Below are 922,746 nucleotides of genomic sequence, written 5' to 3'. Positions count from 1 at the left end.
CCGCATCCGGCCAGTATCCCCAGCACCGCATATGGGTGACGTATGGGTCGGCAATCGGTTACCGAAAGGCGGTCGCTGGTAGACCTGCAACGGTCCGTTTGCCGATCGGAAAAGGACCGTGATCATGAATTCGGATTCGGTACGTGGTATCGACCGGCGGCGGCTGGTCAGATGGGGCGGGTTGACGGCCGCCAGCGTGGTGGCCGGCGCGCCGCTGCTGGGTGCCGAGCCCGGCCACGCTGCCCCGGCCCCGACCGGCTCCGACGCACTCTTCGCACCCGAGCCGTCCGGGCACCACCGGATCCCGCCGGAGACCCGGCCCGGCGGTGCCTACGACCGGTACGTGGCAAAGCTGGCCGCCGAGGACAAGTTCTCCGGCGTGGTGCTGCTGTCACACCGGGGTCGGACCGTGTTGTCGCGCAGCTACGGCATGGCCGACAAGGAGAAGGGGATCCGCAACCACGAGGGCGTCGCGGTCAACCTCGCCTCGGCGAGCCAGCCGTTCCTGGCGGTGGCCGTCCTGCAGTTGGCGCAGCAGGGCAAGGTGAGCCTGTCGGACAAGGTGGGCACCCACCTGACGGGCTTCGCCACGGAGATCGCCGAGCAGGTGACCATCCACCACCTGCTCACCGTCACCGCCGGGCTGGACGCCCCGATGCCGGACTGGCAACACGTCTTCACCAGCAAGGAGGAGGTGCACACGTACTACGAACGGTGGACCCGGCAGGCGACGCTGGTGGTTCCCCCCGGTTCGGGCGACCAGGCCCACCTTGCCGGCGGCGGCGCCGGCCTGGCCATCGCGGCGCAGATCGTCGAGGCCGTGACCGGCATGACGTACTGGGACTACGTGCACGAGCACGTCTTCGGCCGCTGCGGCATGACCGGTTCGGCGTTCTACACCAGGCCGCAGTGGCTCACCGACGAGCACATCGCGCACTCGTACATGCGGCAGGCCGACGGCAGCCGGGTGGACGCCGTCCGCAACCTGGACAAGGGCAGCCCGAGTCCGCAGATGCCAGGCAGGAATCCGGGCCGCGCCTTCATCGGTTACGCCTCGGGCGACGGGTTCGCCACCGCGCCGGACCTGGTCCGGTTCGCGCACGCGCTGCGCGACGGCACGGTGCTGGACCGGCCCTTCGTCGAGCTGTTGACCGGGGCCAAGCTCCCCGGCCGCACGCCCACGTCGTACAAGGCGTACTCGGGTCCGCTCCACCTCCTCAACGGACGCCAGTGGGTGTTCGGGCGCGGCGGGGCCAACGGCGGCAGCGTCGCCAACTGGAACATCTACCCGGACACCGGTTGGGTCGGCGTCGTCCTCAGCAACTATGACGACGTGCCGATACAGGAGATCCTCCGGCGGGAGAAGCAGGCCATCACCGGCCAGCCAGTCGACCCACCGGGCGGCGGCTGATACGTGGCCACGCCGATGAGGGCGTCGGCAGAGCAGTAGCCGTAGCCCTGGCTGGGCCAGCCGCCTGGCAAGGGCGGCCCGGGTGGATTTCGCGGTCGGGCGGAAGCGGAGGTGACATGCTCCAGGGGTGGCACGGCTGGGTCGGCACGTTCACTGGCGTGGCACTCATCACGGTGGCCGTACTGCCGTTGGCCGCGCTGGCGGTGTGGGCTCTGGCCCGTCGTCGGAGTGCCACCGGCACCACGTCGGCGTGGCGGATGTCGCTGGCCGAGGTCGGCATCGTCTACGGGACGGTGCCGTGGGTATGGATGATCATGTTGCCGGGCGCCCAGGCCGGCGCCGTCCCCGGTCGGGTGAGCCTGGTACCGCTGAAGGATCTGCTCACAGTCGTCGCCGGCGAGCCGCTGACGGTGACCGTTCAGGTCGTCGGCAACCTGCTGGTGTTCGCGGCGCTAGGGGTCTTCGCCCCGCTACGGTTCGCGGCGCTGGCGTCGGTACCGCGGATCCTGGCGCTCGCGGCAGGCTGCTCGGTCCTGGTCGAGACCGCGCAGTACGTCCTGCGGCTGGACCGGGTGTCCTCCGTGGACGACGTACTGCTCAACACCGCCGGTGCCGGGCTGGCCGCGCTGGCGTCGCGCCGCTGGTGGCGCACTACGGCCGGGTCAGCGTGGTGCGGTTGACCCCGTCGGCGACCGGCGCGAGCATCCGCGCGGGGCGGACGATCTCCTTGCCGCCGATGTTCGCCGCGTCCGTCGAGGGAGCGCCGGGCTCCACCGCCCGGCGCCCCCTCATCGTCGTCAACCAGCTTCCGGCACCCAGAGGAAGATCCAGGCCTCGCCCGAGGACAGCCCGTCCGCGGTCCTGCTGCGGACGTACAGGAAGTACGCGTCGGAGATCTCCGGCGTGATGGTCACCTGTGCGGTACCGTCCGCGCCGGCGGGGACGGTGGTCTCCTCGCCGTCGTTGAGTCGGTAGGTGTACTCGACGACGTTCTCCATGTTCGGAGCGAAGGTGAGCCGACGTGGCGTACCGGCTGGCGCCTCGGGGTCGGCGTCGGTGATCGTCGGCGCGGTGTAGCGAACGGAGAACCGGTAGCTGGTTGCCTCGGAGAAGTTCCCGGCCCGGTCGACGCTGTACACGGAAAGCGTGCGCGGCCCGTCCTGTACCGGCGCGTAGCTGACGGTAGCCGACCGGCCCGATGCGTCGACCGGGACGAACCGCGAGCTCAAGCCACTTTCGCCGTAGCTGAAGCCCGCCAGGTCGTCGGAGTCGGAGTCGGAGGTGAAAGTGAAGCTGCCCGGGATGCCGGGTCCACCAGTGGCCGGACCGTCCCAGCCGGCCGGGTAGTCGATGGAGGAGACGGTCGGGGCGGCCGGGGCCACCGTGTCGATGGTGAATCGGCACTCCGGCGACCAGTTTGAGCTGTCGTACTGGTCAGACGCCCGTACCGAGAAGGCGTAGGTGTTGCCGTGGGTGAGCCCGCCCCGCGGGAGTCGGTAGACGTACTGGGCCGGGCTGGATTGACCGTCGAGGGTCGCCTCCGTTCGCTCAGCCGGCCGGTCGATCGGCCATAAAGCGAAGGTCGCCGCCACAGCGTCGCCGCCTCCGGTCTCGTTGACGTCCGGGTCGGAGACATTGGCCCGGAGTGTCGGCCCGGTGTTACGGATGGTCAGCGACGTATCGCACGTCGCGCCATCGACGGTGAGCTGGTCCGGAACGTTCGGTGGCGTGTTGTGGTCCAGCGAGATGCCGACGTTCTTGATCCAGCGGCCGTAGTGCTTGTTCTCCTCGTGGTCGCCGGCGATGCGGGCCATCAGGGTGAGCTGGTCCTGCCCATCAGCCACCGCTTGGCGGACCGCTTCGCTGATCATCACGCCGATGAAGCTGCTGCCACAGGGCAGGTTGGGATAGGCGACGTCTGCCACCTTCTCCCGTACTGCCGGAGCAGTGTTCCAGGTCGGGGCGCTTACGGCCGGGTCGGTCCGCCACAGCTCGATCTCACGGGGCTTGTCGCAGTCGTTGACCGCCGTCTCCCCGGTGATGGCGCGGGCCGAGACGATTCGCTGCCCCCGGTAGGGCGTCAGGTCGAAAGTGAAGTATGCCCGGGCAGTGTGCTTGTCCCCGTCGGCTTCCCACGTGCCCACAGGGACGGTGCCCTCCGAGGGGGAGAAGGAACTGGACGGCTGCCGGACGTCGGTCCACGTCACGCTGGTTGGGGTGACGTAGTCGACCACGGCCGCCGCTGGTTGCCCGGTCGCGGCCACCAAGCTGCCCGTGGCCAGTAGGAGAGCGCCGGCCGTCATGGCCACCTGGCGCGCCGAGCCTCTGTGCCGAATCGACATGAAGCCTCCAAGCGACGTGCGGAAAGATGTGATGATCTTAAACTTGTCGAGCAATGGGAAGCGGTGGGTTTTCGGGTCGTGCCCGGGACGCGGACGAGGTCCGCCGCTGCTCAGGCCGCCGGCGCCAGGGCTGTCGCTCGGGCAGTCCGCGGTCTACGCCCACAGAACGGCGCCCGGGCCGGTGGAGCGGACGACATACATGATCTTGCGTGGTGTGCGCGGTGTGTGCTCTCCGGCGGATGCCAACCCGGGTCAACCGGTGCCAGCGCGGTTCACCGTGGCGCACCGCCGGTCGCAACCGGGGTTCGTGTGTTCCGGATTTGGTCCTGGGCTGGGCGAACAGGGGTCCTGCTGACGTGGGCGAACGTGGGCCACTCTCTGCCACCCCGGGTGAACGCGCAGGTCGCTAGACTGGGCACTCGCGCCCTCGTAGCTCAGGGGATAGAGCATCGGTTTCCTAAGACGGTTCTCAATATTCAGTCGCAGGTAGTTAACCTGCGGCTTTCTTTTTTCTTCTCTTGGCTGCTGGTCGCAGCGGCGTTTTTCTGTGCTCGCTGGTTGGAGGTTTACAGGCGGGGAACTCCCACATCGATCACCCCGTTACCTTTTTGATTGTCCCCAGCCGGGGACTCCTTGGTCGCCCGGCCCGGTATGACGAGCTCTGTCTGGGCGCCGCGGTGCCGTTCACGCTCACCGCGACGGACGCGAGGTGATGTAGGGGCGCGGCGAGCCCGAACCGCTTCCCCCTGAAGCTGTCCGTGCCGCCTGTCGAATGTTGGCTGCCGGATGCCCGGCAGCCACCACCCGACATCACGGCGGCCCGGCCGCATGCCGGAGCCATTGCCGGGGTTCCGCGTTAGATCTGGCGCGCGTCGGCCTGAGGCGCAGTACTAAGATCCCGGCGTCACGCAGTTCGCCGAGCTTCCGGAGCAGTCTGCGTCCGCCGGCTGGCGATGGTCCGCAGGAAGCCCCACGAATCCAGGGAGATACCGATGTCGGAGCCTGAGCCCGTTCAGGACGCCCACGCCGAGGATGCCGCCACGCCAACCACGGCCGAGACCGAGACCGAGACCGACGAGCCTGCCGTTTACGAAAATCGGGCTGCCCGACGCGGGAAGGGCAAGGTCGCCTCGCCTCAACACCATGGAAAGGGTCAGCGCCTCGACGGCCGGGGCTCGGTCCAGAGCCCGCGCCAGTGGGGCAACCGCCGAAGCGGCTGATCCGCGGATGCTTTGATATCGGGCCTGATGCGGTCGGTGCTCGTTGTAATGCGTGACGTATTCGGCCAGGGTCGTCAGCAAGTGCCGGGGGTGATCCGTCGAGGCACTCGTGCCGTACCGTGCGCACCCGTCTCTCCGCGTACGCGTTGGCCTCGGCGCTTGCGGCGGGGTGCGCAGGATGTCGATGCCTTCAGAGGCAAGAACGCGGGCGCGCACTTCGCGTCGCGGTCACGGATGATCACTGCCTATGGCGCCCCTCGCATCCAAGGGCGAGCGCTACCCTTCCACCGCTCGCTTGAGCGCCACGACATGGGCCGCGGGCTACCGACGTGACACCCGTGAACCAAAGCCGGAGAGGCCATCACGATGAGCAAGCCCATCGATTACGACGCACCGCGCCGACCGGCCGTTGACGTTGAAGACGACAGCCTGGAGGAACTCAAGGCGCGCGGCGCGGCGCCGCAGTCAGCGAGAGTCGACCTCGACGAGGCCGAGGCCGCCGAGAACTTCGAGCTGCCCGGCGCGGACCTGTCCGGCGAGGAACTGACCGTGGCGGTCGTGCCAATGCAGCCGGACGAGTTTCGATGCGCGCGCTGCTACCTGGTGCACCACCGCAGCCAGCTCGCCGCGCGGGCCGACGGCCGGGACGTCTGCCAGGAGTGCTCCTGACGTCCGCTGTCAGGCCACCACTTCCCGCCACTCCGGACGCCCACCCCGCCATGCGTCGGCGAGGATCTCTGCCGACGCCCGACCCGGACAGGGGTGGAGCTTCGACCGACCTGCGATGCCGCCGGTCTGTGCCTCTACCTCCCATCGCTGGCCATCGGTGCGGATGTAGACGTCGCGACGCCCCCGCAGACTCCGGTCCCCGTTCCACCAGTGACGCTCGATTCTCACCTGCTGACCGTATAGCATGCTTGCGGAAAGACGAACCATAATGATCTTGGGAAGACCCGTTCCATCACCGGCGCCGAGACGGGCGGCGCCTACACCGTGCGCTGTTGCACTGGGGCGGCCACCCCGACCGGGTCACACGATGGGTGCGGCGGTCGCGGGTCGCGGCAACACCCTCGACGGGGACACGTTGATCGGGATGGCCGACGCGACAACGTGCGTGGGCAAGGCCGAGCGGCGGTCTACCGCCACCGCCCGACCTGGTGGTCCAGTCGTGGAGACGTGCTGATCCACCTGCACAGGACGTCGGTACCTGCGACGCGTTGAACCGATACGGGTGGTAGCCCTTACCGACTGGGCTCCGATGCGTCGTGATGCCGAACGAGTCGTCGGCTTCCGGTCGGCGTTACCTCGACACGGAACGGGGTGCGCAGGCGGGTCATCGCAGCCGAACTTACGTCGACGGCAGGGATGTGGTCGAAAGCCGCAGTTGCTCCCGGTGCTTCACGGAACAAATTCGAGTCATGCGCGGTTACATCAGTCAAGAGCTGCTCCAAGTTTGCGCGCCAACGCGCGAGCCACCCGCTCGCACATGCAAGCCGGGTGCGGAAAATGAGCGGGGCGGATCCGGCCGCTCGCCGGGGGCGTTGGATCCGTTTCGCTCGGCCCGTCGAACCCTAACCCAGAAAGCCATCGTGTACGGCCTGGGCCGGGGTGCGGGTAGATTGATCAACCAGTCCGCCGGTTTTCGGACCACGGCCTGCCTCTGATGTCGACCACCACGTGCCGCGACCGATCGGTCAGCGCCGTGCAGGGCGACCCCTTTCACGTTCGGAGACTCCCATGGTGGCACGCCGCCCCAGCAAGACACCCCTTGTCACACCCACCTCCTTCGCCGACCTTGGCGTGCCCGGCCACCTGGTCGCCGCGCTCGAGCAGGCGGGCATCAGCACGCCATTCCCGATCCAGGCCGCGACGCTCCCGGATTCACTCGCCGGACGCGACGTGCTGGGTCGTGGCAGGACGGGATCGGGCAAGACATACGCCTTCGCTCTCCCGGTCCTCGCCCGGCTCTCGGCCGCCACGTCTCTGCGGCTGCCCGGCCGCCCGCGCTCGCTCATTCTGGCGCCCACTCGCGAGCTGGCGACCCAGATCGAAGCGACGATCGCACCGCTGGCCACCGCGCTGTCGCTGCGGACCCTGACGATCTTCGGTGGGGTGAACGCGCGGCCGCAGGTCGGTGCACTGCGTGCCGGGGTCGATATCCTCATCGCCTGTCCCGGCCGGCTCGCCGACCACGTTTCGAACGGCCACGCGATCCTCGACGCCGTCGAGGTCACGGTGCTCGACGAGGCGGACCACATGGCCGACCTGGGCTTCCTGCCGGTCGTACGGCGACTCCTCGACAAGACACCGCCCCGCTCCCAGCGGCTGCTGTTCTCGGCGACGCTCGACGCGGGCGTCGACGTCCTCGTGCGGCGGTACCTCTCCAACCCAGTCACCCACAGCGTCGACTCCGCGATGTCCCCGGTCGCCGCGATGACCCACCACGTGCTCCGGGTGCGTCACGATGACCGGCTCCCCGTCCTGATCGACCTGACGGCCGCCCCGGGGCGAACGCTCGTATTCACCCGCACCAAGCGGGGCGCCAAGAAGCTGACCAGTCAACTGGTCGCCTCGGGGGTGCCCGCCGTGGAACTGCACGGCAACCTGGCGCAGAACGCCCGCACCCGCAATCTGGCAGCGTTCTCCGCCGGCGACGCCCGCACGCTCGTCGCGACCGACATCGCGGCGCGCGGAATCCACGTCGACGACGTAGCTCTCGTGATCCACGCCGACCCGCCCGCCGAGCACAAGGCATACCTGCACCGCTCGGGGCGGACCGCGCGTGCCGGAGCGAGCGGCACCGTCGTCACCCTGATGACCGACGATCAGGTCACCGACGTGCGCGACCTCACCCGCCAGGCCGGCATCAACCCGACGATCACCCGGCTTGGCCCCGGTGACTCGCTGCTCACCGAACTCGCCCCGGGTGAGCGTCGCTTCGTGACGCCTCCCGTAGCGACGACGGCGCCACATCACGGACGAGGCCACAGCGCCACGCGGCGCCCGGATCCGCGCACAGCGACGGGCGGATCGACCGCCAGCGCAACGCGCGGGGGAGGCTCCGAAAGTCGTCGGGCGAGCGCCGCGGAAACCACGTCAGCGACACGGGGCGCGGCGGCGTTCTCTTCCGGCGCGCGGGTTGGTAGCCGGCGCGGTCAGCGCTGACAGCGAAGACACCGCGCGGCGCGCCCGTGCTAGCCTCACCGGGTTGCAACCTTCGGTTTGTCGCATACTTTGCCAGCGCCTGGTGGGTATCTAACCCGCCAGGCGCTTTTTGTCCTGCCGGTTCTTCCGGACCAGCAGCGGCGGCAACCGAGGGCCCGTACGTGGCTCCATCCGCTACTCAAAGGAGAAGACATGGCACTCGGCACAGTCAAGTGGTTCAACGCGGACAAGGGCTTCGGCTTCATCGCACAGGATGGTGGCGGCGCTGACGTCTTCGCCCACTTCTCGGCCATCTCATCGAGCGGGTTCCGCAGCCTGGAAGAGAACCAGCGGGTCGAGTTCGACGTCGAGCAGGGCCAGAAGGGCCTTCAGGCCGCCAACATCCGCCTGGTCTGACGTTGACTCCGCCAAGCCGTGGGCGACGAGCCTCGCCCGTCGCCACGGCGGTGGCTGAGACCACGGACCGGCGAATGCCGGTCCGTTCCGACACCGCGGTCCTTCCTGGCCTCAAACCGCTGGTGTTGCAAGCGCTGTCCGCCCCCGAGTACGCGGCCGGGACCGCCAGCATCGACCGGCTCCGGCTGGCCCCGGTGCCGCTGGTGCCGGAGGTGCGACTGGTCATGGCCGAGGACGCGATCGTCCTCTGGGCACGACTGGAAGCCGAGGCGGGCCACGTCCTCCCGCCGCCGTTCTGGGCGTCGGCCTGGACCGGCGGGCAGGGTCTCGCGCGTTACATCCTCGATCACCCGGACACCGTGGCCGGTTGCCATGTCCTCGACGTCGCATCCGGCTCCGGACTGGTCGCTATCGCCGCGGCGATAGCCGGCGCCGCCGGGGTCACCGCCAACGACATCGACCCCTACTCGATCGCGGCAATCAACGCCAACGCCCACGCCAACGGCGTCGAGTTGACCCTGTCGTCGAGTGACCTGCTTGACGGCGACGTTGACGGCGTGGATGTGGTGTTGGCCGGTGACGCGCTCTACCACCCGTCTGTGGCGGCCCGGATGCTGCCGTTCCTCGCCCGCGTCGTGGCGAAGGGCGCTCGGGTCCTTGTTGGCGATCCGGACCGGGGCCACCTGGCCCATGACTGGCTGGAGCGGGTGGCGACGTACGAGGTGCCGATGAGCGGCGCTCCGGAAGACGCGCAGCTTCACCTGACGAGCGTGCTCAAGCCACGACGCGACAAGGTGGACGACCGGCGGGGCCGGGCCACACGCACCACTGGTCGGCGAGGGCTTTGCGGTCTACGAGAACCAGGGTGGAGGTGTTGCGTTCGGCGATCACGGCGCAGGCCACGACGGTCTTGCCGGAGCCCGGTGGAGCGACCAGAATCCCGTCGTCGTGGGCGAGAAGCGCGCCGACCGCGTTGGCCTGCTTGCCGGTGAGTTCGGCGGTGAATGCGGTGTCGATCTCGGTCCCGGAGTTTCGTGCGTCCCTGACGGCCGGCCGCGACCCGGCGTGCTCAACGCCCTGATCCTCGCCTACGGCGACCGGATCACCATCTAACAACCTCGATCACACCACAGGCCCAAACACGGAAATCGACATACTCCCACCCCCGGTCCCGTCGGCCGCTCCATCCTGCCCACCAAGATCAAGCGGAGTCGTATGGCGACTCGGGGTGTGGTCCTGGCTGGGAGAACAGGGGTCCGGCTGACGTGGGCGAACGCGGGCCACTCCCTGCCACCCCGGGTGAACGCGCAGGTCGCTAGACTGGGCACTCGCGCCCTCGTAGCTCAGGGGATAGAGCATCGGTTTCCTAAGACGTTGCTCAATCTGTGTCTGCAGGCAAATTGCGTGCGGGTTCCTATTCCGTTGTCCTATTTGTGGGTCGCACGCGCCCGTTGCTGTGCTCGATTGCTGAAGATCAGCAGAACAGACGTAAGTCCTGCTCAAGTCGTGCTTCGGTCGGTCCGACGCGTCCTCGCCGGGAGCTAGCGAAGTTGCCGTACAGTCAGGTCAGCGGGATCTGCCTCATCGTGGTTCGGGTGGCTGCGTAGATGAAGGGTGGCGGCTCGGCGAGGCAGCGCTCGATATCGCGCCAGCGATTCATCACGACCTCCAACTGGCCGAAGACGCTGCCCGCGTCGGCGGCTGTCAGGGCGACCATCCTGGCTCGGTGCTCTCGCACGGCGGCGATCTCCAGTCGGTGCTCCTGGATGTGGCGGTCCCGGGTGATGATCAGCCAGCCTCGGCTCGCGACCTGCGGGATCCACTCCGAGTCCTTCACTGCGGGCGAGGCGATGAGGCACGGCGGGCGTTGGCGTTTGTGGATGACCGTGCCGGGGTCGCCGGGATAGGTGACGTCGGAGCGGAGTCCGGCGAGGACGCGCGCGAGGCCGAGGAGGTCGGCATCGATGTAGAACCGGACCTCGGCAGGCTTGATCCTGCTCACGCCGCGCGTTGGGAGTTCTCGTACGCCAGCGCCCACCGCACATCGGGCACGTCGAGCTGGTACGTCTCGGCGATCTCCTCGACGTCCAGCCCTGCCTCGTCCTGCTCCCAGAGCACCTCGGTGCTGATTCCCTTGATCGACGGCCGACCGAACCGGACATCCGGCAGGATCCGTACCGGGGACTGTGGGTTGGGGTCCGGTCGCCAGCCAGCGGCGACGTCGCCGTCCCAGGTGACCCGCTCGACGAAGGCCGCCGACGGAGGAGTGAGCAGCAGCTGATTGCCGACTGCGGCCACCAGGCAGTACTCCGGGTCGAGACCGGCCTCGGCCTGGGCTTGCAGCACAAGTTTCTTGCCGGCGACGTAGGGTCGGCGGTCGGCGAGAGGGTAGGGCACCCCGAACTGCTCGCGGAGCAGGTCGATGAACGCGCGCAACTCGACCATCGGCACCCGGTGGGTACGGCGGTACTCCCGCAACAGCCCGGCCTCGACGAACTCGGCCCACGTCACCGAACGGGCGCCGCGCGGCTCCGTGCGGAGCACAGGTTTGTGTCTGCGCCCCTTTCGCTCGTCGCCCTCCAGCCAGTAGTGCAGCGTCGACTGCGCCACCCGCAGCAGCCGGGCAGCCTCCGCCTCCGAGAAGACCTCACGCTCCAGGACGCTCACCACAACGTCAGTCTCCCACGCGTCGACTTTTCCGTGGGTCATGACAGTCGGCCCCCGTGCGGTGCGTTCATGTCCGGGTGAAGCTGAGTGCCCGGTATCCGGGCATGCGGCGTTGGAGTGAGGCGGCGAGGATGGGTGAGGCTGGGTCGTGGTAGTCGTGGACCTCGGCGACGTCCTTGCCGGGAGCGGCGCGAATGACGCGGCCGGCGCACTGGACGAGTAGGCCGTCGTAGGAGATCGGGCCGGCGAGGAAGAGGGTGTCGAGGGCGGGGGCATCGAAGCCTTCACCGATGAACGGTGTGGTGCCGATGACGAGTAGGCCCTCACCGGCCTTGGCGCCGTCGAGCCGGTCAACGACGCTTCGCCGTTCGCTGGTACTCATCGCGCCTTGGAGCACGAGCGCCTGATGTCCGCGTGCGGCGAGCAGAGCGGTAAGAGCCTCGACGTGAGCGACCCGTCGGGTCAGGACGAGACAGTTGCGACCGTGTGTCAGGGCTACGGCGACATCATCGGCGATCTGGGTGTTGCGGGGCTCGTCGAGGGCCAGCCTTCGGTGCACCTCGGCGAGCGCGCCGGGCGCGTCCAGGTCGATGTCGCCGGGCTGGAATGTGGTCTCGTGGATGTGCAGCGTTCGACGGGGTCCGGCGTCGGCGTGCATCGCTGCCGCGAGGGTGTCTTGTTCCTCGTCGCTAAGGGTGTGGCGGATGGGTCCGAGTTGCCAGGTGACGAGTTGGCCGAGGCCGTCGCGTCGGGTGGGGGTGGCGGTGAGTCCGAGCCAGAACTGCGCGCCGATCCGTTTGACCGAGTGCTCGTACGCGGCGGCGCCGAGGTGGTGGCATTCGTCGACGATGACGTGCCCGTACCCCTGGGTCAGGGTGGCGACGTCGTCGCGCCGCGCCAGGGAGGGCAGCAGCGCGATGTCCACCGTGCCGGTGAGTTTGCGTCGGCCGCCGCCGAGTTGGCCGGGTCGGATGTCGAGGAACTGTTCGATGCGGATGCGCCACTGGTCGGCGAGGGCTTTGCGGTCGACGAGAACCAGGGTGGAGGTGTTGCGTTCGGCGATCACGGCGCAGGCCATGACGGTCTTGCCGGAGCCTGGCGGGGCAACCAGAATCCCGTCGTCGTGGGCGAGAAGTGCGCCGACCGCGTTGGCCTGCTTGCCGGTGAGTTCGGCGGTGAACGTGCCGTCGATCTCGGTCCCGGAGTTGCGTGCGTTCGTGACGGCCAGCCGCGACCCGGCGCGTTCGACGATGGCGGCGATGGTGTGCCGCAGGCCCCGCGGGAGGACCAGGTGATCATCGAGGGTGAGGTCGTAGCCCTGGATGAAGCGTGGGGTGTCCCAGGTGGACTTGCGTAGTCGCTGCAGCTCGTAGAACTTCGGGTTGACCATGGCAGCGGCGTGCTTGAACGTCGCCAGTGCGGCGGGGGTGAGCTGGGTGGCGTCGATGCTCAGCCCGGCACCTGCCTCCGCGCAGACCACCGGAGGTAGCGGAGGGTGGACCTGGGTCGCGGTGGACCTGCTCATCGTGGCGACGTCGGCACCGGTGACGGCTTGCTTGGCCTGCCGGGCGACGTGTTCGGCGTCGCCGGGGCTGAGTCGGTCCAGCGTCGACAGAAACGCCCACTGGTCTGCGTACGGCTCGAGCGTGCCGAGGTCGAGGAAGGTGGTCAGTCCGTCCTTGCGGCGCCGGCCCTGCAGCGGCGCGGCGATGAGGTTGCCGAAGCCGCCCTCGGGCAGAACGTCCTGGTTGGGGAAGAGCCGGTCGTACGACCGCAGATCCATCGACCCGCGCAGCACCATCGCCTCGCGGAGAAAGGCGGTGCCGACGGCCCGCGCGGTGGCCGCAGCAACAGCGCCAGTGAAGAAGATCCACACGTGGGCGCCGCGACCTGACTGGGAGATCTCCAACGCGGCCGGCACCGCGCTGGCCCGTGCCGCCTTCACGTACGCGAGGGCGTCGAGCATCGCCGTCGGCCCGTCGAAGTCGGCCACAACGAAGTGGCAGGTGTTGCCGGCCATCAGCGGGTACAGGCCGATGAACACGTCGCCGACGAGATGCGCCGCGACGACCTCCGGCGTGCGGGGCAGGTAGGTGGCACCCCGCCGGTCCATACCCTTACGCCAACCGCCGGCGACCGCGGGCATCCACCCGGCAGCACCGGTACGGGCGTTCTCCCACCGCACGGCGTACAGGTCGGCCCGAGCCCGGAACCGGTCGGCGAACAGCGCCAGCTTGTCCCGAGTCGGCGAAGCCATGGTGACCAGCCCCGGCGGCTCAACCGGCACGGACAACTGCTCCGGCGCCACGGTCGTGTCCTGGCCGCGCAGCTCCAGCAGACGTGCCAGCCGGGCGTTCTCGGCCCGTAACCGCTCCACCTCCCGCCGGAGATCGACGAATTTGGCCACCGAACCCATGCCGACCATCTTCGCGCATCGGACGTCGAGCACCCCGACATCGGTCCGATATCCTCCGCCGATGGCATCGAAGGGAAACGCCGCGCTGGAGGCGATGATCGAGGACGCCACGGTCGACGCGTACGGCGACGACGAGCAACTCACCGGCCTGTTCACCATGATTGAAGAGCATTTGGCGGTGCCGTTCACCACCACGGTCCTCGGTGTCGAGGTCACCGTGAGCAAGATCGACCTGACCGCGGACAGCATCGTCGCGGTCTGCGCCCGAGGCTGCCACCGGCAGAGGATCGACCTCCTCGACCTGCCGCTACCCACCCCCGCGCCCGACGGCGCCGCGTGGATCGACGCCTACCGGCACTGGGCCGGAAGGTAGGCCACGGTGAGCGAGTACCAGTACTACGAATTCACCGCGGTCGACCGGCCTCTTACCAGCCGGGAGCGGGCCGAGCTGCGGTCGCTGTCCACCCGGGCCGACATCACCGCCACCAGCTTCGTCAACACCTACGAGTGGGGCGACTTCAAGGGCGACCCCCGCAAGCTGATGGAACGATACTTCGACGCGCACCTGTACCTGGCGAACTGGGGCACCCGCCAGCTCATGCTGCGGCTACCGAAACACGTGCTCGACCCCGCCACGGTGGCCCAGTACTGCCAGGGTGACAGCACGTCCGCGTGGACCGCCGGCAAGCACGTCATCATCGACCTCCACGACGAGGACGAGGACGGCACCGACGAGTGGGATCTCGACGGCCACGGTCTACTCACCTCGATCATCCCGGTCCGGGCCAGCCTTGCCGCCGGCGACCTGCGCCTGCTGTACCTGGCCTGGCTCCGCTGCGTACAGTCCGAGGAGATCGCCGACGACGAGCCCGAACCACCCGTCCCCGCCGGGCTGGGCACCCTCGACGCGCCCCTCACCGCCGTCGCCGAGTTCCTGCGCATCGATCCCGACCTGATCGCGGCTGCGGCGGCCGGGTCGGCGCCGGCCGCCTCCGGTGAACCGACCGCTACGCAACTACGCGCCTGGGTCGTCGGGCTGCCCGCCAGAGACAAGGACGCCATCCTGACCGACCTGGTCACCGGCGGCGACAGCCACCTACGCAGCCAACTGCTGCGCCGGTACCGCGACGCACACCGCACCGATACCCCCACCCCGGCAGCCGCCCGCAACGCCGGCGAACTACTCGCCACCGGCGCGGACCTGCGCGCCGAACGGGAACGCCGCGACGCCGAGCAGCGCGAACGCGACCGGGTTCGCCGGGAACGGTCCGCCGCAGCGGCCCGGCAACGGCACCTCGACACCCTCGCGGTCGACCAACCCGCCGCCTGGCAGCGGGCCCACGAACTCATCGCCACAAAGAAACCCCGCGAGTACGACACCGCCGTTCAACTCCTCGTCGACCTGCGCGATCTCGGCGAACGCGACGGAGACATCACATCGTTCCGACACCGGCTGGCCGAGCTACGGGCGGTGCACGCCTGCAAGCCCAGCCTGCTCGAACGCCTCAACCTCGCAGGCCTCGACAGCTGAACAGCCTGCCCGCGGACCGATGGCCTCACCGCAGTCGACTGCTGCCTCGATACCGCCGTCATGCCGTCGTCCTCTCTCTCATGTGGGTCCGTCGGATGACGCATGGTTCGCCGCCCGGTGACCATCACCAGAGGCGCGTAAGATCGTGGACCGCGCGGCGTGCCGGCGCGACGCCCCGGACAACCGATGCCAACCGCAGCAGACCTCCCGGATGGCGGAGGCGTTCCACGGCGAACGCAAGACCGACGCCCACGACGCCTACGTCATCGCCCAGACCCTGCGCATGCGCGACGACCTACCGACACTCACCCTCGCAGACGGCGTGCAGCAGCTGAAGCTGCTCGTCTCCCGCCGCCTCGACCTGGTCGCCGACCGCGTCCGCATCACCGCCCGCATCACCGTCCGCATCCAGGACCTGCTGACCATGATCAGTCCCGCCCTGGGGAAGACGCTGAACCTGCGCAGCAGAGGTGCGCTCCGGCTCCTCGCGCAGTGGCAGACCCCCGCAGGGCTACGCCGCGCCGGCGAAGCCCGCATCCTGGCCTACCTGCGCCAGCACGGCGTCCGAGCCGCCAAGGCGCTGACCGCCAAGGCCCTCGCCGCCGCACGGACGCAGACCGTCGCCGTCGCGGGTGAGGCCACCGCGGCCGGGATCGTGGCGGAGATGGCCACCGACCTGGAAGCGGTCAACGACCGCATCACCGCCATCGAGGAAACCCTCGCCAGCGTCGTCGCGGACCACGAGTTGGGCGAGATCGTCACCAGTCTGCCCGGCATCGGCACCACCCTCGCCGCCGAGTTCCTCGCCCACGCCGGCACCCTTACCACCTACCCGAGCGCTGCGGCGCTCGCCGCGCACGCGGGGCTCGCGCCGATCTCCCGCGACTCCGGCCGCAGGCAGGGGCACCAGGTTCGGCCCCACCGCTACCACCGCGGCCTACGCCGGGTGTTCAGCATGTCCAGCTTCACCGCCCTGTCCCACTGCCCCCGATCACGCGCCTACTACGACAAGAAAAGAGCCGAAGGAAAGACCCACCGCCAAGCCACCGCCGCCCTCTCCAGACAACGCCTCAACGTCCTCTGGGCCTGCATCCGCGACAAGACCCCCTACCAGGCAAAACAGCCAAGGTCGGGAGAGCTGGCGCCATGCAAACTCGCGTAGAGACTCCGCTTGCCGAAGATCAGCAGAACAGGCGTAAGTCCTGCTCAAGCCATGCTTCGGTTGGTCCGCCGTGTGCTTGCCGAGATCCGGCGAAGCTGTCGCGCTGCTTCAGTCTGCGGTGCCGCAAGAGCTTGGGCCAGCAGCGTGGCGCATTTGGCTGGCGCTACGCCGACGGCGCCCGCGAGGAGCACCTGACGCGATTCAGGTCGCCGACCGGTGGCACCTTTTGAGGAACCTCAGCGACGCGCGAGAAGGTCGTTCGGGGGCATCGCCGGTGCCACGAACCGCACGCGACCGACGCCTGTGACCGCAGTCCGGGTGTCATCGGCCCGGCGCATCATCGCCTGGATCGTGCGTCCCGGCCACAAGCTCACCGACGTACCGAAGCCGACCAGCGGGAACCCGACGAGCGGCGAGTGTCGGTCGGGGATCAGCGTGGCCGCGGCGAGGCCGCAGGCCGCGGCCATGGCGCTGAGGCGAGGTCACGGCGCCCCCAGGCTGCCGATCACCATGTGGGAGACATAGTGGCGGTGGCAACCGTGCGCCCGGTGCCGTCGTGTGCGGTAACCGTCGGCGGCCGGCGAGAGCCCGAGACCACGATCAGGTGACCGTGGTACGGGACGGGTAGGTGGCGGCCGTTGACATGCAGTTCTGCGACCCCATGGCCGACGAGCACCGCCGACCCGCGCACCCATCGCGTGCCCCCGGCAGCAGGGGGTCGCCGCCGCGCACGACGCCAGCGCTCCCACTCACCGCCACCTGGTACGGCGCGAGGTCGTCGCGGGCCCGCTCGAACTCTTCTGCAGTGGGGTCTTCGTCGTCCGACGATCCGCCGCCGCCGAGCGTTCGCCAGGCTCCGTGGTTGTCGACGGCCAGCAGGTGCGTCTCGTCCCAGTAACAGCCAACGCCTCGGCGCAGGAACCGTGTGGCGGCGACGTTGCCGTCCACGTCGACCGCGACCGGACCGAAACGACGGCGCCGACTCAACCGCACGGGGCCGTCCGGCAACCCTGAAATGATCAGGCGCAGGCTCTCGGCCAGGGCGTCGTACGCCACCCGCCGACCGTACCCGAGCCGAGGCACGGATCGATCACCTACGGGCCGGATCGGTCCCGGTTTCCGGGCGTGGTCGATCCGGCCCGGATCGTGTCATGCTGCACGGACCCCGACGGGAGGACGACGATGGCTGCTGGCGATGCCGTACAGGTGCGGCCAGCGCGAGGGGCGCTGCGACCGCTGGTGTCCGGGGCGACGCTGGTCGCGGTCCTGGCGTTGCTGTTCGGGCTGCCGTGGTGGACGTTGACGGTGGCGGCGCGGTGGCCGGCGCCGGTGGTGGCCACGGGCACGAGCGTGTTCGTCGTCGCGCTGGTCGCGTTCCCCGTCCTGATGTATCTCGGGCACGGCCGCCGGCGGCTGGACGCGGCGGCCCGCGCCGGGGACACCCTCCTTGGCCTGGTCTGGATCCTGTTCGTCTGGGCGCTGATCGGCAACGTGGCCCGGCTCCCGCTCGCCGCGGCGGGAGTCGCGGATCCGGTGCGGTCCCGGACCGTGGCGGTCGGTGCGGCGGTCGTCTCGGTCGTCCTGGCCGTCTGGGGGTACGCCGAGGCGATGCGGGTGCCCCGGGTCCGGCGGGTGGACGTCACCGTCGACCGGCTCGGCGCCGGTCTCGACGGGGTCCGGGTGGTGCTTCTGACGGACACCCACTACGGCCCGATCGACCGGGCCCGCTGGTCCGCCCGGACCATTGAGGTGGTCAACGGGTTGGCCGCCGACATCGTCTGCCACACCGGCGATATCGCCGACGGTACGGTCGACCAGCGCCGGGCGCAGGCCGCGCCGCTGGGCGCCGTCCGGGCCCGGCTGGCCCGGGTTTATGTGACGGGCAACCACGAGTACTACGGCGAGGCGCAGGGCTGGGTCGAGCACATGCGGGACCTCGGCTGGGAGCCGCTGCACAACCGGCACCTCGTGGTGGAGCGGGACGGCGCCCGGCTCGTCGTCGCCGGGGTGGACGATGTGACCGCCGCCTCGTCTGGCGTGGCCGGTCACCGGGCCGACCACGCCGCGGCGCTCGCCGGCACCGACTCGCGGCTGCCCGTGCTGCTGCTGGCTCACCAGCCCAAGCAGATCGGCGACGCGGTGGCGGCCGGCGTCGACCTGCAGCTGTCCGGGCACACCCACGGCGGCCAGATGTGGCCGTTCCACTACCTGGTCCGGCTCGACCAGCCGGTCGTGCAGGGCCTCAGCCGGCACGGCCGGACCCAGCTCTACACGAGTCGGGGGACCGGTTTCTGGGGTCCGCCGTTCCGGATCTTCGCACCGAGCGAGATCACCCTGCTCACCCTCCGGGCGGGGTAGCCCCGACCGGGCCTACACCTACCACCCCCACCTGAACGTGACGGGATCTCCCCCGGTCAGCGTCGCTGGCTATCCCCCGGGGGGTGTTACAGATCTTGAAAAGCTAGGTTGAGCCGGTTTCGAGGGCCAGACCGGTGTGGGCAAGAAAGCCGTCGAGTAGGTCGGGGCGGTACTGGATGCGCTTGAGCCGGTTCTTGATGATCGCGAGGAGATGGTCGATGCCGGTGACGGCGAGGTTGCCGATGCTGCGTTTGAGGTGTGACCACACCTGCTCGGTGGGGTTGAGGTCCGGGGCGTAGGCGGGCAGCCGGATCACGGTCAGCCAGTCCCGAGCCGCGATCAACGCCCGCATGGCGGCGCTGATGTGGGTGTTGAGGTTGTCCCAGACCAGGACGATCGGGCCGCCGAGTTGCTGGTGGGCGGCGTCGAGCAGGGCGATGTAGTCGGCTTCGGCGAAGCTGCGCCGTTCACCCTTGCGGCCGCGGTGGGTGATGGTGCGGTAGATCAACCGGGAACGTCGGCCGGGTTTGTAGCAGGTCAGACCGGCGATGGAGATCCGGCCGGAGCCCTTGCCCGACACCGGCACGACCGGCGTGTGGCCGCGTCGGCCCCAGGTGCGGGCTTTCGGTGGGCGCAGCGCCTGACCGGCTTCGTCTTCGCAGACGATCCACGCCCTGCGCTGCGCCGCTACCGTTTTCCCGCCGGCCACACCTCCCGCCGCCACGTCACCACCGCACCCTCGTCCCGCTCCACCGGCCGATGCTTCGGGACCTGCACCGACCAACCGATGCGGTGCAGCAGATACGACGTACCGCGCAGCGTGTACCGGGAGTGGAACAGCCGAGCGATCAGATCCGACACCCGCGCCAGAGTCCACCGCTGATCATCACCGAACCCGTGCGCGGCCGGCCCCTGCTCCAACGCTTCGGCCAGCCGCCGCAGCCGGGGCTCGTCGAGGCGGCACCGGGAACCACCAGGCCCCTTTGACGCCAGGGCGTCCTCACCGCCGGCCCGCCACTGCTGCCGCCAGCCGTACACGGCGGTCTGCGACACCCGCAACCGGGACGCGATCTCCGGCACCGACACACCCTCGGCGAACCACCCGGCCGCCTGCCGCCGCACCGCCTCACGCTTCACCCGCCCCCGCGTGGACAGACCACCACCATCGGGATACCTCATACCACCAGCCCTACCCAGAACCGGCGAGACCACACATCACAGTGGACCAAGCTGGCCATTCAAGATCTGTAATCGAGCTTATGTCCACCGGCGGGAGCCGACAGCTCAGGGTCGCTTCGCGGGGTGGTTTAGGAGACCCCCTCTGGAAGTCTGTCGCTGGACGCTATAGCCCGCGTGTAACGGGGGCAGCTCTCCTTCAGGTCGGCTACCTGGACTCCGCGACATCCGTCGTCCTGCTGATCCTCGGCCTTCAGTGGACCGCCAGACTTCCTGGATCAAGCGCCTCGGCTGGTTCGCGGCGATCCTGCTCCGATCCGCTCGGTGGTGCAGCGCTGCGGACGACCTCTATGAAGAGATCCGTATTTTTGAAAATGGACGGAAAGGTTTCACTGCGACCTGAATGTGTGATTTCTAGCTTTCCTGAATCGGCTTGTCGAAGGGTGTCAACACTTCAATGCGTTACTCATCCTGACAGAAGGTTGAGATTTGCCGGTTTCGTCCTTGCAGTTTGTAGTTGACCTTGTGCGGAGGGTTGCCTGCTCACTACAGTCCCCCACCGAACTGAAGATCACGGGGGAGGGTTTGTGGCACGTCTGAAGACTGCCACCGTTCGTTCATGCCTAGCGGCAGCCACTGCTGCGCTGACGACGGTTGCATTTCTGGGCATATCGGGCCAGTTCGTCGCCGATCAAGCTGCTGGTCCGGACGGTGGGCAGACCCTCCGGCTGGCCAACGGCAACGCTGCGGGCAGTGCCGAGAACACGTCGGACGAGGCGGTGAGCCTGCGGACGGCTCAGGAGACCGGTGAGCCGGTACAGGTCACAAGCCTTACGTCGGAAACGACCGAGGTCTTCGCGCTCCCCGACGGACAGTTCCGGGCAGAGATCGCCATGGGCATGCAGCGGTTTTGGCGCGGCACCGAGTGGGTGAAGGTCGACCTGACATTGCGGACGATGCCGGATGGTTCGGTCACCCCCGTCGCTCACCCGAATGACCTACGAATCTCGGGTCAGCGCGGCGCTGGCGAGCACGAACTGGCCGCAGTCGGCGTGGGCGGCGACCGAGTGGCGATGGGCTGGTCCGGTGCCCTGCCCGCACCGCTGCTGGATGGCAACCGTGCCATCTACGTCGATGCCCGGCCGGGTGTGGACCTTGTCGTTGAGGCGACGCGGACGGGGTTCGAGCAGTTCTTGGTCGTGAAGACCAGGGAAGCCGGGACGCAGGTGGAAGAGGTGACCTTCCCGTTCAGCGGTCCCGGCGTTGGGGGATTCAGGCGGGGCGGGGATGGCTCTGTCACTTTGACTGACGAGGCAGGCAAGCAGACCGCTCACATCCCTGCGCCGTTGATGTGGGACGCGAAGAAGAAGCCCATCACCGGTGCCCCAGCTGATCAGAAGCCGGTACACACCGACGTGGCGGAGCGCGGTGATGACGCCGTAGATCTGATCATGGTCCCTGACAGAGACTGGCTGAACGACCCGGCGACCGCGTACCCGGTGACCATCGACCCGACCGTCAGCCCGCTGACCACGACGTTCGACACGTATGTCCGGGAGACGGTGACCACCGACCAGAATGCGGAGCCAGATCTTCAGATCGGTCTGCTGAGCACCTCGCCGCCGACGCTCACCCGTTCGTTCCTCACCTGGGACACCACGGTGCTGGCAGGCAAGCAGATCAACTCCGCGACGGTGTCCTTCTGGAACTTCTGGTCGCACACCTGCGCTGCGACCTCGTGGGAGATCTGGACCACCGCCCCTTCCACCTACACCACGACGTTCACCAACCAGCCCGCCTGGGACGCCGTCGGCCCCGACGCGACGTCCACAGCAACGCTCGGCGGGTCGACCTGCGGCGACGGCTGGGCCACCATCGACGGCAAGACCTTCTTCCAACGCGCTGCCACTGCCAACAAGACCCGCGCCGGCATGGGTGTGCGCGCCACCGACGAGACCGCCATCGCCGGATTCAAGCAGTTCCGCTCCCGGGAGGGCGCAAACTCCGCCGAGGACCCGAAGGCGACGGTTACCTACAACTCCTGGCCGACCGTCACCTCCCGGTCCACCGTCCCCGCCACCAGTTGCGTCACCGGCGCCAGCCGCCCGCTGATCAACACCCTGACCCCACAACTCAAGGCAACCGTCTCCGATGTCGACGGCACCGCCATGACCGTCACCTTCGAGTGGTGGGCCCTCAACGGATCCACCGCTGTCGGCTCGACCGCATCCACCGGCGTCGCGTCCGGGGCCACCGCCACAGCCACCGTTCCGGCTGGGGCCTTCACCGAGGGCAGCAGCTACAAGTGGCGAGTCAAGGCCTCCGACGGGGTGGCCGGCAGTGACCTCTGGACGTCCTTCTGCGAGATGACTGTCTACGTCACCGTGCCTCCGGTCGAGGGCTGCACCGGCGGGGTCGAGAGTGACTTCAATGGTGACGGGGTCGCCGATGTCGCGATAGCCGATCCTGAGGCCACCGTCAACGGTCAGGAGAAAGCCGGCCTTGTCCGGCTTAGCTATGGCGGCACCGGCACGGTGAAGACCCTGCACGAGGGGGCCGAACAGGTGGGAGGTGCCCTCGGCGCTGGCGACGGCTTCGGTACCTCGATTTCCGCCTATGACGCCAACAACGACGGTTGCACCGACCTCGCCGTCGGCATTCCGTACCAGGACGTCTCCGGTCTGGCGGATGCTGGTGTGGTCCACGTGCTGCTCGGTTCACCGGCGGGCCTGGCGCAGGGGCCGGCCTCGCTCGTCTACCACCAGGACGTCACCAACGTGCCGGACGCCGCCGAGGTGGGGGACTGGTTCGGCTACTCGGTTGCCGGGAGCCGGACCGGCGCCGGTCAGGCGTACCTGGTTGTCGGCGCGCCCGGAGAGGACATCGGCGCGGGCGTCGACACCGGCATCGTTCACTACTTGCGGGGCACCATCAACATCGCGGTGAGTCAGGGTGGTGGCCTTCCCGGCGTCGCCGAGACTGACGACCGTACCGGCTACGCGGTCGCCGCGTCGACCCACCACTGGGTGGTCAGCTCGCCGGGCGAGGCGATCGGCAGCGAGGTCTTCGCTGGTGCGGTCAACGTCCTCAGCCACACGTTGACCAACAATCTGCCCACCCTCGCGGCCGAGCTGAACCAGGACGCGGCGAACGTTTCCAATACCGCAGAGGCCAACGACACCTTCGGCAAGTCGGTCTCGATCGCGCCGTACCGTCCTGTCGGCGCACCTGCCGGACAGGCAGACTCATTGCTGGTCATCGGCGTACCCGGCGAGGACATCACCATCGCGGAAACCAACACCCCGGCCCCCGACGCCGGGATGGTGCAGCGGTTCCACGTGAAGTCCACCAACAGCTTCACCGAACTGCCGGCCATAACCTTTGCCTCCGAGGACGGTGACTACCTCGGCGAGAAGGTGGTCGTGGTGAACACCACGCCCACCAGCGAGGGAACCACGGCCACGATTTTCCTCGCGATCGGAGTGCCAGGCGAGGACGCCGGCGCGGACTCTCGCGACTCCGGTCGGGTCCGGGTCTTCCCGGCGCTGGCTAACCCGATCGGCACCCCGGTGACGATCGAGCGCGGCGCGGCGAGCCTGCCCGGCACGCCGACCGTGCAGGAGCTGATCGGCACCTCGCTCGGTGCCACGTCGCAGCAGCTCTACGTCGGCACCCCGTACGGCGATCCAGCCGTGTACGGGTTCACCTGGGCGAGCCTCGCGGCTGGGTCGGCGACGCCGACCGCGACCTGGAAGCCAGGCCAGGACGGCATGCCGGCCGACGAGACCACCTTCGGTGCGGTGATCGGGTGATGCGCCGGATGAAATCGCAGAAATGCACGGGGGAGGACCAGACGGTGGAAGGCCATACACCTAGGCGGGGCTGGCTGCGGCGGGTCGGAATGATGGCATCGCTGGCCGGGCTGTTCGTCGCGTACGCGACGACAGCCACACCGGAGGCACCGCTCAAGGCACCGTCAGCGACGCTGCCCGCCGTAAGCAAGGGAACCACCCGCCAGACCGAGGGCGAGGCCATGGCGGCAGCCAAGGCGACCGGCCAGCGCGTTGAGGTCGGCGCCATGCGGAGCGAGGCGAAGGAGACCTACGCCAACCCCGACGGAACGTTCACCCAGGTCACCCATCAGCAGCCGGTACGAGTCGTGCAGCAGGGGAAATGGGTCCCCGTCGACCCGACACTGGTCAGCCGCAGCGACGGCACCGTCGGTCCCCGGGCCGCCGCGATCGGACTCAGCTTCAGCGGAGGCGGAGCGGGACCGTTCGCCACCATCGAGCGGGCCGGCCGGCGGATGAGCCTCACCTGGCCGGAGTCGTTGCCGGCCCCCCGCCTGGGCGGTGACTCGGCAACCTACACCGACGTGCTGCCGGGAGTGGATCTCGTGGTACGGGCGTCGGTCACCGGGTTCTCCCAGCTACTGGTGGTGAAGGACCGGCAGGCCGCGAAGAATCCGCAGCTGCGCGACCTCACCTTCGGGTTCGAGACCCGCAACCTCACACTGCTCGATGGCGGCGAGGGACGGCTCAAGGCTGTCGATCCGGCGACCGGCGGAACCGTTTTCGAAGCGCCGACCCCGGTGATGTGGGACTCGGGAACGCCCTCTGGCACCGCGCGGACCCTGGCTGGCACCGACCCCGGCAGGGGGGCCCACGAGTCCGCGCGTCGCGCGGAAATCGGCCTTCGATTGAGCGATGACAAGCTCCAGCTCACCCCCGACGCGGCGATGCTCGACCACAGCGCGACGAACTACCCGGTATACATCGACCCCTTCGTCAACGGCACCAGCAACACCGGCTGGGCGATGATCGACTCCGGGTATCCAACCGAGGAGTACTGGAAGTTCGACGACAAGACCGACGAGCGGATTGGCCTCTGCCCGGAGGACTGCGGGCGGAATTCCCAGGTCAAGCGACTGCTGTATGCGCTACCGACGCCCTACCAGGACGACCGCATCTCGATCATCAGCGCCCAGTTCAAAGTGACGATGGTCCACACCTACGACGGCAGCGCCCGCAACGTCTCGCTCTACCGGATGGGAGCGGGCATCAGCTCATCGACGAACTGGAGTAACCAGCCCGCCTGGACAAGGAAGCTCGACACCATCGCTCCAACCGGCACGAAGAGTTCCTGTACGTCGACCAACCAGAACGTGGAGTTCGACGCGAAGGCGGGAGTGGTCGACGCTGCTGTGAACAACTGGTCAACGACCACCTTCGGTATCCGGGCCGACAGCGAGTCGAGCATCTACTACGTCAAGCGGTTCTGTAACAACGCGACTCTGTCGGTGACGTACAACCGTGCGCCCAATAAGCCGCCGGTCTCGGCACTGTCGATGAACCCCGGCGGTGCGTGCGTCTCTGGGGCCTCCCGGCCGTATGTGTCGAGTCTGCCCGTGCTCTACGCCACGCTGACCGACCCGGACACGGGGGACGCGGAGCCGCTACAGGCAAAGTTCCGCGTCACCTGGACGGAGAACGGAACGCTCCAGACGAAAACCTGGACCTCAGGGCAAAAGAACTCGGGCTCAATCTTCTCGTACAACACGGGTGACGCCACCACGGGCGTGCCTCTGCTGCCGCAGAACGTCGTCACCTCCTGGGACGTGCAGGCGTCCGACGGGACGAGTTGGGGACCGTGGAGTTCCGACGGTGCCTTCAAGTGCGAGTTCATCCTCGACAAGGAGAGGCCAGCTGGCCCAGACGTCGACTCGCCCGAGTACCTGCCACTCGACGCGACGGAGTTCACCCCGAAGTGCCCCGAGGACGACCCGAACTGGTACGACGGTGTCGGACACTACGGTACGTTCACCTTCGACTCCGCCGCCCCGGACGTCAACAAGTACGAGTTCGGGTTCGACACCACCCCGTCGGCGGCGAACACGCTCACTCCGGCCACCGACGGCGGCCCAGTCAGCGTGACCTGGCTGCCGGAGGCCGAGGGTTCGCACACCATCCAGGTACGCGCCGTGGACCGCGCGGGTAAGACCAGCGACACCACCTCCTGCACCTTCCAGGTGGCCGCCGGCGTGCCCCCGGTCGGTGAGTGGGGGCTGGCCGACGAGCCGGGCTCGACGGCGGCCGCGGACGCCCGCGGGGTGAACAACGCCCAGGGGTCGGGCGTCGCCTTCGGCCAGCCGGGGCCGGGCGGCCCCGCCGACAGGTCGGCGCAGTTCGACGGGGTCGGCAGCTATCTCGCCACGACCACCACCGGCGTCGTCGACACCAGCAAGGGCTTCGGCATCAGCGTCTGGGCCAAGCTCGGCGACAACAGCCGCGACGGCGTGCTGGTCTCACAGGACGGGTCCGGCGAGCCGGGCTTTGTACTGGGCTTCGACGCCGCCACGGGGAAATGGGTGTTCGAGGTGCCGGCCATGGACGTCAACTCGCTGGGCGGATGGCGTGCGGTCGGCCCGACGGCTCAGGTCGGGGAGTGGGTTCACCTGGTTGCCGTCTACGACGACGTGAAGAAGCAGTTGGCTCTACACGCCAACGCCGCAACCCAGCCCGCGACGGCGGCCCGCCGCTCCGTGTGGAAGGCACGCGGCCCGGTGCAGCTGGGGCGGCGGCTCGCCAAGTCCGGCCACACCGGCTACTTCAGCGGCAATGTGGCCGACGTCGCGGTCTTCAACCGGATCGTCACCCCGCCGGAGATCGCGCAACTGGCCGCCATCAAACCCACCCGCCTGGCCTACTGGGCACTCGACACCGCTGCGGACACCGACGACACTCCCGACACGCCCGAGGCCACCAGCCCGGATCACAGCGGAGACGCGGAGAAGGAGCTGACGCTGCGGGGCGGAGCCACCCTGTTCACCTACGACCCCGACGGGTTCCCGCCGCCGACGGAGACGGCTCTCGTCGGTGCCGGCCACCTGGTGCTCGACGGCGTCGACGACTACGCAGACACTGCCACGGGGGCCAGCACGGCCGGAAACTATTCAGTGACCGCTCGGGTCAAGCTGGCCTCCGACTGCAACCGGGACATGGCGGTCCTGTCCCAGGCCGGCGTACACACGTCGGCGTACACCGTTCGCTGCCGCCTGGACGGCGCCATGCCCCGCTGGGAGCTGGTCCTTCCCGACGGGGACGAGGCCGGTTCGCCGTCGCAGACACTGGTCTTCGATGATCAGCGGCTGGCCACGGTCGAGCAGGGTGGTGCCGACGGCCAGCATCTCGCGCTGACGTACAACGGCTTCCTCAACGAGGTCCGGCTGTACGTCGACGGGCAGCTCGCGGTCAGCGCGAAGGCACCGCATCACGCGACCTGGCCGGCCGGCGGCGGATTGCAGATCGGCCGCTCGCGGCACGACGACGCCTGGGGAGACCACTTCGCCGGAGTCGTCGACGAGGTCCGGGTCTACGACGGCGTCCTCGACGAGGTCACCGTGAGGGCGCTCGCCAATCCGACCGAGCAGCCTGACGTCTGAGTTCCCTCGCGCCCGCCCGACGCCGGCATTCGCGTCGGGCGGGGCACTCTCCCACCTTCACCCGTATACTCGAGCCCCTGGTGGTCCCCTGTGTCAACATTGCCCAAAATGCGGCAAAAATGGCGTCCTGAGCTGCGCCGGCCCAGCGCGGTCGTGGCGGCGGCCGCGTCGGCGATCGTTGCCCTGAGCCTGTTGCAGGTGCCCGCAGCGCCCGCTGCGGCGGCGTACTCCGAGCCACCCCTGCCGAAGCTCGGCGCGCTGGTGCGGGGCAGTGCAGCCCCAGTCAAGCCGCGCACCGTCGACCCCGCCTGGGCGGCCGCCTCCGCTGCTCCAGCGGCACCCGTCTGGCCCGCCGCCGGAACCGTCGACATTCCCGTGGCGGGTCCCTCCGCCAAGAAGCCCACCCCCATCGCGAGGGCTGCCGGCCTCGCCGTGGCGGCCCGCGTGGCGGGCGAACGCGCGGGCGCGTCAGCCGCACTGGGGCGGCTGCGAGTGCGTACCTACGATCGGGCGGTTTCCAGCCGCGCCGGGATCACCGGTCCCACCCTGCGGTTGCAGCAAACCGACACCGCAGCCGACGGGCCGGTCGAGGTGAGCCTCGGGTACCAGGAGTTCGCCGGCAGCTACGGCGGTGACTGGGCCAGTCGACTCCGTGCGGTCGCCTTGCCCGAGTGCGCCCTCACTACGCCGGAGTTGCCCCACTGCCGGCGCCGCACGCCATTGCCGTCAGTTAACGACAGCGAGAAGAAAACTGTCACCGCCCGGATCGACGCCACGACCGACGGGACGCTGCTGGCGTTGGAGGCCGGCGATGCATCCGCCCAGGGCGACTACGCCGCGACCAAGCTCTCGCCCTCGGCGTCCTGGAACGTCGCGCTGAACTCGGGTGGCATGTCGTGGAACTACCCCGTCCGGGTGCCACCGACTCCGGGCCAGCTTGGCCCCCAGCTCAACCTGAACTACTCGTCCCAGTCCGTCGACGGGCAGACGAGCGCCACCAACAACCAGGGGTCGTGGATCGGCGAGGGGTTCAGCTACGAACCGGGCTACATCCAGCGGCGCTACAAGCCCTGCACGGACGACGGGCACGACACCGTCGGCGACCAGTGCTGGGCCCACTACAACGCCACGATGGTCCTCGGCGGGCAGTCCGGCGACCTCATCAAGATCGACGTCGACAACTGGAAGCTCGCTGATGACAGCGGGGCCAAGATCCAGCGTCTGGCCGGAGCGAACAACGGTGACGACGACGGCGAGTACTGGAAGGTTACGACGACCGACGGTACGGAGTACTTCTTCGGGCTGAACCGGCTGCCCGGCTGGACGGGCGCGACCGGACAGGAAGAGACAAGTTCGGCCTGGACCGTCCCGATCTACGGGGACGACGCGGGCGAGCCCTGCAACGACACCAGCGGCTTTGCCAGCTCCTACTGCGACCAGGCATGGCGGTGGAACCTTGACTATGTCAAGGACACCAAGGGCAATGTGATCTCGTACTACTACGGCACCGAGACCAACTACTACGCCCGTGGGGCCAAGACCGACGTCAACGGCGACAACTACCACCGGGCCGGGTGGCTGAAGCGCATCGACTACGGTCAGCGGGAGAGCCAGGTCTACAGCACACCCGCGCCGGCGCGGGTCCGCTTCACCGTGGCCGAGCGCTGTCTCCCGGCCAGCGGCATAGACTGCGACGAGGCAGATCTCAACCAGAGCACGGCGGCGTCCTGGCCGGACGTTCCCTTCGACCGGATCTGCGCGCCGAGTACCCACTGCAAGATTGAGCAATCGGCACCCACCTTCTTCACGCGGAAGCGGCTCACCGGCATCACCACGGAAATCCGATCCGGTACGTCCTGGAGCCCGGTCGACTCCTGGGAACTCACCCACGAGTTCAAGAACAACGGCGATGCTTCCCGTACCCTTTGGCTGAGCAAGATCACCCAAACGGGCCACCGGGGCGGCGCCACGCTCACCCTGCCGTCGGTCGAGCTGGTCGGCATCCAGATGCCCAACCGCATCGACGCCCCCGACGACATGATTTCCGAACTCAACCGCTACCGGCTCAAAACGATCTACACCGACACCGGGGCGCAGATCGACGTCACCTACGGCCCAGCGGAATGTACCGCGGGAAGCCGGCCCAAGCCGGGGGAGTCGACGAAGCGGTGCTACCCGGTGATCTGGCGCCCGGTGGACGACGACAAGACCATCACGGACTGGTTCCACAAGTACGTCGTCGAGGAAATCATCACCACCGACCGGACCGGCGGCGGCGCTGACATGGTGACCAGGTACGAGTACGACGGAGACGCCGGCTGGCGGAAGAACAAGCCGGACGGCATCACCAAGAACTCCGACCTGACCTGGGGGGACTGGCGAGGGTACGAAAAGGTCATCGTGCGGACCGGCGACGGCCAGAGCATGCCGACCCGGGTTGACAACATCTTCCTGCGGGGCATGCACGGCGATCCTCTGCCGGATGGCGGTACCCGCAACGTGACCGTCACCGACTCCGTAGGCACCACCTACACCGATCTGGACGAGTGGTCGGCGCACCCACTGGAGACGCTGACGTACGACGGGTCGACGGTGGTCAGTAAGTCGATCAGCAAGCCCTGGTTGCACCATACCCACACGCAGACCGAGTCCTGGGGCACGCGCCACGCATCCCTTGTCCGCACCGAGAGCATCCGGAGCTTCACGGCCCTCAAGCCGGACGCGGCGGGCACCCCCCGGTGGCGCGAGAACAGGACGGTCACCACGCACGACACCTCGTGGGGTCGGGCCACCCAGGTCGAGGACCTCGGCGACGTGTCGCGAAGCAGCGACGACACGTGCACCCGCACCTGGTACGCCGACAATCCCGACAAGCACCTGTACACCTATGTCAAGCGCACCGAGAAGCTCTCGGTGAACTGCGGCGTGGCCAACCCCGACCGGTCCAAGCAGGTCCTTACCGACACCCGCACCTACTACGACCAGCAGGGCTACGGAGTGGCCCCGACGGCGGGTGTGGTGAGCAGGGGTGAGGAGCTGGCCGCCCACGACGGCACCACTCCCACCTACTCACCCGTGGGTGAGATGACGGTCGATGCCTACGGGCGGACGCTGACCGAGAAGGATGCCGCGGGAAACACCGCGAGCACCGCATACGTCGAGACCAATGGGTTGACCACCCAGATGGCGGTGACCAATCCGCTCAAGCACGCGACCACCACCACCGTCGAACCGAGCCTGGGGCTGCCGACCACCATCGTCGACCCGAACGGTAAGCGGATTGATCTTTCGTACGACTCCCTCGGCCGCCTGGTCGAGGTCTGGCTCGCCAACCGGTCGAGGAGCCTGGGACAGACGCCGAGCATCAAGTACACCTACCTGGTTCGTACGGACAAGGCCCTGGTCATCAAGACCGAGAAACTCAAGAACGACGGCACCTACCGCGCCGTCTACGACATCCTCGACAGCCTGACGCGCCCCCGGCAGAGCCAGCAGGAAGGGCCTGACGGGGGTTGGCTGATCAGCGACCTGTTCTACTCCGGTACCGGGCAGGTGGCCAAGAAGAACGAGCCATACCATGCCCTCGGCACCCCCGGCGACCAGCCCATCGTCGATCCTGAGGGATCGACGAACGGGCAGACGTCCTACCTCTACGACGGTGCCGGCCGCACGACGGCGGAGATCTTCTCCGTCGCCGGCGACGAACGCTGGCGGACTACCACCAGCTACGAGGGCGACCGGACTCATGTCGATCCTCCAGACGGCGCCACGCCTACCACTACCGTCACCGACGCCCGCGGTAACACCGTCGAGATCCACCATTACAAGGGGGACAGCCCTTCCGGCCCGGCGGACGTCATCCGCTACACCCACACCCCGGGGGGCGAGCTGGAGTCGATGACGGACGCCGCGAACAACGTCTGGCGGTACAGCTACAACCAGCTCGGGCAAAAGGTCAAGGACGAAGACCCTGACCGAGGAATCACCGAGTACGCGTACGACACACTGGGCCGGCTCGAGTACGTCACCGACAGCCGCGGCGAAAAGCTCAAGTACGTCTACGACGCGTTGGGTCGGAAGACGCAGACCTGGCGGGTGCCCGCGACGGGCAATGTGAAACTCGCCGAATGGTCCTACGACGGTCTCGCCAAGGGGCAGCTGCACTGGGCCGCCCGCTACGTCAGCGGACAGGCCTACGGCGTCACGTACTCGAACCTGGACTCGTTCTACCGGCCCGGAAAGACCAGCTACACCATCCCGTCCGGGGCGGGCACCGAACTCGCCAAGACGTACGACTTCACCCAGGTGTACAACCTCGACGACACCGTGCAGAGCACGGGCCTACCGGCTGCCGCGAATCTCCCGGCTGAGGCAGTCGTCACGACCTACGACGCGCTGCTTCGTCCCACCGGACTGGCGAATGGCACGAGCAGCTACGTCACCGGTACGAGCTACAGCCGGACCGGCGAGCTGATGAGGTTGGAACTCTCCGTCGGCAACGGCAAGAAGGCGGTCCACAACTGGACCTATGAGCGGGGCACCGGCCGCCTGCTCACCTCCCGCCTCGACCGGCCGCACGCCTCGACCGTCGACAGCGACGCCCTGTACAACTACGACGAGGCCGGCAACATCCTTTCCATCAGCGACACCCCGGCCGGGGGGAATCGCGACATCCAGTGCTTCACCTACGACCACCTGCGGCGGCTCACCGAGGCGTGGTCGACGGACAACACCAACACCGACTCCTGCGCGGGTGGCCCCGCCACCACCGGTGTCGGCGGGCCTGCGCCCTACCACCACTCCTGGGAGATCGACGAGGTCGGTAACCGGAAGACCGAGACGATCCACGGGGTAAACGGTGCCAGCGACACCACCCGTAGCTACAAATATCCGGCCTCCGGGTCAGCCAGGCCGCACACGCTGAGCTCCGTCGAGGAGACGGATGCCAACGGGACCAGGACCTACCGGTACGGATATGACCAGGCAGGAAACACGAAGTGCCGCCCGAGTGCAGGTGCCGTCAACGACTGCGAGACCGGCGCCGGCAGCCAGTCGCTCACGTGGGATGCCGAGGGCAAGTTGACCACGGTCACGGTCGACGGCAAGTCCACCAGTTTCATCTACGACGCCGACGGGAACCGGTTGGTCCGCAAGGAGCCGGACGCCACCACCGTCTACCTCCCCGGGATGGAACTCCGGCTCGACCTCGCCAACCGCTCGGTCACCGGCACCCGGTTCTACAGCTTCGCCGGTCGGACGGTGGCCGTCCGGGGCCCCGGCGGGGTCAGCTTCCCAGCCAGTGACCAGCACGGTACGGCGCACAGCAGCGTCGACGCCGGCACAGGAGCTATCACCTGGCGGCGGACCACTCCCTACGGTGGACCGCGCGGCGCGCAGCCCGCCACCTGGCCGGACCAACGTGGCTTCGTGGGTGGAACCATCGATCCGACAACGGGTCTGACCCAGTTGGGAGCCAGGTCCTACGATCAGGCCATCGGGCGGTTCATCTCGGTCGACGCGCTCATCGACCCCGCTGACGCACAGCAGTGGAACGGCTACGCTTACGCCAACAACAGTCCGGTCACCTCGAGTGACCCGAGCGGGCTGATCGAACTCGAGTACAGCGAAGGCGACAACGGTGCGGCCGGGGCCGGCGGCAGTGGTAGCAGTGGTAGCAGTGGTAACAGCAACCCATACTCGTCCGATGAGGAGGAGCGGGCGTCGACCGGTGACCCCGAGCGCGCCAGGGAACTCCGGAAGAAGCGCTTCAAGCAGATCAAGGAAGGGCGTTTCGATTTCAGCCACCTCTTCGACAAGGTGGACATCGACATCAAATGCAAGGGCCCCTTATCGAGACTCGCGTGCAACTTCGCCGAGGAGGTGGCCGAGGACAAGATCCTCGACGAACTCATCCGGCGCACGCTGGACCGGATCGACGAGTCGCGGAGCCTGAACGGCAAGGAATTCGGCTTCAGTAACGACGAATTCGCCATCGCCTTCGAGTTGGCCTGGGGTAAGGACGGGAACGAGGGCGGCAAGCACGTCGAGTCCCGTGGCGACGGGCGTCGGGGGGCGGGGCTCGACGACATGCCGGTCGTGGGCGCCAGCGACAACAAGGGCTTCGACGCCTACGTCGACGGCGTTCGCTCGGAATTCAAGACGGTCCGCACGAACACGAAGAGTGCCGTGCACAACGCTATGCGCAACGCAAAAAAGCAACACGCCGGCGACGTGTACATTCGGGTGGAGGGAGTCGATGCCGCTTCGGTGAACGGGGGACTGAAAGAACACAATAAACGACCTGGTACGGTGTTGAAGAACATTTCGGTTTTCGGCACCGACTCGAACGGGGATCGCTGGCGGGCGGACCTACAGCCCATCCCGAACGACATTGATTGCGCCGGAATCGACTGGGTTAGCTGCTGATCGGCGAACAGATGGCCATGGACAAGAACCTGCTTTTAGGGGCTGCAGACCCTGATGAGGACCTACAGACGCGAGAGGTTGTGGCAGACCTCGAGGTGGTGCTCGGTTTCAAGCTCTCCCCGGAGCGGACGGGAAAGGAGATGTTCCTCGGGGGCGACGATCGGGGTCATGCATGGTTGACGTGGGAGCCCGAGGATTGGGAGCCGTTCCAGAGTCATCCCTTCACCCTGGACATCGCCACCAGTGAGCCGGAGGTGCCGTACGTAACTTCCCTGTTCGAGCGGTTGGCCGGTCTCGGCCGGTATCGCGTGATCCTGCTGCTGGACCATGCCTGTGTCCGGTCGACGCACTTCCCTTGCGAGGAATGGTGACCCGGCCAGACGGCCACTGACGGTCAACGGCGTTGGTGGCGCTACGCAAGCGCGGAGGGTGTGGACTAGGGGCACCACGCCCTCCGTGCCGCGTACCTGAGTCGGTGCCTGCCGCCGGCCGGCGACCGCAGGGTGGGTCGGATCCGTCCCGTTCCGACATGGTGGCCCGCCCGTCGCATGGCCGTCGTCAGTCAGGCCGGAAGCAGTTGGGTAGCATTCGCCGGTACTGGTCCGCCCACCTTCAGCCAGGCAGAACGACGCCAGCCGGACGTCCGGGCGGCCAGATGCTTGCCCCAACCGAGCATCGCCGGGCCGACCATCAGCCGTAGCTCGTCGACCAGGTCGTGAGGGATCAGCGTCTGCGTTAGCCGTGCGCTGCGGAATAACGTGCTGCTTGCCCTCGCTCGACTCCCTGAGCCCGCTTAGGTTGACCGGTGTCTGATCAACAGTAAGTTCTGCGCCATAGCTCTCGACATAGGAAGGCTATGCTGTGCGAGCCCGGCGGACGGAAGCCGCTTCACCATAGCGTTTGGCTACGAATGAATCCCGCAGCGGAGGAACTTTTGACATCGTTGATGGTGGTTGGGTCTCTGCCTGAGTTTATCGTCCTGCTGGCAGGGTTGGGGCTGGTGCTGTTTCGGCAGCGGCGACTTGGCTCGGTCACCTGGATGGCCGTGGGGGCATTGGCGATGCTGATCGCTGCGCTTGTGACGACCACCGTGTGGACGGTGTATCAGCTGAACTTGCTGACCGGTGACCACGACGAAGCCTGGCGTTTCGTGCTGCAGTGGAACAAGCCGATCAGGAGCCTCGCCGGGGTGCTGAGCACCATCGGAATGCTGCTGCTGGTGTTGTCGATTTTTGCGGCCCGGCGGCCACGATGTCCTGACGCTGACCCGACCGACAGGGAGTCCGAGCGTGGAAGCGTCGACAACGTGCCTGGCAGAGTGATGTGATGAACGACCTCTGGGACTTGCCTTACCCCACGATTGTGTTGGTAGGTCTGGTCGTGGCGATTGTGCTGCGTCGGCGGCTGGGTGCGGCGGCCGGCGCAGCGATCACCGGCTTCGCGATTCTCGTCGTCGGCTACGGTGCGGAGCTGTGGTGGGCGATCTTCCTGGAGGAGTGGTCCCGCACGTCGGTGCGGGACCACTCCGAAGGTGGACTTCCCAAGATCACCGCATACCCGCCGGGGCTGGTCGCGGCCGCTCTGGGGCTGACCCTTGCTCATGCGGGTGGAATGGCGCTGCTGGTCCTCTCAGTCCTGCGAGGTCGAAGCGACCAGCGACCAACGGCCGAGCTTCGTGGACTGATTCTCAGGGAGTTACCAACTGAATGACAACGGGCAGCAGCGCGCCACGGACGCCTTCAGACGCTGGCGGAGTTGTTCCGCCGCGACGACGGGCCGCCAGACCGCTACGCGGTCCGGCCCCTGCTCGCCCCAGCGTACTTCAACGACCCGTTCGCTTGGTCCTGTCGGCAAGCGGCTCCGACTCGGCGGCGGAAGGGATGTCCAACGCCTGCTCTGGTGACGGCGGATGGTGTGCGCGATGTGTGCTCTCCTGCCGGTGCCGCCGTGGGACAACCGGTGCCACGTCCGGTCAACCGGAGTCAACGATCATGGTCGCTGGTGCGCCCGGTGTGGTCGACGTGTGGTCATCGGCCGCGTCAGCCAGGCGGGACGACGCAGGTCAACGTAGGCCACTCCCTGCCACCCCGGGTCGACGCGCAGGTCGCTAGACTGGGCACTCGCGCCCTCGTAGCTCAGGGGATAGAGCATCGGTTTCCTAAACCGTGTGTCGCAGGTTCGAATCCTGCCGGGGGCACCTCGAAGATCAGCGAAAACCCCACATGAGCTGGCAATACGCACAGTGCTCGATCGGTGGGCGTGTGCAGCCGTAGGCCACCAGAAGCCGCCGTTTGTCGTGGGTCGCGGAACATGCGCGGAATGATCTTGTAGGCGTCTGCCCAGTTCAGATGGGGTGCCCGGGGCGAGATCCGGAACAGCGGCCATCATGCGGGCCAAGCCACCCCGGTCAACACCTCGTCGATCCGGCCGTTGACGGTGGCCTCTTCCCCGTCGATGCACTTGGCGTAGACCTTGAGCAGAACATCGACGGAGTGTCCGGCCCGCTCGGCGACCTCGGTTGCCGGGACACCAGCGTTGAGCCACAAGGAGACGGCAGCGTGCCGCAGGTCGTACGGCCGTCCGGCGAGCGGGGAGTCAACCTGACGCGGAGTCAACGCCAGGCGGCGCGCTGCCTCCCAGACACGGGAGTACGTCGAGGCGGCAACCACGTTGTCTCGCTCGCTGCGGAATAGGCGGCCATCCTTGGCGATGCCGAAGCGCTCGATGTGCTCCCGCAGGATCTTTACCAGCGCAGGCGGGATGGGCACGCTGCGTGGCTCGTCCTCCGCCCGGTGCTTGAGCCCGCGATCGTCGTGAACTTGACCGCTGTCGGTCCAGCGCTTGCCCGCCTGGGGGCGACTCTTCGTCAGCGTCAGTCGACCCCATCCCTTCTCGGGAAGGTCACAGTCCTGCTCTCGGAGCCCCAGTGCCTCCCCGGGGCGGAGCGCGGCGAAGTACAGGCAGGCGAAGAACCCGACCAGCCGCTCACCACGTTTCGCCTTCCCCCGCTGGCCGACATAGGTGAGTGCGACCAGCAGCTCCAACGCTTGACGCTGGTTGACGACCACCCGACGATCGACGACCTCGGCGACCTTCTTGCGCTGCGACCGCACACGGAGCTTGTCGATCGGGTTGAACTCCAGCTCTTCCAACTCGACCGCGTACTGAAGCGCGTTGTAGAACACCGACCGCTTTCGACGCACGGTTGTCGCGGCGGCCGGCTTGCCGTCGAGCTTTACCGCCAGGACGTCGAGCGTCTTCCGCACGATCCCAGCATCGCGAAGATCGGGCAGCTGCAGGGAGGCGTGACGCAGCCAGCGCATCGCGTCGGCGATGTCCGGCGGCATGGCCAGGCCACGAACCGGCGGTGGCAACACGTGGTCTCGCAGTGCCCGACGAAGCAGCTCTACCGGCGGCCAGCCGGGGGCGTCCTTGACGAGCGCCGCTGTGACGGTGGCGAGCGCTTCCGTCATGCTGTCTCGCGACTTGGCCGCTGCACCCGGCCACTTCATGTCGAGGTACTTCTCGGTGAACTCCAGCCACGTTACGGCTGCTGGGGTTTCCATCATCGAGTCCGGTAGCCCGGTCTCGACGTCGAACGCCTCACCCTGGTTTGCGGCTTGCATCAGGTCGGACCGGAAGCTGTCCGCCAATGCCCGAGTGACGAACGTCCGGGACTTCTCGCGACCGGCGACCACCCAGCGGACCGTGTACGACCGCTTCCCCTTCTTCGACCGGCCGCTCTCTGTGGTGTTGGTCTTGATCGCCCAGATACGGACGCGGCGAGACTTCATGCCGCCACCTCGCGCCGCTGCTCTAGCCAGATCCGGAGATCCCGCCTTGATATCCGGAGCTCTCCGTTTGGGAGGCGGATGCAGGCTGGAGCGATGCCGAGTTCACGCCACCGGTAGAACGTCCGGCGCGACACGTTGTTGAGCGTGGCAAGCACCTCCGGAACGGTCATGAGTTCGTCGTCCAAGGTCAGTTCCTTCCTCCTGTTCGGTCAAGCGGCAACCGGCGTGGCACCGGCGGGGTTGGTGCTGAGTTCGTGGGCGAGTTCTTCGCGGCCGGTGGCTTGTCGCTCGCGGGCGAGGGCGGCGGCGGTGTTGGCGAGGAGTGCGTCTCCGGTGGTGTGCCAGCCGACTCCGGCGAAGTTGAGGACGCCGACGGCGAGGGTGGTGTCGTCGAGGTGGTCGACGGCCGGGGTGCCGCCGGGGTGCGCGTGGTCCTGGTCGGCGTTGCGGCGGAAGGTGACGCGGGTGTCGCGCAGCAGTTGGAAGGTCACCGAGTAGCGGCGGGCCTTGGTGAGGAAGTGGCCGCCGAAGCCGAGCATGTGCGCCCAGCGGCGCAGCCGGGCATACGGGTTGGCCGTCGCCGGTTTCGTCGATTCGCTGTCAAGGGCGGCTTGACACTCGGCGACGCAGACGGGGCAGGCGGCGTAGCGGGTGTGGGTGCCACAGTCGGGGCACTCCCAGCGCTCGTGGAAGCCGGGCCGGGGCCGGTGCTCACGGGGACGCTGCGACAGCAGGGCCGGAGTGTGGGTGGGTCGGCCGAGTCGCCAGCAGGCGTCGATGAGGCGGGCGGTGTGGTCGCCGTCGGGGTCGGCGTAGTCGCCGATGGTGTCGGCGGTGAGCCGGACGGAGCGGTGCCCGGTTACCTCGGTGCTCTTGGTGGCGTACTTGGCAAGGTATCCGGCGACCATGCTGTCGGTGACCTCACCCCGACCGGTCAGCGAGATGGGCCGGATGTCGACCTGTGCGCCCCAGCGGATGAGCCAGCCTTCCGGCTGGTCGGGGTGAGGTGGGGTGGTGAAGGCGATCTGCTCGACGGCGTGCCGTAGCGCGTCGTCGAGGTCGGCGGCGGTGAACCCGGCCGGTGGCGGGACGACGGCGTGCGGGTCGGTGGGGTCGACGCCGTCGAGGCGGGTCAGGGCGTGGAAGTGCACTGCCGCGCGTGCCTGGAACTCGGCCGCTTTGCCGTGTGAGATGCGGACGGGGGAGACGGTGCGGGTCTTGCCGGATGGGCTGGTGATCTGGACGCGGGGGATGCCGCGGCGGCGGGCGAGTTTGGTGAGGTGGCGTTCTGCGGCTTGCTTGGTGCGGTGCCACAGTTCGCCGGTGTAGAGGTTCCAGACGACCTGGTGGGCGTGGTCGTAGCAGTCGAGGCAGAGCGGTTGCCCGAGGCCGGTGTCGGCCTGGTCGTGACGTGCCCAGCATGCGGCGGGGCGGCCGTGAGGGCAGGTGCCGGCGTCGCGTCGGGCGTGGCAGGGGTCGGGCCGGCAGTCGCAGCGGTGCCGGTTGCCGCAGGTGTGCCGCTTGACCGCGCGGACGTGCACGGGACCGAACGACGGTGCGGTGAAGGTGGCGAACACCGCGGGGTGTCGGGTGACCGTGTCAGGGACGCCTTTGCCGCCGACGAGGCCGGCGCGCAGGAGCTGGTAGGCGTCGCGTTGGTAGATGGTGGCGCAGGCGGGGCAGACGGTGGCGCGTCGGTTGCCGCATGCCTTGTAGATCGTGGCGTCGGGCATGCCGTCGGTGTGCCGCTGGTCGAGCATCCGGCCCGTGCCGGGGTCGACGGTGTAGAGGCTGCCGGCCAGGCGGATCGGACGGGTGCAGCCGGCGGCGGCCCGGATGTGCTCCAGCCAGCCGAAGTAGTCCGGCTGTCCGGCGCGGTGGAGGGCTTGCCCGGCGGCGGTGTATCCGGCGGGTGGGGTGATGGTGTCGGCGTTCGAGCCCACACCCCGGGCCAGGGCGGCACGGGGTGTGGGGTCCAGCGTCGAGGCCATCAGGCGGCAACCCCGTTGTTGGGGTGCCGGGTGGTGATGGAGCGTTCGGTGATGATGGTCCGGCAGGCGCCGCATTGGCGGTTGGCCGGTTCGTGCCGGTGGCACGGGATCTGGGTGACCACCACACCGGACTGGACGGTGATCGGGGTCCGGCAGGGACCGCCGGGGATGACGTGTACGACGGTGCGGCGGGTGTCGTAGGGGTGCGGCTCCGGCTCGGCCGGGCAGGTGTGCAGGACGTGCACGATGTCGACGACGTGGATGGTCATCGGGCACCTACCGGGGTGCCCTTGTCGGTGATGGCGTCCAGGAGCGCGGACGCCACGGGCGGGGTGAGGTTGAGTCGGACGGCCAGCTCGGGGGCGGTGATGGGTTGCCCGGTGGCCTGCTCGTGCTGGACGGCGGCGAACCGCGCCGTGGGCAGCAGGTGGGTAGGCACGACCACCGGCTCAGCGGCCGGGGTGACGGTCGGCGTGGGGATCGGGTCGGCAGCCGCGACAGGCACCGGGTCGGGGTCGGTGGTGACGATCGGTTCGGTCGGGTCGTTGGTGGGTTCCGGTGCCGGGGTGATGGCCGGTGCCGACTCGGCGGCGGGTTCGGCGACCTGGACGCGGATGGGTTCGGTCGGCTTGACCGGCTCGACCGACCGGGTGTCGGCCGGGGTGGGACTGAGGACGAGCTTCACCAAGGCCATGAAGGCCAGGGCGGGAACGGCGGACAGGAGCCACCCGGACGGGCCGGGCTTGGCGACCGCCAACTGTGCGGCCAGCGAGAGGCAGGCCGAGGCGATCAGCAGCAGGATCGGGTAGCCGACGGATGCGCCGAGGCGCTTGCGGCGACGGATGGTGAGCAGGGCGGCGACGGGGACGAGTTCGGAGATGACGGCGTTGGCCCAGCCGAACCACTCGCCGGTGCCGGCGGGGGAGTTGTCGAGGGTCCAGTCCTTGACGTGGGTGAACGAGGCGGCACCGGCGAAGCCGGCGACGGTCAGCAGGATGAGCACCAGGACGACACCCTCGATCCGGGTGCCAGCAGTCGGAGTCTTCGCGGGCATGGTCAGTGGCCTCCGTGGCAGTCGAGGCAGCAGCCGTAGCGGCGGGGGATGTAGTAGGGCTGCACCTGCTCACAGACGGGGCAGGTGCGGCGAGCGCGTAGCGCCTTGGCGATGGCCGCCCGCTGGGCGGGAGTGGCGGTGCGCTTCGGCTTGGCGAGGTCGAGGCGGTAGAGGTAGGCGACGCGCTCACCGCGCCGCCAGAGGATCTGGGCGACCGGGTCTTGTCCGCCGGGGCGTAGGCCGGCGGCCCGCAGTTGCCGGACGGTGGCGAGCCCGGCCGGTGCCATCAGGTAGGGGAAGGTGGGGAACCCGTGGCGGGTGCCGAGCGGGTCGTAGAACCGCAGGCGTAGACCGATCAGGTTGGAGAAGTCGGTCATAACCGGTCACTCCAGCGCTGCTGGGCGGCTTGGCGGGAGATGCCGAGCCGGGAGCCGATCTCGGCCCAGGAGTAGCCGAAGGCGCGGAGGCCAACGACGGCTTCACCGATGGCGTCATCGAGAGCGGCGGACAAGGCCGTCAGGTCACGGAGAGCTTCCACGTCGCCGGTGGCGACGCGGCGGCCGTGGGCGCGGATGATGCGGCGAGCGAAGGCGGCGAACTCGTCGTTCTCGACGACGTCCCGACGCCGCTGTTGCCGGGGGACGGATGTCAAGCAGGGCTTGACGGTCGGGGCGGTCATGCGGCACCGCCCTTGGTCGTGTCTGCCTGCTGGTGGTCGACGGCCCAGGATTCGGCACAGACCTTGTGGCAGGGCTTGCCCTTGGGGCTACGGCAGATGGCCGGGTGTCCGCAGATGGTGCAGGGTTCCGGGGTGCCGGCGCTGCCGGACTTGCTCCAGTCGAGAAACGCGCTGGTGGTCATCGGGCACCACCAGCGGGGTGCAGGCGGTCCCATTCGTCAGCGGCCCCGATCAGGGCCTTGATGACCTCATCGACCGTGCGGGCCGGGTCGTCGTTCCACGAGAACGGGGAGGTGTGCTCGTCGACGAGGAAGCCGTCTTCGTCGATGACCGGCAACGGGTGGTGAGTGTCGAGGTAGTGGGTGAACACGTTGACGGTCCGGCGGTAGGTGACCTGGGTGTCGTAGTCGAGGCTGGAGAAGTGGTCGGTACGCCGGCCGGCGGCGGCCATGCCGATTGCCCCGACGGCGCAGGCCGGCGGGGTGAGGGTGTCGGTGTTGGCGGTGTAGTAGGTGCCCTGGTGCCAGCCGTGCCGGCTCAGGTAGAGGGCAGCGCAGCGGAGCAGGACGGCGGGAGTGTCCTGTTCTCCGGTGGGTGGGTTGTGGGTAGCCTTCATGGCAGCCACGTCCTTTCGAGGGCTGTTGGTGAGGCCGGCAGGACCAGCTCTGCTGGCAGGCGGAATCCGCTGGTCCTGTCGGTTGCTAGGTGGTCGGGGTCAGGCGGACGACGATCCGTAGTCGCGGGTCTGCCGCGCTGACCGGAGCGGGTGCGGACATGAAGACGAGCCGGCCGCAGTGGCGGGCCATCGTCTGAACCGCGTCGATCTCGGCGCGGGTGCCGGTGACGACCAGTTCGGTGAACCGGCGTGGGGTGTGGTTCATGCGGCCATCCCCCAATCAGCGGGAGTGCTGGCCGGGGTGGTGAGGCCCCCGGGGCGACGGACCCAGGCCGCGTAGTCGGCAATGCCGGCAATCTGGGCGTCAGTGAGGTAGGCGGCCTTGATGCGGCGGGGGGTGCCGCCCTCCGCGATGAGGTAGGCCGCTCCCTGGTTGGTCGGGGCGATGTCGGTCGCGGAGTAGCCCTGCTCGGCCCAGCCGTGACCGAGGACGATGTTCGAGCTGTTCGGGGTGGTGCAGCGGAACGCGGCGCGGTAGCCGAACAGGTCCCGCAGGCTGGTCGGGATGATGTCGAAGCTGGGTCGCTGGGTGGCAGCCACGACGGGGATGCCGGCGGCGCGGCCCCGGGCGACCAGGTCCCGCAGGAGGGCGACGAACTCTTCCTGTTCCTGCTTGCTGCCGACGGTGGCGGAGAAGAAGGCGATCTCGTCGACGAGGACGGTGATGACCGACAGCCGGTCGGCGGCGGTGACCTTGCGGCGGCCGTGGGCGCGCAGCCAGGCGTAGCGGTTGTTCATCACCTGCTGGAGCCGTCGCAGGACGGTCAGGGCGGCGGTGATGTCGGGGCCGATGAAGGCGTCGGCGACGTCCTCCCACTGGCCGAGTTCGACGAGCTTGCCGTCGAGGAGCACGAGCCGGGAGTCGACGGACAGGGCCGCGTGCGCGGCGATGGTGTTGAGGAGGCCGGACTTGCCTCCGCCGGGCTCGCCGCCGGCAAGGAGGTTGCGGTAGGCGAGGGTGATGTAGACGGGCTGTCCGAACTCGTCGATGCCGACGAAAATGGGGTCGAACATCGACAGGCCAGGCCCCACCGGAACACCGGTGGTCGGGGCGGCGGCGGTGCGGGTCATGTTGCCCTCCCTGGGCGGGGTTGGTGGGCGCGAGGAGCCCCACGAACGAGCCGTTGACGGCTCCTCGCGTCCGGGATAGGTGAAGGTGGGTTAGATCCAGTCGGACATGTCGTCGGTGTCGGTCGACGACGAAGCCGCCGACGGCTTGGAGCCGTTGGCGGTGGTGGCCGGGCGGGGTGCCGGGAGGGTGACGGTGGGGGCTTCCACGTCGGGAAGGTCCAGGGCCGTCGGTGGGGTGACCGGTGCCCGGTCGGTGGTCGGGGTGTCGGGGTCGATCACACCGGCCAGCGGTGAGCCGACGGTGGCGGTAAGCACCTCGCGGCGCTTGATGTCGAACCGCAGGAACGCGGCGTTGCCCTCGGAGGCCCGCTCGATCAGAGCGGAGGAGGCGTGACAGGTGACAGCGATCTTGTCGAGCCGGCCCTCAAGGTCCTTAGCGGACAGGCCGGGACGCAGGTAGACCCAGACCCGCTCACCCACAGGCGTTGGGCGAGCCCAGAGGATCAGCGGCAGGGAACCGGACTGGTTGGCGATGATGAACTGCGCGAAGCAGACCCGCAGCCGGTGGCGCACGATCAGGCACCACGCCCAGGCGACGATGGTCCGGCGGGCCACCGGGATAGAGGCGGGAACGCCGACGACCACAGCGACCACGGCGAGGGTCACCACGGTCGAGGTGTGGGTAGCCAGGTGCACCCAGGCAGTGAGCAAGGTCGACGTGATGACGATTTCCGGCAGCCACCACCACAGCAGCCGCAGGACCGGCCAGATGCGGACGAGCAGCCAGGCGGCGGCACCGGTCGGGAAGCCGACGGCCGCGCCGACGAACAGAGCGATGATCGGGTGCCAGTAGGACGAGGCCACGACGGCCGACAGGATGCCGACGACGACACCGACCAGAACGAACGCCAACCGGGCGTTACGCGCGGACGAACGGTGAACCTTGGCCTCAATGACCGTCACCGTTCCCGCAGACTTCCGCCCGAACAGGCGAGCAGGGCTAGACTTGGACACGCGTCCTCCCAAGCGATTGGGCTGGATGGGTTGGAGAGCACGGGGTCGGCAGGTGTAGGAGCCAGTACCGGCCCCGAGCTCGAATTACCTAGCCGCGCAGGAACTGCGCGACGACACGGCGGCCGGGGAAGTCCTTCAGGATTTCCCGCTTGGCCCAACTGACATCGGTCATGCAGACCAGGTAGCTGAAGGCCGTGCCTTCGACCTTGACCTCACGGTCGGCGTACCGGGAACAGGTGGGGTGCTGGCACAGCATGTGCATCATGACGTTCCCTTTCGCAAAGGGTAGAGGGCAGGCGAGGCCGGCCGACGAATTTGTCAGGACCGGCCTCGCGCCAGTAACAGGAAGGGCAACTACGGGTTGCCAGGGTCGGGAAAGTAGGAGCAGCGACATTCCCGAAGCGATTTGAGCCGGATCAGCGGACTATCAAGCCGCTGCAGATGCCACGGACACCGGTGGCAGACACAGCACGATGTGCGAGGAGCTACTTCGCCGCCGAGGTGCCAGCCGCCGGCTTCAGCGAGATCGCGCGGAACGCGACGCCGTTACGCCCGTTGGTCGCCCACGGGATGGCCTCCAACTGCTCGACTGCGATGAGCTGTCCCACCTTCACGCTCGGCTTCTCACCCGCCGTGGTGATGGTGATGACCTCACCGCCCGTCTCGTCGAGGACGAAGACCTGGGTGGACCACATGAGCCGGCCCGTTCCCTTCTCGGACCGCTGGTTGCCGTTCTGGTCGTTCTTCGGCTCCGGGTCCCTCGACACCGTCACCTGCTTGCCCTGGGTGTCCACGTACAGCTTCACAACAAACCTCCTGTGTCTCGGGCCAGAGATGAGCATGTCCCCGGTGGACTTTCGCTCTTGGCCTCTGTCGACAAGACTCCCGGAATGACGCTGACAGGCCATTAGGCAGGCTGGACATCTAGGGACGTCTTCGCTACCGTGAATGCGTCCTAGTCGTCCCCTCAGGAGGTTCGGATGCCCAACCATCGCTTGCGTGACGCCATCCTCCGTAACGGCATGACGCCGTTGGTGGTAGCCGAGAAGATCGGGGTGGACTCGAAGACGGTAGAACGGTGGATCACGCAGGACCGCACGCCGTATCCGCGTCACCGGCATGCAATCGCCGCCCTTGTTCGGGAGGACGAGTCGTACCTGTGGCCGAACGCGGTAACCCCCGAGACGGCATCACGGATCGGGCAGAACGAAGTAGTGCAGCTCTACTCGCGTCGCTCATCCGTGCCGTACGACCTGTGGCAACGACTCATCAACCGGGCTGAGCGGAGAATTGACATTCTCGCCTATGCGGGCCTCTTCCTCGTTGAGCAGGACCCGAAGCTGATGGATACGCTGCGTGCTAAGGCCGCTGCCGGAGTCAAAGTCACGGTCTTTCTCGGTGACCCCGACAAGCCAGCCATCGAACGGCGGAGCATCGAAGAAGGCATGCCGGGCGTCATGGCAGCCAAGATCCGGCAGGTCCAGCAGTACTACGACCGCCTAAAGGGGTCCGGTGCCGAGGTCCGCTACCACGAGACGACGCTCTACAACTCGATCTACCGGTTTGACGACGAGATGCTTGTCAACATGCATGTTCTCGGGCTTCCGGCACCGCACGCGCCCGTGATGCACCTGCGGAAGCTGTCCGGCGGTGACCTCTTCGGCACCTACGTCGACACCCTTGACCGGGTCCGCGCCGCCTCTGTCTTGCAGTGGGATGACGAGGTGGCAGCCTAGACACATGGCGAGGATCGAGCACTACCACGACCCGAACGCGCCGAAGGCCAACAGCATCGTCGTAGCCGTGTCCGTCTTCGTGCGTGACGCGCAGGGGCGGGTGCTGCTCATCCAGCGCACCGACAACGGGCTGTGGTCGCTACCGGGTGGCGGGCAGGAGATCGGGGAGTCCGTCGCGCAGACAGCGGTCAGGGAAACCCTCGAAGAGACCGGGGTCGGCGTGGAGGTGGTCGGCCTGGTCGGGGTCTACTCCGACCCCGACACGTCGTCGAGTACTCCGACGGCGAGATACGGCAACAGTTCTCGCTCTGCTTCCGTGCCGTACCGATCAGCGGCGAGCCGACGCCAAGCGACGAGTCAACCGAGGTCCGGTGGGTGACCCGCGACGAGCTGGCGAACCTCAACGTGCACCCGTCGACCCTGCTCCGCATCACCCACGGCTACGACGACCGCAAGAAGCCCTACATCGGTTGACGGACCCGGCCGGCGAGACGGCCCTCAGTCCGCCGCACCGCCGCGACCATCTCCGGTTCCGCCCGAATGATGAACCGGGTCACCAGGTGATCCGGCCCGTACCGCGACCGAATCTCCGCCAGGCGTTCCAGTACCTCGAAGTCCTGCCCGTCCGGCCCGGTGGTCATGTCCGAGCAACAAAGCGCGTCAGCCACGGCCGACTCTTCCCGGGGGAACTCCGCCGCCAGGACGTCACCGAGCCCGCGCTCTTCAGCCTCCAGCCAGGCGCACGAGTGATGCGCCACCAGGGCGGCAATCCTCTCGTCGAAGTGCTCCCGCCTCAGCCACCGACCACCATCGAGCGAGTGAAACCCCGTATCAACGAGGCCGGGACTGTAACCGACGTCATGCAGCCATGCGGACGCCACGAGGACATCACGGTCTTCAGCCGGAACCGCCTTGCTGACCGTCTGCGCTTTCGCGGCGACCGCTCGGACGTGACTCCACCGACGAGGCAGCGAGGTCTCTAGCTTGCGTCGCGCGATCTCCCGCGCGGTATCGACGAGGCCGGCCATGCGGTCAGCGTACGGAGCGCGCACGACTCGCGCCATCCCGTGTCCGCCGGGCGATCGGGCCGAGGTGGCGGCCGGCTGCCGGCGATGTTGTTCAAACTTTCTGTACGTCTTCAAGGCGGCCCTGAACGGGCCGCACGCGCCGCCGCCAGGGCGCGCGCCCGTCGCTCCGCTGGCGCTCCGACTCCGGCCACGCAACACGCCCGGCGGCTGGCGCGGACAGCGGGTAGCCCGATGGGCCGCCGCATGACGACAGGCCGTGTCCGGTGGGGTGGTAGGCCGGCAGCCGGCCGGACCGCGCGGCCGACACCCGCGCGGCGTGGGGGAGCGCACGCCGGGTCCGTCGGCGGCTGCCGGGTGGTGGCGGGGTTGCGGTTACTGCGCCTCCGGCGGGGGCGCTCCGGCTCCAGGATGGCCGGGGCTCCGTCGGCGGCTCGCGGTCCGTGGGTGGTTGCGGTGGGGGAGCCATCCCGCCAGCCGTCGACCCGGGCGAGCCGAGCAGACCACCGCCCGACCCGCCAGCGTCCGTACGAGCCGTCAAGGCCGTCTTGACGTGGCGGGCCGGGCGGAGGCCCGCTCCACAGAAGTGCGGGTCGACGGCAGACGGGATGGCGGAGCGGTGGTGAGCCGGTGCCACAATGCCAGCGTGTCCGAATTCTGGTCTGGCGTAGCAAGTGGTTTGATCGGCGCTGTTATTGGTGGTGTCTTCACAACCATTGGCGTTAGAACCCAAGTGAAGGCGTCGTTGCAGGCTGCCCAGCTTCAGGTTAACGCAATGATCGAGCAGCAGTCGATTAGTGCACTACTCGCGATGAAGCAATGGGCCGTAATGCAAGTGACCGCTGGCCTTGAAAGCGTCAATATGAAAGTGGAAGAACTGTATCAGATTCACGATCAGCCGGAACATGGGGATGGGCTGATGTGTAGAGGGGACGCTTTCTGTCGCGGTTCGGTGGCTCACGCAAAGAGTTGGCGGCAGGAATTGAATCACGTTTTGACAACGTATGGCGGATATCTGACCAGGGACGCGCAGTCCGCCGTCGACAGAGTGTTCGGGTATTTGCCGACCGGGGGTACTGCTAAGCAGATTGCCTCCAAATGCAAGGGGGATTGCTTGTACTCGTCCTGGCTTGAGAAACTAGCGGACGTTCTTATGGAAGCTATGGATGAACTGCCTTATCGAATGGGGTTGTCTGATCAAGTGCCGAGTCACATCAGATCCTAGCTTGTACCCTTCCGAGTGGGGTCTACCGAACGTGGCCCTGTGCTGCCGGCAGCAACGGTGACAGCAACAGGGCCGGACGTGGAGGTCAGAGTCGGAGGGCTGAGAATCAAGCCCGCCGACGTCAGTGACGTGCGTGGACGCCCTCGGACAGGGCGTGCAGAGCCTACAATCGAGGGGCTGGGGCGCCCTTCAGTTGGGATCGGGTTCAGACTGTCGCCCAGGCCGTGGAACGTCGACCAACGGTGATGATGTACCGCTATCTAGACGTGAAGATCGCTCTCAGTCGTGGGGCGACGAACATTCTCCCATAGCGCTCGCCCGTCACCTCCTGCAATATTCCCATCTCGACTAGTTTGGCGATGGCATTGTTGGCGGGGGATATGTCACCTTATGAAGCTCGGCTGCTTGCGAAACGGTGATATAGGGATATCCGATTAATGAATCTACGATATCGAGGGCAACGCCGCGCACCTTCTTCTGGCGCAGCATGTCTATCATCTCTGCGCGTACCGCTAGTAGGTCCTCAATTTTCTTAACTGCATTGTTTGCCTGGGCGATGACTCCTTCGCAGAAGAAAGAAACCCAAGCATTGTAGTCGCCCGTGATGCTTACCCTGAGCATTTCGTCTTTATATTGATCTTCGCGCTCTTTAAGCCAAGGCGAAAGGTTTAGCACGGGGTAGCTCAGGGACTTTGCTTCCACGAGTTGCAGTGTGACTACGAGCCTGCCCATGCGGCCGTTGCCGTCGCTAAATGGATGTAGTGTCTCGAACTGGTAGTGGCCGACGGCGGCTTTAACTAGTATGGGAATGTGGTCTTCGGCGTTGATCCACTTTTCCCACTCGCTGACGCCATTTATAAGATCCTCGCCTGGAGGCGGTGGCACGAAACGTGACTGTTCGATCCCGAGATGCCTCTCGCCGATGTAAACATGTCGCTCGCGCAGCCGTCCTGCATCGTATCCGTCGCCTCGCGTTCCGCGTACAAGAATGTGCTGAAGTTCGGCTATTAGACTGAGGCAAATCGGCCTATCATTGATAAGCCTCAATCCTTTCTCCGCTGCTCTGACGTAGTTCATGACTTCTCGCAGTTCGGCGCTTTGTTGGGCTTCGTCGAGGTAGTCAGCCTCAAGAACTTCGTCGAGTGGGGCGTAAGTTCCTTCGAGTGCCGAGGTGCTTTGAGCCTCGCGCCGGAGAGCTGGGCGTGCGAGCAAGGAGGGGTTTGGTAGGCGCTGGACGGCGAAGTCCAAGCGTCCGACCGCCATGCTTGCTTCGGCCACCCGGCTGTAGGTGCGCTCGGACAGCGGGATGCTGGGCGGCAGCGGGTGTGGCACGAATGCGAAGTGCCTATAGTCTTGTCCTAGGTAGGCGTCATGTCCAGAGATGGGCCGAAGTTCACCCATCGGTGACTTCCTGAACGCGTCGATGTCCATGCTTGCCTCCGAGCAGGCCGCAGCAGCGGCGGCGACGGCCTCAACGAACCTTACAATCTCCGGGCCAGATTTATAGGATCAGGCTTGATCCTATAAATTACACCGGTGGAACTATAGGCTGTGCTGGGTCGCGCGGGCGCCGTGTCGTGGGAGCATCACGGCATGCTAGGGGGCTGCCCCGCTTGGTAGGCGCACTGTCGCGAGGACCTGCATCATCAGCACTGCGGTACAGTCCCCGCCGACCTCGTGCTGCGGGACCTGGATCAGGACCAGCTCTGGCAGGCAAGGGATGAGGGCGGGCACCTACCGCCGCAGGCCGCTATCAGGTGACAGCAGCTGCGCCGGCGGCCGGCAGGCTGACGAGCGCTGGCGCAGACGATGGTCCGAGCGGGTAGCTTTCCGGGACGTAGCAGACGTGGTGACAGAGCTTGTAAGCGAGACGCCAGGCAGTGAGGCGGCAAGCAGTGCGAGCGTTGACGGGGGCGATTCCGAACATCAACGGACGAGGGCCGGCACGTGCTCGCCGACGCGGCCGCCACCGACTGGCAGCTTGAGACCGCATCCTCTTCCAGGGTCGGCCCGGGTCCCTGGCGGAAAGGCTCTCGGCAGCAGCGCCGCCAGACGGAGGCACGCTGAGGAGCGGTGGCGTGGATGAAGCTCCGAGCGTGCAGCCGTTGCCGGACGCGCGTGCGGACGCGAGGCGCCGACCTTGTAAGCGAGATGTCGCGCTCTGCTAGAAGCGGTGTTTGCCCACATGGCCTACCGGCAGTAGGCACAGCAGATCCTCCTCAAGACCATCAGAGCCAGCAGCAGGGCAAGGGTCGCACTCCTCGATGGCCCTGCCGGTGCCGTCCGACCACCAGACCCACCAGCACGTTTGCTCTGTACCGACATCCTGGGATTGACCGAGACTGCAGTGCCGCCCAGAGTGCCCAAGTTCAAGTTCGCAGTACAGCCGGGTCTGCACCTCATGAGCGGCGTCGGGTAGCGAGCCCAGCCAGGAGATCTCCTCCTTGGTCGGCTCAAAGTAGGCGGGGCACTCAATTTTGATGTTACTCACGACCGGCAGGCTAGGGCGACGGTGTGACATGGCAGGCTGCAGTGGGCGTAGGGACGTCCACCAGGGTGGCGTATAGGAGCTGCGGCGGCACGGCAAGATCCGGAATATGCGCGGAACGATCAAGCGCTCCGCTGAGGCGCCGTCGCGCGTATTCCCTGATGAGACAACAGGTGCCTTAGCAGGCGCTATACGGTTTCCTAAACCGTGTGTCGCAGGTTCGAATCCTGCCGGGGGCACCTTCATGATCAACAAAGGTGCTCGCTACCCACTCGCGGACTGGTATTGCAGGCGTTTTCCCAGGTCGTGCTCGCTGGGTTGGTCAAGCTCCGGGCTCTTCGCAGCCGTCCTGGTCGCCACCGTTGTGTTGCTCGGCGTCTCGCTTCGGCTGGCACTTCTGTACGAAGTAGTCCCCGAGGCCAGCGCGGAGACGCGCACGGGCGGCTTCCAGGCGTGCGGCGTAGTCGGGCATGAAGATTTCCACGAGCGACGTCTCAAGAGCGCCGCTGATGCGGTGCAGTGCCGACCAGACAGCGACGTCCTCGTTGGCGATGGCATCGAACCGCTCTGTGCCGATCACGTTGTAGAGCCAGTCGGAGAGCACCAGCGCCTGATCGCGGGTCAGGTTGATGGTGAAGTCGTCGGCCACCGAGCGAGAGTAGCGAGAACACTATCGGCATACGAGAACGTAGGCACTGCGCACCCGGCCGCCCAATGTCTCCAGACGGATCAGGAGTCAACCGAATCGGGGGGCAGTCCCGAGTTGCTGGTTGCCCTTGCTGTCGCCGCCGTGGTGGCCGCGATCTACGTGGCTCTCGTCGCAGTAGCAACCGATGTACCCGTCGTCGGCGCATTGTTGGCGTGCCTGGGAGGTGTGATCGCCGTGCTCGGCCCCATGGCGGTCTACGTCGGCGTCGCCCACGCCGGGCTGAAAGCCAGCTCGATCTGGCGGCGTTTCCGGCCGTAGGCACGTGCGGCCCGCATCCGGCCGGCACGAAGTCGGCGGACAGCGGGGAAGCAGAGTGAATGGTCGGCGGTCAGGTGATGTGGGCGAGGAGCTGTTGCGCCGTTGCCCGTTCGACGGCGCACACCTCCGCGACATCTTCCGGAACCGGTACGGCGAGACACGACCGCAGCGTGCCGACGGCCTCCTCCCGTCGACCCTGCTCGACCAGCAGCTCACCGAGGCAGCAGAGGGCGACTACGGTCGTCACGCTGTCCGCCTCACCGGCAGCCGAGGCGACGGTGTCGCGTAGCAGGGTTTCCCCGCCCTCGGCGTCGCCGCGGTCGAGCAGGTGGAGGGCCTTGGTCAGATGCTGGCGGGCGGACCGGGGCATACGCGAATGCTCGCAGTCGCTGCCTGCTCCTGCCTGGACCGGGGCCCCTGCTGGGGGCCTGGCCACTCCGTTGAAGCTTTCCTTCGTTGGGAGGCTGTATCTCGGAGGGTATTGACCAGGACTGGCTGCCGGAGCAGGGTGGGCCACGGAGCCACCAATCCGACCTGGAGGTTCGATGCCCATCCTGACGTCTCCGACGAGCAGACGCATCCTGCTCGCGGCCGTCGTGGCCGGTGCCACGACGATCGTTCCGCTCACCACCACCGCCCCGGCCGCCGCCGACACGTCCGCCACCCGGCAGCAGCAGTACGCCGCCGTGGCGGCGGAGTACGGCGTACCGGAAAGCGTGCTGCTCGGCGTCTCCTACCTACAGTCCCGGTGGGACACCAACGCCGGCACGCCCAGCACCAGCGGCGGCTATGGTCCGATGCACCTGACCGACGCCGAGTACGTGCTGTCCCTGCCCGGTGGACACCACCACGACGGGGACGAGGATCCGCGCGGGGACGACTCGCGACCGGCGCGCGACGTCGACTCGGCGCCGGACGCGCCACCCGCCGCGTCCCTGCAGACCCTCGACACCGCCGCCGGGCTCACCGGCGTCAGCGAGGAGGCGCTACGGGACGACCCGGTCGCCAACATCCGGGGCGGGGCGGCGCTGCTCTCGTCGTACCAGCGAGATCTGGCCGGACCGACCGGGAGCGCGAGCGATCCGGCGGCCTGGTACGGCGCGGTGGCCCGTTACTCCGGCGCGGACAGCGCGGACGCGGCGGCGGCCTTCGCCAACGAGGTGTACCGCACGATCCGTGAGGGCGCGAGCCGGACCACCGACGACGGCCAGCAGATCGCGCTCGCCCCGCACGCCGACCTGGTCCCGGTCACGTCCTGGCTGGACCGGCTCGGCCTGCGGAAGCTGGCCCGCCCGGACGGCCTGGAGTGCCCGGAGGACATCTCCTGCGAGTGGATTCCGGCGCCCTACCGGGATCTCGGCAACGGGGACTACGGCAACCACGACCTCTCCGACCGGCCCGGCCGGCAGAAGATCGAGTACATCGTCATCCACGACACCGAGGGCAGTTACGCGACCACCCTGCGGCTGGTCCAGGACCCGACGTACGTGAGCTGGAACTACACGCTGCGCTCGGTCGACGGGCACATCGCCCAGCATGTCAAGGCCAAGGACGTCGCCTGGCACGCCGGAAACTGGTACGTCAACGCCAAGGCGATCGGCCTGGAGCACGAGGGCTTCGCCGCCCAGGGCACCTGGTACACCGAGGCGATGTACCGGACCTCCGCGAAGCTGGTGCGGTATCTCGCGACGCGGCTCGGCATTCCGCTGGACCGGCACCACATCATCGGCCACGACAACGTGCCCGGCACGGTCGCGGCGAACGTGCGCGGCATGCACTGGGACCCGGGACCGTACTGGGACTGGGACCACTACTTCGACCTGATGAAGGCGCCGGAGATCGACACCGGGACCCCGTCGACCGGTCTGGTCCGCATCGACCCGGACTTCGCCACGAACCGGCCGGCCTTCACGGGCTGTGTCACCGCCGGGGTGCCCTGCCCGTCGCGTGGTTCGTCGGCGGTGATCCTGCGTAGCGCGCCGAGCCACACCGCGCCGCTGGTCAACGACATCGCGCTGCGTCCGAACGGCACCCCGAACACGATGCACATCTCCGACCACGGCGCCCGGGCGTCGACCGGTCAGACGTACGCGATCGCGGACCGGCAGGGTGACTGGACGGCGATCTGGTATCTCGGCCAGAAGGCGTGGTTCCACAACCCGGCCGACGCGCCGACCGGGAAGTGGACCGTCGGCCTGGTCGCCACCCCCAAGCCCGGCAAGGCGACCATCCCGGTGTACGGGCGGGCGTACCCGGAGGCGGCGGCGTACCCGGCGGGTGTGCCGTACCAGACGATCTCGCCGCTCCAGTACACGCTCTCGGCCGGCCAGCGGTACGCCGTCGGCAACGTGCTGCCCGGTGAGTACTACCGGGCCACCACCTTCGACGGCTCCTCGCCCGGCGACTGGACGGTGGTCCGGGGCGAGATGGAGTACGTGCAGATCCAGTTCGGTCACCGGGTGATGTTCGTGAACCGCGACGACGTGCAGCTCCTGCCCTCGGCCGTGGGGGCGCCCCGGTAGGTCCGGTGGTCCGGCGGGTTCCCGGTCGGTGCCGGGAACCCGCCGGACGGGGTGGGTCCGACCGTCGGCCGGGCGCGGTGCCCGCCCGGGGCCAGCAGGCAACGGGACGCGGGAGGAAGCGAGGGCCGGGCGGGAGGCACCGAGGCGCCCCGCGACCCGTCGGACCGGGGCGCGGGGCGCGCTGGTCAGCGGACCAGGACCCCCACCAACGTCCCGATGCTGGCGACAAGCGCGGCGATGATGGGGCTGAGCGCCTTGATGTACGCCAGGATGAGGCGGTGCCGCTCCTCCTGCTCGGAGGCGACCTCCTCCTCGTCGGGTTCCGTCGTCTCGAAGTCTGGCCCGGGAGGGGCTACAGTCAACTTGACTCCTTCCGTTGCGTGCGGTCGAGTCGAATGCGGCGTCCGGTGCCAGCCGGGCGCCGCCTCTTTTTGGGCGGCGCTGTGCCGTTCGACCGTTAGAGCATCCTCCTGCCGGGCGGCTATCACAAGGGTCGATTTTTCACTGTCAGGTAGCTGACAGTCCGATGCAACGCACTGAGAAAATTTTGGCTCGAATCCTTGCGTTGCGTGGACTCCTCATGAAGCAGCGCAGCGGAACGTAATCTCTACCAAAACGATGCGTGAGCGTGACCGGACCGGGTGACCCGGGCGCGGGCGTGGAGACCGCAGCACGACGTGCCCGGCCGGGGACGGCGGGTGACGACGGTTGCCGGAAACGCGGCACGCCCATCCCCGTCCCCGCCGGGCACGGGTTCCCGCCCGGCTGCCCCGTGCCGGCCGGGCGGGAAGATCTGCCGGGACGGTCAGTTCGCGGGAAGCTGCGCGGCGTGGGCCAGCACCTGGTCGATCAGCCCGTAATTCCGCGCCTGCTCGGCGGTGAACCAGCGGTCCCGGTCCGAGTCGCGCTCGATGTCGGCCACCGGGTGGCCGCTGTGCTCGGCGATCAGCTCCTGGACGGTGCGCTTGACGTACCGCATGTTCTCGGCCTGGATGCGGATGTCGGCGGCGGTCCCGCCGATGCCCCCGGAGGGCTGGTGCATCATGATCCGCGAGTGGGGGAGGGCGTACCGCTTGCCGGCCGTGCCGGCGCAGAGCAGGAACTGTCCCATGGAGGCGGCGAAGCCGAGCGCCAGGGTGGCCACGTCGTTCTTGACGTAACGCATGGTGTCGTAGATGGCCAGGCCGGCGCTGACCGAGCCGCCCGGCGAGTTGATGTAGAGGAAGATGTCCCGCTCGGCGTCCTCGGCGGCGAGCAACAGGATCTGTGCGCACACCTGGTTGGCCGACGCTTCGGTCACCTCGGTGCCGAGGAAGACGATGCGCTCCCGCAGCAACCGCTCGAAGACCTGGTCACCGAAGGGCGGCTGGTTGACCTCCAGCATGCGTACCGTGTGCCCGATCGTCACCGTGGACCTCCCTGCGCGCCTGCCGGCGGATGGCGGCCCGCCACCCGGTGGACCGGCCCGTCAAGCGTGCGGGCGACACGGCTCGTCAGCCGAGCGTTTCTGCCAGCCGCATATCTGCTGAGGGCAGAAGCCCGGTCAGCAGCGCGGTGCGGGACCGACGGCGAGCAGGACGCGGTGGTCGCCGAGAGCGCCCTGCCCGATCCGGACGACCCCTACGGAGGAGCCGGCGCCGCCCACACTCGCGTGCCGGCCGCCGACGACCAGGTGCCGGCCGCCAGCACCCACGCGACGGCGGCCAACGCCGACCTGCCGGCCGGCCACGCCTGCGCGACGACCGACCGTCGCGCGGGCGATCGGTGCCCGGTTCGTCGGAGAGGTGGGTCCACCCGGCACGGGGCGGGTGACCGGGGCGGGGCGGGACGCGGCCGGGGTGGGACGGAGGCTGGCCGGCAGGACCCGCCGGCTCGTCGGCACCCGGCTCGTCGGCACCCGGGGCGGTGCGACCGGGGTGCGGGGCTCGACCCGGCGCAGCTCGTCGCGGGCCTCCTCGAGCAGGTCGGAGAGGCGGATCCCGAGGGCGCGGCAGATCGCCGCGAGCACCTCCGACGAGGCTTCCTTGCGCCCTCGCTCGATCTCGGAGAGGTAGGGCACCGAGACGCCGGCCGCCCCGGCGACCTCACGCAGGGTGCGGCCCTGGCGGGTGCGGAGTCGGCGCAGGACCCCGCCGATCACTCGCCGTAGCAACGACATCCCGGCCTCCTCGGCGGTGTGGCGGTTCCGACTCTGCCCATTGTGCCGGTTTCCGCTGGTTCCGGTGACCCGCGCCGGGCCGGCGTCCGGAGCGGGGCAACGGGTCCCAGGGGTTACGTCGTCACCTGGCCGGCCGACCTGTGGCGTACCGGCTATGTTGTGCACGTGCAGGTGGCAGCGGAGGCGGGGGACCGCTGGTGATCCATTTTCCGGCGCAGCGGCGGGGGCCGCTCAGCGCGTTGAGCCTGCGGCTGGCCGCCGCGCTCGCTCTGGTCTGCACCGTGGTTGGCGTGGTGTACCTGGACCGTGCGGGCTACCGCGACGTCAACGAGGACGGCCTGACCCTCCTCGACTGCTTCTACTACGCGGTGGTCTCCCTCTCCACCACCGGGTACGGCGACATCACGCCGGCCTCTCAATCGGCCCGACTGATCAACGTCCTCTTCGTCACGCCGGCCCGGGTGCTCTTCCTGATCATCCTGGTCGGCACCACCCTGGAAGTGCTGACCGAGCAGTACCGGACCGGCCGTCGGCTGAGCCGGTGGGGGAGAACCGTGAAGGATCACGTCATCATCTGCGGCTACGGCACCAAGGGGCGCAGCGCGATCTCCGCCCTGTTGGAGAACGGGATGGACAAGTCCCGGATCGTCGTCGTGGAGCGCAGCGGCGCGGCGATCCGGCAGGCCACCTCGGCCGGGCTGGTCACCGTCGAGGGCTCGGCCACCCGGTCGGCGGTGCTCAACGAGGCGCACGTCCGTACCGCCAAGGCGGTGATCATCGCGACCGACAGCGACGACGCGTCCGTGCTGGTGGCGTTGACCGTCCGGCAGCTCACCGCCGGGCAGGTCCGGATCATCGCGGCCGTCCGGGAGGCGGAGAACGCGCCGCTGCTCAAGCAGAGCGGCGCGCACCACGTGATCGTCTCCTCCGCCACCGCCGGTCGGCTGCTCGGCCTCTCCACCTCCGCGCCGCCGTTGATCGACGTGGTCGAGGACCTGCTCACCCCCGGTCAGGGCATGGCGCTGGCGATGCGGTCGGCGGAACGGGCCGAGGTCGGCCGCTCACCCCGGGAGCTGGACACGCTGGTCATCGCCCTGGTCCGCCGGGGCAAGGTGGTCACCCTTTCCGACCAGGCCGGGGCCGTGGTCGAGACCGGCGACATGCTGGTGTACGTCCGGGACGACCGGCCGCAGGCGGCAACCACCCCCTGACCGGTACGACGAAAGGGCGGCCCGCTGACCGATAGGAGCCCACGACCGGTAGGCGACTCCCTGACCGGTACGGCACAGGGGCGGCCCTGTCCGGGACCGCCCCTGCCTCGCGTGTCGTCCTGGCCTAGAGGATGGTCCAGGTGTCGCCGCTGCTCAGCAGGCCGGCGAGCTGCTGCTCCGGCGTCTCGGTCACCGCGGCCTTTGCCTCGGCGACCTGGCTCTGCACCACGCTGTCGTAGGTGGGGCGGTCGACCGACCGGAACACCCCGATCGGGGTGTTGCTCAGGTCGGCGCCGGGCAGCCGGCTCAGCGCGAAGGCGTACGCCGGGTCGGCGACCGTCGCGTCGTGCACGACGATCTGCTCGGCCGGGGTGGAGGCGGTCTCCCGTACCTCGAGGCCGAAGCCGCCCGGCGGGTGCACCACGCAGAACCGGCCCTCCGCGCCGAAGGTGATCGGCTGCCCGTGCTCCAGCCGGATCAGGAAGTCGTCGCGGGTGCCCGGCTCCTTGAGCTGGTCGAACGCGCCGTCGTTGAAGATGTTGCAGTTCTGGTAGATCTCCACGAGCGCCGAGCCCTGGTGCTCGGCGGCGGCGCGCAGCACCGACTGGAGGTGCTTGCGGTCGGAGTCGATGGTGCGGCCGACGAAGGACGCCTCCGCGCCGAGGGCCAGCGAGACCGGGTTGAACGGCGCGTCCGCCGAGCCGGTCGGGGTCGACTTGGTGACCTTGCCGACCTCGGAGGTGGGCGAGTACTGCCCCTTGGTCAGCCCGTAGATCTTGTTGTTGAAGAGCAGGATCTTGAGGTTGACGTTGCGGCGCAGCGCGTGGATGAGGTGGTTGCCGCCGATGGAGAGGGCGTCGCCGTCGCCGGTGACCACCCAGACCGACAGGTCCGGTCGGCTCACCGACAGCCCGGTGGCGATCGCCGGGGCCCGGCCGTGGATCGAGTGCATCCCGTAGGTGTTCATGTAGTACGGGAAGCGCGAGGAACAGCCGATGCCGGAGACGAAGACGATGTTCTCGCGCGGGATCTTCAGCTCGGGCATGAACTGCTGCACCGCGGCGAGGATCGCGTAGTCACCGCAGCCGGGGCACCAGCGCACCTCCTGGTCGGACTTGAAGTCCTTGGCGGTGAGCTTCAGGGCGACGGGCTCAGACATTCTTCAGGACCTCTTCCAGCATCGTCTCCAGCTCCGCAGCGGTGAACGGCAGGCCCCGGACCTGGTTGTACGCGATCGCGTCGACCAGGTAGCGGCCCCGGATCACCTGGGCGAGCTGGCCGAGGTTCATCTCGGGGATGACCACGCGGTCGTAGGAGCGCAGCACCGTGCCGAGGTTGGCCGGCATCGGGGCCAGGTGCCGCAGGTGCGCCTGGGCGATGGAGAGCCCACGCTGCCGCAGCCCCCGGCAGGCCGCGCCGATCGGCCCGTACGTCGAGCCCCAGCCGAGGACCAGCACCCGGGCGTCGCCGTCCGGGTCCTCCACCTCGACGTCCGGCACCGGGATGGTCTCGATCCGGGCGGCCCGGGTACGGACCATGAAGTCGTGGTTGGTCGGGTCGTAGGAGATGTCGCCGGTCTTGTCGGCCTTCTCCAGACCGCCGATGCGGTGCTCCAGCCCCGGGGTGCCCGGGATGGCCCACGGCCGGGCCAGCGTCTCCGGGTCACGCAGGTACGGCAGGAAGCTGCCGTCCTCGCCGTTGGGCTCGGTGGCGAACTCGACCCGCAGGTCGGGCAGGGTCTCCACGTCCGGCAGCAGCCACGGCTCGGACCCGTTGGCGACGTAGTTGTCGGAGAGCAGCAGGACCGGGGTGCGGTAGGTCAGCGCGATCCGGGCCGCCTCGATGGCCGCGTGGAAGCAGTCCGACGGTGACTTCGGGGCGATCACCGCGACCGGGGCCTCGCCGTGCCGGCCGTACAGGGCCATGTTCAGGTCGGCCTGTTCGGTCTTGGTGGGCATGCCGGTGGACGGGCCGGCCCGCTGCACGTCGACGATGACCAGGGGAAGCTCCAGCGCCACCGCCAGGGAGATCGTCTCGCTCTTCAGCGCCACCCCCGGGCCGCTGGTGGTGGTGATGCCGAGCGCCCCGCCGTACGACGCGCCGAGCGCCGCGCCCACCGCCGCGATCTCGTCCTCGGCCTGCATGGTGGTCACGCCGAAGCGCTTGTGCTTGCTCAGCTCGTGCAGGATGTCCGAGGCCGGGGTGATCGGGTACGCCCCGAGGAAGACCGGCAGCCCGGAGCGGACCCCGGCGGCGACCAGCCCCAGCGACAGCGCCGCGTTGCCGGTGATGTTGCGGTAGGTGCCCGGCTGCATCTTGGCCGGCTTGACCTCGTACCGCACCGAGAAGGAGTCGGTGGTCTCGCCGAAGTTCCAGCCGGCCTTGAAGGCGGCGATGTTCGCGGCGACCAGTTCGGGACGCTTGGCGAACTTGCGCTCCAGGAACCGCAGCGTGGACTCGTACGGCCGGGAGTACATCCAGGAGAGCAGGCCGAGGGCGAACATGTTCTTGGCCCGCTCGGCGTCCTTCTTCGAGACGGCGTGCTCGGCGAGCGCGCCGACCGTCATCGAGGTCAGCGCCACCGGGTGCACCACCCAGCCGGCGAGCGTGTCGTCGTCCAGCGGGTTGGCCTGGTAGCCGACCTTGGCCAGGTTGCGCTTGGTGAACTCGTCGGTGTTGACGATGATGTCCGCGCCTCGCGGCAGGTCGTGCAGGTTGGCCTTGAGCGCGGCGGGGTTCATCGCGACCAGGACGTTCGGCGCGTCGCCCGGGGTGAGGATGTCGTAGTCGGCGAAGTGCACCTGGAAGCTGGACACCCCGGGCAGGGTGCCTGCGGGGGCCCGGATCTCGGCGGGGAAGTTCGGCAACGTGGAGATGTCGTTGCCGAGCTGCGCCGTCTCCGAGGTGAACCGGTCGCCGGTGAGTTGCATGCCGTCGCCGGAGTCACCGGCGAACCGGATGACCACTCGGTCGAGCTGACGGAGTTGCTTGGTCACGCCTGCACCTCGCTTCGCGTGGCCCGGTCGCCGGGGCGGCCGAACCTGATGCTGACCTCGCCTTGCCCGGTCACCTGACCTCCTTGGACGCACTGCTGTGGCGGGCCCTTCGGGTGACCGACCGGACCCGCTCCGCATCAACATCTAGGAGCCTACGTCGGGCAGGGGGCGCCGTCGGGCCGCAGGTCCGCCGAATGGGACCGCCGCACCCCATAAACTGTACGGTTTTGTGGCGTTTTGGGGCTACAGCCGTAATCGAAATCACCGATCGGGGCTGCCGGCAGTATATCGACCGACATCACTTAGTCTCACCGCCGGTGCTCGCTGATCCGGCCGATGGCCCAGCCAGCCGGCGCCGCAGCGACGTGGTCGCCAGGGTCAGCGCCAGCACCACCAGGAAACCGGAGGCGCCGATGAGGATGATCGCGGTCCGCTGCGCCGAACTCCATCCGCCATCCGGGCCCGAGCTTCTGGTCGAACCGGTGAGCACGTCCGCTGAGCCGGTCGACTGGTCCACCCCGGCGACCGAGGCGGCGGCGGTGATCCGGAAGCTCATCTGCACCCGCCGGTTCGGGCCGTTGCGCGGGTCGAGCTGGCCGACCACGCCACCGGAGAGCGGGGCCAGCCGCTGCGCCCCGGGCGTCGCGGCGACCGGCAGCCGCAGCACAGCCGTCCGGCCCGCCGGCACCGTTCCCGCCGCGCACCGGGTACGCCCGGTGGGCAGGGTCGTGCAGCCGTCCGGCGGGTCGGACACGCTCACCCCGTCGGGCAGGACCACCTCGACCATGCCGGCGGCGTCGGCCCGGCCCGTGTTGCCGAGCCGGACCTCCAGCGTGCTCGGCCCACCGCCGACGTCGAAGGCCACCTCGTCGGCCGCCAGATCGATACCGGGCACCGGCGGGCCGGGCGGGAAGAGGACCGCGAAGCCCTCGTCGTCGCGTACCGGAGCGGTCTGACCCGGGGCGGTTCCGGTGACCGTCACGGTGCCGCCGAGGGGGATCCGCCGCCAGGCGTCCCCGCTGACCCGAACCCGGACCAGGCTGCTGAACCGGGCGCCTGGTGCAACCGTCCACGCGCCGCACCGGTAGCCGCGGTCGCCGGCCGGCGCGCACCCCGGCGTACCGGCGTCGGTGACCCCCGTCGGCAGGGTGTACGCCAGGCTGAGCCGCCCGGTCACCCCGCCGGTGTTGGTCACGGTGACCCGGAGGGTGGCCGTGGTGTGCGCCGCGTTCCAGTACCTGGCAGTCAGGCGGACGTCCCCGGTGGTGACCCGGACGCCGAGCCGGGCGGGCGCCGGCTGGCCCGGGGCGGACGTCGACGGCGGAGCGTGGGTCGGCAGCGGCGGCCGTGGCGTCGAGGTCCGGGTGACGGTGGGCAGCGGGCCCGCCGTGGTCGCCGTGGGGAGTGGATCGGGGGCGCCGGTGGTCGGTGGTGGTGTCTCGCCCGGCGGTTCCCCGGTCGGCGGTGGGGTGCTGGGCGCCGGCTCGGTCGGGTCGGGCGGGTCCGTCGACGCCTCCGGGTCGCCGTTCTCCGCCGGCTCGGTGACCGGCCCGTACGCCTGCCCGGCCGCCATCGGCGCGGCGGCGGCCAGCCCGGGGGACACTGCCGCCGCGGCCAGCCCAGGGAGCAACGCCGCCACGGCTATGGCCAGCGAGACCGACAGCAGGGGTACGACCCAACGGTCGCGGAAACGTCCACCAGGGCGTGGCGGGTCGATGGGCGTCAACTCTCCTCCGGTCACAACGGGTGGGCGGCCGGTAGGCTCTCGGACCATGGACGGCTACCTCGGCTCGTACGCGACACTCGGGCTGTTGCTGGGCGCGAGCGTCCTCTTCTTCGTGATGGCGTTCACGGCCAACCGGGTGTTACGTCCTGCCCGTCCGGCTGATCCGCCGGGCAAGCGCGCCAGCTATGAGTGCGGCCTCGACCCGGTGGGCGGCGACTGGGCGCAGATGCAGATCAGGTACTACGTCTACGCGTACCTGTACGTCCTGTTCGCCGTCGAGGCGGTCTTCCTCTTCCCCTGGGCGGTGGTCTTCGACCGACCCGGGTTCGGGCTTGTCACTGTGGCCGAGATGGGCATCTTCGTGGCCGTGCTCGCGCTCGGTGTCCTCTACGCCTGGCGGCGGAACATCCTGCGCTGGACCTGAGCCCCGCGCTGAAGTCGACCGGGCCGGCTGGCCGGGGCAGCGCAGGACGGCGCACTGCCGAAGCGGAGTCGGAGCGGATTCGATCAGGCCAGGCCGCGCCGGGTCAGGACGGGTGGGCGGTCGCCCCGGATCGAGGCCACCATGTCCAGCACCCGGCGGGTCTGCCGGACCTGGTGCGCCCGGAACACCCGCGCGCCCAGCCAGGCCGACACGGCGGTGGCGGCGAGGGTCCCCTCCAGCCGCTCGGTCACCGGCAGGTCGAGGGTCTCCCCGATGAAGTCCTTGTTCGACAGGGCCACCAGCAGCGGCCACCCGGTACCGGCCAGTTCGCCGAGCCGACGGGTGATCTCCAGCGAGTGTCGGGTGTTCTTGCCGAAGTCGTGCGCCGGGTCGATGAGGATGCCGTCGGGGCGTACCCCGAGCGCGACCGCGCGGTCGGCGAGCCCGGTCACCGTGGTCAGCACGTCCGCCACCACGTCGTCGAAGGCGGCCCGGTGCGGCCGGGTACGCGGCGCCAGCCCACCCGCGTGCGAGCAGACCAGTCCCGCGCCGGTCTCGGCGGCGACCCGGGCCAGCGCCGGGTCCGCGCCGGACCAGGTGTCGTTGAGCAGGTCCGCCCCGGCGGCCACCGCCTCCACCGCCACCTCGGCCCGCCAGGTGTCGATCGAGATGACCACCTCGGGGAAGGCGGCCCGGACGGCGGCGATGGTGTCGACCGTACGGCGAATCTCCTCGGCGACGTCCACCTCGTCGCCGGGTCCGGCCTTCACCCCGCCGATGTCGATGATCTTGGCGCCCTCGGTTACCGCCCGCTCGACGGCCCGCAGCGCGCTGTCGGCGGCGTAGGTGGCCCCCCGGTCGAAGAACGAGTCCGGGGTGCGGTTGACGATCGCCATCACCACCAACTCGCCCGGGGCGAACGTACGCGCACCGAGTCGCAGCGTGCCGGCCATGTCCGCCTCCCGAGTCCCGCCCGTCACCGACCGTCCCGACGCTAGTCGGTCGCCCCGCGCCCCGGTCCACTGACCGGCGCGAGGCGGCGGCACGATGTGGTCCGGGGTCGCTCGACGGCGATCGTCATGCCACGATCTGTGCATGGGTCAGCTTCTGCTCCTGCTGGTCGTGGCGTTGACCGCCGCGGCGGTGGTGTTCGGCGTGACGGTCCTGGTCACCGGCCGCGATCCGGGTCTGGTCCCGGCGGAACCGGACGGTCGGGCGGTGCCACTGCCCGGCGGCCGTCCGCTCGCCGAGTCGGACATCGGCGCGGTTCGTTTCGACACCGGGCTGCGGGGGTACCGGATGGACCAGGTCGACCAGGCGCTGCGCCGGGCGGCCTACGACATCGGGTACAAGTCCGAACTGATCGGGGTGCTGGAAGCGGAGGTCGACGCCTTGCGGAAGGGACGTACCGCCGAGGCCGACCAGCTGCGGGACACCCGGCTGGCCGCCGTCACCGTCGCACCGGCCGCCGCCGACCCAAGAGCCTCCGCGAACATCGAGGGAGAACCAGCGGCCGAGGCCGACATCGCCGACGGTACGGGTGCCGGTGCCCCGGCCGGGACCGGTGGTACGGGCAGCGCCGAGGCGGACCAGCGGCCGGGCCAGCCCGACGCGGTCGTGCGGTCGGAGCCGGCGTGACCGCGGCGGAAGGCAGCGGGGAACTCCGTCAGGCGGCCCAGCCCGGAGCCGGTGAGGTCACCGCGACAGTGATCATCGACGCGCCCGCCGAGCGGGTGTTCGCCGCCTTCACCGCCTGGGAACGACAGTCGGACTGGATTCCGTTCACCCGGGTCCGGGTCGTCGAGGGGGACGGCGGCGAGGGGAGCCTGATCGAGGCGGTCACCGCGATCGGGCCGGCGGCGCTCCGCGACAAGATGCGGGTGGTCCGGGTCGACGCGCCGTACGAGGTGGGGGTGGTCCACTGCGGGCGGCTGCTGCGCGGCCCCGGTGTGCTGCGCTGCACCCCGATGGAGGGAAACCGGACCCAGGTGGTGTGGCACGAGTGGTTCCACCTGCCCGGTGGGGCAGCTGGCCGGGTCGCCTGGCCGGTGCTCTGGCCCGGCTCGAAGATCAGCCTGACCCGGGCCCTGAAGAAGTTCGGCCGGCTCGTCGAGCAGGGCCGCCTGCCCTGACCGGGACGCCCGGGTCGGGGTGTCCCCGGCCGGCGGGCTGCGGTCGAGAACGGCGGGCCCGGTCGGAACTGCCGGCCGGTCAGGAACCGTCGCCCGGGTCGGGGTGCCAGCCGGGAGAGCGGAGTAGGTGGCCGGCACGGTGCCGCCAGGACATCGCGGCCCGGACGTCCCGGGCGATCGCGACGTACTCGTGGAACGCGACCCGCAGCGGGTTGTGGGTGGCGATGTTCGTGGTCAGGCCGTAGACGCAGCGTTCCCGCTCCGGGGCGAAGGTGCCGAAGAGCCGGTCCCAGACGATCAGGATGCCGCCGAAGTTGCGATCCAGGTAGCCGCCCTGGGAGGCGTGGTGCACCCGGTGGTGGGACGGAGTGTTGAAGACCGCCTCGAACCACCGGGGCATCCGGTCGATCCGCTCGGTGTGGATCCAGAACTGGTAGAGCAGGTTGACCGAACCGCAGAAGGCCACCACCGCGGGATGCACCCCGGCGAGGACCAGCGGCACGTAGAAGAGCCAACCCGCCACGCTCGTCCAGGGCTGGCGTAGCGCGGTGGAGAGGTTGAACCGTTCCGAGGAGTGGTGCACCACGTGCGTGGCCCAGAGGATCCGGACCACGTGGTGGCCCCGGTGCGACCAGTAGTAGAAGAAGTCCTGCGCGACCAGGATGAGCGGCCAGGTCCACCAGACCTCGACCACCCGTAGCGGGGTGAGCGCGTACAGCAGCGCGTACGCGGCGGCGATCGGGATCTTCCAGAGCAGGTCCGCCCCGACACTGCCCAGCCCCATGGCCAGGCTGGTGGCGGTGTCCGCCGCCGAGTAGCCGACTTCGCCGTCGTCGCGATGCAGCAGGTAGGAGACCCGTTCCAGCACGATCAGCAGCAGGAAGGCCGGAATCGACCAGGCAATGACGTCCGGGAACTCCTTCATCGGGCCGCGCCCCTCACCGTCGGATTTACCAGCCGGTAACAAGAACGATAGGCAGGCCGGCGGGCCGAGGCAATGGCCCAGGGGCAGGTGACCTACGGTGGACGCCGTGAACGACCTGGTGACCGGCGCGGACGGCCTGGCCCGCTGCGGCTGGGGAGCGGGCGCCCCGGACTACGCGGCCTACCACGACGGGGAGTGGGGGCGGCCGCTGCGCGGTGACGACGCCCTCTTCGAGCGGATCACGCTGGAGGCGTTCCAGTCCGGCCTCTCCTGGCTGACCATCCTGCGCAAGCGCGCCGCGTTCCGACATGCCTTCGACGACTTCCGGATCGCCGCCGTCGCCGGCTACGGCGAGGCCGATGTGACCCGTCTGCTCGCCGACGCGGGCATCGTCCGCAACCGGGCCAAGATCGAGGCGGCGATCGCCAACGCGCGGGCCGCGCTCGACCTGCCCGAGGGGCTCTCCGCGCTGCTCTGGTCCTTCGCCCCACCCGCCCGGGTGTCCCGGCTGGGTCGGCTGGCCGACGTGCCGGCGGTGACGCCCGAGTCGACCGCGCTTGCCCGGGCGCTCAAGAAGCGCGGCTTCCGCTTCGTCGGGCCGACCACCGCGTACGCGCTGATGCAGGCCACCGGCATGGTCGACGACCACCTGACCGGCTGTCACGTCGTCCTCGCCCCGGCGGCGTGATGGGATGGCGGGTATGACCGAAATCGACCTCGCCGACCCGGGGCGACTGACCGTCCCCGGCGCCGACCGCGCCTGGGCGGTGCTGATCTCCGCCGACCGGTACGAGGCCGAGCGGCTCGTCCAGCACGACACGCTCGAGCTGACCGGGCTGGAGACCGACCGACGGCCGTCCCCCGGCGACCCGGTCGCGGTGGTCGTCGACGGTGAACCGGCGTACCTGGTGGCGCTCGGCCGGGTCGAGTCCGGGGTGGGCGTCGAGCGGGACCCGGACGACCCCGATCCGGACGAGGACGTGACGCCGCTGGTGGTGGCGTACACCCGGCGGCTCCTCGACGAGCCGCTGCCGGTCGACGGGCTGGTGTTCCACGACTCGCTCACCCCGCTCACCGCCGACCGCTGGCGGGCGCTGGCCGACCGGCTCGGGCCACCGCCACCCCGACGGACCTGGCTGGTCAGCCTGGACCTGCCGATCGAGGCGGCGAGCCCGGCCGAGGCGGTCCGGATCTTCTGGTCGTACGTGCGCGAGCTGGGTCCCCGGGAGCTGCCCGCGTACGTCTCGCCGAGCGGGGACGAACTGGCCATGCAGGCGTACGTGCTGGGTGCCGAGGCCAACCAGGACCCGGAGGAGGACGACTAGCGTCCCGGCGCGCGGGTAACGGGCCGGCGAGGAGCCGGCGCACCGTCGGCTCTCCCGGTACGCGACCAGCGGGCTGACCGCGTGGGCGCGGGAGAGGGGCGCCGATGCGCTTCCAGGACAAGGTCGTCTTCGTCACCGGCGGCGCGTCCGGGCTGGGCGCCGCCACCGCGCGGCGGTTCGCCAGCGAGGGGGCCCGCGTGGCGATCGCCGACATCAACACCGAGGGCGCCACGCGGATGGCCGGGGAGCTGCCGGACGCCCAGGCGGTGACGGTCAACACCGGCGACCCCGCCTCCGTCGAGCAGGGCATCGCCGAGGCCCTCCAGCGGTACGGCCGGATCGACGTGATCTTCAACAACGCAGGTATCGACGGCCGGCAGCAGCCCCTGCACGAGATGGACCTGGACAACTGGGAACGGGTCCGGCGGATCAACGGCGACGGCGTCTTCTACGTGCTCAAGTACGGCATCGAGGCGTTGCTGCACGCTGGGGGCGGGGCGATCGTGAACACCTCGTCGACCACCGCGCTGGCCGCCCAGGAGAACATTTCGCCGTACACCTTCAGCAAGGCCGGGATCGTCGGGCTGACCCGGTCGGCGGCGGTCGAGTACGCGGCCCGCAACATCCGGATCAACGCGATCGCCCCGACCGTGGTCATGACCCCGCTGGTCGAGAACTTCATCGAGAACGCGCCGGATCCGGCGCAGATGCGCCAGGAGATGGAGTCGTTCAACCCGAAGCCCGGCATCCCCACCCCGGAGGACGTCGCCGCCGTGGTCGCCTTCCTCGCCTCCGACGACGCGGCCTGGATCACCGGGCACACCGTCCCGATCGACGGCGGTTACGTCGCCCGCTGACCCGTGATCCACTCCGGTTGCGGCAAGTCGGGGTGTCCCGCGTCGGAATGAGCCCGACCTGCCGCAAAATCGCCCGACCGCCGGAGCGCCCGACCCGGCGGAGCGCCGGGCTCGACGGACCGCCCTGGAGGGTCAGCGCCCCTCGTAGACCGGCTTCTCCTTGCGTACGAAGGCGAGGGTGGACGCGCGGTGGTCGACGGTGCCACCGCAGATCGTCTGCGCCTGCGCCTCGGCGGCCAGCGCGTCGGCGAGGGTGCCGGCGTCGGCGATGGAGAGCTGGCGCTTGATCGCCCCGTACGCGACGGTCGGACCGGCGGCCAGCCGGGCGGCCAACTCCTGTGCCGTCGGCAGCACCTGCTCGTCGTCGTCCACGAGCTGGTTGAGCAGCCCGAGATGGCGGGCCTCCTCGGCGCGTACCGGCTCGGCCAGCATCAGCAGCTCGATCGCCTTGGCGTGGCCGACCAGCCGGGGCAGCGTCCAGGACGCGCCGGTGTCGGCGGCCAGCCCCACCTTGGCGAACGCCATCAGGAAGCTGGTCTTCGGCCCGCCGATCCGGATGTCGGCGAGGAAGGCGAGCGACGCCCCGGCCCCGGCGGCCATGCCCCGTACCGCCGCCACCACCGGCTTGGGCAGGTTCGCCAGGCGGGCGGCGATCGGGTTGTAGTGGGCGCCGACGGTGGCCAGCGGGTTGCCCTTGGTCGTCTCCAGGGTCGTCACGTGCTCGCGCAGGTCCTGACCGGCGCTGAACTGGCCGCCCGCCCCGGCGAGCACCACCGCCCGGCAGGACCGGTCGACCTCCAGCTCGGTCAGGACGTCCCGGAGGGCCTCCTTGAGCGCGACGTCGAGCGCGTTCATGGCCGTGGGGCGGTTCAGCGTCAGGGTGACGACCGCGTCGGTGCGGTCGACCAGGAGCGGCTCGGTCACGTCTCTAACGACCCTTCTGTCGTACGGCACGGTTGCCGAGGTCGAGGCACTGCTCCACGTACCGGTCGGCGGCCGGACGGAGCCGGGCGGCGTGCCGGTCGAAGAAACTGGCGGCGCTGGTACCGGGCCAGCGCTCGGGCAGCAGGGCCGGGGGCAACTGCGGATCCTTGAACAGGAAGGTACGCCACGCGTGCACGAGCCGGAATCGCGCCGCGTACGCCTCCTCGTCACCGCTGCGGGCATTGATCGTGCCCACCAGCGGGCGCTGTTCGGCGACGAAGTCCTCGTACGCCTGGCCGATCTCGGCGAGATCCCAGGCGCGCCGGACCATGGCCACCGCGCCCGGCGTGCCGGCGGCGTGGATGGCCGCGAACCGCTCGAACCGGACCCCGGCCTCGACCAGCACGGCCTCGACGTCCTCGGCGGCCCGGGTGGCGATCCAGGTCTGCTCGTCGAGGGTGCCGTAGCCCAGGAAGCGTAGGGTGGTGGCGAGCCGCTGCCGTTCCCGCCGGCCGGCTGGTGCGTCGAGCACGACCAGGTCGAACCGGCCGTCCCAGCCGGACCGGGCGGTGCGGTAGATCCGGGAGGCGGCCTCGTCCAGCCGGCGGGCGGCTTTCGGGGTGATCGTGTAACCCGGTCCGGTGGCGAGTCGGATCGGGTCCAGCCAGCCCTGACGCACCATTCGGGAGACCGCGGTACGCACGGCCGGGGGTGCGATACCGAGGGGCGCGAGCAGTTTGACCAGGGCGGCAACCGGTGCCCGACCGCCCCGGGGGCGGAGGTGGTCGCCGTACAGGTCGAAGAGTGCCGACCGTGCCTGCATGACCGCACATTGTGACAGCCCGGCTCGGGATATGCTAGTCGCTGTTACATCAATGCTGCTTCGGTTTGGGTCCGGCGGTGTTCATCAGGGAAAATCGTTGGTCAGCACCGCGCGTCGGCGCGTGGTGGGTTAACGCGTAGTGGCTGTGGGGCAACCCACCGACCCTGGTGTAGGTCTGAGGGGAGACAACATGGCGGCGATGAAGCCGCGGACGGGCGACGGTCCGCTGGAGGTCACCAAGGAGGGCCGGGGCATCGTCATGCGGGTTCCGCTGGAGGGTGGTGGCCGGCTCGTCGTCGAGATGACTCCCGACGAGGCCAACGCGCTCGGTGACGCGTTGAAGGCAGCCGCCGGCTGATGGAGGAGTGGCCCGGGTGGCGTCCGCCGCCCGGGTGGTCCGGAAGAACCTGAGCCACCGGTCCGCCGGTGGCTCAGGCTCTTCGTGTCCCTGGAATCCCTGGAGGTACGGCAAAGCGTGCTGGACATCCGTCTGGTAACTGGTTCCGACCGGTTCGACACCCTCGTTCTGCCTGTCCGAAGCGTCGAGGGGGCGGAGGTCCCGGCGGCGCTGATCCCTACCGCGACAACGCTCCCCGACGACCTGGTCGCCGAGGCCACCGCCCTGCTGCCGGCGGCGGCGCTGACCGGGGCCGCCGGTGAGACCCGCGTGCACCTCCGCCCCCTGCGTTCCCCCGTACGGCTGCTGTTGCTCGGAGTCGGCGACGGCGACGAGGCCGGCTGGCGGGCCGCCGGGGCCGCGCTGGTCCGCACCCTCGCCGAGGAACCGGGGGCCACGGTGGCCCTGCCGGCCGACGCCCCGCCCGCAGCGGTGCGTGGTCTGGCCGAGGGGGCGCTGCTGGGCTCCTACCGGTTCCGGTTGACCGACGCCAAGCCGACCCCGGCGCTGGCCGAGCTGGAGATCGCGGTGGACGAGCCGGAGCGGTACGCCGCCGTCCTCGACACGGCCCGGACCACCGCCCGGATGACCTGCTTCGCCCGGGACCTGACCAACATGCCGTCCTCCGTGAAGAACCCGGAGTGGTTCGCCGGCCAGGTCGCCGCGGTCGCCGCCGACCTGCCCGAGGTGAACCTGCGGGTCTGGCAGCCCGACGAGCTCGCCGAAGCGGGCTTCGGCGGCATCCTCGCCGTCGGCGGCGGCTCGGCCACGGGACCGCGCCTGGTCGAGCTGAGCTGGAACCCGGAGGGCGCGACGACCCACGTGGTGCTGGTCGGCAAGGGCATCACCTTCGACACCGGCGGCATCTCGATCAAGCCGTTGTCCGGGATGAAGCTCATGCGCAAGGACATGGCGGGGGCGGCCGCCGTCGTCGGCGCCGCCCTCGGGGCCGCCGCGCTGCGCCTCCCGGTGCGGGTCACCGCCCTCGCGCCGCTGGCCGAGAACGCGGTCAGCGGCTCCGCCTTCCGCCCGGGCGACGTGATCCAGCACTACGGCGGGCTGACCAGCGAGTCCACCAACTCCGACGCCGAGGGGCGGCTGGTGCTCGCCGACGCGCTCGCGTACGCGGTGGACCGCCTCGCCCCCGACGTGCTGGTCGACCTGGCCACCCTCACCGGCGCCAACTCGATCGCGTTGGGCTCGCGGACCGCGGCGCTCTACACCGACAACGACGGGCTGGCCGAGGCACTGGTCAGCACCGCCGCCGAGGCGGGCGAGAAGTCCTGGCGGATGCCGTTGGTCGGCGACTACGTCGAGTACCTCGGCAGCGACCTGGCCGACTTCTACAGCGCCCCCGCCCGGGGCGCGGGCTCGGTGGTCGCCGCCCTGTACCTCCGCGAGTTCACCGGTGACCTGCGGGACCGCTGGGTCCACTTCGACATGTCCGCGCCCGCCTGGTCGTCCGACGCCAAGGGGGAACTCGCCAAGGGCGCCACCGGCTGGGGCGTACGGGGGCTGCTGCGCTGGCTGGCGACGCTGGGCTGAGCCGGACGCCTGTCAGGTGCCTGCAGGGGACCCTTCCTACCGTTTTTTGATGAGGAGGGGACCCCTGCAGGCGCCCAGAGCCGGTGGCACGGGCACCCAGAGTTGGCGGCGCAGGCGCCCAGAGCCGGCGGTGTTCGGAGCAGGCAGCGGGTGGGATGGTCAGCAGCGGATGGCCGCCAGCAGGCCGTGACCGACCGGGAGCAGGGCGGGCACCCACTCGTCCGACTCCCGGAGCGCCTTGATGGTCTCGCGCAGGGTCACCGTCTCCAGATCCCGGGCGGCCGGGTCGCCGATCCGCCCACCGGCCAGGGCGCCGTTCACGGCGAGCACCCCGCCCGGGCGTAGCAGCCGCAGCGCGGCGTCCACGCAGGCGCTGACCCCGGTCACCTCGGCGTCGACGAACACCATGTCGTACGCGCCGTCGGCGAGGCGGGGCAGGACGTCCAGGGCCCGTCCGGCGATGATGCGGGTACGCCCCGACGGGAAGCCCGCCTCGGCGAAGATCCGGCGGGCGATCCGCTGGTGCTCGACCTCGACGTCGATCGTGGTCAGCACACCGTCGGAACGCATGCCGCGCAGCAGCCAGACGCCGCTGACCCCGGTGCCGGTGCCGATCTCCACCACCGCCCGGGCGCTGCCGGCGGCGGCGAGCAGTCGCAGGGCGGCACCGGCACCGGTGGTCACCGCGTCGACGCCCACCTCCTCGGCGAGACTGCGGGCGGTGCGCAGGACGAGGTCCTCGGCGACGTACGACTCGGCGAACTGCAGGGCCTGCGCCGTCGAACTGCCGGAACTGGCGGCGGCGACGATGGGACACCTCCGGGGGGGGGGGCGGCGATAGTGGAGCGGAGCGGGTTCGCCGTAAGAGCCTAGAGGCGACGGCTCAGGGGCGCAGCCACGCGGTCGGCTGGTGTGGCCTACGCCGGTATGACCGCTGACCCGGGACGGGACATCCGTGCAATCCTGGATGGTGATCCCGTCCGCTCCGGCCGGGCCGGTTCCGCCGGTCCTTTCCGGCGTACGGGGCTCGGGACGGACTGGGAGGCACCGACGTGACCGACGGCTGGGACTGGCGCCAGCCCGCCGCGACCCCCGCACCGCCGCAACCGCCGGTGGCCGGGAGAGCGCCCTTGGGCACCCACGGTGGACCGGCGGGTGGCGCGCGGGGCGTGCCGGGCGGCGGCCCCGCCACCACGGGCACCACCTCGCCATGGTGGTCCGACGCGCTCGCCGACCCGTGGCGTGACCCGACCGCCCCCACCGCCGTGGTGCTGCCGGTCGCGCCGGTACGGGGGACGGAACCGGAACCAGTGGCCGACCCGGACCTGCCCCGCCGGCCGGTGCTGCGGCAGGTGTTGCTGGTCGCGGTGGTCGCCGCCCTGCTCGCCGGCACCCTCGGCGGTGCGCTGGGCTACGCGTTCGCGGTGCGCGGCGGTGCGGGCGGGACGGTGCTCGGGGCCCCGCCGCAGGAGGCGCCGGTGGCCGCCCAGCGCCGGCCGGACTCCCTGGCCGGGGTCGCCGCCAAGGTCCTGCCCAGCGTGGTAACCGTCCGGGTGGGTGGTCACGCCGGCACCAGCGAGGGTTCCGGCTTCATTGCCAGCGCCGACGGGCACGTCATCACCAACGACCACGTGATCGCCGGCGGGAACGGCAAGCCGACGGTGATCTTCAACGACGGGTCCTCCGCCCCGGCCAGCGTGGTCGGCCAGGACCCGGAGTCCGACATCGCCGTGATCAAGGTCTCCCGGACCGGACTGCGGCCGGTGGAGTTCGGCGACTCGGACAGCCTCGCGGTCGGGGACCCAGTGCTCGCCATCGGCTCCCCGCTCTCCCTGGCGAACACCGTCACCGCGGGCATCGTCAGCGCCCTGGACCGGACCATGCGGGCCGGGGAACCGGGCGGACCGGTGCGCTACTACGCGGCGATCCAGACCGACGCGGCGGTCAACCACGGCAACTCCGGCGGACCGCTGGTGGACGGCGCGGGCCGGGTGATCGGGGTGAACTCGACGATCAAGTCGCTGGTCGCCGACGGGCAGGAGGCCGGCAACATCGGCCTCGCCTTCGCCATCCCGATCAACCAGGCGAAACGCATCACCCAGGACATCATCGGCACCGGCAAGGCCCGCCGGACGGTGATCGGCGCCGAGGTGCCCGGGCCGGGCGCGGCCCCCAGCAGCACTGGGGGCGTACGGCTGGTCGCGGTCGAGCCCTCCGGCCCGGCGGCCGGGGCCGGGCTGAAGGCGGGGGACGTGGTCCTCCGGCTCGCCGGGCGTCCGTTGTCCGAGCCTACGGACCTGATCGCCCTGGTCCGCAAGTTCGCCCCCGGGTCGGTGGTGACGGTCGAGTACCGGCGTGGATCGTCGGTGCAGAACGCCTCGGTGACACTCGCCGCAGACGCCAAGTAGGCGGGGGCCACCCCTCCCGGAACCCCTCCTACGTGCGTACCCTTGGCCAGGCAGACGCCGAGGAGGAGGCCCCGTGTTCGACAACCTGAACTGGTGGGAGATCGGCGCTCTGCTGCTGCTCGCGTTGCTGATCTTCGGCGACAAGCTGCCCACGGTGATCGGTGACGGCCTGCGCATGGTGCGCAACTTGCGCAACATGGCCCGCAATGCCACCACCGACCTGAGCCGGGAACTGGGCACCGACATCCAACTGGAAGACCTGCACCCCAAGGCGTTCATCCGCAAGCACCTGCTCAGCGAAGAGGACGAGCAGGCGATCCGGAAGCCGTTGCAGGGCATGTACGACGACCTGCGCGCCGACGTCAACGGCGTGCACAAGGAGCTCAAGGACGTCGCCACCGCGGCGGACCTGCGCTCCGGTGCCAACCCGTCCACCCCCGCCCCGGCGCCCCGGCCCCGCAGCTACGACGGCGACGCCACCTGACCCGCACCCTCGAGCGGGTACGGGTCGGGCAGCGTCGTCAGTCAGCGGCCGGCGGGTTGTGAGCCGGGTGGCCGGCGGGCTCGAGTCGAGCGGTCGGGACCGGCCGGCGGGCTGAACGATCCGGTCAGCGACCGGCGGGCTTGAGTCCGAGCGGCTTGCCGAGCAGCGACTCGCGGCGTACGGCCAGCCGGTCGGCGACCGCGCCCAGCGCCTTCGCGGCCGGGGCCGCCGGCTCGGCCAGCACGATCGGGGTGCCGGCGTCGCCGGCCTCGCGGACCCGGGTGTCCAGCGGGATCTGCCCGAGCAGCGGCACCTGCGCGCCGATGGTCTGGGTCAACGACTCGGCGACCGTGGCCCCGCCGCCGGCACCGAAGACCTCCATCCGGGAGCCGTCCGGCAGTTCCAGCCAGGACATGTTCTCGATCACGCCGACGACCCGCTGGTGGGTTTGCAGGGCGATCGCCCCGGCCCGCTCCGCCACCTCGGCGGCGGCGGCCTGCGGCGTGGTGACCACCAGGATCTCCGCGTTCGGCAGGAGCTGGGCCAGCGAGATCGCCACGTCACCGGTGCCCGGGGGCAGGTCGAGCAGGAGGACGTCCAGGTCGCCCCAGTAGACGTCGGCGAGGAACTGCTGCAACGCCCGGTGCAGCATCGGGCCACGCCAGACCACGGCGGCGTTCCCGGCGGTGAACATGCCGATCGAGATGACCTTCACGCCGTGCGACTCGGGCGGCATGATCATGTCTTCCACCCGGGTGGGGCGGGCCTCCGTGCCGAGCATCCGGGGCACCGAGTGGCCGTAGATGTCCGCGTCGACCACGCCGACGGAGAGCCCCCGGGCGGCGAGCGCCGCGGCCAGGTTGACCGTCACGCTGGACTTGCCGACGCCCCCCTTGCCGCTGGCCACCGCGTACACCCGGGTCCGGGAGCCGGGCTGGGCAAACGGGATGACCGGTTCCCCGCCGGCCGCGCCGGCACCGCCGCGCAGCTTCGCCTGCAACGACTGCCGCTGCTCGGGGCTCATCACGCCGAACTCGATCTCGACGCCGGTGACCCCGGGCACGGCGCCGACGGCGGCGGTGATGTCGGCGCGCAGCTTCTCCTTCAACGGGCAGCCGGCGACGGTGAGCAGCAGCTCCACCCGGACGACGCCGTCGTCACCGACGACCGCGGAGCGGACCATGCCGAGGTCGGTGATCGGCCGGCGGATCTCGGGGTCGTCGACGGTGGCCAGCGCGGCGTGGACGGCGTCGGAGACGGTGCTGACGGGTGCGGACATGCCCGCAATGCTACGTCGGTGCCCCTCCGCGCCCACCGCCCGCCGCCTCCGTTGATCAAGAGGTTTGCGTCACCGGGACGACATCAATGCGAGAGCGGGCGGGGTCAGTCGTGGGCGGGGTCGTGGTGGCGGCGGTCCAGACGGTGGCGACGTTGTTGGGCCTCGTCGAGTTCCTCGGCCAGCCGGGCCAGCTCGGAGCGGACGAAGTCCCGGGTGGCCACCTCGCCCAGGGCGATCCGCAGGGCGGCGATCTCCCGGGCCAGGTACTCGGTGTCCGCCTTCTGCGCCGTGGCGCGGCGGCGGTCCTCCTCCAGCGAGACCCGGTCCCGGTCGGCCTGCCGGTTCTGGGCGAGCAGGATCAGCGGGGCCGCGTAGGACGCCTGCAACGACAGGACCAGGGTGAGGAAGGTGAAGGTGTACGGGTCGAAGCGCAGGTCCGCCGGGGCCAGGGTGTTCCAGGCGAACCAGGCCGAGATCACCACCGTCATGTAGACGATGAAGTTCGCCGTACCCATGCCCCGGGCGATCCCCTCGGACCAGCGTCCGAACGCCTCCGGGTCGAACCGGGGCAGCTTGACCTTGCGGGGCTCCGCCGGCTGGTCCAGCCGTTCGGAGCGGCGCTGCTCAGCCATGCGCACCGCCTGTCGTCCGGTCTTCGCCGGTCGTCCCGCCCACGGCGGTCGTGCCAGCCTCGCCAGCGGCCGCCCCGGCGGTCAGGTCGGGCTGCGGCTGCGCGAGGGGCTCCGCCGGGGCGTCCCGGTCGCGCCAGTCCCGGGGCAGGGAATGGTCCAGTACGTCGTCCACGGTGACCGCGCCGACCAGCCGGTTGTTGCGGTCGACCACAGGCATCGCGACCAGGTCGTAGGTGGCCATCCGGCGGGTGATCTCGGGCAGCGGGGTGGTCTCCCGCAGCGGGTCGATGTCGTTGAGCACGATGCCGCCGAGCAGGTCGGCCGGCGGCTCCCGGAGCAGCCGCTGGAAGTGCACCATCCCGAGGTAACGGCCGGTCGGGGTGGTCATCGGGGCGCGGGAGACGAAGACCTGCGCCGCCACGGCGGGGGAGAGCTGCGGCTCCCGGATCCGGGCCAGCGCCTCCGCGACGGTCGCGTCCGGCGGCAGGATCACCGGCTCGGAGGTCATCACGCTGCCCGCCGTGCCCGGGGTGTACTTGAGCAGTTGGCGGACCGGGTCGGCCTCGTCCGGCTCCATCAGGTCGAGCAGTACGTCCTGCTCCGGCGCCGGCAGCTCGTTGAGCAGGTCGGCGGCGTCGTCCGGGTCCATCTCCTCCAGCACGTCGGCGGCCCGTTCCCGGCCCAGCGCGGTGAGGATCTCCACCTGGTCGTGCTCGGGCAACTCGCTGAGCACGTCCGCCAGGCGCTCGTCGTCCAGGGCCGCCGCCACCTCGTTGCGGCGCAGGTCGGGCAGGTCCTGGAGGGCGTTGGCCAGGTCGGCCGGGCGCATGTCCTCCAGGACAGCGAGGAGGTTGGCCGTACCCCGGGTGTCGGCGAAGCCGGTCAGCCCCCGGACCTTGTCCCACTCGACCTGGTGCAGGTGCCCCCGGCGGCTGAGCCGGCCGGTCTGCTCCCGGACCGCCACCCGGCTCAGCGACCACTCGCGGCCCCGGCACTCCATCGCCACGTCGACCACGGTGCCGGCCTGCCCGTTCGGGTCGAGGTGCACCCGACGGTCGAGCAACTCCTGGAGGACCAGCAGCTCGTTGGGGCGCTTTTCGAAGCGACGCAGGTTCAGCGTCCCGGTGCCGAGCACGACCGCCTCCGCGTCGAGCGAGGTGACCCGGTTGATGGAGAGGAAGATCCGCCGCCGCATCGGCATCTCGGCGACAAGTCCGACCACCTCGGGCGGGCGGTTGGTCGTCCGGAGGCGGGCCACCGCGTCGCGTACCCGTCCCACCTGGTCGCCGTTCGGGTCGAAGACGGCCACTCCGGCGAGTCGGGCGATGTAGACCCGGGTCGGCGTGCTCACGTCGACCAGCCTATGCGCCTAGTGTTTATCAACATGTCGACCTTGGCCTACGAGATCGTGGACGTCTTCACCGACCGCCCGTTCGCCGGCAATCCGCTGGCTGTGGTGTTCGGCGCGGAAGGGCTCGCCACCGAGCAGATGCAGACGCTGGCGCGGGAGTTCAACCTCTCCGAGACGGTCTTCGTGCTGCCCGCCACCCAGGTCGGCGCGACCTACCGGGCCCGGATCTTCACCCCGGCGGCGGAGCTGCCCTTCGCCGGCCACCCGAGCGTGGGCGCGGCGGTGACCGCGTGCCGTCGGGGCTGGTTCGACACCGGGCAGGTCACCCAGGAGTGCGGGGCGGGGGTGCTGCCGGTCGAGGTGACCGGCGCGGGTGCCACGCTGACCGGCGGCATGCCGACCCTGGGGCCGGAGCTGGACGTGGAACCCCTGCTGGAGCTGGCCGGCCTGCGGGCCGCCGACCACGCCGGCCCGGCGCCCCGGGTGGCCGGTTGCGGGCTGGAGTTCCCGTACCTCCCGGTGCGTCCGGACGCGTTGGCCCGCGCCCGGGTCAACGCGGCGGTGGCGGAGCGGTACGGAGTGGAGCACGTCAGCGTCTTCTCCTGGGATGCCGGTACGCAAACCGCCCGCGCCCGGGTCTTCGTGCCCGGGCTCGGTGTTCCCGAGGACCCGGCCACCGGCTCGGCCGCTCTCGGTCTGGGGGTGTGGCTGGTCGCCAGCGGCCTGCTCCCCGGCGAGGGACGGTCGGCGTACACCGTCGAGCAGGGCTACGAGATGAACCGCCCGTCCGTGCTGACCTGTACGGTCACCGCGGTCGGCGGCGTAGCCGTGGGCGCGACGGTCAGCGGCCAGGTGATGCCGGTGGCCCGTGGTGAGATCAACATCCCGCCCTTCCTCGGCTGACCCCGTCCGGTACCGGGCCCCGGGAAGCCCGCCGCCGGAGATCCGGGCCGGGAGGTCCGGCCAGCGGGCGTGGGCGGGGTACGGCAGGATTCCGGGTGTGAGCGACGAGGTGGAGGAGCGGGCGACCACGCCCCTGGTCGACGAGGCGCTGAAGAAGGCCGCCGTGGCCTGGGTGCGGGTGCCCGACGGCCCGGCGCTCGCGCTCTGGTGCGTACCCCTGGAGGGGGCGCTGTTCGTGGTGAGCGGCCCGGGGGAGCAGACGGCGCCCGACCTGGCCGAAGCGTCGGAGGTCGAGGTCACCCTGCGGGGCGACCACGGCGGGCGGATCGTGACCTTTCCGGCGCGGGTCTCCCGCGTCGAGCCGGAGAGCGAGCTGTGGGCGACGGTGGCTCCGGCGGTGGCCGGCAAGCGGCTCAACGCCCCCGGCTCCATCGCCGACCTGGTGCGGCGCTGGGTCGCGGACGGCTGCACGCTGAACCGGCTGGTGCCGGCCGGGACGCCGTTGGCCGGATCCGCCCTGCCGGACGACTCGCTGGCCGAGCCGCCCCGGGACACCCCCGCCGTGCGCCGGACCCGGAAGCCGTTCCGCCTGCACCGGGTGCGTCGCCGCTGACCGGGCAGTCCCCACCGGGTCACCCGCCCCTCGACCCGCTGACCACCGGGGCGATCGTGCTGGCCGTCGCGGCGGTCTCCTCGTCGGCCCCGCTGATCGCGTTCGCGACCGCCCCCGCCCTGGCCATCGCCTTCTGGCGGAACGTGCTGGCGACCGGCGTGATCGCTCCGTGGGCGCTGGTCCGGCGACGTGCCGAGTTCCGGCTGCTGGCGTCCGGTGCGGGGCGGCGGGAGGGCTGGTACTGCGTGCTCTCCGGGGTGGCGCTGGCCGGGCACTTCGCCACCTGGATGCCGAGCGCGCAGCTCACCTCGGTCGCCGCCGCGACCGCGCTGGGCGCCACCCAGCCGGTGTGGCAGGGGCTGATCGCCCGGTGGCAGGGCCGGCGGCTGCCGCGCACGGTGTGGGCCGGCATCGGGATCGCGGTGCTCGGCGCGGTGTTGGCCAGCGGTGCCGACTTCGCCGTCTCCGGCCGGGCCTTCGCCGGCGACCTGCTGGCCGTCGCGGGTGCGATCTTCATCGCCGGCTACACCGCGCTGGGCGAGCGGGCCCGCGTCACCTTGAGCACCACCACCTACACCACGATCTGCTACAGCGTCTGCGCGTCGGTGCTGCTGGTCGTCTGTCTGGTCGGCGGGGTACGGCTGGGCGGGTACGACACCGACACCTGGCTGGTGATCCTCGCGTTGGTCGCCGGGGCGCAGCTACTCGGGCACTCGATGTTCAACTACGCGCTGCGGCGGGTCTCGGCCACCACGGTGAGCGTGCTGATCCTGCTGGAGGTGCCGGGCGCGGCGCTGATCGGCTGGCTCTGGCTGGGTCAGCTCCCGCAGCCGCTCGCCCTGCCCGGCCTGGGTGTGCTGCTGGTCGGCACGGTCGTGGTGGTGCTGGGCGGGGCACGTGCCGGGCGGCGGGCTCCGGTGCCCCTGCCCGGCGAGGTCGGGCCGCCACCGCCATGAGGACCGGTGGGTTCTGCCCGCCGTCTCAGAGGGCGGGACCGGGCCGGCCGGAGCCACGTGGGTGGCCCCGGCCGACCCCGAGGGCAATGTGCGGGTCCGGCCGGCAGCCGTCAGGAGGCGACCTCGTCGGCCATCCCGGTCCGCTCCGCGCTGGCGGCCGGCGCGCTGTTCCGGGTGGCGAGGTGCTGCCGGACCGACCACACCACCGCCGCTGCCCAGAGCGCCGTCACGACCGTGTAGCAGGCGTACCGGACGATGTCCGGGGCGTCGACCCACTCGCTGCGCAGCAGCGTCCGCCCGTTGGTGAGGATGATCATGCCGCCGACCGCGGAGCCGAGCACCCGGGGCGGGACCTTCCGGACCAGCCAGGCCGCGATCGGCGCGGCGGCCATCCCGCCGAGCAGTAGGGCGAGCACCCAGCCGTAGTCGATGTTCTCCGAGCCGAGCCCAACCAGGAAGCCGAGGCTGGCGGCCACCGCCACCAGGAACTCGCTGGTGTCGATCGACCCGATCACCCGGCGCGGCTCCATCCGGCCGCTGGCGAGGATGGCGGGGGTGCCGACCGGGCCCCAGCCGCCACCACCGGTGGCGTCGACGAAGCCGGCGACCAGACCCAGTGGGCCGAGGAACCGCTTGCGCAGTGGCAGCCCCACCCGTCCGGTCGGCAGACCGGCGACGGTGAAGCGGATCAGCAGGTAGCAGCCGAGGGTGAGCAGGATCAGCGACATGATCGGGGCGGCCGCCGCCGTGGAGATCCCGGAGAGGAAGGTCGCGCCGAGGAAGGCCCCGAGGGCTCCCGGCACGCCGACCCGGAACACCACCCGCCAGTCCACGTTGCCGAACCGCCAGTGGGCGGCACCAGAGACCAGTGTCGTGCCGATTTCGGCCAGGTGAACGGTTGCCGACGCGCTGGCGGCGCTGGTGTTGATGGCGAGCAGCAATGTGGTGGATGTCACTCCGTATGCCATCCCGAGGCTGCCGTCGACAAGTTGGGCACCGAAGCCCACCAGGGCGAGCAGGATGAGTTTACGCACTTTTAACCGCCGATCATAAAGAGGTAAACAGGGTTAACAGACCCGATACGCGGGTGCACGCCAATCCGTTTGGCGTGGGCCGGCCGGGTGTTTGTGCTGGTGGTGGGGGGTGTCGGCGACGAACCTCGGCGGGTGCCGGGGGTGGCCGAAGGGGCGATCGCTGCCCGAGACGGACAAAAACGATCGTTAATGGGTGAAGTGACTCTTGTTGATCTGTGACGGGAGCCACGTACCACCAGATGGAAGGGGTGTGGGGGAGGGGGGCTCCGGCGACCCGGGCGCTCCTGTGGGTCGTTGATCGACCTTTAATCGCAGGTGGGCGGTCATGTCGGGTCGGTGGTCGTGGGCATCGGTTCGTCCGGGTGGCTCACCTCGCTCTCGCGTAAGTCAGAGCAATTCGATAGGGAATGGCGGATGCGAGACGGAAAGGGATCGTCGCCGGTCGCCGGTCGCCCTGACAAGAGCCCGTCCGAATATTGAGATGGGTGGATTCCTGTCGTGATTCAGGTCATTGCGGGGCTCGGGCGGCTAATTGTTTCGTGAGTAATTAACAACCTTCTCGCCGCCCGTTCCGGGGGCACCTCGAGCGATCCTCGACCGATCCTCGTTGGTTCTTCCTGGCAGCGGTTCAGACATATCCCGCCTGCCGAGTAGGAATTCCGAGCGTTCCTCACGTTCGTGTCGGTGTTAATCATTCGGCAACAAGCGGCTACTAGCTTGTTACGGAGCGCAACATCGAATCATGCAAATTCGGTTCTGGTCACTCTCGGTTTGACCGATCCAGCCCGTCGCCACCGCGAGACCCTCGCGAACGAAGTGGGAGCCCGATGAGTACTGCAACGTACAAGCGCGACCTCGTCATGGTCGTCAACCCCGGCGGTGCCCTGGAGCCCGCCCCGCGGATGGCCGCTGCCGCCCGGGTCGGTGGTGGCTTGGGAGTGTTGGACCTCGGGGGCGGCGACGACTGGGTGCTGCGCGCGCTGGCCCAGGCCGTCACGTGGTCGCCCGGGCCTCTCGGGATACGGGTGCCGGCCGGGTGCCAGGCCACACTGGACGAGGTGGAGCGGGTCGCGCCCGGTGGGGTCGACCTGGTCGTCCTGACCCCGGACTCGCCCTGGTCGCTGGCCGAGACCACCCCGCGCTACCGGGTGCTGGTCGAGGTGACCAGCCGGGACGAGGCCCGCGCCGCCGCCGCTGCCGGCGCGCACGGCCTGATCGCCCGGGGATGGAGGCCGGCGGGCGGGGCAGCGACCTCAGCTCGTTCGTCCTGCTCCAGCAACTCGTCGCCGACGAGACCCTCGACCTGCCGGTCTGGGTCGCCGGTGGGGTCGGTCCCCGCACGGCGGGCGCCTGCCTGGTCGGCGGCGCGGCCGGCGTCGTGCTGGACAGCCAGCTCGCGCTCATGCCCGAATCCGAACTGCCCACCGACGTGCAGGCCGCGATCCGACGGATGGACGGCTCCGAGACCGTACTGGTCGACGGTGTCCGGGGAATCCGGCGTGGCGGCCCGCACGACGAGGCCTCCGAGCTGCTGCCGATCGGCCAGGACGGCTGGCTCGCCGCCGTCTTCGCCGAACGCTGGCCGGACACCGCCGCCGCCGTCCGGGGCATCCGGGACGCGCTGCTCGACGCCGCCAACGACCCCGCCGCCGGTGAGGTGCTGGCACCGGGCTCGCCGCTGGCCGTGGACCTCCAGATCCGGGTGCCCGTCGCCCAGGGGCCGATGACCCGGGTCAGCGACGAGCCCGGCTTCGCCGCCGCCGTCGCCGAGGACGGTGGCCTGCCCTTCGTCGCGCTCGCCCTCAACGGCGCAGGACCGACCCGCCGCATCCTCACCGAGACCGCCGCCCGCCTCGGCGACCGGCCCTGGGGTGTCGGCGTGCTCGGCTTCGCCCCCGAGGAGATCCGAGAGGCGCAACTGGAGGTCATCCGGGAGCTGCGCCCGGCCTGCGCGATCATCGCCGGTGGTCGGCCACCCCAGGCCAAGGCGCTGGAGCAGCAGGGCATCACCACGTTCCTGCACGTCCCGTCGCCGGGACTGCTGCGGCAGTTCCTGCGCTCCGGGGCCCGCCGGTTCATCTTCGAGGGCGCCGAGTGCGGCGGCCACACCGGACCCCGGGCCAGCTTCCCGCTCTGGGAGGCCCAGCTCATGGTGCTCGAGGAGTACCTCGACGCCGAACCGGACGCGGCCACCGCGATCCAGGTGTTCTTCGCCGGCGGCATCCACGACGCCCGCTCGGCCGCGATGGTCGCCACCATGGCCGCGCCGCTGGCCCACCGGGGCGCGCGGATCGGCGTACTGATGGGCACCGCGTACCTCTTCACCGCCGAGGCGGTGGAGCACAACGCGGTCCAGCCGCTCTTCCAGCGCGAGGCGATCGCCGCCGAGCGGACCGCGCTGCTGGAGACCGCCCCCGGACACGTCACCCGCTGCCTGCCCACCCCGTTCGTCGACGACTTCTACCGGCGCCGCGACGAGCTGCGCGATTCCGGCATGGAGAGCCGCGACGCGTGGCAGGAGCTCGAGAAGCTCAACATCGGGCGGGCGCGGATCGCCAGCAAGGGCATCGTGCGCGAGGGCGACACGCTGCGCTCGGTCGGCGAGGACGAGCAGGCCGCCGAGGGCATGTTCATGGCCGGGCAGATCGTCGTGCTGCGCGACGACGCGACCACCATCGCCGGGCTGCACGACGCGGTCAGCGCCGGGGCGCGCGCGTACCACGGGGACAGCCTCGACGCGATCCGGGAACGGCTGGCGCCGCCCGCCGAGATCGAGGACGCGCCCGCGCCGCTGGACATCGCCATCGTCGGGATGGCCTGCATCCTGCCCGGCTCACCGGACCTGGCCAGCTTCTGGCGTACGGTGCTCAGCGGCGCGGACGCCGTCGGTGAGGTGCCCCCGCAGCGATGGGACACCGACCTCTACTACGCCCCGGAGGTCGGCCCCGGGCAGACCGGCCGGATCAGCGTCTCCAAGTGGGGCGGCTTCATCGAGCCGGTGCCCTTCGACGCGATCGGCTACGGCATCCCCCAGCCGCCCTGGCCAGCATCGACCCGACCCAGTTGCTCGCCCTGGAGATCTCCCACCGGGCACTGGTCGACGCCGGCTACGCCTACGACGCCCCGGGGGTCGACCACGGCCGCACGGGTGTGGTGTTCGGCGCGGAGGCCGGCAGCGACATGGGGCACGCGCAGACCCTGCGCACCATGCTTCCGGCGTACCTCGGCGAAGTGCCCGACGAGATGCAGGAGTTGCTCCCCAGGGTCACCGAGGACAGCTTCCCCGGCGTGCTGGCGAACGTGATCGCCGGCCGGGTGGCGAACCGGCTCGACCTAGGCGGCCCGAACTACACCATCGACGCGGCCTGCGCCTCGTCGCTGGCCGCCATGGACGCCGCCTGCAAGGAACTGGCCAGCGGCGACAGCGACATGATGATCTGCGGCGGCGCGGACCTGCACAACGGCGTCAACGACTACCTGATGTTCACCTCCGCGCACGCGCTCTCGCCGACCGGCCGGTCCCGCCCGTTCGACAGCACCGGCGACGGCATCGCCCTCGGCGAGGGGGTGACCTGCATCGTGTTGAAGCGGCTCGCCGACGCCGAGCGGGACGGTGACCGGATCTACGCGGTGGTCAAGGGCCTCGGTGGCTCCAGTGACGGACGCGCGCTCGGCCTCACCGCGCCCCGGACGGACGGGCAGCGCCGGGCGCTGGACCGGGCGTACCGCCGCAGCGGCATCTCGCCGCGCGAGGTCGGCCTGGTCGAGGCGCACGGCACCGGCACGGTGGTCGGCGACCGGACCGAGCTGGAGACGCTCACCCGGATGTTCGTCGAGGCCGGCGCGGAGCCCGGGAACTGCGCGCTCGGCTCGGTGAAGTCGCAGATCGGGCACACCAAGTGCGCCGCCGGCCTGGCCGGCGTGATCAAGGTGGCGTTGTCCCTCTACAACGGCATCCGCCCGCCGACCATCCACCTGGAACGGCCCAACCCGGCCTGGCATCCCGAGCAGAGCCCGTTCGCCTTCTACACCGAGGCCCGCCCCTGGCCGGTCCCGGCCCAGGAGCGGATCGCCGGGGTCAGCGCCTTCGGGTTCGGCGGAACCAACTTCCACACCGTGCTCGCCGCGTACGGCGACGCGCCGGAGCCCCGGCACGCCCGTCGTACCTGGCCGGCCGAGCTGTTCTGCTTCCCCGGGGTGGACCGGGCCGCCGCCCATCAGGCGATCCTCCAGCTCGCCGACCGGCTGGCCGCCGACGGAGACCGGAACCGGCCGGGCCGGCTGGCCGAGCTGGCCGCCCAGGTCGCCGGGGAGGCCGCCGGACGACGCGGCCCGACCCGGGTCGCGGTCGTCGCCCGGGACGTGGCGGAACTGGAGGCCCTGCTGCGGCGGGCCCTCGCCGGTGAGCACGACCCCGCCCAGGGGCTGGTGCAGCCGGCCGGGGACGCCGACCCGGGCCAGGTTGCCTTCCTCTTCCCCGGCCAGGGCAGCCAGCGCCCCGGCGCGCTCGCCGAACTCTTCGTCACCTTCCCCGAGCTGCGGCACTACCTGGAGCTGGACCGCGACGCGGCGGAGCTGCTCTTCCCGCCGACCGCCTTCGACCAGGCCCACCGCAGACTGCAGGAGGAGCGGGTCCGGGACACCCGGGTCGCCCAGCCGGTGCTCGGTATCGGCGGCCTCGCCGTCGACCACCTGCTGCGCCGCCTCGGCGTCCGCCCCGACATGACCGGCGGACACAGCTACGGCGAACTCGTCGGGCTCTGCGTCGCCGGCGCGTTCGACGCCCGGACGCTGCTCGACCTCAGCCGGGAGCGGGCTGCGGCGATCCTCGGCGCGACCCCCGGTGACGACCCGGGCACCATGGCCGCGGTCAGCGCGACGCCCGAGCAGGTGGCCCAGGTGCTGGCCAGTGCCGGGCTGACCAGCGAGGTGGTGCTCGCCAACCGGAACGCGCCGAAGCAGATCGTCGTCTCCGGCCCGACCGCCAAGGTCGAGGCGGCGGTGGTGGCGCTCAAGGAGGCCCGGATCTCGGCGAAGATCATTTCGGTGGCCTGCGCCTTCCACAGCCCGCTGGTCGCCGGCGCGGTGGAGCGCTTCGCCGAGGTGCTCGCCACCCGACGGATCAGCGAGCCGCGCATCCCGGTCTGGTCCAACCTGACCGCCGCCCCCTACGTCGACAACCTCGACCAGCTCCGCCAGCAGCTCGCCGAGCAGATCGGGGAACCGGTCCGCTTCGTCGAGCAGATCGAGGCCATGTACGCCGCCGGTGCCCGCACCTTCGTCGAGGTCGGCCCCGGCCAGGTGCTCAGCAGGTTGGTGAAGGCGGTGCTCGGCGACCGGCCGTACCGGGCCATCGCCACCGAGCGCGGCCCCGCCGACGGACTGCGCGGATTCCTCGTCTCGGTCGGCGAGATCGCCTGCGCCGGCGTGCCGGTGCGCACCGACTGGCTGTTCCACGGACGGGTCGACGGCCGGCCCCGGCCCGCCGCGCCGAACCGCCGACCGGTCTGGACGGTCGACGGACAACTCGTCCGCGACCAGAACGGCGACTGCCTCCCCGGCGGCATGACGCCTCCCCGACGCATCAAGGAGTTGCCGATGAGCCCCTCGAACGGTGTCCCCGCACCCGCACCCGCACCCGCCACCGCCCCCGCGGCCGCGCCCGTCCAGCATGTCGTCCAGGACATCCGGGGCGAGCTGCTGCACGAGTTCCTGCGGACCACCCGGGACATGATCGCCTCGCAGCGGGACATCATGCTCGCCTTCCTCGGGGACGGCGGCAGCGGCGGCCGCCTGGTCTGGCAGCCGGCCGAACCGCAGCACCGGACCGACGGGTACCCGAACGGCTCGGCGTACGCCCCGGCCGAGGTCGCGCCCGCGCAGTTCGTTCCGGCGCAGTACGTCCCGGTAGCCGAGCCGGCCCCAGTCCCGGCGATGGCGGTCTCCACCAACGGCGGTTCCGCCGTGGCCACCGCCTACGCTCCCGCGCCGGCCGTCGCCCCGCCCGCGCCCGCCCCGGTCGCCCCGGCCGGTCCGTCGCTGGCGGACTTCCAGAACGCGATCCTCGCGGTGATCAGCGAGCGGACGGGTTATCCGGTGGATCTGATCGAGTTGGATCTGGATCTGGAGGCGGATCTGTCGATCGACTCGATCAAGCGGGCTGAGGTGGCCGGTGAGGTCGCACAGCGGCTGAGTCTCGCGGTGGAGGGTGACGAGTCGGAGCTGGAGGACCTGGTCAAGGCGCGCACCGTCCGCGCCATGGTGACCTGGCTCGACCAGCGGATGGGCAGCACCGCCGTGTCGGTCGCCGTCGCCGTGGCACCCGTCGCGGCTCCGGCTGCTCCGGCGGGTGGTGCGTCGTTGGCGGACTTCCAGGCCGCGATTCTGGCGGTGATCAGTGAGCGGACGGGTTATCCGGTGGATCTGATCGAGTTGGATCTGGATCTGGAGGCGGATCTGTCGATCGACTCGATCAAGCGGGCTGAGGTGGCCGGTGAGGTCGCGTCTCGGCTGGATCTGGCGGTGGAGGGTGACGAGTCGGAGCTGGAGGACCTGGTCAAGGCGCGCACCGTCCGCGCCATGGTGACCTGGCTCGAGGCGAAGATGTCGGCCACCGTCACGGTGTCCGCGCCGGCCGCCGCCGTGGCGCCGGTCGCCGCCGCGCCCGCCGCCGCGACGATGGCTGCTCCGGCGGGTGGTGCGTCGTTGGCGGACTTCCAGGCCGCGATTCTGGCGGTGATCAGTGAGCGGACGGGTTATCCGGTGGATCTGATCGAGTTGGATCTGGATCTGGAGGCGGATCTGTCGATCGACTCGATCAAGCGGGCTGAGGTGGCCGGTGAGGTCGCGTCTCGGCTGGATCTGGCGGTGGAGGGTGACGAGTCGGAGCTGGAGGACCTGGTCAAGGCGCGCACGGTCCGCGCCATGGTGGCCTGGCTCGACCAGAAGATGAACGCCACGGCCGCCCCGGTCGAGGCGACGCCGGCCCCGGCCGCCGCCCCGGCAGCGGCCGAGGAACTGGCGAACCCTGGCATCCCGCCGAAGCGGCTGGTGCCCCAGGAGTCGGTCCGGCCCGCGTCCGTCGGCGACCCCGCCGAGATCCTCGCCGGCAAGCAGTTCCTGATCACCGGTGGCGGTGCGGTCGGGGCGTACCTCGCGGAGTTGCTCGGTGAGTACGGCGCGGGCGGACAGATCGGCGTCCTCGACAGCGAGCAGGCCGACCAGGGCTTCGACGGGTTCCTGCTGCTCGACGGACTCACCCGTACCGAAGGGCCCCTGCTGCCGTCGGTCTTTCCGCTGGTCCAGCGGGTGCTGGCGACCAACCCGCGCTGGCTGATCGGGGCCGGTGCCCCCGCCGCCGGTGGTACCGCCGACGGCATGCCCGGCCTGTTCCGCACCATCGCCCGGGAGTACCCGGAGCTGACCGCCCGCTACGTCGCGCTGGAGGCCGAGGCGGAGCCGGAGGTCCTGGCCCTGCAACTGCTCGACGAACTGCTGACCGTCGGGGAGGAGAAGCCCCCGGTCGTCGCTCGACGCGGCGACGAGCGGTACGTCGCCGACCTGGTCCAGGTGGACCTGGGCGCACTCGCCTCCCGGGGCGCCGGCCCGGCCGGTGAGGGTGCCTCGGAGGTTGCCGCACTCGGCCTCAGCCACGAGTCGGTGGTCGTGCTGATCGGTGGGGCCCGGGGCATCACCCCCTGGTTCGCCCGGACCCTCGCCTCGGCCGGCCGGTGCCGGATCGAGCTGGTCGGCCGTACGCCGCGACCGGCGGGTCCGGAGGACCCGGAGCTGGCCGCCGCCCGGGACAAGACCGCGCTGCGCGCCGCGCTGGTGAAGCAGGGGCTGCGCGCCCCGGCCGAGATCGAGCGTCGGGCGCAGGCCATCATGGCCGGCCGCGAGGTCGAGGCGACCATCGCGGAGCTGACCGAACTCGGCGGTGAGGTGCGCTACCACACCCTCGACGTGCGGGACGCGGACGCGACGAAGGTGCTGCTCGCCCAGATCCACCAGCACCACGGCCGGCTCGACGGCCTGGTCTACGCGGCCGGCATCATCGAGGACAAGCTCATCGCCGAGAAGGACCCGGCATCCTTCACCCGGGTCTTCGACGTCAAGGTCAACGGGGCCCGCGCGGTGCTCGCCGGCCTCGACGAGCTGCCCGACCAGCCGAAGTTCGTGGTCTTCTTCGGCAGCATCGCCGCCGCCTACGGCAACCGGGGCCAGGCCGACTACGCCGCCGCCAACGACGCCCTGGACAGCATGGGCACCCGCTGGAACACCCAGACCGGGATCCGCTGCGTGACCGTCCACTGGGGCCCCTGGGCGCCGGGTGCCGGCCACGGCGGCATGGTCACCGCCGAGCTGAGCCGGGAGTACGCCCGTCGCGGCATCGGCCTGATCGACCCGGAGGAGGGCGCGCTCAGCCTGCTCCGCGAGCTGGCCTGGGCCGAGCCGGGTGACACCTCCGTCGTCTACACCGCGTCGGGGTGGTGACCGCCGTGACCAAGCCCGATCAGCAGATCGCGATCGTCGGTATGGCCGCGCTCATGCCCGGGGCCGGTGACCTGGACAGCTACTGGCGCAACCTGGTCAGCGGCGTGGACGCCATCACCGACGTCCCGGAGCACCGCTGGGACGAGGAGTTCTACGACCCCGAGCAGGCCCACCGGGCGGACCGGATGTACTGCCGGCGGGGTGGCTTCGTCGACGAGTACGCCACCTTCGAGCCGTTGAAGTTCGGCGTGATGCCCGCGTCGGTGCACGAGATCGAGCCCGACCAGCTCATCACCCTCGAGGTGGCCGCGAAGGCCATCGACGACGCGGGCGGCCCGGACAAGCTCCCGTCGGGGGAGCGGGTCGGGGTGATTCTGGGCCGGGGCGGCATCCTCAGCCCCGCCCAGGCCCGGTACGCGCAGCGGGTCCGGATGTCCAGCCAGGTCATCAGCATCCTCCGGGAGCTGATCCCGGACGTCGACCCGGCCCGGCTGGAGATGCTCCGCAAGAAGTTCGACGAGCGGCTCGGCCCGTACCAGCCGGAGGGGACGATCGGCCTGGTCCCGAACCTGGCCGCGTCCCGGGTGGCGAACCGGCTCAACCTGCGCGGCCCGGCGTACACCATCGACGCGGCCTGCGCCTCGTCGCTGATCGCGGTCGACCAGGGCATCACCGAGTTGCAGAACGGCCGGTTGGACGCGGTGCTGGCCGGCGGCGTGCACCACGTGCACGACATCAGCTTCTGGTCGGTGTTCAACCAGCTCCGGGCGCTGTCCCGGCAGGGTGAGATTCGGCCGTTCGACGCGAACGCCGACGGCCTGCTGATCGGCGAGGGCACCGGCATCGTGGTGCTCAAGCGGTACGCCGACGCGCTGCGCGACGGCGACCGGGTCTACGCGGTGATCCGGGGCAGCGGGGTCTCCAGCGACGGCAAGTCGGCGAGCATGTTCAACCCGGCGGTCTCCGGTCAGGTGCTGGCCATCGAGCGCGCCTGGGCGGCAGCCGGCCTCGACCCGACCGCCCCGGACGCCCTCGGCCTGCTGGAGGCGCACGGCACCGGCACCCCCACCGGCGACGCCGCCGAGCTGACCACCATCGGGCAGACCTTCGGGGCGCACCGGGGCGGGCCGAAGCCGGTGATCGGCTCGGTGAAGTCGATGATCGGCCACACCATGCCGGCGGCCGGCGCCGCCGGCCTGATCAAGGCGACGCTCGCCGTCTACCGGGGCGTGCTGCTGCCCACCCTGCACTGCGACAACCCGCGGGCCGAGATGGCCCAGACCCGGTTCGCGCCGATCACCTCCGCCCAGCCGTGGGAGACCGACGGCCCGCGCCGGGCCGGGGTGAACGCCTTCGGCTTCGGCGGGATCAACGCCCACGTGATCGTCGAGCAGGTGACCGACTCGGCCGGGGTGGCCCTGCCGACGTCCGGACTGACCGCGACGGCCGACGGCAAGGTCGTGGTGGACGAGCCGGACCAGGTGCTCTGGCTCGCCGCGCCGACCTCGGCCGCGCTCGCCGAACTCCTGGCGAAGGACGACGTGACGGTACGCCGGCTCGGCGCCGAGCGGGCCCAGGCCGCACCCGGCCCGGTCGACGGGGCCGAACGCGTCCGGCTCGGCATCGTCAACCCCAGCGACAAGCTGCTCACCGTGGCCCGCAAGACGGTGGCCCGGGGCCAGGCATGGCGGGGCGGCCGGGACATCTGGTTCACCCCGGACCCGCTGCTGGCCGGCGGCGGCAAGCTCATCTCGGTCTTCCCCGGTCTGGAGGCGGAGTTCTCGCCGCGGACCACCGACATGGCCGCCCACTTCGGGATGCCGGACCGCCCCTGGTCGATGGAGGATCTCGGGCAGCACGGCGCCGGCCTGATCGAGGTGGGCAAGATGCTGCACGATGCGCTGAGTCGGATGAACGTGACGCCCGACGCGGTCGCCGGGCACAGCATCGGCGAGTGGACCGCCGCCGCGGTCAGCGGCCAGGCCGACGGGGCCAGCATGGACGAGTTCCTCGCCATGTTCAGCGCCGAGTCGGTGGAGATCTCCGGGTACGTCTTCGCCGCCGCCGCCACGGCGGCGGACCAGGTCACGCCCCTGCTGCCCGACTTTCCCGGGGTGGTGCTCTCGCACGACAACGCCCCGCAGCAGTGCGTGGTCAACGGGCCGGAGACCGAGGTCGACCGCCTGGTGGAGGTGCTGCGCGGGCGGAACGTCTTCTGCCAGAAGCTGCCCTTCAAGTCGGCGTTCCACACCCCGATCTTCGGCGACGGGCTCCGCTCGATCGGCGACGCGCTGGGCCGGCTGCGGGTGCAGCCGAGCCAGCTTCCGATCTGGTCGGGCACCCTGGCCGCACCGTGCCCCGACGATCTCGACGAGGTCCGGCACCTGTTCATCCGGCACATGATGGAGCCGGTCTGGTTCCGGCAGACCGTCGCCAACATGTACGACGCCGGTTTCCGGGTCTTCCTCCAGGTCGGTGCCGGCCAGCTCGCCTCGCTCATCGACGACAACCTGCGCGGCAAGGACCACCTGGCGATTCCGGTCAACGTCTCGCACCGCGGCGGACTCAACCAGCTCCGCCGGGTGGCGACCGCGCTCTGGGTGGAGGGTGGCTCGCCGGACCTGCGCGTCCTGTCCACCCCGGGTGGTCGCGCTCCGGCGGCGAAGAGCACCGTGGGTACCGGCAAGCGTGGTCCGACCATCAAGCTCGACCTGGGTGGACCGCTGGTCCGGCTCGGCGAGGACGCGGCCGGTCTACTCGGCCTGCCCGCCTCGGGCAACGGCTCCCCGGCCGCCGCGGCGCCGGATGCCGCTGCCCAGCCCGCCGCACCGGCGGCGACCGGCGAAGCCGCCGGGGCGCTGGCCGCGCTCAGCCAGCTCGCCGGGCACTCCCGGGCCGCCGCCGAACTCGCCGCCCTGCTCCGGGACACCGCCCAGGGCACGGCGAACGTGCTGGCCAAGGCGGGCGGCACGGCCGCGCCCGTCCAGCCGCGTCCCACCGCTGCTCCCCGGCCGCCGGTGGTACCGCCGGCCGTCGCGCCCCGACCGGGCACCACGCCGGTCACCGCTCCCCGTGCCGGCACCACCCCGGCCGTCGCGCCCCGACCGGGTGCCGCACCGGCGGCCCCGGCCCGGACCGGCGGCCCGGCGGTCGCCGGAGCCCGTCCCGGCACGCCGGCCGTCGCGCCGCAGCGGCCGGCCGCACCGCCGGCCGTCCGTCCCGCTCCGGCCGCCAAGGAGGTCGGTCGGATCACCCTGCGGGTTTCCATCGAGACCATGCCGTACCTGCGGGACCACTGCTTCTTCGTGCAGCCGGACGACTGGCCGAACATCGAGGACCGCTGGCCGGTGGTGCCGGCGACCGCCCTGGTCCAGCACATGATGGACGCCGCCGAGCAGCTCCTGCCCGGTCAGCGGGTGATCGCGGTGCACGACGCCAAGTTCAACCGCTGGCTGATCGCCGAACCGGCCCAGGACGTCGAGATCACCGTGCGGGAGGCCGGGTCGAACCGGTACACCTGCGCGATCGGCTCGTACGCCCGGGCCACCGTCGAGATGAGCAGCGCCTACCCGGAGCCGACCGAGCAGCCCTGGACGCACGACCCGGCCACCGAGCGGCCGACCACGCTCCCCGCGGACGAGATGTACGCCGAGCGGCTGATGTTCCACGGTCCCCAGTTCCAGGGGGTCAGCGAGATCCACGCCATCGGCGACATGCACGTCCGGGGTGTCGTCACCGCCCCGGTGCCGCCCGGCGCGCTGCTGGACAACGCGCTCCAGGTCATCGGCAACTGGCTGATCACCACCCAGCCGATCCGGACCGTGGCGCTGCCGGTCGGTCTCCGGCACGTCGAGTTCTTCGGGCCGCCCCCGCCGGCCGGGCGGGCGTTCGAATGCGTCGCCCGGGTCCGTTCCATCGACGACGGGCAGCTCATCGCGGACACCCAGCTCAGCTACCAGGGCCGGGTCTGGGCGCAGATCAACGGCGCGGTGGACCGGCGCTTCGACAGCCATCCGCAGGCCCGGGTCGCCGAGCGATTCCCGGAGAAGTACCCGATGTCGCTGTTCCAGCCGGAGGGCTGGACGATGGCCTTCGACTGCTGGACCGACCTGGTCACCCGGGGCATGGCGGCCCGGGGCATCCTCGGTGGCGCCGCCAACGCCGAGTACGAACGGCACCCGGCGAAGACCCGCAAGCAGTGGATGCTCGGCCGGATCGCGGCCAAGGACGCCGTCCGGTCCCGCCTCTGGGCGGACGGGCACACCGACATCTACCCGATCGAGCTGACCGTCGGCAACGACCCGACCGGCCGACCGTTCGTCCAGGCCCGGGAGGGTCGGGGCTGGCGCGACTGCGACGTGTCGCTGGCGCACTGCCAGGAGATCGGCGTGGCTATCGCGAAGCCGCGTACCCCGGGGGAACCGGTCGGCGGACCGGGTGTCGGCATCGACGTCGCCGAGGTCGCCGACCTGCCGGCGGGCTGCGTGCTCGACCCGGCGGAGACGACGCTGCTGGCCTCGCTGGCCGGCGCGGACGCCGCACGACGCCAGCACTGGGCGACCCGCTTCCGGGCGGCCCGCGAGGCGGTCGGCAAGGCGGAGGGCGTCGGCCCGGCCGGCGGCCCGCACCCGATCGCCGTCCGGGCGGCCACCGACGAGGCGCTCACCGTCGAGACGGCCGGCCGCACCTACCGGGTCGGCCACCGGGAGGTCGCCAACCCCGACGACCTGCCGCCCCGGCGGTACGTCGTGGCCTGGACCTGGGGTCCGGAGCCCGCCACCGCCCCCGACGGCACCCGAATCTGACCCGCGCACCGATCAGCCGATCCGAAAAGGAGCAACCCCATGTCCGCGACGCAGGCCAAGGTCCTCGCCGACATCACCCAGATGATCCAGGCCGTGCTCGGTGACTTCGTCGCCGACCAGGAGATCACCATGGACACCACCTTCCGGGACGAGCTCGGCATGGAGAGCATCGACGTGGTCTCGCTCGCCGGCCGACTCCAGACCCGGTACGGGGACACCGTCAACTTCGCGCACTTCGTCGCCAAGCTGGACCTGGAGAACGTCGCCGACCTGACCGTCGGGCACCTGGTCACGCACATCGCCGACGCGCTCGACGCGAAGGCCGGCGGCACGGTCGAGGTGGCCGCCCGGTGACCATGGTCCGGGCGAACGGGATCACGCTGCACGCGCAGCGCCTGGACCCGCCCCACCCGCCACCGGCGGACCGGTCAGCGCCGATGCCGACCGCCGTGCTGATCCACGGCATGGCCTCGGACACCATGGCGAGCTGGTACTTCACCCTCGCCGAGCCGCTGGCCACCGCCGGGTTCCCGGTGGTCCTGTACGACCTGCGCGGGCACGGACGCAGCGACCGGCCGGCCACCGGGTACGCCCTCGCCGACTTCGTCGACGACCTAGCGGGACTGCTCACCGAGCTGGACGTGACCGGTCCGCTGCTGCTCTGCGGCAACTCCTTCGGCGGCACCATCGCCTTCGGGTACGCGGCGCGGCATCCGGACCGGGTCACCGGCATCGTGGCGGTCGAGTCCGCTCCACCCGTCCCGGAGTGGATGGCCCGGGTGAAGGTCCGCCTCGCCCGGGTCGCCGACCGCCTCCCCAAGGAGGGCACGGTGGCCGAGATCGGGGCCCGGCGGGGGCGGCTCGCCGCCCGCCGGGCCGACGAGACCCGGCAGATGCTGACCGACACCACGCTTGCCGAGGAACTGCCGGCCAGCCAGCTCCCGCCGGCCGGCCAGCTCGCGGCCATCGACTGCCCGGTGCTCTGCCTCTACGGCGGCCGGTCGGCGGTGGGCGAGCTGGCCCCGGTCGTCCGGCGGGTGCTGCCGCAGACCCGCACGGTCGTTCTACCCGAAGAGAAGCACACCGTCCTGATCGACCAGCCCGAGCGGGTCCGCCGGCACGTCTTCGACTGGTTGGCCGCCGAGTGCGTGCTGCCGGTCGGGGCGGGGACGCCCGCCGAGCACGGGGTCACCGTCGCCGGTGGGCTCGCCGTCGACCACACCACCACCTCATGACCACGCAACTCGCAGGAGGACTCCCGATGGACACCCCGATCACCGGCCGGTCGATCATCATCAGCAGTGGACGGTGTGGGTCGACGCTCCTCTCCGACCTGATCGCGGAGGAGCCGGACACGCTCTCCGCCCAGGAGTTCTTCATGTCGGTGGCGCCGTGGGCGCGCAGCGCCGAGGTGATCACCGGAGCCGAGTACTGGGACGTGCTGTCCAGCCCCAAGGCGGAGCTGTCCACGCTGTTCCGGATCGGGCTGCCGCCGAAGGAACTGCACTACCCGGCGACCGGTCGGTGGGGCGACCGGATGACCGAGCTGCCCCGGATCCTGGCGATCACCCTGTCGAAGGTCTCCGACGACCCGGACGCCCTCTTCGACGAGTTGGCCCGGCGGGTGCCCGACTTCCCCGAGCAGAGCGTGGCCCGGCACCACCAGGACTTCCTGGACCTGCTGGCCGTGCTGACCGGCCGGAAGCGTTGGGTGGAGCGGTCCGGCGGCTCCAGCCACGTGGCGCCGTACCTGCTCCGGGGCTTTCCCGAGGCGAAGATCGTCTACCTGACCCGGGACTGGGAGCCCACCGCCAAGTCGATGAGCCGGCACTCGTCGTTCCAGCTCATCCAGCTCCGGGTGGAGTTCCTCGGCCGTTGCGGGCTGGACCCGTTCCGGGTGCAGCCCGGCCAGGAGGTGCCGGCGGAGATGGAGCAGTTCCTGCCGGACCGGCTGACCGCCGACGCGCTCCGCGAGCGCGGCCAGGACCTGCGCCGCTACCTCGGCCTCTGCGCGTTCATGGCGGCCCAGGCCGAGCAGGCGCTGGCCGACGAGAAGCCGGCCCACCTGCTGACCATGCGGTACGAGGAACTGGTCGCCAACCCGGTTGCCGAACTGGGCCGACTCGGCCGCTTCCTCGACTTTGACCACCCCGAGACGTGGGCGGAGCAGGTGGCCGACAAGGTCGTCGACCCGTCCCGGTCCCGTCAGCCGGTCGGCTGACGGGGCACTCGCGCGAGGCGTCGCCGCCTGACCTGCGTCGAACCCCAGCCACGGTCCGGCCGTCCGGCTCGAACCGTCTTCGACAACCGGCACGAAAGCGAGACAGTGTGAAACCCATCCGGAACCACTCGCGGCGGCTCTGGGCGGCCGTCGCCGTACTGGGGCTCGGGGCCGCGCTGACAGCCCCGACAACCGCGCTCGGCGCGCCGACCGCTGGCGACGACCGGCACCACCAGCCGAAGCCGAATCCGCAGGTGATCGCGAAGGCCGCGCCGGACGAGTGCTTCGCCGGCGTCGGCCAGCCCTACCCGGCGGGCCCGCCGTGCGCCTCAGGGCAGGCCAAGGTGAACCATGGGTATCTGTGGGGGATGACCCGGGCCGGCGACGACATCTGGTTCGGCAGCGGCGCCAACGTCAACTGCCTCACCAGCGGACGGCAGTTGGGCAGCAACGAGCCGGTCCTCAACGACGACTGGGTCTGCGAGTACCAGGAGAGCCAGATCGTCAAGACCAACCCGCAGCTACCGGGCTATCTGGGTGACCACCGGACGCCTCGCCTCTACACCTACGACACCGAGGCGAAGCGGCTCACCGAGAAGACCGACCTGGTGATCGGTTCCGCGAAGGAACACTCGGACCGGCTGCGGAGCACGACCGGCATCCGGGCGGCCGGCAACTTCGGCGGGGTGGCCCTGCTCGGTGGGCCGGCCATCGGCAAGTCCATCAACCTGTTCGCCTTCGACACCGACACCGGGGCCTTCCTGGGTTCGCGGAACTTCCCCGAGTTCGGCAACATCCGCCACTTCACCGTCGCCGAGGGTGCCCTGTACGGGGGCGTCGGCGTCGGCGCCAACGGTTCGCTGCGCGGTCACGTGCTGCGCTGGATCGGCAGCAAGGCCGACCCGTTCAACTTCCAGATCGTCGCCAACCTGCCGGCGCAGGCCGCCGACATCGCCGTCCACGACGGGCGGGTCGTGGTCAGCACCTGGCCCGGCTCGGACGCCGACCTGGCCACCGCCGCCGACGAGCCGGCTCCGCCGAACAAGCTCGCCTCGATCTGGATGAGCCCCGTCCTCGCCCACGGCGCGCCCGGCCTCAACCCCGAGGACGTGGACGCCTGGCAGCAGATCTGGGACGTCTCCACCTACGAGCCGGACGCCGTGGTGGCCGCCGGCTACGGCCTGGGCGGCATGGTCTCCTACGGCGGGTACCTCTACTGGGGCACCATGCACGTGCCGCTGAAGGCGACGAGGCAGCACCTGCTGGCCTACCCGCCGGCCAGCGACGAGGCGCGGCAGGCGACGATCCAGAACACCCAGCGGTCGATCAGCATCTACCGGGGCAAGAAGCTGGGCGAGCGGAAGCAGAAGATCGAGCTGCTCTACGGGGCGACCGAACTGCCCGCGTACGACCCGGCGGCGAACGGTGGTGCGGGTGCCTGGGCGAAGGTCTCGACCGGGCAGACCCCGCTCTACGGCTCGTCCGGCTTCGGTAACCCGTACCTGAACTACACCTGGAAGATGGCGGTGGCCGGCGGCCGGCTCTACGTCGGCACGATGGACTGGAGCTACCTGGCCAAGGAACTCAGCCAGGAGGCCGCCGCGATGGCTGGCCTGCCGGTCGAGGCGGCCGCCCGGGCGCTCAGCGCACCGTCCCTGGCCGCGACGACGGCCGACGACGACCCTGCCCTGCCGGAGCCGGTCTACGGCGGTGACCTGATGGTCTTCGAGTCCACCAGGGAGCCGGCCAAGCTGGTCAGCGACTCCGGTGTCGGCAACTACCTGAACTACGGCATCCGCAACATGGTCACCGACGGGGCCACGCTCTACCTGGGCACGGCCAACCCGATGAACCTGCGGGCCGACCCGACGGACGACGTGCCCGAGGGCGGCTGGGAGCTGATCCGGTACGACACCCGAGGCCACCACTGACGCGTTGGCACGCCTCACCGGGTCCCGGCGGTGCTGCGCCCGCAGACTTCACCGCCGGGGCCCGACCCCACCCGGATTTCCTTGCCCGGTGTATGGCAAGTCCTGACACTCCTCGAACAATTGCCGGTGAAAGTGGGCATATGATGCCTTTGACTGCCTTCCACCGGGAGGCCACGGCCTCCCGGCCCGCGGGTGCCCCCGGTGGCACCCGCCGGCACCGCCCCCCGTTCCTGCTCGCCGGGTTCCTCGCCGTCCTGGTCGGCCTGACCGGCGTCGCCGGCTGTACCGCCGACCGGCGCGCGGAGCGGCGCGGCGGTGACGGTTCACCGGCCCCGAACGCCACCGCGTCCGGCTCCGCCGTGCCGGCCGGGTCGAGCGCGCACACCCTCACCGTCGACGACCGGGAGCGGACCTACCGCCTCTACCGGCCCGCCGCACTGGACCTGGCCAAGCCGGTCTCGCTGGTGGTCATGCTGCACGGCGCGGCCGGCACCGGCGAGCAGGCCGAGGAGGCGTACGGCTGGACCGAGGAGGCCGACCGGGGTGGCTTCGTGGTCGCCTTCCCGGACGGCGTGAAGCGGGCCTGGGCGGTCAGCGAACACTGCTGCGGCCAGCCGGTCCGGCAGGGGGTCGACGACGTCGCCTTCATCGAGGCGCTCGTCGGCACCCTCCGGGAGCGGATGCCGGTGGACCCGGCCCGCACCTACGTCACCGGGATCTCCAACGGCGGGCTGCTGGCGTACCGGCTGGCCTGCGACACCGACCTCTTCGCCGCGGTCGGTGCGGTGGCGACCACGCTGGCCGGCGAGTGCGCGTCCCCGGCCCCGGCCAGCGTGCTGCACATCCACGGTCTGCGCGACGAGACCATGCCGTACCGGGGTGGTCCGGGCAAGCGCGACAACGGCGGCACCGGCCGGAACCCGGTGAAGATCGACGGGCCGCCGCTGACCGAGCTGATGGCGAAGTGGCGCACGGTGGACGACTGCGCCGCGCCGACGGAACGCGCCGACGGGCCGGTGACCCGGTCGACGACCTCCTGCGCGCAGGGCCGCGCCGTCAACCTGATTACCATCGCCGACGCCGGTCACCAGTGGCCCGGCGGGAAGCCGAACCCGCGCGCCGAGCAACTTCTCGGCCTCGAACCCCCCTCGACCGCGTTGGACGCGACCGCGGAGATCTGGAAGTTCTTCAGCGCGCACCCCCGACCGGCCGGCGCCTGACGCCGACCGGCACCCCGCACCCCGCACCCCCCAGAACAGGAGAAGGCATGCCCAGCAGAGACGGTCCGGCGGTCGAGGTCGTCGATCTCGTCAAGCGCTACCCCCGGGCCACCACCAACGCCGTCGACGGACTGTCGTTCACCGTCGCGCCGGGTGAGACCTTCGGGCTGTTCGGGCCGAACGGGGCCGGCAAGTCGACCACCATCGGCATCCTCACCACCCGGCTCCGGGCCACCGGCGGCCGGGCCCTGGTCGGCGGCGTCGACGTCAGCCGGGACCCGGTCGGCGCCCGCGCCAACCTGGCGGTGGTGCCCCAGCACAACAACCTCGACCGGGCGCTGACCCCCCGGCAGAACCTCGTCTACCACGCCGCCTACCACGGGGTGCCCCGGGCCGAGGCCGAGGAACGGGCCAAGGACCTGCTGGAACGCTTCGGCCTCACCGAGCGCGCGGACCGGCGGATCGAGGCGTACTCGGGCGGGATGGCGCAGCGGCTCATGATCGCCCGAGCCTGGATGCACGATCCCGAGGTGCTCTTCCTCGACGAGCCGACCAACGCGTTGGACCCGCAGACCCGGCTGCTGATCTGGAGCCGGGTCCGGGAGATGCGCGAGCGGGGCGTCTCGATCGTGCTCACCACGCACGCCATGAACGACGCCGCCAACCTGGTCGACCGGGTGGGCATCGTGGACCACGGCAAGCTGCTCACCGTGGACACCCCGCAGAACCTCGTCCGGGGACTGGCCGGGCAGGCCATCCTGGACCTGACGGTCACCCCGGCCGCCCGCGACGACGCCGACGAGGTGGTCGCCGCGCTGCGCGAGATGGACGGCGTACGCAAGGCGGAGCGCCGGCCGTTGCCGGTGGGTGCGGCCGGCGCGGGTCGGGGTGCCGCCCTGGGCGCCGCGGGTCGGGCCGCGCTCGCCAAGTTGGGGCCGGCCGCCCTGGCGAAGCTCGCCGCCCGAGCCCGGGCCAACGGGAACGCGCCGACCGCTACCCTGGCCGCGGCGGGCGGGCAGGGCCGGATCCGGGTACGCCTGCACCTCGCCACCGACCCCGCGGCCCTGCTCGGCCCGACGTTGTCCCTGCTCACCGCCCGGTCGGCGGCGCTCAACGACATCCACATCGGAGAGCCGAGCCTGGAGGACGTCTTCATCGAACTCACCGGAAGGGACCCACGGTGACCGCCCTCGACACCCCCACCCCGGTACGCCGCGAGGCCCGGCGCCGCCCGCCCGCCGCCCGGGTCTTCCTCGCCCTGCTCCGGCGCGACCTGATGGTCACCGGCAAGGAACTGTGGGTAATCCTGCTCCAGGTCGGCATGACCCCGCTGTTCATGCTCTTCGTGTTCAGCACGATCCTCGGTGGACAGGGCATCGTCGAGCGGTCCTTCGCCAACCTCTTCCTGCCCGGCGTGATCGCCCTCGCCGCGCTCACCACCGCGTTGCAGAGCACCGCCCTGCCGCTGGTGAAGGAGTTCGGCTTCACCATGGAGATCGAGGACCGGCTGCTCGCCCCGCTCCCCACCAGCCTGGTCGCGGTGGGCAAGCTGGTGGTCGCCACCATCCGGGGCCTGCTCGCGGCGGTGCTGATGTACCCGCTCGGGGCCCTGGTCGTCGGCTCCGCGCCGTGGCGGCTGGAGGGCCTGCCGACCGCCCTGCTGGTGGCGCTGCTCGGCGCGTGGGTCGGCGGTGGCATCGGGATGACCCTCTCCACCATCCTGCCGATCCAGCGGATCAACGTCACCTTCTCGGTGATCGTCACGCCGATCATCTGGACCGGCTGCATCCACTACCCGTGGCCCCGGTTGGAGTCGATGCGCTGGTTCCAGGTGGTCACCGCGTTCAACCCGATGACGTACGTCTCGGAGGGGGTACGGGGCGCGATGCTGCCCGACGTACCGCACATGCCGGCCTGGGTCTGCGTGCTGGCGCTGACCGGCATGGCCGCCGCCCTGACCTGGCTCAGCGTCCGGTCCTTCACCCGGCGGGCCGTCCAGTGACCACGTCCACCAGCCCCGATCCCGCAGGAGGAGTGCAGATGTCGATCAACCCACCGGAGTCCGACGGCGGGCTCGCCAAGTGGCTCGCGGCCCGCGCCGGCGAACTGCTGCTCGCGGTACGCGCCGAGCACGGCCACGCGGACCCGGCCGCGCTGAAGGCCGCCGGTGACCGGGCCTCCCACGAGTTCCTCCTCGCCGAGTTGGCCCGGTGGCGACCGACCGACACCGTCCTCTCCGAGGAGGACGACGACTCGCGCCGTTCGGTGTCGGCCGGCGGCGGGCCGACCCGGCTGGACGCCGACCGGGTGTGGATCATCGACCCGTTGGACGGGACCCGGGAGTTCTCCGAGGAGGGCCGCTCGGACTGGGCGGTGCACGTGGCGCTCTGGCACCGGCACGCGTCCACCCCGCACCGGCTGATCGCCGGGGCGGTGGGTCTGCCCGCCCAGGGACGGGTGCTGAACACGGAGCTTCCGCTGCGGTCCCGCGCCGACCGGACCGGCGACGGCGCCCCGATCCGGCTGGCGGCGAGCCGCAGCCGTCCCCCCGCGTTCCTCACCGACCTGGCCGAGGAGATCGGCGCGCAGTTGGTGCCGATGGGTTCGGCGGGGGCGAAGATCGCGGCGGTGGTGACCGGCGAGGTGGACGCGTACATCCATGCCGGGGGGCAGTACGAGTGGGACTCGGCCGCACCGGTGGCGGTGGCCACGGCGGCCGGTTTCCACGCCTGCCGGATCGACGGATCTGCGCTGACCTACAACGAGGTGGATCCCCGCCTGCCCGACCTGCTGGTCTGCCGTCCGGAACTGGCCACGCCGCTGCTGGCGGCGCTGAGCCGACAGTTGTCGACGGCCAACGCCGGGTCGGCCCCATCGGAGACGTCCCTGGTCAGGAAGGAAGAGCGATGAACAGCGGATCGGCGCTGTACCAGACGTCCCACCTGGACGCGTTGGAGGCGGAGAGCATCTTCGTGATGCGTGAGGTGGTGGCGGAGATGGAGCGGCCGGTGCTGCTCTTCTCTGGTGGCAAGGACTCGATCGTGATGCTCCGGCTCGCGGAGAAGGCGTTCGCGCCGGCGAGCATTCCGTTCCCGGTGATGCACGTAGACACCGGCCACAACTTCCCCGAGGTGCTGGAGTACCGCGACCGGCGGGTCGACGAACTCGGCCTGCACCTGATCGTGGCCAGCGTGCCGGAGGCCCTGGTCCGGGGCCTGGTCACCGAGCCGGCGGACGGCACCCGCAACCGCATTCAGACCCCCGTGCTGTTGGACGCGGTGGAGAAGCATCGGTTTGATGCGTTGTTTGGTGGGGCGCGTCGGGATGAGGAGAAGGCGCGGGCGAAGGAGCGGGTGTTCTCGTTCCGGGATGAGTTTGGGCAGTGGGATCCGAAGAATCAGCGTCCGGAGTTGTGGTCGTTGTATAACGGTCGGCATCATCCGGGTGAGTCGATTCGGGTGTTTCCGTTGTCGAACTGGACCGAGTTGGATGTGTGGCATTACATCGCTCGGGAGCGGATCGCTCTGCCGTCGATCTACTACGCGCACGACCGTGAGGTCATCGAGCGGGACGGCATGCTCTACGCGGTCAACGAGTTCATCCAGCCCCGGGCGTCGGAAACCCCGTTCGTGGCGCAGGTCCGCTATCGGACGGTGGGAGACGCGTCCTGCACCGCCGCCGTCCGCTCCGACGCGGACACGGTGGAGAAGGTGATCGAGGAGGTCGGGGCGACCCGGATCACCGAGCGGGGTGCGACCCGGGGAGACGACCGGGTGAGTGAGGCCGCGATGGAGGACCGCAAGCGGGAGGGCTACTTCTGATGAGCACCGACACCATGCCGCTACTCGACAGCGATTCCGCGTTCCGGGCCATGGACCTGCTGCGCTTCGCCACGGCGGGCAGTGTGGACGACGGCAAGTCGACCCTGATCGGTCGGTTGTTGTATGACACGAAGTCGTTGTTTACGGATCAGTTGGAGGCGGTGGAGGCGGTTTCGGCTGCTCGTGGTGACGAGTACACGAATCTGGCCTTGTTGACGGATGGGTTGCGGGCGGAGCGGGAGCAGGGCATCACGATCGATGTCGCTTACCGGTATTTCGCTACGCCGCGGCGGAAGTTCATCATTGCTGACACTCCGGGGCACATCCAGTACACGCGGAACATGGTCACCGGTGCGTCTACCGCTGATCTGGCGTTGATTTTGGTGGACGCCAGGAAGGGTCTGGTGGAGCAGTCCCGCCGCCACGCCTTCCTCTGCTCGTTGTTGCGTGTGCCGCACCTCGTGCTCTGCGTGAACAAGATGGACCTGGTGGACTGGTCGCAGGAGGTGTTCGAGCGGATCGCCGACGAGTTCACCGCGTTCGCCGCGAAACTCGACGTCCCCGACCTCGCCGTGGTGCCGATCTCGGCGTTGAAGGGTGACAACATTGTCACCCGGTCGGAGAACACCCCCTGGTACGAAGGCCCGTCCCTGTTGCACCACCTCGAGCGGGTGCACATCGCCTCCGACCGGAACCTGGTCGACGTCCGCTTCCCCGTGCAGTATGTGATCCGTCCGCAGTCGACGACGGTCACCGACTACCGGGGTTATGCCGGGCAGGTCGCTTCCGGTGTGGTCAAGCCGGGCGACGAGGTCATGGTGTTGCCGTCCGGGTTCACCTCCCGCATCGCGTCGGTCGAAACCGCCGACGGGCCGGTCGCCGAGGCGTTCCCACCCATGTCCGTCACCGTCCGCCTGACGGATGAGATCGACATTTCGCGGGGGGACATGATCTGCCGGCCGAACAACGCCCCCACCCCGACGCAGGATGTGGAGGCGATGGTGTGCTGGATGGACGAGACCCGACCGTTGCAGATCGGCGGCCGGTACACGATCAAACACACCACCCGCACCGCCCGGGCGATCGTCCGTGACCTGCACTACCGGCTGGATATCAACACCCTGCACCGTGACGACACCGCGGGCGAGTTGAAGTTGAACGAGATCGGCCGGGTCCGGCTCCGCACCACCGTGCCGCTACTCGCCGACGAGTACCGCCGAAACCGCACCACCGGCGGGTTCATCATCATCGACGAGGCCACCAACCGCACCGTCGCCGCCGCGATGATCGTCGAAACCACCTGACAAACCGGTAGCAGGGGACCCTTCCTACCGTTATTTGATGAGGAAGGGCCCCCTGCAACCACCGCAGTCGAGCCGGCTGGCCGGGCACCTCAGTCGCAGCCGACCGCCCGCGCGCTGGCTGCCCAGAGCCGGGCGGCCAACTCCCGGTCGGCGGCCTTCGGTAGCGGGCGGTGGAGCCGCCGGTCGACGTAGTAGCCGCCGTCGACCAGCCGGGCGGGATCCTCGCGGGCCAGCCAGACCAGCGTGTCCGCGCCCTGTTCCGGGCTGCGGAACGGCAGCACCCGCAGGCTCCACGAGAGCAGCCGGCTCTCGCTGCCGAAGCGGGTCCGCACCACGCCCGGATGGAAGCAGTGCGCCGGCACCTCCGGCCATCGGCGCGCGGCCTCGGCGGTGAACAGGATGTTCGCCTGCTTGCTGGTGCCGTAGGCACCCATCGACCGGTACCGGCGCAGGGGAGCGTTCAGGTCGTCCGGGTCGAGTGCGCCGCTGCGGTGCGCGGCGGAGGCAGTCACCACCATCCGGCCGATCCGGTCCCGGAGCAGGTTGCTCAGCAGGAACGGGGCCAGGTGGTTGGCCTGGATGGAGAGTTCGAAACCGTCGATCGTGGTGACCGGCTGCAACACGATGGCCCCGGCGTTGTGGGCCAGCAGGTCGATCCGGTCGTACGCGGCCCGCAGCCGCTCGGCCAGCCCGCGTACGTCGTCCAGCACGGCGAAATCGGCCCGGAACAGCTCGGGGCGTTCCCCGCTCGCCTCCCGTACCCGCTCTCCGGCGGCGGTGAGCCGGGCCGGGTCACGTCCGACCAGGACCACCTGGTCACCCCGGCCGGCCAGGTCCACCGCAGCGGCCAGCCCGATGCCCGAACTGGCGCCGGTGACCACCACCAGCCGTCGGGTGACATCTTCCACAGGTGCGTTCTCCGGCGTCATGGCGCGAGGCTACCGTGACGTAGCCGAGCACCCAGTGTCGTCCCGTCCGCAGTCCTCGCCGGACGGGAGAAGGAGCGCAATCGATGGCCGCAGTTGGGCGTCCCCGCCGGTCCTGCCTCGCGGTGCCGGGTTCCAGCGTCAAGATGCTCGGTAAGGCCCAGGGCCTCCCGGCCGACCAGGTCTTCCTCGATCTGGAGGACTCCGTCGCCCCGCTGGCCAAGCCGGACGCCCGGAAGAACGTCGTCGCCGCGCTCAACGAGGGCGACTGGACCGGCAAGACCCGGGTGGTCCGCGTCAACGACCTGACCACCCCGTGGACGTACCGGGACGTTATCGACGTGGTCGAGGGGGCCGGCGCCAACCTGGACTGCGTCATGCTGCCCAAGGTGCAGAACGCCGGGCAGGTCCAGTGGCTCGACCTCACCCTCACCCAACTGGAGAAGACACTCGGCCTGGCGGTCGGCCGGATCGGCATCGAGGCGCAGATCGAGAACGCCGCCGGGCTGGTGAACGTCGACGAGATCGCCGCCGCCTCGCCCCGGGTCGAGACCATCATCTTCGGCCCGGCCGACTTCATGGCCTCGATCAACATGAGGTCCCTGGCGGTGGGCGCGCTCATCCCGGACTACCCGGGCGACCCGTACCACTACATCCTGATGCGGATCCTGATGGCCGCCCGGATGCACGACAAGCAGGCGATCGACGGCCCGTTCCTCCAGATCCGCGACGTCGACGCCTTCCGCGAGGTGGCGAAGCGGTCCGCCGCGCTCGGTTTCGACGGCAAGTGGGTACTGCACCCGGGCCAGATCGACGCCGCCAACGAGGTGTACTCGCCGGCCCAGGCCGACTACGACCACGCTGAGCTGATCCTCGACGCGTACGAGCACTACACCTCGGAGGCCGGGGGCAGGCGCGGCGCGGTGATGCTCGGCGACGAGATGATCGACGAGGCGTCCCGCAAGATGGCGCTGGTGGTCGCGGCGAAGGGGCGGGCCGCCGGGATGACCCGGACCGCCACCTTCACCCCGCCGACCGACTGAGTCGCCGCCACAGTGGTCGACGGGGTGGGCAACCGAACCGGCTCCGTACGTCGACGCGCGCCCGTCCGGGTCGTGTCAGCCTGCCCGAGCGCGGCGCGGCGGCGGGCCGGGTCCCGCTGGACGAACCGGCCCCGGCGGATCAGTAGGTGCTGCCGCCCGACTGCGACACCGCGAAGACGATGACTGCGACGTAGATCGCGACCCCCAGGCCGATGAGGCCGGTGAGCACCCAGCCGACGATGATCGCGGCCTTCGCCATGCCCTCGCCGTCCTCGCCCGTCTCCCGGATCTGCCGCTGGGCGACGTGGCCGAGGATCGCGCCGACCGGTGCGGTGGCGCAGGAGGCGATGCCCACCAGCGACATGATCAGCGCCACCAGGGCGAGGGTGTTGGTCCGTCGGGCCGGCGGGTAGGGGTACGCCGGGTAGCCCGCCGGAGGGTAGCCGGCCGGAGGGTAGCCGGCCGGCGGGTGCCCCGGGGCGGCGTAGCCGGGCGTCGGGTAGCCCGCGGCGTAGCCAGGCGTCCCGTACGCGTCGGCGACGGGCTGCCCCGAGGTCGGCTGCACCGGAACGTACGGGTCGGCCCCGGCCGGCTGCGCCGGAATGTACGGGTCGGCCCCGGCCGGCTGCTCTGGGGAGTACGGGTCCACCCCGGCCGGCTGCGCCGGCACCGGCGGGTCGGTCATCGACCGGGTCGGGTCGACCGGTGGGGCGGAGGAGGGATCCGACCGGGCCGGGTCCTGCCATTCCGAGGGTGAGGGATATGTCATCGCGTCATCTCCGTCGTGTCCTGGCTGCGCCGTCAGGGTAGTCACCCCGGGCGACAGCCGGGCAACGCGTTACCGGGTGCCGCGTTGCCCGGACCCTGTGGCGCAGGGCAGGATCGGCGGCATGGCGATTGACGCGCGCGCGGACCGTCCCAGCCGATCCCGTCGGGACGCGAGCCGCCCGGGGATGGCCCGACGGACCCGTGCCTCGCTTGCGGCGGCACTGGCCGACCAGGACGATCCGGTGCCCCTGCCCGAGCCGGTGACCATGCGGCTGGACGGGCGGGTGGCGCTGGTGACCGGCGCCGGCAGCCCGGACGGCATCGGTTACGCCACGGCACGCCGGCTGACCGATCTCGGTGCCCGGGTCGCCATCGTCTCCACCACCCGGCGAATCCACGAGCGGGCCAGTGAACTCGGGGCCACCGGGTTCGTCGCCGACCTCACTGACGAAGCCGAGGTAGCCGCATTGGCCGACGCCGTCGCGGAGCAGCTCGGCGAGGTCGAGGTGCTGGTCAACAACGCCGGTCTGGCCAGCCGGGCGAGCCCGGAGGTGCTGCGTCCGGTGGCCCAGCTCAGCTACGACGAGTGGCGGGCGGAGATCGACCGGAACCTGAACACCGCGTTCCTGTGCAGCCGGGCGTTCATTGGGGGCATGGCCGAGCGCGGCTGGGGACGGATCGTGAACCTCGCGGCCACCGCCGGGGCGGTCAACGCCCTGCCCACCGAGGCGGCGTACTCGGCGGCGAAGGCGGGCGTGGTCGGGCTGACCCGGGCGCTGGCCATGGAGATGATCGCCGACGGGGTGACGGTCAACGCGGTGGCGCCGGGCACCATCCACACTGCGGCGTCGACCGTGGCGGAGATCAAGCACGGGCTCGGCACCCCGGTCGGGCGGCCCGGTACGCCCGACGAGGTGGCCGCCGCGATCGTCTTCCTCTGCTCGCCGGCCGCCTCGTACATCACCGGGCAGATGCTCGTGGTGGACGGCGGGAACAGCGTCCGCGAGGCGCAGTTCCGCTGAAACTCAGGTGGTGGTGCCGCTGTTCGCGCCGGCCCACACCACCAGGCCGAGCCAGCCGCAGCAGAACAGCAGGTAGAGCCCGGTGAAGACGTAGCTCAGGATCATGCCCCAGAGGGCGAGCTGCTCGCCCTGCTCGTGGGTCTGCCGGATCTGCTTACGGGCCATGTGCCCGAGGACGATGCCGGCCGGGGAGAACACGAACGCGAAGACCAGCGACAGGATCGCCATCACGTTCGTGTTCCCGCTGGTGGGCGGGGGCGGTCCGAACTGTCCGTACGGCGGCGGGGGCGCGTACGGCGGCGGCTCGCCGTAGTGCGGCTGCTGACCCCAGTGCGGTTGCGGCTGCTCGCCCTTGTACGGCTGCTCGCCCCAACCCGGCTCGGACGGTGGCGGGTAACTCACGACTTCCTCCTCGCCGGCCGTTGCCGGATGCTCGTCTGTTGCGGACGCTAACAGTAGCGGTGAAGCATTTCACACGGCTTCTGCCCACCGGTCACCTTGGCCGGTCGACATGGGCGACACATACTGGCCCGAGCGTTCGATTACCGGTGGGTAATCCCGTGGACCCGGAGGCTGAGATGGCCCGACTCGCCCAGACGCCCGGCCTGACCGATGTGCAGCGGTCGATCCTGGAGACGGTCCGGGAGTTCGCGGACAAGGAGATCATCCCGCACGCCCAGCGGCTCGAGCACGCCGACGAGTACCCCACCGACATCCTCGACGGGATGCGGGAGCTGGGGCTCTTCGGGCTGACCATCGCCGAGGAGTACGGCGGCCTGGGCGAGTCGCTGCTCACCTACGCCCTGGTGGTCGAGGAGTTGTCCCGGGGCTGGATGTCCATCTCCGGGATCGTCAACACCCACTTCATCGTGGCGTACCTGATCTCGCAGCACGGCTCGGCGGAGCAGCGGGCGCGGCTGCTGCCGAGGATGGCCACCGGCGAGGTGCGCGGCGCGTTCTCGATGTCCGAGCCGGAGTGCGGCTCGGACGTATCGGCGATCAGGTCGAGGGCGGTCCGCGACGGCGACACCTTCGTCATCGACGGCCAGAAGATGTGGCTGACCAACGGGGCGTACTCGTCGGTGGTGGCGACCCTGGTCAGGACCGACATCGGGGCCGACTCGGTCTACGGCAACATGAGCACCTTCCTGCTGGAGAAGGCACCGGGCTTCGGCGAGACCGCACCCGGCCTGACGATCCCCGGCAAGATCGACAAAATGGGCTACAAGGGCGTCGAGACCACCGAGATGGTGCTCGACGGGGTGACCGTCCCGGCCTCCGCCGTGCTCGGTGGCGCCGACCAGGTCGGCCGTGGCTTCTACCAGATGATGGACGGCATCGAGGTCGGCCGGGTCAACGTGGCCGCCCGGGCCTGCGGCATCTCCATCCGCGCCTTCGAGCTGGCCGTCGCCTACGCCCAGCAGCGCCGGACCTTCGGCCAGCAACTGGCGAAGCACCAGGCCATCGCCTTCAAGCTGGCCGAGATGGGTACGAAGATCGAGGCCGCGCACGCCCTCATGGTCAACGCCGCCCGGCTCAAGGACGCCGGCCAGCGCAACGACGTCGAGGCCGGGATGGCCAAGCTGCTCGCCAGCGAGTACTGCGCCCAGGTGGTCCAGGAGGCGTTCCGCATCCACGGCGGCTACGGCTACTCCAAGGAGTACGAGATTGAGCGGCTGATGCGCGAAGCCCCGTTCCTGCTGATCGGTGAGGGCACCTCGGAGATCCAGAAGACGATCATCTCTCGCGGGTTGCTCAAGGAGTACCAGCTCTGATCCGGCCCGGCCGGGCTCCGCGTCGACTCGGCGGGCCGGCGGCGCCTCCGGCTGGCCGGCCCCGGGGCCGCGAGTGGCTCAGCGGCACCTCCGTGACCGGGGCGCGGCTGTCCGCCGGCCGGGAGTGGCTCAGCGGCGGCTGAGGCCGGCTGCGGCCCGCTCGACGACCAGGCACCGGTCCTCGATGTAGTCGACGCCCGCCTCCTCGGCGATCCGGCGGGCCTGCGGCGAGACGATCCCGAGCTGCAACCAGACGGCCGGGGCACCGATCGCGACCGCCTCCCGGACCACCTCGACGGCGTCCTCGGCGGGGCGGAAGACGTTCACCAGGTCCACCGGGTGCGGGATGTCGGCCAGGGAGCGGTACACCGGCTCACCGAACAGTTCGTCGGCGGTCGGGTTGACTGGAACGATCCGCCAGCCGTACCGCTGCATCTGGGCCGGCACGCTGTGCGCGGCCTTGCGGGGATCGCGGGACGCGCCCACCACGGCGATCACGGCGGCGTCGGCGAGGATCTGCTGGGCGGTACGCATCAGCCGACTGTAACCCGGCGGCCCACTCCCTCGTCGATCATGGACTTGTGGCACCGCACAAATTCAACAATCAGCACAAATCACCTGCCACAACTTCATGATCGGCGCGTGAGGGTGAGGGGTGGCCTCGCGGCTCGTGCTGACTGGGTCCTATCGCGGGCCCCGACCGCCGCCTGGACGTGGGTATGCAACGGCTCCGGCCGGGTCCGAGACCCGGCCGGAGCCGTCGTCCTGGCTCAGTGGTTGTGCTCGGCCAGCTTCTTGCGGACATCCGTCATGTCGAGCGCCTGGACCTGCTCGATCAGGTTCTCCAGGGCCGACTCGGGCAGGGCGCCGGGCTGGGCGAAGACGATCACGCCGTCGCGGATCGCCATGATCGTCGGGATCGACCGGATATCGAACTGGGCGCCCAGCGCCTGCTGCGCCTCGGTGTCGACCTTGCCGAAGACGATGTCCGGGTGCTTCTCGGCGGCGCGCTCGTAGACCGGGGCGAACCGCTTGCACGGGCCGCACCACTCCGCCCAGAAGTCGACCAGGACGATGCCGTCCTGGCTGGTCACCTCTTCGAAGTTCGCCGTGGTCAGCTCAACGGTTGCCATTCGAGTCTCCGATCAGCGCGATTGGGTACGCCAGGTGGAACCAGGTGGGGGCGTTCCGAATTCCCGGGAGCGTGACGTCGAAACGCCGCAGCTCGCCAGTGGGATCGAAACATGTCTGTTAACGAGTTGTGTGCCATCTGCACTTGCATCCTGCATTTGCGTGACAAGCCGTAATGGGAGCGTTCCCATGAAAATTGACGGTCGTGCCGCCTGCTGCGCGGCGGACATCCCCCGCGACTAGGGGTGATTCTGGCTGCGGTGATCGCTCCACCGGTGGATCTCCGTTACTCTTCGCACTGTAACGAAAAGATAAATGTGACTTGCATCTCTGTTCCGTGTTACATCTCGTAGGGCAGAATCTTCCCCATCAGAGCGTGGGCGGCGGGTGCCGGGGAGGGCCCCGCCGCTCATTGCGTCCGGACCTCTTCGCAGCCGCCTTAACCATCGATAAGGCACACTGTGTCGCACTTCGTCGCCCTCAGGTTAAGGGGACCGGGATGCAGTTCGGCCGCTACTACGAGGAGTTCGAGGTCGACGCGGTCTACCGGCACTGGCCCGGCAAGACCGTCACCGAGTACGACGACCACCTCTTCTGCCTGCTCACCATGAACCACCACCCGCTGCACCTGGACGCCCACTACGCGGAGCATACGAGCCAGTTCGGGCGGAACGTGGTGGTCGGCAACTACGTCTACTCCCTCCTGCTGGGCATGTCGGTGCCGGACGTCAGCGGCAAGGCCATCGCCAACCTCGAGGTCGAGTCGCTCCGGCACGTGGCACCTACCTTCCACGGCGACACCATCTACGGCGAGACCACCGTGCTGGGCAAGCGCGAGTCGGGGTCGAAGCCCGACCGGGGCGTGGTCACCGTGGAAACCCGGGGCTACAAGCAGGACGGCACCCTGGTCTGCGTCTTCCGTCGCCGGGTCATGGTTCCCAAGCGTGAGTACGCGGTGGCGGCCGTGCCGGAGGGCGTCGACCCGGAACGGCCCAGCTTCCCCGAGCCCCGCTGACCACGTATCCGCCCCGTGTCCCGGGTGGTCCGGGGTTCGGTCGCCGGACAGTCGGCTTATGCTGACGCCGGAGGTTCCGATGAGCCACTCCCTCGCCGGAGAGCCGCCCGCCGCCGGCCGTCGCGCCGCACCGTCGACCACCGCCGTCTACTCCGCCACCGAGTGGGAACTGCTCACCGGTCTGCCCGGACGGGTGGTCGTCGTGGCCACCGCCCCGGCCCCCGGTCGGCCGGTGCGCGGCGTCGCCGCCGGGCTCGCCGGCCTGGAAGCGGTGGCCGCCGGACGGGCCTTCGACTCCGACCTGGTCCGCGCCGTGGTCGCCGCCATCTACGCCCGACACGACGAGTCCACGGGCCCCGACCGGTCCGGCCGGGGCCGTCGCCGCCGTGGAACGGTCCCGACCGATCCGGTGGATCTGCTCACCGACTGTCGGACGGCAGCCCGGGTGCTCCGCCGGCGGGCCGACCCGGCCGACTCGGCGGCGTACCGACAGTGGGTGCAGTCGGTCGCCGCCCGGGTCTGCCGGGAGGCCCCCGGCGGCCCCGCACTCAGCCCCACCGACCAGCGGTTCCTCGACCGGCTGGGGATGACGCTGGGTCTGCGCTGAGGCGACCGCCGGGCACCGTACGCTGTGCCAGCGTGACCGGTGACCAGCTCGACGTCGGCGTGGGCCCGTGGCCCGGGGACCCGCCCGACGACCCCCGCTACGACCCGGAACTGCTCGCCGGGGGCGACCGCCGCAACGTGGTCGACCGGTACCGCTACTGGCGGCGGGAGGCCGTGGTCGAGGACCTGGACCGCCGCCGGCACGACTTCCACGTGGCGATCGAGAACTGGCAGCACGACTTCAACATCGGCACCGTGGTGCGCAACGCCAACGCCTTCCTCGCCGCCGAGGTGCACATCGTCGGACGGCGGCGCTGGAACCGGCGCGGCGCGATGGTGACCGATCGCTATCAGCACGTCCGGCACCACGAGACGATCGAGGAGTTCGTCGCCTGGGCGGCCGGTCGGGACCTGCCCGTGGTCGGCATCGACAACCTGCCCGGCTCCTGTCCGCTGGAGACCACCACACTGCCCCGGCGCTGCGTACTGCTCTTCGGTCAGGAGGGGCCCGGGCTCTCCGAGGCGGCCCGGTCCGCCTGTGAACAGCTCTTCTCGATCGCCCAGTACGGCTCGACCCGCTCGATCAACGCCGGAGTGGCCAGCGGCATCGCCATGCACGCCTGGGTCCGGACGTACGCCGGTCCGCCCCCGGCCTGACCTGCGCGGGCCCGGATCGTTACCAGGTGGCGAGCGGGATGTGACCGAAAAAGCCGCTCCGCTTGACGAGGTGGCGATCCGGGGTGACCGTGTGGATATGAGTGTTTCGGTGAGCTGTCCGCGGTGTGGCGGACCGGTACGGGGGCCGGACCTGATGCACACCGAGTCGCGTTGTCTGTCCTGCGGTCCCGTTCCCCCGTTGCACATCCCGGAGCACATCAGCCCGGAGATCGTGTCGAGCGTGGTGGAGCGGATCTCCGCCGGCCTCGCCGGGGATACCCCGGCCGTCCCCCTCTGGTCCCCCTGGCCGCTGCCGCCCGGCTGGACGCTGACCGGCGTTGCCTGGGCCGGCGACGACCGCACCGGGGTGCGCGCCACCGTGGTGGCGTGCGCCGGTCCCGCCCCGCTCGGCGGCGGCCCGGCCGACGTGGTCTTCGTCGCCGAGGAGCCCGGCGTGGGGCTGGGCACCCGCCTGGCCGGTACGCCCGGCCCGGACCCGGGACCCCGGCTCACCGAGGCGCTGGACGATCCCGGCCCGGGGCACCCCGGGCACGTCGCCACCGCGAAGATCCGGGTGGGGGGCCATCCCACTCCACTGTGGCTCGTCGATTCCTCGACGGATCGAAGCGCGTACGCCGGCGAGGCTCGGGGAATGTGGCTCCATGCGATAGCCTGGCCGGCGAGCGCGGGTCACCTCCTCGCGGAAGACGTCGTCCTGCACGACTTGACCGAGTGGACTCCGCCCGAGCTCGTGTACGGTGCGCCCTCTCCGTACCTGCACGGGAAGGCTTGACGAGCAAAGGGGCTTGACAAGTTTCCCGGAATGTCGGAGAACAGACGCAGTATTCACCGTACGACACCTGACTGATACTCTGGGTGCCGCTGCGGCATGGGACCCGGCACCGCGCGAGAGGATGGGCCCGTCATGGTCAAGAAGGTCCTCACCTGGGCCGGAGTCGCGTTCTTGATTTTCTTCATCGCGTTCCAACCCAACTCCGCCGCTGACGTCTTCAAGTCGCTCGGTGGCGGCATCATGGACATCGCGCAGGGCTTCGGCGACTTCTTCACCAACGTCTTCGCCTAGCCAGCGATGGGAAGCCCCTCCGGCCTGCCCCCCGACCCCGACGATCCCGACCGGGAGCGTCGGGAGCGTGACACGGAGCCGATCCCCCGGTACCGGGCGGACGACGACCCGCCGCCGGGCTACGGCGACCGGGCGTCCTATCCGGACGACCTCGGCTACCCCGTCGACGGCCCGCCCTATCCGGACGACGCTCGCTCCGGCCGCACCTGGGTCCGTGACCCGGAGGCTGAATATCAGCCGCCGGTCTTCAGCGACGACGAGCTGGCCGGTCTCCGGGCGGACGCCGCCGGCTCGGCGCCGCGCCGGGTGCTGCCCCTCGAGGACGAGCCCAGCTCGCTGGTGGCCCGCTACCTCTTCCCCACCGAGCGGTACCGGGGCGAGTGGAAGCGGCACTGGATCCACCTCACCACGCCGATCCTGATCGGGGTCGCCGCGACCTTCGTCCTCGGCTACCTCTCCGGCTTCCTCGCCGGCCAGAACGTCGGCGCGCTGACCACCATCGCCGTGCTGCTCTGGTTCGCGGTGATGGGCTGGGTCGCGTGGAAGGTCGCGGACTGGTGGTACGACCGGTTCATCCTGACCAACAAGCGGGTCATGGTGGTCAACGGGATCATCACCCGCAAGGTCGCGATGATGCCGCTGGCCCGGGTCACCGACATGAAGTACGAGCAGACCCCGACCGGCCGGGCCCTCAACTACGGCACCTTCGTGCTGGAGTCCGCCGGCCAGGACCAGGCGCTTCGCGAGGTCAAGAACCTGCCCAACCCGAACGAGCTCTACCTGCGCGTCGTCGAGGAGATGTACGAGCCGCAGGCAGTCGAGGCGCGGCTGGGCAAGGAGGCCGACGAGGCGAAGGCGGACGACGGGGCGTAGGTTTCCGTCCGAACATCGGAGGGACACGCACCTTTTCGCCGTCGACCTGACCTCCCGATCATGGCAGCCTGCCAGAGAGGACGGTCGGGAGGTGAGCGGTGGCCGACAGGGACGACCTGGAGGAGGAGTTCCGCGAGTTCGTCGCGGCCCGCTCCGGAGCCCTGCTGCGTACCGCCTACCTGCTCGCCGGTGACTGGGCGACCGCCGAGGACCTGCTCCAGACCGCGCTGACCAAGACCTACCTGGCCTGGAAGCGCAATGGTGGGATCGACGCCGTCGAGCCGTACGCCCGGCGGGTGCTGGTCAACACGTCGACGAGTTGGTGGCGGCGGCGCTGGCACGGCGAGCGCCCCACCGAGGTGCTGCCCGAGCGGGCCGCGACCGACGAGATCGAGCAGCAGCTCGACCGGGACGCGCTCTGGCGGCATCTGCGGGCCCTGCCGGCCCGGCAACGGGCGGTGCTGGTGCTCCGCTACTACGAGGACCTTTCCGAGGCGCAGACGGCGGCGCTGCTCGGCATCTCCGTCGGGACGGTGAAGAGCCAGACCTCCCGGGCCCTGAACACGCTGCGCCGCCGGCTCGGCACCGAGGAGGCTCTCGACCTGGCTGCCGAGGCGCCGGCTCCGTCCACCGCCGGTGCGGTGGCGCGTACCCCGGTGCGGCCGGTGGCGTCGCGACCCGCCGCAGACATCGGTGCGTCCGGTCCGGCGGACCCCGTCACCGACCTCGAGCCGGCACCGGCGCTCCCGGCCCGGCCACCGGTGCTCGCCACCCCGCTACCCGCATCGACCGGCCCGAGGGAAAACCGGTGAACCGCCCCGACAACCCGCGCACCGGTTCGCCGCGTCCATTCCGCGTGGCGCAGGACGATCTGGAACAGGCGTTGCGGGAGACGCTGGCCCGGCGGGTCGCCGCACCCCGGCCGCTCGCGGTGGATCCGGCCGGCCAGGCGGTACGCCGGGCCGAGCGGATGCAACGCCGACGGACGCTGACCGGGGTGGCCCTGGCCGCGGTCGCGGTCGCGACGGTCAGCACCGGCATCGCCCAGATCGACACCGGCACCGCGCAGTACACCAGCCCGACCGTGCTGCTCGGCGACCCGACCGGACCGCCCGCGACACCGACCGCTCCGGAACCGACAGTGGCCTTCGACGGGCCGGCGTTCGCAGGGCTGTCACTGGTCGCCGGCTCCACCCTGGTCGTCGACGGCCGGGGGAGGGATCTCGGCGGGATCGGTCCGGTCGAGCGGGCCCTGCCGACCGCGGAGGGACTGCTGCTCATCGGCACGCGCAGCGCGGCCGGGCGGACGGTGTGGTTGATGGGGGGCACCGGCACCCACCGGGTGCTGCTCGCCGGGGCGGACGCCGTGGCGGCCGACCCGGCCGGCAGGCGTCTCGCCTGGCGGGAGGGGACCGAGCTGAACACCGCCACGATCGCCAACGGCCAGCTGCTCCCGGGGCTGCGGACGACCGCCCCCGAGTCGGCGGCACCGGTCGGGTTCGTCGACGACGGCGTCCTGCTCCGGGTACGAGCGGACCGGCCGGGCTTCGCCCTCTGGATGGCCGACGGCAGCCCGTTCCGGGCCGGCGCGGACCGGTCCACCCTCGACGTCTACGGCCGGCTTCCGGACGGCAGGCTGGTCGCCCGGGTCACCGGCGACGCCTCGTCCCGCCCGTGCCTGGCCCTGCTCGATCCCGCCCGCGACCTGGCCGCAGCCGTCACCGGCTGCGCGGTGCCCCCGATCGGGGACGGGCCGGGGTCGGTCTCCCCGGACGGGCGGTGGCTGCTGGTGAACAGCGTCCCTGACAGCCCGTCCACGGCCCACTCGGCCCTGTTGGTCGACCTCGGGCAGGCGTTCGGCGCGAAACCGGTGGTCCGCTCCGTGGGGCCGGCGGTGGCCGGCGCGGCGGCGTGGCCGTCCGACGAGGTCGTCTATCCGGCGGTCGACGGGACGCTGGTGCGGCTCCGGCTCGACCGGAGCCCGGCACCGGCCGTCGCCACGGCGGTGCCGGGCCTGCCAGCGGGCCAGCGTCTCGCGCTCGTCGCCAGCGCAGCCCTCTGACCGTCGCCCCGCAGCCGATGCCCAGCCCGCCGTCGGACGAGGTCCCGCCGCCATCGACGGCCCCGGCCCCGCCGGTCCGTCCCGCCGGCCGGCCGCTCCCGGGGCGGGACGGCCGGCGGCGGCGGGAGTAACGTCCGGGCGGTGATCCCGCGATCCTCGTCCACCCCGTCCCGGATCGACCTGCACACCCACTCCACCGCCAGCGACGGCACCCTGACCCCGGCCGAACTGGTGCGGGCCGCCGCCGACGCCGGGCTCGACGTCGTGGCGATCACCGACCACGACACCACCGCCGGATGGGAGCCGGCGCGGCAGGCACTGCCGCCGGGGCTCACCCTGATCCGGGGCGCGGAGATCTCCTGCCTCTGGAACGGGGTGCAGCCGGCGGTGTCGCTGCACCTGCTCGCGTACCTCTTCGACCCGGACGCCCCGGCGCTCGCCGCCGAGCTGGCCCGGGTGCGGGCCTCCCGGGAGGCCCGTGGGGAGCGCATCGTCGAGTTGCTGCGGGCCGACGGCGTCGAGGTGAGCTGGACGGAGATCCACACTGCCGCAGCCGGCGGCTCGATCGGCCGACCACACATCGCGGCGGCGCTGATCCGGGCCGGGCTGGTGGCGACCACCAGCGAGGCGTTCGGGTCGCGGTGGCTGGGCAGCCGCTACCGGGTCGCCAAGGAGGACATCGACGTCTTCGAGGCGGTGGCGCTGGTCCGGGCGGCCGGCGGGGTGCCGGTCTTCGCCCACCCCCGGGCCAGCCGCCGGGGCCGGATCGTGCCGGACGAGCTGATCGTCGAGCTGGCGGCGGTCGGCCTGGCCGGGCTCGAGGCCGACCACGAGGACCACTCGCCGGCCGAACGGGAGCACGTGCGGGCCCTCGCCGCCCGGCTCGGACTGCTCGTGACCGGCTCGTCGGACTTCCACGGCACGCACAAGACTGTCCGGCTGGGCGCCCACACCACCAGTCCGCAGGCGTACGAGCGGATCGTCGCGGAGGCCACCGGGGTGCGTCCGGTTGCCTCAGCCTGACCCGCGACGAGGCTCTCTGGCGTCCGGGCCGTCCGGTCTCACCGGCCTCCCGGCCCCGGTCTCACCGGCCTCCCGGCCCCGGTCTCACCGGCCTCAGGCTCCACCGGCCCCGCCCGGACGACAGGGCCGTCCGACTCGTCGGTTTCCGACCTGTCGTACCGGGATGGCAGGATCGCGGTGTGCGACGTTCCCCAGCCGACCGGTCCGGCCGCGCCACCAGCGGCCGTGCGCCCCGCCCCCGCGCCGAGCAGCCCGAGCAGCTCGGCTTCGCCGGCATGCCGGAGCGGTTGTTCGTCTGCACACCGAGCAAACTCGGGTCGTACGCCGACTGCCCCCGGCGCTACCGCTACTCCTACGTCGACCGGCCGGCCCCGCCGAAGGGGCCACCGTGGGCGCACAACTCGCTCGGCGCGAGCGTGCACACCGCCCTGAAGAACTGGTACGCACTCCCCGCCGACCGGCGTCGCCCGGAGGCGCTGGCCGCCCTGCTCAAGGGCACCTGGGTCCGCGACGGCTACCGCGACGACGAGCAGGAGCGGGCCGCCTTCCGGCGGGCGCTGTCCTGGCTGGAGGCGTACGTGGAAACCCTCGACCCGGCGGTCGAGCCGGTCGGGGTGGAGCGGACGGTGGCGGCGAAGACCGCCGTGCTGGCCCTCAACGGTCGCGCCGACCGGATCGACTCCCGCCCCGGCCCGGACGGCCCCGAGCTGGTGATCGTCGACTACAAGACCGGCCGGACCGGGCTGGACGCCGACGACGCCCGGGGCTCCCAGGCCCTGGCGCTCTACGCGTACGCCGCGGAACGGGTGTTCCGCCGGCCGTGTCGCCGGGTGGAGCTGCACCACCTGCCGACCGGTACGGTCGCCGCCCACGAGCACACCCCCGAGTCCCTCGCCCGGCAGGTCGGCCGGGCCGAGGAGACCGCGCGGGACATCATGGCCGCCGAGCGGGCCGTCGCCGACGGGGCCGAGCCCGACGAGGCGTTCCCCACCCTGCCCAGCACCCGCTGCGGCTGGTGTGACTACCGGCGGATCTGCCCGGACGGGGCGCAGGTCCCGGGCCGGGAGCCGTGGGCCGCCATGGAACACGCCCCGGACCCGACCGCACGGAACTGACCGGCTCGTGTCCTCAGCGCCGGCCGGGTTGTCGAGACGGGCGAAAGGCGGTCAGACCGGCAGGGGCGGGCTGGCGAGCCGGGCGGCGTGGGCCTTGGCGGCCTGCTGGAGCGGCCCCTCCCAGTAGCGCTGCGGCACGGCGGCCAGCGCCAGACGCAGCGCCCGGAGCCCCACCTCGGCGGAGAGGGCCGTGGTGGGCAGCCCGAGGCCGCCGTAGAGCCGGCGTGCCCAGCCGGGCAGCAGCCCCAGCGCCGTACCGGCGACGCCGAAGTACGCCCAGCGGGGCGGACCGAGGGTGAGGCCGAGCCGCACCGGCAGACTGAAGTTCCCGGGCAGCGGCGGGGCGGTGAGGAAGAGCGCGGTCTCCGCCGCCTCCCGGGTCATCCGCAGCTCCGGCCGGATCCGCCGGTAGTAGTCGTCCACCTCGGCAGCGGTGCCGGGGACGGTGTCCGGGTCCAACCCGACCAGGGCCGCCGCCCGACGCTGCTCGGTGTAGTAACGGTCCACCTCGGCGTCGGTCAGGGACAGCCCGGCCCGCCGGGCGGTGCCGACGAACGACTCGACCTCGGTGACGTGCACCCAGCGCAGCAGGTCCGGATCGTCGATCCGGAACGGTTCGCCGGTGGCCGGGTCGACGGCCCGGAGCCGGGCGTGCCGGGCCCGCAGCCGGCGTCCGGCCGCCTCCGCCTCGGCGGTGGTGCCGTAGATCGTGGTCGCCACGTAGGTGGCGGTGCGCACCAGCCGGCCCCACGCGTCCCGGCGGTAATCGCTGTTCTGCGCCACGCCGGCCATCGTCCGGGGGTGCAGGGCCTGGAGGTAGAGCGAGCGCAGGGCGGCGACGAGCAGGACGGGTTCCTCGTGCACCTTCCAGGTCACCGAGTTGGGACCGAAGAGGCCGGTGTCATCGGATGCCACCGACCAAGAGTGCCACGCTCGGGGACGGGCTGCGCCGGATCGACGGCCGCCCACTGACCCGCGGGCGATGGTCGGTCAGACGTCGGCGGAGCGGCGGGCCTGGCAGGTGGGGCAGAGCCCCCAGAAGGTCACTTCCGCCTCGTCGACCTCGAAGCCGTGGGCGATGTTCGGATCCAGACAGGGGGCGCTGCCGACGGCACAGTCGATGTCGGCGATGTCGCCGCAACCCCGGCAGACCACGTGGTGGTGGTTGTCCCCGGCCCGTGCCTCGAACCGGGCGGGGCTGCCGGCCGGCTCGATCCGGCGAGACAGGCCGGCCCGGGAGAGCGCGCCGAGGACGTCGTACACCGCCTGGGTGGAGACCGAGTCCAGCCGCTCGCGGACCCGCCGGGCGATCTCCTCGACCTCGAGGTGCCCACCGGCGGCGAGGACGTCCAGGACGGCGAGCCGGGGCCGGGTGACCCGCAGGCCCCTCGACCTGAGCAGCTCCTCGGTAGTGGACATGAATCAATCACAGCACGCCACGGTGGGGGCGACAACCGGCCTCCGGGACACGTGGCCCCGGCCACAGCCCAGGTCACCGGCGGTGGCACCGAACCGGATCCCGGTTTGACGCGTGTAATCAGCCGGACAGGAATGCGACGTACGCTGGCGCGGCGCGGAAGTCAACCGGAGGTGGCGGTGTTTGAGAAGATCGCGGGATTGCCGCAACACGTCCTGATCGTGCACGCCGTCGTGGTGTTCGTGCCGTTGCTGGCGCTGCTGGCCGTCGCGTACGGGGTGCTGCCCCGATGGCGTGACCGCCTCGGCTGGGCGGTGGCGGCGCTGGCCGTGGTGACGCCGGTGATCGCCTGGGTGGCGACCGAGTCCGGCGAGGCGTTCGAGAAGGCGCTCCGGGACAGCGGCTACCCGCCGGAGATCCTCTCCCAGGTGGAGACCCACTCCGGATACGGCGACCAGTTGCTCTGGGCCACCGTGGCACTGGCCGTCGCAGCGATCGTGTTGCTGCTGGCCACCAGCGGTCGGGCCCGCGCCCGGGCGCTGCCGTCGTGGCTGCCAGTGGTGCTGACGGTCGTGGTGGTCGGCCTGGCCGTGGTCGCGTCCACCCTCGTCTACCTGACCGGTGAGACGGGCGCCCGGGCGGTCTGGGACGGCGTGGTCTGACCGGCACCGCCCTACCCACCCGCCCGGGCCTGGCTGGACAGCCCGGCCGGCAACCCGCTGAGCCCGGCCGGCGACCGCTCAGAACAGCGCCCGCGAGCAGAGCAGGCAGATCACCACCAGCAGCACCACTCCGACCACCGTCCCCACGACCTGGGTGACCCGTTGGGCCCGCTGCTCGGCGGCGTCCAGCGCGTCCGGGTCCTGTGGGGGAAGCCGGCGGGGCGGCGGCGGTTGCAGGTGCAGCGGTGGACGCCAGCCCGGCGGGGGCGCGGTGGTCGGTGGCGGACCGGTGTATCCGCTGGCTGGCGGTGGGGTGGTCGCCGCTGGCGGCGTGGGCTCGCCGGACGGCGGCCGACGCCAGTAGTCGTCCTCGGAACCGTGGGGCGTCGTCACGCCGTCCGACGCTACCGGGCGCCGGCACGCAGCACCGGGACGCGGCTCGCGGAGACGAGGATGGCGGTGCGCTGGGCTACGCTCGGCTCGTGGAGGAGCGGCTGCTGAACCCGTCCGGCGACGACGACCGCGTCGTCGACCTGAGCGACGACTTCGTGGTGCTGCCCGAGCAGACCACCGACGACACCGACCGGGGCTGGGGCGAGTCGACCCGTGACAACGACGACCGGCTGCTCGCCGAGCGTCCGCCGCACTGGGACTGACGCGAACCGGTGCGGCCGGTGCTGAACGGCCGACGTGGCCCGGCCGTCCCGCCGGTCACCGGGTCATTCCGGTGGGGCTGGCCGGAGTGGTCAGCCGGTGGGACCACTCCGAGTGGGGTCAGCCGCGCACGATGACCGCGAACCGGCTGCCCTCCGGTTGCCCGACCGCCCGTTCCGCCTGCGGCGGCGCGAGGGCCAGGTAGAGGGCGGACGAGCCGTCCAGTTCGTCGGCGCCGACCACGTCGAGGACCAGCGCCCGGGAGGCGACCAGGACCGTCGTGACCGGTCCGGTGGCGGGTACGGCCAGCAGGTCCACCCGGTCGCCGGGGCGGACGACGGCGAGGGCGGCCGGTTCGGCCAGCCGTACCGGCAGGCCGACCGTGCCAGCGGGTAGGGGAAGCGTCCCGCCGGACCGGTCGCCCGGCTCGCCGGCACCGGTCGGCCCCTCGGCCGCCGGGGACGACGGGTCGGCGGGGGAGGAGCGCGCCGGTGGGCTGCTCGGGGACGGGCGCGCCCCGGCGGGAGCCGCGCCCGGGGCCGGACCGCATTCGGGCGGGGTGTGCAGGACGGTGGCGGCCAGGCCGAGCAGCGCGGCGACGAGCCCCACCCGGAGCAGGGTGCTCCCACCGGGCCGGCCCGGCCACCGGACCGGACGTAGTGACCGTTCGCCGACCGTACGACCGAAGCGCATGCCCGCCTCCCTCACCGTCGCCGGGGTGAGCTGGTCCCCGGTCGTCGCCGACGCGCTGGAGCGCGCCGGGACAGCAGGCTAGGCGGTGCGGGACGGCGGCGCGGGCCGCCTGTGGACGACCCGCGCGCCTGTGGAAAACGCCCGGCGGCGGAGTGGATCTGCTATGGCCGGGACTGCCCCGGGTGGCCGACCGGCTGACGCGTGGTCCTCGCCGACCGAAGCGCAGGGTGTCGCCTCGCGCAGGGGCCGGATCGGTCAGGAGGAGGCGCTGGCCGCGGGGGCCTTCGCCGTCGAGGAGCCCCCGGAGGAGCCGTTCGACGATCCGCCGGAGCTGCCGCCGCTGCTGGCGGACGACGACGAGGAAGAGGACGACGAGCCGGAGTCACCGCCGGAGGACCCGCCGGACGACGAGTCGGACTTGCCCCCCTTGCCGCTGGTCAGCGAGTCCGAGCCGGCCGAACGCGAGTCGGTGCGGTAGAAGCCGGAGCCCTTGAAGACGATGCCGACCGAGTTGAACAGCTTGCGCAGCCGACCCGCACACGCCGGGCACTCGGTCAGCGGCTCGTCAGAGAAGGACTGCACCGCCTCGAGCTGGTGGCCGCACGCGGTGCAGGCGTACTGGTACGTGGGCACGTTCTCCTCCGGATCTGGCACAGCCTGTTGGCACTCCACCTGTTCGAGTGCCAATGGTGCGCCATCTGACCCGGGTTCGTCCAGCCGGAGTGGTCAAGGTGTGGTCAAGACCTGTAGCCCACCGGTCGGCGTGACCACCGCACGCACCGGACGATCGTGCGGCTCGGCGGGCAGCCGGTCGACCAGCTCACCGTCGTGCAGGAGGGCGACCGTCCACGCTCCGGCGGGCATCCGGGCCAGCGCCCGGTCGTACGATCCGCCGCCCCGGCCGAGCCGGATTCCCTGCCGGTCCACCGCCAGCGCCGGTACGACCACCAGCTCCACCCCGGCCACCGCGCTCCGGCCGAGCCGGGGCCCGACCGGCTCGCGGATCCCCCGCCCGGCCGCCACCAGGGCCGCCGGACCGGAGTATCCGGCCCAGTCCAGGTCGAGGTCGTCCCGGAGCACCGGTAGCAGCAACTCCGCCCCCGGCGACAGGGCCGACCGCAGCACCTCCGGCAGGTCCGGCCCGCCCGGCTCGGAGCCCACCGGCACGTACCCGGTCATCCGGCGCGGACGCAGCCGGCGTACCAGGTCGACCAGCGTGCCCGCCACGGCGGTCGCGGCGGCGGCGCGCTCCCCGGCCCCCAGGGCCCGGCGGCGCGCGAGCAGTTCCACCCGGGTGTCGCGCTTCGCCCCAGGGGCCTCTTCTGCTTCATCAGAAAAATCCGTCACGCAACACTCCTGACGCAACGCTCGTACAGCGGTGTCACTGTGTAAGCATCGCAGCATCGGGCGTAGGACTTCCGGGGGGAAGAGTGACGCTACGCGGACGGTTGACCGCAGCCTTCCTCACGGTGGTGCTCGGCCCGGTCCTGCTCGGCGCGTTCTTTGTCGGCACCACCCTGGCCACGGTCGACCAGCGCCGCTCCGCCGAACGGCTCGGGCTGGCCGTCGGGGCGGTCCGGACCTCCGTCACCGCCCTCTGCCAGCAGTTGCGGGCCGCCGCCGACGCGGTCGCCCTCAGCGGTGCGGACCCGGTCGGCCGGGCCGGCGCGGCGAACCAGGTCGTCGGCCGGGGCCTTGCCGCCGCCGTGCTGGTCACCGACGTGACCGGACGGGTCGTCCACACCACGCCCGGCGCGCCGGACCGCCCCTGGCTGGACTGCGCCCGTACCACCCCGGCCGACGGTCCGGTCCGGGCGCTCAGTGCCGAGGTGGAGCTGCGCGACCGGGCCGGGGGCATGCTGGGCCGAGTCGCCGTCGCCCAACTCGTCGACCCCGGCTTCGTGGCCCGGCTCGCCGCGGTCACCGGCGTCGAGATCACCCTCCTGACCGGTGACGCCGGCATCGCGCAGACCACCGAGGCGACCGGCGTACGCGACGAGGTGCTGGCCGCCGCCGCCCCGGCCGGCGACGACCGGGTCACCGGCACCGGTGACGGGCGGTACGTCCGCCGGGCCGGACCGGCTCCCGGCCAGCCGCTGCCACTGCTCCTCTCCGTACCCAGCGACCAGTCACCCGGCCTGCACGCGGCCCTGGTCGCCACGGTGCTGCTCGCCGGCCTCCTCGCCGTGCTCGCCGCCGCGCGGCTGGCCCGGGTGACCACCCGGCCGCTGGCCGAGCTGGCGTACGCCGTGGACCGCGTCGCCCGGGGGACCTGACCGCCCGGGTGCCGGTACGCAGCCACGACGAGATCGGCCGGCTCGCCGGCACGTTCAACCGGATGACCCGGGAGACGCAGTCCTACGTGGTCGCCCTGACCAGCAGCCGGGACCAGTTGCGGGGGCACCTCGCGGTACTCGGCGACACCCTGGCCAGCACCCACGACCTGGACCGCATCCTGCGGGTCATCCTGCACAGCGCAGTCGCCGCGACCGGCGCGCGGTCCGGCGCGGTGCTGCTGGTGGAGGAGGACGGGGTCCTCGTCGGCCGCTGCATGGCCGGACCGAACGGAACCGGGCCGGACGAGATCGGGTCGGACGAGATCGGGTCGGACGAGATCGGGTCGGACGAGAGCCGGCTGGACGGAACCGGGCTGGACGGAACCGGGCCGGACGAGAGCCGGCTGGGCGCGGACGGACGGGTCGGGGCCGGGACGTCCGGCCCCGGGGAGCTGGCCCTGCTGCGGGTGCCGGTGGGCAGCGGAATCCTGGGGGCGGTGGCGGCCACCGGCGAGCCCCGTCGGGGCCGGACCGAAGCGGGCGACGAACTGCCCGGCGAGCCGGCCGGGCGGAGCTACCTGGCGGTGCCCTTCGCCGCGCCCGGCCCGGCGACGGCCGACACCTCCGGACGGGCCGCCCTCACCGGCCCGGCGACGGCCGACATCCCCGGACGGGCCGCCCTCACCGGCCCGGCGACGGCCGACACTCTCGGGGGAGCCGCCCTCGCCGGCGAGGCGGCCCCGGGCACGCTCGGTGTGTTGGTCCTCTACGACCGGCTCGGCGCCGACGGGTTCGACGACGACGACCTGGCCACCCTGCGGACGTTCGCCGGGCACGCGGCGGTGGCGGTGGAGAACGTCCGGCTGCACGAGGAGGCGCAACGTCTCTCGCTGACCGACCCGCTCACCGGGCTCTGGAACTACCGCTACCTCCACGAGTCGATCCGCCGTGAGGTGGAGCGGGCCAGCCGGTTCCGCCGGATGCTCAGCGTCCTCGCCCTGGACCTGGACCTGTTCAAGACGGTCAACGACACGTACGGGCACGCCGTCGGCGACGCCGTGCTGGTCGAGTTCGCCCGCCGGGTACGCGGCGAGATCCGCGAGGTGGACCTGGCCTTCCGGCAGGGCGGTGAGGAGTTCGTCCTGCTGCTGCCGGAAACCGACGCGCGGGGCGCGGCGATCCTGGCGGAGCGGCTCGGCGCGGTGGTCCGGGACAGCCCGATCGTGACCGAGTCGCACTCCGGGCTGCCGGACGCCAACCCGGTGCGGATCCCGGTCACCGTGTCGGTGGGCATCGCCGTCTACCCCGACCACGCCAGCACCGCCCAGCAGGTGCTCGACGCCGCCGACGAGGCCCTGTACGCGGCGAAGGCGGCCGGCCGGGACACGTACCGGGTGGCCCCGGTGCCGGTGCGGCCGGCGACCGAGGAGATCACCGTCCGGGCGGCGGCGGTCCCACCCGAGGACGGTATGCCCCGCGCCGGGGCCGGTGGAGGTGTGCGTCACGTCCCCGACGGCGGCGCGTCTTCCGGGCCACACCCGCCGCGGCAGAGCCGTGGCCGATAGTCTCGCGACATGTCGGAGCAACCAGCGAATCCTTCAGCGGCGCCCACCTCGAGCGGCCGTCCCCGGGCGGTCAAGGCCGTCATTCCGGCGGCCGGTCTGGCCACCCGCTTCCTGCCCGCGACGAAGGCGGTGCCCAAGGAACTGCTGCCGGTGGTCGACCGGCCGGTGTTGCAGTACATCGTCGAGGAGGCCACCGCGGCCGGGATCGGTGACGTCCTGCTGATCACGGGTCGGGGCAAGACCTCGATGGTCGACCACTTCGACCGCCGGCCGGACCTGGAGGCACGGCTGGAGGAGAAGGGTGATGCGGAGCGGCTGGCCGCCGTCCGCCGCCCGAGCGAGCTGGCCGAGGTCTACACCTGCCGGCAGCCCGAGCAGCTCGGTCTCGGCCACGCCGTCGGGTACGCCGAGTCCCACGTCGGCGACCAGCCGTTCGCGGTGCTCCTCGGCGACGAGTTCGTCAAGCCGTCCGAGCCGCTGCTGCCGGCCATGCTGGAGCTCCAGGCCCGCACCGGCGGCATCGTGCTGGCCTTCTTCGAGGTCGACCCGAGCGAGACCAAGCGGTACGGCATCGCCTCGGTCGAGCCGGCCGAGTCGGAGCTGACCGACATCGGCGAGGTCGTCCGGGTCACCGGCATGGTGGAGAAGCCCAAGCCGGAGGACGCCCCGAGCAACCTGGCCGTCCTCGGCCGGTACGTCCTGCCCGGCACGATCTTCGACGCGATCCGGCGGACCGGGCCGGGCAGCGGCGGCGAGATCCAGCTCACCGACGCGATGGAGCTGCTGCGCAGCGAGGGCACACCGGTGCACGCCATCGTCTACCGGGGCACCCGCTACGACACCGGCATGCCGCTGGGCTACCTGCAGACCGTGGTGCAGATCGCCGCCGAACGGGAGGACCTGGGCGCCGAGTTCCGCAAGTGGCTGGGGGAGTTCGTCGCCTCCGACGCGTCGGGCGGTCCTAGTACATGACCGCGACGGCCGACGCCGAGGCGGCCGCGAACGAGTTGACGCCGCTCGCCGACTACCTGGGCAGCGTGCTGCGCAGGCTCCGCGCGCTGCCTCCGCTCGACCTCGACCTCACCCAGTCGTACGGCAACGTCCTCGCCGAGGACGTCGTCGCGCCGCACTCGTACCCGGCCTTCGACCAGGCCGCGGTCGACGGGTACGCGGCACGCTGGGAGGACTTCTCCGGTGCCGGCCGGGGCGCCGGGTACGCCTCGGGCCACGCCGGATCGCCGGGCGGCCGTATCGTCCGGTTGAACGTCGTCGGTGACCTGGGCGCGGCCAGTTGGCGACCGGTCCGGCTCACCCCGGGTTCGTGCTTCTCGGTGGCGGCCGGCGCGCCGTTGCCGGCCGGCGCGGACGTGGTGGTGCCGGTCGAGTGGACCGACCAGGGCATGGCCGCCGTCGAGATCTTCCGCGTCCCCAAACGGGGGTACGGGGTCCGCCGGGCCGGCGAGGAACTGCCCGCCGGCCGACTGCTCGCCCGTGCCGGCACGTACGTCTCCCCGGCGCTGGTCGCGGTCTTCGCCGCCACCGGCCTCGGGCACGTGGTGGTCCGTCCCAGCCCCCGGGTGGTCATCGTGGCCACCGGTGACGAACTGGTCGACGTGGGCCGGGGCAGCCAGCCCGGGCAGGTGGTGGACGCCAACTCGCACGCGTTGACCGCCGCCGCCGCCGAGGTGGGCGCGCTGGCGTACCGGGTGGGCATCTGCGACGACGACCCGGAGGCGCTGCGCGGCCTGCTGGAGGACCAGACCCTGCGGGCCGACCTGATCATCACCACCGGTGGCACCGGCACCGGGCCGGGCGACATGGTCCGCCGCATCCTCACCCGCCGGGAGGGCGGCCGCGCCGGACCGGTGACCTTCACCGAGGTCGCCCTCTATCCGGGTACGTCCCTCGGGTTCGGTACGGTCGGGGCCGAGGAGGTGCCGGTGGTCTGTCTGCCCGGTGAACCCGGTGCCGCGATGATCGGCTTCGAGGTGCTGGCCCGTCCCGCGATCAACCTGCTCGCCGGGGCGGAGCCGGTCTTCCGACCGAGCGTCCGCGCACACCTGCTGGAGACCATCACGTCCCCCGGCGGGCTGCGGGAGTTCCGACCCGCGCACGTGGCCGAGCGGCGCGGCGGCGGCTACACCGTCCAGCCGCTGCCGGGTGGGCCGTTCACCCTCTCCGGACTGGCCGAGGCGAACGGGTTGATGGTGCTCGGCGAGCGGGTCACCACGGCTGCGGCCGGCTCCACCGTGGACGTGCTGCTGCTGGACCGCCGCCGGTGATCGGGATGTTGTCCGGCAGCGCCCCCGGCTGGCCGGCCGTCCTCTCCGACGGCCCGGTGGCGCTGCGGCCGTACCGCCGCTCCGACGCGGCGGCCTGGTCGGAGGTGCGCCGGGCGAACCGGGACTGGCTGGCCCCCTGGGAGTCCTCGGTACCCGGCCGCTGGAACGAGATGAACTCGCCCACCGCGTTCCGCTACGTCCACCGTGACCAGCGTCGGTCCGCCCGGCTCGGCGAGGGCATGCCGTTCGCGGTCTGCCTGCACGAGGACGGGCGCGAACGGCTGGTCGGGCACCTGAACGTCGGCAACATCGTGCGGCGGGCGTTCTGCTCCGGGTACGTCGGCTACTGGGTGGACAGCCGGGTGGCCGGACGCGGGGTGATCCCCACCGCGCTGGCGCTCGCCGTCGACCACGCCTTCGGCCCCGGCGGGCTGCACCGGGTCGAGGTGAACATCCGGCCGGAGAACCGGCCGTCCCGGCGGGTGGTGGAGAAGCTCGGCTTCCGCGAGGAGTCGTACCACCAGCGGTACATGCACATCGACGGCGCGTGGCGGGACCACATCGGGTACGCGATGACCCACGAGGAGGTGGCCGCCGAGGGCGGTCTGCTGGCCCGCTGGCATCGGCTGCGTGCCGACGCCGGATGAGCTGTCCCACCGTCGACAATCCGGCGCGGCGCACAATCTTCCTGGTCGGTCGCCCGTAACCTCAGGTAACTGCAAGCTGTGGCAAGCGCCGCGGTGGCCGCAAGATCGGCGGAACGGGCGGTGTCCGGTCGGCGATCCTGCGGCCGGCGCGCGAGTGCCCGAACTTCGGTGACGGGAGGGGTGAGGGTGCCGACCTCGGTGCTCCTCGCCGTCCTCGCCGCCGCCGGCCTGCTGGCTCTCGCCCCGGCGCTCGTCCGCCGGTACGACGCCACCGAGCGGCTGGTGGCGGAGCGGGCGCAGTCGACGGCGCGGGTGCTCCAGCGCCGCCGACGGCGTCGTACTGTGCCCGGACGCCGCCCGGTGAACCCGTCCCGCTCCCTGGTGGTCACGCTCGGTCCGGACGGCACCGCCGTACCCCGGCCTGCTGCCGACCCGTCCGCCGCTGGTTCCGCCTCCGGCCCCGCGCCGGGTTCGACGGGCCGGTCCGGCTCCCCGGGCAGCGGCTCCGGCCGCCGCTCCGGCCGACTGCGCGCCGTGCCCCCGGCCTCCGGACGCGCCCGCCGCCGGCCGCCGCGCCGGCAGCACGCCCCGGTGGTCTACCGCCGTCGCCGGGTACTGGCCGCGCTGCTGCTGCTCAACTTCGTCGAGCTGATCGGCGTGGTCGTCGCCGGCCCCGGATTCTGGATCAGCGTCTCGGTCACCGGCACCCTGCTCGTCGCGTACGTCTTCCACCTGCGGGCCCGGGCGGTGGCCGAGCGTCGTCGGCGGCGGGCGCGGGCCCGGGAGGCGGCCTGGCTGGCCGCCCGGCAGGCCGAGGTCCGCCGGGAACAGGCCCGCCGTGCGGCGGCCCGCCGGGAGCAGCAGCGCCGCCTGGCGGCCCAGCGCGAGGCGGTACGGCGTACCGCGATGGGCCTGGACCGCCCCGACGACCTGCCGGCGGCGGCCAGCGGGGGCGGCTCGGTCTCCTACCGCCGCACCGGCGGCCTGCGTGGCCGCCCCTACCAGTCCCGCCGCTGAGGGCTTGCTCCCCGCCACCGCTGGCCGCCGCTGTTGATCGTGGTGGCTTTCGGCCCCGCTGGGGGCCGTGTCCCACCGCGGTCCCGTCGGGGAGGGGCGGGGCGATTCGCTCTCGGGGCGGGGAACCTGTTAGCCTTGTCGCCGGCCCGCCCGGTGCACGCCGGGTGGGACCGAAGTCGGTTCGCCGACGGAGGGGCTGTGGCGCAGACCGGTAGCGCACCTCGTTCGCATCGAGGGGGTCAGGGGTTCAAATCCCCTCAGCTCCACCCAGTTCAAAGGCCGTTCCCGTTTGTCGGGGACGGCCTTTTTCGATCTTGTGCAGCAGCGGAGTACAGCAGCAGTTGCCGAACAGGGGCGACGGAGGGGAGCACGGGCTAATCCGGCAGCGGCGTCGGGTGAACCGTGAGGTAGATGAGCCCCTGCTCTTGGCGAACCGTGCGACCCAGCTCGTAAGGGGTCGGCAGCGCCGATACGGTAGACGAGGGTGACTCGGTCCTGTACGAATCTCTGCGTCTCGGTGGGCTCGCCAACAGCGGGGAGCCCGGAGGGCCGCCGCATGACGACAGGCCGTTTCCCGGTGGGGTGATGGGCCGGCAGCCGGCCGGGCCGCGCGGCCAGCAGTCCGCGCGGCGTAGGCGAGCGCACGCCGGGTCCGTCGGCGGCTGCTGGGTGGGTGGCGGGGTTGCGGTTACTGCGCCTCCGTCGGGCGCTCCGGCTCTAGGACGGCCGGGGCTCCGTCGGCGGGTCGCGGTGCGGGGGTGGTTGCGGTGGGGAGCCATCCCGCCCGCCGTCGACCCGGGGCGAGCCGAGCAGACCACCGCCCGACCCGCCAGCGTCCGTACGAGCCGTCAAGGCCGTCTTGACGTGGCGGGCCGGGCGGGCGGCCCGCTCTACAGGAGTGCGGGTCGACGGCAGACAGGGATGGCGGGAGCGTCATCTGCTGTGCGACAAGCCCGCCGAATGTTGGAGATTCGGGTTGGGCGTGTGACGCTTCCTTACGGTTATGGGCGGCCTCGCAAAGAGCGTCCTGCCGCCGCGACAATTGTTGTCGTAAGGATCCATCCGCCGACTATTAGGACTGAGGTAATCACCTTAGAAGCGCCTGTCGGGTCCCACGAATTCTCGTGTCCGAGGTTCACGAGCGGGATAAGAAGGTCTGCTGAGTAGAGCCAGGCGTCCCATGTTGGGTGTTCATTGTCTTTAATCGGACAGAGTGGAAGACCTTCCTTTCCGGGGTTGTCGCAAGCGAGAGGGGTGAATGTGAACCATGAGACTGAACCTGCAAGGAGGAGGAGGGATATGAATAGCGCCCGGAAAGGTGCGTAGCCATAGCCGACAACGGCATCCTGTATGCTACCCCAAGCCCGAATCAGGGGACGTGATGCTTCGTAGGAGCGCCGGATGGCGGCAAGCCGTACTTTTCTTGCGTCCTCGTCCTGACCTGAGGACGAAAGCTGTGATGCTAATTGCTCGTACGGATGGGGGGTGTAGGTCGATGTTGCATGCCGAAGAATTCGAAGGCGATCCTCTATGGTTAGATCGGTGTCGATTAAATCGTAGCGGAGCCCATCGAGTGAAATCGGACCTTCTTCGGGCCAAGAGTTGGCGTCGTCAACGAGCGTTCCAATAGTGGCCGAGGCCAGTAGTACGGCGCCTGTTGGCCGCGTCTTCAGTTTTAGACTTAGCATCGCAGCACGCAAAGAGCGCGCGGCTAAAGCGCCGGATTCCTCACCCTCAAGTCGACTTGAATCAAGGTAGACTGCCCGCTGTATGGATGCAGAATCAAGCACCAGAGATTGAGTGAAGCGTGCACCGCGCAGGTTGACGTCCCCGCTAACCTTACTAGCAGTGGCTCGGAGCGAGGCCCCCCGCCAGTCACCTCCGCGGAACGGGTCAACTTCGGTTCCCCTCGACGCCTCTTCCAAGGGGACTCCAGTCAGGGTGGCATCTGCGAAATTCACATCGCCTTCAATGACGGCGGCGGCTAGATCTACAAGGCCGTCGACTTCGATTCGGCTGCATACGAAGTTGCCGATGAGTGCGAGTCCGGCCGAACTCAGGGCTTTCTTTCTGGGATTAGTAATCCTTGCGTCACTGAAATCTACGCCTACGGCGACCTTCGCATCGGCTAGGGAGACCAGTCCCTGTGCGCTAAAGCCTGTTGTCGCAAAAATTCCTCCCCGTAAATCGGCACGACGAACATCAAGGGCCAAGGAGCTGTTTGTGGCAAGCTTCGCTGCCTTAAGGCTGACGGGCCCCGTAATCGTCGCACCCTCAAGGTCAAGGTAGCCCTGGAAATCGCAATTATCGGCATCTAGCATCCCGCCAATTGAAGCGCCATCCAGCGTCAAGGCCGGCCCTTTATCTGTCAATATTCGTGCTTCATCCAGTAGTAAATTGCATTCAATCTTGGCGCCGTGCATATGCACTAGCCCCTCTGAGCGGAAGCCTTTATTCAGTGTCACCGAACCCTCTACGATGAGGTGATCGGCTGAAAGCGCCTTCTTGTCGGCGCATCTAATTATCTGAGCGCCCGAGAATGAGATCTGGCAGCCGATGTGGGCGTGGTGTAGGCGTACTGTTCCCTCGAACCTCGCGCGGTCTGCCTGTGCGCCTAGCCTAACCAAGGTGTGATCTAGAACTAGTGCAATGTCGTCCGGGCGCACGATTTGCGCGCCAGTCAGGATTACCTTTCCGTCGACCTTCGCTCCCTCCAGATTGACTGCTCCATGGCAGCGGAAATTCTTCGTGAAGAAGATGGAACCCCCAACGTTCACCTGGCTCCCGGAAATGGCCCACGCTCCAGGGCAGTCCAGGTTGGCGCCCGTAAAGGTAATGTCACCAGAGATGGAGGCGTTGTGAAGGTGGATGGCCTGGTTGGCGACTAATTGATCTAGATCCAAGTCGCTTGTAATGCGGGCGCCACCGAGGTCAATCGAGAATTGTCGAGAGGGGGTCTCAAAGCTGGTTTCTCGGAATATCACATCGCCGGCAACATTTGTGTCCTCTAGGCACACACCCCCGGCGATCCTGCAGCGCGTAACCCAGACAGGACCGCTGCATGTCATGCGCGCGGCGGAGAGTCCGGGGAGTAGACAACTTGTAAAACCTACGAATTCTGCGGCTGCGTCATTCAAGAGCGGTTCTTCTTCGAAAAGGCAATTTTTCAGAGAGAAAGGAGCAATCTTGCTGCAGCCGAGGTCCAGTAGGCCAGAGATCCGCGCTCCGGACAGGATCAGCCGGTTAGGTCGACCCGGTTCCCTTGGAGGACTGTGGATAAGGAGGCTCGCCAGAACCTCTGCCCGAATTGTCTTATCTGGACCCCAGTGGTTAGAACCGGCCACGTTGGTGGTTGCGGGGTTGACCCCGTTTAGGTTGAGCTCTTGGCCTCGGCGGAAGGAGGACCAAAGCTGCTGTTCAGGAGCTGACCAATGCCTAGGAGGAGCGTGCTCCGTGGGTTCTACGGATGATCTACTGTCCACATGGGAATCCGTCACCTGGGTAAGCCTAGGGCCGCGGTTCGACGATAGGTATCCCCGCTTTGGGCGTTGGGCAGTAAGTCCCGCGCCGAGTACGTCACCCTCTCCAGCGGCCTTTTGCCTACAACCGAGCCACCAGCGTCACACCCAGCGGTGTCTCAACGTCGACGACCGCTGTACCTAAGCCAAGGCCGACCATGGCTGCGCCCCAGCCGATCTCGCCCTACCACCGTAACTGCGACGCCGTACGTGACCGATGCCGAGTGGCCGGCAGTCCGCCGGCGGCTTGAGGCCGTGCCGGGATCGTTTGATGCCTGATAGCGGTGGCGATGTTGGTTGGCTACGTGAACGATGGCGGGGTGGTTACTAAGGAGCCGCCGCGAATTGTGCTGGTCGACGACCTGCGCTCGTTCGTCGATGGTCGGGTGGCGCAGGTGGCGCGCACGAGTTCGGCGGGCATCGAGGTGCTGGAGCAGCATCGCGGACAGCGGTTGGACGAGTTGTGGCTGGATCACGACCTCGGCGGGGACGACACGATCTGGCCGGTCGTCGAGGTGTTGGAGCAAGCGGCGTTCGAGGAACAGCCGTTCGACATCAGCGTGGTGTATGTCCACTCGGCGAACCCTGCCGGCGCTGCCAAGATCATGCAGGCATTGCGACGCTGGGGTTACCACGTCCGTTCGGCCACTGGATCACCGCATGTCGGTTACCAGGTCAGTCGACCGTCTGCGCTCGGCCGAGGGTGACCCGCTCCACGTCGCGTCCTCCCTCGCCGCAGTTGCTATCGAGTCGGCCGCAGGGCGGTTGGTGGGCTGTCTGTGAGGGCGGGTCTGTGGTGCGTGACCAGCCAGGCGAGGCCGAGCACGGCGGCGAGTAGCAGCGCGTTCTGGCTGAGCTTTCCGGCGAGACTCACCCCGTCGGGTGGCGGGGCGAGGAAGCCGATGAGCGTACGACCGACCGTCGCACCGGCGGCCAGCGCCCCGACCTGCTTCGATGACCAGGCGGTGACGCGGCTGCACCACCGGAGGAGGATGGCCGCTGCGACCAGAAGGACCGCCAACACCGTGACACCGATCCAGGTCGCTGGCAGCATGTCGATGCTGAACATGCCGACCGCGCCGATGAGCGTGAGACTCCAGATCGGCACTGGTCGCCTGCTACCGGTGTCGACCGGCCGTCCGACGCGGGTCAGGGCCAGGGCCACGAGCATGACCACCGCCGTGAGCACGACGAGGTTTCGGGTGGGTCCGGGCTGGCCGTACAGGCGGACCGTGTCGTTGCGGATGAGCAGCGCCGCGAGGACGCACAGCGCCGCGGTCACCACGATGCCGACGGGACCGAGCAGTGGACGGCCCCGGTGTCGGGGCGCGAGCGTGTCGAGGACCGCGAGCGGTGCGCTGACGCTCATGAAGACATGACCGGCGACCCAGGACGTGGTCGGAAAGACGGCGATGCCCAGTTCGGCGACGAGCGTGCCCTGGCGCAGTTCGTCCCAGTAGGCGACGTCGTCGCGATGTTCGACGAAGAGCGACAGGTCCACCAGGCCCGGCATGGCGACGCCGAACGCGGCGGCCAGCAGCAGCACCCCGGTCCAGCCCAGCCCACGCCGGACCGCGACCTCCCGGATGAGCAGGGCGGCGCCCCCGTAGAGCGGTGCCAGGATGAGCAGCGACACCAGCAACATCGGTACGTCGCCGGTGGACGGCAGATACGCCTGGAGGAACTCGGCGCTGACGGGCGCGCCGAACGCGACCGCGAGCACGGGCAACCATCGCTGCCGCAAGGGTGCCGCCGAACCCCACCTCAACGAGGCGACGCTGTCCTTCTCCCGCCGACCGTGCACGAGGTCAGTGCCGTCGGAAGAAAAAGTCCGAGGTTATTGCCCGGTTGAGTTCGGGCTCGGCAACCGTGCCCACCGACCAACCGTGTCGTTCGAATGGAACCCCAGCCCGCCAGAGCAGTACTCCCACACCGACCAACATGGACATGTATGGAAAGAAGCAGGCGAAGACCGCATCCGCCAGGCTGACATCGTCATCGGCCGCGGCGATGACAAGCGGCGCGAAGCCCGTTACGACCGCCAAGCGTCCGAGCCAGAGTGCCGCCCGGTACGCCGGTCGTCGGCGAATGGCTGCCAGTTCCTCATCACTGATCGACACAGGTTGACGGTAGCGGTCGCCGCAACTGGGGGTTGGGCCTCAGCCTGCGTCGCCGGTCTCGAGGGTGTAGGGCAGTACGGAGGAGAGCATCGCCACGGCCCGCTCCCACCGGCTGGTTGACCTGGATCAGGGCTGGTAACCCGTCTTGTCGGCATCGGTGATCTCGCGCAGCACCCGGGCCGGCGATCCGACCGCGATCACACCGGACGGGATCGAGCGGGTGACCACGCTCCCCGAACCGATGATCGTGCTGTCGCCGATGGTCACGCCCTGGTTGATGGTGACACCGCCGCCGATCCAGACATGATCGCCGATCGTGACCGGCTTGGCGTAACATGCGCCGGCTGCCCGTTCGGCGGCGTCGACGGCGTGGTTCGAGGTGTAGATGCCGACGCGCGGGCCGAAGAGGACGTGGCTCCCGATGGTGATACCACCACCGTCCAGCATCACGCAGTCGAAGTTGGCGTAGAAGTGGTCGCCGACGCTGATGTTGAAGCCGAACTCGCAGCGGAACGTCGGCTCGAAGTGGCACTCGCTCCCGACCGACCGCAGCAGGCGCCGCAGGATTGCCTCGCGCTGCTCCTGCGGCTGCCCGAAGCTCTCGTTGTACTCGGTGGTCAGCAGCACGGCCCGCCGCCGGGCTTGCAGCAGCTCATCGGTGAGGTCGTTGTACATCCGACCCGAGAGGATGTGCTCCCGCTGCACGTCAAGCGTCACCGCATGATCTTCCCACCACGCCGACCGAGCGCGTCAGGTCGTCGGGAAACCTGACGCGCTCGGGCGGTTCTGCCCAGAGCCGGGGGCGACGCGGTTCTGGTCAGAGCAGGGGTGACATGTGGAGGAGCCGGTTGGGCGTACCGGTGCCCGGATTGCCGACCACCGGGTTGCTGCCGCTGTTCAGGTAGCTGGCCACCTGGGCGGGCGTCCAGGTGGGGTTGTTGCTCAGCACCCTCGCCGCCATACCGGCCACGTGTGCCGACGCCTGGGAGGTGCCGCTGATGGCCGTGGTGGCGATGTTCGAGGTGTCCGAGGCAGAGGTGATGGATATGCCGGGGGCGAAGATGTCCAGGCAGGCGCCGTAGTTGGAGAAGCTGGCCCGGGTGTCGTTCTGCTGGGTGGCGCCGACGGTGATGGCGGTCGGCACGCTGGACGGCGAGTAGTTGCAGGCGTTCAGGTTGGAGTTGCCCGCCGCCACCGCCGTCGTGACGCCGTCGGCGATCATGTTCGTCACCGCCATGTTGGCTGCGGTGTTCAGGCTGCCGGTCAGCGCGAGGTTCGCCACGGCGGGGGTCCCGGCCTGGTGGTGGCCGGTCACCCAGTTGACCCCGCTGATCACGCCCGCCCAGGTGCTCGACGTGCCGCAGTCCAGCACCTTCACCGAGATCAGGGTGGCGTCCTTGGCCACCCCGTACGTCGTCCCGCCGATCGTGCCGGCGAGGTGCGTGCCGTGGGGGCCGCAGACCGCTGCGCCACCGTAGTTGTAGCCGAAGTAGGCCTGGCCGCCGAACTCCTGGTGGGTGAGGAGGATCCCGGAGTCGATGACATACACCGGGACACCGGTGCCCTGACTCTGGTAGTCGTAGCTGCCGTCGAGTCCGAGCGGATCGTCGAGCCGGTCCAGGTTCCACGGCACGCTGAGCGTGGTGCTGGTCGGCTGGACGGTCTGGTTGGCTTCCACATGGGCGACGGCGGGGTGGGCGGCGATCCGGCGGGCGACGGCTTCGGAGGTGCGGATCGAGAAGCCGTTGAGGGCGTCGCCCCACACCTGGTCCGGCCGTACGCCGAAGCGGCTGGTCACCTCGGTGGCCAGCCGGGTGACGGCATCCTGCCGGGTGCCGGCCCGGCCGCCGACCGCGCTGTCCCTGAGCACGACGATGTAGCTCTCCGGGACGACGGTCGGACCGCCGGCACCAAGGATCTGGCCGACCGGGCTCGGCGTGTGGTCGGAGTTGGCGCCTGCCGGGGTGGTCAGGCCGGCGGCGACCAGCGTGCCGACCACGAGGGCCGTCACGCCGTTCAGGGCACGACGGCGGGGACGGGCGGGGCTGTGTGGGGCATCCATGCCCTGGCCTCCTTCTGCTCGGGTCGCCACCACCGCTCGGCGGGCGACCTCGTGGGCTCTCGTCGGACCGGTCGATTCAGAGCAGCGGCGACAGGTACAGCAGACGGTTGGGAGAGCCGGTGCCCGGGTTGACCACGACCGGGTTGGCGACGCTGGTCAGGTAGCTGGCCACCTGGGCGGGGGTCCACGTCGGGTTGTTGCTGAGCACCCGGGCGGCCATCCCGGCCACGTGCGGCGAGGCGTGGGACGTTCCGCTCCACAGCGTGGTGGCGGTGTTCGACGTGTGGATGGCCGACAGGATGTTCACGCCGGGGGCGAAGATGTCCAGGCAGGCGCCCCAGTTGGAGAAGGGCGCCCGGGCGTCGTTCGACTGGGTCGCGCCGACGGTGAGAGCGGTCGGCACCGAGGCCGGCGAGACGTTGCAGGCATTGGTGTTCGAGTTGCCCGCCGGCACCGTCACCGTGACGCCGTCCGACACGAGGTTCGCCACCGCCGTGTTCAGGGCGGCGACCGGGCTGCTGGTCAACCCGATGTTCGCGACGGCGGGCGGACCGCCGGCCACGTGGTGGGCGATCACCCAGTTGATGCCGCTGATCACGATCGAGATGGTGCTGGTGGCCCCGCAGCCGAAGACCTTGACCGCGATCAGGGCCACGTCCTTGGCCACCCCGTACGTCGTCCCGCCGATGGTGGCGGCCGCGTGCGTGCCGTGGCCGGTGCAGTCGTCGGCCGGCAACATGCCGTCGGTCGCGTCGTACCCGTAGGACGCCTGGCCGCCGAACTCCTGGTGGGTGATGCGGATGCCGGTGTCGATGACGTACGCCCGCGCGGGGTAGCCCTCGCTGGTGTAGTTGTAGGTGGTGTCGAGCCCGAGTGGGGCGTCGAGCCGGTCCAGGTTCCAGGGTGCGTTCAGTTGCGTGGTGGTCGCCGTCTGGACGGTCTGGTCACGCTCGACGTAAGCCACCGCCGGGTGGGCGGCGATCCGGCGGGCGACCGCCTCGGAGGTCCGTACCGAGAAGCCGTTGAGAGCGTCGCCCCACACCTGGTCCGGCCGTACGCCGAAGCGGCTGGTCACCTCGGTGGCCAGCCGGGACACCGTGGCCTGCCGGGTGCCGGCCCGGCCGCCGACCGCGCTGTCGTCGAGGACGACGATGAAGCTGCCAGGGACCGCGGTCGGTCCGTCGGCCCCCAGGATCGCTCCGGTGGCGCCCGACGTCCGGTCGGCGTTCGGGACGGCGGTTGCCGGTGTGGCGAGAACGGCGGCGACCAGGGTGGTGGCGAGGGCCGCCACGGCTGCCAGGCCATGTCGACGAGGCCGGGCGGGGGTCGTCCTACGGGGAAAGCGCATCTGCACATCTCTCTTCTGCTCAGGCCACTCCGACACCCGGGTGGACGGCCTCGGATGGTTTCCAGGATCTACAGAACGAGGCCGGCTCGAAAAGCGTCCAACGCATCGTCGGGCGTCATTTTCCATCGGGTGACAGAGATGCTGCTTCGATGTATCAGAACGTCGGTTCGCGCCTCGTACGGCCGGCCCGGGTACGGACCGTCACGGTGCCTGGTGCGGCACCGGGGGCGGGGCGCTGAACGGCCACTCCTCGAAGGACCGGCACCGGCCGTCCGAGGCGAAGTCGAGGATCCACAGGTCGCGGAAGTGCTGCCGGCTCGGCTCGCCGTACCGCACCTCGAGCCGTACCACCGCCCGTGGCGGGTCGACCGCGACGAGGTCGAAGTCCATCGTGAATTCCTCGTCGGGGCTGGTGCGTTCGGCGTCCCAACGGATGCGGAGTGCGGCGAGACCGCGATCCGGCTCCTCGAACGGTGCCATCTGGTACGTCGCGTCGGTGGTGAACAGCCCGTCGAGTTGGTCGGTGCCCGCGGTCCGCCATGCGCGTTCGTAACGGCGGATCCAGGCGGTCACACTGGACTCGTCGATCACTGCTGGGCTCCTTGTGCCGCGACGCCGTACTCTCATGTTTTTCGATCAAAGATCGGCAGGGGTGGATCGCATGGACGGGAAGTCGCGCCAGCCGGTGCTCTGGGCGGTGGCGCTCGGCGTCGCCGCCACCGTGGCGTACCTGGCCTTTCTCGGTTGGGACCGGAAGAAGGACGTGGACCCGGTGACCGGTGCCGAGACCGGCCCGTACGAGGCGTGGCAGGTCGTCGGCCTGGGCCTGGTGGTGGCCGCGATGGCGTTCGTGGCGGGCCGGCAGCACCAGGTGGTCCCGGCGCTGGTGGGGATCCCGGCCGGGCTCACCCTGGCCTTCGTCGTCGCCGCCGTCACCAGCCCCGACGCGGACCTCTGGTTGGTCGGCGCGGTCCTGGTGGCGCTCGGGTCGGCCGCCGGCACGGCATTGGTGGCGCTGATCGGCCGGAGCACCACGAGCCGTTCCTCGGCCTGAGCACCACGAGCCGTTCCCCGGCCTGAGCAACTCCGGCAAGACGCGCCGAGGCATCGCCGGTCACCGGCGGGGCAGATGCCCGGCGACAGGTCGTCGCCGGGCATGCCGAGGTCGGGATCGGTCAGCTACGGCGACGACGGAGGCTGAGCAGGGCGCCGCCCGTGACGATGGCCCCGAGTCCGAGGGCGAGCAGTGGCACCAGCGTCGACGTGGACGACGTGCCGGTGACCGGCAGGTGCGTCGTGGTGGGCGTCGGTTGGCCGGTCGGGGTGAACGTCGGGGTCGGCTGCCTGGTCGGAGTGGCCGTGGGTGTGGGCTGCATGGCCGCGCAGGTGTGGGTGAGGACGAAGAAGTCGGCGAGGCCGGAGATGTCGGCGGTCGCGTCCACCAGTGTGTAGCCGGCCGGCAGCCGGATCCACGCCTTGCTGGTCCCCATGCCGTTGACGATCTCGCCGCCGTCGTCCGGGATGGTGACCGTCAGCGACCCGTCCGGGGTGGTGAAGGTGGCCGTGACCGATTCGAAGACCCCGCTGACGGCCGGCTCGCCGGGCAGGTTGAACACCCAGACGTCCTGGTCGGGGTAGGGGCCGCCACCGAGGTTCGGGTCGCAGTTCTGGGTGTACTGGGCGGCGGTGGTGGGCACGTTGCCCGGGTCGATGTCGATCGTCGTCTGGGCGGCCGCGGGTGCTCCGGCGGAGAGCAGCAGCCCGGCGGCGACCACTCCCAACGTGAGGGAGCGGATGAGCTTGTGTCGCATGGTGTCTCCTGGGCCTGTGGGCGTTCGGGCGTGGATGCACCGGCGACGCTACCGAGGGCTATGGCTGGTTTTGAGGCGTTTTCTGCCGAAAGACCGCTTTGGCAGGTTTTGCGAATTAATTACCAGCCGTGTGGGTGACGGACGGCGGGCCGGGCCGGGGCGGTACTGCTGACCGAAGCGGTACGATGGGCGCTCCGCCGACCTGAGCCCGCACTCCCAGAGCCTCAGGAACCGCAGGTGGGCCGCCGTACGGACGCTTCCGCTCCTGGCGAGGAGGCCGAGAGCATGTCACGCCCCGAGCTGGACGCGCGCCCGCGGTGGCGGCGTACGGGCCACCACCGTTTCCCGTTCGCCGCCCTGGTCGACGGTCAGTGGTGGGTGCTCCGGCTCAACAGCTTCCCCGACCACGCGCACTGGACGCTCTTCGTCGACGGCCACAGCCGCCTCGACCTCGACGACCCGCCCCCGGCCTGGGAGCGACCGACCGCCTCCGCGCCCGCACTGGACAGCGGCGTCGCCGAGGCGGTCGTGACACCCGTGCAGCACCTTGTGGCCTACGGCAGTGAGGTGGGCCGGCCCTGCGACGATCCGTTCTGTTGCGGTTGACCGGCGGCCGGCAGCACGGGCGCGCTCGGCTCAGGTCAGCAGCCCGGCCAGGCTGAGTTGGTTGACGGCGGCGCCGACGTCGGCGTCGGGCCGGTGGGCGAACAGGGCGGCCACGTGGGCGGTCGTGGCGTGGCCGTTGGCGGCCGCGGTCAGCAGCGTCCCGCACGGGCCCGCCGTCCCGGGGCCCGTCTGGCCGACCATGGCGCGGGCGGTGTCGTCCGGCGTCCAGATGGCCGGGAGGGCGGCGTCGAGTTCGGCCGAGGTGTCGGTGGTGCCCCGGTACCAGCGGCCATCGACCCACCACCAGCAGAAGGTCACCAGGCCGTTGCGGTTGCGGGTGTTGAGGACGCTGTCGGTGATCCAGGCCGGCGCCCCGGTGTAGAGGTCGGGCAGCGGCGCACCACCGTTGTACGCCGCGTCGAGCAGCGGGGAGTTCCACCGTCCGCCGGAGAGCACCGCGCGTCCACCGGGAAGCAGGAAGAGCGTGGATCCGCTGCGGCGGTCGCTCTCGTACCAGCCGTGCCCCGGGAAGACCCGTGGCCCCCAGTCCGATCTGACGCCGGCGTACGCCGCCGAGAGCACGGCCCAATGCGCCCACAGGTCACGGAGGGAAGGAAGGTCGTCGGCGGCGACGGCCCGGCGACCGGCTGCGGTGTCGCCGGCTGCGTCGGCCGCCGCCCGCTGCGGGTCGCGGCCCTGTGCGGCGGGCCCGGCGACGTACCCGGCGAGCCACACCGGTACCTGCGGGCGGGGATAGGTCGCCAGATCGTTGCGGTAGTGCTCGGGCCGCATCAGCTGGCCGTCCGGGAAGGGCTCGTCGCCGTAGTCGTAGTTCACGCTCGTCTCGCCACGGTTGGTGACCGCCAGCAGGAGCCGCCACCACGGCCCGGCCGGCATCTGCGCCGCGACGTGCCGCTGGCGCCGAACCAGCTCGCCGATCGACTCGGGCACCGGTACCGGTACCGCCCAGGGACCGGACCGGAACGACAGGTGCGCGATCTCCGCGGAGGTGGTGAAGGCGAACTCGGCCGAGAACCGCTCCCAGCCGGGCGGCCCGAGCAGGGCCAACTGCTGCACGATCGGCTCGATCAGCCGCGACGCCTCCGCCGCGATCCTGGCCTCCTCGGCCCGGTCGTCGACGACGGTGAATCCGCTGATACCCGGTGGGCCGTCCGCCGTGAGCCGGTTGAACTCCCGGGCGAACTCGGCCATGAACTCTGCCTCATCGGATTCACCAGGGGGGTGCCCGCTGGCGCGTTCCCGCGCAGTGAACTGCTCCAGGGCCTGCTGTGGGGGAATCGAGGACGACACCTCCTCGATCCGCCCGGAGTCACCGACCATGAACACCGAACGCCCCACCGGCATGTCCAGGAACGCCATCGGATCGCTCTCGTCGACGTCCACCGGCGCGTACACGCTCCAACCGGTCTCGAAGCGATCCGCCTCCAGCCCTTCCGTGGGGTAGTCCAGCCCTCGGGAGCGAATCCGGTCCACCACCAACGAGATCGCCTGTGCTGCGTCCACAGCGGTACCTTCCCTGTCCGCCGTCATCTCGACGAGGAAAAGTCCGGTAACGGCGAGACGTTCCGATAGCTCGGCCGCCGCGAACACGTTCGACAGCCGGAGTGTGCCACCCATGCTCGACTGCGTCCCGGCGAACCGCAACCCCTGCTGCGGTCCGGCAACACAAGGGCCGGTCCGCTGGTGCGGACCGGCCCCGGTCGGGTACGGCCGTCAGGGCTTCCAGGAGCCGGCGGCCTCGAAGTTGTGCTGGTACTCGACGACGCCCTTCTTGTCGGCCACGTCGAAGACGACGGTGCCGGTGCGCTTGCTGCCGCTGCGGAGGTCCACCCCCGAGGCGAGCGGGCTGCCGCAGCCGGAGAGCGCGCCGACGAGCCCGTTGGCGGTCTTGCCGTCCTGGCCCACCCACTCGAAGTAGAACGGGTTGACCGAGGCGGTGCCCTTGGTGACCCGCACGGTCACGTCGGCGATCAGGTACATCCCCTCGTCGGGGTCGGGCGCGAAGGACCGGCAGCCCTTGTTCGAGGTGGTGAACCGGTCGATCGTGATCTCGACGGTGCCCTCGTCGTCGGTGATCACCAGCGTGTCGCCGGCCTTCATGTTGAAGGTCTCGCCGTCCTGTTCGCTGCCGGTCGGTTCCGGGGCGGCGGTCGTCGGTTCGGTCGCGCCGAACGGCTGGGCGTCGGTCGGCCGGACCAGCGGTGCGCCCTGGCTCCCCGGGGTGGGCGCCTGGCCGATGCCGGTGCCCTGGGTGCCCCCGTCGTCGCTGGCCAGCACGACGAAGATGCTCCCGACGCAGCAGAGCAGGACGAGGACGACCACGACGGCGACGCCGATCAGCGCGGTCTTACCACCGCCACCGCCGGAGGACTTCGACGGCGGCAGGGGCAGGCCGGGGTACGGCCCGGGCGGCCCGGCCGGGTACGACGCCATCGGGGTCGGGCCCGGCGGGTAGGGCACGCCGGCGGCCGGGTGACCGGGCGCCCCGGGATAGCCGGGCGCTCCCGATGTCGGCGGCGGGTAGCCGGGCGCACCGGAGACGGGCGGCGGGTAGCCGGGGCCGCCCGAGCTGGGTGGCGGATAGCCGGGGGCGCCGGAGACCGGCGGGTAGCCCGCGCCGGGTGCCCCGCTGGTCGGGTACGGCGGCGTGCTCTGCTCCGGCGGGTACGACTGGTACGGCGAGCCGACGCCCGGCGGATACGCCGGCGGGTCGGACGGGTACAGCGGCGGCGCCGCCGTGGGATCCGGGTAGTACTGCGGATCGGAGTACGCGTAGGGATCAGGGTCCGGCTGGAAGGGATCCTGCGGCGGGCCTGGGGGGTGACTCACGGTGCTCCCGGATGCAGAGGGTCAGGGCTCGGCGCGCTCTCACCGGGGCGCCGACGCACCGACCCATCCTGCCGTGCGTCACCCCGGTGGTCGTCGGCTGAACGGGTCGATCATGCGGTCTGACCGACCCGGCCGGCAGGCCCAGGGTGGTGGCCCGGGCCGGACGCACCTCGACCGGCACATGCCCGGGAACCGGCGTCGAGTGCGGGGTGTCGGGGCTCGCGAACCGGTCAGTGGTGCGGCAGGACCGCGGCGGTGCGCACCAGACCAGTGTCCACGGCGAACCGTCCGGTGATCAGGCGGGGTGGGTCGCTGACCTTCTCCCGGGCCGCCTCGACCTTGTCCGGGGCGATCCGGGCGGTCCACGAACCGGAGTCCGGGTCGAACTCGACCAGCGCGTCCCGGAAGTCGAGCCAGGTGCCGACCACCGGGTGCCAGACCTTGTAGACGCTTTCCTTCGCGCTGAAGACCAGCGCGGGCCAGGAGACGCCGGCCGGCAGCCGTTCGCAGCGTTCCACCTCCTCCGGCAGGAGGACCAGCCGACGTACCCCGGCGTCAAGGATCTTGTGCTGTTCGGCGTCCATGCCGACCGACCGGATCTCGTCGGCGCGGGCCGTGGCGGCGGCGCAGTAGCCCCTCGTGTGGGTGATGGTGCCGACCACGCCCGCCGGCCAGACTGGGGACCGGTCGGCGGCCGACGGCACCGGCACCGGATCGAACCCGAGGGCGGCGATGGCCCGCCGGGCGCACACCCGGCCGGCGGTGAAGTCGCGCCGCCGGCTCTCCACGGCGCGTTCGCCGAGGCAGGCCCGCTCGGCGTCGAGCAGCTCACCGGTGAAGTCCGCCGGCCCCGCCACGACCACGGCGACCGACGGTGGCAGCAGGTCACGCATCACGCTCCCCCTTCAGGTACGACCGCAGCCGGGCCGGCGTCGAGTCGGTCCCACGGTACTGGCGGCGACCCGGGCCACGGTCGCCATGCTGCGGAAGGTACCCGAGGCCGGTGCCGGCGGGTCGTCCGCCGGCACCGGCCGGGTGGGTCAGAACGCGTGGGTCACCGTGATGGTGATGTTCGAACAGGAGTTGGCGTGGCTGGTGAGGGCGCTCTTCTCGGCGCTGTCGACGGTCAGCCGCCAGCGGGTCTTCACAGCGGCCCACTCGGCGACGTACCGGCACCGGTCGAGGCTCGGCATCCACGTCGTCGGGTCCTGGTCGCCCTTGGACTGGTTGACGTTGTCGGTCACGGCGACCAGCGAGCGGGCGTCGCCCAGGTCGTTGGCGTAGGACTGCCGGCGGGAGGTGGTCCAGCTCCGGGCACCGGAGTCCCACGCCTCGGCGAGCGCCACCATGTGGTCGATGTCCAGGTCGGCGGGGTTGGTCCAGTACGCCCCGTCGTAGTAGGAGTACCACCGGCCGCCGGAGAGGGTGCACCCCGAGCCGACCGACGGCTTGGTGGTGGCCTCGGCGATCAGCACCTCGTACCGGGTGTTGCAGCTGTCGCCGTCGGCGTCGATCCAGTGCGGGAAGAGGTCCCGCGAGTAGCCGGTGCGGTTCTCGGTGGCGACGGGCAGGTTGGCGACGAGGGTGCGCAGTGGCACCGAGACGGTGGCCGCCTGCGCGGGGGCGGTGAAGCCGAGGGTGGCGGTGGTGACGGCGGCGAGCAGGCCGCCGACCCAGCGAGAGGTACGGTTCATGACATCTCCATCCGATCACGGTATTGCCGTCATTCGACGTGCCAGAGGTGCCCAGGGCTCCTCGTCCGCGTGAACTGACAGAGAAAATTATCGATATCTTGCCTAAATGTCGATAGGGGCGCATCGATCAGGCGGCGGCCGGAGTCGAGTGTCCATGGTGGACCCCCTTGCCGCTGTCTGCCGGATGTGAACCATTTGTCCGGCGCGGCGTCGGTCGGAAATCTGACTCTGGCACACCCGTTGTGTCGGCGAACCAGGGGTGGTTAAGCTTCCTCTTGCGCGCCCCAATCGCCCGCTTCCCCCGTGGCAGGCGATCGGGGCGCGTCTTTGCGTGCCCTCGCCACCGTGCCGGTCGGCGAGGCTTCCGCAGGCGTCGTCCGCCCCCCGAAGACCCCGCCGCCGGCTCGGCGGGAAGCGGTCAGATCCAGCGTCCGTCCAGCCACATCCGCGCCGACCAGTCGGCGTAGGGGAGCAGGGTGCCCACGAAGATCGGGTGGAAGTAGGCGAAGCAGATCGCCACGAGCAGCACGTACGCCCCCGCGATCACCCCGCCGAACAGCCGCCGGTCGTACGCCGCCTGCGCGGTGGCCGACCCGGGCGGAGCCGGCGCCTGCTCCCCGGCCGGCGAGACGATCGCGCCGAGCACGTAGACCACCGCCAACACCAGGAACGGCAGGGCCGGCGCGGCGTAGAAGTTGAACATCACCCGGCCGTCCAGGGCGAACCAGAACCACGGCAGCAGGCCGCCCGCCACCGCGAGCAGGATCGCCCCGGCCCGCCAGTCCCGCCGGGCGATGCCCAGCCAGACCACCGCGACCAGCGCCGGTAGGAACGACCACCAGAGCAGCGGGGTGCCGAGCAGCAGGATCTCGCTGGCGCAGCTCGGCGCGCCGCAGTTGCCCTCGCCGGACCAGTGGAACGCGACCGGACGACCGAGCAGCAGCCACTGCCACGGCCAGGACTGGTACTTGTGCGGGGTGCTCAGGCCGGTATGGAAGTCGAACGCCGCCCGGTGGTACGTGTACAGGTTCTGCAACGCGCCGAGGACCGGGGTGTCGCTCAGCCCCTCGGTGCCCGGGTAGCGCTCGGCAAGGCGGTAGTACCCGTCGTCGGAGAGGAACCAGCCCGTCCAGGTGGCGAGGTAGGCGAGGAACATCGCCATTCCGGCGAGCACCAGCCAGGGCGACTCGTCCACCAGGGCGGCCCGCCACGGGCGACGGACCCCCGCCGACCGGCGGACCCCGACCTCCCAGAGGACCACCATCAGCGCGAAGACGGGTACGAAGTACAGCGCGCTCCACTTCACGCCGACCGCGCAACCCAGCAGCACCCCGGCGGCCAGCCGCCACCAGGCGACGGCGAACGGCGGCCGGGCCCGGCCGCCGGGGCGGGACACGTCCAGGCCGGCGTCGAGCGCCGCGGCCCACCGCCGCCGTTGGGCGTCCCGGTCCAGCACCAGCGCGCCGAACGCGGCGAGGACGAAGAAGAGCAGGAAGATGTCGAGCAGGGCGGTGCGGGAGAGCACCAGGTGGAAGCCGTCCAGGGCGAGCAGCAGGCCGGCGGCGCAGCCGAGCGCGGTGGAGCGGAACATCCGCCGGCCGATCCGGACCAGCAGCAGGACGGAGAGCGTGCCGACGACGGCGGCGGAGATCCGCCAGCCGAACTCGGGGGTGGTGGTCAGCAGGTGGCCCGGAACCGAGATCTGGTGCTCGGTGTCCTGGTAGCCGAAGGCCCACTCGCCGAGCCCGATCATCCACTTGCCCAGCGGCGGGTGGACCACGTACGACACGGCGTTGTCCTTGAAGTTCCACTCGACGCCGTGCTCGATCAGGCCCCAGCCGTCCCGGGCGTAGTAGATCTCGTCGAAGATCTTGCCCTTGATGTCGCCGAGTCCCACCAGGCGCAGGATCGCGGCGATCGCCACCACCACCGCCGTGGCCAGCCAGGACCGCCGGTCCAGCCGGTCGTCGACGGTGGCCAGGCGACGCCGGACGACGTCCGGCAACCGACCGCCCCCGCTCTCGCCCGGCGGGACAGCCCCGGACTGCCCGGCGGACTCGTCGGTCCGCTCCACCGGTCCGCGCTCCGGCTGGTCTGCGCTCGCGCTGTGCGCTGTCGACGCCTGGGTCACCACGAAATCGTAGGCCGCCCGGCTGCCCGCTGGAGGCCAGGTTTCCGTCACGACGAAACCTGTCGATAGGTGATCTCCGGTTGCCGAGGGTGAGGCGCCGGGCACCGACTGCCTATTCTGCTGGTGCCGGACGGCCGGTTCAGAATGCCGTGACCAGGAAGCCCAGGGTGACCAGCGCCGGCCCGCCGACCGCCGTCGCGACCGCCCAGCGACGGGCCCGCCGGCCGGGCAGTCCCGCCGTGCCGGTGACCCGGACGATCCCCGCCGCGCACGCACCCACCAGGCCGAAGCCGAGCAGCCAGCGCAGGTGCAGGGTGCCGCCGCGGTCCGCGTACGCCGTCCGGCCCGCCGGCCCGGTCATCCGGGCCGGCACCGGCTCCGCCGAAATTCGCTGGTCGGCGGTGAGGCCGGTGACCCGTACGCCGTGCGCGACGAACCGGTCGGCGCCGGCGGTGAAACTGCCCCGACACCGCTGGGTCAGGCCGCTGCCCGTGCAGTCACCGACCACCGTGCCGGTCGTGCCGTGCCCGACGGCCAGCCAGAACGGTTCCGCACTCACCCAGGCGAAGAAGGCCACCAGCAGGCTGAGTCCCAGCAGTCCCGCCAACCCGGGGAGGGGATCCCGTTGCCGGACCACCCGGGGCCTCGGCCGTCGGCGGGCGCGGGCCCGGGCCGACCTGGCGTGCGCGTCGTCGGACGGCTGCCCGGCCCGGATCGGGGTGCCGTCCCAGTGCACCTCCTCGATCGGCAGCCAGAACTCGCCGGCGTCGCCGCCGGCGCCCGGCAGGTCCGGGCGCTGGCCGTCGGAGTACTGCCGGACCGGCACCCGCTGCGGTACCACGCCGACCGGCGCACCCGTGGTGGGTTCGACCTCGACGCGACGGGGTTCGGGCGGGCCGGGGGACGGGGGTTGCGGTCGAGCGGGGGCCTGCTCGTGGTCGCGGGCGGCTCCTCTGCCAGTCACGGTGTTCATTGGACACCGAGTTGGCGGGGTGAACGAGCAGCTCAGAGTGCGTGTCGGCGACAAATCGGGCGGGATGTGGCGGGTCGTCGGGAAGCGGACCTGTCCGGCCCGACCAGCCGGTACGGCCTATTGGTTGGCTACCGGTTCCCGGCGGTCACTAGGCTTGCTGGTCATGAGTCACGTTCTCGCGGCGGTAGCCTGGCCGTACGCCAACGGCCCACGCCACATCGGCCACGTTTCCGGTTTCGGCGTCCCCTCCGACGTCTTCGCCCGGTACATGCGGATGGCCGGCCACGACGTGCTCATGGTCTCCGGCACCGACGAGCACGGCACGCCGATCCAGGTGCAGGCCGACGCGGAGGGCGTCACCCCCCGTGAACTCGCCGACCGGTACAACCGGGTCATCGTCGAGGACCTGCACGGCCTCGGGCTGTCGTACGACCTCTTCACCCGGACCACCACCCGCAACCATTACGGCGTGGTGCAGGAACTCTTCGAGGGGATGCACCGCAACGGGTACATCGTCCCGAAGGTCACCATGGGTGCGATCTCCCCCTCCACCGGCCGTACGCTGCCCGACCGGTACATCGAGGGCAACTGCCCGATCTGCGGGTACGACAGCGCCCGGGGCGACCAGTGCGACAACTGCGGCAACCAGCTCGACCCGATCGACCTGATCAACCCGAAGTCGAAGATCAACGGCGAGACGCCGCAGTTCGTCGAGACCGAGCACTTCTTCCTCGACCTGCCCGCCCTGGCCGACGTGCTGGCCCGCTGGCTGGACACCCGCGAGGGCTGGCGGCCCAACGTGCTGCGGTTCTCCCGGAACCTCCTCGACGACCTCCAGCCCCGGGCCATCACCCGGGACCTGGAGTGGGGCGTGCCGATCCCCCTCGACGGCTGGCGGGACCGCGCCGACAAGCGCATCTACGTCTGGTTCGACGCGGTCATCGGCTACCTCTCCGCCTCCATCGAGTGGGCCCGCCGCTCCGGCGACCCCGAGGCGTGGCGGAAGTGGTGGTCCACCGACGCCCAAGGGAAGGACGCGCGTGCGTACTACTTCATGGGCAAGGACAACATCGTCTTCCACTCGGTGATCTGGCCGGCGCTGCTCTCCGGCTACTCCGGCGAGGGCGCGCGGGACGGCGAACCCGGCCGGTACGGCCGGCTGAACCTGCCCACCGAGGTCGTCTCCAGCGAGTTCCTGACCATGGAGGGACGGAAGTTCTCCTCGTCCCGCCGGGTGGTGATCTACGTCAGGGACTTCCTCGAACGGTACGACGCGGACGCGCTGCGCTACTTCATCGCGGTGGCCGGGCCGGAGAGCAACGACACCGACTTCACCTGGTCCGAGTTCCTCCGCCGGAACAACGACGAGCTGGTCGCCGGCTGGGGCAACCTGGTCAACCGGTCGATCTCGATGGCGGCGAAGAACTTCGGCGCGATCCCGCCGGTCGACCCGGCCGGCCTGACCGAGGCCGACAAGGCGCTGCTCGCGGTGGCCCGGGCCGGTTTCGACACGGTCGGTGACCTGATCGCGCGGCACCGGCAGAAGCAGGCCATCGGCGAGGCGATGAAGGTGGTCGCCGAGGCCAACCGGTACCTCTCCGAGCAGGCCCCGTGGAAGCTCAAGGGGGAGGACGACAAGCCCCGGATGGGCACCATCCTGCACGTCGCCCTCCAGGTGGTCAGCGACGCGAACACGCTGCTCACCCCGTTCCTGCCGCACTCGGCGCAGCAGGTGCACGAGCTGCTCGGCGGCACCGGCGTGCACGCGCCGATGCCGTCGATCGTCGAGGTCGAGGACCTCGACGGCGGGCCGGCGTACCCGGTGCTGACCGGCGACTACACGGTCGGCGCGCGCTGGGCTTCCGTACCGCTGGAGGTGGGCCGGCCGCTGGCCGCGCCGAAGCCGGTCTTCCGGAAGCTCGACCCGTCGATCGTCGACGAGGAACTGGCCCGCCTCGGCGGCTGATCGCCCGACGCCCCCGGGGCCGTGGTCCCCGGGGGCGGTCGGCGGTCGGCTCAGGCGTGGGCCATGGCCCGGGTGCCGATGAACTCGATTATCGCCCGGTTGACCTCGTCGGCATTGGTCCACGGGGTGCCGTGCGGCGCGCCGGGCAGGGTGACCAGCTTGCTGTTCGGCAACATTGGCGCGAGGCGCTGTCCGGTGGCCGGGAACGGCAGGACGGCGTCCGCGTCGCCCTGCACGATCAGCACCGGCACGTCGATCCGGGGCAGGTCGCCCCGGAAGTCGGTCAGCCAGGCGTCCACGCAGTCCAGGGTGCCCTTCGCCGAGGCCTGCGCGCCGATGTGCCAGTGCGCCCGGTACGCCTCCTCGCTGACCAGCCGTCCCTTGTTCTGCTGGTAGTTGAAGAAGTTGTCGCAGAAGCTGGTCAGGAAGGCGAACCGGTCCGCCATGATCGCCTGCTTGAACCCGTCGAAGAGTTTCTGCTCGACGCCCTCCGGATTGTCCGCTGTCTTGAGCAGGAACGGGGCGAGCGGGGCCAGCAGGACCGCCCGGCTCACCCGCGTCGACCCGTACGCGCCGAGGTAGCGGGTCACCTCGCCGGTGCCCATCGAGTGCCCCACCAGCACCGCGTCGCGCAGGTCGAGCTGGTCCATGAGCATCTTCAGGTCGGCGGCGAACGTGTCGTAGTCGTACCCGAAGGTGGGCTGACCGGAGTTGCCGAAGCCGCGCCGGTCGTACGTGATCACGCGGTACCCGGCGTCCAGCAGGGCCATCGTCTGCTTCTCCCAGGTCGCGCCGTTGAACGGGAACCCGTGGATGAGCACCACCGGTTGCCCGGTGCCATGGTCCTCGTAGTAGAGGTCGATGGGCCCGGAGTTCTCCGAGCCGACGGTGATGAAGGGCATGCGGTCTCCCCAGACGTGACGGTCGGACAACGGCGTCTTCCCGTACCGCCAGGGGTTATGCGCCGCCGGGGGTCATGCCGCCGCCGGGCTGCCGGGGGTCATGCCCGCCGGGCCGCTGGGGTCATGCCCGCCGGGCGGCTGAAGTCGTGCTCAGCGGGGGTACGGCAGGTCGACGACCCGGTCGTCGGTGACGTCGGTGGCCGGGGCCCAGGTCTCGTAGACGCCCCGCTCGTGGCACTGCGCGCCGGTGGCGGCCACCGCCTCCGGGCCCGGCCGGCACAGCCGTAACCGCAGCCAGCCCGTCTCCTCCCGCAGCACCACGCAGTCCACGTCCCGCCAGCGCGTGTACCGCAGCCGCCGCCGGACCGACTCCACCGGGTACCGGGCGGCCCAGGTCAGGGCCTGCACCCGGAACCCGCCGGGCAGGTCGGCCACCGCCTCGTACTCGTTGCCGTCGTAGCTGCCGACCAGCCAGGTCGAGCTGGCGGGCTCGGCGATCGGCACGTACTCCTGGTCCGGAGAGATGCCCGGCACGTTGGCCAGCAGGTGCCGCCAGCGCGGCCCGACCATCCGCAGCCAGCCCCGCTGTTCGGCCTGGTAGGCGTAGAGCACCACCTCGACCCCCTCGGCCGGGTAGGCGACCAGGGTGGCGTTCGCCGGCATCGGCAGGTCGGCGAAGTCGCGGGTGACGAACTCCGGGACCACCTGGCTGCTGCTCGGCGCGAAACCGGTGCCGAGCACGGCCGCGCCCACCCGCTCCCCGGCCGCCAGCTCGGCCAGACCCGGGTACGCCTCACCGATGGGCGCGTCGTAGTCGGCCGGGTCGACGGCCCGCCAGCGCAGCGCGTACACCACGTCCTGCTCGGGACCACCGTCGGTGCGCAGCACCGCCAACGTCGCCGGGGTACGCAGGTGCGCCACGTCGTGCTCCCGGTGACAGAAGCCGTGCGGCAGTAGCCCCCGTACGTGCCCGAGGAGTTGCTGGGCGGAGAGCACCTTCACCATCCGGGTGCCCCGCCGGACCACCGCCGAGGCGCGCAGCGCGGCGAGCACCGGGTCCCCGGCGGCGGACGGCTGTTGGGTGAGCCGCTGCACCTGCGCCCAGCTCCGGTCCTGGTGCAGCGGCACCAGCAGCGGCGCGTCCGGTTCCTCGTCCGCCGGCCCCGACCCGCCCTGCACGGCGGTGACCTCTGAGGCGTGGACGAAGCGCCGCCACGGCAGGGGCGCGCCGGGGCGCGGCGCCCACTCGAACCCGGGCAGCTCCACCCCGCTGAAGATCTCGTACGCGGCGCCCCGGGCGATCTCCTCCGCCGGGTACGCCGTGCCCTGGTACGTCACGCGCGGCCCGGTCCGGGCCGGGGTCACGTCGCCGAGCTGGGTGGGGGCACTCACCGGTCGAACGGTAACCGCCCTGGGTACCGCCCGGATGAACGATGGATTGCCGGCCGGGTACGCCGGTCACGGGTCGGGTACGCCGGTCACGGGTGGTGTGTGATGCTCATCGGCGATGAGTGAGCCGACCGAATCCCGCCGCCAGCGCGCCGCCCGCCGGGCCGGGGAGTTCCCGCCCGTTCCGGAGCCGCTGCCCCACCCCGTACCGGACAGCCACACCCACCTCGACATCACCGTCAGTGAGGCCGGTACGCCCGGCGGCCCCGCCGACGACCCGATCGCGGCGGTGATCGAAGTGGCTGCCGGGGTCGGCGTCGACCGACTGGTGCAGGTCGGGGTGGACGTCGACTCCTCCGTCTGGGGCGCCGACGTCGCCGACCGATACCCGGCGGTGGTCGCCACCATCGCCCTGCACCCCAACGAGGCGCCCCGCCTGGCCGACCTGGACGAGGCACTGCGCCGGATCGAGGCCCTCGCCGCCCGGGACCGGGTACGTGGCATCGGCGAGACCGGACTGGACTTCTTCCGTACCGGCGAGGAGGGGCGGGCCGCGCAGGAGGAGAGCTTCCGGGCGCACATCGCCATCGCCAAGCGGTACGCGAAGCCCCTGGTGATCCACGACCGGGAGGCGCACGCCGAGGTGCTGCGCGTCCTCGACGACGAGGGCGCGCCGGAGACGGTGGTGCTGCACTGCTTCTCCGGTGACGCGGAGTTCGCCGCCGAGTGCGTCCGCCGGGGCTACCTGCTCAGCTTCGCCGGCACGGTCACCTTCGCCAGCGCCGGGGTGCTGCGGGAGGCCGCCGCGCTGACCCCGCCGGAGCAGATGCTGGTGGAGACCGACGCGCCGTACCTCACCCCGATGCCGCACCGGGGTCGGCCGAACGCCTCCTACCTGGTCCCGTTGACCGTCCGCGCGCTCGCCGAGACCAGCGGCACCGACCTGGCCGACCTGTGCGGGCACCTGTCGGCGAACGGGGAACAGGTCTTCGGCCCGTGGCGGTGAGCCCGGGCGGTGGCGCAGCCGGCTGGGCGGTGGCGCAGCCGGCTTGGGTGCCTGGCACGGGCGGCTTGGGTGCCTGCAGGGGTCCCCTGTTCGACAAAAAGCGGTAACAGGGGACCCCTGCTACCAACCCAAGCCGGCCACCCCGGCGGAAGGTGGGCGGCGGGCGACGTAGGGTGTGAGGCCATGGCCGCAGACCTGCTCGGCCCGGCGGAGATCCGGGAGCTGGCCGCCCGGCTGGGCGTGGCGCCGACCAAGAAGCTCGGCCAGAACTTCGTGCACGACCCGAACACGGTGCGTCGGATCGTCACCGCCGCCGGGCTCACCCCGGACGACGTGGCCCTGGAGGTCGGTCCCGGGCTCGGGTCGCTCACCCTGGGGCTGCTCCCGGCCGCCCGGCACGTGCACGCCGTGGAGATCGACCCGACGCTGGCCGGGGCGCTGCCGGACACCGCCGCCCGGTTCGCTGGCCCGGACGCGGCGCGGCTCACCGTGCACCGCGCCGACGCGCTGCGGGTGACCGCCGCCGAGCTGGCCGTCCCGGCCCCGACCGCGCTGGTGGCGAACCTGCCGTACAACGTGGCGGTGCCGGTGGTGCTGCACCTGCTCGCCGAGCTGCCCAGCCTCCGCAGCGGCCTGGTGATGGTGCAGAAGGAGGTCGCCGACCGGCTCGTCGCCGGTCCGGGCTCCCGGGTGTACGGCATTCCCTCGGTCAAGCTCGCCTGGTACGCGTCCGCCCGTTCGGCCGGCCGGGTCCCGCCGAACGTGTTCTGGCCGGTACCGAACGTCGACTCCGGGCTGGTCGCCTTCACCCGGCGGGAGCCGCCCCGGTCGGACGTGTCCCGGAGCCGGGTCTTCGCCGTGGTGGACGCGGCGTTCGCGCAGCGCCGGAAGACCCTGCGGGCCGCGCTGGCCGGCTGGGCGCAGGGCGCGGACCGAGCCGCGGTGGCGCTCACCGCGGCCGGTGTCGACCCCGGTGCCCGGGGCGAGTCGCTGACCGTCGAGCAGTTCGCCGCGATCGCCGCGTCGGCTCCTTCCGGTACGCCGCCCGCACAGTAGGCTGACGCGCGGGTCCGCCCCCGAGGCGGGCTCGGGTACCGACGACCTGCTCGGCGGCCCGCCACGAGCCGGCCGCCGACTCCGCCGAGGAGCTGACCGTGGAGAAGCCGTTCGAGATCCGGCTGCGCGTCCGGGGGGTCACCCGGTGACCGGGGCGTGGCGACCGGACGAGGACGATCAGCAGCGGGGGGCCAGCGGTCCGGTCCGGGTCCGGGTACCAGCCAAGATCAACCTGCACCTCGGGGTCGGGCCGCTCCGCGCCGACGGCTACCACGAGTTGAACACCGTCTACCACGCCATCTCGATCCACGACGAGTTGACCGCCCGTCGGGGGGACACCCTCACCCTCACCATGGAGGGCGAGGGCGCCGGTGAGCTGGCCCTGGACGACTCCAACCTGGTGCTGCGGGCCGCCCGGGCGCTGGCCGAGCACACCGGCCACCCCGCTTACGCCCGGCTGCACCTGCGCAAGCAGATCCCGCTCGCGGGCGGACTGGCCGGGGGCAGCGCCGACGCGGCGGCCACCCTGGTCGCCTGCGACACGCTCTGGGGCACCGGCCTGTCCCGCGACGAACTCGCCACGATCGCCGCCCGCATCGGCTCCGACGTGCCGTTCCTTGTCCACGGGGGCACGGCGCTGGGCACCGGCCGGGGGGAGGCGGTCAGCCCCGTCCTGGTCCGCCCCACCTCGTGGCACTGGGTGGTGGCGATCGCCGACGGTGGGCTCTCCACGCCGGAGGCGTACCGGGAACTCGACCGGCTCCGGGACGCCGGGGACGCGCCGGAGCCGATCGGCAGCGCCGACGGGCTGCTCGCCGCCCTGCGCCAGCGGGACCCGGCCGTGCTCGCCGCCGCGCTCGGCAACGATCTCCAGACCGCCGCGCTCTCCATGCGTCCGGGGCTGGCCGCCACGCTCCGCGCCGGGGAGGCGGCCGGCGCGCTCGCCGGCATCGTCTCCGGCTCCGGCCCGACCTGCGTCTTCCTGACGAAGGACGCCGACGACGCGGAACGGGTGGCCGGGGAGCTGACCGCCGCCCGGGTGTGCCGTCTCGCCCGCCCGGCCCACGGCCCGGTCGCCGGCGCCCGCGTCTGCTGACCCATCCAACGCCGGCCCATCCAACGCCGGCCCATCCAACGCCGGCCCGCCGTCCGCCGCGGCGGCGGCCCGGGTTGCGGCATACGGGGCTGACGGCACTGTCCATGACGCCGGGTTGCCGCAATTCGGGGGCGGCGGCCGGGGGTCGGGGCGGGCGGCCCGGGTCGAAGGCGGTGACCGGGGACCAGGGCGGGTGGCCCGGTCCCGGGTGGCGGCAGGGCCGGGGCGGGTGGCCCGGTCGGGGGTGGTGGCCGGTTGGCTACCCTTGGATGCTGGCGTCCCGAGGTGCTCATCGGCACCGAGGACGCCTTGATCATGAAATGCCTTGATCATGAAAGGTGGGGGAGTGGCCAACATCGTCAACCTGGACCGGGTGTCCAAGGGTTACGGCGCCGCCGGGCCGCTGCTCACCGACGTCTCCCTCGGCCTCGACGACGCCGACCGGATCGGCGTGGTCGGGCTCAACGGGGCTGGCAAGTCCACCCTGCTGCGGATGCTCACCCGGCAGGAGGAGCCGGACGACGGCCGGGTCACCCACCGCCGCGACCTGCGGGTCGCCTGGCTGCCGCAGACCTTGATGCTTGCCCCGGACGCCCGGGTCCGGGACGTGGTCCTCGGCACCGCCTGGCTGGGCGAGAGCATGGGCGCCGAGCACGAGTGGGCCGGCGACGCCGGGGTCCGGGCCATCCTCGACGGCCTCGGCATGCCCCACCTCGGCCTCGACCAGCCGGTCGGCCCGATGTCCGGTGGCGAGCGTCGCCGGGTCGCCCTCGCCGCGCTGCTGGTCCGCGAGTCCGACCTGCTCATCCTCGACGAGCCCACCAACCATCTCGACGTCGGCGGCGTCGACTGGCTGGCCCGGCACCTGCTCGGCCGGAAGGGCGCACTGGTCGTGGTCACCCACGACCGCTGGTTCCTCGACGCGGTCTGCACCACCACCTGGGAGGTCGGCGACCAGACCGTCCGCGCCTACGAGGGCGGCTTCGCCGCCTGGACGCTCGCCCGCGCCGAGCGGGAGCGGGTCGCCGCCGCCACCGAGGCCCGTCGGCAGAACCTGCTCCGTAAGGAGATCGCCTGGCTGCGGCGCGGCCCGCCGGCCCGGACCTCCAAGCCCCGGTTCCGGATCGAGGCCGCCAACGCGCTCATCGCCGACGTGCCACCGCCGCGCGACACCATGTCGCTGCAACGGCTCGCCACCGCCCGCCTCGGCAAGCAGGTGTACGACCTGGAGCAGGTCACCCTGCACGCCGGCCCGAAGGAGATCCTGCACGACGTCACCTGGCAGGTCGGGCCCGGCGATCGGATCGCCATCCTCGGTGCCAACGGGGCCGGCAAGACCACCCTGCTACGGATGCTCGCCGGGATCACCCGCCCGGACGGCGGTCGCCTGGCCACCGGGTCCACCGTCCGGCCGGCGTTCCTCTCCCAGGAGCTGGCCGAACTCCCCGGCCACCTGCGAGTGTTGGAGGCCGTCGAGGAGGTCGCCCGCCGGGTGCAGCTCGGCGACCGGGAACTCTCCGCCGCCCAGCTCGCCGAGACCTTCGGCTTCGACGACCGGCGGCTCTGGACCCCGGTCGGCGACCTCTCCGGCGGGGAACGGCGTCGGCTCCAGATGCTCCGCCTGCTCGCCGGGGAGCCGAACGTGCTCCTGTTCGACGAGCCCACCAACGACCTGGACACCGACACGCTGGCCGCCCTGGAGGACCTGCTCGACTCCTGGCCCGGCACGATCGTCGTGGCCAGCCACGACCGGTACCTCGTGGAACGGGTCACCGACGCGGTGTACGGGATGTTCGGCGACGGCCGACTGGTGCACCTGCCCGGCGGCGTCGACGAGTACCTCGCCCGGGCCGCCGGACGGACCGCCCCGGCGCCGGCCGTGGCCGGTCCCGCGACCTCCGCCACGTCCGCGACCTCCGCCACGTCCGCCACCGCCGGGATGTCCGCCGCCGAGGCTCGGCAGGCGCGCAAGGAACTCGCCCGGCTGGAGCGGCAGATCGGCAAATTGGAGCAGAAGGAGACCACCCTGCTCGACCAGCTCGCCGCGAACGCCACCGACTACGCCCGGGTCGCCGACCTCGACGCCCAGCTCAAGGAGGTACGCGCGGAACGGGAGCGGACCGAGGAGTCGTGGCTCGCCCTCGCTGAGGAGATCCCGGAGAGCTGACCACAGGGCAGAGCCCGGAGAACTCGCGCGGCCCGTGCGTCGTCACAAAGCCGGGGTCCGTTGCGGCGCCATCACACGGTATGCGGGAGAATCCTTCGCGAAACCCTCAACCGACCGGCGTTGGAGACTCAGACATGGCCCACTTTCCCGTCAACCACCCCGCGCGGCCGATCTACCGGGCGATCGGCGGGCTGACCGGTCTGTACCTGACGGCCTTCGGTGTGCTCGGCGCCGTCACCACCCTGGGCGACGAACTCTTCGCCCAGGATGACACCAAGGTCCTCGGTCAGGGGGCGAATCTCGGATTCTCCCTCGTCGCCCTCGTGGTCGGCGCCGCGATTCTGGCCGGCACCGCCCTCGGCCGCAACCGGGACGTCGCGATCAACAAGGGGACGGCGTACGGGCTGATGGCCCTCAGCCTCTTCGAGCTGGCCTTCCTCCAGACCGACGTCAACATCTTCAACTTCAGCATTGCCACCGTGATCGTGATCATGGTCCTCGGCCTGGTCCTGCTGACGGCCGCCCTGTACGGCAAGGTCGGCACGGACGAGGAGCACAAGGCCTGGCAGGAGGCCCGGCTGGTGCTCTGAGCAGATTCCGCTCGGTCTTGGCGGTTCGCCGGACACCCTCCCCCGATTCGGGTGACAATCCGGGAGATTGCTCCCGGAATCGGAGGAGGGTGTCATGCCGCACTTCCCGGTCAACCATCCGGCGCGCCCGCTCTACCGGGCCCTCTCCGGCCTGGTCGGTCTGTACATCCTGATCTTCGGCGTCTGGGGCGTCGCGAAGACGTGGGGCGATCCCCTCTTCGACCGGGGCAACGACTGGGCCCTCGGGTTGCGGACCAACCCGGCCTTCTCGCTGGCCTCGGTGCTCTTCGGCATCGTGCTGTTGATCGGCGCGTCCCGCCGGAGCAACCTGGGGCACTACATGAACCTCACCGCCGGCGTGGTCTTCCTGGTCACCGCCGTGCTGATGATGAGCGTGCTGCAGACCGACGCGAACTTCCTGAACTTCTCGATGTCCACGGTCGTCGTCTCGATGATCTTCGGATTGCTGCTCCTCGCCACCGGCCTGTACGACAAGGTCGGCCCGCCCGGGCACGCCGAGGCCGAACGGCGTGGGCGGAACCACCTCATCACCGGTTCCCGCTGAGCCGGCACTGCCCCGACGCCCGACCGGAGGGCTCGGCTCAGCGGTTGCGGACGGTGATCATCCCCGGCTTCGCCTCCAGGTGGGACAGGCCGTTCCAGGCCAGGTTGACCAGGTGCGCGGCCACCGTCTCCTTGCGCGGCCGGCGTACCTCCAACCACCACCGGCCGGTCAACGCCACCATGCCCACCAGCGCCTGTGAGTACAGTTCGGCCAGCTTCGGGTCGTACCCCCGGCTCTTGAACTCCGCCCCCAGGATGTGCTCGACCTGGTGCGCGACATCGTTCAGCACACTGCTGAAGTTGCCCGTCGCGGAGAGCAGCGGCGACTCCCGGACCAGCACCCGGAAGCCGCTCGTCTCCTCCTCGATGTAGCTGAGCAGCGCCAACGCCGCCTGTTCCAGCAGCTCACGCGGGTGACCTGCGGTCAGCGCCGTGGTGATCCGGTCCAGCAGGGCGCGGACCTCCCGGTCCACCACCACCGCGTACAGGCCCTCCTTGCCGCCGAAGTGCTCGTAGACCACCGGCTTGGAGACCTTCGCCCGGGCCGCCACCTCCTCTATCGAGGTCGCGTCGAAGCCGCGTTCGGCGAAGATCTGCCGGGCGATCGAGATGAGCTGCTCGCGACGCTGGGCCGCGGACATCCGTACCCGGGACACGGGTTTCGGCGTCGGCGGGACGGCCCGCCGCCGGGTCGCACCGCGGTCGCCGTCGGAGACGCTCGCCATGTCATCACCTCGCGGACGCTTGGCGACGCCCTGTCGTGGGACGGCACCTCCGCTGGGCGTACTCACGCTGTCACCTGGTCGGCGCCTGTCCGGATCATGGTCCTGGAAGGACCGACCGTACCCGGCTGGTGCTCGTCGGCGGTGCTGTCGGGCCGTCCGAATCTGCCCCCGTTGCGCTCTATCACCCGGCAATACTGCCAGGTAACGCCGGACGCCACCGCTCGGTTTACCGCTCCGGAACCGGTTCGCGGAGCTTGGTGGCGGCCCGTTCGGGTCGGCGGAACGTGTGCGGCGGGCGGTGGTCCGGGGGATCCGGCCAGCTACGCCTACGTCACCGTAACTTGCGGTTTCGGGTGTCGCACGGGAACCTGCATCCAGCGGGAATGAACGATGAGCTTCCGGGGCCGGGACGCTAAGGTGTAGGGAGCGTTGCCGCCCCGGGCATTCGTCCGGTTTAGACCTTCCCGGGTCGTCTAATGGCAGGACGTCAGGTTTTGGTCCTGATTGTAGGGGTTCGAGTCCTCTCCCGGGAGCTTGTACACATGAGCGGTTGATGCGTGGTTAGCATGGGCGCAGACTGTCCGACTGCCGACGGGAGCATTCCTCGTGTCCCAGCCGCCCCCCCGCATCGTTGTCGTGCTCGCCGCTGGTGAGGGCAAGCGGATGAAGTCGGCGCTGCCCAAGGTGTTGCACCCGCTGCTGGGTCGTACCCTCGTGGGGCACGTGCTGACCGCCGCCGCGCCGCTGGCCGCGGAGCGCACGGTGGTCGTGGTCGGGCACGGCGCGGACCAGGTCCAGGCCCAGTTGACGGAGATCGCTCCGGAGGCGACCCCGGTCCTCCAGGCCCGGCAGTTGGGCACCGGGCACGCCGTGCGGATCGCCCTGGAGACGGTGCCGGACGCCACGGGCACCCTGGTCGTCCTCAACGGCGACGTGCCGCTGCTCCGGTCGGAGACGGTGACGGCCCTGGTCGGGGCGCACGAGGAGGCGGGCGCGGCGGCGACCGTGCTGGCCGCCGAGGTGCCCGACCCGACGGGCCTCGGCCGGATCGTCCGCGACTCGGCCGGCCGGCTCGAGCGGATCGTCGAGGAGCGAGACGCCACCCCCGGGGAGCGGGCGATCCGCGAGATCAACGCGGGCATCTACGCCTTCGACGTGGTGCGGCTGCGGCACGCGCTCGGCAAGCTCTCCACCGACAACGACCAGGGTGAGGAGTACCTCACCGACGTCTTCGGGCTGTTCGCCTCGGCCGGTGAGCCGGTCGCGGTGCACGTTGCCGCCGACCACACCGAGACCCTCGGCTGCAACGACCGGGTCGAGTTGGCCGGGCTGCGGCGGCTGCTGCGGGACCGGATCAACGAGGACTGGATGCGGACCGGCGTCACCCTGCTCGACCCGGAGACCACCTGGATCGACGTGACCGTCACCCTCGAGCGGGACGCGGTGGTCGACCAGAACACCCAGCTCAAGGGGGCCAGCGTGGTCGGGGCCGGTGCGCTGCTCGGGCCGGACGTGACGCTGGAGGACACGGTGGTCGGCGCGGGCGCGACGGTCGTCCGTAGCCACGCGGTGGGCGCCGAGGTCGGCCCACGGGCCAGCGTGGGGCCGTACGCGTACCTGCGCCCGGCGGCGAAGCTGGCGGAGAAGGCCAAGGTGGGCACCTTCGTCGAGGTGAAGAACTCCCAGATCGGGGCCGGTTCCAAGGTGCCGCACCTGACCTACGTCGGGGACGCCACCATCGGCGAGCAGAGCAACATCGGTGCGGCGACGGTCTTCGTGAACTACGACGGGGTGAACAAGCACCGCACGGTGATCGGCAGCCACGCCCGTACCGGGGCGGACAACATGTTCGTCGCTCCGGTCGAGGTGGGCGATGGCGCGTACACCGCCGCCGGGTCGGTGATCGACAAGGACGTGCCGCCGGGAGCCCTGGGGGTGGCGCGGGCACGGCAGCGCAACATCGAGGGCTGGGTGGAGATGCGCCGCGAGGGTACGGCCGCAGCGGAGGCGGCGCGGCGGGCCACGGAGGGCGCATCCGGACAGGTTTCGGGAGGACCTGAGGGTGAGTAAATCCACGGCGATGCCCAGCCGGTTCGAACGGCCGCAGGCGAGGTAGATACTGCAACCGAGTAGTCCCGGATCACCACCTACCCCACGGGAGCAGACGGGCCATGGGCAGCATCGTCGCCGAGAACCGCAAGAGCATGATGCTCTTCTCCGGACGCGGGTTTCCGGAGTTGGCCAGGGAGATCGGTGAGGTGCTCGGCGTCGCGCCGACCCCCGCCGACGCGTACGAGTTCGCCAACGGTGAGATCTTCGTGCGGTACAAGGACTCGGTGCGTGGGTCGGACGCCTTCGTGGTGCAGTCCGTGACGCACGGTGTCAACACCTGGGTCATGGAGACCCTGATCATGGTCGACGCGTTGAAGCGTGGCTCGGCGAAGCGCATCACGGTCGTGCTGCCCTTCTACCCGTACTCCAGGCAGGACAAGAAGCACCGGGGACGGGAGCCGATCTCCGCCCGACTCGTCGCCGACCTGCTCAAGACGGCGGGGGCGAACCGGATCCTCACCGTCGACCTGCACACCGCGCAGATCCAGGGCTTCTTTGACGGCCCGGTCGACCACCTCTTCGCGATGGACATCCTCGCCGAGTACGTCGAGCGTAAGTACGCCGGTCGGCCGATGACCGTGGTCGCGCCGGACTCCGGCCGGGTGCGCGTCGCGGAGCGGTGGACGGACCGGCTGGGCGGCTGCCCGCTGGCGTTCATCCACAAGACCCGGGACCCGCTGAAGCCGAACCAGGTGGTGGCGAACCGGGTGGTCGGTGACGTCGAGGGGCGGGTCTGCCTGATCGTCGACGACATGATCGACACGGGCGGCACGATCGCCAAGGCGGCCGACATCCTCCAGGCGGCGGGCGCCGCCGACGTCATCGTCGCCTCCACCCACGCCCTGCTCTCCGACCCGGCCACCGAGCGCCTGAAGAACAGCCCGATCAGCGAGGTGGTGGTGACCAACACGCTGCCGCTGCCACCGGAGAAGCAGCTCGACAAGATCACGGTGCTGTCGATCGCGCCGCTGCTGGCGCGGGCCATCCGCGAGGTCTTCGACGACGGGTCGGTGACCACCCTCTTCGGTGGACTGAGCTGACGTCGCCCGGCGGCGGGGCGAGGGTCCCGCCGCCGGCACGGCCCATTCGTCCACCGTTCCGGCCGGCACCGTCCACGTCGTGTCCCCGTTCGCCGGCACGGCCCGTTCGTGCCACCGTTGCCGCCGGCACCGTCCACGTCGTGTCGCCGTTTCCACCGGGTGCGGCCCACGTCGTGTCGCCGTTTCCACCGGGCGCGGCCCACCTCGTGCCACCGCCTTACCGCCTCACCACCTCGCCGCCCCGCCGTCCGGAGGCCGGCGGGGCGGCGAGGTGTGGGGACTGCTGAGAAGCGCGGAATGCGCTCGGGTAGACTGGTCCGGTTGCCACGGCGAGGGTGCCCTGCGGGCCGCTGAGAAGCGCCGCACGGAGGCACCGTCATCGACGCGGTGCTCCGGGCAGTCGTTCAGACCATGCGCCCCAGCGAGCCCCTCGCCCCAGCACCGCCAGACGACTAAAGCCGCAGCCGCGTAAGCATTCAGGAGTTTCCCCGTGTCCGAGGTAAAGATCAGCGCCGAGCCCCGTACCGAGTTCGGCAAGGGTGGTGCCCGTCGTACCCGTCGGGCCGGCAAGGTGCCCGCCGTGCTGTATGGCCACGGCGAGAAGCCCAAGCACATCGCGCTCCCGGCCCGTGAGTTCGCCGCGGCGATCCGTAAGGGCGGGGCCAACCAGCTCTTCGCCATCGAGGTCAGCGACGGCACCCAGGTCCTCGCCCTGCCGAAGGCGATCCAGCGTGACCCGATCAAGGACACCTTCGAGCACGTCGACCTGCTCCTGGTCCGTCGGGGCGAGAAGGTCACCGTCGAGGTGCCGGTGCAGCTCGTCGGGGACGCCGCGAAGGACACCCTGATCGTGCACGACCACGACACCCTCTCGGTGACCGCCGAGGCCACCAAGGTGCCGGACCACCTCGAGGTGTCGATCGAGGGCCTGGGCGCGGGCAACCAGGTCACCGCCGCCGACGTGGAGCTGCCGGCCGGTGTCGAGCTGGCCGCCGACCCGGAGCTGCCGGTCGCCGCCGTCACCGCCGCGCCGACCGCCGAGCAGCTCGAGGCCACCCTCCCGGAGACCGAGACGGCTGCCGCCGAGGAGGAGGCCGTGGAGGCCGCCGAGGGTGCCGAGGCCCCGGCCGCCGAGGGCGAGGAGACCCCGGCCGAGGCGCGTACCGAGGCCTGATCGAAGCCGTATGACAGGCGTCCCCGATCGCTTCGGGGGCGCCTGTCGTCGTATGGCGGCGGGCGGTGGTCGTCGGTGTCGTCGTATCGCGCGGTGGTTGTCGGGACGGAAGGGGCGGAGGGTGACGGACGAGGACCGGCCGTGGCTGGTGGTCGGCCTGGGCAACCCGGGCCGGGAGTACGCCGGTAACCGGCACAACGTCGGCTTCCTGGTGGCCGACCTGTTGGCCGGCCGGGTCGGCGGGAAGTTCGGTCGGCACCGCCGAACGGTGGCTGAGGTCGCCGAGGGGCGGCTCGGGTTCGGTGGGCCGAAGCTGGTGCTGGCCAAGCCGCTGACGTACATGAACCTTTCCGGCGGCCCGGTCGCCGCGCTGGCGCAGTTCTACAAGATTCCCCCGGCGCAGGTCATTGCCGTGCACGACGAGTTGGACATCGGGTACGGGCAGCTACGGGTGAAGTGCGGCGGCGGCGAGGGCGGCCACAACGGCCTGCGCTCGATGACCAAGTCGCTGGGCACCAAGGACTACGTCCGGGTGCGCTTCGGCATCGGCCGGCCACCCGGGCGGCAGGACCCGGCGGACTACGTCCTGTCCGACTTCTCCAGCGCCGAGCGTAAGGAACTGGAGTTCCTGGTCGACCGGACGGCCGACGCCGTGGAGTCGGTGATCAAACAGGGCGTCGAGTGGACGCAGAACGCCTACCACGGCGGTTGACCCGGGCGGGGCGTGCCGGTGGGGGCATCGGCGGCCGGTAGTCTGCGATTTTGGCGTGGCCCGAGCGGCGGGAGTGTGGCATGGGCAGTCCTCCAATGATCGACGGCGAGTTCGCCCGTTGGCTGGCAGCGCGGGCCGGGCAGGCCCTGCTGGAGCTCCGGGACGAGCTGGGCTTCACCGACCAGGGGGCGTTGAAGGCGGCCGGGGACAAGGTCTCGCACGACCTGATCCGTACGGAGCTGGCCCGCTGGCGGCCGGCGGACGCGGTGCTCTCCGAGGAGGACGAGGGCTCCCGTCTGGCCTGGGCCGCCGAGGTGAACACGGACGCGGTCTCCCGGCTGACCGCCGACCGGGTGTGGATCATCGACCCGTTGGACGGGACCCGGGAGTTCTCCGAGGAGGGCCGCTCGGACTGGGCGGTGCACGTGGCGCTCTGGGCGCGCAACGGGTCGACCCCGCACGGACTGGTCGCTGGGGCGGTGGCGTTGCCCGCGCAGCACCGGGTGCTCGCCACCGACCATCCGCCGGCGTACCCGCCGATGACGGTGGAGGCGGCGACCGCGCGGGGTGGGCGGATCATTCGCCTGGCGGTCAGCCGTAGCCGTCCGCCGGTCTTCCTCACCGACCTGGCCGGGGACATCGGCGCGCAGTTGGTGCCGATGGGTTCGGCGGGGGCGAAGATCGCGGCGGTGGTGACCGGTGAGGTGGACGCGTACATCCATGCCGGGGGGCAGTACGAGTGGGACTCGGCCGCACCGGTGGCTGTGGCGACGGCCACCGGGCTGCACGCTTCCCGAATTGACGGATCTGCGCTGAAATACAACGAGGCGGATCCTCGCCTGCCTGACCTGCTGGTCTGTCGCAAGGATCTCGCCAGCCGGTTGCTTGCAGCGCTGCAGAGGCATACCGGGGTAGCCTGACCCCACTTCCTGAGGTGTCCGACCGGAAAGGTCTGGAATCCATGAGCCGAGCCGCACGAAACGAGGCCACGTCATGACCGCCCCCGCGGCCTACCGCGTCTCCCACCTGGACGCGTTGGAGGCGGAGAGCATCTTCGTGATGCGTGAGGTGGTGGCGGAGATGGAGCGGCCGGTGCTGCTCTTCTCTGGTGGCAAGGACTCGATCGTGATGCTCCGGCTCGCCCAGAAGGCGTTCGCCCCGGCGAGCATTCCGTTCCCGGTGATGCACGTCGACACCGGCCACAACTTCCCGGAAGTGCTGGAGTACCGCGACCAGCGGGTTGCCGAGTTGGGGCTCCAGTTGATCGTGGCCAGCGTCCCCGAGGCGCTGGAGCGCGGACTGGTCCGGGAGAGCCCCGACGGGACGCGTAACCGCATCCAGACCCCCGTCCTCCTCGACGCCGTGGAGAAGCATCGGTTTGATGCGTTGTTTGGTGGGGCGCGTCGGGATGAGGAGAAGGCGCGGGCGAAGGAGCGGGTGTTCTCGTTCCGGGATGAGTTTGGGCAGTGGGATCCGAAGAATCAGCGTCCGGAGTTGTGGTCGTTGTATAACGGTCGGCATCATCCGGGTGAGTCGATTCGGGTGTTTCCGTTGTCGAACTGGACCGAGTTGGATGTGTGGCATTACATCGCTCGGGAGCGGATCGCTCTGCCGTCGATCTACTTCGCGCACGACCGTGAGGTCATCGACCGGGATGGCATGTTGTACGCGGTGAACGAGTTCTTCCGGCCCCGTGCGGGGGAGGAGCGGTTCAAGGCGCGGGTGCGGTACCGGACCGTCGGGGACGCGTCGATGACGGCTGCGGTGCGGTCGGACGCGGACACGGTGGAGAAGGTGATCGAGGAGGTCGGGGCGACCCGGATCACCGAGCGGGGTGCGACCCGGGGAGATGACCGGGTGAGTGAGGCCGCGATGGAGGACCGCAAGCGGGAGGGCTACTTCTGATGAGCGTCGAGACGATCGTCCCGGAGTCGTCGGCCCGTCCGATGGACCTGCTCCGTTTCGCCACCGCCGGCAGCGTCGACGACGGTAAGTCGACCCTGATCGGTCGGTTGTTGTATGACACGAAGTCGTTGTTTACGGATCAGTTGGAGGCGGTGGAGGCGGTTTCGGCTGCTCGTGGTGACGAGTACACGAATCTGGCCTTGTTGACGGATGGGTTGCGGGCGGAGCGGGAGCAGGGCATCACGATCGATGTCGCTTACCGGTATTTCGCTACGCCGCGGCGGAAGTTCATCATTGCTGACACTCCGGGGCACATCCAGTACACGCGGAACATGGTCACCGGTGCGTCTACCGCTGATCTGGCGTTGATTTTGGTGGACGCCAGGAAGGGTCTGGTGGAGCAGTCCCGCCGCCACGCCTTCCTCTGCTCGTTGTTGCGTGTGCCGCACCTCGTGCTCTGCGTGAACAAGATGGACCTGGTGGACTGGTCGCAGGAGGTGTTCGAGCGGATCGCCGACGAGTTCACCGCGTTCGCCGCGAAACTCGACGTCCCCGACCTCGCCGTGGTGCCGATCTCGGCGTTGAAGGGTGACAACATTGTCACCCGGTCGGAGAACACCCCCTGGTACGAAGGCCCGTCCCTGTTGCACCACCTCGAGCGGGTGCACATCGCCTCCGACCGGAACCTGGTCGACGTCCGCTTCCCCGTGCAGTATGTGATCCGTCCGCAGTCGACGACGGTCACCGACTACCGGGGTTATGCCGGGCAGGTCGCTTCCGGTGTGGTCAAGCCGGGCGACGAGGTCATGGTGTTGCCGTCCGGGTTCACCTCCCGCATCGCGTCGGTCGAAACCGCCGACGGGCCGGTCGCCGAGGCGTTCCCACCCATGTCCGTCACCGTCCGCCTGACGGATGAGATCGACATTTCGCGGGGGGACATGATCTGCCGGCCGAACAACGCCCCCACCCCGACGCAGGATGTGGAGGCGATGGTGTGCTGGATGGACGAGACCCGACCGTTGCAGATCGGCGGCCGGTACACGATCAAACACACCACCCGCACCGCCCGGGCGATCGTCCGTGACCTGCACTACCGGCTGGATATCAACACCCTGCACCGTGACGACACCGCGGGCGAGTTGAAGTTGAACGAGATCGGCCGGGTCCGGCTCCGCACCACCGTGCCGCTACTCGCCGACGAGTACCGCCGAAACCGCACCACCGGCGGGTTCATCATCATCGACGAGGCCACCAACCGCACCGTCGCCGCCGCGATGATCGTCGAAACCACCTGACAAACCGGTAGCAGGGGACCCTTCCTACCGTTATTTGATGAGGAAGGGCCCCCTGCAACCACCCCACCCCACATCGCCCGGGGAACCAGTGGTCATGCGCACTACGGGAGTGCGTCCCGGCTGCGCTGGGTGCCGGTGCGTCCCGGGGCCCGGCTGCGGACGTAGCATGGGGCTGACCGGTGACGACGCCGGCTGCGGGGCGGTCCGCCGTAGCAGCGATGCCATCGAGATCCTGCGGTGATGCGCATGACCGACACGCAGTCCGGAGCGGACCACCGGTCACCGCCCGGGACAGGAGGTGGAAGGCGATGGGACGTGGCACCGGGCGGGCGACCCAGGCCGATGTGGCCCGGCTCGCCGGGGTGAGCCAGGCCACCGTCTCGCTGATCCTGAACGGGGGCGAGACCGGCCGCCGCCGGGTGGGCGAGCAGGCCCGCCAGCGCGTGCTCGACGCCATCCAGATGACCGGCTATGTCGCCAACCCGGCCGCGCAGCGGCTGGCTGGCGGACGGACCCGGATCGTCGGCGTCTTCACCTACGAGCCCGTCTTCCCACGCGACAGTCGGGACTTCTACCACCCGTTCCTGATCGGGGTCGAGGCGCAGGCCGAGGCGCTCGGGTGCGACCTGCTGTTCTTCACCGGCACCCCGTCGTCCCAGGGGAGACAGCGCCTGCTCGGTGACGGCTCCTATCGACTCGGCATCGCCGACGGCTGTGTGCTGCTCGGCCGCTACGACGACAAGCGGGACCTCGCCGACCTGCTCGGCAGGGACTTCCCGTTCGCGTTCATCGGCCGCCGGGAGTCGGCCGCCGGCCCCGTCCCGTACGTCGGCGCGGACTACCTGACCGCGACCCGGAAGGTCGTGGAGCTGCTGTTCGCCCTCGGCCACGAGCGGGTCGGGTTTCTCGGCGACCTCCGCCGGGACGAGCCGTCAGTGGACCGCGCGCAGGGCTACCACGAGTCGGTACGAGCCGCCGGACGTCGCCCGGTCGTCCTCGACGGCACCGGGCTGTCCGGTGGGGAGGCGCTCGACCTGCTCGGCGACAACGGTCTCACCGCGGCGGTGATCTGGCCGTCCGGGCTGGCACCCGCGATCCGGGCAGCGGCACTGGCCAGGGGACTGTCCGTGCCCGGTGACCTGTCGCTGGCCCAGCTCGGTGACGCCGAGAGCGAGACGCCTGACGACGTCGAGTGGACCGGTTTCCGGATCCCCCGCGAGGAGATGGGCGCCGCCGCGGTACGACTTCTCTACGAGCAGTTGGTCAGCGCCACCCCACTCACCGCCGACGCACTCCAGCGGAGCCTGCCCTGCACGGTGCTGACCGGCACCACCGCCGGCCCGCCGACGGCGTCCGCGTCGGGTTCCTCGGCTCGACCCCCGTCGCGCTCCGCCGGTTGACCGGATCGGTCGACCGCCGTCGGGCTCTGCCGGTTGACCGGATCGGGTCGGCGAGTCGTCACGGACTCTGTCCGACCCGCCCCGGCCCGACGTCGTCAACCCTTCAGGCCGGTGTGCGCGAGGCCCTCGACGAACTGCTTCTGCGCGACCACGAAGACCACCAGCACGGGCAGGGCGGTCATCGAGGCGGCGGCGAGCTGGACGTTCCACATCGGCCCGCCGTACGCGTCGACGAACTGGGTGAGTGCCTGCGGCAGGGTGAACTTCTCCGGTGAGGAGAGGAAGACGATGGGTTCGAGGTAGAGGTTCCAGCTGTGCAGGAAGGTGAAGATCGCCACCGCGCCGAGGGCGGGCCGGGACAGTGGTAGGGCGATCTTCCAGAAGGTGGCGAACCGGCCCAGCCCGTCGACCCGGGCCGCCTCCTCCAGCTCACCGGGAAGGGCGAGGAAGAACTGCCGCATGATGAACGTCGCCAGCACGCTGGGCGCCCCGAGGATCGGCACCAGGATGAGGGGCCAGTGGGTGTCGACCAGGCCCAGTTTGAAGAACATCTGGAACAGCGGCACGATGGTGACCTCGCTCGGGATGAGCAGGCCGGCGAGGACGACCAGGAACAGCAGGTTCTGGCCACGGAACCGGATCCGGGCGAAGGCGTACCCGGACAGCGCCGACACGGCCAGGGTGCCGACGGTGACCACCAGCGCGATGTAGAGGCTGTTCAGGTACTGCTGTCCGAACGGTTGCAGCTCGAACACCCGCTGGTAGGCGTCGAACTTCGGGTTGACCGGCAGTAGTTGCGGCGGGAAGGCGAAGATGTCCGCGATCGGCTTGAGTGAGGACGTGACCATCCACCAGGTCGGGAAGACGAACGGGATCGCCAGGACCATCAGCGCCGCGTAGAGCGCCAGTTTGGTGCGGCGCGACAGCTCACGATTCATGGTGGACCCACCTTCTGCGCATCTGCCACTGGAGCACGGTGAGGGCGAGGACGATGCCGAACAGCACGATCGACAGGGTCGCGCCGTAGCCGAAGTGGTGGAACTGGAACGCCTGTTGGTAGAGGTAGTAGACGAGGACCGTGGTGGAGGTGCCCGGTCCGCCCTGGGTGAGCACCGCGATCTGCGCGAAGACCTGGAGCGAGCCGACCACCGTGATGATCGAGGTGAGCAGGATGGTCGGGCTGATCATCGGTATGGTGATCCTCCAGAACTGGCGCATCCGACCGGCCCCGTCCATCTCGGCGGCCTCGTACAACTCGCCGGGTACGCCCTGGAGGGCGGCCAGGAACAGCACCATGTTCAGGCCGACGTTCTTGAACACCTGCACCACGACGACGGAGATCATCGCGGTGGTCTCGCCGCGTAGCCAGTTCGGTCCGTCCACGCCGATCGTGTCGAGCAGACCGTTGATGCCGCCGTTGTCCTGGAGCAGGAAGCCCCAGACGATGGTCCAGGCGACCAGCGAGACGACCACGGGTGAGAAGAACAGGGTGCGGAACAGGACGGTGCCCCGGAACTTCTGGTTGAGCAGGACGGCGAGCAGCAGCGCCAGGCCGAGGTTGAACACCACCAGCCCGACGGAGAAGAGGCCGGTGGCGCGGAGTACCGCGCCGAGGTTGGCGTCGTCGGCGAGGGCCTTGTAGTTCTCGGTGCCGACGAAGTCGAACGTGCCGGCCAGCACGTTCCATTCGTGCAGGCTGTACCAGACCACCAGGATCAGCGGCAGGATCACGAAGACGGCGCTGCCGAACAGTTGCGGCGCGATGAACAGGTAACCGGTGAGCTGGTCGCGGCGGCGGGTGGTCCAGTACGGCCGCGCCCGGCCCGGGGCGGGCCGGGCGTCGGCCCGACCCACCCTGGTGTCCGTACGGGTCATGATTCGCCTTACTTCGCCAGCAGCGGCTGGATCTTGGTGCAGACGCTGTCCAGTACCGCCTTGACGTCCGCATCGGGCTTCCACAGCGGGTCGAGTCCGGCCCGGACCTGCTGGCTCAGCTCGGCCTGGCCGGCGTGGCTGGGCTTGACCACGCCGTTGGCGATGCCGTCGATGACGACCTTCTGCAACTGCTCCGGCTTGAGCTGGGGGTTCGACTTGGCCAGCGTCTCGGCGTTGAGCAGGGACTGCCGCGGCGGCGGGAAGAACTGGGAGAGCTTCGCCGAGTTGGTGGGGTTGGTGAAGAAGGCGAGGAAGTCGGCGGCCTTGTCGGCGTTCTTGCTCTGCTTCAGCACCCCGATGCCGGCCTGGCCGACCACGGCGTAGTTGCCCTTCGGGCCGGCCGGCAGCGGGACCAGGTCCCAGGCGAAGCCGTCCGGCTTGAGCAGCGACGCGCGGGAGATCTGGGTGACGGTCATGGCCGCGTCCCCGGCGAAGAAGTCGGCGGTGGTGCCCGGGCCGGGCAGCGCCTTGGCGGTGAAGATCGCCTTGTGCAGCGTGGTCATCGCGTCGACCATCTCCGGCGCGGCGAAGCCGCAGGACTTGCCGTCCTCGCTCCACGCCTGGGCGCCCCAACCGGTCCAGAAGGTGGAGAGGTTGTCCCAGCCCTTGTAGTCGAAGTCGCGGACCACCAGACCGGCCTTGCCGGTCGCGCTCGCGGTGGCCGCGGCGGACGCCAGAGCGGTGTCCCAGTTCCACTGCCCGGCGGCGATCAGCTCGGCGGGAGTCTTCTGACCGGCCTTCTTCACCAGGTCGTTGTTGACGAAGACCCCGAACGGCGAGGTGGAGAAGGGGTACGCGTACAGCTTCTCGTCGTCCTGCCAGAGCTTGAGGGTGGCCGGCGAGAGGTCGTCGTACTGGTAGCCGTCGGTCTTCTTGAGCGTGTCGTCGAGGGGCAGCAGCGCGCCGGAGGCGACGAAGTCGGGGGCCGAGTTCTCGAGCACCCAGGCCAGGTCGGGTGCGTTCCCGCCGGCGATCTGGGTGGTCAGGGTGGTGGTGTAGTTCTCGAACGGCAGCGGGTCGAAGGTGATACCGGCGACGTCCGGGTTGGCCTTCTTGTATTCGTCGGCGATCTCGTTGAACAGCTTCAGGTGCGCCTCGTTGGCGCTCCAGATCGTCATCCGCAGATTGGCCGGGCCGCTCTCCTTGGCCTGGTCACCGCCACCGCAGGCGGTCAGCGCGAGCACACCGGCCAGTGCGACGGCGGCACCGCGCAGGCCCTTTCCTGTTCTCATGATGTTTCTCCTCAACCGGGGGTGGTGTCAGTAGCCCACGATCTGCGGCCAGCGCAGTTCCACGCCGGCCGCCGTGATGCGGTCCTGGAAGTCGGCCAGCAGACGGGGGGTGCTGCGGACCGCGCGCGGGGACTCGCCCCGCGCCAGACAGAAGTCGGCGAGCAACCCGGCGACCTCGCCGACGTTCCACTCGACCGGGTGCAGCCGGTAGCTGCCGTTGGTGATGTGCGTGGTGCCGATGTTCTTGCCGGCCGGCAGCAGGTTCTCCATCCGCTGCGGGATCAGCGCGCCGAGCGGGATCTCGAACGGGCAGGAGCCGACGTCGATGTAGTTGTCGCCACCGGTGGACGGGTGCAGGTCGATGCGGTACATCCCCACGCCGATCGAGTCCGGGTAGTTCACCGCGCCGTGCGCGCCGCGTACCGCCAGCGACAGGTCCTGCTCGACCACCGTGTACTCGGCCCGGATCCGACGCGACTCCCGGATATAGGGCGCCTGCGCCAGACCGTCCCGGCTGCCGGTGACGTCGCCGCGCAGCCGCAGGCCGGGGAAGCCGGTACCACCGTCCGGCCGGGGCGCCTCGGTCTGCATCCAGTAGAGGACCGAGTACGACAGCTCACGCGCCTTCGACAGGTGCCAGGACGCGTTCGGCACGTCGATGACCGGGCCCTCGAAGTAGTCGATCATCGGCCAGTTGACCAGCGTGATGTCGCTGGCGTACGTGCCCTCGGTGAAGTTGCGCCGGGCGGCGATCCGCCGGAACGTCCACAGGTTGCCGTCCCCGGCGTTGAGCCGCTGGTCGGCGTTGACCAGCAGCGGGTCATCGTCCGGGTTCGGCGTGAAGCTCCGCTCGAGGATCTCGAGCGTGCGCGGGTTCGGCGACCGCCAGGAGAGCAGCCGGTCACCCCAGAAGTCCGGCTTGTAGTCCCGCCAGAAGTCGTACCCGGCCGGGCGGTCGATGGTGTGGTCGCCGTCCACGTGGTCGAGGGCGAAGCAGACCGACACGGCCTGCATGTTCATCGGCTGCGCCTCCGCCGGTGCGCTCGGCTCACCGGTGTCGGTCTGCGCCTCGAAGCCGGTGACGTACTCGGTGCCGGACAGCGGCAGCAGCTCACCGGTCTCGGTGGCGTCCAGGACGTACGGCGCGACGATGTCGATCCGGTCGTCGTCCCGGTCGCGGTGCGCCACGGTCACCCCGACCACCCGGTCCCCGTCGGTCTCCGCCGCGACCGGCCGGTACGGCTGGAGGACGGTCAACCGGCCGGAGCCGCGGTACGGCGCCAGCATCTCCTCGATGACCGCGACGGCGACCCGGGGCTCGTGGCAGAGCCGGCTCACCCAACCGGCTCCAGGGTTCAGGTCCGACCAGGCACGGGACCGCCCGGTCAGCGGGTAGTGCCGACGGTAGTAGTCCCGGATGCCGGTGCGCAGGGCCCGGTAACCGGCGGTGGCGCCGAACTGCTCGATCCAGGAGTGCTCGTCCGGCGGGACAGCCTGGCTGGTGAGTTGCCCGCCGAGCCAGTCGAACTCCTCGGTCAGGATGACGGACCGGCCGGCCCGGACTGCGGCCAGCGCCGCCGCCACCCCGCCCAACCCGCCACCGACGACGAGGACGTCCGCACGCATCTGTACCACTTGCTTCCTTCCAGATTTCACGGTCGCCGCTCAGCGGCGGTCGACCGCCGGATTCGGGGGCCGAGGGTCTCGCCCTCGACAAGTTCGCAGGGAAGGAGTCGTTGAGGGACGCCGCTGACACTGCCGTCGACCAGGTCGGCCAGCAGCTTCACGGCCTGACGGCCCATCTCCTCCCGGGGGATGTGGAACCCGGTGAACGCGACGTCGCTGGGCACCGCGACGGTCGGATCGCCGAGGGTCACGATGGAGAGATCGCCGGGAACGGTCAGTCCGCGCCGGCGGGCGGCCTGTTCCAGCGCCACCGCGTGGGCGAAGTCCTCCGCCAGGACGACGGTGGCCCGGTCGGCGAGCAGACCGTCGAGGAGCGTGTCGATGTCCTGCCCCGTGCCCGGGATGTGCCGGGCGCTCTCCGCACCAGCGGCGTACTCCTGGAAGCCGCGGTACCGGTCGGCGGACGATTCGGCGGTCAGCCCCATGCCCAGGTAGACGAGGCGTCGATGGCCGGCGGCCAGGGACAGCCTGACGAGCCGTCCCACCGCCTCGGCGTAGCCGGCGCCGACGTACGGCACCGGACCACCGGCGTCGTCCCGGCGGCCGACGGCGACGTACGGGAAGCCGTCCGCGTTCAGGCGACGCAGCTCCGTGCCGTCGATCTCCCGGCCGAGCAGGATGCACCCGTCGGCCAGGCGGAGCCGGTTGTCCTGGTGGAAGACCCGACGCCGACCGTCGACAACCGGAGCGCTGGTGAAGAGCAGCAGGTCGCAGCCGACCCGCTCGGCGTACTCCTCGATGCCGAGCAGGAACGGGTGGTAGAAGTCGCGGGTGCCGCTGGGAAAGGCGGGCTCGTAGGTGAAGACACCGATGATCCGGTTGAACCGGGAGGCCAGCCGGCGGGCCACCGGGTCGGCGACGTAGCCGGTGTCGGCAATCGCCTGTAGCACCCGCTCCCGGGTCTCCGGGGCGATCCGGACGTCGGCGTCGGCGCGGTTGTTGAGCACCAGTGAGACGGTCGCCTGGCTGACACCAGCCAGGCGTGCGATGTCACGCTGAGTGACGCGTCTCGATGCAGAAGCCACGGGTTGGCCTTTCCTGGGGGAGCTAATACGCATTAGCGGGGTGCTTGAGGGAGCTTCGCCCCTCGACTGAGCCGATGTCAAGAGTCAGCCGTTAACTTGCCCGAAACCAAAGCCCCCTAGGTAATACGGATTAGTGCACCCTGGCGGCCGGTCGGCGCAGGATCTGGGCGGGTTGTCACGGTCGATCGCGATGCTGGAGGTTACTGTCCGTGATCGACCCTCCTGCTCGCCGGTGGGCGGTGGAAGGTTGCGCGGAGGGGGCGAGGGTGACGTCGGCCCACCGGTGGCCGGTGGGCGCGAGGAGGGTGTCGGGCCGGGCGGGCGTCGAGTGGTCGGTCGACGCCGTTTCCGTCATCCGACCCGCTCCCGAGCCGCCATCTCGAATGGTCATGCGCATGACTACGTGATCGCGCGGCGGCGCCGGGAGCGGATTTCCTGCATGTTGCGGGCTCCTCTCCGGAAAGTCAATGTCCTAACCAGACAGGCACTATCCGGTCCCGCCCTTGACACCCCACGGTCCGAAAAGCAAGGTGGTAATGCGCATGACCACCTGGTCGCCGACCCAGCCCCGAGGGGCAGGAAAGGCCAACTCATGACCGAACTCCCATCCCCACCCGCAGGTGGCCCCCCAGGTGGCCGGACGGGCCTCCTGGTGGGTCTCCTCGTGGCCGCTGTGGCCCTGGTTCCGGCGACCGTCCCGGGCCCGACCGCCGTCGCGGCACCGCCCAGCGCGACGTCCGCCGCCGCGCCGCCCGGCTCGGCACCGGCCGGAGCCTCGGCCTACCGGACCATGCCGACCGATCCCACCGCGGTCGTCCTCGGTAGCGACCAGTTCCCGGTGCACGGCGACGGCGTCGGCGACGACACCGCGTCGTTGCAGGCGGCCATCGACGAGGCATCCCGCCGCGGCGGCGAGAACGGCCTGGGCAACATCGTCGGCGGAGCCCGTGGCGTCACCGTCGGCGACGGCGGCGGGGTGGTCTTCGTGCCCGAGGGGCGCTACCGGTTGTCCCGCCGGGTCGACCTGCACGCCTCGGTGCGACTGATCGGCTTCGGGGCGAAGCGTCCCGAGTTTCACCTCGGCGAGTCGACGCCCGGTTTCCAGGAGGGCAACCAGTCGTTCCTGTTCGTCGCCACCCGTCGGCCGTACCAGCCGGGGACCACGCCGACCTTCGGCAACAACGACACCTTCGGCACCGGACTGGTCAATCTGGACATCCGCATCGGAGCAGGCAACCCGGCCGCCGTCGCGGTGCGGTTCAGCGGCGCGCAGATGTTCGTCCTCCAGGATCTCGACATCCACGTCGGCGACGGGTACGCCGGCATCGACCACAACGCCAACCTGATCCAGCGGGTACGGGTCGACGGCGGCGCGGTCGGCCTACTGGCGTACGCCGCGTCCCCCGGCTGGCAGACCACCCTGCTCGACACCACCTTCACCGGCCAGCGTGAAGCCGCGATCAGGCTGCACACTGACAGCAAGCTCAGCCTGATCCGCAACCGGTTCGCCGACACACCCGCCGGCATCGTCGCCAACCCCGGCCAGACCCAGCGTCTCTACGTCCAGGACTCCGTCTTCGAGAACATCGCCGGGCCGGCGATCACCCTCAACGACAACGAGGCGATCCCCGGCGGGGCCGAGCCGGACCTGATTCGCGGCCAGAACCAGCTCAACGTGGTGAACGCCGGCGTGACCGGGGCCGGCGCGCTGTTGACCACCGTGCCCAGCGGACGTACCTGGGCCGGTCCCGGCTCGTCCTACCTGGTCCGGGACGCGACGCTCGGCCTGCGCGTACACGACGCGCTCGGCGACGACGAGCGACGTGCGACAGGGGTGGTCGTCTCGGCCGTGCCCGCCGCGCCCGCGAGCTTCACCCGGCTGCTCACCTCGGACGTCCCGCTGCCGCCAGCGACTGACAGCTGGGTGAACCTGGTCGAGTACGCCGCCGCCCGCGGCATCACCGTCGGCACCGGCACCAGCGACGACCACGCCGTCTTCCAGCAGGCCATCGACAGGTACGACACGGTGTACGTGCCGATGGGCCAGTACCTGATCGGGGACACCCTGCGGCTGCGTCCGCAGAGCAACCTGATCGGCCTGCACCCCCGGCAGACCTGGCTGAAACTGCCCGACCGCTCGCCCGCCTTCAGCGACCCGGACCGGCCGAAGGCGATGATCGAAACCCCACGCGGGGGGACGAACCACGTCACCGGCCTCGGCCTCGACTCCGCCCAGCAGACCCCGGGCGCGGTGCAGGTGCTCTGGCGGTCCGGCCCGCACAGTCACCTCGCCGACACCCTGACCCAGTTCGTCAAGTGGCACCCCGAGCAGACCCAGCCCGGTGACCCGAGTGCCGGCGACCCGGGCTACCAGTACCGGGGCCGGCACAAGTACAACTTCTGGGTGCAGGGCGGTGGCGGCACCTTCGTCAACCTGTGGAGCGTCGCCGGCTGGGCCGACAACGGCTTCCTCGTCGAGGACACCTCGGTCCGGGGCCGGGTGTACGAGGTCTCCGTCGAGCACCACGAGCACCGTGAGGTCGTGCTGCGTCGGGTGCGTAACTGGGAGTTCCACGCCCTGCAGACCGAGGACCACATCTACGGCTGGCGGTCGCAGGCCGTCGAGCTGGACGACGTGCACGACGTGCTCTTCGGCAACACGGTCTTCTTCCGCGTCGCCACGGTGCTCGGTCCCTACCCGTACGCCGTCGGACTACGGAACAGCAGCGGCATCGTGATTCGTGGCACCCGTGGTTACCGCCCGGACAACACGGCCAACACCCGCTGGGGCGCCACCGTCACCGACGTGGTGACCGGACGCACCGTTCCCGAACTGGAGGTGGCCTACCTCGGGGTGGGGGTGCCGAACGAGGTGCCGGAGCCGGCCGGCGTGTACGCCGCACCGGACGACGTGGGGATCACCGTCGTACCCGGACACTCGGGCAGCACCACCGTTCGGCTGCGCAACGACGGTCCGGGGACGCTCACCCGCCTCGCGGTCGCTGTCCGGGCCCCGACCGGGTGGCAGGCGCAGGCGGCGCTCGACACGTCGACGCTGCTCGCCGGTCGTACCGCCACGGCGGCGGTCGACGTACGACTGCCCGAGGACGCGGAGGGCGACGGCGTCGTGGCGCTGACCCTGACGTACACCCGGGCCGGGCAACAGCAGGAGCTCCCGCTGAACCTGCCGGTCCGGGTCGGCGGCGAGAACCTGGCCCGGGGCGCCACGGTGACGGCCAGTTCGACGCTGTCCACGAACGTGGCCGGCAACGCCGTCGACGGGAACCGGACCGGCGGACGGTGGATCTCCGGCTCGGCCGACCCGTCCCCGACGCTCACCATCGACCTGGGGCAGCCGGCGAACCTGCACCGGCTCGTCCTCTACAGCGGGGTGGCCGGCTCCGACAGCCTCCGGGTGCGGGCCTTCCAGGTCGATGCCCTGGTCAGCGGGGTATGGGCGCCGATCGGGACCGTGGCGCAGAACTCCGCCAGCCCGGTCCGGCTCGACCTGGTCGACGCACCGCGCGGCATCCAGCAGGTACGGGTGTCGTTCACCGAGCCCAGCCCGACCGACGGACTGGCCCGCGTCTTCGAGGTGGAGATCTATGGCACGCGGTGATCTGGGGAGGACCAGCCGGCGGACGTTCGGCAGGGGCCTCCTGGCCGCCACCGCGGCTGCCGTGGCCGGCCCGGCGTTCGCGACCGCGTCGGCCCGAGCGGCGGACGCGGAGACCCCGCCCGCCGACGTCTTCCCGGCCCAACTGGACGGGACCGAGGTCCCCCAGGCCGAGGTCGTCCCGGCGGCGTCGGTCATTCCGGCTGCCGGGGCTCTGTTCGGCGCCTTCGTCAAGCACGACCCGGACCGGGACCCCGGGATCTCCGAGCCGGAGGCCCTGGAGCGGGTCACGCACGAACTGCTCGGCATCGACCACTCGTTCCAGCACTGGGGTACCCCGTTCCGCGCCGACCGGCTCACCGAGGACATCGCTCGGGGGCGTACTCCGCTGCTGTCCTGGGGTGCCGGCCCCCAGGCCGTCCTCGCCGCGACCGCCGCGGGCGCGAACGACGCCGCGGTCCGGCAGCAGGCGCGGCTGCTGCGGGCCCTGCGTCAGCCGGTGCTCCTGCGGTTCACCTGGGAGATGGACCTGCCGCAGCGGGGCTACACGCCGACCACCTTCAAGGAAGCGTGGCGTCGGGTTCGGACGATCTTCCGGGAGGAGGGCGCCGCCAACGTCGCCTTCGTCTTCTGTCCGACCTGGCTCGCGTACCGGACCGGGCGGGTCTCGTCGTTCTGGCCGGGCGACTCGATGGTCGACTGGGTCGGGGCGGACGGGTACGCCCGGCCGACCAACGACCACGCGCCGCTGACCGAACTCTTCCCCTGGTTCTACGACTTCGGCATCCGGCACGACAAGCCGATGATCATCGCGGAGTGCGGCGTCAACGACACCGCGCCCGGGGTACAGGCCGAGTGGCTGCGCCGGGCCCGGGTGGACCTGAAGGAGACGTTCCCGCTGGTCCGTGCCCTGGTCTACTTCGACTCACGGGGCAGCGGCGACACCGACTGGGTGTTGCCGGGCAACCGCCGTACCGAGGCCGCGTTGTTGCAGCTCGTGCACGACCCGTATTTCCTGCCGAGACCAGGACGACACCCGAGCGGTCGACCGTGACACCGGCGCACTGACGTGCGGCAAGGGTGCCCTGCCGGGGCCGGGCACCCTTGCCGTTCCTGCGTCTCAGAGGCGGGTGGCGCCCGGAGCGGGCAGCACCGTGACGTGCCCGGGGGCGGTGAAGCCGCGCTCGGCGTACGCGGCCGTGACGGCGGCGGTGACCGCCTCCGCCGAGCGCGCCTCCACCAGCGCCAGCACGCAGCCGCCGAACCCGCCGCCGGTCATCCGCGCGCCGAGCGCCCCGGCGGCCAGCGTCGTCTCCACCGCGAGGTCGACCTCCGGCACGGTGATCTCGAAGTCGTCCCGCATCGAGGCGTGCGAGGCGGTCAGCAGCGGACCGATCTCGCGTACCCGGCCGGCGTGCAGCAGCGCCACGGTGTCGAGGACCCGCTGGTTCTCGGTGACCACGTGGCGCACCCGCCGCCGGGTCTCCCCGTCGGGCAGCCGGGCCAGCGCCGCGTCCAGGTCGGCGATGGGTACGTCCCGCAGGGCGGGCACCCCGAGCAGTTCGGCCGCCTGGTCGCAGGACCTCCGGCGGGAGGCGTACTCGCCGTCGGCGTGCCGGTGCGGGGCCCGGCTGTCGACGACCAGCATCGCCAGGCCGGCGGCGTCGAGGTCGAACGGGATGTGCTCGACCTCCTCGCTGCGGCAGTCCAGGAAGAGCGCGTGCCCGGCCCGGCAGCGGATCGCGGCGGACTGGTCCATGATCCCGGTCGGTGCGCCGACGTACGCGTTCTCGGCCCGCTGAGCCAGCCGGGGCCGCCGCTCGGTGGGCAGGTCGAGCCCGCCGAGGTCGACCAGCGCGGCCAGCACCGCTGACTCCAACGCCGCCGAGGAGGAGAGGCCGGAGCCGACGGGTACGTCGCTGGCGACGGAGAGCCGCGCGCCGGGCACGGCGTACCCGGCCTCGCGCAGCGCCCAGACCACTCCCGCGACGTACGCCCCCCAGCCGGTGACCCGGCCGGGGACGAGGTCGTCGACGGTGAACCGGACCGGTTCGTCGGCGAATTCCGAGCAGACCGTCCAGACCTCGTCCGGCTCGGCGACGGCAGCCACCACCGTACGCAGGGACAGGGCGAAGGGGAGCACGAACCCGTCGTTGTAGTCGGTGTGCTCGCCGATCAGGTTGGCCCGTCCGGGAGCCGCCCAGCGGCCGGCGGGCTCGGTGGCGTACCGCTGCCGGAAGCCGGCGGTGGCGCGGTCGGCGACGTCACCGGCGGGGGCCGGTGCGGTGGTGTGGGTGGTCACGGCCGGTCCTGGACGTGCGTGCGGTAGAAGGTCCAGGCGTCGCCGACCATGTCGTGCAGGGTCGGCTTCGCCGGCTCCCAGTCGAGTTCCGCGCGGGCGAGCTGGGACGAGGCGACCAGTTCGGCCGGGTCACCCTCGCGGCGCGGTGCCACCTCGACCGGTACGGGGCAGCCGGTGACCTCGCGGACCACCTCGACCACCTGCCGGTTGGTGAATCCGCTGCCGTTGCCGAGGTTGTAGATCCGGTGCTGACCGGGGGTGGCCGCGGCCAGGGCGAGCAGGTGGGCGCGGGCGAGGTCCTCGACGTGGATGTAGTCGCGGACGCAGGTGCCGTCGACGGTGGGGTAGTCGTCCCCGAAGAGCTGGAGCTTCTCGCGCCGGCCGGCGGCCACCTCCAGCGCGATCGGGATCAGGTGGGTCTCCGGGTCGTGCCGTTCGCCGATGGCCAGGTCACCCCGCAGGTACGCCCCGGCCACGTTGAAGTAGCGCAGCGAGACCGCGGCCAGGTCGTGCCCGATCGCCTCGGAGGTGAGCGCCATGTCGACGGCGAGCTTGGTCGCGCCGTACGTGTTGGTGGGGGCCTTGACCGCCGTCTCCGGGATGGGCAGCTCGACCGGGTTGCCGTAGACCGCGGCGGTGGAGGAGAAGACCAGGCGCGGCACCCGAGCGGCCCGCACGGCGTCGATCAGCGCGAGTGAGCCGACGGTGTTGTTGTGCCAGTACAGCTCCGGCCGGACCATCGACTCGCCGGCGGCGATCAGGGCGGCGAAGTGCAGCACGCCGTCGAATCCGGCCTCCGGGGTGAGGACGCTGGCCGCCTCATGCACCGGGATCTCGACGTGCGTCGCCTCGGGGGCGAGCGCCACCCGGTGGCCGGTGCGCAGGTCGTCGAGGACGACCACCTCGTGGCCGGCGTCCAGCAACATCCGGGTCACCACGCTGCCGATGTAGCCGGCTCCGCCGGTGACGAGCAGTTTCACCTGTGCCCCCTTTTGCCCGGCCGCCGCCGTGGTGGCCGTCGCACTCACCCTACGGTCGTCGGCTGTAGGCAGCCTGGCGCGCCGCTGGGAATATTCCACCACGATCTGCCAGGATCAAACAGAGTCGAACATGGGGGATCTGGCGGAGGGGCCGGTGTCTACCATCTCTGGTATGCGGGCGACGGGCAGCACCCGGCCCCGGCGGCGACAGCCGGGGCGGCCACGACGATCGAGGCGACCGCGACCCGAACCGGGCCCGGTGGCGCGGGCAGTGGCCGGAATCGTGGTCCGTGCCGCCGACGGGGCGACCCGACTGGTGACCCATCTGCTGGGCGCGGGCTCCGCCGCCGGCCGGGAGCGGATCAGCGAGGCGGACCTGCGTGACCTGGTCGCCGCGAACACCCTCCTCGACGCGGAGGGGCGCCGCATCATCGACGAGGTGCTGGTGGCCAGGGCCAGCCTGGTCCGCGAGGTGATGATGCCCCGTACCGAGGTGGTCTTCCTCTCGGCCCGGCTCACCGTCGCCGAGGCCGCCGAGTTGGCCCGGGCGGCCCCGCACACCCGCTACCCGGTGGTCGACGGCACCCATGACGACGTGGTCGGCTTCGTGCACCTGCGCGACCTGCTGCTCCGGCCCGACCCGGACCCGGACCCCCGGACCACCGTCGGCCAGTTGACCCGCGAGGTGAAGCGCCTACCCGGCAGCAAGCGGGTGCTGGCGGCACTGACCGAGATGCGCCGGGAACGGCACCACCTCGCGGTGGTAGTGGACGAGTACGGCGGCACCGCCGGCATCGTCACCCTGGAAGACCTGATCGAGGAGCTGATCGGGGAGATCCACGACGAGTACGACACCGAGCCCGACCCCGGGCATGCCGGCCTGCCCGCCGTGGTGGACGGCCGGCTGAACCTCGCCCACTTCGCCGGGCGTACCGGAGTGGCCCTGCCCGCTGGCCCGTACGAGACGGTCGGCGGGTACGTGATGGCCGCCCTGGGCCGGCTGCCGGTGGTCGGGGACGAGGTGCCGGTGGCCGCCGAGCCGGCCGAACAGCGTTCCGCCGGTGCCGCGAACCGGGCCCCGGCTGGCGGCCCGGCCGATCACCCCGACGCGGAACCGGACCAGTCGACCGGCTGGTCGCTGCGGGTGCTCGCCCTGGAAGGGCGCCGGGTGGCCCGGGTGGCGGTCGCGGTGGCCCGTCCCGTCGAACCACGCCGCCCGACGCCGGCCAGCCCCACCCAGCCGGCCCCGGCCCCGGCGGCTTTGGCGGCAGCGGCCCAGCCGGCTCCGGCTGCTCCGGCCCAGGGCGCTTTGGTCGCGCCGGTGGCCGGGACGACCGCCGGCCCGTCATGACGTACGCCGGGCGTTGCTGACACAATTGCCGCCATGTCCGACGTGCCTGCCCGCCCCCGCGTCCTCTCCGGCATCCAGCCGACGGCCGACTCGTTCCACCTCGGCAACTACCTGGGCGCGGTCCGGCACTGGGTGGCCCTCCAGGACACCCACGACGCCTTCTACTGCGTCGTCGACCTGCACGCCATCACCGCCGGGCACGACGCGAAGACGCTGCGCCAGCGCAGCCGGACGGCCGCCGCCCAACTGCTCGCCGTCGGGCTGGACCCGGAGCGGTGCGCCCTGTTCGTCCAGTCGCAGGTGCCCGAGCACGCCCAACTGGCCTGGATCCTCTCCTGCGTCACCGGGTTCGGCGAGGCCAGCCGGATGACCCAGTTCAAGGACAAGTCGCAGAAGCAGGGCAGCGAGCGGGCCAGCGTGGGCCTCTTCACGTACCCGATCCTCCAGGCCGCCGACATCCTGCTCTACCAGGCGGACGCGGTGCCGGTCGGCGAGGACCAGCGCCAGCACCTGGAACTCACCCGCGACCTGGCCCAGCGCTTCAACACCACCTTCGGCCGGACGTTCACCGTCCCGGCGGCGCACATCGTCCGGGACACCGCGAAGATCACCGACCTCCAGGACCCGACCGCGAAGATGTCGAAGTCGTCGTCCTCGCCGGCCGGCATCATCAACCTGCTGGAGGAGCCGGCCCGCTCGGCCAAGAAGATCCGTTCGGCGGTCACCGACACCGGCCGGGAGATCGTGTTCGACGCCGAGGCCAAGCCGGGCATCGCCAACCTGCTGACCATCTACTCGGCGCTGACCGGGCGGAGCATCGACGACCTGGTCGCCGCGTACGCCGGCAAGGGCTACGGCGACCTCAAGAAGGACCTCGGCGAGGTGGTGGTGGAGTTCGTCCGGCCGGTGCAGGAGCGGACCCGCGGTTACCTGGACGACCCCGCCCAGCTCGACAAGCTGCTCGCCCGGGGGGCCGAGAAGGCCCGTGCGGTCGCGGCCCGGACCCTGGCGGCCACGTACGAACGGGTCGGGTTCTTCCCGCCGGTACGCGTCGAGTGACGTCGTGACGTCAACGGTGGACGGGTCAGTGACCGGAGGGGTGGCGTGGGGCGTGGAGCGTAGCGGCGCGACGTCAGGCACGGCCGCCACCACCCAGATTGGCGTGGCGGTGGACATTCCCGAGCCGTGGGGTTCCCTCCTCACCCGTCGGCGGGCGGAGGCCGGCGACCCGCTGGCGGCCCACATCCCCGCGCACGTGACGCTGCTCGGGCCCACCGAGATCCCGGCGGACGCCATGCCGGTCGTCGAGGCGCACCTGGCCGAGGTCGCCGCCGCGCACCTGCCGTTCAGCCTGCACCTGCGGGGCACCGGCACCTTCCGTCCGGTGACCCAGGTGGTCTTCGTCGCGGTGGCCGCCGGGATCAGCGAGTGCGAGCTGCTCGCCGAGGCGATCAGCGCCGCGCCCGAGCTGCGCCGGGAGGCCCGCTTCCCGTACCACCCGCACGTGACGGTGGCCCAGGACGTGGCGCCGGAGGCGCTGGACCGGGTCTACGAGGACCTGGCCGACTTCTCGGCGATCTTCGAGGTCGAGGCGTTCACCCTCTTCTCGCACTCCGGCCAGATCCGCTGGCAACCCCACCGCGACTACCCCCTGGGCCCCTGATCCGGCCGGCCGCCGTGGTCGGTCCCGTGGTCGGTCCCGCGAATCTTGGACACTTTCCGTTCTGCGATAACGGAAACTGTCCAAGATCTGGAGCTGGCGGTCCCGTCAGCGCGGGGTGAGGCGGCGGGTGCAGGATGACGCCACCGTCGGCTACTGCATTGGACTCGACGCAGTGGTGCGGTGACGAACCCCGGGATGGAACCAGTGCCACGGCCGTCTGGTGTCGGGCGGGCAGTGGGGCGGCGGATCGGCGAAGATGCTCGCGTGAACGTGTTCGGGCGGATCGAGGCCGGGGCCAACCGGCGGATCACGCTGCTGCGGCGGCGGTCCCGGGTGTTCGACCACGTCTGGCGGGCCGGGGTGCGTTACAACGACGTGCTCGGCGGTCGGCTCGCTGCGGCCATCGCCTACTACGGATTCTTCGCGGTCTTCGCACTCGCGCTGGTGGGGTTCGCGATCTTCGGCGCGATCCTGGAGAACAACAACGAGGTCAGCAAGGCGGCGGCCGGCTTCCTCCGGGAGAACCTGCCCTTCCTCGACCCGGAGCAGATCGCCAAGAGCAGCGGCACCGTCGGCGTGATCGGTCTGTTCATCCTGGCGTTCACCGGGATCGGCTGGGTCGAGGCGATCCGGTCCTCGCAGCGGTTCGTCTACGGCCTCAACCAGCAGCCCGGCAACCTGGTGGTCCGCCGACTGGTCGACCTCGGCGTCCTGCTCGCGATCTTCGTACTGCTCGGGGCGTCGGTCGTCGCCGTCGACGCGCTGGAGTCCCTGCTGCGCCTGCTGCTGCGCAGCACCGGCTCGGTGGGGCTCACCACGGTCAGCGCGCTGCTCAGCGTCCTGGTCAACCTGGTGCTGGCGACTGCCTTTCTGGTGCTGGTGCCCCGGCTGAAGATGAGTCGGCGGCGGCTGCGGCCGGTGGTACTGCTGGTCGCCGTGGGCATCACCCTGCTCAACACGGTCGGCCGGTACTACGTCGTCCGCACCGAGCGGAACCCCGCGTACACGGTGGTCGCCAGCGCGGTGGGTTTGCTGCTCTACCTTTACCTGCTCAACCAGTTGGTGCTCTTCGGGGCGGCGCTGGTCGCGACCAGCCGGACCGGCCAGGTGTTCGACATGGCGGACGGGGGCCGACCGGTGGCCCCGGTCACCGGCCCGGTGCCGGATCCCCCGGATCGGCCCACCCCCGCGCCCGGCTGATCCGCCGGACCGGCCCATGCCTGCGCCCGGCTGCCAGCCCGGATGATTCCCCAGGCCGGCCCACAACAGCCTACGGCTGAGATACCGGGTGGCAATTAGGGTGAATCGGGCTCGCCATTCCGTCCCGGGGACCATGATGGGCGCGTGGGCGCACTTGTGACGTTGGAGCTGCCGGACGACTCGCCGATGCTCGACCTGCCATGGATCATCACCTTCGGTCCGCTCGGCGACGCCGAGGAGTGGGAGCCGGTGGTCTGCGGGCCGTACGAACGTCCGCACGCGCTGGCCCTGGCCGAGTCGGTGGTCGCCGACGAGCAGTTGATGGCGGTGGTCGAGCCGCTGCTGCCGGCCGTCTCCGCCGACGAGATCCGGGGCGAGATCACCTCGGCGCGGATCGCCGCCGAGGACGAGACGGCCCGGACCGAGGAGGCCGACCTCTACGGCGACTTCGAGGACGTCGTCGACGAGGAACTGGAGGAGGCGGCGGTCGGGGAGTCGCACGGCGAGCCGCGTACCCCGCCGACCGAGGAGCAGCTCCGGGCCGGTTTTCGGCGGATCGCCGCCCGCCTGACCGGCCCGCCCGACTGACCGGGCAGGGGACCGGCCGGGCCGGGACGCAGATCGGCGCCCCGGGGAAGCTTCCCCGGGGCGCCGATACCCTCACCCTCCACCACAAGGGTCGTCAGCCCCAGTCGCCCGCCGGCGCGAAGCTCGGCGAACGACCAGGTGAAATCAGGTCTACCCGGCCAGACGCCGTTCGAACCACACTGCGGCGTCGATCGGCAGGAGATGCCCGTCACCCTCGTCGGTCAGCGGCGCGCTGGCGGCGATCGGTGCGCCGTACCCGCTGACCCGGGCCGGTGCGCCGGTGAGGTTGACCACGCAGGTCAGCTCGACGTCGTCGGTCGCGCGGCTGAAGGCCAGCACGCCGGGGTCGGTGTCCTGCCAGGTGATCCCACCGTCGCCGAGAGCGAGCGCGGGGTGGGTGCGCCGGATCCCCAGCACGGTCCGGTAGAGCTCCAGGGTCGAGCCGGGCACGCCGGTCTGGGCGGCGACCGAGAGGGCGGCCCAGGTGGCGGGGGCCGGCAGCCAGCTCAGTTCGCTGCCCTCCGGGCCGAAGCCGTACGGGGCGAGTTGGCCGCTCCACGGGATCGGTACCCGGCAGCCGTCCCGGCTCTCCCCGGTGCGCAGGAACGACGGGTCCTGCCGCAGCTCGTCGGGGAGGTCGAGCACCTCCGGCAGGCCCAGCTCCTCGCCCTGGTAGACGTACGCGCAGCCGGGCAGGGAGAGCATCAGCAGGGTGGCGGCGCGGGCCCGGCGCAGCCCGACCTCGCCGTCTCCGTAGCGGGTGACGTGCCGCTTCTTGTCGTGGTTGGAGAGCACCCAGGTGGTCGGCGCGCCGACGATGGTGGACTCGGCCAGCGCGGTGTCGATCACCTTGCGGAACGAGTCGGCCGACCAGGTCGCGTCGAGGAAGTCGAAACTGAACGCCTGGTGCAGCTCGTCCGGCCCGATGTAGCGGGCGAGCCGCTGCGGGGTCTCCGCCCACGCCTCGGCCACCGCCATCCGGCCGCCCGGGTAGCTGTCCAGGATGGGCCGCCAGGACCGGTAGATGTCGTGCACCTCGTCCTGGTCGAAGTAGGGGAGCCGGCCCTTGCCGAGCAGTTCCACCTGCCGCTGGCCGGTGGTCATCGTGCTGAACCCGACGTTCGGCAGCCCCTCCTCCTTGATCATTCCGTGGGCCACATCGATCCGGAACCCGTCCACGCCCCGGTCGAGCCAGAACCGCAGGACGTCCTCGAACTCGGCGCGGACCTCGGGGTGCCGCCAGTTCAGGTCGGGTTGGGCCGGGTCGAACAGGTGCAGGTACCACTGGCCGTCGGCGACCCGGGTCCAGGCCGGGCCACCGAAGATGCTCTCCCAGTCGTTCGGGGGCTCCTCGCCGGCCGTGCCCCGGCCGTCGGCGAAGAGGTACCGCTCCCGCTCGGGGGAGTCGGGGCCGGCGACCAGGGCGGCCTGGAACCAGGGGTGCGCGTCGGAGGTGTGGTTCGGCACCAGGTCCACGATGATCCGCAGGCCGAGGGCGTGCGCGTCGGTGATCATGTTGTCGAAGTCGGTCAGGGTGCCGAACATCGGGTCGACGTCGCGGTAGTCGGCCACGTCGTAGCCGCCGTCGACCATCGGGGAGGTGTAGAAGGGGGTCAGCCAGAGCGCGTCCACGCCCAGGTCCCGCAGGTACGGCAGACGTTCCCGGATGCCCTGGAGGTCACCCACCCCGTCCGCGTTGGAGTCGGCGAAGCTGCGGACGTAGACCTGGTAGACGACTGCGGAGCGCCACCAGTCGGGGTCGGTGGCAGGCGGCGTCGGGTGGCTGGCGGTCACGGTGGCGTACCCCGTTCTCTGGCGCGGGACGGCGACGCACCCGGGAGGAGTCCGTACGGGCGCGGGTGTGCGTGCAGAATGCCGGCCGGGCGCTGCAAGAGTCAAGCAGTGCTTGCGCAAGAAATGACGTGAACTGTCAGCGGCGCACCGCTTCCGGCCAGCCCGGACAGCGCCGGTCAGGCTGGTACGGCCAGTGCCGGCGGTGCCGGGCGCTGCGGGGCCGGAGCCGGGGCCGGACCGGGCCGCGCGGTGCCGGTCGGGGCGACCGCGGTGGAGCCACGGACCACCAACTCGGGGCGGAAGAGGTACTCCGAGTGCGGGGCGCCGTGTCCGTTGATCTCGTCGACCAGGGCGCGGACGGCGGCGACCGCCATCGCCACCACCGGCTGCCGCATCGTGGTCAGCGGTGGGTCGGTGAAGGCCATCAGTGGCGAGTCGTCGTACCCGACCACGGAGAGGTCGCCCGGGACGGCGAGACCGCGCTGCCGGGCGGCCCGGATCGCGCCCAGCGCCATCAGGTCGGAGCCGCAGACGATGCCGGTCACGCCCCGGTCGAGCAGCCGGGCGGCGGCGGCCTCGCCACCCTCCACTCCGAACAGGGAGAGCTCGGCCAGCGCCTCCAGCTCGGTCTCGGGCAGGTCGACCAGGCGCCGCATGGCGGCCTTGTAGCCAGCGACCCGGCGCTGGACGGGCACGAACCGGTCCGGGCCGGTGACCAGGCCGATCCGTCGGTGGCCCAGCGCGACCAGGTGGGCGATGGCCAGTTCGGTGGCCTCGCCGTCGTCGCAGGAGACGAAGGGCGCCGGAATGCCGGGCGCGAAGCCGTTGATCATCACGATCGGCAGCGGCCGGGCGATCAGGGCGCGGTACCGGTCGTGGCTGGCGGCGGTGTCGGCGTGCAGGCCGGAGACGAAGACGATCCCGGAGACCTGCCGGTCCAGCAGCATCTCGACGTACTCGTCCTCGGTGACGCCGCCCGGGGTCTGGGTGCACAGCACCGGGGTGAAGCCGCTCTGCGCCAGTGTGGACTCGATGGTCTGGGCGAACGCGGGGAAGATGGGGTTGTCCAGTTCGGGCACGACCAGCCCGACCAGTCCGGCGCTGCGTTTGCGCAGCCGGGCGGGACGCTCGTAACCGAGGACGTCCAGCGCGGTCAGCACGGCCTGCCGGGTTTCCGGGGCCACGCCGGGGCGGTCGTTGAGCACCCGCGACACCGTGGCCTCGCTGACTTCGGCCTGTTGGGCGATGTCGGACAGTCGAGCGCGCATGGGCCGCACTCTAGCTCAACCGCAACTTCTTGCGAACACTTATGCAAGCCCTTCCATTATCTGCAACGTCTTGCTAACGTCCCCGCAACACGCGAGAGCAGCGGCGCCGTACAGCGCCGGTTGGTACAAAATTCTACCGACGTTTCCCCTGGCGGGCCGTCCTTCCCCCGGGCAGCCTGCCTTGACGACAGGAGTACCGATGCGCATCCGTACCGCGGGTGTGGTCGCCGCCGTTGCCCTGGCGCTCGCCGCGTCCGGCTGTGGCGGCAGCGACAACAACGACGAGCCGGCCGCGAAGGAGTCCGCCAAGGCCTCCGGCGGCAAGCTGGTGATCTGGGCCGACGACAAGCGGGCCGCGGCCCTGAAGCCGTTCGCCGAGAAGTTCGGCACCGACAACGGCGTGACCGTCGAGGTGCAGGCCGTCTCCAAGGACCTCCAGACCAACTTCGTGACCGCCTCCCAGCAGGGCAGCGGTCCGGACGTCGTGGTCGGCGCGCACGACTGGATCGGCAACATGGTCCAGAACGGCGCGATCGAGCCGGTGCAGCTCGCCGCCGAGCAGAAGAGCGGCTTCAACGAGACCGCCATCAAGGCAGTCACCTTCAACGGCCAGCTCTACGGCGTTCCGTACGCGATGGAGAACCTGGCGTTGATCCGCAACACCGAGCTGGCCCCCGAGGCGCCGAAGACCATCGAGGACCTGGTCGCCACCGGCAAGAAGCTCAAGGCGGAGAAGAAGGCCACCGAGATCCTCTGCCTCCAGTCCGGCCAGAACGGCGACGCGTACCACATCTACCCGCTGTACACCTCGGGTGGCGGCTACCTCTTCGGCACCGCCGCCAACGGCGACTACGACCCGAAGGACCTCGGCGTCGGCAAGCCGGAGTCGATCGCGGCGTTCCAGAAGATCGCCAAGCTCGGTGAGAAGGGCGAGGGCGCGCTCAAGCGTTCCATCACCGGCGAGAACTCCATCGCCACCTTCACCGGCAAGAAGTGCGCCTTCCTGGTCTCCGGTCCGTGGGCCATCACCGACGCCAAGAAGGCCAACATCAAGTACGACATCTCCCCGGTCCCCGGCTTCGCCGGCGGCAAGGAGGCCCAGCCGTTCGTGGGCGTCCAGGCGTTCTACGTCGCCTCGAAGGGCAAGAACAAGGCCCTGGCCCAGGAGTTCGTGGCGAACCACGTCAGCACTACCGACCTGGCCGTGGCGCTCTACAACGCCGAGCCGCGTCCGCCGGCGCTGACCGCCGCCCTCGACCAGGTCAAGGGCAGCGACCCGGACCTGGCCAAGTTCCAGGAGGCCGGCAAGAACGGCCAGGTGCTCCCGGCGATCCCGGCGATGGCCGCGATCTGGGACCCGTTCGGCAAGGCCGAGGCCGCCATCATCGGTGGCGCCGACCCGGCGAAGACCATCACCGCCGCCGGCACGACGATCGCCGGCCAGATCAAGTAATGACCACATCGCTGTCCGGCTCGGGGCCTGGTACACAGGCCCCGGGCCGGGAGCCCACCGGCTCCCGGCCCGCGCGCAAGCGCCGCGCCGCGCGCAACGACGCGCCGATCACCGCCACCGGCCTCGCGGTGAAAGTGATCCTGCTCGGACTGACCGCCGGTATCGCGGTCTGGGCGGCCCTGCCGCTCATCGAGGCCGAGAAGTGGGTCGGACTGGCCCTGCTGCTGGCGACCACCGCCGGCCTGTTCTACCTGTACCTCACCCGCCGGCACGTCCCGGCCAAGTACCTGGTCCCCGGCACGCTCTTCCTGATCGCGTTCCAGGTCTTCCCGGTGCTCTACACGGCGAGCACCGCCTTCACCAACTTCGGTGACGGCCACCGGGGCAGCAAGGACGACGCGGTCGTCGCCATCCAGACCGCCTCGGTCAAGCAGGTGCCCGGCTCCACCGAGTACGCCCTCTCCGTCGCCACCCAGGGCGACCCGGCCACCGGTCCGCTGGTCTTCCTGGTCTCCGACCCGGCGACCGGCCAGGTCTCGGCCGGTGACGCGAACGGCCTGCGCGATCTGAACGCGGCGGACGTCACCGTCGCGACCGGGGGCAAGGTCACCGCGGCCGAGGGCTACACGATCCTCAACTTCGGTCAGGCCAGCGCGCGCAGCGAGGAGATCACCGCGCTGGTGGTGCCGACCGAGTCCGGCGCGCTGCGCTCGTCCGGCCTGTCCCGCGCCTACGAGGGCAAGGCGGTCCGCGCGTACGACGCGGGCTGCGACTGCATCCGGGACACCGAGACCGGCAAGACCTGGACGGCGGACGAGGAGACCGGCTCCTTCGTCGCCGCCGACGGGGAACGGCTGTCCCAGGGCTGGAAGGTCGGCGTCGGCCTGTCGAACTTCATCCGGGTGTTCACCGACTCGACCATCTCCGGGCCGTTCTTCGGGACCCTGCTCTGGAACTTCGCCTTCGCGATCGGCTCCACCGGGTTCACCTTCGTGCTCGGCATGGCCATCGCGCTGGCGCTGCACTCGCCCCGGATGCGCGGCACCAACATCTACCGGATCCTGCTGATCCTGCCGTACGCCATGCCGTCGTTCGCGATGCTGCTGGTCTGGCGGGACATGTTCAACACCGACTTCGGCCTGATCAACAACCTGTTCGGGATCGGTGTGGACTGGTTCGGGCAGGACTGGTCGGCCCGGGTCGCGGTGATCCTGGTGCAGCTCTGGCTCGGCTACCCGTACATGTTCCTGGTCGCCACCGGCGCGTTGCAGGCCATCCCGCGCGAGCTGACCGAGGCGACCTCGGTCGACGGGGCGTCGCCCTGGCAGTCGTTCCGGGCGGTCACCCTGCCCCTGCTGCTGGTCGCGCTCTCCCCGCTGTTGATCGCGTCGTTCGCGTACAACTTCAACAACTTCAACGCGATCTACCTGACCACCGAGGGTGGGCCGTTCCCGGCGGACAACCCGACCAGCGGCGCCACCGACCTGCTGATCACCTACACCTACCGGATGGCCTTCGGTGCCCAGGGCGCCGAGTACGGTCTGGCCGCCGCGGTGTCGATCTTCATCTTCACCATCGTCGCGGTGGTCTCGGCGGTCAGCTTCCGGCGCACCCGGCAGCAGGAGGAGGTGTACTCGTGACGGTCGCATCGGCACCGGCCGCCAACCGGAACGCTGATCGACGTGGGGGCCGCTGGTTCGCCCAGGTCGGCTGGCGGCACCTGGTCGGGGTGCTCGCGGTGGTGTTCAGCCTCTTCCCGATCCTGTTCGTGCTCTCGGCCGCGCTCAACCCGCTGGGCACCCTCAGCTCCACCGGCCTGGTGCCGACCGAGGGCGTGTCGGTCGAGAACTTCACCGGCCTGTTCGAGCGGACCGCCTTCGAGCGGTGGTTCCTGAACTCCCTGCTGGTGGCCGGGGTGGCCAGCTTCGTGTCGGTCTTCCTGTCCGCGCTGGCCGCGTACGCGTTCTCCCGGATGCGGTTCGCCGGCCGGCGGCCGGGACTGCTCGCGCTGCTGCTGATCCAAATGTTCCCGCAGTTCCTGGCGATCGTGGCGATCTTCCTGATCTTCACCACGGTCACCGACCTCTGGCCGTCGATCGGCTTCAACACCCCGTGGGGCCTGCTCCTGCTCTACCTCGGTGGGGCGCTCGGGTGAACACCTGGCTGATGAAGGGCTTCTTCGACACGCTTCCCCGGGAGCTGGACGAGTCGGCCACCATGGACGGCGCCACGCACGCCCAGGTCTTCTTCCGGATCATGCTGCCGCTGGTGGCGCCGATCCTGGCGGTGACCGGCCTGCTCGCCTTCATCGGCACGATCAACGAGTTCCTGATGGCGAACGTGTTCCTCACCGACGCGGAGTCGAAGACCCTCGCGGTCGGCATGTTCGGCCTGGTGGCCGGGGAACGGAACAACAACTTCGGCATCTTCGCGGCGGGCACCCTGCTCACCGCGATCCCGACGGTGCTGGTCTTCCAGCTCGTCCAGCGGTACATCGTCTCCGGCCTCACCGCCGGAGCGGTCAAGGGATAAATCGGATAGGTGGCCACTCGCCATCGTGGGCGAGGCGAGGGGTGCTGGTTCGCGGGCGCCCTGAGGCGAGTGGCGCCGCTCCGTGGACATCCCACCGGCAAGGGCGTCGGCGACGACGTACACCGGAGCAGTCGCGAACTGCCCGTCGGGTCACCCGACCCGGCGGGCAGTTTCGTCTTCTTTCCCCGAATTCCTCTCGGAAAGGGCTCCACCATGCAACCACACCACGACGGATCCGCCCGGTACGTTCCCGAGCAGGCCCCGAGCCTCGGCGACACCGTCCCGGTCTTCGTCCGGGTTCCGGCCGACGCCGATGTACGCCAGGTGCACCTGCGTACCACCCCGGACGGCGAGCCGCGCTTCGCCGAGGCCGTCGTCGACCGCCGCGACGGCGGGGACGTCTGGTGGCGGGCCGACGTGCCCGTCCGCAACCCGGTCACCAACTACCGGTTCATGCTGACCGGCCGGCGCGGCTACCGGTGGCTCAACGCCGCCGGGCCGGTCGACCACGACGTGCCGGACAACGCCGACTTCAAGCTGGTCACGTACGACCCGCCGCCGGCCTGGGCCCGGGACGCGGTGATCTACCAGATCTTCCCGGACCGGTTCGCCCGCTCGACGGCGGCCGCCTCGCGGACGGCCCCGGAGTGGGCGATCCCCTGCGACTGGGACACCCCGGTGATCGGGCGCGGCCCGGAGACCCCCTACCAGTTCTACGGCGGTGACCTGGACGGGATCACCGAGCACCTGGACCACCTGGACCGGCTCGGCGTCAACACCGTCTACCTCACCCCGGTCTTCCCGGCCCGCTCCAACCACCGGTACGACGCGGCCAGCTTCGACCGCGTCGATCCGCTCCTCGGCGGGGACGCCGCCCTGGCCCGGCTCGCCGACGCGGTCCACGCCCGGGGCTGGCGACTGCTCGGGGACATCACCAGCAACCACACCGGCGACGGACACGAGTGGTTCACCGGGGCCGCCGCCGATCCGCACGCGCCCGAACGGGAGCTGTACTACTTCGACGCGGACGGCGACTACGAGTCCTGGAACGGGGTCCGGTCGCTGCCGAAGCTGAACTGGGGCAGCGCGGAGCTGCGCCGCCGCTTCGCCACCGACCCCGACTCGCTGCTGCGTCGCTGGCTGCGCCCGCCGTACGGGCTGGACGGCTGGCGGGTGGACGTGGCGAACATGACCGGCCGGCGGAGCACCGACGCGTACACCCACGAGGTGGCGGCGCTGCTGCGGGCGGTGGCCGTCGACACCCGTCCGGACGCGCTCGTGATGGCCGAACACGGTCACGACCACACCGGCGACCTGGACCGGGACGGCTGGCACGGGACGATGAACTACGTCGGCTTCACCGACCCGGTGTGGAGCTGGCTGCGCGCCGGGGACGAGCCGGTGCCGAACTTCCTCGGCACCCCGGGCGGGGTGCTCCGGCGGGACGCGCAGACGGTGCTCGCCACCATGAACAGCTACCGGTCGCTGGTCTCCTGGCGGTCGTACAGCCACTCGTGGCAGCTGCTCGGCTCGCACGACTCGGCCCGGATCCGCACCGTGGTCGGGGACGCGGCCCGGCAGGAGGTGGCCGCCGGGCTGCTCGCCACCATGCCCGGCACACCGATGATCTTCGCCGGCGACGAGCTGGGGTTGACCGGCACGAACGGGGAGGGGTCGCGTACGCCGATGCCGTGGCACCGGCCGGAGACCTGGGACACGCGGACGTTCGAGACGTACCGGTCGTTGATCGCGCTGCGTCGCGCGGAGCCGGCGCTGCGCCACGGCGGCCTGCGCTGGCTGCACGCCGACGCCGACACGCTGGTGTTCGCCCGGGAGTCGGTCGAGGGCACCGCCGTGGTGCTGGCCCGCCGCGCGCCCGCCGGCCCGGTCCGCCTCACCGGCCTGCCGGCCGCCGACAACGTGTACGGCGGCGCGCCGGCCCTGCGCCCGGCCGCCGGCGGCACCGTCACGCTCCCCGGCGACGGCCCCACCTTCCAGGTCTGGCGGCACGGCTGACCTGTAGGCCGGGTCCGGTGATCGTCGGGCCCGGCCCTCAGGCGTCGGCGAGAAGGGCGCGGAGGCCGGCGAAGTAGGTCGCCCGGTCCGGGCGGCCGGTGAGGATCCGCTGTAGCAGATAGCCGAGGACCAGGCCGAACAGTGCGGCGGCAACACCCTCCACGTCGGCGTCGGAGGGCAGTTCGCCGCTGCGCTGGGCCCGCTGGACGACCACCGCGAACTGCGCCCGGATACCGGCGTACTTCGACGCGACCATCTCGGCCAGCGCCGGGTCGCGCAGCGACTCCGCCCACACCTGGAGGGCGATCCGGAGCCGGCCGTCCGCGCCAGAGTTGGCGTCCATGTAGTCCAGCGCCCGGTCCATCACCTCGATCACCGGCAGCGGCGGCTCCTCCTCGGCCAGCTCGGCGAAGATCCGGTCGGCACCGCCGACGACCGACTCGGCGATCGCCGCGATCAGGTCGTGCTTGCTGGGGAAGTAGCGGTAGACCGCGCCCACCGAGAGCTCCGCTTCGGCGATCACGTCCTGCATGGTGGTCTGGTGGAAGCCGTTGCGCAGGAAACAACGGCCGGCCGCGTCGACGATCTGCTGGCGACGGGCGGCGAGGTGTTCCGGCGAGACGCGAGGCACACCACATTGTAGAACGAGCGTTCGTTCTTGATTTTTCGTCGACAGGGAGGGAGTCTCGACCTCAAAGAGAATGAGCGTTCGTTTTAGAAGGAGTGTGGGATGTCGCTCGTCCGGTCACCCCTGAAGCTCGCCCTGCTGGTCGCCGCCCTGGTGGTTGGCGTGCAGGCGTTGTTGGTACCCCTGTTCGCAGCTCCCGCGGCGAACCTGGCGCCCCGCGACCTGCCGGTCGTGGTCGCCGGGCCGGCTCCCGCCGTGGACGACGTCGTCGCCCGGCTGACCGCCGCCCGGCCGGGCGGGTTCGCGGTCGTCACCCGCCCCGACGCGGCAGCCGCCGACGAGGTCCTGCGCGACCGCGCGGCGTACGCGGCCCTGGTCGTCGGTCCGGACGGGCTGACGCTGCACACCGCGCCCGGGGCCAGCCCCACGGTCGCCGCGCTGCTCACCGAGGCCGTCGGCGGCCTGGCCGGCGGCCGACCGGTGTCCGTGGTGGAGGTGGTCCCCACCGATCCGGACGACCCGCGCGGCACCGGACTGGCCGCCGGTTTCCTGCCGCTCACGCTGACCAGCCTGATCGTCGGGGCGGCGCTCTCCCTCCTGGTCGCCGGGCGGGTCGCCCGGCTGGTCGGCCTGGTGGCCTACGCGGTGCTGGCCGGCGCGGGCGGGGCGCTCGTGCTGCACGGCTGGCTGGGCATCCTCGACGGGAACGTGCTCGCCGAGGCGGCGGCGATGGGACTGTTCGCGCTGGCCGCGTCGGCCACCGTCGCCGGGCTCGGCGCGCTGGTCGGCCGGCCGGGAATCGGGCTCGGCGCGCTGCTGGTGTTCCTGGTCGGCAACCCGCTCTCGGCGGCCAGTGCCGCCCCCGAGCTGTTGCCGCAGCCGTGGGGGGCGATCGGGCAGTGGTTGCCGGCCGGTGCCGGGAGCACCCTGCTCCGCTCGGTCGCGTTCCTCGACGGCGCCGGTGCCGGCCAGGCGATCGCCGCACTGGTCGGCTACGCGGTGATCGGAGTCGGTCTGACCCTGGTGGGCCGGCGCGCTCCGGCGGACGCCCACCGGGCGCGGCCCGCCCCCACCCCGGGCGGGCCGCCGCGCCGGCGACGGTCACTGGCTGACGCCCGCCCGGATGGTTGCAGGGGACCCTTGCTACCGCATTTTGCCGAGGAAGGGCCCCCTGCAACCACGAGTCGCCCCAGGGGTGGCTACTACGGCGTGTCGTTGATCAGGGAGGATGTGCACGTGGAAGCTATCCGGCTCGTACTGCTCTATGCCCACCTGATCGGGTTCGCGTTGCTGCTCGGCGGGGCCGTGGCCCAGCTCGCCTCCGGACGGATCAGGATCAATCCCGCGATGCTCTGGGGATCGATCATCCAACTGGTGACCGGGTTGGGCCTCTCCGCCCCGCTGCGGGACGGCGACGAACCGGCCCCGGCAAAGCTTGTTACCAAGTTGGTGCTCGCGCTGCTCATCTTCGTCATGGTTTTCTTCTCCCGGAAGCGGGCGGAGGTCAATCGCGGGCACTTCCTGGCGATCGTCGGGTTGACCCTGGTCAACGCGGCGGTGGCGGTCTTCTGGCGGTGACGTCCGAGGTGGCCGGACGCCAGCGTCCCGGGAGTGTCCGGATCCCCGTGAAGCCGACGGGTGACCTGCCACACGCAACGGTTACGCCGCGGTAACAGCCGCCCAACAGTCCTGCACGATTGTCGGTCGGCGGGAGGGCGTGCGGCTACGCTTCGCGTCCGTAACGTGAGACGCCGGCGGCAAGGCGCAGGCCGGCTTGATGACCGCCACCGCCGTACAGCGGTGGCGATGGGGAGGGAGTCGTCTTGCGCTCTGTGCGTGGGATGCGGGTCGTCTCGGCGCTCGCGATCGGCGGGCTGGTGCTCGGTGCCGCCGCGTGTGGTGAGGCTCCGGAGGAGAACACCGGCGCCGGCGAGGGTGGCGAGAAGTACACCGCCTGCATGGTGACCGACGTCGGCGGTATCGACGACAAGTCGTTCAACACCTCGGCCTGGGCGGGCCTGCAGGCCGCCAACGCCAAGAACAGCAACATCGAGATCAAGTACGTGGCGTCCAAGGCCGAGGCCGACTACGAGCCGAACCTGACCCAGTACGTCAACCAGAAGTGCAACTTCGTCCTGGCCGTCGGCGGCCTGATGCTCGACGCCACCTCGAAGATCGCCAAGGCGAACCCGAACCAGCAGTTCGGCATCGTGGACGCGAAGGTGCCGGAGACCAACGTCTTCCCGATGCAGTTCGACACCGCCCAGGCAGCCTTCCTGGCCGGCTACCTGGCGGCGGGTATGACCAAGACCGGCACGGTCGGCACCTACGGCGGCATGAAGATCCCGCCGGTGACCATCTTCATGGACGGCTTCGTCGACGGGGTCGCCCACTACAACAAGGCCAAGGGCAAGAACGTCAAGGTCATCGGCTGGGACAAGGCCACCCAGAACGGCTCGTTCACCAACGACTTCGTCAAGCAGGACGAGGGCAAGAAGGTCGGCGACACCCTGGTCGCCCAGGGCGCGGACATCATCATGCCGGCCGCCGGTGGCTCCGGCGTGGGCACCACCGCCGCGGCGGTGGCCTCCAACGGCAAGTTCTCGACGATCTGGGTGGACAGCGACGGCTGCGAGAGCACCCCGCACTGCGCGGCGATCATCACCACCGTGATCAAGAACGTTAAGGACGCGGTGACCGACGCGGTGACCCGCGCCGCCGATGGCGAGAAGCTGGACCAGGCCAAGGGCTTCCTCGGCACCCTGGAGAACAACGGTGTCGGCCTCGCCTCGTACCACGAGTTCGACAGCAAGGTCCCGGCCGAGCTGAAGGCCGAGATCGACAAGCTCAAGGCCGACATCGTCGCCGGCACCGTCACCGTCACCTCCGCGGCCCAGCCGAAGTGACCCCGGACCGGCCGTCGGCGGCGCGACCGCCGATCCGGTGGCCGGCCGTCACAGCGGTATGAGCATGCGGTCGCCGCGGGCGCTCCGAGCCAGCTCGGAACGCCCGCGGCGACCCCGCTGCGGATCGACGAACCTGTTCCTCGCCGGGCCTCCCGGCGGCTAGGCTGCACCATCGCTCGGACTCGGGAGGTTCCGCTGAGACTCGAACTGCGTGGCATCACCAAGCGGTTCGGTGATCTGGTTGCCAACGACCACATCGACCTGACGGTGGAGCCTGGAGAGATTCACGCGCTGCTCGGCGAGAACGGCGCGGGCAAGTCGACCCTGATGAACGTCCTCTACGGGCTCTACCAGCCGGACGAGGGCGAGATCCTGGTCGACGGGAAGCCGCTGGAGCTGCGTGGGCCGTCGGACGCGATCGCGGCCGGCATCGGCATGGTGCACCAGCACTTCATGCTGGTGCCCGTCTTCACCGTCACCGAGAACGTGATGCTCGGCGCCGAGCAGGTACGTGGCGGCCTCGCCGGCTTCCTCGACAAGCGGCGCGCCCGGCGTCAGGTGGTCGAGGTCTCGGAGCGCTACCACCTGCGGGTCGACCCGGACGCGGTGATCGAGGACCTGCCGGTCGGCATCCAGCAGCGGGTCGAGATCGTCAAGGCGCTGACCCGAGAGGTCGACCTGCTCATCCTGGACGAGCCGACCGCGGTGCTCACTCCGCAGGAGACCGAGGAACTGCTCACCGTCATGCGGTCGCTCAAGGAGGCCGGCAAGTCGATCGTCTTCATCACCCACAAGCTGGGTGAGGTCAAGGCCATCGCCGACCGGATCACGGTGATCCGCCGGGGCCGGACCGTCGGCACCGCCTCACCGGAGGCGAGCCGGGACGAACTCGCCGCACTGATGGTCGGGCGCCACGTCCAACTCACCGTCGACAAGACCCCAGCCCAGCCCGGCGAGCCGGTGCTGGAGGTGAGCGGCCTGGTCGTCGACGACGAACGGCAGTGCCGGGCGGTGGACGGAGTGGACCTGACCGTACGCGCCGGTGAGGTGCTCGGTATCGCCGGCGTACAGGGCAACGGCCAGACCGAGCTGATCGAGGCGATCATGGGGCTGCGGCCGGCGCTCGCCGGTTCGGTGGCCCTGGCCGGGGAGCGGATCGACGGCTGGTCGACCAAGAAGGTGCTCCGCGCCGGGGTCGGCTACGTGCCGGAGGACCGCAGTGTCGACGGCGTGGTCAAGGAGTTCTCGGTCGCGGAGAACCTGGTTCTCGACATCTACGGACAGCCGCCGTTCAGCAGCGGGCTGGCGCTGAAGCCGGACGCGATCGCCCAGTCGGCCGCCGAGCGGATCAGCCAGTTCGACATCCGTACGCCCAGCGCCGAAGCCGCGGTGGGCACCCTCTCCGGCGGTAACCAGCAGAAGGTGATCGTGGCGCGGGAATTGTCCCGCCCGCTGAAGCTCTTCGTGGCCGCGCAACCCACCCGAGGGGTGGATGTCGGCTCGATCGAGTTCATCCACGGGCGCATCGTGCACGAGCGGGACGTCGGAACGGCGGTGCTGGTGGTCTCCAGCGAGCTGGACGAGGTGATCGGCCTGGCCGACCGGATCGCGGTGATGTACCGGGGCCGGATCCTGAAGATCGTCTCTCCGGACACCCCGCGTGAGGAGATCGGTCTGTTGATGGCTGGTGTCACCGGCGAGGCGGCCACACCCACGACTACCGATCCCCTTCCAACAATCGAGGCATCACGATGAGCGAGCTCGGCGGCGGGACGGCCCCGCCGGTCAAGGAGCGGGCGGACCAGGCGGCGGGCGCCGACCCGGGCACCCGTACCCCGGCCGGGACGAAGGCACCGGGCGGCGCCGGCGAGCCGCACGGCTCGCTGGGCAGCCGGTTCCTGCACAACCTCTGGGCGGCCAACACCTACATGGTCACCGTGCTGGCCATCCTGTTGGCGATGGTGATCGGCGCCATCCTGATCATCATCTCGGACCGGGAGGTGCTGGCCGCCTACGGCTACTTCACCGCCCGTCCGACCGACGCGCTCAGCTCCAGTTGGGCCGTGGTCAGCGAGGCGTACGCCAACCTGTTCAAGGGGGCGGTGGTCGACCCGGCTGCGGTCTCCGCCTGGATCGACGGCTCCGGCGGCTGGCAGCCGGTGTTCGCGCCGATCTCCGAGACGCTCACCTACACCACGCCGCTGGTCTTCACCGGTCTGTCGGTGGCCCTGGCGTTCCGGGGTGGGCTGTTCAACATCGGCGCGCAGGGGCAGGCGACCCTCGGTGTGGTCCTGGCCGCGCTGGCCGGCTTCATGCTGCCGCTGCCACCGGTGGTGCACCTGGTCGTGGCGGTGGCCGCCGGTGCGCTCGGCGGCGCGGTCTGGGGATTCGTCCCGGGCTTCCTCAAGGCACGGACCGGCGCCCACGAGGTGATCAACACGATCATGCTCAACTACGTCGCGTTCTACCTGCTGTCCTGGACGATCATGCAGGACGGTGTGCACGCGCCCGACCGGTCCGACGCGATCAGCCGCGCAGTCGACCCGTCGGCCCAACTGCCCCGGTTGCTCGGCGGCGATCTGCGGGTGCACGCCGGCATCCTGCTGGCCGTACTGGCCACCTGGGCGGTCGCCTGGCTGCTCAACCGCTCGACCTTCGGATTCGAACTGCGCGCCGTCGGCGCCAACCCGGACGCCGCCCGGACCGCCGGGATCAGCGTGAGCCGCACGTACGTGCTGCTCATGGTGATCGCCGGTGCGCTGGCCGGGCTCGGCGGGGCGAACATGGTGGTCGGCTCCACGGCGAACTCGCTCACTCCGCTCGTGGTGGCCCAGATCGGCTTCGACGGCATCCTGGTCGCCCTGCTGGGCCGGGTCACCCCCTGGGGGGTCGCCATGGCCGCGCTGCTGTTCGGCGCGCTGCAGGCCGGCGGCAACCGGATGCAGTCGTACTCCGGGATCTCACTGGAACTGGTCACCGTGCTACAGGCGTTGATCGTCATCTTCATCGCCGCGCCGGCACTGGTGAAGGCGATCTTCCAGCTCCGCGCCGCACGGGCCGCCCGCCTGCAGACCAGCCTCGCGAAGGGCTGGTAGCCGTGGTGGGCACGAGGAACCGACGAGCAGGGCGCGTGAACTCCGCAGTTGCGAACGGAGATGGATAGATGTCGACGATGACTGTCGACGAGGTCGTGGTCGCCCCCGTGCAACGTGGGTTCTGGACCCGGGACCGTAAGGTCGGCCTCGGATTGGCGCTGTTCGGGGTCCTGGCGACCGTGCTCTTCGGAGCGCTGGCCACCGGGGAGCAGGCCCGGTTCACCCTCAGCGAGGACGCGGGTGGCGCCGCGCTGGAGATCAACGGCACTCTCGGCGCGGTTGTGTTCGGGCTGGTCTCGGCGGCGGCCGGGGTGGCGCTGCTGTCCGGTGCCGCCGCTGGCTGGTTCCGGCTGCTGCTCGCCGTCGGCGTGCTCGGTTTCGTGTTCTCGTTCCTCTGCTGGCAGGTCTCGGCCGCGCCAGCGGGGCAGAACTTCATGCCGATGGTGAACATCGTCCGGAACACCTTCCTGCTGGCCCTGCCGCTGATCTTCGGGTCGCTCGCCGGGGTGCTCTGTGAACGCTCCGGCGTGGTGAACGTGGCGATCGAGGGCCAACTGCTGATGGGCGCGTTCGCCGGCGCACTGTTCGGCACCCTCTCCGGCAGCCTCTGGGTGGGCCTGTTCGCCGCCGCGCTGGGCGGTGCCTTCATCTCGCTGCTGCTGGCCGTCTTCACCATCCGTTACCTGGTCGACCAGGTCGTGATGGGGATCGTGCTCAACCTGTTGGCGGTCGGCCTGACCGGGTTCATCTACGAACGGCTGATGCAGCCGGACGCGCCGACCTACAACCAGCCGCCGCATGCCAGTACCTGGTCGATCCCGCTGCTCTCCGACATCCCGGTGATCGGCCCGGCGCTGTTCGAGGGCAACTTCTTCCTCTACCTGGCGCTGATCCTGGTGCTGGTGGTGCAGTTCGGGCTGTTCCGTACCCGGTGGGGCCTGCGGACCCGAGCCGTCGGCGAGCACCCCACCGCCGCTGACACCCTCGGGGTACAGGTGCTTCGGGTGCGGTACCGCAACGTGCTGCTGGCCGGGGTGGTGGCCGGGATCGGCGGTGCCTCCTACACGCTGGCCCTCTACTCGTTCAGCAAGAACATGATCGGAGGTAAGGGCTTCATCGCGCTGGCCGCGCTGATCTTCGGCCGGTGGAGTCCCACCGGGGCGCTGCTCGCCTCCCTCTTCTTCGGCTTCGCCGACCAGCTCGGCACCTACCTGAGCGCGATCAACAGTGTGATCCCGGGCGAGTTCCTGGCCATGCTGCCGTACCTGGCCACGATGCTGGCGGTGGCCGGTCTGGTCGGCAAGGTCCGCGCGCCGGCCGCCGACGGCAAGCCGTACATCAAGGGCTGACCGCTCACGTCCGTGGGCCCGGTGGGATCGATCCCACCGGGCCCACGCGTCTTCCGGTCGCCGATCCGACGGTACGTCCCGGGGCTCGTCCGCCGTCGCTAACGTGTCGAGGATGGACGAACGGGGGAGTGATGGGTGGTATCTGCTCGCCGGGGTGCTGGTCGCCGCCTTCGTGGCCGCGCTCGGCGGTGCGGCCCTGGCCGACGGGTGGCAGAGCCAGGCGCGTGCCGTAGCGGACTGCGAGTCGGAGACCTTCGGTGCCTGCCTGGGCCAGGCACTCCTGGGCGGCCCGCTGCTGCTCGTCGGCGTGTCGGTGGCGGCCGCGGCGGTGTGGCTGGCCCAGCGGGTGATGGGGACCGCCCATCCGGAGTGGGGCACCGTGCTCGGCACGGCCGCCACCACCGGTGCGCTGCTGCTCTGGGAGGCCGGGCACCCACGCTGGGTGCCGCCGCCGTCCGACCTGGCCGCCCTGCTGGCCGGGGTCGGCGTTGCCATCGGCGTGACGGTCGTGGCCGTCCCGTTGCCGCGCCTGCTCCGGGCGGCGTTGGCGGTGGCGTTGGCCGTGCCGTTCGCGGTGTATCCGAACCTGTCCCGGGAGACCCGCCGGGCCGACCTCGCGGACCGGCTCGACCGCGCCGGACTGCCTCTGCTGGTGTCCCGGGCGGAAGGCTTCGCGGTCAAAACGGCCTGGGCGAATCCGGGACGCCGGTTCGTGGTTGTGACGGTGGGCCGGAAGACGGACCCGCGCACCGACGGGACGTCCCGGGACCGGGACGTCACGATCCGGGTGGTGCCGGTGCCGGCGGACTTCGCCCCACCCGCGCGGTGCGGCCCCACGGTGGCCGAGTTGCGGGTGCCCGACCGCGCCCCGACACCACCGCTCGACCCGTCCTGCCGGCCGGTCGGGCCGGACCACTGGACCCGCACCGAGGCGGACGTCGAGGTCCACCTGCTCCGGCGCGGCGACGCATTGGTGCTGGTCCAGCCCGACTGGAACGCGTCGGACGGAGACGCGGCGACGGTGGCGGGCAGCCTCACCGAGGTGGCCCCGCGTCGACTGGCCGACCTCGCTGTCGACTGACGGCTCGTGCCGGGTCCGGTCGCGGTGGGCCGGGCCGCCGGGCTGGTCCCGCGTCGGCCAGCGGGCCGACGTCGACCCGGCCGGACCCCGCTGCAGGTAGTCGCGGGGGTGGGGCAGAATCGCCGGCATGGACATCGACTGGGAGCGGCTGCGCGCCGCCGCCACCGAGGCCATGCGGCACGCCTACGTCCCCTACTCGAGGTTCCCGGTTGGCGCCGCCGCCCTGGTCGACGACGGCCGGGTGGTGGTCGGCTGCAACGTCGAGAACGCCGCGTACGGGGTGGTGCTCTGCGCCGAGTGTGGCGTGGTCTCCGCGCTGCACTCCTCCGGTGGCGGGCGGCTGATCGCCCTCTCCTGCGTGGACGCCACCGGCGAGCCGCTGATGCCGTGCGGCCGGTGCCGGCAGATCCTCTGGGAGCACGGCGGCCCGGAGTGCCTGATCGAGGCGAAGGGCGGCCCGCTGCGGATGGCCGAGCTGCTGCCGCACGCGTTCGACGTGGCCGACCTGGAGGCGGTGGTCGGCGAGGTCCCGGTGCCGGTGGTGCCGGAGCGGCTGGCCGCCTGGCGGGGCCGGGGCACCGTCTTCGTGCATCCGGACCTGAACGCCGGGCAGCAGGTCTGGACGGCGTACTGGGAGCGGTCGGCCGGCGACGACGTCGGCGCCGAGACCGGTGTGCTGGAGGAGGGTCCCACCTGGGACGACCCGGCTGCGGCGATCACCTGGGGGCACGCCCGGACGCCCCGGGTGGTGGTGGTCGACGCGACCGGCACCATGTACTGGGCCGGCGAGGGCGAACCGCCGACGGAGGTCCCGGTCCGCTGGCCCGGCCAGCAGTCCGGCGAGGGGGAGCGATGAGCGGGTTCGCGGCGGTCGACGTCATCCGGACCAAGCGGGACGGCGGCGTGCTCGCCGACGCGCAGATCGACTGGGTGGTCGACGCGTACACCCGGGGGCTGGTGGCCGACGAGCAGATGTCCGCGCTGGCCATGGCGATCCTGCTGCGCGGCATGACGCTCCCGGAGATCGCCCGCTGGACGGCCGCGATGATCGCCAGCGGCGAGCGGCTGGACCTCTCCGCCGTCGACCGGCCCACCGTCGACAAGCACTCCACCGGCGGCGTCGGAGACAAGATCACGCTTCCGCTGACCCCGCTGGTCGCGGCCTGCGGCGCGGCCGTGCCGCAGCTCTCCGGGCGGGGCCTCGGGCACACCGGCGGCACCCTCGACAAGCTCGAGTCGATCCCCGGTTGGCGGGCGTCCCTGACCAACGACGAGTTCCTCACCCAGCTCCGCGAGGTCGGCGCGGTGATCTGCGCGGCCGGCGCGGGGCTCGCCCCGGCCGACCGCAAGCTCTACGCCCTGCGCGACGTCACCGGGACCGTCGAGGCGATCCCGCTGATCGCCAGTTCGATCATGAGCAAGAAGATCGCCGAGGGCACCGGCGCGCTGGTGCTCGACGTGAAGGTCGGCTCCGGCGCGTTCATGAAGTCCGTCGACCAGGCCCGGGAACTGGCCCGCACCATGGTCGGACTGGGCGGCGCGCACGGCGTGCGGACCGTCGCCCTGCTCACCGACATGTCCACCCCGCTCGGTCTGGCCGTCGGCAACGCGGTCGAGGTGGCCGAGTCGGTGGAGGTGCTCGCCGGCGGCGGTCCCGCCGACGTGGTCGAGCTGACCCTCGCCCTGGCCCGGGAGATGCTCGACGCCGCCGGGCTGCCGGACGCCGACCCGGCCGCCGCGCTGCGGGACGGTCGGGCGATGGACGCCTGGCGGGCGATGGTCAAGGCGCAGGGCGGCGACCCGGACGCTCCGATGCCGAAGGCGAACGAGGTCGAGGTGGTTCGCGCGGAGGCCGACGGGTTCGTCGCCGCGGTCGACGCGTACGCGATCGGGGTGGCCGCCTGGCGGCTCGGCGCGGGCCGGGCCCGCAAGGAGGACCCGGTCAGCGTCCCCGCCGGGGTGGTGCTGCACAGGCGTCCCGGTGACCCGGTCCGGGCCGGCGAACCCCTCTACGAGCTGCGCGCCGAGGACGCCGCCCGGATCCCGGCCGCGCGGGCCGAGGCGGCGGAGGCGGTCCGGATCACCCAGACCGCGCCGGCGGCGACCCCGCTGGTGATCGAGCGGATCGCCTGAGGCGGCCGGCCGTGGCGACCGTCGTACCCGCACCCGATCCGGCGGACGTCCGCGAGGCGAGCCTGGACGAGCTGAGCCGGCTCGGGCTGCCCCTGCCGCCGGGGAACTTCCCGCTGGTCTGGGAGCCGGGAGACGAGATCGAGCTGCGGTCGGTCGGTGAGGTCGAGGCGCGGATCGCGGTACTGCACCTGATCCTGGCCCGCTGCTTCGGCATGCCGACCGAGGCGGCGATGGGCTGGCTGCTCGGCTCGCGGCTGGTGGACTCGGTCACCCCGCCGGAGTGGGACTTCGTCACCGCCGGCAAGGGCGACCACCGCTCGTTCGTGCTGCACCACGACGCCCTGTTCGCGCTGACCTGGGTGCTCGGCTTGACCAAGCAGCTCGACCCGTCCCTGCCGGTCGACGAGGACCTGGTGGCGAAGCTGCCGAACATCGTCGGCGGGGAGACCTTCGACGGGTGGCGGCGGCGGCTGCTCGTCGCCCCCCAGCACCCCGCCGACGCGGCGGCCCTGCTCGACCTGCACTACTGCCTGGACTGGGCGTACCTGGAGTCGGAACGGGAGGGGCTGCCGCTGCCGGGCGTGATCGACTCGCACGCCATCGGCCAGCGCCGGTGGGCGTTGGAGTGGGCCGTGATGCTGCGCGGCCCGTACCACGACTCGCCCCCGGGCTGGGAAGAGGTCGACCTCTCCACCTGAGACACCCGAGACACCCGGGCGGTCAGGTCGGGCGGTAGCGGGCGAGCTGGACGGCGGCGGTCACCGTGACCGGCTCGGGCAGGGCGGCGATCCGCGCGGTGAGCCGGGCCGGGTCGGTGTGCCAGGCGCTCGGCCCCATAGCGACCAGGGTCCGCACTTCCTTCCGGGTCAGCTGAAGCCGGTGCCGGTGGGTGCTCTGCCCGGCCGGTTCGAAGTGTCTCGCGAGGCTGTCGGCCACTCGGGCGTCCTTGGCCGGGTCGACCCGCAGCAGCCCCAGCCGGTCCACCAGCTCAACCAGGTGTTCGGCGGTTGGTGTCACCACGAGCAGGGCGCCGTCCGGCCGGAGTACCCGACAGAATTCCGGCCCGTTGCGCGGGGCGAAGACGTTGACCAGTACCGCGACCGTGGCATCGGCCAGCGGCAACCGGCTCCAGGTGTCGCAGACGGCCGCGCCGGCCCGGGGATGCGCCCGAGCCGCCCGGCGTAGTGCGGGCTTCGAGACGTCCAGCGCCAGGCCGACGGCGGTCGGCACGGCGTCGAGCACTGCGGCGAGGTGCCGGCCGGTGCCGGCTCCGGCGTCCACCACCAGATCCGGGTACGCCACCGGTTCGCCCACGCCGTCGTCGGGCCGGACACGACGCGGCACCGCCCGCGCGGCCGCGGTGGCGAGCGCCGCCGAGAACGGGTCGTAGTGCCCGGCGGCCAGGAACTCCTCCCTGGCGGCGATCATCTCGGCGGTGTCGCCGACGTGCGGTGCCCGGCCCGTGAGCAGGTTGACGTAACCCTGTCGGGCGATGTCGAAGCTGTGCCCGGCCGGGCAGCGCAGGGCGCGTGGCGGTGCCGCGTCGGCCTGGTACAGCGGCTGGCCGCAGACCGGGCAGCGGAGGTGGGGGAGCAGGTCGGGGTGCACCCGGTCAGCCTAGGGTCATCGGCCGGCGACGCTGAGCGGGTCAGTCGGACGCGGAGCCGACCATTAGCATCGGGCGATGCTGGATCTCGCCCGGTTCACCGCAGTGAGTCAGTTGGTCAGGCGGGTCGTCGACGAGGTGGTGATGACCCGGTTCCGCCGGCTGGACGCCGCCAGCGTCGCGGAGAAGGCTCCCGGCGACCTGGTGACCGTCGCCGACACGCTGACCGAGCAGCGGCTCACCGAGGAACTGGTCCGGCTGCTCCCCGGCTCCACCGCCGTCGGCGAGGAGGCGGTCGCCCGCGACCCGGCCGTGCTGGCTGCGCTCGGCGGGCCGGCGCCGGTCTGGATCATCGACCCCGTCGACGGCACGGCTGGGTTCGTCGCCGGCGGCACCCGGTTCAGCACCATGGTGGCCCTCTCCGTGGCCGGGCGGACCGTGGCGTCCTGGGTCTACGCTCCGGTCAGCGGGACGTTGGCCACCGCCTCGGCGGGGCCGGCGGGTGGCGCCTGGCTGGACGGTCGGCCGGTCACTGTCCCCGCCGGCGCCGGGTGGCCGGGGCTGCGGGTGGTCAACACCGATCCGCGCTACCACACCCCGGTCGACCAGTTGGTGGTCGACCGGCTCGCCGGACTCGGCGCGACCGTCGTCCCCTGCGACGGGATCGGTCACAGCTATCTCGACCTGGTCACCGGCCGGGCCGACGCGCTCGCAGTGAGCTGGGAGAAACCGTGGGACCACGCGGCCGGGCTGTTTCTGTACGAGCGGGCCGGTGGCTGCGCCGGTGCCGCTGACGGCACCCCGTACCGGGTCACCGGTGGCAACGCCCTGCCACTGTTGGCCGCCGCCGACCGTCCCACCTTCGACCAGCTCTGCGGGCTGTTCACCGCCGGGGCGCCGGAGACCGGTGGGCGATGAGATACAGGACCAGACCGAGGACGGCGGCGACGCCGACCACGACCGGCACCGGCCCCCAGCCGAACCGGTCCACCGTGCCGGCGAACAGCGGCGGCCCGAGCAGTGACCCGCAACTGCCCAACTGCACCAGCAGCCCGTTGCCCGTGCCGAGCTGATCCGCACCGTCGACCACCTGCGGCACGGTGGCGAACGCCACCGCCACCAGGATCCCGTTGACGAACAGCAGCACGGCGGCGGCTCCGATGGCCAGGGCGGGGATCCGGGGTCCGCTGAAGATCACGACGGCCAGGAACGGCATGGTGAGGGCCAGCGGACCGAGCACCGGGATCCCGGCCACGCGGCGCAACAACCAACCGGCGACGATCCCGCCGGGCACGCTGACGAGCGAGACCAGCGCGACGGCCAGCCCGGCTGTCGACGATCCCAGACCCGCGTCGGTGGACAGGAACGTGGGCAGCAGGGTCAGCACCGCCACGCTGATCATCGATACCGCGCCAAACCCGGCGGAGAGCGCCAGGATCCGGGCCAGCACAGCCGCCCGGATCCGGGGACGGGTGGCCGGACCGCCGGTGTGGCCGTCCGGCTTCCCGACCGTCAGGTCTGGTCCTCCGCCGGCTGCTCCTCCGCCGGGCGGCCCCGCCCGGCCGGCGTACCGGCCAGGCCGGCCGGGGCCGGGGAGCCGGACCGCTGCCACCACCGCGACCACCGCGACGCCCGCGCCGAGCAGCAGGAACCAGGAGCGCCAGCCGCTACTCCCGGCGACGACTCCGCCGGCACCCGAGCCGACGGCCAACCCGACCGGGATGAACGTCCCCCACACCGAGAGCGCGGTCACCCGGTCGGCGCCGGTGGTCAGCCGCATGAGCAGAGCTGGAGCCGCGACCACGACCAGCAGGTATCCGGTGCCCTCGAACAGCCGGAAGACGAGCAGGCTCGTCGCGTCCCAGGCCAGTGACCCGGCGGCACCGGTGACGGCGAGCAGGACCAGCCCGGCCAACAGGCTGCGCCGGTCGCCCAGCCGGTCGGTCCACACGCCACCGATCAGACCCAGGGCCGCCGCGACCCCGGTCATGGCGGACGCCGCCCAGCCTACGGCGGGCAGCGAGAGGCCAAGATCTGACTGGATCGGCCCGAACACCGGGCCGATCTTGCCGAGGGCGGCCGCTGCCAGCACCCCGGCGAGATAGGTGAGCAGCACCCGGCTCCAGTTGGTCCGGAGCACCGGACCGGCGGACATCGTGGCCGTCATCGCCGGGCTGCCGCCGGCAGCGGCGGAGAGAAAGTGCGTTCCACCCGTGTCCGGCTGACCAGCCTGCCCCGGTGAATCACCATCCGGTCCATGTTGGCCGCTGCGATCGCGTCGGTCAACGATTGCGCCCGGATCGCCAGCAACTCGGCCGGCGCACCCGCCTCGATCCGTACGGCCGGCAGGCCCATCACCGTACGGGCCTGGGCGCTGACCGCGTCATAGGCCTCCGCCGGGTCGAGGTGCCCCGCGGTGACCAGCAGCGACGCCGTCTCCAGTGGATCGCCCCGGCCGACCGGGTTGAACGGGTCCCGCATGTTGTCGCCAGCACCGGCGACGGCCACCCCGGCGGCCCGCAGCGCCCCGATCGCGGTCAGGCCACGCGGTACGGAGTGACCGCGCTCCCGGCCTTGAAGGAACAGGTTGGTCGACGGGCAGGTGATCACACCGATTCCGGCGGCGGCCACCCGGGCGACCACCGCGCGGGTGGCGTTCTCCCCGCGTGTGCCCAGGCTGACGCAGTGGCTGGCGGTGACGGCCGGCCGGAAGCCGGTGGCCGACACCAGCTCGGCCAACTCGCTCAGGGTGTCGACAGCCGGGTCCAGTGTCTCGTCGGTGTGCAGGTCCACCGGCCGACCGAATTCCGCCGCCACGTCGAGCAGCAGCCGCAGGCAGTTGGACGGATCCGGGTGACTGTAGGGCGCCGCCCCGATCACGTCGGCACCTGACCGTACCGCCTCGACCAGCATCGCCCGGTTACCCGCTCCGTCGGGGCCGAACACGGGGCGGTCGACCATGGCGACGACCTGCAGCTCCACCTGTCCGGCGAGTTCCTCGCGCACCTCGAGCAGCGCCTCCAGCATCCCCAGGCCGGTGGCGACACCGACGTCCACGTGGGTACGGATCGCGGTGGCTCCGTTGCCCAGTAACTCGTACGCCGCGCGCAGCGCCCGTTCGCGGACGTCCGACCGGGACACCGACCGTCGATACGCGTACCAGGCGTCGACCGCGCCGGGCAGGTCACCGGTCCGGTTGCGCAGCACCGTACCGGTGAGCACCTTGTCGAAGTGCGAGTGCGGTTCGGCCGGGGCCGGCAGCAGCAGATGACCCGAGAGGTCGAGCCGCGGTACTCCGTCGGCGACCGGGGTGCCCGCCGGCCGGACGGCGGCGATCCGCCCGCCGCCCAACAGCACGTCGACCACCTCGCCGGTGGCCAACCGCGGGCCGGCCAGCAACAGCCCGGCGGTCTCCGGGTCGAGTGCCCGGCCGACCGGCATCGGCCGGTCGCTCGTCGACGGTGGGAGGCTCACCGCTCCGGTTCCTCCTGCCGACCCGGGAACCCGACACCGCTCAACAGGTCACCGGCGTCCAGTTCACCGAGGTCGGGCCGGACAAGGTCACCCTCGAGCGACTCGTACAGGCTCAACCCGATGACGGCCACCCCGGCCTCGCGCAGCAGGCTGGTCGCTGGCGCGGAACTGCTGATCACCGCCGCCACCTCGTACCCGCCGTCGCATTCCTTCCGGACCAGTCGCCGGGTCTCCAGCAAGGTACCGCCGGTGGCGCACACCCCGTCCAGATAGATGACCGCGTCGTAGTCGGTCTGCGGGATGGGGGTCATGTAGTCGGCTCGGACGGACCGCAGCTGGTCGTCGCGGCACATGCCGACGAAACAGAAGTCGGCGTCCTCGAACGTGGCGACGAAACCGGGGTAGAGCAGCGCGCCGCCCCGCAGGATGACCACGGCGAGCACCCGGCTGTCCGGACCGGACCAGGCCCGTACGGAGTCGCGCGTGTGTCGGGCGAGCAGTGTCCCCAACTCGGTGGTGCGACGCCGGATCTCGCCGCTCGGTCTGCGGGCCCGCAGAATCCGCGCGTAAAGGTGGTCCGGGTCGCCGATCTCCACCGCCGGCATCATCGACGGGACCGACGTTCGGCGATGAGCGCCCGGCATTCGGCGAGCAGGTCCCGGTCCGGGGCGGCCAACACCGCACCGAGCGGGTGCGACCCGTCCAGCGTGGCCCGACCTTCGGCCAGGAGTTTCTGGGTGGCCACCAAAGTCACCGCGAGTCGGACGTCCTCGGCGTCGAGTAGGTCCTCGACCAGCGACGCGACGTCGTTCTTCGCCATCGCCGCGGCGTGTACCTCCTTGTCCAGTTCGATCACCAGGTCGGACAGGGACCACACCCCCTCCTCCACGAGCAGATGGGTGATCGGGTCCTGGAAGAAGGTGGCGACCGCCTCGGCGAAGCTCTCCTGGCCGAGCAGCAACCGCCGGTCCGGCGCGGTGCCGCAGAAGATCCAGAAGGTGCCGTCCGAGTTCAGCGTGACGGCCACCCCCGAACTCGCGGCGTAGTTGCCGCGGATGGCGTCGTTGACCGTGGTCGCCAGGGAGAGCCGCCTGCTGCCGGTCTCGAAGGGGTTGTAGTACTCGTGGATGGAGCGGGACGTGTCGTGGTGGCCCTCCGCCAGCTCGCTGGCCTTGCCGCTGCGGCGGAACACGTTGAACGTGATGGGTATTTCTCGGCCGTCGGGGAGGACGAGCTTGCGGTTCCAGTCGTTGACATCGACGAGACGAGCCCCGATTTCCTCGGCGATCTGCCGGTCGACGATGTCCCAGTCCGGCTCGATGCTGCGGAAGCCGAGCCCGAAGCCGGGGCGCTGCTCGGCCCAGGCCCGCGCGACGTTGCCGTAGTGCTCCAGCCGTACCGGTCGGGGTGCGTTGAGGTGGTAGCGGTCCAGGCTCAGCCGCAGGATGACCTCGGGACCGGCCGGGTTTTCCGCCCGGGCGGCGTCGAGTCGGCGGATGAGCGTGTTCGCCCGCGTGGGCTCCTTGCCCCAGTAGCCGGCGGAGACGACATCGATCTTCGGCGTGGTCACCTCGGTGAGCAGCCGCAGGATGCTGTTGAATTTGAGGAACGGCTCGCCGCCGCCGGTGATGTTGAGCTTTTGCGATCGTGATTCGTTGATGAAATGGATCGCGTCGGTCAGCTCGTCCCGGGACAGCGAGTCCTTTGCCGACTTGCGTTGCAGGTCCGAGGAGTACATGCAGTGCAGGCAGGCGACCGGACAGAGCTCGCTGAGGTGGATGAAGAAGCTCGACCCGGTGGTCGGCAGTTCCGAGGTCCGCGGCGTGAAGGCCCCGATCAGACTCTCCCGGGTCGCCTGCGGTGTGGCGAACGCGGCTTCGAGTACGGTCTCCGACACTTCTACCTCCCCCGTCGCCGCCAACAGACGGCGCAGAAAATCGGCGCCGCCGGCGTGGCCCCGTCCGACGGGTCCAGGAAGCGCCTGGCGGCAGTTGCTCGGTGTCCGGTCGTCAGGGCGGTCGCCAGCGGAAACAGGCGTCGCCGATCATGGATGTGAGTCACCACTTTGAAGTGCAACCCATCGTAGGTTGTCGATTCCTCTTTGGAAAGTGAGTGGTGTGCTCGGGGCCGGGGCTGCGCGGGCGCTCCGGGCGATGGATGACCGGGTCGACTCTGCGGCGGGTGACCCGGTGTGCTCGCCGCGATGCCGTGGGCACCGACCACTAGAGTCGGGTCATGGTGGCAATCGGATACGAAGAAATCGTCCAGGCGCCCAAGGCGCTGCTCCACGACCACCTGGACGGCGGGCTGCGGCCGAGCACGATCATCGAACTGGCCGCGCAGGTGGGACACGAGCTGCCCAGCACCGATCCGGACGGACTCGGCAGGTGGTTCGTCGAGGCTGCGAACTCCGGTTCTCTGGAGCGTTATCTGGAGACGTTCGCGCATACCGTCGCGGTGATGCAGACCGCCGACGCGCTGCGCCGGGTGGCCGCCGAGTGCGCGCTGGACCTGGCCGCCGACGGAGTCGTCTACGCCGAGGTGCGGTTCGCCCCCGAGCAGCACCTGGAGCAGAACCTCACTCTGGACGAGGTGGTCGAGGCGGTGCTCGCCGGCTTCGCCGAGGGCAGTGCGCTGGCCGCCCAGGCCGGCACCCCGATCCGGGTCGGCACCCTGCTTACCGCGATGCGGCACGCCGCCCGCTCGCAGGAGATCGCCGAACTGGCCGTCCGGCACCGGGACACCGGCGTGGTCGGGTTCGACATCGCCGGGGCGGAGGCCGGCTTCCCGCCCACCCGCCACCTGGACGCCTTCGAGTACCTCCAGCGGGAGAACTTCCACTTCACCATCCACGCCGGTGAGGCGTTCGGTCTGCCGTCCATCTGGCAGGCGATCCAGTGGTGCGGCGCGGACCGGCTCGGCCACGGGGTGCGGATCGTGGACGACATCACCGTCGGTGACGACCGGCCGGTGCTCGGCCGGCTGGCCGCGTACGTGCGGGACAAGCGGATCCCGCTGGAGCTGTGCCCGTCGTCCAACGTGCAGACCGGTGCCGCGCCGTCGATCGCCGAGCACCCGATCGGGCTCCTACGTGAGCTGCGGTTCCGGGTCACGGTCAACACGGACAACCGGCTGATGAGCGGCACCTCCATGTCGCGGGAGATGGCGCTGCTGGTGGACGCCTTCGGGTACGGCTGGAAGGAGCTCCAGTGGTTCACCATCAACGCGATGAAGAGCGCCTTCATCCCGTTCGACGAGCGGCTGCGGATCATCGACGAGGTGATCAAGCCGGCGTACGCGAAGCTGATTGGCTGATCCCGGCCGGGTCAGGGCTGCTGCGGGTGGCCGGCGAGCAGTGCGGCCACCCGACGCAGCACCTCCCGGGCCCGCGCCGCCTCCGCGCCCAGCCCCGTCTGCCGGCGCAACACCGCCGGCTCCTCCCGCAGCAGCATCAGCCCACGCCGGAAGAGCACCCCGGGCGCCTTGCGCTGCTCGGCCAGGTCGCGGGTCAGCCGGCGGACGAAGGTCGCGCCGCGCGGCCGACGCAGGGCGTACGCGCCGGCAAGAAGACCCAGCTCACGACATTCGACGACGATCTCGGCAGCGAAAATTCCTTCGGCGACGAAGAATGGCGAACCGGCGAGGTCGAATGTTCGGCTGGATACACGACGGTCTTCGCCGATTGCATAAACCGGCACTTCGGCCTTGCCGTATCGGGCAAGTCGGGCAATGGTTTCCACGGCGGATCCAGCATCCCAGGACTGCGGCGAGTCCCAGTCGATCCGGCCGTGACGGCGCGGCAGCGTGGGGTCGTCACCGTTCTTGTAGAAATCGTCGAGGCAGAGCACGGGAAGTCCGGTTCGGTGTGCGACGTAGGACTTTCCGGAGCCCGAAGGGCCGGCGAGCAGGACGACGCGGTGCGGGGGCTTCATTACTTTAGGTGACTCCGGCCAGACGGGCTGCGATCAAACTGTCTCAACATCTCATCACACCCGGGGTTAGGAACAGCCTGGGCTTTCTCTTTGGAAGGCGGCGTGATGGAATCTCGGGGGTCCGACCCGCCGGGTCGGTCGCTGGGCGTTGCCCGGAGCAACGCGGCGGACGCTGAGAGCGCGAGGGCGGTGACGTGAGCAAACGACCAAAGACGGCGGGCTCCTTCCTGTCGCGGCTGCGCCGGCCCACCGGTCGGCTCCGTGACATGCCGATCTGGTCGAAGCTCGGCCTCATCATGATCGTGCCGACCATCGCCACAGTGGTCGTCGGCACCAGCGGCCTGATCGATCACCTGGACACCCTGAACAACGCCAACCGTGCCGGTGATCTGGCAAACCTCACCAGCTACTCCGGTGCGTTGGTCGACACCCTCCAGGACGAGCGGGCCGCCGCCGTGCTGCTGCTCGGGGCGAACGCGCAGACCCGGGAGGAGTACGACAAGACCTACACCGGCGTGCACCAGGGGGTCGATCGGGCGCGGGAATCGTACTCCCAGCAGCGGGCCGAACTCGACGGGCTGCCGGCCAACTTCACGAAGGTCCTCGACCGGATCGACCAGAGCCTCGTCGACCTGCCCGGCACCCGCAGTCAGGTCCTCAACAACAAGCTTCCGCTCACCGACGCCGCCCGGGCGTACGAGGGTCTGATCAACGATCTGCTGGACATCCGCGACTCGGCCAGCCAGCTCGCCGGGGACACCGACCTCAGCGAGCGGATGCGCGCGGTGGCGGCCACCGCGCGGGCCAAGGAGTTCCTCTCGGTCCGCCGGGTCGTGGTGCACCGGGCGCTGATCCAGGGCTCGATGACCCCGGTGCTGCGCACCGACTACATCGCCACCGGCACCGGTCAGCAGCAGGCCCTGCAGAACTTCCAGGCGGTCGCCAACCAGACCGAGTCCGAGCTGTACCAGCAGACCGTAGCCGGCTCGGATCAGCGCCAGGTCGAGAACTACCTCGGCTGGATCAACGGCAACACCACGGACAGCATGGCGGGCGCGCCGTTCGGCGCCAACGAGTGGGACGCCGCGATGGTGGCCAACGCCAGGCTGATCCGTACCGTCGAGGCGGACCTCGACGGCGACGTGGTCCGGCTGGCCGACCAGCTTCGCTCCGACGTGCAGCGCCGGGTCTTCCTGGAGACCAGCCTGCTGCTCGGCATGCTGCTGCTGGCGATCTTCTTCGCCTACCTGGTCGCCCGGTCGATGGCCCGATCCCTGCGTGACCTGCGGCAGGGCGCGCTCTCCATCGCCGAGCACGGCCTGCCCCACGCGGTGGGCCGGCTGCGGGACCCGAAGGTCACCGGCCAGCTCACCCCGATGCAGCTCGCCAACCAGATCGCCGAGCCGCTCCCGGTACGCAGCAAGGACGAGTTCGGCCAGGTGACCGAGGCGTTCAACGCCGTCCACCTGGAGGCGGTCCGGACGGCGGCCGAGCAGGCCGCGCTCCGCGCCTCCGTCGCGACCATGTTCGTCAACCTTGCCCGCCGTTCGCAGATCCTGGTCGACCGGCTGATCGGCCACCTCGACCGGCTGGAGCGCGGCGAGGAGGACCCGGACCGGCTGGCCGAGCTGTTCCAGCTCGACCACCTGGCCACCCGGATGCGTCGTAACGACGAGAACCTGCTGGTCCTCGCCGGGGCGGACTCGACCCGGGTGCAGCGCCAGCCGGCCGCGCTGATCGACGTGCTCCGGGCCGCCCAGTCCGAGGTCGAGCACTACACCCGGATCGAGTTCGGGGTGATCGACCGGGACATCGAGGTCGTCTCGCACGCGGTCAACGACCTGGTTCACCTGGTCGCCGAGCTGTTCGACAACGCCACCGCGTTCTCGCCGCCGGACTCCCAGGTCATGGTGGAGGCGCGGCGGGTCGGTGAGCGCGCCTCGCTGTACGTCGAGGACCGGGGCATCGGCATCAGCGCGGAGCAGCTCGCCGACCTCAACGAGCGGCTCGCCACGCCGCCGCAGGTGGACGTCGCGGTCTCCCGGATGATGGGCCTGGTCGTGGTCGCCCGGTTGGCCGCCCGGCACGGGGTCCGGGTCGAGCTGCGGCCGGGCACCGACCGGGGCACGGTCGCCGAGGTCGAGCTGCCCCCGAGGTCCTGGTGCCCCGGGCGCTCTCCGGGCGGACGCAGCAGCCGGCGTTGCCCGCCGCCGAGCCGGGCCTGGCGGCGTCTCCGCTGCCCACCTTCGGCGCGCTGCCGGCGCTGGGCAACGCTCCGGCGGCACTGCCACCCCGTCCGGGTGGCTCGGGCAACCAGGTCACCCTCGGCGGGCGGCCCGTCGAGCCGGAGCCGCGCAACGGCACCCCGGGTGCCGGCCGGCCGCTGCCCGCCTGGTCCGACCTGACCGGGGCGGACGTCCGGGCCCGTGCCGGCGGCGACCCCTTCGTCCCCCGTCCGGCGAGCGGGCAGCAGATGGACGCGCTGCCGCAGCGGCGTGCGGCCGGTGACGAGCAGCCGGACGAGGTCGACCCGCAGCCGACCATGCCGAGACTGACCGGCCCGGAGGCATGGGCCACCCACCCGCAGGTCCCGCCGCCGGTGTCCGCCCCGCCCGTCTCGGGTCCGCCGGTTTCGGCTCCGCCCGTCTCCGGTCCGCCGGTGTCCGCGCCGCCCGTTTCCGGTCCGCCGGCCCGGCCCGTCCCGCTGGTGCCCCCCACGCCGGCACCGCCGGCCTGGCCGCCGGTAGCCGGTCCGGAGCGGGAGGCGCCCACCCCGCCGGTGCCCGAGCGGCTCGCCGCAGCGCTCGACATGACCACCGAGCTGCCTCGGGTGCCCAGGTCGGCGGACGAGCCGCCGGTCGCCACCGGCGCGGCGGAACGTCCGGTGTCCGCTCCCGACCAGCAGCGGTACGCGGACGAGACGATGGAACTGCCCATCTTCCGGGAGCTGGAATCCGCCTGGTTCCGCACCCGGCGGCCGGTTAACGACGAGACGGCCGGCGGGACCCGGACCTCCCCCGGGGGTCTGGACGAGGCTCGGACGCAGCAGCTCGCCACGGTCGAGCAGGGCCGGCCGCCCGCCCAGAACCCAGCAGCGACGACAGGTAACGCACCGATGGCAACGAACACCGGAGGCACGTCGCGCGACAACGGCGCGGCGACCAACGGGAGCGACCGTTCCACGTACGCCGAGAGCCTCGCCGGCCGGCGCACCCCGCAGCCGCCCGGCGGTTGGCAGACCGCGGCGGACGACGGCTGGCGAGCCGCCACCGCAGCCACCGACGTGCCGGTGGTCGAGACCACCCAGACCGGACTGCCCAAGCGCAGACCCATGGCGCAGCTCGTGCCGGGCAGTATCGAGAAGCCGGCGGCGTCGGTGCAACGGCGGACGCCGGAGGCTGTACGCGGACTTCTCTCGGCATACCATCGTGGCGTGCAACGCGGCCGAAGCAACCACGCGGACGGCCACTCGTCCGGCCTGGAGGTCACTCCGGGCGGGCAGCAGTCCTCGCAGTCTGGCTCAGGCCTCCAGGCCGGGAGCAGGCAGAAGGAGCAAGAAGGATGACAACTACGCAGGATCTTGGTTGGCTGCTGGCCAACTTCGCCGACCGGGTGCCCGGTGTCGCGCACGCGGTCGCCGTCTCCGCGGACGGCCTGCTCCTCGCGTCGTCACGGGACCTGCCGCGTGACCGCGCCGACCAGTTGGCCGCGATCGCGTCCGGCCTGGTCAGCCTCACCCAGGGAGCGGCCCGCTGCTTCGAGGGTGGCGCGGTGCTCCAGACAGTGGTCGAGATGGACAATGGTTTCCTGTTCCTCATGTCCATCTCGGACGGGTCGTCGTTCGCGGTGCTCGCCGCCCGCAGCTGCGACGTGGGGCAGGTCGGGTACGAAATGGCGTTGCTGGTCGACCGGGTCGGCGACGCGTTGACCCCGGCACCGCGCGCTGCCGCGGGAATGCTGGGTTGAGACGGGCGCTGACCAGCAGGTCGGCGAACAACAAACGAAAGAGTCGACGGGTTCCACCGGAGCGAGCCGGTGGCGGGTACGCGGAAGGAGGTGAGCGGCGACATGGCCGATCGTGACGAGCCGACCGGGGCACTGGTCCGTCCATACGCCGTCACCCGTGGCCGTACCCGTCCCCGCCTCGACATCGCGCTGGAGGCGCTCGTCGAGACGACGGTGCGTGGTCGGGCCGCTGCCAACGGCAATGGTGGTCAGGGCCGGGAGCACCAGTACATCGCCGCGCTGTGTGACGGCCGGTTGCAGTCGCTCGCCGAGATCGCGGCGCGGATGCAGCTGCCACTCGGGGTGGCCCGAGTGCTCATTGCCGACATGGCTACGGACGGCCTGGTCGCGGTGCACGAGCCGACCGTTCTGGACGACTCCGACGACGCGGTGGGCACTGAACTGCTGGAGAGGGTGCTGAGTGGACTTCGCAGGCTCTGACATGTCGCACCGGCCGCCGACTCCGTCGAGCGGGCGCGTGACATCGGCGAAGATCGTTATCGCCGGTGGGTTCGGCGTTGGCAAGACGACGCTGGTCGGCTCGGTCTCGGAGATCACGCCGCTGACCACCGAGGCGATCATGACCTCGGCGGGTGTGGGCGTCGACGACACCCGGCAGGTGCCGGGCAAGACGACGACCACAGTGGCGATGGACTTCGGTCGTATTTCGATCGATCGTGATCTGATCCTGTACCTCTTCGGTACGCCGGGTCAGACGCGTTTCTGGTTCATGTGGGACGAGTTGGTCCGGGGTGCGATCGGTGCCGTGGTCTTGGTCGACACCCGCCGACTGGCCGACTGCTTCGCGGCCATCGACTTCTTCGAGCACCGGCGGCTGCCGTACCTGATCGCCATCAACTGTTTCGACGGGATGCAGTACCACGACCCGCAGGACGTCCGGGACGCGTTGGCGATCTCCCCGGAGGTGCCGGTGGTGGCGTGTGACGCCCGACAGCGGGAGTCGACCAAGCACGTGCTGATCTCGCTGGTCGAGTACGTGCTCAACATGCGTCGCTCGCGCGCCGTCGCCCCGGCCTGATCGACCCTTGCGCCGCCCGGTGCCGGCTCCTGCCGCCACCGGGCGGCGCGTCGTGTACCCGGCGTCCCTGGCCGGGACGGTCGGCGGTGCAGGTCGCCCACCCGACGACCCGCCGCAGTCCACGCCGCCCACCTCGACCCGCCGCCGCCCATCGCGCCTCCGGAATGGGCCGTAGGCCCTCAGTTCGGGAACAGGCCATACGGGGTGCCACTGTGCCCCGCCGAGCCCGCTACGGGCGGGTCAGCCGGCCCAACCGCCACGCCAGCTGGCCTGATGCACCGGGACCCTCGCCCTGCCGGGAGCGCACCATGCGGGGCACCTCCGCCGCCGGTTCCCGTCAACGGCAGCGCCGTGGGGGTCGCCGTCCGTAATCAGTGGACGGCGACCCCCACGGCGCTGAAGCTACCGGCGGGCGCGGCTCGGTCCGCTCAGGAGCGGTACCCGGCGGACCGGTACTCGTACTCCCGGTCGTCGTCGCGGTCGCCGTGGTCACGGGTGAAGTCCCAGCCACCGGCGGCCTCACGACCCGGCCGTCCACCGACCGCGAACCCGCCGATCTCCTGACCGCGGCGCCAGCCCCGGAAGTAGCCGGTGGTGTTCTCGGCGATGCGTGCCGCGTCCCGGACGATCCGCAGCGGACGTTCGTCGCGCAGCGCCGAACCGGGGACCAGGTTGGCCTGCGGGACCCGGCGGGGCAGCCCGGCCGACGTCTCGTCTCCCTTGACCGGCTTCGCGGCCTGCTCGGCGGCCTGCCAGCCGCTGTCCGCCATGCTGGACCAGTCGACGTCGGTTTCCTCCGACTGCCCGACGAACCAGGCCGACCTCGCCTGGGCGAAGATGAGCAGGTCGCCGTCGTTCTCGTCGGAGACCGGAGGCCGGCGGAGTTCGGCGGCGGGCCGCTCGGGACGGCTGGGCGCCTCCTCCCGGTTCACCAGTCGCAGCGGCGGGTTCTCCGGGCGGGAGCCGGTCGTGGGGTTGAGGACGGTCCGGTCGTCGGCCGGGGCCTCGAGCCCGCTGTGGGTGTTCCGCTCGGCGTTCGGGTCGAGGCGGTCACCGCCGCGCTCGGTACGGGCACCGGCGCGTCCCCGGTCGGCTGCCCGGTCGACCAGCGGCGGCTCGACCAGGCGGAGCATCGGTGGCTCCTGGGGCAGGTCGTCCGCCAGCCAGGGTGGGGTGATCCGGCCGTCGGGGCGACCCGGGTCGAGCTGCGCGTCGACCGGCCGGTTGCCCGGGTCGGTCTGGGTCTCGACCGGCCGGTTGCCCGGGTCGGTGGGCGCGTCGATCTGCCGGGCGTCCCGCCCGGATGCGGAGTGCGCGACGGGGTTGCGCGGAGAGCTGTCGGCCGGGTCCTCCGGGTTGTTGACCAGCGGCCAGTTGGCCCGGGAACCCGGTGCCGGAGGCTCCTGCTCGGGGCGCTGGGCCGGCACTGGCAGGCTGAGGTCGGTGACGGCGAACCCGCCGGTCGGGGAGTCCCCGGTGGTCTTCGGCCGCGGCGGGATGACCGTCCGCTGCCGCTCCGCCCGGGCGCTGTTGATCGCGGCCGTGGTGAGGGTGGGACGGAACGGTTCGCCCGCGTCGGCCGGCGAACTGCCCCGCTGAGCCGGCGGGTTGCCCCGCTGAGCCGGCGGGTTGCCCCGTTGGGCCGGGGCGATCGGGGTGATCCCGGGCGGGGGCGGCGGGGAGGAGACCGGCCGGTTCGTCGGGCCGTCCACCTGGCGGGCGGCCGGCAGGGCCGGCGTGTCGCCCCGGCCCGGCGCGCCGTTGACCGGTGGCTTGGCCGAGGCGGCCGGAGTGACCGGGGCTGGCGCGGACGGTGGCGGCGCGATCGGGGTCGGGGCCACCGGGGGCGGGCCGAGCGGACGCGGCCGCTTGGGTAGCGCCTCACCGGAGACCGGTTCCGGCCGGCTGCGCCGCCCGGTCGGCTGCGGCGGGGCCGGCTCGACGGCGCGGAGCCCTCCGCCGCTGCCGATCTCGGCGGGCTCGTCGGCCGATTCGTCCGGGCGGGCGGCGCGGCGGCCGGTGACCGGCGCGGGCGCACTGACCCGTGCGCCGAGCGCACCGACCAGCGCGTCGCACCCGGCGTCGCAGGCGCGTACCGCGGCGACGGCCTGGCGTACCGTCTCCGCCACGGCGGAGGTGAGCGCCCGGCTGACCGCGGCCCGGCGTGGAGTCTCGGCGATGGCCACCCGTAGCGCGGTCACCGCGTCGTTGATCGAGTCGGCGTCGGCCACCCCGTCGGCGACCAGGTGGGCGACGATGGCCTCGGCCGCGACCGAGGCGTCCCGGCCCCGGGCCACGGTGCCGGCGAGCATGCCGGGCTCCGGGAGGGCGTCGAGCACGGCCAGCGAGACCGGCTCGGCCGGGTCCGGGTACGCGCGCAGCGCCGCCGGGTAGAGCTCGCGCAGCACCTCCCGCAGCGCCACGGCGGCCGAGTGCCGACCGTTGGCGAGCGCGGCGTGCGCGGCGAGGACCTGCTTGTAGCCCGCGAGGTCGCGGGGCGCCGGCAGGGTGACCGCGGAGAGCGCGCCGGCCTGGAGGGCCCGGGCCAGCCCGACGGCCCGACGTTCGGCCTGCGGGGACTGCATCTCCTCCAGCGAGTCGTCGTCGGCGAACCGCTCGGCGAAGTCGTCGACCGAGTCGTCGTCGGCTATCGCGAGCGGCCGACCAGCCGCGCTGAGCAGCGAGGTGACCGTGTGGTCGTCGCTGTCGGCGGCGATCGCCGCACCGCTCGGGCCGCCTGACCGTTCCACGAGCAACGCCACGAGCCGGGCGTAACCGGCCGGGTCGTCACTGATCTCGCAGACGTGGAGCAGCCGGCCTGCGTCGTCGACCACAGCGGACGTCAGCGTCGAACTGGCCGAAGCCGGTCGGTCTGCTGAGTCGGCCGAGGCCAGACCGCAGTACACGCGCACGAGCGCCACGGCGTCGTCCTCCTCCCGGGTTTCGGTGCCAGAGACTGATGCTCCCTGCTATGGCTCAGTCGCGCCAGTCCACGACCGCAGAGATCTTTCCGACAATGGTCCGCCACCCCAGACTGGCGGTCTGCGCGCCGATCTTCTTCAGCCGCCGGCGACCCATGAAACCGCCGATGCCGCCGCCGACCGTGGCGCGCAGGGCCTCGTCGAGGTCGTCCAGGCTGGATCCGGCGGAGAGCATGTCGAGCACCGCCGGCAGCCGCAGCGCGTACGCCAGGTCACGGGCGACCTCGCCGGCCTCGATGAGCAGGGTCGGGTCCCAGGTGTCGTGCCCGCCGCGCAGGTTCTCCACCACGAGGTCGAGTTCGTAGGTGTCCTCGTCGAGCGGGGCGATGTCCGCCGGTTCCACCCGTTCGGACAGCTCCGTCCAACCGTCCAGTTCGGACAGGTCGTTCGGCGCGCCGGAACGGACGAAGCTGACCAGCGCCTCCGGCGTCTTGAACAGCAGCAGCCGACCCCGGTGGCTGAGGAAGGCGGGCACCTCCTCGTCGCCGGCGTCCTCGTCGCCGGCGTCCTCGTCGTCCGCCTCGGCCTTGCCGTCCTTCCGGGCGGCCTGCTTCTCCTCGTCGGCCTCGGCGAACTCCTCCGCCAGGTCCTCGTCGAGGATCACCACGGTCTCGTCGTCGTCGTCCTCCTCGACGACCTCCCGGCCGCGCGCCAGGAACGGGTCGTCGGCGTCCCGCTCGGCGACGTCGGTGGGGGTGAGTTCCCGCGCCGGCCGGTACGCCCGCAGCGTGAAGCCGGAACCGGCCGGCAGCGCGATCTCCACCGGGTCGATCCGCAGCTTCTCCCAGAGCGACCGGTCCGGTTCGTCGGCGCTGGCGGCGGTGTCGCCGGCCTCCTCCGACTCGGTCGCTGCGGTCGCTTCGTCGAGCTGGGGCTCGTCGGCGTCGGGCCGTTGGGGCGACTGGCGGGCCACGCTGACCTCCGTGTGCTTCGGGCTGCCCACCCGGCGGAAGTCCGTGCCGTCGGGTGACTCTGCGCACATACCCTAGTGGGCGATCCTCAAGGACCGGTGCCCGCACCCCGTTGGCGGCGTCCCGGACAGTCAGTAGCGTGTTGCGATGTGAAGGGCCAGACGCTGCACGGACACCTCGACGCCCTGCTTCTGGCGGTGCTCGAGGAGGGCGCATTGCACGGATACGCGATCATCGAGGCGCTCCGGGTCCGCAGCAGCGGCAACCTGGACCTGCCCACCGGCACGACCTACCCGGCGCTGCGGCGGCTGGAACGCGCCGGATACGTGGCCAGCTCCTGGCACACGGTCAACGGGCGGGAACGGCGCACGTACCAGCTCACCGACGCGGGGCGTCGGGCACTGGCCGGCGAGCGGGCCGGCTGGCGTGAGTTCAGCTCCACCGTGGGGCGGTTCCTCGGCCCGGACGCGCATCCACCGGTGACCGCCTGACCCGCCTGACCCGCCCGGCCCGCCCGGCCGCCGTCCACGCTGCCGTGCTTGTCCACGCCGACGGTCCGCGCTGCCGTGCTTGTCCACGCTGACGGTCCACCGTCCGCGCGTCGCCGCGATCGTCCCGGCGGGCCGGTCGGTCAGGGGGCCAGGGCCAGGTAGCCCTGCTCGGCCGCCACCTGGATCAGCCACTGGTCGCAGTACCAGCCGGGTGCCGCCACCAGCTCGTCGTGGCGGCCCCGCTGGGCCACCTGGCCGGCGTCCAGCACGACGACCTCGTCGAAGCCGTCGAGGCCGCTGAGCCGGTGACTGATCAGCAGCACCGAATGGTCGGCCGGGACGGCGGCCAGGGTCGAGGCGAGCACGTCGTCAGCGGCGGTCGGGTCGAGCCCCTCGGTCGGCTCGTCCAGCACCAGCAGACCCGGCGCGGCCAACAACGCCCGGGCCAGCGCCAGGCGCTGCCGCTGCCCGCCGGAGAGCTGCCCGCCGTCCTCGCCGACCACCGTGTCCCACCGTTCCGGCTGGTCGCGTACCCAGTCGAGCAGCCCGGCCGCCCGGGCAGCCGCGTCGAGCGCCGCGTCGTCGGCCCCGCCCCGGCCGAGGAGGAGGTTCTCCCGGACGGTGGCGTGGAAGACGTGCGCCTCGGCGAGCAGCCCGCCGATCGCCCGGGGCAGCTCCTCCGACCGGTACGCGGACAGCTCGACGCCGTCCAGGGTCACCCGGCCCCGGTCCGGCGGCACCGCGCCGGTGAGTACGGCCGCCAGGGTGCTCTTGCCCGCCCCGCTCGGCCCGACGACGGCGACCCGCCGCCCGGCGGGCAGGTCGAGGTCCACCCCGTCCAGGGCGGGCGGGGCCCCCTCCCGGTAGCGGACGACCACCCCGTCGAGGCGGACGTGGTGCCCGGCGGCGGCGGTCACCGGCCGGTCCCCGGTCGACGGGGCGTCGGTCGGCGCGGTCAGCAGCGCGGTGACCCGGGTCAGTCCGGCCCGCAGCCCGGTCCACTGCCGGGCGGCCCCGATCAGCGCCGACGTCACCTCCGCGGCGGCGAGCGTGCCGACCGCGAGGACGCCCACCATGACCCCGGAGACATCGGCGCGCAGCGCCGCGACCACCACCGCCGCGCTGGTCACCCCGGCGATCAGCACCCCGAGGGCGTCCACGGCGAAACCGGTGGCGGCGAGCCGGCGTTCCAGTCGGGCGAGCCGGTCGGCCCGCTCGGTCGCCGCCCGCAGGGCCGCTCCGGTCGCCCCGAAGGCAGCCAGGTCGGCGGCCCCGTGGGTCAGGTCCACCGCGTCCGAGGCGAGCGCGCCGCGCAGCGGTGCCACCTCGGCGGCGCCCCGGCGGGTCAGCACGGCGGCCAGCAACGGCAGCGCGACCCCGGTCAGCAGCAGCCCGACCGCGAGCGGGACGGCCGCCGCCGGGGACACCAGCGCCGCCCCGACCACCGCGAGCACGCTCACGGTGGCCGCCGCAGCCCCCGGTACGAGCACCCGCAGCAGCAGGTCCTGGACGGTGTCCACGTCGGAGACCAGCCGACTCAGGGCGTCTCCGGAACGCTGGCCAGCGGTGGACCGGCGGGCGGCCAGGGTGGCGAAGACCCGGGCCCGCAGGTCGGTGACGATCCGGAGCACGGCGTCGTGCCCGGTGAGCCGTTCGGTGTAGCGGAGCACGCCCCGACCGATCGCGAGCGCCCGCACCGCGACGATCGCCACGGTCAGCCGGTCCAGCGGCGGTCGGCCGGCGGCACTCATCAGCAGCCAGGTGGCGGTCGCCATCAGGGCCAGGGCGGCGAGTTCGGTGGCGGTGGCGAGCAGTCCCGCGCCGAGCAGCCGGCGCAGGTACGGTCGGGCCAGCCGCAGGACGGTCCGTTCCGCGTCCAGGCGGCCCCGTTCCGGCGTCCCCGACTGCGCCGTCGTCCCCGCTTCGTCCGTAGGCGCGGCGGGCCTGTCGGTCCTTCCCGGCCCGTTCGTCGTCGTGGCGGGCTCGGGCGGCGGCCCGGCGTCCGGCCGGCTCATCCGACCACCTCCCCGGTCCGGGTCAGCTCGGTGACCCGCCCGTCGACCACCCGCAGGATGCGGTCGGCGTCGGCGAGCAGCGCCGGACGGTGCGCCACCAGCAGGGCGGTACGCCCCGCGACGAGTCGACGGGTCGCGTCCAGCACCACGGCCTCCGAGGCGGTGTCGAGGCGGGCGGTCGGCTCGTCGAGGAGCACGACCGGGGCGTCCCGCAGGAACGCCCGGGCCAGGGCCACCCGCTGTCGCTGGCCGCTGGAGAGGCCGTGTCCGCGTTCGCCGAGCCGGGTCTCCAGCCCGTCGGGCAGGGCGGCGACCACCTCGTCCAGCGCGGCGGCCCGGACCGCGGCGGCGAGCGCCTCCGGGCGGGTCTCCGGCGCGCCGAGGCGGATGTTGTCGGCCAGGGTGGTGGCGAACAGGTGGGCCCGCTGCGGCACCCAGGCCAGCCGCCGCCGCCAGTCGTCCAGGTCGACGGTGGCCAGGTCGACGCCGGCCACGGTGACCCGGCCGCTGGTCGGGGTGACGAAACCCAGCAGGAGGCCGAGCAGGGTGCTCTTGCCGGCCCCGCTCGGTCCGACGACGGCGATCCGCTCGCCGGGGCGGATGGTCAGCGTGACGTCCCGCAGCGCAGTGGTCCGCTCGTACGCCACGGTGACCGCTTCGAACCGGATCTCACCCGGCTGGGGTGGTAGCAGGGGTCCCCTGTTACCGCTTTTTGTCGAACAGGGGACCCCTGCAGGCACCTCAGCGCCGGGGGGTGCAGGCACCTCAGCCTTGGGTGCTGCCGCCGGCCGGCCGTCCGCCCCCTCCAGTACGGCGAAGGCGTCGTTGAGGGCGCTCAGCCCCTCCATGCTGGCGTGGAACCGGGCGCCGGCCGCCCGGAGGGGGAGGTACGCCTCGGGCGTGAGCAGGAGCACCAGCAGCGCGGTGGTGAGGGTGAGCCCGCCACCGAGCAGCCGTATGCCCACCGGGACGGCGACCAGCGCCACCGAGAGGGTGGCGACCAGTTCCAGCACCAGCCCGGAGAGGAAGGCGATGCGCAGGGTGCGCATGGTGGCGACCCGGTGCCGGTCGGCCATCCGCCGCACCACGTCCACCTGGGCCCGGGAGCGGCCGAAGGCGCGCAGCGTGGCCAGCCCGGCCACCATGTCCAGGAAGTGCCCGCCGAGGCGGGCCAGCCGACGCCACTGCCGTTCCGTGGCGACCTGCGCCTGCCAACCGAGCAGCGCGCCGAAGATCGGGATCAGTGGCAGCGTGACCAGGATGATCAGCGCCGAACTCCAGTCGGCGAGGACCAGCCGGGCCAGCACCGCGACCGGCACGGTGACGCTCAGCACGAGCTGGGGGAGGTAGCCGGTGAAGTAGGCGTCCAGGGCGTCCAGCCCACGCCCGGCCAGGGTGGCGAGCTGCCCGGCCCGCTGCCCGGCCACCCAGCCCGGCCCGTGCCGCCCCACCGCGCCGAGCAGGTCGGCGCGGAGGGTGGCCTTGACCGTCGCCGCGGCCCGCGCCGCCACCGTGCCCTGGGCCCAGACCACCGCTGCCCGCGCGGCGACCGCCGCGACGAGACCGGCCAGCGCCCCCCGGTGCAGCCGCCCGTCGAAGGCGGTGGCGAGGAGGACGGCCAGCGCGGTGGCCTGGGCCACGACCAGGAGCGCGGTGAGCACGCCGAGCCCACCGAGCACGGCGAGGTGCCGCCGGACTGCGGGAACCCGGCGCAGCAGACGCGGGTCGAAGGGACGACGGTTCACCGGTGCATCACCAGTACACCGGTGCCCTGCCGTCGGTCCGTCCGCGGAAGACCCACCACAACATCACCTGGAAGCCTAGTAGGGCCGGCACGAGCGGCACCGTCAGCCAGCCCAACAGGCGCAGGGTCGGTCCGCTGGCCGCCGCGTCGGCCACGGTCAGGCTGGCCGCCGGGTCGATGGTGGAGTACAGCGCGTTGGGCCAGAGGGTCGCCCCGACCAGCAGCACCGGCAGCGCCAGCGCCACGCTGGTGGCGGTGAAGGCCAGGCCGGGGCGGCGGCCGAAACCGACCAGCGCCACCGCCAGGGCCACCACCAGCAGTACGGGCAGGGCGATCGCGGCGACGGGCTGCTGCGCCGCGTCGCGTACCCGGTCGGAGAGCAGGCCCACGACGGTGGTCACGACGCTCGCGGCGAGGGCGACCGGCACCAGCTTGCGACCCAGCGCGGCGACCGGCGCGGCCTCGTCGGCGGGCAGCCGCAGGGCCAGGAAGGCCGCGCCGTGCACGACCACCAGCGCCACCATGGTCACTGCGGCGACCAGCGCGAACGGGGTGAAGAGGTGGCTGATACCGACCACCGTGCCCTCGGCGTTCAACGGGACGCCCTGGAGCATTCCGGCGAGCACCGCGCCCCAGCCCAGCGCGGCGAGCGCGGAGCCGACGATGATCACCTGGTCCCAGGCGGCACGGGCCCACCGGCTCGCCGGCCGGCTGCGCAACTGCACCGCTGCGGTGACCAGGATCACGCCGAGGAGCGCCCCGGCGAAGGCCGGGTAGAGGCCGGAGAGGAGTTCCCCCTCCATGATCGGGAACGCCCCGAAGAGGATGCCGATGGTGGCGATCAGCCATACCTCGTTGCCGAGGAAGAACGGGCCGACCGCGTTGAGCATGCCGCGCCGGGCGGTCGGGTCACCGGTCCGGGTGAGCAGCAGGCCGGTCCCGTAGTCGAGGCCGCCGAGCACAAGGTAGGCGGCGAAGAAGAAGCCCAGGAGGGCGTACCAGGCGAGTTCCACGGTCAGCTCCTCAGACGAAGGCGGGGTCGGGACGGTCGTCGGCGGACTGCTGCTCGGGCGGTCGGCCGAGCGCGAGGTCGTCGTGTGCGCCCCGGGCGGCGTGCTTGGCGATCAGCACCCAGTTCGTGATGGCGAGGGCGGCGAGCACCAGGGTGAAGCCGAGGAACGAGGCGAACATCACCCCGCCGCTGACCGGCGAGACCGCGTCCTCCACCCGGAGCAGTCCGTACACCGCCCAGGGCTGGCGACCGATCTCCCGGGCGAGCCAGCCGAGGATCGCCGCGATGAAGGGCAGCGGCAGGGCGAACAGCAGGATCCAGAGCGGGAAGCGGAGCCGGATCAGCAGGTCCTTGGGGAGCAGCAGGAACTGCAGGCAGATCAGCACCAGGATGAAGCCGATGATGAACATGAAGCTGAGGCTGTGCAGGGCGGCCAGTGGAGGCTCGTAGTCGCCCGGGCCGAACGCCGCGGTCCATTCGGCGATCTTGGCCTCCTTCTGCTCCGGGGTGCCGTACTTGCTCGGCTGGAGCGGGGCCATGTCGGCGGCCTGGATGAAGCCGAAGTGCAGCAGCGGGCCGACGGCGACCGCAGCGGTGACCAGGCCGGTCCGCAGCGACTTGCGGAAGAGTTCGTAGTCCGCAGTGCGCCGGATCAGGTGCCAGGAGCTGATCGAGGCCATCAGGATGCCCCCGGTGACCAGGGCGGCGAGCGTGGCGTGCACGAAGGCCATGGTGAAGGCGGGGTTGGTCACCAGGGCGGAGAAGTCGGTGAGGTGGGCGATGCCGTCGCGCATCTCGTACCCAACCGGGTTCTGCATCCAGGCGTTGCCCGCCATGATCCAGAAAGCCGAGACGTACGCGGTCAGCGCGACGCCCCAGAGCAGCGCCAGGTGGACGCCCCGACGCAGCCGGTGCCAGCCGAAGATCCACATCCCGAGGAAGGTGGATTCCAGGAAGAACGCGGCCAGCGTCTCGATAGCCAGGGGGGCACCGAAGACGTTGCCGACGTACTTCGACAGGCCGCTCCAGTTGAGTCCGAACTGGAACTCCAGCACCACGCCGGCAGCGATGCCGAGGACGTAGTTGATGACGTAGAGCGTGCCCCAGAAGCGGGTCATCCGCTCGTAGATCGGTTTCTTGGTGATCACCCAGGCCGTCTGGAGATAGACGAGCAGTGTGATCAGGCCGAGCGTCACGAGGACGAAGAGGAAGTGGATCGAGGTCGTGGTGGCGAACTGCAGGCGCGCCAACATCAATGGGTCCATGGCCGGCTCTCCTATTGAGGGAGTAGCTTTTTGCCGGCAGCCTACAGGTAGTTACCCTACTCATCCACCTGGTCACTACGTGGGGTAGGACCATAGCGTGTCTCGCTCGGTGGGTCGACATCTGTCCATCGATTCCGGAACGAGGCCGACCGGAGCGGTGGCCACCTGGTGCGGTCGGGGCAGGGCGGAATCAGCTCAGGAAGAGCGAGATCGGCAACGCGGCCAGGGTGGTGGTCAGGGCGAGCACCCCGGCCCCGAGCAGCCGGGGCGGCCGCTCCCGCACCATCAGCCGGTGGACCCGCAGGTCGAGATCGCGGTCACCGAGGCCGAGCGCCCCGGCCGGGGTGATCCGGTTGCCGGCGGCGGCGAACCGGCGGAGCGCGCCGGCCAGCGGGGCCTCGGCGTGCGCCTGACGGGCCTTGTCGTCGGCGCGCATCTCGACCAGCAGCGCCACCCGCTCGTGTGCGGCGCGGACCCAGCCGAACCACGGCAGCGCCCGGCACAGCGCGGTGAACGGCAGCAGCACGAGGTCGTGCCGCTCCCGGGCGTGCGCCTGCTCGTGGGCGAGCACGGCGGCCAGCTCAGTGCGATCCAGCAGGTCGAGGGTGCCCGCGCTGACCACCACCTGGGGGCGCATTCCGGGCAGGCAGTACGCCGCGGCGCACGGGTGGTCGAGCACCAGCGCGCCCGGGGCGGCCGGGTCGTCCCGGGCGACCAGGGTGAGCAGTTCCCGGTGCCGGCGCTGGGCGCGGACCGTGCCGAGGATGCTGCGCGCGGTGGTGGTGAGCAGCATGGTGCCGATGCCGAACCCGATGCCGACGCCGGCCAGGTGGAGCACCCCGAGACCGGGCGGCAGGCGGTCGTGGATCAGGTCGTCGGCGAGCGCGAGCAGCGCACTGCCGGTCGGCAGGTCGTAGGGGGCCAGCCCGAGGGCGATCGGCACGCCCATCGCGGAGAGCCCGAGCGCCAGTCCGACCCCCTGCCAGCAGAGGATCGCCACCCGAGGGCTGCGCCCGGGCCAGGCGGCTGCGGCGAGCACCTGGGCGGTCAGCCAACAGGTCAGCACCGTCACGGCGAAGTGCAGGGCGTACGCCACGGCCGCCGCCCTACCGGTCCGGACCCTCGTCGACCGGGACCGGCTGCCGTGTCGCGTCGGTCTGGCGGGCGGGCTCCTGACCCGGGCCCGCCGATCGCGACGCCTGCGTGTTCAGCGCGGCCCGGAGCACGTCCGCCTCCGTGCCGGTGACCGACCGGGCGAAGCGCACCAGTGCCGCGTCGCGGCTGCCGCCGAGGTCGAGCGCGTCGAGCATGAGCTGGGCGATGTGCGCCTCGCGGCTGGCGGCGGCCCGGTACCGCCAGGCCCGACCCTCCCGCTCGCGCTGCACCATGCCCTTGCCGGCGAGCCGGTCCAGCACGGTCATCACCGTGGTGTACGCCAGCTCGCGGCCGGCCAGCGCGTCGGCCACCTCGCGTACGGTCGCCCCGCTCCCGGTGTCGCCGGACGTGCCGTCCCACAGCACGTCCATCACCGCACGCTCAAGGTCCCCCAGCCGAGTCACGCCCCCAATCCTACCCTCCGTAGTAGGTGCCGGCGGAGGCCACCGGGCAGCTACCCGATCGCCGAGTCGAACAGCCGGTAGAGCAGCAGCATGGCGAGGAGCGGCGTGCCGATCGCCCAGCCGACGACGCCCGTGACCACGAGCGCCCCGCTGAACCGGCGGGGCGGTTCGGTGGGGCGATCGGGGTGGGGCGCCGAAGGCCGTGCCGGCGGTGGCGAGCGCGAGGGCCACAAGGCTCAGCGCGATCCGCGCCGCACGGCTCTCGGTGGTCGGGAAGGGGTTGATCACGCCAGGAGGGTAGAGCAGCCCCACTCGTCCACTGGCCAGGGCAATCGGGGGTTGCCGCTCTGCGGGAGGCCGGAAGCGGGAAGAGTGGCCGTCCGCGGTGCGGAGGCCACTCTTCCCTACGGGATGAAGGTCAGACGCCCTTCGGGTGCCAGACCGTCTTCGTCTCCAGCAGGGACGTCATCCTGGTCAGGCCCGGGTCGGCCGTCCAGTCGTGCGGGGCGGGGGCGGGCCGGAGCACCCGCTTCAGGTTCTCCGCGGCCTTGACCTCCAGCTCCTTCGCCAGTTCGGCGTCGGTGACGCCGGTCAGGTCGAGGGCGTTGACGTCCATGTGACCGGCGAGCGGCGGGGCGGTCTCGGTGACCCGGCCGGTGAGCAGGTTGACCACGCCGCCGGGCAGGTCGGAGGTGGCGAGCACCTCGGCCAGGGTGATCGCGGCCAGCGGCTCGGTCGGCGAGGCGAGCACCACCACCGTGTTGCCGGTGACGATCGCCGGGGCGATCACGCTGACCAGGCCGAGCAGCGCGGGCCGCTCCGGGGCCACCACGCCGACCACGCCGGTCGGCTCCGGCGCGGAGAGGTTGAAGTACGGCCCGGCGACCGGGTTCGCGCCGCCGTACACCTGGGGGAGCTTGTCGGACCAGCCGGCGTACCAGACCCAGCGGTCGGTGGCCGCGTCCACCTCGTCGCCCGGCACGCCGAGCGCGACGAACTGCTCGCGCCGCCCCTCCAGCATCTCGGCGACCCGGTAGAGGATCTGCCCCCGGTTGTAGGCGGTCGCACCCGACCAGCCCTTCACCGCGGCGCGGGCGGCGACCACCGCGTCCCGGACGTCCTTGCGGGAGGAGAGGGCGACATTGGCGTTCTGCACCGGATACGACCGTCCCGACTCGCTGCGGGGGAACTTCCCGCCGATGAAGAGCTTGTACGTCTTGCGTACCTCGACCCGCTGCGGCGCTGGCGGCTTCGCCTTGGCCTTCGCACCCGACCTGTCAGACATTGAGGTACGCCTCCAGCCCGTGCCGGCCGCCCTCGCGGCCGTAGCCCGACTCCTTGTAGCCGCCGAACGGCGAGGTCGGGTCGAACTTGTTGAACGTGTTGGCCCAGACCACCCCGGCGCGCAGCCGGTCGGCCATCCACAGGATGCGGGAGCCCTTCTCCGTCCAGATCCCGGCCGACAGCCCGTACGGCGTGTTGTTGGCCTTCTCGACGGCCTCGGCCGGGGTACGGAAGGTCAGCACGGAGAGCACCGGGCCGAAGATCTCCTCCCGGGCGATCCGGTGCGCCTGGGTGACCCCGGTGAAGATCGTCGGGGCGAACCAGAAGCCCCGTTCGGGCAGCTCGCACGCGGGCGACCAGCGCTCGGCGCCCTCAGCGGCGCCGGCCTCGGACAGCTCGGTGATCCGGGCGAGCTGGGCGGCCGAGTTGATCGCGCCGATGTCGGTGTTCTTGTCCAGCGGGTCACCGACGCGGAGCTGGGCCATCCGCCGCTTCAGCGACTCCAGCACCGGCTCGGCGACCGACTCCTGGAGCAGCAGCCGCGAGCCGGCGCAGCAGACGTGCCCCTGGTTGAAGAAGATGCCGTTGACGATCCCCTCGACCGCCTGGTCGACCGGGGCGTCGTCGAAGACGATGTTCGCCGCCTTGCCGCCCAGCTCGAGGGTGAGCTTCTTGCGGGTGCCGGCGACCGCGCGGGCGATGGCCCGGCCGACATCGGTCGAGCCGGTGAAGGCGACCTTGTCGGTGCCCGGGTGCTCGACCAGCGCGCGGCCGGTCTCGCCGGCCCCGGTGACGATGTTGACCACGCCGGGCGGCAGGTCGGCCTGCTGGCAGATCTCGGCGAAGAACAGCGCGCTCAGCGGGGTGGTCTCGGCCGGCTTCAGCACCACCGTGTTGCCGGCGGCCAGCGCCGGGGCGATCTTCCAGGCCAGCATGAGCAGCGGGAAGTTCCACGGGATGACCTGGGCGGCCACCCCGAGCGGCTGCGGGTTCGATCCGAAGCCGGCGTACGGCAGCTTGTCGGCCCAGCCGGCGTAGTAGAAGAAGTGCGCGGCGACCAGCGGTAGGTCGACGTCCCGCGACTCCTTGATCGGCTTGCCGTTGTCCAGCGACTCCAGCACCGCCAGCTCACGGGAGCGTTCCTGGATGATCCGGGCGATCCGGAACAGGTACTTGGCCCGGTCCCGGCCCGGCATCGGACCCCAGACCTTCTCGTACGCCTTCCGCGCGGCGAGGACCGCGCGGTCCACGTCCGCCGCGCCGCCCTCGGCGACCTCGGCCAGGACCTCCTCGGAGGCCGGGTTGATCGACTTGAAGCTGCCGCCGTCGGTCGGGTCGACGAACTCGCCGTCGACGAAGAGCCCGTACGAGGCCTTGATGTCCACCACCGAGCGGGACTCGGGGGCGGGTGCGTATTCGAACATCGCTCCTAGTCCAGGGTGAAGTAGTCGGGACCGGAGTAGACGCCGGTCGTCAGCTTGGTGCGCTGCATCAGCAGGTCGTTGAGGAGGCTGGACGCGCCGAACCGGAACCAGTCCGGGTCGAGCCAGTCCGGGCCGACCGTCTCGTTGACCATCACCAGGTACTTGATGGCGTCCTTCGAGGTCTTGATGCCGCCGGCCGGCTTCACGCCGACCTGTCGTCCGGTCGCGGCCCGGAAGTCGCGGACCGCCTCCAGCATCACCAGCGTCACCGGCAGGGTGGCCGCCGACGGCACCTTGCCGGTCGAGGTCTTGATGAAGTCGGCGCCGGCCAGCATCGCCAGCCAGGAGGCCCGCCGGACGTTGTCGTAGGTGGCCAGCTCACCGGTCTCCAGGATGACCTTGAGGTGGGCTCGCGGTCGCCCCTGGCGACCGGCATCGGCGCCGCCGCAGGCTTCCTTGATGGCGACGATCTCGTCGTAGACGGCCCGGTACCGGCCGGCGAGGAAGTCACCCCGGCTGATCACCATGTCGATCTCGTCCGCACCGGCCGCGACGGCGGCCCGGGTGTCGGCGAGCTTGATCTCCAGCGGGGCCTGCCCGGACGGGAACGCCGTCGCCACGCTCGCCAGGTGCACCTTGCTGCCCCGCAGCACCTCGGCCACGTACGGGACCATCGCCGGGTAGACGCAGACCGCGCCGACGTGCGGGCAGGACGGGTCGGCCGGGTCGGGACGCAGTGCCTTGGCGGCCAGTGCCCGTACCTTGCCGGGGGTGTCCGCCCCTTCGAGGGTGGTCAGGTCGACCATCCGGATCGCCAGGTCGATCGCCTGGGCCTTGGCCGTGGTCTTGATGGAGCGGGTGCCGAGCTGGGCCGCCCGCTGCTCCGCGCCGACCTGGTCCACGCCCGGCAGGCCGTGTAGGAAGGTCCGCAGAGCGGTCTCGGATCGTCCCAGCTCGGAGAGGTCCGACCGGGCCGACGTCGCTGTCGCCGTCATGCCGGGAAGTCTACGCACCCGGGACATCGGTGATCCTCATCACGTGCCCGGTCAGGGTCGGGGTGGGCAAGGGGCCGGGTCAGGCTGGCGAAAGTGCTGGTGGCGGTCCCGCCGGCCGGCTGCCCGCGCGGGGCGCGTTCGGTAGGTTGGACGATCGTGGACGTACACGTGATCGACCATCCGCTCGCCCAGTCGCGGCTCACCGCGATGCGCGACGCCCGCACCGACTCCTCGTCGTTCCGGGCGGCGCTGCACGAACTCACCACCATGCTGGTGTACGAGGCCGCGCGCTTCTTCCCGGTGGAGAAGTACCCGGTGAGCACGCCGGTCACCGACACCGAGGGCACCCGCCTAGCCAACCCGCCGCTGCTGGTGCCGGTGCTCCGGGCCGGTCTCGGGATGGCCGACGCCGCGCTCGGTCTGCTGCCGGAGTCCTCGATGGGCTTCGTCGGACTGGCCCGCGACGAGGAGACGTACGAGCCCCGCGCGTACATGGAGTCGCTTCCGCGCGACCTGGCCGGGCTGCCGGTGCTGGTCCTCGACCCGATGCTCGCCACCGGCGGTTCGCTGGAGCACTGCTGCCGGCTGCTCGCCGACCGGGGCTGCACCGACATCACCGTGCTCTGCGTGCTGGCCGCGCCGGCCGGCATCGCCCGGCTGGAGCAGTCCGGCCTGCCGCTGCGCCTGGTGACCGCCTCGATCGACGAGGGGCTGAACGACCAGATGTTCATCGTGCCCGGTCTCGGGGACGCCGGTGACCGGCAGTTCGGCGGTATGCCGCGCTTCTGAACAGGGGTTTCGTCGCCCGGAACGGGGGTTCGGGCGACGGCCCGGGGGAGACGGGTGCGGGAGGCGGCTTCCACCCGCTACCGTCTCCGGCCATGACTGGTGTTGCGCTTGCCGAAGAGCTGCTGCTCCTCGCCTACGACGACGAAACCGGCAAGGCGACGATGCCGCGGATCAGCCTGGATCTCGGTATGGCCGCCGCGGTCCTGGTGGAACTCGCCCTCGCCGGCCGGATCGCCTACTCCGACGGCCTCCTGGTGGTGGCCGATCCCTCCCCGACCGGTGAGCCGATCGTCGACGACGTGCTCGCCCGGATCGTCGCCGACGACGCCCCTCGCAGTCCCTCCTCCTGGGTGCAGCGGCTCCGCCACGGCCTGCGCGACCGGATCCTCGGGGATCTCTGCGGGCGCGGCGTGGTGCGGGACGTCGACGAGACCGAGCTCGGTTTCATCCACGTCCACCGCTACCCGATGGTCGACCCGTCGGTGGAGCAGGACACCCGGCGACGGCTTGCCGAGGCGCTCACCGGTGGTCCGGTGCCGGACGAGCGGACCGCCGCCCTGGCCACCCTGGTCTCGGCGGTCCGGATGGAGCCGGCCCTCCGGCTGACCGGGGACGCCGCCAGTGCCCACCGCCGGCTGGAGGAGATCGCCGGCGGGGCCGGTTTCTCCGGCACCGTCGGCCTGGAGGACTCCGTCGTACGCCCCTCGGTGGCGCTGGTCATCGCCGCCCTCGGCCAGGCCGTCGACCAGGCGCTCGGCCCACGTCGCGGTTAGTCAGCTGTAAGGTGGGGCCCTCCCTGTCGCTCCGTCGACAGGGAGGGGCCTTCCTCGCGCCTACAGGCCGAGCACGGTGGCGATCTCGGTGCGGAGGGCGGCGACCGCCTCGGTGGCCCGGCCCCGCGCCGCCGCCACGTCGCCGTCGACCACCGGCTCCACCACCTCCAGGTACGCCTTCAGCTTCGGCTCGGTGCCGGAGGGACGGATTACCACCCGGGCGGTGTCGGTACGCAGGATGACCACGTCCGCCTCGGGCAGCAGGTCCCGTGTCTCGGTGACCGACCGGCCGAGCAGCGCGGTCGGGGTGGCGGCCCGGACCCGGGCCATCGCGTCGGCGATCAGCCGCAGGTCGGTCACTCGGACGGAGTACTGGTCGGTGTGGTGCACGCCGAACTCGGCCGCCAGTTCGTCCAGCCGGTCGGTGAGGGTCCGGCCCCGGGCCTTCAGGTCGGCGGCCAGTTCGGCGACGGTCAGCGCGGCGGTGATGCCGTCCTTGTCCCGGACGTGCTCCGGCGCGACGCAGTAGCCGAGCGCCTCCTCGTACCCGAAGACCAGCGGCTCGGCGCCGCCGCCGGCCCGGACGATCCACTTGAATCCGGTCAGCGTCTCGTCGTACGGCAGGTCGCGGGCCGTGCACATGGCCCGCAGCAGCGCGGACGACACGATCGTGGTGGCGTACAGGCCGCGGACGCCCCGACGCATGAGATGGTCGGCGAGGAGCACCCCGACCTCGTCCCCGCGCAACATCCGCCACCCACCGGCCGACGGGTCCGGGACGACCACGGCACACCGGTCGGCGTCCGGGTCGTTGGCGATGGCGAGGTCCGCCCGGATCGATCCGGCGAGCGCGACCAGCCGGTCCACCGCACCCGGTTCCTCCGGGTTGGGGAAGGAGACGGTCGGGAAGGTGCCGTCCGGCTCGGCCTGCTCGGGCACCACCCCGGGCACCCCGAAACCGGCTTTGCTGAACGTGGCGGTGAGCACCGCCGCGCCCACCCCGTGCAGGGGCGTGTACGCGACCTTCAGGCCCCGCGGGCCGTCCGGGTCGATCACCGCCACCGCCTGCCTGACGTACTCGACGGTCAGGTCGTCGCCGAGCACCTGACCGGGCGGGCCGAGCGGCACCTCGGCCAGCGGGCCGACCGCGCGGATCGCCGCCTCGATCTCCCGGTCGGCGGGCGGCACGATCTGCGCGCCCGCACCGGTCGTCCCGCCGAGCTGCGCCCCCAGGTAGACCTTGTAGCCGTTGTCCTCCGGCGGGTTGTGGCTGGCCGTGACCATCACCCCGGCCGCCGCCTCGAGGTGGCGCACCGCGTACGCGAGCACGGGGGTGGGCAGCGGCCGGGGCAGCAGCATCGCGGCGCGGCCCGCCCCGGTGGCGACCTCGGCGGTGCGTTCGGCGAACTCCTTCGAGCCGCGCCGGGCGTCGTACCCGATCACCAGGGGGCCGGTGGCGTCCTGGGCGGCGAGCCAGGCGACCAGCCCGGCCGCGGCCTGGGTGACCACCGCGAGGTTCATCCCGTTCGGGCCGGCGCGCAGCGGACCGCGCAACCCGGCGGTGCCGAAGGTCAGTGGCCCGGCGAACCGGTCGGCCAGCTCCGGGCCGCTCTCCGGGAGCCGGTCGAGCACGGCCTGGAGTTCCTCGCGGTCGGCCGGGTCGGGGTCGTCGTCGAGCCAGCGCCGGGCGCGCTCACGAAGGTCGTCGATGCTGTCAGTGGGATCCGCCGCCATGCCTCTTGATAGCACGGCGGCGGATCACCACGGCGGGTCGGATCGGTCGAGGCCGGTCTCGATCCGAGGTCAGCCGGCGTCGGTCAGTTGGAACGACTTCACCATCTCGTCGAAGATCGGCTTGCTCTCGGCGAAGCGGGAGTCGTTGGCGGTCAGGTAGAAGGAGTACGCCTTGCCGTCGTGCACGACGCCGCGCCACATCCCGTGCCGCATGCCGTCGCCCTCGCCGCAGGTGTACTCGAGCTGGGCGGCCGGCTTGCCGGCCAGCTCCTGCTCGTCCAGGGCGAGCTGGTTGTACGGCTTGGCGCAGGAGTCCCGGGTACGCAGCCCGTTCGCGGCGACCTCCGCCCAGCGCAGCGAGCTGGTGCGGAACGGCTCGATGATGATGCGGACCCGCCGGCCGCTGTCCTCGGGGTCGGTGTAGTCGGTGTAGCTGCCGCCGCTGGCGCGCGTCCAGCCCTTGGGCACCAGCATGGAGATCCCCCGCCCGGAGTGTTCCTGCATCTCCAGGCTGGGCGCGGCCGACGCGGAGGCGCTCGGCTGGGCCTGCGGGGTGGCCGGCGGTTCCGGGTCGCCACCGCCGAACACGGCGACCAGGGCGATCAGCAGCACCACGGCCAGCCCACCGGCGGCAGCGAGCTGGACCTTGCGCGGCAGGTTCCGGACCTGCGCCAGCACCCGCCCGACGCCGCCTCCGCCACCGCCGTTGCCGGCGGGTACCGGGCCGGTGGCGGCCGGTACGGCCCACGGCTGACCGGTGCCCGGCACCGACCACTGGTTGCCGGCCGGCGCGCCGTACGTGGTCCCGTACGGAAATCCGGAGCGCTGGGGGTCCGCTGGCATACCACCGGCCGGCACCTGCTGGGTGGCGTCCGCCGGACGGCCGTAGGTCACCGGGCGGGGCGTCTCCGGCTGCCGGCCGAGGGCGACGGTCGGGTCGGCGCCGAAGCCGCTCTTGGCCCCGGCGGTGCGGCCGAGGTTGACCGTCGGCGAGGTGTCCTCCCGGAACCCCGACCCGGTGGCCCCGGCGGCCGGTGGCGCGGCCTCGGCACGGGCGCCGTAGGTGGTGCCCGGCCGCTCGACGCGGGCGGTGGGTGGGGGCATCGCGCCGGTCGGGGTGTGCAGCGGGCCGGCGAGGGCGTCCGCACTGGTGTCCTCCAGGGCGGCCTTCGCCGCCGACGCCGGGGTGGCCGTCTTCGGCTCCTCACCCCGTCGCAGCGCGGCGAGCCGGTCGGTCAGCGACTCCCCGGGCGCGAGCATCGCCCGGCCGCCGATCTGGCCGGTCGGCTTCGCCTCCTCGGCCTGGACCGGGGTCGGGGGCGGCGTGGCCGGGCGCTGTACCGGCACCACCGCGTACGGGTCGGTGACCGAGTTGACCGCCGCCGCGTTGCTCGCCAGCGGGCCGGCGAGCAGCTCGCGCAGCATGGCCCGGGAGGTGTGCACGTCGAAGCGGCGGGCCGGGTCCTTCTCCAGCAAGCCCATCAGCACCCGGGTCAGCGGTCCGCTGCGGGTCGGTGGGGCCGGCTCGTCCTCGACCACCGAGTGCATCGTCTCGATCGGGTCGCCCTTGTCGAAGGGGGGCCGCCCCTCGACCGCGGTGTAGAGGGTCACGCCCAGCGAGAACAGGTCGCTCGGCGGGCCGAAGTCCTGCCCCATCGCCCGCTCGGGGGAGATGAAGTGCGGTGAGCCGAGCACCATCCCCGGGGTGGTGAGCTGGACGTCGGTGGGCATCCGGGCGACGCCGAAGTCGGTGAGCACGCAGCGGCCGTCGGTGCAGATCAGCACGTTGGCCGGCTTCACGTCCCGGTGCAGCACGCTGAGCGCGTGCGCGACCTCGAGCGCGCCGAGCAGCGCGATGCCGATCTTGGCGACCGCACGCGCGGCGAGCGGTCCGTCCTCGATCACCATGTCGGCGAGGCTGCGCGCGTCGAGCAGCTCCATCACGATCCACGGCCGGCCGCCCTCGGTGACCACGTCGTAGACCTGCACCACGGCCGGGTGCTGGATGGCCGCGGCGGCGCGTGCCTCGCGGAGTGTGCGTTCGTACATCGCGTCGCGGTCGCTGGGCGCCAGGCCCGGCGGGAGGACGACCTCCTTGACCGCCACGTCACGTCGGAGAAGTGTGTCTGTGGCCCGCCAGACCGTGCCCATGCCGCCATTGCCCACCGGAGAACGCAGCTCGTAGCGACCACCGATGGTGGTGCCAGAGGCTGCGCGCCCGTTGGGGGGACTGGCCGGTCCGCCGCTCCACGTCGGGATCTGAGTCACAGAAAAGCCACCGGAGTAAATCGAGGGGGCTGGGACACAACCCCCCTATCTTGCGGGGTCCGACACCCGATGCGAAAGCCGACGCGGCGGGCGTTCTTTCAGTGACGACCATACGTGCTGGTCCGGAAGCCGTCCGTCCGGGCTCGTCCAGCGAGGTGTGCGCAATCCCTCATCCCCGCGTCGAGCGGTGCGTCCTACCATCCGGGGATGAGCGAACGGCGGTCGAGCGAGTCGGGCTTCCCGATCAAGGACGTCTACACGACGGCGGACCTTCCCGAGGACCTGGCAGCCCGCCTCGGCGGGCCGGGCGAGTTCCCGTACGCCCGGGGTGTGTACCCCACGATGTACACCTCGCGGCCCTGGACGATGCGGCAGTACGCCGGCTTCGGCACCGCCGCCGAGTCCAACGCCCGCTACCACCAGCTCCTGCGGGCCGGCACGATGGGCCTCTCGGTCGCCTTCGACCTGCCCACCCAGATGGGCTACGACTCCGACGACCCGATCGCGCACGGCGAGGTCGGCAAGGTCGGGGTGGCGATCGACTCGATCGAGGACATGCGGACGCTGTTCGACGGCATCCCGCTGGACAAGGTCTCCACCTCGATGACGATCAACGCGCCCGGCTCGGTGCTGCTCCTGCTCTACCAGCTCGTCGCCGAGGAGAACGGGGTCGCCGGGGCGGCCCTCAACGGCACCATCCAGAACGACATCCTCAAGGAGTACATCGCCCGGGGCACGTACATCTTCCCGCCGAAGCCCTCGCTGCGGCTGGTCGCCGACACCTTCGCGTACTGCCGCAAGGAGGTGCCGAAGTGGAACACCATCTCCATCTCCGGCTACCACATGGCCGAGGCCGGCGCGACGCCCGTGCAGGAGATTGCGTTCACCCTGGCCAACGGGGTGGAGTACGTGCGGGCCGCGCTCGCCGCCGGGCTGGCCGTGGACGACTTCGCCCCCCGGCTGTCGTTCTTCTTCGTGGCCCGGACGACCCTGCTCGAGGAGGTCGCCAAGTTCCGCGCCGCTCGGCGGATCTGGGCACGGCTGATGCGCGACGAGTTCGGCGCCACCAACCCGAAGTCGATGATGTTGCGCTTCCACACCCAGACCGCCGGGGTGCAGCTCACCGCCCAGCAGCCCGAGGTCAACCTGGTCCGGGTGGCGATCCAGGGGCTCGGCGCGGTGCTCGGCGGCACCCAGTCGCTGCACACCAACAGCTTCGACGAGGCCATCGCGCTGCCCACCGAGAAGGCCGCCCGGCTCGCGCTGCGTACCCAGCAGGTGCTGGCGTACGAGACCGACCTGACCGCCACCGTCGACCCCTTCGCCGGCTCGTACGTGGTGGAGGCGATGACCGACGAGATCGAGGCGGCCGTCGACGAGTTGATGACCCGGGTCGCCGACCACGGTTCGGTGGTGGACGCGATCGAGACCGGGTTCCAGAAGCGGGAGATCGAGCAGTCGGCGTACCGGATGGCGCAGGAGATCGACTCCGGCGAGCGGGTGGTGGTCGGCCTCAACCGGTTCGCCGTCGACGAGGAGGAGCCGTACGAGCCGCTGCGGGTGGACCCGGCGATCGAGGCGGCCCAGGCCGAGCGGCTGGGGACGCTGCGCCGCTCGCGGGACGCGGCCGCCGTCGAGCGCTCCCTCGCCGACCTGCGCGCCGCCGCCGAGGGTACGGAGAACGTGCTCTACCCGATGCGTACGGCGCTGCGGGCCCGGGCCACGGTCGGCGAGGTCTGCGGGACGCTCCGCGAGGTCTGGGGGACGTACCGGCCCAGCGACCGTTTCTGACCGCGCTGGCCGTTTTCTGGCCGCCACTGGTCGTTCCTGGGCCACGCTGGCCGGTGCTGGCCGGTTCCGACTGTTTCTGACTGTCTCGGCCCACCCCGCGCCCGTCCAGGCGTGTGCGGGGTGGGCCGACGGGTATTTGGTGGGTCCGCGACGGACAGGCTGTGCGGGGAGTCCCGGGCGGGGCGTGGCAGTGTCGGTGTTTTCCCCGGGCCCGGTCCTCCCGGATGCCGGGACGTCTCGGTGTCGGGTGGTTGTCCGAGCCGATCGTAACCGGACGGACCAATGCGACAATTCGCAATGAAAGGTCCGCGCCGACGCCGTTGTCGCCGGTCGGCAGGCGGTTACACGGTGTAGGAGGTGTGGGGCGGATGAAGGCTCTCGACGGCGATCTACCTGCTGTACCGCAGATCTACGAGCGCTCCAACCAGGGTTTTCGTGACTCTGCGCGCTCCGACGATCACCGTAACGAAATTGCGCAGCGTCACCGTCGAAGGTCTAGGCTGTCCGAGTCCCATCCCATCCACAGTGATCGAGAAATCGACGTGACGAGTGCGTTGACGCTGCCGAACGGCAGCCATCTGGCGTCGTCCTGGCACGAGGCGCCGCCCGGATCCCAGCCCCTGCCGTTCGAGCTCGACCATCTGCTCGAGCTCCGGACACCGGGCCTCATCGCCACCCGGCGGCACCTCCACTCGCACCCGGAACTCTCGGGCGAGGAGTTCGAGACGGCCGCGCTGATCGCCCGGGAACTCTCCCTGGCCGGGCTGCACCCCCGACTGCTGCCCAAGGGCAACGGGGTGATCTGCGACGTCGACGGCCGCCCGGACGGTCCGGTGGTGGCGCTGCGCGCCGACATCGACGCGCTGCCGCTGACCGACGTGAAGGACGTGTCGTACCGCTCCACGGTCGACGGGGTCTGCCACGCCTGCGGACACGACGTGCACACCACCGTGCTGCTCGGGGTCGGCATGCTCCTCGCCCAGCTCGCCGACCTCGGCGAGCTGCCCGGCCGGGTCCGGCTGATCTTCCAGCCGGCCGAGGAGATCCTGCCCTGCGGCTCGCTGGAGGTCATCGAGGCCGGCGGACTGGAGGACGTCACCCAGATCTTCGCCCTGCACTGCGACCCCAACCTGCCGGTCGGCAAGATCGGCCTGCGGGTCGGTCCGATCACCGCCGCCGCCGACAACGTCACCGTCCGGCTGAGTGGGCCGGGCGGGCACACCGCGCGGCCCCACCTCACCGTCGACATGGTCGACGCCCTCGGCCGGCTGGTCACCGAGGTCCCGGCGCTGGTCAGCCGGCGGGTACCGGCCAACAGCGGCCTGCTGCTGGTGTTCGGGCAGGCCTCGGCCGGCACCCGCTACAACGTCATCCCGTCCGAGGCGGTCGCCTCCGGCACCCTGCGCGCCATGACCCGGGAAGCCTGGGAGGAGGCGCCGAAGATCGTGGCCCAGGTGGTCCGGGACGTCCTCGCCCCCACCGGCGCCACCGTCGACCTGGAGTACCTGCGCGGCCGGCCGCCGGTCAGCAACGACGCGCGGGCGATCAAGGTGCTCACCGCCGCTACGGTCACCGCGCTCGGCCCGGACGGCGTCGCCGAGACCCCGCAGAGCATGGGCGGCGAGGACTTCTCCTGGTACCTGGAGTACGTCCCCGGCGCGCTCGCCCGGCTCGGGGTCGGCCGTTCCGGGCCCAGTCTGGACCTGCACCGCCCCTCGTTCGACGTGGACGAGCGCGCCATCGCGGTCGGCGTCCGACTCATGGTGCAGACCGCGCTCCGGGCGCTGGCCGAGGCTCGCTGACGTCTCCCGTCGACGGCGACGCCCCGCTCCCGGCCGACGGCGGGCGGGCGTCACCGTCGGCCGGGAGCGGATCCGGTCAAGGCATGGCATCCGGCTTCGGCGCGACATCCGGCTTCGGCATGGCACCCGGTCGCGGTGCGGCATCCGGCTTCGGCGTGGCATCCGCGCCGGCCGGGCGCTGCGCGGGCGTCATCGGCTGCGGCGCGGCAACGGCACCGGACCGCTGAGCGGGCGCCGCCGGTCGCGTCGGGGCACCGACCCCGGCCGGCACCGGGGCGGCCATCGCCGGGTACGCCGGAGCGCCGGGAGCGACCTGCCCGGCCCGCCGCTGACGCCGCCGGCGGGCCAGCCGCCAGACCAGCACCACCGGTACGGCGAGCACGACCAGCCAGGGCAGCAGCGCCCCGAGCACGGTGACCAGGACGGTCACCGACTCCAGGAAGGCCCGCCAGCCGTCGGCGAGCCCGGCCAGGAAACCGGTCTCGTCCGTGTCGCTGCTGCGGGTGTTCTCGGTGACCAGCGAGACGTTGATCGTGGAGAGCGCGGTGAGGTCGGCCAGCCGGCGCTTCTTCGCCTCCAGCGAGGCGAGGTCGGCCTCCCGCCGGCCCAGCTCGTTCTCGATCGACACGAGGTCGTCGATCGAGGAGGCCCGGGCCAGCAGCCGACGGGCGCTCTCCACCCGGGCCCGCTGGGTGGTGATCCGGGCGTCCAGATCGACCGTCTGCTCGGTCACGTCCTCGGTCCGGATCTCCCGCCACTGCTGCTCGCCCAACTTGGCGATGCCGTCGACCACGCCGGTGAACCGGGCCGCCGGCACCCGCAGCTCCAGGTCGGCGCGGGCGTGCTCGTCGACGCCGCGCCGCTCGTCCCCGCCGACGAAGCCGCCGGCCGCGGTGACCAGTGCGACGGTGTCCTGGGCGGCCCGGTCCACGTCCTCGACCTGCACCCGTACCGATCCGGTGTAGATGATGGCGCGCTGGTCCACCCGCAGGTCCACCCCGCCGGCCCCGGCCGACGTGTCCTTCGACCCCGCGTTGTCCCCGCCGGCCGCCTCCGGCGCCGCCGGGCCGGGGGCCGCGTTGTCCGAGGCGGCCCGCTCGCTGCCGCCGCTGCCAGCGGAGCACCCGCCGACCGCGAACAGTGCCGTCAGGCCCAGCGCCACCAGCGGTACGCCCCACCGCCGTCGTCCGTTATCCATCATGGTTTTTCTCCGATCCTCGCGCTCCCGGCGATCGGGTCCGCTGACCCGACCTGCCGAGGCGTTCGATCAGACGGGGAGCGGGGGCGTGTCCGTTCCGGCAAACTGCGCTGAAGAGATCACGATTTGGTTGTCGAGGAGTCACGAATGCGTTTGACCAAGTACGGCCACTCTTGCGTACGTGTCGAGCACGACGGGGGAGTGCTGGTCATCGACCCGGGAACGTTCAGCGAGACGGCCGAGGCGCTCGACGGCGCGGACGCGGTGCTGATCACCCACCAGCACCCGGACCACGTGGACGTGGCGGCACTGACCCGTCAGCTCGACCGTCGCCCGTTCACCCTGTACGGGCCGGCGTCGCTGGCCGCCACCGTGGACGGCCTGCCCGACGTGCTGAGCCCGGTCGAGCCGGGGCAGTCGTTCACCGCAGCCGGCATCCCGGTCCGCGCCTACGGCGGGCGGCACGCCGTGATCCACCCGGACATCCCGGTGGTCGACAACCTCGGGTACCTGGTCGACGAGGTGGTCTACCACCCCGGTGACGCCCTGGTGGCCCCCGACGACGTATCGGTCCACACCCTCTTCCTGCCGATCCACGCGCCGTGGGCGAAGTTCTCCGAGTCGCTGGACTTCCTCCGGGCGGTCGCCCCACGTCAGGCGTACGCCCTGCACGACGGGCTGCTCAACGCCAACGGGCTCGCCGTGCTGGACAACAACTTCCGCCGGCTCTCCTCCGTCGACTATCAGCGGTTGACGCCGGGCACCCAGATCAACGTCTGAGCGATGCCCGATCCCTCCCGCGACCTGGCCGAACGGCTCTACGGCACGCCACCGGACCGGTTCGTGGCCGCCCGGGACGCCGCCGTGGCGGAGGCCCGCCGGGCCGGCGACCCGGCGACCGCCCGGGAGATCGCGAAGCTGCGCCGGCCCACCGTGGCAGCCTGGCTGGTCAACCTGCTCGCCATCCGGCGCCCTGAGCTGGTGGCCGACCTGGCGGACCTCGCCGAGGCACTCCGGACGGCCCAGCGGGACCTGCGCGGGCCGAAACTGCGGGAACTCTCCGCCCAGCGTCGCGCGGTGGTCGCCGCCCTGGTGGCCGAGGCCCGGACGCTGGCCGCCGACACCGAGGGCGCGCCCCCGGCCGGCCGGCTGCCGCTGGCCGAGGTCGAGTCGACGCTCAACGCCGCGCTCGCCGACACCGGGGTAGCTGCCCAGGTCCGCTCCGGCCGGCTGCTCCGGTCCACCAGCTACGCCGGCTTCGGCGAGGTGCCCCGGCCGCAGCTCCGGCTGCTCACCGGCGGCGCCGCCGAACCGTCCACCGGGAAACCGTCCACCGCCGAACCTCCAGCCGGGAAACCGTCAGCCGGCAAGACGCGGACCGGAGAACGCCCCGGCCGGGCGGGACCCCGCGAGCGGGCGGAGCAGGCCGGCCACCGGACCGACCGGGCAGAGCAGGCCGACCGGGCCGCCCGAGCCAGAGCAGCCGAACGAGCTGAACGAGCTGAGCGGGCCGAACGGGCCGAGCGGGCGAAGCAGCGGCGGGCATTGGAACGGGAACTGGCGAAGGCGCGTACCGACCAGGACCGGGCCGAGACGGAGCTGATCGGCGCGACCACGGCCGAACGCGACGCCGCCGACGCCCTGACCGCGATCGAGGCCGAACTGGCGGAACTCGAACGCCGACGGGCCGGTGCCGAGCAGGAAGTGAGCCGGCGCAAGCTGGCCCGGCGTACCGCCGAACGCGCCGCCACGGCGGCCCGGCGGCGCACCGGCGAGGTCGAGGGGGCGCTGGAGGCGCTGCTCGCCGAGGAGGGGGCTGCCGGGACGGGGGACGACACGGCAGACTGAGCCGGATGGACGTACGGCTGGCGACCCGTCCCGGACGGGCCGAATGACCCCGGAACAGGCCGCCACGGCGAGCAGACCGGCCGTGGTGGAGCTGGGCGACGCGTACACCCGGTGCCCCACCACCCGCCGCCGGGCGCGGCTGCTCGGCATCTCCGGCTGGGCCTTCTATGTCACCGCCCGGGGCGGAGCGCTCGGTGACGTCGGGTCGGAGACCGCCGCCGCCTGCCTGGGTCTGATCTCCCCGGAGGCGGTCGCCGAGGGCTGGGACGCGGCGGCCCGCGTGGAGGCCCCCGCGAGGTGGCCGCGGCCGGCCTCGCCGAGTGCTGCCGCTGGGGCCGCCAGCACCTGGCCGAGGCTCCCGGGACGGCCCGCCTCGCCGACCTGCTGCACCGGGCAGTGGCCGCCGCCGAGGCGTACGGACTGCCCCTCTTCGCGGCCTGGCGGGCGATGCCGGTGCCGGACGACGCCCCGGGCGCGCGGGCCGCAGTCGGGCTGCACCTGCTGCGGGAGCACTACCTCGGCGCGTACCTGCTCGCCGTCCGGGCCAGCGGGATGAGTCCGCTGGAGGCGGTGCTCGCCGGGGCGGAGGGGGAGACCGAGGCGATGGCCGGCGGCTGGCCCGGGCCGTACCCGCCGGCGGGCCCGCTGGTGCGTCGGCGGCTCTGGGCGGAGGCCGTGACCGACCGGTTGGCCGCTCCCGCCTTCCGGGCGCTGGCTCCGGCGGAGCGGGTCGAACTGGCCGAGTTGCTCACCGTGACCCGCCGGACGGTGCGTGCCGCCATCGACCCCGTGCCCAACGCCCCACCGGTCGTCGACTGACGACCCGGACCCGTTGACTTAGCAGTGCGTGACCGGTGCTCCACTCTCGGGTGCTTTTCGGGTGCGTCAACCTACCCGGGGTGGGGTCGGTCGGGCAGACCAGCGACCACCAGCGCAGACTGAAGGGGTGTCGGACGTGCTACGCGGACGCGGTGCCGGTGGGCCGGGACCGCAGCTCCTTGACGTAGTCGTCGGGCGCACCCGCCTTCTCGGCGGCGTTGGCGATCTCGGAGAGATACCACGCGGTGGGGAGTCCGCCCTCGTACCCGGCGAAGACGTAGATCCAGGCGGTCACGTCGCCGTCCAGGGTCGAGACCCGTACGTGCAGCTTCTGGTACGTGCCGGCGGTCACCCCCTCGATCTCGTCGAGCTGGGCGGCGTCGTACGGGTGGATGTCGTAGAGCGCCACGAACACCCGGTCGCCGGGGGACTCGACGACGGTGCTGACCGCGCCCTCCCAGCCGATGACGTCCTCACCGGCGAAGGTGAACCGCCAGCCTTCCAGCCAGCCGACGCCGACCATCGGCGAGTGCGGGCAGTAGGCGCGCATCCGGGCGGGGTCCAGGTTTGAGCCGTAGGCGGCGTAATGACGCACGGCGATGACGATAGCCCGGCGGACGGGCGAGGGAGAATACGAACGGTGCGTGTCGGGCAGTTTGGGGAAAAGAAAACCATCATGGGTAGCGACGGAGGGCGAGCACTGTGAGCCGGATCGTGATCATCGGCGGCGGGCCGGCCGGGTACGAGGCAGCGTTGGTCGCCGCCCAGCTCGACGCCGATGTCACCGTGGTGGAGACCGAGGGGGCCGGCGGCGCCTGCGTGCTCTGGGACTGCGTACCGTCGAAGACCTTCATCGCCAGCTCCTCTGTGGTGACCGGCTACCGGGACACCGAGGAGTTCGGGGTGCACTCGGACGGCCTGGAGGCGGTCACCGTCGACGCGCAGGCCGTCCACGACCGGGTCAAGCGGCTGGCCCTGGCGCAGTCCGCCGACATCCATGCCAAGCTCGTCAAGGCGGGCGTGAACGTGGTCGACGGCCGGGCCCGGCTCGGTGAGGACACCCTCGGCCACACCCACCGGGTCGTGGTCACCCCGGCCGGCGACGAGCCGGAGTACTCGATCGCCGCGGACACCGTGCTGATCGCCACCGGCGCCACCCCGCGCCAGCTCCCCACCGCCGCGCCCGACGGCGAGCGCATCCTCACCTGGCGGCAGGTCTACGACCTTCCCGAACTGCCCGAACATTTGATCGTGGTCGGCTCCGGCGTGACCGGTGCGGAGTTCGCCAGCGCGTACCTGGCGATGGGGGTGGAGGTCACCCTGGTCTCCAGTCGGGACCGGGTCATGCCGCACGAGGACGCCGACGCGGCCATGGCCATCGAGCGGGTCTTCCGCTCCCGGGGCATGAGCATCCTCAACAACTCCCGCGCCGATGCGGTCCGCCGGACCGACGGCGGCGTCGAGGTCCAGCTCTCCGACGGACGCGTCGTGTACGGCTCGCACGCGCTGATCGCGGTCGGTTCGGTGCCGAACACCGCGAACCTCAACCTGCCCGAGTACGGCGTCCGGCTCGCCCAGGGCGGCTACGTGACCGTCGACCGGGTCTCCCGGACCACGGTCCCCGGCATCTACGCCGCCGGGGACTGCACCGGCCTGCTCCCGCTGGCGAGCGTGGCCGCGATGCAGGGGCGGATCGCCATGTGGCATGCGCTCGGCGAGGCGGTCCGGCCGCTGCGGCTACGGACTGTGTCGGCGAACGTCTTCACCGACCCGGAGCTGGCCACCGTCGGGGTGTCGCAGAACGAGGTGGACGCCGGCAAGGTGCCGGCCCGGCAGGTGATGCTGCCGCTGTCGGGCAACCCGCGGGCGAAGATGGCCGGCCTCGACGACGGTTTCGTCAAGCTGTTCTGCCGGCCGGCCAGCGGCCAGGTGGTCGGCGGCGTGGTGGTCGCGCCGAAGGCCAGCGAGCTGATCCTGCCGATCACCATGGCGGTGGAGAACAACCTCACCGTCAACGAGCTGGCCCAGACCTTCACCATCTACCCGTCGCTCTCCGGCTCGATCGCCGAGGCGGCCCGCCAGCTCATGCTGCACGAACTGGAGTAACCCCTGGGGCGGGCCTGCCCCGGGGCCCTCGCGCCGGGGCCCGCCCGCCTTGGGCTGGCTCGGCGGCCCGGGGCTGGCCGAGGGCGTGGCCTGGCGGGGCTCAGGCTGACGTCGCCTCGGCGGGCGCGGGGGAGGTTTCGTCGGCTGGACGGGTCTGGCGGGCGGCGACCCGGTTCAACGCCCAGCCGGCCGCCGCGAACCCCGCCGCCGCACCGGCGGCGATCAGCGCCAGCAGCCACACCGACCGGGTCAGTGCCGCGCCGCCCAGGTGGCCGACGAGCCCGCCGTAGCCGGCCCAGCCCAGCGCGGCGATGGCCTCGTAACAGAGGAAGAGCCGGTACGGGTAGCGACTGCGGCCGGCGGAGAAGCACGCCGCCATCCGTCCGCCCGGCACGAACCGACAGAGCAGGATCACCAGCGGCCCGGGACGGCGTAGCCCCTGGGTGAACCGGCCGGCGGCGCGGCGGGCCCGGCCCCGCTGCCGGGGGCGCGGCACCACCCGTTCCGGTGCCTGCCGGCCAAGCAGATAGCAGGCCAGATCACCGACGAACACCCCGGTCGCCCCGATCCCGATGATCAGCGGCAGGCTCAGCTCCCCGTAGACGGTCAACGCGCCACCGGTGATCATGACGGCCTGCGTCGGGATCACCGGGACGAAGGCGTCCACCGCCAGGAGTCCGAGCAGGATCAGGTACGCCCACAGGGGTGACGCCACGTCGGTGAGAAGGTCGGGCGCCACTGCCACCTCGCGGTTCGGGCCGATCAGGGTCTACCGAGCCTGACGGGGTGTGCCGTGTCACCACGGACGGCCCCGGCCGGCGGTGACCCCCACCACGGATGGAGTCACCTGATTACAACGATGAGCTACCGCAGAGGGTACGGAAAACCGCGGCGTCGCGGGGGGACGGCAGATCGGCCACCGCGCGCGTACCGTTGATGGCGCGGCCCGATCGCGTCGGGTCCCCCGTTCCTGACGAGCGGGTCGCTCGCGGGCCGCCGGCAGGTCCCGTGCCGGCGGCCCGCCTGCACCACCCCCTCCAACCGCAGCTCCCCACCGCCCCGTCGATCATGGACTTTTGGCACCTCGCAAACCTCGCAATCAGCACCAATCGCACACCACAACTCCATGATCGACGGGGTGTGTGGTCATCGCCCGCAAAGGCGGCCGGGTCGAGCACTCTGATTTCGCTGGCAAGGTCTGCCAGTTCCGCAAGTGCAGCGTTCCCCTCGTCTTCGCCGTACTCGTCGGCGCCGGTGAGGACGGTCGACGTGGCCAGGCGCTTGCCCAGGAGGTGTAGAGCGTGTGGCCAGGTTGAAGGCCGCCGACAGAGCATGGCTTCAGCAGGTCGTAGGACCGCACTAGAGGCGATGCGTCGAGCGCGCCGTGGAAGATCCAGTTCCCCCGATTCCCTCGGCTGGACCTGCCCCAAGATCCGCACCCCGCAGGCAGCCGACCGATGGGCCTGGATGATCCTCGCCGCCTACACCCAGCTACGTCTGGCCCGCGCCCTCGCCATCGACCTGCGCCGGCCTTGGGAGCAACCCGCACCACCCGAGCGCCTGTCACCCGGCACGCCCGCGTCCGCCGAGGATTTCGGCACCTCCGCGCGAAGACCACGAGCCTGTCGCACAGCTTTCGATCTTGAGTTGTCAAGAGTTGTTGCTGTGGTTTGTCCATGATGGTCGATCATGTCGTGCCGTGGCATACAACTTCATCTCCTGCTCGGACGGCTCGTTCTTGCCCCGGCAGGACCTGCGCGGGTGGCTGCCGCCGCAGCATCTTTGCTGGCAGGTCCTGAAGGTCGTCGGTGAGCTCGACCTGTCGGAGTTCCTGCGGAGCTACCGCGCCGATGGCCAGGGCGCGGCGGCGTATCCACCGCAGGTGCTGCTGGCCTTGGTGTTGTACTGCTACTGCAAGGGCGTGCGCTCGTCGCGCAGGATCGAGGCGGCGTGCCTCGACGATGTGGGCTGCCGGATCATCACCGGCAACCAGCACATCGACCATGCCACCGTCGCGCGTTTTCTGCGCCGTCATCGTGACGGTATGAAGGCGCTGTTCGTGCAGGTCCTGGCGCTTTGCGCCCAGCGTGGGCTGGTGGACCTGGCCGCGGTGGCGGTGGACGGTTCACCGATGCAGGCCGCCGCCGCCCGCTCCACCAACCGCAGCCTCCACGCGCTGGAGACCATGATCGCCGATGGCGAAGCCGAGGTTGACCAGTTGATGGGTGACATGGACGCCCCAGCAGCCGCCGAAGACAGCACCTGGCACACCGCCGCCGGCAGCTGCCTGCGGCGGCTGTCTCGACTCGGCGACCGCCTGGCGCGAGCCCGAATGGCCCGGGACAAGCTGCATGAACGCGTGCTGCCCTCGGCCGGCGAGATCCGGATCAAGGTCGAGGCCGCCGAGCGGATGGTGGCCAGGGCCGTCCAGCGCCTCGCCGACGTCACCGCCGCCCAGCAGCAGCGGCTGGCCGACTACGCCCGCCGGAGCCTGCAGGACCAGGCCGCGGGACGGCGGCGCGCCACCGGGCGCCCACCAGTTGCGATCGAGGCCAAGACCAAGGTCGTCCGGCAGCAGGCCCGGCTGGCCAGGGCGCAGGCCGGGCTGCACCATGCGCTCAACCCTCGGCCAATCCCGTCTGCGGCTGCCAGGGCATCACTCACCGATCCGGCGTCGCGGCTCATGCTCGGCAAGCACGGCGGCTACGTGCAGGGCTACAACGTGCAGATCGCCTGCTCCCGCAACCAGATCCTCCTCGCGATCGAGCTGCACGACAATCCGTCCGACACCACTGCCCTGGTTCCGGTCATCAGACGCGCTCAGCACAACTGCGCGACCGCAGGCCTCACCGCCGATGTCGAGGCGTGGCTGGCCGACAGCGGATACGCCAGCACCGCGAACTTCACCGCCCTGGCAGACCTTCCGCTGCTCGTGTCGCTCACCAAGGAGTACGACCAGACCAGGGCCACCACGCCACGCAGCCAGGACGTCCCCGCCGGCCACCGCGACATGGCAGCCCGACTGGCATCCACCGAAGGCAAGCAGCTCTACGCCCGCCGCGGCGCCCTCGTCGAACCCGGCTTCGCCCAACTCTTCCAACGGTTCGGACGCCGCCTGCACCACCGCGGCACCAGCGACGTCGACGCCGAGATCAAACTGCTCGGCATCGTGCACAACCTGAACAAGATCTTTCGTCACGACGCCAGACCGAAGGCCGCTTGACAACTCAAGATCGAAAGCTGTGCGACAGGCTCCCACCTGCCCGGCCGGTGCACCCAAAACCTCCCGGCCAGGACCAGGGCGGCCACCCGGCCGCCGCAACAACCACCCCCCGCGTTACGACGTCCACACCGCGACCACCACGAACACCAAAACAGCAGCCGCAAAGAAGACGAAGTCCGTCAATCCCGTCCACGCCGCACAGGTTAAAGATCAAGTTAGCGTCGAGCTGCACAAACGGGGGCCGCGCGGTGATCACCACTTGTCATTGGCAGTCAGCCCTTGGCACGGGTTTCCGGTTCGCCCTGGAGACCGAGCCTGGCTGGGACACCACGGTGCGGGGCTCAGCTGAGCGGGGCCGCCGACACCGGTGTCGGCGGCCCCACTGGTCGTTAGGAGCTGGACGCGGTCGTCAACGCAGCCGGTACGCCTTGATGACGGTGTAGTCGACGGTGGCCCCGTCGGCGTAGGCCGCGCTGGCGCGCAGCGACACGTGACCGCGCTTCGGCTGGTCGAGCAGGGCCAGGAAAGCGCCCTCTCCGGTCTTCCGCAGCGTCACCCGGTGCCAGGTCGCTCCCTCGTCGTACGACACCTCGACGTTGACCGACGTCAGGTTGGAGGCGGCCGCGCCCGGCTGGCGCTCGATGCTGAGCGGGACCGGGAGCACCCCACCACCGCGCGCACTGTTGTGGAGGTCCAACTCCGGTTGGAACCGGACCGAGGCGAGCGGCAGGGCGGTCGGCCTGTCACCTGGTGTCTCGGCGGAGCGGAACGTCCATCTGCCGCTGATCGCCGTGCTGTTGTCGAACCCGCCGTCCGCGCCGCGGGTCGTCTCGTACTCCAGCCGGTACGTGCTCTCCGCCGCGGTTACCGGGCCCGCCGCGTCGTAGAAATAGGTGGGGACGTCCGCGAGCAGCTTGTCGTCCTGGTAGAACTTCGTCTGCCCGGTGTCCAGGGACGAAAACCCGGTGTGCCCGGCCTGGTCCCCGAACGGTGGCACGTGGAAACTCATGACGTTGCCCTGCCGGACGAAGGTCACCGGCCCCCACCGGTACCCGTTGAAGATCGGCGCGGCCGGCCCCTTCTGCCAGTTCACCACGGACCGCTGGCCCGCCTGGTACGTCACGTCGTCCCTGAGCAACTGCGTCCCGTACCCCGGCCCAACCTGCTGCCACATGGTCCGCCAGACCGTGTCGCGGGCGGAGTGGTAGATGGTGCGCTCGCTGGGGATGGTGAACGGGATGGGTGCGGAGATCGCGCTGCCACCCGACGCCGGGATGCCCCAGTTGTGCATGTACCCGTTCTGCCTATCCGGCGTGACCGAGTGGAATCGGTTGACCACAGTGGCCAACTCGTTCTTCTTGACGGTGTGCCGGAAGTTGGTGAACAGGTCACCCTGGCGGAACCAGACGAGGTCGTACTCGTAGGGCGAGTTGTCGAAGGTACCGTCGGCGTTCTGCTGTGCCCAGACCGTACGTACCTCGCTGGTGAGCGTGCCCGCGTCCGCCGGTACCGGGCTGCCCACGTTCGCCATGTACAGCTTGTCGAAGGTGTTCCCGCTGATTCGGAAGTCCAGCCCGTACCCGAACGGAACCGTCCGGTAGAAGCCGAGGTGGGCGCTGTGGCTGGCGGCCCCGGCGTCTGGCACGGTGACCGAGGCCGAGGTTCCCTTGCGGGCGTCCAGCACCAGTTCGGCGTCGCTGCCGGAGGTGACCGTGAAGACCGGGTACGTCAGCAGGGTCGAGCTGGTGCCGTCAGCCTCGTCCGTGAGGACGGTCGCCTGGACGGTGAACCGGCCGGGCCGCAACGAGGTCGTGAGGGATCCTGAAGCGTCGTACGGCACCTTGAAGGTGAAGAAGTCGACGCCCACGATACTGAGCGAGTAGTTACTGGCGGGCGCTCCGTTGCGGTCGATGAGCTTTACCGACAGCTTGCGCGACTCGTGTTCCTTGGTGACGGCTACCGGCACCCGGACGGAGACTGTGCCGTCCACGGAGCTGGCCACCACGGCCCCGCTGAACAGGCCGGTGGCGCTGTTCACCCGGGTGTCGGCGGTGACCGTGGCTCCGGCGGTGCCGCCGGCCGGGATGGTCAACTGGCCCGGGCTGACCGTGAACATGCCGGCCGGTGCCGCCGAGCCCTCGGGGCCGGTCGCCGACACGGTCAGGTTCAGGGTCACCGCGACCGGGCTGTCGTTGCGGTAGGTCACGGTCCGGGTCACCGGCACGTCGTCGTCGGCCGGGTAGGACTGGACACCCAGACCAAGGCTGGTCGGGCTGGGCAGCACCGCCTGCTGGACGGCGCGGCCCACGTCCACCCGTCCGGCACCCTGCTGAAACGCGTTCAGCGCTGGGTTCGGCTTGGCCGAGGCCATCAGCTGCGCCTTGAGCTCGCCAGCGGCCCAGCCCGGGTGCTGGTCGGCCAGCAGCGCGGCGGCTCCGGCCACGTGCGGCGTTGCCATCGAGGTGCCGTTCAGCTGGGTGTACCCGGGAGCGTAGACCGGGTACTGGCTGTCCTTGGAGAGTGCCGCGACGATGCCGACGCCGGGTGCGGTGATCTCCGGCTTGATGGCGCCGTCCGAGCGCGGCCCACGGTTGGAGAAGTCGGCCAGGTTGTCCTGCTTGTCCACCGCGCCCACCGCGAGCGCGGCGTCGGCGGTGGCCGGCGAGGAGACGCCGCCGTCCTGGCCGTTGTTGCCGGCCGCGATGACGAACAGCGCCCCGGTCTGCGCGGTCAGCGTGTTCACCGCCGCCTTCATCGGATCGTCGCCCACATCCGGTCCGCCGAGGCTCATGTTGATGACCTTCGCGCGCGGCGCCGCCCACTCCATGCCGGCGAGGATCGCCGACTCCGCGCAGTTGCGGGTCTCGCAGACCTTGCCGATCAGCAGCGAGGCGCCGGGCGCGACACCGCGGTACCGGCCGTCGGAGCCCGCCCCGGTACCCGCGATGGTGGCCGCCACGTGGGTGCCGTGTCCGACCGTGTCGCTGGCGTCCCCGGCGCCGGTGAAGTCCTGCTTCTCCGCGATCCGCCCGACCAGGTCGGGGTGGGTGTCGTCGACCCCGGTGTCCAGGACGGCGACGGTGACCCCGGCTCCGTCGTACCCGGCCGACCACGCCTGCGGCGCACCGATCTGCGGCACGCTCTGGTCGAGGCTGACCGTGCGCCGGCCGTCCAGCCAGAGCTTGCCGAACTTGCTGCCCTTGGCGGTGATGTCGGCCCAGAAGGTCGCAGCCCGCCTCTTGTCCACCCGCACCGCCGAGCCGCCCACGCTGGGCAGCGCCCGGGTCACCCGCGATCCTCCGTTGGCCCGCAGCGGCGCCCGGCCCGCGGTCCCCGGGTGCCCGACGATGGTCGGCAGCTCGCTCAGGTGCGCGTCGTCGTAGCCTGCCTCGACCAGCCCGGTGACGTCGAACAGCCGGCGGTCCACCTGTCCGGCGGAGACCAGCCGCAGCGCGTCGTTCGGCACCACGTACTGGTGGTCCTCCTGGGTGAACTGGCTGAAGCCGATCCGCTCCCGGCCGACGCCGGGGATCACCGAGACCCGCTTGTCGGCCAGGTAAACGCGGTCGCCGGTGACCAGGGTGACCCAGTGCCCGTCGTCGGGACGGGCCGCGCCGCCCGTCTGCCAGCCGGAGGCGCCGGACGCGCCCGGCGTATCCGGCGCGGCGGCCGCCGGCAGCACCGAGGCGGTACCCACGACCAGCGCCGCCGACATGATTGTTGCCAGTCTGTAAAATCGTCTCCGCCGCACCCATGCCTCCTGCAAATGTCCTGATCAGGCCGGGGTTACTGTCCCGACCGGCACGATCTACCGGGAAATCCCAGCCGGCCATAGCATCGGGTTATGGACCTGGAGATCCGCCATCTAAGGGTGGTGACCGCGATCGCGACGGCCGGCAGCATCAGCCGGGCCGCCGCGGCTCTCGGGTACACCCAACCGGCGCTGACCGCCCAGTTGCAGCGGATCGAACGCGCCCTCGGCGGCCCGCTGTTCGAACGCGGCGGCAGTGGTGTCCGGCCCACCACACTCGGCACCATCGTCCTGAACCACTCCACCGGCCTCCTGGCTCTCTACGACGACCTGCTCCGTGACGTACGTCAACGTGGACCCGACGACACCGACCTGAACACAGTGCGGCTGGGTTCGATACCTGGTCCGCTGACCGGGCCGCTGATGACCGCCGTCCGCACCCTGCTCCCGCACGCCGACGTCTCCCTGCAGGTGGCCGACACCGAGGAGGAACTCCTCGACCTGCTGGTCGGCGGACGCCTGGAGTTCGGGCTGGGCATGGACTATCCCGGGTACGAGCTGGCGTTGCCGCCCGAACTCGGCGACGCCGTACTCGCGGTGGATCCCATCTTCGTCGCGCTCTCCGCGGGGCACCCGCTGGCCGGCCGGGCGGAGGTGGCGCTCCCCGACCTCGCCACCGAGCAGTGGCTCGTCGGTGAGGGCAAGGACGTACGGATGCGCGCCCTGTTCCGAGCTGCCTCCCGGCGTGCCGGCTTCACCCCACGCCAAGTGCAGCGAATGAACGCCAGCGTCGTCTTCCCGCTCATCAGCCAGGGGCACGGGGTGGCACTCACCCACGCGTTGACGCCGGCCCGCGCGGGTGTCGTGATCCGGCCCCTGGCCGGTAACCCGATGTGGGTACGCCACCGGCTCATCTGGCCCTGCCGTGGGCCGCTCGTGCCGCACGCGGATCGGCTACGGGACGCGCTCACCGAAGCGCACCGGGTGGAGGCGAGAAGATACCCGGTCTACCGCGACTGGCTCGACCACCGCACTCCGGCACCGGACGGGCCCATCACGCCGGCCTGACCGGCGCGGTGATCATGGGCCTACCCTGGCCTTCTACTGGTCAGAGCCTCACCCTGGAGCCGCCTGACGGAATCGAACCGTCGACCTGCGCATTACGAGTGCGTCACTTGTCCCGGGCTGCTCCGGCTCCCACGAAATCGGGTGCGTTCCGTCCCGCGGTCGGCGTACCGTCGGCCGTATGCGCAGTGCGGTGGTGACGACGACGCCGGGTGACCCCGGCGTGCCGCGCTGACCTGATCCGTCGACGAGGCCCCGGGCGATCCGCCCCGGGGCCTTCGTCGTGCTCTGGCTGGTCGCTACCGGGCCGTACCCGAAACCGGGAGACCTGATGATCGACCACCGTAGGCTCGGCCGCGAGCTGGACCTCTTCGCCTCCGACCCGCTCAGCGGTGCCGGCCTGCCGTTCTGGCTGCCGGCCGGCGCCGCCGCCCGGCACGCGGTCGAGGAGTACCTCCGGGAGTTGGAGCGCCGGGCCGGCTACCAGCACGTCCACACCCCGCCGTTGGGCCGGCGGGAGCTGTTCGACCTCTCCGGGCACCTTGGCTACTTCGCCGGTGACATGTTTCCGCCGATGCGGCTGAGTGCCGACGACGAGTTCGTCCTCCGTCCGGCGCTCTGCCCGCACCATGCCCTGGTCTACCGGGCCCGGGGCCGTTCCTACCGGGAGTTGCCGCTGCGCGTCGCCGAACTGGGCGGCATGTACCGGGCGGAACGGTCGGGGGTGCTCGGCGGACTGTCCCGGGTACGCGCCATTTCGCTCAACGACGCGCACAACTTCTGCGCTCTGGAGCAGGTCGGCGCGGAGGTCGCCGAGATCCTCGGACTGATCGGGGCGGCGCACGCTGCGCTCGGCGTGCGGATCGCCGGGTATCGGCTGTCGCTGCGCGGGCCGGGAGAGAAGTACGTCGGCGACGAGGAGCAGTGGCACCGGGCCGAGGACCTGCTGCGGGCCGCGCTGGCCGGGATCGACCACACCGAGGCTCCCGGCGAGGCCGCTTTCTACGGCCCAAAGATCGACATCCAGGTACGGGACGCGGCGGGACGGGAGTTCACCCTCTCCACCATCCAGCTCGACTTCGACAAACCGGAGCGGTTCGACCTGTCGTACGTCGACGCGGGCGGGGCGCGACGTCGACCGGTGATGGTGCACCGGAGCCTGGTCGGCAGCATGGAACGCCTCTTCGCGTACCTGATCGAGGAGCACGCGGGCGCGTTCCCGGTCTGGTACGCCCCGGTGCAGGTGGTGGTTCTCCCGTTGGACGACCGGCAGGGCGGGCCGGCGGCGGAGTTCGCCCGGGACTGCGTCCACGCCGGGTTGCGGGTCGAGGTGGACGGGGCCGGCTCCCTCGGCGCGCGGATCCGGGACGCCGCCCGTCGCCGGATTCCGTACGTCGCCGTGGTCGGCCCCCGGGAGGCCGCCGAGGGACGGGTCAGCCTCCGCCAGCGCGACGGCCGACTTCTCGACCCGCTGCCCACCTCCGCCGCCCTCGACCTGCTCACCGCCGCCGCCCGCCCGCCGCTGGGGTGACCGTCACCGGGCGTATCCCTCGTCGGCGGCGCCCGCAGGTGACCGTCCGGTGCTGCCAGCCGTCGGCGGCTGGCAGCACCACTCGTGATTGTCAGCGCGCCGGCGCCGCGTCCTGCACCGCCGACGGGTCGTCCTGGACTGCCGACGGGTCGTCCTGGACCGGCGCGGAGAACTGGGCGTGGTACAGGCGGTGGTAGGCGCCTTCGACGGCGAGGAGGTCCTCGTGGGTGCCCTGTTCGACGATCCGGCCCTGCTCCATCATCAGGATCAGATCGGCGTCCCGGATGGTGGAGAGCCGGTGGGCGATGACGAAGCTCGTCCGGTCCGACCGGAGTGCTGCCATCGCCTGCTGCACCAGCACCTCGGTACGGGTGTCCACCGAGCTGGTCGCCTCGTCCAGGATGAGCAGCGACGGCTCGGCGAGGAAGGCCCGCGCGATGGTGATGAGCTGCTTCTCGCCGGCACTGACGTTGCCACCCTCGGAGTCGATGGCCGTGTCGTACCCGTCGGGCAGGCTCCGGACGAACCGGTCCACGAAGGTCGCCCGGGCCGCCGCGAGGATCTCCTCCTCGGTGGCGTCCGGCCGACCGTAGGCGATGTTCTCCCGGATGGTCCCGCCGAACAGCCAGGTGTCCTGGAGCACCATGCCGATCCGGCCGCGCAGGTCGTCGCGGCGCAACTCGGTGATGTCCACCCCGTCCAGGGTGATCCGACCGGCGTCCAGCTCGTAGAAGCGCAGGACCAGGTTGACCAGGGTGGTCTTGCCCGCGCCGGTCGGCCCGACGATCGCCACCGTGTGGCCGGGCTCGGCGACCAGTGACAGGTCCTCGATCAGCGGCCGGTCCGGGTCGTACCGGAAGGAGACCTTCTCGAACTCGACCCGGCCGGTCGCGACCCGCCCGGCCGGACGACCGGTCCGCTGGGTGACCACCGGGGCTGGCTCCTGAGCCACCGGGTCCGGGGTCTGCTCCGGGGCGTCGAGGACGGCGAAGACGCGCTCGGCCGAGGCCACCCCGGACTGGAGCAGGTTGATCATCGAGGCGAACTGGGTCAGCGGATGGGTGAACTGCCGGGAGTAGTGGATGAACGCCTGTACCTCGCCCAGGCTCATCGCCCCCGCCGCCACCCGCAGGCCACCGACCACCGCGACCAGCACGTAGCCGAGGTTCCCGACGAACATCAACGCCGGCATGATGATCCCGGAGACGAACTGCGCGCCGAAGCCGGCCCGGTACAGCTCCTCGTTCTTCGCCGCGAACGCCGCCTCGGCCTCGCGCTGCCGGCCGAAGACCTTGACCAGTTCGTGCCCGGTGTACGCCTCCTCGACCAGGGCGTTGAGCTGCCCGGTGTAGGTCCACTGGGCGACGAACTGGCGCTGCGAACGCTTCGCCACCTGCCGGGTGACCAGCACCGACGCCGGTATCGCCAGCAGGGTGAGCGCGGTCAGCAGCGGCGACACCACGAGCATCATCACCACCGCCCCGAGCACGGTCAGCGCCGAGGTGAGCAGTTGGCTCAGCGTCTGTTGCAGACTCTGCGCGACGTTGTCGATGTCGTTGGTGACCCGACTGAGCAACTCGCCCCGGGGCTGCCGGTCGAAGTAGGGCAGCGGCAACCGGTGCAGCTTCGCCGCCACGTCGGCGCGTAGCCGCTGCACGGTCCGCTGCACCACGCCGGTGAGTACGTGCCCCTGTACCCAGGTCAGCAGGCTGGCCAGCAGGAACAGGCCGAGAGCCAGCAGCAGCACCTGCCCGAGCCGGTCGAGGTCGATGCCCGCGCCGGGCACCACGTCCATCCGGGCGATCAGGTCGGCGAGGGTGTCGTCGCCGGCCGCCCGGGCCCGCGCGACGGCCTCCTCGGTGGTCAGCCCGGCCGGGAACTGCCGGCTGAGCACCCCACCGAAGATCAGGTCCGTGGCGTACCCGAGGATCAGCGGCCCGACCGCGCTGAGCCCCACGCCGCCCACGGCGAGGGCGACCACCGCGACGAGCCGGCCCCGGTGCGGCCGGAGCAGGCCGAGCAGCCGGCGCGCCGACGGCCCGAAGTCCAGCGGTTTTTCCGCCGGTGCGCCCACGCCGGTCATCGGCCCGCCGCGCCGGCCACCCGGCGGCAACCGCCGAGGCGTCCGCTCGTTCCCGCCCATCTTTTCCTTCCGCTTTCCCCCGGGTACGGCTGGTGCGCTCACGCCGCCACCCCCGCGGTCTGCTGGGAGGCGACGATCTCCGCGTACGTCGGGCAGGTGTCGAGCAGGTCGGCGTGCCGGCCGATCCCGACCACCGCCCCGTCCTCCAGTACGACGATCTGGTCGGCGTCGACGACCGTGGAGACCCGCTGCGCCACGATCAGCACGGCGGCGTCCCGGGTGACCGGCCGCAGCGCGGCGCGCAGCCGGGCGTCCGTGCCCAGGTCGAGGGCGGAGAACGAGTCGTCGAAGAGGTAGATCCCGGGGCGACGGACCAGCGCACGGGCGATGGCGAGCCGTTGTCGCTGGCCGCCGGAGACGTTCGTACCGCCCTGCGCGATCTCGGCGGTCAGCCCGCCCGGCATCGCCGCCACGAACTCCCGCGCCTGGGCGATCTCCAGCGCGGCCCACAGCTCCTCGTCGGTGGCGTCCGGGTTGCCGTACCGCAGGTTGCTCGCCACCGTGCCGGTGAACAGGTACGGCCGCTGCGGCACCAACCCGATCCGGCTCCACAGTGTCTCCGGGTCGAGGTCCCGGACGTCGACCCCGTCGACCAGCAACGCGCCCCCGGTCACGTCGACCAGCCGGGGGATCAGCGACACCAGAGTGGTCTTGCCCGCGCCGGTGCTGCCCACGATCGCGGTGGTGGTGCCGGCGGTGACCTGGAAGGAGACGTCGCGCAGCACCGGGGCCGCCGCGCCCGGGTACTGGAACCGCACGTCGCGCAGCTCCACGCCGGTCGGCCCGGTGGGGTGCACCGGCTCCCGGGTTGGGACGACCGACGGCTCGGTGTCGAGGACCTCGGTGATCCGTTCGGCGCAGGCCGCCGCGCGGGGGACCATCATCAGGGTCAACGTCGCCATCATCACCGCCATCAGCATCTGGGTGAGGTAGGCGACGAACGCGGTGAGCGCGCCGACCTGGATCTGGCCGTTCTCGACCCGCAGCGCCCCGAACCAGAGCACCGCGACGCTGGAGACGTTGAGCACCAGCAGGACCAACGGATAGATCGTCGCGAGCAGTTGGCCGGCGCGCAGCGCGGTGCCGGTCAGGTCGGCGTTCGCGGTGGCGAAACGCTCCGTTTCGTACGGTTCGCGGACGAAGGCCCGGACCACCCGGATGCCGCTGATCTGCTCGCGCAGCACCCGGTTGACCGCGTCGATCCGGGTCTGCTGACGCCGGAAGAGCGGGACCAGTCGCCGGGTGATCAGGCTGATCGCCAGGGTCACCGCCGGGATGCTGACCACTACCAGCCAGGAGAGCCCGACATCCTCGCGCAGTGCCATCACCAGCCCGCCGACGCTCATGACCGGCGCGGCCACCAGCACCGTGCCGGCCACCAGCACGAGCATCTGCACCTGCTGCACGTCGTTGGTGTTCCGGGTGATCAGGGACGGCGCGCCGAACCGGGCCACCTCGCGGGCGGAGAAGCGGGTGACGTGCCCGAAGACGGCGGCCCGTACGTCCCGGCCGAAGCCCGTGGCGGCCAGCGCGCTGTACCGGACGGCCACGATCGCGCAGACCACCTGGACCGCGCTGACCAGCAGCATCCACCCGCCGAGCCGGACGATGAGACCGGTGTCGCCCCGGGCGATGCCCCGGTCGATGATGTCGGCGTTGAGACGCGGCAGGTAGAGCATGGCCATCGTGCCGACGAGTTGGAGCACCACCACCGCCAGCAGCGGTCGGGTGTACGGCCGCAGGTGTCGCCGCAGGAGCCGGATCAGCACGACGCGCCCCCCAGCCGTACGTCGCAGCCCGGCTGTGCGCCGCTCTCCGGCTGTGCGCCGCTCTCCGGCTGTGTGTCGTCTCCTGGCGGTGCGTCGCTCTCGGGCCGTCGGCCGTTCTCCGGTCCGGCCTCCCGGCGGGCGGCCGGCCTGCCGTCGGGGCCGTCGTTCCCGCAGGACGGCGGCTCGCCGCTGCCGATCACCTCGAGCAGGAACTCCCGGATCACGGCGGCCCGCGCCGGGTCGGCGTCGACCGAGGTCAGCGGTGGGTTGGCGGCGACCAGGCCGGCGGGCCCCGCGATCTTCTCCCGGCCGGCGGGGGTGATGGCGAGGCGTACCGCCCGGCGGTCGGTCTCGTCCCGCTGCCGGCTGACGAGTCCGTCCCGTTCCAGGGTGTCGATGATGCCGGTCAGGGTGGCCGGCCGGACGAAGCATCGTTCGGCGACCGCGCGGTGGGTCATCGCGCCGTGCTGGTCGAGGGTCATCAGGGTGGCCAGGCCGGCCTGGGTGAGGCCGTACTCCTCGGTGAGCAGACGGTTCCACCGCTGGGCCGCCAGGTGCCCGGCCACCACGAGCAGGCGGCCCAGGGACGCGTCCCGGAGGTCGTGCAGATCCATGGGGACACATTAGCCCCCTGATAGTCAGGACCCAAACGAATTGTCGCCACAGCGACGACGACCGCCCGCCCCCGGTCGGAACCGGCCACCCGGCCGCCTGCTCACCAACTCGTCGGCAGCGGCATCCCCTCGGTGTAGCCGGCCGTGCTCTGCACCCCGACCACCGCCCGCTCGTGGAACTCCGCCAGATTGCGCGCGCCCGCGTAGGTGAACGCGCTGCGTACCCCGGCGATGATCTCGTCGATCAGGTCCTCCACGCCCGGCCGGCTCGGGTCCAGGTACATCCGAGCCGAGGAGATACCCTCCTCGAAGACCGCCTTGCGAGCCCGGTCGAACGGGCTGTCCTCGGCGGTCCGCGCGCTGACCGCCCGCGCCGAGGCCATCCCGAAGCTCTCCTTGTACCGCCGGCCGTCGGCCTCCACGTAGAGATCCCCCGGGGACTCGTAGGTGCCGGCGAACCAGGAGCCGACCATCACGTTGGACGCCCCGGCGGCCAGTGCCAGCGCCACGTCCCGGGGATGCCGCACCCCGCCGTCGGCCCACACGTGCCGTCCCAGCTCCCGGGCCGCCGCCGCGCAGTCCAGCACGGCAGAGAACTGCGGGCGTCCTACCCCGGTCATCATCCGGGTGGTGCACATCGCGCCCGGCCCCACGCCGACCTTGACGATGTCCGCGCCGGCCTCGACCAGGTCGCGTACCCCCTCGGCGGTGACCACGTTGCCGGCCGCCACCGGCACCGCCGGATCCAGCCCGCGCACCGCCCGCAGCGCGGCGAGCATCCGTTCCTGGTGGCCGTGGGCGGTGTCCACCACCAGGGTGTCCACCCCCGCCTCCAACAGCGCCGCCGCCTTGCCCCGGACGTCGCCGTTGATGCCGATCGCGGCGGCGATCCGCAGCCGCCCCCGGTCGTCGACGGCCGGGCGGTAGAGGGTGGCACGCAGCGCGCCCTGCCGGGTCAGCACCCCGACCAGGCGGCCGTCGCCGTCCACCACCGGAGCGAGCCGGCGGCGGCCCGCCGAGAGCCGGTCGAACCCGGTACGCGGGTCCGCGTCCGCCGGCACGGTGTGCAGCTCGGTCGACATCACGTGCCGGAGCTGGGCGAACCGGTCCACGCCGACGGTGTCCGCCTCGGTCACCACGCCGATCGGCCGGCTGTCGTCGTCGACCACGACCACCGCGCCGTGCGCGCGCTTGGGCAGCAGGTGGATCGCGTCGCCGACGGTGTCGGTGGGGCCGAGCGTGATCGCGGTGTCGTGCACCAGGTGCCGCCCCTTGACCCAGGCGACGACGTTCGCCACCACCTCGATCGGGATGTCCTGCGGGATCACCGCGATGGCACCCCGCCGGGCCACCGTCTCGGCCATCCGCCGGCCCGCCACCGCCGTCATGTTCGACACCACCAGCGGGATGGTGGTGCCGGTGCCGTCGGCGGTCGCCAGGTCGACGTCGAGCCGGGAGCCCAGGTCGGAACGGACCGGCGCCATGAAGACGTCGTTGTAGGTCAGGTCGTGCGCGGGAGCCGCGCCATGAAGGAACCGCACCCGGACATCATTCCTGCTTCCCGCCCGTCCCGCCGCCGGTGGCGGCTCAGCCCAGCAGCAGGGCCACCGCCACCGCGGCCATCACCACGGCGATCACGCCGTCCAGCACCCGCCACGCGGCGGGCCGCGCGAGCAGCGGCGCGAGCCGGTGCGCCCCCACGCCGAGCGCGGTGAACCAGACGACGCTGGCGCACGCCGCGCCGACCCCGAACAGCCACCGGTGCTCGTGCTGCTGGGCGATCCCACCCAGCAGCAGCACCGTGTCCAGGTAGACGTGCGGGTTCAGGTAGGTGAAGGCCAGGCAGGCCAGCACGGTCGCCCGGAGCGTGGCGGGCGGCTGCTCGGTGGGCACGAGCCGGCCCGGACGCACCGCCCGGCGAGCGGCCAGGACTGCGTAGCAGAGCAGGAACGCCGCCCCGCCCCAGCGGATCGCGGCCAGCAGCACCGGCCGACCGGCCACCGCCGTACCCAGGCCGGCGATCCCGGCGACGATCAGCAGCGCGTCGGACGCGGCACAGGTGACCACCACCGGTACGACGTGCTCCCGGCGCAACCCCTGACGGAGGACGAACGCGTTCTGCGCGCCGATGGCGACGATCAGCGCGATGGCGACCGAGAACCCGGCGACGGTCGAGGTGAGCATGACGGACACGGGAGCGAGGCTAGGAGCCAGCCACTCTTAAGTCCAGTTAACCTTTCTGGACATCGTTAAGATTGCCTGATGCTCGACTCGACACAACTCCGTACGTTCGCCGCCGTGGTCGAGGAGGGCAGTTTCGAGGCCGCCGCCGCCCTCCTGCACGTCACCCCGTCGGCGGTGAGCCAGCGGATCAAGGCGCTGGAGGAGACCGTCGGGCAGGTCCTGGTCCGACGGGCCAAGCCGTGCCGGGCCACCCCGGCGGGACAGCCGCTGCTGCGCCTCGCCGGGCAGGTCGCCCTCCTCGAACAGGAAGCGCTGGCCGAGGCGCGCGCCCCACTGGTCGGTGGACGCGACCGGGTCCGGGTCGCCGTGGTGGTCAACGCCGACTCGCTCGCCACCTGGTTCCCGACCGCCCTGGCCCGACTCCCCTCCGACCTGGTCTGCTCGTTCGATCTTCGCCAGGACGACCAGGAACACACCGCGCAGTTGCTCCGCGACGGCACGGTGACGGCGGCGGTGACCGCCGAACGCGAACCGGTGCAGGGCTGCCGGTCCCAACCGCTCGGCGCGATGCGCTATCTCGCCCTGGCCGCCCCCGGATTCGCCGCCCGCTACTTCGCCGACGGCCCCACCCCGGCAGCCCTGACGGAGGCGCCGGTGGTCGTCTTCGACCGCAAGGACCGGATCCAGCACCGCTTCGTCGAGGCCGTCACCGGGCAGCCGCTCGATCCGCCGGTGCACTACGTGCCGTCGGTGCCCGCCTTCGGGGCGGCGATCCGGCTCGGGCTCGGCTGGGGCCTGGTGCCCGAACAACTCGCCCGGGACGACCTGGCCGCCGGCCGCTGCGTGAACCTCGCCCCCGGCCGGCACCTGGACGTGCCGCTGTACTGGCAGCACTGGCGACTGGAGGCGTCCGTGCTGGGCGCGCTCACCACCGCCGTACACGCGGTGGCCGCCGAATCCCTCCGCTGACCGTCACCCACTCCCGCCCCACGCCCGCCGCCGGGGTTTGGTGGTAGCAGGGGTCCCCTGCTCACGCTTTTTGATGAGGAAGGGTCCCCTGCTACCACCTCACACGAGGCTGCGACGTCGCAGGGCTGGGCGGGACAGGGTTGCGGGCGCTCAGGCGATCGTGCAGATGGCGGCGCCGGCGGTGATCACCGCGCCGACGTCGGCGGAGAGGCCGCTGACCGTACCGGCCTTGTGCGCGTGCAGCGGCTGCTCCATCTTCATCGCCTCGAGCACCACCACCAGGTCGCCCTCGGCGACGGTGTCCCCGTCGGCGACGGCAATCTTGACGATGGTGCCCTGCATGGGGGAGGTGAGCGTGTCGCCGCCGACCGTCGCGCCGGGCTTCGTCCCGGTACCCCGTCGGGCCGGCTTCTTCCCGGCCGGGGACGCGGTGGTCGTACCGGTGCCGAGGCCGGCGGGGAGGGTGACCTCCAGCCGCTTGCCGCCCACCTCGACCACGACGGTCTCGCGTTCGGCCGGACCCTCGGCGGGGCCGGCGGCGGCGGTGAACGGCGGCACGGTGTTGTCGAACTCGGTCTCGATCCACCGGGTGTGCACGGTGAACGGCTCGGCGGTGAACGCGGGGTCCCGGACGACGAGACGGTGGAACGGCAGCGCGGTGGCCATCCCCTCGACGACCATCTCGTCCAGTGCGCGCCTCGCCCGCTCCAGCGCCTCGGTACGCGTCTCGCCGGTGATGATCACCTTGGCCAGCAGCGAGTCGAAGTTGCCGCCGATCACGTCGCCGGCCGAGATGCCGGTGTCCACCCGCACGCCGGGGCCGCTCGGCAGCCGCAGCGCGGTGACCGTGCCCGGGGCGGGCAGGAAGCTGCGGCCCGGGTCCTCGCCGTTGATCCGGAACTCGATGGCGTGCCCGCGTGGCGTCGGGTCACCGGTGAACCGGAGCTTCTCCCCGTCGGCGATCCGGAACTGCTCGCGGACCAGGTCGATGCCGGCGGTCTCCTCGGTCACCGGGTGCTCCACCTGGAGGCGGGTGTTGACCTCCAGGAAGGAGATGGTGCCGTCCGCGCCGACCAGGTACTCCACCGTGCCCGCGCCGTGGTAGCCGGCCTCCCGGCAGATCGCCTTGGCCGAGTCGTGGATCTGGGCGCGCTGCGCGTCGGTGAGGAACGGCGCGGGCGCCTCCTCGACCAGCTTCTGGTGCCGCCGCTGGAGGGAGCAGTCCCGGGTGCCGACGACGATCACGTTGCCGTGCTGGTCGGCGAGGACCTGCGCCTCGACGTGGCGCGGCTGGTCCAGGTACCGCTCGACGAAGCACTCGCCGCGGCCGAACGCGGCCACCGCCTCCCGAGTGGCCGACTCGAAGAGCTGCGGGATCTCCTCCATCGTGCGGGCCACCTTCAGGCCGCGTCCGCCACCGCCGAAGGCGGCCTTGATCGCCACCGGCAGGCCGTGGTCGACCGCGAACGCCATCACCTCGTCCGGGCTGCCCACCGGGTCGGGAGTGCCCGGCACCAGGGGCGCGCCGGCCCGCTGGGCGATGTGCCGGGCGGTCACCTTGTCCCCGAGGTCCCGGATCGCCTGCGGGGTGGGGCCGATCCAGGTCAGGCCGGCGTCGATGACCGCCTGGGCGAAGTCGGCGTTCTCCGAGAGGAAGCCGTACCCGGGGTGGACCGCGTCCGCGCCGGCCCGCGCGGCCACGTCGATCAGCTTGTCGATCCGCAGGTACGTCTCGGCGGCGCTGTCGCCACCCAAGGCGTACGCCTCGTCGGCGAGGGTGGCGTGCAGGGCGTCCCGGTCGGAGTCGGCGTAGACGGCGACGCTGCCCAGGCCGGCGTCGCGGCAGGCCCGGATGACGCGGACGGCGATCTCGCCCCGGTTGGCGATGAGAACCTTGCGCACCTTGTGGCTCCTCCCGGGAGGCTACTGCCCGGGAGTGTATCGGCCAGCGGGAGAGACCCTAACGTTCGCTAAGTGTGGTACGGCGCACTGTCCCGCCCGCCCCGGATCCCGGTCACTCGGGCGGAGGTGGTCTGCTGAACTGGACCGAACCGGTTTCGGGACCACGCAACCGACGAACGGGTGGGAGCAGGCATGATCAGGACCAGAGGGCTGCGCAAGTCGTACCGCTCCCGGGCAGGCCGCAAGGCCGGGACGGTCGACGCGGTCCGGGGCGTCGACCTCGACGTCGCCGAAGGCGAGATCTTCGGTTTCCTCGGTCCCAACGGGGCCGGCAAGACCACCACCCTGCGGATGCTCGCCACCCTCATCGAACCCGACGGCGGCGAGGCCACCATCGCCGGCGCGGACCTGCGCGCCGACCCCGCCGGGGTGCGGCGTCGCATCGGGTACGTCCCGCAGGGCGGCAGCAGTTGGGACGAGTCGACCGCCCGTGAGGAACTCGTCCTCCAGGCCCGGATGTACGGCCTCGGCAAGGCCGAGGCACAGCGCCGCACCGACCGTGCACTGGCCGCCTTCCAGCTTTCCGAGTACGCCGACCGCAAGTGCAAGACCTACTCCGGCGGCCAGCGGCGGCGCGTCGAGATCGCCCTCGGCATCATCCACGAACCGAAGATCGTCTTCCTGGACGAGCCGACCACCGGCCTCGACCCGCAGAGTCGCGCCCACATGTGGGACGAGATCCGGCGGCTACGCGGCGACGGGATGACGGTCTTCATCACCACCCACTACCTCGACGAGGCCGACGCCCTCTGCGACCGGATCGCGATCATGGACCACGGCGAGATCGTCGCCGAGGGCACCCCGGCCGACCTGAAGCGGGAGATCTCCGGGGACGTGGTGGTCGTCGGACTCGACCGGGCCAACACGCCGACCGCGTACCGGCTCTTCGACGGCGAGGTCTACGTCAACCGGCTGGAGAGCCTCGACGAGGGCGGCCTGCGGCTCTGGGTCGGCGAGGGCGCGACCACCATCCCGCAGATCCTCCGCCGGATCGACGGTGCCGGGCTCGACCTGCGCTCCATCGAACTGCACCGCCCCAGCCTCGACGACGTCTTCCTCACCAAGACCGGCCGCTCGCTGCGCGAGTCCTGATCATTTAGGAGACCGCACATGAAACTCGCCCGCGACACCTGGCTGATCTTCCAACGCCAGTTCCAACTGCTGCTCCGCAACCCGGTCTGGGTCTTCGTCGGCGTCTTCCAGCCGGTGATGTACCTGCTGCTCTTCGCCCCGCTGCTCAAACCGGCCCTGAACGCGCCCACCCAGGCCGAGGCGTACAAGATCTTCGTACCCGGCCTGCTCGTGCTGCTCGCCATCTTCGGCGGCCTGTTCCAGGGCTTCGGCCTCCTCGCCGAACTCCGCGCCGGGGTCATCGAACGCTCCCGGGTCACCCCGGTCAGCCGCCTCGCCCTGCTGCTCGGCCGTTCCCTGCGGGACGTGGTCTCGCTGCTGGTGCAGGCGGTCATCATCACCCTGCTGGCCCTGGTCTTCGGGCTCAGCGTGATCATCGGCGACCTGCTGCTGGCGTACCTGATGCTCGCCCTGATCGCGCTGATGACCTCGGCCGTCTCCTACGGCGTCGCGCTGAAGGTGCGCAGCGAGGAGGCGCTGGCCCCGCTGATGAACACGGTCGCCCAGCCGGTGCTGCTGCTCTCCGGCATCCTGCTGCCGCTGACCTTCGCCCCCGGCTGGTTGCAGGGCATCGCCAAGTGGAACCCGTTCTCCTGGGCGGTCGAGGGCACCCGGGCCCTCTTCGCCGGTGACCTCGACAACGACCGCGTCTGGCAGGGCCTGGGCATCATCAGCGTGCTGACCCTGCTCGCCGTCACCTGGGCCGCCCGCGCCTTCGCCCGCAGCGTCCGCTGACGGGTGGGTTTGGTGGTAGCAGGGGTCCCCTACAGCCGTTTTCTGCCGAGCAGGGGACCCCTGCAAACACCCACGGAAGTCGGCACCCAGCCGGAGTTCAGCGCACCCGGGCCAGGGTGAGGCCGTCGGCGATCGGCAGCATCACCACGTCCACCCGGACGTCCGCCAGCACCTCGTCGTTGAACGCGGCGATCGCCCGGTCGCCGGCATCCTGCGGAGCAAGCACCCGGCCACCGCGCAGCACGTTGTCCACCGCGATCAGACCGCCCGGACGCATCCGGGGAACCAACTCCGACCAGTACACCGGGTAACCCACCTTGTCCGCGTCGATGAACGCGAAGTCCAGGTAACGCTCGTGCGGCAGCGCGTGCAGCCCGTCGGCGGCCGGGCCGATCCGCAACTCGACCCGGTCGTCCACACCCGCGCGCGCCCAGTAGCGCCGGGCCACCGACGTGTACTCCTCAGAGATGTCGAAGCAGGTCAACTGGCCGCCGTCAACCAGCCCCCGGGCGATGGACAGCGCGGAGAGGCCGGTGAAGGTGCCCACCTCCACCGCCTGCCGCGCCCCCACCAGCCGGGTCAGGAAGGTCAGCAGGGCCGCCTGCTCCGGGGCGACCTGCATCTCCGCCTCGGCGGGCAACACGGCCCGGGTCTCCTCCATCAGTTCCCGGACGACCTCGTCCGGCGCGGCACCGTGCGCCACCAGATACGCGTGCAACTCGTCGGTCAGGGGCAGGGACTTCAGGCTCATGTCCCGGACGCTAACCGACCGCCGGACCCCGGCCGCGCCGACCCGCTGCCGGTCAGACCGGTGATTCCACCGTCTGGCCGCCCGGCGCGGGCTGCGCCCAGAGGTCGGTGATGCTCAGCTCCAGCTCGATCAGCAGGTCGCGCAGCAACGGCATGGACAGGCCCACGACCGTCCCCGGGTCGCCCTCGATCCGCTCCACGAACGCCCCGCCCAGACCGTCGATGGTGAACGACCCGGCCACCGCCAGCGGCTCACCCGTCGCCACGTACGCGGCGATCTCCTCGTCGCTGATCTCGGCGAAGTGCACGGTCGTGGCGGCCACCGCCTCCACCCGGCTCTCCATCGCCAGGTCCACCAGGCAGTGGCCGGTGTACAGCACGCCGCTCCGGCCGCGCATCCGCTCCAACCGGCGGGTGGCGTCCGCCGCGTCATCCGGCTTGCCGAGGATCTCGCCGTCGAAGGCCAGCACCGAGTCACACCCCAGCACCAACGGCCGCTCGCCCACGGTCGGACGTAGCCGCTCGGCCACCGCCACGGCCTTGAGCCGGGCCAGCGTCAGGCACAGCTCGTCCGGCTGGTCGGTCTTCACCTGGGACTCGTCGACCCCACTGACCAGCACCTCCGGTTCGATACCGGCGGCCTGGAGGAGCTTGCGGCGAGCGGGACTCGCCGAGGCGAGCACAAGGCGGATTGTCTGGTTCGGCACGCCCGGGAGGGTACCGAGTGACGTCGAACCCCAGATCACCGGCTCGCCGAAAAGCCGCACGTCGAACACTGTCGTGCGGCCCACTTGTCGCGCCCGGTGCGGCCCGCTGGGCGGGCGTTCGTGCCCGGCCAGGAGTCGACCTGGTCAGCCGCCCGTCGGTGTGGGCGCCGTGCCGGCCCGGCGACGCCGCCGCGCGGCCAACGCCCACGCCGCGCCACCGCCGAGCACGGCCAGGCCGCCCGCCGCAAGCAGCCACCGCATCGTGTCGTCGTCGCCTTCAGCCTCCGGCCCGGCCGCCGTCGTGGTCGGCGTGACCTCGGCCGACGCACTCGCCGTCGCCGGTTGCCCAGCCAGCGGCGGTACGTCTGCCGTCAGCGCCGCCACCAGGTCGATGACGCCGTACCCGTACTCGTCGTCCCGCCCTGGCGCGCCCTTGTCGACGGCGGTCGCGGTGAGCCGATGGGTCACCTCCGCCGCCGACAGGTCCGGATACTTCGCCCGAATCAACGCCACCGCCCCAGCCACGATCGCCGTGGAGTTGGATGTGCCGGTGCCCTTGCGGTACTTGCCGTTCATGCTGGTGCTGTAGATGTCGGTGGCCGGCGCGACCACGGCGATCTCGCGCCCGGTAACCGAGACGGTGGCGTGGTTCCCCTTCCGGTCGACCCCGCCCACCGCGATCACCCCCGGATGCCGCGCCGGATACCCCACCACAAAGTCCTGGGGGTGGTTACCGGCAGCAGCAACCACAACAATGTCCGCCGCCAGCGCAGCCTCGACGGCTGTGTGGAGATCTGTGTTCGAGCCACCACCAGACGAGATGCTGATTACACCTACGCCCTTGCTCGTGGCGAACTTGATGGCTGCGGCGAGGCTGTCAGCGCTGCCTATGTTTTCTCTTGACGAGGCCATGATGGGCAGAATCTTCGCTTTCGGTGCTATGCCCAGTGCGCCGCTGTTGCCTTCCTGCCCGTGTGCTGCGATCAAGCCGGCCATGCCGCTTCCGTGGCTATTCGGATCTTGACGGCCGTCGCCGGAGCCGCCGGCGATGATGTCCGTGCCCGGTAGCAGGTTGTTACGTAGGTCCGGGTGCGGATCGACGCCGGTGTCTGGCACGGCCACGACAACCCCCTCGCCCTGGGTGATCCGGTGTGCCTCGGCCACCTTGAGAAACCGCAGGTGCCACTGGTCGTCGCGGATCCGATCGGCGTGCGCAGGGGTGGCTGGAAGAATGATGGTTGCGGCCACGGCGAGCGTCGCGAGCGCGGCGCGTGATCTCACCGGTTAAGGCCGATCGCCGGACCTGGATCGATTGGACCTTCCTCGTCCGGTGGCCGGACGATCGGGTCCACACCTTGAGCGGTCTCCCACGGGTTGTCGGGATCCCAACGGCGTGGGTCGCCTTCGTCTTGCTCGCGTCGGCCCAACTGGCTGGCAAGGCCAGGCGATCCGCCAAAGGGACCCATGCCATGCATGCCGCTGATGGATGGCCCGCGCCCAGCACCTGGCCGGGACCCTGCGCCGCCCGTGGGGGCGGTACCTGCGCCGCCACCGCCGATCACTCCACCGATCGGGTTCACCCTTCTTGGTGGAGGTGCCCCCGGAGCAGGCTGACCGAGTCCCATTCCCGGCGGTCCACCGATGAGGCCACCTGGCGGCATCGGTTTAGGAGCGGTCGGAGTCCCGCCCACGTGCGGCTTGCCGATCGGAGTAGCGGCACCACTTCCGCCCGGTGTGTTGAGCGGACCGCGTGGTGAGGGGCCGGAGACGGGTGGAATGGGTGCCACCACTCCGGGACTGATGCCCGGGTGCGGTGGCGTCGCCGGAGGCGTGATGGCGGGCATCGTCGGATTCACCTGAGGCGGCGCACCGGGGACAGCCCCGCCGAGGATCGGACCCAGACCAGGAGTAGTTGGCGTCGGCACGGGCCGGGCCACCCTCGAGGGCTTGTTTGTCGAGCCGCCAGGACCCGTTGTGACAAGCGGCGTGGGCACGATCGGCGGAATAACAGGGGGCGAACCACCCGCGTAAGCATCAGGAGTTCCCGGGTCTTTTCCTGGTATGGACGCCGGGCGGGGCGGGGGTGGTTTTAGGGCGGCTTGGGCTTGTTGGAGTTCGCCGCTGAGGCCGTACATCAGGGAACGGGCGCGGCCGTTCAGTTGCTCCAGTTCGGCGTCGGTGACCGGTGGGCGGGCGGGGGCGGGGCGTCCGACCCGGTGCAGCGGAGCCTGGCCGAGCGTCTCCTCGTACGCCTGCTTGAGCCGGACCTTCTCGGCGTACTGGTCGTGGAGCTTCTTCAGCTCGGTGCGCGTACTGCTGATCGCGCTGGTGGCGGCGGAGAGGGCGGTGTAGTTGGCGACGGCCGCGTCGTACGTCTGCTGCACGGTGTCGATGAGCTGGTCCAGCTCGGCGAGGTACGCCCGCGAGGCGGCGCTCTTCTCCGGCGGCCAGGCCTGGGCGAGCCCGCGCCGGTACTCCTTGAGCCGGCTCAGGTGGGTCAACGCCAGCTCGCTGGTCTTGCGCCAGCCGGCGACCTGCCGCCAGTGGTTGTCCGTCTGGTGGTCCTGAATGGTGGCCCACATCGTGGCGACGTCCATGTTGAGCCAGTTGGTCAGGCCGGACGTCGGGCCACCGCCCTGTTCGATCACGGCAGTACCTCCGGCGTGGTGGGCGCGCCGGCTGGATCGGGCACGACGGTTGGATCGGGCACGACGCGTGGGGGCAGCGGCTGGTCGGTGCGTACCGGTGCCTGCACGTCGCGCAGCGCCCGCTCGACGTCCTGGACCCGCGCGCGGGCGAACGCATCGCTGCCCTCGTACCGTTGGCTGATCGTGCCGGCGGCGTGGGCGAGGCCGCCGGTGTGGCTGGCGACGTCGTAGACCCGGTTCGTCGAGTCCTGCTGGACCTGCTGGTGCGCGGTGAGGAAGTGGACCAGCTCGATGAAGGCGTCACACGGGTCGGGCAGCTTCACCGACATGTCGTCCGCGATGTACGCGAGGTGGGGCGCGTAGTTCCGGCGTACCTCGGCTTCCAGTCGGGTGGCGAACTCGCGCATCTGGCGGATGTCGGCCTCGATGTCGCCGTAGTCGCGCAGCCACCTTGGTCCGAGGTCTTCCTCAGAGATCATCGGCCCTCCCGCTTGTCACAGCCCGGTGCCCCTGAGTGAGGCTAATCGGTGGGTGCGACGGCGAGCAGCCCCACACGCGGTGGAACTGGCCACTTTATGTCAATTCGTCGATACGCTTCGTCAGCGCGGCAGGCCGGAGGTGCGCCAGGCGTCGGGGCCGGCGGTGGGGAACGCGCTTCCCGGCCGACCGCTGCGTCCCCAGGTGGACGAGCCGGCGGGGGAGGGTACGGTGGCGGGGCGGGACCGGACGAGGATCGCGCCCACCAGTGCGGCCAACTCCTCGGTGGTCGGGACTCCCCGGACCACCCGGAACAGCGGCTCGTCGGCAGACATGCTGTCAAGGGTACGCCCCGCCAAGTTGACCTATCCCGCATAGTGGCGTGCCGGCGGTGTGACGATCAGCCGCTCCGGGTACCGTCTCGGCAATGTCGAACGCGCTTCCCCAACTCGTCGCCAACCGATACCGGCTTCTCTCGCCGCTCGGTCAGGGCGGCATGGGTCGGGTCTGGAAGGCGCGCGACGAGGTGCTGCACCGCGACGTGGCGATCAAGGAATTGGTCCCGCCGCCCAGCCTCACCGACGAGGAGCGTCGGGAGATGCGCGAGCGGTCGCTGCGGGAGGCGCGGGCCATCGCCCGGCTGAACCACATCAACGTCGTCCGTATCTTCGACGTGCTGCGTACCGACGGCGACCCGTGGATCGTCATGGAGTACGTCGCGTCGAAGTCGCTTCAGGACACCCTCGCCGAGGACGGTCCGGTGTCGGTGGCCCGCTGCATCGAGATCGGTCTCGGGGTGCTCGGTGCGCTCAATGCGGCGCACAAGGCCGGCGTGATGCACCGGGACGTGAAGCCCGGCAACGTGCTGCTCGGCCACGACGGTCGGGTGGTGCTGACCGACTTCGGGCTGGCCACCATCCCCGGTGACCCGAACGTCACCCGGACGGGCATGGTGCTCGGCTCGCCCGCGTACATCGCCCCGGAGCGGGCGCGGGACGGCACGGCCGGCCCGGAGGCCGACCTGTGGTCGCTGGGCGCGACGCTCTACGCCGCCGTGGAGGGCAAGTCCCCGTACGCCCGGCCGTCGGCGATCGCCACCCTGGCGGCGCTGGCCACCGAGCCGATGCCACCGCCGAAGAACGCCGGTCCACTGAAGCCGGTCCTCAACGGACTGCTCCGCAAGGACCCGGCCGAGCGGATCGACGCCGAGGTGGCCGAGCGGATGCTGCGCCGTGCCGGCGGCAAGCGCAGCCGGGGCATTCCACTGCTCGACGGGGTACGCCGGCCGGGGCCGAACGGTCCCCGCGAGCCGCGTCCGCCGGTGGTGCCCGGACCGCGCTTCACCGGTGAGTCCGACCAGCGTCCGGTGTCCCCGGCCGCGGCCGCCGCCGGTGCCGCCGCGCTGGGCGCCGCCGCCGACAGCGACGCCACGGTGAAGGCCACCACGTCCGGCGCGACCGGTGCCGGAGACGACGCGACGGCGAAGGTGCCCGGTCCGGGGGACGCCGGGTCCACCTCGGATGCCGCGCCCACCGCCGTGGTGCCGGCCGACCGGGGTACGGACGAGAAGCCGCCGACCCGGGTGGCGCCACCGGTGCAGAATCCGACCGCGGTGATGTCGGCCCCGGTGAGCCCGTCCGCGCCGATGTCCGGGCGGGCCGCCGTGCCGCCGTCCACCGGGACGAAGCCGGACAACCGCCGTCGTAACCTGATTGTCGGTGCGCTGGTGGCGGTGCTGCTGCTCGCGGCGGTGCTCATTGTGCCGCTGCTCAGGGACGACCCCGACAACACCGGCCCGGGCCCGCAGACCGGGGGTACGACCGCCCCCGAGTCGTCCGCGCCGACCAGCGCGTCGGCCCCGGCCTCGCCGAGCACGGCTCCGGCCAGCCCCACGCCGAGCCCGAGCGCCTCCGGTGGGATCACGCTGCCGGCCGGCTGGAAGATGCACAGGGACCAGACCGGCTTCGCCATGCCCCTGCCGGAAGGTTGGCGGCGGAGCAGCGACGCAACCTGGGTGAAGTTCCAGGAGCCGAACGGTGTCGGTGAGGTGGTCATCGACCGCACCGACCGACCGGGCTCGGACGCGGCAGAGGCCTGGCGGGAGATCGAGCCGGACCGCAAGGGGATCGTGCGGAACTACCAGTTTCTCAGCATCGAGGAGTGCGAGGGGTACTGGAAGACCTGCGCGGACTGGGAGTGGCTGGAGACCCGGGACAACACCCGGATCCACGTCCGTAACCGGGGCTTCGTGACGGCCAGTAACCGGGGCTACGCAATCCGGTGGGAGGTCGCCGCCAGCGAGTGGGACCAGAAGCTCGACGAGTTCGACCTGATCGCCAAGGGATTCAAGCCCGACAGGCAGGACTGAACAACGCGCTGAGCTTGGGATTCGCGTCGGTGCGACATCCGTTCGCATGACCTCCCGTCGATCGGGGTATCTCATCCGTGACGACGGAAGGGAGGTACGCCCGATGGGTTACCGACAGAAGACCACGAAGTCCTCGGTGGCACTGTGGATGCTCGTCGCCCTCGGCGACGCCGTCCTGCTCCTCGCCAGTGTCGGCATCTCGGCGCTGATCGCCCTGGTCAGCGTCGTGACCATCGTCGCCGCCGTGGTGGGCGGTCGACTGGTGCTGCGCCGGAGCGCGTCCGCGCAGGGCAGGGTGCCCGCAGCGGACGGCGTCTCGGTCACCCGGCGACGGGAAGCCTGACGCAGGGAGTCTGAATCAACCAGGGAGTCTGAATCAACACGCTGGCGGCAGCCGGACCAGTTGTCGACCCTTCCGGGTGACAGCCGATCCCGCTGCCGCTACCCGTGTCCAGTGGGTGGTGTTGGTGCCGGTCCGGTTCACGACGGCCAGCGGCTGTTGCGGCGGATCAGGGCGGCGACGTCGATCCGGTCGTTGCCGAGCAGGACCGCGCGAGCGTCCAGGTAACGGGGGCAGGGCCAGCGACAGTGGCAGGTGGGGCAGTGGCGGATACGTAGCAGCCGCCAGAGCGGCGGGGGTTGGTGCCGGTCGGCGATCAGCATCGCGCGGTCCCGTTCCACGGTGACACCTACGGGTGGGCGGACGGGGGTGCGCGGCGGCTCGCCGACAACGGGGGAGACGCGAGCCGCCGCGCGGGGGAAGGCCAACTCCACCGGCTGCGGACCAGGGGAAATCGGCAACTTCAACCTAGGGCATCTAGGGGCACCAAGCAACTCTTGATGCCTCTTTGTGCATCTATGGGTTGTAGGCGCTTACCCGTCCGTGATCGAATGACGGTGCGGACCAGGGGGTGCCAGATGACTATCTCGAAAACCCAGAAGATCATCGATGACATCAAGGCGAAGATCGAATCCGGCGAACTGCGGCCTGGTGACCAGATTCCGAGTGCTGCCGAGCTGCGGGCGCAACATGGTGTGTCGATCACCGTTGTGCGCGGTGCCGTTAGCTGGCTCAAGGCGACCGGATTGGTAAAGGGCGTGCCGGGCGTCGGGGTGTTCGTGGCGGAGAAGCCGTAGGGCTGAGTCGTGCCAATGGGGGATCGTGGTGGCTTTCGGCCCTCCTGGGGGCCAGTCGCCACCACGATCCCTGCCGGACGATCGCGGAGGCGTATCCGATCAGGACGTGGCGCGGCCGGACGGGCCGCGAGGTGCGGCGCCGCCCGGCCGGACGCGGTGCGGCTCAGGGGGTGTTGTTCGCCAGGGCGATCAGGCGGGAGCGGTCGCCGTTCCAGTAGTTGCGGTCGACCGCACCACTGATGCCGGAGACGCTGCCCGAGTCGGTGTACTGCCAGAAGCTCCAGACCGGCGCGCCGGCCGGCAGAGTGCCCGGGCTGCTCGCCCAGCGGGCGACCCAGAGCGGGTGGTTGGCCCAGGGGCCGGTCCAGCTGCCGGTGCACTGGTTCCACCAGCTCGTGGTGGTGTAGATGACCGCGTAGCGGCCGGTGCGCGAGCGGTAGGTGTTCAGGAAGTCCTGGATCCAGTTGCGCATCCCGGTGGTGCTCAGGCCGTAGCAGTACCCGCCGGCGTACGGGTTGCCCTCGACGTCCAGGGCGGCCGGGAGGGTGCGACTGTCCGCTGACCATGCGCCACCGTTGCTGGCGAGGTAGTTGGCCTGGATCGCGCCGGAGGAGATGTTCGGCCGGGCGAAGTGGTACGCCCCACGGATCACGCCCGCGTAGTAGGAGTTGGTGTAGTTGGCGTTGAACTGCGGATCCTTGTAGCTCGTACCCTCGGTGGCCTTGATGTAGGCGAACTCGATGCCGGAGTTGCGGACGCTGGTCCAGTTGATCGAGCCCTGCCAGTGCGAGACGTCGATGCCGGCGACGGTGGCGGCGGAGGCCGGGGCCGCAGTCGCGACCAGGCCGACGGCGGCTGTGGCGAGTGCGGCCATACCGGTGGCGAGCAGCCGGCGCAGGGTGAGGCGGGTACGCGACATGAGGCTTCCCTCCCGACGTGTCCGTTATTGACGCATCATTGGAGAGAAGCGCCCGAGATCGCAACACCTGTTAAAAGAATTGCCGCAGGATGATTGGTGTGTGTCAATCGCTTCGAGGGGCCGAGGTCAGCGCAGGGACACCGGGTCGAGCGAGAGCGGGAAGGGTGTCACGAGGGTCAGCCGCTCGCCGGCCTTGGCCACCGCGTGCTCGACGTAGTGCGTGCCGTCGAGGCGGAACAGCCGCAACGTGTGGCTGTCGCCGTCCGGCTCGACCAGGAGATACCAGGGGATACGGGCGATCGAGTAGAGCTGCATCTTGAGCACCCGGTCGGCGGCGGCGTTGCCGGGCGAGACGACCTCCCCGACGAGGGTGACCTCGGCCGCCTCCACCACCGAACCCTCGTCGTCGGTGTCGGCGACGACCAGGTCGGGGATGGCGATCCGATCTGCGCCCAGCCGGACGTTGACCGCCTCGAACACCACGAGTCCGTGCTGCTCCGTGGCAGCCTCAAGGGTGTTCGCCAAGCGCCGGGACACCATCTGGTGTCGCTTACTCGGGGCAGGGCTGACGATCAGGCTTCCGTCGAGCAGTTCGATTCGGCCGGGCGTCTCGGCCATGGCGAGGTACTCCGCCTCGGTCCACGGCCCGACGTGCGGCTCAAGGGGCGTTGCGGTCATCGCGTCCCCTCCGATTCGCGTCGTCATCAGGCCACGTTCCCACGGTCAACCGGCCCGGACCGGGAAGCAGCGGGGGTGGCGGAGGTGCGCCGAGGCGGTAGGCTGGCCGCCCATGACGCCGATCGACGGCCTGGGCAGCCTGTGGGACCGCCTCCTCGGCGCGCAGCCCGACCCGCCTCCGTTGCTCGTTCTCGCCACCGCCGCCGTGGCGCTGGTCGTGGTGTCGACCCGGCTGCCGTGGCGGATCGCCCGTAACGTGATCACCATCGCCCACGAAGGCGGGCACGCGCTGGCCGCGCTGCTGACCGGTCGCCGGCTGCACGGCATCCGACTGCACTCGGACACCTCCGGGCTCACCCTCTCGGCCGGGCGACCCACCGGCCCCGGGATGATCCTCACCCTGCTCGCCGGGTACGTCGCCCCGCCGCTGATCGGGCTTGCCGGGGCGTGGCTGCTCGGCGGTAACCGGATCACCCTGCTGCTCTGGGTGGCGGTGGCGTTGCTGCTGGCCATGCTGGTCATGGTGCGCAACGCGTTCGGCGTGGTGTCCCTGGTGGTCACCGGCGGGCTGGTGCTCGCCGTGTCCTGGTACACCTCGCCGCAGGTGCAGGCGGCGTTCGCGTACACCGGGGTGTGGTTCCTGCTGCTCGGCGGGGTGCGCCCGGTGGTGGAGCTGCAACGGGTACGCAGCCGGGGCCGGATGCCCGCGTCCGACGCCGACCAGCTCGCCGGGCTGACCGGGTTCCCGGCGTTCTTCTGGGTGACGTTCTTCGCGCTGGTCAACATGGTCACCCTGGTGGTCGGCGCGGCCCTGCTCGCCGGCCCCCTCCTCACCGACGCGGGCCTGCACCTCTGATCAGCCGCCACCGCCAATAGGTTGGCCAGCATGGACGAACCGACCAGGCGGATCCAGGCAGCCTACGACCGGATGGCCGCCGACTTCGCCGTCCGCAACGCCAGCATGCCGCCGGCGTACCTCGCACTCGCCGACGAGTTCCGGCGGCGGCTCGCCGGCGCGGTGCTCGACCTCGGCTGCGGCGTCGGCCGGGACCTCGCCTACTGGACCGGGCAGGGCGTGCCGACCGTCGGGCTCGACCTGTCCCGGTCGATGCTCGACCACGCTCGGGGTGTCGGCAGCGCCCCGCTCGTGCAGGGCGACATGCTGCGCCTGCCCTTCGTGGGCGGCGCGTTCAGCGGAGTGTGGTGCTCGGCGTCGCTGCTGCATCTGTCGAAGGCGCTTGCGCCGGCCGCGCTCGCCGAGATGCGTCGGGTGCTCCGGCCGGGTGGCCCGCTGCTGGTGTCGCTTCAGGAGGGCGCCGGGGAGGGCTGGGAACATCGGCCCGGCCCGGACGACCCCGCCCGCTTCTTCGCCCACTACGGCTCGGAGGAGGCAGCCGCCCTGCTCGCCGGGGCGGGATTCACTCCGCTACGGCTGGAGCGGGACGTCTCGCCGGTCGGGCAGCGCTGGCAGGCCCATCTCGTCGTTCGCCAGAACGTGCGGTGACGGGGGCACCCGGCCGGCGTGCAGCCGCGACCGGTAACGCAGCGTGCCGGCTTGGCTCGATGACGCTGTGTGAAGGCTTTGGGATGGAAGGCGGGGGGCGACTATGTCTTTCGTTGGTCCTTTGCTCTGCACCCACGGAAGCGCCACCCGAATGAACAGCGATTATTTGGAGAGCGCGGTTCGCGTGGGACAGCGTCCTCGATGACTCAGGGTGTGTGGTGCATGGGTGGGTGCAAAGCAAAGGGCGGAAAAGAAGTAGGTAGGCCACAGCCGGACGGTAACTCCGGGTGAAGTAGGTGCCCGTCGGGTTCGGGCGTCACGGCGTACCCGGCTCCGGGTCCTGGACGGACCTGCGGCGGACGTTCAGGTCACCCGCCACCGCCTGCGGCAACCGGGCGGGGGCTCCGGTGCGTGTCACCTGGGAGTGGCCCACGGGGAGGTAGCAGGTGCCGGACGTCGACGGGTTCGACGAGTTCTACCGGGGCAGCCGACAACGGCTGCTCGGGTTCGTCTACGCGCTCACCGGCGACCTCGCCGAGGCCCAGGACGCGGTCCAGGAGGCGTACGTGCGCGCGTGGCAGCGCTGGTCGACCGTGGGCCGGTACGACGAGCCGGAGGCGTGGGTACGGGTGGTGGCCAGCCGGATCGCGGTGAGCCGCTGGCGCAGCCTGCGCAGTCGCGCCCGCGCGTACCTGCGGCACGGGGCCGTCGAGACCGTTCCCGCCCCGACCACCGACACCGTCGAGGTGGTGGCCGCGTTGCGCCGGCTGCCGGAGGAGCAGCGCGTCGCGCTCGCCCTGTACTACCTGCTCGGCATGCCGGTCACCGAGGTCGCCCGGGAGACCAACGCCCCGGTCGGCACGGTCAAGGCCCGGCTCTCCCGGGGGCGTACCGCGCTCGCCGGACTGCTCGCCGTCACGGACATGGAGGAGGTCGCCGATGCGTGAGCACGAGCGACACGAGGACCCAGCCCAGGGCGGCGACTGGGTCGGGCATGAGGACTCAGCCCTGGTCGGCGGCTGGTTCCGGCACGAGGACCCGGCCCTGGGGGGCGGCTGGTTCCGGGGACACGAGGACCCGGCCCTGGGCGGCGACTGGGTCCAGGGGTTCGAGCCCGGTGGCGACGACGACCGGGCCGAGCACGGACCCACCCTGGCCGACCGGATCGCCGTCAACCTGGCGACCGTACGCTGGCCGGAGCCGGCGGAGATCCGGGCCCGCGCCCGTCGGCGTACCCGGCGGCAGTTGGCCGGGACGGCGGTCGCCCTGGTGCTGGTGGTGGGGGGAGTTGCCGCCGTGTTCCGGCCGATAAGCGGAGCGGTGCCGCCTCCGGTGGCCGTACCGGTGGTGGATCCGGCACCGCGCGGCGAGATCCCGCCGGAGGCGCTGCTGCAACCGGCCGACCTGTGGGAGACAACCGACCCGCCGCTGACCGTGTCGGATCTCGGCGAGTCGATCCGCCTCGACGACCGCCTCGGCGCCTGTCGGGCGGCACAGGGAATGGAAACCGACTGGGAGGTGTCCCTCTGGTCCCGTTCCCAGACACTGCTGCGGGACCGCCCGGACGGCTACGAGCATCCGCCCAGCGACCTGTTGGTCGGCCAGGATCTCTACCGGGTCACCTCCGAGGTGGCCGGCCGCTTCTTCCAGAGCCTGGAACAGCTCGTCGCCCCGTGCGCCGCATGGCGCTCGACCGGTCCGGTCGAATGGCAGGGGCGGACGATCACCGCGGAGGCGGTGCAGAGTTGGACGCTGGTGGACCGCGACTTCGTCGGCGACGAGGCGGCACTGCTGCGCCACTCGGTGTCCGAACCCCGTGACCGGACCACCGGAGAGTCGCTCGGTGAGGCGCCCTGGTCGACGAGCCTGGCGATCGTCCGGGTGGCTGACCTGGTGACCGTGATCGTGCCGGGCCGGTCCATGTCGGACGAGGAGCTGCGCCGGCTCGCCCGGATCGCCGCCACCCGGATGTGCACCGCCGCGAACCCCTCCTGCTGACCGCTGGACGGCTCGGGGCGGCTCGGCGTGAGCTGGGGTGGTTGTGGGATGGCGTGGGCTGGGGTGGGCTGGTTGTGGGGCTGGGGTGGTTGCAGGGGAGGGTTGGGTTGGTAGCAGGGGTCCCCTGCTACTCATAAAGCGGTAACAGGGGTCCCCTGCTACCACCTCAGGCAGGCAGCAGCCAGGCAGTCAGCTAGCCAGCCAGCGTTCAGCCGGCCGGCCGGTCAGCGAGCGGGCGGAGCCGTCGTTAGAGCGGGATGTTGCCGTGCTTCTTCGGCGGGAGGGTTTCCCGCTTGGTGCGCAGCATCCGCAGTCCCCGGACGATCTGGACCCGCGTCTCGTGCGGCGGGATCACCGAGTCCACGTAGCCCCGCTCGGCGGCGATGTACGGGTTGGCCAGGGTGTCCTCGTACTCGGTGATCTTCTCGGCCCGAAGGGCGGCCGGGTCCTCGGCGGCGGCCAGTTCGGCGCGGTAGAGGATGTTCACCGCGCCCTGCGCGCCCATCACCGCGATCTGCGCGGTCGGCCAGGCGAAGTTCAGGTCCGCGCCGAGGTGCTTGGAGCCCATCACGTCGTACGCCCCGCCGTACGCCTTGCGGGTGATCACGGTGAGCTTCGGGACGGTCGCCTCGGCGTACGCGTAGAGCAGCTTCGCGCCCCGGCGGATGATGCCGTCCCACTCCTGGCCGGTGCCGGGCAGGAAGCCGGGCACGTCCACGAAGGTCAGCACCGGGATATTGAACGCGTCGCAGGTGCGGACGAACCGGGCCGCCTTCTCGGACGCGGCGATGTCCAGGGTGCCGGCGAAGTGCATCGGCTGGTTGGCGACCACGCCGACCGGACGTCCCTCGACCCGGCCGAAGCCGACCACGATGTTCTGCGCGTAGAGAGGCTGGACCTCGAGGAACTCCCCGTCGTCGAGGACGTGCTCGATCACCCGGTGGATGTCGTACGGCTGGTTCGCCGAGTCGGGGATCAGCGTGTCGAGTTCCCGGTCCTCCTCGGTGACGGTCAGGTCCGCGTCGACGGGGAAGGCCGGCGGCTCGTCCATGTTGTTCGCCGGCAGGTACGACAGCAACGCCTTGACGTAGTCGACTGCGTCGTCCTCGTCGCTGGCGAGGTAGTGGGCGTTGCCGCTGCGGGTGTTGTGGGTACGCGCCCCGCCCAGCTCCTCCATCGCCACGTCCTCGCCGGTCACCGTCTTGATCACGTCGGGGCCGGTGATGAACATGTGCGAGGTCTGGTCAACCATGACGGTGAAGTCGGTGAGTGCCGGCGAGTACACCGCGCCACCCGCGCACGGCCCCATCACCAGCGAGATCTGCGGGATCACCCCGGACGCGCGGACGTTGCGGAAGAAGATGTCGGCGTACAGGCCGAGGCTGACCACGCCCTCCTGGATCCGCGCGCCACCGGAGTCGTTCATGCCGATGATCGGGCAGCCGATCTTCATGGCCAGCTCCATCACCTTGACGATCTTCTGACCGAAGACCTCGCCGAGGGAGCCACCGAAGACCGTGAAGTCCTGCGCGAAGACGCAGACCTGCCGGCCGTCGACGGTGCCGTACCCGGTGACTACGCCGTCGCCGTACGGGCGGGTGCGGTCGAGGCCGAAGTTGGTCGAGCGGTGCCGGGCCAACTCGTCCAGCTCGACGAAGGAGCCCTCGTCGAGCAGCAGCTCGATCCGCTCCCGGGCGGTCTTCTTGCCCCGCGCGTGCTGCCTCTCCACGGCGCGCGCCGAACCCGCGTGCACCGCCTCGTCGACCCGTCGCTCCAGGTCCGCCAGTTTGCCGGCGGTGGTGTGGACGTTGATCCCGGTCTCGATGGTCACCCACGGAATATAACGATGGTTCAGGCGTACGGCAGTGTGCAGTTCGCCTCAGACCCGAGGCCGTCCGCGTCCGTCCGGCGGTGCTTCGAGGCCGGGGCCGTACGCTGGCGGGATGCCGGGCTCCCCGTACACCGACCTGGACCGACCGCCGCTGAGCGCGGCCCGGCTGCGGCGCGCGCTGGTCGCCCCGTACGGGCCGTGGCGGCGGCTGGAGCTGCGCGCGGAGACCGGCTCCACCAACGCCGACGTGGCCGAGGCCGCGCGGGCCGGCGAGCCGGAGGGCCTCGTCGTGGTCGCCGAGCGGCAGACCGCCGGACGGGGCCGACGGGGCCGGGTCTGGCAGTCGCCGCCCCGGGCCGGCATCGCGGCCAGCGTCCTGCTCCGGCCCGGTGAGGCCGTCCCGGAGCGTGGCTGGTCACCCGTGCCGGCCGCCGGGTACGGCTGGCTGCCGCTGCTCGCCGGGGTCGCGCTGGTCGAGGCGGTGGCCCGGCTGGCCGAGTTGGACGCCCGGCTGAAGTGGCCCAACGACCTGCTGCTCGACGACGCCAAGTGCGCCGGGGTACTCGCCGAGGCGGTGCCCGGCGGCGCGGCCACCCAGCCGGCGGCGATCGTGCCCGGCGGCGCGGCCACCCAGCCTGCGGCGATCGTGCCCGCCGGCGCGGCCACCCAGACGACCGCGATCGTGCTCGGCGTCGGCCTCAACGTGACCCTGCGGGCCGACGAGCTGCCGGAGAACCCCACCGGCCTGCCCGCCACCTCGCTGCAACTCGCCGGGGCCGCCGCCACCGACCGGGACCCGCTGCTGCGCGCCCTGCTCCGCGCGGTCGCCGACTGGTACGAGCGTTGGCGGGACGCCGGGGGCGACGCCATCGCCAGCGGTCTGCGCGACGCCTACCTGGCCGCCTGCGGCACGGTCGGTCGCCCGGTCCGCGTGCTCCTGCCCGGCGGTGACGAAGTGACCGGCGACGCCACCGGCGTCGACGGCGACGGGCGACTCCTGGTCCGCACCGCGCAGGGCGAGCGGAGCCTCGCCGCCGGGGACGTGCTGCACCTACGCTGAGCCCGGTACGGGCCCGCGCCGCATGCCGGCCGGGCGGGACGATCCCCATGCTCCGCACCGACATCCCGAACCCCCACGGTGGGGGTGCCGCGTGCGCGGGCGGCGGCAGGCTACCGTCAGCGCGTCGATGTTCTGCGAGGAGGTTCGTGTGGCGTTTCCCGATGACGTGCTCACCGAGGACGAGGAAATCGTGCTGCACCTGCACCCGCACGCGAAGGCGCTGGTCCGGCCGGTCCTGGTACTGCTGCTGAGCGTCGCGGCGGTGGTGGCCGCCTGGATCCTCCTGCCGGACGGTCAGGCCGGCCGGATCGGCCTCTACCTGGTCGCCGGGTTCGCCCTGGTGCTGTCCGTGGTGTTCACCCTGGTGCCGTACCTGTCCTGGCGCAGCACGCACTACCTGTTCACCACCGAGCGGGTGCTGCTCCAGCAGGGCATCCTCTCCCGCGACCGGCGGGACATCCCGCTGGGCCGGATCAACGACCACTCGATGAACCAGCGGTTCGTCGAGCGGCTCTTCGGCTGCGGCACGTTGACCATCGAGTCGGCCGGGGAGCGGGGACAATCGGTGCTGGTCGACGTGCCCGGGGTGGAGCAGGTGCAGACCCGGCTGTACGAGCTGGTCGAGGCACACCACGACCGGCACTCGGTGGGCGACGGCGAGCTGCGGGAGATCATGGCCGACATGCAGGACGGCCGGCCGCTGCGCGACCCCACCGCCTGAACCGCGCCACCAGGTCAGCGGCCGGGGTCGTCCTCCGGCCGCATCGTGGTGCCCCGCGCGGTGAGGAGGAGGAACATCCCCGCCCCGACGACGATCGCGATGTCGGCGACGTTGCCGATGAACCAGTCGAAGTACGCGATGAAGTCCACGACGTGGCCGTGGCCGAAGGACGGCTTGCGCAGGAGCCGGTCACCGAGGTGCGTGATCGCCCCGCCGAGGATCAGCCCGAGGGCCAGGGCCCAGGCCCGGGACCGTACCCGCCAGGAGTACCAGAGGCCGGCGACCACGCCGATGGCTGTGACGATCGTCAGGATCCACGTCGACTCGGAGCCGATCGACAGGGCCGCACCCGAGTTGTAGATGAGCTGGATGCCGAGCGCGTCACCGAGTACCGGGGTCCGCTCGCCCAGGGTGAGGGTGCGTTCGGCCCACAGCTTGGTGAGCTGGTCGGTGACGACCACGACGAGGGCCGTACCGCCCGCCAGCCACGGGGCGCGGCGCGTCCACCGTTGGGGCCGGTGCGTGGCGGCCGAGGCCGGCCCGGTGGCAGGGGGAGCCTCGTCGGTCGCGGGTTGCTCGCTCATCTCGCCAAGTCTCTCACGCGCCGCCGACCACGCCACCCGCCGTGACCGACGGGTGCGCGGACCGGGTCGCCCGGGCCAGCACCGGTAGCTCCCCGGCCCGGCCGGCGCGATTCCCGGACCGGTCCGGCCGGGCCCGCCGGCTGAGTGTCCCGACCGGCGGGCGGCCGTCAGGTGGTCTCGGGCGGGTGGTGCCGGTGCAGCGGGTCGAAGTGATCGTGGGGACCACGGGGGTCGTGCGGGTCGCGGGCGGCCGGGATGACGGCGGTAGGCGTGTCGGTGCCGTACGGACCCGGGGTCTGTGCCGGTGGCGCGGAGACCACCGGGCCGGGTAGGACGGTGGTGGGGGCGTCCAGCGAACTGACCGGTCCGACCGCCGGGCCGGCCGGCCTGACCGGTGGCGCCGAGACGGGTACGCCGACCGGCATGGCTGATCCGACGGGCAGCGGCGGCCCGGAGACCGGTGCGCCCAGCGGAGCGTGCGGGCCTACCGGAGGTGCGGAGACCGGTGCGCCCAGTGGGGCGTGCGGGCCTACCGGAGGTGCGGAGACCGGTGCGCCCAGTGGGGCCGGCGGCCCAGAGATGGGTGCGCCCAGTGGGGCCGGCAGACCGGCCGGAGGGGCGGAGACAGGTACGCCGCCGAAGACCGGTGGCCCGCTGACCGGGGCCGGTCGGGTCGGCAGCGCCGGAGCCGGCTGGGCGGGCAGCGCCGGGGCTGGCCGGTCGGGCAGCGGCTCGGCGACATCGACCGCCTCGCCGGTGGCCTCGTCGGGCTCCTCCTCGACGGTGCGGAGGGTGAACCAGCCGCGGAACCGAGTGCGCAGCACCTCGCACTCCGGACTGCCCTCCGCGTCGAGACGGAGCATCGTGCCGGTGAGGGTGACGGTGCCGAGCCCCGGGCGGGCGGTGGAGGGCTTGCTCCCCATCACGTCGAGCCGTACCGCCAGCCGGTCACCGGCCCGTACGGGGGCCAGCCAGCGCAGCTCCTCCAGCCCGGGAGAGGCGTCGGCCGCCGCGCGGGAGAGCACATGGTCGACGTACGCCCGCATGAAGAGGCTGACCGTGTAGAACCCGCTGGCGATCAGCCCGCCGTGGTGGCTCTGCCGGGCCAGTTCGTCGTCGACGTGGTACCACTGCGGGTCGAACCGTCGCGCGAAGGCGACCATCTCGTCCCCGTCGACGGTGACCACGCCCAGGTCGAACCAGCGGCCCGGGGTGAGGTCCTCGAAGAACAGCTCGGCGGAGGCCCCGGTCCCCGAGCGGACCGGCTCGGCGCTCATCGGCGCGGGGCACGCCGGGATGCGGCGTGCAGCTCGGCGGCGAGTTCGGCTTCCAACTCCGAGTCGATCGAGACGAGCCCGGGGGCGAGCCGGTCGAGGTGGCTCAGCGACGTGGGGCCGGGTCGGGCGTCCGTCCGGGGTACGGCCGGGTCGCCGACGCCTGCCGGACGCGGCTTGACCGTTCGACCGGGGCCGGCGGTCGGGCTCGACGCGACCCGGGATCGGGGCCTGAGCCTCGGCCGTGGCTTGACCTCGGGTGGCGATGTCGGTGCCGGCTGGGCCTGTTCGAGTTCGGTGACCGACTCGGCGAGTTCGGCCACCGGGTCCATGCCGGCGACCGCCTCGTGCTCGCTCCGCTGCTCGGCGGGAGCCGGCACCGGGGCGGGCTGGAAGACGAAGGTCCGGTACGACCAGAACCGGAACAGGGTGGCGAGTACCACGCCGCCGGTCTTCGCCACGTTCAGCGCGAGCAGGCCGGTCACGCCGAGGCCGTACTTCGCGGCGGCGAGCACACCCAGTTCGATGAGCAACCCGGTCGCGTTGAAGAGGAAGAAGAGCGCGTATTCCCGCCGCATCGCTGACTTCGGCCGGTCCCGGTACGTCCAGTGCCGGTTCATCAGATACGACGAGATGGTGGCGACGATGGTCGCGGCGACGGCGGCCTTCAACTGACCGTCGGTGAACACGGTCAGTGCCAGCGCGTTGAACACGGCGTAATTGATGACGGTGTTGATGCCACCGACGATGCCGAATTTGAGCGCCTCGCGGATGAACTTCTGCCAGCGCTCGGGCAGGAGGCGGACAAGACGCATGCGGAACACCTTAAGGTTGATCGTGGCTTTCCGGCCTGTCGACCGGACGGGATGGGCCCCAGGTCACGCCTGGGAATCTGGGTCGGGTCCTCGCGGAACCCGTCGGGTTCCCGCTTCGACGAAGACGAACCGTCGGTACGACCAGAACCGGAACAGCGTGCCGAGGCCCGTGCCGACGATGAAGCTGGCGATGTTGTCGGCCAGCGTGGTCTGGAAGACCCCCGGCCAGATGCTGCCCAGCCCGTAGCGGCTGATGGCGAGGCAGGCGACCGCGATGCCGAGACCCACCCCGTTGAAGAAGAAGAACAGGGCGTACTCGCGGACCGGGTTGGAGCGCTCCCGGTGCCGCCAGGTCCAGAACCGGTTGCCGAGGAACGCGAGCGTGGCCGCGACGACGGTGGAGATCGTCTTCGCGGTGACCGGCTCCACCCCGCGTCCGGCGGTGAGGACGTTGAACAGGGCGAAGTCGACAAGGAAGGCGATTCCGCCAACGGTGGCGAACTTGCTCAGTTCATGCAGGAGGTGGCCGAACCGGTCGAACAGCGACCGAACCAGGCCCGAGCGGGCACGGGGGGTCCCCGGTTGGTCCCCGGTCACGGTCGCAGCCACGGGGGAAGCGTACCGGCAAGGGGCCTGCCGGACGGGTAGCAACGGCAGCAGTGGGTAAAGACGTTACCGACAGTGACGGAGGGTGATGTCGTCGACGCTCTGGTGGCTCGTGATCATCGGAGGTGGTGTGTTGGTGGTCCGCGTCCACCCGCACGCGACCGGGGTCCGCTTCCCCGAACGCGTTGAAGGTCAACCGGGGAAATGCGTGAAACTGCGCGGGAAAGCGGGTATCAGCTCGTGAAGTCGCAGGTAGGCCGTACTTTGTGCAGTTCTTCACAACCAGTCCCACTGACGCCCGGGGCCGCCCGGTTTACGCTGGGCGGAATCCCAGGTTTTCACGACGGCGAGGCGCTCGGCGCCCGCCACGACTCGTGCATCCCGTAGATCGGTCAGCGTCGACCTCAAGGAGATGTGTAATGGTTGCTCCGGCTGCTGTTCGGGGTATCGATCAGGCCCCGACCTCCCACGCCAAACTGCTCGCCTGGGTCCGAGAAGTCGCGGAACTGACCACTCCGGACCGGGTGGTCTGGGTGGACGGATCCGACGAGGAGTGGCGTCGCCTCACCGACGAACTGGTCGAGTCGGGCACGTTGGTCCGCCTCAACCCGGAGAAGAAGCCGAACTCCTTCTACGCGCGCACCGACCCCGGTGACGTCGCCCGGGTCGAGGAGCGCACCTTCATCTGCTCCGCCGACGAGGCGGACGCCGGCCCCACCAACAACTGGATGGCGCCGGCCGAGATGAAACGGGTGATGACCGATCTCTACCGCGGCTGCATGCGCGGCCGGACGATGTACGTCATCCCGTTCTGCATGGGGCCGGTCGAGGCCGAGCACCCCATGTTCGGGGTGGAGATCACCGACAGTCCGTACGTGGTCGCCTCGATGCGGATCATGACCCGGATGGGCGCGAAGATCCTCGAGGCGATGGGGGACGACGCCGACTTCGTGCACGCGCTGCACTCGATCGGCGCGCCCCTCGAGTCCGGCCAGCAGGACGTGGCCTGGCCGTGCAACGAGACCAAGTACATCTCGCACTTCCCGGAGACCCGGGAGATCTGGTCCTTCGGCTCCGGCTACGGCGGCAACTCGCTGCTCGGCAAGAAGTGCTACTCGCTGCGGATCGCCAGCGTGATGGGGCGGGACGAGGGCTGGCTCGCCGAGCACATGCTGATCCTCAAGATCACCTCGCCGGAGGGGCGGGTCTACCACATCGCCGGCGCGTTCCCGTCCGCCTGCGGCAAGACCAACCTGGCCATGCTGGAGCCGACCATCCCGGGCTGGAAGGTCGAGACCATCGGCGACGACATCGCCTGGATGCGGTTCGGCCCGGACGGCCGGCTCTACGCGGTCAACCCCGAGTACGGCCTGTTCGGCGTGGCGCCCGGCACCGACTGGAAGACCAACGCCAACGCGATGCGGACCCTGGACCGGGGCAACTCCGTCTTCACCAACGTCGCGCTGACCGACGACGGCGACATCTGGTGGGAGGGGATGGGCGAGCCGCCGGCCCACCTGACCGACTGGAAGGGCAACGACTGGACGCCGGAGAGCGACACCCCATCGTCCCACCCGAACAGCCGGTTCTGCACCCCGATCACCCAGTGCCCGATCCTGGCCGAGGACTACTACGACCCGAACGGCGTGCCGATCGACGCGATCCTCTTCGGCGGCCGGCGCCGGGACACCGTCCCGCTGGTGACCGAGGCCCGTGACTGGGTGCACGGCGTCTACCTGGGAGCCACGCTCTCCTCGGAGACCACTGCCGCCGCGTCCGGCGCGGTCGGGGTGGTCCGCCGCGACCCGATGGCGATGCTGCCGTTCATCGGCTACCACGCCGGGGACTACTTCCGGCACTGGATCGAGATGGGCAAGGGCGCCGACGGCGACGCCTCGAAGCTGCCGAGCGTGTACTACGTCAACTGGTTCCGCAAGGACGCCGACGGCAACTTCCTCTGGCCCGGCTTCGGGGAGAACGCCCGGGTGCTCAAGTGGATCGTCGAGCGGATCGAGGGGCGGGGCGAGGCGGTCGAGACCCCGATCGGCATGGTCCCCGCCCAGGACGCGCTGGACGTCGACGGCCTCGACATGACCCCGGAGGACGTCCGGATCGCGCTCAAGGTCGACCCGGAGGAGTGGCGGGCCGAACTGCCGCTGATCAACGAGTGGTTCGAGAAGTTCGGCGACAAGCTGCCCGGTGTGCTCTGGTCCGAGCTGGATGCCCTGCGCGCCCGGCTGGACGCCGCCCCCGGGCGGTAGCCCGTGTCCCCGCGGCGGTAGCCGTGCTCCCGAGGCGGTAGCCGTGGGCTGAGGTGGTAGCAGGGGACCCCTGCTACCGCCTCGTGCCGAGCAGGGGTCCCCTGCAACCAACCCAACCCAACCCAACCCAACCCAGCCAACCAACCACCTACGTGTGTGGGTTGACCGCCGAGGGCATCATCAGCAGTCATGAGGACGGCCGTCGCGACCGAGGTCCGGCGGCCGTCCGCCGTCCGCGCGCTCACCACCCTGCTCGCCGTGACCGCGGCGGCCACCGTCGTGGTCGATCTGCTCAACTGGTGGTACGCCCCGGAGCAGGGCTTCGGCCTGGCGGTACGGAGCGGTTGGGCGCTGCTGCGCGCGTTCGGTTTCGTACTGCTGGTCGGGCACGTCCGCCGGGGCCGGACGCTGGCCCGGCCACTCGGACTGATCCTCGTCGTCACCACCGTCTTCGCGGTGGGCCGGCTGGTCGTACCCCGGCAGGGCGTGCCCCCGCTGCCGGGGATCGTCGGCTTCGTCGGACTCACCGCGCTCTGCCTGGCGGTGCTCTGGCTGCTGTACCGCTCTCCGGCGGTCGCCGGGTACCTGACCCGGCACCGGGGGCGACTGGTCATCGACCGGCAGGGCATCTCCTGGCGGGAGGCCCCGCCGCGTCGTCCGGAGGTTGCCGGCTGGCTGCTCACCACCCGGGTCGCCGCGTTCACCTACAGCCCGCTGATGCTCGTCCCCGCGCTGGTGGCGGCCGGCACGATCCTGGACGGTCGGCTGGTCGCCGGACCGGCCGTGGCGTTCTGGTTCGGCTTCGCCCTCGTCACCAGCTACGCGGTGCTGTTCTGCACGTTCTTCGTGCTCCGGGGGAGGCGCTGGGCGCGTGGCCTGCTGGTGGTGCTGACCCTTGGCGTGCTCGCCGTCGACCTGCCGCTGTGCTGGTGGCTGCTCGGCGTTGACGGGCTCGTCCGGGACGGCGTGCCGCTGATGACGGCGGGTGGCCTGGCCATCTACGGTCTGTGGCGGGCCTCCAAGGGGTCGGGCGAACCCGCCCCCAACGGGCCGGGCGGATCCGTCGGCCGGGAGGAGGAGTCGAGCCGGGACCGGAGGTGATGCCGCGTGACCGAGGCGTACGACGTGGCGGTGGTGGGGGCGGGGCCGGCGGGTGCCGCCGCAGCGCTGGCCGCCCGCCGGGCCGGGGCCCGGGTGCTCCTGCTCGACCGGGCCGACTTCCCCGGGACAAGGCCTGCGGGGACGGCATCACCGCGCACGCGCTGGACGTGCTGACCCGGCTCGGGGTCGTCGACGCGGTGGCCGGATATCCACCGCTGCCCGCGCTGCGCCTGGTCGCCCCGGGCGGCGGCACGGTGGCCCGGGCGCTGCCCCGGCCGGCGTACACGGTGCCCCGGACGGTTTTCGACGCCCGGCTCGTCGCGGCGGCCGTGTCGAGCGGGGCGGAGTTGCGTCGGCACACCGTCCGCCGGGTGGTCGAGCGGGCCGACCGGGTGCTGCTGGACGACGCGTTCACCGCCCGGGCGGTGGTCGGCGCGGACGGGGCCGGTTCGGTGGTACGCCGGACCCTCGGTCACCCGATCAACCCGGAACGCCACCTCGCGCTCGCCATCCGGGGGTACGCCCCGGCCCGCCCGGGCCCACCGGAGCAGCTCATCGTCACCTCGGCCGCGCGCTGGCCGGCGTACGCCTGGTCGTTTCCGATCGGCGACGGCCGGGCGAACGTCGGGTACGGGGAGGTGCTGCGCGGTGAGCCGCTGAGCCGGGCGCACCTGCTCGACCGCCTTGCCGACCTGCTCCCCGACGCCGACCCGGCCACGGCCACCGACCTGCGCGCCCACCACCTGCCGCTGTCGACGCACCGGCCGGCACCGGGACGCGGCCGGACCGTGCTGGCCGGCGACGCGCTGTCGTTGATCAACCCGTTCACCGGGGAGGGGATCTTCTACGCGCTGCTCTCCGGCGCGCTGGCCGGCGCGGCGGCGGCCCGCTCCCCGGACCGGGCCGCCGACCGGTACGCCGCCAGCCTGCGCCGACGCCTCGGCACCCACCTGCGGCACAGCTCGGCGGCGGCCTGGCTGGCCCGGCGGCGGCGGGTGGTGGACGCGGCCGTGCGCGCCGCCCGCCGCGACGACCGGGTCTTCCGTACCGTGGTGGAGCTGGGGCTCGGCGACGGCCGGCTGGACGCGCGCACCCTGGCGGCGATCGGACGGGCCCTGTCCGGGCGGGTTTGAGGTGGGACGTGCCCCTTTCCAGCCAGGGTCGCTACGCTGCATGGTGATGACTCTGCGGAACCTGCTCTATTCGGTGTACGAGCGTCGACTGACGGCGAGCCTCGCGGGCAAGCCGGTGCCCCGACACGTCGGCGTGATGTGCGACGGCAACCGTAGGTGGGCCAAGGAGATGGGGTTCGTCGATCCCAACGACGGCCACCGAGTCGGCGCAGCCAAGATCAAGGACATGCTCGGCTGGTGCGACCAGGCCGGGATCGGGCACGTCACCCTCTATCTGCTCGCCACCGACAACCTGCGCCGCCCGGCCCGGGAACTCGACCCGCTGTTGCAGATCATCGAGGACCTCGTGGTCGAGCTGGCCGAGGAGGGCAACCCGTGGCGGTTGCGCATGGTCGGCGCGCTCGACCTGCTTCCGGCGCAGACCGCCACCGCGTTGAAGGCCGCCGAGGAGCGCACCCGGGAGCGCGCCGGCGGTGCCCAGGTCAACATCGCAGTCGGGTACGGCGGCCGGCGCGAGATCACCGACGCGGTCCGCTCGCTGCTGCTGGAGCACGCCGCCGCCGGGGCCACCCTGGAGGAACTGGCCGAGGTGCTGGACGTCGAGCACATCGCCGAGCACCTCTACACCCGGGGTCAGCCCGATCCGGACCTGGTCATCCGCACCAGCGGCGAGCAGCGCCTCTCCGGGTTCATGCTCTGGCAGTCGGCGCACTCGGAGTTCTACTTCTGCGAGCTGAACTGGCCCGACTTCCGCCGGGTGGACTTCCTCCGGGCGCTGCGGTCGTACGCCAGCCGACAGCGCCGCTACGGCATCTGAAGTAGAACGACGCCGTTTCGGCGAGGTGGGGCTGTCCGAGACGTCGGAGACCGCCGTTTCGGCGTAATGAAGTCGATCAACCCGGCGCGGCCCGTGGCCCGCGTGGCTGCGGTGAACTCGGACCTGGGCGGTGGGACTGTCGGCGTTCCGACCCTGCCCGGCCGTCCGGGACACCTGTCCCTTCCGGCCGGGACGATCCTCCGGCGAACCTCCTGGCGCGCCGCCCGACCGTGGGCGGCACCGGGAGGAGAGGCAATGATCCGAAGAGGACCGACAACCAGCCGGCGACGCGGGTTCGCCGGCCGGTGGGGGCGGCTCTGTGCCGTCGCGGCGGTGGTGCTGACAGCCGCCGTCGGCAACGTCGTGGTGTCGCCGTCGGCGTACGCGTCCGGTGGGGTCGTCATCGACCAGGACACGCAGCGCCGGGGACTGTTCGCGGCGTACATGCGATCCCGGGCCAGCGGCGCGGAGGGCCTGCGGCAGATGTTCCTCAGCGCGACGATGGTCGGCTACCGCCAGCGGAACCCGGCCGCCACCTCGCAGCAGTTGGTGCAGCACACCGCCTCGATGAACCAGTGGTACACCAGCCAGCTCGGCGCCGACGACCTGGTCCGGCCGACGTACCAGCTCATGGTCAAGCTGCTGGAGCTGTCCGCGCTGCACCCGTCCGGGGCGGTGGCCGCGCCGATCTTCCGGGAGCTGGCCGAGTCGACGCTCGGCAAGGAGGTCCTGGCGCTCGGTGAGACGCTGGACGACATCCACGCCGCGCAGCGCCACAACTCCGTGATCAACCAGGTCTTCGAGCACCAGGACAAGATCTGGGGGGAGGTGGCCGGCCGGGGCGCGATCGACCCGACCTTCACCGAAGCGTGGAACGGCTACTTCGGCGCGAAGTACAACATCGTGGCGAACGCCACCTCGGACCAGTTGATGGCCGACCCGCTGATCGGGACGTACGTCAACGTCGGTGCCCTGCTGGAGCACAGCCAGAACCTCCAGGACTACCTGGCCGAGGGCAACCGGCAGATCACCGCCCTGCTCAACGAGATCAACCAGCGCACCGACGCCGCCAACGCGGACGTGGCGGCCATGAACGCCACCCTTCCGGTGGACGGGCGACCGGCGACCCAGGCCGAACTGGACCAGGCGAAGGCGAAGGCCGAGGAGCGCAAGAAGTGGCTCGAGGGCGCGGCCGGCGCGATCGACCTGTTCGGGAAGCTGGTCGGGTTCGCCGACCCGAAGGTGGGCGCGATCGTGACCGGCACCGGCCGGGCCGCCGTCCAGATCGCCACCGCGGTCAGTAACTGGCTTCCGGCGCTCGCCGCCAACGGCCTGAAGGCGGCGCTCTTCTCGGCGAGCGGGATCGGCATGGCCGGTGCGGTGCTCGGCGCGATCCAGTCGCTGGTGCCGCTCTTCGGCGGCACGGGTCCCACCATGGACCAGCAGATCCTGAACGAACTCAAGGAGCTCCGTCAGGAACTCCGGGACTTCCGCAACGAGATGAACCAGCGGTTCGACCGGATCGAGCTGGCCCTGGTGCAGCTCTACGACCAGATGGACGCCCAGTTCAACCGGCTGCTCACCGAGGTGTGGCTCACCCAGGACGAGCTGAGGAAGGTCGTCTCGCAGCTCGCGCTGGTCACCGAGCGGGTCGACTTCTGGGGCAGCTCGATCCTGCGCTCCCTCCAGGAGACCCAGGTCTCCCAGCTCGAAGGGGTCATCAACCATCGTGTCAGCCATGCCGCCCGCTACCCCGAGACGCCGCTGACCTGGGACGAGTACAAGGCGACGGTGGAGACGCTGAACACGGCGGCGAGCATCCAGAGCAAAGCCGCGCCGTTCACCGCCGGGCTGGGCGACCCGAACCCGGAGAACAACCTCGGCGCGTACGGCTACCACGGCTCGATCCGCTACCTGACCGACTACGCGGAGAACCACCTCAACCTGCCGCACCAGGTCAGCGGCGGCGTACGGGTGCAGGCCCCGCCGACGGCGGCGGTGGAGCACTGGCTGCTGGCCGCCGAGGGCTACAAGCACATGGTGGCGCAGAACCCCAGCCACGCTGCGAAGGTCAACCTGACCACGGACGAGATCCTGGCGTCCGGCCAGGCCATCCAGACCGCGGTCCGGCGGTTCAGCGCGCCTCGGGGTTGGGACCAGCCGGAGCAGCTCAGTCCGCTCTACGCCAAGCTGCTCGACGACTACCGGGCGACCGGCTCCGCGATGGTCGCCAAGCTGCACGCGAAGCGGAACACGATCCAGAACGACCGCCTGGGCTACACCATGTTCGGTCTGCCCAACCAGGACGTCGAGGGGGCCAGCACGGCCGAGCCGACCGCGATCCCGCCCTGTTCCGGTACCGCCACCTACCAGCCGAGCCGGCCGAGCAACGTGGTCAGCAAGCACCTGAAGGAGATGTGGCTCGCCGACTACGGGCGTACCGACACCCCGGCCCAGACCTGCTACCAGGCAGCCTGGACGAACATGTCGGAGCCGCCGGACCCGGACGGGGAGAAGCCGTACGCCGTCTACGCCGACCTGGAGATCACCTTCCGGGTGCGGCAGAAGTGGGACGGCCAGTGGCTCACCGCGTACTCGTGGAGCAAGGTCTACCCGTACGGCAAGATCCAGCAGTACTACCCGCCGAGCGACCCGCGGCAGGGCTGGATTCGTAACGCCACCCAGGGCATGCAGGAGAAGTGGGGGACGGTCAAGCCGGACTTCGAGCAGAGCGCGCCCCGTACGGTGGACAGCGAGTCGGAGATCAGGACGAAGACGCGGGACTGGCTCTACGGCCAGGCCGGCCAGTACTACCACGAGGTGGTCCGGGACCTGACGACGCAGGGCAACGAACTGTACGACCTGAACAAGAAGCTCACCCGGACGGCGCTGCTGCTCCAGTCGTACACCAAGCTTGGCTTCGCCCGTTCGCTGGAGCAGGACCAGACCATCGGCATCCACCTGTTCGGCCAGTCCCGGATCCCGTTCGACCAGGGGCAGTTGGAGGCCAACGTGGTCAACGGCCGGGAGGGACAGACCGGCGGCATCATCCCCGAGCGGCGGGTGACCGCCGGCTTCGAGCAGGCCCGGGCCAACTACTGCGCGCAGATCGTGAACGACAAGTGCGTGGTGAAGCCGCAGAAGGCCAACGAGCCGGAGCCGAACCCGCGTGCCAACCGCAACGAACATGTCCTGCCGTGCACCTGGGAGGAGCGGTGGGACCCGATCGAGCGGTGCTTCAACTGGGCGCTCGACTACCGGTCGACCCAGCTCCGGCAGCGGCTGGAGGTGGCCAGTGAGCGGCTGCTCGACGAGCCGCCCGTGCCCGAGGGCATCCCGGCGGTGGACGAGCTGATGCAGGGCATCCGGATCGCCGAGATGGTGGCCAAGAACGGGCCGACCGGCAGCACCGCCCGGATCGGCGCGGTCACCGGGCTGGACGGGAAGTGCCTGGACGTCCGGTCGCCGTTCGACGACGGCGCGCAGATCGAGGTCTCGGCCTGCGACGGGTCCGACCCGCAGGGCTGGGCGGTGATGCCCAACCGCACCGTCATGTCCATGGGCAAGTGCCTGGACGTGCACAGCGGCGGATCAGCGGACGGCAACCAGATCATCCTCTGGCGCTGTCACGGCCTCGGCTCGCAGCAGTGGCTGTCCAGCGCCGATGGCACCCTGCGCAACCCGCAGTCCGGCAAGTGTCTGACGGTCGCCCCCGACGGCGTCATCGTGCACCTGTGGACCTGCAACGGTGGCGCGAACCAGAAGTGGACCCTGCCGGCCTGACCGGCGGCGGGATCGGCTGACCGGGATCCTCCGCCCGTCCCAGCGGGCGGGGGATCCCCTCGCGTGCGGCCAGGTCGAGCCGGCCGGGCCGACGACGGCCGTCCGGCGAACCGGGCGTGGTCAGCTCAGCCGGGCGACGGCGTTGCTGAGGAAGTCGCCGAGGGCGGCCGGGGAGTCGATGGTCAGGTCGGCGGCGAGGGCGACCTCCTGGCCGGTCTCCGGGTTGGCGACCGCCACGCAGACGCCGACGAAGCCGGGATCGGCGGCGGCCCGGGCGCGCAGCGCCGCGAACGCCTTGATGTCGGAGACGTCGTCTCCGAAGTACCAGGCCCCGGCGGCCGAGCGGACCACCTCGTCGATCACCATGCCCTTGTCCCGGTCGACCGGGGGCTTGAGTTCCAGCACCATCCGGCCGGCCTGCACCCGCAGGCCCAGTCGGTCGGCCTGGGTCCGACCCCAGCTCTCCACCGCCTCGGCCAGGTGCGGCGCGGTGCGGTAGTGCAGGGCGACGGAGAGCCGCTTGAACTCCACCAGGGTGCCCGGGGGCAGCTCGGCGCGGGCCCGGTCGGCCAGCTCGGCCATGGTGGGCACCCAGGGCAGGGCGGCCGGCTCGGTGACCGTCTCCCCGCCGGAGTGGCTGTGCTCCAACCCGTAGAGGCCGTAGAGGTCGATGCCGGCGAGCCCGCCGAGGTGGTCGCGGAGGAACTCCACCGGGCGGGCCGAGACGATCGCCACCCGGCGTACGACCGGGGCCAGCGCCTCGAGCGCGGCGATGACCTTCGGCGCGGGCTGGACCGCCGTGGGGTCGTCGTCGACCGGGGCGAGCGTGCCGTCGAAGTCGAAGAAGAGGACGTACTCTCCCGCCCGTTCGGCGGTCGCGGCCCAGGCTCGGGCGGCGTCGAGCGGCGTCCTCGGCTCCTGGTTGCCCAGATTCAACGGCGGCACGCGGGTCAGCGTACCCGCGGCTGCGCCGCCCATTCGTGAACCGCGAGGGGCTCTCGCGGACCGGGAAGGCGGTCAGCGGTGCGCAGCGTCCGGCAGCGCTCAGCAGCCGGCGGTGCGCAGCGTCCGGTCGGCCGCGCGTCCCCGTCGGCCGACCGGTACTCAGCGTTCGGCGGCGCCACGCCCCCGTCGACCGATCGGCACCACCGCGGCCTCCCGGTCGTGGTTGAGCAGGTACCCCTCGACGAAACCGGCGTTCCGGTCGCCGGCGTGCGCCTCGATCTCGTTGAGCCGGGCCACCAGGAACTCGGTGAGCGCGGTGAGTCGGTCGTTGAGTCGGTCGTAAAGGTCGGCGAGGACGGCCAGGACGACCGCCGTGCCGGCCGTGGTCAGTGCGAAGAGGTTGACGATCAGGGGAAGCTGCCCGCCGTCGATCGCGCCGACCACCACGTTGCCGGTCACCGACAGTGTCACGGACACCGTCGCGACCAGGACTGCCAACCACTTCAGGGTCATGGACAGACCCCTCCTTCTGTCCCGCAGGGCTGGGTTCGGCCTTGTCCCGTCCCCCGCCGACGACGAGCCCAAGCAGTTAGGGGGACGCTAGCGCGCGGACCCGTCTTCCGGTGCGGAACAGCGGTTTTCCCCTGAGCATTGTTTTCGCCATCTGAGGAACTACCCGACCTGTTTGTCGGTATTGCCAATGTTTGGGAGTGGCGGGCGGTAGGCGAGGTACCGGACGGTTTCCCGGATGTGGAACTTTTCCACGTCCGAGACTCCGGGGTCGACCAGGCGGCGTAGCAGTGCCTCGACGTCCGGGTCCATCGGCAGGGCGTCCGGTCGGGGGCGGGCCGGGCGGTCCCAGCCGAGTGCGGCGAAGGCGGCCGTCGGGTCCAGCCCGAGTCCCTCGCAGAAGGAGACCACCCGCGCGGCCTCGGGGGCGCTGCTCCAGTCGCCCCGGACCCACCGGTTGATGGTCTGCCGGGAGACGCCGGTCCGACGGGACACCTCCGTGCCGCTCCAGGCCCGGGTCGCCCGCGCGTCGTCGAGCGCCCGGCGCACGAAGGCAGCAAATTCGATCTTGCGCGCATGGGCGTGGTCGGTCACCCGACGACGGTACGACCGACTGCTCATGGCGTCGTCGTGAGACGCGCTCTTGTCACGTATATGTGACACTGTCTTCGCATTCGACGGTGCCGCCGGGCTTGCGTGGAACCGCTGGTGAACTGCCCATAATCAAGTGCTGCTGAGAGTGGTCGCAAAAACACGGGAAGCTGCTACTGTCACGCTCATGGGACAACTTGCGGTGGGTGGTGTGCCCGAGACGGCCCGTCCCGGACGCGTCACGCGCCAGGTCACGAGGGGGTGTGGTGACTGAACTCGCAACCCGTGCCCAGGCGTTCGGCCTGGTCGCGGAGGGGGTGGCCGCGGGTCTGAGCGCCCCGTGGCGCCTCTACCTCGCCCGAGGGTGCCGGCATGTCTCGCTGAACGTGGCGGACCGGGTCGAGTGGGACGCCTGGCGGGCCCACCTCGGCTGCCCGGAGCTGAGCGTCCGGGTCTACGACGCCGGTGGCGTGATCCGGCGTGCCTCGGTGGCGGAGGTGCTCCTCGACGGCTGTCGGATCAGCGTCGAGTTGGTCGAGGAGGTCGGCATCGACGACCTGGACCGGCTGCTCGTCCCCGGTGTCACCCCGACCTGGCCGGAGGAGTGCTGATGGGCCACCCCGCGCCGAGCCGCGCCGGAGCCGCCCGATGAGTCCCTTCTTCGCGGTGTTCCTGGTCCTGTTGCTCGGCTCGACCAGCTACGCGGCCGGACGGCTGCACGGGCAGCTCAGCTACCGGATCGGTTACCGGTTCGGTTACCGCCAGGGCTACTTCGACGGCGACCGGGGCGCGTGGAACCGCCGACGTCGGGAGGCGCAGGCCGCCATCGCCTCGGCGTTGGCCGTCCCGCCCGGTCCCGCTGTTTCGTCCGGTCCTGCCGTCCAGCCCGGTCCCGCCGTCCGGGCCGGTGTCCCGGTCACCCGGTCGGGCACCACCTACACCGGTTCGGCGTTCGCGCCGGCCGGAACCAGCCGGGGGATTCCGGCGGAGCCGTACCCCCGAGGACGTCAGCCGGGCGTGGCGGTCGGCGTCGGCCGTCCCACCATGACCGTCGCCGCAGGCCAGTCGACCGTGACCGTCGGTGGACGGTACCCGACCGGGACGCTGGCCAGCGGGCACGGTTGAGCCGACGCGGGTGATCAAGAAGTTGGCGTCACCGGGACCGACGTTTCGTGACCCAAACCTCTTGATCAACCACGACCGCCGCCCGGCGGACCCGGCGCGTCGCCCGCGACGCGTCGTGGCCCCGCGTCCCGGTCGGGGACGCGGGACCGGGACCGGCCGGGGTGTGTCGCAGGGGGCACACACCCCGGCCGGCGTTCCCGCCTGGCCGCGGTTAGCGCCGACCGGGCATCCGGCGGGGTCCGCGAGGACCTAGCCTGGCGACGCGGGCGGCTGGAGGGGGTGCCAGCAGGGAGTTCGTCCAATGCTCAATTGAGATCCATCTTCGCCTCTAGCCGGAACGGGCACGGCGACGCTAGCGTCTAGTCATGGCGCGGGGTTGTCCCGGGCCAGCCGGCCAGCCCGGATCTGCGACCTCGCGCACGGGGCCCGCATCCGACCCCGTGTCCCCGGGCACCGGAGGAGGCGGAACGCGGATGGCGGGTGCCCATCCGTCGGAGCAGGCCTGTGACGACTCGTCGTACCCCCGCCGGTGGCGATCAGACCCCGGCCGCGACCACGACCACCCGCCGGACGACCCGGAGCCGCCGTGCGGCGACGGGCGCCGCCGAGCCCGGGGAGCCCCGACCAGAGGTCTTCGTCCTGGACACCTCGGTTCTGCTCTCCGACCCCGCGGCGTTCCACCGGTTCGCCGAGCACGAGGTGGTCCTTCCCCTCGTGGTGATCTCGGAGTTGGAGGGCAAACGGCACCATCCCGAACTCGGCTGGTTCGCCCGGCAGTCACTCCGCATGCTCGACGAACTGCGGATCACCCACGGCCGGCTGGACCAGCCGGTGCCCGCCAACGACCAGGGCGGCACGCTGCGGGTGGAGTTGAACCACACCGACGACACCGTGCTCCCGCCCGGGTTCCGCACCGAGTCCAACGACGCGCGGATCCTCGCCGTGGCGCTCAACCTCGCCGCCGAAGGCCGGCGGGTGACGCTGGTCAGCAAGGACATGCCGCTGCGGGTGAAGGCCGCCGCCGTGGGGTTGCGCGCCGACGAGTACCGGCACGGACAGGCGAGCGACCCGACCTGGACGGGCATGGCCGAGTTGGAGGTCGCCGAGGAACAGGTCGGTCGGCTGTACGCCGGCGAGACGCTCGACCTGGACGAGGCGGCCGGCCTGCCCTGTCACACCGGGCTGGTCCTGCACTCCGGTAACGGCTCGGCGCTGGGCCGGGTTCTGCCCGACAAGACCGTACGACTGGTTCGGGGCGACCGGGACGCGTTCGGCCTGCGCGGGCGTTCGGCGGAGCAGCGGATCGCCCTGGATCTGCTCCTCGACGAGTCGGTCGGGATCGTCTCGCTCGGTGGCCGGGCCGGCACCGGGAAGTCGGCCCTGGCGCTCTGCGCGGGCCTGGAGGCGGTGATGGAGCGCCGCCGGCACAAGAAGGTGATCGTGTTCCGCCCGCTGTACGCCGTCGGTGGCCAGGAGTTGGGCTACCTGCCCGGCTCGGAGACGGAGAAGATGTCGCCCTGGGCCCAGGCGGTCTTCGACACCCTGGGCGCGGTGGTGCACGAGAACGTGCTGGATGAGGTCACCTCCCGGGGCATGTTGGAGGTGCTGCCGCTGACCCACATCCGGGGCCGCAGCCTGCACGACGCGTTCGTCATCGTGGACGAGGCGCAGTCGCTGGAGCGGGGGGTTCTGCTCACCGTCCTGTCCCGGATCGGCCAGGGCTCCCGGGTGGTGCTCACCCACGACGTGGCGCAGCGGGACAACCTCCGGGTGGGGCGGCACGACGGGGTGACCGCCGTCATCGAGGCGCTGAAGGGGCATCCCCTGTTCGCGCATGTCACGCTCAGCCGTTCGGAGCGCTCGCCGATCGCGGCGATGGTGACGGACCTGTTGGAGGAGATCCCGCTCTGACTGTCGCTTAGGACCGTTTTTGCCACTATTTTTTTAGTGGCGCAAGTCACATTTGTGTCGTGTGGTTTCCCAACGGACCCAGGGTGCGCAATCGTGTCCCACGAGCGCCCGCGCACCACCAAGATCGTTGGTCATCACTCGTCACACGGGCCGGGGTGACCGGCCCACGGTGCCGGCGGTGACGGCACGGTCGAGGCGCTCACGGCGCGGGTCCGCCCGGTGTCGACCGGGATCGGCCGCGCCGTGTCCTTGCCCCCGACGAAGGGACCTCTTCGTGAGTCGGCTGTGGAGCCGGTTGGGTGCCCGAACCGCCGCTGTCGCGTTGCTCTCCGTGGGCGTCGCCGGCGGCTTCTACTTGGGCGAAGACCGCCAGACCCGGCCATCGGACGCCGCTCAGGTTGGCCAGTTCGAGACCGTGCAGTCGCGGTACCCGCAGACGGAACATGTCGTCGAGTCCGCCAAGCACCAGACCGAACTGCTGACCGCGCAGCGGGCCGAGGCCGCCGCCGAGTTGGCCGCCCGCAAGGCCGCCGCTGAGCGCGCGGCGCGCAAGAAGCGCGAGGCCGAGGCGAAGGCCAAGGCCAAGGAAGAGGCCGAGCGGGCCGCAGAGGCGGCCAGCAAGCCGTACGACGGGCCGATCCCGGCCTCCTGCAACGAGTACAGCGGCAACCGGGAGGTCGGCTGCGCCATGCTGCTCGACGCCGGGTTCGACATCGACCAGATGCCCTGCCTGGACAAGCTCTGGACCAAGGAGAGCGGCTGGAACCACAAGGCCAGCAATCCCTCCTCCGGCGCGTACGGGATCCCGCAGGCGCTGCCGGGTAGCAAGATGGGTTCCGTCGCCGACGACTGGCGCACCAACCCGGCCACCCAGATCAAGTGGGGTCTCGGCTACATCAAGGGCCGGTACGGCACCCCGTGCAAGGCCTGGGCGCACTCCCAGGACGTCGGCTGGTACTGACCGCTCGGAGCTGACCGGCGGGGTGGGTGGCAGGTCACCCACCCCGCCGTCGTCTGTGCCCCCGTGGCGGAACCACGGGCGGACGAGTGGCGGTCGGTCGCCAGAGCTGATAGCTACTTGTGGGTGACTTTCGACGGCGGCCCGTCGGGCGACCCCAACCAGTTCGGCACCGAGGCGTTCTACGCCGCGCTGGGCCGGGCCTTCGTCGCCATGTGCGCGGTGGTCCCCGTGCTCTTCCTCGTCGAGGCGCTGGACGTGTGGCTGGGCGCCGGCTTCGACCCGGCGGCCGGGATCATCCCCAAGCGGATCGACGGACTGGACGGCGTCTTCTTCTCGCCCTTCCTGCACCACGGCTTCGACCACCTCTACAGCAACAGCGTCCCGCTGATCCTGCTCGGCACCTTCGTGCTCGCCGCCGGGGTCCGTCGATTTCTCTGGTCGACTCTGGTGATCATCCTGGTCAGCGGCCTGGGCGTCTGGTTCACCGGGTCGTCCAACTCGATCGTGGTGGGCGCCAGTGGCGTCATCTTCGGCTACCTCGGCCTCCTGCTCACCCGAGGTGTGGTGGAGCGCACATGGTGGAACTTCGCCGTCGTGCTCCTGGTCGGCCTCCTCTACGGCTGGCAACTGGTCGGCATCCTCCCCACCGACGAACGGATCTCCTGGCAGGGGCACCTGTTCGGGTTGGTCGGCGGGGTGCTCGCCGCGGTGCTGTTCCGGCGCCGCCCCGGGGTCGACGCGGACTATCCGCTCACCACGCCCTGAGCGTCCCTCGAGGGACATGCTTGCCCCGCGCGGTTGTCACCCCTACCGTCTGAATCGGTATGTGCTGATCCCTGAGCGGAGAGTGACGGTACGCGGATGCGAGAGGTCGATGTCGCCATAATCGGGGCCGGCCCGTCCGGCCTCTACGCTGCCTACTACGCCGGGTTTCGGGGGCTCTCGGTGGCAGTCGTCGACGCGCTGCCCGAGCCGGGCGGGCAGATCGCCGCGATGTACCCCGAAAAGATGATCTACGACATCGCCGGGTTCCCGGCCATCAAGGGACGGGACCTGGTCGCGAACCTCGTCACCCAGGCGGCCACCGCGACCCCCGAGTACCGGCTCGGCGTCCGTGCCGAACAGCTGGACTACGTGGACGGCCGGCCGGTGCTGACCCTCGGCGACGGCGAACGGCTGCACTGCGGCGCGGTGATCGTCACGGGCGGGCTGGGTAGCTTCACCCCGCGTCCACTGCCGGCCGCCGTGGGGTTCGCCGGCACCGGGCTGGTCTACTTCGTGCCGCAACCGGCCGACCTGGCCGGTCGGGACGTGCTCATCGTCGGCGGTGGGGACTCCGCCTTCGACTGGGCGGTGACGTTGGCCCCGCTGGCGCGCTCGGTGACCATGGTGCACCGGCGGGAGAAGTTCCGCGCGCACGCCGCCACCGTGTCCCGGGTCCGCGAGCTGCCGGTGCGGATCGTGGTGAACGCCGAGGTCACCAAGTTGCACGGGGACATCATGGTCACCGGCGCCGACGTCGCCGTACGGGGCGGGGTGGCGGAGAGCCTGCCGGTCGACGCGGTGATCGCGGCGCTCGGCTTCACCGCCGACCTGGGGCCGCTGGCCGACTGGGGGATGCGGCTGGACCGGCGGCACATCGTGGTCGACAGCGCGATGGCGACCAACCTTCCCCGGGTCTACGCGGCCGGGGACATCACCGAGTACCCGGGCAAGGTCCGGCTGATCGCCACCGGCTTCGGTGAGGCGGCCACGGCGGTGAACAACGCGGCGGTGGTCATCGACCCGTCGGCCCACCTGTTCCCCGGCCACTCCTCCGACGGCACCTGACCGGCGGGGGCCGGTCGCGGGCCGTCCCGGTTCGGCCGGCCACCGGGAGCGCCAGCGAGGGCGGGTCGGGGTCGCTCAGGGCAGGCCGATCAGGTCGGCCATCAGGGCGACCGCCGAGCTGCCCGCCCCGGTCGGCTGAGGCGGGTGCGGGTGCCGTGGGTGACCTGCTCGGCGGAGAGCGGTGGCAGGGGTGTGCGAGGGAACGGTTCGGGGAGTGGCCGGTCGTGCTCCTGGCGCCACCTCAGCGGCGCACCGGCGGACCGACCGCGGCGATCAGCGTGGCGACCAGGGTGAGGACGGCGCCGACCAGGGTGGCCGGCCCGGGATGCCGGGCCGCCGTGGGCAGCACCACGTCCAACAGCACGGCCCCGACGATCTGACCGGCGATGGTCGCCAGGCCGAGCAGGAGCACCCCGGTGAACCGGACGATCGCCGCCGCGATCGTGATGAACAGGATGCCGATCGGGCCACCCAGGTAGAGCCATGGTTCGGTCGGGAGGCCGCCGGCCGGTAGGCCCCGCACCAGCAGGACGGCGGCGAAGACGGCGAGCAGTGCCAGCATGCCGACGGCGAAGTTGACCAGCGTGGCGGTGAGCGCGCTGCCCGAGGCCGCGCGCACCTGGCCGTTGACCGCCTGTTGCCAGGCGATGCTGACCCCGGCGAGCAGCGGCAACAGGGCCAGCACCAGCATGCCGGGCTCGCTCAACCGGTCGCCGACGGCGATGAGGACCGCCACCACGGCCAGCGACGCCCCGGCCAGCCGGTGGGGGGTCACCGGCTGCCGCCCGGTCGGCCCGACGCCGGCCCGGTCCACCGCCAGGCTGCTGCCGGACTGCCCGGCAACCACCGCGACGGTGAAGACCGCGACCCCGAGCGTGCCGATGGTGAGTCCCTGGGCGGCCACGAAGAACGCGCCGCAGGCCCCGCCGAGACACTGCCACGGCCGCAGCGACCCTTCCCGGAGGGCGGCGCGGAGCCGGTGCAGTCCCCGCCGCCCGGCCGGGGCAGCAGGGACCAGCACCAGCAGGATCAGCAGACCCAGCCCGAAGGAGACCACGGCGGCGGCGATCCCGTCGCCGAGGCGTACGCCCAGTTCGCCGTTGATCCGCGACTGAAGGGCCACGGTGGTGCCGGAGAACACGGCGAGCCCGACCCCGGTGAGCCGCACAGCCGTCGACGGAACCGTGCCGGCCTCCCGGGTGGCCGTCACTCCTGTTCGGCCAGGGGGCGGCCGTCGAAGTCGACGGCCGAGTAGAGCGCCAGCTTCTCGAGGCGGTGGTAGGAGTCGATCACCCGGATCGTGCCGCTCTTGGACCGCATCACGATCGACTGCGTGTACGCCCCACCGGCCCGGTAGCTCACCCCGCGCAGCAGGTCGCCCGAGGTGACGCCGGTGGCCACGAAGAAGCAGTTGTCCCCGGTGACCAGGTCGTCGGTGGTGAGCACCCGGTCCAGGTCGTGGCCGGCGTCGAGGGCCTTGGTCCGCTCCGCGTCGTCCCGGGGCCAGAGCTTGGCCTGCATCATCCCGCCCATGCACTTCAGCGCGCAGGCGGCGGTGATCCCCTCCGGGGTGCCGCCGATGCCCATCAGCACGTCGACGTCGGACTCGCCCCGGGCGGCGGCGATGGCACCGGCGATGTCGCCGTCGGAGATGAACCGGATGCCCGCCCCGGTCTTGCGGATCTGGGCGACCAGGTCGTCGTGGCGGGGACGGTCCAGTACGCAGACGGTCACCTCGGAGACGTCGGTGCCCTTGACCTTGGCGATCCGGCGCAGGTTGTCGGCGACCCCGGCGTTGATGTCGATCACGTCCGCGTACGCCGGCCCGACGGCGAGTTTCTCCATGTAGAAGACCGCGCTCGGGTCGAACATCGCACCCCGCTCGGCCACCGCGAGCACCGCCAGGGCGTTCGGCATGCCCTTGCTCATCAGCGTGGTGCCGTCGATCGGGTCGACCGCCACGTCCACCTCGGGGCCGCTGCCGTCACCGACCTCCTCGCCGTTGAAGAGCATCGGGGCGTTGTCCTTCTCGCCCTCGCCGATCACCACGACACCCCGCATCGGGATCGAGTTGATCAGCTTGCGCATGGCGTCGACGGCTGCCCCGTCCCCGCCCTCCTTGTCGCCCCGGCCGACCCACCGCCCGGCGGCCATCGCCGCCGCCTCGGTGACCCGGACCAGGTCGAGGGCGAGGTTGCGGTCGAGATCCTGCGGGATCCGCGTCCTGGTGTTGGTCATGCGGGTTCCTCCTCGCGACGGTGCGGGGTGGCCCGGCGGGTACGGCCGTCGCCGCCGCCGCCGGCTTTGTACTGATCCTCACATGATGGCCAGCGAAACGCCCGGACACGGTGGTCAACCTAACGTTGTCGCCGGGTCGTGGTGGCCCGGATCCGGCCAACCGGCGGCTGCCAAGATAGGAGGGTGGAGACCGCAGACCGCGTACCCGCCGATTCGACCCCGCCGGACGGCCAGCCACCGCTGACCCCGCCCGGGACGCCGACGACCCCGCCGCAGGGGCAGCCGCCGGTGCCCGACCGGGCGACGGGGGACACCCCGCCCGGACCAGAACCCGCTGCCGGCCGCACCGGGGAACCGGCCGGGTCGGATTCAGCGTCCGCCGAGCCGGCTGAGCCCGCCGGGGCGGCTCCGGCCGGCGCAGAACCGGCGCTGGTGGACCCGGTGACCCCGCAACAGGCGGCAGCCCCGGCGGCCGGACGTGCGGCGCGTTCCGAGCGCTCCCCGAAGGACATGGCGATCTCGCTGCTGGTGCTCCTCGTCCCGATCGCCCTTCTGCTTGCCTTCTACCGGGGTTTCCTCGGCGGCGAGCAGCCGACGACCGTCGACCCAGCGCCCGCCATCGAGCAGGCGCGGGCGGCGAACGCCTTCCCGGTGGGCGAGCCCACCGGCCTCGGCTCCGACTGGCGTACCACCACGGCCCGGTTCCAGCAGACCGAGCAGGGAGCGAGCCTGCGCCTGGGCTACCTGACCCCGGAGGGGCGGGGGGTCCAGCTCGTGCAGAGCAACGTGCCGGTGGAGCGGCTCCTACCCCAGGAACTCACCGAGCGGAGCCAGCCGCAGGGCGCGCTCGATCTGGACGGCCAGAGCTGGCAGCGTTACACCGCCCGGGGCAACGAGCGTGCCCTGGTACTCCTGGAACCCGCGCGGACGGTGATCGTGGTGGGGGAGGCGAGCGAGAGCGAACTACGCGAGTTGGCCGACTCCGTACGGTAGGGGCACCGCCCGACTGGGTACAGAGCTCCCAGACGGGCACCCCCGTTTCCCGGAATCCCCCTTTCCGGCGCCGGTGACGCGCCGGACGACAACTGGAGACGTCCACGTGAAGATCCGACGGTGGAGTGCCGGCGTTCTCGCCGCCTCCCTGCTTGTACCCGGCCTCACCGCCTGCCAGTCCGACGGCACCCCGTCCACGGCCGAGCCCGCCGCCAGTGGCTCTGCGGCCACCTCGGCGATCCCCTCGGACGCGAAGGAGGCGCTGCTCGCCTCCACCAAGGAGATCAGCGAGGGAAACTTCAGCTTCACCATCAACGGTGGCGAGCTGAACGGTGCTGGCAAGGTGCACATGCCGACCAAGAGCGCCGAGATGTCATTGGTCAGCGGCGATCCCGCCTCGGCCGACCTGTCGATGGAGATGCATCTGGTCTTCATCGACACCGACACCTGGGTTCGGCTCCAGTTCGGCGGGTCGATGGCCACCGCGATGCCGGAGCAGACGACCTCCGGCAAGTACCAGCACCTCGACCGTACCAAGATCAAGGGCATCGACCAGCTGGAGTTCGACTTCACCGACGTCGACCCGGCCGGCAGCGAGGCGCTGACCAAGGCGATCACCGAGGTACGGAAGACCGGCGAGGGGATGTACGCCGGCACGCTCGACCTGACCAAGGCCGCCGACTCCGACCTGCTCGACGCCAACGTGGTCAAGGCGCTCGCCGGCCAGGCCTCGGCGGTGCCGTTCACCGCGAAGCTCGACGCCCAGGGCCGGCTGGTCGAACTCGGTGTCGATGTGCCCGCCGCCGGGGACACCCCGGCGCAGAACCTGGTCGTCACCTACGCCGACTACGGCGCGACGACCGCGGTGCAGAAGCCGCCGGCGGACCAGGTGGTCGAGGCCCCCAACGAGGTCTACGAGCTGTTCAAGTAGGTCCCCCGAGAACGGGTGCGGGGCGGACGCCGTCCGCCCCGCACCCGTTTTCCGTCTCCGGGCCGGCTGTCGCGCCGTACCGTGGGCGCGCTGCGCCCCCTACCTGCCGTCCCCGCCTCTGGGCCGGCGTCCCCGCCGTGGTCGGGGTCCACGCCCAGGGTCAGGAGTCGGCGTCCTGCCGGGCGGCGTCCAGCCGCGCTCGGGCACCGTCCAGCCAGTGTTGGCAGATCTCGGCGAGCCGCTCGCCCCGCTCCCAGAGCGCCAGCGACTCCTCCAGCGACGTACCGCCGGCCTCCAGCCGTTCCACCACCGACGCCAGTTCGGCGCGGGCCTGTTCGTAGCTGAGCCGTTCGGTGTTCTTCTCCTCGGTCATCGCCTGCCATCCCACCACACGCGGCTCACCCGTCCACCGTCGCGGCGAGTTCACCGGCGGCGAGGCGTAACCGCAACGGGTCGCCGGGGGAGACCTCGGCCGGGTCGCGGACGACGTGCCCGTCCGTGCGCTGCACGATCGCGTAGCCGCGGTCCAGGGTGGCGGCGGGGGAGAGGGCGCGCAGCCGGGCCAGGGTGTGCCGCAGGTCGCCCTCGGCGGTGCCGAGCCGGTGGTCCAGGCACCGACCGGTCCGGCCGCGCAGGGCGGCCAGGTCGGCGGCCCGCTGCTCGATCATGACCTGCGGGCGCGCCAGCACCGGACGGGAACGCAGCAGGTCGAGACGATGAGACTCCCGGTCGACGAGGTTGCGTACGGAGCGTTCCAGCCGATGCCGGGCCTGCCGGATGAGGCGTACCTCCTCGGCCAGGTCGGGGACCACCCGCTTCGCGGCGTCGGTCGGGGTGGAGGCCCGGACGTCCGCCACGTAGTCGAGCAGCGGGGCGTCGCTCTCGTGGCCGATCGCGCTGACCACCGGCGTACGGCAGGCGAAGACCGCCCGGCAGAGCGCCTCGTCGGAGAAGGGGAGCAGATCCTCGATGCTGCCGCCGCCCCGGGCGATGACGATCACGTCGACGGACGGGTCGGCGTCGAGCACCTTGAGCGCGTCCACGATCTGCGGCACCGCGCCCGCCCCCTGCACGGCCACGTTGACGGTGCGGAAGTCCACCGCCGGCCACCGGCGGCGGGCATTGGTCAACACATCCCGCTCGGCGGCGGAGGCCCGGCCGGTGATCAGGCCGACCCGGCCGGGCAGGAACGGCGGCCGGCGTTTGCGGGCCCGGTCGAAAAGTCCCTCGGCGGCGAGCAGCTTCTTGAGTTTCTCCAGCCGGGCCAGCAGTTCACCCAGGCCGACCTGGCGGATCTCGTCGGCCCGGAGGCTGAGCGTGCCCCGGGCGGCGTAGAACTCCGGCTTGGCGTGCAGCACCACCCGGGCTCCCTCGCGCAGCTCGGGCGCGCCCGCGTCGAGCACGTCCCGGTTGGTGGTGACGGTGAGGCTCAGGTCGGCCGACGGGTCCCGCAGGGTGAGGAAGACGGTGGAGGCACCCGGGCGTCGGCTGATCTGCGCCACCTGCCCGTCGACCCAGACCCAGCCGAGCCGGGCGATCCAGGCTCCGACCTTCTGGCTGACCACCCGCACCGGCCACGGCTCCTCCGCCGTGCTCCGACCATCCCCGTCACTCACCCGCCCACCCTAATCCCCACCCACCCCACCCCCGCTGTCCCGCCGCGCGGGGGGCCTACGGTCGGCTGCTGCCCAGATGCGCGGCAGCCGATGGCACGTACGATGGGCGGGTGACCGAGGCTCAGGCGACCCCCCAGACCGGCAAGCGCGTGCTCCTGGCGAAGCCCCGTGGCTACTGCGCCGGCGTCGACCGCGCGGTGCAGACCGTCGAGGAGGCGCTCACGCTCTACGGCGCTCCGATCTACGTGCGCAAGCAGATCGTGCACAACAAGCACGTGGTCCGGACGCTGGAGGCCAAGGGCGCGATCTTCGTGGAGGAGAACGAGGAGGTCCCGGAGGGGGCCACCGTCATCTTCTCCGCGCATGGCGTCGCCCCCGAGGTGCACGAGCAGGCCCGGGCCCGGTCGCTGAAGGCCATCGACGCGACCTGCCCGCTGGTGACCAAGGTCCACCACGAGGCGAAGCGGTTCGCCGCCGAGGACTACGACATCCTGCTGATCGGGCACGAGGGGCACGAGGAGGTCATCGGCACCACCGGTGAGGCTCCCGCCCACATCCAACTCGTGGACGGTCCCGAGGACGCCGACAAGGTGACCGTGCGGGACCCGGAGAAGGTCGTCTGGCTCTCCCAGACCACCCTGTCGGTGGACGAGACGATGGAGACGGTGGCCCGCCTGAAGAAGCGGCTGCCGATGCTCCAGTCCCCGCCGAGCGACGACATCTGCTACGCCACCTCCAACCGCCAGCAGGTGGTCAAGGAGATCGCGCCGCAGTGCGACGTGGTGATCGTGGTCGGCTCGCGTAACTCCTCCAACTCGGTCCGCCTGGTCGAGGTCGCCCTGGACGCGGGCGCCGGCACCGGCCACCTCGTCGACTTCGCCTCGGAGATCGACGACGCCTGGCTGGCCGGGGCCGGCACGGTCGGCCTGACCTCCGGCGCGAGCGTCCCGGACGAGCTGGTCCAGGAGGTGCTGGCCCACCTCGCCGCCCGCGGCTTCACCGACGTGGAGGAGGTCGTCACCGCCACCGAGCGGCTGACCTTCTCCCTCCCGCAGGAACTCAAGCGGGACATGCGTACTGCGGCGGCGGCCCGGGCCTGATCGCGCCCGGCCGGCCGAGCGCCCACGCGGCGGCCCGGGCCGGGCCTGGTCCAGCCGGCAGTGCGGCGGCCGGGCCTGATCGCGGTCGATCGGCTGATCGTGCGCCGGCACGGCGATCCGGGCCGAGCGGGCCGGAACGATTCCGTCGCCCGGTGCGTCTGACCGGGCATGAAGACCTATCGGATGGCGCTGCCGCTCCTGGTTGCCTGCCTGGCGTTGGGCGCCTGCGCCGGTCAGGACGGCAGTGGTGACCAGGCTGGCGGCAATCCCGCCAGCTCGAACCAGACGGGAGCGCCGGTGACCACTCCACCCGACGGGACCACCGATCCGGCCGTCCCCCCGGCCCCTGGCGTACCGCCGACCGAACGTCAGCCCACCGAGTGGCCGCCGGGCGGTCCCGGTGCGTCCGCCGCCCCGGGCGGCGCGTCGATCACCGGCACCGTCACCTCCGGGGTCGAGCCGGGCTGCCTGCTGCTCGGTGAGTACCTGCTCGTCGGCGGCCCGCGCGACATGATCAGGTCTGGCGCCAAGCTGACCGTCACCGGCCGGGTCCAGGCCGATCTGATGACCACCTGCCAGCAGGGCACCCCGTTCCTGGTGGACACCGTCAAACCCGCCTGACCCGCCACGCCGGGCGTCACCCGAGCCCCGTTGCGCCCGGCGCCACCGAGCCCCGTCGCGCCGGGCGCCACTGGCCCCGCCACGCCGGGCGTCACCGAGCCCCGTCGCGCCAGGTGTCACCGAGCCCCGTCGCGCCGGGTGTCACCGAGGCTCCGGAACGGAGGAGCCCGCCCCCGCGAGGCGGGGACGGGCTCCGGTGGTGCTCAGGGACGGGTCAGTTGACCGCGTCGACCGAGACCGAGCCACGGCCGACGACCGCGCCCTCGCTGGTCACCACGGCCAGCTCACCGTAGAGGGACCGGCCCGCGCCCGGGGTCGAGGCGGCGGTCACCGTACCGGTGATGCTGGCGGTGCCGCCGTGCGGCAGGGCGACCGGGGTCGCCGAGGCGGCCAGGGTGCCCAGCGCCGGCGCCGAGAACGAGTCCCGGTAGTCGTACGCGGTGCTGGTGCCGGGGCCGTTGACCGCGTAGCCCTCGACCACCACCCGGTAGGTGCCGGCCGGCGGGTTGTTGATGGTCACCGCTTCCTCGGAGTCACCGTCGGCAGCTCGGCCGACCTCGGTGGTCCCGCGGAAGACGTACAGGTCGAGGTCGGCGCCGGGCTCGGCCGGGTTGCCGATCCGGGCGGTGAACGACGTCGCGCCCGCGGGCACCTCGACGGTGTACTGGACCGAAGCACCCTCGGCGATGGTCGGACGCTCGGCGTGGACGCTGGAGAGCGGTCCACCCCGCCCGGACACCGAGACCGGCCCGAGGGTGTTGGACAGCGACCAGGTCACCGGGGTCGGCTCACCGGCCTCGACCGCCGGCAGTTCGACGACGGCCGGCTCCACCTTGACGCCCTGGAGCCGTACGTCGAGCGTGTACGGGTTGTTCAGGGTCGGCGAGGTACGCCGCGACTCCACCTCGATCTCCCAGATCCCGGCGATCGGGTTCTGGTAGTCCCGCTCCTGCGGCTTGCAGGCGGCGGCGTCGGAGAAGTTGGTGTAGCAGCCGAGGCTGGAGGTGCTGTCGACCGGCACACCGTACGGGTTGAAGGCGATGAACCGGGTCTGCGAGCCGGTGGCGATGCCGGAGAGGTTCACCTGGAGCGCGCCGGTGCCCGGGGGCACGGTCACGAAGTACGAGGTGAAGCTGTTCCGGTCCACCGAGCCGTGGGCCGAGTACGCGAAGTTCGGGGCCTTCGGGTCGTTACCGGCGACCACCACGGTGGGCACCTCGAAGTCGATCACGTTGGTCGCCGGGTCGTCGATCGTCATGATCGCGCCGTGCGCACCGGCGGTGGTCGCCTTGGCGGTGACCTCGACCGTGACGGTCTGGTTCAGCGGCAGCGAGACCGTCTTCGGCGCCTTGAAGGTGCCGTCGTTGCCCCGCAGGGTGATCTCGTGCGTGATCGAGCCGGCCGGGCCGCTGGTACGGGTGATCTTGACCGGGTAGGTCTTGGTCTGCCCGACCTGCTGGCCGTCCTGGTTCGAGGCGCAACGGTTGTAGACGCCGACACCCTGGTCCGGGGTCGGTACGAACTGACCGAGCGAGGCGTCGTACTTCGTCAGGAAGTCCGACAGCTCGGTGCAGACCGCAGCCTCGGAGGTGTAGGTGCGGGTCTCCACGCCCTTGCGGAGCAGCTTCCACGCGCCCGGCACGTTGACCATGCCGTAGCCCTGCCCGTACGTCGGGACGTCCTCGATCGGCTTGGCCGAGCTGTACAGCGCGCGGCGCAGCGCGGCCGGGGTGACGCCCTTGTCGGTCGCCTTGGCGGCCGACAGCAGCAGCGCGACGGCACCGGCGGCCTGCGGGGCCGCCATCGAGGTGCCGTTGAGCATCTGGTAGCCCGGGGGCAGCGGGTAGCCGGCCTCGGCGACCGGGCCGCCCGGCTGCCAGGTCGGCGCGGTGGAGATGGCCGAGCCCGGGGCGGTGATCTGCGGCTTCAGACCGCCGTCCTCACGCGGGCCACGGGACGAGAAGTTGAACAGGGCGTTCTTCTTCCGCACCACCGAGCCGTAGTTGGCCAGCCAGGTGTCCTTGCTGATGCTCGCTGCGGTGCTGATCACGTTGGTCGCGACCGACGGGTCGCCGACCGTGTTCAGGCCCGGGCCGGAGTTGCCGGCCGAGAGCACGAGCTGCACGCCGTAGACCTCGACGAGCTGGTTGTAGAGCACGCCGCGGGCGGTCGAACCGTCGTTCAGGGCCGGCAGGCCACCGATCGACATGTTGACCACGTCGACGCCGCGGTTGATCACCAGGTCGGCCATGCCGGTGGTGAGGGCGGCGAAGGTGCAGCCGCCACCCCACGAGCAGGCGCGGGCGGAGACCAGCTTGGCGCCGGGGGCCGCGCCGTCGAAGGCGCCGTTGCCGAGCATGTCGTTGGCGGCGGTGATGCCGGCGACGTGCGTGCCGTGGGTGCTCTCGACGATGCCGATGTTGACGTAGTCGACCAGGCCCGGGCCGCCGGCCGGCCGGGTGTCCACGTCCTCGCGGTACTCGACCACGAACGGGATCTGGTCCCGCACCGGGGTGGCCGGCTTGTCGGTGCCGAAGTGGCCGACGTCGAACTTCTCCTTGTACGGCCGCATCAGGGCCTCGTCGGTGAAGTCGTTGTCCTGGTCGACGTCCACCCAGACGTTGTGGGTCACCGGGTCGTAGAGGATGCCCCAGGTGTCGGTGGTGTCGCCGTCGCGGTTGACGTCACCGGCCGGGTCGCTGGTCCGGGTGATCGACTCGCTGAACCGGTTGAACCGGTAGGTGCCGGCCGGAGCCGTGAAGGTGCTGGTCCCGACGGTGAACGTCGGACCGGTCACCTCGGTGAGCATGGCCCGCCAGCTGGCGTCCTCCAGCGGGTCGGTCGCGGTCACCCAGTCGACGATCTTACGCTCGCCGGTGGTGGTCTTCTGGAGCGCCGGGTGGTCGAGGTCCACACCGGAGTCCATGATGCCGATGGTGACGCCACGGCCGTCCCACTGCGGGTTGTCGGCCTTGAACTTCTCTGCGCCAGTCTCGTTCGTCGGCATGTATGGGTTGACGGCCGGGGTGTCCCCGCCCGGCCCGCTGAGGGTCTCCGCCTGCTCGGCGGTCCGGCTGCCGGCCGGGGCCGCCTCCGGCGTCGGATCGGGGAGCTGGATGACCTCGTCGAGGTCCACCGCGGCGACACCGGGCAGCGTGGCCGCCTTCAGCGCCTTGTCGGTGGGGACCTTGGCCAGGACGTAACCGATGCTGTCGAAGCGCTGGCTGACCGCGCCGCCCAGCTTCTCCACACCGTCGGCGACCTTCTTCGCCGCGCCCTTGTCGGTGGCGACGATCATCGTGACGGTGGGGGCCTTCTTGGCCTCGGCCTCGGCGAGGAGCTTGGCGTCGTGCGAGCCCAGCGCCTCGGCGGCGGTCGCCGGAGCGGCGTCGGGCGCGGAGGGAGTGGCGCTCGCGGTGGCGGCACCACCCGCCCCGGTCATGGCGCCGGCCGCCACGACAGACGCGAAGAGCGCGGCGGAGGTACGCCGGCTCAGGTTGCGGGGTTTACTCACGTTCTCTTCCTCCAGAGAACCAGGGCTCTGCGATGCAGAGCACTCGTGAGCGTGATCTTTCGTGGTGTTGGCAGTCGGTGTCACTAGTGAGCAGGGGGTTGTGACCACCCCGTGACGTAAATCGGACCGCCCTGTCACGTCGATAGTGCTAGTCGTCCATCCCGATGGGCCGAACGGACGAAGTGGACGTCGATTCGGCGGGTTCGACCAGCTCCGGGGCCTGCGGCTGCCGGGGGGCCACCTCCACCTGGGACGGTACGGGCAGCTCCTGGTCGGAGACCCCCAACTCGGCCAGCTTGCGCGCACTGACCAGCACACGCGCCTCCAGCGACCCCACCGCCCGGTTGTACGCGGTCACTGCCGTACCCAGCGCGCCCCCGAGCTTCCCCACGTGCTCGCCCAGCGTGGACAGCCGGCCGTACAACTCGCGGGCCAGCGAGTGCACCGCCACCGCGTTGCGGGCCAGCGCCTCCTGCCGCCAGGAGTACGCCACCGTCCGCAGCAGCGCCACCAGGGTCGCCGGGGTCGCCAGCACCACGTTCTGCCGGAAGGCGTGCTCCAGCAGCGTCGGGTCGTGCTGCAACGCCACGTCCAGGAATGGGTCGGCCGGCACGAACAGCACCACGAACTCCGGGGAGTCGTCGAAGGCCGCCCAGTAGGACTTCGCGGCCAGCGCGTCCACGTGCGCCCGCAGGTGCTTCGCGTGCGCCCGCAGGCGCGCGTCCCGCTCCCGGTCCTCGCGCGCCTCCAACGCGGTCAGGTACGCCTCCAGGGGCGCCTTGGCGTCCACCACCACCGAGCGTCCCCCGTGCAGCCGGACCACCAGGTCGGGGCGTACCTGCCGGTCGTCGGTGGCGGCGGTGACCTGCTCGGCGAAGTCGCAGTGCTCCAGCATGCCGGCGGCCTCGACGATCCGGCGTAGCTGGTGCTCCCCCACCGCCCGCGCACCTGGGGGGCACGCAGCGCCGCTACGAGCTGCCTGGTCTCGGTGCGCAGCTCACCAGAGACCGCGCCCATCGCGCGCACCTGCTCGCGCAACTCGGCGTAGGCGTCGACCCGGTCGCGTTCCAGCTCGGCCACCCGCTGCTCGTAGCGGCGCAGGGTTTCGTGCAGCGGGGCGACCGCCCGGGCAACCGCCTCCTGCGACTGCGCGGTGGCCTCGTAGCCGAGCGCGCGCATCGACTGCTCGAGCCGGCCCTCACCCTCCCGAGCCGCGCGCAGGGTGGCGTCCAGCCGGGCGACCTCCGCCGCTGTACGGGCCCGTGCGGCGAACCAGCCGACCGCGCCGCCGGCACCGAGGCAGACCACCACCACGGCCAGCGTCGAGAAGTCCATCCCCAGAGCTTGCCAAACCGGTACGGCCCACGGCCCGCGGCCACCTCCCGCCGGCCCGTCCCCGTTATCCGAGGTGGGGTAACGGGGGACAGGCCGGGGGCAACGCGCGCTGGTGGGGTCAGCCGGTGTTGCGCATGCCGGCGGCGATTCCGTTCACCGTGGTGAGCAGGGCGCGCTCCAGGGCCGTACCGTCGCTGGGGGCCCGGCGGCCGCCCGGCGCGGTGGCCACCGCCCGGCCGGCCGCCCCGGAGTCGCGGTACTGCCGCAGCAGCGCCACCTGGAGGTGGTGCAGCGGTTCGAGGTAGGTGTCCCGCACCGCGAGGGTGCGCTGGAGCACCGGGGAGTTCTCCAGCAGGGCGGGGGAGCCGGTCACCGCCAGCACTTCCTGCCTGGTCAGCTCGTACTCCTGCTCGATCTTGTGGAAGATCGGGTGCAGCGGCTCCGGCACCAGCGTCTCGACGTACCGGCGGGCGATGGCCAGGTCGGTTTTGGTCAGCATCATCTCGACGTTCGACAGGAACGTACGGAAGAAATGCCAGTTCCGGTGCATCTCGGCCAGCACGTCGGAGAGCCCCGCCTCGCGGGCCGCGGCCAGGCCGGAGCCCACCCCGAACCAGCCGGGGACGATCTGCCGGGTCTGCGTCCAGCCGAACACCCACGGGATCGCCCGCAGCCCGGCCAGGCCCGCGCCGGTGTTCGGCCGCTTCGCCGGCCGGGAGCCGATGTTCAGCGCGCCGAGCAGCTCCGTGGGGGTGGACGCCCAGAAGTACGCCGGCAGGTCCGGGTCCTCCACCAGGGACCGGTAGCGCCGGAACGCCGACTCGGAGACCACGTCCATCGTCGCGTCCCAGCGTTCCAGCATCTCGGCCGGCTGCCGGGGCGCGGTGTGCAGCAGCGTCGCCTGGAGCACGGCGGCCAGGGTCAGTTCCAGGTTCTCCCGGGCCAGCGATGGCAGGGTGTACTTGTCGGAGATGACCTCGCCCTGCTCGGTGACCTTGATCGCGCCGTCGAGCGTGCCGTACGGCTGGGCCAGGATCGCCTCGTGCGTGGGGCCGCCGCCCCGGCCGACCGTGCCACCCCGGCCGTGGAACAACCGCAGGTGTACGCCGTGCCGCGCGGCCACGTCCCGCAGCGCCCGCTGCGCGCGGTGGATCGACCACTGGCTGGTGGTGATGCCGGCCTCCTTGTTGGAGTCGGAGTAACCCAGCATCACCTCCTGCACGTCGTCCCGGGCCGCCACGAGCTTCCGGTACGCGGGCAGCGACAGCAGCTCGTCCAGCAGTTCGCCGCCGGCGTTCAGCTCGGCCGGGGTCTCCAGCAGCGGAACGAAACCGATCCGGGCCCGGCCGCTGTGCACGTCCACCAGGCCCGCCTCCCGGGCCAGCACCACGGCGGCGAGTACGTCGTCCACGCCGAGGGTCATCGAGACGATGTACGACTCGATGACCTCGGCGCCGAACCGGTCCTGTGCCTCGCGGACCGCGCCGAAGACGTCGAAGGTCTTCCGGGCCCCCTCGGTCAGCGGGGTGTCCGTGGTGGAGAGCGGCCGGCGACCGGTCAGCTCGTCGGCGAGGAGCTTGGTCCGCTCCAGCCGGGTCAGCGACGGGTAGTCGTCCACCTCGCCGACCGCCTTGTAGAGCTGGGCGAGGACGGCGTGGTGCGCCTCGGCGTGCTCGCGGATGTCCATCGTCGCCAGATGCAGGCCGAACGCCGAGACGGTACGGATCGTCGAGGCGAGCCGCCCCACGGCGGTGAGCTGCCCGGAGTTGCGAGCCAGCGAGGCGCGCAGCAGTTCGAGATCGGCGACCAGCTCGGCGGAGCCCCGGTAGTCCCGCCCCGGCACGTGCGCGGTGCCCTGGCGCAGTCGCTGCCGGGTGTTGGCCAGCTTCGCCTTCACACACCGGGCCTTCAGCCGGTACGGCTCCTCGGCGTTGACCCGGCGGAACCGGGCGGCCACCTCGGGCAGCGCGTCCAGGTCGGTGGCGAGGCTGGCGGAGAGGTCGAGCGAGACACCGCGCAGCCGACGGGAGACCGACACCTCGTTGATCAGGTGGTCCATCGCCCGCTCGGTGGCGGCGATGCCGTGCTCGTGCTGGATGACCAGCACCTCGCGGGTCACCGCCGGGGTGACGAACGGGTTGCCGTCCCGGTCGCCGCCGATCCAGGTGCCGAAGGTCAGCGGCCGGGCCGTCGGCGAGGTCTCCACCCCGAGGGCGCGCAGCGTGTCGGCCAGGTCGTCGAGGACCTGCGGGGCGGCCTCGGCGTAGAGGTCGCGCAGGTAGTAGATGGCGTTGCGGGCCTCGTCGGTCGGGTCCGGCCGGTCCAGCCGCAGCTCGTCGGTCTGCCACATCAGGTCGAGCAGCTCGGCCAGGCGACGGTTCGCCGGCCCCTCGTCGCTCGCGCCGTAGAGGATCGCGTTGGCCGTCTCGGTGTCCAGCTCGTCGGCGATGGCGCGCAGCTTGGACAGGATCGAGCGGCGGGCCGCCTCGGTCGGGTGGGCCGTGAAGACCGGCCGGACCGCCAGCCGGCGGGCCGCCGAGGCGATCTCCTCCGCCGGTACGCCCCGCTCCGAGATCATCGTGGCGGCCTGGTCCAGCCAGCCGCCCTGCACGGCACGGCGGCGGCGCAGGTCCCGCGCGCGGTGCACCTGCTCGGTGATGTTGGCCAGGTGGAAGTAGGTGGAGAAGGCTCGCGCCAGCTTGGTCCCGGTGGTCACATCCAATCCGCCGAGGCGCTGGGCGGCGGCCGGGGCGTCGGTACGGACCTGGGCGCGGATCTCCTCGACCAGGTCGAGCAGCGGGCGCCCCTCCTGGCGGGCCAGGGTCTGCCCAAGCAGGGTCCCCAGGCGGCGGATGTCTGCCCGCAGCGCGGCGTCCGGCCCGTCGTGGTCGTGCTGGTCGGTCACGGGGTGCGCTCCTTACGTGAGGACGAAGGACAGCGCTGTCCGACTCCCTGGATCGTATCCGCGTCGCCCGCGCCCGGGGGAGCGGCCCTGAGATGTGGCTCATTGCGTGGGAACCACCGGCTGTGCTTTGTACGATCCCTCGGCCGGCCTGCGTGGCTGTGCTGCGGGGGATCGCTCGGCCGGCCTGCGTGGCTGTGCTGTGATCGCTCGGCAGGCCTGCGGGGGATCATCCGGCCGTGCTGCGGGGGGATCAACTCGGCCGTCCTGCGGCGGTGGGGAAAACGGGTTGGGGCGGCCGATACCGTCGGGTCATGGTCAGCCGCATGTATCCGCCGAAACCGCGCCCCGGCGACCGGGTCGCGGTGGTCTCCCCGTCCGCCGGACTGCCGGAGATCTTCCCGTACGTGCACGAGCTCGGGCTGCGCCGGCTCCGGAAGGAGTTCGGGCTGGAGCCGGTCGAGTACCCGACCACCCGGGTGCTGGGTGCCGACCCCCGGGACCGGGCCCGGGACCTCACCGCCGCCTTCGCCGACCCGTCGATCACGGCGGTGCTCGCCACCATCGGCGGCGACGACCAGCTCACCGTCACGCCCCACCTGGACGACGCGGTGCTGCGGGCCAACCCGAAGCCGTTCTTCGGCTACTCCGACAACACCAACCTGCTCAACCACCTGCACCGGCTCGGTCTTGTCGGCTACCACGGTGGGTCGGTGCTGGTGCACCTCGGTCGCCCCGGCGCACCGCACCCGCTGACCATGGAGTCGCTGCGCGCCGCCCTCTTCACCTCCGACTGGTACGAACTGCGCCCGGCGCGGGAGTGGGGTGACGAGCCGCTCGACTGGAACGACCCGTCGACGCTGGACATCGAGCCGCCGATGTTCCCCGGCACCGGCTGGACCTGGGCCGGCGCGCAGCGCACCGTCGAGGGGCCGGCCTGGGGCGGCAACCTGGAGATCCTGCACTGGCTGGCCGCCGCCGACCGGATCGCCCCGGCTGTCGAGCTGGCCGGCGCGGTGTTCGTCGTCGAGACGTCGGAGGAGCTGCCGTCGGCCGTCGAGGTGTACCGGATGCTGCGCAACCTGGGGGAGCGAGGGCTGCTCGCCGGGTTTCCCGCCGTCCTGGTCGGCCGGGCCAAGGCCTGGGACTTCGCCCGCCCGCACACCGTCGAGCAGCGCCGCGAGTACGCCGACGCGCAGCGCGCCGCGATCACCCGGGCCCTCACCGAGTACGCCCCGGACGCCGTGATCGTCTTCGACGTCGACCTCGGCCACACCGACCCGCAACTGGTCATCCCGTACGGCGGGGACGTACGGGTCGACGGCGTGGCCCGCCGAATCACCGTCCGCTACTAACCCCGTCCCCGTCTCCTTGTCCCACTCCCACCCGGCCCCTCGTCCCGCCAGGCCCCCCGTCCGGGTCTAGGCCGGCTTGATCCACTCCAGTAGCCGATATCGGGGTATCCCACTCGACCGGATACCCCTTATTGGCGAAATTGAGACGGGATTGCGCGGCAGGGGCGCGCTACTGGCCAGCCCGCTCCCGGACGAACACGCCGGCGCCGGGCGCGCCGTCGACGAGTCCACGCGCCTTGAGCCAGTCGACGGCGGAACGTACGACCTGGCGGGACACCGCGAATTCGGCGCAGAGCTCGGTGCCCGAGGGCAGCTTGCTGCCCGGCGGGTACTCGCCTGACTCGATGCGCTCGGTCAGGGCGTCGATGAGCTTCTGTTTTTCGTGTACGCAGGCATCGCTACTCCGACGTCTCCCGGACGAACACCCCCTCGCCCTGGCGGCCCTCGATCAGCCCCTCGGCCTTGAGGATCAGCAGCGCGGTGCGCACCGACCCGTACGAGACGCTGTACGTCTCGATGAGTCCCTGGGTGGTCGGTATCTGGTCACCGGGCTTAAGCTGCCCGGCCTGGATCTGGTTCCGGATGGCCGAGGCCACCTTCTCGTACTTCGGTGTGTTCACGGATGTCTCCCTGGCTCGCGGAGCCAAGTAGAGCACCGGAAATCGACAGCGTCTATTACGTCGGCAATGTCGGCAATGTCGACGGAGAGTCATATGAGGTGTGCGCTCGCCCTGGCTCGCAACCGGGTGGGTGCCGTAATCAAGGGCGGCCCAGGTGGAGGAAGGCCCCCCATCTGGGCCTTGACCGGGAAGGAGCCCGGCCCATGGCCAACCTACCCAGCCCTGACCATCCACCCTGGTGTTTGCGTGGCCCCGACTGTGCCGGGCCGAATGACCTGCACCTGTCCCGCCTGGTTGGCACCGCGGTCCGGGGCGACGAGGTGATCCAGGCGCGGCTCGGCCTGTGGCGGATGGACGTCGCCCCGATCCCGCCCACCGGCCTGCTGCTCGAACTCTCCGCCGGTGAGTACGTCGAACGATGGCCGCTCGACCTGGCCCAGTCCCGGGCGCTGGCACACCTCGCCGGCCGTCTGGTCCGTCGACTCCCGTCGTGGCCGGCGCGCGTTGCTGCCTGACTGGCCCTTGATCCACTCGAGTTGCGGCAAGTTGGGGTGTCCCGCGTCGGGATGAGCCCAACTTGCCGCAATCGGTGCCTGCCCCCTGGCGAGGCCGAGGAGGGCCGTGCCTGCCCCCACGAGGGCGAGGAGGGCCGTGCCCGTCCGGCGGGGCGGGTCAGGGGGCGATGGGGCAGCGGCCGGCGCTGTAGTGGGTGACCGCCGCCATGATCTCCTGCTCGGGACGGTCCGCGAAGTTCAGCGTCGACGCCAGGCCCGAGCCGTAGAAGGCTTTCAGCATGCTGTTGTCCAGTGCGGTGTACGCGCCGAGGTTCTGCAACATGCGTGGGTCACGGAGCTCGACGACCAGCATCTTCTCCAGGCTCCACCGGCGGCGACGGATCTGCGCGACCGCCTCCCAGGGCACCCAGACCGCCTGACCACGGGTCGGTCGGGTCCGGATCCACAGCCCGGCCGGACTCAGGGCCAGCACCGGACCGCCGGAGGCGATCAGCCACAGTTGGATGCCGAGCGGCAGAGCGATCAGGGTGAGCAGGCAGATCAGGATGCCGAAGATCGTGAAGACGGCGTCGTCGCTCGTGCCCGGACCGCCGGCGCTTGCCACTCCGATGCCCGCGATGCAGACGATCGGCATGAGCACGACCAGCGCGACCCCGCCGATGAGCAGGCCCCGCTTGGCCACGCTGGGGCGTACCACGAAGGGTTGGTCCTCCGGGATGCGCTTGGCCGTCGGGGCTGGCGGGGCCGGCGGAGGCGGGTAACCCGGCTGGCCCACCGGAAAGCCGGGTGGCGGGTAACCCGGCGGGCCCGCCGGGTAGCCGGCCGGCGGGTATCCCGGCGGCGGGTTGCCGTACGGGGGCTGCGGTGGGTGGCCGGGCGGGGGTGGGGTGGTCACCGGGGCACTCCAGCTTTCGGGCGAGATACGGGCGCCCAGCGTACGACGGGTCGGTCCCGGCTGCCGTCGGCGCGGCCATGCGCCCGGCCCGGCTGCTGTCGGCGTGACCACGCGTCCGGACGGAGGCGCCCCACGTACGGCACCTCCGTCCGGGCGTGCCGTCGGCCGTGGTACCGGCCGGCGGTGGTGGTCGGGTCGGGGCTGCGGGCCTCCCCGAACAGGTCCGCGCACCCCGGGCGCCAGCCTCGGCCGGTCGGTCACGACCACTCCCGGTCGACCGGCCTCGCCGAGCCGGACGCCCCCGGCCACGGATGTCATCGTCTGACACCAGCCGGGCCCGAATCTTGAACATCGTTGCTCGATTCGGTGAACGGCCGGTTCAGGTGACAAATTTAATCGGAGTTGACCTATATAGGGCGGGGTTCCCTCGGCGCGAGGAGACGGCGTAGTCGGGCCGGTGGCTCGCCGACCTGGGCGCGTACCACCCGGGTCAGGTGGGCCTGGTCCGCGAAGCCGTACTCGGCGGCCACCGTGCCCAACGGCGGCGCGTCCCCGCTCTCCAGCGTGTGCAGGACGGCCCGGACCCGCAGGTCGTTGCGGTAGCTGGTGAGGCTGCGGCCGGTGACCCGCTGGAAGACCCGGCTCAGGTGGTGCGGGGAGCAGCCCACCTCGCGGGCCACCTCGGTGAGCCCGAGGGTGAACCTGGCCGTGCTGAGCACCTGCCGTGCCCGGTCGGCCAGCCGGCGGTGCGCGGCCAGGGTGGCCGGCCGCTGGCCGACGGCCCGGTCTAGGTCGGCGCCCGGATCCCCGGTGCCCAGCGGACTGCCGCTGAGCACCTCGGCCAGGAACCGGTGCACCCCCTCGGTGAGCGCGAAGCGGTCGATGCCCCGCCGGGCCCGGGCGACCAGCTTCCGGTGTTCCAGGTCGAGCCGGGCGTCCAGCCGGCCCTCCCAGCCGATCCGGTCGAACCAGCGGTGCGCGTCCGGACGTTCCGCCAACACTTCGGTGGGGATCTCCAGGCACGTGTAGACGTCCCCGCAGCCGAACGGGTGGGCCAGGTACAACTCGTCACCGGGGCGGGTGAGCAGCACCGAGGTGGCGTCGATGAAGCTGATCTGGCCGTTGACCCGACGCAGGTACGCCCCGGAGCGCTGGAGGTAGACCCGGTAGCCGAGTTCGGGCACCGGGCCGATCCAGTCCCGGCCGTCCAGCAGGCACCTGACCTCGTACATCGTCATGTTGTCGGGCAGCCCCAGCCCCCGCCAGCGGCCCTGGGACGTCCGTTGGCGCGGGTTGTCGTTGAACGTCTCCGGCATCGGTCCTCCCACTTCGTCGCACTGGCCCGCACTGCTCGGATTGTCCGTCCTTCGAGATAGGCTGGCATCCGCACACCCCCCGTCCGGCCGGACGCGGGGTACCTGTTCGTGTGCCATCCGGCCCTGCGCTGCCACGCCGGCCGCGGGTCGCGTCCACCTGGCGACACTCCTGGAAGTGATGCAGATGCTCACCGGCCTCTTCTCCGCCGCCCTGGCCGACCCCGGGCTGGCCCGGGCGCGTGACCTGGCGCGCTCCGGTGCCGCGCAGGCCGACGGGCTCGACCTCACCGCCCCGCCGGCACTGCGCCCGTTCGCGGTGGCCGCCGTGGCCGCCGACCCCGGCGGTCAGCAGGGCGGGGCCGGCCGGCCGGTGCTCGCCGTCACCGCCACCACCCGGGAGGCCGACGACCTCGCCGCCGCGCTGGGCAGCCTGCTTCCGTCCGCCCAGGTGGCGGTCTTCCCCTCCTGGGAGACGCTGCCCCACGAGCGGCTCTCGCCCCGATCCGACACGGTCGGCCGGCGGTTGGCCGTGCTGCGTCGGCTGGCCCACCCGGACGCGGTTGACGCGCACGGTCGTAGCGGGCCGTTGCGGGTGGTCGTCGCGCCCATCCGGTCGCTGCTGCAACCGCAGCTCAAGGGCCTGGGCGACCTGGAACCGGTGCAGCTCGCCCCCGGTGAGGAGGCCGACCTGGAGGGGGTCGCCCGGCGGCTGGCCGATATGGCGTACGCCCGGGTCGACCTGGTCACCAAGCGGGGCGAGTTCGCCGTCCGGGGCGGCATCCTCGACGTCTTCCCGCCCACCGACGAGCACCCGTCCCGGGTCGAGTTCTGGGGCGACGAGGTGGAGGAGATCCGCACCTTCGCCGTCGCCGACCAGCGCACCATCGAGGCGTCTCCCCGGTTGTGGGCACCGCCCTGCCGGGAGCTGCTGCTCACCCCGGCGGTGCGGAAGCGGGCCGCCGCCCTGGCGGCCGAGCACCCGGAGCTGGCCGAGATCCTCGACAAGCTGGCCGAGGGCATCCCGGTGGAGGGGATGGAGTCGCTCGCGCCGGAGCTGGTCGGGTCCGACTCGATGGAACTGCTGCTGCACTGCATGCCGGCCGGCACCCACGTCCTGCTCTGCGACCCGGAGCGGATCCGTACCCGGGCGCACGACCTGGTGCGTACCTCGGACGAGTTCCTCCAGGCGAGCTGGGCCGCGGCCGCCGTCGGGGGCCGGGCCCCGGTCGACCTCGGCGCCGCCGCCTTCAAGACCCTGGCCGAGGTACGGTCGGTCGCCACCGCCCTGGGCCAGCCCTGGTGGACGCTGTCGCCGTTCGGTCTGGTCGAGTCCGACGGCGGCGCGCCGCAGCGGCAGCCCTGGGAGGACGAGCCGGACACCGCCGACGTCACCCCCGACGACGCCATCGCGGTGACCCTGACCGCGCAGGCCGCTCCGCTCTACCACGGCGAGACGCCCCGGCTGGTCGACGACCTGAAGCGCTGGGCCGGCGAGGGCTGGTCGATCGCGCTGGTCTTCGAGGGGCACGGTCCCGCCCAGCGGGCTGTCGAGGTGCTCCGCGACGCGGGCCTGGGCGCCCGGCTCACCGAAGAGGTGCCGACCGCCCCGGAGCCGGGTGAGCTGCTGGTCACCTGCGGTTCGCTCAGCCAGGGCTTCGTCGACGAGGCGTCCCGCTTCGTGCTGCTCACCGGCAACGACGTCACCGGCGGCCGGGGCACCTCCACCCGGGACATGCGCAAACTGCCGAGCCGGCGGCGCAACACCATCGACCCGCTGGAGCTGAAGGCCGGCGACCACGTCGTGCACGAGCAGCACGGCATCGGCCGGTACGTCGAACTGGTGCAGCGGACCGTCAACGGCGCGTCCCGGGAGTACCTGGTCATCGAGTACGCCCCGAGCAAGCGCGGCCAGCCCGGCGACCGGCTCTTCGTCCCCACCGACCAGCTCGACCAGCTCTCCCGGTACGTCGGCGGTGAGCAGCCGGCCCTGCACAAGATGGGCGGCGCGGACTGGCAGAAGTCCAAGGCCCGCGCCCGTAAGGCGGTCAAGGAGATCGCCGCCCAGCTCATCCAGCTCTACGCCGCCCGGAAGGCGTCCAAGGGACATGCCTTCGGGCCGGACACCCCGTGGCAGCGGGAGCTGGAGGACGCCTTCCCGTGGCAGGAGACCCCCGACCAGCTCGCCGCCATCGAGGAGGTCAAGCGGGACATGGAGCAGACCGTCCCGATGGACCGCCTGATCTGCGGCGACGTCGGCTACGGCAAGACCGAGATCGCGGTACGGGCGGCGTTCAAGGCGGTGCAGGACGGCAAGCAGGTGGGCGTGCTGGTGCCGACCACTCTCCTGGCCCAGCAGCACTACAACACCTTCGCCGAGCGGATGAGCCAGTTCCCGATCGAGATCCGGCAGCTCTCCCGCTTCCAGACGCCGAAGGAGGCCGAGCGGACCATGGAGATGGTCGCCGAGGGCAGCGCCGACATCGTGATCGGTACCCACCGGCTGCTCTCGGCGTCGACCCGGTTCAAGCAGCTCGGGCTGGTGATCGTCGACGAGGAGCAGCGCTTCGGTGTCGAACACAAGGAGCACCTGAAGACGCTGCGCGCCTCGGTGGACGTGCTCAGCATGTCGGCCACCCCGATTCCCCGGACCCTGGAGATGGCGATCACCGGCATCCGGGAGATGTCGACCATCGCCACCCCGCCGGAGGAGCGGCACCCGGTGTTGACCTTCGTCGGGGCGTTCGACGAGCGGCAGGTGGCCGCCTCCATCCACCGTGAGCTGCTCCGCGACGGTCAGGTGTTCTACCTGCACAACCGGGTCGAGTCGATCGACAAGGCGGCCCGCCGGATCCGGGAGATGGTGCCGGAGGCCCGGGTCGCGGTCGCGCACGGCCAGATGGGCGAGGATGCCCTGGAGAAGGTCATGGTCGGCTTCTGGGAGAAGGAGTTCGACGTTCTGGTCTGCACCACGATCGTGGAGTCCGGCATCGACATCCCGAACGCCAACACACTGATCGTGGAGCGGGCCGACCTGCTCGGCCTGGCCCAGTTGCACCAGATCCGGGGCCGGGTCGGCCGGGGCCGGGAGCGGGCGTACGCGTACTTCCTCTACCCGTCGGACAAGCCGCTCACCGAGCACGCCCACGAGCGGCTGGCCACCATCGCCCAGCACACCGAGCTCGGCGCCGGCATGTACGTGGCGATGAAGGACCTGGAGATCCGGGGCGCCGGCAACCTGCTCGGCGGCGAACAGTCCGGCCACATCGAGGGCGTCGGTTTCGACCTGTACGTCCGGATGGTCGGCGAGGCCGTCCAGGCGTTCAAGGGCGAACGCCCCGAGGAGGAGGTCGACGTCAAGATCGACCTGCCGGTGGACGCGCACCTGCCGCACGACTACGTCGGGGTGGAACGGCTGCGCCTGGAGATGTACCGCAAGCTCGCCGAGGCCCGCGACGAGGCGCGGCTACGCGAGGTGGTCGCCGAGATGACCGACCGGTACGGCGAGCCGCCCGCTCCGGTGCAGAACCTGGTGGCGGTGGCCCGGTTCCGCCTGCTGGCCCGCCAGTACGGCCTGACCGACGTCAGCATGCAGGGCAAGCACCTCCGGTTCGGCCCGCTTCCGCTGCCCGACTCGAAGCAGCTCCGGCTCAAGCGCTACCACCCGGACTCGGTCTACAAGTCCGCCCTGGACCAGGTCAGCGTCCCGCGCCCGAGCACCCGACGGGTCGGCGGCGAACCCCTGCGCGACCAGGCTCTCCTGGAATGGTGCGCCCAACTCCTCTCCGACGTCCTCGGTTCCCCGGCCCCTGCCACCGCCCCCACCGGCGCGCGCTGATCCGCGGGCACGGCGGGACCAGGCGGGGACGGAACGGGGGTGGGAGGTCGGGTGGGGTGTGGGCGTGAGAGAGTGACCGGCATGCGTGCTCGCCGTCTTGTCGCCGTCGCCAGCGTGGCGGTCGGCCTCGTCGCCCTCTCCGGTTGCCGTTCCGAGCCCGGGGTCGCCGCCTACGTCGGCGACCAGCGGATCACCGAGGACGCGGTGACCCACATCCTGGACGAGCTGCGGGACGATGCCGCCGCGTCGACCCCGACGCCGGCTCCGGACCAGCCCGCCGGCCAGTCGGGCGCGCCCGCCGAGCCGCGGCTGCCCACCCGTGCCGACGTGGTCCGCACCTTGGTCCTCGGCAAGGTCTGCCAGCGGCTCTCGGCCGACAAGGGCTACCGCCCGCTGAGCCAGGTGCCGGTCGAGCAGGTCAGCCAGCAGCTCGGTTACCCGACCGACACGGCGTACCCGCAGCGGGTGGCGGAGCTGTACACCTGCCTCTCCGGTGTGCCGACCGGTCAGCCGGTGGCGCCCACCGAGCAGGAGATGATCGAGCTGGTCAAGGCCGGCAAGGAGGCCGGTGCCATCCCGCAGGAGGTCACCGTCGAGCAGGCGGCGACCCAGCTCGACGGGCAGCAGCTGCGTACCGCGCTGGCCACCCGCAACGCGCTGGCCGAGGCGGTCGAGGGCTACGACGTGACGGTCAACCCCCGTTACCGTCCGCTCGCCTTCCCGGTTCTCAGCTTCACCGGCGACGTGGCGGCGGTCAGTGTGCCGCTGGGCGAGAGCGGTTCCGACGCGGTGACCAACGACGCCTGAGGATGACCGTCGGAGGCACAGCATGATCGCCGGATCGCGCACGCCCGTAGGGCCTGCGGTATGACCGCCGGACCGCGCACGACGGTCGGGGGCCGCAGCCGGGTCGACAGGTCGGGCACGACCGTCCGGGGTGGCCGATGACCGGACGGATCGTGCTGCTGGTCACCTCGCCCCGGCTGCCGGCCGGGCTGTTGACCGCCGCCGCCTGGGACGTCGTACGCGCGCATCCGGTGCTGACCGGCGCGGAGAGCGGGCTCACCACGGCGGTGCGGTCGGCGGGCGCCGAGGTCACCGTGGTCGACGGCCCGGCGACCGGGCCGCTGATCGACGCGGTGGCCCGGCACGGCACGGTGGTTTGGCTGGCCGGCCCGACCGGCGACGAGACGATCGCCCGTGAGCTGGGCCTGCGGTTGACCCGCGAGCCGGGGCTGGCCGAACTGGAGCTGATGTACGGCTCGTGGGACCCGCCGGGCGCGCGGCTGCTGGACGCCGTCGAGGTGATGGACCGGCTCGCCTCACCCGGCGGTGACCCATGGAAGCGGGCGCAGACGCACCGCAGCCTCTCCGGCTTCCTCCTCGAGGAGTGCTACGAGGCGTACGACGCGATCAGCGCGGGGGACACCGACGCGATGCGCGAGGAGTTGGGCGACGTGCTGCTCCAGGTGGTGCTGCACGCCCGGCTCGCCGAGGAGTTGCCTGAGGACGAGCGGTGGAGCATCGACGACGTGGCCGGTGGCCTGGTCGACAAGATGGTCCGGCGCAACCCGCACGTCTTCGCCGGAGCCGAGGCGGGCACCCTGGAGGAGATCACCGCGAGCTGGGAGCGGATCAAGCGGGCCGAGAAGGCGCGGGACTCGGTGCTGGACGGCATCGCGATGAGCCAACCCGCCCTCGCCCTGGCCGCCAAGATCCTGGAACGCGCCGGCCGGATCGGCCTGTCCGTGCCACCCCCGGTGCCGGGCGACGACGCCGACCCGGAGTCCCGCCTCGGCGCGGAGCTGCTGCGGGTCGTCGCCGAGGCACGGGCCGCCGGCCTGGATCCGGAGGCCGCCCTGCGCCGCGCCACGCTCGCCCACGCCGCCACCATCCGCGCCGCCGAACCCTCCGCGCCGCGCTGACCCGCGCCACGCTCGCCCACGCCGCCACCATCCGCGCCGCCGAATCCCCCGCCCCGCGCTGACCCGGGTCGGGCACGCGGCGGGTGGGGGGTGGGGCGGTTAGGGTCGGAGGATGTTTGCGGAGCGGGCTGAGCGGATCGTCGACGCGTTGTTGGAGAGTCGTCCGGAGCTGGCCTCCGGGGCTGGCGACCACCGATACGACGACCGGCTGCCGGACTGGTCCGCCGACACCGTCGCCGCCGACCGCCGGATGCTGCGCGAGGCCGCGCACGCGCTGACCGAGGTGGACGCGGACTCCCTTCCGGTCGAGGAGTCGGTCGACCATGCCCTGCTCACCGCCCTGGTCGACCGGGAACTCTTCGAGTCGACCGAGATCCGGGCGCACGAGTGGGATCCGCTGCGGCACAACCCCGGCATGCTGCTGTACGCGCTGCTGTCCCGCCCGTACGCCCCGGTCGAGGTCCGGCTGACCCACCTGGCCGGGCGGCTGGCGGCCGTACCCGATGCCCTGGCGACCGCCCGCGCGACGCTGCGCGACATGCCCCGGATCCACGCCGAGACGGCGGTCGGGCAGTTCACCGGTACGGCGGCGCTGGTCCGCTCCGAGGTGCCGGCGCTGCTGGCGCAGGCTCCCGCGTTGCGGGACCGGGTCGAGCCGGCGGCCCGGGCGGCGGTCGCCGCGTTGGCGGAGTTCGCCGACTGGCTGCGGGCCGGGCTGGCCGCCGACGACGGGCCGGGCCCGGATCCCCGGCTCGGCCGCCGGCGCTGGGAGGCCCGGCTCTGGCACACGCTGGACACCGAGCTGCCCGCCGCCGAGGTGCGGCGCCGCGCCTGGGCCAACCTGGACCGGATCACTGAGGAGATCCGCGCGGCAGCCGTCGAGCTGGTCGGCGGTCCGGCCGACGACGAGACGGTACGCCGGGCGCTGGACCTGCTCGCCGCCGAGCACCCGGACGACCACACCATCGTCGACCTGGCCTCGGTCACGCTCGACGAGGCCACCGACTTCGTCCGGACGCACGACCTGGTCTCCCTGGTCGAGGACCCGTGCGTGATCCAGGAGATGCCCGAGTTCGCCCGGGGCGTGGCGGTGGCGTACTGCGACTCGCCGGGCGGATTGGAGCCGGCGGACCTGCCCACGTTCTACTGCATCGCGCCGACCCCGGCGGACTGGCCGGCGCACCGGGTGGAGTCGTTCTACCGGGAGTACAACGACCACATGATCCGCAACCTGTCCGTGCACGAGGCGATGCCGGGGCACTTCCTCCAGCTCGCGCACGCCCGCCGGTACGCCGGTAGCACCCGGGTACGGGCGCTGGCCCGCTCCGGGCCGTTCATCGAGGGCTGGGCGGTCTACGCCGAGGAGCTGATGACCACCGCCGGCTTCGGCGGGCTGCCGGTGCGGTTGCAGCAGCTCAAGATGCAACTGCGGATGACCATCAACGCGTTGCTCGACCAGTTGACGCACTGCGAGGAGCTGCCCGAGGCCGAGGCGATGGCGCTGATGACCGGACGGGGCTTCCAGGAGGAGGGTGAGGCGGCCGGCAAGTGGCGGCGAGCGTTGCTCACCTCGACGCAGCTCTCCACGTACTTCGTCGGCTACGCAGAGCTGGCCGAGATCGCCGCGGTCCGTCCGGCTGAGGTGCCGCTCCGGCAGTGGCACGACGCGCTGCTCGCCCACGGCAGCCCGTCGCCCCGCCACCTGCGGACGCTGCTCGGGGTGTGAGCCCGCCTGCTGCCCGCTCAGGTGGTTGCAGGGGCCCTTCCTCATCAAAAAACGGTAGGAAGGGCCCCCTGCAACCACCCAGGCCGGGTCAGCTCTGGCCGGGCCGGCGGTCGACCACGCCCGCTCCGGACGGCAGGTCGAAAGCCGCGCTGTCGACGTCGTCGCGGATGCTGCTCAGCGCCAGTTCGGTTGGCTCGCCGTTGAGCGCGCCGGTGAAGCTGCCGAGCACACCGTCGCTGGTGACACAGGCGGTGAACGGGGCCACATCGGCGGAGCTGACCTCGACGCAGGTCGCCGGATGCCCGGCCAGCGTGGTGTTGCTCTGCTCGATGGTGGCGTTCGGGTCGAGGGCGGCGGCGGTGAGCAGCCCCATCACCGCCGGCGGGGTGACCATGCCCTGCCGCTCGGCCTCGGTGAAGACGGCGACCGAGGGCCGGCTGGCCGGCGTTGGCGGCACGGTCAGTGTGCACACCGGCTTGCCGGTGGTCCGGCAGGTGGCGAGGCTCTCGGCACTGACGCTGATCTTCCCGCCCGGGTACGTGTAGGCGGTGCGGATCGGGTCCCGGGACTGGGCGATCGACACGGTACGACCGCCGGGGAGCTGGTAGTCGGCGGAGTAGGTCAACTCGTGCGCGTTGTCCAGCCGGGAGGCGAGTTCGTTGACCAGATCGCCCCGGCCGATCACGCGTCCGGTGTCCTCCAGGGTCTGGCAACCCGTGACGGTGAGCGACGCGATGACCGATACGGCGAGCACGCGAAGAACAGTCGAGGCGGCGGGCATGATGCTCAGCCTTGCCGATCGGGTCCACCGATAGCAAACCGGATGCCGGTTCAGGGGCGAGAATCCGGGAATGTCCGCCGTAATCACCACGGGTGGTACGACGGGCGACGCGGTGCGCCCGAGCGCCGCCCGATACGCTGCGTTCAACGTCTGCCATCAGCCGCACCGTCGCGGCCCTATCGGACCGGACACTCTCACACGAACACGAGGAGCGACTCAGTGGCAACCATCGAGGGAATCGTCGCCCGGGAGATTCTCGACTCGCGGGGCAACCCGACCGTCGAGGTCGAGGTCGGGTTGGACGACGGCACGGTGGCCCGCGCCGCGGTGCCCTCCGGCGCCTCCACCGGCGCCTTCGAGGCGATCGAGCTGCGCGACGGTGACGGCGACCGCTACCTGGGCAAGGGCGTCGAGAAGGCGGTCGCGAACATCGAGGACAAGATCGTCGACCAGCTCATCGGCTACGAGGCCAGCGAGCAGCGGCTGATCGACCAGAAGATGCTCGACATCGACGGTACGGACAACAAGTCCGAGCTGGGCGCCAACGCCATCCTCGGGGTCTCGCTGGCGGTGGCGAAGGCGGCGGCCGGCAGCGCCGAGCTGAGCCTCTTCCGCTACCTGGGCGGCCCGAACGCGCACCTGCTGCCGGTGCCGATGATGAACATCCTCAACGGTGGTGCGCACGCCGACTCCAACGTCGACATCCAGGAGTTCATGATCGCGCCGATCGGCGCGCCCAGCTTCCGCGAGGCGCTGCGCTCCGGCGCGGAGGTCTACCACGCGCTCAAGTCGGTGCTGAAGAAGCAGGGCCTCTCCACCGGCCTCGGCGACGAGGGCGGCTTCGCGCCGAACCTGCCCACCAACGCCGCCGCGCTGGACCTGATAGCCGAGGCGGTCGAGAAGGCCGGCTACCGGCTCGGCACCGACATCGTCTTCGCCCTGGACGTGGCCGCCACGGAGTTCTTCGACAACGGCACCTACACCTTCGAGGGCACGCCGAAGACCGCCGAGGAGATGAGCAGCTACTACACCAAGCTCGCCGACGCGTACCCGATCGTGTCGATCGAGGACCCGCTGGCCGAGGACGACTGGAGCGGCTGGGCCACGTTGACCGCCGCGCTCGGCGACCGGGTCCAGATCGTCGGCGACGACCTGTTCGTCACCAACCCGCAGCGGATCGCCCGCGGCATCGCCGAGCGGGCCGCGAACGCGGTGCTGGTCAAGGTCAACCAGATCGGCTCGCTCACCGAGACCCTGGACGCCGTCGACCTGGCGCACCGGGCCGGCTTCATGTGCATGATGAGCCACCGGTCCGGCGAGACCGAGGACACCACGATCGCCGACCTGGCGGTGGCCACCGGCTGCGGCCAGATCAAGACCGGTGCCCCGGCCCGTTCCGACCGGGTCGCCAAGTACAACCAGCTCCTGCGGATCGAGGAGGAGCTGGCGGACGCGGCACGGTACGCCGGCGCGGGCGCCTTCCCGCGCTACCGTTCCGCCTGACGGGCGCAGGAAGCGTCGGGGAGGGGTACGACGATGCAGCCGCGCCGTACACCGGGCGGGCAGCGTCCCACCCGCCGGCCGGGTCACGCCGGCCGGCCGGGCGGGGCCCGCGTGCGGGCCACCAGCCGGGAGGGCGTCCGCGCCGAGTCGCGGGGCACCGCCGGGCGCGCTCCGGGCGCCACCCGGGGTGCCGAGGGCGTACGCTCCGCGAGCCGCCCCGCAGCGGCCCGCCGGACGGCCGCCGGTGGCACCGTCAAGCGGCTCACCGCACCCCGTCCCCGACGCGTCACCGGGCGGGCCACCGTGCTGTTCGCGGTGCTGATCGCGCTCGCCCTCGGCTACACCTACCCGGTCCGGGTCTACCTCGACCAGCAGGCCGACATCGAGCGGATGGAGGCGGCCCAGGCCGCGCAGCGGGAGCTGATCGACGAACTCTCCGTCGAGGCGGCCAAGTGGCAGGATAAGGCGTACATCGAGATCCAGGCCCGGGAGCGGTTCTTCATGGTCTATCCCGGTGAGGTGCCGGTGGTGGTGCTGAAGCACCAGTCGCCTGCCGACGCGGAGACCGGCCCGTTGCCGCCCCGGTCGGAGCGGCCGCGCAGCGACGACCCGTGGTACGACACCCTCTGGTCGAGCATCGAGGCGGCCAACGCCGAACGCCCCGACCGGTGAGTCCGCACCGCCCGGACCGCACGGCACAGCCCCGCGCCGGGGGTCGCCCGCGTCGCATCGCACAGCCCCGCGCCGGCTAGCCGGGCCGCATGGCACAGCCCCGCGCCGGGGTCGCCCGCGCCGCACCGCACAGCCCCGTACCGCGTCGCCCACGCCACGTGGGAAAGTCCCGTACCGATGAAGGAATGGCAACCGTGACAGTCGTACCCCCGCCGGAGCCGGCGGCGGACTCCGTACCCCCGCCGAAGCGGGAGCCGGCCACCGAGGCCGACCTGGCCGCGGTGGCCGCCCAGCTCGGCCGCCCGCCCCGGGGCACCCGCGCGGTGGCCCACCGCTGCCCGTGCGGCCTGCCCGACGTGGTGGAGACGACCCCCCGGCTGGCCGACGGCACCCCGTTCCCGACGCTGTTCTACCTGACCTGCCCCCGCGCCACGGCGGCGTGCAGCCGGCTGGAGTCGGCCGGGCTGATGAAGGAGATGGCCGAGCGGCTCGCCACCGACCCGGAGCTGGCTGCCCGTTACCGGGCCGCGCACGAGGACTACCTGGCCCGCCGGGAGGCGATCGGCGAGGTGCCGGAGATCGCCGGCATCTCCGCCGGTGGCATGCCGGGGCGGGTGAAGTGCCTGCACGTGCACCTCGGGCACGCGCTCGGCGCCGGGCCGGGGGTCAACCCGTTCGGTGACGAGACGTTGGCGCTGGTGGAGAAGTGGTGGGCCGCCGGGCCGTGCGTGGACGTGTCGGGGGAGGAATGACTGCCGACGGGTTTGTCGTCCGGCGGGCGCGCACCTCGGACGTCCGGGGCATCCGTGGGCTGGTGGACATGTACACCGACGACCGGCGGCTGCTCAGCAAGGCCACCGTGACCCTCTACGAGGACGTGCAGGAGTTCCGGGTCGCCGAACGTGTCGTCGACGGGGCGTTGGTCGGGTGCGGCGCGCTGCACGTGATGTGGGAGGACCTGGCCGAGATCCGGACGGTCGCGGTGGACCCGGAGTGCCGGGGTCGACGGATCGGCCACCGGATCGTCGCCGAGCTGATCGACGGGGCCCGCGAGCTGGGGGTGGCCCGGATCTTCGTGCTGACCTTCGAGACCCGGTTCTTCGGCTCGTTCGGCTTCGAGGCGATCGACGGCGCGCCCGTGCCGCCGCCGGTCTACGAGCAACTGCTGCGCTCGTACGACGAGGGTGTGGCGGAGTTCCTCGACCTGGAGCGGGTCAAGCCCAACACCCTCGGCAACACCCGGATGCTGCTGCGCCTGTGACCGGCTGGGGTGGTAGCAGGGGTCCCCTGTTACCGCTTTCTGCCGAGCAGGGGTCCCCTGCAACCAACCAAGCCCCGCCCCAGCAGTCCGCTTGACGCGTGCCGGCACCCTGGTCCCCATGATCGTTCTTCGTCGGGTGGTCGGTGCTGCCGCCGCGTTGCTGAGCCTGGCGGCTCTGGTCGGAGTGGTTCGCCTGGTCGCGCCGGCCACCGCCGCCGGCGGCGAGCCGCCCGGGGTGGCCCGGCAGTTGACCTTCCTGCGGGTGGCCCTCGACGACGGAGCGGGCGAGGAGGCCCAGACCCTCTTCCCCGAGGGGTACTTCTTCGCGCACGTCCTCTACGGGCTCACCCGAGTGGAGTCGGGTATGCGCGAACCCGCCCGCCGGGAGGAGTCGCTGCGGGAGGCCCGCTGGGCACTGGCCCGGCTGGAGTCACCGGCCGGGGTGGCGCCGTTCAGCCCGCACCTCACCCCGCCGTACGGGGTGTTCCACGCCGGCTGGACGAACTGGCTGCGCGGCGGGGTGCTCGCCCTGCAACCGGCCGACCGGCGCGACCCGGCCGAGGTGCGTCGCTTCGCCGAGAACTCCGCCGCGCTGGGCGCGGCCTTCGACGCGTCGGGCACCCCGTACCTGGCCGCCTACCCGGGGCAGGCGTGGCCGGTGGACTCCACCGTGGCGGTGGCCTCCCTGCGCCTGCACGACACGCTGCTGCCGCCCCGTTTCCGGGGCACGGTCGACCGCTGGCTGGACGGCGTACGGCAGCGACTGGATCCGCGTACCGGGCTGTTGCCGCACCGGGTCGACCCGGTCACCGGCGCACCGGCCGAGGTGGCCCGGGGGACCTCGCAGAGCGTCATCCACCGGTTCCTGCCCGAGATCGAGCCGACCTTCGCCCGGCAGCAGTACCGTTCCTTCCGGGACCGGTTCCTGGCCACCCCGCTCGGCCTGGGCCCGGCGGTCCGGGAGTATCCGATCGGGCTGGACGGCCCGGGGGACGTCGACTCGGGTCCGCTGCTGCTCGGGGTGAGCCTCTCGGCCACCGTGGTCACCCTCGGCGCGGCCCAGCGGCACGGCGACCACCGGCTCGCCAGCGCGCTCGCCAACTACGGCGAGGTCGCCGGGCTGCCGGTGAGCACCCCGGGGACGAAGCGGTACGCCCTCGGGCTGATGCCGATCGGGGACGCCTTCCTGGCCTGGGCCAAGACCGCCCGCCCGTGGGTGCCGGACACCACCTCCCAGCCTTCGCTGCCCGCCGCTGTCCCGTTCTGGTGGCGGCTGCCGCTGCTGATCCTGCTGGTCGCGGTGGGTGTCGTGCCGTGGCTGCCGGCCCTGGTGGTCCGGTGGCGACGTCGAGCCGGACGGCCCGCCCAACCTTCTCGGCGGCCACCGGCCGGTCCGCCGACTGCCGGTGGCCACCTCCCGGCACCGGGCGGCCGGCTGCCGTAGGGTTGCTGCCGTGACGACGCGCGTGGCGGCCATCGACTGCGGCACCAACTCGATCCGACTCCTGGTCGCCGACCTGCCGGACCCTTCGGCCGGCCCGACGGCGCCGCTGACCGACATCACCCGACAGCTCGAGATCGTCCGACTGGGCCAGGGCGTGGACCAGACCGGCCGGCTCGCCCCCGAGGCGATCGAGCGCACCCGGGTCGCGCTGGCCGGGTACGCGGCAGAAATCGAGAAGCTGGGCGTGGACCGGGTACGGATGTGCGCCACCTCCGCCTCCCGGGACGCCTCCAACGCCGCCGACTTCCGCGCCATGGTGGAGCGGACCCTCGGCGTCGCGCCCGAGGTGGTCAGCGGCGACGAGGAGGCCCGGCTCTCCTTCACCGGTGCGGTACGCGGCCTGCCGTCGGACGCCGAACCGCCGTACCTGGTGGTCGACATCGGCGGGGGCTCGACCGAGTTCGTCGTCGGCACCCGGGAGAGCGGGGTGCAGGCCGCGATCTCGGTGGACATCGGCTGCGTCCGGATGACCGAGCGGCACCTGCACGGCGACCCGCCCACCCCGGAGCAGGTCGCCGCCGCCGAGGCGGACGTCGCGGCGGTGGTCGACCGCGCGCTCACGGCCGTGCCGGGTCGGCAGGCCGCGACCCTGGTCGGGCTCGCCGGTTCGGTCACCACCGTGGTCGCCATCGCCGAGGGCCTGCGGGAGTACGCCCCGGAGCGGATCCACCACGCCCGGGTGTCGTACGACGAGGTGGCCCGGGTGACCGGCGACCTGCTGACGAGGACGCGTGCCCGGCGCCTGGAGATCCCGGTGATGCACCCGGGCCGGGCGGACGTGATCGGGGCGGGTGCCCTGGTGCTCCGCGTGATCATGGAACGCGCCGGGATGTCGTCGGTGGTCGCCAGCGAGCACGACATTCTCGACGGCATCGCTTGGAGCCTCCGGTAACGGTCCGCCCAGGGCCTGTGCCCCGGTCAGCAACCAACGTGAAACGTCTGTCGAGTACCCTTGCGCCTGGCTACGCCCCTTACCCCCTCGGAAGCACCAGGTGGACGACAGAGACCGCACCATGATGATCCCGCGCGTGCGGGCGGCGGAGACCCCTACGGAGATCCGCACCACGGACGGGTGGGACCAGGGGACGACGGCACCCGACGCGGACGATCCCGGTAACCGGGCCGGGCACTCTCTCGGTCTGCTGGCCTGGATCGTGCCGACGCTGCTGATGGCCATCCTCGGACTGGCTCGGGCCACCTGGCCGGCGCTGTGGGGTGACGAGCTCGCCACCTGGGGCATGGCCCGCGCGTCGTGGGGCGACCTCTGGGCCGTCGTGCAGAACTTCGACGCGGCGATCGCTCCCTACTACGCGTTCATGCACGTGGTGACCGGGCTGCTCGGCGAGTCGGAACTGGCCCTGCGGCTGCCGTCGATGCTGGCCATGGCCGGAGCCGCCGGCCTGGTCGGGGCGCTCGGCACCCGGCTGGCGAGCCCCCGGGTGGGACTGACCGCCGGCCTGATCTTCGCCGTGCTGCCCAACACCTCCCGGTACGCGCAGGAAGCCCGCCCGTACGCGATCGCCCTGTTCGCCGCGGTCCTCGCCACCTGGCTGCTGGTCCGGGCCATCGACCGCCCCGGCGCACCGCGGTGGGTGGCGTACGCCGGTGCGGTGGCGCTGCTCGGTCTCAGCCAGTTCGTCGCTCTGCTGCTGCTGGCCGCACACGCCCTGGTGGTCCTGCTGATGCGGCCCCGGGCATGGTGGGCGTGGTTGATCGCCGCGGTGGTGGGCACCCTGCCCGTGCTGCCGGTGGTCAACCTGGCCCGGTCCCAGCAGGTGCAGGTGTCCTGGATCCCCGAGGCGACCCTTCAGCGGATGGCCGACCTGCCTGGCGGGTTGACCGGAAACGCCCTGCTCGGCGGGGCACTCCTGGCCCTGGCGCTGGTCGGAATGTCGCTGCGCCGACCCGCGGTGGTCTACACGGCGTGGGCGTTCGTCCCGGTGCTCGGGCTCTACGTGGTCAGTCAGGTCACTCCGCTCTGGCTGCCGCGCTACCTGCTCTTCGTGCTGCCCGCCTTCGCGCTGCTGGCCGCGACGGCGCTCAGCCGGGCACCGGTGCTGCGTGGGCTGGCCGTGGTGGTCGTGGTCGCCCTGGCCGGCCTGCCCGGGCAGTTGAACGTGCGCGAGACCGACGGCCACACCCAGGCCAGCCGCGACCTGGGCGTGCTGCTGGTGAAGGAGGGCCGCCCCGAGGACGTCGCGGTCTACGGCGGCAACGTCGGCGGCGACCAACGAATCGCGCGGGACGCGGTGACCCGGTACACGCCGGCGGCAAACCGGCCCAAGGACGTGCTGTTGGCCCAAGCGCCCCGTACCGGTGGCTCGTTCACCGCCCAGGAGTGCGCCGAGGTCCCCACCTGTCTCGGTACGCCGCAACGGGTGTGGGTGATCCGCACCGGCCGGCTCACCGATCCGCTGCGTGGCCTGGGTGACGCGAAGGAATCACCGCTGCGCAGCCAGTACGACGTCGAACGGGTCTTCCGGCCCACCGGTTACACCGTCGCGCTGCTGCTGCGCCGGCAGGCGGCGGTCGAGCAGCCCAAGGTGCGCTGACCACCGGTCGATCCGTCGTCGAGCCTCACGGGGGAGAGCTGACACATGCTGGCGTTCCTGCTCCAGGTGAACTCCTGGCTGAACAAGGGGCAGCTGTACCTGTTCGCCATGTTCATGATCATGATTTGGGCGCTGTGGTTGCTGCGGGTGGTGCTGGCATCGTCGTACCGGCCGTGGAAGGCGCCGTACACGACGACGACCTCGGTCATCATCCCGGTGGTCGACGAGCCGGAGGACCTTTTCCGGTCGGTGCTGGACCGAATCCTGGAGCAGCGTCCGACCGAGGTGATCGTGGTCATCAACGGGCCGCGCAACACGACGCTGGAGAAGATCTGCGCCGAGTTCCGGGTGCGCTGGGCGTGGACGGAGATCGCCGGTAAGCGCAACGCCCTCCAGGTGGGAGTGGGCATGGCGACCGGGGACATCGCCGTGCTCGTCGACTCGGACACCATCTGGACCCGGGGCACCCTGGTCGAGCTGATCAAGCCGTTCCGGGACCCCCGGGTCGGCGGGGTCACCACCCGGCAGCGGATCCTCAACCCGGAACGTACGGTGCTGACCCGGTGGGCGGACTGGCTGGAGAACGTCCGTAACGAGTACTCGATGCCGGCGATGAGCGTGCTCGGCACCGTGGGTTGTCTCCCGGGCCGGACCATCGCCTTCCGCCGGTTCATCCTGGTCCGGTGCATGGAACGGTTCATGTCCGAGCGCTTCCTCGGCGTGTTCCTCGAGGTCAGCGACGACCGGACGCTGACCAACTACACGTTGATGGCCGGATTCCGTACGGTCTACCAGTCGACCTCGCTGGTCTACACTGACGCCCCGCTGGAACTGCGGAAGCTGGTCAAGCAGCAGTACCGCTGGGCGCGGGGCTCGCAGTACAACACCCTGCGGATGTTCGGCTGGATGGTCCGCCGGGCACCGGTGCTCGCGGTGTTCTACGCCGCCGACATCCTGGTGCCGTTCGTGCTGGTCGGCTCGTACTTCTCCTGGGCCTACTCGCTGCTGGCCGGGAACACCGTCACCATCTACGACGAGTTGCGGCTGCCCGGCAACATGGTCGGCTGGCAACTCATCCTGAGCATCCTCGCGCTCAGCGCGGCGATGACCGCCCTCTCGCTGATGATCCGGTTCGCCCGCCACTTCGCCTTCCGGCCCCGGGACCTGGCCTACCTGCCGGCGTTCATGATGATCAACACCTTCGTGCTGATGCCGGTCCGGGTGCTCGGGTTCTTCCGGTTGGCCCACAACGCCGGGTGGGGCACCCGGGCCGGCGGCTTCCAGGGCGAGCGGCGGCGCAACCCGCTGGTGCTGGTGCCCTACCTGCTGGGAGGAGCGATGCTCGTGACGTCGGTGATGATCGGTGTCTGAACACACCCGGAGAGGGCCCCGACAGTTCCGCCTCTGGATGGGGGTCAACACCCTGGTGCTGGTCATGCTGAGCGGCTGGGTGGTGCACCACGCGCTCGGCACCCCGCCCACCTCGGTGCCGCCGTCCGGCTCGTCGGTGACCGGCGACGGGACGGCCGACGACGCCGTCCGGGTCCCCACCAAGCAGGAGGTCATGTCGGCGAAGGGCTACCGGTTCGGCCTGAGCGCACCACAGGTGCCCTGGTCGAGGGCGGAGATCGACGCCGTCGCGGCGAAGGCCGGGGCCCGGCCCAACCTCCTCCAGTACTTCGTCAAGTGGACCGAGGAGTTCCGGCCTGACGCTGTCGAGGCGGCCTACCGCCAAGGCGCCGTCCCGGTGGTCTCCTGGGAGCCGTGGGCTGGCGGCAAGGACAAGGTCAACCAGCCGGACTACGCGTTGCGTCGGATCATCGCCGGGGAACACGACGAGTACCTGGTGCGCTTCGCGACCGCGGTCCGGGACCAGCGCTGGCCGGTCGGACTGCGCTTCGCGCACGAGATGAACGGCAACTGGTACCCGTGGTCGGAGAAGCGCTCCGGCAACCGACCCGGCGAGTACGTCAAGGCGTGGCGGCACGTGCACGACGTCTTCACCAAGGTCGGCGCGACCAACGTCATCTGGATCTGGAGCCCGAACATCATCCGGCCGGTGCCGAATGTCAGCCTGAAGGCGCTCTACCCCGGGGACAAGTACGTCGACTGGGTCGGGATGGTCGGCTACTCGACCAGCGAGCGGACCGCCGCAGCGCTGTTCGAGCCGACCCTGCGCAAACTGCGTGCGTTCACCGACCGGCCTCTCCTGATCACCGAGACGGCCAGCGAGCCGGGCAGCTTCCGGCTGCCCTGGATCCGAGACCTGTTCGTCTGGCTGGCCGACCGGGACGACGTGATCGGGTTCATCTGGTTCGAGTTCGACCAGGTGGACGGCGGCAGCGGCGATTGGCGCTTTACCACCGACGCCAAGGCGATCGAGGCATTCCGGACCGGTGTCGCCCGGCTGACGTTGGCGCCGACGCCGTCCTGATCGCCGCCGTTGACCGGTACCGCCGACGTGCGGCAGCGGGCGTTCCGCCGCAGCCGAGACTGAGAGGAGACGTCGGGATGAGGATCCCGCTCCGGCTCGGCCTGCTGGCCGGCTTCATGATCATGGTGAGCCTGCTGGCCTCGCTGGCGGCCCTGCGGGAGTACTCCGACGCGTCGGACGGGCCGGACGGCCGGGACGCGGGCGAGGCCTTGACGTACGAGACGGCGCTGGTCACGGTGGACGCCGGGGTGGCCCGGGGCATGCTCAACAACCCGGTCGCCTACCACAACCAGGCCGGCCCCTCCGCCCCTCTCGGACCGGAGAGCATCCGGCTCGTGGAGGACCTGAAGCCCGCGCTCACCCGGGTCTGGTCGGCGCCCGGCGCCTACCACGACCCGGCCACCGACCGGTACGACTACAACCCCGCCGCCTCCGACGGCGGCACCGTGTACGGCTACCTGGACCAGGTCACCGGCTACTCGGACCGGATTCTGATGAACGTGGACCAGTGCGAACAGGAGCTGATGACGACCGCCACACCGCAGCGCTGCCGGGAGGTGCTCAAGAACGGCCTCCGGCACTACAAGCAGCGCTACCCAGGCCTGCGCTACGTGGAGGTCTTCAACGAGCCGGACCGCCCCTGGGAAACCCGGCCGGACGAGCCCCGGGCGATGTCGGCCGCCGAGTACTACGAGTGGTACCGGATCGGCTACCAGGTGGTCAACGAACTCAACGCCGAGCTCCGGCCGGAGCACCCGCTGCACGTCGGCGGTCCGGTCACGCACACCTTCAACGAGGCGTACCTGAGCGAGTTCCTCGACCGCTACCGGGACGATCCCGACCCGACCAAGCAGCTCGACTTCGTCTCGTACCACCAGTACCAGCGACGCGACGACCCGGCCGCCGTCGCCGAGGAGAAGCGCACGGTCCAGCGCTGGCTGCGCGAGCGGGGACTGGACGAGAAGACCCCGACCTTCGTCACCGAGTACGGCGTCTTCCCCGGCGGCAACACCGGCTCCTCCTTCGAGGCGGACCTGCTCACCCACGCGGCGGCGATGGCCACCCTGGGCTACTTCTACGTCGAGGGCGGCACGGATGTGCCGATGCACTGGGTGTTCAATCACAGCAGCAACGACCGCAAGTCGATGTTCGTCGACGGTACGGACGGCGCGGTGTACCCGTACTACAACCTGGTGCGGATGCAACGGATGCTGAAGAAGATCCGGGTATCCGCCAGCTCGGACGCGCTCACGAAGCAGGGGCTCGGCGTCAACGCCCTGGCCACCCGGGACGCGTCCGGGGTGGCCGTGCTCACCACGAACTACCAGTGGATCGACCGGAAGGTCACGCACGGGGTCACGGTGAACGTCGGCAACCTGCCGGCGGAGTTCGCCAACCGGCGGGTCCGGGTCGAGCGGTACCTGGTCGACGCGGTGACCAGCAACTACGCGCACGACCCGGCGACCGCGTCGCTTCAGCGGGTGGAACAGTACACCCTGGACACCGCCGACGCGGTCAGCGTCAACTACGAACTGGGGCCGAACGCGATGTCCCTGCTGGTGCTCACCCCGGTCGACTGAGCCGGGTCGCTCCTGCCCTACCGCCGGGCCGGGCGGTTGGCCCGCCGGACGACCACCAGCACCACGACCAGCACGACCAGGGCCACCACGACCAACAGCGCGATCACGACCGGGACGACCAGGCCGAGGTCCACACCGTCGCGCTCTTCGGCCGCCGGCTCCGCCGCCTCCGCCCCTGGCGTCGAGCCCAGCGGGTTCACGTCCGCCGAGGGCACCTCGGCGGTCAACGCCCGGACCAGGTCGAGCCGACCGAAGCCGTACCGGTCGTCCCGGCCGGGCGGCCCGACGTCCCGGGCGGTGGACACCAGCCGGTTGACCACGTCGGCCGCGCTGGCCTGGGGATAGCGGGAGCGGATCAGCGCCGCCGCCCCGGCGACCAGCGGCGCTGCGGCGCTCGTGCCGTCCACCGTGACGTAGCCGCCCTCGGTCAGGTCCGACCACCGGCCGGCGGTGGTGGAGATGTCCACCCCGGGGGCGGTGATGGCGAGCTGCTCGCCCCGGGTGCCGCCGGACCACGTCTCGCCGTTCCGGTCGGTCGCGCCGACCGCGATCACGCCGGGCAGCCGCGCCGGGTAGAGCACCCCGGTGTCACCCTGCTCCGCGTTGCCCGCGGCGGCGACCACCACGACGTCCCGGGACTGCGCGTACCGCACCGCCTCGTCGAGGGCGGGGCTGGTGCTGGGGCCGCCGTTGGAGATGTTGATCACCTTGGCGCCGTGGTCGACCGCGTACCGGATGCCCTCCGGCAGGTTGCTGCCGGCGAAGGTGTTCGTCGCGATGGTCACCGGCAGGATCTTCGCCCCGGGGGCGATGCCCAGGGCTCGGCCACGCCCGCCGCCCCGGGCGGCGATCAGCCCGGCCACCCCGGTTCCGTGGTTGCGCTCGTCGACCTTGCCCTGGTCGTCCCGGCCGATCAGCCGCGTGCCGTCGAGGACCCGGCCGGCCAGGTCGGGGTGCTCCGCGTACACCCCGGTGTCGAGCACGGCGACGGTGACGCCCTCGCCGGTGGAGATCCGGTGCGCCTCGGCGACCCGCAACGCGTCCAGGTGCCACTGCGGCTCCAGCGGAGGCGCGGCGGCAGCGGGCGCGGGCATCCCGGCGGTGATCAGCGTGAGCCCGGCCGCGACGGCCAGCACACCCCGGCGCAGGGCCGGCAGCCGCGCACTCATACGTCTCTCCTCATCGGTCGGCATGCTGGTGCCGGTGACCCTATCGGACCTTGGCCGGCTTGCTGCGCCCCGACAGGTACCCGTCCGCCCGGCATCCCGGCCCGGCCACCACCTCGGTAACCTGGGGCCTGTGCACGGACGCTCCGGGAACCGCCGCCCGATCCGGGCAGGTCGCGCGAGAGGACCGGCCCGGTGGCGGGCGGTTCTCTGCGGCGCCGTGGTCGCGCTGCTGGCGACCTTCGTCGTACCCCCCGCACCGGGTTGGGCCGCGCCCCGGTGCGGTCCGGCCGGTGAGGCCGCGCCCACGGGGACCCCGTGGCCGCTGCGCCGGCTGGAACCGTCGGCAGCCTGGCGGATGACCCGGGGCGGTGGCGTCATCGTCGCCGTCATCGACTCAGGCGTGTCGGCCAACCATCCCGTCCTGAAGGGACAGGTCCTGACCGGCCGTGACTTCAGCGGCCTGCCGCAGCGTGACGGTCAGTGCGACCTGGCCGGGCACGGGACCATGGTGGCGGGCATCATCGCCGGCAGGACGGACACCGGGACGCCGTTCAGCGGCGTCGCGCCGGGCACCCGGATCCTGCCGATCCGGGTGCTGCCGGACACCCGGCGTACCAACGACGAGAGCCTGCCGGGGCAGATCGCCCAGGCCATCCGGTACGCGGTGGACAACAACGCCAAGGTCATCAACCTGTCGCTGGAGACCCTGCCCACCCAGCAGTTGGCCAACGCCATCGAGTACGCCCTGGACAACCGGGTCGTGGTGGTCGCCGCCGCCGGCAACCAGCAGCAGCAGCGGGACCAGCCCGCCTATCCGGCCGGCTACCCGGGAGTGATCGCTGTCGCCGGCATCGACGAGCAGGGCGGCCACGTCGGCACCTCGATCAGCGGCGAGTACGTCGACGTCGCCGCACCCGGACACAACATCGTCGCTCCGGCACCCGGCGGCGACGGCTGGCTCACCGAGCCGGAGGGCGGCACCAGCTTCGCGGCGGCGTACGTCTCCGGGGTGGCCGCGCTGATCCGCGCGGTGCACCCCGAGCTGACTCCGGCGCAGGTGGCGTCCCGGCTGACCAGGACCGCGGACGCGCCACCCGAGGGGCGCAACCCGCAGGTCGGCCACGGGGTGGTCAACCCGTACCGGGCGGTCGCCACGCTGCTCGGCAGCCGTGGCAACCCGCCCCTGGGGGCGATGGCCGAGCCGGTGCCCGTGCCGGATCCGTTGGCCCGGGAACGGGTCGTGGCGATCTGGGCCGTCTCGGTCGGTTCGCTCCTTGCCATCGTCCTGCTGGTCTCGCGGCCGATCATCCGCCTCGGTCGGCGGCGCGGCTGGCGCCCCGGCCGCCGTCGGCTGGACGCCCCGGACGACCACGGCCGCGGGCCGAAGCCGGCCTGACCGCGACCCCGGCCGCGAGTCGAAGCCGGCCTGATCGCGACCTCCGCCGCGGGCCGAAGCCGGCCTGATCGCGACCTCCGCCGCGAGCCCCGGGCACGGCGCCTGACCGCCGAGCGCCCGGCGGTGCTCCGGACACACGTAGGGGCCCTGTCGGCGCGACGAGCGGAGACAGGGCCCCTACGAGCACCTCAGCGCAGGATGCCCGGCATGCTGTCGCCGTCCGCGCCCCAGACGTCCTCGTCCTCGTCGAGCCAGGTGGTCCGGGTCGCCTCGTCCTCCCCGTAGCCGGCTCCGGCACCACCGACCAGGCCACCCCGTCCGCCGGCCGCGCCGCGCGCCCCGGTCGCCATGGCACCGGTGCCGCGTCCTCCGCCGGAGCCCCGACCGCCCGGGCCTCCGGCCCCGCCGAGCATGCCGGGCGCGCCGAGCCGGCCGCCAGCGTTCCGGGCACCGCCCTTGCCGGCGCCGGCGGCACCGCCACCCATCATCGGCGGCATCATGGTCGCGACGGGACGCCCGAGCGCGCCACCGCCGGGCACCGAGCCCGAGCCGCCACCGGGGAGGCCGCCACTGCCCAGCCCGGACGTGCTGGGCAGGCCCCCGGTTCCGGCCGTGGTCGGGGGAGCGGCACTGGCCAGCCCGGAGCCGTATTCGTTCTCGTCGTCGAAGCCGGGGGTGTCCGACCCCGGTACGAGGCCGGGCGGGGTGACGTCCCCGGGCAGGTCGTCGGGGCGGCCGAGGTCCGGGTTGGGGGTGCCCAGGTCGGGGTTGCCGGGCGTCCGGACGTCCGGTGCGCCGGGAGTGCCCGTGCCGGGAGTGCCTGTGCCGGGCAGCGACGGCACCGAACTCGGGCCGGTTCCGGGGCCACCGGTTTCCAGCTCCGGGGTCTCCAGGTTCGGGTTCCGCTGGGTCGGCACGTTGCTCGTCTGGCCCGGCATGGTGGCGGCCTGGCCCTGGTACTGGTCGTTGACCTGGTTGTAGACCTGGGCGGCCTCGTCGGTCCGGTCGTTGAGCCAGTCGGCCAGACCGGCGATCGGGTCCAGCAGGCCGAGGAAGTCCGGGGCGACCTTCGCCTCGAAGAAGCCGATGCCGATGGTGAGGTGCCCGTTGCGGGCCTCCAGCACGTCGTTGACGCACGAGGCCGGGATCGGGAACTCCGACTGCGCCGCGGTCAGCTTGTCGGCGGCGGCGTTGAGGGAGTGGACGATGCCGTCGCCCTCCTCGGCGTCGTCGATCAACCCCCCGGTGCTCTTGGCGATCTCGCCGACGTGCGTCTTGAACGCGTCGTACGCCGGGCCCTTCCAGACCGTGCCCAGGTCCGCGGAGTTCTTCTCCAGGCTCTCCTTGACGCTGCGCAGGTTCTTCAGCAGTTCCGTCCACCCGAGGGCGGCGCTGGCCACGTCACCGGGCCGGCCGTCGATGACGACCTGCTGGCACATCTCTTCCCAACTGACACCCATCAGGCCGCTCCCGCCCTAGCTCTCGTCGCCGCCGGCGACGTCCGCGAAGATCTGTCTGATCTGCTCGGCGGTCATCTCGTTGGCCCGCTCCGCCGTCTGGTAGTTCTGCTTGACCTTGCGCAGCACCTCGACCGCGTCCTCCAGCCGGGTGGCCAGGTCGAGCACCCCCGCCTCGGTGCCGCTGTAGAGGTTGGCGTGCTTCTGGGTCAGCCGACCCGCCCAGGGGAAGCCCCCCAGCGGGCTCTTCTGCACCCCGCTCACGCCCGACGGCATGCTGGCGGCGGCAGCCGCCCCCGCACCACCCATCAGGTCCTGGAGGTCGGCCATGCCGTGGTAGAGCCGGCGCAGGTAGGAGGCGTGCGACTCCAACCACTGGATCGCGCCGTCCAGGGTGGACGCGTCCCACTCGGTCTTGACGCCGGCCTCGTTCGGGCCGGCGACCAGGTCCGACGGCGTCTGGGCCTGGTTGACGTTGTCCATGCCGAAGCCGTTGAAGCTGACCGGCAGCGTGGGCGACAGCGGGATACGCGGGGTCTCGACCTCGATCTGATCCGGCTGTGAAGTTCTGTCAGTCATCCGTGTCCTCCCCGTTGGCTGTCGTGTCGTCCCGCGCGGCGGACCCTAGTGGTCCACGTCGGAGCGCGGTGGTGCGGGCCGGGCCGGTGGCACCGGGCCGCCGTCCGGCCGGGCCGGTGCTGCTACCGGCGGGCCCGGGTGGGCAGCCGGGGGCGGCGGGTACCCCGGGTACTGACCCGGCGGTGGGTGCCACCCGGGCCCGGCCGGCGGTTGGCCGGGGGCCGGCGGCCAGCCACCGGGCGGCGGTACACCAGGCGGCGTTAGACCGGCCGGTCGGCGCCGCGCGGACCGGCGGGCCAGCACGATGAGGACGACCACGCCGACCACCACCGCCAGGCAGAGCCCGACCTGGAGTGCCGCACCCACCTTGTTCGTCACGCTGAATCCGTAGATGCCCCGCTCGTCCGACTCGTCGGCGGGCGGGTCCGTCGGATCGGCCGCCGACCCCTGCGCCACCAGCGGATTGCCGCGTACCGCCGGCACGTCGCCACGCAGCGCGGCCACCGGGTTCACGGCCCCGAAGCCGTAGCGGTCGTCCCGCCCCGAGCTGCCCTCGTCGTCGGCGGTTCGGACCAGCCGGTTGACGACGTTGGCCGCGTCGAGGTCCGGGTACCGGGACCGCACCAGCGCCGCCACCCCGGAGACGATGGCGGCGGAGTCGCTGGTGCCGCTGGTCAGGCCGTAGCCGTTCTTCGAGACCGCGTACGGGCGGGGGCTGATGACCTGCTCCTGCGGGGCGGCCAGCACCACCTCGGGGCCCCGGGTCGAACCGTCGTGGAACACGCCGCTCTTGGTGAGACCGGAGACCGCGACGACACCCGGGATGTTGGCCGGTGACACCACGCCGATGTCGCCCTGCTCCCGGTTGCCGGCCGAGGCGACCACCACGACGTCGTTGTCCAGGGCGTGCCGGACCGCGTCGATTTCGGCCTGGTCGGGTCGGCCGGAGGTGCCGAGCGACAGGTTGATCACGTCGGCGCCGTTGTCCACCGCCCAGCGGATCGCGGTGGGCAGTTCACCCGGGTCGAATTGGGCGCCGACCGACACCGGCAGGATCTTCGCCGCCGGGGCGATGCCCAGCAGCCGGTCGGTGCCCCCGCCCCGGCCGGCGATCAGACCCGCCATGCCGGTGCCGTGCCCGATGCGGTTGTCGTCCCGGCGACCGTCGGCGGCAGCGTCGCCGCCGATCCCGTGCCCGGGCAGCACCTGGCCGCGCAGGTCCGGGTGGGAGGCGTCCACCCCACCGTCGATCACCGCGACGGTGACGCCGCGTCCCTTGGTCAGCTTGTGCGCCTCGGCGATCCGCAACGTGTCCAGGTACCACTGGTACCCGCGAACGGTCTCGGCGTGGGCCGGTCCGGGAGCGGCCAGCAGACCGGTGCCGGTGGCGACCAGTGCGGCCAGCAGCGCCGCCGCGGACCGTCGGCCCGCGCGGAAGCCGTCTCTCCTACGCATCGTTCTCCCCGGACACCGAACCACCTCGACACCGTGCGGTACCACCTCGACATCGTGCGGCACCACCCCCGACACAGTGCGGCTCCGGCCGGTCGAGCCGGACCGGAGCCGCGCTGGCGAATATCTCAGTGCCACATCTTCGAGTTGCTCATCTCGGTGGACACGTAGTTTTCGCGGGCGATGCCGACCGCGCCGCCGATGTCGTTCAGGATCTTGTTGATGTCCCGGACAGCGGCGTCCCACTGGCCCTGGTGCTGCTCGTAGGAGACCCGGTCCTCGCCGTCCCACTGGAGCTTGGAGAGCATCTGCCGGAGCGTGTCGAGCTTCTCGTCGATGGTCCGCGAGATGGTCTGCATCTGCGCGTTGCTGGCCTCGAGGACCGCGTAGTCAACCTTGATCGTCACGATGTACCCCTCTGCTGTCGCCTGGTCACGGGTTCAGGGCAGCGTGGAACTTGTCCAGCATCTGCTGCTGCTCTTCGTCGTTCACCTGGTGCGTGGTGCCCGACTTGTCAAGCAGGTCGGCGATGTTGTCCATCGCCGTCAGCAGCTTGGTGGTGTCCTCGTTCCACCGCTGCATGAGCTGCTGGAATCCCGTGGACGCCCCGCCCTTCCAGGCGATAGCCAGGTCGTCGACGACGTTCCAAAGCTTCTTCAGCTCGCCGTCGACCTCACTGCGCGTGGAGCGCACGTCACTCGCGGCAGTATGCAGGGTCGCAGCTTCGACCTCGAACGCCATGCTTCACACCCTTCCGTCTTCTGTGGCGGCCTGACGCGCCGCGCCTCCCCCCGCGGCAGAGCGGTCACACCCCACCGACGGACACTTTCGTCCAGACGGTAACCCACGGAGTCCATGCGGTGTAGACCGGAACCGCCCTGTTCGGGACGTTCGGTAGCGCTTATCGGCGGCCGGTTACCGCGCGCGAACCGTCCGTGTCGGATCGACGGGGATTCCGGGTCGGTGCGGGGTGTCGGCCCGTCGTCCGCAGGTCGCGCGGGGTACGCCAACGATCGTCTTTGCTACAGTTCGGCCCGTGCCGCCGGCTGACCGTCGACGAAGGAGCGATCCCGGATGACCAGCAAGCACATTTCGTCCGAAGCGATCGAGGCGATCCGGGAACACCTCCGGAAGAACGCCCTGAGCGGGCCGAACGGGGTCGACGCAATCAAGGCGAAGCTGACCGACACCGAGATCGGCTTCCCGCACTTCGGGGTCATCGGTATCCCGCTCGCCATGGCGTACGGCGACGTCCGGGAGAAGGCGGCGACGGCGCTCAACGAGATCCGGGAAACCGTCGACGACTACCTCGACGAGCTGGACACGGCCAAGAAGACCTGGATCAAGGCCGAGAACGCGAACACGGTCGTGACCACGTAACGCAGCGGCACGGTCCGGACAGAACAGCAGAGTGAGACGGGGAGCGGAACATGGTTACCCTCGCCAACGCCATGATATTCGCGGCCGTGAAGACCGCGGTCGAGGCGAACGCGAAGATCGCGAAGACCGCGATCATCGCGACGATCGCCGTGGGTACCATGGCGGCGAATCCGATGGACATGTCCGACGCGGCGTCGGCCTGGAAGGAGATCGCGAACGACCTCGGTACGTTCGCGACCCACCTGGACAACGCGCTCGGCAAGGGCGACGACTGGACGGCCGACGACAAGGACGCGTTCGCCGACTCGCTGACCAACTTCAAGGGTGAGATCGAGCAGTTCCGTACCGCCGCCGGGGACATCGCCAGCACGCTGGACACCGTCTCCAACGCGTACATGGTGGCGTTCGTGGCGTTGCTGACCTTCGCCGGCGCCACCCTGGTCATCCTGATCGGCCTGGTGGTGCTGCTGTTCATCCCGCACACCTCGGCCATCGCCCGGGGCATGATCGAGCTCGTCGGGACGGTGCTGGCCGCCGTCTCCGCCAAGGTGGCCATCATGCTCGGCGGCCTGGCCACCGCTGTCGCCGCGATGATCGCCGCGGTCGCCTACGGGGCGATCAACATGGGCTCCAAGGGCGACAGCATCCCCACCGCGCCCGACTTCGAGCAGATCCGCATCGACTACGAGGCGCCCCGGCGTTTCGAGGTCCAGGGCGGCTGACCGTATCCCGCGACGACGACACGAGAGAGCCGTAGATGAGCACCCCGAACGTGGAGGACCTGGAGCGCATCCTGCGCGACAGCGAGCAGCGGATGAGCCAGCTCTCCGAGGTGGAGAAGCTGCTGGCCGAGGTCACCAGCCGGTACGACACCGAGGACGGCATGGTCTCGGTCGAACTCGGTGCGGACGGCACGCTGCGCCAGCTGGAGATCAACTCGCGGGCGATGCGACTGGACTCCTACACCCTCGCCGAGCTGATCACCGAGGCGTTCAACGGTGCGCACCAGGGCGTACAGGAGGCGGTCGCGAAGGCCATGTCCGACACGCTCGGCACCAACGACCTGGGTGACGTGCTCGGCGAGGCCCGCGACATCCGGAAGAGCATGGACGGCATGCTGGAGACCGTGTCGCGGTCGGTCAACGACGCGATCGTGCAGGCCAGCCGGTTCAACCGCCGCTGAGCGGCAGAAGGGGGCACCAATGGGCGACCTGCTGTTCCTGGCGCTGTGGATCCTGCTGTTCATGGCCCTGCTGCTGCTCGGCGTGTGGTGGGTCTACCGCAAGCCGAAGAAGGACCAGAACCGGGGCTGACCCGTCCCGTCACCCACATTTCTGGACGCTGACACGAAGAAGGGCCCGCCAACCGGCGGGCCCTTCTTCGGCGTTCGTCAGGGTTCGCACCAGGCGGTCTGGATCAACTGCTGACCGTCGCGCCGGCGGACCAGCGTGCCCCGGCCCGGCGGCTGAGGGCTCGGGCGCAGCGTCCCGAAGACCGCCCCCTCCTCGCGGTTGCCGGACATCAGCAGGCCCGGCGAGTCCAGCTCCCGCAGGCGTTGCAGGACCGGCTCGTAGAGGGCCCGCGCGACGCCGCCGGCCCGGCGGGTGATGATCAGGTGTAGCCCGATGTCGCGGGCCTGCGGCAGCAGCTCGTGCAGGGCGCTGAGCGGGTTGTTGCCGCCGGAGGCGACCAGGTCGTAGTCGTCGACCAGGATGTACAGCTCCGGCCCCTTCCACCAGCTCCGGTCGCGCAACTGGGCGGTGGTGACGTCCGCCCCGGGCAGCCGGTTCTGCAGGGCGCCGCGGATCGACGCCAGCCCCTGGCTGAACACCTGGTTGGACGGGGCGAACTCGAGCAGGTGGTCCCCCTCCACGGCACCGAGCAGCCCCCGGCGGTAGTCGGCGATCACCAGCCGGGCCTCGGCCGGGGTGTACCGCTCGACGATGCCCCGGGCGATCAGCCGCAGCAGGTTCGTCTTGCCGCACTCGACGTCGCCGAAGACGGTCAGGTGCGGTTCGCTGGCCAGGTCCAGGTAGACCGGCGCCAGCGCCGACTCGTTGACCCCGATCGGCACGCCCGGCGCGGCACGGTCCACGACCCGGGCCAGCTCGGTCATCGGCAGCTTGCGGGGGAGCAGGCGCACCTTCGGCGCGGGCGCTCCCCGCCAGGCCGCCGCCACCTGCTCGGCCAGGGCGGCCGACGCCTCGGTCAGGTCCTCGATCGCGTTCTTGCCGTCGACCCGGGACACGGCGGCGAGGAACTGCAGCTTGCCCGGGGTGAGGCCACGGCCGGGGGACTTCGGCGGCACGTTGACCGCCGCCCGCCGGTCGATCTCGGACTCGGTCGGGTCACCGAGCCGCAGCTCCAGCTTCGTGCCGAGCAGGTCCCGCATGTTGATGCGGATCTCCGCCCAGCGGGCCGCGGTGAGCACCACGTGCACGCCGAACCCGAGCCCCCGGCCGGCGAGGTTGGTGATGGTCTGCTCCAGCTCCTCGTACTCCTGGCGCAGCGTGTGCCACCCGTCGACGACCAGGAAGACGTCACCGAACGGATCGTCGGCGAACTCGCCGGCCGCCCGGCGACGCCGGTAGCTGGCCACCGAGTCGATGCCGTGCTGGGCGAACCGGGCCTCGCGTTCGTCGATGACGGTGACCACCTCGGCGACGGTCCGGCGGACCGCCTCGGTGTCCCGTCGCCGGGCCACGCCCGCCATGTGCGGCAGCCGCTCCAGGCTGCGCAGCGCGCCGCCGCCGAAGTCGAGGCAGAAGAACTGCACCTCGCGCGGGGTGTGGCTGAGCGCCAGCGAGGCCAGCATCGACCGCAGCAGGGTGCTCTTGCCGCTCAGCGGCGCACCCACGATCACGACGTTGCCGCCCGCCCCGGCGAACTCCACCATCATCGGGTCCCGGCGTTGCTCGTACGGTCGGTCCACGATGCCGACCGGCACGGTGAGCTGCCCGCGACCCGCCCAGCCGGCCACCGTCAGCCCGAACCTCGGGTCCACGGCGAGGTTTCCGTACAGCTCGCCCATGCTGGGCGGTGCCCCCAGCGGCGGCAACCACACCTGGTGCGCCGGGGTGCCCTGCCCCTGGAGCCGCTCGATGATCACGTCGAGCATGGTGGTGACCTTGCCCGACTCGGCCGGCTCCTCCGGCGTGACCTCGACTGGGGTCTCGACCCGCTGGACCGGGACGAAGTCCACCCCGTACGGCACGATGCTGCGCTGCAGGGCGGCCTGCGAGGTGGTGCTGCGCCGACCGGGCGCCCGGTACCCGCCGGACACGTAGGCGGCCCGGAACCGCAGCAGGGTGGTGGTGTCCGTCTTCAGGTAGCCGTGGCCGGGCGCGCTGGGCAGCTCGTAGGCGTCGGGCGAGCCGAGCACGATCCGGCTCTCCACCGCCGAGAAGGTCCGCAGACCGATCCGGTACGACAGGTGCGTGTCCAGCCCGCGCAGCTTGCCCTCCTCCAGCCGCTGGCTGGCCAGCAGCAGGTGGACGCCGAGCGAGCGGCCGAGCCGGCCGATCATCACGAACAGGTCGATGAAGTCCGGCTTGGCGGCGAGCAGTTCGCTGAACTCGTCGCAGATGATCATCAGGCTGGGCATCGGCTTCAGCGGTTCGCCGGCCGCCCGTGCCTTCTCGTACTCGTACCGGGAGATGTAGTTGCCCGCGTCGCGCAGCACCTCCTGCCGCCGGTTCATCTCACCGGCGAGCGCGTCGCGCATCCGGTCGACCAGCGGCAGCTCGTCGGCCAGGTTGGTGATGACGGCGCTGGTGTGCGGCAGCACGTCGAGGGAGGCGAAGGTGGCACCACCCTTGAAGTCGACCAGGACGAAGTTCAGTTCCTCCGACGAGTGGGTGACCGCCAGGGCGGCGACCACGGTCCGCAGCAACTCGCTCTTACCGGAACCGGTCGCGCCGATGACCAGGCCGTGCGGACCCATACCCTCGTGCGCCGACTCCTTGAAGTCGATCTCCACCACGTTGCCCTCGGGCCCGACGCCGAGCGGGATGCGCAGCCGCTCGCGGTGCGCGCGGGGGCGCCACGTCCGCCGGACGTCCACTGCGGCGGCGTCCGCGAACCCCAGCAGGTCCGGCAGCTCCATGCTGCGGGACAGCGGCTCCTCGCTGACTGTCTGCCGGGACAGCCGATAGGGCGCGATCTGCCGGGCCAGCCCCTCCGCCGCGGCGGCGCCGAGCTGGTCCGGACGGCCCAGCGGGGAGGTCGACTTCCCCTGGACCAGGTCCAACGCGGAACCGTCGGTGGCGTCCATGCAGATCAGCCAGCGGCCGGCGTCCCGGGGCACCGCGCCGGACAGGTCGATCACGGTGGTGCCGAGCAGCCCCATCCCGATGAGCTGGCAGGTCGGTGGGACCTCGCCCCCGTCCAGGACGACCACGACGTGCGGCCCGTTGGTGAACGGCTTCGCCTCCCGGCTGTACCGGGGACGGCTGGACAGCTCGTTGGCCAGCGCCTGTTCCGCCTCGGCGAGGTTGGTGAAGACCAGTCGGCGGGAGCCGGCCGCGTCGGCCCGGGCGTGGTGCTGCGCGTGCGGCAGCCACTTCACCCAGTCCCAGGTGGAGTGCCGGTCGGCCGCCGCGACGACCACCAGGACCAGGTCGTCGGGGGCGTGGAAGGTGGCCAACTGGCCCAGCACCGCCCGGGTCAGCCCGAGCACCGCCTCGCGCTCACCGCGCAACGCCACCCGGCTGAACGACCGTACCGACAACGCGGTGGGCAGGTCCGGCACGCTGGAGTGGGTACGGACGAACCGGCGCAGCGCGATCGCGCTCATCGGCTCCAGGTCCTCCACCGGCTTGGTCTCCGGCGGCACGATCTGCACCGCCAGCCGCTGCGGTCCGGTGGCGATCCGCGCCTCGCCGAAGTCGTCCTCGGTGATCCGGCGCTCCCACAACCGCCGGGACGCCGCGATCGACCAGAGCGCGTCCGGCTCGGGGTGCCGCCACCGCATGGCGTCCCGCTGCTGCTCCGCCGCGCGCCGGGTCTTGCGGCGTACCTGGGTCAGGTACCGCATGTAGTCACGGCGCTCGGCGTTCAGTTCCGCCTTGTCGTTACCGCCGTTGCTCATCGACCCGAGGAACATGCCGAGCATCGAGACGCCGAACAGGCCACCGGCGATCCAGGTCATCGCCCCGCCGGAGCGCCCGGCGTAGAGGAAGGCCATCGCGCCGACCCCGCAGAGCATCGGCAGGATCATCAGTAGCTGACCCATTCCGCGCGGGGTCTGCTCCGGCAACTCCGGAGGGGATTCCAGGAGCACCTCACCGCGCGGCAGGGTGGGGCCGGCCTGTCGCGGAGGGCGTCGGAAGATGACCGTACTCACGTCGTGAATTCCCCCGATTACGCATGACGACCGGCTGGGCCGGGACAGGACACGTCAGGTGGCATCGTACGTGCCTGCCCCCGTAGGTAATCTCCCCTGGGCATGGTGGGACCGGCACGGACGTCCGCCGGTCACCGTCGGTAACGAGCTAATGCGAGGAGGCCCTGGTGACGATGACGGGGACCGGCGAACTGAGCCGGGTCACCATCGTGGCGCCGAGAACCCGGATGGATCTCGCCCTACCGTCCGACGTACCCCTGGCCGATCTGCTGCCGACCCTGCTCCGGTACGCCGGAGAGGATCTCGCCGACCAGGGCGTGGCGCACGGCGGCTGGACCCTGGCCCGGCTGGGCGGGCAACCGCTCGACAGCGGCCAGACGGCGAGCCAGCTCGGGGTACGCGACGGCGAGGTCCTGTACTTCAACCCGCGCGACGCGGCAAACCCGGAGGTCGTCTTCGACGACGTGGTCGACGCGGTGGCGACCGCGACCAACCGGCGGCCGGGCGGGTGGCAACTCGCCACCACCCGGCGGTTCTCGGTGCTGTTCGCCTCGGTGGCGCTGCTGGGCGGCGCGGCTGTGGCGCTGTTCGCCGGGCCGCCGCAGCTTCCCGGCGCGCTGGTCGCCCTGGTGGTCGCGGTCGCCGTCCTGATCGCCGCGACCGTGCTCTCCCGGGCGGCCGGGGACAGCCGGACCGGCTCCACTCTGGCCCTGGTGAGCCTGGGGTACGGGGGCGTCGGTGGTCTCCTCCTGCTCGCCGGTGACCGGGAGCTGACCGAACTCGGCACCCCACACGTACTGTTGGCCGCCACCGCGCTGCTGGTCTTCGGTGCGGTGGCGGCGCTGGCGGTGGGGGACCGGGCACCGTTGTTCCTCGGCGCCACGGTGATCGGCGCCGCTCTCGGGATCGCCGCGATGATCTCCCTCGTCTTCGGGGTGGACGCCGCCGCGTCCGCCGCGGTGCTGGCGACGATCGCCTTCGGGGCGCTGCCCGCGCTGCCGATGACGGCCTACCGGCTGGCCCGGCTGCCCGCCCCCGCCATCCCGACCGGTCCGGAGGACCTGAAGTCCGACGACGAGACGTTCGACAGCCGGCATTTGCTCTCGCTCAGCGACCGGGCCGACCAGTTCCTCACCGGTCTGCTGTGGACGGCCTCGATCGTGATCCTCAGCGGCGAGGTGGTGCTCGCCGTCGACGGTCGACTGCCGGCCGTGCTGCTCTGCGCGGTGTTGGCCGTGCTGTCCCTGCTGCGCGCCCGCCCGCTCGCCAGCCGGACACAGCGGATCCCGGTGCTGGTCACCGGTTCCGTCGGCCTGGCGCTGGCGACGGCGGCGACCTTCACCGGGTTGTCGGGGACGCTCCGCCTCGGGGCGCTGCTCGGCGGCCTGGTGCTGGTGGCGGTGATCAGCCTGGTCTACGGGCTGGTCGTGGCGGGTAAGAACATCTCCCCGGTGTGGGGCCGTGTCCTGGACATCCTGGAGATCCTGCTGATCGTGGCGGTGGTGCCGCTGGCCGCCTGGGTCTGCGGCCTCTACGGCTGGATCGTCAACATCAACCCGTGACGAGCGCGCTGCCGGTCGCGGTGTTCGGCGCCGCGACCGGCGCGCACGCGTAGGCCGCCGGGCCGTGCCGCCCATCGAGCTGACGGGGGACGAACGAGTGTCGCCGCGTCACGTCCCGGACCGCCGTCAACAGGTCGGCGGCGCGGCTGTCCGGGGCGGCGACGCGGAGCAGCGGGGCGGCGACCTTGCCACCAGCAGCGACCGTCACGGAGAGGGTGTGCGACATCACCGGGATGGCGGTCACCGCGTCGGCGAGCGCGCCCACCGGGGCCTCCGATCGGCCGTGCAGCTCCAGGCAGCGCTGCGTCCAGCCGCGACCCGCCAGACCCGTCCAGCCCTCCGTCTGCGGCTCGGGTGCCACGTCCAGCCCGGCCGCGGTGAGCACGGCCGCCGCCAACTCGTCGGGGTCGAGCATCCGGTACGCGAGCCCCGCGCCGGTGAACGCCTTGCCGAGCCGGCCAGCGGCCGCCGCCATGGTCCGCCGTACGCCGTCCATGCCACCACCCCGGCTGACCGCCTCGGTCCGGGCGTCCGCCGCAGAGAGCCGGGCGGCCACCCAGACGTCCCGACGGTAGGTGGGCGGTCCACCCGGTTTCGGGTACCACACCAGGCTGCGCGCGACGAGCTGGGTGACCGAGGCCGGCCCGGTGGACCCGGCCAGCACCCGTACCACCTGGTCGATCGCCGCGCCGGGCAGCGGACCGGCCGACCCGGGCAGGGTGACCACGCCGGCGACGAACCAGCCCCGGTCGTCCTGCCCCAGCCCCAGCCGGTTTCCCCGGTCCTCGAACCCGCCCAGGGTCAGGTCCGGGGCCAGCGCGGACAGGCGCGGGTCGGCCGTCGCCGGGGACAACGCGGCCCGGCGGGCGGCCTGGCCGCGTCGCTTGAGCCGGCGGCGCAGGGTCAGGTCCTCGTACCACCAGCGGCCGCCCCGCCGGGCGAAGGTCGCCAGCACCACGAGGAGCACCAGCCCGGCGACGACGCCGGTCACCCAGACCGGTCCGCCCGAGACCGCGCCCACGGTCACCACGCCGACCTCCAGGACGACGAGCTGGCCGACGGCCACCGGACCGAGCCGACCACGGCGGTGCCGGTCGCCCCGCGCGACCACCTCGCGACGGCGGGCCGCCTTTACCTGGGTCATCGAAATCCTTCCGTGGAATACCCCAGCCTTGGTCCGGGGGAGGAGACGGAATCCTGCGGAGCAGGCAGGGGCAGCCTATCGGCCGCCAAAACGGGCAGGCGTCCCACACACGACCCGCAAGATCGGGTCCAGCCCGCCGTCCACGACCGGTCGCCGAACGCGGCGCGTAACATCCGGGAGACCCCCACCCCGCCGGAGGTAGCGCATGCGGACCCGCCGTGACCAGGTTCAGGCGTACCGGTTCGTCACCCGCCGCACCGTCTCAGCCCTGCTGTCGGGCGATCCGGAGACGACCGACCTGCCGATGCGGCGACTGGGCCTCGCGGTGTTCGGCAGCGCCATGGTCGCGGCGATCGTCCTCGCCGGGGCGGGCGTCTACGGCCTGATGACCAAGAGGAGCGCTCCGCTCGAGGCGAACACCCTGGTCATCGAGAAGGAGACCGGGGCGACCTACGTCTTCGTCGACGGGCGGCTGTACCCGACGTTGAACTACACGTCGGCGCGCCTGATCATCGGCGACGCTGCCCCGCCGGTCCGGTCGATGTCCCAGGCGTCCATCCGGGAACGTCCCCGTGGCCGGATGGTCGGCATCGTCGGCGCGCCCGACGATCTGCCGGACCGCTCGTCGCTGGTCGGCCTGCCCTGGTCGGTCTGCAACACGCCGGACCCCGACGATCCGCGCCGGTCGACCACCCGGCTGGTGCTCAACCAACGGCTCTCCGGTGGTACGCCCCTCGGTGACCAGGCGATCCTGGTCTCGGTCAACGGTCAGCGCCACCTGCTGTCCCGGAACACCCGGATGCAGATCCTCGGCGGCGACGCGGCGATCGCCGCGCTGAAGATGGCCTCGGTCCGGCCGATCGAGGTCGGCCAGCAGTTGATCAACGCGGTGCCGGCCGGGCCCCGGCTGCGGGAACCGTTCGTCGCCGGAGACAAGGAGCCCAGCGAGTTGCAGGTCGGCAACGGACCGGCCTGGGTCGGACAGATTTTCCGCGCTGCCGACCAGCACTACGTGCTGACCAAGGACGGCCTGGTGCCGATCGGTGAGATCACCGCGCTGCTGCTCCGTCGGGACGGGGGTGGGGTGAAGGACATCACCCCGGAGCAGGCGGGCCGGGTGCTCAGCGACGAGCGCCTGGAGGAGGAGGGCGTGCCGCAGAAGCTGCCCGAACTGCGCCAGGCGGGTCCGGGCCGGGCGACCGTCTGCGCGACCTACCAGGCGGGTTCGGCGGACGGGCCGCCGACGACGAGCATCGAGGTGTTCGACCGTACGCCGCCGGAGCTGTCGCCGACCGCCCCCGGCTCGATCGAGGTGCGCCAGACCGAGCGGGACACGGTCAGTACGGCCGAGCGGGTGGTTGTCCCGGGTGGCAAGGGCGCCCTGGTGCGGGCGATGTCCGGCGTCGGTGAGGGCGGGCAGGGGGCGGCGGCGTCCACCGTGTACCTGATCACCTCCCAGGGGATTCGTTACCCTCTCGGTTCCCGATCCGGCGACGCGGTGACGGCCCTCGGCTACGGCGGGGTGACCCCGCTCGCGGTCCCGGCTTCGTTGCTGGCGCTGATCCCCACCGGACCGGCCCTGGAGCGCGACGCCGCCCGGAACTACTTCGACCCGGGGAAGCCGTCCGCCGCCCGGTCCGGGCAGCCCACGCCGTCCGGATCGCCCCGCCCGGAGCAGAGCGACGAACCGGAGAGGGAAAACGAGGCGTCCACCCGGCCCGGTACGGACGGATCGTCCCCGTCGCCGGGGAACGAGCCGGACGAGGAATCCAGCGAGGAGCCCGGCGAAGGGCCGAGCAACGGACCCGGCAACGGTTAGGGCTGGTCGGCCGGCTCGCCTGACTGGCCCGGGTCCACTACGCTGATCTTCGCGACAAGTGCCGACGACGAGTACGGGGATGCTGCATGGGCACGAAGACCAGAGTCGACGTACTGTCCTTGGAGGATTTCCACCAGCGGCTGGCCGCCCGGATCACCGAGGCTGACCAGCTGCTCAAGAAGCTGAACACCGAACTGCAGTGCAGGCCGCCCGCGCTCGGCTCGTTCGCCGACGCGGTGAGCAGCTCGCGGCAGTACGCCGACCTGCACACCCGCTACGTCGACCGGGTCCAACGGCTCCGGCGGTCACTGGTGGCGGTCCAGGAGGCGACCCAGAAGATCCTCGACAACTACCGCACGACCGAGGCGCGGAACAAGGCCAACGCGGCCGACATCGCCCGGGTCCTCGGTGGCGTCGACGACCCGCTTACGGAGGGGAGTCCGCGTGTCTGACGAGTACGTACAGCGTTACGAGCCGGTCAGCCACGAGCAGCTCTACCAGGGCGTGCAGGCCGGGAACGCGGAGCAGATCGACACCCTCGCCACCGCGTGGAGTTCGATGAAGGACACGGTCGACGGGCTCGGCCGTTCCCTGCGGGCGGATCTCGACGCCCTCGACCGGACGTGGGTCGGCGATGCCGGCGACGAGTTCCAGCGGCGGGTCAATCTCGTGGTCCAGTACTCCAGCAGCCTGTCCGGCGGGATGGGCTCGGTCCACGAGGGACTGTCGCTGATGTCCGGGCCGCTGCGCACCGCCCAGCGGCAGGCCGAGAGCCCCGAGGAGACCGACGACCACGACAAGGCGATCGGCGGTGCCGCGAAGGGCGCGCTGTTCGGCCCGGCCGGGGCGGTCATCGGCGCGATCGCCGGGCACCAGCAGGACAAGGAGGAGAAGGAGAAGGCCCACCAGCGGATGGTGAAGGTGGTGGCCGAGTTGGCCGCCAGCTACGACCTCTCCACCTTCGACCGCTGGAGCCCGCCGGCCCCGCCGCCGGTGGACACCCCGGGCGGGGTGGGCGAGACCTCGAACACGCCCCGCAGTGGGCCGGGCGCGACGACGCCGACCCGGGCCCCGGGCACCGGTTCCCCCGGGCACACCGGCACCAGCGGGGCCGGTGACCCGGACGGACCCGGGCGCGGCGAGTTCATCGCGCCCGGTCTGCTTCCGGGTCCGAACTCCGACACCGACCCCACCGCCCAGCCCACCCCGACCACCCCGGGTACGGGCACCTCGCTGTCCGGAGCCAGCGGCACCCTGCTCGCCGGCTGGACGGCGGGCGCGGGCGGCATGGTGGCCAGTGCGGCGACCGGCAGCAAGCCCTCCTCCGCCGGTTCAGGCCCGTCCTGGGCGTCGAACGCGTTGCCGGCTGGTGGAGTGATCGGTACCGCCGCCCTGGCGACCGGCGCCGGTGGTGGCGGGTCCACCCCGATGGCTCGGCCCGCGGCCGGTGGCACCGGACTGGAGAGCCGGGCGGCGGTCGGCGCGGGTCGGTCGGTCACGCCGGGCGCGACGGACCGGGCGGCGGCGGGCAACCGCCCCGGTACGGCCCGCGGGCTCCGGCCCGGTGTGCTCGGTGGCGCGCCCGTGACCGGCGGGGAGGACGACGAGTCCGGCACCCGCAGCACCTGGCTGACCGAGGACGACATGGACTGGCAGGCCGGTTCCGGCACCACTCCGCCGGTCCTCGGGCTGAACGGCAACTGACCCGGCAACGGGTCACCTCTCCATCCGACGGAGGTCCACCAACCGGCAGGTCCGGGCGGTCGGGCCTCCGTCGTGTGATGTCCGGCCGATGCTGATTGACGCTACTGTGCATCACGCAGTAGTGTGCGACGCGTGGATACCACCCAGCTCCTGAAGGGCGTACTGGATCTCGCGGTCCTCGCCGTGCTCCGGGAGGAGGACGGCTACGGCTACGACATCCTGCGCCGGCTGCGCGCCGCCGGGCTGGAGGAGGTCGGGGACGCCTCCGTCTACGGCACGCTGCGCCGACTCTTCGCCGCCGGTCTGCTGACCGCGTACGTCGTGCCGAGCGAGTCCGGCCCGCACCGGAAGTACTACTCACTGAACGCCGCCGGGCGGGACCAACTGCTCCGATCCGGCAAGCTCTGGCGCTCGTTCGCCACCACCATGGACGCACTGCTCGACGATCGGGGGACGGCGGCATGACCGTCATGGAGCAGGACATCACGGCGTACGTCGAGCGGGTCCGGGCGGCACTGGCCGACCTGCCCCCGGCGCAGCGGGACGAGTTGACCGAGGACCTGTCCGAGCATCTCGCCGAGGTGGCCGCCGAGGCCGGGGGTTCGCTGGTGGACCGGCTCGGTGAGCCCGAGGCGTACGCGGCGGAACTGCGGGCCGCCGCCGGAGCCCCGCTGCGTACCGGGCCGAACCTGGACCAGCGCGTCGCCGGTCTCGCGCTCGGGGTACGCACCCGGCTGCGCGCCCTCGACGTCCGGCTCGGCCCGCCGCTCGGGTACTCCACCGCCTCGGACTACCTGCGGCTGCTCCGTCCCGCCTGGTGGCTGGTCCGGGGCTACCTCGCCGCGATGCTGGTGACCGCGATGAGCACCGGCGGCACCTTCGGGGTGCTGCCCAGCCTCGGTGGCAGCCATCTCGCCGGCCTGGTGCTCCTGGCCGGCTGTGTGGTCGGCTCGCTCTGGCTCGGCCGCAACGCACAACGGCTCTCCCGGTGGCCGCGCCGGCTCGTGCTCGCCGGCTCGCTGGGACTGGTCCTCTTCGGGCTGGTCGGCGCCGCCACCGTCGACAGCCGGGCGCGCTGGGGTGGCTACGGCTACCAGTCGGTGTCGGTAGACGACCAGTACTCCCACATCCAGGACGTCTTCGTCTACGACAGCGAAGGCCGGCTGGTGCGCGACGTCCGCCTCTTCGACCAGAACGGCACGCCGATCCGGCTCGGCTGGCCGGCCTGCGAGAAGGCGAACTCCGCGCCGATCGAGGACCCGATCCGTCGGACGTACCCGTACTGCCCGGAGCAGGCCCCGTTCCAGTTCCGTACGGATCCGACGTCGGCCCCGACGTCCGTCGGCCCGACCACGACGCCGGACGCCACGCCGAGCGGTGCCGCGACGCCGCAGGGCTCGACGACGCCGAGCGGTGCCGCGACGCCGGGAGGTTCGACGACGCCGAGCGGTCCGGCCAGCCCGGCCCCCACGTCGACCCCCGGTCCGACGGAGTCCGCGCCGGCCCGGTGACGCAGGTCCGGGGCGGGCTCGCCGGGTGACCGGCCCGCCCCGGAAGCCGGCCGGCGCAGGGAGAGGATCCACGAGGGACGGACGTCACGTTCCGAGGGACAGCGCGAGCGATACCGCGTCGCTACCGTTTCCGCTGTCGATCATCCCGGAAGGACCCCCCCCGTGAAGCAGCAGGCCGAATCCACCGCGCCGACCGAGGACGAAACCGCCGGTGACGGCACCGGCCCTGGCCCCGACGGCGCGGCGGCCCCGACCGACGCCACGGCCTTGACTGGCGCCACGGCCTTGACTGGCGGCGCGGCCTCAGCCGACGGTGCCGTCTCGGCCGACGCCACGGCCATGGCTGACGGTGCGACCCCGACCGGCGGTGCGGTCCTGACCGACGGTGCGACCTCGGGCGACGCCGCGTCGGCCGGCGACGCGGACCCGACCGGTGCCGGGCCGGGCGACGAGGGCGAGGAGCCGGCCGGGGGTGGGTGGCATCCACTGCTGCGGGTGCTGGTCATGCTCGGGGTGGTCGCCGCGCTGGTCGGTGGGCTGGTGGTGGTCGGACTGCGGTACGACGTCGCGGGTCAACTGCTCGCCCCCGACCGGACCGCTGACGCGCAGGTGGGGGACTGCCTGGGTCCGCTGCCCGACGTCGCCGACAGCGGCCAGCGCCGGACCGCCGAGGCGCGGGTGGTCGCCTGCTCTGCTCCGGACGCCGCGTACGACGTGGTCGGGCGGGTCGACGGACAGACCGAGGAGCAGGTCCGCGACGGCCGCCGGTGCGAGCCGTTCGTGGCCGAGGGTGGCAGCTACTACACCTACAGCAGCATCCCGCCCGGCGGCACCGGATACCTGCTCTGCCTGGTGGCCCGTGGCTGACACCCCGACGCGCGTCAGCCTGCTCGAGCCGACTGACGGTTCGTCGGCCAGGCGGACCCGGTCGAGGTCCCGGCCGGACGGGCGGCCCGCCACCGGCTACGGCAGCCGTGTCCGCCCGTTGAACGGGAGGTGAATCCCACTCGACCGGCGTCTTCCCCGGGCTGTCGCCGCGTGGCACGCTACCGGCAGGTAATCGCGCGACCAGCCACCGAGGACTGACCGCCGGGAGGATGCCAGATGGGCCAAATGGTGAGCTACCGCCATGACGGTACGACGAGCGAGGGTTACCTCGCGCTACCCTCCGGCGGTGCGACCAGCCCGGCGGTCATCGTCATCCAGGAGCGGTGGGGGCTCGTCCCGCACATCGCCTCGGTCGCGGACCGGTTCGCCGAGGCCGGGTTCGTGGCGCTCGCCCCGGACCTGCGCCCCGGTGCCGCGACCGTCGACGCGGACGAGGCGAAGCACCTGATGACGGCGTCGCGGATGGACGACGCGGCGGCTGACATCGCCGCCGCCGCCGACTACCTCGCCAGCCGTCCCGAGGTCGCCGGTGGGGTCGGCTGCGCCGGCTTCTGCGCCGGTGGCAGCCTGGCGCTCTGGTCGGCGACCGTCTCCGACCGGATCGTCGCCACCGCCGGCTTCTACCCCGTGCTGCCCTGGACGCGGATGCGTCCCGAGTGGGGCGACTACGCCGGCAAGACGGCGGTCATCCACTGTTCCGAGACGGACGGCACGTCCGCCGCCGAGGGCGTGCAGACCGCCCGACAGGCGATCGAGTCGGCCGGCGGCACCTGCGTGCTCCACGACTACCCGGGCACCGCGCACTCGTTCTTCAACGACGACCGGCCGGAGGTCTTCGACCAGTGGGCCGCCGCCAGCGCCTGGGCCCGTACCCTCGAACTCTTCCGGGGGCGGCTTGGCTGAGCCCCGTACCCCCGAGGAGGTGGTCGCCCGCGCCCGGCGGGCGGCCGACCTGCCCGACCTCGACGGCGCGATCAGCGGGTGCTTCGCCTGCCCCCGCCTGGTCACCTGGCGGGAGGAGGTGGCCCGGACGAGGCGGGCGGCCTTCCGTGACCAGGAGTACTGGGGCCGCCCGGTGCCCGGCTTCGGGGTTTCCGACGCCCGGATCGCCATCCTCGGCCTCGCGCCCGCCGCGCACGGCGGCAACCGCACCGGACGGATCTTCACCGGGGACCGCTCCGGCGACGTTCTCTTCGCCGCGCTGCACCGGGCCGGGCTGGCCAACCAGCCGACCAGCGTCGCCCGGGACGACGGGTTGGCCCTGCGGGAGACCCGGATCTTCTCGGCGGTGCGCTGCGCGCCCCCGGACAACAAACCCACTCCCGGCGAGCGGGACACCTGCGCGCCGTGGCTGCACCGCGAACTGGCGCTGATCCGGCCCACGCTGCGTGTCGTGGTGGCGCTGGGCGCGTTCGCCTGGGCCGCGTGGTGGCCGGCGCTGCGCGCGGTGTACGGCATCCACCCGCCCAGCCCGCGACCGGCGTTCGGCCATGGGGCACACTGGTCCGGCACGGCCGTACCGGAGGTGCTGGGCTGCTACCACGTCAGCCAGCAGAACACCTTCACCGGACGGCTCACACCACGGATGCTGGACGAGGTGTTCACCCGGGCGAAGCAGGTGGCCGGGGTGGACTGACACTGCGCGGGGCGGTGACGATGGATTTCAGCGTGCTGCGCAGATGGTGGCCGGTGCTGGCCGTCGCGGCCCTGCTCGCGGTCGTCTCGGTCGCCGCCGCGCACTCCGCGCTCGGCACGACCCGTATCCCCCCGGCCGCGGAGCACGTTCCGTTCATTCCGGAGTACCCGTCGGCGCAGCCCTCCCCGTCGTTCCCGGTCGAACCCCGGGAGGTGGCCCGCGAGTCGGCGGCCCGCATCCCCGGCTGGGTCACCACCGGCGCGATCGTGCTGCTCGGACTGACCGCCCTGATCGCTCTCGGTTACGCGCTCTGGACGGTCCTGCGGGGCGCGTTGCGCCGGGCCAACCGGCGTGGGCTGCCCGCCGCGCGGCCCCGCCCGTCGGCCGAGGGGACCGCCCGGGACGTGGTCGCCGCGCTCGACGCCGGCCTGATCGAGTTGGACGACCGGTCGAGCGACCCGCGCACCGTGGTGATCGCCTGCTGGGTACGGCTGGAGGAGGCCGCCGCGACCGCCGGGGTGGCCCGGCGGGCTGGGGACACCCCGACGGACCTGGTCACCCGGCTGTTGCGGGGGGACACCGACAGCGGCGTCCCGGCGATCGTCAGCGCCGACGTGCTGGCCGAGTTCGCCAATGTCTACCGGGCCGCCCGGTACGCCACCAGCACGGTGGACGAGCAGACGCGCGACCAGGCTCGGGCCGCGTTGCGCCGGATCCGGGCCGAGCTGGTCGTCTTCGCCGACGAGGTGCCGACGTGAGCGAGTCAGCCCCGCGCGGCGGCGCGAGCATCGACGACCTGCTCCGGTTCGAGGAGGAGCCGGCGGGGCAGCCCGAGGCCCGCCGCCGGGGCGGCTGGCTGCGCTGGCTGCTGCGGACCGCACTGGTTACCGGTGCGGCCACGGCCGTACTGGTCGCCGTGCTCAGGGCGATCGGATTTACCGTCTCGTTGCCGGTGCTGGTGGCCGGGGTGCTCGCCCTGCTCGGCGTCCGGACGGTCACCGGTCGGCTCGCCCCACCGCCGCCGTCGCGCCGGGGCACGTCGGTGACCGGCGCGGCCGAACCACCGCCCGCCGGGGACGCGCTGCGGGTCGCCGTGGACGGCTGGGCGCTGCCCCTGGAGTGGGCCACCAGCCAGCCGGAACGCTTCACCCAGGTCGTCCTGCCCAGGATCACCGAGCTGGCCGACGAGCGCCTGCGCCAACGGCACGGCGTGACCCGCGACAGCGACCCGGCCCGCGCCCAGGCCCTGCTGGGCGAGCGGCTCTGGACGTTCCTCGCCGCACCCGGCCGCCGCCCCCCGTCGCCGCGCGACCTCGCGGCGATCGTCGCTGAACTGGAGAAAATCTGATGAACGACGTGGACCGGATCGTCACGCCCGCCGAGGCCGGCCGGCTGGCCCGCGCGGTGCTCGACGCGGTGGGCTCGGTCGTGGTCGGCAAGCGCGACGCGTTGGAGCTGGTCCTCGCCGGGATCCTGGCCGGTGGGCACGTACTGCTGGAGGACCTGCCGGGGCTGGGTAAGACGCTCACCGCGCGCTCCTTCGCGCAGGCCCTCGGGCTGAACTTCCGTCGGTTGCAGTTCACCCCCGACCTGCTGCCCGCCGACGTCACCGGCTCCTTCCTCTACGACCAGCGCAGCGGCGACTTCACCTTCCGGGCCGGTCCGCTCTTCACCAACCTGCTCCTCGCCGACGAGATCAACCGGACCCCGCCGAAGACCCAGTCCGCGCTGCTGGAGGCGATGCAGGAGAAGCAGGTCTCGGTGGAGGGCGTCACCTACCGGCTGGACGAGCCGTTCCACGTGCTCGCCACTGCCAACCCGATCGAGTACGAGGGCACCTACCCGCTGCCCGAGGCGCAGCTCGACCGGTTCCTGCTCCGGGTTTCCTTCGGCTACCCGGAGCGCGAGGAGGAGTGGGAGGTGCTGCGCCGGCGGATGGCCCGCCGCCGCGAGGAGGCCGAGATCGAGCCGATCGTCGACGCGCCCACGCTGCGCGCCATGCAGGCCGCCCTGGAGAACGTGGCGGTGGAGGACTCCGTCGGCCGGTACATGGTCGAGCTGGCCGCGGCCACCCGGGACCACCCGTCCGTGCTGGTCGGCGCGTCGCCGCGTGGGTCGCTGGCGTTGCTGCTGCTGGCCCGGGCGCGGGCCGCGTTCGCCGGTCGGGACTATGTGGTGCCGGAGGACGTCAAGGACGTCGCCGTGCCGGCCCTGGCGCACCGGATCACGCTCCGCCCGGAGATGTGGCTGCGCCGGGTCGACCCGTCGTTCGTCGTGGGCGAGGTCCTCGACGCCACCCCGGCGCCGGCCAGTGGCGCGCTGCCCAGCTACGCGGCCGGTGGGGCCGCACGTTGACCGGTACGCCCGCCGGGCCGTCCCCGGATCCGGAGACCCCGCGCGCCTGGGTGCCCACCCGGGCGCTCGGCCGGGCGGTGCTGCTCACCGGGTTGTTGCTGGTGGCCGGGGTGGTGCTCGGCCGGGTCGACCTGGTGGTGCTGGCCGCCCCGTTCGCGCTCGGCACCGCGTACGCGTTGCGTCGCCAGCCGGCCGCCCCGCCGCAGGTGTGGCCCGGCGCGGCCGAGGGACACCTGGTCGAGGGCGGTGACCTCGCCGCGACGGTGACCGTGGGCAACCCGGACCGGACGGGCTACGACCTGGCGGTGGTCCGTACCCGGGTCTCGCCGTGGCTGCGCGTCGAGCGCGCCGGGTTCGACGCGGACGCGCCGCACCAGGGGCCGGCCGACCGCCCCTTCGCGACCTTCGTCCCGGCCGGTACGGCGGTCGACCTGACGCTGGCCGGCACCGCGTTGCGCTGGGGCCGGCACGCGGTCGGTCCGGCCGGCGTACGGGCCGCCACTGCCGACGGGCTGTTGCTTTCCCGGGTGGTGGTCGCCGAACCGGCACGGTTGACGGTCTACCCGAAGACCGAGCCGTTCGAGGCGGTGGAGGCGATGCCCCGGGCCGCCGGCCTGGTCGGGGCGCACCACTCCCGTCGCCCCGGCGAGGGCGGTGAGCTGGCCGGGGTACGGGTGTTCACCCCCGGTGACCGGCTTCGCCGCATCGACTGGCGGATCTCCCTACGGGCGAAGCAACTGCACGTCGCGGCGACCCTCTCCGACCGGGACGCCGAGGTGGTGCTCCTGCTCGACGTGCTCGCCGAGGCGGGGCGCTCCGGCGGCGTCCACGGTGCCGCCTCGGTGCTGGACACCACGGTCCGGGCCGCCGCCGCGATCGGCGAGCACTACCTGCACCGGGGTGACCGGGTGGCGATGCTGGAGTTCGGCCCGACCGCCCGGCGACTGCGTCCCGCCACCGGCCGCCGGCAGTACCTCACCCTGCTCGAGTGGCTGCTCGACGTACGTGCCGAGGGCTGGCCGGACGAGGCGGACGACCAGATCTTCGGTCCGCAGTTGCTCTCCTCGGACGCGCTGGTGGTGGTGCTCACCCCGCTATTGCAGGAGCGGTCCGCGCAGATGCTCGCCCAGCTCGCCCGCTCCGGCCGGTTCGTGGTGGCGGTGGATACCCTCCCCGCCGACCTGCCCCCGCCAACCGGGCGGCGGGACTGGGCCGAGGTGGCGTTCCGCCTCTGGCGACTGGACCGGGACGTGATGGTCGAGCAGTTGCGCGAGCACGGCGTACCGGTGGTGCGCTGGGCCGGCGCCGGCAGCCTGGACCAGGTGCTCCGGGACGTGGCCCGCCTCGCCACCGCCCCCCGGGCGGGTGCCCGGTGAGCGCGAGGAACGCAGCGCAGCGGAGTCCCGCAGTCGTGAACGGAAGGCAAGCCCGGTGACGCCTGTCCGGCAGGTGGGCGACCGGGTGCGCGCGGCGCGGTACGCGGCACGCCGAGCCACCCTGCTGCCGTTCCTGGTCCGGGTCGGGGTCTTCCTCACCGTGCTGCTCGGCCTCGTGGTGGCGTACCCGGTCGAAATCTGGTTCGGCGACGCCCTACCGGCGCTGTTGGTCACCGCGCTGCTGCCGGCCCTCGGGCCGCGCCGGTTCTGGCCGACGTTCGCCGCGCTGGTCACCGTGGCCGGCTGGCTGTACGACACGTTCGACCAGGGAGAGCCGATCGCGCTCTGGCGACTGCTGCTGCTGGCCGTCCTGCTCTATCTGGGGCACACCCTGTGCGCTCTGGCGGCGCTGCTGCCGTACGACGCGGTGGTCGACCCGGCGCTGGTGCTCCGCTGGTTGGCCCGCGCGGCCGGAGTGGTCTTCGCCACTGGGCTTCTCGGCGTGCTGTTGCTGACCGTCGCCGGAATTGGCGGGGACCAAGGAATGCTTTCCGTGACAATTGGCGGACTCGCCGTCGCGGTATTGGTAACTATGTTGCTGGGGTGGCTGTTGCGCCGCCGGTGACACCGGTCGAAAGTAGAGGTTGCGCAGGTCACAGGGGGGTTCTGCGTCACAGAGAAGGGCCGCGAACGGGATTACCCCGAACGGGCGGGGAAAGATAGAAGACGTGAATCCGAAGCGGATCCTTGTGGTAGGCGCTGGGCATGTCGGGCTGTACGCGGCCCTGCGTCTCTCGAAGAAGCTGAGCTCCCGTGAGGCTGAGGTCATCGTCGTCGACCCGCAGCCGCACATGACCTACCAGCCCTTCCTTCCGGAAGCGGCGGCCGGCAACATCTCTCCTCGGCACAGTGTGGTGCCGCTGCGGCGGGAGTTGCGTAAGTGCACCGTTGTCGCGGGTGCGGTGACGCGAATCGAGCACTCCCGCAAGACCGCGACGATCCAGCCGATCACCGGCCCGGTCCGGGAGATCCGGTACGACCACGTGATCATCGCCCCCGGCTCGGTCTCCCGGACCCTGCCGATCCCCGGCCTGCACGAGCACGGGATCGGCTTCAAGACCATCGGTGAGGCCATCTACCTGCGCAACCACGTGCTCGACCGGTTGGACGTGGCAGCGGCCACCACCGACCCGGACGTCCGCCAGCGTGCGCTGACCTTCGTCTTCGTCGGCGGCGGTTACGCCGGCATCGAGGCGCTGGCCGAGATGGAGGACATGGCCCGGGACGCGCTCAAGTACTACCCGGAGCTGACCCCGGAGGACATGCGCTGGGTGCTGGTCGAGGCGACCCAGCGGGTGCTGCCCGAGGTCGACCGGGACATGGGCGCCTACACCGTGCAGCAGTTGCTCAAGCGGAACATGGACATCCGGCTGGACACCCGCCTGGAGTCCTGCGTCGACGGGGTGGTGAAGCTCTCCGACGGCGACAGCTTCCCCTCCGACACCATCGTCTGGACGGCCGGCGTGAAGCCGTCGCCGGTGCTGGACGCCACCGACTTCCCCCGCGACGAGCGGCGGCGGGTCACCTGCCTGCCCACCCTTCAGGTGGTCGACGGGGACCGGGTCGTCGAGGGCGCGTGGTCGGCCGGTGACTGCTCGGCGGTGCCCGACCTGACCGGCGCGCCCGGGGCGTACTGCTCGCCGAGCGCGCAGCACGCCGTCCGGCAGGCCGCCCGGATGGCCGACAACATCAAGGCCGTGATCCGTGGTCAGGCGCCGGTCAACTACCAGCACAAGCACGCCGGCAGTGTGGCCAGCCTGGGCCTGCACAAGGGCGTCGCCCAGGTGTACGGCATCAAGATGACCGGCTGGCCGGCCTGGGTCATGCACCGGACGTACCACATGTCCCGGATCCCCTCGTTCAACCGTAAGGTCCGCGTGGTGGTCGACTGGTCGCTGGCGTTCTTCCTCCGCCGGGAGGTCGTCGCGCTCGGCCAGTTGCACGACCCGCGCGAGGAGTTCATCGAGGCATCCCAGCCGGTCGGCACGCCACGAGCCTGAGCCGACCAAAGGGGCCCGGTCACCGCGACAAGCGGCGACCGGGCCCCTTTTTTCGTCATCCCCGTCCCGCCCCTATACCCCGTCGATCATGGAGTTGTGGCGCCACGATTGGTGGCAATTGCGAGGTTTGCGAGGTGCCCAAACTCCATGATCGACGGGGTGGGGTGGGGCGGGGTGGGGTGGGGCGGGGCGGGGTGGGGCGCCACGGTCAGAAGCGCCAGGTCCAGGCGTCGGCGACTCGGGTTGCCGGGCCGTAGAGCTGTTCCAGGGTGCCGCGCAGGCTTGCGGCGTGCCGCTCGTCGGCGGCGAGCACCACGCAGGACGCGCGCCAGAAGTCGATGTCCCGGGCGGCCTGTCGGCGCTGTTCCTCGGTGACCACCGGCTGCTCGCCGTGCCGGGCCACCTCTGCCAGCAACGCTGAGGTGGGCCGCTTGTACGTCCCCATCGCGGCCGTGCCGTCGCGGCCGTACGGCCCGATGAAGAAGCCCTCGGGCAGGGCGAACGCCGCGTCCGCCGCCACCGCCCAGCGCATCGGCCAGGGCTCCTTCGGGGTGGGCGCGGGCACCGGCACCAGCACCCCGCCGGGGCGTACGCAGTCCCGCCAGTGCCCGGCGCTGACGAACTCCGGCACCGGCGGCCGGTCCTCGGTGGGCAGCGGGGCAGGTGCCGCAGGCAGCAGCGCCACCGCGACGGCGGCCGGGACGACCAGTCGTAGCCGCCCCCCACCGCGCCACGCCCGGTCGACCGCGAGCACCAGCACCGTGGCCAGCAGTGGGAGCACCGCCAGCGCGAAGCGCATCGGCAGCGCCCCGTCCACCACCGGCATGTCGAGCAGGAACCGGTACGGCCCGGGCACGGCGCTCCGCTCGCCGTCGACCACCACGTTCGGCCCGAGCGACAGTGCACCCATCACCAGCATGCCGGTCACACAGGCGACGACCAGCGGCTGGCGGCGCAACCAGACCGCGCAGGCGGTGCCGACCAGCAGCAAGGGCCAGCCGAGGAAGGTGTTGTACTCGGCCGGGCCGGTGGTCAGCCGGGCCGCCGCGTCGTCGCCGGCCAGCGAGAGCGGCGAGAACGTCCACCAGCTCGCCAGGTCAGCCGAGAAGTAGTACGGGCTGAACATTCCGTCGGCCACGCCCAGCGGCCCGGCGAACTGGAACCAGAGCGGGTAGGCGAGCACGACCAGGGCGAGTCCGGCGGCGAGCAGCATTCCCGCCGCGAAGCCCGGGAAGGCCCGTCGGGCGAGTTGCCGGTCGGCGACGGCGTACGCGATGGTCATCACCGCCAGGGTCAGCGCGGCGAGGAACAGCACCTCCTCGCCGACGAAGACCTGCGCGGTCACCGTCACGGCCAGCCCGACAGCTGCGGTGACCAGCCGTCGGTCCGCTCCACCACGGCGGTGTCCGGTCTGCGCCGGCTCGGCGTCGCCGGTCTGCTCCGGCCCGGTGTCGTCGCCCCCGCCCGAACTGCCGGGTCCGTCGGCCCAGCTGGGCCGGGTGGCGGCCCGCAGCATCCGGACGACCAGCCAGATGATCATCGGGACCAGCCACTGCGCGGTCATGTGCAGGTGGCTGTTGGACTGCGAGACGATGCCGGGCCCGAAGCCGCAGAGGCCGGCACCGAGCCCGGCGGCAAGCCGGTTCGCCCCGAGCAGGCGGACGTAGAGCACGTACCAGGCGACCGCCGTGCCGGCCAGGTTCAGTGCCACGAGCAGCGCGAACGTGGTTGGCGCGCCGAAGGCCAGGGTGACCGGGGCGAACAGGATCCCGAGCGCGATGACCGTGGTGTTGGTCATCAGGTTGACCCCGTCAGGGGCGTTCAACCGGTCGGTGAGCAGATGGAAGTCACCGAGCAGCGCGCGCGAGTCGACGGCCAGGAACCACTCGTAGAGGGTCTGATCCGGCGGGTTGAGGGCCAGCACCCGGCCGGACGGGTCCGGCCAGAGCCCGTGGGTGAGCACCCCGGCGAAGACCAGGAACCCCAGACTGACCAGCAGATCAGCCCGGTACCGGTGGAACGCGACGACGAGCCTGGCTCGCCGGGAGCCCGGCGTCGCCGGGACGGCGTCCCGATCGGGCTCGACTTCCTGATCGGGACAGGCTGTGCTGCTCACGGCCTCGACCCTAGTGCCGGCACGGTATCGGGGTACGCCGGGTTCGGCGAGACCGGCTACCGTGACACTGCACTACCGCGTGTCGACGCACCGGTGGGTCACCCGCCCGGGTGGTGGAACGGCAGACACGGCCGCCTTAAAAGCGGCTGCCGCAAGGCGTGCGGGTTCGACCCCCGCCCCGGGCACCAGACTCTCAGCTTCCCTTCAGCTTGGTGATCACCAAGAGGTCGGCCCCGCGGTTTACCCTGGATAGGCACGTTCACCGTGCATCGATCCCCTGAGGGAGGCTGAAAGTGAAGACCTCGAACCCGGTGCTCGCCCGGCTCGGCCAGGCGGCCGAGCGGGAGCGGGCGGCCGGGTACGCGCCGACCGGGCCGTACGGGCAGCCCGGTTACCCCCAGCAGTACCCGGGTGCGGGCTACCCGGAGGCTCCCGGATACCCGGCCGCACCGCCCACCGTCACGCCGATGTCGCTCGACGACGTCGTCGTCAAGACCGTCATGCTCCTCGGCATCCTCGCCGCGTCCGCCGCGGCCGCCTGGGTGCTGGTGCCGGACGCGCTGGTCGGTGTCGCCTGGATCGGCGCCGCCATCGTTGGCCTCGTGCTCGGCATGGTCATCTCGTTCTCCCGGATGGCCAACCCGGCGCTCGTCATCACGTACGCGGTCGTCGAGGGCGTCTTCGTCGGCATGGTGAGCAAGGCCTTCGAGTCGCTCTACGACGGCATCGTGCTCCAGGCCGTCACCGCCACCTTCGGCGTGTTCTTCCTGATGGCCGTGCTCTACAAGGCGCGCGTCATCCGGGCCACCCCGAAGTTCGTCCGGGGCATGATCGCGGTGATGGTCGGCCTCTTCGCGGTGATGCTGATCAACCTGGTGCTCTCGTTCTTCGGCATCAACACCGGCCTGCGGGACGGTAGCCCGCTGGCCATCGGGTTCAGCCTGGTCTGCATCGTGGTCGCCTCGCTCAGCTTCGTGCTGAGCTTCCACGAGGTGGAGGAGGGCGTCCGGATGGGGCTGCCCCAGCGCTACTCCTGGGTGGCCGCCTTCGGCATCCTGGTCAGCCTGGTCTGGCTCTACATCGAGATCCTGCGCCTGCTGAGCTACTTCCAGGGCGACGACTGATCGATCAGTCAGCAGTCAGCCGACCGGTGCGCCCGTCCCCTCCCCAGGGGGCGGGCGCCCGTCGTCGGGGGGCGTTCCGGGTGACGGCGTAGGGGCGGGGTGGCGGCGCCCCGTAGATCGCCCTCGAGGGCGCGGGGCGAGGGTGGCTGTTTCCGGGGCCGGCGGCGGACTCCGGAGATCGCCATCGAGGGCGCGGGGCGAGTGGCTGTCCAGCGGATCGCCGTCCGGTCCGCGCCGGGACATCGCGACCGTAGACTCGCGGTGGTGAGCAGTACGCAGGCCGGGACGCACCCGGCGGAACGGACCGGTGTCCGGTGAACCCGACGGCGACCGAGCCGGGCCCGGCGGCGGAACTGGACCGGGCGGTGGACCTGCTGGTCCGGCAGGTCGGGCACTGGCAGCCGCCGCGCTGGGCAGCGCTGACCGTCGATGGCAATGTCTCCCGGGCCGACCTGGTGCACAAGCTCGTGCAGGAGCTCGCCAACCTGGCCGCCGACGTCGAGGGTCAGCCGCGTCGGACCGTACCCCGGCTGGACAACGACCTGGCCCTGCCCGACCAGCTCCGGGTGGTCGCCGCCGACCTGGTCGCCACGGAACCCGCGCCCGAGGCGTTGACCTGGGCCGCCGCCGAGGTGACGGCGACCCGGACCGTCCTGTGAGTGATCGCTCAGCGCATCAGCTCAACCGCTCCAGGACCATGGCCATGCCCTGGCCGCCGCCGACGCACATCGTCTCCAGTCCGATCGACCTGTCGTGCCACTGGAGGGCGTTGAGCAGGGTGCCGGTGATCCGGGCCCCCGTCATGCCGAACGGGTGACCGACGGCGATCGCGCCACCCATCACGTTCAGCTTCTCCAGCGGGATGTCGAGCTGCCGGTACGACGGGATCACCTGGGCGGCGAACGCCTCGTTGATTTCCACCAGGTCGATGTCGTCGATGGTCATGCCGGCACGCCGCAACGCCTGCCGGCTCGCCTCGACCGGACCGAGCCCCATGATCTCGGGGGAGAGCGCGGTGACGCCGGTGGAGACGATCCGGGCCAGCGGGGTGATGCCCAGGTCCGCCGCCCGCTGGGCGCTCATGATCACCACGGCGGCGGCGCCGTCGTTCAGCGGGCAGCAGTTGCCGGCGGTGATCCGGCCGTCCGGGCGGAACACCGGCTTCAACCCGGCAACCCCGTCCAGGGTCACCCCGGGGCGGGGGCCGTCGTCGGCGCTGACCACCGTGCCGTCCGGGGTGGTGACCGGGGTGATCTCCCGGGCCCAGAAGCCGTCGGCGATCGCCTTCTCGGCGAGGTTCTGGCTACGGACACCGAACTCGTCCATGTCGGCGCGGGTCACGTCGTACGCCTGGGCCAGGTTCTCCGCGGTCTGCCCCATGGCGAGGTAGATGTCGGGCAGCTCACCGGCTGCGCGCGGGTCGGTCCAGACCTCCGCGCCGCCGGCCGCCCGTCGGCCCGACCGCTCCCGCGCCCCCGCGAAGCGGGGATTCTCCCAACCACCGCCGACCAGTTCCTGCGCCTCGGGCGGCAGGACGTCGGAGTTGCCCCGGACGTACCGGGAGACACACTCGACCCCGGCGGAGACGAACACGTCCCCCTCGCCGGCCCGGATCGCGTGCATCGCCATCCGCGTGGTCTGCAACGACGAGGCGCAGTACCGGGTCAGGGTCGCGCCGGGCAGGGTGTCCAGCCCGAGCAGCGTGGCGACCACCCGGGCCATGTTGAAGCCCTGCTCGCCGCCGGGCAGCCCGCATCCGAGGTAGAGGTCGTCGATCTCGGTGGGGTCGAGCTGGGGCACCTTGTCCAGCGCGGCCCGGATGATGGTCGCCGCGAGGTCGTCCGGGCGGACGTCGCGGAGGGAACCCTTGTACGCCCGGCCGATGGGGGAGCGGGCGGTGGCGACGATGACGGCGTCGCGGGACGACTCGGTCGACATGAGCCAACGTTAACTGGTCGGTAACTTGTGGTGGAAGTGAGGCGCCGCTCACCCGGACGCCACCGACCGACCGGCGGGGACGAGGCGTCGTTGACCGGGTCCCACCGGCCGGCGGACGGTCAGCGGGACGAGGCGACGGCTGCGGCGGCGGCGACCGCCGGGAGCAGCGCGTGTGCCCAGACCCGGTAGCCGTCGGCGGACGGGTGGTACCCGTCGTGGCAGAGCGTCCCGGCGTCGGCCCGGAAGACCGCACCGGTCTCGGCGGCGAGGTCCACCACCGTGCCCCCGGCCTCCAGTACCGCCACGGTCTGCGCCCGCGCGGTACGCCGCCCGGACCAGCCGAGCACCTGACGCAGCGGCGGGGCGACCGCCCGGACCGCACCGAGGTCGGGGCAAGTGCCGACCACGACCTCCACCCCGGCGTCACACAGCCGCCGGACCGCCCCGCCCAGGTACGCCGCCGCCTCGGACGGCCGGCGAAGGGCGGTGGCGTCGTTCGCCCCGATGAGGATCACCGCCACGTCCGGCCGGGGGCCGAGCAGGGCCCGGGCCACCTGGGTGGCCAGGTCGGTGGAACGGGACCCGGAAACCCCGACGCTGGACAGGTGCACCCGTCGGCCGTTCGGCCCCTCGGCGAGCAGGTTGCCCAACTGGCCGCCGATCGTGTCGTCGAGACGTTGCACTCCGACGCCGAGGGCGGCCGAGTCGCCGAGCAGGACCAGCCGAAGCGGCGGCGCGTCCGTCGGCCCCACCGTCGCCCGCAGTGCGAGGCCGAGTTCGGGCTCGGCGTACCGGCGGGTGCGCGCGACGATGGCCTCTCCAGCGAGGACCGCCGCGCCGCCGACCGTGCCGGCCAGCAGGGAGAGGGCCGCCGCCCGGCCCAGCCGGACCGCCAGCTCGGTGCGGGTGTTCCGCTCGCTCATCCTCGTCCCTCCACTGCTGTCTCCGGGCGGTCGACCGGTCGGACCACGTCACCTGCTTCGGGACTGTCAGCCGGTCGGGCGCCGTCACCTGTCTCCGGGTCGTCGGCCAAGCGGGCCGTCGTACCTGGCCGGGGGCTGTCGGCCGGTCGGACCGCGTCGCCCGGCTCCGGGCTCCCGCGGACCACGCCGCCGACCTCCGGGCTCGTCGCCGGTCGGATCGCGTCGGCCGCCTGGTGTGGCACTGGTTCACCCGCGTGCGCGGGCAGCGCGCCGACCGCGACGAAGGCCCGCCGCCGTAGTTGCGCCCAACGCCCCGCCGGGCCCCGGTCGCGCCCGCTGACCTGGGTGCCGCTGACCTCGGTGCCCGGGTGCCGGGCGGCCTCCTGCGCGGCCTGTGGCAGTGACCGTACGCCCTCGCCCAGGGCCAGCGTCGGTCGGCGTTCCGGAGCGCCGCCGAGCGCCGAGAGAATCGTCGGCAGCAGCGCGGACGCGGCGATCGCGTATCCCTCGGCGGACGGATGGAACCTGTCCCAGGCGAACATCCGCGTGGGATCCGCCGCGAACCGGGGGCCGAGCAGGTCGCCGAGGGAGACCGTCCAGCCGCCGGCCTCGACCACGGCCACTGTCTGGGTGGCGGCGAGCTGCCGGCCCCAGCGGCGGGCCAGCCAGCGCAACGGCGGTTGGATCGGCTGGATCGTGCCCAGGTCGGGGCAGGTGCCGACGACCACCTCCGCGCCGGCCGCCCGCAGTTTGCGGACCGCGTCGGACAGGTAGCGCACGGCCACGGCCGGTGGGGTCCGGTTGGTGACGTCGTTGCCGCCGACCAGGATCACCGCGAGGTCGGGGCGCTGCTCCAGAGCGGCCTCGACCTGGTGTCGCAGCCCCGCCGAGAGGCTGCCGACCACGGCGAACCGGTGCAGCCGCACCGGCCGCCGCAACCGGCGGGACAGGCCGGTGGCGAGCAGCGCGCCGAGGGTCTCCCGCCGACGGTGCACCCCGTAGCCGGCGGCGGAGGAGTCGCCGAGGAGCACCATGGTGAGGGGACGACCGGGAAGCTTGGGCCCGTAGATCCCATCGCAGCGGGGCGGCGGCGCCTCGGCCATCGGGATCGTCCGGCGGGCCTGCTTGGCCTGGCCGAGGAGAACGCCCGTCGTGGTGACGAAGGCCGCCGCCGTGGCACCCGCGCCGATCGCCGTGTAGCGGGCGACCTGCCGGGCACGTCGCCAGCGACTACCGGTCGGTACGACAGACTCAGCCACCACCTCCATGAGCCGACATTACCGCGCGGGTGTGACACGTCGCTGTCCCAGCGGTGGCGCTCCGGTGCCTGCCGGGGGCACAGTCTGGGTACGTAATCCATCGATCGCCGGCCGTCCAGGGCGACCGCCCGGCCGGCCTTCGGGCACCGGGCGGCGGTTGCGTCGAACCGGCACGCTGGTCGAGGAGAGAGGGGACGGAGATGGCGAGGACGTTGAAGCGGAGTGCGGCGTTCGCCGCGCTGGCCCGGGCACTGATGTCCGGAGCGAGGGGTGGTCCGTCCCTGGGCGCCCGGCTGGCGGCGCTGCCCCGGATGATCAAGGCCAGCGCGCGGGGCGAGTACGACGGCGGCCTCCGGCTGGCCCTGATGACCGCAGCGGCGGCGTACGTCGTCTCCCCGGTCGACCTGGTGCCGGAGCTGTTCCTGACCGTCTTCGGGCTGGTCGACGACGCGGTGATGGTCACCTGGATCGCCGGCAGCGTGCTGGCCGAGACCGAGCGGTTCCTGGAGTGGGAGGCCCGCCGCGCGTCCACGATCCCTGGGAGTGTCCTGCCCTGACGCCACGTACCCTGGGCGTCGACCAACCGTCGCCCGGCGCCGCCGCCGGCACCGGAGGAGAAGGGCACAACGAGGTGCAGTACTACGACAACGTCGTCGAGCTGATCGGCAACACCCCGCTGGTGAGGCTCCGCAACGTCACCGCCGGTATCCAGGCCACCGTGTTGGCGAAGGTGGAGTACCTCAACCCCGGCGGGTCGGTGAAGGACCGGATCGCGCTGCGGATGGTGGAGGACGCCGAGGCCGCCGGGATCCTCAAGCCGGGCGGCACCATCGTCGAGCCGACCAGTGGCAACACCGGCGTCGGGCTGGCCCTGGTGGCGCAGCTCAAGGGCTACCGGTGCGTCTTCGTCTGCCCGGACAAGGTCAGCCAGGACAAGCAGGACGTGCTGCGGGCGTACGGGGCCGAGGTGGTGGTCTGCCCGACGGCGGTCGCCCCGGAGGACCCCCGCTCGTACTACAACGTCTCCGACCGGCTGGCCCGGGAGATCCCCGGCGCGTGGAAGCCCAACCAGTACAGCAACCCGGCCAACCCGCGCTCGCACTACGAGACGACCGGCCCGGAGCTGTGGGAGCAGACCGGCGGTGAGCTGACCCACTTCGTGGCCGGGGTGGGCACCGGCGGCACGATCTCCGGCATCGGGCGTTACCTCAAGGAGGCGTCCTCCGGTCGGGTGAAGGTGATCGGGGCGGACCCGGAGGGCTCGGTCTACTCCGGTGGCACCGGCCGGCCGTACCTGGTCGAGGGGGTCGGTGAGGACTTCTGGCCGGAGACGTACGACAAGACCCTCGCCGACCAGATCATCGAGGTCTCCGACAAGGCGTCCTTCGAGATGACCCGGCGGCTGGCCCGCGAGGAGGGGCTGCTGGTCGGCGGCTCCTGCGGGATGGCCGTGGTGGCCGCCCTGGAGGTGGCCCGCGCCGCCGGCCCGGACGACGTGATCGTGGTGCTCCTGCCGGACAGCGGCAAGGGCTACCTGTCGAAGATCTTCAACGACTCCTGGATGGCCCGGTACGGCTTCCTGGCCACCCAGGGCGACGAGCCGACGGTCGCCGACGCGCTCGCCGCCAAGCCGGGCGGCCTGCCCGAGCTGGTGCACGTGCACCCCACCGAGACGGTCCGGGACGCCATCGACTACATGCGTGAGTACGGCGTCTCGCAGCTGCCGGTGCTCAAGGCCGAGCCGCCGGTGGTGACCGGCGAGGTGGCCGGCTCGATCGCCGAGCGGGACCTGCTCGATGCCCTCTTCACCGGCCAGGCCCACCTGCACGACACCATCGAGCGGCACATGGGTGAGCCGCTGCCGATGGTCGGCGGTGGGCAGCCGGTCAGCGAGGCGGTGGCCCTGCTGGAGAAGTCCGACGCCGCGCTGGTGCTGATCGACGGCAAGCCGAAGGGTGTGCTCACCCGGCAGGACCTGCTGGCCCACCTCGGCGCCCGCTGAGCATCGCGTCCGCCGGCTGGGTGGCGTTCGCCTGCCGAACGCCACCCGCCGAGCCGGTACCGTCCCCCAGCAGCTCGGCCACCTGCCGCTGGGTCAGACCGAGCCGTCGACCGAAGGTGGCGGGCCGTGGCAGGGCTCGAACCTGCGACCGAGGGATCATGAGTCCCCTGATCCGGGTTCCCGTGCTGGTCAGAGGGTGCGGGCGTAGCGGAGTTGACGGGTGACGACGGGGCCGAAGTGCTCGTCGCGTTCCTGGCCGTCGGCCGTCCAGCCGCCGCGCTCGTAGAAGCGCCGGGCGTGCGCGTTGTCCCGCAGCACCCAGAGCACCGCGCGGTCGTGCCCCCACGAGCGCATGGTGTGCAACGCGTCGACCATCAGCTCCCGGCCGGTGCCGCGCCCCTGTTCGGTCGGGTCGAGGTGGATCGCGCAGAGCCGGCCGGTGTGCGGGTCGACCCGGCCGTCCTCGCCGTCCGGGCCGACGTAGGTGAAGCCGACCAGCCGGTTGTCGCGTTCGGCGACGGTCATCAGGTGGTCCTCGCGCTCGTACGACCAGCGCTGCGTCCAGTAGTCACCCATCATCTCCGGCGTGGGCAGGGCCAGCGCCTCCGGGGCAGGAACGGCGAGTAGGCGGCGACCCGGGAACGCTGGTGCAGGCTGCCGACCGCCATCAGATCGTCGGCGACGGCGTGGCGGAGAGTGAGCGTCATCCGACCGAGGCTACCCGCCGGGGTGGCACCGCGATGGTGCCCAGATCCTCGGCGATGACCAGGTCACCGGTGAAGTGCTCGCGGGCCTCGGCGGCGAACCGGGCCGGGTCGGCGTACCGCTGGGAGAAGTGGGTGAGCACCAGTCGGCGTACCCCGGACTCGGCCGCCACCCGCGCGGCCTGGGCGGCGGTGAGGTGCCCGACCTCGGCGGCGAGCGCGGCCTCCGATTCGAGGAAGGTCGACTCGATCACCAGCAGGTCGGCGTGTTCGGCCAGGGCGTACACCGCGTCGCAGAGGCCGGTGTCCATCACGAAGGCGAACCGCTGGCCGGGGCGGGGCTCGCTCACCTCGTCCCGGTGCACGCGGCGTCCGTCCACGTCCAGGTGGCCGACGCGGATCAGCTCCCCGACGGCCGGCCCGGCGATCCCGTACGCGGCCAGCCGCTCCGGGAGCATCCGGCAGCCGTCCGGCTCGACCAGCCGGTAGCCGTACGTCTCGATGGGGTGGCGCAGCCGGCGGGCCTCGAGGGTGAGCCCGCCGCGTAGGGCGGTCCGCTGCCCGTCGGCGGTGACCGGCTCGGGACGCAACTCGGCGGCCTCGTGGAAGCTGGTGGCGTAGCGCAGTCGGGCGAAGTACTCCGCGCCGCCGGCCGGGAAGTGCACCGCCACCGGGTGCGGCACCCGGTCCAGGGAGAGCCGCTGGATGATCCCGGGCAGCCCGAGGCTGTGGTCGCCGTGGAAGTGGGTGACGCAGATCCGGGTCAGGTCGGTGGCGGTGACCGTGGTGTGCAGGAGTTGGCGCTGACTGCCCTCACCCGGGTCGAAGAGGATCACCTCGTCGTCCCAGCGCAGCACATACCCGTTGTGGTTGCGCTGCCGGGTCGGCGTCTGGCTGGCGGTGCCGAGCACCGTCAGTTCGCGCATCGACACGGCGTATCCCCCCGGACATGGGTCGACCCCCGGGGCTTCCGCGCTGACGCGCGGACCGGCTGGACTAGGCCGGCACCCCGGGGGTCGGGTGGCTGTTCTGGATTCGCCGCACCGCTGCCACACGGTCTCGACGATCTTTCTGTGTCCGCCCCGGAGGACGGACGGTCGACTGTCAAGGACAGCGGCTAGCGGACAGCCACCTCACGAGTCCGATAACTACTCAAAGCTTCGGATCACCTCCCTTCCCGTGTACCGCCACGCTATCCACTTCCCGACCATGGCGGCAACGGTTTTACGTCACCTCGTGGAGACGCAGGTCAGGCCGGGTTCGTGGCGGGACCGTCGGCGATGCCGATCGGCCCCTGGCGCGGTCCCTCCTCGGACGCCGGCTGCACCGCCAGCGACGGGAAGTCGGCCAGGTCGCCCTCGGGCTCGGCGTCCCACTCCGGAAAGACCAGGTCGCTCTGGAGGTAGAGGCAGAGCAGTTGGGTCAGGTGCCGCAGGCCGTCCAGGTGGGTGCGCTCGTGGCCGTGGGTGGCGTCCACCCCGAAGCCGAGCAGCGCCACCCGGGCGTGGGCGCCGGCCTCGACCGCCGCCGCCACGTCCGAGCGGTAGTAGTCGAAGACGTCCCGGACCAGGTCGACGCCGTGCTCGGCGGCGATCGAGGCGAGGTTGCGGGTCAGGTGGTAGTCGAACGGGCCGACCCCGTCGCCCATCGCCAGGGTCGCCGCGTTCTCCCGGGACTGCTGCCCCGGGGCGACCACCGCCGCGTCCACCGAGACGATCTCGGCGACGTCCGGGTCGAGGCCGTGGCTGGCCCCGTGCCCGATTTCTTCGGTGACGGTGACCAGCAGGTGCGCGGTGACCCGGGGCTGGACGCCCGCGTCGACCATCGCCTTGAACGCGGTCAGCACCGCCGCCACCCCGGCCTTGTCGTCCAGGTGGCGGGACTTGACGTACCCGCTGGGGGTGATCGTCGGGTTGGGCAGGAACGCCACGAAGTCGCCCGCGTCGATGCCGAGCGCGCGCAGCCCGGCCTCGTCCTCGACCGGCTCGTCGACCCGGACCTCCACCTGCTCCCAGCCGACCCCCTGGAGGTCCACCGCCTCGTTGTAGCGGTGGCCGCTCGCCTTCAGCGGCAGCACCTGACCGGTGACCATCCGGTCCAGGTCGTCGGTGAAGATCCGTACGTGCGCGCCCTCGGCGAACCGGGCGCTGTGCGTACCGATCGACTTCAGCTCCAGCCGGCCGTTCTCCTTCAGCCGCTTCACCATCCCGCCGATGGTGTCGGTGTGCACCACGATCGCCCGGTCCGCCCCGGTGGAGCGGGGGCCGGGCAGGCAGGCGCTCAGCGCACCCCGGCGGGTCAGCGTGGACGCGATCCCGAGGGCGGAGAGCCGTTCGCCCACGTACTGCTGCACGTGGTCGGTACGCCCCGACGGGCTGGGGATCTCCAGGAGTTCCAGCAGCACCTGCCGCAGGTAGTCCAGGTCGAGCGGGAGCGGGACGGGACGACGTTCGGTCATGCCGTCGAGGATGCCGTACCGGCCGGGGACCAGAGCCGGTGCGGTGCCCGGGTGCCCGGGAACAGGAGGTCCACGAACCGCTCGGCGGTCGGCTGGGGCTCGTGGTTGGCCAGCCCCGGCCGCTCGTTCGCCTCGATGAACACGTGCTCCGGCTGGTCTGGGGCGGTGACCAGCAGGTCCAGCCCGGTGACCGGGATGTCCAGCGCCCGGCTGGCCGCCACGCACGCCTCGGCGACCTCTGGGTGCAGTTCCCCGGTCACGTCGTGGATGGTGCCGCCGGTGTGCAGGTTCGCGGTGCGCCGGACGGCGAGCACGGTGCCCTCGGGGAGCACGTCGTGCATGCCGTACCCGGCCTCGGCGACCACCTCGCGGGTCATGTCGTCGATCGGGATGCGGGACTCGCCACCGGTGGCGGCGGCCCGGCGGCGGCTCTGCCGTTCGATCAGCTCGGTGACGTCGTGCACCCCGTCGCCGGTGACCGACGCGGGGCGCCGTACGGCCGCCGCGACCACCTCGTGGTCGATCACGACCACCCGCAGGTCCTCGCCGGCGCGCAGCTCCTCGACCAGCACGTCCGGGCAGTACCGCCGGGCCAGCTCGACGGCGGTGCGCAGCGCGTCGGCCGTACGCACCCCGACCGTGATGCCGTTGCCCTGTTCACCCCGGGCCGGCTTGACCACCACCGCGCCGACCTCGGCCAGGAACGCCTCGTCCGCGTCGTCCCCGGTGGCCGTCCGGCCGCGCGGCACGGCGAGCCCCGCCTCGGTGAGGATCCGCCGGGTCACCCGCTTGTCGTCGCAGCGGCTCATCGCCACCGCCGAGGTCAGTTCGGAGAGCGACTCACGGGTCAGGATCGTCCGCCCGCCGCTGGTCAGTCGCAGCTCACCCCAGGCCGGGTCGGTGACCTCCACCCGGATGCCCCGGCGCATCGCCTCGTCGGCGACGATCCGGGCGTACGGGTTCAGCTCGTCGTAGCCGGCGGGCAGGGACGGCAGGAACAGCCGCTCGTTGATCGGGTTCTTCCGCTTCACGCAGAGCGTGGCGGTGCGGTAGAAGCCCAGCCGCTCGTAGAGACGGATCGCCCCGCTGTTCTCGGCCAGCACGGAGAGGTCGACGAAGGCCCGACCCCGGTCGGTGAGCCGGGCGGCCAGTTCGGTCAGCAGCGCCTGCCCGGTGCCGGGCGGAGCGTGGTTGAAGTCCACGGTCAGGCACCACAGGCTCGCCCCGTTGTCCGGGTCGGCGAAGACCTCGACGTGGTCCACGCCGGTGATCGTCCCGACGATCTCCCCGGTGGCCGACTCGGCGACCAGGTGCAGGAAGGTCGGGGTGGCGGCGTTGGCGACCAGCACGTCCACCGGAGCGGTGACCATCCCGTTGGCGGCGTAGATCCGGTTCACCGCGTCGGCGTCCGCCGCGTCGCGGAGCTGGCGGATGCGCAGCCCCGGCAGGTCCGCGCCGACCTCGCCGCCCGTGCCGCCCGCCTCACCGCCGATCGGCCCGGGGCCGGGGCCCGCGTCCGGGCTCAACGGCAGCCGGTACGTCAGTGACGGGTCGATGAACAACTCGTCGTGCAGCCGGGAGACCAGCACGTGCGGGTCACGCAGGTAGATGCAGATGTCCCGGGAGCCGGCGGCCTCGGAGCGGAGCACGTCGGCGACGGCGGCCGGGTCGCGGAACGTCTGTCCGAAGACCAGCCGGCCCCAGCCGCAGTCGAGCACCACGTCACGGTCGCCGGCCGGACGGGTCTCGGTCTCCGGGCGGGTCGGCTCGCCCGGGGCGACCGGGTCGCCACCCGGCCCGACCCGTTCCCGCCGACGGGCAGCCAGCCGGGCCCGCTGCCCGTCGGTGCGGGCCGCCCCGGTTGCCAGGGTGTCGGTCACGGTCAGTCGATTCCGTGGCTCTGGAGCCACATTTCCAGGAGTCCGAGCTGCCACAGCTTGTTTCCGTTCAGCGGGGTGAGTTCGGCGTTCGGGTCGGTGAGCAGGGCGTCGACGTAGTCGGCGCGGTACAGGTCCCGGCGGCGGGCCTCCGGCGCGTGCAGCGCGTCGCGTACCCGGTCGAGGACCTTGCCCTCGAGGTGGGTGAGGCCCGGGACCGGGAAGTACCCCTTCGGGCGGTCGATGACCTCCCACGGGAGGACCCGCCGGCCGATCTCCTTGAGCACGCCCTTGCCGTCCTGGGCGAGCTTCAGCTCGGGCGGGCAGGTGGCGGCGAGCTCCACGAACTCGTGGTCGAGGAAGGGGACCCGGGCTTCCAGGCCGTGCGCCATGGTCATGTTGTCGACCCGCTTCACCGGGTCGTCGGTCAGCATGATCTGGGTGTCGATCCGCAGGCCGGCGTCGACCGCGGTCGACGCGCCGGCCCGGGCCAGGTGGGCGGCGACGAACTCGCGCGCCGGGTCGCCGTCGGCCAGCCAGGCCGGGTTCAGGACGCGGGCCAGCCCGGCCGCGTCCCGGTCGAAGAACGCCTTCGCGTACGTGTCGAGCGCCGCGTCCCGGTCGATGCGGGCCAGCGGCGGGTACCAGTGGTAGCCGCCGAGGATCTCGTCCGCGCCCTGGCCGGACTGGACCACCTTGACGTGCCGGGAGACCGTCTCGCTGAGCAGGTAGAACGCCACGCAGTCGTGGCTGACCATCGGTTCGCTCATCGCCGCGACGGCCGCCTCGAGCGGCGGGACGAGGTCGTTCGCGGCGATCCGGATCTGGTGGTGGTCGGTGTCGAAGGTCTTCGCCACCAGGTCGGAGTAGCGGAACTCGTCGCCCTCCCGGCCGCCGACCGCCTCGAAGCCGATGGAGAAGGTGGCCAGGCCGCGCTGCCCCTGCTCGGCGAGGAGCGCCACGACCAGGCTGGAGTCCAGGCCACCGGAGAGCAGGACGCCGACCGGCACGTCGGCGACCATCCGGCGGCGGACCGCCGTGGTCAGCGACTCGTGCAGGGCGTCCTGCCAGTCCCGCTCCGACCAGTCGAGCCGGTCGGGGTGGCGGGTGAACGACGGGTCCCAGTAGACCCGCTCGGTGACCCGCCCGTCCGGCTCGTACGCCCGGATGGTGGCCGGCGGGAGCTTGGCGACGCCGCGCAGGATGGTGCGTGGCGGCGGCACGATGCTGTGGAAGCTCAGGTAGTGGGCGAGGGCGACCGGGTCGATGGTGGTGTCCACGCCGCCGCCGGCCAGGATCGCCGGCAGGGTGCTGGCGAAGCGCACCCGGTCGGGGGTCTCGGCCAGGTAGAGCGGCTTGATGCCGAGCCGGTCCCGGGCGAGGACGAGGCGGCCGGTGTCCCGTTCGACGATCGCCACGGCGAACATGCCGACCAGGTGGTCGACGAAGTCGTCCCGCCACTCGGCGTACGCCTTGAGCACCACCTCGGTGTCTCCCGAGGAGAAGAACGTGTGACCCCGCGCCTGAAGTTCGGCGCGCAGTTCGCGGTAGTTGTAGACGCAGCCGTTGAAGACGCCGGCCAGCCCGGCGGCCGGGTCGACGAGAGGCTGTCCGCTGGCTGCGGAGAGGTCGATGATCTTCAGTCGTTGGTGGCCGAGGGCGACCGGCCCCTGCGCCCACACTCCGCCGCCGTCGGGGCCCCGGTCGTGCATGGTCGCCGCCATCCGCTCCACCGCCGCGACGTCGGCGCGTGAGCCGTCCCGACGGATCTCCCCAGCCAGTCCGCACATGTCAACGAATGCTGCCAGAGGTCAGCGTGGTCCGCCTGTTGAGCTGATGGCTGCCGGATAGGCAGGTTGCTAGAATGCGCGACCCGTCGCGAGTTGTGGTGGATCATCGAGGGCTTCCATGTCCGTCAGGCGTGGAGTGACCCTTTTGCGCATCCGGCTGGTTGTGAAGAACCTCCCAGCGTCCGGCCACAGCGATGTAGTGCCGAGACCATCAGTCAAGATCCGTCATCCTGAGGGGTGGGGCACCGAGGTCGCTTCTTCGTCCGGTGGCGCTCCGCTGGGTGAGGGATGGATTCCGAACTTTTTGATCATGAAGCGCCAGAACAGGGGGACGGCGTCCTCGGCTGGGCGTCGGATTCGGTCGTTCCTGCCGTTGTGGGTAAGCGTCTCGACCGTGATCCACGGGCCCTGGTAGCGGACGATTACTTCGTCGTACGGCGGGTTGGGCACCGGTCTCGGGACCACGACCAGGTCCGTCATGGACAACAATCCGGCCAGTTGGGCGTCGGCTCCAGAGAAGAGGACGCTCCTGGCGATATCCAGCACCGGTCGCATCTCCGGCGAACGGGCGCACCACTCGCCGAGTTGGCCTTCGATCTGCGGCCACGGCGTCTCGCGGAACTCAGCTGGGTAGCCCATCGTCCGCACAGGGACAGCGTGCAGCAATGCCGCTCCCGACACAACGCCCGGTGCTTCGCGGGCCAGGCCCCGGGTTGACAGCTCTGGGCGCGGATCCCGTGGATCCGCGCCCAGAGCGACCGAAGGGCCAGACCGTCCTGGCGACACCGACCGGGCAGCTCAGCCCGTTCGGGCCGTGGTTGCAGTAGCCGTTCGGGCTCTTGGACTCTGGCGCAGGGTGTAGCGATTCGTAGCTGGACCGCCGACTGCCCACTCACTCATCATCGGGGTGCGGCCCGCGGCCGAACCTTCGGACCTCCTGGGGCCAGCCGCATGCTTCCGCGATCTTGCCGGCCCATATCCGGGCCGTTGCCTCGTCTGCCACGTCCACCACGGTTAGCCCGCCCAGCCACTCCTTGGTTTCGACGTAGGGCCCGTCGGTGAACATAAGTGTGCCGCTCGTGGCATCGGCACTGAAGACGGGGCCGTCTTCCTCAAGGCCCCCGGCGAACACGTACGCCCCGGCGGCCTTGATCTCCTTCACGACCGCCATGGCGAGTGGCCCGCGCCCCCGGAACCACTCCTCAGTGTGGTCACCCACCCACTGCTGGTTGAAGTAGATGAGGTACTCGGCCATGTCTGCTCCCTCGTCTCGGGCGGACCCTCTGTTCGCCCCATCTTCGCTACGAACGGCGTCGGGCCGATGCGACACCTCGGGCTGAAAAACGTCACATCGATGTTGGCGGCAAGGTCAGGCGGTCTTCGCCACGCCCACCGGGCACGTCATGCCGTTCGGGCCGTGGTTGCAGTAGCCGTTCGGGTTCCTGGTCGGGGCGAGATACTGCTGGTGGTACTCCTCGGCGAAGAAGTAGTCACCGAGCTTGCCGATCTCCGTGGTGATCTCACCCCGGCCGGCGCGGGCCACGATCGGGGCGAACGCGTCCCGGGAAGCCTGCGCGGCGGCGAGCTGCTCGTCGGTGGTGGTGTAGATGGTCGACCGGTACTGGGTGCCGACGTCGTTGCCCTGACGCATGCCCTGGGTCGGGTCGTGGTTCTCCCAGAAGACCTTGAGCAGGTCCTCGTAGGCGATCTTCGACGGGTCGTAGACCACCTCGACCACCTCGGCGTGCCCGGTACGCCCCGAGCAGACCTCCTCGTACGTCGGGTTCGGGGTGTAGCCGCCCGCGTACCCGACGGAGGTGGTGATCACACCGGGGAGTCGCCAGAACAGCCGCTCCGCACCCCAGAAACAGCCCATCCCGAAGACGGCGACCTGCGCGCCCTCCGGGAACGGGCCCTTCATCGGGGTGCCGAGTACCTCGTGCCGGTCGCTGACCGGCATCGCGACCGGTCGGCCGGGTAGAGCATGGTCGGGCGTGATCATTTCGGCCTTCATGCGGCGCAGGAACACGATGACTCCTCTCGTATCTGTCTATCCTGCAACGCCAGCGGGCCCCACGTCCTTACCCGTCCGCCCGATGATCAGGCCCCCGCTCAGCCGTTCCCACGGCTTCGGCCAGGCGCGGGTCCACGGCGATCGCGGTGGCCAACGGCCCCCAGGAGGGCCGATTGCTGCCACGATCACCTGCCATGGACGTCAGACAGCTGAATCCGGGCGTGGACGGGACGGTCGCAGGGGACCTGCTGCGGGTGCAGCGCGCCGCGTACGCGGTGGAGGCGGCACTGATCGGTGACGACCGCATCCCCACCCTGTGGGAGAGCCTCGACGAACTGCGGGCCGCGCCGCTGCGCTGGCTCGGCGCCTTCACCCCCAGCGGCGAACCGCCTGTCCCTGCCGGGGGCGAACCGCCCGTCCCTGCCGGGGGCGAGCCGCCCGTCCCTGCCGGGACCGATTCGCGCGTCGGGCCGCCGGACACGGTTCCCGCCCGACCGTACGAGCCCGCCGGTCGGCTGGTCGGAGCGGTGGCCTGGACCGAGGACGCGACGACGCTCGACATCGACCGGCTCGTCGTCGACCCGGCGGCCCATCGGCGCGGCGTCGGCCGGGCGCTGGTCGGCGCGCTGCTGACCCGGGCCGGCGACCGTACCGTGCTCGTCGCCACCGGGCGGGCAAACCGGCCGGCGCGGGCACTCTACGAGTCGTTCGGCTTCACCGCCCTCGGCGACGCTGAGCCCGTCCCCGGTCTCTGGATCACCCGCTATGCACTTCCGGGTAGGGCGGCGGCGACCCGGTCGGCGTAGGAGCGTGCCTCGGTGTCGTCGGCGTAGCGGGTTCGCGGCCAGAAGAAGCCGCGCAGCCCGTCCCCCTTCGTCCGGGGCACCACGTGGGTGTGCAGGTGCGGCACCGACTGGGAGACCTTGTTGTTCATCGCCACGAAGGTGCCGCCCGCGTCCAGCCCGGCCTCGACCGCCACGGCCAGTCGGCGGACCAGCCCGAAGTAGCCGGCGATGGACTCCGACGGCAGATCGGCCAGGGTCACCAGATGGGCTCGCGGCACCACCAGCAGATGCCCCTTGAACACCGGGCGGGTGTCCAGGAACGCCACCCCATCCGGCTCGTCGGCCACCCGGAACGCGGGCACGTCACCCGCCACGATCCCGCAGAACACACACCCCGCCACCGGCCCAACCTAGCCGCGCGAGGCTTGCCGGTGCCGCTGTCTTGCCCGGCGACCCGCCGGCACACTGCCCGGACTCCGGAAGGGCGGTGAAGGGACTAGCGTCTGGGGAATGAGTCACGGCTTCGAGACGCTCGCGATCCACGCCGGCCAGGACCCGGAGGCCCGCACCGGCGCGGTGATCCCACCGATCTACCAGACCAGCACGTACGCCCAGGACGCCGTCGGCGCGCCCCGGCTGGGTTACGAGTACAGCCGCTCCGGCAACCCCACCCGGGACGCCCTCCAGGAGTGCCTGGCCGCCCTCGAGAACGGCGCGGTCGGCCTGGCCTTCGCCAGCGGTCTCGCCGCCGAGGACACCCTGCTGCGGACCGTCTGCAAGCCGGGGGACCACGTGGTGATCCCGGACGACGCGTACGGCGGCACCTACCGGCTCTTCGCGAAGGTCGCCGAGCGGTGGGGGCTGGCCTACACCCCCGCCAAGGTCTCCGACCCGGACGCGGTACGGGCCGCGATCCGCCCCGGCAGCACCCGGATCGTCTGGCTGGAGACGCCGACCAACCCGCTGCTCGGCATCGCCGACATCGCCGTCCTGGCCGGTATCGCGCACGACGCCGGGGCGCTGCTGGTGGTCGACAACACCTTCGCTTCGCCGTACCTGCAACAGCCGATCACGCACGGCGCGGACGTGGTGGTCCACTCCACCACCAAGTACGTCGGCGGACACTCCGACGTGGTCGGTGGTGCCCTGGTCGTCGCCGACCGGGAGCTCGGCGAGCAGCTCCGCTACCACCAGAACGCGATGGGCGCGATCAACGGCCCGTTCGACGCCTGGCTGACCCTGCGCGGCATCAAGACCCTCGGCGTCCGGATGGACCGGCACTGCGACAACGCCGAGCGGATCGCCGCCTATCTGGACGGACACGCCAAGGTGGCCGAGGTGATCTACCCCGGCCTGCCGTCCCACCCCGGACACGAGGTGGCCGCCAAGCAGATGCGCCGGTTCGGCGGGATGATCTCCTTCCGGGCCACCGGCGGAGAGGAGCACGCGGTCGAGATCTGCAACCGGGCCAAGCTGTTCGTACTCGCCGAGTCCCTCGGCGGGGTGGAATCCCTGATCGAGCACCCGGGTCGGATGACACACGCAAGCGCTGCCGGCTCGCCGCTTGAAGTTCCCGGCGATCTCGTGCGACTGTCTGTCGGCATCGAGACGGTCGACGACCTGCTCGCCGATCTGGAGCAGGCGCTGGGCTGACCGCTGGCTGGGGAGGGTGGCCGTGCAGGACATCATGCCGACCTGGGTCGGGGCGACCGCGAAGCAGATCGCCCGGGGCGTACGCCGGGGTGACGTCTCGGCGACCCAGGTGGTGGCCGACCACCTCGACCACGTCGCCCGCGCCGACGCCGACCTCGCCGCGTTCCGCACGGTACGCGGCGGGGAGGCGATCACCGAGGCGGAGAAGGTCGACGAGCAGGAGGATCTGGCCAACCTGCCGCTGGCCGGGGTGCCGATCGCGGTGAAGGAGAACACCCCGGTCGCCGGCCTGCCCACCTGGCGTGGCTCGGCCGCCGTACGGACCCCGGTCGCCGAGCGCGACCACGAGGTGGTCCGCCGGCTGCGCGGCGCGGGCGCGGTCATCCTCGGCGTCACCCGGATGCCGGAACTCGGGTTGTGGGCGGTGACCGACGACGAGACGGCGGTCACCCGCAACCCCTGGGACCTGAGCCGTACGCCGGGCGGTTCGTCCGGCGGCGCCGCCGCGGCGGTGGCCGCCGGGCTGGTGCCGATCGCGCACGCCAACGACGGCCTCGGCTCGATCCGCATCCCGGCGGCCTGCTGCGGCCTGGTCGGGCTCAAGCCCGGCCGGGGCGTGGTGCCCTGGCAGATCGGCGAGGAGAGCTGGTTCGGGCTGGCCGAGCACGGCATGCTGACCACCACGGTGGCCGACGCGGCGGTGGGCTTCCAGGTGCTCGCCGGCCGTCCCCAGGAGAAGCTGGTGCCGCCGCAGCGGCTGCGGGTGGGCGTCTCGCTCCGTTCGCCGGTCCGGGGCGTCGCCGCCGACCAGCCCAACCGGGACGCGGTCGCCGCCGCCGGCCGGCTGCTCGCCGCCGCCGGGCACGACACCGTGCCGGCCGACCCGGTGTACCCGACCAGGCTCGGCCTCCAGGGCATCGCGACCTGGTTCGCCGCCGCCGCCGTCGACGTCCGGGACGCCGGCCTGGACCGGCGGCACCTCCAGCGGCGTAGCCGTCGGCACGTCGCGCTGGGGGAGTGGGCGCAGCGCCGGGGCTACGTGCGCGAGTCCGACCGGGCCGCCTGGCGGGACCGGTCGATCGGTTTCTTCGCCGACCACTCGGTCGACCTGTTGCTCACCCCGGCGCTCGCCAGCACACCACCGTCGGCGCAGGGCTGGTCGGGCCGGTCCTGGCGGTCGAACATGAGCGCCAACATCCGGTACGCCCCGTACGCCGCGCCGTGGAACATGGCCGGCCTGCCGGCGCTGGTGGTGCCGGTGGGACGGCGTCCCGACGGCCTGCCCGTGGCGGTGCAGCTCGTCGGCCCGCCCGGCTCGGAGCTGCTGCTGCTCGGCGTGGCCGGCCAGTTCGAGATGCAGGCCCCGTGGGCGCGGCATGCCCCCGGCTACCCACGGGTCGGAACGGAGTCGCCAGCCCCCGCGTGATCATCTAATGTGGGCCGGCCCGATGACCCGCACAGCGAGGACGGCCTGCCCATGCGATGCGCGACCTGCGGTGGCGAGACCTCGCCCCGGGTGAGTGACTGCCCGGTCTGCGGTACGCCGGTCGGTGCCCCGGCGGTGCATCCCGAGGTGCCGACCCGGTCGGTGCGTGGGGTCGGGCTGGCCGCCTCGGTGGCGGTTGGTGCCACCACGCTGTGCTACCTGCTGGGGTCTCTCACCGCGCTGGTCGGCCGGTCGCTGGCCGAGCGGGCCGCGCGTACCGAGGACCAGGACACCCTGCTGATCGCCGGTTTCGTCGAGCTGGCCGCGAGCGTCCCGTACCTGCTCGTGTACCTGACCGCCGTGGTGCTGGTCATCGTCTGGACCTACCGGGTCCGGCAGAACCTGGACGCCTTCCCCGGCTCGGCGCCGGGCCTCGGCGCGGGTTGGGCGATCGGCGGCTGGCTGATCCCGCTGGTCAACTTCGTCGTGCCGTACCGGGTGGTCGCGGACGTCACCCGGGCCAGCGTGTGGCGTCCGGGCACCGGCCGACTGGTCGGGGTCTGGTGGGCTGCCTGGCTGGTCTTCCTGGTTTCCGAGCGGTGGGCGGAACGGGTCTCGGCGCGGGAGTTCGAGCGGCTGCCGGAGTACCCGACCATTCGGTCGGAGTTCCTCCAGTACGCCGACCAGTACTCGGCGGCGCTGAACCGGAGCATCCTGCCGATGGTGGAGCCACCCTGATCGTGCTGATCCGGCGGGTTTCGGCCGCGCAGCAGGCCCGGATCGACCGGGCCCGCCCGCTCGGACCAGTGACCCCCGGCATGACCGTGCCGGCCGCGACGAGCACTCCAGCCGCAGGTGGCACCATCGGGGCATGACAGAGCTGGTCGGCCTGGCCGACGTCCAGGCAGCGCGGGAGCTGCTGACCGGGGTCACCCGGGTCACCCCGCTGGAGCCCTCGCGCCCGCTCACCGCGGCGCTCGGCGAGACCGTCTGGCTCAAGTGCGAGCACCTGCAACGCGCCGGGTCGTACAAGGTGCGGGGCGCGTACGTGCGGATCGCCCGACTCAGCCCGGCGGAGCGGGCCAGGGGCGTGGTCGCCGCGAGCGCCGGCAACCACGCGCAGGGCGTGGCGCTCGCCGCCGGCCTGCTCGGCACGACCGCCACGGTCTTCATGCCGGTGAACGCGCCGCTGCCCAAGGTGGCGGCCACCAAGGGGTACGGCGCACAGGTGCAACTCGTCGGGGCGACCGTGGACGAGTCCCTGGTGGCGGCGCAGACCTTCGCCGAGCGGACCGGGGCGGTGTTCATCCACCCCTTCGACCACCCGGACGTGATCGCCGGCCAGGGCACGGTGGCGTTGGAACTCCTGGAGCAGTGCCCGGAGGTGCGGACCATCATCACCGGGGTCGGCGGCGGCGGCCTGGTGTCCGGGCTGGCCGTGGTGGTCCGGGCGCTCCGTCCGGACGTACGGGTGATCGGGGTGCAGGCGGCCGGGGCGGCGGCGTTCCCGCCCTCGCTGGTGGCCGGGAAGCCGGTACGCCTGCCGGCGTTCGGCACCATCGCCGACGGCATCGCGGTCGGTCGTCCCGGCGACCTCACCTTCGCCCACGTGCACAAGCTCGTCGACGAGGTGGTCACCGTCGGGGAGGAGGACATCTCCCGGGCGCTGCTGATGCTGCTGGAACGGAACAAGCAGGTGGTGGAGCCGGCCGGCGCGGTCGGGGTGGCGGCGCTGCTGGCCGGCGTGGTCGAGGTGGACTCACCGACGGTGGCGCTGCTGTCCGGCGGGAACATCGACCCGCTGCTGATGCTGCGGGTGATCGAGCACGGACTCGCGGCGGCGGGCCGCTTCCTCCGGATCACCGTCCGCTGTGTGGACCGGCCCGGACAGCTCGCCTCCCTGCTGGCGCAGATCGCCGAGCACCGCGCCAACGTTGTGGACGTGGTGCACCAGCGGGTTCATCCGCACCTGCGACTCGGCGAGGTGGAGGTGGGGCTGTCGGTGGAAACCCGGGGCAGTGAGCACTCCGACACGCTGATCAGCGCGCTACGGGCCAGCGGCTACCAGGTCTTCGCCGGCGCCGAGGCGTGAGGCCCGTACGGGGTCACACGCCTCGGCGCCGGCGTCCGAAGTTGCCGGGGCGGTCGGTGGCGTCGGTAGGTTGCCGGGCGCCCGATGGCGTCGGAAGTCGCCGGGCGCCTGGGTCAGCCGGCTTGCCGTGCGGCCGGGTCAGCCGGCGAAGGGCTCGAAGGAGACGACGGTCACCTTGATGTCCGCGCCGCTGGGCGCGGTGTAGGTGACGGCCTGCCCGGCGCGCGCGCCCAGGATGGCCTGCCCGAGGGCGGACTCCGGGCTGTAGACGGTCAGGTCGGTGGTGGACGCGATCTCCCGCGAACCGAGCAGGAAGGTCTCGCTGTCGTCGGCGTCGTCGTCGAAGTAGATCGTCACGACCATGCCGGGTGTGACCATGTCCGCGCTGGGCGCCTCACCGACCTGGGCGGTGCGCAGGAACTCCTGGAGGTAGCGGATCCGTCCCTCCTGCTTGCCCTGCTCTTCGCGGGCGGCGTGGTAGCCGCCGTTCTCCCGCAGGTCGCCTTCCTCGCGCCGGGCGTTGATCTCCGCAGCCATCGCCGGGCGGTTGGCGATCAGCTCGTCGAGCTCGGCCTTCAGGCGGTCGTACGCGTCCTGGGACAGCCAGGTGGCGGGCGCCTCGTTGCCAGTGGTGGACACAGGCGGTCTCCTTGGTTGTGCGGGCTGGCTGACAGGTGAACTACCAAGTTACCAGTGCCGCACCCGACTCCGGGGTGATGAATACCGCCGGTGATCACCCGATGCCCTTGCGTAGAAGTGTTTCCGCAGCTCAACAGCAGGGTGGGCGACGAGGAAATGCCGGTGCCGGACTCGATCCGGGCTGGTGGACTCGACCGGGCGGGTGGGCTCAGGCCGCCGCGCGGCAGCGTACGACCTCGCCGATGAAGGGACGGGCGGAGGTGGCCAGCCGGTGCCGGGTGGTGACGCTCCGCTCGTCGCCCGGGGCGGTCACCGTCACCTGCTCACGGGACACCTCCACCCCGTCGACGTCGCGGGCCCGCAGCAGGCAGACCGCCGACCCACCCGGCGGAACGGTGACCCGGAACTCGACCACCACCTGGGTGTCGGTGATGTCGGTGTAGGTGATCACCTGGGCGTCGTAGGTCGGGTCGCCGTACTGCTGGTAGAGGCGGAACGCGGCCAGGCTGGAGACCGCGAGCGCGACCGCCAGCAGCACCCGGGTCAACCACGGGCGCCGTCGGCCGGGTTCCCGACGCCGGCCGTACCGGCCGGGAGGGAATACCGGTGCACCTGGTGTAGTTGTGGCGTGCGTCTCGGTCACCGGCGGGTATCTCCTGGCGTCGTCGTCACTGGCTTCGGGAAGAATGGGCCTGGTCCATCCTCTCAGCCCGTCCGCACCACGGTGTTGGCAGGTCAGCGCCCATGCTGACCGGTCGACCGCCGGGTTCGCCGGGGCTGATGGAGATATCGGCAGCTCATCCCGCCCGGCCAGCGTTCCGGAGTCGGGCACAGACGAGGAGTACGGCTTTGGCAGAGCAACTGCGTCTCATGGCCGTCCACGCCCATCCCGACGACGAGTCGAGCAAGGGCGCCGCGACCACGGCCAAGTACGTCGCCGAGGGGGTGGACGTACTGATCGTGACGTGTACCGGCGGGGAACGCGGCAGCGTGTTGAACCCCAAGCTGGACCGGCCGGAGGTCTGGAACAACATCGGCGAGATCCGGCGGGCCGAGATGGACGCCGCCCGGGCGATCCTCGGCGTCGAGCAGGCATGGCTGGGCTTCGTCGACTCGGGGCTGCCCGAGGGCGACCCGCTGCCGCCGTTGCCGGAGGGGTGCTTCGCCCTCCAGGACGTCGAGGTGGCGGCCGGCGCGCTGGTCCGGCTGATGCGTGAGTTCAAGCCGCACGTGGTGACCACGTACGACGAGGACGGCGGGTACCCGCACCCCGACCACATCATGTGTCACAAGGTCAGCATCGCGGCCTTCGAGGCGGCCGGCGACCCGGAGCGCTACCCGGACCTCGGCGACCCGTGGCAGCCGTTGAAGCTCTACTACGACATGGGCTTCTCCAAGAGCAAGGTCATCGCGCTGCACGAGGCGATGCTCGACGCCGGGCTGGAGTCCCCGTACGGCCCGTGGCTGGAGCGCTGGGAGGACCGGGAGGACAAGGGCCCCCGGGTCACCACCCGCGTGGAGTGCGGGGAGTACTTCCCGGTCCGCGACGACGCCCTGCGCGCCCACGCCACCCAGGTCGACCCGGACGGCTTCTGGTTCCACGTGCCGATGGAGCTGCAACGGCGCGCCTGGCCGACCGAGGACTTCGAGCTGGCCCGGTCGCTGGTCGACAGCCCGCTGCCCGAGTCCGACCTCTTCGCCGGGGTCCGGGAGAGGGCCCATGCCCGCTGACCGGGCCGGGGGATACCCTGGTCGTAGTCCGCAGACCGGAGGAAACCCATGCTGACCGCCGTGCAGGTGCTGGCCCAGAACAACTTCGGGGACACCCGTACCGGTGGTCTGGCCGGCCCGATGGGCCTGTTCCTCATCGTGGTTCTCGGCACGGCCACCGTGCTGCTGATCCGCAACATGAACGCCCGGCTGCGCCGCCTGCCGGACCGGTTCCCTGACCAGGGGCCGGCGACGAAGACCGCGAAGGTCGACCGGGAGGCCCCGACGACCGAGCGGGCAGTCGTTGATCCGACAGACCGCCCCACGTCGCCGTAGAAACCCGACGAACGCTCGGCACGCGTGCCAGCAGCATCGCAAGGCGTTCTTCCGGCATGATCCGGGTCGAATCGGGGTAACGCCCCCTGTTGTCGTCCCCCGGTTTGGCTTAGCCTTCCGCCGGGGGACCGTCAGCCCCCGAGCCGTGCGCGGAAGGGGGCGCCAGTGACCAACACAGCACCGGCTGCCCGCCGACAGGCCGGACAGCAGCCCGACGGAGGGGCGCCGTGACCCCGGACCGGGGCCACCGCGCGCTGGACCGGCTCGGTCTCCGGGACACCCCGGCCCGGGTACGTCTGCTCGTCGGCGCGCTCCTGGTGGTCGCGTTGACGGCCGCGATCGCCGGTTGCGCCGTGCCCGTCCGACTCGCCCCGGACGACCCGCTGCCCCCGCTGGCCCGGTTCGGCATCGCCGTCGCGGTGTTCGGTACCGCCCAGTTCGCCCGGCTGCGCTTCCGCGCCACGGCCGGAATGGTGAGCATCACCTGGGGTGAGGCCGCGCTGATCGTCTCGCTGTACCTGGCACCGGCCGGCTGGCTGCCGGCGGCGGCACTGGTCGGCACGGCGCTCGCCTGGGGCCTGCTGTCGCTGACCGACCGGCGTCCGGTCGTGGACCTCGTCCGGATAGTCGCCACCGTCACCGCCGCCACCGGCCTGGGCGTCGTGGTCACCAGCGCCCTCGGCCAACCGTTCCTCGCCCCGCCCACGCCGGCCCTCGCCCTCGCCCTGCTCGCCGGCGCGTCGACGTACCTGCTGACCGGTGCCGCCCTCGGCGGGCTCGCCCTCGCCCTGCGACACGGGATCACCGTCGCGCCGCCGGTCCTCGCGGCGCTGCGGGGCAAACTGCTGATGTTCGTCGGCAACGTCGTGGTCGGGCTGCTGGTCATCGCGCTGATCCGCCTCGATCCGCGCTGGCTGCTGCTCCTGCCGCCCCCGTGCTGGCTGCTCCAGCAGACCTACCGGCACCGGCTGCGGGCCGAGGAGGAACGCCGCACCTGGCGGACGTTCGCCGAGACCACCGGGACGCTCAACCAACTCGACGAGCGGGCCGTGGCCACGGCCGCCGTGACCGGCGCGCTCACCCTCTTCCGGGCCGAGTTGGTCGACGTCTACCTGGTCGGGGACGGCGGCCGTTGGCGGCGGTACCGGGGGGACGTCGGGGGACGGGTGGCCCAGCGGCAGTGCACCCCGCCGGAGCCCGCACCCGCCACCGGGAACGGACTGACCCGTACCCTCACCGTCGGCGCGACCCGGGTCGGCGAACTGCGGATCCGCCTCGCCGGCTCGACCGCCCCGAACGATTCCGAACAGGACGCCTTCACCGCGTTCGCGGACGCCCTGGCCGCCGCGCTGCACGACGCGGCGACGCACCGGGAACTGCGCCGGGTCGCCGAGCGGTCGTCGTACGACGCGGTGCACGACGCGCTCACCGGACTGGTCAACCGGGCCGCGCTGCTGTCCCGGGGGGACGAGGCGTTGCGGCAGCTTTCGCACGGTCACCCGGTGGCGTTGCTGCTGCTGGACGTCAACCACTTCAAAGAGGTCAACGACACACTCGGCCACAATGCCGGCGACCACCTGCTGCAACTGACCGCGAGCCGGCTGGGCTCCCTGGTCCGCCCCGGCGACCTGCTCGGCCGGCTCGGCGGCGACGAGTTCGCGCTGCTGACGACCGCCCTGCCGGTGGTCGACAACGGCAGCGCCCCAATGACGTACGCGCTGCGCCGGGCCCGGGAGATCGTGGAGCGGCTCGCCGCGCCGACCGAGGTGTCCGGGGTGCGGATGTCGACGGAGGTGTCGGTCGGGGTGGTGGTTGCCGGCGCCGGCACCGCCGACCTGGCCGAGCTGCTGCGCCGGGCCGACATCGCGATGTACCAGGCGAAGAAGGGCGGCGGCAGTGTCGCCTCGTACGACAACTCGCGGGACGCGGGCAGCACCGACCAACTGACCCTGCTGGCCGAGCTGCGCGAGGCGCTGGCCGTCGAGGACCAGCTCCAACTCGCCCTGCAACCGGCGGTGGACCTGGCCACCGGCGCGCCGACCGGGGTGGAGGCGCTGGTCCGCTGGCTGCACCCGCGTCGTGGCCTGCTCACCCCCGCCGACTTCATCGGCCCGGTCGAGCACAGCGAACAGCTCGGCGCCTTCACCCGGTACGTGCTGGACAAGGCCCTGGCCGTCGCCGCCGGCTGGGCCCGGGACGGCCTGGACGTGCCGATCTCGGTGAACATCTCGGCGCGTAGCCTGCTCGACCCCCGCCTGCCCGCCGAGATCGCCGAGGCGCTGCGCCGGCACGACGTCCCGCCGCGCCGGCTCGTCCTGGAGATCACCGAGACGGTGATGATGAGCGAGCTGGAGGTGGTCGACGAGGTCCTCGGCGCGCTCCGCGCGCTGGGTGTGCAGATCGCCGTGGACGACTTCGGCACCGGCTTCTCCTCGCTGACCTTCCTGACCCGGGTGCCGGTGGACGAGGTGAAGGTGGACCGTTCCTTCGTGATCCGGATGGCCGACTCGCCGGAGGCGGCGGCGATCGTCCGGACCACCGTCGGGCTCGCCCACGAGCTGGGGCTGCGGGTCGTCGCCGAGGGGGTGGAGACTGCCGAGCAGCGGATCGCCCTGGCCGAGCTGGGCTGCACCGCCGCCCAGGGCTACCACTTCTTCAAGCCGATGCCCGCCGACAAGATCTCCGCGGTGCTCGGGTCGCTGCTGGACTCGGCCACCGCGAACGTCTTCCCACTCCGCGCCGACGGGGCGTCCTGACCGCCGCGCCATCGCCGGTCGCCCTCGATCCACTCCAGTTGCGGCATGTCGGGGTGTCCCGCGCCGGTATGAGCCCGAGTTGCCGCAATCCGTGCTTGCCGTACGGATTATCGTCGTGCGGTGAATCGACTCGCCAAAGCCACCAGTCCGTACCTCCTCCAGCACGCCGACAACCCGGTCGACTGGTGGCCCTGGTGCGACGAGGCGTTCGCCGAGGCGAAACGGCGCGACGTGCCGGTGCTCGTCTCGATCGGCTACTCGGCCTGCCACTGGTGCCACGTCATGGCGCACGAGTCCTTCGAGGACGAGGCCGTGGGTCGCCTGATCGACGAGGGCTTCGTGGCGATCAAGGTGGACCGGGAGGAGCGGCCGGACGTCGACGCGGTCTACATGATCGCCACCCAGGCGATGACCGGGCAGGGTGGCTGGCCAATGACGGTCTTCGCCACCCCGGACGGCACCCCGTTCTTCTGCGGCACGTACTTCCCCAAGCCCAACTTCGTCCGGTTGCTCGAGTCGGTCGGCACCGCCTGGCGGGAGCAGCGCGACGCCGTACTCCGGCAGGGGGCCGCGGTGGTCGAGGCGATCGGCGGCGCGCAGGCCGTCGGCGGCCTCACCGCCCCGCTCACCGCCGAACTGCTCGACGCCGCCACCGACCAGCTCGCCAGCGAGTACGACGCCACGAACGGCGGGTTCGGCGGCGCACCGAAGTTCCCGCCGCATATGAACCTGCTCGCGCTGCTCCGGCACCATCAGCGCACCGGCTCCCGGCAGGCGCTGGAGATCGTCCGGCACACCTGCGAGGCGATGGCCCGGGGTGGCCTCCACGACCAGCTCGCCGGCGGGTTCGCCCGGTACTCGGTGGACGGCCACTGGACCGTGCCGCACTTCGAGAAGATGCTCTACGACAACGCCCTGCTGCTGCGGGTCTACACCCAGCTCTGGCGACTCACCGGGGATCCCCTGGCCGCCCGGGTGGCCCGGGACACCGCCCGGTTCATCGCCGACGAGCTGCACCGCCCCGGCGAGGGCTTCGCCTCCGCCCTCGACGCGGACACCGAGGGCGTCGAGGGACTCACCTACGTCTGGACCCCGGCCCAGCTCGTCGAGGTGCTGGGCGAGCAGGACGGCCGCTTCGCCGCCGACCTGTTCGGGGTCACCTCCACCGGCACCTTCGAAGCCGGCACGAGCGTGTTGCGGCTGGCCCGGGACGTCGACGACGCCGACCCGGCGGTGCAGGCCCGCTGGCAGGACGTCGTCCGCCGGCTGCTCGCCGCCCGGGACACCCGCCCCCAACCGGCCCGCGACGACAAGGTGGTCGCGGCCTGGAACGGCCTGGCGATCACCGCCATCGCGGAGTTCGTCCGCCTGGTCGAGACCCGGGGCGCGGCCGGCGAGGACACGGAGGACAACCTGCTGGAGGGCGTCACCATCGTCGCCGACGGCGCGATGCGGGACGCGGCCGAGCATCTCGCCACCGTGCACCTCGTCGACGGCCGGCTGCGCCGGGTCTCCCGGGACGGCGTGGTCGGCGAACCGGCTGGCGTGCTGGAGGACTACGGCTGTGTGGCCGAGGCGTTCTGCGCGATGCACCAGCTCACCGGCGAGGGACGCTGGCTGGACCTGGCCGGCGGGCTGCTGGACACCGCGCTGGCCCGGTTCGCCGCGCCTGACGGCGGCTTCTACGACACCGCCGACGACGCCGAACGGCTGGTCACCCGGCCGGCCGACCCGACCGACAACGCCACCCCGTCCGGCCGCTCGGCGATCGTCGCGGCGCTGGTCAGCTACGCGGCGTTGACCGGGCTGACCCGCTACCGGGAGGCCGCCGAGGCCGCCCTGGCCACCGTCGCCCCGCTGGTCGGTCGGCACGCCCGGTTCACCGGGTACGCGGCAGCCGTCGGCGAGGCGCTGCTCTCCGGTCCGTATGAGATCGCCGTGGTCACCGACGACCCGGCCGGGGACCCGCTGGTCGCCGCAGCGTACCGGCACGCCCCGCCCGGGGCGGTGGTCGTCGCCGGCCGGCCGGACCAGCCCGGGGTGCCGCTGCTCGCGGACCGCCCGATGGTCGACGGCCGCGCCACGGCGTACGTCTGTCAGGGTTTCGTCTGCCAACGCCCGGTCACCACCGTCGACGACCTGCTCACCCAGTTCACGTAGCCCACACCCGGCTGGGGTGGTAGGAGGGGACCCTTGTTACCGCTTTTTGCGTAGCAGGGGACCCCTGCAACCCAGGTCAGGCGGTGCGTGCCGGCACCCAGGGCGGCCCGGATAGGCTGGGCGCCGCTATGGACTCCCGTACCGGTCTCCCCGTTGTCGGCATGGTGGGCGGTGGCCAGTTGGCCCGGATGACCCACCAGGCCGCGATCGCCCTCGGCCAGTCACTGCGCGTGCTCGCCCTCACCCCCGACGACGGCGCGGCGCTGGTCGCCGCCGACGTGCGGTACGGCGACCACACCGACCTGGTGGCGCTGCGCACCTTCGCGAAGGGCTGCGACGTGGTCACCTTCGACCACGAGCACGTGCCGACCGAGCACATCCGCGCCCTGTCCGACGAGGGGGTGAAGCTCTACCCGCCGGCCGACGCCCTGGTGTACGCCCAGGACAAGCACGCGATGCGGGAACGGCTGACCGAACTCGGCGCGCCGGTGCCCGCCTGGCGGCCGGTCACTGCCCCCGCCGACCTGGTCGACTTCGGTACGACGACCGGCTGGCCGGTGGTCCTCAAGGCGGCTCGGGGCGGCTACGACGGCCGGGGCGTCTGGCTGGTCGACGACCCGGCCCAGGCGACCGAGCTGGCGGACACGCTACTCGCCGGGGGCACGTCGCTGATCGTGGAGGAGCGGGTACGGCTGCGCCGCGAGCTGGCCGTACAGGTGGCCCGTTCGCCGTTCGGGCAGGTCGCCGTCTACCCGGTGGTGGAGACGGTGCAGCGCGACGGCATCTGCGTCGAGGTGTTGGCCCCCGCGCCGGACCTGCCGGAGGAGCTGGCGGTCGTCGCCCAGCAGCTCGCCATCGACCTGGCCACCGCGCTCGGTGTGGTCGGCCTGCTCGCGGTCGAGCTCTTCGAAACCCCGACCGGGCTGGTGGTCAACGAGCTGGCCATGCGCCCGCACAACTCGGGGCACTGGACCATCGAGGGGGCCCGGACCTCGCAGTTCGAGCAGCACCTGCGGGCGGTTCTCGACTACCCGATGGGAGACACCTCGCTCACCGCGCCGGTCGTGGTGATGGCGAACGTGCTTGGCGGCGAGCCGGGTGGGATGCCGATCGACGAGCGACTGCACCACCTGTTCGCGGCCGAGCCCGGCGCCAAGGTGCACCTCTACGGCAAGCAGGTCCGGCCGGGTCGGAAGATCGGGCACGTCACGGTGCTCGGCACCGACCTCGACGACGTACGGGCGCGCGCCGCGCGAGCCGCCCGCTGGCTCCGCGACGGGAATGCCCAGTGAGCGTGAGGAGTGAGCTTGCGAGCCCCGCAGTCGTGAACAAGGGGCCAGATCGGTGAGCGCGAGGAATGAGCTCGCGAGCCACGCAGCCGGAGGAGAGGACAGCATGAGCACGGTCGGGCTGATCATGGGTAGTGACTCGGACTGGCCGACCATGCGGGCCGCCGCCGAGGCGCTGGACGAGTTCGGGGTGGCGTACGAGGTGGGCGTCGTCTCCGCCCACCGGACCCCGACCAAGATGATCGAGTACGCCCGCTCGGCCGCCGACCGGGGCCTGAAGGTGATCATCGCAGGTGCCGGTGGGGCCGCCCACCTGCCCGGCATGGTCGCCTCTGCCACCCCGCTGCCGGTGATCGGGGTGCCGGTGCCGTTGAAGCACCTGGACGGGATGGATTCGCTGCTCTCCATCGTGCAGATGCCGGCCGGTGTGCCGGTGGCCACCGTGTCGATCGGCGGTGCGCGCAACGCCGGTCTGCTCGCCGTCCGTATCCTCGCCGCCGCGGATCCGATCCTCCGGGAGCGGATGACGGCGTACCAGGCGAGCCTGGAACAGATGGTCGCCGAGAAGGAAGCCGCACTCCGCGCCTCGCTGGCCTGAGCGCCGTTCCCACCGCCCCGCCGAACCCCCGCCAGCTCTTGTCTGAGGTGGTAGCAGGGGACCCTTGCTACTCAAAAAGCGGTAACAGGGGACCCCTGCTACCACCTCAGCCCGGAGGGCGGCCGGGGCGGCAGTGCAGCGGGGCCGGTGGGTTCAGCGCATGCTGCGGAGGGCCGCCTGGAGGCGGTCCTGGGCGCGGCGGCGGCGCTCGTTGCTCGCGCCGAGCGCCAGCAGCACCAGGCCGACCAGGAGCAGCGCCAGCCAGGGCCCGAAACTGAACAGCGCGTGCAGCGCGGCGAACGCGGTGACCACCGCCCCGACGATCACCGGGGCCTGCTGCTGGGTCATCGAACCCCAGACCAGGACGGCCACCGCACCGAGCAGCAGGAACACCTGCCGGAGCATGCTGGAGTCGGTGGCCAGCACGATCGCCAGGGTCGGCAGGAACGCGACCACCAGCGCCGGCCCGTACGCCACCCAACTGCTCAGCTCCGGCCGCTCCCGCAGCTCCAGCACCCCGACCAGCAGGGCGAGGGCCGCGAACGGCAGCGTGTACGCCTCGGGCAGCGCCACGTCGGCGACCCGCATCAGGATCCACCAGGCGACGATCTCGCAGCCCACCACCGACCAGAACAGGATGCGCCGCTCGGTCGGGCGGCGGCCCGGCCGGGTGGCGGCCACCCCGAGCACCGCACCCCAGCCGGCCAGCAGAGCGGCGACGTGGCGCGGCGAGTCGAAGGCCAGGGCCAGCGCGATCAGCGCGGCGGCGTACCCGCTCCACTCCACGGTGGCCGCCTCACGGTGCGCCTCCGGCCGGCGGAGTCGGGGCAGCCGGGCGGCGAACACCTGGAGCGCCGCGCCGACTGCCAGCACCCCGAACGCGGACCAGATCGGGGCGAGCCCGGCGACCAGGCCGATGGTGAGCACCAGCAACTGGGCCATCAGCGAGGCGAACAGCCAGCCGAGGATGCGGGCCCGCTCGGAGCTGCCGAACAGCGCGGCGACCGTACCGACCGCGACCGCCCCGGCGAGGGTGAAGACGGTCAGTTCCCGGGTGGCCAGGCTGCCGGCCAATCCGGCCCCGCCGCCGGCGAGTCCGATGCCGAAGGTCAGCACCCGGGTCCAGCGCAGCGACCTGGCCCGCTCGGCTTCGGGCGGCGGTGGGGTCAGCGCCAACCCGAGCATCGCCAGGGCGAACACCGCCAGCGCGGCCAGGGTGGTCTGCGGCCAGCCCCGGCCGAGCGCGATCGGCGCGATGAGCACGGTGACCGCGAGTCCGGGCAGCACCACCGGGATCGCCCGGAAGTACTGTCCGCCGCTGAACGCGGTCGCGGCGAGCGCCGCGCAGACGGTGAGCAGCAGGGCGGTCAGCACGTGGGTCGGGTCGGCCGCGCCGGCCGGCGGCGTGAACAGTTGCGGCGGCGGGCCGTCCCAGATCCGCGACAGCGTCCCGTACGGCTCGACCAGCGCGACCACCAGGGCTGGTGCGATCGAGGCCACCGCCAGCGCGATCGGCAGCGCGGCGGCGGCGAGCGCGCCGGCCGCCGGGCTGACCCGCCAGCGGCGGTCGGCGATCCGGTCCGGCATCCGGCGCAGTGCCCCGTCGATCAGCACCGACCAGCGGCCGACCGGCTGGGCCGAGGTGGCCGGGGGCATGGTGGCGGCCCGGACCAGTTCGGCGAGGACACCGAGCAGGGCCGCCGCCGCCGCGAAGACCCCGACGGGCAGGCCGGTGAGGATCGCCCCCAGCGCGCTGACGGTGGCCCCGGCGGCCACGCCGAAACTCGCGTACGGCAGGTACTGCGGCACCCGCCGCCGGAGGGCGGCCACCGCCGCCACGCCGATGCTGGACGCGGCCAGCGCGCCGGTGAGCAGGACCTGGGGGCCGTGCCCGGCCTCGGCGGCCAGCGCGGCGACCACGCCGGGGAACGCGAGCAGGGCCGCCGCCGTGCCGAGACCACCGATCGTGACCAGGTGCGGCGGCATCCCGTCCAGCTCGATCCGCTCGGTCTGCCGGCCGGCGAACATCCGGGCCAGTCCGGCGACGGTCACCCCGACCAGCACCACGATGCTCAGCGCCAGCGCGGTGGTCCACGGGCGGACCAGCCCCGCACCGACCCCGTGCAGCGCCACCAGCGCGGCCACGGTGGCCCGGGAGAGCCCGGCCCGTGGGTCGGTCGCCGTGACGGCGGCCATCCCGAAGACGGTGGCGACCGTGCCACCGACCAGCACCGGCGACCACCAGGGCAGGTCGAACGCGGCAGGCGCACCGATGGTGGCCAGCACCGCCGCCGCGCCGGAGACGTCGTGCTTCCAGGGCTCGGGCAGGAGGATCGCGGCGGCGACACCGAGCAGGACCAGCGCCACCGGGGCCTGCGCGGTGGCGCCGCCGACGGGCGCGGCCGGCCAGCCGGTCAGGTCCCCCGCCCAGATCGGTCCGGGCACCGCGATCACCCCGAAGCCCCCGCGCAGGGCCATCCAGCCGGCCAGCGCACCGATGATCGCCCCGGCCACGGCCATGCCCAGGATCGGGCCACGTCGCCACTCGTCGGGCATCGTCCGGGCGGCGACCGCGACCAGCAGCACCAGCGCCGCCGCGACCAGCAGCTGCGCGCCGGGGACGAGCACCGCCGCGATCCGTAGCAGGGTGGCGACGAGCGCGGCGGTGGCCGCCGCCGCGGCGAGGTCGGCGCCGTCGAGGGCGAAGGCGGCCCGGCCCCGGGCGTCGATGGTCGGCGCGAGGAAGAGCAGCAGCGCGGCACCCAGCAGCAGCGCGGCGACCCAGGCGTCGGCGGAGGTGGTGCCGGGTGCGACGAAGGCCGCTCCGGCGACGACCAGCGCGCCCAGCCCGGCCCCGACCGCCAACGGGGGACTGATCTCCCGCTGCGACACCTGGACGATCGCCGCGTAACCGAGCGTCACGCAGACGGCCAGGAAGCTCGACGCGAGGATCGGGACGGTGATCTCCCGCTGGGCGGCCGGGGTGAGCACCGGACCGGCGGGGATCAGCGCGGCCACGAAGGCGGCCACCGCGCCCGGCAGGGCGAACGCCGCGCCCCCGGCGGCCCAGGCGGTGAGCATGTCCGCCGCTGTGGCCGAGGCGATCCGGACTCGGGGGGCGAGCGTCACCAGCACCGCGCCCACGAAGAGGGCGAGCAGCACGGCGGCGGTGAGCGCCGGCCGGGCCAGCGACGCCCCGGCGCCGACCAGCCCGACCACCCCGGCGGCGAGGACGTGCGCCCGGGCGGCCCGGACGGTGTGGGCGGAGAGGCCGACCACACCGATGCCGATCGCGGTGAGCACCAGCGGCCACGGCGCGACGGCCCAACCCAGCCCGAACGACGCCGGCACGGCCAGCGCGGTCACCGCGGCCCCGGTCACCGCGAACTCCCGGCGGATCTCCGTCGGGAGTGCGAGCACCGCCGCGACGGTGAGCAGCAGGGCGCTGACGGCGAGCTGCCAGCCGCCCGGACCGGCGGCCGCGTCGAGCACAGCCGGGTAGCGGTCGAGATCGGCTGCCCAGGCGGGCAGCGCCGCGCGGACCGGGGCGATCCCGGCGTACAGCGCGCCGGCCCCGACGACCAGCCCGGTGACGGTCAACGCCACCGCCGAGGCGAGCTGCGGCCCGCGCCGGATCCGGTCCGGGACCGCCCGGACGGCGACGCTGGTCAGCGCGATCACCAGGGAGACCAGCAGGACCACCTGGCCGGGCAGGACGACCGCGGCGACCCGACCCAGCGCGCCGATCACCGCGAGGGTGACGATTGCGGCACCGAGGTCGGGCAGGGGCGGGCGGCGCAGCGCCAGCGCCCCGGCCAGGGCCACCCCGGCGGCCAGCAGCAGCACGACCGCCGCACCCAGGACCGGCAACGGGGTGTCCGCGCGCAGCAGCCCGGTGACCGCGTACGCCAGGGCGAGCGCGAGGGCCACCCCGTGCAGCGCGAAGGTCAGGCCCGCGAGCCAGGGCACCGGTCGGGCCGGAGCCGCCGGACGGGGCACGGTCCGGTCCGCTCGGGTGGTGGTCGAGGGGTCACCGAGGACCTCGCCGGCCTCCTCCGGCGCGCCCTCCGGTCGGGCCGTGGCCCGGCGCTCCCAGTCCGGGTCCGGCAGCGACGGGGTGACCGGACGTTCGAGGGTGAGTGGGGACCGGGCCAGCCAGAGGTCGATCGCGGCGACCACGGTGAAGACCAGGGCCCAGCCGGCGGCACCGCCCACCAGGTTGACGGCGAGCAGCGGCAGCACCGGCTGGACGGCGAGCACGGCGGCGAAGCGGGGCACCCGCAGGCCCGTCCAGTGTGCGTAGCCGTAGCCGACCCCGGCGGTGAGCGCGAAGACCAGCCCGGCGAAGACCGTACCGGGGACCGCCCCTGACCCGGACAGCGCCACGGCGTAGAGCGCGTACCCGTCCAGCGGCACCAGGACGAGCCCGACCGCGGTGATCGTCTCGGCCGTGGAGACCAGCCCTCGGCGCGCGACCACGGGCGCGGTGAGCAGCATCAGCGCGGTCGCGGCGAGGAGGATGAGCAACTGGGTCAGCGCGTCCATCGAGGACGTCGCCACCCCGGCGAAGACCACCGCGGCGACGCCGATGAGCAGCGCGCCCAGGCCGAGCGGGATGTTCTGCACCTCCCGCGAGGACGCCTCCGGCGGGTGCTCCGGGTCGTCCGCGTCGAGCCAGGCGGCGGTGGTGGTGGTCGGTGGTGGGCCGTCCGATGATCCGGTCCCCTGGCGGGGCACCCGGCGCGGGGCGTCGGTCGGCGAGCCGGTCGGGGAGCCGGTGGCGGCGGCGCCGGTCGGCGTATCGGAGGTCCGGCGCGCGGCGCGGCGGCGCAGCAGCACCCGGCGAGGCTTGGTGGCCTGTTTCAGCTTCTCCTCGCCGGCCGCCGCGAGGATGTCCCGCTGGAAGAGCGCCGTCTGCATTTTCTGGGCGATCTGCCGCTGCTCGCGGGCGATCTCGGCCTCCCGCACCTTCATCTCGGCGATGGAGCGTTCGACCTTGGCGATGTGCGCGGCCCACTGTGGCTGTTCGGCCCCGCACACGGGACAGCGGCGGGCCGGCTTGATTTCCTGGCCGCACGAGGAGCACTGGAAGCTAGCCACGAGTTACCCCTCCGACCGATTGCCCCGCACTGTGGAATCCCACTGTGGCAGCATGCCCAAACCCGGCACGGATTTCGATAGTTGCCGCCGCGTCGCGGACAGAAAAGTCGCGGACACACGTAGGGCCGGTCGCGGAGAGTGCTCCCCGACCGGCCCCGGTCACGCGATCAGGGGCGGCCCATGCCCCGGTACTGCCAGCCGGCCTGGACCCAGAGTGCCGAGTCCAGGCAGTTGCGCCCGTCCACCACCCGGCGCTCGGCGACCAGTTCGCCGAGGGCGACCGGGTCGGCGTTGCGGAAGTCGGCCCACTCGGTGAGGACGCAGACCAGGTCGGCCCCGGTCACCGCCTCGTTCATGCTCGGCTCGTAGCTCAGCTCGGGCATCGCCCGGCGGGCGTTCTCCATGCCCTGCGGGTCGTAGACGCGTACGTCCGCGCCGGCCTTGCCGAGCAGCGCGGCCACGGCGAGCGCCGGGGCGTCCCGGACGTCGTCGGTGTTGGGCTTGAAGGTGGCCCCGAGCACCGCGATCCGGGTGCCGGTGAGATCCGGGCCGGCCGGACCGTACCGGCGGCCGAGCAGGTCGGCGGCGAGTTGCAGCACCCGGCTGCGGCGGCGCAGGTTGATCAGGTCGACCTCGTGCAGGAAGCGCAGTGCCTCGCCGGCCCCCAGCTCCTGGGCGCGGGCCTGGAAGGCGCGGATGTCCTTGGGCAGGCACGCGCCGCCGAAGCCGAGCCCGGCCTGGAGGAAGCGGTTGCCGATCCGGGGGTCGTACCCGATGGCCCGGGCGAGCTGGGTGACGTCGCCGCCGGAGGCCTCGCAGACCTCGGCCATCGCGTTGATGAAGGAGATCTTGGTGGCGAGGAAGGCGTTCGCGGCGACCTTGACCAGCTCGGCGGTGGCGAAGTCGGTGACCACCAGCGGCACCTCGCGGTCCTCGGTGGCGGCCAGGTCGAAGACGCCCTTGTGGGCGGCGTAGAGCATGCCGTTGGCCCACTCGCTCTTCACCCCGACCACGATCCGGTTGGGGCGCAGCACGTCGTCGACGGCGAAGCCCTCCTGGAGGAACTCGGGGCTCCACGCCACCTCGATGCCCAGGTCGGGGGAGCTGTGCTTGCCGACGAGCTGCTCGACCCACTCGGCCGTGCCGACCGGCACGGTGGACTTGCCGACGATCAGCGCCTTGCGGGTGAGGTGCTGGGCCAGGCTGGTGACCGACGCCTCGACGTAGGTGAGGTCGGCACCGAGGCCGTCGGCGCGCTGCGGGGTGCCCACACAGATGAAGTGCACGTCACCGAATGCGGCGGTCTCGGCGATGTCGGTGCTGAACCGCAGCCGGCCGGCGGCCAGGTTGCGCTTGAGCAGTTCGTCCAGGCCGGGCTCGTGGATCGGCACCTCGCCCGCGTTCAGCTTGGCGATCTTGTCTACGTCGACGTCGTAGCCGAGCACCTCGTAGCCGAGTTCTGCGTAGCAGATGGCGTACGTCGCACCGAGGTAGCCGGTGCCGAGGAAGGTGACCCGGGGCCGGGGAGCACCGGAGGGGGGTGTCACCGCCGGGATCGCCGGCATCGGCTGGGTGTTCGGGTACGGGATCGTCACGCCTGTCTTCTCCGCTCGCGCTGGCGGCGCTTCGTTGCGTCGCAATCGGCCGCGGCGCCTCGCCGGGCACCGCATGACAGCTTTGCCGTCTTCATGGTCCGCCGACGCTGTAGGGGTCGTCGAGCAGGAGCCTACGCGCCGGTAACTATCACTGAACTCTGGTCGCTATCCTCAGTCTGCGTCGTCCGTGACCCACGAAGCCACGGTCTGCGCATGATAGCGGTGAAGGGGAGGGCCCAACATGGCCGCAGAGCAGTCGTTCGACGTCTATCGGTTACCCGAGGAGCACGAGGCGATCCGGGAGGCGGTCCGGGAGGTCTGTGAGGCGAAGGTCGCCCCGCACGCCGCCGAGGCCGACGAAACCGGCGAATTCCCCAAGGCGTCGTACGACGCCCTGCGGGCCGCCGACTTCCACGCTCCGCACATTCCGACCGAGTACGGTGGTGCCGGCGCGGACGCCCTGGCCACGGCCATCGTGATCGAGGAGGTGGCCCGCGCCTGCGGCGCGTCCTCGCTGATCCCGGCGGTCAACAAGCTCGGCACCATGCCGCTGCTGCTGGCCGCCTCCGAGGAACTGAAGCGGCGTTACCTGACCCCGGTCGCCGCCGGCGAGGCGATGTTCTCGTACTGCCTCTCCGAGCCGGAGGCGGGCAGCGACGCGGCCTCGATGACCACCCGGGCGGTCCGTGACGGGGATCACTGGGTGCTCAACGGGGTCAAGCGGTGGATCACCAACGCCGGGGTCTCCGAGTTCTACACGGTCTTCGCCGTGACCGATCCCACAGCCCGGTCCAGGGGAATCTCCGCCTTCGTGGTGGAGAAGTCGGACCCGGGGGTCAGCTTCGGCGCCCCGGAGAAGAAGCTCGGCATCAAGGGTTCGCCCACCCGGGAGGTCTACTTCGACGAGGTGCGCATCCCGGCCGACCGGATGATCGGCGCGGAGGGCACCGGCTTCGCGACGGCCATGCGGACCCTGGACCACACCCGGGTCACCATCGCCGCCCAGGCGATCGGCATCGCCCAGGGCGCGCTCGACTACGCCAAGGGGTACGTCAAGGAGCGCAAGCAGTTCGGCAAGCCGGTGGCGGAGTTCCAGGGCATCCAGTTCATGGTCGCCGACATGGGCATGAAGCTGGAGGCGGCCCGGCAGCTCACCTACGTGGCAGCCGGCAAGTCCGAGCGGGGCGACGCCGACCTGACCTACTTCGGGGCGGCGGCGAAGTGCTTCGCCTCGGACGCCGCCATGGAGATCACCACCGACGCCGTCCAGCTCCTCGGCGGTTACGGGTACACCCGGGACTACCCGGTCGAGCGGATGATGCGGGACGCCAAGATCACCCAGATCTACGAGGGCACCAACCAGGTGCAGCGCATCGTCATGGCCCGGCAGCTCCTGCGCGACTGACCTCGTCGGACGGAGTCGGCCCCAGAGGGTCGACGCGGGTCACGCGACTGGCCGGCACGCCCGGCCGGTCGCGCCGCGTGTTCCGGTCGTGCTGGTCGTGCCGCGCGTCCCGGTCGTGCTGGTCGCGCCGCGTGTTCCGGTCGTGCTGGTCGCGTCGCGCGTCCCGGCCGGGACGCGCGACGCGACCGTGCTGTGCGTCCTGGTCGTGCTGCGTGCCCCGGTCGTGTCGACCGATGCCTGACCGGTCGTCGCCCGGTGCAACTGCTCCACCAGCAGTTGGCCGGGCGGGGTGAGCCGGTCGCCGGCGAGCAGCAGCTCGGCCACCTCCCGGCAGGCGGACCGGGCCTGGCGGAACTCCGTCCGGGCCCGCCGGAGTCCGTCCGGCCGCGCCTCGTGGTGCTGCTGGCGAAGCCAGAACCGGGCTACGCAGGCGTGCGCGTAGAGCCCTTGGAGCAGGGCCGGCAGCGGACGCGGTCCGACCCGCCAGGGCGCGGGGAACCGGACGTCGTCCCCGGGCCGCAGCAGCGGAAAGAGATTCTCCAACGCGGCGAGCTTGTTGTGGGCCAACTCGTGCACCAGGGTCGCCGCCGTGGTCGTCGCCTCCCCGCCACCGCAGAGCGCGACGCACCCCACGCCGACCGGGAAGGTGCCGCTGATCAGCGCCGCCCCCGCCTCCGCCGGCACGCCGGAGCCGGTCAGCTCAGGGGCCCCGGGCGGCAGCGGCATGACCATGGAGATCGCGGCGGCCAGTTCGGCGGCGTACTCCCGGTGGTGGGTGGCGAGCAGCCGCCAGGCCGGGGCGAGCGACATCCGCCACCGCGCCGCCTCGTCGGGGCGTACCGGGGTGGCCGGGCGGGAGAGCGACCAGAGGTCGTCCAGCCGCAGGTCCAGGCCGCCCCCGGCGTGCAGCCGGGGCGCCGGCCACCACTGCGCGCCGGGGCGCAGCGGTACGCCGTCGACGGTCACCCCGTCGGCGGTGACGGCCAGTTCGACGTACGCGGGAGCGTCCGGGGCGAGCCGCACGTGACCCGTCATGGGCAGCGGGAACGCCGACCCGGGTGGGGTCGGGAACCCGATCGCCACCGGCGTACGGGCCTGCCGGGCCGCCGCCGCGACGACCGGCCCGAGCATGGCCGGCCAGGCCGCCGCGTGGGGTCCGTCGCCGGTGCTGTCCTGACCGAGGTGGCCGACCGGCGCCAACCGGGCGAGCGTCTCCGCCGCCCAGGCGCTCACGCTGGGGTACGTCAGCACCCGCCGGACCGCCCCCGGGGCGGTCCGGCGGAGTTCGCCGAGCAGCCCCCACGCCCGCCGGACCAGATCGGTGTGCGGGTGGTCGAGGTCGGCGCACCGTTCCACGAGTTCACGCAGCGTCAGCAGGTTCCGGCTGTACTGGGCGGCCAGCAGGGTCCGGACGGCGGACGGCCCGCCACCACCCCGGGCCAGCGACAGAAACGTTCCGGCGGACATCACGTGTCGGTCGGTCCACATCGACGACCGTCCCGGATCACGCACCGTTCCCCCGATATGACTGCTGAATATCGATGAACGCTACGATATGTTACTGGCGGGGCGCTGGCTGTGCTGACTGCGGTGCGGTTCTCAATAGATCGAAGGTGGGGCAAAGCATGTCGGAAAGGATGAGCAGTCATGACGCCCCTCTGATATCTGATCTCCTCAATGCTGAGGAAATGGATCCGTCGGATCTCGACGCGCTGCCCCGGAAACTTCTGCGGCAGTCGTTACGGCGGCTCCTCGACGAGACCGGCGAGCCCCGTGGTCACTTCCTGTGGTTCCCCAACCAGACCAGCGATCCGGGAGTCGCGCCGGCCACCGGGCGGAGGCGAGCGGAAACCGACCGAATGGAGAGGGATGGACATGACGGGTGACCACCGTCCGGACGGGCGAAAGCCGCGATGACCGGACCGGTGCCGTCCCGGTCGGACCGCGCGCCGACCGGCACCAGGGTGGTGGCCTTCCTGGCGCCGACCAGCCGGACCGGGCGTACCAACCTGGTCAGCAACCTGGCCTGGATCCTGGCCCGGGCCGGCCGCCGGGTGCTCGTGGTCGACGCCGGCCGGGGCGCCGTGCGCGTGCACGAGCACCTGCGCATGTTCCACACCGACGAGTGGCCGGTCGCCGAGCAGCTCCCACCGGAGCTGGCCCGCTCGATCTTCCCTGTCACGCCGGGGTCCGCCCGGCAGTTCGCCGAACCGCCCGTCCTACGCCGGTACGCGGCCCCGCCCGGCCGGCTGGACGTGGTCTGGACCCCCGAGTCGGCCCCGTGGCCGCCCTCCGAGGACCTGGCCGACGCCTCCTTCACCGAGCTGCGCCGGCAACTGCGCCGCACCGAGTACGACATCGTCCTCCTCGACCCGGTCGACACCGACCCGACGGTGGCGAGCTGGGCGGCGGTGCTCTGCGAGGCGGTGGTGATCTGCTTCCCGTACCGCTACCCCCGGCTGCCCGAGGTGGCGGCGCTGGCCCGAGGGGTGAACCGGGCCTCGCCCGCCGGGGTCCGGCTGGTCGGCGTGGCGACCGCCGTGGACGAGCGCGACCCGGCTCGCGCCGGCCAGCGGCGGGACGCCGTCCGCCGGGCGTTGCGTGCCGCGCTCGACGAGCCCACCGGCGCGGTCGAGGTGAACCTGGTGGAGGTGCCGGGCAGTTCCGCCGGGCAGACCCTCGCCCCGTTGCTGGAGGAATCGCCCCACCGGGACCGGGTGCTCGCCGCGTACGGCGACCTGCTGAGCCTGGTCACCGACGGCGCGCTCGGCACCGTCCGGCCCGAACCGGAGTCGCTGCGCACCCGCTACCGGTACGGGCTGGGCCGGCAGGCCGCCGACGACCAGAGCGAGGTGTACCTGGCCCACCCGGCGCGCCAGCGGGCCTGGGCGGACTGGCTTCGCGCCGAACTGGCGACGGTGGGCGTGCGGGCCCGGCCGTGGCCCCCGGACGACGAAAGTCGCCGTCTCCCCGGCCGGGCCACCGTGCTGGCGGTGGTGCCGGCGGACGACACGGAGGAGCAGTGGCTGGCCGGGGTGGTCGGCGCGGTCCGCGCCGACCCGGAGACCGAGCTGCTGGTCGCGCGGACCGGCCCGGCTGTCGACGACGCCCTGCCCGACGAGGGCGTCCGGACGGTCGACCTGACCGGGTGCGCCGAGGAGCAGGCCCGGGAGCGGCTGCGCGGCACGCTCGGGCTGGCCGGCATCCGACCGGTGCCGATCGAACGGTCCTGGCAACCGGGTTTCCCCGGCGGCCGGGACGAACCGCCCCGGGAGTTCCACCTGCCGTCCCGGCCCCGCCTCTTCGTCGGCCGCGACCGGGAACTGGCCGAGCTGCGGGAGATGTTGCTGGCCGGCCCGGCCGGGCAGCCGGTGGTGGTGACCGGGTCGGCCGCGGTCGGCAAGACCAGCCTCGTCGGCGAGTACGCGCACCGCTTCCGCTGGGACTACGACCTGATCGTCTGGATCGCCGCGGGCGGGCTGCACGACGTCCGGGCCGCGCTGACCGAACTCGCCGCCGAGCTGGGTGTCGAGCCCCGGGGCAACCCGGTCCAGGAGGTGCTGTACGAGCTGGGCCGGCGGAGCGGGCAGTGGCTGGTCGTCTACGACGGCGCGGGGGACGAAGACCTGACCGACCTGCTGCCGAGCGGTTCCGGCCACGTGGTGGTGACCCGCCGCTCCGACGCCGACGCGCCACCGGGCGCGGTGACCGTCACCGTCGGCGAACTCGTCGAGACCGACGCGGTACGCCTGCTCACCGGGAGGGTGCGAGGGCTGTCCCGGGTGCCGGCGACGGCGGTGGTCGAGACGGTCGGCGCGTCCCCGCTCGACCTGCGACTCGCCTCGGGCCTGCTCGGGCAGGCCGGCGTCCTGCTCAGCTCGGCGACCGCGATCGCCGACTCCCGCAGCGCCGACACCGCCGTGCCGGCCTTCTGCGCGGCGGTCGCCGAACCGGTCGGGGAGCCGGCCGCCGCCCGCATCCTGCGGGTCGCGATGGCCCTGATGCGGGAGAACTTCAGCGGCCGCGTCGCGGTGGTGGTGGCGCAGATGTGCGCCTTCGCCTCCCCGCTGGGGCTGTCCCTGACGATCCTCGGGTCCCGGCCGATGCGGGCGCAGGTTGCACAGGGCCTCTCCGAGGCCGACGGCGCGATGCTGCGCGCCGACGGGTGGGAGATGGACCGGGCGCTCGCGGCGGCGGTCCGGTTCCGGCTGGTCGAGGTCGCCTGGGGGCGGGCCGGCGTGGTGCGGATGCACCCGGCTGTGCAGGCCGTCGTCCGAGCCGGCATGTCCGACCAGGAACGCGAGACGCGGCGCATCCAGTTCCTGCGCGGCCTGGCCGACGCGGCGCCCCGGACCATCGCCGCCGACTCCGCCGTACGCCGCGAGCTGCACCGGCACCTGATCAGCTCCGACGCGCTGGACGTGGACGGTCCCGACGAGGTCCGGCGGTGGCTGGTCGAACAGCTCGAACACCTCATCGCCCGGGGCGACGACGAGGCGCCGGACGCGCTGCGGCGGTGGCGGCCGGCGCTGGACCGCTGGTTGGCCCGGTACGGCTGGCGGGACCGGTTCACCCTGCGGCTGGCCACCCGACTGGCCGACGTCACCCGCTCGCTCGGTCGCGGCGCGGAGGCGTTGGAGCTGAGCCGGACGGCGCTGCGCGAGGGGACGGTGCTGTTCGGCCCGGACCATCCCTGGGTCCTGGTCACCCGCCGGGGCCTGGCCGGCGACCTGCGCGGACTCGGTCAGTTCCGGGCCGCCCTGGTCGAGGACCAGGCCACCTGGCGCGGCTTCCGGGACCAGTTCGGCAACGACCATCCGGAGACGCTGATCGCCGCGCACAACCTGGCCAACTCGTTCCACCTGGCCGGGCGTTCCGACGAGGCGCTGCGGGTGGCGGAACGGGCCCGCCAACGGCGGTCGCGGCTCTTCGGCGCGGACAACGCCGACACCCTTTGGCTGATCAGCGACATCGGCAGCTTCCGGCGGGAGCTGGGCGACCTGGAGGAGGCCCGCCGCCTGCTCGCCGAGGCGCACCGGCGGCGGGGTGGTCGCGGTCGCGGCGACGAGGACACCCTACTGCTGCGGATCCTGCGCAACCTCGCGATCACCGAGCGGCGGCGTGGCCAGCTCGACCGGGCCAAGGAGCTGAACGGACGGGCGTACCTCGCGCTGCGGCGGCTGGTCGGTGAGCAGAACCCGCTGACCCGCTCCTGCCGGCTCAGCCTCGCCGTCGACTACCACCTCGCCCGGGACGGCGAGCACGCGGAGCGGCTGGTCGAGGAGAGCCTCGCCGGCTACGAACACGACCTCGGCCCGGAGCACCCGTTCACGCATATCTGCCGCAGCCTGCGCGCGGTCGTGCTGCGGGCCCGGGGACGGCTCGACGAGGCGGTCGACGACGCGGAGAAGGCGACGGCCGGGCTCACCGCGACCCTCGGTGAACCGCACCCGTGGGCGATCGGCGCGCTGGTCAACCAGGCCGTCGTCGTGGCTGCCGTGGGCCGGCCGACGGTGGCCGAGGAACTGCTGCGTACGGCCGTCGAACTGGGCCGGGACTTCCTCGGACCGGACCACCCGTGCCTGCGTACCACCCGCCGGGCCCTGGCCGGGGTGGTCAGCGCCGGTGAGGTGACCGGCCAGACCCGCGAGGGCCGGGTGCCCTTCGACTTCGTCGACATGGAGGTGCCGGAGACGTGAGCGGACAGACGCCGGCCGACGCGACGGCCACCGGAGCCACCCCGCCGGCGGGCGAGCCGACCGGGCCAGTCATCCCGCCGGCCGGCGAGCCGACCGGGCCGGCTGGCGGTTCGACCGGGGCGGCCACCCCGTCGGCTGACGGCGGGCCCCGCCGCCGGGTCGACGTCACGCTCGGCACCCACCTCGACGGCCGCCGGCCGCCGGCCCTGGCGCTGTGCGAGGAGCTGATGGACGAGGTGGGCAGCATCTCCCACCTGGCCCGCTACCGCACCGGCACCTGTGACTTCGCCCTCGACGCGGGGGAGCCGCACGGCCCGCACGGTCCGCTCGGCCTGACCACCGACGAACGGCAGCTCATCGGCCGGGACGTGGTGCACGTGATGGCCGACCTGGACGACCAGCTCCGCCCGGCGTGCAGCGGCGACCTCGTCCGACTGCTGCTGCACACCGAGCGGGGCGCGCTGTTCAGCCTCTCCGTGCTGCGGGAACAGTTCCTGGTGGCGCTGGCCTGGTCCAGCGGCGCCCCCGGTCAGTTGCCGCCCGACGACCCGGCGGTCCGGGCCGCCGACATCGAGCTGGCCGGGCTGGCCAACCGGCTGCGCGAGGCGGTCAGCCAGCAGCCCACCGACTACGGGGGCTGGCTCGGGCTGACAGAGCCGACGCTCAGCTCCGGTATGCGGGACGTCCGCCCACCGTCCGGCTCGTCCGTGACGCCGCTGACCCCGGACGACTCCGGCCCCACGCAGTCCCCGCCGGACACCGGGCCGCCGGCCGTCGTCGCCCCGCCGCCGAAACCCCGGCCGGCCCCAGGGTCGGTGTCCGGCGCGGGGCGGACCACGACGCAGTCGGCGGCCGCGATCTGCCGCCGACACCTCGGCGTCGACGACCTGCACTACGTCGCTGTCTGTCGGGCCGGGCGGATCGAGACCGCCGAGGACATCCTGGACGACCCCCGGCTGGACCGCTTCTTCGACGACATCACCCCGCACCGGCGCCGGCACTTCTACGGCCTGCTCGGGCAGCGGATCGACGTCCACCTGCGCACCCTGGTCCGGGCCACCCACCTGGCCCTCGGCTCCCGGGTCCGCCGGCTCGTGCTCGACGTCGAGCAGGGCGCGCTGTTCTGCTACCCGGTCGGGCTGGACCGCTACCTGCTCGCGGTCACCCTGGACCAGCACCTGGTCTGGGCGGCCGACGACAGGGCGGCGCTGCTCGCCCGCCGGCTCGGCGAATGACGCGGGTGCCGCTGCGGCCGTCCCGGCCGGCCCGGGGCGCGCAGCGGCCCGCTGGGCGTCGGTGGCGGCCGTCCCGGTCCGCCGTCGACCGGACCGGACGGCGGACCGGGGTACGCGAGGCGGTGCTGCCGTCGCTGACGCGTACCGGCACGTTCGTGCTGGTGGCGGCGCTCGGCTGGCTGCTCGCCGAGAACCGTGACTGGGTCGGGACGTACCGCTCGGACGCCTACCTCACGCTGGCCGGGACGCTGCTCGCCGTGGGCCTCTACGCGAGCACGTACGGCATCGACCTGCGGGCCGCCCGTCGCAACGCCCGCCTGGTCGTCTTCGCCATCACCGGCGGCGTGGTGGTCAAGGCCGCGCTGATCTCGGCGGTGATGTACCTGGCCTTCCGGGAGCCGGCCTACCTCGTGCTCGGGGTCGCGGTCGCCCAGATCGACCCGGTGTCCTTCGCCGCCGCGCGGTTACAGTCCCGGATGTCCGCGCAGGCCAAGACGATCCTCTCCGCGTGGGCGTCGTTCGACGACCCGATCACCGTCCTGCTGACCGTGTACGCCGCCGCCTGGGTCTGGCCGCTGGTGCCCGCCGATCCGGCGGCGGCCACCGCACCCCCGCACACCGGGTTCGAGTCGTTCGGGCTCTCCCTCGTCCAGAACCTGGCCCTGGCGGCGGTGGCGGCGCTCGTCTGGTGGGGCACCGAGCGGCTGCGCCGGTGGGTCCGGCCCGGCCGGCTGGTGACCGCCCTCCAACTCGTGGCGCTCGCCGGGCTGGCCGCCTTCGCGGTCTGGCAGTTCCTCATGCTGGCGCTCGCCGTGGCCGGGCTGTTCTACCGGCCGCCGCTCGGGGCCGTGCTGGACCGGCTCACCCAGGTGGCGTTCCTGGCCGCCAGCTTCGCGCTCGGGCTGGTGCTGGTCGGCGGGATCAGCCCGCTGGCCGGTGCGGTGCTGGGCCTCGCAGCGGTCGGCGCGCACGTCGTGGTGGCGCTGCTGGTCGGCCGGCGGCTGCCCCGCTCCGACCGGGTCGACGTGCTGCTCGGCCAACAGAACGGGATCACCGCGATCATCCTCGCGTTGGTGCTGGAGCGGCAGTTCGTCGGCACGGTGGCGGTGGTCGCCCCGGCCATCCTCACCGTCAACGTGCTGCACGCCCTCACCAACGGGGTGCGCGAGGCGTACCGGCGGCCGGGCCCCGACGTGCCGCCGCTCAGCCCTCGACGGGGGTGAGCGCGGCCAGCAGCGCCTGCCGGACCTGGGAGCTGAAGTCGCCGAGGATGTCCTCCGCCTCCTGCTGCTGCCGGCCGGGCACCGGGTAGCCGACCAGCCCCCGCAGGCTCCGCAGCTGGTAGAGGGGGAGGTACTCGTAGACCACGTCGAAGATCCGGCAGATCGTGTCGAGTCGTTCCCGGTGGCGCGCGGTCAGTCCGCTTCCCGGCGGCTGGTCGACCGACCGGTACCACTCGACCACGGCGTGCCCGAACGCCTCGATCAGCGAGGTGAGCAGGGCGGTGACCCCGGTGGCGGCGTGGATCTCCGAGGTGCGCATCCGGGCCCGTACCGCCTGCCTGGCCCCGCGTCCGCCCTCGTCCTCCTGGAACGCCCGGCGCAGCAGCTCCCGGGCCGGGGTGAGCAGGTCCACCGCGGAGAAGGCGCCGTCGAAGAGGGTGACCACCGGCGGAGGCAGGGTGGCGACGACCGCGATGTGCCCGCGCCGCTCGTCACCGGCGGTGGCGAGCCCACGCTGGATCTCGTGCAGCTCCCGGTAGATCGCGGCGAGCTGCTGGTCGTTACGGCCGCGCAGCTCCTCCAGCGAGCCGGTCAGCACGGTCAGCAGGTGCTGGGTGGCCGACTGCCGCCGGTCGAGGCGGGTGAGGTGCGGCGCGACAGCGGCGAGCGGCCCCTCCTGCGGGTACCGCTCCTCCATCCGGGCCGCCATCGCCTTGAACTCGAGGGCGAACTGGTCGGCGAAGGACCGGGGGTGGTAGGTCAGCGGCTCCCGGCCGACCGCCTCCCGCAGCCGCTGACGGAACCGGGCCGGTGGCGGCTCCGACGCGACCAGCAGCAGCTCGCAGTCGCGGTGCGCGCGAATGGACCGGCACCGGCGTTCGACGGTGACGATGTCGGACTCGTCGAGCAGCGGCTCGGAGAGCAGGATCGCGCAGCCCACGTCGTTCGGCCCGATCGGCACCCAGTAGTCGACGCGACTGTCCGTGCCGCTGTCCAGGAAGTGGTCGGGCACGTAGGTGTCGTAGCCGGCGCCGACCAGGACCTGACGGATTTCGGCCCGGACGTTCAACGCGGTGCCGGCGTCGTAGATCTCCCGCGCGGTCTGCCGCACCATCGGCGGAGTGACCAGCGCCCGCTGGTCGTGGGCGCGCCGCCAGAGCCGGTGGCAGAGCGAGATCACCTGACGCGGCACCCCGTTGGTCAGGTCGACGATCTGCTCGATCGTCTGCTCGGTGAACGGCTCGAGTCGGCCGCCCTGCCGGGTCCGGACGTAGGCCTGCACCTCGGCGGCGGTCAGCGCGGACATCGTGATGTGTTCGGTGATCCGGTCGCGGACGTCCCGCCGCAGAGAGCTGAGCAGGTCGGGCAGCCCGGCCAGGACCAGGAAGGTGTTGGAGGCGGCGAAGACCCGCAGCATCTCCTTGAACGCGTCGATGGCCTCGTCGGCGCGCCGGCCGGCGGCGGTGAGCAACTGGTCCAGCTCGTCGATCACCACCACGAACGGGTGCTCGCCGTGCCCGATCAGCAGCGCGAAGACCCCCATCGCCTGGAGCGCCGTGCTCTCGCTGCTGGTGATCGCCTCGGTGATGCCCCGCTCGCGGAGCACGTCGGACGGGGCCGTCCCGCCGAGCCACTCCCAGACCGCGTCCTCGAAACCACCCCGCAGCAGCAGGGTGAGCGCCTGGCTGAACTCGGCGTTGTCGGTGACCTCCCGGAGCCGCTCCCGCAGTTGTCGCAGGAAGGCGCTCTCCATCAGCCCGAACATCTCCACCAGCGCGACCGGGTCGATCGTTCCGGCGCGAAGCTGCTCGGCCACCGGCGCGGTGGCGGCCGAGGCGCGTAGCTCGTCGGCGAGGATCTCGGCGTACAGGCCGCGCACCCGCTCGTGGACCAGTTCCCGCCGTTCGGCCAGCTTGTCGGCGAAGGCCCGGTAGAGCGAGACGAAGGTGTCCGGCGGGGCGTTCAGGTGCACCGACTGCACCGCGCCGCCCAGGCTGGTGGCGGCGTGCCGGATCAGGTGCGAGGCGAGGTGGGTCTTGCCGGTGCCGTAGTCGCCGACGATCGCCAGTACCTGCCCCGCCGACGTCTCCGGACGGGCCCGGACGGCGGAGAGGTAGCCGTCCATGGCGTTGACGGCCCGTCGGACGGCGACTGTCGGAATGGTGACCGAGGTCGACCCGGCGTCCGCGATCTGGGCGACGGCGCTCGACGGATAAGGATTCACCTCACCGCTCAGGTCCAGGTGGTCGAAGGCGTCCATCAGCGCGGATTCTCCGTCGGGCTGGCGATACTCATGAAGTATTGACTGATGTGCTGAAAGGTCACCTCATCCGGCCGGTCAGCTTGTACGCGGAGTTTCTCGTACATGCCGTAGAGTAACCGTTGAACCTCGCCGATGGACACATGCCGACGGAAGGTCGTGTAGTCGTCCAGGGCCTCCGGGGCGACCCGGGGGAGCGTCCCCTCGGGCACGTCGCGCAGCCGCCGCGCGGCGAAGCGGTTCGCGTCGTGCCTCCCCAGCCGGCCCACCTCCAGGTACACGGGCGGGGCGTGTCCGGCCTGGTCGAGCCGCTGGCGGCGCTCGTCCGACAGGTCGTACGAGGTCTCGGCGAAGAACACGATCCGCTGCCGGGCGTCGGTGGCGTAGCTGACCAGCTCCTCGGTCAGGTCCGCCGAGGGCGGCAGCAGCACGAGCAGCACCAGCTCCGGCGGCAGGCAGCCGGCCAGGTTGAAGTACGCGTCGTCGGGCTGCTCACGCATCTGGTGGACCAGATCCGAGACGAGCAGTCGCCGCTGGTACACGGTGTCGACCACCGCCTTGCAGACCTTGGCCCGCCGGTCGGCCATCGACTCGTTCACCCGCGCCTGCCGGGTCACGTCGACGATCTCGCCGCGCAGGCCGACGACGGGCAGTTGCTCCCGCAGCCAGTAGGCGCAGCGGTTGATCAGGGCGGTCTTGCCGCAGCCCTGCTCCCCGGTGACCACCACCACCCGGCCGATCTCGCGCAGGTAGGACGCGTCCCGGAACTCCTCCTGGCAGTCCTGGAAGGCGGTCTCGGTGTTGTCCACCGGCACGTAGAGCGAGAGGTGCCCGTGGTTGCGGACCGGGTTGAGCGGGTCCGTGTGGCGCATCAGCCCGGGTACCGCGAACGGATTGTTCGGTGCCTTCTCGGCCGGCTCCTCGGCGGCGCTGATCACGTCGCTCACCGGGGACCCGCCGACGTCCGCGTCCGGAACAGGCCCGGCTCCGCCACCGTCCCTGCCACCTGCGCCACCTCCGCCTCCAGTCGGCCCAGCGCCACCCGTGTCTCGGCGGCCAGCGTGGGCCGCTGCTGCGGGAGGCGGTCGTTCCACCGCGCCGTCATGCCCGCGCCGAGCGGCTCCCGGTCGAGCGTCTCGCTCAGCGAGCGCGGCAGCGACCACCGACGGTACGCCGCCGCGACCGCGTTGAGCCGGGTCGCCAGCTCCAGCCGCCGGTCCTGCACCTCGCCGTCGTCCGGGGCGATCCCCGGGCGCTGCTGCTCCAGGTCACGCAACAGCCGTTCGACCGCCAGCCGGTAGGAACGGGCCGCCGAGCGCAGTTCCTCGGCCTCGACCCGCCGGGTGCCCGCCGTGGCCAGCCGGCGGCTGAGCCAGGCGGCCAGCACGGCGCTGACCACCGCGAGGACCAGCGAGGGGGTGAAGCCGGACCAGGGGGACGAACCACCGCCCGACGACACCCGCTGCTCGGCGCCGATCAGGGCCCGGCAGGTCCGGGCGAAGTCCGCCGGCCGCGCGCCACGCCACCGCTCCGCGTCGCCGGTCCCGCCCGGGTTGCCGGTCCCGCCCTCGTTACCGTTCCCGCCCTGGTCGCCGCTCCTGCCGGTGTCGCCGGTTCCGCCCGGCCAGCTCAGCCGTTCGGCGGTCGACTCCGGACGGAGCACGCCGAGGGCGCGGGCGGCCTGGACCAGGGCGGGCCGCCGGTCGGCGGCCAGGCACCAGACGGTGGCCGCCTCGTCGACCGTGCCTGCACGGTGCCGCCGGTACGCCTCAGCGCCGACCACCGCCACGACGACGAGGACGACAGCCAGCGCCACGGCGGCGGCTCGCCGGGACGAACTCCCCGGCGGCCCCACTCGCCGACCGATGACGGATGGCACCCGCATAGCGGCTGACTGTAGTGAATGTCGGCGATCCCGGGTACCGCCCGCCCGGCCGGAGATCGGACCGGGTGTTCATCGCGCAAGCCGCGTCCCAGGTGAACCGGGTCGCCGTCCCCGGCGCACCCATGGGTCCACCGGGGACGGTCAGGCGAATACGGTTCAGTCCGCGTCGTTCCGCTGGCCCGCCGTCGTACCCGGCGGCTGCGACCACGGGGACGCCCCAGCGGTACGCCGAGGCAGCGGCTCGGTCGGCGTTTCGTCCGGGTAGCCGAGGCTGGGCGGGGCGGTGTCCCGGTCGTCCGCACCGACCGGTGACCCGAAATCGGTCAACGCGAAGGTCGGCTCCTCCGGCGCCGGTTCGGTCGCCACTGGGGGGACCGGCCTCGGCCAGCGCCGCCAGCGCTGTCCGCTGAACACGGCCATCAGCAGGGCCACGCCGATCAGGAAGAGCGTGCCGTTGCGGACCGGAAGCAGCAGCGGCACCGGGTCACCGAACACCTTCACGTCGTCCGGCACCCGGTCGCGCAGGTCGAACGGGGCGACGATCATGCCGGCGTACGTGGCGACCAGCAGCAACCCGGCCACCAGCGGGCCGAGTGGTGAGATGCGAAGCGTGCCGACCAGCCCGAGCAGGAGACCGGCGACCGCGAGGTACACCGCCGGCTCGATCAGGTTGGCCGAATTGAACGTGCCCAACTCCACCCAGCGGTCGATGGTCCGGCCCGACCCGTCCTGGCCGAGGGCGACCAGCACCCACGTGACGGGGGCCACCACCAGACCGGCGAGGAAGCTCCAGAGATGTCGCATCCGCGTACCGTACCGTCTCTGTCTTGACATCCTCCCCCGCCTAAAGGCGGGGGATTCCCTTGGTCGCCCTCGGGGTTTCCTGCTTCACTGCCGACTGCCCCGTCCGGGAGGTGTCCCGTTGAGGTCTTACATCGGCTCCACAGGCCGTCACCGCCAGCCCGGCGGCCAGGATGTTACGTGCCGCGTTCACGTCCCGGTCGTGGGTCGTGCCGCAGCGGCACGTCCACGTCCGCACGCTCAGCGGCATGGTCTCCGCGACGGCTCCGCACGCGGAGCAGGTCTTCGACGAGGGGTACCAACGGTTGATCACGACCAGGTCCCGGCCGTACCAGGCGCACTTGTACGTCAGGAGTTCGCGGAACTGTCGCCAGGACGCGTCGGAGATGGCGCGCGCCAGGCGGTGGTTTTTGAGCATGTTGCGGACGGTGAGGTCCTCGATCACGAGCGTTTGGGTGTCGCGCACGAGTCGAGTGGTCAGCTTGTGCAGGTGGTCGCGTCGCCGGTCGGCGATGCGGGCATGGATGCGGGCGACCGTGAGTCGGGCCTTGGCCTGGTTTGCCGAGTCCTTCTCCTTGCGGGCCAGTTCCCGTTGGGCGCGGGCGAGGCGGGTGCGGTCGGCGCGTTCGTGGCGGGGGTTGGTGATCTTCTGCCCCGTGGACAGGGTGATCAGGGAGTCCAGGCCGGCGTCGATACCGACCGCCGTGTTGGTGGCGGGTGCGGGGGTGATGGTGTCGATGCAGAGCAGGGACACGAACCACCGCCCGGCGCTGTCGCGGGACACGGTCACGGTGGATGGGGTCGCACCGTCGGGCAGTGGCCGGGACCAGACGATGTCCAACGGCTCGGCCATTTTCGCGAGGGTGAGCCGGTGGTCGCGGTAGCGGAACGCGCTGGAGGTGAACTCCGCCGACGCCCGCGACCCACGCTTGGACTTGAAACGCGGATAGCGGGCCCGCTTGTCCCAGAACGCGACGAAACCGCCCTGCAGGTGCCGCAGGGTCTGTTGCAACGGCACCGACGACACCTCGTTGAGGAACGCGAACTTCTCGGTCTTCTTCCAGGCGGTGAGCATCCCGCTGGTGGCGTTGTAGGTGATGCGTTCCCGCCGCTGCTGCCACGCCTCGGTGCGGGCGGCCAGGGCCAGGTTGTAGACCTTGCGGACACACCCGAATGTCCGGTTCAGCAGGCTGGCCTGCTCGGGGGTCGGGTAGAAGCGGTACTTGTACGCCCGCTTCACCGCCCTGCCCACCGTCCACATGCTAGCGAGCCGAGCGGTGACGTCTGCGGTGACACGCGGGCAGACCGACCTGCCCGGGCGGCGGGCCGGCTGTCCCCGTCCTGCTCCGCAGGTTCCGTTTCCTCCCCCATCTGAAGGCCGGAGTATCCACGAAAGGAATCTGTTGATGACCGAGCACCCCACCACACCCCCGGGCAAGCCGACCTCCTACTCCCGGGTCACCCTGAGTCGGATCATGACGGCGGTCGACGTCAATCTGTACGGGACCGTGCACGGTGGGGTGCTGATGAAGTTCGTCGACGACGTGGCCGGGGCGGCGGCGGCCCGGCACAGCGGCGGCACGGCGGTCACCGCCGCGATCGACGAGATCGTCTTCTCCGAACCGGTCCGGGTGGGTGACCTGGTGCACGCCCACGCCCACGCCCAGGTCAACTGGTCCGGACACAGCTCGATGGAGGTCGGCGTCCGGGTGGTCGCCGAACGGTGGGACTCGGCCGAGGACGAGCCGGTGCCGGTCGCCACCGCGTACCTGGTCTTCGTCGCGGTCGACGTGGGCGGCGCACCGCGTCCGGTCCGACCGGTGCTGCCGGAGACCCCGGAGGACGAGCGCCGGTTCCGGGAGGCCGAGATCCGCCGGGCACACCGGCTGGCCCGCCGCCGCGCCATCCAGGCCCACCGCGCCGCCTGACCGCGCCCTTCAGCCCACCTTCGGCCCACCGCGCCGCCTGACCGCTTGACCGCTTGGCCGATCGACCGTGCTCGCCGCGCGGGCCGCTCGGCCGTTGCCTGCGGGAAATGTCCGTTGGGACGCTTTACGCGCTCAGGTAGCGGTAACAGGGGTCCCTGCCCACACTTTGTGTGGAACGACCACACACCCGTTCCGAAGTTCGGCACGGAGAATGGCCTGTCGAGGTAGGGCAAGATGGCGTCACGGCCCATGCACAGTGTCGTGACGGGCCGCGGGGAGGGATGGAACGTTGCCTGAGGTGCTCTGGACGCCGCCGGCGGACGTGCTTGAGCGGTCGCGAATCGGCGACTTCCTGCGCTGGCTGAAGGCCGAGCGGGGGCTGGAGTTCGCCGACTACGACGCGCTGTGGCGCTGGTCGGTCACCGACCTGTCCGCGTTCTGGGGATCGATCTGGGACTACTTCCAGGTCATCGCGCACACCCCGGCCAGCGAGGTGCTGGCGGAGGCCACCATGCCCGGCGCGCGCTGGTTCCCCGGCGCCACCCTGAACTACGCCGAGCACGTGCTGCGGATGCCCGACCTGGCCGACGACGACCCGGTGGTGATCGCGCACGGGCAGACCCGCGCACCGGAGACGCTGACCGCCGCCGACCTGCGCGAGCAGGTCCGCCGGGTGGCCGCCGGGCTGCGCCGGCTCGGCGTCGGCAGCGGCGACCGGGTGGCCGCGTACGCCCCGAACATCCCCGAGACGTTCGTGCTGATGCTCGCCACCACCAGCCTCGGCGCGGTCTTCTCCTCCTGCGCCCCCGAGTTCGGCACCCGCAGCGTCACCGACCGCTGGCAGCAGATCGAGCCGACGGTGCTGGTCGCCGTGGACGGCTACCGGTACGGCGACAAGCCCGTCGACCGGCGGGCCGAGGTGGCCGCCATCCGGGCCGCCCTGCCGTCGCTGCGGCACACCGTCGCGATTCCGTACCTCGATCCGGCCAACCCTGACGGCCATGATTCGGCCTCCGCCCCGCTGGGCGGCGCTCCGGACCGAATGAAGGCCGCGCAAGACGGGGTGATTGGCTGGGCCGACCTGGCCGCGGAGACCGACGAGCCGCTGACCTTCACTCCGGTGCCCTTCGACCACCCGCTCTACGTGCTCTACTCCTCCGGCACCACCGGCCTGCCCAAGCCGATCGTGCACGGCCACGGCGGCATCCTGCTGGAACACCTGAAGATGCTCACCCTGCACCACGACCTCGGTGCGGGGGACCGGTTCTTCTGGTTCACCACCACCGGCTGGATGATGTGGAACTTCCTCGTCTCCGGGCCGGCGGTCGGCGCGGCGATCGTGCTCTTCGACGGCAACCCCGGCCACCCCGACCTCGGCACGGTGTGGCGGCTGGCCGAGGAGACCGGGATGACCTACCTCGGCACCTCCCCGCCGTTCCTGCTGGCCTGCCGTAAGGCCGGCCTGGTGCCGAAGGAGATCGCCGACCTCTCCGCGCTGCGCGGCCTCGGCTCCACCGGCGCGCCGCTGCCGCCCGAGGGCTTCACCTGGGTGTACGAGGCCGTCGGTGACCGCCTCCAGCTCCAGTCGCTCTCCGGCGGCACGGACGTCTGTACCGGCTTCGTCGGCGGCGTGCCGCTGCTACCGGTGTACGCCGGGGAGATTGCCTGCCGGGCGCTGGGCACGAAGGTCGAGGCGCGCTCGGCCGACGGCACCCCGGTCGTCGGCGAGCTGGGTGAACTGGTCATCACCGCCCCGATGCCGAGCATGCCGGTCGGGTTCTGGAACGACCCGGACGGCAAGCGCTACCGGGAGGCGTACTTCGACTTCTACCCGGGCGTGTGGCGGCACGGCGACTGGATCACCGTCAACTCCCGGGGCGGCTGCGTGATCACCGGCCGCTCGGACGCCACCCTCAACCGGGGCGGCGTCCGGCTCGGCACCGCCGAGTTCTACTCCGTGGTCGAGGGGCTGGACGAGGTCGTCGACTCGGTGGTGGTGCACCTGGAGGACGCCGAGGGTGGCGCGGGCGAACTGCTGCTCTTCGTGGTGCTCGCCGAGGGGCTGGAGTTGGACGACGAACTGCGGAAGAGGATCGCCCGGGAACTGCGTACCACGCTCTCGCCCCGGCACGTGCCCGACGAGATCCACCAGGTGCGGGCGGTGCCGCGTACCCTCTCGGCCAAGAAGCTGGAGGTACCGGTGAAGAAGATCCTCACCGGTACGCCGGTGGACTCGGCCGCTGCCAAGGGGGCGCTGGCCAACCCGGAGTCGCTGACCGCGTTCGCAGCCTTCGCCGAACGCCGCGCCACCGTCGGCTGAGCCGTTTTGGGCGATAACGCGGTGTCCGGCTGGGTGGACACCGCGTTATCGCCAAAACGCCAGTCGATACGGTCAGGTCGTGGTGGGGTATCGGCGGCGTTACCGCTATGTGGGGCCGGCGGACATCGCGGCGGTCGCCCTGCGGGGTGACAGGGGGCGGCTGATCCGGTCGACGGTCGCTTCCAAGTAGGCGGTGTACTCGACCGCATCCAGATGCGCTCTCGCCGCTTCATCAAATGGGCTGTCGACAACATCGGGGCCGACGCGGGTAACCGGAGGGTTCTGGCCCGCAAGGACGAGCTGATCGCCCATCTGTGTGGTGAGAACGGGTCGCCCGACTTCACCGTCTCCGACGCCAAAATCCGAGCGACTTTGTCGGTCAAGAGCGAGCGGATCAAGCGGGGCGAGTCGCCAACCCTGCCGGAGGTGCCCCCGCCCGCCTGAGTAGGCGGCCAGGCACGACATGTGAGGGCATCTCCTGCTGGGGGTGCCCTCCATGTTGTTGTAATGACCGACAGCCTCTGCCGCCCTTACGTAGCCCGAGGTCAAGGCTGGAGTCTGACAACATGGCGACAACACCGGCGACCAGGCGAGACGACATGGCCGGTCAGAGGGCATGCCGATGTTGCCGACAACATCGCGACAACATCTGACAACATCAGCAGCCGCGACAAAGACGGATGTTGGTTGTTGGGGGCACACACCCGGAGGGTGTGCCCCGACAACATCATCTGCCGCCAACAACTAACAAGACCAACAGAATCCGGAGGTATCCCGCGCTGGCTGTCTCTTCGCCCTGGCCCGAGGGGCAGCCTCGTTACTCCTGTGAGGTGGTCGCCCGGAAACCGGGGCGTCAGGCGTCCCGGCCGGTGATGAACCGAATGGCGGTAAGGACGAGGGCGAAGCCGCCACTGAACGCGACCCCGCCAGACAAGATGGCCTTGCCGATGCTCGGATCGATGACCCAAGAGATCCAGCTCGCGACCGTCCCGACCTGGCTGCCGAACAGGACGGCGATGGCCAGGCAGAGCGTCCGAACCATGGCCCCATTTTCCATGCTGCACCCTCTCGATAGGCAGACTCCTCCTGATGGAGGAGCGCTCTCGGGATGGGTGAGAATCCGAGCTGTTCATCTAATGTGGCCGGACCTCGGACGCGCCGCAAGCGACTGTGATGCGCGACACGAGTTTTGCTCGGTCGAATGGGTTGACATCCGCAAATCCTTGCCGAAAGGTGGGCGCGGCCCGGCTATGTCGGCGGGGGCGGGCCACACTGGAGCCGTCACGCCTCACGCCTCATCAGGTAGTTGAGCGCCCCGAAGACTAGCGGGGCGGAGCCGGCGAACGCCGCGCAGCCAGGGCCCGACCGATGCTCGGCTCGGTGGCCCAGGAAATCCAAGCGGCGTTGGTGCCGACCAGTGTGGCTGCCAGACCGGTGACGGCCAGGGACAGCAGGCGGACGGCGAAGTCACTTGCCATCGCGGGAACCCTTCCTTGTGCACAGTGATCCCTTGTGGATCTGTGGGTGAGGGCCCGCCTTGCTCCGCAAGATGCCGGGGCGTGAGCGCCCTTGTCAAGTCGCTCGTACCTAACGGACGGTTTAGGAACGTGAGGATTGCTCGGATATGGAGTCTCTGAGGGTCATTTAGCAGGGCATACACAGAGTGGGGTAGCTAATCGGTTGCCGGAAATTACCGGTAAGTAGTCGCCTCGCCCGTGGGCGAGGACTGGCCCCCCCGGGCCACGAGGAGGGACGGGGTGTGTCGATGCCCGGGAGCCCACGCGAGGTCCACGGCGGGCACGCGAGACGTACGGCGGGGATGTCTTCGGAAGCCTGCTGCGCCTCCGGCCCCCGGGCGGCATCGCGTCCTCGCTGGCCGCCCGGGGTTCGAGACTCAGGCGTCGCCTCGCGTCACGAAATTGAAGGTCGCGATGAAGAGGGCCAAGGTCGCGCCGAACGCGCCACCTCCGACGAGCAGGGCCTTGCCGAAACTTTGCTCGATCACCGACGTAACCCAGCCGGCGATGGTGCCAACCAGGCTGGCGGCCAAGATCGCGATGACCAGCAGTAGCAACCGGCTGGCGACGTTGTTGCCCATCGAGCGAAACCTCCACGTAGACACAGTGACCCTTAAATGGATCAGCCATGCCCTCCCTTGGGCTCCGCCTTGCTTCGCAAGATCTCAGACCGCGCTGCTCGCGTCAAGGGTTCGGGCGATATCCGCGCGGAACTCCAACCGTTCGACGAGGAAGACATCCGTGATGTTCGATGTAAGCTCTGTCGCTCCCTTCGCCGGCTAGGGGTGCGTACGTACCCAGCCGCCCCCGCCAGTTCGACGACAGGCAAGCGAGAGCCATCGGTGGCGCCATCGCGTAGCAGAGCATGCCGCTTATTTGGACGAGCACCCGTCACGGAGACCCCGCCACTCTCCGTCTGCTCTCTCTCCTCGGTCCAGGGGTGGACATCGCGGTTTGGGCGTCGTGCCCTGGCTGCTGGGATCGAGGAAGGTGCTCGGCCGAGTCGGGGGTGGAGGGTGAAGGTGAAGCGGCCGAGTTTGCATCGGCGGTACCGCGTAGCCCGAGGGCTGATGTTCGAGAGGTGCGGCGACGCCTGCCATCTCTGCGGCCATGCCGGAGCAAGGGAGGCTTACCACCTCGTCCCGATCCGGGACCTGCCGAACCAGGTGTCGAACGCCGATGCGATGCGGCCAGCTCACGGGGCTCTCTATCGCAACCGGGGCGGATCGGTTCTCCGGGATAACCGTTGCCCAACGTGCGGCAAGGCGTGCAACCAATCGCGGGGGCGAAGCCGTTGTCCTCGGTGGCTGACAGGCAGGGAAGGGGACGAGGACTGCGAGCCTCCGCTTGCCTGGTGGCGCCATCTGGCGTCCCTTTCAGGTTTAAGTGGCGCCTTTGCCCGACAAAATGATCTTGGTGCGGACGTCCGTGCTGGCGGGAACCTCTCTGGGCCCGCCAGTCCATCGTCCTGTCCGATCGGCCCGGTCTGGTGAAGCTCTCCGAGCAGCCAGAGCGCGGGCATCGGGTCACCGGCCAAACCTGATAGACGTGCCTTGGACGGCAAACCCAATGACTACCAAGATCCCCACGCTTGCCGATCTGACCGAGAAGTTCGGCGACAGCCTGGACGCGATCCAGGAGGCAGCCGACGCGGCGTCGAGACTGCACCTGAACGAGGCCAGCAAGATCAACCGGGCGGCGGGGCTGCGGGAGCTGAACGCGAGCGAGCAGCGCAAGTACGACGCCTTCATGGAGAACGTGGAGGGGCTGGACAAGTTTGTCTCGGAGCGGCGGCTCGCCAAGGTCGCGCAGAGCCGGGCCGCGTACAACATGGATGGGGTGGTCAACGCGACCCAGGACAACTACGTCCTGGCCTACGGCGACTTCTTCAACTTCGTGATCGTGGACCGGATCGGCACGACGATCGAGCTGATCCCCAACCTGATGGGTGCCAACGCGCGGCCGACCGGTCGGCGGGGGCTGGTGCTCTAATTCCGCACCGGGTCGGATGTGGTGGTCCCCAGCGCGTTCCGGCTGCTGAACGTGACGTAGACCGACCGCCCGGATCTTTGGCCGGACAACCTGGGTGGTCTACGAGGCCCAGCGGGGGAGCGAGCCCCGCCGGGCCTTGGCCTATGCCCGGGGTGAGGGCTCGACGCCCGGACAAACAGGCGTGGCAGTCCGGTTTCCTGGGTGCCGGCTGAGATCCGGGGGTATGACAACAGCCTCCGGGACCTCTCGGTGTCTCCGTGGGCCTGCGGGATACCTCGTCAGCCCTGCTCGTCGCCATCGGCCGGGCGGGGTGGCCGGTTGTGGCGAGCCCACTCGTCTACCTCGTCGGCATCCCAGACGGTCGTACCGATCAGTCGGGCGAGCGGTTGAGGGAAGCCAGGGCGGCGGGTGATCTGTAGGACTCGCTGCCGCGACACGTTGAACAGGATGGCGAGTTCGCCAGGCCCGTATAGACGCGGTCGCTTCACAGCCTGAACGTAGACATGACAGGTGGTTTACGTTCGCTACTTGACTATTGACAAGTAGGTAAACGGGGTGTTGTCTGGTTGCGGTGGCCGCTCGTCTGGGCGCTCACTCCCAGCGGCCATGGTCTCCGGGCGGCCACCCCCGACAATCGGCTGAGCGACAGGGGGGTGAAGTGGCCCTGCTGCCGTACTTGCTGGTCGTGGCTGCGGTGGCAGGTCTGGGGAGGGGTTCCGTCCGCCTGGAGCCGGCGGACGGGACCGCCCTGACGGCGTACGAGAGCGAAAGGTGTCCCTGATGGGAATCTTCTTCCGGCGGCGATCGGAGAACGTCGGTCGTCATCACCGACCGTCCCGGCAGCCGCCGGCGCGGGGCGGGCTGTACCGGTCGGCGTCCTGCGCGCCGCTGCGGCCCAACCAGGTGCGCGGACGCTCGTTCGGCACCACCCGGTTCGGGCGGCGCGGGTTCGACCCGGCCGAGGTAGGCGACTTCCTCGACCGGGTCGCAGGTGACCTGACCAGCCTCTACGCCGCCCTGGAGCAGGTGCGGGAGGAGAACCACCGAATCAAGGAGGCGCTGCGGCAGTGGCAGACCCGCCAGGCCAGCCGCGCCCAGAACCACGCGGGGCGGTGACGATGACCGAGCGTTTCGTGATCCACCTGCCGGTGGTCATCAACGACCTGGACGCCGCGCGACGGATGGCCCGGATGGTGGCCCGGTCGATGAGCTACCTGCCGATGGTGGACCCCGGCGAGACCACCGTCTCCCACGAGGACGAGCAGGGCGTACGGCATCGGGTCTTCTGCGACCGGTTGTTGACCAGCGGCCGGCGCTGCCTGCTCGCCGCCGGCCACGACGGCGACTGCTCCCGGCGACTGCCCCGGTGAGTCGTTTTGCCGATAACGCGGTGTCCGGCTGGAGGGAGACCGCGTTATCGGCGAAATGGTGGTGCCGAGAGGGCGGTCAGGCCAGGGAGCGGGTGACCTTCTCCGACGTGGTGCGGGAATCGACGCGGGCCGGGTCGAGGTTGCCGCAGAGGACGACGCTCGCGCCGACGCTCAGCGGGGCGAGCAGCCAGTCCAGCGGATCCGGGTGCCGGGCCGCGTCGACCAGCACGCGATCCCCGGGGGCGAGGCCGAGCGTGTCAGCGCGCCGCGCCGCGCGGGCCACCAGCTCCGCACCACCCCCGGCGTACGGGGAGAAGTGGTCGCCGTGCACGCGGACCTCGACCACGTAGTCGGCGAAGCCGGCCGGCACCTCGCGCAGCGGGAGGGCGAATGGGGCGAGCGCCAGCGCGTAGCGTTCCCCGGCCGACCAGGCGTCCGCCTCGGGTACCCGGTCGGCGGCGGCGAACAGCACGTCCACCGACCCCGGCTCCTCGGCCACCGTCAATCCCGCCGACCAGCAGCCGAGCAGTACGGCGGCGGTCTGCCAGTGCGGGGGGAGCAACACGCCGGCAGCGCTGCCGGGACCGGCGGCCACGTCGTCGACGAGCAGGTTGGCGGTCTTCGCCACCCAGTTCGCCAGCGTCGCACCGGAGAGCTCGGTGCGCTCCCCGGTGGCGTCGTCGTACCAGGTCAGCAGGGGGCGGGTCGGGTCGGCCGCGATCGCGTCGGCGAAGACCCGGGGTATGTCGTCGGCCATCGGGCGAAGGATACGCCCTCATGGTTCGTGCTCGATGACAACTCGAGGACGGCTGACCGTCGGGTCGCAGTCACCGCACGGGGCGGCGGGCGGCGTAGGCTTGCACCGAGTGTTGTTCCCCACAAAGGAGTTGCCCCGTGACCGCCGGTCGCCCGCCCCGCGTGCTCATCGACGCCACGAGCGTCCCCGCTGACCGTGGGGGCGTCGGTAGATACGTCGATGGCCTGCTCGGTGCCCTCGGCAAGGTCACCGGCTCGGGCATCGACCTGGCCGTGGTGAGCCTCCGCACCGACCAGGAACGTTACGCCCGGATGCTGCCCGGTGCCGAGGTCATCCCCGCCCCGGCCGCCGTGGCCCACCGGCCGGCCCGGCTCGCCTGGGAGCAGACCGGCCTGCCGCTGCTGGCCCAGCAGGTCGGCGCGCAGGTGCTGCACTCGCCGTTCTACACCTGCCCACTGCGGGCCGGTTGCCCGGTCACGGTGACCCTGCACGACGCCACGTTCTTCACCGAGCCGGAGCACTACGACAAATCCCGCCGCACCTTCTTCCGCAGTGCGATCAAGACGTCGCTGCGCCGCGCCAGCCGGGTGATCGTGCCGAGCAAGGCCACCCGCGACGAGCTGATCCGCCTCCTCGACGCCGATCCGACCCGGATCGACGTGGCGTACCACGGTGTCGACCACGCGGCCTTCCACGCCCCGAGCGACGAGGAGAAGGCCCGGGTGCGGGCCCGGCTCGGGCTCGGCTCCAGCAGCTACGTCGCCTTCCTCGGGGCGAAGGAGCCGCGTAAGAACGTCCCCAACCTGATCCGGGGCTGGGCCCGCGCGGTGGCCGACCGGACCGACCCGCCGGCCCTGGTGGTGGCCGGTGGCCAGGGGCACGACGACGACATCGACCGCGCCGTGGCCGAGGTCCCCGCGCACCTGCGCCTGCTCCGTCCCGGCTACCTGCGCTACGCCGACCTGCCCGGCTTCCTCGGTGGGGCGCTGGTCGCCGCCTACCCGTCGTACGGTGAGGGCTTCGGGCTGCCGATCCTGGAGGCGATGGCCTGCGCCGCCCCGGTGCTGACCACGCCCCGGCTCTCCCTGCCCGAGGTCGGCGGCGACGCGGTCGCCTACACCAGCGAGGACGCGGACCAGATCGCCACCGACCTGGCCGCGCTGCTGGACGACGAGGCCCGCCGGCTGGCGCTGGCCAAGGCCGGCTTCGACCGGGCCAAGGAGTTCGCCTGGGAGTCCAGCGCCGAGGTGCACATCGCCGCGTGGAGCCGGGTCCGGGCCTGACCACTCCGGCGGGTCGGTGCGGCAGGCGTCCGTACCGTGCCGGTTCGGGCATGATGTGCTGATGCTCTACGCCGTCATCCCGGCGGGAGGTAGCGGCACAAGGTTGTGGCCGCTGTCCCGCGCCGGACATCCCAAGTTTCTCCACCCGCTCACCGGCTCCACCCGGTCGCTGCTCCAGGCCACCGTGGACCGGCTCGCGCCGCTCACCACAGCCGAGCGGACCCTCGTGGTCACCGGGGCGGCGCACGTCGCGGCGGTGGCCCGGCAGCTCACCGGCCTGCCGGAGGAGAACATCCTGGTGGAGCCCTCGCCCCGGGACTCGTGTGCGGCCATCGCGCTCGCCGCCGCCGTGATCGCGGAACGCGACCCGGACGCGGTGATGGGGTCGTTCGCGGCCGACCACCTGATCGGGCAGCCGGACCGCTGGGCGGACACGGTCCGCGAGGCGGTCCGGGGCGCCGAGCGCGGTCTGCTGATGACGGTCGGGATCACCCCCACCCGGGCGGAGACCGGCTACGGCTACCTGGAGACCGGCGACCCGGTCGACGGTGGGCCGCTGCGTCCGGTCGCCGAGTTCAAGGAGAAGCCGGAGGCCCCGGTGGCCGAGGCGTACCTGCGCTCCGGCCGGCACCTGTGGAACGCGAGCATGTTCGTCTGGCGGGTGGACGTCTTCCTCAGCGAACTGGCCCGACAGCAGCCGGCGCTGCACGCCGGGATCACCGCCATCGCCGCCGCCTGGGGCACCCCGGAGCAGGACGACGTGCTCGGCACGGTCTGGCCGACCCTGCCGAAGATCTCGGTGGACTACGCGGTGATGGAGGGCGCGGCGACCGCAGGCCGGGTCGCCACCGTTCCCGGCGACTTCGGGTGGAACGACGTCGGCGACTTCCACACCCTCGGCGAGGTGCTCCCCACCGACGGGCGCGGCAACATGGTGCTCGGTGGCGACGCCAAGCCCGGCGTGCTGCTGCACGACACCGACGACCTGGTGGTGGTCGCCCAGTCCGGCCGGCTGGTCGCCGTGCTCGGCGTCCGGGACCTGATCGTGGTGGACACCCCGGACGCGGTGCTGGTCTGCCCCCGCGACCGGGCCCAGGACGTCAAGAAGCTCGTCGACGAACTCAAGGAGCGGGGCGAAGAAGGCCTCGTCTGAGCCTGGCCAGCCCCGGCGCGAGGAGCTGGTCGACCCCGTCGAGCCGGGGCGTGGGCAACCGGTCCGGCGGGAACCAGCCCAGCGCCTCGGACTCGTCGCTGACCTGCTCCACCGCGCCAGCCGGGGCGACGACCGCGAACCGGACGTCGTGGTGGAACGAGCCGCCCTGGCAGGGCACCGGATGGATGTCCACGTCGATCGGCACCGGGTCGATCCGCAGGCCGGCGATACCGGACTCCTCGGTGGCCTCGCGCAGGGCGGCGCCGGCCAGCGTCCGGTCGGTCGGCTCGCAGTGCCCGCCGAGCTGCACCCACTGCCCGAACTTGCCGTGCAGGCAGAACAGCAGCCGTTCGCCGGTGGCATCGCCGATCAGCACGCTCGCGGTCACGTGGCCGGGGCGGTGCGCCCGGGTCATCGCCACCGGCCCGGCGGCGAGCAGCGCCAGCGTACGGTCGCGGGCCTCGGCGGCGGCGGTGCTGGTCGGTTCCCAGCCGGCCAGCACGGCGACGGTGTCGGCGTGCAGTGCCACGACGCTCTCGGCGAACGTGGTGGTGTCGGCATGCAGGGCCACGGTGCTGTCGGCGAACGCGGCCGGGTCGACGGGCAGCGTCGCGCCGGCCTGCGCAGCGGCGGTACCGGCGTGCGGGGCGGGGTCGGCAGGCGGCGTCACGTCGGTGTTCGGGTTGTCGGTGTCGTCACGGGCGTCGGGCATCCGGACACTCTACGAGCACCCGTTCCCTACCCTGGCCGGGTGACACTTGAGCTGCTGGAATTCGTCGTCGCCGGCAACGAGGCGAGCGACCTGTTGCCGGTCCGCTCGGCCGCGCTGCTCCGCCGCCACCGGGCCCGCCGGGGCTTCTGGACCGTGCTGGACGAGGGGCCGGTGGAAGAGTGCCTAGCCCTGCTGCTGGAGCGGGAGGACGGCGAGTGGACCGCCGAACACGTGAAAGCCGACGCCGGGACGGAGAACCGGCGGACCGAGGACGGTGAGGCGCTGGCCCACCACGACGGCTGGGTCTACGTCTTCGGCTCGCACTTCGGCTCCAAGGGCGGGCCGCTGCGTCCCCGGCGGGCCTTCGTCGCCCGGTTCCGAGAGGACGACGCGGCTGCCGACGCCCCGCTGCCGGTACAGGTGGTCCGCAACTCGTTCCGGCTGCACCGGGTGCTCAACGACGCGCTCGCCGCCGCCGACCTGACCACCCTCCCGCCGGGGGAGCAGGTCCACGCCCGGTTCATCGTGGAGACCCTGGCCCGGGGCACCTCGCGGGCGAAGCGCTGGGTGAGTCGACTGGTCGAGGGCGACCTGCCGCTCAACATCGAGGGCGCCGCCTTCACCCCGACCGGGTCCGTCCTGCTCGGGCTCCGGTTCCCGGTCACCACCGACGGCGAGCCGATCCTGGTCGAGGTGACCGGGGTGGCGGAGATGTTCGCCGAACCCCGGGCCTGGCCCCGGGCCCTGCGGGCGTACGCGCTGACCGGGGTGACCCCGCCCGGCACGCTCACCGGCTTCCGGGCGATCGCCCCGACCGACGACAGCGGCTACACGGCGGTGATCGGCTCGATCGACGCGCTCGGCAAGGGCTCGGTGCTGCTCGACGAACACCCGCACGGCGGTGAGGTGACCTCCCGGCACGTCCGGTTCCGGCTGCCGGCCCAGCCGACCCACCTGCTGCCCGGTGAACTCGTCGCCGACCTGGCCCCGTTCCACCACGTGGAGGGGATCGCCGAAGCGGAAGGCCGGTGCTACTACGTCACGGACGAGGACCATCGGGTGGCGCTCTGGCTACGCGGCTGAGTCGAAGGACCCCGGTGGTGGGCCGGGCGACGGCCCCGCGAACGGTTTCGGCCGCAGCCCCTCGTGCCGTCGCCCGGTCGGCCACCAGCATGCCGAAGCGGGCCACCGGCCGTCGATGCTTTTCATCTCACACTTAAAAGCCGAGATCAGGGCCGGTACAGTGCAGACGGTCACCGGGTGGCAGGCCTCTCCGGTGCCCACGGGAGTGCTCCGATGCTGACAATCCACTTCTCCCGCGAGGACGTCCTCCGTACCCGGGTGGCGCGCTCGGCGGACCCGCTGTGGGAACTGGTCCTCAGCCTGCACCTGTTGCAGCAGCGGCACGCCGATCCGCTGGTCAACGGCTGGCGGCGGGCCGTCACCGCCCGGCTGCGCCAGGATCAGGACGCCGAACGGCTGCGGCTGCTGCTCAGCCTGAACCCGCCGAAGGGCTACTTTCCCGACTTCCTCACGCCGTACCAGAGTGTGGACGGGTTCGAGGCCGGGCTGGACGCCGTCCGCACCACCTCGCCGGAGCTGCTCCGGCGGGACCTGATCATGCTGGCGGGCGGCCGGGAACTGCCCGCCCCGGCGGCCGCGCTGGCCCGCGGGGAACCGGAGGCGCTGCACCACCTCACCGACTCGTTGCAGCGGTACCGGTCGTTGGCGCTGTGCCCGTACTGGGGTCGGATCCAGGCCGCGGTGGAGGCCGACCGTACCCGCCGGGCCCGGGCCATGCTCGACGGCGGTGCGGAGGGGCTGCTGGAGAGCCTGCGCCCGGCGATGCGCTGGGACTCCGGCGTGCTGACGGTCCCCGACTACCCGACCAGCCGGGCACTGCACCTCGACGGCCGGGGACTGCTGCTGGTGCCGTCCTTCTTCTGCGCCCGTACCCCGGTCGCCCTGCTCGACCCGACCAGACCGCCGGTGCTGGTCTATCCGGTGGAGCGGCTCGGCGCGCTGGTCCCGGCCGCCGGTCCGGCCGGTGACGACGACCGGTCCACGCTCACCGCGCTGCTCGGCCGGACCAGGGCGGCGGTGCTGGCGGCCAGCGACGACGGTTTGACCACCGGTGAGGTGGCCCGCCGCTTGGCGGTCTCCCCGGCCGCGGTCAGCCAGCACACCACCGTGCTCCGCAACGCCGGTCTGCTGGTCAGCCACCGGGACCGCAACACCGTCCTGCACACGCTGACTCCACTCGGCCGCGCCCTCCTCGACGGCTGACTCACACAGGTCCGCCGGTGCGCGGCGGCTTTGCTTGGTAGCAGGGGTCCCTTGTTACTCATTCATGAGTAACAAGGGACCCCTGCTACCACGCGGAAGCGGGTGGGCGGCTGGGGTGGCTCAGACTGCCAGGGCGGCGCTGGCGGTGCTGCCCGCTGGGGGTGGCAGCAGCAGCGACGGCACCCCGTGGGCGGCCAGCGCGGCCCGCAGGCGCTGGGTGTCGGCGCCGAACCGGACCAGGTCGGGCTGACTGACCGGGGTGGGCGCCTCGCCGAGGACCAGCCCGGTCGCGGCTGCCGGCCAGCCGGGGACGGCAGCCGTCATGACCGTACGGATCTCGTCGTCGGTGACCAGGCTGAAGACCGTGCCGGGCGCGACCGCGCCAGCCACCGCGTCGATCGCCCGGCGCACCGCCGCCGGGTCGGCCGGCTCCGGGCCGGGGCCGTCGTCCAGCGTGGCGGCGGCGAGCAGCCCGGCGGCCTTCGCCTCGGCGGTGCCGAGCGAGAAGAGGTCCTGCTCGGCGTCGCGGACCAGCGCCCGCGCGCCCGGCCCGTCCGCCGCGCCGACCTCGGTGAGGTAGCCGCGCACCACCGCCACCGGCACCTGGTCGCACTTGCCCTTGATCAGCTCACCCGCGCCGGCCAGCTCGTCGACCACCGCCATCTGGGTGAGGTTCAGCTCGTTGCCGTACGGGTCGATCTCGCCCCGATGGTCGCGGATGGCCGGCAGGCCGGCGACGCCGAGCGCCACGTCGGTCAGGCCGTTGCGCCACGGCCGTCCCATGGTGTCGCTGACGATCACCGCGACGTCCACGCCGTACCGTTCCCGCAGCGCCGTGCGCAGCGCCCGGGCCGAGGCGTCCGGGTCCTCGGGCAGCAGCACCAGGCGGGTCTTCTCCACGTTGGACGCGTCGATCCCGGCCGAGGCCATCACGAAGCCGTGGTGTGTCTGCACGATCCGGGTGGCGCCCCGGGTCGCCACCACCCGGGCGGTCTCGGCGGCGAGCACCTCGTCCCGGGCGGCGAGCCGCTCGGGCCCGTCCGCCGGTACGTCGACCAGCCGTCCCTCCGCCTTCGACACGATCTTGCTGGTCACCACCAGTACGTCGCCGTCGCGCAGCCACGGGGCGGCGGTCGCGATCAGGGCGGCCAGGTCGTCGCCCCGGGCCACGTCGCCGATACCGGGTACCGGCAGGATCTCCAACCTCATGACAGCTCCACCGCGGCGCGGACCATGCCGGCCGTCGCCGCCTCGTCGGTCATCCACAACGGCACCGCCCGGATGGTCACCTCCGGCACGGTCGTCCCCTCGTCCTCCGGGGCGACCAGCCAACCGTCGAGCAGCCCGCCGGCCCGCCGCCCGCCGTAGAGTCTGCCCACCCCGGCGGCGCTGCACGCCACGTCGAGCACGGCCAGGCACCGGTCGGCCATCCCGCGCACCGGCGCGCCACCGATGATCGGGGAGATCCCGACCACCCGGCCCGGCGTGTCGGCCACCGCTTCCCGCAGCCCCGGCACGGCCAGGATCGGCGCGATGCTCACCACCGGGTTGCTCGGCGCGAGCAGCACCAGGTCGGCCGCGCCGAGCGCGTCGAGGACGCCGGGCGCGGGCTTGGCGCTCTCCGCGCCGACGAAGACGAACCGGTGGGTGGGCACCTCGGCGCGGTACCGTACCCACCACTCCTGGAAGTGGATCGCCCGCTGGCCGCCGTCGAGGTCGACCACCGCGTGCGTCTCCAGCCGGTCGTCGGTCGCCGGCAGCAGCCGTACGCCGGGCTGCCAGCGGCTGGACAGCGCCTCGGTGACGGCGGAGAGCGGGTACCCGCCGTTGATCATGCTGGTCCGCACCAGGTGGGTGGCGATGTCCCGGTCGCCCAGGCCGAACCAGGTCGGTTCCGCGCCGTACGCGGCGAGTTCGGTCCGCACCGTCCAGGTCTCGTCCGCCCGTCCCCAACCGCGCTCGCGGTCCGCGCCCCCACCGAGGGTGTAGAGCACGCTGTCCAGATCCGGGCAGATCTTGAGTCCGTGCAGGTAGAGGTCGTCGCCGACGTTGACCACGGCGGTCACCTCGGCGCCGACCTCGCGGGCGTACGCCCGGACGCCGAGCAGGAATCGGGCACCCCCGATGCCGCCCGCCAGAACCACGATGCGCATGTCGACCATCCTCGCGCACGTGGCGCTGTCGTTCGGGTATCGCGCGGAGAGACTAGGCTCACTTCGCACCTATCCGACATCGCCCGAAGAGGGGGAGCCCCTTGACCAGCCCCGCCGAGCCCGCGTCGACCCCCGACGCGCCGCAGGCCTCCCAGCACACAAAACCACTCCGCGAACTCGTCGCCTTCGTGCTCCTCGGCGCGAACGCGGTGCTGCTCTTCCTGGGTCTGATCCGGCTGCTGGTGCCGATGTCGGAGTACAGCACCCTGACCGGTCGCGCAGTGAGCGGCGTCAACATCTTCCTCGGTATCGAGGCGCTCGTCCTGCCGGTGCTGGCGTTCCTGATCGCCACGCACGTGCAGCCGGCGGTGCCGAAGGCGAAGCAGATCACCCTGTTCGCGCTCGTCGAGTACGCGGTGAGCGCGGTACTCGGCGTGCTGAGCTTCCTGATCGGAGTGGTCGGCCTGCTCGCCGAGGGCGAGATCGGCAACGCCTTCCTGCTCCTGCTGGAGTCGGTCGCCGTCCTGGCGGTGCTCGCGGTCGCCGGCCTCGTGGTGCAGAAGGTGTGGCGGGCGCAGTACTACGTCCCCAAGCCGAAGCCGCAGCCGGGCGTCTACGGTCAGCCCCAGCCGGGCTGGCCGCAGCAGCAGGGTGGCTACCCGAACTACCCGACGCAGCCCGGCCAGTACGGCGCACAGCCCGGCTACCCGGCCCCGCCGTACGGCCAGCCGAACCCGCAGTCCGCTCCGCCGTTCGGTGCTCCCCAGTCGGCCCCGCCGTTCGGCCAGCCGACCCCGCAGTCGGCCCCGCCGTTCGGTACCGCGCCGCAGTCGGCTCCGCCGTTCGGCGCCCCGGCCCAGTCGGCTCCGCCGGTCGGTCAGCCGGGCACCCCGTCGCCCTTCGGCACCGCCACCCCGCCCGCCCCGCCGTTCGGGACGACTCCCGGCGCGCCGGTGACCGGCCCCACGCCGACGCCGGCCGGCGGTACCCCGTCCGCGCCGCCCTTCGGGCAGCCGCCGTCGGCCGACCCGACCCAGGCGATCCCCCGCCAGTTCACCGAGCCCACCACCGTGGCTCCGGGCGGCGACAGCGACCGTACCCAGGTCGTCGCGCCGGACGCGGACAGCGACCGTACCCAGGCCGTTCCCCGCGACCCGGGCTCCGACGCCCGCTGATCTACCGGCCCGCCCGCCGCGCCCCCGTGTGCTGGCCGGGCCGACCCGGGGCCGGTCGACGTCCCAAACGGACCACGACCGGCCCCGGCCCGCCGGGTGGGCCTTCTGACCGGCAGGCTCCGCATCCCACTGGCGCAGCCCTGCGGGAGGACGGCATGGCCAGGCCATCAAGCCGGCAATAGGGTTGCGGCATGCGGGAGAAGACTGAGGCGGGGGCGGCCGGCGGGGCGGGCACCACGGCTGGCGGGCCGCCGCCTGTCGACGCGGTGACCGAGGCGGAGGTACGCCGCGCCCTGCGTCGCGCGGCCACTGGCCGAGCGCTGGACGTCGACGAGGCGGCCGCGCTGCTCGCCGCCCGGGGCGACGCCCTGACGGAGTTGTGCGACGTGGCCGCCGGGATCCGGGACGCCGGACTGCGCGAGGCCGGCCGGCCCGGTGTGATCACCTTCTCCAAGAAGGTCTTCGTCCCGCTGACCCGGCTCTGCCGGGACCGCTGCCACTACTGCACCTTCGCCACCGTGCCGCACCGGCTCCCGGCGGCCTTCCTCGACCGGGACGAGGTGCTCGCGATCGCCCGCGAGGGCGCGGCGCAGGGCTGCAAGGAGGCCCTGTTCACCCTCGGCGACCGGCCCGAGGAGCGTTGGCCGGCGGCCCGGCGGTGGCTGGACGAGCGCGGCTACGACTCCACCCTGGACTATCTGCGGGCCTGCGCGGTCGCGGTGCTCGAGGAGACCGGGCTGCTGCCGCACCTGAACCCGGGCGTGCTCTCCTGGTCGGAGTTGCAGCGGCTCAAGCCGGTCGCGCCGAGCATGGGCATGATGCTGGAGACCACCGCCACCCGGCTCTGGTCGGAGCCGGGCGGCCCGCACCACGGCTCGCCGGACAAGGAACCGGCGGTCCGGTTGCGGGTCCTCGACGACGCCGGCCGGGTCGGCGTCCCGTTCACCACCGGCATCCTGATCGGCATCGGCGAGACGCCCGCCGAGCGGGTGGACGCGCTTTTCGCCATCCGCCGGGCACACCGCGAGTACGGCCACCTCCAGGAGGTGATCGTGCAGAACTTCCGCGCCAAGCCGGACACCGCCATGCGCGGCATGCCCGACGCGGAGCTGCACGACCTGGCTGCCACGGTGGCGGTGGCCCGTGTCCTGCTCGGCCCGAAGGCCCGCATCCAGGCCCCGCCGAACCTCATCGCCGGCGAGTACGAACTCCTGCTGCGCGCCGGCATCGACGACTGGGGTGGCGTCTCCCCGGTGACCCCGGACCACGTGAACCCGGAACGGCCCTGGCCGCAGCTCGACGAGCTGGCGAAGCACACCGCCGCCGCCGGGTTCACGCTGCGCGAGCGGCTGACCGTCTACCCGGAGTACGTCCGGGCCGGTGACCCGTGGCTCGATCCGCGCCTGCTGCCGCACGTGACCGCGTTGGCCGACCCGGCCACCGGGCTGGCCGTCGAGTCGGCCCGTCCGCAGGGGCGACCCTGGCAGGAGCCGGAGGAGACCCACGGCGGCCGGGTCGACCTGCACGCCAGCATCGACACCACCGGACGGACCGGGGACCGGCGGGGCGACTTCGACAGCGTCTACGGCGACTGGGCCGAGGTGGCCGGGAAGGTCCGGGCGGGAGCCGCCGGAGGCGGGGGAGACGCGGAACTGCGTACCGGACTGCGGTTGGCCGCCGACGACCCGGCGGCGCTGCTCGACCCCCGGCACGCGGACGCGGCGCTGGCGCTCTTCGCGGCGGACGGCGCGGCGCTCGACGCGCTCTGCCGGCTCGCCGACGACGTGCGTCGCGACACCGTCGGCGACGACGTCACCTACGTGGTCAACCGGAACATCAACTTCAGCAACGTCTGCTACGTGGGCTGTCGGTTCTGCGCGTTCGCACAACGCGAGCGGGACGCCGACGCCTACCGCCTCTCGGTGGAGCAGGTCGCCGACCGGGCCGAGGAGGCGTGGGCGGCGGGCGCGACCGAGGTCTGCATGCAGGGCGGCATCGACCCGAAGCTGCCGGTCACCGCGTACGCCGACCTGGTCCGGGCGATCAAGCGGCGGGTGCCCGGGATGCACGTGCACGCCTTCTCGCCGATGGAGGTGGCGACCGCGTCGGCGAAGGCCGGGCTGTCCATCCGGGACTGGCTGGAGCAGTTGCGTGAGGCCGGACTGGACACCATCCCAGGCACTGCCGCCGAGATCCTCGACGACGAGGTGCGCTGGGTGCTCACCAAGGGCAAACTGCCCACCTCCGCCTGGGTCGAGGTGGTCACCACCGCCCACGAGCTGGGCATCCGGTCCAGCTCGACCATGATGTACGGCCACGTCGACCATCCGGCGCACTGGCTGGCCCACTTCCGGGTGCTGGCCGGGGTGCAGGACCGCACCGGTGGCTTCACCGAGTTCGTGGCGCTGCCGTTCGTGCACACCAACGCGCCGATCTACCTGGCCGGCATCGCCCGTCCCGGCCCGACCTGGCGGGAGAACCGGGCGGTGCACGCGATGGCCCGGTTGCTGCTGCACGGTCGGATCGACAACATCCAGTGCTCCTGGGTCAAGCTCGGCGACGAGGGGACGGTGGCGATGCTGCGGGGCGGCTGCAACGACCTGGGCGGCACCCTGATGGAGGAGACGATTTCCCGAATGGCCGGGTCCGGCAACGGGTCGGCCCGTACCGAGGAGCAGTTGCGCGCCATCGCCACCGCGGCGGGCCGTCCGGCCCGGCGGCGTGGCACGGCCTACGGTGAGCCGGCCGGACGGTGAACCCGCCCGGACCAGTCCGGGTTCCGACGCCGGTGGGAAAGGTCGCCTGCGGCGGAATCCCACGTCCGGCACGTTCTGCACTGGACGGAAAAACCGGCTGACGGTATTGACAGTCGAGCAAATAGCGCCCGGTCGGCCGCCCCCCGCCGTTCCGGCCTGGCCGTCGCAACATTCCTATCCCGCAATTCCGCCCCGTCAGTCCGGTGACCGTTGGTAGCGTGCTCGCCCTCCGCTGCCGCCGGTCCGGCTTTCCGCTGCCGCCTCTGTGCCACGTGGTGGGACAAAATGCACTTACCGGCGAGGCATTCTCGTCTCTGTCCGGATGTCGACACAGCCGGGCTGACCAGGGAAATCTGGCTGTTGAGAGGCGTTCGTTGGTGGCTTGCGGTCGCCTGTTGTCCACATTGTGGGCAGGGTGCGGGCGCCGCCCGATGCTCGACGGGCGGTGCTGGGTAAGTCGCGTTAACCTGTGCCCCACCAAGATCGCTGATCTTGGCGGAGGTGCTCCGGTCGTCCACGTGGGCGGTGTGGTCCGGGTCGGACGGTGGAGCGCCACGGGAGAAATCTCGACCAACTCGCCGGAGAGGGCGTTACTCCTCTGGGGTCTGAATCGATAGGGCAGGTTGCGGGGTCGGGCGGCCCGGAAGGCCGTCCGGAGCGTGTCGGGAGGGCGACTCCATTATCAAGTTCGGCTTGACGGCGCACGTATTACACGCGTGTAATTTGAATGGGGTTGTCTACACCGAACGCAGCAAATCGGTACCGGAGGGACGAACGCGCCTTTCCGCGTGGGGGTTGCAGCGGCGATGACGCCGGTGCGCGACAAGGAGGCATTCGATGGACGGCCAGCTTGAGGTGGCCGACCTGCTCGGAAACGCGCCGGAGTGGCAGGAGCGGGCGCTCTGCTCGCAGACCGACCCGGAGGCGTTCTTCCCCGAGAAGGGCGGCTCGACCCGCGAGGCCAAGCGGATCTGTTCCCGATGCGAGGTCAAGACGGAGTGCCTGGAGTACGCACTCGGTCACGACGAGCGGTTCGGAATCTGGGGTGGCCTCTCCGAGCGGGAGCGTCGCAAGCTCAAGCGGCGGGTGGCCTGACGTTTCCCCGTGCCGGGCGGTGGGGGCCGCCCGGTCCGGGCCCCGCCCGTGAGGGCTCAGGCCAGTTCGTCGAGCTCAGGTCAGCCCGTCAGGGTCAGACCATCCCGTCGAGGTCAGGCCAGCTCGTCGGGATCGACCCCGAGCAGATTCGCGACCTGCTCGATGATGACATCGTGGACCAGATCGGCGAGATCCTCCCGGTCCATCGCGCGGAACTCCAGCGGACGCCGGTAGAGCACGATCCGTGGTGGGATCTCCTGCCGGCCGCCGGGACGCCCTGGCAGCAGCCGGGCGAGGGGCACCTCCCCGTCCTCGAGTACGTCCGAGTCGTAGACGTTGAGGTCCGGGGGCACGTCCTCGACGGCGAACTCGACCCCGGCCAGCTCCTTGGCGAAGCGGCGCTCCAAGGTCTCGACCGTGTCCAGCACCAGGTCGTCGAAGATCTCCGCCTTCGTCCGGGCCAACGGCACGGTTGCCGGTACCAGCCGCCCGCGCAGACCTCGGCCGTGCCGGTCGCGGCGCACCCGCCGACCGGGGCCGGGGCGACGGTGTTCCGGACTGGTCATAGGGCACAGGGTAGTCCTCATCTCCGCTGGCCTGCCGCTCCGGCGCTCCCGGGCGTGCCGGACCGGAGTGTCTCGTCCGTTGTGCGGCGAACTCTCCCACCCGGCGGCTGAATTGTGATCTCGGTGACGGGCGTGTCGCACCGTGAACCGGTGCGGCGAACCCGGTAATGGAGATACCCTGCCGCACGTGAGGTCATCACGGCGCTGCTCCAGAAACGGCTGCCCCCGGCAAGCGGTCGCCACATTGACCTATGTCTACAACGAGTCGACCGCCGTCATCGGTCCGCTCGCGGCCTTCGCCGAGCCGCACACGTACGACCTCTGCGAGCCGCACGCGCGGAACCTCACCGCGCCACGGGGCTGGGACGTCGTCCGACACGAGGGCGAGTTCGAGCCGCCTCCGCCCACCACCGACGACCTGGTGGCCCTCGCCGAGGCGGTTCGCGAGGCCGCGCGCCCCGCGCCCCGCGTCCCGCAGGAGACCTCGCACCAGGACCAGTCCCAGCCGCCCCAGACCGGCCGCCGGGGCCACCTCCGCGTGATCCCGCCCACCCACTGACTCCGTCCCGCCCGTCAGGGCGTACCCCGGCGTCTGAGGTAGACGAAGGTCTCGGTCGAGACGACCCCCGGTACGCCCCGGAGCCGTCCCAGGGTCTCCACCAGGTGGTCGTCGTCCCGGCAGGCCACCTCGGCCAGCAGGTCGAACGAGCCGGTGGTGATCACCACCTGGTCGATCTCCGTCAACTCGGCGAGCTGGGCGGCGACGGCGTCCAGGTCGCCCTCGGTCCGTAGCCCGATCATGGCCTGACGGGGCAGCCCGAGCTGGCGCGGGTCGGTGACCGCGACGATCCGCATCACGCCCGCGTCGACAAGTCGCTGCACCCGCTGGCGTACCGCCGCCTCGGAGAGCCCGACCGCCTTGCCGATCGCCGCGTACGGACGGCGGCCGTCCTCCCGGAGCTGTTCGATGATCCGCCTCGCCACGTCGTCGAGGAGGCCGTGGTGCGCTCCCTCACGCACGGCGACCCGCCGCACGGAGCCGGAACTATCCTGATGGCGGTTGGTCATCGCGGACTTCCCTCACGTTGGACGATGGGTCGCTGCTCGCCGGTGACAGGTCGGCAGTGTGACGTATTTCGTCGTGCAGGATCAATGTGACCACGGAATCACTTGTCCGCAAGGATTCCTCATGCCAGTATCGTTCGACCCATCGCCCGGTCCTCCCACCGGCATGCCCCCTCGCCGACGACGATTCCCAGGAGCCGTCACATGCCCAGTCACCCCCGGACGGTTTCCCGGCGTGGCCTGCTCTCCGGTGCGCTCGGCTCGGCCGCGCTGCTCGGCGCGGGTGGTGCCCTCGCCGGCTGCGGCACCGAGCCGGCGCGGCAGACCGAGGAGGGCTGTGTCAGCGAGGACCGCTCCGCCAACGAGAAGAAGCTGATCTTCTCCAACTGGCCGCAGTACATGGACGTCGACGAGGCCGACGAGACGAAGCGGCCGACCCTGGACGCGTTCCAGGCCGAGACCGGCATCCAGGTCACCTACACCGAGGACATCAACGACAACAACGAGTTCTTCGGCAAGGTGCGCAACCAGCTCGCCGCCTGCCAGAGCACCGAGCGGGACCTGGTCGTGGTGACCGACTGGATGTCGGCCCGCATGATCCGGCTCGGCTGGATCCAGAAACTCGACCCCGCGAAGCTGCCCAACGTCCAGGCGAACCTGCTGCCGTCGCTGAAGGGCCGCTCGTTCGACCCGGAGAACCGGATCTCCGTGCCGTGGCAGACCGGCCTCGCCGGGCTGGCCTACAACGGCAGCGTCACCAAGGAGATCCGTACCATTGACGAGCTGCTGACCCGCCCCGACCTGAAGGGCCGGGTCACCGCGCTCAGCGAGATGCGCGACACGATGGGGCTGCTGCTCCAGGCCAACGGGCACGACCCGGGGAACTTCACCGAGGCGCAGTTCGACGACGCCCTCGCCAAGCTCAAGCGTGCGGTCGACGGCGGGCAGATCCGCCGGTTCACCGGCAACGACTACGCCCCGGAACTGGCCCGGGGCGACATCGCCGCCTGCCTCGGCTGGTCCGGCGACATCATCCAGCTCGGCTTCGAGAACGACAAGATCAGGTTCGTGGTGCCGGACTCCGGCGCCATCCTCTACTCCGACGACCTGATCGTGCCGAACAAGGCCACCCACCGGGCCAACGCCGAGCAGTTGATCAACTACTACTACCAGCCGGCGGTCGCCGCGAAGCTCGCCGCCTTCGTCAACTACATCTGCCCGGTGCAGGGCGCGCAGGCGGAGATGGAGAAGATCGATCCGGAGCTGGCCGCCAATCCGCTGATCTTCCCGGACGACGCGATGCTGGCGAAGTCGAAGGCCTTCATGACCCTGACCGAGGCGCAGGAGAAGGCGTACGAGTCGAAGTACCAGCAGGTCATCGGGGCGTGAGTGGATGGTGACCGAGACCAACGGCGGTGACCTGAGGCTGGTCGACCTGACCAGGCGGTTCGGTGCCGTCACCGCCGTCGACCAGCTCACCCTCACTGTCGGGCAGGGCGCGTTCTTCGCCCTGCTCGGGGCCTCCGGCTCAGGCAAGACCACCACCCTGCGTATGGTCGCCGGCCTGGAGGAACCGACCGCCGGCCAGGTGTTCCTCGGCGACCGGGACATCACCCGGCTGCGTCCGTACCGGCGGCCGGTCAACACGGTCTTCCAGAGCTACGCCCTCTTCCCGCACCTCGACGTCGCCGAGAACGTGGCGTTCGGCCTGCGCCGGCGGGGCATCCGCCAGGTCCGCCCGCAGGTCGAGCGAATGCTTGCCCTGGTGCAGCTCGACGGGTACGGGCGGCGGCGTCCCACCGAACTCTCCGGCGGGCAGCAGCAGCGCGTCGCGCTGGCCCGTGCCCTGATCAACAACCCGCAGGTGCTCCTGCTCGACGAGCCTCTCGGTGCGCTCGACCTGACGTTGCGCCGACGGATGCAGACCGAGCTGAAACGGATCCAGATCGAGGTCGGCGTGACGTTCGTGCACGTCACCCACGACCAGGAGGAGGCCATGACGATGGCCGACACGGTCGCGGTGATGAACGCCGGCCGGATCGAGCAGGTCGGCGCCCCCGCCGACCTGTACGAGTTCCCCGCCACCGCGTTCGTGGCGAACTTCCTCGGCCAGTCGAACCTGCTCGCCGCCGAGGCCGCCGGCCGGACCGGCAGCGAGGTCGCGGTGACCGCGTACGGCACGCGCTTCACCGTGCCCGTCGGCCGCGCCCGCGCCGACCGGGGCCCGGTCCACCTCGGGGTACGCCCGGAGAAGCTGCGCCTGGCCACCTCCGCCGACGAGGTACCCGACGGGCACCAGCACGTCGCCGGCGTGGTCAGCGACGCCGCCTACGTCGGGGTCAGCACCCAGTACCTGGTCCGGACCGGCTGGGGGAGCGAACTGTCGGTGTTCGTGGCCAACGACGGCAGCGGAGGGCGGTACGCCGTCGGCGCGTCGGTGTTCGCGTACTGGCGGCCGGAACACGCCTTCCTGCTGCCCCGCGAGCTGGCGACCGTCGACGCCGGCACGCCACCGCGCGACGAGCCGCCGGTGGCGACCGGGGTGACCGCGTCGTCGGGCCGGACCGCCCGGGAGTCCCGGTGACCGCGTCACCGGGTAGGCCTGTGGTGACCGCGTCGCCGGTGGCGACCGGGGTGACCGCGTCGTCGGGCCGGGCCGGTCGGAAGTTCCGGTGAGCGCGTTGGTCCACCTGCCCGGCGGGGCCGGACCGGCCACCGGGGCCACGTCGGCCGTCCCGCCCCGGCCGGCCCGGCATCGGCTGCTGCCGTACCTGCTCCTGCTGCCCGGGGCGGCCTGGCTGACCGTCTTCTTCGTCGTGCCGCTGTTCCAGCTCGCTGCAGTCAGCCTCTACGACCCCACCGGCTCACTGGCCACCGGGTACGCGATGACCTGGGCGTTCGGCAACTACCCGGACGCGGTGGCGGCGTACTGGCCGCAGTTCGGGCGTTCGTTCCTCTACGCCGGGGCCGCGTGCGCGCTGGGACTGCTGCTCGGCTACCCGCTGGCGTACGCGATCGCCCGGAAGGCCGGACGCTGGCGCAACGTCCTGCTGGTGTGCGTGGTCGCCCCGATGTTCACCAGCTTCCTGGTCCGTACGCTGGCCTGGAAGACCATCCTGTCGGACCACGGCGCGCTGGTCGGGCTGCTGCGGGACGTCCACCTCCTCGACGCCGACGGGCGGCTGCTGGCGACACCGTTCGCGGTGGTGCTCGGGCTGACGTACAACTTCCTGCCGTTCCTGGTGCTGCCGCTGTACGCGAGCCTGGAGCGGCTCGACCCCCGGCTGCTGGAGGCGGCGGGCGACCTGTACGCCGGCCCGGTCCAGGCGTTCCGCCGGGTGGTGCTGCCGCTGTCCAGGCCCGGCCTGGTCGCCGGGACGCTGCTGTTCTTCATCCCGGCCAGCGGCGACTACATCAACGCCGAACTGCTCGGCACGCCCAACGAGTACATGATCGGCAACGTTATCGACTCGGCGTTCCTGGTCCGGCTCGACTACCCGCAGGGCGCCGCGCTGTCGTTCCTGCTGATGGCGGCGGTCCTCGCGGTGGTCTTCAACTACCTGCGCCGGGGCACTTTCCAATGAGTCGGGTGCTGCGGTGGTTGGCCGACCACTGGGTGGTCGGCGTGGCCCTGCTCGTCCTCGGCTACCTGCTCCTGCCGGTCGCCGTGGTGGCCGCGCTCTCGCTCAACCGGCCGGCGAGCCGCCTCTCCTACGACTTCCACGAGTTCACCCTGGACAACTGGCGCAACCCCTGCGCGAGCGCCGAGATGTGTGACGCGGTGGTCCGCAGCGTGCAGATCGGCTTCCTCGCCACGGTGGTCGCCACCGTGCTCGGCACGCTGATGGCGTTCGCCCTGACCCGGCACCGGTTCCGCGGCCGTGCCACGGTCGACGTGCTGGTCTTCCTGCCGATGACCACCCCCGAGCTGGTGATGGGGACGTCGCTGCTCGCCCTCTTCGTCTCTGCCGGGGTGCCGCAGGGGTTCTGGACCGTCGTCATCGCCCACGTCATGTTCTGCCTGTCGTTCGTGGTGGTGACGGTCAAGGCGCGGCTCGCCGGGATGGACCGGCGGCTGGAAGAGGCCGCGATGGACCTCTACGCCAGCGAGTGGCAGACCTTCCGCCGGGTGACCCTGCCGTTGGCGCTGCCCGGGATCGTCGCCGCCGCCCTGCTCGCCTTCTCGCTCTCCTTCGACGACTTCATCGTCACCAACTTCAACGCCGGCAGCACCGTCACCTTCCCCATGTACGTCTGGGGCGCCGCCCAGCGGGGCATCCCGCCGCAGGTCAACGTCGTCGGCACCGCCATGTTCGCGGCCGCCCTGCTGCTCGTCCTGGTCACCACCGTCCGCACCTCCCGTTCCGCACCCCGCCCGCTCTCCGGCTAGCAGTTGGGTGGTAGCAGTTGGGTGGTAGCAGGGGTCCCCTGTTACCGCATTTTGATGAGCAAGGGTCCCCTGCAACCACCCAGCGCTGGGGAGCGGAAGCCGCCGGTTGGTCATTGCCTCCGCGTGCGATGCGATCGAAACTTTCTTCATGACGTCTTCTCGGTCGTCCCGTGGCGGTGACGCCGACCGGCCGCGTCCGGTCACCGGCGACTCCACCGTCCGGACCACGGTGGCGCTCCTCGCCGGGATGCTCACCTTCGTGCTTGCCTGCGGCGCGGAGCTGACCGTGGTCGGCGCGCTGCTCGGCTTCCGGCCCGGCGGGTCACCGCCGGCGGTCGGGTCACTGGGGGAGTGGGCCGACCCGGACGCTCCGTCGCCCACCGCGCCGGCCACCAGCCCGGCCGCGCCGGAGAACGTGACGACGAAGCAGGTCACCGAGACGGCCCGGATCCCCTTCCCGGTGCAGATCGTGGACGACCCGGCCCTGCCCGAGGGACAGCAGGTGATCCGCATCCGGGGGGTCGTCGGCGTGAAGACGCTGACCTACGAGGTGGTGCACGTCGACGGCGAGCCAACCGACAAACGGCTGCTTCGTTCGACGGTCACCCGGCCCCCGGTCACCCAGGTCGTGGCGGCCGGGACAGCCACCACGGCGGCGTGCGACCCGAACTACAGCGGCTGCGTGCCGGTCGCCGAGGACGTCGACTGTGCCAGGCGGGGCGACGGTCCGGCCTGGATCACCGGCACGGTCAAGGTGACCGGCTCCGACATCTACCGGCTCGACCGCGACCGCAACGGCGTCGGCTGCGACGAGAAGAACTGACCCCCTCGCGGATCGTGGTGGCAGGTGGCCCCGAGGAGGGCCGTTCACCACCACGATCCGCGCCCGGAAACGGCCAGGTCCGCGCCCGGAAACCACCACGATCCGCGCCCGGAAACGGTCAGGTCGCCAGCCGGAAAAGGTCAGGTCCTCAGGTCGGAGCGGATGAGGAAGCGGACGCCCTCCGGAGCCTCCAGCGAGAACCCGCTGCCCCGCCCCGGCACCACGTCCACGGTCAACGTGGTGTGCCGCCACAGCTCCCACTGGCTCGCCGACATCCAGAACTCGACCGGCTCCGGAACCCCCTCGATCTCCAGCGCCGCGAGCCGGACGTCGGACGCCCCGGTGCGGAACTCGCCGGCCGGGAAGCACATCGGGGCGCTGCCGTCGCAGCAGCCGCCGGACTGGTGGAACATCAGCGGCCCGTGCTGTCCTCGCAGCGACCGGATCAGCTCGGCCGCCGCAGGGGTGACGGTGACAGGTGACGCGGTGGAGCCCGACCGCTTCCCCGGACCGGGCGACACCCCGCCGCCCGGCCCGCCGGGCTCCGCCGCGTCGGGACCGGCGGTCATCAGAAGAAGCCGAGCTTCTTCGTGGAGTAGCTGACCAGTAGGTTCTTGGTCTGCTGGTAGTGCTCCAGCATCATCTTGTGGTTCTCCCGGCCGATGCCGGACTGCTTGTACCCGCCGAACGCGGCGTGCGCCGGGTAGGCGTGGTAGCAGTTCGTCCAGACCCGGCCGGCCTGGATCGCCCGCCCCGCCCGGTACGCGGTGTTCATGTCCCGGGTCCAGACGCCGGCCCCCAGCCCGTACAGGGTGTCGTTGGCGATCTTGACGGCGTCGGCCAGGTCGGCGAAGGAGGTCACCGAGACCACCGGGCCGAAGATCTCCTCCTGGAAGATCCGCATCGAGTTGTCGCCCTCGAAGACGGTCGGCTGCACGTAGTACCCGCCGGACAGTTCACCGCCCAGGTCGGCGCGCTCACCGCCGGTCAGCACCCGCGCGCCCTCCTTCCGGCCGATGTCCAGGTACGACAGGATCTTCTCCAGTTGGTCGTTGGACGCCTGCGCCCCGATCATCGTCTCGGTGTCCAGCGGGTGCCCCTGCCGGACCGCCTTCGTCCGCTCGACGGCGGCGGGCAGGAAGTCGGCGTAGTGCCCCTGCTGGACGAGCGCCCGGGACGGACAGGTGCACACCTCGCCCTGGTTCAGGGCGAACATGGTGAACCCTTCGAGGGCCTTGTCGAGGAAGTCGTCGTTCGCCGCGCTGACGTCGTCGAAGAAGATGTTCGGGCTCTTGCCGCCCAGTTCCAGGGTGACCGGCTTGATGTTCTCGCTGGCGTACTGCATGATCAGCCGCCCGGTGGTGGTCTCCCCGGTGAACGCCACCTTCGCCACCCGGGGCGAGGAGGCGAGGGGCTTGCCCGCCTCGACGCCGAAGCCGTTGACGATGTTGATCACACCGGGCGGGAGCAGGTCGGCCACCAGCGAGAGCCAGTAGTGGATCGACGCGGGGGTCTGCTCGGCCGGCTTGAGCACCACCGCGTTGCCGGCGGCGAGCGCCGGGGCGAGCTTCCAGGTCGCCATGAGCAGCGGGAAGTTCCACGGGATGATCTGCCCGACCACACCGAGCGGCTCGTGGAAGTGGTAGGCCACGGTGTCGTCGTCCAACTCGCCGAGGGAACCCTCCTGCGCCCGGATCGCCCCGGCGAAGTAACGGAAGTGGTCGATTGCGAGAGGGATGTCGGCGGCCAGGGTCTCCCGTACCGGTTTGCCGTTCTCCCAGGTCTCGGCGACGGCGAGGTCTTCGAGGTGCTCCTGCATCCGGTCGGCGATCCGGTTGAGCAGCAGGGCCCTCTCGGCCACCGGGGTCCGCCCCCAGGCGTCGGCCGCGCCGTGCGCCGCGTCCAGCGCCTTCTCCACGTCCTCGGCGGTGCCCCGGGCCACCTCGCAGAACGTCTGCCCGGTCACCGGGGTCGGGTTCTCGAAGTACCGGCCGCCGTGCGGCTTCACGTACTCGCCGCCGATGAAGTGGTCGTACCGGGACTGCCAGTGCGTCGGCGCGTCGTAGCGCGTCATGGATACCTCCGCCGTCCGTCCGGAAGGATGCGACGGCGGCCACGCTAGTTACCGGGACGTTGCAACGACGTTGCGTGCGTGAGTCCGTACTCCTGGGAGAGCTGCTGGACCCGGGCCACCGCGAGTGGCCGGCGGGGCGTGCCCGGCGGCAACGCCCGCGCCAGGGCCTGCCAGGCGGCCAGGTCGTCGGCCCCGGCGGGCGTCGCGGTCCACGCCGCGAGCGCCGTCGGGTCGCCGCCGGCCAGCACAGCCGCCCGCACCTGCCCGTCGACCAGCCGGCGCAGTCGCGCCACTCCCGGCGCGTCCGACCCCGGCAGCAACGATCCCGGGTACGCCTCGAGCGCGCCCGCCACGTCACCACGTTCCAGCAGCTCCGCGACGGTACGGAAGTCCGCCCGGACGGTCCCGCGCAGCCGGTACGGGCGGGAGTCGAGTAGTTCGGGGCCGAGGATGCGGCGCAACCGGGACAACTCGGCGCGCAAAGTCACCGGGTGCAGCCGGTCGTCGCCGTAGAGGTCCAGGCCGAGCTGCTCCCCGGTCCGCCCCTGCGGGTGCTGGAGCAGCAGCACCAACAGTTCGCTGTGCCGGCGGCCGAGCCGGATCCGCCGCCCGGCGACCCGCAGTTCCGCCTCGTCCCGCCCGAGCGCGGTCACCGTGACCACGTCCGGCGCGATCGGCAGGCCCGGCCCCAGCGGCCCGGCCAGCCACGCCTCGGCCGCCCGCGCGGTGGCCCGGACCAGGGCCAGGCTCTGCGGATTCGCCAGATGGTCACCGCCGGTGATGTCGACCGCGCCGAGCAGCCGCCCGGTGGCCGGGTCGTGGATCGGCGCGGCGGCGCAGGTCCAGGGCTGCACCGGCCGGCTGAAGTGCTCGGTGGCGAAGATCTGCACGCTGTGGTCGACCGCGAGGGCGGTACCCGGAGCGTTGGTGCCGGCATGCGTCTCGTCCCACCGCGCGCCCGGTACGAAGTTCATCCGCTCGGCCCGCCGCAGCACCCCCGAATGGCCCTCCACCCAGAGCAGCCGCCCGTACGCGTCGCAGACCGCCATCAGGTGCGCCCCGTCCTCGGCGATTCCGCCGAGCAGGTCCCGGAAGAGCGGCAGCACCCGGGCCAGCGGATGCGCCGCCCGGTAGCTCTCCAGGTCGTCGCCGGTCAGCTCGACCGGCGGGGTGCCCTCCGGGTCGAGCAGTGCTCCCGCCGACCGCCGCCACGACCGGTGTACCACGTCGCGTACCTGCTGCGGACTGGTGCCGCCGGTCAGGAACGCCTCGTGGGCGGCACCGACCTGGGCGATCCGTTCGCCGGGATCGGCACCGACTTCCAGGGCGAGCCACGGGTCAGCCACGGCCACCTCCTCGCCCCCATCGTGACCCAGCTCACCCCCGGTCGCCAAGGGCGCGCCAGGGACCCGATGCCGTGGCTGGGCGTCGGCCACGGCATCGGGTTCTCGGCGACCGGTGGATGACCGCCGGACGGAGCTGTCCTCTCGTCGGCGAGTGCCCAACGGTCGCTGGCGGCTCAGCCGCGCGTCGGGACCTTCGGCATTTTCTGGAGCTTGGTCCGCATGTCAGCCATGGCGACTTCGCCGGGGGCCTTCCCGTTGGCCGGGCCGTCGGCGTAGGTGGCATCCACGAACCGCGTACCGGCGAGCCGGTAGACGAAGTTCGGAGTCATCGCGGGCGCCTGCTCGGAGTCGACCGTGTCGATTTCGGCGCCGAAGACGACCAGCTTGGCGCTGGGGCGGAAGGTCTCCTTGGCGGGGGCGTTGTGAATGACGTACCTCAGTCCGTCGGCCTCACCACCCATGGACCGGATGGTGACCTCGGAGCCCGGCCGCAGATCGCCCCGGTACACGCTGTCGACCCGGATCACCACCGGGGTGTAGACGGCCTCGAATTTCTGCCCGCTGTCGAGCAGGTCCGTGACGCGTACGTCCGGAAGGACCGAGACCACGGTGCCTTCGAACACGTTGGTGTTACGGAAGAATGTGAGAGCACTTTCCGGGCTGCTGTCGAGCTTGTAAGGCTCGGCGGTGATCGTGCGGGGAGCCGGGGCCGCCGCGGGCGAGTCGCTGTTTTCGGTGCCACAACCGGCGAGCAGTCCCATGGCGAGTGCGGCGCTGGCGACGATCGCCGCGCCGGGCCGGGCGATACGGAAGTCGATCATCAAGCGCTCCTAGTAGATGGCCGTGACCCCGGCGATATCATCGCTGTTCACAAAGCGACGGGTGCCAGTATTGATGGTAGACATGACGGACTGTTGTTCCGCGCTCGTGTACGAAGTTCCGTCCGTGCAGGGTCCCGGCCACGGGTGGGCAAGGCCGGTGAAATGGCCTACCTCGTGCACTGCGACGGTCTGCACGTCCGCGATACCGGCGTTGATGTCCTGGCTGGCGTTGACCCAGGTGTACTGGGTGGAAAGGATCAGTTCGCCACCGGAGTGGGTGGAACCACTGACCATGGTCAGGGCGATACCGGGCGCGCTGCCCATGAGCGGCGAGTAGGAGTGGGAACCACGGAAAGCGTAGATCAGCCATCCGGTGGTGTACGTCGGTGTGGTGTAGCTCAGAGCTGAGCCGCTCTGGTTCCACTGGGTCAGTCCGCCACTCAGTCCGGTACGCATACCGGTCGGGAAGGTCGTGTTGACACCGATCGTCTTGGAAAAGCTTGTGTTGTTCCACGTCGTCATTCCCGAGCGGCAGTACGCCGCTGCTGGACTGGCCGTGACCGCGGTTGCGCCGACTGCCGTGACGGCAACCGTAACGGCCATTCCCAATGATCGGCCGACTTTGGGCATGGACGCCCTCCTTCTGGCGGCGACTGGATTTCGGGCCGTAACAATATCAGCGAAACGAATAGATCGGTTTCTCTGGAAAAGGTTTCTTCTGATATGCCCATCTTGGCAGTTCTTCTGAAGTGACGCGGTGTCGGAAACGTGACCGTGGTCCGTGGCCCGCCAACTCCCGATCGATGGCGACGCAAGGAGATCCCGGGCTGGGGTGACACACGCCCGGTCCGTTCGGACCTGTGCCCCGACTCTGGCTCCCATGGTCATGGGCTGCGCGGACAGCCACTGTGGACGGACGGGCCGGTGGCCACGGCGAGTGGGCGATCAGGGCAGGTTGTCCGGAGGGTGTGGGGCGGTCCGACCCGCGCCGGGCATGGCCTGATCGATGTCGATAGCAGGCGGCACGGCGGTTACCGGCTGGGGCGTCGGCGACGACACTCGGCGCTGTGACGCAGCAGCCACCACCGTTCCCGCCGTACCAGCCGCCGTCCGGCCCCGTCCCACCGCCCGGCCACCTTCCCCCGCCCGACTATTTCCCCGCACCCGGGTACGGTCTGCCCGTCGAGGGCCAGCCGGGCTGGTTCAGCCGGCTCACCGCCGGGCAACGGACCGCACTGCTCATCGGCGCGGGGGCGTTGACGTTCGTCCTGCTCTGCTGTGGCGGCCTCACGGTCATCGGCGCGACGGCCGAGCCGCCGCCGCAGAAGTCGCGCCCGGCCGCAGCCGCTGGCGTCGAGGAGCCGTCGGCCTACCCGGAGCCCAGCGTGGCGTCGCCACCGGCCGCGTCGCCGTCGTCGGCTCCGTCGGCCACCCCGTCGATCTCGCCGTCTCCCTCACCGGTGGTCGAGACGCGGACGGAGACCGCGACGGAAAAGATCCCGCACGGTACGCGGACGGTGAAGGACTCCTCCCTCGCTGAGGGGAAGCGGGCGGTCCGTACCCGGGGTGTCGACGGCGTACGGACCCTGACCTACCAGGTCACCGTCACCGACGGCGCGCAGACCGGACGGAAGCTGGTGCGGTCGGCGGTGACCCGGAAACCGGTCACCGAGGTCGTCGCGATCGGCACCAAACCGGCCCGGCGGTGCGACCCGAACTACAGCGGCTGCGTGCCGATCGCCAGCGACGTCGACTGCGGAGGCGGTAGCGGCAACGGTCCGGCGTACCTGTACGGGGTGGTCGAGGTCATCGGCGACGACATCTACGACCTGGACCGGGACAACGACGGCCTCGCCTGCGAGAAGGACTGAGGTGGTAGGAGGGGTCCCTTGCAGGTGCTTTTCGCACTGCAGGGGACCCCTCCTACCACCCAATGGGCGTGCGGCGCTGACTAGAGGTTCAGGGTGACGCTGTTGATGTACCCGGTGTCACCGGCGGCGGCGTCCTGGACCCGCAGGGCCCAGTTGCCGTTACGGGTCTCCGAGGAGAGGTTGACCGTGTAGGTCTGGTTGATGTTGTCGGCGGAGCCGCCGGCACGGTTGTGCAGGGTGTACACGCTGCCGTCCGGGGCGACCAGGCTGACCACCAGGTCACCGATGTAGGTGTGCACGATGTTGACCGCGACCGTGCTCGTCGACGAGGCGGTGCCGGTGCAACCGGTGACCGCGACGGTGCTGGAGACGGTGGTGTAGTCGCGGATGGTCACGTCCGTGCCGTTGGTCTTCGTGCAGCCGGTGGGCGGAGGGGTGGTGCCGCCACCGACGTAGAGCAGCTTGTTCGGGGAGCCGGTGCCCGGACTGGTCACCACACCGCTGGTGGCGTCGTTGACCAGCTTGTCGCGGACCTGCTGCGGGGTGAAGGTCGGGTTGGCGGCGAGCACGAGCGCGGCGGCGCCGACCACGTGCGGGGTCGCCATCGACGTACCGCTGATGCTGTTGGTGGCGGTGTTGCTGGTGTGCCAGGCCGAGGTGATCGAGCTGCCCGGGGCGAAGATGTCCAGGCAGGAGCCGATGTTGGAGTAGCTGGCCCGGGCGTCGTTGGACTGGGTCGCGCCGACGGTGATGCCGGCGGGGGTGCTGGCGGGCGAGCTGTTGCAGGCGTTCGCGCCGTAGTCGTTGCCGGCGGCAAGACCGTAGGTGACGCCGTCGGCGATCGAGCGGGCGACCGCGTCGTTGAGGGCCTGGTAGAAGCCGCCGCCGAGGCTCATGTTGGCGACCGCCTTCTCCCCGGCGGCGTGGTTGCCGGTGACCCAGTCGACGCCCGCGATGACCCCGGCGTTGGTGCCGCTGCCGGCGCAGTCGAGGACCCGTACGCCGACCAGGGTGACGCCCTTGGCCACGCCGTACGCGGTGCCGCCGACCGTGCCGGCGACGTGCGTGCCGTGGCCGTTGCAGTCGTCGGCGGTGCCGCCGTCGACCGAGTCGTACCCGGAGATCGCCCGGCCGCCGAAGTCGCTGTGCGCGAACCGGATGCCGGTGTCGATGATGTACGCCTTCACGCCCGCGCCGTTGTTCGCGTACGTGAACGAGTTGTTGAGGGGCAGAGCACGCTGGTCGACCCGGTCCAGACCCCAGGAGGGGGTCGGGGTCTGCGTGGCGGAGATCCGTACCGTGTGGTTCTGCTGGACGTACTTGACCGCCGGGTCGGCGGCGAGCCGCTTGGCCGCCGTCTCCGACATCCGGGCCTCGAAGCCGCGCAGCGCGTTCTGGTACGTCCGGCCGACGGCGCCGCCGTGCTTGCCGGCGAGGCCGCGGGCCTTGGTGCCGACCTCGGGCTGGCCGACCGCGGCGTCCTTGAACACCACGATGTACGAGTTCTCGACGGCGGTCGCGCCACCGGCGAGGAGGATCTGCCCCTCGGCGGGGGCTGCGGTCGCCGGGGCGCCGAACGCCACGGCGGCGGTGGCGGCGGCGGTGGCCACGGTGAGACGCCAGCGGCGTCCTGTGGCAGGGGAGTCTGTCATCCCTCGGTCGTTCCTTCCCGCTGAGCAGCGTGTCGGCGACACGCAGGTCGATCAAGGCTGATCGATTGATCGGGATCGTATGGCACCCGCAGCGAAATAGAGAGATGTGTTGATCTATTCGTGATCAACGAAGTGGTCTGGTGTTGCGGGATGGAACTCCTGGTCACTAGGTGGTCGCCCTGTGTGATCAGGGAGGTCCGGGCTTCGCCGGCATGGTCGGGCCCCTGCCACGCGACGTGGCAGGGGCCCGATCGGTCGAGGAGGGTTTACAGGGTCAGGGTCCAGCTGTTCAGGTAGCCGACGTCACCGGCGGCGGCATCCTGAACCCGCAGGGTCCAGGTGCCGTTGCGGGGCTCGGACGACAGGTTGACCGTGTAGGTCTGGTTCAGGTTGTCGGTCGAGCCGCCGGTGCGGTTGTGCAGGACGTAGGCGCTGCCGTCCGGGGCGACCAGGGTGACCACGAGGTCCCCGATGTAGGTGTGCACGATCGCCACCTGCACGGTGCTGGCGGCCGACGCGTTGCCGGTGCAGCCGCTGACGGCGATGGGGCTGGTGACCGTGGTGTTGTCACCGATGGTCACGTCGGTGCCGTTGGTGCCGCCACAGGTCGGCGGGGTCGTCCCGTTGAGCTTCAGGGTCCAGGTGTCGAGGTAGCCGACGTCACCGCTGGCGGCATCCTGCACCCGCAGCTTCCAGGTGCCGTTCGACGCCTCCGAGGAGAGGTTCACCGGGTAGGTCTGGTTGATGTTGTCGGCAGAACCGCCGGTGCGGTTGTGCAAGACGTACGCGCTGCCGTCCGGCGCGATCAGGCTGACCACCAGGTCCCCGATGTAGGTGTGCACGATCGCCACCTGCACGGTGCTGGACGCCGAGGCGTTACCGGCGCAGCCCGAGATGGTGATCGAACTCTCCACGGTGCTGTTGTCGGAGATCGTGGCGTCGGTGTTGTTGGTCTGCGAGCAGCCGGGCGGCCCGTTGACGGTCAGGGCGTACGACGTGCTCTGCGTGGTGACCGGCCCGGTCGCGGTGATGGTCACCGTGTACGTGCCCGGCCCGGTGCTGCCGGTGGTGGCGATGGTCAGGGCGGACGAGCCACCGGTGCTGATCGACGCCGGGCTGAAGCTCGCGGTCGCCCCGGCCGGCAGGCCACTGGCGGTCAGGCTGACCGTCTGCGGGTTGCCGATGGTGGTCGTGGTGCTCACCGTGGCGCTCAGCGACCCGCCCGGGTTGACCGAACCGGCGGCCGGGGACACGCTGATGCTGAAGTCCTGGGTCGGCGGGACGATGTTGCCGGTGTAGAGCAGCTTGTTCGGCGAACCGGTGCCCGGGTTGGTCACCACGTTGTTGGTGGCGTCGTTCACCAGCTTGTCGCGGACCTGCTGCGGCGTGTACGCCGGGTTCGCGGCGAGCACCAGCGCGGCCGCGCCGGCCACGTGCGGGCTCGCCATCGACGTGCCGCTGATCGTGTTGGTAGCGGTGTCGTTGGTGTGCCAGGCCGAGGTGATCGCGCTGCCCGGGGCGAAGATGTCCAGGCAGGTGCCGATGTTGGAGTAGCTGGCCCGGGCGTCGGAGGACTCGGTCGCCCCGACGGTGATGGCGTTCGGCGTGCTGGCCGGCGAGACGTTGCAGGCGTTGGAACCGGACTCGTTGCCCGCCGCGAGGGCGTAGCTGACACCGTCGGCGATCGACGCGGTCACCGCGTCGTTGGTGGCCTGGTCGAAACCGCCGCCGAGGCTCATGTTGGCCACCGCGCGCTCACCCGGGTCGTGGTCGCCGGTCACCCAGTCAATGCCCGCGATGACCTGGGCGTAACTTCCGCTGCCGCCGCAGTCCAGGACCCGTACGCCGACCAGGGTGGTGCCCTTGGCCACGCCGTACGCGGTGCCGCCGACCGTGCCGGCGACGTGCGTGCCGTGGCCGTTGCAGTCGTCCGCCGAGCCGCCGTCGATGGCGTCGAAGCCGGTCACCGCGCGACCGCCGAAGTCGCCGTGGCTGAACCGGATGCCGGTGTCGATGATGTACGCCCGCACGCCCGAGCCGTTGTTCGGGTAGGTGTACGAGTTGTTCAGCGGCAGGTTGCGCTGGTCGACCCGGTCCAGGCCCCAGGAGGGGGTGGGCGTCTGGGTTGCCGCGATGCTGACCTCGTGGTTCTGCTGGACGTACTTCACCGAGGGGTGGGCGGCGAGCCGCTTGGCTGCCGTCTCGGAGAGCTTCACCTCGAAGCCGCGCAGCGCGTTCTGGTAGGTGCGGGCGACCGTGCCGCCGTACTCCCGGGCGAGACTCCGGGCGGAGGAGTCGACCGCGGTACGGGCGACGGATGTCTCCTTGAGCACCACGACGTACGAGTCGGCGACGGCGGTCTCGCCGCCGGCCTGAAGGATGGCACCCTCGGCGGGTGCGGCGGTTGCGGGGGCGGCGAAGGCCACTGCGGCGGCCACCGTGGTGGTGGCGAGGCCGAGGCGCCAGCGTTGCCTGGTGGAGGGAGTGAGAGCCATCTGAGCAGGTCCCTTCCGTGATCGACACGCAAACGACGTGTGATCGACAACTGACGATCAGTTGAGGAGATGCTAGACGGAATGCATGTGAATGTAGATACCCTTCGATTGATTGCCGGGTATCCGACTGGCTGTCGCAGGGGCGCATCGCTACGGCGGTGGTCGCAACCCGCCTGCCGTGTTCGCCACCGAATTCGCGGCCAGTGAGGCTCGCTGCGACCGTTTCCGTGATGATGGCCGTCATCTAGGCTCGGTCTGTGGAGTCCCGTGCCTTCTTCGTCGCCGGTCGTCCCGTCCACGGCGAGTCCGAGTCGACCGTCCACCATCCATACGACGGGCGCATGATCGGGCGTACCAGTCAGGCCACCCCGGAACAGGTCGAAGTGGCCGTAGCGGCAGCCGCCGAAGTAGCCGCGGAGGCCGCAGCCCTGCCCGCGCACGTCCGGGCGGCAGCCCTGGACCACGTCTCCCGCCGCCTCGCCGAACGGGCCGAGGAGACCGCCCAACTGATCACCGCCGAGAACGGCAAACCGATCAAATGGGCCCGCGTCGAGGTCGACCGCGCCGTCTCCACCTTCCGCTGGGCCGCCGAAGAAGCCCGACGCTTCACCGGACAACTGCAACGCCTCGACACCGACCCCACCGCCACCGGACGGATCGCCCTGGTCCGACGGGTGCCCCGAGGCCCCGTACTCGGCATCACCCCGTTCAACTTCCCGCTCAACCTGGTCGCCCACAAGGTCGCCCCAGCCCTCGCCGTCGGCACACCGATCATCGTCAAACCGGCCCCCGCCACCCCGCTCACCGCGCTGCTGCTCGGCGAGATCCTCGCCGAGACCGCGCTGCCCGACGGGATGTTCTCGGTGCTGCCCCTGCCCAACGAGCGCGCCGCCGCACTCGTCGCCGACCCGCGCCTGCCGGTCGTGTCGTTCACCGGCTCCGGACCGGTCGGCGCCGCGATCCGCCGCGCCGTCCCCGACAAACACGTCACCCTCGAACTCGGCGGCAACGCGGCAGCGATCATCTGCGAGGACTGGAACACCGACGAAGACCTCACCTACGCCGCACACCGCATCGCCACCTTCGCCAACTACCAGGCCGGCCAGTCCTGCATCGCCGTGCAACGGGTCTACGTGCACGAATGGACCTACGACGCGTTCCTGCCCCGACTCGTCGCCGCCGTCCAGGAACTACGGACCGGCGACCCCACCGACGACCACACCGACGTCGGCCCGCTCATCTCCGAGGAAGCGGCGACCCGGGTCGAGGCCTGGGTGGACGAAGCGGTCACCGCCGGAGCCACCATCGACGTCGGCGGCCGACGCGACGGCGCAAACTACCCACCCACCGTGCTCACCGGGGTACGGGCCGACGCCCGCGTCAGCGCCGACGAGGTGTTCGGGCCGGTGCTGGTGGTCGCCCGGGTCGAGCACGACCAGGCCGCGTTCGCCGCCGTCAACCACTCCGCGTACGGCCTCCAGGCCGGCGTCTTCACCCACCGCGTCGACGTCGCCTTCGCCGCCCACCGCACCCTCGAGGTCGGCGGGGTCATCGTCGGCGACGTGCCCGCCTACCGGGCCGACCAGATGCCGTACGGCGGAGTGAAGGGCAGCGGCGTGGGACGCGAGGGCGTCCGCAGCGCCATGGACGACTACACCGAACCGAGAGTGCTGGTGCTCACCGGCGTGCAGTTGTGAGGCGGGCTCTCCGCTCCTGACATGGGCGGTCACCAGGTGCCGTCGTCGCGGACCCGGGCGGGGGCACGGCCGAGGAGGAGCGTGGTCAGCGCGGCGTCGATGTCCGCGCCGAGGAACCACTCGCCGGCCTGGTCGAGAGCGAAGACCCGGCCGAGCTCGTCCACGGCGAGGATGCTCTCTCGCGGGCGCTCCGCCCCGATCGGAAAGAGCCGCATACCAAGCACCGCCCCGAAGTCCGCCAGCGAAGCCGCACTGTGCGCCGCACGTAGGGGATTCGTGGTGAAGCGACTGATCCAGACCTGCTCGCCCGGGCCGCGCCGCTTGGAGAGCAGGGCAGGAAAGGCGATCAGCGCCTCCTCGGCAGCGGGAAAGACCTGGTGGCGGTGAGCCGCCGTACCGATCTCTAGCGTGTCTTCAATGGCGCCAGCGGCCAGCGCTTCGTTGAAAATCGTCTGCTGCCAGCCGGCAGTGGCTAGCGCGTGGGCGACCTCGGCTGGGAAGCGGTGGGGGTCGGGGACGGGCTGCGGGTCGGGATGCCATTCCCGGGTATAGGCGAGGTCGGGCCACGGAAGCAGCCTCAGGTTCACCAGGGCCGTGATGCAGGAGGCACATGATTGGTCGGCTGGGCCACCCACCGGGTCGCCTGGTTCGCGTACCCAGAAGACCTCCATGCGCGCGCTTTCCAGCAGCGACAGGTACTCCTCGAACTCCAGCGGATGCTGCCCCTGGAGGGCGCGTTGGTGGTCGTACTCGTGCAGGACGTCGGAGACGACGATCAGTTCGGCGTGCCGGTCCCCGCCCCGTACCAGATGGCCGGCGGGAAGGCTGCTCAGGTAGCCCTGGACGAGGGGGTGGTGGTTCAGGTCGAGGTCGCCCTTCGCGCCCTGGGCGACGTACGTACGGCCGTCGAGGGTCAGATGTGCGGTGGTGCCGGGGGTGGGCAGTCGCCGGATCTCCCGCAGCAGTTGGGCGGCCGGGTCGACGGTGCGGGGTGCCGGCTGGCTCGGCCGACGCTGCCGGTACGTCTGTGCGATGACGTCCGCCGGCAGGCGTGGCCAGTGCGAGACCTCGCCGGTTTCCCGGTCGACGACGGTGGTCGGCAGGTCACCTGGGAGTGTCGGAACGTCACCGGCCACCGTGGATGAGATCACGTATCCGAGGTCGAACTCCTCGACCAGCGGGGCGCACTCGTGTCCGAGGCGCTGCGAGTCACGTCGCGCCCAAACGGTGGCAAGCTGCTCGGCCTGTTGGCGGTCGATCACGCGCTGAAGTTACCCGACCCCACGAACCAATCACGCCCCGGTATGGTCTGGCCTACCCAAGGTGATGGGAGCGGGCATTGGCGGAGAGCGTGGACCGGGACGCGAACCGCGCGTTGCGGGCGCGGTTCGACGAGGTGTACGGCCAGTACCAGCAGCTACGTTCCGGATTGGACGAACTCCAGGTCCGGTTGGCCGAACTGCGGGTCACGGAGCGGTCCGACGACGGCCAGGTGACCGCCACCGTCGGCGCTCGGGGCCAACTCATCTCCGTTGAGCTGCAACCGTCGGTCTACCAGAACCGTGACGCCCAGGCGCTGAGCCGCAAGATCACCTCGACGGTGCAGCGGGCCACCAACGCCGCGACGGCCGCCGTCCAGAACCTGGTCGCCAGCTACCTGCCTGCCAACTCCGGGTCGCCGGACTTCCTCCGGTCGGGCGACTTCGGCGCCCTGCTCGGCCGGACCGACGCGATTATGGGCTACGGCGGTGAACGGCGTGGGTGACGGACAGCTCTGGCTCGACCCACAACGCGCCCGACGCGGCGGCGCGGACCTCTCGCTGGCCGGCCGTGCGGTCCGGGCACGACGCGACGGCCTTGGCGCGGAGATCGCGACGGCGAGTGCCCAGCGGCCCTGGGGCCGCGACGACATCGGCGGTGCGTTCGAGAGGACCTACCGAGGGCTGGAGGCGACCGTGTTGCGTGCCTGGGAAGGGCTGGGCCGGCACATCGAGGGGCTCGGCGCGGACGTGGTGCGGTCGGTGAACGCCAACGTGGAAACCGACACCGGCAACGCCGGCCGCTTCGATCGGGTGAGCAAGCAGCCCCGACACGATGTCCCCTGACCGGTCAGGGGAGCCGGTGTGACCGTACTGCCGAGTCCGATCCCGCACCCCCTCGACTTCTGCCCCTGGCAGTTGCCGGGTTGGATCTACGAGGCGCTCGACTGGGTGGTCGGCGTCGAGTGGCCCGAGGGAAACGAACGCGTCGTCTGGGATCTCGCCGACGAGTGGTACAGCGTGGCTGCCGCGCTGGCGGGTCCGCGCGACGACGCCGCCACCGCCGCTGGCGAGGTGCTCAGTGGGTACGGGGCCGTGGGGGCGGTCGCGGAAGCCTTCGACGCCGCCTGGCGGAAGGTCGCCGAGGGGGACGAAGCTCCCCTGCCGCTCCTGCTCGCGGTGAGCACCGACCTCGGCCGGCTCGTCGAGGAATGCGGCTGTGACATCGAGGGCGCCAAGCTCGAGGTCTGGATCGAGCTGGGCATCCTGGTGGTCGAGTTGCTCGGCATGACGGTGGCGGTGGTTCTCACTGCGGGCGCGGCCTCACCGGCCGCAGGCGCCGTGATCGCCGCCACCCGGTTCGTCGTGCAGCAGATCTTCAAGAAGCTGATCGCGCAGCTCGCACGGAAGACTCTCAAGAAGGGAATGCAGGAGGCGACCGAGCGGGCCGCGAAGCAGGTCACCAAGGACGGCCTGCGTGGGTTGGGCCGCAACGTGCTACGGGGCGGACTGTTCGAGGCCGCCGAGGAAGGCGGCGTCAACCTGGCTATCCAGGGCTACCAGAACTCGACCGGCCGCCGGGACGGCGTGGACCTCGCCGACCTCGGCACCTCGGCCCTGGGTGGTCTCGCCGGCGGCGCTGCCGCTCCGCTGGCCGGCCTGGGGAAGCACGCCAGCAGCCGAGGCGGTCAGTTCGCCGAGAACCTCGGCCGCGAGATGACCGGCGAGATGATCGCCGATCAGGCGGCCAGCCTGGCGACCGGCGGCGGCCTCGTCGGCCTTGAAGACGCTGCCCGTGCTGCCGCCTCCGGAGCCACCGGCTCGATGGTCAGCCAGAGCGACGCGGCGCTCCAGGCGCGACTCGACGGCCGGCTGAACGCCCTGACCAGTACCCCCCTGAGCTCACCGTCTGCGTTGGTGGTCGACCCGGGCCCAGCCATGCCCACCGTCCCGCCAGCCGACTCGACCTCCCCGCCCCCGCTATCCGACGCAGCAACTCCGGCCGTCCCCAGCCCACGGACGACCTCCGACCTCGGTGGTGACGATGTCGGGACGAGCACGGCGGTGTCCCGGGCGTACGGAATGGAGAGCTCCCCAGGTCCGGAGCTGCTGGAGCCGAAGTTGCCGACCAGCGGTTCCGTCGAGTCGGGCGTGCCGGCCGACCATCGGACAGGTGCTTCGCCGCAGGCCGCGTCCGAGCCGGTGACCGCCGCTGCGCCGCCGTTGTCGGCGGCCACCCCCTCGACGGCACCTGCTCCGGTTACGGCAACGCCGACCCTGTCGGCCGTCACGGCGGATCCGATGCTGGCCGCATCTCCGGTCACCGCGCCCGCCCCCGACCTGTCGACCACGACCAGCTCCACCGGAATGGCATCGCCGGCCCCCACTGCCTCTGCCGTGGGCACCATCGGTTCGCCCACGGTGGCTGCCGCTCCGGCTGTTCCCGTGACACCAGGCCTCGGCTCGACCGTCCCGCCCGGCCCGAGTCCCACGGTGAACTCCGGAACGGCCCCACCGGTCACCACCGTGACCAATACGGCTGCCGGGCCGATGGCCAACTCGGCGCCTGTGTCCAATCCGCCGGTAGTGCGCGCACCTGCGCCAACACTGCCGGCCAGCTTCGCTCAGCCGAAGGGGGAGGGACAGGACCGATCTTCGCTTGACCTCTCCCTGCTGGAGGCACTGGAACCGAAGACGCCCCAACCGCGAGATTCGGCTCCGCCGCCCCCTGACCTGGGACCGATGCCCCAGCATTCGCCCGAGCCGGTGCCAAGAACCCCCGAGTGGTACGACGCCACGTGGGCAGCGGAGCGGGAGGCGCTCGAGCGCCGCCGCTACCGCGGCTACTACGAGGCCCAACGCGCCTGGTTCGAGGAGCGACGGCGGGACGACCTCGCCAGGGAACTTCGTGATGAGGCGGAGAGCTACTACGACCAGGCGCGCTGGCTCATCAGGCGTGCTCATGAGGCGTACCGGAGCGGAAAGCGGGCCCTCGCTGATCAGTTCCTGGCAGGAGGACGGGAGCAGGAACGCCTCTGCTACCAGCAGCAGGATCTCGCCGAGGAGGTTCGGGATGGCAGAACCCTGCCGGACGTCACGTACGTCAACGACGAAGTGGACTTCCGGCGTATCAACGACGATGTCGCGGAGATGGCGACCGGCGGGGTCGAGACCGGCAACCGGTCGGCGCTGACCGGCGACGGTGGTCCGCCCTCGATCGAGCAGACCCGGCCGTACGGCGAACGCGGCGGGCTGCGTCCGCCGCTGGCACTGCACCAGACCGACCTGGAACGACAGATGCCGCGCGAGCCCGACGGCAGCGTCTCCCGGACAGCCGATCCTCGCCGGGGCAGATGGTTCTCGTTGGTCAACGACGGCGGACCGAGCGCTGATGCGACCCGGTCGATCAACTGTCTTGACTGCACCCTCTCCCTGTACGAGACGTGGATGCACGGCCGGCCCCGGGTCTCGGCGCCGCGTACGTTCGACGGCTACTTCCACGGGGACGTCAACCGGCCGATCGACGGTGAGTGGGGCGGACCCGGACGGGTGGAGCGGGTAACCGGTGGCGCCTACCAACAGGTCACCCCGTCGACCGAGGGGCTCTCGCCGGCCGCCGCCCGGCAACGGGTGCTGCAGGGGTACGCCGACCTGCACCAGCAACTTCTCTCCGGCGGTCACGGCAGCTTCGCCTTCCTGGTGAACACCTGGGAGGGCGGCGGGGCGCACGCGTGGGTTGCCCTGAACCAGAACGGCACGGTGCTGTACCTCGACCCGCAGATCAGCGCCGTGTCTGATCGCCCGCCGTATGTCCATCGAGGTGTGTCGCATCCCGGGAACGTCGCCAGCCTCGAAGCACTGGTGATCGGACCGGATGGCACTCCGATGCCGCTGGCAGGTCGTGGACTGGGTGACTTCAGCGAGCAACGGACGTCATCCGCCGATGCCGGCGAGCCAGGCGGGAGGACCGACGGGCGACCCCTGAGCCGGAGGCAGCCGCTCCCGACCCCGGGCCAGGCGCCGAGCTCGCCCGATGCATCCGACACGAACCCCAAGGCCCAGGACCCGAAGCAGGCGGTACGCGAGACACGCGACCGGGCGTACCAGGAGCGGATCGCGGCGGGAGTGTCGGTGCCGACGGCTGTCGCGTCGGCAACCGACCTCGACAGTCTGTTCAGCGCTGGCGTCGCGCCCGGTGACGCAGTGGCCGAACTGGATCCAGCCAACCTGCGGAGACTCGTCCCGCACCTCGACGAGAAGGCTGCCCATGAGCTGACAAGGCTGTTCGCCGAACCTCGCGTGCAGCAGATGATCGAGGACACCTGGCGAACCCCACCGAAGGGCGAGCCGCTACTGGCCGAGACGCTGGTCCGGCAGTTGACGCAGCGGCCGGACCTGGTCGCGATGGTCCTCGCGGCGCCGGAACTGATGGCTTCGCTCACGGCCCGTCCGCTCACCCTGCACCACCTCGCCGAGCACCAGCAGGCCATCGACGTCCTGACGTCGGTTCTGCAGGACATTTCAGATTGTGGTCCTGAGGTTTTTGTCCTGGCTGGGACGCCGGAACCGGAGCCGACGCCGCTGACTGACGAGCAACGCCGGATCAGTCTATCGATCGAGGGCGAAAACGATGTCGTTCAGCCCGGTTTCGATCAGCGCCGACGTTCCGACAGTGCTTACGGGCGACAGTATCTTGACGATCTGTATGCGGCAGCAGCAGAGGCGCAAGCTGAACTGAAGACGCTGGCGGTCAGGCTGGCCCGGGATGGGGATCAACAGATTGGCAATCCGGGCTGGCGCACTGCTCCCAAGGATCGGCGTCGCGCTGAGGACAAGGTGTCAAAGTATCACGGTGATGCGTCTCAATTATGTGATCTGGCGGCGGCAAAAATTGAGTTTCAATCGCTTGGGCAGCTCTACCGTGCGCTGGATCGGCTGCGTCGTGAACCAGGCGTGCGAATCATGTCCTGCGATGACCGGTTCCAGTCCCCCCAGCCTAGCGGGTACCGCGACATTCAACTGGTTCTGGAGATGGCAAACGGCCATATAGCAGAATTTCGCCTCCACCTCGCTGCACTCGACGAGGTGGCCGCATGGGAGCATGCACTGTACGAGGTGCGGCGTGACCTGAAAGCCCTAGCCAGGCAGGAGGGCCGCCCTCTGCGGCTCATGGAGCAGGCGATCTTTGACGGAGTGCTCCGCCGCGAACAGGAGCTGTTCTGGACGGCCCTACTGTCCACTTGTAGAGAGGGGGAAGGATGAGCGGCTTTCCTGGCCTCCGACTGCCTTCTTATTTTCGCTACTACGCATCCCCGGTGAAGTTGGTGGAGATGCCGGGAGGCGGAGTTACTGCCTGGCGGGTTTCCATTGATACCGGCGGCTGGGAGTCGGCCGACGACCTTATCGAGGAAATTCTCTTCGCGGTGGGTGGCGAGATCTTCTCGCTTTCGTCCGACGATTTTGTGCAGGAGGTCGAGCGCTACAGGGCTCGTTACCTTAATGGCGACGGCCCAATTTTTGCCCTGTATGAGACAGTCAAGGCGATTGTCGAAGCTGAACGGAGTGAGCGCCGGTACCTGACGGACAGGGAGCGTGCTCTGGTGAGAGGAATCCGTCGGAAGACGTTCGTCATGTTCGAGGAGCAGCTTAAGCAGCAGGGCGATCCAGGGGCCGACCCGTCCCTGGGTGAGTAGGTGAGGCGACTTGTCGCGGTGCCACCGGTGTTCCACCTGATCGGTCCGGCTCTCGGCCGTGCTCCTGAGGACAGCGTTGCGACGTGCGCCGGTAGCAATCTCCGGCCGTCGCTCGTGTTCGGCGGTGCTGCGCCAACGTAGGGTCGGCTCGTGGAGCATGGTCAACTCCGTATTGCCGATGTGGCGGTGTCGGGGCGGCGGGATGGCCCCGATATCGCCGAAAAGGAGCCGGTCATCCCGGGCGGCCCAGTCAGAGAGGGCTGGCCGGACGGGGCGGGAGAGCCCGCGTGGCCGGTGAGCGTGGCGGAGGCGCTGGGCGTACAGGATCGGTTGCGGCCGTTGGTGGACCTGGTCGGGCCGGGTCCTGCCGCGCCCGCGACGGTGGCCGGCCTGGATGTGGCGTACGCCGAGGATGGCGACCGGCTGGCGGCGGCGGTCACCGTGCTGGACGCGCGGACGTTGCAGGTGGTCGACTCGGCGGTCGCCACTGGGCGGCCGGCGTTCGAGTACGTCCCGGGGCTGTTCGCCTTCCGGGAGTTGCCGGCGTTGCTGGACGCGCTGGATCGCCTCAGCACGCCCCCTGAGCTGCTGGTCTGTGACGGGCACGGATTGGCGCACCCGCGTCGGTTCGGGCTGGCCTGCCATCTTGGGGTGCTCACCGGGCTGCCGGCGATCGGGGTGGGGAAGACCCCACTGGTGGGCGCGTGGGAGCCGCCGGCCGAGCACCGGGGTGCCTGGTCGTCCCTGGTGGACGGTACGGAGGTGCTGGGCCGGGTGCTGCGTACCCAGGACGGGGTGAAGCCGGTCTTCGTCTCGGTCGGACACCGGATGGGGCTGGAGAACGCCTGCGCCCAGGTGCTGGCGCTCGCCCCGCACTATCGCCTGCCGGAGACCACCCGTACGGCGGACCGGCTCTGCCGGACAGCGCTTGCCAACAACGTCTGACCGGCTCTGCCGGGCGGCACTTGCCGGTCACGTCTGACCGCGCCGTGGCGGCGGCTCCGGCCACTGCTACCGGAAAGCGAGCGCTACTGCAACCGGAAGGTGAGAGCCACCGCGAACCGGAAGACGAGTGCGGTCGATGCCGCAGGTCGGCCGGGTTGCGGTAGTAGCCTGTCGGCCGGACCCCGATCGGGGAGGAGCGGCGAGGTGATCATGACGGTACGGCGGGGAGCGGCGCGCCTGGCGGCGGTCTGCGCGCTGGTGGGCGGCGTGGTGCTCGTCGGCGCGACGCCCGCGCTGGCCGAGGGCGACTCGGTCAAGGTGCGGACCGCCGGCAGCTTCACCGCCGGTGGGTCGGCCGAGTCCGTGTCGATCGAGGTGCGTAAGCGGAGCGACGGCTGCGTGATGCTGCGTACCGCGCTGGGCCTGCGGCTGGCGGGGGTGCGGGCCGACCAGGTCGAGGTGCAGGTGGCCGCCGGGGGCCAGTGGTGGCCGGTCCCGGTCTCCGGGGGCGGCTCGCTGAACACCAGCCAGACCTCCCCGGCCAAGCCGACCCTCTGCAAGGGCAAGAGCATCACGGTGCGGTACCGGGTGACCTTCCGGGCCGGCGCGCCTGCCGGCCCGCTGACCGTGGTGGGGGAGGCGACCACCGCGACCGGTCGGACGATCGGCCGGGGCGCCGAAATGTCGCAGGTCCGGGCGGGTCGGGTCGCGCCGACTCCGACGCCGAAGAAGACCCCGAGTCCGACTCCGACGCCGCCGGTGGAGACCGGGCCGCCGACCGAGGATCCGACGGCGGAGTCGACGCTCGCCGCGGTGGGTGGTGCCGCCGGTAAGGCCGCGGAGACCGACGAGTCGGGCGGCGGGCTGTCCCTGGTGATGGTCTTCGGCCTGGGCCTGGTGGCGGTCGGTGTCGCCCTGATCGTCCTGCTGTTCCGCCGCTCCCGTACGGACCGGCCGGAGACGGATGGCTCGTCGTACCCGCCGGTGCCGGGCGGGACGGGCGGCACCACCTATCGTTCCGGCAATCCGGCCGGCCCCGGCGGTTACCCGGCTGGCAGCAGCGGTTTCCCGACGAGCGCCGGCGGTTACCCGGCCGGGCCGACGGGCTACCCGCCGCCGGCCACTCCGGCGCGGGGCACGGTCTACCCGTCGTCGCCCCGGGGCGACGGTCAGGCAGCGCCGGGCCAGGCGGCGCCGGGTGGGATGTACCCGGCCACGTCGCCGGACCAGGGGTATCCGGCCCCCCGCTCCGCGCAGTCCGGGTCGGTGTACCCGTCGCAGCCTGGGTCGGTGTCTCCGTCGCAGTCCGGGACGGTGTATCCGTCGCCGAGATCCGGACAACCAGGCACGCCACCGCCGCCAGAGGCCGCCGGGGGTGGGGACTCGACGACCATCATGCCTCGCCTACCCGAGTAGTCGCCGGACCCTCCGATACGCTCAGTGTCGTTGACGGCCCGTGAGCAAGGGAGCGAGACCGGTGTCTGATCTGTCCCAGATCGTGAAGGCGTACGACGTCCGAGGGACGGTGCCGGACCAGTGGGACGAACGGGCTGCCGAAGCCCTCGGTGCCGCCTTCACCCACCTGCTGAACACCACCGGTGAGCCCGGAGATCAGGTGGTCGTCGGGCACGACATGCGGGCCACCTCGCCCGCCCTGGCCGCCGCCTTCGGCGCCGGGGTACGCGCCGAGGGACGCTCGGTGATCGAGATCGGCCTCGCCTCCACGGACATGCTCTACTACGCCTCCGGCGCGCTCGGGATGCCCGGGGCGATGTTCACCGCCAGTCACAACCCGGCGCAGTACAACGGCATCAAGATGTGCCGGGCGGGCGCGCGGCCGATCGGGCAGGACACCGGTCTGGCCGAGATTCGCGACCGCGCCCAGGCCCTGCTGGACAAGGGCGAGTCCGCTCCGGTGGGAGAGTCGGTGGGGGAGTCGACCCCGCCGGCCCGGCAGCGCGACCTGCGCCCCGAGTACGCCGCCCACCTGCGCGGCCTGGTCGACCTCTCCGGCATCCGGCAGCTGAAGGTGGTGGTCGACGCCGGTAACGGGATGGGCGGCCACACCGTGCCCAGCGTGCTCGGGGACGCCGTGCTGCCGGCCCTGCCGCTGGAGATCGTCCCGCTCTACTTCGAGCTGGACGGCACCTTCCCCAACCACGAGGCGAACCCGCTGGACCCGGCGAACCTGGTCGACCTCCAGCGCGCGGTCGTGGCCCACGGGGCGGACGTCGGGCTGGCCTTCGACGGCGACGCGGACCGCTGCTTCGCGGTGGACGAGCGGGGCGAGCCGGTCTCCCCGTCGGCGATCACCGCGCTGGTGGCTGCCCGCGAGCTGGCCAAGCACCCCGGTTCGACGATCATCCACGGCCTGATCACCTCCCGCGCGGTGCCGGAGATCGTCGAGGAGCACGGCGGCAAGCCGGTGGTGGCCCGGGTCGGTCACTCCTTCATCAAGGCGGAGATGGCCCGTACCAACGCGGTTTTCGGCGGGGAGCACTCGGCCCATTACTACTTCCGCGACTTCTGGTTCGCCGACACCGGCATGCTCGCCGCGATGCACCTGCTGGCCGCGCTGGGCGAGCAGGAGCGTCCGCTCTCGGAGCTGGCCGCCGGCTATGAGCGCTACGTCGCCTCCGGTGAGATCAACTCCACCGTTCCGGACCAGGCCGCGAAGGTGGCCGAGGTGCGGGCCGCGTACCCGGAGGCGGAGGCCGACACCATGGACGGGCTCACCCTGCGCTTTTCCGACGGGGCCTGGTTCAACCTGCGCGCCTCGAACACCGAGCCGTTGCTGCGGCTCAACGTCGAGGCACCCACCCGGGAGCGGATGATCGCGCTCCGTGACGAGGTGCTCGACCGGGTTCGCCGATAAGATCGCGTGCGCCGGTCGGCGGGACCGACCGGTGAGACCACATACGTGGAAGGAGCCGCGCCGTGGCCCTGGATCCGCAGTTGCTGGAGATCCTCGCCTGTCCGGACACGCACCACGCCCCGCTCGACTACGACCCGCAGGCGCAGACCCTCACCTGCACCGAGTGCCACCGGATCTTCGAGGTGCGGGACGACGTGCCCGTGCTGCTGCTGGACGAGGCCCGCCCCGGACGGCAGTCGTGATCGAGGGTACGGCCGGAGTCAGCGGCCACCGCGACGCCGACGAGGCGCTGCTCGACAACCCGGACGCGCTCGCCGAGCTGGACCCGGGGGGCATGCTCCGGCACACCGCCTCCGCCGGGGCCCAGGTCCGCGAGTCCGCCGCGCTGGCCGCCGAGGCCAACCTTCAGGTGCTCGCCGACGAGGGACGCCCCCGGGCGGTGGTGATCGCGGGCATCGGCACCGCCGGTCGTACGGGGGACGTTCTGGCCACGGTCGCCGGCCCGCGTTGCCCGGTGCCGGTGATCCCGCACCGCAGCGCCGGGGTGCCCGGCTGGGTCGGCGCGGCGGACGTGGTGATCGCGGTCAGCGCGTCGGGTCGCAGTCCCGAGGCGCTCGGCGCGGCCGAGGCCGCCCACCGTCGGGGTGCCCGGCTGGTCGCCGTCGGCGCGCCGGACTCCCAGCTTCAGTCGGTGGCCGAACGTGCCCGGGCGCCGTTCATCCCGGTGCCGCGCCGGGCCCCGGCCCGGGCCAGTCTCTGGGCGCTCACCGTGCCGGTCCTGCTCGCCGCCCGTACGCTCGGCCTGGTGAAGGTGAACGAGGCCGACCTGGCCGAGACGGCGGCCCGGCTGGACGCCGACGCCGACCGGTGCCGGCCGACCGCCGAGTCCTTCGTCAACCCGGCGAAGTCGCTGGCGCTCGGGCTGGCCGGCTCGATCCCGATCGTCTGGGGATCGTCGCCGCTGGCCACCGTGGCGACCCGCCGCTTCGGTGACACCCTCTCGGCGAACGCCCGCTACCCCGTGGTGGCCGGGGCGCTCGGCGAGGCGGGCCGGGGCCGGGTGGGCCTGCTCGACGGGGTGTTCGGCGGGCTGGTCGAGTCGGCGCGGGACATCTTCGCCGACCCGGACGAGCCCACCGACGGTGGCACCCGACTGCGGTTGGTGCTGCTGCGGGACGGCGGGCTGAACGCCGACGACGACTCCGACGAGCCGCTCGCGGTCGAGGAGCGTCGGGCGGACGCGGTGCAGACCCTCGCCGAGCGGCGCGGGGTGCGCTGCGACGTGGTGACCGCCGAGGGCGGGTCCGCCCTGGAGCGGCTCGCCTCGCTGGTCGCCGTTCCGGACTTCGCCTCGGTCTACCTCGCCCTGGCGCACGGTCTGGACCCGATGGCGGTGCCCGCCGTCTCTGAGATGAAGGAGCTGGCCAACCCGTGAGCGAGTCGACCCCCCGGCTCGGCACACCCGTGCCGTACCCGACGACGACACCGGCCGGAGCGGCGGCGTGAGCGCCGGCGGCGGGACCAGGGCGATCGTCGCCGCGCTGCTGGCCAACGTCGGCATCGCGGTGACCAAGTTCGTCGCGTTCCTGCTGACCGGTTCGTCGTCGATGCTGGCCGAGTCGATCCACTCGGTCGCCGACTCCGGCAACCAGGGGTTGCTGCTGCTCGGCGGCCGTCGGGCGAAGCGGGAGGCAACCCCGCAGCACCCCTTCGGGTACGGCCGGGAGCGCTACGTCTACGCGTTCATCGTGTCGATCGTGCTGTTCAGCGTCGGTGGCCTGTTCGCGCTGTACGAGGCGTACCACAAGTGGCACGAGAAGGAAGGCATTCACGAGTGGCAGTGGGTGCCGGTGACCGTCCTGGTTCTGGCGATCATCATGGAGTCCTTCTCGTTCCGGACCGCGATCGTGGAGTCCAACCACGTCCGGGGGAAGGCGACCTGGGCGCAGTTCATCCGGCGGGCCAAGGCCCCGGAGTTGCCGGTGGTGCTCCTGGAGGACCTCGGCGCGCTGGTCGGCCTGGTGCTCGCGCTGATCGGCGTCGGGATGACCCTGATCACCGGCAACGGCGAGTGGGACGCCGCCGGCACCGCGGCGATCGGCGTCCTGCTGGTCACCATCGCGGTGGTGCTGGCGATCGAGACCAAGAGTCTGCTGCTGGGTGAGGGGGCCGAGGCCGACGACGTGGCGCGGATCGAGCGGGCCATCACCGAGGGGCCCGAGGTGGAGCGGATCATCCACATGAAGACCCTCTACCTCGGCCCGGAGGAGCTGCTGGTGGCGGCGAAGATTGCCGTCCCGTCGGGCGAGTCGGCCGACCGGATCGCCGAGGGGATCAACGCGGTGGAGGCGCGGATCCGTACGGCGCTGCCCGTGGCCCGGGTGATCTACCTGGAGCCGGACATCTACTCCGCGGCCAAGGCGCGAGCCGATGCCGATGTCGCGACGGCCGGTGAGGGCGCCGTGATACCCGGCAGGGGCACGGACGGCGGGGAGCCCGGGCACTGAGCATGGAACTGCTGTACGGACCGATCCGGGACTACGCCTGGGGCTCCCGGTCGGCGATCGCGGAGCTCCAGGGGCGTCCGGTGCCCAGCGACGGGCCGGAGGCGGAGTTGTGGCTGGGCGCGCACCCGGCTGCTCCGGCGACGGTGGATCGGGACGGCGCGCGGGTGAGCCTGCTCGACCTGCTCGCCGCCGATCCCGACCACTGGCTCGGCGCGGAGGTGCTCGACCGGTTCGGTCCCCGGCTGCCGTTCCTGTTCAAGGTGTTGGCCGCCGAGGCTCCGTTGAGCCTCCAGGTCCATCCGGACGCCGAGCAGGCGCGGGCCGGGTTCGCCGCCGACGGGGCCCGCACCGACGGGCATCGCAACTACGTGGACCCGCACCACAAGCCCGAGTTGCTGGTGGCGCTCACCCCGTTCGAGGCGCTCTGCGGGTTCCGTGACCCGGCGGTCTCGGCGGCGGCGCTCGCCGGGTTCGGCGTACCGGCGTTGGCGCCGGTGGTGACCGCCCTGCGGTCCGGCGGGTCGGGACTGCGGGAGGCGGTCCGGCTGCTGCTCGACTGGCCGGTGGCGGACCGGGCCGGACTGGTCGCCGCGGTGGTGGGGGCGGAGATCGCCGGGCCGGACGCGGCGTTGGTCCGCGAACTGGCCGCCCGCTACCCGGACGACCCGGGCGTGCTGGTGGCGCTGCTGCTGCACCACGTGTGGCTGGCGCCCGGTGAGGCGATCTGGATGCCGGCCGGCAACCTGCACGCCTACCTGCGGGGTAGCGGGGTGGAGTTGATGGCGGCGAGCGACAACGTGCTGCGCTGCGGGCTCACCCCGAAGCATGTCGATCCGGTGGAGTTGCTGCGGATCCTCCGGTTCGAGGTCCTCGACGATCCGGTGGTCGCCGCTCGGCCGGTCGTACCGGGTGTGCTGACGTGGCCGGTTCCGGTCGATGATTTCGTGCTCTACCGGGTCGTCGGGACGGCGGGTGACCCGGAGGTGCGGCTGCCCGTTCCGGGGCCCAGAGTGACCCTGTGCGTGGCGGGAACGGTCACCGTGGGCGATGACGCGGGCCGGGTGACGCTGCGGTGCGGCGAGGCGGCGATCGGCACCGCCGGGGCGGGTCCGCTGCTGGTCTCGGGCCCGGGTGAGGTTTTCGTGGCCGCCGCCGGCCTGCGCTGACGCTGTAGCCGGCCGCCGCTGACCTGCGCGGACGCCCTAGTTGGCCGGCGCTGGTCCCGGCCTGGAACGGTCAACCGGGGACATCTGGCGAATAGGGTCGAAAGCGACGCAACACGCATGCCGGATATTCCAGAAATGCTTGACGTGCCAGGCTCGGGGATGTGAACCTATGGGTACGCACCGTTACCGCGACGCAGGTCCGAGAACGGGCGGGGAACCAAACCGGGGGGATGCGCGGGGCGGCCGATGCTGGACGGAATCTCCGTCTGTGCTCGACCGCCCCGCGCGCTGTCTCGCGTAATGTGGTGAGCCGCCCACAGATCTCGTTCCGACAGGAGCTTCCATGACCAGCACCCTCCCGGCGTCCAGCAGTGCGCCGTCCGAGGCCCGGCCGCGCACCCTTGCCGAGGGCGACTTCAAGGTGGCGGATCTGGCGCTCGCCGAGTTCGGGCGTAAGGAGATCCGCCTCGCCGAGCACGAGATGCCCGGCCTGATGGCGATCCGCCGTGAGTTCGCCGAGGCGCAGCCGCTGCGCGGGGCGCGGATCACCGGCTCGCTGCACATGACCATCCAGACGGCGGTGCTGATCGAGACCCTGGTCGCGCTGGGCGCGCAGGTGCGCTGGGCGTCGTGCAACATCTTCTCCACCCAGGACCACGCCGCGGCGGCCATCGTGGTCGGCCCGGAGGGCACCCCGGAGGCCCCGGCCGGCGTCCCGGTGTATGCCTGGAAGGGCGAGACCCTCGAAGAGTACTGGTGGTGCACCGAGCAGGTGCTGGCCTGGCCGGACGGCCAGGGGCCGAACATGATCCTCGACGACGGCGGTGACGCCACCCTGCTCGTCCACAAGGGTGTCGAGTTCGAGAAGGCCGGCGTGGTGCCCCCGGTCGAGTCTGCCGACTCCGAGGAGTTCGCGGTCATCCTCGGCGTGCTGCACCGCTCGCTCGCCGAGGACGGTCAGCGCTGGACCCGGATCGCCGCCGGCATCAAGGGCGTGACCGAGGAGACCACCACCGGCGTGCACCGCCTCTACGAGATGCACCGGGACGGCAAGCTCCTCTTCCCGGCCATCAACGTCAACGACTCGGTGACCAAGAGCAAGTTCGACAACAAGTACGGCTGCCGGCACTCGCTCATCGACGGCATCAACCGGGCCACCGACGTGCTGATCGGCGGCAAGATGGCCGTCGTGCTCGGCTACGGCGACGTGGGCAAGGGCTGCGCCGAGTCGCTGCGCGGCCAGGGCGCCCGGGTCGTGGTGACCGAGGTCGACCCGATCTGCGCCCTCCAGGCGGCGATGGACGGCTACCAGGTCGCCACCCTCGACGACGTGGTGGAGCAGGCGGACATCTTCATCACCGCCACCGGCTGCTTCGACGTCATCACCAACGAGCACATGGCCCGGATGAAGCACCAGGCCATCGTCGGCAACATCGGTCACTTCGACAACGAGATCGACATGGCCGGTCTGGCCCGGCGCTCGGACGTCACCCGGGAGAACATCAAGCCGCAGGTCGACGTCTGGCGGTTCGACGACGGCCACGCGATCATCGTGCTCTCCGAGGGGCGGCTGCTGAACCTGGGCAACGCCACCGGGCACCCGAGCTTCGTCATGTCGAACTCGTTCGCCAACCAGACCATCGCGCAGATCGAGCTCTACACCAAGACCGACGAGTACCCGATCGGCGTCTACGTCCTGCCGAAGCACCTCGACGAGAAGGTCGCCCGGCTGCACCTGGACGCGCTCGGCGCCAAGCTGAGCACCCTCACCAAGGAGCAGGCCGCCTACCTCGGCGTCTCCACCGAGGGGCCGTTCAAGCCGGAGCACTACCGCTACTGAGCCGCGACGGGACCGGGCCGGCGGTGTCCCGCCGGCCCGGTCCGCCGCATCCGGGGTCGGACGCCACGACCGGGGCCGGTCACGACGGGCGGGGGACCGCCCTCCGTCCGGGCGCGGCGGCTCAGCCGTCGCGTCGGGTCGCCGCCCGGATCCAGGTCCACACGCACCACACCAGCCAGCCGATCGAGACCGCCGCCGCGAGTGCGCGCATCCGTAGCGCGCTGAGCAGCAGGACGACCGCCAGCACGGCCAGCCACGGGCCGAAGCCACGCATATGTCGGTCCCTCCTGTCGTAGTGCCACCCGATGGGTGGGGCGCTCCGCCACCGGCCTCGTCCGGGTGGCGGACCCTGCTCATCGCTGGTTTTCTGTGGCAAGCTTGCCGGCGCAGACACCGCGGCGGTGACACCGAGGTCCCACGATGACGAACGGGGATGGAATATTAATCCCATGAGAGCACGGGTACTGGTGGTCGACGACGACCCTGCGCTGGCCGAGATGCTCGGCATCGTGCTGCGCAACGAGGGGTTCCAGCCCTCCTTCGTCGCCGACGGGGAGCGAGCCCTGGCCGCCTTCCGGGAGAACCGGCCCGACATCGTCCTGCTCGACCTGATGCTGCCGGGGATGAGCGGCATCGACGTGGCCCGTGCGATCCGGGGCGAGTCGGGTGTGCCGATCGTCATGCTGACCGCCAAGAGCGACACCGTCGACGTCGTGCTCGGGTTGGAGTCCGGGGCGGACGACTACGTGGTCAAGCCGTTCAAGCCCAAGGAACTGGTGGCCCGGGTGCGGGCCCGGTTGCGTCGGGGTGAGGACGCCGCGCCGGAGATGCTCAGCATCGGCCCGCCGGACAACCAGATCACCATCGACGTGCCGGCGCACACGGTCAGTCGCAACGGCGACGAGGTCAAGCTCACCCCGCTGGAGTTCGACCTGCTGGTGGCGCTGGCCCGCAAGCCGCGTCAGGTGTTCACCCGCGAGGTCCTGCTGGAGCAGGTCTGGGGGTACCGGCACGCGGCGGACACCCGACTGGTGAACGTGCACGTCCAGCGCCTGCGGGCCAAGATCGAGCCGGATCCGGAGCGACCGGAAATCATCCTGACCGTGCGGGGCGTGGGCTACAAGGCGGGTACGGGATAGCCTGGGGAGCACTGTGCGTGACTCTCCCATCTTCGCCGAGCCGGCATCCGGGGCCCACCGGTTTCACACCGTGTGGGCCTTCTGGCACGCCCTGGTCGGATGGTCCGGCCGGGTCACCGCCGGCCTGCGGCAGACCTGGCGACGTTCGCTCCAGGTCCGTGTGGTCACTATCACACTCGTCGCGTCCAGCCTGCTGGTCGGCGGGTTCGCGTACCTGATCGCCGACAAGATCACCGGCATCCTGCTGGAGAACGCCGAGACCGACGTGCTGCTGCGGCTCACCAGCGGGCGGGAGTACTCCGAGAAGCAGTTCCGAGTGTTCAGCCAGCCGCAGGAGGCGAAGCTCCAGGAGACCCTGGACGGCACGGTCAACTACCTGGCCGGTGGGGGCGACCCGGCGCAGACCGGCGGGGTGGTGGTCGCCATCACCGCCGACCAGCACTCCGGGGTGCTGAAGTCGCGCACCTCGCCCGACGTGGACGTGCTGCCCCTGATCAGCCCGGAGCTGCGGGCCGCCGTCGCGGACGGCCAGGTCGCCCACCAGATCCGGACCGGGCAGTTGACCGGCGACCGGGCCACCTACCTGGTGTACGGCTCACCCGTGCCGACCCGGTTCGGCCAGGTCGAGCTGTACTACCTCGTACCGCTGACCCGGCAGGCCGACACGGCCGGCGACGCGCGGGCCACCGTGGTCGCCACCGGGGTCGCGCTGGTGCTCCTTCTCGGGCTGCTGGCCGCCCTGGTGACCCGGCTGGTGGTCAGCCCCGTCCGGGCGGCGGCCCGGACCGCCCAGCGCCTCTCCGCCGGCCTGCTCGACCAGCGGATGACCGTCAACGGCGAGGACGACCTGGCCCTGCTCGCCGCCTCGTTCAACCAGATGGCGACCAACCTCCAGCGGCAGATCCTGCGGCTGGAGGAGATGTCCCGGATCCAACGCCGGTTCACCTCCGACGTCTCGCACGAGCTGCGTACCCCGTTGACCACGGTCCGGATGGCGGCTGATCTGATCTTCGCCGAGCGGGACGGGTTCGACCCGGCGGTGGCCCGCAGCGCCGAGCTGCTCCAGGCCGAGCTGGACCGGTTCGAGGAACTCCTCACCGATCTGCTCGAGATCAGCCGCTTCGACGCCGGCTTCGCCATGCTCGACGCCGAGCCGACCGACCTGGTGCCGGTGGTGCAGCGGGTGGCCGACCGGCTCGGCAGCCTCGCCGAGCGGATCGGGGTCCCGCTGGAACTGAACGTGCCGAGCACCCCGGTGATCGCCGAGGTGGACCCGCGCCGGGTGGAGCGGGTGCTGCGCAACCTGGTCGGCAACGCGGTCGAGCACGGCGAGGGCCGGCCGGTCCGGATCACCCTCGGCGTGGACGAGACCGCCGTGGCGGTGACCGTACGCGACCACGGGGTGGGGCTGAAGCCGGGGGAGGAGAAACTGGTGTTCAACCGGTTCTGGCGGGCCGACCCGTCCCGTGCCCGACAGACCGGGGGCACCGGGCTCGGCCTCTCCATCAGCCTGGAGGACGCCCGGCTGCACGGCGGCTGGCTGGAGGCATGGGGTGCGCCGGGCCAGGGCGCGCAGTTCCGGCTCACCCTGCCGGCCCGGGCCGGGGACCGATTGACCACCTCGCCGCTGCGGCTGGTCCCCGCCGACGCCACCCTGCCCTTCGGCGGCCCCCGGGACGGGGAGCTGCTGGCGATCGGTCCCGGGCCTGGCGGGGCGTTGGCGATCGGCCCGGCGGGCGACGGCGAGCGGACCGAGGTCGGCCCGTGAACCGGCGGCTGGTGGCGGCCCTGCTCACCGGGGTGCTGGTGGGCGCCGGGCTGGCCGGCTGCGGCATACCGCAGTTCTCCGAGGTGCGGGTGGACGGCCCGGGACCGGTCGGGGAGGCCGGATCGGTCAACGGCCGCAACCGTGAACCGCCGGCGCGGGGTGCCAGCGGCAGCGACTCCGCCGCGTTCATCCGTAACTTCCTCTCCGCCCCGGCCGGCGAGCCGAACCGGGCGTACGAGCGGGTGTTGCAGTACGTCGCGCCCGAGGACCGCGACCGCCTCCAGCCCAAGCAGGGCAGCGACTTCGCGGTGAACGTGGTCCGCCTGCTCGACGAGCCGGTGACCACGGTCAACCCACGGGGCACCAGCGGCGAGGAGGCCACCTTCTCGGTCCGGGTCACCGTGCAGCAGGTCGGGCTGCTCCGGGCCAACGGCACGCTCGCGCCTCCGGTGGCGACCGAGACCGAGTACCGGTTCGACCTGCGTGGCGCCGCGCCGGCCGGCTCGGGGGACGAGGACGCCGGCTACTACCTCGTCGACCCACCGAGCACGCTGCTCCTCAGCGACCAGGCGCTCCAGGAGTTCTACCAGTCCTCGACGATCTACTTCTGGAGCGCCGACCAGACCCGGCTCGTCCCGGACCAGCGGTATCTTCCTCTCGCCGTGCCGAAGGAACGACGGGTCACCGAGGTGGTCGGCTGGCTCACCGACGGCCCGTCGGAGTGGCTCACCCCGACCGTCACCCGGCTGCCCGACGGTGCCCAACTGATCAACAACGCCACCGAGACCGACGGTCGGTGGGAGATCGACATCGCCATGTCGGGCGAGGACGACGCCAAGCTCGACCGGCTCGTCACCCAGCTCGCCTGGTCGCTGCCGGACATCACCGGCCCGCTCGAGGTGAAGGTCCGCAACCAGACCCGCCGGAAGATTCCCAGCGCCGACCAGCACCGGCTCACGCACGCCGCGTACCTGGTCCGCCAGGACCCACAGCGGTTCTGCGTGTACGACGGGTCGGTGCGTCCGCTGGCGTTCGTCGGCGAGACCAGCGGCACCGACCCCATCGCCGGGGAGGACAACCGCGACGTCCTCTCCGCCGCGCTCAGCCGGGCCGGCGATCGGATCCTCGCCGCCCTGGTGCTGGCCGACGGTCGGCGCCAGCGCCTCTCCGTGGGCAGCGGGAAGGCCCCGGTACGGGTCGCCGCCCGCAGCGCGGCGTCGTACGCCTCGATCGGCAGGCCGGTGTGGCTGAAGACCTCGGACACCCGGGGCGCGCACGGGCTGGTGGTCGCCGACGGCCGGCTCTACCGCTTCGGCACCGACGGCCAGCTCACTCCGCTGCCGCTGATCGTGCCCGGCCCGGTCACCGCGGTCGCCGCCGCGCTGGACGGGCGTCGGATCGCGCTGGTCGTCAACGGTCGGCTGTACGTGGCGGCGGTGAGCGTGGACGGGGGCGGCGTCAGCGTCGGCCCGACCCGCCAGGTGCCCACCTCCCTGACCGCGCTCACCGCGATCGACTGGGTCGAGGAGTCCCGACTCGTCGTGGCCGGCACCCGGGGCCAGCCGGCGGTCTACGAGATCAGCGTGGACGGGACCGGGGAGGTCGCGCTCCGGACCGACCTCGGCGCGAAGGTCACCCACCTGGCCGCCTACCCGGCCAATCTGGTCGTCCCGTTCACCCGCAGCCCGGTGATGTACGAGGCGAACCGGGTGGCCTGGGCCGGATCGCCGTACACCCAGATCCTGCGGGAGCAGGTCCAGGGGGTCGAGCCGGTGGACTCGGACGCCCCGCCGGGCAGCCCGACCGTCCCGTTCTTCCTCTACTGATCCGCATGCCGGGCGGCCTCTGGGCAGACCTCGCCGACCTGGTGCTGCCGGTGGAGTGCGCCGGCTGCCGGACGCGGGGTGCCCGGCTGCGGCACGGCTTCTGCGCCGACTGTGTCGCCACGCTGGGCGGCCTGCGACCGGCGTCGGTACGCCCCGACCCCGCCCCGGTCGGCCTGCCGCCCTGCGTCGCCCTCGGCCCGTACGACGGGGCGCTGCGGGAGGCGCTGCTGGCGTACAAGGAGCGGGGCCGGCACGGGCTGGCCCGGCCGCTGGGCGGGTTGTTGGCCGAGGTGGTGGCGGCGGCGGTCGGCGAGGTCCGGCCGGTGCTGCTGGTGCCGGTGCCGGACACGGCCGCGGCGGCGCGGGCCCGCTACGGCGACCACCTTGGACGGCTGGCCCGGCACGCCGCCGACCGGCTGCGCCGGGCGGGTTGGCCGGTGCGGGTACGGCGACCGGTGCGGGCGCTGCCCCGCCCGGACTCGGTGGGGCTGGACAGCGCCGGTCGGGCGGCTGCGGCGGCCTCGGCGTTCCGGCTACGGGCCTGGCCACCGGTCGGCCCGGTCGACCCGGCCGGAACGGTGGTGCTGCTCGACGACATCCTCACCACCGGGGCCACCCTGGCGGCGGTTGGCCGGACACTCGACGCGGCCGGACTGTCGCCGGCTGTCGCGGCAGTGCTCGCGGCCACCCGAAGACACCGAACGCGGTAACTCTCCGTCGTTCCGATTCACCCCTTGGTGACCGAGCTGTGAAATTCTCTGGTCCGCCAGGACAACTGGGGGTGACTGGTTGGCGTGAAGGCGTTAGCGTTTCGGTGTCGGGGGTAGGAGGGGTGCCACCCACCCGCTCCCGGCGTGAGAGGAGGCGTAGCCGTACCAACCGGTCGACGCCGAAGGGGTGCTCCCAGGGGCGACCGGATCCGGATCGAAGACCATCCGATCAAGGGAGGTCACGTGGACATCGTGGTCAAGGGCCGAAACGTCGAGGTGCCAGACCATTACCGGGTGCACGTAGCAGAGAAGCTCGCCAAGATCGAACGTTACGACCACAAGATCATTCGGGTCGACGTCGAACTGTTCCACGAACGCAACCCCCGCCAGGCGGACCACTGCCAGCGCGTCGAGATCACCTGCGTGTCGCGCGGACCGGTGGTCCGGGCGGAGGCCTGCACCAACGACTTCTACAGCGCGCTCGACGCCGCCATCGCCAAGCTGGACACCCGGCTACGCCGGGCGGCCGACCGCCGCCGCGTCCACCGGGGACGGCACGCGCCGATCTCCGTCGCCGCCGCCACCGCCGACCTGCCGGTCGCGGACCTCGGGCAGCCCGCGTTCTCCGCCGGCACGTCCACCGCGCTCGCCGAACGCGACGAGGAACCCGACGACCAGCCCTGGCACATCGCGCGGGAAAAGGTGCACCCGGCCCAGCCGATGACCGTCGACGACGCCCTGTTCGAGATGGAACTCGTCGGTCACGACTTCTATCTCTTCCACAACAAGGAGTCCGGCCGCCCCTGCGTGGTCTACCGCCGGCACGCCTACGACTACGGGCTCATCTCCCTCGACCTCTGAGTCCGCCCGCCGGGGGCGCGCTCCGCGCCCCCGGCCCGGTCGGTCAGCCCCCGGCCCGGTCGGTCAGGGACGGTCGGTGGGGAGGAGGGCGTAGAGCAGCGAGTCGACGCGGGTGCCGTCGGGGCCGGGTAGCCGGCCCCGCTGGATCCCCTCCCGGCGGAAACCGACCTTCTCCAGCACCCGTTGCGGCGCCACGTTCTCCGGCCGGCAGCCGGCCCACAACCGGGCGACGCCCACCGTGTCGAACGCCCAGCCGACCAGCAGGCGGACGCCCCGGGTGAGCAGGCCCCGTCCCCGCCAGGCGGGCAGCATGCTCGCGCCGAGCATGGCCTGGCCGGTGCGTGGTTCGTCGTACCGCAGGGCGAGGCCGCCCCCGGCCTCGCCGCTGGTCACGTCGACCACGACCAGGTCCGCCGCGGTGCCGACCAGCCAACTGCTCTCCGCCGTCCGGCACCGCCGCTCGATCTCGGCCCGGGTCGGCGGCTCCGGCGGCACCCGGTTGGCGACCACCTCGGGCAGGGTGTGCAGCCGGTACATCAGGTCCACGTCGTCCGGGCCGACCGGACGCAGCGCGATCACGCCGTCGGTGAGCCCGCCCGGCGGGAGATCCGGCAGGAGCCGGGGGACCGGTCCGGGCGGGTCGTCGGCGAGCCGTACCCAGGCGATCGAGTCGCAGCGCCCGCCGCCGCGCTGCGGGCTGACGGCCCGGCGTACCCCCTCGTGCCGGTAGCCGGCGGCCAGCGCGACCCGCTGGCTCGCCGCGTTCTCCGGATGGGTGAACAGCTCCAGCCGGCTGAGCCCGCTGGCGAGGGCGTGCGCGGTCAGCGCCCGGGTGGCGGCGGTGGCCACGCCCCGGCGGCGGGCCCACGGCGCCACCCAGTAGCCGATCTCCGCCTGCCCGCGCATGGGCACCAGCCGGTCGACGCCCACCGTGCCGAGCAGCCGGTCCGACTCCGGGTCGGCGACGGCGTACGCCGCCCCGCCCCGGGCCCAGGTGGCGGGAGCGCCCTCGGTAAGCCACCAGCGGCCGTCCGCCTCGGTGTACGGGCTGGGCAACGCGTCCAGGAACCGCCGGGTGAGCGGGTCGTTGCAGGCGGCGACCATGTCGGTCAGGTCGTCGTCCCGGTACGGCCGCAGCCGTACCCCGTCGCGCTCGATGACTGGTGCGTCCATGGCGTCCCCCGTCCTCGTCGGTTAGTGGTCAGGCAGATCGGTGGCGGTCACCGCGGCGAGCCAGGCGTCGACCCGGTGGTCCCGGTACTGGATGGCCGCCCGGGAGACGCCCTCGTAGCGGAAGCCGGCCTTCTCAGCGGCCCGCCGGGAGGCGACGTTGCCGACGTTGGCCCGCCACTCGATCCGGGCCAGGCCGAGGGTGGTGAAGCCCCAGGTGGTCAATGCGCCGAGGGCGGCCGACAGGTAGCCGCGACCACGGGCGTGCGGCGCGGCCAGGAAGCCCACGTCGGCCAGGAGCGGGTCCATCCGGGCGATCCGCAGGTCGACGTTGGCCACGTACGCGTCGTCGGCGTCGGCGACCGCGAAGCAGGCGGCCGAACCGTCGGCCCAGCTCGTTCGGTGGTAGGCGAGGTACGCCTCGGCGTGGGAACGCTCGTACGGGTCGGGCACGCTGGTCCAGCGGATGGTCTCCGGGTCCCGGCTGGTGGTGACGAGGGCGTCCATGTCCCGTTCGTCCATCGCCCGAAGTCGCAGCTCGACCGGGCCGACGGTGGCGAACAGTTCGGGGTGCGGTCGGCCGAAGACCGCCGCGCGGCGGGCCTCCAGGGTGCCCGGGCCGGCCGGCCCGGGCGTACCGGGCTCGGGGACCTCGCCGGGCAGCAGCGAACCGATCCAGCCCTCCGCGCTGCCCCCGGGCGCGGGCGCGGCCAGCCGGAGCCGGCCCTCGACCCGGAACCCGGCACGCAGCGCGGCCAGCCGGGAGGCGTGGTTGCCCAGCTCGGCCTGCCAGATGATGCGGCGCAGCTCCAGCCGGTCGAACGCCCACCGGGCCACCGCCCGGGTCGCCCGCGCGGCGAGGTTGCGTCCCCGGGCCCATGGGGCAGTCCAGTAGCCGATCTCGCCGGACCGCAGGGTGTGGTCGATGCTCACCAGCCCGCAGGAGCCGAGCAGCTCACCGCTGCCGGCGTCGCAGACCGCGAAGGGGGTCGACGTGCCGTCCTTCCAGCCCCGGGGGGCGCGGTCGGTCACGAAGCCGTGAGCGTGTTCGGGCAGGTACGGCCGGGGTACGGCAGTCCACCGTTGGATGTCCGGGGCCTGGCAGGCCCGCAGCACGTCGTCGGCGTCGGTCGGCCGCCACGGGCGCAGCAGCAGGCCATCCTCGGTGATCTGCACAGGCTCCACCGGGCCATCGTGCCCGACCGTTCGCGCTGGGCGTAACCGCTTTTCCCCGTGCCATCGCCGTGGTGCGTGCGTTATGTCGGTTTCCGTGGAGGTCACGTACGCCACCAGTGACCATTGGCCCGATGGAACGCCTACGATGGGTCGAGACTGTCTAGGGGAGCGTTGATCCGTGTCGATTCTGGAAAAGGTTCTTCGCGCCGGCGAGGGCCGCATGGTGCGCCGGTTGAAGGCCATCGCCAACGCCGTCAACTCGATCGAGGACGAGTACGTCAACCTCACCGACGACGAGCTGCGCGGCATGACCGACCACTTCAAGGAGCGGATCGCCGACGGGGAGTCCCTCGACGACCTGCTGCCCGAGGCGTTCGCGGTGTGCCGGGAGGCGGCGGCGCGGGTGCTGGGCCAGCGGCCGTACGACGTCCAGGTGATGGGCGGCGCGGCGCTGCACTTCGGCAACATCGCCGAGATGAAGACCGGTGAGGGCAAGACCCTGACCTCGGTCATGCCGGTCTACCTCAACGCACTCTCCGGCAAGGGCGTGCACGTGGTCACGGTCAACGACTACCTCGCCCAGCGGGATGCCGAGTGGATGGGTCGGGTGCACGAGTTCCTCGGCTTGACCGTCGGTGTGGTCCTGCCGAACCGGCCTTCGGTCGAGCACCGGGCCGCGTACGAGTGCGACATCACCTACGGCACGAACAACGAGTTCGGCTTCGACTACCTGCGCGACAACATGGCCTGGTCCAAGGACGACCTGGTCCAGCGCGGCCACAACTTCGCGGTGGTCGACGAGGTCGACTCGATCCTGATCGACGAGGCCCGGACCCCGCTGATCATCTCCGGCCCGGCCGAGCACTCCGCCCGGTGGTACCAGGAGTTCGCCACGGTGGTGGCCCGCCTCCAGTCCGGCAAGGACGGCGAGGGCGACTACGAGGTCGACTACGCCAAGCGCACCATCGCGGTCACCGAGCGCGGCGTGGCCCGGGTCGAGGACCGGCTCGGCATCGACAACCTCTACGAGTCGGTGAACACCCCGCTGGTCGGGTACCTGAACAACGCGATCAAGGCCAAGGAGCTCTACAAGCGCGACAAGGACTACATCGTCAACGACGGTGAGGTCATGATCGTCGACGAGTTCACCGGCCGCATCCTGCACGGCCGCCGCTACAACGAGGGCATGCACCAGGCGATCGAGGCCAAGGAGGGGGTGGAGATCAAGCAGGAGAACCAGACCCTGGCCACCATCACCCTCCAGAACTACTTCCGTCTCTACAGCAAGCTCTCCGGCATGACCGGTACGGCGCAGACCGAGGCGGGCGAGTTCAACAAGGTCTACAAGGTCGGCGTCGTGACCATCCCGACGCACCGGCCGATGGTCCGGCTCGACCGGCCCGACGTGATCTACAAGACCGAGAAGGCCAAGTTCAACGCGGTCGTGGAGGACATCGCCGAGCGGCACGAGCAGGGCCAGCCGGTGCTGGTCGGCACGGTCTCGGTGGAGAACTCCGAGATCCTCTCCCAGCTGCTGCGGCGGCGCGGCATCCCGCACGCGGTGCTGAACGCGAAGTTCCACGCCCGGGAGGCGGAGATCGTCGCCCAGGCCGGCCGGAAGGGCGCGGTCACCGTCGCCACCAACATGGCCGGTCGTGGTACGGACATCCTGCTCGGTGGCAACGCCGAGTTCCTCGCCGCCTCCGAGCTGCGCCAGCGCGGCCTCGACCCGGCCGAGGAGCCGGACGAGTACGCCAAGGCGCTGGAGGAGATCCTGCCCAAGTGGAAGCAGGCGTGCGAGGCCGAGGCCGAGGAGGTCGCCGCCGCCGGTGGCCTCTACGTGCTCGGCACCGAGCGGCACGAGTCGCGCCGGATCGACAACCAGCTTCGCGGCCGGTCCGGCCGGCAGGGCGACCCGGGCGAGTCGCGCTTCTACCTCTCCCTCCAGGACGAGCTGATGAAGCGGTTCCGGGCCGGCGCGGTCGAGGCGGTCATGGAGCGCTTCAACATCCCGGAGGACGTGCCCATCGAGTCGAAGATGGTCACCCGCCAGATCAAGAGCGCGCAGGCCCAGATCGAGGGCCAGAACGCCGAGATCCGCAAGAACGTCCTCAAGTACGACGAGGTCATGGACAAGCAGCGGCAGGTGGTCTACGCCGAGCGGCTGCGCGTGCTCAACGGGGAGGACCTCTCCGACCAGGTACGCAACATGATCGACGACGTCGTCGGGGCGTACGTGGTGGGGGCCACCAGCGAGGGGTACGCCGAGGACTGGGACCTCGAACAGCTCTGGACGAACCTCAAGCAGCTCTACCCGGTCGGCGTGACCATCGACGATCTGGAGGAGGAGGTCGGCGGCTCGCGGGCCAGCTTCGACCAGGACTTCCTGGTCAGCCAGCTCAAGGAGGACGCGAACGCCGCGTACGACCGCCGCGAGGAAACCCTCGGCGAGGAGGCGGTGCGCCAACTGGAGCGGATGGTCCTGCTCCAGGTGATCGACCGTAAGTGGCGTGAGCACCTCTACGAGATGGACTACCTCCAAGAGGGCATCAGCCTGCGGGCGTACGCCCAGCGCGACCCGGTGGTGGAGTACCAGCGCGAGGGCTTCGACATGTTCGCCACCATGATGGAAGGCATCAAGGAGGAGACGGTCGGCTTCCTCTACAACCTGGAGGTCCAGGTCGAGGAGCCCACGCCGGAGCCGGAGCAGGTCCAGTTGCTGGAGAAGCCGGTCGAGATTCGGGCCAAGGGCCTCAACCGGGCCCCGCAGCAGCAGGGCCTCCAGTACTCCGCGCCGACCATCGACGGAGAGGCCGGCGCGGGTGCGGTGGCCGTGGAACGGCCGGAGGAGGAGCCCCGCCAGTCCGCCCCGGCGCTGGGCGTGGGCGGGCCGACGCCGAAGCGTCCCGCGCCGTCACGTCCGTCGGCCGGCCTGCGCGGCCCCGCCCCGGCACCGAGCGCCCGCCGGGCGGACACCGGCCAGGCCGAGGGAAGCAACGGCCCGTCCCGGAACGCGCCCTGCCCGTGTGGTTCCGGCCGGAAGTACAAGCGCTGCCACGGCTCGCCCAACGGCGGCAACTGACCAGCGAGCACGTCCCGAGGGGCGCCCACCGTACGCGGTGGGCGCCCCTCGCGGCGTGTTCGGGCCGGGCCCGTGGGCCGCTGGCCGGCGTCCCACGGTTTCTGTCGATCTCGTCGGCGCGGGCCGGTGGTCGGCCGACCCCTGCCGGCCGCCGGTCGGTTCGCGGCCCATGCCACGGCCGGTCGGTTCGCGGCCCATGCCACGGCCGGTCGGGTCAAAGGATCTGGAGGAAGGCGCAGATCCAGCCGGGGCCGCGCCGCTCCAGGCGCACGGCCATCGCCCAACTGCGCCCGTTCGGGGCGGCGATCACGGCAGCGGCCTCGATCACGGCCGGCTGCGGCTGACACACCCGCAGCCGGCGCAGTCGCACCACGGGCCGGCTGGCCCGCCGCCGTACCGGCCCGAGCCGGGCGGTGGCCACGGCGAGTTGCTCCAGCACGGTGGTCGTCCGCAGTGGGTCGGTGAGCGGCCGGAGTTGGCCGGGCGGGCGGTAGCCGTTGACGACCTCGAGGCAGGTGCCGACGAAGCGGTGCGCCGCGCGGTGCGCCTCCGGGGTGGCCGTGGCGGACGACCCGGCGGGGGTGGCCGGTCGGGACGGGTGCGGCCCGGTGGGGCGCTGGGCCGGTCGTCCAGCGGGCCGGCCCCGACCGGGTCGGCCGGCGTCGACCAGGTCGAGGGCGAGCTGGGCGGCGGTGGGGCGGGGCCACAGGTCGGTGAGCTGGTCGTCGGCGAGCGGCGGCTCCAGGGGCGGCGCGGGGCGCAGGCGGACCGGGGGACGAGGTGACACCGGGCGGCGGGAGTCGGCCATCGGATTCCCCCTGATTCCTTCGTTTGCCTACGTTTGCCTACGACAGGCTTTCATTTTCGGGCATGGAGCGGCCCCGGTCAATGTCCCTCGGTGATCGAGGCGTTACTCGTTGCCGTCGCGCTCGGAGAGCGGGTTGGCCTGCACCCATTCGGCGGTTTCGACGTACTTGCGCTCGATGTACTCCTCGAGTCGGGCGCGTTCCACCCGCCACTGCCCCCGGCCACCGATCTTGATGGCGGGCAGCTCTCCGCTGCGGACCATGTGGTAGATCTGCGAGTCGGACACGTTGAGTTCGGCTGCCACGTCGGACAGCTGTAGGAACCTCGGTTCCATCTCGGACCCCTCACGTTGACCGCGTTCGCCTCAGTTTGCCACCGGTCGGCCCCAACGCGCACCGGTCGGCCCCATGGCGTACGGGCGTGGCTCCGGGGTGGCTTTTCCGCCGGTCGCCCCGGGTGTACTACGGTCACGGCGTCCGGCACGGCCGGCGTCCCGGCCGGGTCATCGGCCGGCATCGAGCGGGGAGGAAGACGTGACCGACGACCTTGTCCGGGTGTACGTGCCGGCGACCGTGCCGATGCTGGCCCGGCTGCACGACGAGGGCCTGGCGGCCGGGACGGCGCACGCGGTCACCCCCGGCCTGCGCGAGTGGTACGCCGAGGGCGACGAGGAGGAGCTGGAGTACGTGGCCTTCACCCGGGCCGCCCAGGACGCGCTGCGGCTGCTGCGGGACGATCCCTCGGCACCCCGGCGGCGGGTGGTGGTCTCGGTGGACGTGCCCGCCGCCGCGCTCGGCCGGCCCGACGGCGAACTCGGCTCCAGCACCGTCCAGTTGACCGGATCCGTCGAGACGCGGGCGGTGGCCGCCCTGCACGTCGACGGGGCGGAGGCGACCGGGGACGTGGCCGCCGCCGTGGAGGTCGTCGACCAGGCGCTGGCCGGCGACCCGGACGCCCAGTTCACCGTGGACGGCACGGAGGACCACGAGCTGGAGTGGTACGACCCGTCCGAGCTGGACCTGCTCCTGCGTACCGTGGCCTAGCCCGACGCCCCCCGGCGGTCAGTCGTCGGCCGGGTCGGCGTCGTCCTCGTCGTCGGCGCGGGCCGGGCCGAGCGTACGGCCGAAGGCGATCAACGCGGTCAGCGCGCCCACGAAGAGCACCCAGATGCCGTTGTCGATCCGGGACGTGCCCAGGGTGGTCTGGGCCACCGCGTCCGCCTCGCTGAGGGCGGCGGCGAGGTCGAGCAGCGAGCGTCCGCCGATCCGGAGGATCACCTCGGTGAGCAGCAGCAGCAGACCTGGTCCGGCCCCGGCCACCAGGTACGCCGGCCACCGCTCGGCCGGCGCGTCCGGGTCCCGCCGCAGCGTCCGGCGGCGGGCCAGGCGGAGGTAGCCGAAGGCGACGACCCCGGCCACCAGCCCGACGAGGAGGGACTCGGTGCGGGAGACCCAGCGGGCCGCGTCGACCATGGCCTCCTGGGTGCCGTCGCCCCCGTAGAGCCCGAAGAGCGGGTCGCGGACCCGGCTGAACGCCACCACGAAGACCAGGACAGCCAGGGCGGCGGTGACCACGGCACCGACCGCCGGGGTGTGGCGGGCACCGGCCAGCGCGCCGCCGACGACGGCCGCCGCGGCGGTGGTGCCGGCGATCACGTTCGTGGTGGCGTTGTCGGCGTAGAAGAGGTTGATCGACACTGCGGTGAGCAGCCCGACGAGCAGGCCGGCTCCGGTGGCCGTGACGAAGCGCAGGGTGGCCCGGTCGACGCCCCGACGGGCGAGCAGGTTGGTCACCGCCAGCGCGACCCCGCCTCCGGCGACCAGTGCCGCCGAGATGACCCCGGGCAGCGCGTACGCGGAGAGGCTGACCGCCGTGACGCCGGCCTGCGCGGAGGTGATCGCCGCCCGGGTGGACCACAGCATCGCGGCCAGCCAGCCGAGCGCGACCAGCGCGAGGACGACGGCCGCCGGGGCGAGTCCGGGCGGGCCCGCCGGGGCGACGGTCTCCCCGGTCGACGGGGCGGTCTCCCCGGTCGACGGGCCGTCGACCGGCTGGTCCGGGTCCGCGGCCGTCGAGCTGCCGGGCTGCTGGGTCATCGTCTTCCCTTCGACGCGAACGCGCGCCAGCTTCCCGCCACCGACGGGCACGGGTACGGGAGGGTGGCGAGCGGGTCACCGGCTCCCCAGGGTACGCGCCCGCCCTGCGGGCCGACCCGGGTGTGAGCAGGGGTCCCCTGTTACCGCTTTTTGCCGAGCAGGGGACCCCTGCATCCACCTCGGGCGGGTGGGACGTGGTGGCGCTAGGTGGGCGGGTGTGGCCGTGGGAGAATCCCGGCAGGTCCCGTCGCCGCGACCCGGTGAGGCGCCATGCCCGGTTTCCGGCCGTCCGGTCGGTGGCCGCGGGTCCGGTTTCGCCACCGCCGTCGAGATCGCCAGGAGCTGTGATGGACGCCGTGTTCTCCGTACCCGAACCGCGTAACGAGCCGGTACGCGCCTACGAGCCGGGCGGTGCCGACCGGGAACGGCTCCAACGGCGGCTCACCGAGCTGGCCGCCGAACGGCTGGACCTGACCATGACCATCGCCGGTGAGCAGCGGATGGCCGGTGGCGAGCGGATCGACGTGGTGCAGCCGCACCGGCACGGGCACGTGCTGGGGGTCACCGCGCACGCCGACCACGCCGACGCGCGAGCGGCGGTCAAGGCGTCCCTGGACGCGGCCCCGATGTGGCGGGCGCTGCCGTTCGAGGAGCGGGCCGCGATCTTCCTGCGCGCGGCGGAACTGCTCGCCGGCCCGTGGCGGGACACCCTCAACGCGGCCACCATGCTAGGCCAGTCGAAGACGGTGATCCAGGCCGAGATCGACTCGGCCTGCGAGTTCGTCGACTTTCTCCGGTACAACGTGCACTTCGCACGGAAGTTGCTGGAGGAGCAGCCGGCGTCGTCGCCGGGGGTGTGGAACCGCTTCGACCACCGCCCGCTGGAGGGCTTCGTCTACGCGATCACCCCGTTCAACTTCACCGCGATCGCCGGCAACCTGCCCTCGGCCCCGGCGCTGCTCGGCAACACCGTGGTCTGGAAGCCCGCGCCGACCCAGCAGCTCGCGGCGCACTTCACCATGCGCCTGTTCGAGGCGGCCGGCCTGCCGCCCGGTGTGATCAACATGGTCACCGGGCGCGGTGAGGAGGTCTCCGAGGTGGTCCTCGCCGACCCTGACCTGGCCGGCATCCACTTCACCGGCTCGACCAAGGTGTTCCAGCACCTCTGGCGGACCGTCGGCGACAACATCGCCCGGTACCGGGGCTACCCCCGGCTGGTCGGCGAGACCGGCGGCAAGGACTTCGTGGTGGCGCACTCCAGTGCCGACGTGGACGCGCTGCACACTGCCCTGATCCGGGGCGCCTACGAGTACCAGGGGCAGAAGTGCTCGGCGGCGTCGCGGGCGTACGTCCCCCGCTCCATCTGGGAGGGCGGGCTGCGGGACCGACTGGCCGCCACCGCCGAGTCGCTGACCTACGGCGACGTGACCGACTTCGCGAACTTCGGCGGCGCGGTGATCGACTCGAGGGCGTTCGACCGGCACACCGCCGCGTTGGATCTGATCTCCTCTGACGACAGTTGCCGGGTCCTGGCAGGTGGCACCGCCGACGACTCGGTGGGCTGGTTCGTCCGGCCGACGCTCTTCGAGTGCACCGACGGCACGCACGAGACCTTCACCACCGAGTACTTCGGTCCGATCCTCGGCGTGCACGTCTTCGACGACGCCCGCTTCGACGACGTGGTCGCCCAGGCCGAGTCGGTGGCCCCGTACGCGCTGACCGGGTCGATCTTCGCCACCGACCGCCGGGTGGTGGACGCGGTCGCGGAGAAGATGCGGTACGCGGCCGGCAACTTCTACGTCAACGACAAGCCGACCGGCGCGGTGGTCGGGCAGCAGCCGTTCGGGGGTGCCCGGGCCAGCGGCACCAACGACAAGGCCGGCTCCTGGCACAACCTGGTCCGCTGGATGTCGCCGAGGACCATCAAGGAGACTTTCGTCCCACCGACGGATCACACCTACCCGCACATGGGCTGAGACCGACCGGGCGCGAGGCGCCCGAAGGCACCATCCCGACGGGCCCCGTTCCGCCGACCGACGGCGGTGACGGGGCCTTCGGCATGCCACCGGAGTCACGCGGCGAGGAGGAATCTGGTTGAAAACGGACAGGCGATCGAGGAAATCCTGTACCCTGCGTAACCAGATGATCATATGAGTAGCCGTTCTCCAGTTCCTCAAAAACATCGACCATCCCGAACGGACTGTCGTGCGCCGACAGTGCACAAAGGAAGTCGCGGGACGTGCTGATTGGGCGAAATCCTGGACGCAGGGTCAGCAAAGTGGCAGCGTAATGGGCATGGCGGAATCCGGAATCAACCCCACAGCGGCGGCCCTGCTCGGGCTGCTCCACGAGGGTCCCATGACAGGCGGCCAACTGATGGCCGCCGCCGAGCGCCGACTGGCGCCCTACTGGTCGATGACCCGCAGTCAGGTCTACCGAGAGTTGCCGGTACTGGCCGAGCGCGGACTCGTGCGGATGGGCAAGCCCGGTCCGCGCTCCAGCCAGCCCTACGCGATCACCCCGTCCGGGAAGCGGACGTTCTCCCGGTGGCTGACGGAGGGACCGGGCAAGGACACCATCCGCAACCCGGTCGCGCTGCGGATCGCCTTCGGCGAACTGCACTCGGCCAGCCAGCTCCGTACCCTTTACACCTCCGCGAACGAGTACCACACCGAGGCCCTGGCGAACGTTCGCGAGCAGGCACGCAACGCCAAGAAAGACGGTGCCGCCTTCGACGCGAGCGCCCTGGAGTTCGCGGTCGCGTACCACAAGGCCGCGCTCTCCTGGCTGAAGAACGCCCCGGTCCCCGGCTGAGCCGATCCGCCGCCGGCCCCACCCGGAACCGACGCGCACCAGCCCACCACCCACCCGTACGACGCCGCTGGCCCACCCCCACGACCGGGGGCGGACAGGCCTGCCACGCCCCCGGCTGGCTGCTTTCCGTCCCGACCGCGGGGCACGCGGGCCTGTCGCCGTCTGCGCCGGTACGCTTGGCTGTCGTGACCGCTGCCGATTACGCCGAACAGCTCAAGGAACTCGACGCGACCCTGCGCAACATCGAGGCCGTCCTCAACCTCGACCGGTTGCGTGAGGAAAAGGTCCGGCTCGAGCAGGAGGCCTCCGCGCCGGACCTGTGGGACGACCAGGCCCGTGCCCAGCAGGTGACCTCGCAGCTGTCGTACGTCAACGGCGAGATCAGCAAGCTGGGCAGCCTGCGGTCCCGACTCGACGACGCCCGCGTCCTGTTGGAGCTGGCCGAGGCCGAGTCGGACTCCAGCGTGCTCGGTGAGGTGGAGACCGAGATCTCCGGACTGGGCAAGGCCATTCAGGAGATGGAGGTCCGGACCCTGCTCTCCGGGGAGTACGACTCCCGGGAGGCGCTGGTGGCGATCCGGGCCGGGGCCGGCGGCGTGGACGCGGCGGACTTCGCCGAGATGCTGCTGCGCATGTACCTGCGCTGGGCCGAGCGGCACGGCTACTCGACCGAGGTGTACGAGACCTCGTACGCCGAGGAGGCCGGGCTGAAGTCGGCCACGTTCGCGGTGAAGGTCCCGTACGCGTACGGGACCCTCAGCGTCGAGTCCGGCACCCACCGGCTGGTCCGGATCAGCCCCTTCGACAACCAGGGGCGGCGGCAGACCAGCTTCGCCGGGGTCGAGGTGCTCCCGGTGGTGGAGCAGACCGACCACATCGACATCCCCGAGAACGAGATGCGGATCGACGTCTACCGGTCCTCCGGGCCGGGCGGGCAGAGCGTGAACACCACCGACTCGGCGGTGCGGATCACCCACATCCCGACCGGCATCGTGGTGACCTGCCAGAACGAGAAGTCCCAGCTCCAGAACAAGGCGTCCGCGATGCGGGTACTCCAGGCCCGGCTGCTGGAGCGCAAGCGCCAGGAGGAGCAGGCCAAGCTGGAGGGGCTCAAGACCGACGCCGCCGGCTCGTGGGGCGACCAGATGCGGTCGTACGTCCTGCACCCGTATCAGATGGTGAAGGATCTGCGTACCGAGCACGAGACCGGCAATCCGACCTCGGTCTTCGACGGTGAACTGGACGCCTTCATCGAGGCGGGCATCCGGTGGCGCAAGCAGCGGCAACTCGCTGCTGACAATGCGTGATCGAATCGGGGCGGAGCGCGTTGATCGATTGGCGCGTAACCTACTAAATTGATGACACCGGCCTCATCGGCGGGGCGTGGAAGACGTCCCGCCGGTCACACGGCGTAGACTCCCTCTCCGTGATTCAGCTTGAGCAAGTGACGAAGACGTACCCGAAGGCGTCCCGCCCGTCGCTCGACAACGTGTCGGTCTCGATCGAAAAGGGCGAGTTCGTCTTCTTCATCGGCCCCTCTGGCTCCGGCAAGTCCACGATCATCAAGCTTTTGCTGCACGAGGTCACCCCGAACAAGGGGCGGGTCATCGTGAACGCCAAGGACGTCACGTCCATGCGGTCCTGGAAGCGGCCGCAGTTCCGGCGCTCCATCGGCTGCGTGTTCCAGGACTTCCGGCTGCTGCCCAACCGCACGGCGTACGAGAACGTGGCGTTCGCCCTCGAGGTGATCGGGAAGACCAAGGCAGTCGCCCGCCGGGTCGTGCCGGAGGTGCTGGAGCTGGTCGGTCTCGGCGGCAAGGAGCACCGCTACCCGCACGAGCTCTCCGGTGGTGAGCAGCAGCGGGTCGCGGTGGCGCGGGCGTTCGTGAACCGGCCGCTGATCCTGCTGGCCGACGAGCCGACCGGAAACCTGGACCCGGACACCTCCATCGAGATCATGCGCCTGCTGGACCGGATCAACCGCACCGGCACAACGGTCGTGATGGTCACGCACGACTCCAACATCGTCAACCAGATGCGGCGCCGGGTCGTCGAGATCGAGAGTGGTCGCATCGTGCGAGACCAGGCCCGCGGCGTCTACGGCTGAGCCTGTTCGCTCGCCCTGCCCCCGGGGCGGGCCCGTGGCTCGCCGCCTGCCGAACGAAGGCCCCTGCGGCCCGCCGCCCGATCTGATGACGAACACTTGCCGGAGAGCCGGAGGAATCCCCGATGCGCTTTAAATACGTCCTGTCCGAGGTACTGGTCGGACTGTGGCGCAACGTGACCATGACCATCGCCATGATCATTACGATGGCGGTGTCGCTGACCATGCTCGGCGCCAGCGGTCTGATGTACCGCCAGGTCGCCGACATGAAGGACCTGTACTACGAGAACATCGAGGTCTCGATCTTCCTGAAGGCCGACGTGCCCGCCGAACAGCGGGACGCGCTCCGGGCCGAGCTGGAGAGCGACCCGCTGGTCGACGAGGTCGTCTACGTCAACAAGGACGAGGCGTACCAGCGTTTCCAGCAGATGTTCCAGGACGCTCCGGACCTGGTCGGCGCCGTCCAGGCGGACGTGCTGCCCGAGTCGTTCCGACTCAAGCTGACCAACCCCCAGGAGTACCGGTCGATCTACGACCAGTACAAGGACACCGAGGGGGTCGACGAGATCGTCGACCAGAGCGCGCTGCTCGACAAGATCTTCAACATCCTGACCGCGATCCAGAACATCGCGCTTGCCGCCGCCGCCGTGATGGCCATCGCGGCCCTGCTCCTGGTCGCCAACACGATCCAGGTCGCCGCGTACAGCAAGCGGCGTGAGGTTGCGGTCATGAAGCTCGTCGGCGCGTCCAACTGGTTCATCCAGGCGCCGTTCGTGCTCGAGGCCGTGGTCGCCGGTCTGATCGGTTCGCTGCTCGGCCTGCTCGCCCTGATCGGAGCGAAACAGTTCGTCTTCGACGGATCGTTGCAGTCCCTCCAGGGGCTGCTCTCCCCGGTCAGTTGGGGCGACATCCTGATCATGTTCCCGATAATGGCGGGCGTGGGTGGCCTGGTCAGCGCGGTCACCGCGTGGGTCACGCTCCGCTTCTACCTGCGGGTCTAGTTACGGTACGGGTCATCTCCGGGCGGTGAAGGACCCTCCGGCACCGGGAACAAATGGTGCCGGAGGGTCCTTTCCGTTCAGGTAACATGGGCGGGCTGTCCGCCGGGTCGATCATGGAAGGGGTGTGGGCCGATGCCACGGGAGAAGGGGCGCAAGGTCGTCGCCTCCAACCGCCGGGCCCGGCACGACTACAGCGTCCTCGACACGTACGAGGCGGGCATGGCGCTGACCGGTACGGAGGTGAAGTCGCTGCGCGCGGGTCGCGCGTCACTGGTGGACGCGTTCGCCCAGGAGCGCGACGGCGAACTGTTCCTGCACGGCATGCACATCCCGGAGTACGTCCAGGGCACCTGGACCAACCACGAGCCCCGGCGGACCCGGAAGCTGCTGCTCAAGCGCCTGGAGATCGACCGGCTGCTCGGCAAGACCCGGGAGGACGGTCTCACCCTGGTGCCGTTGCAGGTCTACTTCTCCGACGGCTGGGCCAAGGTCGAGATCGCGCTGGTCAAGGGCAAGAAGGCGTACGACAAGCGCCAGGACCTGGCCAAGCGGGACGCGGACCGGGAGATCAACCGGGCGCTGGGTCGGCGAAGCAAGGGCATGGGTGAGTGATTCATCCCATTTGTCCGGCTCGCCAGTAGGGCCGGGGCTCGGGATGAAACCCGTTGCGGGAGGCGTTAGGCTTGGTGGAGCTGCCGACAGGGGCAGCCACTCAAGGGGGTGACAGGTTTCGACTTCGTGCGTGGCGTCAGGGGAAGCGAGCCGAGGAAGCCGACGTCGTCTCGTGAATCGGTCGTCGGAAACCAATAAGCGCCAAGAACAATCGCGCTGACTTCGCTCTCGCCGCCTGAGGCGAGTAGTGAGTCTGTCGGCCTGGGAGCGCCTTCGACCCAGTTAGCCGGCATCAGCTAGAAGGCTGGCCAACCGGACCCGGTCGCGGGGTCCGTGCGGCGAGATTAATCAGCGACTGGGCCCGTCACACCGACTCGCTCGCGTGATCGGAGGGGCCGAGTAGAGGCACAGCGAGCTGCGCTCGGAGAAGCCCTGACAAGGCGGCGAAGGACCCGGGTTCGATTCCCGGCACCTCCACCAGCCATGATGCGCCCCGGTCCCCAGGGACCGGGGCGCATCGCTGTCTGCCCCCGAGAGCTGTCTGCCCCCGAGAGCCGTCCGTCCCCGAGGGCCGTCTGTCCCGAAAGCTGTCTTCCCCGAGAGTCGGGAACCGGAGGCGGGGCGGCGTACGTCGAACCGGCATGCGTCGACGAGTGACTCTGCTGCTGGGCCTGCCGATCCTGCTGGCCCTGACCGGCTGCGCCCAGAACGGGACCAGCACGCCGGCCGATCCGGACGAGCGGTGGGAGTCGTTCCACCGGCGGGCCGCCGAGGTCTCCGAGGCGTGGCAGCCCGGCCCGGCCTGGACGACCGCCTACGTCCCCCTGGAGGACCCCACCGTCCTCGCCGGGGACCCGAAGTTCTCCCCCGAAACCAAGCAGGCCTTCCAGGCCGGCTGGTACCGGGAACAGGCCGCCATTCCGCCGACCCGGGTGGCCGGGGGCACCGTACGCTTCCCGGACGGCACGCTCGACGTACCGCTGGTCAGCGCGGCCGAGGCGTACAAGCAGCTGGACCTGGGCGACCCGCCGCCCTGCCCGGGCCGGCCGAAGGTCCCCGGACCGACGGTCGAGCCGGGCCCGGACGGGCCGGGCCCGGACGGGCCGGTCTCGGACAGCCCTGCGGCGGCGCCCTGCACGGCGCTGACCGTCACCGGCGTCAAGCTCGGCACCGTGGAGCTGCGCACCAGCCGGGGCGAGGCCACCGTGCCGGCCTGGCTGTTCACCGTCGAGGAACTCGCCGTGCCGGTCGCCCGGGTGGCCGTGGCGCCGAGTGCGGTCAGCGCCGTGCCGGCGGGTGCCGGTCCGAGCGGGCCGCCCGCTCCGGAGCTGGCCGCCGCCCAGAACGTCGTTTCGATCGAGGGGGCCGAGCTGACCTGGCGGGTCGGTGTGGGCGCCTGCGACACCGGCGTCGAGCCGCTGGTGGCCGAGTTCGACGACGTGGTGGTGGTCGGTGCCGGGGTGACCCGGGGCACCGGAGTCTGCACCGACCAGCTGAAGCTCGAGCCGGTCAGCGCGACCCTCAAGGCGCCGCTGGGCAGCCGCGCGGTGCTGGACGTGGTGACCGGGTCGCCGGTGTCGTTGCTCGGCGGATGAGTCGCGCGGTCGGGGTGGATGTTGGGCCGCTCCACCCCGACCGCGGCGCAAAGACCCGCAGGGCCCACCAGCAGTGCCGGCCGGGCGGATCGGCCGTGGTATCGGCCAGAGGGCCCGGGCCCGGACGCAGTGCCGACCGGCTCAGAGCAGGGCCGGTATCTCGGTGTCGATCGGCACCGGGACGACCGTGGGCCGGTCCGCCCGCAGCCCGGTGGCGAGGGCTGCCGCGATCTCGTCCGGGGTGCCGGCCACGGTCGCGGCGCAGCCGTAGCCGCCCGCGATCGCGGTGACGTCCAGCCCGGGCAGGTCCAGTCCGGGGACGCCGGGGGTCTGCTTGTGCTCGGCGAACGCCTTCAGGATGGCGTAGTGGCGGTTGACCGGGACCAGCACGACCAGCGGCAGGTTCAATTGGGCGGCGGTCCACAGGGCCTGCACGGAGTAGTGGAACGAGCCGTCCCCGATCACCGCCACCACCGGCCGGCCGCGCCCGGTGTCCCGTTCCGCGAGCGCGATGCCCACCGCGGCGGGCAGCCCGAACCCCAACCCGCCGCTGGCCATGGTGAAGTAGGACGCCGGCCGGCGGATCCGTACGTGCCGGCGCAACGCGGCCAGGTTCGAGGGGGACTCCTGCACGAGCACCCCGTCGGCCGGCCAGTTCCCGCCCAGCGTGGCGAAGAACGCGTCCGCGCTCAGTGGCACCCCGACCTCCGGCGGTGGCGGGTCCGCCCGGGGCGGTGGGGGCGTCCGACGTGTCGGCGGCAGCAGGTCGTGCAGCGCCTCGGCGGTGAGCCGGGCGTCGCCGATCAGGCTGTCCCCGACCGGGGCGCGGGCCGCCTCGCCGGGGTCGTCGGTGACGTGCAGCAGCCGGGCCCCCGGCGGCAGGTACTCACCCGGGACGTGCGGGTAGTAACGGAACACCGGCGCACCGACGACCAGCACCGTGTCGTGGCCGCGCAGCCGTTCGGCGAGCGGGCCGATCGCGTACGGGAGGACGCCCTGGAACTGCGGGTGATCCTCGGGAAAAACCGCCCGTTCCGGGGCCGGTGCGGACCAGACCGGACAGCCGAGCCGTTCGGCCAGGGCGACCGCCGCTGGCCAGCCGTCCGCCCGGTCCACGGCCGGCCCGAGCACCAGCACCGGGTCGCGGCTGCCGGCCAGGATCCCGGCGAACTCCCGTAGCCGGACGGGGTCGGGGGCGACGCGGGTCGCCACGGTACGGACCTGCGGCGGCGGGTCGGCCGGGTGGTGCCAGTCGTCCAGCGGCAGGGAGAGGAAGACCGGCCCGGCCGGCGGCTGCACCGCCGTGGCGTACGCCCGCATCAGGGCCGCCGGAATGTCCTGCGGACGGGCCGGCTCGTGGCTCCACTTCACGTACGGGTGGACCAGCTCGGTCGCCCGAGGGCTGGCCAGACGCGGCTCGGTCAGCAGCATCTGGCGGGTCTGCTGGCCGGCGGTGACGACCAGCGGGGTCCGGTTGTGCCAGGCGGTGACCAGGTTGCCCATGCCGTTGCCGGTGCCCGGCGCGGTGTGCAGGTTGACGTGCGCGGGCCGGCGGGTCGCCTGGGCGTACCCGTCGGCCATCGCCACCGCCGAGGCCTCCTGAAGGGCGTGCACGTAGCGGAAGTCCGCCGGGAAGTCCTGGAGGAAGGGTTGCTCGGTGGAGCCGGGATTACCGAAGACGGTGGTCATGCCGAGGGCGCGGAGCAACTCGTAGCTGGTGTCGCGGACCGTCGCCATCGGTCGGCCTCCGTGCCCTCGTCCGGTCGATCGTCCGAGGTCGGGGCGGCGTGAGCCGGCCCCGACCGGACGAATCTAACCAGTGCGGCAGGGGATCATTCCGGCAATCCGCCAATGACCCTCTTCGGTGGCGACAGTCGTCAGGGCAGCGGGAAGGGCAGCTTGATGCCGTCCAGCGCGGCGGCGCACGTGCAGGCCCGCTCGGCGGGCAGGGCGGCGACCGCGTCCAGCAGGATCCCCCGCAGCCGGTCGGTGTTCTCGCCGAAGACCCGGAACACCTCCTCGTGGGTCACCGCGTGGCCGCCCTCCACACCGGCGTCCAGGTCGGTGACCAGGGCGATGGAGGTGTAGCAGAGCGCCAGCTCGCGGGCGAGGACGGCCTCCGGGTGGCCAGTCATGTTGACCACCGAGCCGCCGATCGCGGTGAACCAGCGGGACTCGGCGCGGGTGGAGAAGCGCGGCCCCTCGACCACCACCACCGTGCCGCCGTCCACCGCCGACACCCCCCGGCCGGCAGCCGCGTCGAGCAGCGTCCGCCGCCCGGCCGGGCAGTACGGGTCGGCGAAGGAGACGTGCACCGCGCCCCGGTCGTAGTAGGTCTGCGTCCGGCCGCTGGTCCGGTCGATCAACTGGTCCGGCACGACGAAGGTGCCCGGACCCAGCTCTGGACGGAGCCCGCCGACCGCGCAGGGCGCCAGCACCCGGCGTACCCCCAGCGAGCGCAACGCCCACATGTTGGCCCGGTAGGGAATCAGGTGCGGCGGGTGCCGGTGGTCGCGGCCGTGTCGGGGCAGGAAGGCCACCGGGCGGCCGCCCACCTCGGCCACCGTGATCGCGTCCGACGGCGGACCGTACGGTGTCTCCACCCGGTGTTCCACCGCGTTGTCGAGCAGGGCGTAGAGACCTGAACCGCCGATGACAGCGATCTCCGCCGTTGGATCCATCGATTCTCCCCAAACTCGTTTCACTACCCGCCGGTCAGACCTTAGCCACCGTGCAAGGTGCAGGCTATGGTGCCAGGCATGGCGTTGAGAACACGGAAGTTCCCGGTGGACCGGGCCGCCCCGGTGCGCTCGACGCCGTCCTGGCAGCAGGTTCCGGGGTGGCGTGACCGCGTCGCGGCACGCGGTTAGGGGATGGGCGGCATGCAGGGTGAGGGACAGGCGATCGGCGGTCGTTCCATGGCCTCGATGACCGGGCAGTTGTTGGTCGCGACCCCGGCTCTGAAGGATCCCAACTTCGACCGCACCGTGGTGCTGCTGGTCGCGCACGAACCGGGCGGGGCGTTGGGTGTGGTGCTCAACCGGGCCACCGAGGTACCCGTCGCCGAGGTGCTCGGGGACTGGAGCGCGTTGGCCCGCGATCCGGCGGTGCTCTTCGAGGGCGGCCCGGTGCAACCCGACTCTGCCATCTGCCTTGCCCGGATGCGCCAACCGGTCCGCCGGCTCAAGGGCTTCCACCAGGTGCTCGGGGCGGTGGGGACGATCGACCTCTCGGTCGACCCGGAGCGGATGCGGGAGAACATCTCCGGGATCCGGGTTTTCGCCGGTTACTCCGGCTGGGGCGCCGGGCAGTTGGAGCAGGAGATCGAGGAGGGGTCCTGGTTCGTCATGGACGCCCTGCCCGGCGACGCCTTCGTCGACCGTCCGGACGACCTCTGGCCGATGGTGCTGCGCCGGCAAGGCGGGATGATGGCGGCCGTGGCCCACTTCCCTCCGGACGTGTCGCTCAACTGACGCTCGCCGGGTACCCCCGTGAGATGACCATGCGAACCGGTGTGTGTATAGTTTCGTCCGTGCCCGGGCGACCGGGGACATCCGCAAGGGGCCGTGGCGCAGCTGGTAGCGCACCACACTGGCAGTGTGGGGGTCAGGGGTTCGAGTCCCCTCGGCTCCACCCTTGTGAAACGCCCTGGTACGGGACCGAATCCCGAACCAGGGCGTTCGTTGTGTCCGGCCTGGTGGCACTGCTGACTTCCCTGGTCAGTGGCGGGCGCAAATCATCGGCGAGACCAGTCTCCAGCTCGGCGACACCGCCACGGCGCGGGAGAGCTGGCAGCGCGCCAGGGCCATCTTCGAGAAGCTGTCCGACTCGGCCGCCGACGAGCACGTCCGACGGCTACTTCGGCAGGCCCTATTCCACGCCGAGAATATCGACCGCAACCTGTCCGAAGCGCCGACCGGGTAGTGGGGCGGTCTGGAGCGGCCCTGGTGCGGGCAGGGGCGTCCGGGTGCGGGTTCCGCGCGCCCGTGCGGTCAGGCCCAGCGTCGGAAGGCGTCCGCCACGACGGCCTCGACGGAGTCGGCCGCAGCGCGGGCGTCGGCTGCGGTCAGCGCGACCGGCTCACCCCGACGCCAACGGAGCGCGCGGTCCGCCAGTGGCGCGTACGCGGGAAGGATCTCGGCCAGGTAGGCGGCGGCGCCGGCCTTCGAGACGATGTCCTCGTGGGCCAGCGTGAAGTGCAGGCGCGCGGGTCCGAGCGCGCACCACACCACGCCGTCGGCGCCCACCCTCGTGGCTTCGGCCGGCGTGTCGTCCGGTGCGTCGGCGACCGCCGCCCGGAGGTTCGCGGCCAGCGGTAGCCAGAAGGTCGCCAGGTTGTCGAGGTTGAAGCGGCGCAGTTCGTCGTGGTCGACGGTCAGGCCCAGGTCGGCCACGGCTGGCCCCCGGACCGCCTGTCCGTACTTCGTGAGGACCAGCCAGAGTACGGGGTTGAGGTCCCCACAGGGCTGGTCGGTCCGGAACCGCCCGTCGACGACGAACGGCACCACCCGGCAGTCGGCGGGCTGCTGGCGGAAGGTCTCCCGGTCGAGGTACACGCCATCGAGGTGCGGCTTCGGCGGCATGTTGGCGTGCACGGTCGCCAGCGCGGCGAGATCCTCGGGACTCGGGCGGCGGGACGTGACGATCAGCGTGTCGATGTCGCTCACCCCCGGCTGGTACGCATCGAGCGCGATCGAGCCGGTCAGGTACAGCAGCTCCACGAAGCCGGGCAGGACGGTGTCCACCGCGGCCAGGTACCGGGCGACCGTCGTCTCCACCATGCTGCGAAAACTATCAGCGTCGCCGGCCGCTGTTCGCCTGCCGGCATCGGCGGAGCGGATCAACGTGCCACGGGCGGGTGCTTCGGTCATCGAAGATGATGTTTGCGTCATTGGCGGACTGTGGGGTAAAAGCATCGATGTTGGTATATGATTCCACCTCCGGTGGTTGTGGGGGTTGATATCCCCACAGTGAACGACAAAATGGGAATCCCGTTTCCAGCCATTTCGATCATCGATTGGTGGGGGTGTGGGCGTGAAGGCGTTCCGTCGGGTGCCGGCCGAGGCGCGGCGTACCCGGTTCTCCGCGTGGTACGACCGCTTCGCCGACGCGTTCGGCGCTGATCGGGTCGTGGGTCGTTGGGAACTGGCCAGGGCCACCGACAGGCCGCCGCCGACCCCCTGGACCGGCACACCCCACGCGGTCGGTGACCTTCCGGCGGACCTGTCCTTCGTCGTCTCCACCAGCAACGGCATCGTCGTGTGGAGTGACGGCCGACCGCGCATGATCTCCCCGGGCCGGCATTTCGGCCTGACCCTGCGTGACGGGTGGCTCTACGCTTTCCAGATCACCGGGCGGCACGGTCGGATCATTTCCCTTCCGCTCGACGCCGGGCACGTCCCGGAGCCGGGGGAGGGGTGGCGGCTGGTCACCCACCTGTACGGACTGAACCGCTGGATCCACCAGATCGACTTCATCGATGACGAACTGATCCTGGTGGACACCCTGCGCAATCGGCTGCTGTGCTACCCGGCCGTCGAGCGTACGATCGGCCGGCACTGGTCGACCCGCCACCGCACGATCCAATTGACGCCGGACGACCGCAAGGGCCGCCTCTCCCCGCACTATCGGCACTTCAACTCGATCTACCGGAACGGCGACACGATCTTCGTCGTGGCGCACAACCACTACGCCGGGACCGGCCGCAAGAGCGACGTGTGGCTGCTGGACGAGGAGTTCCGGTTGCGGGAGGTCGTGCCGGCCGGCGGGTCGTGCTGCCACAACGTGGTGATCCACGAGCGGGGCATGCTCGTCTGCCGGTCGGTCGAGCAGACCGTCGCGCTGGACGGCGTCGACCTGTTGCCCACCGAGGGCTTCGGTCGTGGCCTCGCCTACGACGGCCGCCACCTGCTCGTCGGCGCGTCGATGTTCGCCGAGGAGTACGTGGACCGCGACCACGACAACGGCTTCATCGACGTGTTCACCCCTGACTTCGCGCCGCTCGGACGGGTGGTCTTCCCCCGCTCGTCCGTCCGCGACATCCGGCTGCTCTCCGGTGACCGAGGGCTGAGCAACCACGCCACGAACCGTCGGTGACGACCCGCCGTCCCTTCCCCTGGGTGATCTTTGAAGTTAGGCTACCCTAACTGGAGGTGGGTGAATGGGTTTCGCGGCGGAACTGCGGGAGCGGACCAGGTCGGACCATCGGGCGGCGCAGCACCTCGGGTACTTCGACGCCCTGCTGGCCGGCCGGCTGGACCGGGCCGGTTACGCGGCCCTGTCCGAGCAGCTCTTCTTCGTCTATCAGACGCTCGAGGAAGCGGCGGACGTGATGCGTACGGACCCGGTCGCCGGTCCCTTCGTCGTCGACGAGTTGCACCGACTGCCGGCGCTCGCGGCCGACCTGGAGTTCCTGCACGGCCCGGACTGGGCCATGCGGATCACGCCTGGCCCGGCGACCAGGGAGTACCAGGCCCGGCTGCGGGAGATCGCCTTCACCTGGCCGGCGGGCTACGTCGCGCACCACTACACCCGGTATCTCGGTGACCTGTCCGGAGGGCAGATCATGCTACGCGCGCTGCGGCGGTCGTTCGGCTTCGCCGAGGACGGCGTCCGGTTCTTCCTCTTCCCCGGTATCGAGGCGCGAGCGTTCAAGGAGCGCTACCGGACCCGTCTCGACGAGGTGCCCTGGGACGAGGTCGAGCGGCAGCGCTTCCTGGACGAGGTGTCGTGGGCGTACCGGTTGAACACCGCGATGCTGGCCGAACTGGGCCGGTCCGTCCTGCCGAGGGCCGCCGCGTGACGACCTTCGGCCCGGACGTGGTGGCCGCGGTGGCCCGCCACATGAACGACGACCACGCCGACGACTGTCGGATCATCTGCCAGGGGCTCGGCGGCCAGCCCCGGGCCACCGCCGCACGGGTGTCCGGAATGGACGACGAGGCGATGGAGTTCGTCGCCACGGTCGACGGCGCGCCGGTGCCGGTACGGATCCCGTTCCGTGCCCGGCTCACCGAACGGCGTCAGATCCGGGCCGAGGCTGCCCGGATGTACCGCGAGGCGTGCGAGACGCTGGGCGTCACCCCGCGCGCTGACGCCTCCTGACCGCACCGCCCGACCCGGCGTGCGGTGGGTGGTTGCCCGCTGAGGCAGTAGGGACTGCCCCGAAGACCGCCGGGCGTGCGTGCCGGCGACGCCCCCGACTGCGCCATTGTGGCCGCGTTGACTGTCGCCGAGTGAAGAGAGCGGTCATGACCTGGCGAGAGACCTACTGGAACGACGCTGCGGACGAACCGGCCTACTTCGCCGCCGTGGAGTTCGCCACCGTCCTCGACGGTGACTACGGGACGCGCATGTTCGGCCGGTGGGTCAAGGAGCGGTACCCGGACTCGCACGACCTGATCCGCGCCCTGGAGTACCTGCTCGTCACCAACGCCCACGCCGAGGACCTCACGCAGACCATGGAGGTCTTCCACCGACGCCTGCAACGGCCGTGGGACGACCCGGCGATGCTCACCGCGCTGGAACGGACCGCCCACCGCTTCCCGGACGTGGACGTGCCCCAGCGGGTCGACGACGACGAGGACGTCACGGCGCTCACCGACGTGCTCTCCGCCGATCCGGACGTCTTCCGGCTGTGGCGCGAGGAACTCCAGGAGGCTGCCGTCGATCACCTGCGCGAAGACCAGGTGATCGACACGTTCCTGGCCGACTGCCTGCAACTCGCCCACGACGCGCGCGACCACCTGGCCGCCGAGGAGGTGGAGCAGGACAACGAGCAGGTCTACGACGACGAGTCCAGCGACGACGAGGAGCAGGTCACCGTCGTCCCGAAGGAGCAGGGGGTACGGTTCGCCGAACCCGCGGAACGGTATCCCTGGCTGGCGTACCAGTTCCGGCTCGGCGTCACCTTCAGCCTGAACCCCGAGGCGAATGCCTACCTGCCCGGGACGTTCGCCTGGGACGAGGCGCAGGTCCATCTCAGTGGCTGGGGGATCGACCTCGACGAGTTCGCCGAGTGGATGGCGTTGGCCATGAAGAACCAGCCGCTGAAGTCGTACCGCAGCGAGCGGGTGACGATCTACGTCAGCCGCGACAGCGTGGACGTGCAGGTGAACATCGACTCGGGGCTCAACGCCCACAACACCGGGATCATCGCCACCCTGGACACGGAGGGCGCGTACACCCACTACGTGCAGTACAAGGACCTGGTGATGTTCTACGTCGACGAGAACGACATGAACACCCCGATCTACAACGTGCTGAAGACGTTCGGCGACCTGTGGGTGGGTGGCGAAGCGGAGAGCTACGTGGTGCGGCACGGCAAGGGCCGCAAGGCGCACTTCACCGTCACCCCGGTCAAGGCGAGCCACCAGGCCAGCCTGGTCGCGGTGGTCCGGCGCTGCTCGGACGGCATGACGGTCCGGGTCCTGGACTGAGCCATCGCGGACGGCCGGCGGCGGGCGTGCGGCCCGTTTCCCGTGCGACGCGCCTGCGCCGGTCCGCCGCCCCGCAGGAGGCGCCTACGCCGGCAGGTGCCGCAGGACGCGGGTGCGGTCGGCGCTGCCCGTAGGTGCAGGAAGGACTGCACCGAAGTCTGTCCGCCGAGCCGCTGCGGGCCCCCACCTGGGCGGACTTTACTGCCCAGCATGGCCGCACTCGCCTCCCGCTCGCTGCGTACCGTGTCGGCGCTGGCCGTCGTGGGCCTCCTGGTGGCCAGCGCCACGCCGGCCGGGCACGCCGCCCGCCGCGCGGCACCGGGCACCGGCGGCGCGGAGTTCCGGATCAGCGTCGCCGACGCCGCCACCCCGTCGACGGGCGATCCGGCCAGCATGACGATCGGGCTGACCCCGGGCGGTTCGGCGACGCTCACCCGTACGGTGACCACCGCCACCGTGCCGCCGCGTCCCGACGTGGTCCTGCTCGCCGACACCACCGCGAGCATGGGCGGGGCCCTGGAGGACGTCAAGGCCAACGCCCGCCGGATCGTGGCGGACATCAGCGCCGTACAGCCGGACGCCCGGTTCGCGGTCGCCGAGTACCGCGACAACGGCGACGAGTACGCCTTCCGGCTCAACCAGGACCTGACCGCCGACCCGGCCGGCGTGCAGGAGGCGGTGAACACCTGGTTCCCGGCCGGCGGTGGGGACGTCCCGGAGGCCAACCTGTACGCGCTGGCCCGGGTCGCCACCGGCGCGGTGGCCCTGCGTACCGACAGCAGCCCGATCGTGGCGATCTTCGGTGACGCGCCGTCGCACGACCCCGCCCTCGGTCACGACCTAGCCGGGACGGTCGCGGCCCTCACCGCCCGGGGGATCCGGGTGGTGGCGGTCGATGTCGCCACCTCGCCGTACAGCAGCCTCGACCAGACCGGGCAGTTCACCGAGATCACCACCCGCACCGGCGGGGTGCTGCTGACGGCGGCCAGCGCCGACGAGGTCTCCACCGCGATCCTCACCGGTATCCGGGCGATCCAGGCCACCGTCGGCGCCCGGGTCTCCGACTGCGACCCACAGCTCAGCGCCGACGTCACGCCCGGCGAACGGACCGTCGACAGCGGCGGCAGCGTCGACGTCGCGCTCTCCGTCCGAGTCGATCCGAAGGCCCGCAACGGCGAGTACGCCTGCCGGCTCGAGTTCACCGTGGACGGCATCCTCCAGGAGGGACCGGACCGGCTGGTGGTGCAGGTCACCGGGGCCGCCCCGGACGTGCCCGTGCTGCACTCCGACACCACCCTGCTCGACCTCGGCGAGGCGGCCATCGGCGTCGCCACGCCCACCCGCCGGGTGACCCTCAGCAACACCGGCGACTACCCACTCAGCGTGGCCGCCACGCTCGCCGCGCCGGCCCCGTCCGGGACGGCTTCGATGCCGGTTGCGCCGTCCCCGGCTTTGGTGCCGGTCGTGTCGGCTCCGGTGTCGGACGTCTTCACCGTCACCGGGAGTACCTGCGGCCCGGTCCTCGCCGTCGGCGCGTCCTGCACCCTGGACGTCGGCGGAACGCCCCGGGCCGTCGGGGTCGCCCACGCGGTGCTCACCCTGGCCAGCTCGACCGACACCGGTGGGCAGGCGGCCCAGGCGCTCGCCGTCCAGGTCACCGGCCGGAGCCCGAGCCTCCAGTTCAACCCCGGGGTGGGGCGCCCCGGCCAGGTGGTCACCGGCCTCGGGCGGGACTTCCCGCCGGGCCAGCCGGTGACGGTGACCTGGGCCGGAGGCACCGGCGCGGTGACCGTGGTGGCTGACGCGGCCGGCCGGTTCGCCGTACCGATGGTGGTCTTTGTCGACGCCCCGGCCGGTCCTCGTACGGCGGTCGCGTCGGTGCCGGCGGTCGGCACGGTGACCAGCGGAGCGTTCCTGGTGCAGTCCCCGACGGCCCAGCCGGGAGTCTTCACCCGGCGGCGCTGACGACGGTCGACGGCCGTACCCACGGCGCTGTGACCTATTGCCCACAACCAGGGGCAGCGAAATCCGACAGCCGATACCTACAGTCGGGCCATGGGCACCGACGAAGGCGTGCGGGTCTGGCTCCGCCAGCAGGGAGCTGAGCAGATCGCGCATCCCGGGGGGAACCTGTACGCCCACCTGTGTCGAGTCAGCGAACGACTCGCCGTGCTCGGCTGTAGCAGTGACGTGCAGGCCGCCGGCCTCACCCACGCCGTCTACGGCACCGACGGGTTCGACCTCGCCCTGCTTGATCGGGCCGACCGTGCGGTGCTACGGGACCTCGTCGGTGCCGACGCCGAGGAGCTTGTCTATCTGTACGGCGCCTGCGACCGTAGACGCAGCTGGCGGGAGCTGGCAGAGACCGGTCAGGTGTTCGATCGCTTCGCAGGTGAGGTGAGAACGCCGAACGCGGCCCAACTGCGGTCGCTCATGGACCTGAGCATCGTCAACGAACTGGACGTCATCGAGCAGGATCCTGCGGTGGCGGACCGGCACGGCACCTACTTCCGGGAACTGTTCGCCTCCTGGGCGTCAGTGGCGTCTGAGCAGGTCATCCACGATGCGCAGCGGGTTCTGTGGCCGTGACACCCGAACCGTCGGCAGGGCCACGCACTTCCGGTCGCGTACGGGTGCGAGCCGTCTACCCCGGCAGCTTCGATCCCTTCACTCCCGGGCATCTGAATGTGGTGAACCGGGCACGCGACCTCTTCGACGAAGTGGTCGTGCTCGTCGCGGTCAACAGCACCAAGCAGCCGGGCACCGACGAAGAGGAGCGGGCGGCCGCTGTCCGGGCCATCCTGCCGGTCGAGTGGACCTCCGTCACCGTGGTGGCCTGGGGCGGGTTGACCTCCACCTACTGCCGGCGTCATGAAGTCGGAGTGATCGTCCGCGGCGTGCGTAACACCACCGACCTTCAGGCCGAGTACCAACTCGCCGCGATGAACGAGTCGCTGGGCGTTCCCACGGTATTCCTGCCCGCGCAGCCCGAACTGGCCGCAGTGTCGTCGACTGCGGTGCGCACGCTGGGGAAGCGGACGATGCGCAGGTGAGGTTGCTGGCCGTACGCCTGACCGGGTGGGAACAGCGAGCGGTAAGGCGCTCAGGCTCCGCTGCTGGTATCCGAGCCGAAAGCAGCGTCATAAGCTGTTTTCGTATCACCTCCGCCGCCCTTGCCACGAATAGTGCCTTTTTGCGCCCTGCGGCTGTTCTTGGCCAACTGGCGGATTGCAGCTCGGGCTTCCAGCGCCTGCTGCTCGGGGGAAGGATCCTTCCGACGACTCCGCCGAATCACCAGCAGCGCCATGACCAGCGCGGCCAGCGCGAAAATGCCGCCCATGACCAGCCAGATGGAGTTGTCCATCACGCACCTCGCGCCGTCTCAGCGGAAACTTTTAGAATTCTATTCGTTCTCTTCCGTTCGTTGCAGGTGCCGATGACCGCGACAGCTTCCCAGCGGCGAGTCATGCGGCCATCGGTCCAGATGCGGGCCGTCAAGGCCGTGTCGGCTAGGGCATCGATACGTCGCGCGGCCAGCCGTCAAGGTGTGGGAACTGCCGTAGGTAGCGCTCGCATCCCGTGGCAAATCCGTCCTGGCCAGGAGGTAGGCGGGTCGCCGTGACAACGTGGCGTGGGTCTGTGTGGCCGGGCCGCAGCATCTGGATCTGTTCGTCGATGAACTCCCCGCCCGCGAGGTCGGCGACGGCCAGTGCCATGGCCGTCGCCACGACGACACTCACGCAGGTGCGGTAGGGACTGAAGACCGCCTCGACCTCGCCGCCGGCCTCTGGCTCATGGTCGATGACCATCAGCCAGAGACCGTCATTGCTGCCCGAGATGTCGATTTCGTAGTGGATCGAGCCAGGCGAACCGTCGGGATCGGGGTCGATGGGGTGGCCGATGGTGGCGGACAGAAGTTCCGCTTCACCAAGCTGCCGGCCGACAGTCATGCGTCGCCCCTGCTCGTAACGTCGGTCGACGATCACACTCAATTCGGGTGTCGTGTCCACGCCGAGAAGCTCCGCCAGGGTGCCTCTCGCGGTGGTCATCACGGCAGCGAGCGGGATGGGCGTTGGCAACGACGCCTCAAGATCGACCGACATGGCGAAACCATAGTGCTCTGTCCGGGCCAAGCCTGCCGGTGCCACCTTTGAGGCGGCCATCGGCGTCGCCATGCCCACCCGCCGGGCGATCTTCAGCAACGCGTGATCGATGCCGAGTGGCCGGCGGCTTGGAGTTCAGGAGGTTGCAGTCGACGTCGGCTTCAGCCGCTTTCGCTCGACAACGCTTGTTGCCGTCACCACACTCAGCGGCGGCACGTCCTTCGCGACAACGGCACCCGCGCCGACGACCGAGCCCCGACCGATGGTCACACCAGGGGTGACCGTGGCTGCGGCGCCGATCCACACGTCGTCCTCGATGACGATGGGCGCGTGCGTGATGAAGTCGTACCGCTCGTCGACCTCGACGGGGTGTCCGGCCGTGCTTAGAGTCACGCGGGGACCGATCATGACGCGGTCACCGATGGTGATGCCCCCGTAGTCGAGGAAGAAGCATCCCTGATTGATGAACACGCGCTCCCCGAACGACGCTCCAAGCCCGTAGTCGCAGTAGAACGGGGGCAGGATGGTCAGAGAGTCAGGGATCGGTGCACCGAAGATCTCGGTGAGCACCGCACTGCGCGCGTCGAGGTCGTCAAACGGCAGCGCGTTGAGGCGGGCGGTCAGGTTCATCACGAGCTGTACGCGCTCCGCGAAGGCTCGTGACTCGGGCGTCCGTGTTCGTAGGCGTTGCTCGTTACGCACAAGGCGATGCTGGCACGACAGCTCAGGGACCCGGGTGACGACCCACCGGCAGGGAAAACGTCACGCCGTGCTCGTGCGGCGCCGCAGTTGGCGCACCTTTCCTGGTAACGGGCAGTTGGCAGTCCCGTAGGATCGCCGAGTGCTGGTGCGATGCGTCAGAATTATCGATGCTTTCGGTGATCTAGTTGACACATACCCCGGCATGACAGTCGGCAGGTCCTATCCCGTTCTGGAGATCTCCTACTGGGCTGACGCCTACTACGTGCGGGTCGTCGACGATGAGGGGACCGACTCCATCTGGAGCCCGGAAATGTTCGAGACCGTGGACGGGCGCATCCCTACCTGCTGGTCAGTGGCATTGGACAGTGACGGGTCCCTTCGGCTGGCTCCCCGTCCCTGGCTTCGGCAGGGATTCTGGACGGATCAGTTCTCCGAAGAACCTGCCGCCCTCGCAGAGTACGAACAGGGCCGAGCCGCCGTCCTTGCGGACCTGACGGCAGACTGACGCGTCGCCGGACGTCGACGCCAAGATCTGTAGGAGCCGCGAGGACCGCCGGCCGTCGGCGTCGGGGAGGACCACGGGATGCTTTCGGACTACCAGCAGCAGTTGCGGGCGAAGTTGTTGGCCGCCCCGGTCGTCGCGCCGCCAGAACCCTGGCGGCACCTCAACCAGATACTCGTGGGCGGGCTGCAAGGCGTCGGCTTCGGTGTCCATCCACAGACTGGCGACGACCTGCTGATGCTCGTCTCGATGGACGGCTTTGGCCTGGTCGATGCGGCAACGGGTGCGAAGATCGCCCGGGACCGTCACCCCGACCCCGACAACGCGTCACCGTCCGGGCCGGACCTGGCCTGTCCGGGCCTCGGTGTGCTGGCCGACACTCGGGTACGCATCTCCGGGCTGTTCGGCGGCGGCCTGCATGCCACGACCGACGATGGCTGGACTATCGACGTGGTGGCCCCCGAGTGGCCGAATCACCGCGTCCTGCTTTCCTCCGACGGCGGGGCTTATAACGGCCCACCGGGCACGACCTGGTGGCACGTCTTCCACGCCGACTACTCGGAGTTGCGCGCTGCCGGCTTCTCCCCGTCCGGCCGCACTCTGGTGATCGCAACCAGCAGCGACGTGACACTTGTCGTCCGCCCCGAGCCCACGACACGTTGATGGCCGTACGTCTGGCAGTACTCCGGGCGGGGTGGTGCTGTGCGGGCGGGCGTCAGGTGGCCTCGCCGTCAGCTCGGCAATGCCGTCTACCAGCTTGCTGTCCAGTTGTACCAGGGTCCCTCGATCTGTTCGAACTGTGGCCCCTCCCAGGAACCGTTTCCAAGGTCACCGTCCGGCCCGTTTGGGAAATAACCCCACCCAGAGTCGTCGAAGCCAGAGCTATCGTCGTCGTAGAAGATGTAGCCGCCTTTCACTCCGAACGACGACAGAATGCGACACGAGCCGATCTTGTCAGGTGTGTCGACCGAATCGTATGCGTCTAGTTCGATCGGCGGCGGTGGTAGCTTCGCCACCACCTTCTCGAAGGCGGCACGGTCAAAGCAGTCCGGGCGGGGTGACCACGATGAGGCGAGGACGAGTGCGGCCGACACCAGCATCGCCCCAAGCACGGCGGCCACGGCCGGAACCCCGATGATCCACCACCGGTGTGCAGTTCGCATTTCTCGGAGTCTGCCAGACGCTCATGGATGAATGTAGCGATCCATGCCGTGCCCGAGGTCTCCTACTATGAGGCGGTCAGCGACCGTGCGGCTCCGGACCCGGTCACCAGGTGTGACGTGATTGCGTTGGCTCGACGAGCCGGAAGTGGCGTCTAGGCCACGAGTTCTAGGGTTTGACGACCCACTGGACGTTAGTCGGGCGCTCACCGGTGCACAGGAACTCATGGGCTGCCTGGCGGGCCTGGGCGGCTGTGATCTTGAAGGGCTCGGCGCCGTCGGGAAGGGCGAACCATGGGTTGTCATACGCGTATTCGGCGTCGTCGACGACCTGGCCGGCCGGGGCATCAGGCGGTACCGGCCCCCACGCGAGTAGAAGGTCGATCTCGGCCTCCCAGTACAGATCGGACCGATCTCCGTAGAAGTTGATGTGCAGAGTCCGCCGGCCGTCGTCACTGGCGAGAGTCACTCCTGTGGGCGGTTCGGGGCCGAGGATCGCATTGAGTTCGGCGACGTCGGCCACTGCGGTGGCGATGCTGTCAATCCACGCCTGCACGGTGCAAATTCACCTGGTTTCTGATTGTGATCTCACACGGGATGATTGAGCTTAGTGGATGGTGCTGCCGTTCCGGGTGCGCAGCGCTACGGGCTCAGGGCGATGTGGCAACGCCACCTGGGGGCAATGGGTGATTATTTGGGCGACGATCGGGATGGACGTTGGCGGACTGCCACGGACACTGGGGACCGTTCTGGCAGCTCAAGCGGGCGATAGGCATCCTTTTCCCGGTTCCTGGCACCCGGCGACAGTTCAACGCCAAGTGACTCTCGTTATGGCGCAGGAAAGCGGAGATCGGTAATGAAGCCGGCGCGTGGAGTCACGGGGTGGGTGGTGCGGGTGTACCTTCCGGAGTGGCGGCCCGCCGGAGTAGCGGCCGGTGCGGCCGTCGCCCAGTCCGCTACCTGGGAGCACCCCATGCCGCACGTTGACCCACGCTTCGGGGCACACCTGCGAGCGATCCGTACCGATCGTGGTCTGTCCCTACGTGCGCTCGGGCAGCTCACCCACCGGGGCAAGAGCCACCTGCACGAACTGGAGACCGGGGCGAAGGCTCCGACCTTCGACACCGCCCGTCATCTCGACCGGGTGCTCAACGCCGGTGGCACTCTGATCGCGTTTGTTACCGCACCGGTTGACCACCAGGCTGAAGCAGACGACCTGCTTGCCCGAGTCCGGGCCAGTGATGTCAGTGCTGAGACTCTCGCCCGGCTCGAAGCGGCCGTCGATGACCTGGCCAGCGCCTACCCGACCACACCACCGGCCGAACTGTTGCCGAGGGTCCGGCGTCACCTGGCATACGTCAGCCTGCTGCTCGATGGCCGGGTGACCCTGGCTCAGCGCCGTCGTCTGGTCGTCGCCGGGGCCTGGCTGACCGTGCTTCGCGCGACCGTGCACGTCGACCTCAATCAGCGCGGCCCGGCCGGCGCGCATCTGGCCGCAGCGCACGATCTCGCCGGCCACGCGGAACACCCGGAGATCCAGGGGTGGTGCCTGGAAACCCGGGCGTGGGATGTTCTCACGCACGGCGACTACCGGCAGGCCGTCGACCTGTCGCGGCAGGCTCAGCGGGTCGCACCCCGGGGCAGCTCGGCACACATCCAGGCCACCGCCCAAGAGGCGCGCGGCTGGGCGCGCATGGGAGACGTGCGGCGAACCCGCCGAACCCTGGACCGCCTGGAGCGGTTGACCGCGAATCTGCCCGTGCCGGAACGCGCCGAGCATCACTATCGGTACGACCCGACAAAGGCCCGGGCGTATGCGGTCACCACGCTGGCGTGGGCTGGTGACCCGGCGGCTGAGCAGGTCGCCCGGTCGGTGCTGACCGAGTTGGACCCGCGCGGGGATGGTGGGGAACGCCCGCGCCGGTCGGCGTCCGCCCGCCTCGATCTGGCGTTGGCGTTGCTGGCCGCTGGACAGCCGGACGAGGCCAGCACGCTAGCCGTCGAGGCGATCACCTCCGGTCGGGTCGTGCCCTCGAACTGGTGGCGGGCACGGGAAGTGCTACGCCACGTTGAGCGGACCGGTCTGGCTGAGGGCGCGGTTCTGCGCGAGGCGTACGAGGCGTACCGGCCGGTCACCCAGCCGTAGCCCGTCGCCCAGTCGACCTTCGGCTGTCCAGGTCGAGAGGTAGCAGACCCGACTGGTGGAGGCTTCTCCGGGAGCTCTCTCAGGTAGTTGGGCGTGATGCCGAGAGTCACTGTCGGGTGACTTCTCGTGTACCGTCCGGAATGGCGGCTTGTCGGAGTAGCGGCCGGCGGTGCTGCCGGCCACATCTCCACCTGGGAGCATCCGTCATGTCTGCGTCTTCGCGGTTTGCCGTACGTCTGCGCGCGCTGATCAAGGAACGAGGCATCAGCTACCGGGCGCTCGCTGCCCGCACCTACTACGGCAAGAGCTACCTCCACGACCTGGCGCACGGCCGCAAGTCACCCTCGCCAGAGGCTGCCCAGGCGCTGGACACGGCTCTGGACGCCCGAGGTGAACTGGCCGCTCTCGCATGCATCGATGACGACGGGCGATGGCCGATCGACTGCGGCACGCACTGGCGGCACCGCGACGCCGAGCACCTCTCGGACCTGCTCGTCACCGCAGTCCCGACCCCCGAGAACGCTGCCGAGCTGGCGCATCAGTGGCTGATCGCGGAACCTCCGCAGCGCTACGAGCTGAGCGCTGGCCGCCGGGTGAGTGCCGAGACGGTGGATCGCATCGAACGTCGGGTGTGGCAGCTCCGTCGTCTGGACGATCACATCGGCGGCGCCGAGACGTATGCGATGGTCGCTGCCGAACTGGACGTCACCGCCGGTCTGCTTCGGGAAGGCACCCATTCTGAGGCGGTCAGCCGCCGGCTGCTGGTCGTAGTCGCTGACCTGTGTCAGCTTGCCGGATTCGTCGCCGAGGATGCTGGCCGGGCTGTCGACGCACGCCGGTACTACCTGGCTGGCATGCGGGCCGCGCATGCGGCCGGAGACGCGGCCAGCGCGGCGAACTGCCTCAGCACGCTGAGCTATCTCGAGGCGAGCGTCGGCGACCGACGCGAGGCGGTCACCCTGGCTCGGTCTGCGTACGCGGGTGGCCGACAAAGGGCCGAGGCCACTGGTCGGGCGTTGCTGTTGGAACGGGTCGCGTGGGCACATGCCCGGGTCGGTGAGGCGGGCTTGGCCGAGCGGGCGCTGGGCGCGGTGGAGGAGACCTACCCGACCCGTGACCCGGACGCCGTGCCACCGTGGGCGTACTGGCTGACTCCCGACGAGGTGGAGATCATGGCGGGCCGGGTGTGGACGGAGCTGCGTCGGCCGCTGCGGTCGGTGCCGATCCTGGAGCGGGTGACTGCCCGTTACGGCCAGGAGGTGCCCCGAGAGACGTCGCTGTATCTCACGTGGCTCGCGGAGGCTCTGGTTCAGGCTGGGGAGGTCGAGCAGGCGACCTGTTCGGCTGGGCGAGCGCTGGATATGGCTCGGCGGGCGCAGTCGCATCGGGCGGTCCGGCGAGTGGTTGAGCTGGGGCGGATCTTGTCCGAGGCTGCTCCGGGCGCAGCGGCAGTGAACGAGTTCCTGGATTTGGCCTCGGACCTGTCCGCCGTCGGTCGTGGGCGGCTCGGCGGACAGTAGCGGACGGCGTCCGCCTGGATCATTCAGCCGAGTCGTCACAGGCTGTGGTTGGGGCACGACGTAAACGGACCATTCGGTGTCGATGCCCCTCCTCAGTGGAGGTGGGAATGGGCGACGACACTTCGGTTCGAGCCAGCGGCGAGCAGCTTCAGGCAGCGGAGCGCGAGGCCGCCAAGCAGCGGATCCTTGCTCAGGCGGAGGCGGATCGGATACCGGTCGAGGAGACCGCCCGGGCGGTGCCGGAGCGGCGGTGGCGTCGTGGACAGGATTGACCTGCTGCCGGTCGGTCGGCGGGTGGCGTACTGGCGGGGGCGGCGGAACCTGTCGCAGCAGGTGTTCGCCGATCGGCTCGGCAAGTCGAAGAGCTGGGTGGACAAGGTCGAGCGAGGCGTCCGTGCGCTGGACAAGGTGTCGACCCTTCAGGACATCGCCGCCGTCCTGCGGATCGACACGGCGGTGTTGCTGGGTCGGGATGTCCAGCCCGCAGAGGTGGCCGAGCGGACCGTGGATGTCGAGCGCATCCGGGCGGCGTTGTCGCGGTACGAGATTCCGCTCGGGAGGCCGGCGGGCCGCCGTCCCGTCCTGTCCGTCGACCGGCTGACCCGAGAGGTCGCGCACGCCTGGACGACTTTCCAGTACGCCCGCTATCCGCAGGTGATCGACCTGCTGCCGGACCTGCTGACCGACGTGCAGCGCACCCACGCCCACAATCCCGGCGCAGGCCGGGTGCCGCTGGTCGAGGCGTACCGGATCACCGCCGCACTGCTGGTCAAGCTCGGTGACGCCGAGCTGGCGTGGCTTGCCGCCGACCGGGCCATGGCCGCCGCGACCGGTGACTGGATCCTGGTGGCCGCCGTAGCGGTGCAGCTCGGCCAGGTGCTCCGCGCTGCTGGCCGGGTGAGGACGGCGAAGTCGGTGATGCGGGCCGCCGCCTACCGCATCGCCTCACCCATGATCGAGTACGGCACCCCGCCAGACCTGTCCCTATGCGGAACCCTGCTCATCCAAGCCGCCCTGGCTGCCGCCCGCTATGGGGATGGTGCCGCCGTTGTCGAGTTGCTCGATGAGGCCGCCGACCTGGCCGAACGGGTCGGCGACGGGCACGACCACCACCGCACCGGGTTCGGACCCACCGCCGTGGACCTGGCCCGCACCGCCACCGCCATCGAGCTGGGCGACGCCCGGGACGCGGTGGCCTGGCACGAGAAGGCCATCCAGCGGTATGGCTGGCGATATCTGCCAGTCGAGCATCGGGCCGCACACCTGCTCGACGCCGCCCGCGCGTACCTCCAAGTCGGTGACCCGGTTGCTGCCGGGCGGGTGCTGGTCGACGCCGAGCGGATCGCGCCGGCCGAGGTCCGGCACCGGCCGGCAGGCCGGGACGCGCTCGCCCAGGCCGCCCGCGAACTGGACGCCCCGGCCACGCTCACCCAGCTCGCTGATGCTCTCGGGGTGGGATGAACGGTGACCGGCCCGCACCTGTCCCTGGCACAGATCCGCAACCGGATCATCCTCACCGCCCGCGCGGTCCTCCGCCAGCACCGGCCCGGATCCGACGGCCGCTGCCCGGTGTGCCGTACCCCGGACTGCCCGGTGGCGACCGCCGCCCGCGACGTCCTCCGCGCAGCCAGGGACGTACCGCAGCGGAATGCAGGAACCGACGGATGACACTCGATCCGACCACCTGGTAGCTGCTTGTGCTCGAGACCCGAACTCGAGGCCAAGGTGCGCCACGTGGTCGGGGCTGTACTTGAATCCACCGACCAACGCGGTGGTCACTTTTGAGCTCTTAGCGGACCGTTAACCTCTATTTGAACACGCCTTAACGGTCGAATCGGGATGCTCGGGTCGTGCGATGTCTTCGAGCCACTGACCGGCGAAGGTGAGAGCGTTGTTGAGCACAACCACGTTTATCAGCTTCGCGATCGCGTTGATTGCGGTGGCGGTCGCGTTCGGACTCGTGATCTGCGCGCGACCGGCCGTACGCCGATTGCGAGCACGTGTGGGCCGCGGACGACTGTCGCTCTGGCTCGATGAGAACCCGACCGCACAGGGCCTGCTCGTCCTCCTTGTGGGCAGCGCGACAGCGTTTGCGCTGATCCTGGTTTTTATAGAGATCCTGGACGAGGTACTCGACAACGACGATCTCACGGTTGTCGACAGGCCGATCATCGAGTGGATAGCCGATCGGCGCACCGCAGGCGTCGACACTGTGGTGGTGCTCGTCACCGACATCGGCGGCAAGGTACTGCTCGCCAGCGTCCTCGCCATAGCGGCCAGCGCCGTCGCGCTGCGGCTGCGATCGTGGCGGCCCGTCGTGCTCGCTGCCATCGCTGGCGGTGGCGGGGCGCTGCTCGTGGCCGGTATCAAGGTGCTGATCGGCCGTGACCGGCCCGATCCGCTGCACCGGGCCGTGTTCGAATCCGGGTTCTCGTTCCCGTCCGGGCATACGGCCAGCACGCTGGTCATCCTCGGCACGGTGGCGCTATTGATCTCCATGGTTACGGCCAGCGGCACCTTGCGGGCCACGGCCTGGATGGCCGCCGGCATCCTCGCCGTGGCGGTGGGCCTGTCACGCGTCTATCTCGGTGTGCACTACCCGAGCGATGTCCTGGCCGGCTGGGTGCTCGGAGCCTGCTGGCTGGTGACGGTGGCGATAGCCGCACGACTGCCTGAGACGGCGATCCTTCCCGTCGCGCGCCGGCTACCCGCTCCGGGACGGGTAGCCGGCACCGCGCTTCGCCCCGTCGTCGCCTCCACCCTCGCCGCCCTCAGCGCCCTGGCGGCGATCTTTGGCGCGGTGAGCATCGCGGCGATTACCTGAGTCACTTCGGTGGCCGAGGCACCGACTCGTCCGTGACCGTGTCGTGGGCGAAACGGTGACAATGCCTTCTGCTGTGAGGCTCAGGCGACGATCACCTGGCCGGTGGCGACGATGGTGCCGTTCGGTAGGGGCGCGGGGTCGTTGCAGGTGTTGACCTTGTCGCCGTGCCGGGCGGCGGGCTTGCCGTTGATCAGCACGGTGGGGCTGCCGGCGAGGACGGTGCCCTGGTTGGTCGGCGGGACCTGGAACGGCCCACCGGTGGGTACGTGCGGGGGCGAGTTCACCGCCCCGCTGCCCACCACGGCAGCCGGTTTCCCCTCAATCAGCACGTCGGTGCTGCATCCGGTGGTGATCGTGCCGGCGAACGGCATCGGGGTGGGCGTCGGCACCGGTCCACCCGGGGACGGGACCATGATGATGTGGGTGTCGTTGCCGACGACCTTGTCACCGAGTTTCGCGGCGGGTACGCCCACGACTGGCGCTCCTTCCGTAGGCCGGGTCGGCCGTTCAGATCAGACCCTCGCGGATGGCGTGCGCGACCGCCTGGGTCCGGTTGCGCACGCCGAGCTGGACGGTGATCTCGTGCACGATGTTCTTGATGCTGCGCTCCGAGTAGGACAGGTCCCGGGCGATCGTCGCGGTGTCCGCGCCGGCGGCGATCATCCGCAGCACGGCAAGCTGCCGTGGCGAGAGGGGCAGGATGGTCAGGCCCCGGGGGCCAATACCTGGCGTTGCGCGCGTCCCACCCGGGTCAGCAGGGAGCTGAGCAGGTCGGTGGGGAGCCGCGCCTCGCCCCGGGCGGCGGCCCGGACCACCTCGCGTAGCAGCCCGGCGGTGCTTTCCGCGCGTCGGACCATGCTCAGGCCGCCCGCCTCGATCGCCTGGAGTCCCGCCGTGTCGTCGAGCTGCCCCACCACCAGCACCGGGCGCGGCTTCGGGCCGGCGGTCGCGGCCAGCGCGTCGAGCTGGGCCAGCAGCCAGTCGTCCACGGTGTCCCCGACGACCACCAGCACGTCGGCCGTGTCGTCGTCCCCGGTCACCACCACGGGACGGACCCCGGGCACGTCCCCGTCACCGATGCCGAGCTGGGCGACCACCCCGGCCTGGGAGATCGGGTCGCGGGCCCGGACCGCCGTGCGTACGGGGGTGACGGGGGTGACGGCGGCGGCCCCGTCGGGCTCCGGCCGGCCGGACGCGGTGACCCCTGCGGGCTCCGGTCGGCCGGTCATCGGGCGGCGGGGCTGGTGGACGGGCTGGCGGCCGGCGCGACCGGCACCAGTTGACCGGCGAAGTACGCGGCCGGGGTGCACGGCGTACTGCCCGGGTTGGTGCACTTCACGGCCACGGTGACCGGCTGGTCGGCGGAGAACTTCAGCGGCTGCACGAAGTGGTAGTCCAGGTCGCGGAAGTTGTTCAACCCGGTCTCCAGCAGCACGGTGTCTCCCCGTCGCACCTGGAGCACGCCCGCGTCGCCGTGCGGGTTCTGCAGCACGATGTCGGTCACCCAGAGCACCTTCCGCGCCGCCGGCCGGTACGTGGACAGCGCGAACTCGTTCGAGGTGGGGGAGGCGCTGGTGGCGACCCGGAAGTCGGCGGCGGTCTCCGGGTCGGCGTTGTCCAGGGTCCCGCCCGGACCGTTCCCCGCGCCGTCTGCCGGGCCCGCCGAGGTACTCGGCTTCGGCGCGGCGGAACCGCCGGTCACCGCCTGCTCGGCCTTCTCAGCGGTCACCGCAGCCTCGCTGGCCTGGGTCTTGACCTCGGCCACCTCCTCGCTCAACTCCTGGTTGAGCTGCTGGGTCTCCACCTGGGCGGCCTCCTTCGCGGTGGACTGCACGGTCGGCTTGAGCACCGCGAACCAGAGCGCCACCAGGGCCACCGCCGCCGCGACGGCGATCAGCACCACCCGGGGCGACCAGGCGGGCAGCATCGCCTGCTGCACCAGCACTCCGTCGGAGGTGATCGGCTCGGTGTCGGGACGGGTGACGGCCACCTGGAACGGCAGGTTGCGGTCCGGTCCGAGCAGGAACCGCTTCTTCGGGCGTACCCGCAGCTTGACGAAGGTGGCGGTGCCCGGACGCAGCGCCGGCGCGGCCGGCCGGACCCGGAAGTCCAGCAGCAGGTCCGGGTCGGTGGGCAGCACCTCGACGGTGGTCTCGGTGTTGCCGGTGTTGTCGACGACCAACTGGTGGACGCCGGTCCGCCGGGCCCGGGAGGTCCGGGGAGCCAGCTCGGCGGCGAGCTCCACGAAGGGCAGGACGGTGACCCGGCCCTCCTCGACCACCGAGCCGTCCGGGTTCTCCCGGCCCCGCACCCGTACGCCGAAGTCGACGTCGCCGGCCGGGACGGTGGCCGACCGGGGTGGCCGGAAGGTGACTCGTGCCTCCTGCTCGGTGCCGGGGAGCAGGTTCATCGTCGGCGGGTCGATCTCGGCCCAGGACCCGGCGTCGCCGACCAGGTCCAGGGTGAAGTGGTCCACGACGGAGGCGGTGTTGCGCACCCGTACGGTGCAGCCGACCTCGTCGCCCGGCGCGACGGTCAGCTCGGTCTCGGCAAGTCCCACAGCGACGCTCATGCCGGGCAGTCTCTCGGCGCGGCATGGGCCGGCAGTACCACGATCGAGGAACACCAACGGGCAGCCGTCGCTACCTCATCGGGCAACCAGACGGTTCAGCCGGGTTCGCTGATCCGTCCCGGGCGGCGCGGGGCGCGGGGCCCGGCGGGGTCGCCCGGCTGTCTGCTGCTGTTGACGCTCACCTCACGCGGCGCCGGGGCCAGCTCGGTCGATGCCTCCGGGACGAACGGGACGAGTAGTTGCAGGTGCAGGCCGGTCCGGGCCGGCCCGCCGCGCGGCAGCCACGCCGAGCCGGCGGTCCCCTCGCGGTGGGGGGCGCTGCGCACCACCACCGCCTGGTTCGTCCGGGCCAGGGCCCCGGCGAGGAAACGGGTGGGCAGCGCCGTGCACTCCGCGCAGCCGACCAGCAGGTCGCCGAGGAGGCGGTGTTCCCGTTCGGTGTCCGGTCCCCAGGCGGTCAGCAGGTAGCTGAACCGGTAGCGCCGCCCCGGCGGGCGGCGCGCGGTCACCTGGCCGGTGGCGTCCCGCAGGTCGTCCCAGGTGGCGGAGACCCCGCTGGAATCCTCCTCGACGTCCAACAGGAAGGCCGAGACCAGCTCGCCGGCGAGTTCCGCGCAGCGGTCCGGCGGGTCGAAGACCACGGGTACGCCCGGCGGCAGGTAGCTGCCCAGCCAGGCCCGGACCGACAGGTCGACATCCCAGATCACCCACCCACCCTGCCGGTCGTCCGGGTGTCCCCGCGTTCGGCGGCAGGGCAGGCCGATGGGGCGGATCCGGTGCCCTTCGGGGCAGTGTGGCCTACCCCCGTGGCGGTCCGGCGGGCAACGGATCCGGGCGCGCGCCGTTGGCATGCTCGCCGCAACACACCGTCGTACAGGAGGTTCGATGCCGACGTATCTGTCGCCGGGCGTCTACGTGGAGGAGGTGTCCTCCGGGTCGAGGCCGATCGAGGCGGTCGGGACCGCCGTCGCCGCGTTCGTCGGCTTCGCCGAGAAGGGGCCGGTCAACGAGCCCACCCTGATCACCAACTGGTCGCAGTACACCCGCACCTTCGGCGGGTTCGTGGCCGGCGCGTTCCTGCCCCTGTCGGTCTACGGGTACTTCCTCAACGGCGGCGGTTCCGCGTACGTCGTCCGGGTGGGACCGACCGGCGGGGACGCCGGGGCGGCGGGCGGCGACGGGGCGTACGCCACCGCGGCGGTGCCGGCCGGCGGCGACAACGGGAAGCTCTCCTTCACCGTCCGCGCCGCCCTGCCCGGCCCGGCGGGTCAGGACCTCTCGGTCGAGGTCACCGACGCCTCCGAGGGCGGCGACGACACCTTCAAACTCGTGGTGAAACAGGCCGGCAAGCCGGTCGAGACGCTGGACAACCTGACCACCCGCCGGGGTGCCGGGAACGTGGTCACCGCCGTGAAGCAGCAGTCCAAGCTGATCCAGATCGAGGAGGTCAAGGGCGCCACGCTCGCCCCGCCGCGCCGAGGTGCCGAGGTCGCCCTGGCCGCGCCGGCCCTGCCGGCCACCACCACGACCGCAGACCTCGCCGTACGGGCCCAGGACTACGTCGGGGACGTCAGCGACCGGACCGGGTTCGCCGGGCTGGAGGCGATCGAGGACGTCACCATGCTCAGCGTGCCCGACCTGGCCGCCGCCTACCAGCGGGGAGCCATCGACGACGAGGCGTTCAAGGCCGTCCAGCTCGCGATGATCGCGCACTGCGAGCTGATGGGCGACCGGGTGGCCATTCTCGACCCGCCGCCCGGCCTGCACCCGCAGCGGCTCAAGGAGTGGCGGCAGGACGTCGCCGGCTACGACTCGAAGTACGCCACGCTCTACTGGCCCTGGGTCAAGGTCATGGACCCGGCGCAGGGGCGGGCGGTGTTCATGCCGCCGAGCGGCCACGTCGCCGGGGTGTGGGCCCGCAACGACGACACCCGGGGCGTGCACAAGGCCCCGGCCAACGAGATCATCCGGGGCGCGCTCGCCCTGGAGAGCGGCCTGACCAAGGGCGAGCACGACCAGCTCAACCCGATCGGGGTGAACTGCATCCGGTCCTTCCCCGGCCAGGGCATCCGGATCTGGGGCGCCCGTACGCTCTCCAGCGACGCCGAGTGGCGCTACCTGAACGTCCGGCGGCTGTTCAACTGGATCGAGAAGTCGATCCTGCTCGGCACCAACTGGGTGGTCTTCGAGCCCAACGATCCCCGGCTCTGGGACGCGGTGCGCCGGGTCATCACGATGTTCCTCCGCCGGGTGTGGCGCAGCGGCGCCCTGATGGGCGACACCTGGTCCGAGGCGTTCTTCGTCAAGTGCGACGCGGAGAACAACCCGCCGGAGAACCTCGACGCCGGGATCCTCACCGTCGACATCGGCATCGCACCGGTCAAGCCGGCCGAGTTCGTGGTGTTCCGGCTCTCCCAGCTCTCGCACGGCGCGGGCGACGACTGACCCCGACCCGACGACGTAACCAGAAAGGACGATCATGGCAGGTCAGGGCACCCAGGACGCACGCGAGAACACCCAGATCATCAGCGCCGCCGTGTTCCGGCTGGAGGTGCCGGGCATGAACGCGATCAACTTTGCCGAGCTGGTCGGCATCAGCAGCGAGGTGGAGAACGCCGAGTACATGGCCGCCGGCCCCACCGGGCCGATCTTCTCCCGGCACTTCGGCCGGACCAAGCCGCCGACGGTCACCCTCAAACGGGGACTCGACCTCAACGGCGACCTCTGGCTCTGGCACCAGAAGGTGCGCAACCTGATGTACGACGCGTACCGGGACTGCGCGCTGAAGCTCTACGGGCCCGGCGACGACCTCAACGGCGACGCCCGGCTGACGTACATGATGACCAACGCCTGGCCGGCGAAGGTGGAGGTCAGCGGGGTCAAGGCCGGCGCGACCGACATCGTCTACCAGACGGTCACGCTGATGTGCGACGACCTGTTCGACTTCAATGCGCGGATCTGACCTCGCCGAGCCCGCCGCCGCACCGGCGGCGGGCCTGCGCACCGAGTTCCCGTTCGTGCTGCCCCGAGGGCTGGTGGACGACCGGGGCGCGGTGCACCGGGAGGGCGTCCTGCGGCTCGCCACCGCCCGTGACGAGATCAACCCCCAGGCCGACCCCCGGGTACGGCAGAACCCGGCGTACCTCACCGTGCTGCTGCTGGCCCGGACGGTGACCCGGATCGGGGCGGTGCAGCCGGTCGACACCACGGTGATCGAGCGGCTCTTCGCCTCCGACCTGGCGTTTCTCCAGGACCTCTACCGGCGGGTCAACCAGCAGGGGCACACCGGGGCGGAGGTCACCTGCCCGTACTGCGGGGACGAGTTCGCAGTGGACCTGGCCGCCGCGTCCCACCCGTGAACCGTCCCGACCGCTAGGGCCGACCGTATCGACCGCTCGGGCCGGCCGTATCGATCGTGAACCGCTCCGACCGCGAACCGCCGTTTCTGAGCTGACTGAGGAGGTGGGTGATGGCCTGGTCTCTCCGGCCCCACCGGTTGTTCCGGCCGGGCCGTCAGCCGGCCGCCGAGGCGTCCGCCCCGGTGTCAGCAGCGGCCCTGGCTTCGGCATCCGTCCCGGCGTCGGCGGCGGCCCCGGCGTCGACCGCTGGGGGACGGTCGTTGCGGGCGGAAGCCGCGCTGGCGCGGGTGCCCGGGACGATCGCCGCATCGGCGTACCCCGCTCGGTCGGCGCACACCGGTCAGGAGTGGACCGGGCCCGTCACACCTCTGCTGACCGTGGCACCGGTCCCGACCATGGTCACGCTCGCCCTGCCCCCGGTGGTGGCGGGTGTCCCGTCGTCCGGGCCGGCTCTTTCCGACGCGGCCACCGGTGTCCCGGCCGTTCTCCGGTCCGCCGTCGTACCGCTGCGCACCGGTCACCCCGACCGTCCGCTGGCCGCGCCCCGCGTGCTGCCGTCGGACGTCCCGGCCCCCCACACAACCCCGCTGACCGGGTTCGACGACCCGAGCCAGCATGGTGGCGACCGGGTCCCCGGGCAGCGGCGTGACCTGGACCGGGTTACCGGGCCGGAACGCGGTGTGGGCCCGGTCGAATCGGAAACCCACCAGGAGCCGATCGAGGGTTCGGGACCGGAGCGTGACGGTGGCTGGCCTGCCGAGGCGTCGGCCCAGACCGCCGCCCGGTTCGCCGCTGCCGGACTGCCGATCGCGCCCGTCTGGCCGCCCCCCGGCTTCGAGGACGTCTACCGAGCGGCTGAGGTCACCCGGGCGGCGGAGGCGGCTCGCCCGACCGGCACGCCGAGGCCCGCCCGACAGCGGGACGAGCGACCCACCGATCCGCCGTCCGGACAGCACAGTGCCGGCTCGGCACTGCCGGACAGTCGCGCGGTCCGCCCGGTCGAGGTGGTTTCCCGCGCCCGGCCCAGGCCGTCCCGGCCGGCCCCGGCAGGGGAGGGGACGCCAGCCACCTTCAGCCCGGAGGGCAGACCGGTGGACGTGGCGAGCACCCCGGGGGACCGTGCCGAGCACCCGGCAGCGGCGTCCGCGACCGACACCGCCCCGCACCCGACGCACGGCACACCGCCCGTACCGCCGACCAACTCGGCCGTGTGCCGCCCCGACGACCAGCCCAGCCCGTCTGTGTCCCGCCACGATGACCTGACCAGCCCGGCCGTGCCGCCTTCCGACGACTGGACCAACCCGGCGGCGTCCTGCCCGGCTGGCCCGTCGGCTACGCGTCGGGCCGAGTGGACCGGGTCGCCCGCCGGCCTGGATGAGTCGTCGGAGGGCGGCCCGATCGCCGTGGCGCAGGGTGGGGACGTCGTACGCCGGGTGGGCGACCAGCCCGCCTTGTCGCCGGCCCGGTTCCTGACCCGGCGTACGGACACCTCGTCGGTCGGCACCGGAGAACAGTTGGCGGTGCCACCCGCCACGACCGGCGCCCCGGCACCGGTCACCCCCACGGAACTGCCGGCCCGGTACCCCGCCTCTCCGCCGGTCACCGCCACAGCGCCGGCCAGCCCTGCGCCGGCTGGCGGTCCGGGGGCCGGTGATCCGCAGTCCTCGACCCCACCCACCGTCGCCGGGTACGCCGATCCGCGTCCCGACGGGACGGCGACTTCGGGCGCGTTCTCCCCATCTGGGAGCACGTCCGCAAGCTTCTCGCCGAGACCACCGAGGCGTTCCGATCCCGCCACCGTGCTCACCCCAGCGGGCGGCGGGGCGGGGTTCGTGTGCGGTTGCGGTGGACTTTGCTCGGCGTGTCGTGTAGCTCAGCTGCCAACGAGCGCGCCCACCCCGCCCGCGTGGCGTCCGGTTTCCCCGGCCGGGCCCGCCATCGGTACGCCGGTGGTCGCGGACCCGTGGCCGGTGCCGGCGCCCGGCACCGCATCGGCACCGGCCACGGACGACGTCCCGGCCGACCGCCGAGCGCAGCGCCACCAGGTCACCTCCGGGGCAACCGTTCCATTCACTCTGGACGGTTGGTCGACTCCGGTGACCGCCTCGGCTGGCGAATCGGTGTCCCCGGAGCGTGGCGGCTCGCCCGAGCCGGTGACCCCGGTGCCGGCCGCGCTGGTGGACGGGTTCCGCCGCCGGTACGGCGTCGACGTGTCGGACGTACCGGTCCGGCGCGACCCCGAGGCGACCGCCGTCGTACGGCAGGCCGGTGCCCGCGCCGCCACCCGGAACGGTGAGGTCCTGTTGCCGGCGGAGGCCGGCCCACTCGACACGGCCCCCGCCCGGGCCCTGCTCGCCCACGAGCTGGCCCACGTGGTGCAGCAGCGCGCGCTCGGTGGGACGACCCCGGCGGAGTCGACGGCCGCCGGGCGTGACCTGGAGGCACGCGCCCTGGCCGCCGAGTACGCCTTCGGCGACGGGTCCGCGCCGGACGGGGTGGGCCCGCTGTCCCCGCCGGTGCCCCTGGTGGCCGGCGGCATGACCGTCCCCGCCGGTGAACCGGCTTCGACGCCCGGCGGAGGTACCTGGGGGATCACGCCGGACGGCGGACTGACCTGGCGGGCCGGTGCCGCTGGCCCGGCCGCCACAGGTCACCCCGTCCAGCGGGCCCCCGTGGGGGGCTCGGCCGACGCGTTGGCCGACCTGCGCGACCTGGTGCGGGCCGAGGTGACCCGGCAGGAAGAGGCCGAGCAGGCCGGATCGTCTGAGCGGACCGGGCGGTCCGAGTGGACCGGGTCGTCCGAGCAGACCAGATCGTCGGAGCGGACCGGGTCGTCCGAGCCCGCGCCGGAGGCGGCGGCCCTGGCGGCGCTGCGGGCCGAGGTGGCTGCCGCGACCGCCCCGCCCGCGTTCGACCGGGGTGCCGGCCGCCTCGCCGAGGTCCGCGACGCGGTGGAGCGGCTCCGCGACGAGCTACGGACCGCGACCGAACGGGAGGAGGCCGCCACGGCCCGCCTCGATCGGGACGCGGCGCTGCTGCGGTCCTGGGTCGGTGACCGGCTGCCGGGGCGGGCGGTGGACCTGGACAGCGCCGACGACCTGGAGGAACTGGCCGGCCGGCTGTACGGACGGCTGCGTGGCCGGCTCCGACAGGAACTGCTGGTCGACCGGGAACGCGGCGGACGACTGGCCCGCTTCCCCTGACCCGACGATCCCCCGTACGCGAAAAAACCCACCGCACACGACGAGCCACGAGCACGACGACGCAGGCGACGAGGAGGTACGTAGACGATGGCAGGCGGTCTCTCCACCGCGGCCCGGTTCATGGGCGGCTTCTTCGAGGTCACCGGGGTCAACCACCGGTACCTCGTGGTCATCGACGACGAGCGGTACAACCTCGGCTCCTGGTCACGGGTGTCCGGACTCGGGGTGACCTGGCAGGTCTGCGAGTACCGCGCCGGGGACAGCAACGACGTGCACGCCTTCGTGGGCGCCCCGACCTACAGCCGGATTCGGCTCAGCCGGGCGGTCTGCTTCGACTCCCAGGTGGTGCAGGAGTGGCTCTGCCAGCAGGCCCGGCGGTACCAGCCGCTCAGCGGCAGCATCCAGCTCGTCGACAGCCTCGGGATCAAGATCGTCGGCTGGGAGCTGAAGCACTTCTTCCCGGTCGGCTGGTCGGTGTCCGAACTCGACCCGAGCCGGGCCGGGATCGCCGTGGAGACCCTGGAGCTGGCCCACACCGGCTTCCTGAACGACGACGTCTCGTTCTCGCTCTGACCTGACCCTTTCCGCAGCCCGACCAGACCAGGAAGGACCGTGATGGCGGCGATCTCCGCGGGACAGCTCGGCGGAATGCTGGGCGACCCGAGCCAGACCGCGAAGGGGCTGGCCTCCGGCGGCCTGGCGCAGTTGTTCCGCAGCGGGCCCGGGGTCCGGCGGACCGACAAGCTCGGCCTCGCCATGCGGTTCCAGGTGACCATCGGCGGCGTCCAACTCGGACTGTGGCGCTCCTGCCGGGGCCTGCGGGCCGACTTCAAGCCCGAGGTGGTCCGGGTGACCGGGGACTACGTCGGCCAGTACCACCTGCCGGGCGAGGTGAGCTACCCGCCGATCGTGCTGGAACGGGCCGTCCACCGCGAGCACTCCGCGCGGTTGCAGCGCTGGCTGGTCGACGTCCTGGGCTCCTGGCGGGACGGCACCGGCGACGACACCCGGACCACCGCCCGAATCACCCTGCTCGACGCCGACGGCGAACCGGTCGACAGCTGGCTGCTCTACGGCGTACGGCCGTCCTCGTGGTCCGGCCCGGACCTCTCCGCCGACACCAACCAGGTGGCGGTGGAACGCCTGGAGCTGGTACACGAGGGTTTCTTCCCCGACCTCCAGGCCCGGGCGGCGTCGGCCACGCTCTCGTCGCCGAAGCTCGGCACGGTCACCTTCGCCTACAACCCGGCCAAGATGAACATCACCCGTTCCTCCCGGGCCAGTCAGCTCGTCGGGCAGGGCAAGGGGCTGGTGATCGCCTCGGACACCGCGCTGCGGGTGTCGGCGGGCGAGGTGCTCCTGGTCGGGCCCGGTGTCGCGCAGGACGTACAGAAACTGATCGCCTTCTCCGGGGCGCCCGCCCTCGACGGGCAGCAAGGCACGGCCACCGCCAGCGACGCCGAGCTGCCCGAACTCACCTTCACCTGGGGCAAGCTCTCGATGGCGGTCAAGCTGAGCACACTGAACGTCAACCTCACCCGGTTCGACGGGGACGGCCAGCCGGTCCGCGCCCAGGCCACCCTGGACCTGGTCGTGTTCAAGGGGGAGATCTTCCCCAAGCAGCCCGGTGCCCCGACGCCGGCCCGCTCGGTGTGGACCGACCCGGCGCAGTGGCGGCAACGGGCCGCGGCGAGCGGCATCGACGACCCGACCCGGGCCCAGGCCCGCGCCGGGGGAGCGCCGGGAGCGCGGCGATGAGCAACGTCGACCGGCACCACCTGCTCTGGGGTACGACCGCCCTGCGTCCCCGGGTCACCACCGGCACGGCCGACCGGGACCTGCCGTCGCCGATCGCCGCCGCTCTCGTCCGGGTGGTGGTGGACACCCAGCTCTCGCTGCCGGACATGTTCGAGCTGACCTTCGCCGACCTGGACGGCGACCTGCTCACCCGGGCCGGTCTCGAACTCGGCACGGCGGTGCGGGTCTTCGGCCCCACCCAGAACGGCGCGGCCGAGCACCGGCTGGTCAGTGGCGAGGTGACCGCCCTGGAGGGCCGTTTCGTCGACCTCACCGCGTACGTGGTGGTGCGCGGCTACACCCACGACCACCGGCTGCACCGGGTCCGCCGGACCCGTACCTTCCTCAACCAGTCCGACTCCGACATCGCCCGCCAGGTCGCCACCGACGCCAAACTCACCGTCGGCACCATCGACGCGACCGGCGGCACGCTCGCCCATCTCGCCCAGGTCGACCAGACCGACTGGGAGTTCCTGTCCGGCCGGGCCCGCGAACTCGGCTACGAGGTCGGTGCCGACGGCGATCAGTTCCACTTCCGGCGGGCCACCACCGCCGGCCGGGCCGGCACCCCGCTGCCGCTGACCTTCCGGGGCAACCTGCGCCGGTTCCTGCCCCGGGTCACCGCGGGCAACCTCGCTCCCGAGGTCGAGGTGCGGGCCTGGGACCCGGTCGCGGCGACGGTGGTCGCGAGCCGTACCGCGACCACCGCCGACGGGGTGAGCCTGGGCGCGGGCCGGACCCCGGCGGACGCCGCCGACCTCTTCGTGCCCCGGGCCGCGCCGGCCCCGCCGCGCGCCGGCAACAGCGCCGTCGGTGACGTCGGGCCGGCCCCGGGGCCTCGGGCGCACGTCCTGGTCGGTCGGGGCCTGCCGGTCCCGGACCGGGCCGACGGCGCCGTCCGGGCGGTGGCGGCGAGCCTCGCGGCCAGCGTCGGTGGCTCGTTCGCCGAGGCCGAGGGGGAGGCGCTCGGCGACGCCCGGCTGGTCGCCGGAGCGGCGGTCCGGGTGGACGGGGTACCGGCCCCGTTCGCCGGCACCTGGACGCTCAGCGCCGCCCGGCACGTCTTCGACGAGACCGCCGACGGGTACCGCACTGAGTTCACCGTCGGCGGCACCCAGGACCGGTCGCTGCTCGGCCTCACCGACACCGGCGACACCGGGTCCGGCCGGATCGACGGGGTGGTCTGCGGGGTGGTCAGCAACGTCCGGGACCCACAGGACCTGGGCCGGGTGAAGCTCGTCCTGCCCTGGCTGTCGCCGGAGCACGAGACCGACTGGGCGCCGGTCGGGCAGCTCTTCGCCGGCCCGGTCGGCGGAGCGTTCTTCGTCCCCGAGCCGGGCGACCAGGTCCTCGTCGCCTTCGAGTTCGGCGACGTGCGCCGGCCGTACGTGCTGGGCAGCCTGCCCAGTACGCACACCGGGTACGGACTGGACGGCGCGCAGACCTCGTCCACGAAACCGGGTACGAGCGGCGTCAAGTCGGTCGGCCAGACCGGTTCGGTGATCCGGCGTGGGCTGCTCTCGCCGTCCGGCAACCGGCTGGTCTTCCACGACGAGGTGCCGCCCGGCGGCAAGGGTCAGCCCACCGCCGCGAACCTGGTCCTTGGCACCAAGGACGACAAGCTCGCTCTCACGATGGACCAGGTGGCCGGCGAGGTCACCCTGCGCTGCGCCCCGGACAAGCCCGGGAAGCTGGTCATCGAGTGCACCGGGCAGACCGCCGTGGAGATCAAGGCCGGCCCCGGCGGCAGCCTGACCCTCGACGGCGGCACCAGCCTGAAGCTCAAGGCCAAGACGGTCGACATCGACGGTACGCAGATCAACATCAGCGGCACCGCGGCGACCGCCATCAAGGGCAAACCCATCCAGCTCAACTGAGGAGTGCCATGCAGACCGACGTCATCGGCACCGGGTGTGCCTTCCCGCTGCGCGTCCAACCCCACGGCGGGCTCGCCACGGTCAGCGGGACCGCCCTGCTCGAGCAGGCGATGCACGTGATCCTGGCGACCTACCCCGGCGAACGCCCGATGCGGCCGGAGTTCGGCTCCCGGCTGCGTGACTTCGTCTTCGAGCCGGCCACCGCCGCGACCCGGCGGGCGGTCGCGGTGGAGATCCGTACCGCGCTGGACCGGTGGGAACCCCGGGCCGAGATCGACGAGGTCGCCGTCACCGACGACCCGACCGGCGACGGGCTGCTGCACATCGACATCCGCTACCGGGTACGCGGCACCGAGGACCCGTACAGCCTCCAGCTCGACCTGCGGACCCTGCCCGGCGACGAGGCCCCGACCGGGGCGGAGGTGCCGAACTGATGGCGCTGCCCGCCCCCGCCCTCGACGACCGCGGCTACGACGACCTGGTCGCCGACGCGCGCCGGCTGATCGCCGACCGCTGCCCGGAGTGGACCGACCTGCATCCGGCCGACCCCGGCGTGACCCTGATCGAGACCTTCGCGTCCCTCACCGACCAGCTCATCTACCGGCTCAACCGGGTGCCCGACCGGCTCTACGTCAAGTTCCTGGAACTGGTCGGGGTGCGCCTGGTGCCGCCCACCCCGGCCCGTACCCCGCTGACGTTCTGGCTCTCCACGCCGGCCCGGGCCACCCAGGTCGTCCCGGCGGGCACCCGGGCGGTCACCGTCGCCGACGGCGACGACCCGCTGGTCTTCACCACCCTGGCCGACCTCACCGTGCCGCCCTGCGCCCTGACCCAGCTACGCGTCCGCACCGCCGAGGGAACCACCGACCAGACCGCCGCCCTGGAACTCGGCGGCCCGGTGGCGGCCTTCTCCGCCGTACCGCAGCCCGGCGACGAACTGCTGGTCGGCCTGGACCGGCCGGTGGGTGGCTGCGCGGTGCGCCTGGAGTTCGAGGGACGGGTGGACGGCGTCGGGGTCAACCCGCAGCACCCGCCGCTGCGCTGGGACGCGCGGGTCGCCGACGGCTGGCGGGAGTGCGAGGTCAGCCTGGACGAGACCGGCGCGCTCAACCGGCCCGGGGCGATCCTGCTGCACGTACCCGAGGGGCACCAGGCCACCCTGGTCGACGGCGTCCTCGCCGGGTGGTTGCGGGCCCGGGTGGTGGAGCCCGAGGAGGGCCAGCCCGCCTACAGCGCCACCCCGGTGATCCTCGGCCTGGCCGCCAACACCGTCGGCGGTACCACCGAGGCCGTGCACGCCGACCTGGTCGACGACGAGGAGATCGGCGACTCGGAGGGGGTGCCCGGCCAGCGGTTCGCGCTGTCCCGCCGACCGGTGCTGGCCAACCTCGGTGACCCGGTCCTCGAGGTCAGCTCCGACGACGGCTGGCAGCCGTGGACCCCGGTCCGCCACTTCGCCGGCAGCGGCCCGGACGACCGGCACTTCCTGCTCGACGGGGTGACCGGGGAGGTCGTGTTCGGCCCGGCGGTCCGTCAGCCGGACGGCACGCTGCGCCGCCACGGCGCCGTACCGGCCCGGGGCAGTCGGCTGCGGTTGCGCCGCTACGCGGTCGGTGGCGGCAGCCGGGGCAACGTCGCCGCCGGTGCGGTCCGCGCGTTGCGCACCAGCGTCCCGTACGTCGCCGGGGTGGAGAACCGCCACCCGGCCGGCGGCGGCGTGGACGGCGAGACCCTGGACGAGGCCCGCCGCCGGGGCCCGCTGACGCTACGCAGCCGGGACCGGGCGGTGACCGCCGAGGACCACGAGGTGCTGGCCCGCGAGGCGGCCCCCGAACTGGCCCGGGTGCGCTGCGTACCGAGCGACGGCGACGGCCCGCCGGTGGCCCGGATCCTGGTGGTGCCGGCGGCCCCGGTTGAGCACGGCCGGCTGCGACTGGAGGACCTGATCCCGGCCGAGGCGAGCCTGACCCGGGTGGCCGAGCGGCTGGACGCCACCCGGCTGATCGGCACCCGGGTGGTCGTCGAGCCGCCCCGCTACCGGGGAGTGACCGTGGTGGCCAGGGTGGTCGCCCGGCCCCGGGTCCGCGTCGACCGGGTCCGCGAGGACGGCCTGGCCGCCCTGTACGGCTTCCTCAGCCCGCTGGCCGGCGGCGGTCCGGACGGGCGGGGCTGGCCGTTCGGCCGTCCGGTGCAGGCCGGGGAACTCTTCGCCGTGCTGCAACGGGTCCGGGGCGTGGAGCTGGTCGAGGACCTGCGGCTGTTCACCGCCAACCCGGTGACCGGGGAACGGGGCGCCGAGGCGGGCCGGATCGACCTGGAACCGGACAGCCTGGTCTTCTCCTTCGACCACCAGCTCCGGGTCGAGGAGCACTGATGCGCGGCCTGGTCGACGTACGGATGCCGTACCCGGTCGCCGGGTTCCTGCCCGCCCTGTTGCAGGAGGACGACCTGCTGGTCCGCTGGACCGAGGGCCTGGACGAGGTGCTCGCCCCGGTGGTGTCCACCCTGGACTGCCTCGAGGCGTACCTCGATCCCTGGTTGACGCCGCCGGACTTTCTGCTCTGGCTCGGCGAGTGGGTCGGCGCGCACCTGGACGAGAACTGGCCGGTGGAACGGCAGCGCGCGATGGTCGCCGCCGCAGCCACCGCGCACCGGCTCCGCGGCACCGTGAGCGGGCTCCGGATGCTGCTGGAACTGGCCACCGACGGCGAGGTGGAGATCGTGGACTCGGCCGAGGTCTCCTGGTCGACCCACCCGCGACCGGACACCGGGCCGGTCCCGCCGCCCCGGCTGCACGTCCGCGTCCGGGTGGCCGAACCCGACCGGGTCGCCCGGTACGCCCTGGCGGAGCTGATCCGCGCGGCCGTGCCGGCCCACGTCGCGACGACCCTGGAGGTGCTCGGCCGTGATCGTCTGTCGTGAGTGCGGCAATCACAACGGTGACGCGGACACCTTCTGCGGTTCCTGTGGGAGTTTCCTGGAGTGGACCGGCGAGAAGACCACGCCGAAGATCACCGAGGCGCCCGAGCCGGAGCCCGAGCCGGAGCACCGTCTGCGTCCGACCCTGCTGCAACGCATCGCCGGGGTGATCGCGCCGGCCCCGGGCGGTTCCCCGGTCGACCAGGGCGTGGTCCGGGTCTCGGACGGGTCCACGCGAGGGGCGGGAGCCCGCCCGGGGTTGGGTGGTCCCCCCGGGGTGCCGGGTGGACCCGGTGGGGCCCGACCGGGTCCACCCGGCACCGGCCGCCCGGGATCGCCGCCCGGTCCCCGTACCGGTCCGCCCGGGGTGTCCCGCTCTGGCCCGCCGGGTGCGTCTCGTCCCGGTCCGCCCGGGGTGTCCCGTCCCGGTCCGCCGGGAAGCAGCGGGCCGGGATCGTCTCCGGGGGTGCGTCCCGGCCCGCCCGGCACTGCCTCGGCGGCCCCACGCCGCCCCGGTCCGCCGGGCGTTCGTCCGGCTACGCCGGGCACCGCTGGCCCGGCTGCCCCGACCGTCCGTCCCGGCCCGCCGGGCACCGGCGGCGCGGGCGTACCGGGAGTTCGCCCTGGCCCGCCCGGCACCGGCGGTGGGGCGGCCCCCGGGCTCCGCTCCGGTCCGCTCGGGCTGGCCGACGCGCCGGGCCCGAAGCCGCCGGGTGTGGGTGCGCCGCCGCGCCGCCTGCCCCCACCGCCACCGGGAGTGGCGAACGCGCGGCTGCCCCGACCGGTCGAACGTCCCGCCGGCGCCCGGCTCGGCGTGCCCGACGGCCCGCCGCCCGGTCCGACGCGTCCGGCACCCGGCGAGCCCGGGAACGACCGGGAGTCCGGCAGCGACGCCGAGTTGGTCGGCGCGGATCCGGAGCACGAGCTGGACGACGCGGTCGAGGTCACCGCCGTCGGGTCGAAACCGACCGACGCGACGGACCGAACCGACGGTCCGGACGAGGAGCCGTCGGAGTCCATGCGGCCCCGGCGTGCGCTCGCCGCACCGCACACCAGCCCTCTGGTAGCGACCGGCGCGGACCCGGCCAGCCCGGCCGGGCGGACGACCGCAGGGCGGACCTCCGGGCGGCCCCGCGCCGGTTCCCCGGTCGGCTCCGAACCGGAGGAGGTGACGCCCCAGCCGGTCCGGCCCCGGACCACCACCACCGGCCGACGCGCTCCGACCCGCCGGCTGGAACCGGGTGATCTGATCTGCGGCGAGTGCGGCGAGGGCAACCCGCCGACCCGCCGGTTCTGTAGCCGCTGCGGCGACTCGCTGCGTACCGCCGAGGTGGTCCGCCGTCGGTGGTGGCAACGGCTGCTGCCCCGGCGCGGCCCGAAGGTCACCGCGGCGGGCACCCGTCCGGGCACCCCAGGCGGGGGCTCGGGCGGTGGTGCCGTCGGCGTGCTCCACCGCGTCTACCAGCGGGCGAACGCGGTCGCCGCGATGCTGCTCTTCGCGCTCGGCATTGCGTACCTGATCTATCCGCCGCTGCGGGAACGGGTGAACGCGGTGGTCATGCCGCCGGTGCGGGACGCCCGTGCCTGGGTCGACCGGAAGCTCAACCCCCGGTTCGTGGCGGCCCGGCCGGTGGAGGTGACGGGGAGCGCGTCGGTCTCCGAGCACGGGCCGGACCTCACCGTCGATCAGTACCGCAACACGCACTGGCAGGTCCGCTGGAACGCCGAACGGCCGCCCACGGTGACCCTGCGCTTCGGGGCCGAGGTCGACCTGGAACGGCTCATCGTCATCGCCGGTACGGCGGAGGACTACACCGCCTCGCACCGGCCGGCGAAGTTGCACCTGGTCTGGTCCACCAACCGCTCGGACACGCTGACCGTGCAGGACACCGGCGAGCCGCAGACCCTCACGCTGACCGCCGCCAAGGGGGTCACCAGCGTGCAGATCCAGGTCACCGACGTGTACCGAGCGGAGAAGGGCACCGACGTGGCCGTCAGCGAACTCGAGTTCTTCGCCCGGGAGTGACACCGCTCCCCGGTGGCGCGGCTCGCTGGGCCATCACATCCCGGTGGCGCGGTCCGCCGCGCCACTACCTCGACCACCACCGTCGGCCATCCGTCCGGCGGTCCACCTGAGACGGAGGTACGTCCGTGGCAGAAGCAGCCATCGTACTGAACACCACCGCCGGCCTGACCGGATTCATCACCGGGCAGGCACGCGGTCTGACCGAAGGTCTGTTCCAGGTCACCGGCTTCAACGACGCCCGCTTCGAGAAGGAGATGCCGCTGGACATGCTGGCGTCGCCGAACCCGCTCGGGGAGAAGCAGGTCGTCATGGTCCGGGGCAGCCAGTCCGTGGAGCACGTGTACTGGCTGCGCTACCTGCGCCGGGGCAAGGTCGGCGTGACCGACCGGAAGCGGGTCTGTGTGGAACTGCTGGTGCGGTTCACCACCTTCGACTACGTGCCGAAGGCCGGCCAGGACCTGAAGGACCGCCACCTGAACGCGCTCGCCGACTACCCGATGTGGGGCATCTCGGGACTGAGCATCTCGCTGATGGCCACCGGCCGGGGCCGGAACCCGTTCAACAAGTTCAACGAGGTCGGCAGCCTCGCCTTCGACGTCACGCCGGTGACCGGCGGGCTGCCGCACTTCCGGATCAACTACCGGGTCCAGCACCAGGCCAAGACCGTCATGGGGGCCACGCTCGCGCTGAACCACAACGACGTCGGCGCGTTCCTGGTGCACAGCAACGGCCTGCTGGAGATCGCCCCCGGCGAGGGACGGACCGAGAAGCACTTCCGCATCACGCCGCTGAGTGGACGGGTGCACAACCGGCCGAGCCTGATCGGCGCGGCGAACGCCCCGGCCCCCGGCCGGGTGTCCCTGCTCACCGCCACCCAGATCACCCGGAGTCCCTGGCAGGCCGCGAACGCGCTCGCCGCCCACGAGCACGACAGCCTGCGGGTGATCGGGTTCGACCAGCTCGACGGCCCGGACACGCTCACCGTCGACAGCGCCGCCGCCAACGGTGTGGTGGCCCGGGCGGGCCAGAACGGCCGCCAGGGGGCGATGCGGCTGGAGTACATCCGCAACGGCGCCGTGCTGGGCAGCCAGGTCCGCACCAAGATCAGGGTGTTGTTGCTGCTCCGCTACACCCTGGTGCACTACTTCACCGATCCCGACCAGCGCGGCCACCGCCAGGTCGTCCAACAGAACGGCGTCCGGTACGCCAGCTTCCGGGACGTGTCGCTCACCGTGCTGGACACCGTCGCGGGGGATCCGCTCGTGGTCGGCGAGGACGGCACCAAGTACGACATCAAGGCGATCAAGAACCGGTTCCACGAGACGTCGACGCTGCGGTTCGGCGCGCGGGTCGAGGAGGTCAACGGTCAGGTCGGGGCCCAGGTCAAGATCAGCTGGCGGGCCCAGCACGCGGGTGTGGTGGGCAAGTCCCAGTCCCACGACAACACCGGCAACTTCCGGCTCGGCGTCGACCAGTCCGGCAACCCGGTGCTGCGCCTGCTCGACGAGGACAGCAACAAGTACTTCACCGTGACGGCCTGACAGGGGAGCAGCCGAGATGAGCAACTACCCGGAGACCTTCGACCCCACCGGACCAGCCGGCCTGGAGGAGGCGCACTACTACCTGAACTGGACGGCGGTGAGCGCCGCCCGGATCCTCGCCGAGCAGCCGGAGACGAGTTGGGAGCTGTTGCCCAGCCTGCTCGGCGAGAACTGGGGCGACCCGAACTGGTACCAGAACAACGAGTGGCTGGCTGACTTCTACGACGCCGTCTACCAGTACACCAGCTCGCTGCCGCCGGTCGAGATCTTCGCCGTCGACGAGTTGGACGAGCCGGCGACGGACATGGCCCGCGTGATCGACTCGGTGGTGCAGACCTGGACGACCGCCGCCGCCCACCAGGACCCGGAGGCCGACGAGCAGTCCTACGACGAGCAGTCCTACGACGAGCAGTTTTACGACGAACAGGGCCAGTGGGTCGAGCCGGACCAGTGGACCACCGGGCAGGACCAGTGGACGCAGCAGGATCACGGCAACGGCCATGACCCGTCCGTCGGTCAGCACCCCGAGGCGGAGTACGACCCGGTGGTCGACCCGGAGACCGGGACCGGCGACCAGCCGGACCTCGCCCAGCAGGAGCCGCTGAGCCACGTCGACCCGGATGCCGCCCGGCAGGTCCTCGCCAAGGTGCTCGACGACGAGGCGGACGACCTCTCGACGGAGGACGAGCAGATCCTGGCCACCGTGCTCACCGTCGAGAAGTTCCAGTACCTGGCCCGCGAGTTCGACCTGGTCTGACAGACGGTCCCGGCCCGCCACCGGCCGGATCCGCCGGTCCGGTCCCGCGCCGGCCGCCCCGCGTCACCCGATGCCGGGCGGTCGGCCGGCGGTCCGCCACCGGCCGAGGTCGTCGATCCGGTCGGCCTCCCGCCGATATGTCGCCTGCTCGACGGCGGTGAGGCCGGCGGCCGGGCCGATCCCGGCGAGCAGCCGCAGACTGCGTAACCGGCCGAGGAAGTGACCGGTCTGCCGGTGCGTCGCCAGCGCGTCGCGCGCCGTCCGTGCCGCCGCCACCGGATCCCGGACGCTCAGCGCCTCGGCCCTGGTGACCAGGGCATGGCCCATCCAGACCCGGTATCCGGCGGTTCGGGCCACCTCCCACGCCTGCCCCGCCACGGCGAGCGCCTCGACCGGATCGGTCCGCCGGTGCACCTCGGCCAGCCCGATCAGGGACTCGGCCTGCTCACCGTGGGCGCCGGCGGCCCGGGCCAGCGCCAGCGCCCGCCGGTGCTCCGCCACCGCGGCGTCGCCGTCCCCCCGCCGCAGGTGCACGGTGCCCAGCACGTTGCGGGCGGCGGCCTGCTGGGACGGGTCGCCGACCAGCTCGGCCAGGGCCAGCGCGGACTCGGCCAGTTCGACCGCCCGGGTCAGGTCGTCCGCGTGTACGTGCAGCGCGGCCAGCCGCCGCAGGCTCTCCACCTCCGTCGGCCGGTAACCGGTCTCCCGGCTCACCTCCAGCGCCTCGCCGAGGTGGGCCAGGGCGTCGTCGTACCGGCCGAGGGCGTGCTCGACGTCCCCGAGATTGCTCAGGCTGATCCCCGTGTTCATCCGCATTCCGGTGCGCCGGGTCAGCGCCAGCCCCTGCCGGAAGACCTCCTCGGCCTCGCGTAGCCGGCCCATGTCGCGGTAGATCACCCCGAGGTTGCCGAGACTGGTGCTCAGCCGTTCGGCTCCGCCGAGCCGCTCGTGGATCTCCACCGCCCGCCGGGTCAGCTCCGCCGCGTCGGCCAGCCGTCCGGCCCGCAGGTGCATTAACCCGCAGGTGCCGTACGCCGCCGCCAGTCCCTCCGGCCAGTCCGCCCGGGTCGCCGCGTCGATCATCGCCGTCGCGTGCTCCAGGCCCACCCGGTACTCGCTGCGGCGCAGGTGCAGGCTGGCCAGTCCCAGCCGGCTCGCGGCTTCGCCCGCCTCGTCCCCGGCGGCCTGCGCGGCCCGCAGCGCGTGGGCTGCCGCCAGGAAACCGTCGCTGTGCGGGCGGAACTGGTAGTACCCGCGCAGCGCGTCGGGGATCCGCCAGGCGGCCGGGTCCGCGTGTTCGGCGGCGTGCGCGACGACCCGGACCAGGTTGGTGCGTTCCGCCTCCAGCCAGGCCATCGCCTCGCCGGCCGAGGCGAACCCCGCCGCGTCGTCGGCTGAGCCGAACCCTGCTGCGTCGTCGGCCGAGCCGAACCCCACCGCCTTGCCCGCGCTGGCGAACCCTGCCGCGTCGTCGGTGCCGAGGTCCCCGGTCGACGGCAGGCGCACCATCTGCGGGTAGGTCGCCGCTGCGGCGGCCTCGGTGCGTCGCCGGCACCAGGCGTAGAGACGTCGGGTCGCCGCACTCAACTCCGGTGCCGGATCCTCGGCGGTGGCCCGCTCCACGGCGTAGATCCGCAGCAGGTCGTGGAAGGTGTACCGGCCGGTGCGCGGCTGCTGCACCAGGTGCGCGGCGGCGAGCCGGTCCAGCTCCCGCGCGGCCGTGGCCTCGTCGACCGCGGCGACAGCGGCGGCGGCCGGCACCGTCACGTCCGCCCGGGCGTCGGCCCGAGCAGCCGGAACAGCCGGCGGGTCGAGGCGGGCAACGCCGCGTACGACAGGTCGAAGGCTGCCCGGACGGCGGCCTGGTCGTCCCCCTCGACTCGCAGCCCGGCGAGCTGGTTGCCCGCGCTGAGCCGGGCGGTGTGGGCGCTGATCGGCCGCCCCGGATGGTCGGTGAGGTCGGCGGCGGCGATCCGCAGCGCGAGCGGCAACCGGGCGCACACCTCGGCCAGTTCGGCGATCTCGGCGGGATTGGCGGCCACCTGGTCGGCCGGGATGATCCGGGTGAGCAGGTCGCTGGCTTCGGCCCCGGTGAGCACGTCGAGGGCGATCCGGCGCGCGCCGTCGACCGCGACCAGCCCGCTGAGCCGGTCCCGGCTGGTGACCAGCGCCAGGCAGCCGGGGGTGCCGGGCAGCAGTGGCCGTACCTGGTCGGCGGTGGCCGCGTTGTCGAGCAGCAGCAGCATCCGACGGCCGTCGAGCAGGGTACGGAACATCGCGGCGGCCTGGCCGGGGTCGACCGGTATCTGCTCGGCCGGCACGCCCAGCGCGTGCAGGAATCCGGCCAGCGCCTCGCCCTCGCGGACCGGGCTGGCCGTCGAGTAACCCCGCAGGTTGACGTAGAGCTGCCCGTCCGGGAAATGCCGCCGTACCCGGTGGGCCCAGTGCACCGCCAGGGCGGTCTTGCCCACCCCGGCCATGCCGGTGAGCGTGGCGACGACGACCGGTCCACTGCTTCCGGTCGACGCGTCCAGCAGGGCGTCCAGCGCGGCCATCTGGCTGCTCCGGCCGGTGAAGTGGGCGACGTCGGTCGGCAGTTGGGCCGGCGGCCGATGGTCGGGCACCCGGGGCGGCTCGGCCGGACGAGCCGGGGCGGGGGCGGCCGGCGCGGTCCGCGCCGCGATCACCGGCAGGTCCTGACGCAGGATGCGGAGCTGCGCCTCGCGCAGTTCTGGTCCGGGCTCGACGCCGAGCTGGTCGGCGAGCCGGTCCCGCAGCTTCCGGTGCAGGGCCAGCGCCCGGGCCTGCTGACCGCAGGCGGCGAGGGCGAGCATCAGCCGGGCGTGCACCTGCTCGTGCAACGGTTCGTGGCTGGCCACCGCGCTGAGTTCGCGGACCGCCCGGTCGGGCAGCCCCAGCTCGACGGCGAGGGTCGCGTACGTGACGGCGGTGGCGATCCGACGGCGGTTCAGGGCGGCGGCGGTCGGGTGCTGGGCCAGCCCGGGGCCGAGGTCGGTCAGCACCGGCCCCCGCCACAGGGCCAGCGCCTCGGCCAGCCGGTCCAGGCTCGGCAGGTCGCCAGCGACACTGCCCTCGGCCCGACCGATCAGGGCGGTGAACCGGGACAGGTCGAGCTGACCGGGACCGACCCGTAGCTGGTAGCCGCCGCCGGTGTGGACGATCGTCGTACTGCCGCTGCCGCTGCCGCTGCCGCTGCCGCTGCCGCTGGAGGGCTGGGTGAGTGCCCGGCGTAGTCGGGCCACGTAGGTGTGCACCAGGTTCAGGCAACTGTCCGGCGGGTCGTGCCCCCACAGGACGTCGACGATCTCCTGCCGGGAGACGGTCGTGTCCGGATGCAGGGCGAGCAGCCCGAGCAGCATCCGCTGCCGACCCGAGCCCAGGGCCACCGGCTCCGCGCCGACCCGCAGACTCAGCGGACCGAGTACCCCGATCGCCAGCGCCCCGGCCCGGTCGGGCGGCTCCGGGACCGGCGGCTCCGAATCGGGCGTCCCGATGGCCTCGGTGATCCGGCGCAGCGACTCCGGGCGGGGCGAGCGTACCCGGCCCTGTTCGATGTCCCGCACCGCCCGGACGCTGATCCCCGCGCGGCGGGCCAACTGCTCCTGGGTCAACCCGGCGCGCAACCGCCGGATCCGCAACTCAGCGCCGTTGTCCGCCATCAACCCGGCTCCCCTGTCTGGACCCCCGTGACTCACCGGCCGTCGCCGGGGCAGGTGCTCCGCCGGTTCTGCCGGTCAGTTGACCATGATCCTCTACCGGGACCGGCAGCGACAGTGGAGTGTGAGCGGTCCGACCGCGCACGGTGGACGGTCCGGCCGGGCAACGCTTCTGCCGGTTTCTGCCGGTGCCCGTCCGGCACCCCGTTGCCCGTACGGGCAACCACCCAGCTCGACGCGGGTGTGATCGGGAAGGGCGGTCGATGGGGCCGCGTCCAGTACGCCGCCAGTGTCCGAGCCCCCGAATTCTCTACCGTTTGAGGCCGGGTCGGACCACCACAGCCTGCTGGTCCCGCCCGCCACCCGTGATCTCAACGCTTCGGCGACCCGACGGCCGGCCGCAACCCGGCGACCGGGGACGCCGTACCCCGAAGCCCGTTCGACACCACAGGTAAGGAACTGTCATGACCGGTCGTACGCAGGCATACATCCGTACCCCCGACCCGATCTCCACCGCCGGTATCACCGCCGCGCTGCGCGGGCGGATGGAGATCGAGGTCGTCGAGGACCGGATCACCGCCGAGACCGTCGGCGTGGTCGCCGCCGACACGCTCGACCAGGACGCGCTGGACCTGCTCCGGGCCGTCCGCCGGTTGGGCTGCCGGCGGTTCGTGCTGGTCGCCACCGTCGAGTCCGACACGGCCCTGATCCCCGCCGTGGAGCTGGGCGTACGCGCCCTCGCCTCGCGGGCCGAGGCGACCAGCCACCGGCTGGCGCAGCTCGTCGTCAGCACCGCCTCCGGCGGCGCCGCGATGCCGCCGGACGTGCTCGGACGGCTGGTCAAGCAGGTGACCCGGTTGCAGCAGACGGTGCTCGCCCCGCGCGGCATCGACGTCAACGGACTGTCGCACCGGGAAAGCCAGGTGCTCCGGCTGGTCGCCGACGGGATGGACACCCGGGAGGTGGCCACCCGGCTCAGCTACTCGGAGCGGACCGTGAAGAACGTGCTGCACGACATCACCACCCGCTTCCAGCTCCGCAACCGAACCCACGCGGTCGCGTACGCCGTCCGCGAGGGCCTGATCTGACCGGTCAGGGGCGTCGTCTTCCACTTCGACCAGCGTGACCAGGTGCGGAGTCTGGCCCGGCGACCCTCCACATCAGAGAGACGACCACTCCGTGTTGGAATATCTGATCCATATTGGACAACGATCGGGAAGCTGACAGATGGGGCCACTCGCCCGGCGGCCTCCGTAGCCTTGCCAACGCCGCACATCGAGGAGGTTGCGTGTCTCACGTCCGAATCCAGGTCGACTTCACGCCGGTGGCCGACGACGACGAGTTCGTCCTTGGCCAGCTGACCGATGAACTGGCGGACGACCTCCGCGAGGTTGGTGAGGTGGAGCGCGTCGAGCAGCCCGTCACCGACCCGGATGCCAAGGGCGTCGGAGAGTTGGCGCTCGGCGTGGTGACCGTACTGGCGGGCGCCGAGCCCGGGTACGTGCAGGCTCTGGTCGACGTGGTCCTGGCCTTCCTGCAACGCCACACCGGTCGCCGGGCGCACCTGCGGGTCGGCGATATCGAGCTCATCATCGACCGACCCACGCGCAGCCAGACCGACGAACTGATCAGGACGGTGCAGGCAGCGATCGAAGGATCCCGTCGCTGATGGGGCGGCACGCCCTGCTGCTCGGAACGGCAATCTGCCACGTCGAGCGCGAGCTTCAGCCTCTTCCCGCGGTACGACAGGACGTGGCGCAGCTCAAGGCATTGTTGGACGCTGCCGGCCAGTTCGACTCCGTTCGCACCGAGCTGGACCTGCCGGCTGCGCATCTGCGTCAGGTCGTCGAGGAGTTCTACAGCGCGCGGACCACCAGCGACCTGGCCCTGCTCTACTACTCCGGTCATGGCGTACTGCACGGCGACGGACAGTCACTGTTCCTGGCTGCGACCGACACCGTGTGCGGGCAGTTGCACGCGACCGCCTTCGACGTCGACGGTGCCCTGCGTCATCTGCTCAACCACACGAAGGCCAGCCAGAAGGTGGTTCTGTTCGACTGCTGCTTCTCCGGGGCGTTCACGGCCAGACACCGTTTCCGTGGCGGTGCGCGCGAGGAGCCGCGGCGCACCAAGCGTGAACGCGGCACCTTCATCCTCACCTCCAGCAACCACATGAAGGCGTCCAAGACGCAGGGGGAAGACCGGCCATCGGTCTTCACCGAGGTGCTCCTGACCGGTCTGTCCGGTGCGGCCGGGGGGACGTCGGACGACGGCTGGATCACCACCAACGACCTCTCCCGGTACGTTCCGACCGAGATGGCCCGACGCCGTCAGCACCGGCCCGTCGAGTCGAGCGAGGGAATCACCGAGCCCATCCGACTGGTGGCGATACCGGGTTCGGTCGCTGCCGCGGAGCAGACCGTAACCGCCACAGCGAGCGCGGCGGACGAGGCACCGTTCGACGCGGACCAGTGGCGTCGCCTGGTGACCTACTACGTCAGGTGCATGCAGCGGTCGACGGTGCTGCAGTCGTTCATCGATCCCCGGGCAACCAACACGTACGTGGCGGCTCCGCCCGGGCCGGAGGCCGTCTTTACCTCGGAAACGCCCGTTCGGCTCAGCGGTACGGCTGCCAAACTCGCCGCGCGAGCCCGAGCCGATGGCCGGGAACTGCAGTACGGCTATCCGGTCGTCGCCGTCCGTCCCGGTCGGCAGCAGGCACCACGGCTGGCTCCGCTACTGGTCTGTGACGTCACGGTCGGCACGGACGACGTCCTGCACCCCTCCTTCCCACCCCGTCCCAGCCCGGCCCTCGTCGACCTGTTCCAGCTCTCTGAGGCGGAGACCGACGAACTGCTGCAACGCGTCGAGCAGGTCTTCGTGGCGGGTGATCTCGTCGCCCTCGCCGCCACCGTCGATCTGCTCATGAAGACGTTCGGGCTGAATCCGGTGGTTGAACTCGATCCGGCGATGCTCGCCGGAGTTATCCAGCTGGGACGGTTGAACGGGGCACAGAACGCGGCCATCCTCTATGCCGTCGACGCGACCGAATCGCCACAGCGGCAGCTCATCGATGACCTGCGGGGGATGATCAAGAATCCGAAGCTCATCGAACGGACCGCGCTGGGCGCGCTGGCGCTCCGTCCGGACGAGGCACCTGCGAAGCCGGTCGTGACAGTGGCGCTGAGCGCGGCGAACGAAGCACAGGAAGAGATCATCCAAGCGGCGATGTCACAACCGTTGACCGTCGCCCAGGGGCCGCCGGGCACCGGTAAGAGCCAACTGGTCACCGCCCTGTTGGCCACCGCCACCGCCGCCGGTGAGAGCGTGCTGATCGGTTCCACCAGCAACCAGGCCGTCGACTCCGTGCTCGGCCGGGTCACCGACCTGATCGGTCCGGGCCTGCTGCTGCGGACCGGCAACAAGGAGCACCGGCAGCAGGAACCCAAACATCTTGCCGACATTCTTGCGGCGTATCCGGCAGCAGAGCAGCGGATGATGCCGGACGACCGCACGGTCCTGCACGAGTTGCGCCTGCTGGCTGACGAAGCTGGCGCCCTCCGTGAGACGCTGAACCAGCGGCGTCTGATTGAACGCGATCTCGCTGACCTGGCCATGGAGCGCAACTCCGACTCGGGTGCAGACGCGGTTGCGCTGCCAGACGACGACGTCAATCTGGCCCGGCTCGTCCATCTGACCGACCGAGCCCTCGCCAGCAGGTGGTTCGGGTGGTGGTACCGGTGGCGGCTGCGGTCGTACCGGCTGATCGACCGGGACGCCATTGAGGCGCTGGCCGGGCGGGCGGTGATCGAGCTGCGCTGGCGGGAACGGCGGCAGCGCCTCGCCGAACTGCCCGATGCCGACGTCACCTGGCGCAGACTGGTCGCCCTGATCGGCACCGAACGCCCCGCCCGCAGCGTCGAACTGCTGCGCGTACAGATCGCCCGCCGGGTGGCTGCGGGAGCACGCATCCTGCAGGACAGGGCCGACGAGATGGCCAAGTCCCAGTCGGACAGCTGGTCCTACTTCCCCGAACTGCTGCAGGTGCTGCCCGGCTGGGCGGTGACCGCACTGTCTGCCCGGCGGCTGCGCAGAAGCCCCGCCCTGTATGACCTTGTGGTGATCGACGAGGCTGCGCAGTGCACCATTCCCGCGATCCTGCCCATGCTCTACCGCGCCAAGCGCGCACTGATCATCGGCGACCCACGTCAGCTCCCGCCCGTCGTGGACCTGCCCGAGGCTGACGACGTCGCCGAACGGGCCCGGGCCGACCTGAGCACCGGATGGTTGACGCCACGACGACTGACCTACACCGGCCACTCCGCGTACGATGCGTTTGCCGCCGCGGCGGGCGCGACGTATCTCCTGGATGAGCACTATCGATGCCACCCGGACATCGTCGAGGCACCGAACCGGGAGGTCTACCAGAGTCGGCTCACCGTGCTGACCGATCCGGCCCGGCTGGCCGCCCCGGCCGAGCCGGCGGTGCGCTGGCACAACGTCCCCGGAAGGTTCAACCCTGGGACCACCGGTTCCGGGCTGAACCAGGTGGAGATCGATGAGGTTGTCGCCGAGGTGGCGCGCCTGCGGGCGACCTATCCTGATGTCTCGATCGGGGTGGTCACGCCGCTTGCCGCGCACCAGCGTCGCCTGGCTGCGGCCCTGAGCAGCGCCGGCCTGACCGACAACCTTCTCTGCGCGACCATTCACAAATTCCAGGGAAGCGAACGGGACATCATGGTCGTCTCGCCAGTTGGGGCGCACGGGATTCCGGATCGCACCCGAGGCTGGCTCGCCCATCAGACCAACCTGTGGAATGTTGCCATCACTCGGGCCCGATCCCAGCTTGTCGTGGTAGGTGACCAATCATGGTGGTCTGGTCAACGCGGGTTGCTCACCGCTCTGGCCCGCGGCAGCGATGTCGCTCGTGCTGCGCCTGACGCCACTACGGGGCCAGCTGACCTGTTGCACCGTGCCCTTCGCAGCACCGGTCTCGTCGTCCGCCGTGACGTCCCCGTAGCCGGACGGATGGTCGACCTCGTGGTGCGCAGCGCGAATGTCGAGCTGGCCATGGTCATCGACGATCCGGCAGGCGATTCCGATGGTCGGGAACTGCGTAAGGCGCTTGCGCGTCTCGACATCACTGGTGGCGTCATGCCTGTTCGTCGAGTACCAGCATGGCGCTGCCTGGCCGAGCCGGAGCAGGTGGCCGCAGAGGTGACTGAGGACCTCCGCCGATCAGAGCACAATCAGACCGGGCATAGCGTGAGCGGATGATCCAGACCAACGAGGAGGCGGGAACGCGGGAACGCCGACCGGGTAGAAGCGGTCGACGCCTACTGGCCGATGCAGCCGTCGATCCGTTCGCGCAGCAGGTCGACGTGACCCCTGCTCTGCACGACGTCCTGCCGGGTGGCACGGTCGAATAGCATGGGACGCCACCCGGCAGAAGCAGCGGAGCGACGCTCGCAGTCGGGGGCGAGTCTTAGCAGAGGGTGAAGTTGCGGTTCGGCGCTGGTTAAATCCCAGCTACCTGGTTAGCGTGCAGCTACTTTTTGTCATCGACAGCCCGAGTTCGACCTGTCCCGGGGAGTCCGATGTTACGACGAGGTTCAGCGATCGCCCTGGTGGCGGCGGGGACCACGGCCCTGCTGACCCTGTCCGTGCTGCCGCTCTTCGCCGACGACGACACCTCGGTCACGATGGGCGCGGTCGCGGACACCACCGCGACCCAGGTGGTCCATGACGGGGACACCAGCGTCAAGACGACGCTGTCCAGTTGCCCCCGGCTCTGCGACCGCAACCCGAACGGCCGGCGGGACGCGTTGTTGCAGTTCGACGTGACCGCGCTGCCCGCCAACGCCCGGGACGTCCGGGCGGTCCTGCGGGTGCACGCCTGGCAGCCCTTCACAGCCCGGGTGTTCGCCCACTTCGCCGTCGGCGCGGCGAACTTCGGCGGCGACTGGACCGAGCGGCCCTCCCTCGGCCCGGCCCTGGACGGTGTCAACGAGGTCGGCAAGGGGCACAACGAGTGGGACGTCAGCCGGGCGGTCACCGGTAACGGCTCCTACACCTTCGCGCTGACCCAGCAGAGTCACCACACCCGGATCTACTGGGCGTCCCGGGACAACTCCCGCCCGGAGTTGCGTCCCCAGCTCGTCCTGACCTACCGGGACGGCGGGGGAGCAGCCCCCACACCGTCGCGGACGACGGCCGCCCCGGAGCCGTCCCCGAGCCGGACGACCGCCCGACCGACCCCGGCGCCGACCACGGCGAAGCCCAGTCCGTCGGTCAGCCCGAGCCGACCCACGCCGAGCCCGACCCGGACCGCGCCCGGCCAGGTGCCCGGCTGGCGGCTGGTCTGGAACGACGAGTTCAACGGCCGGTCGGTCGACTATGCCAAGTGGAACCTGCGCACCGGTGAGGCGCGGGACATCGACAAGGGCTGCAACACGAACAGTCCACAGAACACCTTCGTCGCGGACGGCGTGCTGACCCTGCGCGCGCTGCGCCAGACCACCCAGTGCGGCTCGCAGACCCGGCACTACACCCAGAGCTACCTGGACACGATCGGTCGGCACTCCTGGACGTACGGCCGGTTCGAGATGCGGGCCGAGTCGCCGAACGGCCCGTACGACTCCCGGGGGCTCTGGCCGGCGTTCTGGCTGCGCCCGGAGGACGGCGGCCGGGGCGAGATCGACGTGGTGGAGCTGCCCGGCGGCAACCAGTACTACCGGTCCGCCACCCAGGCGATCTTCTACGACTACACTCCGGTCAAGCAGGACCAGCGGTGGACCTTCCCGAACGACGGCCACCCGGGCGACGGGTTCCACACGTACACCACGGAGTGGGAGCCGGACGCGATCCGCTGGTACATCGACGGCCGCAAGGTCTACGAACGCAACCGCGCCACCACGCCCTGGTTCGACGAGGTGTTCCACAAGCCGTACAACCTGCGGTTGAACTTCCAGGTCGGCGGCTGGCTCGGCGACCCGGACGCCGGGACGGTCTTCCCGGCCGACTTCCGCGTCGACTACATCCGGGTCTGGCAGCGCTAGGGGCCGTACACACCCGTACCCGGCCTGCACCCGGCCCGCACTGGCCGCCCGGTGCGGGGCGGCGGCGACCGTCCCCTATGGTGTCGGCGCAGGCGTCGGCGTGGGGCGGGCGCGGACAGGGGGCGGCACGGTGGCGCAGCGGCGGGACGGCGACCCCCGGGAGCGGCAGGACGGCATCGGCTGGGTGACCCGGGCGGTCTTCCCCGACCCGCGCCTGCGGTTGTCGGTCTCCCGGGAGCAGTCCGCCGCCACCCAGCGGGACGCGGCCGGGGCGACGACCGTCCGGTACGCGGTGGTGCCGTCGGTGGAGCGCGCCCGGTTCCTCCTGCCGCTGGCCTCGCGGCGGGTCGGCGCGGCCTCGACGTGGGCGTACAACGCCCTGAGACCGCCCCGGGTGCGGCTCAACCGGCTCGCGGTCGGCCTGCTGGCGGGAGTGGGGGCCACCGGGGCGGCCGGCATGCCGGTGCTGACCGTCGCCGTGCCGGCCGGGGTGGAACCGGCCGAGGTGCTCCTCGTCGACCACCTGGCCGCCGCGCTCGGCGGCCGGCTGCACGCCGCCATCGGCATCCGCCCGCCCGACCCGCACCACAAGCCGACCCTCCAACTCTTCGACGACCGGGGCCGCCCCCGGGGGTACGCGAAGATCGGCTGGAACGACGCGACCCGCGCCATGGTCCGGGCCGAGGCGGATGCCCTACGCGGCCTGCCTCGCGACGGCGGCGACCTGCCCGACGCGCCCCGGCTGCTGGGCGAGGTGAGCTGGGGTGATCTCGCGGTGACCGTGGTCGAGCCGATGCCTGCCGGGGTGCGTGGCCTGCGCCGACCGGAGGAACCCCGGCTCACCGCGATGCTGGCGGTGGCCCGGCGCGGTGGCCCGCCCAACCCGGACCGCCCACTGCGTGGCTCGCCGTTCCTGGCCGACCTGGCCGCCCGCGCGGAGGTGGCGGGCGGTCCGATCCGGGCGGCCGTGGCCGCGCTGGCCGCCCGGGACGGCGAGGTGGCCCTGGAGTTCGGCGACTGGCACGGCGACTGGGTGCCGTGGAACCTGGGCACCCACCGGGGCCGCCTGATCGCCTGGGACTGGGAGAACGGCGGCACCGACCGGCCGGTCGGCTTCGACCTCGCCCACCAGGGCTTCCAGACCGCGCTGTCCCTCGGCGGACGGCCTGCGGCCGAGGCGGCCGAGCAGATGCGGACCCTCCTCGACCGGCACGGGCCGGCTCTCGGGCTGGACGCCCCCCGGCGCCGGCTGGTGGGTGACGCTTATCTCATCGAACTCTGGCTACGGACGGCCGAACTCGCCGCCGGTGGTGGCGGCTGGAGTCCGAAGCTGCATCCGGCGCTACTGGACCTGCTGGCCGCCCGGCTGCCGTAGCACTGTCGGGAAGCCGACCGCGCGAACCCTCCACATCGTAGGCAATCATCAGATCGATCCCTTTCGGGATCGCGAGTATTCCTCTAATGTTTCAGCGCTCGGTCGTGGTTCGCCGTGTCGGCCTGCCACCGGAGCGTCCGGGTGGGGGCCCGGACGTGACCCGGTGGGCACATCGCCGGCCGGACCCGACCCCGCGCCGGACGCCGACGTGCCGGTGGTCGTGTCGTCGCTCCTCGTTCCGACGGTCCCAGCCGGCCGACCGTCCGTACCATCCAGGAAGGACGCCCGTGGCGTTGCCCCACCTCCGCACCGTCCGCGCGGTGCCGACCGGCCGGGTCCGGCACCCGTGACCACGCTGCTCGTCGCCTCCACCGGCGGTCACCTCGCCGAACTGCACGACCTCGTGCCCCGGCTGGGCGTACGGGACGACTGCGTCTGGGTCACCTTCGACTCACCACAGAGCCGGTCGCTGCTCGACGGGGCGGAGGTCATCCACGTGCCCCCGGCCGCCAGCCGGGACCTGGTCGGCGCGGTACGCGACCTGATGGCCGCCCGGCGGGTGCTGCGCGGCGGCCGGTTCAGCCGGGTGATCAGCACGGGGGCGAGCGTCGCGGCCTCGTTCTTCCTGCCCGCCCTCCGGTCCGGGATGGCCTGCCAGTACATCGAGAGCGCAACCCGGACCACCGGACCCTCGCTCACCGGACGCATGGTCGCCCGCCTGCCGGGGACGGGGCTCTACACCCAGTACCCCTCCTGGGCCGACGGCCGCTGGCGCTACGGCGGCTCGATCTTCGACGCGTACGTGCCCCGGGAGTTGTCCGTCGCCCGGCCGGTCTCCCGGGTCGTCGTCACCCTCGGCACCCAGACGTACGGGTTCCCCCGGCTGCTGGAGCGGCTGGTGCGGATCATGCCGCCGTCGGCCGAGGTGCTGTGGCAGGTCGGGCCGACCCGGATTCCCCGGATGCCCGTCGACGCCCGTCCGGAGGTGCCCTTCGCCGAGATGCAGCAGGCGATGCGGGAGGCGGACGTGGTGGTCACGCACGCCGGGGTCGGGTCCGCGCTGACCGCGCTGCGGGCCGGCCAGCGGGCCGTCTACGTACCCCGTCGCCGGTGCCACGGCGAACACGTCGACGACCACCAGCTCGAGATGGCCCGGGAGCTGGACCGCCGGGGACTCGTCCAGGCCCGCGAGGCCGACGAGGTCACTGAGGCGGACCTGCACCTGGCGACCCGGTGGACGGTCACCGCCCGGAAGGAGGTGACGCCGTTCCGATGGACGGACCCGACCTGATTCCCGCACGGTCCGCGACGGCCGAGTTACCGAACGGCCAGACCGGTCGGGTGATGCGCGCCGGTCACCGGCGCAGCAAGCTACGCCTGTCTCACTCACTCCTTGGGGGCCGCCCAGTGTCACGCAGAACGTCAATCCGAGCGGGACGGAGCGGGGCCGCAGTCCGCTGGCTCGCCGCGCTCTCCGTTCCGGCCCTGGTCACCACGCTGCTGGTGTCCACTCCGGTCGGGGCCGCCGACTTCACGCCGGTGGCCAGCACCCTCACGTCGCCGAACCCGGTCGACACCACCCCGCACGCCCAGAACGGCGACGTCAAGGCGTTCGCCGAGATCGGTGACACGGTCTACGCGGGCGGCAGCTTCACCTCGGTCAAGAGCCCCGGTGATGCCGGCTGGACGACGCGCAACTACCTCTTCGCGTACGACCGGGCGACCGGCGCGCTGAAGACCTCGTTCGTGCCGGTGCTGGACGGCGCGGTGCACGCGCTCGCCGTCAACCCGGACGGCAAGCTGATCGTCGGCGGGAACTTCAAGAACGTCAACGGGGTGTCCCGGAAGAACCTGGTCGCCCTGGACCCGGCCACCGGCGCCACGGTGGCCTCCTGGGTCGGTCGCAGTGACGGCGGTCAGGTGCGGCGCACCATCGTCCGGGGCAACGACCTCTACATCGCCGGCGCCTTCCACTGGATCAACGGCACCGAGCACTCGCTGCTGGCCCGGCTCAACGCCACCACCGGCGCGATCGACTCGACCTTCCAGATCGACGCGTCGGTGGCCCGGACCAGCAGCGAGCTGGTCTGGGGGCTGGACGTGTCGCCGGACGGCGGCACGCTGGTCGCGGTCGGCAACTTCACCCTGGTGAACGGGCTGTCCCGGAACCAGGTGGTGATGGTCGAGCTGGACGGCACCCCGGCGGTCGCCGACTGGAGCACGCAGCGCTACGTGCACCCCTGCTCCAGCGCGAGCTTCCCGTTCTACGCCCGGGACGTCGACTTCTCCGACGACGGCAGCTACTTCGTGATCGTCGCGGACGGCGGCCGGGCGGCCGGGGCGTACTGCGACACGATCGCCCGCTTCGAGACCGAGACCCGGGGCAGCGCGATCGACGGCACCTGGGTCAACTACACCGGACACGACTCGGTGACCTCGGTCGAGGTGGCCGACAACGTGGTCTACGCCGGCGGGCACTTCCGCTGGCTGAACAACTCCAACGGCAACGACGCGGCCGGTCCGGGCGCGATCGACCGGTACGGCTACGGCGCGCTCGACCCGATCAACGGCATGCCGCTGGTCTGGAACCCGCAGCGCAGCGGCGCACCGGCGGGCACCACCAACTGGGGCCCGATCGTCTGGGAGCTGTGGCGGGGCAGCACCGGCATCCACGCCGGCTTCGACAACGACGGCACCGGCAACGAGTACCACGGCCGGATGGCCCTCTTCCCGCTGGCCGGCGGTCGGGTCACCCCGGCGGTCAACGCGCCGCAGACCACCCCCGGCTACCTCTACCTCGGGCACGAGGACGGCGAACTCACCCGGCTGCCCTTCGACGGCGGCGCGACGCTCGGCACGCCGACCGTGGTCGACCAGCCGAACATGGTCGACGCGGGCGCGGCGTTCATCGTGCACAACAAGCTCTACTGGTCGAAGAACAGTGACCTGAACATCTCGATGTTCACCGGCGGCACGGTGGGCGGCCCCTGGGTCGGCAGCGGCTACAACGACTGGTACAACACGGCCACCATGAGCGGGGCTTTCTACCTCAACGGTCGGATGTACTACACCAAGGCCGGCCAGAACACGCTGTACTACCGCTACCTGGAGCCGGACGGCTACACCGTCGGCGCCTCCGAGTTCACCGTCCCCAGCCAGGGCGTGAACTGGGGGCAGGCGCGTGGGTTGACCTGGGCGAACGGCAAGATCGTCTACGGTGTCAAGCCGCTCCTCGGCCGAGGCGACCTGTGGACGGTGCCGTTCGACGGGACGGCCGTGGACGGGGCCGCCGCGGTGCGGATCGCCAGCGGAACCCGCGATGTGGACTGGTCCAGCCCGACGCTGTTCTACGCCACGTCCTGACCACGCCCCGGTGCGCCCCGGCGCACCGGGCACGACGACGACACCCGGCCGGCCCCACGAGGGCCGGCCGGATGTCCGTAGGAGATCCGACTGACGTCCGGGCGACCGGGGGAGGGACCTGAGGCCGCCAGTCGACGACAATGGGAGGAACGGCCGTCCGCGAGTGTGGGTCGACCACCGGCACTCCCGTACAGCCCCCGCCGCACCCAAGAGGACCTGTTTGATGGACGCGACCGACGTCGCCCGGCCACGCCCTGTCGGGGTGGCAGATCTCGCGCGGATCCCGCTGCGTCGCTGGCGTACCGTGCTGGCCGCGACGGGGCTGCTGCTGCTCCTGGTCGTCTCCTACCTCGTCTTCATTCCGGCCGTCTACACCGCGACGACCGTGGTCGTGGTGCGGCCGGTGGTGACCGACCCGTTCTCGCTGCCCGCCGGTGGCGCCGACCGGGCAGTCAACATGACCGCCGAGACAGGCATCGCCACCAGCAACGACGTCATCGACCGGGTCGCCCAGATCACCGGCCGGGAGGTCGAGGAAGTGGCCACCGCGCTCAAGGTGGAGACCCCGGTCGGCGGGCAGCTCCTGCGGTTCACCTACGCCGGGCAGAGCGAACAGGGCGCGGTCGCGGGCGCGAACGGCGCGGCCGAGACATACCTCAGCCTCCGCAAGGGGATGTACGAGGACCAGCGCGGCGCCGTGCTCAAGTCGTACGACGACACCATCGCGCTGGTCACCACACAGCGGGCCACCACCCAGCGGCAGTTGCCGGAGGAGGGCTCGAACAGCGGCCCCCGGACCAGCGCCCTGCTCGACCAGATCCGGGCCCTCAACGACCAGCTCGCCCAGCTCGCCGAGCAGCGCTCGAAGATCGCCTCGGCCGACCTGAGCCCCGGCTCGGTCACCAGCGCCGCCCGCGCGCCGGTCCCCTCGAACCGGGACTCCGCCCCGATCTTCGTCCTCGCCGGGCTGCTCGGCGGCGTGCTGGTCGGCACGCTGCTGGCCTTCGTCCGGGAGGCGATGGACCGCCGGGTGCGCTCGGCCAACGAGGCGTCCGAGATCATCGGCTCGCCGCTGCTCGGCACGGTGCACCGGGGCACGGGCGACACCGCCACGTCCGACATGCGCTACCTCGTTCTCGCCCTGAACCAGTGGGTCGAACGGCCGAGACCGGTGCCCCTGGTGGTGCTCTCCAGCGACGAGGACGAGGGCCGCGCCCAGGTGAGCGCCGGGTTGGCCGCCGCGTTGGCCGAGTCCGGCCACGACGTGCGGCTGGGCAGTTCCCCGGAGAGTCTGGAGCAGATCCGGCCGGTCCTGCTCGCCGCCCAGCGACGTGTCCCGCCGGTGGCACCAGCCACCCGGCCCCAGCTCACCAACCCTCTCCCCACGCCGCCCCCCGTCGAGTTGATCGCGAAGCCGCGCGCGACCGACGGTGCCGCCCCGCCCCGCTCGATGGACGACACCGTGCAGATCTCGGCAGTGCGTACGCCCCGACCGGCGGGCGGGGCCGCCCCGGCCGCCGGCCCCGACGACACGGTGCTGATTCCCCCGGTCCGCAAGCCCCGGCCCAGCCCGGGGCCGGAGCCCAAGAACGGCGGCGTGTACCGGTCCGGGACCACGGCCGAGGCACCGAAGCCGGCCATGCCGCCGGCCGCGACCGCCTCGGCCAGCGTTCCGGTCACCCCGGTCACCCCGACCGCCTCGGCTCCGGCGGCCGACGACCGGACGGTGCGGATCGGCGCCGGCGTCGTCCGGCTCATCCGTGATCTCGACTCCGGCGACGACCGGGGCCTGGTGCTGCTCGACGCGCCGGCCGCCACCCGCGACGACCGTGGGGTGCGGATCGCCCGCGCGGGCTTCGCGGTGCTGGTGACCGCCCGGGACAAGACCCGGACGGCCCGCCTCAGCCGGTTGGTGGAGCGACTCCGCGCCGCCGGGGTGAACCCGGTCGGCTTCGTGTTGACGAGGGATGGACGTGACTGACCTGGCACCGACCGACGAGACGTACCCCCGGGTGACCGCGGTGATCGCCACCCGGGACCGCCCCGGCCTGCTGGAACGGGCCGTGCAGGCGGTGCTGGACCAGGACTACCCGGGCGAGGTCGAGTGCGTGGTGGTCTACGACCACTGCGACATCCGGCCGCTGGAGGTCCGGGTGCCGGACCGGGGACGGACCCTCACGTACGTCAACAACACCCACCGGCAGGGACTGCCGGGCGGCCGCAACACCGGCGCGGACGTGGCCACCGGCGAGCTGATCGCCTTCTGCGACGACGACGACCTGTGGCTCCCCGCCCGGCTGACCCGGCAGGTCGACCTGCTCCGGGCCCGGCCGGACGCGGCGGCGGCGAGCTGCGGCATCCGGTTGCAGGGGCCGGGCATCGCCAAGGAACGCCGGCTCGACCGGGACGAGGTCACCCTGACCGACTTCCTCGCCGACCGGGTGATGGAGGTGCACTCCAGCACGATGCTGGTCCGGCGGTCCACGTGGGACGCGATCGGCCCGGTGGACGAGGAGATCCCCGGCGGCTACGGGGAGGACTACGAGTGGCTGCTGCGGGTCGCCGCGCACGGGCCGGTGGTCATCGCCCCCGAGGTGCTGGTGGTGGTCGACTGGCACGGCGGGTCGTTCTTCTTCGGACGCTGGGCGACCATCGTCGAGGCGTCCCGCTATCTGCTCGACAAGCACCCCGAGCTGGCCGGTAGCCGGACCGGGCTGGCCCGGATCCACGGTCAGATCGCCTTCGCGCTGGCCTCCGGGCACCGTCGGGGGGAGGCGCTGCGGGAGTTGGTCCGGGTGGTCCGGCTCAACCCGGTCGAGAAGCGGGTGCTGGTCACCCTGCCGGTGGCGCTGGGTCTGATCTCCGGGGAACGGGTGTTGAGCCTGGCGCAGCGGCGGGGGCGTGGTGTCTGACCCTGCTCCGACCACCACGGCCGGGAGTGAGGTCCGGCGGGGCACCCGCAGCGGGGCGGTCGGGCTGGTCGGCGCGGCCGTCAACGGGCTCCTCGGGTTCGTACTGACCCTGGTGATCGTGCGCGGCTTCGGCCCGACCGGCTCCGGGGCGATCTTCACCGCGATCGGTGTCGTCACGATCGTCGGCGTGCTCTGCTGCGCGGGCGCGGACACCGCTCTGGTCTGGGCGATGCCCCGGCGACGGCTGGGCACCCGGGGCGACGCCGCCCGACTGCTCCCGGTGGCGCTGATTCCCACCCTGCTCGGGTCCGTCGTGGTCGCCGTGGTCGGGGTGGCCCTGGTCGGCCCGCTCGCCCCGGTCCTGTTCGACCGGCCCGGCGGCGACGGGCCGGCGCTGCTGCGGCTGGCGTTCGCCACCCTGCCGTTGACCGTGGCGATGACCGTGCTGATCGCCGCGGTCCGTGCGGTCCGCCCGGTGACCGCGGTGGTGGCCGTCCAGTACGTGCTGGTGCCGCTGGTCCGGCCGCTGCTCGTGCTGGCGGCGGTGGCCGGTGGCGCCGGGGTGGTGCTGGCCTTCGGCGGCTGGCTGTTCCCGGCGGCCCTGGCGGCGTTGGCCTGCGCGTTGATGCTGCTCGGCCCGCTCGGTCTGACCTCGGGTGCCGGGCTGCGCCCCGAGCGGGCCGACTGGCGGACCTTCTGGGGCTTCGCGTTGCCCCGCGCCGCGTCGGCGGCCATCGACGCGAGCAGCATGTGGCTCAGCGTGCTGCTCACCACCGCGCTGGCCGGGCAGGCGGACGCGGGCGTGCTCGGCGGGGTCGGTCGGTACGTGCTCGCCGGGCTGCTGGTCATGCAGGGGCTCCGGGTGGCGGTCGCGCCGCAGCTCTCCCGGTTGCTGGGGCAGGGCCGGACGGGCGACGCCGCCCTGGTCTACCGCCGGACCACCATCATGATCATCGTCCTCTCCTGGCCGGCGTACCTGGTCCTCGGCTTCTTCGCCCCGGGCTTCCTGAGCCTGTTCGGCCCGGAGTTCGGCGCGGGCGCGACCGCGATGACCGTGCTGGCCGGCGCGATGATGGTCAACTCCGGGGTCGGGATCGTGCAGACCATGCTGCTGATGAGCGGCAACAGCGGCCGGCACCTGATGGCCGCCGCGACCGGTCTGGTGCTCAACGTCGGCCTGGCCGTCGTCCTGGTGCCTCGGCACGGTGTGCTGGGCGCGGCGGTCGCCTGGGCGGTCGGGATCGTGGTGGAGAACCTGCTCGCTGCGCGGGCCGCCCGGACCGCCGTCGGCGAGCCGCTGCTCACCGGTGCGGTGCTGCGGGCCGGTGCGCTGGCCGGCGCGGGCACCGCCGTGGTCGCCACGGTCGGTGCGACGGTGGCCGGCCGGGGGGTCGCCGGACTGACGTTGACCGTGGCGTTGTTGCTGGCCGGGGGCCTACTGCTGCTGCTCGACCGCCGGGTCCGTCGCGTGGTGCGGGCCGCTGCGGCGACGCTGCGACCGACCGCCGGGAACCGGCACGACGAGGGTGCACCCGACCGGACGGCGGTGGCCGGAGCCGGCGGAACGAAGGAGATGGGATGACGATCCGGGATCGGGCCAAGGCGGCGCTGCCCACCGGGGTACGTACGCGGGTGCGCGGCTCGCTGGTGCGCTACGGCGAGTGGACCAGCGACCAGCGTCCGCTGCCGGACTTCCTGATCACCGGGACCAAGCGGGGCGGGACCACCTCGCTCTGGCGGTATCTGCTGGCGCACCCGCTGGTGCCCCGGCTCTTCCCGGCGTGGAACACCAAGACCTCGCACTACTTCGAGGAGAACTGGGGCCGGGGCGAGGCGTGGTACCGGTCGCACTTCCCGACCGCGCGGCAGCGCCGGGCGCTGGAACGGCGACACGACGGGCCGAGCCGGGTGGGGGAGGCCGCACCGCTGTACATGTTCCACCCGCTGGCCGCGCAGCGGGTCGCCGACCTGCTGCCCGACGTACGGCTGATCTTCCTGCTCCGGGATCCGGTGGAGCGGGCGTACTCGCACTGGAAGGAGCGGCGTACCGAGGGGAAGGAGCCGTTGGACTTCGCCGAGGCGCTGGCCCGCGAGGAGGAGCGGACGGCCGGCGAGCGGGAGCGGCTCGTCGCGGACCAGACGTACTTCAGTGAGCCGTACGACTGGTACACCTACCGGGCCCGGGGCCGGTACCTGGAGCACCTCGAACCCTGGCTGGCCCGGTTCGACCGGGAGCAGATGCTCTTCCTGCCCAGCGAGACGCTCTACCGTGAGCCGGCCGCCACGTACGCCCGGGTCCTGGAGTTCCTCGGCCTGCCGACGCATCAGCTCGACCGGTACGAGGTGTTCAACGACCGGCGCAGCAGCGCGATGGACCCGGCGGTCCGGGCGGAGCTGACCGGGTACTTCGCGCCGCACAACGACGCGCTCGCCGCCCGGCTGGGCATGACCTTCGACTGGTCACGCCCGTGATCTCGTCGTAGGGGCGGGAGCGGCGCGTCGTAATCAAAAAACGGACATAGCCCTCTAAATTGGGCGAATGTCTCGTCGTTTGGTTGTGGTCGTCACCGTCGTGCTGACCATGGTGTTCCCTGTCGTCGACCCCACCCCGGCGCGGTCCGCGCCGCCGGGAGCGGCTCCCTCCGCGCCGGCCGGCCCCGACCGGTCCATCAGCCCCGACCGGGCTGCGTTCCCCGCTGCCGGCCCGAACCGGGCGGTGCTTCCCGCGGGCGACCCGTGCTCGCCCGGGGTGTCCCGGTGAGCGACTTCGCGCTCGCCGCCGCGCCGAGGTCGGCGACCGTCACCGCCGGCCATCCGGCCCGGTTCACCGTCGACACCACCGTCACCGCGGGCACCGCCCAGCCGGTCACCCTGCGGGTCACCGACCTGCCCGCCGGGACCACCGCCGAGGCGACCCCGGCCGTCGTCACCGCCGGCGCGTCGGCCGAGTTGACCCTGCACACCTCGATCTCCACCCGCCCCGGCACCTTCACCCTGACCGTCGAGGGCCGGGGTGCCTCGGTGACCCGTCAGGTCGAGGTGCGGCTGGTCGTCCGCGCCGCACCGGTCGTCCGGGCCGCCTTCTACTACCCGTGGTTCCCCGAGGCGTGGAAGCAGCAGGGACTGGACCCGTTCACCAACTACCGGCCCGCCCGTGGGTTCTACCCGGTCGACGAGGCGACCGTCCGGGAGCAGGTCGCCGAGATGCGCCAGGGCTGGATCACCGTCGGGATCGCCTCCTGGTTCGGTCGGGGCACCACCACCGACCGGCACTGGGCGGCGCTGATGGCCGGCGCGCGGAACACCGGCTTCGCCTGGGCTCCCTACTACGAGCCGGAGGGCGCCGCCGAGGTGGACGCCGAGCGGATCGTCGAGGACCTGCACTACCTGCGAATCACCTACGGTGGCGCGCGCTCCCCGCTGGCCGTCCTGCCCGGCCGGGGCATGGTGGTCTTCGTCTACAACGCCAGAGACAGCACCACCGAACGGGGCTGCGCCACGGTGGAACGCTGGAACCAGGTCCGCGACCTGCTGGCCCAGCGGTACGGCGAGAGCGTCCACATCAACCTGAAGGTCTTCCCCGGCTTCCGTACCTGCCCCGACATCGCCCGGATCGACGGGTGGCACCAGTACGGCCCGGCCCGCGCCGAGCACGACTTCAGCACCGCCCCCGGCGAGGGGTCGTTCAGCGTCTCGCCCGGCTACTGGAAGGCCGGCCTGGCGTACGGGCAGACGCCCTTCCTCGCCCGCGACCAGGACCGCTGGCGGTCCAACCTCGCCCGGATGAACGCCTCCGGCGCACGCTGGCAACTGGTGACCACCTGGAACGAGTGGGGCGAGGGCACCGCGATCGAGGCGTCCGCCGGGTGTCGCGCCCCGGCCCCGGCCGGGACCTGGTGCGACTGGCGCGGCGACGAGGTCTCCGATCTCGTCGCGGACCTGCGCGACCTGCCGCCGCCCGGCGCGCCCGCCCCGCCGCCCGCCGCCGCGCCGCCGTCCGCGCGTCGGCCCGTCGATCCGTCGCCGGAGCCGGTCCGTCCGCCCGCCGGTCCGGCCGAACCGCCGTCAGCCGGCCCTCCGTCCCGATGACCGGCCCGTGACGCCGGGCGTGTTCGACTGACTCCCGGCCGCCGGCCGGGTGCGTTTCTCCGGCCGATCCGGCGTTCTTCGGACCGCGAAAAGGCCACCAGAACGAGAATGGAACTCGCCTATGGAAATTCCCTTACCGATGTCGCCGAAGCCCCGGTGAGGAATTGTTGCAAATGATCGCGTCAATCTGATCTTCGTAGCGCTTGAGCTGGTGAAACGATCAGAAAAACGTGAACGCGTCGCGGAGGAACACGCCTGCCCGCATGTCGCGTTGTCGACTGTTTCCGCAATGGACGCGTCTGGTTCGCCGCTCGTACGCTCTCGCTGCCCGGGCCATTGGTCGGCGGATATGGCGCAGTCGCGTCGGCGGTGACGTTTTCCTCGAAAGAGAATTCCTCACGTGCTGCCCGTCGGTCGGACGAATGGCTCGATCAGCGTTCAGTTCGACCGTGAGGGGTAGGCATGACCAGAGCCGTACTCGGCCCGACCATCAGGCAGACGCCGGACAGTTCCACGGCGGTGCCCGAGGAGCTCGGGAGAGCGGCCGACGACCGGCCACCCCGGCTGAGCGTCGTGGTGCCCACCCGGAACGAGGCGGAGAACGTGCCGGTGCTGATCGCCCGGCTCGTCCCACTGGTCACCTCGCTCGGCGCGGAGATCGTGGTCGTCGACGACAGCGACGACGACACCCCCGCCGTGGTCGCCCGGGTCGCGGCCGACGCCCCACTGCCGGTACGGCTGCTGCACCGCCCGGCCGCCGCTCGGACCGGCGGCCTCAGCGGCGCGGTGCTGCTCGGCGCCGGACACGCCCGGGGCGACTGGGTCCTGGTCATGGACGCCGACCTCCAGCATCCGCCGGAGACCGCCGCGATGCTCGCCGCCATCGCCATGCGTCACGACGTGGACGTGGTGGTCGGCACCCGGTACGCCGGCGACGGCTCCCGGGCGGGCCTGGACGGACTCGTCCGGGAGGCCACCTCGTCCTGGGCGACCCGGCTGGTCAAGAGCCTGTTCCCGCGTCGGCTGGCCACCGTCAGCGACCCGATGAGCGGACTGTTCGCCTTCCGTCGCGACGTGGTCCGGCTGGACCGGATGAACCCGGTCGGCTTCAAGGTCCTGCTGGAGCTGCTGGTACGGCACCCGGCCGCGCGGGTCGCCGAGGTCGCGTACGAGATGGCGGCCCGGCACGCCGGTCGCTCCAAGGCCACGCTGCGGGAGGGGCTGGCCTTCCTGCGCCACCTGTCCCGGCTGCGCGGCCAGCGGTTGGTCGGTCAGATCCGCACCCGCCCCCGCACCGTCCGGGAACGCCTGCACGAGGTGGGGCGGATGGTCGCCTTCGGCCTGGTCGGCCTCACCGGGATGGCGGTCAACACCGCCGCCCTCTGGTTCTTCTACGAGCCCGCCCAACTGCACCACCTGCTCGGCGCGGCGCTCGCCACCCAGGTCTCCACCACCTGGAACTTCCTCCTGGTCGACAACCTGATCTACCGGCGCAACCGCCGGGCCGGACTGCCCGCCCGCGCCACCCGCTTCTTCCTGCTCAACAACGTCCTGCTGCTGCTGCGCCTGCCGGTGCTCCAGGCACTGGTCTGGGCGGGCGTCGGCGTGCTCGCCGCGAACGCGGTCACCCTGGTCGGGCTCTTCCTGGTCCGCTTCCTGGTCAACGACCGGGTCATCTACACCGCCGACGACCGGGGCCGCCGCGACCCGGTACGGATGCTGGTCAGCGTCGGCGGCACGGAGGCGGTCGCCCCGCCGTCGCGTCACCGCTACCAGTACCTCAAGTACCGGTACGACGTGGCCGGCGTGGTCACCATCGGCTCCCAGATCCGCCTGCCCGAACTGGAGTTCTTCCGCGCCCAGTGGGTGGCCGAGAAGGACGTGGACATCGCCGTCCGGGTCGCCGACGTGGGCGGTCGCGGCCCGCAGCGCCGTGCGGCGATGACCCAGTACGCCAGCCAGGCGGTGCTGCGGTACGAGGAACAGCTCGGCCGGCTCGGGGCGAACTTCCGCATCCAGCTCGGCCCCCCGATCGACATCCAGGTCGGTCCGCTGCTGGCCCGCTCCCCGCACGTCGTCTACACCAACATCATCGAGGCGCTGCTGCGCTTCGTGATGGTGTCCCGGGGGCACATGCTGCTGCACTCCGCCTGCGTCACCCTCGACGGCGTCGGGGTGATGCTCTCGGCGCTCACCGACACCGGCAAGACCGCCACCGTGCTGCGTCTGCTGCGCGACCACGGTGGACTGTTCCTCTCCGACGACATGACCATCGTCCGGCCGGACGGGACGGCGCTCTGCTTCCCCAAGCCGCTCACCATCAGCGCGCACACGCTGCGTGCCGTGCAGGCCCAGGACCTCACCCCACGGGAGTGGCGGCGGCTCCAGATCCAGAGTCGGCTGCACTCCAAGGGCGGCCGGTCGCTGGCGCTGGCCCTGGCCCGCTTCAACCTGCCGATCATGGGCATCAACGCGGTCACCCAGTTGCTCGTGCCGCCGCCCAAGTACAGCGTGGACCGCCTGGTCCCGTGCCGGATGGGCACCAGCACCCGGGTGGAGGAACTCTTCGTCATCGAGCGGGGCGCGCCCGGGATCAGCGATCTCGACCCCGCCGAGACGCTGGAACGGATGATCGACAACACCGACGACGCGTACGGCTTCCCGCCGTTCCGGTACCTCGCCCCGTCCATCACCATCGCCGGGCAGGGCTACACCCAGTTGCGGCACCGGGAGCGGGAGATCCTCGCCGAGTTCCTGTCCACGGTGCGCGCCCGGGTCGTCTCCTCGGACTGCTTCGGCTGGGCCGACGAGATCCCCCGGCTGCTCCGCGAGGAGCGGGGCGAGGCGTCCCGCCGCCCCGCCGTGCCGGCACCGGTGTGGCCCCGGTGGGACGACGCCGAGATGGCCGGCGCCGGAGGCATCGTGTGAGCACCACCGACACCTCTCCGACGAGCCCGCCCGGACAGCGGATCGGGACGTCGCCGTCGACCGACTCCGCCGGGGGCTGGTGGTCGACGCCGGCCTGGCCGGGCGCCGCCGCCCAGCGTCGTCCGGCCGCGCTCGGCGTCCTCACCGCGATCGCCGTGGTCGCCGCCGTCGTCCGGGCCTGGCAGCTCGACGCGCTCGGCTTCAACAGCGACGAGGCCGTCTACGCCGGGCAGGCCGCCTCCCTGGCCGGCAACCCGCGGTACGCCGAACTCTTTCCCGTCTTCCGCGCCCACCCGATGCTCTTCCAGGCGTTGCTGTCGCCGTTCTTCCACTCCGGCGAGGTGGACCTGGCCGGGCGGGTGGTGGTGGTCGTCTTCGGCGTCGCCACCGTGCTCGCGGTCTATCCGCTCGGCGTACGCCTCTACGGCCGGCGGGTGGGGCTGGTTGCCGCGCTGCTGCTGGCGGTCATGCCGTACCACGTGGTGGTGACCCGGCAGGTCCTGCTCGACGGGCCGATGGTGTTCTTCGCGACCCTGACCCTGTACTGCCTGGTCCGGTTCGTGCAGGGGCAACGGCTGACCTGGTACCTGGCCACCGCCGCGATGCTCGGCCTGACCATGCTGACCAAGGAGACCAGCGTCGTCCTCGCCGGCAGCGTGTACGCGTTCCTCGCGCTCACCCCGATGGTGCGCCGGCCGGTACGGGTCACCCTGGCCGCGCTGCCGGTGCTCGCCGCGATCTTCGCGGTGCACCCGATCTCCCAGGCCCTCGCCGGGCGCAGCAGCACCGGCCGCAACTACCTGGTGTGGCAGCTCCTCCGCCGCCCGAACCACCCGATGGACTTCTACCTGGACAACGTCCCGACGGCGGTGGGTCTGCTGGTGCTGGCGGCCGCGCTGGGTGGCCTCTGGTGGACCCGTCGACGCCGGTCCTGGCGGGAGACCCTGCTGCTGACCTGGATCGCCGTACCCGTGGTGTTCTTCCAGCTCTGGCCGGTCAAGGGCTTCCAGTACCTGCTGCCGGTGGTGGTGCCGCTGGTGCTGCTGGCCGCCCGCGCGCTGGTGACGCTGCCGGTGCCGACCCGGCTGCTCCGGCGGGCGTGGCCGAACCGGCCGGTGCCGACCCAGCTCGTCCCGGCGGTCCGGCTGGTCGTCGTCGCCGTGGTCGCGGTCAGCCTCCTCTGGCCCTGCTGGAACGCGGTCAACCACGCCGGTCGGACCACCTTCCTGGCCGGCTCCGGCGGCGTGCCCGGTGGCCGGGAGGCCGGCCGTTGGCTGGCGGCGAACACCCCGAAGGGCTCGGTCGTGCTGACCGTCGGCCCCTCGATGGCGAACATCGTGCGCTACTACGGCAGCCGGCAGAGCTACGGGCTGTCGGTCAGCCCGAACCCGTTGCACCGCAACCCGTCCTACACGCCGCTACACAACCCGGACGCGTCGATGCGCGCCAACGACCTGCACTACGTCGTCTGGGACTCGTTCTCCGCCCGACGCTCGACGTACTTCTCCGAGCGGCTGCTGACCCTGGTCCGGCGCTACCACGGCCGGGTGGTGCACACCGAGTACGTGGAAAGCCCCGACCGGACTCCGGTCCCCGTGATCGTCATCTACGAGGTGCGTCCGTGACATCCCCCACCGCCCGGCAGACCCGCTGCCCACTCCGCCGTCCGCTCGGCGCGGCGCTCGCCCTGCTGCTGGCCGCCGCCGCACCGATCGCCGCCGTCCCCGGCCCCGCGTCCGCCGCGCCGCTGGACGCTGCGCCGGCCTTCGCTTCCGCCGCGCCGGCCTTCGCTTCCGCCGCGCCGCTGGACGCGCCGGCTGCCGCCGCCCAGCCCGGTCTGCCGGCCGTTGCCGGGGCCGGCGCGGCCGTCGCCCCACCCAACGGGCCGGCGACCAGTACGCCGATCCGGCACCTCGTCTACCTGATGCAGGAGAACCACACCTTCGACAACTACTTCGGCACCCGACCGGGCGTCGACGGCATCCCCGAGGGCGTCTGCATGCCGGTGAAACGCGGCCAGCCCGAGCCCTGCGTCGAGCCCTTCCACATCGGCGACCGAGGCGCGATCGACCTGGACCACTCGGCCGAGGCGTTCCGCACCCAATACCACGGCGGGAAGATGGACGGCTTCGTCGAGGGGGTGAGCAAGCAGGGCAAGGACGGCACCATGGCGATGGCCTACTACGACGACCGGGACCTGCCCTACTACTGGAACGTCGCCGACGAGTACGTCGTCTTCGACCGTTTCTTCAGCTCGTCCAACTCGGGCAGCATCCGCAACCACATGTTCCGGGTCACCGGCGGCCCCGGCGCGTACGGGGACGCGGAGACCATCCCGCCGACCGGCTGGGGGGAAATCCCCACCATCTTCGACCGGCTGGAGGCGGCCGGGATCAGCTGGAAGTTCTACGTGCAGAACTACGACCCGACGATCACCTTCCGGACCCGTACCGCCGAGGAGGAGATCGACCGGGGCGCGCAGGTGATCTGGGTGCCGCTGCTGGCGTACGCCCGCTACATCGACGACCCGAAGCTGTTCAGCCGGATCGTCGACCTGGACGAGTACTACGAGGACGCCGCGAAGGGCGAACTGCCGGCGGTCGCGTTCGTCGCCCCGGCCGGCAACAGCGAACACCCGCCGGGCAACATCCGGGCCGGGCAGACCCTGGTCCGGTCCCTGCTGACCCAGCTCATGCGCTCCCCGGCCTGGGACTCCTCGGCGTTCTTCTGGTCGTACGACGACTGGGGCGGCTGGTACGACCACGTCACCCCGCCGCAGGTCGACCGGTACGGCTACGGCTTCCGGGTGCCCGCCCTGCTGGTCAGCCCGTACGCCCGCCGGGGTCACGTCGACTCCACCACCCTCGACTTCGCCTCGGTGCTGAAGTTCATCCAGGTCAACTGGGGACTCGCTCCGCTGGCCGAGCGGGACCGGAAGGCGGCCAATTTCCTCGGCGCGTTCGACTTCGCGGCGCCACCCCGCCCGGCGGTGCTGCTCGACGCCGAACGGCACCCACCGGAGGTCCAGCGGCCCCGGCCGGAACCGGTCTACGCCTCCTACGCCGTCGCGGTGGCCCTCGTCGGGGCGCTGGTCGCCACGGCGGCGCTGCGGGGACGGAGGTCACGATGACCGGGCCGCTTCGTCGCCTGCTGCTGCCCCTGGCCGTGGTGGCGGCGCTGCTGGCGCTCACCCCGGTCGCCGCCGTGGCCGACGGTCCCGCGTCCCGCCGGCCGGGCGTGCTGCGGATGCAGACCGTGCCACCGCTGCCCGGCGTGCAGGTCACCGTGGACGGCCGCACTGCCCGCTCCGACGCGCACGGGCGGATCGCCGTACGGGTGCGGAACTTCCTCGGCCTCGCCGACCGGATCGCGGTCGCCCCGGCGGCGGTCAGCCCGGACCGGCGGGTCGTCTTCGACCGCTTCCGGGGCAGCCCGGACGCCGGGGTGCGCCGGGTCGTCGAGGTCGGGCTGCGGACCGTCCGCCGGGTCTCGTGGAGCTTCGTGGAACGGGTCGGCACCCCGGTCTCGGTGGACCGGATCACCAGCCTGCGGCTGCGCAGCAGCACCGGGGAGATCCACGAGCTGAGTGGGGCGGACCTCGCCCGGCCCCGCTGGGTGGCCGAGAGCCGTACCCAGCAGGGACCGCGCGGGCTGGCGTCGAAGCAGCTCTACTACGTGGTGGACAGCGTCGTCGTGGACGGCACCTCGGTGGTCAACCGGGCCGCCCAGCGGTTCGTGCCGTGGGACCAGCAGGCGTGGATCATCGAGCTGCTGTTCTTCAAGGTCAGGTTCAGCGCGGCAGACATGATCTTCAGTCGCCAGGCGGGGGAGGCCGTGCGACTTACCCGGGCGGACGGCCGCGTCGAGGACCTCCGGTTCGCCGCCGACGGTACGGTGCTCGTCCCCGACCTGCCCCGAGGCACGTACGAGGTGCGGGTCGACGGGGGCGGCGTCTCCTTCGGACGTCCGGTCAGCATCAGCCGCGACCAGCAGGTGGTGCTCAGCGTGATCAGCCCGCTCGACCTGAGCCTGGTGGTCCTCGGCGTGCTGGTCGTGGCGCTCGGTCTGGTCCTGGCCGGCCGACCACACCTGTGCCGGCGGCTCGTCCGCGCCCGTCGTCCTGCCTGGGCCCGCCGTCTTGCCCATTCCCGTCGTCCTGGCCGGGCACGTCGCCCCGCCTGGCTCCGGCTTCCCGGTTCCCGACGTCCGGCCGCCCCGCCGCACCCCGAGCCGGCGGATCCGCCGCGCATCGAGCCGGCCGTGCCGGAGCAGCCAGCTCCCGTGCCCACCGCTGTTCCTTCGGAACAGCCGGCCCCGCCGCCCACCGGGCAGCCGACTCCCGTGCCCACCGCCGTTCCTTCGGAACAGCCGCCCACCGGGCAGCCAACTCCGTCCCAGGCCAAGCGGCCGGTGGCGGCCCGATCGGCGGACCCGCCGGAGGTGCCGTCGGCAGCAAACGGCGCGGAAGCCGGAGTGCCAGCGAACGAGGCCCGGTCGGTCGGTGGCCGGTCCGGCGCGGCCGTCGCGGTCACCGCGCTGCTGGCGCTGCTGGCCCCGGTGCCGGTCGCCGACCGACCGGCGTCCGCCGCGCCGACCCGGACGACTCCCGCCACCGTGTCAGCCCAGGCGACTCCCATCGCAATGTCGGCCCAGGCGGCTTCCGCCGGGATGTCGGCCCAGGCGGCTTCCGCCGAGGTGCCCGTCCTCGCCTACTACTACATCTGGTTCAACCCGACCTCGTGGAACCGGGCCAAGACCGACTATCCAACCCTCGGTCGGTACTCCAGCGACGACACCGAGATCCTGCGCCGGCACGTCCGGATGGCCAAGGCCGCCGGCATCGACGGGTTCCTGGTCTCCTGGAAGCACACCCCGCAGCTCGACGCACGGCTCGCCGCGCTGGTCGACATCGCCCGGCGGGAGAGCTTCAAGCTGGGCATCGTCTACCAGGGGCTCGACTTCGCCCGCGACCCGCTGCCGTTGGCGACGGTCCGTGCGGACCTGGCGCACTTCGCCGACCGGTACGCCACCGACCCGGTGTTCGACGTCTTCGGCCGCCCGGTGGTGGTCTGGACGGGCAGCGAGAAGTTCACCGCCGAGCAGATCGACGACACCGTCAAACAGGCCCGCCGCCGACTGCTCGTGCTCGGCAACGCCAAGAACGTCGACGGGGTGGCCGCCGCCCGGGGCGCGCTGGACGGCCAGGCGTATTACTGGTCCTCCGCCGACCCCGTCGAGGAGCAGACCGAGCGGAAGCTGACCGCCATGTCGGAGGCGGTGAAGCGTACCGGTGGGCTCTGGATCGCCCCGGTCGCGCCCGGCTTCGACGCACGCATGATCGGCGGCCGGCGGGAGGTGGACCGGCGGGACGGCCGGACGCTGCGAGCCTCGTTCACCGCCGCGCGGCGCTCCGCGCCGGACGCCCTCGGGGTGATCAGTTGGAACGAGTTCAGCGAGAACACCCACATCGAGCCGAGTGAACGCCACGGCGGGGCGTACCTGGACGTCCTCGCCGACCTGCTCGGCCGTGCCGTCGACCACGACGTCCTGTTGGAGAGCCACGCCACGTCCGACGAGCGGCCCTGGGGGCTGCCCGCCTGGGGAGCGCTGCTCTCCGCCGTCGCCGTGGCAGCCGTACCGCCCCTCTGGCTGGTGTACCGCCGACGCCGGGCCCGGTCCGCGGTCACCCCACCGACCCAGCGGGGCGCCGCCCCGCGGGTGGATCCAGTGGACCTCTGACGCCCTGGCGCGGAGGGCGCGACACCCTCCGCGCCAGGGCCGCCGGGGCCGGTGAGGAGGAACCGAAGATGATGCGGACGACACGTGGCCGGCTGGTCCGGCCAGTGGTGGCGGTGCTGGGGCTGGTCGTCGCGGTGGGTTCCGGGCCCGCCCCGACGGCAGCCGCCGCGACGCCCCACGCACCGACCCCGATCCCGGCCCACACCCCGACGCCGGCCGACACGCGTGGCCCGACGACTGTTCCGGTCCAGGCGGCCGGCGACGCCCCGGCCGCGATCGTCCCGACGGCCGACGCCTGGGTGGACAGCATGGCCCCGACCACGAACCACGGGAACGGCTACCTGAAGGTGGACGGCCTGCCGGTCGCGGTGGCGTACCTCCGCTTCGACGTCCAGGGCGTCGACGCTGTCCCCTCCGCGCTGCTCCGCTTCCACGTCGAGACCGCCAGCAGCACCGGCGTCGAGGTCCGCGCGGTCGGCGACGAACCGTGGCAGGAGACGACGTTGACCTACCACGACGCGCCGCCGGTCGGTGCCGTCGTCGGCAGCAGTGGGCCGGTCTCCGCCGGCACCTGGGTCTCGGTGGACGTGTCCGCGCTGGTCACCGAGGACGGGCCGGTCACGCTGGCGCTCACCACGGGCAACGACACCGGCGTACGGATCACCAGCCGGGAGGGGACGGCCAAGCCGGAACTGCTCGTGCCGGCCCCACCGAGCCCCTCGCCGTACCTGGTCGCTCGGGTCGGGGAGAACACCTACGAGGCCGTCTCGCAGGTCACCGGCCACACCTACCGGGGCAGCCTGAAGGCCGTCGTGGAGAGCGCGATAAGCGAACTGGACGGCCGGGGCGGCGGCACGGTCGCCTTCGGCCCCGGCGAATTCGACCTCGGCGGCGAGTACTTCAAGCTCGTCCAGATCGCCGACATCACCATCGCCGGAGCAGGCATGGCCGAGACCCTCATCCGGAACCACAGCGACGTCGCCGCCGACACCGAGCCCTTCAACACCAAGGGCGCGGTACGGATGGTCGTCCGGGACCTCACCGTCGTCGCCGCTGGTGCGCCCCGGTCCACCAGTGACGCCCTCGACTTCGACGACGGGGTGGACGTGCTGGTCGAGCGGGTGCGGGTGACGGCCGCCCGGGGGCGGGGCATCGTCTTCGACGGCAAGAACCAGGGTTGGAGTTCCGCCGGGAACACCGTGCGCGACTGCGTGATCACCGGTGCCGCCGGCGACGGGATCGAACTGCTCGCCACGAGCCGGAACACCGTCACCGGCTGCGCGATCAGCGACGTCGGCGGGCACGGCATCCAGATCAACCGCTCCTCGGCCGACGCCGACCAGCCGAACAAGACCTCCGACCGGAACGTGATCTCCGGCAACGTCGTCGACCAGGCCGGACAGGACGGGATCAACGTCGACGGGGGCACCGCCAACCAGATCATGAACAACCACGTCACCAACAGCGCCGACGACACGTCCGGCCGGGACGGCATCCGGCTCACCAGCCCCGTCGACGTCGTCTGCGTCGAGAACGTCGTCGCCGGCAACGTGTCCACCGACGACCAGGAGACCAAGACCCAGCGCTTCGGCCTGAACATCGCCACCAGCCGGTGTCTGGTCACCGTGGTCGGACCGGGCAACGACTTCACCGGCAACCGTTCCGGGGCGATCCGCGACGTCGGCACCAACACCGTCTACCAGTGACCGCCGGCAGGGGCGTCCCGGTTGTGGGGCGCCCCTGCCGTACCCTCGCCGGAAGTCGGCGGTGACCGAGGCGGTCCGGGGTAGCGTCGCTTCATGCGCTATGTCCCGCTGAACACCCCCAAGCCCATTTCCAAGATCGGCCTCGGCACCTGGCAGTTCGGCTCGCGGGAGTGGGGCTACGGTCCCGAGTACGAGCAGCGGGCCGCGCAGATCGTCCGGCGGGCGCTGGAACTCGGGGTCACCCTCTTCGACACCGCCGAGATCTACGGGTTCGGCCGCAGCGAGCGGATCCTCGGCGCGGCGCTCGGCGACGACCGGTCGAAGGCCGTGGTGGCCACCAAGGTGTTCCCGGCGTTCCCGATCGCGCCGGTGGTGCAGCAGCGGGCGGTCGCCTCGGCGGCCCGGCTCGGCGTCCACCACCTCGACCTCTACCAGGTCCACCAGCCGAATCCGGTGGTCGGCGACCACACCATCATGCGGGGCATGCGCGCGTTGCAGGACGTCGGTCTGGTCGGCGAGGTGGGCGTGAGCAACTACAGCCTCCGCCGGTGGCAGTTCGCCGAGGTCGCGTTGGGTCGGCGGGTGCTGAGCAACCAGGTCCGCTACAGCCTGGTCGACCGGGGACCGGAGAGCGACCTGCTGCCGTACGCCGAACGGACCGGCCGGATCGTGATCGCTTACAGCCCGCTCGCCCAGGGCTTCCTCTCCGGGCGGTATGACGCGACCAACCCGCCGACCGGGGCGATCCGCAAGGCGAACCCGTACTTCCTGCCCGAGAACCTGCAACGCGGGGCCGCGCTCATCGACACGCTGCGCGAGGTGGCCGACGCGCACGACGCCACGCCCAGCCAGACCGCCCTCGCCTACCTGCTGCGGCACCCGAACGTGGTGGCCATCCCCGGCGCGTCCGGCGTCGAGCAGATGGAACGCAACGCCGCCGCCGCCGAGATCGACCTGACCGACGACGAGTACGACGCCCTCCTCACGGCCGCCCGCCGCTTCCAGCCGGTCACCGGCCTGGCCGCGGTGCCCCGCCTCCTCCGCGCCCGCACCCGCTGACCCGCCCGGCCGGGTTGATCCACGGCGCGTCGCGCCCTCCACCCCCCCCGGCCCCGGATGATCCACTCCATATCGCCGGAATGGGCCTGTCCGGCCGTTCCGATGCCCCGATATCGACGAAACGGCGGTGCGGTGGCTACCGGAGGCTCGCTGCCGGGTCGAGGCGAAGGAAGAGGTGCCGGGAGGATTCCGGGCCGGGGCGGGATCCTCCGTCCGGTCGCCAGCCGTGTCGGGCGTAGAAGCCCAGGGCGCGGGTGTTGCGCTCCCACACCTCGATGATGCCGAGCGGCAGGTCGGCCTCCGTCAGGTAGTCGACGAAGGCGGCGTGCAGGACGCTGCCGATGCCGTTTCCCCACCTGCCGGGGACGACGTGGATCTGGTAGAGCTGACCGGCCCGGCTGGTGTCCGGGGTAGGTGCCAGCGGCGGTCCCATCGCGGCCACGCCGACGATGTCGTCCCCGACCGTGGCACAGAGCACCCGCTTGTGGGGTGACTCGATCGCCTCGGCCCAGCCGGTCCGCTGCGCCTCCCGTACCGCCGGCCCCTGGACGGCGTCGGCCGTGAGCCCGCCCGCCTGGTAGTACGCGAGCCGGGCCCGGGTGTGCAGGTCGATGACGTGCTCCAGGTCGGCGAGCGTGGCGTACCGGGTAACGACCGGATCGTTCATCATGGCACTCCTGGTGATGGGCGGTGGATGAGTGAACGTTGCTGAACGGTTTTTCGTCGGACGGCTGGTGCGACGGAGAGTTCCCCGGTGTGAGCTAGCTTTGGTCAGGTGACTGCGCCTTCCCAGGTACCTCCGGTCCCGCCGACCGACCTGCCCGGCACGCTCGGCGAGCTGCGTGCGGCCGGACACCAGCACCGTACGGTCAAGCAGGAACTCCGCGACAACCTTCTCGCCCGGATGCGGGCGGGCGGCGAGCGCTTCCCCGGCATCGTCGGCTACGACGACACGGTACTGCCCGAGGTCGAGCGGGCGCTGCTCGCCGGACACGACCTGGTGCTGCTCGGCGAGCGGGGCCAGGGCAAGACCCGGCTGATCCGGAGCCTCGCAGGGCTGCTCGACGAGTGGACGCCGGTGATCCCCGGTTCGGTGCTCAACGAGCACCCGATGCACCCGCTCACCCCGGCCTCCCGGGCGGCCGTCGCCGAGGCCGGCGACGACCTGCCGATCGGCTGGCTGCACCGGTCGATGCGGTACGGCGAGAAGCTCGCCACCCCGGACACCAGCGTGGGCGACCTGATCGGCGACATCGACCCGATCCGGATCGCCGAGGGCCGGTCGCTGGGCGACCCGGAGACGATCCACTTCGGGCTGGTGCCCCGGACGAACCGGGGCATCTTCGCCGTCAACGAGCTGCCCGACCTGGCCGAGCGGATCCAGGTGGCGCTGCTGAACGTGCTGGAGGAGCGGGACATCCAGGTCCGGGGCTACCAGCTCCGGCTGCCGCTGGACCTGCTCCTGGTCGCCAGCGCCAACCCGGAGGACTACACCAACCGGGGTCGGATCATCACTCCGCTGAAGGACCGCTTCGGCGCGGAGATCCGTACCCATTACCCGCTTGACCTGGACCTGGAGCTGGCGCTGATCCGGCAGGAGGCGCAGCTCGTCGCCGAGGTGCCGGAGCACGTGTTGGAGGTGCTGGCCCGCTTCGCCCGCGGGGTGCGCGACTCGCCCTCGGTCGACCAGCGCTCCGGGGTCTCCGCCCGGTTCGCCATCGCCGCCGCTGAGACGGTGGCCGCCGCTGCCCTGCGCCGGTCCGGCCTGCTCGCCGCGACCGCACCCGCAGCACCCGCCGCACCCGCACCCGCACTCGGCTCGTCACCCGCCTCGTCCGAGGTGCCTGCAGGGGTCCCCTCCTCCTCAAAAAGCGGTAACAGGGGACCCCTCCTACCAGCCCGGCCCCCAACCCAGCCGGCCCACCTGTCAACTCAGCCGGTGGCGCGGGTCGGGGACGCGGTGTCGGTGGTGAGCACCCTGCGCGGCAAGGTGGAGTTCGAGAGCGGTGAGGACGGCCGGGAGGCGGAGATCCTCGGCCACCTGCTGCGGACCGCCACCGCCGACACGTTCCGCGCCCGGCTGGCCGGGATCGACCTGTCCGGCTTCACCGCGCTGGTCGCCGACGACGCGGTGATCGAGACCGGTGAGCTGGTCGCCGCCGCCGAACTGCTGGGCCAGGTGGGCACGGTTCCCGGGCTGGCCAAGGTGCTGGACCGGCTCGGCCTGGGCGACGCGCCCACCCCGGACGAGGCCGCCGCCGGGATCGAGTTCGTCCTGGAGGGGCTGCACCTGACCCGTCGGCTCGGCAAGGACGTCACCGACGACGGCCGGACCCGCTACGGCGGCCGGGGCTGACGCTGGCCCGGTAGCGATCGGCAACTGACGGCCGGGCCGCCATGGCGGTCGGGCCGCGAGCGAGGACGGCGGTGGAGGGCATGGCCGGCAACCGGTTCCGGTACGGGCAGTGGCGGGGCGGACCGGACCCGCTGGCGCCCCCGTACGACGTGCGGGCGGCGGTCGACCAGGTCGGCGCGGAGGTGCTGGCCGGCGGGAGCCTGCGCGCGGCGCTGCGCGACCTGCTGCGCCGGGGGCCGCAGGGGCGGCGTGGCCTGGACGACCTGGCTGCCCGGGCTCGCCGGCTGCGCCGCGAGGCGCTGCGCCGGGGTGACCTGGACGGGGCGGTGACCCGGGCCCGCGCCCTGCTCGACCAGGCGCTCGCCGCCGAGCGCGACGAACTGCGCGGACGGGACGGCGACGACGCCCGGTTCGCCGAGGCGATGCTGGACAACCTGCCCCGCTCCACCGCCCGCGCGGTCGAGGAACTGGCCGGGTACGACTGGGCCAGCACCGAGGCCCGGCAGACGTACCAGCGGATCCTCGACGGGCTGCGTGGCGAGGTGCTGGAGCAGCGCTTCGCCGGCCTGCGGGACGCGGCGCGGGCCGCCGGTGACCCTCGGGTCCAGCAGCAGCTCGCCGAGATGATGCGGGACCTCAACGACCTGCTGGCCCGGCATGCCCGCGCCGAGGACACCACCGACGCGTTCGCCGAGTTCATGCGTCGGCACGGCGAGTTCTTTCCGGAGCAGCCGCGTGACGTCGACGAGCTGGTGGACGTGCTGGCCCGCCGGGCGGCGGCGGGGGAGCGGCTGGCGCGTTCGCTCTCCGACCGGCAGCGCGAGGAGCTGGCCGGGTTGATGCGCCAGTCCCTTGGCGACCGGCTCACCGGTGAGCTGGCTGCGCTCGACGCCAACCTGCGGGCACTACGGCCGGACCTGGCCTGGTCCCGGGGGGAGCGGATCCGGGGCGACCAGCCGCTGGGGTACGGCGAGGCGACCGCCGCGCTCGGCGAGATCGGTGAGCTGGACGACCTGCTCGACCAGCTCGGCCAGGAACACCCGGGGGCGACCCTGGACGACGTGGACGTCGACGCGGTCGCCCGTACCCTCGGGCGCGACGCCGCCGACGACGTACGCCGGCTGCGGGAGCTGGAGCGGGAGCTGCGCCGACAGGGCTGGGTGAGCCGGACCCCGGACGGCCTGACGTTCAGCCCGAAGGCTCTGCGCCGGCTCGCCGGCACCGCGCTGCGCCGGGTCTTCGCCGACCTGACCGCCGGGCCGCGCGGCCAGCACGACCTGCGTTCCGCCGGGGCGGCCGGCGAGGTGAGCGGGGCGTCGCGCCCCTGGCAGTACGGCGACGAGCAGCCGCTGGACGTGGTGCGTACCCTCACCCGTGCCGTGCACCGGGCCGGCCCGACGGTGCCGGTACGGCTCGCCGTCGAGGACTTCGAGGTGGTGGAGACCGAGCGGCGCGCGTCAGCGGCGGTGGCGCTCTGCGTCGACCTGTCCTTCTCGATGGTCTCGGAGGGACGGTGGGGGCCGATGAAGCAGACCGCGCTGGCCCTGTCGCACCTGGTCGCCACCCGGTTCCCGCAGGACGCCCTACAGATCGTCGGCTTCGGCAAGGCGGCGCTGCCGCTCAGTCAGCAGGAACTGGCGGCGGTCGAGCCGGACATGGTGCAGGGCACCAACCTCCAGCACGCGCTCCGGCTGGCCGGACGGCACCTGCGCCGGCACCCGGGGGCGGAACCGGTGGTGCTGGTGGTCACCGACGGCGAACCCACCGCCCACCTGGACCCGGACGACGGGGAGCCGATCTTCCACTGGCCGCCGCTGCCCGAGACGGTCGAGGCCACCATCCGGGAGGTGGACCGGCTGACCCGGTACGGAGCGACGCTGAACATCTTCATGCTCGGCGAGGATCCGGGGCTGCGCCGGTTCATGGACGCGGTGGCCCGCCGCTCGAAGGGACGGCTGTTCACCCCGGACACCGAGGACCTCGGTGAGTACGTGGTCTCCGACTACCTGCGCGCCCGCCGGGGCCGTCGCTGACGCGTCCCGCCGCCTACTCCGGGCGGGAATCGCCCCGGCGCCCGGGCCGCCGCGCCTACGCTGGGCGGATGGAGACCGTCGAGCTGCGTCGGACGTACGACGTCCTGCTCGCCGAGGTGGAGATGGGCGGATTCGGCCCGCCCGGGGACGGCGGGTTGAGCGCCGAGCAGATCGTGGCCCACCTCGCCGCCAACGACGAGCTGATGAGCGAGGCGACCGAGGCGGTGCTGGCCGGCTCGACCTACGCGTACTACGACCTGGAGGACATCCACCGGCCACAGCTCGACGCGATGGCCGTGCAGCACGGGGGCCTGGCCGGGCTGATCACCCTGTTCCGGGAGACCAGCCGACGGCTCTGCGCGTTGGCCGACCAGCTCGGCCCGGCGGCGCAGACCCTCGTCGAGACCCACCTGCGGGAGGGGTTCGACCTGACCGTGGACGAGGCGCTGCCCTGGGGGCGCACTCTCGACCTGCACGGACGGGTGCACCTGCCGCTGCACCTGAGCCAACTTCGAGCCCTACGCGACCACCGCTGACCTGACCGGGCCGCCCGACTGCGGCTCACTCTGACCGGGCCGCCCGACTGCGGCTCACCCTGCCCGGCTCCGGGCGCTGCCGACACCCCTCGTGGCTCGTAGTCCGTGGCACCGACACGACGGCGGCTGACCGGCCCGGTCAGCCGCCGTACGGTACGGGCTGTCAGTCGACGACCCTGACGTCCTTCCAGAACGCGACCCGGTCGCGCACCATCTCCGCCTTCGGTTTCGGGTCCGGGTAGTACCAGACCGCATCCGCGCTGGTCCGGCCGTCGTGTTCCAGGCTGTAGTAGGAGGCGGTGCCCTTCCACGGGCAGGACGTGCGGGTGGACGACTCGCGCAGCACGTCGTCGCGGAGCGCGGACCGGGGGAAGTAGTGGTTGCCCTCGACCAGCACCGTGTCGTCGCTCTCGGCGATCACCAGGTCGTTCCAGACGGCTTTCGGCATGGCCTCAGGCTAGTGCTCACCCCGTCGATCATGAAGTTGTGGCGCCTGCTCTGCGGTGATTGTGAGACTTGCGTGGTGCCCGAACTCCATGATCGACGGGGTGAGAGGGGAGGGGATGGGGGTGTTGAGCTGGGAAAAGCCATCGTGGACAACGCGCCCAAAACAGCCTGGTGAGCGTATGGTGACGCTGTGTGTGCGCTGCGAGTGGAACGGGTGGGTGATCCCCATGGGGCGGCGGGGGGCCGCCACGGCCGGGCGGTCGAGGCGCTCCGCCGGTCGTACGCGGCGGTGCCGGCCGGCGAGCCGGTCCGGCTGGCAAAGCGGACCTCCAACCTGTTCCGCCCCCGGGCGGCCACCGCCGTGCCAGGGCTGGACGTCAGTGGCCTGACCGGGGTGCTCGGGGTGGACCCGGTGGCCCGTACCGCCGACGTGCAGGGCATGTGCACGTACGAGGACCTGGTCGCGGTCACCCTGCCGCACGGGCTGATGCCGATGGTGGTGCCGCAGTTGCGCACCATCACGCTCGGCGGGGCGGTGACCGGCCTCGGCATCGAGTCGACCTCGTTCCGCAACGGTCTGCCGCACGAGTCGGTCGTCCAGATGGACGTCCTCACCGGCGCGGGCGACCTGCTCACCACCGACCCGGACGGCCCGCACGCCGACCTCTTCGCGGCCTTCCCGAACTCGCTGGGCAGCCTCGGGTACGCCACCCGGCTCCGGATCGAGTTGCAACCGGTCCACCGGTACGTGGCGCTGCGCAACGTCCGCTTCACCGACCTGGACGCGCTGGTCGACGCGATCGGCGAGGTGACCGCGACCCGGGCGTGGTGGGGGCGGCCGGTCGACGCGATGGACGGGGTGGTGTTCGCCCCGGACGAGGCGTACCTGGTGCTCGGCACCTTCACCGACGACCCCGGCGGCGCCGGCGGCACCGGACCGGCCAGGGGTGCCGGACTGGCCAGGAATGCTGGACTGGCCAGGAATGCTGGGCCAGCCGGGGGTGGACGCGGGCCGACCAGTGACTACACCGGCCGGGAGATCTACTACCGGTCGCTGCCCCGCCGGACCGCCGACCTGCTGACCACCCACGACTACCTCTGGCGCTGGGACACCGACTGGTTCTGGTGCTCCCGGGCCTTCGGCGCGCAGCACCCGGTGGTCCGCCGACTCTGGCCGGCCCGCTGGCGGCGCAGCGACGTCTACCACCGGCTGGTCCGGTGGGAGCACCGGTACGGCGTGGCCGCCCGGGTGGACCGTTGGCGGGGTCGGCCGGCCCGGGAACGGGTGGTGCAGGACGTCGAGATCCCGCTCGACGGCACTGCCGCCTTCCTGCGCTGGTTCGCCCGCGAGGTGGGCATGTCGCCGGTCTGGCTCTGCCCCCTGCGGCTGCGCGAACCGGCCGGCCCCGGCTCGGCCCGGGTCTGGCCGCTCTACCCGCTGGGCCCCGGCGAGACCTACGTCAACGTCGGCTTCTGGGGCAGCGTGCCGATCGCCGGGGGTGCCGCCGACGGCGACGTCAACCGGGCCGTGGAGCGGGCGGTGGCCCGGACCGGCGGGCACAAGTCCCTCTACTCCGACGCCTACTACGACCGGGCCGAGTTCGACCGGCTCTACGGCGGGGCCACGTACCGCGCCGTCAAGGACCGCTACGACCCCGAGCACCGGCTGACCGGACTGTACGAGAAAGCGGTGGCACGACAGTGAGCCTGACCGATCGGGAACAGGGGACGGCGGACGACGGGCCGTCCACACCACCGGGGCGCCCGACACCCCCAGGACGCCCGACACCACCAGAACGCCCGACACCAGCGGGGCGTCGCCGGCCGGGCCCGACCGTGGCCGACGTCGTCCGCGCCCTCACCGCCGGGCCCCTGCCCCTGCGCATCATCGGGTACGACGGCAGCACGGTGGGGCCGGCCGACGCCGGGATCACCCTGACCATCCGTTCCGAGCGGGGGCTGTCGTACCTGTTGACCGCGCCGGGGGACCTCGGCCTGGCGCGGGCGTACGTCAGCGGGGACCTGGCCGTGTCCGGGGTGCACCCGGGCGACCCGTACGAGGCGTTGCGGGTGCTCAAGGACGAGCTGACGCTACGCCCGCCGTCGCTGTCGGAGGGGCTGGCCCTCGTACGCCGACTGGGCTGGGATCGGCTGCGTCCGCCACCGCCCCCGCCGCAGGAAGCCATGCCGCGCTGGCGGCGGGTGGCGGACGGACTGCGGCACTCCCGGTCCCGGGACAGCCGCGCCGTCGCGCACCACTACGACGTCTCCAACGCCTTCTACGAGCGGGTGCTCGGGGCGTCCATGACGTACACCTGCGCGGTGTTCCACAGCCCGGAGGACACCCTCGAGCAGGCCCAGACGGCCAAGTACGACCTGGTCGCCGGCAAGCTGGCGCTGCGGCCGGGAATGCGCCTGCTCGACGTGGGCTGCGGCTGGGGCGGCATGGTGCGGCACGCGGCCCGCGAGTACGGCGTCCAGGCGCTCGGGGTGACGCTCTCCCGGGCGCAGGCGGAGTGGGCGCGGGCGGCGATCGAGCGGGAGGGGCTGACCGGGCTGGCCGAGGTGCGGCACCTGGACTACCGGGACGCCCCGGCCGGCCCCTTCGACGCGGTCTCCTCGATCGGGCTCACCGAACACATCGGGGTGCGCAACTACCCGGCGTACTTCGGCGCGCTGCGGCACCGGCTGCGCCCCGGCGGCCGGCTGCTCAACCACTGCATCACCCGGCCGGACAACCGGGCCCCGCACCGCTCCGGCGTGTTCATCGACCGGTACGTCTTCCCGGACGGTGAGCTGGCCGGTCCGGGCCGGCTGATCAGCGAGATCCACGACGCCGGGCTGGAGGTGCACCACGAGGAGAACCTGCGGCGGCACTATGCGCTGACCCTGGCCGCCTGGTGTCGCAACCTGGTCGCGCACTGGAACGACTGTGTCGCGGAGGTCGGCGAGGGCACCGGCCGGGTGTGGGGCCTCTACATGGCCGGCTCACGGCTGGCGTTCGAGCGCAACGACATCCAGTTGCACCAGGTACTGGCGACCCGCAACGGCCCGGTCGGAGCGGACCACTATCCGCTGCGTCCCGACTGGACGCCCTGACCGGACCGGACGGTCACGCCCAGGTCGCGATGGTCGCCGGTCGGAGCGAGACCTCCATCGACGAAGACGGGACGGCGACTCGCCGTCCCGTCTTCGTCATCCCCATTGACAAAGAGAGTTTTTACGTACAAGCTTGTTTTTGCCATGAGAGACGTTCTGTACCTCGAAGAGATCGCCCAGGCCGAGACCCTGCTCAAGCCGCAGCGGGTCGAGGTGCTACGGCAGCTCGCCGAGCCGCGCACCTGCACCGAGGTCGCGACCCGGCTCGGGCAGACCCCGCAGCGGGTCTACTACCACGTCAAGCAACTGGTCGCGGCCGGCCTGGCCGAGCAGGTGTCCGAGCGCCGGGTGCGCGGCATCAACGAGGGCATCTACCAGGCTGTCGCCCGGTCGTACTGGCTCTCGCCCCGGCTCGTCGGGCGGCTCGGCGGCCTGCGCCGGGCCCGCGACGAAATGAGCCTCGGCCACCTGCTCGACCTCATGGAGCAGGTCCAGGCCGACGTGGCGGCGCTCGACCGGTCCGCCCCCGAGCTGCCCAGCATCGGGGTGTCCGGGGAGATCCGGGTGCCGGCCGAACGCCGGCAGGAGTTCCTGACCGACCTGCGGAACACCCTCCAGGACCTGTTCACCCGCTACGGCGGTGCCGAGGGCGACGCCTTCAAGCTCGCTGTCGCCTGCTATCCCAAGGGAGAAGAAGACCGTGACTGAACCGTTGACCATCCGGGTCCGCCTCGCCGCGTCGGCGAAGACCGTCCACCACGCCCTCACCGACCCGGCCGAGCTGCGCACCTGGCTGACCGAGTACGCCGAGGTGGAGCTGCCGCACCGGTACGAGTTCTGGGGCCGGAACACCCCGGAGGGGGACGCCCCGCACCAGCGGCTGCTGCACGCCGACGACCACGACCTGCGGTTCAACTGGCTGCTCGGCGGCGAGGAGACCACCACCACGATCAACCTGGCCGAGGAGGGGCCGGACACGACCATCCTCACCCTCACCCAGACCCACTTCGACTTCGCCGAGGCGATCAGCGGCAGCAACATCCGGGGTGTGTTCCAGACCTGGTGGTCGCTGGGCCTCGCCAACCTCGCTGCTTACCTGGAGGGGCGGCCGCTGCTGCCCAAGGTCGACTTCACCTCCACCGACCTGCGCGGGGAGCTGCTCATCGACGCGCCGATGGACGCCGTCTACACCTCGCTCACCGACTCCGAGCAGGCCAGCGCCTGGTTCGGGTACCCGATCGGCATCGAGCCCTGGGTCGGCGGCCGGTACGCGATGGGCGGCTTCGAGTCCGGGTACGCGGCGAAGGTCGTCGACCTGGAGCCCGGCCGGCGGATGTCGGTCGACTGGGGACCGACCGGCGTCACCACCTGGGAACTGGACGAGTCCGCCGGCAAGACCCGGCTCACCTTCGTGCAGAGCGGCTTCGACGAGCAGAACCCGCCGTACGCCGCCTGGGCTGGCTCCGTCTCCGGCCTGGCCGAGCTGCGCCGGTTCCACGAGGTGCCCGACTGGCAGCCGATCTGGCTCTGACCAGTTATCGACCGGTCGATCGGGGTACTGCCGGGCGATGTTCCTCATCCTCGGACTCCGTACCTCGGTCGGCCGGTCGGGGGTGGTCGCTGCGGTCTGCCCCCACTGCGGCAACCACGCCGCGCGGCGCCCCACGGTGGGCTGACATGACCCGCTTCCTCTGCTGGTTGATCGGTCGCGGCCCGACCCTGCCCGACGCACCGCCCAGCCACATCGTGTTCCGGCCGCCCTGCACGCCCGGCCGGCGTCGCCGCCAGCACCGCCGGCCAACCGCCGGGGCGCGGCTACCCCGCTCCCCCCGGAACCGGTCCACCGGCCGCTGAGGTGTGTGCAGGGGTCCCCTCCTCGACAAAAAGCGGTAACAGGGGACCCCTGCTACCACCCGACCCCGCCCACCCGCCACCGCGACGCCCGGGTGCCGGTGCGGGCGGTGGGGGAGCCGAGCGCCTATCGTGGCCTGTCGTGACGACCACCGAGCAGCGACTGGCCGCCATCCGGGGCGACATGCCGGCCCGCCGGCACAACGCCCGGACGATCGCCGCGCTGACCGGCAACCCGGGCTGTACTCGGCGGGCCGTGCTGGACGGCGCGGGCGTCGACAAGACCCGGCTGGCGGAGCGGATCGGCTTTCCGGCCCGGTTCGGCCAGTCCCGGTTCGCGATCAGCCGGGGTAACGCGTTCGAGGCACAGGTCAAGGCCGACGGCGGCGCGGAGCTGCTGCGGCTGGTCGCCGAGCGGCTCGGCGTGTCGCCGGGCGGGCCGGCGACCTGGACCGACCTGAACGCCGACGGCCCGGCGCAGCGGCACGAGCGGTCCCGGGAGCTACTGACCGCCGCCGTCGCCGACGCGTCGCCCGCCCTCTTCGACCACCCGCTGCTCGGTCTGGAGATCGCCGGACAGCGGGTGTACCTGGAACCCGACCTGGTCGCCGCCCGGCTTGCCGGTCGCTACCACGTCGTGGAGGTCAAGTCCTTCCCGGTGGTCGACGGCCAGGCCGATCCGGGCAAGGTGGCCGCCGCCGCGATCCAGTCCGCCGTCTACGTGCTGGCCCTGCGTGAGCTGGTCGCCGCCGCCGGGCACGACCCGGAGTTGGTCTCCACCGACGTGGTGCTGGTCTGCCCGCGCGACTTCGCCAACCAGCCGGTGGCGAGCCTGGTCGACGTACGCCGACAACTGCTGGTGCTGCGCCGGCAACTGGCCCGGATGGAGCGGATCGACGCGCTGCTGGCCGGCGTGCCGGCGGACTTCACCGCCGACCCGACCGCCGAGCCGGAGACCCTGGTCGCGGCGCTGCGTACCGTCGACGCGCACTACGCCCCGGACTGCCTCGCCGCCTGCGAGCTGGCGTTCTTCTGCCGGCACGAGGCGGGTGGGCACACCGCGGCGCTGGGCCGCCCGGTCCGGGAGGCGCTCGGCGGGGTGGCCACGGTGGCGGAGGCGCTGGCCCTGGCCGACGGCGACCACCCCGGAGAACCGGACCAGGCGGAGGCCGCCGCGCTGCTGCGGGCCGCGGCCCGGCTGCGGGCCGAGGCACTGGCCGGGGGGCCCACGTGAGTACGCTGCGCGCCCTCGCCCGCGTCCGGGCGTTCGCTACCGGGGGGCCATGTGAGTACGCTGCGCGCCCTCGCCCGGGCCCGGGCGCTCGCCACCGGACGGGCCGAACCGGTCGCCACCGTCCGGCACCTGCACCTGTCCGCGCAGCCACTGGTGCTCGTCCCGCTGGCACTGGCCGGTGAGGCGAACGCCCCCCTGGCTGCCCTGGTCGGCACCGCACACGACGATCCCCGGCTGCTGGTCGTGCCGCAGCCCCGCAACCGGGACCACCGGTTCGCCTTCGCCGCCGAACTGGCCGGGATCGTGCTGCCCTGGCTCGACGGGCACCGGGGCGCGACCGAGGACGTCCCCATCGACCGGGGCCGGGACGTGCGCCAGCGGTACGTCGACGCGCCGCAACTGGTGGTGCCGAACCTGGCCGGGGTGAGCTACCTGCGTCTGTTCGGACGGGCCACCCGGTTCCGCCGGCCGGACGGTGACTACCCGGTGCACCCGTCGGTGCCGCTGCTCGGCCGCTGGCTGACCTTCTTCGCCGACCGGGCTGAGCACCCCGGCTCGTCGGCCCTGCTGGCGCTGACCGAGGCGCTCACCCTGCACTGGGCCACCGGGCAGAGCGTGCTGGAGGACCAGCACCTGCCGGCGCTGCTCAACTGGATCGACCCGCCGCCCGGGCTGACCGGGGCGCAGGCCGCCGCCCGGGTCGAGGACCCGGCGGTCTGCCCGCCGGCCGGCCCGGCCACCGACCCGGACTTCGACAACGCCCGGCTGTACCCGGCGATCGAGGCGTACACGGCCGCCGGTGACGACGAGGCGGCCCGCCGGGCCGCGTACGCGCACCTGGCGGAGCTGCTGCGCGGCCAGCTCGCGCCGACCTGGGACCTGATGTGGCGCGGCCTGGCGCTGCTGTACGCCCTGCCGCCCGGGGCCCGGGTCGCCGGCCGGTGGGACGGCGACCGGGACGCGTTCACCGCCTTCGCCGAGCACGTCGACGGGGGCGGGGCACCCCAGCCCCGCCGGGACGGGGCGGTCGCCGCCGCGCAGAAGCTGCACCGGCTGGAACGGGCACTGACCGGGTACGCCGTCCAGCGCGCGTACGACGACCCGCTGGTGATGGCCGAGCACCGGCTGACCGGCGAGGCGTTTGTCGGCGACGTCACCCTGGCCGACCCGACCCGGGTGGACGACACGGGGAAGCGACCGGTGCTGCGTCCCCGGATCCAGGTGGTCACCGACGAGCCGGTGCCGATGCCGGCGGGCGCGACCCTCTGGTCACCGGCCCGGCCCAACCAGAAGGCGAAGGTGGTCTTCGTCAACCCGGTGGGGGAGGCGAAGACCGAGGTGGTGCTGGAACTCTCCGGCGGGATGGGCCGCGGGCTGACCCCGCCGCCGGGCAGCGTGCCCGAGGTCGGGGAGCGACTCTGCTACACCACCCTGTCGGACGCGTTCCTGCCGGCCGGGGTGTTCCCCACCGCCGAGGAGACCCCGTGGACGCACGGCGGCCCCCCGCCCACCGCCGTCGACCCGGACCATCCCGAGGAAGTTACCGCCGAGGAGTGGGACTGACCGGACCCGGCCGGCACCGCATGCCCGGATCTAACCTGGTGAAGGCACACAAAGCGGTCGACTGGGCAGCTCCTGGGCGCGCCCGCTGAGCAGGGGGTCAGTCTGGGTGCTAGCGGGGGCGCGGGACGCTGGCTAGGCTTTGCTCGTTCGCCCACCCGTGACCGGTACGCGCCGTCCCGCGTGGACTCAGCAGAGAGAGTCGGAGCGAATCGCCGTGCCGTCGCTGGAGGTGAACCGGGACGCCGTGGGGGCGACCGGTGCCACCCGGATGTCGCCCGGGTCGTTCGACCCCGGGCGCGTCGGCCTGTTCGTCGCCCTGGCCGCCGTCCTTGTCGAGGTGGTCTGGCTCGCCGCCCGACTGCCCGCGGCCGGGCTCGTCGCCGACCTCGGTGCGTTCGTCGTGGCCGTCTGGGCCAGCGCCGCCTGCGTCGGGGTGGCCCGCCGTCACCCACCGTCGCTGCGCCGTTTCTGGAACTTCCTCGCGGTCACCATGGCGCTGTCCGCCTTTACCCGGGCGCTGTGGGCGCTGCAACGCGTGGTCAGCGGCGAGACACCGAACACCCCGCTGGTCGGGCTGGTCTTCATCACCGGGATCGTCCTCGGCACCGTCGGCATCCTGTCCAACCCCGCCGCGCCGCACAGCACCGCCGGCCGGGTTCGGGTCATCCTCGACGGGGTGATCGTCGGGCTCGCCCTGGTGCCGATCGGCTGGGTGGTGGTCTTCCGGGACGTCGCCGCGGCTCAGCTCACCGAGCCGGACCACGCGCTCGCCCTGGTCTACCCGACGTTCGACCTGGTGCAGCTGACCATCCTGGCGGCGGTGGCCGGACCGGCCCGCGCCATGTGGCGGCCCCTGGCCATGCTCGGTGGCAGCCTCGCCGTCCGGGCCGTCGCCGACATCGGCTACGTGTGGCTGCTCGCGCACGACACCTACCTCCCCGGGCACCTGGTGGACCTGGGCTGGCCGCTGACCTGCCTGCTGGTCGGCCTGGCCACCCGGTACCCGCCCCCGGCCGAGCGGGTGGACGTCGACCAGACCATCGTTCCGCCGGCGCCGGTCTGGTGGCGGGCGGCCCTGCCGTACCTGCCGGTGGGTGGGGCGATCGTCGCGGTGCTGTTGGCCCACCAGCCGACCGGACAGACCCCGCCGTTGATCCTGGTCTGTGTGCTGGGCCTGCTGGCCGTCCTGGCCCTGCGCCAGGGGCTGGTCGCCAACGAGAACCTGCGGCTGGTCGCCCAGCTCCGCCAGCTCGCCTACGCCGACCTGCTCACCGGCCTGCCGAACCGGTTGATGTTCACCCGCCGGCTGCGCCGGGCTATCCGGGAGGAGTCGCCGGTCTCCGTCCTGCTGCTCGACCTGGACGGCTTCAAGCAGGTCAACGACCGGTTCGGGCACGCCACCGGGGACGCGCTGCTGGTCAGCATCGCCGACCGGATGCGCGACGCGGTCGCCGGCGACGGCACGGTGGCCCGTCTCGGCGGGGACGAGTTCGCCGTCCTGGTCGACGCCGACCGGCCGGTGTCCGCCGAACGGCTGGCCGAGCGGCTGCTCACCGCGCTGCGCCCGGCCGACGACGAGGAGGACGTCGGCACCCACCCGTCGGCCAGCATCGGCATCGCCGAGTACGGCCCCCAACACGCCACCCACAGCGACCTGCTCCGCGACGCCGACATCGCGATGTACGCGGCGAAGGCGGCCGGCAAGTCCGCCTACCGGACCTGCACCCCGGCGCTGCGCGAGTCGGCGGTGACCCGGGCCGAACTCATCGCCGACCTGCGTCGGGCGGTCGACGAGAAACAGCTCGAACTGGAGTTCCAGCCGATCGTCGACCTCGACACCGGCCTGGTCCGCAGCGCGGAGGCGCTGGTGCGTTGGCGGCACCCCCGGCTCGGGTTGCTGTCGCCCGGACGGTTCCTGCCGCTGGCCGAGGAGACCGGGCTGATCCTCCCGATCGACCGCTGGGTGATCCACGAGGCATGCCAGGCCGCGGCCGTCTGGCGGCACAGCTCGCCGGACGCGACCGTCGCCGTGAACATCGCCGCCGCGCACCTGCGCCGCCCGGACCTGATCGCCACGGTCACCGGCGCGACCGCCGCCGCCGGGCTGGCCCCTCGCGCGTTGACCCTGGAACTGACCGAGTCGGCGCTCATCGAGGGCAGCGAGGCGGTGCTGGACCGGCTCCGCCAGCTCCGGGAGCTGGGTATCCGGATCGCCATCGACGACTTCGGCACCGGGTACTCTTCGCTGAGCTACCTGCACCGCATCCCGGCGACCGAGCTGAAGATCGACCGGTCGTTCGTGGCCCGGTTGGACGAGGACGCGCGGGCGTACGCGACGGTCAACATGGTCAGCACCCTCGCCGAGGCGTTCGACCTGCGGGTCGTCGCAGAGGGCGTGGAGACCGACCGCCAGCACGACGCGGTCGCCGCGATCGGCTGTGCCCACGGTCAGGGCTACCTCTACGGCCGACCGGGCAGCCTCGCCGACCTGCGCTCGTCCTTCCCCGGCTCCTGAAGGCGGGCCCTGACGCCGGGGCCCTGACGCCGGCCCCCTGAAGGCGGGCCCGGCGGGGTCGGGTTTGACCCTCACGTGACGGGAGGCGGGAGCCTGTTTCCCAGAAGGGAGGGGACCCATGACCCACACGGTGGGAGAGGTCGCCCGGCTGGCCCGGGTGACCGTACGGACGCTGCACCACTACGACGAGATCGGGCTGCTCTCGCCCAGCGGGCGTACCCCGGTCGGGTACCGCCGCTACGACGACGCGGACCTGGAGCGGCTCCAGCAGATCCTCTTCTACCGCGAGCTCGGGTTCCCGCTGGAAGAGATCGCCACCATCCTCGACGACCCGGGCGCCGACCCGGCGGCGCACCTGCGCCGGCAGCACGAGCTGCTGACGGTACGGATCACGCGCCTGGAGAAGATGGTCACGGCGATCGAGTTCGCGATGGAGGCGAAGAAGATGAACATTCGACTCACGCCCGAGGAGCGGTTCGAGGTCTTCGGCGACTTCGACCCCGACGCACACGCCGAGGAGGCGGAGCAGCGCTGGGGTGGCAGCGAGGCGTACCGGGAGTCGACCCGGCGCACCGCCGGCTACGCCAAGGCCGACTGGCTGCGGATCAAGGAGGAGACGGAGGAGTGGGGACGGCGGATCGTGGCCGTCCTGGAGTCCGGCGCCCCGGCCGACAGCCCGGCGGCGCTGGAGCTGGCCGAGGAGCACCGGGCGCACATCAGCCGCTGGTACTACGAGTGCAGCTACGAGATCCACACCGGGCTGGCCGACATGTACCTCGCCGACCCCCGGTTCACCGCCCACTACGAGGCGATCAAGCCGGGGCTGACCGCCTACCTCAGCGAGGCCATCCACGCCAACGCCATCAACCGGGCGTGACGGGGGCCGGGCTTCCCGCGTCAGCCTGACGACTCCCGTGCTCCCACGGATGCCCGACGGCCTCGAGCCGCCGGGCATCCGTACCAGGTCGTTCGGTCAGCAGCCGGGGCCGAAGCTGACCCGGACGAGGCGGGTGGCCCAGGTCCCGCCGACGAAGTGCTGCTGGGCGAGCAGCGCGGTCCGGCCGACCGGGCAACTGGCGCTGGCGGCGACCGGGTCGACGTGGACGCTGGAGTAGTCGCCGAAGCGGGTGTTGCTGACGGTGTTCGAGCCGACGATCAGCGTGACGTCGGTGTTGGTCAGGGCGGGCACGCCCGCTCCGGGTTGCACCCCGTTGAACGTCATGGACGTGTTTCTGCAGGTGGTGGCTCCGGTGTCGGTGTAGGCCCAGTTCAGCCAGATGTTGAACGCGTTCGGTGCGACCTCGGAGGCGCCGAGGGACGGGTTGAAGTCGTCGCTGGTGCTGCTGTGGAACGCGTTGGCCACCGTGGCGGTGTTGGTGGAGGTGCTGATGGCTCCGTACCGGACGCCGGGGTATCCGCTGATGTCGATGCCGTGGGTGAACCACACGTACGGCGAGTTCGCCGCCTGCACCGGTGCCCAGGCGATGCGGCCGTCGAGGGGGTCGAGGGTGGTGGCCGTGCCACACTGGTTGACCCGCCTGCTGGGGCTGGCGTAGGCGGACGCCACCGTGGCCTGGAGGACCAGCGTGGTGCCGGGGCCGGCGCTGTTGCTCATCCGGTAGAGCCGGTATCCGGTGCCGGGCAGGCCCGCCACGTAGTAGGTGTTCGTGGTGGCGGCGATGGGGATGCCGACCACGGTGACCGGTGCGGTGGAGAAGTCGACGGTGAAGGCCGGGAAACTGACCGCCGCGCCCGCGTACACCAGGGCCTTGGACACCGACCAGGCGGTGGAGTTCACGTACCCGGGGTTGAAGTTGTTGGTGGAGGACAGGATCGCGACCCGGTCCTGGCCCAGGTACGGGTAGTCCAGCAGCATGCCGGTTGGGAACGAGCCGCCGGTGAAGCTCAGGGTGTAGACGAAGTAGCCGCCGCAGGCGTCGCCGCCGGTGCTGGCGGCCAGGAACAGCCGCGGGGCCATGCCGGCCGTGCCGGTGGTGGTGGCGATGATGACGAACCGGTCGTTCAGGTTGTCGTACAGGGTGCGCGGGTCGAACACGTTGGTGCTGCCGAGTCCGAGCCACCCGGCCAGGGTGTTGGTGCACTGCTGGACGCCGGTCTTGTCGAACACGGTGACCCGCCGGTTCACCGTTTCCAGGATCTGGGTGGGGCCGATGCTGGCGTTGACGTCGGAGGGCTGGGCGCCGCCGCCGGCCTGGTTGATGCCGGCGAAGTTGGAGTTGATGGTGCGTGGCGACGGGGCGCGCGGCAGACCGGATCCGCCGGTGTTCGGGCCGTCCGGAACCCGGACGTTCGTGGTCGTGGCGGATGGCTTGGCCGCCGTGCTGACCCGGGCGGGCAGGGTGTCGCCGGTGGGTCTGCCGTCCTTGCCCAAGGCCGGCTGGTCGGCGGTCGTGGCTGCCGGGCGGGCCGGTGAGTTGGTGCGCTGGTCGACGAGCTTCGGCGAGGCGTGGCCGCGACCGGCGACGGCGGCCGTAACCTCCGCCGAGGTGGTGGTGGCTGGGCTCGCCGCAGCGACATCGATGCTGACGAGCAGGCTGGCCAACAGGATTCCGCACCCCGTCGCAGCCATGACGTCACGTATTCTTCTCACTTTTCTTCCCCATTCCGTGCCTGGCGCGAATATGATTCGCGAGCGAAAGGAGGCCTCCTGGCTGAGAAGATTGCAGGTGTCGATGGCCTGGCATATGCGACTGTCGGATTCCTGCGGTCTGGCCAATTCGCACTTGGTGGGCAACCGGGTTATTCGTACTGGTGAAAATATGTCGTGTGGGGGTCGCCATTCCGCCGTGGACGGATCAGGCGGCGACGGCGCGGGCGGCGGCGTACATGTCGGCGGGCAGCGGGTGGGCCAGCTCCCAGAGGATCCGCATCGGCCGGTCCCCGGTGTGCTCCCGGTACGTCATCGGCCCGGCATAGAGGTACGGGGGTGCACCCAGATCGCCGTCGGCCACCCGGGACTGCCGGACGAAGAGGTGCACCGTCGAGCCCTGGGCGGCGTGGTGGACGTACCGCTGCCCGGTCGGTGAGTCGGTCGACGTGGTGCTCTGCGACTCCCACTGGAACAGCCGGTCGGTGACCGCGCGGTCGGCGTACATCGTGGTGGGGGAGTAGTGCCGCTCCGACTTGACCAGCGTGACGAAGAACAGGTCGGCCCGCTCCGCCGCCAGCCACTTCACCCCTTCCCGCAGGGAGCCCGGGTTCGGCATGCCGAACGCCGCGCACGCCTCGTTGCGGCTGTACCGGGCGTGCACCCGCAGCGGCACGCCGGGCGACGGCGACGGTCCGGTGACCCGGTGGATCCGCTCCCGCAGCACCTCGACGAGTTGGCGCAGTTCCGCGCAGCGGGTCGGCTCCGCCCACAGCCGGGCCAGCCGTTCCTCCCGCGACGACAGCGGGGCGTTCGGCCCCCACAGATCGAAGTGCAGCACGTCCCAGCGTCGCCCCGGCTCCGGGCGGACGCCCGCCGCCACTCGGGCCAGCAGGTCCAGTCGGTCGCCGTCGTCAAGGTGCAGCATCCGACCGATGGCCCGGCCCAACTCCCGGTCGTCCGGTCCCGGTGCCGACGTCTCGAGGCCGGCGAGGCGTCGCAGTCCGGACCAGCCGCCGAGCGACGCCGACCGGTACACGTCCTCGACCTCCAGCCCGGTCTCCCGCAGGAACCCGGCCAGGCTGACGTCCCCGAGCTGCCGCAACTCCGCGACCAGGCCCTTCTTCGAGGTGGGCAGGGCCGCCCGCAGGTTGTCGAGCACGATGTTCTTGGCGACCCGGTCGAGCTGGATGTGGCAGCCGCTCGGCAACGTCGGAAAGTCCTGCTCGACGGCCTCCCGGACGGCCCGCCGGCTCACCCCGGTCAGCGCCCGCCACCGCAGGTCGAAGCGGAAGTTGGCGTGCTGTCCGCCGATGAAGTCCAGCACCGTCAGGCATGGCTTGTCGTCGTCGAGCCGGAGGCCACGGCCGAGCTGTTGGAGGAAGATCGTCGCGCTCTCGGTGGGCCGCAGCATCAGCACCGTGTCGACCATCGGCAGGTCGACACCCTCGTTGAACAGGTCGACGGTGAAGAGGACGCGCAGCGTACCGGCACGGAAGTCACGCAGCAGGCCGTCCCGCGCTGCCCGGTCCACCCGGGAGGTCACCGCCGCCGACGGTACGTGGTGGTCGGTGAACCAGGCGGCCATGAACTCGGCGTGCCCGATGCTGACGCAGAACCCGAGCGCCCGCATCCGACCCACGTCGACGGTGTCCCGTACCGCCCGCAGCACCAGGCGGGCCCGCGCGTCGTTACCGGTGTAGACACCCTCCAGCTCCGCCGGGTCGTATCCCTGGCCGCGCTTCCAGCGCAGGTGTGACAGGTCCACGTCGTCGTGCACGCCGAAGTACTGGAACGGGGCGAGCAACTGCCGCTCCAGGGCCTCCCACAGGTGCAACTCCACGGCGGTCCGGCCGTCGAACCACCGCCGTACGTCACCGCCGTCCGCCCGGTCCGGGGTCGCGGTCAGCCCGAGCAGGACGCGCGGTCGCAGCCGCTCCAACAGCCGGGCGTACGTCGGCGCCTCCGCGTGGTGGAACTCGTCCACGATCACCATGTCGTACGCCCCGGGATCGATCTCCCGCCGGTACAGCGACTGGATCGAGGCGAAGACGTGCCGCCAGCCGGTCGGTTCCCGGCCGCCGACCAGCATCTCGCCGTAGCTGCCGTCCCCCATCACCTGGCGGAACGTGGCCAGGCTCTGCCGCAGGATCTGTTCCTGGTGGGCGACGAAGAGCAGCGAGTCGACCTGTCCGCTGCGGTGCAGCCGGCGGTAGTCCAGCGCGGCCACCACCGTCTTGCCGGTGCCGGTCGCCATCACCACCAGGTTGCGGTACCGGCCGTGCACCTGCCGCTCGGCGTCCAGGTCGGCCAGGATCTCCGCCTGGTACGGGTACGGCCGTACGTCCAGATTCGCGATCTGGATGGACGCCGGGTCGGGACCCTCGCCGCGCAGCGCCGCCCTGAGCCGGTCGCCGTCCCTGGCAGGGTGGTACGCCTCGAACACTGGGTCGTTCCAGTAGTCCTCGAAGGTGGCGGTGAAGGTGTCGATGACATGCGGCTGCTCGATGTTCGAGATCCGGACGTTCCACTCCACCCCGTCGACCAGTGCCGTCCGCGACAGGTTCGACGAGCCGACGTACGCGGTGGTGGTGCCGTTGGCCCGGCGGAACAGCCACGCCTTGGCGTGCAGCCGGGTGGTCCGCGTCTCGTAGGAGATCTTGACCTCGGCACCCAGCTCGGCCAGCCGGTCCAACGCCCGCTGGTCGGTCGCCCCCAGATACGTCGTGGTGATCACCCGCAGCCGGCCGCCGCGCCCGATCAGCTCCCGGACCGCCGGCTCCACGATCCGCAGGCCCTGCCACTTGATGAACGCGCAGAGCAGGTCGACCTGGTCGGCGGAGGCCATCTCGTGGGTGACCTCGTGCCCGATCCGCGGCTGCTGACGGCCGTTGACCAGCAGCGCGCCGGTGGAGAGCGGGGTGGTGGGGCGTACCGGGAAGGTGGGTTGCGCGGGTGCGACGGGCGGAGCCGCGATGGCGTGTAGCAGGTTTCTGGTGTCGACGACCTGGTCACCGGGGCTGACCGCGTCCGGATTCAGGTCCGCGACGGCGTCGGCCAGGCGGTTGGCCAACTCGACCTGGCGGGCGAGCCGGTCGTCCCCTCCGGGTACGGCGCGCAGCGCGCGGCGGGCGAGGGAGGCGATGTGCCGGGCCAGGATGTCCGGTGCCTCGGCCGGTTCCAGCTCGCCGTGTTCGACCAAGGCCGGGTCGACCTGCCGCAGCCGGTCGGCCAGCTCGTGCGTGATCAGGTGCTCGTAGACGCCCCGCGCCGGTTCGGTCACCGGGGCACGCTAGCGATAGGAGTCTGAGTCCGCTGTCTCGGGTATGCCGACTTCGTGTCGTCGGAGTGTCCTGAGTAGTCTCCCGGAATGCCCGACCCCGGTAATGACAACCTGCTGTCCGGCTTTACCGCTGCATTGCCGTACACGAGGGATGCTGCCGCGAGCGCTCCGCAGGCGGCAGGTGTCCACGTGGTCCTCGACGGCGAGGTGGTGATCTACGTGGGCTACACCCGCAACCTGCGGAGCCGCCTCCGGCAACATCTGATCGGCAACCGTGAGTCGTCGGTGCTGCACGAGCAGGTGGGCCAAGAACTCGACAAGCTGGGTCTGGTGGCGACGTCTGCGGACGTTGCCGACTGGCTCGGCCGGTGCGAGGTCCGCTGGCGGACGGATGACAATCCTGAGGCCACGAAGCACGCCTTGGTGCTTGCTCTCCAGCCGCGCTTCAACCGACAGGTGCCGAAGCAACCCTGACCATGCCGTGCCCCGGACCCGGCCGATGACCCGTTCGTTGATCCGGTCGCCCGGGGTCAGGGCTGGTCGAAGTCGGGGAGGGTGAGCGAACCGTCCGGGGCGAGCGTGAACCCGGGGTTGTGGGCGATCTCCCAGACGTGGCCGTCCGGGTCGGCGAAGCAGCCGGCGTACCCGCCGTAGAAGGTCTCCCGGGCCGGCTGGGTGATCGTCGCCCCGGCGTCGGCGGCCTCGGCCAGCACCCCGTCGACCTCGTCCCGGGTACGGACGTTGTGCGCCAGCGTGATCCCGCCGAACCCGTCGCCGCCTCGGTCGGTGATGCCCGCGTCCTCGGCGAGCTTGTCGCGGCCCCAGAGCACCACGGCGAGCCCACCGACCTGGAGGAAGACGGTCTCCTCGACCTCCTGGCCGCGCCAGCCGAGCCGTTCGTAGAAGGCGCGGGCGCGGGCCAGGTCGGTCACGCCGAGGGTGATCAGGCTGATGCGCTGTTCCATTCCCGCACCGTACCGCCGACCCGTCGCCCCCGCTGGTGACTGCCGGACGGGTAGCGCCTGACGCCGCGTGAGAGGAAGCTCGGCTGGAGGACGACCGGGGCGGACTCGTATCGTGGGCAGGTTCCGAGAGACGAGCGGGGGTGCGGCCGATGCGGGTGGCTCTGGATCTGCCGCCGGGGGTCGAGGCGGAACGGGTCATCACCGCCGTCCTGGCCGACCTGCGTTCCGGCGACCACCGGGGCGTGGTGGTCGACTCGCCACCCGGGGCCGGCAAGTCGACCCTCGTCGTGCGTGCCGCTGTCGAGCTGGCCGAGGCGGGCGAACCGCTGATCATCATCGCGCAGACCAACGAGCAGGTCGACGATCTGATCGACCGTCTCGCCCGCAAGGCCCCCGAGCTGCGGATCGGTCGGCTGTCGGCCGCCGACTACCGGCCGGCCGAGCGGATCAGGGCCCACGAGACGGTCCGGGTCGCCGCGAAGGTCGCCGACCTCGGCGGTCCGGCCGTCATCATCGGTACGGCCGCCAAGTGGGCCACCGTCGCCGACGGCTCCTGGCCGTGGGCGATCGTGGACGAGGCGTACCAGATGCGCTCGGACGCCCTGTTGCGCGTGGCCGGCAGGTTCGAGCGGGCCCTGTTCGTGGGGGATCCTGGGCAGCTCGACCCGTTCTCGACGGTCGAGACCGCGCGGTGGACCGGGCTGACCTGGGATCCGATGCAGTCCGCGGTGGCGGTACTGCTGCGGCACAACCCCGACCTGCCGGTGCACCGGCTGCCGGTGTCGTGGCGGCTGCCCGCCTCGGCGGCTCCGGTGGTCGCGGCGGCGTTCTACCCGTTCACCGGGTTCCGGGCCGGGACCGGACCGGACGACCGGGTGCTGACGTTCACCGAGGCTGGGCCGGGTGACGCGCTCGACGCGGCGGTGGAGTTGGCCGCGTCGTCGGGCTGGGCGCTCTACGAACTGCCGGCCCGGCACACCGTGCGCACCGACGGGGAGGCGGCAGCGGCCTGCGCCGCCCTGGCGCTGCGGGTGCTCCAGCGCGGCGCGGTGGCGTACTCGTCGGGTGAGACCTCCCCGGTCGACGCGTCCCGGATCGCCGTCGGGGCCGCGCACCGCGACCAGGTCGCGGCCATCCGCGCGCGGCTCGGCGAGGCCGGAGCGGGCATCACCGTCGACACCGCCAACCGGCTCCAGGGCCGCGAGTACGACGTGACGATCGTGCTGCACCCGCTCTCCGGACGGCGGGACGCGACCGCGTTCCACCTGGAGTCGGGGCGGCTCTGCGTGCTGACCAGCCGCCATCGGCACGCCTGCGTCGTGGTCGCGCGGGCGGGGATCGCCGAACTGCTCGACGCCCACCCGTCCACCGAGCCGGTGCACCTCAACGTCCCGATCAAGTTCCCGGACGGCTGGGAAGCCAACCACTCGATGCTCGCCGTGCTCTCCAACTCAGCCGCCGTGCCGACCCTCGCCTGACGGGGAGCTTGCCGGCCGCCCGGGTCCCGCAGCAGGTGCCGGACCGTATTAGCGTGCCCGCATGCGTTGGTGGCAGAAGGTCCTTGCCGTATTGGCAGCAGTGACCGTGGGAGGTGTTGGCGGAGCACTTGGAAACCTGGCGGCATGGCGTACCGAGACACCGACGACATCCATCCCTGAGGCCACGGAGGTCGTCCGGGTGGCGTTGCCGGGAGCGCCGGTGCCGGATCTTGGGTGGCACGACGACTACCACGACTATGTCCTGCCGATCGGCGAGGGCCCGTCGGGTGACAACATGCCGGCGCAACTGGTGACCACATCCGGGCTCGCCGGGATCAGTGCCGAAGAGTTTCAGCAGGCGCGAGGCCGTCTCATCGCCGGCGGTTGGGACGTCACCGAGATGACCGCGCCGGACGGGGGAAGCCAGTCCTTCGTCGCCAGCCGCCGGGGTCTGGTGTCCGAATGGGAGTTGGCAACCTCGCTGCAACTATGGTTCTGGCGACACGAGCCCGCGAGAGTCCAATGGTTGACCTTGATGGGTTGGGTCCTCGGCGCGGCACTGGGTGCGGCGATCACCTGGCGGGTGTCGCGGATTTCGGGTCGCCGTCTCCGGACCGGACTCCTGGCATCATTGACCACCCTGGTGTTGGTGCTCGCGGTGCCCACCGCTGCCGCAGCAATGTGCACAACAGCGAATCTGCTGGAACGGGATGTCCTTAACGGGCAGCCCAAGCCGGTATGGCTCTTCCACGGTCTACTGGTCGGATCTCCCGTAGGTTGACGCCCTGGCGCTCAGGAGTGGCACTCGAACCGCAGCCTCCGCCATGCCGGAAGCCCCGCCCGAGCAGCGTCATCTCAACGCCGGCTGCTGTTCTAAGCTGCGATCGGACCGTCGATCAGGCTGAGGATTGTCTCGACCAGGGCGGGCGCGACCGCGATCGTCATGGCCGAATCGCTGCGGTGCTCTGCTCCGTCGCGATCACGGACTGCCGCTCCCGCCTCCCGGGCAATCGCTACCCCTGCTGTCATATCCCACGGGTTGTTTGACAGGGTGATCGCCGCATCGAGCTTGCCCTCGGCGAGCCAGACCAGGTCGAGGGCTGCCGATCCGGTCATCCGAACCCGCTGCACCGTCTCAGCCAAGCAGGCCGTCAGTGCGAGACGGAGCTGGTTCTTTTCTGCTGCGCCACCGCCTACGGCGTAGTCGCCGATGGCGACGATGGCCTGGCTCAGAAGGCGGGTGTCCCGCACCCTGATCGGCTTGCCATCGACGTACGCGCCCTCGCCCTTGGCGGCCGTGTACCTGCCCCCGAGGAAGGGTAGTTCAATGGCTCCGAGCACTGCCTCCGTGCCGTCCAACAGGCCGAGGGAAACCGCGCAGAGCGGGATGCCATGCACGAAGTTGGCCGTGCCGTCGATTGGGTCGAGCACCCACTGCACCTCCGCTGAACCGGTGCTGCCCTCCTCCTCCCCGAGGAAACCGATGTCGGGTGTCGCGGCCCGCAGACGAGCGCGGAGGCCGCGTTCGATTTCGTAGTCCAGATCCGAAGCAATGTCCCGGTCACCCTTGCTGGTGAGAGCGCCAGGCGGACGACTCCGCATGATGTCGGCTGCCCAGGCGACCGCTTCGGCTGCGATCGGAAGCAACTCTCGGTAGAGGCTCACACCTGCTGTCCCCGCTGCCACTGTGACTCGAAGATCTGCTCGAAAACCGAGTACAACCCGGCCTGCCGACATCGTATGACGAAGGTCGGTGAATCTACGCCCCGGCGCTCGGCAAGGTAGGGCTGCGCCACACACAGCTCGTCCACGAGGACGACGTTGAAACGCAGCGTCTCGTCGTAGACGGCCAGCTGCAGGTTATTCCGGAGGTCGCCAGGGAGGCGGTCCCGGATGCGGAGCAGGGTCTCGATGTTCAGCTTCGTGAGCGCGGACAATTGACCGGGCGGAAAGCCTTCCTCCAGCTCCCGTGCCTGGATCGCCAAGCTCGCCGGGTTCAGGAAGAGACACCGCACTGTCGCGCCCCCGGTCATCAGGTCACGCCATCGGCGGTCTGCGTAGTCCTGACACAGCATGTTCAGGGAGAGGCCCACTGCGCGCACCTGCCGGGCCCCGTTGAGGAGTTGGTCGGCCGGCAGGTGCGCGGAGAACTCGGAACGGCTTGGGTAGACCGCCGTGAGACCGGCGAGGTGGTCAGGCTCCGAGCTGTCACCATCGACACCGGACGGGAGACCCTTCAGACGATCCAACGCCAGGAGCACGTCTCCCGGCGGCACCGCCACCAGTTCCCACCGCGTGACGTCGGCAGCGGTGGGTGCCCAGCCCAGACACTCTGACAGCAGGATTGCGAAGTCTTCCGGGCTCAAGCCGGCTGCCTCTCGCGTCTGCCGGAGCCGTTGCCGCGCCAGGACCGCCAGATTCGAACCGCTCGGCGTTGCCTGAGCTGATCGCCGCTCGTCAGGACGAAAGCTGGACACAAACCGCTGTTGCGCATCCCCCGACGCGTTGTCGAAGGCCGTATCGAGTGCCGCCTGCATTTCCGGGCGCGGCTGAACGGTCCCGTTCCCCGCCTCCCACTTGGACACCGTGCGCTCCGCGACGCCCAGGTGTGCGGCGAAGTCGCGGATGCTCATCCGGAGTGCCTGCCGTAGCGCACGGGTCTCCCGCCCGGTCCACCGCTGCACGGTCGTCGCCATCGCGTCGTCCCCGCTCTCGCCGAGTCCGCCAACGGGCAGCTTATCGACAGTACATGCCACGTAGTTACCGGGTAGGTGCAGTGAGTAGTCGTGCCGCCGAGCTTTCTGGACGACGAGGGTGGAGGCATGGCCCGGGGCGGGTGCTGGGCTCCGGTGGCGCGTCTTCCCCCGATCGCGGTTTCACCGTCCCCGCCCGCCCCGGTGCCGTCCCAATCCCGAAGACTCGGAGGGCATGACATGAACGCTGTCGACCTGGGTCCGTCCTGGACGATCGTCCTCCGGCACGCCGACCGGACCGTCCGGCACTTCCACGAGCTGGTCGAGGAACGGCTACCCGGCCTGCTCCCGGAACCGGCGGCCGGGCCGTTCCTCGCCGCTCTCGGCCGCTTGGCGGTCGAGGCCGACGACCGGGCGGGGCGGGCGGCCCTGCTGACCGTGCTCGGCCACGCCTACCGCCAGCACGGCCTACGGCCGTACCACGAGTCGATCGTCGGAGACGCCCTGGTCGCCACCGTTGCCCGGCACTTCCGCGCGCAGTGGCGGCCACCGCTCGGGCTCTGCTGGGCGCGGGCCTACCGGCGTGCCATCCGCGCGGTGGCCCAGGCCGCCAGCCAGTCGGGGGAGGGGCCGGCGTGGTGGTCCGCCGAGGTCGTCGGCCACGACCGCCCCGCCGAGGGCGTCGCCATTCTCACCGTACGACCACAGTCGGCGCTGCCGTTCCGGCCCGGTCAGGCGGTCCCGGTCAACGTCGACGCACTGCCCGGCGTCTGGCGGTGGTACTCGCCGGCCAACGTGCCGCGCCCGGATGGCACGATCGAGCTGCACGTCCGTGCCGTCCCCGCCGGCACCGTCTCACCCGTGCTGGTCCACGAGGTACGCCCCGGCGACCGGCTCCGGCTCGGCCCGCCGCGCGGGACCGGCCTGGCCCTCGAGGCCGACCCGACCCGGGAACTGCTGCTCGTCGCCGGTGGCACCGGACTCGCCCCGCTACGCGCCCTGGTCGAGCAGGTGGCGGCCGGTGACCCGCGACCGGTCACCCTGATCGTCGGCTCCCGCAGCTTCGCCGACCTCTACGACGCCGTGGCCCTGGACAAGCTCCAGTGCGCGTACGACTGGCTGACCGTCCGGCCAGCCTTCTCACACGATTCGCTCGCCACCCCGGCCGAGGAGGGCGACGCACTGACCGTGGCCCTCCGACACCATCGTCCCGGCCAGGAGGTGTACGTCTGTGGGCCACCGGCGATGGTCGCTGGCTGTCGGCTGCGGCTGCTCGCCGCCGGAGTGCCCGCCCACCGCATCCACCTGCCCGACGCCCACTGACACCGCGTGACCGAACCAGGGACCGCACACCAGCAACGTGGGTGATCGATGGTGTACGCCGAGAAGGTCGTCACCGCGTTGCAACGTGGTACGGCGAACAGCACCGTGCCGCACGACGCATGATCACGCTTGGTGATTCCGGTTGGCCGGCCGTCGCGGTGTGGCGGGTTGTTCGGCTCGCTTGACAGTACTCATTGTCAGCTGCGCCTTCGGATGCTGCTCGACCGGAGGTCCTTTGTCAAGAGGCCGGTCGCGGACCCCGGGGCACCCTGCGGCGGCGGTCGTGCGTCTGCTGCTAATTCGAATTACTACTGCTGATTCACTTCGCCGAATCTTTGCGACCACCCCTTGACATGAGCCCCACCGGGCCGTCAGGCTCCTCCCCAGCGCCGCGCGCTAATACGCATTACTTCGAGAGGACCTGCTGTGCCCGCAGCCCTCAGACGTGTCACCCAGCGTGACATTACGCTGGTCGCCGGGGTCAGCCAGGCGACCGTGTCGTCGGTGCTGAACAACCGAGCCGACGCCGACGTCCGGATCGCTCCGGAGACCCGGGAGCGGGTGCTACAGGCGATTGCCGACACCGGCTACGTCGCCGATTCGGTGGCCCGCCGGCTGGCCTCCCGGTTCGACGCCTACGGAGGGCCGATGTGGAACGTCCAACTCGCCGCCGCCTCGATGACCGCCCTGCCCGTGCTGGTGGTCTTCGTGGTCGCGCAGAAGCAGTTCGTCGAAGGCCTCGCACACACCGGACTCAAGGGATGACGGTGCAGGCTCCCCTGGTCGGCATCGACATCGGCGGCACCAAGACGGCGGCGGCGCTGGTCGGGCCGGACGGCGTGGTGCTCGGGCGGTGCCAGGCACCCACCCCCGCCCGGTCGGGTCCGGCGGTCGTGTTGGACACCGCCGCCCGGCTCGCCCGGGAACTGCTCGACGGGGCCGGTGCCGGCCCGGTCGGCGTGGGCACCGCCGGCACGGTCGACCCGGCCACCGGCACTGTCCGGTACGCCACCGACAGCCTGCCCGGCTGGTCGGGCACGAGGGTCGCCGACGAACTGCGTGAACGGCTGAACCGGCCGGTCCGGGTCGTCAACGACGTGAACGCCGCGGCGCTGGGGGAGAGCTGGGTGGGCGGGGGACGGGGCCGGCCGCACCTGCTGCTGGTCGCCGTCGGCACCGGCCTCGGCGGTGCCATGATCCAGTCCGGTCGCCTGCTGACGGGTGCCCGGGGCGCCGCCGGTGAGGTGGGGCATCTGCCGGTGCCCGGTGCCGAGCGACTGCGCTGCGGGTGCGGCCGGGTCGGACATCTGGAGGGCATCGCCTCGGGTACCGGGCTGTCCGCCGCGTACGCCCTGCAAACCGGCCTGGAGATCGCCGGTCGGGCCGTGGCGCAACGGGCGGCGGCCGGTGAGCCGGCCGCCCTGGCGGTGGTGGACCGCGCCGCGACCGCCCTCGGCCGGGCGCTCGCGGGCCTGGTCACCGTGCTCGACCCGCAGGCGGTGGTCGTGGCGGGCGGGGCGGCCGACACCCTGATCCCCGGTGCCCGCGCCGCCCTCACCGCCGAACTGCCCGCAGCCTGGGCTGACGTGCCCCTGCTCCCGGCGGGTCTCGGCGCCGACGCGGTCGTCGTGGGCGCCGCCCGGCTGGCCGGTCACCCTGACCACGGCCGGCCGGCCGACGGCACACCCGCCGTGGTCACCGACGAGAGGACGGGAACGTGACCGTGTTCGACGAGCTGGCCGGCGGCCTCGTGGTCTCCTGCCAGCCGCTGCCTGACGACCCCGACGACCCGATGCGCGACCCGTACGTCCAGGCCCGGGTGGCCGCCTCGGTGGTACGGGGTGGCGCGGTGGCCGTCCGGGCCAACGGCATCGCCGACATCAGGGCGATCCGGGCCGCTGTCGACGTGCCGGTCATCGGGTTGTACAAGCACGGCGTCGACGGGGTGTTCATCACCCCGACGGCGGCGCACGCGGTCGACGTCGCCGCAGCCGGCGCGCACATCGTCGCCGTGGACGCCACCGACCGGCCCCGTCCGGACGGGCGGGCCTTCGCCGACACGGTCCGCGCGCTCCGGGAGCACACCGACGCGCTGATCCTCGCCGACGTCTCCACCGTCGAGGAGGGAGTGGCTGCCGTACGGGCCGGTGCGGACGCCGTCGCCACCACCCTCTCCGGCTACACCCCGGCCAGCCCGTCCACCGACGGACCGGATCTGACGCTGGTGGCCCGGCTCGCCAGCGCGCTGGCGGTGCCGGTGATCGCCGAGGGGCGGTACCGCGACGTCGGGCAGATCGGGCAGGCGTTCCGGGCCGGCGCCCACTCGGTGGTGATGGGCAACGCGGTCACCTCGCCGTTGTGGATCACGCGCCGCCTGGTGCCGGCCACCCGTCGGGTGGCCGGCTGACCTGACGTCCCGGGCGGGACCGCCCCTACCCGCCGGTCAGTGTCGGCCGGTTGCCGGGCCCGGGGCGGCGAGCGTCTCGCCCTCGACCGGTTCGCACGGAAGCAGCCGCTGGTGCGCGGTGTCGCGGCCGTGCAGGATGTCGTCGAGCAACTCGATGGACTGCCAGCCCATCTCCCTGCGGGCGAGGCGGAAGCCGGTGAAGTCGAGGTCGGTCTCGGCGTGTCGGATGGGATCGCCGAGTGTCACCAGGGACAGGTCACCGGGCACGGACAGGCCACGGGCCCGGGCCGCCTCGGCCAGCGCCGCCGCCTCGACCAGTTCCTCGCAGAAGACGACGGTGACCCGGGCCGAGCGCAGGGCGTCGAGCAGGTCCGCTGAGGTTCTGCCGTCGACCGGTTCGTGTCGACCGTCGATTTCGGTCTCCCGTACGGCGGTGGTGTAGCCGGCCAGCCGGTCGACGGCGGACTCGGGCCCGGTGCCGGCGCCGACGTACGCTGTCGTCCGGTGCCCGAGATCGACGGCGCGGTGGACGAGGTCGGCGGTTGCCCGGGCGTAGTCCGCGCCGACATAGGGCACCGGCCCGCCCTCACCGGAGGGTAGATGGGCGTCGTCGCGTCGACCGATGGACACGAAGGGCATGTTCCCGGCGACCATCCGGGCCAGTTCGTCGGGAGGAATCTCCCGGCCGAGCAGTACGCAACCGTCGGCGAGCCGGATGCGGTTGTTGTCGTGGAAAATCCGCCGGCTGCCGTCACGCACCGGGGCACTGGTGAACAGCAGCAGGTCGCACCCGATGTTCTCCGCGCACGCCTCGATGCCGGACAGGAACGGGTGGTAGAAGTTCGCGCTGGTGCTCGGGAACACCGACTCGTAGGTGAACACGCCCAGGATCTGGTTGTGCTGTTTGAGTAGCCGTCGGGCGAGCGGGTCGGCGACGTATCCCGTCTCGCGGATGACGCGCAGCACCCGATCCCGGGTCTCTGGGGCGATCCGCCAGGCCGCTTCGGTCCGGTCGTTGAGCACAAGGGACACCGTCGTCTGGCTAACTCCGGCCATCCGCGCGATCTCGTGCTGGGTCAGCCTGCCCCGTCCCGCGGGCATGGTCATCGGCCACCTTCTGGGTCTCACATACATCGGTGAGGGTCGTCGTGGAGGATGCTGCCCCGCGCGCCGGACCGGTGTCAAGGTTGCGCCGAAGCCAAGTAATACGTATTACATCCGCCGATGGTATTGACCCGAGGTTGCCGCTGATCGAAGACTCAAAGGCACCCCCCGGCAACGCAAGGAGCCGACATGCCTGATCACACCCTGTCCCGCCGTAGCCTGCTCCGGGCCGCCGGCCTTGCCGGCCTGACCGGTACCGGCCTTGCCGGCCTGACCGGTACCGGCCTCGCCGCCCTCGGCTGCCCGGCCGAGGCCCGGCCGGAGACCCCACGGCTCGGCCAGATCGCCCTGGTTCCACTCGACGACCGTCCCTACACGTGGTACGCCCCGCAGCAGATCGCCGCCGGTGCCGGCTACGACACCCTGTTGCCACCCCGGGAAACGCTCGGGCGGCACTTCACCCCCGGCGACGGCCGCGCCGTCGGCCGGTGGCTCACCTCGTCCACCGAGCGGGCGGACGCGCTGGTCGTCGCCCTACCGATGATCGCCTACGGCGGATTGCTCAACTCCCGCAACAGTTCCGTACCCGAGACCGAGGTGTTCGCCCGGCTGGCGGCGGTACGGGCCGTCCGGCGCAGCCGTCCACACCGGCGGCTCTACGCCTTCGACACCATCATGCGGCTCACCCCCGAGGGGCCGTGGCGCAACGAGCTACGGGTCTGGGCGACGGTGAAGGACGAGGTCGACAACCTCGGGATGGAGGAGAAGCGTCCGCAACTCGACGCGTTGGAGTCCCAGATCCCGGCCGACGTGCGCGACGACTACCTGGCCACCCGGGCACGCAACCACCGGGTCAACCTGACGATGATCGAATGGGCGGCCGAAGGGATCTTCGACTTCCTCGTGGTGGGTCAGGACGACGCCACCGGCCACGGCCTGCACCGGCCGGAGTCCCAGGCGCTCGCCGCCCGGATCGCCGAACTGGGCGTCGGCGACCGGGTGGTGATCTACCCGGGTGCCGACGTGGTGGCCGCCCTACTCATCGCCAAGATCGCCATCAGGGACGCCGACGTGCGCCCCACGGTGAGTGTGGAGTACTCCCGGGTGCCGGGCGAGGACTGGACCGCGCCCTACCAGAACATCCCGTACGCCCAGCTCATCCGGGGCTACGTCGACATCCTCGGCGGGACGCTCGTGGACCGACCGGAGCAGTCCGACCTGGTCCTGATGGCCAACACGGGTGGTAACTCGGCGTCGGTGGCACCGTTCGCCGACCGGCTGGTGGCGTACGTCCGGGCCGGACGCGTCGTGGCTCTCGGCGACGACGCGATCGCCGGGCACTCCGACCGACGGTTGCTGTCCCTGCTCAACGGCCGCATCCGGTACGTCGAACTGGCCGGATACTCGGGCTGGAACATCGGGATCAGCCTCGCCCAGGCGATGTCCCGCTGGGCACTGCGGCAACGATCGGTCCGCGGTGACCTGCCACCCGGCGCACCCGTCACCCACGGTGAGCCGGTCCTGGCCGCCCGGCGGGCGCTCCTGTACGACGCGGCGCGGGCCAGCATCGAACTGTCCGTCTCCGAGCTGGTGCAGACCGACTCGTACCGCGCCTCGAACGTCCGTACCGCCACCACTGCCTACGCGTCCTCGCTCGGCGAGCCGGACCCGCAGAACATCAAGACCTACTTCTCCGAGATCAACGCCTACGCGGTCGACAACACCACCCCGCACGCCGAGCAGATGTTCGCCGACGAGTTCGCCGGAGCCACGCTCGATCTCGGCAGCGATGGACGAGCGCCGGTGACGGCCCGGGTGGACCGACTCGACACCTGGCACATCTACCTGCCCTGGAACCGCACCGGCGAGATCGCCGCCGAGCCCCGGATCGTCCTGACCCAGGTTCGGGGGCGGCGGTGAGAGCGCGGGTGGCCGGGCTGCTGGTCGCCCTCACCGTCGCCGCCGTGACGCCGGTCCCGACCGCCCCGGCCGTCGCCGCCGCGACCCCGGTCCCGCTCGTCGACAGCTACTTCGACTGGATCGTGGCGTCGTACGACGGCGTACGGAACGGGTTGCGTCGGGACATCGAACACGTCTACGGCGACCAACTGGTGGTAGCCGGCAAGACCTGCACCGCGGCGAGCCCGTGCACCGTCGGCGGGCCGCAGCAGAGCACTGCCGCCTGCTCCGCGCTCCAGTTCGTCTCGGTCTACCTCGACCAGCGGGCGGCATACGAGCAGCGGTCGCTGTCAAGCGTGGAGACCGGTCTCATCGACGAGTTCGCCAGCGCGGTGCTCGCCCACCGGCTGACCAAGGATCCGAACGCGCCGAAGATCTTCGACGACGCGGTCGCCAGCACCCCGGACGGCCAGATCCGCTACTTCACCTCGTTCGGCAACGCGGCGTGCGGAGAGGCCCTGCTGGCCGCCCACCAGGCGACCGGCGTACCCGGATACCTCGACGCGGCCACCGGGATCGGCGAGTTCCTGCTCCGCATGCAGGACCCACGCGCGTACTACCTGACGTACGGCGTGTATCCGTTCGTCGACGGAACCGGTCAGCCCACCACCCCGCCGGGCGGCTATGTGGACCAGATCTCCAGTTGGAGCAACCTCTACTCGACGATCTCCACCTGGAACCTCACGGCGATCGCCTTCATGCAGCGGTTGGAGACGGCCGTCGCGCCGCCGGACAACCGGTACGGCCAGTCGGCCGCCACCGCCCGACAGTTCCTCACCACGGGACTCCAGCTCGGCGCGGACTGGTACACCTTCGACTTCGACTCCCCCACCACCAGCCAGAACCGGGTGGTCGCACAGAGCTCGTACAGCGCGGACTGCCGTGACAACCGGTGGCACCGCAAGGGCTCCTGCACCTACACCGACGGCCAGCTTGCCGGCGGCACCCTGGGCACCGACATGATCGAGTACGGGCTGGCCGGACTCTACGACCACGAACGCCAACTCAACGGCGCCAGTGCCGCAGCTGCCGCCGTCACGACCCTCTACACCACCTATACCAGCATCCCGGGCTGGCACACCGCCTCGGCCAGTGACCCGCTCGACTGCGTCGACGACACCGCTGCCGGAGCCGTGGATCCGTACTATCCACCGGACAACCAGGGTGCGACGCCGTCGGGTGACACGTGGGACTACGACCCGCACCTGTCCTTCGGCGGATTCTTCCGCCTCACCGCGCCCACCGAGAACGCCGAGGCGAAGTACTACGACATCGTCGGCTTCGGCATCCTCGCCGAGCTGCGCGAGGAACTGGTGCCGGCCAAGTTCACCGCAGGCTACCAACGGTTGCAGCAGGCGGACCGGCAGGACGCTCTCTACGCCCTGCTCGACCGCTCGTTGGCGGCGATGTTCCTGCCCGCCAGAGACACCAACGACCTCGACGGCGACAGCGACACCACCGAACACCTGTGCAAGGGCACCCGGGGCACTCTCCCGGTCGCGCACAACGGGCTCGGCATCCTCAAGGCCGTCGGGTACGCCGCCACCCGCTGAGGCGTATCCGGCCTCCGACCGCTGGCCTCGTCCATCACCCACACGAACAGGAAACCGATGCATCGCAGCAGACGAAGGACCCGCCGGACCCTCGGCATGATCACCGCCGCCGCTGTCACACTCACCCTCGCGGTAGTCCTCCCAGGCACTCCGGCCGCAGCCGCCCGCCCCCGGCCGACCTGGGCAAAATCGCTGTCGTACCGCTGGACGACCGGCCCTTCACCTCGTACACGCCGGTCGCGGTCGCCGAGGCCGGCGGCCACCAGGCGCTGACGCCCCCGAAGGACCTGCTCGGCGAGTACTTCACCTACGGTCAGGCCGACGCGGTCGGTTCCTGGTGGCGCACGGCCGCCGCCGCCGCGGACGGCTCGGTCGTCGCGGCCCCGATGCTCGCCTACGGCGGCCTGGTCGCCTCCCGGACCTGCGAGACCAGCCTGGCGGACGCGCGGCGGCGGCTCGATGTGCTGGACGAGGTGAAGCGGAAGAACCCCGACAAGCCCCTCTACGCGTTCGACGTGATCATGCGGCTCACCATCGAGCCGACCAGCAGCTACCCGGGCATGTACTCCGGCCCGATCCGGCGCTGGGCGATCCTGATGGACCAGGTGGAGAACCTCGGGCAGGAGGAACTCCGGGCCGAGTACGAGCAGGTCGCCAGCGAGATCCCGGAGGAGATTAAGGCGGACTTCCACTGTGCCCGGGCCCGGGACCACCAGATCAACCGCGACATGATCGAACGGGTCGCGAAGGGCACCATCGACTACCTGATCCTCGGCCAGGACGACGCCACCGAGCACGGCCCGCACCGTCTGGAGAAGGCCGCTCTGGCCGCGCTCGTGGCGGAACGCGGCGTCGCGGACCGGGTCAAGATCTATCCGGGCGCGGACACCCTCGGCGCACTGCTGGTGGCCAAGCACATCACCGAACGGCTCGGTGCCGCCCCGACGGTCGACGTCGAATGGTCCCGCACCCCCGGTGACCAGTGGGTGGCGCCCTACCAGGACGTCCCCTACGCCACCCTGGTCGACGAATACCTGCGTACCCTCGGTGCCCGCCCCTCGGACAGCCCGGACGCCGACATCCTGTTGATGGCGAACACCGCCGGGGGCGGAAACCTGGAACCCTTCGCCGACCGGATCCACGACGCGGTGGCCCGGGGCCGGCTCGTCGCGATCGGTGACGACGCGCTGGCCGGCAAGGTGGACAGTGAGCTGCGGTCGTTGCTCGCCCCCCGGATCCGGTTCGGCGAGCTGGCCGGTTGGTCCGGCTGGAACATCGGCCTGTCGATCTCCCAGTCGGTGGTCCGCGCGGCGCTGTTGCAGGCCAGCCGGGCCGGACGGCTGCCGGGCTTCCCGGGCAAGTCGAAGGGGCTTCCGTTCCAGCAGGCGCGGCAGGCCATCCTGCTGGGCGCCGCCACCGCCCACGTCGAACTGACGTTGCAGGAGTTGGCTCACACCGACCTCTACCGCAACCAGGTGCTCAGCCAGGTGCAGGCGTACGCCCGGGACAACGGCGACGATCCGCAGTACATCACGAAGGTGTTCGAGGGTGCCAACCAGCTCGCGGTGCAGAAGGTCCGGCCGTTGGCCGACCAGCTCTTCGCCGACGAGTTCGCCGGCACCCCGATCCGAGCCGGCAACGACGGTCGGCAGGAGGTCACCGCGGTCGTCCACCGGTTGAAGTCCTGGGACATGACGCTGGCCTGGACGCGTTACCAGGAGCTGGAAATCTTCCCCACGCTCGCCCTGAGCACGGAACTCACCGACCGCAGCACGCTGCTCACCGTTTCGGTCCTGCCGCTGCGGAACACGGTGCGGCCGGAATCGGACGTGGACAAGAAGGTCACCGCGGTACTGCGTAACGACGTCGGCGTTCCCGTACGGGCGGAGGTCAGCGCCGTCGTCCCCGACGGGTGGGTCGCCCCGGCCCCGACCGAGGTGTCGCTCGCGCCGTTCGAGGTGCGGGAGGTGCCGCTGACCGTGGGAGTCCGCGGGCTCGCCGCCGAACAGAACGCCACCGTCACGGTCGAGGCCGCGCACGGCCTACTGCCGATCGGGTCCCGCCAACTGACGTCGACGGCCACCCTGACCTTCGGCGCGGTGTGGCGCAATGTGGCGCTGGCGTCCGAGGGCGCCACGGCCAGCGCGTCGGGCTCGTGGCGGCAGTACGTGCCGGCGAACGTGATCGACGGCAACCGGGTCAGCACCGGTAGCCGCTGGATCACCGAAGCGGCCGACAGCCACTGGCTGCGCGTCGACTTCGCCGGGCCGGAGCAGATCGACACCGTGAAGCTGTACCAGTACGGCGGCTACGAACTGACCGCGTACCGGATCTCCGGCCTCGTTGACGGTGCCTGGCAGGTACTCGCCGAGGTCACCGGAAACACGACCCAGGTCACCACGCACACCGTCACGCCGGTCCGCGCCACCGCCGTCCGCCTCGACGTGCTCGGCAGCCGGGACCGGCAGGCCCGGCTCTACGAGATCGAGGTGACCTGCCAGGGCACCTCCTGCGGCTGACGACGGACCTCGCTGACCCGTAGCGTCCGCTGCCGCCGGACCGGGCGGCCTGCCGTCCCCGAGTCGTCACGACTCGGGGACGGCACGGTCGTCGAGTACCGCGAAGAGACCTTCGGGGCCGAGGTACGACAGTGCCCGGCGGTGAACGGGTGGGACCTGAGCTCGTACGCCGTCTGCGCCGACCGATCCACGGGCATGGGCCTGACCGATGAGATTCCTTCGTACATCGATGTCGCCCTACCGCGTGGTCGCCACCGGCCGGCGATGTCCGCGCCGGTGGTCTGGCACGCATTCGACCCCACACGTTCGAGATCGGCCGGACAACGCGGGTGCGCTACCACCCGTTCCGTCTGGCCAACTCCTCACGGGCGTAGCGGCGGCGCTCCATTGGAATTGCAACGGCGGCCCACCAGAGGCCCAATCCGAACGTCAGCCAGAGCTGCCACTTCGGGGCGAACACCCGGGCGTCCCTGGCCCAGTTCAAGTCTTCGACGTAGTCCACAGACACCGTCGTACCGACCTGTGGAGATCCGGTCCAGGCCCAGAGATTCGTTTTTTGTCCCGAACTGAACCGTACCCGTACGAAGTCAGAGCGACTGCCCAGATCCACGTCCACTACCTCGGCCTGGGTGGTGACGCCGTTTGCGTTCAGGTACAGCCCCTTACCGACGGTGAACAGTCCGGCGGCCAGCAGCAGTGCGCTGGCGGCCGCTGCGCCCCACACCCGCCATGGACGCGGTTTGGTGGGGGCACCATGATCGGCTCGTAGCGGGGGTGGGAGTAGGGCACGGGGGGATGCCTCCTCGCTGACCTGGACGTGACAAAACCGGCTGTCGTGATCACTCGGCGGAGCGGCGTACGCGGGTGGGGCGGAGGGCGTCGACGACCGGTTGCCAGCCTTCCCGGTCCGGGTTGGGCAGGTCGGTGACGACGACGCCGGCCTGCTCCAGCAGTCGGCGGTTGCCGGCGTAGGCGGGGTGGTTGCCGAGGCCGCGGCCGACGCACGGGAAGGCGTGCACCGGCAGGCCGGCGCCGACCGCCTCGTTGAGGGTGCCGAGGGCGAGGGTGTCGTTGATCCCGTTCGCCCACTTGTTCATCACGTTGAAGGTGGCCGGGACGGCCGCGACCGCGTCGGCCCTGGGGTGCGGCTCCGGGTCGCCGGGGAACCGCCACTCGACGCGTACCGGGTGGCCGGTCGTCTCGGCGAGGGCTGCGCGGTCGAGCCAGGTCGCCGCGGTCGGGCTGAGGATCAGGCAGACCGTCCAGCCGTCGGCGCTCAGCAGGTCGACGAGGGCGGCGATGCCGCGGGCCGGACCGGCGGCGGAGACGACCAGGTGCAGGACGGGTGCGCGGCTCATGCGGTCCACCGTACGGGGGACGCACGCCGGGCCAGCCTGCCGATGGTCATCCGGCAGGCTCGAGCGGGCCCTGTCCATGAGGGAGCCCGGGCAGCTCGACCGGCAGCGGACCGTGCCAACGGGGACGGCGAAGATCCCGCCCGTCGTGCCTAGACCCCTGAGGAGTCGATCGTCTTCTGCACCCGGTGTAGGTATCGGTAGACCTGGGGATGGGCGACCGTGCCGGTGTGCTCGTGACGGAGTTGAACCGTGGCGACGTTGACCGCGAGACCGCCGATGACGGCCAGGGCAACGGTGGACAGGCCGCTCTCCAGGTCGAGTACGTCGGCTGCTACTCCGGCGGCGAGGGCGACCGTCACGGCGAGGCCCCGTTTCACCACCAGGTCGATCTTGGCTGTCTTGGCGGCACCACGCAGGTCCTTCGTGGCCTCGCTGAACTCGTATCCGACGCGGGCGAAGGCGTCCTTCGGATGAGCATGCCGAAGTCCGAGCAGCAGATCGTCGATGGCGTGCATCATGCGTACGCGTTCGTCGTCGTAGCGCTGACGGAACGCCAGAAGGTCCAGGATGCTCACGTCCTCGCGCGGCACCGGCAGCAGCGGCCCGATGTCGATCTGCCAGCCGGCGGTGACTTCATGCCCCGCGATCGGGTCGGTGTTGAGTCGGTGTGCTGCGGCGCTGTCGGTGTGCGGGTGCAGGCCGAGCGGCCCAGCCCAACCGTGCCGGGTGTTGGCCCTGGCCGCCAGGTGTCCGACGGTGACACCGATGACCAGCCGGATCAGCGCCGGAGACCCGACAAGTCGAATCGGCGTCTGTGGATGGGGTAGGGCGAGCCGGCGGGAGAGCAGCTCTCCGACCACGTCCTGGTCGAGCTTGTGCACGTCGAGGGTCTGCGCGTAGGTTGCCGGCGGCTCGTCCGGAACGATCAGTTCCTCGGTCGGCACCTCGGCCAAGGCGTACCTCAGCTCATCGACGACCTCCTTGAGCGCGATTCGCTCGTCGGACTTGTACGGCTCGATCGGCCGGTAGAACTGCATCTTCTGTAGCTGCCGCATTCCCGGGCTGAGCCGATACTCCCAGCCCGGCGCGACCACCGTGCTCAGGCTGTCCCAGTACAACGCGGCCTGCTGAATGACCGGCTGCGGCGCGTTGGCGAACGGGTAGTACAACATGCCGGCCATCGAGACTCTCCAGTTAACTCGATCAGCAGTGAAGCTAGCGGCACCCTACGTTACTGTTACGGATCCCCCAGCCGCCCGGTCGGCCTGGTGGCTGCCCGCCGTTGCCGAACGGGGCGGGCCCAGACCTCCCTAACCGGCCGACACGGTGTCGTCAACGTCGGGTGTCCCCGGATTGACGGGCACGAACGTCGTGGGAGCGACCATGACCACGGTGGTCGCTACCAGTTCACCATCCCCGGGGCGGGGGCGACCACCCAGCGTTCCGGCTTTCGGGCCGGCGGTGCGACATGCGCGTCGTGTCGGACAGGTGGAGCGGTCGATCGTCTGGCGTGGTCATTGCTCGAATGACGTCGGGTCGTCCGACTGCTCGCGGTAATCGGGTCAGCCATCGAGCCCGGTTCCGGGGCACGTGGTGCCGCGACCGGGCTGACGAGAAGGAGCAAGGATGTCAGATCAGACACGCTTCCGGCGCTTGGGAGCCCCAGCGCTCGTCTTCGTGCTCGCCGGTGCCTTCGTGGGTGTGGTCGCTCCCGCGAGTCCGGCCTCGGCCGCCGTCCCCGGCCTGATGCGGATCTCCGCGACCAGCACCTTGACCTCCAACAACTTCCAGAGCGTCACCGCCGTCTGCCCGGTGGGCAAAGTGCTTCTGAGCGGGGGGTACGAGATCGTCGGCGCGTCCGGTGAGGTGACGGTGGACGACTTCCGTCCCAACGGCGGTCCCACCACCGCACCGACCGCAGTGACCGTGGGCGCGTACGAGGTCGACGAATACCCCGACGCCTGGATGGTCCAGGCCTTCGCGGTCTGCGCCGACCCGGTGGCCGGGCTGGTACGGGTCGCAACGTCCTCTACGTACGACTCGTTCGATGTCCATGAGGTCACCGCCTCCTGTCCCACGGGCAAGGTGCTGACCGGCTCCGGGTTCGAGCTGCAGGAGGCGATCGGTAATGCCGTGGTGGACGACGTGCGCCCCAACGGCACTTCCGTCACCGCACCGACCCGCGTCGACGTGCAGGCGTACGAAGCGGATCCCTTCACCGGCCCCTGGTCGTTGACCGCGTACGCCATCTGCGCGAACCCACTCCCGGGTCTGGTGCAGGCTACCGTGACCAGCACCGTCAGCTCCGACGACTACCGCACCGTCGCGGGCGTCTGCCCAATCGGCAAGGTGCTGGTCGGCGGCGGCTTCGAGTTGAGGAATGCGTTCGGCTCCGTGGTGATGGACGACTTCACCCCCAACGGCGGCCCGGCCACCGGGCCGACCGTCGTCATCGTCGGCGCGTACGAGGAGGATCCCTTGGGCACCGACTGGTACCTCCGGTCGCACGCCATCTGCGCGACGATGTGACGCCGCACCTCCTGTCAGTTACTTGTCGTGGTCAGATGCCCGCTGATGCCTGGTCGGCTGATCACCCAACGTAGATGTGCCACAGCCACAACCCCCCCCCGTTCCACGCGACACGCGACGAGCGGGGAAGCGGAACAGGAGCAACACATGGCAGATCAGACAGGGTTCCGGCACCTCGGAACCCGAGGGCTCGTCCTCGTGCTCGGGGTCGCCGTCGCGGGGGTGGTCGCTCCGGCGAGCCCGGCCTCGGCCGCCGTTCCGGGGCTGGTGCGGATCTTCGCGGCCAGCCCCACCAACTCCGACGACTACCGCACCGTCACCGCCACCTGCCCGGTCGGCAAGGTGCTGGTCGGCACCGGCTACGAGATCACCGGCGGGACCGGTGAGGTGGTGGTGGACGACTTTGCCCCCAACGGTGGCCCGGCCAGCGCGCCCACCGCCGTCACCGTCGGCGCGTACGAGGCCGACGCGACGACGGCGAACTGGCTGGTCGCCGCGTACGCGGTCTGCGCGAACCCGCTGGCCGGGCTGGTCCGGATCTCGGCGGTGAGCAGCACCGACTCGAACTCCTTCCACAGCGCCACCGCCGCCTGCCCCACCGGCAAGGTGCTGACCGGGGCCGGGTTCGAGTTGACCGGGGTGACCGGTGAGGGCGTGGTGGACGACTTCCGCCCGAACGGCGGCACCGTCAGCGCGCCGACGGCGGTGACCGTGGGGGCGTACGAGGCGGACACCTTCGTCGGCAACTGGACGGCGACGGCGTACGCCATCTGCGCGAACCCCGTGCCGGGCCTGGTGCGGATCGCCGTGACCAGCCCCAGCAACTCCGACGACTTCCGTAGCGTCACCGCCACCTGCCCGAACGGCAAGCTGTTGACCGGTACGGGCTTCGAGGTCAACGGCGCGCTCGGTGAGGTGGTGGTGGACGACTTCACCCCCAACGGCGGCCCGGCGACCGCGCCGACGTCCGTCGTCTCCGGGGCGTACGAGGAGGATGCCTTCGCCGGCAACTGGGACCTGCGGTCGTACGCGATCTGCGCCGATCGCTGACGACGGACGACGTGGCGCCGCCCCGGGTCGCGGGGGCGGGCTGGGGTGGTAGCAGGGGACCCCTGCACGACAGAAAGCGGTAACAGGGGACCCCTGCTACCACCCCGGCGGGACGTCAGGCCGGCACCCAGTCGAAGGTGTCGGGGTGGGCACCCTGGCGGCCGGACTCGCCCCGGTCGAGGCCGGTGATCCGGGCCATGTCCTCGTCGTCCAGGCCGAAGTCGAAGATGCCGGTGTTCTCCGCGATCCGCTCCGGCGTCACCGACTTGGGGAAGACGATGTCGCCACGCTGGATGTGCCAGCGGAGCACCACCTGGGCCGGGGTGCGGCCCAGCTTCCCGGCGATCTCGGTGATCACCGGGTCGGTCAGCACCTTCCCCTGGGCGATCGGCGACCATGCCTCGGTGGCGATGTCGTGTGCCCGCCCGTACGCGCGGACCTGCTCGTTGCCGAAGTACGGGTGCACCTCGATCTGGTTCACCGCCGGCACGGTCGCCGTCTCGGCGGCGAGTCGCTCCAGGTGCGGCACCTGGAAGTTGGACACGCCGATCGAGCGGGCCCGGCCGTCGCCCTTGAACTCCTCCAGCACCTTCCAGGTGGAGACGAAGTCACCGTCGTAGCGGGTCGGCAGCGGCCAGTGGATCAGGAACAGGTCGATGTAGTTGACCTTCAGCTCGTCGAGCGTCGACTGGAACGCCGACCGGGCGTCGTCCGGGCGGTGGAAGGCGTTGCTGAGCTTGCTGGTGACGTAGACCTCCTCCCGTTCCAGCCCGGACGTCCGGATCGCCTGGCCGACTTCGGACTCGTTGCCGTACATCTGGGCGGTGTCGATGTGCCGGTAGCCGACCCGTAGCGCCTCCCGTACCGCCTCGATGGTGTGCCGGGGTTCGATCTGGAACACCCCGAAGCCGAGCTGCGGGATGGTGTTGCCGTCGTTGAGCGTGATGTCCGGAATCGTGCTGGTGGCCATGCCACTCCTTCTGCGCCTCGTCGCGGTTTCCCGGTGCTGTCCTACCCCGCTCGACGCCCGGTTCACCTGCGACGAGCGATCAGCGGGCGACCAGGAGGAGCAGGCTGCGACCGCGCAGCAGGTAGTTGGTGCCCTGGCCGCCGATCAGCGCCTCCGACCCGGGCAGGGCGACCTGGTTGGCTCCCTCCGCCCAGCTCGCGGTGTCGGTGACCCGGTACCACTGCTTTCCGGCCCCGGCGACGGGAGGGTGAAGTTCACGTCCCCGGACCAGCCGTTGTAGCCGACGTAGATGGCCGACGCCGGGTCGCCGAACTCGGTGCCGTCGATCCGCCAGCCCAGCGCGTGGTTGTTGGCGTTGCCCCAGTACGCCGCGTCGGGCGTGCTGCCGGCCGGGGTGAACCAGGCGAGCTGGGCCAGCCCGTTGCCGTTGGTGTCGGCGGCCGAGTAGAAGTTCACCGGTCGCAGCGCCGGGTGGGCGTGCCGGAAGGCGGCCAGCCGGGAGGCGAAGGTCCGGAAGGTGGTCTGGTCGGTGGTCGGGCTCCAGCCCAGCCAGTTCGCCGACGAGTCCAGGTTGTACGGGTTGTTGTTGCAGCGGATGCCGCGCAGCACCTCGTCCCCGCCGGTGATCATCGGGGTGCCGGCCGAGAGCATCAGGAACGCGTGGCCGTTGCGGGCCGCCCGGCGCTGGTCGGCGGCGATCCCGCCGTGGTCCCAGGAGATGTTGTCGTCGGTGCCGCCGTCGGACGGGCCGTACGGCCACGGCTGGGTGTTGTTCTTGCTGTTGCAGGCGTACAGGTCGGCCAGGGTGAACCCGTCGTGGGCGACCATGAAGTTGACCGAGTTCCACGGCCGCCGGCCGTCGTCGCCGTACAGGTCGGAGGAGCCGGCGAACCGGTCGGCGAGCTGGCCCGGGGTGACTGGGGTGACGCCGAGCTTGTTCTGGTCACGGCGCAGGGTGTCCCGGTACTGCCCGTTCCACTCCGACCAGCCTGCGGGGAAGTTCCCCACCTGGTAGGTGCCGTCGCCCAGCGCCCACGGCTCGGCGATCCAGTCCACGCCCGCGCCGCCGCCGGCCGCGCGGGGCGGCATCTCCCGGGTGATCCGGTTGAGCGCGGTGTTCGGGTCGGTGCGGCTGTACGAGAAGCAGCCGTGCTGGCAGGTGTTGCCGAGTACGGAGGCGAGATCGTGCCGGAACCCGTCGACGCCGAGCGTGTTCTTCCAGTACGCCAGTGAGTCGATGATCAGGTCCTGGGCGACCGTGTTGTAGGTGTTGTAGTTCCCGCCGACGCCGGTGTTGTCCCAGGAGTACTGCCGGTCGGCGGTGAGCGAGTAGTAGGTCGGGTTGTCCAGCCCGCGCCAGGAGACGATGTCGTAGACGTTCGACCCGCCCGCGCTGTAGACGCCGCCCTCGCCGGTGTGGTTGTAGACCACGTCGACCAGCACCTTGATGCCGGCGTCGTGGAACGCCTTCACCATCTGCTGGAACTCGCGGGTCGGTCCGCCGGGGGAGCGGTCGTAGGCGTACCGGCGGTCCGGGGCGAAGTAGTTCAGGGTCATGTAGCCCCAGTAGTTGTCGCCCGCGGTGCCGGTCGGGTCGACGTCGATGGTGTCGTTCTGCGTCTCCTGCAACGGCAGGAACTCCACCGCGGTCACCCCGAGCGAGGCCAGGTAGGCGGCCTTCATCCCCGCGCCCCGGTAGGTGCCCCGGTAGGCGGCCGGCACCGCCGGGTCGTTGCGGGTCAGCCCGCGCAGGTGCACCTCGTAGACGAGGTCGTCCTTGAGCGCGCGGGTCGGCTTGCTGCCGAAGGCGGGTGTGGTCGCCGCCAGGACGATCCCCTTGGCCGCGTGCGGGCCGCTGTCGATGGTCCGGTACGCCGGCCCGGAGGCGTACGTCGTGGTGGTGGTCATCCCGGGGCGCAGCGGGTCGTGACTGATTTCCCGGGCGTACGGGTCGAGCAGCAGCTTGTTGGGGTTGAACCGGTTGCCGGCGGCGTCCACGTCGGCGACGAAGCCGGCCGAGGAGCCCTTGGTCCACGAGCTGCTGTACGGCCAGTTCGGCCCCCAGGCCCGGTAGCCGTAGTAGACCGTTCCGCTGATCCCGGCGGCCCGCAGCGCGGCGACGTCCACGGTGGTGCTGAACACCCCGGAGGCGTCCCGGGTGAGCAGGTAGGAGGCGTTCTCGGCGGTGCCGGTGGGGGTGGCGTAGACGTTGACGGTCATCCGGGTGGCGGCCGACGAGTACACCCGGAAGGTGATCCGGGAGCCGGTGCCGTCGTAGCGGGCGCCGAGGGTCCGGGCGTCGATCGCGGCGGTGGCCGGTGGTGGCGTGGTGACCAGGGGCGCGGCCACGACGGTCAGCGCGGCGCAGAGCAGGGCGGCGAGGGTGGCCCGGACGCGCCGGGCTCGGGGTACGGACATGGCCATCTCCGACGTCCGGGGTTCTGCAAAATCTTGCAGCGATTGCCGGAAAGATAACAGTCGATTTCAGCCTGGTAAAGAGCGTCGATGCGTCACGGCCGGTCCCGGAGTCGTCCGGGGCCGGCCGTGGGGTGCTGCGGGGCCGACCGTGGTGGTTGCCGCCGGGTCAGCTCCAGATCGAGGCGGCCCACTCCGGGTGGTCGATGAACGGGTTGCGGTTGCCCTGCCAGCGCTCGTAGATCCGCTGGTTGCGGCGCTTCTCGAAGGCGTCCGGCGGGTCGGCCTGGTGCCACTGGAGCAGCACCGACATCTTCCCGTGGTACGGCGCGCTGCCGTTGTTGACCGAGTTGTTCAGCTCCAGGTTCGGCCAGCCGTCGGTGCCCTCGTACCGGATGGCCATGTACATGATCATCCGCGCGACGTCACCCTTGACCGCGCTGCGCGGCTCGAACGAGTCGGCGTCGGTGTAGCTGCCGGGGGCCTCGCTGACCGGGCTGCCGCCGTTGTCGAAGTCCTTGTTGCCCCGGGTCGAGTTCACCGAGACGTCCTCCGGGCGCAGGTGGTGCACGTCGGTGCCCGGCCCGGTCGAGGTGCCGAAGTCGCCGTGCGACTTGGCCCAGACGTGCTCGCGGTTCCAGTCGTTGACCCCGCCGCCGTTGGTGCTCTTGCTCTGCGAGCGTCCGGAGTAGAGCAGGATGACGTTGTTCGCGTTCGCCGGGTCCTGGTCGGTGTCCTTGAGCGCTTCCCACACCTGGTCGTAGGAGATCTTCGTCTGCACCTTGATGATCGAGTGCAGCGAGCTGCGCAGGGCGCTGCCGGTCTTGCCGATCGCGGTGGCGTAGTACGTGTCGTCGTAGCCGCCACCCGGGGTGGTCGTCGTCGGGCTCGGTGTCGGTGACGACGTCGGCGGTGGTGTGCTGCCGGCGAGGCTCATCGCGGTCGGGTCCTTCAGCCCGCCGTGGGCGAAGTACGCGGTCAGCGTGCCGGTCGTGGTGACCAGTTTTCCGCGCAGACTGGGATTGGTGAGCAGCCCGAACGTGCTCCGGTACGCGGCGGTGACCTGGACGTAGAGCATCCGGCCCGTGCTGGTCTCACTGGCCGAGTCGGCGATGGCGATCGCGGTGTCGGCGGTGAAGCCCGACCGGAGAACCGTCGTGGTGGACGTGGGCTGGCCGATGACGTACCCGGTCACGGTCGCCGTGCGGCCGTCCTGGGCGGCGAGCGCCTGGGCCACGGTGAGGGGGGTCGCGGCCGAGGCCGACGTCACCACGACGGGCACCGCCACCCCGACGGCCAGTGCGACGGCGGCGACCATCCGCCCGGTCCGCGAGCGGACCATGCTCCTAATATTCATACCCAGCGATGCTATCGGCATCGACATGAACAGTGGGAGATCCACGGGGCAACATTCCATGCCGGATACCGGACGTCAGGTGCCGACCGCGCGGGTTAACCGCGCCGCGCGGTGCTGTTCACCTGCGCGGGGACTGGCCGTCAGCGCTCCCTGCTGAGGTGCAGGTCATGACCGAGAAGCACGTTGGCGACGCCCCCGTCGACGACTCCACAAGCCTCACCCGCCGTAACGTCCTCACCCTCGCCGGCGGCGCTGCCGTGGCCGCCGGGGTCGTCGGTGCCGCCGGTGTCGCCGTCCCGGCCGCCGCCGCGCCCGGTGCCGCCGGGTCGGACGACGCGCCCGCTCCCCGCCTCGGCGGCCGGCCGCTGCTCTGCGAGCCCTACCTGCTCGACCCGCAGTCGAGCGGCGTCCACGTCGTCTGGCACACCGAGGAGCACGGCACCACCCAGGTGGTGCTGGTCGGCTCGGCGGTCGCCGCCCTCGACGACCAGTCCGTCCTCGATGCGGCCACCGGCAGCAGGGCCGCCGGCTCCGGCTGGCGTCGGGTCGTCGCCGAGACCACCCGGCTGAGCCGTACCCGGGAGGACGCCTCCTCGGCGGTCCCCGACCGCAAGTACAGCGCGGTGCTGGACCGGCCGGTGTACCGGCACCTGGCCCGGGTGACCGGCCTGCGGGCCGGCGAGCGTACGCCGTACCGGGTGGTCTCCGTCGACCACCTGGGTCGGGCCACGGTGACCGCCGCCTACTCCCTGGCCCCGGCGGTGCCCCGGCGCAAGCCGGTCCGCCTGCTGCTCACCAGCGACCACCAGCTCAAGACGATGACCCCGGCCAACCTGGAGAAGGTCGCCGAGACCGCCGGGGTACGCCTCGACGGCGTCCTCGTCGCCGGGGACCTGGTCAACGTGCCGGACCGCGCCAGTGAGTGGTTCGACAGCACCACCGGCCTGGCGTTCTTCGCCGGGCTGACCGGGCGGGCCGAGCGGACGATCGCCGGGCGCACCTACCGGGGCGCGCCGCTGATCCAGCACTCGCCGATCTACCCGGCGATCGGCAACCACGAGGTGATGGGCCGCTGGTCCGACACGGCCGGCCTGGACAGCCAGTTCAACGACCCGCAGCCGATCGAGGTGGCCCGCCGCCGCTGGCAGGAGACCCGGCCGGCCGGCATCGACGAGCAGACCTGGCTGGCCCAGCAGTCCTGGGACGTCACCACGTACGAGGAGATGTTCCCGTACCCGCGCAGCGCCGAGGGCGGACCGCGCTGGTGGTCCCGGACCATCGGCGACGTGCACCTGATCACCCTCTTCGCCACCCAGATCTGGCGTTCCGGGGCGGCCAACACCCGGGGCAAGTTCTCCGAGGCCCCGGCCGACCTCGCCGACGAGTCGAAGTGGGGCTACGGGCAGTTCATCTTCGAGCCGGTGCGGAAGGGCTCGCGGCAGTACCGCTGGCTGGAGCGGGAACTGGCCTCCAGCACGGCCCGCCAGGCGAAGTACCGGGTGGTGATGTACCACCACCCCGGCCACGGCCTGGGCGACAACTCCGCGCCGCCGTTCACCGACCCGGTACAGACGATCACCCGTGACCCGGCGACCGGCGCGGTGACCGGGGTGAGCTACCGCTACCCGCTCGCCGACGACCACATCCTGCGCGACCTGGAGCCGCTCTTCTCGGCGGGCGGGGTGAACCTGGTCCACAACGGTCACTCGCACCTGTGGAACCGGTTCCGCAACGCCGACGGGGTGAACTGGCTGGAGACGTCGAACGTCGGCAACAGCTACGGCGCGTACGACGCGTCCAGCGGGGCGTCCCGCAACCTGCCGGAGAACCCCGACCACATCCGGCAGGGCGACCCGGGTGGCCTGACCCCGGTGGTGCCGACCATCGCGCCGCTGACCGACGCCGCCGGCAAGGCCCTGCCCTACGTGTCCAGTAACGACATCACCGTCTTCTCGCTGCTGGACTCGGCGGCCGGGGTGGTGCGCTCGTACCGCTTCGACACCCGTCAGCCCAACTCGGCGGTGGTGCTCTTCGACGAGTTCCCCCTCGCCTGATCCCGTTTCGCGCAGGGGCGGCCCGGACCACGGGCCGCCCCGGTCTCCCGCCACGCCCGTCAGCGACGGACCAGCCGGAAGTACTGCCGCTTCGACTCGTCCCGGACGACCAGGCCGAGGGCGGCCAGTTCCCGGCGCAGCTCCCGGGCGTCGTCGCGCCGGTCGTGCTTCAGCGCGTCCTGCCGGGCCCGGAGCAGCGCGTCCGCCCCCGGCGGAAGGTCGGGCAGGCCGGGCACCCAGCGCCGGAACATGCCCCGATACGGGTCCTCGGCCAGCCACCGGTAGCCGTGAGCGAGGAACGCCGCCCGCAACCGCCGGTCGCCCAGGTCGCACGACTCCCGGAACAGTTCCTCGTCGACCGGTCCGAGCAGGACGAGCTGCCGGCCGTCCAGGAACACCGCGCGGACCTCTGCCCGGCTCAGCTCCTGCTTCTCGTCCCGGTGGCGCAGGGTCACCCGGTCGGGGGCGACGGCGACGACGAGCCGTTCCCACGTCCCGACCCCGGCGAGCGCCAGCCCGGCGAGGGCACCCACCACCACCGCCCCGACGGTGACCTGCGGCTCGGGCAGCGAGGCGACCAGTTCGAACAGGCGCCGGGCCGGGACCCAGGACCACCCGGCGAGCCGGTCCACGACGGTCGCCAGCAGCCAGCCGGCCCCCGCGCCGAGCAGCGGAAACCCGCCCCAGAGGAGGGCCAGCTCACCCGCGCCCCCGCTGACCACGACCGGCGCACCCGGGTCGGGGTGCGCCGGTACGGTGTCGCCCGGCACGGTCAGGACACCTCGCGGCGCATCGTCCGGACCAGCCCGACGACCAGCGGCGCGACCAGCCACAGCAGCAGGGACGTGCCGAGCCGGGCCCACTGCCCACCGGTCATCTCCGGGGAGATCAACGGCCCCATCGTGACCGTCGTGTCCAGCCACTCCGCCGGTGTCCGCAGGGCCTTGATCAGTCCCCCGAGCACCGACCAGACGGTCGGCAGGACGAAGTACAGGACGATCGCCAGCGGGGTGTTTCCCAGCAGCAGACCGAAGGCGATCCCGATCAGCACGTTCGCGACCTGGAAGACGGCGGCGTGCCAGAGCAGCGCTCCCGGCACCGACCAGGTGCCGGCACCCCCGGTGAGGTCGGCGATCAGCGTGCCGACGGCGGCCACGGCGAGGCTGGCCACGACCGACAGCAGCGCCGCGACCACCACCGCCGCCAGCTTCGCGAACACCACCCGGTGCCGTGCCGGGACCAGGGCGAACGTGGTGAGCGCGGTCCGTTGCGACCACTCTGAGGTCACCGACAGGATGCCGAGGATGGGCAGCAGGATCCCGACCGGCAGCAGCGTCGACTCGAAGAAGGGCCGGAACGTCTGCTGCTCGGCGGGGGCCACGAACAACTGCACCGTGACGATCGCGACGGCGGCGAGGCCGATCACGATCAGCAGCCACAACCCGGCCCGGGTATCGGCGAGCTTGCGCAGCTCGACTCCGGTGAGCTGGAACAGCGAGGGACGGCGGTCGGCCGCCGTGGACCGTTCGCCCACGGGTGCCGGGCTGGTGAGGGTGCCGGCGGTGCTCACGCGGCGACCTCCTGGTTCGAGTCGGTGGCGGTCAGGGTGAGGAAGAGCTGTTCGAGGCCGCCGCTGCCGGCCGGGCGCAGCTCGGTCAGCGCGACCCCGGCGTCGGCGGCGGCCTGCCCGACCGCCCCGGCCTCGGCTCGGACCAGCAACCCCCCGTCGGTGCTGCCGGTCACGGAGAGGCCGGCGGCGGCCAGGGCACCCCGCAGGGCCTGCGGATCCCGGGCCCGGACCAGGGTGCCGGCCCCGGCCAGCAGCTCGTCCTTGCCGCCCTGGGCGACGATCCGGCCGCCGCCGATCACCACCAGCCGGTCGGCCACCGCCTCCACCTCCCGCAACAGGTGCGAGGAGAGCAGCACCGTGCCGCCCCGGTCGGCGAAGTCGCGCAGCAGGCCGCGCATCCAGAAGATGCCCTCCGGGTCCAGGCCGTTGGCCGGTTCGTCGAGGATCAGGATCCGGGGGTCGCCGAGCAGCGCGTGCGCCAGGCCGAGCCGCTGCCGCATCCCCAGCGAGTACGCCCGTACCCGGCGTTTCGCTGCGGCCGGGCCCAGCCCGACCCGCTCCAGCATCGTCGGGACCCGCTGCGGGTCAACTCCCATGGTGCCGGCCGCGACGGTCAGCGCCTCCCGCCCGGTACGCCCGGCGTGCTGCGCCGAGGCGTCGAGCAGCACGCCGATCCGCCGGCCCGGGTTGGGCAGCCGCCGGTAGGGCACCCCGTCGACCGTCGCGCTGCCCGAGGTCGGCGGAGTGAGACCGCAGATCATCCGCATGGTGGTGGACTTGCCGGCCCCGTTCGGGCCGAGGAAGCCGGTGACCGTCCCCGGCTCGCAGCGGAACGACACGTCGTCCACGGCGGCGTGCGGGCCGTACCGCTTGGTGAGGTTCTCGACCGTGATCATGGAACGAGCCTGCCCGCGCCACCCGGACCGGCGCTGCGGCCGAGAGACCACCATCGCCCATACCTTGGTCGGTGCCCAGGTGTCGACTTTGGTCGACTGCCGCCGCGCCGGTGACGCTCCGTAGCATGGGGCCATGTCCAGCACGGCGGTCGTACCCGAACACCCGTGGTTGCTGCCCGGGGCGCTGGCGCCCACGACCGGGGTGGCCCGGCGGCAGCGGCGCACCACCCGTGACTGGCTGGTGGACATCCTCTGCTGCCTGATCTCCCTGGCCTGGGTGGCGTGGGCGACGGCGGACACCCGATCGGCGAGCCCGGAGTTCTCGATGCCGCCGCCGTACCCGTGGATGGTCGCGGCGGACGCGGTGCTCGGCCTGGTCGCCACCGCCCTGCTCTGGGTACGCCGCCGCTGGCCGGTCGGCCTGGCGGTGGCCACCCTGCCGTTGACCCTGTTCTCGCTGGCCTCCGCCGCGCCCTTGGCGATCGTCTACTTCACGGTGGTGGTGCACCGCCGTACCGCCGTCGCCCTGGCCTACACCGGGGCCACCCTCGCGACCAACCTGGTCTTCAGCTACCTGCGGCCCGACCCGAGTCTGTCGTACTGGGGGACCGTCGTGTGGGGCGTGGTGATCACGCTGCTGGTGCTCGCCTGGGGGATGTTCGTCCGGGCCCGCCGGCAACTGGTGGTGTCGCTGCGCGAGCGGGCCGAGCGCGCCGAGGCCGAGCAGCAACTCCGGGTCACCCAGGCGCGACAGGTGGAGCGCACCCGCATCGCCCGCGAGATGCACGACGTGCTCGCCCACCGGATCTCCCTGCTCAGCCTGCACGCCGGGGCGCTGGAGTTCCGCCCGGACGCGCCGCCGGCGGAGGTGGCCCGGGCCGCCGGGGTGATCCGCAGCAGCGCGCACGCCGCGCTCCAGGACCTCCGTGAGGTCATCGGGGTGCTGCGCGCCGAGCCGGCCGCCGTCGAACCGGCCGCGCCGGAACGCCCGCAGCCCACCCTCGACGACGTGCCGGCGCTGGTCGACGAGTCCCGGACCGCCGGGGTCCGGGTCGACCTGCACGACCGGGTCGACCAGGCCGGGGCGGTCCCGGCGGCGGTGGGCCGCAGCGCGTACCGGATCGTGCAGGAGGGGCTGACCAACGCCCGCAAGCACGCCCCCGGCGCGGTGGTCGCGGTCGGTCTCGACGGCGGTCCCGGGGAGGGACTGAACGTCGAGATCCGCAACCGCTGGCCGGTGGGGGAACGCCCCCACCCGGAGATCCCCGGCACCGGGACCGGCCTGGTCGGGATCGCCGAGCGGGTACACCTGGCCGGCGGCCGGCTGACCCACGGCCGCGACGAGTCCGGCGACTTCCGACTGGCCGCGTGGCTGCCGTGGCCGGCGTGAGCGACATGGCCGCCGACCCGACTCCGGTACGGGTGCTCATCGTCGACGACGACCCGCTCGTCCGGGCCGGGCTGTCGATGATCCTCGGCGGGGTGCCGGACCTGCGGGTGGTCGGCGAGGCGGGGGACGGCGGCGAGGTGCCGGCCGCCGTCGAGGCGTACGCCCCGGACGTCGTGCTGATGGACATCCGGATGCCCCGGGTGGACGGGCTGGCGGCCACCGAGGCCCTTCGGGCGCTGCCGGACCCGCCGGAGGTGCTGGTGCTGACCACCTTCGACGCGGACGACCAGGTGCTGCGGGCGCTGCGCGCCGGGGCGGGCGGATTCCTGCTCAAGGACACCCCGCCGGCCGAGATCGTGCAGGCGGTGCGCCGGGTGGCGGCGGGCGAGGCGACCCTCTCGCCGACCGTCACCCGACAGTTGATCGCGCACGTCACCGCCGCCACGCCGGCCGAGACCCGGCCGGACCCGCGCCGGGACCGGGCGCTGCGGCTGCTCGCCGGGCTGAGCCAGCGGGAACGGGAGGTGGCCGTGGCGCTCGGCCGGGGACGCACCAACGCGGAGATCTCCGCCGAGTTGTTCATGAGCGTGGCGACGGTGAAGGCGTACGTCTCCCGGCTGCTGACGAAGCTGGAGCTGAACAACCGGGTCCAGGTGGCCCTGCTCGTGCACGACGCCGACCTGGTCTGAAGCGGGCGAGCCGCCACCGGTGGGATGGCCCGACGGTCCGCTTGGTCCCGCATCCCGAGCCGGGTGCGGCGGTTCCGCCCCGGCGGCGGTAACGTCACGGAGCGGGTGACGCAGGAGGTGGCATGGCGCGCGGGGGGATCTTCTGCCTGGAGGGCCAGTGGCACCGTGACCTGTACGAACGTGGCTCGGTGCTGCCGACGCTCGAGCTGCTGGAGCGGCTCGGCCGGATCCGGTTCATCCACAAGGACGCCGCCACGCCTGACGAGCTGAACTACTTCCTCGACCGCTGGCTGCTCAAGCAGTACGCCGACTACCGGGTCGGCTTCTTCGCCATGCACGGTGAGCCGAGCCGGCTCTGCCTCACCGACTGGCACTCGGTCGAGCTGACCGACGTCGCGGAGCGGATGGCCGGTCGGTGCACCGGCAAGCGGCTCTACTTCGGCAGTTGCTCGGTGCTGCGCGCCTCCACACCGGTGCTGCGGGAGTTCCTGTCGGTCACCGGGGCGGCGCTGGTCTGCGGGTTCACCCGCGAGGTCGACTGGGTCGAGTCGGCCGCGTTCGAGACCGTGCTGCTCGACGTGCTCGCCAATGGTCGCCGGCACAACGCCGCCGAGCTGCGCATGGGGTCGGCACACTGGGCGCCGCTCGCGTCGTACCTGGGCTTCCGGGTGATCTACGCCAACGGCCGGGAGTGGCGGCCGGCCGCCCGCCCCCGCGTGCCCGCCCAGCCGACCGGGGAGCGCGTTGCCGAGCGCCCCCGGTGAGGCGGCTGGTAGAAACGAGCGATGGCACGCAGCATCGCGACGAACACCCAGGTCGACCGGGCGGCTCTGGTCGACTTCCTCACCCCACGGCACCGCGCCGTGCTGATTACCACGCGGGCCGACGGCCGGCCGCAGTCCTCCCCGGTGACCTGCGGCGTCGACACGGCGGGCCGACTGGTCATCTCGACCTACCCGGAGCGGGCCAAGGTGCGCAACGTCCGCCGCGACCCGCGCGTCTCCGCCTGCGTGCTCTCCGACGACTGGAACGGACCGTGGGTGCAGGTCGACGGCACCGCCGAGGTGCTCGACCTGCCGGCGGCGCTGGAACCGCTGGTGGAGTACTTCCGGTGCATCTCCGGGGAGCACCCGGACTGGGACGAGTACCGGCAGGCGATGCTTCAGCAGGGCAAGTCGCTGATCCGGGTCACCATCGACAGTTGGGGCCCGCTCGCGACCGGTGGCTTCCCGGCCCGGCTGGCCGACTGACCCGGCGGCGGGCTCTCGGCCCGCGGTGCGCCGACCGCCGGCGTGTCCGGCGCGGGCCAGTGCGTTCGGCGTGGGACAGGGCGTCCGGCGTGGGTCAGTAGGCCACGGTGAACCGGGTGTTCAGGTGGCGGGGATTCTCGATCTCGTCGACCACGGCCACCGCCAGGTCCTCGTACGACAGCACCGAGCGGCCCTGCGGGTCGGTGACCGGATGGTCGCCGCCGGTGCGGTAGTGCCCGGTGCGCTCGCCCGGATGGAACTCCAGCGGCGGCGGTGAGACGTAGGTCCAGGGCACGCCGTCGGTCGAGGCGCGGTAGCAGTCCAGCGCGTCGGCCTGGCCCAGGGCCGGGTCGCGGTACTGCTCGGGAAAGTCCGGCGCGTCCAGGAACCGGGTGCCGTTCGGGGCGAGCAGGGTCGCCCCGCCGCCCAGGTGGATGACCCGGGGCGGGTCGGGCAACCCACGCAGGGTGGTCATCAGGGTCCGGGCCGCGTCCGCCCAGAGCGTCCGCTCGCCGCCGCCGACCGCGACGACCAGCACGTCCGCCTCCGGCGCGAGTTCCCGTACGCTGCGCGCCGAGGTGACGTCGCCGGTGACCACCCGTACGCCCGCCGGCAGGTACGAGGTGGCCTCCGGACGCCGTACCGCGGCGGTGACCCGGTGTCCCCGGTTGAACGCCTCGGCGGTGACCCGGGAACCCGCGGTGCCCCCGGCACCGAACACGACGATGTTGCTCATGACCGCCTCCCGGCCGACGGACTGGTCCGCCTCCAGGCTAGGGAGCGATCCGGTGCCCAGGCGGCGGAACGCCGATCCCGGCCCGCAGCCGCTGCCCGGCCCGGTCTGGCCTGTCCCGACTTCAGTCGACCAGGGTGGATGCCGACTTGAGTCGACCAGGGTGGATGCCGACTTCAGTCGACCAGGGCGGAGTAGACGAGTTGGCGCAACTGGGACCGCAGCGGGTAGGTGCTCGACGGCATGAGCTGAGTGAACAGCAGCGCGGTGACCTCCTCGGCCGGGTCCACCCAGAAGGCGGTGCTGGCCACTCCGCCCCAGTAGTACTCGCCGACGCTGCTCGGCACCCGCCCCGGGACCGGGTCCTGGATCACCGCGAAGCCGAGGCCGAAGCCGACCCCGTCGAAGATCGACTCGGCGAAGCCGCCGGTGGACAGGGCCGCCAGGTCCTGCCCGCCGGGCAGGTGGTTGCGGGCCATGAAGCGCACTGTGCGCGGACCGAGCAGGCGCGTCCCGTCCAGCTCGCCGCCGCGCAACAGCATCTGGGTGAAGCGGTGGTAGTCGTACGCGCTGGAGATCAGGCCGCTGCCGCCGGCGAGCAGGGTGGGCTTCTGTCGGGCGAGCGCGCCGAACTGGTCGTGCCGCAGGATCCGGCCGGTGCGCGGGTCGGGCACGTAGAGCGCGCCGAGTCGCTCGGCGTGGTCGCCGTCCACCCACCAGTGCGTGTCGGTCATGCCGAGCGGACGCAGGATCCGGTCGGCGAAGAAGTCGTCGAGGCGCTGCCCGGAGACCACCTCGACCAGCCGGCCGAGCACGTCGGTGGCGACCGAGTAGCCCCACGCGCTGCCCGGCTGGAAGAGCAGTGGCAGTTCGGCCAGGGCGACCGACGCGGCGGCCAGGTCCATCCCGGTCGGCCAGTGCAGGTCGTAGCCGGCCGCCCGGTAGAGGTAGTCGACCACCGAGGTCTGCATGAAGCCGTACGTCAGACCGGCGGTGTGGGTGAGCAGGTGCCAGACCCGGATCGGCTCGATCGCCGGCACCGTGTACGGCTTGAGCGCCGACCCCTTGTGGTAGACGCGGACGTCGGCGAACTCGGGCAGCCACCGGCTGATCTCGTCGGTCAGCTCGAAGTGGCCCTCCTCCCAGAGCATCATCGCGGCGACCGAGGTGACCGGCTTGGTCATCGAGTAGATCCGCCAGAGCGTGTCCGGGGTCACCGGAGCGCCGGCCTCCGCGTCGCGCAGCCCGTATGTCGAGGAGTGCGCGATCTGCCCGCGCCGGGTCACCACGATCTGCCAGCCGGCGAGCTGCCCCGCGTCGACGTACCGGCGGAAGTGCCCGTCGATCCGGGCCAGCCGGGCCGGGTCGAAGCCGATCTCGTCCGGGTCGATGTTCCGTGCCACGTCCACGACAAACGAACCTACTAGCTGGTACGGGTTCCCCGGAAGGGGTGCTACTAGGCTCGGCGTCGTGCTGGAGCTGACCGAGGACGCGAGCTTTCGCCACGAGGACTGGTACGGCGAGGAGATCGTCGACCGGCACTTCGTGCGCTGCTCGTTCCAGGAGATCGACCTGACCGAGGCGACCACCCGGGGCGCGGTGTTCACCGAGTGTTCCTTCGGCGGCGTACGCTTCAACGCCTCCCGGCACGTCGACTCGGCGTTCACCCGGTGTGTCTTCACCCGGTGCGTCCTGTTCGATACGGAGTTCACCGGCTGCAAGCTGGTCGGCAGCAGCTTCGCCGAGTGCGAGCTGCGTCCGTTGCGGGTCGAGGGCGGGGACTGGTCGTTCGTCGCCCTGCACAAGGCCGACCTGCGCGGCGCGCGCCTGACCGGCGTACGGATGCGGGAGGTGGACCTCAGCGGCGCCGACCTGACCGGCGCGGTCCTGACCAACGCGGACCTCTCCGGCGGGCACTTCACCGGCGCCCGCCTCGACCGGTGTGACCTGCGGGGCAGCGACCTGAGCGCGCTGGACCCGACGGCGGTCCAGCGGGCCGGCGCGATCATCGAACCGGACCAGGCGATGGTGCTGGCCCGGACGCTGGGCTTCGAGATCCGCTGACCGGCGCGGGCCGGGGATGCCCGCTGGCTGGTGTGGCCGCGCCATGGCTTTCAGCGGAACGCGTCGGGAAAGCTGCCACAGGATGTCAGGCTGGGCTGCCATCCTCGTCGACATGGCATGGTGGTCGGATCTGGTCGATGAGGAACCGGACTTCGCCGAGCGGGTGCGGGCCCGCTTCGCGGTCCGCAAGCACGGCACGATGGCGACGCTGCGGCGGGACGGCTCGCCCCGGATCAGCGGTACGGAGTTCCAGTTCGAGGACGGGGACCTGCGCCTGGGCGGCATGCCCGGCGCGCTCAAGGCACTCGACCTGCGCCGCGATCCCCGGGTCGCGCTGCACTGCCCGACCGAGGACACCCCCGAGGACGACCCGTCCTCCTGGGGCGGGGACGCGAAGATCGCCGGGATCGCCCACGAACTGCCGGCGCCGGAGGACGGTTCGCACCGGTTCCGGATCGAGTTGACCGAGGCGGTGCTGACCCGGGTGGGACAGCCGGCCGACCACCTGGTGATCGAGAGCTGGCACCCCGGGCGGGGGCTGCGTAGCCAGCGCCGTCACTGACGGCCGGGCGCGCGGGTGGCACCCGGATCGGGACAGTTTGTCCGTCGCGGTGCGTCGACCGGATCGTAACTTTCCGTTGTGGAGATTCGACGATTCAGGGAGGCATCGCTGATGAGCACGGGTACCCGTATTGTCCGGCCTGCCGCGCCACGTGCCGGTGGCGAGCCGTCCGGGGAGGTGCTCCAGGAGATTCCGCTCCCGCCGTACGTCACTGGCGAGGACGCGCAGTTCGCGGTCCGGGCGGTGGTGGTGCACGCGCCGCGCCGGTGGTCCGGGGGGACGGTGTGCCGCAACGACGCCAGCCCGCACCCGTGTCGCCTGCATCGGTGGGGACGCCGGGTGCTGGCGCTGCGCGGCCTGCGTCCGGCCGACATCGACGCCCTGATCGCGCGGGGCGACCCCGCCGCCCCACCGCCGGTCGCCTGACAACCGGTCGGGCCGGGTGGGGTGGTAGCAGGGGTCCCCTGTTACCGCTTTTTGCGGAGCAGGGGACCCCTGCAGGCAGGTCAGCAGGTGATGGGCTTCTGCCAGGAGCACTCGATCCCGTCCGGGGTCTGCGGGATCTCCGGCGCCGCCGGGGGTGCGGTCCGCGCCGTGGTCACGCTCTTGCCGGTGTACGACGCCAGCGCGACCGCGATCTGGTCCTCCAGGTTCTTGACCGAGGAGGCCAGATAGTTGTTGAGAACGATGGAGAAGACGAGCTGCCGTCCGTCGGCGTCGGTGACGTAGCCGGAGAGCCCGGAGACTCCGGTGAGGCTGCCGGTCTTGGCGCGCACGTTGTTCGCCGCCGGGGTGCCCCGCATCCGGCTGCGCAGCGTGCCGCCGACGAACCGTTCCGCGTTGCCGGCCACCGGCAGGGCGGCGTACCAGGCGTCGAACCAGGGTTCGCCGCGCACGGCGACCAGCAGGTCGACGAACTCGTCGGCCGGGATCATGTTGCGCCGGGAGAGCCCCGAGCCGTCGCGCTGGTTCAGCGTGCCGGTGTCCATCCCGGCGGTGGCCACGTACTGCCTGATCTTGGCGAGCCCGGCCGACCAGGTGCCGGAGCCGCTCAGCACCCGCCCGATCTCCTTGGTCAGCACCTCGGCGTGGCCGTTGTTGGAGAGCTTCATGAACGGCACCATCAACTCGGACAGCGGCATTGAGTCGTGGCTGGTCACGCCGACCGCGCTGGGCGGGGTGGCCCGACCGGGCACGGTCTCGCCGAGGACCCGTACGCCGTGCCGGCTCAGCGCCGTGCGGAACACGTCGGCGGCGTACCCGGTGGGTTCCCAGACCGACACCCAGTCGCTGGTCCGGGCGGCGCCGAGGGCGATCTGCCCGGTCACCACGATGGTGTTGGTGGCGTGCTCACGCTCGAAGGAGATGCTGGTCGAGCCGGTGGCCACGGTGGTGGCCCGGTTGTCGACGCGCAGGTACCCGGTCGACGGGGTGAAGCTGATCTCCGGACGTGCCCCGGCGGTGGCGCCCGGTGCCGCGCCGACGATCACCGTGCCCGCGTCGTAGTCGGTGTCCGGCGCGACGGTCAGCGCGGAGATCTGCGCCGCGTAGTAGTAGGGCTCGTCGTCCCAGGCCCAGTCCGGGCCGAGTCGGGTGGCGTCGTAGCGGGTGTCGTCGGCGATCAGGTCGCCGGTGACCACCCGGATGCCGGCGGTCGCGACCCGGGCGGCGAGCGCGTCGTAGTCGGCGGCGAGCATGGTGGGGTCGCCGCCGCCGCGCAGGTGGAGGTCGCCGGTGAGGACGGTGCCCTGCTTGGCGCCGGTACGCAGCACGTCGGTGGTGAACCGGTGTCCGGGCCCGAGCAGTTCCATGGCGGCGGCCGAGGTGAGCAGCTTCGTGTTGGAGGCCGGGATCAGGCGGCGGTCCCCGTTGCGCTGGTAGAGCGTGTCACCGGTGGTCGCGTCGGCGACCACCACGCCCGCCTGCGCGCCGTCGAGGCGGGCGTCGGCGAGGATCGCGTCGATGGTGGCGCTGAGTCGGGTCTCGGCGGCGGAGGGGGCTTCGGCGATGGCCGTGGGCGCGGCGCTGGTGGTCGCGGCGGCGACCGCGGTGGCCAGGGCGGCCAGGGCAAGCGCTCGGGGGTAGCGACGACGTTGCATGCGCAGATGTTGTCATGAAGATTCTTTTCAGCACAGTGCCGCGGCCGAAGAATCTCGCCGTACGCGGAAGTGGTGCCTCGTCGATGGTCGGCGGTGCCCGGTGGTGCTCGGGGCCAGGTGGGTCGCGGCCGTCCCGGACGGGTTGGACCAGCCAGTCCGGTCCGGTCCGGTACGTCAAGGACGAAGGGGCGGAAATCGTCCCACTGATCGGGTTCTGGTTGACGGATCCGGCCGCAGCGGGCAACGTGGGCCGAGGGGCATGCACGACTTGCCCCGTTTGTAGCGAGTGGTGGGCCCGGTCTCCGGGGCTGCCCGCTCTCCATAGGGCGCGTCCGCGGCGGTGGGGTCCGGACGTGCCACCGGGTGGTGTCCCGGGCCCCGCGACCGGCGGGGGCCGGTCGGGACCGACCGCCGTACCGGCGACCATCCGATCACCAGTGAGGAGATCCGCCATGCTCACCATGACCGACAACGCCGTACTCGTGATCCGCGACCTCGCCGCGCAGCAGGACGTCTCCGACGCCGGTGGGCTGCGCATCACGACCGACCCGGACGCCGGTGCGCTCACCGTCGAACTGGTCGGCGAGCCGGGCCGGAACGACCAGGTGGTGGACACCAACGGGGCCCGGATCTTCCTCGACTCCGACGCCGCCCAACTGCTCAACGACACCTCCGTCGACGCCACCGTCGACGAGGAGGGCATCGTGCAGTTCGGCTTCACCGAGAAGCCCGCGCACTGAACCAACCGTTCGGGTGAACGGGCCAGCCGGACCGGCCGCGCTGGAATTCGTCCGTGCTCAACCGGAGCGACCGGAGCGACCGGACTGGCCGCGTTGGAATCCGTCTGCGCTCAACCGGAGCGGCCGGACTGGCCGCCCCGGGGTGGCCAGCCGGGCCGTCCGCCGTGGTGGGGTCCGCGCGCCCGGTGGCCGTCGGCGCGTTCCGACCGGCCCCGGTGCGGGGTCGGGCGGACCGGGGGCACCCCGGGCTGCCGGAGCGTGGCCAGCACGTGGGCCAGGTGATGCGAGGTGCCCCAGGCTGCCCAACTGGTCGCCGACCCCGCCCCGGCCGCGCCCCGCGCGCGGCGCACGATCTCGTGGTCGCCCCAGGAGAAGCCGGCCCCGGCGGCCGGCCAGTGCGATGCGGAGACCACGGCCCGGCACAGCTCGGCGACCCGGTCGTCGCCCCGCCCGCCGCGCCGGGACCAGCGGTAGATCCACCACGCTTCGTCGGCGGTGTACCGCATGGCGGGCAGTCGCTCCGGCGGGCCGGGGGTGGCGGAGCGGATCCCGTAGTCGCCGTACCCGAGGCCGAGACCGGTGAGCTTCTGCCAGAGCAACCAGTCCCAGCGGGCCAGCCGGACCGGCTCGCCGTCGGGTAGTCCGGGCAGGGCGGGCGGCATCGCCCCGGCGGCCACCGTCACCGACCGCCACGCGTGCCGGCGGGCCCAGTCCACCAGCCGGCGTACCCGGGGCTCGGCCGTGCGCAGGTCCGCCGCGCAGCAGACCTCGCCCACGTCGAGCAGCAGGTCGCACTGCTCCGGCATCAGCCCGGTACGTCGCCAGATCCGTTCCGCCGCGCCGGTGGCGGCGTCCGGCCCGTACGGATCCACACGTAACCGGAGGCGGAGCACCGCCCAGCCGAGATGGGACCGGGCCGCCGCGCCCTGGGCGACCAGCCGGTCGTCGCGTTCCGCGAACCCGATCACCGGCACCAGCGGTACGCCCTGGCGCAGCAGCCCGAGCAGGGGCCCGGTGCCGGGGAGCCCGGCCAGGTCGACGGCGACGGTCAGGCCCGCAGGCAGCCGACGGGGCAGGTCGACGGAATCGCCGTCGGTGAGGGTGAGGATCGGGACGACGAGCGCGGCGGCGTCGGTGTCGAGATGCCCCAACGCCTCCAGTTCGCTGCGCCCGGCGGTGAGGATCGGGCGGTAGACCGGCTCCGCCGTCCGTCCCGTGTGGGCGGACACCATACCCCAATGTATCGAGATCAGCCCATGGGCCAAAGCGCCGTTCGGTTGATCCGACGATCAGCCGGTGGCTTGGACGTCCGTCCTCTCCGGACGGTTCCTCGCCTACCGGGTCAGGCAGGGCAGGTCCAGCCATTCCCCGTCCGGTATCCCCACCCGCACGGTCTCGAGTTCCCGGAGCAGCACCGGCAGGTCACCGGGAGCGTCGAGGTAGTGCAGGACGGCCCGGTGGAACGCCGCGGTCATCGCCGCCGGCATCAGGTCCGACGCGTCCCGGCAGAGGGTGCCCCTGGTCAGCGTCTCGGCGATCCGGCGTGACACGTCGTCCGGGTAGCTGGCCGGGTCGGTGCCCCGGTTGAGGGTGAAGGAGAGCCCGCCGCTGGCCTCCCGCCAGACCCGCCGGGCCCGTTCCCCGGCGAGGAAGCGGATCAGCGCGCGGGCCTCCGGCGTGTCCTGGAACATGCCCACCACGTCCTCGGCGATCTCGGTGGTCGTCCCGGCGTCGGCCCGTGCGGCGAAGGGCGGGAACGGGAAGAAGTCGAACCGGTTCGGCGCCTGCCGCCGGTAGTCGTGGACGATGTAGGAGCCCTGGTGGTCCAGGTGACACTCCGGCGGCTGGGCGAACATGCCGAGCCCGGCCACGTTGAAGCCGGTGAGCAGGGCGTTCGGGGTGCTGGTCCGGGCGACCGCCCCCCACGCCTGCCAGACCGCCCGCATCTGCGGCGAGTCCCACGCCACGTCCCCGGCCGTCCACGCCTGGTACGTCCGGGCACCCCACCGGTGCAGGAAGAGGTCCTCGATCCAGTCGGTGCCGGGCCAGCCGGACAGCGGTGGCGCGCTCATGCCCAGGCACCACCGCGTCCGCTGACCGTCGGCCGCCACCAGTTCCTCCCAGGTGGCCGGCGGGCGTTGCGGCAGTTCGGGCCGCTGGTCGCGGGCGTACCAGACGAGGCTCTTGGGGACCACGTTGACCGAGAGCCCGTACACCTGGCCCTGGAGGGTGACCAGTTGTGGCGCCAGGTCCGCCCCGCCGTGGTCGCCGAGCACGTCGTCCAACGGGTGCAGCTTGCGGCTGGGCACGTACGTCTGGAGGTCGTTGAGGCGGGGCAGCACCGCCACGTGCGGTGGGGAGCCACGGTCGACCCCGGAGCGGAGCACCTGGCTGACGTCGCGGGTGCCCTGGTAGTCCACGACGATGCCGGTCTGCTCCTCGAAGTCCCGCAGCACCGCCCCGAAGGCGGCGGCCTCGATGCCCGGCTGCCCGTCGTCGGGCTTCTCCCCACCCTCCGGACTCTCCGACCAGGAGGCCAGGAGGGTGACCCGGCCGGTCGGGGTGGCGTCCCCGCAGGCGGTCACGCCCCCGGCGACCAGCAGGGCCGGGACCAGCAGCAGTCCGATGCGACGTCTCATTTTTCCTGGTACCGGTACTCGTCGAGGCGCGGCTGGAAGCCGAGCAGGACAGCCACCGCGGCGCAGAGCGCCGCGACGGGAAGGGTGAGCTCGCCACCGAAGCTGGTGGCCGCCCGGTTGGCCCGGTCGACGGCGACGTCGCTGCTGGCCTGCGCCGCCCGGGCCGCAGTGGCGGCGGACGACGGCGAGCCGGGCAACGGCGCGACCCCCGCCGGGGTGAGCTGGCCGATGGTACGCGGGCAGTCGATCGGCTCGCAGGCCGCGTCGAGCCGTTGGCCCAGACTTCCGGTGTGCAGGGTCGCCAGCTCGGTCAACTGGTGTTCCCGGTGCCGCGCGATCTCGCGGGCCGCCTCCCGGGTTCCGGTGAGCTGCCCGGCGGACCAGAGGCTCGACGAGGTGGCTACCCCCATCAGCAGCACGAAGAGGGTGGCCAGCAGCAACGGGACGTTCATCCGGCGGCGGAACCGGTGGCGCATGAAGCGCTGGGCCCGTACCAGCAGCCCGAGGAGGGCGAGCACCGGCAGCAGCCAGAGCGCGGCCGTGGCCGGCTTCGTCCACACCCGACCGGCCTGCTCGTCCAACGCGTCGACCTGCGCCTCCCGGAGCCGGTCCAGGCGGCGGAGCAGCTCGTCCAAAAGACTGGCGGCGTCCCAGAGCGCGGCCGTGCCGAGGGCGTCCCGGTCCTGCCGGTAGTGCACGTCGGCGCGGGCGATCAGGCCGGTGTACGTGACCAGCAACGCCTCGACCACCTGGAGGTCGCCGCTGCCCGTCTCGCCGGCCGCGTTCCGCTCAGCGACCTCGGCGAGGTGCTGCCCGGCGGCGGCGATCTGGTTCTGGTACTCCTCACCCGGACCGCCGAGGAGCTGGGTGCCGTCGGAGAAACCGGCCAGCGCCGCGCCGTGGGCGGCCCGGAGGGCGACCTGGGTGTCGTAGACGGCCAGGACCGACGGCACGGACTGCGCGGCGACCGCGTCGGCGGCCCGATGCACCCCGAGGAAGACCGAGAGGCAGCCGGCCAGCGCGACCACCGTGCCGACGAGCAGGGTCCGGCGGTGGCGACGCAGGCTCCGCCAGGTGGTGCTGGTCAACGCGGTCCCGCTCACGTCGGCACCGTCCCCGCGCCGTCGAACCCCGCGCCGCACCGCTCGCAGAACCGGGCACCCGGCGGTGCCTCCCGACCGCACCGACAGGTCCGGACCGCGCCGTCGGTCGCCGCCACCGGATCCACGCTGGCCACCAGCAGGCCCAGCTCCGCGAGCCGGCGGGTGTCGTCGGCCACGGCGGCCAGCCGGACCGCCCGGCCGAGTGGCTCGGTGACGATCGGCGGGTCGCCGCTGTCGTGGTGCTCGTCGCCGTTGTCGTGGTGCTGGGCGGCGGTCGGCCGGCTCGGCTCCTGCGGTCCGGGGTCGTGCGTCACCGGGTCGACCCGGCCGGGGTGGGGCCGGTCGTCCGTCCAGTGCACCAGGGCGGCCACCGGGGGTGTCCGGGCCACACCGTCCACCAGCAGGTCGATCCGGGCGGCCAGCAGGTCCTCGCCCCGGGGACGGTCGGTGCCGTCCACCGCCAGGCAGAGGTGGTACTCCCGGCGCTCCTCCCCCCACGACCAGGTCGGATGGTCCACCGTCCGATCGTCGACCGGCACGCCGGTCAGCTCCCGTACGGTCGGGTGGACCTGCCGGCAGGACAGCACCCGGGTCGGTGCCACGGTCCGGATCCGGATCCGGGCCTGCGGTGGCCGGCCGACGGCGACCACGGGGGCATCGGCCAGGGTGCGCGCGGTGACCGTGAGGATCCCGTGCAGCTCGCGGGCGGCCGGAGAGAGGTAGCGGTCGTGGTCGAGTCGCAGGTCGAAGGCGAGGGAGGTAGACACCGGTTCACTCCTCACGCAGTCGCAGCAGGGTCAGGGGCCGGGCCGTGTTCGCCCGGTCGAGCAGCACCCCGTGGTCGTTGCGGTTACGGGCCTGCTGCCGGGCGAGGACCCGGAAGGAACGGGCGAGCCGCTGGCGCAGGCCGTTCTCCGTGGGCGGGGCACCCAGCGTCGCACCGTCGTCCAGCCCGTCCGGCCCGTAAGCCAGTACCCGTTCCAGCGCCGCCTCGAGGACGGTGGTGGTCAGCCGGTCGCGGGCCTCGCCGTGCGGGTTGCCGCCGTCGAGCCGCAGCCCCGCCAGACGGTGGACCGCCTCGTTGAGCGCCGCCGCGTCGGGCGGTTCGTCGCCGAACCGGACGGTGAGCGACCGGACCACGGCGATCCGGGCCGCGTCGTGGTGTCGGGAGAACCGGGGGACGTCGTCGAGGACGCCCACCGCCCCGGCCCGGTCCCGACCGGCCAGCCGGAGCCGGGCCAGGCCGAACGCGGCGCTGGCCGTCAGCCGGTCCCGCCGCCACACCGTCTCGTAGTAGCGGACTGCCCGGACGGCGTCGCCGGTGTGCTCCGCGCAGTAGGCGAGGGCCAGCTTGGGCGCGATCTCCCCGGGGAGCTTCCCGTACACCGCGTCGAACCGGCCACCGGCCCGGGGCACGTCGCCCTCGGTGAGCGCGAGCAGCGCGTCGTGCCAGGCCAGCCGCCAGTCGGTCGAGGGATCGCCGTCGAGCAGCCGGCCGGCGGCGGTGAGCGCGTCCCAGGCGCGGGGCGGGTCGCCGAGTTCCAGCAGGGCCCGGCACCGGGCGAGTTCGATCTCGACCGAGGGGACGTCGAAGGCCGCGAGGCCGTCCAGCAGGCGCTCCGGAGCCAGCGCCCCGACGGTGGTGAGGAACTCGGCGGCCGGGTCGCCGGGCATGGGACGCGGCACCGGCAGGCCGGTGGCCACGGCGGCGGGGGCGGGGCGGCCGTGCTCGCGCAACCCGCTGCCCACCGGGTCGGTCCAGTGTTCCAGCGGCGGTACCGCGCCGAGACCCGCGTCGAAGAGCGCGGGGGTGGGGGCGAAGACGGTGGAGGACACCGCCTGCTCGTGCCCCGACCGGGCCGGCAGCAGCTCGTGCAGCACTCCCTTGAGCTGTTCCGCCAGCTCGGCGGCGGAGGCGAACCGGTGCTCCCACTCGTCGTGCCGCGCCCGCCGGACCAGCCGGCGGAACGACTCCATCCCGACGTCGACGACCGGTGCCCCCGGCCCGGGGACCAGGCCGTCACCGAGTTCCGCCAGCAGCATCCCCACCGCGTACAGGTCGGAGCGGACCGTCGCACCGCGCGTCTCCAGTTCCCGGTCGCCGACCTGGTACAGCGGGGTCCCCACCAGCGGGCTGGACTGGTCGTCGGCCCGACGGACCCCGCCGAGGTCGATCAGCTTGATCCGGTCGGCGGTGCGGATCACGTTCCCCGGATGCAGGTCGGTGTAGAGCAGGCCCTGCCGGTGCAGGTAGTCCAGCGCGGCCAGGATCTCGTGGGCGTACGCGAGGAGGTGCGCCAGCGGCAGCGGGGCCGCCGGCCGGGCCGGGTCGCGGGCGGCCTCACGGAGTTCCGCCAGGGACATCCCGTTCAGGTACTCCATGACGATGTAGCCGGCCTGCCCACCGAAGAGCCGGTCCGGCGCGGTGACGAAGTTGTAGATCCGGACGATGGTCGGATGGTTCAGGGTGGTCAGGTAGCGCCGCTCGGCGACCTCCACCGCCAGGGCGTTCCGGTCGGTCTTGTTGAGCAGCCGCTTCAGGACCACCGGGTTGTCGTCCAGGTGGGTGTCCCGGGCGAGGTACACCTGACCCAGACCGCCCCGGGCCAGGTAGCCGACCACCTCGTACTGGTCCGCGACCAGGTCGCCCCGTTCGAGGGCGGGGACGAAGGCGAAGGGGGTCTGGCAGCGACCGCAGTAGCCGTGGTCCAACCGGCCCGTGCCGCCCCGGCCGACCGGGGCCCGGCAGTGGGCGCAGAACCGCTGGTTCTCGGGCACCGCCGGGTCGGGCAGCACCCGCCGGTCGGCGGGGAAGGCCAACACCGGCAGGGAGACCAGGCCGGCGACCGTCCACGTCCGGCCGTCCGACGGCGGTCCGTCCGGCGGTGGCCCGGCGGCGGGCGGTCCGTCCGACGGCGCCGGCTCCGGCTCCGGGCGCGGGGGCCCTCCGGTACGGCGCGGCGCCAGTCCGCACCGGTCGCAGAAACCGATCTCGTCGACCGTGCCGGTGCAGCCCGGGGTACGGGTACAACGCATCAGCCGGATTCTCCATTACCCAGCCGGCCGGAACAGCGCTGGTCGGGTGGGGCGACCGGGCGGCGGGGCATCATCCAGTCCAGAGTCGTCTCCTCGACCGGCCAGCCGTGCACGCTGACCACGCTGAACGGGACCCGGGCCGCCTCGGAGCAGAGGGTCTGCGTCCGGACCCGGCCGTTGGGCAGGAACCGCACGACGCCGGCCTGGTCGAGCATGACGGTGGACGTGTCGGTCACCGTGATCATGTGCCCGAGCACCACGCTCGTCGGGGCCCGGTCGGTCTCCGTCGGCGCGACCTCGATCGCGGCGGTGGGCAGGACGGCCACCCGCAGGAACACCGCGCCCATCACCAGCGGGAGCGCCGCGGCGACGGTGTACGCCAGCCAGTGGGTCAGAGCCGGGGCGACCCGAGGGGGCAGTGGGCCGGTGAGCACGGTGCCGGCGGCCGGTGGCACGGCCAGCAGCGCGACGGTGCTCCACTCGCCCGCCCGGACCGCCGCCCAGATGGCCGGCCCCAGCACGGCGTACGCCACCACGGCCGCCGCCAGCGGCAGCGCCACGCCGACCAGCATGATCCGCAGCGGCCGGTCGGGGTACAGGTAGCGGGTGCGCAGGGCGAGCAGCCAGAGGGCGAGCATCAGCAGCGCCGGGAGGAAACGTAGCTGCCAGGTGAGCGTGGCCAGGACGACGGCGGCGGTGAGCACCCAGCCGGGGGTGCGGGCGGTGCCGGAGGCGAGCAGGGACCGCTCCGGGTCGAACCGCTCCGGGTTGCTCACCCGCAGCAGCCGGCCGAGCAACCCGACCACCAGCACCGCCAGCGGCCCGGCCCACACCAGCGCGATGAGCAGGGCACTGAGCATCCCGAGCGGGCTGACGTACTGCACCAGCAGCAGCATCGTCGGCATGTCCTGCCGGCTGAGCTGCCACAACCGCAGCACCAGCAGCAGGACGGGGAACGCGGGGAGGAGGGTCAGCAGCCACTGCTGCGCCTGCCGCGCCCCCGCCGTACGCCTCGACCGGACGCCCGGACCGGGGCGTACGGCGGGGGTCCGGGGTGCCCCGGCAGCGGTAGCGCGAACCTCTCCCACGGCCACTGCCGTACCTCCACCTTCCTCGGCTCGGGCTGCTGCTCCTCCGCCACCGACTGCGGCCGGTTGGCCGGCTGCTGCCAGCGGAGGTTGTCGTCGTACGCCTCCTCCCATACCTTGTTCTCCTCGTCCTTGGCAGAGGCGTGCAGCGCGAGGTCGACCAGGTCGCGGAGGGCCGTGTTGGGGCCGGTGTTGACGCCCCAGCGTTCCTGTGGGGACGACCCGATGTCCCAGTGCCGCAACGGCTTGGCCCGCTTGAGGCCGACGGGGAAGGCGTCCGGGTCCTGACTGGCGGTGACGAATCCGGCCAGGATCGCCGCGTCGGTGGTGACCGCGTCGACCTGCCCGTCGTACAGCTCCTGGACACACTCGCTGATCTTGTTACGGCCGAGCGCCTCGGCGCCCACCTCGCGCAGCCGGGCCTGGGAGGTCGAGGTGGTCAGCGTGCACACCCGCCGGCCGCGCAGGTCCTCCAGGCTGCTCACCGGCCCGGGTTCGTCGGCCAGGGTGATCACCGACTGTTCCGTGTGCAGGTACGGCGCGGAGAAGGTGGCGCCTTCCTTCGTCCGCTCCTCGGTGATGCTGTACGAGGCGATCACCAGGTCGACGGTGACGAACCGGTCGTTGTGCGGGGCCTGTCGCCGGGCCCGGTCCTCGCTCTCGATCGGCAGCAGCACCACCTGGCTGCGGTCGAAGTCCAGGTAGCTGGCGATCAGGTAGGCGATGTCGATGTCGAAGCCCTGCCAGCCGCCGCCGGGGAGCTGCAACGCGATGCCGGGCTGGTCGTCCTTGACCCCGATGAGCAGCTCACGTTTGCCCTTCAGGCCGGCCCGCTCCATGAGCTGGTCGCGGGTCGGTGGTCCGAAGCCGAGCACGATCGGGACCAGGGCCACCGCCAGCACGGCCAGCACGACCGTCAACGCGACGAGCCGGAACTGCCGGGACCGGGGCGTGCCCGATGGTGTGGCCGTCGTCGTCGCGCTCGGCTCAGTCTCCTGACTCAAGCTCGTCCTCCCGCTGCCGCACCGGTGACCAGTCCTCCATTGTGGGGCCTGTTCGAGCGGTGGCACGCGCCACGGGCGGTGCCGGGACGAGCGGATATCCGACCTCCGGCCCAACGGCTGACCGGGGATCGGCGGTCTCGGGGTGTGACCGGAGCGCGGGATATGGTAGCGAAATTTATCGTGGAGCCGCCGGGGCGAGGGTGGACGGACCGAGGGTGGCCGGGGCGGGGGGACCGGTTCGGGGCGGGGTGGGACCGGGTCTGCGAGGCGGCCGACGCCGGACACGAGCGCGCGGCGCCGTTTCGATCCTGATGGATCGTCACGTCGCCGCGCTCTGGCCGTCTCCCACCGTCGCAGCCTGCGGCGGTACGCCAGCGGGGACCTGGCTCGACCGACCCGTTCCTGCCCGCCGGTCAGTCTGCATCATGCCCCTTTCGGGGGCCGCAAACCCTGCCCCTGTGGAAAAGTCCACCATCCGGTGGTAGCGGCGTGACAGCGCCCGGGGCCGGGTATGAGCGGCCCATGGAGCACTACACGATCGCGACCGTCGCCGAGCAGAGCCCCGACTTCCGCCGGGTGCTCTGGACCGGGAAACAGACCCAGCTGGTGATCATGACGATCCCGCCGGGCGGGGAGATCGGCGAGGAGGTCCACGAGGGCGTCGACCAGATCCTGACCTTCGTCAGCGGCACCGGCGAGGCCCGCGTCGCGGGTGAGAAGAAGACCGTGAACCAGGGCGACCTGGTGGTCGTACCGGCCGGCACGAAGCACAACTTCGTCAACACCGGCCCCAACCCGCTTGTCCTCTACACCGTCTACGGCCCCCCGGAGCACGCCGACCAGGTGGTGCACCGGACCAAGGAGGAGGCCGACGAGATGGAGGCCGCCGGCAGGGACGAGCCACCGACGTCCTGACCCACGGCGGTCGGGCCCGGTCAGTGGCGCCGACGCATGGGTCCGGGGCAGGCGGGTACGTGCACCGGCATGAGTCCGTCCGACCAACCCACCGTCGCCCTGCCCGACCGGGTCCGGATGCCGCTGCTCGGCTTCGGCACCTGGCAGGTGTCCGGCCAGGCTGGCTACGACGCCGTGCGGACCGCCCTCGCCGCCGGGTACCGGCACATCGACACCGCCACCATGTACGGCAACGAGAAAGAAGTGGGCCAGGCGATCCGGGACAGCGGACTGCACCGGAACGACGTCTTCGTCACCACCAAGATCCCTTCGGACGGGGTGGGGCGGGAACGGCACGTCCTGGAGGCCAGCCTGGCCGCCCTGGAAACCGGTCACGTCGACCTGTGGCTGATCCACTGGCCGCCGGCCGGTCCACGGGACAGCGTGGGGATGTGGCGGCAGGTGATGAAGGCCCGCGACGACGGGCTGACCCGCGCCGTCGGGGTCAGCAACTACTCCACCGCGCAGCTCGACGAGCTGATCCTGGCGACGACCGAGGCGCCCGCGGTCAACCAGATCCCGTGGAGCCCGATGCGGTACGACGCCCGGCGGCTCGCCGAGCACCGGGAACGCGGGATCGTGCTGGAGGGGTACAGCCCCTTCCGGACCACCGACCTCAGCCACCCAATCCTGACCCGGATCGCCGAGACGCACGGCGTCACCCCGGCCCAGGTGGTGCTCCGCTGGCACGTCGAACACGGGATCGTGGTCATCCCCAAGTCGGTCACTCCGGCCCGGATCAGGGCCAACGCCGACATCTTCGGCTTCTCGCTCAGCCCCGAGGAGGTGCACGCCATCGACACCGTCGGCACCCCCGTTCCATGAGCCGGCCGGTGGGGACTGATCCAACTCCAGGTCCACTCCGCCTCGGCTGAAGGGGAGATCACGCACCATCCGATCGGATCTACCGCCAGGCGGTTGCGGGGAGTAGTGTCTTGCCTTCAACGCGTGCCGCTCCCCTCGGAGGCGTACACCAGCATGGGTGGATCCCCCCTGCGCATTCTCGTCGTCGGCGCGGGCATCGCCGGGCTTGCCGTGGCTCGGGCGTTGCGAAGGGCGGGATTCCGCCCGGACGTCACCGAGAAACGGACTCCCACGGAGCTGCCCGACAGCGGTCTCTACCTGCCCGGCAACGCCGCCCGCGCGCTGCGCGGGCTCGACCTCGACCTGCCGGTCCGGCCGCTCGGGCAGGTGATCCACCGGCAGCGTTTCCTCGACGCCGCCGGCGGTGAACTCTGCGAGGTCGACCTGACCGGACTCTGGGCCGGGGTCGGCGAGTGCCGCGCGCTGCCCCGCAGCGACCTGCACCGTGTCCTGCTGACCGGGGCCGGCGGGGCGGTCCGGCACGGGGCCGAGGTACGCACCCTCGACCTCACCGCGGACGCGGTCACGGTCGCCTTCGCCGACGGCACCGTCACCGAGTACGACCTGGTGATCGGCGCGGACGGCCCCCGGTCCACGGTGCGGGCCCTCGCCGCGCTCGGCGGCCCGGCGCGGCCGGCCGGGCAGATCGTCTACCGCGGGGTGGTCCGGGGCGGTCCACCGGTGGCCGAGTGGACCGCCCTGCTGGGTCAGCGGGCCGGGTTCGTGGTCATGCCGATCGGCGGCGGACGGCTCTACTGCTACGCCGACGAGGCCGGCACCGCGCCGCCGGTCGACCCGATGGCCCGGCTGCGTGAGGTGTTCGGCGCCTACGGCGGGCCGGTGCCCCGGGTCCTCGACGCACTCGATCAGGTGCACGTCGGGCTCACCGACGAGGTCGAGTTGGGCCGGTGGTCCCGCGGCCGGGTGGTGCTGGTCGGCGACGCCGCGCACGCCACCGCGCCGACGTTGGCCCAGGGCGCGGCGATGGCGCTGGAGGACGCGGTGGTGCTCGCCGAGTCGCTGCGCGCCGCGGGCAGCGTGGAGGCCGCGCTGATGGCGTACGAGAGCCGCCGCCGTCCGCGTACCAAATGGGTGCGGGACCGCACCCGCGACCGGGACCGCACGCGGGACGTCCCCCCGGCGCTGCGTGACCCGCTGCTGCGCGGCCGGGGTGGACGCATCTTCCAGGAGCACTACCGGCTGTTGGTCGATCCACTCTGACCTCCGACCAGCGGCGGATGCTGGGCGTGTCCCGCCACCCGGCGCGGCGTGTCAACCCGCCGGGGACTATCCTTCCTTCGGACTACGGCCCGCAACTACCAGCGCGTGCCGAGGGGGACGAACGAGAACCGGAGGCCACTCGTGACCACCGTCGCACCCAAGCCGGTTGTGACCCGGCCCTGGCCGGTCCGACAGCCGGTGAAGGGCTCGGCCATCGCGCGGATGCTGCGTACCACGGACGCGAAGCAGATCGGGATCATGTACATGGTCACCGCGTTCGCGTTCTTCATGATCGGTGGCCTGATGGCCCTGATCCTCCGCGCCGAACTGGCCCGCCCCGGCCTGCAGTTCCTCTCGCCGGAGCAGTACAACCAGCTCTTCACCATGCACGGCACGGTGATGCTGCTCTTCTTCGCGACGCCGATCGTGTTCGCCTTCGCGAACTACGTGGTGCCGCTGCAGATCGGCGCGCCGGACGTCTCCTTCCCCCGGCTGAACAGCTTCGCCTACTGGCTCTTCCTGTTCGGCGGGACGATGGCCGTCGCCGGCTTCCTCACCCCCGGCGGTGCGGCCGACTTCGGCTGGACGGCGTACACCCCGCTGAGCACCGAGGCGCACTCCCCGGGCATCGGCGCCAACATGTGGGTCGTCGGCCTGGCGATCTCCGGTCTCGGCTCCATCCTCGGCGCGGTCAACCTGATCACCACGATCCTGACCCTGCGCGCGCCCGGCATGACCATGTTCCGGATGCCGATCTTCACCTGGAACATGCTGGTCACCAGCCTCCTGGTGATCCTGGTCTTCCCGCTGCTGGCCGCCGCGCTCTTCGCGCTCGCCGCCGACCGTATCCTCGGCGCGCACGTGTTCAGCCCCGACACCGGCGGCCCGATGCTGTGGCAGCACCTCTTCTGGTTCTTCGGCCACCCCGAGGTGTACATCATCGCGCTGCCGTTCTTCGGCATCATCACCGAGATCATCCCGGTCTTCTCCCGGAAGCCGATCTTCGGCTACAAGGGCCTGGTCGCCGCGACCATCGCCATCGCCGGTCTGTCGATGAGCGTCTGGGCGCACCACATGTTCTCCACCGGCCAGGTGCTCCTGCCGTTCTTCAGCTTCCTGAGCTTCCTGATCGCCGTGCCGACCGGTATGAAGTTCTTCAACTGGATCGGCACCATGTGGCGGGGCCAGATCAGCTTCGAGACGCCGATGCTCTTCGCGCTCGGCTTCCTGGTCACCTTCCTCTTCGGTGGTCTCACCGGTGTGCTGCTGGCCAGCCCGCCGATCGACTTCCACCTGCACGACTCGTACTTCGTGGTGGCGCACTTCCACTACGTGCTCTTCGGCACGATCGTGTTCGCCGTCTTCGGTGGCATCTACTTCTGGTTCCCGAAGATGTTCGGCCGGATGCTCGACGACCGGCTCGGCAAGGTGCACTTCTGGCTGACGACGATCGGCTTCCACACCACCTTCCTGGTGCAGCACTGGCTGGGCAACGAGGGCATGCCCCGGCGGTACGCCGACTACCTGCCCAGCGACGGCTTCACCACGCTCAACATGATCTCCACGATCGGTGCGTTCATCACCGGTATCTCCACGCTGCCGTTTATCTACAACTGCTGGAAGTCGTACAAGACCGGCCCGGTGGTCGAGGTGGACGACCCGTGGGGTCACGGCAACTCGCTCGAGTGGGCGACGAGCTGCCCGCCGCCGCTGCGGAACTTCGACCGGATGCCCCGGATCCGCTCCGAGCGTCCGGCGTTCGACGCGAAGTTCCCCGAGCTGGCCGCCGGCCAGTCGCTGGCCGGGCCGCCCGAGGGTGGTGCCAAGCCGCTGACCAGCGAGTCCGACGGCGGAGCCACCTACACCGAGGACGTCGCGAGCGACCTCGACCGGAAGAACTGACGACCGGCACGTACGACGGGCGCCGCACCCCCGACCGGGGTGCGGCGCCCGTCGCGTTGTCTGCTCCCCCCTCGGGCCTGTTCGGCCCCGTCCGAGGGCGGCCGGATTCGGGTGGTAGCAGGGGTCCCTTGTTACCGCATTTTGCGGAGCAGGGGTCCCCTGCAACCACGCAACCCGGCAACCCGGCAACCCTGCAACCCTGCAACCAACCACCCACCCGCTCCCGGGGCCGGCGGGGCGGGGCGGGGTGCACCTCGGGCACCCTGCCCGTCCCTGCCGCCGGAGCTCACCCGGGTGTGGACGCCGGGCGGATCAGGGTCTCGTCGAGGTAGCAGTAGGCCCAGTCCTCGCCCGGCTCGGCCGAGGCCATGATCGGGTGGTCCTGGTCCTGCTGGTGCCGGGAGGCGTGCCGCTCGGGTGAGGAGTCGCAACAGCCGACGTGCCCACAGGTGAGGCAGGTCCGCAGATGCACCCAGGAGGTGCCGGCGCGCAGGCAGTCCTCGCAGCCGGGGGCGGACGGCAGCACCGGCCGGATCATGCTGGTGTGCGGGCAGGGCGTCCCGGGGTCGGGGCGGAAGGCGACGATCCGGTCCACGTCGACCCGGGTACGGCCCGACCGTCCCGTCTCGGCGGCGGCGAACCGGTCGGCGGCGTCCGGCAGCGCACCCAGCACGGTCCGGCCCAGCGCGGTGTGGCCGGCCCGGTCGTTCCGGACGACCGTGTCGACACCGGCGGCGACCAGCTCCGCGAGGTCGGTGGCCGTGTCGAGGCGTACCACGATCCGGGCGTCGGGTGCCAGGGTGCGCACCACCGATGCGATCCGGCGCGCGTCCTCCGGCTCGTCCTCCGGGATCACCACCACCCGGGCCGCCGCCACTCCCGCCTGGTCGAGGATGTGCCGCCGGGTCGAGTCGCCCCGGAGCACCCGGTGCCCGTCGGCCTCCGCCTCGGCGGCCCCGTCCGGGTTGAGGGTGACGACGACCAGCGGCACCCCGGCGGCGGCCAGCTCGGCGGCGAGGGCGCGGGTCGCCGCGCCGTACCCGCTGATCACCACGTGGTCGCCCGGCACGTGACCGCCCTCGGTGGTCGGCACCGGCGCGGGGCCGACCGCCGGACGGCCGGCGCGCTGTTCCACGGCCGCGCCGAGCCGACGCCCTCCGGAGCCCAGCCACGGCGTGGCGACCATCAGCAGCACGGTGGCCGCGATGAACGCCTGCGTGCCGTCCGCGCCGAGTCCGGCGGGGGAGAGGCCGGCCTCGCGCCCCACCCGTTCGAGTACGAACGAGAACTCGCCGACCTGCACAATGAGCAGGGAGAGCGCCACCGTGACCGCCGGACGGACCCGGAGCACCACGGCCGACGCGGCGGTGGCTAGCCCCTTGACCAGGACGACGCCCAGGACGGCGGCCAGCACCAGCGGCAGGTTGCCGACAAGGAACCCGAGGTCGAGCAGCATGCCGACGGAGACGAAGAAGGTCGCCGAGAAGAGGATCTGAAGCGGGAGGATCTCGCCGAGCGCGTGTTCGGAGTGCCGGCTTTCGCTGACCACCATGCCGGCGAGGAACGCCCCGAGCGACACGCTCACCCCGGCCAGGCTGGTCAGGTAGGCGGTGCCGAAGCAGATCGCGATCACCGCGAGCAGGAAGACCTCCGGGGAGCAGGCCCGGGCCACCGCCTCCAGCAGCCGGGGCATCACCCAGCGGGCCACCACCAGGACCACCGCGACGACCGCGACGGCGGTGCCAAGCGCCACCGCGACGTCCAGCGCTGATCCGCCCTCGCCGCCGAGCATCGGGACGAGCAGCACCATCACCACGATCGCCAGGTCCTGGAAGATCAGGTACGCCAGCGCCGTGCGGCCGGTGTCGCTCTGTGTCTCGCCCTGGCTGGCCAGCAGGCGCAGCACGATCGCGGTCGAGGAGAGCGAGACCAGGAAGCCGGTGAAGACGCCGACCTGCCAGGAGACTCCGAAGAGGGCGAGCGCCCCGACGGCCACGCCGACGGTGATCACCACCTGGAGGCCCCCGCCGATCAGGATCAGCCGCCACATCGCGGCCAGCCTGGCCAGGGAGAACTCGATGCCGATGGTGAAGAGCAGGAGGATCACGCCGACCTCGGCCGCCGCGTCGATCGCCTGCTGACTTTGTACGAGGCCGAGGGCGTGCGGACCGATCGCCACACCGGCCAGGAGGAAGCCGACGATCGGGACGATCCGCAGTCGGGTGGAGAGGTAGCCGATCACCGCTGCGGCGAGCATCAACGCGACGATCTCGACGAGGAACGCCGGCGGGCCACCACCCGCTTCGGACGCCAGGACATGCTGCATTGGGCGGATGCTAGTGCGGGTCACGCCGAATGCCGAGGTCAACGGGTCCAGATCACGCCGGCCGGGGCGGCGGACGGTTGGCCGATCAGCCCGCGGTCGGGGTGGCGGTCAGCGGCAGAAGCACCCGGAAGGTGGTCGACCCGGGCACCGACTCCACCCGGATGTCCCCGTGGTGCTTGTTGACCACGATCCGGTACGAGATGTCGAGCCCCAGTCCGGTCCCATCGCCCACCGGTTTCGTGGTGAAGAACGGCTCGAAGATCCGCGGCCGTACCTCCGGCGGGATACCCGGCCCGGTGTCGACGACCTCCACCACCAGCAGGTTCCCGTCCCGGGCGGTGCGGACGGTGAGGGTGCCGGCGTCGCCCATCGCGCCGAGTGCGTTGTCGATCAGGTTCGTCCAGACCTGGTTCAGCTCGGCCGCGTACGCGGGGACGGTCGGCAGGTCACGGTCGTACTCCCGGACCAGCCGGACGCCCGACGGGATCTTCGCGCGAAACATCACCAGGGTCGCGTCCAGCAGCTCGTGCACGTCCACCACCTGGTACGGGGCCCGGTCGAGCTGGGAGTACTGCTTGGCCGCGCCGACCAGTCCGGAGATCCGGCCGACCGCCTCGTCGATCTCCTTCATCAGCAGTTCGGTGTCGACGGTGTAGGTGAGCCAGCGGACCGCGTTCTCCAGGTCCGCCGCCCCGACCGCCGACTCCACCCCGGTCAGCCAGGCGGCGTCCAGGCCACCGGCGACCAGCGTCGGCGCGAGGTCCCAGCCGCCGGTGACGTCCCGTTCGTCCAGCCAGTCGGCCAGCTCGTCCTCGGCGTCGCTGGCGGCCAGCGGGGAGAGGGCCGGTGCGTCGGCCACCCGGCGGACCGCCTCCTCCTGCAACGCGACCAGCCGGTGCAGGGCCCGCCCGTCGAGCCGGCCGTCGGCGATCATCGCCAGCTTGTGCCGCATCGCCGCGACCCGTTCGCGCAGCACCGCGGTGGCCCGGACCGCCGCGCCGGCCGGGTTGTTCAGCTCGTGGGTGAGCCCCGCCGAGAGGGAGCCGAGCGCCAGCAGCCGTTCCCGCTCACCGACCCGGGTGTTGGTGTCCCGCATCCCGATGAAGAGCCCCTCGAGCAGGTGCATCGCCATCGGGAACCAGGACCGGACGGCGTGCGCGAAGGTCTCGGCAGGCAGCACCATGAACGTCGAGTCGTCGAGGGCCCGCAGCGAGTTGATGTAGACCTGTGGCACCTGGTCGCCGAGGTACGCCTGGGTCGCCCCGCCGTACGCCCCGCGCTGGCTAGTCCGGATGATCTCGACCTCGTCGCCGTGCACCCGACGGCTCATCGTCACCGTGCCGTCGAGCAGGACGTACAGACAGGTCGCCGGCTCGCCCTCGGTGTAGACGGCGGCACCGGCGGCCCGGGTCTCCAGCCGTCCGTGCTCGGCCAGCCAGGCGATCTTCCCGTCGTCGAGCGACTCGAAGAGGAAGAGCGTACGCAGTTGCGCGACGGTGGGCCGGTCCGCACTGCTCACTGGGACTCCAGGTAGCGGTGCACCAGCGAGACGGCCATCGCGCCCTCGCCGACGGCCGAGGCGACCCGTTTGACCGACTCGGCCCGTACGTCCCCGGCGGCGAAGACCCCGGGCAGGCTGGTCTCCAGGTGGTACGGGTCCCGCGCGAGCGGCCAACCCGGCGGCTTGCGCCCCCCGGCGACCAGGTCCGGGCCGGTCACCACGAACCCCCGCTCGTCGCGGACCAGCACGCCGTCCAGCCACTCGGTCCGGGGCTGGGCGCCGATGAAGATGAACAGCCAGGAGGCGTTCACCTCGCGGGTCTCGCCGGTACGGGTGTCGGCCAGCGTGAGCCGCTCCAGGTGGTCCGTGCCGGCCCCGGCGGCGACCACGGTGTGCGGGTGCACCACCACCTGGTCGAGCCGGTCCAACTGGTCGATCAGGTAGCGGGACATCGAGGCGGTCAGGTCCGCGCCCCGGATCAGGATGTTCACCCGCTTGGCGTACCGGGAGAAGTGCACCGCCGCCTGTCCGGCGGAGTTCGCCCCGCCGACGATGTAGACCTCCTGGTCGAGGCAGCTCGGCGCCTCGGTGGCGGTGGAGCCGTAGAAGACCCCCCGACCGGTCAGCTCGGCCAGGCCGGGCGCGTCCAGCACCCGGTACGACACACCGGTGGCGAGGACCACCGAGTGGGCGGTGATCGTGCTGCCGTCGCCGAAGGTGAGCACCCGGGCCGACCCGGCGGCGGTCAGCCCGGTCACCTCCCGGGTGGTGAGCAGTTCCGCGCCGAACTTCAACGCCTGTCGCCGGGCCCGATCGGTGAGCTGCGCGCCCGACACCCCCTCCGGGAACCCGAGGTAGTTCTCGATCCGGCTGCTCTGCCCGGCCTGCCCGCCGGTGGCCCGCCGCTCGACCAGCACCGTGCGCAGCCCCTCGGACGCGCCGTACACCGCCGCGCCCAGCCCGGCGGGGCCACCGCCGATGACCACCAGGTCGTAGAAGTCCTCGGTGGGGGCCACCCGGAGGCCCACCAGCGCGGCCAGTTCGGCCTCGGTGGGGCGGGCCAGGTGCGTCCCGTCCGGGGCGATCACCACCGGCACGTCGTCGGTGGTCGCGCCGGCCGCGCTCAGCAGCCGGCCGCCCTCCGGGTCGTCGGCGAGCTGCCAGCGGAACGGGACCAGGTTGCGGGCGAGGAAGTCCCGGACCGCGAAGGACGGGGCGGACCAGCGGTGCCCGACCACCCGGACCTCGGCACTGGCCGCCTCCGGGGAGGCCGTCCAGGCGTCGAGCAGGGTGTCCACCACTGGGTAGAGCTTCTCCTCCGGCGGGTGCCACGGCTTGAGCAGGTAGTGGTCGAGGTCGACCAGGTTGATGGCGTCGATCGCCGCGTCGGTGTCGGCGTACGCGGTGAGCAGCACCCGGCGGGCGGCGGGGAAGAGGTCCATCGCGGCCTCGAGGAACTCGATCCCGGTCATCTCGGGCATCCGGTAGTCGGCGACCAGCACCGCCACCTGCTCGCCCCGGAGCTTGAGTTCGCGCAGCGTCTCCAGGCCGCTCGGCCCGGAGGCGGCGCGAACTACCCGGTACCGGTCGCCGTAGCGCCGTCGCATGTCCCGCGCCACGGCGCGGGAGACCGCCGGGTCGTCGTCGATGGTAAGGATCACCGGATTCGCCACGCTCCCACTCTAGGCAGGGGCCGGACCGCCGCCACCGGCGCCGCGACGCAGGCCACACCCGCTGGCCTCCACCCCGCCCGACGCCATGTCGCCGGGTCGGGGCATCCGAGTGCGCGGGACAGCGTGATATCGCCGAAACGGATCCCCGACCTGGGGGCGAGTCAGCGTCCGGTGCCGACCAGTTCGACGGGCTCTTCGGTAGCCTCCGGCCGCCGCCGGTGGCGCAGCTCGGCCGGGAGCACGACGAGCGCGACCACGGCCCCGATCAGGCCGATGGCGGCGAAGCCCCAGGCGGGTGTGGTGCGGTCGATGATCGCGCCGGCCAGCGGGGCGCCGATGGCGACGCCGACGGTGATCGCCGACGCGTGCAGCCCCATCGCCTCGCCCCGCACCGGGGCGGGGGCGATCCGGCTCACCGCGTCGGCGGTGGCGGCCAGCGTCGGCGCGCAGAGCATGCCGGCGGGGATCAGGGCCAGGGCGAGCAGCCACCAGTGGGCCCCGGCCAGACCGATCGGCACGGTGCAGACGGCCAGCACGGCCATCAGGGCCAGCGGTGACACCGGCCGGCTGACCGCGCCGTAGGCGAACCCGCCGACCAGGGAGGCCGCTGCCCAGAGCCCCAGGACCACGCCCGTCCAGCCGACCTCGCCGCCGTCGCGCAGCGCCGCCACCACCGCCACGTCGGTGCCGCCGAGCACCAGCGTGCACGCCGCGCTGACGGCGAGCACGGCGAGCATTCGAGGCGTGAGCCACTCCCGGCGGGGGACCCGTCGCGACGGGCCGGCGGTCTGCTCCTCGGCGGTCCGTACCGGCGGGTTCAGCACCAGCAGCGCGAGCCCGGCGGCGACGATGCCGCCGCCCACCGCCCAGAGGGTGATCCGGGGCGCGATGACGGTGGCCAGCGCCACGCCCAGCGCCGGGCCCACCATGAACGACAGCTCGACCGACATCGAGTCCAGCGCGTACGCCGGCCGGCGGTGCTCGGGTGGCACCAGCGCGGCGATGGACTGCCGGATCACCGAGGAGAACGGCAGGGCGAGCAGCCCGGCCAGGAACGCCGCCGGCAGCAGCAGCCCGTACGTCAGCTGTGGCGCGGTCGCCCAGAACAGCGTCTCACCGACGGTGGTGAGCACCAGGACCATGCGCAGTCCCCGCCGGTCGATCAGGCGGCCGAGCAGCGGTGCGCCGACCGCCGCGCCGACGGTCAGGGCCGCGCCGACCAGGCCGGCCGCGCCGTACCCCCGGTCGAGGTCGAGCAGGACGTAGAAGGTGAGCGCGATGCCGCCGCGGTGTGCGGGATGCGGGCCAGCACCGCCACCAGCAGCAACGACCGGATCCCGGGCGCGGCGAGGGCGGCCCGGTAGGGCTTCAGGTTCACGAGGGTGTCCACCTCCGTCGACCATCCTCGGCCGGGGGTACGACAGCGGCCACCGGTTTACCGACTCATGCGGTCGGGATCACCGGCTCGCCGTGCAGGGTGACCCCGGCGCCGTCCATCGCCCGCAGCGCCACGTCGGTGGTGGCCGGCGCGACCGCGGCGGTCAGCTCCAGCAGCACGGTGGTGGCGAAGCCCTCCCGGGCGGCGTCCAGCGCGGTGGCCCGTACGCAGTGGTCGGTGGCGATGCCGACCAGGTCGACCCGGTCCACGTCGTGCCGGCGCAGCCAGTCGGCCAGGCACTCGCCGTCGGCGGCGTGCCCCTCGAAACCCGAGTACGCGGCGGCGTACTCGCCCTTGTGGAAGATCGCCTCGATCCGGGAGGTGTCCAGCTCGGGGTGGAACTCCGAGCCCGGGGTGCCGACCACGCAGTGCCGGGGCCAGCACTCCACGAAGTCCGGCGGGTCGCCGAAGTGCGCTCCCGGGTCGACGTGGTAGTCCTTCGTGGCGACCACGTGGTCCCAGCGGTCGGGTGCGGTGGCGAGCAGCCGGGAGATCCCGGCCGCCACGCCGGCCCCGCCCGCGACCGCGAGCGAGCCGCCCTCGCAGAAGTCGTTCTGCACGTCGACGATGATGAGTGCGTTGGCCATCGGAGCGTCCTTCCAGGGGGTGTGGTCAGCTCGCTTCCACGGGGTGGTCAGCTCGCGGGGACGACGGTGACCGGGACCGCCGGGTCGCCGGCGGAGAGCTTCAGCCCCTCCCAGGGGATGGAGATCAGGCACTGCCGCAGGTGCTCCCGCGACTCGGTCAGCGTGGGCAGCGCGACCGGCTCGCCCTCGACCACGTACGACCGCTGGAGCAGCCGGTCGTGCGGGGCGTGGTCGGGCACCCCCTGCGGGACGATGACCTCCTCGGTGGCGGTGCCGGTCGGCTTGTGTCGACGGACGGCGACCTTGCGCCCGCCGATGGTGGCCTTGTGCTCGGAGCGCTTGACCACCGGACGGCCGTCCACCTCGACCAGCTTGTAGACCAGCCCGGCGGTGGGCGCGCCGGAGCCGGTGACCACGGCGGTGCCCGCGCCGTACATGTCGACCGGCTCGGCGGCGAGCGCGGCGATGGCGTACTCGTCCAGGTCACCGGAGACGATGATCTTGGTCTCGGTGGCGCCGAGCGAGTCGAGCAGCTCCCGCGACTGGTGGGCGATGACCGCCAGGTCACCGGAGTCGATCCGGACCGCCCGCAGCTCCGGCCCGGCCACCTCGATCGCGTTGCGGATGCCCTGGCTGACGTCGTACGTGTCCACCAGCAGCGTGGTGTTCTTGCCCAACGTCGCCACCTGGGAGGCGAAGGCGGCCCGCTCGTCGTCGTGCAGCAGGGTGAAGGCGTGCGCCGCGGTGCCGGCGGTGGGGATGCCGTACCGCTGCCCGGCGGCCAGGTTCGAGGTGAACGCGAAACCGGCCAGGTACGCGGACCGCGCGGCGGCCACCGCCGCCTCCTCGTGCGCCCGCCGGGAGCCCATCTCGATCAGCGTCCGGCCCCGGGCGGCGGTCACCATCCGGGCCGCCGCGGCGGCGATCGCGCAGTCGTGGTTGAGCACCGACAGCACCAGCGTCTCCAACACCACGCACTCGGCGAAGCCGCCCGAGACGGTGAGGATCGGGGAGCCGGGGAAGAACAGCTCGCCCTCGGCGTACCCGTCGACGTCGCCGGTGAAGCGGTACCGGGACAGCCACTCCGCCGCCGCCTCGTCGACCACCCCGGTACGGCGGAGGAAGTCCACCTCCGCCTCGTCGAAGCGGAAGTCCCGGACCATCTCGACCAGCCGGGCGGTGCCGGCGACCACGCCGTACCGTCGGCCGGTCGGCAGCCGCCGGCTGAAGACCTCGAAGACGCAGCGCCGGTCGGCGGTGCCGTCCCGCAGGGCGGCACTGACCATGGTCAGCTCGTAGTGGTCGGTCAGCAGCGCGGGGCGAAGGGTGCTCACGACCCCCAGCCTAGAGTTCAGCGGGAAGCCCCGTCCCCGTGGCCCGGGATGCACCGCAGCGCGGCCGGCAGTTCCGGGCGCCCGGTGATGCCCAGCTTGCCGTAGACCCGCTGGAGATGGTTCTCCACTGTGCGCGGCGAGAGGAACAGCTGCTCGGCGATCTTGCGGCTGGCCACCCCGCCGGCGGCCAGCCGGGCGACCTGCCACTCCCGTTCGGTCAGCGCGGGCTGACCGAGCCGCAGCGCCGGCGTCCGGAGCAGGTCGCAGCGGCCGAGCAGGTCACCGAGCCGGTCGTGGGCCGAACCGGCGGTCACCGCCCGCTCCCGGCGCAGCCGGTGCAGCGCCAGCGCTGCCGCCTCCGCGGCGAAGACGTTCAACTCCCGCTCGGCGAACTCGTCGGCCACGGCCAGCAGGTCGTCCGGGGACTCGTCGGCGACGGCCCGCGCGTGCCGGGCCAGCAGCGGCGGCAGCAGCCCGTCCACCCGCTCGGTCAGCTCGGTCAACCGCTGGGCGACCGTGCGCCGGTGCCCGTCCGAGCAGCGCGGGCCGACCGGGAGCTGCGCCTGGCCCAGCCGGACCAGGTCGTGCAGGACCAGCACCTCGTGCCCGGCGAATCCGTCCTCCCGTAGCCGGTTGGCCAGCTCGGCGAGATGCTCGGTCGCGGCGGTGAGGTCGCCGGTGACCGCGAGCACCGCGCCGCGCGCCTGCTCCAGCCACGGGTAGAGCACCGCCATGCCGGGGGAGTGGGTGCGGTCGGCGTCCGCCATCGCCTCCGCCGCCTGGCCGGCGTCGCCGCGCAGCGCCGCCGCCTGCGCCCGTTCCGCATGGGCCAGACCGGCGTAGACACGGCTGGTGGCGAGCACCGCGCACGCGCCGAGGCTGCTCTTCAGCGCCTCGGCGCTGTGCCCGCGCAGCCGGGCCGCGTACGCCTGGAGAACGCCCAGGTAGCCGGTGCCGAGCCGGAAGTCCCCGGCCCCGGCCAGGTCGGCGAACTCGTCGACCACGATGGCGTCGATGCCGACGATGTCCCCGGCGAGCATCAGCCGGGTGCCCCGGGCCAGCTCCAGCGCCAGTTGCAGGTACGGCATGTCGCCCCGCCAGTGGGCGACCTCCGCCTCCACCGAGGCGATCGCCGCCCCGCTGAGCGCCAACCGCCCCTGGGCGGCCTGGAGGTGGGCCATGGTGCAGCGGGCCAGTTCCCGGGAGGCCACCCCGGCGGCCGGCCGGTCCAGCACCGCGCAGCTCAGCCGCTGGGCGGCGGCCAGGTCGAGCCGGTGCAGCCGCATGATCGCCTCGAACGCGCGGACCCGGGTCTGGTCGGCGATGTCGGTCAGCTCCGCCGCCCGTACCGCCATCTCCTCCACAGTGGACTCCTGGCGCAGCCCCCAGTAACTGATCATGCCCCGGACGGTCAGCCACCGGCTGTACCGGTCGTCGGCGTCGAGCTGGCCGGCGACCGCGTCGAGCACGTCGACCGCCTCCTCCGGCCGGTCGGCGAACATCAGGATGGTGGCCAGCAACTCGGCGGCGGCGTAGCCACCGTCGGCGTCCACCGCCGCGCGGGCCAGCCGGGTCGCCAGCGGTACGTCGTACCGGGCGAACGCCTGGGCGGCCGCGCCGAGCAGCAGCCCCGGATCCTGCGCGGTGCCCGAGTCGAGTCGCCACACCGCCACCCGCAGCAGGTCGTCCCGGCGGCGTTTGCCCGCCGCCTCGATCAGGTCGGCGAGCTGGGCCTGCAACCGCCGGGTCCGACTGACCGGGCACTGCCGGCGCATCACCTCCCCGTAGAGCGGGTGCGCCAGCCGGACGTTGAGCCGCCGGTCGTCGTGGACGACCGAGACCAGCCCGCGTTCCTCGGCGGTCTCCACGTCGGCCGGCTTGGCGGCCCGGTTGAGCAGCTCCAGCCCGAGTGGCTCGCCGAAGGCGGCCAGCTCGACCACCGTCCGGACGCCCGGGGTGAGCTGACCGATCCGGACGTCGATCAGGTCGGTGAGGCTCGGCGCCAGCTCCAGCCGCCCGGTCCAGCGCCAGATGCCGTACGTCTCGTGCAGCTCACCGCTGCCCAGTGCGGCGAGCACCAGCTCCCGCAGCAGCAGCGGGTTGCCCCCGGAGAGCCGCCACAGCCGGTCGGCCGAGCCCGACTCCATCGGTCCGCCGAGGATGGTGGTGAGCAGCCCGGTGGTGTCGGCCAGGTCGAGCGGGGTCAGCTCGGCGTGGTCGACCAGGTCGTCGGTCCACAGCGCCCGGATCGGTTGCGGCACCTGCTCGCCGTTGCGCAGGGTGCCGAGCACGGTGGTGCTGTCCAGCCGGGCGATCAGGTGGACCAGCGCCGCCGAGGGCGGGTCCAGCAGGTGCGCGTCGTCCACCGCCAGCACGATCGGCCGTCCGGCGGCCTGCTGCCGCAGCGCGTCCACCGCCCACCGCAGGATGCCGGCGGGGGAGAGTCCCTTGGGCTGCTCGGTCGGGAGGACCTGCACCAGTCCGCCGAACGGGAGGGCGGCGGTGGTGGCGCTGGCCGCCACCACCCAGATCGCGTACCGGTCGGTGGGCAGCGCCGCGATCCCCTCCCGGAGGAGGCGACTCTTGCCGATACCGGCCGTTCCACTGAGGAAGAGCCCTCGCCCTTCGCCCCCGGTCACCGCGGACAGCAGACGGCCCAGTTCCTCCGTCCGGCCGATGAACTCCCACCGACTCATCGGGGCAGCATATCCATCGGATTCGCTGTGCGTGCAGCCGGTCACGCACCGAATTTGAGTAGCGCCTTCGTTACCAGTGAGTACCGGAACTCTCCGTTCTGGGACGGTCTCCGGTCGTAGTCTTCCGGCATTCGGCTCGATCAGCCGAAGATTCCACGCTGCCGGCGTCATGCCGGCCCGACTCGCCAGGGAGGCCGTCCGCGATGACGCCACGTCCTCGGCGGGGCGACAACGCCGTGCCGGACGGGATGGGTGGTGCGGACCTCGAGGCTTCCGGCACCAGCGTGCCGGGCCGGCGGGAGGCCACGCCGCTCGGGGCCGACGCACGCCGGTTGGCCCCGGACGAACCGCTCGCCGTGATCGCCACCGGTCCGGCCGGTGCGGCCCGACGGGACGTGCTCGCCGCGTTGCTCGACGTGCCGCCGACGATCCTGCCGGTGCCCGACGACAGCTACCTGGTGGCCCGGTACGCCCCGGAGCCCGCCCGGGTCGCCTTCGTGCCCGGCTACCGGCAGCCGCACGCGTACGGCGTCGACGCGCTGGCCGCCGGGCCGACGCTGCCCCGACCCCCACGCCGGATCGAGTTGCACCTGCCCGCGCCCCTGCTGCGGCACCTGACGCTGGTGGGCGCGCCGGACACCGACGGGCTGGGGGTCGGCGGGAGCCGGGTGCTGCGCGAGGCGGCCGGCCGGGCCGGGGCGGTGCTCGTGGTCATCTCCGCCGACCAGGTGTTCACCGCGGCGGAACTCGGCCTGCTGGCCGAGGCCGCCCAGGCGGGTCTCGCGGTCTTCTTCGTGGTCACCCCCGGCACGACGGGGTGGCAGGGCGGGGCCGAACCGGCAACGACGGCTCCGCCGGACGGCACGGCTCCGGCGGATAGGACGGCCCTGGCGGACGGCACGGTTCCGCCGGACGGCACGGTTCCGCCGGACGGGACGGTTCCGGCGGACGGCAGGGCTCTGGCGGGCGGCACGGGGGCCTCCGCCCCGGAGCCGGCCGCCGACCCGCCGCCGGACCCGGTCGGGCTGGCCGTGCAGACGCAGCGGGCGGCCCTGCTCGCGGTCGTCCCGACGCTGGCGGCCGCGCCCTGGTGGCCGTTCCGCCCCGGCGACGTCGCGGCGCTGCGGCGGACCCTGGCGGCCTGGGCGGTCCAGGAGGGGCCACGCCGACTCGGTAGCGCCCCACCCGCCGTCGGGCACCGGGCCGTGCCGGTGGCCCCGGACGCCGACGAGCGGGACTGGGCCACCTGGCTCGAGCGGCACGCCCGCTCCCACACCCAGCGGATCCGCCAGCACCTCGCTCTCGAGTTGGCCCACATCCACCTCCGGGTGGTGCAGGAGATCGTCTTCGGTGCCGGTTGCGCCGTGTTGCCGCGCGTGCTCGACCGGGAGGTGCACGCCCTGTCCCAGCTCGCGACCGTGAAGTGCGACCGGGCGGTACGACGGATGGTGGTCGACGCCGCCACCCTGGTCTTCGGCACGCCCCCGGACGACGCGACGTACCGGCGGATCTGCGCCGCCGTCCGGGCGAACCTGGCCGGGCAGCGGACCGGCCGGAGCCTGGAACGGGTGCTCCTGGTCACCAGCGGGGGCGACATCGCCGAGGTGACCGGCGCCGCCGCGCTCGCCGCGCTCGACGGACACCCCGGCGCCCCGCGTACGGCGGTGCTCCCACCGGTCGCGGTGGCTCTCGCCGGTGGTTGCTACCTGCACTGGCGGGGTCCGGGCAGCGCGGACCCGGGCGGCGCCCGGTCCTGGCTCCAGCGCGTGCAGCGCGAGATCGACCGGGAGTTGCACCGCGAGGTGGCCCACCGGGTGGATGCGGTCCGCCGGGCGCTGGGTGCGGTGCTCGCCGAGGCCGTCGACCACGGCATCCTGCTCGCCTGACCGTGCTGGTGAGCCGGCACGCGAGGCACCGGGGCGGGGGTCCGGCGGAGGGTGATCCGGGCGCCGATCCGGCGCCGACCGGCGTTCCGGTTCAACGCGATCGGGATTCCGGTGGCACGATGGGTGGCATGGCGGCTCCACAGGTGGCACCGGTCGAGACGCCGGACACCGAAGAGGTGCCGGTCTCCGACCGGCCATGGGTGACGATCGTGTGGGACGACCCGGTCAACCTGATGACGTACGTGACCTGGGTCTTCCAGAAGCTCTTCGGATACAGCCGGGAGAAGGCCGAGCAGTTGATGTTGGACGTGCACCACAAGGGCCGGGCCGTGGTCTCCACCGGCGCGCGGGAACGGATGGAACACGACGCGTCGCAGTTGCACGCGTATGGGCTCTGGGCGACGGTGGACCGCTCGTGAGCATGTTCCGTTGCCGGGGCGGCCAGTACGTCGCCACCCTCGCCGTGGACGAGGTCCGGGTGCTACGCAAGGTCGCCTCCGAGGTGGTGGGCCTGCTCACCGACGGCTTCGACCACACCGACCCGGTGGTGGGCCGGCTCTTTCCCGACGTCTACGCCGACGACCCGGCCACCTCGGCCGAGGTCCGGCGGTACACCGAGGGCGACCTGAAGACCGCCAAGATCGACCAGGCCGGCGCGATCCTCGCCGCGCTCCCCGACGACCAGGGTGGTGAGGTACGCCTCGATGCCGAGGCCGCCGAGGCGTGGCTGCGGGCGCTGAACGACGCCCGACTGGCGATGGGGATCCGGCTCGGCGTCAAGGAGGGAACGGACCTCGGCGAGGAACTCGACGACGCCGTCGCCGCCGACCCGTCCTCGTCCCGGGTGTTCCAGCTCTCGGTCTACGCCTACCTCGGCTACCTCCAGGAGTCGCTGCTCAACGCCCTGATCGACTGATCCCCGTCCGCCCTCCCGCTCGCCCGCTCGCCCGCTCGCCAGAGGTGGTAGCAGGGGACCCCTACTACCGTTTTTTGATGAGCAGGGGTCCCCTGCTACCACCACCACTCCTCGGGCCGTTGAGCGAGGAGTGGCAGTTGAGTGGTGACCGTGGGTCAATTGGTGGCGCTCAGGGCGGCGATCTCCCGCTCGTCGAGGACCAGGTCCGCGGCGGCGGCCGAGTCGCGGATCGTCTCCGGCCGGCTCGCGCCGGGAATCGGCACGACCACCGGGGCGAGGGCGAGCTGCCAGGCCAGGCAGACCTGCTGCGGGCTCACCCCGCGCTCCTCGGCGATCCGGGCGAACGGCGCGAACCGGTCACCCAGGCCGCCGGCCCGCCCGATACCGCCGAGCGGTGACCAGGGGAGGAACGCCAGGCCGAGTTCGGCGCAGAGGCGCAACTCGGGCTCGCTGTCGCGGTAGGCCGGCGAGAACTGGTTCTGCACCGAGACCAGGTGGTCGCCGAGGATCTCCCGGGCCTGCCGGATCTGGTCCGGGTCGGCGTTGGAGATGCCGGCCATCCGGATCTTGCCGGCATCCGCCAGCTCCCGCAGCGCGCCGAGCGAGTCCGCGTACGGGACCTGAGGGTCGGGTCGGTGGAACTGGTAGAGCCCGATGGCGTCCACCCCGAGCCGGGTGAGCGACGCCTCGCAGGCCGCCCGGAGATGCGCGGGTGAGCCGTCCAGCGCCCACGCGTCGCCGCCGGGACGGGTGTGCCCGCCCTTGGTGGCGACCAGCACCCCGGAGGTGTCCCCGCCGTACGTGGCGAGCGCGTGGGCGACCAACGACTCGTTGTGCCCGAAGTCGTCCGCGCCGAGCGCGTACGCGTCGGCGGTGTCGATCAGGGTGACGCCCGCGTCCAGCGCGGCGTGGACGGTCCGGACGGCGCGGTCGGCCTCCGGGCGTCCGGCCACCGACATCGGCATCGCGCCGAGCCCGATCGCGCCCACCTCGACCGGGCCGATGCGGCGGTGCTGCATGGTCGACCTCCTCGTTCTCCGCACTGAGTTCGTTGCACTGAGTTCGCCGTACTGACGTTCGTTGCACTGAGTTCGCTGCGCCGACCGGCTCCCACCGGCCGGACGGGTCGTCTCGCGCACCGGACAGCATGCCCGGTGCCGCCCGGCGTCCCCCGAGCGCCTTCCCCGGCGGGACGATCGGGGAAACCGGCCGGTCCGTCGGGGTGAGGGTGACGGCTGCCACCTTCGGATCGGTCCGATCAGGCGCTAGGCTGGTCGTCGTGCTGAGCATCGACCGGTCGATCGTCGACGCGATCGTCGCGCACGCGCGTCGGGACCACCCGGACGAGGCGTGTGGCGTCGTCGCCGGCCCCGCCGGCAGTGACACCCCGACCCGGCACATCCCGATGGAGAACGCCGCCCGCTCGATGACGTTCTACGAGTTCGACTCGATGGAGCACCTGCGGGTGTGGCGGGAGATGGACGACCGCGACGAGGAGCCGGTTGTCATCTACCACTCGCACACCGCGACCGAGGCGTACCCGTCCCGGACGGACGTCTCCTTCGCCGGTGAGCCGGGAGCCCACTACCTGCTCGTCTCCACCCGCGACCCCGACACGGAGGAGATCCGCTCCTTCCGCATCGTGGACGGCGTGGTGGCCGAGGAGCCGGTCCGGATCGTGGATGCCACCGTGGACCCGCACGCCGTCCAGTCCTACATGTTCGGGCAGAGCCCGGCGACGGTCGACTACGAGTGTTCCGGCCGCTGAGCAGTTCAGCGTCCGGTTCACCCCTTCTTCCGTCACCGTAGGCACACCCGAACGAGGAGTTACCACACCATGGCCATCGAGGTTCGCATCCCCACCATCCTGCGCAGCTACACCGGCGGCGCGAAGGTCGTCGAGGGCGCCGGGGACACCCTGGCCGACCTGCTCACCGACCTGGACTCCCGGCACGCCGGGCTGCGTGGCCGGCTGGTCACCGAGGCCGGCCCGTTGCACCGCTTCGTCAACGTCTACGTCAACGACGAGGACGTCCGGTTCCTCGGCGCGCTCGACGCCAAGCTCTCCGACGGCGACACGGTGACGATCCTGCCGGCCGTGGCCGGGGGCGCGCTGGGCTTCGCCGCGATGGCGGCGATCAGCGGGTACGGCAGCGTCCACCGCACCTCCGCCGCCCGCTGAGGCGGCCCGCCGTGGCGCGGTACGACAGCCTCCTCGACGCCTGCGGTAGCACGCCCCTGGTTGGGCTGCCGCGGCTCTCGCCGACGGTGCCCGAGGGGGCACCGCCGGTGCGGCTCTGGGCGAAGCTGGAGGACCGGAACCCGACCGGCAGCATCAAGGACCGGGCGGCGCTGTTCATGGTCCAGGCAGCCGAGCGCGCCGGTCGGCTCCGTTCGGGTGACACCATCCTGGAGCCGACCAGCGGCAACACCGGCATCTCCCTGGCCATGGTGGCGAAGCTGCGCGGCTACCGGCTGGTCTGCGTGATGCCGGAGAACGTCTCGACCGAGCGGGTCCAGCTCCTCCGGATGTACGGCGCGGAGATCATCTTCTCGCCGGCCGCCGGTGGTTCCAACCAGGCGGTCGCCACGGCCAAGCAGATCGCCGTCGAGCACCCCGACTGGGTGATGCTCTTCCAGTACGGCAACGAGGCGAACGCGCGGGCGCACTACGAGACCACCGGGCCGGAGCTGCTGCACGACCTGCCCACGATCACCCACTTCGTGGCCGGACTCGGCACCACCGGCACGCTCATGGGCACCGGCCGGTACCTGCGGGAGAAGGTCGAGGGCATCCAGGTCGTCGCGGCCGAGCCGCGCTACGGCGAACTGGTGTACGGCCTGCGCAACATCGACGAGGGCTACGTTCCGGAGTTGTACGACGCGACGGTGCTCTCCCGGCGGTTCTCCGTCGGCACCCGGGACGCGGTGCTGCGGACCCGGCAACTGGTGGAGGTGGAGGGAATCTTCGCCGGCTTCTCCACCGGCGCGATCCTGCACGCCGCGTTGGCCGTGGCGCACGAGGCGGTCCGGGACGGCCGCCGCGCCGACGTGGCCTTCGTGGTCGCCGACGGTGGCTGGAAGTACCTCTCCACCGGCGCGTACGGCGGCACCCTCGGCGAGGCCGAGGAGGCACTCGAAGGCCAGCTCTGGGCCTGATCGACGGCCGGCTCCGGGCCTGATCGACGGCCGGCTCCGGGCCTGACCCGGAGCCGGCCTGGCCCGTAATCCCCCTGGCAAGCAATCCGCCTGGCCCGCAATCCGCTCGGCCTGTCCCAGCCGCATCCCGTTCCGCTCCCGGCGGACCCGGCCCGGCCCCGGGTCAGCGGCCGCTCAGGGCAGGCTGGCGGTGAGGCCGGCGCTCACTCCGACGGCCAGGTTCGCCAGGCCGAGGGCGACCCACCGCAGCCCCGGGCGGGCGCGGCCGTGCAGGGCGACGCCGCCCAGGACGATGCCGCCGAGACCCAGGGCGGCCACCGTCGGCTGGTACCACTGCGGGGCGGCTCCGGCCAGCACCAGCACCAGGCCGCGTACGGCCGAGGCGAGGGCCACCGCGCCCAGGCCGGTGGCCCAGCCACAGACCAGTAGCAGCCGGCCGCGATCGGTCGGTCGACGCCGCTCGCGCTCGCCGCCGGCCGGCGCCGTCCGCCGGGACGCCCGGTGTCGTCCGCCCGGCGCGGGCCGGAGGCGGGCCGGCCGATCGCGCGGCGGGACGCCACCCGGACCGCGAACCGGGCGCGGAATCGTGCCGGCCCCCACACCGGTCCGCCGGACCGGGTCCGGTGTGGCCCGTGTCGCGTCGTCGGTGTCCGTCTCGGTCCGCACGCTCTGCCCCGTCCCGTCGTCATCGCCCGCCGCCCGACGGCGGGCCCGTCGTAACTGCCCGCCGCCCACCGGCGTGCCGTCGTCAACGCCCGCCGCCCATTGGTGGCCTGTTGTCATGGGTCCGCCGACCGTCGGTGGACCTCACCGTGTGCAACGGTCTGGTCCGGCAACCGTGACGGACCGGGTGGAGAAGACATGGAGGGGTGTCACGTTCGCGACAACTTCCATCAGATCATTCTTGCCACCGCCGTGTCCGGCGTAGGCTGCGCAGCGTGGCGTACGCGTCGGTAGAGATCATCGGCGGGGCGAGTCTCGACGGGTCGACTACCGGTAGTGGCGACGGGGCGACTGCATGAGATTGACCGTGCTGGGCTGTGCGGGCAGCTTTCCCGGCCCCGAGTCCGCCTGTTCGGCGTACCTTGTCGAAGCCGAGGGCTTCCGGCTGCTGCTCGACTTCGGCACTGGGTCGCTCTCCGCGCTCCAGCGCTACGCCGGGCTGCACGCCCCGGACGCGATCGTCCTGTCCCATCTGCACTGCGACCACATCCTCGACGCCGCCTCCTATGTGGTCGTCCGCCGGTACGCCCCGGACGGTCCGTACCCGCCGCTGCCGGTGTACGCCCCAGCGGGTGCCCCGGAACGGCTGCACGCCGTCTACGGGCACCAGGAGGAGGGGGGCGTGGAGGACGTCTACCAGTTCTACGCCCTGGAGCCGGGCACCTTCCCGATCGGCCCGTTCGCCGTCACCGTCGACCGGATGAACCATCCCGTCGAGACGTACGGGGTCCGGCTGGAGCACGCCGGCCGGGTCCTCTGTTACTCCTCGGACACCGCACCCTGTGAGCCCCTGCTGCGGCTCGCCCAGGACGCCGACGTCTTCCTCTGCGAGGCCAGCTACCTCGACGGGGTGGACAACCCACCGGACCTGCACCTGACCGGGCGGGAAGCGGGCGAGGCGGCGACCAAGGCCGGTGTCGGCCGGCTCCTGCTCACCCACCTGGTCACCGCCTGGGGCAGCGAGGCGCAGACGGTTGAGGCGGCCAGCGCCACGTACACCGGGCCGCTGGAGGTCGTCCGTCCGGGCAGCCGGTACGACATCTGACGGCGGGTCCGTCGTCGATTCGTGGCGCACTGTTCGCCGTACGGTAGCTGGCCGGACCATCGGCGCACCGCTGACACCCGCACGGTGACACCATGCGGATCGCCATCGTGACCGAGTCGTTCCCGCCGGACGTGAACGGCGTGGCCCACTCCGTCGTCCGGGTGGCCGAACACCTGTTGGCGCGGGGGCACGAGCCGATGGTGGTCGCCCCGGCTCCACCGGGCGGGCGGCGGCGGGTGGTCGACGACCAGCCCTACCCGGTGGTCCGGATTCCCAGCGTGCCGATGCCCCGGTACCAGAGCTTCCGGCTCGGCCTGCCCGGCAGTCGGCTCGCCGACGCGCTCCTGTCCTACGCGCCGGACGTGGTGCATCTGGCCAGCCCGTTCGTGCTCGGTGGCCGGGCGGCGACGCTCGCCGCCGCGCACCGGCTGCCGACCGTGGCCGTCTACCAGACCGACGTCGCCTCGTACGCCCGCGCGTACCAGCTCGGTTGGGGCGAGGCGGCGGCCTGGCGGCGGATCCGCGAGATCCACAACAGCGCCGGCCGTACCCTCGCCCCCTCCACCCGGGCCGCCGCGGACCTGATCGCCAACGGCGTCGAACGGATCTGGCTGTGGCGGCGCGGCGTCGACGCCGACCGTTTCCACCCGTCCCGCCGGGACGGACAGCTGCGGCGCCGGCTCGCCCCCGACGGTGAGCTGCTGGTCGGCTACGTCGGCCGGCTCGCCCCGGAGAAGCGGGTGGAACTGCTGGCGGAGACCACCCGGCTGGCCGGCGTCCGGGTGGTCGTGGTCGGTGACGGGCCGTCCCGGCGGGAGCTGGAGCGGCGGCTCCCGAACGCCTGTTTCCTCGGTGCCCAGCACGGCGCGGAGCTGGCCCGCACCTACGCCAGCCTCGACGTGTTCGCGCACACCGGACCGCACGAGACCTTCGGGCAGACCATCCAGGAGGCGCTGGCCAGCGGCGTACCGGTGGTCGCGCCGGCCGCCGGCGGCCCGGTGGACCTCGTCCGGTCCGGCAGCACCGGGCTGCTGGTGCCGCCGGGGGACGGGGCCGCGCTCGCCGCGGCCGTCGCCGAGCTGGCCGCCGATCCCGAGCGGCGGCGCGCGTACGGCGCGGCCGGCCGGGTGGCGGTGAGCCGCTCCAGTTGGACGGCGATCGGCGACGAACTGGTCGGGCACTACCGGGCGGTGCAGGCCGCCACGACGGCCAGCGGCCTGCCGGCGGGGGCGTGACCACCGGACGACGGCCGCGGGTGCTGGTGGTGGACGGCACCGGTCCGCTGCGGCCGGCCCGGCGCTGAGACCGGCGCTGGCCGGCGGTGGGTGGTCGGGTGTCCCTCGGCGGGGCACCCCGGGGCGGTACGGTCGAGCGACCGCATAGAGTGCCTGCATGGCGCGACCTGACGGGCGACGACCCGATCAACTTCGACCGGTGACGTTGACCCGGGGGTGGAGCACCCATCCGGAGGGCTCGGTCCTGGTCGAGTTCGGCGGCACCCGGGTGCTCTGCACGGCGAGCGTGACCGAGGGGGTGCCGCGCTGGCGCAAGGGCTCCGGGCTGGGCTGGGTGACCGCCGAGTACGCGATGCTGCCCCGCGCCACGAACACCCGCTCCGACCGGGAGAGCGTCAAGGGACGGATCGGCGGTCGGACCCACGAGATCTCCCGGCTGATCGGCCGGAGCCTGCGAGCCAGCATCGACCTGAAGGCGCTCGGCGAGAACTCGATCGTCCTGGACTGCGACGTCCTCCAGGCCGACGGCGGCACCCGGACCGCCGCCATCACCGGGGCGTACGTGGCCCTGCACGACGCGGTGACCTGGCTCGCCGAGCGGAAGTCGCTGGCCGGACGGCCGGAGAAGGTGATGCACCGCTCGGTGGCGGCGGTCAGCGTCGGCGTCATCGCCGGGGAGGCGCGGCTCGATCTCGACTACCCCGAGGACGTCGCCGCCGAGGTCGACATGAACGTGGTCTGCACCGGCACCGGCGAGTTCGTCGAGGTGCAGGGGACGGGCGAGTCGGGGGTCTTCGCCCGCGACCAGCTCGACGCCCTGCTCGACCTTGCGGTGGCGGGGTGCACCGAACTGGCCGAAGCCCAGCGGAAGGCGTTGGCGTGAGCCGGCCCGTCCCGAGCCCCCGTACGAAAGGCAGTGCAGCGTGAACAAGGTCCTGCTCGCGACCCGTAACCGGAAGAAGCTGGTCGAACTCCAGCGGATCCTCGACGGTGCGCTCGGCGCGCACCGGATCGCCCTGCTCGGCCTCGACGACGTGGAGGACTACCCGGAGCTGCCGGAGACCGGCCTCACCTTCGGCGAGAACGCGCTGATCAAGGCACGGGAGGGCTGTCGGCGTACCGGCCTGCCCACCATCGCCGACGACTCCGGCATCGCGGTGGACGCCCTCAACGGCATGCCCGGGGTGTTCAGCGCCCGCTGGGCCGGCCAGCACGGCGACGACCGGGCGAACCTGCAACTGGTCCTCGACCAGATCGCCGACCTCCCGGACGCGCACCGGGCGGCGGCCTTCGTCTGCACCGTGGCGCTGGTGCTGCCCGGCGGCAAGGAGCACCTGGTCGACGGCCGCCAGCCCGGCCGGCTGCTGCGCGCGCCCCGTGGCGAGGGCGGCTTCGGCTACGACCCGATCTTCCTCGGCGATGGTCAGACCCGCACCAACGCCGAACTGACCCCGGAGGAGAAGGACGCGATCAGCCACCGTGGCAAGGCCCTGCGGGACCTGGCCAAGCTGGTCGCCAAGGTGCTCCCACCGGCCACCTGACCCGCCGCCGGCTGCCCGGCCCGCCGGTCGGCGTTTCGCCGATACGGGGGCGTCCGGTCCGGTTCGATACCGCAACACCGGCGAAACGGAGTCGATCACGCGGTCGGGGACGCTTCCGGGGGCGGGCAGGTGCCGGCGCGGCGGCGCGGGTCGCCGGGGTGGCGGCGACGGGAGGACGACGTGCCGGGTGTGTTGACCGGGTTCGCGGTCGTCGCGGCCGTTGTCGGCGTCGGCTGGCTGGTCGGACGGCGGGGACTGGTCGGCCCGGACGGGGCTGTTGTGCTCTCCCGGGTGGCGTTCTTCGTGGCCACCCCGGCGCTGCTCTTCCAGACCGTGGCCCACTCGGACGTGCTCGCGGTCCTCTCGTCCGCGCTGGTCGTCACGGTGGTCGGCACCGCCGTGGTGGCCGCGGTGTTCGTACTGGTGGCGCGACTGGCCTGGCGGCGGCCGACCCCGGAGACCACCATCGGCGCACTCGCCGCGTCGTACGTGAACGCGGCCAACATCGGCATCCCGATCGCCGTGTACGTCCTCGGCGACGCCACGGTCGTGGTGCCGATCATCATGTTCCAACTGTTGGTGATCACCCCGGTCGCCTTCGTCCTGCTGGATCCGGCTGCCCGGGGCGGTGCGCCGGCGGTCGCTGCCGGGGACGCGGCGACAACCGGTGGCCGGGAGACCAGTCGGCAGGAGAGCAGCGGGCGGGAGGCGGCGGCCCCGGGGCGGCGGTCGCTGACCCGGGTCATGGTGCAGCAGTTGACGAACCCGATCATCGTGGCGTGCGCCCTGGGCGTGGTGTGCAGCCTGACCGGGTGGCTACCGCCAGAGGCGGTGCTGCGTCCGGTCGAGTTGGTGGGCGCGATGGCGGTGCCGGCGACGCTGCTCGCGTACGGCCTCTCGCTGCACGGCGCTCCCCGGCCGGGCACCGGGGACACCGCGCGGGACGTGTGGCTCGCCGTGTTCCTCAAGGCGGTCGGTCAGCCGCTGGTGGCGTACCTCGTCGCCCGCTACCTGCTGGATCTGTCGCCGTCGGTGGTGCTGGCCTGCACGGTCACCGCCGCCCTGCCGACCGCGCAGAACGTTTTTGTCTACGCGGTCCGCTACGACCGTGGCGTCACGCTGGCCCGGGACGCGGTGCTGCTGTCGACGGTGTCGGCGGTGCCGGTGCTGATCGCGGTGGCGCTGCTCGTCGGCTGAGCCCGGCCACCGCCCGCGGCCGGGCCTACCCAGCGGCCGCCGCGCCCAACCGAGTCGGCCCGGCGGCCACCCCTGCTCAGCCGGCCCGGCGGCCATCCTGCTCAGCCGAGCCGACCCACCTCCCGCTCGATGGTGGCCCGCAGCTCCGGACCGCGCACCACCGCCTGGGCCGCCTCCATCACCGGGGCGAGGAAGACGTCCGGGCCGGGTTCCCCGGCGGCCCCGCCCAGCGCCGCGATGGCCGCCCGACCGGCCGGGGACGGGGTGAGCGGGGCGCGTAGTTGCAGCCCGCGTACCGCCGAGAGCAGCTCCACCGCGAGCAGGCTGGTGAGGTTGTCCAGCACCGTGCGCAGCTTCTTCGTCGCCGCCCAGCCCATCGAGACGTGGTCCTCCTGCATGCCGCTGGTGGGCAGCGAGTCCACCGAGGCGGGGCCGGCCAGCCGGCGGTTCTCCGCGACGATCCCGGCGGCCGTGTACTGGGCGATCATCAGCCCAGAGTTGACCCCCGCGTCCGGGGAGAGGAACGCCGGCAGGTCCCGGGACCGGGTCACGTCGAGCAACCGGTCCACCCGGCGCTCGGCGATCGCCCCGACCTCGCTGGCGGCGATGGCGAGGAAGTCCGCGGCGAAGCCGAGCGGCGCGCCGTGGAAGTTGCCGGTCGACTCGACCCGGCCGTCCGGCAGCACCACCGGGTTGTCCACCACGGACACCAGCTCCCGGCCGGCGACCTGCTCGACGAAGGCGAGGGTGTCCCGGGCCGCCCCGGCCACCTGCGGCGCGCACCGCATCGAGTACGCGTCCTGCACCGCGTGCGCCAGGTCGTCGCGGTGCGAGTCCATCACCGTCGAGTCCTGGAGCAGCCGGTGGATGTTCGCCGCCGAGGTCGCCTGCCCCGGATGCGGCCGGATGGCGTGCAGCTCGGGCAGGAACGGCCGCTCCGAGCCGAGCATCGCCTCGATGGCCAGGGCGGCGGTCACGTCGGCCATGGTGAACAGGTGCGCGGCGTCGTGGATGGCCAGCAGCAGCATGCCGAGCATCCCGTCGGTGCCGTTGATCAGCGCCAGCCCCTCCTTGGCGGCCAGCGTCACCGGGGCCAGCCCGACCTGGTGCAGCGCGTCGGCGGCGGGCACCCGCTCGCCGGCCGGGCCGAGCACCCACCCCTCGCCGAGCAGCACCAGCGCGCAGTGCGCCAGCGGGGCGAGGTCACCGGAGGCGCCCAGCGAACCGTGCTCGGGCACCCACGGGGTGACGTCGTGGTTGAGCAGGTCGACCAGGGCCTCGGCGACCAGCGGGCGGACCCCGGAGCGGCCGAGGGCCAGCGAGCGTACCCGCAGCAGCATCATCGCCCGTACCACCTCGCGGGGCATCGGCGCACCGACCCCGGCGGCGTGCGAACGGATCAACGCGTGCTGGAGTTCGGCCCGCCGCTCCGGCGCGACGAAGGTGTTGGCCAGCGCGCCGAACCCGGTCGACACCCCGTATACCGGACGGCCGGAGGCCTCGATGCCGTCCACGATCGCCCGGCTGGTGGCCATCGCGTCCACCGTGGCCGGATCGAGGACGACCTTCGCGCCGCCCCGGGCCACGGCGAGCACGTCGGCGGGGGAGACGCCGGTGGGCTGGACGGTCACCGTGCCCATCACGCCACCCCGCCGCGTGTGTCGGTGGAACGGTGCTGGTCGGTTCGTTGGTTGCTCATAGCGGAACTCCGTTGTGCAGGACCTGGCGGATCAGCGGAACCCCCGGCCGGTAGGCCAGGTGCAGGTGGGACGGGGCGTCGAGAATCATGAGGTCGGCCCGCGCCCCGGGGGCGAGCACGCCCACGTCGTCGCGGCGCAGCGCCCGCGCGCCCCCGGCGGTCGCGGCCCAGACCGCCTCCGCCGGGGTCATGCCCATCTCCCGTACGGCGAGCGCGATGCAGAACGGCATCGACGACGTGTACGAGGAACCCGGGTTGCAGTCGGTCGCCAACGCCACGGTGACCCGGGCGTCGAGCAGCCGACGGGCGTCCGGGTACGGCGACCGGGTGGAGAACTCGGCACCGGGCAGCAGGGTGGCGACCGTGGCGGACCCGGCCAGCGCGTCCACGTCGGCGGCGTCCAGGTGGGTGCAGTGGTCGGCACTGGCCGCCCCGAGTTCCACGGCGAGTCGTACCCCCGGTCCGGGGCCGAGCTGGTTGGCGTGCAGCCGTACCCCGAGGCCGGCGGCCTGCCCGCAGGTGAGGATCGCGCGGGCGTGGTCGGCGTCGAACGCGCCCCGTTCGCAGAACACGTCGATCCACTTCGCGTACGGGGCGGCGGCGCGCAGCATCGGCCCGCAGACCAACCCGACGTAGTCGTCCGGGCGGTCGGCGTACTCGGTCGGCACCACGTGCGCGCCGAGGAAGGTGGTCTCCCCGGTCGCCTCGGCGGCGATCCGCAGCGAGCGGGCCTCGTCGGCGACGTTCAGGCCGTACCCGCTCTTGATCTCGATGGTGGTGGTGCCCTGCCGCAGCGCCTCCGCGCGGAGCCGGCGCACGGTGCCGCGCAGCGTCTCGTCGGAGGCGGCCCGGGTGGCCGCGACCGTGGTCCGGATCCCACCCCCGGTGTACGGCTGACCGGCCATCCGGGCAGCGAACTCGGCGGCCCGGTCCCCGGCGAAGACCAGGTGGGCGTGGCTGTCCACGAAGCCGGGGAGCACCGCCGCGCCGTCGGCGTCGATCCGCCGGGTGGCCGCCGGGGCGTACCGGGCCGGGCCGAGCCAGGCGATCCGGTCCTCCTCGACCAGGATGGCCGCGTTGCGGCGGATGCCGAGCCGACCGCCCTCGCCGGTCCCGGCCACGTTGGTGACCAGCTCCCCGATGTTGTCGACCAGCAGACTGCTCATGAGGTGCCGTCCTTCGTTCGCGACTGCGGGGCTCGCAAACCCGGCTCACTCCTCGCGCTCACGAGGTGATCACCGCCCGGATGGCGGCGGTGAGTTCGGCGGGGACGTCGACGGTCGTGTGCCGGCCGTCGCGGACCACCACCCGACCGTCCACCACGACCTGGGTGACGTCGGCCGCGCCCGCCGCGAAGAACACCCCCACCGGCGGTACGCCCGCCGTCCGCGCGCTGTCCAGCCGGACGGTGACCAGGTCGGCCCGGTTGCCCGGGGCGAGCCGGCCGGCGTCGGTCCAGCCCAGCGCGGCGTGCCCGGTCACGGTCGCCGCGTCGCGGAGCGCGGCCGGGGTGAAGTGGCCCCGCTGCCGGGTGCGCAGCCGCTCGTCCAGCTCGACCGCGCGGGCCTCCTCGAACAGGTCGATCACGGCGTGACTGTCGCTGCCCAGGCTGAGCGGGCTGCCCGCCTCGGCCATCCGGCGGGCCGGCCCGATGCCGTCGGCGAGGTCCCGCTCGGTGGTCGGGCAGAGGCAGACCCCGGTGCCGCTGCCGCCGAGTAGATTCACGTCGGCGCTGGTCAGATGGGTGGCGTGGACGGCCGTGGTGGTCGGGCCGAGCACCCCGTGGTCGGCGAGTAGCCGGGTCGGGGTGCGTCCGTGCACGGACCGGCAGGCGTCGTTCTCGGCGGGCTGCTCGGAGAGGTGCGCGTGCAGTGGCGCGTCGTGCCGCCGGGCCCACTCGGCGACCGTGCCGAGCTGGTCGGCGGGGACCGCCCGTACCGAGTGCACGGCCGCGCCGACCCGGGCGTGCTCGCCGGCCGGGGTGAACGCCTCGACCCGGTCCGCCCACCGGTTCGCGTCCCCGTCACCGAACCGACGCTGTGGACCGGTCAGCGGCTGACCGTCCACGGTCGCCGTCAGGTAACAGGTGTCCAGCAGGGTGATCCGGACACCGGCCTGCGCGGCGGCCTCCACCAGGGCCGCGCCCATCGCGTTCGGGTCGTCGTACCGGCCGCCGTCCGGCCGGTGGTGCAGGTAGTGGAACTCGCCGACGCAGGTGACCCCGGCCAACGCCAGCTCGGCGTACACGGCACGGGCCAGGGCCAGGTAGCTGTCCGGGTCGAGGCGGTCGGCGACCGTGTACATCAGGTCCCGCCAGGTCCAGAAGTCGCCCCGCCCGCCGTGGGTCCGGCCGCGCAGCGCCCGGTGGAACGCGTGCGAGTGTGCGTCGGCCAGGCCGGGCAGGGTCAGGCCGGGCAGGCGTACCGCGTCGGCGAGTACCTCGACCCCGGCGGTGGGCGGGGTCCGCGCGGCCAGCGGGGCAACCAGGGTGATCCGTCCGTCGACGGTCTCGATCAGCACGTCGGCGGTGGGTTCGGGCTCGTCGGGCAGCCAGGCGTACTCGGCGAGCCAGCGGGTGGTGCTCACGCCGTCGCCCCACCGCTGGGGATGACGGCCGGGCAGCGCCCGGTCAGCGGCCAGATCAGGCGCACGTCAGCTCCTCCAGCACCCGGGCCAGGGCGGCCACCCCGGCGGCGCAGTCGGCGTCGGTGGCCGTTTCGGCGGGGGAGTGCGACACCCCCGTCGGGTTGCGGACGAAGAGCATCGCGGTCGGCAGGTGCCCGGCCAGTACCCCGGCGTCGTGCCCGGCCGCGGTGGGCAACGTCGGCGCGTCGAGCAGCGCCGCCAGCCGCGTGCCCAGGTCCGCGTCGAAACCGACCAGCGGGGTCGCCGACTCCTCGGCAAGGGTCACCTCGGTGCCGTCCCGGCGGGCCCGCTCGACGGCCTTGGCGTGGACCGCCTCCACCAGCCCGGTGAGCGTGTCCGTCTCGGCGGCCCGCGCGTCCAGCCAGCCGGTCACCCGGGCCGGGATCGCGTTGGTGGCGTTCGGCTCGGCGTGGACCCGACCCATGGTGGCGTGCGCCCCGCGCAGCCGCGCCTCCTTGTTCGCCGCCAGCACGGTGAACGCGTAGGTGAGCATCGGGTCGCGGCGGTCGGCCATCCGGGTCGTACCGGCGTGGTTCGGCTCGCCGGTGAAGTCGAGCCGCCAGCGGCCGTGCGGCCAGATCGCGGTCGCCACCGCGACCGACGCGTCCCGGTCGACCAGCGCGCGCCCCTGCTCCACATGCAGCTCGACGAAGGCGCCGAACCCGGCGAGCAGGTCCGGTCGGGCCCCGGCCGGCTGGCCGCCGAACGCCTCGGCGAAACTCACCCCGTCGGCGTCCCGCAGCCCGGCCGCGCGCTCGGGCGTCAGCGCCCCGGTGAGCAGCCGCGATCCCAGACACGGTACGCCGAACCGGCCCCCCTCCTCCTCGACGAACGCGCCGACCACGAGCGGCCGGGCCGGGGCGACCCCGGCGGCGCGCAGCTCGTCCACGGCGAGGAAGGCGCTGACGATGCCGAGCGGCCCGTCGTACGCCCCGCCGTGCGGCACCGAGTCGAAGTGGCTGCCGGTGAGCACGGCGTCGGCGGCGTCCGGGTCACCCCAGCGGGCGAAGAGATTGCCGTTGCCGTCGTCGGTGACCGGCATGCCCCGCCGCTCGGCCTGGGCCCGGAACCATTCCCGCAGCCGCTGCTCCGGCTCGGTCAGCGCGTACCGCAGGTAGCCGCCGGTGCGGGCGTCCCGCCCGATCGGCGCGATCTCGTCCCACAGCACCCGGAAGCGGGCGGTGCTGGCGGTGGTTGCGGTGGTTGCGGTGGTAGCAGGGGACCCCTGCAGGGCGTTTTCGATGAACAAGGGTCCCCTCCTACCGCTCGGCCATGGGCACGCGGACACCGGTGCGAGTGGCGACCTCGTGGGCGTGGTCGTAGCCGGCGTCGACGTGCCGGATGACGCCCATCGCCGGGTCGTTGGTGAGCACCCGCTCGATCTTCTGCCCGGCCAGCGCGCTGCCGTCGGCGACGCAGACCTGGCCGGCGTGGATGGAGCGGCCGATGCCGACCCCGCCGCCGTGGTGGATGGACACCCAGGACGCTCCGCTGGCCGTGTTGACAAGCGCGTTGAGCAGCGGCCAGTCGGCGATCGCGTCGGAGCCGTCGGCCATCGCCTCGGTCTCCCGGTACGGGCTGGCGACGCTGCCGCAGTCCAGGTGGTCCCGGCCGATGACGACCGGTGCGCTCAGCTCGCCGGAGGCGACCATCTCGTTGAACCGCACCCCGGCGCGGTCCCGCTCGCCGTAGCCGAGCCAGCAGATCCGCGCCGGCAGGCCCTGGAAGGCGACCCGCTCTCCGGCCATCCGCATCCACCGGGCCAGCGACTCGTTCTCCGGGAACAGGTCGAGGATGGCGCGGTCGGTGGCGGCGATGTCGGCCGGGTCACCGGAGAGCGCCGCCCAGCGGAACGGGCCCTTCCCCTCGCAGAACAACGGCCGGATGTACGCGGGCACGAAGCCGGGGAAGTCGAACGCCCGCTCGTACCCGCCGAGCTTCGCCTCGCCCCGGATCGAGTTGCCGTAGTCGAACACCTCGGCCCCGGCGTCGAGGAACCCGACCATCGCCTCGACGTGCTTCGCCATCGACGCGCGGGCCCGGTCGGTGAACTCGGCTGGCTTCGCCGCCGCGTAGTCCCGGGCGTCGGCCAGCTCCACCCCCTCCGGCACGTACGACAGCGGGTCGTGCGCGCTGGTCTGGTCGGTGACGACGTCGATCTCCACGCCCCGGCGCAGCAGCTCCGGGAAGACGGTGGCCGCGTTGCCGACCACCCCGACGCTGAGCGCCCGCCGGTCCCGCTTCGCGGCGAGCACCCGCTCGACCGCGTCGTCCAGGGAGTCGGCGACCTCGTCCAGGTACCGGTCGTGCACCCGGCGGTCCAGCCGGGACCGGTCGACGTCGACGACCAGGCACGCGCCGCCGTTCATGGTGACCGCGAGCGGCTGGGCGCCACCCATTCCGCCGCAGCCGGCGGTGAGCGTCAGCGTCCCGGCCAGCGACCCCCCGAACCGTTTCGCGGCGACGGCGGCGAACGTCTCGTACGTGCCCTGGAGGATGCCCTGCGTGCCGATGTAGATCCACGAGCCGGCGGTCATCTGCCCGTACATGGTCAGGCCGAGCTGCTCCAGGCGCCGGAACTCGGGCCAGGTGGCCCAGTCGCCGACCAGGTTGGAGTTGGCCAGCAGCACCCGGGGCGCCCACTCGTGGGTGCGCAGCACGCCGACCGGCCGGCCGGACTGCACCAGCATCGTCTCGTCGTCGCGCAGGTCGGTCAGGGTCCGCACCAGCGCGTGGTACGACGGCCAGTCCCGCGCGGCCTTCCCGGTGCCGCCGTAGACCACCAGGTCCTCGGGACGCTCCGCGACCTCGGGGTCGAGATTGTTCATCAGCATCCGCAGGGCGGCCTCCTGCGGCCACCCCCGGGCGCTGCGCTCGGTGCCGCGTGCGGCACGGACGGGCTGGTACATCGCGGGATCTCCTTTCACCCGAGGAACAACTGTCGGCGGGCGGCGGACGCCTCGAACGCCTCCAACCGCGCCTGCGTGTCCGCCGGCGCGGCGTCGCAGATGGCCTGGAGCACCACCATGGCCAGGGCCATCGGGGCGGTGTGCAGGTCGAAGACCAGGTCGGCGCCGACCGCGGCGGGAAGTACCAGGTCGGCGTACTCGGTCGCCGGGCTCACCGGCGAGTCGGTGATCGCCACGATCCGCAGGCCGGCCTCCCGGGCGGCGCGCAGCGCGTCCAGGGTCTCCCGGGGATACCGGGGCAGCACGAAGGCCAGCACGGCGCTCGCCCCGGCGACGGCGGCCTGCTCGAGGCGGTCGGTGAGCAGGCTGCCGCCGGTGTCGAACACCCGCACGTCGGGATGCACCTTGGCGGCGAAGTACGCGAAGTACGCGGCCAGCGGCGCGGCGGCGCGTAGGCCGAGCACCGGCAGCGGACGGCTGGCGGCCAGCAGCGCGCCGGCCCCGGCGATCCGCTCGCGGTCGGCGAGCTGGACGGCGAGCCGGTCGAGGTTGGCGATCTCCGCCCGGACGGCGCGCTGGAGTTCGTTCTCCCCGTCGGCCGGGCCGGTCGTGCCGGTGGCGGTCAGCTCGCGCAGCCGGCGACGCAGCGCCGGGTAGCCGTCGTGGCCGAGCGCGACGGCGAACCGGGTCACCGACGGCTGGCTGACCCCGGCCAGCTCGGCGACCTCGGCGGCGGAGAGGTAGGCCACCGAGCCGGCGTGCTGCACCAGGCAGTGCGCGATCCGGCGTTGCGTCGGGGTGAGCCGGACGCCGTGGAACAGATCCAGCAGCCGGTCGCTCGGCGCCGCCGTGATGGTGGCCGTTTCATTCACCCCCTGACTGTATGCAAGAAAACTTTCAGCAGGCAAGGGTGGGTGAGCACCGGCACGGCGAGCCCCGTTGGCGCCGACCGCGAAACTCGCACCGACCTCCGCCCCAGGCGCGGGTGGTAGAAACCCTTTCGTGGACGCAACCAAGCTTCGCCGGGCCATCGCCCGCACCTGGCTGGCCCCCGTGGCCGCCTTCCCCAAGCGGCTGGTGCGGGTCGCCCGGTACGACACCAAGCTGCTGAAGGTCTCCGCCCGGTGGCTGGTGACCTCACGGGAACACCACAACTACACGTACGACCTCACCTGGCTCAGCAAGAGCCACCTCGCCTGGCTCGTCAGCGTCGTCTGCGACATCCCCGTCAAGCAGGTCAAGCGGTACATCCAGGAAATCGAGGGCGACGAGCAACTGCGCCGGCACATCGAGCAGACCACCCGGAATGCCGCCCGGCGCGGCCTGGCCGACCGCCAGGTCCGCTACGCCCGCCGGGTCGGCTGGTACGCCATCGTCCGCGCCCGCCGCCCCGAGCACGTCGTCGAGACCGGTGCGGACAAGGGCCTCGGCAGTTGCGTCCTCGCCGCCGCCCTGCTGCGCAACGCCGCCGAGGGCCACCCCGGACGGGTCACCTCCCTCGACATCAACCCCGAGGCCGGCTACCTCGCCCGTACCGCACCCTGGTCCGACGTGGTCGACCTGGTCATCGGCGACTCCATCGCCGCCATCGAGGCACTGGACCGGCCGGTCGACCTCTTCCTGCACGACAGCGACCACAGCAGGACCCACGAGAGGCGCGAGTTCGACGCGGTCGAGCCGAAGCTCGCACCGGGCGCCATGCTGCTCACCGACAACGTCACCGTCACCAACGTCCTCGCCGACCACGCCGAGCGCACCGGTCGGCGCTTCCTCGCCTACCGGGAGACCCCCATCAACCACTGGTACCCCGGCGACGGCATCGGTGTCGCCTGGTGAAGCTGACGTCCGTCCACACGTACCCGGTCAAGGGGTGCCACCGACTCGACCACGACGTCGCCCGGGTCGAACCTTGGGGCCTGGCCGGCGACCGGCGCTGGATGATCGTCGACGCCGACGGCATCGGCGTGACCCAGCGGGAGCACCCGCTGCTGACCACCCTGCGGCCGGTCACCCGCCCCGGCGGGCTGGTGCTGCGCGGCCCCGGCCGCCCCGACCTGGACGTGCCGGAACCGGCCGGTGTCACCCCGGTCACCGTCCGCACGTTCCGTCACCGGAAAGTGCCGGTCGAGGCGCGCCCCGCCGGCCCGGCCGCCGACGCCTGGCTCACCGCCGTGCTCGGCCGGCCGGTCCGGCTGGCCTGGCTCGCCCGACCCACCCGACACGTCGCCCTGGGGGAACGGACCCACGACACCGGCGACCAGGTCAGCTTCGCCGACGCGTACCCGCTGCTGCTGACCGTCACCGCCTCGCTCGACGCGCTGAACGGCTGGCTGGCCGAGGCAGGTTCGGCAGCCGTGCCGATGACCCGGTTCCGCCCCAACGTGGTGGTGGAGGGTGCACCGGCCTGGGCCGAGGACGGCTGGGACGGCCGGGTCCTGCACATCGGCGCGGCCACCTTCCGCACCGCCGGGCCGAGCAGCCGCTGCGTGGTCACCACCACGGACCAGGAGACCGGGGTACGCGGGCACGAGCCGCTGCGCACCCTGGCCCGGCACCGCCGTTTCGGCCAGGAGGTCCTGTTCGGACTGAACCTCATCCCCGTGTCGGCCGGCACGGTGAGCGTCGGCGACCCGGTCCGGATCGACCCGGACTCCTGAGGGTGACCCGGCCTCCTAGGTCTGTTTTCTCGGCCGGGAAAAGCGGTGCTGAAGTGGTGGAAGTAGGGCCGGCGGGATTCGAACCCGCACTGGTACGGACCTAAACCGCATGCCTCCTGCCAGTTGGGCTACGGCCCCTTGATGTCGTACACCACCATCCTCCACGACCATTGTGGCGGACGCGGAAGACGCCTCCCGATGGGGTAACCGGTGGGCGTGACAGCCTCAGGATCGTAAACCACGTCAGGCGCGACGACGGGAGGACGTCGGGAACCGGCGTATGTGGCCGTCTGGCTGTGGCAGTTCGGGCAGAGCAGACGTAGATTGTGTGGCCGGTTGTCCAGGAAGTCGCCGTTGATGTGATCGACGTGAAGGGTGAGTGGAGCGCCCTGCCAGGTCGGTCCGGTACCGCACCCCTCGCACTCATCGGGTAGCCCGATGGCAGCCAGGGCCCGTTTCAGTCGGCTCCCGGGTACCCGCCGAGACCCGTCGGGAAGCTTCACCAGCAGGGCTGGTGCCGGAATGCGCCGACCACGCCGGCCACGGTTGTGAGCTTGTCCCGTGAAATGGGAGGTGTCGACGCCGAACCGTTTGAGCTGCCGGCTGATGTGGGCGTGCGAGCCACCACTGACCCGTACGCCCAACAGACGCATCACTTCGGTGACGTTGCGGGCGCGTGCTGCCGCGTCGGCGAGCACCTCCTGGGTGTATCGGTATCGGACCATGTACGCACGGTAGTGGCCCGGTGTGACAGTTCCGGCCCGCCGGGTCAGGAGCGATGCCCGACCCGGCCGGTGACGGCGACTCAGTCCAGGCCGAGGTCGCGGCGCAGCTTGGCGACGTGGCCGGTGGCCTTGACGTTGTACAGCGCCCGTTCGATCTTCCCGTCCTCGTCGATGACGAAGGTGGAGCGGATCACCCCGGTGACCGTCCGGCCGTAGCTTTGCTTCTCGCCGAACGCCCCGTACGCGGTGAGCACCGCCCTGTCCGGGTCGGAGACCAGCGGGAAGGTGACGGCGTCGCGCTCCCGGAACTTCGCCAGCTTCTCCGGCTTGTCCGGGGAGATGCCGACCACCTCGTACCCGGCCGCCTGGAGGGAGGCGAGCGAGTCGCGGAAGTCGCAGGCCTGCTTGGTGCAGCCCGGGGTCATCGCGGCCGGGTAGGCGTACAGGATCACCTTGCGGCCCCGCAGGTCGGCCAGGGCGAGCGGGTTACCGGTGTCGGTCGGCAGGGTGAAGTCCGGCGCGGGATCGCCGGGGCTGAGACGGTGCGGCGCGGTCATGTCCGAAGACCCTACGGGCTCCGGCCCGGTGCGCGCCGTGACGCCCCCGGATCGCCCCGCCCCCGGATCGCCCCCCTCCGGAATCGACCCGGCCCGGTCCCGCGCCGACCCCTACCGGGCCCGCTCGGGTCGCAGGTGCCCGACGCCGGACGGTCTCCGGGGCGTCGCGGTGACCGCACGACCGGCGGCGTGCAGCCGGAGCACCCCGGCCAGGGTCGCCCCCGCCCCGGTGACCAGGATCAGCGTGACCACCAGCCGGACGGACTGGGCCGGCCACGGCAGCGGGGGCACCGACCGGGCGAGCACCGCCGCGTTGGTCACCCCGGCGAAGAGGGCCAGGCAGGCGCCGGCCAGGGCCAGCGCGAAGTCGGCGGCGGCGTGCCGGGTCAGCGCCCAGCCGCCGGCGGCGACCGCGCCGAGGCCGGTGATCAGCGCCCAGGTCTGGCCGGTCAGCAGGACGACGAGCAGTCCGCCGGCTCCGTCGGCCCCGGCGTCGAGGGAGCGGCCGACGGCGACCGCGACCGCGCCCAGCCCGCCCAGGGCGAGCAGCGCGCCGAGCCCGGCCAGGGCCCGCCCGCCCCACCGCGCGCCGGCCGGCAGCAGACCGAGTCCGCCCACCGCGAGCGCGCCGAGGGCCACCGCCGACCACCAGGGGTACGCGTCCGGCGGCGGCACCCAGTCCAGGGTGCCGCGCAGTTCCACGGCGACGTCGCCGTCGCGCAGCGGCACCACCCAGTCGCGTACCCGGTGCTCCCGGTCGGGGGCGGTGCTGACCTGCGGCGGCGGGCTGGACTCGCGCCACAGCGCCCGCTGGTCGTGCCAGCGGGCCACCGGCTCGTCGGTCACCCGCTGCCAGGACGGCTCGGCGGTGGGGTCGGCGTCGGCGGGTACGGCGGTCTCCCCGGCGATGGTCCGGTTAAGGTACGTCGCCGGGGAGCGGACGTTCTCGTACACCCCGTCCGGACGTACCTGGAGGTACGGCTCGCCGGAGTAGCCGAGCACGGTGACCGTACGGTCGGTGTGGTTGCGCAGTTCCAGCCGGGCGCCCGCCTCGACGGTCCGGACGTCCACGCCGTCACGGGCCGGGGCCAGCCCGGTCACCCCGACCCGGTAGTCGCTGCCGTTCGGGGCGTCCGCGCCGTGCGCCAGGGCGGGTGCGGCGGTCGCCAGCAGCGCGACGAGCGCCCCGACCAGGGACAACCCCAGCCGGGTCAGCAGCGTACGGGTCACGATGCCGCCTCGACGGCGGCGGTGATGGCCTCCGGGGTCGGGTTCCGCACCGGCTCGCCGTCGACCAGCACGGTCGGGGTGCCGGTGATCCCGTCCCGGCTCGCCTCCTCGGTGACGTGCTCGGCCCACGGCTTGAACGTCCCCTCACGCAGGCAGGAGGCGAACCCGTCCCGGTCGAGGCCGGCTCCGGCGGCGATCTCGGTCAGCTCGTCGTCGCTGAGTCCCGCGCCGCCCTCCGGCGGCTGCCGCTCGAAGAGGGCCTTGGCGTACTCGCGGAACCGGCCGCCCTCGGCGGCACAGCCGGACGCCGCCGACGAGCGGGTCGAGTACTCGGTGGTGGAGAAGCGGTTCAGGTACGCCACCGGGTGGTACACCACCCGGATCTTCCCCTGCGCGACGAGCGCGTCCAGGGTGGGGCCGCTGGCCTGCTCGAACTGCTTGCAGGCCGGGCAGATGAAGTCCTCGTACACGTCGACGGTGACCGGGCCCGAACCGGAGACGATCCCGGTGCCCGCGTCGTTCGCGCCGGTCGGGGCGGTGTACTCGGTGGAGCGCTGCCCGGCGTAGACGCTCCAGCCGATCAGTCCGGCGACGGCCAGCACCACCACGGCGGCCACCGAGGTCCAGAGCATCCGGCGTCGGCGCCGTTCCCGGGCGAGCTGTTCACGGACCACCCGCGAGGCCCCCTTCTGCCCCTTGCGACTACTCATCCTCGTCCTCCACGGCCGGTTCGCCCGCGAGCCACCCGTCCGCCGAGGCGGGGGTGCGGGGCCAGATCAGCAGGAACCCGGCGAGCGCCAGGAAACCCAGGTCCCGGAGGATCTCCGGGAGGTAGGCGGGGTGCTGCCCGGCGGCGAGTTCCCCACCGCCGCCGAAGCATCCGCAGTCGATGGCGAGCCCACGCGCCCAGGCGGAGGCGATGCCGGCGACGAAGACCAGCAGCAGCGCCGCGGAGACCCCGGCGGCGAGTCGGGTCGCCAGCCCCACCAGCAGCAGGACGCCGAGCGCCAGTTCCACGAAGGGCAGCGCCGCGCCGACCACCGTCGCCAGGTCGTACGGCATGACCTGGTACGCGTTCACCGCCCGTCCGGAGGCGGCCAGGTCGCCGACCTTGCTGCCGCCGGCGAGGAACCACACCGCGGCGAGGCCGAGCCGGGCCGCGACGCCGAGCCAGGGACGCAGCAGGGGCCAGCTCACGGCCCGGGTGCGGGATGGGGTCACGATCATTGGACGCTCCGTCGCGTCGGATAGTTCCCGGGCGGGCCCGTGGCCGGGCTCACCGTCCCCGGTCGTCCCTCGCCCGGTCATCCGTCCCCGGCCGTCCCTCGCGCCGTCGTCCCTCGCCCGGTCATCCGTCCCCGGCTGTCCCTCGCGCCGTCGTCCGCCGCACCGTCGGTCACCCCGGCTCAGGTGCCCAGGGCGTCGCCGACCGCCTCGATCAGGTCGCCCCGCGCCCGGGCCACCCGGGAACGGATCGTGCCCACCGGCACGTCGCCGACCGCCGCCGCCTCCGCGTACGACAGGCCGAGGACCTGGGTGAGCACGAACGCCTCGCGCCGTTCGGCGGGGAGCCGGCGGAGCAGGTCGGCGGCGCCGAGGTGGCCGGCCGGGTCGGGGTGCGGCCGGTCGGTGTGCGCCTGCGCGGCGAGCCGTTCGTCGAGTCGCCGCCGCCGGACCACGGTGCGCAGGTGGTCGGCGCAGGCCCGACGGGCGATGCCGAGCAGCCAGGTACGCGCGCTGGCCCGGCCCTCGAACGCCGGCAGCGCCCGGAACGCCCGCAGGTAGGTCTCCTGGGTGAGGTCGTCGGCGTTGTCCGGGTCGATCAGGGCGGCGACGAAACGCCACACCTCGGCCTGGGTGAGCCGGACGAATGCGGCCTGCGCCACCGGGTCCCCGCTGCGGGCGGTCAGCGCCCACTGGGTCGCCGCGTCCGGCCCGGTGGCGGCGGGGTCCGTCGGCTGGCCCGGCCTCGCCCGCGCACGATCGCCAGGGGCGTCGGCGGTGCGGCCGACCCCGGCGGCGTCCATGGGCGCGGGGATCACAACACTCCAGGTTACGCGGAGATGACGGACGGACAGAGACCTTCGACAGTTGCATGGCATGCGCCACACCGGGAACCAACCCGGCCTGAGCGCCGACTATCTCACCATGACATGCGACGACGTACGCGCGGCGCTGTCGGCGCGGCTGGATGGCGAGGATCCGGGCACGCCGCCGGCCACGCTGGACGCGCACACCTTGACCTGCGCCGGGTGCCGGAGTTGGCTGGCCCGGGCCGAGCAGGTGACCCGGCTGGTCCGGGTGCAGTCGGTGGCCGTGCCCGACCTGACCGCGTCGGTGCTGGCGGCGGTGGCCGCTGACGAGCAGGCGGCCCGGACGGCCGCCCGGGCGGCCGTCCGCGCCCGGCGGCAGGTGCTCCGGGTGGCGGTGGCGGTGGCCGCGGCCGCCCAGTTCGCCATCGCCCTGCCGATCCTCCTCGCCGGCCTGGGGGTGGACGTGGATCCGCACACCAGCCGGGAGATGGCCTCCTTCGACGTGGCGCTCGCGGTGGGCTTCGCGCTGGCCGCGTACCGGCCGGAACGGGCGCAGGCGTTCGTGCCGGTCGCCTTCGTGCTCGCGGTCTGCCTCGCCGGCACCAGCGCGGTGGACATCGCCAACTCGACGACCGCCCTGGTGCATGAGATCGGTCACCTGGCCGCGGTGGTCCAGGCCGGGCTGCTCTGGGCGCTGGGCCGCACCAGCCGTCAGCTCGACCCCCCGGTCGCGGCACCTGCTGTCGCCGGACCGAGGTGACCTGGGTCGTCAGCGGCCCCTCGTTTCGGCGAGCATTGCGCACATGACAGCTCCGACTCCTCTGCCGCGCCGTACCCGCGTGGTCCGTCCGTTCGCCCGTCTGGCCGCCGGCGTCGGCCTCCTGGTCGTCCTGGTGGCCCTCCTGCTCGCCCCGGCCGGCCCGGCGAGCGCGCACGCGGTGCTGGTGAGCAGCAACCCGGCCGCCTCCGCCGTGGTCCCGAGCGCACCGGCAGAGGTGGTGCTGACCTTCAGCGAGTCGGTTCGGCAGGTGCCCGACAAGATCCGGGTGATCGCGCCGGACGGGTCGCGGGCCGACCGGGGCGGGCCGTCGTTCGAGGGCGGGGTGGTGACCGTGCCGGTCGACCCGGCCGGCGGGCGCGGCACGTACCTGGTCAGCTACCGGGTCGTCTCGGCGGACAGCCACCCGGTCTCCGGGGCCTTCACCTACTCGGTCGGCGCGCCGTCGACACCGCCGGTCGACTCCGGGGCGGACACCCGGGCCGACCCGGCGGTGGGCCTGGCGACCAAGGTCGCCAAGTACCTCACCTACGTGGGCCTGCTGCTGCTGGTCGGTCCGGTGCTGATGCTCAGCGTCTTCTGGCCGCGCCGGCTCTCCCGTACCGGCCCGAGCCGGATGGCCTGGACCGGGCTCGCCCTGGTGGCCGTCGGCACCGTGCTGGGCGTCTGGGCGCAGGTGCCGTACACCGCCGGTGGCGGCCTGTTCGAGGTCGACGGCGCGGGATTGCGGGACGTGCTTGGCAGCGACTTCGGCCTGGCGCACCTGGTCCGGCTCGGGCTGCTGGCCGCCTCGATCTTCCTGCTGCGGCCGGTGCTGACCGGTGGCGGTGGTCGGGCGGACCGGGTGATCCTGGCCATCCTCGGCGGCGCGACGCTGTTCACCTGGCCGCTGGCCGGGCACCCGGCGGCATCGCCCGCTCCGCCGCTGTCGGTCTTCGTCGACGCCGTGCACCTGGGCAGCATGGCGGTGTGGCTGGGCGGGCTGGCGGTGCTCGCCGGGTTCCTGCTGCGGCGGGCCGAGGAGCACGAACTGGACGCGATCCTGCCGATCTGGTCCCGGTGGGCGACGCTGGCCGTGGTCGCCCTGCTGCTCGCCGGCACGGTGAACGCGTTGATCGAGGTGGGTAGTCCGGGCGCGCTGGTCGACACCCTCTACGGCCAGCTGCTGATCGCCAAGATCGCGCTGTTCGGGCTGGTGGTCGGGGTGGCGGCGGTCTCCCGCACCCTGGTGCGCCGGTGGCGGGAGGCCGCCCGGCCGAGGCCGCTGCGTCGGGCGCTGTGGCTGGAACTGGCCGTCGCCGCGGTGGTGCTCGGGATCACCGCCACGCTGGTGCAGACCACCCCGGCCCGGACCGCCGGCAGCGACGTCACCGGGACCGAGAGCACCCTGTTCACCACCACGCTGACCAGCCCGCTGTACTCGCTCCAGGTGGAGGTCGACCCGGCCGAGCCGGGCAGCAACTCCATGCACCTGTACGCGTACTCCCCGGACAAGCAGCCGCAGCCGGTGGTGGAGTGGAAGGCCACCATCGCGCTGCCGTCAGCCGGAATCGAGCCGATCGAGATCTCGATGCTGCCGCTGACCGATAACCATGCCACCGGAGAGTTCAACCTGCCGGCGTCGGGGGAGTGGCAGCTCCGGGTCACCGTACGCACGTCAGACATCGACCAGGCCACGGTGACCACCACCGTGCCCGTCCGATAGGAAGGTTCCGTTTCCATGATCCGTCACCGGCGTACCGCAGCCGCCCTTGCCCTCGGTGCGGCCGTCGCCACCGCCGTTCTTGGCCTCGCCGGCCCGGCCTCGGCGCACGTCTCGGTCAACCCCGCCGACGCCACCCAGGGCGGCTACGGCCGGTTCGCGTTCCGGGTGCCGAACGAGAGCGACACCGCCGCCACCACGAAGGTCGAGGTGGTGTTGCCGGAGAACGCCCCGGTCGGCTCGGTCTCCACCATGCCCGTGCCCGGCTGGACAGTGACAGTGGAGAAGCGCAAGGTCGACCCGCCGGTGGAGGTGCACGGCAGCCAGCTCTCCGAGGTGGTGTCGAAGCTGACCTGGACGGCGGCCGCGGGCGGCGGGGTCGAGCCGGGCCAGTTCCAGGAGTTCGCGGTGTCGATGGGGCCGTTGCCGCAGACCGACCAGATGGTCTTCAAGACGCTCCAGACCTACTCGGACGGCAATGTGCAGCGCTGGATCGAGGCGCCGACCCCGGGTGGGGAGGAGTCGGAGAGCCCGGCACCGGTGCTGACCCTCGCCGCCCCGTCCCCGTCGGCCGCGCCGGCGGCCCGGGGCGCCGACGAGGAGGCGGGCGCGGACGGCTCCGGGCCGGCCCTCGGCCTCGGCATCGCCGGCCTGGTCGCCGGGCTGGCCGGGCTGGGACTGGGCGCAGTCGCGTACGCGCGTACCCGGCGGAGGCCGGTGCGGGACGCCTGAGCCGGCACCACCCTGCGCACCCCGGCCCCGTCGGTTCAACCGACGGGGCCGGGGCCGTTCACGGCGGAGGGGCGACGAGTCGGGCGGCCCGGACGGTTGCCTTGCGACTGCTGTCCGCTTCATCCGATATCCGGGGATTGCGTCGCTTGTCTGGGTAAGGTCGTCCAGGTACCCGGCTCAGGAGGAGGACGACACGGATGCGGTTCGCGCGAGCGCTCGCCGGAATGCTGTTACTGGTCATCGGGATCCCGGCGCTCGTCGTCGGCGGCGCGCTCTGGATCGTCGCCCGGCACGCCGACCCGGACGGCGGGTTCCGTGCCCGGTTCGAGCCGGTCCGGACCCCCGGCCACGCGGTGGTCGTCACCGACCTGCCCGACCTGCTGCGCCGGGACGCCCCGTTCGTCCAGACCGGGGCGAACCGACTGCGACTGACCGCGCGTACCGCCGATGGACCCGCCTTCCTCGGGCTGGCACCGACCAGCGAGGTGGACCGCTGGCTGGGCGACGCGCCGCGGGCCGCCCTGACCCGCGTCGTGGTGGCCCGGGGCGCGCTACCGGCCCGGGTGGAACCGGTGGGACGCGCCGAACCCGCCGTTCCGACACCCGAACCGGTCGGCCAGCCGTTCTGGGTCCGCGAGGGCATCGGGGCGCTGGAGTGGGACCCCGCCGAGTTCGACGGCCGGTCGATGACCCTGGTGCTGATGCACCCGGAGGGTCGGCCGGGTCTGACGCTGGACGTGCGGGCCGAACTGCGCCCCGGCTGGCTCACCCCGGCCCGCTGGGCGCTGCCCGTCGGTGGGGCGCTGCTGGTGGCCCTGGCCCTGGTGCTCCCGCTGCGCCCGCCCCGCCCCCGGGAGGTGGTCTTCGTGGTCGAACCGGACCAGGTGCCGGTCCTCGCCCAGCGGCTCGGGGTGACCTCGCTCAGCGCGCTCGGCGCACCGTCCGAGGAGCCGCCCCCGGCGTCGCCGGCCGAGCGGACGCTGGTGGCCGTGGGGACGACGACGGCGGAGGAGGTGCGCGCGCTCTCGCCGGCCGGCGTGCCCGCCATCGGTGCGGGCCCGGCCAGTCGTCCGGCCGCCCTGCCGGACTCGGACGGTGGTCCGGTCACCCCAGCGGACTCGGCCGGTCGTCCGGCCACCCCGGCGGGCCCGGTTGGCCGTCCGGTCGGCCTGCCGGACTCGGCCGGTCGCCCGGCCACCCTGGCGGGTCCGGTCGGTCGTCCGGCGACCCTGGCCGACCTCTGCGCCGACCGGCGTGGGTCGGCGGAGGAGCCGGCGGGTCGCACGCCGGCCGGGCCGCCCGGCCTGGCCTGGCCGCCCCTGTCGCCTCCCGGCGGGCCCGCCGGCGGGTCGGGCGCGGCGGCGGACTGATCCGCGTCCGCCAGCGGGTTGGGCGCGGGGCGGTCCGCGGGTCCGTCGGCGGGTTGGGCGCGACGGCGGACCGGTCCTGGCGCGACGCGGTGGTCCCCGCTCGCCAGCCCGACCCGCTGCCCGTCGACACTGTGCGTTCGCGGATGTCGAGGGCCGTCTGCGCGACCGTGACCGACCTGCTCGGCTGTCGAACCGTCCGGTAGGCCCGGTCTGCGGCTGGAAAGCGGGTGGCCCTCCGTGCTGCCGACACGGAGGGCCACCTTCACCGGGGGATCGGTGCTACCTGAGAGAACGTCTGAGGTAGGTGATGCCAGATTAGCCGGTAAACGCGTTACTCGTCAGTTGTGTCCATTTGATGCAAGTTTCGCCTTGGGGCGCCAGCGGATCCACCGGGTCGGTCGCGCGCGGGGCACCGACGCGCCGACGCCGGCCGTCCGGTCCCCGGCGGCCGGTCGCACCGGCAGCACCACCAGCAGCAGCAGCGAGAGCAGGACGTAGGTGTTGCGGGTCAGCACGTCCACCGGATCGTCGGTACGGGCCGGACCAGCCCCCCAGTCCTGGAACGAGACCACACCGTAGGCGATCAGCAGATAGCTGGCGATCGCCACCACCAGCAGCCACCGGACCCACCCACGCCGGCCGGCCGGGCCGGCACCCGCCACCTCCGGGTCGACGCCGGACGTCGCCGGGTCGCTACCGGGCACCGTCGGATCGGTACGGGGCATCGCCGGGTCGAGGCCGGCCACCCCGGACCCGGTGCGGGACGTCGCCCGGTCCGGGCCCAGCCCGGCGTCGAGCATGATCACCACAGCCGGGATGAACCAGTAGATGTGGTGGGTCCAGGTGATCGGGCTGACCAGCCCGCCCACCAGCCCGGTCAGGGTCAGTCCGGTGAGCGGATCACCGGCCCGCGCCGCCTGCGCCGCCCGCCACAGCCCGTACGCGGTCACCGCCGCCACCAGCAGCAGCCAGAGCAGCCGGTCCGGTTTCTCGGGCACAGTGAAGCGGCTCAGCAGCCCGAACAGGGACTGGTTGCCGGTGTAGTCGGTGCGCCCCACCCGGTCGGTGGCCCACAGCTCGTGCGTCCAGAACCGCCACGAGTCACGCGGCGCGAAGGCCGCCGCCAGCAGTGTCGCCGCCGCGGCGGTCGCGCTCGCCACGATCGCCGCCCGCCACTGCCGGGTCACCAGCAGATAGACGATAAAGATGCCCGGGAAGAGCTTGAGCGCCGTCGCCAGCCCCACCGCCACCCCGGCCCAGCGTTTTCTCCCGGGTACGGCGAAGAGCAGGTCGGCCAGGATCAGCACCACCAGCAGCATGTTGATCTGGCCGAAGGTGAGGGTTTCCCGGGTGCTCTCCACCGCGAAGGCCAGCAGGACCGCCACGGTCAACGTGAACAGGCGGGGCAGATCGTGCCGGACGATCACCGGGCCGACCAGCCACCGGGTCGTCACCACCACGCCGACTGCGGTGAGCACGGTGAAGACCACGATGGTCGCGCCGAGCGGCAGCACCGCGAACGGGCGCAGCAGCAGCGCGCTGAACGGTGGGTAGGTGAAGTAGAGCGCACCCTGGACCCGGTCCGGCTGGCTGTAGTCGTAGAGCGGGTTGCCCGCCGCCCACCACTCCATCGCCCGCATGTAGATCTTCAGGTCGAAGAAGTCGTGTACGAGTCCCGGCAGGTAGAGGGCGGGCAGCACGGCGACGAGGGCCAGGACGGTGAGGAGCCGGCGGACCCTGCGACCGCCCGGGTCCGGCTCGACCAGGGCGGACGGAGCGGCAGGTTGTGCTGGCACGGGGAAACCCTAACGGTCGTTCCCGCCGACGGTGCGCAGGCGCGGGCCGTCTGTGCTGCGCGTAGTCTGTTCCGGTGGCTGATCTTCTCGTCTGGATCGACTGTGAGATGACCGGGTTGGACCTCGGCCGGGATGCGCTGATCGAGGTCGCCGCGCTCGTCACCGATCCCGACCTCAACGTGCTCGGTGACGGTGTGGACGTGGTCATCCACGCCGACGAAGAGAAACTCGCGGCGATGCCGGAGATCGTCCGGACGATGCACGAGAAGTCCGGACTCACCGAGGAGGTGCGCCGCTCCACGGTCACCATCGCCGAAGCCGAGGACATGGTGCTGGAGTACGTCACCAGCTTCGTGAAGGACCCCCGTACCGCGCCGCTGTGCGGCAACTCGATCGCCACCGACCGGGGCTTCCTCGCCCGGGACATGCCCCGCCTCGACGGCCACCTGCACTACCGGATGATCGACGTTTCCTCGATCAAGGAACTATGCCGGCGCTGGTACCCCCGGGTGTACTTCGGCCAGCCCGCCAAGGGGCTGGCGCACCGTGCCCTGGCCGACGTCCGGGAGAGCATCCGGGAGTTGGAGTACTACCGCCGTACCCTGTTCGTCCCGCTGCCCGGGCCGGACGTGGAGACCGCCAAGGCCATCGCCGCGCAGTTGTAGGGCGGGGTCGCGGGCCGCTAGGGCAAGGTGTCGCGGGGCGGTCCGGCGAGACGTCGCGGGGCGGTAGGGCGGTTGGTCCGGCGAGGCGTCGCGGCGGGCCGGGGCGCAGGGCGCGGGCCGACGGGCCGGAAATCCGGTTCGGGGTGGAACCCGCTCGACGGGACCGGGAGGGGTGTGGCTATCATTGGTCGGCGCGCCCGCCCGGGTCGGTGATCCGGGCGCGACGGCATGGTGGCTGTAGCTCAGTTGGCAGAGCACCGGGTTGTGGTCCCGGGTGTCGTGGGTTCAAATCCCATCAGTCACCCCAGTAGGCGACGAGCCCCCTCCTCGGAGGGGGCTCACTGCTTTCCCCGGGGCTGTATTCCCTCTCCCCTGGGCTGGACCCTGCGGATTTCCCCCTGGCCGCATCCTTCGGATCGTGTTCGCCCGGGCTGGCCCCTCCGGATCGTGGTGGCTGCCAGGAACGACGACGGCCGGGGAGGCCCGTCTCGTCACGGGCCGCCCCGGCCGTCCTACGCTGAACCGGTCACTCGGTCGCCGACGGCGTCGCCTCCGGCTCGTACGGCAGGGCACTGCCCTTGACGTACTCCTCCCAGCTCATGTTCCAGTCCGTCCAACCGTTGCCGTTCTGGAGCTTGCGCTCGGTGCCCTTCACGGTGATCGGGTCACCGATCCGGGTCTGCTTGAAGAGCCACTCGCCTTCCTTCATGGACACGTTCACGCAGCCGTGCGAGACGTTGACCCGCCCCTGCTGACCCTCCGACCAGGGCGCGGCGTGGATGAACTCCCCGCCCCAGGTGAGCCGCTGCGCGAAGTCGATGTCGGTGCGGTAGCCGTCCTCCGGACCCAGTTCGTCGAAGGTGTCGAAGACCGTTTCTTTCAGCTTCTCGATGACCACCATCGTCCCGCTGGACGAAGGGGTGCTCTTCTTGCCGAGGCTGACCGGAATGGTCCTGATCACCTTGCCGTCCCGGGTGACCGTCATCCGCTTGGTCTTGTTGTCGACGGTCATCACGGTCGCCGCGCCGATCTTGATGTCCACGCTCAGATCGGCCCGCCCGTACCAGTCCTTGCCCATCGGCAGGCCGCCGGCCTGCACCCGGTACTGCACCGTGCTGCCCGCCTGCCAGAACTCCTTCGGGCGGTAGCGGATCTCGGTCGGGCTGACCCAGTGCCAGATGCCCTCCTGCGGCGGATTGGACTGCACGGTCATCCGGCGCTGCACGTCGTCGCGGTAGTCCTCCGGGATCGCCCGGCCGAACTTGACGATCAGCGGCATACCGACCCCGACCACCTGGTTGTCGCCGAGGAAGCTGGTCACCCGCACCTGGTTGGCCGGCTTGGCCATGGTGGTGAAGGTGTGCGTTGCGGTCGCGGCCTTCCCGTCCGAGCCGGTCGCCGACACGGTGGCGGTGTACGTGGTGCCGTACTTCAACGCACCGGACGGCAGCCAGCTCTTGCCATCGTCGGCGAGCGTGCCCTCGACGGCCGCACCGGCCGCGTCCTTCAGCTCGACGGTCGTCTCCTGGGCCTTCTCGGCGGTGAACGCGATCTCGGTCGCGGCCGGCACGTCCTTCGCGTCGGCCTGCGGTGTGGTGATCGCCACCGTCGCCTCGGGTGCCTTCTCGCTGGCACCCGGCGGCGTCGGCCCATCCTTGCCCCCACCGGTGCAACCCGAGGTCAGCGCGAGCGCGGCGACGAGCACCGCCGCCGCGAGCCCGCCGCGTCGCCGGTCGCCCCTGCTCCGTATCAGCTGCTGGTCAGCTCGCATGATGTCCTCACAGTCGTGGTCCCGGAACCATCGTTCCTTAGAGAGACGTACGGAACCTGGTACCCGTTTCGGGGCGTGAAGGAAAACACGCGAAGCCGATCAGAGTGCCAACGCGGCACCCTCACCACCGTCCGGCACCGGCAGCGCACTGCCCTTGACGAACTCTGCCCAGCTCAGGCTCCACGCCGTCCAGCCGTTGCCCGCAGCGAGCTTACGCTCGGTGCCGGTGATGGTGATCGGGTCGCCGACCAGGGTCTTGCTGAACAGCCACTTGGCGTTGGCGGTGGCGACGTTCACACAGCCGTGCGAGACGTTGCGCCGTCCCTGGTGCTGCACCGACCAGGGGGCCGCGTGGATGTACTCGCCGCCCCAGGTGAGCCGCTGGGCGAACTCGATGTCGGTGACGTAGCGGTTCGCCGGATTCGGGTCGTCGCGGGTGTCGAAGACCGTCGCCGCCTTCTTCTCCATCACCACCATGGTGCCGCTGGAGGAGGGGGTCTGCTTCTTGCCCAGGCTCACCGGCAGGGTCTTGACCACCTGGCCGTTCTCGTACACGGTCATCTGCTTGGTGGCGTTCTCGACCTTCATCTCGAACGCCCGGCCGATCTTCGCGCTCGCCCGGCGGTCGACGTTGCCGTACTTGCCGTTGCTCAGCGGGATGCCCTCCAGGGCGATCCGGACGGTGAGCGTGGTGCCCGGCTTCCAGTACTCCGCGGCCCGGTAGTAGGCCTGGGTACCGTTGGAGACCCAGTGCCACGCACCCGGCTGCGGCGGGTCGGTCTGGACGAACATCCGCTTCTGCACCGCGGCCCGGTCCTTCTTCGGGATGCCCGGGGAGAACTCGGTGACCACCGGCATCGCCACGCCGTAGGTCTTGTCGTCGAAGAGGTACAGCCCGGAGCCGATCACCGACTTCGGCTTCTTCATCGTGGTGAAGGTGCTGGTGCCGGTCACCTGACCGGCCGAACTGGTGCCGGTGACCGCAGCGGTGTAGCGGGTACCGTACTTCAGCGGTTTGGCCGGTACCCAGGACGAACCGTCGGTGCGCGGCGTGCCTGTGACCTGCGTGCCGTCGGCCGCGGTGAGCGTGACGTCAGTGATCTTCACGCCGGAGTCCTCGGCGGCGATCTCGGTGCTCACCGGCCGGTTCGTCGACCCGTCGGCCGGGCTGACCGGGACCGTTCCCCCGTTCGGGATCGGTGCCCCGTTTTGCCCGTCGCCCGCCGGTGCCGCCGTACCCGTCGCGGTCGGCTCTGCGGGACCGCCCACGAACGCCGGCTTCTGGTCGGGGCCGCAGCCCGTCAGTACGACCGACGCTGCCACAGCCAGAGCGCACACCAGCGCCCCGGACCGCGTGAACCTGCCCATCCCCACCTCGGTTTCTCGCGTGCCTGGCGCACATCGTGCCGTATCACCGCACCTGTCCGGTCCCCCGTGCCGAGAAAATTGAGTCTTTTGTCGGGTTTTGGGCCTTAATCTCGTCCGAAGAGGTGAGGAGGGGATCGGATTGGAACCCGCCTCACGGCCCGTGCTAGTGTTCTCTCCGTTGCCAGCGAGCGCCGCTAGCTCAACTGGCAGAGCAGCGGACTCTTAATCCGCGGGTTCGGGGTTCGAGTCCCTGGCGGCGCACCAGCAATAAAGGCTCTGACCTGGGGTTTCACCCTGGGTTGGAGCCTTTTTCGTTTCCCCGCCGGTGGTCCGGTTCTCGGTGGGTGCTCGGGAGCGGTTGGACTGCTGCGGCTTCCAGTGGACGGGTGGCGTGATGGTGGACGTCCGGGCCGGTGGTGGCGGTGATGTCACCCTGGACGGGCTGCGGGGAGTCCGCATCGTGCCGCCGTGCTGGTGCCCCTACGCTTGCGGAATGAGGGAACCCAGCGCGGATCGGGCCTATGCCACGCCAGACGACCTCCCGATCTCGGCCGTGCTGCCCGAGTTGCTGCGGAGCGTGCGGGAGGGCCAGGTCGTCTACCTCAGCGAGCAGGACGAGCCGGTGGCCGCAGTCGTTCCGCTGGATGTGGCGAGGGCGGGGCTGGCGGCCCTGGGCAGGTCCGATGAGGGAACCCGGTGACGGCACGGGCCGCTCGGTGCCGATGAACCGGTCCGCGGCGACCCCGGCCGTGATACCTGACGAGATTCGCTCCGACGTGGAGACGCTGTGGCGCTACCACGACCTGGGCCACCAGCTACGTCGGTGTGACGTGGGCATCGGGTTGGGCAGTCACGACCTCGGTGTGGCGGCGGCCGCGACCCGCCTGTTCCACGAGGGCCTGTTCCCGTGGATCGTGTTCACCGGCGCGAACGCTCCGACGACCATCGAGCGGTTCCCGCGCGGTGAGGCAGTGCACTATCGGGAGTACGCGGTCGAGCATGGTGTGCCGGCGGACTCGATCCTCGTGGAGCCGCGGGCGACGAACACGGCGCAGAACCTCGACTACTCGCGGCAACTGTTGGCGGAACGTCAGATCCCGGTGCGTTCGGTGTTGCTCATGTCCCGGCCGTACCAGCAGCGTCGGGCGTTCGCCACCTGCAAGCTGATCTGGCCGGACGTTGAGGTGGTGTGCGCGTCGAACCCGTTGGGGCTCGACGAGTACGTGCGCAGCATCGGTGATGTGCGGCGGGTGGTGGACATGCTGGTGGGTGACACGCAGCGGATCGAGGTGTATGCCGAACGCGGGTTCGCGGTTCCGCAGGAGGTGCCGGACGAGGTTCGGGCGGCCTTTGGCCGTCTGGTGGCGGCGGGTTACACGAGCCGGCTCGTCTGAGTTGAGTCGGGTTACCAGCGGGGCTCGCCCGGTCGGATGCCCATTCGTTCGCTGAGTTCGACGGCCGGACGGGGCGGTCGGGGGCGGGTGAGGATCTCTCGGACCAGGTCGCGGGAGAGTCGGTGGTAGCGCACCTGGTCGGGGCCGATGATCTCGGCGTCGAGGAGGGCGGCCAGCGCTTCGTCGATGCGGTTCCAGCGGGCGAGTGCGCGTGCGGTTTCGATGGCGTGTCGGACCTGCCGTTCGACCGGAAGTGCGGTGGTGTCGAGTGGCGCGCCGATGGTGATGGCGCGTTGCACGTCGCCGAGTTCCATGGCCACGGTCGTCTTGTGGATCGACACGTTGGTCGGTCCGAAGGCGGTCCAGACGTGGTTTCCGTCGGTGCCGAGTCTGGTGGCCGCGGCGTCCGCTTCGTTGATGTGGCTGTTGGCGCAGGAGCGATCGTCTTTACGCGCGGCGGCGAGTGCGCATACCAGGTGCAGGCTGCCGTAGACGGAAAGCAGTTGCGGTGTGGGGGTGGCCAGTCGTGGTTCGAGGAACCGGGCGGCGGTGGCGGCGAGGCCTCGCGCTTGGGCGTATTCGCCGATGGAGATCAGGGAGTGCGCGGCCGAGCGGCTGAGTGAGCCGATGACCACGTGGTCCTCGCTGGTGTTCGCGGCGGCCAGTCCTCGGCTGGCGGCGGTCCAGGCCAGGTCGCCTTCGCCGAGCTTGGTGAGGAACAAGGCGGCGAGTTGGTGGGCGTAGGCGGTCATCGCGTGGGCGCGCAGGCCGTCGTCTCCGTCGTAGGCCTCGGTGGCGGTGAGACAGTCGTGGATGAGGTGCGGAAGCCGGCGGGCGAGGGTGCCGTATCGCGAGTGCTGGTAGGCGTTCCAGATCGCGGCAACATCGTTCTCGAGTTCCGTCAGGGCCAGCGCGTCCACGGCGGCGGGGCTGGCCAGGGCGGGCGCGAGATGCCGGTAGTCGTGGAGCGCTGCACGCAGGGCGGGGATGGTCTCGCGGCCTGAGTCGTCGGACCACTGAAGTGATCTCAGCGACTTTCGGGTAGGTATCGGTATTCGAAGTGGGTCAGGTGTAGAGCCGCAGCGACGATGTCGCCGATCCTGCGGGGGCCGGCGGTGGTGTGGTGTAGCGCTTTCCAGCGTCCATGGAGGATGGCGAAGCCGCGTTCGCCTTGCCAGCGCAGGCCGCGTAGCAGCCGGTTGGTGGTGCGGTTGTCGGGAGCGAGTCGCTGGCCGTCGGTGGGTTGCTTGACCGGGGTCTTGATGCCGTGGCCTGCGCCGTCGTAGCCGGCATCGGCCAGGGCAGGCAGGTCAAGCTCGGCGGCGGACCAGTTCAGCACGGCGGTGATGCCCTATAGTTGGGCGCAGGTCAGGTCGTGCAGATGGCCTGGCATCGCCTCGGAGGTCCATACCGGCAGCCCGTCCGGGCGCATGATCGCTTGGATGGTCGGGCCGAAGTCGCGGTGCTTTCCGGAATACCACGCGTCGATGGTGTCGCCCTTGACGCTGAGCGTGGTCTCCGCGACGCGGTCACAGTCGAACAGCTTGCCGTCGAGGATCACGTACGACCAGCCGTCGTCGGCGACCCGCTGCAACGCCTCGTGCAGGCCGGGCGCCCGCGCGGCGAGGACCGCGACACCCTCGGCCACGTACCGGTACGCGGTCGCCCGCGACACGCCGAACCCAGCGCCCAGCAGCGTCTTGTCCTCCGCCTTACGGAACCAGATCAGCACGAGCAACGCCTGGTAGAAGCAGGTCAACGCCCGTGTCCCACGTCGAGTGCCCCGAGCCCGGCGCTCGGCGGCCAGCAGGCGGGCGAGGTAGCGCACCAGTTCCTTGGGCACGTCGACCATGGCACGATAGGCAATCACGTGGAGCCCTCTCGAAGACGCGGTTTCTGTCGCAAGAACCTGTCTATCGATGGCTCCACGCCTGCATCCAGCATTGCCCGACCTGACCCGATATGCCCGTGTCGATCAGATTCAGCCCACTCCTCTCGCTGAGATCACTTCAATGCTGGAGATGTTCACCTTCGAAGGCGATCGCATCGTTGAGCTATGGGGCCTGTCGGCCAAGGCGCAGGCGAAGCCTTAGCCTGGTTCCGCTGCCGTACGAATTCGACGAGGGCGATGTCGCCGGTCGATCCCGGCCGGGGGCTCCACCTCCATCAGGCGATTCACGGGAGCTGCCGCGAGAAGGCCGGATGACAGCTACCCGGCCCGAGGGGTAGGCGGCGGGGCGGCCGATGTGGCAGTGCGCGGGCGTTCGGGCTGCACAGCCCGTCGAGGGCCAGTTCGAGATAGCGGCGCCATGCCTGCGGTTCCGCCTCCAGCAGGGGCGCTGCTGTCTGGTGGATGCCGCCGAGCAGCAGCACGATGTCCGTCCCCGTGATGTCGCTGCGGACGGCGCCCTGCTCGCGCGCCCGAGCCGTGAGGGCCTCGGCGACGTCGCAGAGGTGGTTGATCGCGTCCCGCACCTCGGAGTGTTGCAGCGACGGGCGTCCGATCACCTCGCAGAAGGCGCGGTCGGCGACGAGTGCCTCGACCCCGGTCGTCATGAACTCCCGTAGCGCCCCTGCCGCGTCGTCGGCATCGAGAAGCCGGTCTGCTGTGCTGGTGAGCCGGTCGAGCAATTGGAGCATGATCGCCGCGAGCAGGTCGTCCTTCGAGGCGAAGTGCCGGAACACCGTGCCCTTGGCGAGGCCGGCGCGTTGGGCGATCTCGCCCATCGACACCTCCACCCCGCGCTCGGCGAACGCTGCGGTCGCGACCCCAAGCAGGAGGCGCCGATTGCGCACCATGTCCGCTCTCTGGCCCGGCGTGGGTGTCGACCCGGTCATGCGTGCCTCCTCTCTGTGGAGCCTATCACCAAAATGACCGTGCGGTCATGTTGGCTGCTACGGTCAACATGACCCGCCGGTCACTTTCGGCTCGCCGGCCGCCGGCAGACGCGGGTTGCGGACTCGAACCACGAACCCCTGGGAGGGAAACGTGAGCAACACCCTGGAAGGCAAGGTCGTCCTCGTCACCGGCGCGTCCTCGGGCATCGGCCGGGCCACCGCGCTCGCCCTGTCGAAGGCGGGCGCCCGGGTCGCGGTCGGAGCTCGGCGGGCAGACCGGCTGCAGTCCCTCACGCAGGACGCCCCCGGCGAGATGCTGGCCCTTGAGCTGGACGTCACCGACCGCCAGTCGGTGCAGGACGCGGTCGCGGCGACCGTGGAGCGATTCGGAGCCCTCGACGTCCTGGTGAACAACGCAGGCGTCATGCTCAGCGGCCCGATCCTGGGCGCCGACACCACGGAGTGGACGCGAATGGTCGAGACCAACCTGCTCGGATCGATGTACGCGGTCCATGCCGCGCTGCCTCATCTGCTCCGGTCCAGGGGTGCCGTCGTGCAGATCTCCTCGACCTCGGGGCGTGCGGCATCGGCCGCGAGCGGCGTGTACGCGGCCACCAAGTTCGGTGTCACCGCTTTCTCGGAGGCGTTGCGGCAGGAGGTCACCGCCCAGGGCGTGCGGGTCGTCGTCATCGAGCCCGGATTCGTCGCGACCGAGCTGACCAGCCACCTCACCGACCCGGCCATGCAGGCCGCGGCGAAGAACATGGCGGAGTCCATGCGGACCCTCCAGGCCGAGGACATCGCCGGCGCGGTTGTGTACGCGCTCACCCAGCCCGAGCACGTCGCCGTCAACGAGATCCTGATTCGACCGACCGACCAGACCCGCTGAACCCGGCGTGCTGGCCCGCCGCCGGTGCGGAGGTGCGCACACCTCCGCCCCGGACCGGTCGTTGATCAGCCCCAGTTCTGCGGGGCCGGCTGCCGGATGGTGGCGTTGATCCGGTTGAAGAAGTTGGTGGTGGCGATCCAGAGCACCAGCGCCGCCAGTTCCTTCTCTCCGACCATGCACCTGGACCGCGACTACGACAACACCCCGACCCGCGACCTGCTCGACGAACTGGGCCTGCAGGGCGAGATCGCCCGCAAGGGCGTGCCCGCCCCGATCCAGGTCGGTAAACGTTGGGTGGTGGAGCGCACGAACTCGTGGATGAACGGCTCCGGCAAGATCCGCCGCTGTACCGAACGCGACGCGAAGATTATCGACTTCTATCTTTACCTGGCCGCCGCCCTCGTCGCCGTACGTCAACTCATCCGCCGTGCCCGAACGCTCCACCGGTGGGACACCCGCCCCACCACCCGACGCCTCAAGTGACACCTATAGCCGGTCGCTCTTAGCAACGCGCGGCCGGCTCCGGGGTCGCTAGGCCGTCGGGGCGCTGGCCCGATGTGGGTCACTGAGCAGCCGGTCGGCGCCTTGGCGGACGGCGTGCCAGTCGGTCTTGGGTGTGCGGGCGAGGTTCCTGGCGAGCCAATGCGCGCGGTCCTCGTGTTCCCGCCGTAGTCCGGCGAGGTCAAGGTCAACACCGGGCAGGCCGCCACGGCGTTCCAACTCCTCGACCCGCTGCCGCATCGCCGTCATCAGCCCTCGGTCGAGCGCGTGTACGGCTTCGAGGTATGCGGCGGTGGGGACGCAGAACCGGACGGCCGTGCCGGCAGTGAAACCGATCTCGCCGTCGTCCCCGTGCCGCCAGTCCACGGTGATCTCGTCGCGCTCGCCGCGGACGGTTCGCCAGAACCGCAGACTCGGAGCATTCCGAAGGTAGCCGAGGTCCAGAGAGTGCTCGCCGTACCAGTTCACGGCCGTAACCACTGGATGGTCGGGTGCACTTGGATCGATGTCCTCGGACCCGTCGTCGTCACCGGCGGTGACGAAGGCGAGCGGATCGCATGCCCACTGCGCGGGGTCAGAGGCGATGAACAACTGCAGATCGGCGGGCACCGACTCGAGGACGTGCGGTGTGAGGACGTTGACGTCTTCCCAGAGCCGGGCCAGATAGTAGTCGATGTAGGGATGCGGATGATCGAGGCGGGTCCGGCGCAGCAACTGGTGCCCGCCGATCTCGAGCCAGTACCAGCCCTCGGTGAGCCCGAACCAGTGCAGCGTTGGTTGGTCACCGCCCCACGACGACACCTCGTCCAGCGGATAGAGTTCGAAGCGGAACCCGATCACCGAGGCAGTATCCCGTACGCCTCATTGGTCCGAGGATGTCGACATGGGCGGTCGCGACCCCGCTCCGCGCGGATCGCGGCAGATCTGGATGACGGCCCGGTCCGCCGGGGAAAATCGGGCCACGGGCGGGGAGGGCAAGCCGGATGGAGGCGTCAGGCGTACGCCGAGCGCGTTCGTTCCTGCGCCTCGAAAAGCTCGTCACCGTACCGGATGATCCATTCCGCGAGTGCACGCATCGGCCCGTCGGCGAAGGTCTGGCCGAGGGGTGCCTCGGCATACGACCTCCGTTCGGTCAGGCCGTTGGTGATGAGCCGGTTGGAGTGCCTCGGTGAGAGCCTTGTCACTGATGCCGCCGATGTTCGCGCGAAGTGCGCGGCGACGTTGCGGGCCGGCGGCGAGAGCCGCCAGAACCACCGGATCCCACACATGCGTGAACAGGTCCGTTCCCATCCGCAGCCGGCAGTCCGCCACGAAATCCACGCAGCCGCCGTCCGTATCACGAGACATCCGGTCATCGTGTCATGGCCGATGCACACCTGCTGGTGCGTAACGACCCGATCAGTTCGCATCGGACTTTCTAGGGTCTGACTGGGCGTTTTAATCTTGTCTGCAGGTGATTGGCGGCGTTTGACCCGCCGAATGTCAAGCCAGCAGGGCAGACGACTCTTGACTATCCGACACCATCTGTCCCGATTGATGCCGCATCGATATGCCGGCTTCGTTCCGCGGATCGTGTCTGGTTCAAGAGAGCTCCGGAATCGTCAGACTTCAGGTGCGCCCCGCCACCGCAGCTCCACAGTAGACCTACCGCATGACCGAGCGAGCCGCCTACCCGTCCGACCTGTCCGACGCTCGCTGGGCACTGATCGCGCCACGGCTGACCGCCTGGCGCCAGGCCCGCACCGACGCCGGCGTCGGCGGACGCACCGCCAACCACGACCTCCGCGAGATCCTCAACGCGATCCTCTACGTCAACCGCACCGGCATCCCCTGGCGGTACCTACCCCACGACCTACCGCCATGGCAGACCGTCTACGGCTACTTCGCCGCATGGAGCAAGGAAGGAATCTTCACCGAGCTCAACTACGACCTCACCGGCCTCGTCCGCGACCACAGCGGGCGAAATGCCGAGCCCACCGCGTCCATCATGGACAGCCAGAGCGTGAAGACCTCCACCAACGTCCCGACCGCGACCCAGGGCACCGACGCAGGCAAGAAGATCGTGGGCCGCAAGCGCGGCATCATCACCGACACCCTCGGCCTGCTCCTCGCCGTCATCGTCACCGCTGCCAGCGCCAGCGACAACACGATCGGCATGAACCTGCTCGACCGAGCCACCGCCACCTACCCCACCCTGACCAAGACATGGGCCGACACGGGATTCAAGAACCGAGTCGTCGAACACGGCGCCGCACTCGGCGTCGACGTCGAGATCGTCACCAAGGATCCGCACGTCAAGGGCTTCAGCGTGGCCAACGCAGATGGGTGGTCGAACGCACGCTGGGCTGGCTGATGCAGCACCGCCGGCTCGTGCGCGACTACGAAGCCCGACCCGACAACTCCGCCAGCATGATCACCATCGCCATGATCGACAACCTCGCCAAACGCCTCACCACCGAAACCACCCCAACCTGGCGAGACGACTAAACCGCCATAACACGCAAAGTGCGTGAATCAGACGTCCTCTCAGGAACGCTGATGGGGGGCGACCCCTACGGGCCGCAAGACGAGCACCGCAAGCACGTCCGCCGAGCGGGACGGGGCGAGGTCGGTATGACCAGCCAGGATCGAGCGGCAGCACTCTTAATCCGCGGGTTCGGGGTTCGAGTCCCTGGTGGAGCACCAGCAATAAAGACTCTGACCTGGGGTTTCACCCTGGGTCGGAGCCTTTATCGTTTCCCTGTGGGCGGTCCGGTTCCCGGTGGGTGCTCGGGAGCGGTTGGACCGTTCTGATCAACGCCGCGCCGGAACACCTCGACCGCCTCGGCGTCGAGCCGACACGGACGGTAAGGTCGGTCGAGCCGGCCATGGCCGACCTGCCCGCCCCCCTCAACAGGCAGAGGACGCATGCGGACCACCACAGTTGGCAACGTCAGGATCCTGCTTCCGGATCTCGATCCCGACGACCTCGACAGCACCAGCGAGCTGACCGACGACCTCAACGACGCCAACGTCGAGGGTGCCGCCTGGCGCGGCGCTGGGCTCGAAGGCGTCCGGTTCCGCAGCAGCCGGATTGCCGGTGTGGACCTCAGCGAGAGCACCTGGGAGGCGGGAACCCTGTTCGGTTGCGAGATCAGCCGCACCGGCTTCTCCGGCGCGGCTCTGTCCGGCATCGCCATCGAACGCTGCGCCGTCACCGGCTCCCGGTTCACCGGCACCAGACTCACCGACATCCGCCTGAAGGACGTCCTGTTCGAGGGATGTCGCTAGGCCGTCGACGTCAGCGACGCTACCCAACGGTTGGACGCGTTCATCGTCTCGCTCGACATCGCGCTCGGTCAGCAGGTCAACAAGGGATACCCGCACATTCTTTCGGCCGCGACCACTGACGGCGATGGGGCGGACTGGACGCTGACCGTGGCCCGTCAGCTTTCTCGGCCGGCTGTTGTTCGGTTGCCCAGCCGAGGAGGACTCGGCCGATCCGTCGCTGATGTCTGCTCAACGGGCGGTGTCGTCCCGATCGTCTTTTCGAGGTGGACACGGGTCGGTAGCGTTTGTCCACATGAGGCGATCGGCCCTGAGCGGGTTGCTGGAGGTGTTCGCGCGGCCCTTTCGACGCCGGTCCCGACTGTCGCTGCGGGAACTGCGCGGCTCCGCCACCCCACGGCGGGCCCGGTTCGGCACGACGGATCTGGGATCCCGAGGGGTGTCTTTCCGCCTGTTCGAGCCCGGGGAAGGGCCGCGTCTGGCTGATCGTGGGCGGGCACCCGAGGTGCGCCATCTGCCGCCGCTCGACGCCCGCCTGGCCGCCGACCCGGCTCCGCGCCGCCGAGGGCCACAGCCGCACCGCGGCAACATCTTCCTGCACGACAACGACAACTGAACCTTCCTGCACGACAACGACGACTGAACCTTCCTGCACGACAACGACAACTGAACTGCCCCGGGCACGGACGACGCCGGTTACAGACAGGAGCGCCAGCCAGTGGTTTCGCGTACCAGAATCGCCCGTCCTGGCGGCGGCGCGGGCAGCCCGACGAAGGTCAAGGGCGGGTTCATCATCTGGCTCTCCGGCGCGGACCTCGCCACCCTGCAGAAGTGCCCCAGTGAGCGGGGGAAGTTCACCGGCGTCGGCGGGGTGGTGTTGACGACGGCGGTCATGGCGGCCGTGTCGTTCGCGTTCGCGCTCCACACGGGCGCCCACGCGCCGCTGCCCGTGGCGATCGGCGCCGCGCTGTTCTGGGGCCTGGCGATCATGAACCTGGACCGTTGGCTGGTGACCGCGACCCACCGCCGGGAGCGCTGGTACCAGAACCTGGTCGTCGCGCTGCCGCGGTTCGTCCTGGCGATCATCATCGGTGCGGTGATCTCGACGCCGCTGGTGCTGTGGATCTTCCAGAGCGAGATCGAGGCCGAGCTGAAGGTGATGCAGGCCGCCGCGCACAGCGACTTCCAGGAGCAACTCAACAACAACGTCCGGCTCAAGGAGATCCCCGAGCTGCAGGCTTCCGTGACGAGACTCCAGGCGGTCGCGGACGGCACGGCCCGGGACGCGATTCCGCCCAGTGCGGAGATCGTCAAGCTGCGGAGCGAGTTCGAGAAGCTCGACCGGGAGGCGGTCCGTCTACAGGACGACGCGACGGACGAACTCGACGGCGACGGCGGCACCCGGGTCAGAGGAGAGGGCCCGGTCTACAAGCGCAAGCAGGCGCTGGCCACCAAGGCGCGCACCGAGGCCAACGCGGCCAAGAAGAAGCTCGACACGGCCGAGGCCACGTTCGCCGCCAACTCCGAGGAGGCGATCGCGCAGGCGCGGGAGTCGGCGAAGGCGGAGCTCACGCAGCAGCGGGAGCGGCTCAACAGCCTCGTGGCGGAGAAGCGGACCCGCGAGGAGCAGTTCGACGAGCGCAACGAGAGGCCCGGCATCCTCGCTCGGCTGGACGCGCTGAGCAGCCTCACCAGCCGTACCACCACGCTCCAGACGGCGTACCTGGCGCTGCTGCTGTTCATCACCGCGATCGAGGTGCTGCCGGTGCTGGTGAAGTTCCTGATGAGCCTCGGCCCGCCCACGCTCTACGACCGGATCCTCGCCGACGGCCACCAGTCCCGGATCGAGCAGGCCACGAAGGCGTTCGACTACGAACGCCAGATCGCCGAGAGCGAGTTGAAGGAGCGGCTGCAACGCGAGAACGAGGCCGTGCCCGGCCTGGTCAAACAGATGGTCGACGCCGAGAGGGAGGTGTACGAGAAGAAGATCGGCCAGTGGCGTGAGACCGAGTTGGGGGACGCCCCGACCACGTACCCTCGTCCGGCCGCCCGTCGCCGTCGCGGTGCTGCTCCGGCTCCCTCGTGGCCGACCCCGTCCCAGCGGGAACGCACCCAGTCCGAGGAGGAGTCCTGGGAGTGAATCCCATCCCGGCGGACCACCCCCGGCTGCCGCGGCAGGCGACGCGCCGGGCGCCGGCCAGGAACTACGTCTGGACACCCCAGGGTGGGCGGATGTCGGACGGCGGTTCGGCGGTCCGCGACGGCCGTTCCGGGAACGTCGGGTCCTGCGTACCCGGGACCTCGGTCGCCGGTGGGGTGCCGGGCGGCAGGTTCGGGTCGTCGTCCGGTCCGGGGGAACCGATCAGCCAGGCCAGCAACGCGAGCGCGACGGGTACGACCACCACCAGGAGCAGCCACGCCGACACGCGGCGGCGGCCGGGGGCGTCGTCGTGGCTCGAGGTCGGCCCGCCGCGCCCGACGAACCGCAGACGTCGGACCCGCCACCGCAGCTTCTCGAACCAGGACGCCGCCCCGGGTTCAGCCTGCTGGGGCTCCGCGTGTGGGTGCTGAGAATGTGGGTGGTAGGAGACCGTGGTCTCGGCCCCGGCCCCGGCGTACTGGTCATGGTGCGATGGGACTGTCTGACCCGGATGACGAACGGACGGCACCGTCTGATCCGGGTCGTGGCCGGCTGACACCGGACGGTCCGGGCGGTAGACGGGTGACACCGGGTGGTCCGGGTGGTGGGCGTGGTGCAGCGGCACCGCCTGATCCGGGTGGCGCGGCAGGCTGGCGTCGCTGGGCCGCGCTGGCGGGCCCGCTCGTCCGACGGCGGGGCGCGGTACGGGCGGTTCGGCCAGCAGACTCAGCGGCCACTCCGGGCCCGCCCGCAGGCCCACATGCAAAAAGAGGACGCGCAGTTGGTTCCGCGGTACGGGCCTGGGTGCCTTCGGCATGTCCCCGTACCCGAGCAGGATGCCGTAGGCGAGCGGTTGCAGGTGCTGTGGGTCGATGTTCCGGGCCGCCAGCAGCGCGGCCAGGAAGTCGTGGGCCCACTTCGGCGAGCCGCCCGCGCGGGTGAGCAGCCGGGCCAGGTGGTGCAGGGCCTCACCGGGGGAAGGGTCCGGTGCGTCCCACCGCACCCGGTCCGGATCCCGGGGTGCGAGCACGGCGGCGACCAGGTCGGCCGCCAGCACAGCCGTCAGCCGCAGACCGGCCGGCGGGGAACTGTCCAGCGACGCCGCGACGTCCGCCACCGGGTCGGGCAGCCAGCCGATCTCGTCGAGCGCGACCTCCGGGATCCGCTGTCGCCCGGCCAGCTCCGCGACGACGAAGTCGGCGGACGCCTCGAACAGGACGGTATCCGGGTCCAGGTCGTGATCGACACCGAGGCTCAGCCAGAGTCCACGGGCGGCGCGGCGGTCGGCGAGGTCGGCGTGGATCCCCTCGGGCAGGGTGAGCCCCAGCGCGAAGTCGGCTATGGCCAGGCGGTCCGCCTGGAAGTGCCGGTCCAACAGTTCGGCCAGCTCGTCGTGCCACCCGGAGTGCGAGGAGCCCGCCGTGGGCAGCTCGAGCAGGTTCTGCTCGGGTGTCCCCTCCTGCGACTCGACCAGGAAAGCGAAGAGGTGCTGGCGTACCTCGGAACCGGGGTTGTCCTGGACATGCCTCAGCGCCTGCGACAGATTGCTTTTGGACCACCTCCGGAGCAGGTCCAGCACCCTCAGCAGCCGGGGCTGCTGGACGGCGTCGGCCAGCAGACCGGGCACGTCGGCGAGGGTCAGCTCCTTGTGCAGCTCCGCGATCTTCTCCAGGAACTGCGGCGCGTTCAACTCGGCGGTCTGTAGTTCGGCGTCCAGCCGGCGGCCGGTGGCGGCGCACCCGACCAGCCAGTCGAACCCGAACTGTTGCGCGGTGTTCCCGAACCGCAGCGCGTCGTCGGCGTCGCGGGCCGGGGCGCCGAACATCTGCTCCAGGTTGCGGGCCAGGTTGTGGGCGTCGGCGGCCATCGCCTCGGGCAGCCGGCCCGCCGCGACGCGTTTGCCGCCCAGCTCCGGGCGCTGGAGCAGACAGGTCGACCAGGACCAGCGTCGGGTGCGGCTGGGCGGAAGCGCGGCCAGCACGTGGGGGATCAGCGCCGAGGCGTCCACCGGGTCCAGTGGTATCCCCACCACGGGCCGGCCCAGCAGCACGGCGGCCAGCACCCCACGGTAGGCGGCGGCGACGGCCTTGGGGTCGGGCGCCCGCGACGGTGGGTCACCGGCGGCGAGTTCCTTGCGCCCCTGCGCCCAGGCGTCGGCGGGGTGCACGCGGTCGGCCGCCAGGAAACCGAACCGGCAGGTGCCGGCCACCCCGAACGGGCCACCGCGGCCCTGGACCGCGAAGCACCAGTAGGCCGCGCCGTCGACCACGACGTGGCGCAGGCTCCAGACCGGTACGCCGACCGTCGACCGGATCGACTCCGGCGGCTGTACGACATCACTGAACAGCAGGTCCTCGGCGGCCCGCCAGAAGGCGCGGGGAGCGCGGCGGTTGGCGTCCTCCTGGGGGCTGAAACCGGCGGCGCTGATGTCGGCGTACTGGACCACGGTCATTGGTGCCATGCGCGCGCCTTTCCCAGCATGACCATCAGCAGTTGGGTGAGGGCCGCCGACCGCTCGTTGACCCGGGGGAAGGACTTGTCGGGGTCGAGCGGGGCGAGGGCGGCCTGCCCGGCGAGCTGCGTCGCCACCGGCACGGTGGCCAGCGGTGAGCAGAGGAAGAACCGCAGGTCGACGTTGGTCTTGGTCAGGATGGTGTGCACGGCGTCGACGTGCCCGAGACCGCAGACGATTCCGCTGCCCAGGGCCGACATCACCAGATCACGGGCCAACAGCTTCGCCCCCGTCGCGGGGTTCAGGGACGTGTCGAGATGGTCGCCGATGGACGGCACCCGCAGCAGCCAGGGAAACTGCCCGCGTGCCGTGTCGCCACGGACCTCGTCCTCCGCGCCGACGTGCACCAGGTTCCAGAACCGGTCCGGGTCCGCGTAGTGGCGCAGCAGGTCGATCGCCACCGCCCGGGCCCGCTCGATGCGCCACTCCTGCTGGGCGTTGTGGTCGCCGAGGATCAGGGTGAGCAGGGCGGCCGCGCCGGAATCGGCGGTGCAGTCGCCGCGACTGAGCCGGGTGGCCGTCTCCATCAGGTACTTCACCACCCCGAGGTGGACGGTGCCGTCCTCCTGCCATTCCTTGGGCAGGTGCCCGTCGAGCGAAGCGTGGATCAGGTCGCACTTGTTGACGGCGATGGCGAGCGACTGGGTGGTGCTGCGCTTGGAGGTCCACTTGCCCCCGTGCCCGGCCAGCAGCTCGCCCAGGCGGAGCTGGACGTTGTTGCGCTTCGCCCGGATCTGGTCGGCGTCGATGGTGGCGAGGCTGCCCGGCCGCAGGTTGCCGTCCATCACGTCGGCGTAGCTGTGCCGGGTGGCCGAGTTGCGGATGATGCCGTCGCCGCCGTCGGCGATCACCGGGTCCACCACCCAGACCAGCGCGTCGTAGAGGCGCAGGTTGGTGTTCTCCGACCGGAACTCGTTCCGTTCGGTGAACAGCTCGCCGGGGAGGTCGGAGACTCCCGTCCAGATCGGCTCGCCGCCGGTCGCGGTACGGATGACCAGCGGCTGCCGGCTGCCGCGTCCCCAGGTTTGCGCGTGCGCCGGGCCGTTGACGACGGTCTCGCGGATGATCCGCTGGATCTCGTCGACCAGGTCCGGCATCAGCTCCCGGAGGATGCCGTAGGGCGTGCCCTCGAGGTCGAGGTTCGTGGCCGGGATCGGCGCGCCCTCGCTGAGGGTACGGCTGTAGTGGCTGCCCCGGACCCGCATCGGCACCTCCTCCAGCGGGGTCAGCTCGATCTTGTGCATCCGGGCCGGGTCGCTGGCGCCGTAGAACTTCTCGTTGACCAGGCTCTGCCGCAACGTGCGCAGCATCAGGTACGTCTTCCCGCTGCCCGTCGGCCCGACCGCCGCGACCATGCTCCAGCTCTCGGCGGGCCGGGCCGGCTGCTGCCGCCCGTTGTGGTACATCGGCGTGTCACTGGGAAAGATGTGGCCGTTGCCGCAGAGCAGGTACTCGAAGGCGACCTCGGTCGGCGGTACGTCCGAGGTCGTGTCGAACGGGTTCCCGTCCACGTAACTGAGCCGCCAGTGGAACTGGCCGGGCCGGATCGACGCCTGCACCTCCAACCGCAGCGCCGGCAGTTGCCGGTATTTGCCGGCGTCGAGGTCCTGGCTGGCGGGCTTGCCCAACAGCCCGCCGCAGACCGGACAGGACCGGCCGAACCTCCGCTCCGCGGAGGTCATCTCCACGTGGTCCGTCCGGTCGGCCGGGGCGAGACGTCTGCGCAAGCGGTCGAAGAGGCTCATCCCCACACCTGCCAGATCCACGCGGCCACGGTGACCACCAGGGCCGCCCCGAGTCCGCCCACGACACCGGCGGCGGCGCCCCACCACCGCCCGACGTTCGCGGCGTCGGCCAGATACCGCGCCAGCGCCGTCTCCACCCGTACGACGGTGGCCGGGTTCGCGTGCTGGCCGCGCTCCAGCCAGTCGCCGAACTGGTGCCCCAGCGCCCGCAGCGGCCCGGCCCCACCGAACCGGTCCCGTATCCGGCCCCGCAGGCCGGGGAACACGTCCACCATGTCTCACTTCCCCAGTACGACGGCGCCGCAGGCCAGGATCACCGTGATGCCGGTGATCGCCAGACCGACCGCCGCCATGACTCGTCCCGCCGTCCGCCGCGCCACGATCTGCGCCTGCGCCAGCGCCGCCTCGTATCCGTCCTCGACCAGTTCGATACCCGTCTGGGTGTGCTCGCGGGCCCGGCGCAGGATCTGCCGGACATCCTCGGCGTACCGCTGAAGCTCCTCGTCGCGCTGGTCCTCCTCCACCCCGGCAGCGGCGACGAGGCGGTTCACCCAGTCCGCCGTGGACCACTCGGGGTCCTCGATCTGCTGCGAGAACGCCTCGCCCAGCACGGTGCGCAGCTTGTCCCAGCGCTCGCCGGGGAACCGCAGCTCCAGCTCCCGTACGGCGAGGTGGTGGCTGTCCGCGTTGCGGTTGCGGCCGGGTGGGCCGCTGTCCTCGTGCAGCAGGCTGCTGCGCACCCAGTAGTAGCCGCCGAGCATGCTGAGCAGGACCAGCGCGAAACCGAACCGGTCCTGCGCGTACAGGATCCCGGCCGGGACCTTGCGGTCGTACTGGCGCGACTCGGCCGCGAAGCGGCGCAGGTTGCCGTACGAGTAGGTGGGGGTGAACCTCGGGTAGCGCGGGGGCGGGGTGACCCGGATGGCCGCGTCGGCGTCGATCAGGACGTACGCGGTCGAGCCGGGCAGTGTCACCCGGCACACGTTGTCGGGCTTGATGTCGCAGTGCGCGATGTCGTTGCGGTGCATCGCGTCCAGACCGTCGGCGAGACCGGTGAATCGTTGCAGGTGCTCGGTCACCGGGTCGTCGTCGTAGCGGTTCACCCACTCGATCTCGTCCACGTACGGCGAGACGGCCAGCAGGGTACGCGCGGCGGCCAGCATGTCCGGCGCGTACCAGGAGGGGAACCCACCCGCGGTCTCCTCCATCGCGTGGACGTCCTCGCCGAGCTGGGTCGGCTGCGCCCCGCCCACAGCCTGGCTCAGCCAGTCGCCGCGCACGATCTGCACCGGTACGACACCCCACGGCGGGCGCATCGGATTGCGGGCGCCCAACGCCCGGTTGGCGCGCTGCACGTACTCCGTCTGGCGGGTGAGGAAACGCAGCAGGTTCTCGGCGTCGCCCTGGGTGGCGCAGCGGTAGATCTTCACGTGCCACCTGCGCCAGCCGCCCGACTCCATCAGGAGGTTCCGCGCGGTGGTGAAGATGACCTCGGCCTCGACGTGCAGGGGGGCCGGGTCGTCGTCGATCGCGGGCACGGCGAAGCCGACTCGTTTCGGCTCGGCGGGTGGGGGCTGCTCGATCAGGAGCTTGGCGGTCCAGCCCGGGCCGATGAGGGTGAAGACGAGTTCGGTGTCGGGCAATGTCAGCCTTCCTCGACGGCGTGGTAGCGGATGATCGACGACTGTCCGTTCCCGGCCGTGTGGCGGTACTCGATGGTGCCGTGTTCCCCGCAGGCCACCGGTTGCTGCTGGGGCAGCAGCGGACGGCCGTCGACCACGACGCGGTACTCGGGGCGCTCGGCCGTGCGCCAGAGCTGCATGAGCCGGGCGTGGTAACGGATCATCAGCAGTCGGCCACGTGGCACGGCGACGACCCCGCGCGGCACCTCGACCGGCACGTACTTTCCGGCGCTCGGCAGCAGCCGGCCGAGGCCCAGCCAGGTGTCCAACGAGCGCAGTCGGTACTCCAGCCTGAGGTCGGTGGCGTAGACCAGGGTCAGCCGGAGCGTGATCGAGCCGTCCGGCACCGGATCGCCACCCGGGTCGGTGGTCGGTGCGCCCAAATTCCGTGGGATCACCACCCGGAACCCCGGGGCCGGCAGCGACGGGTCGATGTCGTGGTACAGGGCGTCGAGTCGGGCGCCGTCCAACTCGACATCGAACGCCTGCGCTGCGTGCTCCCGGATCCGGCGCTTCACGTCGCCCACGTCCCGGTCGGTGTAGAGGTGGACGGTCACCCGCAGGGCGCTCCGCTCGGCGGGCGACAGCGCCGCCCGTACGGCGGCACAGTAGTCGGCGACCTCCGCCGCCGCCCGCTCGAACACCATCCGTTCGTAGGCGGACGACGACGGGGGACTGCCGTAGGACGGTGGTGGTGTCATGACGCCTTCCTCAGCGCCGCTGCCAATTGCTCGACCAGGTGCCGGGCCCGCCGCCCGCCGGTCCTGTCGTCCGGCGCCTCCAGCACCACGGCGAAGGCCACCGGCCCGCGCCGGGTCTCGACGTAGCCGGCGACCCAGGACTGGTCGCGGACGAACCGGCCGGGCGGGATCACCTCGTGGGTGCCGGTCTTGACCCAGACGGGCAGCCCGGCCGTGTCCAGCCCGGCGGCGGTGCCGGTGGTCGCGACCTCGCTGATCGACTCGGCCAGCGCGGCGGCGACCGTCGGCGTCACCGCGGTGACGCGGTCCGGCGTCGGGGTCGTCACCGCCCCGGTGGCGGGCGTCCGCAGCGACCGGACCAGGGACGGTTCGACGGCCACCCCGCCGTTGGCGATCGTCGCCATCACCGACGCCATCGCCAGCGGCGTCCCGTTGACCTGCCCGCCGCCGAGCGTGGCGTTGCCGATGGCGACCCCGTCGACCTCGGCGGGCACGCACGAGTCGGCGGCCCCGACCATCGCGGGAGCCAGCCAGTCGGTCCGCTTCGCGCAGGCGCCGACACGCAGGCCGAACAGTTCGGCCCGGGCGGCGATGGCGGGCCAGCCGATTCGCTCGGCGAGTCGGACGAAGGCGGTGTTGCAGGAGACCGTCAGGGCCCGCTGGAGGGTGATCTCGGTGTCGAAGTAGCCGCCTGCGCAGTTGTCGTCCGAGGCGTTGCGAATGGTGACGGTGTCGGACAGGGGCACCGCGACGGGCGCCGGGATCAGGCTGTCGGGTCGGCCGCCCGAGGAGAGGTACTCGGCCGCGATCACCGCCTTGAAGGTCGACCCGAATCCGTAGTGCTTGCCGAAGGCACGGTTCACCGACGGCTGCGGGACGAACTCGGCGGGCAGCCGCTTGCCGGCGAGGTACGCGAGCAACTCGGGATCGGGCTGGTCGGCCGCCTCGGGGCGCGGCGTGTAGGACCACCGCCAGCACGAGGACAGCGTCCGCCCGTCCGCCTCGTCGGGGTCGCAGTCGGCGGCCCCCACCGCGCCGTCGAGGCGGCCGTCCGGGCCGATGTGGTCGTACCTGCGTCGGCCGGTCAGGTACTTGTCGACCTCGGTGAGGTCGCCGGTGGCGGCGGGCGGCCGGGGGGTCGGCTGTAGCGGCACCGACACGCCGGCCAGCACCTGTCCCGTCACCGCGTCCAGCACCACCATGCCGCCCGCGAGCGGAGTCGTACCCGCCGGTCCCGGCGTGCTCATGGCGGTCGCCATCGCGTGTTGCAGGGCGGGATCGACGGTCAGGTCGATGACGCCGTCGGGCGGGACGTCGGCGGGATCGCGCGGCGGCGCGAGCCGACGGCCCAGGGAGGTGCCGGCGGTGCCGTTGGTGACGGCGGGGAAAGACTGGTCGACGACGCCGAGGCCGCCGCCCGGCACGGCGAGCAGACCGGTCAGGTCCCGCATGGTCAGTCCGCCCTCCCAGGAGCCGACCGGGGCCCAGCCGCCACGGTCGCGGTCCTGCCGCAGCACGGGACGCCCGCCGAGGCGGACCTCCACGACCGTGCGCCGGTACGCGATCCGGTCGGTCGAGCAGGTGCGCGGATCAGGCGCCGGCGACAGCACCCCGTCCCGGGTGGCCTGGCGCAGCTCGCAGGGTGGGCGGTCGGCCGCGTACGCGGCGGGCAGCGGCGTCAGCGGGGCCGGGTAGGGCACCAGCGTCGCCAGCGTGACTAGGGCCAGGCAGGCGGCGAAGCCGGCGAGGACCCCCGAGCGCAGGTGCCCGACGGTCCACCCCGACCGGCGCGTCGCCGGACCGGGCGCCGGCTGCGCACGCTGGGCGGAACGTAGCGTGTCCGGCTGCCACGTCCCCACGGTCCGGGGCGTCATCGCCAGGGCGAGGGTGATCGCGAGCAGCAACGCGAGCGTGGAGTGGCCACCACGGGACAGGAACGGCACGGGGATACCGGAGTGCGGGATCAGGTTCAGCGTCGCGGCCAGCACGAAGAAGAACTGCCCGATGATCATCGCGGCCAGCCCGATCGCGAGCAGGGCGGACAGGCGCGGCCGGACCGTACGCAACCCGGGCGCGGCCACCCGCCGCAGCGCCGCGCACAGCAGCACCGTCAGCACCGCGACCGCCAGCACGACCAGCCCACCGAGCTTGTTCCAGACCGCCGCGAGGACGAAGTCCGTCGCCTGACCCGGCACCACGGCGGACATGTGGTCGCCGAGACCCCGGCCCCACAGGCCGCCGTCGGCGACCGCCGCGAGGCTCTTGGCCACCTGAGAGCGGGCGGCCTCCTGGTTGGCCAGCATGGACTCCTGGCAGAGGCTGACCCCGGAAAAGGTCTTCGGTGGGTTGTCGACGGGGACGCAACTGCTGTCCCAGCGGTGCGCCCACGGGTCGGCCCAGACCCGAACCCGCTTGGCGACGTATCCGCTGGCGATGACGAGGGCGGCACCGGCGAAGCCCAGAACGACCAGGGACCAGGCGAACAGGCGGTAGCGCGGGATGACCCGGACGATGCCGCGCAGGTCCAGCCCGGGGCCGTGCTCGTGGCTTCCAGCGGCGACGAGCGCGCCGTGCCGCGTCGTCGCCCAGGTGACACCGACCATCGCGGCCAGGACGGGAATGAGGGTGCCGAAGTCGTTGCGAAGTCCGGAGAGGACGGCGACCACCGCGAAGAGACCCAGCGGGTAGAGCACGTGCCGCGTCGCGTGCACCTGGGCCCGTAGTCGTGCGACGCGCCCCAGGCGCCGGCCGGCCGAGATCCCGGCGGGCGGCGTCACGAAGAACCGGTGGCTGTACCGGCCCACGACGGCCGCCAGCGACAGGAGGAAGAAGAGCTTGCCGTACTCGGGGGTGGCGACACCGAGGAAGGTGAGCCGCGCCTCACCGGTGGACGGACCGAACAGCGGCAGCAGGAAGAGGAGCACCATCACGGCGGTCGACAGGCCGATGGCCGCCGGGGCCACCGCAGGCTCCGCGGCGTTCCGCCAGGACCGCAGCCAGCGTCCCACCCGGCCGGTACGGCCCGATCGCGGCGCGGCGAGCAGGTGACCGGCGCCCAGCACCAGGGCGAACAGCAACAGCGGAAACACCAGTACGGACAGGCCCTCGCCGCGTTCCTGCGCGCGCAGGCCGCTGCCGAACGGGTCAGCGGGATCGGGCACCACCACGAGGCGTACCAACAGCAGCGCCCCGAACTGGGCGAGCGCGGCCGTCGCGAGCAGCACGGCGAGCGCCGCCCGGGGCGTTTCCCCACCGTGGGCGCGGCGGAGCAGGACGATCGCCGCCTCGGTGAGTACGGCCGACAATCCGCCGGCGATCAGCACCCAGACGGTGTCGGTGTGGGCGCTCAGCCAGAATCCGGCCGCGACGAGCAGTTGTGGGACGAGATACGGATGGCGGGCCGCCCAGGCCATCGGGGCACTCGGCCGTTGCCGGCCGGAACCGGCCGCTCCCAGCAGTCGCCAGCAGGAAACCGCAGACCACAGCAGGCCGACCAGGATGAGCAGGTTGGTGTTCGCTGGCCCCGAGAGAAGCGCTGTGACGATGGCCCGGCCCTCCGCCCGTTCGCACTCTTCCGTGATTGCCCAGGTACGCTAGGCGATCCGGATTGCCGATCACAATCGGTGTTCAGTCAGCTAATCCTGCCTGAACGTTGCAACCGGACTGTCCAGAGTGGATAACGGATGGCCCGTCGGACAGGGGAGGTACGGCCGCCGATACGGCGGCGGGCACGGGAGGTGCGGCCGCCGGGCCGGCGGCGAGCAGGTCACGGCGTCGGACTGGTCGAAAGCCAGGCCGGGAGGGCGATGGACAAGAGGCTCTTGGTGCCCGCTGAACAGCATTTCCGGTGGGGTCGGGTCGCCCCACTCGGCGATTCTCCAACCGTGCTGCGCGACGACCCCGCTGGCCCCGGTCAGCAGTCGGCGGTGAGCGTCACCTTCCAGTAGTGCATCGAGCCCGCCGGGGAGTAGACCGCGTCGACCTCCTGGCAGGTCGAGCTGTACGCCACCATCTGCGCGTGCGCGTCCCCGTACGCGTCGGACGGCAGGTAGCCGTACCCGGTGAAGGTGCGGAGCTCGTCTACCGACGCGCTGGCGGCGGTGGCCGGCCCGGCGGTGAGTGCGAGCGCGAACAGGCCGGCGACGACGGTGCCTCTGACAAGACGTGCTGCCATGATTCTCCTCTTTCATCGATCACGATAGTTATCTATCGCTGTCGACATGGTAGCCCTCGCGTCGGCCGGCAGGTCCCACCGGAGCGGCGACCTACGCCGAGGCGGGTCGGGCCAGCCGGCTACCGGAGCAGCCGGTCGGAACCTGAAGGTGGACCGACAATGGACCCACTCACGCTCACTGTGGCGACAACGCTCGTCGCCTGGACGACCACCGAACTGGCCCAGGGCGGCCGGCTGGCGGTCTCGACGCTGATCGACTTCCTGCAGGACCGCTTCCGGCGCGAGCCCGAGGCGCGGGACATCATCGAGGGCGTGCTCCACGAGCCGTCACCGGAAACCGCTCGTCGACTCGCCGAACTGCTGGACCGCGAGGCACAGCGTGACCCTGCGTTCGGTGCCGAGTTGCGGGCCCGATGGGAGCGGACAGACGCGGCCGTCACCGCAGGTCCGGGCCGGGTGGCGAATTCGGTTTCGGGCGATGTCGGCGGACCGGTGGTGCAACCGCGCGACATCCACGGAGGCATCTCGTTCGGCGGCGACCTGCCGCGACCGTGAGAGGGCATTCGCCGTAATTGTCGAATGACTCGGATGCGCCAAAAACCGGCCGCCACTCGCGTCGTTCGCGAAAGCAATCCCGGTGCTACGGTCTGCTGCACGCCTGTCCCGGCGGCCTGATCGGGTCATGAATGGGCGCAGGCGACGACGAAGGGAAGGCGTAATTGTCCACCTCGTTTCGTAAATCCCTGGCCGTGCTCGCGGCGTGTGTCGTCAGCGCGGCCTGCCTGGTCGTCATCGGCTCGTCTCCGGCCTACGCCCACAGCCAGCGCAGGGCCATCACAAGCGGCTGCGGCCCGAACTATGCCCTGCTGGACGGCGGACTTCGGGAGGTGAAGACCCAGGCCGGGGAAGTCTGGGGCGAGGTAATGATGACCTACAACGCGACAAAGGACATTTTCTGCGTCGTGACCCGCAAGATCGCTTTCCATGGCGAGCCCACCCGGGTCATCGCGGGCATTTTCCACGACAGTGAGGGCGTCGTATTCAAGGACCGGGCGCGGGCCAATCACCTGGCGTCGGTCAAGCTTCCAGCAGGTGGTTACTGCGCCCGGTACTACGGGTACGTGTTCGACCCGGACGGCAATTCCGCCTTCGGTGGTCCGAACCCCACGGAACCCTTCATCTGCCCCTGATTCCGCTGCCGGGGCCTACTGAACTGGTTCCAACCTGACCGGCGAACGCGCTGTCTCCACCTGCAGGACCTGGAAGATCCTGACCAAATTTCCCCATAGGCGCTGTTCAAAGCCTTGCCTAGTATGGTCCCTGCCGTTCGGCAAGATCTCCCTATCCCCATCAGGAGACAGACTTGATCAGGCATACGCTTTCGCTGGTCGCAGCGGCTGTGCTCGGCCTTTCCGCCGTGGCCGCACCCGCACTGGCCGCCCCGGCGCCGGCCCACGCGGTGGCGCAATCCGACCTCGGCGTCCAGGTCGCTCCCACGGGCTGTACGACGTGGGTGGAGTGGGTGCAGGAGGGCAGCAACAGCTACTTCTACGGTCGCGGCAAGGCGCAGTGCGCCACCGGCCGCTACAAGGTCAAGCTTCAGTGCCGCAACCTGCAGACGGGCGTGGGGTACGTCGTCTACGGTGGCCTGGCGGTGAACGCGCCGGGCACGGCCACCGCCACCTGCTACAGCGGTAACGTCGCCGAGGGCGTGTACCCCGTCGAGGACCCACTGCCCACGGTCGGCGTCACCGGTTGCGTCTCTTGGTCGGAGTGGGTCCACGAGGGCACCAGCCACTACTACGGCCGCGGTACCGCCCAGTGCGACACCGGCACCTACCGGGTCCAGATCCAGTGCCGCAACGTGCAGACAGGCCAGCGATACGTCGTCTACGGCCCGGTGGTTACCGCCCCCAGCATCTCCACCACCACCTGCTACCGGGGCAACGTTGCGGACGCCGTGTCGGGCGTGCCGGCGTGACGGCTGCCGTGGTCGCGCCGACCAAGTCCGGCTCATCGATCGCACCCGCTGTGCGAAACGCCCGACCAGCACACAGCTCAAACATGCTGTCAGGTTGAAGAACAGCTTCGCTGGAGCCAGGCCCGCGACGCACGGGGCCGGCGGCGCGGCGGTGCGGTCAGGCTCGGGCCAGGCCGATGGTGGTGGCGAGGCGGGTGACGTCGGCCGGGGTGGGACCGGCACGGAGTACGGCGTTCAGCACGGTGTGGGCGGTGGGTCGGAGTCGTACCTCGGCGGGGGCGATGTGGTCGGCGGTGACCAGGGCACGGCCGGCGGCATGCTGGTCGCCGACGTCGAGGTGCGCTCGGGCGATGTCGATCAGGTGAGCGGCGCGATGTTCGGCGGGTAGCCGCTGCCAGGCGTCGCCGCTGGTGGCGTGCTGGTGGAGGGCGATGGCGAGGTGGTTGTCGCCGAGGCGGGCGGCGGTCAGGGCGTAGGCGAGATTGACCACGACCGGCCCGAACCCGTCGTTGTCGTGGCAGTGGTGCTTGGCGTGGGCGGCGGCGAAGTGGGCCGCGCGGTCGAGCAGGTCGTCCACGGTGGCGGCGTCTGCGTAGGTGGCGGCGGCGAGGGCGGCCTCGGTGAGCAGCGTCCCGGCCAGGGCGAGAACATCCGGCGGGGATGACGGCGCCGGATCGAGCGGGTGTGCGGCGGTGGTGGCGGCGGTCGTGGCCAGCCGGCCCCGGTTCAGCGCGCGGAGCGCCTGCGCCAGTGGGACGGCGGCGCGGGCGGTACGGCGTGGGTCGCCGGCAGCGGTGGTCATCGCCCGGTCGGCGGCGAGCCAGCCGAGGTGCGCCTCGCCGAGTTTCACCAGCGTCTGGGCGGTGAGCCGGTACACCCGTACCAGCAGCCCGGTGGCCGGTCGCGCACCGGCTGTCGAGGCTTCGGTGCGGGCGGCGTGGCGGGCGGCGGCGAGCAGGCCGGGCAGCATCCGGAGCACCTGCGGGTGGTGGGCGTGCCGGTACGCCGTGCAGGCGTACCCGACCTGGTGGTCGAGTTCCGCCAGCGACGGCGGCCAGTCGCGGCCGGCGGTGCCGGGGGTGTCGTAGCAGGCCAGCGCCTCCCGCACCCGTTCGACGGCGGCCGTGACGTCGGTGGCCGGAGCGCGGTGGACCTTCCGGCCGACCAGGACGCCGGGGGCGACGCCGAGGGCAGCAGCCACCGTCTCGATCATCACGAGCCGATCGAGGGTACGCACACCGCGCTCGACCTTGTCCACCCAACTCTTCGACCGGCCGACCCGGTCGGCGAGAACCTGCTGACTCATTCCCCGGCGCACCCGCAACTGCGCCACCCGCCGACCGATCGGCAGATCCCGACGACCGTCCTGGTTGGTCGGCGCGATCATCGCTGATCCATGTGGTGCAGGGCTTCGGTGGACCCGCCGCAGCGCGGACACCATCGGGACTTGACCCGGAACGCGAACAGTCCGAGCAGGAACCCCGGCAGCAGACCACCGAACACGACCGCCACGATTACCTCGGAAACCACGAACGCACCCACCTTCCGACGGGCCACCCACTTGGGTACGGGTGGCAGAGCGAGGACCGACGAAGACGTACGCGGTCGAGCGGGCTTGCTGCGCGGGATGGGCCGCTGACGTCCTGCTTTCCGGCCGACCTGGTCACCGCCGCGCCGCCCGGTGCAGTCCTCCGGTGGACTGTCCACAGCGCGAACACCACGCCGACTGGATCTGCACGCCGAGCCCCAGCAGAAAGCTCAACGCCGACCCGCCCAGCAAGATCAACGAGATTCCGAATACCACGAACGCACCCACCTTCTTGGCGAGGCCGGGAGCCGCAGGCGCTGTCGCACCCCGCCCTCCCGGCGTTTCGCCCCCTCGAGACCAGGGCGGCCCCTGCCCTGTCGATGCTGCCCGCGTCCGCCCGCGCGCGACGTGATCAGGAGCTTGCTGTCAGTAACATTGGATTGGTACCAACCATTTCAGTCGGGTGCGGCGTAGTCAAGACCTCACCGATAGATTGGTTGGGACGACATCAGGAAGGACGGCGACGTGAGTCAGCCGAAGTACCGCCAGATCGCGAGTGAGCTTCGAGGCCAGATCGTGTCAGGGGCACTGCGCGAGGGGGATCGGCTGCCGACCGAGCCTCAGCTCCAAGAGCGGTACGGCGTCTCTCGTAACACGGTTCGGGACGCGACGGCGCTGCTGGTGCATGAGGGCTTGGTGCAGAGGGTGCCTGGACGTGCCGGCGGCATGATCGTCCGGAAGACGGCGAGCCTGACCTTCCACGCTCACCGCGCCGAGATGCCCGCTCAGCCAATGGCCGAGACAGACGCGTGGCGGTCGGAGGTGGAGGCCCAGGGTTATGAAGCATCGCAGGACTTCTTCCTGATGATCCAGTCGCTCTCGCCCGACCTCGCCGAACGCCTCCACGTCGAGCCGGACTCGGACGCGGTGCTGCGGCGGTGTGTCCGGTACGTCAACGGTCAGGCGTCCTCCTTGCAGGACACCTACTACCCGATGGACCTGGCGGAGATGGTCCGTGAGTTGCTGTCGTCGAAGGATGTTCCGCAGGGGACCACCAGGCTCCTGGCCGAACGGGGCTACGAGCAGACGGCCTACTACGACGAGTACGTCTCCCGAATGCCGACACCCGAGGAGGCGAATCTCCTCGGGTTACAGCCCGGCACGCCGATCTTGCTGCACATCCGCACCGGCTACACAGAGCAGCGCCCGGTACGGGTGTCGTTTAACGTGTTCGCCGGCGACCGTAACCAGATCGTCGCCACTCACGGCGACGTCCGCATCATTGCCAGGTTCCGCCCGGAGGAAGCGGCCAGATGATCATCACGCCAGCACGGCTGGGGGATGTGGACATCATCATGAGTTGGCGGCGCGAGCGCGTGGCGTGGCTCGCCGCCAGGGGAGAGGAGCAGTGGTCGATTCCCCTGCCCCGATCCGCCGTTGCGTCGACAGTCTCGGCAGGACAGACGTGGATGGTGTGGGACAGCAGCGAACCGATCGCCACCATCACCCTGACGGCGTACATGGACGTCGACAGCCTGTGGAAGCCGGACCGGCTTCCTGAGGCGCTGTGGTACCCGGAGGATGACCCGGCAGACGCCTTGTACGCGGCGAAGATGATGATTCCGCTGGGCCATGCAGGTGAGAACCTTGGCGGCGAGCTTCTCGACTGGGCTGGTGGTCGAGCTTACGAGGCCGGGTTGACCTGGCTGAGACTGGATGCCTGGACCACCAACCTCCGACTGCACGATTACTACCGTCGGCAACGCTTCCGACACGTACGCACCGTCGAGTCCCGCGTCTCTGGCGCATGCTTCCAGCGCCCGTCCCGGCCCTACCTCAACGGCCGTCTCAAGACTGAAGTGGCGTGACCGCGGCGGCTCTGTGACGAGGGGCCAGGGATGGTGTGATTGAGGGCCTGACCGGCGACTTCTACGCTGAAGGTGAGGACGTCGATATGTGCGCACGGCAGCGGTGGTCATCGCCCGGGCAGCCGAAGTGTTGGGTGAAGATGTGGGGGTGCTGTGGCCTGAGTTGGTACGACGCGCTGTGAAGACCGGCACCGACCGCGAACTGGTCGGTATCTATCCGCGCCGCGCCGATCTCCCGCGATCGGTCTTCCGCGAGGCGATCGAGGGTGCCAACTCCCGGCTGTGGTTCGGTGGGTACACCAGCTACTTCCTGTGGCTGGAGGTGCCCGGCGCTGCCGCCACACTCGCCGCCAAGGCCAACGCGGGCGCTGACCTGCGATTCCTGCTCGGCGATCCGGACAGCCCGGTCACCGCCGAGCGCGAACGGGTCGAAGCGACTCCGCTCACGCTGGCGACGCGCATTACGATGACGCGCGCCGAGATCGACAAGGTCGACGCGGCCGTTCCGGTCCGCCTCTCTGACCGACACATCGCTATGTCCGTGTGGGTGTTTGACGACGAAGCCATCGTCGCCACGCACATCGGTGCCGGTCTCGGGCAGGACTCCGTGACGCTGCATCTGCGGCGGGGGCAGGACGGAGGAGCGTTCGACCGCTACGTCGAGCACTTCGAATCACTGTGGGCCGACGGAAAGCCCGCCGACCCACCGGACCATGAGGGCATCTGATCTGTCCGGGGCTCGCGTCGAAGTCGTCAAGGGCAAGCGTAGGGATTCCCTCAGACCATGACCTCGCGGCGGCTGGCCTACCCCGCCGCCGTCACGGACCAGCGACGGGCCAGTGCCGTTGCTGCAAGGAAGGCGGCGAGGACGATCGTCGCCTCGGTCCCGATCGCCAGTGGGGTTAGTGGGAAGTTGAGCGACCAGCCGAATGCGGCCGCAGCGGCGATCCCGGCTGCGAGAGCGAGCGGCAGCAGCAGTGTCATCCGCGCCGCAGTGTGTCGGATGCGGGGCGCGTCGCGTAGGGCGACGCGTACGGCGAGGACGGCGCCGGTGATGACAACCGCCGCGACGCCGCCGTAGAAGACGCCAGCGGCGAGCCACACCGGTACGCGCACGTCTCGTGGCAGGTCGAATGCCGCCACGAATGCCTGGTGCAGGCCGATGACCAGGACGTATCCCACGACGAGGGAGAGCACCGCGCCCGCACTCGCAGCGCCGAGTACCGGGCCGTACCGCGGTGGGGTCCGCTCCACGCCGGCTTCCTCGGCGATTCTCCGGGCCAACTGGGTGGGGTTGGTGCCGAGCAGTTCTGTGGGATCGAGCCCGTCGGCGGCTGCCGCATCGAGTTCGCTGCGCAGGTCGGCGGCGAGAGTCGCCCGGTCGCGGCGGTGGATGCCGAGAGCGTGCCACTCTCGGTCTGCGGCGGCGAGGAGGTTGTCAACGGGCGACGTCGACGTGCTCATGGTCGTCTCCTGGAGTCGGTGGACGGACGGCGAGGGTGTGGTTCACGACGCTCGCGAACTGGACCCACTGCTCGCGCCATGCGCGTAGCCGATCGTGGCCGGCGTCGGTGAGTCGATAGACCTTGCGGGGCGGGCCGCTGGGACTGGGCTGGAGCGCGTTGGCAACGAGCCCCAAGCGGTGCAGTCGGGTGATCATGGGGTAGACGGTGCCGTAGCTCACCGTCCCGAATCCGGCGGTGTCGAGTCGGTGGACGAGCTCGTAGCCGTGCGCCGGCTCGGCGGCGAGCAGCGCAAGCAGGCACATGTCCAGGCAGCCGCGCATTAGCTGGGCCTGCCGCTCGGTCGAGTCGTCCGACCCTCCTGCTGTCGCTACCATGCGGCACATAATACGGCCAGTACTATGCGCCGTCTAGTAGGTGTCATCTGGCTGGCCGGCGTGCCGGCATACCCCCGAAACCACCGCAAAGGCAACGCGTCCGGCGGGAAGCTGATCCACCGGGCGGCGGGGGACAGCCGTGGGCCGGGTGCGGTGGGGAAGCCGCCCCGGCCCACGAGTCCAACCGCCCGGTACGAGGCCGGGCTCAGGCGGAGTGCAGGGTCCAGCCCTGGTCCAGGCGGTTGTGTCCGGAAAGAGCGACCATCGGCGGGTAGATGAGCAGCGGGGCCGGCCCGAGGGTTAGGGGTGTCCCGGGGGCGCCGATGGTGACCGTGCCCTCCCGTGGCCCCTGGGTGATGGCCCACCCGCGTTGCTGCGGGATGAGGCCGACGATCTCCATGGGTGCCGGATCCTCGTTGCCGTAGCCCACGTACTGGTCGGTGCCGGGCAGGCTGATGACGTGTTCACCGTCGTCGGTGGAGCGAATCTCCCACAGTTGTGCGTCGTCCTCCATCTCGGGTGCGAGCACGATCCGGTTGTCGTAGCTGTGGAGGAAGGACCGGCCGTCGATGCTGATCCGGTACAGGCCGTCGGTGAGGTTTGCCATGTGCGTGCTCCTTCGCTCTGGGCGTGCAGGGTCCTGGTGATGTCCATCGGTTGGCCGGCCGGGCCCGGGACGTGAGCGGGGACTACCGACAGGCCAGCGGACCGTCCGTGTCGCTCATGTGACAGAGGTCACCACGACTCGGAACACTGCGTCAATGACAGCTAACTGACAGTTGTAATCGCAGGTCAGGTGCTTCTACCCTCGCGGAGGTGGGGCCGGGCGTCGGGCGATGAAAGGGGCCTGCCGGACCCGTCAGAAGAGGGTCAGCGGCTCGACCGGGATCGGTTCGGGGAGGGGAGCCAGACCGGGTACGCGGGCCCGTACCTCGTCGTGGAACTGGCGGGCGAGCGCGGGCGCGTCGGCGTTGTCCGGGGTGTGGACGAAGACGGTGGGGGAGCGGCCCTCGCGCAGCCAGGCGGCGACGACGTCGATCCAGTGCTGCCAGCCCTCGACTGTCTGCTCGGTGGCGTCGCGGCCCAGGTAGCGGACGATCGGCCGGTCGGTCAGCGCGTGCGTCCGCAGTGGCATGCGCGGCTTCTTGGTCCAGGCGTCCCGTTCCGCGTCGCTGGTCGGCGGGGTACGGAAGAACGCGGTGGTGTCGAACGGGATCCACTCGGCGTTCGCGTCGCTGAGTACCCCCTCGAGGAGGTGCGTCGCCCGCTGATCGGTGAAGAAGGCGGGGTGGCGGACCTCCACGGCGTACCGGTGGGTGGTGGGCAGGCGGCGGAGGAACCGGGCCAGGGTCGGTACGTCGGACGGGGTGAACGATCCGGGTAGCTGGATCCAGAGCGCGTGGGCCCGGGGGCCGAGCGGCTCGATCGCGTCCAGGAATCCGTGCAGCGCCTCGTCGACGTCGGTGAGGCGCCGCTCGTGGGTGACGACCTTGGGCAGCTTGACCACGAACCGGAAGTCGGGGTCGGTCTGCTGCGCCCACGAGGCGACGGTGTCCCGGGTCGGGGTGGCGTAGAAGGTGGTGTTCCCCTCGACCGCGTCGCACCAGCCGGCGTAGTGCCGCAGGCGCTCGTGGGACGGCAGCGGATGTGCCAGGAACCGTCCCTGCCACGACCTGAGCGTCCACATCGCGCACCCGACGTGCAGCCGCATGCCCTGCCACCTTCCCATCGACGCGTCCGGACACGGTATCCGGTCGCCCCGGACGGGCCGGGCCCGGCCGATCGGCGGCCTGGGTAACCCGTGGGCAACAGTTCGGACCTCTCCCTGCAATGGTCTGACCTTTGCCTTGGCTCTGCGGGCCTCCGCAGCCCCGTTATCCGCCGTTCGGTGGGGTGGTGGTCGGGTGTCCGGGGCTGGTCGGGCTGGGCCGCGCGTCGTGAATCGGCGTAAACCTCGCGCTGACCTGCGGAAATGCTGGCGTCTTTGGTAACGGTCAGGTCACGAGGTATTCCCGAGGGGTTCTCTGCTCGGCTAGCGTCCGGGAGGCATGAGGTCAGACCTCATGCCTCAGACCTCTATCGGACGAGGTGAGTTGACGAGTGCAGGAACCCGCCCCCCGCTACGCCGGATACCGGTCCTTCGACTACCTGACGCCGCACGTCGACTACAAGGTCTTCGAGCTGCCGCCCCAGGTCGGTCGGGTGCCCGAATACGACCTGGGCCTGGACGACGACCAGCGTGCCCGGGTCACCCGGCTCCTCCATGAGCACATGGCCATCTCGCTGCACGAACACCCGAAGATCCTGCCCGCCGACGTGTCGCAGTTGCGGGACTACAACCGCACCGGCCGCAACTCGTTCGGCTTCGAGGGCCTGGCCCGCTCCGGCATGACCGCGGTCTTCGACAACTTCATGAACGGCACCGGCTGCGTGACCAGCGAGCACGCCTGGAAGTGGGACGACGTCATCTACGACATCGGTCTGCGCTTCGCCGATGTCGCCAAGCAGGACCACGTGGTGGTGGCGACCACCCTGGACCAGATCTTCGAGGCCAAGCGGAACGGCCAGATCGCCCTGGTGGCGGGCCTGGAAGCGGCCACGATGATCGAGAACGAGCTGGACCGGATCGACATCCTCTACGGCTTCGGCGTACGCCAGATGGGCATCGCCTACAGCCAGGCGAACATGCTCGGCTCCGGCCTCTCCGAGGACCGCGACGGCGGCCTGACCCACTTCGGGCGGCGCGCGGTCGACCGGATGAACAAGCTCGGCATCGCCATCGACATCTCACACTCCGGCGACCAGACCTCGCTGGACGTGATCGAGGCCAGCCGGGTGCCGGTGTTCATCACCCACGCCGGTGCCCGCACGGTCTGGAACACCCCCCGGATGAAGCCGGACGAGGTGATCCGGGCCTGCGCCGAACGGGGTGGCGTGATCGGCATCGAGGCCGCTCCGCACACCACCCTCTCGGCGGACCACCCGCACCACTCCATCGAGTCGGTGATGGACCACTTCACGTACTGCGTGGAGCTGGTCGGCATCGACCACGTGGCGTTCGGCCCGGACACCAACTTCGGTGACCACGTCGGGCTGCACGACAGCTTCACCCAGCACCTGGCGATCGGGAAGGCCCACGGCGTCGTGGACCACCCCCGGGTCGAGTACGTGAGCGGCATGGAGAACCCGGCCGAGTGCTTCAGCAACATCGTCGGGTGGCTCGTCACACACGGTTACTCCGACGACGACATCGCCAAGGTCATCGGCGGCAACATCATCCGGGTTCTTCGGGAGGTTTGGTGAAAAAGACAGTCAAGGGTCGGTGGCGGCTCGCTGTCGCGCTCGGCGTGGCGGCCACGCTGGGTGTCTCCGGGTGCAGTCTGAACGAGGGCAACTCGTCCTCCTCCGGCAGCTCGTCGGACGCCTCGGTGCTGCGGATCGGCACCACCACGGACGTCAGCAACTTCAACCCGCTCCAGTCCCTGAGCAAGACCGACTCCTGGATCCTCAACGCGATGTACCCGCACCTGCTGCGGATCGACGAGAGCGCGAAGAAGTCCCCGGAGCTGGCCAAGGAGTACCGCTACGAGGACGGCGGCAAGACCGCGGTGTTCGTCCTCCGCGACGACTTCAAGTGGACCGACGGCAAGCCGGTGGTCGCCGACGACGTCAAGTTCAGCGCCGAGCAGATCATGAAGTACAAGCTCGGCAACGTCGCGGCGAAGCTGACCTGGGTCGAGTCGATCGAGGCGCCGGACGCGACCACGGTCAAGTTCCACCTGTCCCAGCCGTACGCGCCGTTCGCCGAGGGCGTCGGCTTCTGGATGTCGGTCGTGCCGAAGCACGTCTTCGAGAAGGCCGGCGACCTGTCCAAGTTCGCCAACGACTCGAACTGGGTCGGGGCCGGGCCGTTCGTGCTGGAGAGCATGACCAAGGGCCAGCGCTACGTGATGAAGCGCAACGAGAACTACCCGCTTGCCCCCGACGGCAAGGCCGCCGTCAGCCAGGTCGAGTACCGGGTCTACCCGGACGTGAACACGATGATGCTGGCGCTGCGCAACGGCGACATCGACCTGATGGGCACCCCGGTGCCGGTGTCGGCGGCGAAGACCTTCGCGGGTGACTCGAAGATCAAGATGGAGAAGGTCGGCGCGCTCGGCTTCGCCCACCTGACCTACAACATGAAGAACAAGCAGCTGGCCGACCAGGCGGTCCGGCAGGCGCTGTCGATGTCGGTGGACACCAAGTCGATCATCTCGGCGGTACTCCAGGGCGACGCCCAGGAGATGGTCGGCCCGATCTCGCCGATCTTCGCCGACTACGACAACACCGAGATCCAGCCGTACCCGTTCGACCCGGCGGGCGCGAAGGCGAAGCTGACCGCGGCCGGCTACAAGGACGGCAACGGCGACGGCTTCTTCGACGAGCTGGCCTTCGGCGTGGCCTGCGACCAGTCCAACGCGAACATCACCCGGGTGGTGCAGCTCTTCCGGGAGAGCGCCGCCAAGGCCGGCATCAAGCTGGAGAACGAGTGCGTCGAGCGGAACACGTTCCTCTCCCGCACCAAGAGCGGTGAGTACGACATCGACGCCTCGCAGTGGGGTGTGTTCGACAACCCGATGGACCAGCTCCGCAGCACCTACCTGTCCAGCAACCCGGGTGGCATCAACTACAACCTGCTCGAGTCGCCCGAGCTGGACAAGCTGATCAACGACGCGGCCGGCACCACCGACCCCGAGGCGTTCAAGACCAAGATCAAGAACATCGACAAGGTCGTGCACGAGCAGGCGTACCTGACCCCGCTGTACGTGGAGAACTTCCAGTTCGCCTACAACGCCGACAAGTTCACCGGCTTCGCCCCGTCGCCGTCGGACCTGCTCGGCATGGTCACCGCGTACTCGCTGGCCCAGGTCAAGCCGGCCAAGTAACCCCAACCAGAGGGAAAGGAGGGGTCCCCCGTGGCGCGTTTCGTGCTCAGTCGGGCACTGAAGGCCGTCCTGACCGTGTGGATTGCGATCACTTCGACGTTCTTCCTGCTCCGGCTGCTGCCGGGGGACCCCACGACCCTGATGGTCGAGGGGGACATGACGCCGGAGATGCAGGCGGCGCTGCTCAAGACGTACGGCCTGGACCGTCCGCTGTGGGAGCAGTACGTGTCGTACCTGCGTGAACTGCTCCAGGGCAACCTGGGCATCTCGTTCCGGCAGATCGCGCCGGTCACCGACATCATCGTCGACCGGCTGCCGTGGACGCTGCTCCTCGCCGGCAGCGCGTTCGTCATCACCATCGCCGTCGGCATCCCGATCGGCGTCTGGGCCGCCGTGCACCGGGGCAGCTGGGTGGACCGTACGCTCCAGGCGCTCGGCATCGGCGGGCACGCGCTCTTCGTGCCCAGCGTCGCCATGCTGCTGCTGGTCTTCCTCGGCGCCCGGCTCGGCTGGTTCCCGATCGGCGGGGCGATCGACCCGGACACCCGGGGCGCGGCGGCCTACCTGAGCCTGCTGCACCACCTGGTGCTGCCGGTGCTGTCGCTGGTGCTGGTGCAGCTCGGCCCGTACGCGCTGACCCTGCGCACCAACATGATCGAGGTGCTCGGCGAGGACTACATCCGGGCCGCCCAGGCCCGGGGACTGTCCGCCACCCGGCGGGTCTGGAAGCACGGCCTGCGCAACGCGATCCTGCCGGCGCTGACCCTGATGGGTCTGCAACTGGGCACCCTGGTCGGCGGCGCGGTGCTCACCGAGACGGTGTTCGCCTACCCGGGGGTCGGCCGGCTGATCTTCGAGGCGGTCGGGCAGCAGGACTATCCGGTGCTCCAGGGCGCCTTCATCATGCTCGCCGTCACCGTGGTCTTCGCCAACGCGCTGACCGACATGCTCTACGCCGTCCTCAACCCCCGGATTCGCCTGTGAAGCGCGAGGAGTGCAGCGGAGCGGAGCCCCGCAGTCGCGAACGGAAGGCCAGCCCGGTGACCACCACCCCCACCCCTGAAGGGAGGACGCTGTGAGCGCCCCCGTGCTGACCGAGCAGGCGGTGCCGCCGGTCGCCCCGGCCCCCGTCCGGCGGTCCTGGTACGGCTACCTGCGCCAGCCCTCCGCGGCGCTGTCCGTACTGGTGCTGGTCGTGATGGTGGTGCTGGCGGTCTTCGCGCCGCTGATCGCCGATGAGCCCAGCGGTGCCGGCCCGGACGTGCTGCAACCCCCGTCCGGGGCACACTGGTTCGGCACCGACGACCTCGGGCAGGACATCTTCGCCCAGGTGGTCTGGGGCACCCGGACCAGCCTGGTGATCGGCCTGGCGGCCTCGGTGATCGCGATCGTGCTGGGCACCGCGATCGGGCTGGCCTCGGCGTACTTCCGGCGGATCGACGCGGTCTCCACCGTGATCACCGATGTGATGCTGGCCCTGCCCACCCTGCCGCTGATGATCATGCTGGCTGCGGTGGTGAACCCCAGTGTCTGGACGCTGACCCTGATCATCGGGTTCTTCGCCTGGCCCGAGGTGGCCCGGCTGATCCGGTCGCAGGGCCTGGTGATCAGCGCGATGCCGTACATCGACGGGGCCCGGGTGCTCGGGGCCACCGGCTGGCGGATCGTCACCCGGGAGATCCTGCCCGCCGTCGTCTCGCTGGTGATCGTCAGCGTGCTGCTCACCGCCTCCCGGGCGGTGATCTCCGAGGCCGGGCTGAGCTTCCTGGGCCTCGGTGACCCGGACGCCTGGTCCTGGGGTCGCATCCTGCTCAACGCCCAGCGCAGCGGCGTGATCGCGATCGCCTGGTGGCAGACGCTCTTCCCGTCCCTGGCGATCCTGCTGCTGGTGCTCGCGGCGACCGTCGCCGGCATGCGGTTCAACGACACCCGTGACCCCCGGCGCAACGGAGGCTGACCCATGCGACTGCCCGAGAGCTTCTACACCAGCGTCCGGACCCGGCTCGGCGAGGCGCTCGACGAGCGTGGCCTGGACGGCTTCCTGGCCACGTCCCCGGCGGACGTCGCCTTCCTCAGCGGCTTCTTCTACATCGCCACCGAACGCCCGGTCTACCTCTGGATGCCGCGCGAGGGTGACCCGCTGCTGGTCATCCCGCGCCTCGACGAGGAGTACGCCGCCCAGCAGGGCGTGACCCTGGAAACCGTCAGCTACTTCGAGTTCCCGGGCGTGGTCACCGCCGAGCAGACCCTCGCCACGGCGCTGTCCCGGCGCGGCGGCCCCGCCCGGCGGATCGGGGTGGGCGCCGGGGTGTCGGTCGGCGCGTTCCGGGCCCTGTCGACGGCGATCACCGGCGCCACCCTGGAGACCACCGACGCGGTCGCCCGGCTGCGGCTGCGGAAGTTTCCCGAGGAGATCCCGTTCCACGAGGCCGCCGCGCGGATCTGCGACGAGATGCTCGGCGCGGGCCGGGCGCTGATCGAGGAGGCGCTGGCCGGCGGGGGACCGCTGCCCCGCGAGGACGAGATCGCCCGGCACGTCATCGGGTACGGCACCGACCGGATGTACGCCGAGTACGACATGGTCGTCTACACCACCAAGCTGGCCGGCGGCCTGGTCTACGCCGGCCCGAACTCGGCCCTGCCGCACGGCCTGCCGACCCGGCGGCGGCTCCAGCCCGGCGACACCCTGATCCTCTCCCTCGGCGCGGCGGTGGCCAGCCGGTTCGTGGAGAGCGAACGCACCTTCGTCGTCGGCGAGCCCACCGCCGAGCAGGTGCGCTACTACGAGGCTGACCGGGAGGCGCAGGAGGTCGGCACCCAGGCGATGATCGCCGGCCGGACCTGCGCCGAGGTCAACCGGATCTGCCTGGACGTGCTGCGCGGGCACGGGCTGGGCGAGTACATCCGGCACCGGCAGGGGCACGGCATCGGGTTGCAGAACCACGAGGCCCCGTGGGTCGAGGACGGCGACGACACCGTGCTCGCCCCCGGGATGCTGCTCTCCAGCGAGCCCGGCGTCTACGTTCCCGGCCACGCCGGCTACCGCATCTCCGACACCGTCCTGGTCGAGGCGGACGGCCCGCGTCGACTCACCGGCTACCCGCGCGACCTGGCGTCGAACATCCTCGAGGGGGTCCGATGAAGATCAACGGAGCGGAACTGGTCGTCGAGGCGTTCGGCCCGACCGACGCACCCGCGATGATCGTCCACCACGGCGCGCCCGGCCTGGGCTCCCGTAACGAGCCGAAGCGCTCGTTCGGCCCGTTCGCCGACCGGATGCGGGTCATCGTCTTCGACGCCCGGGGCTCCGGCGAGTCCAGCGACGACGAGCCGTTCACCCACGAGCAGTGGGTGGCCGACGTGGACGCCATCCGGGAGCACTTCGGCTACGAGAAGATCGTCATGGCCGGCGGCTCGTACGGCGGGTTCATCGCGATGGAGTACGCCGTCGCTCACCCGGACCGGGTCTCCGCGCTGGTCCTGCGGGACACCGCCGCCGACACCGCCCACGACCACCTCGCCGTCGAGCGGGCCCGCAGCACCGACCGGTCGGTGATTCCGGAGTGGATCATCGAGCGGATCGGCACCGGCCGGTTCGAGAGCAACGAGCAGCTGCGCGAGTACTGGAAGGGCATCCTGCCCCTCTACGACCACCAGCACGACCCGGCCAAGGACGCGGCGAAGCTCGCCGCCACCCGGTTCCACTACCGGACGCACAACGCCGCCTTCGGGCAGAACATGCCCCGGTACGACCTGAAGCCGAAACTGCCCACGGTCACCTGCCCGACCCTGGTCACCGTGGGCCGCCACGACTGGCGTACCCCGGTGGCGGCCTCGCAGGTCATCGCCGACCTGATCCCGGACGCCCGGCTGGTGGTCTTCGAGAAGTCCGGGCACTCCCCGCAGTTGGAGGAGCCCGAGCTGTTCCAGCGGGTGGTGCGCGACTTCCTCGCCGAGGCCGGAGTGCTGCGATGACCCTGCTCGAGGTCGCCGACCTGCGGGTGGAGTTCCCCGGCCCGACCGGGCCGGTGCGCGCGGTCAACGGGGTCTCCCTGGAGGTCGAGTCCGGCCGGACCCTGGCCATCCTCGGTGAGTCCGGCTCCGGCAAGAGCGTCACCGCGCAGGCGGTGATGGGCATCCTGGAGACCCCGCCGGCCCGGGTCACCGGCGCGGTCCGGCTGCGCGGCCGGGAACTGCTCACCCTGCCCCGTAAGCAGCGCGACCGGGTCAGCGGCGAGGAGATCGGCATGGTCTTCCAGGACGCGATGGCCGCGCTGAACCCGGTCTTCACCGTCGGCCACCAGCTCATGGAGGTGCTGCGGGTCCGCCGGGGATGTCCAGGTCGGACGCCCGCCGCCGGGCGATCGAGCTGGTCGACCGGGTACGGATCCCGGCCGCGAAGGACCGTATCCGGGACTACCCGCACCAGTTCTCCGGCGGGATGCGGCAACGCATCATGATCGCGTTGGCGATCTCCCTGGAGCCGGACCTGCTGATCGCCGACGAGCCCACCACCGCCCTCGACGTCACCGTGCAGGCCCAGGTGATGGAGCTGCTCGCGGAGATCCAGCGGGACAGCGGGATGGGCCTGCTGTTGATCACCCACGACCTCGGGGTGGTCGCCGAGGTCGCCGACGACGTGGCGGTGATGTACGCCGGCCGGATCGTCGAACGGGGCAGCGTCGAGCAGATCTTCGCCGGCCCGGCGCACCCGTACACCGAGGGGCTGCTCGCCTCGATGCCCCGGGTGGACCGGCGCGACGACGTCCTCTACGCCATCCCCGGCGCCCCGCCCAATCCGGCCCGGCTCCCCACCGGCTGCCCGTTCCACCTGCGCTGCCCCGGGTCACCGATGTGTGTCGGGCGACCCTGCCACCACTGGAGACGCTGCCCGCCGGTCGGGCCAGCGCCTGCCACCACCACGAGGAGGTGCTCGGTGCCACCCGCTGACGACGTGGTGCTGCGGGTCGAGAACCTGGTCAAGCACTTCCCGGTCAAGGGCCGGATCCCGTTCACCTCCGGGGGCGTGGTCCGGGCCGTCGACGGGGTCTCCTTCGACCTGCGCCGGGGCGAGACCCTCGGGGTGGTCGGGGAGTCCGGCTGCGGCAAGAGCACCCTGGCCCGGATGCTGGTCGGGCTGGAACAGCCCACCGCCGGCGCGGTCACGTTCGGCACCTCGGTGGTGCACAAGGTCCGGGGCCGGGACCTGCGGGCGCTGCGCCGACGGATCCAGATCGTGCTCCAGGACCCGTACACCTCGCTGAACCCGCGACGCACCATCCGGGAGATCCTGCTCCAGCCGTTCGAGATCCACCCCGACGTGCTGGACAAGCGTCGCCGGCTGGACCGGGTGCGGGAACTGCTCGAACTGGTCGGCCTCGACCCGCACCTGCACCTCGACCGCTACCCGCACCAGTTCTCCGGCGGGCAGCGGCAGCGGATCGGCATCGCCCGGGCGCTCGCCCTGCAACCCGACGTGATCGTCTGCGACGAGCCGGTCTCCGCGCTGGACGTCTCGGTCCAGGCCCAGGTGGTCAACCTGCTCGAACGGCTCCAGGAGGAGCTGGGCGTGGCGTACGTCTTCATCGCCCACGACCTCTCCGTGGTCCGGCACATCTCCGACCGGGTGGCGGTGATGTACCTCGGCAAGCTGGTCGAGACCGGACCGGAGCACAGCCTGTACGACACGCCCCGGCACCCGTACACCAGCGCGCTGCTCTCGGCCGTACCGGTGCCGGAGCCGGCGGCGCGCGGACAGCGCCAGCGGATCCTGCTGGCCGGCGACCCACCCAGCCCGGTGAACCCGCCCTCGGGCTGTCGGTTCCGGACCCGCTGCTGGCAGGCGACCGAGACCTGCGCCACCACCGAACCGCCGCTGGCGTCCGGCGAACACCCGGTCGCCTGCCACTATCCGCTGGCCGCGTAGCGCCCGGCGACCGTTCCCAAGGAGAAGGTGTCTTGCTGCAAGAACCCGCCCCCCGCTACCAGGGGCACCGGTCCTACTCGTACCTCGAGCCGCACACCGACTACCGGGTCTTCGAGCTGGCCCAGGAGGTCGGTCGGGTGCCCGAACACGACCTCGGGCTCAGCGACGCCCAGCGAGAGCGGGTCGGCCGGCTGCTCACCGAGCACGTGGCGATCTCCCTGCACGAGCACCCGGTGATCCTCCCCGAGGACGTCCGGGAGTTGCGCGCGTACAACCGCACCGCGCGGCAGCGCACCGGCTACGAGGGGCTGTCCCGCTCCGGGCTGACCGCCGTCTTCGACAACTTCATGGCCGGCGCGTCCTGTGTGACCAGCGAGAACGGCTGGAAGTGGAACGACCTCGTCTACGCCCTCGGGATGCGGATGAGTGACCTCTACAAGCAGGACCACGTCTTCCTGGCCACCTCGCTGGCCGACATCCACGCCGCCAAGCGGGACGGCCGGCTGGCGCTCGTCGCGGGGCTGGAGTGCTGCAGCCCGATCGAGAACGAGCTGGACCGGATCGACATTCTGTACGGCTTCGGCGTCCGTCAGCTCGGCATCGCGTACAGCCAGGCCAACATGCTCGGCGGTGGCCTCTCCGAGCGGCACGACGGCGGCCTGACCCACTTCGGGCGGCGCGCGGTGGACCGGATGAACCGGCTCGGCATCGCCATCGACATCTCACACTCCGGCGACCAGACCTGCCTGGACGTGATCGAGGCCAGCCAGGTGCCGGTGTTCATCACCCACGCCGGGGCCCGTTCGGTGTGGAAGACGCCGCGGATGAAGCCGGACGACGTGATCCGGGCCTGCGCGGAGCGGGGTGGCGTGATCGGCATCGAGGCGGCCCCGCACACCACGCTGTCGGCGGAGCACCCGCACCACTCGATCGAGTCGGTGATGGACCACTTCACGTACTGCGTGGACCTGGTCGGCATCGACCACGTCACGTTCGGTCCGGACACGATGTTCGGCGACCACGTCGGGGTGCACAACACCTACGCCGGCAACTACGCGCACGACGCGGGCGACCGGCCGGAGCACCCCCGGGTGGAGTACGTCGCCGGCGTGGAGAACCCGGGCGAGGCGTTCGGCAACATCGTCGGCTGGCTGGTGAAGCACGACTACTCGGACGACGAGATTGCCAAGGTCATCGGCGGCAACACGGTCCGGGTGCTCGAACAGGTCTGGTAACGCGCCCTGACGGGCCGGGCAGGTCTGGTAACACAGGCGAACTACACTCCGTAGGCCGCGGCCCGGCGGCGGACAGCGATGAGGTGGGGGCGGATGGGACGGCGCGAGACCGCGCTACAGGCCGCGCACAGTCGGCTACGGGAACTCATCGGCAGTGAGTTCCGTGTGGGCGACAAGCTGCCCAACGAGCGGGACCTGGCCGACCGGCTGGAGGTCAGCCGGGCCACCGTGCGCGAGGTGCTGGGGCAGCTCGCCGGCGAGGGCGTGGTGACCCGGACCTGGGGCATCGGCACCTTCGTGCACGACGGTGTCGAGCGGGTGCCGGTGTCGATCGGCGACGTCACCGCGCTGCGGGACCGGATCACCGCCTCGGGGCACCGTCCGACCCTCCAGGACGCGGCGGTCAGCCGGGCGAAGTGCCCGCCCGGCTGCGCCACGGTGCTCGGCGTGCCGCCGGACTCACCGGTGTGGCGGGTGGACCGGCTCTTCGCCGTGGACGGGGTTCCGGCGGCCTGGATCCGCGACCACCTGCCGCTGCGCTTCGACGGCCGGGACCTCGACCCGTCCGGGCTGCTCAGCATCGACCTGGACATGTTCGAGTTTCTGGCCAGCGCGACCGGCATGCCGGTACGCCGAGCCGAGATCGAACTCACCGCCGTGCTCGCCGACGAGCAGGCCACCGCCCGGCTCGGCGTGGCGGTCGGACATCCGCTGGTCACCGCGACCCAGATCGGGTACGGGTCCGGCGGGGTGGCCCTGTTCCACGGGCAATTCACCGTCCGGACCGACGTGCTGACCCTGCGGATCAGCCGGGGTGGAGACCCTGAACCGGCGCGGTGAGCGGACGGGCTGGTCCGCGCGGACGGTGACGGCGGACCGGCTTCCCTCGCCGGCCGCTACGCGGCGTGCGTCGGCAGACCGGGGATCCGGTCTGCCGGCGGCGACGTCACGGCTGCCAGCGGCAGCGGTCACGGCACGTTCTTGACCGAGTCGTAGATGTCGGCGACGTCCTCTTCGAAGTACGGCCCGTAGAGGTTGCCGGAGAACTGGTACGAGATCACCGAGTTCACGAACCCGTAGCGGAGTGTGTTGTCGTACTGCCGGAGGAACGGTCCACCACTGGCACCCTTGCTCATCGGGCAGGGCAGCTTTACCCGTTGCGCCCCGGCGACCTGCATCGTGCCCTGGCAGTAGTGCTGGATCTGGCCGTCGTACGGTGGCAGGCCCGGGTAGCCGAGCAGGAGGATCGGGATCGTCTTCGACTGGTTGAAGCTGATGCCGTTGCCGCCGGTCTGGTGCACCAGCTTCTGCCCGTTACGGGGGTACATGGTGACGAAGGCGAAATCCCACCAGAGGTAGTTCCACTTCGTCCACCCCTCCACGGAGGTGAACGTGCGGGCGGCCCAGGTCCCGTACGGCTTGGGGGTCGGGCCGTCGTTGTACAGCGGCACGTAGACCCAGTTGATGTACCAGTTGTTCGAGCCGTCCCCGGGGTGCACGCAGTGCCCCGCCGTGGCCACCAGGTTCGCGGTCGGGTTGTTCACCGCCGCTGCCGAGCACTGGAAGTCCTCGCCGGTGACCTTGCTGCTGAAGAACACCTTGCCGACCCCGGGCGAGGCGTTGACCGACTGGGTCTGCGCCCCGCCGGAGGGCGCGGCCGCGCGCGGGCCGGCCGGTTCGGCGCCGGTACGGGGCGGCCCGATCCGACCCGGACGATCGGCCTCCTCCCCGGGCATGACCTCGCCGCCGGCCGGCATGTCCAGCGGGGTCGCCGCCCGCATCCGCTCGGGCGTCCAGTACTCGTCGGCCAGTCGCTGGGCGGTCTCGGCGTCGGCGATCGGCCGGTCGTGGAACCGCGCGTCCGCCGTGTCGACGGTGGCGGAGGTCTCTGTGCTGGCCACTTCCGCCCGTACGGGTGGGGCGGCCACCCCGAGACCGCAGAGCACGGCGACCCCCGCCGCGATCACCCTGTCACGCGTCAGCACGGGATCCTCCCTGCTGCCGTTGGCGCCGATCCATAGAGGACATCGACGTTAGTGGAGGCGTCCGGCCGGGAAGAGCCTCCTGTCGGGCTTCCGATGGTGGCCGGGATAGCTCGGCCGGCAAGAGGCATCCGCTCCGGCAGTGTGGCTACCTGCCGAGGTCCGCGCGCTCCCGTAGCGTGGCGCGGACCCGCATCAGCGCGAAGCCGAGCAGGTTCGGTCCGCGCCACCGGTCGGGATCACCGGCGGCCGGGTCGTCGGCGGCCAGGCCGATGCCCCAGATCCGGTCGACCGGACTCGCCTCGACCAGCACCCGATCCCGGGTGCCGAGCAGGAACGCCCCCAGGTCGGGGTGCTGGCCGAACTTGGCGAGGTTGCCGGCCACCACGATGTCGAACCGGTGCTCCTGCCAGGTCTGCTCGTCGAAGCCGGTGATCCGCCGGCCGAGGGTCTTGGCCGCGTTCGGGTGCTCCACCGTGAGCACCTTCCCGGCGATCGCGTGGTCGCCGAAGAGCATGGCCTTGGCCCACATCATGTAGTGCTCGGCGGTGGCGAACGCCAGCCCGTCGACGGTGAACGACGCCGGCCACCACTGGCTCAGGCAGCTGGGGCCGACGCTGCCGTCGCGCCGTGGCCGGTGACCCCAGAAAAACAAAAATTCGGGGGTACGGCCGGCGCGTACCAGATCGGAGACTTCGGCGACGCTGCTTACCGGTGCGGACATGCCGGCCAGTGTGGCGTACCGGCGTGTGGTGCCACCTCCGGATTACCAGTCGGCCTGGTAGCCGTTCAGCCCTCGATGCGGCGATCCGTAGTGCGGCGGTGAGGCCGCCGCGCTTGTCGTGTTTGACTTTCACCCGTCAGGGAGGCCGATAGTCCGCCGCCTCCCCGGCGCCCGCTGCATGGCCGTCAGATCCCACTGGACGGTCGACGGCGTTGCGCGCCGCGCCGGTCGGCAGCGAGATGTTTTCTCGCAGCCCGTTACCTCGCCCGTTCCGGGGCGTTGGGCATGTCGAACGCCGTGGAACGTGGAGATGCCCCCGGCGACGCCGGGGGCATCTCCACGTTCCACGCGGTCAGCTGAGAGCTTCCGCTATGGCAGCCACCCATTTCATCCACTCTGTGCCCAGATCGAAGCCGGCGGAGAGTGCGTAGGTGAGGTTGGCGAACTCGGCGTGCACGTGGGCCAACGTGGCTCCTCGATTGATGCATCTCGGAATCTTGGCGACTGCCAAGCCCCTGAAGAGGGTCAAGATGATCTTAGGCGACCTCCTTGGCTGGGCATCGCCGGGGTGCCGTCGATGATCATTTAGGCATCTATTCTGGTCAATTATCTGATTTTGACGGATGTAAAGTACGCATAACCAGGAGCCGATCCCATGGGCGTCGTGGCGGTGGCTGCCTGTCTGCCTGTCGTCCGGTTGTCGCTCTTCTGCTTCCCGTTTCCGTTGTTGATCCCGGACGGTAATCTGGCGGTCACGCGATCGATGCACGGCGATCTTTCGCGACCGAGCCGTGGACGTGTGGGGGTCTTCATGCCGGATCAGCTTGTCCTTGCCGTCGCCACCGCGCTGGCAGCCAAGGGTGCGGAGGTTCTCTTCTCCGGTGGCCGGGACGCCATCGGTGCCCTGTACCGGATGGTCCGCTCCCGCTTCGGGGAGGGGACCGAGGAGTCGGCGGCGCTGGAGGCCGCCGTGGTGAACCCCGACGACTATGACCGGCATGCCGTGTTGGCCGACGCGCTGGCCAGGACGATGGCGGTCGACCCTGCCTTCGACGCGGCAGTCCGGGCCGAGTGGCGGTCGGTGCAGGCACGCTTGTCGGCCGCGCCGGGTGACGTCACGAACGACTTCAGCGGCACTGCCGAAAAGGTCGTGCAGGCGCGCGACATCAGCGGCGACATCGTCTTCTGACCGGACCACCTGTACGCCGACCGCGAAGGGGCCCGGAGATTGGATGACGCCCGAGACGACCGCAGGACGACCCGACCCGCGGTACGCAACGACCTCTCCGGGACGGTGACCGGTCCGGTCGTCCAGTCGGCGGCCATCCATGGCGGGGTGCACCTCCACACCGGGCCGTTACCCCCGCCGGCGCCCCGACAGCTGCCGCCGCGCCCGGCGCACCTGGCTGGCCGAACCCAAGAGATCGCCGCGCTGAGCCGGCTCACCGGAACCGATGCCGGGTCCGTGGTGATGCTGTGCGGTCCGGCAGGGGTGGGCAAGTCGGCGCTGGCCCGGTGGTGGGCACACGAGGTGCGGGCCGGCTTCCCAGGTGGCCAGCTCTACGTCGACCTCGGCGGGTACGGCGCGACCGGTCCACTCGACCCAGGTGACGCACTGGGTGCGTTCCTGCGCGCGCTGGGGCTGGCGTCGGAGCAGATCCCGGGCTCCCTCGCCGAGCGGACCGCGCTCTACCGGACGGTCACTGCGGACACGCCCCTGCTCCTGCTGCTCGACGACGCCTACTCGGCGGCACAGGTGAGGCCGTTGCTGCCCACGTCCGCCTCGGTCGTGCTGGTGACGAGTCGGCGTCGACTGACCGGTCTGGTCGCCGACGGTGCCCGCATGGTGGACGTGCGACCGCTGCCGCCTGCCGACTCGATGCGGCTGCTCAGTCGGGTCGTCGGGGACGTCCGCATCGACCGGGAGGGCCGATCCGCCGGTGAACTCGCGGAACTGTGCGGCGGCCTGCCCTTGGCGCTCACCGTGGCGGCCGGTCGGCTGGCAGCCCGGCCCTTCCTCTCGGTCCGCACCATGGTCGCGGACCTCGCCGACGAGAACGAGCGGTTGACCCGACTTGCCGGTCCGGACGACGTTCCGGTCCGCACGGTCTTCGACGTCTCCTACCGGGATCTCAGCCCGCAGGCCGCCGCCCTCTACCGGCGGCTGTCGCTGCATCCGGGCAACGACTTTGGGCCGGGACTGGCCACCGCGTTGGTCGGCGCGGACCGAGTGGCGCGCACCGTGACCTTTGACGTGTTGGGCGAGTTGCTGGGAGTGAGTCTGTTGGAGGAGATCGACGAGGAGCGGTTCCGCTTCCACGACCTGCTGCGTCTGCACGCGCGAGAGACCGCCGAGAAGTCGGACGACCCGGTCGACCGGCGGGCCGCACTGCTCACGATCCTCGAGTACTACCTGGCCGCCGCCCGCAACGCCGACCAGGCCGTCACCCCCTACCGGCGTCGGCTGCCGTACACGTTTCGGCAGCCGCTCGGAGTCGTACCAGAGTTCACCGACCGGGCCGAGGCGCTCGCGTGGCTTACCCGGGAGCAGGCGAACCTCGTGCAGGCCGGACGGGCCGCACTCGACAACGGATATCCGGAGCTGGCGTGGCTGCTCTCCGACGCGCTCTGGCCGCTCCTGCTCTACGTGAAGAACTACCAGCTCCGTCTCGAGGTCGACCGGAGGGGTGTGGCGGCGGCGCGGGCGTGGGGGAACATCTGGGCGGAGGCGGACATGCTCAAGCGGTTGAGCAGGGCGTCCATGCGGGTGGGGGCGTACGACGACGCGGAACTGCACGGTCGGGCCGCTGTGGAACGGTACCGGGAGGCCGGTGACGTGCGGGGCGGGATCGACGCGCGAGAGGGGCTCGCGTCGCTCTACCTGGAGACCGGTCGTGAGGAGGAGGCAGGCCGACTGCTGGTGGACGTCCTCGCGGAGAACCGCGCGCTGGGCGAACCGCGTAGCGTCGGCCTGACCTGTGTCAACCTTGCTGCCCTCCGGACCCGGTCGGGTCGGACGGAGGAAGCCCTATCGCTGCTGGCCGAGGCGAGGAAGATCTTCACCGATCTCGGGGAAGTCGATCCGTACAACGCCGCCCGGGTGTCCATCGGCCTGGCCAGCGCCCACCTGGGCGGCGGTGACCTCGACGCGGCCGAGCGTGCGGCCGCCGACGCTGCCGACCGGATGACCGCACTCGGCTCGGCCAACGAACGGGCGGAGGCCCTTACCCTGCTTGGTGAGATCGCCGAGCGACGGGGGGACGTGGCCACCGCCCGGCAGCATCTGACGGAAGCGTTGGCGGCGTTCGTGTCGCTGGCCTCGCCCCGGGCCCGGGACGTGGCGACCCGACTCGATCGGGCCGGTCAGGCGGGTGCGGAACGGGCGGAGTGACCGCCCTGCCAGCGGTTCGTGGCGGGGCGGCCGACCGGTGGCCCGACGGGCGTACAGGACACGGCCGGTCCGCTCCAGGAGCGCTCGGGTCGGAGTCCGGCCGCCACGGCCCGGGCTTCGCGTGACGAACAGACGCACGACGTCCTGTCCGGTGTCGCGGATCCCCACGACGATCCGGCCGGTCGGCTCGCCCGCCACGGTGACCACCGAGCCGGGGTAGGCCGCCATCAGGTGTGCGCAGCGTCGGGCACCGCGGTGCGGACCTGTCCAGGTGAGCAGGACGTCCGCCACCGCGACCCCGCGGGACGCCGGTCGTCCGGGCTCCAGCAGTGCGACGACGACATGGGTCCGGCTCATGCGGCAGCCCCCCACCGGTCCGGCCGGGGGAGTGGCACCGGCTCGACCCGCCGGTGTCGTCCAGGTCGGCTCAGCCGGAGTAGGCGGTACATCGTGGCGCCGATCAGGTTCGCGGCGTCGCCGGGGCGGGCGGTCAGTGTCGCGGTCACCGCACGGTGGTCGACCGGACGGGCGGACCGTAGCTGCGGGAGCAGCGGCCGGCGGGGATCCAGCCGGCTGGCACCGGTGGCGACGACATCCTGCGGCGATCCGGGCGCGGTGACTCGCCGGGGTGCCGGCAACCGCAGCATTGGACGCCCGATCGCGGCGGCGTAGGCGGTGACCGACCCGTGGTCACCGAGCAGGTGATCGGCGGCGACCACGAGGCTGCGCCAGTCTTCCGCCGGGTCCGGAAGTAGCAGCCCGGCCGCGCAGCAGTCCCCTAGCCATGCCCGGACCTGGCGGTGGCCGTGCGCGTCCCAGACGGCGGGGTGCAGCAGCGCGGCCACCCGAAAGCGATCCGCCGGCAACTGCTGCAAGACGAGGGGTAGCAGGTCCGGCCAGCGGCCGAAGAGTCCATCCCGGCCCCAGGTGGAACTGACGACGACGAGTTCCTGGTCGTCCGCCACACCGATGGCCTGTCGGTAACGCTCGCGCGACGGCTGACTGGCAATCAACCGGTCGAAGCAGGGATCACCGACCACCACCGCAGCCGGGACCGCCTCCGGACACTGGCGACGCAGCACCGCCAGTTCGTCATCGTGGGCGAGCGCGAGGGCGGTCGGCACGACCCGACCATCGTGCATGAGTCGTTGCGCGTCGAGGCCGTACACCGGAGGGGCGGCGACCGGCACCACACCGCGACGGTCCGGTCGGACCCGCTTGCCGTGCCCCGCGCCGTGCGCCATGACCAGGAGCGGGGCGTGCACCTGGTGCAGACCGCCGAGAGAGGCGGCGAGGGCGAGGTCGAACGGTTCCCGGACCACTTGCGGCCAGGGCAGCACGAACGCACCGATCCGGTCCAGGTGTCGGCGGACCTGCTGGTTGAACACGTCGGGTGCCACGGTGTAGACGACCTGCACCCGGGGGTCGTCCTCGATGTGACCGACGACGTCCAGCAAGCGGTGCCAACTGGCCATGGTGTGGACCACAGCCAGGGCCGTTCGGCACCCCGAACGGGTTACCCATTTTCTTGCGTCGATGCCTATCGGTGTCCTTGGCCATTCGGTGGAGGTCATTCCACGCTCCTTCCGTGACTGTTGTCAGGGGAGCGTGGCCGAGGAGTGTGTTGATCTACTTGCTGGCGTCCTTGCGATTTCCCTGCTGAAGGCTGTCGATGTAGTGTCCGATTTTGGACTCTGGGTACCTGCCCTTGGGGGAAGCAGCGGATCGGAACAGAATTGGAGGGGATGGTGCCGGGGACGACGCTGAGCGTGGTGGGGGTGCCGATGGAGTTCTCCATCCTGGGTCCGACCGGCCTTTCCGTTGCCGGACGCAGCGTTCCGCTCGGAGTCGCCAAACAGCGGGGTCTGCTCGCCGTCCTGCTCTACCACGTCGGTCGTCCGGTGCGGATCGAATTGATCGTGGAACTTCTGTGGGAAAACCGTCCAGTGGATTCCTGTCGGCCGATAATCTACGCGCTCACCAGCCGGCTGCGGGCGGTGCTGAGGTCGGTAGGACTATCCGATGTGTTGGTTCGCGCCGCTGGTAGCCGTGCCTACCGGCTGGAAATCGATCCGGATCTGATCGACCACCACCGCTTCGCGACCCTGGTGACGGACGCCCGGGCCGCCATCGGGCAGGCCCGCCACGAACACGGCGCGGCCCTGTTGGACACCGCCGTCGGGCTCTGGCGGGACGAACCGCTCGCCGAGCTGCGGGGTGTCCAAGCCGAGCAGTGGCGCGCAACCATTTGGGACCGGTTGCTCGACGCGTACAAGATGCTGGGCGAAAGCGAGCTGGCACTCGGGCGGCACGACAGGGTGCTGGCCCGGCTCGAGCCGCTGCTCCGTGAACACCATCTCGACGAGACGCTGGCCCGGCTCTGGGCGAGCGCGCTGCACGCTGCAGGGCGGGGGCACGAGGCGCGCGCCTTCGTCACGGCATTCCGCCGCCGTTACCGCCGGGAGATGCGCGCCGAACCCACGGTCGACCTGATGCTCGATTCGTCGGCGGTGGGACTCCCGCTGTCTCTCGGGAGGGGCGGCGGGGTGAGGGACACCGCGTCCGTTCCATCGCTCACTCCCCGACAACTACCGTACGACGTCACGGATTTCACCGGCCGCACCGAGCTGATCGCCGAACTCGACGCGCTGGCCGCTGACGACGGTGGCGGCCGGGTCATCGTCCTGACCGGGACACCGGGAGTGGGAAAGACCGCTTTGGTCACCCACTGGGGCAGGCAGCGGCTGGATCGTTTCCCGGACGGACAGCTCTATCTCGACGCGGAGGGGTACGGCCCGGGACCGACGGTACGACCCAGGCAAGGACTGGCCCGCTTCCTCAACGCCCTCGGCGTACCCGCCACCGCCGTGCCACACGACGACGACGAACGGCGGGAGAGGTACCACCAACTCCTCGCCGACCGGCGAATGCTCGTCGTCATCGACAACGTGCTCGACTCGGAACAGGCCCGGCAGATGCTTCCCCGATCCGACACTTGCCTGACCATCATCTGCAGTCGGAACGCGCTCCAACGGCTGACCATCCGGAACGGCATTCGGTCCCTGACGGTGCCGCCACTGCCGGTCGCCGACCGGCGGGTGCTGCTCGGACGGATTGTCGATGCGCGACGGGCGAGTACGCAACCTGAGGCGGTGGCCACTCTGGCGCGTCTCTCGAGTGGTCTGCCGTTGGCGCTGCGGGTGATCGGAAAACACGTGAAGTCCCGCCCTCGGACGTCCATCGGGGAACTGGCCCGTGAACTGAGTACCCGGCTCTTCGACTACGAGGGCGACGACTCCGACGATGGTGTCCTCCGCAGTGTCTTCGACTGGTCCGTCAATGCGCTCGAACCCGTGACCGCCCGGCTCTTCCTACGGCTGGGGCTCTTTCCCGGCTCCACGGTCGGCCCAGGCGCCGCGGCGGCGCTGCTGGGTGCTGTCGAGCCGACAGGTGCGGAACGCCTTCTCGGCGCCCTGGTCCGGGCGCACCTGGTCGACCACGACACCCTCCGCCGGTTCCGGATGCACGCCCTGCTCCGTCTCTATGCCGCCGACCGGTGCCGTCGTGAGGAGCCGACCGCCGAGCGCCGGGAGGCCCTACATCGGTTGCTCGACTGGTACCTGCTCTCCGCCGCCAACGCGGTCCGGCTGCTGGAACCGCAGAGCCCGCCGGTGCCGGACCTCCCGGGCCCGGAGGCGACGTCGGTGACCCCGCTGCCCTTCGCCTCCGACGCGGAGGCGATGCGCTGGTGCGAGGCAGAACGGACGAACCTGCACGCGGTGGTCCGGACAGCGGCAGCCGAGGGCTTCCACCGGCATGCCTGGCAGATCGCGGGCACCATGCACGAGGTGTTCGACCGATACGGCCAGCAGGACGACGTGTTCGAGATGCTCCGTACAGCGGTGGACGCGGCCACCGCCGACGGGCATGACAAGGGGAGGGTCGGAACCCTGGTCAACCTTGGCGCGACGCACTTCGCCGTCTACAGCTACCGTCCGGCCGCCCAGGCGTTCACCGAGGCGCTCCGGCTGGCCAGGGAGTGCGACTTCGCCGAGGCGGAGCGGCACTGTCTGCACAACCTTGCCGCCATCCATCTCCGTACCGGTGCCACCGGACGGGCCATTGGCCTCTTCGAGCAGAGCCTGGTTGCCTGCCGCGACGGCGGCGATGCGATGGGGGAGGCATACACCCTGTACCACCTTGGTGAAACCCACCGCCGGCTCGGCCGCTACGACTTGGCGGCGTGGTACCACCGGGAGGCGCTGGAACGGTGGGACCGGCTCGGCTCGTTGCGCGGGCGGAGCCTGGCCCTGGTCCGCCTGGCCGAACTGCACCTGGACACGGGCGAGTCCGAGGCCGCTGTGGCCCGGTGCCGGCTCGTTCTCGACGTGGCGGGACGCGTCAGCGACGAGGGGGTCCGCTGTGACGCTTTGGTGACCCTGGCCGACGCGCTGGCCCGGCTCGGCCGACGGGACGAGGCCGTCGCCCAGGCCATCCGGGCCAGCGCTGTGGCCGAGGAACTCGACGACAGCCTTCGCCGCTCTCATGCCCTTACCATCCTCGCCGAGGTTTACGCGGCGGCCGGCAACAACGGCCCGGCACGTCTGTGGCTCGGCGCCGCGCTGGAGGCACTGGGCGGGGACGACGATCCAGAGCGGAATGCGGTCCGGGAACGGTTGGCCGCCGTCGCTCGTAGGCTCTCCGGCGATCAGCTGTCGGACTGACAACCAACGACAGGGAACGGAACGAGGCTGCGCTCCGGAGAGGCCTGCCGTTCAGGCTCCGGCGGTGAGGAAGCTCGAGAGCACCTCGGAGTGGGTGGAGAAGGCGAGTTCGGCCGGCTCGGTGAGGACGAGCCACTCGGTCGACTCCGCCGTGGGCACGGAGGCGGGCAGGTCTTCCAGCCGTCGGGTCGGCAGCACCCCGAAGACCATGATCGTCCCGCCACTCGGGGCACTATGCACGGCGAAGAGCCGTACGCTCGCCGCCTCTCCGGTCAGGCCGGTCTCCTCCCACAGTTCGCGGACGAGCGCCTCCCGCCATTCCTCGCCGTACTCGATGAAGCCGCCGGGCAGGGCGAGCAGGCCCCGGGCGGGCTCGATGTCGCGGCGCTGGACCACCACGCCGAGCCCGTCGGGGGTGAGTACCGGCTGGACGGCGACCGCCACCGGTAGGGGATTGCGCCAGGTGGTGTGGCCGCAGGCCGCGCAGATCCGGGGCCAGTCCGCCCCGCCGGGGTAGGCGGTGCCGCAGCCGGAGCAGTGGGAGTGGGGTACGCCGCTCACACCGCAGGACGATACGCGGTCACCGCCGGTTCGTCGCGTCCCGCTGGTCTCAGACCGGCGTGGCCTGCGTCGTCACGAACGGCACACCGTCCGGAGTGGACGTGTCGTTCCCGCCGGGCACGGTGGTCGTGTCGTCCGGCGCGGGGAAGCCGTACCGGCCGGCGTGCTCCGGGTCGGCCGGGTCGATCTGCCGGAGCCCGGCGTCGGCGAGCCGCTTGTTGACTTCGTCGAGCCGCTCGCGGACCAGCGTGGCCTCCTCGTCGGTGACCCGGCCCCGGTGCGGCTTGCCGGCATGTTCGATCGTGCCGTAGTCGATCTTCTCGGCGGTCTTGCGGGCCTTCGGCGGGCGGACCCGCTCGGCGGTGCGCAACAGTTGCGCCATCGGCGTCTCGGTCGCCATCGCGTCGAACTCGCTGGCGGTCAGCACCACCCGTCGGGGCTCGCCGTCGCCGTGCGGGTCGTAGATCTCCACCACGGCCACGTCGAGCGCCGCGTCGTCGATCGCCTCCGCCTCGGTCGGGCTGATCTCCAACTGCACCGGCCCGGTGACCAGGTCGGGGTGCTCCAGGACGACGACGCGGACCACCTCGTCGTCGGTCTGGAGGACCGTGCCGCTGAAGTCGGAGACGTGGATGGTCTTTTTGCCCATGGGTGGAGCTTCTCCTGTCGGTGGCCGTGCCGGAACACCACGAACCTACCCGACAGGTGTGCTAAAGACCTTCGTCGTACGCGGCCGGTGTGTCGCGGGGTGACCGCTGGTCAGCGGGTGCCGAGGTGGCGAAGTGTGGAGAGGCTCGCCGGCAGCCGGTTGACGTCCGCCCATGACCCGGCAGTCGCGGCCCGCTGGCCGACGTGCCGCGACTGCGCCGCCGGGGGCACGCCGTCCGCGAGCGTCGGCCAGAGCCGTCCAGTGTCCCGTTTGTCTCGTTCGCTTGCTTGCTTAGGCATGGCCGTACCATCCCAGAAAAAGTTGTCCGTCTATGGAAATAGGTGTGACGCGCGGCCGGTCCGTCAGGTTCCCGGAGCGAAAACCGGTGGTCCAGCCCGTCGGCCATTGGTGATGTTCGCTCCCTTTACCCCTTGTCGGGTGTCTCAACCACTCAGGCGCGGGCAAAGTCCGACGTCGCCACGACGGATCGGGACAGGGAGCGTCGGCCACCCCGAGCGCCAGCCGGGGGCGTACGCGTCGCGGGAAGCCCACGAGTACGGGTGGCCGTCCCGCGTACGGTGATCGAATGCTCGACCGACGGCTGCATCTGCACCTGGTGACCTGGCTCGGCCAGTGGCCGGCCGGGCCGGGACTGCACGTGGTCGGCACCGCCCGACGCTCCCGCCCGGCCTGGGACCGCCGGCTTCGTCCCGCGGTCGCGGTGGCCGCACCGGACGGCGCGGTGCTCTCCGTGCCGCCGGAGCGCGTCCCGGCGGTCCGGGCACTGGCGGCGAACGGACCGGCCGGACTGTGGTCGGCGCTGCCCCGGGCGGTCGGTCACCCAGGCCTGCCGCTGAGCGAGGGGATCTTCCGCTGGTGCACCGCCCCTGCCGCGCTGCCGGACGTGGGGGAGTGGACCGACCCGACCGACCCCGGGTTCCCATCCTGGCTGCACCTGTTCGACCGGGAGGTGCTGGTGGTGCGGGACGCCGACGGCCACTACCTGGCCGGGGTCGGCGTCAAGCGGCACGACCGGTACGGCCACGAGTTGGCGGTGGGGACGGTGCCCGAGGCCCGGGGACGGGGACTGGCCCGCCGGCTGGTCGCGCAGGCCGCCCGGCGGGTGCTCGACGAGGGGGCGGTGCCGACCTACCTGCACGAGCCCCGGAACACTGCCTCGGCCCGGGTCGCCGAGGCGGCCGGCTTCCCCGATCGGGGATGGCGGTCGCACATCGTCCATCCCGATTGACGCCCGCCGCCGCCCGGCTCCCGGCCGGCAACCCCTCGCGGCCGGCACCGCGACGCGGGCGGCCGGCACTTCGACGTGGGGCGCTGCTGCTCGACGTGGGGCGGCCGGCGCGGACCGTGGATCCCGGGCCGGATCCACGGTCCGCGGCCTCTTCCCCCCAGGTCCGAGGAGGTGTCGGGCGACCGGATTTCCCGGTGAGGTAACGCTATGTGTCGAAGAGGCGTCCGACAAGCCTCCAAAGGCGGCGTCAAGTTGTCCAGAAGTGGGCTTGACCTGCGGCTATTCATGTTTCTTGGTGGCCCGGTCGTGGTGACGGACGGTATGAGTCGTGCCGGTCTGGTGGTTCCCGGGCGAAGCGGGCGGTTAGGGTCGGCGACGAGGTTGCTGGACGCAGAGGCGGTGAACGGTCATGGAGGTACGGGTGCGGGACACCGGCCCGGACGGCGTCGTGCTGACCCCGTCGGGCGAACTCGACATGTCTACGGTCGGCTCGCTGGAGGCCGCGCTGACCGCCGCGCTGAACCGGCCCGACCTGCGGGAGTGCCTGGTCGACCTGGCTGAGGTGAGCTTTCTCGACTCGACCGGCCTGCGGGCGCTGATCGAGGGGTTCAGCCTGGCCCGGGAGCGGGGGCGGTCGCTGCGGGTCGCGAATCCGCAGCCGGCGGTCGAGCGGGTGCTGCGGATCACCTCGGTCGGTCCACTGCTGGGCCTGCCGGACGCCACCACCCCGTTGCCGCCCGACGCCCGCTCGCTGGGCTGAGCCGGGCTGGCTGGGGGCAGTCGGACTGGCGCGGGTCAGCGGATCAGGCCGAGCACCTCCGCGGCGGCCCGGCCGTTGGCGTGGCTGGCGCCGTACGTGGCGACGAACGCCCGCACCCCGGCCGGCCGCCAGCGCCCCGGCCAGCCCATCTCCACCACAGTCACCGGATGGACGGCGGCCAGCTCCTCGACCAGTTCCGCGCCGCCCGGCAACCGGTGCAGGTGCCGGCCGACCAGCACGACCGGGCGGTCCCCGGCGAGCGCCCGCAGGGCGGCCGGGTCGGTCTCGCCCGCCACCACCCGGAACTCCTCGGCCTCCGTCAGGTGCGGGCCGAGCCCCCACGGCACCCGGCCCTCGGCCATGGTGGCGGTGGCGTGCACCTGCACCACCAGCGGCCGGTCCAGCCCGGCGACGATCCCTTCGACGAGGACCGCGCGGCGCGCGGCGGCGTACCCGAGATCGCCGTGGTCCGGCGCGGGTCCGTCGGTGGTCCGGGTCCAGGCGGCGAGTTCGGCGGTACGGCCGGCCGCCTCCTCGACCCGGTCCCGGGCCAGCCGCCCGTCGCCGAGCGCGGCGACGATCTCGGCCACCACGTGCTCGACCAGCGCGGCGTCGACCTTCGCCCCGACGCAGAGCAGGTCCGCGCCGGCCGCGAGCGCGGCCACAGCGGCCGGGCCGACCCCGCCGGCGGCCACCGAGGCGCCCTTCATCTCCAGCGCGTCGGTGATCACCGTGCCGGTGAAGCCCAACTCGCGGCGGAGCAGGTCGACCAGGACGGCCCGGCTGAAGGTCGCCGGCCGCTCGCCGGTCAGCACCGGCACCCGGATGTGCGCCGTCATGATCGCCTGGGTTCCGGCGGTCACCGCCGCTGCGAAGGGCGGCAGGTCGCGCTCGCGCAGCACGGCCAGCGGGACATCCACGGTCGGCAGTTCCAGGTGCGAGTCGGCGACGGTCGCGCCGTGCCCGGGGAAGTGCTTGGCGCAGGCCGCCACCCCGGTGTCCTGCAACCCGTCGATGGCGGCGGCGGTGTGCGCGGCGACCAGGAGCGGGTCGGCGCCGAACGACCGGGTGCCGATCACCGGATTCTCGTCGACGCTGTTGACGTCCACGGTCGGGGCGAGGTCGACGGTGATGCCCAGCGCGGCCAACTCCGCGCCGATCGCCGCGTACACCCGGCGGGTGAGCGCCACGTCGCCGACCGCGCCCAGCGCGGCGTTGCCCGGGAACGGGCTGCCGGTGGCGTGCGCCAGCCGGGTGACGTCACCACCCTCCTCGTCGATCGCGACCAGCACGTCGGCGCGGACCGCGCGCAGCGCGGCGGTCGCCGCGGCGACCTGGGCCGGGGTCTCGACGTTGGTCCCGAACAGGGTGTACCCGGCCAGCCCCGCGCCGACCAGGTCCAGCGCCCAGTCCGGCGGGGTCGGCCCGGGGTACGCCGCGAGCAGCGTGCCGAGGGCGAGGCGACGAAGTCCTGGATCCATTCCCACGTGATCTCCTTCTCGACGTCGTCCGGTCTCCCGGGCGTGCTGATCGACGACCCCGTGCCGGTCGTCCGGCCGCTGACCTCTGTCGGGACCGGCCGATAGGCTACGGTCAGCCCGGATCGATTCGATCAAACATGGTCGACCAGACCGCTCGATCAAACATGGTCGACCAGACCGCTCGATCAACATGGTTGACCACACCGCTCGATCAACAAGGTTTACCAAAACCAGAGGACACGGCATGAGCTCGACGCGGCTGCCCGGCACCCCGCGCCTGTTGCGGGCGCTCAACGACCGCGCGGCGCTGGAACTGCTCCTCGAACAGGGTCCGCTCACCCGCGCCCGGCTCGGCGAGCTGACCGGGCTCTCCAAGGTCACCGCCAGCCAGTTGGTCGAGCGGCTCGAGGAACGCGGGCTGGTCACCCGGGTCGGCGAGCAGGCCGGCGGACGCGGGCCGAACGCCCAGCTCTACGCCGTCCGGCCGGGCAGCGCGCACGTGATCGGCGTGGACGTCGGCGCGGACCGGGTGGTGGCGGCCTGCGCCGACATCACCGGGACGGTGATCGGCCGGGTGGAGCAGTCGACCCGGGACACCGACGACCCGGTGGGCGTGGTGCACAACGCGGTGGTGCAGGCGGCCCAGGACGCGGGTACGCCGATGGCGAGCGTGCGCCGGGTCGTGCTCGGCACCCCCGGTCTGGTCGACCCGGCCACCGGGGACATCACCTTCGCGTTCAACCTGCCCCGCTGGCACCGGGGCCTGCTCGCCGCGCTCCGCGACGACCTGGCCACACCGGTGCTCTTCGAGAACGACGTCAACCTGGCGGCGGTCGCCGAGGCGCAGTCCGGCGCGGCCCGGGGGTGACGGACTTCGTCCTGGTCTGGGTGGACGCCGGGGTCGGTCTGGCGATCATGCTGAACGGGCGGCTGCACCACGGCAGCAGCGGCGCGGCCGGCGAGATCGGCTACCTGCCGGTGCCGGGGGTGCCGATTCCCCGGGACGTCTCCCGCCGGGCCAAGCCGGCGTTCCAACAGTTGGTCGGGGCGGAGGCGGTCCGCGCGGTGGCCCAGGAGTACGGCTTCCCGGACGACGTCGTCGCCGCCGAGGCCGTCCGGGCGGCGATCGCGGCCGGTACGGCCGGCGGTCCGCTGCTCGACGAGGTGGCCCGCCGGTTGGCGCTCGGGGTGGCGAGCACCTGCGTGGTGCTGGACCCGCCGCTGGTCGTACTGGCCGGCGAGATCGGCCGGGCCGGCGGCGCGGCCCTCGCGGAGCGGGTGCAGCACGAGGTGGCCGCGATCACGCTGGTTCGGCCGAGGGTGGTGCCCACCGGGCTGAGCGAGGAACCGATCCTGCGGGGCGCGCTGCGGACCGCCCTGGACGCCGTCCGCGACGAGGTCTTCGGTTCCACGGTCGGCTGACCGGCCGCGCCGGACCCCAGTTCCCATGTGAAGAAATTCTTCACTACATGCCCCTGGCCTGCAAGGTGTTGCCGTGACGCGCGTCGCCCGTCGGGGTGCCCGGCCACGGTCACATGGTTGGATGGATGGGTGACTGCTGAGCTGATCCCTGGCGCGGATGGCGCCGCACCCGCATCTTCAGCCGTGGACGAGGATCTGGTGGTCAACCTCGACGGGGTGGGCGTGCGCCGGTCCGGCACCGCGCTGCTGCACGACGTCGACTGGCGCGTCGAGTTGGACGAGCGTTGGGTGGTGCTCGGCCCCAACGGCGCCGGGAAGACCACGCTGCTCAACCTGGCGTCGGGACGGCTGCACCCGACCACCGGCACCGCCCACGTGCTGGGCGAGCGGATCGGCCGCACCGACCTCAACGAACTGCGTACCCGGATCGGGCTCACTACCGCCGCCCTGGCCGAGCGGATCCCGACCGAGGAGAAGGTCACCGACGTGGTGGTCACCGCCGCCTGGTCGGTGGTCGGCCGGTGGCGGGAGAGCTACGACCGCACCGACGAGGCCCGCGCCCGGGCCCTGCTCGGCCAGCTCGGCGTCGCCCACCTCGCCGACCGGGGCTACGGCACCCTCTCCGAGGGGGAGCGCAAGCGGGTGCAGATCGCCCGCGCGCTGATGACCGACCCGGAGCTGCTGCTCCTCGACGAGCCCGCCGCCGGGCTCGACCTGGGCGGTCGGGAGGACCTTGTCGCCCGGTTGGCCGAGCTGGCGTACGACCCGGACGCGCCGGCGCTGGTGCTGGTCACCCACCACGTGGAGGAGATCCCGCCCGGCTTCACCCACGCGCTGCTGCTGCGCGACGGGGGTGTGGTCGCGCAGGGACTGCTCGGCACCACGCTGACCAGCGACAACCTCTCCAAGACCTTCGGCCTGCCGCTGGTGGTCGAGCGTTCCGGCGAACGCTTCACCGCCCGCGCCGCCTGACCCGCCGGAGCCTGTCGTGCCGCAGACCCGGGTCGTGGTGGTGGGCAGCGCGAACATGGACCTGGTCGGGACGTCCCCCGCGTTGCCCCGGGTCGGGGAGACCCTGCTCGGGACCGACTTCGTGATGGTGCCCGGCGGCAAGGGCGCCAACCAGGCCATCGCCGCGACCCGGGCGGGTGCCTCCTGCGCCTTCCTCGGCGCGATCGGGTCGGACTCCTTCGGGGTCACTTTGCGAGCCCGGATCACCGCCGCCGGCGTGGACACCAGCCTGCTCCGGGTGACCTACGGCACGTCCGGGGTGGCGCTGGTGATGGTCAACGCCGAGGGCGAGAACCTGATCCTGGTCACGCCGGGCGCGAACGCCTCTCTCACCGGGCTCACCGACGCCGAACTGGCCGCTGTCCGCGACGCCGACGTCATGGTGGCCCAACTGGAGATCCCGGTGGAGACGGTTACCGAGGCGGCCGTGGTGGCCCGCTCGGCCGGTACCCGGGTCGTCCTCAACGCGGCCCCGGCCCGGCAGGTCCCGGCGGAACTGCTGGCGGCGGTCGACATGCTGGTGGTCAACGAGGTCGAGGCCGTGGCGCTCACCGGGCGGGGACGGGAGGCCCCGGCGGCGCTGCTGGACCTGGTGCCCCGGGCGGTCCTCACCCTCGGCGCCGACGGCGCGTGGTACGTCGACCGGGACGGCGCCGCCCTGCACGTCCCGGCGTTCCGGATCGAGGTGGTCGACTCCACCGGGGCGGGCGACGCGTTCACCGCCGCGCTCGCCGTGGCCTGGGGCGAGGGGCGCGACCTGCCCGACGCCGTCCGTTGGGCGGCAGCGGCCGGCGCGGCCTGCTCCCGCCGGCTCGGCGCGTCGGTGGCGCTGCCCCACCGCACCGAGATCGACGAGCTCTACGCGGCCTGAGCCCCGATTGCCGGTACCGCGAGGTGCCCGCGCTCCGCTTCCGGAATCTCCTCCGGTCGGCCGGTACGGTGGGGCGGTGCCCGAACTCCAGCAGCTCGAACCGTGCCACGCTCCCGCCCTGCTCCGCTTCGAGCGGGAGAACCGGGCGTACTTCGCGCGGTTCGTGCCGGACCGGGGCGACGACTACTTCGCCGGATTCACCGCCCGGCATGCGGCACTCCTGGCGGAGCAGCTCACCGGCCAGTGCCGCTTCCACGTCCTGGTGGACGACGACGGCGCCGTGCTGGCCCGGTTCAACCTGGTGGACATCGCCGACGGCAGCGCCGACCTGGGCTTCCGGGTGGCGGAACGGGCGACGGGACACGGCGTGGCGAGCGACGGCGTCCGGGCCGTCTGCGTTCTGGCCCGGGAGCGCTACGGGCTGCGCCGGCTGTTCGCCTCCGCCGCCCTGCGGAACGCCGGCTCGCTCGCGGTCCTCCGGCGCACCGGATTCGCCCCGGTCGGCGAGATCATGCTCGACAGCCAACCCGGCCGACGACACGTCCGGGACCTGGTTACCGACGTTTCCGGAACCTAGCCGGCCTGGTCGTCGGAGAGGCGCTCGCCCCGGCGGCGGAGCATGCCGAGGCCGGGGATGCCGGCCACGGCCAACTTCAGGTCCCGGGTCACGTCGAGCAGGTCGTGCAGGTCCGGGCCGACCCGGTCGAGAGTGGCCAGGATCGGCAGGATGTCGGTGGTGAGGTGCTCCTTGAGCTTGGGTAGCTCGTCGACGAGGCGGATGGCGGCGGTGACCTCCTCGTGGCTGAGTTGCTCCACGAACCGCGCGGCCATCGGGGCGCTCCGGCGCAGCGCCGGCTCGTACGCGGCGAGCAGTTCCCCGGCGGTGGCGGAGGCCGCCTCCGCCGTCTCCACCGTGCCGGCCGCCCGCCGGGCGACCACCTCCGCCTCGGCGACCACCGTGGCCGCCGCCCCGGCCACCTGCTCGGCGCGGCCGATCAACCCGGCCGCGCTCGCGGAGACCCGCTCCGCCTCGGCGACCACCCGGCCCGCCACGGCGGACACCTGCTCGGCCTCGGCCACCACCACGGCTGCCTTCGCGGCGACCTCGGTGGCGTTCTCGATCGCAGTGGTCGCGGCGGCGCTGATCACCGCGACCTCGCGGACGGCCGACTCGGCGTCGGTGAGCACCTGATCGGTCCGGTCCAGGGTCTGCTCGATCCGGTCGACGACCCCGTCGATCCTGTTCACCAGCGCCTCGACGGCGTCGAGCACCGCGAAGGCGCGCGCCGGTACGGCCGCGAGCGAGACCGCCGAGCCGAGCGCCTGGTCGACCGCGGACCGGGTCAGTCCGGCGGCCCGGAAGGCGGCGTCGGTGGTCATCCCGAGGACGGCGGACGGGCGGGGGAGGGGAATCACCATGCGACCAAGTGTGCGGCGCGACCGCCAGGGGTGGGTCAGGCGTCGCCCTGCTGTTCGACGGCGCGCTGCACGGCCCGGTAGATCTGCCCGAACCGCAGGGCGTCCGGGCTGCTCAGCAGCATGACGTCGTGCCCCCGGTGCTGCACCCACAGCTCGTGCACCCGGTCGCCGCGCTCGTACGAGCGGTCCAGCCAGCCGAGCGGCAGCTCCAGGAAGGGCGTGAGCACCAGCGCGCCGACCACGAAGGCGGCCACGACGATCAGCGCCAGCGTCCAGTTCCCCCGGTCCTGCGCCGACCAGGCCAGCGAGATGACGCAGACCAGGGCCACCAGGGGCGGCAGGGAGAGCAGCAGGATCAGGACGCCCCGGCCCAGCTTCCGGGAGTGCTGGCCGAGGGTGGTCCGGCCCCGGGCGTGCCAGACGTACGCGATGTCGGGAAGCCGCAGTGTGTGCCCGTCCACCCGGATCGACTCGGAGGTCACCTGCACCGCGTCGTCCTGGTAATAGAGCGTCATCTCTACAGTGAACCCGTCGCGGGCCAGGTTCGACAGCCCCGGTCGGCGGAATTCGCCGTCCAGTGTGGACGACGGATCAGCGGAAGCGGACCGGCTGGTCGCGTTCCATCGCCCTTTGCAGCGCCCGGTAGATCTGGCCGAACCGCAGCGCGTCGGCGGTGCGGACCAGCCGGACCGGCTGGCCCTGCCAGCGGATCCAGATCTCCCGCTCCCGGCTGCCCCGGGCGTACGAGCGGTCGAGGTACTCGAAGAGGATGTCGGCGACCGGCCCGACGGCGAGCCCGACCAGCACGGACGCGCCGACGATCGCGATCGTGACGGTCCACGACCGGTGCAGCCAGATCGCCAGGGCGATGCCGAGCACCGCGGCCACCAGTGGGCCGGCCATCGCCGCCCCGATCGCGCCCCGGCCGGCGAGCACCCGCCAGGACCGGCTGCCGCGCTGGTGCCAGACCTCGCTGATCTCGGCCAGCAGGAAGCGCTGCCCGTCGACCCGGACGGCGGTCGAGGTGACCTGGACCGACCTGTCGTCGTAGAACATGACCATCGGCAACTCCCGGTGACGGGACTGACACCAGACTATCTACCCAACGACCCGCGCCGTAAGGTTGGCACGCGACTTCGACGCGGAAGTGAGGGCAGTATGGGCGAGTTCGTTCGGCTGGAGACCAAGGACGGCGTCGGCACCATCCGGCTGGACCGGCCGCCGATGAATGCCCTCAACGTGCAGGTCCAGGAGGAGTTGCGCGAAGCCGCGACGGCCGCCGCCGACGACCCCGAGGTCCGCGCCGTCATCGTGTACGGCGGGGAGAAGGTCTTCGCCGCCGGGGCGGACATCAAGGAGATGGCCGACATGTCCTACGTGGACATGGTCGAGCGTTCCGCGCGTCTCTCCAGCGCGCTCACCGAGTTCACCCGGATTCCCAAGCCGGTGGTCGCCGCGATCACCGGGTACGCCCTCGGCGGCGGCTGCGAGCTGGCCCTCGCGTGCGACTGGCGGGTGGTCGCCGAGGACGCCAAGCTCGGCCAGCCGGAGATCAAGCTGGGCATCATCCCCGGAGCCGGCGGCACCCAGCGGCTGGCCCGGCTGGTCGGCCCGGCCCGCGCGAAGGATCTGATCATGTCCGGCCGGATGATCGACGCCCAGGAGGCGCTGCGGATCGGGCTGGCCGACCGGGTCGTCCCGGCCGCCGACGTCTACCTCGCCGCCGTCGAGCTGGTCCAGCCGTACCTCACCGGCCCGGTGCAGGCGCTGCGGGCGGCGAAGCTCGCCGTCGACGCCGGCCTCGACATGGACCTGAACTCCGGCCTGGCCTGGGAGAGCCAGCTCTTCGCGGGCCTGTTCGCCACCGACGACCGGAGCGAGGGCATGGCCGCGTTCGTAGAGAAGCGCAAGCCCCGGTTCACCGGACGCTGACACGCCGCGCCGAAGCTTCTTCACGTTCAGGTGACCGACCGGTAACCTCGGACCGGCCACGCGACGAGAGGGGCGGCGATGACGGAGCGGATCGAGGGTCACGGCGGAGAGTTGGCGCTCGCGGCGCTGCGCGCGTACGGCGTACGCGAGATGTTCACCCTCTCCGGCGGGCACGTCTTCCCGCTCTACGACGCCGCGCACAAGACCGACTTCCCGGTCTACGACGTGCGGCACGAGCAGTCGGCGGTCTTCGCGGCCGAGGCGGTGGCCAAGCTCCAGCGCCGCCCCGGCCTCGCCGTGCTCACCGCCGGCCCCGGCGTCACCAACGGAATCTCCGGCCTGACCAGCGCCTTCTTCAACGCGTCGCCAGTGCTGGTCCTCGGGGGCAGGGCCCCGGCCTTCCGCTGGGGCTCCGGCAGCCTCCAGGAGATGGACCACCTCCCGCTGGTCCGGCCGGTCACCAAGCACGCCGAGACGGTGTTCGGCACCGACGACATCCCCCGGGCGGTCGCCGCCGCGCTGGACACCGCGCTCACCCCGCACCGGGGGCCGGTCTTCCTCGACATGCCGCTGGAGGTGGTCTTCTCGGTCGGGGAGGCCGACCTGCCGACCGGCGCGGCCCCCGCCCCGCTGGAGGCGGACCCGGACGAGGTGCGCCGGGCCGCCGAGCTGATCGCCGGCGCACAGCGGCCGGTCATCGTCGCCGGCTCGGACGTCTGGACCGGCGACGCGGTGGACGCCCTGCGCGCGGCGGCCGAGGCGCTCGGCGTACCGGTCTTCACCAACGGCATGGGGCGCGGCGCGCTCCCGCCGGAACACCCGCTCGCGTTCGCCAAGGCGCGGCGGGCCGCGCTGGGCGGGGCCGACGTGGTCGTGGTGGTCGGCACCCCGCTGGATTTCCGGCTGAGCTTCGGCGACTTCGGCGACGCGGCGGTGGTGCACGTCGTCGACGCCCCGAGCCAGCGCGCCGAGCACGTGGAGACGGCCGTCTCGCCCGCCGGTGACCTGCGGCTGATCCTCACCGCGCTGGCCGACCACGCGGGCGACCGGGTCGACCACAGCGACTGGATCGCGCAGTTGCGCGTCAAGGAGGACGCGGCGCGGGCGCGCGACGCCGAGGAGATGGCCGCCGAGAGCGACCCGATCCGCCCGGCGCGGATCTACGGCGAACTGCGTCGGGTGCTGGCTCGCGACGCGATCACCATCGGCGACGGCGGCGACTTCGTCTCGTACGCCGGCCGTTACCTGGAACCGGCCCAGCCCGGCACCTGGCTCGACCCTGGCCCGTACGGCTGCCTCGGCACCGGCATGGGGTACGCGATGGGAGCCCGGATCACCCACCCGGACCGCCAGGTCTGCGTGCTGATGGGCGACGGCGCGGCCGGTTTCTCGCTGATGGACGTCGAGTCCCTGGTCCGGCAGCAGCTCCCGGTGGTGATCGTGGTCGGCAACAACGGCATCTGGGGGCTGGAGAAGCACCCGATGCGCGCCATGTACGGCTACGACATCGCCGCCGACCTCCAGCCCGAACTCCGCTACGACCAGGTGGTCACCGCGATGGGCGGGGCCGGCGAGACGGTCGCCAAGGCCGCCGACCTGGGGCCGGCCCTGGAGCGGGCCTTCGAGGCCGGTGTGCCGTACCTGGTCAACGTGATCACCGACCCGGCGGACTCGTACCCCCGCTCCTCGACCCTCGCCTGACCAGGAAAAACCACGGGAAACTCCCCGCCCGTCGTCGTAGGGTCGGATCGCGTGACGACGAAACTGTCACACCCGTCGTCCAGAGTGATTTGTTCACGACGTACGACACGGGGAGTTTCTCCATGACCCACGCGATCCGAGCGGAAGGGCTGGTGCGGCGGTTCGGCGCCACCACCGCCCTGGCCGGAGTCGACCTCGAGGTGCCGAGCGGGTCGGTCTTCGGCCTGCTCGGCCCGAACGGGGCCGGTAAGACCACCACGGTCCGGGTGCTCGCCACCCTGCTCCAGGCCGACGAGGGGCACGCCACCGTCGGCGGGTACGACGTCGCCCGCGACGCCCACCGGGTCCGCCAGCTCATCGGCCTCACCGGCCAGTACGCCTCGGTCGACGAGACCCTGACCGGGGTGGAGAATCTGGTGCTGATCGGCCGGCTGCTCGGGATCAGCCGGCGCGACGCGCGGGCCCGCGCCCGGGAACTGCTCGCCGACTTCCACCTGACCGACGCGGCCGACCGGCCCGCCAAGACCTACTCCGGCGGCATGCGGCGGCGGCTCGACCTGGCCGCCAGCCTGGTCGGTCGGCCGCAGGTGCTCTTCCTCGACGAGCCGACCACCGGGCTCGACCCACGCAGCCGCAACGAGCTGTGGGACATCGTCCGCAGCCTGGTCGCCGACGGGGTGACCGTGCTGCTCACCACCCAGTACCTCGAGGAGGCCGACCAGCTCGCCACCGAGATCGCGGTGGTCGACCACGGCCGGGTGATCGCCCAGGGCACCCCGGAGGAACTGAAGACCAAGACGGGTGGCCAGACGCTGAGCATCCGCCCGAACCGGGCCGCCGACCTGCCGACCGTGCTCGCCGTGGCCGGCCAGGTCGCCGGGCTCACGCCCGAGGTGGCCCAGAACACGGTCACCGTGCCGGTGAACGACTCGTCGGTGCTGCCGGCCGTGGTGCGCCGCCTCGACGAGGCCGGCATCGGGGTCGCCGAGTTGGCGCTGCGCGGGTCCACCCTCGACGAGGTCTTCCTCTCGCTGACCGGCCACCGGCCGGAGGCGGAGCAGACCGACCAGGCCGAACTGGAAGGCACGCCGGCATGACCACCGTCACCGCTCCCGCCCCGCTCGCCCCGGCCCGCCGGCTGAGTCCGGCCGCCGGGCTGTCGCACATGTTCACCCTGGCCTGGCGGAGCCTGGTGCAGATCAAGCACAACCCGCTGGAACTGGCTGACCTGAGCGTCCAGCCGGTCATGTTCGTGCTGCTCTTCACCTACGTCTTCGGTGGGGCGATCTCCGGTTCCCCGGGCGAGTACCTGACGTTCGCGCTGCCCGGCATCATCGTGCAGAACGCCTTCTTCGCCACCATGACCACCGGGTTCGGGCTCAACTACGACCTCACCAAGGGCGTCTTCGACCGGCTACGGTCGTTGCCGATCGCCCGCTGGGCGCCGCTGGCCGGGCGGATCCTCGCCGACACGGTCAAGCAGGCCTGGTCGGTCTCGCTGCTGATCGGGGTCGGCGCGATCCTCGGCTTCCGGCTGCACAACGGCGTGCTCGGTCTGTTCGGGGCGCTCGCCCTGCTGCTGGCCTTCTCGCTGGCTGCGGCGTGGGTGTCGGTGCTGGTCGGGGTGCTGGCCAGCGAGCCGGAGAAGGTGCAGGTCTTCGGCTTCATGGTGATCTTCCCGTTGACCTTCACCAGCAACGCGTTCGTGCCGACCGACACTATGCCCGGCTGGTTGCAGACCTGGGTCGAGGTCAACCCAGTCACCGTGCTCGCCGACGCGCTGCGCGGGCTGCTGGTGGGCGGGCCGGTGTTCACGCCGGTGGTGCAGTCGCTGATCTGGGGTGCCGTCCTCGCGGCGATCTTCGCCCCGCTGGCCGTCCGGGCGCTGCGCCGCCGGGTCTGAGCCGAGGCACCGCCCTCACCGCCGGCCGCCCCGGCCGCCCGGCCGGAGTGGGCTCATGTCCACCGAGGGGATCGTGGTGGCATCTGGCCCTCAGGAGGGCCGAATGCCACCACGATCGGCACGGATCGGGGGCGGGGCGGGGTCAGCTGGTCTGGTCGGGGTCGGGGCGCCGGTCGGGGGTGTCCGTGCGGTCGGGGTCGCGCTGGTCATCGGCGGGTCCGAGATCGCGCTCCCGGCGCAGGTCGTCCTCGCGTCGCCGCAGGTCGTCCTCCCAGCGGCGGAACAACTCCTCGTCCTGCCGCCGGGCCGACTCCGCGATCGACCGGAGGAAGTCGGGGTCGTCGTCCGGGGCGGCCGGGCGTCGCGGCGGCGCCGCCGGATGCGCCCGACCGGTGGACGCGGGCCGACCGGCGAGGAACCAGGCGGCCGGGCCGAGCAGGGGCACCAGCAGGAGAACCGGCACCCAGACGGCTCGGGGCAGGGCACGGACCTGGTGCTTCTCGGCGGACAGGCAGTCGATCAGCGACAGCGCGGCGAGCACCACGTGGACCACGAGGAGGAAGAGGAAGACCCGAACCATGCACCCATGATGACGCACTGCCCGTAGGTCACCACAGCGTCCGCAACACCAGCAGGATGCCGAGCAGGGCGAAGCCGGCGGTGGCCAGGGCGACCAGCGGAACGGGGACACCGCCGGTGCGCGGCAGACCGCTCCCGGTGGCCCGCCGCCAGCAGAGCGCCAACGCCGCCCCCCAGGTGAGCACGGCGAGCGCGGTGACCAGCGCGCCGACGATCCCACCCTCGGCGGCCAGTCGGACGGCCAGCACGGTGACCACGGTGAGCGCCAGCGCGGTGCGCCGCCAGGCGAGCCGGGTCCGCTCGGGTTGCAGCCCCGGATCGGTGGTCATCCGCTGCGCCCGACTGCCCGGGCCAGCACCGCCACCACCAGCAGCAGGGCGCCGAGCCCGACCGCCAGCGCGAGGACGGCGGGGAACCGGGAGGCGGGCAGGTCCTCACCGAGCCGGATGGCCCGTTCGGTGCGCGCCCAGTGGTCCACCGCCCGGACGGCCACCGTGCCGCCGAGCAGCAGCAGCGCGACCGCGATCACCTCGCGCAGGTGGGACAGCGGCAGCGGGGGCAGGAACTGGGCGGCGGCGAGTCCACCGGCGATCAGCGCCAGCCCGGTCCGCAGCCAGGCCAGGAAGGTGCGTTCGTTGGCCAGGGAGAAACGGTAGTCCGGGCGGGTGCCGACCGTCCGTACCTCCTGCGGGTCGAACCACCGCCTGATCGCCTGCCACACACCGCCATTATCGACTCGACCACGGACGTAGCCTGGACTGATGAGCGATCTTGACGCAGCGACCCTGCGGACGGCGTACGACCGGCAACTGCGACCGGACATCCCGGATCCGGTGCCGGCCGGGGTGACCGTGGAGCGGGACGGCCCGCTGGTGCGGATCCTCGGCCTGGACCACCGGGGCTTCCTGACCTACCGGGATCTGGGCGGGCTGACCGGCGCCGACCTGGACGCGTTGATCGTCCGGCAGCGGGAGCTGTTTCGTCGGCGGGGTGAGGCGGTCGAGTGGAAGCTCTACGGTCACGACGAGCCGGCCGACCTGGCCGACCGGCTCCGTGCCGCCGGGTTCGTGCCGGAGGATCCGGAGACCGTGGTGGTCGGCCCGGTCGCACCCCTCGCGGCCGCGGTCCCGCTGCTGCCCGAGGGCGTACGCCTGCGCGAGGTCGCCGACCGCGCCGACCTGGAGCGGATCGCGGCGATGGAGGCGGAGGTCTGGGGCGACGACCGTGGCCACCTGGTCGACGGGCTGTCCCGGGAGATCGCCGCCGACCCCCAGTCGATCACCGTGGTGGTGGCCGAGGCGGACGGCACGATGGTCAGCGCCGGCTGGGTCCGCTACGTCGCGGGCACCGGCTTCGCCACCCTCTGGGGCGGCTCGACGTTGCCGTCGTGGCGGCGGCGGGGCGTCTACCGGGCACTGGTCACCCACCGGGCCCGGCTGGCGGCGCAGCGCGACCGTACCCTGCTCCAGGTGGACGCGTCGGCGCAGAGCCGGCCGATTCTCGAACGACTCGGCTTCGTCCCGGTCACCACCACGACCCCGTACGTCTACACTCCGTGATCATGGACCAGTCGCTGACGGCCGAGGAGAAGCTGACTCTCAAGACCGGTGCGTTCGGTGCCGTCTTCCTGGTGTCCAACGCCGATCCGGGGTTGCTGGCCCTGGTGCGGGAGAGCCTTGCCGCCTCCGGGGTGATCGCCGGTACGAGCGGAGTGGTGCGGGACGCGCTCACCTCGGGTCCGCTGCCGAGGTTGCCGTTGGGATCGACCGCGCAGGTCGAGCTGGCCGCGCTGGCGGCGCTGGGCCGGGCGATGGCGATCCTGCGGGAGAAGGCCCCGGGGGAGGTGGTCGCGTACCGGTCGGTGGTGCTGACCGCCGCGGACCGGGTCGCCCGGGCGCACCGGGGAGTCGACCCGGCCGAGGAGGTGGCGATCGGCCGGATCCGGGCGGTGCTGGACGGGGTGGAGCAGGTCGCGCCGAGCGGGGCGGAGCAGCTCACGCCGGGCGAGGCGGAGTAGGTCCCGGGATCGGGAGCGGATCGACGGCTCAGGCGCCGACGGCGTGGGATGGGGCGAGCCGGGCCGGTGCCCAGAGTGCCCGGACGGCGAGCCGTACGCAGCGTTCCCGCAGTCGCCCGCAGGCGCAGCGGTACGCGGTGGGCGGTATCCGGCGGCAGGCCCGATGTGGCGGCGTAGCCGGGGACGCCGGCGTGACCTGCGGCGATGCCGCATCATTCTGTGCTGACATGTCGCGACACCTCCCGATTCCCGACCTTAGCGGTTCGCCGGGTTCCGGTGAGCTGTGTCACGCTGAGTCCCGCCGAAGCGTGATGCTACTGGCAGGTAACATTGCCGGTGTGGGTAACTGCACGACAGCCCGCCGTTGACCTGCGTCGACGAAAGCGCGAGGCTGCGCCCGGGACCGGGCAAGCAAAGTCATCACCACAGGAGGGTCGTCGAAGCGCGATGAACATCGTCGTACTCGTCAAGCAGGTGCCCGATTCGGGCGCGGACCGCAGCCTGCGTTCTGACGACAACACCGTCGACCGCGGTTCGGCGAACAACGTGATCAACGAGATGGACGAGTACGCCATCGAGGAGGCGTTGAAGATCAAGGAGGCGCACGGGGGCGAGGTCACCATCCTGACGATGGGTCCGGACCGGGCTTCCGAGTCGATCCGTAAGGCACTCTCGATGGGCCCGGACAAGGCCGTCCACGTGGTGGACGACGCCCTGCACGGCTCGTGCGCGGTGGCCACCTCCAAGGTCCTCGCCGCCGCTCTGGGCACGCTCAACGCCGACCTGGTGATCTGTGGGGCGGAGTCGACCGACGGCCGGGTGCAGGTGATGCCGCACATGCTCGCCGAGCGGCTCGGTGTCGCGGCGCTCACCGGCGCCCGGAAGCTGACCGTGGACGGGAGCACGCTCACGGTCGAGCGGCAGACCGAGGAGGGCTACGAGGTCGTCACCGCCGCCACCCCGGCCGTGGTCTCCGTCTGGGACACGATCAACGAGCCCCGCTACCCGTCGTTCAAGGGGATCATGGCGGCGAAGAAGAAGCCGGTACAGACGCTGTCCCTGGCTGACCTCGGGGTTGCGGCTGCCGAGGTGGGGTTCGACGGGGCGACCAGCACGGTGGTGGAGCACAACAAGCGTCCGCCGCGCTCCGGTGGGGCGAAGGTCACCGACGAGGGCGACGGCGGCGTGAAGCTGGTCGAGTTCCTCGCTGCCGAGAAGTTCGTGTGAGGGGTCAGGGACATGTCTGAGGTTCTGGTCGTTGTCGACGCCACCCGGGAGTTCGGCGTCAAGAAGGTCACCCTGGAGATGCTGACCCTCGCCCGCGAGGTGGGCACGCCGGCGGCGGTGGTGCTCGGTGGCCCGGGTGCGGCCGAGGCCCTGGCCGGCAAGCTGGGCGAGTACGGGGCGGAGAAGATCTACGCCGCCGAGGGCGAGGAGATCGACGGGTACCTGGTGGCGCCGAAGGCCACCGTCCTGGCCGACCTGGTCCGGCGGGTGCAGCCGGCGGCGGTGCTGCTCGCCTCGTCGCAGGAGGGCAAGGAGATCGCTGCCCGCCTGGCGGTGAAGCTGGACAACGGCATCCTGACCGACGTGGTCGCCCTGGCCGCCGACGGCACCGCCACGCAGGTCGTCTTTGCCGGCTCCACGATCGTGACGTCGAAGGTGACCCGGGGCCTGCCGTTGGTGACGGTGCGGCCGAACTCGGTCACCCCCGCCCCGGCCCCGGCCACCCCGGCGGTGGAGCAGCTCACCGTGACCGTCGGCGACGCGGACAAGCTGGCGAAGGTGGTCGAGCGGGTCGCGGAGCAGAAGGGCTCGCGGCCGGAGCTGACCGAGGCGTCGGTCGTGGTCTCCGGCGGTCGCGGGGTCGGCAACGCGGACAACTTCAAGCTGGTGGAGGAGTTGGCCGACCTGCTCGGTGGGGCGGTCGGCGCGTCCCGGGCGGCGGTGGACTCGGGGTACTACCCGCACCAGTTCCAGGTCGGGCAGACCGGCAAGACCGTCTCCCCGCAGTTGTACGTGGCGCTCGGCATCTCGGGTGCGATCCAGCACCGGGCGGGCATGCAGACGTCGAAGACGATCGTCGCGGTGAACAAGGACGGCGAAGCGCCGATCTTCGAGCTGGCCGACTTCGGCGTGGTCGGCGACCTTTTCAAGATCGTCCCGCAGGCCGCTGACGAGATCCGCAAGCGCAAGTGACCTGATCGGCCCGGTACGTGTGACGGGGCTGCGGAACCATTCCCCGGTTCCGTGGCCCCGTCGCCGTTCCGGGCGCGCTGTGTGTGGTGCTGTCGTCCGGGAACGCGTGCTGCTGTCGTCCGGGAGCTGATCGGCGGGCCGGGGAGCTGAGCCGGCCCGCCGATCAACCCGTCCGGGGCCCCTCGGCGAGATGTCGTCACGAGAGGGCGGGTGTGCCGCCGCTGGTTCGTCGCCCACGCGGCCGAAACCGACGTTCTGGGCAACGGTAGCAGCGCGGCCCGACCGTCGCCGAGCGCACCGACCCGGAACACAGGTCCGGTTCCACCGACGGAGCGCCGCCCGGATCGTCGTACCGCCCGATCCGGCGTACCGCCCTCCGGGCCGGGGCGGGCAGGTGGGTGACGGATAGGCTGAACCGCGATGACATACCTGGATCACGCGGCGACCACCCCCATGCTCGACGAGGCACTGGAGGCGTACGTCGCGACCGCTCGCGAGGTCGGCAACGCGTCGTCACTGCACGCGGCGGGGCGGCGTGCCCGCCGCCGGGTGGAGGAGTCCCGGGAACGGGTGGCCGCCGCCCTGGGGGCCCGTCCGTCCGAAGTGATCTTCACCGGTGGGGGCACCGAGAGCGACAACCTCGCAGTCAAGGGGATCTTCTGGTCCCGGCGGGAAGCCGGCCGGGACCGGGTCGTCTCCAGCGCGGTCGAGCACCACGCCGTGCTCGACGCGGTGGACTGGCTCTGCTCGCACGAGGACGCCGGCGTGGGCTGGCTGACGGTGGACGAGGTCGGCCGGCTCAGCCCGGACGCGCTCCGCGCCGAACTGGCCGCCCACCGGGACCGGGTGGCCCTGGTGACCGCCATGTGGGCCAACAACGAGGTCGGCACGGTCCAACCCGTCGCCGAACTGGCCGCGGTCGCCGCCGAACACGGGGTGCCGTTCCACACCGATGCGGTCCAGGCGGTCGGGCAGGTGCCCGTCGACTTCGCCGCCAGCGGCGTCGCCGCGCTGACCGTCACCGGGCACAAGCTCGGCGGGCCGACCGGGGTGGGCGCGCTCCTGCTCGCCCGGGACGTCACGGCCACCCCGCTGCTGCACGGCGGCGGGCAGGAGCGGGACGTCCGCTCCGGCACCCTCGACACCGCCGGCATCGCCGCCTTCGCCGTCGCGGTCGAGACCGCCGTGAAGAACCAGCAGTCGTACGTCGCGCGGGTCGCCGCACTCCGCGACGACCTGGTGGAACGGGTCCGGCAGGCGGTGCCCGAGGTGGTCTACAACGGCGCCCCGACCGACCGTCTGCCGGGCAACGCGCACTTCTCCTTCCCCGGCTGCGAGGGGGACGCGCTGCTGCTGCTCCTGGACGCCCAGGGGATCGCCTGTTCGACCGGGTCGGCCTGCTCGGCCGGAGTGGCCCAGCCGTCGCACGTACTGCTGGCCATGGGGGCGGACAACGACCGGGCCCGCTCCTCGCTGCGTTTCTCACTCGGCCACACCTCCACCGGGGCCGACGTGGACGCCCTGATCGCCGCGCTGCCGGCCGCCGTGGAACGGGCCCGCCGGGCCGGCGCGATCCGCTCCGCCCGCTCCTGAACGCCGTGTCGTGCCGGCTCCGGCACGGGCTACCCTCGACGGGGTGAAGGGGGTACTTCGGTGAGGGTCTTGGCAGCGATGTCCGGCGGGGTCGACTCGGCGGTCGCCGCCGCGCGGGCGGTGGAGGCGGGACACGACGTCACCGGGGTGCACCTGGCGCTGGCCCGCAACCCGCAGACCTACCGCACCGGGGCGCGCGGCTGCTGCACCCTGGAGGACTCCCGGGACGCCCGCCGCGCCGCCGACGTGCTCGGCATCCCGTTCTACGTCTGGGACATGGCCGACCAGTTCCACGCCGACGTGGTAGACGACTTCGTCGCCGAGTACGCGGCGGGGCGTACCCCGAACCCGTGCCTGCGCTGCAACGAGAAGATCAAGTTCGCGGCGGTGCTGGACCGGGCCGTGGCCCTCGGCTTCGACGCCGTGGTCACCGGCCACCACGCCCGGCTCGGCCCGGACGGCCTGCTGCGCCGCAGCGTCGACCTGCCCAAGGACCAGTCGTACGTGCTGGCGGTGCTCACCCGCGAGCAGCTCGACCGGTCGATGTTCCCGCTCGGCGACTCGACCAAGGCGCAGGTGCGGGCGGAAGCGGCCCAGCGCGGGCTGGCCGTGGCCGACAAGCCGGACTCGCACGACATCTGCTTCATCGCCGACGGCGACACCCGGGGCTTCCTCGCCGAGCGGCTGGGCGAGGCCCCCGGCGACGTGGTCGACGCGCTCACCGGCGCGGTGGTCGGCAGCCACACCGGCGCGTACGCGTACACCGTCGGTCAGCGGCGTGGCCTGCACCTGGACCGCCCCGCCCCGGACGGCCGCCCCCGCTACGTGCTGTCCATCACCCCGAAGACCAACACGGTGACCGTCGGCCCCGCCGAGGCCCTCGAGGTCAGCGAGGTCCGCGCCGAGCGTCCGGTCTGGACCGGCGGCGCCCGCCCCGACCACCCGATCGAGTGCGAGGTGCAGTTGCGGGCCCACGGCGACGTGGCGCCGGCCACGGTGGCGGTCGACGCCCACAGCCTGCGCGCCACGCTGCGCCGTCCGGTCCGGGGCGTCGCCGCCGGGCAGGCCGTGGTGGCGTACCGGCCCGACCCGGCCGGCGACGTGGTGCTCGGCTCCGCAACCATCACCGGCTGAGCGGCGCTCGGCTCCGACCATCACCGGCTGAGGTGGTAGCAGGGGTCCCCTGTTACCGCTTTTTGCCGAGGAAGGGTCCCCTGCAACCACCTCAGCCGGCGCACCGGCGTTACACGGACGGAAGACGTCGCACTGACCGGGCGGCCGGGGTGACGGCCGGTTAACCTGTCGACCGTGACTGATCAGGTGTGGCCCTGGCCCCGTGGCGCGGCGACCGGCGTCGGCTCGCTGCCCGGCACCGACGTCGCCGAGGCGCAGCGGATCGTCCTCGGCGAGCTGCCGGCCCTGCCGCACCTGCCCGAACTGCCCGCCCGGGGCCCCGGGGCGGACCTGGTCGGCCGGAGTGCCGGGCTGCTGGTCGAACTGCCCGTCGAGCTGTACGCGGCCCGCTGGCGGATCGCCCCACGCCCCGGGCGGGACCTGCGCCGCGCCCGCGACCTGATGGAACGCGACCTGGACCAGCTCGCCGAGCAGGCCGAGGAGTACGCCGGCCCGATCAAGGTGCAGGCCGCCGGCCCGCTTACCCTGGCCGCCGCGCTGGAACTGCCCATCGGCGGCCGGATGCTGCGCGACCCGGGCGCGGTCCGGGACCTCACCGGCTCGCTCGCCGAGGGACTGCGCACACACGTCGAGGCGGTCGCCCGCCGGGTGCCCCGGGCCTCGGTGCTGCTCCAACTCGACGAGCCATCGCTGCCGGCCGTACTGGCCGGGCGGATCCGCACCGAGAGCGGACTCGGCACGTACCGGGCGATGGAGACGGAGGTCGCCCGGACCGCCCTGCGGACGGTCGTCGAGGCGGTCGCGGTCCCCACCATCGTGCACTGCTGCGCGCCGGACGTGCCGCTGGAACTGGTCCGCACCGCCGGTGCGGTCGCCGTCGCCCTGGACCTCGCCCAGGTCACCGACCTCGACCCGCTCGGCGAGGCGATCGACGCCGGGCTGGGGCTGCTGGCCGGGGCCGCGCCGGCGCTGCCGCCGCCGGCCGGTCGCGCCCCGACCTCCGCCCAGGTCGCCGACCAGGTACGCCAGCTCTGGGACCGCCTCGGCTTCCCCCGTACCCGGCTGCCCGAACAGGTCGTGGTCACCCCGGCCTGCGGCCTGGCCGGCGCCACTCCCCGGTACGTGCGGGAGGTGCTCGCCGCCTGCCGCGACGCCGGCCGACGCCTCGCCGAGGAGTGATCCCCGGCCGGGCCCGCCGAGACACGGCTGCCCGGCCGGTGCCTCGCCGGGATCGGGTTTCCTGTCGTACTAACTGGGCAGGATGATGCCATGATTGGACAGCTACAAAGCGTCGTCATCGACTGCCCCGACCCGCTGGCGCTGGCCACCTTCTACGCCGAACTGCTCGGCCTGTCGATTGCCGAGGAAGACTCCGAGGACGACTGGGTGGTGCTGGGCGGCCCGCGTGGGCGGCACCCCCGGGTCGCCTTCCAACAGGCTCCCGACCTGCGTCCGCCGGACTGGCCCGATCCGGAGCGTCCCCAGCAGTTCCACCTGGACGTGCGGGTCGACGACGTGGACGCCGCCGAGCAGCGGGTGCTCACGCTCGGTGCGCGCCGGCTGCCCGGAGGGGGCGACGGCTTCCGCGTCTACGCCGATCCGGCCGGCCACCCGTTCTGCCTGGTCTTCGAGTGAGAAAGCGGTAGCCGGGGCACCGGGCGGGCGTGCTGCCGGAAGCGTGGTAGCCGGGGCTTCCGGGCGGGCGTGCTGCCGGTTGCGGTGACCGGGCAGGATGGTCGCCATGATCGAGTCTGCGGTGCAGCGCGTCTCCGGTTCGCTCTACGGCCTGGCGTACGGCGACGCCCTGGGCAAGGACACCGAGTTCCTGACTGTCGACGAGATCGTCCGCCGGTACGGCCCGGCCGGTCCCCGCGAGCTGATCGGCGACCCGGCCCTGGTCACCGACGACACCCAGATGGCCCTGGCGGTGGCCTGGGCCCTGCGGGAGGCCCCGGCACTGACCCCGGAGGCGGTCGAGCCGCTGCTGCGGGCACGCTTCCTCGCCTGGGCGGCGAGCCCGGAGAACAACCGCGCCCCGGGCATGACCTGCCTGCGTGCCTGCGGGGAACTGGCCCGGGGGGTGCGCTGGCAGGAGGCCACCCAGGCCGGCTCCAAGGGCTGCGGAGCGAACATGCGGGTCACCCCGGTCGGACTGCTCGACGTCGACCTGGACACCCTCGCCGGGCTGGCCCAGCTCCAGGCCGGCCTGACCCACGGGCACCCGACCGGCCTGGCCGCCAGTGAGCTGACCGCGTACGCCGTCCGGGCCCTGCGGGACGGGGCGACCCTGCCCGACCTGCCCGACCTGCTCGTCGGGCACGCCCAGCGGCAACGCCGGGTCTACCGGCACGAGTGGCTGGGTGACCTCTGGCAACAGCCGGGCGTGACCGACCCGGCCGAATTCATCGCCCGGGGTTGGGACGAGTGCCTGGCCGCGCTCGCCCGACTGACCAGGGCACTGGCCGGCCCCGACGACGGCGGCGACCCGTGCCGGGAGACCGGGGAGGGCTGGGTGGCCGAGGAAGCGCTGGCCACCGCGCTGCTCTGCGCCGTCCGGCACGCCGACGACCCGGTCACCGCGCTGGCCCGGGGCGCGACCACCGCCGGTGACTCGGACTCGATCGCCGCGCTGGCCGGCGCGTTCGTCGGTGCCGCCCACGGCATGGCCGCCTGGCCCGCCGACTGGGCCACCCGCATCGAGTACGCCGACCAGCTCCACACCCTCGCCCGCTTCTTCACGCGCTGACCCGCTCGCACTTCCGCGCGCTGATCAAGAGGTTTGGTCACCGTCGGCGCCGAATACTGACGCGAACCTCTTGATCAACGTGGGCCAGAGGAAGACCGGGGTCGGGTGGGCGGGGGATTGTCCGACCCGACCGTTACGGTGCGGGGGTAGCGTGATCAGCGAGGTCGTGGGGTGTCCGCGGCCTCAGGGCGTGGAGGGTCGCACGTGTCCGAGGAAGCCATCCCCCAGCAGGTCAGCCCGGCACAGGAGGAGGCGGCCGGCGCGGAGCCACCGGCCGGGGTGAAGGAGCGGCACGCCACGCTCGCCCAGGAGTTGACCGACCACCAGTACCGCTACTACGTGCTGGACGCCCCGACCATCAGCGACGCCGAGTTCGACACGCTGCTGCGCGAGCTGGAGGGGATGGAGGCGGAGTACCCGGCGCTGCGCACCCCGGACTCGCCCACCCAGCGGGTCGGCGGCACCTTCTCCACCGACTTCGCCGAGGTGACCCACGCCGAGCGGATGCTCTCGCTGGACAACGCCTTCGGCGACGAGGAACTGGCCGCCTGGTCCGAGCGGGTGGTCCGGGACGCCGGTGGCCCGGTGCCGTACCTGTGCGAGCTGAAGGTCGACGGACTGGCGATCAACCTCACGTACGAGCGCGGTCGGCTGGTTCGGGCCGCGACCCGGGGCGACGGCCGTACCGGTGAGGACGTCACCGCCAACGTCCGCAGCATCCGGGACGTGCCGTCCGAGCTGACCTCGTCCGAGGAGTTCGGCCCGCCGCCGGAGCTGCTCGAGGTGCGCGGTGAGATCTACTTCCCGGCGGCCGGCTTCGCCGACCTCAACGCCGGCCTGGTCGAGCAGGGCAAGGCGCCCTTCGCCAACCCGCGCAACGCCGCCGCCGGCAGCCTGCGGCAGAAGGACCCCCGGGTCACCGCGTCCCGGCCGCTGCGGCTGGTGGTGCACGGCATCGGCGCGCGGCACGGGTTCCAGCCCAGCACCCAGTCCGAGGCGTACGCGGCGCTGACGGGGTGGGGCCTGCCCACCAGCAACCGGTGGCGGGTGGTGCCCGACCTGGCCGGCGTCGCCGAGTACATCGCCCACTACGCCGCGCACCGGCACGACGTCGAGCACGAGATCGACGGCGTGGTGGTGAAGGTCGACCCGGTCTCCATCCAGGGCCGGCTTGGCTCGACCAGCCGCGCCCCACGCTGGGCGATCGCCTTCAAGTACCCGCCGGAGGAGGTCAACACCAAGCTCCTCGACATCCAGGTCGACGTCGGGCGCACCGGCCGGGTCACCCCGTTTGCGGTGCTCGAACCGATCCTGGTGGCCGGCTCGACGGTGGCGCTGGCGACCCTGCACAACGCCCGCGAGGTGGAGCGCAAGGGGGTGCTGATCGGCGACACGGTGGTGCTGCGCAAGGCCGGGGACGTCATCCCCGAGGTGCTCGGTCCGGTGGTCGAGCTGCGCCCGCCGGACGCCCGCCCCTTCGTGATGCCCACCCACTGCCCGAAGTGCGGTTTCCCGCTCGCCCCGGCCAAGGAGGGCGACGTCGACATCCGCTGCCCGAACTCGCGGACCTGCCCGGGGCAGTTGCGGGAGCGCCTGACCTACCTCGCCGGGCGGCGGGCGCTGGACATCGAGGTGCTGGGCGAGAAGACGGCGGCGGCGCTGCTCGACTCGGGTGTCATCACCGACGAGGGTGACCTGTTCCTCCTCGACGAGAAGCGTCTGGCCGAGGTGCCGTTCTTCGTCAACAAGGACGGCAGCCTGGGCAGCAACGCGACCCGCTTCCTGACCAGCCTGGACGAGGCCCGGCAGCGTCCGCTCTGGCGCCTCCTGGTGGCGTTGTCGATCCGGCATGTCGGCCCGACCGCCGCGCAGGCGCTCGCCCGGCACTTCGGATCGGTCGACGCGATGCGGGCAGCCACCGAGGAGGAACTCTCCTCGGTGGAGGGGGTCGGTCCGACCATCGCGGCGAGCCTGACCGAGTGGTTCACCGTCGACTGGCACCGCGCTGTGATCGACAAGTGGGCCGCCGCCGGGGTCCGCATGGCGGAGGAGACCAGCGACGAGGGGCCGCGCCCGCTGGAGGGGGTCAGCGTCGTGGTCACCGGCACCCTTGCCGGGTTCTCCCGGGACCAGGCGGCCGAGGCGATCCAGTCCCGGGGTGGCAAGGTCAGCGGCTCGGTCTCCAAGAAGACCGGCTTCGTGGTGGTGGGGGAGAACCCCGGTTCCAAGGCGGAGAAGGCCGCCACTCTCAAGGTTCCGGTCCTCGACGAGGAGGGCTTCCGGGTGCTGCTCGAGTCCGGGCCGGACGCGGCCCGGGAGGCCGCCAAGCGCGAGGAGTAGGGCAGGCCGGGACCGGGCCGGCGGCAAGGAACGTCGGGGACGGAGATCGGGTCGGCGAGCGAATCGGTCGCGAAGCTTGCGGGCAACTGGCCGCGTATACCAACTTAATTACGACTACGACCGATTCGCGGCTGTCCTACCGCAGAAACTCCCACCAGAGGCGTTTGATGGGGGGCGCGGCGTGGCACCGGGCCACGGTGGGGCGATCCGGACCGGACATCTCGGGAGGTGCGATGGGTGCCGCCGACCTGCGGAACGCCGTGCCGCCTGCCCGGGTGGGGTCGTTCTTCGGGTTCGTCGGGGTGACCGTTGTCCTGGCCGTCGGACTCACCGCCGCCCCCCTGGTCGCGCTCCCCGGGGACCTGGCGGCGCTACCCGACGCCTTCTGGATCATGGCGGCGCTCGCCGTGGTCTGTGATGCCCGCCCCTTCGTGCCGCCCGGCCAGCGGCACACCTCGGCGGTCTTCCCGTCGATCTGTTTCACCTTCGCGATCCTGGTCGCCTGGGGACTCGGCGAGGCGGTGGCGGTGCAGACCGCCGCGGTGGTCGTATCCGGGTGGCGACTGCGGTACGTCGCCTGGCGTACCGCGTTCAACGCCGCCCAGTACGCCTGCGCGCTGACCGCCGCAGAGGAGGTGCTTCAACTCGGGCCTGGCACGGCGTTCGCCGACGACCGCCTGCCGTGGACGGGTGCGGTGGCGCTGGCCGGTGCGGCGCTGGCCTGGTTCGTGGTGAGCTACGGCCTGGTGAGCATGGCGGTCCGACTGCGCTTCGGTGACCCGTGGTGGCCCACCGTCCGACGCGGCCTCGCCTTCGAGTCGCTCGCCACCGGTTCGTTGCTGCTGCTCGCCCCGGTGCTGGTGGCCGCGGCCCGGGTCAGTGCCGCGTTGATTCCGCTGGTGCTGGTGCCGCTCTTCGCGGTCTACCGGATGGCCCGGCTCTCCGCCGACCAGGAACACCTGGCCGCGCTCGACCCGCTGACCGGGCTGCCCAACCGCAAGGCGCTGCTGGTCGAGGTGGCCGAGCAGATCCGCCAGCACGCCGAACGGGGCGCCGAGGGCAAGCCGGACGCGCACCTTGCGCTGCTCCTGATCGACCTGGACCGGTTCAAGAACGTCAACGACGCCCTCGGCCACGAGGTCGGTGACCGGCTGCTGGTGGCGGTGAGCGAGCGCCTCACCTCGGCGCTCGGCTCCTGGGACATGGTGGCTCGCCTCGGCGGCGACGAGTTCGCCGTCGTCTCGGCCGGGCTGACCGGGGTGGACGACGCCCGCCGGGTCGCCGGCCGGGTGGTCCGCGCCCTCGCCGAGCCGGTCTCCCTGGACGGTCTGCCGCTGGACGTCGGGGGTCGATCGGCATCGCGCTCTACCCCGACCACGGCGAGGATTTCGCCACCCTGATGCGCCACGCCGACGTGGCGATGTACGACGCCAAGCACCGCAACGACACGGTCGCCGTGTACGCGGCCGAATCGGACCACAACTCGGCCGAGCGGCTCGGCCTCCTGGCCGACCTGCGCCGGGTGTTGGAGCCCGGGACGACCGATCCGGCCACCGATGGTGACGACCGGACCACGGTCGACGCCACTGCCCGGGGCGGCGACGGCGCTGCCCTGCCCATCGGGGGCCTGCCCACCCGGGAGTTGCCCACCCGGGAGTTGCCCGCCGGGGGCCTGCCCGCTCGGGAGTTGCCTGCCCGGGAGTTGGCCGCCGGGGACTTTCCCGCTCGGGAGTTGGCCGCCGCCGGGGAGGACGGCGCGGGGGAGGACGGCGCGCCCGACCGCCAGGGTTGGCGCTGGTGGGGTGGCCGGCGGCGGGAGCGAGCCGCGACGCACCCCGACGAACTGATCAACCAGATCATCACCGGCGCCGACCCGGTCCGCCGCCGCGCGGGGCGGCCCGGCGCTGCGGCCGTTCCCCCGCCCGCCGAGCCGGACCGGTCAGCCGGTGAACGGTCGGCACCGCCGTCCGGGTCGGCTGGATCGGGTATCCCCGCCACCGGACCGGAGGGGCCGTCCGGGACCGGACCGGTTCCCTCCGGCGACCGGGCGGTGCCGTCCGGAACCCCGGCGGCGCCTCCCAGCGACCGGGCGGTGCCGTCCGGAACTCCGGCGGCGCCTCCCAGCGACCGGACGGTGCCTTCCGGTGACCCGGCGGTGCGTCCCCAGACTGCGGCGGTGTCCACCGGGGCCGGCGCAGAACTCGTCGGCGCGGAGCTGGTCGGCACGGAGCAGGCCGGTCCGGCTCCCCGGGTCGAGGTGGGCGAACCGGACGGGATCACGATGTACTACCAGCCGCAGGTCCGCATCGCCACCGGCGAGGTTGTCGGGGTGGAGGCACTGCTGCGCTGGCGGCATCCCCGACGGGGCATGGTCGACCCGGAGGAGTTGATCCGGGTCGCCGAGCAGAGCGCGGTGATGCGGCTGCTGACCCGCCGGGTGGTCGACGATGTGGTGGGGCAGTTGGCCCGCTGGTCGGCGGCGGGCAGCACTCTGCGGGCGGCGCTCAACGTCAGCGTCCGGGACCTGCACACCGGGGAGATCGCCGACCAGATCAGCGAGCTGCTCGCCCGGCACACCATCCGCCCGGACCGCCTGCAACTGGAGATCACCGAGGGCGCGTTGATGGCCGACCCCCGGCGGGTGCTCGACACGATCTCCCGGCTGCACCGGATCGGGGTGGCCATCGCCCTGGACGACTTCGGCACCGGGTACTCCAGCCTCCAGCACCTGCGGCGGCTGCCGCTGTCCGAGGTGAAGGTGGACCGCTCGTTCGTCCTCGGCATGGCCGACGACCCCGACGACGCCGCGATCGTCCGCTCGATGATCGAGCTGGCCGGGGCGCTCGGTCTGCGGGTGGTGGCCGAGGGGGTCGAGGACGAGCGGACCTGGCGGCTGCTCCACGCCGCCGGCTGTGACCTGGCGCAGGGCTGGTTCTTCGCCCGTCCGATGCCGGCCGACGAGCTGACCGCGTGGCTGGCCCGGTACCGGCCGGTACGCCCGACCGGTGTGCCCGGCAGCCGCACCCGCCGCCCGACCGGTTGACCCGGCAAATCAAGGGAGCCGCACGTTGCCCGGCTGCTTGATCGACTCCGGTTGCGGCAAGCTGGGGCCACACGGGCCGTGGAGACCCCGACATGCCGCAAGTCGCGGGCTTTTCAGCCACCGTGGTCGCGGGCCGTCCAGCCACCGTGGCGCCGGACCGGCCGTCGGGGGACGCGACGGGTGCGCTGGGGGGAGTCGGGGGCGCGGCTGACGTGCCAGCCAATAGACTCGCTCGGGTCACCGCGCGGGTATCGGCCCCGCGGTCGGCGTACCGCCCGAAGCAGCATCGTCACGAAGGGGGCACCGATGGCCGCCATCTCCCGCGAGGAGGTCGCGCACCTGGCGCGCCTGTCGCGGCTCGCCGTCACGGAGGAGGAGCTGGACACCTTCGCCGGCCAGCTCGACGTGATCCTCCAGGCCGTCGCCCAGGTGGGCGAGGTCGCCGCGGCGGACATCCCGCCGACCTCCCACTCGGTGCCGTTGACCAACGTCCTGCGCGAGGACGTCGTACGGCCCGGTCTGACGCCGGACGAGGCGCTGTCGGGCGCGCCCGACGCCGAGGAGCAGCGGTTCCGCGTCCCGCGGATCCTGGACGAGGATGTGGCTTCATGAGCAAGTGCAGCGAGCGCAGCGAGCGAATCAGCAGGACCGGTGTGTGTGGCGCTCAGGGCGTCGGCGAGCGGAGCGAGGCGGCGGCATGAGTGACCTGACCAGGCTCACCGCCGCCGAGCTGGCCGCCCTGGTGGCCGGCGGCGAGACCTCCGCCGTGGAGGTGACCCGGGCCCACCTGGACCGGATCGCCGCCGTCGACGACCGGGTCCACGCGTTCCTGCACGTCGACACCGAGGGCGCGCTGGCCGCCGCCCGTACGGTGGACGAGCGCCGGGCCGCCGGTGAGCAGCTCGGCCCGCTGGCCGGCGTGCCGGTGGCAGTGAAGGACGTGCTCACCACGAAGGGCGTGCCGACCACCGTCGGTTCGAAGATCCTCGAGGGCTGGCGTCCGCCGTACGACTCGACCATCGTCGAGCGGCTCCGCGCCGCCGGCACGGTGATGCTCGGCAAGACCAACATGGACGAGTTCGCCATGGGCTCCTCCACCGAGTACTCCGCCTACGGTCCGACCCGCAACCCGTGGGACCTGGAGCGGATTCCGGGCGGCTCGGGTGGCGGCAGCGCCGCCGCGCTGGCCGCGTACGAGGCCCCGCTGTCGATCGGCTCGGACACCGGCGGCTCGATCCGCCAGCCGGGCGCGGTCACCGGCACCGTCGGCGCGAAGCCCACCTACGGCGGCACCTCCCGGTACGGCCTGGTCGCCTTCTCCTCCTCGCTGGACACCCCCGGCCCGTGTGCCCGTACGGTGCTCGACGCGGCGCTGCTGCACGCGGTGATCGGCGGCCACGACCCGCGCGACTCCACCTCCATCCCGCAGCCGGTGCCCGACGTGGTGGCCGCCGCGAAGCTCGGCGCGACCGGCGACCTGACCGGCGTGAAGCTCGGCGTGGTCACCGAGTTCTCCGGGGAGGGCGCCGAGCCGGGCGTGCTGGCCGCCTTCCGGGACGCGGTCGAGGCGCTGACCAAGCTCGGCGCGGAGATCGTCGAGGTCTCCTGCCCGAACTTCGCGTACGCGCTGCCGGCGTACTACCTGATCGCCCCGAGCGAGTGCTCTTCCAACCTGGCCCGCTTCGACGGGGTCCGGTTCGGCCTGCGGGTCGGCGACGACGGCAACCGCTCGCTGGAGGAGGTCATGTCGCTGACCCGGGACACCGGCTTCGGCCCCGAGGTCAAGCGGCGCATCATGCTCGGCACGTACGCCCTCTCGTCCGGCTACTACGACGCCTACTACGGGCAGGCGCAGAAGGTCCGGACGCTGATCACCCGGGACTTCACCGCCGCCTTCGAGCGGGTCGACGCGCTGATCTCGCCGACCACCCCGTTCGTGGCGTTCCCGATGGGCTCGCGTACCTCCGACCCGTACCAGATGTACCTGGCGGACCTGTTCACCATCCCGTCCAACCTGTACGGCGGGCCGGGTATCTCGGTGCCCTGCGGCCTCTCCGAGGGGCTGCCGGTGGGTCTCCAGGTGATGGCCCCGACCATGGCCGACGACCGGATGTACCGGGTCGCCGCCGCGCTGGAATCGGCCGTCGGCACGTTCACCCCGCCGGCACTGTGAGTCAGGAGCGTCAGATGACCACGACCCTGCCCGCGTACGACGACGTCGTCGCGCGCTACGAGCCGGTGATCGGCCTGGAGACCCACGTCGAGCTGGGCACGAACACCAAGATGTTCTGCGGCTGCCCGACCGACTTCGGCGGCGAGCCGAACACCCGGGTCTGCCCGGTCTGCCTGGGCCTGCCCGGCTCGCTGCCGGTGGCCAACAAGGCGGCCATCGAGGCGACCATCCGGATCGGCCTCGCGTTGAACTGCTCCATCGCGTCCTGGTGCCGGTTCGCCCGGAAGAACTACTTCTACCCGGACATGCCGAAGAACTTCCAGATCAGCCAGTACGACGAGCCGCTCTGCGTCGACGGCTACCTGGACGTCGAGGTGAACGGCGAGCTGGTCCGGATCGGCATCGAGCGGGTGCACCTGGAGGAGGACACCGGCAAGACGCTGCACGTGGGCGGCACCGGCCGGATCCACGGGGCCACCGAGTCGCTGGTCGACTACAACCGGGCCGGCATCCCGCTGGTCGAGATCGTCACCAAGCCGGTTCCCGGCACCGGGGCGCTCGCCCCGGAGGTGGCCCGCGCGTACGTCACCGAGCTGCGCGACGTGATCCGCTCCCTCGGCGTCTCCGACGTCCGCATGGAGGAGGGCTCGCTGCGCTGCGACGTCAACACGTCGCTGAGCCGGCCGGGCGAGGAGTGGGGCACCCGCACCGAGACCAAGAACGTCAACTCGCTGCGCGCGGTGGAGCGGGCGGTCCGCTCCGAGATGCTGCGCCAGGCGATGGTGCTCGACTCGGGTGGCCGGATCGTCCAGGAGACCCGGCACTTCCACGAGGACACCGGGGACACCACGTCGGGCCGGTCGAAGGAGACCGCCACCGACTACCGCTACTTCCCCGAGCCGGATCTCGTCCCGCTCGCCCCGGACGCGGACTGGGTCGCCGAGCTGAAGGCGGCCCTGCCGGAGCTGCCCCGGCTGCACCGCCGCCGGCTCCAGCAGGAGTGGGGGATCTCCGACCACGACATGCAGTCGGTGCTCAACGCCGGCGCGGTCGAGCTGATCGAGGCCACCGTGGCCGCCGGGGCCAGCCCGGCCGCCGCCCGGAAGTGGTGGCTGGGCGAGCTGTCCCGGCGGGCCAACGAGGCCGGCGTGGAACTGGCCGACGCCGGGGCCACCCCGGCCCAGGTCGCCGAACTCCAGGGGCTGGTGGACGCGGGCAAGCTCAACGACAAGCTGGCCCGGGTGGTGCTGGAGGGCGTGGCCGGCGGTGAGGGCAGCCCGACCGAGATCATGACCAACCGGAACCTGGAGGTCGTGTCGGACACCGGCGCGCTCACCGAGGCCGTGGACGCCGCGATCGCCGCCAACCCGGACATCGCGGAGAAGGTCCGCAGCGGCAAGGTCGCCGCCGCGGGCGCTCTGGTCGGCGCGGTCATGAAGACCACCCGTGGCCAGGCCGACGCCAAGACCGTCCGGGAGTTGGTGCTGGAGCGCCTCGGCGTCTCCTAGTAGGTCGCCGGACTCCTTCGTTTTGTGCCTGCAGGGGTCCCCTGTTCGACAAAAAGCGGTAACAGGGGACCCCTGCTAACACCCCACCCCCTCGGTAGGAGTTCAACGGTGAACGTCCACCCTGCCCATTCCGACGTCGACCTCGACGTGCTCGACGAGATCCAGCGGCGGGTGCTCTGGCTCGCCACCCGGATCGTGGACGCGGCCAACCACGACCGGCGCACCGGGGACGGGGTGAAGGTCGGCGGGCACCAGGCGTCCAGCGCCTCCCTGGTCACCGCGATGACCGCGCTCTGGTTCGCCCATTTGAACGCCGCCGACCGGGTCGCGGTCAAGCCGCACGCCTCGCCGGTGTTCCACGCCATCCAGTATCTGCTCGGCAACCTGGACCGGTCGTACCTGCCGAAGCTGCGCGCCCGGGGCGGGCTCCAGTCGTACCCGTCGCGCACCAAGGACCCGGACGAGGTGGACTTCTCCACCGGCTCGGTCGGTCTCGGCGCGGCGGCCCCGCTCTTCGCCGCGGTCACCCGGCGGTACGTCGACGCGCACTTCGGTCCGCGTCCGCACTCCCGGTTCGTCGCGCTGATCGGCGACGCCGAGCTGGACGAGGGGAACATCTGGGAGGCGGTCGCCGACCCGGCCACCACCGGCCTCGGCAACGTGACCTGGCTGGTCGACTTCAACCGCCAGTCGCTGGACCGGGTGGTCCCCGGGGTGCGGATCAACCAGTGGCGGGGCCAGTTCGAGGCGGCCGGCTGGCACGTCGTCGAGGTGAAGTACGGCCGCCGGCTCGCCGAGGCGTACGCCCGGCCGGGTGGCGCGGCGTTGCGGGACTGGATCGACGCGATGCCGAACGAGCAGTACCAGTCGCTCTTCGGGCTGACCGGGGAAGCCCTGCGGACCCGCTTCCTGGACGGTGCCCCGGACGGCATCGCGGCGCTGGTCGCCGACGTCCCCGACGAGGAGCTGGGTCCGCTCGTCACCGACCTCGGCGGGCACGACCTCGCCGCGATGCTCGACGCGTACGCCCAGTGCGACGCGGTCACCGACCGGCCCAGCGTGGTCTTCGCGTACACGGTCAAGGGCTGGGGCCTGCCGATCGCCGGCAACCCGCGCAACCACTCCGCGCTGCTCACCGGCGAGCAGGTCGACGCCCTGCGCACCGCGCACGGGCTGGACGCCGGCACCGAGTGGGACCGTCTCGACCCGGCCTCGGCGGCCGGGATCTGGGCAAACGCCCGCCGGGAGGCGCTGGCCCGCCCGCCGCGCGAGCGGGCGCTGCCGGTCACCGTCCCGGAGACCACCCGGGTACGCGCCAACAAGCCGATCTCCACCCAGGAGGTGTTCGGTCGGGTCCTGGTCGACCTGGCCCGGCACGAGGAGGTCGGCCGCTACCTGGTCACCACCGCGCCGGACGTGGCCACCTCCACCAACCTCGCCGGGTTCATCAACAAGACCGGGGTGTTCGCCCCGACGAAGCAGCGCTCCTGGTCGGAGGACCGGATGCTGCGCTGGGAGCAGCACCCCGACGGCCAGCACATCGAACTGGGCATCTCCGAGATGAACCTGTTCCTGCTGCTCGGCCAGCTAGGCCTGGCCTGGGACCTGTCCGGCCAGCCGCTGCTGCCGGTCGGCACGGTCTACGACCCGTTCGTGCTGCGCGGCCTGGACGCCTTCCTCTACGGCACCTACTCCGGCTCCCGGTTCGTGGTGGCCGGCACCCCGTCCGGGATCACCCTCGCCCCGGAGGGCGGGGCGCACCAGTCGACCATCACCGCGTCGGTCGGGCTGGAACTGCCCGGAGTGACCTTCGTCGAGCCGGCGTACGCGACCACCCTCGACTGGCTGCTCTGCGACGCGTTCGGTCAGATCGCCCGAGGTGGCGCACCGACCACCACCGCCGCGCCCACCGAGGACGGGGCGTACTACTTCCGGTTGAGCACCCGGCCGATCGACCAGGCCCCGTTCGAGGCGGCCCGGTCCCGGATCGGTGACGCGGTGCTGCGCCGGCAGGCGGTCGCCGGGGCGTACCGGCTGGTCGACGCCCACCAGGCGTACCCGCACCTGGCGGACGCCCCGGTGGTGCACCTGGCCGCCTCCGGCGCGGTGCTGCCGGAGGTGCTCGCCGCCGCGGCCGAGCTGGCCGACGAGGGCGTGGCCGCGCACGTGGTCGACGTGACCTCGCTGGACCGGCTCTACCGGGCCTGGCAGCGTACCCTCCGGCAGGGCGTCCGGACGGCGACCGTGCCGAGCGTCCCCGGGGTGCTGCGGGCGGCGTTCGGCGACCGCGCCCCGGTGGTCACCGTGCACGACGCGGCCTCGCACGCGATGGCCTGGCTCGGCTCGGCGCTCGGGGTGCCGGCGGTGCCGCTCGGGGTGGACGAGTTCGGCCAGTCCGGCAGCGTCCACGAGCTGTACGAGCTGCACGACCTGCTGCCGGGCAGCATCGTCAACGCCGCCTTGGCCGCCCTCTCTCTGCGCTGACCCGTCGACGCAGCGCAGGGACGACGGATCAGCGGGTCGGGGTGGGGGTGACCGGCACGTCCGCGCCGGCCGCTGGTTCCCGGACCACCCGCCGCTCCAGGTTGACCTGCGCCTGGCCGGTGCCGCCGACGGTGATGTCGTCGTACGCCTGGAGCTGCTTGTTCTCGTTGAAGTAGAGGACGCTCATCGACAGCGGGGTGGGTTCCTCGCCCTCCAGCCCGCGCAGCCCGGCCCCGCCGGTGGAGCCCTGCACCAGGAGCTGGGTCGGCGGCTTCCCCTCCTGTTCGGGAAGCTTGGAGACCTGCCGCTTGTGGGTGTGCCCGGAGAGCACCAGCGGGCAGGTGCCGGAGAGCGGGCCGGCCGAGGCCGGGTCGTGGACCAGCGCGATGTTCACCGGTTGCGGCGACTCCCGCACCGTCGTGGCCAGCTTCTCGCCGGTGCTGATCACCTGGTCGGCGGTGGGCCGGTCCAGGCCGCCGACGGCAGGGGCGGTGCTCTTGTCCGGGGTGAAGCGCGGGTCACCGATGCCGGCGATGGTCAGTCCGGCCACCGTGGTGGTCGTGTTGTCGAGCACGATCGCGTTCGGCTGGCGGGCCACGGCGGCGGCGGTCCGCGGGGAGTCGTGGTTGCCCCGGATGTAGACGTATGGCTTCTTCAGCAGTCCGATCGAGGCGACGTAGTTCGCCTCCGGCTCGCTGCCCCAGTCGGTGATGTCGCCCGTGTCGATCACCACGTCGATGTCGAACTGCTCCACCACGGTCCGGATGAGCTGCCAGCCGGTCGGGTTCAGGTGCATGTCGGAGACGTGCAGCACCCGGGTGGTGTTCGGGGCCGGCTCGTACACCGGCAGCGCGGAGACCGTGGTGTAGAGCTGGCTGACGTTGCCGACCAGCCGCTGGAGCTGCTCGGCGTACTTGGTGTAGTCGTTGGCGATCCGCCGGGCGTCACCGACGATGGCGGGCGCGTTGACCAGCAGTCCCTCGTACCGGGGCTCCTCGATCGACTGGGGGCGGAGGGTGGACGCGGCGACGCCGAGGCTGCCCGCGGTGATCACCAGCGCCAGCCCGCCGGCCCAGGCCGTACGGCGGACGTCGCGGAAGGCCAGTCCGGCCAGGATCAGGGTGACCAGGACGGCCGCGCCGACGGTACGCAGACCGAGGCGGAACACGCCCGCGCGGACGTCCTTCACGGCGGACTGGCTGGCCCGGTTGATGCTCGCCGGGTCGTCGATCAGCGCCTCCACCCGTCCCTGGTCGAGCGAGCCCAGCTCGACGTCGAGGTGGGCGGGCCCGTCGTGGCTGTCGAGCAGGAGAGCGCCCAGGGGTGGGATGTCGATCGTGGTGCCGCCGCTGAGCGTCGGGGTCAGCACCATCCGGGCCCGGAACGGCCCAATGTCGGTGTCGACCTGACCGCCGCCGAGGACGCCGAGCAGGGCACCGGTCAGGCTGATCGCCAGGATCGCCAACCAAACCCCGAGCCGACGCCACCTGCCGGCCCACTTTCGCCCTCGGAGACGACCGTCCCCGGGGCGCTGTCGCGTGTTCTCGTCCTGCCCGTCCATGGTGAAATTCTGCCTGCCCCCAGGGAGATCTTGGTAAACCCCGAGGTTGCCGCCCTGCTGCGGCCCGTGACCGTTTTCGCAGGTCAGCTACGACCGGCACCGCCACCGGCAAAGACCAGCCGGAGCAGGCGGTCGTCCTCGGGTTCCGGGTCGCCCCGGCCGTCGTGGTTGGAGGTGCTCACCCAGAGCGAGCCGTCCGGGGCGGCGGCGACCGCCCGCAGCCGGCCGTACCGGCCGGTGAGCAGCTCCCGGGGCTGGCCGAGCACGGTGCCGGTGTCGGTCAGCTCGACCAGCCAGAGTCGTTCCCCGCGCAGGCAGGCGGCAGCCAGCAGGCGCTCCACCACCGCCGCGCCGGAGCAGGACGCGTCCCCGGTACGCCACTGCGCGATCGGGTCGCGGTACTTGCGATCGCCGGCCTTCCCCTCGACCTGCGGCCAGCCGTAGTTGCCGCCCTTGACGATCTGGTTGATCTCGTCCCAGGTGTTCTGGCCGAACTCCGTGGCGTACATCCGCTTGCCGGCGTCCCAGGTGATGCCCTGCACGTTGCGGTGGCCGAGCGACCAGACCGGGGAGCCGGGGTACGGGTTGCCGGGCGCCGGCTTGCCGTCGGGGGTGATCCGGAGGATCTTGCCGCCGAGGCTCTTGACGTCCTGCGAGAGCGGGCGGTCGCCGCCGTCGCCGGTGCTGGCGTAGAGAAGACCGTCCGGGCCGAAGGCGAGTCCACCACCGTTGTGGATGCCGGCGACCGGGATGCCGGTGAGGATCGGCGTCGGTGTTCCGCCGAGGGTGAACTTGACGATCCGGTTGTCCCGCTCGGTGGAGTGGTACGCGAAGACCGTCCGGTCGGTGGCGTAGTCGGGGGAGACGGCGATGCCGAGCAGGCCACCCTCGCCGGACGCCTCGACGTCGGCGATGGTCTGCACCGGGGTCACCTTGAGCCCGTCCGGCCCGGACTCCGGCCCGACCTGGAGGATTCGGCCGTTGTCGCGTTCGGTGACCAGAGCGCCGCCGTCCGGCAGGAAGGCGATCGCCCACGGCACCCGAAGCCCCTTGGCCAGCACCGTCGCCACCACCTCCTGGCCACCGTCCTGCCCGGCGCTCGCCGAGGGGGTGGGGAAGGTCGGCGGCTCGCCGGCCGGGTCGGGTTCCGGCTCGCCGAGGCTGCACCCGGCGGTGAACAGCAGCAGCGCCGCGCAGGATGCCGCCGCCGTCGCGCGCAGCCGGCCGATGCGGGGGTACGGGGGACGAGCGCTCACCCGCACCAGACTAGTCGCTCACCGGGCCGGCAACCGGTGCGCGATCCGGTACCCCGGATCGAGACACGCCGAAAAGACGGATATGTCAGGTGGTAAGCCCTGAAATTCTGCGAGACTGCCAGCCGTGGTGATCACCGACCGGCCGGCGCCGGACTCCGTACCGGTCGATGTGCCCGCCCGGCGTCCGGCGCTGTCGCCCGGCCGGGCCGCCCTCGCCCTCGGGGCGCTCGGGGTCGGCTACCGGCTGGCGATGCTCCTGGCCGGCCTGCCCCCGACCAACAGCGACGAGGCGGTCACCGGCCTGGTCGCCACGCACGTCGCGCAGGGCCGCGAGTTCCCGCTCTTCTTCTACGGCCAGTACTACATGGGCGCGCTGGAGGCGTACCTCGCCGCCCCGCTGTTCGCGCTCGGCGGTCCTGGCCTGGTCGCGCTGCGGCTGCCGAACCTGCTGCTCTACGCCCTCTTCCTGGTGGCGATGTGGCAGCTCACCCGGCGGCTCTACCACCCGTGGTTCGCCACCGCCGTGGTCGGCCTGCTCGCCCTCGGCTCGGACCGGATCCTCAAGAACCAGTTGATCGCCGGGGGCGGCTACCCGGAGATGAACCCGGCCGGGGCGCTGCTCGTCCTGCTCGCGGTGCTGCTGGGCCTCCGCGCGGTCCGCCGCCGCGCCCTGGCCTGCGCCGCCTTCGGCCTGGTCGCCGGCCTCACCCTCTGGGACGACTGGCTGGTCCTGCCGTACGTGGCCGCCGCCGGGGCGCTGCTGCTCGCCGGACTCGGCCGGGACCTGGTCGGACGCTGCGGCGCGGCCCTGGCCGCCGGACTCGTGGTCGGGCTGCTGCCGATCGTGGCGCACAACCTCACCGCCGCGCCGGAACACCGCTCGCTCGCCGTCTACCGGCAGCTCAGCGGCAGTACGCCCGGCGCCTGGGCGGACCGGCTGCACGGTGGCGTGCTGTTCGGGCTGCCCATCGGCACCGGGTTCTGCGCACCCGGCCGGTGCGCCGGCTGGCAGCTCTGGTGGGGAGTGGTCGCCCCGACGCTGCTGCTCGTGGCCGGCCTGCTCGCCCTGCGCGCACTCTGGGCCCTGCGTCCACGGCAGCTCGACGGACTGCCCGACCGACTCGACGCGGTCCGGGCCGGGCGGATCCGGCAGGGCGGCCGGCTGGCCCTGGTCGGCGCGGCGGCGGCGAGCCTGGCCGCGTACGCCGGCAGCGCCGCCGCCGCCGACACCCCGGTGGAGAGTTCGCGCTACCTGTCCTGCCTGCTCATCTCGCTGCCGGCGCTGCTGTGGCCGCTCTGGTCGGCAGCCCGAACCCACCCCGCCCGACGCAGGCGTGCCGGGCTGTGGCTCGCCGCGCGGGCCGCACTGGCGGCGGTGGCCGCGAGCGCGCTGCTGGCCACCGGGACACTGATCGCCGAGGCGGGCACCCTGACCCGCGCCGACGACCAGCGACAGGGTCTGGTGGCCGCCCTCGACCGGCTCGGCGTCCAGCACTTCTACGCCGACTACTGGACCTGCTACCCGATCGTGTTCGCCACCCGGGAACGACTGCTCTGCGGGGTGATCCGGGACGACCTGCGGGCCGGCTGGAACCGCTATCCGGCGTACCCGGCTCGGGTGGCCCGCGCCGACCGGGTGGCGTACGTGGTGCCCGCCGGTACGGCGCTGAGCCGGGCGGTCGCCGACCGGCTGGCGACCACCGGCACGCCGGTGACCAGGACAAGTGTGCCCGGTTACGACATTCACCTGCCCGCCGCCCCGGTGGGTTTGCCGCTGAGCTGACGGCTATCGTCGGCGGACGTGAAGGTATGGATTCCGCATGAGCAGGGTCGGGTTCTGGTCGAGCAGACGCCCGGACTCACTGTCGAGGTGGCCGAGGGCCCGGACCAGCTTCCCAGCGACCCCGCCGGGGTGCGGTTCTGGGTGCCGCCGTTCCTCTCCACCCGGGAGGTGGTCGCGCTGGCGTCCCGGTTGCCCGACCTGAAGGTGGTGCAACTGCTCAGCGCCGGTGCCGACGTCTGGGTGGACCGGCTGCCGGCCGGGGTGACCCTCTGTGACGCCCGGGGCGTGCACGACTCGTCCACCGCCGAGTGGGTGGTCACCGCGATCCTGTCCCGGCTGCGCCGCTTCGACACGCTCGCCCGCGCCCAGAGCCGCCGCGAGTGGGCGTACGGCGAGGTGGCCCCGACCGACGAGCTGGCCGGCAAGCGGGTGCTGATCGTCGGCGCCGGCTCGATCGGCGAGGCCCTGCGGGCCCGGCTGGCGCCCTTCGAGGTGAGCTTCACCCTGGTTGCCCGGACCGCCCGTCCCGACCAGGACGTGCACGGCGTCGACGAGTTGCCCGCGCTGCTGCCGCAGGCGGACGTCGTGGTGCTGCTGGTGCCGCTGACCGACGCGACCCGGGGGCTGGTCGACAAGGCCTTCCTCGGCGCGATGCCCGACGGGGCCCTCCTGGTCAACGCGGCCCGTGGTCCGGTGGTCGACACCACGGCACTGGTCGCCGAGCTGGCCGCCGGTCGGATCGACGCGGCCCTGGACGTCACCGACCCGGAGCCGTTGCCGGCCGACCACCCGCTCTGGGAACTGCCCAACGTGCTGATCACCCCGCACGTCGCCGGTTCGGTGCGCGGCCTGCTGCCCCGGGCCTACCGGCTGGCGGCCGAGCAGGTGCGCCGGATGGTGGCGGGCGAGCCGCTGGAGAACGTCGTCACCAACGGCTACTGACCCACCGGTGGGGGGCGGGTCGGTAGCCGGCGCGGTCCGGGGTGACCCGGCGGAACCGGACGGTGGTCAGTCTTCGGCGTGGTCCGGGGTGGCATCGAGGGGCTGGCCGGTGACCGCGACGAGCCGGGGCAGGTCGGCACCGCGTACCGCCGGCAGGGTCACCCGCTCGCCGTCGTCGAGCCGGACGACCGCGCGGCCCTTCGGGTCGGCGGCCAGCTCGGCGATCCGTCCCCAGGGCAGGCGACGCTGCCCGAACAGCGCGCGGACGCGGACCTCCCGGGCGTCGGCGTCGGTGCCCGCCCGCCACGCCCAGACCAGGATCCCCAGCGGAACGAGCAGCACCGGGGTGAGGTACCACCGGGCGTCGGCGACCGGCAGCGCGCCGATGAAGGCGACCACCGCCGCGGCCAGAATGGCCTGGCTGTGCCGGAAACGGAGGGTGTCGGTGCGACTCACCCCTCGATGATTCCACCCCGCCGGCGGCGTCCCGTCGTCGGGCGGTGACTCCGGCCGAGTGGTGATCCGGGTCACGGGTGGTGAGGCGTAACCGGCGGCCCGGTGTCGTCGTTGCGGGGCAGAGGTGTACCGGTTTCACGTCCGGTCGCCCCCGACCCCCGCTGGAGGAGGTGACCGTGTCCCTCGTGCCGCCGCCCCGTCGCTCCGTACCGGTGCCCGAGGCCGCCGCCGTCCTCGCCGTACTGCTGCTCGTCGCCGCCGGGCTGGTCGGCCTGCTGACCGCCGGTCGGGCCGCGATGGTCACGGTCGCGCTGGTCGCCGTCGCCCTGCTGCACACCCTGCTGACCGCCGCCGAGACCCGCCGGTACGCCGAGCGGCTCGCCCGGCAGGAGGCCCGGTTCCGGGCCCTCGTCTCCGGCGGGCACGACCTGATCCTCCTGCTCGACGAGGGCCTGCGGGTCCGGTGGCAGTCCCCGGCCGCGACCCGCCTCTTCGGGCTGACCGACGCCGACGTGCTCGGTCGTCCCTTCGCCGACCTGCTCCACCCCCGGGACAGGTCCCGGGCCGGGGCCGTGTTCGCGGCGGTCCGGGCCGGGCGTCCACCCGGGCTGCTCGCGGCCCGACTACGCGACGGGCGGGGTGACTGGCGGGAGACCGAGTCCACCGTGAGCGACCTGCGCGACGTGCCCGAGGTGGCGGCCGTCGTCCTGCACGTGCGGGACGTCGGCGAGTGGCGCCGACTGGAGCGCAGGGTGCACCACCTCGCCGTCACCGACCGGCTCACCGGCCTGGCCAACCGGCGCGAGCTGCGCCGGGCACTGACCGTCCGGCGAGCCGAGCCGGGGGAGCCGGCCACCCTGCTCGTCCTGGACCTGCACGGCCTGTCGGAGATCAACGACGGCAGCGGACAGGCCGTCGGCGACCGGGTGCTCGTCGAGGTGGCCGACCGGCTACGCGCCGCCGCCGGGCCGGACGACCTGGTCGCCGGCCTGGCCGGGGACGAGTTCGCGGTGATCGCCGAGGCCGGCTCGGTGCCGGCGTACGGACTCGCCGACCGGCTGCTCACCACGCTCACCGAGCCGTACCGGCTGCCCGGCGGGCCGGTGCGGCTGGAGGTGAGCATCGGCCTGGCCGACACCACCGCCGGCAGCGCCGACGACGTGCTACGCCAGGCGGACCTGGCCCGGCGGCGGGCCAGCCAGCTCGGCCGCAACCGGGTCGAGTGGTACGACGCCTTCCTCGAGGAGCAGTTGGTCCGCCGGCTGGACCTGGAGCGGGAGTTGGCCGGCGCGGTGACCCGGGGCGAACTGGACCTGGTCTACCAGCCGGTGCACGGGCTGGTGGACCGGCAGCCGGCGGGCACCGAGGCACTGCTGCGCTGGCGCAGCCCCCTGCTGGGCACCGTGCTTCCCGCCGAGCTGATCCCGGTCGCGGCCGACCTGGGCCTGCTCGACGAGGTGGGCCAGTGGGTGCTGGACCGGGCCTGCGGACAGCTCGCCGCCTGGTCGGCGACGAGCCCGCTGCTCTGGATGGCGGTCAACGTCACCCCGGCCGAGCTGACCGCACCGGACTTCGTCACCCGGGTGGCGGCCACCCTCGCCCGTCATCGGGTGGCGGCCGACCGGCTGGTGGTCGAGGTCAACGAGGACGGACTCGACACCGACCTGCCGACCGTGGTGGCCCGGCTGGCCGGGCTACGGTCGCTGGGCGTCCGGACCGCGCTGGACGACTTCCACGCCGGGCGCGCCTCGCTGCGCCGGCTGCGGGAGCTACCGCTCGACCTGGTCAAGGTCGACCCACGGGCGGTCGGCGGAAGCGAGCCGGAGCAGCCGTTGATCGGTGTGGTGGCGAACCTGGGACGGCGGCTCGGGCTGGAGATCGTGGTCGAGGAACTGGAGTCGGCCGGTCAGGTCGACCGGGCGTATCGGGCGGGCTGCCGGTACGGGCAGGGCTTCGCGCTCTCCCGCCCCGCGACCGCCGAACGTGTGGAGGCCTTCCTGGAGGAACACCCGTCCCCCGGTGCCCTCACCTGACTCTTGACACCGCCTCTCGGCATGGACGAGAGTCGATCTGCATCACGGTGCGGCGGCGCGCTCCGGTTCCCGCGAACCCCCCTGTCCGCGAACCTCCCTGCCGGAAAGGCAATCGCGATGTCGCCTGCCCTCACCCGTCGCCACCTGCTCCGCCTCGGCGGTGCCACCGTCGTCGTCGCCGGCTCCGCCGGGATCGGCCTGCCCGCCCTGGCCGCCAGCACGGTCACCGCCGACCTGGTCGTCTACGGCGCCACCTCGGCCGGCATCGTCGCCGCCGTGCAGATGCGCCGGATGGGCCGTACCGCGATCATCCTCGAACCGGGACAGCACGTCGGCGGACTCACCACCGGCGGACTCGGCTACACCGACAGCGGCACCAGCGCCTCGATCGGCGGCATCGCCGGGGAGTTCTACCGGCGGGTGCACGCGAAGTACCACGGCAACACGGTCACCCCGGACTCGCCGATGCGGCTGGTCTTCGAGCCGCACGTCGCCGCCGAGGTCCTCGACGACCTGCTCGCCGAGCACGGGGTGCCGGTCTACCTCGGCGTCCGGCTGACCTCGGTGGCCCGCAGCGGCAACCGGATCACCGCGCTCACCACCGACAACGGCCAGACCTTCGCCGGCCCGATGTTCGTCGACGCCACGTACGAGGGCGACCTGATGGCCCTGGCCGGCGTCTCGTACGCCCTCGGCCGGGAGGCCAACTCGGTGTACGGCGAGACGATCAACGGGGTGCAGTTACGCAACGCCCACCAGTTCACCCTGCCCGTCGACCCGTACGTGGTGCCCGGTAACCCGGCCAGCGGCATCCTGCCCGGCATCTCCACCACCCCGGTCGCGCCCAACGGCACCGGTGACCAGCGCATCCAGGCGTACAACTTCCGGATGTGCCTGACCAGGGCGACCAACCGGATCCCGTTCCCGAAGCCCGCCGGCTACGACCCGGCCGACTACGAGATCCTGCTGCGTTACGTCCAGGCCGGCTTCACCGGGCCGTTCTTCACCACCCAGGGCGTCGGCAACGGCAAGACCGACTCCAACAACCACGGCGCGTTCTCCACCGACTTCATCGGCGCCAACTACGCCTTCCCGACCGCCAGCCACGCGACCCGGCAGAGCATCGTCGCCGACCACCGCACCTACCAGCAGGGTCTGATGTGGTTCCTGGCCAACGACCCCGGCTCCCGGCCTCGATCCGGACCAACACCGCCGCCTGGGGCCTGGCCGCCGACGAGTTCACCGCCACCGGCGGCTGGCCACCCCAGCTGTACGTCCGTGAGGCCCGACGCATGCTCTCCGCGTACGTGATGACCGAGCGGGACTGCCGGGGCACCGTGCGGGTCGCCGACTCGGTCGGGCTGGCCAGCTACACCATGGACTCGCACAACTGCCAGCGGGTCGTGGTCGACGGGGTGGTGAAGAACGAGGGCGACGTGCAGGTCGGGGTGTCCGGCCCGTACCCGATCAGCTACCGCTCGATCGTGCCCACCGAGACGCAGTGCGCCAACCTGTTCGTGCCGGTCTGCCTCTCGGCCAGCCACATCGCGTACGGCTCGATCCGGATGGAACCGGTCTTCATGATCCTCGCCCAGTCCGCCGCCACGGCCGCCAAACTCGCCCTCGATGCCGGCGGCATCCCCGTGCAGCAGGTCAACATCACCACCCTCCAGACCCGGCTCCGGCAGGACGGCCAACACCTCCAGTGGCCGCCGGTGGTCGACGGCGAGATCGTCGTCGACAACGCCTCGGCGTCGGTGACCCGGGCCGGCACCTGGCTCACCAGCAGCCACGTCGGCGGGTACTGGGGCGTCGACTACGAACACGACGGCAACACCGGCAAGGGCGTCAACCGGTTGCGCTTCACCCCGTCCCTGCCGGCCGCCGGTTCGTACGCGGTCAGCCTGCGCTGGACCGCCGACCCCAACCGGGCCAGCAACGTGCCGGTGGACGTGGTGCACAGCGGTGGCGTCACCACCCGTACCGTCGACCAGCGCAGCTCGGGTGGGCAGTGGGTGTCCCTCGGGACGTACACCTTCCCAGCGGGGACGGCCGGCAGCGTCCTGATCCGCACCGACGGCACGAACGGCCACGTCGTCGCCGACGCCGCCCGCTTCCTCCCCGCCTGACGGGCCCCGCGCTGACCGGTCCCGCGCTGACCGCCCCGTCCCCGGGGTATGTCGACCCCGTCGATCATGGCGTTGTGGCACCTGATTAGTGGCGATTGTGAAGTTTGAGAGGTGCCAAAACTCCATGATCGACGGGGTGGTGGGGTAGGGGGGACACCCCGGCATGTAGCCGCAATTCGTTGACGCCGGGCGGGCGGCGCGGGCGAGGTCAGCGGGCGTCGACCCATCGGGCCGTACGGACGGGGCTGCTGCGGACAGTAAGGTCGTCGACGTGGTGAGCGCACCGGTGGGTAGGCACGTGGTCGTCGTCGGAGCTGGCATCGTCGGCGCGTCGGTGGCTTATCACGCCGCCCGCGCGGGCGCCTCCGTGACGTTGGTGGACGCCGAGCGGCCAGGCGCCGGCGTGACGGCGGACTCGTTCGCCTGGATCGGCGCGTCTGGTGTGCGTACCGGTCCGGCGGCCGGGGTGCGGGCCACCGCGACGGAGGAGTACCGCCGAGTCGAGGCCGAGTTGCCGGGACTCCCGGTGATCTGGTCCGGCTCATTGAGCTGGCGCGCGGAGGGCGGCGCGCCGGAGGCCGGGCCCGGGCAGGAGATTGTGGACGCGGCCACCGTGATGACGCTCGAGCCCAACCTTCGGAAGCCACCGGAGTGGGCCATCTGGGCACCCGGCGACGGCGCCGTCGACTCGGTCGGTGTGACCGAGCGGCTGGTCGCGGGCGCCCGCGACCATGGCGCCCGGGTATATCTGAACACCAAGGTCACCGCGGTCCGCCGGGATGCAGCGGGCCAGGTTGCCGGGGTCGAGACGGCCGGAGGACCCCTCGCCGGTACGACTGTGGTGTTGGCGGCCGGTGTTGCCACGGCCGCGCTGGGCGCGCCGCTCGGCGTGCGTGTCCCGGTCGAGCCGTCGCCGTCGCCGCTCTTCCGGTTTCGCGCGCCGGCCGCTCTGGTCCGCACCGTGGTCAACACTCAGGACTTCGATCTTCGGCAGGTTGCTGCGGACCGGCTGATCGCCGCCGCGGACTCGCCCGACCGGACCCTTGCCGCCGTCAGGTCCACTTTCCGCGGTGCCGAGAACGTCGAACTGCTCAGCACACGACTCGGAGTACGCCCAATGCCGGCCGACGGTGAGCCGATCGTCGGTCCGGTCGCCGATGTACCCGGGCTCTACCTGGCGGTGATGCACTCGGCGGTCACGCTTGCCCCGGCCATGGGCCGCCTCATCGCGCGGGAGTTGGTCGACGGCATCGTCGAGCCGACGTTGTCGGGTTGCCGCCCCGATCGCTTCTAGTGTCCCGCATCTGAATCTCGTTACGGGTGGCGTGCCCTCTGATCCCGGGCCTTCCGGCCGTTCCCTGCGAGTAAACCACGCAGGAAGGCCTGAAGCATCTGCCTCGCCGGGGCCAGACACAGGGACGCCCCAGCCGAGTTGGCTGGGGCGTCCGGAGGTCGTAAGGGTCAGCGGCTTTGCTTGGAAGCCTGGACGAAGGTGGTCCAGGCGGCGGGGGTGAAGGTGAGAGCCGGACCCGCCGGGTCCTTGCTGTCGCGTACGGCGACGAGGCCAGGCAGGTTGTCAGCGACCTCGACACACTCGCCACCGTTGCCAGCACTGCGGGTGCTCTTGCGCCATCGGGCGCTGGCCAGGTCAGCCATGATGAACCTCCCCAAGGATCTTGTTGATCACGTTCTTCGATTGTCCTTCATCGAAGGCGAGCCGACCGAGGCTCGTCCAGACCTTCTCGTAGGACGCGAACTCCGCCGGCCGGTCGAGGTAGAGTCCGCCGGTCAGTGACTCGCTGTAGACGACGGCGGGCTCTGGGGTGCTCCGGTTGCCCGGTGGGAATTCCAGCATCACGAACTCGCCAGCGACGTTGCCGTTGTGTGGTCCGGCGGCCAGCGGCAGAATGCGGACGGAGACGTTGGGCAGGTCGGTCACCTCCAGAAGGTGACGGAGCTGTTCGGCCATGACGGCCGCATCACCGACCGGGCGCAGCAGCACCGACTCGCAGAGTGTCACCTGCACCCGTGGCGCGCGGGGCAGTCGACGGGTGAGCAGCGACTGCCGCTGCAACCGCAACTCGACCGCCAATTCCCGGTCCTCCTCGCTCATCTCCGGCTGGTCGACCCGATAGATGCCGAGGGCGTAGCGCCTCGTCTGAAGTAGACCGGGCACCAGCGTGTTCTTGTAGAACCGGAGGCGGGAGGCGGCTGACTCCAAACCCACGTACAGCTCGAACCAGTCGGGGATGGCGTCGCCGTAGGCGTGCCACCAGCCTTTCGCCTTCGTCTCGCTGGCCAGGGCGGCCAGCGCGCCGGTCAGTTCCGGATTCGCGTCGTAGAGCTGGCACATCGCCCGGACGTCCACCGAGCGGACCGACCCGAGGCCGCTCTCGATCCGCCAGACCTTCTGTCGGCTGCACTCCAACGCCTCGGCCGACGCGTCGAGGGTCACCCCGGCCTCGGTGCGCAACTGTCGAAGTGCCCGCCCGAGCTGTCGTCGCGGCACCGTCGAGCCCATGTCTTCGGCCAACGATCACGCCTCCATCCAATTTGCGGCCTCGCCGTTCAAATGCCTATCTGCTGATTGGCGTCAAGTCAAGAATCGAAATTGCGGAACGTTGCATTGTTAATGATTCCGTCCTGGGGTGTCGTGGTTGCGGCGGTCGCGAGGGTGGCATTTCCATCACGGCGACCGGGCGGTGGGTGCCGGGGTCGGTCGGCTCCGGCCGGCCGCGACTGGCGACGTTCTGCGGTGCTGGCGGCGTTCTGTGCTGCTGCGAACCGGTCGAAGTGGCGCGAGCGTCAACGACAGTGGATAGCCTGTTCTTCGGCGTGATCACCGCGACCTCGACCTGACAGCGGGCTGCGGCGTGGCCCCCACCGGCTCGAGGAAGGCTCCGATCGTGACGTCAGACTCTGCCCAGACCTCGGACGTCCTGATGCCGGCGGTCTTCTTCGGTCACGGCAGCCCGATGAACGCGCTGGAGGTCAACCGTTACACCATGGCATGGAAAGCCTTCGGTGAGACGGTGCCGCGACCCCGGGCGATCCTGGTCGTCAGCGCCCACTGGTACATCAACGCCACCGCCGTGACCGCGATGCCCAGGCCGCGCACCATCCACGACTTCTACGGCTTCCCGCGAGAGCTGTTCGAGGTGCAGTATCCCGCTCCCGGGCTGCCCGAGCTGGCCACCGAGGTCAGCGACGTCGTTCACCCGACGTGGGTGGGCGCGGACGTCGACAGTTGGGGCATCGACCACGGCACCTGGTCCGTGCTCGTGCACGCCTTTCCCGACGCCTCCATACCGGTTGTCCAGCTCAGCATCAACGCCGCCAAGCCCCTGGACTACCACCTGGAGCTGGGCGCGAAGCTGGCTCCCCTGCGCGACCGGGGCGTGCTCATCGTCGCCAGTGGCAACGTGGTGCACAACCTGCGCGGGATGGACTGGAATCTCGCGGACGGCGGCTACGACTGGGCGCAGCGCTTCGACGAGGACGCCAGGAACCATATGCTCACCGACCCGACCGGGCTCGCGACTCTCGACGCCCACCGTGACTACAACCTCGCGGTGCCCACCCCGGACCACTTCATCCCCGCGCTGTACCTTGCCGGCCTCGCCGGAGCCGCCGACGCGCCGGACGACACCGAGGTTCTCGTGGACGGTTACGCCTACGGGTCGCTGTCGATGACGGCGTACGCGCTCGGCCGCACCGGCCAGAGCGTCCCCGGCGGGGCCGGCTCCCCGCAGCCGCCGGCCGACCTGCCTCCCGACGCGTCCAACATCTGACCGGGCGCCTCCCGACATCTGACCGAGCCTCCCGATCCGTCGACGAGACGGGTCCGGCCCTTGACGGAGAAACGCGCGGCGGCCCCGCCACCATCCAAATTTGCAACATCCCGAACATTGTCTCTGGAATTCCTGACTGTTGGCCAGAAATAAGTCAGGAATCGCGGCTGCAAAATGTTGCGTTATTGCTGATCGGGGCCGCAGTATGGCCGTGGCGCGGCGGTCTTGCCCTCCCCCGGTGGGATTGCCGCGCCCTCTTCTCGCTTCCCGGCCTGATGGTGGATCCGGGCCGGTCACCGTGAAATCGGAAAGGAGTGCTGCCCTCGTGCGCGCATTTCTCCGTCGAGCAACAACATTCGGCCGACACGCCAAGCCACGGGAACCCCAGGTCGAGTCGGTCCGGTGGGTCGCCGACGAGCTGGCGGGTGCCCGGTGAGCGAACGTTTCGTGGCGCACCTGCCGTTCACCGCCGCCGACCTGCCCGCCGCCCGCCAGTTCGCCGGCACCCTGGCCCGTTCGGTGAGCTTCCTGTCCGAGGTGGACGCCGCCGGGGTCACCGTCAGTTTCGAGGACGAGCAGGGCGTACGCCATCGGGTCTTCTGTGACCTGCCGCTGCCCGACCGCCGGCGCTGCGTGCGCCGGGTCGACCACGGCGGACCCTGCTCGGCGAGGCCGCCGCGATGAGCGCGGCGCCCACGGTCGCCTGCCCGGAGTGCGCCGGCACCGGCTGCCCGCGCTGCCAGTGGCAGGGTCGCCGCCATGCACAGCTCCTGCTCACCGTCGCCAACCGGGACACCGGCGAGGTCGCGTCCCGCCGGGTGATGCCCGCCGACCTCGACCCCCGTCCGGCCCCGGCGGGCGGCTGGGTGGCCGAGCTGACTCCCTGGGTACGCGACCTCGCCGCCACCGTCGCCGCCGCGCTCGACCCTGACCCCCTGGTGGTACGCCTCCCGCCGACCTGGCGGCCCGACCTGCCCGCCGCCGACCGGTACGCCCTGGCGGCGGATGCCCTCGCCGACGCGGCCCGCCATCCGTGGCGGCTCTGGCTGGGCCGGTCGGCCGTGCCGTCCCCGGTCGACCCGGACGCCCGGCTCGCCCAGCTCTGCGGCCTCGCTGATCTGCTCCTGCTCGACCTGGTCGTGGCGGTCCGCCGGGACGGCGACGTGGCGCACTGGACGGTCCGGTACGACGTTCCCGGCTCGCCGGTTCCGGACGGCCCGGTCGAGGGAAGCCCTGACCTGGCGACCGCGCTGCTCCGTACCGATGTGCCGGCTGCCCTGGCCGGTCTCGCCGACCGGGGACTGACCGCCCCGGCCCGGCTGCTCGGGACCGGTCGGCTGACTGCCGGCGGCCCCGGCGATCCTGACCTGCGACCCGGTGATCCTGACCTGCGGCCCGGCGATCCTGACCTGCGGCCCGGGGGTGATGTGCCGACTGTCCGGCGGCTGCCACCGCAGACCGGGCCGGTGCACCGGATCGAGCGGCGTGTCCTCGCCGAGCTGGTCGAGCCGACCGGAGGCGATCCACGCGGTGTGGGGCATGTCGGGGTGTCCAGCCCGGCGGACACCCCGACATGCCGCAGCTCACGTCGATCACCGGACCGAGGAAGGCCCGACCGCACCGACGGGCCTGGTGCCGAGGCGGTCTGGCGGGACGGCGGCTGGTGGCGTACGGGTCTGCGGTACACCGTCGATGGGGCGCCGGGTCGGTCCGCGCTGTCGGTCGGCGGTCGCCCCCGGCCGTCGCTGCATCGGGTCGTCGAGCCGCCCGACCCGTCCCGGTCCCGCGAACCGGTGTCCGGCCGCCCCTGCCCGGACTGTCGCTCGCCGGAACTGACGCGGGCCTGCCGGTGCGCGTCCGGTGGCGGACCGGCCGGCGACTGTGGCCGCTGCGGCGGGACCGGCCGGCGGCGCTCGGCGCTGCGCTGCGCCACCTGCGGCGGCACCCGACGGCTGTGCCGGACCGTGCTGGTCACCCTCACCGACCTGCGGCACCGGGTGGTGCACCTGACCTGGCACGCCGGTGCCCCGGAGGTGGCCTGCGCGGTGGCGAGCGCTTCCGGCGGGCGGCCGGTGGTCCAGCTCCCCGAGCGCTACCGGCTCGGTGCCTGGGCGCGCGTCTTCGGCGTACGCCCGGAAGACCTGGCGGAGGCCGACGGCGGTCACGCGATCCCCCGTGAGCTGCGCGACGGGTACGTCACCCTGCCGTGGCCCGGCGCGGACCCGGTGGGGGAGTACGTCCGCGAGGTCGGCCGGGGACTCCCCGCCGGCCGGCTCGTCGTCAGCGCTGTACGCCCCGACGTGCCGCCGCTGGTCGAGCTGATCCGGCTCGGGGTCGGCCTGGACCTGGCGTTGCACGTCAGCCTGCTCGACCTGCGGAAGCACGCCGGCCACCCGCTGCGGCCCGACGGCCGCTACTGGTCGGTGGAGGTACGGCACCGGGACGCCCCGGTGCATCCGGCCGACCTGCCCACCCGGCCCAGCCTGGCGGCGGCGCTCGACGAGTGCCTGACCCACCTCGCCGACGACCTGGCCGGGCTGCTGTCCGCCGATCCCGGCGTGCCGTTGCCGGTGCCCTGTTCGCCGGCCCGTGAGTCGGTGGCCGACCCGGTGCCCGTCCTGCTCCGACTCGCCGCCGAGTACGGCGGCCGGGCGGTGACCCTCCGCTTCACCCGCGCCGGCCACACCGCCCGCCTGCACGACGACGACGGCGTACGTCCAGTGAACCTGCCGTGTGTCGTTTGACGTGGTTAGGCTCCAGCGGCTTCCAGGCGTTGATCAATTGACCGCCGATCGGGTCGACGGGCTGGTGAACGGACCGGAGGTCTTGTTCGCCGGCGCTCGCAGCCGCCAGCACTCGACTGCTTGCCGGTGCGCGGGTCGGTTCGGCGATCGCCGAACCGATCTTCGACACCGCTGTCTGCGCGCTTGAGCGCTGACCCGACGGGTCCAACCACCTATATTGCGCCGAGTGCCACCTGTACCGGTACATGCTCACGCAGCCCCCCGCCCCGGCGACGGGTCGACGTGGGCGGGGGCCGGACCCGGGGCGGCGGGAGCGCCGGCCCCGGGGTTGTGGATCAGCCGATGGTCAGCAGCGGACCACGGCCGCGTCGATGACCGCCTCGCCGCCCGCTGCCAGCGTCGCCGGGTTGCTGGCAGCCCAGCCGCCGCCGTACGAGTAGTTCTGGTACATCGCCAGATCGCCGTCGACCGAGTCCGCGAAGCAGTACGGCGACTGGATGGTGAAGTTTGCGATCAACCCGCCGGCGCGGAACGGCGTCGTCCAGGTGCCGTCCGCGGCCACCGTGGCCCGCCGGTGCGTCTCGCCGGACTGCTCGTCCTGCACCCCGACCGACAGTTGGGCGCCGGTCACGCCGGTCTCCTCGGCGTCGCGTACCCCGTCCCGGTCGGCGTCCAGCCAGACCGTGCCGCGTACCGTCCCCGGCTCGGCCACCGTGACGGAGGCCTGGCCGGTGTTGTCGGCGAGGTCGTCCTCCGGGGAGGTGGTGGTCGCCGTGGCGGTGAAGATGACCACGTCGCCCGGGACGGCGGTGGCGACGGTGGCCGACAGGTCCAGCGGCTCGGGCGTCCAGCCGTTCACCAGCTGGTAGTACAGGCAGCTCCAGCCCGGCTGCCCGGCGACGAGGGTGTCGCTGAACTCGCAGTACCAGGGGCTGTTGTAGTCCTCGCTGACTCGGGTGAGGCCGGCGGGCAGCGGCACCGTGACGTGGACCAGCTGTGCCGTCATGTTTCCGGTGTTGTGGACCTGCACGGAGACGTTCACGGTGTCGCCCACGATCGGTTGGGCGGGGTTGGCCTGGGCTGCGATGACCTCCAGGTCGGTTACCCCTCGCACGTACGTGATCGGGGCGCTGCCCGTGTTGTTGCTGGTGGAGAGTTCGGGGCTGGTGGTCGTCGCGGTCGCGGTGACCGCCGAGACGGTGCCCGTCGGCGCGGGCGGCAGGTAGAAATGGAACCGCAGCAGCGGTGCGCTCGCCCCCGCGGCCAGCGCTCCGTATGTGCAGGTGGCGGCCGGGCCGAAGTCGCAGGTCCAGCCCTCCGGGGCGCCGTTGCCGTCGGTGAAGTACGCGCCGTCCGGCAGGCCGTAGGTCAGGGTGACGTCCGACGCGGACCGGGTGCCGGCGTTGCGGACCTCGACCTCGACGGTGACCCCACCGCCGACGTCGACGACCTGGTCGCGGGGGGCGATGGCGGTGGCGGTGACCGCCAGGTCCGCCCGGCTCGGCGCGGCGGCGGCCGGCGCGGCGGGGAGCGTCGCGGCCGCCAGCGAGAGCAGCGCGGCGAGGCCGGACGCCGCGGCGAGCCGGGTACGGCGGGTCGGATGAGGAGTGGGATGCATCAGATCCTCGTCTGTGGCAGGGATCGGCCGGCGCGAGTCCGGCCGGAGCGGGTCTCCGTGCCCGCCCCATGATCCAGCGCCGGAGGCCAGCGATTCGTTACGGTCGATTAGTCGCCACAGGCCTCGGACCCGGCTGGACCTGCTGGTCAGCAGCCGTCGCGGAGGGCGGCGAGGCGGTTGCCGAGTTGGATGAGCATGGCGCGGTGGTACTCGGTCGCCGCGTCCCCCTCCAGCCAGCGCAGGTGGTTGAGCAGGTCGAGCATGACCAGGCCGTGTAGCTGCGCCCACGCGCCGAGGAACTGGGCCAGCGCGCCCGGGGAGAGGTGCGGCGCCATGGCCTGCGCCGCCCCGGTGAGCTGCGCGGTCAGCGCCGGGTCCGTCGTCGGTACGGGCACCGCGGCGATCTGCTCGGCGGTCCAGCCGGCGAAGACCACCTCGGCGAAGGCCTCCGCCACCCGGCGGCCTGCGGCCCTTGCTGGGCCTTCCTCGGGGGCGGCGTAGCCGGGCACCGGGTTGCCGTAGAGGAGTAGGAAGAGGGGCTTGTTGCGCAGCGCCCACTCCCGGTACGTGAGGCTCACCGCGACGCAGCGGTCGACGTAGCCGGCGTCGCGATGGGTGTCGGCGGCGGCCCAGAGGGCGTCGGCGAGGGCGTTGTGACCGTGCGCGATCAGGGCGGTGAGCAGCGCGTCGCGGCTGTCGAAGTAGTGGTAGAGCGCCTGCACGGTCATGCCCACCTCGCGGGCCACCGCGCGCAGCGACAGGTCGTGGACGCCGTGCTCGGCGAGGTGCCGGAGCGCCACGGCGATGATCTCGTCGATGGTGGCGGCCCGGCGACGTTCGCGCAGGCTGACTGACGGCTTCACGACTGACACCGCTCATCCTCCTTGACAGTGTTCGACAAATCCTCTTAGCCTGACGCTGTTCGTTCTGCTTGACACTATCAGGCAAAGCTTCCTGGAGGACGCCATGGCAACTCGTCCCGCCTCCCTCTATTACCTGCACCGACCGCTGATGGCCTTCGGCGCCGCGATGGCCGTCCTGACGGTGGTCGGCTTCGTCGGTCTGGTCGTGGACGACCGCACCCTGGTCGGCGCGCCGATCTGGGCCAAGCCGCTCAAGTTCGCCCTCTCCTTCCTCCTGTACGCGCCGACGCTGGCCTGGCTCCTCTCCCTGCTCCGCCGGCACCACACCGCCGGGCGGCGCGCCGGCACGGTCGTCGCCGTCACGGCCGCCGTCGAGATGGCGATCATCGTGGGGCAGGTGATCCGGGGCCGGCAGAGCCACTACAACGTGCTCACCACGGTCGACACGGTCCTCTGGACGGCCATGGGGGCGACCATCGCGGTGCTCTGGGTGGCCAACCTCGTGGTCGCCGTCCTGCTGCTCCGGGAGCGGATCACCGACCGGGCCACTTCGTCGGCCGTCCGCCTCGGGCTGGCCCTGGCAGTGGCCGGGATGGCGCTCGGCTTCCTGATGACCGGCCCCACCCCGGAGCAGGACGCCATGATGCGCGAGGGCGTGGCGACCGTGGTCGGCGCGCACAACGTCGGCGTCCCGGACGGCGGGCCGGGACTGCCGCTGCTCGGCTGGAGCACCACCGGCGGTGACCTGCGCATCCCGCACTTCGTCGGGATGCACGGACTCCAGGTGCTGCCCCTGGTCGCTCTGGCCCTGCTCCAACTCGGCCGCCGCGTGCCCCGACTGCGCGACGACGGTACCCGCCGGAACCTGGTCCGCACCGTCGCCGCCGGGTACGCCGGACTGGTCGCCCTGGTCACCTGGCAGGCGCTGCGTGGGCAGCCGTTGACCGCCCCGGACGCGGCCACCCTCGGCGCGGCCGGCGTACTGCTGCTGGTGACCGTCGGGGCGGCCGCCGCCGTGCTCGCCACCGCGCGGACCCCGGTGCCCGCCGCCACGCCGGCCCTCAGCGGCGGTACGCGGTGACCGAGCGGATCTTCGACCTGACGTTCCCGCTGGCCGTACCCTTCTGGGCCTTGATGATCCTGCTGCCCGGCTGGTCGTGGACCCGGCGGATCGTCGGCTCGCCGCTGATCGTGGTGCCGCCGATGGTCGGCTATCTGGTCCTCGTGGTCGCGGAGTTCGACCGGGTCTGGCCGGTGGTGAGCCAGCCCTCGCTGGCCGGGTTGACGGAGTTCCTCGGCACCCCGGCCGGCGCGGCGACGATCTGGGCGCACGTGATCGCCTTCGACCTCTTCGTCGGCCGGTGGATGTACCTGGACAGCCGGGAGCGGGGCATGCATCCGCTGGTGACCGGCCCGATCCTGGTGCTGACCATCCTGCTCGCCCCGGTGGGTCTCCTCGCCCACCTGGCCTTGCGGGAGGTGGCCGGGCGCAGGTCGCCGCTGCCGAGGCCGGGGAACGGCCAGGTTCCGCCGGACGGGGTCACCCCGTCCGGCGGAACCGTCGCTCAGTCCGGCACGCGGCGGTAGGCGCCGTCGCTGGCCGAGGTGGCCATCGAGGCGTACGCGCGCAGGGCGGCGGAGACCGGGCGCTGCCGGTCCACCGGGGTGTACGGCCGGTCCCGCTTCTCCTGCGCGATCCGCCGGGCCTCCAGCACGTCGGCCGGCACGTTCAGCTCGATCGACCGGTTCGGGATGTCGATGACGATCTCGTCGCCCGGCTCGACCAGGGCGATCAGCCCGCCGGAGGCGGCCTCGGGGGAGGCGTGCCCGATGGAGAGGCCGGAGGTGCCGCCGGAGAACCGGCCGTCGGTGAGCAGCGCGCAGGACCGGCCCAGGCCACGTCCCTTGAGGAACGAGGTCGGGTAGAGCATCTCCTGCATGCCGGGGCCGCCCTTGGGGCCCTCGTACCGGATCACCACCACGTCCCCGGCGACGACCTCCTTGGCGAGGATCGCCGACACCGCGTCGTCCTGGGACTCGTAGACCTTCGCCGGGCCCCGGAAGGTCAGGCACTCCTCGGGCACCCCGGCGGTCTTCACCACGCAGCCCTCCGGGGCGAGGTTGCCGTGCAGGATGGCCAGCCCGCCGTCGGCCGAGTACGCGTGCTCGCGGTCCCGGATGCACCCGCCGGCCGCGTCGGTGTCCAGCGTGGACCAACGGTTGGTGGTGGAGAACGGCTCGGTGGTGCGAACCCCGCCGGGGGCGGCGTGGAACAGTTCGACCGCCTCCGGCGTCGCCGAGCCGCCCCGGACGTCCCAGTCGGCCAGCCACCGGTCCAGCGAGGGGGAGTGGACCGAGGACACGTCCCGGTGCAGCAGCCCGGCGCGGTCCAGTTCGCCGAGGATGGCCGGGATGCCGCCGGCCCGGTGCACGTCCTCCATGTGGTACTGGGGCGAGTTCGGGGCGACCTTGGCCAGGCAGGGCACCCGCCGGGAGATCGCGTCGATGGCGGCGACGTCGAAGTCCAGTTCCGCCTCGCGGGCGGCGGCGAGCAGGTGCAGGATCGTGTTGGTCGAGCCGCCCATCGCCACGTCCAGGGCGACGGCGTTCTCGAACGCCGACCGGTTGGCGATCGACCGGGGCAGCACCGAGGCGTCGTCGTGCTCGTACCAGCGCTTGGCGACCTCCACGACGGTGCGGCCGGCCTCGACGAAGAGCGACCGGCGCGCGGCGTGGGTGGCCAGGGTCGACCCGTTGCCCGGCAGCGCCAGCCCGATCGCCTCGGTCAGGCAGTTCATCGAGTTCGCGGTGAACATGCCGGAGCAGGAGCCGCAGGTCGGGCAGGCGGACCGCTCGATCGCGCCGAGCTGGTCGTCGGTGACCGCCTCGTTGGACGACGCGATCATCGCGTCGATCAGGTCGATCTTGGAGTGGACGATCCCCTCGATCGCCACCGTCTTGCCGGCCTCCATCGGGCCGCCGGAGACGAAGACGGTCGGGATGTTCAGCCGCAGCGCCGCCAGCAGCATGCCCGGCGTGATCTTGTCGCAGTTCGAGATGCAGACCAGGGCGTCCGCGCAGTGCGCGTTGACCATGTACTCGACCGCGTCGGCGATCAACTCCCGGCTGGGCAGCGAGTAGAGCATCCCGCCGTGCCCCATGGCGATGCCGTCGTCCACCGCGATCGTGTTGAACTCCCGCCCCACCCCGCCGGCCTCGGCCACCGCGTCGGCGACCAGGCCACCGAGGTCCTTGAGGTGGACGTGTCCGGGTACGAACTGGGTGAAACTGTTGGCGATGGCGACGATCGGCTTACCGAAGTCGTCGTCGGTCATCCCGGTGGCCCGCCAGAGGGCCCGGGCGCCGGCCATCGTCCGACCGTGCGTGGAGGTCTTCGACCGCAGCTCAGGCATGGGGTCAAGTGTTGCACCGTCCGACGGGTGCGCCCACGGCGATGAGGCTGTGTCCCAACAGATGCACACCCGGCCCCCCGCGCGACGGCGATGTCCGGCAGAGTTGACCCTGTGCAGTTCTCCCCGGTCATGATCGCAGTCGCGATGCTGAGCGGGCTCGGGGCGACCACGGCCACCGGTCTGCTGGTCGTCTCGGTCCGGCACCGTAGCGGCGGGTACCGGCAGGCCCACCTGCTGCTCGCCACGGGCGCCACGGTGGCGACACTCAGCCTGGTCGCCGGGCTGGTCGCCGCCGCCAGCCAGGACCACCACCACGGGGAACGAACAGGCTGGGCGACCGCGGTCGCCATCGGTATCGCGGTGAGCGGCCTGTTCGGCTGCGCCGGACTGCTCCGGATGCCCGGGGTCGTCGGGTCGCCGTCCGGGGCGGTCCGGTTGCTCCTCGACGGGGTGATCGCGGCGGCGGCGTTCTGGTTCGTCGGCTGGGTGCTCTTCTCCGAACCCACCCGGCTGCTCGGCGAGACCGCCCACCTGGACTGCGCGCCGATCCTGCTCGCCACGGTCAGCGCGGCCCTCGCCGCCGGGCTGAACGCGGTCGTCGCCGCCCGCGCGCCCCGTCCCCGGACCCGGCTGGCCGGGCTCTGCTGCGGCGTCACCAACACGGTCTGCGGCGGGCTGGGGGTGGCCGGCGGGCTCTGCGGCGGCGGACCCCGGATGGCCCTGGTCGGTGGGGTGCTGCTCGCCGTCGGGCTGCTCTCCGCCGGGCTCGCCGTGCACACCACCGACCCGCCCGGCGAGGTCGCGGCCGACCTGATCCGCCGGGACAGCGAGTACGCCTTCATTCCGATGATCGCCATGGCCGCCTCGGCCACGTACCACCTCTTCCAGGACGGCCGGTTCGACGCCCTCGCCATCACGGCGGGCAGCCTTGAGGGCTTCGCGCTGGTGACCCGGCAGTACCTCACCCTGCACGACATGCGCGGGTACGCCGCCCGGTTGGCCGAGCGGGAGGCGCACTTCCGTGAGCTGGCACACACCGACGCGTTGACCGGACTGGCCAACCGACGGGGGCTGATGCGCGTGCTGTCGTCCGCCGTCGCCGCCGGTGGACCGGTGGTGCTGCTCAGCCTCGACCTGGACGGCTTCAAGCACGTCAACGACGTACGGGGGCACGACGTCGGCGACGCGGTGCTGGCCGAGGTGGGGCGGCGGCTGCGCGTCCACCAGGACCCCGGTGACCTGCCCGCCCGCCTCGGCGGGGACGAGTTCGCGGTGCTCACCCGGCGGAGTCCGGCCGATGCCGACCAGCTCGCCCGGACGCTGCTGAACGCGCTCGACGAGGCGTACGAGCAGCCGGGCGGGCCGGTCTTCCTCTCGGTCAGCGTCGGGGTCGCCGGGCGGGTCGACCTGGACGACGCGACGGCGCCCCGCCACGCCGACGAGCCGGACGTCGAGGTGCTGCTGCGCCACGCCGACCTGGCCCTGCGCCACGCCAAGCAACAGGGCAAGAACCGGGTCGAGCGGTACGACGCCGCGCACGAGCGGATGCTGCGCCGCCGGACGACCGTGGAGCACGAGCTGCGGGGCGCGATCGGGCGCGACGAGCTGCGGCTGGTCTTCCAGCCGGTGGCCTCCCTGCCGTCGGTGCGCCCGGTCGGGGCGGAGGCGCTGCTCCGCTGGCGCCACCCGGAGCTGGGCGCGGTCCGGCCGGACGAGTTCATCCCGCTCGCCGAGGAGTGCGGGATGATCTCCGCGCTCGGTGCCTGGGTGCTCGACCAGGCATGTCTCCAGCTCTCCCGCTGGCTGGCCGACGGCCACGACGTCTGGGTGTCGGTGAACGTCTCGCCCAAGGAACTGCACGCCGAGGAGTACGTCGTCCAGGTGGCCGAAGCGCTGCGGGCGCACGGGGTGCCGCCACAGCGGCTGGTGCTCGAGGTGACCGAGCACACCGTGGCGACCGACGTCGACGCGCTGATCCGGCGGTTGACCGCGCTGCGCCGGACCGGGGTGCGGATCGCCCTGGACGACTTCGGCGCGGGGTACTCCTCCCTGGGGCAGCTCCGCCGCCTGCCGATCGACATCCTCAAGATCGACCACAGTCTGGTCGCCGAGCACGAGCCGGTCCGCCCGGTGGACCGGGAGGGGCCGCCCTTCGCCCCGATGGTCGACGTCGTGATGCGGCTGGGCCACCAGCTCGGGCTGGAGGTGATCGCCGAGGGGGTCACCTCGCCGACCGAGCTGGCCGCGGTGGTCGCCGCCGGCTGCCGGTTCGGGCAGGGGGCGCTCTTCGGCTGGGGCGTACCGGCGGAGCACCTGGAGGCGATGCTGGACGCGGCGACCTCGGGGGGCGCGCGCCCGGTCCCGCCCATCGACGGCGACCCGGCGGCCCGGCTCGACCCGGTGGATCCGACGGTCGCGCGGACCGATCGGATCGACCCGCCGCGACCGCGTTCCGCGCCGGCGGAGCCGACCGGACGCGGCCTCGGTGAGACGGTGTCCGCAGTGGCGGAGCCGACCGGACGTGACCCCGGTGAGACGGAGTCTGCGCAGGTGGGACCGGGTGTGGCGCAGGACATACGCGGGGGCGCGGCATTCCGTTGACCAACATGTGAGATCAGTTGACTCATCGCGTGAGATGCGTCAGGCTGTTCCCATGCCGTCGTTCCGCCTCTCGCGAGTACTTACCTGAGCGCACTCTCCTCTCGTGAGAGTGCGCTGGCCCCGTGCATCTGCACGAGGGCCGTTTTTATTGCCGTTGGACCCATCGGGGCGGGCCCCGCCCGCGTTGCACTGCTTGACGAGCCACACACCCGAGCCGAAGGTCAGAACCGCCATGACGCGACCCACGCCAGAGACCCTCGCCCACTCCGCCCGGCGCGGCCGGCCGACCGCCGAGCCCGCCGCCGTCGACCGTGCCGCCGTTCCGGCGGTATCCGCCCCGGACACCCCGCTCCAGGTCTCCGGCGCCGGCTCGCTGGTGCGCTCGCTCGAGGCGCTCGGCGTCGACGTGGTGTTCGGCATCCCCGGCGGGGCGATCCTGCCGGCGTACGACCCGCTCTACGACTCCCGGGTCCGGCACATCCTGGTCCGGCACGAGCAGGGCGCGGGACACGCGGCGACCGGGTACGCGCAGGCCACCGGCCGGGTCGGGGTGTGCATCGCCACCTCCGGCCCCGGCGCGACGAACCTGGTCACCCCGATCGCCGACGCGTACATGGACTCGGTGCCGCTGGTCGCGATCACCGGGCAGGTCCCCCGCCCGGCGATCGGCACGGACGCCTTCCAGGAGGCGGACATCCAGGGCATCACCCTGCCGATCACCAAGCACAACTTCCTCGTGCAGACCCCCGAGGAGATCCCGCAGGTGCTGGCCGAGGCGTTCCACCTCGCCCTGACCGGCCGACCCGGCCCGGTCCTGGTGGACATCCCCAAGGACGTCCTCCAGGCGCAGACCACCTTCACCTGGCCGCCCGTTCTCGACCTGCCCGGCTACCGCCCGACCCTGCACCCGCACGGCAAGCAGATCCGCGAGGCGGCCCGGCTGATGACCACCGCCCGCCGGCCGGTGCTCTACGTCGGCGGTGGCGTGCTCAAGGCCGGGGCCACCGAGGGGCTGCGCCGGCTCGCCGAGCTCACCGGCATTCCGGTGGTCACCACGCTGATGGCGCGCGGGGCGTTCCCCGACTCGCACGAACAGCACCTGGGCATGCCCGGCATGCACGGCACGGTCGCCGCGGTCTACGCGTTGCAGAAGTCCGACCTGATCGTGGCTCTCGGGGCACGCTTCGACGACCGGGTGACCGGCCGGCTGGACTCCTTCGCCCCCGGCGCGACCGTGGTCCACGCCGACATCGACCCGGCCGAGATCGGCAAGAACCGGACGGCGGACGTGCCGATCGTCGGTGACGCCCGGCACGTCATCGACGAGCTGATCGGCGCGGTCACCGTCGAGCACGCCGCCGGTCGGACGCCCGAGTTGACCGACTGGTGGGCGCAGCTCGACGACCTGCGCGGGCGTTACCCGCTCGGCTACGACGAGCCCGCCGACGGCACCCTCGCCCCGCAGTACGTGATCAAGCGGCTCGGCGAGTTGGTCGGCCCGGACGCCATCTACGTGGCCGGGGTCGGGCAGCACCAGATGTGGGCGGCGCAGTTCATCTCGTACGAGAAGCCGTACACCTGGCTGAACTCCGGCGGCGCCGGCACGATGGGGTACGCGGTTCCCGCCGCGATGGGCGCGAAGGTCGGCAAGCCGGACACGGTGGTCTGGGCGGTGGACGGCGACGGCTGCTTCCAGATGACCAATCAGGAGCTGGCGACCTGTGCCCTGGAGGGCATCCCGGTCAAGATCGCCATCATCAACAACGGCAACCTGGGCATGGTCCGGCAGTGGCAGACCCTCTTCTACGGGGAGCGCTACTCCAACACTGAGCTGGGCACCCACAAGCACCGCATCCCGGACTTCGTCAAGCTGGCCGAGGCGCTCGGCTGCATCGGCCTGCGCTGCGAGAACGCCGCCGACGTGGACAAGACCATCGAGGCCGCGATGGCGATCGACGACGCGCCCGTGGTGATCGACTTCGTGGTCGGCAAGGACGCGATGGTCTGGCCGATGGTCGCCGCCGGCACCAGCAACGACGAGATCATGTTCGCCCGTGGTGTCCGCCCGGCCTTCGACGAGGACGACGTCTGATGGATCGGCGCGACGACGGAAACAGCAAGCGCAGTCAGATGTCGCGCACCGGCGCGACCGAGCGAAGCGAGGCCCTGGCATGAACCTGCACACGCTGTCGGTTCTGGTGGAGAACAAGCCGGGCGTGCTGGCCCGCGTCTCCGGGCTCTTCTCCCGGCGCGGGTTCAACATCAACAGCCTCGCCGTCGGTGAGACGGAGAACCCGGACGTGTCCCGGATCACCATCGTGGTCAACGCCGAGTCGTCCCCGCTGGAGCAGGTCACCAAGCAGCTCAACAAGCTGGTCAATGTGCTCAAGATCGTCGAGCTGGACCCGCAGGTCTCGGTCGCCCGGGAACTGCTGCTGGTCAAGGTCCGCGCCGACCGGTCCGCCCGGAGCCAGGTGCTGGAGACGGTGAACCTCTTCCGTGCCCGGGTGGTCGACGTCGCCCCGGACACGCTGACCGTCGAGGCGACCGGCACCCCCGACAAGCTGGACGCACTTCTGCGTGACCTCGAACCTTTCGGCATCAAGGAGATGGTCCAGTCGGGCACCGTGGCGATCGGGCGCGGCTCGCGCTCCATCACCGCCGGCCCGTCCCTGCGGGCCGCCTGACCCCCGACCAGACAGGCGGCGCGCCGACCAGACCGGTGGCGCGCGCCGCCCGAAACCGACCGAGCCGGCCCTGCGGGCCGCCGGAAAACCAACCGCACCAACCACGACGGGCCACCCCGTCGTACGAAAGGGAAGTTCTCATGAGCGTTGAGGTGTTCTACGACGACGACGCCGACCTGAGCCTCATCCAGGGCAAGAAGGTCGCGGTGATCGGTTACGGCAGCCAGGGCCACGCCCACGCGCTGTCGCTGCGCGACTCCGGCGTCGACGTGGTGATCGGTCTGCCCGAGGGCTCGAAGAGCCGGGCCAAGGCCGAGGAGGAGGGGCTGCGGGTGCTCACCCCGGCGGAGGCCTCGGCCGAAGCCGACGTGATCATGATCCTGGCTCCGGACACCGCGCAGCGCGGTCTCTACGCCGAGTCGATCGCCCCGAACCTGACCGCCGGCAAGGCGCTCTTCTTCGGGCACGGCTTCAACATCCGGTACGGGCTGATCAAGCCGCCGGCCGACGTGGACGTGGCGATGGTCGCGCCGAAGGGCCCGGGTCACCTGGTCCGCCGCCAGTACGTCGACGGCAAGGGCGTGCCCTGCCTGGTCGCCGTCGAGCAGGACGCCTCGGGTTCGGCTCTCGCCCTGGCCCTGTCGTACGCCAAGGGCATCGGCGGCAGCCGGGCCGGCGTGATCAAGACGACGTTCAAGGAAGAGACCGAGACCGACCTCTTCGGCGAGCAGGCGGTGCTCTGCGGCGGCGCGTCCGCGCTGGTGCAGACCGGGTTCGAGGTGCTCACCGAGGCCGGGTACGCGCCCGAGGTGGCCTACTTCGAGTGCCTGCACGAGCTGAAGCTGATCGTCGACCTGATGTACGAGGGCGGCATCGCCCGGATGCGCTACAGCATCTCCGACACTGCCGAGTACGGCGACCTGTCCCGGGGCCCGCGCGTGATCGACGCCCGGGTCAAGGAGGAGATGCGCAAGATCCTCTCCGAGATCCAGACCGGCGAGTTCGCCCGTGAGCTGATCGCCGAGGAGGAGGCTGGCCGGCCGAACTTCAACAAGTGGCGGGCGGAGGGCGCGGCGCACCCGATCGAGCAGACCGGCCAGAAGCTGCGCGACATGATGAGCTGGGTCGACCGGCCGATCACCGAGACCGCCTGACCCCGGTTCGTTCTGACGCGGCCCGCCGTGCGGCGGACCGCTGCTGACGTGGCCCGTGGCCCCGACGCCCCACCCGGCGTCCGGACCACGGGCCGCGTCTCTTTCCGCCCTCGCCTTGGTCGACTCGGTTTTGGCGATATCGCGGCATCCCACGCGCCCTGATACCCCCATTTTGGCGGAATCGAGGCGGCCGTTCTGCTCAGTTGCTGGGACCGGGTGATCAACGCCTCGGGCCCGGCCAGCGGTTGAACGGACGATGGCGGACGGGTGACCGGTCCGGGCCTCGTGTCGGATCCGCACGATCGGTCGAGAACCGTCTCATGCCCGGCTGGTGTGTGAGGGCCCTCACCCCGGTCCCTCGGACAGCGGCGGCGGGCATCGGCCTACCATCGCGGGTAGGTGTTCCCGGTGCCCCGCACGCCACTGCGGTAGGTTCCCCGGCACCCGCACGGCCCATGGCCCGGTCAAGCAACAGGGCGCAGCGCGGCGTCCCGTCGACGACGCCGATCCGCCCTGACGATATCTACGAGGACCGATGAATCCTGTCGTACTGATCGCCGAAGAACTCGCTCCCGCCGCCATCGAGGTGCTCGCCCACGACTTCGACGTACGTCACGTCGACGGCACCGACCGCCCGGCGCTGCTCTCCGCCCTCGCCGAGGCCGACGCGGTGATCGTGCGCAGTGCCACCCAGATCGACGCGGAGGCCGTCGCCGCCGCCCCCCGGCTCAAGGTGGTCGCCCGCGCGGGCGTCGGACTGGACAACGTCGAGGTGCCCGCCGCCACCGCCCGGGGCGTCATGGTGGTCAACGCGCCCACCTCGAACATCGTCTCCGCCGCCGAGCAGGCCGTGGCCCTGCTCCTCGCCGTGGCGCGGAACACCGCCAGCGCCAGCGCGGCGCTCAAGGCGGGCGAGTGGAAGCGGTCCAAGTACACCGGCGTCGAGATCCAGGGCAAGACCGTCGGCGTGGTCGGCCTCGGCCGGATCGGCGTCCTCTTCGCCCAGCGGATCGCCGCCTTCGGCACCCGGCTGATCGCGTACGACCCCTACATCCAGCCGGCCCGCGCGGCCCAGCTCGGGGTCCGCCTGGTCGGCTTGGAGGAGCTGCTGCGGGAGAGCGACTTCATCTCGATCCACCTGCCGAAGACCCCGGAGACGGTCGGCCTGATCGGCGAGAAGGAACTGGCCGTCGTCAAGCCGGGCGTGCGGATCGTCAACGCCGCCCGGGGTGGCCTGGTCGACGAGCAGGCGCTGGCCGACGCCATCGCCGAGGGCCGGGTCGCCGGCGCCGGCGTCGACGTGTACGCCAAGGAGCCCTGCACCTCCTCGCCGCTGTTCGCCTTCGACAACGTGGTGGCCACCCCGCACCTGGGCGCCTCCACCCACGAGGCGCAGGACAAGGCCGGTCTCGCCGTCGCGAAGAGCGTCAAGCTGGCCCTCCAGGGCGAGTTCGTGCCGGACGCGGTGAACGTCCAGGCCGGCGGCGTGGTCGCCGAGGACGTCCGGCCGCTGCTGCCGCTGGCCGAGAAGCTGGGCCGGGCCTTCACCGCGGTGGCCGGCGGGGTGGCCGCCAGCGTCACCGTCGAGGTACGCGGCGAGATCGCCAACCACGACGTCTCGGTGCTCAAGCTCGCCGCGACCAAGGGGCTGTTCAGCTCGGTCGTCGAGGAGCAGGTCACCTACGTCAACGCCCCGCACCTCGCCGCCGAGCGCGGGGTCGAGGTCACCCTGACCAGCCAGACCGAGGCGGATCAGCCCACCCTGGTCACCGTCCGGGGCGCGCTGCCCGACGGCCGTACGGTCAGCGTCTCGGGCACCGTCGTCACCAGCGGCGGGCGGGACGTCATCAAGCTGACCGAGGTCGACGGCTTCGACGTGGAGATCGGTGCGGAGGGCATCCTGCTCTTCCTCCGCTACGTCGACCGGCCCGGCGTGGTCGGCACCGTCGGTACGCTGCTCGGCGAGGCCGGCATCAACATCGCGGCCATGCAGGTGGCCCGTCGCGAGGCCGGCGGTGAGACGCTGATGACGCTCACCGTCGACCAGGCCCTCGGCGCGGACCTGCTCACCTCGGCCGCCGACTCGATCGGCGCGACCGCCGCGTCCGCCGCCGACCTGCGCGACGAGTAGTCTTCCGTCCCCGCACGTCACAGGGGCCCGGCCACCACTGGCCGGGCCCCTGTTCGTGGTCGGGGTCGCCTGCCAGCCGGTCGTCCCCGGTCTGCGGATGCCGGGTTCGGTGCGTTCGCCGGCCGGGAGGACCGTCGTCGGTGCTAACGGGCGCGGGGGGCGGAATGGGGAACGGGGTAGGTCGCGTGGTGGGCGGGGGAGGGGGCGGACGCCGGCGGCGGGTAGACGGAGCCGTCCTGCGGGTCGAAGAGCATCAGGCCGTTCTCGGCGGCGAGCCGTTCGATGTCCAGGAGTACCTGGTCCTCGCAGGTCGGGTACAGGTTCATCGCCACGTGGTCGGGGGCGGCGTGCAACGGCGTCACCTCCCACGGCGTTCCCGGCCCCGGGCGGTCCGGGTATCTGGCGGTGATCGCCCGGTAGAAGGCGACCACCCTGGGGTCGGGGTAGCTCTCGACGTGCTGTCCCTGTCGGCACCGCTGCACGGCCGCCCGCACGTCGGCGGGGGAGGCCCCTTCCGGTAGGGCCCACACGCTCAGATCGAAACTCACGGCGGACAGCGTGCCATCCGGTCGATTTGCCGTGTCACCGGACCCCGTGGACCGTCGATACGGGGTCTGCGGTGTCGTACCGGGACGGTCCGCTGTGGAGACCCTTGCGGCGGGGCGTGACGGTTCGCTAGCGTATCCGTGCGGTTACTGACCGAACTCACGGTGTCGACCCGTCTTCGGGTGGCGGTGTCCGGCGTCCGGCCGGTCGGTTCCGCACCCCTCGGATGCGCGAGCCACGTGCACTCCTCGCTGACCGGCTCCCACAGTCGTTGCCGCGACCGTGGGAGCCGATCGCGGTTCAGGACGCCCGAGGGATCGCGGTGCAGGGCGCCCAAAAATCGTGATGCAGGCCGCCCGAGGGATCAGTGCCGGGTGGACGATGGGCGGCCGGGGGACCGGTGCCGGTGGGCGAAGAGCGGCCGGTAGTTCGACCCGTCGGCGAACCAGGACAGCCCCGCCGGTCCGGCGGCGTAGAGGGCGGTGGCGTACGCGTCGGCGACCGCCAGGTCCGGTCCCACCACAGTGGCGGCGGTCATCTGGCGGGCCGGTTCACTGGTGTGCGGGTCCACTACGTGGTCGCGCCGTCCGCTGACCCCGGACGTGCCGACCGCGCCGGCGGTCATCTCCAGCACCAGCGGGGCGCGGTCGCCGTCCGGGTGGTGCACCGCGACCCGCCACGGTCCGCCGTGCGGGGCGTGCCCCCGGACGACCAGGTCCGCGCCGGTGACCACGGCGTAGTCGTGCACCCCGGCCTCGCGTAGCCGGGTCGCCGCCCGCTCCACCGCCCATCCGCCGAGCAGGCCGCCCGGGTCGAAGCCGCCGGGCACCGCCCAGGCGTCGAACCAGCCGTCGGTGGCCGCCCGCATGGCGGCGCAGCGGTTCACCAGGTCGGCCAGGGGGGCGTACGACTCGGCGCTGATCTCGCCGCGCCGTAGCCGGGAGACGAGGCTCTGCGGTCGGCCGGGGCCGTAGGTCAGGTCGATGGCGCGCAGCTCGGCGACGGCGTCGCGCAGCGCCTCGCCGACTCCCCGCCGCCCCAGCCACTCGGGGGCGTTCAGGACCAGGGTGTACTCGGCGGTGGAGGTGCGCACGGTGTGGGTGGCGGTGAGCCGGTCGGTGGCCACCCCACCCCAGCGGTCGAGCAGGCTACGGGCGCCGAGGCGCAGGTCGGGACGGCGGCTGACGTGGGCGGGCTGGTCCACCCACCGGCTCCTGGTCCGTTCCTCGATCCGCATGTCCCCCGCTCCCTTCGGATGGTGCCGCGCCGTCGCCGACCCTCCGTCACGGATCTCCGGTGACCCGTGCGAACTCACCCTATGGGGTCGAGTTGACCAGACCATGAATGTCACCTGGAAACCTGCTGTGCATCCCGGTATCCCATATCCTGGGCTGTCCGTACCGGGAGGCGGGACAGCGTCGTAACGTACGAGTTCAACGGGTGAGCTGAGGAGTGGAACGTGGCGCGGATCGCGGTGGTGGCCGGGGACGGGATCGGACCCGAGGTGGTCACGCAGGCCCTCAAGGTCGTCGACGCTGTCCTCCCCGGCGTGGTCGAGACCACCGAGTACGACCTCGGCGCCGCCCGTTACCACCGCACCGGCGAGGTGCTGCCGGACTCGGTCCTGACCGAGCTGGCCGGGCACGACGCGATCCTGCTCGGCGCGGTCGGCGACCCCAGCGTCCCGCCGGGCGTGCTGGAGCGCGGCCTGCTGCTCAAGCTCCGTTTCGACTTCGACCAGTACGTCAACCTCCGCCCCTCGCGGCTCTGGGCGGGGACGACCGGGCCGCTCGCCACCGTCAAGCCGGGCGAGGTCGACCTGGTGGTGGTGCGCGAGGGCACCGAGGGGCTCTACGCCGGCGCGGGCGGCGCGCTGCACCGGGACACCCCCGCCGAGGTCGCCACCGAGGAGAGCCTGAACACCCGGCACGGCGTGGAGCGGGTGATCCGGGACGCCTTCGCCCGGGCCGCCCGGCGCGAGCGGCGCAAGGTGACCCTGGTGCACAAGACCAACGTGCTCACCCACGCCGGGTCGCTCTGGGCCCGCGCCTTCGCGGCGGTCGCCGCCGAGCACCCCGACGTGACCACCGAGTACCAGCACGTGGACGCCGCCGCGATGTTCCTGGTCACCCAGCCGCAGCGGTACGACGTGGTGGTCACCGACAACCTCTTCGGCGACATCCTGACCGACATCGCCGCCGCCGTCACCGGCGGCATCGGGCTGGCCGCCAGCGGCAGCATCAACCCGGATGGCCGCTACCCCTCCATGTTCGAGCCGGTACACGGCTCCGCGCCGGACATCGCCGGCAAGGGCCTCGCCGACCCGGTGGCCGCCGTCCTCTCCGCCGCGCTGCTGCTCGAGCAGCTCGGTCACGCCGACGCCGCCGTACGGGTGACCGAGGCGGTCGCCACCGAACTGGCGAACCGGACGCCGGGCGAGCCGCTGCGCACCGACGAGGTCGGCGACCGCCTGGCCGGGTACGCGGCCGGCTGAGCCGCCGCGCAGTCCACCAGCCGAACGGTCCGTTGTCACGGTACGTAGTGTCGGCTCGTGCCCGCCCCTCCCGTTGAACGGCCGCTCGGGGTAAGTTCCACAACACCAGTCCTTCGGCGTGCGCTTCAGCATGCCGTGTCGTCCCAGGGAGGTCAGTGCGATGAGCGGTGGTGACATGATCGAATTTACGATCCGTCGGAACCCCGCCCCGGTAGCCGCCGACGACCGGGCCGCCCTGCTGGTAGACCCCGGATTCGGCCGGATCTTCACCGACCACATGGTCACGATCCGCTACTCCGAGGAGAAGGGCTGGTACGACGCCCGGGTCGAGGCCCGCGCCCCGATCCCGATGGACCCGGCGAGTGCCGTGCTGCACTACGCGCAGGAGATCTTCGAGGGGCTCAAGGCGTACCGCACGGCCGACGGCGGGGTGACCCTGTTCCGGCCGGAGGCCAACGCCGCCCGGTTCGTCGACTCCGCCGAACGGCTGGCGATGCCGCCGCTGCCGCCGGAGACGTTCCTCGAGTCGCTGGACCGGCTGATCGAGATCGACCAGGAGTGGATCCCGTCCGGTGAGGACGGCAGCCTCTACCTGCGTCCGTTCATGTTCGCCAGCGAGGTCTTCCTCGGCGTCCGCCCGGCGCGTGAGTACATGTACGTCCTGATCGCCGCCCCGGTCGGGGCGTACTTCGCCGGCGGGGTCAAGCCGGTCAAGGTCTGGATCTCCCCGGACTACACCCGGGCCGCTCCGGGCGGCACCGGCGCGGCCAAGTGCGGTGGCAACTACGCCGCCTCGCTGGCCGCCCAGGCCGAGGCGATCGAGCACGGCTGCGACCAGGTGGTCTTCCTGGACGCGGTCGAGCGGCGCTTCGTCGACGAACTAGGCGGGATGAACGTCTTCTTCGTCTACGACGACAACACCCTGGTCACCCCGCCGCTGACGGGCACCATACTGCCTGGCATCACCCGGGAGTCAGTGCTGACCCTGGCCACCGAGGCCGGGCTGACCGTACGGGAACAGCCGGTCAGCTTCGCCGACTGGCAGGCCGACGCGGCCTCCGGCCGGCTGCGCGAGGTCTTCGCCTGCGGCACAGCTGCGGTGATCACGCCGATCGGGCACGTCCGTTTCCCGGACGGCGAGTTCGCCATCGGGGCGGGCGAGCCGGGGCGGGTGACCATGGGGGTGCGCCAGCAGCTCGTCGACCTCCAGCGCGGCGTCGTCGCCGACCCGCACGGCTGGGTCCGCCGGGTGCTCTGACCCTGCTGAGCTGGCCTTTCCGACTAATCGCCCTGCCGACACTGTCGGATTCCCGACAGTGTCGGCAGGGCGGCTGTCGTTTCAGCCGGTAGAAGCGGCGGCCACGAGGAGTGGCCGAACGGCCGATCTACCTCCCATAATCGATGCTGCTCTACTTCCTGACGCAGAACTGCTGCGTCATAGGGAGTCAGCATGTCGGGACCGCTCGGCCACCGCTCGATCCGCTCCAGGTTCTGGGCCGGTCCCCGGCTTCGGCTCGCTTCCGTCGTCGCGGGCCTCGTGGTGCTGCTGCCACTCACGGTCCGGGCGGACCTGCCGGAGCTGACGCCGGCCTCGGTCTCCTGTGACGGGGTCGGCTGGGCGTACGACGCCGCCGGGCAACTGGTGGGGGTGCAGGACCAGGCCAACCGGACCGCCCGATACGGCTACGACGCGGCCGGCAACCCCACCTCGGTGACCAACGAGGGCACCCCCGACCTGGCGGTGCTGTCCGTGGTGCCGGGCACCGCCGCCGTCGGCGCGACGGTCACCGTCCAGGGTGGCTGTTTCTCCGACGTCCCGACGGAGAACACCGTCCGCTTCAACGGCGTACCCGCCACGGTCACCGAGGCGAGCGGTCGCCGCCTGACGGTCACCGTCCCGGCCGGCGCGACCACCGGGCCGGTGAGCGTGCAGGTCGGCGACGACACCGCCGCCGGGCCGGACAGCTTCGTGGTCGCCGGCGCGAACACCTCCGCGCCCACCATCACCGGCGTGTCCCCGACCGTCGTGGTGCCCGGCACCCCGGTCACCGTGACCGGCACCGGCTTCGCCAGCGCGGTGGCCGACAACGGCCTGACCGTCAACCGCACCCGGGCGGCCGTCACCACGGCCGCCAGCGGCAGTCTGACCCTGGAGACGCCGACCGGGGCCGCCTCGGGCCGGGTCACCGTCCGCACCCGCTACGGCAGCGTGTCCAGCGGCGCGGACGTCTTCGTGGCCCCGCCCCCGTACGCCGCCACGGACATCGCGTACACCGGTCGGGCCGCGCTCGGGGTGGCGAAGACCGTGACCATCCCCACCGGCGGCGACCTCGGGCTGCTCGTCTTCGACCTGGACGAGGGCCAGCAGGCCAGCGTGAACCTGTCCGACGGCACGTTCGGCTCGTGCGGCATCTCCAGCGTGAAGGTGCTCGACCCGTTCGGGCGGACCGTCCGCTCCCTGGGCTGCGTCGGCGCGACCGGGTTCGTGGACACCGTCCGGGCACGCAGCGCCGGCACGTACACGGTGGTGCTGGCGGCGGCCGAGGGAAGCACCGGATCGATCGCGGCGACCGTCACGGAGGTGCCGGCGGACGCCACGGCGAGCACCACGCCGGGCGGCGACCCGGTCACCGTGACCACCACCGTGCCCGGCCAGAACGCGGCGGTCACCTTCCCGGGCACCACCGGCCAGCGGATCTCCGTCCAGGTCAGCGACGGCACCTACGGAACGTACGACGCGACGGTGTCGCTGCGCCGGCCCGGCGGGGGCACGGTGACCTCGAACAGCTCCTGCGGCGGTTCCTGCTACTTCGACACCACCGTGCTCTCCACCGAGGGCACCTGGACCGTCCACATCGACCCCGAGCTGGCGAAGACCGGCAAGCTCACCGTCCGGGTGCACGACGTGCCGGCGGATCCGACTGCGACGGTCATCCCGGGCGGTGACCCGGTGACGGTGACGACGACGGTGCCGGGTCAGAACTCGACGGTGACGTTCGCCGGTACGGCTGGCCAGCGGGTGTCGGTGCACGTGACGGGTGGGACGTACGGGACGTACAACGCGACGGGGATCGTGCGGAAGCCGGACGGCACCAACCTGACCGGCAGCCTGTACTGCGGTAGCTCCTGCTTCTTCGACACGGTCACCCTGCCGGTCGACGGGACGTACACCTTCGCCCTCAACCCGGACACCGGCTACACCGGCGCGGTCACCGTCAAGGTGCACGACGTGCCGGCGGATCCGACCGCGTCGACCACGCCGGGCGGTGAGCCGGTGACGGTGACGACGACGGTGCCGGGTCAGAACTCGACGGTGACGTTCGCCGGTACGGCTGGCCAGCGGGTGTCGGTGCACGTGACGGGTGGGACGTACGGGACGTACAACGCGACGGGGATCGTGCGGAAGCCGGACGGCACCAACCTGACCGGCAGCCTGTACTGCGGCGGGTCCTGCTTCTTCGACTCCGTGGTGCTGCCGGTGGACGGCACGTACACCGTCGCCGTCAACCCGGACACCAGCTACGTCGGCAAGGTCACCGTGCAGGTGCACGCGGTGCCGGCGGACCACGCGGTGACCGCCACCCCGGGCGGCGCGGCGGTCACCGTCACCACCACCGTCCCCGGCCAGAACGGCGTGGTCTCCTTCGCCGGCACCGCCGGGCAGCGGATCTCGGTCGAGATGACCGGTGGCACGTACGGGACGTACAACGCGACGGGGATCGTGCGGAAGCCGGACGGCACGAACCTGACCGGAAGTCTGTACTGCGGCGGGTCCTGCTTCTTCGACGTGGTGACGTTGCCGGTGGACGGGACGTACACCGTCCTCGTCAACCCGGACACCACCTACACCGGCGGCGTGTCGGTGAAGGTCCACGATGTCCCGGCCGACGCCGCCGCCGAGACCACCCCGGGCGGTGCGGCGCGCACCCTGACCACCACCGTGCCCGGCCAGAACGGGGTGCTGTCGTTCCCCGGCACCGCCGGACAGGCGGTCACCGTCCAGCTCACCAACGGCACCTACGGCACCTACGACGCGACGGTGACGCTGCGCGCCCCGGACGGCAGTACCGTCGTCAGCAACTCGTCCTGCGGCGCGTCCTGCTCGTTCACCTCGGTGCAGTTGCCGGTGACCGGCACGTACACCGTGCTGGTCAACCCGGCCGGGACGAAGGTCGGCGCGATCACCGCCCAGGTGTACGACGTGCCCGGCGACGCGCTCGCGTCCACGACGCCCGGCGGGGCGGCGGTGTCGGTGACCACCACGGTGCCCGGCCAGAACGGGATCGTCTCCTTCCCGGCCACCGCCGGTCAGCGGGTGTCGGCGCAACTCACCGGAGGCACGTACGGCGCGAACGAGGCGACGGTGACGCTGCGCCGGCCGGACGGCAGCACGATCGTCCAGAACACCGGCTGCGGCACGTCCTGCTTCCTCGACGCGGTGACCCTGCCGGTGGACGGGACGTACACCATCCTGGTCGACCCGAAGGGCACGGTCACCGGGACGATCACCGCGAAGGTCAACCTGGTGCCGGCCGACGCCGCGGTGACCGCCACCCCGGGTGGGGCGGCGGTGTCGGTGACCACCACCGTGCCCGGCCAGAACGGCGTGGTCTCCCTCGACGCCACCGCCGGTCAGCGGATCGCGGTGCAGCTCAGCGGCGGCACGTACGGCGCGAACGAGGCGACGGTGACGCTGCGCCGGCCGGACGGCACCACGGTCGTCCAGAACACCGGCTGCGGCACGTCCTGCCTGCTCGAGGTGGCGTCCCTGCCGGTCGCCGGCACGTACACCCTGCTGGTCGACCCGAAGGGCACCGCGATCGGCACCATCGCCGCCCGGGTGTACGACGTGCCGGCCGACGCCACGGTGTCCACCACGCCGGGCGGGGCGGCGGTGACCGTGACCACCACCGTGCCCGGCCAGAACGCGGTGGTGTCCTTCCCGGGCACCGCCGGGCAGGCGGTCACCGTCACCCTCGCCAACGGCACCTTCGGCTCGGCTGGGGCGACCGTCTCGCTGCGCGCCCCGGACGGCAGCACCCTGGCCAGTAACTCCTCCTGTGCCGCGGGCTGCTCGTTCAACTCGATCCGGCTCACCGCCACCGGCACGCACACCGTGTACGTCAACCCCCACCAGGTGGCGGTCGGCAGCATCGGCGTACAGGTCTACGACGTGCCGGTGGACGCGACCGTGTCCACCACGCCGGGCGGGCCGGCGGTGACCGTGACCACCACCGTGCCCGGCCAGAACGCGGTGATCTCGTTCCCCGGCACCGCCGGGCAGCGGGTGCTGGTGAACCTCACCGGCGGCACGTACGGCACGTACAACGCCTCGGGCATCGTGCGGAAGCCGGACGGCACCAACCTGACCGGTAGCCAGTACTGCGGCGGGTCCTGCCTCTTCGACACCACCGTGCTGCCGGTCGACGGCACGTACACCATCCTGCTGGACCCGAGCGGCACCTACACCGGCGCGATCACCGCCCAGGTGTACGACGTGCCGGCCGACGCCACCGCCACCGCGACCCCCGGTGGGGCGGCGGTGCCCGTGACCACCACCGTGCCCGGCCAGAACGCGGTGGTGTCCTTCGCCGGCACCGCCGGGCAGCGGGTGCTGGTGCAGGGCACCGGTGGCACGTACGGCACGTACGACGCGTCGGCGCAGGTCCGCAAGCCGGACGGGACGAACCTGACCGGGAGCCAGTACTGCGGCGGATCCTGCCTCTTCGACACCACCGTCCTGCCGGTCGACGGCACGTACACCATCGTGGTCAACCCGGCCGGCGCGAAGGTCGGCACGCTCAACCTGCGGGTGTACGACGTGCCGGCGGACCCTGTCGCCACCACGACGCCGGGCGGCACGGCCGTCACCGTCGCCACCACCGTGCCCGGTCAGAACTCCTCGGTCACCTTCGCCGGTACCGCCGGTCAGCGGATCTCCGTGCAGGTCAGCGGCGGCACGTACGGCACGTACAACGCGTCGGGGATCGTGCGGAAGCCGGACGGGACGAACCTGACCGGCAGCCTGTACTGCGGTGGGTCCTGCTTCTTCGACGTGGTGACGCTGCCGGTCGGCGGCACGTACACCCTCGCCGTCAACCCGGACGGCGCCTACACCGGCGCGGTGACCGTGCAGGTCCACGACGTGCCCGCCGACGCCACCGCCAGCACCACGCCGGGCGGCACGGCGGTGACCGTGACCACCACCGTGCCCGGCCAGAACGCGGTCGTCTCGTTCGACGCCACCGCCGGTCAGCGGATCTCGGTGCAGGTCAGCGGCGGCACGTACGGGACGTACAACGCGTCGGGGATCGTGCGGAAGCCGGACGGGACGAACCTGACCGGCAGCCTGTACTGCGGTGGGTCCTGCTTCTTCGACCAGGTGATCGCGCCGGTCACCGGCACCTACACCGTCCTGATCAACCCGGACACGACCTACCGGGGCGCTCTCACCCTGCGGGTGCACGACGTGCCGGCGGACGCGGCGGCGGTCGCCACGCCGGGCGGAGCCCCGGTCACCGTCGCCACCACCGTGCCGGGGCAGAACGCGGCGGTGACCTTCGCCGGCACCGCCGGGCAGGTCGTCACCGTCGCGGCGACCGCCGGCACGTACGGCACGTACAACGCCTCGGCGGTGGTGCGCCGGCCGGACGGCACCAACCAGACCAGCAGCGCGTACTGCGGAAGCTCCTGCACGTTCAGCTCGCTGACCCTGGCCACCACCGGGACGTACACCGTCTTCGTCAACCCGGACACCACCTACACCGGTTCGCTCACCGTCGAGGTGCGACTGCCCGCCGGGGCGGCGGCCACGAGTGGGGCGACGGCCGAGAGTGGGACGGCGACTACCACGCGGCCGGCGGTGCGGGCCCCGGCCGACCCGACCGAGAGCTGGCAGCCGGACCGGTTCAACCTGGCCGGCGAGGACTGGGAGAGCCACCGGGGGAACACGTACGCCCACCGGGAGGCGGGCCTGCGCGCCCCCGCCGGGACGACCGCGCTCACCGGGCAGGCCCTGCTCCTCAACGGGAAGCCGCTGGCCGACGTCACGCTCACCGTGGGGCGGCGGAGCACCCGTACCGACGCCAGCGGGCGGTTCCTGCTCACCGGCCTCGCCGCCGGACATCACGTGCTGGTCATCGACGGCGCGACCGCCAGCCGCCCCGGGCGGGAGTTCGGCCGGTTCGAGACCGGGGTGGACCTGACCGCCGGCGAGACCACCGACCTGTCGTACCCGATCTGGATGACCCGGCTGGACACCGACCACAAGGTCCGGATCGCCTCGCCGACCCGGAAGAAGACGGTGGTCACCACGCCGGCCATCCCCGGCTTCGAGGTGCACCTGCCGGCCGGAACGGTGGTGAAGGACCGGGCCGGGAAGGTGGTGCGGGAGCTGTCGATCACCGCGCTGCCGGTGGACCAGCCGCCGTTCCCGCTCCCCGCCGGGGTCCGCACCCCGGTCTACTTCACCGTGCAGCCCGGCGGGTCGGTGGTCCTCCCCGAGGGGGCGCAGATCATCTACCCGAACACCCAGGGCCTCGCCCCGGGCGCCCGGCTGGACTTCTGGGACTACGACCCGACCCGCGCGCCGTGCACGCCCGCGCCGGTGAAGTCGTACCCGCGCAAGGCCAGCGCCCAGGCGTTGGCCCCGGCGGTCTGCGCGGTGGATGGCGCGGAGGCCGGCTGGTACATCTACGGCCGGGGCACGGTCAGCGCCGACGGGAAGCAGATCGTGCCCGACCAGGACGTGCGGGTCTGGGAGTTCACCGGGGCGATGTTCAACGGCAGCGGCAAGCGCCCGGCCGGCGACGGCCCGGGTGAGGACGGCGACGAGGGCGGCGACCCGGTCGACCTGGGCAGTGGCCTGTTCGTCGACACCCACACCGACCTGGTGGTGGACGACGTCCTGCCTATCTCGATCACCCGCAGCTACCGGCAGAACGACACCCAGATGCGCGAGTTCGGCATCGGGACGAACTTCTCCTACGGGGTGTTCGTCCACTCCCGGCAGGAGTACGTCGAGGCCGACCTGATCCTGCCGGACAGCGGCAAGGTGCACATGGAGCGGATCAGCCCCGGCACCGGCTGGACCGACGCGGTCTTCAAGGTCGTCGGCACCACCGGTCCGTTCCGGGACGCGCTGATGAGCTGGAACGGCGACGGTTGGGACCTGGTCCGCACCGACGGCATGACCTGGGTGTTCGGTGAGAACACGCCCCTCCAGTCCATCCGGGACCGGCACGGCAACCAGATCACCCTGACCCGGTCCAGCGGCGGCCAGGCCGGCGACATCACCCAGATCACCTCGCCGAACGGGCGCTGGATCAAGCTGTCCTACACCAGCGGCCGGATCACCCGGGCGCAGGACAACGCGGGCCGGGCGGTGACGTACGCGTACGACACCGGTGGCCGGCTGACCGAGGTCACCACGCCGGGCGGCCGGACCACCCGGTACACGTACGACAGCGCGCACCGGATGACCTCGGTCACCGACGCCCGGAACATCACCTACCTGACCAACACGTACGACAGCGCCGGCCGGGTCGCCAGCCAGGTGATGCCGAACGGGGTGACGTACCAGTTCGCGTACACCACCGACACCAACGGGCGGATCACCAAGACCACCGTCACCGAGCCGGACGGTACGCTCCGGTCCACCAGCTTCGACGCCAACCGCCGGGTGGTCGCCGAGACCAGCATGGTCGGCACCGCGCAGGAGCGGACCGCCACCACCGTCCGGGACGCGGCCACCGGGCTGCCGACCGCCCTGGTCGACCCGCACGGCCGGCGCACCGAACTGGCGTACGGGCCGACCGGTGAGCTGACCTCGCTCACCGCCGACGCCGGCACCGCCGACGCGCAGACCGCCACGGTCACCGCCGGTGGGCCGTACCGGCAGATCCGCACGGTCACCGACGCGCAGGGCCGGGTCACCACCCTGACCCACGACGACCGGGGCAACACCGTCGCGGTCACCGACCCGGCCGGCCGCGTCACCCGCTACACCTACAACGAGGCGGGGCAGGTCACCTCGGCCACCGACCCGCTCGACAACACCACCCGGTACACCTACGACCAGGGTGACCTGGTCGCGGTGACCGACCCGCTGGGCCGGACCACCCGCAGCTTCGTCGACGCGGCCGGGCGGACGGTGGCCACCACCGACCCGACCGGGGTGCTCACCCAGCTCCACTACGACCCGGACAACCACGTGCTCTCCAGCGTGGACGGCCTTGGCCGGACCACCGCCTACGAGTACGACGGCAACGGCAACCTCACGAAGGTCACCGACGCCCGGGGCAACAGCACGCGGGTCGAGTACGACACCTCCGACCGGCCGGTGAAGGTCACCGACCCGCTGGGCGCGACGGCGCAGCAGGCGTACGACGTGCTCGACCGGGTCGTCTGGCACACCGACCGGCGCGGCAAGAAGACCGTCACCGAGTACGACCTGCTCGGCCGGACCAGTTTCGTCGGGTACGGGGCCACCGCCGGCGGTCAGTACGAGAGCACCAAGTCGTTCACGTACGACAGCCTCGACCGGCTCGCCTCGATCGTGGACTCCGCCGGCGGCGCCCTCAGCCTCGGCTACGACGACCGGGACCGGGTGACCAGCGTCGCCAGCCCCACCGGCACCATCGGTTACTCGTACGACGACGCCGGCCAGCGGACCGGGATGACCGTGCCGGGGCAGCCGGCCGTCGCCTACACGTACGACCCGACCGGGCTGCTCGAGACGATCACCCAGGGCAGCCGGTCGGCCCGCTGGCACCGGGACGCCGCCGGCCGGGTCGAGCGGGTCGACCAGGCCGGGGTAACCGCCCGGTACGGCTACGACGCCGCCTCGCAGCTGGTCAGCATCGCGTACCAGACCAGCGGCGGGATACCGGTCGGCCAGCTCGGCTACCGGTACGACGGCAGCGGGCGGGTGGTCGACCAGACCGGCAGCCTCGCCTCGGTCACCGTGCCGGCCACTGCCCCGACCAGCGCGTACGACGCGGCGAACCGACTGACCAGCCAGGGCGGCCGGACCTTCGCGTACGACGCCGAGGGGAACCTGACCGGTGACGGTGTCCTCGGCTACACCTGGAACGCCCGGGGCGAGCTGACCGGCGTGACCGGCCCCGGGATGACCGCCGCGTTCGGCTACGACGCGAACGGCCGGCGGATCAGCCGCACCGCCGGTTCCACGACCACCACCTTCCTGTACGACGAGGCGAACCTGGTGCAGGAGCGGGTGGGCGGCACGGTGACCGCCGATCGGCTCGTCGCCGGCCTGGACGAGACGCTGGTCCGTACCGACGCCGACGGCGCCCGGGTGCCGGTCACCGACGCCCTGGGCAGCGTGCTCGGCATGGTCGACGCCGCCGACGGCACCCTCACCACCCGGTACGCCTACGACCCGTTCGGCGCGGTCACCGCCACCGGCGCGAGCAGCGGCAACACCCAGCAGTTCACCGGCCGGGAGTACGACGCCGACACCGGGCTGTTCTACAACCGGGCCCGCTACCACAGCCCGCAGACCGGCCGGTTCATCAGCGAGGACCCGGCCGGGTTCGGGGGCGGAAGCGCCAACCTCTACCTGTACGCCCTGAACGACCCGGTCAACCTCTCCGACCCCAACGGCGACTGCCCGATCTGCGTCCCGATCATCATCGGTGCGCTGACGGGCGGCGCGGCGGGCGTGGGCATGGGGGCCGCCGCAGCGGCGCTGAGCGGACGCAAGTACAGCCTCGGCGACGCCCTGCGGGACTTCGGGATCGGCGCGGCGGTCGGCGGGCTCACCGGCGGTCTCGGGTCGGCCCTGCGGGCCGCCGGCAGCGCCTGGAAGCTCAACCAGTTCGCCCGGGGTCTGGCGATCGAGGCGAAGCTCGGCGGCAACCTGCCGAAGAACTTCCCGACCATCGACAAGTTCGCCAACGGGGTCGCCACCAGCATCAAGAGCATGGACCTGGGGCGAAGTCCTACCAGAACGCGGGCCGCGTCGCCAGCGTCGGCAAGGGCTACGTGGACAAGGTGGCCGGCTTCGCGCAGAACGGGGCGTCGGTGAGTCACGGTGGAACCACGATCACCGGCTCGCAGGTCACCGGGCGGGCGCTGGACCTCGCTGTCCCACGCGGTGGCACCGCCGCCCAGCAGGCCGCCCTGAACAACATCGTCCAGTACGGCGCGTCCAGAGGCGTGACCGTCCGGATCATTCCCGTACGGTGAGTCACCGGGGCGTCCCGCTACGCTCGGCGGGACGCCCCTTCCAGAGCCGAGGAACACCCCTTGACCAGATCCGCCACGCTCGACCTGCGCCGAGGCCGCTACCTGGCCTGGTCCTCCTCACTCGTCGTCGACGGCTTCTGGGTCGCCAACGGCACCCACGAGGTTCTCGACGAGAGCGTCGACGACGGGGAACTCGGTGCGGCGGTGCACCGGATGCTCGCCGCCACGCGTACCGGCGTACCCAACCCGCACGTGGGCGGGGGACCGTCCCCGTTCGCACCGATGCTGGCCGCGGTCGGGCTGCGCGGCTATTCGACGTACGTGAAGGGCACCCGGAGCGTCACCGTCGAGGCCGACGGCGACGCGGTCGTGCTGACCCCCACCCGCAACGGCGGCGCGCGGGAGGGTTTCGTCGGGCTGCCCGAGCAGGCCGTCCGGCTGACCGCGCCCGACCCGGCCGCGTTGGGCGCGGCGCTGCGGACCGCGCTGACCCGGAGCATCTGATGCCCGGCCCCCACCCGGACCGTCCGATCCCGACGCCCGAACGGGTGGCGTTGGGGCGACGGGCCCTGCTCGGCGGCGGGGCGCTGGCGGCGGCGGCCACCGCGCTCGCCGCCTGCTCCTCGGTGGCCCGTACCCCGACCCGCCCGGCCGCCCCACAGGGGCCGACCCTGCCCGACATCCAGTTCGACGTGGCCCGGTACAGCGCGCCGGAGCAGTCGTCGCCGACCGGCGGCCCGTTCACCATGCCGCCGGTGCACACCGTCTACCTCACCGCCGCGCTGAGTCGGCCGCCCGGCCCGGCGGACCAGCGCGAACTGACCCGGGTCCTCGACGAACTGGAGTCCCGGTACGAGTTCGGCGCGGCCGGCCTGATGACGTTCGTCTCGTACGGGCTGCCGTACTTCCGCCGGCTGCCCGGTGAGCTGGTCGGCGCGCACCTGCCCCGACTGCTCGCCGACCCCACCCGGTCGGTGCTGGAGGAGGCGGTGCCCGGCCCCACCGACGTGCACCCCGACCACCCCGGTGTCACCAAGCGCCGGTTCACCGTGCCGGTCCGGATCGAGACGAACGACCTGCTGTTCACCTTCCGCAGCGACCGGGCCACCACCATCCAGGACGTGCTGGCCTGGTTCGGCGGCAGCGGGAAGCTGGCGGGGAGCCGGTGCCGTCGCCGGCCTTCGCCGGGCTGCTGACGATCACCTCCACCCGGCACATGTTCACCCAGATCGGCCTGCCCCGCTCGGTCGCGGAGCAGAACCAGCTTCCGTACGCCCGGTTCATCCAGCGCGACTCACCGATGTGGATGGGCTTCTCCGACCAGCAGACCAACGCCTCCGGCCCGCCGGCGATCTGCACCTTCGCCGGCACCGACGCGGCCCGGCTGACCACCGCCAAGCCGGGCGACTACCTGGACAACGGCAGTGTCCAGCACCTTTCGCACGTCATCCTCGACATGCTCCAGTACTACGACATGGCGACCGCGACCACACCGCCCAGCGAGAACGGCAGCTTCCTCAAACGGGTGCAGTACATGTTCCACGCCCCAGCCGTGCACCCCGGCAACGCCGACCAGCTCACCGACGGGGGTGGGCCGTCCTTCCTGCCGGCGGAGAACCGGGGCCCCGCCTACGCCGAGCGCACCGCCCGGGGCGTCGGGCTGCCGGCCGGCGAACGCCGGATGGGCCACCTGTCGACCCTGCAACGCACCTCGCGGGCGGCCGACGGCACGCCGATGCACCTGCGGATCGACGGCCCCGGCTTCGACGCCATGGACGTGCCGGACGGCAGCAGCCAGCCGAAGCTGCACTTCAGCGTCTTCGTCCCGACCGCCGACTTCTTCGCCACCATGCGGCGCAGCCAGGCGTCGGTGGACCTGGCTCGCAAACACCGCGTCGCCGAGCAGGACAACGGCCTGGAGCGGTTCCTCACCTGCACCCGGCGACAGAACTTCCTCGTCCCACCCCGCCGGCACCGGGCCTTCCCGCTGGTCGAGCTGGCCTGAGCGGGCGCAGGGCCGCCTACGCAGGAGCGCCGACGACCCGGGCGCGGGGCGGCGCCGCCGGTCGCGCAGGCGGGGCCTGCGCCCAGCCTCCGGCGGTGGTCAGGCGAGCAGGTGGGCGCGGAGCGCCGCGAACTGCGCGTCGGTCATCCCGGCGTGCCGGAGATAGCCCTCGATCGAACCGTGCCGGTCGCGTAGCGCGTCGAGGAACAGCCCGATCGCCTCGGCCGGTGAGGAGAGGAACGGCGCGGGCGGGTCCTCCGCCTCCGGCCTGCTCGCGGCCAGCCAGGCGCTGAACCGGGCCGACGACTCGCTGCTCAGCGCGTAGTCGGCGGCGATGTCCGCGTCGCTCACCCCGAGCACCGACAGGGTCAGCGCGCAGACGATACCGGTGCGGTCCTTGCCGGCGACGCAGTGCACCACCGCCGGGGCGTTGTCGGCGTCGGCGATCAGCCCGACCGCCTCGCCCAGTCCGGCCGCGCCGGTGGTGGCCAGCTCGACGTACCGCTCGACCAGGAAGTGGGCCAAGCTGGTCTCCGGGTCGTACATCTGCTCGGCCCAGGACCGGTGCTCCGGGTGGATGTTGCGGTAGGCGAGGCCGTCGTACGCCGGCACCCGGCCGTCCCGGGCCACCTCGGACGGTCGACGCAGGTCGATCACCGTCCGGACGCCGAGCGCGGCGAACGCCGCCCGGTCGGTCTCGTCGACGCGGTGCAGCGAGTCGGAGCGGTAGAGCCGGCCCCACCGTACGGTGCGTCCGTCGTGGCCTGGGTAGCCGCCGACGTCGCGGAAGTTGAACATCGCGGAGAAGGGGATTCGTCGGTTCACCTGAGGGGCGTCCACAACCGACACGGTAACGGCCGGCGGGGCGGAATCCCCACCGGCCGTCACGTCGTCGTCGCCTACCGTCCCGGCCACCGTTCCCGGTGGCCGGGGGGCGTCACCGGGCGGTGCCCGGTGGCACCGGCGCGTACGTGTCGTCGTAGTAGCCGCCCAGCCGGTCCCGGTAGCTCGGGTCGGTGTCGGTCTCGTCGTACTCCGGGGCGGCCTTGACCTGGTCGCGGCTCCGGTCGACGACCACCTTGCGGGCGTCGTGGTCGACGAGGTTGACCGTACCGGCCGGGAGCATCACCTTCCGGCCGAAGATCCACGGGCCGGTGTCCACCACCAGGTAGCTCGCGTTGACCTCGTGGCTCGCCGCGTCGATCTTCCCGATCGTCCCGTCGGTCGCTTCGACCTTGTAGCCGACCAGGTCGGCGTCGGCGACCCCGGCCTCGTCCCGGTAGCGCCACGGGTCGAAGGCCCCGGCGGGCGCGCCGCCCGCGAAGCCACCCTGCCCGTCGTCGGTCACCGGTTTCGGCGAGGCGTGCGCCGCACCCGGATCGAGCCTGTCCATCGGACCGCCCTCCTGCCTCGACTGCGTCGTATCGGGAATGCTGTCCCGTCCGGACTCTTCGTACCCCGTGGTCGCGGTCGCACACCCCTCGACATGACGCGACCGGGGCCGTCCGTCGGCGGACGACCCCGGTCGTGGTCCGGTGTCAGGTGGACCCGGTGCGGCGTCAGGCCAGCGCGGCCTCGGCGTCGAGCGCCACCGCGGCGGCGTGCACCACGGCGGCGATACGCAGCCCCTCGTGCACCTGCTCCCGGGTGAAGCCGGCCCCGCGCAGGGTCTTCTCGTGCGACTCCAGGCACACCCCGCATCCGGTGATCGCCGAGACCGCCAGGCACCAGAGCTCGAAGTCGCCCTTGTCCACCCCGGGCCGGGCGATGATCTGCATCCGCAGCCGGGCCGGCATCGAGCCGTACGACTCGTCGCCGATGAGGTGCTTGGACCGGTAGTAGATGTTGTTCATCGCCATGATCGTGGCGGCGCCCTTGGCTGCCTCGATCGCCTCCGGCTTGAGGTGGTCGGCTGCCTCGGCCGCGATCTCGCGCAGGACCACCGGATTGCGGGCGGCGACCGCGCAGGCCAGCGCGGTGCCCCAGGCCTGGTCCGGATTCAGCGTGGAGGTGCCGATGGTCGAGCCGAGGTTGAGCTTGATGTCCTTGGCGTACTCCGGCAGGGCCGCCTTGACGGTGTCGAGACCCATCGGTCAGACCCCGGCGAGCAGCTTGGTGGCGTCCAGGGTGCCGCCGCCCTTGTTCCAGTTGCACGGGCACAGCTCGTCGGTCTGCAGGGCGTCGAGCACCCGCAGCACCTCGGAGACGTTCCGGCCGACCGAACCGGCGGTGACCATGGCGAACTGGATCTCGTTGTTCGGGTCGACGATGAAGGTGGCGCGCTGGGCCACGCCGTCCTCGCCGAGCACGCCGCAGGCCTCGGTCAGCTCACGCTTGATGTCGCTGAGCATCGGGAAGGGCAGCTCGCGCAGGTCCGGGTGGTCCTTGCGCCAGGCGTAGTGGACGAACTCGTTGTCGACGGAGACGCCGAGGACCTGGGCGTCGCGGTCGGCGAAGTCGCCGTTCAGTCGGCCGAACTCGGCGATCTCGGTGGGACAGATGAAGGTGAAGTCCTTCGGCCAGAAGAAGACGACCCGCCACTGGCCCTGGTGTGACTTGTGGTTGATCGTCTCGAACGCCTTGTCCGCCTCCAGGGAGACGCAGGCGGTGAGTTCGTACTCCGGGAAGCTGTCACCGACGGTGAGCACAGGTCCTCCTTGACGCGCGGCACGAGGCCGTAACTGGACTGGTTCCAGATACTGCCGCAGGCCTGTAACGCGCAGGTGGCGGCCAGGTTACTTGTGAAGTCGATCACCAGATGGGCGTTCTGGCCCCACTTTGACCGGCATCTCGACTTGGCGACCCTCCGCCACCGCGCGTCCCGCCATGTGGATTCTTTCTCCCAGATCCGGTCGCGGGTGGCAGACTACGGATCGTGACCAGCACTGCCCTGATTATTGGCACCTAGCGCGCCGGCAACCCCTCCGCCGAGCGCGCAGACCTCCCGCATCCCGCGGGGGTCTTTTTGTTGGTTCCAGAAAGGTCTTCCCCATGACGTACCAGGTCTACGACACGACGTTGCGCGACGGTGCTCAGCGCGAGGGAATCAGCTTCTCCGTGGTCGACAAGCTCGCCGTGGCCCGACTGCTCGACGAGTTCGGCGTCGGCTTCATCGAGGGCGGCTGGCCGGGCGCGGTGCCCAAGGACACCGAGTTCTTCCGCCGGGCCCGTACCGAACTGAACCTGCGCCACGCGCTGCTGGTCGCGTTCGGCGCCACCCGTAAGGCCGGGGTCGCGGTCGCCGACGACCCGCAGGTGCGCGCCCTGCTCGACGCGGAGACACCGGCGATCGCCCTGGTCGCCAAGGCGGACCTGCGGCACGTCGAGCGGGCGCTGCGGACCACGCCGGCCGAGAACCTGGCCATGATCCGCGACACGGTGGCTCACCTGGTGGCCGAGGGGCGCCGGGTCTTCGTCGACGGGGAACATTTCTTCGACGGGTACCGCACCGACCCGGCGTACGGGGCGGCGGTGGTGGAGACCGCGCTCGACGCCGGGGCCGAGGTGATGGTGCTCTGCGACACCAACGGCGGCATGCTGCCCTCCCAGGTCACCGCCGTGATCACCGACCTGACCGCCCGCACCGGCGTCGGCCCGGAGCGGCTCGGCATCCACTGCCAGAACGACACCGCCTGCGCGGTCGCCAACACCATCGCCGCCGTCGAGGCCGGGGTCCGTCACTTCCAGGGCACCGCCAACGGCTACGGCGAACGCCCCGGCAACGCCGACCTCTTCGCGGTGGTCGCCAACCTCCAGCTCAAGCTCGGGATCCCCGTCCTACCGGAAGGGTGCCTCGAGCAGATGGTGCGCGTCTCGCACGCCATCGCCGAGATCGCCAACATCGCCCCCGACACCCACCAGGCCTACGCCGGGGCCGCGGCCTTCGCCCACAAGGCGGGGCTGCACGCGAGCGCGATCAAGGTGGATCCGCTGCTCTACAACCATGTGGACCCCGCCGTGGTGGGGAACGACATGCGGATCCTGGTCACCGAGATGGCCGGCCGGGCCAGCATCGAGCTCAAGAGTCGTGAGCTGGGTCTGGACCTGGCCGGCCGTCCGGAGACCCTGTCCCGGGTCACCAACCGGGTCAAGGAACTGGAGGCCGGCGGCTGGTCCTTCGAGGCCGCGGACGCCTCGTTCGAGCTGCTGGTCCGCTCCGAGCTGCCAGAGCGAGCCCCGGCGAAGCCGTTCACCCTGGAGTCGTACCGGGTGATCGTCGAACACCGGGAGGACGGCGCGGTGGTCTCCGAGGCCACCGTGAAGATCCGGGTACGCGGCGAGCGGGTGATCGCCACCGCCGAGGGGAACGGCCCGGTCAACGCCCTGGACGAGGCGCTGCGGGTCGGCCTGACCCGGCACTACCCGGAGTTGCGTGGCTTCGGGCTGGCCGACTACAAGGTCCGGATCCTGGAGGGCAGCCAGGGCACCGGCGCGGTCACCCGGGTGCTGGTGGAGACCGCCGGGGCGGGGCGGGACTGGACCACCGTCGGGGTGCACCACAACGTCGTCGAGGCGAGCTGGCACGCCCTGGTCGACGCCCTCACCTACGGCCTCGACCGCGCCCACGTCTGAATCCCCGCCGGTCCGGCCCCACACGGGTGGGTGGGGCTGGGTTGGGGTTGGGGTTGGGTTGGGTTGGTAGCAGGGGTCCCCTGCAGTGACTATGTGCCTGCAGGGGACCCCTGCTACCACCCAACTCGGCCGTGCTACCAGCCAACTCGGTCGGCCCTGCTGCCGCCTCGGCCCTGCTACCGGCTTGGTAGGCGCAACTCGGCCAGGACGGTGCGGTGGTCGCTGCCGGGCAGCCCGCGTACGGTCACCGCGCGGACCGCGATCCGCCGGTCGACCAGCACGTGGTCGATGGCGACCGGCGGGATCGGGTCACCGTCGTACGGGCCCCAGGTGCCGGTCCACCCGGCCCCGACCGCGTCCGCCGCGTCGACGTACCCGGTGGCCAGCAGGTCGCGCAGCGGCGCGTGGTCCAAGGTGGCGTTGAAGTCCCCGGCGAGGACGGACAACAGCCCGTCCGGGGTCGCCGGGGGCTGGGCCGCCAGGTCGGTCCGCCAGTCCGGCACCACCGACGGCGCGTACGGGGCCGCCGGATGCACCGACTCGATCCGCACCGGGGGCGCGCCGGGTACCGCGAGGGTGCCGTACGCCTGGCTGAAGCCGAAACCGGCGTTGCGCCGGAGGCCGACCTCGGTCAGCGGGAAGCGCGCGTAGAGCCCGGATCCGGTGGTGTACTTCTCGGCGTTGAGCTGCTGGTATGGCAGCAGCCTGGCCAGGCCGCGCCGGCCGAGTTCGGCCTGGGCGTCGGGGGTGAACTCCTGCAATGCCAGCACGTCCACCCGGTTGGCCCGGACCAGGTCGACCAGCGTTCTGGCGTCGCCCGCACCGCCCAGCAGGTTGGCGGTGAGCACCCGGATCGTCGGCCCGTCGGCGGCCGGCTGGCCGGTGGGCAGCGCCCGCGGGACGACCACTCCGGCCAGGGCCAGTGCGGTCAGCGCCGCGACCACCGCCGGGGCGCGGCGCCGCAGGGCGAGCGCCAGCACCAGGGGCAGCACCGCCCCGACCGCCACGTACGGCGTGAAGGCCACCGCCTGCACCAGCGCCCCTCGTTCCAGGCCGGGCAGGCGGACGGCGGCGAAGGCCAGTCCCGGTAGGACGGCGAGCCAGCAGAGCACGGTGCCGTGGCGTCGCGCCCCGGTGGTCGGTCGTTCCTCAGCGCGTACGGTCACCCGGACACGCTAGCCGTGCCGGTCCCGTCCCGGGTCACCGCGTCGTTCGGTGAACGTTTCTTGGATTCTTCAGAGTGTCGGACGACGGTTCCTGAAGGTGTGGCCGGCCATTGACTCGGTGCATTTTCTGATGCTACTTTCCGTTGTGGCTGCAGCTCGACACTCTCTGTAGTTTTGCCAGCTCAGAGTTAGTGTGAATCCGAGAAACCCTGCTTGGGTGGGATTGTTCGACGCTATTTTCGTGGGCCTGTTGAGGTGGTAACAATCCGCGCCGCAAATGGTGGGGCGGTTCTGCTCGCATCGCTCGAAAACAAGGGAGACCTGTCATGGCCAAAGTGTTCTCACGTAAGGCGGTCGCGGTGGCGTTCGCCGTGTTGGGGCTGACCCTGGCGGGCGGCGGGATCGCCGTTGCCCAGCCGACCGAGAACAACAGCACCCAGCCGGTGGCCCAGCGCAACCAGCAGCCGCCGCTGACGCCCGAGTCGGCCCGGAAGGCGCGGGAGGGGCTGAAGGGGGACGTCGGGACGCTCGCCACCACCGTCTCCTTCGCCGTCGTGCAGTCCAACGGGGTCCTGGCCCGAGGGCAGGATGTCGTCTCGGTGACCCGGTACGGCACCGGGCAGTACGAGGTGATCTTCAACCGCGTCGTCTCCCGTGGCGCGTACGTGGCCACCATCGGCGACCCCACCGACTGCTGCGTCCCCAGTGGTGGCGAGATCGCCGTCGCGCCCCGGCTGAGCACCCCGAACGGGGTCTTCGTCCAGACCCGCAGTTCCAACGGCACCGCCGCTGACCGGCCCTTCCACCTGCACGTGGCGGGCTGATCCGACCGGGTTCGGCGTCGGGTGGGCCGGGCGACCGGCCCACCCGACCGGCGCTGGTCGGACGGCCCCGTGGGCCGGCGCCGGTCCCCGCGCGCCACGGGGACCGGCGTCGCCGGTTGCCCCGGGGCGGGGCGGTTCGACCGGGAAGTCATCCCGTTGCGGGGTGAAAGGCCAGGTTAGGCCCGTGAATTCCGACGTTTGTCGAGGTGGCCGCCCGGGAAGCAAGCACCGTGACGGACATCTCGGACACCCTGGCCAGCGTGCCCACCCCGGACGATCCCGCCGCGCCCGGCGTCGAGTTGGAACAGACCATCTACGAGGTCAGACGTGTGATCGTCGGGCAGGACCGACTGGTCGAACGCCTGCTCACCGCCCTCGTCGCGGACGGACACTGCCTGCTCGAAGGCGTACCCGGGGTGGCCAAGACCCTGGCCGCGCAGACCCTCGCCACCGTGGTCGGCGGCACCTTCTCCCGGATCCAGTTCACACCCGACCTGGTTCCGTCGGACATCGTCGGCACCCGGATCTACCGGGCCTCGCAGGAGACCTTCGACGTCGAACTCGGCCCGATCATGGCCAACCTGGTTCTCGCCGACGAGATCAACCGCGCGCCGGCCAAGGTGCAGTCGGCGCTGCTGGAGGCGATGGCCGAACGGCAGGTCTCGATCGGCGGACGCAGCTCCCCCGTACCCGAACCGTTCCTGGTGCTCGCCACCCAGAACCCGATCGAGTCCGAGGGCGTCTACCCACTGCCCGAGGCGCAGCGGGACCGCTTCCTGATGAAGGTGGTCGTCGACTACCCCAGCGACGCCGACGAACTGGCCATCCTCTACCGGATGAGCACCGACCGGCCGCGCCCCCGCCGGGTGCTCGACCCGCTGCGGCTGCGCGCCCTCCAGGCCCGCGCCCGGGACGTCTTCGTGCACCACGCCCTCGCCGAGTACGTCGTACGGCTCATCCTCGCCACCCGCGACCCCGGGCGCTTCGGGCTGCCCGGACTCGCCCCCATGCTGGCCTACGGCGCGAGTCCCCGGGCCACCCTCGGCCTGGTCGCCGCCGCCCGCGCCCGGGCCCTGCTGTGCGGGCGCGAGTACGTCCTGCCGGAGGACGTCCACGACCTGGCGGTGGACGTGCTCGCCCACCGTCTGGTGCTCTCCTTCGACGCGGTCGCCGAGGGAGTCTCCGCCGAGGCGCTGGTGCGCCGGCTCGTCGAGGCCGTGCCCGCGCCCCGGATCGCCCCCGGCCGGCAACCGGTGACCCCTGACCTGGCGGCGGCATGACCAGCGTCCGCCGGCCGGGCGTCGGGGCCCCTGCGCGGCGGGATCCGGGGCTGGCCGAGCTGACCTCGGACCAGCGACTACGCCGGCTGGAGCTGACCGTGACCCGTCGGCTGGACGGCCTGCTGCACGGCCAGCACCGGGGGCTGCTGCCCGGACCGGGCAGTGAGACCGCCGGCAGCCGGGAGTACCGGCCCGGCGAGGACGAGGTACGGCGGATGGACTGGGCGGTGACCGCCCGTACCGCCGTCCCGCACGTACGGGAGGTCGACGCGGACCGGGAACTCACCACCTGGCTGCTGGTGGACGCCAGCCCGAGCATGGACTTCGGTACCGCCGACCTGGACAAGCGGGAACTGGCGGTCGCGGCCGTCGCGGCGATCGGCTTCCTCACCGCCGGGGCCGGCAACCGGCTCGGCGCCCAGGTGCTCACCCGCGACGGGGTACGCCGGTTCCCGGCCCGGAGCGGACGCGACCACCTGCTGAACCTGCTCCGCGCCCTGCTCACCGCCCCCGGTGGCGACCGGGCTGCCGGGTCGACACTGGACGGCCGGCCCGCCGTGACCCCGGTCGCCGTTGCCGCCGGGCCCGGTGTCGGGCTGTCGCTGGCCGGGGCGCTGGCCACGACGCACCGGCTCACCCCGCGCCGGGGACTGGTCGTGGTGGTCTCCGACTTCCTCGACGCCCTTCCCGACGACCCCGGGGCCGAGGCCGGGTGGGAGCCGGAACTGCGCCGCCTCGCCGTCCGGCACCAGGTGCTCGCCGTGGAGGTGACCGATCCGCGCGAGCTGGAACTCCCGGACGTCGGGCTGATCACCCTGGTCGACCCGGAGACCGGCCGGCGCCGTGAGGTGTGGACCGGCGATCCGACGCTGCGGGAACGGTTCGCCCAGGCGGCGGCCATCCAGCGGGAGCAGGTACGCCGGGCGCTGCGCCGGTGCGGGGCGGCGCACCTGCCGTTGCGGACCGACCGGGACTGGGGCGCGGACATCGTCCGGCACGTGCACGCCCAGCGCCGGCTGGCCCTCGCCCCGGCCGGTCGAGGCGTCCGGACCGGGGGAGGTGGCGCGTGATCTGGCAGTCTCCGGCCCGGCTCTGGCTGCTGCTCGGTGTGCTCGCGCTGGTCGTGGCGTACGTGCTGGCGCAGCGTCGGCACAGCCGCTACGCCGTACGCTTCACCAACCTGCGGCTGCTCGACCGGGTCGCGCCGCAGCGACCGACCTGGCGGCGGCACCTGCCGGCCGGGCTCTTCCTGTCCATGCTGGCCCTGCTGGTGGTCGGGTTCGCCCGGCCGACCGCCGAGGTGCGGGTGCCCCGGGAACGGGCCACCGTGATGGTGGCGGTGGACGTGTCCACGTCGATGCTCGCCACCGACGTCGACCCGGACCGGTTGACCGCCGCCAAGCAGTCGGCCCGACGTTTCGTCGACGGCCTGCCCGATGAGTTCAACGTCGGACTGGTCGCCTTCGCCGGCAGCGCCGCCGTACTGGTGCCGCCGGGCACCGACCGGGAGGCCCTGCACGAGGGGATCGAACGGCTCGTCGAGGGCGCCACCGGGGTCCAGGGCACCGCGATCGGCGAGGCGATCAACACCTCCCTCGGCGCGGTCCGGGCGCTCGACAGCCAGGCGGCGAAGGATCCGCCTCCGGCCCGGATCATCCTGCTCTCGGACGGGGCGAACACCTCCGGCAAGGACCCGATCGAGGCGGCCGGGGACGCGGTGTCGGCCAAGGTGCCGGTGCACACGATCTCGTTCGGTACCCCGCGCGGGTTCGTGGACCGGGGCGGCCGGCCGATCCAGGTGCCGGTCGACGGGCAGACCCTGCGGGCGGTCGCGAAGGAGACCGGTGGTGGCTTCCACGAGGCGACCACGAGCGACGAACTACGTGCCGTCTACGAGGACATCGGCACCTCGGTCGGATACCGGACGGTGCGGCAGGACGTGTCGGCCCGGTTCATCGGGCTCGGCCTGATGTTCGCCCTGGGCGCGGCAGCAGGCTCGATGCGGTGGTTCTCCCGGCTTCCCTGAAACGGCCGGTGGCTCTGAGACGGCCGGTGGCCCTGAAACGGCCGGCGGTCCCGAGCGGTCGGTGGCGCTGAAAGCGGCCGGTGGCCTTGAGACGGTCGGCGGTCCCGAGCGGTCTGGCCTTGAGGCGGCCAGCAGCCTTGGAACGGCCAGCAGCTTTGGAACGGCCAGCGGCCCTGGAACGACCAGCGGACTTGAGTGGCCGGCGCTGGGCGGACGGCAGGAGCGGACTTCACGTGAGGAGGACGTATGGCGGTGCAGACCGGACTCGGCGAGCCGCGCGGACCCTGGTTCGTCTCACCCGAACTGGACCCGGACGGGCGTCCCCGCGGCGACGTACCCGTGCCCGGGACGGACCGGTCCATCCCGGGTGGCACCGGGCGGCTGCTCGTCCTCGCGGCGGCGGTGGTGGCCCTGTCCACCGCCTCCGGAGCGGTGGCCGGTGGCTGGGTGGCCAACCTGGACGAGATGACCGACCCGCCGGCGGCCTCGGCGGCGCCGGTTCCGGCGGAGTTGGTCGCCGCCGCCGAGCGGACCGTGCCCGGGGTGGTGTCGGTGCTGGTCGGCAACGGTTCGGGCCGGGGCGCGACCGGCTCCGGTTTCGCGGTCGACGACCAACAGCACATCATCACCAACGACCACATCCTGGCCCAGGGCGGCAGCGGGACGGTGACCGTGGAACTGCCCGACGGCCGCCGCCTTCCGGCCCAGGTGGTCGGTCGGGAGCCGCGCAGTGACCTGGCGGTGCTGCGGGTGCCGTCCTCGGCCGGGCTGGCCCCGCTGCCGCTGGCGAAAGCGGGCACCACCCGGGTCGGCGAGCCGGTGCTGGCCGTCGGCTCCCCGCTCGGCCTCTCCGGCACCGTGACCGCCGGCATCGTCAGCGCCCTGGACCGCCAGGTACGGCTCGGCGACAACCGGCACACGGCGGTGCAGACCGATGCCTCGATCAACCCCGGTAACTCGGGGGGCCCGCTGGTCAACGCCCGGGGCGAGGTGGTCGGGGTGAACACCGCGATCGCCACCATCGACGGCAACGGCTCGATCGGCATCGGCTTCGCCATCCCGATCGACCAGGTCCAGCACACCGCCGACACGATCATCGGCCGGGGCGGCTGACTGACGCGAGTTGCGGCATGTCGGGGTGTCCGCCGGGCGAGACACCCCGACATGCCGCATACCGCGTGGATCACCACCGGCCGGCTCGACAGCCGGACGCGCGGGACCGGCCGAAACAGGCGGGCGTTCCCGTCGTGTCGCCGACTAGCCTCGGGACTATGGACGACGGACTGCGGGTGAGCGACCGACTGGTGGTGCCCGAGGCGGAGTTGCGGGAACGGTTCTCCCGGTCGTCCGGGCCGGGCGGCCAGGGCGTCAACACCACCGACTCCCGGGTCGAGCTGAGCTTCGACCTCGCCGCCTCGCCGAGCCTCCCGCCGTACCTGCGCGAGCGGGCCCTCCAGCGGCTCGCCAACCGGTTGGTCGACGGGGTCCTCACCGTGGCTGCCAGCGAGCACCGGGCGCAGCTCGCCAACCGGGAGGCGGCCCGCGAACGGATGGCCGCGCTGCTGCGCGAGGCGGTCGCCCCACCGCCGCCACCGCGTCGGCCGACCCGACCGTCCCGGGCAGCGAAGCAACGCCGGTTGGACGAGAAGAAGCGTCGCTCGCAGGTCAAACGCAACCGTCGGGCGGACGGCGACTGACCCGCGTCCGCGCCGCCCGGCCCGGGAAACCCGGTTGGCGGTCCGGACCGCGCCGACGAGGATCGGCCGAATGCACACCGAGCCACCGATCGCCGCGTCCCCGACCACGCCTGCCGCTGCCGAGCCTGTGCCTGCCGCTCCCGAGCGTGTGACCGTCGCGTCGCCACCGACTGCCGCTCCCCGGCCCGCGACCGCCGTGCCGTCACCGACTGCCGCTTCCGAGCCTGCGACCGTCGCGCCGGAGCGCGTCCCTGACTTCGCGGACAAACCCACCCTGACCGGGAAGCGGGTGCTGCTGCGACCCTTCCTCGACGGCGACCTGCTCGAACTGCGGGTCGCCCATGCCGATCCGGAGGTGATCCGGCTGACCGGCATCGCCGGCCGGCAGCACAGCGAGGAGAAACTGGTTCACTGGTACGACACCCGCAACGCGCAGACCGACCGGCTCGACCTGGCGGTGGTCGACCGCGCGACCGGCGCCTGTGTCGGTGAGGTGGTGCTCAACCAATGGGACGCGCACAACCGTAGCTGCAACTTCCGGACCCTGATCGGTCCCGGCGGACGCGACCGTGGCCTCGGCACCGAGGCGGTACGCCTCATCGTCGGCCACGGCTTCGAACGGCTCGGCCTGCACCGGATCTCGCTGGAGGTGTACCACTTCAACCCCCGGGCCCGGCGGGTCTACGAGAAGGTCGGGTTCGTCGCCGAGGGCGTGCTGCGGGACGCGTTGCGGGACGACGACCGCTGGGTGGACGCGACGGTCATGTCCATCCTGGCCCCCGAGTGGGCGGCACACCGGGGCCACCCGGAGGGATGACGGAACCGGCGTACCGGGTCACGCCAGGGCGGCGAGCAGGCGGGCGCGGAGCGCGGCGGCCCGCTCGGCGAAGCCGCGCTGGGCGGTGACGTACTCGGCACGTCCCTCCGGCGTCTCGACCCGGACCGGTGGGTACCCGAGTGCGGCGAGATCGTACGGCGAGGCCCGCATGTCCAGCGTCCGGATCTCCCGCGCCAGCGCGAAGCAGTCCGCCACCAGCTCCGCGGGGACCAGGGGCGAGAGCTTGTACGCCCACTTGTAGAGGTCCATGTTGGCGTGTAGGCAGCCCGGCTGTTCCAGGTCGTGCTGGCTCTCCCGGGTCGGGGTGAGCACGTTCAGCGGCCGGGCCGGCGCGGTGAAGAACCGGTACGCGTCGAAGTGGCTGCACCGTACGCCGCGCTCCTCGACGACGGCGGCGGTCCGCTCCGGCCCGAGCCGCAGCGGCCAGTGGTTGTGGCGTACCTCGTCCTGGGTCTGCCGGTAGACCATCGCCCACTCGTGCATGCCGAAGCAGCCGAGGTGCGCCGGCCGTCCCGCCGTCGCGGCCAGCAGGTCCCGGATCCAGTCCGCCGAGGCGGCGCGACGGGCCCGTACGGCATCGGTGTCGAGAGTGACCCCGGAGGCGGTGGCGCGGTAGTCCGGGCCGAACTCGGCCGGGTCGGCGTCCCGCAGCTCCACCCTGGCTCCGGGATGCCAGCGGCGCAACTGTGCCGGCCGGTGAGAGTAGTAGGTGAAGAGGAAGTCCTCCACCGGGTGCCGTACGCCACCGCGCCGCCGGGCCAGGTGCGGGGCCAGCCAGGCGTCGACCCGTTCCTCGTGCGCCTGCCGGCGGGCCCGCCAGGTCGGCGCGTCGAGCACGGTGGCGAGGGCGGCGGTCACGGACCCCAGGGTACGACCGCCGCCCCGCCCCGCCGTCAGGGCACGTCCACCCGGACCCCGGCCGAGAACACCCCGCTGCGCAGTTCCACCTGGCTCGGCGGCTGTGCCCCCTGGACCGTGAAGACCAACGGCACCAGCATCCGCTGGTCCGCCGCCACCGGCTCGGCGAAGACGTCCCGCCCCTGGTTGGCCGCCCGGGTGGCCGGCTCGTCGGCGTTGACCCACTTGCCGTCCGGCAGGTACGCCCGCTGGAGTTCCCCGTGCCAGACCTGCTGCCGCGAGGTGAGATTGCGCACCCCGACCGTGGCCTGGCAGCGCCGATGGTCCGTCGACCCGGCGCAGGCCATCCGGTAGACCGTGAACTCGAACGCGGCCTCCCGCAGCGGCGTTCCGAGCGGCCCGGCATGTCCCTGCCCGGTCCAGGCGCCGCTGGTGGGCTTGGCGTCGGTGTCGATCGCGGCGACCCGGGTGGTCGCGGTCCAGGCCGCCGCGCCGACCGTACCGACGAGGGCCGCCACGGCCACCCCCACCACCAGCCAGACCGGCGGCCGGCGTCGGCGGTACGCCGGCGGCGGCACCGCCGGACGCGGGTACAGCGTGCCCTGCGCGGCGGGTCCTCCGGTGGCGTCCGGGACGGTGCGCCCACCGGCTGTCTGGCCGGCCCGTCCGCGCCGTCGACGCAGCATCCACCAGCCCGTGCCGGCCAGCGCCGGCAGCAGCACCGCGCCCGCGACCAGCGCGCTGCCGGGCCGCTGCCAGAGCGGCGTCGACTCGTCCTTGGCCACGGGGTCTGCGACCTGCCGCCAGGTTGCCGTCGCGCAGTCGTACGGCTGCTCGCCGTTGCTGGCGAAGGCACAGGCCGGCGCGGTCAGCAGCCGGTCCGGGACGGCGGTCAGCGCGGTGTGCACCGTCGTGGTGCTCCGGGCCGGCAGGGTGAGCCGCCAGGTGATCTCGGCCGGTCCGGTCCGCCCGACCGGCGGGGTCGCCCGGCCTCCGCCGGTGACCGTGGTCGCCGACGTGCCCGGCGGCAGTTCCTGCCGCACCGTGGTGACGACCGGCGCGTTGCCGTCGTTGCGTACCTCGATCCGGTACGCCGGGGCCGGGGTGCTGGCCGGAGCGACGTTCACCCGGACCTTCGGCGCCGCGCCCGGTGGCATCGCGCCCGGTGGCACCGCGCCCGGCGTACCCGCTGGGGCCTGGGTTCCCGATGGAGCCTGCGTACCCGGTGCGGCCGAGGTGCCCGCTGAGGCCGATGGTCCGGTGGCCGGGGTCCCCGGGGTGGCTCGCGCGGGCACCGCGGCCGCCGCGCGCCCAGCGGTCGCCGGGGCCGCCGGCCCGGCCGTCGGCGGCGGGGTGGGTTCCGCCGTGGCCGACGGTCCGACTGTCGGCGATGGAGCTGGCTCCGCCGTGGCCGTGCGCGCCGGCGGTGACCCGGGTGCGACCGTCGCCGGTGTCGTCGCCGCAGACGGCGCGTCGGGCGTCGGCAACGCCGTCAGCGCGGCGAGGACACCGAGGCCGTGGACGAGCACCGCGAGGGTCCGGTGGGGTCGTGTTGACGCGGGCATACGAACCACCTCCCGGGCCGACGCTAGGGGCGCGGTCGTCCCGGGAGGGTGGGAAGTGCCGAACCCGACCCGGCCGCCCAACGGCACCGCTACCCTGCGACACCTGTGGCGACCGCCCGTGGCCTGCGCAACGGGTTAGATTGGCAACGTGCGTATCGCTCGTTTCGCTCATGCCAAGGGAATGTCGTTCGGAGCCGTCGAGGGGGAGGCAGGGGCGGGATCGCAGGGTCTCACCATCGCCGAGATCGAGGGGCATCCGTTCGGGAAGATCGAGTTCAGTGGTGCCCGGTGGGCCCTCTCGGACGTCCGGTTGCTCTCGCCCATCCTGCCGAGCAAGGTGGTCTGCGTCGGCCGAAACTACGCCGAGCACGCCGCCGAGCACGGCAGCGAGGTGCCCAAGGAGCCGCTGCTCTTCCTCAAACCGTCCACCAGCGTCATCGGGCCTCGGGACGCGATCCGGCTGCCGGTCTTCTCCCGGCAGGTCGAGCACGAGGCGGAACTCGCCGTGGTGATCGGACCGCCCGGTGCCCGTCGCGCCGACCGGGCCGCCGCCGAGCGGGCCATCTTCGGCTACACCTGCGCAAACGACGTGACCGCGCGTGACCTGCAACGCAGCGACGGCCAGTGGACGCGGGCCAAGGGCTTCGACTCGTTCTGCCCGCTCGGGCCGTGGATCACGACGGGACTGGACGTCAGCGACCTCGAGGTCCGGTGCGAGGTGGGCCGCGACCCGGAGGAGATGGAGGTCCGTCAGCTCGGCCGGACCAAGGACATGGTGTTCGACGTGCCGTCGCTGGTGTCGTACATCTCGCACGTGATGACGCTGCTGCCCGGCGACGTCGTGCTGACCGGCACCCCGGCCGGGGTTAGTCCGCTCCTGGACGGGGATACGGTCACCGTACGTATCGAGGGGATCGGCGAACTCTCGAACCCGGTGGTCCCGATCGGGTGACCGGTGTGAGGGGTGTAACCGCAGCTCAGGGGTGGTTTCGGTAACCCGATTTGGCCTGCCGGCACCGGTGGAGTAAAGTTTCTCCCCGGTGCCGCAAGGTGCCGATCCGGTGCCGAGAGGCACCAAAGCGATCGGTGCTGAGAAGCACCAATGGGGTATGGGGTAATTGGCAGCCCGACTGATTCTGGTTCAGTTAGTCTAGGTTCGAGTCCTGGTACCCCAGCGCAACCGAGGTTCGGCAGATCCTCGGACGCTGGATTCTAGTGGAGTTCACCTCCCGCCTCCACATGGAGACGGTGAAGTGGATCTCTGATAGAGTGCAGCATCGTCACCCGCAAGGGTGAAGATGCGACAAAAAGTTCTGGCCCCGTCGTCTAGCGGCCCAGGACGCCGCCCTCTCAAGGCGGTAGCGCCGGTTCGAATCCGGTCGGGGCTACAGCGTCACCGGTCCGTCCCGTTTCAGTGGGGCGGGCTGTTTCGCTTCTGTCGAGACTACCCGGTCCCACCCGGTCGACACCCGACCCGGGGGACATGGTTAGACTACGGCGGCACCGCCCACCAGGGTGGTGAAGCAGGAAAAGTCTTGGCCCCGTCGTCTAGCGGCCCAGGACGCCGCCCTCTCAAGGCGGTAGCGCCGGTTCGAATCCGGTCGGGGCTACCAACCAACACGGCCCGGTCCACCCCAGGTGGCCCGGGCCGCGCTGTATATCCCCGGCCTTCTCGCACCGGCCGCTGATCCGCCCCGCGCCTACCCGCCCGCAGGCTTTGCCTGCCCGTGTGCCGGCTGGGGTGGTTGCACCTGCCTGCTGGGGTGGTTGCAGGGGTCCCCTGCTCATCAAAAAGCGGTAACAGGGGACCCCTGCTACCACCCCAGCCTGCCCACAGAGGGCGGCGGCGCCGCTGGACGGCCAGGGTGGGGTGGGTCAGAGGCCGGAGAGGCGTTGGCCGGCTCGGACCACGGCCATGGCGTGGCGTTCGCCGGGGCGGCGACCGAGGCGTTCGATCGGTCCGGAGATGCTGATCGCGGCGATCACCCGCCCGGTGCGGTCCCGGATCGGGGCGGAGACGCTCGCCACACCGGCCTCCCGTTCCGCGACGCTCTGCGCCCAGCCGCGGCGGCGTACCTCGGCCAGGGTGCGGCCGGTGAACTTCGACCGGGGCAGGAGTGGCATGACCGCCTCCGGTGGCTCCCAGGCGAGCAGGATCTGGGCCGCCGAGCCCGCCGTCATCGGCAGGACCGAGCCGACCGGGACGGTGTCCCGCAGGCCGCTGGCGCGCTCGGCGGCGGCCACGCAGACCCGTTCGTCGGCTCGGCGTAGGTAGAGCTGGGCGCTTTCGCCCGTGGCGTCCCGCAGGGCGGCCAGCAGTGGCTCGGCCGCGGTCAGCAGGACGTCCGGCGCGGCGTTGGCCAGCTCACCGAGACGCGGGCCCGGTCGCCACCGCCCCTGTGTGTCCCGGACGAGCATCCGGTGGATTTCCAGCGCCTGCGCCAGCCGATGGGCCGTGGCCCTCGGCAGCTTGGTGCGATCAACGAGTTCGGCCAGGCTGGCGCCGTCGACGCAGGCGGCCAGGATGACCACCGCCTTGTCGAGAACGCCGACACCGCTCATACTGTGTCCCACAAGCCGAAACTTACCTCCCAGAATTTAGGATGTCCAGATGGTGGGAGTCACTCCGAAGCCAAAGACCTTGGCCGAGAAGGTCTGGGACGCGCACGTCGTGCGATCAGCCGAGGGCGAGCCCGACCTGCTCTACATCGACCTGCACCTGCTGCACGAGGTCACCAGCCCGCAGGCGTTCGACGGCCTCCGGCTCGCGGGGCGCCCGGTGCGCCGGACCGACCTGACGATCGCGACCGAGGACCACAACACCCCGACCGGGTACGCCGACCCGGCGTTCCGCCAGCGTCGGGGTGACCTGCTCACGATCGCGGACCCGACCTCGCGTACCCAGATCGAGACGCTGCGCCGCAACTGCGCCGAATTCGGCGTACGGCTGCACCCGCTGGGTGACGAGAACCAGGGCATCGTCCACGTCATCGGACCCCAGCTCGGGCTGACCCAGCCCGGCATGACGATCGTCTGCGGCGACTCGCACACCGCCACCCACGGCGCGTTCGGGGCGCTGGCCTTCGGTATCGGCACCAGTGAGGTCGAACACGTCCTGGCCACCCAGACCCTGCCGCAGGCCCGCCCGAAGACCATGGCGGTGAACGTCGTCGGTGAGCTCGGCCCGGGCGTCACCGCCAAGGACCTGGTGCTCGCGCTGATCACGCAGGTCGGCACCGGCGGTGGTCGCGGCCACATCGTGGAGTATCGGGGGGAGGCGATCCGGTCGCTGTCCATGGAGGGACGGATGACCATCGCCAACATGTCCATCGAGTGGGGCGCGAAGGCCGGCATGATCGCCCCGGACGAGACCACCTTCGCGTACCTCGAGGGGCGGCCGAACGCGCCGCAGGGAGCCGACTGGGACGCCGCGGTGGCGTACTGGCGGACCCTCCCCACCGACGAGGGCGCCGTCTACGACGCCGAGGTGACCCTGGACGCCGCCCAGGTGACGCCGTTCGTCACCTGGGGGACCAACCCGGGCCAGGGCGCCCCGCTGGGGACCGTGGTGCCGAACCCGGAGGAGTTCACCACCGAGGCCGAGCGGACCGCCGCCCGGCGGGCGCTGGAGTACATGGACCTGCGGCCCGGCACCGCCCTGCGCGACCTCCCGGTGGACGTGGTCTTCGTCGGCTCCTGCACGAACGGCCGGCTGGAGGACCTCCGCGCCGCGGCGGACGTGCTGCGCGGACGGAAGGTCGCCGACAGCGTGCGGATGCTGGTGGTGCCCGGCTCCGCCGCAGTCCGCCTGGCCGCCGAGGCGGAGGGGCTGGACGCGGTCTTCACCGACGCCGGGGCGGAGTGGCGCTTCGCCGGCTGTTCCATGTGTCTGGGCATGAACCCGGACACCCTCTCGCCGGGGCAGCGGTCCGCCTCCACCTCCAACCGAAACTTCGAGGGCCGGCAGGGCCGGGGCGGGCGTACCCATCTGGTGTCGCCTCCGGTCGCCGCCGCCACCGCCGTGGTCGGCCGGCTGGCCGCGCCGGCCGATCTGTGAAGGGATGACTGGGACGATGGACAGGCTCACCACGCACACCGGCACCGCAGTGCCATTGCGGCGCTCCAATGTGGACACGGATCAGATCATTCCCGCGGTGTACCTCAAGCGGGTGACCCGAACCGGTTTCGCCGATGGTCTCTTCAGCGCGTGGCGGGAGGACCCGGGATTCGTGTTGAACGATTCCTCTTATTCCGGCGCATCGATTCTCGTCGCTGGCCCCGAGTTCGGCACGGGGTCATCCCGCGAACACGCGGTGTGGGCGTTGCGGGACTGGGGGTTCCGCGCGGTGGTCTCGCCCCGCTTCGGTGACATCTTCCGCGGCAACGCGTTGAAGGAGGGTCTCCTCCCGGTCGAGCTGGAATTGAAGACGGTCGAAGAGTTGTGGGATCGGCTCGAGGCCGACCCGACCACCCCGGTCACCATCGACCTGGCCGCCCGCCAGGTCCGGGTCGGGGCGGACACCTGGTCATTCCCGCTGGACGACTTCAGCCGTTGGCGGCTCATGGAGGGCTTGGACGACATTGGACTGACCCTCCGCCATGAGGCGGAGATCGGCGCGTACGAGGCTCGCCGGATGCCGTTCCTGCCCGTCCTGCGCTAGCCGGAAGGCCTACCCGCGCCTTGGGTTTTCGCCCCCGTCGGCTCTGCCGGCGGGGGCGAATCCGTTACGACACAAGGGCTTTTTTCCACCGAATGTTTGTGTCCGGGCGGCAGAGGGCATACCGTGCGCGCAGAATGGCTCGCGTCGAGTCAGTTGCACAATCGGGAGGAAGTCGTGAACAAGGCCGAGCTCATCGAGGCGCTCGCCGCTCGCCTGGGGGACAGGAAGTCGGCGACTGCGGCGCTCGACGCGGTCCTCGCTGAGGTCCAGGCGGCGGTGGCGAAGGGCGAGAAGGTGTCCATCACCGGTTTCGGAGCGTTCGAGAAGCGGGTACGCGCCGCCCGAACAGCCCGCAACCCCCGCACGGGAGAGGCGGTGAAGGTCAAGAAGACATCCGTGCCCACCTTCCGTCCGGGCGCCGGCTTCAAGGAGCTGGTGGCCAGCGGCAAGGTGCCGAAGACCACCGCCGCCGCGAAGAAGACCACGACCGCCGCGAAGACGACGGCGGCAGCCAAGACAACCGGCGCGAAGGCCGCCGGGGCGAAGGCGACCGGCGCGAAGGCCGCCGGGGCCAAGGCGACGGCCACGAAGGCGGCCGCCGCGAAGAAGACCACGGCCGCGACCAAGGCCGCCCCGGCGGCCACCAAGGCCGCGACCAAGGCGACCAAGACGACCAGGGCCGCCGGTGCCAAGGCGGCCGGCACGAAGGCCGCCCCGGCGAAGAAGAGCACCGCTACCAAGAGCACGGCCACCAAGAGCGCGGCGGCGAAGAAGACCACCGCCAAGACGACCGCCGCGAAGAAGGCCGGCACCACGGCGACCAAGAGCGCGGCGGCGAAGAGCACGGCGGCGAAGAAGTCGCCGGCCCGGAAGGCACCGGCGAAGAAGGCTGCCACCCGCTGACCCGGACCGACCGAGGGCGCCCACCATCTGAGGTGGGCGCCCTTTGTCGTGGGAGGCGGGGCGGCCCGCCCGGGACGTGCCGGGGCCGAGGCGGTCGGGACGTGCCGGACCGAGGCGGTCGGGGCCAGAAGCGGGTCCGTCAGAGGAGGCGGTCGGGTGGGAGCAGGCCGTCGGCGGTGAACGCCAGCAACCAGCCGCCGCCCTTGGCGGTGGTGAAGTCGTCCGTCCCCCCGGTCAACCGTTCCAGGGCCGGCGGGATCACCTTGCCCTGGCTGCACACCGCCACCGGCCCGCCCGCGCCGGCTAGTACGGTCAGCCGGGCCGCGGCGGCCAGCGCCCGTTCCACCTGCTGCTGGCCCGGCTCCGGCTCGTCCAGGTCACGGTCCACCTCGATCGGCAGGTCCAGCAGCTCGGCCAGCGGGCCGAGGGTCTGCACGCAGCGGCGGGGCGAGGCGGAGACGAGGCGTGCCGGGCGGATCGCGGCCACCAGCCGGGCGAGCGTACGCGCCTGGGAGCGGCCGGTGGCGTCGAGCGGTCGGGCGGTGTCCGGCCCGGACCAGGTGCCCCGGGCCCCGGCGTGCGCGTGCCGGACCAGGGCCACCGTCCCGGTCACCGGCGGCAGGGCGGCGAACGCGTGCAGCACCTCGGCGTCGTGTACGTAGCTCACCAGCTCCAGTGCCGCCGCCACCGGCAGCCAACGCACCTCGTCGACCTCGGTGCCGGCCTGGAAGCCCCCGTCGGCGACCGCCCGCACCGACCAGTAGTCGACCACCTTCGGACGGCCCTCGCTGCGGTACGAGACGCTCGGCAGGCGGACCTGCGGCACCCCCTGGACATCGGTCTCCTCGGCGACCTCGCGAACCGCGGCGAGCAGTGGGTGTTCCCCCGGCTCCAGCTTGCCCTTTGGCAGCGACCAGTCCCCGTACCGGGGCGGTGCACCAGGCAGACCTCGGGGCCGCCGGTCGCGGCGGGACGCCACGGCACCCCGCCTGCCGCCCGGATGACGTTCACCGCAGCCAGCCCTTCCGGCGGCGTACCGCTCGACGCCAGGTGTCCGGGAAGTCGGCGCGGACCCGGCGGACCTCGGCCCGTTCCCGCTCGGCCAGCCGGCCGGCGGTCACCGCCAGGGCCGGGTCGGCCGGCTGCGCCAGGGCCAGCGCCGTCCAGATCTCGGCGGCCACCGCCGCGTCCTGGTGCGCGCCGAGCAGCGTCTGGCTCTCCCGGACCGCCCGGGCCAGTTTCCCGGCACCCGAGCCGAGCACCGGGGCGACCGCCTCCAACGCGTACCGGACCCGCTTGGCCGCCTTGCGGACGTCGTGCCACTGCTCGTCCGGCCCGAGCGGCTCGAGCGCGGGCACGCCGCCGTACCGCCCGGTGCCGTGCGCCAGCCTGCGCCACGGTTTCCGGACCAGCCGGGGCAGCGCCTGCTCCGCCGGGGCGTCCGCCTTCCGGTTCAGCCGGGGCGCGCGGGCCGCCGCCACCAGGGACTCGGCCAGGGCGAGGTAGCGGGGCGAGCGCAGCGCGTCGGCCACGGCGGCGTCGGCCTGCTGCTGCCGGCTGGCGAGCGCGGCGTCCAGGCGGTTCAGCGCGCCCTCGTCGAGCGGGCTGACCGGGTCGGCTCCGGCGGTGCGCCGCAGCCGGGCGCGGAGCACCTCGACGTCCCGGGTTTCACCGAGCACCTCGCCGAGCCACCGCAGTTCGTCGGTGAGGCCACCCGCCCAGGCGGCGTCGAGCAGCGGGGCGAAGGTGCGCAGGTCGCTGCGGAGCCGCCGGGCACCCACCCGCATCTTCCGGACCGCGTCGACGTCGCCGGCTTCCGGGCCGAGCCGGACCAGCGGGTCGTATCGGAGGATGCGGCGCACTCCACGCCGGATCGCCCCGGTGACCACGTCACCGGCGGTCGGCTTCGCCGGCAGTTCGCCCGGTCCAACCAGGTCCGGTGCCCGCCGGGCGGCCGGCCCGAGTGCCCGTACGTGTTTCGGGACGAACTCCGCCGGCCGCGCCCCGGCGGCGGTGAGCAGCGCGTCCACCCGGTCCAGCAGGTCCTCGTCGCCGCTGCCGCGCTCGACCTCCACCTCCCGGAAGCCGAGGTCGACCACCCCGGTAGCGCCCCCGGCGGCCACCGAGGTCACCCGGTCGTCGACCACCTCGGTGAGCAGCGCGCCGTCGCCGTCGCGCAGTTCGCGGCGCTCCCGGACGGTGCTGACCAGGGCGATCGGGGCCAGCGGTGCGCCCCGGTGGTATCCGGTCACCAGCGCGGTCAGCTCCGCCGGCACGGCGTCGGACGGTCCCGGACGCGATATCTCGTGCCGGATCCCGGGGGAACCGGTGGGGAGCTTCACCGTCCAGGGCAGATTGTCGCCCTCCCGGTGCCGCAGCGAGACACCGGCCCGGGCCAGTCGCAGGTCGGCGGTGTCGAAGTAGGTGGCGACCAGGGTCGCCGTTGCCGGACTGTCGACCCGGCCACCGGCGGGCACGGCGGGGGACAGGTCCGGCAGCCGGAAGTCGGCCGGCACCGCGTACTTGCGCTCCTGTTCGACCATCGCCCCAGACTAGAACGGGACGCCCGGTCAGCCGGCGGTGCCGCCGACCCGGCGCAGCAGCAACTCCTGGAGGTGTTGCGGCGGCGTGTCCGGGACGCCCTGCCGGCGGCTCCACGTCCCGTCGGCGGCCAGCTCGAACGCGTCCACCTCGGGGCTCATCGCGGCGGTGAGCACGTGGTCCAGTTCGGCGCGGGCGATCGGGTCGCTCACCTGGACCAGCGCCTCCACCCGGCGGTCCAGGTTGCGGTGCATCAGGTCGGCCGAGCCCATCCAGAACTCCGCCGCACCGTCGTTGCCGAACCGGAAGATCCGGGAGTGCTCCAGGAACCGGCCGAGGATGGACCGTACCCGGATGTTCTCCGACAGCCCCGGTACGCCCGGCCGCAGCGTGCACATCCCCCGGATGATCAGGTCCACGTGCACACCGGCCTGGGAGGCCCGGTAGAGCGCGTCGGTGACCTCCTCGTCGACCAGGGAGTTCACCTTGATCTGCACCAGGCCGGGCGCGCCGAGCCGGGTGTGCGTGATCTCCCGTTCGATCCGTTCGATCAGGCCCCGCCGAATGCCCTGCGGGGCGACGAGCAACCGCCGGTAGGTGGTCTGCCGGCTGTAGCCGGTGAGCACGTTGAACAGGTCGGTCAGGTCCGCGCCGATCTCGGGGTCGGCGGTGAGCACGCCGAAATCCTCGTAGAGCCGGGCGGTCTTCGGGTGGTAGTTGCCGGTGCCGATGTGGCAGTAGCGGCGGATCTGGTTGCCCTCCTGCCGGACCACCAGGGCGGTCTTGCAGTGGGTCTTCAGCCCCACCAGGCCGTAGACGACGTGACAGCCGGCCCGTTCCAGGGTCCGGGCCCAGCCGATGTTCGCCACCTCGTCGAACCGGGCCTTCAGCTCGACCAGCACCACCACCTGCTTGCCGGCCTCGGCGGCGTCGACCAGCGCGTCCACGATGGGGGAGTCGCCGCTGGTGCGGTAGAGGGTCTGCTTGATGGCCAGCACGTTCGGGTCGGCGGCGGCCTGCTCGACGAAGCGCTGCACGCTGGTCGCGAACGAGTGGTACGGGTGGTGCACCAGCACGTCCCCGTCCCGGAGGGTGGCGAAGACGCTGCGCGGGACCTCGCCCTCGGTGAGCCGGGGATGGGTGGCCGGGACGAACGGCGGGTCCTTCAGGTCGGGACGGTCCGCCTCGCCGTAGAGCTGCCAGAGCGCCGAGAGGTCCAGAAGGCCACGGACCCGCAGCACGTCGGTGGCGGCCATGTCCAGTTCCCGGACGAGCAGCTCCAGCATGTGGTCGGAGATGGAGGCGGCCACCTCCAGGCGTACCGGCGGGCCGAAGCGGCGTCGGGCCAGCTCCCGCTCCAGGGCCTGGAGGAGGTCCTCGTCCCGATCCTCGTCTACCTCCAGCTCGGCGTTGCGGGTGACCCGGAAGGGATGGCACTCGACCACCTGCATGCCGGAGAAGAGCTGCCCCAGGTGCACCGAGATCAGCTCCTCGACCGGCAGGAACCGCACCCCGGGCAGGTCCCGGCAGACCCGGACGAACCGGGGGACGTTGTTCGGCACCTTGACCCGGGCGAACAGCTCCGCACCGCCGTGCGGGTCGCGCACCGTCACCGCCAGGTTGAGCGACCGTCCCGAGATGTACGGGAACGGGTGCGCCGGGTCGACGGCCAGTGGGGTCAGCACCGGGAAGATCTGTTCCCGGAAGTAGGTGCGCAGCCGCTCCCGTTCGGGGTCACCGAGGTCGGCCCAGCCGAGCAGGTGGATGTCCTCGGCGGCAAGCTTCGGCTGGACGTCGTCGACGAAACAGCTCGCGTGCCGGGCGGCCAGGCCGGCGGTCTTCTCCACGATCAGGTCGAGCTGGGTCCGCAGCGGCATCCGGTCGCCGCCGCGCACCGGCAGACCGGCGGAGAGTCGCCGCTTCAGCCCGGCGACCCGGACCATGTAGAACTCGTCGAGGTTGCTGGCGAAGATGGCCAGGAACTTCGCCCGCTCCAGGAGCGGGGTGCGCGGGTCCTCGGCCAGGGTGAGCACCCGGGCGTTGAAGTCGAGCCAGGAGAGTTCCCGGTTGAGGAACCGGTCCTCGGGTAGCGGCTCCCGCGCCGGCTCGCCCGCGTCCGCGGCGTCCGGCCCGGCCGAAGGGGTGACAGCGGCGTCCGGTGGGGCACCGGCGTCGGCCGGCGGAACCCGACCCGGGTCGGTGACCTCCTCCACCCCGGCGGACGCGGCGCCGCCGGCGCCCTGCTCAGGCTGGCCGTCGTTGATCCGGCCGTCGACGTCGCTCGCGGTCGTGGCGGCCTCGCCACCCGGGGCGGCACCGGCAGCGCTGCCGGCCGGGCGGCTGCGCGAGGGGCTCCGCCGGAGCGTCCCGCCGGTGGTGCTGGCCGGCCGGTCGCCGGGGGCAGCGGCCGGGGCGTCGTCGGTCGGACCGGCGTCGGTCGTCCCGGGCGGTTCGGGGGTACGGCGTGGGCGGGCCGGGCGGCGGCGTGCAGGGGTGCTCACCTCGCCATAATGACCCGGCGAAGGTGAACGTAAAACGAACTTCCGCAGGCCAGGTCAGTCCATGGTCGGCAAGGTCACTCTGACGACCTCCCCGGTGGCGTCCCGGTCGATGCGGACCCGCTGGCCGAGGCGGAGCAGGCGCAGCCCGGAGGCGTCGAAGGCGCGGGCCGGGAAGGACAGCTCGGTGCCGTCGTCGAGGAGCAGCGTCCCGGTGCGTGTCGTGCCGTCGAAGGTGGCCACCGTGCCCTGCATGCCCAGCACCGTACACCCGGCGGGTCAGCCGGGGGCGGCGGCCGGGCAGGAGGGGACGGCGAGCGCGGCCGTGCGGGGGCCCAGCCCGAGCCGGGTGGCCTCCGCCAGGTCGGCCGGGGTGTCCACGTCGCGGCGCAGGGTCGGCCACCCGCCGGTCAGGGGGAGTGCCCCGCTGGCGGCGTGTGCGCCGGCCGAGCCGGCCCCGAAGCGCGGGTCCAGCGGTACGCCGGCCGGCGCGGTGAGCAGCACGGTGCCGTCGCCGGGGGAGTCGGCGACGAAGTGGCGTACCCCCGGATCGGCGGCGGCCCGCAGCGCGGCGCCCAACTCGGCCGGGCGCAGCGCGGGCAGGTCGGCGGTGAGCCCGGCCACCGGACCGCCGGCGGCCGCCGCGCCGTGCCGCAGCGCGGCGTTGAGGCCGGCGTCCGGGACGTCCGGCAGCACCCGGGCCCCCGCCGCCCGGACCGCCGGGGCGACCCGGGGGTCGTCGGTCACCACCAGCAGGGCGGCCACTGCGTCGCAGGCGAGCACCGCGCGGACCGTGTCCAGGGCGAGGGCCAGGGCCAGGGACTCGTGCGGTACGCCCGGCAGAGCGCCGCGTAGTCTGCTCTTCGCTACCTCGAGGCGCTTCACCGGTACCACCACGGTCCAGCTCGGCTCGGTCACCGGTCCATCCTGCCCCAGCCGGCGGCGGCACCCTCGCTGGCCCCGTCCGGGGGAAGCAGGCATGATTTCGCTGCGGGCGTCACGGTGTGGGCGTGGGCGTGGGCGGTGAAGGAGGAGACAGGGTGGCACGGCGCGGGCTGGGATTCTGGCAGTGGTTCGCCGTGGTGGTGGTCAAGCCCGTGATGACCGTCTGGACCCGCCGCACCTGGCTCGGGATGGAGCACATCCCGCGCAGCGGTGGGGTGATCATCGTCCCCAACCATCTCTCGTACGCCGACCCGCTCTGCTCCGCGCACTATGTCTACGACGCCGGCCGCTGGCCGCGCTACCTCGGTAAGGCCAGCGTCTTCCGGGTGCCGGTGGTGGGCCGGATCCTGCACCGCTGCCTCCAGATCCCGGTCGAGCGGGGCACCGTGGAGGCCGCCCGGTCGCTCGACGCCCTGGTCGCCGCGCTCGGCGAGGGTGGCGCGGTGATCGTCTATCCGGAGGGCACGTTGACCCGTGATCCGGACCTGTGGCCGATGCGTGGCAAGACCGGCGCGGCCCGGCTCGCCCTGGCCACCGGCGCTCCGGTGGTGCCGCTCGCGATGTGGGGTCCGGAGAAGATCTTCGATCCCCGGCGGGGTCGGGTGAACCTCCGGCCGAGGATCCCGGTCACCGTGGCCGCCGGCCCGCCGGTCGACCTGAGCCGCTGGATGAACACACCGCCGACGAGGGCGACCCTGGAGGAGATGACCGACGAGATCATGCTCCGGATCCGGGACCTGCTGGCCGGGATCCGGGGTGGCACACCCCCGCCGCTCGCGGCCCGGCCGAGCCGGGACGACGTCGAGCGATCCGGGGGTGGCGCGTGACCGCGAGAAGGGATCCGGCTTCGATGAGCGGACACGTGGCGGTGCTCGGGGCCGGGTCCTGGGGCACCGCGTTCGCCAAGATCCTCGCCGATGCGGGCCGGGAGGTGACGATCTGGGCGCGACGGGCACCGGTCGCCGAGGCGATCCGGTCCCAGGGGCGAAACCCGGAGTACCTGCCCGACCTGCGGCTACCGGACCGGGTGACGGCCACCGGCGACGCCGTCGAGGCGATCTCCGGGGCCGAGGTGGTGGTGCTGGCGGTGCCCTCCCAGACGCTCCGCGGCAACCTGGCCGAGTGGGCCGGTCACCTGGCCCCGGACGCCACCCTGGTCTCCCTGATGAAGGGGATCGAGCTGGGCACCACCAAGCGGATGAGCGAGGTGATCGTGGAGGCCGCCAAGGTGGCGGCGAACCGGGTGGTGGTGGTCTCCGGCCCGAACCTCGCTCCCGAGATCGCCGCCGGGCAGCCGGCCGCCACCGTGGTCGCCGGCACCGACGTCGCCCGGGCCACGCTGGTGCAGAACTCGGTCACCACGCCGTACTTCCGGCCGTACACCAACGACGACGTGATCGGCTGCGAGCTGGGCGGGGCGGTCAAGAACGTGATCGCCCTGTCGTACGGCATGGCCACCGCGATGGGCTTCGGGGACAACACCCGGGCCATGCTGATCACCCGTGGGCTGGCCGAGACCGCCCGGCTGGGCGTGGCGCTCGGCGCGGACCCGTTGACCTTCGCCGGGCTGGCCGGCATGGGCGACCTGGTCGCCACCTGCTCGTCGCCGCTGTCCCGCAACCGCACCTTCGGCGAGCACCTGGGCCGGGGGGAGAGCCTGGAACAGGCGCAGGCGGCCACCCGGCAGACCGCCGAGGGGGTCAAGAGCTGCCTGGCGATCCGCGACCTGGCCCGCTCGCACGGAGTGGAGATGCCCATCACCGAGCAGGTCGAACGGGTCTGCCACGAGGGCGTCGACCCGCGCCTGGCGGTCCCGGCCCTGATGAGCCGGACCACGAAGCCGGAGTAAGAATGGTGTCGTGACGGGGGAACAGAACTGGCGGGACGGCACCCGCTGCGTACATGCCGGGCTGCCCGAGCCGACTCCCGGGCAGCCGTTCCTGCCCGGTCCGGTTTTCGCCGCGCCGTACCACCTCGACCCGTGGCAGGGGCCGGCGGCCAGCCCGAACGGCTACGGCCGACCGGACAACCCCACCCGACGGCTGTTGGAGTCGGCGATCGGGGAACTGGAGGGTGGCGACTGCCGGGTCTTCGCCAGCGGGCAGGCCGCGATCACCGGGCTACTGCTGGCTGTGCTGCGCCCCGGGGACACCGTGCTGCTCCCGGCCGACGGGTACTTCCCGGTCCGGGCGTTCGCCACGCAGACCCTGGCCGGCATGGGGGTGGACGTCCGCTTCGCGCCGACCGCCGGGCCGTACCCGGCGTTGGACGGCGTACGCCTGGTGCTGGTGGAGACCCCGGCCAACCCCGGCCTGGACGTCTGCGACATCCCCGCGCTGGCGGCCGAGGCGCACGCCGCCGGCGCGCTGCTGGCGGTGGACAACACCACCGCGACGCCGCTCGGGCAGCGTCCCCTGGACCTCGGCGCGGACCTGGTGGTCGCCTCCGGTACCAAGGCGCTGACCGGCCACTCCGACCTGCTGCTCGGCTACGTCGCCAGCCGGTCGGCCGACATCGTCGAGACGGTGACCGCCTGGCGGACCACCACCGGCGCGGTGCCCGGCGCGTTCGACGCCTGGCTGGCACACCGCTCGCTGGCCACCCTGGACCTGCGCCTGGCCCGGCAGTCGGTGAACGCCGAGGCGGTGGCCCGGCTGCTCGTCGGACGCCCCGACGTGACCGGGGTGCGCTGGCCGGGGCTGCCCGACGACCCGGCCCATCCGGTGGCCTCGGTCCAGATGCGCCGGCTGCCGGGGATCGTCTCGTTCGACCTCGGCGACGCGGACCGGGTCGCCCGGTTCGTGTCGGCGTCCCGGCTGGTCGCCGCCGCCACCTCGTTCGGCGGGCTGCACACCACCGCCGACCGGCGGGCCCAGTGGGGTGACGACACCACGCCGGGCTTCGTCCGACTCTCCTGCGGGGTGGAGGACCCCGCCGACCTGGTGGCCGACCTGACCGTGGCGCTGGACGCCGCGCGGCCGGCGTGACCGGGCATCCTGACCACTCCGCCCTCGTGCGCCGGCTCCGTGCCGCCGGCTGCGTCTTCGCCGAGGACGAGGCGGACCTGCTCGTCGCCGCCGCCGACACCCCCGCCGCGCTGACCGCGTTGGCCGACCGCCGGGTGGCCGGGGAGCCGCTGGAACACCTGCTCGGCTGGGTCGAGTTCGGTGGGCTGCGGGTGGCCGTCGAACCGGGGGTGTTCGTGCCGCGTCGGCGGACCGCGCTGCTGGTCTCGGCCGCCGAGGCGGTGGCCGGACCGGAACCGGCGGTGGTGGAGCTCTGCTGTGGCTCCGGGGCCGTCTCGCTGCTGCTGGCCCATCGGCTGCGGCCCCGCTGGCAGGCCGCCGCCGACGTCGACCCGGCCGCCGTCCGCTGCGCCCGGCGCAACCTGGCCGGGCCGGGCGTGCCGGTGTACGAGGGAGACCTGTTCGACCCGCTGCCGGCGCACTGGCGGGGCCGGCTGGACCTGGTCGTGGCCAACGCCCCGTACGTGCCGACGACGGCGGTGGGGTTGATGCCGCCCGAGGCTCGGTTGCACGAGCCCACGGTGGCGCTGGACGGCGGATCGGACGGGCTCGCCGTGCTGCGCCGGCTGGCCGGGGACGCGGTGCGCTGGCTCGCCCCGGGCGGGCATCTGGTGGTGGAGGTCGGCGAGAGCCAGGTCGACCGGCTCTGCGCGGACCTGGTCGGGTGTGGTCTGACGCCGACGGTGACCCGCTCGGCGGAACTCGACGCCACGGCGGTCACCGCGCGCCTCGGTTAGTCCCGGCGGCAGATTTCGCCGATACTGCGGCATCCAGGGCCGACGGATACCGCAGTATCGGCGAAACGGAGACGAATCGCTGGGCGAGGCCGTGTTCGGGTCCGGCAGGTCAGGACTCGGGTCGGGTCGGGGGAGCGGTGGTGAAGGCCGCCCAGGCGGCCGGTCCGAAGAGCAGCACCGGGCCGGCCGGGTCTTTGGAGTCCCGGACGGCGACGGCGTCGAGGGAGTCCCGGACGGCCGGGGTGATGACCGCCAGCTCCAGGCAGGCGCCCTCGTCTCCACTGTGGCTGCTCTTGCGCCATGCGGCCGTGGCCAGCGTCGCGCGGGTCGTCGGTGTCAAGGTCAGCGTCCCTTCAGGAGTCGGACGAGTTGGTCGCGGCTCGCCGCAGGGCTGTGCGCGACGCTCCGGAGATGTTCCATGATCTTGGTGCAGGTGCGCAGGTCACCGGGGCGATCGAGGATCATCTGACCGGCGACCGTCTCGACCGAGGCGATGATCGGGTCCTCCGGGTCGGGGAACTCCAGCATGTGCAGGGAGCCCCGGGTGCCCCGGTGGTAGCCGGCGGTCAGCGGGATGACCTGGACGGTGACGTTGGGCAGCTCGATCATCTTGAGCAGGTGGTCGAGCTGCGCCTCCATCACGGCCCGGTCCCCGACCGGCCGTAGCAGCGCGCCCTCGTCGATGATCGCGTCGAAGATGGGCGGGTCGGTGCCGGTGAGCCGCTGCTGCCGGTCCAGGCGGGCCTTCACCCGTTGCTCGACCCCCTCGTCGGTGAGGGTGTGCGGGCCGCCCCGCATCACCGCTCGGATGTAGTCGGCGGTCTGGAGGAGGCCCGGCACCACGGACGGCTCGAAGTTGGCGATGGCGCTCGCCTCGGCCTCCAGGGCGATGAAGTCGATCGTCCGTTTGTCGAGGACGTACGAGTAGGACACCCACCAGCCGGGTTTGCGGGCGTCCTTGGCCAGCGCGACGGCGGCCTCGACGTCCTCCGGGCCGACCCGGTAGAGCGTGAGCAGCGCCCGGACGGTGGCCGGGCTGACCAGCGTCTGGGCGTTCTCGTAGCGGGAGAGGGTGCTGCGGGTGCTGTTGATCTCGTCGGCGGCGGCCTCGAGGGTCAGGCCGGCCGCCTCCCGGTGACTGCGCAGCGCGATGCCGAGCCGGCGGGCTCGGGCGGTCTTCGGTGCCATGTGCCGATCGTCGCACAGATCCATGGGAATGCGTGCATGAGAGAGAGGTGCATGAGAGTTGCATTCACGCCGGTCAAGGTGTCAACTTGTCATCGAGTCCTCACCGCCGGTGGTCGTGGCGACGGTGGTGGTGAGCGACGGAGGGGAAATGAGACGCGTGGTGGTCGGGTATCCACTCCCCCACCCGATCACCACGTGTCTCCCACCAGAGCGCACCGGGAAGGAATGGGATGACCGCCACCGGCTGCTGGCCTCGGGTGTCGCGTTGCCGCTGGTGCGCGTGCCCGGTGCTGCGGGACAACGACGGCACGTGGATCCACGCCAACCTCTCGTACGTCTGCCGGGACCGGTTCGGTGGCCTCGCCGCCACCACGGCCGAGCCCGAGGAGCTGCGCCGTGCGTCCTGACCCCGACAGCCCGTACCACCGGACCCGGGCCGACCGCCCCCGCCCCCACCGGGAGGCGGCACCGCGCGCCCGGGAGGGCCGGCCGGCGGCGGCAGCGGTGGTGCGGTGCGGCGTGCCGCGTCGCGCGAGGGGTGGCGCGGCGCGGCACGCGGAGGGTGGCACGGCGCGGCACGCGGGGGGTGGCACGGCGCGGCACGCGGGGGGTGACCTGGCGCAGCGCGCGGAGGGGGACATGCCGCGTCGCGCGGGGGATGACGTGGCGCGGCGTGCGGAGGGTCGCCGGGCGGGCACCGGACGGGGGGACGGTGGGCGACGATGACCCGGTTCCTGGTGGTGCTCACCGACGTCCGTCCGGTCAACGGCGCGAGGCGCAACGAGCGGACCATGCCGGAACGGCGGCGGCAGGTGGTCAGCGCCAGCAGCCGGGCCGCAGCCGACCGGATCGCGGCCGCCTTCATGGCGCTCGGCATGGTCCGTGCCGGCCGACAGCGGGTCAAGGTGATCGCCGTCGGCCGGCGCTACGGCGGCTGCTGACCGGCCGGGTGGCTGCTGACCGGCCGGGTGGCTGCTGCCCCGGCGGGTCCCCCGGCGGCCTGGGTGGACCCCGGTTCTCCGCCGGCCGGGTGCTCCCGCCGGCCTGGGCGGACCGGCTGGCTCAGAGCATCCGGCTGGCTCAGAGCATCCGGCGCCGCTTCAGGTAGGCGACCAAGTCGTCGTAGACGCCTCCCTCGTTGGCGAACATGGCCACGTTGCGGGCGGTCGCCAGCCACGGGCGGGTCGACGGTCGGACCTCCTTCAGCGCCCGGTCGAGGTCGCCCTGACCGATCATCCGCACCTCGCCCCGGCGTACCGAGTCGGCCATCGCGAACTCGGCGGCGGTTTCGCAGAGGTGGGCCAGGTCCGCGCCGGAGAAGTCCTCGGTCGCGGCGACCACCTTCCGCAGGTCGATCCCGGCGATCGGCCGGTCCCGCAGGTGGTACTCCAGGATCGCCCGACGGGCCTCGGCGTCCGGCGGCAGCACCAGCACCATCCGGTCCAGCCGGCCCGGCCGGCGCAGCGCCGCGTCCACGTCCCACGGGGTGTTCGTGGCGGCCAGCACGAAGACGCCCTCGTTGTTGCCCTCCATCCCGTCCAGTTCGGCCAGGAGCTGGTTGCCGACCGTCCGCATCGAGCTGGAGGTGACCTTGGACCGCTTGTGCCCCAGTGCGTCGACCTCGTCGAGGAAGAGCACGCAGGGGGCGTTGCGGCGGGCCGCCTGGAACAGTTCGTGCAGGTTGCGCTCCGAGTTGCCCATCCACATGTCCAGCACGTCCACGATGGACAGGGACAGGAACTTCGCGCCCATCTCCCCGGCGACCGCCCTGGCCAGGAAGGTCTTGCCGCAGCCGGGCGGGCCGTAGAGCATGAGGCCGCCGCGCAGGCTCTTGCCGTACATCCGGCGCAGCTCAGGGTTGCGTAGCGGACCGAGGAAGGCCAGCTCCAGCCGCTCCTTGACCGCGCCCATCCCGCCCACGTCGGCCAGCCGGACCGTCGAGGCCTCCACGTCGTACGCCCGGTCCGCGTCACCCGTCACCGGCTCCGGCTCGTCCCCGGAACGGACGAACCGGGGCGGTACGACGTCCGCCAGCTCCCGCTCGTACGCGGCCAGCGGATCCGCCGGCGGCTCCGGGGCGGTCCCGTCCACCGCCCGCCCGGCGCTGCCCGGTGCCCCGGCGGTCGGCGTCGGCGGCGTGCCGGGGGTTGGCGCCGGCAGTGCGCCGCCTCGGCTCGGGGCGCCGCCGGCGCCCGTGGTGACACGTCCGGCCGGTGGTACGCCCAGCGCCCGCTGCATCAGCGACTGCGCCCCGGTGTTGCCCGGATCGTGGGTGAGCGCCTGCCCGAGGTGCGCGATAGCCTCGCCGGCGCGTCCGGCGTCGAGCAGCAGACCGGCCAGGTGCAGGCGCAGCGGGAGATCGTCCGGACGGGCGTCCACGGCGGCGGTGAGGCTGGCGATCAAGGGGTCGGCACTGGTCACCAGGGCAGGGTAGTGCCCACCGCGTTGGCCACGCGCCCGCGCCTGGCCCGCCACGCGCCCGCGCCCGGCCCGCCACGCGTCCGCGCCCGGTCGGCTACGCATCGTGTGGCAGGTGTCGACGGGGCGCGGAGGGGGTACCCGGCCGGTCCGGGTGTCGGCACCGGCCCGCCGCCACCCACAGTAAGGTCGACCAGGTGAGCGCCACCAGGGGCTCGCGGGCCACCGCAGTCGCGAACCGGAGATGACACCAGTGACCACCCCAGGCAAGACCCGCGTCGCCATCGTCTTCGGCGGCCGTAGCCCCGAACACGGCATCTCCTGCGTCAGCGCGGGCAGCGTGCTCGGCGCGCTGGACCCGGACGAGTTCGAGGTGGTGCCGGTCGGCATCACCCGCGCCGGGCAGTGGGTGCTGGCCGACGGGGACCCGACCCGCCTGGCGATCACCGACCGCCGGCTGCCGGAGATCACCGCGTCCACCGGGGCGGAGGTCGTGCTCCGGGCCGACCCGACCGGTGGCGGCCTCATGGTGCTCGACCCGACCGAGGGCCCCCGGGCGCTGTCCGGGGTGGACGTGGTCTTCCCGGTGCTGCACGGCGCGTACGGAGAGGACGGCACCATCCAGGGCCTGCTGGAGATGGCCGGCATCCCGTACGTCGGGGCCAACGTCTTCGCCTCCGCAGCCGCGATGGACAAGGAGTTCACCAAGAAGCTCTGCGCCGCCGAGGGCATTCCGGTCGGGCCGTACGCGGTGCTGCGCAGCGGGGCGACCCTCACCGAGGAGGAGAAGGAACGCCTCGGCCTGCCGGTCTTCGTCAAGCCCTCCCGCGCCGGCTCGTCCTTCGGCATCAGCAAGGTCACCGACTGGTCCCAACTCGACGAAGCCGTCGCCACGGCCCGCCGGATCGACTCGAAGGTGCTGGTCGAGGCCGCCATGATCGGCCGGGAGATCGAGTGCGGCGTGCTGGAGGGCGAGGCGGGGGGCGCGCCCGAGGCGTCCGTCCTGGCCGAGGTGCGGGTCGTCGCCGACCACGACTTCTATGACTTTGAGGCGAAGTACATCGACGCCGACGAGGTCTGCGAGTACGACGTCCCGGCCCGGCTGCCGGAACACGTGATCCGGCGGGTACGCGAGTACGCCGTCCGCGCCTTCGCCGCCCTGGACTGTGCCGGCCTGGCCCGGGTCGACTTCTTCGTCACCCCGGAGCTGGACGTCTACCTCAACGAGGTGAACACCATGCCGGGCTTCACCGCGTCGTCGATGTTCCCCCGGATGTGGGCCGCCTCCGGTCTGGACTACCCGAAGCTGGTGAGCCGGCTGATCCACACCGCCCTGCGGCGCGGCTGACCGACCGGCGGGCCACGACGGGGCGCACCCGGTCCAGCGGGCACCGGCAAGACGCGGCTGACCCGTCCGGCGGCGGTCCCTGCGCCGGGACCGCCGCCGGACCGGTGACGGTCAGCCCTGGCAGCCCGTCGGAACGGGGCGGGCGGTGAGGATGGAGCCGACGATCGCCTCCGAGATCGGACTCACCCACTGCAACGGCTGCTCGTACGCCTTCGGCACGGTGACCCGGACCGCGACCTCGCGGTCGACCGAGCTGAGCACGGTGGCGTCGATCTTCTCCTCCGCGTACCAGCAGACCTGATTGACCACCCAGACCTTGTCGGTCAGCGGGATGGTCGGCTCGGGCACGCCGCAGGCCACGGTGAGCGCCGGGTCACCGTACGCCGCGTTCTGCTCGGGACCGGCGGTGACCAGCCGCTGGGGCAACTCCCCGACGGTCGAGGGGAGCTTCGACAGCAGCGCCCGACAGACTGTGGCGGGACGTTCGGCCAGCGGCTCGGCGGCCATCTGCACCGGGACGTTCGACTTCGGCCCGAGCGCCTGGATGCTCTCGTTCGGGCTCGGTTCGGCGGCTGGCTCGTCCGGGGTGAGCGCGGTGAAGGTGAACCCGGCCACGGCCACCGTGACCGGCAGGGCGACCAGCGCGGAGATCAGCGCCGCAGTCCGCGTCGACCGGTCCCAGCCACGCCGCCGCGCCGGAGCGGTCGTCTGCGCATCAGCGTCCGCCGGGCCGCTCGTCTCCGTGCCGGTGTCGGCCGTTTTCGCGTCGGCGTCCACCGGGGCGGTGGGGGCAGTCTTCTCGTCGTCCACTTACAGTCGCACCACCGAACAGGTCAGGGTGCGGGTGATGCCGGGCACCATCTGCACCTTGCTGACAATCAGTTTGCCGAGCTCGTCGACGTTGTTCGCCTCGGTGAGCACCACCACGTCGTACGGCCCGGTGACGGCGTCGACCCGTACCACGCCGGCAAGGTCCGCGATCACACCGGCCACGTCACGTGCCCGACCGACCTCTGTCTGGATGAGGATGTACGCCTGTACCACGACTCGACCTCCGTCCGTCGCCACCCGGGGGCGGCCCGAGGAGTGAAACTACCCTACCCACCAGGCCCGATCCCGATGGGTGGTCAAGGAGAAGCGGTGAGCGAGCAGAGCGGCGGCAGCGCATGAACGGTGGCACCGGCGGCGTCGGGAGCGTCACGGGCAGTGGAGAGTTCGGGCTGATCGACCGGGTGACCGCCCGGCTGCCGGCCGGGTCGGCCTGCCTGCTCGGCCCCGGCGACGACGCGGCGCTGGTGGCGGCCCCGGACGGACGGGTGGCCGCCTCCACCGACGTGCTGGTGGAAGGGCGGCACTTCCGGCGGGACTGGTCCAGCGCGGTGGACGTCGGCCACCGGGCGGCGGCGGCGAACCTGGCCGACATCGCCGCGATGGGCGCCACCCCGACCGCCCTGCTGGTCGCCCTCTGTGTGCCGCCGGACCTCGACGTGGCCTGGGCGGAGGGGCTCGCCGACGGGCTGGCCGCCGAGGCGGCCAAGGTCGGGGCGGGCGTGGTGGGGGGTGACATGTCCGCCAGTCCGACCCTGACCATCGCGGTGACCGCCCTCGGTGACCTGGGCGGCCGGCCCCCGGTGCTCCGCTCCGGCGCCCGCCCCGGCGACGTCGTCGCCCTGGCCGGTCGGATCGGGTACGCGGGGCCGGGTACACCGTGCTGTCCCGGGGCTTCCGGACGCCGAAACTGCTGGTCGAGGCGTACCGGCGGCCGGAGGTGCCGTACCCGGCCGGCCCGTACGCCGCCCGGCTCGGCGCGACCGCCATGATCGACGTCTCGGACGGACTGCTGGCCGACCTCGGACACGTGGCCCGGGCGAGCGGGGTCGCCGTCGACGTCCGGCGCGACGCGTTCGAGGTGCCCCGGCAGATGGCCGACGCCGCCCAGGCGCTCGGCGTCGACCCGTACGGCTGGATCCTCGGCGGCGGCGACGACCACGCCCTGGCCGCGACCTTCCCGCCGGCGGTGGCCCTGCCGCCGCCGTGGCGGGCGATCGGCCGGGTGGGCGAGGGGACCGGGGTGACGGTGGACGGACAACCCTGGGAGGGGCCGGTCGGCTGGGACCACTTCCGCTGATCGGTGCTCCCGGCCTCTCCCGGTGTTTGCAGGGGACCCTTGCTACCGCATTTTGAGGAGCAGGGGTCCCCTGCAAACACCCGGACGTGACGTACGACCGATCGGGGGCGGCCGGCCCGGTTCCGGACCGGCCGCGGTCGTACCCTGCGGGGGTGAGCGACATCGAGATCCGCGTGCTGCGTTTCGACTCCGACGTGGCGCAGGGACTGGTCCGGGCGGCCCTGGCCGACCTGGCCGGCCGGTACGGCGGCAGCGGCGACGAAACCCCGGTCGACGCGGCCGAGTTCGAGGCCCCGGACGGGGCGTTCCTGGTGGCCTACCGGGACGGCGAGCCGGTCGGCTGCGGGGGCTGGCGCAGTCACGGCGACACCGGCGAGGTGGCGGAGCTGAAGCGGATGTACACCGCCCCGGCGGCCCGGGGTCGGGGAGTGGCCCGGACGGTGCTGGCGGCGGTGGAGAGCTCGGCGCGGGACCTGGGCCGCAAGCGGGTCGTCCTGGAGTGCGGGGACCGGCAGCCGGAGGCGATCGCCATGTACCACGCGGCCGGCTACGAGCGGATCCCCAACTTCGGCTACTACCGGGACGCGCCGGGCTGCCTCTCCTTCGGCCGCACCCTCTGACCGCCTCGCTGCCCGGACGGGACCGGTCGCGCCGCTTGGGTGGCGGGGCCGACGCCGGGTGGATCGCCGGGGTTCAGGCCACCTCGAAACGGACCAACCCGGCGGCCCGCTGCGCGGCGTCCGCCGCCTCGGTCGGGTCGGCGCCCCAGACCAGCACGTGACCGCTGCGCTGTCGGGACGAGACCACCTCGGCCACCCGGTCGCCGACCGCCACGTCCACGTGCAGGTCGAGCACACCGGACACCCGGTGGGCCGGGCGGACGCCCTCGACCGCGGTGACCGTGCCCGGCGGGGCGATCAGGAACTCCACCGCCGCCGCCGCGACCGCGCGGGCCGGCAGCGCCGGGCGTTCCCCGAGGAGCACCCGCAGGTACGCCGCCATGAACGACGCCTCGTACGCCACCGTGACGAGCGCAGCGATCAGGTCGCCGGGCAGCCGGGCGGCGCACTCCACCAGGGTCGGCACCCCGTCCGCCAGGATCCACTCGCTGTGCAGCACGCCGGTGCGGAACCCGGCAGCCCTGGCCAGCCGGCCGGCGACGTCGAGCAGGGCACGGTACTCCGCCTCGGGCAGCCCGGACGGGACGGTGTGCCCGGTCTCCACCGGGTGCCGGCCGGGCAGCACCCGCTTGTCGGTGACGTTGCCGAAGATCACCTCGCCGTCGGCCACCAGCAGTTCGACACTGTGCTCGGAACCGGTCAGTGCCGCCTCGACCATCACCTCGGTGGGCACCTCGGCCTCCTCGTCGGAGCCGGGCGGGTCGGCGGTGGCCGCCCACGCGGCGGCGACGGCGTCCGGGTCGTCGAGGAACTGCACCCCCAGGCTGCCCGCGCGCCGGGTCGGCTTGAGCACGCATCGTCCGCCCACCCGCCGGACGAACGCCTCCGCCTCGGCCGGGGTGCGGACCAGCGCGTACGCCGGGTTGGGCAGGCCGTGGTCGGCGGCGAGCCGCCGCAGGCGGTGCTTGTCGGTGAAGGTCTGGGCGGCGGCCACCCCGGCACCGGGCAGACCGAGCCGCTCGGCCAGCCGCGCGGCGGCGGTGACCGTGTACTCCACGCCGGGCATGACCAGCCGGGCGGTGGCGAGCGCCGGCTCGGCCGCCAGCAGCCCCTCGACGTCGAGGGCGTCCCGCTGGTACGCCGCCGGCACCACCCGGGGGACGAACGGCACCTTGGCCAGCTTCCGGTGCAGGTCACGGCGACGGATCAGCTCGGGATCCTCGATGATCACGACACTGTCGGCGGGAAGCAGCTCACCCAGGATGCCGAGCACGCCCGGCGGCACCCCGACGATGATCATCTCGTCTCGACCGAGGCCCAGCACCACAAGTCAGCCCTCCAGGCTGGGTACGCGAACGCCGCCCCCGTACGGGCCGTCGCTGTCCGCGTCGATCAGGAGGTTCGCGTCACCGGAAGGTCGGAAGCTGACGCCAAGCTCGTGATCGACGGCCGCACCGGGGGGAGGTGAGGGTCGTGCAACGGGGGGTGAGTACGACAGTGCCGGCGGACCACGAGGGTCCGCCGGCAGTGACGACGGTGGGGCGCGGTGTTACCGCGTCAGGCGCGGGTGACCTTGCCGGCCTTGATGCACGAGGTGCAGACCTTGAGCTTCTTGGTGTTGCCGCCACCGGCCGGGGTACGCACCGACTGGATGTTCGGGTTCCAGCGGCGGTTGGTCCGCCGGTGCGAGTGGGACACGTTGTGGCCGAAGCCCGGCCCCTTGCCACAGACGTCGCACACGCTAGCCACGGGATACTCCTGAAATTCGTTCGTTCACGAGGGTCGCCGGCAGGTGCTGCCCAGGCAACCTGGTCAGGCTACCCGATGCCCCCCGGGACCAGCCAACCGGCTCCCGACCGGACCCCGGCGGTCGGGAAACGGCTCCCGACCGGACCACCGGGTGTGGCTCCGGACCGGCCCACCGGGATGGCTCCCGAACCCGGCGCGACGGGCCGTCGCCGGTGATGTCCGGCGGCTGTCGGTGCCCGCCAGTAGGCTTTCCGCCGTGCTGGAGACGCTGGACGCCGACGCGGTGCGCCGCTGGTGCGCCACCGGGCTCGCAGCGTTGCGGCACCACCAGGGCGAGATCGACGACCTGAACGTCTTCCCGGTCCCCGACGGCGACACCGGCACCAACCTCGTGCTCACCCTCACCTCCGCCCAGCATGCCCTGGCGATGGACCTCGACACCTCACCGGAGGGCGGGACCACCCCGCACGGCCACGCGTTGCGGCTGATGGCCCGGGGCGCGCTGCTCGGGGCCCGGGGCAACTCCGGCGTGATCCTCGCGCAGCTCCTGCGCGGCCTGGCCGACGCCCTCGCCCCCTGCCCGGCGGTCCGGGGCCGGGCCCTCGCCACCGCCCTGCGGAACGCGGCCGTCGCCGCCCGGGCCGCGGTCGCCCAACCGGTCGAGGGCACGCTGCTCAGCGTGGCGGCCGGCGCGGCGGACGGGGCGGCGGAGACCGCCAGCGACGACCTCCACGCGGTGGCCCGGGCCGCGGCCGGCGCGGCGGCCCGGGCGCTCGCGCGCACCCCGGAACAACTGCCGGCACTGGCCCGCGCCGGGGTGGTCGACGCCGGTGGACGCGGCCTCTGCCTGCTGCTGGACGCGTTGGTCGAGGTGGTCACCGGCGAGTCACCGACCCGGTCGGCGCCGCTGGCCCGCCCGGTCCGCCCGCCGGCCACCGCCGCCCGCGAGACCGGTTCCGACGCCTACGCCTACGAGGTGCAGTTCCTGCTCGACGCCGAGCCGGCGGCGGTCGCCCGGATGCGGCGCACCCTCGAGGGGCTGGGCGACTCGCTGGTGGTGGTCGGGGACGACCCGCCGCCGGGGGAGTCCGGCACCTGGAACGTCCACGTCCACGTCAACGACGTCGGCGCGGCGGTCGAGGCCGGTGTGACGGCCGGCCGGCCGTACCGGATCTCGGTGACCCGCTTCGCCGACCAGCCGGCACCGGCCCCGCCGCCCGTCCCGGACGACGCGGCCCGCGCGGCCGTGGTGGTCGCCCCCGGCGCGGGCATCGCGGCGGTCTTCGCCCGCGAGGGCGCGACGGTGGTGCCGGCCAACCCCTCCATCGGGGAGCTGCTGGACGCGGTCCGGGCCACCGGAGCGGCCCGGGTGGTGGTCCTGCCGAACGATCCCGCCACGGCGACCGTGGCGGGCGAGGTGGTGCGCCAGGCCCACGGGTTCGGGGTACGGGTGAGCGTGGTGCCGACCCGCTCCCCGGTGCAGGCCCTCGCCGCCCTCGCCGTCCGGGACCCGGCGCGCTCCTTCGAGGACGACGTGATCGCCATGGCCGAGGCCGCCGGGGCCTGCCGGTACGCCGAGGTCTGCCACGCCCGCCGGGAGGCGCTCACCGTCGCCGGTCCGTGCCGCCCCGGTGACGTGCTCGCCCTGGTCGAGGGGGAGGTGCACCTGGTCGGCGGGGACCTGCTCGACACCTGCACCGCGCTGCTGGACCGGATGCTCGGCGGGGGCGGTGAGCTGGTCACCCTGCTCGCCGGGGCGGACGCCCCGGACGGACTGGTCGACACGGTCCGCGCGCACGTCGTCCGGCGCTGGCCGTTCGTGGAGGTCCAGGCGTACGCCGGGGGCCAACCGCACTATCCGCTCCTGGTGGGGGTCGAATGACCGAGCAGTGCACGGTGGACACGCCGCTGAAGAAGCTGGTGGGGGAGAAGACCGCCAAGGCCCTCGCCGGCCACCTCGACCTGCACACCGCCGGTGACCTGGTCTACCACTTCCCCCGCCGGTACGACGAGCGCGGCGAGCACACCGACATCCGCTCCCTGGACGTCGGCGAGCAGGTGACCGTGCTGGCCCAGGTGCAGCGCACGGCGGTGCGCCCGATGCGGCAGCGCCGGGGCAACCTGCTGGAGGTGACCGTCGGGGACGGCTCCGGCGGCGTGCTCACCCTCACCTTCTTCGGCAACCAGGCCTGGCGGGAGCGGGAACTGCGGCCCGGCCGGTGGGGGCTGTTCGCCGGGAAGGTCACCGAGTTCCGGGGTAAACGCCAGCTCAACGGCCCGGAGTACGTGCTGCTCGGCGAGGGTGGCGAGGGCGAGGCGGCGGCCACCGAGGAGGTCGAGGAGTTCGCCGGGGCGCTGATCCCGGTCTACCCGGCCGCCGCCGCGGTGCCCACCTGGGTGATCGCCAAGTGCGTGCGGACGGTGCTGGACACCCTCACCCCGCCGGAGGACCCGCTGCCGGCGACGGTGCGTGCCACCCGCAACCTGGTCGGGCTGGCGGAGGCGTTGCGCGAGATCCACCGGCCGTCCACCAAGGAGGCCCTGTACCGGGCCCGGCGACGGCTCAAGTGGGACGAGGCGTTCGCCGTGCAGGTGACGCTGGTGCAGCGCAAGCTCCGGGCCGCGGACTGGCCGGCCCGACCCCGGCCGCCGAAGCCGGACGGGCTGCTCACGGCGTTCGACGCCGGCCTGCCGTACGAGCTGACCGGCGGCCAGCGGGACGTCGGCCGGGAGATCGCCACCGATCTGGGCACCGCGCACCCGATGCACCGGCTGTTGCAGGGCGAGGTCGGCTCCGGCAAGACCCTCGTCGCGCTGCGGGCCATGCTCCAGGTGGTCGACGCGGGTGGGCAGGCGGCGCTGCTCGCCCCGACCGAGGTGCTCGCCGCCCAGCACCACCGGGGCATCCAGGAGCTGCTCGGCCCGCTGGCGCAGGCCGGTGAGCTGGGGGCCGCCGAGCACGCCACCCGGGTCGAGCTGGTCACCGGCTCGCTCGGCGCGGCGGCCCGCCGCCGGGCGCTCGCCGAGGTCGCCGAGGGGCGCGCCGGCATCGTGCTCGGCACCCACGCCCTGCTCTACGAGGGCGTCGACTTCGCAGACCTGGGTCTGGTCGTGGTCGACGAGCAGCACCGCTTCGGGGTGGAGCAGCGCGACGCGTTGCGGGCCAAGGCCGACCAGCCGCCGCACGTGCTGGTGATGACCGCCACCCCGATCCCGCGTACGGTCGCCATGACCGTCTACGGCGACCTGGAGATCTCCACCCTGGCCCAGTTGCCGCAGGGCCGGTCGCCGATCGCCTCGCACGTGGTGCCGGCCGCCGAGAAACCGGCCTACCTGGACCGGGCCTGGCGTCGGCTACGCGAGGAGGTCGCCGCCGGCCACCAGGCGTACGTGGTCTGCCCCCGGATCGGCGAGGGGCCAGCGTCCGAGGAGGAGGCTCCGAAGGAGGACGACAGCGGGCGGCGTCCGCCGCTGGCGGTGACCGAGGTGGCCCCGCTGCTCGCCGAGGGACCGCTGCACGGGCTGCGGATCGGGGTGTTGCACGGGAAGCTGCCCGCCGACGAGAAGGACGGGGTGATGCGTTCCTTTGCCGCTGGTGACCTGGACGTGCTGGTCGCCACCACGGTCGTCGAGGTCGGCGTGAACGTGCCCAACGCCACTGTCATGATCGTCCTGGACGCGGACCGGTTCGGCGTCTCCCAGCTCCACCAGTTGCGGGGGCGGGTCGGGCGGGGATCGGCTGCCGGGCTCTGCCTGCTGGTCACCGAGGCGACCGAGGGCACGCCGGCCCGGGAACGGCTGGACGCGGTCGCCTCCACCACGGACGGGTTCAAGCTCGCCGAACTGGATCTCGAACAGCGTCGGGAGGGCGACGTGCTCGGCGCGGCCCAGTCCGGACGCCGTTCGCACCTGCGGCTGCTCTCCCTGCTGCGGGACGCGGACCTGATCCGGGACGCCCGCGCCGAGGCGATCACCCTGGTCGAGGAGGATCCGGAGCTGGCCCGGCATCCCGCCCTGGCCGCCTCCGTGGCCGCCCTGGTAGACGCCGAGCGCGCCGAGTACCTGGAGAAGGGCTGACCCTGGCGTGTCGCGTAGCGTCTGAGGCATGAGGGAGCGACGGTGACCCGGATCGTGGCCGGGACGCTCGGCGGGCGGCGGATCGCCGCGCCCCCCGGCGCCGGCACCCGACCCACCTCCGACCGGGTACGCGAGGCGCTGTTCAGCGCGGTCGAGGCGAGTTTGGACCTGAGCGGCGCGCGGGTGGCCGACCTTTACGCCGGCTCCGGCGCGGTCGGCCTGGAGGCGTTCTCCCGAGGGGCGGCGCACGTGCTGCTGGTGGAGTCCGACCCGCGCGCCGCCCGGGTGGTACGGGAGAACATCGCCCTGCTCCGGGCCGCCCCGGCCGCCCGGCTGGTGACCGGGAAGGTGTCCACCGTGCTCGCCGCCGGCCCGGAGGGCGGCCGGTACGACCTGGTCTTCGCCGACCCGCCGTACGCCGTACCGGAGACGGAGGTCACCGCGATGCTGGCCGCGCTGGTCGACGGTGGCTGGCTGGCCCCGGACGCCCTGGTTGTCGTCGAGCGGTCCAGCCGGTCCGGCCCGGTCGACTGGGTGGAGGGCGTCACCGCCGAGCGCAGCCGGCGTTACGGCGAGACCACTCTTTGGTACGGTCGCCGATCATGAGACGTGCGGTCTGTCCGGGCTCGTTCGACCCGGTCACCAACGGACACCTTGACATCATCGGCCGGGCCAGCCGACTGTTCGACGAAGTGATCGTCGGCGTGCTGGTCAACCAGTCCAAGAGCGGCTTGTTCACCGTCGACGAGCGGATCGCCATGCTGCGTGAGGTGACCGGCTCCTACGACAACGTCCGGGTGGCGTCCTTCCAGGGTCTGCTGGTGGACTTCTGCCGGGAGCAGCAGGCCAGCGTCCTGGTCAAGGGGCTGCGCGCGGTCAGCGACTTCGACTACGAACTCCAGATGGCCCAGATGAACATCGGTCTGGCCGGGGTGGAGACGCTCTTCATGCCGACCAACCCGCTCTACTCCTTCCTCTCCTCCAGCCTGGTCAAGGACGTCGCGAAGTGGGGCGGTGACGTCTCGCCGCACGTGCCCGACCTGGTCCGGGAGCAGTTGCGGGGCCGGCTGGCCGTCCAGCGGCGGGACTGACCCCGCCGGGTGCCCGTACCGTCGGGCCGTTGCGACCAGCGGTACGGCGGCCAGCGGCTTCGCCGGGCCGGCCGGGCGGGATGCGCTCCGGCGTCGTCGACCGCACCGTGCGGCGACGCGCCGGGCCGGCGGGATGGTCCGGCGTTCGTCCGCACCACGCATGATGGGTGCAGCAGGAAGCGGCCGCAGACCGCATCATGGACGTCGGCCGACGACGACAGGAGTGAGGTACACCGGTGGACCCGCTCGACCGCATCGACGAACTGATCGCCATGCTGGAGATTGCCCGTTCCGTCCCGATGTCCCGGAACAACTGCATGGTCGACCGGGGGGAGATGATCGCCGCGCTCGACGAGTTGCGCGCCGAACTCCCCGCCGACCTGCGCCGGGCCGCCGTGCTGTTGCAGGAGCGGGACAAGATCATGGACGCCGGCAAGCGGGAGGCTGACCGGATCATCACCGAGGGGGAGGCGGAGCACGCCCGGCTGGTCTCGGTGAACGAGATCACCGTCTCCGCCGAGCACGAGGGGGCACGGATTATCGCCGAGGCCCGCGCCGAGGCCCAGCGGCTCCGCGAGGAGGTCGACGACTACGTCGACACGGCGCTGGCCAACTTCGAGCAGTTCCTGACCCGGGCGCTCGCCTCGATCGAGCGCGGCCGGGACAAGATGCACGCGCTGCGGGAGATCGGTACCTTCGGCGGCGACGAGACAGAGCGCCCGTTAACCTTCTGAGCGGCACCTCAGCGGCCGGCCGGGGTGCTGCCGGCTGTCGCCCCCGGTTCGACGGTGGGGCGACGGTCCAGGTAACCTCTTGTGTCGGCCTTCCACGGCCGGAGTCTGACTATGCCCAAACACTCGCCATCGAACCTCGACCCCAGGTCGCCGCTGGTCCTCGACACGAGGGAGCTGCCGCGCCGACCTGGCGCTCTGCGTACGGTCAAGCGGGTGGTCTCGGCCCCGGCGGACCTTGGCGTGGAGTTGATCAGCGTGCCGGAGGGCGCGGACCTCGACCTCGACCTGAGGTTGGAGTCGGTGTCCGAGGGCGTGCTCGTGTCGGGACGGATCTCCGGTCCGGTCCGGGGCGAGTGTGGCCGGTGCCTCCGGGAGATCAACGACTCCGTGGCCGTGACGATCCAGGAGCTGTACGCGTACGAGAACAGCACCACGGACGCCACGACCGAGGAGGACGAGGTGGGCCGGATGCAGGGCGATCTGATCGACCTGGAGCCGGCACTGCGGGACGCGGTGGTGCTCACGCTGCCGACCAACCCGCGCTGCCGGGAGGACTGCCCAGGACTGTGCCCCGAGTGCGGGGTGCATTGGGACGAACTGCCGGCCGACCACAGTCACCAGCAGATCGACCCGCGTTGGGCGGGCCTGTCGCAACTGACCCGTAAAGAGGAGTAAGAACCGTGGCCGTCCCGAAGCGCAAGATGTCGCGCAGCAACACCCGGTCCCGCCGGGCGAACTGGAAGGCGGCCGTGGTCGCGACCGTGGCCTGCCCGCAGTGCAAGTCGGCCAAGCTGCCGCACGCGGCCTGCTCCGTCTGTGGCACTTACAACGGCCGCCAGGTCCTCGAGGTCTGACCTGGACGCCGGGTGACGCCTCCGACCTCGGGTCGGGTGGCGCGCACGCCCTGGCCATCGCCCGGTGTGCCGGCTTCCCCCGTCGCCGGCCGGGAAGCCCCGGCCGGCGCTCCGGTGGAGCCGGGCACCGCGCGGATCGCCGTTGACCTCCTCGGCGGGGACGACGCACCCGCCGTCGTGGTTGACGGCGCTCTGCGGGCCCTGCGCGCCGACCCGGACCTGCACCTGCTGCTCGTCGGCCCCTCCGAGGTGGCCGGCGGGCTCGTTGACGTGCTCACCCCGGAGCAGCGCAGCCGGGTGACCGTACGTCAGGTCCGGCACGCCGTCACCATGGCCGACCAGCCCATCCGCGCGCCCCGGGCCGCGACCACCATCCGCGCGGCGGTGGCGGCGGTCGCCGAGGGCACGGCTGGCGCGGTCGTCTCCGCCGGCTCGACCGGTGCCACCGTCGCCGCCGCCGCGCTCGGTCTTGGCCGTTGGCCGGACGTGCGCCGCCCGGCCCTGGTCGCCACCCTGCCGGCCGTCGCCGGCCCGGTGGTGCTGCTCGACGTCGGCGGCTCCCTGGAACACCGGAGCACCACGCTGGCCCGGCACGCCGTGCTCGGGTCGGCGTACGCCGCAGTCGCCCACTCGATCACCAGCCCCCGGGTCGGGCTGCTCTCGGTCGGCACCGAGCCGGGCAAGGGGGACCGGCTCCGCCGGGCCGCCGACCCGCTCCTGGCCGCTCTGTCGCTGCCCTGCGACGGCCGGTACGTCGGCCTGGTCGAGGGCTACGACGTCGCGATCGGCGAGCGTGCCGATGTGGTGGTGACCGACGGCTTCACCGGTAACGTGCTGCTCAAGGCGATCGAGGGCGCGTACGCGATGGCCGGTGGCCCGCCGACCAGCGGTGGCGTGCCCCGCGCCGCGGCCCTACTCGGCGTGGCCGGGACGGTGGTCGTGTGCCACGGCGCGGCGGGCGGGGAGGACGTCGCCTCCGGTATCGCGCTCGCCGCCCACCTGTGGCGGCGGGACGCCACGGCCCGGGTCGCCGCGCTGCTCGCCGCCGGCCGTCCCGCCGATACTTCCGACCGCACCACGCACACCGAGGTGATCCCTTGAGCAACAACAAGCGCCGCCGGGCCCCGGTGGGCCATCTGGAGGCCGCCTTCGGCGTGTCGCTGGATCCGGAACTGCTGGAACGCGCCCTGACCCACCGCTCGTACGCGTACGAGAACGGCGGCCTGCCGACCAACGAGCGGCTGGAGTTCCTCGGTGACTCGGTGCTCGGCGTGGTGATCACGACCGCGCTCTTCCGTAACCACCCGGACCTGCCGGAGGGGCAGCTCGCGAAGCTGCGGGCCAGCGTGGTCAACATGCGCGCGCTGGCCGAGGTGGCCCGGGGGCTGGGGCCGGAGGGCCTCGGACAGTACCTCCTCCTCGGCAAGGGCGAGGAGACGACCGGCGGCCGGGACAAGGCCAGCATCCTGGCGGACACCCTGGAGGCGCTGCTCGGCGCGATCTACCTCCAGTACGGCCTGGACATCGCGGCGGAGGTCATCCACCGGCTCTTCGACCCGCTGATGGCCGAGTCGGCCGGCCGGGGGGCCGCCCTGGACTGGAAGACCAGCCTCCAGGAGTTGACCGCCGCGCTCGGCCTGGGTGTGCCGGAGTACCGCATCGAGGGGACCGGTCCGGACCACCTGAAGACCTTCACCGCCTGGGTGGTGGTCGCCGGTAACCGGTACGGCGGCGCGGAGGGGCGCAGCAAGAAGGAGGCCGAGCAGCGGGCGGCCGAGTCGGCTTGGCGCACCCTCTCCGAGCAGGCCGAAACGGACGCAGCCACCGCAGCCACCTCCGACGCGGACGCCGGTGCCCCCGCTGCCGCCGCCGTCGACGGGGCTGCTCATATCGACGGGGCCGGGGCCGCTGGTGTCGACGGGGCCGCCCCGGCCGAGGTCGCGCCGGTCACCGTCGCCGAGGTGGTGGTGGTCGACTCGGCCGGCGCGAGCGACGACCGGGTCGCCGCGGACGTCGCCGCCGACCGGAGCCCGGAGTCGGGTCGTGCCTGAACTGCCCGAGGTGGAGACGGTCCGGCAGGGGCTGGCCCGCTGGGTCACCGGTCGACGCATCGACTCGGTCCAGGTGCGCCATCCCCGGGCGGTACGCCGACACGCGCCGGGCGCGGCGCACTTCGCGGACGTGCTCGGCAGCCGGACCGTGCAGGACGTCCGGCGGCGCGGCAAGTACCTCTGGCTTCCGCTCGACAGCGGGGATGCGCTGGTCGGGCACCTCGGCATGTCCGGCCAACTGCTCGTCCAGCCTGCCGACGCCCCCGACGAGTTGCACCTGCGGATCCGGTTCACCTTCGCCGACGACGGGCCGGAGCTGCGCTTCGTCGACCAGCGCACGTTCGGCGGCCTCGCCGTCTCCGCCGGTGGGGCGGAGCTGCCCGCCGAGATCGCGCACATCGCCCGTGACCCGATGGATCCGGAGTTCTCCGACGCCGGGTTCGTGGCGGCGCTACGGCGACGGCGTACCGAGGTGAAGCGGGCCCTGCTCGACCAGACTCTGATCTCCGGGGTCGGCAACATCTACGCCGACGAGGCGCTCTGGCGGGCCGGGCTGCACGGCGCGCGACCCACCGACGTGCTGACCGGGCCCGCGGTGGGCCGACTGCTGGGTCACGTCCGGGACGTGCTCGGCGAGGCGATCAAGGTCGGCGGCACCAGCTTCGACGCGCTCTACGTCAACGTCAACGGGGAGAGCGGCTACTTCGACCGGGCCCTGAACGTGTACGGCCGGGAGGGCGAGCCGTGTCGGCGCTGTGACGCGCCGATCCGGCGGGAGCCGTTCATGAACCGGTCGTCGTACAGCTGCCCGCGCTGCCAGCCGCGCCCCCGCGCCGCCCGGCCCGGTTGAGCCTCCCGCGTCGCCCGGCCCGGCTGAGCCCCGCGCCACCCGACCCGGCTGACCCGCCCGGACGAGCCCCGGGCGGGTCAGCCGGGTGGATCAGGCGGGGGTGCCGAAGACCTGCGTCCAGTACGGGCCGTTGCTGCGCGCCACCCCCACGCCGATCTCGGTGAACGCGCAGTTGAGGATGTTGGCCCGGTGGCCGGAGCTGTTCATCCAGGCGGCCATCACCGCAGCCGGGGTCTGCTGGTTCCAGGCGACGTTCTCGCCGTAGCCGCGCCAGTCGTAGCCGACCCGGTCGAGACGGTCGCCGGCGTCGCTGCCGTCGCTGCCGGTGTGGGACATCTTCCGGTGGGCGGCCTGGTCCGCGCTGTGCTGCTGCGCGGCGCTGGTGAGCTTGGCGTTGACGCGTACCGCGCCGCAGCCGGCCTTGGCCCGCTCGGCGTTGACCAGGGCGACCACCTGGGCCTGCTCGCTGCCGCCGGTGGCCGGTGCGGTGGTGGTCGTGGCCCGGGGCGTCGTCGCCCGGGGCGTCGGGGCACTACTCCGCGGGGCGGTCCGCCGCGACGGGGCGGTGGCGCGGCTCGGGGCCGGCGTCGGCGTGACGCTCCGGCTCGGCGCGGGGGTCGGGCTGGCCGTCCGAGAGGACGTGGGGCTGGTCGGTGCCGAGGGAAACAGGTCGGGTTCGCCCAGCGGCGGGGCGGCCGGGGCATCCTCGGCGGTCACCGAGGTGGGCGACGAGTCGCCCCCGGGCAGCAGTACCGCACCGACCCCGACGGCTACCGCGAGCGTGGCCGCCGCAGCGGTCCCCACGATCAGGAACGGGCGAGGGACGTGGCGGCGTGACCGGTGCCGGCCCACGCCGGCCGGCGCGTCGGTGGACCACTGGCGGGTGGCGGGGTCCGGGCCGGTCAGGCCCGCGTCGGCCGGGGACGGAGCTTGTTCGTCCGCGTCGACCCAGGCGTACCCGGTCGGTCGCTCACCCTGTCGGTGGTCGGCGTGCGGACCGTCCGGCCAGCCGGTGGTCGGCTCGTCCACCGCGTCCCCGAACAGGTACGCCGAGCGGGGCATCGGGCGACCGTTGTCCCAGTACGGCGGCTCCTCCGTCGGAGGTTCGGCGCGCCGGTCGGCGCGGTCCGGGTCCATCGGGTCGGTCCAGCCGTGCACTGCGCTGCCTCCACGGGGTCGGTTCCACGGGCCGGGGTGACGCTACGTGACGGGCGTGAGCTGCGGCAATGCGGCTAAGAAAGAGTTAAGGCGAAACGTGTTCGCGAGGTAACCGTTTCGGAACTCTGCGCAGTTAGAGTGGTGCGGTCCGGACATTGTCCGTCCGTGCCGCGTGGCGATCCGAGCGACGCTCGGGTTGACAAGGTGATGATCCACGTCCGGCGAGAACTTGACGAGCGAGGGGTTGGCGGCCAATATATAGGTGTCGCCAGTCGCGCCCAGTCATGCCCGAATGTATCTCGGTATGGCAGCCGCGAACCAGTGGGCGCGCGTTGGCCGGCCTTTCCGGCAGCGCATATCAAGGAGTCAAAATGGCGAAGGCCCTGTACGGCCACGTTGGTGCGGCGCCCGATCGGCGTATGCTCGACGAGGTCACCCGGCTGCGTGCCAGGGTTCAGGCACTGGAGTTCGAGATCACGCGTCTGCGGGCCGAGAACGATCGGCTCGTGGCGGCGGCGTCGGAGGCGGACGACCTGCTCCGGCTGGCCGAGCCCGCGCTGACCTGATCTCCGGTCACCGGAAAACTGAATCGCAGCAGCAGAAAGAAACGCGCGCCGACACCCATGTGCCGGCGCGCAGCTCTGTGTGCACCACTCGTTCACCGTCCGTTCTCGGGCCGCAGGCAGGCGGGTCGTGTGCCGAGGTCCGCTCGGAGTCGCGTTACTCTGCGGGTTGACCAGGTCCGCGCGGCCCACGACGGCACGGCAACCGAACCCGGCGCGCCAGCCCACGACGGTACGGCGGCCCCCGGACGAGGATCGAGAAGGTGCATCTCAAGAGCCTGACGGTGAAGGGGTTCAAATCCTTCGCCTCCGCCACGACGCTCAAGCTGGAACCGGGCATCACCTGTGTGGTGGGGCCGAACGGCTCCGGCAAGTCCAACGTCGTCGACGCCATCGCCTGGGTGCTGGGTGAGCAGGGCGCCAAGGCGCTGCGCGGCGGCAAGATGGAGGACGTCATCTTCGCCGGCACCGCCGGCCGGGCCCCGCTCGGCCGGGCCGAGGTGACCCTCACCATCGACAACACCGACGGCGCGTTGCCGATCGAGTACACCGAGGTCTCCATCACCCGCCGGATGTTCCGCTCCGGCGAGAGCGAGTACGAGATCAACGGCGACTCCTGCCGCCTGCTCGACATCCAGGAACTGCTCTCCGACTCCGGCATCGGCCGGGAGATGCACATCATCGTCGGCCAGGGCCGGCTCGACGGCATGCTGCACGCCAAGCCGGAGGACCGGCGGGCCTTCATCGAGGAGGCGGCCGGCGTCCTGAAGCACCGCAAGCGCAAGGAGAAGGCGCTGCGGAAGCTCGACGCGATGCAGACCAACCTCAACCGGCTCACCGACCTCACCGCCGAGCTGCGCCGTCAGCTCAAGCCGCTGGGCCGGCAGGCCGAGGTGGCCCGCCGGGCCGCCGCCATCCAGGCCAACCTGCGGGACGCCCGGCTGCGGCTGCTCGCCGACGACCTGGCGACCCTGCGCGCCACCCTGGACAAGGAGATCGCCGACGAGTCCGCCCTGCGCGAACGCCGCGAGCAGGTCGAGCAGGAGCACACCCAGGTGCAGCACCGCCTCGGTGAGCTAGAGGCGGCGCTCGCCGAGGACGCGCCGCTGCTCGCCGCCGCCCAGGACACCTGGTACAAGCTCTCCGCGCTCTCCGAGCGGTTCCGCTCGATCGAGCAGCTCGCCCGGGAACGGCTGCGTCACCTCAGCGCCACTCCGGACGACGAGCGTCCCGGCCGCGACCCGGACCAGTTGGAGGCGGAGGCGGAGCGGGTCCGCGAGCAGGAGGAGGACCTGCGCGCCGCGCTCACCGAGGACCAGGTGCGCCTCGCCGAGGCGGTGGAGCACCGGCAGGAACTGGAGCGGCAGCTCGCCGCCGCCGAGCGGGAGCTGGTCGCCGCCGCGAAGGCCATCGCGGACCGGCGCGAGGGGCTGGCCCGCCTCGCCGGCCAGGTCAACTCCGCCCGGGCCCGGACCACCAGCGCCGGTGAGGAGATCGACCGGCTCGCCGCCGCGCACGCCGACGCCCTGGCCCGTGCCGAGCAGGCCCAGGCCGAGCTAAACGCGGTGGCCGAGCAGTCCACCGAGGCGGACCGGGACAACGCCGAGTTGGACGACCGGCACGCCGAGGCGGTCGCCGCGCAGGAGAAGGCACAGGCCGGCGTCCGCGCGCTGACCGACGCCGAGCGGGCGGCCGAGAAGGACGCCGCCACCTGGAAGGCCCGGGAGGAGGCGCTCGCCCTCGGCCTGCGCCGCAAGGACGGCGCGGGGGCGCTGCTCGCCCGCGCCGACGAGGTGCCCGGTCTGCTCGGCAGCCTGGCCGGGCTGCTCACCGTCGCCCCCGGTCACGAGGCGGCCCTCGCCGCCGCCCTCGGCGGGCTCGCCGACGCGGTCGCGGTCGCCGGGGTCGACGAGGCGATCGAGGCGATGCGGCTGCTGAAGATCTCCGACGCCGGCCGGGCCGGGCTGCTGGTCGGCAGTCCCGCCGGCCCCGGCATGGACGGTCCGGCCGACGCGCTGCGCCCCAAGCTGCCCGACGGCGCCCGCTGGGCTCCCGACCTGGTCGAGTGCGCCGCGCAGCTCCGTCCGGCGGTGCACCGGGCCCTGCGTGACGTGGTGGTCGTCGACGACCTCACCACCGCCGCCGAGGCGGTCGCCGCCAACCCGGAACTGCGGGCGGTCACCCCGGACGGCGACGTGGTCGGGGCGTACGCGGCGGCCGGCGGGTCGGCGAAGGCGCCCAGCTTCATCGAGGTGACCGCGGCCGTCGAGGAGGCCCGCGCGAACCGGATCGCCGCCGAGCGGACCAGCACCGAGCTGCGCGAACAGCTCGTCGACGCGCGGGCCGAGGTGGCCGTCGCGAAGGAGGCGGTGCAGCATGCCGCCGCCGCCAAGCGGGAGGCGGAGAGCCACCGCAACGCCGCCGCCCGCCGGTTGGCGGAACTCGGGGCCGCCGCCCGCAGCGCCAAGGGGGAGACCGACCGGCTCGGCGAGTCCCTGGCCCGGGCCCAGGCGGCCCGCGAACGGGACCTGACCACCCTCGCCGAACTGGAGGAGCGGCTCCGGCTGGCCGAAGCCACCCCGATCGACGCCGAACCGTCGACCGAGGAACGCGACCAGTTCGCCGCGATGGTGCCCCAGGCCCGGCAGAACGAGATGGAGGTCCGGCTCGCGGTGCGTACCGCTGAGGAGCGGGTCTCCTCGATCGCCGGCCGGGCCGACTCGCTGCGCCGACAGGCCGGCGCCGAACGGGCCGCGCGGGAACGTGCGGCGGCCCGCCGGGCGGCGCGTACCCGGGGTGCGGCCATCGCCCGCGCGGTGGCCGGCGGCGCGCGGGAGACGCTCACCCGGCTGGCCACCTCGATCGCGGCGGCCGAGGAGCACCGTGACGCGGTGGCCCGGGAACGCGCCGCGCGGGAGGCCGAGCTGTCCGAGGTACGCGGCGCGGCCAAGCGCCTCGGCGCGGAGCTGGAGCGACTGACCAGCCAGGTGCACCGGGACGAGGTGGCCCGCGCCGAGCAGCGGCTGCGCATCGAGCAACTGGAGGCGAAGGCCGCCGAGGACTTCGGCCTGGACGTGGCCGCCCTGATCGGCGAGTACGGCCCGGACCAGCTCGTGCCCCCCACCCAGGCGGACGTCGCGGCGGCCGAGCAGGACGGGCTGCCGATGCCCGAGCCGGTGCGTTACGAGCGCCCGGTGCAGGAGAAGCGGGCGGCCAAGGCGGAACGGGAGCTGACGCTGCTCGGCAAGGTCAACCCGCTCGCGCTGGAGGAGTTCGCCGCGCTGGAGGAGCGCTACAAGTTCCTCTCCGAGCAGCTGGAGGACCTGAAGGCCACCCGGCGGGACCTGCTCACCGTGGTCAAGGACGTGGACGACCGGATCCTGGAGGTCTTCGCCAGCGCGTTCGAGGACACCGCCCGGGAGTTCCAGCAGGTCTTCACGGTGCTCTTCCCTGGTGGCGAGGGGCGGCTGGTGCTCACCGACCCGGACGACCTGCTCACCACCGGCGTGGAGGTGGAGGCCCGGCCGCCCGGCAAGAAGATCAAGCGGTTGTCGCTGCTCTCCGGCGGGGAGCGGTCGTTGACCGCGGTGGCGATGCTGGTGGCGATCTTCCGGGCCCGGCCCAGCCCGTTCTACATCATGGACGAGGTCGAGGCGGCCCTCGACGACGTCAACCTGGGCCGGTTGATCACCCTGATGGCCCAGTTGCGGGAGAAGAGCCAGCTCATCGTCATCACCCACCAGAAACGGACCATGGAGGTCGCCGACGCGCTGTACGGGGTGACCATGCGCAACGGCGTGACCCAGGTGATCAGTCAACGGCTCAAGGATCAGCCGCTCAGCGGCAGCTAATGGGAATCAGCCGCTCAGCGGCAGCAAGGGAGAAGCAGTAGTGGTTCGGGAACGCGCGACGGCGCTCCTGGTGGACTTCGACGGCGTCCTGCGGCGCTGGGACCCGGCGGTGGCGGCCGGGGTGGAGCAACGGTACGGGCTGACCCCGGGCGTGCTCGGCGACATCGCCATGCAGTGGGGGCGGCTCCAGCCGGTGCTGGTGGGGCAGGTCAGCCACGCCGACTGGATGGCCAGCGTGGCGGACGCCCTGGCCAGCCAGTCGGTAGAGCCGGATCAGGCCCGGGCGGCGGTGGCCGAGTGGCAGGAGTACCGGGGCGAGGTGGACCCGGACGTGCTCGCTCTGGTCCGGGAGGTGCGGGCCGCCGGGCTCCCGGTCGGGTTGGCCACCAACGCCACCGACCTGCTCGACGCCGACCTCGCCGCGCTGGGGCTCACCGACGAACTGGACGCCGTGGTCAACTCCTCGGTGCTCGGGGTGCACAAGCCGGCCAAGGAGTACTTCCAGGCAGCCTGCCAGGCGTTGCGTACGTCGCCGGACCGGGTGCTCTTCGTGGACGACGACGACCGGATGATCAGTGGTGCCCGGGTCGCCGGACTGCCGGCGTTCCGGTGGAGCGGGCCGGAGGGGTTGCGGTACGTCCGGGCCGCGCTGGCGTACTGACCCCGGCCAGGTCGGGACGGGTGACCGCCCCGACCGGACCGACAGCGGTCACTCGCCGGTGACCCCGTCGATTCGTTCCCGGATCAGGTCGGCGTGCCCGTTGTGCCGGGCGTACTCCTCGATCATGTGCACGTACACCCAGCGGAGGTTGCGTTCGTCGCCGCGCCGGTCGGTGAAGACGTCGTCGAGGGACCGGCCGGCGCTGGCGGCCCGGGCCAGCTCCACCTCCCGGTGGAAGACGGCCAGGTCGGCCTCGGCGTCGGCGTCGGTCACGTCGAAGTCGGCGTCCGGGTCGGCCTCGGTGAAGTACGGGTAGTCCACCTGCTCCCCGGCGGCGTTCTCCCGGAACCACCAGGCCTCCACCTCGGCCATGTGCCGGACCAGGCCGAGCAGGGTCAGCCCGGACGGCTCGATGGCGGGTGTGCGGAGCTGCTCGGCGGTGAGGCCGGCGCACTTGAGCAGCAGCGTCTGCCGGTGGTAGTCGAGCCAGCTCTCCAGCGAGGTGCGTTCGTCGCCGAGGCGTGACTCGCGGGTACGGGTGGTCTGCGGTGCTCTCCAGGTCATCCGGTCATCCTGACCGGCAGGTGTGACAACGGGCGACCGGATTTGTCGCCTGATCGGAGCCGGTGGCGGTCCGGGGACCCCGCTGGTGCCCCCGCCCCGTGGTCAGGGGACGACCACGACCGGCCAGCGGCCGGTCCGGACCAGGCGGGTGGCGACGGAGCCGACCAGCCGGTGTCCGGCCTGCTCGGAGGAGCCGACCACCACCAGGTCGGCCCGGGTCTCGTCGGCCGCGGCGGCCAGCTCGGCGTAGGCGTCGCCGCGCCGGCACAGGAAGGTGACCGGCAGGCCCAGCTCCTCGGCCCCGCGTCGGCACTCCTCGCGCAGCTCGGCGACGAGTTCGTCGTGGTTCCGTTGAACGGCTCCGGCCACCACCCCGTCCGCCAGCGCGGTGTAGAGGGCGGGGGAGCTGACGAAGACCACGACGAGCGCCGCGCCCTGCCGGCGGGCGAGCCCGGCCGCGTAGGAGGCGGCCCGCAGCGACGTCCGGGTGCCGTCCACGCCGGTCAGGACCACCCGGGGCCCGTCCGTGCCGCGTTCGAACGGCAGCGGTCGGGCCCGGGGGCCGTACTCCTCTCGGTCGAGCGGGGGTGTGACGCTCACAGCGACCCGCTCAGCTGCGCTCGCCGGTGGGGACCACCACCGCGCCGGCCCCGGCGGCGACCGTCGACTCCCGTTCGACCTCGTCGGTCAGCGGGTCGTTGTGCCGTCGCAGCGGGACCTCCTTGATGAAGCTCACCGCGATCAGCGCGATCAGGGCGAACGGGGTGGCGGCCAGGAAGATGTCCCCGGCGCCGTGGCCGTATGCGCTCTCCACGACGATGCGCAGCGGACCGGGCAGCGTGTGCACGTCCGGCAGCGTGTTGCCGCTGGCCGCGCCGGTGGCCGGCACACCGAGCCGGGTGAGGCCGTCGGCGAGGTAGCCCTTCACCTGGTGGCCGAGCACCGCGCCGAGCGCGGAGACGCCGACCGCGCCGCCGAGGCTGCGGAAGAAGGCCACCACCGAGCTGGCCACGCCCAGTTCGTGCGCGCCGACGCTGTTCTGCACGGCGAGCACCAGGTTCTGCATGGTCATGCCCAGACCGGTGCCGATGAGCGCCATGTAGACGCTGAGCACCCAGAAGTTCGTGTCGTACCGCAGGGTGCCCATCAGGGCGAAGCCGATGGTGAGCAGCGCCGAGCCGGTGACCAGGTACCGCTTCCACCGGCCGGTCTTGGTGATGACCCGACCGGTGAGCGTCGAGGAGACCAGCAGGCCGAGGATCATCGGCAGGGTCATCAGCCCGGACATGGTCGGGCTCTGCCCCCGGCTGATCTGGAAGTACTGGCCGAGGAAGACCGACGCGCCGAACATGCCCACGCCGACCGCGACGCTGGCCACGGTGGCCAGGGTGATGGTGCGGTCGCGGAACAGCTTCGGCGGGATGACCGGCTCGGCCGCCCGGGTCTCGACCCGGATCGCCAGCGCGCCGAGCAGCAGCGCACCGACCACCATCGCGGCGGTCTGCCAGGAGATCCAGTCGTACCGGTTACCGGCGAGGGAGACCCAGACCAGCAGCAGCGAGACGGCGGCGGTGATCAGCGTGGCGCCCCACCAGTCGATCTTCGCCGGGCGGCGGATCACCGGCAGGCGGAGGGTCTTCTGGAGCACCACCAGGGCGGCGAGGGCGAACGGCACGCCGACGTAGAAGCACCAGCGCCAGCCGAGCCAGGAGGTGTCCACGATCACGCCGCCGATCAGCGGGCCGCCGATGGTGCCGGCCGCCATGACCGCGCCGAGGTAGCCGCTGTACCGGCCCCGCTCCCGGGGCGCGATCATCGTCGCCATGATGACCTGGGCAAGCGCGGTGAGCCCGCCGACCCCGACGCCCTGCACGACGCGGCAGGCGATCAACTGAGCGGTGGACTGGGAGAGCCCGGCCAGCACCGAGCCGACGATGTAGATCCCCAGGGAGAGCTGGACCAGTGTCTTCTTACTGGTCAGATCGGCCAGTTTGCCCCAGAGTGGGGTGGTTGCCGTGGTGGCGAGCAGTGTCGCGGTGACCACCCAGGTGTACGCGGACTGGCCGCCACCCAGGTCGGTGATGATCCGGGGCAGCGCGTTCGAGACGATCGTCCCGGAGAGGATCGCGACGAACATGCCCAGGAGCAGGCCGGAGAGGGCCTCCAGGACCTGACGGTGGGTCATCTCGGCGGGGGTCGTCCGAGGGGGCGCGGTGGCCTGGGTCATCGTGACTACCTCCGATGGCGAGAAGTTGTTCGGAGCAACCGTAAGCTTTGGTTGCCTCAAGCAACAACTTGCTGACCAGGGTCGACTGTTCCCGGTGTGAGGCGCGCCTCAGCCCCGCTCGGGGATCCAGCTCTCGTTGAAGCGGCGCAGCAACCGGGCGAACTCCGCCAGGTCCTCCGCCGGCCACGCCTCCATCGCGCGTTGCAACTCGTCGACCCGGGTCCCCCGGGCCGCGTCGAACCGGCGCTGCCCCTCCTCGGTCAGGCTGAGCTGGGCGGCCCGCCGGTCCACCGGGTCCGGCTCGCGGCGAACCAGCCCGAGCGCCTCCAGCCCTCGGATCTGCCGGCTGAGCGTCCCCTTGCCCACGCCGAGCCGGGCGGACAGGTCGGTCAGCCGGGTCGAGCCGCTGCGCCGCAGCCAGAGCAGGAGGCTGTAGCTGTTCGGCTCCAGGTGCGGGTGCACCTCCTTGACCAGCCCCCAGGATACCGTCCGGCCCCGGCGCAGCAGGGTGGTCAACTCGTGCTCCACCGTCCGCAGCGGCTCCGGCAGCTGATCGTCCACGGCACCGAGCCTACGGGGCCGGACTCAGCGACCGGTCGTGAGCTGCCGGTGCGCCACCGTCCGCAGCCGGCCGTCGCTGGTGGTGCCCTCGATGGTCACCTCGGCCTGCCGCTCCCGGTGCAGCAGCGTGCCGACCGCGTTGCCGAAGTACGGGCCGTCGAGCTTGCGCCAGCGCACCGTGGGACGGCGTACCCCGGCCGAGCGGGCCAGTGCCCGGACCGCCGCCGAGGGCCCCGCCGACCAGCCGAGCCGCATCAACGGGCGCATCCCGGCCGGCACCTGGTTGTGGATCGGCGAGCAGGTGAGCTGGTGCACCGGGGTCGCCATGCCGTCGCCGAAGCGGGCCCGGGCCACGTACGAGTGGTGCACGTCCCCGCCGAGCACGCTGATCGAGGCCGGTGGCGCGTACGCCGGTCCGGCGCCGACCCGGTCGGCGGGCGTGCCGGGCGTCCCGCTGCCGATTCGGGCGAACAGCGCCCCGAGCGCGTCGAAGGAACGCTGGAAAGCCGCCCAGTGCTCCAGGTCCAACGCCCGGCGCAGCTTCTCCGAGGCGCGGGCCACCCAGGGCCGGCCGGATGCGGCCAGCTTCTCGTTCCACGCCTCGGCGTGGTGGATGCCCGGTGGCAGCAGCCACGGCAGCGACGAACCGACCACCAGGTGGTCGTAGCTGCCGTGCGCCTGGTCGACGAACCAGGCCCACTCGCCCGGCGGGAGCATCGCCCGCTGCGCCGGCTCCAGCACCCGGCTGCACCGGTTGTCCAGCATGACCAGCCGGGTCCGGCCGAGGTCCAGCGCGTAGCTCCACTGGTACTGCGCGCTGCGCCACCGTTCGGTGTCGTGCGCCACGTCGGACTCGGTGTCGACCCGGCGGCCGAACTCGCGTAGCACGTCGGTGGCGTCCTCGGCGGCGGTCACCTTGGCGTAGAGCGGGTCGGCGGCGATCTCGTCGGGGGAGAGGTTGCCCAGGTGCTGGTAGACCCAGTACGAGGCGAGGCCGCTGCCGATCCGCTCCGCCCACCAGGACTGTTCGCGCATGTCCGCCCGCCAGGCGGCGGAGGTGTTCCAGTCGTCGATGATCTCGTGGTCGTCGAAGATCATCACGGTCGGCACGGTGGAGAGCAGCCAGCGGATCTCCGGGTCCCGCCACGACTCCAGGTAGAGCTTGGTGTACTCGTCGAAGCTGACCACCTGGTCGGTCGGCGCGCCCGCCGGCCGGTGCCGACGTCGGCGCAGCAACCGCCGCACGGTGGGCGAGGTCTGGTCGGCGTAGACCTGGTCGCCGAGGAGCACCACCAGGTCCGGTCGGTCCAGGCCGTCCGGGTCGGCCATCAGCCGCCGGGCGTACGCGTCCAGCGCGTCGGGCGGGAGCTTCCGCGCGGTGGCGTGCTGGGTGGTCTCCCGGCACGAGCCGAAGACCAGGCGGACCGGCTGGTCCCGGTCGTCGGCGGCCCGGGTGCGGATCACGCTCGGCGGGTACGGGTTGCGTGGCTCCGGCCAGGCCACCTCGTCGTCGATCAGCACCTCGTACGTCGACGCGCGGTCCGGGGTGAGCCCCGCCACCACGACCAGGGCGTAGTGGTGGCCGTACGCGGTGAAGGTGGGCGCGCTGCCCTCGGCCCCGTCGGCGGTCCGGACCCGGACCACCGCCGGGTCGCTGGTCTCCACCCAGACGGTGGCCCGCGTGCCGACGACCCGCCGCAACAGCGGTCCGATGAGCAGGCGGGGACTGGGCATGGGTACCTCCGGCGACGAGAGGGGCTCACCATTTCTACCCTGTCGGCGCACCCGTGCCACCCTTCCGTCGCCCCTGACACGCCCCGGACACGCGCCGTCCACCCGGCCGTCGCCGGGGGATCGGGCGCGGTGGTCGAGCCGACGACGGCGGCGTCTGACAGGATTTCGGTATGGCGGATTACCTCGTAGTCGCACTGGTCCTGCTCGGTGTGCTGCTCCTGTCGGTCGTCGGGCTGGTGGTGCCGAAGCTGCGCCGACGGCCGGAAGCCCGGCAGCCGGAGGCGCAGGCACCCACCCGGGTCGAGGAGCGGCCCGTCGCCCCACCGGCCGAGGCGCCCACCGGGGTCGTGGTCGAGCCGCCGGTGGTCGAGGTCCCGCCGGTCATCGAGGTCCCGCCGCTGGAGGTGCCCGAGCCGACCGCCGGGCGACTGGTCCGGCTGCGGTCCCGGCTGTCCCGCTCACAGAACGTCTTCGGCAAGGGACTGCTCGGCCTGCTCAGCCGGGACCACCTCGACGAGGACGCCTGGGAGGAGATCGAGGACAGCCTGATCACCGCCGACGTCGGCATCGAGGCCACCCGCGAGATCGTCGACCGGCTCCGCGAGCGCACCCGGGTGCTCGGCACCCGTTCCACCACCGAACTGCGTGCTCTGCTCGCCGCCGAGCTGGTCAACGCGCTCGACCCGACGTTGGACCGCTCGCTGCGGACCGCCCCGAAGGAGGGCGTGCCGGCGGTGGTGCTGGTGGTCGGGGTCAACGGTGCCGGCAAGACCACCACCTGCGGCAAGATCGCCCGGGTGCTGGTCGCGGACGGGCGCAGCGTCCTGCTCGGCGCGGCCGACACCTTCCGGGCCGCCGCCGCCGACCAGCTCGAGACCTGGGGTGGCCGGGTCGGCGCGGAAACCGTACGCGGCCCGGAGGCGGCCGACCCGGCCAGCGTCGCCTTCGACGCGGTGAAGCGGGGCATCGCCACCGGCGTCGACACCGTCCTGATCGACACCGCCGGTCGACTTCAGAACAAGATCGGCCTGATGGACGAGCTGGGCAAGGTCAAGCGGGTGGTGGAGAAGCACGGCCCGATCGACGAGACCCTGCTCATCCTGGACGCGACCACCGGACAGAACGGCCTGGAGCAGGCCCGGGTCTTCACCGAGGCGGTCAACGTCACCGGCGTGGCGCTCACCAAGCTGGACGGCACCGCCAAGGGCGGTATCGTCATCGCTGTCCAGCGCAAACTCGGCATTCCGGTCAAGCTGGTGGGCCTGGGCGAGGGCAAGGACGACCTGGCCCCCTTCGAGCCGACCCAGTTCGTCGACGCGCTGCTCGGCACCGAGCCGCTCGCCCGGGACGCGTAACCTCGGGTGACCACCGACGACCGCCGCCCCGACGGGTGGCGTGCGTACCACCAACCGGCACCGGGCCTCGGGAGACCGTACGTGACCGCACAGGAGATCCCGCTGCACGGCGGGAACGTCAGCACCGTCGTCCGGGTGGGCGACACCGTCCGGCGCAACGCCGGGCCGTGGACCCCGGCGGTGCACGCCCTGTTGCGCCACCTGGAGTACGTCGGCTTCACCGGCGCGCCCCGGGCGTACGGCATGGACGAGCGCAACCGGGAGGTCCTGTCGTACCTGGAGGGGGAGTGCGGGGAGTACCCGCTCGCCCCGCACTGGGTCACCGACGAGGCGCTGGTCACCGTGGCGACGATGCTGCGGATGTTCCACGACGCCCAGTACGGGTTCGTCCCGCCCGCCGGGGCGGTCTGGCGCTCGTTCGGTCCACCGCCGCCGGACACCGAGGTCATCTGCCACCACGACGCCGCCCCGCACAACGTCATCTGGCGGCCGGACGGCACGCTCGGGCTGATCGACTTCGACCTCGCCTCACCCGGCGCGCGGATCTACGACGTGGCGTACGCGGCCTGGACCTGGGTGCCGATCTTCTCCGACCGGGACTCCTACACCCTCGGCTGGAAGCGCCCGGACCGGCCGCGCAGGCTGCGGCTCTTCGCCGACGCGTACGGGCTGATCCCCCGGGACCGGCACCGGCTGATCCGCACCATCCGCAAGCGGGTCGTCGACCACGTCGAGGGCATCCGCCGGATGGCCGCCGCCGGAGACCCGGCGTTCGTCCGGATCGTGCACAAGGGTCACCTTCGGCGGCCGATGCGCGATCTGCGCCTGCTCGACTACGAACGGCACGCCCTCGAATGGGCCCTGCGGTAAGTGCGGACTTCTTCACACGTCCGAAACAACTCGTGACGGACCGGAAACCGGGCCGGACCTGAAGGTGAAACAGCCGGGGCGAATGCTCTTCCGCATCCGGCCTACGGGCGACGCTGCCCCGGAAGCCGTGAAGGAGGGAACCTCACCTTTAGGAGGCCAGCGTGCCTGAAGCACCGACGATCGACACCGGCAACACCGCATGGTTGCTGGTGTCGACCGCGCTCGTGCTGCTCATGACCCCGGGTCTGGCGCTGTTCTACGGCGGTCTGAACCGGTCCAAGGGCGTGCTCAACATGATCATGATGAGCTTCTCGGCCATCGGACTCGTCAGCGTCCTCTGGCTGTTCTACGGCTTCAGCATCGCCTTCGGTGCCGACCAGGGCGGCGTCATCGGTGACGTCGGCCAGTACCTCGGCACCAAGACCTTCATGGCCGAGACCGACCTGTGGGGCGAGACCGGCATCCCGCTCTACGTCTTCATGGCCTTCCAGATGATGTTCGCCATCATCACGGTCGCCCTGATCAGCGGTGCCATCTCCGACCGCGCCAAGTTCTCCGGCTGGCTGCTCTTCGCCTTCGGCTGGGCCACCCTGGTCTACTTCCCGGTCGCGCACTGGGTGTGGGGCGGCGGCTTCATCGGCGCCGGCCTCGGCGCGCTGGACTTCGCCGGTGGCACGGCGGTGCACATCAACGCCGGTGCCGCCGCGCTCGCCCTGGTGCTGGTGCTCGGCAAGCGGCTCGGCTGGCCCAAGGAGGCCATGAAGCCGCACAACGTCCCGATGGTGGCGCTCGGCACCGGTCTGCTCTGGTTCGGCTGGTTCGGCTTCAACGCCGGTTCCGAGCTGACCGCCGACGCGACCACCGCGATCGCCTTCCTCAACACCCAGGTCTGCACCGCCGCCGCCATCCTCGGCTGGCTGGTCGTGGAGAAGATCCGGGACGGCAAGCCCACCCTGGTCGGCGCCTCGTCCGGTGCCATCGCCGGTCTGGTCGCCATCACCCCGGCCTGTGCCTTCGTCGCCCCGTGGGCGGCGGTCCTGCTCGGCATCGTCGCCGGTGCGGTCTGCGCCCTCGCCGTCGGTCTGAAGTACAAGTTCGGTTACGACGACTCCCTCGACGTGGTCGGCGTGCACTTCGTCGGCGGCTGGATCGGCTGCCTCTGGATCGGTCTCTTCGGCACCAGCTCGGTCAGCTCGCTCGTCGCCGACGAGGGCCTCTTCTACGGCGGCGGGGTCACCCAGCTCGGCGTACAGGCCCTCAGCGCCCTGATCGTCACGGTCTACTCGTTCGTGGTGGCCTTCGTCCTCGGCTTCGTCATCCAGAAGACCATCGGCTTCCGGATCTCCGCCGAGGCCGAGGTCAACGGCATCGACATCACCGAGCACGCGGAGAGTGGCTACGACCTCTCGCCGTCCGGCGGCAGCGCCGGTGGGGCGTTTGCGATGGCCGGCATCGGCACCCCGACGGCGACGACGCCGCCGAAGGCCGAGCCGACACCCACCACCCCGGTCAGCGAGAAGGTCGCGGGCTAACGTTTCTGCGATGGAAGGGTTGGACATGAAGCTGGTGACCGCGGTCATCAAGCCGTACCAGCTGGACGCGGTGAAGGAGGCCCTGCACGCCCTCGGCGTGGCCGGCCTGACCGTCAGCGAGGTCCAGGGCTACGGCCGGCAGAAGGGGCACACCGAGGTCTACCGGGGTGCCGAGTACACCGTCGAGTTCCTGCCCAAGATCCGGGTCGAGGTGCTCACCGACGAGATCGACGTCGAGAAGGTCGTGGACGCCATCGTCGGCGCCGCCCGGACCGGCAAGATCGGCGACGGCAAGGTCTGGGTGACCGCCGTCGAGGAGGTCGTCCGGGTCCGTACCGGCGAGCGCGGCCTCGACGCCCTCTGATCCGCAGCCCCGTCATGACCCCGCCGACAGTGAGGAACGCCCCCGGTGACCCCGGTCCCGGTGCGGTCGATCCTGCCGTCGGCGGGGTCGACGGAGTTTCCGGGAGCGGTCCCACCGATCCGGCCGCTCCGGGCGGTCCCGTCGACCCGGCCGCCCCGGGCGGTCCTGTCGACGGCAGCGCCGCCGTCGACGGGATCGGGGCGGCGGCCCGCGAGACCCGGGCCGCCGCGTACGACAGCTGGCTCGCCACCCTGCTCCCGGACCGCCCCGGCGTGGCACTGGTCGCGGTGGGCGGGCTCGGCCGGCGGCAGTGCGCACCCCACGGCGACCTGGACCTCGTCCTCCTGCACGACGGGGTGCCCGGCATCGACGAGCTGGCCGCGTCCGTCTGGTACCCGGTCTGGGACGCCAAGCTCGGGCTGGACCACTCGGTCCGGACCGTCGGCGAGGCCCTCTCGGTGGCCCTGGACGACGTGAAGGTCTCCCTCGGCCTGCTCGACGCCCGGTACGTCGCCGGGGACCGGCGGCTCGCCGAGGAACTGGCGCGTACCGCCCTGGACCAGTGGCGGCGGACCGCCCTCCGGCAGCTCCCCGCGCTGCGGGAGGTGACCGAGAGCCGCTGGCAGGCCCACGGCGAACTGGCCTTCCTGCTGGAGGGCGACCTCAAGGAAGCCGCCGGCGGGCTGCGCGACGTGGGCATCCTGCGGGCCATCGCCACCGCCGGGCTCACCGACGCCCTGCGCCCGGCGGTCACCGCCGCGCACCTGCGCCTGCTGGACGTCCGGGACGCCCTGCACCGGCAGGTCGGCCGTCGGGTGGACCGTCTCGTCGCGCAGGAACGCGACGGGGTGGCCCGACTGCTCGGCCTGCGACAACCGCCGTCCGACGCCGCGCAGCGGCCGGCAGCCGTCGGGCACGACGGGGACGTCCTGCTGCGCCGGGTCGCCGGGGACGCCCGTACCGTCAGCCACGCGCTGGACGACGCCTGGCGGGCCGCCGACCGGCTCCGCGTCCGGCGTCGGCGGGGCGTGGACGGCCGGCCGATCCGTCGTCCGGTGGCCCGGGACGTGGTGGAGCACGACGGCGAGCTGGTGCTCGCGCGGACCGCCATCGGGGCCCGCCCCGACCCGGTGCTGTCGCTGCGGGTGGCCGCCGCGGCGGCCACCACCCGGCTGCCGATCGCCCGGGCCACCTGTGAGTGGCTCGCCGCGTACTGCCCGCCGCTGCCGTCGCCCTGGCCGCCGGAAGCCCGCGCCGCCCTGGTCACCCTGCTCGGGTCCGGTCCGGGTCTGGTTCCGGCCTGGGAGACCTGCGACCGGTACGGGCTGGTCGACGCCTGGCTGCCGGAGTGGCCCCGGCTGCGCAGCCTGCCGCAGCACAACCCGGTGCACCGGTACACCGTCGACCGGCACCTGGTGCAGGCCGCCGCCGAGGCCAGCCGGTACGCCCGCGAGGTGGACCGCCCCGACCTGCTGCTGATCGGCGCGTTCCTGCACGACATCGGCAAGGGGATCGCCGGTGACCACAGCACCGTCGGTGTGCCACTGGCCGAGGCGGTGGCCGCCCGGATCGGGCTGTCCCCGGCCGAGGTGGCGCTGATCGGCACGCTGGTCCGGCTGCACCTGCTCCTGCCCGACGTGGCCACCCGACGGGACCTGGACGACCCGGTGACCATCACCCGGGTCGCCGAGGCGGTCGGTGACCCGAGCACCCTCGACCTGCTGCACGCCCTGGTCCGGGCGGACGCCGCCGCGACCGGGCCGGCCGCCTGGTCGGACTGGAAGGGGCGACTCGTCGCCGGTCTGGTCGAGCGGGTCCGCACCGCACTGGACACCGGCGCGTTGCCCGCCCCGCCCGCCCCGGACCCGGCGCTGCTGGCCGAGCCGCTGCCGGTCGTACAGCTCACCGAGGACACCGTGGCGGTGGCCGCGGCGGACCGTCGGGGCCTGCTCGCGACGGTGGCCGGTTGCCTGGCCCTGCACCGGCTGGAGGTGGTCTCCGCCGACGCCGCCACCGTCGACGGGCGGGCCCTGGTCACCTGCCGGGTCCAGCCCCGCTACGGCCTGTCGCCGGACCCGGTCGCGCTCACCGCCGACCTGCGCCGCGCCCTGGCCGGTGACGTCTCGGTCACCCAGCGGCTGCGCGGCCGGACCCTGGCGGCGCGGGCCGACGGCGCCGCTCCCCGGGTGGTCTGGCACCGGGACGCGGCGACCGATGCCGTGGTGCTGGAGTTGCGGGCGGCCGACGCCGCCGGGCTGCTCTACCGGGTGGCCAGCGCGTTGGACGCGGCCGGCGTCGAGGTACGGGCGGCCCGGATCTCCACCCTCGGCGGCGACGTGGTGGACGCGTTCTACCTGGTCGGACGGGGGCCGGACGACGACACCCGGCGTCGCCTGGAGGCCGCCGTGCTCGCCGCCGTGTGAGTGCGGTTGCCGTGTCCGGGTGTTTGCAGGGGCACCTTGTTACCGCATTCTGATGAGGAAGGGCCCCCTGTAACCACCCGAGCGCGGTGCGGCCGTGCCCGGCTGGAGGCGGGGGTACGGGCGGCGGGCTACCCTGAACGGTGGCCGGCTCTTGTTTCCGGCCGGGTTGTGCCCGCCGCACCACTGACTGTGCCCGCCGTAACACTGACAAACGGGATGTTCGCGTGTTTGACACCTTGAGTGACCGCCTCTCCGGGATCTTCACCAAGCTCCGCGGCAAGGGTCGGCTCACCGACGCCGACATCGACGCCACCGCACGCGAGATCCGGCTGGCGCTGCTGGAGGCGGACGTCGCGCTGCCGGTGGTCAAGGGCTTCATCGCGAACGTCAAGGAGCGGGCACGCGGCGCCGAGGTCTCCCAGGCGCTCAACCCGGCCCAGCAGATCGTCAAGATCGTCAACGAGGAGCTGGTCGCCGTCCTCGGTGGTGAGGGGCGGCGACTCCAGTTCGCCAAGCAGCCGCCGACCGTGATCATGCTGGCCGGCCTCCAGGGTTCCGGTAAGACCACCCTCGCCGGCAAGCTGGCCCGCTGGCTCAAGGCCCAGGGACACCAGCCGCTGCTGGTCGCCGCCGACCTCCAGCGTCCCAACGCCGTCGGGCAGCTCCAGGTGCTCGGTGGCCGGGCCGGGGTCGAGGTGTACGCCCCGGAGCCCGGCAACGGCACCGGTGACCCGGTGCAGGTGGCGCGGGCCTCGATCGAGCACGCGAAGCGGGCCGCCCGGGACGTCGTCATCGTCGACACCGCCGGTCGACTCGGTATCGACGCCGAGATGATGCAGCAGGCCGCCGACATCCGGGACGCGGTCGACCCCGACGAGGTCATCTTCGTCATCGACGCGATGGTCGGTCAGGACGCCGTGCGTACCGCCGAGGCGTTCCGCGACGGCGTCGGCATCACCGGCGTGGTGCTGTCGAAGCTCGACGGCGACGCCCGGGGCGGTGCCGCGCTGAGCGTCCGGGAGGTCACCGGACAGCCGATCCTCTTCGCCTCCACCGGCGAGAAGCTGGAGGACTTCGACGTCTTCCACCCGGACCGGATGGCCAGCCGGATCCTCGGCATGGGCGACGTCCTCACTCTGATCGAGCAGGCCGAGCAGGCCTTCGACACCGATCAGAAGGAGAAGATGACCGCCAAGCTGATGGGCGGCGAGCAGTTCACCCTGGAGGACTTCCTCGACCAGCTCATCGCGGTCCGCCGGATGGGCCCGATCGCCAACGTGCTGGCCATGATGCCCGGTATGGGGCAGATGAAGGACCAGCTCGGCGAGCTGGACGACAAGCACTTCGACCGGGTCACCGCGATCATCCGCTCGATGACCCCGGCCGAGCGCACCAACCCGAAGATCATCAACGGTTCCCGGCGGGCGCGGATCGCCAACGGCTCCGGGGTCACCGTGATGGACGTCAACCAGCTGCTCAACCGCTTCGCCGACGCGCAGAAGATGATGAAGCAGATGGGCGGCATGATGGGGCTGCCCGGGGCGGGCCGGCGCAAGGCCACCAAGAGCCCGAAGAACAAGCGCAAGGGCACCAAGGGCGGCAACCGGCCGCGGACCGGCGCCGGTGCGGGCGCCGGGATGCCCGGCGGGTTCCCGGGTGGCATGCCCCAGCTCCCGCCAGGGCTGAACCCGAACGACCTGGGTGGGCAGGGCGGTCTGCCGCCGGGCTTCAAGCTCCCGAAGATCGACTTCAACAAGTTCGGCAAGGGTGGCGGCGGCAAGCAGGGCTGACCGCGTGTCGATGACCTAGGGTGATGTGATGGACGCTTACGGTGACGGGGTCCCCTGGAAGGAGAACCCCATGACTGCGGCGCCCATCCTGCCCGAGCGGTCGGAGTGGACGGTCGACGACCTCGACGGCCTGCCGAAGGACCTTCCGTACGAGTTGGTCAACGGAAGGCTGATCTTGCCGTCCCCCACTGCCCTGCACCAGGACATGTGTGTCCGGTTGCTGCTCGCACTCGAAGCCGACTGCCCGCCCGAGTACTTCGTCAGCTTCGACCTGTCGGTGCGGATCGACCGGCGTAACGAACCCCGCCCGGACGTGGTGGCGATTCGCCGGGAACACGCCGACCGCAGCCCGGTGCCGGTCGACGGTGCCCTGCTGGCGGTCGAGGTCATCTCGCCCACCTCGAACTTCCGCGACCTGTACGACAAGGCGAAGGTGTACGCGCACGCGGGGGTGTCGACGTACTGGGTGGTCGACCCCCTGCACGAGCGGATCACGCTCACCGAGTACACCCTCGGGCCGCGGGGAGAGTACGACGTGGTCACCCACACCGACGACGTCTTCGTCACCGAACGGCCCTGGAAGGTCTCGGTCGACCTGCCGGCGCTGACCGCCCGGCGGCGGGCGGTGTTGGAACGCGGGGCCTGACCCGGATACGAACGTGGGGCCCGGCCGGAAGGCCGGGCCCCACTCTTGCTCACCTCAGGTCAGACGCCGAGGTCCGGGCGGTTGGTCACCCGGAGGGCGTTGACGATCGGCTGGCCGTACCCGGCGTGCGTGACGAACCGGATGTTGAGCTGCCCGTCGGTCACCTGGACGGTGAACGTGCGGTTCAGCGCGGCGAAGCTGCCGACCTCACCGGCTACGTCCAGCGACGGCAGCACCTCCTGGCCCTCCAGCAGCACGTCGAAGACGCGCTTGTCCGGCCGCTGCTGCTTGAGCTCGGCGAAGTCCAGCTCGACGGTGTACCAGCCGTCGGCGAGCCCGTCGACCCGGTACTCGTGCATCCCCTCGCGCTGGGTGGCGAAGCGGGCCGAGTCGTTGGTGCCGGTGATGGCCGTGGTGGTGGTCCGCCGGCTGGAGGTGCCGAGGTACCCGGCCTGGCCGGCGGCGTACGCCTGGTCGGGCGCCCAGGTCTGCCCCTCGACGTCGGCCCGGCCGGTGGTGCCCCCGGCGTCGATGGCCAGCGTGTAGCTCGGCACGACCAGGGTGACCGGCAGCACGGTCACCGGCTTCCGGCCGCTGGCCGAGCTGATCTGCACCTTCGCCTGGTGGTGGCTGCCCGGGGCCAGCCCGGTGGTGCGGATCGTCACCCCGACGGTGTGCCGGCCACCGGCCGCCACCGTGGCGGTGGTGCCGGACAGATCCAGCCAGCCGAAGTCCGCCGGGAAGCCGTCGACGTCCAGTTCGGTCACCGTCACGTCGGTGCCGAGGGCGCCGGTGTTGCTCAGGGCGATCGACCGGCTGCGGGTCTGCGCGGCCGGGGCGGTCACCGTGAGGCTGCCGACGTTGGCGCCGATGCGCGCGGTGCGCAGCGCCGCCGACCGGGACTCCGAGCCGCCGGCGGCCACGGTGACCGTGTCGGTGGCGGCCTCGTAGTTCTGCTGGGCCAGGTTCAGCGCGACCTCGCCGGCCGGGGCCTGGATCAGGTACCGGCCGGTGGCGTCCGAGGTGTCGCTGACCGTGACGTCACCAGCGGTCGCGGTGACCGTGGCTCCGGCCACCGGCAGTCCGTCGTTGGCGTCGGTGACCACGCCGGAGAGCACACCGGTGCGGGTGGTCCGGAACGCGATCGCGGTGCCCTCGGCGACGGCAGAGACGTTGTACGAGTACTCGAAGCCGGCGGTGCCGGTGGCGTTCTCCAGGCCGATGGTGGCCCCGCTGGCGGTCTCCCCGCCGGTGCCGTCGATGTCCTTGTACCGGTAGACGACCGAGCCGTCCTCGCCGATCGCCACGCTGAACGTCACCCGGGCGGTCCGGTCCGCGAAGAGCGACACGTTGCGCCACTCCACCACGAAGGTCCGGCGCGGGGCGCTCCCGATGGTGGCGGTGTAGACACCGGAGTCCGACTCGACGTACAGGTCGTCCCAGAACGGGTAGAGCGCCAGGTTCGGCGCGATGGTGCTCGGCAGGGTGGTGTTGACCCGGTTGCTGGAGGCGGTGCCGAAGCCGAGCACGCCGTTGGTGCTGACCCAGCCGTCCTTGTACGACTTGCCGTACAGCGGCACCCGGAACGGCAGGGAGACCGCGGTGGTGGTGTCGTCGCCGGTCAGCGTGAGGCGCTGGGTGCCGGGGACGAACTCGCCGCCGGCCCCGCCACAGGCGTAGCCGAAGCCGTCCACCCGGTCCGGCAGGGTGACGTCGAGGTCGGTGTCGGCGTTGACCGTCGTCGGCTGGGTGACCGCGTCCGCACACCGGTACGCGTGGGTGAAGCGGACGTCGTACTTGCCCTGCGGGACGGTGACCGAGTAGTTGCCCTGCGCGTCCGCGGTGGCGGTGAGCGGGGTGTTCAGCACGGTCACGGCCGCGCCCGCCGCCGGTCCGGCGGAGGTGCTCACCGTGCCGCTGAGCGTGGCCGAGGGGGCCTGCTGGACGACGATGTCCTTGGTGACCGTCTGGTTCTCGGTGACCGTCGCCTGCCCGGTGGCGGTGACGTAGCCGAACTTGCTGACCGTGATGGTGTAGTCGCCGACCATGAGTCGGTCGAAGCCGTACGAGCCGTTGGCGGCGGTGGCGCCGGTCCGGGTCATCGGGCCGGTCACGGTGACGGTGGCCCCGGTCAACGCCGCGCCACCGGAGGTGACGGTGCCGTTCATCGTGCCGAGCGCGCCGCGCGGGGTCGCGTTGACCGCCGCGAACGCGTCGAGCCGCCCCTCACCGAAGATGTTGTTCTTCGCGGCGGTGCCGCCGCAGGTGAGGGCGTTCACGTCGATGGCGGTCTGGTCCAGGATGGCCCGGGTGGCGGCGACGTCCCCGTGGATGGCGGGGGAGGCCGACCACATCAGCGCCACCGCGGCTGCGGTGTGCGGCGAGGCCATCGAGGTGCCGCTGAACGAGCCGTAGCCGGTGCGGGTGGCCGAGCGGACGTTCGCGCCCGGGGCGGCGATGTTTGGCTTGATCTCGCCGTTCTCCCCAGTGCCCCGGCTGGAGAAGCTGGCGATCGCGTTGTTCACGTCGAACGCGCCGGAGCTGTAGCTGATCGAGTACATGCCGGGGCTGCCCGAGGTGTTGCAGCCCGGACCGCTGTTGCCGTTGGAGAACGCCGGGAAGATGCCGGCGGCCACCCAGGACGAGACGGTCTCGGCGTACCACGGGTCGTAGGTGGTGTTGCCCCACGAGTTGTTGACGATGTCCGGCGCGAGGTCCGGGCGCGGGTTCTGGCCGTTCAGGTCGGTCGGCGCGACCATCCACTGCCCGGAGGACAGCAGCG

Annotated in this window: 773 protein-coding genes, 12 tRNA genes, 1 other RNA gene and 33 pseudogenes (2 of these 819 running past the window's edge); 485 read left to right on the top strand and 334 right to left on the bottom strand. The window is 71.8% G+C overall.

Going from position 1 to position 922,746, the window contains the following annotated elements; genetic code table 11:
* Window positions 1-6, bottom strand: partial view of a response regulator transcription factor gene (locus GA0074692_RS22035; RefSeq protein ID WP_091647045.1) — the 5' end (the start) only. Its footprint begins 651 nt before the window's first position; only the first 6 of its 657 coding nucleotides appear in the window; its start codon is at window positions 4-6; the stop codon falls past the left edge of the window.
* Between the two features lie 118 nt (window positions 7-124).
* Here GA0074692_RS22035 and GA0074692_RS22030 point away from each other — a divergent pair, with 118 nt between their 5' ends.
* Both GA0074692_RS22030 and GA0074692_RS22025 read left to right on the top strand, forming a co-directional pair.
* On the top strand, window positions 125-1,411 hold the full coding sequence (locus GA0074692_RS22030) for a serine hydrolase domain-containing protein (protein WP_091647044.1): 1,287 nt from the start codon (window positions 125-127) through the stop codon (window positions 1,409-1,411).
* Between the two features lie 158 nt (window positions 1,412-1,569).
* The gene (locus tag GA0074692_RS22025) at window positions 1,570-2,091 is read left to right on the top strand and encodes a VanZ family protein (RefSeq protein ID WP_245730413.1); all 522 of its coding nucleotides are present in this window, start codon (window positions 1,570-1,572) and stop codon (window positions 2,089-2,091) included.
* Here the strand turns inward: GA0074692_RS22025 and GA0074692_RS34910 are convergent.
* Together GA0074692_RS34910 and GA0074692_RS22020 are read right to left on the bottom strand one after the other, a co-directional pair.
* Window positions 2,063-2,203, bottom strand: coding sequence for a hypothetical protein (locus tag GA0074692_RS34910; RefSeq protein ID WP_176738543.1), 141 nt, complete (start codon window positions 2,201-2,203; stop codon window positions 2,063-2,065). The genes GA0074692_RS22025 and GA0074692_RS34910 overlap by 29 nt on opposite strands.
* A 5-nt stretch (window positions 2,204-2,208) precedes the next feature.
* Complete coding sequence (locus GA0074692_RS22020; protein WP_141725374.1) at window positions 2,209-3,753, bottom strand: hypothetical protein; 1,545 nt, start codon at window positions 3,751-3,753, stop codon at window positions 2,209-2,211.
* 1,586 nt (window positions 3,754-5,339) lie between these two features.
* Here GA0074692_RS22020 and GA0074692_RS22015 point away from each other — a divergent pair.
* Complete coding sequence (locus GA0074692_RS22015) at window positions 5,340-5,642, top strand: DUF4193 domain-containing protein (protein WP_091647041.1); 303 nt, start codon at window positions 5,340-5,342, stop codon at window positions 5,640-5,642.
* Between the two features lie 9 nt (window positions 5,643-5,651).
* On the opposite strand, the gene GA0074692_RS22010 is transcribed toward GA0074692_RS22015, so the two are convergent.
* On the bottom strand, window positions 5,652-5,870 hold the full coding sequence (locus GA0074692_RS22010; protein WP_091653921.1) for a hypothetical protein: 219 nt from the start codon (window positions 5,868-5,870) through the stop codon (window positions 5,652-5,654).
* 840 nt (window positions 5,871-6,710) lie between these two features.
* Here GA0074692_RS22010 and GA0074692_RS22005 point away from each other — a divergent pair.
* From GA0074692_RS22005 to GA0074692_RS21995, 3 genes and pseudogenes are all read left to right on the top strand, one after another.
* Window positions 6,711-8,138 (top strand): DEAD/DEAH box helicase, encoded by a 1,428-nt coding sequence (locus tag GA0074692_RS22005; RefSeq protein WP_091647040.1) that lies wholly within the window; start codon window positions 6,711-6,713, stop codon window positions 8,136-8,138.
* A gap of 192 nt (window positions 8,139-8,330) precedes the next feature.
* Window positions 8,331-8,534 (top strand): cold-shock protein, encoded by a 204-nt coding sequence (locus GA0074692_RS22000; protein WP_091456013.1) that lies wholly within the window; start codon window positions 8,331-8,333, stop codon window positions 8,532-8,534.
* Window positions 8,535-8,608: 74 nt separating this feature from the next.
* Window positions 8,609-9,316 (top strand): annotated as a pseudogene (locus GA0074692_RS21995) (class I SAM-dependent methyltransferase); the annotation flags it as partial.
* Here GA0074692_RS21995 and GA0074692_RS36735 read toward each other — a convergent pair.
* The 4 genes from GA0074692_RS36735 to GA0074692_RS21975 all read right to left on the bottom strand — a co-directional run bounded on the left by GA0074692_RS36735 (window position 9,309) and on the right by GA0074692_RS21975 (window position 13,650).
* Entirely contained in the window at window positions 9,309-9,650 is a 342-nt protein-coding gene (locus tag GA0074692_RS36735; protein ID WP_091647039.1) for a DEAD/DEAH box helicase family protein, read from the bottom strand. The pseudogene GA0074692_RS21995 and the gene GA0074692_RS36735 overlap by 8 nt on opposite strands.
* 445 nt (window positions 9,651-10,095) lie before the next feature.
* On the bottom strand, window positions 10,096-10,536 hold the full coding sequence (locus tag GA0074692_RS21985; RefSeq protein WP_091647038.1) for a PIN-like domain-containing protein: 441 nt from the start codon (window positions 10,534-10,536) through the stop codon (window positions 10,096-10,098).
* Window positions 10,533-11,201, bottom strand: a complete 669-nt coding sequence (locus GA0074692_RS21980) for a DUF433 domain-containing protein (protein ID WP_176738542.1) — start codon at window positions 11,199-11,201, stop codon at window positions 10,533-10,535. Before GA0074692_RS21980 ends, GA0074692_RS21985 begins: the two co-directional genes overlap by 4 nt.
* A gap of 67 nt (window positions 11,202-11,268) precedes the next feature.
* A complete protein-coding gene (locus GA0074692_RS21975) occupies window positions 11,269-13,650 on the bottom strand; it encodes a DEAD/DEAH box helicase (RefSeq protein ID WP_245730412.1) in 2,382 nt (793 codons plus the stop codon).
* A 28-nt stretch (window positions 13,651-13,678) separates the two neighbouring features.
* On the opposite strand from GA0074692_RS21975, the gene GA0074692_RS21970 reads away from it, so the two are divergent.
* The 3 genes and pseudogenes from GA0074692_RS21970 to GA0074692_RS21960 all read left to right on the top strand — a co-directional run.
* Window positions 13,679-13,990: a hypothetical protein gene (locus GA0074692_RS21970; protein ID WP_091647036.1), complete on the top strand. Its 312-nt coding sequence runs from the start codon at window positions 13,679-13,681 to the stop codon at window positions 13,988-13,990.
* 6 nt (window positions 13,991-13,996) lie between these two features.
* A complete protein-coding gene (locus GA0074692_RS21965; protein ID WP_091647035.1) occupies window positions 13,997-15,148 on the top strand; it encodes a hypothetical protein in 1,152 nt (383 codons plus the stop codon).
* A gap of 202 nt (window positions 15,149-15,350) precedes the next feature.
* A pseudogene (locus GA0074692_RS21960) lies at window positions 15,351-16,310 on the top strand (transposase); the annotation flags it as partial.
* 236 nt (window positions 16,311-16,546) lie between these two features.
* Here GA0074692_RS21960 and GA0074692_RS34905 read toward each other — a convergent pair.
* Window positions 16,547-16,777, bottom strand: a complete 231-nt coding sequence (locus GA0074692_RS34905; protein ID WP_176738541.1) for a hypothetical protein — start codon at window positions 16,775-16,777, stop codon at window positions 16,547-16,549.
* Window positions 16,778-16,910: 133 nt separating this feature from the next.
* Window positions 16,911-17,366: a hypothetical protein gene (locus GA0074692_RS21955; RefSeq protein WP_091647034.1), complete on the bottom strand. Its 456-nt coding sequence runs from the start codon at window positions 17,364-17,366 to the stop codon at window positions 16,911-16,913.
* A gap of 126 nt (window positions 17,367-17,492) precedes the next feature.
* On the opposite strand from GA0074692_RS21955, the gene GA0074692_RS21950 reads away from it, so the two are divergent.
* Window positions 17,493-18,668 (top strand): metallophosphoesterase, encoded by a 1,176-nt coding sequence (locus tag GA0074692_RS21950; RefSeq protein ID WP_091647033.1) that lies wholly within the window; start codon window positions 17,493-17,495, stop codon window positions 18,666-18,668.
* A 103-nt stretch (window positions 18,669-18,771) separates the two neighbouring features.
* Here the strand turns inward: GA0074692_RS21950 and GA0074692_RS21945 are convergent, their stop codons facing one another.
* Window positions 18,772-19,377: an IS630 family transposase gene (locus tag GA0074692_RS21945; protein ID WP_176738725.1), complete on the bottom strand. Its 606-nt coding sequence runs from the start codon at window positions 19,375-19,377 to the stop codon at window positions 18,772-18,774.
* Entirely contained in the window at window positions 19,356-19,847 is a 492-nt protein-coding gene (locus GA0074692_RS21940; protein WP_176738540.1) for a winged helix-turn-helix domain-containing protein, read from the bottom strand. Before GA0074692_RS21940 ends, GA0074692_RS21945 begins: the two co-directional genes overlap by 22 nt.
* A 253-nt stretch (window positions 19,848-20,100) precedes the next feature.
* On the opposite strand from GA0074692_RS21940, the gene GA0074692_RS35415 reads away from it, so the two are divergent.
* From GA0074692_RS35415 to GA0074692_RS21905, 8 genes are all read left to right on the top strand, one after another.
* A complete protein-coding gene (locus GA0074692_RS35415; protein ID WP_218106700.1) occupies window positions 20,101-20,247 on the top strand; it encodes a hypothetical protein in 147 nt (48 codons plus the stop codon).
* A 184-nt stretch (window positions 20,248-20,431) separates the two neighbouring features.
* Complete coding sequence (locus tag GA0074692_RS21935) at window positions 20,432-23,656, top strand: FG-GAP-like repeat-containing protein (protein WP_091647032.1); 3,225 nt, start codon at window positions 20,432-20,434, stop codon at window positions 23,654-23,656.
* Window positions 23,657-23,664: 8 nt separating this feature from the next.
* Window positions 23,665-27,285 carry a LamG domain-containing protein gene (locus GA0074692_RS21930; protein ID WP_176738539.1) on the top strand — a complete coding sequence of 1,207 codons (3,621 nt, stop codon included), beginning with the start codon at window positions 23,665-23,667 and terminating at the stop codon, window positions 27,283-27,285.
* 108 nt (window positions 27,286-27,393) lie between these two features.
* A complete protein-coding gene (locus GA0074692_RS21925) occupies window positions 27,394-33,711 on the top strand; it encodes an RHS repeat-associated core domain-containing protein (protein ID WP_141725371.1) in 6,318 nt (2,105 codons plus the stop codon).
* Window positions 33,712-33,728: 17 nt separating this feature from the next.
* Window positions 33,729-34,082 (top strand): hypothetical protein, encoded by a 354-nt coding sequence (locus tag GA0074692_RS21920; protein WP_141725370.1) that lies wholly within the window; start codon window positions 33,729-33,731, stop codon window positions 34,080-34,082.
* 539 nt (window positions 34,083-34,621) lie between these two features.
* Complete coding sequence (locus GA0074692_RS21915) at window positions 34,622-35,038, top strand: hypothetical protein (protein ID WP_141725369.1); 417 nt, start codon at window positions 34,622-34,624, stop codon at window positions 35,036-35,038.
* Window positions 35,038-35,421 carry a hypothetical protein gene (locus GA0074692_RS21910; RefSeq protein WP_141725368.1) on the top strand — a complete coding sequence of 128 codons (384 nt, stop codon included), beginning with the start codon at window positions 35,038-35,040 and terminating at the stop codon, window positions 35,419-35,421. Before GA0074692_RS21915 ends, GA0074692_RS21910 begins: the two co-directional genes overlap by 1 nt.
* Window positions 35,422-35,835: 414 nt before the next feature.
* Window positions 35,836-35,908, top strand: a tRNA-Arg gene (locus GA0074692_RS21905).
* Window positions 35,909-36,095: 187 nt separating this feature from the next.
* On the opposite strand, the gene GA0074692_RS21900 is transcribed toward GA0074692_RS21905, so the two are convergent.
* The 14 genes from GA0074692_RS21900 to GA0074692_RS21840 all read right to left on the bottom strand — a co-directional run bounded on the left by GA0074692_RS21900 (window position 36,096) and on the right by GA0074692_RS21840 (window position 44,796).
* The gene (locus tag GA0074692_RS21900; RefSeq protein ID WP_091647026.1) at window positions 36,096-37,505 is read right to left on the bottom strand and encodes a tyrosine-type recombinase/integrase; all 1,410 of its coding nucleotides are present in this window, start codon (window positions 37,503-37,505) and stop codon (window positions 36,096-36,098) included.
* The gene (locus GA0074692_RS21895; protein ID WP_091647025.1) at window positions 37,502-37,690 is read right to left on the bottom strand and encodes a helix-turn-helix transcriptional regulator; all 189 of its coding nucleotides are present in this window, start codon (window positions 37,688-37,690) and stop codon (window positions 37,502-37,504) included. Before GA0074692_RS21895 ends, GA0074692_RS21900 begins: the two co-directional genes overlap by 4 nt.
* Window positions 37,691-37,714: 24 nt before the next feature.
* Window positions 37,715-39,496 (bottom strand): replication initiator, encoded by a 1,782-nt coding sequence (locus GA0074692_RS21890; RefSeq protein ID WP_091647024.1) that lies wholly within the window; start codon window positions 39,494-39,496, stop codon window positions 37,715-37,717.
* Entirely contained in the window at window positions 39,496-39,765 is a 270-nt protein-coding gene (locus GA0074692_RS21885) for a hypothetical protein (protein ID WP_091647023.1), read from the bottom strand. Before GA0074692_RS21885 ends, GA0074692_RS21890 begins: the two co-directional genes overlap by 1 nt.
* Window positions 39,762-40,550 (bottom strand): hypothetical protein, encoded by a 789-nt coding sequence (locus tag GA0074692_RS21880; RefSeq protein ID WP_091647022.1) that lies wholly within the window; start codon window positions 40,548-40,550, stop codon window positions 39,762-39,764. The genes GA0074692_RS21885 and GA0074692_RS21880 overlap by 4 nt, the downstream gene beginning before the upstream one ends.
* 2 nt (window positions 40,551-40,552) lie before the next feature.
* Entirely contained in the window at window positions 40,553-40,927 is a 375-nt protein-coding gene (locus GA0074692_RS21875; RefSeq protein ID WP_091647021.1) for an RRQRL motif-containing zinc-binding protein, read from the bottom strand.
* Window positions 40,924-41,229: a hypothetical protein gene (locus tag GA0074692_RS21870; RefSeq protein ID WP_091647020.1), complete on the bottom strand. Its 306-nt coding sequence runs from the start codon at window positions 41,227-41,229 to the stop codon at window positions 40,924-40,926. Before GA0074692_RS21870 ends, GA0074692_RS21875 begins: the two co-directional genes overlap by 4 nt.
* Window positions 41,226-41,411, bottom strand: a complete 186-nt coding sequence (locus GA0074692_RS21865) for a hypothetical protein (RefSeq protein ID WP_091647019.1) — start codon at window positions 41,409-41,411, stop codon at window positions 41,226-41,228. The genes GA0074692_RS21870 and GA0074692_RS21865 overlap by 4 nt, the downstream gene beginning before the upstream one ends.
* Window positions 41,408-41,845: a DUF6197 family protein gene (locus tag GA0074692_RS21860; RefSeq protein ID WP_091647018.1), complete on the bottom strand. Its 438-nt coding sequence runs from the start codon at window positions 41,843-41,845 to the stop codon at window positions 41,408-41,410. The genes GA0074692_RS21865 and GA0074692_RS21860 overlap by 4 nt, the downstream gene beginning before the upstream one ends.
* 85 nt (window positions 41,846-41,930) lie before the next feature.
* Window positions 41,931-42,110: a hypothetical protein gene (locus GA0074692_RS21855; protein ID WP_091647017.1), complete on the bottom strand. Its 180-nt coding sequence runs from the start codon at window positions 42,108-42,110 to the stop codon at window positions 41,931-41,933.
* Entirely contained in the window at window positions 42,107-42,976 is an 870-nt protein-coding gene (locus tag GA0074692_RS21850) for an FtsK/SpoIIIE domain-containing protein (protein ID WP_091647016.1), read from the bottom strand. The genes GA0074692_RS21855 and GA0074692_RS21850 overlap by 4 nt, the downstream gene beginning before the upstream one ends.
* Before the next feature lie 90 nt (window positions 42,977-43,066).
* Window positions 43,067-43,939 carry a hypothetical protein gene (locus tag GA0074692_RS21845; RefSeq protein ID WP_091647015.1) on the bottom strand — a complete coding sequence of 291 codons (873 nt, stop codon included), beginning with the start codon at window positions 43,937-43,939 and terminating at the stop codon, window positions 43,067-43,069.
* Window positions 43,940-44,078: 139 nt separating this feature from the next.
* Entirely contained in the window at window positions 44,079-44,255 is a 177-nt protein-coding gene (locus tag GA0074692_RS34900) for a hypothetical protein (RefSeq protein WP_176738538.1), read from the bottom strand.
* A 220-nt stretch (window positions 44,256-44,475) separates the two neighbouring features.
* Window positions 44,476-44,796: a hypothetical protein gene (locus GA0074692_RS21840; protein ID WP_091647014.1), complete on the bottom strand. Its 321-nt coding sequence runs from the start codon at window positions 44,794-44,796 to the stop codon at window positions 44,476-44,478.
* Window positions 44,797-44,970: 174 nt separating this feature from the next.
* Between GA0074692_RS21840 and GA0074692_RS21835 the strand changes: the two genes are divergently transcribed.
* Both GA0074692_RS21835 and GA0074692_RS21830 read left to right on the top strand, forming a co-directional pair.
* A complete protein-coding gene (locus GA0074692_RS21835; RefSeq protein ID WP_091647013.1) occupies window positions 44,971-45,726 on the top strand; it encodes an XRE family transcriptional regulator in 756 nt (251 codons plus the stop codon).
* Between the two features lie 4 nt (window positions 45,727-45,730).
* Window positions 45,731-46,200: pseudogene (locus GA0074692_RS21830) on the top strand (NUDIX domain-containing protein).
* Here the strand turns inward: GA0074692_RS21830 and GA0074692_RS21825 are convergent.
* Window positions 46,188-46,754, bottom strand: a complete 567-nt coding sequence (locus GA0074692_RS21825; protein WP_091653912.1) for an HD domain-containing protein — start codon at window positions 46,752-46,754, stop codon at window positions 46,188-46,190. The pseudogene GA0074692_RS21830 and the gene GA0074692_RS21825 overlap by 13 nt on opposite strands.
* A 643-nt stretch (window positions 46,755-47,397) precedes the next feature.
* Here GA0074692_RS21825 and GA0074692_RS34150 point away from each other — a divergent pair.
* A complete protein-coding gene (locus GA0074692_RS34150) occupies window positions 47,398-47,976 on the top strand; it encodes a hypothetical protein (protein ID WP_141725367.1) in 579 nt (192 codons plus the stop codon).
* 348 nt (window positions 47,977-48,324) lie between these two features.
* Here GA0074692_RS34150 and GA0074692_RS21820 read toward each other — a convergent pair whose 3' ends face one another.
* Window positions 48,325-49,407, bottom strand: coding sequence for a Fic family protein (locus GA0074692_RS21820; RefSeq protein ID WP_218106699.1), 1,083 nt, complete (start codon window positions 49,405-49,407; stop codon window positions 48,325-48,327).
* A gap of 733 nt (window positions 49,408-50,140) precedes the next feature.
* Window positions 50,141-50,467 carry a hypothetical protein gene (locus tag GA0074692_RS34145; protein WP_141725366.1) on the bottom strand — a complete coding sequence of 109 codons (327 nt, stop codon included), beginning with the start codon at window positions 50,465-50,467 and terminating at the stop codon, window positions 50,141-50,143.
* A 172-nt stretch (window positions 50,468-50,639) separates the two neighbouring features.
* Between GA0074692_RS34145 and GA0074692_RS21815 the strand changes: the two genes are divergently transcribed.
* Window positions 50,640-50,703, top strand: a tRNA-Arg gene (locus tag GA0074692_RS21815).
* A gap of 83 nt (window positions 50,704-50,786) precedes the next feature.
* On the opposite strand, the gene GA0074692_RS21810 is transcribed toward GA0074692_RS21815, so the two are convergent.
* Window positions 50,787-51,113, bottom strand: coding sequence for a hypothetical protein (locus GA0074692_RS21810; RefSeq protein ID WP_218106825.1), 327 nt, complete (start codon window positions 51,111-51,113; stop codon window positions 50,787-50,789).
* Between the two features lie 108 nt (window positions 51,114-51,221).
* On the opposite strand from GA0074692_RS21810, the pseudogene GA0074692_RS21805 reads away from it, so the two are divergent.
* Window positions 51,222-51,431 (top strand): annotated as a pseudogene (locus GA0074692_RS21805) (hypothetical protein); the annotation flags it as partial.
* 70 nt (window positions 51,432-51,501) lie between these two features.
* Here the strand turns inward: GA0074692_RS21805 and GA0074692_RS21800 are convergent.
* On the bottom strand, window positions 51,502-51,801 hold the full coding sequence (locus GA0074692_RS21800) for a hypothetical protein (RefSeq protein ID WP_091647012.1): 300 nt from the start codon (window positions 51,799-51,801) through the stop codon (window positions 51,502-51,504).
* Window positions 51,802-51,976: 175 nt separating this feature from the next.
* Here GA0074692_RS21800 and GA0074692_RS21795 point away from each other — a divergent pair, with 175 nt between their 5' ends.
* Window positions 51,977-53,953 (top strand): N-acetylmuramoyl-L-alanine amidase, encoded by a 1,977-nt coding sequence (locus tag GA0074692_RS21795; RefSeq protein WP_091647011.1) that lies wholly within the window; start codon window positions 51,977-51,979, stop codon window positions 53,951-53,953.
* 185 nt (window positions 53,954-54,138) lie between these two features.
* On the opposite strand, the gene GA0074692_RS34895 is transcribed toward GA0074692_RS21795, so the two are convergent.
* From GA0074692_RS34895 to GA0074692_RS36130, 3 genes are all read right to left on the bottom strand, one after another.
* Window positions 54,139-54,315 (bottom strand): hypothetical protein, encoded by a 177-nt coding sequence (locus tag GA0074692_RS34895; protein ID WP_176738537.1) that lies wholly within the window; start codon window positions 54,313-54,315, stop codon window positions 54,139-54,141.
* A gap of 443 nt (window positions 54,316-54,758) precedes the next feature.
* On the bottom strand, window positions 54,759-55,337 hold the full coding sequence (locus GA0074692_RS21790) for a ClpP family protease (protein WP_091653909.1): 579 nt from the start codon (window positions 55,335-55,337) through the stop codon (window positions 54,759-54,761).
* Window positions 55,338-55,496: 159 nt separating this feature from the next.
* Window positions 55,497-56,111 carry a helix-turn-helix domain-containing protein gene (locus GA0074692_RS36130; RefSeq protein WP_245730409.1) on the bottom strand — a complete coding sequence of 205 codons (615 nt, stop codon included), beginning with the start codon at window positions 56,109-56,111 and terminating at the stop codon, window positions 55,497-55,499.
* Between the two features lie 197 nt (window positions 56,112-56,308).
* Here GA0074692_RS36130 and GA0074692_RS21780 point away from each other — a divergent pair, with 197 nt between their 5' ends.
* Complete coding sequence (locus GA0074692_RS21780) at window positions 56,309-57,322, top strand: potassium channel family protein (RefSeq protein ID WP_091647010.1); 1,014 nt, start codon at window positions 56,309-56,311, stop codon at window positions 57,320-57,322.
* Window positions 57,323-57,446: 124 nt separating this feature from the next.
* Here the strand turns inward: GA0074692_RS21780 and GA0074692_RS21775 are convergent, their stop codons facing one another.
* The 3 genes from GA0074692_RS21775 to GA0074692_RS21765 form a co-directional block, all read right to left on the bottom strand.
* A complete protein-coding gene (locus GA0074692_RS21775; protein WP_091647009.1) occupies window positions 57,447-58,481 on the bottom strand; it encodes a 2-oxoacid:ferredoxin oxidoreductase subunit beta in 1,035 nt (344 codons plus the stop codon).
* Window positions 58,474-60,318: a 2-oxoacid:acceptor oxidoreductase subunit alpha gene (locus GA0074692_RS21770; RefSeq protein ID WP_091647008.1), complete on the bottom strand. Its 1,845-nt coding sequence runs from the start codon at window positions 60,316-60,318 to the stop codon at window positions 58,474-58,476. Before GA0074692_RS21770 ends, GA0074692_RS21775 begins: the two co-directional genes overlap by 8 nt.
* 298 nt (window positions 60,319-60,616) lie before the next feature.
* Window positions 60,617-62,044, bottom strand: a complete 1,428-nt coding sequence (locus GA0074692_RS21765) for a hypothetical protein (protein ID WP_245730408.1) — start codon at window positions 62,042-62,044, stop codon at window positions 60,617-60,619.
* A 46-nt stretch (window positions 62,045-62,090) separates the two neighbouring features.
* Here GA0074692_RS21765 and ndhC point away from each other — a divergent pair, with 46 nt between their 5' ends.
* Entirely contained in the window at window positions 62,091-62,468 is a 378-nt protein-coding gene (gene ndhC, locus GA0074692_RS21760) for an NADH-quinone oxidoreductase subunit A (RefSeq protein WP_091647007.1), read from the top strand.
* A gap of 83 nt (window positions 62,469-62,551) precedes the next feature.
* On the opposite strand, the gene folP is transcribed toward ndhC, so the two are convergent.
* A complete protein-coding gene (folP, locus tag GA0074692_RS21755) occupies window positions 62,552-63,421 on the bottom strand; it encodes a dihydropteroate synthase (RefSeq protein WP_091647006.1) in 870 nt (289 codons plus the stop codon).
* Between the two features lie 142 nt (window positions 63,422-63,563).
* Here folP and GA0074692_RS21750 point away from each other — a divergent pair, with 142 nt between their 5' ends.
* Window positions 63,564-64,106 (top strand): DivIVA domain-containing protein, encoded by a 543-nt coding sequence (locus GA0074692_RS21750; RefSeq protein ID WP_091647005.1) that lies wholly within the window; start codon window positions 63,564-63,566, stop codon window positions 64,104-64,106.
* Window positions 64,103-64,600, top strand: coding sequence for an SRPBCC family protein (locus GA0074692_RS21745; RefSeq protein WP_091647004.1), 498 nt, complete (start codon window positions 64,103-64,105; stop codon window positions 64,598-64,600). Before GA0074692_RS21750 ends, GA0074692_RS21745 begins: the two co-directional genes overlap by 4 nt.
* A gap of 79 nt (window positions 64,601-64,679) precedes the next feature.
* Here GA0074692_RS21745 and GA0074692_RS21740 read toward each other — a convergent pair whose 3' ends face one another.
* Window positions 64,680-65,525 carry a sterol desaturase family protein gene (locus tag GA0074692_RS21740; RefSeq protein ID WP_091647003.1) on the bottom strand — a complete coding sequence of 282 codons (846 nt, stop codon included), beginning with the start codon at window positions 65,523-65,525 and terminating at the stop codon, window positions 64,680-64,682.
* A gap of 106 nt (window positions 65,526-65,631) precedes the next feature.
* Between GA0074692_RS21740 and GA0074692_RS21735 the strand changes: the two genes are divergently transcribed.
* The 3 genes from GA0074692_RS21735 (at window position 65,632) to GA0074692_RS21725 (ending at window position 67,707) form a co-directional block, all read left to right on the top strand.
* Entirely contained in the window at window positions 65,632-66,213 is a 582-nt protein-coding gene (locus GA0074692_RS21735) for a DNA-3-methyladenine glycosylase I (protein WP_091653905.1), read from the top strand.
* 13 nt (window positions 66,214-66,226) lie between these two features.
* Complete coding sequence (locus tag GA0074692_RS21730) at window positions 66,227-66,850, top strand: hypothetical protein (RefSeq protein ID WP_091647002.1); 624 nt, start codon at window positions 66,227-66,229, stop codon at window positions 66,848-66,850.
* Window positions 66,851-66,954: 104 nt separating this feature from the next.
* A complete protein-coding gene (locus GA0074692_RS21725; RefSeq protein ID WP_091647001.1) occupies window positions 66,955-67,707 on the top strand; it encodes an SDR family NAD(P)-dependent oxidoreductase in 753 nt (250 codons plus the stop codon).
* Between the two features lie 132 nt (window positions 67,708-67,839).
* Here the strand turns inward: GA0074692_RS21725 and GA0074692_RS21720 are convergent, their stop codons facing one another.
* Together GA0074692_RS21720 and GA0074692_RS21715 are read right to left on the bottom strand one after the other, a co-directional pair.
* Complete coding sequence (locus GA0074692_RS21720; RefSeq protein WP_091647000.1) at window positions 67,840-68,631, bottom strand: enoyl-CoA hydratase-related protein; 792 nt, start codon at window positions 68,629-68,631, stop codon at window positions 67,840-67,842.
* 4 nt (window positions 68,632-68,635) lie between these two features.
* Window positions 68,636-69,454, bottom strand: a complete 819-nt coding sequence (locus GA0074692_RS21715; protein ID WP_091646999.1) for a PaaX family transcriptional regulator — start codon at window positions 69,452-69,454, stop codon at window positions 68,636-68,638.
* A gap of 190 nt (window positions 69,455-69,644) precedes the next feature.
* Here GA0074692_RS21715 and GA0074692_RS21710 point away from each other — a divergent pair, with 190 nt between their 5' ends.
* Together GA0074692_RS21710 and GA0074692_RS21705 are read left to right on the top strand one after the other, a co-directional pair.
* Window positions 69,645-69,812 (top strand): DUF3117 domain-containing protein, encoded by a 168-nt coding sequence (locus GA0074692_RS21710; RefSeq protein ID WP_007455245.1) that lies wholly within the window; start codon window positions 69,645-69,647, stop codon window positions 69,810-69,812.
* A gap of 117 nt (window positions 69,813-69,929) precedes the next feature.
* Window positions 69,930-71,396, top strand: coding sequence for a leucyl aminopeptidase family protein (locus GA0074692_RS21705; protein ID WP_091646998.1), 1,467 nt, complete (start codon window positions 69,930-69,932; stop codon window positions 71,394-71,396).
* A 159-nt stretch (window positions 71,397-71,555) separates the two neighbouring features.
* Here the strand turns inward: GA0074692_RS21705 and GA0074692_RS21700 are convergent, their stop codons facing one another.
* Window positions 71,556-72,164 carry an O-methyltransferase gene (locus GA0074692_RS21700; RefSeq protein WP_091653903.1) on the bottom strand — a complete coding sequence of 203 codons (609 nt, stop codon included), beginning with the start codon at window positions 72,162-72,164 and terminating at the stop codon, window positions 71,556-71,558.
* A 269-nt stretch (window positions 72,165-72,433) separates the two neighbouring features.
* Here GA0074692_RS21700 and GA0074692_RS21690 point away from each other — a divergent pair, with 269 nt between their 5' ends.
* The gene (locus GA0074692_RS21690) at window positions 72,434-73,804 is read left to right on the top strand and encodes a S1C family serine protease (protein ID WP_176738723.1); all 1,371 of its coding nucleotides are present in this window, start codon (window positions 72,434-72,436) and stop codon (window positions 73,802-73,804) included.
* Between the two features lie 73 nt (window positions 73,805-73,877).
* Entirely contained in the window at window positions 73,878-74,288 is a 411-nt protein-coding gene (locus GA0074692_RS21685; RefSeq protein WP_091646995.1) for a twin-arginine translocase TatA/TatE family subunit, read from the top strand.
* Between the two features lie 124 nt (window positions 74,289-74,412).
* Here GA0074692_RS21685 and GA0074692_RS21680 read toward each other — a convergent pair whose 3' ends face one another.
* From GA0074692_RS21680 to GA0074692_RS21670, 3 genes and pseudogenes are all read right to left on the bottom strand, one after another.
* Entirely contained in the window at window positions 74,413-75,567 is a 1,155-nt protein-coding gene (locus GA0074692_RS21680; RefSeq protein ID WP_091646994.1) for a P-loop NTPase, read from the bottom strand.
* Window positions 75,568-75,695: 128 nt separating this feature from the next.
* Window positions 75,696-76,199: pseudogene (locus GA0074692_RS21675) on the bottom strand (DUF1003 domain-containing protein); the annotation flags it as partial.
* Window positions 76,200-76,284: 85 nt separating this feature from the next.
* Window positions 76,285-77,550: pseudogene (locus GA0074692_RS21670) on the bottom strand (magnesium transporter MgtE N-terminal domain-containing protein); the annotation flags it as partial.
* A 33-nt stretch (window positions 77,551-77,583) separates the two neighbouring features.
* Here GA0074692_RS21670 and GA0074692_RS21665 point away from each other — a divergent pair.
* The 3 genes from GA0074692_RS21665 (at window position 77,584) to GA0074692_RS21655 (ending at window position 80,022) form a co-directional block, all read left to right on the top strand.
* Window positions 77,584-78,453, top strand: a complete 870-nt coding sequence (locus tag GA0074692_RS21665; protein WP_091646992.1) for a PhzF family phenazine biosynthesis protein — start codon at window positions 77,584-77,586, stop codon at window positions 78,451-78,453.
* A gap of 97 nt (window positions 78,454-78,550) precedes the next feature.
* Window positions 78,551-79,066, top strand: a complete 516-nt coding sequence (locus GA0074692_RS21660; protein ID WP_091646991.1) for a hypothetical protein — start codon at window positions 78,551-78,553, stop codon at window positions 79,064-79,066.
* Window positions 79,063-80,022, top strand: a complete 960-nt coding sequence (locus GA0074692_RS21655; RefSeq protein ID WP_091653899.1) for a DMT family transporter — start codon at window positions 79,063-79,065, stop codon at window positions 80,020-80,022. Before GA0074692_RS21660 ends, GA0074692_RS21655 begins: the two co-directional genes overlap by 4 nt.
* 110 nt (window positions 80,023-80,132) lie before the next feature.
* Here GA0074692_RS21655 and GA0074692_RS21650 read toward each other — a convergent pair whose 3' ends face one another.
* Window positions 80,133-81,056, bottom strand: coding sequence for a sulfite exporter TauE/SafE family protein (locus GA0074692_RS21650; protein WP_091646990.1), 924 nt, complete (start codon window positions 81,054-81,056; stop codon window positions 80,133-80,135).
* A gap of 1,225 nt (window positions 81,057-82,281) precedes the next feature.
* Here GA0074692_RS21650 and GA0074692_RS36125 point away from each other — a divergent pair.
* The 13 genes and pseudogenes from GA0074692_RS36125 to GA0074692_RS21585 all read left to right on the top strand — a co-directional run.
* Window positions 82,282-84,009: pseudogene (locus GA0074692_RS36125) on the top strand (nitronate monooxygenase); the annotation flags it as partial.
* A 110-nt stretch (window positions 84,010-84,119) separates the two neighbouring features.
* Complete coding sequence (locus tag GA0074692_RS35410) at window positions 84,120-89,549, top strand: type I polyketide synthase (RefSeq protein WP_218106698.1); 5,430 nt, start codon at window positions 84,120-84,122, stop codon at window positions 89,547-89,549.
* 5 nt (window positions 89,550-89,554) lie between these two features.
* Window positions 89,555-94,354, top strand: coding sequence for a type I polyketide synthase (locus GA0074692_RS21635; protein WP_218106697.1), 4,800 nt, complete (start codon window positions 89,555-89,557; stop codon window positions 94,352-94,354).
* 39 nt (window positions 94,355-94,393) lie between these two features.
* On the top strand, window positions 94,394-94,708 hold the full coding sequence (locus GA0074692_RS21630) for an acyl carrier protein (protein WP_091456623.1): 315 nt from the start codon (window positions 94,394-94,396) through the stop codon (window positions 94,706-94,708).
* A gap of 2 nt (window positions 94,709-94,710) precedes the next feature.
* Complete coding sequence (locus tag GA0074692_RS21625) at window positions 94,711-95,589, top strand: alpha/beta fold hydrolase (RefSeq protein WP_245730723.1); 879 nt, start codon at window positions 94,711-94,713, stop codon at window positions 95,587-95,589.
* A 26-nt stretch (window positions 95,590-95,615) separates the two neighbouring features.
* Complete coding sequence (locus GA0074692_RS21620) at window positions 95,616-96,575, top strand: sulfotransferase (RefSeq protein ID WP_091646988.1); 960 nt, start codon at window positions 95,616-95,618, stop codon at window positions 96,573-96,575.
* Window positions 96,576-96,682: 107 nt separating this feature from the next.
* Entirely contained in the window at window positions 96,683-98,506 is a 1,824-nt protein-coding gene (locus GA0074692_RS21615; protein WP_141725365.1) for a hypothetical protein, read from the top strand.
* Between the two features lie 140 nt (window positions 98,507-98,646).
* Window positions 98,647-99,726, top strand: a complete 1,080-nt coding sequence (locus GA0074692_RS21610; protein WP_245730407.1) for an extracellular catalytic domain type 1 short-chain-length polyhydroxyalkanoate depolymerase — start codon at window positions 98,647-98,649, stop codon at window positions 99,724-99,726.
* Between the two features lie 47 nt (window positions 99,727-99,773).
* Window positions 99,774-100,910, top strand: a complete 1,137-nt coding sequence (locus GA0074692_RS21605) for an ABC transporter ATP-binding protein (RefSeq protein WP_091646987.1) — start codon at window positions 99,774-99,776, stop codon at window positions 100,908-100,910.
* Window positions 100,907-101,728 carry an ABC transporter permease gene (locus GA0074692_RS21600; protein ID WP_091646986.1) on the top strand — a complete coding sequence of 274 codons (822 nt, stop codon included), beginning with the start codon at window positions 100,907-100,909 and terminating at the stop codon, window positions 101,726-101,728. Before GA0074692_RS21605 ends, GA0074692_RS21600 begins: the two co-directional genes overlap by 4 nt.
* A gap of 38 nt (window positions 101,729-101,766) precedes the next feature.
* Window positions 101,767-102,636 carry a 3'(2'),5'-bisphosphate nucleotidase CysQ gene (locus GA0074692_RS21595; protein ID WP_091646985.1) on the top strand — a complete coding sequence of 290 codons (870 nt, stop codon included), beginning with the start codon at window positions 101,767-101,769 and terminating at the stop codon, window positions 102,634-102,636.
* Window positions 102,633-103,547, top strand: a complete 915-nt coding sequence (cysD, locus tag GA0074692_RS21590) for a sulfate adenylyltransferase subunit CysD (protein ID WP_091646984.1) — start codon at window positions 102,633-102,635, stop codon at window positions 103,545-103,547. The genes GA0074692_RS21595 and cysD (GA0074692_RS21590) overlap by 4 nt, the downstream gene beginning before the upstream one ends.
* Window positions 103,547-104,851, top strand: a complete 1,305-nt coding sequence (locus GA0074692_RS21585; protein ID WP_091646983.1) for a sulfate adenylyltransferase subunit 1 — start codon at window positions 103,547-103,549, stop codon at window positions 104,849-104,851. Before cysD (GA0074692_RS21590) ends, GA0074692_RS21585 begins: the two co-directional genes overlap by 1 nt.
* A gap of 89 nt (window positions 104,852-104,940) precedes the next feature.
* Here GA0074692_RS21585 and GA0074692_RS21580 read toward each other — a convergent pair whose 3' ends face one another.
* On the bottom strand, window positions 104,941-105,759 hold the full coding sequence (locus GA0074692_RS21580; protein WP_176738722.1) for an SDR family NAD(P)-dependent oxidoreductase: 819 nt from the start codon (window positions 105,757-105,759) through the stop codon (window positions 104,941-104,943).
* Between the two features lie 104 nt (window positions 105,760-105,863).
* On the opposite strand from GA0074692_RS21580, the gene GA0074692_RS21575 reads away from it, so the two are divergent.
* Window positions 105,864-106,820 carry an HpcH/HpaI aldolase/citrate lyase family protein gene (locus GA0074692_RS21575; RefSeq protein WP_091646981.1) on the top strand — a complete coding sequence of 319 codons (957 nt, stop codon included), beginning with the start codon at window positions 105,864-105,866 and terminating at the stop codon, window positions 106,818-106,820.
* A 139-nt stretch (window positions 106,821-106,959) separates the two neighbouring features.
* Here the strand turns inward: GA0074692_RS21575 and GA0074692_RS21570 are convergent, their stop codons facing one another.
* On the bottom strand, window positions 106,960-107,589 hold the full coding sequence (locus GA0074692_RS21570; protein WP_091646980.1) for a DUF4190 domain-containing protein: 630 nt from the start codon (window positions 107,587-107,589) through the stop codon (window positions 106,960-106,962).
* 121 nt (window positions 107,590-107,710) lie between these two features.
* Between GA0074692_RS21570 and GA0074692_RS21565 the strand changes: the two genes are divergently transcribed.
* Window positions 107,711-108,610, top strand: coding sequence for an SDR family NAD(P)-dependent oxidoreductase (locus tag GA0074692_RS21565; RefSeq protein ID WP_091646979.1), 900 nt, complete (start codon window positions 107,711-107,713; stop codon window positions 108,608-108,610).
* Between the two features lie 3 nt (window positions 108,611-108,613).
* Here the strand turns inward: GA0074692_RS21565 and GA0074692_RS21560 are convergent, their stop codons facing one another.
* On the bottom strand, window positions 108,614-109,012 hold the full coding sequence (locus GA0074692_RS21560) for a DUF4190 domain-containing protein (RefSeq protein WP_091646978.1): 399 nt from the start codon (window positions 109,010-109,012) through the stop codon (window positions 108,614-108,616).
* Window positions 109,013-109,188: 176 nt separating this feature from the next.
* On the opposite strand from GA0074692_RS21560, the gene GA0074692_RS21555 reads away from it, so the two are divergent.
* Complete coding sequence (locus GA0074692_RS21555) at window positions 109,189-110,385, top strand: acyl-CoA dehydrogenase family protein (RefSeq protein ID WP_091646977.1); 1,197 nt, start codon at window positions 109,189-109,191, stop codon at window positions 110,383-110,385.
* 129 nt (window positions 110,386-110,514) lie between these two features.
* Here GA0074692_RS21555 and GA0074692_RS21550 read toward each other — a convergent pair whose 3' ends face one another.
* Window positions 110,515-110,919, bottom strand: a complete 405-nt coding sequence (locus GA0074692_RS21550) for a CoA-binding protein (RefSeq protein WP_091646976.1) — start codon at window positions 110,917-110,919, stop codon at window positions 110,515-110,517.
* A 236-nt stretch (window positions 110,920-111,155) separates the two neighbouring features.
* Window positions 111,156-111,518 carry a thioredoxin gene (trxA, locus tag GA0074692_RS21545; RefSeq protein WP_091646975.1) on the bottom strand — a complete coding sequence of 121 codons (363 nt, stop codon included), beginning with the start codon at window positions 111,516-111,518 and terminating at the stop codon, window positions 111,156-111,158.
* Between the two features lie 497 nt (window positions 111,519-112,015).
* Between trxA and GA0074692_RS21540 the strand changes: the two genes are divergently transcribed.
* From GA0074692_RS21540 to GA0074692_RS21500, 10 genes are all read left to right on the top strand, one after another.
* Entirely contained in the window at window positions 112,016-112,531 is a 516-nt protein-coding gene (locus GA0074692_RS21540) for a MaoC family dehydratase (protein WP_091646974.1), read from the top strand.
* 79 nt (window positions 112,532-112,610) lie between these two features.
* Entirely contained in the window at window positions 112,611-113,138 is a 528-nt protein-coding gene (locus GA0074692_RS21535) for a hypothetical protein (protein ID WP_091653889.1), read from the top strand.
* A gap of 32 nt (window positions 113,139-113,170) precedes the next feature.
* Window positions 113,171-113,794, top strand: coding sequence for a TrmH family RNA methyltransferase (locus GA0074692_RS21530; RefSeq protein ID WP_091646973.1), 624 nt, complete (start codon window positions 113,171-113,173; stop codon window positions 113,792-113,794).
* Between the two features lie 97 nt (window positions 113,795-113,891).
* The gene (locus GA0074692_RS21525; protein WP_342672852.1) at window positions 113,892-114,587 is read left to right on the top strand and encodes a DUF6758 family protein; all 696 of its coding nucleotides are present in this window, start codon (window positions 113,892-113,894) and stop codon (window positions 114,585-114,587) included.
* 132 nt (window positions 114,588-114,719) lie between these two features.
* Window positions 114,720-114,878: a hypothetical protein gene (locus GA0074692_RS34890; protein WP_176738536.1), complete on the top strand. Its 159-nt coding sequence runs from the start codon at window positions 114,720-114,722 to the stop codon at window positions 114,876-114,878.
* A 6-nt stretch (window positions 114,879-114,884) separates the two neighbouring features.
* Window positions 114,885-115,751: a PH domain-containing protein gene (locus tag GA0074692_RS21520; RefSeq protein ID WP_091646971.1), complete on the top strand. Its 867-nt coding sequence runs from the start codon at window positions 114,885-114,887 to the stop codon at window positions 115,749-115,751.
* Window positions 115,752-115,849: 98 nt separating this feature from the next.
* A complete protein-coding gene (locus tag GA0074692_RS21515) occupies window positions 115,850-116,563 on the top strand; it encodes a SigE family RNA polymerase sigma factor (protein ID WP_091646970.1) in 714 nt (237 codons plus the stop codon).
* A complete protein-coding gene (locus GA0074692_RS21510) occupies window positions 116,560-117,813 on the top strand; it encodes a hypothetical protein (protein ID WP_091646969.1) in 1,254 nt (417 codons plus the stop codon). The genes GA0074692_RS21515 and GA0074692_RS21510 overlap by 4 nt, the downstream gene beginning before the upstream one ends.
* A gap of 144 nt (window positions 117,814-117,957) precedes the next feature.
* The gene (locus GA0074692_RS21505) at window positions 117,958-118,836 is read left to right on the top strand and encodes a PHP domain-containing protein (protein ID WP_091653887.1); all 879 of its coding nucleotides are present in this window, start codon (window positions 117,958-117,960) and stop codon (window positions 118,834-118,836) included.
* Window positions 118,837-119,111: 275 nt separating this feature from the next.
* On the top strand, window positions 119,112-119,951 hold the full coding sequence (locus GA0074692_RS21500) for a RecB family exonuclease (protein WP_091653885.1): 840 nt from the start codon (window positions 119,112-119,114) through the stop codon (window positions 119,949-119,951).
* A 51-nt stretch (window positions 119,952-120,002) separates the two neighbouring features.
* Here GA0074692_RS21500 and GA0074692_RS21495 read toward each other — a convergent pair whose 3' ends face one another.
* Together GA0074692_RS21495 and GA0074692_RS21490 are read right to left on the bottom strand one after the other, a co-directional pair.
* Window positions 120,003-120,866 (bottom strand): oxygenase MpaB family protein, encoded by an 864-nt coding sequence (locus GA0074692_RS21495; protein WP_091646968.1) that lies wholly within the window; start codon window positions 120,864-120,866, stop codon window positions 120,003-120,005.
* A gap of 75 nt (window positions 120,867-120,941) precedes the next feature.
* Window positions 120,942-121,370 (bottom strand): Fur family transcriptional regulator, encoded by a 429-nt coding sequence (locus GA0074692_RS21490; protein ID WP_091646967.1) that lies wholly within the window; start codon window positions 121,368-121,370, stop codon window positions 120,942-120,944.
* Between the two features lie 177 nt (window positions 121,371-121,547).
* Here GA0074692_RS21490 and GA0074692_RS21485 point away from each other — a divergent pair, with 177 nt between their 5' ends.
* Window positions 121,548-122,030, top strand: coding sequence for a DUF2231 domain-containing protein (locus GA0074692_RS21485; protein ID WP_091653881.1), 483 nt, complete (start codon window positions 121,548-121,550; stop codon window positions 122,028-122,030).
* 78 nt (window positions 122,031-122,108) lie between these two features.
* On the opposite strand, the gene GA0074692_RS21480 is transcribed toward GA0074692_RS21485, so the two are convergent.
* Window positions 122,109-122,423: a hypothetical protein gene (locus tag GA0074692_RS21480; protein ID WP_091646966.1), complete on the bottom strand. Its 315-nt coding sequence runs from the start codon at window positions 122,421-122,423 to the stop codon at window positions 122,109-122,111.
* A gap of 89 nt (window positions 122,424-122,512) precedes the next feature.
* On the opposite strand from GA0074692_RS21480, the gene GA0074692_RS34885 reads away from it, so the two are divergent.
* A complete protein-coding gene (locus GA0074692_RS34885) occupies window positions 122,513-122,686 on the top strand; it encodes a hypothetical protein (RefSeq protein WP_176738534.1) in 174 nt (57 codons plus the stop codon).
* A 118-nt stretch (window positions 122,687-122,804) separates the two neighbouring features.
* On the opposite strand, the gene GA0074692_RS21475 is transcribed toward GA0074692_RS34885, so the two are convergent.
* The 3 genes from GA0074692_RS21475 to GA0074692_RS21465 all read right to left on the bottom strand — a co-directional run bounded on the left by GA0074692_RS21475 (window position 122,805) and on the right by GA0074692_RS21465 (window position 124,724).
* The gene (locus tag GA0074692_RS21475) at window positions 122,805-123,377 is read right to left on the bottom strand and encodes a CpaB family protein (protein WP_091646965.1); all 573 of its coding nucleotides are present in this window, start codon (window positions 123,375-123,377) and stop codon (window positions 122,805-122,807) included.
* Window positions 123,378-123,632: 255 nt separating this feature from the next.
* Complete coding sequence (locus GA0074692_RS21470; RefSeq protein ID WP_245730406.1) at window positions 123,633-124,031, bottom strand: FmdB family zinc ribbon protein; 399 nt, start codon at window positions 124,029-124,031, stop codon at window positions 123,633-123,635.
* Window positions 124,032-124,103: 72 nt separating this feature from the next.
* Window positions 124,104-124,724 carry a 5-formyltetrahydrofolate cyclo-ligase gene (locus GA0074692_RS21465; RefSeq protein ID WP_091646964.1) on the bottom strand — a complete coding sequence of 207 codons (621 nt, stop codon included), beginning with the start codon at window positions 124,722-124,724 and terminating at the stop codon, window positions 124,104-124,106.
* 101 nt (window positions 124,725-124,825) lie between these two features.
* On the opposite strand from GA0074692_RS21465, the gene GA0074692_RS36730 reads away from it, so the two are divergent.
* From GA0074692_RS36730 to GA0074692_RS21430, 7 genes are all read left to right on the top strand, one after another.
* The gene (locus tag GA0074692_RS36730) at window positions 124,826-125,653 is read left to right on the top strand and encodes a hypothetical protein (protein WP_091646963.1); all 828 of its coding nucleotides are present in this window, start codon (window positions 124,826-124,828) and stop codon (window positions 125,651-125,653) included.
* A gap of 8 nt (window positions 125,654-125,661) precedes the next feature.
* The gene (locus GA0074692_RS21455; RefSeq protein WP_425413350.1) at window positions 125,662-127,218 is read left to right on the top strand and encodes a diguanylate cyclase; all 1,557 of its coding nucleotides are present in this window, start codon (window positions 125,662-125,664) and stop codon (window positions 127,216-127,218) included.
* 9 nt (window positions 127,219-127,227) lie between these two features.
* Window positions 127,228-128,190 carry a UTP--glucose-1-phosphate uridylyltransferase gene (locus tag GA0074692_RS21450; protein ID WP_091646962.1) on the top strand — a complete coding sequence of 321 codons (963 nt, stop codon included), beginning with the start codon at window positions 127,228-127,230 and terminating at the stop codon, window positions 128,188-128,190.
* Window positions 128,187-129,500 (top strand): molybdopterin molybdotransferase MoeA, encoded by a 1,314-nt coding sequence (locus GA0074692_RS21445; protein WP_091646961.1) that lies wholly within the window; start codon window positions 128,187-128,189, stop codon window positions 129,498-129,500. Before GA0074692_RS21450 ends, GA0074692_RS21445 begins: the two co-directional genes overlap by 4 nt.
* A 5-nt stretch (window positions 129,501-129,505) precedes the next feature.
* Window positions 129,506-130,147 carry a GNAT family N-acetyltransferase gene (locus tag GA0074692_RS21440; protein WP_091653873.1) on the top strand — a complete coding sequence of 214 codons (642 nt, stop codon included), beginning with the start codon at window positions 129,506-129,508 and terminating at the stop codon, window positions 130,145-130,147.
* A gap of 186 nt (window positions 130,148-130,333) precedes the next feature.
* Window positions 130,334-131,164 (top strand): divisome protein SepX/GlpR, encoded by an 831-nt coding sequence (gene sepX, locus GA0074692_RS21435; protein ID WP_091646960.1) that lies wholly within the window; start codon window positions 130,334-130,336, stop codon window positions 131,162-131,164.
* A gap of 192 nt (window positions 131,165-131,356) precedes the next feature.
* Window positions 131,357-131,430: transfer RNA gene (locus tag GA0074692_RS21430), tRNA-Ala, on the top strand.
* 735 nt (window positions 131,431-132,165) lie between these two features.
* On the opposite strand, the gene GA0074692_RS34140 is transcribed toward GA0074692_RS21430, so the two are convergent.
* Window positions 132,166-134,181 (bottom strand): hypothetical protein, encoded by a 2,016-nt coding sequence (locus GA0074692_RS34140; protein ID WP_141725363.1) that lies wholly within the window; start codon window positions 134,179-134,181, stop codon window positions 132,166-132,168.
* Window positions 134,182-134,972: 791 nt separating this feature from the next.
* Here GA0074692_RS34140 and GA0074692_RS21425 point away from each other — a divergent pair.
* Entirely contained in the window at window positions 134,973-135,389 is a 417-nt protein-coding gene (locus GA0074692_RS21425; protein ID WP_091653871.1) for a cyclic-phosphate processing receiver domain-containing protein, read from the top strand.
* Between the two features lie 35 nt (window positions 135,390-135,424).
* Here GA0074692_RS21425 and GA0074692_RS21420 read toward each other — a convergent pair whose 3' ends face one another.
* The 6 genes from GA0074692_RS21420 to GA0074692_RS21395 form a co-directional block, all read right to left on the bottom strand.
* Entirely contained in the window at window positions 135,425-136,405 is a 981-nt protein-coding gene (locus GA0074692_RS21420) for a hypothetical protein (RefSeq protein WP_091646959.1), read from the bottom strand.
* Between the two features lie 85 nt (window positions 136,406-136,490).
* Window positions 136,491-136,802, bottom strand: coding sequence for a hypothetical protein (locus GA0074692_RS21415; RefSeq protein WP_176738532.1), 312 nt, complete (start codon window positions 136,800-136,802; stop codon window positions 136,491-136,493).
* Between the two features lie 126 nt (window positions 136,803-136,928).
* Entirely contained in the window at window positions 136,929-137,519 is a 591-nt protein-coding gene (locus tag GA0074692_RS21410) for a sugar O-acetyltransferase (RefSeq protein ID WP_091646958.1), read from the bottom strand.
* 100 nt (window positions 137,520-137,619) lie between these two features.
* A complete protein-coding gene (locus tag GA0074692_RS21405; protein WP_091646957.1) occupies window positions 137,620-138,864 on the bottom strand; it encodes a S8 family peptidase in 1,245 nt (414 codons plus the stop codon).
* Between the two features lie 76 nt (window positions 138,865-138,940).
* The gene (locus GA0074692_RS21400; RefSeq protein WP_091646956.1) at window positions 138,941-140,212 is read right to left on the bottom strand and encodes a S8 family peptidase; all 1,272 of its coding nucleotides are present in this window, start codon (window positions 140,210-140,212) and stop codon (window positions 138,941-138,943) included.
* A gap of 201 nt (window positions 140,213-140,413) precedes the next feature.
* A complete protein-coding gene (locus tag GA0074692_RS21395; protein ID WP_245730404.1) occupies window positions 140,414-140,803 on the bottom strand; it encodes a nuclear transport factor 2 family protein in 390 nt (129 codons plus the stop codon).
* 70 nt (window positions 140,804-140,873) lie between these two features.
* On the opposite strand from GA0074692_RS21395, the gene GA0074692_RS21390 reads away from it, so the two are divergent.
* A complete protein-coding gene (locus GA0074692_RS21390; protein WP_091646954.1) occupies window positions 140,874-141,266 on the top strand; it encodes a hypothetical protein in 393 nt (130 codons plus the stop codon).
* Window positions 141,267-141,387: 121 nt separating this feature from the next.
* Here the strand turns inward: GA0074692_RS21390 and GA0074692_RS36550 are convergent, their stop codons facing one another.
* Entirely contained in the window at window positions 141,388-142,023 is a 636-nt protein-coding gene (locus GA0074692_RS36550; RefSeq protein ID WP_091646953.1) for a hypothetical protein, read from the bottom strand.
* A gap of 285 nt (window positions 142,024-142,308) precedes the next feature.
* Here GA0074692_RS36550 and GA0074692_RS21380 point away from each other — a divergent pair, with 285 nt between their 5' ends.
* Window positions 142,309-142,629, top strand: coding sequence for a hypothetical protein (locus GA0074692_RS21380; RefSeq protein WP_091646952.1), 321 nt, complete (start codon window positions 142,309-142,311; stop codon window positions 142,627-142,629).
* 30 nt (window positions 142,630-142,659) lie between these two features.
* Here GA0074692_RS21380 and GA0074692_RS35405 read toward each other — a convergent pair whose 3' ends face one another.
* From GA0074692_RS35405 to GA0074692_RS21350, 6 genes are all read right to left on the bottom strand, one after another.
* Entirely contained in the window at window positions 142,660-144,153 is a 1,494-nt protein-coding gene (locus GA0074692_RS35405; RefSeq protein WP_218106696.1) for a hypothetical protein, read from the bottom strand.
* Between the two features lie 210 nt (window positions 144,154-144,363).
* Window positions 144,364-145,479, bottom strand: a complete 1,116-nt coding sequence (locus GA0074692_RS21370) for a DUF4352 domain-containing protein (protein WP_245730403.1) — start codon at window positions 145,477-145,479, stop codon at window positions 144,364-144,366.
* 230 nt (window positions 145,480-145,709) lie between these two features.
* Window positions 145,710-146,372, bottom strand: coding sequence for a 4'-phosphopantetheinyl transferase family protein (locus tag GA0074692_RS21365; RefSeq protein ID WP_091646951.1), 663 nt, complete (start codon window positions 146,370-146,372; stop codon window positions 145,710-145,712).
* Window positions 146,373-146,519: 147 nt separating this feature from the next.
* The gene (locus tag GA0074692_RS21360; protein WP_091646950.1) at window positions 146,520-147,173 is read right to left on the bottom strand and encodes an HNH endonuclease family protein; all 654 of its coding nucleotides are present in this window, start codon (window positions 147,171-147,173) and stop codon (window positions 146,520-146,522) included.
* A gap of 418 nt (window positions 147,174-147,591) precedes the next feature.
* Window positions 147,592-149,304, bottom strand: coding sequence for a dolichyl-phosphate-mannose--protein mannosyltransferase (locus GA0074692_RS21355; RefSeq protein WP_091646949.1), 1,713 nt, complete (start codon window positions 149,302-149,304; stop codon window positions 147,592-147,594).
* A 139-nt stretch (window positions 149,305-149,443) separates the two neighbouring features.
* Window positions 149,444-150,277 (bottom strand): hypothetical protein, encoded by an 834-nt coding sequence (locus tag GA0074692_RS21350; protein WP_176738531.1) that lies wholly within the window; start codon window positions 150,275-150,277, stop codon window positions 149,444-149,446.
* Between the two features lie 163 nt (window positions 150,278-150,440).
* Between GA0074692_RS21350 and metG the strand changes: the two genes are divergently transcribed.
* A complete protein-coding gene (gene metG / locus GA0074692_RS21345; RefSeq protein ID WP_091653863.1) occupies window positions 150,441-152,243 on the top strand; it encodes a methionine--tRNA ligase in 1,803 nt (600 codons plus the stop codon).
* Window positions 152,244-152,293: 50 nt separating this feature from the next.
* On the opposite strand, the gene GA0074692_RS21340 is transcribed toward metG, so the two are convergent.
* Together GA0074692_RS21340 and GA0074692_RS21335 are read right to left on the bottom strand one after the other, a co-directional pair.
* The gene (locus GA0074692_RS21340) at window positions 152,294-153,145 is read right to left on the bottom strand and encodes an alpha/beta fold hydrolase (protein ID WP_091646947.1); all 852 of its coding nucleotides are present in this window, start codon (window positions 153,143-153,145) and stop codon (window positions 152,294-152,296) included.
* A gap of 150 nt (window positions 153,146-153,295) precedes the next feature.
* A complete protein-coding gene (locus tag GA0074692_RS21335; protein WP_091646946.1) occupies window positions 153,296-154,537 on the bottom strand; it encodes a hypothetical protein in 1,242 nt (413 codons plus the stop codon).
* A 115-nt stretch (window positions 154,538-154,652) separates the two neighbouring features.
* Here GA0074692_RS21335 and GA0074692_RS21330 point away from each other — a divergent pair, with 115 nt between their 5' ends.
* From GA0074692_RS21330 to GA0074692_RS21305, 6 genes are all read left to right on the top strand, one after another.
* Window positions 154,653-155,540, top strand: coding sequence for a TatD family hydrolase (locus GA0074692_RS21330; RefSeq protein WP_091646945.1), 888 nt, complete (start codon window positions 154,653-154,655; stop codon window positions 155,538-155,540).
* Window positions 155,541-155,723: 183 nt separating this feature from the next.
* Window positions 155,724-156,596 carry a 16S rRNA (adenine(1518)-N(6)/adenine(1519)-N(6))-dimethyltransferase RsmA gene (rsmA, locus tag GA0074692_RS21325; RefSeq protein ID WP_091646944.1) on the top strand — a complete coding sequence of 291 codons (873 nt, stop codon included), beginning with the start codon at window positions 155,724-155,726 and terminating at the stop codon, window positions 156,594-156,596.
* Between the two features lie 145 nt (window positions 156,597-156,741).
* Window positions 156,742-157,692, top strand: a complete 951-nt coding sequence (locus GA0074692_RS21320; protein ID WP_091646943.1) for a 4-(cytidine 5'-diphospho)-2-C-methyl-D-erythritol kinase — start codon at window positions 156,742-156,744, stop codon at window positions 157,690-157,692.
* A 346-nt stretch (window positions 157,693-158,038) separates the two neighbouring features.
* Window positions 158,039-159,859: an ABC-F family ATP-binding cassette domain-containing protein gene (locus GA0074692_RS21315; RefSeq protein WP_091646942.1), complete on the top strand. Its 1,821-nt coding sequence runs from the start codon at window positions 158,039-158,041 to the stop codon at window positions 159,857-159,859.
* A gap of 134 nt (window positions 159,860-159,993) precedes the next feature.
* A complete protein-coding gene (locus GA0074692_RS21310) occupies window positions 159,994-160,449 on the top strand; it encodes a DUF4383 domain-containing protein (RefSeq protein ID WP_091646941.1) in 456 nt (151 codons plus the stop codon).
* A gap of 94 nt (window positions 160,450-160,543) precedes the next feature.
* Window positions 160,544-161,014: a DUF4383 domain-containing protein gene (locus GA0074692_RS21305; RefSeq protein ID WP_091646940.1), complete on the top strand. Its 471-nt coding sequence runs from the start codon at window positions 160,544-160,546 to the stop codon at window positions 161,012-161,014.
* A 37-nt stretch (window positions 161,015-161,051) separates the two neighbouring features.
* Here GA0074692_RS21305 and GA0074692_RS21300 read toward each other — a convergent pair whose 3' ends face one another.
* On the bottom strand, window positions 161,052-161,738 hold the full coding sequence (locus GA0074692_RS21300) for a TetR/AcrR family transcriptional regulator (protein ID WP_091646939.1): 687 nt from the start codon (window positions 161,736-161,738) through the stop codon (window positions 161,052-161,054).
* A 462-nt stretch (window positions 161,739-162,200) separates the two neighbouring features.
* Here GA0074692_RS21300 and GA0074692_RS21295 point away from each other — a divergent pair.
* From GA0074692_RS21295 to GA0074692_RS21255, 9 genes and pseudogenes are all read left to right on the top strand, one after another.
* Window positions 162,201-162,271 (top strand) — tRNA-Gln (locus GA0074692_RS21295).
* 73 nt (window positions 162,272-162,344) lie between these two features.
* Window positions 162,345-163,871 (top strand): annotated as a pseudogene (gene glmU / locus GA0074692_RS21290) (bifunctional UDP-N-acetylglucosamine diphosphorylase/glucosamine-1-phosphate N-acetyltransferase GlmU).
* A 38-nt stretch (window positions 163,872-163,909) separates the two neighbouring features.
* Window positions 163,910-164,890, top strand: coding sequence for a ribose-phosphate diphosphokinase (locus GA0074692_RS21285; RefSeq protein WP_091646937.1), 981 nt, complete (start codon window positions 163,910-163,912; stop codon window positions 164,888-164,890).
* A gap of 490 nt (window positions 164,891-165,380) precedes the next feature.
* A complete protein-coding gene (locus GA0074692_RS21280; protein WP_091646936.1) occupies window positions 165,381-166,064 on the top strand; it encodes a 50S ribosomal protein L25/general stress protein Ctc in 684 nt (227 codons plus the stop codon).
* 121 nt (window positions 166,065-166,185) lie between these two features.
* Window positions 166,186-166,776: an aminoacyl-tRNA hydrolase gene (gene pth, locus GA0074692_RS21275; RefSeq protein WP_091646935.1), complete on the top strand. Its 591-nt coding sequence runs from the start codon at window positions 166,186-166,188 to the stop codon at window positions 166,774-166,776.
* A gap of 80 nt (window positions 166,777-166,856) precedes the next feature.
* Complete coding sequence (locus tag GA0074692_RS21270; protein ID WP_091646934.1) at window positions 166,857-167,696, top strand: inositol monophosphatase family protein; 840 nt, start codon at window positions 166,857-166,859, stop codon at window positions 167,694-167,696.
* Window positions 167,697-167,769: 73 nt separating this feature from the next.
* Entirely contained in the window at window positions 167,770-168,681 is a 912-nt protein-coding gene (cysD, locus tag GA0074692_RS21265; RefSeq protein ID WP_091646933.1) for a sulfate adenylyltransferase subunit CysD, read from the top strand.
* Window positions 168,681-169,976 carry a sulfate adenylyltransferase subunit 1 gene (locus GA0074692_RS21260; protein ID WP_091646932.1) on the top strand — a complete coding sequence of 432 codons (1,296 nt, stop codon included), beginning with the start codon at window positions 168,681-168,683 and terminating at the stop codon, window positions 169,974-169,976. Before cysD (GA0074692_RS21265) ends, GA0074692_RS21260 begins: the two co-directional genes overlap by 1 nt.
* 308 nt (window positions 169,977-170,284) lie before the next feature.
* Window positions 170,285-171,376 carry a LacI family DNA-binding transcriptional regulator gene (locus GA0074692_RS21255; RefSeq protein WP_091646931.1) on the top strand — a complete coding sequence of 364 codons (1,092 nt, stop codon included), beginning with the start codon at window positions 170,285-170,287 and terminating at the stop codon, window positions 171,374-171,376.
* A gap of 95 nt (window positions 171,377-171,471) precedes the next feature.
* Here GA0074692_RS21255 and GA0074692_RS21250 read toward each other — a convergent pair whose 3' ends face one another.
* The 5 genes from GA0074692_RS21250 to GA0074692_RS21230 are packed head-to-tail and all read right to left on the bottom strand — an operon-like array spanning window position 171,472 to window position 177,176.
* Entirely contained in the window at window positions 171,472-172,314 is an 843-nt protein-coding gene (locus GA0074692_RS21250) for a carbohydrate ABC transporter permease (RefSeq protein ID WP_091646930.1), read from the bottom strand.
* Entirely contained in the window at window positions 172,304-173,251 is a 948-nt protein-coding gene (locus GA0074692_RS21245; protein ID WP_091646929.1) for a carbohydrate ABC transporter permease, read from the bottom strand. The genes GA0074692_RS21250 and GA0074692_RS21245 overlap by 11 nt, the downstream gene beginning before the upstream one ends.
* 8 nt (window positions 173,252-173,259) lie before the next feature.
* Window positions 173,260-174,543 (bottom strand): ABC transporter substrate-binding protein, encoded by a 1,284-nt coding sequence (locus GA0074692_RS21240; protein ID WP_091646928.1) that lies wholly within the window; start codon window positions 174,541-174,543, stop codon window positions 173,260-173,262.
* 27 nt (window positions 174,544-174,570) lie between these two features.
* A complete protein-coding gene (locus GA0074692_RS21235) occupies window positions 174,571-176,169 on the bottom strand; it encodes an FAD-dependent oxidoreductase (protein ID WP_091653860.1) in 1,599 nt (532 codons plus the stop codon).
* A 26-nt stretch (window positions 176,170-176,195) separates the two neighbouring features.
* Window positions 176,196-177,176: a LacI family DNA-binding transcriptional regulator gene (locus GA0074692_RS21230; protein ID WP_245730402.1), complete on the bottom strand. Its 981-nt coding sequence runs from the start codon at window positions 177,174-177,176 to the stop codon at window positions 176,196-176,198.
* 730 nt (window positions 177,177-177,906) lie between these two features.
* Here GA0074692_RS21230 and GA0074692_RS21225 point away from each other — a divergent pair.
* Complete coding sequence (locus tag GA0074692_RS21225) at window positions 177,907-180,873, top strand: glycosyl hydrolase family 28-related protein (RefSeq protein WP_091646926.1); 2,967 nt, start codon at window positions 177,907-177,909, stop codon at window positions 180,871-180,873.
* Complete coding sequence (locus GA0074692_RS21220) at window positions 180,860-181,924, top strand: glycoside hydrolase family 26 protein (RefSeq protein ID WP_091646925.1); 1,065 nt, start codon at window positions 180,860-180,862, stop codon at window positions 181,922-181,924. The genes GA0074692_RS21225 and GA0074692_RS21220 overlap by 14 nt, the downstream gene beginning before the upstream one ends.
* A gap of 66 nt (window positions 181,925-181,990) precedes the next feature.
* On the opposite strand, the gene galK is transcribed toward GA0074692_RS21220, so the two are convergent.
* Together galK and galE are read right to left on the bottom strand one after the other, a co-directional pair.
* Complete coding sequence (galK, locus tag GA0074692_RS21215; protein WP_091646924.1) at window positions 181,991-183,172, bottom strand: galactokinase; 1,182 nt, start codon at window positions 183,170-183,172, stop codon at window positions 181,991-181,993.
* On the bottom strand, window positions 183,169-184,152 hold the full coding sequence (gene galE, locus GA0074692_RS21210) for a UDP-glucose 4-epimerase GalE (RefSeq protein WP_091653857.1): 984 nt from the start codon (window positions 184,150-184,152) through the stop codon (window positions 183,169-183,171). Before galE ends, galK begins: the two co-directional genes overlap by 4 nt.
* Window positions 184,153-184,435: 283 nt before the next feature.
* Here galE and GA0074692_RS21205 point away from each other — a divergent pair.
* From GA0074692_RS21205 to GA0074692_RS21185, 5 genes and pseudogenes are all read left to right on the top strand, one after another.
* Window positions 184,436-185,398 (top strand): annotated as a pseudogene (locus GA0074692_RS21205) (hemolysin family protein); the annotation flags it as partial.
* A gap of 138 nt (window positions 185,399-185,536) precedes the next feature.
* Entirely contained in the window at window positions 185,537-186,562 is a 1,026-nt protein-coding gene (gene trpS / locus GA0074692_RS21200) for a tryptophan--tRNA ligase (RefSeq protein WP_091646922.1), read from the top strand.
* Window positions 186,563-186,590: 28 nt separating this feature from the next.
* The gene (locus GA0074692_RS21195; RefSeq protein WP_425413349.1) at window positions 186,591-187,166 is read left to right on the top strand and encodes a 2'-5' RNA ligase family protein; all 576 of its coding nucleotides are present in this window, start codon (window positions 186,591-186,593) and stop codon (window positions 187,164-187,166) included.
* A gap of 264 nt (window positions 187,167-187,430) precedes the next feature.
* Complete coding sequence (locus tag GA0074692_RS21190; protein ID WP_091646920.1) at window positions 187,431-188,366, top strand: YihY/virulence factor BrkB family protein; 936 nt, start codon at window positions 187,431-187,433, stop codon at window positions 188,364-188,366.
* 144 nt (window positions 188,367-188,510) lie between these two features.
* Entirely contained in the window at window positions 188,511-188,954 is a 444-nt protein-coding gene (locus GA0074692_RS21185) for a hypothetical protein (RefSeq protein ID WP_091646919.1), read from the top strand.
* A 150-nt stretch (window positions 188,955-189,104) separates the two neighbouring features.
* Here the strand turns inward: GA0074692_RS21185 and GA0074692_RS21180 are convergent, their stop codons facing one another.
* Together GA0074692_RS21180 and GA0074692_RS21175 are read right to left on the bottom strand one after the other, a co-directional pair.
* Window positions 189,105-190,748 (bottom strand): glycoside hydrolase family 13 protein, encoded by a 1,644-nt coding sequence (locus tag GA0074692_RS21180; RefSeq protein ID WP_091646918.1) that lies wholly within the window; start codon window positions 190,746-190,748, stop codon window positions 189,105-189,107.
* Window positions 190,749-190,924: 176 nt separating this feature from the next.
* Complete coding sequence (locus GA0074692_RS21175; protein ID WP_091646917.1) at window positions 190,925-192,016, bottom strand: LacI family DNA-binding transcriptional regulator; 1,092 nt, start codon at window positions 192,014-192,016, stop codon at window positions 190,925-190,927.
* A gap of 199 nt (window positions 192,017-192,215) precedes the next feature.
* Between GA0074692_RS21175 and GA0074692_RS21170 the strand changes: the two genes are divergently transcribed.
* The 4 genes and pseudogenes from GA0074692_RS21170 to GA0074692_RS21155 all read left to right on the top strand — a co-directional run bounded on the left by GA0074692_RS21170 (window position 192,216) and on the right by GA0074692_RS21155 (window position 198,017).
* The gene (locus tag GA0074692_RS21170) at window positions 192,216-193,469 is read left to right on the top strand and encodes a sugar ABC transporter substrate-binding protein (RefSeq protein WP_091646916.1); all 1,254 of its coding nucleotides are present in this window, start codon (window positions 192,216-192,218) and stop codon (window positions 193,467-193,469) included.
* Entirely contained in the window at window positions 193,469-195,109 is a 1,641-nt protein-coding gene (locus GA0074692_RS21165) for an ABC transporter permease subunit (protein ID WP_091646915.1), read from the top strand. Before GA0074692_RS21170 ends, GA0074692_RS21165 begins: the two co-directional genes overlap by 1 nt.
* A pseudogene (locus GA0074692_RS21160) lies at window positions 195,106-196,001 on the top strand (sugar ABC transporter permease). The gene GA0074692_RS21165 and the pseudogene GA0074692_RS21160 overlap by 4 nt, the downstream one beginning before the upstream one ends.
* A gap of 213 nt (window positions 196,002-196,214) precedes the next feature.
* Window positions 196,215-198,017, top strand: a complete 1,803-nt coding sequence (locus GA0074692_RS21155) for a glycoside hydrolase family 13 protein (RefSeq protein WP_091646914.1) — start codon at window positions 196,215-196,217, stop codon at window positions 198,015-198,017.
* A gap of 37 nt (window positions 198,018-198,054) precedes the next feature.
* Here GA0074692_RS21155 and GA0074692_RS21150 read toward each other — a convergent pair whose 3' ends face one another.
* The gene (locus tag GA0074692_RS21150; protein ID WP_091646913.1) at window positions 198,055-198,648 is read right to left on the bottom strand and encodes a TetR/AcrR family transcriptional regulator; all 594 of its coding nucleotides are present in this window, start codon (window positions 198,646-198,648) and stop codon (window positions 198,055-198,057) included.
* A 1,233-nt stretch (window positions 198,649-199,881) separates the two neighbouring features.
* Here GA0074692_RS21150 and GA0074692_RS35400 point away from each other — a divergent pair.
* The 9 genes from GA0074692_RS35400 (at window position 199,882) to GA0074692_RS21105 (ending at window position 209,907) form a co-directional block, all read left to right on the top strand.
* Entirely contained in the window at window positions 199,882-200,223 is a 342-nt protein-coding gene (locus tag GA0074692_RS35400; protein WP_218106798.1) for a hypothetical protein, read from the top strand.
* Window positions 200,224-200,486: 263 nt separating this feature from the next.
* Complete coding sequence (locus tag GA0074692_RS21140; RefSeq protein ID WP_091646912.1) at window positions 200,487-201,551, top strand: BMP family lipoprotein; 1,065 nt, start codon at window positions 200,487-200,489, stop codon at window positions 201,549-201,551.
* Window positions 201,552-201,722: 171 nt separating this feature from the next.
* Window positions 201,723-203,306 carry an ABC transporter ATP-binding protein gene (locus GA0074692_RS21135; RefSeq protein WP_342672870.1) on the top strand — a complete coding sequence of 528 codons (1,584 nt, stop codon included), beginning with the start codon at window positions 201,723-201,725 and terminating at the stop codon, window positions 203,304-203,306.
* The gene (locus tag GA0074692_RS21130; RefSeq protein WP_091646910.1) at window positions 203,303-204,646 is read left to right on the top strand and encodes an ABC transporter permease; all 1,344 of its coding nucleotides are present in this window, start codon (window positions 203,303-203,305) and stop codon (window positions 204,644-204,646) included. Before GA0074692_RS21135 ends, GA0074692_RS21130 begins: the two co-directional genes overlap by 4 nt.
* Window positions 204,647-204,714: 68 nt before the next feature.
* Window positions 204,715-205,995: an ABC transporter permease gene (locus GA0074692_RS21125; protein ID WP_091646909.1), complete on the top strand. Its 1,281-nt coding sequence runs from the start codon at window positions 204,715-204,717 to the stop codon at window positions 205,993-205,995.
* Window positions 205,996-206,107: 112 nt separating this feature from the next.
* The gene (locus tag GA0074692_RS21120) at window positions 206,108-207,076 is read left to right on the top strand and encodes a hypothetical protein (protein WP_091646908.1); all 969 of its coding nucleotides are present in this window, start codon (window positions 206,108-206,110) and stop codon (window positions 207,074-207,076) included.
* Between the two features lie 127 nt (window positions 207,077-207,203).
* Window positions 207,204-207,932, top strand: coding sequence for a cytidine deaminase (locus tag GA0074692_RS21115; protein ID WP_091646907.1), 729 nt, complete (start codon window positions 207,204-207,206; stop codon window positions 207,930-207,932).
* Window positions 207,929-209,209: a thymidine phosphorylase gene (locus GA0074692_RS21110; protein ID WP_091646906.1), complete on the top strand. Its 1,281-nt coding sequence runs from the start codon at window positions 207,929-207,931 to the stop codon at window positions 209,207-209,209. Before GA0074692_RS21115 ends, GA0074692_RS21110 begins: the two co-directional genes overlap by 4 nt.
* 11 nt (window positions 209,210-209,220) lie before the next feature.
* Window positions 209,221-209,907 carry a DUF4272 domain-containing protein gene (locus tag GA0074692_RS21105; protein WP_091646905.1) on the top strand — a complete coding sequence of 229 codons (687 nt, stop codon included), beginning with the start codon at window positions 209,221-209,223 and terminating at the stop codon, window positions 209,905-209,907.
* Window positions 209,908-209,929: 22 nt separating this feature from the next.
* On the opposite strand, the gene myrA is transcribed toward GA0074692_RS21105, so the two are convergent.
* A complete protein-coding gene (gene myrA, locus GA0074692_RS21100; RefSeq protein ID WP_091646904.1) occupies window positions 209,930-210,817 on the bottom strand; it encodes a 23S rRNA (guanine(748)-N(1))-methyltransferase MyrA in 888 nt (295 codons plus the stop codon).
* Window positions 210,818-210,893: 76 nt separating this feature from the next.
* On the opposite strand from myrA, the gene GA0074692_RS21095 reads away from it, so the two are divergent.
* Window positions 210,894-211,733, top strand: a complete 840-nt coding sequence (locus tag GA0074692_RS21095; RefSeq protein ID WP_091646903.1) for an inositol monophosphatase family protein — start codon at window positions 210,894-210,896, stop codon at window positions 211,731-211,733.
* On the opposite strand, the gene GA0074692_RS21090 is transcribed toward GA0074692_RS21095, so the two are convergent.
* From GA0074692_RS21090 to GA0074692_RS21075, 4 genes are read right to left on the bottom strand one after another with little or no spacing between them, the layout of a single operon-like run.
* Entirely contained in the window at window positions 211,699-212,982 is a 1,284-nt protein-coding gene (locus GA0074692_RS21090; RefSeq protein ID WP_091646902.1) for an MFS transporter, read from the bottom strand. The two genes, GA0074692_RS21095 and GA0074692_RS21090, sit on opposite strands and share 35 nt — an antisense overlap.
* The gene (locus GA0074692_RS21085; RefSeq protein ID WP_218106695.1) at window positions 212,979-214,289 is read right to left on the bottom strand and encodes an amidohydrolase family protein; all 1,311 of its coding nucleotides are present in this window, start codon (window positions 214,287-214,289) and stop codon (window positions 212,979-212,981) included. The genes GA0074692_RS21090 and GA0074692_RS21085 overlap by 4 nt, the downstream gene beginning before the upstream one ends.
* Entirely contained in the window at window positions 214,286-214,885 is a 600-nt protein-coding gene (locus GA0074692_RS21080) for a uracil phosphoribosyltransferase (protein WP_176738528.1), read from the bottom strand. The genes GA0074692_RS21085 and GA0074692_RS21080 overlap by 4 nt, the downstream gene beginning before the upstream one ends.
* A gap of 8 nt (window positions 214,886-214,893) precedes the next feature.
* A complete protein-coding gene (locus GA0074692_RS21075; RefSeq protein ID WP_091646900.1) occupies window positions 214,894-216,186 on the bottom strand; it encodes a 4Fe-4S cluster-binding domain-containing protein in 1,293 nt (430 codons plus the stop codon).
* A gap of 338 nt (window positions 216,187-216,524) precedes the next feature.
* Between GA0074692_RS21075 and GA0074692_RS21070 the strand changes: the two genes are divergently transcribed.
* A complete protein-coding gene (locus GA0074692_RS21070) occupies window positions 216,525-217,604 on the top strand; it encodes an adenosine deaminase (RefSeq protein WP_091646899.1) in 1,080 nt (359 codons plus the stop codon).
* A gap of 11 nt (window positions 217,605-217,615) precedes the next feature.
* Here the strand turns inward: GA0074692_RS21070 and GA0074692_RS21065 are convergent, their stop codons facing one another.
* The gene (locus tag GA0074692_RS21065) at window positions 217,616-218,137 is read right to left on the bottom strand and encodes an ATP-binding protein (protein WP_245730400.1); all 522 of its coding nucleotides are present in this window, start codon (window positions 218,135-218,137) and stop codon (window positions 217,616-217,618) included.
* Between the two features lie 278 nt (window positions 218,138-218,415).
* Here GA0074692_RS21065 and GA0074692_RS21060 point away from each other — a divergent pair.
* The 4 genes and pseudogenes from GA0074692_RS21060 to GA0074692_RS21045 all read left to right on the top strand — a co-directional run bounded on the left by GA0074692_RS21060 (window position 218,416) and on the right by GA0074692_RS21045 (window position 223,265).
* A pseudogene (locus tag GA0074692_RS21060) lies at window positions 218,416-221,786 on the top strand (sensor histidine kinase).
* Window positions 221,783-222,187 carry a roadblock/LC7 domain-containing protein gene (locus GA0074692_RS21055; protein ID WP_091646897.1) on the top strand — a complete coding sequence of 135 codons (405 nt, stop codon included), beginning with the start codon at window positions 221,783-221,785 and terminating at the stop codon, window positions 222,185-222,187. The pseudogene GA0074692_RS21060 and the gene GA0074692_RS21055 overlap by 4 nt, the downstream one beginning before the upstream one ends.
* Window positions 222,188-222,289: 102 nt before the next feature.
* The gene (locus GA0074692_RS21050) at window positions 222,290-222,667 is read left to right on the top strand and encodes a DUF742 domain-containing protein (RefSeq protein WP_091653853.1); all 378 of its coding nucleotides are present in this window, start codon (window positions 222,290-222,292) and stop codon (window positions 222,665-222,667) included.
* 1 nt (window position 222,668) lies between these two features.
* The gene (locus GA0074692_RS21045; protein ID WP_091646896.1) at window positions 222,669-223,265 is read left to right on the top strand and encodes a GTP-binding protein; all 597 of its coding nucleotides are present in this window, start codon (window positions 222,669-222,671) and stop codon (window positions 223,263-223,265) included.
* Window positions 223,266-223,693: 428 nt separating this feature from the next.
* On the opposite strand, the gene GA0074692_RS21040 is transcribed toward GA0074692_RS21045, so the two are convergent.
* Both GA0074692_RS21040 and GA0074692_RS21035 read right to left on the bottom strand, forming a co-directional pair.
* Window positions 223,694-226,186: a serine/threonine-protein kinase gene (locus tag GA0074692_RS21040; protein WP_091646895.1), complete on the bottom strand. Its 2,493-nt coding sequence runs from the start codon at window positions 226,184-226,186 to the stop codon at window positions 223,694-223,696.
* A 55-nt stretch (window positions 226,187-226,241) separates the two neighbouring features.
* On the bottom strand, window positions 226,242-227,189 hold the full coding sequence (locus tag GA0074692_RS21035) for a DNA primase (protein WP_091653851.1): 948 nt from the start codon (window positions 227,187-227,189) through the stop codon (window positions 226,242-226,244).
* A 117-nt stretch (window positions 227,190-227,306) separates the two neighbouring features.
* Here GA0074692_RS21035 and GA0074692_RS21030 point away from each other — a divergent pair, with 117 nt between their 5' ends.
* Complete coding sequence (locus GA0074692_RS21030) at window positions 227,307-227,648, top strand: PadR family transcriptional regulator (protein WP_091646894.1); 342 nt, start codon at window positions 227,307-227,309, stop codon at window positions 227,646-227,648.
* A gap of 140 nt (window positions 227,649-227,788) precedes the next feature.
* On the opposite strand, the gene cydC is transcribed toward GA0074692_RS21030, so the two are convergent.
* The 9 genes from cydC to deoC form a co-directional block, all read right to left on the bottom strand.
* Complete coding sequence (gene cydC / locus GA0074692_RS21025) at window positions 227,789-229,663, bottom strand: thiol reductant ABC exporter subunit CydC (RefSeq protein ID WP_091646893.1); 1,875 nt, start codon at window positions 229,661-229,663, stop codon at window positions 227,789-227,791.
* Window positions 229,660-231,408 (bottom strand): thiol reductant ABC exporter subunit CydD, encoded by a 1,749-nt coding sequence (gene cydD, locus GA0074692_RS21020; RefSeq protein ID WP_091646892.1) that lies wholly within the window; start codon window positions 231,406-231,408, stop codon window positions 229,660-229,662. The genes cydC and cydD overlap by 4 nt, the downstream gene beginning before the upstream one ends.
* Before the next feature lie 7 nt (window positions 231,409-231,415).
* Window positions 231,416-232,420, bottom strand: coding sequence for a cytochrome d ubiquinol oxidase subunit II (locus GA0074692_RS21015; protein ID WP_091646891.1), 1,005 nt, complete (start codon window positions 232,418-232,420; stop codon window positions 231,416-231,418).
* Window positions 232,421-232,430: 10 nt separating this feature from the next.
* Window positions 232,431-233,672: a cytochrome ubiquinol oxidase subunit I gene (locus GA0074692_RS21010; RefSeq protein ID WP_245730399.1), complete on the bottom strand. Its 1,242-nt coding sequence runs from the start codon at window positions 233,670-233,672 to the stop codon at window positions 232,431-232,433.
* Window positions 233,673-233,874: 202 nt separating this feature from the next.
* Complete coding sequence (locus GA0074692_RS21005) at window positions 233,875-234,780, bottom strand: M56 family metallopeptidase (RefSeq protein ID WP_091646889.1); 906 nt, start codon at window positions 234,778-234,780, stop codon at window positions 233,875-233,877.
* Window positions 234,781-234,790: 10 nt separating this feature from the next.
* Complete coding sequence (locus tag GA0074692_RS21000; RefSeq protein WP_245730398.1) at window positions 234,791-235,243, bottom strand: BlaI/MecI/CopY family transcriptional regulator; 453 nt, start codon at window positions 235,241-235,243, stop codon at window positions 234,791-234,793.
* A 418-nt stretch (window positions 235,244-235,661) separates the two neighbouring features.
* On the bottom strand, window positions 235,662-236,528 hold the full coding sequence (locus GA0074692_RS20995) for an aldehyde dehydrogenase family protein (protein WP_091646888.1): 867 nt from the start codon (window positions 236,526-236,528) through the stop codon (window positions 235,662-235,664).
* Window positions 236,521-237,951 (bottom strand): aldehyde dehydrogenase family protein, encoded by a 1,431-nt coding sequence (locus GA0074692_RS20990; RefSeq protein WP_091646887.1) that lies wholly within the window; start codon window positions 237,949-237,951, stop codon window positions 236,521-236,523. The genes GA0074692_RS20995 and GA0074692_RS20990 overlap by 8 nt, the downstream gene beginning before the upstream one ends.
* A 5-nt stretch (window positions 237,952-237,956) precedes the next feature.
* Entirely contained in the window at window positions 237,957-238,946 is a 990-nt protein-coding gene (deoC, locus tag GA0074692_RS20985) for a deoxyribose-phosphate aldolase (RefSeq protein ID WP_091646886.1), read from the bottom strand.
* 156 nt (window positions 238,947-239,102) lie between these two features.
* Between deoC and upp the strand changes: the two genes are divergently transcribed.
* Complete coding sequence (gene upp, locus GA0074692_RS20980) at window positions 239,103-239,735, top strand: uracil phosphoribosyltransferase (RefSeq protein ID WP_091646885.1); 633 nt, start codon at window positions 239,103-239,105, stop codon at window positions 239,733-239,735.
* 92 nt (window positions 239,736-239,827) lie between these two features.
* Window positions 239,828-240,508, top strand: coding sequence for a GOLPH3/VPS74 family protein (locus tag GA0074692_RS20975; protein WP_091646884.1), 681 nt, complete (start codon window positions 239,828-239,830; stop codon window positions 240,506-240,508).
* 60 nt (window positions 240,509-240,568) lie between these two features.
* Here the strand turns inward: GA0074692_RS20975 and GA0074692_RS20970 are convergent, their stop codons facing one another.
* Window positions 240,569-242,242, bottom strand: coding sequence for a phospho-sugar mutase (locus GA0074692_RS20970; protein ID WP_091646883.1), 1,674 nt, complete (start codon window positions 242,240-242,242; stop codon window positions 240,569-240,571).
* A 69-nt stretch (window positions 242,243-242,311) separates the two neighbouring features.
* The gene (locus tag GA0074692_RS20965; RefSeq protein ID WP_091646882.1) at window positions 242,312-244,510 is read right to left on the bottom strand and encodes a serine/threonine-protein kinase; all 2,199 of its coding nucleotides are present in this window, start codon (window positions 244,508-244,510) and stop codon (window positions 242,312-242,314) included.
* A gap of 207 nt (window positions 244,511-244,717) precedes the next feature.
* Here GA0074692_RS20965 and GA0074692_RS20960 point away from each other — a divergent pair, with 207 nt between their 5' ends.
* Window positions 244,718-246,301, top strand: coding sequence for an acyl-CoA mutase large subunit family protein (locus GA0074692_RS20960; RefSeq protein WP_091646881.1), 1,584 nt, complete (start codon window positions 244,718-244,720; stop codon window positions 246,299-246,301).
* A gap of 542 nt (window positions 246,302-246,843) precedes the next feature.
* The gene (locus GA0074692_RS20955) at window positions 246,844-248,103 is read left to right on the top strand and encodes an amidohydrolase (protein WP_091646880.1); all 1,260 of its coding nucleotides are present in this window, start codon (window positions 246,844-246,846) and stop codon (window positions 248,101-248,103) included.
* A gap of 76 nt (window positions 248,104-248,179) precedes the next feature.
* Here GA0074692_RS20955 and GA0074692_RS20950 read toward each other — a convergent pair whose 3' ends face one another.
* On the bottom strand, window positions 248,180-249,304 hold the full coding sequence (locus GA0074692_RS20950) for a DUF4349 domain-containing protein (protein WP_245730397.1): 1,125 nt from the start codon (window positions 249,302-249,304) through the stop codon (window positions 248,180-248,182).
* Window positions 249,305-249,448: 144 nt separating this feature from the next.
* Between GA0074692_RS20950 and GA0074692_RS20945 the strand changes: the two genes are divergently transcribed.
* From GA0074692_RS20945 to GA0074692_RS20935, 3 genes and pseudogenes are all read left to right on the top strand, one after another.
* Window positions 249,449-250,081, top strand: a complete 633-nt coding sequence (locus GA0074692_RS20945; RefSeq protein WP_091646879.1) for an MBL fold metallo-hydrolase — start codon at window positions 249,449-249,451, stop codon at window positions 250,079-250,081.
* 3 nt (window positions 250,082-250,084) lie between these two features.
* Window positions 250,085-251,149, top strand: a complete 1,065-nt coding sequence (locus GA0074692_RS20940; RefSeq protein WP_091646878.1) for a hypothetical protein — start codon at window positions 250,085-250,087, stop codon at window positions 251,147-251,149.
* Between the two features lie 139 nt (window positions 251,150-251,288).
* Window positions 251,289-251,968, top strand: a pseudogene (locus GA0074692_RS20935) (SCO6745 family protein).
* 139 nt (window positions 251,969-252,107) lie between these two features.
* Here the strand turns inward: GA0074692_RS20935 and GA0074692_RS20930 are convergent.
* The gene (locus GA0074692_RS20930; protein WP_091646877.1) at window positions 252,108-252,563 is read right to left on the bottom strand and encodes a gamma-glutamylcyclotransferase; all 456 of its coding nucleotides are present in this window, start codon (window positions 252,561-252,563) and stop codon (window positions 252,108-252,110) included.
* Between the two features lie 107 nt (window positions 252,564-252,670).
* Here GA0074692_RS20930 and GA0074692_RS20925 point away from each other — a divergent pair, with 107 nt between their 5' ends.
* Window positions 252,671-254,074 (top strand): NAD(P)H-quinone dehydrogenase, encoded by a 1,404-nt coding sequence (locus GA0074692_RS20925; protein WP_091646876.1) that lies wholly within the window; start codon window positions 252,671-252,673, stop codon window positions 254,072-254,074.
* A gap of 100 nt (window positions 254,075-254,174) precedes the next feature.
* Here the strand turns inward: GA0074692_RS20925 and GA0074692_RS20920 are convergent, their stop codons facing one another.
* On the bottom strand, window positions 254,175-254,819 hold the full coding sequence (locus GA0074692_RS20920) for a DedA family protein (protein WP_091646875.1): 645 nt from the start codon (window positions 254,817-254,819) through the stop codon (window positions 254,175-254,177).
* 662 nt (window positions 254,820-255,481) lie between these two features.
* Here GA0074692_RS20920 and GA0074692_RS36545 point away from each other — a divergent pair.
* Both GA0074692_RS36545 and GA0074692_RS20910 read left to right on the top strand, forming a co-directional pair.
* Window positions 255,482-255,693 (top strand): annotated as a pseudogene (locus GA0074692_RS36545) (NF041680 family putative transposase); the annotation flags it as partial.
* Window positions 255,694-255,773: 80 nt separating this feature from the next.
* Complete coding sequence (locus GA0074692_RS20910) at window positions 255,774-257,297, top strand: transposase (RefSeq protein WP_141725125.1); 1,524 nt, start codon at window positions 255,774-255,776, stop codon at window positions 257,295-257,297.
* Between the two features lie 409 nt (window positions 257,298-257,706).
* Here the strand turns inward: GA0074692_RS20910 and GA0074692_RS20900 are convergent, their stop codons facing one another.
* Window positions 257,707-261,012, bottom strand: a complete 3,306-nt coding sequence (locus tag GA0074692_RS20900) for a S8 family serine peptidase (RefSeq protein WP_091646873.1) — start codon at window positions 261,010-261,012, stop codon at window positions 257,707-257,709.
* Between the two features lie 129 nt (window positions 261,013-261,141).
* Between GA0074692_RS20900 and GA0074692_RS20895 the strand changes: the two genes are divergently transcribed.
* Window positions 261,142-262,116 (top strand): LysR family transcriptional regulator, encoded by a 975-nt coding sequence (locus GA0074692_RS20895; RefSeq protein ID WP_091646872.1) that lies wholly within the window; start codon window positions 261,142-261,144, stop codon window positions 262,114-262,116.
* A 328-nt stretch (window positions 262,117-262,444) separates the two neighbouring features.
* The gene (gene thrS / locus GA0074692_RS20890) at window positions 262,445-263,644 is read left to right on the top strand and encodes a threonine--tRNA ligase (RefSeq protein WP_091653844.1); all 1,200 of its coding nucleotides are present in this window, start codon (window positions 262,445-262,447) and stop codon (window positions 263,642-263,644) included.
* A gap of 91 nt (window positions 263,645-263,735) precedes the next feature.
* Here thrS and GA0074692_RS20885 read toward each other — a convergent pair whose 3' ends face one another.
* The 5 genes from GA0074692_RS20885 to GA0074692_RS20865 all read right to left on the bottom strand — a co-directional run bounded on the left by GA0074692_RS20885 (window position 263,736) and on the right by GA0074692_RS20865 (window position 270,354).
* A complete protein-coding gene (locus GA0074692_RS20885; RefSeq protein WP_425413348.1) occupies window positions 263,736-265,829 on the bottom strand; it encodes an ABC transporter ATP-binding protein in 2,094 nt (697 codons plus the stop codon).
* Window positions 265,826-267,556 (bottom strand): ABC transporter ATP-binding protein, encoded by a 1,731-nt coding sequence (locus GA0074692_RS20880; RefSeq protein ID WP_091646870.1) that lies wholly within the window; start codon window positions 267,554-267,556, stop codon window positions 265,826-265,828. Before GA0074692_RS20880 ends, GA0074692_RS20885 begins: the two co-directional genes overlap by 4 nt.
* Complete coding sequence (locus GA0074692_RS20875) at window positions 267,550-268,170, bottom strand: MarR family winged helix-turn-helix transcriptional regulator (RefSeq protein WP_091646869.1); 621 nt, start codon at window positions 268,168-268,170, stop codon at window positions 267,550-267,552. The genes GA0074692_RS20880 and GA0074692_RS20875 overlap by 7 nt, the downstream gene beginning before the upstream one ends.
* A 101-nt stretch (window positions 268,171-268,271) precedes the next feature.
* The gene (locus GA0074692_RS20870; RefSeq protein ID WP_091646868.1) at window positions 268,272-269,711 is read right to left on the bottom strand and encodes a GuaB1 family IMP dehydrogenase-related protein; all 1,440 of its coding nucleotides are present in this window, start codon (window positions 269,709-269,711) and stop codon (window positions 268,272-268,274) included.
* Between the two features lie 46 nt (window positions 269,712-269,757).
* Window positions 269,758-270,354 carry a LysE/ArgO family amino acid transporter gene (locus GA0074692_RS20865; protein WP_091653842.1) on the bottom strand — a complete coding sequence of 199 codons (597 nt, stop codon included), beginning with the start codon at window positions 270,352-270,354 and terminating at the stop codon, window positions 269,758-269,760.
* A 78-nt stretch (window positions 270,355-270,432) separates the two neighbouring features.
* Between GA0074692_RS20865 and GA0074692_RS20860 the strand changes: the two genes are divergently transcribed.
* A complete protein-coding gene (locus GA0074692_RS20860; protein ID WP_091646867.1) occupies window positions 270,433-271,323 on the top strand; it encodes a LysR family transcriptional regulator ArgP in 891 nt (296 codons plus the stop codon).
* 150 nt (window positions 271,324-271,473) lie between these two features.
* Here the strand turns inward: GA0074692_RS20860 and GA0074692_RS20855 are convergent, their stop codons facing one another.
* Window positions 271,474-273,225 carry an acetyl/propionyl/methylcrotonyl-CoA carboxylase subunit alpha gene (locus tag GA0074692_RS20855; RefSeq protein WP_091646866.1) on the bottom strand — a complete coding sequence of 584 codons (1,752 nt, stop codon included), beginning with the start codon at window positions 273,223-273,225 and terminating at the stop codon, window positions 271,474-271,476.
* Between the two features lie 192 nt (window positions 273,226-273,417).
* On the opposite strand from GA0074692_RS20855, the gene GA0074692_RS20850 reads away from it, so the two are divergent.
* A complete protein-coding gene (locus GA0074692_RS20850; protein WP_091646865.1) occupies window positions 273,418-274,377 on the top strand; it encodes an ATP-binding cassette domain-containing protein in 960 nt (319 codons plus the stop codon).
* An 18-nt stretch (window positions 274,378-274,395) separates the two neighbouring features.
* Window positions 274,396-275,151 (top strand): ABC transporter permease, encoded by a 756-nt coding sequence (locus GA0074692_RS20845; RefSeq protein WP_091646864.1) that lies wholly within the window; start codon window positions 274,396-274,398, stop codon window positions 275,149-275,151.
* Between the two features lie 97 nt (window positions 275,152-275,248).
* Here GA0074692_RS20845 and GA0074692_RS20840 read toward each other — a convergent pair whose 3' ends face one another.
* The 6 genes from GA0074692_RS20840 to GA0074692_RS20815 form a co-directional block, all read right to left on the bottom strand.
* Window positions 275,249-275,902 (bottom strand): O-methyltransferase, encoded by a 654-nt coding sequence (locus GA0074692_RS20840; RefSeq protein ID WP_091646863.1) that lies wholly within the window; start codon window positions 275,900-275,902, stop codon window positions 275,249-275,251.
* A gap of 52 nt (window positions 275,903-275,954) precedes the next feature.
* Complete coding sequence (locus GA0074692_RS20835; protein ID WP_245730396.1) at window positions 275,955-276,608, bottom strand: Maf family protein; 654 nt, start codon at window positions 276,606-276,608, stop codon at window positions 275,955-275,957.
* A gap of 144 nt (window positions 276,609-276,752) precedes the next feature.
* On the bottom strand, window positions 276,753-277,889 hold the full coding sequence (gene mycP, locus GA0074692_RS20830) for a type VII secretion-associated serine protease mycosin (protein ID WP_091646862.1): 1,137 nt from the start codon (window positions 277,887-277,889) through the stop codon (window positions 276,753-276,755).
* On the bottom strand, window positions 277,886-279,256 hold the full coding sequence (locus GA0074692_RS20825; protein ID WP_245730395.1) for a TolC family protein: 1,371 nt from the start codon (window positions 279,254-279,256) through the stop codon (window positions 277,886-277,888). Before GA0074692_RS20825 ends, mycP (GA0074692_RS20830) begins: the two co-directional genes overlap by 4 nt.
* Window positions 279,253-279,735 (bottom strand): hypothetical protein, encoded by a 483-nt coding sequence (locus tag GA0074692_RS20820; RefSeq protein WP_091646861.1) that lies wholly within the window; start codon window positions 279,733-279,735, stop codon window positions 279,253-279,255. Before GA0074692_RS20820 ends, GA0074692_RS20825 begins: the two co-directional genes overlap by 4 nt.
* A gap of 120 nt (window positions 279,736-279,855) precedes the next feature.
* The gene (locus tag GA0074692_RS20815; protein ID WP_091646860.1) at window positions 279,856-280,068 is read right to left on the bottom strand and encodes an acyl-CoA carboxylase subunit epsilon; all 213 of its coding nucleotides are present in this window, start codon (window positions 280,066-280,068) and stop codon (window positions 279,856-279,858) included.
* A 92-nt stretch (window positions 280,069-280,160) separates the two neighbouring features.
* Between GA0074692_RS20815 and GA0074692_RS20810 the strand changes: the two genes are divergently transcribed.
* Both GA0074692_RS20810 and GA0074692_RS20805 read left to right on the top strand, forming a co-directional pair.
* Window positions 280,161-282,101: a serine/threonine-protein kinase gene (locus GA0074692_RS20810; protein WP_091646859.1), complete on the top strand. Its 1,941-nt coding sequence runs from the start codon at window positions 280,161-280,163 to the stop codon at window positions 282,099-282,101.
* Between the two features lie 103 nt (window positions 282,102-282,204).
* Window positions 282,205-282,444: a hypothetical protein gene (locus GA0074692_RS20805; RefSeq protein WP_091646858.1), complete on the top strand. Its 240-nt coding sequence runs from the start codon at window positions 282,205-282,207 to the stop codon at window positions 282,442-282,444.
* 137 nt (window positions 282,445-282,581) lie between these two features.
* Here the strand turns inward: GA0074692_RS20805 and GA0074692_RS20800 are convergent, their stop codons facing one another.
* On the bottom strand, window positions 282,582-282,782 hold the full coding sequence (locus tag GA0074692_RS20800; protein WP_091646857.1) for a hypothetical protein: 201 nt from the start codon (window positions 282,780-282,782) through the stop codon (window positions 282,582-282,584).
* A 237-nt stretch (window positions 282,783-283,019) separates the two neighbouring features.
* Between GA0074692_RS20800 and GA0074692_RS20795 the strand changes: the two genes are divergently transcribed.
* The gene (locus GA0074692_RS20795) at window positions 283,020-283,238 is read left to right on the top strand and encodes a winged helix-turn-helix domain-containing protein (RefSeq protein ID WP_425413347.1); all 219 of its coding nucleotides are present in this window, start codon (window positions 283,020-283,022) and stop codon (window positions 283,236-283,238) included.
* Between the two features lie 163 nt (window positions 283,239-283,401).
* Here the strand turns inward: GA0074692_RS20795 and GA0074692_RS20790 are convergent, their stop codons facing one another.
* The gene (locus tag GA0074692_RS20790) at window positions 283,402-284,157 is read right to left on the bottom strand and encodes a GH25 family lysozyme (RefSeq protein ID WP_091646855.1); all 756 of its coding nucleotides are present in this window, start codon (window positions 284,155-284,157) and stop codon (window positions 283,402-283,404) included.
* Between the two features lie 126 nt (window positions 284,158-284,283).
* The gene (locus GA0074692_RS20785; RefSeq protein WP_245730394.1) at window positions 284,284-284,862 is read right to left on the bottom strand and encodes a Uma2 family endonuclease; all 579 of its coding nucleotides are present in this window, start codon (window positions 284,860-284,862) and stop codon (window positions 284,284-284,286) included.
* Between the two features lie 85 nt (window positions 284,863-284,947).
* Between GA0074692_RS20785 and GA0074692_RS20780 the strand changes: the two genes are divergently transcribed.
* The 4 genes from GA0074692_RS20780 (at window position 284,948) to GA0074692_RS20765 (ending at window position 288,337) form a co-directional block, all read left to right on the top strand.
* Entirely contained in the window at window positions 284,948-285,691 is a 744-nt protein-coding gene (locus tag GA0074692_RS20780; protein WP_091646853.1) for a M50 family metallopeptidase, read from the top strand.
* 30 nt (window positions 285,692-285,721) lie between these two features.
* Window positions 285,722-286,339 carry a class I SAM-dependent methyltransferase gene (locus GA0074692_RS20775; protein ID WP_091646852.1) on the top strand — a complete coding sequence of 206 codons (618 nt, stop codon included), beginning with the start codon at window positions 285,722-285,724 and terminating at the stop codon, window positions 286,337-286,339.
* A gap of 446 nt (window positions 286,340-286,785) precedes the next feature.
* The gene (locus GA0074692_RS20770; protein WP_091646851.1) at window positions 286,786-287,286 is read left to right on the top strand and encodes a SigE family RNA polymerase sigma factor; all 501 of its coding nucleotides are present in this window, start codon (window positions 286,786-286,788) and stop codon (window positions 287,284-287,286) included.
* Entirely contained in the window at window positions 287,279-288,337 is a 1,059-nt protein-coding gene (locus GA0074692_RS20765; RefSeq protein ID WP_091646850.1) for a hypothetical protein, read from the top strand. Before GA0074692_RS20770 ends, GA0074692_RS20765 begins: the two co-directional genes overlap by 8 nt.
* Window positions 288,338-288,584: 247 nt before the next feature.
* On the opposite strand, the gene GA0074692_RS20760 is transcribed toward GA0074692_RS20765, so the two are convergent.
* Window positions 288,585-290,168 carry an acyl-CoA carboxylase subunit beta gene (locus tag GA0074692_RS20760; RefSeq protein ID WP_091646849.1) on the bottom strand — a complete coding sequence of 528 codons (1,584 nt, stop codon included), beginning with the start codon at window positions 290,166-290,168 and terminating at the stop codon, window positions 288,585-288,587.
* A gap of 112 nt (window positions 290,169-290,280) precedes the next feature.
* Here GA0074692_RS20760 and GA0074692_RS20755 point away from each other — a divergent pair, with 112 nt between their 5' ends.
* The gene (locus GA0074692_RS20755; protein WP_091646848.1) at window positions 290,281-291,228 is read left to right on the top strand and encodes a biotin--[acetyl-CoA-carboxylase] ligase; all 948 of its coding nucleotides are present in this window, start codon (window positions 290,281-290,283) and stop codon (window positions 291,226-291,228) included.
* Window positions 291,229-291,376: 148 nt separating this feature from the next.
* Window positions 291,377-291,949, top strand: a complete 573-nt coding sequence (locus GA0074692_RS20750) for a PH domain-containing protein (protein ID WP_091646847.1) — start codon at window positions 291,377-291,379, stop codon at window positions 291,947-291,949.
* Between the two features lie 14 nt (window positions 291,950-291,963).
* Here the strand turns inward: GA0074692_RS20750 and GA0074692_RS20745 are convergent, their stop codons facing one another.
* The 4 genes from GA0074692_RS20745 to GA0074692_RS20730 form a co-directional block, all read right to left on the bottom strand.
* Window positions 291,964-292,533 carry a signal peptidase II gene (locus tag GA0074692_RS20745; RefSeq protein ID WP_091646846.1) on the bottom strand — a complete coding sequence of 190 codons (570 nt, stop codon included), beginning with the start codon at window positions 292,531-292,533 and terminating at the stop codon, window positions 291,964-291,966.
* Window positions 292,534-292,700: 167 nt separating this feature from the next.
* Window positions 292,701-293,810 carry a MaoC/PaaZ C-terminal domain-containing protein gene (locus tag GA0074692_RS36540; protein ID WP_091646845.1) on the bottom strand — a complete coding sequence of 370 codons (1,110 nt, stop codon included), beginning with the start codon at window positions 293,808-293,810 and terminating at the stop codon, window positions 292,701-292,703.
* A complete protein-coding gene (locus tag GA0074692_RS20735) occupies window positions 293,807-294,622 on the bottom strand; it encodes a GtrA family protein (protein ID WP_091646844.1) in 816 nt (271 codons plus the stop codon). Before GA0074692_RS20735 ends, GA0074692_RS36540 begins: the two co-directional genes overlap by 4 nt.
* Before the next feature lie 63 nt (window positions 294,623-294,685).
* Window positions 294,686-295,273, bottom strand: a complete 588-nt coding sequence (locus tag GA0074692_RS20730; RefSeq protein ID WP_176738526.1) for a GtrA family protein — start codon at window positions 295,271-295,273, stop codon at window positions 294,686-294,688.
* A 374-nt stretch (window positions 295,274-295,647) separates the two neighbouring features.
* Between GA0074692_RS20730 and GA0074692_RS20725 the strand changes: the two genes are divergently transcribed.
* From GA0074692_RS20725 to GA0074692_RS36105, 5 genes and pseudogenes are all read left to right on the top strand, one after another.
* Window positions 295,648-297,489, top strand: coding sequence for a phosphoenolpyruvate carboxykinase (GTP) (locus GA0074692_RS20725; protein ID WP_091646843.1), 1,842 nt, complete (start codon window positions 295,648-295,650; stop codon window positions 297,487-297,489).
* A 189-nt stretch (window positions 297,490-297,678) separates the two neighbouring features.
* Window positions 297,679-298,590, top strand: coding sequence for a hypothetical protein (locus GA0074692_RS20720; protein WP_245730392.1), 912 nt, complete (start codon window positions 297,679-297,681; stop codon window positions 298,588-298,590).
* Window positions 298,591-298,596: 6 nt separating this feature from the next.
* A pseudogene (locus tag GA0074692_RS20715) lies at window positions 298,597-299,723 on the top strand (NAD(P)/FAD-dependent oxidoreductase).
* A 46-nt stretch (window positions 299,724-299,769) separates the two neighbouring features.
* Window positions 299,770-300,540, top strand: a complete 771-nt coding sequence (locus GA0074692_RS20710; RefSeq protein WP_091653833.1) for an isoprenyl transferase — start codon at window positions 299,770-299,772, stop codon at window positions 300,538-300,540.
* Between the two features lie 255 nt (window positions 300,541-300,795).
* A complete protein-coding gene (locus tag GA0074692_RS36105; protein ID WP_245730391.1) occupies window positions 300,796-304,323 on the top strand; it encodes a ricin-type beta-trefoil lectin domain protein in 3,528 nt (1,175 codons plus the stop codon).
* Window positions 304,324-304,443: 120 nt separating this feature from the next.
* Here GA0074692_RS36105 and otsB read toward each other — a convergent pair whose 3' ends face one another.
* The 3 genes from otsB to GA0074692_RS20690 all read right to left on the bottom strand — a co-directional run bounded on the left by otsB (window position 304,444) and on the right by GA0074692_RS20690 (window position 306,399).
* Window positions 304,444-305,268: a trehalose-phosphatase gene (otsB, locus tag GA0074692_RS20700; RefSeq protein WP_091653829.1), complete on the bottom strand. Its 825-nt coding sequence runs from the start codon at window positions 305,266-305,268 to the stop codon at window positions 304,444-304,446.
* 159 nt (window positions 305,269-305,427) lie between these two features.
* Window positions 305,428-305,781 carry a hypothetical protein gene (locus tag GA0074692_RS20695; RefSeq protein ID WP_091646842.1) on the bottom strand — a complete coding sequence of 118 codons (354 nt, stop codon included), beginning with the start codon at window positions 305,779-305,781 and terminating at the stop codon, window positions 305,428-305,430.
* 159 nt (window positions 305,782-305,940) lie between these two features.
* Window positions 305,941-306,399, bottom strand: coding sequence for a helix-turn-helix domain-containing protein (locus GA0074692_RS20690; protein WP_176738525.1), 459 nt, complete (start codon window positions 306,397-306,399; stop codon window positions 305,941-305,943).
* A gap of 236 nt (window positions 306,400-306,635) precedes the next feature.
* On the opposite strand from GA0074692_RS20690, the gene GA0074692_RS20685 reads away from it, so the two are divergent.
* From GA0074692_RS20685 to GA0074692_RS20660, 6 genes are all read left to right on the top strand, one after another.
* Window positions 306,636-306,980 carry a hypothetical protein gene (locus tag GA0074692_RS20685; protein ID WP_091653824.1) on the top strand — a complete coding sequence of 115 codons (345 nt, stop codon included), beginning with the start codon at window positions 306,636-306,638 and terminating at the stop codon, window positions 306,978-306,980.
* Between the two features lie 37 nt (window positions 306,981-307,017).
* Window positions 307,018-307,494: a hypothetical protein gene (locus GA0074692_RS20680; protein ID WP_091646841.1), complete on the top strand. Its 477-nt coding sequence runs from the start codon at window positions 307,018-307,020 to the stop codon at window positions 307,492-307,494.
* A gap of 504 nt (window positions 307,495-307,998) precedes the next feature.
* Window positions 307,999-309,405: an RNA 5'-3' helicase PhoH2 gene (phoH2, locus tag GA0074692_RS20675; protein WP_091646840.1), complete on the top strand. Its 1,407-nt coding sequence runs from the start codon at window positions 307,999-308,001 to the stop codon at window positions 309,403-309,405.
* Window positions 309,406-309,679: 274 nt separating this feature from the next.
* Window positions 309,680-310,366: an aggregation-promoting factor C-terminal-like domain-containing protein gene (locus tag GA0074692_RS20670; protein WP_091646839.1), complete on the top strand. Its 687-nt coding sequence runs from the start codon at window positions 309,680-309,682 to the stop codon at window positions 310,364-310,366.
* Between the two features lie 123 nt (window positions 310,367-310,489).
* Complete coding sequence (locus GA0074692_RS20665) at window positions 310,490-311,131, top strand: rhomboid family intramembrane serine protease (RefSeq protein ID WP_091653821.1); 642 nt, start codon at window positions 310,490-310,492, stop codon at window positions 311,129-311,131.
* Between the two features lie 96 nt (window positions 311,132-311,227).
* Window positions 311,228-312,196, top strand: a complete 969-nt coding sequence (locus tag GA0074692_RS20660) for an NAD(P)/FAD-dependent oxidoreductase (RefSeq protein ID WP_091646838.1) — start codon at window positions 311,228-311,230, stop codon at window positions 312,194-312,196.
* 241 nt (window positions 312,197-312,437) lie between these two features.
* Here GA0074692_RS20660 and GA0074692_RS20655 read toward each other — a convergent pair whose 3' ends face one another.
* Together GA0074692_RS20655 and glpX are read right to left on the bottom strand one after the other, a co-directional pair.
* Complete coding sequence (locus tag GA0074692_RS20655) at window positions 312,438-313,406, bottom strand: DMT family transporter (RefSeq protein WP_245730390.1); 969 nt, start codon at window positions 313,404-313,406, stop codon at window positions 312,438-312,440.
* Window positions 313,403-314,434 (bottom strand): class II fructose-bisphosphatase, encoded by a 1,032-nt coding sequence (gene glpX / locus GA0074692_RS20650; RefSeq protein ID WP_091646837.1) that lies wholly within the window; start codon window positions 314,432-314,434, stop codon window positions 313,403-313,405. Before glpX ends, GA0074692_RS20655 begins: the two co-directional genes overlap by 4 nt.
* Window positions 314,435-314,617: 183 nt before the next feature.
* Between glpX and GA0074692_RS20645 the strand changes: the two genes are divergently transcribed.
* Both GA0074692_RS20645 and GA0074692_RS20640 read left to right on the top strand, forming a co-directional pair.
* On the top strand, window positions 314,618-315,427 hold the full coding sequence (locus tag GA0074692_RS20645; protein WP_176738524.1) for a DUF4245 domain-containing protein: 810 nt from the start codon (window positions 314,618-314,620) through the stop codon (window positions 315,425-315,427).
* A 106-nt stretch (window positions 315,428-315,533) separates the two neighbouring features.
* Complete coding sequence (locus GA0074692_RS20640; protein WP_091646836.1) at window positions 315,534-316,358, top strand: hypothetical protein; 825 nt, start codon at window positions 315,534-315,536, stop codon at window positions 316,356-316,358.
* A 160-nt stretch (window positions 316,359-316,518) separates the two neighbouring features.
* Here the strand turns inward: GA0074692_RS20640 and GA0074692_RS20635 are convergent, their stop codons facing one another.
* A complete protein-coding gene (locus tag GA0074692_RS20635) occupies window positions 316,519-316,731 on the bottom strand; it encodes an exodeoxyribonuclease VII small subunit (protein ID WP_091646835.1) in 213 nt (70 codons plus the stop codon).
* A 25-nt stretch (window positions 316,732-316,756) separates the two neighbouring features.
* Window positions 316,757-317,974: an exodeoxyribonuclease VII large subunit gene (gene xseA / locus GA0074692_RS20630; RefSeq protein ID WP_091646834.1), complete on the bottom strand. Its 1,218-nt coding sequence runs from the start codon at window positions 317,972-317,974 to the stop codon at window positions 316,757-316,759.
* A gap of 110 nt (window positions 317,975-318,084) precedes the next feature.
* On the opposite strand from xseA, the gene GA0074692_RS20625 reads away from it, so the two are divergent.
* The gene (locus tag GA0074692_RS20625; protein WP_091646833.1) at window positions 318,085-319,074 is read left to right on the top strand and encodes a 4-hydroxy-3-methylbut-2-enyl diphosphate reductase; all 990 of its coding nucleotides are present in this window, start codon (window positions 318,085-318,087) and stop codon (window positions 319,072-319,074) included.
* Between the two features lie 168 nt (window positions 319,075-319,242).
* On the top strand, window positions 319,243-319,695 hold the full coding sequence (locus tag GA0074692_RS20620; protein ID WP_091646832.1) for a hypothetical protein: 453 nt from the start codon (window positions 319,243-319,245) through the stop codon (window positions 319,693-319,695).
* A 214-nt stretch (window positions 319,696-319,909) separates the two neighbouring features.
* Here the strand turns inward: GA0074692_RS20620 and GA0074692_RS20615 are convergent, their stop codons facing one another.
* From GA0074692_RS20615 to ppc, 3 genes and pseudogenes are all read right to left on the bottom strand, one after another.
* Window positions 319,910-323,209 carry a S8 family serine peptidase gene (locus tag GA0074692_RS20615; protein WP_091646831.1) on the bottom strand — a complete coding sequence of 1,100 codons (3,300 nt, stop codon included), beginning with the start codon at window positions 323,207-323,209 and terminating at the stop codon, window positions 319,910-319,912.
* Between the two features lie 148 nt (window positions 323,210-323,357).
* A pseudogene (locus GA0074692_RS20610) lies at window positions 323,358-324,544 on the bottom strand (DNA recombination protein RmuC).
* Between the two features lie 118 nt (window positions 324,545-324,662).
* A complete protein-coding gene (ppc, locus tag GA0074692_RS20605) occupies window positions 324,663-327,449 on the bottom strand; it encodes a phosphoenolpyruvate carboxylase (RefSeq protein WP_091646830.1) in 2,787 nt (928 codons plus the stop codon).
* A 311-nt stretch (window positions 327,450-327,760) separates the two neighbouring features.
* Between ppc and GA0074692_RS20600 the strand changes: the two genes are divergently transcribed.
* Complete coding sequence (locus GA0074692_RS20600) at window positions 327,761-328,801, top strand: S66 family peptidase (protein ID WP_091646829.1); 1,041 nt, start codon at window positions 327,761-327,763, stop codon at window positions 328,799-328,801.
* A 169-nt stretch (window positions 328,802-328,970) separates the two neighbouring features.
* Here the strand turns inward: GA0074692_RS20600 and GA0074692_RS20595 are convergent, their stop codons facing one another.
* Entirely contained in the window at window positions 328,971-329,147 is a 177-nt protein-coding gene (locus GA0074692_RS20595; protein ID WP_245730716.1) for a winged helix-turn-helix domain-containing protein, read from the bottom strand.
* Between the two features lie 52 nt (window positions 329,148-329,199).
* Entirely contained in the window at window positions 329,200-329,421 is a 222-nt protein-coding gene (locus tag GA0074692_RS20590) for a winged helix-turn-helix domain-containing protein (protein ID WP_091646827.1), read from the bottom strand.
* A 203-nt stretch (window positions 329,422-329,624) separates the two neighbouring features.
* On the opposite strand from GA0074692_RS20590, the gene GA0074692_RS20585 reads away from it, so the two are divergent.
* Window positions 329,625-329,936 (top strand): hypothetical protein, encoded by a 312-nt coding sequence (locus tag GA0074692_RS20585; RefSeq protein ID WP_141725361.1) that lies wholly within the window; start codon window positions 329,625-329,627, stop codon window positions 329,934-329,936.
* Between the two features lie 157 nt (window positions 329,937-330,093).
* On the opposite strand, the gene GA0074692_RS20580 is transcribed toward GA0074692_RS20585, so the two are convergent.
* Both GA0074692_RS20580 and GA0074692_RS20575 read right to left on the bottom strand, forming a co-directional pair.
* Complete coding sequence (locus GA0074692_RS20580; protein ID WP_141725360.1) at window positions 330,094-330,831, bottom strand: hypothetical protein; 738 nt, start codon at window positions 330,829-330,831, stop codon at window positions 330,094-330,096.
* Between the two features lie 407 nt (window positions 330,832-331,238).
* Window positions 331,239-332,147 (bottom strand): helix-turn-helix domain-containing protein, encoded by a 909-nt coding sequence (locus tag GA0074692_RS20575; RefSeq protein ID WP_091646824.1) that lies wholly within the window; start codon window positions 332,145-332,147, stop codon window positions 331,239-331,241.
* 184 nt (window positions 332,148-332,331) lie between these two features.
* Between GA0074692_RS20575 and mfd the strand changes: the two genes are divergently transcribed.
* The 4 genes from mfd to GA0074692_RS20555 all read left to right on the top strand — a co-directional run bounded on the left by mfd (window position 332,332) and on the right by GA0074692_RS20555 (window position 339,633).
* Window positions 332,332-335,982 (top strand): transcription-repair coupling factor, encoded by a 3,651-nt coding sequence (gene mfd, locus GA0074692_RS20570; protein WP_091653811.1) that lies wholly within the window; start codon window positions 332,332-332,334, stop codon window positions 335,980-335,982.
* An 81-nt stretch (window positions 335,983-336,063) separates the two neighbouring features.
* On the top strand, window positions 336,064-336,789 hold the full coding sequence (locus GA0074692_RS20565) for a hypothetical protein (RefSeq protein WP_091653813.1): 726 nt from the start codon (window positions 336,064-336,066) through the stop codon (window positions 336,787-336,789).
* A 137-nt stretch (window positions 336,790-336,926) separates the two neighbouring features.
* Complete coding sequence (locus GA0074692_RS20560) at window positions 336,927-337,907, top strand: nucleoside triphosphate pyrophosphohydrolase (protein ID WP_091646823.1); 981 nt, start codon at window positions 336,927-336,929, stop codon at window positions 337,905-337,907.
* A 112-nt stretch (window positions 337,908-338,019) separates the two neighbouring features.
* Entirely contained in the window at window positions 338,020-339,633 is a 1,614-nt protein-coding gene (locus GA0074692_RS20555) for a DUF885 domain-containing protein (RefSeq protein ID WP_091646822.1), read from the top strand.
* 88 nt (window positions 339,634-339,721) lie between these two features.
* Here the strand turns inward: GA0074692_RS20555 and GA0074692_RS20550 are convergent, their stop codons facing one another.
* Window positions 339,722-340,414, bottom strand: coding sequence for a hypothetical protein (locus GA0074692_RS20550; RefSeq protein WP_091646821.1), 693 nt, complete (start codon window positions 340,412-340,414; stop codon window positions 339,722-339,724).
* Between the two features lie 219 nt (window positions 340,415-340,633).
* Between GA0074692_RS20550 and eno the strand changes: the two genes are divergently transcribed.
* The 10 genes from eno (at window position 340,634) to GA0074692_RS34870 (ending at window position 351,920) form a co-directional block, all read left to right on the top strand.
* Window positions 340,634-341,917 carry a phosphopyruvate hydratase gene (eno, locus tag GA0074692_RS20545; protein WP_091646820.1) on the top strand — a complete coding sequence of 428 codons (1,284 nt, stop codon included), beginning with the start codon at window positions 340,634-340,636 and terminating at the stop codon, window positions 341,915-341,917.
* Window positions 341,918-341,950: 33 nt separating this feature from the next.
* Window positions 341,951-342,589, top strand: a complete 639-nt coding sequence (locus GA0074692_RS20540; protein ID WP_091646819.1) for an FtsB family cell division protein — start codon at window positions 341,951-341,953, stop codon at window positions 342,587-342,589.
* A 194-nt stretch (window positions 342,590-342,783) separates the two neighbouring features.
* The gene (locus GA0074692_RS20535; protein WP_091646818.1) at window positions 342,784-343,341 is read left to right on the top strand and encodes a DUF501 domain-containing protein; all 558 of its coding nucleotides are present in this window, start codon (window positions 342,784-342,786) and stop codon (window positions 343,339-343,341) included.
* Window positions 343,338-343,850, top strand: a complete 513-nt coding sequence (locus GA0074692_RS20530; RefSeq protein ID WP_091646817.1) for an amino-acid N-acetyltransferase — start codon at window positions 343,338-343,340, stop codon at window positions 343,848-343,850. Before GA0074692_RS20535 ends, GA0074692_RS20530 begins: the two co-directional genes overlap by 4 nt.
* A 118-nt stretch (window positions 343,851-343,968) precedes the next feature.
* Window positions 343,969-345,294 (top strand): hypothetical protein, encoded by a 1,326-nt coding sequence (locus GA0074692_RS20525; RefSeq protein WP_176738523.1) that lies wholly within the window; start codon window positions 343,969-343,971, stop codon window positions 345,292-345,294.
* A gap of 22 nt (window positions 345,295-345,316) precedes the next feature.
* Window positions 345,317-346,246 carry a Ppx/GppA phosphatase family protein gene (locus tag GA0074692_RS20520; RefSeq protein WP_091653808.1) on the top strand — a complete coding sequence of 310 codons (930 nt, stop codon included), beginning with the start codon at window positions 345,317-345,319 and terminating at the stop codon, window positions 346,244-346,246.
* 100 nt (window positions 346,247-346,346) lie between these two features.
* Window positions 346,347-347,906 carry a glycosyltransferase family 39 protein gene (locus GA0074692_RS36535; RefSeq protein WP_141725359.1) on the top strand — a complete coding sequence of 520 codons (1,560 nt, stop codon included), beginning with the start codon at window positions 346,347-346,349 and terminating at the stop codon, window positions 347,904-347,906.
* 45 nt (window positions 347,907-347,951) lie between these two features.
* The gene (locus GA0074692_RS20510; protein ID WP_091646815.1) at window positions 347,952-349,277 is read left to right on the top strand and encodes a glycosyltransferase family 2 protein; all 1,326 of its coding nucleotides are present in this window, start codon (window positions 347,952-347,954) and stop codon (window positions 349,275-349,277) included.
* Window positions 349,270-350,340 (top strand): glycoside hydrolase family 26 protein, encoded by a 1,071-nt coding sequence (locus GA0074692_RS20505; protein WP_176738522.1) that lies wholly within the window; start codon window positions 349,270-349,272, stop codon window positions 350,338-350,340. Before GA0074692_RS20510 ends, GA0074692_RS20505 begins: the two co-directional genes overlap by 8 nt.
* A gap of 77 nt (window positions 350,341-350,417) precedes the next feature.
* Window positions 350,418-351,920, top strand: coding sequence for a glycoside hydrolase family protein (locus GA0074692_RS34870; protein WP_091646813.1), 1,503 nt, complete (start codon window positions 350,418-350,420; stop codon window positions 351,918-351,920).
* A gap of 17 nt (window positions 351,921-351,937) precedes the next feature.
* On the opposite strand, the gene mycP (GA0074692_RS20495) is transcribed toward GA0074692_RS34870, so the two are convergent.
* Window positions 351,938-353,089, bottom strand: a complete 1,152-nt coding sequence (gene mycP, locus GA0074692_RS20495; RefSeq protein ID WP_176738521.1) for a type VII secretion-associated serine protease mycosin — start codon at window positions 353,087-353,089, stop codon at window positions 351,938-351,940.
* A 217-nt stretch (window positions 353,090-353,306) separates the two neighbouring features.
* Here mycP (GA0074692_RS20495) and mycP (GA0074692_RS20490) point away from each other — a divergent pair, with 217 nt between their 5' ends.
* On the top strand, window positions 353,307-354,485 hold the full coding sequence (gene mycP, locus GA0074692_RS20490; protein WP_245730389.1) for a type VII secretion-associated serine protease mycosin: 1,179 nt from the start codon (window positions 353,307-353,309) through the stop codon (window positions 354,483-354,485).
* A 188-nt stretch (window positions 354,486-354,673) separates the two neighbouring features.
* On the opposite strand, the gene GA0074692_RS20485 is transcribed toward mycP (GA0074692_RS20490), so the two are convergent.
* From GA0074692_RS20485 to GA0074692_RS20465, 5 genes are all read right to left on the bottom strand, one after another.
* Window positions 354,674-355,945, bottom strand: a complete 1,272-nt coding sequence (locus GA0074692_RS20485; protein ID WP_091646810.1) for a WXG100 family type VII secretion target — start codon at window positions 355,943-355,945, stop codon at window positions 354,674-354,676.
* Window positions 355,946-355,960: 15 nt separating this feature from the next.
* Window positions 355,961-356,521: a hypothetical protein gene (locus tag GA0074692_RS20480; protein WP_091646809.1), complete on the bottom strand. Its 561-nt coding sequence runs from the start codon at window positions 356,519-356,521 to the stop codon at window positions 355,961-355,963.
* Between the two features lie 45 nt (window positions 356,522-356,566).
* Window positions 356,567-357,976, bottom strand: coding sequence for a S8 family serine peptidase (locus tag GA0074692_RS20475; RefSeq protein WP_091646808.1), 1,410 nt, complete (start codon window positions 357,974-357,976; stop codon window positions 356,567-356,569).
* Window positions 357,977-358,101: 125 nt separating this feature from the next.
* Window positions 358,102-358,380: a WXG100 family type VII secretion target gene (locus GA0074692_RS20470; RefSeq protein ID WP_091646807.1), complete on the bottom strand. Its 279-nt coding sequence runs from the start codon at window positions 358,378-358,380 to the stop codon at window positions 358,102-358,104.
* Window positions 358,381-358,405: 25 nt separating this feature from the next.
* A complete protein-coding gene (locus GA0074692_RS20465) occupies window positions 358,406-358,714 on the bottom strand; it encodes a WXG100 family type VII secretion target (RefSeq protein ID WP_091646806.1) in 309 nt (102 codons plus the stop codon).
* A gap of 333 nt (window positions 358,715-359,047) precedes the next feature.
* Between GA0074692_RS20465 and GA0074692_RS20460 the strand changes: the two genes are divergently transcribed.
* The 3 genes from GA0074692_RS20460 (at window position 359,048) to GA0074692_RS20450 (ending at window position 360,536) form a co-directional block, all read left to right on the top strand.
* Window positions 359,048-359,353, top strand: a complete 306-nt coding sequence (locus GA0074692_RS20460) for a hypothetical protein (protein ID WP_091646805.1) — start codon at window positions 359,048-359,050, stop codon at window positions 359,351-359,353.
* Between the two features lie 71 nt (window positions 359,354-359,424).
* The gene (locus tag GA0074692_RS20455) at window positions 359,425-360,075 is read left to right on the top strand and encodes a WXG100 family type VII secretion target (RefSeq protein ID WP_141725358.1); all 651 of its coding nucleotides are present in this window, start codon (window positions 359,425-359,427) and stop codon (window positions 360,073-360,075) included.
* Window positions 360,076-360,110: 35 nt separating this feature from the next.
* Complete coding sequence (locus tag GA0074692_RS20450; protein ID WP_091646803.1) at window positions 360,111-360,536, top strand: YbaB/EbfC family nucleoid-associated protein; 426 nt, start codon at window positions 360,111-360,113, stop codon at window positions 360,534-360,536.
* A gap of 207 nt (window positions 360,537-360,743) precedes the next feature.
* On the opposite strand, the gene eccCa is transcribed toward GA0074692_RS20450, so the two are convergent.
* Window positions 360,744-364,697: a type VII secretion protein EccCa gene (gene eccCa / locus GA0074692_RS20445; protein WP_091646802.1), complete on the bottom strand. Its 3,954-nt coding sequence runs from the start codon at window positions 364,695-364,697 to the stop codon at window positions 360,744-360,746.
* Window positions 364,698-364,870: 173 nt separating this feature from the next.
* Between eccCa and eccD the strand changes: the two genes are divergently transcribed.
* A complete protein-coding gene (gene eccD / locus GA0074692_RS20440; protein WP_245730715.1) occupies window positions 364,871-366,259 on the top strand; it encodes a type VII secretion integral membrane protein EccD in 1,389 nt (462 codons plus the stop codon).
* Here the strand turns inward: eccD and GA0074692_RS20435 are convergent.
* Window positions 366,249-367,403: a type VII secretion protein EccE gene (locus GA0074692_RS20435; protein WP_091646800.1), complete on the bottom strand. Its 1,155-nt coding sequence runs from the start codon at window positions 367,401-367,403 to the stop codon at window positions 366,249-366,251. The genes eccD and GA0074692_RS20435 overlap by 11 nt on opposite strands.
* Before the next feature lie 205 nt (window positions 367,404-367,608).
* Here GA0074692_RS20435 and eccB point away from each other — a divergent pair, with 205 nt between their 5' ends.
* From eccB to GA0074692_RS20365, 14 genes are all read left to right on the top strand, one after another.
* Complete coding sequence (gene eccB, locus GA0074692_RS20430; protein WP_091646799.1) at window positions 367,609-369,222, top strand: type VII secretion protein EccB; 1,614 nt, start codon at window positions 367,609-367,611, stop codon at window positions 369,220-369,222.
* Between the two features lie 86 nt (window positions 369,223-369,308).
* Window positions 369,309-369,674 carry a hypothetical protein gene (locus tag GA0074692_RS20425; protein WP_091646798.1) on the top strand — a complete coding sequence of 122 codons (366 nt, stop codon included), beginning with the start codon at window positions 369,309-369,311 and terminating at the stop codon, window positions 369,672-369,674.
* A complete protein-coding gene (locus GA0074692_RS20420) occupies window positions 369,667-370,926 on the top strand; it encodes a WXG100 family type VII secretion target (protein WP_091646797.1) in 1,260 nt (419 codons plus the stop codon). The genes GA0074692_RS20425 and GA0074692_RS20420 overlap by 8 nt, the downstream gene beginning before the upstream one ends.
* Before the next feature lie 132 nt (window positions 370,927-371,058).
* The gene (locus GA0074692_RS20415) at window positions 371,059-371,391 is read left to right on the top strand and encodes a PadR family transcriptional regulator (protein ID WP_091646796.1); all 333 of its coding nucleotides are present in this window, start codon (window positions 371,059-371,061) and stop codon (window positions 371,389-371,391) included.
* Window positions 371,388-372,437, top strand: coding sequence for an HAAS signaling domain-containing protein (locus GA0074692_RS20410; protein WP_091646795.1), 1,050 nt, complete (start codon window positions 371,388-371,390; stop codon window positions 372,435-372,437). The genes GA0074692_RS20415 and GA0074692_RS20410 overlap by 4 nt, the downstream gene beginning before the upstream one ends.
* 162 nt (window positions 372,438-372,599) lie before the next feature.
* Window positions 372,600-373,304: an LppU/SCO3897 family protein gene (locus GA0074692_RS36095; protein ID WP_245730388.1), complete on the top strand. Its 705-nt coding sequence runs from the start codon at window positions 372,600-372,602 to the stop codon at window positions 373,302-373,304.
* Between the two features lie 237 nt (window positions 373,305-373,541).
* Window positions 373,542-374,228, top strand: coding sequence for a dienelactone hydrolase family protein (locus tag GA0074692_RS20400; RefSeq protein ID WP_091646794.1), 687 nt, complete (start codon window positions 373,542-373,544; stop codon window positions 374,226-374,228).
* A 19-nt stretch (window positions 374,229-374,247) separates the two neighbouring features.
* Window positions 374,248-374,961 carry a uracil-DNA glycosylase gene (locus tag GA0074692_RS20395; protein ID WP_091646793.1) on the top strand — a complete coding sequence of 238 codons (714 nt, stop codon included), beginning with the start codon at window positions 374,248-374,250 and terminating at the stop codon, window positions 374,959-374,961.
* 20 nt (window positions 374,962-374,981) lie between these two features.
* On the top strand, window positions 374,982-375,719 hold the full coding sequence (locus tag GA0074692_RS20390; protein WP_091646792.1) for a DUF4129 domain-containing protein: 738 nt from the start codon (window positions 374,982-374,984) through the stop codon (window positions 375,717-375,719).
* Complete coding sequence (locus tag GA0074692_RS20385; RefSeq protein ID WP_091646791.1) at window positions 375,716-376,309, top strand: hypothetical protein; 594 nt, start codon at window positions 375,716-375,718, stop codon at window positions 376,307-376,309. Before GA0074692_RS20390 ends, GA0074692_RS20385 begins: the two co-directional genes overlap by 4 nt.
* Window positions 376,309-377,316: an AAA family ATPase gene (locus GA0074692_RS20380; protein WP_091646790.1), complete on the top strand. Its 1,008-nt coding sequence runs from the start codon at window positions 376,309-376,311 to the stop codon at window positions 377,314-377,316. The genes GA0074692_RS20385 and GA0074692_RS20380 overlap by 1 nt, the downstream gene beginning before the upstream one ends.
* Window positions 377,313-378,692 (top strand): DUF58 domain-containing protein, encoded by a 1,380-nt coding sequence (locus GA0074692_RS20375; protein WP_091646789.1) that lies wholly within the window; start codon window positions 377,313-377,315, stop codon window positions 378,690-378,692. The genes GA0074692_RS20380 and GA0074692_RS20375 overlap by 4 nt, the downstream gene beginning before the upstream one ends.
* A gap of 55 nt (window positions 378,693-378,747) precedes the next feature.
* Window positions 378,748-379,317 carry a hypothetical protein gene (locus tag GA0074692_RS20370; RefSeq protein WP_245730387.1) on the top strand — a complete coding sequence of 190 codons (570 nt, stop codon included), beginning with the start codon at window positions 378,748-378,750 and terminating at the stop codon, window positions 379,315-379,317.
* 103 nt (window positions 379,318-379,420) lie between these two features.
* Window positions 379,421-380,752 (top strand): NAD(P)/FAD-dependent oxidoreductase, encoded by a 1,332-nt coding sequence (locus GA0074692_RS20365; protein WP_091646787.1) that lies wholly within the window; start codon window positions 379,421-379,423, stop codon window positions 380,750-380,752.
* A gap of 208 nt (window positions 380,753-380,960) precedes the next feature.
* On the opposite strand, the gene GA0074692_RS20360 is transcribed toward GA0074692_RS20365, so the two are convergent.
* On the bottom strand, window positions 380,961-382,868 hold the full coding sequence (locus GA0074692_RS20360; protein WP_245730386.1) for a hypothetical protein: 1,908 nt from the start codon (window positions 382,866-382,868) through the stop codon (window positions 380,961-380,963).
* Between the two features lie 104 nt (window positions 382,869-382,972).
* Here GA0074692_RS20360 and GA0074692_RS20355 point away from each other — a divergent pair.
* The 3 genes from GA0074692_RS20355 (at window position 382,973) to GA0074692_RS20345 (ending at window position 384,651) form a co-directional block, all read left to right on the top strand.
* Window positions 382,973-383,056 (top strand) — tRNA-Leu (locus tag GA0074692_RS20355).
* 105 nt (window positions 383,057-383,161) lie between these two features.
* Complete coding sequence (locus GA0074692_RS20350; RefSeq protein WP_091646786.1) at window positions 383,162-383,992, top strand: Bax inhibitor-1/YccA family protein; 831 nt, start codon at window positions 383,162-383,164, stop codon at window positions 383,990-383,992.
* Between the two features lie 314 nt (window positions 383,993-384,306).
* A complete protein-coding gene (locus GA0074692_RS20345; protein ID WP_245730385.1) occupies window positions 384,307-384,651 on the top strand; it encodes a hypothetical protein in 345 nt (114 codons plus the stop codon).
* Between the two features lie 16 nt (window positions 384,652-384,667).
* Here the strand turns inward: GA0074692_RS20345 and GA0074692_RS20340 are convergent, their stop codons facing one another.
* From GA0074692_RS20340 to GA0074692_RS20330, 3 genes and pseudogenes are all read right to left on the bottom strand, one after another.
* Window positions 384,668-385,930, bottom strand: coding sequence for an acetyl-CoA C-acetyltransferase (locus GA0074692_RS20340; RefSeq protein WP_091646785.1), 1,263 nt, complete (start codon window positions 385,928-385,930; stop codon window positions 384,668-384,670).
* 119 nt (window positions 385,931-386,049) lie between these two features.
* Window positions 386,050-386,853, bottom strand: coding sequence for an SGNH/GDSL hydrolase family protein (locus tag GA0074692_RS20335; protein WP_091646784.1), 804 nt, complete (start codon window positions 386,851-386,853; stop codon window positions 386,050-386,052).
* Window positions 386,854-387,074: 221 nt separating this feature from the next.
* Window positions 387,075-388,121, bottom strand: a pseudogene (locus GA0074692_RS20330) (SGNH/GDSL hydrolase family protein); the annotation flags it as partial.
* 191 nt (window positions 388,122-388,312) lie between these two features.
* On the opposite strand from GA0074692_RS20330, the gene GA0074692_RS20325 reads away from it, so the two are divergent.
* Window positions 388,313-388,669, top strand: a complete 357-nt coding sequence (locus tag GA0074692_RS20325; protein ID WP_091646783.1) for a YkvA family protein — start codon at window positions 388,313-388,315, stop codon at window positions 388,667-388,669.
* Window positions 388,670-388,743: 74 nt separating this feature from the next.
* Window positions 388,744-390,114 (top strand): cystathionine beta-synthase, encoded by a 1,371-nt coding sequence (locus GA0074692_RS20320; RefSeq protein WP_091646782.1) that lies wholly within the window; start codon window positions 388,744-388,746, stop codon window positions 390,112-390,114.
* A 189-nt stretch (window positions 390,115-390,303) separates the two neighbouring features.
* Here GA0074692_RS20320 and GA0074692_RS20310 read toward each other — a convergent pair.
* From GA0074692_RS20310 to msrA, 9 genes and pseudogenes are all read right to left on the bottom strand, one after another.
* Window positions 390,304-390,821 (bottom strand): annotated as a pseudogene (locus GA0074692_RS20310) (N-acetyltransferase family protein).
* Complete coding sequence (locus GA0074692_RS20305) at window positions 390,818-391,750, bottom strand: ribonuclease Z (RefSeq protein WP_091646781.1); 933 nt, start codon at window positions 391,748-391,750, stop codon at window positions 390,818-390,820. Before GA0074692_RS20305 ends, GA0074692_RS20310 begins: the two are co-directional and overlap by 4 nt.
* A 317-nt stretch (window positions 391,751-392,067) precedes the next feature.
* Window positions 392,068-393,276 (bottom strand): osmoprotectant NAGGN system M42 family peptidase, encoded by a 1,209-nt coding sequence (locus GA0074692_RS20300; RefSeq protein ID WP_091646780.1) that lies wholly within the window; start codon window positions 393,274-393,276, stop codon window positions 392,068-392,070.
* Window positions 393,273-395,156: an N-acetylglutaminylglutamine synthetase gene (ngg, locus tag GA0074692_RS20295; RefSeq protein ID WP_091646779.1), complete on the bottom strand. Its 1,884-nt coding sequence runs from the start codon at window positions 395,154-395,156 to the stop codon at window positions 393,273-393,275. Before ngg ends, GA0074692_RS20300 begins: the two co-directional genes overlap by 4 nt.
* Before the next feature lie 2 nt (window positions 395,157-395,158).
* The gene (locus tag GA0074692_RS20290) at window positions 395,159-396,943 is read right to left on the bottom strand and encodes an N-acetylglutaminylglutamine amidotransferase (RefSeq protein ID WP_091646778.1); all 1,785 of its coding nucleotides are present in this window, start codon (window positions 396,941-396,943) and stop codon (window positions 395,159-395,161) included.
* Window positions 396,944-397,168: 225 nt separating this feature from the next.
* Window positions 397,169-397,591: a hypothetical protein gene (locus GA0074692_RS20285; protein ID WP_091646777.1), complete on the bottom strand. Its 423-nt coding sequence runs from the start codon at window positions 397,589-397,591 to the stop codon at window positions 397,169-397,171.
* A 124-nt stretch (window positions 397,592-397,715) separates the two neighbouring features.
* Window positions 397,716-397,787: pseudogene (locus GA0074692_RS37020) on the bottom strand (peptide-methionine (S)-S-oxide reductase MsrA); the annotation flags it as partial.
* A gap of 48 nt (window positions 397,788-397,835) precedes the next feature.
* Window positions 397,836-398,198, bottom strand: coding sequence for a YciI family protein (locus GA0074692_RS20280; RefSeq protein WP_091646776.1), 363 nt, complete (start codon window positions 398,196-398,198; stop codon window positions 397,836-397,838).
* Window positions 398,199-398,312: 114 nt separating this feature from the next.
* Window positions 398,313-398,972, bottom strand: coding sequence for a peptide-methionine (S)-S-oxide reductase MsrA (gene msrA / locus GA0074692_RS20275; protein WP_091646775.1), 660 nt, complete (start codon window positions 398,970-398,972; stop codon window positions 398,313-398,315).
* 179 nt (window positions 398,973-399,151) lie between these two features.
* Between msrA and GA0074692_RS20270 the strand changes: the two genes are divergently transcribed.
* Window positions 399,152-399,763, top strand: coding sequence for a GNAT family N-acetyltransferase (locus GA0074692_RS20270; RefSeq protein ID WP_091646774.1), 612 nt, complete (start codon window positions 399,152-399,154; stop codon window positions 399,761-399,763).
* Here GA0074692_RS20270 and GA0074692_RS20265 read toward each other — a convergent pair.
* Window positions 399,721-400,143: an HIT family protein gene (locus GA0074692_RS20265; protein WP_091646773.1), complete on the bottom strand. Its 423-nt coding sequence runs from the start codon at window positions 400,141-400,143 to the stop codon at window positions 399,721-399,723. The genes GA0074692_RS20270 and GA0074692_RS20265 overlap by 43 nt on opposite strands.
* A 109-nt stretch (window positions 400,144-400,252) precedes the next feature.
* Here GA0074692_RS20265 and GA0074692_RS20260 point away from each other — a divergent pair, with 109 nt between their 5' ends.
* The 4 genes from GA0074692_RS20260 to ilvA all read left to right on the top strand — a co-directional run bounded on the left by GA0074692_RS20260 (window position 400,253) and on the right by ilvA (window position 404,913).
* The gene (locus GA0074692_RS20260; protein WP_091646772.1) at window positions 400,253-401,395 is read left to right on the top strand and encodes a cystathionine gamma-synthase; all 1,143 of its coding nucleotides are present in this window, start codon (window positions 400,253-400,255) and stop codon (window positions 401,393-401,395) included.
* Between the two features lie 16 nt (window positions 401,396-401,411).
* Window positions 401,412-402,821 carry an amidase gene (locus GA0074692_RS20255; RefSeq protein ID WP_091646771.1) on the top strand — a complete coding sequence of 470 codons (1,410 nt, stop codon included), beginning with the start codon at window positions 401,412-401,414 and terminating at the stop codon, window positions 402,819-402,821.
* Window positions 402,822-402,872: 51 nt separating this feature from the next.
* Window positions 402,873-403,559 carry a DUF4328 domain-containing protein gene (locus GA0074692_RS20250; RefSeq protein WP_141725356.1) on the top strand — a complete coding sequence of 229 codons (687 nt, stop codon included), beginning with the start codon at window positions 402,873-402,875 and terminating at the stop codon, window positions 403,557-403,559.
* A 133-nt stretch (window positions 403,560-403,692) separates the two neighbouring features.
* Window positions 403,693-404,913 carry a threonine ammonia-lyase gene (ilvA, locus tag GA0074692_RS20245; RefSeq protein ID WP_091646769.1) on the top strand — a complete coding sequence of 407 codons (1,221 nt, stop codon included), beginning with the start codon at window positions 403,693-403,695 and terminating at the stop codon, window positions 404,911-404,913.
* A gap of 138 nt (window positions 404,914-405,051) precedes the next feature.
* Here the strand turns inward: ilvA and greA are convergent, their stop codons facing one another.
* Both greA and GA0074692_RS20235 read right to left on the bottom strand, forming a co-directional pair.
* Window positions 405,052-405,552, bottom strand: coding sequence for a transcription elongation factor GreA (gene greA / locus GA0074692_RS20240; protein WP_091646768.1), 501 nt, complete (start codon window positions 405,550-405,552; stop codon window positions 405,052-405,054).
* Window positions 405,553-405,760: 208 nt separating this feature from the next.
* Window positions 405,761-406,195: a DUF4307 domain-containing protein gene (locus GA0074692_RS20235; RefSeq protein ID WP_091646767.1), complete on the bottom strand. Its 435-nt coding sequence runs from the start codon at window positions 406,193-406,195 to the stop codon at window positions 405,761-405,763.
* 206 nt (window positions 406,196-406,401) lie between these two features.
* Between GA0074692_RS20235 and mca the strand changes: the two genes are divergently transcribed.
* The 6 genes from mca (at window position 406,402) to purE (ending at window position 414,401) form a co-directional block, all read left to right on the top strand.
* Window positions 406,402-407,283, top strand: coding sequence for a mycothiol conjugate amidase Mca (gene mca / locus GA0074692_RS20230; protein ID WP_091646766.1), 882 nt, complete (start codon window positions 406,402-406,404; stop codon window positions 407,281-407,283).
* A 48-nt stretch (window positions 407,284-407,331) separates the two neighbouring features.
* A complete protein-coding gene (locus GA0074692_RS20225) occupies window positions 407,332-407,598 on the top strand; it encodes a hypothetical protein (RefSeq protein WP_091646765.1) in 267 nt (88 codons plus the stop codon).
* 254 nt (window positions 407,599-407,852) lie between these two features.
* A complete protein-coding gene (locus GA0074692_RS20220; protein ID WP_176738719.1) occupies window positions 407,853-410,354 on the top strand; it encodes a putative bifunctional diguanylate cyclase/phosphodiesterase in 2,502 nt (833 codons plus the stop codon).
* A gap of 120 nt (window positions 410,355-410,474) precedes the next feature.
* Window positions 410,475-412,514: a thioredoxin domain-containing protein gene (locus GA0074692_RS20215; RefSeq protein ID WP_091646763.1), complete on the top strand. Its 2,040-nt coding sequence runs from the start codon at window positions 410,475-410,477 to the stop codon at window positions 412,512-412,514.
* 128 nt (window positions 412,515-412,642) lie between these two features.
* Window positions 412,643-413,806, top strand: coding sequence for a 5-(carboxyamino)imidazole ribonucleotide synthase (locus GA0074692_RS20210; RefSeq protein WP_091646762.1), 1,164 nt, complete (start codon window positions 412,643-412,645; stop codon window positions 413,804-413,806).
* A 103-nt stretch (window positions 413,807-413,909) separates the two neighbouring features.
* Window positions 413,910-414,401, top strand: coding sequence for a 5-(carboxyamino)imidazole ribonucleotide mutase (gene purE / locus GA0074692_RS20205; RefSeq protein WP_091646761.1), 492 nt, complete (start codon window positions 413,910-413,912; stop codon window positions 414,399-414,401).
* A 153-nt stretch (window positions 414,402-414,554) separates the two neighbouring features.
* Here purE and GA0074692_RS20200 read toward each other — a convergent pair whose 3' ends face one another.
* Both GA0074692_RS20200 and GA0074692_RS20195 read right to left on the bottom strand, forming a co-directional pair.
* The gene (locus tag GA0074692_RS20200; RefSeq protein WP_091646760.1) at window positions 414,555-419,501 is read right to left on the bottom strand and encodes an SCO7613 C-terminal domain-containing membrane protein; all 4,947 of its coding nucleotides are present in this window, start codon (window positions 419,499-419,501) and stop codon (window positions 414,555-414,557) included.
* Between the two features lie 167 nt (window positions 419,502-419,668).
* Window positions 419,669-421,096 carry a UDP-glucose dehydrogenase family protein gene (locus GA0074692_RS20195; RefSeq protein WP_091646759.1) on the bottom strand — a complete coding sequence of 476 codons (1,428 nt, stop codon included), beginning with the start codon at window positions 421,094-421,096 and terminating at the stop codon, window positions 419,669-419,671.
* Window positions 421,097-421,337: 241 nt separating this feature from the next.
* Here GA0074692_RS20195 and GA0074692_RS20190 point away from each other — a divergent pair, with 241 nt between their 5' ends.
* Window positions 421,338-422,501, top strand: a complete 1,164-nt coding sequence (locus GA0074692_RS20190; RefSeq protein WP_091646758.1) for an acyl-CoA dehydrogenase family protein — start codon at window positions 421,338-421,340, stop codon at window positions 422,499-422,501.
* A gap of 39 nt (window positions 422,502-422,540) precedes the next feature.
* Here the strand turns inward: GA0074692_RS20190 and GA0074692_RS20185 are convergent, their stop codons facing one another.
* Window positions 422,541-424,013 carry an aKG-HExxH-type peptide beta-hydroxylase gene (locus GA0074692_RS20185; RefSeq protein WP_141725355.1) on the bottom strand — a complete coding sequence of 491 codons (1,473 nt, stop codon included), beginning with the start codon at window positions 424,011-424,013 and terminating at the stop codon, window positions 422,541-422,543.
* Window positions 424,014-424,414: 401 nt separating this feature from the next.
* On the opposite strand from GA0074692_RS20185, the gene fxsT reads away from it, so the two are divergent.
* The 3 genes from fxsT to GA0074692_RS20170 are packed head-to-tail and all read left to right on the top strand — an operon-like array spanning window position 424,415 to window position 430,658.
* Window positions 424,415-428,200, top strand: a complete 3,786-nt coding sequence (gene fxsT / locus GA0074692_RS20180) for an FxSxx-COOH system tetratricopeptide repeat protein (RefSeq protein ID WP_091646756.1) — start codon at window positions 424,415-424,417, stop codon at window positions 428,198-428,200.
* Window positions 428,197-429,435: a hypothetical protein gene (locus GA0074692_RS20175; protein ID WP_091646755.1), complete on the top strand. Its 1,239-nt coding sequence runs from the start codon at window positions 428,197-428,199 to the stop codon at window positions 429,433-429,435. The genes fxsT and GA0074692_RS20175 overlap by 4 nt, the downstream gene beginning before the upstream one ends.
* Complete coding sequence (locus GA0074692_RS20170; RefSeq protein ID WP_091646754.1) at window positions 429,432-430,658, top strand: cation:proton antiporter; 1,227 nt, start codon at window positions 429,432-429,434, stop codon at window positions 430,656-430,658. The genes GA0074692_RS20175 and GA0074692_RS20170 overlap by 4 nt, the downstream gene beginning before the upstream one ends.
* Here GA0074692_RS20170 and GA0074692_RS20165 read toward each other — a convergent pair.
* The 5 genes from GA0074692_RS20165 to GA0074692_RS20145 form a co-directional block, all read right to left on the bottom strand.
* The gene (locus GA0074692_RS20165; protein WP_091646753.1) at window positions 430,639-432,918 is read right to left on the bottom strand and encodes a BREX system ATP-binding domain-containing protein; all 2,280 of its coding nucleotides are present in this window, start codon (window positions 432,916-432,918) and stop codon (window positions 430,639-430,641) included. The genes GA0074692_RS20170 and GA0074692_RS20165 overlap by 20 nt on opposite strands.
* Window positions 432,918-433,865 carry a P-loop NTPase family protein gene (locus GA0074692_RS20160; RefSeq protein WP_091646752.1) on the bottom strand — a complete coding sequence of 316 codons (948 nt, stop codon included), beginning with the start codon at window positions 433,863-433,865 and terminating at the stop codon, window positions 432,918-432,920. The genes GA0074692_RS20165 and GA0074692_RS20160 overlap by 1 nt, the downstream gene beginning before the upstream one ends.
* Window positions 433,862-434,803 carry a hypothetical protein gene (locus GA0074692_RS34865; RefSeq protein WP_176738520.1) on the bottom strand — a complete coding sequence of 314 codons (942 nt, stop codon included), beginning with the start codon at window positions 434,801-434,803 and terminating at the stop codon, window positions 433,862-433,864. Before GA0074692_RS34865 ends, GA0074692_RS20160 begins: the two co-directional genes overlap by 4 nt.
* 156 nt (window positions 434,804-434,959) lie before the next feature.
* The gene (locus tag GA0074692_RS20150; RefSeq protein ID WP_091646750.1) at window positions 434,960-435,607 is read right to left on the bottom strand and encodes a hypothetical protein; all 648 of its coding nucleotides are present in this window, start codon (window positions 435,605-435,607) and stop codon (window positions 434,960-434,962) included.
* A gap of 40 nt (window positions 435,608-435,647) precedes the next feature.
* On the bottom strand, window positions 435,648-436,856 hold the full coding sequence (locus tag GA0074692_RS20145) for an RNA-guided endonuclease InsQ/TnpB family protein (RefSeq protein ID WP_091653801.1): 1,209 nt from the start codon (window positions 436,854-436,856) through the stop codon (window positions 435,648-435,650).
* Between the two features lie 154 nt (window positions 436,857-437,010).
* On the opposite strand from GA0074692_RS20145, the gene GA0074692_RS20140 reads away from it, so the two are divergent.
* From GA0074692_RS20140 to GA0074692_RS20130, 3 genes are all read left to right on the top strand, one after another.
* On the top strand, window positions 437,011-437,532 hold the full coding sequence (locus tag GA0074692_RS20140) for an acyl-CoA thioesterase (RefSeq protein WP_091646749.1): 522 nt from the start codon (window positions 437,011-437,013) through the stop codon (window positions 437,530-437,532).
* A 289-nt stretch (window positions 437,533-437,821) separates the two neighbouring features.
* Window positions 437,822-439,852, top strand: coding sequence for an acetoacetate--CoA ligase (locus GA0074692_RS20135; RefSeq protein ID WP_091646748.1), 2,031 nt, complete (start codon window positions 437,822-437,824; stop codon window positions 439,850-439,852).
* Window positions 439,853-440,065: 213 nt separating this feature from the next.
* Window positions 440,066-440,296: a hypothetical protein gene (locus GA0074692_RS20130; RefSeq protein WP_091646747.1), complete on the top strand. Its 231-nt coding sequence runs from the start codon at window positions 440,066-440,068 to the stop codon at window positions 440,294-440,296.
* Window positions 440,297-440,705: 409 nt separating this feature from the next.
* Here the strand turns inward: GA0074692_RS20130 and GA0074692_RS20125 are convergent, their stop codons facing one another.
* The 3 genes from GA0074692_RS20125 to GA0074692_RS20120 all read right to left on the bottom strand — a co-directional run bounded on the left by GA0074692_RS20125 (window position 440,706) and on the right by GA0074692_RS20120 (window position 441,950).
* Window positions 440,706-440,894 (bottom strand): hypothetical protein, encoded by a 189-nt coding sequence (locus GA0074692_RS20125; protein ID WP_091646746.1) that lies wholly within the window; start codon window positions 440,892-440,894, stop codon window positions 440,706-440,708.
* A 280-nt stretch (window positions 440,895-441,174) separates the two neighbouring features.
* On the bottom strand, window positions 441,175-441,330 hold the full coding sequence (locus GA0074692_RS34860) for a hypothetical protein (protein ID WP_176738518.1): 156 nt from the start codon (window positions 441,328-441,330) through the stop codon (window positions 441,175-441,177).
* Window positions 441,331-441,746: 416 nt separating this feature from the next.
* Window positions 441,747-441,950, bottom strand: coding sequence for a hypothetical protein (locus GA0074692_RS20120; RefSeq protein WP_091646745.1), 204 nt, complete (start codon window positions 441,948-441,950; stop codon window positions 441,747-441,749).
* Window positions 441,951-442,938: 988 nt separating this feature from the next.
* Here GA0074692_RS20120 and GA0074692_RS34855 point away from each other — a divergent pair.
* The 3 genes from GA0074692_RS34855 to GA0074692_RS20095 all read left to right on the top strand — a co-directional run bounded on the left by GA0074692_RS34855 (window position 442,939) and on the right by GA0074692_RS20095 (window position 444,731).
* Entirely contained in the window at window positions 442,939-443,361 is a 423-nt protein-coding gene (locus GA0074692_RS34855; RefSeq protein WP_176738517.1) for a hypothetical protein, read from the top strand.
* 780 nt (window positions 443,362-444,141) lie between these two features.
* Window positions 444,142-444,477, top strand: a complete 336-nt coding sequence (locus GA0074692_RS20100; protein ID WP_091646743.1) for a DivIVA domain-containing protein — start codon at window positions 444,142-444,144, stop codon at window positions 444,475-444,477.
* A gap of 2 nt (window positions 444,478-444,479) precedes the next feature.
* Complete coding sequence (locus GA0074692_RS20095; protein ID WP_091646742.1) at window positions 444,480-444,731, top strand: hypothetical protein; 252 nt, start codon at window positions 444,480-444,482, stop codon at window positions 444,729-444,731.
* A 76-nt stretch (window positions 444,732-444,807) separates the two neighbouring features.
* On the opposite strand, the gene GA0074692_RS20090 is transcribed toward GA0074692_RS20095, so the two are convergent.
* On the bottom strand, window positions 444,808-445,488 hold the full coding sequence (locus GA0074692_RS20090) for a TIGR03089 family protein (RefSeq protein ID WP_091646741.1): 681 nt from the start codon (window positions 445,486-445,488) through the stop codon (window positions 444,808-444,810).
* Window positions 445,489-445,625: 137 nt separating this feature from the next.
* On the opposite strand from GA0074692_RS20090, the gene GA0074692_RS20085 reads away from it, so the two are divergent.
* Together GA0074692_RS20085 and GA0074692_RS20080 are read left to right on the top strand one after the other, a co-directional pair.
* Entirely contained in the window at window positions 445,626-446,771 is a 1,146-nt protein-coding gene (locus GA0074692_RS20085; RefSeq protein WP_091646740.1) for a glycosyltransferase family 4 protein, read from the top strand.
* A 61-nt stretch (window positions 446,772-446,832) separates the two neighbouring features.
* Window positions 446,833-447,924: a mannose-1-phosphate guanylyltransferase gene (locus GA0074692_RS20080; protein ID WP_091653798.1), complete on the top strand. Its 1,092-nt coding sequence runs from the start codon at window positions 446,833-446,835 to the stop codon at window positions 447,922-447,924.
* On the opposite strand, the gene GA0074692_RS20075 is transcribed toward GA0074692_RS20080, so the two are convergent.
* Window positions 447,893-448,489, bottom strand: coding sequence for an NUDIX hydrolase (locus tag GA0074692_RS20075; RefSeq protein ID WP_425413396.1), 597 nt, complete (start codon window positions 448,487-448,489; stop codon window positions 447,893-447,895). The two genes, GA0074692_RS20080 and GA0074692_RS20075, sit on opposite strands and share 32 nt — an antisense overlap.
* A gap of 186 nt (window positions 448,490-448,675) precedes the next feature.
* Between GA0074692_RS20075 and GA0074692_RS20070 the strand changes: the two genes are divergently transcribed.
* Together GA0074692_RS20070 and GA0074692_RS20065 are read left to right on the top strand one after the other, a co-directional pair.
* Window positions 448,676-449,719 carry a hypothetical protein gene (locus GA0074692_RS20070; protein WP_091646738.1) on the top strand — a complete coding sequence of 348 codons (1,044 nt, stop codon included), beginning with the start codon at window positions 448,676-448,678 and terminating at the stop codon, window positions 449,717-449,719.
* Between the two features lie 213 nt (window positions 449,720-449,932).
* The gene (locus tag GA0074692_RS20065; protein ID WP_091646737.1) at window positions 449,933-450,922 is read left to right on the top strand and encodes an ArsR/SmtB family transcription factor; all 990 of its coding nucleotides are present in this window, start codon (window positions 449,933-449,935) and stop codon (window positions 450,920-450,922) included.
* Window positions 450,923-451,042: 120 nt separating this feature from the next.
* Here GA0074692_RS20065 and GA0074692_RS20060 read toward each other — a convergent pair whose 3' ends face one another.
* Window positions 451,043-452,131: a coenzyme F420-0:L-glutamate ligase gene (locus GA0074692_RS20060; protein WP_091646736.1), complete on the bottom strand. Its 1,089-nt coding sequence runs from the start codon at window positions 452,129-452,131 to the stop codon at window positions 451,043-451,045.
* Complete coding sequence (gene cofD / locus GA0074692_RS20055) at window positions 452,128-453,075, bottom strand: 2-phospho-L-lactate transferase (RefSeq protein WP_091653796.1); 948 nt, start codon at window positions 453,073-453,075, stop codon at window positions 452,128-452,130. The genes GA0074692_RS20060 and cofD overlap by 4 nt, the downstream gene beginning before the upstream one ends.
* Before the next feature lie 101 nt (window positions 453,076-453,176).
* On the opposite strand from cofD, the gene GA0074692_RS20050 reads away from it, so the two are divergent.
* From GA0074692_RS20050 to GA0074692_RS20040, 3 genes are all read left to right on the top strand, one after another.
* Window positions 453,177-454,250, top strand: a complete 1,074-nt coding sequence (locus GA0074692_RS20050) for a hypothetical protein (RefSeq protein ID WP_091646735.1) — start codon at window positions 453,177-453,179, stop codon at window positions 454,248-454,250.
* Between the two features lie 191 nt (window positions 454,251-454,441).
* Window positions 454,442-457,006: a bifunctional FO biosynthesis protein CofGH gene (locus tag GA0074692_RS20045; RefSeq protein WP_245730384.1), complete on the top strand. Its 2,565-nt coding sequence runs from the start codon at window positions 454,442-454,444 to the stop codon at window positions 457,004-457,006.
* A gap of 837 nt (window positions 457,007-457,843) precedes the next feature.
* Window positions 457,844-458,101 carry a WhiB family transcriptional regulator gene (locus GA0074692_RS20040; RefSeq protein ID WP_088980572.1) on the top strand — a complete coding sequence of 86 codons (258 nt, stop codon included), beginning with the start codon at window positions 457,844-457,846 and terminating at the stop codon, window positions 458,099-458,101.
* Window positions 458,102-458,214: 113 nt separating this feature from the next.
* Here the strand turns inward: GA0074692_RS20040 and GA0074692_RS20035 are convergent, their stop codons facing one another.
* Window positions 458,215-458,667 (bottom strand): metallopeptidase family protein, encoded by a 453-nt coding sequence (locus GA0074692_RS20035; protein WP_091646734.1) that lies wholly within the window; start codon window positions 458,665-458,667, stop codon window positions 458,215-458,217.
* Between the two features lie 187 nt (window positions 458,668-458,854).
* Between GA0074692_RS20035 and GA0074692_RS20030 the strand changes: the two genes are divergently transcribed.
* A complete protein-coding gene (locus GA0074692_RS20030; RefSeq protein ID WP_091646733.1) occupies window positions 458,855-459,226 on the top strand; it encodes a DUF3499 domain-containing protein in 372 nt (123 codons plus the stop codon).
* A 14-nt stretch (window positions 459,227-459,240) separates the two neighbouring features.
* Here the strand turns inward: GA0074692_RS20030 and GA0074692_RS20025 are convergent, their stop codons facing one another.
* Window positions 459,241-459,735, bottom strand: a complete 495-nt coding sequence (locus GA0074692_RS20025) for an Lrp/AsnC family transcriptional regulator (protein WP_091646732.1) — start codon at window positions 459,733-459,735, stop codon at window positions 459,241-459,243.
* Window positions 459,736-459,936: 201 nt separating this feature from the next.
* Here GA0074692_RS20025 and GA0074692_RS20020 point away from each other — a divergent pair, with 201 nt between their 5' ends.
* The 5 genes from GA0074692_RS20020 to GA0074692_RS20000 all read left to right on the top strand — a co-directional run bounded on the left by GA0074692_RS20020 (window position 459,937) and on the right by GA0074692_RS20000 (window position 464,945).
* Entirely contained in the window at window positions 459,937-461,121 is a 1,185-nt protein-coding gene (locus GA0074692_RS20020) for a polyamine ABC transporter substrate-binding protein (RefSeq protein ID WP_091646731.1), read from the top strand.
* 4 nt (window positions 461,122-461,125) lie between these two features.
* Window positions 461,126-462,316, top strand: a complete 1,191-nt coding sequence (locus GA0074692_RS20015; protein WP_091646730.1) for an ABC transporter ATP-binding protein — start codon at window positions 461,126-461,128, stop codon at window positions 462,314-462,316.
* Between the two features lie 88 nt (window positions 462,317-462,404).
* Window positions 462,405-463,316, top strand: a complete 912-nt coding sequence (locus tag GA0074692_RS20010) for an ABC transporter permease (RefSeq protein WP_176738516.1) — start codon at window positions 462,405-462,407, stop codon at window positions 463,314-463,316.
* On the top strand, window positions 463,313-464,122 hold the full coding sequence (locus GA0074692_RS20005) for an ABC transporter permease (protein ID WP_091646729.1): 810 nt from the start codon (window positions 463,313-463,315) through the stop codon (window positions 464,120-464,122). Before GA0074692_RS20010 ends, GA0074692_RS20005 begins: the two co-directional genes overlap by 4 nt.
* Before the next feature lie 148 nt (window positions 464,123-464,270).
* Window positions 464,271-464,945, top strand: coding sequence for a G5 domain-containing protein (locus tag GA0074692_RS20000; protein WP_091646728.1), 675 nt, complete (start codon window positions 464,271-464,273; stop codon window positions 464,943-464,945).
* Window positions 464,946-465,085: 140 nt separating this feature from the next.
* Here GA0074692_RS20000 and GA0074692_RS19995 read toward each other — a convergent pair whose 3' ends face one another.
* The 5 genes from GA0074692_RS19995 to GA0074692_RS19975 all read right to left on the bottom strand — a co-directional run bounded on the left by GA0074692_RS19995 (window position 465,086) and on the right by GA0074692_RS19975 (window position 469,816).
* On the bottom strand, window positions 465,086-465,514 hold the full coding sequence (locus tag GA0074692_RS19995) for a DUF779 domain-containing protein (protein WP_091646727.1): 429 nt from the start codon (window positions 465,512-465,514) through the stop codon (window positions 465,086-465,088).
* Complete coding sequence (adh, locus tag GA0074692_RS19990) at window positions 465,514-467,019, bottom strand: aldehyde dehydrogenase (RefSeq protein ID WP_091646726.1); 1,506 nt, start codon at window positions 467,017-467,019, stop codon at window positions 465,514-465,516. The genes GA0074692_RS19995 and adh overlap by 1 nt, the downstream gene beginning before the upstream one ends.
* A gap of 44 nt (window positions 467,020-467,063) precedes the next feature.
* On the bottom strand, window positions 467,064-468,365 hold the full coding sequence (locus tag GA0074692_RS19985) for a sigma-54-dependent transcriptional regulator family protein (protein ID WP_091653788.1): 1,302 nt from the start codon (window positions 468,363-468,365) through the stop codon (window positions 467,064-467,066).
* 173 nt (window positions 468,366-468,538) lie between these two features.
* Window positions 468,539-469,186, bottom strand: coding sequence for a hypothetical protein (locus GA0074692_RS19980; RefSeq protein ID WP_091646725.1), 648 nt, complete (start codon window positions 469,184-469,186; stop codon window positions 468,539-468,541).
* A 9-nt stretch (window positions 469,187-469,195) separates the two neighbouring features.
* Window positions 469,196-469,816, bottom strand: a complete 621-nt coding sequence (locus GA0074692_RS19975; RefSeq protein ID WP_176738515.1) for a matrixin family metalloprotease — start codon at window positions 469,814-469,816, stop codon at window positions 469,196-469,198.
* 437 nt (window positions 469,817-470,253) lie between these two features.
* Here GA0074692_RS19975 and GA0074692_RS19970 point away from each other — a divergent pair, with 437 nt between their 5' ends.
* The gene (locus tag GA0074692_RS19970; protein ID WP_091646723.1) at window positions 470,254-471,057 is read left to right on the top strand and encodes a G5 domain-containing protein; all 804 of its coding nucleotides are present in this window, start codon (window positions 470,254-470,256) and stop codon (window positions 471,055-471,057) included.
* 80 nt (window positions 471,058-471,137) lie between these two features.
* On the opposite strand, the gene GA0074692_RS19965 is transcribed toward GA0074692_RS19970, so the two are convergent.
* Both GA0074692_RS19965 and GA0074692_RS19960 read right to left on the bottom strand, forming a co-directional pair.
* Window positions 471,138-472,709: a S8 family peptidase gene (locus GA0074692_RS19965; protein WP_091646722.1), complete on the bottom strand. Its 1,572-nt coding sequence runs from the start codon at window positions 472,707-472,709 to the stop codon at window positions 471,138-471,140.
* A 266-nt stretch (window positions 472,710-472,975) separates the two neighbouring features.
* The gene (locus GA0074692_RS19960) at window positions 472,976-475,204 is read right to left on the bottom strand and encodes a S8 family peptidase (protein ID WP_091646721.1); all 2,229 of its coding nucleotides are present in this window, start codon (window positions 475,202-475,204) and stop codon (window positions 472,976-472,978) included.
* Window positions 475,205-475,461: 257 nt separating this feature from the next.
* Between GA0074692_RS19960 and GA0074692_RS19955 the strand changes: the two genes are divergently transcribed.
* Window positions 475,462-476,901: an aldehyde dehydrogenase family protein gene (locus tag GA0074692_RS19955; protein WP_091646720.1), complete on the top strand. Its 1,440-nt coding sequence runs from the start codon at window positions 475,462-475,464 to the stop codon at window positions 476,899-476,901.
* A gap of 29 nt (window positions 476,902-476,930) precedes the next feature.
* Here GA0074692_RS19955 and GA0074692_RS19950 read toward each other — a convergent pair whose 3' ends face one another.
* On the bottom strand, window positions 476,931-478,163 hold the full coding sequence (locus GA0074692_RS19950) for an SUKH-3 domain-containing protein (protein WP_091646719.1): 1,233 nt from the start codon (window positions 478,161-478,163) through the stop codon (window positions 476,931-476,933).
* A 77-nt stretch (window positions 478,164-478,240) separates the two neighbouring features.
* Here GA0074692_RS19950 and GA0074692_RS19945 point away from each other — a divergent pair, with 77 nt between their 5' ends.
* From GA0074692_RS19945 to ahcY, 12 genes are all read left to right on the top strand, one after another.
* Window positions 478,241-478,666, top strand: a complete 426-nt coding sequence (locus GA0074692_RS19945) for a YbaB/EbfC family nucleoid-associated protein (RefSeq protein WP_091646718.1) — start codon at window positions 478,241-478,243, stop codon at window positions 478,664-478,666.
* Entirely contained in the window at window positions 478,659-479,006 is a 348-nt protein-coding gene (locus tag GA0074692_RS19940) for a hypothetical protein (protein ID WP_091653786.1), read from the top strand. Before GA0074692_RS19945 ends, GA0074692_RS19940 begins: the two co-directional genes overlap by 8 nt.
* 18 nt (window positions 479,007-479,024) lie before the next feature.
* Window positions 479,025-483,422, top strand: coding sequence for a toxin glutamine deamidase domain-containing protein (locus GA0074692_RS19935; protein WP_091646717.1), 4,398 nt, complete (start codon window positions 479,025-479,027; stop codon window positions 483,420-483,422).
* A 53-nt stretch (window positions 483,423-483,475) separates the two neighbouring features.
* Window positions 483,476-483,853 carry a hypothetical protein gene (locus tag GA0074692_RS19930; protein WP_245730383.1) on the top strand — a complete coding sequence of 126 codons (378 nt, stop codon included), beginning with the start codon at window positions 483,476-483,478 and terminating at the stop codon, window positions 483,851-483,853.
* 294 nt (window positions 483,854-484,147) lie between these two features.
* Window positions 484,148-484,798, top strand: a complete 651-nt coding sequence (locus GA0074692_RS19925; protein WP_091646715.1) for an endonuclease V — start codon at window positions 484,148-484,150, stop codon at window positions 484,796-484,798.
* A gap of 204 nt (window positions 484,799-485,002) precedes the next feature.
* Window positions 485,003-486,214 carry a hypothetical protein gene (locus tag GA0074692_RS19920; protein WP_091646714.1) on the top strand — a complete coding sequence of 404 codons (1,212 nt, stop codon included), beginning with the start codon at window positions 485,003-485,005 and terminating at the stop codon, window positions 486,212-486,214.
* Window positions 486,215-486,275: 61 nt separating this feature from the next.
* A complete protein-coding gene (locus tag GA0074692_RS19915) occupies window positions 486,276-487,673 on the top strand; it encodes a phosphomannomutase/phosphoglucomutase (protein WP_091646713.1) in 1,398 nt (465 codons plus the stop codon).
* A 62-nt stretch (window positions 487,674-487,735) separates the two neighbouring features.
* A complete protein-coding gene (locus GA0074692_RS19910; protein WP_088980537.1) occupies window positions 487,736-487,915 on the top strand; it encodes a Trm112 family protein in 180 nt (59 codons plus the stop codon).
* A complete protein-coding gene (locus GA0074692_RS19905; RefSeq protein ID WP_091646712.1) occupies window positions 487,912-489,108 on the top strand; it encodes an SIS domain-containing protein in 1,197 nt (398 codons plus the stop codon). The genes GA0074692_RS19910 and GA0074692_RS19905 overlap by 4 nt, the downstream gene beginning before the upstream one ends.
* A gap of 67 nt (window positions 489,109-489,175) precedes the next feature.
* Window positions 489,176-490,180, top strand: a complete 1,005-nt coding sequence (locus tag GA0074692_RS19900; RefSeq protein WP_091646711.1) for a cation diffusion facilitator family transporter — start codon at window positions 489,176-489,178, stop codon at window positions 490,178-490,180.
* A 2-nt stretch (window positions 490,181-490,182) separates the two neighbouring features.
* Window positions 490,183-491,346 carry a mannose-6-phosphate isomerase, class I gene (manA, locus tag GA0074692_RS19895; protein WP_091646710.1) on the top strand — a complete coding sequence of 388 codons (1,164 nt, stop codon included), beginning with the start codon at window positions 490,183-490,185 and terminating at the stop codon, window positions 491,344-491,346.
* A 343-nt stretch (window positions 491,347-491,689) separates the two neighbouring features.
* A complete protein-coding gene (gene ahcY, locus GA0074692_RS19890; protein ID WP_091646709.1) occupies window positions 491,690-493,186 on the top strand; it encodes an adenosylhomocysteinase in 1,497 nt (498 codons plus the stop codon).
* 121 nt (window positions 493,187-493,307) lie between these two features.
* Here the strand turns inward: ahcY and GA0074692_RS34850 are convergent, their stop codons facing one another.
* On the bottom strand, window positions 493,308-493,460 hold the full coding sequence (locus GA0074692_RS34850) for a hypothetical protein (RefSeq protein WP_176738514.1): 153 nt from the start codon (window positions 493,458-493,460) through the stop codon (window positions 493,308-493,310).
* A gap of 175 nt (window positions 493,461-493,635) precedes the next feature.
* Here GA0074692_RS34850 and mtrA point away from each other — a divergent pair, with 175 nt between their 5' ends.
* From mtrA to hpf, 5 genes are all read left to right on the top strand, one after another.
* Window positions 493,636-494,325: an MtrAB system response regulator MtrA gene (gene mtrA, locus GA0074692_RS19885; RefSeq protein ID WP_091646708.1), complete on the top strand. Its 690-nt coding sequence runs from the start codon at window positions 493,636-493,638 to the stop codon at window positions 494,323-494,325.
* 70 nt (window positions 494,326-494,395) lie between these two features.
* Window positions 494,396-496,093, top strand: a complete 1,698-nt coding sequence (gene mtrB / locus GA0074692_RS19880) for an MtrAB system histidine kinase MtrB (RefSeq protein ID WP_425413395.1) — start codon at window positions 494,396-494,398, stop codon at window positions 496,091-496,093.
* Window positions 496,090-497,919, top strand: coding sequence for an LpqB family beta-propeller domain-containing protein (locus GA0074692_RS19875; protein ID WP_091646707.1), 1,830 nt, complete (start codon window positions 496,090-496,092; stop codon window positions 497,917-497,919). Before mtrB ends, GA0074692_RS19875 begins: the two co-directional genes overlap by 4 nt.
* Window positions 497,920-497,924: 5 nt before the next feature.
* Entirely contained in the window at window positions 497,925-498,629 is a 705-nt protein-coding gene (locus GA0074692_RS19870; RefSeq protein WP_176738513.1) for a ComF family protein, read from the top strand.
* Window positions 498,630-498,872: 243 nt separating this feature from the next.
* A complete protein-coding gene (gene hpf / locus GA0074692_RS19865) occupies window positions 498,873-499,490 on the top strand; it encodes a ribosome hibernation-promoting factor, HPF/YfiA family (RefSeq protein WP_091646706.1) in 618 nt (205 codons plus the stop codon).
* 63 nt (window positions 499,491-499,553) lie between these two features.
* Here the strand turns inward: hpf and GA0074692_RS19860 are convergent, their stop codons facing one another.
* Window positions 499,554-500,663, bottom strand: a complete 1,110-nt coding sequence (locus GA0074692_RS19860) for a GNAT family N-acetyltransferase (protein ID WP_091646705.1) — start codon at window positions 500,661-500,663, stop codon at window positions 499,554-499,556.
* A 21-nt stretch (window positions 500,664-500,684) separates the two neighbouring features.
* Window positions 500,685-501,845 carry a GNAT family N-acetyltransferase gene (locus tag GA0074692_RS19855; protein WP_091646704.1) on the bottom strand — a complete coding sequence of 387 codons (1,161 nt, stop codon included), beginning with the start codon at window positions 501,843-501,845 and terminating at the stop codon, window positions 500,685-500,687.
* A gap of 169 nt (window positions 501,846-502,014) precedes the next feature.
* Here GA0074692_RS19855 and secA point away from each other — a divergent pair, with 169 nt between their 5' ends.
* Window positions 502,015-504,918 carry a preprotein translocase subunit SecA gene (gene secA, locus GA0074692_RS19850; RefSeq protein WP_091646703.1) on the top strand — a complete coding sequence of 968 codons (2,904 nt, stop codon included), beginning with the start codon at window positions 502,015-502,017 and terminating at the stop codon, window positions 504,916-504,918.
* 214 nt (window positions 504,919-505,132) lie between these two features.
* Here the strand turns inward: secA and GA0074692_RS19845 are convergent, their stop codons facing one another.
* Window positions 505,133-505,726, bottom strand: coding sequence for an Rv3235 family protein (locus tag GA0074692_RS19845; protein WP_091646702.1), 594 nt, complete (start codon window positions 505,724-505,726; stop codon window positions 505,133-505,135).
* Between the two features lie 102 nt (window positions 505,727-505,828).
* Window positions 505,829-506,059: a helix-turn-helix domain-containing protein gene (locus GA0074692_RS19840; RefSeq protein ID WP_091646701.1), complete on the bottom strand. Its 231-nt coding sequence runs from the start codon at window positions 506,057-506,059 to the stop codon at window positions 505,829-505,831.
* Between the two features lie 199 nt (window positions 506,060-506,258).
* Here GA0074692_RS19840 and GA0074692_RS19835 point away from each other — a divergent pair, with 199 nt between their 5' ends.
* Entirely contained in the window at window positions 506,259-506,768 is a 510-nt protein-coding gene (locus tag GA0074692_RS19835) for a DUF6912 family protein (protein ID WP_091646700.1), read from the top strand.
* An 18-nt stretch (window positions 506,769-506,786) separates the two neighbouring features.
* Here the strand turns inward: GA0074692_RS19835 and GA0074692_RS19830 are convergent, their stop codons facing one another.
* Window positions 506,787-507,821: a hypothetical protein gene (locus tag GA0074692_RS19830; RefSeq protein WP_091646699.1), complete on the bottom strand. Its 1,035-nt coding sequence runs from the start codon at window positions 507,819-507,821 to the stop codon at window positions 506,787-506,789.
* Between the two features lie 347 nt (window positions 507,822-508,168).
* Here GA0074692_RS19830 and pruA point away from each other — a divergent pair, with 347 nt between their 5' ends.
* From pruA to GA0074692_RS19790, 8 genes are all read left to right on the top strand, one after another.
* Entirely contained in the window at window positions 508,169-509,797 is a 1,629-nt protein-coding gene (gene pruA / locus GA0074692_RS19825; RefSeq protein WP_091646698.1) for an L-glutamate gamma-semialdehyde dehydrogenase, read from the top strand.
* Between the two features lie 319 nt (window positions 509,798-510,116).
* Complete coding sequence (locus tag GA0074692_RS19820; RefSeq protein WP_091653779.1) at window positions 510,117-510,635, top strand: PadR family transcriptional regulator; 519 nt, start codon at window positions 510,117-510,119, stop codon at window positions 510,633-510,635.
* 185 nt (window positions 510,636-510,820) lie between these two features.
* Complete coding sequence (gene prfB / locus GA0074692_RS19815; protein WP_091646697.1) at window positions 510,821-511,942, top strand: peptide chain release factor 2; 1,122 nt, start codon at window positions 510,821-510,823, stop codon at window positions 511,940-511,942.
* A 119-nt stretch (window positions 511,943-512,061) separates the two neighbouring features.
* Window positions 512,062-512,742 carry a cell division ATP-binding protein FtsE gene (ftsE, locus tag GA0074692_RS19810; RefSeq protein WP_091646696.1) on the top strand — a complete coding sequence of 227 codons (681 nt, stop codon included), beginning with the start codon at window positions 512,062-512,064 and terminating at the stop codon, window positions 512,740-512,742.
* A gap of 122 nt (window positions 512,743-512,864) precedes the next feature.
* Window positions 512,865-513,740 (top strand): permease-like cell division protein FtsX, encoded by an 876-nt coding sequence (gene ftsX / locus GA0074692_RS19805; RefSeq protein ID WP_091646695.1) that lies wholly within the window; start codon window positions 512,865-512,867, stop codon window positions 513,738-513,740.
* Between the two features lie 132 nt (window positions 513,741-513,872).
* Window positions 513,873-514,352 carry an SsrA-binding protein SmpB gene (gene smpB, locus GA0074692_RS19800; protein WP_091646694.1) on the top strand — a complete coding sequence of 160 codons (480 nt, stop codon included), beginning with the start codon at window positions 513,873-513,875 and terminating at the stop codon, window positions 514,350-514,352.
* 104 nt (window positions 514,353-514,456) lie between these two features.
* Window positions 514,457-514,832, top strand: a transfer-messenger RNA (tmRNA) gene (gene ssrA, locus GA0074692_RS19795).
* 161 nt (window positions 514,833-514,993) lie between these two features.
* A complete protein-coding gene (locus tag GA0074692_RS19790; protein WP_091646693.1) occupies window positions 514,994-515,947 on the top strand; it encodes a hypothetical protein in 954 nt (317 codons plus the stop codon).
* 141 nt (window positions 515,948-516,088) lie between these two features.
* On the opposite strand, the gene mdlC is transcribed toward GA0074692_RS19790, so the two are convergent.
* Both mdlC and GA0074692_RS19780 read right to left on the bottom strand, forming a co-directional pair.
* Window positions 516,089-517,684, bottom strand: a complete 1,596-nt coding sequence (gene mdlC / locus GA0074692_RS19785; RefSeq protein ID WP_091646692.1) for a benzoylformate decarboxylase — start codon at window positions 517,682-517,684, stop codon at window positions 516,089-516,091.
* 140 nt (window positions 517,685-517,824) lie between these two features.
* Window positions 517,825-518,628 carry an S-methyl-5'-thioadenosine phosphorylase gene (locus GA0074692_RS19780; protein ID WP_091646691.1) on the bottom strand — a complete coding sequence of 268 codons (804 nt, stop codon included), beginning with the start codon at window positions 518,626-518,628 and terminating at the stop codon, window positions 517,825-517,827.
* Window positions 518,629-518,829: 201 nt separating this feature from the next.
* Here GA0074692_RS19780 and GA0074692_RS19775 point away from each other — a divergent pair, with 201 nt between their 5' ends.
* Together GA0074692_RS19775 and GA0074692_RS19770 are read left to right on the top strand one after the other, a co-directional pair.
* Entirely contained in the window at window positions 518,830-519,420 is a 591-nt protein-coding gene (locus GA0074692_RS19775; RefSeq protein WP_091653776.1) for a YqgE/AlgH family protein, read from the top strand.
* Window positions 519,421-519,507: 87 nt separating this feature from the next.
* Window positions 519,508-519,580: transfer RNA gene (locus GA0074692_RS19770), tRNA-Ala, on the top strand.
* Between the two features lie 359 nt (window positions 519,581-519,939).
* On the opposite strand, the gene GA0074692_RS34845 is transcribed toward GA0074692_RS19770, so the two are convergent.
* On the bottom strand, window positions 519,940-520,818 hold the full coding sequence (locus GA0074692_RS34845) for a nucleotidyltransferase domain-containing protein (RefSeq protein ID WP_218106694.1): 879 nt from the start codon (window positions 520,816-520,818) through the stop codon (window positions 519,940-519,942).
* Window positions 520,819-520,981: 163 nt separating this feature from the next.
* On the opposite strand from GA0074692_RS34845, the gene GA0074692_RS19760 reads away from it, so the two are divergent.
* The 7 genes from GA0074692_RS19760 (at window position 520,982) to coaD (GA0074692_RS19730) (ending at window position 527,438) form a co-directional block, all read left to right on the top strand.
* A complete protein-coding gene (locus GA0074692_RS19760) occupies window positions 520,982-522,043 on the top strand; it encodes a hypothetical protein (protein WP_176738512.1) in 1,062 nt (353 codons plus the stop codon).
* Window positions 522,044-522,107: 64 nt separating this feature from the next.
* Window positions 522,108-522,749, top strand: a complete 642-nt coding sequence (locus GA0074692_RS19755) for a biliverdin-producing heme oxygenase (protein WP_091646688.1) — start codon at window positions 522,108-522,110, stop codon at window positions 522,747-522,749.
* Window positions 522,746-523,051 (top strand): DUF2470 domain-containing protein, encoded by a 306-nt coding sequence (locus tag GA0074692_RS19750; protein ID WP_245730382.1) that lies wholly within the window; start codon window positions 522,746-522,748, stop codon window positions 523,049-523,051. The genes GA0074692_RS19755 and GA0074692_RS19750 overlap by 4 nt, the downstream gene beginning before the upstream one ends.
* A gap of 146 nt (window positions 523,052-523,197) precedes the next feature.
* Window positions 523,198-524,385: a hypothetical protein gene (locus GA0074692_RS19745; protein ID WP_091646687.1), complete on the top strand. Its 1,188-nt coding sequence runs from the start codon at window positions 523,198-523,200 to the stop codon at window positions 524,383-524,385.
* 210 nt (window positions 524,386-524,595) lie between these two features.
* The gene (locus GA0074692_RS19740) at window positions 524,596-526,350 is read left to right on the top strand and encodes a VWA domain-containing protein (RefSeq protein WP_091646686.1); all 1,755 of its coding nucleotides are present in this window, start codon (window positions 524,596-524,598) and stop codon (window positions 526,348-526,350) included.
* Window positions 526,351-526,440: 90 nt separating this feature from the next.
* Window positions 526,441-526,974 (top strand): DUF6817 domain-containing protein, encoded by a 534-nt coding sequence (locus tag GA0074692_RS19735; protein ID WP_091646685.1) that lies wholly within the window; start codon window positions 526,441-526,443, stop codon window positions 526,972-526,974.
* Window positions 526,975-527,018: 44 nt separating this feature from the next.
* Window positions 527,019-527,438 (top strand): pantetheine-phosphate adenylyltransferase, encoded by a 420-nt coding sequence (gene coaD, locus GA0074692_RS19730; protein WP_245730381.1) that lies wholly within the window; start codon window positions 527,019-527,021, stop codon window positions 527,436-527,438.
* A gap of 50 nt (window positions 527,439-527,488) precedes the next feature.
* Here coaD (GA0074692_RS19730) and GA0074692_RS34095 read toward each other — a convergent pair whose 3' ends face one another.
* The 3 genes from GA0074692_RS34095 to GA0074692_RS19720 form a co-directional block, all read right to left on the bottom strand.
* Window positions 527,489-527,749 carry a hypothetical protein gene (locus tag GA0074692_RS34095; protein WP_141725352.1) on the bottom strand — a complete coding sequence of 87 codons (261 nt, stop codon included), beginning with the start codon at window positions 527,747-527,749 and terminating at the stop codon, window positions 527,489-527,491.
* Window positions 527,750-527,894: 145 nt separating this feature from the next.
* Window positions 527,895-528,587, bottom strand: a complete 693-nt coding sequence (locus GA0074692_RS19725; protein ID WP_091646684.1) for a hypothetical protein — start codon at window positions 528,585-528,587, stop codon at window positions 527,895-527,897.
* A gap of 36 nt (window positions 528,588-528,623) precedes the next feature.
* On the bottom strand, window positions 528,624-529,118 hold the full coding sequence (locus tag GA0074692_RS19720; RefSeq protein WP_091653770.1) for a sugar O-acetyltransferase: 495 nt from the start codon (window positions 529,116-529,118) through the stop codon (window positions 528,624-528,626).
* Between the two features lie 679 nt (window positions 529,119-529,797).
* On the opposite strand from GA0074692_RS19720, the gene GA0074692_RS19710 reads away from it, so the two are divergent.
* Entirely contained in the window at window positions 529,798-530,355 is a 558-nt protein-coding gene (locus GA0074692_RS19710; protein ID WP_245730380.1) for a hypothetical protein, read from the top strand.
* A gap of 86 nt (window positions 530,356-530,441) precedes the next feature.
* Here GA0074692_RS19710 and GA0074692_RS34090 read toward each other — a convergent pair whose 3' ends face one another.
* Together GA0074692_RS34090 and GA0074692_RS19705 are read right to left on the bottom strand one after the other, a co-directional pair.
* Window positions 530,442-530,813 (bottom strand): hypothetical protein, encoded by a 372-nt coding sequence (locus GA0074692_RS34090; RefSeq protein WP_141725351.1) that lies wholly within the window; start codon window positions 530,811-530,813, stop codon window positions 530,442-530,444.
* Window positions 530,814-531,021: 208 nt separating this feature from the next.
* Window positions 531,022-531,408 carry an Imm1 family immunity protein gene (locus tag GA0074692_RS19705; protein ID WP_176738510.1) on the bottom strand — a complete coding sequence of 129 codons (387 nt, stop codon included), beginning with the start codon at window positions 531,406-531,408 and terminating at the stop codon, window positions 531,022-531,024.
* Between the two features lie 417 nt (window positions 531,409-531,825).
* Here GA0074692_RS19705 and GA0074692_RS19700 point away from each other — a divergent pair, with 417 nt between their 5' ends.
* The 6 genes from GA0074692_RS19700 to GA0074692_RS19680 all read left to right on the top strand — a co-directional run bounded on the left by GA0074692_RS19700 (window position 531,826) and on the right by GA0074692_RS19680 (window position 537,342).
* Window positions 531,826-532,998 carry a helix-turn-helix domain-containing protein gene (locus GA0074692_RS19700; RefSeq protein ID WP_091653769.1) on the top strand — a complete coding sequence of 391 codons (1,173 nt, stop codon included), beginning with the start codon at window positions 531,826-531,828 and terminating at the stop codon, window positions 532,996-532,998.
* Window positions 532,999-533,204: 206 nt separating this feature from the next.
* Window positions 533,205-534,518: a helix-turn-helix domain-containing protein gene (locus tag GA0074692_RS19695; protein WP_176738509.1), complete on the top strand. Its 1,314-nt coding sequence runs from the start codon at window positions 533,205-533,207 to the stop codon at window positions 534,516-534,518.
* 107 nt (window positions 534,519-534,625) lie between these two features.
* On the top strand, window positions 534,626-534,790 hold the full coding sequence (locus tag GA0074692_RS34840; RefSeq protein WP_176738508.1) for a hypothetical protein: 165 nt from the start codon (window positions 534,626-534,628) through the stop codon (window positions 534,788-534,790).
* A complete protein-coding gene (locus GA0074692_RS19690; protein ID WP_245730379.1) occupies window positions 534,777-535,979 on the top strand; it encodes a helix-turn-helix domain-containing protein in 1,203 nt (400 codons plus the stop codon). The genes GA0074692_RS34840 and GA0074692_RS19690 overlap by 14 nt, the downstream gene beginning before the upstream one ends.
* 3 nt (window positions 535,980-535,982) lie before the next feature.
* Window positions 535,983-536,186: a hypothetical protein gene (locus GA0074692_RS19685; RefSeq protein ID WP_091646679.1), complete on the top strand. Its 204-nt coding sequence runs from the start codon at window positions 535,983-535,985 to the stop codon at window positions 536,184-536,186.
* A 226-nt stretch (window positions 536,187-536,412) separates the two neighbouring features.
* Window positions 536,413-537,342: a phosphatase PAP2 family protein gene (locus tag GA0074692_RS19680; RefSeq protein WP_176738507.1), complete on the top strand. Its 930-nt coding sequence runs from the start codon at window positions 536,413-536,415 to the stop codon at window positions 537,340-537,342.
* An 80-nt stretch (window positions 537,343-537,422) separates the two neighbouring features.
* Here GA0074692_RS19680 and GA0074692_RS19675 read toward each other — a convergent pair whose 3' ends face one another.
* From GA0074692_RS19675 to GA0074692_RS19655, 5 genes are all read right to left on the bottom strand, one after another.
* Window positions 537,423-537,815: a PAAR domain-containing protein gene (locus tag GA0074692_RS19675; protein WP_091646677.1), complete on the bottom strand. Its 393-nt coding sequence runs from the start codon at window positions 537,813-537,815 to the stop codon at window positions 537,423-537,425.
* 34 nt (window positions 537,816-537,849) lie between these two features.
* Complete coding sequence (locus GA0074692_RS19670; RefSeq protein ID WP_281199127.1) at window positions 537,850-538,041, bottom strand: response regulator transcription factor; 192 nt, start codon at window positions 538,039-538,041, stop codon at window positions 537,850-537,852.
* Between the two features lie 5 nt (window positions 538,042-538,046).
* The gene (locus GA0074692_RS19665) at window positions 538,047-538,571 is read right to left on the bottom strand and encodes a hypothetical protein (RefSeq protein ID WP_091646675.1); all 525 of its coding nucleotides are present in this window, start codon (window positions 538,569-538,571) and stop codon (window positions 538,047-538,049) included.
* Complete coding sequence (locus GA0074692_RS19660; RefSeq protein WP_141725350.1) at window positions 538,568-539,914, bottom strand: COG1470 family protein; 1,347 nt, start codon at window positions 539,912-539,914, stop codon at window positions 538,568-538,570. The genes GA0074692_RS19665 and GA0074692_RS19660 overlap by 4 nt, the downstream gene beginning before the upstream one ends.
* Before the next feature lie 95 nt (window positions 539,915-540,009).
* Window positions 540,010-540,621, bottom strand: coding sequence for a Pvc16 family protein (locus tag GA0074692_RS19655; RefSeq protein ID WP_176738506.1), 612 nt, complete (start codon window positions 540,619-540,621; stop codon window positions 540,010-540,012).
* A 178-nt stretch (window positions 540,622-540,799) separates the two neighbouring features.
* Here GA0074692_RS19655 and GA0074692_RS19650 point away from each other — a divergent pair, with 178 nt between their 5' ends.
* From GA0074692_RS19650 to GA0074692_RS19640, 3 genes are read left to right on the top strand one after another with little or no spacing between them, the layout of a single operon-like run.
* The gene (locus GA0074692_RS19650; RefSeq protein WP_091646672.1) at window positions 540,800-542,359 is read left to right on the top strand and encodes a phage tail sheath family protein; all 1,560 of its coding nucleotides are present in this window, start codon (window positions 540,800-540,802) and stop codon (window positions 542,357-542,359) included.
* Between the two features lie 34 nt (window positions 542,360-542,393).
* Window positions 542,394-542,876 carry a phage tail protein gene (locus GA0074692_RS19645; protein ID WP_091646671.1) on the top strand — a complete coding sequence of 161 codons (483 nt, stop codon included), beginning with the start codon at window positions 542,394-542,396 and terminating at the stop codon, window positions 542,874-542,876.
* A complete protein-coding gene (locus tag GA0074692_RS19640) occupies window positions 542,863-543,273 on the top strand; it encodes a hypothetical protein (RefSeq protein ID WP_091646670.1) in 411 nt (136 codons plus the stop codon). Before GA0074692_RS19645 ends, GA0074692_RS19640 begins: the two co-directional genes overlap by 14 nt.
* 154 nt (window positions 543,274-543,427) lie before the next feature.
* On the opposite strand, the gene GA0074692_RS34085 is transcribed toward GA0074692_RS19640, so the two are convergent.
* Window positions 543,428-543,610: a hypothetical protein gene (locus tag GA0074692_RS34085; RefSeq protein WP_141725349.1), complete on the bottom strand. Its 183-nt coding sequence runs from the start codon at window positions 543,608-543,610 to the stop codon at window positions 543,428-543,430.
* 58 nt (window positions 543,611-543,668) lie between these two features.
* Between GA0074692_RS34085 and GA0074692_RS19635 the strand changes: the two genes are divergently transcribed.
* From GA0074692_RS19635 to GA0074692_RS19585, 10 genes are all read left to right on the top strand, one after another.
* On the top strand, window positions 543,669-546,476 hold the full coding sequence (locus GA0074692_RS19635) for an eCIS core domain-containing protein (RefSeq protein ID WP_141725348.1): 2,808 nt from the start codon (window positions 543,669-543,671) through the stop codon (window positions 546,474-546,476).
* Window positions 546,477-546,563: 87 nt separating this feature from the next.
* Window positions 546,564-547,049 carry a phage tail protein gene (locus GA0074692_RS19630; RefSeq protein WP_091646668.1) on the top strand — a complete coding sequence of 162 codons (486 nt, stop codon included), beginning with the start codon at window positions 546,564-546,566 and terminating at the stop codon, window positions 547,047-547,049.
* Window positions 547,050-547,091: 42 nt separating this feature from the next.
* Window positions 547,092-548,234, top strand: coding sequence for a phage tail protein (locus GA0074692_RS19625; RefSeq protein ID WP_091646667.1), 1,143 nt, complete (start codon window positions 547,092-547,094; stop codon window positions 548,232-548,234).
* Window positions 548,231-550,150 (top strand): phage baseplate assembly protein V, encoded by a 1,920-nt coding sequence (locus GA0074692_RS19620; protein ID WP_141725347.1) that lies wholly within the window; start codon window positions 548,231-548,233, stop codon window positions 550,148-550,150. The genes GA0074692_RS19625 and GA0074692_RS19620 overlap by 4 nt, the downstream gene beginning before the upstream one ends.
* Before the next feature lie 8 nt (window positions 550,151-550,158).
* Window positions 550,159-550,584 carry a GPW/gp25 family protein gene (locus GA0074692_RS19615; protein ID WP_091646665.1) on the top strand — a complete coding sequence of 142 codons (426 nt, stop codon included), beginning with the start codon at window positions 550,159-550,161 and terminating at the stop codon, window positions 550,582-550,584.
* Window positions 550,584-552,524 carry a putative baseplate assembly protein gene (locus GA0074692_RS19610; protein WP_091646664.1) on the top strand — a complete coding sequence of 647 codons (1,941 nt, stop codon included), beginning with the start codon at window positions 550,584-550,586 and terminating at the stop codon, window positions 552,522-552,524. Before GA0074692_RS19615 ends, GA0074692_RS19610 begins: the two co-directional genes overlap by 1 nt.
* Window positions 552,524-553,072 carry a phage tail protein gene (locus GA0074692_RS19605; RefSeq protein WP_091646663.1) on the top strand — a complete coding sequence of 183 codons (549 nt, stop codon included), beginning with the start codon at window positions 552,524-552,526 and terminating at the stop codon, window positions 553,070-553,072. Before GA0074692_RS19610 ends, GA0074692_RS19605 begins: the two co-directional genes overlap by 1 nt.
* Window positions 553,056-555,095 (top strand): zinc ribbon domain-containing protein, encoded by a 2,040-nt coding sequence (locus GA0074692_RS34080; protein ID WP_141725346.1) that lies wholly within the window; start codon window positions 553,056-553,058, stop codon window positions 555,093-555,095. The genes GA0074692_RS19605 and GA0074692_RS34080 overlap by 17 nt, the downstream gene beginning before the upstream one ends.
* A 125-nt stretch (window positions 555,096-555,220) precedes the next feature.
* Window positions 555,221-556,636, top strand: a complete 1,416-nt coding sequence (locus tag GA0074692_RS19590) for a hypothetical protein (RefSeq protein ID WP_091646660.1) — start codon at window positions 555,221-555,223, stop codon at window positions 556,634-556,636.
* Window positions 556,637-556,652: 16 nt separating this feature from the next.
* Complete coding sequence (locus GA0074692_RS19585) at window positions 556,653-557,393, top strand: hypothetical protein (RefSeq protein ID WP_091646659.1); 741 nt, start codon at window positions 556,653-556,655, stop codon at window positions 557,391-557,393.
* 63 nt (window positions 557,394-557,456) lie between these two features.
* Here the strand turns inward: GA0074692_RS19585 and GA0074692_RS19580 are convergent, their stop codons facing one another.
* Window positions 557,457-559,160 carry a tetratricopeptide repeat protein gene (locus tag GA0074692_RS19580; RefSeq protein ID WP_141725345.1) on the bottom strand — a complete coding sequence of 568 codons (1,704 nt, stop codon included), beginning with the start codon at window positions 559,158-559,160 and terminating at the stop codon, window positions 557,457-557,459.
* Complete coding sequence (locus GA0074692_RS19575; RefSeq protein WP_091646657.1) at window positions 559,157-561,073, bottom strand: BTAD domain-containing putative transcriptional regulator; 1,917 nt, start codon at window positions 561,071-561,073, stop codon at window positions 559,157-559,159. The genes GA0074692_RS19580 and GA0074692_RS19575 overlap by 4 nt, the downstream gene beginning before the upstream one ends.
* A gap of 461 nt (window positions 561,074-561,534) precedes the next feature.
* On the opposite strand from GA0074692_RS19575, the gene GA0074692_RS19570 reads away from it, so the two are divergent.
* From GA0074692_RS19570 to GA0074692_RS19480, 19 genes are all read left to right on the top strand, one after another.
* Window positions 561,535-562,158: a helix-turn-helix transcriptional regulator gene (locus GA0074692_RS19570; RefSeq protein ID WP_091646656.1), complete on the top strand. Its 624-nt coding sequence runs from the start codon at window positions 561,535-561,537 to the stop codon at window positions 562,156-562,158.
* A gap of 200 nt (window positions 562,159-562,358) precedes the next feature.
* Complete coding sequence (locus GA0074692_RS19565; RefSeq protein WP_091646655.1) at window positions 562,359-562,739, top strand: hypothetical protein; 381 nt, start codon at window positions 562,359-562,361, stop codon at window positions 562,737-562,739.
* Window positions 562,739-566,347 (top strand): AAA domain-containing protein, encoded by a 3,609-nt coding sequence (locus GA0074692_RS19560; RefSeq protein WP_091646654.1) that lies wholly within the window; start codon window positions 562,739-562,741, stop codon window positions 566,345-566,347. The genes GA0074692_RS19565 and GA0074692_RS19560 overlap by 1 nt, the downstream gene beginning before the upstream one ends.
* Before the next feature lie 320 nt (window positions 566,348-566,667).
* Window positions 566,668-568,128 carry a glycoside hydrolase family 16 protein gene (locus tag GA0074692_RS19555; protein ID WP_141725344.1) on the top strand — a complete coding sequence of 487 codons (1,461 nt, stop codon included), beginning with the start codon at window positions 566,668-566,670 and terminating at the stop codon, window positions 568,126-568,128.
* 130 nt (window positions 568,129-568,258) lie between these two features.
* A complete protein-coding gene (locus tag GA0074692_RS19550; protein ID WP_091646652.1) occupies window positions 568,259-569,503 on the top strand; it encodes a hypothetical protein in 1,245 nt (414 codons plus the stop codon).
* A gap of 346 nt (window positions 569,504-569,849) precedes the next feature.
* Window positions 569,850-570,794 (top strand): glycosyltransferase, encoded by a 945-nt coding sequence (locus tag GA0074692_RS19545; RefSeq protein ID WP_091646651.1) that lies wholly within the window; start codon window positions 569,850-569,852, stop codon window positions 570,792-570,794.
* Window positions 570,795-570,928: 134 nt separating this feature from the next.
* A complete protein-coding gene (locus tag GA0074692_RS19540; RefSeq protein ID WP_425413394.1) occupies window positions 570,929-572,866 on the top strand; it encodes a WD40 repeat domain-containing protein in 1,938 nt (645 codons plus the stop codon).
* 223 nt (window positions 572,867-573,089) lie between these two features.
* Window positions 573,090-574,847: a YveK family protein gene (locus tag GA0074692_RS19535; protein ID WP_091646650.1), complete on the top strand. Its 1,758-nt coding sequence runs from the start codon at window positions 573,090-573,092 to the stop codon at window positions 574,845-574,847.
* Window positions 574,840-575,778 carry a glycosyltransferase family 2 protein gene (locus GA0074692_RS19530; RefSeq protein WP_245730377.1) on the top strand — a complete coding sequence of 313 codons (939 nt, stop codon included), beginning with the start codon at window positions 574,840-574,842 and terminating at the stop codon, window positions 575,776-575,778. Before GA0074692_RS19535 ends, GA0074692_RS19530 begins: the two co-directional genes overlap by 8 nt.
* Window positions 575,768-577,360 carry a lipopolysaccharide biosynthesis protein gene (locus tag GA0074692_RS19525; RefSeq protein ID WP_425413346.1) on the top strand — a complete coding sequence of 531 codons (1,593 nt, stop codon included), beginning with the start codon at window positions 575,768-575,770 and terminating at the stop codon, window positions 577,358-577,360. The genes GA0074692_RS19530 and GA0074692_RS19525 overlap by 11 nt, the downstream gene beginning before the upstream one ends.
* Window positions 577,357-578,250: a sulfotransferase domain-containing protein gene (locus GA0074692_RS19520; RefSeq protein ID WP_091646648.1), complete on the top strand. Its 894-nt coding sequence runs from the start codon at window positions 577,357-577,359 to the stop codon at window positions 578,248-578,250. Before GA0074692_RS19525 ends, GA0074692_RS19520 begins: the two co-directional genes overlap by 4 nt.
* Before the next feature lie 67 nt (window positions 578,251-578,317).
* Window positions 578,318-578,539, top strand: coding sequence for a hypothetical protein (locus GA0074692_RS19515; RefSeq protein ID WP_141725342.1), 222 nt, complete (start codon window positions 578,318-578,320; stop codon window positions 578,537-578,539).
* On the top strand, window positions 578,536-579,867 hold the full coding sequence (locus GA0074692_RS19510) for a glycoside hydrolase family 71/99 protein (protein WP_141725341.1): 1,332 nt from the start codon (window positions 578,536-578,538) through the stop codon (window positions 579,865-579,867). Before GA0074692_RS19515 ends, GA0074692_RS19510 begins: the two co-directional genes overlap by 4 nt.
* 462 nt (window positions 579,868-580,329) lie before the next feature.
* Complete coding sequence (locus tag GA0074692_RS19505) at window positions 580,330-582,795, top strand: glycosyltransferase (protein WP_091646645.1); 2,466 nt, start codon at window positions 580,330-580,332, stop codon at window positions 582,793-582,795.
* Window positions 582,792-584,420 (top strand): glycosyltransferase family 39 protein, encoded by a 1,629-nt coding sequence (locus GA0074692_RS19500; protein ID WP_091646644.1) that lies wholly within the window; start codon window positions 582,792-582,794, stop codon window positions 584,418-584,420. The genes GA0074692_RS19505 and GA0074692_RS19500 overlap by 4 nt, the downstream gene beginning before the upstream one ends.
* Window positions 584,417-585,925 carry an alkaline phosphatase family protein gene (locus GA0074692_RS19495; RefSeq protein ID WP_091646643.1) on the top strand — a complete coding sequence of 503 codons (1,509 nt, stop codon included), beginning with the start codon at window positions 584,417-584,419 and terminating at the stop codon, window positions 585,923-585,925. Before GA0074692_RS19500 ends, GA0074692_RS19495 begins: the two co-directional genes overlap by 4 nt.
* Entirely contained in the window at window positions 585,922-588,534 is a 2,613-nt protein-coding gene (locus GA0074692_RS19490; RefSeq protein WP_091646642.1) for an endo-1,3-alpha-glucanase family glycosylhydrolase, read from the top strand. Before GA0074692_RS19495 ends, GA0074692_RS19490 begins: the two co-directional genes overlap by 4 nt.
* A gap of 68 nt (window positions 588,535-588,602) precedes the next feature.
* Window positions 588,603-590,240 carry a CBM96 family carbohydrate-binding protein gene (locus GA0074692_RS19485; RefSeq protein WP_091646641.1) on the top strand — a complete coding sequence of 546 codons (1,638 nt, stop codon included), beginning with the start codon at window positions 588,603-588,605 and terminating at the stop codon, window positions 590,238-590,240.
* A 93-nt stretch (window positions 590,241-590,333) separates the two neighbouring features.
* On the top strand, window positions 590,334-591,299 hold the full coding sequence (locus GA0074692_RS19480; protein ID WP_091646640.1) for an aldo/keto reductase: 966 nt from the start codon (window positions 590,334-590,336) through the stop codon (window positions 591,297-591,299).
* A 136-nt stretch (window positions 591,300-591,435) separates the two neighbouring features.
* Here the strand turns inward: GA0074692_RS19480 and GA0074692_RS19475 are convergent, their stop codons facing one another.
* Window positions 591,436-591,966 carry a GNAT family N-acetyltransferase gene (locus GA0074692_RS19475; RefSeq protein WP_245730376.1) on the bottom strand — a complete coding sequence of 177 codons (531 nt, stop codon included), beginning with the start codon at window positions 591,964-591,966 and terminating at the stop codon, window positions 591,436-591,438.
* Between the two features lie 108 nt (window positions 591,967-592,074).
* Between GA0074692_RS19475 and GA0074692_RS19470 the strand changes: the two genes are divergently transcribed.
* The 3 genes from GA0074692_RS19470 to GA0074692_RS19460 all read left to right on the top strand — a co-directional run bounded on the left by GA0074692_RS19470 (window position 592,075) and on the right by GA0074692_RS19460 (window position 596,224).
* Complete coding sequence (locus GA0074692_RS19470) at window positions 592,075-593,655, top strand: magnesium chelatase ATPase subunit I (RefSeq protein WP_091646638.1); 1,581 nt, start codon at window positions 592,075-592,077, stop codon at window positions 593,653-593,655.
* A gap of 80 nt (window positions 593,656-593,735) precedes the next feature.
* Complete coding sequence (locus GA0074692_RS19465) at window positions 593,736-595,688, top strand: vWA domain-containing protein (RefSeq protein WP_091653763.1); 1,953 nt, start codon at window positions 593,736-593,738, stop codon at window positions 595,686-595,688.
* A 68-nt stretch (window positions 595,689-595,756) separates the two neighbouring features.
* Entirely contained in the window at window positions 595,757-596,224 is a 468-nt protein-coding gene (locus GA0074692_RS19460) for a hypothetical protein (protein ID WP_091646637.1), read from the top strand.
* 163 nt (window positions 596,225-596,387) lie between these two features.
* Here GA0074692_RS19460 and GA0074692_RS19455 read toward each other — a convergent pair whose 3' ends face one another.
* A complete protein-coding gene (locus GA0074692_RS19455; protein WP_091646636.1) occupies window positions 596,388-596,672 on the bottom strand; it encodes a DUF427 domain-containing protein in 285 nt (94 codons plus the stop codon).
* A 213-nt stretch (window positions 596,673-596,885) separates the two neighbouring features.
* Between GA0074692_RS19455 and GA0074692_RS19450 the strand changes: the two genes are divergently transcribed.
* From GA0074692_RS19450 to GA0074692_RS19415, 8 genes are all read left to right on the top strand, one after another.
* On the top strand, window positions 596,886-598,376 hold the full coding sequence (locus GA0074692_RS19450; protein ID WP_091653760.1) for an FAD-binding oxidoreductase: 1,491 nt from the start codon (window positions 596,886-596,888) through the stop codon (window positions 598,374-598,376).
* A complete protein-coding gene (locus tag GA0074692_RS19445; RefSeq protein WP_091646635.1) occupies window positions 598,373-599,770 on the top strand; it encodes a class I SAM-dependent methyltransferase in 1,398 nt (465 codons plus the stop codon). The genes GA0074692_RS19450 and GA0074692_RS19445 overlap by 4 nt, the downstream gene beginning before the upstream one ends.
* Before the next feature lie 144 nt (window positions 599,771-599,914).
* Entirely contained in the window at window positions 599,915-600,478 is a 564-nt protein-coding gene (locus GA0074692_RS19440) for a winged helix-turn-helix domain-containing protein (protein ID WP_091646634.1), read from the top strand.
* Complete coding sequence (locus GA0074692_RS19435; protein WP_091646633.1) at window positions 600,471-601,301, top strand: SRPBCC family protein; 831 nt, start codon at window positions 600,471-600,473, stop codon at window positions 601,299-601,301. Before GA0074692_RS19440 ends, GA0074692_RS19435 begins: the two co-directional genes overlap by 8 nt.
* 462 nt (window positions 601,302-601,763) lie before the next feature.
* On the top strand, window positions 601,764-602,855 hold the full coding sequence (locus GA0074692_RS19430) for a hypothetical protein (RefSeq protein WP_425413345.1): 1,092 nt from the start codon (window positions 601,764-601,766) through the stop codon (window positions 602,853-602,855).
* Window positions 602,856-602,906: 51 nt separating this feature from the next.
* Complete coding sequence (locus GA0074692_RS19425) at window positions 602,907-604,418, top strand: hypothetical protein (RefSeq protein WP_091646632.1); 1,512 nt, start codon at window positions 602,907-602,909, stop codon at window positions 604,416-604,418.
* A 214-nt stretch (window positions 604,419-604,632) separates the two neighbouring features.
* Window positions 604,633-606,933: a putative bifunctional diguanylate cyclase/phosphodiesterase gene (locus GA0074692_RS19420; protein ID WP_245730375.1), complete on the top strand. Its 2,301-nt coding sequence runs from the start codon at window positions 604,633-604,635 to the stop codon at window positions 606,931-606,933.
* A 118-nt stretch (window positions 606,934-607,051) separates the two neighbouring features.
* Window positions 607,052-607,810, top strand: coding sequence for a MerR family transcriptional regulator (locus tag GA0074692_RS19415; protein WP_091646631.1), 759 nt, complete (start codon window positions 607,052-607,054; stop codon window positions 607,808-607,810).
* Between the two features lie 96 nt (window positions 607,811-607,906).
* Here the strand turns inward: GA0074692_RS19415 and GA0074692_RS19410 are convergent, their stop codons facing one another.
* Complete coding sequence (locus tag GA0074692_RS19410) at window positions 607,907-609,523, bottom strand: hypothetical protein (protein ID WP_141725340.1); 1,617 nt, start codon at window positions 609,521-609,523, stop codon at window positions 607,907-607,909.
* Window positions 609,524-609,749: 226 nt separating this feature from the next.
* On the bottom strand, window positions 609,750-612,824 hold the full coding sequence (locus GA0074692_RS19405) for a DEAD/DEAH box helicase (protein ID WP_091646629.1): 3,075 nt from the start codon (window positions 612,822-612,824) through the stop codon (window positions 609,750-609,752).
* Window positions 612,825-612,911: 87 nt separating this feature from the next.
* Between GA0074692_RS19405 and GA0074692_RS19400 the strand changes: the two genes are divergently transcribed.
* Window positions 612,912-613,298, top strand: coding sequence for a GIY-YIG nuclease family protein (locus tag GA0074692_RS19400; RefSeq protein WP_141725339.1), 387 nt, complete (start codon window positions 612,912-612,914; stop codon window positions 613,296-613,298).
* Window positions 613,299-613,354: 56 nt separating this feature from the next.
* On the opposite strand, the gene GA0074692_RS19395 is transcribed toward GA0074692_RS19400, so the two are convergent.
* Complete coding sequence (locus GA0074692_RS19395; RefSeq protein WP_091646627.1) at window positions 613,355-613,789, bottom strand: VOC family protein; 435 nt, start codon at window positions 613,787-613,789, stop codon at window positions 613,355-613,357.
* A 149-nt stretch (window positions 613,790-613,938) separates the two neighbouring features.
* Between GA0074692_RS19395 and GA0074692_RS19390 the strand changes: the two genes are divergently transcribed.
* Complete coding sequence (locus tag GA0074692_RS19390; RefSeq protein WP_091653753.1) at window positions 613,939-615,267, top strand: AAA domain-containing protein; 1,329 nt, start codon at window positions 613,939-613,941, stop codon at window positions 615,265-615,267.
* A 61-nt stretch (window positions 615,268-615,328) separates the two neighbouring features.
* On the top strand, window positions 615,329-616,048 hold the full coding sequence (locus tag GA0074692_RS19385; protein WP_141725338.1) for a hypothetical protein: 720 nt from the start codon (window positions 615,329-615,331) through the stop codon (window positions 616,046-616,048).
* Window positions 616,049-616,140: 92 nt separating this feature from the next.
* Here the strand turns inward: GA0074692_RS19385 and GA0074692_RS19380 are convergent, their stop codons facing one another.
* Both GA0074692_RS19380 and GA0074692_RS19375 read right to left on the bottom strand, forming a co-directional pair.
* A complete protein-coding gene (locus tag GA0074692_RS19380) occupies window positions 616,141-616,932 on the bottom strand; it encodes an inositol monophosphatase family protein (RefSeq protein ID WP_091646625.1) in 792 nt (263 codons plus the stop codon).
* Window positions 616,929-617,963, bottom strand: a complete 1,035-nt coding sequence (locus tag GA0074692_RS19375) for a DUF5919 domain-containing protein (protein ID WP_091646624.1) — start codon at window positions 617,961-617,963, stop codon at window positions 616,929-616,931. The genes GA0074692_RS19380 and GA0074692_RS19375 overlap by 4 nt, the downstream gene beginning before the upstream one ends.
* Window positions 617,964-618,200: 237 nt before the next feature.
* Between GA0074692_RS19375 and GA0074692_RS19370 the strand changes: the two genes are divergently transcribed.
* From GA0074692_RS19370 to GA0074692_RS19355, 4 genes are all read left to right on the top strand, one after another.
* A complete protein-coding gene (locus GA0074692_RS19370) occupies window positions 618,201-619,283 on the top strand; it encodes an FAD-binding oxidoreductase (RefSeq protein WP_091646623.1) in 1,083 nt (360 codons plus the stop codon).
* Between the two features lie 426 nt (window positions 619,284-619,709).
* Window positions 619,710-620,048, top strand: a complete 339-nt coding sequence (locus tag GA0074692_RS34075) for a LacI family DNA-binding transcriptional regulator (protein WP_141725337.1) — start codon at window positions 619,710-619,712, stop codon at window positions 620,046-620,048.
* A 2-nt stretch (window positions 620,049-620,050) separates the two neighbouring features.
* Entirely contained in the window at window positions 620,051-621,004 is a 954-nt protein-coding gene (locus GA0074692_RS19360) for an ROK family protein (protein WP_091653751.1), read from the top strand.
* On the top strand, window positions 621,001-621,690 hold the full coding sequence (locus GA0074692_RS19355) for an N-acetylmannosamine-6-phosphate 2-epimerase (RefSeq protein WP_091646622.1): 690 nt from the start codon (window positions 621,001-621,003) through the stop codon (window positions 621,688-621,690). Before GA0074692_RS19360 ends, GA0074692_RS19355 begins: the two co-directional genes overlap by 4 nt.
* Before the next feature lie 36 nt (window positions 621,691-621,726).
* Here the strand turns inward: GA0074692_RS19355 and GA0074692_RS19350 are convergent, their stop codons facing one another.
* Window positions 621,727-622,797, bottom strand: a complete 1,071-nt coding sequence (locus GA0074692_RS19350) for a LacI family DNA-binding transcriptional regulator (protein WP_245730373.1) — start codon at window positions 622,795-622,797, stop codon at window positions 621,727-621,729.
* A 186-nt stretch (window positions 622,798-622,983) separates the two neighbouring features.
* Here GA0074692_RS19350 and GA0074692_RS19345 point away from each other — a divergent pair, with 186 nt between their 5' ends.
* The 3 genes from GA0074692_RS19345 to GA0074692_RS19340 are packed head-to-tail and all read left to right on the top strand — an operon-like array spanning window position 622,984 to window position 628,825.
* Complete coding sequence (locus tag GA0074692_RS19345; protein ID WP_091646621.1) at window positions 622,984-624,714, top strand: DUF4127 family protein; 1,731 nt, start codon at window positions 622,984-622,986, stop codon at window positions 624,712-624,714.
* The gene (locus GA0074692_RS34835) at window positions 624,711-626,306 is read left to right on the top strand and encodes a hypothetical protein (RefSeq protein WP_176738504.1); all 1,596 of its coding nucleotides are present in this window, start codon (window positions 624,711-624,713) and stop codon (window positions 626,304-626,306) included. The genes GA0074692_RS19345 and GA0074692_RS34835 overlap by 4 nt, the downstream gene beginning before the upstream one ends.
* Window positions 626,222-628,825: a DUF4127 family protein gene (locus GA0074692_RS19340; protein ID WP_176738503.1), complete on the top strand. Its 2,604-nt coding sequence runs from the start codon at window positions 626,222-626,224 to the stop codon at window positions 628,823-628,825. Before GA0074692_RS34835 ends, GA0074692_RS19340 begins: the two co-directional genes overlap by 85 nt.
* A gap of 334 nt (window positions 628,826-629,159) precedes the next feature.
* On the opposite strand, the gene GA0074692_RS19330 is transcribed toward GA0074692_RS19340, so the two are convergent.
* The 3 genes from GA0074692_RS19330 to GA0074692_RS19320 form a co-directional block, all read right to left on the bottom strand.
* Window positions 629,160-629,549 carry a hypothetical protein gene (locus GA0074692_RS19330; protein ID WP_091646618.1) on the bottom strand — a complete coding sequence of 130 codons (390 nt, stop codon included), beginning with the start codon at window positions 629,547-629,549 and terminating at the stop codon, window positions 629,160-629,162.
* Between the two features lie 115 nt (window positions 629,550-629,664).
* Window positions 629,665-630,183: a flavoprotein gene (locus GA0074692_RS19325; RefSeq protein WP_091646617.1), complete on the bottom strand. Its 519-nt coding sequence runs from the start codon at window positions 630,181-630,183 to the stop codon at window positions 629,665-629,667.
* 149 nt (window positions 630,184-630,332) lie between these two features.
* Window positions 630,333-631,364, bottom strand: coding sequence for a DUF6236 family protein (locus GA0074692_RS19320; RefSeq protein WP_091646616.1), 1,032 nt, complete (start codon window positions 631,362-631,364; stop codon window positions 630,333-630,335).
* Between the two features lie 472 nt (window positions 631,365-631,836).
* Between GA0074692_RS19320 and GA0074692_RS19315 the strand changes: the two genes are divergently transcribed.
* Window positions 631,837-632,712, top strand: coding sequence for a hypothetical protein (locus GA0074692_RS19315; protein WP_091646615.1), 876 nt, complete (start codon window positions 631,837-631,839; stop codon window positions 632,710-632,712).
* 147 nt (window positions 632,713-632,859) lie between these two features.
* On the top strand, window positions 632,860-633,762 hold the full coding sequence (locus GA0074692_RS19310; RefSeq protein ID WP_091646614.1) for a hypothetical protein: 903 nt from the start codon (window positions 632,860-632,862) through the stop codon (window positions 633,760-633,762).
* Between the two features lie 115 nt (window positions 633,763-633,877).
* Here the strand turns inward: GA0074692_RS19310 and GA0074692_RS19305 are convergent, their stop codons facing one another.
* From GA0074692_RS19305 to GA0074692_RS19295, 3 genes and pseudogenes are all read right to left on the bottom strand, one after another.
* On the bottom strand, window positions 633,878-634,732 hold the full coding sequence (locus GA0074692_RS19305; protein ID WP_091646613.1) for an aldo/keto reductase: 855 nt from the start codon (window positions 634,730-634,732) through the stop codon (window positions 633,878-633,880).
* 79 nt (window positions 634,733-634,811) lie between these two features.
* A pseudogene (locus GA0074692_RS19300) lies at window positions 634,812-636,640 on the bottom strand (alpha-amylase family glycosyl hydrolase).
* A gap of 676 nt (window positions 636,641-637,316) precedes the next feature.
* Window positions 637,317-638,504, bottom strand: coding sequence for an endonuclease (locus GA0074692_RS19295; protein WP_091646612.1), 1,188 nt, complete (start codon window positions 638,502-638,504; stop codon window positions 637,317-637,319).
* 167 nt (window positions 638,505-638,671) lie between these two features.
* On the opposite strand from GA0074692_RS19295, the gene GA0074692_RS19290 reads away from it, so the two are divergent.
* Window positions 638,672-640,558 carry a metallophosphoesterase family protein gene (locus GA0074692_RS19290; protein WP_091646611.1) on the top strand — a complete coding sequence of 629 codons (1,887 nt, stop codon included), beginning with the start codon at window positions 638,672-638,674 and terminating at the stop codon, window positions 640,556-640,558.
* Window positions 640,559-640,617: 59 nt separating this feature from the next.
* Here the strand turns inward: GA0074692_RS19290 and GA0074692_RS19285 are convergent, their stop codons facing one another.
* The 3 genes from GA0074692_RS19285 to GA0074692_RS19275 are packed head-to-tail and all read right to left on the bottom strand — an operon-like array spanning window position 640,618 to window position 643,024.
* Window positions 640,618-641,328: a YqeB family protein gene (locus GA0074692_RS19285; RefSeq protein WP_218106692.1), complete on the bottom strand. Its 711-nt coding sequence runs from the start codon at window positions 641,326-641,328 to the stop codon at window positions 640,618-640,620.
* Between the two features lie 2 nt (window positions 641,329-641,330).
* The gene (locus tag GA0074692_RS19280) at window positions 641,331-642,128 is read right to left on the bottom strand and encodes an ABC transporter permease (protein WP_425413344.1); all 798 of its coding nucleotides are present in this window, start codon (window positions 642,126-642,128) and stop codon (window positions 641,331-641,333) included.
* Window positions 642,125-643,024 carry an ABC transporter ATP-binding protein gene (locus GA0074692_RS19275; protein ID WP_091653741.1) on the bottom strand — a complete coding sequence of 300 codons (900 nt, stop codon included), beginning with the start codon at window positions 643,022-643,024 and terminating at the stop codon, window positions 642,125-642,127. The genes GA0074692_RS19280 and GA0074692_RS19275 overlap by 4 nt, the downstream gene beginning before the upstream one ends.
* A 133-nt stretch (window positions 643,025-643,157) precedes the next feature.
* Between GA0074692_RS19275 and GA0074692_RS19270 the strand changes: the two genes are divergently transcribed.
* From GA0074692_RS19270 to GA0074692_RS19255, 4 genes are all read left to right on the top strand, one after another.
* On the top strand, window positions 643,158-644,414 hold the full coding sequence (locus tag GA0074692_RS19270) for a sensor histidine kinase (protein WP_091646610.1): 1,257 nt from the start codon (window positions 643,158-643,160) through the stop codon (window positions 644,412-644,414).
* Entirely contained in the window at window positions 644,393-645,103 is a 711-nt protein-coding gene (locus GA0074692_RS19265) for a response regulator (RefSeq protein WP_176738502.1), read from the top strand. The genes GA0074692_RS19270 and GA0074692_RS19265 overlap by 22 nt, the downstream gene beginning before the upstream one ends.
* Window positions 645,104-645,225: 122 nt before the next feature.
* Entirely contained in the window at window positions 645,226-645,867 is a 642-nt protein-coding gene (locus GA0074692_RS19260; protein WP_091646609.1) for a DUF6642 family protein, read from the top strand.
* 21 nt (window positions 645,868-645,888) lie between these two features.
* A complete protein-coding gene (locus GA0074692_RS19255) occupies window positions 645,889-646,353 on the top strand; it encodes a PPOX class F420-dependent oxidoreductase (RefSeq protein WP_091646608.1) in 465 nt (154 codons plus the stop codon).
* A gap of 94 nt (window positions 646,354-646,447) precedes the next feature.
* On the opposite strand, the gene GA0074692_RS19250 is transcribed toward GA0074692_RS19255, so the two are convergent.
* Both GA0074692_RS19250 and GA0074692_RS19245 read right to left on the bottom strand, forming a co-directional pair.
* Window positions 646,448-647,089, bottom strand: a complete 642-nt coding sequence (locus tag GA0074692_RS19250; RefSeq protein ID WP_091646607.1) for an NAD(P)-dependent oxidoreductase — start codon at window positions 647,087-647,089, stop codon at window positions 646,448-646,450.
* A gap of 173 nt (window positions 647,090-647,262) precedes the next feature.
* A complete protein-coding gene (locus tag GA0074692_RS19245) occupies window positions 647,263-648,495 on the bottom strand; it encodes a serine hydrolase domain-containing protein (protein WP_091646605.1) in 1,233 nt (410 codons plus the stop codon).
* Between the two features lie 61 nt (window positions 648,496-648,556).
* Here GA0074692_RS19245 and GA0074692_RS19240 point away from each other — a divergent pair, with 61 nt between their 5' ends.
* The 3 genes from GA0074692_RS19240 to GA0074692_RS19230 all read left to right on the top strand — a co-directional run bounded on the left by GA0074692_RS19240 (window position 648,557) and on the right by GA0074692_RS19230 (window position 650,138).
* The gene (locus tag GA0074692_RS19240; RefSeq protein WP_091646603.1) at window positions 648,557-649,150 is read left to right on the top strand and encodes a pentapeptide repeat-containing protein; all 594 of its coding nucleotides are present in this window, start codon (window positions 648,557-648,559) and stop codon (window positions 649,148-649,150) included.
* 112 nt (window positions 649,151-649,262) lie between these two features.
* Window positions 649,263-649,712: a pyridoxamine 5'-phosphate oxidase family protein gene (locus GA0074692_RS19235; protein WP_091646601.1), complete on the top strand. Its 450-nt coding sequence runs from the start codon at window positions 649,263-649,265 to the stop codon at window positions 649,710-649,712.
* A 111-nt stretch (window positions 649,713-649,823) separates the two neighbouring features.
* Window positions 649,824-650,138 (top strand): hypothetical protein, encoded by a 315-nt coding sequence (locus GA0074692_RS19230; RefSeq protein ID WP_245730372.1) that lies wholly within the window; start codon window positions 649,824-649,826, stop codon window positions 650,136-650,138.
* 80 nt (window positions 650,139-650,218) lie between these two features.
* Here GA0074692_RS19230 and dacB read toward each other — a convergent pair whose 3' ends face one another.
* Window positions 650,219-651,811, bottom strand: coding sequence for a D-alanyl-D-alanine carboxypeptidase/D-alanyl-D-alanine endopeptidase (gene dacB, locus GA0074692_RS19225; protein ID WP_091646599.1), 1,593 nt, complete (start codon window positions 651,809-651,811; stop codon window positions 650,219-650,221).
* A 452-nt stretch (window positions 651,812-652,263) separates the two neighbouring features.
* On the opposite strand from dacB, the gene GA0074692_RS19220 reads away from it, so the two are divergent.
* The gene (locus GA0074692_RS19220; protein ID WP_091646596.1) at window positions 652,264-652,551 is read left to right on the top strand and encodes a HesB/IscA family protein; all 288 of its coding nucleotides are present in this window, start codon (window positions 652,264-652,266) and stop codon (window positions 652,549-652,551) included.
* A 110-nt stretch (window positions 652,552-652,661) separates the two neighbouring features.
* Here the strand turns inward: GA0074692_RS19220 and GA0074692_RS19215 are convergent, their stop codons facing one another.
* The 7 genes from GA0074692_RS19215 to GA0074692_RS19185 form a co-directional block, all read right to left on the bottom strand.
* Entirely contained in the window at window positions 652,662-653,783 is a 1,122-nt protein-coding gene (locus tag GA0074692_RS19215; RefSeq protein ID WP_176738500.1) for a beta family protein, read from the bottom strand.
* A 102-nt stretch (window positions 653,784-653,885) separates the two neighbouring features.
* Window positions 653,886-655,190, bottom strand: a complete 1,305-nt coding sequence (locus tag GA0074692_RS19210; RefSeq protein WP_091646594.1) for an ABC transporter substrate-binding protein — start codon at window positions 655,188-655,190, stop codon at window positions 653,886-653,888.
* Window positions 655,187-656,293: a hypothetical protein gene (locus GA0074692_RS19205; RefSeq protein ID WP_141725336.1), complete on the bottom strand. Its 1,107-nt coding sequence runs from the start codon at window positions 656,291-656,293 to the stop codon at window positions 655,187-655,189. Before GA0074692_RS19205 ends, GA0074692_RS19210 begins: the two co-directional genes overlap by 4 nt.
* A complete protein-coding gene (locus GA0074692_RS19200; protein WP_091646589.1) occupies window positions 656,290-657,060 on the bottom strand; it encodes a zinc ribbon domain-containing protein in 771 nt (256 codons plus the stop codon). The genes GA0074692_RS19205 and GA0074692_RS19200 overlap by 4 nt, the downstream gene beginning before the upstream one ends.
* A gap of 4 nt (window positions 657,061-657,064) precedes the next feature.
* The gene (locus tag GA0074692_RS19195; protein ID WP_091646587.1) at window positions 657,065-659,329 is read right to left on the bottom strand and encodes a serine/threonine-protein kinase; all 2,265 of its coding nucleotides are present in this window, start codon (window positions 659,327-659,329) and stop codon (window positions 657,065-657,067) included.
* The gene (locus GA0074692_RS19190) at window positions 659,329-660,417 is read right to left on the bottom strand and encodes a hypothetical protein (RefSeq protein ID WP_141725335.1); all 1,089 of its coding nucleotides are present in this window, start codon (window positions 660,415-660,417) and stop codon (window positions 659,329-659,331) included. Before GA0074692_RS19190 ends, GA0074692_RS19195 begins: the two co-directional genes overlap by 1 nt.
* Window positions 660,300-661,421: a transporter substrate-binding domain-containing protein gene (locus GA0074692_RS19185; RefSeq protein WP_091646584.1), complete on the bottom strand. Its 1,122-nt coding sequence runs from the start codon at window positions 661,419-661,421 to the stop codon at window positions 660,300-660,302. The genes GA0074692_RS19190 and GA0074692_RS19185 overlap by 118 nt, the downstream gene beginning before the upstream one ends.
* Before the next feature lie 522 nt (window positions 661,422-661,943).
* Between GA0074692_RS19185 and GA0074692_RS19180 the strand changes: the two genes are divergently transcribed.
* The 4 genes from GA0074692_RS19180 to ctaD all read left to right on the top strand — a co-directional run bounded on the left by GA0074692_RS19180 (window position 661,944) and on the right by ctaD (window position 666,362).
* Entirely contained in the window at window positions 661,944-662,336 is a 393-nt protein-coding gene (locus GA0074692_RS19180) for a cupin domain-containing protein (RefSeq protein WP_091646582.1), read from the top strand.
* 69 nt (window positions 662,337-662,405) lie between these two features.
* Window positions 662,406-663,200, top strand: coding sequence for an aldo/keto reductase (locus tag GA0074692_RS19175; protein ID WP_091653730.1), 795 nt, complete (start codon window positions 662,406-662,408; stop codon window positions 663,198-663,200).
* Between the two features lie 153 nt (window positions 663,201-663,353).
* Window positions 663,354-664,460 carry an FAD-dependent monooxygenase gene (locus GA0074692_RS19170; protein WP_091653728.1) on the top strand — a complete coding sequence of 369 codons (1,107 nt, stop codon included), beginning with the start codon at window positions 663,354-663,356 and terminating at the stop codon, window positions 664,458-664,460.
* 141 nt (window positions 664,461-664,601) lie between these two features.
* The gene (gene ctaD / locus GA0074692_RS19165; RefSeq protein ID WP_091646580.1) at window positions 664,602-666,362 is read left to right on the top strand and encodes an aa3-type cytochrome oxidase subunit I; all 1,761 of its coding nucleotides are present in this window, start codon (window positions 664,602-664,604) and stop codon (window positions 666,360-666,362) included.
* Between the two features lie 286 nt (window positions 666,363-666,648).
* Here the strand turns inward: ctaD and GA0074692_RS19160 are convergent, their stop codons facing one another.
* From GA0074692_RS19160 to GA0074692_RS19130, 7 genes and pseudogenes are all read right to left on the bottom strand, one after another.
* The gene (locus GA0074692_RS19160) at window positions 666,649-668,688 is read right to left on the bottom strand and encodes a cation:proton antiporter domain-containing protein (RefSeq protein ID WP_091646577.1); all 2,040 of its coding nucleotides are present in this window, start codon (window positions 668,686-668,688) and stop codon (window positions 666,649-666,651) included.
* 85 nt (window positions 668,689-668,773) lie between these two features.
* Window positions 668,774-670,207 (bottom strand): ATP-binding protein, encoded by a 1,434-nt coding sequence (locus GA0074692_RS19155; protein ID WP_091646575.1) that lies wholly within the window; start codon window positions 670,205-670,207, stop codon window positions 668,774-668,776.
* Window positions 670,204-671,862 (bottom strand): NAD(P)/FAD-dependent oxidoreductase, encoded by a 1,659-nt coding sequence (locus tag GA0074692_RS19150; protein ID WP_091646573.1) that lies wholly within the window; start codon window positions 671,860-671,862, stop codon window positions 670,204-670,206. Before GA0074692_RS19150 ends, GA0074692_RS19155 begins: the two co-directional genes overlap by 4 nt.
* A 161-nt stretch (window positions 671,863-672,023) precedes the next feature.
* Window positions 672,024-673,240: pseudogene (locus GA0074692_RS19145) on the bottom strand (MFS transporter).
* Between the two features lie 65 nt (window positions 673,241-673,305).
* Window positions 673,306-673,887, bottom strand: a complete 582-nt coding sequence (locus GA0074692_RS19140) for an isochorismatase family protein (RefSeq protein ID WP_091646571.1) — start codon at window positions 673,885-673,887, stop codon at window positions 673,306-673,308.
* Between the two features lie 47 nt (window positions 673,888-673,934).
* Entirely contained in the window at window positions 673,935-675,221 is a 1,287-nt protein-coding gene (locus GA0074692_RS19135; protein ID WP_091646569.1) for a nicotinate phosphoribosyltransferase, read from the bottom strand.
* 17 nt (window positions 675,222-675,238) lie between these two features.
* Window positions 675,239-677,917, bottom strand: coding sequence for a helix-turn-helix transcriptional regulator (locus tag GA0074692_RS19130; RefSeq protein ID WP_091646567.1), 2,679 nt, complete (start codon window positions 677,915-677,917; stop codon window positions 675,239-675,241).
* A 203-nt stretch (window positions 677,918-678,120) separates the two neighbouring features.
* On the opposite strand from GA0074692_RS19130, the gene GA0074692_RS19125 reads away from it, so the two are divergent.
* The 3 genes from GA0074692_RS19125 (at window position 678,121) to GA0074692_RS19115 (ending at window position 680,719) form a co-directional block, all read left to right on the top strand.
* A complete protein-coding gene (locus GA0074692_RS19125; RefSeq protein WP_141725334.1) occupies window positions 678,121-679,803 on the top strand; it encodes a hypothetical protein in 1,683 nt (560 codons plus the stop codon).
* 128 nt (window positions 679,804-679,931) lie between these two features.
* Window positions 679,932-680,222, top strand: a complete 291-nt coding sequence (gene clpS / locus GA0074692_RS19120) for an ATP-dependent Clp protease adapter ClpS (RefSeq protein WP_091646564.1) — start codon at window positions 679,932-679,934, stop codon at window positions 680,220-680,222.
* Between the two features lie 2 nt (window positions 680,223-680,224).
* Window positions 680,225-680,719, top strand: a complete 495-nt coding sequence (locus tag GA0074692_RS19115) for a DUF2017 domain-containing protein (protein ID WP_176738716.1) — start codon at window positions 680,225-680,227, stop codon at window positions 680,717-680,719.
* 155 nt (window positions 680,720-680,874) lie between these two features.
* Here the strand turns inward: GA0074692_RS19115 and GA0074692_RS19110 are convergent, their stop codons facing one another.
* Window positions 680,875-681,738: an aldo/keto reductase gene (locus GA0074692_RS19110; protein WP_091646559.1), complete on the bottom strand. Its 864-nt coding sequence runs from the start codon at window positions 681,736-681,738 to the stop codon at window positions 680,875-680,877.
* A gap of 260 nt (window positions 681,739-681,998) precedes the next feature.
* Between GA0074692_RS19110 and GA0074692_RS19105 the strand changes: the two genes are divergently transcribed.
* From GA0074692_RS19105 to GA0074692_RS19095, 3 genes are all read left to right on the top strand, one after another.
* Window positions 681,999-682,487 (top strand): M67 family metallopeptidase, encoded by a 489-nt coding sequence (locus GA0074692_RS19105; protein WP_091646557.1) that lies wholly within the window; start codon window positions 681,999-682,001, stop codon window positions 682,485-682,487.
* A 69-nt stretch (window positions 682,488-682,556) separates the two neighbouring features.
* A complete protein-coding gene (locus GA0074692_RS19100) occupies window positions 682,557-682,901 on the top strand; it encodes a MoaD/ThiS family protein (RefSeq protein WP_091646555.1) in 345 nt (114 codons plus the stop codon).
* 11 nt (window positions 682,902-682,912) lie between these two features.
* Window positions 682,913-683,878 carry a PLP-dependent cysteine synthase family protein gene (locus tag GA0074692_RS19095; protein ID WP_091646553.1) on the top strand — a complete coding sequence of 322 codons (966 nt, stop codon included), beginning with the start codon at window positions 682,913-682,915 and terminating at the stop codon, window positions 683,876-683,878.
* A 174-nt stretch (window positions 683,879-684,052) separates the two neighbouring features.
* Here the strand turns inward: GA0074692_RS19095 and GA0074692_RS19090 are convergent, their stop codons facing one another.
* Entirely contained in the window at window positions 684,053-684,544 is a 492-nt protein-coding gene (locus GA0074692_RS19090; RefSeq protein ID WP_091646551.1) for a hypothetical protein, read from the bottom strand.
* A gap of 352 nt (window positions 684,545-684,896) precedes the next feature.
* Between GA0074692_RS19090 and GA0074692_RS19085 the strand changes: the two genes are divergently transcribed.
* From GA0074692_RS19085 to GA0074692_RS19060, 5 genes are all read left to right on the top strand, one after another.
* Window positions 684,897-685,646 (top strand): MBL fold metallo-hydrolase, encoded by a 750-nt coding sequence (locus tag GA0074692_RS19085; RefSeq protein ID WP_091646549.1) that lies wholly within the window; start codon window positions 684,897-684,899, stop codon window positions 685,644-685,646.
* A gap of 92 nt (window positions 685,647-685,738) precedes the next feature.
* Complete coding sequence (locus GA0074692_RS19080; protein WP_091646547.1) at window positions 685,739-686,881, top strand: glycosyltransferase family 4 protein; 1,143 nt, start codon at window positions 685,739-685,741, stop codon at window positions 686,879-686,881.
* Between the two features lie 157 nt (window positions 686,882-687,038).
* Window positions 687,039-687,764: a ribonuclease PH gene (gene rph / locus GA0074692_RS19070; protein WP_091646542.1), complete on the top strand. Its 726-nt coding sequence runs from the start codon at window positions 687,039-687,041 to the stop codon at window positions 687,762-687,764.
* A gap of 40 nt (window positions 687,765-687,804) precedes the next feature.
* Window positions 687,805-688,422: an RdgB/HAM1 family non-canonical purine NTP pyrophosphatase gene (gene rdgB / locus GA0074692_RS19065; RefSeq protein WP_091646540.1), complete on the top strand. Its 618-nt coding sequence runs from the start codon at window positions 687,805-687,807 to the stop codon at window positions 688,420-688,422.
* 180 nt (window positions 688,423-688,602) lie between these two features.
* Window positions 688,603-689,619 (top strand): AEC family transporter, encoded by a 1,017-nt coding sequence (locus tag GA0074692_RS19060; protein ID WP_091646537.1) that lies wholly within the window; start codon window positions 688,603-688,605, stop codon window positions 689,617-689,619.
* Between the two features lie 101 nt (window positions 689,620-689,720).
* Here GA0074692_RS19060 and hutH read toward each other — a convergent pair whose 3' ends face one another.
* Genes hutH through GA0074692_RS19030 form a run of 6 tightly spaced genes read right to left on the bottom strand, consistent with a single transcriptional unit; the run spans window position 689,721 to window position 697,745 of the window.
* Window positions 689,721-691,259 carry a histidine ammonia-lyase gene (hutH, locus tag GA0074692_RS19055; RefSeq protein WP_091646535.1) on the bottom strand — a complete coding sequence of 513 codons (1,539 nt, stop codon included), beginning with the start codon at window positions 691,257-691,259 and terminating at the stop codon, window positions 689,721-689,723.
* 55 nt (window positions 691,260-691,314) lie between these two features.
* Window positions 691,315-692,484, bottom strand: coding sequence for an imidazolonepropionase (gene hutI, locus GA0074692_RS19050; protein ID WP_091646532.1), 1,170 nt, complete (start codon window positions 692,482-692,484; stop codon window positions 691,315-691,317).
* Window positions 692,485-692,542: 58 nt separating this feature from the next.
* On the bottom strand, window positions 692,543-693,904 hold the full coding sequence (locus GA0074692_RS19045; RefSeq protein ID WP_091646530.1) for a formimidoylglutamate deiminase: 1,362 nt from the start codon (window positions 693,902-693,904) through the stop codon (window positions 692,543-692,545).
* Between the two features lie 55 nt (window positions 693,905-693,959).
* A complete protein-coding gene (locus tag GA0074692_RS19040; RefSeq protein ID WP_091653726.1) occupies window positions 693,960-695,195 on the bottom strand; it encodes an allantoate amidohydrolase in 1,236 nt (411 codons plus the stop codon).
* A 28-nt stretch (window positions 695,196-695,223) separates the two neighbouring features.
* The gene (hutU, locus tag GA0074692_RS19035; protein WP_091646527.1) at window positions 695,224-696,873 is read right to left on the bottom strand and encodes a urocanate hydratase; all 1,650 of its coding nucleotides are present in this window, start codon (window positions 696,871-696,873) and stop codon (window positions 695,224-695,226) included.
* Window positions 696,874-696,887: 14 nt separating this feature from the next.
* A complete protein-coding gene (locus GA0074692_RS19030; protein WP_091646525.1) occupies window positions 696,888-697,745 on the bottom strand; it encodes a MurR/RpiR family transcriptional regulator in 858 nt (285 codons plus the stop codon).
* Window positions 697,746-697,875: 130 nt separating this feature from the next.
* On the opposite strand from GA0074692_RS19030, the gene GA0074692_RS19025 reads away from it, so the two are divergent.
* Window positions 697,876-698,709: a class I SAM-dependent methyltransferase gene (locus GA0074692_RS19025; RefSeq protein ID WP_091646523.1), complete on the top strand. Its 834-nt coding sequence runs from the start codon at window positions 697,876-697,878 to the stop codon at window positions 698,707-698,709.
* The gene (locus GA0074692_RS19020; RefSeq protein WP_091646521.1) at window positions 698,706-699,530 is read left to right on the top strand and encodes an MOSC domain-containing protein; all 825 of its coding nucleotides are present in this window, start codon (window positions 698,706-698,708) and stop codon (window positions 699,528-699,530) included. The genes GA0074692_RS19025 and GA0074692_RS19020 overlap by 4 nt, the downstream gene beginning before the upstream one ends.
* Before the next feature lie 63 nt (window positions 699,531-699,593).
* Here the strand turns inward: GA0074692_RS19020 and GA0074692_RS19015 are convergent.
* From GA0074692_RS19015 to GA0074692_RS18985, 6 genes are all read right to left on the bottom strand, one after another.
* Window positions 699,594-699,668, bottom strand: a tRNA-Leu gene (locus tag GA0074692_RS19015).
* 667 nt (window positions 699,669-700,335) lie between these two features.
* Entirely contained in the window at window positions 700,336-700,812 is a 477-nt protein-coding gene (bcp, locus tag GA0074692_RS19005; RefSeq protein WP_091646518.1) for a thioredoxin-dependent thiol peroxidase, read from the bottom strand.
* Between the two features lie 111 nt (window positions 700,813-700,923).
* On the bottom strand, window positions 700,924-702,042 hold the full coding sequence (locus GA0074692_RS19000; RefSeq protein ID WP_176738499.1) for a hypothetical protein: 1,119 nt from the start codon (window positions 702,040-702,042) through the stop codon (window positions 700,924-700,926).
* A complete protein-coding gene (locus GA0074692_RS18995; RefSeq protein ID WP_091646515.1) occupies window positions 702,039-702,752 on the bottom strand; it encodes a DsbA family protein in 714 nt (237 codons plus the stop codon). The genes GA0074692_RS19000 and GA0074692_RS18995 overlap by 4 nt, the downstream gene beginning before the upstream one ends.
* The gene (locus GA0074692_RS18990) at window positions 702,745-703,269 is read right to left on the bottom strand and encodes a MauE/DoxX family redox-associated membrane protein (protein WP_091646513.1); all 525 of its coding nucleotides are present in this window, start codon (window positions 703,267-703,269) and stop codon (window positions 702,745-702,747) included. The genes GA0074692_RS18995 and GA0074692_RS18990 overlap by 8 nt, the downstream gene beginning before the upstream one ends.
* Window positions 703,270-703,448: 179 nt before the next feature.
* Complete coding sequence (locus GA0074692_RS18985; protein ID WP_091646511.1) at window positions 703,449-704,069, bottom strand: sigma-70 family RNA polymerase sigma factor; 621 nt, start codon at window positions 704,067-704,069, stop codon at window positions 703,449-703,451.
* Window positions 704,070-704,142: 73 nt separating this feature from the next.
* Between GA0074692_RS18985 and GA0074692_RS18980 the strand changes: the two genes are divergently transcribed.
* From GA0074692_RS18980 to GA0074692_RS37015, 4 genes are all read left to right on the top strand, one after another.
* Window positions 704,143-704,835, top strand: a complete 693-nt coding sequence (locus GA0074692_RS18980; protein WP_091646508.1) for a zf-HC2 domain-containing protein — start codon at window positions 704,143-704,145, stop codon at window positions 704,833-704,835.
* 43 nt (window positions 704,836-704,878) lie between these two features.
* The gene (locus GA0074692_RS18975; protein WP_091646506.1) at window positions 704,879-706,558 is read left to right on the top strand and encodes a copper resistance CopC/CopD family protein; all 1,680 of its coding nucleotides are present in this window, start codon (window positions 704,879-704,881) and stop codon (window positions 706,556-706,558) included.
* Window positions 706,559-706,573: 15 nt separating this feature from the next.
* The gene (locus tag GA0074692_RS18970; protein ID WP_091646504.1) at window positions 706,574-707,287 is read left to right on the top strand and encodes a YcnI family copper-binding membrane protein; all 714 of its coding nucleotides are present in this window, start codon (window positions 706,574-706,576) and stop codon (window positions 707,285-707,287) included.
* Between the two features lie 197 nt (window positions 707,288-707,484).
* Entirely contained in the window at window positions 707,485-708,657 is a 1,173-nt protein-coding gene (locus GA0074692_RS37015) for a YML083C domain-containing protein (protein ID WP_176738498.1), read from the top strand.
* Window positions 708,658-708,995: 338 nt separating this feature from the next.
* Here GA0074692_RS37015 and GA0074692_RS18960 read toward each other — a convergent pair whose 3' ends face one another.
* Window positions 708,996-710,453 carry a glycosyltransferase family 87 protein gene (locus GA0074692_RS18960; RefSeq protein WP_245730370.1) on the bottom strand — a complete coding sequence of 486 codons (1,458 nt, stop codon included), beginning with the start codon at window positions 710,451-710,453 and terminating at the stop codon, window positions 708,996-708,998.
* 74 nt (window positions 710,454-710,527) lie between these two features.
* Between GA0074692_RS18960 and orn the strand changes: the two genes are divergently transcribed.
* Together orn and GA0074692_RS18950 are read left to right on the top strand one after the other, a co-directional pair.
* Window positions 710,528-711,118, top strand: a complete 591-nt coding sequence (orn, locus tag GA0074692_RS18955; protein WP_091646502.1) for an oligoribonuclease — start codon at window positions 710,528-710,530, stop codon at window positions 711,116-711,118.
* 231 nt (window positions 711,119-711,349) lie between these two features.
* A tRNA-His gene (locus GA0074692_RS18950) sits at window positions 711,350-711,425 on the top strand.
* Between the two features lie 219 nt (window positions 711,426-711,644).
* Here GA0074692_RS18950 and GA0074692_RS18945 read toward each other — a convergent pair.
* On the bottom strand, window positions 711,645-712,889 hold the full coding sequence (locus GA0074692_RS18945; RefSeq protein WP_091646500.1) for a L,D-transpeptidase: 1,245 nt from the start codon (window positions 712,887-712,889) through the stop codon (window positions 711,645-711,647).
* A gap of 99 nt (window positions 712,890-712,988) precedes the next feature.
* Entirely contained in the window at window positions 712,989-714,257 is a 1,269-nt protein-coding gene (locus tag GA0074692_RS18940; RefSeq protein WP_091646498.1) for a L,D-transpeptidase, read from the bottom strand.
* A gap of 188 nt (window positions 714,258-714,445) precedes the next feature.
* Between GA0074692_RS18940 and GA0074692_RS18935 the strand changes: the two genes are divergently transcribed.
* The 3 genes from GA0074692_RS18935 (at window position 714,446) to GA0074692_RS18925 (ending at window position 715,651) form a co-directional block, all read left to right on the top strand.
* Window positions 714,446-714,521 (top strand) — tRNA-Lys (locus tag GA0074692_RS18935).
* A 229-nt stretch (window positions 714,522-714,750) separates the two neighbouring features.
* On the top strand, window positions 714,751-714,957 hold the full coding sequence (locus GA0074692_RS34065) for a hypothetical protein (RefSeq protein ID WP_141725332.1): 207 nt from the start codon (window positions 714,751-714,753) through the stop codon (window positions 714,955-714,957).
* Between the two features lie 16 nt (window positions 714,958-714,973).
* Complete coding sequence (locus GA0074692_RS18925) at window positions 714,974-715,651, top strand: YdcF family protein (protein ID WP_245730703.1); 678 nt, start codon at window positions 714,974-714,976, stop codon at window positions 715,649-715,651.
* Window positions 715,652-715,662: 11 nt separating this feature from the next.
* Here GA0074692_RS18925 and GA0074692_RS18920 read toward each other — a convergent pair whose 3' ends face one another.
* Together GA0074692_RS18920 and GA0074692_RS18915 are read right to left on the bottom strand one after the other, a co-directional pair.
* Entirely contained in the window at window positions 715,663-716,571 is a 909-nt protein-coding gene (locus tag GA0074692_RS18920; protein WP_245730369.1) for an XRE family transcriptional regulator, read from the bottom strand.
* A 107-nt stretch (window positions 716,572-716,678) separates the two neighbouring features.
* Window positions 716,679-717,521: pseudogene (locus GA0074692_RS18915) on the bottom strand (transposase family protein).
* A 49-nt stretch (window positions 717,522-717,570) separates the two neighbouring features.
* Here GA0074692_RS18915 and GA0074692_RS34825 point away from each other — a divergent pair.
* Entirely contained in the window at window positions 717,571-717,744 is a 174-nt protein-coding gene (locus GA0074692_RS34825) for a hypothetical protein (protein WP_176738497.1), read from the top strand.
* A gap of 82 nt (window positions 717,745-717,826) precedes the next feature.
* On the opposite strand, the gene GA0074692_RS18910 is transcribed toward GA0074692_RS34825, so the two are convergent.
* Window positions 717,827-718,450 (bottom strand): TetR/AcrR family transcriptional regulator, encoded by a 624-nt coding sequence (locus GA0074692_RS18910; RefSeq protein WP_176738496.1) that lies wholly within the window; start codon window positions 718,448-718,450, stop codon window positions 717,827-717,829.
* A 190-nt stretch (window positions 718,451-718,640) separates the two neighbouring features.
* On the opposite strand from GA0074692_RS18910, the gene GA0074692_RS18905 reads away from it, so the two are divergent.
* Window positions 718,641-719,378, top strand: coding sequence for an SDR family NAD(P)-dependent oxidoreductase (locus GA0074692_RS18905; protein ID WP_091646490.1), 738 nt, complete (start codon window positions 718,641-718,643; stop codon window positions 719,376-719,378).
* A 174-nt stretch (window positions 719,379-719,552) separates the two neighbouring features.
* Window positions 719,553-719,861: pseudogene (locus GA0074692_RS18895) on the top strand (IS5/IS1182 family transposase); the annotation flags it as partial.
* 48 nt (window positions 719,862-719,909) lie between these two features.
* Here GA0074692_RS18895 and GA0074692_RS18890 read toward each other — a convergent pair.
* The 3 genes and pseudogenes from GA0074692_RS18890 to GA0074692_RS37010 form a co-directional block, all read right to left on the bottom strand.
* Window positions 719,910-720,719, bottom strand: coding sequence for a DUF5984 family protein (locus tag GA0074692_RS18890; RefSeq protein WP_091646487.1), 810 nt, complete (start codon window positions 720,717-720,719; stop codon window positions 719,910-719,912).
* A 152-nt stretch (window positions 720,720-720,871) separates the two neighbouring features.
* Window positions 720,872-721,063 carry a hypothetical protein gene (locus GA0074692_RS36080; protein WP_245730368.1) on the bottom strand — a complete coding sequence of 64 codons (192 nt, stop codon included), beginning with the start codon at window positions 721,061-721,063 and terminating at the stop codon, window positions 720,872-720,874.
* Window positions 721,064-721,085: 22 nt separating this feature from the next.
* Window positions 721,086-721,169 (bottom strand): annotated as a pseudogene (locus tag GA0074692_RS37010) (hypothetical protein); the annotation flags it as partial.
* 361 nt (window positions 721,170-721,530) lie between these two features.
* On the opposite strand from GA0074692_RS37010, the pseudogene GA0074692_RS18880 reads away from it, so the two are divergent.
* The 4 genes and pseudogenes from GA0074692_RS18880 to GA0074692_RS18870 all read left to right on the top strand — a co-directional run bounded on the left by GA0074692_RS18880 (window position 721,531) and on the right by GA0074692_RS18870 (window position 725,286).
* Window positions 721,531-722,366: pseudogene (locus GA0074692_RS18880) on the top strand (IS5 family transposase).
* 420 nt (window positions 722,367-722,786) lie between these two features.
* Window positions 722,787-723,146 (top strand): annotated as a pseudogene (locus tag GA0074692_RS18875) (pentapeptide repeat-containing protein); the annotation flags it as partial.
* A 295-nt stretch (window positions 723,147-723,441) separates the two neighbouring features.
* Window positions 723,442-723,762, top strand: a complete 321-nt coding sequence (locus GA0074692_RS34060; protein WP_141725331.1) for a hypothetical protein — start codon at window positions 723,442-723,444, stop codon at window positions 723,760-723,762.
* Between the two features lie 102 nt (window positions 723,763-723,864).
* Window positions 723,865-725,286 carry a DUF4407 domain-containing protein gene (locus GA0074692_RS18870; protein ID WP_091646485.1) on the top strand — a complete coding sequence of 474 codons (1,422 nt, stop codon included), beginning with the start codon at window positions 723,865-723,867 and terminating at the stop codon, window positions 725,284-725,286.
* Window positions 725,287-725,350: 64 nt separating this feature from the next.
* Here GA0074692_RS18870 and GA0074692_RS18865 read toward each other — a convergent pair whose 3' ends face one another.
* The 7 genes from GA0074692_RS18865 to GA0074692_RS18835 form a co-directional block, all read right to left on the bottom strand.
* Window positions 725,351-727,747 carry a hypothetical protein gene (locus GA0074692_RS18865; protein WP_141725330.1) on the bottom strand — a complete coding sequence of 799 codons (2,397 nt, stop codon included), beginning with the start codon at window positions 727,745-727,747 and terminating at the stop codon, window positions 725,351-725,353.
* Window positions 727,735-729,564, bottom strand: coding sequence for a hypothetical protein (locus GA0074692_RS18860; RefSeq protein WP_218106689.1), 1,830 nt, complete (start codon window positions 729,562-729,564; stop codon window positions 727,735-727,737). Before GA0074692_RS18860 ends, GA0074692_RS18865 begins: the two co-directional genes overlap by 13 nt.
* On the bottom strand, window positions 729,540-729,818 hold the full coding sequence (locus GA0074692_RS18855; RefSeq protein ID WP_091646477.1) for a hypothetical protein: 279 nt from the start codon (window positions 729,816-729,818) through the stop codon (window positions 729,540-729,542). The genes GA0074692_RS18860 and GA0074692_RS18855 overlap by 25 nt, the downstream gene beginning before the upstream one ends.
* Before the next feature lie 3 nt (window positions 729,819-729,821).
* Window positions 729,822-731,186 (bottom strand): protein kinase family protein, encoded by a 1,365-nt coding sequence (locus GA0074692_RS18850; RefSeq protein ID WP_091646475.1) that lies wholly within the window; start codon window positions 731,184-731,186, stop codon window positions 729,822-729,824.
* A 2-nt stretch (window positions 731,187-731,188) separates the two neighbouring features.
* The gene (locus GA0074692_RS18845; protein WP_091646473.1) at window positions 731,189-731,926 is read right to left on the bottom strand and encodes a hypothetical protein; all 738 of its coding nucleotides are present in this window, start codon (window positions 731,924-731,926) and stop codon (window positions 731,189-731,191) included.
* Window positions 731,923-735,339, bottom strand: coding sequence for a penicillin-binding transpeptidase domain-containing protein (locus tag GA0074692_RS18840; protein WP_091646470.1), 3,417 nt, complete (start codon window positions 735,337-735,339; stop codon window positions 731,923-731,925). The genes GA0074692_RS18845 and GA0074692_RS18840 overlap by 4 nt, the downstream gene beginning before the upstream one ends.
* 500 nt (window positions 735,340-735,839) lie before the next feature.
* On the bottom strand, window positions 735,840-736,100 hold the full coding sequence (locus GA0074692_RS18835; RefSeq protein ID WP_091646467.1) for a hypothetical protein: 261 nt from the start codon (window positions 736,098-736,100) through the stop codon (window positions 735,840-735,842).
* A gap of 159 nt (window positions 736,101-736,259) precedes the next feature.
* On the opposite strand from GA0074692_RS18835, the gene GA0074692_RS18830 reads away from it, so the two are divergent.
* The 3 genes from GA0074692_RS18830 to GA0074692_RS18820 all read left to right on the top strand — a co-directional run bounded on the left by GA0074692_RS18830 (window position 736,260) and on the right by GA0074692_RS18820 (window position 738,081).
* On the top strand, window positions 736,260-736,655 hold the full coding sequence (locus GA0074692_RS18830) for a hypothetical protein (RefSeq protein WP_091646465.1): 396 nt from the start codon (window positions 736,260-736,262) through the stop codon (window positions 736,653-736,655).
* A 164-nt stretch (window positions 736,656-736,819) separates the two neighbouring features.
* Entirely contained in the window at window positions 736,820-737,290 is a 471-nt protein-coding gene (locus tag GA0074692_RS18825; protein ID WP_141725329.1) for a hypothetical protein, read from the top strand.
* Between the two features lie 173 nt (window positions 737,291-737,463).
* Window positions 737,464-738,081 (top strand): hypothetical protein, encoded by a 618-nt coding sequence (locus GA0074692_RS18820; RefSeq protein ID WP_141725328.1) that lies wholly within the window; start codon window positions 737,464-737,466, stop codon window positions 738,079-738,081.
* 157 nt (window positions 738,082-738,238) lie between these two features.
* Here GA0074692_RS18820 and GA0074692_RS18815 read toward each other — a convergent pair whose 3' ends face one another.
* Window positions 738,239-739,468 carry a helix-turn-helix domain-containing protein gene (locus GA0074692_RS18815; protein ID WP_091646458.1) on the bottom strand — a complete coding sequence of 410 codons (1,230 nt, stop codon included), beginning with the start codon at window positions 739,466-739,468 and terminating at the stop codon, window positions 738,239-738,241.
* Window positions 739,465-739,611, bottom strand: coding sequence for a hypothetical protein (locus GA0074692_RS34820; RefSeq protein ID WP_176738230.1), 147 nt, complete (start codon window positions 739,609-739,611; stop codon window positions 739,465-739,467). The genes GA0074692_RS18815 and GA0074692_RS34820 overlap by 4 nt, the downstream gene beginning before the upstream one ends.
* A gap of 523 nt (window positions 739,612-740,134) precedes the next feature.
* Here GA0074692_RS34820 and GA0074692_RS18810 point away from each other — a divergent pair.
* The 3 genes from GA0074692_RS18810 to GA0074692_RS18800 all read left to right on the top strand — a co-directional run bounded on the left by GA0074692_RS18810 (window position 740,135) and on the right by GA0074692_RS18800 (window position 742,204).
* Window positions 740,135-740,926 (top strand): GntR family transcriptional regulator, encoded by a 792-nt coding sequence (locus GA0074692_RS18810; RefSeq protein ID WP_091646455.1) that lies wholly within the window; start codon window positions 740,135-740,137, stop codon window positions 740,924-740,926.
* A complete protein-coding gene (locus GA0074692_RS18805; protein WP_091646453.1) occupies window positions 740,923-741,477 on the top strand; it encodes an N-acetyltransferase in 555 nt (184 codons plus the stop codon). The genes GA0074692_RS18810 and GA0074692_RS18805 overlap by 4 nt, the downstream gene beginning before the upstream one ends.
* An 88-nt stretch (window positions 741,478-741,565) precedes the next feature.
* Window positions 741,566-742,204 (top strand): XRE family transcriptional regulator, encoded by a 639-nt coding sequence (locus GA0074692_RS18800; RefSeq protein ID WP_245730367.1) that lies wholly within the window; start codon window positions 741,566-741,568, stop codon window positions 742,202-742,204.
* A 77-nt stretch (window positions 742,205-742,281) separates the two neighbouring features.
* Here the strand turns inward: GA0074692_RS18800 and GA0074692_RS18795 are convergent, their stop codons facing one another.
* The 4 genes from GA0074692_RS18795 to GA0074692_RS18780 form a co-directional block, all read right to left on the bottom strand.
* The gene (locus tag GA0074692_RS18795; protein WP_091646450.1) at window positions 742,282-742,941 is read right to left on the bottom strand and encodes a hypothetical protein; all 660 of its coding nucleotides are present in this window, start codon (window positions 742,939-742,941) and stop codon (window positions 742,282-742,284) included.
* On the bottom strand, window positions 742,916-743,317 hold the full coding sequence (locus tag GA0074692_RS18790; protein WP_091653718.1) for a PadR family transcriptional regulator: 402 nt from the start codon (window positions 743,315-743,317) through the stop codon (window positions 742,916-742,918). Before GA0074692_RS18790 ends, GA0074692_RS18795 begins: the two co-directional genes overlap by 26 nt.
* Before the next feature lie 205 nt (window positions 743,318-743,522).
* Entirely contained in the window at window positions 743,523-743,924 is a 402-nt protein-coding gene (locus tag GA0074692_RS18785; RefSeq protein ID WP_091646448.1) for a hypothetical protein, read from the bottom strand.
* A 252-nt stretch (window positions 743,925-744,176) separates the two neighbouring features.
* Window positions 744,177-745,004, bottom strand: a complete 828-nt coding sequence (locus GA0074692_RS18780) for a DUF72 domain-containing protein (protein WP_218106794.1) — start codon at window positions 745,002-745,004, stop codon at window positions 744,177-744,179.
* A 413-nt stretch (window positions 745,005-745,417) separates the two neighbouring features.
* Between GA0074692_RS18780 and GA0074692_RS18775 the strand changes: the two genes are divergently transcribed.
* From GA0074692_RS18775 to GA0074692_RS18730, 10 genes and pseudogenes are all read left to right on the top strand, one after another.
* On the top strand, window positions 745,418-746,620 hold the full coding sequence (locus tag GA0074692_RS18775; protein ID WP_091646442.1) for a dipeptidase: 1,203 nt from the start codon (window positions 745,418-745,420) through the stop codon (window positions 746,618-746,620).
* Entirely contained in the window at window positions 746,617-748,245 is a 1,629-nt protein-coding gene (locus GA0074692_RS18770) for an ABC transporter substrate-binding protein (RefSeq protein ID WP_091646440.1), read from the top strand. Before GA0074692_RS18775 ends, GA0074692_RS18770 begins: the two co-directional genes overlap by 4 nt.
* Before the next feature lie 30 nt (window positions 748,246-748,275).
* Entirely contained in the window at window positions 748,276-749,229 is a 954-nt protein-coding gene (locus GA0074692_RS18765; protein WP_091646436.1) for an ABC transporter permease, read from the top strand.
* Window positions 749,230-749,320: 91 nt separating this feature from the next.
* Window positions 749,321-750,202, top strand: a complete 882-nt coding sequence (locus GA0074692_RS18760; protein ID WP_245730366.1) for an ABC transporter permease — start codon at window positions 749,321-749,323, stop codon at window positions 750,200-750,202.
* Between the two features lie 3 nt (window positions 750,203-750,205).
* Window positions 750,206-751,387: a M24 family metallopeptidase gene (locus GA0074692_RS18755; protein ID WP_091646433.1), complete on the top strand. Its 1,182-nt coding sequence runs from the start codon at window positions 750,206-750,208 to the stop codon at window positions 751,385-751,387.
* Complete coding sequence (locus tag GA0074692_RS18750) at window positions 751,384-752,220, top strand: alpha/beta fold hydrolase (RefSeq protein ID WP_091646430.1); 837 nt, start codon at window positions 751,384-751,386, stop codon at window positions 752,218-752,220. Before GA0074692_RS18755 ends, GA0074692_RS18750 begins: the two co-directional genes overlap by 4 nt.
* Window positions 752,217-753,195, top strand: a pseudogene (locus tag GA0074692_RS18745) (ABC transporter ATP-binding protein). Before GA0074692_RS18750 ends, GA0074692_RS18745 begins: the two are co-directional and overlap by 4 nt.
* The gene (locus GA0074692_RS18740; protein ID WP_245730365.1) at window positions 753,098-754,171 is read left to right on the top strand and encodes an ABC transporter ATP-binding protein; all 1,074 of its coding nucleotides are present in this window, start codon (window positions 753,098-753,100) and stop codon (window positions 754,169-754,171) included. Before GA0074692_RS18745 ends, GA0074692_RS18740 begins: the two are co-directional and overlap by 98 nt.
* Window positions 754,172-754,203: 32 nt before the next feature.
* Entirely contained in the window at window positions 754,204-755,406 is a 1,203-nt protein-coding gene (locus GA0074692_RS18735; protein WP_218106688.1) for a dipeptidase, read from the top strand.
* A 93-nt stretch (window positions 755,407-755,499) separates the two neighbouring features.
* Entirely contained in the window at window positions 755,500-756,246 is a 747-nt protein-coding gene (locus GA0074692_RS18730) for a GntR family transcriptional regulator (RefSeq protein WP_176738495.1), read from the top strand.
* A 128-nt stretch (window positions 756,247-756,374) separates the two neighbouring features.
* Here GA0074692_RS18730 and GA0074692_RS18725 read toward each other — a convergent pair whose 3' ends face one another.
* On the bottom strand, window positions 756,375-757,391 hold the full coding sequence (locus tag GA0074692_RS18725; protein ID WP_091646424.1) for a trypsin-like serine peptidase: 1,017 nt from the start codon (window positions 757,389-757,391) through the stop codon (window positions 756,375-756,377).
* 145 nt (window positions 757,392-757,536) lie between these two features.
* Window positions 757,537-758,112, bottom strand: coding sequence for a riboflavin biosynthesis intermediates N-glycosidase (locus tag GA0074692_RS18720; RefSeq protein ID WP_091646422.1), 576 nt, complete (start codon window positions 758,110-758,112; stop codon window positions 757,537-757,539).
* Between the two features lie 655 nt (window positions 758,113-758,767).
* Here GA0074692_RS18720 and GA0074692_RS18715 point away from each other — a divergent pair.
* Together GA0074692_RS18715 and GA0074692_RS18710 are read left to right on the top strand one after the other, a co-directional pair.
* The gene (locus GA0074692_RS18715; protein ID WP_091646420.1) at window positions 758,768-759,301 is read left to right on the top strand and encodes a hypothetical protein; all 534 of its coding nucleotides are present in this window, start codon (window positions 758,768-758,770) and stop codon (window positions 759,299-759,301) included.
* Window positions 759,302-759,340: 39 nt separating this feature from the next.
* Window positions 759,341-761,503, top strand: a complete 2,163-nt coding sequence (locus GA0074692_RS18710) for a tetratricopeptide repeat protein (protein WP_141725327.1) — start codon at window positions 759,341-759,343, stop codon at window positions 761,501-761,503.
* A 353-nt stretch (window positions 761,504-761,856) separates the two neighbouring features.
* Here the strand turns inward: GA0074692_RS18710 and GA0074692_RS18705 are convergent, their stop codons facing one another.
* Window positions 761,857-762,978: a hypothetical protein gene (locus GA0074692_RS18705; protein WP_141725326.1), complete on the bottom strand. Its 1,122-nt coding sequence runs from the start codon at window positions 762,976-762,978 to the stop codon at window positions 761,857-761,859.
* A 270-nt stretch (window positions 762,979-763,248) separates the two neighbouring features.
* On the opposite strand from GA0074692_RS18705, the gene GA0074692_RS18700 reads away from it, so the two are divergent.
* Window positions 763,249-766,227 (top strand): AfsR/SARP family transcriptional regulator, encoded by a 2,979-nt coding sequence (locus GA0074692_RS18700; protein WP_091646411.1) that lies wholly within the window; start codon window positions 763,249-763,251, stop codon window positions 766,225-766,227.
* Window positions 766,228-766,278: 51 nt separating this feature from the next.
* Here the strand turns inward: GA0074692_RS18700 and GA0074692_RS18695 are convergent, their stop codons facing one another.
* The 3 genes and pseudogenes from GA0074692_RS18695 to GA0074692_RS34055 all read right to left on the bottom strand — a co-directional run bounded on the left by GA0074692_RS18695 (window position 766,279) and on the right by GA0074692_RS34055 (window position 767,736).
* Window positions 766,279-766,788: an NUDIX domain-containing protein gene (locus GA0074692_RS18695; RefSeq protein ID WP_091646409.1), complete on the bottom strand. Its 510-nt coding sequence runs from the start codon at window positions 766,786-766,788 to the stop codon at window positions 766,279-766,281.
* 133 nt (window positions 766,789-766,921) lie between these two features.
* Window positions 766,922-767,437 (bottom strand): annotated as a pseudogene (locus GA0074692_RS18690) (hypothetical protein); the annotation flags it as partial.
* A gap of 110 nt (window positions 767,438-767,547) precedes the next feature.
* On the bottom strand, window positions 767,548-767,736 hold the full coding sequence (locus tag GA0074692_RS34055; RefSeq protein WP_141725325.1) for a hypothetical protein: 189 nt from the start codon (window positions 767,734-767,736) through the stop codon (window positions 767,548-767,550).
* A gap of 287 nt (window positions 767,737-768,023) precedes the next feature.
* On the opposite strand from GA0074692_RS34055, the gene GA0074692_RS18685 reads away from it, so the two are divergent.
* Both GA0074692_RS18685 and GA0074692_RS18680 read left to right on the top strand, forming a co-directional pair.
* A complete protein-coding gene (locus tag GA0074692_RS18685; protein WP_091646406.1) occupies window positions 768,024-768,686 on the top strand; it encodes a GNAT family N-acetyltransferase in 663 nt (220 codons plus the stop codon).
* Window positions 768,687-769,095: 409 nt separating this feature from the next.
* The gene (locus tag GA0074692_RS18680; RefSeq protein WP_091646404.1) at window positions 769,096-769,446 is read left to right on the top strand and encodes an STAS domain-containing protein; all 351 of its coding nucleotides are present in this window, start codon (window positions 769,096-769,098) and stop codon (window positions 769,444-769,446) included.
* Window positions 769,447-769,481: 35 nt separating this feature from the next.
* Here the strand turns inward: GA0074692_RS18680 and GA0074692_RS18675 are convergent, their stop codons facing one another.
* A complete protein-coding gene (locus GA0074692_RS18675; protein ID WP_091646401.1) occupies window positions 769,482-770,933 on the bottom strand; it encodes a glycoside hydrolase family 3 protein in 1,452 nt (483 codons plus the stop codon).
* Window positions 770,934-771,171: 238 nt separating this feature from the next.
* Between GA0074692_RS18675 and GA0074692_RS18670 the strand changes: the two are divergent.
* From GA0074692_RS18670 to GA0074692_RS18655, 4 genes and pseudogenes are all read left to right on the top strand, one after another.
* Window positions 771,172-772,349: pseudogene (locus GA0074692_RS18670) on the top strand (ROK family transcriptional regulator).
* A 129-nt stretch (window positions 772,350-772,478) separates the two neighbouring features.
* On the top strand, window positions 772,479-773,321 hold the full coding sequence (locus GA0074692_RS18665; RefSeq protein WP_091646399.1) for an ABC transporter ATP-binding protein: 843 nt from the start codon (window positions 772,479-772,481) through the stop codon (window positions 773,319-773,321).
* A gap of 16 nt (window positions 773,322-773,337) precedes the next feature.
* Window positions 773,338-774,231, top strand: a complete 894-nt coding sequence (locus GA0074692_RS18660) for a ribokinase (protein WP_091646396.1) — start codon at window positions 773,338-773,340, stop codon at window positions 774,229-774,231.
* Window positions 774,232-774,307: 76 nt separating this feature from the next.
* Window positions 774,308-774,808, top strand: a complete 501-nt coding sequence (locus GA0074692_RS18655) for a GNAT family N-acetyltransferase (RefSeq protein ID WP_091646393.1) — start codon at window positions 774,308-774,310, stop codon at window positions 774,806-774,808.
* Here GA0074692_RS18655 and GA0074692_RS18650 read toward each other — a convergent pair.
* The 3 genes from GA0074692_RS18650 to GA0074692_RS18640 all read right to left on the bottom strand — a co-directional run bounded on the left by GA0074692_RS18650 (window position 774,805) and on the right by GA0074692_RS18640 (window position 776,712).
* Complete coding sequence (locus GA0074692_RS18650) at window positions 774,805-775,650, bottom strand: hypothetical protein (protein WP_091646391.1); 846 nt, start codon at window positions 775,648-775,650, stop codon at window positions 774,805-774,807. The genes GA0074692_RS18655 and GA0074692_RS18650 overlap by 4 nt on opposite strands.
* Window positions 775,651-775,685: 35 nt before the next feature.
* Window positions 775,686-776,165, bottom strand: a complete 480-nt coding sequence (locus tag GA0074692_RS18645) for a DUF6232 family protein (RefSeq protein WP_091646388.1) — start codon at window positions 776,163-776,165, stop codon at window positions 775,686-775,688.
* Between the two features lie 76 nt (window positions 776,166-776,241).
* Window positions 776,242-776,712, bottom strand: coding sequence for a DUF6232 family protein (locus GA0074692_RS18640; RefSeq protein WP_091646386.1), 471 nt, complete (start codon window positions 776,710-776,712; stop codon window positions 776,242-776,244).
* Between the two features lie 96 nt (window positions 776,713-776,808).
* On the opposite strand from GA0074692_RS18640, the gene GA0074692_RS18635 reads away from it, so the two are divergent.
* The 4 genes from GA0074692_RS18635 (at window position 776,809) to GA0074692_RS18620 (ending at window position 781,186) form a co-directional block, all read left to right on the top strand.
* A complete protein-coding gene (locus GA0074692_RS18635; protein WP_091646383.1) occupies window positions 776,809-777,582 on the top strand; it encodes an enoyl-CoA hydratase/isomerase family protein in 774 nt (257 codons plus the stop codon).
* Between the two features lie 78 nt (window positions 777,583-777,660).
* Window positions 777,661-779,283, top strand: coding sequence for an acetolactate synthase (locus GA0074692_RS18630; RefSeq protein ID WP_091646381.1), 1,623 nt, complete (start codon window positions 777,661-777,663; stop codon window positions 779,281-779,283).
* Between the two features lie 122 nt (window positions 779,284-779,405).
* Window positions 779,406-780,380, top strand: a complete 975-nt coding sequence (locus GA0074692_RS18625; RefSeq protein WP_091646379.1) for an ATP-binding cassette domain-containing protein — start codon at window positions 779,406-779,408, stop codon at window positions 780,378-780,380.
* Entirely contained in the window at window positions 780,377-781,186 is an 810-nt protein-coding gene (locus GA0074692_RS18620; RefSeq protein ID WP_091646377.1) for an ABC transporter permease, read from the top strand. The genes GA0074692_RS18625 and GA0074692_RS18620 overlap by 4 nt, the downstream gene beginning before the upstream one ends.
* A gap of 142 nt (window positions 781,187-781,328) precedes the next feature.
* On the opposite strand, the gene GA0074692_RS18615 is transcribed toward GA0074692_RS18620, so the two are convergent.
* From GA0074692_RS18615 to GA0074692_RS18605, 3 genes are read right to left on the bottom strand one after another with little or no spacing between them, the layout of a single operon-like run.
* Window positions 781,329-781,766 (bottom strand): PLDc N-terminal domain-containing protein, encoded by a 438-nt coding sequence (locus GA0074692_RS18615; protein WP_091646375.1) that lies wholly within the window; start codon window positions 781,764-781,766, stop codon window positions 781,329-781,331.
* 28 nt (window positions 781,767-781,794) lie between these two features.
* On the bottom strand, window positions 781,795-782,094 hold the full coding sequence (locus GA0074692_RS18610; protein WP_091646372.1) for a DUF202 domain-containing protein: 300 nt from the start codon (window positions 782,092-782,094) through the stop codon (window positions 781,795-781,797).
* Entirely contained in the window at window positions 782,091-782,486 is a 396-nt protein-coding gene (locus tag GA0074692_RS18605) for a YidH family protein (protein ID WP_091646369.1), read from the bottom strand. Before GA0074692_RS18605 ends, GA0074692_RS18610 begins: the two co-directional genes overlap by 4 nt.
* Window positions 782,487-782,526: 40 nt before the next feature.
* Between GA0074692_RS18605 and GA0074692_RS18600 the strand changes: the two genes are divergently transcribed.
* Both GA0074692_RS18600 and GA0074692_RS18595 read left to right on the top strand, forming a co-directional pair.
* Window positions 782,527-783,324 carry a GNAT family N-acetyltransferase gene (locus GA0074692_RS18600; protein ID WP_091646367.1) on the top strand — a complete coding sequence of 266 codons (798 nt, stop codon included), beginning with the start codon at window positions 782,527-782,529 and terminating at the stop codon, window positions 783,322-783,324.
* 2 nt (window positions 783,325-783,326) lie between these two features.
* Window positions 783,327-783,782, top strand: a complete 456-nt coding sequence (locus tag GA0074692_RS18595) for a hypothetical protein (RefSeq protein WP_425413343.1) — start codon at window positions 783,327-783,329, stop codon at window positions 783,780-783,782.
* Window positions 783,783-783,810: 28 nt separating this feature from the next.
* Here the strand turns inward: GA0074692_RS18595 and GA0074692_RS34050 are convergent, their stop codons facing one another.
* Complete coding sequence (locus GA0074692_RS34050) at window positions 783,811-784,011, bottom strand: hypothetical protein (protein WP_141725324.1); 201 nt, start codon at window positions 784,009-784,011, stop codon at window positions 783,811-783,813.
* Window positions 784,012-784,229: 218 nt separating this feature from the next.
* Between GA0074692_RS34050 and GA0074692_RS18590 the strand changes: the two genes are divergently transcribed.
* The 13 genes and pseudogenes from GA0074692_RS18590 (at window position 784,230) to GA0074692_RS18530 (ending at window position 803,002) form a co-directional block, all read left to right on the top strand.
* Window positions 784,230-785,009 carry an electron transfer flavoprotein subunit beta/FixA family protein gene (locus GA0074692_RS18590; protein ID WP_091646365.1) on the top strand — a complete coding sequence of 260 codons (780 nt, stop codon included), beginning with the start codon at window positions 784,230-784,232 and terminating at the stop codon, window positions 785,007-785,009.
* Between the two features lie 12 nt (window positions 785,010-785,021).
* Window positions 785,022-785,981, top strand: a complete 960-nt coding sequence (locus GA0074692_RS18585; RefSeq protein ID WP_091646363.1) for an electron transfer flavoprotein subunit alpha/FixB family protein — start codon at window positions 785,022-785,024, stop codon at window positions 785,979-785,981.
* A 420-nt stretch (window positions 785,982-786,401) separates the two neighbouring features.
* Complete coding sequence (locus GA0074692_RS18580) at window positions 786,402-787,574, top strand: cysteine desulfurase family protein (RefSeq protein ID WP_091646360.1); 1,173 nt, start codon at window positions 786,402-786,404, stop codon at window positions 787,572-787,574.
* A 60-nt stretch (window positions 787,575-787,634) separates the two neighbouring features.
* Entirely contained in the window at window positions 787,635-788,708 is a 1,074-nt protein-coding gene (gene mnmA / locus GA0074692_RS18575; RefSeq protein ID WP_218106687.1) for a tRNA 2-thiouridine(34) synthase MnmA, read from the top strand.
* 174 nt (window positions 788,709-788,882) lie between these two features.
* On the top strand, window positions 788,883-789,887 hold the full coding sequence (locus GA0074692_RS18570; protein ID WP_091646356.1) for a uroporphyrinogen decarboxylase/cobalamine-independent methonine synthase family protein: 1,005 nt from the start codon (window positions 788,883-788,885) through the stop codon (window positions 789,885-789,887).
* Between the two features lie 90 nt (window positions 789,888-789,977).
* The gene (locus tag GA0074692_RS18565) at window positions 789,978-790,343 is read left to right on the top strand and encodes a VOC family protein (protein WP_091646354.1); all 366 of its coding nucleotides are present in this window, start codon (window positions 789,978-789,980) and stop codon (window positions 790,341-790,343) included.
* Between the two features lie 106 nt (window positions 790,344-790,449).
* Window positions 790,450-791,454 (top strand): ADP-ribosylglycohydrolase family protein, encoded by a 1,005-nt coding sequence (locus GA0074692_RS18560; protein WP_245730363.1) that lies wholly within the window; start codon window positions 790,450-790,452, stop codon window positions 791,452-791,454.
* Window positions 791,455-791,658: 204 nt separating this feature from the next.
* Window positions 791,659-793,794, top strand: coding sequence for an NAD-dependent DNA ligase LigA (gene ligA, locus GA0074692_RS18555; protein WP_091646350.1), 2,136 nt, complete (start codon window positions 791,659-791,661; stop codon window positions 793,792-793,794).
* A gap of 233 nt (window positions 793,795-794,027) precedes the next feature.
* A pseudogene (locus tag GA0074692_RS37005) lies at window positions 794,028-796,837 on the top strand (EAL domain-containing protein).
* Window positions 796,838-797,143: 306 nt separating this feature from the next.
* Window positions 797,144-797,449, top strand: coding sequence for an Asp-tRNA(Asn)/Glu-tRNA(Gln) amidotransferase subunit GatC (gatC, locus tag GA0074692_RS18545; protein WP_088980289.1), 306 nt, complete (start codon window positions 797,144-797,146; stop codon window positions 797,447-797,449).
* 85 nt (window positions 797,450-797,534) lie between these two features.
* Window positions 797,535-799,010 (top strand): Asp-tRNA(Asn)/Glu-tRNA(Gln) amidotransferase subunit GatA, encoded by a 1,476-nt coding sequence (gene gatA / locus GA0074692_RS18540; RefSeq protein WP_091646348.1) that lies wholly within the window; start codon window positions 797,535-797,537, stop codon window positions 799,008-799,010.
* Window positions 799,011-799,024: 14 nt separating this feature from the next.
* Entirely contained in the window at window positions 799,025-800,518 is a 1,494-nt protein-coding gene (gene gatB / locus GA0074692_RS18535) for an Asp-tRNA(Asn)/Glu-tRNA(Gln) amidotransferase subunit GatB (protein WP_091646345.1), read from the top strand.
* A 108-nt stretch (window positions 800,519-800,626) separates the two neighbouring features.
* On the top strand, window positions 800,627-803,002 hold the full coding sequence (locus tag GA0074692_RS18530; RefSeq protein WP_091646343.1) for a transketolase-like TK C-terminal-containing protein: 2,376 nt from the start codon (window positions 800,627-800,629) through the stop codon (window positions 803,000-803,002).
* A gap of 28 nt (window positions 803,003-803,030) precedes the next feature.
* On the opposite strand, the gene GA0074692_RS18525 is transcribed toward GA0074692_RS18530, so the two are convergent.
* The gene (locus GA0074692_RS18525) at window positions 803,031-804,563 is read right to left on the bottom strand and encodes a metallophosphoesterase (protein ID WP_091646341.1); all 1,533 of its coding nucleotides are present in this window, start codon (window positions 804,561-804,563) and stop codon (window positions 803,031-803,033) included.
* Window positions 804,564-804,646: 83 nt separating this feature from the next.
* Window positions 804,647-805,819 (bottom strand): PQQ-dependent sugar dehydrogenase, encoded by a 1,173-nt coding sequence (locus GA0074692_RS18520; protein ID WP_091653711.1) that lies wholly within the window; start codon window positions 805,817-805,819, stop codon window positions 804,647-804,649.
* A 124-nt stretch (window positions 805,820-805,943) separates the two neighbouring features.
* On the opposite strand from GA0074692_RS18520, the gene GA0074692_RS18515 reads away from it, so the two are divergent.
* The gene (locus GA0074692_RS18515; RefSeq protein ID WP_091646338.1) at window positions 805,944-807,602 is read left to right on the top strand and encodes a hypothetical protein; all 1,659 of its coding nucleotides are present in this window, start codon (window positions 805,944-805,946) and stop codon (window positions 807,600-807,602) included.
* Window positions 807,603-807,620: 18 nt separating this feature from the next.
* Window positions 807,621-808,544: a 2-hydroxyacid dehydrogenase gene (locus tag GA0074692_RS18510; protein WP_091646337.1), complete on the top strand. Its 924-nt coding sequence runs from the start codon at window positions 807,621-807,623 to the stop codon at window positions 808,542-808,544.
* 66 nt (window positions 808,545-808,610) lie between these two features.
* On the opposite strand, the gene GA0074692_RS18505 is transcribed toward GA0074692_RS18510, so the two are convergent.
* Window positions 808,611-809,000, bottom strand: coding sequence for a PH domain-containing protein (locus GA0074692_RS18505; protein WP_091646335.1), 390 nt, complete (start codon window positions 808,998-809,000; stop codon window positions 808,611-808,613).
* 176 nt (window positions 809,001-809,176) lie between these two features.
* Between GA0074692_RS18505 and GA0074692_RS18500 the strand changes: the two genes are divergently transcribed.
* From GA0074692_RS18500 to GA0074692_RS18490, 4 genes are all read left to right on the top strand, one after another.
* Entirely contained in the window at window positions 809,177-811,033 is a 1,857-nt protein-coding gene (locus GA0074692_RS18500; protein ID WP_245730362.1) for a putative bifunctional diguanylate cyclase/phosphodiesterase, read from the top strand.
* Between the two features lie 117 nt (window positions 811,034-811,150).
* Entirely contained in the window at window positions 811,151-812,344 is a 1,194-nt protein-coding gene (locus GA0074692_RS36075) for an FAD-dependent oxidoreductase (protein WP_245730361.1), read from the top strand.
* On the top strand, window positions 812,230-813,162 hold the full coding sequence (locus tag GA0074692_RS36070; protein WP_245730701.1) for an FAD-dependent oxidoreductase: 933 nt from the start codon (window positions 812,230-812,232) through the stop codon (window positions 813,160-813,162). Before GA0074692_RS36075 ends, GA0074692_RS36070 begins: the two co-directional genes overlap by 115 nt.
* 271 nt (window positions 813,163-813,433) lie before the next feature.
* Window positions 813,434-814,456 (top strand): NAD(P)/FAD-dependent oxidoreductase, encoded by a 1,023-nt coding sequence (locus GA0074692_RS18490; protein WP_342672849.1) that lies wholly within the window; start codon window positions 813,434-813,436, stop codon window positions 814,454-814,456.
* 167 nt (window positions 814,457-814,623) lie between these two features.
* Here GA0074692_RS18490 and GA0074692_RS18485 read toward each other — a convergent pair whose 3' ends face one another.
* A complete protein-coding gene (locus GA0074692_RS18485; protein WP_091646332.1) occupies window positions 814,624-814,818 on the bottom strand; it encodes a DUF397 domain-containing protein in 195 nt (64 codons plus the stop codon).
* Window positions 814,811-815,695: a helix-turn-helix domain-containing protein gene (locus tag GA0074692_RS18480; RefSeq protein ID WP_091646329.1), complete on the bottom strand. Its 885-nt coding sequence runs from the start codon at window positions 815,693-815,695 to the stop codon at window positions 814,811-814,813. The genes GA0074692_RS18485 and GA0074692_RS18480 overlap by 8 nt, the downstream gene beginning before the upstream one ends.
* A gap of 373 nt (window positions 815,696-816,068) precedes the next feature.
* On the opposite strand from GA0074692_RS18480, the gene ygiD reads away from it, so the two are divergent.
* The 3 genes from ygiD to GA0074692_RS34815 all read left to right on the top strand — a co-directional run bounded on the left by ygiD (window position 816,069) and on the right by GA0074692_RS34815 (window position 819,697).
* Window positions 816,069-816,953, top strand: a complete 885-nt coding sequence (gene ygiD / locus GA0074692_RS18475) for a 4,5-DOPA-extradiol-dioxygenase (protein ID WP_245730360.1) — start codon at window positions 816,069-816,071, stop codon at window positions 816,951-816,953.
* A gap of 432 nt (window positions 816,954-817,385) precedes the next feature.
* Window positions 817,386-817,637, top strand: a complete 252-nt coding sequence (locus GA0074692_RS18470; RefSeq protein WP_091646327.1) for a hypothetical protein — start codon at window positions 817,386-817,388, stop codon at window positions 817,635-817,637.
* Complete coding sequence (locus tag GA0074692_RS34815; RefSeq protein WP_091646324.1) at window positions 817,634-819,697, top strand: hypothetical protein; 2,064 nt, start codon at window positions 817,634-817,636, stop codon at window positions 819,695-819,697. Before GA0074692_RS18470 ends, GA0074692_RS34815 begins: the two co-directional genes overlap by 4 nt.
* 346 nt (window positions 819,698-820,043) lie before the next feature.
* Here GA0074692_RS34815 and GA0074692_RS18460 read toward each other — a convergent pair whose 3' ends face one another.
* Complete coding sequence (locus GA0074692_RS18460; protein WP_091646322.1) at window positions 820,044-821,315, bottom strand: DUF11 domain-containing protein; 1,272 nt, start codon at window positions 821,313-821,315, stop codon at window positions 820,044-820,046.
* Window positions 821,316-821,461: 146 nt separating this feature from the next.
* On the bottom strand, window positions 821,462-822,187 hold the full coding sequence (locus GA0074692_RS18455; RefSeq protein WP_091646320.1) for a TetR/AcrR family transcriptional regulator: 726 nt from the start codon (window positions 822,185-822,187) through the stop codon (window positions 821,462-821,464).
* Between the two features lie 94 nt (window positions 822,188-822,281).
* Here GA0074692_RS18455 and GA0074692_RS18450 point away from each other — a divergent pair, with 94 nt between their 5' ends.
* Together GA0074692_RS18450 and GA0074692_RS18445 are read left to right on the top strand one after the other, a co-directional pair.
* Window positions 822,282-823,259 (top strand): hypothetical protein, encoded by a 978-nt coding sequence (locus GA0074692_RS18450; RefSeq protein WP_091646317.1) that lies wholly within the window; start codon window positions 822,282-822,284, stop codon window positions 823,257-823,259.
* Window positions 823,256-823,765 carry an ABA4-like family protein gene (locus GA0074692_RS18445; protein WP_218106685.1) on the top strand — a complete coding sequence of 170 codons (510 nt, stop codon included), beginning with the start codon at window positions 823,256-823,258 and terminating at the stop codon, window positions 823,763-823,765. The genes GA0074692_RS18450 and GA0074692_RS18445 overlap by 4 nt, the downstream gene beginning before the upstream one ends.
* Here the strand turns inward: GA0074692_RS18445 and ilvD are convergent.
* Window positions 823,744-825,591 (bottom strand): dihydroxy-acid dehydratase, encoded by a 1,848-nt coding sequence (gene ilvD / locus GA0074692_RS18440; RefSeq protein ID WP_091646315.1) that lies wholly within the window; start codon window positions 825,589-825,591, stop codon window positions 823,744-823,746. The two genes, GA0074692_RS18445 and ilvD, sit on opposite strands and share 22 nt — an antisense overlap.
* A 111-nt stretch (window positions 825,592-825,702) precedes the next feature.
* On the opposite strand from ilvD, the pseudogene GA0074692_RS18435 reads away from it, so the two are divergent.
* The 5 genes and pseudogenes from GA0074692_RS18435 to serA all read left to right on the top strand — a co-directional run.
* Window positions 825,703-828,000 (top strand): annotated as a pseudogene (locus GA0074692_RS18435) (putative bifunctional diguanylate cyclase/phosphodiesterase); the annotation flags it as partial.
* Window positions 828,001-828,424: 424 nt separating this feature from the next.
* Window positions 828,425-830,284, top strand: coding sequence for an acetolactate synthase large subunit (locus GA0074692_RS18430; protein WP_091646313.1), 1,860 nt, complete (start codon window positions 828,425-828,427; stop codon window positions 830,282-830,284).
* A 79-nt stretch (window positions 830,285-830,363) separates the two neighbouring features.
* The gene (gene ilvN / locus GA0074692_RS18425; RefSeq protein ID WP_091646311.1) at window positions 830,364-830,879 is read left to right on the top strand and encodes an acetolactate synthase small subunit; all 516 of its coding nucleotides are present in this window, start codon (window positions 830,364-830,366) and stop codon (window positions 830,877-830,879) included.
* A gap of 140 nt (window positions 830,880-831,019) precedes the next feature.
* Window positions 831,020-832,033 carry a ketol-acid reductoisomerase gene (gene ilvC, locus GA0074692_RS18420; RefSeq protein ID WP_091646309.1) on the top strand — a complete coding sequence of 338 codons (1,014 nt, stop codon included), beginning with the start codon at window positions 831,020-831,022 and terminating at the stop codon, window positions 832,031-832,033.
* 535 nt (window positions 832,034-832,568) lie between these two features.
* Entirely contained in the window at window positions 832,569-834,164 is a 1,596-nt protein-coding gene (gene serA, locus GA0074692_RS18415; RefSeq protein WP_091646307.1) for a phosphoglycerate dehydrogenase, read from the top strand.
* 143 nt (window positions 834,165-834,307) lie between these two features.
* On the opposite strand, the gene GA0074692_RS18410 is transcribed toward serA, so the two are convergent.
* Window positions 834,308-834,712: a hypothetical protein gene (locus GA0074692_RS18410; protein WP_091646305.1), complete on the bottom strand. Its 405-nt coding sequence runs from the start codon at window positions 834,710-834,712 to the stop codon at window positions 834,308-834,310.
* 362 nt (window positions 834,713-835,074) lie between these two features.
* Complete coding sequence (locus GA0074692_RS18405; protein WP_091646302.1) at window positions 835,075-835,947, bottom strand: FAD:protein FMN transferase; 873 nt, start codon at window positions 835,945-835,947, stop codon at window positions 835,075-835,077.
* A 222-nt stretch (window positions 835,948-836,169) separates the two neighbouring features.
* Here GA0074692_RS18405 and GA0074692_RS18400 point away from each other — a divergent pair, with 222 nt between their 5' ends.
* From GA0074692_RS18400 to GA0074692_RS18370, 7 genes are all read left to right on the top strand, one after another.
* A complete protein-coding gene (locus GA0074692_RS18400) occupies window positions 836,170-837,204 on the top strand; it encodes a 3-isopropylmalate dehydrogenase (protein WP_091646300.1) in 1,035 nt (344 codons plus the stop codon).
* A gap of 160 nt (window positions 837,205-837,364) precedes the next feature.
* Entirely contained in the window at window positions 837,365-838,462 is a 1,098-nt protein-coding gene (locus GA0074692_RS18395; protein WP_091646297.1) for a branched-chain amino acid aminotransferase, read from the top strand.
* Window positions 838,463-838,654: 192 nt separating this feature from the next.
* The gene (locus GA0074692_RS18390) at window positions 838,655-848,254 is read left to right on the top strand and encodes an RHS repeat-associated core domain-containing protein (protein ID WP_091646295.1); all 9,600 of its coding nucleotides are present in this window, start codon (window positions 838,655-838,657) and stop codon (window positions 848,252-848,254) included.
* Window positions 848,212-848,415: an endonuclease toxin domain-containing protein gene (locus GA0074692_RS34810; RefSeq protein ID WP_342672848.1), complete on the top strand. Its 204-nt coding sequence runs from the start codon at window positions 848,212-848,214 to the stop codon at window positions 848,413-848,415. The genes GA0074692_RS18390 and GA0074692_RS34810 overlap by 43 nt, the downstream gene beginning before the upstream one ends.
* Before the next feature lie 60 nt (window positions 848,416-848,475).
* Window positions 848,476-848,919 (top strand): hypothetical protein, encoded by a 444-nt coding sequence (locus GA0074692_RS18380; protein WP_091646291.1) that lies wholly within the window; start codon window positions 848,476-848,478, stop codon window positions 848,917-848,919.
* Window positions 848,919-849,611: a hypothetical protein gene (locus GA0074692_RS36065; protein WP_245730359.1), complete on the top strand. Its 693-nt coding sequence runs from the start codon at window positions 848,919-848,921 to the stop codon at window positions 849,609-849,611. Before GA0074692_RS18380 ends, GA0074692_RS36065 begins: the two co-directional genes overlap by 1 nt.
* Window positions 849,581-850,420 carry a DUF7405 family protein gene (locus GA0074692_RS18370; protein ID WP_245730358.1) on the top strand — a complete coding sequence of 280 codons (840 nt, stop codon included), beginning with the start codon at window positions 849,581-849,583 and terminating at the stop codon, window positions 850,418-850,420. The genes GA0074692_RS36065 and GA0074692_RS18370 overlap by 31 nt, the downstream gene beginning before the upstream one ends.
* 99 nt (window positions 850,421-850,519) lie before the next feature.
* Here the strand turns inward: GA0074692_RS18370 and GA0074692_RS18365 are convergent, their stop codons facing one another.
* The 4 genes from GA0074692_RS18365 to GA0074692_RS18350 all read right to left on the bottom strand — a co-directional run bounded on the left by GA0074692_RS18365 (window position 850,520) and on the right by GA0074692_RS18350 (window position 853,068).
* Window positions 850,520-851,218: a tyrosine-protein phosphatase gene (locus tag GA0074692_RS18365; protein ID WP_091646289.1), complete on the bottom strand. Its 699-nt coding sequence runs from the start codon at window positions 851,216-851,218 to the stop codon at window positions 850,520-850,522.
* A 139-nt stretch (window positions 851,219-851,357) separates the two neighbouring features.
* On the bottom strand, window positions 851,358-851,813 hold the full coding sequence (locus GA0074692_RS18360) for a ribosome maturation factor RimM (RefSeq protein ID WP_091646287.1): 456 nt from the start codon (window positions 851,811-851,813) through the stop codon (window positions 851,358-851,360).
* A 166-nt stretch (window positions 851,814-851,979) separates the two neighbouring features.
* The gene (gene ahpD / locus GA0074692_RS18355) at window positions 851,980-852,510 is read right to left on the bottom strand and encodes an alkylhydroperoxidase, AhpD family (protein ID WP_091646285.1); all 531 of its coding nucleotides are present in this window, start codon (window positions 852,508-852,510) and stop codon (window positions 851,980-851,982) included.
* 3 nt (window positions 852,511-852,513) lie between these two features.
* A complete protein-coding gene (locus GA0074692_RS18350; RefSeq protein ID WP_091646283.1) occupies window positions 852,514-853,068 on the bottom strand; it encodes a peroxiredoxin in 555 nt (184 codons plus the stop codon).
* A 343-nt stretch (window positions 853,069-853,411) separates the two neighbouring features.
* Here GA0074692_RS18350 and cimA point away from each other — a divergent pair, with 343 nt between their 5' ends.
* The gene (gene cimA / locus GA0074692_RS18345) at window positions 853,412-854,992 is read left to right on the top strand and encodes a citramalate synthase (RefSeq protein WP_091646281.1); all 1,581 of its coding nucleotides are present in this window, start codon (window positions 853,412-853,414) and stop codon (window positions 854,990-854,992) included.
* Window positions 854,993-855,168: 176 nt separating this feature from the next.
* On the opposite strand, the gene GA0074692_RS18340 is transcribed toward cimA, so the two are convergent.
* Window positions 855,169-856,104 (bottom strand): endonuclease/exonuclease/phosphatase family protein, encoded by a 936-nt coding sequence (locus tag GA0074692_RS18340; RefSeq protein ID WP_091653695.1) that lies wholly within the window; start codon window positions 856,102-856,104, stop codon window positions 855,169-855,171.
* A 380-nt stretch (window positions 856,105-856,484) separates the two neighbouring features.
* Here GA0074692_RS18340 and GA0074692_RS18335 point away from each other — a divergent pair, with 380 nt between their 5' ends.
* From GA0074692_RS18335 to GA0074692_RS18305, 7 genes are all read left to right on the top strand, one after another.
* On the top strand, window positions 856,485-856,982 hold the full coding sequence (locus GA0074692_RS18335) for a hypothetical protein (protein WP_091646279.1): 498 nt from the start codon (window positions 856,485-856,487) through the stop codon (window positions 856,980-856,982).
* 230 nt (window positions 856,983-857,212) lie between these two features.
* Complete coding sequence (locus GA0074692_RS18330; RefSeq protein WP_091653693.1) at window positions 857,213-858,262, top strand: AAA family ATPase; 1,050 nt, start codon at window positions 857,213-857,215, stop codon at window positions 858,260-858,262.
* Window positions 858,259-859,332 (top strand): DUF58 domain-containing protein, encoded by a 1,074-nt coding sequence (locus GA0074692_RS18325; protein WP_091646276.1) that lies wholly within the window; start codon window positions 858,259-858,261, stop codon window positions 859,330-859,332. Before GA0074692_RS18330 ends, GA0074692_RS18325 begins: the two co-directional genes overlap by 4 nt.
* Window positions 859,329-860,288: a VWA domain-containing protein gene (locus tag GA0074692_RS18320; protein ID WP_091646275.1), complete on the top strand. Its 960-nt coding sequence runs from the start codon at window positions 859,329-859,331 to the stop codon at window positions 860,286-860,288. Before GA0074692_RS18325 ends, GA0074692_RS18320 begins: the two co-directional genes overlap by 4 nt.
* Window positions 860,289-860,534: 246 nt before the next feature.
* Window positions 860,535-861,401 (top strand): S1C family serine protease, encoded by an 867-nt coding sequence (locus GA0074692_RS18315; RefSeq protein WP_091646272.1) that lies wholly within the window; start codon window positions 860,535-860,537, stop codon window positions 861,399-861,401.
* A gap of 158 nt (window positions 861,402-861,559) precedes the next feature.
* Window positions 861,560-861,985 carry an alternative ribosome rescue aminoacyl-tRNA hydrolase ArfB gene (gene arfB, locus GA0074692_RS18310; protein ID WP_091646269.1) on the top strand — a complete coding sequence of 142 codons (426 nt, stop codon included), beginning with the start codon at window positions 861,560-861,562 and terminating at the stop codon, window positions 861,983-861,985.
* A 289-nt stretch (window positions 861,986-862,274) separates the two neighbouring features.
* The gene (locus GA0074692_RS18305) at window positions 862,275-862,802 is read left to right on the top strand and encodes a GNAT family N-acetyltransferase (protein WP_245730357.1); all 528 of its coding nucleotides are present in this window, start codon (window positions 862,275-862,277) and stop codon (window positions 862,800-862,802) included.
* Window positions 862,803-862,820: 18 nt separating this feature from the next.
* Here GA0074692_RS18305 and GA0074692_RS18300 read toward each other — a convergent pair whose 3' ends face one another.
* Together GA0074692_RS18300 and GA0074692_RS18295 are read right to left on the bottom strand one after the other, a co-directional pair.
* On the bottom strand, window positions 862,821-863,681 hold the full coding sequence (locus GA0074692_RS18300; RefSeq protein ID WP_091646264.1) for a 3-methyladenine DNA glycosylase: 861 nt from the start codon (window positions 863,679-863,681) through the stop codon (window positions 862,821-862,823).
* Window positions 863,682-863,716: 35 nt separating this feature from the next.
* Window positions 863,717-864,808 (bottom strand): hypothetical protein, encoded by a 1,092-nt coding sequence (locus tag GA0074692_RS18295; RefSeq protein ID WP_425413342.1) that lies wholly within the window; start codon window positions 864,806-864,808, stop codon window positions 863,717-863,719.
* 586 nt (window positions 864,809-865,394) lie between these two features.
* Between GA0074692_RS18295 and GA0074692_RS18290 the strand changes: the two genes are divergently transcribed.
* The 4 genes from GA0074692_RS18290 to GA0074692_RS18275 all read left to right on the top strand — a co-directional run bounded on the left by GA0074692_RS18290 (window position 865,395) and on the right by GA0074692_RS18275 (window position 866,859).
* Window positions 865,395-866,198 carry a fumarylacetoacetate hydrolase family protein gene (locus tag GA0074692_RS18290; protein ID WP_091646259.1) on the top strand — a complete coding sequence of 268 codons (804 nt, stop codon included), beginning with the start codon at window positions 865,395-865,397 and terminating at the stop codon, window positions 866,196-866,198.
* 151 nt (window positions 866,199-866,349) lie between these two features.
* Window positions 866,350-866,421, top strand: a tRNA-Gln gene (locus tag GA0074692_RS18285).
* Between the two features lie 140 nt (window positions 866,422-866,561).
* A tRNA-Glu gene (locus tag GA0074692_RS18280) sits at window positions 866,562-866,634 on the top strand.
* 149 nt (window positions 866,635-866,783) lie between these two features.
* Window positions 866,784-866,859: transfer RNA gene (locus GA0074692_RS18275), tRNA-Glu, on the top strand.
* A gap of 262 nt (window positions 866,860-867,121) precedes the next feature.
* Here GA0074692_RS18275 and GA0074692_RS18270 read toward each other — a convergent pair.
* On the bottom strand, window positions 867,122-867,808 hold the full coding sequence (locus tag GA0074692_RS18270) for an IclR family transcriptional regulator (protein WP_091458257.1): 687 nt from the start codon (window positions 867,806-867,808) through the stop codon (window positions 867,122-867,124).
* A 49-nt stretch (window positions 867,809-867,857) separates the two neighbouring features.
* On the opposite strand from GA0074692_RS18270, the gene leuC reads away from it, so the two are divergent.
* The 3 genes from leuC to GA0074692_RS18255 all read left to right on the top strand — a co-directional run bounded on the left by leuC (window position 867,858) and on the right by GA0074692_RS18255 (window position 870,810).
* Window positions 867,858-869,303 (top strand): 3-isopropylmalate dehydratase large subunit, encoded by a 1,446-nt coding sequence (gene leuC, locus GA0074692_RS18265; RefSeq protein ID WP_091646257.1) that lies wholly within the window; start codon window positions 867,858-867,860, stop codon window positions 869,301-869,303.
* Window positions 869,304-869,319: 16 nt separating this feature from the next.
* The gene (leuD, locus tag GA0074692_RS18260; protein ID WP_091653691.1) at window positions 869,320-869,907 is read left to right on the top strand and encodes a 3-isopropylmalate dehydratase small subunit; all 588 of its coding nucleotides are present in this window, start codon (window positions 869,320-869,322) and stop codon (window positions 869,905-869,907) included.
* Between the two features lie 174 nt (window positions 869,908-870,081).
* On the top strand, window positions 870,082-870,810 hold the full coding sequence (locus GA0074692_RS18255; RefSeq protein WP_176738493.1) for an HU family DNA-binding protein: 729 nt from the start codon (window positions 870,082-870,084) through the stop codon (window positions 870,808-870,810).
* A gap of 139 nt (window positions 870,811-870,949) precedes the next feature.
* Here GA0074692_RS18255 and GA0074692_RS18250 read toward each other — a convergent pair.
* The 5 genes and pseudogenes from GA0074692_RS18250 to cofC form a co-directional block, all read right to left on the bottom strand.
* Window positions 870,950-871,830 (bottom strand): annotated as a pseudogene (locus GA0074692_RS18250) (NUDIX hydrolase).
* Window positions 871,818-873,353 carry a CYTH and CHAD domain-containing protein gene (locus tag GA0074692_RS18245; RefSeq protein ID WP_091646252.1) on the bottom strand — a complete coding sequence of 512 codons (1,536 nt, stop codon included), beginning with the start codon at window positions 873,351-873,353 and terminating at the stop codon, window positions 871,818-871,820. The pseudogene GA0074692_RS18250 and the gene GA0074692_RS18245 overlap by 13 nt, the downstream one beginning before the upstream one ends.
* A 27-nt stretch (window positions 873,354-873,380) precedes the next feature.
* On the bottom strand, window positions 873,381-875,564 hold the full coding sequence (locus GA0074692_RS18240; RefSeq protein ID WP_425413393.1) for an RNA degradosome polyphosphate kinase: 2,184 nt from the start codon (window positions 875,562-875,564) through the stop codon (window positions 873,381-873,383).
* Window positions 875,565-875,906: 342 nt separating this feature from the next.
* Window positions 875,907-876,104: a cold-shock protein gene (locus GA0074692_RS18235; RefSeq protein WP_176738492.1), complete on the bottom strand. Its 198-nt coding sequence runs from the start codon at window positions 876,102-876,104 to the stop codon at window positions 875,907-875,909.
* Window positions 876,105-876,128: 24 nt separating this feature from the next.
* Window positions 876,129-876,767: a 2-phospho-L-lactate guanylyltransferase gene (gene cofC / locus GA0074692_RS18230; RefSeq protein ID WP_245730356.1), complete on the bottom strand. Its 639-nt coding sequence runs from the start codon at window positions 876,765-876,767 to the stop codon at window positions 876,129-876,131.
* A 122-nt stretch (window positions 876,768-876,889) separates the two neighbouring features.
* Between cofC and GA0074692_RS18225 the strand changes: the two genes are divergently transcribed.
* The 4 genes from GA0074692_RS18225 to GA0074692_RS18210 are packed head-to-tail and all read left to right on the top strand — an operon-like array spanning window position 876,890 to window position 880,557.
* Window positions 876,890-877,621 carry a lysophospholipid acyltransferase family protein gene (locus tag GA0074692_RS18225; protein ID WP_091646245.1) on the top strand — a complete coding sequence of 244 codons (732 nt, stop codon included), beginning with the start codon at window positions 876,890-876,892 and terminating at the stop codon, window positions 877,619-877,621.
* Window positions 877,622-877,644: 23 nt separating this feature from the next.
* Window positions 877,645-878,643 carry an NAD(P)H-dependent glycerol-3-phosphate dehydrogenase gene (locus tag GA0074692_RS18220; protein ID WP_091646242.1) on the top strand — a complete coding sequence of 333 codons (999 nt, stop codon included), beginning with the start codon at window positions 877,645-877,647 and terminating at the stop codon, window positions 878,641-878,643.
* A gap of 10 nt (window positions 878,644-878,653) precedes the next feature.
* Window positions 878,654-879,781 (top strand): cystathionine gamma-lyase, encoded by a 1,128-nt coding sequence (locus GA0074692_RS18215; RefSeq protein ID WP_091646239.1) that lies wholly within the window; start codon window positions 878,654-878,656, stop codon window positions 879,779-879,781.
* Window positions 879,778-880,557, top strand: a complete 780-nt coding sequence (locus GA0074692_RS18210) for a putative protein N(5)-glutamine methyltransferase (RefSeq protein ID WP_091646237.1) — start codon at window positions 879,778-879,780, stop codon at window positions 880,555-880,557. The genes GA0074692_RS18215 and GA0074692_RS18210 overlap by 4 nt, the downstream gene beginning before the upstream one ends.
* Before the next feature lie 109 nt (window positions 880,558-880,666).
* Here the strand turns inward: GA0074692_RS18210 and GA0074692_RS18205 are convergent, their stop codons facing one another.
* Window positions 880,667-880,897 (bottom strand): DUF397 domain-containing protein, encoded by a 231-nt coding sequence (locus tag GA0074692_RS18205; protein WP_091646234.1) that lies wholly within the window; start codon window positions 880,895-880,897, stop codon window positions 880,667-880,669.
* A gap of 2 nt (window positions 880,898-880,899) precedes the next feature.
* Window positions 880,900-881,745 (bottom strand): helix-turn-helix domain-containing protein, encoded by an 846-nt coding sequence (locus tag GA0074692_RS18200; RefSeq protein WP_091646231.1) that lies wholly within the window; start codon window positions 881,743-881,745, stop codon window positions 880,900-880,902.
* A 230-nt stretch (window positions 881,746-881,975) separates the two neighbouring features.
* On the opposite strand from GA0074692_RS18200, the gene GA0074692_RS34805 reads away from it, so the two are divergent.
* Both GA0074692_RS34805 and GA0074692_RS18195 read left to right on the top strand, forming a co-directional pair.
* Window positions 881,976-882,152 carry a hypothetical protein gene (locus GA0074692_RS34805; protein ID WP_176738491.1) on the top strand — a complete coding sequence of 59 codons (177 nt, stop codon included), beginning with the start codon at window positions 881,976-881,978 and terminating at the stop codon, window positions 882,150-882,152.
* Between the two features lie 315 nt (window positions 882,153-882,467).
* Window positions 882,468-882,686: a hypothetical protein gene (locus GA0074692_RS18195; protein ID WP_091646229.1), complete on the top strand. Its 219-nt coding sequence runs from the start codon at window positions 882,468-882,470 to the stop codon at window positions 882,684-882,686.
* A gap of 139 nt (window positions 882,687-882,825) precedes the next feature.
* On the opposite strand, the gene GA0074692_RS18190 is transcribed toward GA0074692_RS18195, so the two are convergent.
* Window positions 882,826-884,166 carry an ATP-binding protein gene (locus GA0074692_RS18190; protein WP_245730355.1) on the bottom strand — a complete coding sequence of 447 codons (1,341 nt, stop codon included), beginning with the start codon at window positions 884,164-884,166 and terminating at the stop codon, window positions 882,826-882,828.
* Window positions 884,167-884,416: 250 nt separating this feature from the next.
* On the opposite strand from GA0074692_RS18190, the gene GA0074692_RS18185 reads away from it, so the two are divergent.
* Entirely contained in the window at window positions 884,417-885,511 is a 1,095-nt protein-coding gene (locus tag GA0074692_RS18185; protein WP_091646223.1) for a D-alanine--D-alanine ligase family protein, read from the top strand.
* 111 nt (window positions 885,512-885,622) lie between these two features.
* Here GA0074692_RS18185 and GA0074692_RS18180 read toward each other — a convergent pair whose 3' ends face one another.
* A complete protein-coding gene (locus GA0074692_RS18180) occupies window positions 885,623-886,321 on the bottom strand; it encodes a DUF3515 family protein (protein ID WP_425413341.1) in 699 nt (232 codons plus the stop codon).
* Window positions 886,322-886,555, bottom strand: a complete 234-nt coding sequence (locus GA0074692_RS18175; protein ID WP_088980226.1) for an Lrp/AsnC ligand binding domain-containing protein — start codon at window positions 886,553-886,555, stop codon at window positions 886,322-886,324. It abuts the gene before it with no gap.
* Window positions 886,556-886,677: 122 nt separating this feature from the next.
* On the opposite strand from GA0074692_RS18175, the pseudogene GA0074692_RS18170 reads away from it, so the two are divergent.
* Together GA0074692_RS18170 and GA0074692_RS18165 are read left to right on the top strand one after the other, a co-directional pair.
* Window positions 886,678-887,639: pseudogene (locus GA0074692_RS18170) on the top strand (thiamine-phosphate kinase).
* A 152-nt stretch (window positions 887,640-887,791) separates the two neighbouring features.
* Window positions 887,792-888,259, top strand: coding sequence for a GNAT family N-acetyltransferase (locus GA0074692_RS18165; protein WP_091653687.1), 468 nt, complete (start codon window positions 887,792-887,794; stop codon window positions 888,257-888,259).
* Window positions 888,260-888,332: 73 nt separating this feature from the next.
* On the opposite strand, the gene GA0074692_RS18160 is transcribed toward GA0074692_RS18165, so the two are convergent.
* Together GA0074692_RS18160 and rpmB are read right to left on the bottom strand one after the other, a co-directional pair.
* The gene (locus GA0074692_RS18160; protein ID WP_245730354.1) at window positions 888,333-889,559 is read right to left on the bottom strand and encodes an ATP-grasp domain-containing protein; all 1,227 of its coding nucleotides are present in this window, start codon (window positions 889,557-889,559) and stop codon (window positions 888,333-888,335) included.
* 257 nt (window positions 889,560-889,816) lie between these two features.
* Window positions 889,817-890,008: a 50S ribosomal protein L28 gene (gene rpmB / locus GA0074692_RS18155; protein WP_011905179.1), complete on the bottom strand. Its 192-nt coding sequence runs from the start codon at window positions 890,006-890,008 to the stop codon at window positions 889,817-889,819.
* A gap of 256 nt (window positions 890,009-890,264) precedes the next feature.
* Here rpmB and GA0074692_RS18150 point away from each other — a divergent pair, with 256 nt between their 5' ends.
* The 10 genes and pseudogenes from GA0074692_RS18150 (at window position 890,265) to mutM (ending at window position 899,665) form a co-directional block, all read left to right on the top strand.
* A complete protein-coding gene (locus GA0074692_RS18150) occupies window positions 890,265-891,890 on the top strand; it encodes a DAK2 domain-containing protein (protein WP_091653684.1) in 1,626 nt (541 codons plus the stop codon).
* Window positions 891,887-894,085 (top strand): ATP-dependent DNA helicase RecG, encoded by a 2,199-nt coding sequence (recG, locus tag GA0074692_RS18145; RefSeq protein WP_091646217.1) that lies wholly within the window; start codon window positions 891,887-891,889, stop codon window positions 894,083-894,085. Before GA0074692_RS18150 ends, recG begins: the two co-directional genes overlap by 4 nt.
* Window positions 894,086-894,127: 42 nt before the next feature.
* Window positions 894,128-894,691 (top strand): 16S rRNA (guanine(966)-N(2))-methyltransferase RsmD, encoded by a 564-nt coding sequence (gene rsmD / locus GA0074692_RS18140; protein WP_091646214.1) that lies wholly within the window; start codon window positions 894,128-894,130, stop codon window positions 894,689-894,691.
* Window positions 894,688-895,176: a pantetheine-phosphate adenylyltransferase gene (gene coaD, locus GA0074692_RS18135; protein ID WP_091646211.1), complete on the top strand. Its 489-nt coding sequence runs from the start codon at window positions 894,688-894,690 to the stop codon at window positions 895,174-895,176. The genes rsmD and coaD (GA0074692_RS18135) overlap by 4 nt, the downstream gene beginning before the upstream one ends.
* 236 nt (window positions 895,177-895,412) lie before the next feature.
* Window positions 895,413-895,910, top strand: a complete 498-nt coding sequence (locus tag GA0074692_RS18130; RefSeq protein WP_091646208.1) for a hypothetical protein — start codon at window positions 895,413-895,415, stop codon at window positions 895,908-895,910.
* A 111-nt stretch (window positions 895,911-896,021) separates the two neighbouring features.
* Complete coding sequence (locus GA0074692_RS18125) at window positions 896,022-896,585, top strand: YceD family protein (RefSeq protein WP_091646205.1); 564 nt, start codon at window positions 896,022-896,024, stop codon at window positions 896,583-896,585.
* Window positions 896,586-896,590: 5 nt separating this feature from the next.
* Window positions 896,591-896,764: a 50S ribosomal protein L32 gene (gene rpmF, locus GA0074692_RS18120; RefSeq protein ID WP_088963525.1), complete on the top strand. Its 174-nt coding sequence runs from the start codon at window positions 896,591-896,593 to the stop codon at window positions 896,762-896,764.
* Between the two features lie 114 nt (window positions 896,765-896,878).
* On the top strand, window positions 896,879-897,865 hold the full coding sequence (locus GA0074692_RS18115) for a phosphate acyltransferase PlsX (RefSeq protein WP_091646203.1): 987 nt from the start codon (window positions 896,879-896,881) through the stop codon (window positions 897,863-897,865).
* Window positions 897,862-898,608: pseudogene (rnc, locus tag GA0074692_RS18110) on the top strand (ribonuclease III); the annotation flags it as partial. The gene GA0074692_RS18115 and the pseudogene rnc, both read left to right, overlap by 4 nt.
* Before the next feature lie 199 nt (window positions 898,609-898,807).
* Window positions 898,808-899,665 carry a bifunctional DNA-formamidopyrimidine glycosylase/DNA-(apurinic or apyrimidinic site) lyase gene (mutM, locus tag GA0074692_RS18105; RefSeq protein WP_091646199.1) on the top strand — a complete coding sequence of 286 codons (858 nt, stop codon included), beginning with the start codon at window positions 898,808-898,810 and terminating at the stop codon, window positions 899,663-899,665.
* Between the two features lie 90 nt (window positions 899,666-899,755).
* On the opposite strand, the gene GA0074692_RS18100 is transcribed toward mutM, so the two are convergent.
* Window positions 899,756-900,823 (bottom strand): CAP domain-containing protein, encoded by a 1,068-nt coding sequence (locus tag GA0074692_RS18100; protein ID WP_091646196.1) that lies wholly within the window; start codon window positions 900,821-900,823, stop codon window positions 899,756-899,758.
* A gap of 371 nt (window positions 900,824-901,194) precedes the next feature.
* On the opposite strand from GA0074692_RS18100, the gene GA0074692_RS18095 reads away from it, so the two are divergent.
* The 3 genes from GA0074692_RS18095 to GA0074692_RS18085 all read left to right on the top strand — a co-directional run bounded on the left by GA0074692_RS18095 (window position 901,195) and on the right by GA0074692_RS18085 (window position 905,898).
* Window positions 901,195-901,389, top strand: coding sequence for a hypothetical protein (locus GA0074692_RS18095; protein WP_091646194.1), 195 nt, complete (start codon window positions 901,195-901,197; stop codon window positions 901,387-901,389).
* A gap of 260 nt (window positions 901,390-901,649) precedes the next feature.
* Window positions 901,650-905,237: a chromosome segregation protein SMC gene (gene smc / locus GA0074692_RS18090; protein WP_091646192.1), complete on the top strand. Its 3,588-nt coding sequence runs from the start codon at window positions 901,650-901,652 to the stop codon at window positions 905,235-905,237.
* A 40-nt stretch (window positions 905,238-905,277) separates the two neighbouring features.
* The gene (locus tag GA0074692_RS18085; protein ID WP_091646190.1) at window positions 905,278-905,898 is read left to right on the top strand and encodes an HAD-IA family hydrolase; all 621 of its coding nucleotides are present in this window, start codon (window positions 905,278-905,280) and stop codon (window positions 905,896-905,898) included.
* Between the two features lie 48 nt (window positions 905,899-905,946).
* On the opposite strand, the gene GA0074692_RS18080 is transcribed toward GA0074692_RS18085, so the two are convergent.
* The 5 genes from GA0074692_RS18080 to GA0074692_RS18060 all read right to left on the bottom strand — a co-directional run bounded on the left by GA0074692_RS18080 (window position 905,947) and on the right by GA0074692_RS18060 (window position 910,984).
* On the bottom strand, window positions 905,947-906,462 hold the full coding sequence (locus GA0074692_RS18080; protein ID WP_091646188.1) for a DinB family protein: 516 nt from the start codon (window positions 906,460-906,462) through the stop codon (window positions 905,947-905,949).
* A 102-nt stretch (window positions 906,463-906,564) separates the two neighbouring features.
* Window positions 906,565-907,062 carry a universal stress protein gene (locus GA0074692_RS18075; RefSeq protein WP_091646184.1) on the bottom strand — a complete coding sequence of 166 codons (498 nt, stop codon included), beginning with the start codon at window positions 907,060-907,062 and terminating at the stop codon, window positions 906,565-906,567.
* Window positions 907,063-907,072: 10 nt separating this feature from the next.
* Entirely contained in the window at window positions 907,073-908,689 is a 1,617-nt protein-coding gene (locus GA0074692_RS18070; RefSeq protein WP_091646182.1) for an MDR family MFS transporter, read from the bottom strand.
* Between the two features lie 108 nt (window positions 908,690-908,797).
* On the bottom strand, window positions 908,798-909,250 hold the full coding sequence (locus tag GA0074692_RS18065; protein WP_245730353.1) for a MarR family winged helix-turn-helix transcriptional regulator: 453 nt from the start codon (window positions 909,248-909,250) through the stop codon (window positions 908,798-908,800).
* 24 nt (window positions 909,251-909,274) lie between these two features.
* Window positions 909,275-910,984 (bottom strand): alkaline phosphatase D family protein, encoded by a 1,710-nt coding sequence (locus GA0074692_RS18060; RefSeq protein ID WP_091646180.1) that lies wholly within the window; start codon window positions 910,982-910,984, stop codon window positions 909,275-909,277.
* A 170-nt stretch (window positions 910,985-911,154) separates the two neighbouring features.
* Between GA0074692_RS18060 and ftsY the strand changes: the two genes are divergently transcribed.
* From ftsY to GA0074692_RS18025, 7 genes are all read left to right on the top strand, one after another.
* Window positions 911,155-912,339 carry a signal recognition particle-docking protein FtsY gene (gene ftsY / locus GA0074692_RS18055; protein ID WP_091646177.1) on the top strand — a complete coding sequence of 395 codons (1,185 nt, stop codon included), beginning with the start codon at window positions 911,155-911,157 and terminating at the stop codon, window positions 912,337-912,339.
* 6 nt (window positions 912,340-912,345) lie between these two features.
* A complete protein-coding gene (locus GA0074692_RS18050; RefSeq protein ID WP_176738489.1) occupies window positions 912,346-913,209 on the top strand; it encodes an aminoglycoside phosphotransferase family protein in 864 nt (287 codons plus the stop codon).
* 161 nt (window positions 913,210-913,370) lie between these two features.
* Window positions 913,371-914,741: an ammonium transporter gene (locus GA0074692_RS18045; RefSeq protein WP_091646173.1), complete on the top strand. Its 1,371-nt coding sequence runs from the start codon at window positions 913,371-913,373 to the stop codon at window positions 914,739-914,741.
* 25 nt (window positions 914,742-914,766) lie between these two features.
* Window positions 914,767-915,105, top strand: coding sequence for a P-II family nitrogen regulator (locus GA0074692_RS18040; RefSeq protein WP_176738715.1), 339 nt, complete (start codon window positions 914,767-914,769; stop codon window positions 915,103-915,105).
* 29 nt (window positions 915,106-915,134) lie between these two features.
* On the top strand, window positions 915,135-917,528 hold the full coding sequence (locus GA0074692_RS18035) for a [protein-PII] uridylyltransferase (protein WP_342672847.1): 2,394 nt from the start codon (window positions 915,135-915,137) through the stop codon (window positions 917,526-917,528).
* Between the two features lie 224 nt (window positions 917,529-917,752).
* Window positions 917,753-919,318, top strand: a complete 1,566-nt coding sequence (gene ffh / locus GA0074692_RS18030; protein ID WP_091646167.1) for a signal recognition particle protein — start codon at window positions 917,753-917,755, stop codon at window positions 919,316-919,318.
* A gap of 70 nt (window positions 919,319-919,388) precedes the next feature.
* Window positions 919,389-919,964 carry a Uma2 family endonuclease gene (locus tag GA0074692_RS18025; RefSeq protein ID WP_091646165.1) on the top strand — a complete coding sequence of 192 codons (576 nt, stop codon included), beginning with the start codon at window positions 919,389-919,391 and terminating at the stop codon, window positions 919,962-919,964.
* Between the two features lie 59 nt (window positions 919,965-920,023).
* Here the strand turns inward: GA0074692_RS18025 and GA0074692_RS18020 are convergent, their stop codons facing one another.
* On the bottom strand, window positions 920,024-922,746 hold the 3' portion of the coding sequence (locus tag GA0074692_RS18020) for a S8 family serine peptidase (RefSeq protein ID WP_218106684.1). Its footprint extends 823 nt past the window's final position; only the last 2,723 of its 3,546 coding nucleotides appear in the window; its start codon lies beyond the right edge, outside the window; the stop codon is at window positions 920,024-920,026.

This window comes from Micromonospora pallida (assembly GCF_900090325.1).
Lineage (GTDB): Bacteria > Actinomycetota > Actinomycetes > Mycobacteriales > Micromonosporaceae > Micromonospora > Micromonospora pallida.
Note: the sequence above shows the minus strand (reverse complement) of the source record. Positions and strands in the feature narration are given on the sequence as shown.

What these genes read in the sequence shown, in the direction of transcription:
- GA0074692_RS18200 (WP_091646231.1), bottom strand. Translation starts at nt 881,745, where the DNA reads ATGGCACCGAAGACCGCCCGAGCCCGCCGGCTCGGCATCGCGCTGCGC.
- GA0074692_RS19320 (WP_091646616.1), bottom strand. Translation starts at nt 631,364, where the DNA reads ATGGCCGGCATGTTGTACTACCCGTTCGCCAACGCGCCGCAGCCGGTC.
- GA0074692_RS19535 (WP_091646650.1), top strand. Translation starts at nt 573,090, where the DNA reads ATGGACGCGACCGACGTCGCCCGGCCACGCCCTGTCGGGGTGGCAGAT.
- GA0074692_RS18985 (WP_091646511.1), bottom strand. Translation starts at nt 704,069, where the DNA reads ATGGACGCCGCCGGGGTCGGCCGCACCGCCGACGCCCCTGGCGATCGT.
- GA0074692_RS18610 (WP_091646372.1), bottom strand. Translation starts at nt 782,094, where the DNA reads ATGACCACCGATCCGGGGCTGCAACCCGAGCGGACCCGGCTCGCCTGG.
- GA0074692_RS19415 (WP_091646631.1), top strand. Translation starts at nt 607,052, where the DNA reads ATGACCCACACGGTGGGAGAGGTCGCCCGGCTGGCCCGGGTGACCGTA.
- GA0074692_RS20125 (WP_091646746.1), bottom strand. Translation starts at nt 440,894, where the DNA reads ATGGTTCGGACGCTCTGCCTGGCCATCGCCGTCCTGTTCGGCAGCCAG.
- GA0074692_RS18625 (WP_091646379.1), top strand. Translation starts at nt 779,406, where the DNA reads ATGACCCACGCGATCCGAGCGGAAGGGCTGGTGCGGCGGTTCGGCGCC.
- GA0074692_RS20550 (WP_091646821.1), bottom strand. Translation starts at nt 340,414, where the DNA reads ATGCCCGCCGCCTCGACTGTTCTTCGCGTGCTCGCCGTATCGGTCATC.
- leuC (WP_091646257.1), top strand. Translation starts at nt 867,858, where the DNA reads ATGGTGGGAGTCACTCCGAAGCCAAAGACCTTGGCCGAGAAGGTCTGG.
- GA0074692_RS20280 (WP_091646776.1), bottom strand. Translation starts at nt 398,198, where the DNA reads ATGGCCGAGTACCTCATCTACTTCAACCAGCAGTGGGTGGGTGACCAC.
- GA0074692_RS21855 (WP_091647017.1), bottom strand. Translation starts at nt 42,110, where the DNA reads ATGAACCACACCCCACGCCGGTTCACCGAACTGGTCGTCACCGGCACC.
- GA0074692_RS20140 (WP_091646749.1), top strand. Translation starts at nt 437,011, where the DNA reads ATGACCGAGCACCCCACCACACCCCCGGGCAAGCCGACCTCCTACTCC.
- GA0074692_RS20095 (WP_091646742.1), top strand. Translation starts at nt 444,480, where the DNA reads ATGACCGAGCGTTTCGTGATCCACCTGCCGGTGGTCATCAACGACCTG.
- GA0074692_RS21400 (WP_091646956.1), bottom strand. Translation starts at nt 140,212, where the DNA reads ATGCGCTTTCCCCGTAGGACGACCCCCGCCCGGCCTCGTCGACATGGC.
- GA0074692_RS20710 (WP_091653833.1), top strand. Translation starts at nt 299,770, where the DNA reads ATGACTCTGCGGAACCTGCTCTATTCGGTGTACGAGCGTCGACTGACG.
- GA0074692_RS18235 (WP_176738492.1), bottom strand. Translation starts at nt 876,104, where the DNA reads ATGCAGGGCACGGTGGCCACCTTCGACGGCACGACACGCACCGGGACG.
- GA0074692_RS18640 (WP_091646386.1), bottom strand. Translation starts at nt 776,712, where the DNA reads ATGGTCATGTTCTACGACGACAGGTCGGTCCAGGTCACCTCGACCGCC.
- GA0074692_RS20165 (WP_091646753.1), bottom strand. Translation starts at nt 432,918, where the DNA reads ATGGACGCCTTCGACCACCTGGACCTGAGCGGTGAGGTGAATCCTTAT.
- cimA (WP_091646281.1), top strand. Translation starts at nt 853,412, where the DNA reads ATGACGTACCAGGTCTACGACACGACGTTGCGCGACGGTGCTCAGCGC.
- GA0074692_RS19295 (WP_091646612.1), bottom strand. Translation starts at nt 638,504, where the DNA reads ATGAATATTAGGAGCATGGTCCGCTCGCGGACCGGGCGGATGGTCGCC.
- GA0074692_RS21865 (WP_091647019.1), bottom strand. Translation starts at nt 41,411, where the DNA reads ATGACCACCAGCGCGTTTCTCGACTGGAGCAAGTCCGGCAGCGCCGGC.
- GA0074692_RS18715 (WP_091646420.1), top strand. Translation starts at nt 758,768, where the DNA reads ATGGGCGTCGTGGCGGTGGCTGCCTGTCTGCCTGTCGTCCGGTTGTCG.
- GA0074692_RS34095 (WP_141725352.1), bottom strand. Translation starts at nt 527,749, where the DNA reads ATGGACAACTCCATCTGGCTGGTCATGGGCGGCATTTTCGCGCTGGCC.
- GA0074692_RS19395 (WP_091646627.1), bottom strand. Translation starts at nt 613,789, where the DNA reads ATGGAACAGCGCATCAGCCTGATCACCCTCGGCGTGACCGACCTGGCC.
- GA0074692_RS20015 (WP_091646730.1), top strand. Translation starts at nt 461,126, where the DNA reads ATGGTGACCGAGACCAACGGCGGTGACCTGAGGCTGGTCGACCTGACC.
- GA0074692_RS21070 (WP_091646899.1), top strand. Translation starts at nt 216,525, where the DNA reads ATGGTGGCAATCGGATACGAAGAAATCGTCCAGGCGCCCAAGGCGCTG.
- GA0074692_RS19560 (WP_091646654.1), top strand. Translation starts at nt 562,739, where the DNA reads ATGGGGCGGCACGCCCTGCTGCTCGGAACGGCAATCTGCCACGTCGAG.
- GA0074692_RS19605 (WP_091646663.1), top strand. Translation starts at nt 552,524, where the DNA reads ATGCGCGGCCTGGTCGACGTACGGATGCCGTACCCGGTCGCCGGGTTC.
- GA0074692_RS18335 (WP_091646279.1), top strand. Translation starts at nt 856,485, where the DNA reads ATGGCCAAAGTGTTCTCACGTAAGGCGGTCGCGGTGGCGTTCGCCGTG.
- GA0074692_RS19870 (WP_176738513.1), top strand. Translation starts at nt 497,925, where the DNA reads ATGCCGGGCGGCCTCTGGGCAGACCTCGCCGACCTGGTGCTGCCGGTG.
- GA0074692_RS21220 (WP_091646925.1), top strand. Translation starts at nt 180,860, where the DNA reads ATGGCACGCGGTGATCTGGGGAGGACCAGCCGGCGGACGTTCGGCAGG.
- GA0074692_RS18080 (WP_091646188.1), bottom strand. Translation starts at nt 906,462, where the DNA reads ATGACCTGGAGAGCACCGCAGACCACCCGTACCCGCGAGTCACGCCTC.
- GA0074692_RS19485 (WP_091646641.1), top strand. Translation starts at nt 588,603, where the DNA reads ATGATGCGGACGACACGTGGCCGGCTGGTCCGGCCAGTGGTGGCGGTG.
- GA0074692_RS22005 (WP_091647040.1), top strand. Translation starts at nt 6,711, where the DNA reads ATGGTGGCACGCCGCCCCAGCAAGACACCCCTTGTCACACCCACCTCC.
- GA0074692_RS36075 (WP_245730361.1), top strand. Translation starts at nt 811,151, where the DNA reads ATGTCGCCTGCCCTCACCCGTCGCCACCTGCTCCGCCTCGGCGGTGCC.
- GA0074692_RS21520 (WP_091646971.1), top strand. Translation starts at nt 114,885, where the DNA reads ATGGGAAGCCCCTCCGGCCTGCCCCCCGACCCCGACGATCCCGACCGG.
- GA0074692_RS19305 (WP_091646613.1), bottom strand. Translation starts at nt 634,732, where the DNA reads ATGGCCACCAGCACGATTCCGGACATCACGCTCAACGACGGCAACACC.
- GA0074692_RS21175 (WP_091646917.1), bottom strand. Translation starts at nt 192,016, where the DNA reads ATGCGCGCTCGACTGTCCGACATCGCCCAACAGGCCGAAGTCAGCGAG.
- recG (WP_091646217.1), top strand. Translation starts at nt 891,887, where the DNA reads ATGACCGAGCAGTGCACGGTGGACACGCCGCTGAAGAAGCTGGTGGGG.
- leuD (WP_091653691.1), top strand. Translation starts at nt 869,320, where the DNA reads ATGGACAGGCTCACCACGCACACCGGCACCGCAGTGCCATTGCGGCGC.
- GA0074692_RS34865 (WP_176738520.1), bottom strand. Translation starts at nt 434,803, where the DNA reads ATGCGGGTGCCATCCGTCATCGGTCGGCGAGTGGGGCCGCCGGGGAGT.
- glpX (WP_091646837.1), bottom strand. Translation starts at nt 314,434, where the DNA reads ATGACCAACACCAGGACGCGGATCCCGCAGGATCTCGACCGCAACCTC.
- rsmA (WP_091646944.1), top strand. Translation starts at nt 155,724, where the DNA reads ATGGCCGCAGACCTGCTCGGCCCGGCGGAGATCCGGGAGCTGGCCGCC.
- GA0074692_RS21365 (WP_091646951.1), bottom strand. Translation starts at nt 146,372, where the DNA reads ATGCGTGACCTGCTGCCACCGTCGGTCGCCGTGGTCGTGGCGGGGCCG.
- smpB (WP_091646694.1), top strand. Translation starts at nt 513,873, where the DNA reads ATGCCACGGGAGAAGGGGCGCAAGGTCGTCGCCTCCAACCGCCGGGCC.
- GA0074692_RS21535 (WP_091653889.1), top strand. Translation starts at nt 112,611, where the DNA reads ATGAGCCACTCCCTCGCCGGAGAGCCGCCCGCCGCCGGCCGTCGCGCC.
- GA0074692_RS21330 (WP_091646945.1), top strand. Translation starts at nt 154,653, where the DNA reads ATGAGTGAGCCGACCGAATCCCGCCGCCAGCGCGCCGCCCGCCGGGCC.
- GA0074692_RS21950 (WP_091647033.1), top strand. Translation starts at nt 17,493, where the DNA reads ATGGCTGCTGGCGATGCCGTACAGGTGCGGCCAGCGCGAGGGGCGCTG.
- GA0074692_RS18830 (WP_091646465.1), top strand. Translation starts at nt 736,260, where the DNA reads ATGGACCCACTCACGCTCACTGTGGCGACAACGCTCGTCGCCTGGACG.
- ftsX (WP_091646695.1), top strand. Translation starts at nt 512,865, where the DNA reads ATGCGCTTTAAATACGTCCTGTCCGAGGTACTGGTCGGACTGTGGCGC.
- GA0074692_RS18995 (WP_091646515.1), bottom strand. Translation starts at nt 702,752, where the DNA reads ATGAGTAGTCGCAAGGGGCAGAAGGGGGCCTCGCGGGTGGTCCGTGAA.
- GA0074692_RS21915 (WP_141725369.1), top strand. Translation starts at nt 34,622, where the DNA reads ATGAATCCCGCAGCGGAGGAACTTTTGACATCGTTGATGGTGGTTGGG.
- hutI (WP_091646532.1), bottom strand. Translation starts at nt 692,484, where the DNA reads ATGAGCAGTCTGCTGGTCGACAACATCGGGGAGCTGGTCACCAACGTG.
- GA0074692_RS21860 (WP_091647018.1), bottom strand. Translation starts at nt 41,845, where the DNA reads ATGAAGGCTACCCACAACCCACCCACCGGAGAACAGGACACTCCCGCC.
- GA0074692_RS21570 (WP_091646980.1), bottom strand. Translation starts at nt 107,589, where the DNA reads ATGACATATCCCTCACCCTCGGAATGGCAGGACCCGGCCCGGTCGGAT.
- GA0074692_RS20460 (WP_091646805.1), top strand. Translation starts at nt 359,048, where the DNA reads ATGACCAGCAAGCACATTTCGTCCGAAGCGATCGAGGCGATCCGGGAA.
- GA0074692_RS20810 (WP_091646859.1), top strand. Translation starts at nt 280,161, where the DNA reads ATGTCGAACGCGCTTCCCCAACTCGTCGCCAACCGATACCGGCTTCTC.
- GA0074692_RS34845 (WP_218106694.1), bottom strand. Translation starts at nt 520,818, where the DNA reads ATGACCGAAGCACCCGCCCGTGGCACGTTGATCCGCTCCGCCGATGCC.
- GA0074692_RS18450 (WP_091646317.1), top strand. Translation starts at nt 822,282, where the DNA reads ATGGCAACTCGTCCCGCCTCCCTCTATTACCTGCACCGACCGCTGATG.
- GA0074692_RS34825 (WP_176738497.1), top strand. Translation starts at nt 717,571, where the DNA reads ATGGCTCCACGCCTGCATCCAGCATTGCCCGACCTGACCCGATATGCC.
- GA0074692_RS21850 (WP_091647016.1), bottom strand. Translation starts at nt 42,976, where the DNA reads ATGACCCGCACCGCCGCCGCCCCGACCACCGGTGTTCCGGTGGGGCCT.
- GA0074692_RS20690 (WP_176738525.1), bottom strand. Translation starts at nt 306,399, where the DNA reads ATGAGCAGTCGGTCGTACCGTCGTCGGGTGACCGACCACGCCCATGCG.
- GA0074692_RS20805 (WP_091646858.1), top strand. Translation starts at nt 282,205, where the DNA reads ATGGGTTACCGACAGAAGACCACGAAGTCCTCGGTGGCACTGTGGATG.
- GA0074692_RS21405 (WP_091646957.1), bottom strand. Translation starts at nt 138,864, where the DNA reads ATGGATGCCCCACACAGCCCCGCCCGTCCCCGCCGTCGTGCCCTGAAC.
- coaD (WP_091646211.1), top strand. Translation starts at nt 894,688, where the DNA reads ATGAGACGTGCGGTCTGTCCGGGCTCGTTCGACCCGGTCACCAACGGA.
- GA0074692_RS22030 (WP_091647044.1), top strand. Translation starts at nt 125, where the DNA reads ATGAATTCGGATTCGGTACGTGGTATCGACCGGCGGCGGCTGGTCAGA.
- GA0074692_RS20045 (WP_245730384.1), top strand. Translation starts at nt 454,442, where the DNA reads ATGCGGGAGAAGACTGAGGCGGGGGCGGCCGGCGGGGCGGGCACCACG.
- GA0074692_RS19370 (WP_091646623.1), top strand. Translation starts at nt 618,201, where the DNA reads ATGAACGCTGTCGACCTGGGTCCGTCCTGGACGATCGTCCTCCGGCAC.
- GA0074692_RS18790 (WP_091653718.1), bottom strand. Translation starts at nt 743,317, where the DNA reads ATGGTAGCGACAGCAGGAGGGTCGGACGACTCGACCGAGCGGCAGGCC.
- GA0074692_RS18485 (WP_091646332.1), bottom strand. Translation starts at nt 814,818, where the DNA reads ATGGCTGACCTGGCCAGCGCCCGATGGCGCAAGAGCACCCGCAGTGCT.
- GA0074692_RS20455 (WP_141725358.1), top strand. Translation starts at nt 359,425, where the DNA reads ATGATATTCGCGGCCGTGAAGACCGCGGTCGAGGCGAACGCGAAGATC.
- GA0074692_RS34870 (WP_091646813.1), top strand. Translation starts at nt 350,418, where the DNA reads ATGAGGATCCCGCTCCGGCTCGGCCTGCTGGCCGGCTTCATGATCATG.
- GA0074692_RS20775 (WP_091646852.1), top strand. Translation starts at nt 285,722, where the DNA reads ATGGACGAACCGACCAGGCGGATCCAGGCAGCCTACGACCGGATGGCC.
- GA0074692_RS20480 (WP_091646809.1), bottom strand. Translation starts at nt 356,521, where the DNA reads ATGACTGACAGAACTTCACAGCCGGATCAGATCGAGGTCGAGACCCCG.
- GA0074692_RS18040 (WP_176738715.1), top strand. Translation starts at nt 914,767, where the DNA reads ATGAAGCTGGTGACCGCGGTCATCAAGCCGTACCAGCTGGACGCGGTG.
- arfB (WP_091646269.1), top strand. Translation starts at nt 861,560, where the DNA reads ATGGACGACGGACTGCGGGTGAGCGACCGACTGGTGGTGCCCGAGGCG.
- GA0074692_RS19140 (WP_091646571.1), bottom strand. Translation starts at nt 673,887, where the DNA reads ATGGCCAACGCACTCATCATCGTCGACGTGCAGAACGACTTCTGCGAG.
- pruA (WP_091646698.1), top strand. Translation starts at nt 508,169, where the DNA reads ATGGACGCCGTGTTCTCCGTACCCGAACCGCGTAACGAGCCGGTACGC.
- GA0074692_RS19635 (WP_141725348.1), top strand. Translation starts at nt 543,669, where the DNA reads ATGGTCACGCTCGCCCTGCCCCCGGTGGTGGCGGGTGTCCCGTCGTCC.
- GA0074692_RS21390 (WP_091646954.1), top strand. Translation starts at nt 140,874, where the DNA reads ATGGACGGGAAGTCGCGCCAGCCGGTGCTCTGGGCGGTGGCGCTCGGC.
- GA0074692_RS20635 (WP_091646835.1), bottom strand. Translation starts at nt 316,731, where the DNA reads ATGACCGAGGAGAAGAACACCGAACGGCTCAGCTACGAACAGGCCCGC.
- GA0074692_RS20840 (WP_091646863.1), bottom strand. Translation starts at nt 275,902, where the DNA reads ATGAGCCTGAAGTCCCTGCCCCTGACCGACGAGTTGCACGCGTATCTG.
- GA0074692_RS18270 (WP_091458257.1), bottom strand. Translation starts at nt 867,808, where the DNA reads ATGAGCGGTGTCGGCGTTCTCGACAAGGCGGTGGTCATCCTGGCCGCC.
- GA0074692_RS18840 (WP_091646470.1), bottom strand. Translation starts at nt 735,339, where the DNA reads ATGGCCTGGGCGGCCCGCCATCCGTATCTCGTCCCACAACTGCTCGTC.
- GA0074692_RS18815 (WP_091646458.1), bottom strand. Translation starts at nt 739,468, where the DNA reads ATGATCGCGCCGACCAACCAGGACGGTCGTCGGGATCTGCCGATCGGT.
- GA0074692_RS20785 (WP_245730394.1), bottom strand. Translation starts at nt 284,862, where the DNA reads ATGACGACGCGAATCGGAGGGGACGCGATGACCGCAACGCCCCTTGAG.
- GA0074692_RS20390 (WP_091646792.1), top strand. Translation starts at nt 374,982, where the DNA reads ATGGATTTCAGCGTGCTGCGCAGATGGTGGCCGGTGCTGGCCGTCGCG.
- GA0074692_RS36130 (WP_245730409.1), bottom strand. Translation starts at nt 56,111, where the DNA reads ATGTCGTTGCTACGGCGAGTGATCGGCGGGGTCCTGCGCCGACTCCGC.
- GA0074692_RS21340 (WP_091646947.1), bottom strand. Translation starts at nt 153,145, where the DNA reads ATGCCCTTCATCACCGTCGGCTCGGAGAACTCCGGGCCCATCGACCTC.
- GA0074692_RS19780 (WP_091646691.1), bottom strand. Translation starts at nt 518,628, where the DNA reads ATGGATCCAACGGCGGAGATCGCTGTCATCGGCGGTTCAGGTCTCTAC.
- GA0074692_RS20335 (WP_091646784.1), bottom strand. Translation starts at nt 386,853, where the DNA reads ATGAGCGAGCGGAACACCCGCACCGAGCTGGCGGTCCGGCTGGGCCGG.
- GA0074692_RS18395 (WP_091646297.1), top strand. Translation starts at nt 837,365, where the DNA reads ATGAGCGGTGGTGACATGATCGAATTTACGATCCGTCGGAACCCCGCC.
- GA0074692_RS18685 (WP_091646406.1), top strand. Translation starts at nt 768,024, where the DNA reads ATGCTCGACCGACGGCTGCATCTGCACCTGGTGACCTGGCTCGGCCAG.
- GA0074692_RS20060 (WP_091646736.1), bottom strand. Translation starts at nt 452,131, where the DNA reads ATGAGGTTGGAGATCCTGCCGGTACCCGGTATCGGCGACGTGGCCCGG.
- GA0074692_RS21620 (WP_091646988.1), top strand. Translation starts at nt 95,616, where the DNA reads ATGGACACCCCGATCACCGGCCGGTCGATCATCATCAGCAGTGGACGG.
- GA0074692_RS19275 (WP_091653741.1), bottom strand. Translation starts at nt 643,024, where the DNA reads ATGATCACGGTCGAGAACCTCACCAAGCGGTACGGCCCGCACGCCGCC.
- GA0074692_RS20975 (WP_091646884.1), top strand. Translation starts at nt 239,828, where the DNA reads ATGACTGGTGTTGCGCTTGCCGAAGAGCTGCTGCTCCTCGCCTACGAC.
- GA0074692_RS18855 (WP_091646477.1), bottom strand. Translation starts at nt 729,818, where the DNA reads ATGGTGGACGTGTTCCCCGGCCTGCGGGGCCGGATACGGGACCGGTTC.
- GA0074692_RS18730 (WP_176738495.1), top strand. Translation starts at nt 755,500, where the DNA reads ATGGGACGGCGCGAGACCGCGCTACAGGCCGCGCACAGTCGGCTACGG.
- GA0074692_RS20150 (WP_091646750.1), bottom strand. Translation starts at nt 435,607, where the DNA reads ATGCGACATCTCTGGAGCTTCCTCGCCGGTCTGGTGGTGGCCCCCGTC.
- GA0074692_RS21490 (WP_091646967.1), bottom strand. Translation starts at nt 121,370, where the DNA reads ATGTCCACTACCGAGGAGCTGCTCAGGTCGAGGGGCCTGCGGGTCACC.
- GA0074692_RS18160 (WP_245730354.1), bottom strand. Translation starts at nt 889,559, where the DNA reads ATGATCATCGTCGGGGTGCCGCCGGGCGTGCTCGGCATCCTGGGTGAG.
- gatC (WP_088980289.1), top strand. Translation starts at nt 797,144, where the DNA reads ATGGCCGCCATCTCCCGCGAGGAGGTCGCGCACCTGGCGCGCCTGTCG.
- GA0074692_RS18565 (WP_091646354.1), top strand. Translation starts at nt 789,978, where the DNA reads ATGATTGGACAGCTACAAAGCGTCGTCATCGACTGCCCCGACCCGCTG.
- GA0074692_RS21625 (WP_245730723.1), top strand. Translation starts at nt 94,711, where the DNA reads ATGGTCCGGGCGAACGGGATCACGCTGCACGCGCAGCGCCTGGACCCG.
- GA0074692_RS20900 (WP_091646873.1), bottom strand. Translation starts at nt 261,012, where the DNA reads ATGTCGGCGGCGCTGGTCGTGGGTACCGCCTCGGTGCTGCCGGCGGCC.
- GA0074692_RS20680 (WP_091646841.1), top strand. Translation starts at nt 307,018, where the DNA reads ATGAGTCCCTTCTTCGCGGTGTTCCTGGTCCTGTTGCTCGGCTCGACC.
- GA0074692_RS19290 (WP_091646611.1), top strand. Translation starts at nt 638,672, where the DNA reads ATGACCGAGAAGCACGTTGGCGACGCCCCCGTCGACGACTCCACAAGC.
- GA0074692_RS21880 (WP_091647022.1), bottom strand. Translation starts at nt 40,550, where the DNA reads ATGCCCGCGAAGACTCCGACTGCTGGCACCCGGATCGAGGGTGTCGTC.
- GA0074692_RS20860 (WP_091646867.1), top strand. Translation starts at nt 270,433, where the DNA reads ATGCTCGACTCGACACAACTCCGTACGTTCGCCGCCGTGGTCGAGGAG.
- purE (WP_091646761.1), top strand. Translation starts at nt 413,910, where the DNA reads ATGAGCACGGTCGGGCTGATCATGGGTAGTGACTCGGACTGGCCGACC.
- cydC (WP_091646893.1), bottom strand. Translation starts at nt 229,663, where the DNA reads ATGAGCCGGCCGGACGCCGGGCCGCCGCCCGAGCCCGCCACGACGACG.
- GA0074692_RS21110 (WP_091646906.1), top strand. Translation starts at nt 207,929, where the DNA reads ATGAGCGGGTTCGCGGCGGTCGACGTCATCCGGACCAAGCGGGACGGC.
- GA0074692_RS19830 (WP_091646699.1), bottom strand. Translation starts at nt 507,821, where the DNA reads ATGACCCAGCAGCCCGGCAGCTCGACGGCCGCGGACCCGGACCAGCCG.
- GA0074692_RS18835 (WP_091646467.1), bottom strand. Translation starts at nt 736,100, where the DNA reads ATGGCAGCACGTCTTGTCAGAGGCACCGTCGTCGCCGGCCTGTTCGCG.
- GA0074692_RS19350 (WP_245730373.1), bottom strand. Translation starts at nt 622,797, where the DNA reads ATGACCATGCCCGCGGGACGGGGCAGGCTGACCCAGCACGAGATCGCG.
- GA0074692_RS34860 (WP_176738518.1), bottom strand. Translation starts at nt 441,330, where the DNA reads ATGGCAAGTGACTTCGCCGTCCGCCTGCTGTCCCTGGCCGTCACCGGT.
- GA0074692_RS19745 (WP_091646687.1), top strand. Translation starts at nt 523,198, where the DNA reads ATGACCTGGCGAGAGACCTACTGGAACGACGCTGCGGACGAACCGGCC.
- GA0074692_RS21875 (WP_091647021.1), bottom strand. Translation starts at nt 40,927, where the DNA reads ATGACCGACTTCTCCAACCTGATCGGTCTACGCCTGCGGTTCTACGAC.
- GA0074692_RS21775 (WP_091647009.1), bottom strand. Translation starts at nt 58,481, where the DNA reads ATGTCTGAGCCCGTCGCCCTGAAGCTCACCGCCAAGGACTTCAAGTCC.
- GA0074692_RS19255 (WP_091646608.1), top strand. Translation starts at nt 645,889, where the DNA reads ATGGCACGCAGCATCGCGACGAACACCCAGGTCGACCGGGCGGCTCTG.
- GA0074692_RS20040 (WP_088980572.1), top strand. Translation starts at nt 457,844, where the DNA reads ATGGACGGCCAGCTTGAGGTGGCCGACCTGCTCGGAAACGCGCCGGAG.
- GA0074692_RS21360 (WP_091646950.1), bottom strand. Translation starts at nt 147,173, where the DNA reads ATGAACCGTACCTCTCGCTGGGTCGGCGGCCTGCTCGCCGCCGTCACC.
- GA0074692_RS21920 (WP_141725370.1), top strand. Translation starts at nt 33,729, where the DNA reads ATGGACAAGAACCTGCTTTTAGGGGCTGCAGACCCTGATGAGGACCTA.
- GA0074692_RS19195 (WP_091646587.1), bottom strand. Translation starts at nt 659,329, where the DNA reads ATGCGTTGTACCCGTACCCCGGGCTGCACCGGCACGGTCGACGAGATC.
- GA0074692_RS20025 (WP_091646732.1), bottom strand. Translation starts at nt 459,735, where the DNA reads ATGACCAACCGCCATCAGGATAGTTCCGGCTCCGTGCGGCGGGTCGCC.
- GA0074692_RS20120 (WP_091646745.1), bottom strand. Translation starts at nt 441,950, where the DNA reads ATGGGCAACAACGTCGCCAGCCGGTTGCTACTGCTGGTCATCGCGATC.
- mycP (WP_176738521.1), bottom strand. Translation starts at nt 353,089, where the DNA reads ATGAGTGCGCGGCTGCCGGCCCTGCGCCGGGGTGTGCTGGCCGTCGCG.
- GA0074692_RS19650 (WP_091646672.1), top strand. Translation starts at nt 540,800, where the DNA reads ATGCCGACGTATCTGTCGCCGGGCGTCTACGTGGAGGAGGTGTCCTCC.
- GA0074692_RS21125 (WP_091646909.1), top strand. Translation starts at nt 204,715, where the DNA reads ATGTCGACGATGACTGTCGACGAGGTCGTGGTCGCCCCCGTGCAACGT.
- GA0074692_RS21825 (WP_091653912.1), bottom strand. Translation starts at nt 46,754, where the DNA reads ATGGCCGGCCTCGTCGATACCGCGCGGGAGATCGCGCGACGCAAGCTA.
- GA0074692_RS20100 (WP_091646743.1), top strand. Translation starts at nt 444,142, where the DNA reads ATGGGAATCTTCTTCCGGCGGCGATCGGAGAACGTCGGTCGTCATCAC.
- GA0074692_RS21940 (WP_176738540.1), bottom strand. Translation starts at nt 19,847, where the DNA reads ATGAGGTATCCCGATGGTGGTGGTCTGTCCACGCGGGGGCGGGTGAAG.
- GA0074692_RS18325 (WP_091646276.1), top strand. Translation starts at nt 858,259, where the DNA reads ATGACCAGCGTCCGCCGGCCGGGCGTCGGGGCCCCTGCGCGGCGGGAT.
- GA0074692_RS18630 (WP_091646381.1), top strand. Translation starts at nt 777,661, where the DNA reads ATGACGGAGCGGATCGAGGGTCACGGCGGAGAGTTGGCGCTCGCGGCG.
- GA0074692_RS21115 (WP_091646907.1), top strand. Translation starts at nt 207,204, where the DNA reads ATGGACATCGACTGGGAGCGGCTGCGCGCCGCCGCCACCGAGGCCATG.
- GA0074692_RS19735 (WP_091646685.1), top strand. Translation starts at nt 526,441, where the DNA reads ATGGGCACCGACGAAGGCGTGCGGGTCTGGCTCCGCCAGCAGGGAGCT.
- manA (WP_091646710.1), top strand. Translation starts at nt 490,183, where the DNA reads ATGGAACTGCTGTACGGACCGATCCGGGACTACGCCTGGGGCTCCCGG.
- GA0074692_RS19440 (WP_091646634.1), top strand. Translation starts at nt 599,915, where the DNA reads ATGAGAGACGTTCTGTACCTCGAAGAGATCGCCCAGGCCGAGACCCTG.
- GA0074692_RS21045 (WP_091646896.1), top strand. Translation starts at nt 222,669, where the DNA reads ATGTCGCACCGGCCGCCGACTCCGTCGAGCGGGCGCGTGACATCGGCG.
- GA0074692_RS19640 (WP_091646670.1), top strand. Translation starts at nt 542,863, where the DNA reads ATGCGCGGATCTGACCTCGCCGAGCCCGCCGCCGCACCGGCGGCGGGC.
- GA0074692_RS19790 (WP_091646693.1), top strand. Translation starts at nt 514,994, where the DNA reads ATGCGTCGACGAGTGACTCTGCTGCTGGGCCTGCCGATCCTGCTGGCC.
- GA0074692_RS20940 (WP_091646878.1), top strand. Translation starts at nt 250,085, where the DNA reads ATGCCCGATCCCTCCCGCGACCTGGCCGAACGGCTCTACGGCACGCCA.
- GA0074692_RS19960 (WP_091646721.1), bottom strand. Translation starts at nt 475,204, where the DNA reads ATGGCTCTCACTCCCTCCACCAGGCAACGCTGGCGCCTCGGCCTCGCC.
- GA0074692_RS21595 (WP_091646985.1), top strand. Translation starts at nt 101,767, where the DNA reads ATGTCGATCAACCCACCGGAGTCCGACGGCGGGCTCGCCAAGTGGCTC.
- GA0074692_RS20720 (WP_245730392.1), top strand. Translation starts at nt 297,679, where the DNA reads ATGAGGACGGCCGTCGCGACCGAGGTCCGGCGGCCGTCCGCCGTCCGC.
- GA0074692_RS21140 (WP_091646912.1), top strand. Translation starts at nt 200,487, where the DNA reads ATGCGGGTCGTCTCGGCGCTCGCGATCGGCGGGCTGGTGCTCGGTGCC.
- GA0074692_RS19170 (WP_091653728.1), top strand. Translation starts at nt 663,354, where the DNA reads ATGGGTGGATCCCCCCTGCGCATTCTCGTCGTCGGCGCGGGCATCGCC.
- GA0074692_RS20850 (WP_091646865.1), top strand. Translation starts at nt 273,418, where the DNA reads ATGATCAGGACCAGAGGGCTGCGCAAGTCGTACCGCTCCCGGGCAGGC.
- GA0074692_RS18315 (WP_091646272.1), top strand. Translation starts at nt 860,535, where the DNA reads ATGGCGGTGCAGACCGGACTCGGCGAGCCGCGCGGACCCTGGTTCGTC.
- GA0074692_RS21130 (WP_091646910.1), top strand. Translation starts at nt 203,303, where the DNA reads ATGAGCGAGCTCGGCGGCGGGACGGCCCCGCCGGTCAAGGAGCGGGCG.
- GA0074692_RS19665 (WP_091646675.1), bottom strand. Translation starts at nt 538,571, where the DNA reads ATGACCGGCCGACCGGAGCCCGCAGGGGTCACCGCGTCCGGCCGGCCG.
- GA0074692_RS36105 (WP_245730391.1), top strand. Translation starts at nt 300,796, where the DNA reads ATGATCCGAAGAGGACCGACAACCAGCCGGCGACGCGGGTTCGCCGGC.
- GA0074692_RS20790 (WP_091646855.1), bottom strand. Translation starts at nt 284,157, where the DNA reads ATGTCGCGTACCCGCCTCACCCTGCGCCGGCTGCTCGCCACCGGTATG.
- trpS (WP_091646922.1), top strand. Translation starts at nt 185,537, where the DNA reads ATGTCCGACGTGCCTGCCCGCCCCCGCGTCCTCTCCGGCATCCAGCCG.
- GA0074692_RS21450 (WP_091646962.1), top strand. Translation starts at nt 127,228, where the DNA reads ATGTCGGAGCAACCAGCGAATCCTTCAGCGGCGCCCACCTCGAGCGGC.
- GA0074692_RS20565 (WP_091653813.1), top strand. Translation starts at nt 336,064, where the DNA reads ATGCGTGCTCGCCGTCTTGTCGCCGTCGCCAGCGTGGCGGTCGGCCTC.
- GA0074692_RS18970 (WP_091646504.1), top strand. Translation starts at nt 706,574, where the DNA reads ATGATCCGTCACCGGCGTACCGCAGCCGCCCTTGCCCTCGGTGCGGCC.
- GA0074692_RS20895 (WP_091646872.1), top strand. Translation starts at nt 261,142, where the DNA reads ATGGACCTGGAGATCCGCCATCTAAGGGTGGTGACCGCGATCGCGACG.
- GA0074692_RS19250 (WP_091646607.1), bottom strand. Translation starts at nt 647,089, where the DNA reads ATGAGCAACATCGTCGTGTTCGGTGCCGGGGGCACCGCGGGTTCCCGG.
- GA0074692_RS20465 (WP_091646806.1), bottom strand. Translation starts at nt 358,714, where the DNA reads ATGGCGTTCGAGGTCGAAGCTGCGACCCTGCATACTGCCGCGAGTGAC.
- GA0074692_RS19695 (WP_176738509.1), top strand. Translation starts at nt 533,205, where the DNA reads ATGTCTGCGTCTTCGCGGTTTGCCGTACGTCTGCGCGCGCTGATCAAG.
- GA0074692_RS18095 (WP_091646194.1), top strand. Translation starts at nt 901,195, where the DNA reads ATGGCGAAGGCCCTGTACGGCCACGTTGGTGCGGCGCCCGATCGGCGT.
- GA0074692_RS18405 (WP_091646302.1), bottom strand. Translation starts at nt 835,947, where the DNA reads ATGCGGATCGAGGAACGGACCAGGAGCCGGTGGGTGGACCAGCCCGCC.
- GA0074692_RS19975 (WP_176738515.1), bottom strand. Translation starts at nt 469,816, where the DNA reads ATGCCCAAAGTCGGCCGATCATTGGGAATGGCCGTTACGGTTGCCGTC.
- GA0074692_RS19775 (WP_091653776.1), top strand. Translation starts at nt 518,830, where the DNA reads ATGCAGGGTGAGGGACAGGCGATCGGCGGTCGTTCCATGGCCTCGATG.
- GA0074692_RS21250 (WP_091646930.1), bottom strand. Translation starts at nt 172,314, where the DNA reads ATGAATCGTGAGCTGTCGCGCCGCACCAAACTGGCGCTCTACGCGGCG.
- GA0074692_RS20080 (WP_091653798.1), top strand. Translation starts at nt 446,833, where the DNA reads ATGCTCTACGCCGTCATCCCGGCGGGAGGTAGCGGCACAAGGTTGTGG.
- GA0074692_RS22000 (WP_091456013.1), top strand. Translation starts at nt 8,331, where the DNA reads ATGGCACTCGGCACAGTCAAGTGGTTCAACGCGGACAAGGGCTTCGGC.
- GA0074692_RS18460 (WP_091646322.1), bottom strand. Translation starts at nt 821,315, where the DNA reads ATGCATCCCACTCCTCATCCGACCCGCCGTACCCGGCTCGCCGCGGCG.
- GA0074692_RS22020 (WP_141725374.1), bottom strand. Translation starts at nt 3,753, where the DNA reads ATGTCGATTCGGCACAGAGGCTCGGCGCGCCAGGTGGCCATGACGGCC.
- GA0074692_RS21800 (WP_091647012.1), bottom strand. Translation starts at nt 51,801, where the DNA reads ATGCCCCGGTCCGCCCGCCAGCATCTGACCAAGGCCCTCCACCTGCTC.
- GA0074692_RS18980 (WP_091646508.1), top strand. Translation starts at nt 704,143, where the DNA reads ATGCGCCACACCGGGAACCAACCCGGCCTGAGCGCCGACTATCTCACC.
- GA0074692_RS19130 (WP_091646567.1), bottom strand. Translation starts at nt 677,917, where the DNA reads ATGAGTCGGTGGGAGTTCATCGGCCGGACGGAGGAACTGGGCCGTCTG.
- GA0074692_RS20990 (WP_091646887.1), bottom strand. Translation starts at nt 237,951, where the DNA reads ATGTTCGAATACGCACCCGCCCCCGAGTCCCGCTCGGTGGTGGACATC.
- GA0074692_RS19400 (WP_141725339.1), top strand. Translation starts at nt 612,912, where the DNA reads ATGCCCGACCCCGGTAATGACAACCTGCTGTCCGGCTTTACCGCTGCA.
- GA0074692_RS20475 (WP_091646808.1), bottom strand. Translation starts at nt 357,976, where the DNA reads ATGCGTAGGAGAGACGGCTTCCGCGCGGGCCGACGGTCCGCGGCGGCG.
- GA0074692_RS18720 (WP_091646422.1), bottom strand. Translation starts at nt 758,112, where the DNA reads ATGTCCGCACCGGTAAGCAGCGTCGCCGAAGTCTCCGATCTGGTACGC.
- serA (WP_091646307.1), top strand. Translation starts at nt 832,569, where the DNA reads ATGAATCCTGTCGTACTGATCGCCGAAGAACTCGCTCCCGCCGCCATC.
- ndhC (WP_091647007.1), top strand. Translation starts at nt 62,091, where the DNA reads ATGGACGGCTACCTCGGCTCGTACGCGACACTCGGGCTGTTGCTGGGC.
- GA0074692_RS21790 (WP_091653909.1), bottom strand. Translation starts at nt 55,337, where the DNA reads ATGCTGGAGGTCAACCAGCCGCCCTTCGGTGACCAGGTCTTCGAGCGG.
- GA0074692_RS21095 (WP_091646903.1), top strand. Translation starts at nt 210,894, where the DNA reads ATGCTGGATCTCGCCCGGTTCACCGCAGTGAGTCAGTTGGTCAGGCGG.
- GA0074692_RS18560 (WP_245730363.1), top strand. Translation starts at nt 790,450, where the DNA reads ATGATCGAGTCTGCGGTGCAGCGCGTCTCCGGTTCGCTCTACGGCCTG.
- GA0074692_RS19460 (WP_091646637.1), top strand. Translation starts at nt 595,757, where the DNA reads ATGGAGACCGTCGAGCTGCGTCGGACGTACGACGTCCTGCTCGCCGAG.
- GA0074692_RS20530 (WP_091646817.1), top strand. Translation starts at nt 343,338, where the DNA reads ATGACTGCCGACGGGTTTGTCGTCCGGCGGGCGCGCACCTCGGACGTC.
- GA0074692_RS21835 (WP_091647013.1), top strand. Translation starts at nt 44,971, where the DNA reads ATGCCCAACCATCGCTTGCGTGACGCCATCCTCCGTAACGGCATGACG.
- GA0074692_RS19840 (WP_091646701.1), bottom strand. Translation starts at nt 506,059, where the DNA reads ATGGAACCGAGGTTCCTACAGCTGTCCGACGTGGCAGCCGAACTCAAC.
- GA0074692_RS20525 (WP_176738523.1), top strand. Translation starts at nt 343,969, where the DNA reads ATGATCGTTCTTCGTCGGGTGGTCGGTGCTGCCGCCGCGTTGCTGAGC.
- GA0074692_RS20995 (WP_091646888.1), bottom strand. Translation starts at nt 236,528, where the DNA reads ATGTCTGACAGGTCGGGTGCGAAGGCCAAGGCGAAGCCGCCAGCGCCG.
- GA0074692_RS19100 (WP_091646555.1), top strand. Translation starts at nt 682,557, where the DNA reads ATGGCCATCGAGGTTCGCATCCCCACCATCCTGCGCAGCTACACCGGC.
- GA0074692_RS34905 (WP_176738541.1), bottom strand. Translation starts at nt 16,777, where the DNA reads ATGGCCGCGGCCTGCGGCCTCGCCGCGGCCACGCTGATCCCCGACCGA.
- GA0074692_RS21255 (WP_091646931.1), top strand. Translation starts at nt 170,285, where the DNA reads ATGGGACGTGGCACCGGGCGGGCGACCCAGGCCGATGTGGCCCGGCTC.
- GA0074692_RS36550 (WP_091646953.1), bottom strand. Translation starts at nt 142,023, where the DNA reads ATGCGACACAAGCTCATCCGCTCCCTCACGTTGGGAGTGGTCGCCGCC.
- GA0074692_RS19215 (WP_176738500.1), bottom strand. Translation starts at nt 653,783, where the DNA reads ATGGTGTCCGCCCACACGGGACGGACGGCGGAGCCGGTCTACCGCCCG.
- GA0074692_RS21585 (WP_091646983.1), top strand. Translation starts at nt 103,547, where the DNA reads ATGAGCACCGACACCATGCCGCTACTCGACAGCGATTCCGCGTTCCGG.
- GA0074692_RS21750 (WP_091647005.1), top strand. Translation starts at nt 63,564, where the DNA reads ATGGGTCAGCTTCTGCTCCTGCTGGTCGTGGCGTTGACCGCCGCGGCG.
- GA0074692_RS19965 (WP_091646722.1), bottom strand. Translation starts at nt 472,709, where the DNA reads ATGACAGACTCCCCTGCCACAGGACGCCGCTGGCGTCTCACCGTGGCC.
- bcp (WP_091646518.1), bottom strand. Translation starts at nt 700,812, where the DNA reads ATGACCGCGCCGCACCGTCTCAGCCCCGGCGATCCCGCGCCGGACTTC.
- mdlC (WP_091646692.1), bottom strand. Translation starts at nt 517,684, where the DNA reads ATGGCGACGGTCCGCGACACCAGCTACGAGTTGCTCCGCGCCCTCGGC.
- GA0074692_RS20620 (WP_091646832.1), top strand. Translation starts at nt 319,243, where the DNA reads ATGAAGACCTATCGGATGGCGCTGCCGCTCCTGGTTGCCTGCCTGGCG.
- GA0074692_RS20170 (WP_091646754.1), top strand. Translation starts at nt 429,432, where the DNA reads ATGACGCGGGTGCCGCTGCGGCCGTCCCGGCCGGCCCGGGGCGCGCAG.
- GA0074692_RS18805 (WP_091646453.1), top strand. Translation starts at nt 740,923, where the DNA reads ATGATCATCACGCCAGCACGGCTGGGGGATGTGGACATCATCATGAGT.
- ahcY (WP_091646709.1), top strand. Translation starts at nt 491,690, where the DNA reads ATGACCAGCACCCTCCCGGCGTCCAGCAGTGCGCCGTCCGAGGCCCGG.
- GA0074692_RS20270 (WP_091646774.1), top strand. Translation starts at nt 399,152, where the DNA reads ATGGACGTCAGACAGCTGAATCCGGGCGTGGACGGGACGGTCGCAGGG.
- GA0074692_RS20250 (WP_141725356.1), top strand. Translation starts at nt 402,873, where the DNA reads ATGCGATGCGCGACCTGCGGTGGCGAGACCTCGCCCCGGGTGAGTGAC.
- GA0074692_RS20005 (WP_091646729.1), top strand. Translation starts at nt 463,313, where the DNA reads ATGAGTCGGGTGCTGCGGTGGTTGGCCGACCACTGGGTGGTCGGCGTG.
- GA0074692_RS18430 (WP_091646313.1), top strand. Translation starts at nt 828,425, where the DNA reads ATGACGCGACCCACGCCAGAGACCCTCGCCCACTCCGCCCGGCGCGGC.
- GA0074692_RS19455 (WP_091646636.1), bottom strand. Translation starts at nt 596,672, where the DNA reads ATGCCGAAAGCCGTCTGGAACGACCTGGTGATCGCCGAGAGCGACGAC.
- GA0074692_RS19620 (WP_141725347.1), top strand. Translation starts at nt 548,231, where the DNA reads ATGAGCAACGTCGACCGGCACCACCTGCTCTGGGGTACGACCGCCCTG.
- GA0074692_RS21240 (WP_091646928.1), bottom strand. Translation starts at nt 174,543, where the DNA reads ATGAGAACAGGAAAGGGCCTGCGCGGTGCCGCCGTCGCACTGGCCGGT.
- GA0074692_RS20400 (WP_091646794.1), top strand. Translation starts at nt 373,542, where the DNA reads ATGGGCCAAATGGTGAGCTACCGCCATGACGGTACGACGAGCGAGGGT.
- GA0074692_RS21550 (WP_091646976.1), bottom strand. Translation starts at nt 110,919, where the DNA reads ATGCGTACCGCCCAGCAGATCCTCGCCGACGCCGCCGTGATCGCCGTG.
- GA0074692_RS21305 (WP_091646940.1), top strand. Translation starts at nt 160,544, where the DNA reads ATGCCGCACTTCCCGGTCAACCATCCGGCGCGCCCGCTCTACCGGGCC.
- GA0074692_RS18125 (WP_091646205.1), top strand. Translation starts at nt 896,022, where the DNA reads ATGCCCAAACACTCGCCATCGAACCTCGACCCCAGGTCGCCGCTGGTC.
- cysD (WP_091646984.1), top strand. Translation starts at nt 102,633, where the DNA reads ATGAACAGCGGATCGGCGCTGTACCAGACGTCCCACCTGGACGCGTTG.
- GA0074692_RS18990 (WP_091646513.1), bottom strand. Translation starts at nt 703,269, where the DNA reads ATGATCGTGACCCCATCCCGCACCCGGGCCGTGAGCTGGCCCCTGCTG.
- GA0074692_RS21900 (WP_091647026.1), bottom strand. Translation starts at nt 37,505, where the DNA reads ATGAAGTCTCGCCGCGTCCGTATCTGGGCGATCAAGACCAACACCACA.
- GA0074692_RS21930 (WP_176738539.1), top strand. Translation starts at nt 23,665, where the DNA reads ATGAAATCGCAGAAATGCACGGGGGAGGACCAGACGGTGGAAGGCCAT.
- GA0074692_RS19210 (WP_091646594.1), bottom strand. Translation starts at nt 655,190, where the DNA reads ATGAGACGTCGCATCGGACTGCTGCTGGTCCCGGCCCTGCTGGTCGCC.
- GA0074692_RS18865 (WP_141725330.1), bottom strand. Translation starts at nt 727,747, where the DNA reads ATGGCACCAATGACCGTGGTCCAGTACGCCGACATCAGCGCCGCCGGT.
- GA0074692_RS18635 (WP_091646383.1), top strand. Translation starts at nt 776,809, where the DNA reads ATGGGCGAGTTCGTTCGGCTGGAGACCAAGGACGGCGTCGGCACCATC.
- GA0074692_RS21010 (WP_245730399.1), bottom strand. Translation starts at nt 233,672, where the DNA reads ATGTTGGCGCGCCTGCAGTTCGCCACCACGACCTCGATCCACTTCCTC.
- GA0074692_RS19325 (WP_091646617.1), bottom strand. Translation starts at nt 630,183, where the DNA reads ATGAGCCGCGCACCCGTCCTGCACCTGGTCGTCTCCGCCGCCGGTCCG.
- GA0074692_RS18705 (WP_141725326.1), bottom strand. Translation starts at nt 762,978, where the DNA reads ATGGCCAGTTGGCACCGCTTGCTGGACGTCGTCGGTCACATCGAGGAC.
- rph (WP_091646542.1), top strand. Translation starts at nt 687,039, where the DNA reads ATGGCGCGACCTGACGGGCGACGACCCGATCAACTTCGACCGGTGACG.
- GA0074692_RS18785 (WP_091646448.1), bottom strand. Translation starts at nt 743,924, where the DNA reads ATGGCAAACCTCACCGACGGCCTGTACCGGATCAGCATCGACGGCCGG.
- GA0074692_RS20130 (WP_091646747.1), top strand. Translation starts at nt 440,066, where the DNA reads ATGCGCTCTCGCCGCTTCATCAAATGGGCTGTCGACAACATCGGGGCC.
- GA0074692_RS18590 (WP_091646365.1), top strand. Translation starts at nt 784,230, where the DNA reads ATGAACATCGTCGTACTCGTCAAGCAGGTGCCCGATTCGGGCGCGGAC.
- GA0074692_RS18620 (WP_091646377.1), top strand. Translation starts at nt 780,377, where the DNA reads ATGACCACCGTCACCGCTCCCGCCCCGCTCGCCCCGGCCCGCCGGCTG.
- GA0074692_RS19860 (WP_091646705.1), bottom strand. Translation starts at nt 500,663, where the DNA reads ATGGACGCACCAGTCATCGAGCGCGACGGGGTACGGCTGCGGCCGTAC.
- GA0074692_RS20065 (WP_091646737.1), top strand. Translation starts at nt 449,933, where the DNA reads ATGCTGACAATCCACTTCTCCCGCGAGGACGTCCTCCGTACCCGGGTG.
- GA0074692_RS19235 (WP_091646601.1), top strand. Translation starts at nt 649,263, where the DNA reads ATGGCATGGTGGTCGGATCTGGTCGATGAGGAACCGGACTTCGCCGAG.
- metG (WP_091653863.1), top strand. Translation starts at nt 150,441, where the DNA reads ATGAGTCACGTTCTCGCGGCGGTAGCCTGGCCGTACGCCAACGGCCCA.
- GA0074692_RS19110 (WP_091646559.1), bottom strand. Translation starts at nt 681,738, where the DNA reads ATGCAGCACCGCCGCATCGGCCCGGTCGAGGTGGGCGCGATCGGGCTC.
- ilvA (WP_091646769.1), top strand. Translation starts at nt 403,693, where the DNA reads ATGACAGAGCTGGTCGGCCTGGCCGACGTCCAGGCAGCGCGGGAGCTG.
- GA0074692_RS19820 (WP_091653779.1), top strand. Translation starts at nt 510,117, where the DNA reads ATGGCGGAATCCGGAATCAACCCCACAGCGGCGGCCCTGCTCGGGCTG.
- GA0074692_RS20410 (WP_091646795.1), top strand. Translation starts at nt 371,388, where the DNA reads ATGACCGTCATGGAGCAGGACATCACGGCGTACGTCGAGCGGGTCCGG.
- GA0074692_RS21890 (WP_091647024.1), bottom strand. Translation starts at nt 39,496, where the DNA reads ATGGCCTCGACGCTGGACCCCACACCCCGTGCCGCCCTGGCCCGGGGT.
- GA0074692_RS34815 (WP_091646324.1), top strand. Translation starts at nt 817,634, where the DNA reads ATGAGCGCGGCGCCCACGGTCGCCTGCCCGGAGTGCGCCGGCACCGGC.
- GA0074692_RS20210 (WP_091646762.1), top strand. Translation starts at nt 412,643, where the DNA reads ATGGACTCCCGTACCGGTCTCCCCGTTGTCGGCATGGTGGGCGGTGGC.
- GA0074692_RS20260 (WP_091646772.1), top strand. Translation starts at nt 400,253, where the DNA reads ATGAGTCACGGCTTCGAGACGCTCGCGATCCACGCCGGCCAGGACCCG.
- GA0074692_RS20755 (WP_091646848.1), top strand. Translation starts at nt 290,281, where the DNA reads ATGCCGGGCTCCCCGTACACCGACCTGGACCGACCGCCGCTGAGCGCG.
- GA0074692_RS19980 (WP_091646725.1), bottom strand. Translation starts at nt 469,186, where the DNA reads ATGATCGACTTCCGTATCGCCCGGCCCGGCGCGGCGATCGTCGCCAGC.
- gatB (WP_091646345.1), top strand. Translation starts at nt 799,025, where the DNA reads ATGACCACGACCCTGCCCGCGTACGACGACGTCGTCGCGCGCTACGAG.
- GA0074692_RS21565 (WP_091646979.1), top strand. Translation starts at nt 107,711, where the DNA reads ATGGCGATTGACGCGCGCGCGGACCGTCCCAGCCGATCCCGTCGGGAC.
- GA0074692_RS19845 (WP_091646702.1), bottom strand. Translation starts at nt 505,726, where the DNA reads ATGGCCGACTCCCGCCGCCCGGTGTCACCTCGTCCCCCGGTCCGCCTG.
- GA0074692_RS18025 (WP_091646165.1), top strand. Translation starts at nt 919,389, where the DNA reads ATGACTGCGGCGCCCATCCTGCCCGAGCGGTCGGAGTGGACGGTCGAC.
- GA0074692_RS19385 (WP_141725338.1), top strand. Translation starts at nt 615,329, where the DNA reads ATGCGTTGGTGGCAGAAGGTCCTTGCCGTATTGGCAGCAGTGACCGTG.
- dacB (WP_091646599.1), bottom strand. Translation starts at nt 651,811, where the DNA reads ATGCAACGTCGTCGCTACCCCCGAGCGCTTGCCCTGGCCGCCCTGGCC.
- GA0074692_RS19115 (WP_176738716.1), top strand. Translation starts at nt 680,225, where the DNA reads ATGTTCCGTTGCCGGGGCGGCCAGTACGTCGCCACCCTCGCCGTGGAC.
- GA0074692_RS19515 (WP_141725342.1), top strand. Translation starts at nt 578,318, where the DNA reads ATGTCTCGTCGTTTGGTTGTGGTCGTCACCGTCGTGCTGACCATGGTG.
- GA0074692_RS18945 (WP_091646500.1), bottom strand. Translation starts at nt 712,889, where the DNA reads ATGCGAGCTGACCAGCAGCTGATACGGAGCAGGGGCGACCGGCGACGC.
- GA0074692_RS34065 (WP_141725332.1), top strand. Translation starts at nt 714,751, where the DNA reads ATGAGGGAACCCAGCGCGGATCGGGCCTATGCCACGCCAGACGACCTC.
- GA0074692_RS19755 (WP_091646688.1), top strand. Translation starts at nt 522,108, where the DNA reads ATGGGTTTCGCGGCGGAACTGCGGGAGCGGACCAGGTCGGACCATCGG.
- ilvC (WP_091646309.1), top strand. Translation starts at nt 831,020, where the DNA reads ATGAGCGTTGAGGTGTTCTACGACGACGACGCCGACCTGAGCCTCATC.
- GA0074692_RS18755 (WP_091646433.1), top strand. Translation starts at nt 750,206, where the DNA reads ATGCGACTGCCCGAGAGCTTCTACACCAGCGTCCGGACCCGGCTCGGC.
- GA0074692_RS20540 (WP_091646819.1), top strand. Translation starts at nt 341,951, where the DNA reads ATGCAGCCGCGCCGTACACCGGGCGGGCAGCGTCCCACCCGCCGGCCG.
- GA0074692_RS18220 (WP_091646242.1), top strand. Translation starts at nt 877,645, where the DNA reads ATGAGCGGACACGTGGCGGTGCTCGGGGCCGGGTCCTGGGGCACCGCG.
- GA0074692_RS18365 (WP_091646289.1), bottom strand. Translation starts at nt 851,218, where the DNA reads ATGTTCAACTTCCGCGACGTCGGCGGCTACCCAGGCCACGACGGACGC.
- GA0074692_RS20765 (WP_091646850.1), top strand. Translation starts at nt 287,279, where the DNA reads ATGCGTGAGCACGAGCGACACGAGGACCCAGCCCAGGGCGGCGACTGG.
- GA0074692_RS19625 (WP_091646667.1), top strand. Translation starts at nt 547,092, where the DNA reads ATGGCGGCGATCTCCGCGGGACAGCTCGGCGGAATGCTGGGCGACCCG.
- GA0074692_RS34855 (WP_176738517.1), top strand. Translation starts at nt 442,939, where the DNA reads ATGACTACCAAGATCCCCACGCTTGCCGATCTGACCGAGAAGTTCGGC.
- GA0074692_RS19125 (WP_141725334.1), top strand. Translation starts at nt 678,121, where the DNA reads ATGACGCCACGTCCTCGGCGGGGCGACAACGCCGTGCCGGACGGGATG.
- GA0074692_RS20600 (WP_091646829.1), top strand. Translation starts at nt 327,761, where the DNA reads ATGGTCAGCCGCATGTATCCGCCGAAACCGCGCCCCGGCGACCGGGTC.
- GA0074692_RS20865 (WP_091653842.1), bottom strand. Translation starts at nt 270,354, where the DNA reads ATGCTCACCTCGACCGTCGCCGGGTTCTCGGTCGCCATCGCGCTGATC.
- GA0074692_RS20425 (WP_091646798.1), top strand. Translation starts at nt 369,309, where the DNA reads ATGGGCACGAAGACCAGAGTCGACGTACTGTCCTTGGAGGATTTCCAC.
- GA0074692_RS34050 (WP_141725324.1), bottom strand. Translation starts at nt 784,011, where the DNA reads ATGTCAGCACAGAATGATGCGGCATCGCCGCAGGTCACGCCGGCGTCC.
- hutH (WP_091646535.1), bottom strand. Translation starts at nt 691,259, where the DNA reads ATGGGCACGGTGACCGTCCAGCCCACCGGCGTCTCCCCCGCCGACGTG.
- GA0074692_RS21970 (WP_091647036.1), top strand. Translation starts at nt 13,679, where the DNA reads ATGGCATCGAAGGGAAACGCCGCGCTGGAGGCGATGATCGAGGACGCC.
- GA0074692_RS21680 (WP_091646994.1), bottom strand. Translation starts at nt 75,567, where the DNA reads ATGTCCGCACCCGTCAGCACCGTCTCCGACGCCGTCCACGCCGCGCTG.
- folP (WP_091647006.1), bottom strand. Translation starts at nt 63,421, where the DNA reads ATGGCCGGCACGCTGCGACTCGGTGCGCGTACGTTCGCCCCGGGCGAG.
- GA0074692_RS21380 (WP_091646952.1), top strand. Translation starts at nt 142,309, where the DNA reads ATGTCACGCCCCGAGCTGGACGCGCGCCCGCGGTGGCGGCGTACGGGC.
- GA0074692_RS18845 (WP_091646473.1), bottom strand. Translation starts at nt 731,926, where the DNA reads ATGACACCACCACCGTCCTACGGCAGTCCCCCGTCGTCGTCCGCCTAC.
- GA0074692_RS34850 (WP_176738514.1), bottom strand. Translation starts at nt 493,460, where the DNA reads ATGCGTGGCTTCGGCCCGTGGCTGGCCGTGCTGGCGGTCGTCCTGCTG.
- GA0074692_RS20780 (WP_091646853.1), top strand. Translation starts at nt 284,948, where the DNA reads ATGACGCCGATCGACGGCCTGGGCAGCCTGTGGGACCGCCTCCTCGGC.
- GA0074692_RS19220 (WP_091646596.1), top strand. Translation starts at nt 652,264, where the DNA reads ATGCTCACCATGACCGACAACGCCGTACTCGTGATCCGCGACCTCGCC.
- GA0074692_RS20875 (WP_091646869.1), bottom strand. Translation starts at nt 268,170, where the DNA reads ATGGATCTGCACGACCTCCGGGACGCGTCCCTGGGCCGCCTGCTCGTG.
- GA0074692_RS19375 (WP_091646624.1), bottom strand. Translation starts at nt 617,963, where the DNA reads ATGGCGACGACCGTGCAGCGGTGGACCGGGCGGGAGACCCGTGCGCTA.
- GA0074692_RS20000 (WP_091646728.1), top strand. Translation starts at nt 464,271, where the DNA reads ATGACGTCTTCTCGGTCGTCCCGTGGCGGTGACGCCGACCGGCCGCGT.
- thrS (WP_091653844.1), top strand. Translation starts at nt 262,445, where the DNA reads ATGATCGACCACCGTAGGCTCGGCCGCGAGCTGGACCTCTTCGCCTCC.
- GA0074692_RS21440 (WP_091653873.1), top strand. Translation starts at nt 129,506, where the DNA reads ATGTTGTCCGGCAGCGCCCCCGGCTGGCCGGCCGTCCTCTCCGACGGC.
- trxA (WP_091646975.1), bottom strand. Translation starts at nt 111,518, where the DNA reads ATGGCAACCGTTGAGCTGACCACGGCGAACTTCGAAGAGGTGACCAGC.
- GA0074692_RS20485 (WP_091646810.1), bottom strand. Translation starts at nt 355,945, where the DNA reads ATGGGTGTCAGTTGGGAAGAGATGTGCCAGCAGGTCGTCATCGACGGC.
- GA0074692_RS20300 (WP_091646780.1), bottom strand. Translation starts at nt 393,276, where the DNA reads ATGACCGAACGTCGTCCCGTCCCGCTCCCGCTCGACCTGGACTACCTG.
- GA0074692_RS21870 (WP_091647020.1), bottom strand. Translation starts at nt 41,229, where the DNA reads ATGACCGCCCCGACCGTCAAGCCCTGCTTGACATCCGTCCCCCGGCAA.
- GA0074692_RS34910 (WP_176738543.1), bottom strand. Translation starts at nt 2,203, where the DNA reads ATGAGGGGGCGCCGGGCGGTGGAGCCCGGCGCTCCCTCGACGGACGCG.
- GA0074692_RS21740 (WP_091647003.1), bottom strand. Translation starts at nt 65,525, where the DNA reads ATGAAGGAGTTCCCGGACGTCATTGCCTGGTCGATTCCGGCCTTCCTG.
- GA0074692_RS21605 (WP_091646987.1), top strand. Translation starts at nt 99,774, where the DNA reads ATGCCCAGCAGAGACGGTCCGGCGGTCGAGGTCGTCGATCTCGTCAAG.
- GA0074692_RS19615 (WP_091646665.1), top strand. Translation starts at nt 550,159, where the DNA reads ATGCAGACCGACGTCATCGGCACCGGGTGTGCCTTCCCGCTGCGCGTC.
- GA0074692_RS19180 (WP_091646582.1), top strand. Translation starts at nt 661,944, where the DNA reads ATGGAGCACTACACGATCGCGACCGTCGCCGAGCAGAGCCCCGACTTC.
- GA0074692_RS36540 (WP_091646845.1), bottom strand. Translation starts at nt 293,810, where the DNA reads ATGAGCGCCGAGCCGGTCCGCTCGGGGACCGGGGCCTCCGCCGAGCTG.
- eccD (WP_245730715.1), top strand. Translation starts at nt 364,871, where the DNA reads ATGACGGGGACCGGCGAACTGAGCCGGGTCACCATCGTGGCGCCGAGA.
- clpS (WP_091646564.1), top strand. Translation starts at nt 679,932, where the DNA reads ATGGCGGCTCCACAGGTGGCACCGGTCGAGACGCCGGACACCGAAGAG.
- GA0074692_RS21925 (WP_141725371.1), top strand. Translation starts at nt 27,394, where the DNA reads ATGCGGCAAAAATGGCGTCCTGAGCTGCGCCGGCCCAGCGCGGTCGTG.
- GA0074692_RS18060 (WP_091646180.1), bottom strand. Translation starts at nt 910,984, where the DNA reads ATGCCCAGTCCCCGCCTGCTCATCGGACCGCTGTTGCGGCGGGTCGTC.
- GA0074692_RS19080 (WP_091646547.1), top strand. Translation starts at nt 685,739, where the DNA reads ATGCGGATCGCCATCGTGACCGAGTCGTTCCCGCCGGACGTGAACGGC.
- GA0074692_RS19310 (WP_091646614.1), top strand. Translation starts at nt 632,860, where the DNA reads ATGGCAGATCAGACAGGGTTCCGGCACCTCGGAACCCGAGGGCTCGTC.
- GA0074692_RS19270 (WP_091646610.1), top strand. Translation starts at nt 643,158, where the DNA reads ATGTCCAGCACGGCGGTCGTACCCGAACACCCGTGGTTGCTGCCCGGG.
- GA0074692_RS20450 (WP_091646803.1), top strand. Translation starts at nt 360,111, where the DNA reads ATGAGCACCCCGAACGTGGAGGACCTGGAGCGCATCCTGCGCGACAGC.
- GA0074692_RS19520 (WP_091646648.1), top strand. Translation starts at nt 577,357, where the DNA reads ATGACGATCCGGGATCGGGCCAAGGCGGCGCTGCCCACCGGGGTACGT.
- GA0074692_RS18615 (WP_091646375.1), bottom strand. Translation starts at nt 781,766, where the DNA reads ATGGTTCGGGTCTTCCTCTTCCTCCTCGTGGTCCACGTGGTGCTCGCC.
- GA0074692_RS19410 (WP_141725340.1), bottom strand. Translation starts at nt 609,523, where the DNA reads ATGGCTGCGACGGGGTGCGGAATCCTGTTGGCCAGCCTGCTCGTCAGC.
- GA0074692_RS19700 (WP_091653769.1), top strand. Translation starts at nt 531,826, where the DNA reads ATGCCGCACGTTGACCCACGCTTCGGGGCACACCTGCGAGCGATCCGT.
- GA0074692_RS19610 (WP_091646664.1), top strand. Translation starts at nt 550,584, where the DNA reads ATGGCGCTGCCCGCCCCCGCCCTCGACGACCGCGGCTACGACGACCTG.
- GA0074692_RS18700 (WP_091646411.1), top strand. Translation starts at nt 763,249, where the DNA reads ATGGTGCCGGGGACGACGCTGAGCGTGGTGGGGGTGCCGATGGAGTTC.
- GA0074692_RS20290 (WP_091646778.1), bottom strand. Translation starts at nt 396,943, where the DNA reads ATGTGCGGACTGGCTGGGGAGATCCGTCGGGACGGCTCACGCGCCGAC.
- GA0074692_RS18650 (WP_091646391.1), bottom strand. Translation starts at nt 775,650, where the DNA reads ATGGTGATTCCCCTCCCCCGCCCGTCCGCCGTCCTCGGGATGACCACC.
- cofD (WP_091653796.1), bottom strand. Translation starts at nt 453,075, where the DNA reads ATGCGCATCGTGGTTCTGGCGGGCGGCATCGGGGGTGCCCGATTCCTG.
- ahpD (WP_091646285.1), bottom strand. Translation starts at nt 852,510, where the DNA reads ATGGGTCTCGACACCGTCAAGGCGGCCCTGCCGGAGTACGCCAAGGAC.
- GA0074692_RS19490 (WP_091646642.1), top strand. Translation starts at nt 585,922, where the DNA reads ATGACCGGGCCGCTTCGTCGCCTGCTGCTGCCCCTGGCCGTGGTGGCG.
- GA0074692_RS21540 (WP_091646974.1), top strand. Translation starts at nt 112,016, where the DNA reads ATGCAGTTCGGCCGCTACTACGAGGAGTTCGAGGTCGACGCGGTCTAC.
- GA0074692_RS20660 (WP_091646838.1), top strand. Translation starts at nt 311,228, where the DNA reads ATGCGAGAGGTCGATGTCGCCATAATCGGGGCCGGCCCGTCCGGCCTC.
- GA0074692_RS19390 (WP_091653753.1), top strand. Translation starts at nt 613,939, where the DNA reads ATGCGGGTGGCTCTGGATCTGCCGCCGGGGGTCGAGGCGGAACGGGTC.
- GA0074692_RS18390 (WP_091646295.1), top strand. Translation starts at nt 838,655, where the DNA reads ATGTCGGGACCGCTCGGCCACCGCTCGATCCGCTCCAGGTTCTGGGCC.
- GA0074692_RS19575 (WP_091646657.1), bottom strand. Translation starts at nt 561,073, where the DNA reads ATGGCGGACAACGGCGCTGAGTTGCGGATCCGGCGGTTGCGCGCCGGG.
- GA0074692_RS21710 (WP_007455245.1), top strand. Translation starts at nt 69,645, where the DNA reads ATGGCGGCGATGAAGCCGCGGACGGGCGACGGTCCGCTGGAGGTCACC.
- GA0074692_RS20190 (WP_091646758.1), top strand. Translation starts at nt 421,338, where the DNA reads ATGGCCGCAGAGCAGTCGTTCGACGTCTATCGGTTACCCGAGGAGCAC.
- GA0074692_RS20435 (WP_091646800.1), bottom strand. Translation starts at nt 367,403, where the DNA reads ATGACCCAGGTAAAGGCGGCCCGCCGTCGCGAGGTGGTCGCGCGGGGC.
- GA0074692_RS20745 (WP_091646846.1), bottom strand. Translation starts at nt 292,533, where the DNA reads ATGAGCGAGCAACCCGCGACCGACGAGGCTCCCCCTGCCACCGGGCCG.
- GA0074692_RS19475 (WP_245730376.1), bottom strand. Translation starts at nt 591,966, where the DNA reads ATGAACGATCCGGTCGTTACCCGGTACGCCACGCTCGCCGACCTGGAG.
- GA0074692_RS19570 (WP_091646656.1), top strand. Translation starts at nt 561,535, where the DNA reads ATGACCGGTCGTACGCAGGCATACATCCGTACCCCCGACCCGATCTCC.
- GA0074692_RS20845 (WP_091646864.1), top strand. Translation starts at nt 274,396, where the DNA reads ATGAAACTCGCCCGCGACACCTGGCTGATCTTCCAACGCCAGTTCCAA.
- GA0074692_RS34805 (WP_176738491.1), top strand. Translation starts at nt 881,976, where the DNA reads ATGACCGCCACCGGCTGCTGGCCTCGGGTGTCGCGTTGCCGCTGGTGC.
- GA0074692_RS18680 (WP_091646404.1), top strand. Translation starts at nt 769,096, where the DNA reads ATGGAGGTACGGGTGCGGGACACCGGCCCGGACGGCGTCGTGCTGACC.
- GA0074692_RS20945 (WP_091646879.1), top strand. Translation starts at nt 249,449, where the DNA reads ATGCGTTTGACCAAGTACGGCCACTCTTGCGTACGTGTCGAGCACGAC.
- GA0074692_RS19555 (WP_141725344.1), top strand. Translation starts at nt 566,668, where the DNA reads ATGTTACGACGAGGTTCAGCGATCGCCCTGGTGGCGGCGGGGACCACG.
- mtrA (WP_091646708.1), top strand. Translation starts at nt 493,636, where the DNA reads ATGAGAGCACGGGTACTGGTGGTCGACGACGACCCTGCGCTGGCCGAG.
- GA0074692_RS20510 (WP_091646815.1), top strand. Translation starts at nt 347,952, where the DNA reads ATGCTGGCGTTCCTGCTCCAGGTGAACTCCTGGCTGAACAAGGGGCAG.
- GA0074692_RS34060 (WP_141725331.1), top strand. Translation starts at nt 723,442, where the DNA reads ATGAGGCGATCGGCCCTGAGCGGGTTGCTGGAGGTGTTCGCGCGGCCC.
- GA0074692_RS21910 (WP_141725368.1), top strand. Translation starts at nt 35,038, where the DNA reads ATGAACGACCTCTGGGACTTGCCTTACCCCACGATTGTGTTGGTAGGT.
- GA0074692_RS21050 (WP_091653853.1), top strand. Translation starts at nt 222,290, where the DNA reads ATGGCCGATCGTGACGAGCCGACCGGGGCACTGGTCCGTCCATACGCC.
- GA0074692_RS19175 (WP_091653730.1), top strand. Translation starts at nt 662,406, where the DNA reads ATGAGTCCGTCCGACCAACCCACCGTCGCCCTGCCCGACCGGGTCCGG.
- GA0074692_RS19720 (WP_091653770.1), bottom strand. Translation starts at nt 529,118, where the DNA reads ATGAACCTGACCGCCCGCCTCAACGCGCTGCCGTTTGACGACCTCGAC.
- cysD (WP_091646933.1), top strand. Translation starts at nt 167,770, where the DNA reads ATGACCGCCCCCGCGGCCTACCGCGTCTCCCACCTGGACGCGTTGGAG.
- GA0074692_RS19585 (WP_091646659.1), top strand. Translation starts at nt 556,653, where the DNA reads ATGAGCAACTACCCGGAGACCTTCGACCCCACCGGACCAGCCGGCCTG.
- GA0074692_RS21300 (WP_091646939.1), bottom strand. Translation starts at nt 161,738, where the DNA reads ATGGCGAGCGTCTCCGACGGCGACCGCGGTGCGACCCGGCGGCGGGCC.
- GA0074692_RS21425 (WP_091653871.1), top strand. Translation starts at nt 134,973, where the DNA reads ATGTTGGTTGGCTACGTGAACGATGGCGGGGTGGTTACTAAGGAGCCG.
- GA0074692_RS20325 (WP_091646783.1), top strand. Translation starts at nt 388,313, where the DNA reads ATGGCGAGGACGTTGAAGCGGAGTGCGGCGTTCGCCGCGCTGGCCCGG.
- GA0074692_RS34055 (WP_141725325.1), bottom strand. Translation starts at nt 767,736, where the DNA reads ATGCCTAAGCAAGCAAGCGAACGAGACAAACGGGACACTGGACGGCTC.
- GA0074692_RS20340 (WP_091646785.1), bottom strand. Translation starts at nt 385,930, where the DNA reads ATGTCGACCGAGTCGTCCCGCGACGCCGTCATCGTCGCCACCGCCCGC.
- GA0074692_RS18600 (WP_091646367.1), top strand. Translation starts at nt 782,527, where the DNA reads ATGAGCGATCTTGACGCAGCGACCCTGCGGACGGCGTACGACCGGCAA.
- GA0074692_RS20970 (WP_091646883.1), bottom strand. Translation starts at nt 242,242, where the DNA reads ATGGCGGCGGATCCCACTGACAGCATCGACGACCTTCGTGAGCGCGCC.
- GA0074692_RS21170 (WP_091646916.1), top strand. Translation starts at nt 192,216, where the DNA reads ATGCGCATCCGTACCGCGGGTGTGGTCGCCGCCGTTGCCCTGGCGCTC.
- GA0074692_RS19345 (WP_091646621.1), top strand. Translation starts at nt 622,984, where the DNA reads ATGCCTGATCACACCCTGTCCCGCCGTAGCCTGCTCCGGGCCGCCGGC.
- GA0074692_RS18595 (WP_425413343.1), top strand. Translation starts at nt 783,327, where the DNA reads ATGGACCAGTCGCTGACGGCCGAGGAGAAGCTGACTCTCAAGACCGGT.
- GA0074692_RS18525 (WP_091646341.1), bottom strand. Translation starts at nt 804,563, where the DNA reads ATGGACGGGCAGGACGAGAACACGCGACAGCGCCCCGGGGACGGTCGT.
- GA0074692_RS21165 (WP_091646915.1), top strand. Translation starts at nt 193,469, where the DNA reads ATGACCACATCGCTGTCCGGCTCGGGGCCTGGTACACAGGCCCCGGGC.
- GA0074692_RS20795 (WP_425413347.1), top strand. Translation starts at nt 283,020, where the DNA reads ATGACTATCTCGAAAACCCAGAAGATCATCGATGACATCAAGGCGAAG.
- GA0074692_RS20035 (WP_091646734.1), bottom strand. Translation starts at nt 458,667, where the DNA reads ATGACCAGTCCGGAACACCGTCGCCCCGGCCCCGGTCGGCGGGTGCGC.
- mfd (WP_091653811.1), top strand. Translation starts at nt 332,332, where the DNA reads ATGCTCACCGGCCTCTTCTCCGCCGCCCTGGCCGACCCCGGGCTGGCC.
- GA0074692_RS21630 (WP_091456623.1), top strand. Translation starts at nt 94,394, where the DNA reads ATGTCCGCGACGCAGGCCAAGGTCCTCGCCGACATCACCCAGATGATC.
- GA0074692_RS20695 (WP_091646842.1), bottom strand. Translation starts at nt 305,781, where the DNA reads ATGACCCTGAAGTGGTTGGCAGTCCTGGTCGCGACGGTGTCCGTGACA.
- GA0074692_RS18750 (WP_091646430.1), top strand. Translation starts at nt 751,384, where the DNA reads ATGAAGATCAACGGAGCGGAACTGGTCGTCGAGGCGTTCGGCCCGACC.
- GA0074692_RS20735 (WP_091646844.1), bottom strand. Translation starts at nt 294,622, where the DNA reads ATGCGTCTTGTCCGCCTCCTGCCCGAGCGCTGGCAGAAGTTCATCCGC.
- GA0074692_RS21500 (WP_091653885.1), top strand. Translation starts at nt 119,112, where the DNA reads ATGCCGGAGCGGTTGTTCGTCTGCACACCGAGCAAACTCGGGTCGTAC.
- GA0074692_RS34900 (WP_176738538.1), bottom strand. Translation starts at nt 44,255, where the DNA reads ATGATGCACATGCTGTGCCAGCACCCCACCTGTTCCCGGTACGCCGAC.
- GA0074692_RS20575 (WP_091646824.1), bottom strand. Translation starts at nt 332,147, where the DNA reads ATGCCGGAGACGTTCAACGACAACCCGCGCCAACGGACGTCCCAGGGC.
- GA0074692_RS20725 (WP_091646843.1), top strand. Translation starts at nt 295,648, where the DNA reads ATGGTTGCTCCGGCTGCTGTTCGGGGTATCGATCAGGCCCCGACCTCC.
- GA0074692_RS21665 (WP_091646992.1), top strand. Translation starts at nt 77,584, where the DNA reads ATGTCGACCTTGGCCTACGAGATCGTGGACGTCTTCACCGACCGCCCG.
- GA0074692_RS22015 (WP_091647041.1), top strand. Translation starts at nt 5,340, where the DNA reads ATGAGCAAGCCCATCGATTACGACGCACCGCGCCGACCGGCCGTTGAC.
- GA0074692_RS21730 (WP_091647002.1), top strand. Translation starts at nt 66,227, where the DNA reads ATGACCGAAATCGACCTCGCCGACCCGGGGCGACTGACCGTCCCCGGC.
- deoC (WP_091646886.1), bottom strand. Translation starts at nt 238,946, where the DNA reads ATGACGGCGACAGCGACGTCGGCCCGGTCGGACCTCTCCGAGCTGGGA.
- GA0074692_RS19630 (WP_091646668.1), top strand. Translation starts at nt 546,564, where the DNA reads ATGGCAGGCGGTCTCTCCACCGCGGCCCGGTTCATGGGCGGCTTCTTC.
- GA0074692_RS20555 (WP_091646822.1), top strand. Translation starts at nt 338,020, where the DNA reads ATGTTTGCGGAGCGGGCTGAGCGGATCGTCGACGCGTTGTTGGAGAGT.
- GA0074692_RS20380 (WP_091646790.1), top strand. Translation starts at nt 376,309, where the DNA reads ATGAACGACGTGGACCGGATCGTCACGCCCGCCGAGGCCGGCCGGCTG.
- GA0074692_RS20090 (WP_091646741.1), bottom strand. Translation starts at nt 445,488, where the DNA reads ATGGCCGACGACATACCCCGGGTCTTCGCCGACGCGATCGCGGCCGAC.
- GA0074692_RS21090 (WP_091646902.1), bottom strand. Translation starts at nt 212,982, where the DNA reads ATGACGGCCACGATGTCCGCCGGTCCGGTGCTCCGGACCAACTGGAGC.
- GA0074692_RS18940 (WP_091646498.1), bottom strand. Translation starts at nt 714,257, where the DNA reads ATGGGCAGGTTCACGCGGTCCGGGGCGCTGGTGTGCGCTCTGGCTGTG.
- GA0074692_RS37015 (WP_176738498.1), top strand. Translation starts at nt 707,485, where the DNA reads ATGCGGTTCGCGCGAGCGCTCGCCGGAATGCTGTTACTGGTCATCGGG.
- GA0074692_RS18070 (WP_091646182.1), bottom strand. Translation starts at nt 908,689, where the DNA reads ATGACCCAGGCCACCGCGCCCCCTCGGACGACCCCCGCCGAGATGACC.
- GA0074692_RS19085 (WP_091646549.1), top strand. Translation starts at nt 684,897, where the DNA reads ATGAGATTGACCGTGCTGGGCTGTGCGGGCAGCTTTCCCGGCCCCGAG.
- GA0074692_RS21475 (WP_091646965.1), bottom strand. Translation starts at nt 123,377, where the DNA reads ATGCGCTTCGGTCGTACGGTCGGCGAACGGTCACTACGTCCGGTCCGG.
- GA0074692_RS18645 (WP_091646388.1), bottom strand. Translation starts at nt 776,165, where the DNA reads ATGACGCTCTATTACCAGGACGACGCGGTGCAGGTGACCTCCGAGTCG.
- GA0074692_RS19480 (WP_091646640.1), top strand. Translation starts at nt 590,334, where the DNA reads ATGCGCTATGTCCCGCTGAACACCCCCAAGCCCATTTCCAAGATCGGC.
- GA0074692_RS20560 (WP_091646823.1), top strand. Translation starts at nt 336,927, where the DNA reads ATGACCGGACGGATCGTGCTGCTGGTCACCTCGCCCCGGCTGCCGGCC.
- GA0074692_RS18795 (WP_091646450.1), bottom strand. Translation starts at nt 742,941, where the DNA reads ATGAGCACGTCGACGTCGCCCGTTGACAACCTCCTCGCCGCCGCAGAC.
- GA0074692_RS34840 (WP_176738508.1), top strand. Translation starts at nt 534,626, where the DNA reads ATGGGCGACGACACTTCGGTTCGAGCCAGCGGCGAGCAGCTTCAGGCA.
- GA0074692_RS21235 (WP_091653860.1), bottom strand. Translation starts at nt 176,169, where the DNA reads ATGCGTGCGGACGTCCTCGTCGTCGGTGGCGGGTTGGGCGGGGTGGCG.
- gatA (WP_091646348.1), top strand. Translation starts at nt 797,535, where the DNA reads ATGAGTGACCTGACCAGGCTCACCGCCGCCGAGCTGGCCGCCCTGGTG.
- GA0074692_RS21120 (WP_091646908.1), top strand. Translation starts at nt 206,108, where the DNA reads ATGGACGAACGGGGGAGTGATGGGTGGTATCTGCTCGCCGGGGTGCTG.
- GA0074692_RS21445 (WP_091646961.1), top strand. Translation starts at nt 128,187, where the DNA reads ATGACCGCGACGGCCGACGCCGAGGCGGCCGCGAACGAGTTGACGCCG.
- GA0074692_RS18910 (WP_176738496.1), bottom strand. Translation starts at nt 718,450, where the DNA reads ATGGTGCGCAATCGGCGCCTCCTGCTTGGGGTCGCGACCGCAGCGTTC.
- GA0074692_RS34890 (WP_176738536.1), top strand. Translation starts at nt 114,720, where the DNA reads ATGGTCAAGAAGGTCCTCACCTGGGCCGGAGTCGCGTTCTTGATTTTC.
- GA0074692_RS19160 (WP_091646577.1), bottom strand. Translation starts at nt 668,688, where the DNA reads ATGCAGCATGTCCTGGCGTCCGAAGCGGGTGGTGGCCCGCCGGCGTTC.
- GA0074692_RS18585 (WP_091646363.1), top strand. Translation starts at nt 785,022, where the DNA reads ATGTCTGAGGTTCTGGTCGTTGTCGACGCCACCCGGGAGTTCGGCGTC.
- GA0074692_RS18245 (WP_091646252.1), bottom strand. Translation starts at nt 873,353, where the DNA reads ATGGTCGAACAGGAGCGCAAGTACGCGGTGCCGGCCGACTTCCGGCTG.
- GA0074692_RS21310 (WP_091646941.1), top strand. Translation starts at nt 159,994, where the DNA reads ATGGCCCACTTTCCCGTCAACCACCCCGCGCGGCCGATCTACCGGGCG.
- GA0074692_RS20225 (WP_091646765.1), top strand. Translation starts at nt 407,332, where the DNA reads ATGCTGACCGCCGTGCAGGTGCTGGCCCAGAACAACTTCGGGGACACC.
- GA0074692_RS21350 (WP_176738531.1), bottom strand. Translation starts at nt 150,277, where the DNA reads ATGAACACCGTGACTGGCAGAGGAGCCGCCCGCGACCACGAGCAGGCC.
- hutU (WP_091646527.1), bottom strand. Translation starts at nt 696,873, where the DNA reads ATGTACCAGCCCGTCCGTGCCGCACGCGGCACCGAGCGCAGCGCCCGG.
- GA0074692_RS19260 (WP_091646609.1), top strand. Translation starts at nt 645,226, where the DNA reads ATGGCGCGCGGGGGGATCTTCTGCCTGGAGGGCCAGTGGCACCGTGAC.
- eccB (WP_091646799.1), top strand. Translation starts at nt 367,609, where the DNA reads ATGCGGACCCGCCGTGACCAGGTTCAGGCGTACCGGTTCGTCACCCGC.
- GA0074692_RS18780 (WP_218106794.1), bottom strand. Translation starts at nt 745,004, where the DNA reads ATGTGGACGCTCAGGTCGTGGCAGGGACGGTTCCTGGCACATCCGCTG.
- GA0074692_RS20020 (WP_091646731.1), top strand. Translation starts at nt 459,937, where the DNA reads ATGCCCAGTCACCCCCGGACGGTTTCCCGGCGTGGCCTGCTCTCCGGT.
- GA0074692_RS18360 (WP_091646287.1), bottom strand. Translation starts at nt 851,813, where the DNA reads ATGGACAGGCTCGATCCGGGTGCGGCGCACGCCTCGCCGAAACCGGTG.
- GA0074692_RS21820 (WP_218106699.1), bottom strand. Translation starts at nt 49,407, where the DNA reads ATGGACATCGACGCGTTCAGGAAGTCACCGATGGGTGAACTTCGGCCC.
- GA0074692_RS21155 (WP_091646914.1), top strand. Translation starts at nt 196,215, where the DNA reads ATGCAACCACACCACGACGGATCCGCCCGGTACGTTCCCGAGCAGGCC.
- GA0074692_RS20585 (WP_141725361.1), top strand. Translation starts at nt 329,625, where the DNA reads ATGGCCAACCTACCCAGCCCTGACCATCCACCCTGGTGTTTGCGTGGC.
- GA0074692_RS21795 (WP_091647011.1), top strand. Translation starts at nt 51,977, where the DNA reads ATGCCCATCCTGACGTCTCCGACGAGCAGACGCATCCTGCTCGCGGCC.
- ilvN (WP_091646311.1), top strand. Translation starts at nt 830,364, where the DNA reads ATGAACCTGCACACGCTGTCGGTTCTGGTGGAGAACAAGCCGGGCGTG.
- GA0074692_RS19660 (WP_141725350.1), bottom strand. Translation starts at nt 539,914, where the DNA reads ATGAGCGTCGCTGTGGGACTTGCCGAGACCGAGCTGACCGTCGCGCCG.
- GA0074692_RS21555 (WP_091646977.1), top strand. Translation starts at nt 109,189, where the DNA reads ATGGCCCGACTCGCCCAGACGCCCGGCCTGACCGATGTGCAGCGGTCG.
- ftsY (WP_091646177.1), top strand. Translation starts at nt 911,155, where the DNA reads ATGGCGGATTACCTCGTAGTCGCACTGGTCCTGCTCGGTGTGCTGCTC.
- fxsT (WP_091646756.1), top strand. Translation starts at nt 424,415, where the DNA reads ATGACCGGACCGGTGCCGTCCCGGTCGGACCGCGCGCCGACCGGCACC.
- GA0074692_RS20950 (WP_245730397.1), bottom strand. Translation starts at nt 249,304, where the DNA reads ATGATGGATAACGGACGACGGCGGTGGGGCGTACCGCTGGTGGCGCTG.
- GA0074692_RS18975 (WP_091646506.1), top strand. Translation starts at nt 704,879, where the DNA reads ATGACAGCTCCGACTCCTCTGCCGCGCCGTACCCGCGTGGTCCGTCCG.
- GA0074692_RS19645 (WP_091646671.1), top strand. Translation starts at nt 542,394, where the DNA reads ATGGCAGGTCAGGGCACCCAGGACGCACGCGAGAACACCCAGATCATC.
- GA0074692_RS18740 (WP_245730365.1), top strand. Translation starts at nt 753,098, where the DNA reads ATGTGTGTCGGGCGACCCTGCCACCACTGGAGACGCTGCCCGCCGGTC.
- GA0074692_RS21260 (WP_091646932.1), top strand. Translation starts at nt 168,681, where the DNA reads ATGAGCGTCGAGACGATCGTCCCGGAGTCGTCGGCCCGTCCGATGGAC.
- GA0074692_RS20815 (WP_091646860.1), bottom strand. Translation starts at nt 280,068, where the DNA reads ATGTCTGCCGACGAGCCGCTGTTCCGGGTGGTCCGGGGAGTCCCGACC.
- GA0074692_RS21610 (WP_245730407.1), top strand. Translation starts at nt 98,647, where the DNA reads ATGATGCCTTTGACTGCCTTCCACCGGGAGGCCACGGCCTCCCGGCCC.
- GA0074692_RS21725 (WP_091647001.1), top strand. Translation starts at nt 66,955, where the DNA reads ATGCGCTTCCAGGACAAGGTCGTCTTCGTCACCGGCGGCGCGTCCGGG.
- GA0074692_RS21285 (WP_091646937.1), top strand. Translation starts at nt 163,910, where the DNA reads ATGGGCAGCATCGTCGCCGAGAACCGCAAGAGCATGATGCTCTTCTCC.
- GA0074692_RS19995 (WP_091646727.1), bottom strand. Translation starts at nt 465,514, where the DNA reads ATGACCGCCGGTCCCGACGCGGCGGAGCCCGGCGGGCCGGGCGGCGGG.
- GA0074692_RS21245 (WP_091646929.1), bottom strand. Translation starts at nt 173,251, where the DNA reads ATGACCCGTACGGACACCAGGGTGGGTCGGGCCGACGCCCGGCCCGCC.
- GA0074692_RS19505 (WP_091646645.1), top strand. Translation starts at nt 580,330, where the DNA reads ATGACCAGAGCCGTACTCGGCCCGACCATCAGGCAGACGCCGGACAGT.
- GA0074692_RS21525 (WP_342672852.1), top strand. Translation starts at nt 113,892, where the DNA reads ATGAGTGTTTCGGTGAGCTGTCCGCGGTGTGGCGGACCGGTACGGGGG.
- GA0074692_RS21885 (WP_091647023.1), bottom strand. Translation starts at nt 39,765, where the DNA reads ATGACCATCCACGTCGTCGACATCGTGCACGTCCTGCACACCTGCCCG.
- GA0074692_RS21055 (WP_091646897.1), top strand. Translation starts at nt 221,783, where the DNA reads ATGACAACTACGCAGGATCTTGGTTGGCTGCTGGCCAACTTCGCCGAC.
- GA0074692_RS20960 (WP_091646881.1), top strand. Translation starts at nt 244,718, where the DNA reads ATGAGCGAACGGCGGTCGAGCGAGTCGGGCTTCCCGATCAAGGACGTC.
- ilvD (WP_091646315.1), bottom strand. Translation starts at nt 825,591, where the DNA reads ATGCCTGAGCTGCGGTCGAAGACCTCCACGCACGGTCGGACGATGGCC.
- GA0074692_RS19740 (WP_091646686.1), top strand. Translation starts at nt 524,596, where the DNA reads ATGGCCGCACTCGCCTCCCGCTCGCTGCGTACCGTGTCGGCGCTGGCC.
- GA0074692_RS21715 (WP_091646999.1), bottom strand. Translation starts at nt 69,454, where the DNA reads ATGCAGGCACGGTCGGCACTCTTCGACCTGTACGGCGACCACCTCCGC.
- GA0074692_RS21270 (WP_091646934.1), top strand. Translation starts at nt 166,857, where the DNA reads ATGGGCAGTCCTCCAATGATCGACGGCGAGTTCGCCCGTTGGCTGGCA.
- GA0074692_RS21575 (WP_091646981.1), top strand. Translation starts at nt 105,864, where the DNA reads ATGGCCGCAGTTGGGCGTCCCCGCCGGTCCTGCCTCGCGGTGCCGGGT.
- GA0074692_RS18580 (WP_091646360.1), top strand. Translation starts at nt 786,402, where the DNA reads ATGACATACCTGGATCACGCGGCGACCACCCCCATGCTCGACGAGGCA.
- GA0074692_RS20820 (WP_091646861.1), bottom strand. Translation starts at nt 279,735, where the DNA reads ATGATCTCTGAGGAAGACCTCGGACCAAGGTGGCTGCGCGACTACGGC.
- adh (WP_091646726.1), bottom strand. Translation starts at nt 467,019, where the DNA reads ATGACGCGCTACGACGCGCCGACGCACTGGCAGTCCCGGTACGACCAC.
- GA0074692_RS36065 (WP_245730359.1), top strand. Translation starts at nt 848,919, where the DNA reads ATGCCCGGCCCCCACCCGGACCGTCCGATCCCGACGCCCGAACGGGTG.
- GA0074692_RS19230 (WP_245730372.1), top strand. Translation starts at nt 649,824, where the DNA reads ATGAGCACGGGTACCCGTATTGTCCGGCCTGCCGCGCCACGTGCCGGT.
- GA0074692_RS19465 (WP_091653763.1), top strand. Translation starts at nt 593,736, where the DNA reads ATGGCCGGCAACCGGTTCCGGTACGGGCAGTGGCGGGGCGGACCGGAC.
- GA0074692_RS18195 (WP_091646229.1), top strand. Translation starts at nt 882,468, where the DNA reads ATGACCCGGTTCCTGGTGGTGCTCACCGACGTCCGTCCGGTCAACGGC.